The sequence below is a fragment of the Ottowia sp. SB7-C50 genome, from assembly GCF_033110285.1.
Lineage (GTDB): Bacteria > Pseudomonadota > Gammaproteobacteria > Burkholderiales > Burkholderiaceae_C > Ottowia.
Map to the genome: position 1 here is coordinate 563846 of NZ_CP136995.1, position 911833 is coordinate 1475678.

A 911833-nucleotide genomic window follows, 5' to 3' on the forward strand; every position below is an offset into this window, starting at 1 on the left:
GCGCCGCCGGCGTGTCGAGCGTGGCGAGGGTCAGCGTTTCGGGGAAGCCGTTGCCGAACAGCGCGGCCAGCACGTCGGGGCTGCGCTCTTCGGCGTGCAGCCAGGCCAGCGCCCGCAGGTCCTCGGCGGCCAGCGCCAGCCATTCGGCGGGCGGGGCCGTGCGTTCAGCCAGGGGCGCGGCGGCGGTCATGACGATGCCTTGCCAGCCGGGGCCGCAGGGGTGGCGGGCGCGGCGGCGGGCGCCTCGACCTTGCCCTTGGGGTGGGCGATGAACACGATCGACGGGTTGGTCAGCTCGGGGTTGGCCATGTGCTGCACCTGGCGCACCGGCTGATCGACGCCCTTGACCATGGCCTTGGTGTCCCAGGTGCCGGCGCGCAGCTGGTCGATGGGGCCGATGTCGAGCACGCGCATCATGCAGGCCGACACGCAATACGGCTTGCGCCCAGCTTCCAGCTCGTCGATGCACAGGTTGCACTTCTTGACCGTGTTGTCGGTCGGGTCGTACTGCGGCGCGCCAAACGGGCAGGTGGCTTCGCAGCGGCGGCAGCCGATGCACAGCGTGCTGTCGATGTCGACCACGCCGTTGTCGGCGCGCTTCCAGATGGCGCCGGTGGGGCAGGCCGGCAAACAGGCCGGCTCGGCGCAGTGGTTGCACGACATGTTGACCTTGTAGGCGAACACGTCCGGGAAGCTGCCGCCTTCGATGTACATGACGCGTCGAAAGCGCGGGCCGGGCGGCAGGCCGTTCTTGTCCTTGCAGGCGATCTCGCAGGCCCGGCAGCCGATGCAATCCATGTTGTTGTGGATGAAGCCCCACTGCTGCTCGGGCTTGACCGGGTTGTAGGTGGTGGCGTCGCGCGTTTCCTGCGCGTACTTCACGCGCGCCTTGGCGTCCACGCCCAGCTTGTTGATGACTTGTTTTTCAGCCATGTTCTTCTCCCGTCACATATCGCGGCGGAACACCGATGAACGCGCCACGGCCAGGTCGTCCCAGCCGGGGCGGTGCACCAGGTCGGTCTTCTTGATCTGCACCATGGCGTTGTTGTAGGCAAAGGCGCCGGCGGGGCTGGGGTTGTCCAGCGTCAGGAAGTCGGGGTTACCGGCGCGGTCGACGCCGTTTTTGTCCGGGTCCATCCACGCGCCCTCGAACAGCACCAGCACGCCGGGCAGCAGGCGCTCGGTCACGTAGGCCGGCACCACGCACTTGCCGCGCTCGTTCCACACCTCCACCGTGTCGCCGGTCTTGATGTCGAGCTTCTTCGCGTCGCTGGCGTTGATGGTGACTTCCTGCTCATACGTCTCGCGCAGCCACGGGATGTTGTTGAAGATCGAGTGCGTGCGCCAGCGCGGGTGCGGGCTGATCAGGTGGAACGGGTACTGCTTGGCGATGGGGTGGTTGAGCGACTCAAACGGCTCGATCCACTTGGGTATGTAGGGGATCTCGTAGCCGTACTGCGTCTTCGTCCAGTCGGTGATGTCGGCCAGTTGCGTGGCCAGAATTTCGATCTTGCCCGACGGTGTCTCGAACGGCTTGCCCTTGGTGATCTGCTCGCGGAAGGCGACGTGCGGCTCCGACAGCTTGAACTTGTAGGTGCCGTGCTTCTTGAACTCGTCCCACGACATGGTCACGTGCTGGTGGTGCTGCACGCTGCCTTCCCACCAGGCCTTGAGGTAGGCCTCGTCGGTGGCGTCGGGGTTCTGGAAGTAGCTGCGGTCGGCGCGCGGGTTGTAGCGCTTGCCCAGGTTTTTGAGCGATGGGTCCAGCGCTTCGAGCCGGTAGCTGAGTTCGGTGAAGACCTGGAAGTCGGTCTTGCTCTCGCCCAGCGGCTCGATGACTTTCGGGCGATGGATGTAGTAGTGGCCCTTGTACCAAGGCAGCGCCACGTCGTGGCGCTCAAAGTGGGTGGCAATCGGCAGCAGGTAGTCGGCCCAGATGCCCGAGGGCGTGATGGTCGAATCCATGCACACCACCAGCTCCAGCTTCTCGATGGCCTGGATTTCCTTGTTGATGTTGGTCAGCTGGTTGAACCAGTCGCTGCCCTGCCAGAAGATGCCCTTGATGTTGGGCGGCTGGCCGTCCAGCTTGTCTTCGCGCGGCCACAGGCCCAGTTCTTCGCGCTTGACGTTGGGGTAGTTCAGCACGCAGTGCGCCCAGCGGTCGGACTTGATGGAGGCCCACCACAGGTTGGCGTTTTCGTCGTAGGGGTAGGCCACGCTCTCGCTGTGCCACGCCTTGCCTACGCCCTCGGCGCAGCCGCCCAGAATGCCGATGTTGCCCGTCATGGCCTGCAGCGCAGCGGCCATGCGGTTGTACTGCTCGCCATAGCTGGCGCGGCCCGGCGCCCACGACGCCTTCAGCGCCGCAGGCTTGGTCTTGGCGTACATCTCGGCCAGCTTGATGATGTCTTCGGCCTTCACGCCGCAGATGGCGGCGGCCCACTCGGGCGTCTTGGGCGTCTTGTCGTAGGTGCCCAGGATGTAGTCCTTGAAGTTTTCCTTGCCCTTGTAGTCGCCCGTGGTGGTGCCCGCATCCATCCCTAAGCAGAACTTGTTGATGAACTTCTGGTCCTGCAGGTTGTTGGTGAAGATGTGGTGCGCCATGCCGGCCATCATGGCGGCGTCGGTATTGGGCTTGATGGGAATCCACCACGCGTCGTACACGGCGGCCGAATCGGTGTACTGCGGATCGACCAGCACGAACTTGCAGCCGCGCTGCTTGGCCATGCGCATGTAGTAGAAGGTGTTGCCGCCGTGGAAGGTGTAGGCCGGGTTCCAGCCCCACATGATGATCAGCTTGCTGTGGGCAAAGGTGTCGTCCTCGTTGCCATCCTGGATGGTGCCGAAGGTCATGCGGCTGGAGAACGTGGTGCCCTGGTAGCTCGGCACGCTCCATGAGTTGGTGCGGCAGCCGAACATGCCCAGAAAGCGGCCCAGCAGCCCCTCGATCTGGTCCGACTTGTGCAACACGCCGTAGCTGGCGCCGGCGTAGCTTTGGTCGAGCAGCGCCGTGGGGCCGAAGTCCTTCTTCAGCTGTGTCATCTTCTGGGCGATCTCGTCCAACGCCTGGTCCCAGCTGATGCGCTTGAACTTGTGCTCGCTGCGCGCACCCACGCGCTTCATGGGGTAGAGCAGCCGCTCGGGCGAATACAGGCGCGCACGATATGACCGGCCGCGCAAGCAGGCGCGCAGCTGGGGCTCTTCGAACGTGTCCTTGCCGTAGGCGCCATTGGCCTGGTATTCGCCGTTGTCGGTCGACAGGCGCACGATCACGTCGCCCTTCTTGTGCGCCACCAGCACGTGGCGCGAGCCGCAGTTGTGCGCGCAGGACGTCACCACGGTGGTGAGCTGGTCGTCGGTGAAATAGGGCTCGTAGGCAAAGGCCTGGGCCTTCTCGGGGGCGATGCCCACGCCCACGCTGACCAGGCCCGCCGCGCCGGCGGTGGCGCCGACGATCTTCAGGAAGTCGCGCCGCTTGTAGCCGGCCGAATGCTGGTCGATGGAGTCGTTGACGCTGGGGTAGCGCACGGTTTCGCGGGGCAAGTCATTGCTCTTCATTTCTTCTCTCCCGACGTCACGGCGGCGGCGATGAAACGCACTTCACTTTCGGTGGGGCGGCTCTTGGCCCAGTCGGGCACTTCAGGCGGCATGCCCGGCCAGGCATGGCGCGGATACGGGTAGTGCGTGCGGTACCAGGCACGGCCGCCGTGGCAGCCATAGCAGACGTCGCCGTTGGTCTTGCCGGCCTCTTCGATGGCCTTGGCGTTCAGGTAGTTGACCTGGTGGCGCGTGGTGCGAATCGCGGCATGGCACAGCAGGCAGTTGTTCTGGAAGGCTTCCTTCGACTGTGACCACGGGCCGGGCAGGCCCATCACCTCGAAGTTCATCTTGCCGTGGCACTTGAGGCACGTGGTCTCGGGGTTGACCATCTTGCGCAGCGTCTGGTGACCGAAGTCGGTGGCGGAACTGCCGGTGGCTTCCTCACGCGGGTCGTTGCCTTCGTGGCAGGTCGTGCAGCGCATGTTCATCAGCTGCTTGGCCATGGCCGTTTCGAGGTGGCGGCGGTGGAAGGTGTCCTGCTCGCCCTGGTAGGTGGAGGTGACCTGATACCAGGCCTTGGCTTCGCTGGAGGGCACGCCCGCAGGAGACGCCTTGCGCACCGACGGCTTCAGCACTTCGGCGTGGCACGCCAGGCATTGCTGGTCGGTTGCCTTCTCGATGGCGGGCTTGAAATGGATGGGGTCGTACTTGGCCGCGTGGTAGCTGACGGGCTTGGCGGTGGCGGGCGCGGCGGCTGCGGGGGCGCTGGGAGAGGGGGCGGCTGCGGTGGTCGCAGGCGCGCTCGAATCCTGGCAGGCACCCAAGGCCAGTGCCATGGCCGCTGCAGCGCTCAACCGGGAGAGAAATCTGAGCCAGGACGCGTTCATCGCGTGCTCCTGATACAAAAAAACAGCAACTTCAGAAAAGGCCGGGGCGATTCGTCGAATGCCCCGGCAAGGCCGGCCCCGCCTTCGCGAGACCGGCACGGGACCGTACTAAAGGATCACTTGTTGCCGGACATGCCGCCCATGCCGGACATGCCACTCATGCCTTGCTGGCCAGACATGCCGCTCATGCCCGACATGCCGGACATACCGCTCATGCCAGACATGCCGCTCATACCCGACATGCCGGACATGCCGCTCATGCCGCTCATGCCCGACATGCCGCTCATGCCTTGCTGGCGAGCGCGCTTCTTCTTGTTGGCCTTTTTCTTCTTGGCAGCGGCCTTGGCCTTGTTGCCCGACATGCCGGACATACCCGACATGCCCTTCTGGCCCGACATGCCGCTCATGCCCGACATGCCTTTCTGGCCGGACATACCGCTCATGCCGCTCATGCCGGACATGCCACCCATGCCGCTCATGCCCGACATGCCTTGCTGGCCGGACATACCGCTCATGCCAGACATGCCGCTCATGCCCGACATGCCCGACATGCCGCCCATGCCAGGGTTCTGCTCGCCGGCGGCGGGCTTGTTGCCGCTCATGCCGCTCATGCCCGACATACCGGACATGCCGGACATTCCGCTCATGCCAGACATGCCGGACATACCCGACATGCCCTTTTGACCCGACATGCCGGACATGCCAGACATGCCGCTCATGCCGGATTGCTGCGCCATGGCGGGCAGGGCGAAGCCGAGAGCGGCAGCCATGACCGACAGACCGAGTGCTTTACGAACCAATTTCATGGAGATCTCCTTCAAACAAGTCAACTAACCACACGGGGCCTAAGCCCCCTATCTGCCTGCCGGCAGTACCGAAGGCGTCGCGTTGCGCGGCGTCCACGATGGGGGTGAGCCGTTGCGCTGCGCGACGGCTCGAGAAAACGAAAGGCGAAGACCGGCATCCGCGTTACTTGGCGGGGGCTGCGGGCGACGCGGCACTGGCCGCAGGCGCTGCGGCGCCGGGCGCCGAGTGCCAGCCGCGCGGGTCGTACGGCGGGGTCATGCCCGGGCCGCGCATGGGCACCCACCAAGCGCCGGTGGCGACGATGGATTCGACGTTGCCGGGCGGCGTGCCCTCGATGCCGCGCAGGTCGCGCGCCAGCGTCTCGGGGCTCATCGTCTGCTGCGTGATCTGCGGCGCGTTGTCGGGCCGGCGGTCGGAATGCAGGCCCGCCACAAAGCCAGGTGCCTGTGCCCAACTGGCGCCTGCGGCGGCGGCCAGTGCCAGGGCGATGAGCGAGATCCGTGTCATGACTGTTCAGCCATATGCTTATTGATGCGAGTCATGAAGCAACTTGCTTGCCAACCCCGGTGCGCCATCGCAAGTGCTTGACGGAAAAGGTAATTCCGTTTTTGGGGTAGTGAGCGGCACTGTCAGATTGGCAGGTTGCACGCCCCACCGTCCTGCCAAGTTGACATGTCGAAATGGCAGGTTGTTGCGACACGGCGCCGCGCGGCGACCTCCTCGCGGTGCGGCGGGGCGGGTCAGCCGCGCGCCGCACGCGCCGCCCGGTGACGTGGCAGGCCGGCGCGCGGCCCGACGAAAGGCGCTTGACGAACGCCCCTGGCTTGCCAAATAATAAGCATACATATTAATCACGCCTTGGCGGCAACCGTGCACGCCGCCGCGCGTACTTCAAGGAGACAAGCCATGAACCCCATGGACGCCGTCAATTCGCTCGGCCACGCCGAAAGCCTGGGCCGGCTGGAAGACCTGCCGCCGGATTACCTGAAGGCCATCAACGACCTGTCCGTCGCGCCGCTGTGGCCGCAGTTGCGCGGCCTGCTGCCGCGCGGCAAGCCGGCACGCGCCACGCAGCCCTTCGTGTGGCGCTACCAGGACGTGCGCCCGCACCTGCTGCGCGCCGGCGAGCTGACGCCCATCGAAAAGGCCGAACGTCGCGTGCTGGTGCTGTGCAACCCCGGCCACGGGCTGGACAGGCTGGTCGCCACGCCCACCATCTACGTCGGCCTGCAGCTCATCCTGCCCGGCGAGGTGGCGCCCAACCACCGCCACACGCCGACGGCGGTGCGCTTCGTGATCGAGGGCAACGGCGGCTTCACCACCGTGGACGGCGAAAAGTGCCCGATGGAAAAGGGCGACCTGATCCTGACGCCCGCCGGCCTGTGGCACGAGCACGGCCATGAAGGCACCGGCCCCGTGGTGTGGCTGGACGCGCTGGACCTGCCCATGATCTACGCCATGGAAGCCAGCTACGCCATCGAAGGCCCGTCGCAGACCGTGCGGCCGGACCTGGATGCGTCGCAGAACAAATACCGCCGCGCCGGCCTGGTGCCTTACGCGTCGCTGGGGCGCGCCTCGCGGCCGCGCTATCCGCAGATCCGCTTTCCGTGGAAGGACGTGCGCGAGGCGCTGGGCGCGCTGGCCACCGTGACGCCGCGCGACGACGCGGTGCAGCTGGCCTACGTCAACCCCGAGACCGGCGCGCCCTGCCTGCCCACGCTGGGCTTTTCGGCGCAGCAACTGCGCGCGGGGCAGGACGTGGCGCCGCGCAAGCGCTCGGCCAGCAGCGTGATCCACGTGATCGAAGGGCAGGGCGAATCCGTCATCGACGGCGTATCGCTGAAATGGCAGGAAGGTGACACACTGGCGATTCCGACGCACGCCGACGTCACGCACCGTGCCACGGGCCGGGACGCCTACCTGTTCCACGTGGACGACGCGCCGATGCAGCGCGCGCTCGGGTTCTACGAAGACTTTTAACCGCCAACGCTCGCCAACAAAGCGCAAGCAGCTATCAAGAAAAGAGCAAAGAGATGACCCAGTACGTTTTTCCGCCCGCCCCGCAAGCCGCCGTGCCCGTGCGCGGCAGCCAGCAGCAATACGCCGTCACGCGCATCTTCTGCGTCGGCCGCAACTACGCCGCGCACGCGCGTGAAATGGGCTTCGATCCCGACCGCGAGCCGCCGTTCTACTTCAACAAGACGCCCATCGACCTGGTGCTGACCGGCGCCACCATTCCGTTTCCGCTCGGCACGCAGAACTACCACTACGAGATGGAACTGGTCATCGCGCTGGGCAAGCCGGCCTTCCGCGTGCCGGTGGAGCAGGCGCTGGACTGCGTGTGGGGCTACGCCTGCGGGCTGGACATGACGCGGCGCGACCTGCAGATCAAGTCGCGCGAAATGGGCCGGCCGTGGGACTTCGGCAAGGACTTCGAGAACAGCGCCGTCATCAGCCCGCTGGTGCCGGCCAGCGAAATCGGCCATGTAAAGGCCGGCAACATCCAGCTCAGCGTCAATGGCACGGTCAAGCAGAACGCCGACCTGAAAGACCTGATCTGGAGCGTGCCCGAGATCGTCTCCAACCTGTCGGAGTACTACCACCTGCAGCCGGGTGACCTGATCTACACCGGCACGCCCGAAGGCGTGGGCGCGGTGCAGCCGGGCGACAAGATCACCGGCAAGATCGACGGCGTGGGCGAGATCGCGCTGACGCTGGGGCAGCCGGAGTAAGGCCGTCGAACAGCCAAGCAACCGGACGCGAAGGACGCCAAGGTTCCGCGAAGGACGCGAAAAAGACATTCAAGATGAATTCATTTCGCGACCTTCGCGGGTTTTCGCGTCCTTCGCGTCCGGTATTCGTTGTGGTGGGTCAAATTCGCCTCTGACGCTTGTCCAGTATGCGCAAGCAGCTATCTAAACAAGAGCAACTACAGGAGACATCATGAGCAAACCACAGCACATGCTGGTGGTCGGCGGCGGCATCGGCGGCCTGGCCGCGGCGCTGGCCCTGGCCAAGCAGGGCGTGCGCGTCACGCTGCTGGAGCAGGCGGCCGAGATCGGCGAGATCGGCGCCGGCATCCAGCTGGGCCCCAATGCCTTTGCCGCGCTCGACGCGCTGGGCGTGGGCGAGAACGCCCGCAAGCGCGCCGTGTTCACCGACGAACTGATCATGATGGACGCGGTCGATGCGTCGGTGGTTGGACGCTTTGCGGTCGGCGAGGCGTTTCGCCAGCGCTTTGGCGGCCCGTATGCGGTGATCCACCGCGCCGACATCCACACCTCCATCCTCGAAGGCGTGCAGCAGTCGAACCTCATCAGCTTCCAGACCTCAACCAAGGTGGTGAAGATCGAGCAGGACGCGCACGGCGTCACCGCCACCGACCAGAACGGCGCCACCTACACGGCCGACGCCATGGTCGCCGCCGACGGCGTGCGCTCAGTCGCCCGCGAAACCTTTTTTGGCGATGCACCGCGCGTGTCGGGCCACGTGGTCTACCGCGCCGTGGTGCCGGTGGCCGACATGCCGGCCGATCTGCGCGTCAACGCGCCCGTGGTCTGGGCCGGCCCCAACTGCCACCTGGTGCACTACCCGCTGCGCGGCGCCACCGAATACAACCTGGTCGTCACCTTTCACAGCCGGCACGAAGAAGAATGGAGCGTGACCGACGGCAGCAAGGAAGAAGTGCTGAGCTACTTCCAGGGCATCCACCCGCGCCCCCGCCAGTTGCTGGAATGCCCCAAGAGCTGGCGCCGCTGGGCCACGGCCGACCGCAATCCCATTCCGCGCTGGACAGTGGGCCGCGTCACCCTGCTGGGCGACGCCGCGCACGGCATGCTGCAGTACCTGGCGCAAGGCGCGTGCATGGCCATCGAAGACGCCGTGACGCTGGGCGAGGCGCTGAAGGCGTGCGACATGGATGTCGAGCGCGCCTTCCAGCTGTACGAAGAAAGCCGCATCCCGCGCACCGCGCGCGTGGTGCTGTCGGCGCGCGAAATGGGGCGCCTGTACCACGCCCAGGGCGTGGAGCGCCTGGTGCGCAACCAGCTGTGGGAAGGCCGCACGCCCGAGCGCTTTTACGATGCGCTGGAATGGCTGTACGGCTGGCGCGCCGAGAAGGCGCTGGCGCAGCCGCGGCAAACCGATGCGCTCATCGTTTGATAGCTGCCGGCGCTTGATTGGCAAGCGCTTCAGGCCATTTTCATTCGTATTCAACGCAGCGCACCTGGGTGTGCTGCGTCACCACTTTCTGGGAAACCACCGCATGACCCGCTTCACCCCACCGCGCCGCACCGCCCTGGCCCTGCTGGCCGCCACCGCCCTGTGCGCCGCCGCGCCCGCGCTGGCGCAAAGCGACTTCCCGACCAAGCCCGTCAACATCTTCACCCCCTTCCCGCCCGGCAGCGGGCCCGATGCGCTGCTGCGCGCCATCACCGACAAGCTCAGCACGCTGTGGAAGCAGCCGGTGCTGGTGCAAAACCGCCCCGGCGCCGGCGGCTTCGTCGTGTTCGAGGCCACGCGCCGCCAGCCGGCCGACGGCTACACGCTGGTACAGCTCGACAGCGAGCAACTGGTCGCGCTGCCGCTGCTCTACAAATCGCGCAACTTCCAGACGCTGCAGGTGTACGACCCGGTGGCCTCGCTCTACAACACGCCGTTCATCGTCACCGTGCCGGTCAACTCGCCGTGGAAGAGCGTGGGCGACCTGGTCAGCGCCGCCAAGGCGCAGCCTGGCAAGGTCAACTATGGCTCGTGGGGCATCGGCAGCCCGGGCCACCTGGGCGGCGAGCAGCTGGAGCTGGGCAGCGGCATCGAGATGCAGCACATTCCGTTCAAGGATTCGGGCCAGATGTTCACCGCGCTGGCCGGCAACGAAATCGCCTGGGCGCTGGGCACCATCCCGTCCAGCCAGGGCGTGTACAAGGCGAACAAGGTGCGCTACCTGGGCGTGGCCACCCCCAAGCGCATCCCGCAAATGCCCGACCTGCCCACCGTGGCCGAGGCCGGCGGCCCCAAGGACTTCGCGCAAAGCTCCTTCGTCGTGCTGGCCGCGCCCAAGGGCATCGCCCCCGCCGTGCGCAGCAAGATCGCGCAGGACGTGGCCAAGGTCATGCAAGATGCCGACATCAAGGCGCGCATGGACACCTTCGCGTTTGAGTACATCAACTGGTCGCCGGATGAGATCGTGAAGCAGGCACGCGGCAAGGGCCAGATGTACCAGAAGCTGATCGAGCGCAAGAACATCACGCTGGACTGACGCCGGTGGGCGGCTCTCTAGAATCGCCCCATGTCCGACCGCCTTGCCGTCCTGCCGCAGTACCTGCTGCCCAAAACGCTTCTGACCCAGTGGGCCGGCCGCTTTGCCAGCGCCAAGCTGGGCGACGCCACCCACGCCGTCATCCGCCGCTTTGTGGCGCGCTACGGCGTCGACATGAGCGAAGCGGCCGACCCGCGCATCGAAAGCTACGCCAGCTTCAACGACTTCTTCACCCGCGCGCTGCGCGAAGGCGCGCGGCCGCTGGCCGATGCGGACTACGTGTGCCCGGTCGACGGCGCGATCAGCCAGTTCGGCGCCATCGAGCGCGACCAGATCTTCCAGGCCAAGGGTCATGCGTACAGCACGCGCGCGCTGCTGGCGGGCGATGCGGCACTGGCGGCCGAATTCGAGAACGGCCAGTTCGCCACCATCTACCTTTCTCCTAAGGACTACCACCGCATCCACATGCCCTGCGCCGGCCGCCTGCAGCGAATGGTCTACGTGCCGGGCGATCTGTTCAGCGTCAACCCGACCACCGCGCGCGGCGTGCCTGGCCTGTTCGCGCGCAACGAGCGCGTGGTCTGCGTGTTCGACACCGCGCGCGGCCCCTTCGTGCTCGTGCTGGTGGGCGCCACCATCGTCGGCAGCATGGCGACCGTGTGGCACGGCGTCGTCAACCCGCCGCGCCCGGGCGAGATCAAGCGCTGGGACTACGCGGACAAGCCGGTTGAGTTGGCCAAGGGCGCCGAAATGGGCCGCTTTCTGCTCGGCTCTACCGTGGTGCTGCTGTGGCCCAAGGGCACGCTCAAGTTCAACCCCGATTGGGCGCCCGGCGGCGCCGTGCGCATGGGGCAGGCGATGGGGAAGGCGTTGGGTTAGTTAAAGAAAATCGAGTGGTTCCACACGTCTGGTGTGCGCAGCCAGCTATCAAAATTGTAGTTATCGCCGTAACCGACGTGAGCGCATGAGTTGCCGGTGGTGCTGCCTGCGACTGCCCGGGGCGGGGGCAGTGCGTCCATCGCAACTCGGCCTCTGTGGCATCCATCGCCGCCCAAACTCGCAGCTGCGCCGCTTGCACCCCGCGCCACAAGCGGCTGCTTGTCTGCGTTGCAGTGATCTCCACGCGCTCGCCCAGCATTGGCGTCGAGACCACTGCATCATCGAAGACCAAGTTCTTTCATGGCCGCATCGTTGTAACGATTGCGTGAGTAAACTAGAGTATTGCTCTAGAGTGTGGCTCCATTTCCTTCTTCGAGATCATGCCCTCCGATTCACGCCAGGCCATCCTGGACGCCGCCATTGACGCGTTTGACGCGCGTGGATTCGACCGCGTGTCCATTGCGCAGATACGCGAGGCTGCGGATGTGTCGAACGGGAGCTTTTTCCACTTCTTCGCGTCGAAGGAAGCCCTCGCCGCCGCACTATTCATCCAAGCGCTGCACGACTATCACGCGGCGATGACCGATGGGCTTGGTCCAGCGCTGTCTGCCGCCGATGGCATTGCGCTTTTGGTTGAGCACCATGTTGACTGGGTGGTTGCATATCGGCGCGAGGCGAGATTTCTCTTCGAGCAGGTGCGCGCCGACTGGCTGCTCACGATTCGCGACGCGCAGGAAGAGAGCAACGAGTCATTCCGTGTCGCCATAGAGAGCTGGCGTCGGCCCCTGGTTGACAGCGGTCGGCTCCTGCCAGTGCCAGCGCCTATCTTCGTGGCGCAACTCATCGGCCCGGCTCAGATTTTCTGTCGAGCGTGGTTGTCTGGCCGCCATTCACAAAGTCCCGCAGAACACGCCGCCTTGCTTGTCGAGTGCGCCTGCCGTGCTTTGCTTCCTACTCCACCCGGTTCAAGAAAGGACTCACGATGATCATCGACGCATGGGCGCAGCACCCAACCCTACGTCACTCGCAAGACGAAATCTTCGCCTCGCTGCGCCGCTGGACGCGCAGAGAGGTGCCGACGGAACCGATCCCGCTATCGGCGACGCTGGCGTCAATGGACGCAGGTGGGGTGGCTCGAAGCTTGATCAGCGCCTGGTATGCACCTCGCAACGTGATGATCTCCAATGACGAAGTTGCGGACTTTGTCGCTCAAGCGCCAGAGCGGCTTGTCGGCGTCGGCTCGGTTGATATCAGCAAGCCCATGCAAGCTGTGTACGAGATACGGCGCTGTGTTCAGGAACTGGGGTTCAAGGCGATCCGTGTATTGCCCTGGCTTTGGGAGGCGCCGCCCACTGACCGCCGTTTCTACCCCGTCTACGTGGCGTGCTGCGAGCTCGGCGTGCCGTTTTGTACGCAGATCGGGCACACCGGGCCGTTGATGCCGTCCGAAGTCGGGCGCCCGGTCTACCTGGATCGCGTGGCGCTCGATTTTCCCGAATTGAAGATCGTGGCCGGCCATATCGGATACCCCTGGACCGATGAAGCGATTGCGCTGGTGACCAAGCATGAAAATGTGACCATCGACACCTCGGCATATACGGCAAAACGCTATCCGTCAGCGCTGGTGGAATTCATGCGCGGTCATGGCCGAAGCAAAGTGATGTTTGGCACCAACTACCCGATGATCCAGCCTGCTCAGGCGCTTGAAGGGCTGGATGCGCTTGCGCTGGACGACGAGTCCAGGGCTCTGTTTCTGGCTGGAAACGCTAAGCGAGTGTTCAATCTTTAGGAGAGCGTTTCAAGGCTTCTGGGAATGTGCTCGGCCGAATTCGTTGCTCATAACGTGTCAGTTCGCAATTGAGCAAGGCAAGGTACGCGACCACGCGTTTGCATCAATATTTTTGCCAAGCATCCGCTTGGCAAAAATAAAATCCCTTGCTATGCTGCGCCTCCATGCCCCCCGTCGCATCCATTCCCGACACGCCGCCGGCCGCGCGGCGCGGCCGTCCGCGCAAGACGGAAGAGGAGCGTGACGAGGGCAACCGCAGGCAGGCGCTGATCGCTGAGGCGGCGCGGCTGTTCCGCACCAAGGGCTTTGACGGCACCAGTACGCGCGACATTGCGGCGGCGGCGGGGATGCAGAGCGGGTCGCCGTTCTACTTTTTTCAGAGCAAGCATGCCTTGCTGCATGCGGTGATGCAGGAAGGCATGGCGCGGGCTGAAGCCAGTCAGGCGGCGGCACTGGATGCGCTGGGCGCACGCGCCTCGGCGCAGGAGCGCCTGCGCACGCTGGTGCGCCACCACTTCGAAGTGCTGTTGGGCGCGGGCAGTGATTTCATTCCGGTGATGCTTTACGAGTGGCGCTCGCTCGACGCCGCGCAACAGCAGGAAGTGCGCGCGCTGAAGGACGCGTACGAAGCGACATGGATGCCGGTGCTGCGCGCGCTACACCGCGCCGGGCGGCTGAAGGCGCGGCCGGAGGTGGCGCGCCTCTTCATCTTTGGCGCGCTCAACTGGGCGGTGCAGTGGTTTTCGGATGGGGGCAAGCTGACGCTGGACGAACTCACGCGCCAGGCGCTGCTGCTGTTCACGGGGGACGATGCATGAGCTACCGCTCGGTGTTTGCGCCGGGCCTGTTCGCGGGGCAGGTGGTGGTGGTGACGGGCGGCGGCTCCGGCATTGGGCGCTGCACGGCGCACGAGCTGGCGGCGCTGGGCGCGCGCGTGGTGCTGGTGGGTCGCAACGCCGACAAGCTGCGCGCGGTGCAGAACGAAATCGCCGCCGACGGTGGTCTGGTCGGCCACGCGGTGTGCGACATCCGGCAGGAGGATGCGGTGCGGCAGGCCGTGGCCGACGTGCTGGCGCAGCACGGCGCGATCGACGCGCTGGTGAACAACGCGGGCGGCCAGTACATCACGCCGGCCGAAAAGATCAGCGCCAAGGGCTGGCAGGCGGTGATCGACACCAACCTGACCGGCGGCTTCTTGATGGCGCGCGAGTGCTTCACGCAGTGCATGGCCGCGCGCGGCGGCGCCATCGTCAACATGGTGGCCGACATCTGGGGCAGCATGCCGGGCATGGCGCACAGCGGTGCGGCGCGCGCGGGCATGGTCAGCCTGACCGAGACCACTGCGCTGGAATGGGCGCGCCACGGCGTGCGCGTGAACGCGGTGGCGCCGGGCTACATCGCCTCCAGCGGCATGGACCATTACTCGCCCGAGGCCGGTCCCATGCTGCGCGAGATGGCGCACACGGTGCCGGCCGGCCGCTTTGGCAACGAGGCCGAGGTGTCGGCCGCCATCGTCTATCTGCTCAGCCCGGCGGCCAGCTTCGTCAGCGGCACGGTGCTGCGCGTGGACGGCGCGCGCCCGCAGGTGCGCATGGGTTGGGGCCATGCGGCGGCGCCGGCCGATGTGCGTCAGCGCCCGGCGGTGCGGCCGTTTGATGGCTTTCCGCTGTACCAGAGGCCGAAGGTGTTTCAGCCATGACGCCGTTACCTTGGTCATTCCCGCGCGGGCGGGCTTATTCACGGCGAGCGGGGTGTACGCATGACGCGGTTTGAATCCAGCTTCAACGCCGAGTCCGACGCCGCGCGCGCCCGGCGCGAAGCCATGTTGGCGCGCATCGATGCGTGGCGCGCGTTGGAGCAACGCGCCGCCGACGCGTCGGCCAAAGCCAAGCCGCAGTTCGATAAGCGCGGCCAGCTGCTGCCGCGCGAGCGCGTGGCGCTGTTGCTGGATGCCGGCGCGCCGTGGCTGCCGCTGTGCTCCCTCGCCGGCTTCATGCAGGACACGAAAGACCCGACCAAGTCGGTGCCCGGTGGCGGCATGATTGCCGGCATCGGCTTCATCAGCGGTGTGCGCTGCATGGTGGTGGCGAGCGACGCGGGCATCGAAGCCGGTGCCATCCAGGCCATGGGGTTGGAAAAGATGCTGCGCGTGCAAGAGATTGCGCTGCAGAACAAGCTGCCCTTTATCCACCTGGTCGAAAGCGCGGGCGCCAACCTGATGCGCTACCGCGTCGAAGGCTTTGTGCACGGCGGCAGCCTGTTCCGCAACCTGGCGCGCTTGTCGGCGGCGGGGCTGCCTGTGATCACGGTGCAGCACGGATCGGGCACGGCGGGCGGGGCGTACATGCCGGGCCTGTCGGACATCGTGATCATGGTACGCGGCCGCTCGCGTGCCTTTCTGGCCGGGCCGCCGCTGCTGTTGGCGGCCACGGGTGAGGTGGCGACGGAAGAAGAGCTGGGCGGCGCCGAGATGCACACCAGCGTGTCGGGGCTGGGGGAATATCTGGCGGAGGATGACCGGCAGGCGCTGGGGATTGCGCGCCGTGTGATTGAAAATCTCTCTGAATCAAACGACCGGTTCCCGCAGGACAGGCGGGCAGAAGGCGCTTCTAAAAATATAGCGCATACCTCGACGTTCGATGCCGATCACCTGCTCTCCCTGTTGCCCGCGCACCACCGCGAACCGGTGGACATGCGCGAGGTGATGGCGCGCTTGGTCGATGGCGCTGAGTTGCTCGAATTCAAGGCCGCTTACGGCGGCGCCACCGTGTGCGCACAGGTCCGCATCGGCGGCCACGCGGTGGGCCTGATCAGCAATAACGGCCCCATCGACGTGCCCGGCGCCAACAAGGCCACGCACTTCATCCAGTGGATGTGCCAGTTGGGCCACCCGATCATTTATTTGCAGAACACCACCGGATACATGGTCGGCAAGGACGCCGAGAAGGGGGGGCATGATCAAGCACGGCAGCAAGATGATCCAGGCGGTGACCAACGCCACCGTGCCGCAGATCACCATCCAGTGCGGCGCCAGCTTTGGCGCGGGCAACTACGGCATGTGCGGGCGCGGTTTTGCGCCGCGCTTTCTGTTCAGCTGGCCGGGCGCCAGGACGGCCGTGATGGGCGGCGAGCAGGCCGCGCGCACCATGCAGATCGTGACCGAGGCCGCGCTGGCGCGCAAAGGCATTGCGCCAGATGCTGAGCAGTCGCAAAAGCAATTCGACCAGATCGTCGCCATGTTCGAGGCGCAAGCCGATGCGTTCTATACGAGCGGCCTGCTGCTGGACGACGGCGTGATCGACCCGCGCGACACGCGGGCGGTGCTGGCCTTTTGTCTGGACACGATTGCCGAAGGCGCGGCACGCGAGCTGAGGCCGATGCAGTTTGGTGTGGCGCGGATGTGAGCGTTTCAACAGCCGGACGCGAAGGGCGCAAAGATGACGCGAAGGACGCGAAAAATTCAAAAAGCTTTTGAGCGCGAAACGGCGCGGCTCGCCTACTAACAGGCCACACAAAGGGATTTGTGACTTCTTTCGCGTCCTTCGCGAATCCTTCGTGCCCTTCGCGTCCGGATGTTCAGTTTTTCTGAGGAGATAACAAACCATGCAATTCACCCACGAACACGAACAAATCCGCGACACGCTCAAGCGCTACATCGACGAGCACATCAACCCCTACGTCGATGAGTGGGAAGCGGCCGAAATCTTTCCGGCGCACGAAGTGTTCAAAGGGCTGGGCAAGCTCGGCCTGCTGGGCCTGACCAAGCCGGAAGAATTCGGCGGCATGGGGCTGGACTATTCGTACAGCGTGCTGATGGCCGAGACGCTGGGCCATATTCACTGCGGCGGCGTGCCGATGGCGATTGGCGTGCAGACGGACATGTGCACGCCGGCGCTGGCGCGCTATGGCAGCGATGAATTGCGCCGGCAGTTTCTGGCGCCCGCGATTGCCGGCGACATGGTGGGCTGCATCGGCGTGAGCGAGCCCGGCGCGGGCAGTGACGTGGCTGGAATCAAGTCGGTGGCCCGCAAGGACGGCGACGACTACGTCATCAGCGGCCAGAAGATGTGGATCACCAACAGCCTGCAGGCCGACTGGATGTGCATGCTGGTCAACACAGGCGAAGGCCCGGTGCACAAGAACAAGAGCCTGATCATGGTGCCGATGCGCGACGGGCCGAACGGCCAGCTGACCAAGGGCATCGAGATAGCCGGCAAGATCAAGAAGATCGGCATGAATTCGTCCGACACGGGCCTCATCTACTTCGACGAAGTGCGCGTGCCGCAGCGCTACCTTATCGGGCAGGAAGGCGCGGGCTTCGTCTACCAGATGCAGCAGTTTCAGGAAGAGCGACTGTGGGGCGCGGCCAGTTCCATCGTGGCATTTGACAACGCCATTGAGTGGACAGTCGAGTGGGCGCAGCAGCGCAAGATGTTCGGCGCCACGCTGGCCGATCAGCAGTGGGTGCAGTTCAAGCTGGCCGAGGTCAAGACCGAGGTGGAATGCCTGCGCTCGCTGATCTACCAGGCCTGCGAGAAATACGTGGCCGGGCAAGACGTGCTGGAAATGGCCAGCATGGCCAAGCTGAAAGCCGGCCGCTTGGGCCGCCTGGTGCCCGACACCTGCATGCAGTTCTGGGGCGGCATGGGCTACACGTGGGAAAACAAGGTGGCGCGCATGTACCGCGACACGCGCCTGGCGGGCATTGCGGGCGGGGCGGACGAGGTGATGCTGGGCATCATCGCCAAGACGATGGGTGTTGCGAAGCGGCCGGAAAAATGAAAAAGCACCCCCCTGAGTCGCTTCGCGCCTTCCCCCTCTGCTTCGCGAGGGGGACAACGCCAGTGCCCGGCGCAGGTCCGGGCACGGCGTTCGCTTGCATGGCCTGCTCCGCGGCCTTTGGACATGTTTCTCCCTCTCCCGTTGGCGGGAGAGAGCCTGCCCCGGACGCGATCCGGGGGTTGGGGTGAGGGCAAGTCATGGCTCAAGCGCTGCTGATCGACCGCCAGCCACTGGGCACTGGCTGGGCCGAGTTCTGGACCCTGAACGCACCAGCCACGCGCAACGCGCTGACTGACGAGATGGTGTCGGCCCTGCGCGCGGCCTGCGAGCGCGTGCGCACCGACGCGGCGCTGCGCGTGATCGTGCTGCGTGGCGCCGGCGGGCATTTTTGTGCCGGCGGCAGCTTGGGCGGCTTCGTCAGCGCCATCGGGCGGCCGCATGGCGAGGGGATTGATCCGCTGATTGCCGTCAACCGCGAATTCGGGCGCCTGCTGCAAGCGCTGTGCGACTTGCCCCAGGTGTTGATCGCCGCCGTGCAGGGTTCGGCCATGGGGGGGCGGCGTGGGGCTGGTGTGCTGCGCAGACTACGTGCTGGCCGCACCCGATGCGCAGTTCGCCACGCCCGAGGTCACGCTGGGCATCGTGCCGGCGCAGATCGCGCCGTTTGTGGTGCGGCGACTCGGGGACGCGCGGGCACGTGATTGGTTGTTGAGTGGTGCGCGTTGGAGCGCGGCCGAGGCGTTGTCGGCGGGGTTGGTGAACGCGGTTGCGGGCGGTGGTCTTACTCCCTCGCCCCTCTGGGGAGAGGGCAGGGGTGAGGGGTCAGCGGCGTCGGCTGAATCACCGCCGTCACACCCTCACCCCAACCCTCTCCCGCAAGCGGGAGAGGAGGCAAAAGCCACACACGCGGCGGACGCGGTCGATGCCGCGCTGCATGCTGCTGTGCTTCAAAAACTGAAGCAACTCGCGCAGGCTGCACCCGGGGCGGTGGCTCAAACCAAGCAACTTCTAGCCGCCATCGCCGCCAATCAACCCTTGGGCGCCGTGCTGGATGACGCTGCCCTGCACTTTGCCCAAGCACTGCGTGGACCAGAAGCGGCACAGGGCCTGAAAGCCTTTGCCGCGCGCCAGCCGGCGCCGTGGGCGCAATCGCCGCAAGACAGCACGCCATGAAAAGAATCCTGATCGCCAACCGCGGCGAGATTGCCCGCCGCATCATCGCCACCGCGCGTCGCATGGGCATCGAGACCGTGGCGGTGTATTCCGAGCCCGACGCGCAGGCGCTGCACGTGCGCGAGGCCACGGTGGCCTTTGCGCTGGGCGGCCGCACCTCGGCCGAAAGCTATCTGCGCGTGGATCGCTTGCTTGAGGCCGCGCGCGCCACCGGCGCCGACGCGGTGCACCCTGGCTATGGTTTTTTAAGCGAAGACCCCGCCTTCGCCCAGGCCGTGCAAGACGCCGGCCTCGCCTGGATCGGCCCGCCGCCCGCCGCCATCCGCGCGCTGGGCAGCAAGTCGGCTGCCAAGGCGCTGGCGGCGCAGCACGGCGTGCCTTGCCTGCCGGGTTACGCGGGCGATGACCAGAGCGAGGCGCGTTTTGCGGATGAAGCGGCGCGCATCGGCTACCCCGTGATGGTCAAAGCCGTGGCGGGCGGCGGTGGGCGCGGCATGCGGCTGGTTGCCGATGCCGCGCAGTTGCCGGCGGCGCTCGCCAGTGCGCGGTCCGAAGCGCTGGCGGGCTTTGGCAATGGCGACTTGCTGATCGAACGCGCGCTGCTGCACCCGCGCCACGTCGAGGTGCAGGTGTTTGCCGACGCGCACGGCCACGTCATCCACATGGGCGAGCGCGATTGCTCGGTCCAGCGGCGGCACCAGAAGATCATCGAAGAAGCGCCCAGCCCGGCTGTGGATGCCGCGCTGCGCGAGTGCATGGGCGCGTGCGCGGTGGCGCTGGCGCGCGCGGCGGGTTATGTGGGCGCGGGGACGGTGGAGTTTCTTCTGGACGGTCGTGATTTCTTTTTGATGGAAATGAACACGCGCCTGCAAGTCGAGCACCCTGTGACCGAGGCGCTGACGGGGCTCGATCTGGTCGAGTGGCAGATCCGCACGGCGCGGGGCGAGCCGTTGCCGCTGACGCAAGATCAGGTGCAGTTCAACGGCCACGCCATCGAAGTGCGCCTGTGCGCCGAAGACGAGCAGTTTCATCCGCACACCGGCCGCGTGCGCCACTTCACACAGCCGCCCGCTGCCGCCTTCACGGCGGCGCCGCTGCGTTTTGATCACGCACTGACCGTGGGTGCGGAAGTCTCGCCCTACTACGACGCCATGCTCGGCAAACTGATCGCACACGCCGACACGCGCGAGGCGGCCATCGACCAATTGACCGCCGCGCTGCGGCAGTTGGAAGTGCTGGGCCTGCCCACCAACCGCGCCTTTCTGATCGAATGCCTGCAACACCCGCGCTTTCGCGCAGGCCAGGCGCTGATCTCTTTCTTGACCACCGATGCCGATGGCCTGCGCGCCGAGTTGCACGCGCGCGAACGGCTTCTGCACGAGCGTTTTGGCGCACTGTGCGTGCTGGGCGACACCGCTTCGGCGCTGCCGTGCCCCTTCCCCGCGCCGCGCCGCTTGCGCCATCGTGGCGATGACCGCGGCGTGTCGATCCACGCCCTGGGCGACGGCCAATGGCAGGTGCGCGGCGACGATGGCGAATGCAGCACCTTGCAACGGCAGGCGCTGGCCGATGGCGCCGCCTGGGTCACCACCGGCCACAGCGCGCGCCGCGTGGCGGCCGTGTCAGCTCCCACCGCCAATGCGCCGCAACGCTGGCACATGCAGGCCGAGGGCGTTGATTGGTGGGTCGATGATGTGTCTTTTGAGCCGCTTGTCCAGGCAAACAAAGCGCAGGCAGCTACTGAATTAAGAGCGCCATTCAACGGCAAAGTGTTGAAGATCGCCGTGCAACCCGGTCAGTCGGTGGCGGCGGGCGATGCGGCGCTGGTCATCGAGTCGATGAAGCTGGAGCACAGCCTGGCACCGCGCGCCGATGGCGTGGTGGCCGAGGTGCTGGTCAGCGAGGGCCAGCAGGTCGCGCCTGGCCAGTTGCTGCTGCGCTTTGCGGCGCCGGTCAAGGAAGCGGCGGCATGATGACCGCCGACGAGTTGCGCGAGGCACGCGACGCGCTGAGCGCCACGGTCGAGCGCTTTGCCCGCAGCGAAATCGCGCCGCACGTCACCGCCTGGGACGCGGCGGGTGAATTCCCGCGCGTGCTGTACCGCCGCGCGGCCGAACTGGGTTTGCTGGGCCTGGGCTACCCGGAGGAATACGGCGGCACACCCGCGCCGCATGCGCTGCGGCTGCCGATGTGGGTCAACCTGTGCCGCTACGGCGGCAGCGGCGGCGTGCTGGCCAGCCTGCTGTCGCACAACATCGGCCTGCCGCCGGTGGCGGCGTTGGGCAGTGAGGCCATCAAGCGCGAAGTGATCCCGCCTGTGCTGGCGGGTGAGCGAATCGCGGCGCTGGCGATCACGGAGCCGGGTGGCGGTTCGGACGTGGCTGCGCTTGCTACCCGCGCAAGGCGTGACGGCAATGACTACGTGGTCGACGGAGAGAAGATTTTCATCACCTCGGGCATGCGCGCCGACTGGATCACGGTGGCGGTGCGCACGGGTGATGGCAAGGGCGCGAAGGACATCTCGCTGCTGCTTGTGCCTGGCGACAGCCCCGGCCTGAGCCGCACCCGACTCGACAAGATGGGCTGGCAATGCTCCGACACCGCACAGCTGCGCTTCGATGGCGTGCGCGTGCCGGCGCGCTATCTGCTGGGCGAAGAAGGCACAGGCTTCAAGGCCATCATGAGCAATTTCAATGGCGAGCGCTTTGGCATCGCTGCCGCCGCGCTGGGTTTTTCCATGGCCTGCTACGACGAGGCGCTGGCCTGGGCGCAGCAGCGCAAGACTTTCGGCAGCCCGCTGGTCGGCCACCAGGTCGTGCGCCACAAGCTCATCGACATGCAGCAGCGTATCCGCTCCACGGCCGCATGGCTGGAACAAGTCGCCGCACGTGCCGACGCGGGCGATACCGGCGCCGATTGGGTGGGTGAGGTCTGCGTGCTGAAGAACCACGCCACGCAGACGATGCAGTTCTGCGCCGACGCTGGCGTGCAGATTCTGGGCGGCATGGGCTACATGCGCGGCACGGTGTGCGAGCGCATCTACCGCGAAGTCAAGGTGCTGACGATTGGCGGCGGCACCGAGGAAATCATGAAAGACCTCGCGGCACGGCAGTGGGGGGGTTGTGTGAAGCCTGCGCAGACCCACCTCCGAACAGCCGGGCGCGAAGGGTGCGCGAAGGACGCAAAAGGAAAAACCAGATGTGGTGGGCTGATCTTTAGGTATGCACCGCGCCTCGCATCCGTCGTTCCCGCGCAGGCGGGAATCCATGTCGCCAACCGGCGCTGCGCGGATGATGTGACCGTGGATTCCCGCCTGCGCGGGAATGACGAAGAATTGTTTTCGCGTCCTTCGCGTCCGGTTGTTTTGGTCTTTTGCGACCGACCATAGACCGTTGAACCAGGAACCCACCCATGTCCGACAAAGCCATCATTACCTGTTCCATCACTGGCGTGCTGACCGACCCGGCGCAGCACCATGTGCCCGTGACGCCTGAGCAACTGGCGGCCGAGGCGCGGCGCGCTTACGACGCGGGCGCGTCGGTGGTCCACGTGCACTTTCGTCAGCAGACCCCCGGCAAGGGCCATCTGCCCTCGTGGGACCCGGCGGTGGCAAAGGCCTGTGTGGACGCCATGCGCGCCGCCTGTCCGGGCCTCATCATCAACCAGACCACCGGCGTGGTGGGGCCGGACTACCAAGGCCCACTGGATTGCCTGCGCGCCACCCGGCCCGAGATGGCGGCCTGCAATGCCGGCTCACTGAACTACCTGAAGACGCGCAGCGACGGCACCTGGGCCTGGCCGCCGATGCTGTTCGACAACCAGCCGGCGAAGGTGAAGGACTTTCTCGACGTGATGGCGGAGACTGACACGCTGCCCGAGTTCGAGTGCTTTGACGTCGGCATCGTGCGCTGCGTGGAGATGTACGTGCAGACGGGTATGTACGCTGGCTTGCCGGAGTACAACTTCGTCATGGGCGTCGAATCCGGCATGCCCGCCGATGCCGACTTGCTGCCGATCCTCCTCAGGCTGAAGATCAAGGACGCGCCCTGGCAAACCACGCTGATCGGCCGCAGCGAGATCTGGCCGGTGCACCGCCGAACGGCTGAGTTGGGCGGGCATTTGCGCAGCGGGTTGGAGGACACTTTCTACCTGCCGGATGGCACCAAGGTCACGTCGAACGCCCCATTGATCGAGCAGTTGGCGAGCTATGCGCGCGAGACGGGGCGCGACGTCGCGTCGCCCGCCGAGGCGCGCGAAATGCTCGGCCTGCAGGCCCAGGATGCTATTAAATAGATAGCTTCTGACGCTGATCTGGAAAGCGCCAGCACCGGTTTTTTATTGTGATGCTTCAGGAGGTGACGGCATGAACGCACAGTTCGATTTTCGTGATCGCCACGTCGTCGTGTTTGGCGGCACCACGGGCATCAACCTGGGCATTGCACAGGCCTTTGCCGCCACGGGTGCGCGCGTCAGTGTGGCCAGCCGCAAACCGGTCAACGTGGATGCGGCGGTGCCGACGCTGGGCGCGCACGGCTTCGGCGTGGTGGCCGACGTGCGCGATGACGCCAGCGTGTCTGCTGCGCTGGCGGCTTGCGTGGCGCGGCATGGGCCCATCGACGTGCTGGTGTCAGGTGCGGCGGGCAACTTTCTGGCGGACGTGAACAGCATGTCGTCCAACGCCTTCAAGGTGGTGGTCGACATTGACCTGGTGGGCAGCTTTCATGTGGCGCGGCGTGCGTTCGAGCATTTGCGCAAGCCGGGCGCCAGCGTCATCTTCATCACCGCGCCGCAATCGACGGTGCCCATGCCGTATCAGGCCCATGTGTGCGCGGCCAAGGCGGGGGTCGACCAGTTTGCCCGCGTGCTGGCCATCGAGTGGGGCGCGGCGGGCGTGCGCGTCAACGCCATCTCGCCCGGCCCCATCGAAGGCACCGAAGGCATGAAGCGCCTGGCGCCGCAAGGCGAGGCCGGCGACCAGATGGTGCGCGACATGGTGCCGCTGGCCCGCATGGGCACGCCCAACGACATCGCGCAGCTGGCGATGTTCCTGGGCTCGGATGCGGCCAGCTACATCTCGGGCACTGTCATTGCCTGCGACGGCGGCGCGCAAAGCCAATTGACGCCGATGATCGTCGCCGCGGCGCGCGGGCATGTCGCGCTGAAGGCAGAAAAAAGCCGCCCGGAGGCGGCTTGGCAGGTCGGGGCCGCGTCAGCGGCCCGAGCCGGTTACTTGAGGTACTCGGACACAACCTTCCACTTGCCGTCCTGAATCTGCGACATGCGTGACGTATCGCTGCCCAGGCGCTTGGTGGCGGTGAACGTCTGCGGCGCGCCGCCGAAGATGTCGCTCGGGATCGTGATGCTGTCCATCGACTTGATGAAGCTGTCGGTGGTCAGGTTGGGGCCGGCCTTCTGGGCAGCCTGGATGAAGGCATCGATGACGCTGTAACCATAGACCGAGAACACCGTCGGGTCGTCGTTGAACTTGGTCTTGTACTTGTTGGCCCAGAAACGGATCGGCTGCGAGGCCTCGTCCAGGTACGGGTTCTGCACCGTCATCATGGCGTACAGGCCGTCCATGGGCTTGCCGCCCAGCTTGTGGATGAGGTCGGTGTAGGCGGCGCTTGACCCGAGGAAGGTGGGGTTGAAGCCGGTCTTGCGCGATTCGCCGATGGTGCCGATGGTCTCGCGGATGATGGTGCCCAGCACGACGAAGTCGCAGCCTGCCGACTTCATGCGCGCCACCTGCGACGAAAAGTCGGTCGCGGCGCGCTTGAAGCTGGTCTTTTCGGCCAGATCAACGCCGATGCTCTTCAGGCCGGCTTCGGCGCCGCGCAGCACTTCCAGACCGAACTCGTCGTCCTGGTAGATGGCACAGGCCTTCTTGGCGCCCTTTTCCTTGTAGAGCTTGGGCGCGCCCAGGCGCACCTGGTCGTAGTAGGTGGCGGCAAACGAATACTTGAGGCGGTTGTGCGGCTCGTACATCTCGCGCGCAGCCGTCACTGGGAAGAAGCTGATGACGTTCTTGTCGAACAGCACCGGGAACGTCGCCACGTTCTGCGCCGTGCCGATGTGGCCGACCATGGCGAAGATCTTGTCCTGGTTGACCAGCTTTTGCGCGGCCAGCACGGCGCGCTTGGGGTCGTAGCCCGAGTCCTCGAACTTCAGGTTGATCTTGCGGCCGTTGATGCCGCCCTGCTCGTTGATCTCGTCCACGCGCAGTTGCATGCCCATACGCAGCTGCTTGCCGAAGCCGGCCAGCGGGCCGGACAAGTCCTGAATCGAGCCGAGCGTGATCTGGTCCTTGCTGATGCCCTGCGACTGGGCCCAGGCCAGCCCTGGGACCAACAGGGCAGCAGCGACGAGCTTGGTGATCATTGGCAACTTCATTGAAACGGTCTCCTTTGAACTGAAGGGGGATCGAAAAAAGCGGAATCAGGGTTTGATGTATTCGGACACGACTTTCCAGCGGCCGTCCTGGATTTGCGACAGACGCGACGTGCCGTTGCCCAGTCGCTTGGTCGGGCTGTAGCTCAGGGCCGGGCCACCGAACATGTCGGGCTGCGTCGACATCGAGTCCATGGTCTTGATGAAGCTGTCGGTGGTCAGTTGGGGCCCAGTTTTTTGTGCCGCCTGCACGAACAGATCCAACAGCGTGTAGCCATAGGCCGAGAAAACGGTGGGGTCTTCGTTGAACTTCGTCTTGTACTTGTTGGCCCAGAAGCGCAGGGGTTGCGACGCTTCGTCGGTGTAGGGGTTCTGCTGCGTCATGGTGGCGTACAGCCCATCCATGGCCTTGCCGCCGAGCTTGTGGATCAGGTCGGTGTAGGCCGCGGCCGAACCAAGGAACACCGGGTTGAAGCCCGTCTTGCGCGATTCGCCAATGGTGCCGATGGTTTCGCGGATCACGGTGCCCAGCACCACCAGGTCGCAGCCACTGGCCTTCATCTTGGCGACTTGCGACGAGAAGTCGGTCGCCGCGCGTTTGAAGCTGGTCTTTTCGGCCAGCGTACCGCCCAATTCCTTCATGCCGGCTTCGGCCCCGCGAAGCACTTCCAGGCCGAATTCGTCGTCCTGATAAATCGCGCAGACCTTCTTGGCATTCTTCTCCTTCACCAGGCGCGGTAGCACCGTGTGCATCTGGTCATAGTAGGAGCTGAGCATGGCGTACTTCAGGCGATGCACCGGCTCGTACATCTCGCGCGCGGCCGTCAGCGGCATGAAGTTGATGACGTTCTTGTCGAACTGCACCGGAAACGACGCCACGTTGCCCGCCGTGCCCAGGTGTCCCGCCATCAGGAAGATCTTGTCCTGGTTGACCAGCTTCTGCGCCGCCAGCACGGCGCGCTTGGGGTCGTAGCCAGAGTCCTCGATCTTGAGCACTACCTTGCGGCCATGGATGCCGCCTTGCTCGTTCACCTCGTCGATGCGCAGCTGCATGCCGGCGCGCGCCTGCTTGCCGTAGCCGGCCAGCGGCCCCGACAAGTCCTGGATGCTGCCCAGCACGATTTCATTTTTGCTGACACCCTGCTGCGCCATCGCGCTGGCGGCGGCCAGCACAAGGCTCAAGGTGAGGGCGGTGCGTGCGCCTGCGATCATGGAAAGTCTCCCGGGTGAAACGCCACTGTGGGCTTCGAGCCAGATTGTGGGGCGCGGGTTCAAACCGTCGCCTCTGTGATTACCCTGATGCCGCCCGCACGTGCCGGTGCGTTCACCGGTACATCGCCTCGATCTGCGGCGCGTACTTGGTCTGCACCAGCTTGCGCTTGAGCTTCATGGTGGGCGTCAGCTCCTCGTCTTCGGCCGTCAGCTGGGTGTCGAGCAGGAAGAACTTCTTGATCTGCTCGACGCGCGCGAACTTCTTGTTCACCTCGTCGATCACGCCCTGGATCAGCGCCTGCACCTCGGGCGCGCGCGTCAGGCTGGCGTAGTTCGAGAAAGGCACGTCGTGGTCCTGAGCGTACTTTTCGACGTTTTCCTGGTCGATCATGATGATGACCGTCAGGTACGGCAGCTTGTCGCCGATGACCACCGCATCGGTGATGTACGGGCTGAACTTGAGCTCGTTTTCCAGCTCGCTCGGCGTCACGTTCTTGCCGCCGGCCGTGATGATGATGTCCTTCATGCGGTCGGTGATGCGGAAGAAGCCATCGCCATCCACCGTGCCCACGTCGCCCGTGCGCAGCCAACCATCGGGGGTGAAGGTCTCGGCGGTTTTTTCGGGCAGGTTCAGGTAGCCGGCGAACACGTTCGGGCCCTTCACCTGGATTTCGCCCGTCTCGGGGTCAAGCCGCACCTGGTTGAAATCGGCCGCCGGGCCAATGCTGCCGGGCTTGATGCGATCCGCCGGCACACCAGTGGAGGCGCCGCAGGTTTCCGTCATGCCCCACACCTCGAGCATGGGCAGGCCCAGTGCCAGGTACCACTTGACCAGCTCGGGCGAAATGGGCGCCGCGCCGGTCACGAGAAAGCGTGCGCGGTGGATGCCGATGAGCTTGCGCACGTTGTTCAGCGCCAGCCAGCGCGCCACGGTGAACCTGGCCTTCAGGCTGGCCGGCACGGGCTGACCCGCCAGCACGCGCTCGGCAATCTGCTGGCCCACGCCAATGCCCCAGGCGTACACGGCCTGCTGCAGGCGCGTGCCTTCCTTCAGCGCGATGGCGACGCCGGAGTAGAACTTCTCCCACACGCGCGGCACGGCCGTGAACACGGTGGGCGCGATCTCGCGCACGTTCTCGGGCACGGTGTCGGGGTTCTCTACAAAGTTGAGCTTGGCCCCCGTGTAGAGCGAGAAATACTCGCCGCCCATGCGTTCGGCAATGTGGCACAGCGGCAGAAAGCACATGCATTCATCCGCGTCGGTGCGCGAAATCAGCGTGTTGTAGCCGCGCACGCTGTAGGTCAGGCCCGCGTGCGTGTGCATGGCCCCCTTCGGCTTGCCCGTGGTGCCGGACGTGTAGACCAGGATCGCCAGGTCTTCAGGTTTGATGGCCGCCGAGCGGCGCTGCAGTTCATCCGGGTGCGCGGCGTTGTACTGCCGGCCCAGCTCGCGCAGCGCATCCAGGCTGATGACGTCGGCCTCCTTCAGGTCGCGCAGGCCTTCCATGTCGAAGACGACGATCTTGCGCAGCAGCGGCAACTGGTCGCGCACTTCCAGCGCCTTGTCGAGCTGCTCGTCGTCCTCGACGAACAGCACGCTGGTGCGCGAGTCCTCGCACAGGTAGTGCACCTGCGCTGGCGCGTCGGTGGGGTAGATGCCGTTCGACACACCGCCGCACGCCAGCACGGCCAGGTCGGCCAGCACCCATTCCAGGACGGTGTTGGACAGGATGGACGACGTGTCGCCCGGCGCAAAGCCCAGGCTCATCAGGCCGCCGGCGATTTCGCGCACCGCGTCGGCCACCTGGTTCCAGGTCCAACTGCGCCAGATGCCGAAGTGCTTCTCGCGCAGCCACACGTTGGGCCCGCGCTGTGCCACGGCGTTCCAAAACATGGCCGGAATGGTGTCGCCGTCGAGCACGCTGGCCGGCTGCGGCTGGATGTGTGAAAGATCCCAAAGATTGCTCATGCCTTATCTCCAGGTTTTCTTCTTCTTCCAGCGCCGTTCGCCGCGCACCCCGGTTTCGGCCATGCCCAGGTAGAACTCCTTGATGTCTTCCTTTTCGCGCAGCCGCTCGCAGGTGTCTTCCATCACGATGCGGCCGTTTTCCAGCACATAGCCGTAGTCGGCGGCGTTGAGCGCCATGTTGGCGTTCTGCTCCACCAGCAAAATCGTGGTGCCGCGCTCGCGGTTGATGCGCACCACGATCTCGAAGATTTCCTTGGTGAGCTTTGGGGACAGGCCCAGGCTGGGCTCGTCCAGCAAAATCAAATCCGGGTTGGCCATCAGCGCCCGGCTGATGGCCAGCATCTGCTGCTGACCGCCGGAGAGCAGGCCGGCGTCCTGCGCCGCACGTTCTTTCAGGATGGGGAAGTAGCCAAACACCTGTTCCATGTCGCGCGCCACGCCGTCGCGGTCTTGGCGCGTGTAGGCGCCCATCACCAGGTTGTCGCGCACGGACAGCAGCGGAAACACCTCGCGCCCCTCGGGCACGTGGCTCAGCCCCTGCTGCACGATGAAGGCCGGGTCGCGCGCCGTGATGTCGGCGCCCTTGAACTCGACCGAGCCCTTGCGTGGGTCGATGATGCCGGAGATGGTCTTGAGGATGGTGCTCTTGCCCGCGCCGTTGCTGCCCAGCACGGTGGCGATCTGCCCGCGCTCCACCTGCAGGCTGACGCCGCGGATCGCCTTGATGGGGCCGTAGGCGCTTTCCACGTTGAGCAGCTTCAACATGGGTTGTACCGTTGCTGTATCGGCGCCGGCAGCTACAGAAATCATAGTTGCCGTCATGCCGGCGTCCTCCGCAGCGAGGCCACGTCGTCGATGGAGCCCAGGTAGGCCTCGATCACCGCCGCATCGCTTTGCACTTCGCGCGGCGTGCCGGTGGCCAGCACCTGGCCCTGGTTCATGGCCACCACGCGATCCGACACGCGCGAGACCAGCGTCATGTCGTGCTCCACCATCAGCACCGTCACGCCCAGCTCGTGCACGATGTCCTGGATCCAGAACGCCATGTCGCCCGTTTCTTCCACGTTCAGGCCCGACGAGGGCTCATCCAGCAGCAGCAACTGCGGCTCGGCGCACAGGGCGCGCGCCAGTTCCACCACCTTGCGCACGCCATAGGGCAACCCGGCCACCATGGAATCGCGGTAGTGCTGCAAGTCGAGCAGGTCGATCACGCGCTCGACGCGCTCGCGCGCCTGCACCTCGGCCGCGCGCGTGGCGGGGGTGAAGAACAGCTCGCTCCAGAAGCCGGTCTGGCGGTGCGTGTGGCGCCCAATCAGCAGGTTGTGCAGCACGGTGGCGTGCTCGAACAGCTCGATGTTCTGGAACGTGCGCGCAATCCCCAAGCCCGCCACGCGGTGCGGCGGCTGGTCGGTGAGCTTGACTGTGCCGTGGGGGCCGGCGTAGTCGATCTGCCCGCTGGTGGGCGTGTAGATGCGGCTGATCAGGTTGAACACCGTCGTCTTGCCAGCGCCGTTGGGGCCGATCAGCGTGAACACCTCGCCGCGCCGCACGTCGAAGCTGACGTCGTTGACTGCCAGCACGCCGCCAAAGCGCACGCTGAGGTTGCGCGCGGACAGAAGCACATCGCCCGTCATGCGGCCACTCCACCAAACAGCCCGCAGGGCGAGGCGGCCGCGGAGCAGGCCATGCCAGTGACCGCCGTGGCCGGACCTGTGCCGGCCACCAGCGGTGTCCCCCCTTGGGGGGAAGGCGCGAAGCGACTCAGGGGGGGTCATTTCAGTCTGTCCGATTTTTGAAAGGACTTCTGCCGCTTGAACATGCCCTTGCGGTAGAACGGGAACAGCTGCAGCCAAGTGCGGATCTTCAACCAGCGGCCGTACAGGCCCATCGGCTCGAACAGCACGAAGAGGATCAGCACTGCGCCGTAGACCACCGCCTGCAGGCCGGGCGCCTGGCCGATGGCGGCGGGCAGGTAGTCCTTGACGATGGCGATGATCTGCGGCATGGCGATGAGGAAAGCCGCACCCAGGAAGGCGCCATGCACCGACCCCAGGCCGCCGATGACCACCAGCAACAACAGGTCGATCGACTGGATGATGCTGAACTGGTCGGGCGAGAGGAACTGCAGCTTGTGCGCATACAGCGCGCCGCCCAGCCCCGCCAGCGCGGCCGACAGCGCAAACGACAGCGTCTTGTAGCGCGCCAGGTGAATGCCCATGCTTTGCGCCGAAATTTCGGAATCGCGGATCGCCACGAAGGCCCGGCCGGTGGACGAGCGCAGCAGGTTGAGCACGCCCAGCGTCACCAGCACCGCGGTGACCAGGCAGACGAAATAGAAGCCTTCGCTGGAATCGACCTTCCAGCCAAAAATTTCGGGCGCCTTGACGTGCATGCCCGCGTTGCCGCCGGTGAGCTTTTCCCAGCGGGCGAAGACTTCTTCGACGATGAAGCCGAACGACAGCGTGGCGATGCCCAGGTAGATGCCCTTCAGGCGCAGCGCCGGCAGCCCCACCACGATGCCGACCGACGCCGCCAGCCCGGCCGCGCACAGCATGGCGATGGGAAACGGCAAGCCCAGGTTGGTCAATACGCCTTGCGTGTAGGCGCCCACGCCCAGAAAGGCCGCGTGGCCCATCGAGAACTGCCCCGTGAAACCCGCCAGTAGCATCAGCCCCAGGCCGACGATGCCGTAGATCAGCACGAAGGTAAGCTGCGCCAGCCAGTATTCCGGGAAGATCCAGGGCGCGGCCAGCAACAGCGCGAGCAGCGCGGTGTACCAGAAGACCTGGCCGCCGTGCTTGGCCAGGCGGATGTCCTGATCGTAATCGGTCTTGAAGATGAAGCGCATCGTTCAGACCTTCTTGCGCAGTTTTTCGCCAAACAGGCCGTTCGGCTTGACCATCAGCATGATGAGCACCACCACGTAGGCGGCAATGTCCTTGAAGCCCTCTGGCAGGTAAAAGCCCGACAAGGATTCAACAATGCCGATGATCAGCCCGCCCACGATGGCGCCCGGCAGGCTGCCGAAGCCGCCCACCACCGCGGCGGGAAAGGCCTTCAACCCGATGAAGCCCATGTTGGCGTGCACGAAGGTAATGGGCGCCAGCAGCAGACCGGCAATGGCCGCCACCGCCGCCGCCAGCCCCCACACCAGGCCGTTCAGCCGCTTGACCGGAATGCCCATGTAATACGCCGCCAGCTGGTTTTGCGACGACGCCTGCATGGCGATGCCCAGCTTGCTGTACTTGAACATGGCGTACAGGCCCAGGCACAGCAGCGCGGTGACGGCGATGATCACCACCTGCTCGGCGCTCAGCACCAGGCCGGCCAGGTTCCAGGTCACGTCCTTGTAGGGCACCGGCAGCGTGTGCGTTTCGGTACCGATGCCGGGAATCATGGTGATCAGGCCGCGCCCCACATAGCCCAGGCCAATGGTCAGCATGACGATGGAAAACGCCGGCTGGCCCAGGATGGGGCGGATCACCACGCGCTCGGTCACCACGCCCACCAGCGCCATGGCGGCGATGCTGGCGATCACCGTCAGCCAGAACGGAAAGCCCAGCATCGTCAGGCCCGCCAGGCCGCAGAACGCGCCCAGCATCATCAGCTCGCCCTGGGCAAAGCTGACGGTTTCGGTGGCCTTGTAGATCAGCACGAAGCCCAGCGCGATCAGGCCGTAAATACAGCCCTGCGCAATGCCGCTGATCACCAACTGCAGAAACTGCATTTGACTCCTGTGGTTTCAGTCCTGTCGGAATTCGGCGCAACTGTAGTGGCCGCAAGCCCGCAGTGAGCTAGTGCAAACCCTGTGACAAGTCGCCAACGCGTCTATTGTGCTGAATTTTCACCAAGCAATCACTTGGTAAAAATCCTATACTGGCCGCGACGAGTGGCAGGCTCGACCTGGAGGGGACCGGTCATGGACGAAAAGACAGTGCGGGTGGACAAGGACGGCCCCGTCACCGTGATCACGCTGGACCGGCCCGACGTGCGCAACGCCGTCGATGCTGCCACGGCGCGCGCGCTGCATGCCGCCTTCGTGGCCTTCGAGCACGACGCCGACGCGCGGGTGGCGGTGTTCCACGGGGCGCACGGTCACTTCTGCGCCGGGTGGGACCTGAAATCCGGCGCCCGCATGGCCGGCGAAGCGGATCGCCATGTGCGCCAGCTGCTGGCCGACCTGGACTACCCACCGCAAGCGCCCGAGCCGCGCGGCCCCATGGGCCCGTCGCGCCTGCTGCTCACCAAGCCGGTGATTGCCGCCGTCAGCGGCGCGGCCGTGGCCGGCGGCATGGAACTGGCGCTGTGGTGCGACCTGAGGGTGATGGAGGCAGACGCCTACTTCGGCGTCTATTGCCGCCGCTTCGGCGTGCCGCTGATCGACGGCGGCACCGTGCGCCTGCCGCGCCTCATCGGCCAGAGCCGCGCGCTGGACCTGATCCTGACCGGGCGCCGCGTCGATGCCGACGAGTCGCTGGCCATGGGCCTGGCCAACCGCGTCGTGCCCACCGGCGACGCACGCCCTGCCGCCGTCGCCCTGGCACACCAGATCGCCGCCTTTCCGCAGGCGACGATGCGCGCCGACCGCATGAGCGCCCTCACCCAGTGGGACTGGCCGCTGGCCGAAGCCATGCAGCGCGAATGGGCGCAGGGCCGTGAATGCCTGGCCGACGCGCTGGCCGGGGCGGCGCGGTTTGCGGGTGGGGAAGGGCGGCACGGCACAGGGCTCGGCCGCGATCCATCAGACGCTGCGCCATGCGCGTGAGTGCGCGCCCCGAGCGGGGCGATGCCGGACGAGGGCGCTTCGGCGCCTGCGTTGGCTGTGGGCCCAGGATTGTTGGACACCATTCGGCGTGGGGCACAATCCGTCAATCCACGCTGACAAACTGCAGTCGCTCCTGCATCACAGATTTTCCGCTTGCCTTCATGAGTCCGCGCCCGCCCCAACTCCGCCAACTGCTGATGGCCCGTTTCGACTGGATGGAAGCGCGGGTCATGGAAAACGCCGTGCGCGAGGGTTACGGCGGCGTGACCACGGCGATGAACCGCATGTTCGCGCACCTGCATGGCAAGCCGATGGGTTTGTCTGAACTGGCGCGAGTTCTGTCCGTGTCGCGCCAGGCGGTGCACCAGCTAGCCAATGACGCGGCGGCCATGGGGCTGGTGGAGTTTGTTCCGTCCGAGCGCGACGGTCGTGTCAAGCTCCTGCGCTTCACCGAGAAGGGGTGGGTCATGGTGGAGCAGGCTCTGCGCGCGTTTGAGCGCATCGAGCAGGAGCTGGTCGAGACGCTGGGCCCCGAAGACGTAGCGGCGCTGCGGCGCATCCTGGCCAAGCCCTGGTCGGCCGACGAGCGGGCCTGATCTCAAGGGAAAACCCCAGCGAAAAATTCGTCAATCTCAATTGACGAATTAGGCGAAGCTTCGAACAATCCTTCCTGTCATCCCGGCCTGCCGCAATCGCGCGCATGGCCGCAAGGGCGTTGGAGGTCTGTCCATGTCATCGTCATTCGAGGTGCTGCGGCGCGAGCGCGCGGGGCGGCCGGTGCCGCGCACCATGATGGATGCGCCGCTGCGTGTGACCGACGTGATGCGCCGGGCGGAGCTGCTGTTCCCCGGTGTCGAGGTGGTGAGCCGCCATGGCCCCGGGGACGTGCGGCGCTCCAACTACCGCGCTGTCGCGCGCGAAGCGCTCGCCCTGGCGGGCGCGTTGAAGGGCTTTGGCATCACGCCCGGCCAGCGCGTGGCCACGCTCATGTGGAACCACGCCGCCCATCTGGCGGCGTACTACGCCGTTCCCGCGATCGGCGCGGTCTTGCACCCGCTCAATCCCCGTCTGATGCCCGAGGAGCTGGCGTACATCGTGGCAGACGCTGGCGATGTCGCGCTGCTGGTAGACGACGACCTGCTGCCGCTGTGGCGGCAGGTCGCCGAGCATGTCAGTCTGGATCACGTCATCGTTCATCCGCTTGGTGCGCCGGCGCCAGCCGCCGAATCTGCGCCGGGAGCCGGCCATCGCCTGTGGGCCGAGACTCTGGCGGATGCCACGCCGTTGCCCGGCTGGCCGGAGGATGCATTCGACGAACGCGATCCCGTGTCGATCTGCTACACCTCGGGCACCACAGGGCGCCCCAAGGGCGTGGTGTATTCGCACCGGTCGATACTGCTGCACGGACTCGGGGCGGCAACGCCGGACGCGCTCAACCTGTCGGGCCGCGACACCGTGATGGCGCTTGCGCCGATGTTCCATGCCAACGCCTGGTCTATGCCGCACACCTCGGCCATGCTGGGGCAGAAGCAGGTGTTCACTGGCCCGCGAGCCACACCGGCCGAAATCATGGATCTGTTCGTCAATGAGCAGGCCAATGTGTCGCTGGGTGTGCCGACCTTCTGGAGTGATGTGCTGAACGTGATCGACCAGCACCCCGGTCGCTGGAGGTTTCCGGCCGGCACGCGCATCTATTGCGGCGGTTCCGCACCGCCGCCCGAGATGTTTCGCCGCTTTGACCGGCTCGGTGTGCACCTGCAGACCGGCTGGGGCATGACCGAAACCTCGCCGATGGGCAGCCAGACCTGGGTGCGGCCGGAATACCGCGATCTCACGGGCGAGGCGCTGATTCACCTGCGCGTGTCCAACGGGCTGCCGCTGCCCTTTATCGAGATGCGCCACGTCGACGAGAGTGGCGCGGTGCAGCCGCACGACGGCGTGGCCATGGGCGAGTTACAGGTGCGGGGGCCGTGGGTGACCAGCGCCTATATTGGCCACCCGCAGCCCATTTCAGCCACCACGGCCGACGGCTGGATGAAGACGGGCGACATCGTGGTGTTTCAGCCCGACGGCTACATGCGCCTGGTGGACAGGTTGAAAGACCTGGTCAAGTCCGGCGGCGAATGGATCAGTTCCGTGGACATGGAGAAGGCCCTGTGTGACCACCCGGCCGTGGCTGAAGCGGCCGTGATCGCCGTACCTGACGAGCGCTGGAGCGAGCGGCCGCTGGCGCTGCTCGTGCTCAAGCCCGGAAACAGCCATGTGAGCGCCAGTGACATCCAGGACCACCTGCGTCCGCGCTTTGCCAAATGGATGGTGCCCGATCACATCGAATTTGTGACCGAACTGCCCCGCACGTCGGTCGGCAAGCTGAACAAGCTTGCGCTTCGGCGCCAGTACACCGATTCCGCGCGTTGATCGCTGCCAACCGCGTCCCGCTTCACACAACCTGGAGAAGAGACCATGCACAGCCACATTCCTCGTCGACGCTTCTGTGGCCTGCTGGCCGTCGCGGCGCTGGGCGCTACCAGCGCCGTCATCGCCGCACCGCTGGAGCAAGCGCGCATCCTGTGCGGCTTTCCAGCCGGTAGCACCATCGACGTGGTGGCGCGCCGCGTGGCCGACAAGCTGGCCGCGGCGGGCTACGCCAAGTCGGTGGTCGTGGACAACCGCACCGGCGCCGGCGGCCAGTTGGCCGTCAGTGCGACCAAGGGCCAGGCGGCCGATGGCAGCGTGATCCTCATCACGCCCATGTCGATTCTCGGCATCTACCCCCACACCTACAAGAAGCTGCCCTACGACGCCGCGACCGACCTGACGCCCGTGGCCAATGGCGTCAGCTTCGACTATGGCTTTGCAGTCGGACCGGCCGTGCCGGACAGCGTCAAGACCATCCCCGAATTCATGGCCTGGGCCAAGGCCAATCCCAGCAAGGCCAGCGTAGGTTCGCCTGCACCGGGGTCGACGCTGCACTTCTCGGCACTGACGCTGGGGCGGGCCTCGGGCGTTGACCTTACGCACATTGGCTTTCGCGGATCGCAGGCCGGCATTCAGGACTTGCTGGGCGCGCAACTGCCGGCCATGTCCAGCCCGCTCGGCGAGTTCTTGCGCCACGCGCCGGCCGGCAAGCTGCGCATCCTCGGCACGTCGGGGGCCAAGCGCAGTCGCTTCACGCCCCAGGTGCCCACGTACGCCGAGCAGGGCTACAAGGACATGACCTACAGCGAATGGTATGGCTTCTTCGTGCCCGCCAAAGCCAGCGCCGAGACAGTCAATCGCCTGAATGCGGCATTGCGCGAGGCGCTGAAAGCGCCCGATGTGATCGAGGCGCTTCATGGCTTCGGCCTGGAGCCCACGCCCAGTTCACCCGCCGAACTGGGGGCGCTGTTGAAGGCCGATACCGACCGCTGGGCGCCCATCGTCAAGTCGATCGGCTTCACCGCAGACTGACGCACCGCAGTCCCCCCTCCTGTCCCCTGGCGGACATTCATACTGCATTTTCACCAAGCACCCACTTGGTGAAATATCTATACTGGGCGTCGCGGAGCGCGTGCGCTGTCGCGCCACGACCAAGGAGTGATTTTCATGACCGAAGCCTATGTTTTCGACGCCGTGCGCACGCCGCGCGGCAAGGGCAAGAAGGACGGCAGCCTACATGAGGTCAAGCCCGTCGATCTGCTGGCCGGCACGCTCACCGCACTCCAGAGTCGTCACGATTTCGACACCGCCAGCGTCGATGACGTGGTGATGGGCGTGGTCTCGCCCATCGGTGAGCAGGGTTCCGTCATCGCCAAGGTGGCGGCACTGAAAGCAGGCTGGGACTGGCAGTGCGCGGGCGTGCAGCTGAACCGCTTCTGCGCCTCAGGCCTGGAAGCGGTCAACATGGCGGCGCAGAAGGTGCGCAGCGGCTGGGAAGACCTGGTCGTGGCCGGCGGCGTGGAGAGCATGAGCCGCGTGCCGATTGGCTCCGACGGTGGCGCGTGGGCGCAAGATCCGGCGACCAACAGCGCGACCGACTTCGTGCCGCAAGGCGTGGGGGCCGATTTGATCGCCACGCTGGAAGGCTTCTCGCGCGAGGACGTGGACCAATTTGCCGTCACATCGCAGCAGCGCGCGGCTGCAGCGCGTGAGGCGGGGTATTTCAAAGGCTCGGTGGTGCCAGTGACCGACTTCCTGGGCCAGACGATTCTGGAAGAAGACGAGTTCATCAAGCCGCGCACCACGGTCGAGGCGCTGGCGGGGCTGCGGCCGTCGTTCGAGCAACTGGGGGCGATGGGCTTTGATGCGGTGGCCATTAGCCGCTACCCGCAGGTCGAGCGCATCCACCACGTGCACCACGCCGGCAATTCGTCGGGCATCGTGGATGGCGCGGCGGCGGTGCTGATCGGCAACGAAACGGCCATCAAGACCCACGGCTTCAAGCCGCGTGCGCGCATCGTGGCCACGGCGCTGTCGGGCGCCGACCCGACCATCATGCTCACCGGCCCCATGCCGGCCACGCGCAAGGCACTGGCGAAGGCGGGGCTGAAGATCGAGGACATTGACCTGTTTGAAGTGAACGAAGCCTTCGCCGCCGTGCCGATGAAGTTCATGAAGGAGTTCGGCGTGCCGCACGAGAAGGTCAACGTGAATGGCGGCGCCATTGCCCTGGGCCACCCGCTGGGCGCCACGGGCGCCATGATCCTCGGCACGCTGATTGACGAGCTGCACCGCCGCAACCTGCGCTATGGCCTGGCCACGCTGTGCGTGGGCGGTGGCATGGGCATTGCCACCATCGTGGAGCGGGTTTAAAGGAAATCAGCCTCCAGCGCTTGATGGTCAAGCGCAGGCAGCTATCAAATTCATAGAGCCATGAAACTCAAGACCCTGCGCTACGACCTGGCCGATGGCATCGCCACCCTCACGTTCGACGAAGAAAACTCGCCCGTCAACACCATGTGCCTGCAATGGCAAGACGATTTGCAGACCGTGACGGATCAGGCGGTAAAGGACAAGGACGCCATCCGCGGCATCGTGCTCGCCTCTGCCAAGAAAACCTTCTTTGCCGGCGCCGACCTGAAGGGCGTGATGCGCATGACGCTGGCCGACGCGCCCAGGGTGTTTGCCGAAATCGAGCGCATCAAGAAGGCCTTCCGCACGCTGGAAACGCTGGGCAAGCCGGTGGTCAGCTGTCTCAACGGCTCGGCGCTGGGCGGCGGGTGGGAACTGGCGCTGGTCGGCCACCACCGCATCGCCGTCAATGACCCCAAGATCCAGTTTGGTCTGCCCGAAGTGACCATCGGCCTGCTGCCGGGCGGTGGCGGCGTGACCAAGATGACGCGCCTGCTCGGCCTGATGGGCGCGCAACCTTACGTGCTGGAAAGCAAGCTGTTCAACCCCGCCGAGGCGCAGCAGATGGGCGTGGTGCACGAACTGGTCGAAAGCGCCGACCAGTTGCTGCCGCGCGCGAAGGCGTGGATTGAGTCGGTACAAGGCGACGCGGAAGCGGCCACGCACCCGTGGGACCGCAAGGATTACAAGATGCCCGGCGGCACGCCGAGCAACCCCAAGATCGCTGGCGGCCTGGTCGTGGCGCCCGCCATGCTCAAGACCAAGACGCGTGGCCTCTATCCCGCGCCGCACGCCACGCTGGCGGCGATGGTGGAAGGCGCGCAGGTCGATTTCGACACCGCCATGCGCATCGAAAGCCGCTACCTCGCCAGCCTGATGACCAGCCCGGTGGCGAAGAACATGATCAACACGTTCTTCTTCAACCTGAACGCGATCAAGAGCGGGCAGTCGCGGCCACGCGATGTGCCGAAGTACAAGCCGCAGAAGGTAGGCGTGCTGGGCGCCGGCATGATGGGCGCCGGCATCGCCTATGCGCAGGCGAGCCGCGGCATCGCCACGGTGCTCAAGGACGTGTCGCTCGAAAAAGCAGAGCAAGGCAAGGCCTACAGCCAGAAGATCACGCAGTCGCGCGTCGACAAGGGCCGCCTGAACCCGCACGACCAGACCGCGCTGCTCGGTCGCATCACGCCCACCGCCACCGCTGCCGACCTCAAAGGCTGTGATCTGATCATCGAAGCCGTGTTCGAGAACCGCGACTTGAAAGCGCAGGTGACGAAAGAGGCTGAAGCCATGCTGGCCGAAGGCGGCTTCTTCGCCAGCAACACCAGCACGCTGCCCATCAGCGGCCTGGCGCAGGCATCCGCCAAACCCGAGAAGTTCGTCGGCATCCACTTCTTCAGCCCGGTCGACAAGATGAAGCTGGTCGAGATCATCCGGGGCCAGCAGACGGACGACGAAACCGTGGCGCGAGCCTTCGACTACGTGCTGGCGCTGGGCAAGCTGCCCATCGTCGTCAACGACTCGCGTGGCTTCTACACCAGCCGCACCTTCGGCACCTACGTGATGGAAGGCGCGGCCATGCTGGGCGAAGGCATTCCCGCCGCCGTGATCGAAAACGCCGCCGTGCAAGCCGGCCTGCCGGTCGGCCCGTTGGCGGTGTTGGACGAAACGGCGCTATCACTTTCGGTGCACGTGCTCGACCAGACACGGGCCGATTTCCGGGCTGAAGGTAAGACCTACGACGCTACGCCCGGCGAGTTGCTGGTCGAGCGCATGGTGAAGGAATTGAAGCGCAATGGTCGCGCGGCGGGCGGGGGCTTTTACGACTACCCCAAGGGTGAGAAGAAGCACCTGTGGCCCGAGCTGAAAGCGCTGTTCGAAAAGCCCGGCGTGCAATGGAACGTGCAGGACATCCAGGACCGCCTGCTCTACCGCCAGTCGGTGGAAACCGCGCGCTGCCTGGCCGAAGGCGTGCTCACCAGCGTGCACGACGCCAACATTGGCAGCATCTTCGGCATCGGCTTTCCGGGCTGGACCGGCGGCGCCATGCAGTTCATCTACGGCCAGGGCATCGAGCAGTTCGCGCAGCGCTGCGCCGAACTGGCGGCAAAGTATGGCGATGGGTTCAGGCTCACCGACGAGGTGAAGGCGGCAATACGCAAGTTTGAGCCGCAGTACTGAGCCGCGGCCCTGTGGACTGAGGCCTGCAACCAGCGCAGCCTACTGAAACGCCACCTCCGCAAAACTCCGCAGCTTGCGGCTGTGCAGCCGGTCCAGCCCGTTTTCGCGCAGGCGTTCGATGGCGCGGATGCCGATCTTCAGGTGCTGGTTGACGCGCTCGCGGTAGAAATGGTTGGCCATGCCGGGCAGCTTGATCTCGCCGTGCAGCGGCTTGTCGGACACGCACAGCAGCGTGCCGTAGGGCACCCGAAAGCGAAAGCCGTTGGCGGCAATGGTCGCGCTTTCCATGTCGAGCGCCACGGCGCGCGATTGCGAGAAGCGGCGTTGCGGCGCGCCGGCGCCCAGCAGTTCCCAGTTGCGGTTGTCGGTGGTGGCGACGGTGCCGGTGCGCAGCACGCGCTTCAACTCGGCGCCGCGCAACTGGGTCACATCGGCCACCGCTTCCTGCAAGGCGATCTGCACCTCGGCCAGCGCGGGCACGGGGATCCACAGCGGCAGGTCTTCGTCCAGCACGTGGTCTTCGCGCACATAGCCGTGGGCCAGCACGTAGTCGCCCAGCTGCTGGCTGCCGCGCAGGCCGGCGCAGTGGCCGACCATGATCCAGGCGTGCGGGCGCAGCACGGCGATGTGGTCGGTGATGGTCTTGGCGTTGGCCGGCCCGACGCCGATGTTGACGAAACTGATGCCGCTGCGATCCGGCCGCACCAGGTGGTACGCGGGCATTTGCGGCAGGCGCGGCGGCGGCGTGCCGCCTTCATCGTTCAAATCAGAGCCCGCACGCCGCGTGAGCACGTTGCCCGGTTGCACGAAGGCGCTGTAGTCGCTGTCGGCGTTCTGCATCTCCATCTGACCGAGCGCGATGAACTCGTCGATGTAGAACTGGTAGTTGGTGAACAGGATGAAGTTCTGGAAGTGCTCGGGCGATGTGCCGGTGTAGTGGCGCAGCCGGTGCAGCGAATAGTCGACGCGCGGCGCGGTGAACAACGCCAGCGGCTCGGGCTCGCCGGGGCGGATGTCGTGGGTGCCGTTGGCGATGCGGTCGTCCATGGCCGTCAGGTCGGGCAGATCGAACACCTCGGACAGACGCTGGCGCTGCGCGGCGCTCAACGATCCTTCGAAGTGTTCGTCTTCGGCCAGCGCAAAGGGCAGCGGTATGGGCTTGCTGCTGGTGCCCACTTCCAGCGTGGCGCCGTGGTTGGCCAGCAGCAGGCGGAACTGCTCCAGGTAATAGTCGGCAAACAGGTCGGGCGCTGTCAGCGTGGTTTCGTACTGGCCGGCGTGCGACACAAATCCGTAGGCCAGCCGCGTGTCGGGATGGCGGCTGTACGGCACCTGCAGGCGCACAAAGGGATAGAAGGCGCGCACGCGGGTCAGCCGGCCATCGGGCTCGGCCGGGCCCGCAATGTAGGCGGCCAGCGCATCGCGCAGATGCGCGCAGCCGCTGTCGTGAATGCGGCGCACCTGCGCCAGCGCGGCGTCGGCGTCGGTAAAGGGGGCGGGCGGTATGAACGAGGGCAGCGAGATCATGTGAGCCCATTGTCCACGCTGCATGCCACGCTGGCGTGACAGACGGGGCCGTGTGCCGGGTGAGGCAGCGACCCCGGGCTTGATGGTCGTCTTGCGCTCGTCATTATTCGATATGGCGCTATAAAAATCGAAGTGACATCTTGCCGGCCTGCCAGGCCAGCGTCGCCGCCAGCGCCAGTCCATGCAGGTTGGCCGCCGCGATGGTCAGCGCGATGGCTGGCCGCAGGCGTGCGGGCGTCGCGGCATGGCGCCACAGCAGCACCGCCGCGGCCAGCGACAGCGGCAGGGACAGCAGTCCCCACAGCGCCACGCCCGGCACGACCCGCCACCCGACGCTCAGCGCCAGCCAGCCATGCGCCAGCAGCGCCAGCCCCGCATACAGCAGCGCCGTGCCGCTCGGTCCCAGGCGCACCGCCAGCGTGCGCTTGCCCACGCGCGCATCGGCGCGCGCATCGGGCACGCCGTTGATCAGCAGGATGCAGGCCACCAACAGGGCGAGGCTGAAACCCAGCGATGCCGCCGCGACCGAGAACCGGTGGCGTTGCACGTAGTCGGCCCCCAGCACCACGCCCCACCAGGCCGCGGCCACCGCCAGTTCGCCCAGGCCGCGCGACATCAGCTTGAGCGGCGGCGCCGAATAGGCCCACGCGATGAACAGGCCCGCCGCACCCAGTAGCAGCAAGCCGCTGCCGGCGCGCGACGCCAGCCACAGGCCGGCCGGTATCAGCGCCAGCAGCAGCAGCGCGGCCCAGCGACCGGTGTCGCGCTCGCTCACCACGCCTTGCTGGATCAGGCGCGCGCCGCCGGTGAAGGGGTACAGGCCGCTGTCATTGGCCGCGTCGGCGCCGTTGCGCGAGTCGTGGTAGTCGTTGAGCACGTTGGCGCCCGCATGGGTCACGCACGCCAGCAGCACCGTGGCCACGGCCGCCGCCACGTTTACCCCACCGCCTACCACCGCCGCATGGGCAATGCCCAGCAGGCAGGCCGCGAGCGTGATCGTCAGGAAGGCCGGACGCGTCATGCGCCAGTGCAGCGCGGCCTGCTGGCGCCAGGTGGCCGGGGCGGTTGAAGTGGGCATGCCCGCATTGTGTCTGCGCCGCGGCGGTGCGCCTCGGCCGGGCGCTGGCGCCCGCTTGGCACGCCGTCCTACGGCGCGCTGCGGGCGCGGCGGTATGATCATTGTCAATTGATAATGCTATTAAATTAATAGCTGCATGCGCAATATCTAACAGCGGCCGGAGCCGATTTGACCCAGAACCCCACCCCCCGGCCCGTGCCTTCGCCCGAGCGCGTGATGCTGCGCCGGCGCCTGGCCGTGGTGCTGTGGCGCGCCGTGGCCGTGGTGGCGATGGCGCTGGGTCTGCTGGGCGTGGTGCTGCCGGTGATGCCGACGGTGCCCTTCCTCATCGTGGCCGCGTGGGCCGCCAGCAAGGGCTGGCCGGCGTTCGAGATCTGGCTGCTCAACCACCGCCTGTTCGGCCCGCCCATCGTGCAATGGCGCGAACGCGGCGCCGTGCCGCGCCGCGCGAAATGGCTCAGCACGGTGATGATGGCGTGCAGTGGCATTGGCATGCAGTTCTTTCCCGCCATTCCGCTGTGGCTGCGCATTGCCGTTCCGCTGGTGATGCTGGCGGTGGCGGTCTGGTTGTGGATGCGACCGGACACTTGATCCCCCTGTGCCGCCTACGGCGGCTTCCCCCGGAGGGGGACAACGCTGGCGCTCGGGGGGACCCCGAGCGCGGCGTTACCGCATGGCCTGCTCCGCGGCCCCTTCTGGGCTTGCTGCGCAGCCCGATTGCACGCTCTCCCGCGTGCGGGAGAGGGCAGGGGTGAGGGTCAGCAACGCCTCATGCATCATGGCGTTTTGAATGCCCGCGATCCATGCCTGAGCCCGCCCCCCGCCTCGCCGCCAGAAGCCCCCGCGCGCTGAGCGGCCTGCTGCCTTTCCTGCGACCGTATCGCGGCCGCATCGTGCTGGCGCTGTTATTCTTGGTCGGCGCGGCGGGCGCCATGTTGGCCTTACCGCTCGCGCTGCGCGGCTTGATCGACGGTGGCTTGGTCGGGGCTGACCCTGGCGCGCGCGTGATGGCGTTGCGCGAGCATTTCCTGGCGCTGTTCGGCGTGGGGGGTGGCGCTGGGCGTGTTCTCGGCGCTGCGCTTTTACATGGTGAGCTGGCTCGGCGAGCGCGTGACCGCCGACTTGCGCAACGCGGTGTACGCGCACGTGGTGCGGCAAAGCCCCGAATTTTTCGAGACCACGCAAGCCGGCGAGGTGCTGAGCCGCCTGACCACCGATACCACGCTGGTGCAGACGGTGGTGGGCTCATCGCTCAGCATGGGGCTGCGTAACATGGTGATGGGCGTTGGCGCGCTGGCGATGCTGGTGGTCACCAACCCGCGCGTGATGCTGCCCGTGCTGGGCATGTTGGCGCTGATCGTCGTGCCCAGCGTGTACTTTGGCCGCCGCGTGCGCAAGCTCAGCCGCGCCAGCCAGGACCGCGTGGCCGACGCCAGCGCCATCGCCGCCGAGGTGCTGAACGCCATACCCGTGGTGCAGAGCTACACGCAGCAGCGGCGCGAGGCGGCGCGCTTTGACGCGGCGACGGAGCGCGCCTTCGACACCGCCGTGCGGCGCACGCGCGTGCGCTCGGTGCTGGTCGCCTTCATCATCAGCGCCACGTTTGGCGCGCTGCTGTGGGGCCTGTACCAGGGCACGCAGGCCGTGCTGCGCGGGCAGATCACCGCCGGCCATCTGGGGCAGACCGTGATGTACGTGATCGTGCTGGTCAGCTCCGTCGCGGTGCTGTCGGAGGTGTACGGCGAGGTGCTGCGTGCCGCCGGCGCCACCGAGCGCTTGATGGAACTGCTGCACGCGCGCTCCCCGGTCGATGAACCGGCGCACCCGGTGGCACTGCCCGCTGCGCAGGGCGGCTCATCGGTGCGCTTCGAGCACGTCACTTTCCACTACCCCTCGCGCCCGGCGCAGTCGGCGCTGCGCGATTTTTCGCTCGATGTGCGGCCCGGCGAAACCGTGGCGCTGGTCGGCCCCAGCGGCGCCGGCAAGAGCACGGTGCTGCAACTGCTGCTGCGCTTCTACGATGCCCAACAGGGCACCGTGAGCGTCGATGGCGTGCCGGTCAATGCCGTGCCGCTGGACGCATTGCGCGCGCGCATCGGCATCGTGCCGCAGGACAGCACGGTGTTCTCGGCCTCGGCGATGGACAACATCCGCTACGGTCGCCCCGACGCGAGCGACGACGCGGTCTACGCCGCCGCCCGCGCGGCGTTTGCCGACGACTTCATCCGCGCCCTGCCCGAAGGCTACGCCACCCACCTGGGCGAGCGCGGCGTGCGCCTGTCGGGCGGGCAACGCCAGCGCATCAGCATTGCGCGCGCGATGCTGAAGAACCCGCCGCTGCTGCTGCTGGACGAAGCCACCAGCGCGCTCGACGCCGAAAGCGAGCGCATGGTGCAGGCCGCGCTGGAAGCGGCGATGCAGGGCCGCACGACGATCGTCATCGCGCACCGGCTGGCGACGGTGCTGCGGGCGGATCGGATCGTGGTGATGGAAGGCGGTCGCATCGTGGATGCGGGCACGCATGCGGAGCTGGTGGCGCGGGGTGGTTTGTATGGGCGGTTGGCGGCGATGCAGTTTGGGATGGACACTGAGTGAGGTGTTTGCCTCCTTCTCCCTCTGGGAGAGGGTTGGGGTGAGGGTCCACCGCTTTGAGTAAATCCTGGACCTTTGCAAAATAGCGGCGCGGGTGGGTTCAGCGCTGTCGGCCGGGATGTGCGCCCGGCGGCGCAGTCACTTTCTTTTGCTTCGCCAAAAGAAAGTAACCAAAGAAAAGGCGACCCCGCTGGCCGTGTCCCTCCGCTTCGCTGCGGGCAACCTGCGATGCTCGGTCGCGGGGCGGCGCTGCGGAACTCGCTGCGCGGCTACGCCGCTTCGCTCAAACAGCCGCAGCAAGTCAGAGCACGAAGCGCGGCATGCTCCGCTGCCGCGCCCGCCCCACGCCCTGCGCTTCTCGGCACGGCCAGAGGGGATGTGCAGCCCATTCGGGCCATCGCTTCACTCGGCCCTTTCCGCGCGGCCCGTCCAGGCGCGACGCGCATTCAGGCTTGCCGCGCACCCGGCGGCATCATCAACTACATACTCCGCCGATACTGCCCGCCAACTTCAAACAGCGCATTCGTGATCTGGCCCAGCGAGCACACGCGCACCGCGTCCATCAGCACCGCGAACACGTTGCCGTTGTCGATGACGGTCTGCTGCAGTCGCTTCAACATGGCCGGCGCTTCGGCGGCGTGGCGAGTGTGGAAGTCGTTCAGGCGCTTGAGTTGCGACTGCTTCTCGTCCTCGGTCGAGCGCGCCAGTTCCAGGCTCTCCAGCACCTCGTCGCCCTTGGGGTTGCGGAAGGTGTTGACGCCGATGATGGGGTATTCGCCGGTGTGCTTGAGCATCTCGTAGTGCATGCTCTCTTCCTGGATCTTGCTGCGCTGGTAACCCGTTTCCATGGCGCCCAGCACGCCGCCCCGCTCGCTGATGCGCTCGAATTCGGATAACACGGCTTCTTCCACCAGTTCGGTCAGCTCCTCGATCACGAACGCACCCTGGTTCGGGTTCTCGTTCTTGGCCAGGCCCCATTCGCGGTTGATGATGAGCTGGATCGCCATCGCGCGGCGCACGCTGTCTTCGGTCGGCGTGGTGATGGCCTCGTCAAACGCGTTGGTGTGCAGGCTGTTGCAGTTGTCGTAGATGGCGATCAGCGCTTGCAGCGTGGTGCGGATGTCGTTGAACTGGATCTCTTGCGCGTGCAGGCTGCGGCCGCTGGTCTGGATGTGGTACTTGAGCTTCTGGGACCGTTCGTTGGCGCCGTATTTCTCCTTCATCGCCACGGCCCAGATGCGGCGCGCCACGCGGCCCATCACGGTGTATTCCGGATCCATGCCGTTGCTGAAGAAATAGCTCAGGTTGGGCGCGAAGTCGTCGATGTGCATGCCGCGCGCCAGGTACGCCTCGACCAGCGTGAAACCGTTGCTCAAAGTGAAGGCGAGCTGGCTGATCGGGTTGGCACCCGCCTCGGCGATGTGGTAGCCACTGATCGACACGCTATAGAAATTGCGCACGTTGTGGTGCACAAAGTATTCGGCGATGTCGCCCATCACCTTGAGCGAAAACTCGGTCGAGAAGATGCAGGTGTTCTGGCCCTGGTCTTCTTTCAGGATGTCGGCCTGCACCGTGCCGCGCACGTTGGCCAGCGTCCATTCGCGGATCTTCTCTGCTTCAGTGTCGGTGGGCTCGCGGCTGTTGTCGGCCTGGAACTTTTCCAGTTGCTGGTCGATGGCCGCGTTCATGAACATGGCCAGGATCGACGGCGCGGGGCCGTTGATGGTCATGCTGACGCTGGTGGTCGGGTTGCACAGATCGAAGCCTGAATACAGCACCTTCAGGTCGTCCAGCGTGGCGATGCTGACGCCCGAGTTGCCCACCTTGCCGTAAATGTCGGGCCTCGGGTCGGGGTCGTTGCCGTACAGCGTGACGGAATCGAAGGCCGTGGACAGCCGCTTGGCCGCCATGCCTTCGCTCACCAACTTGAAGCGGCGGTTGGTGCGGAAGGCGTCGCCTTCGCCGGCGAACATGCGCGTGGGGTCTTCGCCCTCGCGTTTGAAGGCAAAGGTGCCGGCGGTGTAGGGATAGCTGCCAGGCACGTTGTCGAGCATCAGCCACTTGACGATCTCGCCGTGGTCCTCGAACTGCGGCAGCACGACCTTGCGGATCGTGGTGCCCGACAGAGACTTGGTGGTGAGTGCGGTGCGGATTTCCTTGTCGCGGATTCTCACCACATATTCGTCGCCCGAATACGCCTGCTGCATCGCGGGCCATTGCTCGATCAGCTTGGCGGCGTCGCGGTCGATGTCGGCCGCGCGTTTGTCGGCCAGCGCCAGCACCGTGGCGCGGGCGCCGTGCTCGCCGGTCTTCTTCGGGTCGTCCTCTTGCAGCATGCGCGCGGTTTCGCGCAACTGCTGCACGGCGCGCACGCGGCGTGCCTGCTCGCGCACGCGGCGCTTGTAGCCGCGCACGGTGTCGCTGATCTCCGCCAGATAGCGCGTGCGCGCGGCGGGCACGATGGGCGTCTGGTTGGTGCTGTGGCGCACGTTGACGGGCGGAAGGCGGCCTTCTCTCAAAGGCAGGCCGAGCGCGCCCAGGCGGCCTTTCAGTGCCTGGTACAGCGCCGTGACGCCATCGTCGTTGAAGCGCGCGGCCTGGGTGCCGAACACGGGCATTTCCTCGGGCCGCTTGCTGAAGGCTTCCTTGTTGCGCTGCACCTGCTTGGCGACGTCGCGCAGCGCATCGAGCGCGCCCTTGCGATCAAACTTGTTGATGGCGATAAATTCGGCAAAGTCCAGCATGTCGATTTTTTCGAGCTGGCTGGCCGCGCCATATTCGGGCGTCATCACGTACATCGGCACATCGACGTGCGGCACGATGGCGGCGTCGCCCTGGCCGATGCCGGAGGTCTCGACGATGATGAGGTCGAACCCGGCCGCCTTGCACGCCGCGATCACATCGGGCAACGCCGGGCTGATCTCGCTGCCCGTGTCGCGCGTGGCGAGCGAGCGCATGTAGACGCGCGCCCCCGAATCTTGAGCGGCAGCTTGGCCGGCCGCCTTGGGCCACGGCGAAATCGCGTTCATGCGAATGCGGTCGCCCAGCAGCGCGCCGCCCGACTTGCGCCGGCTTGGGTCGATGCTGATGACGGCCACGCGCAGGCTGTCGTCCTGATCCAGCCGCAGGCGGCGGATCAGTTCGTCCGTCAGGCTCGACTTGCCCGCGCCGCCGGTGCCGGTGATGCCGACCACCGGTATCTTTTTGGTAGCTGCCTGCGCACGTACGGCGCCGACCAGCGCCTCGTCGGCCTTCTCATTCTCCAGCGCCGTGATGAGCTGCGCCAGCGCGCGCCACGCGGCGCCGCTGTGGCCCTGGATCGCCTCGATGTCCGTCGGCGCGTAGCTGGACAAATCCTTGTCGCAGCGCATCACCATCTCGCCGATCATCCCTTGCAGGCCCATGCGCTGGCCGTCTTCGGGGCTGTAGATGCGGCCCACGCCGTAGTCGTGCAGCTCGCGGATTTCAGCCGGCACGATGACACCGCCGCCGCCGCCGAACACCTGCACATGCGCGCCGCCGCGCTCGCGCAGCAGGTCAACCATGTACTTGAAGTATTCGACGTGCCCGCCCTGGTAGCTGCTGATGGCGATGCCCTGCGCGTCTTCCTGCAGGGCGGCGGTCACCACTTCGTCCACGCTGCGGTTGTGGCCCAGGTGGATCACTTCGGCGCCCATGCCCTGCAGGATGCGGCGCATGATGTTGATGGCCGCGTCGTGTCCGTCGAACAGCGACGCGGCGGTGACGAAGCGCACCTTGTTCGTGGGGCGGTACTCGGACAGCGCCTTGAATTCGGCGGACAGGTCGGTCATGGGTTGTCTCCTGTTTTGATAGCGGTATGCGTAGGTGGAATGCGGGAAGCGGGCTTATTTGACGATCAAGCCCTTGAGCGCGGGGTTGTCGGGCGGGTAGCGCAGCTTGAGCGACTGCAGCTTGTCTCGCACCAGCGTGGCGATCATCAGGTTGCGGTGGGTCTTGCTGTCGGCCGGCACCACGGTCCAGGGCGCCCATTCGGTGCTGGTGGCGCGCAGCGCGTCCTCGTAGGCGCGCTGGTAGTCGGGCCACTGCTTGCGCACGTCCAGGTCGCCCATGCTGAACTTCCAGTGCTTGGTCGGGTCGTCAATGCGTTCCTGCAGGCGCTGGCGCTGCTCGTCTTCGCTGATGTGCAGCATGAACTTCAGGATGACCGTGCCGGTCTCGGTCAGCATGCGCTCGAAGTCGTTGATCTGGCGGTAGCGCTGCGCTGTCACTTTCCTGTCGATCCAGCCGTTGACTACCGGCACCAGCACGTCTTCGTAGTGGCTGCGGTTGTGGATCATGAATTCGCCCGCGGCCGGCGTTTCCTGGTGGATGCGCCACAGGTAGTCGTGGCTGCGCTCGAGCTCGGTCGGCGCCTTCCAGCCCACGGCGCGCACGCCCAGCGGGCTGGTTTCCTTGAACACGGCGCGGATGGTGCCGTCCTTGCCGGCGGTGTCGGTGCCCTGCAGCAGCACCAGCAGCTTGAAGCGCTTGTCGGCCCAGAAGATGTCCTGCAACGCGTCGATCTCGCGCGCCAGTTCGGCCACGCGCGCCTTGTCGGCGGCCTTGTCGCCGCTGGCATACGGTTTGGCGCCGGGGTCGCAATCTTTCAGGGCAAAACCGTTGCCACCGACCGGCACTTGCCAGCGGTCGGGTTTCCTGGAGCCGTTCGTCTTTGCCATGCAGTCGCCTGAGGTTGACGTTTACGTAAACGTAAGATTATGCGGGCTGGGCAGAAAAAAGGCCAGCCGCTCGCGCGGCCGGCCATCACAGGCGCGGACAACGCGCGAGGTCTATTTGTACAGGATTTGCGGCAGCCACAGGCCGATCTGCGGGAACAGATACAGCAGCACGATGGCCAGGATCTGGATGCCCATGAACGGCATCATGCCCAGGAAGATCTGGTTCAGCGTCACGTGCTTGGGCGCCACGCCCTTCAGGTAGAACGCGCTCATCGCCACCGGCGGGCTGAGGAAGGCGGTCTGCAGGTTCAGCGCCACCAGCAGGCCGAAGAACAGCGGGTCGACACCGAAGTTGTCCAGCAGCGGCACGAAGATCGGCATGAAGATGACGATGATCTCGGTCCATTCCAGCGGCCAGCCCAGGATGAAGATGATCACCTGGGTCAGGATCAGGAACTGGGTCTTGGTCAGGTTCAGGCTCAGCACCCACTGCTCGACCAGCTCCTGCCCGCCCAGCAGCGCGAACGCCGCCGAGAAGATGGCCGAGCCGACGAACAGCCAGCACACCATGGCGCTGGTCTTGGCCGTCAGGTACACGCTTTCCTTCACCTCGCCCTGCAGCCCCGACTGGCGATAGCCCACCACGCACCACACGCCGATGCCCGCCACGGCCAGCCAGCCCAGCCACGGCGGCACGGCCGAGCCGCTGGATTCGCCCCGCGTCACCAGGAACCACGTGATTGCCACCAGCGCCGGCAGCCACAGCAGCAGCCACAGCGCCAGCGTGGCGCCCACGCGCTGCTTGTGCTTGCCGACCAGCGCGTAGATGCAGGCCAGCACGTAGCCGCCGAAGGCGCCCACCGCCGCCGCCTCGGTCGGCGTGGCCAGCCCGAACACGATGGAGCCCAGCACCGCCATGATGAGGATCATGAGCGGGAAGAAGCTGGCCAGCAGCAGCTTGAAGATCTCCAGCCGGTTGAAGTTGAGCACCGCGTAGTAGCCCAGCAGGGCCAGCGCGCCCAGCCCCAGGCCGATCCAGTAGCCCATCGGTGCGCCGCGCGGTGTGTCGGCGCCGCCCTTGACGGCCGAGGCGGCCGCGCCGCTGGCGGGTGCGCCGGCGGCGGCAGGGGGCTCTGCCAGACCGCTGGACGGGGCGGTCGATTCACTGGCCGCCGCCCCGGGCGGCTCGCTCAGGCCGCTACCGCTGGCGGCGCCTTCCGGCTCGTCCGCGCTGGCGGGTGGCTCGGCCAGGCCGCCGGCGGCGGGTGGCGCGTCGTCGCCCGGTGGTTCCGCCAGGCCGGTGCTGGCGGGTGCAGCGGTGTCGCCGCTGCCGGGGGGGCTCGGCCAGCCCGCCGCCGCTGGACGTCGCCGCGCCGGAGCCCATCTGCTCCAGGCCGACGGGTACCTCGTCAACCGGCTTTTCTGCCGTCACCAGCCCGTAGCTCCACAGCGCCATGGCCGCAAACAGCAGCGCCGGCACCAGTGCCACCCACAGTTGCTTGCGCAGATAGGCGCGGTCGGCCACCGGCTCGCCGCGCCGCAGCGCGCGCAGCAGGAAGCCGAGTGCGCCTTCTTCATTGCGCGCACCCGCGTTCTGCAGCGGCGCTGGCAGCGTCACACGGCGCTCTTCGGCGCTGAGCGGCGGCGCCCACGCGGGCTTGAGCTTGGCGACGATGATCACGTACACCACATACAGCCCGGCCAGCATGATGCCGGGGAAGAAGGCGCCGGCATACAGCTGCACCACCGACACCCCGGCCGTGGCGCCGTACACGATCAGCAGCACCGACGGCGGAATCAGGATGCCCAGGCACCCGCCCGCCGTGATGGCGCCCGCCGACAGCGGCACGCTGTAGCCCGCGCGCAGCATGGCCGGCAGCGCCAGCAGGCCCATCAGCGTGACCACCGCGCCGACGATGCCGGTGGCGGTGGCGAAGATCGCGCAGGTCACCAGCGTGGCCACCGCCAGCGAGCCCGGCACTCGAGCCATCGACAGGTGCAGGCTTTGAAACAGCTTCTGGATCAGGTTGGCGCGTTCGACCAGGTAACCCATAAAGACGAACAGCGGAATGGCGATCAGCACGTCGTTGCCCATCACCTTGAAGGCCGACTGCACCATCAGGTCCAGCGTGCGGTGCCAGTCGCGGTCGTACGCCAGCCAGGTGAACAGCATGCCCATGCCCATCAGCGTGAACGCGGTGGGAAAGCCCAGCATGATGGCCACCACCACCAGCGACAGCATCAGCAGCCCGATGTGGCCCTGGGTGATCTTCTCGACGCTGACCAGCATGCCCAGCGCGGCGGCAATGATCAGCCCCATCAGGATGAAGCCGAACCACAGTTCCTTGCGCAGCTTCATGGCCGGCCCTCCTGTTGCGCCACCACGTACTTGTCCAGCGCCTCGATGTCCTCGTCCTTCACGTGCACCATCTCCTTGAGCTTGTCCACGTCCACTTCTTCCACGTCCTCGTCGCGCGCCGGCCAGGCGCCGGTCTGCAGGCAGATGACGCAGCGGATGATCTCGACGACGCCCTGCAGCAGCAGCGTGGCGCCGACAAAGGGGATGACGAACTTGAACGGGTACACCGGCAGCGGGTCGGCGTTGAAGGTCTGCTCGCGAATCGCCAGCGACTCCTGCGCATAGCCCCAGCCGGCCCACGTCAGCGCGACGATGCCCGGCAGAAAGAACACCAGGTACAGCAGCAGGTCGATGGCGGCCTGCGTGCGCGGCCGAAAGAAGCCGTACAGCACATCGCCGCGCACGTGGCCGTTCTTCGACAGCGTGTAGGCGCCAGCGGTCATGAACAGCGTGCCGTACAGCATGATCTGCGCGTCCAGCATCCAGGCGTGCGGCTTGTTCATGACGTAGCGTGAAAACACTTCCCAGCTGATCAGCAGCGTGAGGCCCACGATGGCCCAGGCAAAGACCTTGCCGATCCACGTGGACAGCCGATCAACGGCGAGCAACAGGTTCTGCATGACAGGCAACTCCCGACGTGCCGCGGCGCGGCGTCGTCTTGTCGTTATGGTTTTGAAGGCAAACGACTTGAAAACATCCGTCCTTGACACACAGGCGGGAATCCAGGGCCGTACCCACAGGTCGGATGGATTGCTGGCTGGGCGGGAATGACGAACGAGAAAAGCATTTCCAGGCGGATTGCTTTCGGATGACTTTAGCGTTGTTTCGGTGCCGAGCGCGCTAAACGACTGCGCGGATAGCTACTATAAACATAGCAAAGCGCAATCCGTTTCCACACAGCAAGGGCGCCCTCGCGGGCGCCCCGGCCATGATGGGCGCGGCGGGCCCGCAGGTGCCCGCCCGCACCCGCATCAGCTCTTCTTGCCGCTGAAGTAGTGGTTGTAGGCCATCTTCAGATCGACCGAGTAGTCGTTCTGCCACTGGCCGGCGCGCTCGGCAAACGCCTTCTGCGAATCCAGCACCTTCTTGAACAGCGGGTTCTCGGCGGACTTCTTGGCGATGGTCTTGTCCCATGCGGCCAGCTGCGCGCGCAGGATCGCGTCGGGCGTCTTGTAGAACTTCACGCCGGCCTTCTTCAGCTCGATGTAGTCCTTGGAGTTGCGGTCGATCGCCTTCCAGCTCATGTCGGCGCTGGCGGCCTGCACGGCGTAGTCGATGATCGAGCGCAATTCCTGCGGCAGCGCCTTGTACTTGGGGCCGTTGAACAGGATCTCGAACTGCTCGCCGCTTTGGTGGAAGCTTTGCAACATGCAGTTCTTGGCCACGTCGGCAAAGCCCAGCACGCGGTCGGATGACGCATTGTTGAACTCGGCCGCGTCGATCAGGCCGCGGTCCAGCGCGGGCACGATCTCGCCGCCCGGCAGCGGGTTCACCGCCACGCCCATGTCGGTGAACACGTCCACCGCCAGCCCGACGGTGCGGAACTTCAGGCCCTTCATGTCGGCGACCTTCGACACCGGCTTCTTGAACCAGCCCAGCGGCTGCGTGGGCATGGGGCCGTACAGGTAGGTCACCACGTCCATGTTCAGGCTCTTGTAGATTTCTTCCACCAGCGCCTTGCCGCCGCCGTAGTGGTGCCAGGCCAGCACCATGTTCGGGTCCATGCCGTAGGCCGGGCCCGAGCCCCACAAGGCCAGCGCGCTATTTTTTCCGTAGTGGTAGGCGATCACGCCGTGCCCGCCGTCGAGCGTGCCCTTGCTCACCGCCTCCAGCAGCTGGAACGCCGGCACCACCGCACCGGCAGGCAGCACCTCGATCTTCAGGCGCGCGCCGGCCATGTCGTTCACCTTCTTGGCGAAGTCCTGCGCGTACTCATGGAAGATGTCCTTGGCCGGCCAGGTGCTCTGGAAGCGCAGCGACGTGGTCTGCGCCTTGGACACCATGGGCGCGGACATTGCGCCGGCCGCCACGGCGGCGCCTTTCAGCAGGTTGCGGCGGCGGGGGGAAGCGGGTCGTTGGGCCATGTCGATGTCTCCTCTGTTGGCGTGACGAAAAACCTGTCCATCTTGGGTGACTGCGGCAAGAGTCAGCAGGGGGGTTTGTACTAATCTGGGCAGGGTACCCTCCAAAAATCCAGCCGCAGTGGCGGCCGGCATACGGCGGCGATGCATTTCGCATGGCCGTCAGCGACACCGCGCACCGACGCGGTACGATTGCCACACTGGTCAAGGTTTGAGGAGCCCCGGTATGAGTTACGTCCTGGATGACGCCCACAAGCGCGGTTTGTGCGCCCGTCTGGCGCGGGTGGAAGGTCAGTTGCGAGGCCTGCAGAAGCTGCTGCAGGCCGACACCGACCCTGAAAAAACGGCGCAGCAGATGGCGGCTGCGCGCAAGGCGCTGGACAAGGCGTTCTTCGCCTTCGTCACCACGCTGATCGCCGAAGGCCAGTTTTCCGCGTCCGAAGTCTCCGAGCTGCTGATCCGCTTCGCCTGAGGGCGGGCGCCGCGCATACTTGGGGTCATGAACCCCACCCAGCTTTTCGATCCCGCCTCCAGCACGTACACCTACATCCTGTTCGATGAAGACTCGCGCGAGGCTGTCATCATCGACCCGGTGGACGAGCAGATCGAGCGCGACCTGGCCACGCTGGAGCGGCTGAACCTGCGCCTGCTGTGGGCGCTGGAAACGCACGCCCACGCCGACCACATCACCAGCGCGGCCCGGCTGGCCGAACTGACCGGTGCCCGCACCGCCGCGCCCGCCGGCTGCGACATCGGCACTGCCGCCGTGCAGCTGAAGGGCGGCGACACGCTGCGCTTTGGTCGCGAGCAGCTGCGCGTGCTGCCCACGCCCGGCCACACGGCGGGCAGCGTCAGCTATTACTGGCAGCGCGCGCCGCATCCGCACGACGCCCCGACCGGCGAAGCGGCCCCGGTGCCGCTGGGCCATCAGATGCGCCCCGACCAGCGCCACGACGACCGCCATGTGTTCACCGGCGACACGCTGCTCATCCAGGGCTGCGGTCGCACCGATTTCCAGTCCGGCGACGCGGGCGCGCTGTACGACAGCATCACCGGCCAGCTGTTCACGCTGCCCGACACCACCATCGTCTGGCCGGGGCACGACTACCACGAGCGCACGCAGTCGACCATCGGTGTCGAGAAGGCCACCAATCCGCGATTGGCGGGCCGCTCGCGCAGCGAGTTCATCGCCTTCATGGACGCGCTGGCGCTGCCCCGGCCACGCCGCATGGACGAAGCCGTGCCGGCCAACCAGCGCTCCGGCCTGCGGCAGGACGCGACTGCCGAGACGGTATTGGCGGCGCCCGAGGGCGCGGTGAAACCCGCCGATGGCTATGCGGGCGACATTTCGCCCCAGACGGCGCACGACTGGTGGCAGGGCGGCAAGGCGGTGCTGGTCGACGTGCGCACCGACGCCGAGCGCGAATGGGTCGGCTTTGTGCCGGGCGCGACGGCGGTGGCCTGGAAGCAGTGGCCGGGCATGGCGCTGAACCCCGATTTCGACGCGGGCATCGTCCGCGCACTGGCAGAAGGGCTGCCGCTGCTGATGCTGTGCCGCAGCGGGGTGCGCTCGATGGCCGCCGCGCGCCGCGCGACCGAACTGGGGGCGAGCGCGTACAACGTGCTGGGCGGGTTCGAGGGCGATCCTGATGAGCATGCGCACCGAGGGCACAAGAACGGGTGGCGACATGCGGGGTTGCCGTGGCGGCAGAATTGACGCTCCCCCTGTGGCGCTGACGCGCCTTCCCCCAGCGGGGGACAACGCTGGTGGTCGGGGGGGACCCCGACCACGGCGTTCTGGCATGGCCTGCTCCGCGGCCTTTCGAGTGTATGAAGGGTCTGGTGTTGGGCGGGCACAAGTGACCGCCCAACAGCTTTGATTGCCGCACCCCACCGGATTGAGCGCTGTCGGCCGGGATGTGCGCCCGGCGGCGCAGTCACTTTCTTTTGTTTCGCCAAAAGAAAGTAACCAAAGTTCGCGCAGCGGGGTGCGCTCACTTCGCGCAGCGAAGTTATGCGAACACAAAACCGACCCCACTGGCCGTGTCCGTTCGCTGCGCTGCGGGCAGCCTGCGATGCTCGGGCATGGGGCGGCGCTGCGGAACTCGCTTTGTTCGCTTCGCTCTCGCCGCTCAGACATCCGCATCGAGTCAGAGCACGAAGCGCATGCTTCGCTGCGCCCACCCCACGCCCTGCGCTTCTCGGCACGGCCAGAGGGGAGTTGACCCCGCTCGGGCCGTCCCTGCGCTCGGCCTTGGGTTGCGGTTGGGGCTTATCCGTGCGCCATCGGCGGCGGCACGGCCAGCCAATCGGCGATCGCGCCTTCATACGCCGCCGCCAAGCGCAGCACGCCAGCGTCGTCCTGCGGCCTGCCGATGAGCTGCATGCCCATGGGCAGGCCGGCTTCGTTGAAGCCGACCGGCACGCTGATGCAGGGCAGGCCGGCGAAGGTGGCGTAGATCACCACTTCCATCCAGCGGTGGTAGGTGTCCATGGTGCGGCCAGCGATGGTGCGGGGCCAGCGCTCGGCAGCGTCGAAGGGCCACACCTGCGCGGTGGGCAGCGCCAGAAAGTCGTGTTGCCCGAACAGCCTCAGCATGCTCTGGTGGAACTGCGTGCGCACCACGCTGGCGGCCAGGAACTGGTTGGCCGTGCAGCCTTCGGCCTGGTCGTATTCCCACACGGCTTCGGGCTTGATCCGGGCGCGGTTGCCCGGCTGCAGAAAAAGCGGCGCGATGCGCGAAGCGACCAGCACGCGGCGCCACACCAGCCAGGCGTCCCACACGCGCGCCGGGGGCATGCCCAGACGCGCGGGCGCGACGGGGCAGCCCAGGCGTTCGAGCCGGCCCAGGCCGCGCTGGCAGGCGTCAAGGATGCCGTCCTCCATCGGCAGGTAGCCGTCCAGATCGCCGAGCCAGCCGATGCGCTGTGATTTCAGGTCGAAATGGCCGTCTGCGCTGGCTGTATCTGTATTTGTAGCTATCGAAAGAGGAGCATTGTCCGACGCGCCGGCCTGCGTGCCCAGCAGCCGCGCCACGTCGCGCACGCTGCGGCCCATGGGGCCCTCGGTAGCCAGCTGGCTGACCCAGACGTCCTGTGCGGGCCACATCGGCACGCGGCCCTGGCTGGGGCGAAAGCCGAAGATGTTGTTCCACGCCGCCGGGTTGCGCAGGCTGCCCATGAAGTCCGATCCGTCGGCCACCGGCAGCAGCCGCAGCGCCAGCGCCACCGCCGCGCCGCCGCTGGAGCCGCCCGCCGAGCGCGTGCGGTCGTAGGCGTTGCGCGTGGTGCCGAAGACGTCGTTGAAGGTGTGCGAGCCCAGGCCGAATTCGGGCACGTTGGTCTTGCCGATGAAGATGCAGCCGGCGGCCTTCATGCGCGCCGTCATCAGCCCATCTTCGGTGGCGATGAAGTCGGTCATCAGCGGAGAACCCAGCGTGGTCGGCAGGCCGCGGGCGTGCGCCAGGTCCTTGATGGCCTGCGGCATGCCGTGCATCCATCCGCGCGACTGGCCGCGCCCCAGTTCGGCGTCGCACGCATCCGCTTCTGCCAGCAGCACGTCGTCGGGCCGCAGCGACACGATGGCCGTGAAGGCCGGATTGATGCGGTGAATGCGCGCCAGATAAGCCGCCATCACCTCACGGCACGACACCCGCCTTGCGTGGATGGCCTCGGAAAGCGCAGTGGCGTCGAGCGCGGTGATGTCGTCGTCGGCGATGGGCTGATTCATGCCACCACTCTACGGCGATGCGCGCCCGAGTGCCAGCCTCGATGCCACGGCGGTTGAACATTGACCCGGCGATCGACCCGGCGGCCGCATCACCCGCCATGAAAAAAGCCACCCGAAGGTGGCTTTCCTGAAGGCCGCGGAGCCGGCCATCCCAGCGAACGCCGTGGGCCGGGCTTGGCCCGGCCACTGGCGTTGTCCCCCTCGCTCAGCAGAGGGGGAAGGCGCGTCAGCGCCTCAGGGGGTGGTGCTCAAAGCGCGGGGATGCGCAGCTTCTGGCCCGGGTAGATCTTGTCCGGGTGGCTCAGCATCGGCTTGTTGGCTTCGAAGATGGCCATGTACTTGTTGGCATCGCCGTAGTACTTCTTGGCGATGGCCGACAGCGTGTCGCCACTGACCACGTCGTGGTATTGCGAGGCGGTGCCGGCGGGGTACTGCAGGTTGTTGTCCACGCTGCTGACGGCGGCCACGTTGCCTGCGGCCAGGCCGGCCTTCTCGGCGGCTTCCTGGCTGGGCGCGATGCCGACCAGGCTGACGTTGCCGCTGGCGCCGTCAAAAGCCACTTCCAGGCCCGACAGGCCCAGGTTCTGCTTTTCGATGTAGGTCTTGATGGCGTCGCCGGCCTGCTTGTTCAAGTCGGCCACGTTGGGTGCGTTGGACGCAGCGGCCTGCTCGACTTCCTTGGCGCCGAACAGCTTTTCACCGGCTTCCTTGATAAAACTGAACAATCCCATTTCTTGATCTCCTTGGTTGGTGGTTGGGAATCTTGCACTGTACTCGCTTCATGTGACGATTTCGGCGACGGCCCCCGATTCGGGGTGTAGGACAAATGCCCGACAAAAGCGCTTATATTGCGCGCCATGAGCGGATTTCTCGCCATCGACGTTGGCAACACGCGCCTGAAGTGGACCCTGTACGAGCGCCCCGTGGCAGGCGCGCGCATGCTGGCGCAGGGGGCGGAATTCCTGGAGCAGATCGACCGCCTGGGTGACGGCGTGTGGTCGCAGATTCCCGAGCCGGCCAGCATGCTGGGCTGCATCGTGGCGGCCACCGCCGTCAAGCACCGCGTGCAGGAGCAGATGGAGCAGTGGGCCGTCGAGCCGCGCTGGGTGGTGGCGTCGGACGCCGAGGCGGGGCTGTCCAACGGCTACGACTTTCCGGCGCGGCTGGGCGCCGACCGCTGGGTGGCGATGATCGGCGCGCGCCACCAGATGCTGCAGCGCGGGGCGCCGCGGCCCATCCTGCTGGTGATGGTCGGCACGGCCGTCACGGTGGAGGCGATCGACCAGCACGGGCGCTTTCTGGGCGGGCTGATCCTGCCCGGCCACGGCATCATGCTGCGCGCGCTCGAATCGGGCACCGCCGGCCTGCACGTGCCCACGGGCGACGTGGTGGAATTTCCGACCAACACCAGCGACGCGCTGACATCCGGCGGCACCTTCGCCATTGCCGGCGCGTGCGAGCGCATGTTCCAGCACCTGTTCAAGCGCTGCGCTGCCGAGCCGCTGTGCCTGATGACCGGTGGCGCCGGCTGGAAGATGCTGCCCGCCATGACGCGCCCTTTCGAGCTGATCGAAAGCATGATCTTCGATGGCCTGCTGGTCATCGCCGAACGCCGCGACGCGCTCAACGGCCGTGGCTGACGCGCGTTCGGGTGGCGCGTGTCGCTACAAATAGCGTAGCTGTCAGCGCTTGTCTGGCAAGCGCCAGCGGCCCGAAACGCCCTTAACCCTGCGCCGCGGCGTCGGCCGAGCCGGCCAGGCCGTCCACCGCCTCGAACATGGCCTGCCGCGCCTGGCTGACGATCTGGCCCTTCCAGGCGTCGGTGTCGGTGTAGAACGCGGCCAGCGTGCGGGCCTGGATCTGCGCCGCCAGCTCGGGCGGCGCCATGGGGTGCAGCGCCAGCCAGTGGTCGCCGCGCAGCGCGTCCAGCACTTCCAGCACCGGCACGGTGCCGTATTCCATGGCGATGCCGGTGTATTCGGCCTGCGGCGCGGCGTCGTAGATGGCGTTCCACATCAGGCCGGTGAGCAGCGCGCTGGTGGACGAGCCGTCGTAGATGGACGTGACCTGATCGCCCCACCAGCGGCGCGCGCGCGCCGTGGCGGCGGCATCGTCGCGGCCGGCGTAGATGCGCTCGCCCACGCCATTGGGGCCCAGGCCGGTGTGCAGGTCGATCCAGGCGATGTGGCGCGCGCGGGTGGCGTGCTGCGCCAGCACGCGGCGCAGCGTCTGGTTGCTCCACGTGGGGGGCGTTGCCGCCGTAGAACAGGCCATCGGCAAATTCGTACTGCCCGCCCGAGATGGCGGCCTGCCACGCGGCCACGCCTTCGGTGTCGATGAAGGCCTGGATGGCCTGCGCGTTGGCGGCGTCGGGCGGCCAGCGGTCGGGCAGCAGCAGCGGCTGCACGCGCCGGTAGCCTTCGTTCACGGGCAGCGGCCGGGTGAAGTCCTGGAAGTTGCGGTTGAGGTCGACGTTTTCGTGCGTCACCCGGCGGATGTGCGAAAAGCCGTACGGGTTGAGCGCGTGGATGTACAGCACCGCCACGCCCGCATCGCGCGCCTTTGCGCGCCATTCGGCGTCGTGCAGGGCAAACACCTGCACGCCGCTGCCGCAATAGCCTTCGACGCCGTGGCAGGCGCTGCTGACGATGAGCAGGCGCTCACTTTGCGGGTTGCCATCCAGCGCCACATCCATCGCCAGCTGCTCGCCGTCGCGGCCGGGCAGCGGGTGCGGGTGCGATTCGATGCGCGTGCCCGCGGTGGCCGCGGCTTCCAGGAACTTGACGCGCGCGCGGGCGTAGCTGGGGGAGAAGGCCTGTGGAATGGGGATCATGGAGGGCTCGCCGGGAAGATCGGGGGGATTTTGCTCCCACGCCCGCCGGCGGGGAAGGGGCGGCGGCGCGTTCAGGCCTTGACGGGCATGGGCCGGTCGGCTGGCGGCTGGTGCGCCAGCCAGGCTTCGGCCAGCCGCACCCAGTAGGTGCCGCCCAGCGGGATCAGGTCGTCGTTGAAGTCGTAGTGCGGGTTGTGCAGCGTGCACGGGCCGGCGTCGTGCCCGCCGCCTTCGTAGCGGCCGCGGTGGGCGCCGTCGCCGTTGGCGATGAAGCAGTAGGCGCCGGGCTTTTCCAGCAGCATGTACGAGAAGTCCTCGGCGCCCATGGTCGGCTCCTGCGCCAGCGCGTTGCCTTCGCCCACGATGTCGGCCATGACGCGGCGGGCAAAGTCGGCTTCGTACGGCGTGTTGATGGTGGGCGGGTAGTTGCGGCGGAACTCGAAGGCGCACTGCGCGCCAAAGGCCGCGCTCAGCCCTTCGGCGATTTCCTGCATGCGCCGCTCGATCAGGTCCAGCACCTCGAAGGTGAAGGTGCGCACCGTGCCCTGAATCTCGCAACTGTCGGGGATGACGTTGGTGGCCTCGCCGGCGTGAATCATGGTGACCGAGATCACGCCGCCGTCCACCGGCTTCTTGTTGCGCGTCAGGATGGTCTGGAAGCCCTGCACGATCTGGCAGGCGATGGGCACCGGGTCGATGCCGTTGTGCGGCAGCGCCGCGTGGCCGCCCTTGCCGGTGATGGTGATCCTGAACTCGTTGCTGGACGCCATGACCGGGCCGGGCGAGACGGCGAACTTGCCCACGTCCATGCCGGGCCAGTTGTGCATGCCGAACACCGCCTCCATCGGAAAGCGCTCGAACAGCCCGTCCTTGATCATCTCGCGCGCGCCGCCGCCGCCTTCCTCGGCCGGCTGGAAGATCAGGTACACCGTGCCGTCGAAGTTGCGGTGCTTCGAAAAATGCAGCGCCGCCGCCAGCAGCATGGCCGTGTGGCCGTCGTGGCCGCAGGCGTGCATCTTGCCCTTGTGGGTGCTGGCGTGGGCGAAGGTGTTGAACTCGGTCATGGGCAGCGCGTCCATGTCGGCGCGCAGGCCAATGGCCCGGCCGCTCTGGCCGCCGTCGCGCCCGTGCACCACGCCCACCAGGCCCGTCACGCCCAGCCCGCGGTGGATGGGGATGCCCCATTCGGTCAGCTTGGCCGCCACCAGGTCGGCGGTACGCACTTCTTCGTAGCACAGCTCAGGGTGCGCGTGGATGTCGCGCCGCAGTTGGGTGATGGCCGCGGCCTGCGCCAGGATGGGTTCGATCAGCTTCATGCGCACAGTCTAGCCGCGGCCGTGGCGGCGCGCAGATTCAGACCGAAAAACGCTGCTGGCGCAACAAGGATAAGCGCAAGCAGCTATCAAAATGAGTGCAATGTACGGTCCGCGCGCCACCGATGGCCGCGGAGCAGGCCAAGCGCAGAACGCCGCGGTCGGGCTTGCACCGGCCGCAGGCGTTGTCCCCCTTACGCAGTGAAGGGGGAAGCGGCGTCAGCCGCTCAGGGGGTTATGTCCGAACCCTTCCGTCGCCCGTCAACATCGACAACTCGACAAAGCGCGACGCCACGTGCTGACCGGCCCCGAAGTTCACGCGGTAGCCGCCAAAGTCCTCGTTGATGCCTTCCAGCGCCGCAATCAGCCCTTCGCGCGAGGGCCGCGCGGCGCGACGCAGGCCTTCGGCAAACACCTTGGCCGCCAGATAGCCTTCCATCGACGAATAGTTGGCCTGCACGTTGCCACCGACCTGCCGCGCCGCCGCCACGAATTCGCGCGTGATGGGCCGCGCCGCGCTGTAGGGCGAGGGCATGACCTGCGACACCACCACGCCCGCGCCGTCCTTGCCCAGTTCGTCGGCCAGCGCCTGCGTGCCCACGAACGACACGTTGTAGAACTTGCCGCCGTAGCCCGCCGCGCGCGCCTGGCGAATAAACGCCGCGCACGCCTGGTAGGCGCCGATCTGCACGATGGCCTGCGCCCCCGACTTGGCCAATGTGGCCACGGCGTCCTTCACGTCCGACGAATTGCGCTCCACCGTCGCCACCGCCAGCGGCTTGAGCTGCTGCGCCGCCAGCGCCTTGGTCACGCCCGACAGCCCGGCCTGGCCGTAGGCGTCGTTCTGGTGGAACACGGCGATGCGGTCCTGGCTCAAGTGGGTGAGCTGGCGCACGATCAGCGCCGTTTCGTCGTCGTACGACGCGCGCAGGTGGAAGGCTTCGCGCCTGAAAGGCTCGCGCAGGCCCATGGCGCCGGTGAAGGGCGCGAAGAACGGCACCTTGGCCGACGCCGCCAGCGGCAGCGCCGCCAGGCTGGTCGGCGTGCCGATGTAGCCAAACAGCGCGAACACCTCGTCCTTGATCAGCTTTTCGGTGTTGGCCTTGCAGCGCTCGGGCTCGTAGCCGTCGTCCAGCTGCCGGATCTCGATCGGTCGCCCGCCCACGCCGCCCTTGGCGTTGAGCTGGTCAAAACACAGCTTGGCCCCGGCGTAAAACTGCGTGCCCAACTGCATCGCCGGCCCGCTGAACGCCGCCGACTGACCCAGCACTACCCGCCCGTCCTGCGCCCGCGCCAGACCGAAGCCCGCGACCAGGCTGGCACCGGCAAGCTGGGTGAAACGGCGGCGGGTGGGGGGTGGGGCGCATGGTGTGGTGGGCGAAAGTTGGCGGCTGCAGGCGTCAGGCCGGTCGTGCCTGAGCGCCTGACAGGTTACCAAATATTACCCAGATGCCTGCGTGCCCATACCGGCTTGTTGCGCCCGGTTTGACCTTCGTCATCCGATGAGCGGCAGCGCACGCCTGTCGCAGCGGTGCGCCGGGTTTGCGCACAATGCAGTCATGGTCATAGCTGGGTCATCTGCCGGGGCATCACGCCGTCTTACCCTGCGCCACGCGTGGCGGCTGGCGGCGCTGGCGCCCCTGCTGGCGGCGCTGGCCGGTTGCGGCTCGGTGGGTTATTACTGGCAGTCGGTGCACGGCCATCTGGCGCTGATGCATGCCGCGCGACCCGTGAACGATCTGCTGGCCGACCCGGCGGTGGCGGCCGACCTGAAGGCGCGCCTGGCGCTGGCGCGCGGCATGCGGGCCTTTGCCGTCAATGACTTGGCGCTGCCGGACAACGCCAGCTACCACCGCTACAGCGACCTGAAGCGCCGCGCGGCGGTATGGAACGTGGCCGCGGCGCCGCCGGATTCGCTGGAGCTGCGGCGCTGGTGCTTCCCCGTGGTCGGCTGCGTGGGCTACCGCGGCTATTACGACGAGGCCGAGGCCAAGGCGCTGGCGGCGCAACTGGAGCGCGACGAGGGCCTGGAGGTGCGCATGTACGGCGTGCCCGCCTATTCGACGCTGGGCTGGCTGAACTGGGCGGGGGGCGACCCGCTGCTGTCGACCTTCATCCGCTACCCCGACGGCGAGCTGGCGCGCATGATCTTTCACGAACTGGCGCACCAGGTGGTGTACGTGAACGACGACACCATGTTCAACGAGTCGTATGCCACCGCCGTGGAGCGGCTGGGCGTGCAGCGCTGGCTGGCCACGCAGGCCGACGACGTGGCGCGGCGCGACTACGCCGCGTTCGACGCGCGGCGCCGGGCGTTCCGCGAACTGTCACGCCAGACGCGCAGCGAACTCGAGCAGGTTTATGCACAAAAACCTGCCTTGGCGCGCGACCAGACTGCGCTTTATGCTATGAAAGATGAAGCAATGGCGCGCTTTCGGCAACGCTACGCGCAGTTGAAGTCCGAATGGGCGGCGGCGGGCACGCCGTTCAACGGCTTCGACGCGTGGGTGGCGGGGGCCAACAACGCGTTCTTCGGCATCCAGGCCGCGTACGACGAACTGGTGCCGGGCTTTGAGGCGCTGTTCGCGCAGGTGGGCGGCGACTGGCCGCGCTTTCACGCCGCGGTGCGCGACCTGTCCCGTCTGGGCAAGGACGAGCGGCAGGCCCGACTGAGCGCGCTGGCCGCCGGTAGCACGGCCAAGCCCTGATTGCTATTTAAAAAGTAGCTGCCTGCACTGTTCAGGCTTGCGGCAGCGGGGAATTCTTCAAAAAAACCAAAAAAACCGGACGCAGAGGGCGCAGAGATCGCAGAGGACGCAGAAAAAACCAAAAAACATTATTTTGGCTGTTTCTTTTGCGTCCTCTGCGAATCCTTCGCGTCCTCTGCGTCCGGCTGTTTCGGCTGTTGGTTCGTGTCGACTATTGACGCAGTTCGTCGATCAGCTCAACGTACTGCTGCATGGCTTCGTCCGCGGTGGTGCCTTCCAGCTTCTTCCAGGCGTCCCACTTGGCGCGCGCCACGATGTCGGCAAAGCCGGGCTTGGCTTCTTCGTTGTCGCCTTCGGTGGCCTGCTTGTACAGCGAATAGATCTTGAGCAGCGTCACGTTGTCGGGGCGCTCGCTGAGCTTCTTGGAGTTGGCGACGGCGTCGTCGAAGCGGGCCTTGAGGTCGGACATGGCGATTCCTTCGGGTAAAGCGTGAAACGGCAATGTTAGCCGCGCGCGGCGGCGTCGCGCTACAGCGTCAGCCGGGCGCGCGCCAGCTCGACCCACAGGCGTTCGACGGCGTCGCGCGCGGTCAGCTGCGCGGCGTGTTCAAGCAGTCGCGTGGCTTCGGCCAGGCGCGCCTCGCCTTCGAGCAGCAACAGCGCGTTGGCGCATTCGTGCAGCACGGCGGGCGAATCGGGCGCCAGGCGCTGGGCGTGGTCCAGGTGGCGGTGCACGGCGGCGGCGTGCGCGCCGTAGGTCATGGCGCCGACCAGCGGCCCCACCTTGTCGATGACCGACGCCTGGAAGGTGGCCAGCGCCACATGCGCATAGGCGTGGTTGGGGTCGAGCGCCAGCGTGGCTTCGAGCGCGGCGCGCACCTGCGTGCCCAGGCCTTGCGCCAGCGCCCGTGCCACGTGGATGCCGTTGGCGTAGCGCGCCAGCGCGTCGCCCTGCCAGTACCAGGCGCTGGGCTGCTGCGGGCGCTGCGCGGCGTGGGCGCAGGCGCGCGCATGCACGCGCCGGAACAGCTCGATGCGGGTGGGCTCGTGCGGTTCGACCAGCGCGGCGTAGGCGGCGGTGGCGCGGTTGGCGACCGACAGGCCGTCGATGCCCAGCGCCAGGCCGGCGTGGGTGGCCTGCTCGAACTGGCCGGAATGGAACAGCACCCAGGCCTGCAGCAGCGCGTCGCTGTCGGGCGGCGGCTCGTCGTCGACCGCGTGCAGCGCCGACCATTGGGCGCGCACGCGCTCGCCGTCGAAGCGGTAGTCCGCAGCGTAGGGGCAGGGCAGCCAGGCGGTCATGGCGAAAAAGGTCAGGGCGTGGCGGGATGATAGGCCTCGATCAGGGCCTGCAGGTGGGCGCGCGGCTCGGCATGAAGGTGCGGCGCCAGCAGGCCCAGCACGTGGTAGGCGCCGCGCAGCAGCGCGTCCTGGGCGTTTTCGGGCTCCAGCGCGCTGCGCGGCTGCAGCACGTATTCGTAGCTCAACCAGTAGGTCAGCACCACCACCATGCTGGCGGCCACGGCGTCGCGCTGGCGCGTTTCGCTGGCGTCGGGCGCGGCGGTGCCGGCCAGCGTGTCGAGCAGCACGCGCAGCGCCGCCCGCTTGCGCAGCAGGATGGCGGGAAAGTGCGTCTCCAGCCGCCGGTTGCGCGACAGCAGGTGGTTCAGGTCGCGGTACAGGAAGCGGTAGGCCCAGATCAGCTCGAACAGCGAGTGCAGGAAGAACCAGGCGTCCTCGACGTCGGCCACGTCTTCGTCCGCCGCCAGCAGCTCGTACAGCCGGCCTTCGTACTGGTCGAACAGGGTGTTGACCAGTTCGTCCTTGGAGGGGAAGTGGTAGTACAGGTTGCCGGGGCTGATGCGCAGCTCGGCCGACAGCGTGGTGGTGGAGACGTTGGGCTCGCCGAAGCGGTTGAACAGCTCCAGCGTGGTGCCAAGAATGCGCTCGGCGGTGCGGCGGGGCGCTTTCTTGGTCATTGAGGTCGTCCTTCAGTTGTCGCCACCACTAGCGGATTATTTGCCGCGGTCGACAGCGTTATGGCTCATTGGGTTGCCTGAGGTGCGGGCAGCGCGGGCGCCGGCGCCTGCGCTGAGGGCTGATAGACCGGAACCCGCACCGCCACCGCCTGCTGCACCGTGTGTTCGGCAAAATCGCCATTGGGCTGGGTGATGCGCAGACGCACCGGCAAGTATTCAATCTGGGGGCCCAGCCAGACTTCAATTTTGGGATCACCCTCTCGCGTGGGGGTGTGGGTCAGGCGCAGCGTTTTCAAGGTCTTGCCGTCGAGCGCTGTGATCGGTTCTTCCGCCTCGATAACGAATGCCGCAGATGTGACATCGCCTTTGCCCGTCAGCGGGATACGGATGGCAGTGCCGGGCGTGTAGCGCTCTGGCGCGCCAGCGAGCAAGGCGCCAAGTTGAACAAGGGTGCTCAATCGATCCAATGCACCGCCCGCAGGCAATTCGCTGTCCGTCGCGCCGGGAGCGAATTGAAGGCGTCGACCGGAGTAGTCGAAACGAACCGACTGATCGGTCTTGGTGCGCTGAAGTGCGCTTACCGGCGCCAGGCCCTGAGGCGTGACCAGCCCGTTGGCCCGCAACGTATCTTCGCCGACTTTCACATGGTAAAAATACCATTTGCTGTCGTACCAAATGCCGTCGTGACGCCACGTGAGCGTCGATATGCCGTTGTTGTACGCGATCCCGTTGGACAGGCCGATGACTTGATAGCTCAGATCGCCTGCCCCCGGAACCATGACGTTGGCGTCCCCCGCGGCACTGATCTGCGCCCGTGCGGCGATTTCCTCGGGTTCTGGCAGCAAGGGCGTGATCGGCTCGGGCATGGCGGTGCCGCCGAACGTCGCGCCAACGCGCGGTACCAGAAGGGACGGCAACGAGGTGGGCTTATCGTTTCGACTGGACTCCTGTGGTGGGCGGTCGGGTGGCTCAACCGCAGCAGGGGGCGCGGGGCGCGGGCGCGGGGCTGGCTTGGGGCGCGGCTGTGGCTTTGCAAGCGGAATGGGGCGTGGTGTGGGAGGCGGAGGGTCAGCCGGTGGCGCCGGTGTCGGTGGCGCAGGAACGATCATGCGCGTGATGAAAGACTCGCTTGGGTGACTGGGAGGGTCCTGTTGCCACCACCAAATAGAGGGCCCCCACAACAACAGTGCGTGGCACACCATCACCAGTACCGTGGTCAGCGTCAACTGGCGCTTCAAAAATTCGCCCTGAGGGGGCAGGGTTGCCCGGTTGGGCAAGGCATAAGCAGGCATTGGGGTCAGTTCTGGTCAGTTCGAATTGTCCACGCAACGGGGCAATGCAAAACTTTCGAGAAGAAGAAAGGGGCGCAACACCCTCTGCAGCGATGGATCAGTCGCGCGACTGCAAGACAGCTTCTCGTCTTCAAGCCTTTGCCAAGAGGCGTTGAGCACGCGATCTCAGCGCGGCTTCTTCGCCACAGCACGGCGCTTTCCGGAAGCGCTGTCAGGCGTGGGGTTGATTTCAGTGATGGACGCCAGCAGGCTTTCGAGCCGATCCATGCGCTTCTTGAGTTCGGCGATTTCTTCGGCGGGGGGGCATGCCCAGCCGGCCCAGCGCACGCGCGACGCGTTGTTCGAAGATTCCTTCGAGTCGGCCCCATGGCAGCGCGCCATCGCCGACTTGCCCGGTGATTTCAGCCATGCGCTTGCTGGCTTCTGCCAGGCGATCTTCTGCCAACGCCTGAGTCTTGCGCTGAATTGCAACACCTTCCTTCACGAGCGCGTCGAACGCCTTGCTGCCTTCAGCGTGCGCTTTGGCAAACGCCCCAAGCCCGGCCAACCACACGTTGCTCTCAGGAACGCCGTCTGTGCCTGGACTGCCGACTTGCGCCTGATCTTCACCGAACGGATTTTTTTTCTTTGAAGTCGCCATAACTGCAATTCCTTGGTAGTGCGACGAATGAACCCAAGGGGCAATGTACGCCGCTGCGCACCCCCAACTCCAAGAGGGTTTGCTAATTGTCGCGTTTCAAGCGACTGTCAGTGTCACAGAGCATGAAATAATCGGTCAGGCATGCGGTGGGCGCCGCAGCCAGTGGCGAGACGCATGCGAAGGAGGAATTTTGGATGATTCTCGTCACAGGTGGCGCCGGTTTCATCGGCAGCAATTTCGTGCTTGACTGGTTGTCGGGTAGTGGCGAGCCGGTGGTCAATGTGGACAAACTCACCTATGCCGGCAACCGGGCCAACCTGGCGGCGCTGGAAGGCGATGCGCGCCACCGCTTTGTGCAGGGCGACATCGGGGATCGCGCGCTGATGGATAGCCTGCTGGCCGAACACCGCCCGCGCGCCATCGTCAACTTTGCCGCCGAAAGCCACGTCGACCGCTCCATCCACGGTGCCGAAGACTTCATCGCCACCAACATCGTCGGCACCTTCCGCCTGCTCGAAGCCGCGCGCGGCTACTGGGCGGGCCTGCCGGCGGACGAGAAGGCCGCCTTTCGTTTCCTGCACGTCTCCACCGACGAGGTCTACGGCACCCTCTCGCCCGACGCCCCGGCGTTCACCGAAGAACACGTCTACGAACCCAACAGCCCCTACAGCGCCAGCAAGGCCGCCAGCGACCACCTGGTGCGCGCCTGGCACCACACCCACGGCCTGCCGGTGCTGACGACCAACTGTTCCAACAATTACGGCCCGTATCACTTCCCCGAGAAGCTGATCCCCCCTGATGATCGTCAACGCCCTGGCCGGCAAGCCCCTGCCCGTGTACGGCGACGGCCAGCAGGTGCGCGACTGGCTCTACGTCACCGACCACTGCAGCGCCATCCGCCGCGTGCTCGAAGCCGGGCGCCTGGGCGAAACCTACAACATCGGCGGCTGGAACGAAAAAACCAACCTCAGCATCGTGCACACCGTCTGCGACCTGCTCGACGAGCTGTCGCCACGCGCCGACGGCCAGAGCTACCGCAGCCAGATCACGCACGTCACCGACCGCCCGGGCCACGACCGCCGCTATGCCATCGACGCGCGCAAGATCGAGCGCGAACTGGGCTGGCGCCCGGCCGAAACCTTCGACACCGGCATCCGCAAGACGGTGGCCTGGTACCTGGCCAACCCCGGCTGGGTGAAAGACGTGCAGAGCGGCGCCTACCGCGACTGGGTCGCCACGCAATACGGGGGCGAAAGCCGCGCATGAAGATCCTGCTGCTCGGCAAGAACGGCCAGGTCGGCTGGGAGCTGCAGCGCAGCCTGGCGCCGCTGGGCGAGCTGATCGCGCTGGACCGCCATGGCGCCAACGGCCTGTGCGGCGACCTGGGCGACCTGCCCGGCATCGCCGCCACCGTGCGCGCCACGCAGCCGCAGGTCATCGTCAATGCCGCCGCCTACACCGCCGTCGACAAGGCCGAGTCCGAGCGCGATCTGGCCCAGCGCCTCAACGCCGAGGCCCCCGGCGTGCTGGCGCGCGAAGCCGCCGCCTGCGGCGCGCTGCTGCTGCACTACAGCACCGACTACGTGTTCGACGGCAGCGGCGATCAGCCCTGGCGCGAGGACGCCACCACCGGCCCCTTGAGCGTCTACGGCGCCACCAAGCGCCAAGGCGAGCAGGCCATCGTCGCCAGCGGCTGCGCGCACATCATCCTGCGCACCAGCTGGGTGTACGCCGCGCGCGGCGGCAACTTCGCCAAAACCATGCTGCGGCTGGCGCAAGAGCGCGAGCGCCTCACCGTCATCGACGACCAATGGGGCGCCCCCACCGGCGCCGAGCTGATCGCCGACGTCAGCGCCCACGCCATCGTTCAGACCCGGCAGCAGCCCGGCAAGGCCGGCACCTACCACCTGGCCGCGGCCGGCCACACCACCTGGTTTGCCTATGCAAAACACGTGCTGGCGCATGCCAGGCAAGCGCAACCAGCTATCAAAATAAAAGCAACCGAGGTGGCCCCCATCACCACCGCCGACTACCCCACGCCGGCGCGCCGCCCGCTCAATTCGCGCCTGGACACGCGCAAGCTCCAATCCACCTTCGGCCTGACCCTGCCGCCCTGGCAGCACGGCGTCGACCGCATGCTCACCGAAATCCTCTGAAGCCTTCCATGACCACTCCACGCAAGGGCATCATCCTCGCCGGCGGCTCCGGCACCCGGCTGCACCCGGCCACCCTGGCCCTCAGCAAGCAGCTGCTGCCGGTGTACGACAAGCCGATGATCTATTACCCGCTGGCCACGCTGATGCTGGCCGGCATGCGCGACATCCTGGTCATCAGCACCCCGCAGGACACGCCGCGCTTTCAGCAACTGCTGGGCGACGGCAGCCAGTGGGGCATCGACATTAGCTACGCCGTGCAGCCCAGCCCGGACGGCCTGGCGCAGGCCTTCATCATCGGCGAGTCCTTCATCGGCAACGCCCCCAGCGCGCTGGTGCTGGGTGACAACATCTTCTACGGCCACGACTTTGAGCCCTTGTTGGCGCGAGCCGATTCGCAGGCGCAGGGGGCGACGGTGTTTGCCTATCACGTGCACGACCCGGAGCGGTACGGCGTCGTGACGTTCGACGCGTCTGGCAAAGCCATCAGCATTGAAGAAAAACCGGCTCGTCCGCAAAGCCACTATGCGGTGACGGGCCTCTATTTCTACGACAACCAGGTGGTGAACATCGCCAAGTCGATTCGTCCAAGCGCACGTGGCGAGCTGGAAATTACCACTGTGAACGATGTGTATCTGCAGCAAGGGCAGCTGAGCGTGCAGATGATGGGCCGCGGCTACGCATGGCTTGATACGGGTACCTACGACAGCCTGCTGGACGCAGGTCAGTTCATTGCCACGCTGGAGCGCCGCCAGGGCCTGAAGATCGCCTGCCCCGAAGAAATTGCGTGGCGCAGGGGCTTCATCGACGATGCGCAGCTCGACAGGCTTGCGCAGCCGCTGGCCAAGAGCGGATATGGGCAATATTTGCGTCAGCTGCTGCGTGAGCGTGGCCCTGCAGCGGGCGCTTCAGTGAGCCGATGAGATGACACGCCCACCGAGCGTTCCCTTGTTTTCAGCGGAGCTGGCTGCCCGTGGGCTGGATCTGACCGCTGTGCTGGGGCAAGCAATCGCAAGTGAGCGCTACGTGCTGGGCCCTTGGGTGCAGGCTTTTGAATCGGCGTTTGCGGCGTATGTGGGCGTTGGCCACGCCATTGGCGTTGCCAATGGGACGGACGCGCTTGAACTGGCCCTGCGCGGCCTGGATATCGGCCCTGGCCAGCGCGTGCTGACAGTGGCCAATGCGGGGTTCTACGGCAGTTCGGCGATACTGGCAGTGGGCGCCGAGCCGGTGTATGCGGACGTCGATCCGGTGACGCTCAATCTCGCGCCGCAGGTGTTGGCCGACATGCTGGGGTCGCAATCGATTCACGCCGTCATTGCCACGCATCTCTACGGGCGGATGGCAGATATGACCGTCATCGCGCCGTTGTGCCGTGCCGCTGGCGTGTCGCTGATCGAGGACTGTGCGCAGGCGCATGGCGCCCGACTGGCCGGTCGGGCGGCCGGTGCGTGGGGTGATGTGGCGTGCTTCAGCTTCTATCCCACCAAGAACTTGGGCGCGCTGGGAGATGGCGGTGCCTTGGTGACCGGGATCGACGCGCTGGCTGATCGCCTTCGCGCCTTGCGTCAGTATGGGTGGGGATCCAAGTACGAAGTCGTGTGCCGTGGTGGGCGCAACAGCCGGCTTGATGAGTTGCAGGCCGCGGTGCTTGCAGCGAAACTGCCCGGGCTGGACGTCGCAAACGCTGAGCGGCGTGCGATTGCGGCGCGTTACACCGCAGCCTTTGCCGACATGTCGCTGCAGGCGCCAGTGGTCGGCGCGGACGAGAACGTGGCCCACTTGTACGTCATACGGAGTCCGCGACGCGACGCGTTGCGCATGCATCTGACGGCTTGCGGCGTGGCCAGCGACGTGCATTACCCGGTGCCGGATCATCGCCAACCGATGCATGTCGGCGCTTATGCGGATGTGCACCTGCCCGTGTCGGAGGCTGCGTGCCACCAGGTGCTGACGCTGCCGTGTTTTCCTGGCATGACGGATTCGCAAGTCAGCCAAGTGATTGACGCAGTCACCTGTTTTGAGCAGGAGGCGGTCTGAGCGTGCGTGATCTCAGTGTGATCGTTCCGGTGTACAAGAACGAAGCATCCATTCCGGATCTGCTGCGCGCGCTGGCGGCGCTGGACGGCAAGTTGAATGGTCGGCTTGAGGTGGTCTTCGTCGTGGATGGCAGTCCGGATCGATGCCATGAGCTGCTGCTGGCGCAATTGCCCGACCAGCCTTTCGCTGCCAAGCTCGTGTTGCTGTCGCGAAATTTTGGGGCCTTCGCAGCGGTGCGCATGGGGCTGATGCACGCCGCCGGATCGCTGTTTGCGGTGATGGCGGCCGATTTGCAGGAGCCGCCAGAGCTGATTGTCCAGATGTTCGGTGTGCTGTCCGGTGGCGCCTGTGATGTCGTGGTGGGCGTTCGCGCGGCCCGCAGCGACCCGTTGTTGCAGCGCTGGACTGCCCGCCTTTTTTGGTCTGCCTATCGCCGCTGGGTTGTGCCTCAAATGCCGGCTGGCGGCGTCGATATTTTTGCGTGCAACCAGTCCTTTCGAGACGCGCTGCTGGCGTTGGAGGAGAGCCGTAGCTCGTTGATTGCGCAGATCTTCTGGCTCGGATTTCGCCGCGCCGAGGTGCCGTATGAGCGCCAGATACGGCAGCACGGTAGCTCCGCATGGACCTGGAAGAAAAAAGTATCCTATCTGGCCGACAGCGTATTCTCGTTCACCGACTTGCCGATTCGCGGTTTGTTGTGGACGGGCACCTTGGGGGTGTTGACCGCGGTGGCACTCGGAACGGTTGCGGTCCTCGGTCGGATGCTCGGGATGATCGCTGTCCCCGGCTATGCCATGACCTTGGTCGCCATCCTGTTCTTTGGTGCACTGAACCTGCTCAGTCTGGGGATCGTCGGCGCATACGCCTGGCGCGCTTATGAGAACACCAAACACCGACCCCAGGCGGTAGCGTTGACCATTCAGCATTTCTTCAAGAGTTGATTCAAGGTGTCTGATCCGTTTGTCCACCCTTCCGCCGTCGTGCTGACCAACGAGGTCGGCGTCAACGTTCGCGTAGGGGCTCTGGCGTGTGTAGCAGGGGGCGCGAAGCTGGAGGATGGCGCGCACGTGGGTGAGGGGGGCTGTGGTGTCACCTGGCGTCCGCATCGGGGCCCGTGCGCGTGTCGAGCCCGGGGCCGTCGTCACGCACGACGTTCCTTCGGGTGCTGTGGTGCAAGGGCATCCCGCCATCATCGTCGGTTATGTCGATGCCCCTGCTCGGTCGGCAGTGGCAGCCGAGCAGGTGCGTGGCGCCGCGCATTCCGGTGTTTTGGTCAGCGCCGTGCGCGGCGTACAGTTGCATACCCTGCGCGAAGTGCAGGATTTGCGTGGTTTTCTGTGTGCGGCAGAGTTTGATCTGGACTTGCCATTCGTGCCGAAACGCTGTTTCTGGGTCTACGCCGTGCCCAATCAGCAAATTCGGGGAGAGCATGCGCACCGGCAGTGTGCGCAGTTTCTGGTGGCGGTCAAAGGCCAACTCCGCGTGGTGACGGATGACGGGACGCAGCGCGAGGAATTCTGGCTGGATCGCCCCAACCTGGGCTTGTATTTGCCGCCCATGACTTGGGGTATTCAGTACGGATATTCAGAGGACGCGGTGCTGATGGTGCTGGCCTCCGATCCTTACGATCCGCAAGATTACATCCGTCAGTATGACGAATTTCTTTCGCTGACACGCCCGCAGGAGGCCGCTTGATCGGCACCGGGGTGCGGTATTTGATGGCCGGCGGGTTCAATACACTGGCGACCTACTTGCTCTATCTTGGCCTGCTGAAGGTGATGGGTTATCGATCGGCTTATCTGTTGGCGTTTTTGGCGGGCATCGGCCTGTCATTCACCCTGCTGCGCCGTACGGTATTTGCCAGACCTGGTCGGCGCATGTCGTTTTGGTATGTCGCTGCCAGTCACGTGTTGCAACTCGGGTTGGGGTTGCTGACCGTCGAAGCTTGGATGACTTGGGTCGGCGGTCCGGCTTGGGCGGCGCCGCTTGCGGCCGTAATGGTGTGCGTTCCCCTGCTGTTCGTCGTGCATTACTGGATTTTTACGCCCGATGCCCAACGCTGAGCCATCGCTGCTGGAGCGATGGCTCACCCGCGCTTGCATTGCATTGCCTTTGGCCATGCTTGCCGCCAACCTGGTGGCATGGCTTCGCTACGGTACGGACATGCCGTTCATCGACGACTGGCGTGCCTATCGTGACGGCAATGTGGACTCGTTTGCGCTCGCACGGCTGTTTCAGGTGGTCAACAACACCATTTCGCCCATTGGATTCGCTCTTGATACCGTGGCGCAGCGCTGGCTCGACGGAAATTCCATCGCCTATCAATTTCTGTCGATGTTGCTGGTGCTCGGGGCCTTGTTATGGCTTCAGTGGCGGCTGATAGGTTGGGCGATCCCCATGGCAGCAGTACGCGCGGTCGCGTTTGCGGCCACGATCTTCATGCTTCAAGCCGGTAGTTACTGGGGGGGAGCAAAACCTGGCCTACCACCAGGCGCTGCCTCTGGTGTTCCTGCTGGGCACTTCGTATGTGGTTCTGACATGTCGATCCAGAATGATGGCGCCAGCGGCGTTGTGCCTGTGTCTTTTGGCGGGCTTGTCGTACATCTCCGGAGCCATCGCAGCGCTGACGCTTGGGTGCGTCTGGATCTTGATGTCTTATGCCCGTGGGCCGGACGAACCGTTGAGCGCACGAGTGCGCGTAGGCGGTTTCGTGGCCGCCATGGCCGGTTTGTTGACCACATCGTTGCAACTCTACCTGACGCGTGTGGCGCCCGGTTCCGATCCCGCCTTGCGCTACGAACTGACTTGGCCCGACAAACCCGAATTTTGGGTGTTTTTGCTCGGAAAGGTTGGCAGGGCGGTTGGTCGACCATTTCCCGCCCTTGGCGTGGAATTTGTGTTTGCTGTGGGCGTTGTCTTCCTGCTCGCAGCCAGCCTTTTCTGGCTATTAGGACGGCTCGCCCGTCGAGTCGGCGACTCAGTGGAGTGGCGGACAGCTTACGTCTATCTGCCCCTGGCGCTCATTGTGGCGGGGTACCTGATGCTGGTGTCGTTGGGTCGCACCAGTGTCCGAGATCCATCCATCCGCAGCGCCTGGGATGTATTTCAGTTTGCGTATTTCAGGTTCCATTTCTTTTGGGTGACCCTGCTGTTGCCCTGGGCGTTGGCTTTGACTGTTTTTGCGTGGTCGCGCAAACGGGGCGGGCGTCAGCAAAAGGTGAAGCGGTCCATCGTTATCTTGATGGCCATGCTGGCGCTGGCTGCTGCGCGCGGCATCTTCAGTGTTAACGATCACTACGCCGACAATGCCCAATTTCGAGCGAAGGAAATTCGTTGTTTGGCAGAGCAGTTGGGGTCACGTGAACCCATCCGTTGCCCAAGCTTCGACATGCCTGACTGGACGCCAGCCTATCAATATGGCCGTCGCATCCATGCATCGTTCATCAAATACTTTCCGGTCGTCGCGCAGCAACCGTCGAGCGATGTGCTGATGCATTGGACGTCCCGGGAAGCCGGCGCATCCAACCATGCAACCCTGACGTTGAACGACGTGCATGCTGCGCCCGACGGCTGGCTGCTTGGGGGAGATGACCCGCAGGCTGTTTTCCATGCGCGTGATGGGGCGGGATTTTCGCGCTGTCAGGTGATTGAATTGAGTGTTCGTATACGCACAAAGCGTGAAGACACGCTTCAGGTTTTTTTCCTGAAATTGGGTGAAAAAATTTTCACCGAAAACAACTCCCTGAGAAAGAGAATTTCCGAAACTCTTCCGGGCAGGTATGAGGAGCTGCGTTTTACGCTCGACAGCAATGAGGGGTTTGAAAATCGTCTTCGCATCGATCCGGGACAAGCCGGCACCGAATTTCAATTGGCTCAGGTGGACGCTGCTTGCCGTTTAAGAATGCCCGGAAATGAATGACGGTCGTATCGTAAAGGCCAGTCGCATCCAAGGTCATCGCCTGAACCTGCGTGATGTGACCGAACGCGATGCGGCATTCATATTGAATTTGCGAACCCATGAAAAAACAAGTCGGTACATCTCACCCACCTCATTGCAGCTGAGTGAGCAAATTGACTGGTTGCGCAGCTATCGTTGTGACACTGCCCAAGCTTATTTTATTATCGAGCGGGTGGATGGTACACCCATCGGCACCGTGAGAATGTACGACGCGCGTGGGCCCTCGTTTTGCTGGGGCTCCTGGATTTTGAAGCCGGAGGAGCCCTTCTACCATGCGATTGAATCTGCCATGATGATCTATATGTATGGTCTGTGCCTGGGCTTCAGTTCGGCTCATTTTGAGGTCGACAAAAGAAATATAAGCGTGTGCAGGTTCCATGAAAACTTTGGCGCGCGCTGCGTTGGCGAAAGTGATGGACAGTGGCTTTATAAAATTACAGCCGAAGGAATTCAGGCGGGCCTGGGCCGCTACAAACGATACCTTCCATCAGGAATTGCTGTGACAGCGGCACAAAGTTGATCGAAATGAAAATAACTCATACCGCGATAAGCGACGTTCTTGTCATTGAGCCAAAGGTTTTTGGTGACGCACGAGGTTTCTTTCTTGAAAGTTTCAATCATCGTGCGTTCCGCGCCGCCACGGGCGCATGCGTGGAGTTTGTCCAGGATAACCACAGTCGCAGCAGCAAGGGGGTCTTGCGTGGATTGCATTACCAGATTCAACAACCCCAGGGCAAGCTTGTGCGCGTAGTGAGTGGCGCCGTCTTTGACGTGGCGGTCGACCTTCGTCGCGGGTCGCCAAGTTTCGGGCGGTGGGTGGGTGTAGAGCTGAGCGATCAAAATAACCGGCAGTTGTGGGTGCCCCCGGGCTTCGCGCATGGATTTCTTGTGCTTACCGCTACTGCAGATTTCCTGTACAAGACGACCGATTACTACGCACCAGAGCATGAGCGCTGCATCGCCTGGGACGACCCCTCTATTGGCATTGAATGGCCCTTGGCGGCGCACGACATTCAGTTTCCAAGCCTTTCCGAAAAGGATCGCGCAGGAGTGTCTTTGAAGCACGCTGAATTGTTTGAGTGAACGGTTCCACCATGCCGGATGCCGGATTGAGCGTCTCCGTAGTCAGTCATGGCCATGGCGCCGCCGTGATCGCCTTGCTCGGTCAAATGGCGTCGGTGCTTGAAAGCGGTGGTGTGGGTCCTTGCCGCGTGTTGTTGACGGTCAATTGTCCTGAACCCGGGTTGGTGGCCTCTGTGCGGGCCAGGTCATGGCCCTTTGAGGTCGTCGTGCTTGAAAATTTGTCGCCAGCAGGCTTCGGTGCCAATCACAATCGCGCGTTCGAACGTGATCGCAAGCTGGGTGCAAGCACCGTGTTTGGGGTCGTGAACCCCGATGTCCGGCTGCTGGATAGCCAACCTTTCGCGGCCTTGTTGGCCGTGTTTGCTGCCGCGCCCCAGGCTGGTTGCGTATATCCGCGGCAGATTGACGTTGCTGGCGCAGTGCAGGACCATGAGCGCCTGCTGCCAACGCCGGGGCGTTTGTTGCGGCGCCATCTTTTTCGCCGCCGGCACGAGGTGCCGGCGAACAGTGCAGGCTCGGCCGATTGGGTCAATGCGGCCTTCATGCTGCTGCGCGGCACCGCGTTCGCCCAGGTTGGAGGGTTTGACGAGCGCTATCACATGTATGGTGAAGATGTGGATCTTTGCCTGCGCTTGCGTTTGGCGGGCTGGATTCTCATGCGTGCGGACAGTGTCGTCGTTGAGCACGTAGCCCAGCGCGCCAGTCACCGGGACCTCAGGCACCTTGGCTGGCACCTTGCGAGCCTGTTGCGTTTGTGGCGATCACCCGTTTACCGTCGTTTTAAGCGTTTACATGTGGTGGGATATTCGAAATCCGTTTAATAAAAAATGCTGCATTTTTGGTGCGACCTCCCATTTGTGCCCCGTGTCTGCGGCCTCCAGTTCATTCGGCGCGGTGGCTTGGTGGGCCAAGGCCGCACGATTTGCGGACTTTTCGACCGCCGAGTCTGGAGTTCAACGTCGCCCGGAGTTGGCGGGGTGCTAGCATCGGAGGTTTAAAAGCAGCAGGCAATTCGAAGCATGGTTGAGCGTGTTCGTGGAATTGCCGATCTTTCCCGCATGGCCGACTCCAACACCCACCATCACTCGCTGGTTGAGCCTGCCTTGAGCGCTGAGGCTACGGTCACCGGCTGGCACGCTTACGGCAACCTGTTGGTGGATGCCGGCAAGCTGAGTGAGCGCGATCTCGACCGTGCCATGGCCGCGCAGCGAGAAATGGGCGGAACGCTCGACCGCGTGCTGGTCAGCCTCGGATTGGTTTCTGAAGTGGATGCGGCACGTGCATTGGCCGAGCATTTGCGCCAACCGTTCGTGACGGCTGATGCCTATCCCGAGATGCTGCCTGAACCCGAAGGCCTGTTGCCCGAGTTCCTGAGGGCGCATCACGTGCTGCCCGTGCGGGTCTCAGACGACCAGCTGGAAGTCGTCATGGCTGCGCCTCACGACGAATTTGTGCTGAAGGCGCTCCACCTGACCAGCGGGTTGAAGGTCCGCGCAGCGGTCGGAATTCCGAGCGAAATCGACAAGGCACTGGCCCGGTTGCTGGAAGAGCCGTCCACTGCTGAGGGGGATGGCGAAGGCAGTGAACTCGAGGGCGACGCCGGCGACTTCGTCGAGCACCTTCGCGACCTGGCAAGCGAAGCACCCGTTATTCGCCTGGTAAACACCATCATCGGTCGCGTGATCGAGCTTCGGGCGTCGGATATCCATCTGGAGCCGTTTGACGATGGATTGCACGTGCGCTATCGGGTCGATGGTGTGCTGTTGCCCGAAGAAGTGGTGCCACCACGCCAGGGGGCCGCGGTCAGTTCCCGTGTCAAGCTGCTGGCGCATCTGGATATCGCCGAACGCCGTTTGCCGCAAGACGGACGCATCAAGACCCGAGTGAAGGGGCGTGAGCTGGATTTGCGTGTGTCTACCGTTCCGACCGTGCATGGCGAAAGCGTGGTGATGCGGGTGCTCGACCGGGCCAGCGTGCGCTTCAGCCTGGAGGACATGGGGTTCGAGAAAGACACCCTGGCACGCTTTAATGCGCTGCTGGCGCGCCCGCACGGCATCCTGCTGGTGACCGGTCCGACTGGCTCGGGCAAGACCACCACGCTGTACGCTGGCCTGTCCAAGCTGGACTCCACCACGCAGAAGATCATCACCGTGGAGGACCCGGTCGAATATCAGCTCGAAGGCATCAACCAGATCCAGGTGCATGCGCAAATCAACCTGACTTTCGCGAACGCACTGCGCTCTATTCTCCGGCAGGACCCGGACATCATCATGATCGGGGAAATGCGCGACGGCGAAACAGCTCAAATCGCGGTTCAGTCCTCCCTGACCGGTCATTTGGTGCTATCAACTTTGCACACCAACACCGCAGCGAGCGCCGTCGTCCGAATGCAGGACATGGGTGTAGAGCGCTACCTGATCACCTCCACGCTCAATGGCGTGCTGTCACAGCGCCTGGTCCGCAAGCTGTGTCCCCACTGCAAGACGCCGGTCCAACCTGCGCCAGAGTTGATTCAAAGCTCCGGCATCGGAAAGTTTTTGGCGGCCGGTGCGTCCATCTTCGAGGCGAAGGGGTGCGAAAAATGCCGGGGTACGGGCTACCAGGGAAGGACCGGCATCCACGAAATGCTGGTGGTGGATGAGCCCATGCGCAGCGCCATCCTTCAGGGCCTGGACGCGGGCGCATTACAGGCCATTGCCGTCACCAGCGGCATGCATACCCTCTACGACGACGGGTTGCGCAAGGTGGCTGCTGGTGTGACCAGCCTGGACGAAGTGCTGCGCGTCACGCAGGATCAGAGCGATGCCTGAGTTCATTTGGCGCGCTGCGCAGCCTGATGGACGCCTGGTCGAAGGACGCAGTGAGGCCAGCGCAAACGGCGTTGTGCTGCGCCAACTGCGTGAGCGTGGGCTGACGCCGATCCGTATTGATGAAGCCGAAATCGGGGTCAGTTCAGGCACGGTGGCGCTGTCAGGCTCTCAGCGCAGGGCACGTGCGGCCAAAGGCCCCGTCAATCAAGCGGACATATTGGCACTGACCAGCGAACTGTCCATCATGCTTCGCGCCGGCCTGGCGTTGGACAACGCGCTGCGCGTACTGATCGACATGAGCCACAAGCCCAGTGTCCGGGCGATGCTCGAAAAGCTGCTGGAAGACGTCAAGGGGGGGTGCCCCTTTCAGTCGTGCGCTGGGCGGTTACCGTGATCTGTTCGGCGACTTCTACATCAACATGGTGCGCTCGGGCGAGATCAGCGGCCAGATGTCGCAGGTGCTGCAACGCCTGGTCGAGCACATGGAGCGCCTGCGTGCCCTTCGGGAAAGCGTTGTCTCTGCCACCATCTATCCCGCCATTTTGCTGGGCGTGGCGGTCCTTTCGCTGGTGGCAATGCTGGGGTTTGTTGTGCCCCAGTTCGAACAACTGTTTAACGACATGGGCGATGCGCTGCCGTTGCCCACCCGCGTTGTCATGGTGATCGGTCACGCGTTTCGTCAATACGGCTGGGTCATGGCGGTCGTCTTCGCGGTGTTGGGCTGGCTTGCTCTGCGCTGGCTGCGCTCACCCTCGGGTCGGGTCTGGTGGCAGGCGATAGCGTTGCGCCTGCCATTGATGGGGCCCCTGTTGCACAAGTACGATCTCACCCTTTTTTCCCGCTCGTTGGGCACTCTGCTCGGCAATGGCGTGCCCATGCTGACGGCCATGCACATCGCCACCGAGACGGTAGGCAACGCACGCTTGCGGCAGCCGTTGGCCAAGATGATCCCGGTGGTCAAGGACGGGGGGGCGTCTGGTTTCGGCCATGTCAGCCACCGGCATTTTTGAACCTTTGGCCATCAATCTGATCCGAGTGGGAGAGGAAACCGGCCGTATCGGCCCGATGATGATCGAGTTGGCCAACATCCTGAATCGCGAGGTCGAGACTGGCATCAAGCGCGCGCTGACCTTTCTCGAGCCCGTTCTCATCCTGGTGTTGGGCGTGATGATTGCCGCCATCATCGTTTCTATTTTGGTTGGCATCCTCTCTATCAATGACCTTGCTCGCTGACCCGCTCTGTATTGTTTGTTCATCTACGAAAGAAAGCGTCATGAATCGCTTCGTCCGTTTCAGCCAATCTGCCACCTCGCGCCGCCGCCGCAAGGGCTTTACCCTGATCGAGTTGCTGGTGGTGCTGGCCATCCTCACGCTGCTGGCGGGCATCGTAGGCCCGCGTGTGCTGGGCCAGTTGGGAGGCGCCAAATCCAAGACCGCCGTCGTGCAAATTGCTGACCTCGACAAGTCACTGGAACTGTTCAAGCTGGACGTCGGCCGCTACCCCACCACGGCAGAAGGACTGCAGGCGCTGGTCAAGCAACCCGGCTCGATCGCAGGCTGGAACGGGCCTTATCTCAAAGGCGCACTGCCAAACGATCCTTGGGGCAATGCGTATCGCTATACCAGCCCCGTGGCCAATGGCGGGTTCGAGATCGTCTCCCTGGGAGCCGACAACGCGCCCGGTGGCGAAGGCGAAAACGCCGACGTCCGCAACGCCCCCTGAGGTTTGATCAAGGCGCCCAGTGGTGCCCCCGCGCAAACGAATACCGTATCCGCGACCAGCGTCCGGCTTCACTCTGGTGGAGTTGCTGGTCGTGTTCGCGCTACTGGCGCTGTTGGTCGGCCTGGTACCCATCGCGTTTGGCAAACTGCAAGAATCGGTGCAGTACCGGGACACCGTCCGCGCGGCACTCAGCGATATGCGTACGGCCCGTTTTCTGGCGCAAAGTCGGGGAACGGAGGTCCGATTCGTGGTCAACCTTCAGCAACGCAGTTTCGGAATAGAGGGTCAACCGCCCCACCTGGTGATGCCGCCGCTGGAGTTGCGCGCCGTCATGGCGGCAGAAGAAACCGGCTCCGACGGGACGCTGAGCATTCGGTTTCTTCCACGTGGCGGTGCTTCGGGCGGCAGCGTCGATCTGGTGCGCCCGTCCGGCACAGGGGTGCGGCTGCGGGTCGATTGGTTCTCCGGCCGTATCGAGCAGGAGCCCGCCAAGCCATGATCAGCACAGGCAGCCGACGTCGCCTTCGTCCGCGTGCGGGTGGTTTTTCGCTCCTCGAGATCTTGGTGGCATTTGCCATCATGGCCCTCTCGTTGGGCGCGCTCTACAAGGTGATGGGCAACAGCGCGCGCCAGGCGGGCCACCTGTCCAGCCAGGAAGGTGCGGTCTTGCTGGCGGAGTCTTTGCTGTCGGCCTATTCAACCATTCCGGCCGATGGCGTGAGCGACGCAGGCACCAGTGCCGGCTTTGAGTGGCAGGTCAGCAGCGCGCCATACCCCACGCCGGCCAACAGCGACACCCGGGCTGTCCGCGTGCACGAATTGCGCGCCGTGGTGCAGTGGGCCGACGGCGGGCGTGCGCGAAGCTTTCAGATCGCCAGTTTGCGTCCCGAGCGCCGCCCACTGGAGGGCGCACGATGAGGCCGCCACGTCTGACCGCTCGGGGCTTCACGTTGGTAGAGGTGCTGATCGCCCTCGTGCTGCTTTCCATCCTGATGTTGTCTCTGACCAGCGCCATGCGCGCGATGGGGCAGACCGGCGACAGCGTCGAGCGGCGTGCCAGCGATGCCGATCAATACCGTACGACGGTGTTTTTTCTGCGCGATGTGCTCTCACGCGTTTCAGCACGCGAATTCCATGCATTGCAGGCTGCGCCCGGCGCGGGCTTGGACGCCAGCCGCATCTTTTTCGACGGACAACCCAATTCACTCGCCTGGATTGGCGTCATGCCGGCGCGATTTGGTGTCGGTGGTCGCCATTACCTGCGACTCGCCATGGAAGGCGGAGGATCGGGCGAGGCGCAGCTTGTGCTGCGTTATGCGCCCTGGAGCGGGGCGCCCGAATTCGCAGATTGGGGAGGCGCGCAGGCGCAGGTCATGGCCACCCGCGTTTCCGCGCTGGGCCTGCGCTATCAGCGCCCGGACACCGGCGAATGGCTGTCCGCATGGCCACCGCCCGATCTGCCGTTTGGTGTTCGTGTCCCCTCAGCCATCGAGATGGTCGTCGCCCAGGAAGGCCGCCCCTGGCCGCTGATGATTGCCGCCTCCCAGCCCCTCATGCTGACCGACCCTGGCGTATCACGCGCGCAGTTTGGTGGGGGAACGCTGAGATGAGCCGTCGCACGCGCTCCGTCGGTGGCATGGCATTGATTGCCGTGCTCTGGATCGTTGCCGCCCTCAGCGTCCTCGTCATCGGGATGACCAAAACGGTCCGTCAGCAGATTCGTGTTGCCTCCACGCTACAGGAAGAAGTCAGTGGCCAAGCGATTGGCGAAGCCGCCATCGTGCTCGCACTGCAGGCCATGCAGACCCGCACCGAACCCATGCGAGCAAGTACCCGCGCGCCTGTGGCGTTCGGTGGGATCGAGGTCGAGGTGGAAGCCATGCCGTTGGACGGGCTCATTTCCCTCAATGGCGCCAGCGTGCCGTTGTTGGCCACCTTGTTGCAGAACGCGGGTGGGCTGGACGCTGGACGCGCCCAGGCACTGGCGCAAGTCATGGTGGAGTGGCGCGATCAGCGCCCGGCGGTAGACCCCACCGCGCCCGGCGGTGCCAACGTCTCGGCGCGGCGCTTCGAAGCCGTCGAAGACCTGTTGCTCGTACCGGGGGTCGATTACCCGCTCTATGCACGCCTGCGAAACCTGGTGACGGCGGACATGACCGGGGGCGACCGGGTCAATCCCATGGCCGCTCCGGCCGAGGTTCTGGGGGTGCTGGCTGGTGGCAACGCCGCCGTGGTTGATCGCATTCTCGGATCGCGCGGCACCAACCAGCCCGGCGTCGACACCAGCGGCCTCAACGCCGCTTTCACAGGGGGGGGGGGTGGTGGCGATCATTACCGATTGATTGCCCGGGTGCCTCTGGGCACAGGCAAAATACTGCTCCTGACACGCGACGTCGCATTGGGCGCTGGCTACTCCCGCACGGCGCCCTGGCGCATTTTGGGGGGTGACCGGCAGATTGTTGTGTCCGGCGCCTGAACCCAGTCGTTACCGATTGCCATGACCACCAGTATCCCCAACCAAACGCGCCTTTTCGGCATGGACCTGAGCCAGTGGCCGATGCAGTGGCGTGCTGCCGGTGCAATGCTCCTGGGCCTTCCCGCGCTGCGCGGACTGACACCACCGGTGCGCGTGGACCTGCTGCGCGCAGATGGCGGGCGGTCTTTCTGGGATGTGGCCCACGGCCGTGCTCAACCCGCTGCCCCTGGCGCCGGCGCGGCATTGCTGGCGGTTGAGCTGCCGCGGGACCAGGTCCTGGATCGTCAGTTCACGTTGCCTCGTCTGACGCCGGCCGACGTGGCCCGCGCCGTGCGGCTGGAAGTCGATGCCGCCACCCCGTTTGACCCCGAGCAGACCGTTTTTGGCTACGCGGCCACGCCCGCCGGCGACACGCTGCGCATCGACGTGGCCATGGCGTCCCGGGCGCACGTAGAACGGCGCTTGCAGTCGGTGGCCACCGTGGGTGACGACAGCACGGCCGCCCCTGAAGTCTGGGTGCTGCCATCAACGCCGTTTTCCGCGGACTTCCGTCCCATCGTGATGCAAGGCTTTGGCGAAGGTGAGCGCCGGCGCGTTGCCGCCCGGGGCCGAAACCTTCGACTCGCCCTGCTGGCGCTGGCACTGCTGCTGTTGCTCGCCATCGCATTCACGCCCACCCTGCAGTCGCGCTTGCGGGCCATACAGGCCCAGAAAGCCTTTGATGGGCTGCAGACCCAGGTCGCGCCGCAAGTCGCCCTGCGCGAATCCTTGACCAAACAGAGCGAACGCCTCAAGAGCGTGGGTGACATCGCCTCGCATCAAATGGCCTGGCTGCCCGTGCTCAACATGCTGACCCGCGCCGTGCCGGACGGGGCCTGGCTCAACTCGCTCCGCATAGAAGGCAACAAGGTCGTCATCAACGGCAACGGCGACGACGCCGCCGCCCTGGTGCAGCGACTGGCGAGCCAGCCCGGCGTTCGCGACGTGCGACTGCTGTCACCCGCCACCCGGGCTGGCGGCGCCCTCAAGGAAGTTTTCAATATTGAGATGAACCTCGACCCCAAGACCTATGCCCTCGCGCGTCCGAGAGGGGCGCCATGAAACGGCCCGCGCTTCGCCCTGAACAACTCTGGCTCGTGCTGATGGCCGGCGTGTTGCTGGCCATGCTGGTCGGTGCCGCAGGTTACGGCATCACCAAATATCGCTGGGCCACGGACACGCTGGCCAGCGTAGAGCCGCGCCACGCGCGACTGCTGGGCCTGCATGCCGCCGAGCGCCAGATGGCCGGCATCGAAACTCAACTCAAGGCCAGCCTGGCCCATTTTGCGTATCCTGCCGATGGCGACAGTGCCCAGATCGGCAACGCCGCATTGCAGCGCGTGCGCGACGTGGCCACCAGCCGCGGCATGCGCGTGACCAGCAGCCAGGTCATGCCGGCCAAGGAAGACGGCCAGTTCGACCGCATTGGCCTCATGCTCGCCATCGAGGGTGAATGGCCTCAGTTCCAGGCGCTGGCGCAGGAACTCGCCACGCAGACGCCCGTCATCTTCAGCGACAACCTCCACCTCTCCGCCCAGCAAGTCGGCATGCAGGGGCAGGTTCAGACCATGGTCGCGCGCGTCAGTCTGTTCGTTCTCAAGGCGCGCTCATGAACCGCCGCCTCACCCCCCTTCCTGTGGGCACTCAATGCCCTGCTGCTGGCCGCGCTGGCCTTGCTGTGGCTCGGCCCAGGCGCCAGGCAGCGCACCCAGTGGGTGGCGCCGCAGCCGTTGCCACCCAACCTCGACGCTGCATCCGCCACTTTTCTCAGCGTCAATCCGGCCGCCGCCAGCAACGACCGCACCTTGCTCGAACGCCCCTTGTTCGTGATCGATCGCCGCCCGGCCACTGCAAAGCCAGTCGCAGCGCCTGAGCCAGCGGCCCCGCCGCCACCGGACCTGCTCGACAAGACTAAGCTGCGTGGCATCGTCCGGGGTCCGGCGCTCAACGGTGTGCTGGCCGAAGTCGATGGCAAGCCCCGCTTCATTCGCAGCGGCGAGAGCCTGGGGGAATGGACATTGCGTGGCATTCGCGAACGTGAAGTCACCTTTGGCAAAGGGGCAGAACAGCGCGTCATTGTCTTGCCCCTGGCCGCCGCCTCCGCTGCCGGTGCGGCTTCGCCACCCGGCGCTGCCTCAGCCAAAGGCTCGCCGTCGAACCGTCCTGCGCCCGCCAGAAGGGAGTCCCAATGAAGGCCCTCGTGCCCCCCGCCCGCCACCCGCTTCGGCGCCTGCCCTGTTCTGCTGCTCCCGGCCGCAGCCATGACGACCGGACGCGCGTGCCGGCGTCCCCATCTTTTTCGTTTCTTCCCATGGATCTGCCCAGTACTTTTCGCTCGCTCCTCCTGGTTTCCCTGCTCGGGCAGCTCGTGGCTTGCGCCACACCCGAATCCGCACCCGTGACCGATGTCGCCGCGTCTCCGGTACCGGCAGCCGCGGTGCCCGTGTCGGCTGTATCGTTGCCCGTGGCGCCCGTCGTTGCCGCCGCGCCGGCCGGGCCGGCACGCGCCAGCGCCACGCCAGTGGCGGCAGAGCCGGTGGTCATTCGTGGCAACGACCGACTGCTCGCTCCGCCATCCGGCGGCGCCGGTGCCGTCCGAGGTCCCGCCAGCACTTTCAACTTCCAGGATGCGCCCACCGCCGAAGTGGTGCAGGTCATGCTGCGTGACCTGCTCAAGGTGGACTACGTCGTCCATCCGCCCCTGCCCGGCACCATCACGCTCATCACGCGCACGCCCATCAGCGCCGACAAAGCCTTCAACCTGCTTGAAAGCGCGCTGCAGATCAATGGCGTCGTCATGGCGCGCGATCCACGCGGCACCTACCACGTCGGCACGCCCGAGTCGCTGCGCACCATCGTCGCGGCGCCGCGCCTGGCTGGTGCCGGCACCTTGGCGCCGGGCTACGGCGCCATCGTCATCCCGCTGCAATATCTGGGGGCCAATGAAATGGCCGCCATCCTGCGGCCCATGGTGTCTGCCGACGCCATCGTGCGCGTCGACACCATGCGCAACGTCCTCATCATGCGCGGCACCCGTGCCGAAGCCGAAGGCTGGCTCGACATCGTCAACACCTTTGACGTGAACCTGCTGCGCGGCATGTCCATCGGCGTGTTCCCGCTCAAGCACTCCTCCCCGGGCGAAGTCGAAGCAGCCCTGCGCCTGCTTTCGGGCGGCAGCCCCGGTGGCGCTGGCGCTTCGTCCGCTGCCCCGGCGTCGCCGGCGGCCGCATCCGCCGCGACAACGCCGGGCGCTGCAGCCGCGCCGCGCGGGGCCGCGGCCGCGGCGGCGCCCGCCATCGGCGCCAACGCCCTGGGCGAAGGCAGCCCCTTGTTTGGCGCGGTGCGCGTCATGTCGATCGAGCGCATCAACGCCATCATGGTGGTGACGCCGCGCGCCGCCTACCTCGACGAAATCCGCTACTGGATCGAGCAGTTCGACCGCCCCAACATGAACAGCTCCGAGCCGCAGCTGTTCGTCTACAAGGTGCAGAACGGCTCGGCCGACCACTTGGCCGAACTGCTCAACGGCATCTACGGCGGCACGGCCGGCAATGCCGCGCTCACGGGCGCCACCGGCGTCGCGCCGGGCCTGGGCACCGTCAGCGGCGCCACGGGGGCGTTTGGCGGCGCGGGCGCGTTCGGGGGCGCCGGTGCCTTCGGTGGCACGGGCGCGTTCGGCGGTGCCGGGGTCAACAGCGGTGGCGGCATTTTCGGCCGCACCGGCACCACGGGGCTGGGCGGTGGCGGCCTGGGCGCCACCGGCGGCGCGTTCGGGGTCAACTCGCTCAATCGCGGCATGCAGACCGGGCAGCAGCAGGGCGTCACCACCATGATGCTCGGCCAGTCCGTGCGCGTCATGGCCGACCGCATCAACAACACGCTTCTCATCCACGCCAAACCGTCCGAGTACGAGCGCATCGAATCCACCCTCAAGCGGCTCGACGTGCAGCGTGCGCAAGTGCTTATCGAGGCCAGCATCGTCGAAGTCACCTTGGGCGACGGCTTGCAATACGGGCTGCAGTGGGCGCTCAAGAACGGCGTGGTCGGCGGCCGCGGCGGCACCGCCATCTTGAACAACAGCTCCAGCACCGGCGTTGAAATCCTGCCCGGCGCCACCTCGCTCGGCGCGGCCGCAGGGCAGGGCTTTACCTACGCCATCAACAACGTCGCCGGCAAGATCACCGGCCTGCTCAGCGCGCTGGCATCCAAATCGCTGGTCAAGGTCATCTCCAGCCCGTCGCTGCTGGTGCTCGACAACCACACCGCGTCCATTGCCGTCGGCACGCAGCAGCCGGTCAATGTGGGCGGGGCCATCGTCACCACCGGTGGCGTCGCCACCACCGGCAACATCCAGTACAAGGACACCGGCGTGCAACTCAGCGTCACGCCGTCCGTCAACGCGGGCGACCTGGTCACGCTGGACATCAACCAGAACGTGTCCGACATCGCGCCCACGGTGGACGGTGCCACCGGCCAATACCCCTTCATGCAGCGCCAGATCAATTCCAAGGTGGCCGTGCGCTCGGGCGAAACGCTGGCCCTGGGCGGCCTCATCAAGGACAACAGCGGCAACACCCGATCGGGCCTGCCCGTGCTTTCGTCCATCCCCGTGATTGGCGCGCTGTTCGGCACCCACAGCACCACCGCTGGCCGCACCGAATTGCTCATTGTCCTCACCCCGCGCGTCATCCGCTCCGACGACGACGCCCGCGCCATCAGCCGGGAACTTCGCGACCGCATGCAAGGCCTAAGCTCACCGGCCAGCCTGTTGGCCCCCCCTCGGCACCGCTGCGCCGCGCAAATGACGTAGCGCACAGCAGGTCGCGTCGCCACGTGCTTTTTTGATTCAAACACAACGATCCAAGGAATGCCTTTCATGCCAATTGCCCGTCCCGCTTTCGCACCTTCCGCTGCACGGCGCACCGTCCTGGGCGCTACCGCGCTCGCAATCACCCTGGCCCTGGGCGCCTGCGCCAGCCTGCAGCCCAAGGCGCCTGAAGTCGAAGTCGCCGAGCGCGCCCAGCAACGCTGGGACGCCCTCATCAAGAAAGACTTCGCCAAGGCCTACACCTACACGCAGCCCGCATTCCGCGCCGTTGTCAAGCCTGAGATTTATCCCAGCCGCTTCACCAACGCCGCCGAGTGGAAGGACGTGCAGGTGCACGAAGTCAAGTGCGAAGCCGAACGCTGCACCGTGCGCATTCGTCTTAACTCCAAGATCCTGTTGCCGGCCTACCGCCGCCTGCCCGACGTCGTCAGCTATTTCGACGAAAACTGGGTGCGTGAAAACGGCCAGTGGTGGTACTTCGACCGATACTGATGCCACACCCCCGCGCGCATCTGGCCAGCCTTGGGGCTGGCCTCTGCCCGCCCGGTCGCCCCAGTGTCGTGAAAAAAAACAACAACCGTGCTGCTCAATGTCCAATTAACATGAGTGGCGTTGAAAACGTCGGTGACAGCGTGATAGGATTGGCTTGCAATTCCAAGAACTCGCTTAGGTCTTGCAATTTCACATTTTTTAATGGAGTCATGGCTATGAAAAAGAGCATTCTCGCGGTTAGCGCCGCGGTCGCCATTGGGGGCATGGGGTTCGCTGGCGCAGCCCATGCGGTTTATTACTTTGGTGCCGGCGCCAATGCGACGTATGGCGGCGTGGTCATGGGCGGCCTGGCGGGTGTCAGCCACAAGACGCTGGCGGCCAACGCCACTGGCGTTGCGCTGAACGAAGGCGGCATTGGTAACTACCTGTTCACGCCGTACTTCACCACGCAAAAAGACAACAACACGCTGGTGAGCATTGTCAACACCGACAACGTCAACGGCAAGATCGTCAAGGTGCGCTTCCGTGGCGCCGCCAACTCTGAAGACCTGCTGGACTTCCAGGTGTTCCTGTCGCCCTCCGACGTGTGGACCGCCTCGCTGACGCAGGGCGCGGACGGCAAGACCGTCATCACCACGCCCGACAAGTCGTGCACGCTGCCCTCCATCGGCACGGCGCCTGCGGCTGACCGCACCTTCCAGACCAGCCGTCTGGTGAGCGTGTACCCCGGTGCCCTGGGCTCGGTGCTGACCACCGACGCACAGAAGAATGCGCAGACGCGTGAAGGCTACATCGAATACCTGAACATGGCCGACGTTGTGCCTGGCTCGCCGCTGTATGGCGCCATCAAGCACGTCAACGGCGTGGCGCCCTGCACCCCGTCCATGATGGCCGTGCTGAGCAGCACCGCAGCAGGCGTGGCAGGCACCGGTCCGATTGTTCAGGACGCCAACGACATCAGCGCCCTCGGCCTGTCGGCCGCCAGCGGTGGCCTGACGGGTACCTGGAGCATCTTCAGCAACGCCCAGACCAAGGCCTATGGCGACAACCACATTGCTGTGGAAGCCGTGGATGGCGCTGGCAACCCGGCCCGTGGGCGCATCAGCTATGCGCCTCAGCTGGCACAAGGCATCACCGACACCGGTGCACCCGCCTCGGTGGTGAACGAAGGCACGGCCGACCCGGTGCTGCGCGCTTCGGTCAACAGCGTGATGTGGAACGACCTGCCCGACATGTCCACGCCGTTCTTCGGCACCGACCCGAAGGCCAGCGTGAAAGCTCTGAGCACGGCGCTGAGCAAAGAGACGCTGAACAACGAGTTTGTGGCCACGGCAGGCGCAGGCGCTGTGCCATGGGACACCGACTGGGTGGTTTCGCACGCCACGCGTCGCTACTACGCCACGCTGACCTCGGGCGGCTCGATCGCGCAGGGTGATAAGGACTTCTACGACACCACCGCACCTAACGGCAACCTGGCTGCCCGCTCGACCGCTGGCGGTTACATGCTGTGCCAGGCAGGCACGCTGACCGGTTTTGACCGCGAAGAAGGCACGGCTGGCGTGGCGTTCTCGCCCAGCAGCCAGACGCCTTTCTGCGGTGAAGTCAACGTGCTGTCGTTCAACCGCGCTTCGCAGGCGCTGAACGCCTCGGTGACCAACCAGGTGGTGACGCTGACGGTGGACGGCCAGCCGATCCAGGCCGGCTGGGCCAAGTTGAGCCTGCGCAAGGCTTCGCCGCCGCCGGTGGCACCCGCCCCACCTGCCACCACGGCACTGGGCGCCCCGGTGGTGGGTTACTCGGCCACTTCGGCCATCAACACCTCGACCAACGGCAACTTCGGTTACAACAACCGTCACCGCTGGACGCGTGCGCTGGCATCGACAAAACAGCCGTAATATTCAGAGCATTTGATGCGTTGAATATCCGCTTCCCCTCGCCCGGCCGGCTCGTCAGAGCCACCGGGTTCAGGGCAAGCAGCCAAAAAAGGGCAGGGCAACCTGCCCTTTTTCTTTGTCCGTCGCACATTGATTGGGCGTCCACGCAGTTGTCGCGTCATGGCATTCCAGAAGGTCGCGGCAGACAAGATGCGCACGGGTTGCGTTCCTCATCGATCCCTCTCTCCGCCAGACCGCGCGCCTGTGCTATTCATGGCCGCTATGAGGCCCTTCCATCCGGTTCAGCAGCCGTCGGTACCCTTCATGGCGTAAGCAATGGCTCTGAAATAACTTGATACCTTTGGTTTACGGCCTCGACAATGGTGCGCACCGAACTCATGGGTGTTTTGTTTTAATGGAATGAAGACGATGAAGAAAAGCATTCTTGCGCTCAGCGCTGCAGCCGCTTTTGGAGGCATGGGGTTTGCGGGTTCTGCCCATGCGGTGTACTACTTTGGTGACGGCGCCAATGCGACGTATGGCGGCGTGGTCATGGGCGGCCTGGCGGGTGTCAGCCACAAGACGCTGGCGGCCAACGCCACTGGCGTTGCGCTGAACGAAGGCGGCATTGGTAACTACCTGTTCACGCCGTACTTCACCACGCAAAAAGACAACAACACGCTGGTGAGCATCGTCAACAACGACGCGGTCAACGGCAAGATCGTCAAGGTGCGCTTCCGTGGCGCCGCCAACTCTGAAGACCTGCTGGACTTCCAGGTGTTCCTGTCGCCCTCCGACGTGTGGACCGCCTCGCTGACGCAGGGCGCGGACGGCAAGACCGTCATCACCACGCCCGATAAGTCGTGCACGCTGCCCTCCATCGGCACGGCCCCCACGGCTGACCGCACCTTCAAGACCAACCGCCTGGTGGCCGTGTACCCCGGTGCCTTGGGTCCGGTGCTGACCACCGACGAGCAGAAGAACGCGCAAACGCGTGAAGGCTACATCGAATACCTGAACATGGCCGACGTTGTGCCTGGCTCGCCGCTGTATGGCGCCATCAAGCACGTCAACGGCGTGGCGCCCTGCACCCCGTCCATGATGGCCGTGCTGAACAGCACCGCATTGGGCGTGGCAGGCACTGGTCCGTTTGTTCAGGACGCCAACGACATCAGCGCCCTCGGCCTGTCGGCCGCCAGCGGTGGCCTGACGGGTACCTGGAGCATCTTCAGCAACGCCCAGACCAAGGCCTATGGCGACAACCACATTGCCGTGGAGGCGGTGGACGACGCTGGCAACCCGGCCCGTGGCCAGATCAGCTACGCGCCTCAACTGGCACAAGGCATCACCGACACCGGTGCACCCGCCTCGGTGGTGAACGAAGGCACGGCCGACCCGGTGCTGCGCGCTTCGGTCAACAGCGTGATGTGGAACGACCTGCCCGACATGTCCACGCCTGTGGAGCGGGGCGAGCGCCGGCCGCTTCGCAGCATCAACAACCTCAGCGCTGCGCTGAGCAAGGATACGCTGAACAATGAATTCGTCGCTACGGCAGGCGCAGGCGCTGTGCCATGGGACACCGACTGGGTGGTGACCCACGCCACGCGTCGTTACAACGCCACGTTGAATTCGAGCGGTGGTATCGCCGAGCGCACGGGCAACCAGTTCTACAGCACCGATCCGGTCACCGGTAACCTGACGCCGCGCATCACGGCTGGCGGTTACATGCTGTGCCAGTCGGGCGTGATCACGGGCTACGATCGCGAAGAAGGAACCGCGGGTGTGGCGTTCTCGCCCAGCAGCCAGTTCCCGTTCTGCGGCGAAGTCAACACGATCTCGTTCAACCGTGCGTCGCAAGCGCTGAACGCCTCGGTGACCAACCAGGTGGTGACGCTGACGGTGGACGGCCAGCCGATCCAGGCCGGTTGGGCCAAACTGGCACTGCGCAAGAATGGTCGCCCGGAGGCCATGGGTGCACCGGTGGTGGGTTACTCGGCCACTTCGGCCATTAACACCTCCACCAACGGCAATTTCGGTTACAACAATCGTCACCGCTGGACCCGGCCTGTGCCGAACAAGGAAGGAATTCCAGTGGGGGGGTTGAGTCGCGCCGCCCTTCGTTTACAGCGATAGGGCCCCGCCAGGTCAGCTGCCGTTGATCGGTGGCTGATCTGATGGATGAAGGCGGCGGTGTACGCCACCTTTTCCGTTTTTGATCAAGCGAGTTCAGCAGAAAGGGCCGGGTAACCGGCCTTTTTTGTGCGCGCAAACATCCGCTACCGCACTCGTCGGCGGCGCACGAGTGCGCTGGCGCCCAAGCGGGGGGAACTTGTCTCTGGCTGCCATGCTCCATCACGACTTGTGTGGCTGATCGGCGACAATGACGGGTGATGGCACGGCGCGGCGAAAGCGGCCCAGGCCGGCTTTGACGAGTTACTGCGTGGCGCCTGCCTCCGTAGGCGACCGATGCATTGGATAACCATGATGAAACTTCGACTGTTTGCAATATGTGTTGGGCTGACTGGCAGCCTGCTGGCTGTACCGGCGCTGGCGCAGACGGGCAACAAGCCTGCTGCGGAAACCATGGCGCCTGGAACCGTGTTGATCAGCGGCCCCGCTGGCCAGGTGACCTTGGCCGAGGTGCGCATGCTGGTGGATGAGCAGGTGCCGCCAAGCCGCCAACCCGCATTCTGGGCCAGTCCCAAGTCGATCAGCGAGGCGGCGCGCAACCTGTATGGCTACCGCGCGCTGGCGCAGCAGGCGCTGAAGGAGGGCCTGGACCGTCAGCCCGGAGGGGCGGCCTTCTTGAATCTGCAGCGCGAAAAAGCGCTGGCGGAATGGCTGATGCAGCAACGTGGACGAGCGCGTGTGGGCGACCCCAAGGTGCTGGAGCAATTTGCGCGCACGGCGTACAAGGCTGAGCCGGAGCGCTTTCGCCACATGGAGCAGGTGCGGATTAGCCACATCATGGTGGTGCCCGAGCGCGACGACAAGGAAGGCGTGATGGCCAAGCTGCGTGCGGAATCGCTGCTGGCTGAACTGGTGAAGGGTACAGATTTTGAAAAGCTGGCGCGCGAACAGTCGCACGATCGCAACAGCGCGCTCAAAGGCGGTGACCTGGGGCTGTTCGACGTGGGCGGCATGTTGCCCGAATTCGATGCGCAGGTGGCCAAGATGAAGCCTGGCCAGATCAGCGCCCCGGTGCGCACCAAGGAGGGCTATCACCTGATCAAATTGGTGGAGCGGCGGCCGGCTGGCCTGGCGCCATTCGAGGAGGTGGCGCCGCTGATTCATGCCGAGGCGCAAGAAAAGCTCTATGGCGATGAGCGCCGCCGCATCTGGCAAGAAACGGCAAATGCCGACACGGTGAAGGTGAATGAGGCGGCGGTCTCTGAGTTGGCGCGGCCACCCGCGGTGTCGTCGCCAGCCAAGTCGAAATAAAATCGCTTGGCCCGCGCACGGCATGCCGTGCGTGGTCTGCATCAGATGCGGTTGGCCCGGCCTGGTGTCGTGCAACGTTTCCGCCTAGCCGACCGACATACTCGGCGCAATCATTCTTGCGTTTCCCGCCTCACTCATGAGATCTCCGTTAGTTGACGACGCGCGGACGCTGTGGCGCCTGCGCAGCTTGGTGCGGGTGCTGACGCGTCGCGAACTGGTGGCGCGCTTTGCGGGTGCGGCGGGCGGCGTGCTGTGGGCCTGGGTGCAGCCGCTGTTGACGATTGCGTCGTATTACCTGGTGTTTGACATTGTGTTTGCCATGCGCATGGGCGAAAACGCGCCGACGCAGCGGGTGGGCACTTATCTGATCGTCGGCATGATGGCCTGGACGGCGTTTGCCGACGCCGTGCAGCGCGGCATGTCGAGTCTGGTGGACGCGGGCGGTATCCTGCAGAAGAACCCGCTGCCTCCGGTGCTGTTTCCGACCCGGGCCGTGCTGGCGAGCGCGTTGGTGTATGCGCCCATGCTGTTGTTGCTGGCGCTGGGTTATTGGCCGCTGCACCAGGGGTCGCCCGCCGTGCTGGCGATGTTGCCGATGGTGCTTTTGCAGATCGCGCTGGCGTGGCTGCTGGGCTATTTGCTCTCTATTTTGATGGCGGCGCTGCGTGATGTGGCGCAGGTTGTGGCCTTCATGCTGTCGGTGGGGCCGTTTCTGGCGCCGGTGTTGTTCCCGATCACGTTGTTTCCTGAAGGCTGGCGCTGGCTGCTGTGGCTCAACCCCATGACGGCCTGGGTGCTGGGCTATCAGGCGGTGTTGCTGAAAGGGGCGTGGCCCCCGGCCGAGGTGTGGCTGGCGATGGGCGTCTGGCTGGTCGTGCTGGGGTTGGCGCTGGACGTGGCGCTTCGCCGCAGCCGCGAACAATTGGTGGATTGGTTATGACGCCGCAAGCCGCCATGTTTGCTGAAACGGTACTTCGAGTTCGCGACCTGGGCAAGGAGTACCGTCTGTACAGTTCGCCGCGTCAGCGCCTGAAGGCGGTGCTGACCGGGCGCAGCACCCACCAGAGCCATTGGGCCTTGCGGGAGGTTTCGTTTGATTTGCAGCGCGGCCAGTGCATCGGCATAGTGGGCGACAACGGGGCAGGCAAGAGTTCGCTGCTCAAGTTGCTGGCTGGCACGCTGCGCCCGACCACCGGGAGCATTGAGCGCATTGGCCGGGTGACGGCGATTCTGGAGCTGGGCGCCGGCTTTCACCCCGAATTCAGCGGCCGCGACAATCTGTACTTTGGCGGCAGCATGATTGGCATCAGCCGCGAGGAGATGGTGCGGCTGGAGCCGGAGATCATCGAATTTTCGGGGTTGGCCGAGGCAATTGATCGACCGGTCAAGACCTATTCGTCTGGCATGGCGGTGCGGCTGGCCTTTGCATTGGTGACGGCGGTGCAGCCAGATGTGCTGATTGTGGACGAGGCGCTGGCGGTGGGGGATCAGCAGTTCCAGAAGAAATGCATCGACCGGATTACGGCGTTTCGCGAGGCGGGCTGCACGATTCTTTTCTGCTCGCACAGCCCCTATCACGTGCGTACGCTTTGCGATCAGGCCTTGTGGCTGGAGCACGGACGCATGCGGGAGTTTGGTGATACCGAGGCGGTGCTGGGCGCCTACGAGACGCATTCGCGCCAGATTGAGGCGCCAGTCGAAGTGGCGGAGGCCGCCGCGCCGCCGCCTCTGCCGTATGAGCGCGGGCCGACGTCGGCGCTGATCGTGTCGTGCGAGTTGTCGAACCTGCGTGAAGGAAATCCGGGGCTGCTGGACAGCCGTGATCTGGTGGCGAGGATCACGGTGCGCGGCAAGGGCGATGAGCGACCGAATATCGGCTTCATGATCGAGCAGGCGCGTGGGGTGGGCATCACGTCGCTGGCAACCCACGAAGAGGGTGCTGCGCCGGTGTATCTGGGCGACCGGACGTGGCGCTCGGTGCTGACTTTCCCCGAGTTGCCATTGCACAGCGGCGACTACGTGATCAGTGTGTTCCTTTTCGACGAGAGCGGGTTGGTCACGTACGATCTGTGGTTCAAGTTCCTGACGTTCCGCTTCCTGTCGCCCAAGCTGATGCCGGGGCTGGTTCGCCTGCCTCACCACTGGAGTTGATGCACATGGATTGGACCGCTTTGCTGGATGTCACGGCCGCTGGCCCGGTCGCGCCCGAGCAGGCGCGCATCGCACTGGCGCGAGGCCGCGAATTGCTGGCCCAGGGCGATGCAGCCGCTGCTGCAGTGGCCTTGCGGCAGGCTGCGATGGTGCCTGAAACCCAGCTGGCGGCGTACAACCTGATTGAGACCCATGCGTTGCCGGGTGCATTTTCCGAATGGATGGGACTGGATGCCCGCATCGATCCGGGCGACGACGTGTATGGGTTCTTCACGGGCCATGGCACCTGGTCGAGCCCGATGCGGGACTATCTGGCTGATGGCTGGCGCACGCTGGCCGAGTTGATGCTGTTGCTAGAGCGTGCGGGCACCGCATTGGTGCATTGCAGTACGGTTCTGGAGTTTGCCAGCGGCCATGGGCGCTTTACGCGGCATCTGGTGAAGGCATTGGGCGCCGAGCGTGTAACGGTTTCGGACGTGGTGCCGGGCGCGGTGGCATTTTCGATGGCGCACTTCGGGGTGGAGGGCCTGCTTTCGACGGCAGAGCCGGAAGACATCGTCTGGCCGCGCCGGTATGACCTGGTGTTTGTGCTGTCACTTTTCAGCCATCTGCCGCAGGTGAGCTGGTCTCGCTGGCTGGCACGGGTCTGGCAGGCGGTGGCGCCTGGGGGGCGGCTGGTATTCAGTACCCATGGTGAATATGCCGCGAAGCGCGCCGGTGTGACACTGGATGCGCAGGGCTTTCACTTCGTGGCGGACAGCGAGTCGTCGGCGATCGACGCTCAGCAGTATGGTACGGCGTATACCAGCGCAGACTTCGTAAGGACGCAGCTGGCAGCCTGTGCGCCAGACGGTGTGGGATGCCAAATCGCTCCGGCATGGTTCTGGGCACACCAAGATGCGTTCGTGCTCCAGCGGCCGTCGGTGTCCTGACAAGCGACACAACCTGGACTGGACGTTGGAATGAAGCAGATTTTCAAATGCACGGGTAACTGTTTGTCGAGGCGCCATGTCTGATATCCGAGCCGATAGTGCCGCTGCGATGGAAGCGTTGGCGCGTGGCCAGTTGCATCTGCAGGCGGGCGAGCGGGCGTTGGCTGCGGCCGCATTGCGCCAGGCGCTGAACGACGCCACTGCACGGCTGACGGCGCATAACCTGATCGAACGCCACGCGCTGGAAGGGGCTTTCGTCGAGTGGATGGGCTTCAACTGCGAGATCGCACCGGCAGACGACATCTTTCGCTTTTTCGAAAACCATCCGACGTCGGTCAACCCGCTGCGCGATTACCTGGCCGATGGCTGGCGCACGCTGTCGGAGTTGATGCTGTTGCTGGAGGCAGCCGACCGCCCGCTGCTGAAAACGTCCTCCGTGCTGGAGTTCGCCAGTGGTCACGGGCGCTTCACGCGCCATCTGGTGAAAGCACTGGGTGCGCAACGGGTGACGGTGTCGGACGTGGTGCCTGATGCGGTGGATTTTGCTCGGCGGGCATTTGGGGTCACAGGGGTGTTGTCCACGACGCGGCCGGAAGACCTGCACTGGCCCCGGCGTTATGAGCTGGTGTTTGTGTTGTCACTGTTCAGCCATCTGCCCCGCAGCAGTTGGGCCCGCTGGTTGATGCGGCTGTTCGATGCGGTCGAGCCGGGTGGCCTGCTGGTGATTTCAACGCATGGCGAGGAGGCTGCGCGCCGCCAGAATGTGGCACTGGACGAAACGGGCTTCTTTTTTGCCGCATCGAGCGAATCGGCTGCGATCGACGTACAGGAATACGGGACCGCGTTTACCTCTGAGGCATTCGTTCGCGAGCGCATTGCCGAAACGCTGGGCAGCGACTGCCTGATGGGTTTTGAGCCCAGTTGGTTCTGGCGGCATCAGGATGCCTTCGTGCTGCGCAGGCCTGCGTGATACGGATCGACCTATCGCAGGAGCCAGTTCTTGACCCGGGTTTGCCAGCGCAGGGGAATAGCGCGAGCGAGTCCGGAAAGCCAGGGCAAGGCGCGCAAGCGAACGAGCGCACTTAACAAGCGCGACCGGGCGCGGGACGAGGCACTGCCGCGGGCCGCGTGCGCCTCAGTGCGCGTGGCAATGGTCTTGGCTATATGGGTGAGGGCGTCAGTGCCGGGCTTGACGGCCGGAATATCCGCAAGGTATTCGCCAGCGTACCAGTCGGGAGTCTGCAACACCACGCCTTCGGGCAGGCGTCGGGCCGCCTCGGTCTGCAGGCGCCATGACTGCGCGGGCGGCTGACCCGTCAGGAAATGTCGCTGCCGGATGTCAAGAAAGAACGTGATCCACGCGGCGGCGCTTTCGTTCCAGGGCCGCAGCCAGCTCCAAGGCCGGCCGGACAGGCGCTCTGTAAAAGCGCCGAGATCTGGCGCCACCACCGGCCACCCTCCCTGCAGGCAGGCGCTGAGGGTGTAGCTGTAGGTTTCAGGCCATTGGGCGGGGAACCAGATGAGATCGGGTTTCAGCCAATCCAGAAGGGCAGGCAGTTCTTTCTCGTCGTATTTTCCATGCACCGTCAAATGGGCGCGCGGGCGCGTGCGCAATGCGCGATAGCCGTATCCTATGAGGTGAAAGTCCAGCGGTGCACCGTTCTTTCCGGCCAGCAAGGCCACGTCTTCCAGTACGTCGGCGCCTTTGATGATGCTGAGTGCCCCGATCACGGCGATCTTCAGTGGGCGGTCGTTGCCCAGTAGCGCGGGTTGGGGTGTCGGCAACTGCGCCACGGACGCAACGTCGGTGTGCGGCACAAGCCGCAGCGACCCTTCGGGTGCGAGGGGAGCCACGCGCGCCAGCGCGTCGCCAGAAGGCGCAATGACATAGCGAGCATGTTCGAGAAACTGAATGTGGAATTGACGCCAGGTCGTGATGTCTACCCCACCGGGAGCGGGCGAATGCGCGAGACAGCGGGCGCATTGCGTGACACCCAGTTCACCGCAGTAGCCGTTGGTTTGATCGGTCAGCGATATCTGGGGGCAGATGGTGTAGAAATCATGCGCGGTGAAGTCGAATGTCACCCCCAACTGCGCAGGAATCTTGCGCACCTGCTCACCCTGCCCCAACAGGTGATGGAAGTGGACGTGTTGAACGCCAAGCTGTTGAAGCGTCGAGATCAGCGCCGAATACTGGTTCGAGAGAGAAAACACCATCTCGAACCCTTCATCGGGATCGGGCAGTCGCAACTGCACCGCATGGCCTGCCAGGGGGCGCAGTACAAAATAGCGGGCCCGGTCGTGCAGTGTGGCCGCCAACTCCTCGACGTGGCGCTCCGTGCCGCCCTGGCGGTCATGAAGCACGGCCAGGATGACAGGCAGAGCGCTTGGCTCCATGACGCGCGCGAGGTCTACCGCCATCCGCGCGGGACGCGCGGGGTCGGACTGCACAAACCGCATGACTGCCGCTTCATAGCGCGGGTGCAGTCGACGTAACGTCTCCATGGCAGCGCGTTCGCGTGGGCTTTTCGCATCGCCAAAGCTCACACCGCCGGAATGGTGCACGAACGTGTCGAGCGCATGCAAGTTTCGCCAGCCGGCGTTTTCGGCCCGGATGCAGAAGTCGTTTTCTTCGCCATAGCCCTTGCCGAAGTTTTCGACGTCGAACAGGCCCACTTCGTCGAGTGCCGCGCGCCGGATATACATGCAAAATCCGACGCCGGTGGGCACATCGACGACTTGGCCAGCGTTGGTCTTGGCAAACAGTTGGTCGAGGCGGCCCACGTCCCACCCGATGGGCAGGGCATTGTCTTGACAGAAGCGTGGGTAGCTGCAAATGGTGGCGTTGTTCGAGAACGGCGTGACGCTGGCGACGCGCTGGTCGCTGTAGGCCGCGGCCTGAATACGATCCAGCCAGTCATTGGCCACCTCGGCATCGCTGTTGAGCAGCAGCACGTCGTCGGTCGTTGACACGGCCATGCCACGGTTGACTGTGCCGACAAAGCCCAGGTTGACCTCGTTTTCGAGCAGTTCGACGCGCGGGTCGCGCGCGGCGATATCGCGCAGCCAATCGGTTACTTCAGGTTCGGGACTGGCGTCGTTGATGACGATCAGCCGCCAGGGCGTGCGGCACGACGCCGACAGGACGGACAGCACGCAGCGCTGGGTGTCGGCCAGCCCTTTGTAGACCGGCACGATGACGTCCACCGGGTGCTGGCTGGGCGCGAGCGGCGTCGGCAAGGGTTGTTCGACGCCGGGTGTGTCCCCGTCTGACCGCGGGTCGCGGCCCAGTTGGCGATCCAGCCACATTTTGGCGTTCACTATCGGACGGGTGGCGCGGAACACGGTGGAGTCTTTCAGGAATTCAATGTGGTCCTGGGCCTTCTGGCGCTCTCGCAGCGCATCGTCGCGGGCACGTCTGGCTTCGGTGGTTTCGGCAATCAGCGCGTGGATGCGCGCTTGCAACTGTTGCCTGTGCGCGCGATGCTGTTCGACCTGCAATTGATGCCGTGCTGCGAACGTCCTGATATCTTGTTCGTGGCTCGCGGCCAGTGTGTCCAAGGTCTGCTCATGGCTCGCGGCCAGTGTGTCCAAGGTCTGCTCGTGCTCGCCGCGCAGGCGCAAAAGGGTGCCTTGATGTTCGGTACCCAACTGGTCGATTCGCTCGGCCAGTTGGTCATGTTCCTGGCGCAAGTGCCGATATTGGTTGACGACATCGGCCATGGCCAAGTAATCGGCAGACATCGGCCAACCCAGGTCGACTTCGAGCACGCCCCCTGCGGCACGAGAAAGCGCGTCTTCGGGAATGGGCAGTTCCAGCCAGGGGTCATCACCGTGCAGCAGGCAAAGTACGCCTGAGCCAGTGAGCGACGCCGACGCCTGGATCAGCATTTGATGTTGCGCCGCCTGCGTCACGAAACCGGGGTCTGTACTGTCCCAGCGCCACAATGCTGCGCCGTCGGCAGCCTGAAGCCGAAGGGCATGCAAGTACAGAAAGCCGGGTCGGTCGGCGGGGTCAAGTTTCAGACCCAACGGGGCCGGGCCTGCTGGCAGCGCGAATCGCACGGTCTGGCGCTCATGTCCTATCACCCCGCTCGCACTGATTTTGTGCTCTTCGCTATAGCCTGCGGGCTGCTTGGTAAACAGCTCGGCGGTGAAGTGGGCCTGGACGGGCAACAGGTGCGAGTGATCGGTGGCCGGCTGGACGAGGTCCTCACCATCGCGCAGCGGTCGTGCACGGATGATGAACTGGTAGGTGCCGGCATCGGGCAGATTCAATATATGGCGGGCAACGGCGGGGGGCAGGGCGTCGAACGCGACGCGGAACTCTGAATCTTGCGTCTCCCGTTGGACGGTATGGATCTGCAGAACCTGCCAGCCATTGTCCGCCAAGAACCGTAGCAAGGTCTGGCGAGTGAAGAACCTGAGATGGGTTTCGTCCAGCAAGCCTTCGGGCCGATAACGGAATTCGCCTGCCATCAACTCGGCGATCAGCCCGCAATACGCGGTGTTGGGAACCGACAGCAGGAGCAGCCCGTCGGGTTTCAAGAGGCTCTTGCACGCGGCCAGCACGGGTGCGCTGTCCCGCAGGTGCTCAAGCACGTCGGCACAGACAATGACGTCGTATGGCGTGTCGAATAACTCACCCAGGTGCTGCTGCTCGAGGTCGGCGACCACGATGCGTCGGTAGTACGGAGCCGCCAGTGAAGCCTCTTCCTCGCTCAGTGTGACCCCATCGATGGCTGCAGGGCCCTCTTGTCCGGCCAGATAGCGACCGATGGCACCGCTGCCGCAGCCGAGGTCCAACACGTGTGCACTGACGGGCAGCTGCTTCACAATGGCCGACAGTGAATCGTTGTCGCCCTCAGCGATGGTGCGTCGATAAACGTGCGAGCGGATGGAGGTGGGCACCATGGCGGGGTAGCAGACGAATTCTGTGAGCGATCCGGGGGATCTACGGAGCGTTCGGCATGCCGCGTGGGGGTGTGACCGGCAAGGGCTGACCGTAGGGTGCCGATGCGAAACGGCAAACCTCATGATGCTACCATGCAAGACTTTTTCCTCTGCCGCGCGCACGCGCCTCGGACCTGTCCAGATTGACATGATTTCCCTCGCGGTGCTGGCGTTCGTCGTGTCCATGGTGACCACCTTGCTGGTGCGCCGGTGGTTCCGACACTGGCGCGTTTTTTACCCGCACGATGCGCCTCAGCGCTTTCATCAGGGCCACGTGCCACGTGTCGGTGGCATCGGTCTGCTGGTTGGCTGGGTAGCGGCATTGGCCGCGCTGCCTCTACTGCAGTGGGCCGAGATGGCTGGCAATATCGACCCGTCATTGCTCAACCTGGGTGCTTGGCTGCTGTTGCTGCTGCCTGCCTTCATCGGGGGGGGTGCTGGAGGATTTGACGCAGCGGCTGGCGGTCTTGTGGCGGTTGCTGCTGACGCTGGTGTCGGCTTCGCTGGCCGCCTGGTTGCTGGGCGTCTCGGTCCCTCACCTGGGCTTCGCGGCGATCGACAGCTGGTGGAGCGCCTGGCCGTGGCTGGGCGTGGGGCTGGCGGTGCTGGCGGTGACCGGGCTGCCGCACGCGTTCAACATCATCGACGGCTACAACGGTTTGGCGGGTGCGGTGGCGCTGGTGGTGTGCCTGGCGCTGGCGCACGTGGCCATCCAGGTGGGCGACCGCGAACTGGCGGCCATGGCGATTGCACTGGCCGCCGCCACGGCGGGCTTTCTGGTGTGGAACTACCCGCGCGGGCTGATCTTTGCCGGCGATGGCGGTGCCTACCTGTGGGGGCTGGCGATTGCCGTCATCAGCCTGCTGCTGGTCAAGCGCCACCCCATCGTGTCGCCGTGGTTCCCGATGCTGCTGCTGATCTATCCGGTGTGGGAGACGGTGTTCTCGATCTACCGCAAGCTGTGGCGCGGCGTATCGCCCGGCATGGCCGATGCGCTGCACCTGCACCAGCTGGTCTATCGCCGGCTGGTGCGCAGCGTGCTGCACGAGGACGAAGCCAAGAACATGCTCAAGCGCAACAACCGCACCGCGCCGTACCTGTGGAGCTTCGTGGTGCTGACGGTGGTGCCGGCGATGCTGTTCTGGCGCTACAGCGGCGTGCTGCTGGCGTTCTGCGTGCTGTTCGCGGTCAGCTACGTGGTGGCCTACATGACGCTGGTGCGCTTCAAGGTGCCGCGCTTCTTCCAGCGGCCGCGCCGTTGAGGCCTATCATGTCCGCCTGATTGGACCAACCTACCCTGACGCACATGCCTACTGACCTGACCACCCTGGCTCCGCGCGACAAGGCGCAGATTCTGGCGCAAGCGCTGCCGTACATCCGCAAGTTCCATGGCAAGACGATGGTCATCAAGTATGGCGGCAACGCCATGACCGACCCCACGTTGCAGGCCGCCTTTGCCGAAGACGTGGTGCTGCTCAAGCTGGTGGGCATCAACCCCGTGGTGGTGCACGGCGGCGGCCCGCAGATCGAGACCGCGCTCAAGCGCCTGGGCAAGGAGGGCAAGTTCATCCAGGGCATGCGCGTGACCGACGCCGAGACCATGGAAGTGGTCGAATGGGTGCTGGGCGGCGAAGTGCAGCAGGACATCGTCGGCCTCATCAACCAGGCGGGCGGCAAGGCCGTGGGCCTGACCGGCCGCGACGGCGCCATGATCCGCGCGCACAAGCTGAAGATGCTGGACCAGAAGGATCCCACGGTAGAACACGACATCGGCCAGGTGGGCGATATCGACCAGATCGACCCGGGCGTGGTCAAGGCGCTGCAGGACGACCAGTTCATCCCCGTGGTCAGCCCCATCGGCTTTGGCGAGCAGAACGAGAGCTACAACATCAACGCCGACGTGGTGGCCGCCAAGCTGGCGACGGTGTTGCAGGCCGAAAAGCTGCTCATGCTGACCAACATCCCTGGCGTGCTGGACAAGGGCGGCGCGCTGATGCCCGAACTGACACCGCGCCGCATCGACGAACTGGTGCAGGACGGCACCATTTCCGGTGGCATGCTGCCCAAGATCGCCGGCGCGCTGGATGCCGCCAAGAGCGGCGTCAACGCCGTGCACATCATCGACGGCCGCGTGCCGCACGCCCTGCTGCTGGAAGTGCTGGGCAACGAGCCCTTCGGCACCATGATCCGGTCGCACTGACGCCGGCGCGCCGCGTCCCGGCGCAAGCACTCACTTGGCGCGCGGCGAGCGCCGGCCGGGCGATTCGGGTTTGGCCCGGGCCAGCCGGCGCGGCGGCTGTGGGAGAATCATTTGGAAACAAGTGGGCTCCACCATGCCGTCTGAATTCGATTCACCCGCCGCCCCCGACGCCATCACCGCCCCCGCCGCGCGCAAGCGGCCCAAGCCGGGCGAACGGCGCGTGCAGATTCTGCAGGCGCTGGCGCAGATGCTGGAGCAGCCCGGCGCCGAGCGCGTGACCACCGCCGCGCTGGCCGCGCGCCTGGATGTCAGCGAAGCCGCGCTGTACCGCCACTTCGCCAGCAAGGCGCAGATGTTCGAGGGCCTGATCGACTTCGTCGAAAGCAGCGTCTTCGGCCTGGTGAACCGGATCAACGACCAGGCAGGCGAAGGCCGCGCGCGCGCCGCCCGCATCGTCGCCATGGTGCTGCAGTTCGGCGAAAAGAACCCCGGCATGACGCGCGTGATGGTGGGTGACGCGCTGGTGTTCGAGCACGAACGGCTGCAGCAGCGCATGAACCAGCTGTTCGACAAGCTGGAGGCCGCCCTGCGCCAGTGCCTGCGCGAAGGCGCTGACGGCGCTGGCGCGCTGACGCCCGACGCCGACGCGCAGGTCACGGCATCGGTGCTCACCGCCTTCATGGTCGGGCGGCTGCAGCGCTTTGCGCGCTCGGGCTTCCGGCGTGCGCCGTCCGAGCGGCTGGACGCCTGCATCGCCAGTATGCTATAAATTAAGTAGCTGTCTGCGCTTTTACAGCAAGCGCTGCGGCCTGATTTCATTTGACAAGGTGATGGCATGAAATTGCTTCGCTACGGCGCGCCCGGCAAGGAAAAGCCGGGTCTGCTGGACGACACGGGCCAGTTGCGCGACCTTTCCGCGGTGATCCCCGACATCGGCCCGGCACAGCTGGGTGACGCGGCACTGGCGCGGCTGCGGTGCCTGAAGCCCGACACGCTGCCACGGGTCAGAGGCCAGCCGCGGCTGGGCTGCCCGGTGGCCGGCGTCGGCAAGTTCATCGCCATCGGCCTGAACTACGCCGACCACGCGGCTGAGGCCGGCATGCCCCTTCCGAAAGAGCCGGTGATCTTCACCAAGGCCATTTCCTGCATCCAGGGGCCGGATGACGAGGTGATGCTGCCCAAGGGCTCGAAGAAGAGCGACTGGGAAGTCGAACTGGGCGTGGTCATCGGCCGCACGGCGCGGCATGTCGCGCAGAAGGACGCACTGGCCCACGTGGCCGGCTATTGCGTGGTCAACGACGTGAGCGAGCGTGAATATCAGATCGAGCGCGGCGGCACCTGGGACAAGGGCAAGGGCTGCGACACCTTCGGCCCCATCGGCCCCTGGCTGGTGACGCGCGACGACGTGCCGAACCCGCAGCGCCTCGGCCTGTGGCTCGACCTGAACGGCCAGCGCATGCAGACCGGGCACACGCGCACCATGGTGTTTGGCGTGGCGCGGCTGGTCAGCTACGTCAGCCGCTTCATCACGCTGGCGCCGGGCGACGTGCTGACCACCGGCACGCCGCCGGGCGTCGGCATGGGCTTGCGCGACGCGCAGGGCCAGCCGGCACCGCGCTACCTGCGCCCCGGCGACGTGATGACGCTGGGCATCGAAGGCCTGGGTACGCAGACACAGAAGGTGGTGGCCTATCGCGCACGCTGACCGGCGGCTGCGATCAGGGTAAATACCTAGCTTCGAGGTGGGCGCGCCCGCTTGGCGCGTTCGGCGGGATGGTGCAAAATCGAACGACCGTTCGTTTATTGCCCATGCCTGACACCACCACCCCATCGCCGCAAGCCGCCGCCGCGCCCCGTGCTCGGCGGGCGCGTGTGCTGGCGAAGGGCCAGCAGACCAAGGCGGCCATTGTTGACGCTGCCTTGCGCATGGCCGCACAGGTGGGGCTGGAAGGCCTGTCCATCGGCGCGCTGGCCGACGTCATGGGCATGAGCAAGTCGGGCGTGTTTGCCCACTTTGGCTCGCGCGACGAACTGCAGGTGTCGGTGGTGCGCGAATACTACGCCCGCTTCGAACGCGACGTGTTCGAGCCGGCCATGCAGCAGGCCCGCGGCCTGCCGCGCCTGCGCGCCCTGTTCGAGCACTGGATGCGCTACACCAGCGCCGAGCTGGATTCGGGCTGCATCTTCATCAGCGGCGCGGTCGAATTCGACGACCGCCCTGGCCCGGTGCGCGACGCGCTGATCGCCACCGTCAGTGCCTGGATGGAAGCGATGGAGCGCGCCGCCGCCCAGGCCCGGCAGGAGGGCCATCTGGCCGCCGACGTGGACGAGCGCCAGATCACCTTCGAGATTCATGGACTGATCCTGGTGCTTCATTACGAAGCACGCTTTCTGCACCGCAGCGGCGCCATGCAGCGCGCCGTGCGGGGCTTTGACAACATTCTGGCGCGCTACGCCGCCTGAATCCTTATTCACCTTTCGCAGACAACCTGAGGAGCCAATCCCCATGCCCATCTACACCCCGCCGCTGCGCGACATGCAGTTTGTGATGCACGAAGTGCTCAACGTCGTCGACGAACTGAAACACATCCCGCGCCACGCCGACATCGACGCCGACACGCTGAACGCCGTGCTGGAAGAGGGCGGCAAGTTCGCGGCTGAAGTCATCCAGCCGATCAACCTCAGCGGCGACAGCGAAGGCTGCGTGCTCGACAAGACCACGCACGAAGTCAAGACGCCCACCGGCTTCAAGGACGCGTACGAAAAATACGTCGAAGGCGGCTGGGCCGCGCTGTCGTGCGACCCCGAATACGGTGGCCAGGGCCTGCCCTTCGTGGCCAACCAGTGCGTGTACGAAATGATGAACAGCGCCAACCAGGCGTGGACCATGTACCCCGGCCTGTCGCACGGCGCGTATGAAGCCCTGCACGCTCACGGCACCGACGACCAGAAAAAGAAATACCTGCCCAAGCTGACCAGCGGCGAATGGACCGGCACCATGTGCCTGACCGAGCCGCACTGCGGCACCGACCTGGGCCTGCTGCGCACCAAGGCCGAGCCGCAGGCCGACGGCACCTACAAGATCACCGGCAACAAGATCTTCATCAGCGCCGGCGAGCACGACATGGCGCCCAACATCCTGCACCTGGTGCTGGCCCGCCTGCCCGATGCACCCAAGGGCAGCAAGGGCATCAGCCTGTTCCTGGTGCCCAAGTACCACGTCAATGACGATGGCTCGCTGGGCGCGCGCAACCCCATCTTCTGCACCGGCCTGGAGCACAAGATGGGCATCCACGGCAACGCCACCGCGCAATTGAGCCTGGACGGTGCCATCGGCACCCTGGTGGGCGAGCCCAACAAGGGCCTGCCGGCCATGTTCGTGATGATGAACGCCGCGCGCCTGGGCGTGGGCAACCAGTCGCTTGGCCTGACCGAGGTGTCCTACCAGAACGCCCTGGCCTACGCCAAGGAGCGCCAGCAGATGCGCAGCCTCTCCGGCCCCAAGGCCAAGGACCAACCGGCCGACCCCATCATCGTGCACCCCGACGTGCGCAAGATGCTGCTCACCGCCAAGGCCTATGCCGAGGGCGGCCGCGCCATGGCCATCTACACCTCGATGCTGCTCGACAAGGCGCTGTACCACCCCGACGAAAAGGTGCGCAAGGACAGCGACGAAGTGGTGGGCCTGCTCACGCCCATCATCAAGGCCTTCCTCACCGACAACGGCTTTGCCGCCACCAACCACGCCATGCAGGTGTTTGGCGGCCACGGCTACATCCACGAGACCGGCATGGAGCAGTTCGTGCGCGACGCGCGCATCAACATGATCTACGAAGGCACCAACACCGTGCAGTCGCTGGATCTGCTGGGCCGCAAGATCCTGGGCAACCAGGGCGCCACGCTCAAGAAGTTTGGCAAGCTCATCGCGCAACTGGTCGAGGAAGAAGGTGTAAACGAGAAGATGAGCGAGTTCATCAACCCGCTCGGCTACCTGGCCGACCAGATGACCAAGTTCACCACCGAAATCGGCTTCAAGGGCTTCGTCAACGCCGACGAAGTGGGCGGTGCCAGCGTCGACTACCTGCGCGTGGCGGGCCACTTGGTGTTTGGCTACTTCTTTGCGCGCATGGCCAGTGTGGCGCTTAAAAAACAGGCCGAAGGCAGCACCGATCCGTTCTACACCGCCAAGCTGCAAACGGCGCGCTTCTACTTCGCGCGCCTGTTCCCTGAGACGGCCAGCCTGATGCGCACCGCGCGTTCGGGCGTGGCCAACCTGCTGGACACCGAGGCGGCACTGGCATGATGCATTTCAATAAAAAAAAGCCCCTGGCGCTTGCTGCAAAAGCGCTTGCAGCTATTGTTTTAGTAGCTAATGGCGGTGTGGCGCTGGCGCAGATGACGCCTGTCGGCACCTGGCGCAGCATCGACGACCAGACCAAGGAACCCAAGGCGCAGGTCGTCATCACCGAAAGCGCCGGCGTGCTCACCGGCCGCATCGAGAAGATCCTGAAGAAGGACGCTGACCCGAAAGCCGTGTGCGACAAGTGCAGCGATGACCGCAAGGACAAGCCGGTGGCGGGCCTGGAAATCATCCGCGGCGCCAAGAAAGCCGAAGGAAAGGACGTGTGGGAAGGCGGCCGCGTGCTCGACCCCGAAAAAGGCAGCGACTACGCGCTGCGCCTGACACCCATCGACGGCGGCAAGAAGCTCGAAGTGCGCGGCTCCATCGGGCCGTTTGGGCGCACGCAGACCTGGACGCGGGTCCAGTGAAGGAACACAGAATGTCCCGATTCAACGTCAAGAAAGTCGCCGTGCTCGGCGCCGGCGTGATGGGCGCGCAGATCGCGGCTCATCTCGTCAACTGCAAGGTGCCGGTCATCCTGTTCGACCTGGCCGCCAAGGAAGGCCCCAAGAACGGCATCGCGCTGAAGGCCGTCGAAAACCTGAAGAAGCTCAAGCCCGCGCCGCTCGGCGTGGCCGAGGACGCGGCGCTGATCGAAGTCGCCAACTACGACGACGATCTCAAGAAGCTCAAGGGCTGCGACCTGGTGATCGAAGCGATCGCCGAGCGCATGGACTGGAAGAGCGACCTGTATCACAAGATCGGGCCTTTCGTCGCCAAGAACGCCATCCTGGCCAGCAACACGTCGGGCCTGTCGATCACCAAGCTGAGCGAGGCGCTGCCCGAGGCATTGCGCCCGCGCTTTTGCGGCATCCACTTCTTCAACCCGCCGCGCTACATGGTGCTGGTCGAATTGATCGCCACGCCGACCACCAAGCCGGAAGTTCTGGACCAGCTGGAAGCCTTCGTCACCACCGCGCTCGGCAAGGGCGTGGTGCGGGCCAAGGACACGCCCAACTTCGTCGCCAACCGCATCGGCATCGCCGGCATGCTGGCGACGATGAAGGAAGTCGAGAAATTCGGCCTGACCTTCGACGTGGTCGATGACCTGACTGGCAAGCGCCTGGGCCGTGCCAGCAGCGGCACCTTCCGCACCGCCGACGTGGTGGGCCTGGACACGATGGCGCACGTCATCAAGACGCTGCAGGACAACCTGTCGGCCGACACCGACCCGTTCTACGACAGCTTTGGCACGCCGCCCGTGCTGGCCAAGCTGCTGGAGCTGAAGAACCTGGGCCAGAAGACGGGCGCCGGTTTCTACAAGAAGGTCGGCCGCGACATCCTGCGCTTTGATCTGGAAAAAGACGAGTACGTGCCCAGCGGCCAGAAGGCCGACGAGGTGTACGGCCGCATGCTCAAGAAGCCTGCGGGCGAGCGCCTGAAGCTGTTGAAGAACAGCGAAGGCCCGCAAGGCCAGTTCCTGTGGGCCATTCTGCGCAACAGCTTTCATTACGCCGCCGTGCACCTGGCGAACATTGCCGAAACCGCGCGCGATGTCGACCTGGCCATGCGCTGGGGCTTTGGCATGAAGCAAGGGCCGTTCGAGTTGTGGCAGGAAGCCGGCTGGCTCGAAGTCGCCCAGATGATCCAGGACGACATCGATGCGGGCAAGGCGCTGTCGAAGGCGCCGCTGCCCGATTGGGTGTTCAAAGGCCCGGTGGCCGAAGCCGGCGGCGTGCACACAGAGAAGGGCTCGTGGAACCCCACCACGGGCCAGTTTGAACCGCGGCGCGTGCTGCCCGTGTACGAGCGCCAGCTGTTCCCCGAACTGCTGCTGGGCGAAGGCGGCCCGCGCCCTGAAACGGCCGGCAAGACGCTGCTGGAAAACGACGCCATCCGCGTCTGGACGCTCGACGACGAGATCGTCATCGCCACGCTCAAGACCAAGATGCGCGCCATCAGCCCCGACGCGGGCGAGGGCCTGGCGCAGGCGGTGGAGATGGCCGAGGCCGATTACCAGGGACTGGTGATCTGGCCGGGCGACGACCCCTTCAGCGTCGGCGCCGACCTGCAGGCCATGCTGCCCGGCTACGTGGCCGGCGGCGCGGGCCTGGTCGATTCGATGGAAAAAGAGCTGCAGGAGATGATGCTGCGCCTGCGCTACGCCAACGTGCCGGTGGTCTCGGCCATTCGCGGCATGGCGCTGGGCGGCGGCTGCGAGCTGGCGGTGTATTCGTCACGCCGCGTGGCCGCCATGGAAAGCTACATGGGCCTGGTGGAAGTGGGCGTGGGCCTGGTGCCCGGCGCGGGGGGGGCTCGCCTACATCGCCCGCCGCGCGGCCGAGAACGCGCAGGCCAGCACCGACAAGGACCTGCTGCACTTCCTCACCGAAGGCTTCACCGCCGCCGCCATGGCCAAGGTGGGCATGAGCGCAATCGATTCGCGCAAGCTCGGCTACCTGCTGTGGAGCGACGTGATCGTGCCCAACAAGGACGAGTTGCTCTACGTGGCCATCAACGAAGCCAAGGCCATGCACCGCGCCGGCTACCGCCCGCCCATGAAGCGCCAGTTTGCCGTGGCGGGCCGCGACGGCAAGGCCACCATCCAGGGCCAGTTGGTCAACATGCGCGACGGCGGCTTCATCAGCCAGCACGACTTCTACGTGTCGAGCCTGATTGCCCACGTGGTGACCGGCGGCGACGTCGATCCGGGCACGCTGGTCGATGAGGAATACCTGATGACGCTGGAGCGCCAAGCCTTCACCACGCTGCTGGGCAACCCCAAGACGCACGAGCGGATCATGGGGATGCTGAGTACCGGTAAGCCCGTGCGCAATTGATCGGCGAGGAAGAACACACCATGACCAAACAAGTTCAAGACGCCTACATCGTCGCCGCCACCCGCACGCCCATCGGGCGCTCGCACAAGGGCTACTTCCGCAACACGCGGCCCGATGACCTGCTCGCCCACGTGCTGCGCGAAGTCGTCCAGCAGGCACCGGGGCTCGACCCCGCTGCGATCGAGGACGTGATCAGCGGCTGCGCCATTCCCGAAGCCCAGCAGGGCCTGAACGTGGCGCGCATCGGCGCCGTGCTGGCCGGCTACCCCAAGAGTGTGGGCGGCATCACGGTCAACCGCTTCTGCGCCTCGGGCCTGTCGGCCGTGGCCATGGCCGCCGACCGCATCCGCGTGGGCGAGTCCGAGGTGATGGTCGCTGCCGGCGTGGAAAGCATGAGCATGGTGCCCATGATGGGCAACAACCCCAGCCTGTCGCCCACCATCTTTGGCAACACCGACAACGTGGACGACTACGGCATCGCCTACGGCATGGGCCTGACGGCCGAGAAGGTGGCGCAGCAGTGGAAGGTGTCGCGTGCCGCGCAGGACGAGTTCGCGCTGGAATCGCACCAGCGCGCCATGAAGGCGATTGCCGCCGGCGAGTTCAAGGACGAGATCACGCCCGTCACCGTGACCGAGCGCAGCGTGAACCTCAAGACCGCCGAAGTCACGCAGACGCAACGCACGGTCGACATCGACGAAGGCCCGCGCCCCGACACCTCGCTCGAAGGCCTGGCCAAGCTGCGCACCGTGTTTGCGGCGCGTGGCTCGGTCACAGCTGGCAACAGTTCGCAGACCAGCGACGGCGCCGGCGCGCTGATCCTGGCCAGCGAAGCAGCGATCAAGAAATACGGCCTGACGCCGCTGGCGCGCTTTGTGTCCTATGCAAGCCGTGGCGTGCCGCCGCACATCATGGGCATCGGCCCGATCGAGGCGATTCCGGCGGCGCTGAAGTACGCGGGGCTGACGAAGGACCAGATTGACTGGTACGAGCTGAACGAAGCCTTTGCCGCGCAGTCGCTGGCCGTCATCAACACACTGGGCTTGGACAAAGCCAAGGTCAACCCCATGGGCGGGGCGATTGCGCTGGGCCACCCGCTGGGCGCCACCGGCGCCATTCGCTCGGCCACCGTGGTGCATGCGCTGCGCCGCCACAAGCTGAAGTACGGCATGGTGACGATGTGTGTGGGCATGGGGCAGGGCGCGGCGGGGATCTTCGAGCGGGTTTGAAAAAGTCGCAAACAGCCGGACGCGAAGGGCGCGAAGGTCACGCGAAGAGCGCGAAGGAATTCAATACTCGTTCGTTTTTCCTTTTGCGTTCTTCGCGAAACCTTTGCGTCCTTCGCGTCCGGCTCTTTGGATGAAATTCTCTTGACGTGAATTGCGCTCGCACCCTGCACCTCGACACCCCGCGCCACGGCCGGGTCGCCGCCCGGCTGTTTGAGCCGCCTCGCGCGCCCACGCTGCAAGTCGTCATCGGCGCCGCGATGGGCGTGCCGCAGCGGCGCTATGCGGACTTTGCCGCGTGGCTGGCAGCGCAAGGTGTGCGTGTGCTCACCTTCGACTACCGCGGCTACGGTGATTCGCTGAAGCTGCACGGGCGCCGCCTGCGCCATGTTGACGCCACGCTCAACGACTGGCGCGCCGACTACGAAGCCGTCGTCCAGCACCTGCACGCCCAGGCACCCGACGTGCCGCTGCTGCTGATCGGCCACAGCCTGGGCGCCCAACTGCCGGGTCTGTTCGAGCGCACCGACCACATTGCCGGCCTGCTGGGCGTGGCCACCGGCAGCGGTTACTGGCGCCTCAATGCGCCCCAGTTGCGCCGCCGCGCGCTGTTCATGTGGCATGGCCTGGTGCCCACGCTCACGCCGCTGTTTGGCTACTTTCCCGGCAAGCGGCTGGGGGCGGTGGGCGACCTGCCGGCCGGCGTCATCCGCCAGTGGCGGCGCTGGTGCCTGCACCCGCGCTACAGCGGCGCCGAAGGGCCGAGCGCGCTGGCGCGCTACGGCGCGGTGCGCTTTCCGATCCGTGCGCTGTCAATCACCGACGACGAAATGATGACGCTGCCCGGCACGCAGAGCCTGTTGTCGCTGTATGCCAACGCGCCGCATCGCATCGAGCGCGTGCATCCGCCCGAGCATGGCGCGGCGCGCATCGGGCACCTGGGCTGGTTTCATCCGCGCTTTGCGGGCAACCTGTGGCCTTACACGCTGACGGCATTGCGTGAACTGGCCGCCGAGCGAGCCCAGCCCTCCACCCAAGGCACCTGAGTGACACCGCCGCCGCGCGCCCATGCTAATGTCACAGGCCATGCATTCACCCACCCGATTCCGCCCATGACGCGCCCCCAGCCGATGGCCCCGCATCCGTTCGACGAAGCGCTTGCGCTGACGCCCGTGGCGGCCACGGCGCAGGCGCACGGCCGCGACGCGCCGGCCCGCTTTGACGGCCAGCCGCACCCTGCCTACGCCAACATGGTCGGCCCGTTCGGCGGTGTGACGGCGGCGCAGATGCTGCAAGCCGTGCTGCAACATCCGCAGCTGCTGGGCGAGCCGGTGGCGCTCACCGTCAACTTTGCGGCCGCCGTGGTCGACGCGCCATTTCGCGTCGAGGCGCGGCCCGTGCGCACCAACCGCTCCACCCAGCACTGGACCGTTACGCTGACGCAGTCGGGCGCCGATGGGGTGGACGCCGTCATGCTGACCGCCACCGCGGTGACCGCCGTGCGGCGCGACACCTGGAGCGCCGTCGACAGCCCCATGCCCGCCGTCACCGCGCCGGCCGATGTGCCGCGCGCGCCCTTCACCGACCGCGTGCGCTGGGTCGGTCGCTACGACATGCGTCCGCTGGCCGGCGCCATCCCGCAGCATTGGGACGGCACCGAGGCGGACAGCCTGACGCAACTGTGGCTGCGCGACGATCCGCCGCGCCCGCTGGATTTTTTGAGTCTCACCGCGCTGGCCGATGCGTTCTTTCCGCGCATCTGGCGCCGCCGCGCGCTGATGACGCCCATTGGCACCGTGTCGATGACGGTCTACTTCCACGCCGGCGCCGACGAACTGGCGGCCACCGGCGAGGGCTATCTGCTCGGCCAGGCGCGCTCGCAGTCCTTCTTCAACGGCTTTTTCGACCAGAGCGCCGAGCTGTGGAACGAAGCCGGCCATCTGCTGGCCACCACGCACCAGATCGTCTATTACAAGGAATAGCAGTCGAACGGGCCGCCAGCGCTTGACTGACAGGCGCGAGCAGCTATTTATTTCATAGTATTTAGAACGCAAGACACCATGTCCGACATCCTCACCCACCACGCCGACGGCGTGCTCACGCTGACCTTCAACCGCGTCGAGCGCAAGAACTCGATCAACGTCGCCATGTACGACGCACTGGCCACGGCGCTGGAAAAAGCCGTGGACGATGCCGCCACGCGCGTGGTCGTGATTCAGGGCCACGAGACGGTGTTCAGCGCCGGCAACGACATCGAGGACTTCCTGAAGAACAAGCCGGCGGGCATGGATTCGCCTGTGTTCCGCTTCCTGCGCGCCATCGCCACCTTCCCCAAGCCGCTGGTCGCGGCGGTGTGCGGCCCGGCCGTGGGCGTGGGCACCACCATGCTGTTTCACTGCGACCTGGTCTACGCGGGCGACAACGCGGCGTTTTCGATGCCCTTCGTCAACCTGGGCCTGTGCCCCGAAGCGGCCAGCAGCCTGCTGGTGCCGCGCATGTTCGGCTATCACCGCGCGGCCGAGGCGCTGCTGCTGGGCGAGCCGTTCATGGCCGAGGCCGCGCTCGAAGTCGGCCTGGTCAACCGCGTGCTGCCGCCCACCGAGGCCAACGCCTTTGCAGCCCAGCAGGCCCGCAAGCTGGCCGCCAAGCCGACCAGCAGCCTGATCACCACCAAGCAACTGATGAAGGGCGACCAGCAAAAGGCCGTGCTTGAGCGCATGGGTGAGGAGGGCGCGCACTTCGGCCGCATGCTGGGCGAGCCCGCCGCGCGCGAAGCCATGACGGCCTTCATGCAAAAGCGAAAGCCCGACTTCAGCCAGTGCTGACATACGATTCCATCCGGCCCCTGGCGCTTGTCTGGCAAGCGCATACAGCTCACTTTTAAATAGCAAATGGCGCCATGCAGCTGATCGACTGCACCCACGACGCGCACGCGCCGGCCATTCTGGACATCCTCAACGACGCCATCGTCACCTCCACCGCGCTGTACGACTACCAGCCCCGCACGCTGGCCAGCATGCGGGGCTGGTTCGACGCCAAGGCGGCGGGCGGCTTTCCGGTGATCGGCGCGGTGGACGACGCCGGCACGCTGCTTGGCTTTGCCAGCTATGGCACGTGGCGCGCGTTTCCGGCGTACAAATACACGGTCGAACATTCGGTCTATGTGCACAAGGACGCACGCGGCCGCGGCCTGGCGTCGCTGCTGATGCGCGCGCTGATCGACGCCGCGCGCGTGCAGGGCAAGCACGTGCTGGTGGGCGCCATCGACGCCGCCAACGACGCCAGCATCGCGTTGCATCAGCAACTGGGTTTCGTCCACGCCGGCACGGTGCGCCAGGCGGGCTTCAAGTTCGGCCGCTGGCTCGACGTGGCGTTCTATCAGCTGATCCTGGATACTCCCGCGCAACCCGTTGACGGCTGAAGCCCGCATGACCCGACCCACCCCCCACGCCACCCCAGGCCTTCGAGCCCGAATTCGTCGAAGGCCTGCGCCACGTCTTCGAAGAACGCATTCCGTTCAACCGCGTGCTGGGCATCCAGGTGGTCGAACTGGCCGCCGACCATGTGATGGCGCGGGTCGACATGCGGCCCGATCTGGTGGGCCACTTCAGCTACCACCGGTTGCACGGCGGCGTGATCAGCGCCACGCTGGACGCCGTCGGCGGCGTGGCGGTGATGGCGGCCATCGGCGCGCGCCACATGGACGAGCCCCCCGCACGGCGGCTGGAGCGCTTTCTCAAGCTCGGCACCATTGACCTGCGCATCGACTACCTGCGCCAGGGCATTGGCGACTTCTTTACCGCGCGCGGCGAAGTGCTGCGCCTCGGTTCGCGCGTGGCCAGCACGCGCATGGAATTTCACGGCCCCGACGGAACGCTGATCGCCACGGGTGCGGCGGCCTACATCGTGTCGTGAATCTCCAATGCTACTAATTTAGTAGCTGTCTGCGCTTGTCAGACAAGCGCTGCAGCCCGATTCGATCAGATTTCCTGGCGCGGCACCTCGCGCGGCTTGCCCTGGTCGTCGATGGCGACGTAGGTCAGCGTGGCCTCGGTCACCTTGATGTAGCGCCCCTGGTTGTTGAAGCGCTCGGCATACACGCCCACGTTCACCGTCATCGACGTGCGGCCGATGCGCTCCATCTTGGCGTAGAACGACAGGATGTCGCCCACGCGCACCGGCGCCTTGAAGATGAACTGGTTCACCGCCACCGTGGCCATGCGGCCCTGCGCATAGCGCGCCGGCAGCACCGACCCGGCCAGGTCCACCTGCGCCATCACCCAGCCGCCGAAGATGTCGCCGTTGGCATTGGCGTCCCCCGGCAGCGGAATCACCTTGAGCACCAGCACGTGGTCGGCCGGCACGCTGGCTTCGGGCGCGTCGACGGCGGCCGTGTTGGGCGCGCGCAGATGGCTGGTCACGGAGCTTGACAAGTGAGACATGGTCACAATCTGCAGGAATAAACCGAAAGAGATTGTCCACGATGCGCGGCCGCCGCGACCTGTCCCATACCCCTTCCATCGCCGATGCGCCGGCTGGCCCGCGTTCGGACTGGCGCACGCTGGGCCGCCTGCTGCCCTACCTGTGGCAGTACAAGTGGCGCGTGGCGGCGGCGCTGCTGCTGGTCATCGGCGCCAAGCTGGCGAACGTCGGCGTGCCGGTGCTGCTGAAGAACCTGGTCGACGCCATGAGCCTCAAGCCCGGCGACCCGTCGGCGGTGCTGGTGGTGCCGGCGGGCCTGCTGCTGGCCTATGGCGCGCTGCGGCTGATGACCAGCGTGTTCACCGAACTGCGCGAACTGGTGTTCGCCAAGGCCACGCAGGGCGCCAGCCGCCAGATCGCGCTGCAGACCTTCGAGCACCTGCACGCCCTGAGCCTGCGCTTTCACCTGGAGCGGCAGACCGGCGGCATGACGCGCGACATCGAGCGCGGCGTGCGCGGCATCGAATCGCTGGTGTCGTTCTCGCTTTATTCCATCGTGCCGACGATCATCGAGGTGGCGATGGTGCTGACCATCCTGGCGGTGAAGTTCGATGCGTCGTTTGCCTGGATCACCGGCGGCGCGCTGGTGCTGTACATCGCCTTTACCGTCGTGGTGACCGAGTGGCGCACACAGTTTCGCCGCCAGGCCAACGAGGCCGATTCGACCGCGCACACCAAGGCCATCGACTCGCTGCTGAACTACGAGACGGTGAAGTACTTCGGCAACGAAGGCTTCGAGGCGCGCCGCTACGACGAGAGCCTGGACAAGCTGCGCCGTGCGCGGCTCAAGTCGCAAAGCACGCTGTCGCTGCTGAACACCGGGCAGCAACTCATCATCGCGGTCGGTCTGGTGGCCATGCTGTGGATGGCCACGCAGGGCGTGGTGGATGGGCGGCTGACGCTGGGCGACCTGGTCATGGTCAATGCCTTCATGATCCAGCTGTACATCCCGCTCAACTTCCTGGGCGTGATTTACCGCGAGATCAAGCAGAACCTGACCGACCTGGACAAGATGTTCACGCTGATGGACCGCGAACGCGAGGTGGCCGACACGCCCGGCGCCGAGCCGCTGCGGACGGAGGGGCCGGTGGACGTGCGCTTCGATCACGTCGATTTCGCCTACGAGCCGGCGCGGCCGATCCTGCACGGCGTCAGCTTCGAGATTCCGGCCGGCAAGACGGTGGCGGTGGTCGGGCCTTCGGGCTCGGGCAAATCCACGCTGGCCCGCCTGCTGTACCGGTTTTACGACCCGCAGCACGGCCGCATCCTGATCGCCGGCCAGGACATCCGCACCGTGACGCAGGCCAGCGTGCGCCGCGCCATCGGCATCGTGCCGCAGGACACGGTGCTGTTCAACGACACGGTGGCCTACAACATCCGCTACGGCCAGCCCGACGCCAGCGACGCCCAGGTGGAGCAGGCCGCGCGCGCTGCGCACATCCACGACTTCATTGCCAGCACGCCCAAAGGTTACGCGACGATGGTGGGCGAGCGTGGGCTCAAGCTGTCGGGCGGCGAGAAGCAGCGCGTGGCCATTGCCCGCACGCTGCTGAAAGACCCGCCGGTGCTGATCTTCGACGAGGCCACCAGCGCGCTGGATTCGGCCAACGAACGCGCCATCCAGGCCGAACTGAAGAGCGCCGCCCGCGGCAAGACCGCGCTGGTCATCGCGCACCGGCTCTCGACGGTGGTGGACGCGCACGAAATCCTGGTGATGGAGGCCGGCCGCATCGTTGAGCGCGGCACCCACGCGCAACTGCTGGCGGCGCACGGCCGGTACGCCGACATGTGGGCGCTGCAGCAAAGTGCCGAGTCGCGCGCCGCCCCGGCCGTGGCGTGAACGGGTCGACGCCGGCGCGACAATTGCTTGGGGTTTTTCAGGGTTACCCCGTAGGCGGCGATCCGTAGAATGCGTTGATAGGGTCTCGCGCCAGCAATTCTGCGACGCGCACCTACTTTTGAAAGGGTTTACATGAAGAAGCAAGTTCTGGTTCTGGCCGCGCTGGCCATGGCAGCGGGCGCCGCCGTGGCGCAGTCCAATGACACCCTGGCCAAGATCAAGTCGAGTGGCGTGGTCAACCTGGGCGTGCGCGACTCTTCGGGCCTGGGCTTCACCATTGGCGGCGGCAAGTACGTCGGCTTCCACACCGAGATGGCCGAGCGCATCGTCGACGACCTGAAGAAGGCCACCGGCAACCCCAACCTGAAGATCAACTACCAGGTCATCACGTCGCAAAACCGCATTCCGCTGCTGCAGAACGGCACCATCGACTTCGAGTGCGGCTCGACCACCAACAACCTCACGCGCCAGAAGGACGTGGCCTTCGCCGTCACCACCTACGTGGAAGAAGTGCGCATGGCCGTCAAGGCCAACTCGGGCATCAAGTCCATCAAGGACCTGAACGGCAAGAACGTGGCCACCACCACCGGCACCACGTCGGTGCAGACGCTGCGCAAGCACGAGCGCGCCGGCGGCATCGACTTCAAGGAAGTCATGGGCAAGGACCACGCCGACAGCTTCCTGCTGCTCGAGTCGGGCCGCGCCGATGCCTTCGTGATGGACGGCTCCATCCTGGCGGCCAACATCGCCAAGTCCAAGGCGCCCAAGGACTACGCCATCGTCGGTGAAGTGCTGAGCGTCGAGCCCATCGCCTGCATGCTGCGCAAGGACGACCCCAAGATGAAGGCCGCGCTGGACGACAGCATCAAGCGCCAGATCAAGGACGGCTCGCTGAACAAGCTGTACGACAAGTGGTTCATGCAGCCGATTCCGCCCAACAACGTCTCGCTGAACATGCCGATGTCTGAAAGCACCAAGGCGGCCTGGGCCACGCCCAACGACAAGCCGATGGAAGACTACGCCAAGAAATAATCGTCCAGTCGTGCGATGATTTCAACGCCCACCCCTTGTCGGGTGGGCGTTGTCGATTGAGGAGGCGGGCGCGTTCGCCGCCAGGAGGGTTCCAAAATGGCCATGGAATGGCAGGTGTTCTGCAAGGACACCCTGACATCGGAAGTGGTGAGCGGTTGCTTCGGCTCGGGCCGCGACATCACCTATCTCAACTGGATTTTCAAGGCCTGGGGCTGGACCGTCGGCGTGTCGCTCACGGCGCTGCTGGTGGCACTGGTCGTCGGCTCCATCATCGGCGTGATCCGAACCTTGCCCAACAGCCCCTGGCTGGTGCGCTTTGGCAATGCGTGGGTCGAGCTGTTCCGCAACATCCCGCTGCTGGTGCAGATCTTCCTGTGGTACCACGTTGCGCCGGCCCTGATTCCGCCCATGAAGAGCCTGTCGCCCTTCGTGCTGGTGGTGCTGGCGCTGGGCTTCTTCACCTCGGCGCGCATTGCCGAGCAGCTGCGCGCCGGCATTCTGGCGCTGCCCAAGGGCCAGCGCTACGCCGGCATGGCGATGGGCTTCACCACGCCGCAGTACTACCGCTACGTCATCCTGCCGATGGCCTACCGCATCATCATTCCGCCGCTGACCAGCGAGTCGATGAACATCTTCAAGAACTCGGCGGTGGCGTTCGCGGTTTCGATCCCCGAGCTGACGCAGTTCGCGCTGCAGGCCGGCGAAGAAACGTCGCGCCCCATCGAGATCTACCTGGCCGTCACGCTGCTGTACGTGATCTCGGCGCTGGTCATCAACCGCATCATGGCGTTTGTCGAGAAGCGTGCGCGCGTGCCGGGCTTTGTTGCGGCCGGCGGGGCGGGGGGCCATTGACATGAATCTCGATTTTTCGCTTGTCAACTGGGACCTGATCCAGGGCTTCATCCTCAAGGGGCTGTGGTTCAGCATCACGCTGACCATCGTGGCCACGCTGGGCGGCATCTTCTTCGGCACCATCCTGGCGCTGATGCGACTGTCGGGCAAGAAGTGGCTTGACGTGCCGGCCGCCATCTACGTCAACGGCATGCGCAGCGTGCCGCTGGTGATGGTGATCCTGTGGTTCTTCCTGCTGGTGCCGTTCATCATCGGGCGGCCCATCGGCGCCGAGTATTCGGCCTTCATCACCTTCATCGCGTTCGAAGCCGCCTACTTCAGCGAGATCATGCGCGCCGGCATCCAGTCGATCCCGCGTGGCCAGGTGTTTGCCGGGCAAGCCATGGGCATGACCTACAGCCAGAACATGAAGCTGGTGATCCTGCCGCAGGCCTTCCGCAACATGCTGCCGGTGCTGCTGACGCAGACGATCATCCTGTTTCAGGACACGTCGCTGGTGTACGCCATCGGTGCCTACGACTTGCTCAAGGGCTTCGAGACCGCCGGCAAGAACTTCGGCCGCCCGATCGAGATGTACCTGCTGGCGGCGGTGCTGTACTTCATCATCTGCTTCTCGCTCTCTTATGTCGTGAAGCGGCTGCACAAGAAAATCGCGATCATCCGGTGAACATTCCCCTGAGTCGCTTCGTGCCTTCCTCCTTTGCTGCGCGAGGGGGGCAACGCCAGTCGCCGGCACAGGTCCGGCGACGGCGTTCGCTGGCTGCAGCGTGAACTGACCGTCAATTGAGTCGACTGGATTCACTAATCCAACGCTCCATCCCCTAAGGAGAAAAAAATGGCAGACCACATGATCCAAATCCGTGAAGTGTCCAAGTGGTACGGCCCGGTCCAGGTGCTGAACAACTGCTCGGTCAACATCAACAAGGGCGACGTGGTGGTGGTGTGCGGGCCGTCCGGCTCGGGCAAGTCCACCCTGATCAAGACCGTGAACGCGCTGGAGCCTATCCAGAAAGGCGAGATCATCGTCAACGGCGTCAAGGCCAGCGACCCGGCCACCGACCTGCCGAAGCTGCGCAGCAAGGTGGGCATGGTGTTCCAGCACTTCGAGCTGTTTCCGCACCTGTCCGTCACCGAGAACCTGACGATTGCTCAGGTCAAGGTGCTGGGTCGCAGCCTTGACGAAGCCAAGACGCGCGGCCTCAAGATGCTCGACCGCGTGGGCCTGATGGCGCACAAGGACAAGTTTCCCGGCCAGCTGTCGGGCGGCCAGCAGCAGCGCGTGGCGATTGCCCGCGCGCTGTCGATGGACCCGGTGGTGATGCTGTTCGACGAACCCACCTCCGCGCTCGACCCCGAGATGGTCGGCGAGGTGCTGGACGTGATGGTGGGCCTGGCCAAGGAAGGCATGACCATGATGGTGGTCACGCACGAAATGGGCTTTGCCCGCAAGGTGGCCAACCGCGTGATCTTCATCGACGTCGGCGGGCGCATTCTGGAAGACTGCACCAAGGAAGAGTTCTTCGGCAACCCCGAGGCGCGCCAGCCGCGCACCAAGGACTTCCTGAACAAGATCCTGCAGCACTGAGCGCACGCGGCGCGCGTCGCACAACGAAGGACGGCCAGGCGCCGTCCTTTTTTTCATGGCCGCCGCATGCCTGCCGCCCCGGGCGCGGGCGCGCGGCCGCGGCTCAGGCGCCGCGGGATGAGGGCAGATCGATCACCAGTTGCGTCTGCGTGACCGCGGCGCACAGTTTGCCTTCGGCGTCGCGCACCTCGGTCTGCCAGACGTGCGTGCCCCGGCCGCGGTGCAGCGCGACGGCGTGGCCGCTCACGGTGCTGCCGGCGCGTGCACCCCGGATGAACTTGGTGCTCGAATCGGTGGTGGTGGTCTGCTGCCCCGCTGCGAGGCTCATCACGGTGCCGATCGCCCCCAGCGTATCGGCAAACGCCATGTACGCGCCGCCGTGCAGGATGCCGCCGGCCGTACACAGATCGGGCCGCACCTGCATCTCGGCCCGCACTTCGTCCGGCGATGCGACGAGCAGGCGCACGCCCATCAAGCCGGGGAAAAGTGGCGCCAGCAGTGCCTGCAGCGCCGTGACGTCGGGGCGGAGCGGGATCGGTCATGGGCGGCCCCTGGATGGCAGTTCGCATGACAAGGCTTATACCGATTTGCGGCGAACGGCGCAGCGCTGTGGAAGCTTTCGTCGTTCAGGATGCGCCGTCGACCTTCACCGCTGTCCCCACCTTCGCGGGGGGGCAGGCACTATCGCAGGGACAGAGGCAGATCGCTATGCACGGCTGGCTCGCGTGGCTCGTACATCAAGCCCCGTCCGAAGGCCGCGGCGCAGGCCATCCGAGCGAACGCCATGCCCGGGCCCGCGCCGGGCATCGGCGCTGTCCCCCTCCGGCAAGAGAGGGGTAAGCCGCGTCAGCGGCTCAGGGGGGTGCTTACTTCTTCCGCGCCGCGATTGCCTTCTCGGCCGCGTTCACCAGATCGGCGCCGACCTGGCCTTTCCACTTGTCGTAGATGGGGCGCGTGGCCTTGACGAAGGCGTCGCGCTCGGCGGGGGTCAGGTGCGTCACCGTCACGCCCATGCCGGCGATGTCCTTCAGCAGCGGCTGGCCGGGTTCGTTCATGCCTTTGCGGGCGATCAGGATCTGTTCCTTGCCGGCTTCGATGGCGGCCTGGCGCACGAGTTCGCGGTCGGCTGGGGTCCAGCTGTTCCAGATTTCCTTGTTGACCACGAACACCAGCGGGTCGGCCACGTAGCCCCACATGGTCAGGTACTTCTGGCCCACGGTGTGCAGCTTGGCGGCGGTGAAGATGCTCATCGGGTTTTCCTGCCCGTCCACCGCGCCGCTGGCCAGCGCGGGCTGCGCGTCGGCCCAGCTCATCTGCGTCGGGTTGGCGCCCAGCGTGGTGAAGGTTTCCAGGAACAGCGGCGAGCCGACGACGCGGATCTTCAGGCCTTTCAGGTCGGCCGGCGTCTTGACCACGTGCTTGGAGTTGGTCAGCTCGCGGTAGCCGTTCTCGCCCCAGGCCAGCGGCACCACGCCGGCCTTTTCGAGCGTGGTGAAGATGTCCTTGCCGACCTGGCCTTGCGTCAGCGCGTCGATGGCGGCGTAGTCGGGCATCAGGAAGGGCAGCGAGAACAGGTTGAGCTGCTTGACCTGCGGCGACCAGTTGATGGTGGAGCCCACGGCCATGTCGATCACGCCCTGGCGCAGCGCGCTGAATTCACGCGTCTGGTCGCCCTGGATCAGCGACACGCCGGGGTACAGCTTGATGTTGATGCGGCCGTTGGTCTTTTCGCGCACCTTGTTGGCCCAGATTTCTCCGCCCTTGCCCCACGGGAAGGCCGGGCCGACCACCAGCGACAGGCGGTATTCGGACTTGTAGTTCTGCGCCGCGGCGGGCAGCGCGAAGGTGGCGCCGGCCAGCGCGGTGGCGGCAGCGGCAAAGGCCAGCAGAGTGCGGCGAAGTTTCATGGTTACGGTCTCCTTCATCAAATGAACTACAAAAATAATAGCTGCCTGCGCTTGTCTATCCAGCGCCAGCGGCCAAAAACACTTAAATCTGTCAGTACCCGAGCACGCGGGGCAGCCACAGCGCCAGCTCGGGCCAGATGATGACGGCCACCATCACCAGGCCCATGGCCAGCAGCATGGGGCCGACCCAGCGCACGGTTTCTTCCATGCGCACCTTGGCAATGCGGCAGGACACCATCAGGTTGACCGCCAGCGGCGGCGTGAACTGGCCCAGCGCCACTTTCAGCGTCAGCAGCACGCCGAACCATACCGGGTCCCAGTTGTAGTGCTGGACGATGGGCCACAGCAGCGGCACGAAGATCAGGAAGATCGACACGCCGTCCAGGAACATGCCCACGGTGATCAGCATCAAGATCAGCAGCGCCAGCACGCCGTATTCGCCCAGGCCCGAGTTGACGATGGCGCGCGTGATCGGGTCGATCACGCCCAGCGTCGACAGCGAAAACGCGAAGATGCCCGCCAGCGACACCACCAGCAGGATCACCGCAGACAGCTCGCCCGATTCCTTGAGGATGGGGAACAGGTCGCGCAGCGTCATCGTGCGGTGCACGAACATGCCGACGAACAGGCCGTAGAACACCGCCACCACGGCCGCCTCGGTCGGCGTGAACCAGCCCATGCGCATGCCGCCCAGAATCAGCACCGGCGCGGCCAGGCCCCAGATGGCCTCGACGAAGCTTTTCAGTAGCGGCGGGCGCGGCAGCGACGATTCCAGCTGCCCCATGCCGTGCTTGCGCGCCATCCACACCGCCGGCACGATCAATGCAATGCCCGCCAGCACGCCCGGCACCATGCCCGCCGCAAACAGCGCCGGCACCGACGCGCCCGGCACCAGCACCGAATAGACGATGAAGGCCACGCTGGGTGGAATCAAAATGTCGGTGGCCGCCGCCGCGCCCACCACGCTGGCCGAGTAGCTGGCCGGGTAGCCGGCGCGGTTCATGGCCGCGATCATCACCGCGCCCACCGCCGCCGCGTTGGCGGGGCCAGAGCCGGAAATGCCGCCCAGGAACATCGCCACGCAAATGGCCACCAGCGGCAGCATGCCGGGCCCGCGCCCCACCAGCGCGATGGCAAAGTTGACCAGCCGCTGCGCCACGCCCGAGCGGTCGAAGATCGAGCCGACCAGCACGAACATGGGAATCGCCAGCAGCGGGTACTTGCCCAGGCCGGCGTAAAAGTTCTGCGGCACCGCCAGCAGCCCGAACCAGGGCGCCTCGGCATTGGCCAGCGCAATGGCCGCCGCGCCCGCCAGGCCCAGCGACGCGCCGATCGGCACGCCGAGCAGCATCGTGACGATAAAAACGGCGAACAGCAGCGTCGCGATCATGATTCGGCACTCCCCCCTGAGGCGCTGACGCGCCTTCCCCCCTCTCCGTGGGGAGGGGGGACAACGCCAGTGTCCGGCACAGGTCCGGCCACGGCGTTCGCTGGCACGGCCTGCTCCGCGGCCACCTGCGCCCTGGTGCGCTGCTCGCTGCTGTTGTCGTGAATCACGGTGCCCGCTCCTCGGCCCGCACCTCGGGCGATGTGGGCAATTCGCCGCTGTCCGCCGCGGGCTGGCCGCCACGCAGCATCAGGCCAACCGCACGCAGCATGATGGCCACGCTCAGGATCGGCAGCCACATCGTGTACCACCACTGCGGCACGCCAATGCCGGGCGAGGTCTCGCCGTACTGCACGTCGTCCCACAGCACGCGGGCCGACAGCACGGCGATCAGCCCGAACAGCAGCGCCACCATGGCCGCGCCAAACTTGGCCAGCGCACGCTGGCGCGCCTCGGGGCCGCTGTCGGCAAAGTATTCGATGCGGATGTGCCGGTTGCGCGCCACCGCGGCCGAGCCGGCCACCATCGACAGCACGATCATCAGGAACACCGACACCTCTTCCGTCCACGCGAACGAGGCATTGGTGAAGTAGCGCACCAGCACGTTGGCGAAGGTGATGCACGCCAGCAGCGCCATGATGATGACTGTGAGCCAGTCTTCAACGGCCAGCGGCACGCGGGTGGGGGCGCCGGCATCGGCGGGGGGCGGGGCGCCGGGCGCCGTGTCGGGGGTGGGTTGGGACATGAGCAAACGGGGCCGCTCGCGGGCGGTACGGGCCAACAAACAGGCGGCGCCACAGGTGCGGCGCCGCCAAGGGGCCTATGTTAAGGCAAGGCTGACCAGGCCTCTCGGGGCGCTGGCGCCTGTGGACGGCGGCCTGCGGCGTTGCCCATCCTCGCCATGGCCCATGGCTGCGCTTTGCGCCTGGCTGCCCACCTAAAGCCCAGCGCCGGCAGTCACGGCGACTGGTGCAGCGTCACCTGGATGCCACCAGCAGTGGCCGCCGCGCGGGCAAAACGGTATCATCGCCCCATGCAACCCTTGAGCGACCTGATCCTGCACGCCCGCGCGGCGCGTGGTGGGTCGCGCGTGCCCACTGTCTTTTCGTCGGCGCGGACCCAGGCGGTCCGACGTGCGCGGCCATCCGCCGCACCCCGCTGAGCCCGACGACCCATCCGCCTCCCATCGCTCTGACTAGAGCGCAGCGCCCCCGGATCGTCGGGCCAACCCGCCGCGGCGCCGTTTCCCGTTTTTCACGTTTCCGTCGATGACCTGCGCATGAGCAGGTAGGGCGCTCCCCGAGCGCATCGAATTCCAAGGAGCCTGCCATGTCACCTGCCGCCAATTTCCACCGCACCATCACCGATCTGGACCACGTGCGCATCTTCAACCTGCTGCGCCGCCAGGCCGCGGCCGGCTCGGCATCCGACCACGCCAGCGTGCTGGCCGAGGTGATCGACGCCGCCGACCAGGTGCGCCCGCAAGAGATCGCCGGCGACGTGGTCACCATGTATTCCAAGCTGCGCGTGGCCGACCCGGCCGGCGGTGACGAGCGCAGCGTCACGCTGGTCTACCCGCCCGACGCCGACGCCGCGCAGGGCATGATCTCGGTGCTGTCGCCGCTGGGCACTGCGCTGCTGGGCGTTCGCGTCGGTGAAGTGGCGCACTGGCAGGGCGCCGACGGCAAGCCCGGCGCCTTGACCGTGCTGGCCATCGAATTCCAGCCCGAAGCCAGCGGCGACTACACGGCCTGAGCGCCGCTGCGCTCCCGACCAGGCTCCTGCTGTGCCGCTGGCGCGGCTTCCCCCGGCCGGGTCGATCCAGCGTCCGGGCCTAGGAGTCTGCGCGGCAGAAGGTGCGTCGGCTGCAACGCGCGAGAAAACGGTCCATCGCGGCGCTACCTCCGGCGCCCATAGCCCGGCTATGGGCTTGTCGGTAGACCGAAGCTGTCCTCGTTTTTCGCGCGTTTCGCTTCGACGCCTTCTACCGCGCAGACTCCTAGCCCGTTCCGCGACCGTTTGAACACGGGCCATCGTCCTGCGCCGATGGCGTGTGGTTTCGGCGGTGGGCGGTGGGACAATTCGCGGCATGAGCACTGCCGCGCAAACCCTCACCCTTACCCGACCCGACGACTGGCACCTGCACGTGCGCGATGGCGCCGCGCTGGCCAGCGTGGTGCCGCACACCGCGGCGCAGTTTGGTCGCGCCATCATCATGCCCAACCTGCGCCCGCCCATCACCACGGCGGCGCAGGCGCTCTCCTATCAGGAGCGCATCCGGCAGGCCGTACCTGCGGGCGTGGCCTTTGAGCCGCTGATGACGCTGTACCTTACCGACAACACGCCGCCCGACGAAATCGCCCGTGCCGCCGATGCGGGCGTGGTCGCGCTCAAGCTCTACCCCGCGGGCGCCACCACCAACAGCGACGCTGGCGTCACCGACATCCGCAAGACGTACAAGACGCTCGAAGCCATGCAGCGCGCCGGCCTCAAGCTGCTGGTGCACGGCGAGGTGACGGACGCCGACATCGACCTGTTCGACCGCGAGGCCGTGTTCATCGACCGCGTGATGATTCCGCTGCGGCGCGACTTCCCTGCACTGAAGGTCGTCTTCGAGCACATCACGACCAAAGAAGCAGCGCAGTACGTGCAGGGCGCCGACGCCCACACCGCCGCCACCATCACGGCGCACCACCTGCTCTACAACCGCAACGCCATCTTCATCGGCGGCATCCGCCCCCATTACTACTGCCTGCCGGTCCTCAAGCGCGAAGTGCACCGCCAGGCGCTGGTGCACGCCGCCACCAGCGGCAGCCCCCAGTTCTTTTTAGGCACCGACAGCGCCCCGCACCCCGCCCACCTGAAGGAACACGCCAGCGGTTGCGCGGGTTGCTACACGGCCCACGCGGCCTTGGAGCTGTATGCCGCCGCGTTCGAAGCCGCGGGTGCGCTGAACCAACTGGAAGGCTTTGCGTCTTTCCACGGGCCGGACTTTTATGACCTGCCGCGCAACACCGGTACCGTGACCTTGAAGCGCGAAAGCTGGACCCCGCCCGAGAGCTATCCCTTTGGCGACGCGACGGTCAAGCCGCTGGCGGGCGGCGAGCCGCTGGCCTGGCGTCTGGTCTGACGGCCAGGCAGCGTCTTTTCCCAAGACAACCGCGCACCAACCCTCGTCTATAGATCATTGTCAGCTACATATTGTGTAGCTGAATGCCTCACAAAACGGCACCGCCGTTGTCAGGGCGATGTTCCGAATGCGGCGCCACCAGGTCCAGCCGCGCACATCCCCAACGTGACGGGTACCGCCTGCGCCAGCTCGTGCTGATGTTGCGCCAGCGCACTGCCGCAGGCAGCGTCAATCGACTGGAAGGTTGCAGCAGCAGCGACCAAAACGCGACCCGGGGCACACCCCTGTCGGCGCCCACCGAACCTGGAGATGACCCCTCGCAATGCCACCGCCCATGCAGTGTGTCGGGCATGGCAACGCGGCAGCGTGTGGCACGATTGGGAGGCGATGGCAACGGACGGCATTCCGGGCGCGTGGGCGCCCCCCCGCAATCGACTGGGGCGCGCCCTGGTGCGCCCCGCTGGGCGCGCACGGCGGGGCTGCGCTGGCGCGCTGGGTGGCGGGTCAGCCGGTGGCCGATGCGCTGAACGCCGCGGGTGCCGCGCCGGTGCGCTTCGTGCCCCAGTCGGCGCTGCCGGAAGGGCAGGCCTACGAGCACTTCATCTTCACCCAGCGCGCGGTGCCCACGCGCGACAACCTGCACGACTTTTTCAACGGCTTGATGTGGTGCACCTTTCCGCGCACCAAGCTGGCGCTGAACGCGCTGCAGCACGCCGAGATCGCGCGCGACGGCGTGCGTGCCACGCGCGGCCCGGTGCGCGACGCCGCCACCGTGTTCGACGAGAACGGCGCCCTGCTGGCCGCGCCCGACGCGCTGTGGCAGGCGCTGGCCGCGCGCCGCTGGGCCGATCTGTTCGGGCCGCTGCGCCCGTTGTGGCGCCAGGCGCGGCTGTGGGTGTTTGGCCACGCGGCGCTCGAAAAACTGGTGTCGCCCTACAAATCGATCACGGCGCACGTCCTGCAAGCGCCGGCTGCTATTGAAACGATAGAGCAGGCCGATGCCTGGCTGGCCGGCTGGCTGACGGCCGAGCGGCTGGCGCCCAAGCCCTTCGCGCCGCTGCCGGTGCTGGGCGTGCCGGGCTGGTGGGCCGCCAACGAGGACGCGGCGTTCTACTACGACGCCACCGTGTTTCGCCCGGCGCGGGCGCCCGCGGCCCCGCGGTCGGCGGTGCGCTGATGCGCTCGCGCCGCCAAGGCGACGCTGAACAAGTCCCCGTGGATGCTGGCGCTGTGGTTGGGGATGGGCTGCCAGGTGCAAACCGCAGCGATGGCGTGGACCATGGCGAGGACTTGCAACGCCGCAGACCGCCCCAATCCACAGATGCCAGCGCCGCGAGGGGACTGTTCAGCGTCGCCTTAAGGCAGCGCCGCGTCCCACGCCGCCCAATCGACCGGCGCCTGCGTGTCGATCACCAGCGCGTGCGCGGCCTCGGCCGGTATGAGCGGCTCGCGGTGGGCCAGCTGGCTGGCCAGCACCGACTCGCCCGCTTCGGACGCGTCACCGCCTGCCGCCTCGCGCTGTCGCACGCGCTCGCGCAGCACGGCTTCAGGCGCGTCGAAGGCCAGGATGCGCCACGGCACGCCCAGCGATTCGGCCAGCGCGATGAAGGGCGCGCGGCGCGCTGCACGAATGAAGGTGGCGTCGACCAGCACCGGCTGGCCGGCCTGCAGCGCGCCGCGTGCCACATCCGCCAAGCGGACAAACACGCGGTCGCTGGTGGCTTCGTCGTAGATGCCGCCGGGCACGCTGGCGCTGCTGACGTGCGGCGCCAGGCCGAACAGGCGCTTGCGCTCGACGTCGGCGCGCACGCGCACCAGCCCGCGCTGCTCGACCAGCGCCTGCGTCTGGCTGCTCTTGCCCGAGCCGCTGACGCCCATCGTCAGCGCCAGCCAGGGGCGGCGCGGTGCGGCCAGGCGCGTGGCCAGATCGACGTAGCGCGCCGCTTCGTCGGCCGCCCCGTCGGCACCCTGCGCCGCGCGCAGCGCCGCCACCTTGGCACGCACCAGGGCGCGGTAGACGGCGTCGTACGGCAGCCGCGCGACGGCGCCGAAGTCGCCGGTCTGCTCCAGCCAGGTGTTGAGAAAACGCCACGCCAGCGGCGCCAGCCCATGCGCGTGCAGGTCCATGAACAGAAAGGCGATGTCGCATGCGGTGTCGATCCAGCGCAGGCGCGGGTTGAACTCGATGGCGTCGAACAGGACCGGGCGGCCGTGCAGCCACAGCAGGTTGCCCAGGTGCAGGTCGCCGTGGCCTTCACGCACGTGGCCGGCGGCGCGGCGCGCGGCCATCAGCGGGGCCAGGCGCGTGGCTTCGGCCTGCGTCCACTGCTGCAATTTCAATAGCTGCTCGCGCTGTCCAGACAAGCGCTGGAGGCCTGAAAGAGGCATGAAATTGTCCTGCGCCAGCTGGGCCAGGGTGGCCGCATCGCCATACGGGCTGTCCGGTGGCGCGACGTCGCTGCGCGCCTGAAAGGCGGCGATCTCGCGCGCCAGCGCGTCGATGTGGGCGGCGCGCAGTTCGCCCCGCGCTGCGCGGCCCGCCAGCAGCGCGTCGGCCGGAAAGCGCCGCATGTGCACGGCCCAGTCCATCGGCGGGCCGCTGCCGCCGATCTGCGGCGCGTCGGGCGGTCCGGTGACGGGCACGACGCCCAGGTACAGGTGCGGCGCGGTGCGGCGGTTGATGCGCAGCTCTTCTTCGCAGGCGGCGCGGCGTTGTTCCAGGCTGGCGAAATCGACGAAATCGAGCTTGAGGGGTTTTTTCAGCTTGTAGGCCTCGTCGCCCGCCAGCAGCAGCCAGGAGAGATGGGTTTCGATCAGCTCGGTGCCGGCGCCGAGCGTGCGGCGCAGGGCGGCGATCAGGGGCGCGGACACGTGGTCAGCCCTCACCCCAACCCTCTCCCAAGGGGAAAGGGCGCCCTACCGGGGGCAGGCTCGTCACAGCGTGGCGGCCAGTTGGCGCAAGAACTTCTCGCACTGCACCAGCTGGTCGGCCTCGACAAACTCGTCCGGCTTGTGCGCCTGCTCGATGGAACCCGGCCCGCATACCACGGTGGGGATGCCGATGCCCTGGAACAGCCCGGCCTCGGTGCCGTAGGCGACCTTGCGCACGCTCTGGTCCTGCGTCAGTGCGCGCACCAGTTGCGTGATGGCGGCCTGCTCGCTGGCTTCCAGCCCCGGCGCGCCCGAGGCGCGTTCGATGTCGATGCGCGCGGCGGGAAATTCGCGCTGCATGCGGGGCAGCAAATCGTCTTGCACATAGCGCTCGATGCGCTGCTGGATGCCTTCCCACGGCTGCAGCGGCAGGTTGCGGAATTCGTAGCTGAACTCGCACGCCTCAGGAATGGTGTTGACCGCGATGCCGCCGCTGATCTGGTTGGTGGTGATGGTGGTGTAGGGCACGTCGTAGTGCTCGTCAAACGGCCCTTCGGCGCGCCAGGCGTCGGCCAGGTCGCGGATGTGGCAGATCAGCCGCGCCGCGTATTCGATGGCGTTGCAGCCCTGCGGCGTCAGCGACGAATGCGCCGCCCTGCCGTGCACCCGGCAGCGGTACAGGTTGAGCCCCTTGTGCGCCACCACCGGCTTCATCGACGTCGGCTCGCCCACCACGCAGCCGTCGACGCGGATGCCGCGCTCGCGCAGTTCGGCCAGCAGAAAGGGCGCGCCCAGGCAGAACACCTCTTCGTCGTACGACAGCGCCAGGTGCAGCGGCTTGCTGCGCGGCTGCGCCATGAAGTCGGGCACCAGCGCCAGCGCGGTGGCGATGAAGCCCTTCATGTCGCAACTGCCGCGCGCGTACAGCTTGCCGTCTTTTTCGGTCAGCTTGAAGGGGTCGGTGGCCCAGTTCTGGCCGTCCACGGGCACCACGTCGGTGTGGCCCGACAGGGCGATGCCGCCCTGGGTGGCACCGTCCTGCGCCGGCAGGGTGCAGAACAGGTTGGCCTTGGTGCCTTCGGCGTTCAGGTTGAGCCACGGATCGAGCCCGTGGCCCCTGAGCGCGTCGCGCACGGTCTCGATCAGGCCGAGGTTGGAGTTGCGGCTGGTGGTGTCGATGGCCGTCAGGCGGTCGAGCCAGGCGAGGGTGTTCATGGCGGTGGCAGCAGGGTGGCAAAGGGCCAGTTTAGGGCCAGCTGCGCAAAATAAGAGCCGCTTTTTGCCGATCAGGCGGGAACCGCGGGGGCTTGAATATGCTCCAATCGCGCGTACTTTGTAGGCAACATGCAAGGGTTGCCCGGCCAACCCGCCCAAAAACGCACTTTTCACCGAGGGAACCCGATGAAGCGCATCCTCCTGTTCGTCCTGACCAACATCGCCGTCATGGCCGTGGTCGGGCTCGTGTCCAGCCTGTTCGGGCTGGGCCGCTATACCGGCACCAATACCGGCCAGCTGATGATCTACGCGCTGGTGGTGGGCTTTACCGGCTCCATCATCTCGCTGCTGATGAGCAAGTCCATGGCCAAGATGACCATGGGGCTGAAGGTCATCAACCAGCCGGAGAATGCCGACGAAGCCTGGATCGTCGAGACCGTGCGCCGGTTCGCCGACCAGGCCAAGATCGGCATGCCCGAAGTCGCCATCTACGAGGGCGACGCCAACGCCTTCGCCACCGGCGCGTTCAAGAATTCGGCGCTGGTGGCCGTTTCCACCGGCCTCCTGCGCGGCATGACGCGCGAAGAGGTCGAGGCCGTCATCGGCCACGAAGTGGCGCACATCGCCAACGGCGACATGGTGACCATGGCGCTGATCCAGGGCGTGATGAACACCTTTGTGGTGTTCGCCAGCCGCGTGGTCGGCTCCATCGTCGACAACGCGCTCAGCCGCGGCGAAAACCGCAGCGGCCCCGGTGTCGGCTACTTCGTGACCACGGTGGTGCTCGATATCCTGTTCGGCTTCCTGGCCGGCATCATCGTGGCCTGGTTCTCGCGCCAGCGCGAATTCCGCGCCGACCGCGGCTCGGCCCAGATGATGGGCAGCCCGCGCAACATGATCAACGCCCTGGCGCGCCTGGGCAACATGCACGCCGAAGGCCAGGACATGCCCAAGAACCTGCAGACCATGGCCATCGTCGGCAACATCGGCAAGCTGTTCGCCACCCACCCGCCGATGGAAGAGCGCATCGCCGCGCTGAAGGCGCAGCAGGGCTGAGATTGAGGTAAAAAGTGCCGCCTGCGCTTGTCCATCAATCGCAGGCAGCTATAAAAACCGCAGCGACCGAAAGGCGCTGCGGTTTTTTTTATGCGCCGCCGGAATCTGCGCCCAGCACTGCCCGCGCCACCGCCTCGCCCACCTTGATGCCGTCGATGCCCGCCGAAAGGATGCCGCCGGCGTAGCCCGCGCCTTCGCCGGCGGGGTACAGGCCGCGCACGTTCAGGCTCTGAAGGTCATCGCCGCGGCCAATGTGCACGGGCGACGAGGTGCGCGTCTCGACGCCCGTCAGCACGGCGTCGGGCGTGTCGTAGCCGCGGATCTTGCGCGCGAAGGCCGGTAGCGCTTCGCGCATGGCCTCGGTCACGAAGTCGGGCAGCGCGGCGTGCAGGTCGGTCCAGTGCACGCCGGGCTTGTAAGACGGCTCGACCTCGCCCGGCGCGGTCGACGGCCGCCGCGCCAGGAAGTCGCCCACGCGCTGCGCCGGGGCGGCGTAGCTGGCGCCGCCCAGCCGGTAGGCGGCCGCTTCCAGCTGGCGCTGCAGCACGATGCCCGCCAGCGGGTGCACTTGGCCCTCGGCCAGCCGCTCGGCGCCCAGCGTGTCGCCAAAGGCGTCGATGAAGTCCTGCGGCGCGCGCGGGTAGTCGGCCGGGTCGATGCCGACCACCATGCCGGCGTTGGCGTTGCGCTCGTTGCGGCTGTACTGGCTCATGCCGTTGGTGACCACGCGGCCCGGCTCGCTGGTGGCCGCCACCACCGTGCCGCCGGGGCACATGCAGAAGCTGTAGACCGTGCGCCCGTTGGCCGCGTGGTGCACCAGCTTGTAGTCGGCCGCGCCCAGCAGCGGGTGGCCGGCGTGGCGGCCCCAGCGCGCGCGGTCGATCAGGCCTTGCGGGTGCTCGATGCGCACGCCAATCGAAAACGGCTTGGCCACCATGTCCACGCCGCGGCGGTACAGCATCTCGAAGCTGTCGCGCGACGAATGGCCCAGCGCCAGGACGACGTGGCGCGCGGGCAGCCGGTAGCGCTCGCCGTTCTGAAGGTTTTCGACCTCCAGCGCTTGCAGGGACTGCGCAGACAGCTCCTGATTCAATAGCACATCGACCACGCGCTGCTGAAAACGAATCTCGCCGCCCAGCGCCGTGATCTGCGCGCGCAGGTGCTCGACCACCTTCACCAGCTTGAAGGTGCCGACGTGCGGGTGTGCGACGTAAAGGATTTCTTCTGGCGCGCCGGCGTCGACAAACTCCTGCATCACCTTGCGCCCCAGATGGCGCGGGTCGCGCACCTGGCTGTACAGCTTGCCGTCGCTGAACAGGCCGGCACCGCCTTCGCCGAACTGCACGTTGCTTTCGGCGTTCAACTGGCTGCGCCGCCACAGGCCCCAGGTGTCCTGCGTGCGCTCGCGCACCGGCTTGCCGCGCTCCAGCACGATGGGTTTCAGCCCCATCTGCGCCAGCACCAGCGCGGCAAAGATGCCGCAGGGGCCGAAGCCGACGACCACGGGACGCTCGCCGCTCCAGCCCGGCGGTGCGGTGACGGGCGCACGCCACGCCATGTCGGGCGTGGGCTGCACGTGCGGGTCTTTGTCAAAGCGCGCCAGCAGATCCGCCTCGCTCGCGGAATCGGCCAGTTCGACATCGACGATGTACACCGCCAGCAGATCGGCCTTGCGCGCGTCGAAGCTGCGTTTGAAGACGGTGAGCCGCGCGATGGCGGCTTCGGGCAACTGGAGTTTGTGCGCCGCGGCGGCGCGCAGCGCGCTGTCAGGCGCTTCGGCCTGCGCCAGCGGCAGGCGGAGTTCGGAGAGGCGGATCATGGCTTGTGGCGATCAAGCAAAAGGCCATGATAGCCATCCTCCGCGCGCGATCACGCCGGCAGATACCCCTCGACCGACAGATAGCGCTCGCCCGTGTCGTAGTTGAAGCCCAGCACGCGCGTGCCCGTGGGCAACTCGGGCAGCTTCTGCGCAATCGCCGCCAGCGTGGCGCCGCTGCTGATGCCGACCAGGATGCCTTCTTCGCGCGCGCTGCGCCGGCCGTATTCGCGTGCGGCCTCGGCTTCGACCTGGATCACGCCGTCCAGCACGCCGGTGTCCAGGTTCTTGGGGATGAAGCCGGCGCCGATGCCCTGGATGGGGTGCGACGCGGGCGCGCCACCGCTGATGACGGGCGACTGCGTCGGCTCGACGGCAAATACCTTCAAATTCGGCCATTTCGCCTTCAGCGCGCGCGCGCAGCCTGTGATGTGGCCGCCGGTGCCGACGCCGGTGATCAGCACGTCCAGCCCGTCCGGGAAATCGGCCGCGATCTCGGCCGCCGTGGCTTCGTGCGCGGCGATGTTGGCGGGGTTTTCGAACTGCTGCGGAATCCAGGCGCCGGGCGTTTGCGCGGCCAGCTCTTCGGCGCGGGCGATGGCGCCCTTCATGCCTTTTTCCTTGGGCGTCAGGTCGAACGTGGCGCCATAGGCCAGCATCAGGCGGCGGCGCTCCACGCTCATGCTGTCGGGCATGACCAGGATCATCTTGTAGCCCTTGACGGCCGCCACCATGGCCAGGCCGACGCCGGTGTTGCCGCTGGTCGGCTCGATGATGGTGCCGCCGGGCTTCAGCTGGCCGGCTTTTTCGGCCGCTTCGATCATGCCCAGCGCAATGCGGTCCTTGATCGAGCCGCCGGGGTTGGCGCGCTCGCACTTGACCCACACGTTGGCGCCTTCGCCAAAGAGGCGGTTGATGCGCACGTGCGGCGTGCGACCTATGGTCTCGAGAATGTTGTTGGCTTTCATGCGGGTCTCCGGGTTGCGGTGTCGATGGCGCATTCTGGCGCAAGCCTTCGACGCGAACGCGCATATGGATATGCGCGGATAATTCACCCCGTGAAGCCCGCCAGGCCGCCGCTGGTGCAAGTCTCGAAAGAGCGCACTGGAGGAACGTCCGGACTGCACAGGGCAGCGCAGGAGCTAACGGCTCTCCACCGTGAGGTGAGGATCAGAGCAACAGAGACGAGCCGATTGAGTTCGGGTGAAACGGGCAATCTCTGCGCGCAGCAACACCAAGTAGGCCAGCGTTGACTTGACCCGAGGAGCTGGCGGGTAGGTGGCACCGAGCCGGGTGGGCGACCCCCGGCCCAGATTGATGGCGGTCACGTTGCGGGCAACCGCGGCGCACAGAATCCGGCGTATCGGCGGGCTTCACACCTTTTTTCAGGCCATACCTGCGCACCGGTTTGGCTCAATGTGAACATTGGGCTGGCGGGCGCGCCAGTCCAATCGGGACCCAGCCATGGTCACATGGCAGCACCGCTACAGGGCCGATGTCAACCTTGGGCCCAATCGTGGCTCAGCTGCGGCCTCGTCATGTTGCATAATTGCAACCAAGCCTTAAAAAAGTAACGTAGATTTAACCCAATTTCGTTACATTTCACCGCTATCCACTTGTTTTGCGCAAGGCGGAATTTTTTGGATCGGCGCTTGTGCCAAAAGCTCAAACCGGGGGTGAACACCATATGCAAGCCGTTGTTTTGCGTCTACTAGGCCGCGTTTTTTGCGCGATTCATCTGCCCGGCACATCGCGGGGCCACAGCAAGATGCTGACGGGTGTGCGTGCCGCGCTGGCGCGCCCGGTGTCCTGGCTGCTCGCGCTTGTGCTGGCAGCAAGCTTTCCCGCGCACGCCGCCAGCTTTACGGCCGTGGGGTCATTTCCCGCTGCCATCCCGAACAACGACACCACAGGCGTAAGCCGCACATTCAACGTCAGCGGCGCCACAGGCACTCTTGCCAGCATCAGCGTGGCGGTGGGCCTGACCCACACCTACGCGGGTGATGTGCGGCTGCGCCTGGTGGCGCCCAATGGCACGGGGTTTGATTTGGTGAACAGAATTGGCCGGACTTCTTCTGGTTTTGGCGACGATTCCGAATACCGCACAGCCTACACCTTTGTCGACGAAAACTTCGTCGGCGCTGGAGATATTTGGGCTGCGGCGGCTGGTGTTAGCCCTGGCGCCGTTATACCCGGTGGCAATTATCGGACCACCGGGTCAGGCAGCAGCGCGGCCACCAATCTGCTGGCGGCGTTCTCAGGCCTGAACGTGGCACAAATCAATGGTAATTGGAGTCTGCAGGCATATGACCTGGCGCCAGGGGATACCGGACGCGTTACAAGCGCGGTCTTGACGCTGACCTTCGCCAAGGCCAACCAGACCATCACCTTCAATACACAGTCTGGCCAGACCTACTCGCCCGGTGGCACGTTCAACATCAGTCCGGTGGCCACCGCCTCCAGCGGCCTGGCGGTCAGCTACGCTGTGAGCCCGAACACGGTGTGCACGCTGGGCTCTGGCACCACGGTCAACATCGTCGGTGCCGGCACCTGCGCGATCACTGCCAGCCAGGCCGGCAACGCCAATTACAACGCTGCCGCGTCGGTCACGCAGAACGTGACCATCGCCAAGGCCAACCAGAGCATCACCTTCGGTGCACAGCCTGGCCAGACCTACTCGCCCGGTGGCACGTTCAACATCAGTCCGGTGGCCACCGCCTCCAGCGGCCTGGCGGTCAGCTACGCTGTGAGCCCGAACACGGTGTGCACGCTGGGCTCTGGCACCACGGTCAACATCGTCGGTGCCGGCACCTGCGTGATCACCGCCAGCCAGGCCGGCAACGCCAATTACAACGCTGCCGCGTCGGTCACGCAGAACGTGACCATCGCCAAGGCCAACCAGAGCATCACCTTCGGTGCACAGCCTGGCCAGACCTACTCGCCCGGTGGCACGTTCAACATCAGTCCGGTGGCCACCGCCTCCAGCGGCCTGGCGGTCAGCTACGCTGTGAGCCCGAACACGGTGTGCACGCTGGGCTCTGGCACCACGGTCAACATCGTCGGTGCCGGCACCTGCACGATCACCGCCAGCCAGGCCGGCGATGGCAACTACAACGCTGCCACGCCGGTCGCGCAGAACGTGACCATCGCCAAGGCGGCGCAGACGCTCACGTTCCCCGCGCAGACCCCGGCGCGCCGGACATTCGTTGACGGCGGCACGTTCAGCATCAACCCGGTGGCCACCAGTGCAAGCCCCAATTCGGGCAGCGCCATCGCGTACAGTTCGCTCACGCCGCTTGTGTGCACTGTGAGCGGCACCACGGTCAGCATGCTGAAGCCCGGCACCTGCACGCTCGCGGCCGATCAGGCGGGCGATAGCAACTATCTGGATGCCCCGCAGGTCACACAAGACGTGGTGATCGTGCCTGCGCCCACGGCCATTCCGACGCTCAGCGAGTGGGGCCTGATGCTGATGGGTCTGCTGGCGGCTGGCTTGGGCGCGCGGCGCCTGCGGCGACTCTAAGCAACGGGCCAGGGGCCAGGGCGCTCGCCGGCCGTGACGGGCGCCCGCTTGACCATCCAAGCGATGGGCGGGCGCGTGCAGTTGCTTTGAACAAGTGCGCTATCGGCCCAGATGCGAGGCCAGATATAGCCACGTTAAGCTTGAAGCTGCTTCACCACCATCGTGCCAGCCCGTAACGCCATCGCTCAGCCCGGCTGCAGCTTGCGGTCCGGCGCCTTCCCGCCCCAAGTGTGCAGCACGCGCCACGGTCGCAGAGGGCTGAACCAGTCGGCGCGCGGGCGGTTCAGCAGGTGCGCTGAGGGGCCCTTTATGGGTGAATCGCGTGTCTTCTTGGCTGACCGTAAAGCAGGTGATTGGCGCGCGATTCAGCGCATTTTTTTGCCAAGTTCGGGCGCCATACAAATTGTGACGAGTGGCTATGCTGGATGCGCTTCCAGCACGGGATCGATCCTGTTTACTCACCGAAGCCTCATCAAAGCATGCCGATCTGGACTGATTCTTCTGTGGCTGGTGCTGGGGGTTGTGAGCACTGCCTCGGCTATGCAGATTTTTGTGAGAACCCCCACCGGCAAAACCATCACCCTGGAAGTCGAGGCCAACGACACGATTGAAAACGTGAAGGCCAAGATACAGGACAAGCAGGGCATCCCGCCTGATCAGCAGGGATTGTTTTTTGCGGGCAAGCAACTGGAAGAAGGCCGCACGCTCGCCGACTACAACATTCAGAAGGAATCCATACTGGATTTGGTGCTCCTGACACAAGCGGCCGTGCCCGCGCTGAGCGCGTGGAGCCTGTTGCTGCTGGGTGTGCTGGCCGCGGGATTGGGCGTGCGTCGACTGCAGCGCCGGTAGCGATCACGTCAGCCGCACCGGTCGAGCGTGCGGACGATGGTTGGCGCCTGAGCCACGGCGTTTGTCGTGTTGTACGCTCAAAACTTGAAGTCAAAAACGGCGCCAGTGCTCATTGAAGAAAGCGCGACTTGCTTCAAAATAGATAGCGAATTCTAGGTTGCCGGGCAGCCGGTCGGACGGCCAGATCTGAGCGCCTCTGCGCGCCCCGCGGTGTCTGGGTGGGTGCTGAACCAGTCGAGGTCACGCTCGCGCGCTGCGGGCTTCGATGGCTCGGCCGGGGCGCTGGCGCCGGGCCTGTCGCCGCCCGGGCGCATCTTTTCGGCCATCTGCCGCTCGATGCCCAGCAGCAAGTCCGCCATGGGCGCGGTGGGCAGGCCGGCTTTCTTCATCATGGCGATGGCGTAGCAGTCGGATTCGGTCTCGTGGCCGCGCCGGTAGGCCAGCCCGGTCAGCAGCGAAGCGCCGGTGGACACCAGCGTCGACACGTCACCCAGCGCCAGGCCCAGGCCGATGTTGAGCACGCCCTGCTCGACCACCATGCGCGTGGTGTGGCGGTGCTGCACGTGGCCGATTTCGTGCGCCAGCACGCCCCACAGCGCGTCGTCGCCGGTGCCGGGGATGGCGCGCGCCTGCTCGACCATGGCATCGGTCATCACCACCGTGCCGCCGGGCAGGGCGAAGGCGTTGGGCGGCATGCCGGAGCGGAATTCGAGCTTGAGCGGCGGCCGGTAGCCGGGGTAGCGCTGCAGGCCGGGGCCGACCAGCGCGGCCAGCCGGTCGAAGCCGGCACGCAGCTCGGCCTGGCGCTCGGGCGGCAGCTGGCTGGGCTTCAGGTGGCTGCCGTCCAGCTCCTGCAGGGCCTGCGCGGTCAGCGCCTGCTCCCAGCGCAGCGGTACGTGGCGCGTGATCTGTGTGGCGGCCCAGGGTGTGCCCCAGCGGTAGAAGGCCCACACGCCGATGCCGGCCATCAGCAGCACGGCCAGCAGCACCTTCCACTTCGTCTGCATGCGTTCGGCCAGCGAAGGCCGGTGGCCCGCCTGGGCCAGCGCGGCCTGCCAGCCGGCGACGTCGTCGACCTGCAGGCTGCCATGCGCGCGCAGGTCGACCATCACGCGGGGCGGTGGCTGGCGCGTGCCCCAGCGCTCGGGCCAGCCGACCTGATGCGAGGTCAGGTCCAGCGCCTCGCCCGCGCCGTCGAGCGCACGCAGCTGCAGGCGCGTGCCGTCGGGGTCGGGCAGCAGCCGCACCCTCGCCGGCCGCGCGCGCGAACTGCGCCCGTCGAACCATTGGGCGGAAAGGGGCTCGGGCTGTTCAGTTGGACGCATGTCAGCGCGGCACAACGGCCATGGCGCAACCGAAGGCCGCGGAGCAGGCCACGCGGGGACACCCGCGGCGCGGGCTTGGCCCGGCGGCTGGGTGCGCCCCCGGCGAGGGGGGTGGCGCAACAGCGCGCAGCGCGTGGAGGCTAGGACTGGACCTCATCATCCGATCACATCCAGTCCCAGCATGTCCGCCGCCGCATCGCCAAACGCGCCTTGCTGCTTGACCAGTTCGCCGGCCAGCTGGTCGGTGCCGCCCTTGAGGTACAGCGTGACCGACCGCACCTTGGCCGCGTATTCGCTGACCAGGGCGAACGGCCGGTAAAAGCCGAAGGTCAGCAGCGTCAGCAGCAGATTCCTGGTGCGCAGCCACACGTAGCCGGCGGTGCGCAGGTCGGTCTTGCTGCGCGCGATCTGGCTGATGCCGACGTTGTTCCACACCAGCTGAAACAGGCGCGCCTCGCGGTAGGCGCGCGCCGGCACGCTGGCCAGCACGGCCGCCAGCAGCACGCCCAACAGCGCCAGCAGGGCCAGCAACAGCATGCCGCCCAGGCTGCCGGCGTCGCCCATCGTCCTGCGCAGCACGGCGGCCGACCCGCCCGTGACCGCCGCTCCTGCCAGCGCGAGCAGCAGCACCGTCAGCAGAAAGAAGCCCGCCGTGGCCAGCCACACGCGCACGAAGTCGGCGTAGCGCGGCTTCCAGTGGCCCACCTGCCCGCCGATGCGCGCGCGCGCCACCAGCAGGCGGCGGTAGTTGAATTCCAGCCGGATCACGCACAGCAGCGTCAGCACCGCGCCCAGCGCCATCAGCCCCAGCGTGGCGCGGCCCAGCGCGGGCAGTGGCGTCACGCTGCCCGGCTGCTCGGCAATGCCGGTGGGCATGGCGGGCGACAGCGCCGCGGCGGCGAAGAACAGCACTGTCCACAGCGCGGCGATGGCAAACGCCGGCCAGCTGGCGACGTACACCTCTTTCCATTTCGCGGTGAAGGCCAGCCGTATGCCGCGCCAGCGCGTGGCACCCAGCCTAAAGCGCATGGCACTGGCCCACAGAAACGGCGCCAGCAGCGCAAAGCCGAACATCAGCAGGCTGGCCGCGAGCTGCTGACCCGTTTCAACCGCCAGCTGATACGACAGGTACAGGCCTGCAAACGCCAGAAACCCGAACACCATGCGCCGCTGCTCGGCCACGAACTCCAGCGGGCTGCCGGCCACCTGCGTGTGGCTGTAAAAGTACTGCGCTGTGCGCCGCCGCGCCCAGGGCGTGTACAGGCCCAGCGTGACGATGGACAGCAGCACGTTGACGATCCAGACGCGGAAATACTCGCGGCCCGAGCCGGTGAACAGGGTCCGGTGCGCGTGGATGCCGGGCGGCAGCGCGTGCGCGGTCGGCGGTCGGTCGGCGGTGGTCGCCATGATGCGTGGATGGGGTGCGTGGGCCTGGCTGCGCAGTGTAGCCACCGGCCGCCGACCCGCCGCGCGCGCGTCAGTCGTTGCCCGGCTGCGCGGCCTGCAGCCGCTCGACGTGCGCCAGCAGTGAGCGCTTGGCCACCGGCCAGACGCGCGGGGGCACATCGTCGTAGGCCTTGGCGACCCAGTCGTCCAGCGTGCCGTCGGGGTGTGCCTGCATCACGGCCAGCACCTTGGCTTCGCGCGCGAGGCGGTGCTTCTTGAGCTGCGCGATGACCTGGCGCGCGCTGCCCAGCACGTGGCCGTGGGCGGGCAGGATGAAATCGGCGCCGTGTTCGGCGCAGGCAGCGTCCAGCTTGTCCAGCGAATCGAGGTAGGCCGTCATGTCGCCGTCGGGCGGGTCGATGACGGTGGTGCTGCCGTTCAGGATGTGGTCGCCCGAAAACAGCAGGCCGTCTTCCTGCAGCATCAGGCACAGGTGGTTGGCGGCGTGGCCGGGCGTGTGGATGACGCGCAGGGTGTGGGTAATTTCGCCTTCTGGCGCTTGCCCAGTCAGCGTGAGCAGCTCATCATTTTGTAGCGCACGGTCGGGCATGAACTGGCTGTTGGCGCGCGCCGTGGGCTGCGAAGGCAGGCCCAGGATGGGTGGCGGCGGCGTGCACAGCGCCTGCAGCGGCTGGGCGCCGGGCGAATGGTCGGCGTGCGAATGCGTGCAGACGATGTACCTGATCTGCCCGCCCGCCGCGCGCCACAGGCGCTCGATGTGCGCCGCGTCGGCGGGGCCGGGGTCGATGGCGACGTAGCCGGTGCGCGGGTCGCCCACCAGGTAGCTGTTGGTGCCGGGGCCGGTCATGAAGCCGGGGTTGGGCGCGGTCAGGCGCTGCACGTTCTTCAGCAGCTGCACCGGCTGGTCGGTCTGCCAGTCCAGCGTGTGCAGCTGCTGGCCATCGGGGCTGACCAGTTCCAGCTCGCCGAAGGGCGCTTCGTGCTCCATGTAGCGCGCGTCCTTGCCGGCCAGCCAGCCGGCGCGGGGGCAACTGGTCCACAGCGGCTGTTCGCTGGCGCAGGCGGCGATGACGGCGTCGACGCTGGGGTAGTCCTTCAGCCGCTGCAGCGTGCGGATGGTGGGGAAGATGATGAAGAACTGCCCTGCCTCGTGCCGCGCCAGCGCGTCGGCCGGGCGCACCCACACGGGCTCGAACTGCTCGGCCTCGTCGGCCACCGGGGTCTGGCCTTCAGGCATGCGCGCCACGAGAAAGGGCACGTCGAAGCGGCGCGGCAGGTCGCGGTCGGTGATCCAGTGCGCCAGCACGTACACGTCGGCCGCGGCCAGCCGAAGGCCGCGCGCGGTGCACTGCGGCACGAAGGGCGCGTGGCGGTCGAGCGCGGCGATGTCGTTAGCGCCGGCCGGCGTGCCGTCGGCGTGGCGCGCCAGCAGCACGCCCAGCTCTTCAAAGCTTTCGCGGATGGCGGCGATGGCCTGCGTCAGGTGGGTGTCGCCCTGGGTCGGGCGGCGCGTGGCGTGCGGATGCGCCTGCGCGTCCGCCGCGTCAATGCCGCCGCCGGGGAAGACATAGGCGCCGGGCGCGAAGCTGGCGGTGAGCGAGCGCCGCGTCATCAGCACCTCGACGCCTTGAGCGCCGTCGCGCAGCAGCAGCACGGTGGCGGCGGGCAAGGGGGGGGCGCGGGATCACGCTGCGGGTGCAAAAGCTGGCTGGATCGGGGCATGCGCCGATTATGGGATCGCCCGGCGCCCGGCGCTGTCACCGGCAATCACTATAAAAAACAGAGCGGCTGGCGCTTGTCCTATAAGCGCCAGCCGCTGATTTGGTTCAGATTTTGGCTTCTGGACTGCTGCGACCTTGCCGGTGGTCGCGGCCCCCGTTTCCCTCCAAAGGCCGCGGAGCAGGCCATGCCAGAGCACCCGTGGCCGGACCTGCGCCGGCCACTGGGTGCGTCCCCCCTCTGGGGGGAAGGCGCCGCAGGCGCCACAGGGGGGGTCAAATATTCCGATGCACCACCGGCGTCTCCGGCACCGGGTAGCCCGCTGAGCCGAAGGTCTCGACGATGGCCCTGTTGGTGTCGAAGTAGACCTGCCAGTAGTGGTCGGTGTGCGTATAAGGGCGCACCGCCAGCTTGGGGCCTTCGGGCGTGAATTCCAGGATGTCGACTTCCGGCGCCGGGTCCTGCGCCACGTTGGGGATGGCGGCCAGCACGGGCTTCAGGCGCGCGATGGCGTCCATCGGGTTCACGCTGTTGGCGACCTTGGCCACGCAGTCGACGCGGCGCACGGGCAGGGCGCTGTAGTTCTGGATGTTGTCGCCGAACACCTTGCCGTTGCCGACGATGGTGGTCACGTTGTCGGGCGTGACGATGGTGGTGCCGAACAGGCCCAGTTCCTTCACCGTGCCGGTCACGCCGCCGGCCTGGATGAAGTCGCCCACCTTGTACGGCCGCAGCACCTGCATGAACACGCCGGCGGCAAAGTTGCCCAGCATGCCGCTCCAGGCCGCGCCAATCGCCAGGCCCGCGCCGGCCAGCAGGGCGGCGAACGACGTGGTGCGGATGCCGAAGATATCCAGGATCGCCAGGATCAGGACGATGTTCAGCACCACCGCGATGATGGACTTGAGGTAGTGCGCCAGCGTGGCGTCGATCTTGCCGCCGCGCTCGAAGCCCTTGCCGATCAGGCCCACGGCCAGGTTGATCAGCCAGCGGCCGATGACCCATGCGATGATGGCCGTGGCCAGCTTGATGCCGAAATCCACGCCCTGCGTGGTGATGAAGTTCCAGATGTCTTGGGTGTTCATGGTCGTCCTCCGCCATTGAAAAGGTCAGCGCGCGACTGTGCCACGACGCAGCGCCAGCGCACACCTTGCATCGCTGCGCTTGTGACTTTCATCACGGCGATGGCGTAAAAAAGTTCTTGTTCTTATGCGGCGGCGGGGTTGAGGAACGCGCAAAATCGGGGTCAGATCAGGATTTGTCCATGTCACGCTTGCCTCGCCTCACCGTTCCTGGCTACCCGCATCACGTCATCCAGCGTGGCAACAACCGCCAGCCGATCGTTGTCGATACCGACGACCGGCAGCGCATGCTGGACGAGCTGCGCGAGCATGCCCAGGCGCAAGGCGTCGCGGTGCATGCCTATGTGCTGATGGACAACCACCTGCACCTGCTGGTCACGCCCGACGCGGCCGACAGCCTGCCGCTGATGATGCAGGGCGTCGGCCGGTCTTACGTGCGCTGGTTCAACCGGCGCCACGGTCGCAGTGGCACGTTGTGGGAAGGGCGCTACCGCAGCACGCTGATCGAGGCGGAGCGCTATCTGCTGGCCTGCATGGCCTACATCGATCTGAACCCTGTGCGCGCCGGCATGGTGGCGGCCGCCGCCGACTACCGCTGGTCGAGTCACGCACACCTGGTCGGCCTGCGCCACGACCCGCTGGTGACGCCCCACCCGCTGTACTGGCAACTGGGCAATACCCCGTTCGCCCGCGAGCGGGCGTATGCCGACCTGGTGGCCGCCGGTCTGGCGCCCACCACCCGCCAGGCGATTGCCGGCGCGGCGCACAGCGGCTGGGCGCTGGGCAGCGACGCCTTCATTGCCGACCTGCAACGGCGCACGGAACGCAGGGTGGTCAAGGCAGCGGCGGGAAGGCCGGTTGGAAAAGCCGAGTAAAAGCGGCCGCTGCGCTTTTCCCTCAAAGCTTCTTAGCTATTAAATTTGATTTGTCCCCAATTAAATTTTCGTCAACTCAAGTAGATATAAATTGTCATCTGACCCCAATTAAAAGTGCTTGGCGAAATTGTTGCAGTGCACTATGCTTCGCGGTCTTTCTTTGAATTGCGATGGATGGAGTTGCGATGAACACGCCCGCCGAAAAAGAACTGCTGCAAGCGCAGGGCCTGTATGACCCGGCACAGGAGCATGACGCCTGTGGCGTCGGCTTCGTGGCGCACATCAAGGGCGAGAAAAGCCACGCCATCGTCACCAACGCGCTGAAGATCCTGGAGAACCTGGACCATCGTGGCGCCGTGGGCGCCGACAAGCTGATGGGCGACGGCGCGGGCATCCTGATCCAGATGCCCGACAAGCTGTACCGCGAAGAGATGGCCAAGCAGGGCGTCAAGCTGCCGCCGCCCGGCGAATACGGCGTCGGCATGATCTTTTTGCCGAAGGAGCACGCGTCGCGCCTGGCTTGCGAGGAAGAACTGGAGCGCGCCATCAAGGCCGAGGGCCAGGTGCTGCTGGGCTGGCGCGACGTGCCGGTGAACCGTGACATGCCCATGTCGCCCACGGTGCGCGCCAAGGAGCCGATCATCCGCCAGGTGTTCATCGGCCGCGGGCATGACGTGATCGTGCAGGACGCGCTGGAGCGCAAGCTGTACGTCATCCGCAAGACGGCCAGCGCGCACATCCAGGCGCTCAAGCTCAAGCACAGCAAAGAGTATTACGTGCCCAGCATGAGCAGCCGCACGGTGATCTATAAGGGCCTCCTGCTGGCCGATCAAGTGGGCACCTACTACCGCGATCTGGAAGACGAGCGCTGCGTTTCCGCCCTGGGCCTGGTGCACCAGCGCTTTTCGACCAACACCTTCCCCGAGTGGCCGCTCGCGCACCCGTACCGCTACGTGGCGCACAACGGCGAGATCAACACGGTCAAGGGCAACTACAACTGGATGCGCGCGCGCGAGGGGGTGATGTCCTCGCCCGTGCTGGGCGCTGATTTGAAGAAGCTGTACCCCATCAGCTTTCCCGACCAGTCCGACACCGCCACCTTCGACAACTGTATCGAACTGCTGACCATGGCCGGCTACCCGCTGGCGCAGGCGGCGATGATGATGATTCCCGAGCCGTGGGAGCAGCACACCACCATGGACGAGCGCCGCCGCGCCTTCTATGAATACCACGCGAGCATGCTGGAGCCGTGGGACGGCCCCGCCTCCATCGTGTTCACCGACGGCCGCCAGATCGGCGCCACGCTGGACCGCAACGGCCTGCGCCCGGCGCGCTATTGCGTGACCGACGACGACATCGTCATCATGGGCTCCGAATCCGGCGTGCTGCCGATTCCAGAGCACAAGATCGTCAAGAAATGGCGCTTGCAGCCCGGCAAGATGTTCCTGATCGATCTGGAACAGGGCCGCATGATCGACGACGAAGAGGTCAAGGCCAGCCTGGCCAACGCCAAGCCCTACAAGCGCTGGATCGAAGACCTGCGCATTCGCCTCGACGACGTGGTCAAGCCCGTCGCCGGCATGGACGCCGAGGAACTGCCGATTGGCGAGACCGAGCCGCAGTCGTCCGGCGTCGAGACCACGCCGCCCGCCATGCTCGATTTGCAGCAGGCCTTTGGCTACACGCAGGAAGACATCAAGTTCCTGATGAGCCCGATGGCCGTCAACGGCGAGGAAGGCATTGGCTCCATGGGCAACGACAGCCCGTTGGCCGTGTTGTCCGACCGCACCAAGCCGCTGTTCAACTACTTCAAGCAGCTGTTCGCGCAGGTGACCAACCCGCCGATCGACCCGATTCGCGAAGCCATCGTGATGAGCCTGGTCAGCTTCATCGGCCCCAAGCCCAACCTGCTCGACATCAACCAGGTCAACCCGCCCATGCGGCTGGAGGTGAGCCAGCCCGTGCTGGACGCCGCCGACATGGTCAAGCTGCGCGACATCGCCAAGCACACGCAGGGCAAGTTCAGCAGCGCCGTGCTCGACATCACCTACCCGCTGGCCTGGGGCCCTGAAGGCGTCGAAGCGCGCCTGGCCAGCCTGTGCGCGCAGGCGGTGGACGCCATCAAGGGCGGCGCCAACATCCTCATCATCAGCGACAAGGGTGTGGGCCGTGATCGGCTGGCCATTCCGGCGCTGCTGGCGCTCTCGGCCATCCACCAGCACCTGATCCGCGAAGGCCTGCGCACCAGCGCCGGCCTGGTGGTGGAGACAGGCAGTGCGCGCGAAGTGCATCACTTTGCCGTGCTGGCGGGCTACGGCGCCGAAGCCGTTTACCCGTGGCTGGCCATGGACACGCTGGCAGCCATCCACAAGGATTTGCCGGGCGACCTGAGCGCCGAAAAGGCCATCTACCACTACGTGAAGGCGATCGGCAAAGGCCTGTCCAAGATCATGTCCAAGATGGGCGTGAGCACCTACATGAGCTACTGCGGCGCCCAGCTTTTTGAAGCGATTGGCATCAACAGTGACACGATCAACAAGTACTTCACCGGCACCGCCAGCCGCGTGGAGGGCATCGGCGTGTTCGAGATCGCCGAAGAAGCCATGCGCCGCCACCAGGCGGCCTTCGGCGACGACCCGGTCCTGGCGACGATGCTCGACGCCGGCGGCGAATACGCCTGGCGCACGCGCGGCGAAGAGCACATGTGGTCGCCCGACGCCATCGCCAAGCTGCAGCACTCCACGCGCGCCAATAACTGGAACACCTACAAGGAATACGCGCAACTCATCAACGACCAGAGCCAGCGCCAGATGACGCTGCGCGGGCTGTTCGAGTTCAAGGTTGACCCCGCCAAAGCCATTCCGGTCGATGAAGTGGAACCGGCCAAGGAAATCGTCAAGCGCTTTGCCACCGGCGCCATGTCGCTCGGCTCCATCTCAACGGAAGCGCACGCCACGCTGGCCGTGGCCATGAACCGCATCGGCGGCAAGAGCAACACCGGCGAAGGCGGCGAAGACGCGCTGCGCTACCGCAACGAACTGAAAGGGATCCCCATCAAGCAGGGCCAGACCATGTCCGACCTGCTGGGCAACATCTTCGAGGTGGACTACCCGCTGCAAGCCGGCGACAGCCTGCGCAGCAAGATCAAGCAGGTGGCGTCGGGCCGCTTTGGCGTCACGGCCGAATACCTGAGCAGCGCCGATCAGATCCAGATCAAGATGGCGCAAGGCGCCAAGCCGGGCGAGGGCGGCCAGCTGCCCGGCGGCAAGGTCAGCGACTACATCGGCAAGCTGCGCCACAGCGTGCCGGGCGTGGGCCTCATCAGCCCGCCGCCGCACCACGACATCTATTCCATCGAAGACCTGGCGCAGCTGATCCACGATTTGAAGAACGTGGCGCCGCACAGCGACATCAGCGTCAAGCTGGTGAGCGAAGTGGGCGTGGGCACCATCGCCGCCGGAGTGGCCAAGTGCAAGAGCGACCACGTGGTGATCGCCGGCCACGACGGCGGCACGGGCGCGTCGCCCTGGTCGTCGATCAAGCACGCCGGCAGCCCGTGGGAAATTGGCCTGGCCGAAACGCAGCAGACCCTGGTGCTCAACCGCCTGCGCGGCCGCATCCGCGTGCAGGCCGATGGGCAGATGAAGACCGGCCGCGACGTGGCGATTGGCGCGCTGCTCGGCGCCGACGAGTTCGGCTTTGCCACCGCGCCGCTGGTGGTGGAAGGCTGCATCATGATGCGCAAGTGCCACCTCAACACCTGCCCGGTGGGCGTGGCCACGCAAGACCCGGTGCTGCGCGCCAAGTTCACCGGCAAGCCTGAGCACGTGGTCAACTACTTCTTCTTCGTCGCGGAGGAAGTGCGCCAGATCATGGCGCAGCTGGGCATCCGCAATTTCGACGACCTGATCGGGCGCAGCGACCTGCTCGACATGAAGAAGGGCATCGAGCACTGGAAGGCCAAGGGCCTGGACTTCAGCCGCCTGTTCGCGCAGCCCGATGTGCCGGCCGACGTGCCGCGCTTCCACGTCGAGAACCAGGACCACGGCCTCGACAAGTCGCTCGACAACCGCCTGATCGAAAAAGCGCGCCCCGCCATCGACAAGGGCGAGTCGGTCAAGATCATGGACACGGCGCGCAACGTGAATCGCTCCGTCGGTGCCATGCTGTCAGGCGCGGTGACCAAGGTGCACCCTGAAGGGCTGCCCGACGACACCATCCGCATCCAGCTTGAAGGCACGGGCGGCCAGTCGTTTGGCGCTTTCCTGTGCAATGGCATCACGCTGCAACTGATTGGTGACGCCAACGACTACACCGGCAAGGGTCTGTCGGGTGGGCGCGTCGCCATCCGCCCCAGCCTGGACTTCCGCGGCAATGCGGCCGACAACATCATCGTTGGCAACACGGTGATGTATGGCGCGACGACGGGCGAGGCCTTCTTCGCTGGCGTGGCGGGCGAGCGTTTTGCCGTGCGCCTGTCGGGCGCCACGGCGGTGGTCGAAGGCACGGGCGATCACGGCTGCGAATACATGACCGGCGGCACCGTGGCCGTGCTCGGCAAGACCGGCCGCAACTTCGCTGCCGGCATGTCGGGCGGCGTGGCCTATGTGTACGACGAGGACGGCCAGTTCACCAAGCGCTGCAACCTGTCGATGGTGACGCTGGAAAAAGTGCTGCCTGCCACCGAGCAGAAGGCCGCTGGCGACATCGGCACCTGGCACCGCGGCCAGACGGACGAGGAGCAGCTCAAGAAACTGCTCGACGACCACCTGCGCTGGACCGGCAGCCGCCGCGCGCGCGAGTTGCTGGACAACTGGGCCGCCACGCGCGAGAAGTTCGTCAAGGTCTTCCCGACCGAGTACAAGCGCGCGCTGGGCGAGCTTCATGCCCGCAATCAGGCGCTGGCGCAGGCAGACAAAGCGCCGAAAGCTACCAAAAAAGAAGCGACCCCGGCCAAGTAAGAAGGATTCGACATCATGGGAAAAGTCACCGGCTTCATGGAATTCGAGCGTATCGAAGAGGGCTACGCGCCCGTGGCTGAGCGCGTCAAGCACTACAAGGAATTCGTCATCGGCCTGGACGATGCGCAGGCCAAGCAACAGGGCGCGCGCTGCATGGACTGTGGCACGCCGTTCTGCAACTCGGGCTGCCCGGTCAACAACATCATTCCGGACTTCAACGACCTGGTGTTTCGCGGCGACTGGAAGAACGCCTTCGCGGTGCTCGATTCGACCAACAATTTCCCCGAGTTCACCGGCCGCATCTGCCCCGCGCCCTGCGAGGCAGCCTGCGTGCTGAACATCAACAACGACCCGGTGGGCATCAAGTCGATCGAGCACGCCATCATCGACCGCGCCTGGGATGAAGGCTGGGTCACGCCGCGCGCACCCAAGGTCAAGACGGGCAAGAAAGTGGCCGTGGTCGGCTCCGGCCCCGCCGGTCTGGCCGCCGCGCAGCAACTGGCGCGCGCCGGTCACGACGTGACGCTGTTCGAAAAGAACGACCGCGTCGGCGGCCTGCTGCGCTACGGCATCCCTGATTTCAAGCTCGACAAGTCGCACATCGACCGCCGCGTCGAACAGATGCAGGCCGAGGGCGTGACGATTCGCACCGGCGTGCTGGTCGGCGGCATGCCGGGCGAAGGCCCGGGCGCCAAGGTCACCAACCTGGCCAAGGAAACCGTGTCGGCCGCGCAGCTCACGCAGGAGTTCGACGCCGTGCTGCTCACCGGCGGTGCCGAGCAGTCGCGAGACCTGCCCGTGCCGGGGCGCGATCTCGACGGCGTGCACTTCGCCATGGAACTGCTGCCGCAGCAGAACCGCGCCAACGCCGGCGACAAGCTCAAGGATGCCATCTCGGCCAAGGGCAAGCACGTCATCGTGATTGGCGGCGGCGACACCGGCAGCGACTGCGTGGGCACCAGCAACCGCCACGGCGCCAAGAGCGTGACGCAGTTCGAAGTCATGCCCATGCCGCCCGAGCAGGAGAACAAGCCCCTGGTCTGGCCCTACTGGCCAATCAAGCTGCGCACCTCGTCCAGCCACGAAGAGGGCGCGCAGCGCGAATTCGCCATCTCCACCAAGCAGTTCAACGGCGACAAGGGCAAGGTCAAGAGCCTGACCACGGTGCAGGTCGAGTTCAAGGACGGCAAGCTGACCGAAGTGCCCGGCACCGAAAAGGAATGGCCGGCAGATCTGGTGCTGCTGGCCATGGGTTTCACCAACCCCCTGGCCAGCGTGCTCGAGGCGTTCGGCGTCGACAAGGATGCGCGCGGCAACGCCAAGGCCGGCACCGAAGGCGCGGGCAGCTACGCCACCAACGTCAAGAAGGTGTTCGCGGCCGGCGACATGCGTCGTGGGCAGTCGCTGGTGGTGTGGGCGATCCGCGAGGGCCGCCAGGCGGCGCGCTCGGTGGATGAGTTCTTGATGGGTTCCAGCACCTTGCCCCGTTGAGGCGTAGGGGCGGCGGCCCTCGCGGATCGCCCGGCGGGCGGCATGTGAACACGCACGCTGGCCGCGTGCGTGGCGCGAAGGCCGCCAGGCGGCGCGCTCGGTGGACGCGTTCTTGATGGGCTCCAGCACCTTGCCTCGCTGATGCGTAGGGGCGCGGCCCTCGCGGATCGCCCGGCGGGCGGCATGTGAACACGCACGCTGGCCGCGTGCGTGGCGCGAGGGCCGCCAGGCGGCGCGCTCGGTGGATGCGTTCTTGATGGGGTCGAGCGACCTGCCGCGTTGAGGGGGGCGCCCCGAGCCCGAATCGGCGTCGGGATGATGGCTTGACGCGCCGCGCGCACCCCTTCAACCACGGCGGGGGCATGGGCCCGTAGCGTGCGGGGTTCCTGATGCGTGGTACAAGCCGCGCCATGACTTCTGCTCCCATCCGTATCGCCATCGCCGGTCACGGCAACCTGGGCCGCGGCGTTGAGGCCGCGCTGACGCGCAACGCCGACATGCAGCTCGTCGGCATCTACACCCGCCGCCCGCCCGCGCAACTGCAGTCGCTTATCGCCGGCACGCCCGTGCACGGCATGGACGCGCTGGCCGGCCACGCGGGCCAGATCGACGTGCTGATCCTTTGTGGCGGCTCCAAGGAAGACCTGCCTCAGCAAGGCCCGGCGCTCGCCGCGCTGTTCAACACCGTCGACAGCTTCGACACCCACGCGCGCATCCCCGAGTACTTCGCCGCCGTCGATGCGCCCGCCCGCGCCAACCGCAGGACGGCGCTGATCTCCGCCGGCTGGGACCCCGGCATGTTCTCGATCCACCGCGTGATGGGCGAGGCCCTGCTGCCCGAAGGCGCCACCTACACTTTCTGGGGCAAGGGCCTGAGCCAGGGTCACTCGGACGCCGTGCGCCGCGTGCCCGGCGTGGCCGGCGGCGTGCAATACACCGTGCCGGTGCCGGCGGCCGTGGAGCAGGTGCGCAGCGGCACGCGCCCCAGTTTGAGCACGCGGCAAAAGCACACGCGCGAATGCTTCGTGGTGCTGCAAGAGGGCGCCGATGCCGATGCGGTGCGGCAGGCCATTGTCACCATGCCGCACTACTTTGACGAGTACGACACCACCGTCACCTTCATCAGCGCCGATGAACTGCGCCGCGACCACGGCGCCATGCCGCACGGGGGTTTCGTCATCCGCAGCGGCACCACCAGCGTGGGCAACACCCAGATCGTCGAATACGGCCTGAAGCTGGGCAGCAACCCCGAGTTCACCGCCAGCGTGCTGGTGGCCTACGCCCGCGCCGTGCACCGCCTGCATCAGCGCGGCGAGTACGGCGCCAGGACGGTGTTCGACGTCGCGCCTGGCCTGCTGTCGCCCAAAAGCGCCGAGCAGCTGCGCGCCGAGTTGCTGTAAGGCAATCTGCGCCAAGCGGCGCCGCCGCTTTTTCTGGAGATCGCTACATGCCTGCCCGTCCTCGCGCAGTGGTCGCAGCCTGCCGCCGGTAGTCCCCATCGGCCTCGGCTGCATGGGCATGAGCCAGTTCTACGGCGCCAGCGACGACGCCGAATCGCTGGCGACGCTGACGGGCGCGACCAATGCGCGCCTGGTCGATCAACTGGGTGCACTGGCGCGCGAATGGGGTCTGGCCAACGCGCAACTGGCGTTGTCCTGGCTGCTGGTTGGGCCATCGCATGTCATCCCCATCCCCGGCACGCGCCGCGTCAGCCGGCTGGACGAGCACATGGCAGCGGCTGATGTGAAGCTCGCGCCGGCCCAGATCGAACGCGTCGAGGCCGTGCTCGGCCAAGGCGCCGCGCAGGGATGCCGCTACGCCGAGGCGGGCGTCATCGGCATGGAAACACCCAACGCCTGAGGCTGCTGCACGGTCAGCCGCCCGTACCCGCTACACCCGGCAAGGGAGGCGGCTGCGGGCCAATCCCGTATCATTCGGTCGCCGGCTGTTCAGCCGGCTTTTTTGATGTCATGAGTACCCCCGCTGTCGATGCCCTGGTCGAGTTGCGCGACGTGACCTTCGGTTACGGCGAGCGGCCGGTGCTGCGCGACTTGTCGATCACCGTGCCGCGCGGCAAGGTGACGGCGCTGATGGGGGCGTCGGGCGGCGGCAAGACCACCGTGTTGCGCCTGATCGGCGGGCAGCACAGGGCGCAGCGCGGCGAGGTGCTGGTGGCCGGCCAGGACGTCGGCCGCATGTCCGAAGCGCAGCTGTACGCCATGCGCCGGCGCATGGGCATGCTGTTTCAGTTTGGCGCGCTGTTCACCGATCTGTCGGTGTTCGAGAACGTGGCCTTTCCCTTGCGCGAGCACACCGCGCTGCCCGACGCGCTGATCCGCGACATCGTGCTGATGAAGCTGGACGCCGTGGGCCTGCGCGGCGCGCGCGAGCTGATGCCGGCGCAGATTTCCGGCGGCATGGCGCGGCGCGTGGCGCTGGCGCGGGCCATTGCGCTCGACCCCGAGCTGGTGATGTACGACGAGCCCTTTGCCGGGCTTGACCCGATTTCGCTCGGCACGGCCGCGCGCCTGATCCGCCGCCTGAACGATGCGCTGGGCATTACCAGCGTCGTGGTGTCGCACGACGTGCAGGAGACCTTTCACATCGCCGACCAGGTGATCATCCTGGCCGACGGCGGCGTGGCCGCGCAAGGCACGCCCGACGAAGTGCGTGCCAGCACCGACCCGCTGGTGCGCCAGTTCATCGGCATGGACGTCGACGGCCCGGTGCAGTTTCATTACCCCGGCCCGACGGCCGAGCAGGATTTCGGGGTGCAGGCTTGAGCTGGTGGCGCCCGTCCGACGTCGGTTTTGCGGTGCGCGGCGGCCTGGCCGACCTGGGCTATGCCACGCGCTTCTTCTGGCGGCTGATCAAGCTGGCCGGGCCGACCTTCCGGCGTTTTTCGCTGGTGCGCGACCAGATCCACTTTCTGGGCAACTATTCGCTGGCCATCATTGGCGTGTCGGGCCTGTTCGTCGGCTTCGTGCTGGCGCTGCAGGGCTACAACATCCTGCAGCGCTACGGCTCGGCCGAGGCGGTGGGCATGATGGTGGCGCTGTCGCTGCTGCGCGAGCTGGGGCCAGTGGTGTCGGCGCTGCTGTTTGCCGGCCGCGCCGGCACGTCGCTGACGGCCGAGATCGGGCTGATGAAGTCGGGCGAGCAGTTCAGCGCCATGGAGATGATGGCGGTCGACCCGGTGCAGCGCATCATAGCGCCGCGCTTCTGGGGCGGCGTGATCGCGTTGCCGCTGCTGACGGCGGTGTTCAACGCGGTCGGCGTGATGGGCGGCTGGATCGTCAGCGTGCCCATGATCGGCGTCGATCCCGGCGCCTTCTGGAGCCAGATGCAGGGCGGCGTCGACGTGTGGGCCGACCTGGGCAACGGCGTGGTCAAGAGCGTGGTGTTCGGCATCGCCGTCACCTTTGTCGCGCTCCTGCAGGGCTATGTGGCCAAGCCCACGGCCGATGGCGTGGCGCGCGCCACCACGCGCACGGTGGTCATGGCGTCGCTGCTGGTGCTGGGGCTGGACTTCGTGCTGACGGCACTGATGTTCAGCTGATGGAATTTACTTAGGAGAGAACGCGCATGCCACGTTCCAAGAATGATTTCTGGGTCGGACTGTTCGTGATGCTGGGGCTGGTGGCGCTGGTGTTCCTGGCGCTGCAGTCGGCCAACCTGCTGTCGCTCAACTTCCAGCGCGGCTACCGCATCACGGCCAACTTCGACAACATCGGCGGGCTCAAGCCCAAGGCGGCGGTGCGCAGCGCCGGCGTGGTGGTGGGCCGCGTGGCCAGCATCGGCTTCGACGACCAGCGCTTCCAGGCGCGCATCGAGATGGACATGGACCCGCGCTTCCACTTTCCGAAGGACAGTTCGCTCAAGATCCTGACCAGCGGGCTGCTGGGCGAGCAGTACATTGGCGTCGAGGCCGGTGCCGACGAGAAAAACCTGGCCGCGGGTGACAACGTGACGCACACCCAGTCCGCCGTGGTGCTCGAGAACCTGATCAGCCAGTTCCTGTTCAACAGTGCTGCCAGCAACACGGGTAATGCGGGCGGCGGAGCCAACGGCAAGGCGCCGGCGGCGGGTAAATAATGCAAGACGGTGGGGGCGTGGCCAGCGCTGTGCGGCGCGTCCCTTCAAGGTGAATCCCATGACATCTCCACTCCTTCACGGCTGGCGCCGGGCGCAGATGCTGGCCTGCGCCACGCTGCTGGCGCTCCTCGGCGGGTGCGCCACGGCGCCGGGCGCCGACCCGCGTGACCCGTGGGAGCCGTACAACCGCTCCATGTACCGCTTCAACGACGCCGTCGATACGGCGGTGCTCAAGCCGGTGGCGACCGCCTACCGCGACGTCGTGCCGCAGCCGGTGCGCACGGGCGTCAACAATTTCTTCGGCAACCTGGGCGATGCGTGGTCGTTGGTCAACAACGTGCTGCAGGCCAAGCCCGAGGCCGCGCTGCATTCGTTCTGGCGCGTGGTCATCAACTCCACCATGGGCCTGGGCGGCGTGCTCGACCCCGCCACCGAGATGCGCCTGCAACGCCACCGCGAGGACTTCGGCCAGACGCTGGGCCGCTGGGGCGTGCCGACGGGGCCTTATTTCGTGCTGCCGATCCTGGGGCCGTCCACCCTGCGCGACACGGTGGCATTGCCGGTCGACATGTACGGCAAGCCGGTCGGCCATGTGTCGGACGTGCCGGTGCGCAATTCGCTCACCGGGCTGGACATCGTGCAGACGCGCGCCGGCCTGCTGGGTGTTACCGAGGTGCTCGAATCGGCGGCGCTCGACCGCTACACCTTCCAGCGCGACGCCTTCCTGCAAAAGCGGCGCAATGACGTGTTCGACGGTAATCCGCCGCGCGACGAGGAGCGTTACGACCTGGAGCCGGCGCCGGAGTCACCGGCGTCAGCGCCGGCTGCCGCCCCGGCACGCTGACCGGCCGCCCGCACACTTTGTCACAGCCGCGCGGAACCCCCGGCGCGTCAGGCGTTCCAAGACAGGCGGGGCAGATCGCACCTTCGTGCACGCCCCGCGACCCGTAGACAGAAAGAGAATTGCGCCATGAACCTGATTGCCCGCCGCACCCTCGTCAAGATCGCCACCGCCGCCCTGGGCGCGCTGGCGGTCGCGGCTGCGCCCTGGGCGCGCGCCGACGAGGCGCCCAACGCCATGATTTCGCGCCTGACCGCCGAAGTGCTCGACACCATCAAGAGCGACAAGAACCTGCAGGAAGGCGACATCAACCGCATCATGCAGGTGGTGGACGCCAAGATCATGCCCAACGTCAACTTTGCCCGCATGACGGCGTCGGCCACCGGCCCGGCATGGCGCCAGGCGTCGGCCGAGCAGCGCAGCCGCCTGCAGCAGGAATTCAAGTCCCTGCTGGTGCGCACTTACGCTGGCGCGCTGAAGCAGGTCAAGAACCAGACCGTCGAGGTGCAGCCGCTGCGCGCGCAGCCGAGCGACAACGAAGTCACCGTGCGCACGCTGATCCGCGGCCAGGGTGACCCGGTGCAGGTCGACTACCGCATGGAGCGCACGCCCGGCCAGGGCGCGGGCTGGAAGATCTACGACCTGAACGTGGTCGGCGTCTGGCTGGTCGACAACTACCGGCCCCAGTTCGCGCAGCAGCTCAGTGCGGGCGGCGTGGACGCGCTCATCAAGTCGCTGTCCGAGCGCAACCGCGCCAACAACGCCAGCTGATCGCCCGGGAACCCGCGCCATGCCCGTGCTGCCCGCCGAATTGACGTTTGCGCAGGCCAACACCTGCCTGACGATGCTGCGCGAGGCCGCGCGTGCCGAGCGCGGCGCGCAGGTGCTGGTCGATGCCACCCCGCTGACGCGGTTCGATTCGTCCGCGCTGGCCGTGCTGCTGGAATGCCGGCGCGACGTGCTGCACGACGGCAAGGGCTTCGCCGTGCGCGGCCTGGCGCCGCGTTTGCGCGAGCTGGCGGACCTGTACGGCGTCTCGGCCCTGCTGGCCGACGCGGCGCCGGCGGACGACGGCGCCCGGCCCGCCACCCCCGCCGCCTGATCGCCTGAAACCCCCGCCGCGCCCGGTGGCGTCACCTGGGGCACGGGCAAGAAATCGCCGCGATCGTAAAATGGCGGGTTGCCTATGCCCGCCATCTCCTTTCAATCGGTGTCCAAGGTCTACCCGGCCTCGGGCAAGCCCGGTTCCGCGCCCCTCAAAGCCCTTGACGACGTCAGCTTCGACATCGAAGCCGGCGAATTCTTCGGCCTGCTGGGCCCCAACGGCGCGGGCAAGACCACGCTGATCTCCATCCTGGCCGGGCTGGCGCGCGCCACCTCGGGCCGGGTGCTGGTCTACGGCCACGACGTGCAGACCGACTTCGTGCAGGCGCGCCGGCACCTGGGTATCGTGCCGCAGGAACTGGTGTTCGACCCGTTCTTCACCGTGCGCGAGGCGCTGCGCTTCCAGTCCGGCTACTTTGGCCTGCACAGGAACGACGACTGGATCGACGAACTGCTGTCCGGTCTGGGGCTGGCCGACAAGGCCAAGGCCAACATGCGGCAGCTGTCGGGCGGCATGAAGCGCCGCGTGCTGGTGGCCCAGGCGCTGGTGCACAAGCCGCCCGTCATCGTGCTGGACGAACCCACGGCCGGCGTGGATGTGGAACTGCGCCAGACGCTGTGGCAGTTCGTCGCCGCGCTCAACCGCCAGGGCCACACGGTGCTGCTGACCACGCACTACCTCGAAGAAGCCGAGGCGCTGTGCCAGCGCATCGCCATGCTCAAGAAGGGGCAGGTGATTGCCCTGGAACGCACCAGCACGCTGCTGAACAACGCCACCGCCAACGTGCTGTATTTCAAGACCGATAACCCCTTGCCGCCCGACCTGGCCGCGCTGGCGCGCGTCACGGGGCGCATTGTCGAATTGCCCGCCCAGGGCCCTGACGAGATCGAACGCCACCTGGCCGCGCTGCGCCAGGGCGGCGTGAAAGTGGAAGACATGGAAATCCGCAAGGCCGACCTTGAAGACGTGTTCATCGCCCTGATGAACGGCCAGCCGGCTGCCGAGGCCGTGCGATGAGCGAGCTGACCCGCGCCGTCGGGCTGCCGCTGGGCGGCGCCGCGCACCTGCAGGCCATGCCGGCACCCAACGACGGCTGGAAGATGCTGCTGAAGAAGGAAGTGCTGCGCTTCTGGCGCGTCGCCTTCCAGACCATTGCCGCGCCGGTGCTGACGGCGGTGCTGTACCTGATGATCTTCGGCCACGTGCTGCAGGGCCGGGTCGAGGTCTACCCTGGCGTCGGCTACGTCGCCTTCCTGGTGCCGGGGCTGGTGATGATGAGCGTGCTGCAGAACGCGTTTGCCAACAGTGCGTCCAGCCTGGTGCAGAGCAAGATCATGGGCAACCTGGTGTTCACGCTGCTGACGCCGCTGTCGGCCTGGCACTGGTTCATCGCCTACGTGGGCGCGGCCATTGCGCGCGGGCTGGTGGTGGGGCTGGGCGTGTACGTCATCACGCTGCTGTACGCGCCGCCGCGCGCGGCCTCGCTGGGCTGGATCCTGGCCTTCGCCGTGATGGGCGCCGCGCTGATGGGCGTGCTGGGCCTGCTGGCCGGCCTGTGGGCCGACAAGTTCGACCAGATGGCGGTGTTCCAGAACTTCATCGTCATGCCCATGACCTTCCTGGCGGGCGTGTTCTACTCGATCCATTCACTGCCCGCCGTGTGGCAGAAACTCAGCCACCTCAACCCGTTCTTCTACATGATCGACGGCTTCCGGTACGGCTTCTTCGGCGTCAGCGACGTGTCGCCCTGGCTCAGTCTGGGCGTGGCGGGCGGCGCGCTGCTGGCGGTGTCGATGCTGACGCTGCATTTGCTCAAGACGGGCTACAAACTGAGAAGCTGAAGGTTCGGCGTGCCCCGTTCCGCGAGACGCCCATTCCGCCCGACGCGCCACGCTGAACGCCCGACGCCCCACCTCCCAAAATGACCGCAGACCAACTCAAGCACATCATCGCCGCCGGCCTGGCGTGCGAACACCTCGAAGTGGAAGGCGATGGCCGCCACTGGTTCGCCACCATCGTCTCGGCCGAATTCGAAGGCAAGCGCCCCATCGCGCGCCACCAGCGCGTGTACGCCACGCTCGGCCAGCGCATGGCGTCCGACGAAGTGCACGCGCTGTCAATGAAGACGTTGACGCCGGCCGAATGGGCGGCGCAGCGCGATTGATATAGTTTTGATAGCTGCTCGCGCTTGTCCAGCAAGCGCAGGCGGCCTGTTTGATACCTGAACGAGCTGAACCATGGACAAACTGCTGATCCGCGGCGGGCGCCCGCTGAAGGGCGAGGTGACCATCTCCGGCGCCAAGAACGCCGCGCTGCCCGAGATGTGCGCCACGCTGCTCACGGCCGACCCGGTCAAGCTGACCAACGTGCCGCGCCTGCACGACGTGCGCACCATGCGCCGCCTGCTTGAAAACATGGGCGTCGCCGTCGAAACGCATGGCGAGCGCGGCGGCATGAGCTTTCATGCGGCCGACCCGCTGACGCCCGAAGCGCCGTACGAACTGGTCAAGACCATGCGCGCCTCGGTGCTGGCGCTGGGGCCGCTGCTGGCGCGCTTTGGCCGCGCACGCGTGTCGCTGCCGGGCGGCTGCGCCATCGGCTCGCGCCCGGTCGACCAGCACATCAAGGGCCTGCAGGCCATGGGCGCGCTGATCGACGTCGAGCACGGCTACATGGTGGCCCGCCTGCCCGAGGGCGCCACGCGCCTGAAGGGCGCGCGCATCACCACCGACATGGTCACCGTGACCGGCACCGAGAACTTCCTCATGGCCGCCTGCCTGGCCGAAGGCGAGACGGTGCTCGAAAACGCCGCGCAAGAGCCCGAGATCACCGACCTGGCCGAGATGCTCATCAAGATGGGCGCCAAGATCGAAGGCCATGGCAGCAGCCGCATCCGCATCCAGGGCGTGCCGCGCCTGCATGGCTGCGAACACCAGGTGGTGGCCGACCGCATCGAAGCGGGCACCTTCCTGTGCGCCGTGGCTGCCACGGGCGGCGAGGCGACGCTGCTGCACGCTTGCGCGCACCACCTGGACGCGGTGGTCGAAAAACTGCGCGACGCCGGCGCCGAGATCGAGGCCATTGGCGGCCCCGACTGCGAAGGCGGCCCGCAGGACCATGCCATCCGCGTGCGCAGCCCCGGTAGCCGCGCGCTGACGGCGCAAGGCTTTCGCACCACCGAATACCCGGGCTTCCCGACCGACATGCAGGCGCAGTTCATGGCGCTCAACTGCGTGGCGCGCGGCACCAGCGTGGTGACCGAAACCATCTTCGAAAACCGCTTCATGCACGTCAACGAACTGGTGCGCCTGGGCGCGCAGATCCACGTCGACGGGCGCACCGCCACCATCGAAGGCGTGCCGCAACTGTCCGGCGCCACCGTGATGGCCACCGACCTGCGCGCCTCGGCCAGCCTGGTCATCGCCGGCCTGGTGGCCGACGGCGAAACGCTGGTCGACCGCATCTACCACCTGGACCGCGGCTACGACCAGATGGAAGAAAAGCTGCGTGCCATCGGGGCGGACATTGAACGGGTCAGCTAGTCAGAAAAAAATACCGGACGCGAAGGACGCAAAGATGACGCGAAGGACGCGAAAGAAACCCTTGGTTGGCTGTTCTTTTGCGTCCTTCGCGGGCTTTCGCGCTCTTCGCGTCCGGTCAAGTCCAGGAGATTCAACGTGATCACCCTCGCCCTCTCCAAAGGCCGCATCTTCGACGAGACCCTGCCGCTGCTGGCCGCCGCCGGCATCGAGGTGCTGGAAGACCCCGAAACCTCGCGCAAGCTCATCCTGCCGACCAACCAGGACGGCGTGCGCGTGGTGCTGGTGCGCGCCACCGACGTGCCCACCTACGTCGAATACGGCGGCGCCGATATCGGCGTGACGGGCAAGGACGTGCTGATCGAACACGGCGGCGCGGGCCTGTACCAGCCGCTCGACCTGCACATCGCCGAATGCCACATGTCCGTGGCCGCGCCCGCCGGCTTTGACTACGCCAAAGCGGTGCGCCAGGGCAGCCGCATCACCGTCGCTACCAAGTACACCACCATCGCGCGCGACTTCTTCGCCGAAAAAGGCGTGCACGTCGACCTGATCAAGCTCTACGGCAGCATGGAACTGGCCCCGCTCACCGGCATGGCCGACGCCATCGTCGACCTGGTCAGCACCGGCAAGACACTCAAGGCCAACAACCTGGTCGAAGTCGAGCACATCATGGACATCAGCTCGCGCCTGGTCGTCAACCAGGCCGCGCTCAAGCTCAAGACCCCCGCCATCCGGCGCATCATCGACGCGTTTGCCCAGGCGGTGGCGCGGCCGGCTTGACGCGCAGTTGATGGCATTTTTGATAAAATGATCTCATTGCCATCATTTCATGGACTTCTGCCGTCATGGCTTCACTCACCGTCCGCAACCTGCCCGATGAAACGCACCGCGCCTTGCGCGTGCGGGCGGCGCAGCACGGCCGCAGCACCGAGGCCGAAATCCGCGCCATCATCGAAGACGCCGTGCGCCCCGCGCGGCGCGTGAAGCTGGGCTCGTTGCTGGCTGAGATCGGGCGCGAGGCGGGCGGCGTGGAACTTGACATCCAGCGCGACCAGACGCCCGCCGAGCCCATCGATCTTTCATGATTCTGCTGGACACCAACGTCATCTCCGAGCCGCTGCGGCCGGCGGGCGATGCACGTGTGCTGGCCTGGATCGACGCGCAGGCCATCGAGACGCTGTACCTGTGCACCATCAGCCTGGCCGAGTTGCGCTTTGGCATCGCTGCCTTGCCCGAAGGGCGCCGCCGCGACGCGCTGCTGGCCAGCCTGGAGCAGCGCGTGCTGCCTTTGTTTGAAGGGCGCATCCTGAGCTTCGATGAACCTGCGGCGCGTGCCTACGCCGCGTTGCGCGCCTCGGCACGCGCTGCCGGCCGCGCCATTGCGCCGGCCCACGGCTACATCGCCGCGGTGGCGGCCGCGCATGACCTGGCGGTGGCCACGCGCGACACCGCGCCTTTCGAGGCCGCGGGACTGAAAACACTCGATCCGTGGAAACTATGAAATTAATAGCTGCACCCGCCCGTCTGTCCACCGTCGACGCCGATTTTGAACAGAAATTCAAGCAGCGCCTGCACTGGAGCGCCGAGCAGGACGACGCCATCGAGCAGCGGGTGAAGGACATCCTGGCGGACGTGCGGGCGCGCGGCGACGCGGCGGTGCTCGAATACACCGCGCGCTTCGACGGCGTGCCGGCCGCCGACATGGGCGCGCTGGAGTTGACGGCCGCCGAATTGCAGGCCGCTTTCGACAGCCTGCCTGCCGACCAGCGCGACGCCCTGACGCAGGCCGCCGCGCGCATCCGCCGCTACCACGAGTGGCAGAAGACGCAGGGCGGGCAGACCGCCACCTACCGCGACGACGACGGCACGCTGCTGGGCCAGAAGGTCACGCCGCTCGACCGCGTCGGCATCTACGTGCCGGGCGGCAAGGCGGCGTACCCGTCCAGCGTGCTGATGAATGCCCTTCCGGCGCACGTGGCGGGCGTGGGCGAGATCATCATGGTGGTGCCCACGCCCAAGGGCGAGCGCAACCCGCTGGTGCTGGCCGCCGCGCACGTGGCGGGCGTGTCGCGCGCCTTCACCGTGGGCGGCGCGCAAGCCGTGGCGGCGCTGGCCTACGGCACCGCCACCGTCCCCAAGGTCGACAAGATCACCGGCCCCGGCAACGCCTATGTGGCCAGCGCCAAGAAGCACGTGTTTGGCACCGTCGGCATCGACATGATCGCCGGGCCGTCGGAGATTCTGGTGCTGGCCGACGGCAGCACGCCGCCCGACTGGGTGGCGATGGATTTGTTCAGCCAGGCTGAGCACGACGAGCTGGCGCAGTCCATCCTGCTGTGCCCCGACGCCGCCTACATCGACGCCGTGCAGCGCGAGATCGACCGCCTGCTGCCCGACATGCCGCGCGCCGAAATCATCGCCAAGAGCCTGAGCGGCCGCGGCGCGTTGATCCTGACGCGCAGCATGGAAGAGGCGTGCGACATCAGCAACCGCATCGCGCCCGAGCACCTGGAAGTCAGCAGCCGCGACCCGCACCGCTGGGAGCCGCTGCTGCGCCACGCCGGCGCCATCTTTCTGGGCGCCTACACCAGCGAAAGCCTGGGCGACTACTGCGCCGGCCCCAACCACGTGCTGCCCACCAGCGGTACGGCGCGCTTTTCAGGGCCGCTGTCGGTGTACGACTTCCAGAAGCGGACCAGCCTGATCGAGGTCAGCGAAGCCGGCGCGCAGACGCTGGGCCGCATCGCCAGCGTGCTGGCGCATGGCGAGGGGCTGCAGGCGCATGCGCGGGCGGCGGAGCTGCGGCTCAAGGCCTGACTGCGGGACGAGCCCGCGGCAGGCTCAATGGGGGAGTATGTGGCTTCAGCGCTCGCTGAATAAGCGCTGGCGATGATGTGCAGGGGGAGTATCGGCAGCGTCTGGCAGGGGCGCTGTGATCAGAACACCCCCATCGCCACCCCCGCCGCCAGCGCCGCGCCCAGTTCTTCGGCGCGCTTCAGGTCATGAGGTGCAATGTGCTTGGGCGCCAGGATTTCCTCGGGCGTCTGCGCGCGCGTGCAGACGATGAGCGCGGGCGCGATGGGCTTCAGCCGCCAGCCGGTGGCGATGCGCTCGGTCTGGCGGGCGGCGTTGCTGCCGTCGCTGCCGGCGCAGACGATGGTGGCGTACGGCCGGCCTTCGATGCGGCCCAGCACCGGGTAGTAGCAACGGTCGAAAAAATCCTTCATCAACCCGGCGATGGCCGCCAGGTTTTCGGGCAGGGCGAACAGGTAGGCGTCGGCGGCCACCACGTCGTCGGGGCCGGCCTGCGGCGCGGTCAGCAGGCGCACCTGCACACCCGCTTCGGCCTGCGCGCCACGCACGGCGGCCTGCGCCAGTTGGGCCGAGCCGCCGGTCATGGAGTGATAGACGACCAGCAGCGTCTTCATGCGGTGCCAGTGCCGTGTCACCGATCAGATGTCGCCGGCAGCGCGCGGCCATCGGCGCGCTGCGCAAGGCGCAGGCCGCAGCCCATACCGGGCAGTATGGGCAAGGGCTGCAACGCCGCGCTGCGAGTCGAGGGCAAGCGCAGCCCGACAGATGATCGGTGACACGACACTGGTCAGCGCACCAGCTTGCGCCGCGGCAGGCCGGCCGACAGGCCCGCCAGGTTGCGGCGCTGGTCGACCCAGGTCAGGCGGCCGGTGTCAAAGCCGGCGTCGCGCGCCTGCTCCAGCAGCGTGGCGCGCGCGCCGGGGCGGGTCTGTGGGGTGCGTGACAGCAGCCACAGGTAGTCGTGCGTGGGGCCGCTGACCAGCGCGTGCTGGTAGTCGTCGTCGACGGCGAACACGATGTAGCTGGCGCGAATCGGCCAGAAGAAGCTGACCTGCAGGTGCGCGTCGGCCCCGCCGGCAATGGGCTGTGCACTGGCCTGCGCCTCACGCCAGCGGCGCAGCGCCGGGTCGAAGCCGCGGTTGGTGACCTGCACCTTGCCGCCGGCCAGCAGCCGGTAGTCGGCGGTGACGTCGGTCAGGCCGCGCTCGTAGCCGTGGTCGATGCGGGCAATCTCGTACCAGCGGCCCAGGTAGCGGGTCAGGCTGAAGGGCTGCACCGGCTCGACGCCGGGCGGCACGCCCAGGTGCTGCGCCATGCGGTACAGCGCCCAGCCGCCCGCTCCAAGCAATGCGATCGATCTCAGTTTCATCTTGGTTCAACAGCATAGCGGCCCGCGGCGCCGGCGGGCTGTAGGCGCAGGCCGCGATTTCGGTCGCCGGGAGCACGCGGCGGCGCGGCGTTTGCGCATGTTTTGGCGTTCTGGCGCTGGATGGACAAGCGCTTGCAGCTATAAAAAACGCAGCGACGCAGCGCCGCCGAGAATACGCCCATGAGCGAACATGTGGTGATCATCGGCGGTGGCGCCATCGGCAGCAGCATTGCGCGCTACCTGACCCAGCCCGAGGCGCAGGCCGCGCGCCCGTGCCGCGTGACGGTGCTGGAGCGCGACTTCAGCTACGCCCGCGCGTCGTCGGCGCTGTCGGCGTCGTCAATCCGGCAGCAGTTTTCGACCGCCATCAACATGGCGATTTCGGCCTACGGCATCGGCGTGCTGCGCGACGCGGAGCGCGAACTGGCCGTGCCGGGCGAACCGCCGCCCTGCGTGGGCCTGCACGAAGGCGGCTACCTGTACCTGGCCACGCCGGCGGGCGAGGGCGTGTTGCGCGACAACCACGCCGTGCAGCGCGCCGCCGGTGCCGACGTGGCGCTGCTGACACCCGGTGAACTGCGCGCGCGCTTTCCCTGGTTGTGCACCGACGGGCTGGCGCTGGGTTCGCTGGGCTTGTCGGGCGAGGGCTGGTTCGACGGCTACAGCCTGCTGCAGGCGTTTCGCGCCCAGGCGCGGGCGCAGGGCGCGTGCTACGTGGCGGCCGAGGCGGTCGGGTTTGAGGTCGAAAATGGGCTGTCGCGCTCGTCCATCAAGCGGATCAAGCTATCAAATGGTGAGCAAATCGACGCCGATGTGGTCGTCAACGCCGCCGGCCCCTGGGCGCGCGCGGTGGCGGGCTGGGCCGGCATCGACCTGCCGGTGTTTGCCCGCCGGCGCACCGTGTTTCATGTGACCTGCCCCGAGCCGCTGCCGCGCTGCCCGCTGCTGATCGACCCGTCCGGCATCTGGCTGCGCCCCGAAGGCACGGGCTTCATCACCGGCTTTGCGCCGCACGCCGACCAGGACGGCGACGAACTGCCGCTGGACGAGCCCGACCACCACGCCTTCGAAGACTTCGTCTGGCCCCGCCTGGCCGAGCGCATCCCCGCCTTCGAGGCGCTGCGCCTGCAGCGCACCTGGGCGGGCTATTACGAGATGAACACCTTCGACCAGAACGCCATCATCGGCCCGCACCCCGCCTGCGACAACCTGATCTTTGCCAACGGCTTTTCGGGCCACGGCCTGCAGCAGGCGCCCGCCGTGGGGCGCGGCGTGGCGGAATGGATTGCGCACGGAGGGTATCGCACGCTGGACCTGTCGCCGCTGGGCTGGGCGCGGGTGTTGGCCAATCAGCCGTTGGTCGAGAAAAACGTGATCTGACCCCGATTGTTTACACGAAATTCGTGCAACACGAATTTCGTGTACACTCGCGGGCATGAAGAACGTCACCATCACCGTGGAAGACAGCGTGCTCGAATGGGCGCGGGTGGAGGCGGCGCGGCGCGGCAGCAGTGTGTCGCGCATGGTCGGCGAGATGCTGGCCGAGAAGATGCGTCAAGAAGACGCTTACGCCCAAGCCATGCGCAACGCCCTGCGTTTTGAAACCTGGGGCGTGAGCGACGGCCCTTACCTGACCCGCGACGAGATGTATGAGCGCGCTCGTTTTCGTTGACACCAACGTATTTCTGTACACGGTCGACGCCCGTGACTTGCCCAAGCAGGCGCGTGCGCGCGAATGGGTTAGGTGGTGCTGGACGGAAGAAGTCGGGCGCATCAGCACGCAGGTGCTCAACGAGTTCTACAACAACGCCATCACCAAATTCCGCACCGTGATGCCGGTTCAGCAGGCGCGCGCGCAGGTGCGCAACCTGCGACAGTGGCAACCGCCGCACCTGGATACGTACGTCATCGACGGCGCCTGGGCGCTGCAAGACCGCTACGCGCTCAGCTATTGGGACGCGCTGATCGTCTCATCCGCCCAGCAGCAGGGTTGCCACTATCTGCTCAGCGAAGATCTGCAGCACCAGCAGCGCTTTGAAACCGTGCAAGTCATCAATCCCTTTCTGGTCCGCCCCGACGAATTGCCATCGCCCGATGAAACCTGAAACCACTGGCCCCAACCCGCTCGCCCGCATCCGCCAGGACGTGCAGTCGATGCACGCCTATGCCGTGCAGGACTCGACCGGCCTGCTGAAGATGGACGCGATGGAGAACCCGCATCGCCTGTCGCCCGCGCTGCAGGCCGAGCTGGGCCGGCGCCTGGGCGAAGTTGCCATCAACCGCTACCCCGGCGCGCGCGTGGACGAACTGCGCGCCGCGCTGCACGCGTGGGCCGCGCCGCCCGAAGGCTGGTCGCTGATGCTGGGCAACGGCTCGGACGAGCTGATCAGCCTGCTGGCGATGGCGTGCGACATTCCCGGCGCGGCCATCCTGGCGCCGATGCCCGGCTTCGTCATGTACGCCATGAGCGCGCAACTGCAGGGCCTGGCCTTCCACGGCGTGCCGCTGACGGCCGACTTTGAACTGGACGAAGCCGCCATGCTGGCCGCCATCGCGCAGCACCGGCCCGCCATCCTGTACCTGGCCTACCCCAACAACCCCACCGGCACGCTGTGGGACGCGGGCGTGATCGAGCGCCTGATCGCCGCGCAGGGCGCGCAGGGCGGCCTGGTGGTGATGGACGAGGCCTACCAGCCCTTTGCCGCGCGCAGCTGGATCGAGAACGCGCGCGCCGCGCCCGCCGCGCACCGCCACGTGCTCATCATGCGCACGCTCAGCAAGTTTGGCCTGGCGGGCGTGCGCATCGGCTACATGCTGGGCGACGCCGCGCTCGTCGCCGAAGTCGACAAGGTGCGCCCGCCCTACAACATCAGCGTGCTGAATGCAGAATGCGCGCTGTTCGCCGTCGAGCACGCCGACGTGTTTGCCGCGCAGGCGGCCGACATCCGCACGCAGCGCGCCGCGCTGATCGACGCGCTGGCCCGGCTGCCGGGCGTCACCCCGTACCCGAGCGACGCCAACATGCTGCTGGTGCGCGTGCCCGACGCAGCCCGCGCGTTCGACGGCATGCGCCAGCGCGGCGTCCTCATCAAGAACGTTTCTAGAATGCACCCGCTGCTGGCCCAATGCGTGCGCCTCACCGTCGGCACCGCCGACGAAAACGCGCAGATGCTGGCAGCCCTCGAGGCCTCGCTATGACCATGGAACCACGTACCGCCCGCGTATCACGCGACACCGCCGAAACCAGGATCACCGTCCAGCTCAACCTGGACGGCACCGGCCAGTCCCGGCTGCAGACCGGCATCGGCTTTTTTGACCACATGCTCGACCAGATCGCGCGCCACGGCCTGATCGACCTCGACGTGCAATGCGAGGGCGACCTGCACATCGACGGCCACCACACCGTCGAAGACGTGGGCATCTGCATCGGCCAGGCCGTGCGGCAGGCCGTGGGCGACAAGAAGGGCCTCACGCGCTACGGCCACAGCTATGTGCCGCTGGATGAAGCGCTGAGCCGCGTGGTGGTCGATTTTTCGGGCCGCCCCGGCCTGGTGATGGACGCGCCGTTCACCGCCGGCATGATCGGCCAGCTGGACACGCAACTCATCCACGAGTTCTTCCAGGGCTTCGTCAACCACGCGCTGGTGTCGCTGCACGTCGACAACCTGAAGGGCGTCAACGCCCACCACCAGGCCGAAACCATCTTCAAGGCCTTTGGACGCGCGCTGCGAATGGCACTGACGCCGGACCCGCGCATGGCGGGCACGATTCCGTCCACCAAGGGAACGCTTTAACTAAAATCGGCCTCCAGCGCCTGTCCATCAAGCGCTATTAGCTATGAATTTAGTAGTGAATCAAACGGTGGCCGTGGTCGATTACGGCATGGGCAACCTGCGCTCGGTGGCGCAGGCAGTGATCCATGCCACCACCGACACGCGCGTGCAGGCGGTCATCACGGCCGACCCGCACGTGGTGCGCGCCGCCAGCCGCGTGGTGTTGCCGGGGCAGGGCGCCATGGCCGACTGCATGCGTGAACTGCGCGAATCCGGCTTGCTCGAATCGGTGCTGGAGGCAGCGGCTACGAAGCCGCTGTTCGGCGTGTGCGTGGGCATGCAAATGCTGCTGGACCACAGCGCCGAGGGCCGCACGGCCGACGGCACGCCGGGCCTGGGGCTGATCGGTGGCGAAGTGCTGAAATTTGATTGCGCGGGTCAAACCGCGCCCGACGGCAGCCGCTACAAGGTGCCGCAGATGGGCTGGAACCGCGTGCACCAGAGCCGCCCGCACCCGGTGTGGGGCGACGTGGCCGATGGCGCGTGGTTCTACTTCGTGCACAGCTTCTACGCCCGCCCGCGGGATGCGCGCCACAGCGTGGGCGAAACCGACTTTGGCGGCCGCTTTACCTCGGCCGTGGCGCGCGATAATATTTTTGCCACCCAGTTTCACCCCGAAAAAAGTGCCGACCAGGGCCTGGCCCTGTACCGCAACTTCCTGCACTGGAACCCCTGAAGAGGTTCGGCGTTGAGCGTTCAACGTTCAGCGTGAGTGCGACTTTCATTGCCAACGCTTGAGGCTCCATCGGTATGTTGTTGATTCCCGCCATCGACTTGAAAGACGGCCACTGCGTGCGCCTGAAACAGGGCGACATGGACCAGGTCACCACCTTCAGCGAGTCGCCCGCCGACATGGGCGCGCACTGGCTGGCACAGGGCGCGCGGCGCCTGCACCTGGTCGATTTGAACGGCGCCTTTGCCGGCAAGCCGCAGAACCTTTCGGCCATCAAGGCCATCCTGGCCGCCGTGGGCGACGACATTCCGGTGCAGCTGGGCGGCGGCATCCGCGACCTGGACACCATCGAAAAATACATCGACGCCGGCATCTCCTACGTCATCATCGGCACCGCGGCGGTGAAGAACCCGGGCTTCCTGAAGGACGCGTGCACCGCATTCGGCGGCCACGTCATCGTCGGCCTGGATGCCAAGGACGGCAAGGTGGCGACCGACGGCTGGAGCAAGCTGACCGGGCATGAAGTGGTTGACCTGGCCCGCAAGTTCCAGGACTGGGGCGTCGAATCCATCATCTACACCGACATCGGGCGCGACGGCATGCTCAGCGGCATCAACGTCGACGCCACGGTCAAGCTGGCGCAGGCGCTGACGATTCCCGTCATCGCCTCGGGCGGCCTCAGCAACATGGCCGACATCGAGGCGCTGTGCGCGGTCGAAAGCGAAGGCGTGCAAGGCGTCATCTGCGGGCGCGCCATCTATTCGGGCGACCTCGACTTCGCCCAGGCGCAGGCCCGCGCCGACGAACTGAACGGTTGAGCGGCGCGGCGCCGCGCGCGCCGGGTCCAGTACTTGAAAGCCGCGTCTTCAAGACGCGCCTTTGGCTGACGTGCAGCGCGCCGGCGCGCTGGAACAATGCCGTCACCATGAACCTTGCCAGCCTGTTCGGCGGCCTTGCCGACCATACTCTTGAGTTGCCCACGGGCGATCGCGTTTCCGTTTCGTCTCACGGCGGCCAGGTGCTGCACTGGCGCGTGGACGATGGCGAGGAACTGCTGTACCTCAGCCCCGCCGCATCGGCGTCGGACGGGCAGGCGATTCGCGGCGGCATCCCGGTCTGCTGGCCCCAGTTCAACATGCGCGGGCCGTTGCCCAAGCACGGCTTTGCGCGCCATGCCACGTGGCGGCTGCATGGCCGCGACGACACCAGCCTGCTGCTGGAACTGACACCCGCCGATCTGACCGAGGCCGAGCGTGCCGCCTGGCCGCACGAATTTCAGCTGCGCCAGAAGATCGACCTGGCGCCGGGGCAGCTCACCGTGACGCTGGATGTCAGCAACCTGGGCCAGGCGCCGTTCAGCTTCACCACCGCGCTGCACAGCTACCTGCGCGTGGCGGACGTGGCGCAGGCCCAGCTGAGCGGGCTCGAACGCACCCTGATGTCGGACGGGCAGGCCGCCACCCGCAGCCCTTTCCAGCCTCCGCGCTTCGGCGCCGCGGTGGACCGCGTCCACCACGTGCCGCCCCCCGCCGCTGACGACACCTTCCATGAGTTGCAGTGGACCCTGACCACGCCGGCGCGCACGCTCACGCTGCGCCAGAGCGACACGCTGCCCGATGTGGTGGTGTGGAACCCGGGACCGGACGCGGGCATCGCCGACTTGGCTGAAGACGAATGGCGCCAGTTTGTGTGTGTGGAGGCGGCGGCCGTGGACGTGCCGGTGACGCTGGCGCCCGGTGCGGAGTGGATTGGCTGGCAGGCGATCACGTTGCAGAGATGACCGCCTGTGCCGCTGGCGCAGCTTCCCCCAAAGGGGCACGACGCCAGTGGCCGGGCCAAGCCCGTTCCACGGCGTCCTGACACGGCCTGCTGCGCGGCCTTTCGTTTTTGAACGGGCGCTCGACGGAAGGCGTAGTCAGCGAATCAATTGCACGCGCACGCCGATGGCCGCCGCGTCCAAATCCGCCCAGGCGCGGTCGGCGGTCACCGCCACGCCCTGCATGCCGCGCGCCAGCGCCAGACAGGCGCGGTCGCCCAGCGACAGGCCGTACTCACGCGTGATCGCACGCAGCGCGGCGCAGGCGGTCGCTTGTTCGGCGTCGAAGTCGATCACATCCAGACTGAATTGCGACAGGCCACGAGACAATTCGCGCTCGGGCAGGCCGAAGTCGATCAGCTTGGTGCCCACCTCGGCCAGGTTCACGCTGCTGATGACGCACTCGTTCGAGAGCAGCAGGTCCATGGCGGCCTCCGCACCCGGCTCGCCCTTGCTGATGGCGATCAGCACAGAGGAGTCAATGACGTGCATCACTCGCGACTTTCGCGCGCGGCCTCGGCCCGGCGCTCGGCGATGAACTCATCGGTCAGGCTGCGCCCCGGCGTCGGGGGAAGATGGCTGTCAAAATAGGCGCGCAGCTTGGCGTAGCGCTGCGACGCGGGGGTGAGGATCAGGCTGCCGTCCTTGACCTCCACGTGCACGCGGCTGCCGGGCTTGAAGCCCAGTTGCTCGCGCAGCGCTGCCGGAATCAGCACGCGGCCGTTGTCGGAAATGGCAAGGCTGGTCATGAATGCCTCCATAGGTCAGAAATTTAATTCTGACAGATAAACCGAAATTGTCAAAAAACCCAATGCTTGCCAAACGCATCATCCCCTGTCTGGACGTCACCGGCGGCCGCGTCGTCAAGGGCGTCAATTTCGTCGAACTGCGCGACGCCGGCGACCCGGTCGAAATTGCCGCGCGCTATAACGAGCAGGGCGCGGACGAACTCACCTTCCTCGACATCACCGCCACCAGCGACGGGCGCGACGTGATCCTGCACATCATCGAGGCGGTGGCCAGCCAGGTGTTTATCCCGCTCACGGTGGGCGGCGGCGTGCGCACGGTGGACGACGTGCGGCGCCTGCTGAACGCCGGGGCCGACAAGACCAGCTTCAACTCGGCCGCCATTGCCAACCCGCAGGTGATTCGCGACGCGTCGGCCAAGTACGGCTCGCAGTGCATCGTGGTGGCGATTGACGCCAAGCGTCGCTTTGGCGACGACCTGATGGCGCGCGGCGAGGGCTGGGACGTGTACAGCCATGGCGGCCGCAAGAACACCGGGCTCGACGCCATCGAATGGGCCAAGCAGATGGCCGAGCACGGCGCTGGCGAAATTCTGCTGACCAGCATGGACAAGGACGGCACCAAGAGCGGCTTCGACCTGGAGCTGACTCGCACCGTGGCCGAGGCCGTGACGGTGCCCGTGATCGCCTCGGGCGGCGTGGGCAACCTGGACCATCTGGCCGACGGCGTGCAATACGGCCTGGCCGATGCCGTGCTGGCGGCCAGCATCTTTCACTACGGCGAATACACGGTGGCGCAGGCCAAGCAGCGCATGGCCGAGCGCGGCATCACGGTTCGGCGCTGATGGTTTTTAAGTCTAATCGGCCGCTGGCGCTTGACCAGACTGCGCTGATAGCTATTAAAATAAGAGCAAACTTTCTTGCCGCAGCGCAACCGCCTGCGCCTTTTTTTGGTGCATCATTGACCGTTTGGTTCACAGTCCACCTTGCAAGGAGCCCGTTGAGTGAGCGCCACCAGCCTTGAAGAATTTCTGAGTGCCGTGCAGCGGCGCGATCCGCAGCAGCCCGAGTTCCTGCAAGCCGTGCGCGAAGTGATGACCTCGCTGTGGCCGTTTCTCGACCGGCACCCGCGCTACCGCGAACACGGTCTGCTGGAGCGCCTGGTCGAACCCGACCGCGTGATCCAGTTCCGCGTGGCCTGGGTGGATGACAAGGGGCAGACGCAGGTCAACCGCGCCTTCCGCGTGCAGCACAGCATGGCCATCGGCCCGTACAAGGGCGGCATGCGCTTTCACCCCAGCGTGAACCTGTCGATCCTCAAATTTTTGGGCTTCGAGCAGACGCTGAAGAACGCGCTGACCACGTTGCCCATGGGCGGCGGCAAGGGCGGCAGCGACTTCGACCCCAAGGGCAAGAGCGATGGCGAGGTGATGCGCTTTTGCCAGGCGCTGATGACCGAGCTGTACCGCCACCTGGGCGCCGACACCGACGTGCCCGCGGGCGACATCGGCGTGGGCGCGCGCGAAGTCGGCTTCATGGCCGGCATGATGAAAAAGCTGGGCAACAACGCCAGCAGCGTCTTTACCGGCAAGGGCATCGCCTATGGCGGCAGCCTGATGCGGCCCGAGGCCACGGGCTACGGCACGGTGTACTTTGCGCAGGAAATGCTGCGCCGCCGCCAGATGGGCTTCGAGGGCCGCAGCGTCAGCATCTCGGGCTCGGGCAACGTGGCGCAGTACGCCGCCGTCAAGTCGCTGGAGCTGGGCGCCAAGGTGGTCACGCTGTCCGATTCCGAAGGCACGCTGGTGTGCGAAGGTGGCATGACCGAAGGGCTGCTGAAGGACGTGATGGACTTCAAGAACGTGCAGCGCGGCCGCCTGAAGGACTTCGCCAAGCAGCACAAGCTGAAATTTGAATCCGGCAAGCGCCCATGGCACGTGCCGGTCGACATCGCCTTGCCCTGCGCCACGCAGAACGAGCTGGACGCCAAGGACGCCAAGCACCTGATCACCAACGGCGTGGTCTGCGTGGCCGAAGGCGCCAACATGCCCAGCACGCTGGAGGCGGTCGACCTGTTCCTGGAAGCCGGCACGCTGTACGCGCCCGGCAAGGCCAGCAATGCCGGCGGCGTGGCCACGTCGGGCCTGGAAATGAGCCAGAACGCCATGCGCCTGTCGTGGACGCACAGCGAAGTGGACCTGCGCCTGCACGAGATCATGAAGGACATCCACGGCAACTGCGTGCGCCACGGCGAGCGCAGCGACGGCACGGTGAACTACGTCGAAGGCGCCAACATCGCCGGCTTCGTGAAGATTGCCGACGCCATGCTGGCGCAGGGCGTGCTCTGACCCCCAGGCTCCACGGGCTGCGTCCTGTTTCGCCACCCCCTCAAGGGGCATCACCGACGGCCGGCACAAGCCAGGCCGTGGTGATCTGGCAGGGCCGGCTGCGCGGCCGTTCGGTCGCTGATTTGAGCGAAATTGGCCTCCAGCGCTTGATGGACAAGCGCTAGCAGCTATCAAAATAGTAGTTTCAGAGCACTTGCGCGAATCCCCGACAATCCTTCCATGAACTGGCTGGACGAAGTCAAATGGGATGCGCAGGGGCTGGTGCCCGTGATCGCGCAGGAGCAGGGCACGGGCGACGTGCTGATGTTCGCGTGGATGAACCGCGAGGCGCTGGCCAGGACGGCCGAGCTGGGCCGCGCGGTGTATTTCAGCCGCTCGCGCGGCAAACTGTGGTTCAAGGGCGAGGAATCGGGCCACGTGCAGCGGGTGCACGACATCCGCATCGACTGCGACGCCGACGTGGTGCTGCTGAAAGTCACCCAGCTGGGGCACGACCCCGGCATTGCCTGCCACACCGGGCGCCACAGCTGCTTTTTCAGCGTGCTGAAGGACGGCGCGTGGCACGTGGTGGAGCCGGTCTTGAAAGACCCGGAATCGATCTACAAATAACGCGTATGCCTTCTGAAGACACCCTGGCGCGGCTGACGGCCGTCATCGAAAGCCGCAAGCCCTCGGCCGGCGGCGATCCGGAAAAGAGCTATGTGGCGCGCTTGCTGCACAAGGGGCCGGACGCGTTCCTCAAGAAAATTGGCGAGGAAGCCACCGAAGTCGTGATGGCGGCCAAGGACGCCGACCACGGCGGCGCGCGCGACAAGGTCGTGGCCGAGATGGCCGACCTGTGGTTCCACGGCATGGTGGCGCTGGCGCACTACGGCCTGTCCGCCGCCGACGTGGTGGCGGAACTGGCGCGCCGCGAGGGACTCTCAGGCATCGAGGAAAAGGCGCTGCGCAAGGTGCGCGAGCGCGAAGCGGAATGACCCGACACGCAACGAAAGGAGCCGGATCGTGAGCAACAACGACGTCATCGACGTGGAACCCATCGGCGCACGCGGCAAGGGGCGCGGCCCGGCGCCGGCCGATTCGCTCAAGACCTGGGGCTGGGTGAGCTACATCCTGCACCTGATCGTGGCCGTGGCCGCGGTGGTGCCGGGCGCGCAGGTCAGCGTGGCGCTGCTCATCATTGCGCTGGTGATGGACCTGGTGAAAAAGGACGAAGCCGCCGGCACCTGGCAGGAAAGCCACTTCAAGTGGCGCATCAGCTCGGTGCTGTGGGCCGGCGTGCTGTACGTGGTGACCTTCCCGTTCTTCCTGCTGGGGCTGTTCCTGTTCAACCCGGCTTGGGTGATCATCTCGATCTGGTTCCTGTACCGCATCGTCAAGGGCATGGTGCGCATGAACGCCGGGCGCCCGGTGACCGGCTGATGCGCGGCTGAGCCGCGCCGCCCGCGAACGACGTCCGCATAATCGGCGCATGGCAAAAAACGGCAACGGGCGCACCAGCGGCAAGACCCTCAACCTCGCGCTGCAGGGCGGCGGCTCGCACGGGGCCTTTACCTGGGGCGTGCTCGACGCGCTGCTGGAAGACGGCCGCCTGCGCTTTGAAGGCGCCAGCGGCACCAGCGCCGGCGCCATGAACGCGGTGGTGCTGGCGCACGCGCTGGCCCGCGCGCACGAAGACGGCCTGAAGCCCGGCGACGCGCGCGAATCCGCCCGGGCCGCGCTGTCGCGCTTCTGGGACGGCGTGGGCGTCATGGGCAGCTTCATGACCGGCCTGCCGCTGGCGGGCGTGCAGATGCTGGGCCCGTGGTTCGCGCAGTGGATTTCGCCCTACCAGGCCAACCCATTCGGCGTGAACCCGCTGCGCGAGCTGCTGCGGCGCGAAATCGACTTCGACCTGGTGGCGCGGCAGCGGCAGATCAAGCTGTTCATCACGGCCACCAACATCCGCACCGGGCGCGGCGACATCTTCAGCGGCGCCCAGGTGTCGGCCGACGCCGTGATGGCCTCGGCCTGCCTGCCGTCGCTGTACCAGGCCGTGCAGGTGGGCGACGAGTTCTACTGGGACGGCGGCTATTCGGGCAACCCGGCGATCTATCCGCTGATCTACGAAACCCGCAGCGCCGACATGCTGCTGGTGCAGATCAACCCGATCGAGTCGCCCTACAAGCCCGGCGCCAGCGCGCCCGAGATCATGGAGCGCGTGAACGAGATCACCTTCAACGCGCCGCTGCTGGCCGAGATGCGCGCCATGGAATTCGTCAGCCGCCTGCTGGCCGAGGGGCGCCTGGACCCGGCGCGCTACAAGGACGTGCTGCTGCACCGCGTGGACGGCGGCGCGGCGCTGGCCGAATTCGGCGCCGCCAGCAAGGCGCGCGCCGACGTGGCGTTTCTGCGCCGCCTGTTCCAGCTGGGGCGCGAGGCCGCAGCCGCCTGGCTGCAGGCGCACTTCGACGACGTCGGCGTGCGCTCCAGCGTCGAAAAGGTCAGCCGCGCCAAGATTCAACCTGCCGAGAAAGCCAAGCCATGAGTTCTCACGCCCACGACCCGAACTGCATCTTCTGCAAGATCGTCGCCGGCCAGATTCCGTCAAAGAAGGTCTACGAAGACGATGAGCTGTTTGCCTTCCACGACATCCATCCCTGGGCGCCGGTGCACTTTCTCATCGTGCCCAAGGCGCACATCGTGTCGATGGCGCACGTGGGTCCCGAGCACGAGGCGCTGCTGGGCCGCCTCATGGCGCTGGCGCCGCGGCTGGCGCTGGAGCAGGGCTGCAGCCCCTACCCGGACGGCGGCTACCGCATCGTCGTCAACACCGGCGCCGAAGGCGGGCAGGAAGTGCACCACCTGCACGTGCACGTGATGGGCGGCCCGCGGCCGTGGGTGAAGGGTTGAGCTTCGCGCCGCGGCGGGATTGCGGGGCGGGGGAACCTGCGGTCACGCCCGCCGTCTAAAATGACTCGAACGGTGCGCATCGAGCCGCGCCAAGGAGAATGACATGGGTAGTTTTTCCATTTGGCACTGGCTGATCGTGCTGTTGATCGTGGTGATGATTTTCGGCACCAAGAAGCTGAAGAACATCGGCACCGACCTGGGCGGCGCCGTCAAGGGCTTCAAGGACGGCATGAAGGAAGGTTCTTCCGAAGCCGACAAGGCCCCTGCCGGCCAGGTGACCAACACGGCCACCGCCGCCAAGGAAACCATTGACGTGCAGGCCAAGGAAAAAACCTGACGGTTTTTCCGGTTGAGCGTTCGACGTCCGGCGTTGAGCGTGATGCAGGCGGTTTTCGCCGAACGCTCAACGCTTAACGCTCAACCACTCCATGCTGGACCTCGGTATTTCGAAGATGGCGCTGATCGGCGCCGTCGCGCTGATCGTCATCGGCCCCGAAAAGCTGCCGCGCGTGGCCCGCACGGTCGGCACGCTGCTGGGCAAGGCGCAACGCTACGTGGCCGACGTCAAGGCCGAGGTCAACCGGGCGATGGACCTCGACGAACTCAAGAAGATGAAGGAGTCGGTGGAAGAGGCCGGCCGCGAGGTCGAAAAAGGCATCTATTCCACCAAGGCCGACTTCGAAAAAGACTGGAGCAGCGTGACCGCCGGCCTGGACGGCAGCGCTGCCACGTCGTCGGGTGACGCCACCCCCCCCCGCGTGGGAGCCACCGCCGCCCGAATACCGCCGCCCGGACAAGAACTGGCGCCTCAAGCGCGGCGCCACGCCGCAGTGGTACAAGGCGCGCCAGGGCGTGCGGCGGCAGGTGCAGTCGGGCGCGGCGCGCGTGGCGCGCTTCCGGCCCCGTAAGCCGGGCGCTTGAAAGCTGCCGGGCCAGCGCGCTGGCGCGGCGCGTCGGCGACAATCGCTGCTTCCATGACTGAACCCACTTCCAAGCCCGAACCCGAAGACGAACTGGCCGGCACCGAGCAGCCCTTCGTCGCGCACCTGATGGAACTGCGCGACCGGCTGATCAAGGCGCTGGTCGCCGTGGGCGTGGTGGCGGGCGTGCTGGCGCTGTACCCTGGCCCCGGCGCGCTGTACGACGTGCTGGCGGCGCCGCTGGTGGCGCACCTGCCGGCGGGCGCCACCATGATCGCCACCTCGGTCATCTCGCCCTTCATGGTGCCGCTGAAGATCCTGCTGATGGCGGCCTTCCTGATCGCGCTGCCGGTGGTGCTCTACCAGGTGTGGGCCTTCGTGGCGCCGGGGCTGTATTCGCACGAAAAGAAGCTGGTGCTGCCGCTGGTGGTGTCCAGCACCGTGCTGTTTTTTTTGGGCGTGGCGTTCTGCTACTTCTTCGTCTTTGGCAAGGTGTTCACCTTCATCCAGAGCTTTGCGCCCAAGTCGATCACGGCCGCGCCCGACATCGAGGCGTACCTGAGCTTCGTGCTGACCATGTTCCTGGCCTTCGGGCTGGCGTTCGAGGTGCCGATCGCCGTGGTGGTGCTGGCGCGCCTGGGCATGGTGACGGTGGAGCAGCTCCGGGCCTTTCGCGGCTACTTCATCGTGCTGGCCTTCGTCATCGCCGCCATCGTGACGCCGCCCGACGTGGTGTCGCAGCTGGCGCTGGCGATTCCGATGTGCCTGCTGTACGAAGTGGGCATCTGGGCGGCGCAGCTGTTCATCAAGCACACCAAGGCGGCCGAAGAAGAAGACGCGCCGGGCCCGGCGGCGTCCTGACGCCCCAGCGCGCCAGCCGCGGGGGGGGTGCTTATTTGAAGTGTTTTAGCGCCGCAGCGCTTGCCTGATCAGCGCCTGCAGCTATTGATAACGTAGCAATCAACGCGGACGCAACTGCCCGCGCGGTTGCGGCCGCTGTGCGGGCGTCACCTCGGCCTGCACCGCTTCGCCGCGCCGCTGCAACGTGAACGGCGTGGCCTGGCCCGGCGTCAGCGCGGCGATGCGGGACAGCAGCTCGGACACCGTGCGCACCGGCTGGCCGCCCACCTGCGTGATGACGTCGCCCGGGCGGATGCCGGCGTTGGCGGCGGGGCCGTTGTTCAGCACGCCGGTCACGATCACGCCCTGCTCGGTCTTGATGCCGAAGGTCTGCGCCAGCTCGGGTGTCAGCTCGTTGGGCTCCACGCCGATCCAGCCGCGCACCACCTGGCCGTTCTTGACGATGCTTTCCATCACCTGCTTGGCGGTGCTGACCGGGATGGCAAAGCCGATGCCCATGCTGCCGCCCGAGCGCGAATAGATGGCCGTGTTGATGCCCATCAGGTTGCCGCTGACGTCGGTCAGCGCGCCGCCCGAATTGCCGGGGTTGATGGCGGCGTCGGTCTGGATGAAGTTCTCAAAGGTGTTGATGCCCAGCTGGTTGCGCCCCAGCGCGCTGACGATGCCGCTGGTCACCGTCTGGCCGACGCCGAACGGGTTGCCGATGGCCAGCACCGTGTCGCCCACCTGCAGCGCGTCGGAATTGCCCAGCGTCATCACGGGCAGCTTGTCCAGGTCGATTTTCAGCACCGCCAGGTCGCTTTCCGGGTCGGTGCCGATCACCTTGGCCGCGGTGCGGCGCGCGTCGGGCAGCACCACCTCGATGGCGTCCGCGCCTTCCACCACGTGGTTGTTGGTGACCACGTAGCCCTCCGGGCTCATGATGACGCCCGAGCCCAGCCCGCTTTGCTGCTGCTGCAGGTCGCCCCGGTCGCCGAAGAAGAAGCGGAACCACGGGTCGTTGCTCTGCGGGCCGCGCGCGTTGGTGCTGGTGTTGATGCTGACCACCGCCGGCGCGGCCTTGCGCACGGCGCCGCTCAGGCTGCCGGGCGCCGGCTGGGCGATGGGTGCCGCCGGGGCTTCCAGGATGGAGATGGTGCCCGTGCTGCCGGGCACCGCGGCGCCGCGCTGCAGCCACTGGGGCTTGAGCGTGCCGACGACGAAGTAGGCGGCCAGTAGCACGGTGACCACTTGGGCGAACAGGAGCCAGAGACGTTTCATGAAAATTTTTCGGCAGGGGCGCCGGCAGTGTGGTCGAAATTTTAGGGTGCGGCGCGCGAATGCAAGGCTGGCGGGGTGAACGCGGGGTGTGGCGCCTATTTGAATACCGGACGCGAAGGGCGCGAAGGGTTCGCGAAGGACGCGAAAGATTCAATATCTTTTCATTGGGTCGGCCGCGACCCCTGATGCATGAGCGCAGTGCGCTCTGTTTTTGAGAGCGAAAGGATGTCTTTTTCGCGTCCTTCGCGAACCCTTCGCGCCCTTCGCGTCCGGCAATCGTGACCACGCCCCCGTGCCGCACAATCACCCCATGCCCGAACCCGCCACCACCGACCGCGCCACGCTGCTGGCCGCCTGCAACGCCGAATTGCAGCCCGAACGCTTCAAGGACTACGGCCCCAACGGCCTGCAGGTCGAGGGCAAGCCCGCCATCCGCAAGCTGGTCAGCGGCGTGACGGCCAGCCGGGCGCTGATCGACGCCGCCATCGCCGCCGGCGCCGACGCCATCTTCGTGCACCACGGCCTGTTCTGGCGCGGGCAGGACGGCACCGTCACCGGGTGGATGAAGGAGCGCCTGAAGCGCCTGCTGGCGCACGACATCAACCTGCTGGCCTACCACCTGCCGCTGGACGCGCACCCCACGCTGGGCAACAACGCGCAGCTGGGCGAGCGGCTGGGGCTGCAGGCCACGGGGCGCTTCGGCGAGCAGGACCTGGGCTTCATCGGCCACCGGGCCGACGGCGAAGCCTTTGCCGACGCCGACGTGCTGGCGTGGCAGCTGGAACACGTGCTGAATCGCCCCGTCACGCAGGTGGGACAAGCGCGTGAAGCTATCGAAAAAATAGCGTGGTGCAGTGGCGGCGCGCAGGGTTACTTCGAATCGGCCATCGCCGCGGGGGCGCAGGCTTTCATCACGGGGGAGATTTCCGAGCCGCAGGCCCACCTGGCGCGCGAATGCGGCGTGGTGTTCTACGCCTGCGGCCACCACGCCACCGAACGCTACGGCGCGCCCGCGCTGGCGGCGCACGTGGCGGCGCAGTTGGGCATTGCCCACGAATTCATCGAGATCGACAACCCGGCGTGACAATTGCTATTAAAACAGAAGCTGGTTGCGCTGGCTGGACAAGCGCTGGAGGCTGAAATTGCTTGAAACCCCGCCCGACCTGCGCCCGCTGGCCGTGACCATGGGCGACCCGGCCGGCATCGGCCCCGAGATCATCGCCAAGGCCTTTCGCGACGCGCCCGACGTCATGCGCGGCTGCTTCGTCGCCGGTGACGTGGCCGCGCTGCGGCGCGCCGCCGCATGGGTGACGGGCGAGGGCGTGGCGCTGCCGGTGGCCGTCATCGAACAGCCCGCCGACGCCTTGCGTGCGCCCCCGCGCTGCGTGCCGGTGCTGCAGGTGGTCGAGCCGCCGCCGCAGCCGGTGCCGCTGGGCCAGGTCAGCGCCGACGGCGGCCGGATGGCGGGCGATGCCGTGTTCTGGGCCGCCCGGGCCGCGCTGCGCGGCGACATTGCGGCCCTGGTGACCGCGCCCCTGCAAAAGGAGGCGCTGGCCGCCGCGGGCGACCCGTACGCGCGCTACCCCGGCCACACCGAACTGCTGCAGGCCGTGGCGGCCGAGCACCTGGGCCGTCCGGTCAGCCAAGTGCCGGTGCGCATGATGCTGGCCAACGACGAACTGCGCACCGTGCTGGTCAGCATTCACGTCTCGTTGCGCCGCGCCATCGAGCAGGTGACGGCTGAAAATATTCTTCAGACCCTGCGCATTACGCATCAATCTGTTGGTGCGGCGCTACAAAAAACGCCGCGCATCGCCGTCGCCGGGCTGAACCCGCATGCGGGCGAGGGCGGTTTGTTTGGCACCGAAGAAGCCGACGCCATCGCCCCCGCCATCGCGCAGGCGCGCGCCGAAGGCATCGACGCACGCGGCCCGTTTGCGCCCGACACGGTGTTCATGCGGGCGCGGGGTTTTGCCGAATTCGACGTGGTGGTGGCGATGTACCACGACCAGGGGCTCATCCCCGTCAAATACCTGGGCGTGGAGCAGGGCGTGAACGTGACGCTGGGCCTGCCGCTGGTGCGCACCAGCCCCGACCACGGCACCGCGTTCGACATCGCCGGGCGCGGCGTGGCCGATGCGTCGAGCCTGATCGCCGCGACCCGCATGGCGCGCCAGCTGTCGCAATAAAAAACGCCCGCAGCGCTGGGCTGGCGGGCGTCCATAGCTACTGTTTAGATAGCTATCAGCGCTTCAGGCTGTCGCGGATCTCGCGCAGCAGTTGCACTTCTTCCGGCGGGGCTTCGGGCGCCGGCGCCGGCTCTTCCTTCTTCAGGCGGTTGATCTGCTTGACCATCATGAAGATGATGAAAGCCAGCAGGATGAAGTTGACCAGGATGGTGATGAAGTTGCCGTAGGCGAACACGGCGCCGGCCTTCTTGGCGGCTTCCAGCGGCATGCCGGCGGCCTGGCCGGCCAGCGGGATGTAGTAGTTGGAAAAGTCGAGGCCGCCGAACATCTTGCCGACCACCGGCATGATCAGGTCGCCCACGATGGAGTCGACGATCTTGCCGAACGCGCCGCCGATGATCACGCCGACCGCGAGGTCGATGGCGTTGCCCTTGACGGCGAATTCTCTGAACTCTTGCATCATGCTCATGTGTGTTCCCTCCGAGGGATGGTTGAAAACGCGCTCAGTATTGTCACTGGCCGCGCGGTGTCAATCCCTCTGCGCGCCGCGCCGGGGGGGCTGTTGCGCTCCGCTACAATCCGCGATGGATTCGAGTTTGATTCGAACACAAGAAATCATCCGCAGAGGACAGCCATGAGTGACGCAACGTCCAGCACCTTCACCCCCGTGCCCCTAGACAGCAGCAAGCGCACCTGGCTGATCGCCTCGAGCTGCGCCGGCGCCGCGGGCGCCGTGGCCCTGGCCACCCCCTTCGTCAGCAGCTTCGCCCCGTCCGAGCGCGCCAAGGCCGCCGGCGCCGCGGTCGAGGTCGACATTTCCGGCCTCAAGCCGGGCGAGAAAACCACTGTCGAATGGCGTGGCAAGCCGGTCTGGATCATGCGCCGCACGCCCGAACAGCTGGCTTCGCTGAAGAAGACCGACGCCGAAGTCGCCGACCCCACTTCGCAGCGCACCGCCTTCCCCACGCCCGAATACGCGCGCAACGAAACGCGCTCGATCAAGCCCGAATTCCTGGTGGTGATCGGCATCTGCACGCACCTGGGCTGCTCGCCGGGCGACAAGTTCACGCCGGGCGCCCAGCCGTCGCTGCCCGACAACTGGCAGGGCGGCTTCCTGTGCGCCTGCCACGGCTCCACGTTCGACCTGGCGGGCCGCGTGTTCAAGAACAAGCCGGCGCCTGACAACCTCGAGGTGCCGCCCCACATGTACCTGGCCGACACCAAGCTGTTGATCGGCGAAGACAAGAAGGCATAAAGAGGCGGCCATGGCAGAGTTCAAGGAAATCTCCCCCAACGCGCCGCTGGGCGCCAAGGTGACCAACTGGTTCGAAAACCGGTTCCCGACTGCGTTTGCGGAATACCGCAAGCACATGTCGGAGTACTACGCGCCGAAGAACTTCAACTTCTGGTACTACTTCGGCGTGCTGGCCATGCTGGTGCTGGTGATCCAGATCGTCACCGGCATCTTCCTGGTGATGCACTACAAGCCGGACGCCAGCCCCGTGGGCGGCATCCTGGGCGCGCCGCCCATCGCCTTCGCGTCGGTCGAATACATCATGCGCGAAGTGCCGGGCGGCTGGTTCATCCGCTACATGCACTCCACCGGGGCGTCGGCGTTCTTCGTGGTGGTGTACCTGCACATGTTCCGCGGGCTGCTGTATGGCAGCTACCGCAAGCCGCGCGAGCTGGTCTGGATCTTCGGCTGCGCCATCTTCCTGGCGCTGATGGCCGAGGCCTTCATGGGCTACCTGCTGCCCTGGGGCCAGATGTCCTACTGGGGCGCGCAGGTGATCGTGAACCTGTTCTCCGCCATTCCCTTCATCGGCCCCGACCTGGCGCTGCTGATCCGCGGCGACTACGTGGTGGGCGACGCCACGCTGAACCGCTTCTTCAGCTTCCACGTCATCGCCGTGCCGCTGGTGCTGATCGGCCTGGTGGTGGCCCACCTGCTGACGCTGCACGACGTCGGCTCCAACAACCCGGACGGCATCGAGATCAAGAAGGGCCCCAAGGGCAACCGCTGGTCGCCCGACGCGCCGGCTGACGGCGTGCCGTTCCACCCGTACTACTCGGTGCACGACATCGTGGGCGTGGGCGTGTTCCTGATGGCCTTCTTCGCGGTGGTGTTCTTCGCACCGGAGATGGGCGGCTACTTCCTCGAATACAACAACTTCGTTCCGGCCGACCCGCTGGTGACGCCGCTGCACATCGCGCCGGTGTGGTATTTCACGCCGTTCTATTCGATGCTGCGCGCCACCAACGACGTGATGGTCAACGTGCTGTGCGCCATCATCGTGCTGGGCGTGGTGCTGGCCATGCTCAAGTGCCGCTGCTCGATGGCGCTGAAGGTGGGCCTGGCCGTGGCCGGCCTGGTGGCGATCGCCCTGCTCAAGACCTTCGACGCCAAGTTCTGGGGCGTGGTGGTGATGGGCGGCGCCGTCATCATCCTGTTCTTCCTGCCCTGGCTGGACCGCAGCCCGGCGCGTTCCATCCGCTACCGGCCCGACTGGCACAAGTGGCTGTACGTCGTGTTCGTGGTGTGGTTCTTCATCCTCATGGTGCTGGGCATCATGGTGCCGGGCCCGATCTTCTCGACGCCTTCGCTGGCCTGGTTCACCAACGAACTGGTGGCCATGATCGGCACGCTGTTCTATTTCGGCTTCTTCCTGCTCATGCCCTGGTGGAGCCAACTGGGTGAGCCCAAGCCGGTGCCCGATCGCGTCACCTTCAAGCCGCACTGAGCACCCGGGAGAAAAGCAAAATGAACCTCTGGAAGAAACTGCTCCTCGGGCTGGCGCTGGCCGTCAATATCGTCGGCGCACAGGCCGCCACCGGCGGCATTGCATGGGACAAGGCGCCCGGCAAGACGACCGATCAGGCATCGCTGCAAAACGGCGCCAAGATCTTCGTCAACTACTGCCTCAGCTGCCACTCGGCCAACTTCATGCGCTACAACCGTCTGCGCGACATTGGCCTGACCGACCAGCAGATCAAGGACAACCTGCTGTTCACGTCCGACAAGGTCGGCGACATGATGAAGTCGGCCATCGACCCGGCGCAGGCCAAGGCCTGGTTCGGCGCCAACCCGCCTGACCTGACCCTGGTGGCGCGTTCGCGCGCGGGCGCCAACGGCTCGGGCGCCGACTACCTCTACACGCTGCTGCGCAGCTATTACCGCGACGGGCTGAAGCCCACCGGCTGGAACAACCTGGCCTTCCCCAACATCGGCATGCCCCACCCGCTGTGGCAACTGCAGGGTGAGCGCAAGCCCGTGTTCGAAACGCGCGAAGAGCATGGCCACGAAGTCCACGCCTTCACCGGCCGTTGGGAACAGGTCACGCCGGGCGCGATGTCGCCGCAGCAGTACGACGCGGCGGTCGGCGATCTGGTCAACTTCCTGCAGTGGATGGGCGAGCCGGCGCAGAACAGCCGCATCTCCATCGGCGTGTGGGTGCTGCTGTTCCTGCTGGTGTTCACTTTCCTGGCGTGGCGTCTGAACGCGGCGTACTGGAAAGACGTCAAATAATCTTTCGCGTATTCACGCCCCGGCGCCAGCCGGGGTAGCGGAGTGGCGAGGCGCCGTGACAGGCGCTTCTCCACTCCTTCGGTTTTAAGGAGCCTGCCGACATGATGGTGCTGTATTCCGGTACGACCTGCCCGTTCTCCCATCGCTGCCGATTCGTGCTGTTCGAAAAGGGCATGGATTTCGAGATCCGCGACGTCGATCTCTACAACAAGCCCGAGGACATCGGGGTGATGAACCCGTATGGCCAGGTGCCGATCCTGGTCGAGCGCGACCTGATCCTGTACGAGTCGAACATCATCAACGAATACATCGACGAGCGCTTTCCCCACCCGCAGCTGATGCCGGGCGACCCGGTGGATCGCGCGCGCGTGCGCCTGTTCCTGCTCAACTTCGAGAAGGAGCTGTTCACCCACGTGTCGACGCTGGAAAACCGCGCCAGCAAGAGCAACGAAAAAGCGCTGGAGAAGGCGCGTTCCAACATCCGCGACCGGCTGACGCAGATGGCGCCCGTGTTCCTCAAGAACAAGTACATCCTGGGCGAGAACTTCTCGATGCTCGACGTCGCCCTGGCGCCGCTGCTGTGGCGCCTCGACTACTACGGCATCGACCTGTCGAAGAACGCCGCGCCGCTGCTGAAGTACGCCGAACGCATCTTCTCGCGCCCCGCCTACATCGAGGCGCTGACGCCGTCCGAAAAGGTCATGCGCAAGTAAGAGGCCGTCACCGATGATGAACGCGCTCGAATCCAGCTCGACACGCCCCTACCTGATCCGGGCGTTGTACGAGTGGTGCACCGACAACGCGCTGACGCCCTACATCGCCGTGCTGGTCGACGACACGGTGCAGGTGCCGCGCGAATACGTGCAGAACGGCGAGATCGTGCTCAACATCAGTTTCGACGCCACCAGCGGCCTCAAGCTCGGCAACGAATTCGTCGAATTCAAGGCCCGCTTCGGCGGCGTGCCGCGCGACATCATGGTGCCGATGGATCGTGTGCTCGCCATTTATGCGCGCGAAAACGGCCAGGGCATGGCCTTTCCCATGCCCGTGCCCGCCGCCTCGGACGAGCAGGACGATGCCGCTGCATCGCCGGACGAATCCCAGACGGCGGAGGCGCCCGCCGGCGAGCCCGCAGCGCGTGGCGGCATGCAGTTGGTGCCCACGGACGAGGCCGATGCCGAAGAGCCGACCGATCCGCCCCCGCCACCCCCGCGCAAGCGGCCGGCGCTCAAGCGCATCAAGTGAGCGGGCCGCGCCGCTAGAATCTCACCTGTTTGCGCCGGCTTAGCTCAGTTGGTAGAGCACCCGCCTTGTAAGCGGTAGGTCGTCAGTTCGAATCCGACAGCCGGCACCAGTTCAGCCCGCATCGTGCTAACCGATGCGGGCTTTTTGCTTTCAGGGCTGACGGCGCGCCACCTTGATGCGGATGGATGTCACCGGATGACCCGCGGCGGCGAGGGCGGCCGTCAGGGTCGGCGTCAGCTGGCGCAGCTTGGCGGCGGCCGCGTTGTGGGGCACCAGCAATGTCCACGCTTCGCCGTCCGGCGCGCCGCAGCGGATGAGCGGGCGCAGCGCAGGAGGCAGCGCCGGCAGGATCACGGCCAGCCGGGCGTTCGATTCGGCTGCCAGTTCACTCAGCCGCGCCAGCACGGGCGCCTGGGCCACGGCCTGTTGCAGGGTGAGGGCGGATCGGGACGAAGAAGCCAAGCGGTAAAGGGGGTTCAGGCGGGCCGGTTTCGGCCAAGCCAGCCCAGTTAAAATACGCGATTGTCTCGCGAAGCGCGGGCGCGGCGGTCGAGTGGGCATTTCCCGGCCTTGCACGCGACCGGAATGCCCCCAACTTCGCGTCACCTGAATCAATTTCTGGATAGACGATCGTCGTTTGGTGCGCCTGGCTGGGCATCGCGATGTTCGCGCATGCATGGCCACTTCCAACTTCCTCACCAAGATTTTCGGCAGTCGCAACGACCGCCTGCTCAAGCAGTACCGCAAGAGCGCCGCGGCGATCAACGCCATGGAGCCCGCGCTGGAGAAGTTGAGCGACGACGAGTTGCGCGGCAAGACGCAGGAGTTCAAGGGCCGCATTGCGGGCGGCGAAAGCCTCGAAAAGCTGCTGCCCGAGGCCTTCGCTGTGGTGCGTGAGGGCTCCAAGCGCGTCATGAAGATGCGCCACTTCGACGTGCAGTTGATCGGTGGCATGGCGCTGCACGAAGGCAAGATTGCCGAAATGCGCACCGGCGAGGGCAAGACGCTCACGGCCACGTTGCCGGTGTACCTGAACGCGCTGGCCGGCAAGGGCGTGCACGTGGTGACGGTTAACGACTATCTGGCCAACCGCGACGCCCAATGGATGGGGCGGCTGTACAACTTCCTGGGCCTGACGGTGGGCGTCAACCTGCCGCAGATGCCGCGCGAGGACAAGCAGGCCGCCTACCACGCCGACATCACCTACGGCACCAACAACGAGTTCGGGTTCGACTACCTGCGCGACAACATGGTGTACGAAACGGGCGACCGCGTGCAGCGCAAGCTCAACTACGCCATCGTCGACGAGGTGGACTCCATCCTGATCGACGAAGCGCGCACGCCGCTCATCATCAGCGGTCAGGCCGAAGACCACACGGCGCTGTATCTGGCTATCAATGACATCGTGCCGCGCCTGGTGCGCCAGGAAGGCGAGGCCGACCCGCGCACTGGCCTGGGCGTGATCCAGCCGGGCGATTTCACCGCCGACGAGAAAACGCATCAGGTCTACCTGACCGAGCAGGGCCATGAAACAGCCGAGCGCATCCTGGCCGAGCGTGGGCTGATACCCGAGGGCACCAGCCTGTACGACCCGGCCAACATCTCGCTGATGCACCACCTCAATGCCGCCCTGCGCGCGCATCATCTGTACCACCGTGACCAGCATTACGTGGTGCAGCAGGGCGAGCAGGGGCCCGAGATCGTCATCGTCGACGAATTCACCGGCCGCCTGATGAGCGGCCGCCGCTGGAGCGATGGCCTGCACCAGGCGGTGGAGGCCAAGGAAGGCGTGCCGATCCAGGCCGAGAACCAGACGCTGGCGTCGATCACCTTCCAGAACTACTTCCGCCTCTACAACAAGCTGGCCGGCATGACCGGCACGGCCGACACCGAGGCCTACGAATTCCAGGACATCTACGGCCTGGAAACCGTGGTGATTCCGCCCAACAAGCCCAGCAAGCGCGACGACCAGCTGGACCGCGTCTACAAGACCACCAAGGAAAAGTACGACGCCGCCATCGCCGACATCCGCGACTGCTTTGAGCGTGGCCAGCCGGTGCTGGTGGGCACGACGTCGATCGAGAACTCGGAAATCATCGCCGACCTGCTGCAGAAGCAGAAGCTGCCGCACCAGGTGCTGAACGCCAAGCAGCACGCGCGCGAAGCCGACATCGTGGCCCAGGCCGGCCGGCCCAAGATGATCACCATCGCCACCAACATGGCGGGGCGCGGCACCGACATCGTGCTGGGCGGCAACGTCGAGAAGGCCGTGCAGGCGCTGGAGGCCGACGAGTCGCTGGACGCCGCCACGCGCGAGAAGCGCATTGCCGACCTGCGGGCCAACTGGCAGAAGGACCACGACCTGATCAAGTCGATGGGCGGCCTGCGCATCATCGCCACCGAGCGGCATGAAAGCCGCCGCATCGACAACCAGCTGCGCGGCCGCTCGGGCCGCCAGGGCGACCCGGGCTCGTCGCGCTTTTACCTGAGCCTGGACGATGCGCTGATGCGCATCTTTGCGGGCGACCGCGTGCGCGCCATCATGGACAAGCTGAAGATGCCCGAGGGCGAGGCCATCGAAGCCGGCATCGTCACCCGCAGCATCGAAAGCGCGCAGCGCAAGGTCGAGGCGCGCAACTTCGACATCCGCAAGCAGTTGCTGGAGTACGACGACGTCTCCAACGACCAGCGCAAGGTGATCTACCAGCAGCGCAACGACATTCTCGACGCCGAGGATCTGTCAGGCCAGATCTCTGCCCTGCGTGAAGGCTGCTTCACCGACCTGGTGCGCCAGTACGTGCCCGCCGAATCGGTCGAAGAGCAGTGGAACATTCCCGCACTCGAAAAGGTGCTGGCCGACGAGTGGCAGATCGAGCTGCCGCTGACCAAGGAGGTCGAGTCTTCCACGGCCATCACCGACGATGACGTGCTCGAAAAGGTGGTCGATGCCGCCAACCATGCCTATGCCGCCAAGATCGCGCAGGTCGGGCAGGAGAACTTCCGCCCGTTCGAGCGCGCCGTGCTGCTGCAGGCCATCGACACCAACTGGCGCGAGCACCTGTCCGCGCTGGACTATCTGCGCCAGGGCATTCACCTGCGCGGCTATGCACAGAAGCAGCCCAAGCAGGAATACAAGCGCGAGGCGTTCGAGCTGTTCGGCCAGCTGCTGGACGTGGTCAAGAACGAGGTCACGCGCCAGCTGATGACGGTGCGCATCCAGTCCGGCGACCAGGTCGAGGCGGCGGCCGAGCAGATCGAGCAGCGCGGCGAGCACGTGACCAACGTGACCTACACCGCGCCCAGCGAGACCGGCGAAGCGCAGACGGTGCCCGAGTCCGCCCTGCGCGGTGCGGCGGCGCTGGGTGGCGCGGCCGCGGCCGACGCGGTGCCGCGCGTGGGCCGCAACGACCCGTGCCCCTGCGGCAGCGGCAAGAAATACAAGCAATGCCACGGCGCGCTGAATTGACGGCAGACCGGCGTTGCGCCACACGGGCTTCGGGCCCGTGTTTTCTTTTGGCGACCTTTGCTATTATTAAAATAGCTGACAGCGGGCTTCTGGCAAGCGCCGGAGCCTGATTTTTCATTCAACTCATCGACCGGAAGGACGCACCATGCCCGTGAACCTGCAGGCCCCCGATCCCACGCAACTGCACCCTGTCGCCGGTGTCCGCATCGGCGTGGCCGAAGCGGGTGTGCGCAAGGCCCACCGCAAGGACCTGACGGTGTTCCTGCTGGACGAAGGCGCCAGCGTCGGCGGCGTGTTCACGCGCAATCGCTTTTGCGCCGCGCCGGTGCAAATCTGCCGCGAGCGGCTGGCAGGTGGCGCGCCGATTCGCGCGCTGGTGGTGAACACCGGCAACGCCAACGCCGGCACGGGTGAAGACGGCCTGGCCCGCGCACGCCAGACCTGCGATGCGCTGGCGGGGCTGCTCAAGCTCGACGCCGCCCAGGTGTTGCCGTTCTCGACCGGCGTAATCATGGAGCCGCTGCCCGTCGACCGCATCGTCGCCGGCCTGCCCGCCGCCATCGCCGACGCGCAGCCCGCCCACTGGGCGCGCGCTGCCGAAGGCATCATGACCACCGACACCGTGCCCAAGGCCGCCAGCGCCAAGGCGATGGTGGGTGGCGCCGAAATTACGGTCACCGGCATCAGCAAGGGCGCGGGCATGATCCGCCCCAACATGGCGACGATGCTGGGCTTCCTGGCGACCGACGCGCGCATCGATCCGTCGCTGATGAACCAATTGGCGCTGGAGCTGGCGGATGGCTCGTTCAACCGCGTCACCATCGACGGCGACACCTCGACCAACGACTCGTTTGTCGTCATCGCCACGCAGCAGGCCGCCAATGCACCCGTCACCTCGCTCGCCTCGCCCGACGGCCAGGCGCTGAAGGCGGCGATGCTGGGCGTGGCACGCCAGCTGGCGCAGGCCATCGTGCGCGACGGTGAAGGGGCAACCAAGTTCATCACCATCCAGGTCGACGGCGGCAAGACCGCCGCCGAATGCCGCCAGGTGGCCTACGCCATTGCGCATTCGCCGCTGGTCAAGACGGCGTTCTTCGCCAGCGACCCGAACCTGGGCCGCATCCTGGCGGCGGTGGGCTATGCCGGCATCGACGACCTGGACCAGACCCGGATCGACCTGCACCTGGACGACGTGCACGTGGCGGTGCAGGGCGGGCGCAACCCGGCTTACCGCGAGGAGGACGGGCAGCGCGTGATGAAGCAGTCCGAGATCACCGTGCGCGTGAACCTGGGCCGCGGCAGCGCCAGCGACACGGTGTGGACCTGCGACCTGAGCCACGATTACGTCAGCATCAACGCCGATTACAGATCGTGAGCATCCCCCTGAGCGGCTGGCGCCGCTTCCCCCTTCTCTCGCTGCGCTGCGCTTCGCGGGAAGGGGGACAACGCCAGTGGCCGGTGCAAGCCCGTCCGCGGCGTTCGCTGGCGTGGCCTGCTCCGCGGCCTTTTGAATGAAGACATTTTTCCCATGACTGAAAATCTTGCGCGCCTGATCGACAAGGCCGAGCGCCTGATGGCGCGCATTGAAGCGGTGCTGCCGCAATCGCTTTCGTCGCCCGACTGGTCGCAGTCGGTGGCGTGGCGCTACCGCAAGCGGGCCAGCGGCCACGGCGTGCTGGAACCGGTGCGCCACGTGGGCAGCATTGCGCTGTCCGACTTGAAGGAAATCGACGCGCAGAAGGAAAAGATCGAGCGTAACACGCGCCAGTTCGTTGAAGGCCGACCCGCCAACAACGTGCTGCTAACAGGCGCGCGCGGTACCGGCAAGTCGTCGCTCATCAAGGCCTGTCTGAACGCGTACGCGCCGCAGGGGCTGCGGCTGATCGAAGTCGACAAGGCTGAACTGACCGACCTGCCCGACATCGTGGACGTGGTGGCCGGCCGGCCCGAAAAATTCATCATCTACTGCGACGACCTGAGCTTTGACGAGGGCGAGCCGGGGTACAAGGCGCTCAAGAGCATTCTGGACGGCAGCGTGGCCGCCAGCACGCCCAATGTGCTGGTGTACGCCACCAGCAACCGCCGGCACCTGCTGCCCGAGTACATGAAGGACAACCTGAGCTACACGCACACCGACGATGGCGAGGTGCATCCCGGCGAGGTGATCGAAGAAAAGATTTCCTTGTCCGAGCGCTTCGGGCTGTGGGTCAGCTTCTACCCGTTCAGTCAGGACGAATATCTGGCCATCGTCGCGCAATGGATGAGCGCGCTGGGCGCCACGCCAGGGCAGATCGAAGCGGCGGCGCCCGAATCGCTGGTTTGGGCGCTGGAGCGCGGCTCGCGCTCGGGGCGCGTGGCGTATCAGTTTGCGCGCGACTACATGGGAAGGGCTTGACATCCCCCCCTGAGTCGCCTACGGCGCCTTCCCCCCAGGGGGACGGCGCCTATGGCCGGCGCAGGTCCGGCCATGGCGCCTCCGTATGGCCTGCTCCGCGGCCATTTGATGATGCATTGACCTCAAATGAAGGGCATTCTTACCGCCGATGGGCATGTGCAGCGCGAGATGGCGGGCGATCGGCCGGTGGTCGATGTGGCGGTGGGCGTGCTGATCATGGCGGACGGGCGCTTTCTGCTGACTTCGCGGCCGCAGGGCAAGGTGTATGCGGGCTACTGGGAGTTTCCCGGCGGCAAGCTGGAGCCGGGCGAGGGCGTGGAGCAGGCGCTGGCGCGCGAGTTGCACGAGGAGCTGGGGATCGAGCTTTCGCTGCCCGGCGTCCAGCGCTGGCGCGAGCAGGTGGTGGATTACCCCCACGCGCTGGTGCGGCTGCATTTCTGCAAGGTGCGGGCATGGCGCGGCGCGCTGCAGATGCGCGAGGGCCAGTCCTTCGTCTGGTCGGGGCTGCCGGTGGAGGTGGCGCCCGTGCTGCCCGGCGCCTTGCCGGTGCTCGACTGGCTGCGCGAAGAGGCAGTGCCCTAGCGCTTCAATATCAATAGCTGCATTCGCAGTCTAGGCGGGCGCTGCGCGGCCAGAATGCGCTGAACAGGCTTACTGCAGCTGCGGCGGCTGGGCGTCTTCGGCGCCGTCGTCTTCCTGCACTTCGACGCGAAAACTCTCGCTGGCCCACGCGCCCAGGTCGTGCAGCTTGCAGCGTTCGCTGCAAAACGGGCGATAGGCGTTCTGGGGCGAAAAGCGGCTCGGTCCGCCACAGGCCGGGCAGCGCACGGTGCGGGCGGCATCGGCGGGCGGTGCGGCGGGCGGGCGGCTCATGCGCAAAGGGCCAGTTCGAAGGGCGCGTCTTCACGCGCCAGTTGCAGCTTGCCATCGGTGTCCTGGCGCATCAGCCGCACCGACGCCACCAGCCGGTTGCCGCTGATTTCGGGCACCAGCTGCATCGATTCGTCGATGCGCAGGCGCAGCAGCTGGAACGCGCGGTTCTGCGGCAGCGTCTGCTGGAACTGGCCCGCACTCGCCATCACCTTCTGCGGGCGGCCGGAATCGCGCAGGATCTGCAGCAGCAGCGCCACGGCGTTGGCCATGGGCGCGAGCGAGCCGGCCCAGCCCTGCAGGTCGGCACGGCGATCGGCGGGTGGCCGGTGCTGCCACGCGTGGTAGGCGGGCAGATCGAAGCTGCAGGTGCCGGCGGGAATGACGGCGCGGCTGCGGATGCCCATCAGCCACTCGTTGTCGGTCATCTCGTGCCCGGGCTTGCCCAGTTGCTGGCTGAGGTGCTGGAAGGCGTCGTCCACGCGGCCCAGAAAGGAGTCCAGCGAGGCTTCAGAGATGGCCGGATTGCCGCGAAACGCCGCCATGTGCGTGCGCTGCCGCTCCAGGTCCTTGAGTACGTCCGACTTCAGGTCGGCGCGGCCGGAGACGTCCATCACCTCGAACATGGTGATGAGTGCGAAGTGGTGGTCGACCGCGCCATCGCCGGCCATCAGCTGGCCCAGCCGGTCGAACAGGTGCTCAAGCCGCAGGTAGGTGCGGACGCGTTCGTTGAAGGGGTACTCGTACAGGATCAAGCGATGTCGCCTTCAGGCAGACGCGAATCATAGCCCGAAGGCTGCGGCCACTTCGTGCGCATTGGCGCGCAGTTGGTCCAGCGAGACGCCCGCGCCGTTGAACAGCACGGCGTCGGCCGCCGCCAGGCGCTGGGCACGCGTGGCCTGGGCGCCCAGGATCTGTTCGACCTGGCCGCGCGGCAAGCCGTTGCGCGCCATCACGCGCTTGATCTGCGTCTCGGGCTCGCAGTCGACCACCAGCACGCGGTCGACCTTGCCCCGCCAGCGCGCGCCCGATTCGACCAGCAAGGGCACGTCGAACACCAGCAGCGCACGGCCGGCGTCGATGGCCGCGTGCATCTGGCGGTCGGTTTCGGCGGCGACCAGGGGGTGGATGATGGCCTCGAGCCGGCGCCGCGCGCCGTCGTCGTGGAAAACCTGCTCGCGCATCGCCGCGCGGTCGAGCGCGCCATCGGCACCGATCATCGCGGGGCCGAACGCCTCCGCGATGGCTGGCAGCGCAGGCCCGCGCACGGCCGTCATGGCGCGCGAAATGGCGTCGGCGTCGATCACCGCGGCCCCGCGCTCGGACAGCGCCTGCGCCACGGTGCTCTTGCCGCTGCCGATACCGCCTGTCAGACCCAGCAAGGCTGCCATGGCGTCAGAGCCCCACCACGCGCAGGATGGATGCGGGCCCGAACACCATGGCGGTCAGGCCCGCCAGGGCGAGGAACGGACCGAACGGCACCACGCCGCCTTCGCGCAACGAGCCGGTCAGCTTCATGCCGATGCCGACCAGGGCGCCGATGACCGACGCCATCAGGATGATGGGTACCAGCGCCGCCCAGCCAAACCAGGCGCCCAGTGCGGCGAACAGCTTGAAGTCGCCAAAACCCATGCCTTCCTTGCCCGTTAGCAGCTTGAAACCCCAATAGACCAGCCACAGCGACAGATAGCCCGCCACGGCGCCCCACACCGCGTCGGCCAGCGGCACGCCCGTGAGGCCCAGCGCGGCGGCGATCAGACCGGCCCACACCAGCGGCAATGTCATGCTGTCGGGCAGCAGCGTGGTGTCCCAGTCGATCAGCGTGAGCGCGACCAGTGCCGCCGAAAAGCCGCACCAGGCCACAGCCGTCCCGGTGGCGCCCCAGCGCCAGACGCACCACGCAAACAGCAGTCCCGTGACCAGTTCGACCAAGGGGTAGCGCGGGCTGATACGCACGCCGCAGGCCGAGCATTGGCCGCGCAGGAACAGGTAGCTGAGCGCAGGGATGTTCTCGTACCAGCGGATGGGGTGGCCGCAGGCCTGGCAGCGCGAACGTGGCACGAGCAGGTTGAATCGCTCCTGCTCGGCCAGCGGCTGGCCCGTCATTTCGGCGCAATCGGCCGCCCACTGGCGCTCCATCATCTTCGGCAGGCGGTAGATCACGACGTTGAGAAAGCTGCCGACAATCAGGCCCAACACGCCGCCCATCGCGGCCAGCACCACGCCCTCCGACATCAGATCACCTGGCCGAGCTTGAAGATCGGCAGGTACATCGACACCACGATGCCGCCGATGATGGTGCCCAGCACCACGATGATGATCGGCTCCATCAGGCTCGACAGACCCGCCACCATCTCGTCGACTTCGGCCTCGTAGAAGTCAGCCGCCTTGCCCAGCATGTGGTCCAACGCGCCGGATTCCTCGCCAATGGCGGTCATTTGCAGCACCATGCTGGGAAAGACGTTGGCGTTGGTCATGGCGGCGGTCAGGCTCGAGCCGGTGGCGACTTCGCGCTGGATCTTGTCGGTGGCCTGGCGATACACCGCGTTGCCTGCAGCGCCGCCCACCGAGTCGAGCGATTCGACGAGCGGTACCCCGGCGGCGAACATGGTGGCCAGCGTGCGCGTCCAGCGTGCCACCACCGCCTTTTCAATGAGCGCGCCGAAGATCGGCACTTTCAGCAGCAGGCGGTCCATGAACATCTGCATCTTCTCGCTGCGCTTCCAGGACTGCATGAAGAAGTAGAAGCCGAAACCGATTACGCCGAAGATCAGCCACCACCAGTTGACGAAGAACTCGCTGACGGCGATGACGAACAACGTGGGCGCAGGCAAGTCGGCACCAAAAGACGTGAATACTTCCTTGAACGACGGAATCACGAAGATCATGATCACCGACACCACGACGAAGGCCACCACGATCACCGAGATTGGATACATCAGGGCGGACTTGATCTTTGACTTGATCGCCTCCGTCTTTTCCATGTAGGTGGCCAGCCGGTCGAGCAGGCTGTCCAGGATGCCTGCGGCTTCGCCAGCCTCGACCAGATTGCAGTACAGGCTGTTGAAATGCATCGGGTACTTGCGAAAGGCCGAGGACAGCGAAGTACCCGTTTCCACATCGGCGCGGATTTCGTTCAACAGCTTGGTGACGCTGGGGTTGGGGTTGCCGCGGGCCACGATGTCAAAGGATTGCAGCAGCGGAACGCCCGCCTTCATCATGGTGGCCAGTTGCCGGGTGAAGATCGCAATGTCCTTGGGCTTGATCTTCCGGCCCGAGCGCATGCGGCGTTTCTTCACCTTGGTGACGAATATGCCCTGCCGCCGCAGCGTCGCCATGACCTGGTTTTGGCCCACGGCGCGTGTTTCGCCACGGACGACCTTGCCGTTGCGGTCCTTGCCTTCCCACTCGAAGACGAATTCCTTGACGCCTTTGGCGCCCGCGACTTGAGTTGCCATCTTCGCTGCTTTCCTATCTGCCCAGCGCGTCTCAATCGTTGGTCACGGCCAGCACTTCTTCGAGCGACGTGACGCCCAGCTTCACCTTGTGCAAGCCCGATTCGCGCAGCGAGCGTACGCCTTCGCGCCGCGCCTGCTGGGCGATCTCGATCGCATTGCCATCGTCCAGGATGATGCGCTGGATCTGCTCGCTGATCGGCATGACCTGGTAAATGCCGACACGCCCCTTGTAGCCGTTGTTGCACGCGGCGCAGCCCACCGGCTTGTAGGGCGTCCAACTGCCGTCGAGATCCTGCTCGCCAAAGCCGGCTTCGAGCAGCGTCTCGCGCGGGATGTTCGCCGGCGCCTTGCACTGCATGCACAGCCGGCGTGCCAGCCGCTGGGCCGTGATGAGGATCACGCTGGACGCAATGTTGAACGGCGCGATGCCCATGTTGCGCATGCGAGTCAACGTGGTCGGGGCGTCGTTGGTGTGCAGGGTGGACAGCACCAGGTGCCCTGTCTGCGCCGCCTTGATGGCGATGTCCGCTGTTTCCAGGTCACGGATCTCGCCGACCATGATGATGTCCGGATCCTGGCGCAAGAACGCCCTCAGTGCCGTGGCGAAGGTGAGGCCGGCCCTTTCATTGACGTTGACCTGGTTGACGCCTGGCAGGTAGATCTCGGACGGGTCCTCGGCCGTGGCGATGTTGACGCCCGGCTTGTTGAGCAGGTGAAGGCAGGTGTAGAGCGACACCGTCTTGCCCGAGCCCGTCGGACCGGTGACCAGCACCATGCCGTAAGGGCGCGCGATGGCCTTGAGCAACCGCTCTTTTTCCTCGGGTTCGTAGCCCAGTGCATCGATGCCGACACTGGCGCTGGTCGGATCGAGCAGGCGGATCACGATTTTTTCGCCAAACAGCGTGGGCAGGGTGCTGACGCGGAAGTCGATCACCTTGTCCGGCCCGATCCGCAGCTTCATGCGGCCGTCCTGCGGGAGGCGCTTTTCTGCGATATCCAGACGTGACATCACCTTGATGCGCGAGGCCAACTTTTCCTTGATGGCTATCGGCGGCGCCACGACTTCCCTCAACTCACCATCAATGCGAAATCGCACCCGATACTGGTGTTCGTAAGGCTCGAAGTGGATATCCGACGCACGCAATCTAAACGCTTCGACCAGCACCTTGTGCAGAAACCGCACAATGGGCGCGTCTTCTACCTGCGACTGAAGGATATCGACTTCCTCCGTCGGCGTATCCACATTGAGCGACGCTTCGTCGAACTCGAAATTTACTTCGCTGACTTGGCCCAGCGTTTCGGTCACAGCCCCGGAGCACACGTCGATCAGACGCGACAGTTTGTCAAATTCGCCGATGACCCAGTCGACGGTCATCTGCGTCGCAAATTTGATCTTCTCCGCAGCATCTTGGTCAGACGGGTCAGCCGTTACCACGATCAGGCGGCTTCCGCGCTTGCTGAGCGCCAAGATGCGGGAAGTTGCCGCCAACGTGGGATTGAGTAGATCGGTAGGCAGTCGGTGGAGGTCGAGTGCATCGACGTCCAGCAGCGGAGCCGAAAAGGTCTGTGACATAACATGTGCCACATCGAAAGCCGACACCACGCCTGAGCCGGTCAACTCAGAAATAAAACTGCGATTGGCCGTTTTAGCCCGACGATAGACCTCGTCCGCCATGTCCCGGCTGATCTTGCCAGCCATGACCAAAGCTCTGGCAACACCGGGCAGGGCGACGGGAGAGGCAGTTCGTGAAGGATTGGCGATAGCCATGAAAGACGTTCAGACGTACAACAACACCCGTCTGATCATCGCCGATTGGTGAAAATATGTAAACGCCGGCCGCCTTTGCGTCGGTCATGCGGTGGCTAGCCGGAGTTTCGGCTTAACCATCATGCCGTACATGTGCTAAGTCGAATGGCGCCCCGAATGTCTGAAGCAAGGAAAACGGGCGGTGCGCAGTGCTGTCTATGCGTGCAGCAAAGCCTGCTGCGGATCTCGATTGCCTGTGAAAGGAAAGCAACAGCCAGCATGGTCGGGGTGAGAGGATTCGAACCTCCGGCCTCTACGTCCCGAACGTAGCGCTCTACCAGGCTAAGCTACACCCCGATGTGCAGAGCGGGTGAAGTTCACGAGCGCCGCTGCAATAGCTGAGCCGCCAATTCTATCAAACTGTTCGAGTATTCATTGGCCGGAAGCGCGCGCGCGGCGTCTACCGCACGTTCCGCCTGTGTGGCTGCCGCCACACGCGTGCGCTCCAACGCGCCTGTGCGGCGCACGATGTCGATGATGCGAGGTAGCTCGTCGGTGCTGCCGGTTTCGATCGCGCGTCGAACCAGTCCGGCCTCGTCGGGGCTGCCCAGTTTCATGGCCAGGATCAGCGGTAATGTTGCCTTGCCTTCACGCAGGTCGTCGCCCAGGTTCTTGCCCATCTCGGCGGTGTCGCCGTCGTAGTCGAGCACGTCGTCGATGACCTGGAACGCGGTGCCGAGCGACTGGCCGTATTCGCTGCACGCGTCCTCGATCTCGGGCGGTGCGTCGGCCAGGATGGCCGCCAGCCGGCAGCTGGCTTCGAACAGCTTGGCCGTTTTCGAACGGATGACGCGCAGATACGCGGCTTCGTCCAGCGAAGCGTCGTGCATGTTCATCAACTGAAGCACTTCGCCCTCGGCGATGATGTTGGTGGCGTCCGCCAGCACCTGCATGATGCGCATGTTCCCGGTTTCGACCATCATCTGGAACGCTCGGGAATACAGGAAGTCGCCCACCAGCACGCTGGCCGGGTTGCCGAAGGTCTCGTTAGCCGTGGCGCGGCCGCGCCTCAGCGTGGATTCGTCCACCACGTCGTCGTGCAGCAGTGTTGCCGTGTGGATGAATTCGACCACTGCGGCCATGCTGTGGCGCAGCGGGTGCGTGCAGCCGAGCGCGTTGCACATCAGCGTCAGCAGCACGGGCCGCAGGCGCTTGCCGCCCGCGGAGATGATGTAGGTCGCCACTTGGCCGACCAGAGGGACGTCCGATGTCAGGCGGCGCAGGATGGTCGCGTCGACCTCCCGCATGTCCTCGGCGGCCAGCGCCAGGGCGCGGTGGGTGGGGGGTGGAGGAAGTCAAGGCTGGAGCGATCAACACACCGTTTGCGCAGGCTGCGCCACGGTTTGGCGGCAATTATAGGTTTGGCCCCGCGCCAGCGCTGTCCGCGCCGGGCGGCGTTTGCGCTGGGCGGGTGCTGCGGCTATAATGCGCAGTTCTGCCGGAAATCCGTCCGGTGGAGATATCGAATCAAGAGGGTTCTCATGTACGCGGTCATAAAAACCGGTGGCAAGCAGTATCGCGTGGCTGCCGGCGAAAAGATTAAAGTAGAACAGATTGCTGCGGACGTAGGCCAGGAAATCACGTTTGATCAGGTGCTGGCTGTCGGTAACGGCGGCGACCTCCAGATCGGCGCGCCCCTGGTGTCCGGCGCCTCCGTGGTGGCCAAGGTGGTCAGCCACGGCAAGCACGACAAGGTGCGCATCTTCAAGATGCGCCGTCGCAAGCATTATCAGAAGCGCCAGGGCCATCGCCAAGGCTATACCGAACTCGAGATCGGCACCATCAACGGCGCCGGCAAGTCCAAGGAGTAACACACCATGGCACAGAAAAAAGGCGGCGGCTCCACGCGAAACGGCCGCGACTCCAATCCCAAGATGCTGGGCGTGAAGGTGTTCGGCGGCCAGGTGGTCAGCGCCGGCTCCATCATCGTGCGCCAGCGCGGCACCAAGTTCCACGCCGGCGCCAACGTCGGCCTGGGCAAGGACCACACGCTGTTCGCGCTGGTCGACGGCCAGGTGTCCTTCGTCACCAAGGGTGCGCTGAACAAGCACACCGTGCAGGTCACGCCGGCGGCCTGATCCGCACTGGCTGACAGCACGGAGCCCCGCACGCGCGGGGCTTCGCTGTTTCTGGGCTGCGCCGCATACACTGCAAGTCACCATGAAATTCGTCGACGAAGCCTTCATCGACATTGCCGCCGGCGATGGGGGCAATGGCTGCGCGTCGTTCCGGCACGAGAAGTACAAGGAATTCGGCGGCCCCGACGGCGGCGATGGCGGGCGCGGCGGGCATGTGTACGCGCTGGCCGATTCCAACCTCAACACGCTGGTGGACTTCCGCTATTCGCGCCGGCACGAGGCCCGGCGCGGCCAGCACGGCATGGGCTCGGACCGCTTCGGCGCGGCGGGCGACGACGTGGTGCTCAGGATGCCCGTCGGTACCATCATCAGCGACGCCGAAACCGGCGAGGTGCTGCACGAGCTGCTGCAACCCGGCGAACAGATCATGATCGCCAAGGGCGGCGACGGCGGTTTCGGCAACCTGCGGTTCAAGAGCTCGATCAACCGCGCGCCGCGCCAGAAGACCCCTGGCTGGCCGGGCGACAAGAAAAGCCTGAAGCTGGAGCTGAAGGTGCTGGCCGACGTCGGCCTGCTGGGCATGCCCAATGCCGGCAAATCCACCTTCATCGCCGCCGTCAGCAACGCGCGGCCCAAGATCGCCGATTACCCCTTCACCACGCTGCACCCCAACCTGGGCGTGGTGCGTGTGGGGCCGGGGCAGAGCTTCGTGGTGGCCGACATCCCCGGCCTGATCGAAGGCGCCAGCGAAGGCGCGGGGCTGGGCCACCAGTTTTTGCGCCACCTGCAGCGCACGCGCCTGCTGCTGCACATTGTCGACATCGCGCCGTTCGATGAAGACGTTGATCCGGTTGCGCAGGCCAAAGCCATCGTGGCCGAGCTGAAAAAATACGACCCCGCGCTCTATGCCAAGCCACGCTGGCTGGTGCTGAACAAGCTAGACATGGTGCCCGCCGAAGAACGCGCGGCGCGCGTGAAGGACTTCGTCAAGCGCTTCCGCTGGAAGGGGCCCGTGTTCGAGATTTCCGCGTTGACGCGCGAAGGCTGCGAGCCCCTGGTGCAATCCATCTACCAGCATGTGCGCCACGCGCAGCAGGCCGAGGCGCCCGACGCGCCGGCCGACCCGCGCTTCGATCGCTGAAATCGCTACTAAAAAAATAGCTACTGGCGCGCGCCAGCCGTGCGCTGAACCCTGAAATGAACGAACAACCGATTTCCGAGGTGTTGCGGCAGGCGCGCCGCATCGTCATCAAGGTCGGCTCCAGCCTGGTGACCAACGAAGGCCGCGGCCTCGATGAATCGGCCATCGGCGAATGGTGCCGCCAGATGGCACTGCTGGAGAACGAACCCGGCGCGCAGCGCGAGGTGATCATGGTGTCCAGCGGCGCCATCGCCGAAGGGATGAAGCGCCTGGGCTGGGCCAAGCGGCCGCACGAAGTCAACGAGCTGCAGGCCGCTGCTGCCGTCGGCCAGATGGGGCTGGCGCAGATGTACGAGACCAAGCTGCGCGAGCAGGGCCTGCGCAGCGCGCAGGTGCTGCTGACCCACGCCGACCTGGCCGACCGCGAGCGTTACCTGAACGCGCGTTCCACGCTGCTGACGCTGCTGCAATTCAAGGTGCTGCCCGTCATCAACGAGAACGACACGGTGGTCACCGACGAGATCAAGGTGGGCGACAACGACACGCTGGGCGCGCTGGTGGCCAATCTGATCGAAGCCGACCTGCTGATCATCCTGACCGACCAGAAGGGCCTGTACACCGCCGATCCGCGCGCCAATCCGTCGGCCGAATTCGTGCACGAGGCCCGCGCCGGCGACCTGGCGCTGGAGCGCATGGCGGGCGGCGCGGGCTCCAGCATCGGCAAGGGCGGCATGCTGACCAAGATCCTGGCCGCCAAGCGCGCGGCGGGTTCGGGCGCATCCACGGTGATCGCCTGGGGCCGCGAGCCGGACGTGCTGGTGCGCTTGTCGCGCGGTGAACGCATCGGCACGCTGCTGGTCGCGCCGACGCAGAAGATGCAGGCGCGCAAGCAGTGGATGGCCGATCATCTGCAGCTGCGCGGCGCGCTGTGGGTCGACGACGGCGCCGTTGCCAAGCTGCGCGGTGCCGGCACCAGCCTGCTGCCGATCGGCATGACGCAGGTCGACGGCGTGTTTGCGCGCGGCGATGTGGTGGCCATCCGCGACGCGGGCGGCGCCGAGATTGCACGCGGGCTGGCCAATTACTCCAGCGCCGAGGCACGCCTGCTGTGCCGCAAGCCGTCCAGCGACATCCGAGCGCTGCTGGGCTACGCGGCCGAGCCGGAAATGGTGCACCGGGACAATCTGGTGATGGCGCGCCAGAAATGATGCGATGCGGCCCTGTGCGCCTTATCTGCGTCGCAGCCAGCTATCAATAGTAGAGCGACTGGTTGCCCGACTTGAGCTGCCGCACCATCTCGGCCGGCGTCTCGCGCAGTGTCGTGCCCATGCACATGCCGCCTTGCGCCAGCCGCCCCGGGTGCTGCACCAGCACGCCCGACTGCCCGCGCATGCTGTTCCAGCGGTCGTCGCTGTTGGGCGACCACTCGCTGCCCTGCACCTGGCGCGCGTAGATGCGGTATTCGCCGGTGGCGCACCGGATGCCTTCGTAGCTGGCGTTGACCGCCGACGGCCCGCGCGCCACCACCACGTAGCGCACGATGCCCGTCTGCTGGTTGATGCGGATGGTGGCCGGATCGACGCCCATGCGCACCGTGGAGCCGCGCGGCATGTCGATCTCGACCAGCCCCTGCGTGCTGTAGGCCGGCGGGGGCGGAGGGACGTCCTCCTTCCAGTCGGCGCGATCCAGGTCGGCGTACTGGGCGCTGGCCAAGCCGCATGCCGCGAACAGGCAGGCCGCCAGCAGCGGCAGCGCGCCCGCCTTCCAGGCCCGGGCGGGGACGTTCATGAATCGTCCCGCGGCGCGAAAGGCGCGCGCGGCAGGCCGTCCAGCACGGCGCCGGGCGGCAGGGCGATGGAGGGCGGTGCCGACCGCTCCTGCGTGTGGATGGGCGCGAAGTCGCCCGCTTCGCGCGAGCGCATGCCGCCGCGCAGGTAGCGGTTGCGGTGCTCCTGGCGCGGCAGGAACCGCGCCAGCTCGGTCAACGCCATTTCGTAGACGCCGCGCTTGAACTCGACCACCACGTCCAGCGGCACCCAGTAGTCGTTCCAGCGCCAGGCGTCGAACTCGGGGTGGCTGGTGGCGCGCAGGTTCAGGTTCCAGTCCGGCGTCATCAGCTGCAGCAGATACCAGATCTGCTTCTGACCCCGGTAGTGGCCGCGTGCGTCGCGGCGGATGAACCGGTCTGGCACCTCGTAGCGCAACCAATCACGCGTCCGGGCCACGATCCGCACATGCTCCGGCTGCAAGCCGACTTCCTCGTGCAGTTCGCGGTACATCGCCTGTTCAGGGGATTCACCCCGGTCGATGCCACCTTGCGGAAACTGCCAGGAATGGGTACGTATCCGTTTGCCCCAAAATACCTGATTTTTCTGGTTGAGCAGGATGATGCCGACGTTCGGGCGAAAGCCTTCCCGGTCAAGCATAATCAAACCCCAAATTCAATAAGTTGCAACCATTATGCACCGCGCGCCTTGCGCGGCAAGTGGGCACAAACCCCATGCACGGTGTGGATGCACACGCCGCCCTCCCGATGAAAGCCTCCCAGTTCTATATCAGCACCCTGAAGGAAGCCCCCGCCGATGCCGAAATCATGAGCCATCGCCTCATGATGCGGGCCGGCATGATCAAGAAACTGGGCGCCGGCATCTACACCTACATGCCGATGGGGCTGCGCGTGATCCGCAAGGTCGAAGCCATCGTGCGCGAGGAAATGAACCGCGCCGGCGCCGTCGAATGCGTGATGCCGGTGGTGCAGCCGGGCGAGCTGTGGAGCGAGAGCGGCCGCTTCCAGACCATGGGGCCTGAACTGCTGCGCGTGCAGGACCGCCACGAGCGCGACTTCGTCATCCAGCCCACCAGCGAAGAGGCGGTGACCGACATCGCCCGCCAGGACTTGCGCAGCTACAAGCAGTTGCCCAAGAACCTGTACCAGATCCAGACCAAGTTCCGTGATGAGCGCCGCCCACGCTTCGGCCTGATGCGGGGGCGCGAATTCATCATGAAGGACGCCTACAGCTTCGACCGCGACGAGGCCGGTGCCAAGCAGAGCTACCAGAAGATGGCCGCCGCCTACCGCGCCATCTTCGACCGCTTTGGCCTGACGTATCGCGCGGTGGCGGCCGATTCCGGCGCCATCGGCGGCGAGCTGAGCGAGGAATTCCAGGTCATCGCCGCCACGGGCGAAGATGCCATCGTCTATTCCACCGGCAGCGACTACGCCGCCAACATGGAAAAGGCCGAGGCGCTGGCCCCCGCAGGCGCGCGGCCCGCGGCTGCGCAGGCCATGGCCCGGACGCCCACGCCCGGCAAGAGCACCTGTGCCGATGTGGCAGAACTGCTGTCCATTCCGCTGGTCAACACCGTCAAGTCGCTGGTGCTGGCCACCGACGCGCTCGACTACAAGGGCGAAATCGCCAAGACGCAAGTCTGGCTGCTGCTGGTGCGCGGCGACCACGACATGAACGAAATCAAGGCCAGCAAGGTGCCGGGCCTCGACGAGGGCTTCCGCTTTGCCACCGTGCCCGAGATCATTGAGCACTTCGGCACCAAGCCGGGCTACCTCGGCCCCATCGGGCTGCAGAAGCCCGTCAAAGTGGTGGCCGACCGAGAAGTCGCCGCCATGGCCGACTGGGTGTGTGGCGCCAACGAGGAAGACTTCCACCTCACCGGCGTCAACTGGGGCCGTGACCTGCCCGAGCCGGACGCGGTGGCCGACATCCGCAACGTGGTGGCGGGCGACGCCTCGCCCGACGGCAAGGGCCAACTGGCGATCGAGCGCGGCATCGAGATCGGCCACATCTTCTACCTGGGCACCAAGTACAGCAAGTCGATGGACGCCACCTTCCTCGACGAGGACGGCAAGCCCAAGCCTTTCGAGATGGGCTGCTACGGCATCGGCATCACGCGCCTGCCGGCGGCGGCCATCGAGCAGAACCACGACGAGCGCGGCATCATCTGGCCCGACGCCATCGCGCCCTTCACGGTGGTGATCTGCCCGGTGGGCATGGACCGCAGCGAGGCCGTGAAAGCCGCCGCCGAAGGCCTGTATGCCGAACTGGTGCAGGCCGGCGTCGACGTGATCCTGGACGACCGCGGCGAGCGGCCGGGCGCCATGTTTGCCGACTGGGAACTGATTGGCGTGCCGCACCGCGTGACGATTGGCGACAAGGGCCTGAAGGATGGCCAGGTCGAATACCAGCACCGGCGCGATGCCGCGGCCACGCGCGTGCCCGTGGCAGAGATCGGCGCCTTCGTGAAGGGCCGGCTGGCTGCATGACAGCGCCTGCCGCGCGGCCTTGCCGCGACGCCTTTCTCGATAGAAGAAAGGTGCTTCAGCGCGCGCTGGCATTGCCGATATCGCTCTCATTTCATGAGCATGCAAGCGCTGGCGGCCAGCTGGAAGAGCCGCTGGCCGACTCGGTGCGCAGCGCCCTCAGCTCGGCCATCGCCAACAGCGCGCCGCCGGTGCCGCACTTCAGCAGCACCGAAGCGCGCCTGGCCTACCTGCGCTGGCTGTCGGCCATGAGCGACCGGCTGTACCCGCGCAAGAAGGACTTCACCGAGCGCACCGAATTCCTGCAGACGATCTGGTACGAAAGCAAGCGCGCGGGGCTGGAGCCTTCGCTGGTGCTGGGGCTGGTGCAGGTCGAAAGCGCTTTCCGGAAGTACGCCGTCTCCAGCGTGGGTGCGCGCGGCTACATGCAGGTGATGCCGTTCTGGACGCGCGTGATCGGCGACGGCGATGCCGGCAAGCTGTTCCACATGCAGACCAACCTGCGCTTTGGCTGTGTCATCCTGCGCCACTACCTCGACCGCGAGCGCGGCGACCTGTTCATGACGCTGGGCCGCTACAACGGCTCGCGCGGCAAGCCGCAGTATCCCAACGCGGTGCTGGGCGCGCAGAAAAGATGGGTTTTTGCTGCCTAGCGCTTGCCAGACAAGCGCCAATAGCTATCAATAAAGTAGCTTAAGCGCCCGCGTCGTCGGTGCGCGTGATCAGCACCTGGTCGATGCGGTAGTTGTCCACGTCCATCACCTCGAAGCGGTGGCCGCCCCACACCACGCTGTCGGTGCGGCGCGGCACGCGGCGCAGCATCACCATCAGAAATCCGGCCAGCGTGTCGTACTGGTCGGGACTGGGCAACTCGTCCAGCACCAGCGCGCGCTGCACGTCGGCCATCGGCGTGTGGCCGTCGGCCAGCCACGAGCCGTCGCCGCGCCGCACGATCAATTCCTCGTCCTGCGGCGTCACCAGTTCGCCCATCACGGTGCTCATCACGTCGTTGAGCGTCACCACGCCCACCACGGTGCTGTATTCGTTGACGATCAGCGCAAAGTCCTCGTGCTGCTGGCGGAACTGGTGCAGCACTTCGGACAGGCTCAAGCTGTCGGGCACCACCACCAGCTTGTGCAGCAGCTGGTCGTCCTTCAGGTCGATGGGGCGCTGGTTGAGCACGCGCTGGAACAGGTCCTTGGCGTCGACGTAGCCCAGCACGCGGTCCAGCTCGCCGTCGCACACCGGGTAGGTCGAGAAAGGCTGGGCCGCAATCAGCGCGCGGATCTCGCCATCGCTGGCGTCGCGCCGCAGCCAGGCCACGCGGTCGCGCGGCGTCATCGCGCTGCTGACGGTGCGGGTGTCCAGTTCGAACACGTTTTCGATCACCTGCTGCTCTGGCCGGTCCAGCACGCCCGCCTGCGTGCCGGCCTCGGCCAGCGCCAGGATGTCGTCGGGCGTGATGCGGTCGTCGCGCTGGCTGGGCAGGCCGAACAGGCTCATGATCAGGTCAGCGCAGCGGGTGTACAGCCACACGATGGGCTTGAAGACCAGCAGAAAGCGGTCCATGGGCCCGACCACCGCCATGGCCACGCGCTCAGGCTCGGCCATGCTCAGGCGCTTGGGCACCAGGTCGGCGAACACCACGAACAGCGACGTCACCACCGCCACCGAGCCGGCGAACGCCACGCTCGACGCCGTGCTCTCGGGCAGCCAGGGCCGCAACGCGACCGCAAGGTAGGGGCTGAGCAGCCCCTCGCCGACGATGCCGCCCAGGATGGCGATGGCGTTCAGCCCGATCTGCACGGCGGTGAAATAAAACCCCGGCTGCTCCTGCACCCGCAGCACGCGCAGGGCGCGCGCGTCGCCGTCGTCCGCCAGTTGGCGCAGGCGCAGCCGGCGCGAAGCCGCCAGCGAAATCTCGGCGACGGAAAAAAAGGCGCTGGCCACGATCAGCAGCGCAATCAGCAGCAGGTTTTGCGTGAAATTCATGAATCAAATAGGCCGCGGGCCACGGCATCACGCAGTTTACAAGCCGATGTGTGACGTATTTGGGGATTTAAGGCCGACTTGTAGGAGTGTGCTGACAACGAAAGTTCATGTGGCTTCCTATAATTTTCGGGCGTGAGCAGCGCAGCGCCGGGTGCACCAACTTCGGTCAAATCCTGCGGACACACGCGCTCTCTCAACAATCAGAAAGGTAATTGACCATGTTTGACGTTCTTATTCGTGAAGCCGCCGCACGCTTCGGCCTGGGTGACAAGGCCCTGCCGCTGGCGCAAATGCTGCTGGCCTACATGACCAACCGTGACACCGGCGGCCTGGCCGGCTTCCTGGAAAAATTCAAGGTTGCGGGCCTGGGCCCCATCATCCAGTCCTGGCTCGGCGGTGGCCCCAGCGCCCAGCCCATCAGCAACAGCCAGGTCGAGACCGTGCTGGGCGCCAGCGGCGGCCTGCTGTCGATGCTCACCTCGCGCCTGGGCGTGAACCGTGACAACGCCACCTCGGCCATCGGCTACCTGCTGCCGGCCCTGGTCGGTCGCCTGACCCCGGGCGGCAGCATCCCCGCTGCCCTGCCGGCCGAAGTGACCAGCTTTGCTGCCGCCGGCCAGAGCCTGCTGGCCGCGCCGGCCGCTGCCGCCGTGGCAGCGCCTGCCGCCGCCAGCGGTGGCAGCATGAAGTGGCTGCCCTGGGTGATCGTGGCCGCCGCCGCGCTGTTCGGCCTGTCGTACTGCAACAAGAACCGCACCGCGACGGAAACCGCGCCCACGCCGGCCGCCACCGCGCCTGCAGCACCGGCTTCCGAGCCCGCACCGACCACGCCGCCGCCGCCCGCCACGTTCGGTGGTGCCGCTGCACCCGCACAAGACGCATCCGCACCCGCCAGCGCGCCTGCTGCCGCTGCGCCTGCCGCTGCCGCTGACGAGCCCACTGGCTCCGCCGTGGTGAGCTGGATGGTCGACACCGTGCCGGCGCTGAAGGTGTACTTCGACTCGGGCAAGACCGACGTGCACGCCGACTTCGCCGCCAAATCGGCTGAACTGGTGGCCTACCTGAAGGCCAACAGCGACGCCAAGGCCGTCATCTCCGGCTTCAACGACCCGACCGGCAACGCCGCGGCCAACGCCGAGCTGTCGAAGAACCGCGCCAAGGCGGTGCAGGCGGCCCTGGAAGCCCAAGGCATCCCGCACGACCGCACGGTGCTGGAAAAGCCGGCTGAAACCTCTGGCACGGCTGCCACCAACGCGGCTTCGCGTCGCGTGGAAGTGGTGGTGCGCAAGTAAGCGCTGCACCGCGTGAAGACCGGGCGTTTGCCCGGCCTTCAGCCCACAAAAAAACGGACGCCTCGGCGTCCGTTTTTTTGTGGGGGCCGAAGCCGCGTCAGGCGTGGCCGGCCACCAGGGGCTGCAGTTCGCCGGATTCGTACATCTCCATCATGATGTCCGAGCCGCCGATAAATTCGCCCTTGACGTAGAGCTGCGGGATGGTGGGCCAGTTGCTGTAGTCCTTGATGCCCTGGCGCACGGCGTCGTCTTCCAGCACATTCACCGTGGTCACGGCGCGCGGCTCAACGCCGCAGGCTTTCAGGATCTGGATGGCGCGGCCGGAAAAGCCGCACATCGGGAAGCTGGCGTTGCCCTTCATGAACAGCACGATGTCGTTCTGCTGGACGAGGTCGTCGATGCGCTGGTGGGTGGTGGGGTCCATGGTCGTGTCCTTCGTTGCGATGGTGGGAATTATTTCATCTCTGCCGCACCATTGTCGCTGGCGGGGAGATGCCCCATCGGCGCCAGCCGGTAGGCCTCGCGCTCGAAGCGGTTGGCGCGGTAGGGCGGTGCCCCGCGGCACCATTGCCAGGCGCTGGACGCCAGGTAAGCCGGCACGAACAACGGACCCCAGCGCTCGTACTGGCGCACGTGCACATGTTCATGGGCACGCGCCTGATCCAGGCAGCACGCGTCAAGGCCCAGGATCACGTGGCCCAGCGTGATGGCTTCGAAGCGGCAGGCCGGCGGCAGGCGGGCGCAGCCGCGGGCTGCCAGGCCGCCATGCACTTCCAGCGCGCCGTGGCGCCACTGCCAGCGCGCGCCGGCCGCGGCCGCCAGCACGGCGGCCAGCAGGCCCACCAGCGTCCAGGGCAGAGGCCAGAAATAACGCCAGATATGCTGCATCACGCCCCATTCGATGGATGGCTATGCCGGCGGTTCCGCTTGCACACAAGCAAAAAGGCGCCTCGCGGCGCCTTTTTCTGGGGCAGCGGCGGAATATCCGCCGGATCAGGCCATCAGCCGATCAGGAATTTATTGCGGTCCTTGCCGTCAATCCATTTCGGCGCCTTGCCACGGCCCGTCCAGGTCTGGCCGGTGGACGGGTCGCGGTATTTGGGCGCCACCTTGCCGCCGGCGCGCGGGCCGCTGGCTTTGCGGCCATTGGGGAATACATCGCGCTCGCTCAAACCGAATTCGCTGATCAGGTTGCGCACCTGCGTCACGGCATCCGCTATTTCGCGCTTGCGCGCCTGTTCGACTTCGACCGCCAGCGCCTGTTGTTGCTGCAGCAATTCTTTATAGGTTGCCATGGGTTCACCCTTTGTTAATGATGGACGACAATATAACACCATCCGATCATTCGGGTCGACATAATCTGGCGCAAGGTGTTCACGAGGTTGCCGGCGGTGGCATCGGCCGCGCCAATACCCGGTCGATTCGCCGGCCTTCCATATTCAGTACCTCGAAGCGCCAGCCCGCGGTTTCGACCAGCGCACCCTCTTCGGGCAAATGCCCTGCCACGGCCAGCAACAGGCCCGCCACGGTGTTGTAGCGGCCCTTGTCCTCTTGCGGCAATTCGGTGATATCCAGCCGCGCCTTCATTTCATTCACGGGCATCAGCCCGTCCAGCAACCAGCTGCCGTCGGCCTGCGGTGTCGCCCAGGCGTCAATATGGGCGCCGGGTTTCAGTTCGCCGGTGATCGCTTCCAGCAGGTCGCGCGGCGTCATCAGGCCTTGCACCACGCCATATTCATCCACCACGAACACCATGCGGCCCGATTTGGCGCGCAGTTGCTCCAGCAATTCCATGGCGCTGAGGGTTTCGGGTACGAATACGGCGGGCTGTATCAGCGATTCCAGCTGTTGTTCACACTGCGGCCCCAATTCGATCAACCGCGCCGCCGAGATAACGCCAATCACGTCGTCCAGACTGGCTTCGCACACCGGATACCACGAATGCGCACCGCTCTCGCCCTGGGCGGCGACATAATCCAGCGCCTGCTTCACCGTCAGGCCGGCATCCAGCCATTCGATATCGTCGCGCGGCACCATCAATGAGGTGAGCGAGCGGTCATCCAGGTGAAACACGTTTCGAACCATCTGGTGTTCGTGCTTTTCGATCAGGCCGGCATCCACGCCCTCGGCCAGGCTGGCCGATATTTCTTCGGCCGTCACCGCGCGGCCGTGCGATTCGTCGATGCGCAGCAGTTTCAGCACCGCCTGCGTGCACAGCGACAGCAGGGCGACGAACGGCTTGGCCGCCGTGGCCAGCCAGGTCATGGGCTTGGCGATCCAGCGCGCCACCGCTTCCGGAAACATCTGCCCAATGCGCTTGGGCACCAGCTCGCCAAAGATGATGGTGGTGAAGGTGATCGTTGTCACCACCAGTGCCGTGGCGGCGATGGACGCCACTTTTTCGCTCAGGCCCAGTCCGGCCAGCCAGTGCGCGACCGGGCCGCTGAACGCCGCCTCGCCCACGATGCCGTTGAGCATGCCGATGGACGTGATGCCCACCTGCACCGTCGACAGAAACTGCGTCGGCCGGTCCATCAGCCGCAGCGCCGCGCCGGCGCCGCTGTCGCCGGTTTCTTCCATCGCCGCCAGGCGGGCCTTGCGCGACGAGGCGATGGCCAGTTCCGACATCGCGAACACGCCGTTGAGCAGGGTCAGAAAGACAATCAGCAGGAAATCCATGCATGCCGGGCCAGTGAGGGGCTGCCCGGTGGAAAATGAAGAAATGGCACTTTATCTGATCGGCGACGTGCAGGGCTGCGACGGCGCGCTCGAACGCCTGCTGGACGCCGTGGCCTTTTCGCCCAGCCGCGATCGGCTGGTGCTGCTGGGCGACCTGGTCAACCGCGGCCCGGCGTCGCTGGCCGTGCTGCGCCGCGCGATCGCGCTGGGCGATGCGGCGGCCTGCCTGCTGGGCAACCACGACCTGCACCTGCTGGCCGTGTCGCAGGGCGTGCGCAAGCCGCACCGCAGCGACACGGTGGGCGATATCCTGGCCGCGCCCGACCGCGACGCGCTGCTCGACTGGCTGCGCCACCGGCCGCTGGCGCTGCAGGAGCGCGGCGTGCTGATGGTGCATGCCGGCGTGCTGCCGCAGTGGACGGCCGGGCAGGCCCTGCGGCTGGCGGGCGAGGTCGAACGGGTGCTGCAAGGCGCCGACTGGCATGTCTTCATGCACCAGATGTACGGCAACCAGCCCGACCAGTGGCACGACGGCCTGCAGGGCGCCGCGCGGCTGCGCGTCATCGTCAATGCCCTGACGCGGCTGCGCTTTTGCACCGCCGACGGCCAGATGGAGTTCGAGTCCAAGGACGCCGGCGGCGCCAGTGCGCCGCCGGGCTTCATGCCGTGGTTTGACGTGCCCGGGCGGCGCACGGCCAGCGACGTCGTGGCGTTCGGCCACTGGTCGATGCTGGGCTGGATGGACCGCCCCGACGTGCTCTCGCTCGACACCGGCTGCGTGTGGGGCGGCGCGCTGAGCGCCGTGCGCCTGGGCGCTACGCCGCGCGACATCGAGCTGTTTCAGGTGCGCTGCCCGCAGGCGCAGAAGCCCGGCGGCGCCGCATGAAAGTGCCGCACGCCCTGCTGGGGCGCCCGCGTGACGCCGCCGGCATGAAGCGGCTGGCGCTGGGCCTGCTGGTGGGCGCGGCCTGCCTGTACGCGCTGGCCACGGCGATGGAGCCGCGCCACGCCGCGTGGGGCTACGTCGCCGCCTTTGCCGAAGCCGCCATGGTCGGCGCCGTGGCCGACTGGTTTGCCGTGGTGGCGCTGTTTCGCCACCCGCTCGGGCTGCCGATTCCGCACACCGCCATCATCCCGGCCAACAAGAACCGCATCGGCGACAACCTGGGCAGCTTCATCGCCACGCACTTCCTGGCGACCGACCAGGTGCTGGCCAAGGTGCGCGACTTCGACGCCGCCGGCCGCGTGGCCGACTGGCTGTCGCATCCGGCCAACGCCGACCGCGTGGCGGCGCGCCTGCTGGACGTGGGCCGCTGGGCCGTCGGCGCGCTGGACGACGAGCGCGTGCGCACCTTCGTGGCCGATCTGGCGCGGCGTGGCCTGGCGCAGGTCGACGTGACCCGCCTGTCCGGCCAGGTGCTGGAGGCCATGACGCACGAGCGCCGCCACCAGGAGCTGCTGGACGGCGTGCTGGTGCAGCTGGCCCGCCTGCTGGGCGAAGACAGCGTGCAGGACACCATTGCCGAGGCCATCGCGCGCGAGGTCAAGGCGCTGAAGTACGTCGGCCTCGACCAGGTGGCCGCGCGCCTGGCCACGCGCAAGGTGGTGGTGATCGTCGCCAAGACCATCATCGACATGGCCGACGACCCCGCGCACCGCCTGCGCCGGCGTTTTGACGACATGGTGGACGGCTTCGTGACGCGGCTGAAGGACGACGCGGCGCTGCAGGCGCGGGGCGAGCGGCTCAAGCGCGAGTTGATTGACAACCCCGCGCTCGGCAGCTACATCCACCAGCTGTGGGGCGAATTGCTGGCCTGGCTGCAGGCCGACATGGCGCACGACGACTCGTCGATCCGCCGCACCATCACGCAGGCGGCGCGCACGCTGGGCGAGCGGCTGGCGGGCGACGCCGACATCCGCGGCTGGATCAATGGCGAATTGCAGGCCGCCGCGCCGCGGCTGATCGAGCGTTACCGCGACGACATCCGCCGCTACATCGTGGCGCGCGTGCAGGCCTGGGATGCGCGCGAAATGACCGATGAGCTGGAGCGCCACATCGGGCGCGACCTGCAGTTCATCCGCATCAACGGCACGCTGGTGGGCGGCCTGGTGGGGCTGCTGATCCACACGGCCACGCACGCCTGGCGCTGAGCTGCATGCGCCGCAGACCGGCGGCGCTGGCCACGCGCCGGTTTCAGGAAAGAATCAGGCTGCTGCGCTGGCCCATAAAGCGCGGGCAGCTACGTTTTTGATAGTAATTCGCTGCCGCCGGGGCGGCGCGGGCCTCACGTCTGCGGCGTGCTGTCGGGCGCCTTGAACAGCGCGGCCACCTTGCGCTTGGGCTTGATGTTGGCCGACACGCCGGCGCGGACCGGGCGGCCTTTTTGCTCCCACGCGGGCGCTTCTTCCTGCGCGTCGGGCGCCTCGTAGGGCTGGTTGAAGAACGGGTCGACCGGCGCGGGCGCGGCAGCGCGGCGCTCGGGGTAGCGGCGTTCGCTGCGTTCGCGGCGCACGTCGTCGCGCACGTCGCCGGTTTCTTCGCCCTGCCAGCGGCGGCGGCCGTCGTTCTGGCGGCCACGCGGGCGCTCTTCCTCGAACTGCAGGTGCTCGACCTCGATCTTGGTCTTGAGCAGCTTTTCCAGCTCGCCCATCAGGCGCTGGTCGGCCTTGGTGACCAGCGTCACCGCCACGCCCGACGCACCCGCGCGGCCGGTGCGGCCGATGCGGTGCACGTAGTCCTCGGCGTGAAAGGGCACGTCGTAGTTGAAGACGGCGGGCACGTCCTTGATGTCCAGCCCGCGCGCCGCCACGTCGGTGGCCACCAGCAGGTCGACCTCGCCCTGCTTGAAGGCTTCGAGCGACTTCAAGCGCTCGTCCTGGCTCTTGTCGCCGTGCAGGGCGGTGGTTTTCAGGCCGTCGCGCTCCAGCGCGCGCGCCAGCCGCGCCGTGCCCAGCTTGCTGTTGCAAAACACGAAGGCCTGGCGCAACTGCTTGTCTTTCAGCACCTGGCGGATGGCGCGGCGCTTGTCGTCGTCGTCCAGCAGGTAGAAGTGCTGCTCGACCGTGGCCGCGGTGGCGTTGGGCCGCGCGACTTCGATCAGCACGGGGTTCTGCAGGTAGCTTTCGGCGAGGCGCTTGATCTCGGGTGAGAAGGTGGCGCTGAACAGCAGCGTGGTGCGGCTTCGGGGCAGGTAGTTCAGGATGCGCTGCAGATCGGGCAGGAAGCCAATGTCCAGCATGCGGTCGGCTTCGTCCAGCACCACGTATTCGACCTGGTTCAGCACCGCCGTCTTGGCCTCGATGTGGTCCAGCAGGCGGCCGGGCGTGGCCACCAGCACTTCGACGCCCTTGCGCAGCTCCTCGGTCTGCGGCTTCATGTCCATGCCGCCGAACACCACCGCGCTGCGCAGGTGCGTGTACTTGGCGTACTGCTTGACCTGGTCGGCCACCTGCACCGCCAGCTCGCGCGTCGGCAACAGCACCAGCGCGCGCACCGGGTGGCGGGCGGGCGACAGCGAGGCCGTTTCGTGCTTGAGCAGGCGCTGCAGCAGCGGCAGCGAGAAGGCGGCTGTCTTGCCGGTGCCCGTCTGGGCCGCGCCCATCACGTCCTGCCCAGCCAGCACCACCGGAATGGCCTGCGCCTGGATCGGCGTCATGTTCTCGTAGCCCATGTCGGCCACGGCGCGCTTCAGCGGCTCGGCCAGCGCCAGGGAGGAATAGGGTTGCAATGTGGGTTCTGTCATTAACCCAATATTGTCGCACCGCAACACAAAACGCGGTGGACCGATTTCGGGGCTGGATTTACTTCGATTTTGATAGCTGTCAGCGCCCACTCATCAAGCGCTGGCACCCCAAAACACCACCACAGCGGCTGCGCAGCAAGCCGCCTTCCAGTGGCCGCGGAGCAGGCCGCACGCGAACGCCGTGGCCGGGGTTTCCCCGGCCACCAGCGTTGTCCCCCTTGGGGGATGGCGGCCGCAGGCCGACTCAGGGGGTCACAAGCTCTGCGCGTTGAAGGTATCGCACGCCTTCACGCTGCCCGTCTTCAGCCCCTGCATGAACCAGCGCTGGCGCTGCGCGCTGGAGCCGTGGGTGAAGCTGTCGGGGCGCACCATGCCGGTCTGCTGGCGCTGCAGCGTGTCGTCGCCAATGCGAGCGGCGGCGTTCATGGCCGATTCGATGTCGCCCTGATCCAGCCAGTTCTTGGCCTGCTGCGACTTGGCGGCCCAGATGCCGGCAAAGCAGTCGGCCTGCAGTTCCATGCGCACCGACAGGGCGTTGTTCTCGCGCTCGCTCACGCGCCCGCGCAGGCCGTCGACCTTGGCCGTGGTGCCCAGCAGCGTCTGCACGTGGTGGCCCACCTCGTGCGCCACCACGTAGGCGCGCGCAAACTCGCCCGGCGCGCCAAGTTGGCGGCTCAACGTGTCGAAGAAGTTCATGTCCAAGTAGACCTTCTGGTCGGCCGGGCAATAGAAGGGACCCATCGCGCTCTGGCCCGTGCCGCAGGCCGTCGGCACATAGCCGCGGAACAGCACCAGCTTGGGCGCGCGGTACTGCGCGCCGCCTTCGCGGAAGACCTGGTTCCAGGCGTCCTCGGTGGATGCCAGCACGGTGGACACGAAGGCCGCATTCGGGTCGTTGGCCGGCGGCTTCTGGGCCGGCGTCTGCTGCACCTGCGGTGCACCGCCGCCCCCGCCCAGCACGCTGATCGTCGTCAGCGGGTTGATGCCGAACACCCCCCACGCCAGCAGCGCGATGACGATGGTGCCAATGCCGATGGTGCGGCCGCCAAAGCCGAATCCGCCGCCGCCCCCGCCACCGCCGGCGCGCCGATCTTCCACGTTGTCCGACTGCCGTTCGCCTTCCCATCTCATCGTGTCGCTCCTGCCGCGCCGCTGCGCTAAATTGCCGCTATGGTAGCTGCCCCCACCCCCCGGCGTCCGTCAGACAAGCGCCACAAACCGCCGCGCGTGCTGCTGACAGGCTTCGACCCCTTTGGGGGCGACGCCCTCAACCCCAGTTCGCTCATCGCCCAGGCGCTGCACGGCAAGCGCATCGCCGGCCACCGCATCGTCGCCGCGCAGTTGCCGACCGAGTTCGGCGCCTCGCTCCAGCGGCTGCGGGCGTTGATGGCCGCGCACCGGCCCGCGCTCATCGTCTGCCTGGGCCTGGCGGCCACGCGCGCCACGCTGTCGCTGGAACGCATCGCCATCAACGTCGACGACGCCCGCATCGCCGACAACGCCGGCGCGCAGCCCATCGACAAGCCGGTGGTCGCCGGCGCGCCCGCGGCCTACTTCAGCACGCTGCCCATCAAGGCCATGCAGCAGGCCATTCAGGCCGCCGGCGTGCCGGTCGAGATCTCGCAGACCGCCGGCACCTTCGTCTGCAACCACGTGTTCTACGGCCTGATGCACCGCCTGGCCACGGCGCGCGGCGTCTCGGGCACGCGCGGCGGCTTCATCCATGTGCCGATGCTGCCCGAGCAGGGCGAGCCCAGCCTGCCGCTGGGGCTGATGGTGGAAGGGCTGCGCGTGGGTATCCGTACGGCGCTGACGTGCGACGTCGATCTGCGCTTGGGTGGGGGTGCGGTCGACTGATGGCGCGCGGCGCGGCGTTGGACCGCGTCCACATGCCTTTCACGGCGCGAGCGAGCTGGAGCGTTCGACCAGTTCCCTGAGTTGCGGCAGCGAAATCTCCCGCAGCCGGTCCTTGAAGAGCTGCCGCAAGTCGTTGCTGGAAAGCCCGAACTCCTTCACGGCATTCAAGCCAAAGTCGCTGTGGACCAGCTTGTCCAGTTCGTTGAAAAAATCGTCGATCTGCTTCTGGTGGTAGCCGGGCAGCGCATCTTCGGCGATGGGGGGGCCGCTCGCGCTCGATCAGCCATTGGTTCCAGACCGCGAAATAGTCCGCCACCGTGAACAAGGTGGTCGGAAAATCGAAGTACATCAGTCCGGACGCGTCGAAGCCCTCGATCACGATCACACGCCGCTTCAGCGGCTTGCTGCTCGAAGCCGTGGCGTCAACGGCTTCCACCACGCGGGTCTGGCGGCCCTTCTGCAGCGCGGGCCAGATGTGTTGCTCGAAATCCTGCAGATCCCGAACCGAAGCGGGCCGGAAGACGTGCAGCGTGCCGCCGCGCGCCTGCACGGCCAGCAGGGCACCCACCAGAAAGTTCTTGAAATAGCCATACGCCAGCGCCCGGCCGATGCTGTAGTCGTCCGCGCCGCCGATCTTTCCCCGGGTCTGCTGCCGCTTGATCACGATGCCCACGAACAGCGCGATCAGCAGCGTCAACAGCATCCGGAACGGGTCGCTGGTCAGCGTCTTTTCCAGCCGGACCGCCCAATGGCCCTCTGCCAGACCGGCCTGCTGGGCCAGCGTGCTGCCGATGTAGACGTCCAGCGCTGCCAGTAGCGTCAGCACCACCAGCGAGACGGTGACCAGTTCGGTGGGCCAGTGGTAGTCCTTGCGAAGCGCACTGAACGCCTCGTAGGTCTGTTTCCACCACGACGCTGCAGGCTGGGTCGGTTCGGTCATGCGCCGCATCATAGGGCCGACATCCGGGCCGAACTGGCCTACGATCAAGGCATGAAAGCTTCATCTGCCGACGCCACCCTGCTCGATGCCCGCCAGACCGCCGCGCGCCTGCCCTGGGCGCCGCTGGTCGATGAAATCGAGGCCCTGCTGGCCGACGACACGGTGCAGGTGCCAGCGCGTACCGTGCTGCCGATGGCCGCGGGCGCCTTCCTGTTTGCCATGCCGGGCTGCGACGCGCGCACGGCGATGACCAAGCTCATCACCTTTACCCCCGCCAACGCCGGCACCGACCGGCCGACGATCCAGGGCGACGTGACGGTGTTCGACGTCGCCACGGGCGAACGCCGCCTGATCCTGGACGGGCCCACGGTCACTGGCCGGCGCACCGCCGCCGTGTCGGCCCTGGCCGCGCGAAGGCTGGCGCCCAACCTGGCGGGGCCGATGCTGATCGTCGGCGCGGGCGTGCAGGGTTATGCGCACGTCGAGGTGTTCGCCGCCGCGCTGGGCGTGACGGACTTCCGCATCGCGTCCCGCCGCCGCGCCAGTGCCGAGGCGCTGGCCGCGCATGCGCGCGCGCTGGGCCTGCGGGCCGCGGTGGTGGACGACGCCGACGCGGCGCTGGCCGACTGCCCGCTGGTCGCCACCTGCACGCCCGCCAGCGCGGTGGTGCTGCGCGGCCAGCCGCGCGCCGACGCCTTCATCGCTGCTGTGGGCGCGTTCACGCCGCAGATGGTGGAGATCGACGCCGCGGTGTGCCGTGCCATCGCTGCGCAGGGGCGCATCGTGGTCGATTCGGCCGATGCCGGGCACGAGGCGGGTGACCTGCTTCAGGCCGGCCTGGCGGTGACCGGTTTGCCCACACTGGCGGATGTGGTGAGCGAACACAAAAAAGCCCGCGACGGAGGCGGGCCGGTGCTGTTCAAGAGTTGCGGCTGGGCCGGCTGGGATCTGGCGGCGGCGCGCCTGGCGGCACGCAGCCCCAGCTAAAGCCGACGCGCATCAGCGAGACAGCGCCGCTACCGGTCCCAGGTCAGCCACCGCCGCACCCCCGTTGGTGGCGTAGAGCGTCGCCCCGCTCGGGGTAGGCGACTGCTGGGCAAACCGGAATTCGTCGCCCTTGCGCACCTGCGCCTGGGCCACGCTGGCGATGCCCGCCAGCAGCAGGGCCACCAGTGCGGCCAGTGCCACGTAAAGCACCGCCCGGTCGGGCGACAACCAGCGCGGGACCGACGCCGGGGCGCTGTCGCGGTTTGGTCGTGCGGTGCGCTGGGGCGCATAGGGCACGGTGTCCTGGAAATCCGCCGAATGGTGGGAGCCGATGGAGTAGGTGTTCGTCGCCATGGGTGGATGCTACGAACGCCCCCGCCGGCCACGATTCGGCCGCGAGCGATGTCTGGCGTAGGAACAATCCGAGCGGCGGCGTCCGCCACACGGCCACGGCGGCCTGCGAATCAGGCCTTGGGCAGCGTCACGCCGACCTGGCCCTGGTACTTGCCGCCGCGGTCCTTGTAGCTGACTTCGCACACCTCGTCACTTTCGAAGAACAGCACCTGCGCGCAGCCTTCGCCCGCGTAGATCTTGGCTGGCAGCGGGGTGGTGTTGCTGAATTCCAGCGTCACATAGCCTTCCCATTCGGGCTCGAACGGCGTGACGTTGACGATGATGCCGCAGCGCGCGTAGGTGCTCTTGCCCAGGCAGATCGTCAGCACGTTGCGCGGGATGCGGAAATATTCGACCGTGCGCGCCAGCGCAAAGCTGTTGGGCGGAATGATGCAGACCGGCGCGTGGATGTCGACAAAGCTTTTCTCGTCAAAGTTCTTTGGGTCCACCACGGTGCTGTGGATGTTGGTGAAGACCTTGAATTCGGGCGCGCAGCGGATGTCATAACCGTAGCTGCTGGTGCCGTAGCTGACGATCTTTTCGCCGGCGGCGTTTTGCCGCACCTGGCCGGGCTCGAACGGCTCGATCATGCCGTGCTGCTCGGCCATGCGGCGGATCCATTTGTCGCTCTTGATGCTCATCTTTTTACTCTGATTTTGATAGCTGTTTGCGCTGGACAGACAAGCGCCAGAGCGCTATTTTGCTTGAGAAATCACCGTGCGCTCGACCACCCGGTCGTCGCCCAGCACGATCAGCGCGAACAGCAGTTCGGCCAGGTTGCCGGCGGCGCGCGTGCGGCGCGCCAGCAGGGGCGTGGCTTCGGGGTGCAGCACGACGAAATCCGCCTCGCAGCCCGGCTGCAGGTTGCCGACGACGCCTTCTAGGTCCAGCGCGCGCGCTGCGCCGGCGGTGTGCAGCCACCACAGGCGCTCGGGCGACAGGCTCACGCCCGGCTTGGGCTCCAGTCCCGTGCTGGCAGCGCGGCCGGCGAAGTAGGCGGCGCGCATGGTGACGAAGGGCGAGAAGCTGGTGCCGCCGCCCACGTCGCTGGCCAGGCCATGCGCAAAGGGCACGCGCTCGGCGCCCGCAAAGTCGAAGAAGCCGCTGCCCAGAAACAGGTTGCTGGTGGGGCAGACGGCGGCGGCCGTGTGCGTGTCACGCATCAGCGCACGGTCGTCGTCGTGAAAGTGGATGCAGTGCGCGTACACCGCGCGGCGGCGCATCAGGCCGTGGTCGGCGTAGATGGCGAGGTAGCTGCGCGAATCGGGGAACAGCGCGCGTGCCCAGGCGATTTCGTCCACGTTCTCGGCCACGTGGGACTGGATCCACACGTCGGGATATCGGGCCGCCAGCTCGCCTGCGCCGCGCAGCTGCCGCTCGGTGCAACTGGGGGCGAAGCGCGGCGTGATGGCGTAGCCCAGGCGCCCCACGCCGTGCCATTGGTTGATCAGCGCTTCGGTGTCGATCAGGCTTTGCTCGGTCTCGTCGCGCACGCCGTCGGGGCTGTGGCGGTCTTGCAGGCATTTGCCGGCGATCAGGCGCAGGTCACGCCGCTGCGCTTCTGCAAACAGCGCGTTGACCGAGGTGGGATGCGAAGTGCAGAACGTCAGCGCCGTGGTGACGCCGTGGCGCATCAGCTCGTCGCAGAAGAAGCGCGCGCTTTCGGCCGCGTGCGCCGGGTCCGCGAACTGCGCCTCGTGCGGAAAGGTGTAGTGCTCCAGCCACGGCAGCAGGCCTTCGGCCGGCGAGCCGATGACGTCGATCTGCGGGTAGTGGATGTGCATGTCCACAAAACCCGGCGCGATGAGGCGGCCGGGCAGGTGGGTGCAGGGCACCTGGGCGTAGCGCGGCTGCAGCGCCGCATGGTCGCCGGCTGCGATGACCACCGTGCGCCCGTCGGCGCCGGGCCCGGTGACCAGCAGGCCGTCGCGGTCGAATACGGCGTGGCCGTGTTCATCGAATCGAAGCAGGGAAGCGCGCCAGGATTGCATGCGCGCATTGTGCCGTGCAGCTCAGTCCAGCTTGGCGCCCGACTGCTTGATCAGGCGGTACCAGATCGGCAGTTCTTGCCGGTACGCGGCGTTGAAGGCCGCGGGGCCGCCGTTGTCCTGCACCTCGAAGCCCATGCCGACGATGCGCTCATGCACTTCGGGCGAGCGGATGGCCTTCTGGATTTCGCTGGCCAGCCGGTCGATGATGGGTTGCGGCGTGGCACCGGGGGCGGCCACGGCCAGCCAGCCGGTGACGCGGTAGGCCTCGTCCTTCAGGCCCTGCTCGACCAGCGTGGGCACCTTGGGCAGCGCGGCCATGCGCTTGTCGCCCGACACGCCGATGGCGCGCAGCTTGCCCGAATCGAGGTGACCCTTGACCTGCAGCGCGCTGGCAAACGCCATCTGGATCTGGCCGGCCAGCAGGTCCTGCACCATCGGCGCCTCGCCCTTGTAGGCGACGTGCACCATGTCGGCGTTCTGCGTCAGGCTCATGTGCGCGCCGGCCAGGTGCGGGTAGGCGCCGGTGCCGTACGAGCCGTACGACACCTTGCCCTTGTGGGCGGCGACGTATTTCATCAATTCAGGGCCCGTCTTGGCCGGCACGCTGGGGTTGACCACCAGCACCAGCGGCGCCATGGCGATGCGGTAGACCATGGCCAGGTCCTTTTGCGCGTCGTAGGGCAGCTTGGTGTAGAGGAACTGGTTGGTCATGAGCGAGTTGGAGAGGCCCAGCATCACCGTGTAGCCATCGGGCGCGGCCTTGGCCACGGCGTCGGTGCCGATGATGCCGGCCGCCCCGGCCTTGTTGTCGATCACCACCGGCTGGCCCATCTGCGCCGACAGCTTCTGGCCCACCAGCCGCGCCAGCACGTCGGTCGCGCCACCGGCCTGGAAGGGCACCACCATCCGGATCGGCTTGTTGGGATAACCGCTTTGCGCGCTGGCTGGTAATGCTATTGAAAAAATAGCTACCGACGTAGACAGGGCCAGCGCCAGGGGCATATTCTTTTGGAAAGTGATGTTCATGGTGGGTACGTTGTGAAAGAAAGGGATGGCTGCGCGCCGCGTCAATCGCGGACCACGCGGGTCTTGACCGGCAGCGGCGCCAGCGCCGCCTGCAGTTGATCGGCCAGCGCGTCGGGCGCGCCCGCCGGCAGGTGCACCGCCACGCCGCCGGCCTCGGTGCTGTCCACGCGCGGCTGCTGGTCGGCCGGCAATGGCTGGCACAGCGCGGCGATCAGCTCGCGCGCCGTGTGGCCGGCGGCCTGCGCGCGCAGCTCGGGCTTGTAGATCTTGCCGACGTTGGTGACGGGCATGTGCTCGATCAGGTACACGTGCCGGGGCTTGGCCGGGCCTTCGTCTACGCGCTCGGCGGTGAAGGCCAGCAGTTCGGCCTCGCTCACCTGCGCGCCGGGGCGCAGTGTGGCAAACACCACGGGCAATTCGCCCGCATAGGCATCGGGCGCGCCCACGGCGGCGGCCAGTTGCACGGCGGGGTGGGCGCCAATGGCGTCCTCGATCGTCTTGGGGTCGATGTTGTGGCCGCTGCGGATGATGAGGTCCTTGGCGCGGCCGCTCAGGTTCAGGCGCTCGTCGCGGTCGATGTAGCCCAGGTCGCCCGTCACCAGCCAGCCGTCGGGCGTGAAGGCCTTGGCGCTGTCGCGCTCGTCGAGGAAGCCCGAGAATACGTTGGGCGACTTGAACAGCACCATGCCCGGCTCGCCCGGCGCCACGTCGCGGTCGCTGGCGCCGCCGTCGGCATCGAGCGCGACGATGCGCATCTGCGTGTGCGGCAGCCGAAAGCCGACGCAGCCCGGCAGCCCGTGCACGCCCAGCGGCGTGATGGTGGAGATGCCGGCCATTTCCGTCATGCCCAGGCTTTCGTGGATGTGCAGGCCGTAATCGCGCTCGAAGCGCGCCGCCAGCTCGGGCGGCAGAATGGCCGCGCCCGTGCGGCAGTAGCGCACGCTGGAAATGTCGGCGCCCGCCAGCGGCACCTGCGCCAGCGCCGCCAGCACCGTGGGCACGGCCGACAGCGTGGTGACGCGGTACTTTTCGACCAGACGCCAGAAGTTCTGCAGCACGGCGCGGTTGCGGTACAGCGCGGTGGTGGGGATGATGGTTTCGACCCCGCACGACAGCGCCGCCAGCGAACCCGGCAGCGTGCCCGCCACGTGGAACAGCGGGTAGCCGTTGATGATCACGTCCTGCGGCCCCATGGCCTGCATTTGCACGCAGGCCCAGGCGGTGAACACCTGCGCGCGGTGGCTGTGGCGCGCCAGCTTGGGCGCACCCGTGGTGCCACCGGTGTGGAAGTAGGCGGCGATGTCTTCCGGGCCGATGTCGCGCCCGCTGACCAGGTGCGTGTCGGGCTGCGCGGCGATGGCGACGGCAAAGTCCAGCACGCCCTCGGGCAGCGCGGGCGGCGGCGCTTCATCCAGCGGCGCCACGCGCAGCACATGCGTCAGCGTGGGCACCTGCGTGCGCAGGTGCAGCGCCTTGCTCCAGATGCCGGATTCGGCGTCGTCGCCCCAGGCGATCAGCACCTTGGCGCCGGCGGCGCTCAGCAGCGAGGCCAGTTTGTCGTCGGTCAGCAACGGGTTGAGCGGCTGCACGATGCCCGCCGCCTCGCCGCCCCACAGCGCCAGGTGGTATTCAAGGCAGCCGGGCAGCATCACGGCCACGGCGTCCTGCGGCCCCACACCCAGCGCATGCAGTGCGTTGGCGGTCTGGTGGATGCCGGCCAGCAGCTGCTGGTACGACCAGCGGATCGGCGCGTCGGCCGGGTCCGCGGTGCGCAGGAAGGTCAGCGCCGGCTGGTCGCCAAAGGCCTGCGCCGAGTTGACGAAGATTTCATAGGTGCTGCGCACCGTCAGCGCCTGCGCCAGCGGCACGGCCTCGATGCGGCGCACGTCGGCCATGCTGCGCACGGGCGCCTGCGCGGCAAAGGGCGCCGCCGCGGCGGGCAGGCCCGCACGGGGGTGGGTGATCATGGAATGCCTCCTTGCAACCATCGTAGCGCTGCCTTCGCGCGCCGTGGCCCTGGCAGCGTCGCCCGGGTTACTCCGCCGCGCGGCCCCAAGCCAAGGCTGCTTTGAAACTGATAGCTAGAAAGCCGCGCCAGTCGTGCGCTATGTCGTATGACATAACACCCTGGCACAGGGGTTGATATGCTGCCCGGGCTTCGATGTTGAAGCGGATTCGGGCCCTGTTTGAGGGGGCGGAATAGCCAATGACCGGTGGTGTTCGTCAGCGCATGATCCGAGGAGCCACCGAGGTCCTGGGCCGGCGTGGGTTGCACGCGACGGCGTTTTCCGAGGTGCTGGCGCTGACCGGCGCTTCGCGCGGCTCGATCTACCACCACTTTCCGGGCGGCAAGGCCGAACTGGTCGAGGCCGCGCTGGACGATTTCAGCGCCCGGCTGGACGATTCACTGCGCGCGCTGCATGGCCGCCCGGCGGCCGCGGTGGTGGACGGCGCGCTGGCGCTGTGGCGCGCCAAGCTGGTGCGCAACGACTGCGAATCGTGCTGCCCGGTGGCGGCGATCACGATCGCGGCCGATTCCATGCGCCTGCAGGAAAGCTGCCGCGAAGCCTTCCACCAGTGGCGCGACACCCTTGCCAACGCGCTGCAGGCGGGCCATTGCCCCGCGCCGCGCGCCCTGCCGTTTGCCACGCTGCTGGTGGCGTCGGTGCAGGGCGCCATCATCCTGGCGCGCGCCGAGGGCGACCCGGCGCCGTTCGATGCAGTGGCCGAGCAGCTGCGCACACAGGCCGCCACGCTGGCCTGACCGGGCGCGCAGGCGCGATCCCGTCGGCGCCGCCCCGCGTCAGGGCAGCTTGCCCTGCACGCCGTCGACCAGCCAGTTCATGCCCACGATCTGCGCGTCGCTCAGGCGCTGGCCGTGCGCCAGTTGCGGGCGGCCGGTGTTGTCGAGCAGCGGCCCGGTGAACGGATGCAGCCGCCCGGCGCCGATGTCGCGCTGGCGGGCCAGCACCTCGTCGCGCACGGCGCGCGGTACCTTGGGGCCGAAATCGCCCACGCGCACCATGCCTTCCTTGACGCCGCCCCACAGGGTGGCGGGCTGCCAGGCGCCGTCCAGCGCGGCCTTGACACGGCCTTTTTCGTAATCGGCCCAGTGGTGCGTCACCGCCAGCAGCTGCGCCTGCGGCGCGACGGCGCGCATGTCGGAGTGGTAGGCAATGGCGAGCTTGCTACGCTCCTCGGCGGCGCTCATCACCGCGGTTGATCCGGTGTGGAAGGCCAGCACATCGGCGCCCTGGTTGATCAGCGTCAGCGCGGCTTCGCGCTCGCGTGCCGGGTCGAACCATTCGTTCAGCCACACCACCTTGACCTGCGCCTTCGGGTCGACGCTGCGCATGCCCAGCGTGAAGGCGTTGATGCCCTGCAACACCTCCGGGATGGGAAAGCCCGCCACGTAGCCGGCCACGTGGCTCTGGCTCATGCGCCCGGCGGCGATGCCGGCCAGGTAGCGGCCCTCGTAGTAGCGCGCGTTGGCGGTGGCCACGTTGGCCGCGCCTTCGGGGCAGGTCAGGCATTCGAACCGGACCTGCGGGAATTCCTGCGCCACCTTCTGCACCGGGCGGGCGTAGCCGAAGCTGGTGGTGAAGATCAGGCGGTGCCCCTGCTGCGCCAGGTCGCGCAGCACGCGCTCGGCGTCGGCGCCTTCGGGCACATCGGCCACGGCGGTGGTGGCCACGCGCGGGCCAAAGGCGGCTTCAACCTCGCGCCGCGCGGTGTCGTGCTGGCGCGTCCAGCCGGCCTGGGTGACGGGCGTGACGTAGACGTAGCCGACTTTCAGCGGCGCCGTGGCGGTCTGGGCAAGGGCGGGGATGAAAAAACAGGCGGCCGCGAACGCGGCTGCGAGGTTTTTGTACATGGTGTTCCTCTACATGGCTCCGGGGTGACGAAAGCGGCGCCCGGGAGCACGGGCGCCGGCGGCGATTTTCTCACGCGCCGTCTGCAGCGGCGGATTTTGATTCAAACAGGCCGCTGGCGCCGTCTGGACAAGCGCATGCAGCTATCGAAAAAGTAGCGTTACCGGTCAGGCGGCGGCAAAGCGACTGAACACGTCCGCCAGCTGCCGGTGCCAGCGCGCCTTGTCCTCGGGCGGGGCAAAGCTGGCGTCGAAGCTGTTGGACGCCAGTTGCCACGCGTGGCGCGCCGTCATGCCGGTGGCGGCAAACACAGCCTGGAAGTTGTCGTTGACGTAGCCGCCAAAGTAGGCCGGGTCGTCCGAATTGACGGTGGCCATCAGGCCGGCGTCCAGCAGGGCCTTCAGGTTGTGGTCGGCCAGGTCGGGGAAGACGCGCAGCTTCTGGTTGGACAGCGGGCACACGGTGAGCGGCACGCGGTCGGCGGCCAGCCGCGCCATCAGCGCCGCGTCGTGCACGGCCTGCACGCCGTGGTCGATGCGCTCGGCGCGCAGCACGTCGAGCGCCTGCCAGATGTAGTCGGGCGGGCCTTCCTCGCCCGCGTGGGCCACCACGTGCAGGCCCAGCTCGCGGCAGCGCGCAAACACGCGGGCAAACTTCTCGGGCGGGTGGCCGACTTCGCTCGAATCGAGGCCGACGCCAATGAAATGGTCGCGAAACGGCAGCGCCTGTTCCAGCGTTTCAAAGGCCTGCTGCTCGCTCAGGTGGCGCAGAAAGCACAGGATCAGCGCGGCGCTGACGCCCTGTTGCGCCGGGGCTTCGCGGCACGCGCGCGACAGGCCATGGACGACGGTGCCCATCGACACGCCGCGTTCGGTGTGCGTCTGCGGATCGAAGAAGATCTCGGCGTGCACTACATTATCTGTAGCTGCCCGCGCAAGATAGGCGCGGGCCATGTCGTAAAAGTCCTGCTCGGTCAGCAGCACGCTGGCGCCGGCGTAGTAAATGTCCAGAAAGCTCTGCAGGTCGCTGAAGGCGTAGGCCTGGCGCAGCGCGTCCACGCTGGCGTAGGGCAGCGCCACGCCGTTGCGCCGCGCCAGCGCAAAGATCATCTCGGGCTCTAGCGAGCCTTCGATGTGCATGTGCAGCTCGGCCTTGGGCATGGCCGCCAGCAGCGCGGGCAGCTGCGGCGGGGCAATGCGGTCGATGGCGTCGGGCGCGGGTGTCATGCGATCACTCCCCAGCGGATGCCGCTGTCCTTCAGAAAGCGGCGATAGGCGGACGACATGCGGTCGGCCGCGGAATGCGCCTCGGCGTCGGGTGCCAGCGGCAGCTTCTTCGGTCGTTGCGATTCGAGTACCGGCTGGTCCTGCCCGAAGATGGTGTTCTGGAAGTCGATCAGCCGCGCGTCGGGCGAATCGAAGTCGTTCATGGCCATGCGCGTCCAGGCCACGCTGCTTTCCTCGGTCACCGGGCAGATGAACATGGCGATGGATTCGCGCAGGCCGTCGATGGCGGTGGTGCCTGGCTCGGGCTGCTTGGTCAGCACAGCCATGTAGGGCGCGGTGACTTCGTAGGTGTAGTCGACCTGCGCTACGCTGGTGGAGTGGACCGACGCGCGCGGCTGCCAGGCCAGGCAACCGGTGGCTTTTACCCCGTGCGGCGTCGCGGCGACCTGGTAGGGCGCGATCTCGGGCCGGTCGCGGCTGCCCAGCCAGCCTTCGTGCACGTAGCCGAAGTGCGCCATGTCGAGGAAGTTTTCGATGATGCGCGGGGCGCTGGCCTGCACGACGTAAGGGCCGCTGGTGGTTTTGCGCAGCCGCGGCTCGGATTCGGCCGCGAACGCCGGCAGGTCGTGGATCGGCCCGGGCGCGCCTTCGGGCGCGGCCAGGCGCACCCACAGCATGCCGTAGGCCTCGCGCGTGTCGAAGGCGTGGGCGCCGTGGCGCGGGCCGGGCTGGAAGCCGGGCACAGCGGGGATGTGCGTGCATCGCCCGCCGCCTTCAAAGCGCCAGCCGTGGTAGGGGCATTCGAGCTGGCCGCCCGCCACGCGGCCCATCGACAGGCGGGCGCCGCGGTGCGGGCATTGGTCTGCCAGGGCGTGCGCCTGGCCGCTGTCGTCGCGCCACAGCACCAGGTCTTCGCCCAGCAGCGTGGCGGCGCGCGGCTGCGTGCCGACGACGTGGCTGAGCGCCACGGGGTGCCAAAGGGTGCGTTCGATCATGGCGTGGTCTTTGTGCAAGTGCCGCGGGGCGGCGCCATCAGGCGGGCAGCGCAGGCGGTGCGGCGTCAGTTGATCGGCGCACGTTACCAAATCCGCAAGGCGCTGGCGGGATGGCTGGGCGCAGGGCGCTTACTGGCTGAGGGTTTCCCAGCGCTCCAGGGCGGTCATGAGTTCTTCCTCGATGGCGCCGTCGCGCGCCTGCAGGGCCACGGCCTGGTCCAGGTCGGTCTTGTACAGCGTGCCGTCGGCCAGCCGGGTGCGAATGTCGGCCTGCTCGGCCTCCAGCGCCTCGATGCGGGCGGGCAGTTCGTCCAGCTCGCGCTGATCCTTGTAGCTGAGCTTTTTCCTGGTGGGCCTGGCCTGGGGCGGTGGTTCGGCAGGCACCTTGTCGGCGACGGGGCGCGCCGGCGCCACCGGCGTGGGCTGCATGGCCTGCCAGCGCGCGCTTTGCGCCAGCCAGTCATGCACGCCGCCGGCGTATTCGCGCCAGCGGCCCGGGCCATCCCACGCCAGCGTGCTGGTGACGACGTTGTCGAGGAAGGCGCGGTCGTGGCTGACCAGGAACACCGTGCCGTCGTAGGTTTGCAGCAGTTCTTCCAGCAGCTCCAGCGTGTCGATGTCGAGGTCGTTGGTCGGCTCGTCGAGCACCAGCACGTTGGCGGGCCGGGCAAACAGGCGGGCCAGCAGCAGGCGGTTGCGCTCGCCACCGCTCAGCGACCGCACGGGCGAGGCAGCGCGCGCCGGGCTGAACAGAAAGTTGCCCAGATAGCTCTTGACGTGCTGTCGCTTGTCGCCGATCTCGATCCATTCGCTGCCGGGGCTGATGAAGTCCTCAAGCGTGGCGTCGGGGTCGAGCGCGGCGCGCATCTGGTCGAAATACGCCACCTGCAGGTTGGCGCCGCGCTTGACGCTGCCGCTGTCGGGCTCCAGCTGGCCCAGAATGAGCTTGAGCAGCGTCGTCTTGCCGGCGCCATTGGGGCCGATCAGGCCGATCTTGTCGCCGCGCAGCACGGTGGTGGTGAGGCCGTCGACGATGCGCTGGCTGCCCAGCGTCAGGGTGACGTTGTCCAGTTCGGCCACCAGCTTGCCCTGGTAGCCCGCCACCCCGGCGTCCAGGTCAAGCTTGACCCGGCCGACGGCATCGCGCCGCGCCGCGCGCGCGGCCCGCAGCGCGTGCAGCCGGTTGATGCGCCCCTGGGCCCGCGTGCGGCGCGCCTCGACGCCCTGGCGCACCCAGGCTTCCTCCTGCGTCAGCAACTTGTCTGCACGCGCCTGAATGGTGGCTTCCTGCTCCAGTTGATCCGCCTTCTGCTGCTGGTACTGGGCGAAGTTGCCGGGATAGGACAGCAGCTTGCCGCGGTCCAGCTCAACAATGCGCGTGGCGACGGCGTCGAGGAAGCTGCGGTCGTGCGTGATGACCACGACGGAGCCGGCAAAGCCGGTGAGCAATCCCTCCAGCCAGTGAATGGCATCCAGGTCGAGGTGGTTGGTCGGCTCGTCCAGCAGCAGCACGTCCGGGCGCGTCACCAGGGCTTGCGCCAGCGCGATGCGCTTTCGCGTGCCGCCGGACAGCGTGCCGACGATGGCATCCGGCGCCAGCCGCAACCTTTGAAGCGTCTCATCGACGCGCTGCCGCCAGGACCAGCCGTCTTCCGCTTCGATGCGCGCCTGCAGGGCATCCAGATCGCCTTCGCCAGACGAATAGCCGTCAATCAGCGCGCGCAATGGCGCCAGCCCTTGCGCCACGGCGTCGAACACGTTCGCATCGCTGGCCAGCTCGGGCTCCTGCCGCACATAAGCCAGGCGCACGCCCTGCTGCACCTGCAACTCGCCATCGTCCGGGCGCTCCAGCCCGGCAAGAATGCGCAACAGTGACGACTTGCCGCTGCCATTGCGCCCGATCAGGCCCACGCGCTCACCAGGCTCCAGCGCAAAGTCGGCGTGGTCAAGCAGAGGCACGTGGCCGAATGCAAGTTGGGCATCAAGTAAGGTCAGCAAGGCCATGGCAGTCCATCCCACGAGGACCGCGCCACACGGCATGGCGGCCCCCGCAAAAAATTTTTGCGCCACTTGCGCAGCGCCCGAAAACAATGCTATAGTCTAGGGCTTCGCTGATCACTGCCAACGCGGCGGTCAACGAAGGTGGTCAAGGGCTCAGCCCGGCGCCGCGGGGTTTGTAGACATCAAGAGGAAGTCCAGCAGGACGCCACGAGATGGAAGCAGCAAAGACCCCACGCCTTGACAGGTTGTTGAAAAACGTGCCATACTTCAAGGCTTTCCAGTAAACAGCTGGAAGGGGTCAACCGAAGCAGCCAAGCAACAGCGCGGCGAATTCGGGAAAACCCTAAAGATTGACAGGTTATTCAAAAACGTGTCATAATTCAAGGCTCAGTTGATCGCAACTGACGCAGCGAAGAAAGCAGATTTCGACGCGGGTTCATTAAAAATATACAGCCGATAAGCGTGGGCGTTTGATGGCGAATTGCCAAAGTCTTTCAGACTATCAAACGCTCATGAGAACAGAAGTGAAGTTCACTTCAATTCCGTTTAAATGAGTAAACTCGAAAGAGTATAAATTTCAAGATCGAACTGTAGAGTTTGATCCTGGCTCAGATTGAACGCTGGCGGAATGCTTTACACATGCAAGTCGAGCGGCAGCGCGGGGCAACCTGGCGGCGAGCGGCGAACGGGTGAGTAATACATCGGAACGTGCCCAGACGTGGGGGATAACTACTCGAAAGAGTGGCTAATACCGCATACGATCTAAGGATGAAAGCGGGGGATCGCAAGACCTCGCGCGTCTGGAGCGGCTGATGGCAGATTAGGTAGTTGGTGGGGTAAAGGCTTACCAAGCCTGCGATCTGTAGCTGGTCTGAGAGGATGATCAGCCACACTGGGACTGAGACACGGCCCAGACTCCTACGGGAGGCAGCAGTGGGGAATTTTGGACAATGGGCGAAAGCCTGATCCAGCCATTCCGCGTGCAGGATGAAGGCCCTCGGGTTGTAAACTGCTTTTGTACAGAACGAAAAAGCTCCGGCTAATACCTGGAGTCCATGACGGTACTGTAAGAATAAGCACCGGCTAACTACGTGCCAGCAGCCGCGGTAATACGTAGGGTGCAAGCGTTAATCGGAATTACTGGGCGTAAAGCGTGCGCAGGCGGTTTTGTAAGACAGAGGTGAAATCCCCGGGCTCAACCTGGGAACTGCCTTTGTGACTGCAAGGCTGGAGTGCGGCAGAGGGGGGATGGAATTCCGCGTGTAGCAGTGAAATGCGTAGATATGCGGAGGAACACCGATGGCGAAGGCAATCCCCTGGGCCTGCACTGACGCTCATGCACGAAAGCGTGGGGAGCAAACAGGATTAGATACCCTGGTAGTCCACGCCCTAAACGATGTCAACTGGTTGTTGGGTCTTAACTGACTCAGTAACGAAGCTAACGCGTGAAGTTGACCGCCTGGGGAGTACGGCCGCAAGGTTGAAACTCAAAGGAATTGACGGGGACCCGCACAAGCGGTGGATGATGTGGTTTAATTCGATGCAACGCGAAAAACCTTACCCACCTTTGACATGGCAGGAAGTTTCCAGAGATGGATTCGTGCTCGAAAGAGAACCTGCACACAGGTGCTGCATGGCTGTCGTCAGCTCGTGTCGTGAGATGTTGGGTTAAGTCCCGCAACGAGCGCAACCCTTGCCATTAGTTGCTACGAAAGGGCACTCTAATGGGACTGCCGGTGACAAACCGGAGGAAGGTGGGGATGACGTCAAGTCCTCATGGCCCTTATAGGTGGGGCTACACACGTCATACAATGGCTGGTACAGAGGGTTGCCAACCCGCGAGGGGGAGCTAATCCCATAAAGCCAGTCGTAGTCCGGATCGCAGTCTGCAACTCGACTGCGTGAAGTCGGAATCGCTAGTAATCGCGGATCAGAATGTCGCGGTGAATACGTTCCCGGGTCTTGTACACACCGCCCGTCACACCATGGGAGCGGGTTCTGCCAGAAGTAGTTAGCCTAACCGCAAGGAGGGCGATTACCACGGCAGGGTTCGTGACTGGGGTGAAGTCGTAACAAGGTAGCCGTATCGGAAGGTGCGGCTGGATCACCTCCTTTCTGGAAAACAGCAATTCAATTCAAACGTCCACACTTATCGGTTGTTGGAAGGTGTCGCCAGCGGTCTGGGCTAACACGGCTCGCATGCGACCGACTTGGGTCTGTAGCTCAGTTGGTTAGAGCACCGTCTTGATAAGGCGGGGGTCGTTGGTTCGAGACCAACCAGACCCACCATCCCCACCATAGAATCAACCGGGGGATTAGCTCAGCTGGGAGAGCACCTGCTTTGCAAGCAGGGGGTCGTCGGTTCGATCCCGTCATCCTCCACCATTCAATGTGTATATCAAAGCGCCTGGTTTGGTGCTTTGATATTGGCATTGCCAATAACGAGTCGCAAGACTCACGGCTGTTCTTTAACAATTCATAGAGTCGAATCAGCGTTGTCGACGGAAAGAGCGTCATGGCTCACCGTGCCGTCGGCAACAATTTTTGATTGCGTCACCATGAATTCAACGCAAGTTGATATTCATAGTAATTAGAGCTCTCGAGCTCAATTACGGCATAACGCGTCAGGTGAAAGACCTGACAGATAGTCCTTGAAATAGCTTGCGTTTCGTGAGAAACGTCAAAGTTATAGGGTCAAGTGACTAAGAGCATGTGGTGGATGCCTTGGCGATGATAGGCGACGAAGGACGTGATAGCCTGCGATAAGCTTCGGGGAGCTGGCAAATTAGCTTTGATCCGGAGATTTCCGAATGGGGAAACCCACCGAAAGGTATCTTCAGCTGAATACATAGGCTGTTGAGGCGAACCGGGCGAACTGAAACATCTCAGTAGCTCGAGGAAAAGACATCAACCGAGATTCCGAAAGTAGTGGCGAGCGAAATCGGAGAAGCCTTCTAGTGATAGCACGACTGTTAGCAAAACGGGTTGGAAAACTCGGCCATAGCAGGTGATAGCCCTGTATGCGAAAACCGACGTGTGGTACTAGGCTAGAGACAAGTAGGGCGGGACACGTGTAATCCTGTCTGAACATGGGGGGGACCATCCTCCAAGGCTAAATACTCATCATCGACCGATAGTGAACTAGTACCGTGAGGGAAAGGCGAAAAGAACCCCGGGAGGGGAGTGAAATAGATCCTGAAACCGCATGCTTACAAAAAGTCGGAGCCCTTCGGGGTGACGGCGTACCTTTTGTATAATGGGTCAGCGACTTACATTCAGTGGCAAGGTTAACCGAATAGGGAAGCCGAAGAGAAATCGAGTCCGAATAGGGCGTCCAGTCGCTGGGTGTAGACCCGAAACCAGGTGATCTATCCATGGCCAGGATGAAGGTGCCGTAACAGGTACTGGAGGTCCGAACCGACTAGTGTTGCAAAACTAGCGGATGAGCTGTGGATAGGGGTGAAAGGCTAAACAAACCTGGAAATAGCTGGTTCTCTCCGAAAACTATTTAGGTAGTGCCTCAAGTATTACCTTCGGGGGTAGAGCACTGTTTTGGCTAGGGGGTCATGGCGACTTACCAAACCAAGGCAAACTCCGAATACCGAAGAGTACAGCTTGGGAGACAGTGCACCGGGTGCTAACGTCCGGACACAAGAGGGAAACAACCCAGACCGCCAGCTAAGGTCCCTAAAATTGGCTAAGTGGGAAACGAAGTGGGAAGGCTAAAACAGTCAGGATGTTGGCTTAGAAGCAGCCATCATTTAAAGAAAGCGTAATAGCTCACTGATCGAGTCGTCCTGCGCGGAAGATGTAACGGGGCTAAGCCAGTTACCGAAGCTGCGGATGCACAGCAATGTGCGTGGTAGGAGAGCGTTCTGTAAGCCTGTGAAGGTGGCTTGTAAAGGCTGCTGGAGGTATCAGAAGTGCGAATGCTGACATGAGTAGCGTTAAAGCGGGTGAAAAGCCCGCTCGCCGTAAGCGCAAGGTTTTCTACGCAACGTTCATCGGCGTAGAGTAAGTCGGCCCCTAAGGCGAGGCAGAGATGCGTAGCTGATGGGAAACAGGTCAATATTCCTGTACCGATGTGTAGTGCGATGTGGGGACGGATCCTAATAGGTCATCCAGTTATTGGATTCTGGTTTAGGCAGATGTAGGCGACAGGCAGGTAAATCCGCTTGTCATATACCGAGGCTGTCGATCGAGCGAGCTTGCTCGCGAAGTGACTGAACGGGGTTCCAGGAAAAGCCACTAAGCTTCAGCTGCACACGACCGTACCGCAAACCGACACTGGTGCGCGAGATGAGTATTCTAAGGCGCTTGAGAGAACTCTGGAGAAGGAACTCGGCAAATTGACACCGTAACTTCGGGAGAAGGTGTGCCCTAGTAGTGTGATGAGAACATCTGAGCATGAACGGGTTGCAATAAATAGGTGGCTGCGACTGTTTATCAAAAACACAGCACTCTGCAAACACGAAAGTGGACGTATAGGGTGTGACGCCTGCCCGGTGCTGGAAGATTAATTGATGGGGTGCAAGCTCTTGATCGAAGTCCCAGTAAACGGCGGCCGTAACTATAACGGTCCTAAGGTAGCGAAATTCCTTGTCGGGTAAGTTCCGACCTGCACGAATGGCGTAACGATGGCCACACTGTCTCCTCCAGAGACTCAGCGAAGTTGAAATGTTTGTGATGATGCAATCTCCCCGCGGAAAGACGGAAAGACCCCATGAACCTTTACTGTAGCTTTGTATTGGACTTTGAACAGATCTGTGTAGGATAGGTGGGAGGCTTTGAAGTGCGGTCGCTAGATCGCATGGAGCCAACGTTGAAATACCACCCTGGTGTGTTTGAGGTTCTAACCTAGGCCCATTATCTGGGTCGGGGACAGTGCATGGTAGGCAGTTTGACTGGGGCGGTCTCCTCCCAAAGTGTAACGGAGGAGTTCGAAGGTACGCTAGTTACGGTCGGACATCGTGACGATAGTGCAATGGCATAAGCGTGCTTAACTGCGAGACTGACAAGTCGAGCAGATGCGAAAGCAGGACATAGTGATCCGGTGGTTCTGTATGGAAGGGCCATCGCTCAACGGATAAAAGGTACTCTGGGGATAACAGGCTGATACCGCCCAAGAGTTCATATCGACGGCGGTGTTTGGCACCTCGATGTCGGCTCATCTCATCCTGGGGCTGTAGCCGGTCCCAAGGGTATGGCTGTTCGCCATTTAAAGAGGTACGTGAGCTGGGTTCAAAACGTCGTGAGACAGTTTGGTCCCTATCTTCCGTGGGCGCTGCAGATTTGAGAAAGCCTGCTCCTAGTACGAGAGGACCGGAGTGGACGCACCTCTGGTGTACCTGTTGTCACGCCCGTGGCATCGCAGGGTAGCTAAGTGCGGAAGAGATAACCGCTGAAAGCATCTAAGCGGGAAACTCGTTTCAAGATTAGATCTGCCGGGGCCTTGAGCCCCCTAAAGAGTCGTTCAAGACCAGGACGTTGATAGGCTGGGTGTGGAAGTGCAGTAATGCATTAAGCTAACCAGTACTAATTGCTCGTGCGGCTTGACCCTATAACTTTGATCGGTGATCAAGGTTGTTATGCCAAGTGACGCATTCAAAATAAGCTGATTTGCTCTATGAATTGGTTGTCCAGCTCAGTCTGGATGACAACAAGTTATGCCTGATGACCATAGCGAGGTGGTACCACTCCTTCCCATCCCGAACAGGACAGTGAAACGCCTTAGCGCCGATGATAGTGCGGATTCCCGTGTGAAAGTAGGACATCGTCAGGCTATTACAGCGAGAAACGCCCAGTCAGAAATGACTGGGCGTTTTCTTTTGTGCGATCGGTTTTTAGTTTGCCGCCCAAGGCCGGCGCTGCATTGCCGCTGCCCACAGTAGCCGTGATGACGTCGTGGCGGCGGCAGCCTTCTACAATGTGCCCATGATTTCCAGAGACCTCACCATTGAGCGCTTGGCCAAGGCCAGCGAGTTGTTGCTGGTGCCATTCGGCTTGACCGAGGCTGACCTGAGCAGCACGCTGGGGCAGATCGCCACGCACCAGGTCGACGATGCCGACCTCTATTTTCAGTACACCCGTTCTGAAGGCTGGAGCCTCGAAGAAGGCATTGTCAAGACGGGCAGCTTTTCGATCGACCAGGGCGTGGGCGTGCGCGCCGTTGCCGGCGAGAAGACCGCATTCGCGTATTCCGATGACATATCGCGTGAGTCCTTGCTCGACGCCGCTCGTACGGTGCGGGCCATCTCCGGCTCGGCGCGCAGTGGTCGCGTCAAGACGCCGCGGCGCCGTGTGGCGCAAAGCCGTGCGCTGTATGGCGCGCTTGATCCGCTCGGGACACTCGACTCCACGGCCAAGGTTCAGTTGCTCGAAAAGATCGAACGGCTTGCCCGTGCGAAAGACCCGCGCGTGGTGCAGGTGATGGCCGGTTTGGCCAATGAATATGACGTCGTTCTCGTCGCGCGACTGGACGGCACCCTGGCTGCCGATGTGCGGCCGCTGGTGCGTCTCTCGGTGACGGTGATCGCCGAGCAAAAGGGGCGACGGGAGATCGGCTCGTTTGGCGGCGGCGGCCGGTTTGGCTTGTCGTATTTTGACGATGCGCTGGTGGCGGACTACGTCGATCAGGCGGTGCAGGCCGCGCTCACCAACCTCGAGTCGCGGCCGGCACCGGCGGGCGAGATGACGGTGGTGCTGGGTCCGGGCTGGCCCGGCGTGCTGTTGCACGAAGCGGTGGGCCACGGGCTGGAGGGCGATTTCAACCGCAAGGGATCGAGCGCGTTCAGTGGCCGCATCGGTCAGCGCGTGGCGGCCGAGGGCGTGACGGTGCTGGACGATGGCACGATGGCGGACCGGCGCGGCAGCCTCAATGTGGACGACGAAGGCCATCCGACACAACGCAACGTGTTGATCGAGGACGGCATTCTCAAAGGCTATATCCAGGACGCCATGAACGCGCGCCTGATGAAGGTCAAGCCGACCGGCAACGGCCGGCGTGAGAGTTACGCCCATATTCCGATGCCGCGCATGACCAACACCTACATGCTGGGGGGCGACAAGGACCCACGCGAAATCGTCGCCAGCATCCAGAAGGGGCTGTATGCGACCAATTTTGGCGGTGGCCAGGTAGACATTACCAGCGGCAAGTTCGTGTTTTCCGCCAGCGAAGCGTTCTGGGTCGAGAACGGAAAAATCCAGTATCCGGTGAAAGGCGCCACCATCGTCGGCAGCGGCCCCGAATCGCTCAAGCGCATCACCATGATCGGCAACGACATGCAGCTGGACTCGGGTGTCGGAACCTGCGGCAAGGAAGGTCAGAGCGTGCCTGTCGGTGTCGGTCAGCCCACCTTGCGTCTGGATGGGTTGACCGTGGGTGGTACGGGCTGACGAATGTTGCTTCGCGCCGACAGTGTCGATGCGCTGTCGTCCGGGCGCTTCGCGCTTTTATTTTGATAGCAAAGTCAATTATGGCGCCCGTCAACCGCCGCCTGTCAGCGGCATGGACGGCGCACTGTGCTACATTCACCCAGTCATGAAAACGCGCGTCGCTTTCGGTTTTTACTTTTGGTTCTCTGTCCTCGGCGGACGAGAGGCGAACGTGTAACCTGACAAGCGCACTTCCCGACAAGACCGCCGACGCGATGAGCCCGGCGGTTTTTTTGTGTCTTTTTTCTTCTCCATTCTTCAAGGACCGATCCCATGAACGCCAAGAACGCACAGGCCACTGCCGATGCCTGGGCCTCGTCGCCCGAACGAACCAGCCAGACCGACGACCAGCGCATCAAGGACATCACCGTGTTGCCCCCGCCCGATCATTTGATCCGTTTCTTCCCCATTCGCGGCACCCCGGTGGAGTCGCTCATCACCGACACCCGCAAGGCGATTCGCCGCATCATCGCCGGCAAGGACGACCGGCTGCTGGTGGTGATCGGCCCTTGCTCGATCCACGACCCGGCCGCCGCCATCGACTACGCGAAGCGCCTGAAGGTGTTGCGCGACCGATACGCCGATTCGCTTGAAATCGTGATGCGCGTCTACTTCGAGAAGCCCCGCACCACGGTGGGCTGGAAGGGCCTGATCAACGACCCGTACCTCGACGAAAGCTACCGCATCGACGAAGGCCTGCGCATCGCCCGCCAGTTGCTGATCGAGATCAACCGCCTGGGCCTGCCCGCCGGCAGCGAATTTCTCGACGTCATCTCGCCGCAGTACATCGGCGACCTGATCAGCTGGGGCGCCATTGGCGCGCGCACGACCGAGAGCCAGGTACACCGTGAACTGGCCAGCGGCCTGTCGGCACCCATCGGCTTCAAGAATGGCACCGACGGCAACATCCGCATCGCCACCGATGCCATCCAGTCGGCCTCGCGCGGGCACCACTTCCTGTCGGTGCACAAGAACGGCCAGGTTGCCATCGTCCACACCGACGGCAACAAGGACTGCCACGTCATCCTGCGTGGCGGCAAGGCGCCCAATTACGACGCCGCCAGCGTCGCGACCGCCTGCAAGGAGCTGGAGTCCTCCAAGCTGCCCGCCACGCTGATGGTCGACTGCAGCCATGCCAACAGCAGCAAGCAGCACGAGCGTCAGCTCGACGTGGCGCGCGACGTGGCCGCGCAGGTGGCCAGCGGTTCGCGCTGCGTGTTCGGGCTGATGGTCGAAAGCCACATTCAGGGCGGTGCGCAAAAGTTCACCCCCGGCAAGGACGACGCGGCAGCGCTGGAATACGGCAAGAGCATCACCGACGCCTGCATTGGCTGGGACGGGACGGAAGTCATCCTGCAGTCGCTGTCGGACGCGGTCAAGGCGCGACGCGCGGGCTGATGCGCATCAAGGTCGACGGCGGTGAATCGACTACATTCGCTGGGTGCGCCGCCGTCGGCGCGTTCAGGCAACGACATTCAGGAAGGATCCGCCCATCATGCAGAGCGAAGTTCGCGTCATCCAGGACGAGCGCACCGAATGGCGCTTCGAGCTCGATTCGGCCGCCCCCATGGCCAATGCCGAAGCCCGCGACTGGCTGGATGCGCAGTTCACTCAGCTGGGCAGCGAGCCGCTGCGCCCCACCGGCAAGCTGCTGCTGGCCGACAAGGTGCTGGTGGTCGCGCGCGACGCCGGCGCGACGCTGCTGAGCGATGCGAAATGGGGCCACGAATTTGCCCGCGCGGTCAGCGGGGCGCTGGCCAAGCCCGTGGTGCGCATCGACCTGGGTGCGATGTCGGTGTCCTACTGACGGCGCTGAGCGGCGCGGGAGGGCGCGCCAGTTCAGGCACCAATCAGGCCCTGGCGCCCGTTGATCCAGCGCATGCAGCTACTATTTTTGTAGCGATTCAAGCAGCTTGAGGTGCACGCCGCCGAAGCCGCCGTTGCTCATGCACAGCAGGTGATCGCCCGGTCGCGCGGCTGAAAGCACCTGTTTCACCACGTCGTCCACGCTGCCAGCGACCTGCGCGCGGCCGCCCAGCGGCTGCAGCGCCTCGGCGGCATTCCAGTCCAGCCCGCCCGTGTGGCAAAAGCTCAGGTCGGCGTGTTCCAGCGACCACGGCAGCTGTGACTTCATCGTGCCCAGCTTCATCGTGTTGCTGCGCGGCTCGAAGATGGCGAGGATGCGCTCGTCCTGACGGCCAGCGGCGTCCAGTTGCCGGCGCAGGCCGTCCACGGTGGTGCGGATCGCCGTGGGGTGGTGCGCGAAATCGTCATACACGGTGATGTCGGCGCCACCTGCCTGCGCCACGCGGCCGCGCACTTCCATGCGGCGGCGCACGTTCTGAAAGCGGCCCAGCGCGTTGCAAGCCTCGGTTGGCGCCACGCCCACGTGCTCAGCGGCCGCAATGGCCGCCAGCGCGTTGAGCTGGTTGTGCGTGCCCGACAGATCCCACCGCACGCGACCCACCGTGCGGCCCGCGTGCTGCACCTCAAAGTCGGACGCGTCGCCCAGCGCCGTGAAGTCACTCACCGCCGCGCCAAAGGTGCGCTGCTCGCTCCAGCAGCCTTGCGCCAGCACCCGCGTCAGGCTTTCCTCCAGCCCGTTGACCACCACCCGGCCGGACGCCGGCACCGAGCGGATCAGGTGGTGAAACTGCCGTTCGATGGCGGCTAGGTCGTCAAAGATGTCGGCGTGGTCGAACTCCAGGTTGTTCAGCACCGCCGTGCGCGGTCGGTAATGCACGAACTTGCTGCGCTTGTCGAAGAAGGCGGTGTCGTATTCGTCCGCCTCGATCACGAACAGCGGACGCGCCTGCCCCGCCGCCAGCGCGCCAATGCGGGCCGAAATGCCGAAGTTGAACGGCACGCCTCCCACCAGGAAGCCCGGCGTCAGCCCCGCGCTTTCCAGTATCCAGGTCAGCATCGACGTGGTCGTGGTCTTGCCGTGCGTTCCGGCCACCGCCAGCACGTGGCGGCCCGCCAGCACGTGCTCGGACAGCCATTGCGGCCCGCTGGTATAGGGCGCGCCAGCGTCCAGAATCGCTTCCATCAGCGGGTACTTGGGTGTGCCGTCGGCCAGGCGTGCGCGGCTCACCACGTTGCCGATGACGAACATGTCTGGCTTCAGTGCCATCTGGTCGACGCCGTAGCCCTCGATCAAGTCAATGCCCAGCGCGCGCAGCTGGTCGCTCATGGGCGGGTACACGCCCGCGTCGCAGCCGGTCACCGTGTGCCCCGCCTCGCGCGCCAACGCCGCCACGCCGCCCATGAAGGTACCGCAAATGCCCAGAATGTGAATGTGCATGGGGCGAATTCTAGGCGGGAAAGCAAGCCGAATAAGCCGCCGGCCCGCGTATTTTGGCGCTATGGCGCTTTGCTTTTGATAGCCACACGCGGCTGAGGGGTGGCGCGGTGCGACGCACCACCTTCCTCGTCCGCGTGCTTTCATTCACCAGCATCGGGACTGCCTTCAGCCCGGCACACATCACTTGGCGAACCGCTCGCGCAGCTTGAGTTTCCAGAATTTGCCGGTCGACGTGCGCGGCACGGCGTCGATGATTTCGTAGCGCTCGGGCAACTGCCATTTGGCGAAACCCTTGGTGAGCAACAGGGCGTTCAAGTCCTCGGTCGCGGCTTGTTCGCCGGGTTTGAAGGCGACGCAGGCGAGCGGGCGCTCGCTCCACTTTTCGTCGGGAATGGCGATGACGGCCGCCTCGGCCACCGCCGGGTGCGCCATGAGGGCGTTTTCCAGGTCGACGGAGCTGATCCATTCGCCGCCGGACTTGATCAAGTCCTTGGTGCGGTCGCTGATCTTGACGAAGCCGATCTCGTCCACGCTGGCCACGTCGCCGGTGCGCAGCCAGCCGTCGGCGGTGAACTTGTCTTCGGGCGAACCCACGCCGTGGTAGCTGCCGGTGATGAAGGGGCCGCGCACCTGGATTTCGCCCACGCTGGTGCCGTCCCACGGCTGGTCGCGCCCGTCGTCGCCGCGCGCACGCAACTCGACCAGCGGCACGGGTGAACCGGCCTGGGCGGCGCGGCGGTATTTCTCATCCTGGCTGGCGCCGGCGAGTTCGGCGCGCGGGTAGCTGATGGTGGCGACGGGGCTGGTTTCCGTCATGCCCCAGCCTTGCTGGATCCAGATGCCGTGCGCGTCGAAGGCGCGGATCAGGCTCTCGGGCACGGCCGCGCCGCCGACCAGCGACTTCATGCCCTTGGGCAACTTCCAGCGCCCGGCGTGGGGCGAACCGGGTTTGAGCGACTGGTCATAGGTCTGGATCAGCGACAGCCAGATGGTAGGCACGCCCAGCGCCAGCGTGGGCGGCTCCTGCGTCATCAGGTCGAGCAGGTCGTCGGGGTGCAGGTGCGGGCCGGGGAAGACCAGCTTGGCGCCCAGCATGACCGCGATGTAGGGCATGCCCCAGCTGTTGGCGTGGAACATGGGGGTGACGGGCAACACCACGTCGGTGCTCCCCACGTCGGTGTAGTCGGGCAGCGCGGCGACCAGCGAATGCAGCACGGTGGAGCGGTGCGAATAGACCACGCCCTTGGGCTTGCCGGTGGTGCCGCTGGTGTAGCACATGCTCACCGGGTCGTTCTCGTCGTGCGGCAGGTACTGGAAGGCGTCGGGATCGGCGGACGCCAGCAAGGCCTCGTAGTCGGCAAATCCGGGCGGCACGGGTGCGCCGCTGAAGGGGAAGACGATGATTTTCTCGAACGCGTGAAGGTGGGCGAACTGCTGGTACAGCGGCAGCAGCACGTCGTCGATGACGAGAAAGCGGTCTTCAGCGTCGCCCGCGATCCAGCCGATTTCGTCGGGCGACAGCCGCAGGTTCAGCGTGTGCATCACGCCGCCTGCAGCGGGGATGCCGAAATAGCATTCCAGGTGGGCATGGTGGTTCCAGCACAGGGTGGCGACCCGGTCGCCCTTTTTCAGCCCCAGCTGCTGCAGCGCGCTGCCCAGGGCGCGCGTGCGGCGGTAGAACTCGCCATAGGTGTGGCTGCGCAAGGACTTGTCCGGCAGGCGCGACACGATGGTGTTGTTCCAGAAAATCTTGCCCGCACGCTCCAGCAAATGGTTGAGCGACAGCGGCGTGTCCATCATCGTCGTCTTCATGGGTGTCTCCTTGAGGGCCTTTGGGCAACTGTAAGCCAAGCTTTCACGGCGACAGGGCAGAATCGGGTGAATGGAAACCCTGACGCACGAGATGGCCGCCCACGCGGCGCGCCTGGTGGTGGAAGAGGGGCTGGACTACGGCTCGGCCAAGCGGCGGGCGCAGAAGCTGCTGGGTGTGCCGCCGCGCAGCGCGCTGCCGGACAACGATCTGGTCGATGCCGAAGTGCGTGCCTACCTGGCGCTGTTCTGCGCCGACACCCAGCCGCGCGAACTGGCGGCGCTGCGGCGCCTGGCGCTGGTGTGGATGGATCGGCTGAGCGAATTCCGTCCCTACATCGTGGGCGCGGTGTGGAACGGCACCGCTACGCGGCTGTCGGACATCCACCTTCAATTGTTTTGCGACGACCCCAAGTCGGCTGAAATTGCGCTCATCGACCAGCGCGTGGCCTACCAGCCGCACGCGGTGGCCGGGGTGCGGGGCCAGGACGTGGACGCGCTGAGTTTCAGCGACCACTGCGCAGAACTGGGCGAGACGATCGGCGTGCATTTGATGATTCACGACCACGACGATCTTCGTGGCGCGCTCAAGCCGGACGCGCAAGGCCGGCCCGTGCGCGGCGACCGCAAGGCGCTGGCCCAGCGGCTGGCAGAAAGCGAGCAGGCATGACCGACCCGAAGACGACCTTGCCGGCGCCGCCGAACCGCGCCTGGTCGCGCCGCGGCGCGCTGGCCGCCGTCGCGGCTGCGGCCGCAGGTGCGGGCGCGCTGCTGGGCTGGCAACGCTATCGACTGACCGAAGCGGGTGATCTGGCCGATTTCTGGGCGCGCAGCTTCCACACGCCGGAAGGCGGCTCGCTGGCGCTGGCGTCGCTAAGAGGCCGGCCGCTGCTGATCAACTTCTGGGCCACCTGGTGCCCGCCTTGTGTGGAAGAAATGCCGTTATTGAGCGGCTTTTATGCCGATAACAAGGCCAACGGCTGGCAACTGCTGGGACTGGCGGTAGACAAGCCCGAGCCGGTGGTGCGTTTCCTTGCCAAGTCTCCGGTGACCTTTCCGATTGGGCTGGCGGGCCTGGAAGGGGTCGACTTGGCGCGCGAACTGGGCAATTCGGCCGGTGGATTGCCCTTCAGCGTGCTGTTTGACGGCACCGGCCGGCTGCGCGAGCGCAAGCTGGGCCAGCTTCACGCCAGCGACCTGGCACGCTGGCGGCAAGCCATGACCGCCTAGCGCAGGTCGCGCCGTTCCACGAAATTGAACTCAAATCAACGGCGTTAGGGTAGATTTAGGTTAGATTCGCCCTTCCCCCTATTTGGATGGCCTAACCATGGATTTGCGCAAACTCAAGACCCTGATCGACCTGGTATCGGAGTCGAACGTGTCGGAACTGGAGATCACCGAGGCCGAAGGCAGGGTTCGTATCGTGAAGGGCGGTCCGCAGGCGGCGCCTCAGGTGGTGGCGTACGCGCCGGTGCAGCAAGCCGTGCCGGCGCCGGTGGCGGCGTCTGCTGCGCCCGTCGCGGCCGACGCCCCCGCCAGTGCACCGGCCTCGGCTGGCGCGGCGGAATTGCCGGCGGGCTTCCTGGTCAAGTCGCCCATGGTGGGCACGTTCTACCGCTCTTCCAGCCCCGGCGCCAAGCCTTTCGTCGAAATCGGGCAGCAGGTGAAGGAGGGCGACACGCTCTGCATCATCGAGGCGATGAAGATCCTGAACGAGATCGACGCCGAAAAAGGCGGTACCGTCGTCAAGATCATGGGCGAAAACGGTCAGGCGGTGGAATATGGCCAGCCGCTGTTCGTGATTGAATGAGCTTGCCGTTGCGCGCGTCGGGCCGCACGGCTGTCGCGGCGGCGTGCCCTTCAAGGCATCCGTCCGATGCCGGCCACGCCACAGCGCCATGGATAACTGACATGTTCAAAAAAGTACAGGTCGCTGATCGCGGCGTTGTGGCGATGAGCCGCGGGGGCAATCATGTTTAAAAAAATTCTGGTCGCTAATCGCGGCGAAATCGCCCTGCGCGTGCAGCGAGCCTGCCGCGAGCTGGGCATCAAGGCCGTCATGGTCTATTCAGAAGCCGACCGCGACGCCAAGTACGTGCGGCTGGCCGACGAAGCGGTCTGCATCGGGCCCGCGCCGTCGGGGCAGAGTTACCTGAACATGCCGGCCATCATTTCGGCGGCCGAGGTGACGGATGCCGAGGCCATCCACCCCGGCTACGGCTTCCTGAGCGAAAACGCCGACTTCGCCGAGCGGGTGGAAAAAAGCGGCTTCCAGTTCATCGGTCCCACGCCCGAGTCGATCCGCATCATGGGCGACAAGGTGTCGGCCAAACAGGCGATGATCAAGGCGGGCGTGCCCTGCGTGCCGGGCTCAGACGGCGAGTTGCCGGACGACCCGGCCACCATCAAGCGCATCGCCAAGGCGATCGGTTACCCGGTCATCATCAAGGCCGCGGGCGGCGGCGGCGGGCGTGGCATGCGCGTGGTGCACACCGAGGCGGCGTTGATCGGCGCGGTGCAGATGACCAAGGGCGAGGCGGCGGCGGCGTTCAACAACCCGGCCGTGTACATGGAGAAATTTCTCCAGAACCCGCGCCATATCGAAATCCAGATCCTGGCTGACAAGCACCGCAACGCCGTCTACCTGGGCGAGCGCGACTGCTCGATGCAGCGGCGCCACCAGAAGGTGATCGAGGAGGGCCCGGCGCCGGGCATTCCACGCCGGCTGATCGAGCGCATCGGCGAGCGCTGCGTGGCGGCGTGCAAGAAGATCGGCTACCGCGGCGCCGGCACGTTCGAATTCCTGTACGAGAACGGCGAGTTCTATTTCATCGAGATGAACACCCGCGTGCAGGTGGAACACCCGGTGACCGAGTGGATCACCGGCGTGGACATCGTGCGCACGCAGATCATGGTGGCGGCGGGCGAGAAGCTGCCGTTTACGCAGCGCCAGATCCAGATCAAGGGACACGCCATCGAGTGCCGCATCAACGCCGAAGACCCCTTCAAGTTCACGCCGTCGCCGGGTCGCGTCACCGCGTGGCACATGCCCGGCGGGCCGGGCGTGCGGGTCGATTCGCACGTCTACAACAACTACTTCGTGCCGCCCAACTACGACAGCATGATCGGCAAGCTGATCGTCTACGGTGACACGCGCGAGCAGGCCATCGCCCGCATGCAGACCGCGCTGGCCGAGTCGGTGGTGGAAGGCATCAGCACCAACATCCCGCTGCACCGCGAACTGATGGTGGACGCCAAGTTCATGGAAGGCGGCACCAACATCCATTACCTCGAGAAGTGGCTGGGCGACCGGCAGCGGTAACGACGCGCCCATGGATCGCGTCGCGGCTTCCGACGGGGTGATTGGGTTGCCGGGTCAACAACCCGGATTTGAGGTGTCAGGCTAAATCTGCCGCCACCGCTTGTCCATAAAGCGTGAGCAGCTATAATTTTTGAAGCGGATGCCGATATGTTCGAGCTGTGCCTGATTTGCCCCGAAGAGCGCGTCGAGCCCTTGACCGACGCGCTGGAGGCGCTGGAGGCGCTGTGCGTGTCGGTCGAGGACGCCGATGCAGACACCGACGCCGAGCGCGCGCTGTTCGGTGAACCGGGCATGCCGGCACCGGCGCAGCGCTGGTCGCGCTCGCAGGTCGTGGCGCTGTTTGGGTCCGAGGCGGAAGCGCGCGAGGCGGCGCGCCTGCTGTCCCTGCAAGACTTCTTCGCCGGCTGCGAGGTGGCGCGAATCGCCGGCGTGCCCGAGCAGGACTGGGTGCGGCTGACGCAGTCGCAGTTCGAGCCCGTGCCGGTGACGCCTGCGTTCTGGATCGTCCCCACCTGGCACGACGTGCCGGCCCAGGCCTCGCATGTGATCCGGCTCGACCCTGGCCTGGCCTTCGGCACGGGCACGCACCCCACCACGCGCATGTGCCTGCGCTGGATCGCCGCGCATCCGCCCACGGTGCAGCGCGTGCTTGACTATGGCTGCGGCTCGGGCATCCTGGCCATTGGCGCCGCGCTGCACGGCGCGGCCAGCGTCGACGCGGTGGATATCGACCCCGCCGCCGTGCAATCGACCCACGACAACGCGGTGGCCAATGGCGTCAGCCTGATGGCCGGCCTGCCCGACCGCGCGCAGGGCGTGTACGACACGGTGCTGGCCAACATCCTGGCCACCCCGCTGAAGGTGCTAGCGCCCCTGCTGGCGAGCCATGTCGCGCCCGGCGGCGCCCTGGTGCTGGCCGGCGTGCTGGAGCGCCAGACGGCCGCGCTGCAGCAAGCCTACGCGCCGTGGCTGGCCCTGGAATCAGCCGACGCCGAGGACGGCTGGGTGCTGCTGGTGGCGCGCCGTCCGGGCTGACCGCCGCGCGCGGCTGCCTACAATCGCTGCACGATGAGCCTTGTCACGCGCTGCCCCGCATGCCTGACCATGTTCAGGGTCGTGCCGGATCAGCTGCGCATTTCGGGCGGCTGGGTGCGCTGCGGACACTGCAACGAGGTATTTGACGGCGCCGGACACATGCTGTCGGGCGAGGAGAGCGCGGCGGTGCTGGGGGCATCGCCACCGCCACCGCCACCGCCACTGGCGCGGCTCCAGGATGATCGGGCGACAACGGCGCCGTGGCGCGATGAGGTTCCCGTGGCTTCGGGAGCGGCGTCCGTGGCAGCTTCCTCCGGCGCGCCGTCGATTGCTCACGAACCGGACGACATCTCTAAGTCGAGCTTCGCCGCCACCGTTGCGCCGCCCCCCGTGCATGCGCACGCAGGCTCCGACGACCAAACTCCCGAGGCCGGCCCGGCCACCACAACGCCACCGTCCGTCGAATCGGTGTCGAAGTCGCACGTCGAGCCGAGTGCAGCGCACGACACCCCGGGCGCTGTGGCCACGCCCATCGCGCAGGACGATGTTTCGCGCGCCAGTGAGGCGGACCTTGGCGAAGGGCCGCTCGCGCCACCGCCGACCCACACCGCTGCGGAGCACCCATGGTCAGCGCATGATCTTCCGGCGCCGGCATCCGCGGTCGCTGAAGAAGACACAAGCCAAGCAGTTGCGGTGCCGACGGAGCCGGAGGCGTCCGCCCACCCGTTCGCATCGGTCGTGACAGCGGCGGCCCTTGAGCAGCCCGCGCCCACCGCGCCGTCGTTCGTCGCGGCCGCCCAGCGGCGCGCATTCTGGTCGTCGTGGCCCGTGCGGGCCGCCCTGTGGCTGTTGCTGATCGGGCTGTTGCTGGGGCTGGCGGCGCAGGCAGCCTTGAGCCAGCGCGATTGGCTGGCAGCGCGCGAGCCGCGGCTGACCCCGCTGCTTCAGGCCTTGTGCCAACCCATGGGTTGCGAGGTGTCACCGTACCGCATGCTGGACGCCATCGTCATCGACAGCTCGGCGTTCAACCGCGCGAGCGGCGACGAATTCCGGTTCACGGTCGTGCTGCGCAACACGTCCGACATGCCCATCGCCACGCCCGCGCTGGAGCTGGTGCTGACCGACGCGCAAGACCGCCAACTGGTGCGGCGCGTGGTCACCGCGGCCGAACTGGGCGCGCCGGTGACGCTGGCGGCGCGCGACGAGTTCAGCGGCGCGCGCACGCTCACCGTGGCGGATTCCAGCGTTTCACCGCTCATCACAGGCTATCGCCTGATGGCGTTCTATCCCTGACATCGCGCGCCTGCCGGGGCGTCGCATATTCTTTTTCATTGCAAGAGCACACACCATGGCGACACTGATCTGCGGCTCGCTCGCGTTCGACACCATCATGACTTTCGAGGGGCGCTTTGCCGAGCAGATCCTGCCCGACCAGCTGCATATCCTGAACGTCTCGTTCCTGGTGCCGGGCCTGCGGCGCGACTTTGGCGGCTGTGCCGGCAACATTGCCTACGCCATGCGCCAGTTGGGCGGCGTGCCGCTGCCGGTGGCGACCCTGGGCAACGACGGCGCGGACTACCTTGAGCGGCTGCGCGCGCTGGGCATCGGTACCGATTTCGTGCGCCAGATCGAGGGCACGTACACCGCGCAGGCCATGATCATGACCGATCGCGACAACAACCAGATCACGGCTTTTCACCCCGGCGCCATGATGCAGGCGCATCTCACCCGCATCGAGGCCCGGCCCGACGTGAAGCTGGGCATCATCTCGCCCGACGGGCGCGACGCCATGCTGCAGCACGCCGAGCAGTTTCATGCCGCCGGCATTCCCTTCGTGTTCGACCCGGGCCAGGGCCTGCCGATGTTCGGAGGCGCCGAACTGTCGCACTTCGTCGACCTGGCGACCTGGGTCACGGTGAACGACTACGAAGGCCGCATGCTCTGCGACCGCATGGGCGTTGAACTTCATGATCTGTCGCGGCGCGTGAAAGGCCTGGTAGTGACGCTGGGCGGCGATGGTTGCGACATCTGGGAGGCGGGCGTCAAAACCCATGTGCCCGCGGTACAGCCGGCCGCCGTGGTCGACCCCACCGGCTGTGGCGACGCCTGGCGCGGCGCGCTGCTGCATGGGCTGGAGCAAGGCTGGCCGCTGGCGCGTTGCGCCATGCTCGGCAACCAGCTCGGCGCACTCAAGATCGCCAGCCGCGGTCCGCAGAATTACCAGGTGGACGCGACGGTGCTGGCGCAGGCTTGACGACGCGGCGTCACCAAGCGCAGCATGGCAGGACAGCGCTTGAGAAGAAGGACGCCTTGTGCCGCGGCGAGCCATGAAGAAAGCCCGCACACGATCGCTCGTGGCGGGCTCTTGACGGGATTCCACCGGCGCCGAAGCGCGCGGTGGATGACCGTGTCAGCCGATCAGGGCTTGGAAGCCGTCGGGAACGGCCACGCTGCCTGAGGGTTCAGCGTGGTTTGCGCTGCCGGCTTCTTGGGGGCAGCGGGCTTCTTGGTCGCCGCCTTCTTGGCAGGGGCCTTTTTGGCCGCCGGGGCTTTCTTGGCGGCCGGGGCTTTCTTGGCTACGGCCTTTTTGGCTGCGGGCGCTTTCTTGGCGGCCGGTGCCTTCTTGGCGACCGCTTTCTTGGCGGCCGGTGCCTTCTTGGCTACGGCCTTTTTGGCGACGGGGGCCTTCTTGGCGACGGCTTTTTTCGCTGCCGGGGCCTTCTTCGCTACGGCTTTCTTGGCGGCCACTTTCTTGGCGGCGGGTGCCTTCTTCGCTACGGCCTTCTTGGCCGCCGGTGCCTTCTTGGCTACCGCTTTTTTAGCAGCAGCGGGGGCCTTCTTGGCGACGGCTTTCTTGGCGGCCGGGGCCTTCTTTGCGGCCGCTTTCTTCGCCGGCGCTTTCTTCGCAGCGGCCTTCTTGGCCGGGGCTTTCTTTGCAGTTGCCATTTTTTTCTCCTTGATCAAGTTGAATTACCTATCAACAGCAGGAAACGCTTCACGTCTGTTGGACACGCAAAGCGATTCATGGCACTGGCGCCACGCATCTGCCGCGCAGACTCCTGGGGCCATCACCATGAACACGGGAGCAACGCAGCCTGCCGGCGCGGCATTCAGGCTGGGTTGCGGATTCATCAGGGGCATGGCTGGCGTCAGTCAGTCCCAGGACAGGGCGCCACCGGTCTGGTACTCGATGACGCGGGTTTCGAAGAAGTTGCGCTCCTTCTTCAGGTCGATCATTTCGCTCATCCAGGGGAAGGGGTTTTCCTCGTTGGGGAAAAGCGCCTCCAGCCCGATCTGCGTCGCGCGCCGGTTGGCGATGTAGCGCAGGTAGCCCTTGAACATGGACGCGTTCATGCCGAGCACGCCGCGCGGCATGGTGTCTTCGGCGTAGCGGTATTCCAGCTCGACGGCTCTTTCGAACAGCGCCTTGATCTCGGCTTTGAACGCCGGCGTCCACAGGTGGGGGTTCTCGAGCTTGATCTGGTTGATGAGGTCGATGCCGAAGTTGCAGTGCATCGACTCGTCGCGCAGGATGTACTGGTACTGCTCGGCCGCGCCGGTCATCTTGTTCTGCCGACCCAGCGCCAGGATCTGCGTGAAGCCAACGTAGAAGAACAGGCCCTCCATCAGGCAGGCGAAGACGATCAGGCTCTTAAGCAGCAGCTGGTCGGCTTCGGGCGTGCCGGTGTGGAAGTTCGGGTCCATGATCGCGTCGATGAACGGGATCAGGAACTCGTCCTTGTCGCGGATCGATTGCACCTCGTGGTAGGCGTTGAAGATCTCGGCCTCGTCCAGCCCCAGCGATTCGACGATGTACTGGTAGGCGTGGGTGTGGATGGCTTCTTCAAACGCCTGGCGCAGCAGGAACTGGCGGCACTCGGGCGCCGTGATGTGCCGGTAGGTGCCCAGCACGATGTTGTTGGCCGCCAGCGAATCGGCGGTGACGAAGAAGCCCAGGTTGCGCTTGACGATGCGGCGCTCGTCCTCGGTCAGGCCGGTGGGCGACTTCCACAGCGCGATGTCGCGGTTCATGTTCACTTCCTGCGGCATCCAGTGGTTGGCGCAGGTGGCCAGGTATTTTTCCCAGGCCCACTTGTACTTGAACGGCACCAGCTGGTTGACGTCGGTGTGGCCGTTGATGATGCGCTTGTCTGCCGCGTTGACGCGGCGATGGCTGGCGTTGGCGGCGTTGTTGCCCGGCGCTGCTGCGGCCGGCGATGCCGTGGCGGGCATCACGGTGGCTGCCGGCTGGAAGGAAGCCAGCTCGCGCACAGCGGCGGCCGGATCGGACACCGGCTGCAGTCGTGGCTGCAGCACGTGAGGGGTGGCGTCGTCGTCCCAAGTCAACATGGTTTTTCCAATGCTCCGATTATGGGAGCAACGCTATGAAATGCAAAGTGTTCGTTCACATCGTTGCTCGATTTGTGTTGCGACAAGGCATCGCATGCGTGTGATGTCGCGCGCCTTGTCGGGTGGTTTCGATCACTGGCAGGCTTCGCAGCCCGGATCGTCGATGGCGCAGAACTTGATGTCGGTGGCAGGCTCGAGCGCCCCCTGCGCTTGCGCGGCAGCCGCGGCGGCATCGAGTGCGCTCATGCGCGCGCCACCCGATTCGTCGCCCGAGGGCACGGCGTTCAGGCGGCCCGACTGCACGGTGGATTTCTCGGCGTGCGTGGCGCTGGTGGTGCGCAGGTAGTACGTGGTCTTCAGGCCACGCACCCACGCCAGCTTGTAGGTGTCGTCGAGCTTCTTGCCGCTGGCGCCGGCCATGTAGATGTTCAGGCTCTGCGCCTGGTCGATCCACTTCTGGCGGCGCGCGGCGGCGTCGACCAGCCACTGAGGCTCGACCTCGAACGCCGTGGCGTACAGCTGCTTGATGTCGGGCGGCACGCGGTCGATGGGGCGCAGCGAGCCGTCGAAGTGCTTGAGGTCCATCACCATCACGTCGTCCCACAGGCCCAGGCGCTTCAGGTCCTTCACCAGGTAGTGGTTGATGATGGTGAATTCGCCCGACAGGTTGCTCTTGACCGACAGGTTGCCGAAGCAGGGCTCGATCGACGCATCGACGCCGATGATGTTGCTGATGGTGGCCGTGGGCGCAATGGCGACGCAGTTGCTGTTGCGCATGCCGTCCTGCGCGATCTTGCGGCGCAGCGCATCCCAGTCCAGCGTGCTGCTGCGGTCGACTTCGACATAGCCGCCGCGCGCCTGCTGCAGCAGGTCCAGCGTGTCCAGCGGCAGCACGCCCTGGTCCCACAGCGAGCCTTTGTAGCTGGAATAGCGCCCGCGCTCGGCCGCCAGGTCGGTGCTGGCCCAGTAGGCGTGGTAGCACACGGCTTCCATCGACTCGTCGGCGAACTGCACCGCCTGTTCGGACGCATAGGGGATGCGCAGCGCGTACAGCGCGTCCTGAAAGCCCATCACCCCCAGCCCCACCGGCCGGTGGCGCAGGTTGGAGTCGCGCGCCTTCTTGACCGCGTAGTAGTTGATGTCGATCACGTTGTCGAGCATGCGCATGGCGGTGGCGACCGTGCGCCGCAGCTTGTCGTGGTCCACGCCGCCGTCCTTCAGGTGCTGCAGCAGGTTGACCGAGCCGAGGTTGCAGACGGCGGTCTCGGTGTCGCTGGTGTTGAGCGTGATCTCGGTGCACAGGTTGCTGGAGTGCACCACGCCGGCGTGCTGCTGCGGGCTGCGCACGTTGCAGGCGTCCTTGAAGGTGATCCAGGGGTGGCCGGTCTCGAACAGCATCGAAAGCATCTTGCGCCACAGGTCGATGGCGGGCAGCGTCTTGCTGGGCTGGATCTCGCCGCGCGCGGCCTTCTCTTCGTAGGCCACATAGGCGCGCTCGAAGTCGGCGCCGAACCTATCGTGCAGATCGGGCACTTCGCTGGGCGAGAACAGCGTCCAGGTGCCCTTTTCCATCACGCGGCGCATGAACAGGTCAGGAATCCAGTTGGCCGTGTTCATGTCGTGCGTGCGGCGGCGGTCGTCGCCGGTGTTCTTGCGCAGCTCCAGAAACTCCTCAATGTCGAGGTGCCAGGTTTCCAGATAGGTGCAGACCGCGCCCTTGCGCTTGCCGCCCTGGTTGACGGCGACAGCGGTGTCATTGACCACCTTCAGGAACGGCACCACGCCCTGCGATTCGCCGTTGGTGCCCTTGATGTGGCTGCCCAGGGCGCGCACGCGCGTCCAGTCGTTGCCCAGGCCGCCGGCAAACTTGGACAGCAGGGCGTTTTCCTTGATCGACTCGTAGATGCCGTCCAGGTCGTCCGGCACCGTGGTCAGGTAGCAGCTCGACAGCTGCGAGCGCAGCGTGCCGCTGTTGAACAGCGTGGGCGTGCTGCTCATGAAGTCGAACGACGACAGCACTTCATAGAACTCGATGGCGCGCGCCTCGCGGTCGATCTCGTTCAGCGCCAGGCCCATGGCCACGCGCATGAAAAAGACTTGCGGCAGCTCAATGCGCGTCTTGCGCACGTGCAGGAAGTAGCGGTCGTACAGCGTCTGCAGGCCCAGGTAGTCAAACTGCAGGTCTCGCTCAGGCTTCAGCGCCGCACCCAGGCGGGCCAGGTCGAACTGCAGCAGGCGCTCGTCCAGCAGTTCGTTGTCAACACCCTTCTTGATGAACTGCGGGAAATAGTCCGCGTAGCGGTCGGCCAGTTGCGGCAGGCTCACCGTCTCGCCCAGGATTTCCTTGGCGATGGTGTGCAGCAGCAGCCGCGCCGTGACGTAGGTGTAGTCGGGCTCTTTTTCGATCAGCGTGCGCGCGGCCAGGATGGCGGCCTTGTACACCTCGTCCACCGGCACGCCGTCGTACAGGTTGCGCAGCGTCTCGGCCAGGATCGGCTCGGGGCGAACCTCGGCGTCCAGGTTGGCGCAGGCCTGGGCAAAAAGTGCTTCCAGCGCTTGCTGGTCCAGCGCAACGCGCTCTCCTTTTTCTAGCACGTGAAGGACGGGCGCGACCGGCGCGGCTTCGGTCTTCTGCTGCGCGCGCTCCTGCGCGCGACGCTCGCGGTACAGCACGTAGGCGCGCGCCACCTCGTGATGGCCGCTGCGCATCAGGCCCAGCTCGACCTGGTCCTGCACGTCTTCGATGTGAAAGGTGCCGCCGCCTGGGCGCGAGCGCATCAGCGCGCGCACCACGGCCTGCGTCAGGCCGTCGACCACCTCGCGCACGCTGGCCGAGGCCGCGCCCTGCGTGCCATGCACGGCCAGGAAGGCTTTCATCATGGCCACGGCGATCTTGCTCGGCTCGAAGGACACCACGGCGCCGTTGCGGCGCATGATCTGGTAGTGCGACAGCGTGTGGCTGGCCGACATCAGTGGCTGGGCGGCATCGGCGCGCAGCGGGGTGGCCGGCGTGTCGAACGCAGGCGTGATGACATGCGGTGTCTGCATGAAGTCCTCTCGGTAAACAGTTGTCGGGACGGGGATGTCTCAGCGTTACGAGGCGCTCTTGTGCTTTTATTGAGTGAGCGAAGCTGACCCCGGGGACACTATATCTAGTGTTCGGCGTGAGTTCAAGCCACTAAATGTTGTGCTTTTGGCAAAAACGCGCGTTTTGTCGACGGCACGTCTACAGCGAGGTCTGGTTCGTTCATCACGAAGGCCCGCCTGCCAGAAACGGGCACCCAGGCAGCATGCGGCCCGCAGCCGCATTCACGGCCGAAGGCCGCGTGGATGCGGAGGTTGTGGCAAGCAGTTCTGGTCTGGCGCCGCGCGCGGCGCGGCCGCTCAGCCCAGTGCGCCGGGGGCGAAGCAGTGCGCGGGCCAGCCCAGGCTGCGCTGCAGCCGGTGCCAGTCGAACCCGTCGCCAGGGTCCTGCTTGCGGCCCGGCGCCACGTGCTCGTGGCCGGCGATGGCGCTGATGGGATAGCGTGCGCGCAGCGCCTGCGACAGCCGGCACAGCGTGTCGTACTGCGCGGACTCGAACAGGCCGCCTTCCAGCCCTTCCAGTTCGATGCCGACCGAATAGTCGTTGCAGTTGTCGCGCCCGCAGAAGCTGGACGCGCCCGCATGCCAGGCGCGGTCGTCCACGCTGACGAACTGCCACAGGCCGCCGTCGCGCGTGACGTAGAAGTGCGCCGACACCTCCAGCCCCCGGATCTCCTGGAAGTAGGGATGGGCGTCCCAGTCCAGCGCGTTGGTGAACAGCGCCTGTACGTGGTCGCCGCCGAATTCGCCTGGCGGCAGGCTGATGGAATGCACGACGATCAGTTCGACCTGCGCGCCGGGCGGGCGCGGGCCGAAGTTGGGCGAGGGCAGGCGCCGGGCGGGGGCGTACCAGCCCCCGTCCCAGTCGTTGGCGGCCGCGCGCTCAACCGGCATCGCCGTTGGATTCGTCATGGTGGGGCGCGGTGATGCCCAGGCGCGACATGCGGTAGCGCATCTGCCGCAGGTTCAGCCCCAGACGGGCGGCGGCGGCGGTTCGGTTGAAGCCGGTCTCGGCCAGCGCGCGCACCAGCACAGCGCGCTCCTGCGCGTCCAGCCAGGTTTCCAGGTTGGCGGGCAGCGGCACGGCATCGTCGGCCGTCGGCGCGGGCAACGGCGGCGTCGCGTTTGCTTCCAATTCGATAGCTGAATACGCGCCCTGGATGGGCGCTGGCGGCTCGTCGAATACCGAATCTCCGGCATCGCCTAGCGCTACCGCGCGGTGCAGCAGGTTCTCCAGCTCACGCACGTTGCCTTCCAGCGGCGCCTGCAGAATTTCGTCGAGCTGCGCGGCCGTCAGGCGCGGCACCGGCAGGCCGGCGTCGGCGCCGATGCGCGCCAGCAGCGTGTCGCACAGCGCGGGCAGGTCTTCGCGCCGTTCGCGCAGCGGCGGCACCACGATCTCGATCACGTTCAGGCGGTAATACAAGTCCTGCCGGAAGCGCCCGGCCTGCACTTCGGCGGCCAGGTCCTTGTGCGTGGCGCTGACCACGCGCACGTCCACCGCTTCTTCCTGCGTTTCGCCCAGCGGGCGCACGCGCCGCTCCTGAATGGCGCGCAGCAGCTTGGCCTGCATCTGCAGCGGCAGGTCGCCGATCTCGTCCAGAAACAGCGTGCCGCCGCGCGCCGCCTGAAAAAAGCCTTCGCGGTCGGCCACGGCGCCGGTGTACGAGCCCTTGCGCGCGCCGAAGAATTCGGCTTCCAGCAAGTTCTCGGGGATCGCGCCGCAGTTGACCGGCACGAACGGCCCGCCGCCGCGGTGGCTGCAGCCATGGATGGCCTGCGCGACCAATTCCTTGCCGGTGCCGGATTCACCCCGTACCAGCACCGGCGCCATGCTGCGCGCCACCTTGGTGATGCGGTGCTTGACCGCACGCATGGCGGCGGAATCGCCCACCATGCGCGCCAGCACTGGGGAGGGTGCGGGGGCGGCATCCGCAGCGGCGGCAGGCGCCGCCGGGGGCTCTGCCGCGGCCTGCGCCCTGAACGCGGCGTGGGGCGGTTGGGGCGAATTCAGTGCGGACTGCACGACCGACCGGAACTGCTTGAGGTCGACCGGCTTGGTCAGGTAGTCGAACGCGCCGCACTTCAGCGCCTCCACCGCGTTCTCGGCCGAGCCGTAGGCGGTGATCATGATGCAGCGCTCACGCCGCTGCGCGGCCGCCATCTCGCGCAGCAGTTCCAGCCCCAGCCCGTCGGGCAGACGCATGTCGGTGATCACCACGTCGTAGGCCTGGGCCTGCAGCAGCGCGCGCGCCTCGGTCAGCGATCCCGCGGCCTCGACCTGGTGGCCCTCGCGCAGCAGGGTCAGTTCGTACAGGGTGCGCAGATCCGGTTCGTCGTCCACCACCAGCAGGCGGGCGGCCTCGGGTGCCATCGCTGAAGCATTCATGGGAGCGAATTGTCTTTCAGACCCAGATCAAACCGTGGAGTGTCCCGCGTGCGCGCGCCGCAGGCCGATGAAGAATTCGTTGCCTTCCACCAGTTGCCCGCCCTGGTCGCGCGATGTGCGCTCGTGCGAGATGGTGGCGCCGTGGCGTTCGCACAGCTCGCGGCTGATGAACAGGCCCAGGCCGCTGGATCGGCTTTCGGACGAGAAGAAGGGCTCGAACAGGTGGCGGCGCACGGCGGGTTCCATGGCGGCGCCGTCGCTCCACACCATCAGCATCACCGGGCCGTGCCGCACCGCATAGCTGGCCACCTGGATCGCGCCGGGGCGCTGCGATGCGTAGCGCGCCGCGTTGTCCAGCAGGTTGACCAGTACCCGGCGCAGGTGCGCGGGGGCAAACTGCACGTGCACGCCGGTGGCATGCAGCTCCACGCGCATGCGCTCGCCCACGGCGTGCTGCTGGCGCCATTCGTCACAGCACACGCCGACCTCGTCGTCCAGCGCCATCGCATGCCACTGCGTGGCATCGCCCGTGCCCTGGGCGCGCGCCACGTCCAGCACGTCTTCGACGATGTGCTGCAGCCGCTCGGCGTTCTGCCGCACCATGGCCGTCAGACGACGCTGCGCGGGCTGGCTCAGGTCTTCGTCCAGCAAGGCGTTGGCCTGGCTGATGGCGGCCAGCGGGTTGCGGATTTCGTGCGCCACCGCGGCCGACATGCGGCCCATCGAGGCCAGCTTCTCGGTGCGCAGCCGTGCCTCCATTTCACGCAGGTCCTGCAGGAACATCACGCACAGGCTCACGCCGCTGTCGTCGATGGAGGGCGTGCGCTGCGTGCGCACGCGCAGCCGGCTGCTCTGGCGGTCGTCGTGGTGCAGCACGATGTCGGTGGCGTCGACGGGCGCGTCGGCAAAGGTCTGCCGCGCAATGGCGGTGAGCTGTTCCCACGCCGGATCGTCGTGCAGGCTGAAGAAGTGCGGTGTCACTTCCTGGTCGGAGCCGAGCAGCACGCGCGCCGCCGGGTTGGCCGTGCGCACCATGAAGGTCGAGTCCACCACCAGCACGCCGTCGGGCAGCGATTCGACCACCAGGTCGTTGACCAGCGCCTGCACCTGCGCTTCGACCTGGTTGCGGCGTGCGATGACCTCCTCGCGCGCCAGGCGTGCGGCCATCTGGTGGGTCAGCAGCGCCAGCGCCAGCAGGCCCGCGCCTGTCAAACCCGCCTGCGGCAGATCGGCGGTGTTGAGCCAAGCGTCGGCATGCACCGTCCACGCCGCGTGCCCCAGCAGCAGCAGCGCCACCATCGCCGCGGTGCCCAGCGCGAGCGTGCGCGAGCCAAGCGCCGCCGCCATCAGCACCGGCAGCACCAGCAACGGCGTGTAGTTGATGGCGGCCGTGCCCGGCGTCAGCTGCAGCAGGGCAAAGAAGCACAGGTCCACCCCCACCGTGGGCAGCCACAGCGCATCGAACGCGCTGCCCGGCCCGCGCGGGCGGGCCTTGGCCTGCACCGCAATGGTGGCGGCCAGGTAGGCCACGCAACTGCCCAGAACGAGGGGCGGCGGCGCGCGCCCGGCCAGATACAGCCCCAGGTGCAGCAACAGCAGGGCCAGCGCGATGAACACCCGCGCCGCCATGAACGTCGTCCACAGGCGCGCGAAGCCGCCCGCCGCGTCCTGTTCGGCAGCGGAGCTAAGCGAGGTGGGCGACGGCGGGAAACGGCTGGCTGGCATGGGGTCGAAACGCAAAGGCAGCGGCGACCTTGGTAGCGGCGGCATCTAGGGCCTGTTCACGCTATTTTTAGCAATGCGAACATGCTTGAAAAAGCGCCAATCTAGGCGCGCGACGACGCCCAGACCGGGCGTCTGCGCTAGGCGCGCAACGACGAGTGGCGGTTTTTCAAGCATGTTCCCTCCGGGTTGCGATCAAAAAGGCCATCGCCGGCGTTGCCATCCTTGCCAAGGTACCTACCTTGGCGGCGGCTGGCGCCTTGGCGAGTGGCCTTTTTGACTCGCAACGCATGGCTAAAAATAGCGTGAACAGGCCCTAGGCGCCTTCGCCGTCGCGGCGATGCTCGGCCGAGCAGTAGCTGCCCAGGCGGCCGGCCACGGCTTCATGGCCCGGCACGTGCATGCCGCATTGCTGGCAGCGCACCATGGGCAAGGCGGCGCGTTCGCCGCGCGGCGGCGGGGCCTTCTGCGACAGCCGGCGCCCGCGCTTCCACAGCCAGACACCCGCCAGCAGCACCAGCAGCAAGACCAGCAGCTTCATGGCGTGCGGCCCAGCAGCACTTCCAGCACGAAGCGCGAGCCCGCGTAGCCCAGCAGCAGCAGCGCCGCGCCCGTGTACAGCACGCGCACGGCGCGCCGGCCGCGCCAGCCGAACTGCGAGCGACCCAGCAGCAGCAGCGCGAAGGTGATCCACGACAGCAGCGTGAAGATGCGCTTGTGGTCCCAGCGCCAGCCGGTGTAGTCGGCGCCGTACAGGTGCTCGCCAAACAGCACGCCGGCCAGCATGGTCAGCGTCAGCAGCACGAAGCCGGCGCCGACGAAGCGGAACATCAGCCGTTCCAGCGTCAGCAGCGGCACGCCGCCTTCGGCCACCGGCGAAACCTGACGCATCTGCGCTTCGGCGCGCGTCATGAGCCAGCCATGCGCCACCGCGGCCGCAAACAGCCCATACGCCGAAATGCCCAGCGCCCAATGCAGCGGCAGCAGCGGCGACGACGTGGGCGGCAGGTGCCCGCCCGGAAACAGCAGTGCCAGCACGATGGCGAGGGTGCCGAAGCCGGCCAGCGTCCAGCGCGCGCGCAGGCGGGGATACAGCTGGCTTTCCACCACGTAGGCCGTCAGCACCAGCCACACGGTGATCGACAGCGCGGGCGCGAAGCCGAAGCGCGGCTCGCCGCCAAACAGCGTCCATGCCAGCAGCAGCCCGTGCAGCGCCCACGCCAGCAGCAGCACGCGCCGCGCCGCCAGGTCGCCCAGCGTGCCCGCCGCCACCGCCGGCACGGCGTAGGCCAGCGCCGCCGCAATGCCCAGCAGCAGGCCGACGGAGGAGGTGCTGGCTAGAATCATAAAAATCGAGTTTACCCCCCCTGAGGCGCTGTCGCGCCTTCCCCCCTGGAGGGGGGACGCCGCCAGCGGCCGGGCCAAGCCCGCTCCGCGGCGGCCACCCTAATGGCCTGCTCCGCGGCCTTCTGATTCGTTCCCTTGGATGCGCCGCGCTGCCGCACAGGACTATTGATATGGCCACTGCCCTCACCGACAAACTCTCCAGCCTGGTCAAGAAGATCAGTGGACAGGCGCGCATCACCGAAAGCAACGTGCAGGACATGCTGCGCGAGGTGCGCATGGCGCTGCTTGAGGCCGACGTGGCGCTGCCCGTGGTGCGCGACTTCATCGCGCGCGTCAAGGACAAGGCGATGGGCCAGGAGGTGCTGGGCAGCCTGAAGCCGGGGCAGGCGCTGGTCGGCATCGTCAACCGCGAACTGGCCGCCACCATGGGCGAGGGCGTGGCCGACCTGGACCTGGCCGCGCAGCCGCCCGCCGTCATCCTGATGGCCGGTCTGCAGGGCTCGGGCAAGACGACGACCACCGCCAAGCTGTCGCGCCACCTGATCCAGAAGCGCAAGAAGAAGGTGCTGACGGTGTCAGGCGACGTGTACCGCCCGGCGGCCATCGAGCAGCTGAAAACCGTCACCGCGCAGGCGGGGGCCGACTGGTTTCCGTCCACGCCCGACCAGAAGCCGCTGGACATCGCCCGCGCCGCGCTCGACCACGCCAAGCGGCATTTCTACGACGTGCTGATCGTCGACACCGCCGGCCGGCTGGCGATTGACGAGGCGCTGATGCAGGAGATCAAGACCCTGCACGGCGCGCTGAACCCGGTCGAGACGCTGTTCGTCGTCGACGCCATGCAAGGCCAGGACGCCGCCAACACCGCCAAGGCGTTCAAGGACGCGCTGCCGCTGACCGGCATCGTGCTGACCAAGATGGACGGCGATTCGCGCGGCGGCGCGGCGCTGTCGGTGCGGCAGGTGACGGGCGCGCCGATCAAGTTTGCCGGCGTCAGCGAAAAGATCGACGGCCTGGAAGTGTTCGACGCTGAGCGCCACGCGGGCCGCATCCTGGGCATGGGCGACGTGGTGGCGCTGGTCGAGCAGGTCACCGCCAACGTCGACATCGAGGCGGCCAAGAAGCTGGCCGAAAAGGTCAAGAGCGGCAGCGGCTTCGACCTGCAGGACTTCCTGGGTCAATTGCAGCAGATGAAGCAGATGGGCGGCCTGGGCAGCCTGATGGACAAGCTGCCCGCGCAGATGGCCGCCAAGGCGACCGACGCCGACCTGGCGCGTGCCGAGAAGGACATCAAGCGCAAGGAAGGCATCATCAACAGCATGACGCCGCTGGAGCGCCGCAAGCCCGAACTGCTGAAGGCCACGCGCAAGCGCCGCATCGCCGCCGGTGCCGGCGTGCAGGTGCAGGAAGTCAACCGCCTGCTGAAGGAATTCGAGCAGATGCAGGGCATGATGAAGCAGTTCAAAGGCGGCGCCATGGCCAAGATGATGCGCAAGATGGGCGGCATGAAGGGCCTCGGCGGCCTGCTGGGCGGCGGTGGCGCCATGCCGCCGCTGCCGCCGGGCTTTGGCGGGCCGGGCGGGCCGAAGCGGCCGTTCTGAAAACAGCCGAACAGCCGGGCACAGCCGGAGATCCGGACGCAGAGGACGCAAAGGATTCGCAGAGGACGCAAAAGAACAGCCAAAAAGGTTGTTTTGGATTCTTTTGCGTCCTCTGCGGAATCTTTGCGTCTGGCGGTTATTTCTTGGTCATAACGGCCTGCAGCGCTTGACTGTCAAGCGCGAGTAGCTATGAAATCATGAGCAATCGACGTCATTTGCCCAGCCTCGACCTGCCCGCCGCCACGCCCGCGCGCCCGCTGCGCGTGCTGATGGTGTGCATGGGCAACATCTGCCGCAGTCCGACGGCGCATGGCGTGCTGGAACGCAAGGTGGCCGACGCCGGGCTGGCCGACCGCATCCAGGTCGATTCGGCCGGCACGCACGACTACCACGTCGGCCGTCCGCCCGACGAGCGCTCGCAGGCGCATGCGCTGCGGCGCGGCGTCGACCTGAGCGCGCAGCGCGCGCGCCAGCTCACGCGGCAGGACTTCGACGATTTCGACCTGGTGCTGGTGATGGACGACGCCAACGAGCAGGCCGCGCGCCGCCTGTGCGCGCCCACGCAGCGCCACCGCCTGCGGCGCCTGACCGACTTCTGCACCCGCCACAGCGCCCACGAAGTGCCCGACCCGTACTACGGCGGCGCCGACGGCTTCGAGCACGTGCTGGACCTGGTCGAGGACGCCTGCGACGGCTTGCTGCGGCAACTGGCGGCGGCCGGCCGACACTCCTAACGGCCGCGCACCGCTTCGGCGTGTGTGGCGCCGGGCGCGTCACCACGTTGGCGCGCAACTTGCATTCCCCCAGTGCATCGCACCGCCCCGGCGCGAAACGCACCGAAATGGTGATTCACGTCGGGTCGGGCGGCCACTCAACGACGGGGATTGCACGATGGATGCACTGAATCAGGGCGCGAACGCGCTGTTTGTGTTGCTCGGCGGGATCATGGTGCTGGCCATGCACGCCGGCTTTGCCTTTCTGGAACTGGGCACCGTGCGCAAGAAGAACCAGGTCAATGCGCTGGTCAAGATCCTGGTGGATTTCTCGGTGTCGACGGTGGTGTATTTCGTCGTCGGCTACGGCGTGGCGTACGGCACGCACTTCTTCATTGGCGCCGAGCAGCTGGCCGCCAAGAACGGCTACGAGCTGGTCAAGTTCTTCTTCCTGCTGACCTTTGCGGCCGCCATCCCGGCCATCATTTCGGGCGGCATCGCCGAGCGCGCCAAGTTCTGGCCGCAGCTGATCGCCACCGCCATCGTGGTGGGCTTCATCTACCCGTTCTTCGAGGGCATTGCCTGGAACCAGCACTTTGGCGTGCAGGGGTGGATCAAGTCGCTGACGGGGGTGGAATTCCACGACTTCGCCGGCTCGGTGGTGGTGCATGCCGTGGGCGGCTGGATCGCGCTGCCCGCCGTGCTGTTGCTGGGCGCGCGCTACAACCGCTACCGCAAGGACGGTGGCGTCAGCGCGCACCCGCCGTCGAGCATCCCCTTCCTGGCGCTGGGCGCGTGGATTCTGGTGGTGGGCTGGTTCGGCTTCAACGTGATGAGCGCACAGACGCTGGACAAGATATCGGGCCTGGTCGCCGTCAATTCGCTGATGGCCATGGTCGGCGGCACGCTGGCGGCGCTGGCGCTGGGCAAGAACGACCCCGGCTTCGTGCACAACGGCCCGCTGGCCGGGCTGGTGGCGGTGTGCGCCGGGTCCGACCTGATGCACCCCATCGGTGCATTCGTGGTCGGCGCGGTCGCGGGCGCGCTGTTCGTGGCCATGTTCACGCTGGTGCAGAACCGCTGGCGCATTGACGACGTGCTGGGTGTGTGGCCGCTGCACGGCCTGTGCGGCACCTGGGGCGGGCTGGCGGCCGGCATCTTCGGCACGCACGCGTTGGGCGGCCTGGGCGGCGTCAACTTCGGCGCCCAGCTGATCGGCACCGTGCTGGGCGTGGCCTGGGCGGTGCTGGGCGGATTCGCGGTGTACGGCACGCTGAAGAAGCTGTTTGGCCTGCGCCTGTCGCAGGAAGAGGAGTACAACGGCGCCGACCTGTCGATCCACCGCATCACCGCCATGCCGGAGCGCGAAGTCACCTGGTGACGCCGAGGCGCCGGCGCGGCGCTCAGCCGCCCGGCACGCGCAGGCAGCGCCCCTCGCGCGCCAGTTGGTCGAAGCCGGCCGCCAGCGCGTCCAGCAGCTGCCGCAGCGCCGGCCGCATGCCCTGCCGGCTGGCGAAGGCCGCCTGAACCAGCCCGGGCGGCGGCGCCCAGCCGGGCAGCAGCTCCTGCAATTCGCCCCGCGCCAGCGGGCCATGCGCCATCAGCCGGGGCAGGGCGGCGCAGCCCACGCCCGCCAGCGCGGCGCACAGCAGCGCGCCCATGTCGTCGGCCACCAGGCGCGGCGCCAGCGGCACGTCGGCCTGCGCGCCCTCGGGGCCGCTCAGGCGCCAGCGCGTTTCGTCGGGTGAATTGCCCAGCGCCAGCGTGGGCAGGCGCGCCAGGTCGGCCGGCGTGGCGGGCGGCGGCGCATTGGCCAGCAGGCGGGGCGCGGCCACCAGCACATGCGGGCTGAGCGCCAGCGCCTTGACCACCTCGTCCTGCGGCAGTGCGGCGCCGGGGGCGCGCACGCGCAGCGCCAGGTCCACGCCGTCCTGCCACACGTCGACGTTGCGGTTGCTGGCCTGCACGCGGATGTCGACCTGCGGCCAGGCGTTGAGAAAGCGCGCCAGCATGTCGCCCACGGCGTGCTGCAGCAGCGCGGGCGGGCACGACAGGCGCACGGTGCCGCGCGGTGCGGCGGTCTGTTCATGCACCAGCGCCTGCACGCCGGCGGCCTCGGCCAGCATGGCGTGGGCGTGCTGCAGCGTGCGCTGGCCGATCTCGGTCAGCGCAAAGCGCCGCGTGGTGCGCTGGATGAGCCGCACGCCCAGTTGCGATTCCAGCTCGGCCACGCGGCGGCTCAGCTTGCTTTTGGGGATGCCGGTGGCGCGCTCGGCCGCGGCAAAGCCGCCGTGATCGTCCACCTGGGCGAAGTAGGCGAGGGCGTTCAGGTCTTGCATGGGGCTTTGAGGCTTTAAAACGGCCGGACGCGAAGGACGCAAAGGATTCGCGAAGGACGCAAAAGAAAATCCAAAAGATTTTTTGGGGCTGCGTCAGCGGCTTTTGCCTGCGGACGGCTCATTGTTCTGAATTTAGAACGATATGGTGGATTTTTAATTGTTTAAACCCGATTGCCGCGCCCATACCATTCAATCATGCGCCGACGATCCGGTGGGCGCCCCACTTGGCGCGGCTCGGTCCGCGCACTGACGAAGAGCTTATCGACATGACCCCTGTCCTCACCGCAAAAAAAGTCCTCGACACGCGCAGCGCGCCCGGCCGCCACTGGGTGGGCGACGGTTTTCCGGTGCACGGCCTGTTCGGCTACAGCGGCGCCGGCGTGGCCGAGCGCAGCCCGTTCCTGATGCTCGACTACGCCGCGCCGACGCGCTTTGAGCCCAACGCCGGCTATCGGCGCGGCGTGGGGCAGCACCCCCACCGCGGCTTCGAGACCGTGACCATCGTCTACGACGGCGAGGTGGAGCACCGCGACAGCACCGGTGCCGGCGGCGTCATCGGCCCCGGCGACGTGCAGTGGATGACGGCCGGCGGCGGCATCATCCATGAGGAGTTCCAATCCGAGGCCTTCAGCAAGACCGGCGGCCCGTTCGAGATGGTGCAGCTGTGGGTCAACCTGCCTGCCAAGGACAAGATGACCCCGGCGCACTACCAGGGCATCACCGATTCGAGCATTCCATCGGTGGCGTTGCCGGGCGACGCCGGCCGCGTGCGGGTGATCGCCGGCGCTTTCGGTGACGCGAAAGGGCCCGCCGAAACCTACACGCCCCTGAACGTGTGGGACGTGCGCCTCGCCGCCGGCCAGACCGCCGATCTGTCGCAGCCCGAAGGCTGGAGCACCATCGTCGTGGTGCTGGACGGCACGGTGATGCTGAATGGCGACACCGTGCTGCGCGCCGCCGACATGGCCACGCTGTCGGCCGCGGGAACGGGGCTGACGGTCGAGGCCAACGGCAACGCCAAGCTGCTGGTGCTGGCGGGCGAGCCGATCGACGAGCCGGTGGTTGGCTACGGGCCGTTCGTGATGAACAGCCAGCAGCAGATCGCCGAGGCGATCAACGACTTCAACAGCGGCCGGTTTGGCCGCATGGGTTGATGCGGCGGGCCGCGCGTCGGCACCCCGATGCGCGGCCCTTGTCACGGCGCGCGGCCGCGGCGATGATGGGGTGCCAAACCGGCCGCCAGCGTTTGTCCAGAAAGCGCACATAGCTATTGATTTGATAGTATTCTGACGGAGCCTGCCATGACCCCATCACCCCTGCGCATCCCCGCACGCACCGCCCACATCGGCGGTGGTGCGCCCGTGGCACGCACGCTGCCGTCGCGGCTCAAGCGCACCATCGGCGCCTGGTGTTTTCTGGACCACGCCGGGCCGGCGGACTTTGCGCCCGGCCAGGGGCTTCGCGTGGGGCCACACCCGCACACGGCGCTGCAGACCTTCACCTGGATGCTCGAAGGCGAGGTGCTGCACCGCGACAGCCTGGGCCACGAGCAGGTCATCCGCCCCGGTCAGGTCAACCTGATGACCGCGGGCCACGGCATCGCGCACACCGAGGAATCGCTGCCCAACCAGACCCGGCTGCACGCCGCGCAGCTGTGGATCGCGCTGCCCGCGCATGCGGCCGACATGGCGCCGCGCTTCGACCACTACCCCGATCTGCCGCGCTGGCAGCACGACGGCATCGACGTGGTGCTGCTGGCGGGCGAATGGCAAGGCCGGCGCGCGCCGACGCAGGTGCATACGCCGCTGGTTGGCGCCGACCTGTTCTCGGCCGCGGGCGCGCAGGCCTCGCTGCCGCTCGACCCGGCGTTTGAATACGGCCTGATGCCGCTCACCGGCACCGCCGCCGCGCAAGGCCAGGCACTGGCGCAGGACGAACTGCTGTACCTGCCGCCCGGCGCCACCGAGCTGGCGCTCGATCTGCCCGCCGGTACGCGCGCCATCCTGATCGGCGGCGAGCCGTTCACCGATGACATCACCATCTGGTGGAATTTCGTCGGCCACGGCAAGCCCTACATCACGCAGGCCCAGCGCGACTGGCAGGCAAACAGCCCGCGCTTTGGCGAAGTGAAGGGCTTTGACGGCCCCAGGCTGGATGCGCCGCCGGTGCCGTGGGCAAGCGGCAACAGCCCGTGAACGCAAAGCGCGCAGAGGTGGCGCGAAAGGCGCAGAAAACCCCGGTTTTCTTCTGCGGCCTTTGCGCTGCTTTTGTGATCCTTGCGTTTTAAGGTATCAAAAATGATAGCTGCATGCGCTTGTCAGACCAGCGCTGCAGCCCAGAATCGCTTGAAGATCAGCCGCCCTGGCGCCCGCCCCACACGATGATCAGCATGCCGGTCAAGGCCACGGCGCTGCCCGCCATGTCCCACGCCGTGGGGCGCACGCCATCGACCAGCCACAGCCAGGCGATTGCCGTCGCGACGTAAACGCCGCCATAGGCCGCATACACGCGCCCCGACGCCGTCGGGTGCAGCGCCAGCAGCGCGACGAAGGCGGCCAGCGCCAGCGCCGCCGGCAGCAGCACCCAACTGCCCGCGCGGCCGCGCAGCCACAGCGTGGGCAGGAAGCAGCCGACGATTTCCATCACGGCGGTGAGCACGAACAGCGCGGCGGTGGGCAGCGGGTGAGAGGGCAGCGTCATGGGGTGGGCGCGAAGCACGGGCAGCAGGGTTGGCAATGCCCTATGCTATACATAAAATAGCTGCAGACGCTGGCGCCATCAGCGCAGCAAGACCCAAATGCCCCATTTTTCAACCGACCGCACCCCGCACCTGCCGCCCACGCGCCGCCAATGGCTGGCCAGCCTGGCCGGCGCGGCGCTGCTGGCCGGGTGCGCCAGCCGCACGGCATCGCGGGCTAGCGCGCCGGTGCCACCCGTCGTCGCGCGCCGCGCGCCACCGCCCGCCGTGCCGCCCACGCAGGCGGTGCTGGGGCTGGACCCGGCGGCGCGCGAGGCCTGCGTGGCGCAGGCCATGCTGCTGGTCAACACGCCTTATCGCTATGGCGGCAATACGCCCGAAGGCGGCTTCGACTGCAGCGGGCTGGTGCACTACGTGTTCGGCCAGGTGGCCGCGCGGGGCGCGCGCCTGCCGCGCAGCACGGCGCAGTGGGCGGCGGCCACGCTGCCGGTGGACGAGGCACGGCTGCAGCGCGGCGATCTGGTGTTCTTCAACACCAGCGGTGCGGCGTTTTCGCACATGGGGATTTACGTGGGAGGCGGGCAGTTTGTGCATGCGCCTTCGACGGGGGGGGACGGTGCGCAAGGACGCGGTGAGTGGGCGGTATTTTGGGCCGCGGTATTTGGGGGGGGCGGACGGTGTTTGCGGGGTGAGGGGGTGGGGGTGGAGGCGCTGTCGGCCGGGAGTTCGCCCCGGCGGGCGACCTACTTTTCTTTGCTCCGCCAAAGAAAAGTAGGCAAAAGAAAGGCGGCCCCACTGGCCGTGTCCCTTCGCTGCGCTGCGGGCAGCCTGCGATGCTCGGGCGCGGGGCGGCGCTGCGGAACTCGCTTCGCGCTTCGCGCTGCGCTCAGACATCCGCAGCGAGTCAGAGCACGAAGCGCGCATGCTGCGCTGCGCGCCCGCCCCACGCCCTGCGCTTCTCGGCACGGCCAGAGGGGTGGCAAGTCCGCACACGGGCCATCGCTGCGCTCGGCCTTGGCATTTACGCCCTCTTCCTCTGGGAGAGAGCCTACCCCCGCGAAGGCGGGGGGTGAGGGCAAAGCACTTCAAAAACCATAGCTGCGTGCGCTCTTTCCAGCACACGTTCAAACGCTTTCACCCCACAACGCAGGCCCATCAAGCGCAAGCCGCTATCAAAAAATAACCCGCCCGTTCTTTCCAGTCCGGGCGGGTGGGGCGGGCAGGGCGTTTGACAGGCTTACAGCCCGGCCGCTGCCCTCAGGGCCGCAGCCTAATCGGTGCATTAGCGTCGGCCGGCGCCTGACGGCGCCTTCACGTCGGCTGCGCCGACATGAGCCTGCGCTGAAAGACCGATGCCGCGCTGGCGCGCGGTGGGTTTACAGCCCTGCTGCGGCCTTGAGGGCCGCAGCCTTATCGGTCTTTTCCCACGTGAATTCCGGTTCGTCGCGGCCAAAGTGGCCGTAGGCGGCGGTCTTCTCGTAGATGGGGCGCAGCAGGTCGAGCATCTGAATGATGCCTTTCGGGCGCAGGTCGAAGTGCTCGCGCACCAGTTGGGCAATCTTCTCGTCGCTGATCTTGCCGGTGCCTTCGGTGTAGACGGTGATGTTCATCGGTTCGGCCACGCCGATGGCGTAGGCCACCTGAATCTGGCACTGGCGCGCAATGCCGGCGGCGACGATGTTCTTGGCCACGTAGCGCGCGGCATAGGCGGCGCTGCGGTCGACCTTGGTCGGGTCCTTGCCGCTGAAGGCGCCACCGCCGTGCGGGCAGGCGCCGCCGTAGGTGTCGACGATGATCTTGCGGCCCGTCAGGCCACAGTCGCCCTGCGGGCCGCCGACGACGAAGCGGCCGGTGGGGTTGACCAGGTAGCGCGTGTCCTTCAGCCATTCCTTGGGCAGCACGGGCTTGATGATTTCCTCGATGACGGCCTCGTTGAAGCTGGCCTTCATCTTGGTCTGCGTCTCGCTCTGGTCGGGGTGGTGCTGGGTGGACAGCACCACGGTGTCGATGCTGTGCGGCTTGCCGTCGACGTAGCGCATCGTCACCTGGCTCTTGGCGTCGGGGCGCAGGAAGGGCAGCTTGCCGCTCTTGCGCAGCTGCGCCTGGCGCTCGACCAGGCGGTGCGCGTAGTAGATGGGCGCGGGCATCAGGGTGTCGGTCTCGTCGCAGGCGTAGCCGAACATCAGGCCCTGGTCGCCGGCGCCGGTGTTCAGGTGGTCGTCTGACGCGTGATCTACGCCCTGGGCGATGTCGTTGCTCTGCTTGTCATAGCAGACCATGACGGCGCAGCCCTTGTAGTCGATGCCGTACTCGGTGTTGTCGTAGCCGATGCGCTTGATGGTGTCGCGCGCGACCTGGATGTAGTCGACCGTGGCGTTGGTGGTGATTTCGCCGGCCAGCACGACCAGGCCGGTGTTGGTCAGCGTCTCGGCGGCCACGCGGCTGCGCGGGTCTTGCGCAAAGATGGCGTCGAGGATGGCATCCGAAATCTGGTCGGCCACCTTGTCGGGGTGGCCTTCGGACACGGATTCAGAGGTGAAGAGAAAGCTGTTCGCCAGTTCCATTGAATAAACTCCTGAGGTTTGAACACTGCGTTGCCAAACTTTCGGGAGCACTGGCGAACGCTTTAGCAGAATGGTTTAACGTCGCCCTGCAAGTAGTTCCGTAACTCGGCGACCGCGCGATTTTAATGCACTTGTCATGCTGGCCTTGTATCGCTTCGCTTCGCGCTGGCCGCTCTGGCTGCTGCATGCGCTGGGCGCCGGGTTGGGCTGGCTGACGTGGGCGGCCTCGCCCACGTACCGGCGCCGCATCCGCGAAAACGCCGCCCAAGCCGGCTACGGCTTCGGCCAGGTGCGGGCCTGCGTGGCGCATGCCGGCCGCATGGCGCTGGAGATGCCGCGGCTGTGGTTCGGCGCGCCGGTGCCGCTGCAGTGGCTGCAGCATCAGGATGTGCTGGACGCGGCCTACGCCAGCGGGCGCGGCATCGTCTTCATGACGCCGCACATGGGCTGCTTCGAGATCACCGCGCAGGTGGTGGGCGCCCACTACGCCGCGCGCTTTGGCCCCATGACAGTGCTGTACCGGCCCGCGCGCCAGCCGCTGCTGCGCGACGTGGTCGAGCAGGCGCGCCGGCGCGAGGGTGTCGACACGGCGCCCACCACGCTGGCCGGCGTGCGGCAGATGATCCGCGCGCTGCGCGCCGGCCGCGCCGTCGGGCTGCTGCCCGACCAGGTGCCGCCGCAGGGGCAGGGCGTGTGGTCGCCGGTGTTCGGCCGGCCGGCCTACACCATGACGCTGGCCGCCCGCCTGATCCAGCAGACCGGTGCCACGCCGCTGCTGGCCTGGGGCGAGCGGCTGCCGCACGCGCAGGGGTTCCGGCTGCACCTGCGGACTTTTCCTGAAGCGCTGAGCGACGATTTGGAGACCGCCGTCGCGCAGATCAACGGCGCGCTGGAGTCGCTGATCCGCGAGCGGCCCGGCCAGTACCTGTGGGGCTATGGCCGCTACAAGACACCGAGGAGCGAAGCGGCATGAAGCACCCTGGCGTCCTTCTGATGCGCGCGCTGGCGCACCTGCCGCTGCCGGTGCTGCGCGCGCTGGGTGGCGGGCTGGGGCGGTTGCTGTTCGTGCTGGCGCGGCGGCGGCGGCATGTGGCGCTGACCAACCTGCGGCTGTGCTTTCCGGAATGGAGCGAGCGCCAGCGCATCGACGTGGCGCGGCGCAGCTTCGTGCTGTTTACACAGTCGTTCATCGACCGCGCCTGGGTCTGGCACGCGCCCGACGCCGTGGTGCGGGCGCGCATCCGGCTGGTGGGCGCGGTGGACGAGTTGCGCAAGCCCGAGGCCGCGGTGCTGTTCGCGCCGCACTTCTACGGCATGGATGCCGGCGGCGCGGCCATCATGCAGCAGGCGGTGCGCATTGGCGGCAGCATCTACAGCCCGCAGTCGGGCGCGGCGACCGACGCCTGGGTGCGCGCGGGGCGCGAGCGCTTCGGCGACGTGGTGCTCATCAACCGCCGCGACGGCATCAAGCCGGTGATCAAGTCACTGCGCGAAGGGCGCTACCTGTACCTGCTGCCCGACATGGACCTGGGGCCGGAAGAGTCCATCTTCGTGCCCTTCTTCGGCGTGCCCGCCGCCACCGTGCCGTCGCTGCCGCGGCTGGCGCGCCTGGGCCGGGCGCGCGTGGTGCCCACGGTGACGCGCATGACGCGAGGCGGCTACGAAGTGCAGGTCGAACCCGCGTGGGCCGGCTATCCGGGCGACGACGTCGAGGCCGACACGGCGCTGATGAACCAGCGGCTGGAGGCCTGGATCCGCACCATGCCCGAGCAGTACTACTGGGTGCACAAGCGCTTCAAGACCCGCCCGCCGGGGCAGCCACCGGTGTATTGACCCGCCGCCCGGCGGCATGGCGGCGCGCCAAAAAAAACCGCGCCCGAAGGCGCGGTCATTCGTCGCGGTGCAGCGACGGGAATTACTTCTTCTCGCCGCCCGGCACCTTGCCCTCGACGCCCTTGACGAAGAAATTGATGCCGCCCAGGAACTGGTCGTCGCCCACGGCGTCCTTGGCCAGCACTTCCTTGCCGGTGTTGTCGCTGATCGGGCCTTTCCAGATCTGGTAGGTGCCCGCCTTCAGGCCGGCGCGGACGTCGTCCAGCGCCTTCTTGGCGTCTTCAGGCACGTCGGCCGCCAGCGACACCAGGTCGATGGTGCCTTCCTTCACGCCCCACCAGGTCTTGCCCGAGGCCCACTTGCCGTCCAGCGCCTCGCCCACGGCCTTGATGTAGTACGGGGCCCAGTTGATGATGGCCGAACCCAGGTGCGCCTTGGGCCCGTAGGCGGTCATGTCGCTGTCCCATCCGAAGCCGCGCTTGCCCATCTTCTCGGCCGTCTGCAGCACGGCGGAAGAGTCGGTGTTCTGCATCAGCACGTCGGCGCCGCCGTTGATGAGGGCGGTGGCGGCCTCGGTCTCTTTCGGCGGGTTAAACCATTCGTTGACCCACACCACCTTGGTCGTGACCTTGGGGTTGGTGCTCTGCGCGCCCAGCGTGAAGCTGTTGATGTTGCGGATCACCTCGGGAATCGGGATCGACGCCACCACGCCCAGCACGTTGGACTTGGTCATCTTGCCGGCGATCACACCAGCCATGTAGGCGCCTTCGTAGGTGCGGCTGTCGTAGGTGCGCAGGTTCTCGGATTGCTTGTAGCCGGTGGCGTGCTCGAACTTGACGTCCTTGCTGTCGGCGGCCACTTTCAGCATCGGCTCCATGTAGCCGAAGGTGGTGCCGAAGATCAGCTTGTTGCCCTGGCCGACCATGTCGCGCAGCACGCGCTCGGCGTCGGCGGATTCGGGCACGCTCTCGACGTAGCTGGTGACGATGCGGTCACCGTATTCCTTTTCGACGGCCTTGCGCGCGTTGTCGTGCGCGAAGGTCCAGCCGCCGTCGCCCACCGGGCCGACGTAGGCGAAGGCGACCTTCAGCGGGTCGGCCTTGGCAGCGGCCGGGGCGGGCGCAGGCGCGGGGGCCGGCGCAGGGGCGGCTTCTTCCTTCTTGCCGCAGGCCACCAGCGTGGCGGCGGCGGCCGACAGGGCTGCCAGCTTCAACAGGTTGCGTTTGTTCAGTTTCGTCATGGCCTTCCTCGTCGGCATGGTGGGTTGGAAAAGGGATTCTAGAACCGGGATGCCAGATCAGCCCCCCGGATGGAACGGCTTGCCCAGCGACGCCGGCATGTTGACGCGGATCCAGGTGGGATTGCGCGAAATCAGCGCCAGCACCACGATGGTGGCGATGTAGGGCAGCATGGTAAGGAATTGGCTGGGCACCTGCACGCCCTGGCCTTGCAGGTGGAACTGCAGCATGGTCACGCCGCCGAACAAATAGGCGCCGAGCAACACGCGCGCCGGCCGCCAGGTGGCGAAGGTGGTCAGCGCCAGCGCGATCCAGCCCTTGCCCGCCACCATGCCTTCGACCCACAGCGGCGTGTAGATGACCGACAGGTAGGCGCCGGCCAGTCCGCACATGGCGCCGCCGAAGATCACCGCCAGCAGGCGGATCAGCCGCACGTTGTAGCCCAGCGCGTGGGCCGACTGGGGCGACTCGCCGACCGAGCGCAGCACGAGGCCGCCGCGCGTGCGGTACAGAAACCAGATCAGCCCCGCGGCCAGCAGCATGGCGCCATACACCAGCGGATGATGGCGAAACAGCGCGGGCCCGAGGATGGGCACGTCGCCCAGGCCCAGCCAGTTGAACTGCGGCCGCTCGGGCAGCTTGGCCTGCACGTAGCGGATGCCGACGAAGGCCGAGAAGCCGACGCCGAACAGGCTGAGTGCCAGCCCGGTCGCGTACTGGTTGGTGTTCAGCCAGATCACCAGCCAGCCAAAGATGGCCGCCAGCACCGCGCCGGCGGCCATGCCGGCGGCAAAGCCGGCCCAGTCGTTGCCGGTGTTCACCACCGTGGCAAAGCCGGCGATGGCGGCGCACAGCATGATGCCTTCGGCACCCAGGTTGACGATGCCGGCCTTTTCGTTGATCAGCAGGCCCAGCGCGGCCAGCGCCAGCACGGTGCCGGCGTTGAGCGTGGCGGCCAGGAGCAGGGCGTAGGCGTCCATCAGCGGCCCCTTCCCATGCGGATGCGGTAATTCACCAAGGTGTCGCACGCCAGCAGCGTGAACAGCAGCAGCCCCTGGAACACGCCCGTCAGCGACTTGGGCAGGCCCAGGCGCGACTGCGCCAGTTCGCCGCCGATGTAGAACATGCTCATCAGAATGGCCGCCAGCACCATGCCGAACGGGTGCAGCCGCCCGACGAAGGCGACGATGATGGCGGCGAAGCCGTAGCCGGCCGGCACGTAAGGGGTCAGTTGGCCGATGGGCCCGGCGACTTCCAGCGCGCCGGCCAGGCCCGCCGTGCCGCCCGAGATCAGCAGCGCCGTCCACAGCGCGCGGCGCGACGAAAAGCCGGCATAGCGCGCCGCCGCCGGTGCCAGCCCGCCCACCTGCTGCGCAAAGCCGCCCCGGGTGCGAAACAAGAACACCCACAGCAGCGCCGCCCCCGCCAGCGCGATCAGCGCGCCGACGTTCACGCGCGAGCCCGTCATCAGTTTGGGGATCTGCGTGACGGCCTCAAAGGTGCGCGTCTGCGGAAAGTTGTAGCCCGCCGGGTCTTTCCACGGCCCATAGACCAGGTAGCCCAGCAACTGGATGGCCACGTACACCAGCATCAGGCTGACCAGAATTTCACCCGCGTTGAACCGGTCGCGCAGAAACGCCGTGATGGCCGCCCACAGCATGCCGCCCAGCACGCCGGCCAGCAGCACGGCAAAGACGATCCAGCGCCCGGTGTCCTTGCCGGCCAGCAGCGCCACGCCGCCGGCCGCAATGGCGCCGATGACGAACTGGCCTTCGGCGCCGATGTTCCACACGTTGGAGCGAAAGCACACCGCCAGCCCCAGTGCGATCAGCAGCAGCGGCGTTGCCTTCACGCCCAGTTCGCCCAGCGCGTAGGCCGACTTGACCGGCTCCCAGAAGAACACCTGCAGCCCGCGCACCGGGTCCTTGCCCATGGCGCTGAACAGGATGACGCCGATGACCACCGTGATGGCCAGCGCCAGCAGCGGCGAGCCCCAGGTCCAGGCGCGCGACGGGGCGGGGCGGGGTTCAAGGCGCAGCATGCGTGGCCTCCATGTGCTGCAGGTGCTGCTGCACGTCGCCGTGCCACAGCCCGCTCATCCATTCGCCAATGCGCTCCACCGTGGCGTGCTTGCGGTGCACCGAAGGAGACAGATGCCCCTTGGCAATGACGTGCAGGCGGTCGCAGATCTCGAACAGTTCGTCCAGCTCTTCGCTGACCACCAGCACCGCGCAGCCGGCATCGCGCAGCGCCAGGATTTCGCCGCGGATCTGCGCCGCGGCACCCACGTCCACGCCCCAGGTCGGCTGCGACACGATCAGCAGCGTCGGCTTGGCGTCGATCTCGCGCCCCATGATGAACTTCTGCAGGTTGCCGCCCGACAGCGAACGCGCCGGCGCGTTCGGCCCCGCCGCTTTCACCTTGAAGCGGTCGATGATGCCCACCGCCTGCTCGCGCAACTGGCCGGTGCGCAGCCAGCCCAGCGTGCCGACGGCCTCGCGCCGCGTCAGCAGCAGGTTGTGCGCCAGGCCCAGCTCGGGCACGGCGCCGCGGCCCAGCCGCTCTTCCGGCACAAAGTGCAGGCCCAGGGCGCGCCGGCGCCCCGGCGGCAGCTTGCCCGCGGGCTGGCCGGCGATCACGATCGACCCGGCAGCCGCGCGCTGGTCTTCGCCCGACAGCGCAAACAGCAGTTCTCGCTGCCCATTGCCCGACACGCCGGCAATGCCCACCACCTCGCCCGCGCGCACCTCCATCGACACGTCGACCAGGTCGACACCGAAGGGCGATTCGCGCGGCAGGTCCATCGCGTCCACGCGCAGCACCACGTCGCCGGGGCTGCGGTCGCGGTAGGCCAGCGCGGGCGGCTCGGCGCCGATCATCATGCGGCTGAGCGAGGCATTGCTTTCCTGCCGCGGATCGCAGGTGCCCGTCACGCGGCCGCCGCGCATCACCGTGCAGGCGGTGCACAGCGCGCGAATTTCGTGCAGCTTGTGGCTGATGTAGAGGATGCTGCAGCCTTCGGCCGCCAGCTGGCGCAGCGTGACGAACAGCTTGTCGACCGCCTGCGGCGTCAGCACCGAGGTCGGTTCGTCCAGGATCAGCAGGCGCGGCTGCGTCAGCAGCGCGCGGATGATTTCCACCCGCTGCATCTCGCCCACGCCCAGGGTGTGCACGGGCCGCCCGGGGTCCACGTCCAGCCCGTAGGCGCTGGCCACTTCGACAATGCGCCGCGTGACTTCGGGCAGCGCCAGCGACTTGTCGAGCCCCAGCCACACGTTCTCGGCCACGCTCAGCGTCTCGAACAGGCTGAAGTGCTGGAACACCATCGCGATGCCGAGCTGCCGCGCCTCCTGCGGGTTGCGGATGTGCATCGGCTGGCCGTCGAAGCGCACCTCGCCGGCGTCGGGCTTGACGGCGCCGTAGATGATCTTCATCAGCGTGCTTTTGCCGGCGCCGTTTTCACCCAGCACGGCGTGGATTTCGCCCGGCTGCACGGTGAGCGAGACCCCGTCATTGGCGACGACGCCCGGATAGCGTTTGGTGATGCCGGAAAGTTGCAGGCGGGCGGTCATGTCGGGCCGTGGGTCGATGTGGTGCGCGCGCGGGCAGCTATGGAATGTGTAGTGTCGGGGCGGTCCGGTGTGGCGGTGCCGTTACGCAATGTATCACCGGCGCGAGGGTTTCAGTCGGGTCCGCCCGCCGCGTCGCGCAGCACGGCCAGCGCCTCGTCGGCCAGCACCCCGCCTGTCACCGCCACCGGCGGTGCGGCGGCGCCCAGCAGGTCGGCCGCGCGCGCCGGCAGCAGCGGGCCGCCCAGCAGCGCTGCCATGTCGGGCTGCGCGGCGGCGTACACCACGCGGCCCACGCCTGCCCAGAACAGGGCGCCGGCGCACATGGCGCAAGGTTCGCCACTGGCAAACACGGTGGCGCCGTGCAGCGCCGCGGCGCCCAGCTGATCGGTGGCTCGGCGCACCAGCACCATCTCGGCGTGCGCGGTGCAGTCGTTGGTACTCACCTGCCGGTTGCGCTCGGTCAGCAGCACCTGTCCGCTGGGCGACAGCAGCGTGGCGCCGTAAGGCATGTCGCCTGCAGCCAGCGCCTGGCGCGAGGCCTCGATGGCAAGACGCATGGCGGCGGTGTCGGTGTCAAAGTGCGGCATCTTCAACCCTGGGTGGTGGAAAGGCCAAGCGTAGCCCACATCCCTGCGCGCCGCGCAGGTTCAGGCGCGCCCACGCCGCAGGCGCCGGTTTTCGCGCGATACTGCCGCGCATGAGCCTGACGACCCTGCGTTTTGTCCACCGTGGCCAGGTGCGCACCTGCGTCGACGTGCCGCCCGACCGCACCCTGCTCGATCTGCTGCGCGACGACCTGCACTGCACCGCGCCCAAGGAAGGCTGCGCCAGTGGCGACTGCGGCGCCTGCACCATCACGCTGGCCGAACGGGGCGACGACGGCGGCTTGCACTACCGCGCCATCAACAGCTGCATCCGCCTGGCGCACAGCGCGCACGGCATGGCCGTTTTCACCGCTGACGACATCGCACCCGATGCCGCCACCCTGCACCCGGCGCAGCGGGCGATGGTCGAGTGCCATGGCTCGCAGTGCGGCTTCTGCACGCCGGGTTTCGTGATGAGCCTGTTCACCTTGCACCAGCACCACGGCGGCCAGCCGGTGTCGCGCGACCAGGCGCTGCACGCGCTGTCGGGCAACCTGTGCCGCTGCACGGGCTACCGCGCCATTCTGGATGCCGCGCAGACCATGCACCACTGGCCGAACGCGCCCGTCGACGAAGCAGCGTTGCTTCAAAAACTGGAGCAGCTTGCGCACGCTGGACCAGCGCCAGCGGCCGATTCCATGCCGAATCCTGACGCCGCCTTCTACGCCCGCCCCGCCACGCTGGCCGATCTGCTGGCGTGGCGCGCGGCGCACCCGCAGGCCCTGCTGGCGGCGGGCACCACCGACGTCGGGCTGTGGATCACCAAGCAGCACCGGCGCTATGCGCAGATCATCGACGTCACGCGCGTGGCCGAGCTGCGGCGCCTGGAGCGCACAGAGGGCGCATTGCGAATCGGCGCGGCCGTGCCGCTGACCGACGCGTTTGACGCGCTGGCGCAAGACCGCCCGCGGCTGGCGCCCTTCTTTGACCGCTTTGCCGGCTTGCCGGTGCGCGCCAGCGGCACGTTGGGTGGCAACGTCGCCAACGGCTCGCCCATTGGCGACAGCATGCCGCTGCTGATCGCGCTGGGCGCCACGCTGGTGCTGGCCGGACCGCAGGGTGAGCGCCGCATGGGCTTGGAAGACTTTTACCTGGCGTATCGCAAGACGGCGCTGGCGCCTGACGAAGTGCTGGCGTGCATCGAGGTGCCGCTGCCCGCCGCCAACGAGTGGCTCAGCGCCGACAAGATCAGCAAGCGCTTCGAGGATGACATCTCCGCCGTCTGCCTGGCGGTGGCGCTGCAGATCGACGGCGGCGTGATCCGCGCCGCGCGCGTTGGCGCGGGTGGCGTGGCGGCGGTGCCGGCGCGCGCCGTGCAGACCGAAGCCGCGCTGGTCGGCCAGCCGGCCCGCCAGGCCACCTTTGACGCGGCCTGCGCGGTGTTGCAGGCCGAATTCCAACCCATCAGCGACATGCGCGCCTCGCAGGCCTATCGGCGCGCCGTGCTGGGCAACCTGCTGCGCCGCGCCTGGGCGCAGTCGCAGCCCGGCGCGCTGCGCCTGGGCGAACTGGCCCCGGAGACACTGCCATGACCACCCACCGACCCATGCCGCTGCCGGGCCAGGAGCCGCCCGTGCGCGACCCCGACCCGTTTGCGCCGCCCGCGCCCGCCGAAGACCCGGGCGCCCCGCCGCTGCCGCGCCGCGACCCGGGCGACGCGCCACCCGTGCAAGACCCCGAGCCCACGCCATGAGCGATTCGCCGTTTCACAGCGCCCCGTATGCCGCCCGGTCGGCGGACGCGCCGGTCAGCCGCGACGCTGGCAGCAGCGGCGTGCCGTCCAGCGCGCCCGAGGACGTGGGCGCGCGCGCGGGACCGGCCGCGCCCGCGGCGCCGGCCGTGGGCGACGCGCCGAGCTGCGGCACGTCGCCCCCGCACGAAAGCGCGCGCGCGCAGGTGCAGGGCCTGGCGCCCTATGTGGACGATGTGCCGGAGCCGCGCGGCACGCTGCACGCCGCGCCCATCCTGTCGCCCGTGGCGCACGGCCGGCTGTTGGGTATGGATGCGTCGGATGCGCTGGCTCGGCCTGGGGTTCGCGCTATTGTTTTGGCAGCAGACATTCCGGGCGACCCGGTGCTGGCCACCTTCGTGCACGACGAGGCCATCTTTGCGCGCGACGTCGTGCAGCACGTCGGCCAGGTCGTGGGGCTGATCGTGGCCGACACGGTGCAGGCCGCGCGCCACGCGGCGCGCGCGGTCAAGCTCGACATCGCCCCACTGCCCGCGGTGCTGACCATCGAGCAGGCCATGGCCGTGCAAAGCTTCGTGCTGCCGCCCGTCACGGTGGCGCGCGGCGATGCGCCGGCCGCGCTGGCGCAGTCCGCGCATCGGCTGCAAGGGCGCTTCGCCGTCGGCGGGCAGGAGCACTTCTATCTGGAAGGGCAGATCGCCCTGGCCGTGCCGCGCGAACAGGACCAGTGGCACATCCTCAGCAGCACGCAGCACCCCGGCGAAGTGCAGCACTGGGTGGCGCATGCGCTCGGCATCGACAACCACCGGGTCAGCGTCGAATGCCGGCGCATGGGCGGCGGCTTTGGCGGCAAGGAGACGCAGGCCGGTCACATGGCGGTATGGGCGGCGCTGGCCGCGCGCAAGACGGGCGCGCCGGTCAAGCTGCGGCTCGACCGCGACGACGACTTCATGATCACCGGCAAGCGGCACCCGTTCGCCTACGACTACGACGTCGGTTTTGACGACCAGGGCCGCATCACCGGCCTGGCGCTGGACATGATGGCCAACTGCGGCTTCAGCGCCGACCTGAGCGGGCCGGTGGCCGACCGCGCGGTGTTCCACGCCGACAACGCCTACTACCTGGGCGACGTAGTGATCCGCAGCTTCCGCTGCAAGACCAATCTGCAAAGCCACACGGCGTTTCGCGGCTTCGGCGGGCCGCAGGGCGTGATCGCCATCGAGACCATCCTGGGCGACATCGCGCGCACGCTGGGCAAGGACGCGCTGGACGTGCGCTTGGCCAACCTGTACGGCCCGCGCGGCGCCACCGAGCGCTGCACCACGCATTACCAGATGCGGGTGGACGACAACATCCTGCACGAGCTGCTACCAGAATTGGAGCGCTTGGCCAAGTACCGGCAGCGCCAGCAGGCCATCGATGCCTGGAACGCCCGCCAGCCGCACCTCAAGCGCGGCATGGCCATCACGCCGGTCAAGTTCGGCATCAGCTTCACCGCCACGCTGTTCAACCAGGCCGGCGCGCTGGTGCACGTCTACACCGACGGCAGCGTGCAGGTGAACCACGGCGGCACCGAAATGGGCCAGGGCCTGCACACCAAGGTGGCGCAGGTGGTGGCCGACGAACTGGGCGTGCCCCTGGCGCGCGTGCTGGTCACCGCCAGTGCCACCGACAAGGTACCCAACGCCAGCGCCACCGCGGCATCGAGCGGCACCGACCTGAACGGCAAGGCCGCACAAGCCGCCGCGCGCACCGTGCGCGACAACCTGGCCGCCTTCGTCTGCGGGCTGGATGGCTGCGGCGCAGGCGCGGTCGAATTCCGCGGCGGAAAGATCGTCACGCCCAAGGCCGAACGCGCCTTTGCCGACGTGGTGAAAGCCGCCTATGCCAACCGCATCCAGCTGTGGAGCGACGGCTTCTACCGCACGCCCAAGATTCACTACGACAAGACCACGCTCACCGGCCGGCCGTTCTTCTACTTTGCCTATGGCGCCGCTTGCAGCGAAGTCGCCATCGACACGCTGACGGGCGAATACCGCGTGCTGGCCGTGGACATCCTGCACGACGTCGGCCGCAGCATCAACCCGGCCATCGACGTCGGCCAGATCGAAGGCGGCTTTGTGCAGGGCGCGGGCTGGCTGACAACCGAAGAACTGGTCTGGAACGAGCAGGGCGCGCTGACCACCAAGGCGCCCAGCACGTACAAGATCCCCGCCGCCGGCGACGTGCCGCCGCACTTTGCCGTGCACCTGTGGCCCGAAGCCAACGCCGAAGACACCGTGTTCCGCAGCAAGGCCTTGGGCGAGCCGCCCTTCATGCTCGCCATCAGCGTCTGGGAAGCCATGCGCCAGGCCGTGGCCGCCGCCCGCGCCGACGGCAAGCCGGTGCAGATGGACGCCCCGGCCACGCCGGAACGCGTGCTGCGCGCGGTCAGCGGCGCCTGGTGATCAGACAAAAAAAGGCCCTGAGCGGCGCATCGCCGTTCAGGGCCTTCGGTATGGTGGTGGTAGGTGGAATCGAACCACCGACCTTGGGGTTATGAATCCCACGCTCTAACCGACTGAGCTATACCACCGACAACCGCGCATTATAGGCCAATCGCGGCGACCGGCGGTGCGGTTTTTTTGCCTTTACTGGTTCTTGAACACCGCCGCGCGCTTGTTGACGAAGGCGTCCATGCCTTCCTTCTGGTCGGCGGTGGCGAACAGCGCGTGGAACAGGCGGCGCTCGAACATCACGCCGTCGGCCAGCGTGCCTTCAAAGGCCTTGTTGACGCATTCCTTGGCCGCCATCACGGCCATGCGGCCATAGCCGCTGATCATCAGCGCGGCGCCCAGCGCTTCGTCCATCAGCTTGTCGAGCGGCACCACGCGGCTGACCAGGCCGGCGCGCTCGGCCTCGGTGGCGTCCATCATGCGGCCCGTCAGGGCCAGGTCCATGGCCTTGGATTTGCCCACCGCACGCGGCAGGCGCTGCGTGCCGCCGGCCCCGGGGATGATGCCCAGCTTGATCTCCGGCTGGCCGAATTTGGCGTTGTCGGCGGCAATGATGAAGTCGCACATCATCGCCAGCTCGCAGCCGCCGCCCAGCGCAAAGCCGCTGACGGCGGCAATCACCGGTTTGCGGATGCTGCGGATGGTTTCCCAGTCGCGCGTGATGTAGTCATCGCGGTAGACGTCGGCGAAGGTGTAGGTCGCCATGGCACCGATGTCGGCACCGGCGGCAAAGGCTTTTTCGTTGCCGGTGATGATGATGCAGCCGATGGCGTCGTCGGCGTCGAAGGCCTTCAACGCCTGGCCCAGTTCCACCATCAGCGCCGGGCTGAGGGCGTTGAGCTGCTTGGGCCGGTTGAGCGTGATGACGCCGACCTTGTCGCCCTCGGTGCGGGTGGTGATGAATTCATAGGCCATGGGGTTCTCCTTGTGTGATGAATGCGCTTTCGCTGGCACTATAACCAGCCGGCACGACGCGACGAAGTTAACCGACCGTCGGGTCGGTTAATGGTAAATTGCCGCTTGAGGAGACAAGAAACCATGAACACCCCCGCACCCGGCGCTGCCGCCGAGCCTGCTGTCCTGTTCGCGCGTGAAGGCGCCACCGCCGTCCTGACGCTGAACCGTCCCGCTTCGCTGAACAGCTTCACGCGCCAGATGCACCACGACCTGTGGGCCGCGCTCGATCAGGTCGAAGCCGACAAGTCCATCCGCGCGCTGGTGCTGACGGGCGCGGGCCGCGCCTTCTGCGCCGGTGCCGATCTGTCCGAATTCGACTTCGCTGCCGGCGACGACATCATGTTCCGCGCCGATCCCGGCCCGGTGATCGACCAGGCCTTCAACCCGACCACGCGCCGCCTGATGGCCGTGCGCGTGCCCACGGTGTGCGCCGTCAACGGCGTGGCGGCGGGCGCCGGCGCGTCGGTGGCCATGGCGTGCGACATCGCCATCGCCGCGCCGGGCGCCAGCTTCATCCAGGCCTTCAGCAAGATCGGCCTGGTGCCCGACTCCGGCGGCACCTGGCTGCTGCCGCAGCGCGTGGGCCTGGCGCGCGCCATGGCGCTGTGCATGACGGGCGACAAGCTCGGCGCTGCCGACGCCAAGGCCATGGGCATGATCTGGGACGTGGCCGACGACGCGGTTGCCGCCGCCAAAGCGATGGCCGAGCGTCTGGCCGCCATGCCGACCAAGGCGCTGGTCGCCACGCGCGCGCTGCTGCGCGGCGCGCACACCCACAGCCTGGACGAGCAGCTCGACCTGGAGCGCGACGTGCAATCGCGCCTGGGCTTCACGCACGACTACATCGAAGGCGTCACCGCCTTTCTGCAAAAGCGCCCCGCGCAGTTCAAGGGCGAATGATCCATGAAGCACCCCCCTGAGTCGCCTTCGGCGCCTTCCCCCTCCAGGGGGACAACGCGGGTGGCCGGGCCAAGCCCGCTCCACCGCGTTCGCTGGCATGGCCTGCTCCGCGGCCGTCTGTTTTTTGGGGTGCTGACATGAGTTCACACCTGACGGACGTGGAAGCACAGCAACTGGCGCGCCGTGTGGGCGAATCGATGTACGCGCTGGACGCGGCATCGAAAGACACGATGGGCATGGAACTGCTGGCCTGCGCGCCCGGCCGCGCCACCATGCGCATGGTGGTCAGGCCCCTGCACCTCAACGGCCACAAAATCTGCCACGGCGGCTTCATCTTCACGCTGGCCGATTCCACCTTTGCCTACGCCTGCAACAGCCGCAACCACAACACCGTGGCCAATGGCTGCAGCATCGAATTTCTGCGCCCGGCGCACGAAGGCGACGTGCTGACCGCCGAAGGCTTCGAGCAGAGCCTGGCCGGCCGGCACGGCATTTACGACATCCGTGTTAGCAACCAGAAGGGCCAGACCGTGGCGCTGTTTCGCGGCAAGAGCACGCAGATCAGCGGCACGGTGATTCCCGCGGACGAACCACCCAAGGAGACCTCATGAGCGCCGCCAGCTTTCCCCTGGAGCCGATCGAGAAAGCCAGCATCGACGAGTTGCGCGCGCTGCAGTTGCAGCGCCTGCAGTGGTCGCTGAAGCACGCCTACGACCACTCGCCCATCTATCGCGCCAAGTTCGACGAAGCGGGCGTGCACCCGGATGACTGCAAGCAGCTCTCCGATCTGGCGAAGTTTCCGTTCACCACCAAGAAGGACCTTCGCGACAGCTACCCCTTCGGCATGTTCGCCGTGCCGCGCGCGCAGTGTGCGCGCATTCATGCCAGCAGCGGCACCACCGGCAAGCCCACGGTGGTCGGCTACACGCTCAAGGACATCGACACCTGGGCCGGTGTGGTGGCGCGCAGCATCCGCGCCAGCGGCGCGCGGCCGGGCGACATGGTGCACATCAGCTATGGCTACGGCCTGTTCACCGGCGGCCTGGGCGCGCATTACGGCGCCGAAAAGCTGGGCCTCACGGTGGTGCCCTTCGGCGGCGGGCAGACTGAAAAGCAGATCCAGCTCATCCAGGACTTCAAGCCCGAGATCATCATGGTCACGCCCAGCTACATGCTGGCCATTGCCGACGAGATCGAGCGCATGGGCATCGACCCGCGTTCCACCAGCCTGCGCACCGGCATCTTTGGCGCCGAGCCGTGGACCAACGAAATGCGCAGCGCCATCGAGCAGCGCATGGGCATCGACGCGGTCGACATCTACGGCCTGTCCGAAGTGATGGGCCCCGGCGTCGCCAACGAATGCGTCGAGACCAAGGACGGCCCGACCATCTGGGAAGACCATTTCTACCCCGAGATCATCGACCCCGACACCGGCGAAGTGTTGCCCGACGGGGCCGAGGGCGAGCTGGTCTTTACCAGCCTGACGAAAGAGGCACTGCCCATCATCCGCTACCGCACGCGCGACCTGACCAGGCTGCTGCCCGGCACCGCGCGCACCATGCGCCGCATGCAGAAGATCACCGGCCGCTCGGACGACATGATGATCATCCGCGGCGTCAACGTGTTCCCCACGCAGATCGAGGAGCTGATCCTCAAGCGGCCCGAACTGTCGCCGCACTACCAGTGCGTGCTGACGCGCGAAGGGCCGATGGACAACCTGAAGGTCGCCATTGAATGTGCTCCGGGCGTCGACCCGGCCGGCATTGCCGCACGCTCGGCGGCCAAGCTGCTGCAGCACGAAATCAAGGTCTACGTCGGCAGCAGCGTCGAGATCGACCTCAAGGGCGAAGGCGGCATCGAGCGCAGCGTCGGCAAGGCGCGGCGCGTGGTGGACCTGCGCAAGAAGTGAGTGCGCGCCAGGCTGCGGGGCGGCTCGTTTCGGTGTCGAATACGGCCCGTGCGCTGTTCTGGTAAGCGTATATAGCTATATAAAATATAGCATCAGCGCTGTTCGATGGAATCCACCAGCAGGTCGATGTAAGTGTCCGGCCCCTGCGTCAGGCGGATGCGCACGGGCAGAAACTGCAGCGTGGGCGCATACCAGATCTCGGCCGAGATGGGCCCGCGCGGCTTGGCCAGCGGGCGCGGCTTCAGGTGCACCGCCTGCACCGCGCCCAGGCTGGGCAGCTGCAGCGTTTCCTCGCCCACCACGTCATAGGTCCATTCGTCCACCCCACCGGGGCGCGCCAGCCAGAAGTTGATCTGCGTGCCGGGCACGGCCTTCAGCTGGCCGGTGGCGAAGCGGTGGCTCAGCTCGACGAACTGGCTGGCGGCGTCCTGCACGGCGTTGGGGCGCGACACGCGCTCGCCGTTGTCCAGCCGCACGTCCTCGCCCAGCCGCACACTGCGGCGCCGCTTGCCCACCTGCTCTTCGTACGCGCCCGGCTGCAGGCCCGTGGGGGTGATCTCGCCCTGGCTGGTCAGGCTCATCGACAGCAGCAGGCCCATGTCGAGCTGCACCGACGTGTGATAGCGCGTGCCCTCGCGCTGCCACAGCACGCGCGCATCGCCGCGCAGTTCGCCGCGGTAGTTGCCGCCCAGCTGGTATTTCAGCCGCGTGTCGCCCGGCCACTGGCGCAGGAAGGCGGTGTCGGTGCCGCTGGCCGACGCTGCCGCCGAAGCCGCGGCCACCGCCGTGCCGGGGCGCGCCTCCGGTGTGGACGCGGGGGCTGATGCCGACGGCTGCGCCGGTGCGCTGGCCGACGCGACCTGCGCGGGCGGCACGGGTGGCTCGGTCGCGTGGGGCGTTTCGGCCCACGCTGGCGCTTCGCTGGCGGCCGGTTCCTCGGCCGAGGCCGCGGGGGGTGGGCGCCTGCGCCACCTGGGGCGGTTCAGCCGCGGACGTCTTTGCTTTGTTTTTAGGAGCGGCCTTCGCAGTAGTAATGCGCGCGCTGGGCCGATTCGGCTTGGCGGCTGGCGCGGCGGGCGTCACCGCCACGGCGGCCGGGGGCGCTTCGGGCGCGATGGTGCGGGTGTAGAAGGGCGGGGCCACGTCCTTCAGGATGCTGGGCGGTCGCAGCAGCAGCGACAGGGCGACCCAGGCCAGCGCATGCAACACCACCACCAGCACGGTGGTGACCAGCAGGGCGCGCGCCTGCCGTGCGGGACGGGGCGTCAGCGGGCGGGCCACGCGCTGGCGTCGGCGTGCTCGCGCGCGGCGAGGCGCCAGGTGGTGGATTTTTCAGGCAGCGCCAGCGGCAGGCGCAGCAGGCGCCGGTCGCGCGCCACCAGCGCCGTGACCTGGCGCGCCATGCCGGCGTACAGCGGCAGGTCGTCCAGCTTGGTCAGGCGCCAGGCCGATACCTCGGTGGCGTCGGCATTCTTGGTGCGCGGCGTGGCGGGCACTTCCACACCCAGCCATTCGTCGCCCGCGGCCAGCCCGGCCTGCGCGGCGGCGCTGCCGTCCAGCACCATCTTCAGCGTGACGAGGCCGTCGCCCTCGGCCACGCGCAGGCCCAGCGTCTGCGCCAGTTGCGAAGGCTCTTCCAGCACCTGCACGCCCTGGGCTTGCAGCAGCGCCTTCAGCGGCAGCTCGCCCGTGCCGTGCACCCAGTCGGCGATCTCGCGGTCGAAGCGGCGGCCGGCCACTTCGGCCAGCGTGTGGGCAAAGTCGTCTTCCGTCATCGGGCCGCCCTGGCAGCGCTGCCACAGCGCGCGCATCACCTCGTCCAGCGTGGTGCGGCCTTCCTGGCGCAGGGTCAGGTCGAAGCACAGCGCCACCAGCGCGCCCTTGGTGTAGTAGCTGATGGTGCTGTTGGGCGTGTTCTCGTCCGGGCGGTAGTAGCGCAGCCAGGCGTCGAAGCTGGCCTGCGCCACCGACTGCACCTGCCGGCCCGGCGCCTGCAGCACCTGGTTCACGGTCTTGGTCAGCAGCTTGAGGTAGCCCGCGTCGTCCAGCAGGCCGGCGCGGCGCAGCAGCAGGTCGTCGTAATAGCTGGTGAAGCCTTCGAAGAACCACAGCAGGCGCGTGTGGTTCTCGCTCTGATAATCGTAGCGCGTGAACTCGGCGGGGCGCAGGCGCTTGACGTTCCAGGCATGAAAGTATTCGTGGCTGATCAGGCCCAGCAGCGTGATGTAGCCGTCGCCCACGCGCGCCGCGCTGGCGGGCGAATCGTGCCGCGGCAGATCGCGCCGGCCGCAGATCAGCGCCGTGCTGGCGCGGTGTTCCAGCCCGCCGTAGCCGTCGTCGATCACGTTCAGCAGGAACACGTAGCGCTTGAACGGCGGCTTGCCCCCGCCGTGCCAGAAGCGGACGGCCGCTTCGCAAACCTGTTGCGTGTCGCGCAGCAGCCGCGCGCCGTCAAACGAAGCGGGCGCGCCGCTGACCACCAGGCGGTGCGGCACGCCAGCAACGCGAAAATCGCCCTGCCAGAAAGCGCCCATCTCGACCGGGTGGTCGACCAGTTCGTCGTAGCCGTCCGCGCGGTAGCGGCCGAAGCCGCGCGCGTCGACCGTCACTGGCGTCATCGACGTTGCCAGCCGCCAGTCGCGCCGGCCCGCGGGCGCGCGGACGGTGAGCTCGTGCGCCTCGTCTTCTTGCCCGTGCACGCGCAGCAGCAGGCTGGTGCCGTTGAAGAAGCCGCGCGCATCGCCCAGCCAGGCGGTGCGCACCGACGCGTCGAAGGCGTAGACCTCGTAGTTCAGCGTCAGCGCCCGGCGCGGGTCGCAGTCGATGTCCCAGGTGGCCTTGTCGATCTGGCGGCAGGGCAGTTCGGCGGCGCCCTGCGTGGCGTGCAGGGGCTGCAGGTGGCGCGCGAATTCGCGGATCAGGTAGCTGCCGGGGATCCACGCCGGCAGCGACACGCGCTGCGTGGCCACCGGCCGCGCAATGACGATGCGCACGCCAAAGCGGTGGCCCGCCAGGCTGGCCACGCGCACCTCATGGCGCACCGGCGCGGGCGGCGGTGGCGTGGAAGCGGTGGGTCGGCGAGCCACGGGCAAACGGGCGTCAGCGCTTGGCCAGCAGCTCCTCGAGCTGCTGCGTGTTGATGGCGCCCGGCACGCGCGAGCCGTTTTCGAACACCAGTGTCGGCGTGCCGGTGATGCGGTACTTGCGCGCAAACGCCAGGTTGGCGTCCAGCGCCTCGGTGTTGCAGGCGGCTTCGCCCTTGGGGGCTTGCTCGCGCAGCATCCAGTCGTCCCAGATCTTGGTCTTGTCGGCGCTGCACCAGACCTGGCGCGACTTGGTGACCGAGTCGGCCCCCAGGATCGGGATCAGGAAGGTGTAGACGGTGACGTTGTTGATCTTGGCCAGGTCTTTCTCGAAGCGCTTGCAGTAGCCGCAGTTGGGGTCGGCAAACACCGCCAGCTTGCGCTTGCCGTTGCCGCGCACGGTGGTGAAGGCGTTCTTCAGCTGCAGGTCCTTGAAGTCGATGGCCGTGAGCTTCTCGACGCGCTCTTCCGTCAGGTTCTTGCGCGTCTTGGTGTCCAGCAGGTTGCCGTGCAGCAGGTAGTTGCCTTCGGCGTCGGTGTACAGGATTTCGGTGCCGACGCGCACTTCGAACAGGCCGTTCATTGGCGTCTTGCGCACTTCGTCGATGTCGGCCAGGCCCGGCACGCGGTCGGCCAAGTTCTTGCGGATGGTGGCCTCTTGGGCGGCCGCGACAAGCGGCAGCGCTAAGGCCAGGGCCGTCAGGCCGGTGCGCAGCAAAGCAAAAGGTTTCATGGTATGAATTCGGTCAGACAGACAAAAAGACAGGTGAGAGCGGCGCAGGCGTCAGGCAGTTCCCATCGCCAGCCGGGCGATGCGGCGCTTGATCGGTCCGCTGGCATCAAAGGCGGCCATGCCCCAGTTGCGCAGCAGCACGGCGGCCGGCTCGGCGCGGCCAAACAGTTGCTGCAGGCCGTCGGTGGCCAGGCTCATGCGCAGCCAGTCGCCCTGGCGGGCGCGCTCGTAGCGGCGCAGCAGCTTCAAATCGTTGACGGGCCGCCAGGCCTCGCGCTCGCCCAGCACGCGCGCCAGTTCTGCGGCATCGCCCAGGCCGACGTTGAGGCCCTGGCCGGCCAGCGGGTGCATGGCATGGGCGGCGTCGCCCGCCAGCGCAAAGCTTTCGCCCGGCCGGCCTGGCATGGCGCCCACCCAGCGCGTGGCGCGCGCCAGCAGCAGCGGCCAACTGGCCCGCGGCGCGATGAGCTGCACCGCACCCAGCGCCTGTCCGCTGATGTCGTGCAGGCGCGCGGCGAAGGCGGCGTCGTCCAGCCCCTGCAGCTCGGCCACGCGTTCGGTGCGCACCGACCAGACCACGGCGACCTGGTGGCCTTGTGCGCCGTCCAGCGGCAGGAATGCCACGATGTCGCCATCGGCCGTGAACCACTGGCGCGCCACCTGGCCGTGCGGGCGCTCGCAGTCCAGCCGTGTGGCGATGGCGTGCTGCGGGTAGCGCGTGGTGTCGAATTCGACGCCCAGTTCGGCGCGGGTGCGGCTGGCGCGGCCTTCGCACACCACGGTGAGCGGCGCGGCGACCGGCGCGGTCACGCAGTCGATATCACTTTGATAGCGCACCGCCTCGGCCAGCAGGCGCTCGAGCGCGGGTACGTCGACGATCCAGTTGAGCGCGGGCACGTCCAGTGCATCGGCGCTGAACTCGGTCGCGCCGCTTTGATCGCCGTGCACCTGCATGGCCAGCACCGGCGTCGCAGCGCGCTCGTCGGGCCAGCAGCGCAGGCCTTGCAGCAGCGTGCGTGAGGCGGGGCTGAGCGCGTACGCCCGCACGTCGCCATGCCCGCTGGCCGGGTCGGCCGCCGGCGAGACCAGGGCCACGCGCAGGCGCTGGCGCGCCAGCAGCAGGGCCAGCGTGCGGCCCACGATGCCCGCGCCGCGAATGCATACGTCATGAGTGGAAGCGGCCATGCGGGCCATTGTAGGCGGCGCCCATGGCCGACAATGGGCCGCTTCATCCCTTTTGGCCCAACGACGCCGATGAGCTCCACGCCTACCCCTGCCGACCTGCAAGCCACCCTGAGCGGGTTGTTCGTCCACCCCGTCAAATCCTGCGCCGGCGTGGCGCTGCGCGAGGCGCAGCTGACGGACACCGGACTCGACCTGGACCGGGCCTGGATGGTGGTCGACGCGCAGGGCCGCTTCGTCACCCAGCGCGACGCGCCGCGCATGGCGCTGGTGCGGCCGCAGATCAGGCGCCTGGAAGTCGTGCTGCGCGCGCCCGGCATGCTGGCGCTGCATCTGGGCATCAACGAGGTCGAAAAACCCACCCGCGTGCAGGTGTGGAAGGACGAGCTGAACGCCTGGGACATGGGCGATGTGGCGGGGCAGTGGTTCAGCGACTTTCTGGGCCGACCCGGCCTGCGGCTGGCGCGCTTCGATCCCGATGTGACGCGGCTGGCGTCGAAGCAGTGGACGGGCGAGATCGACGCGCCGGTCGAGTTTGCGGACGGCTTTCCGCTGCTGGTGGTGAGCGAAGCCTCGCTGGACGAGCTGAACCGCCGGCTGGCGCTGGCGGGCCACGCCGCCGTCGGCATGGAGCGTTTTCGTCCCAACTTGGTGCTGTCAGGCCTGGAGGCGCACGACGAGGACCGGCTGGCCGAACTGCGCATTGCCACGCCCGAGGGCGAGATCGTGGTGCTGCGCCCAGTCAAGCCTTGCCCGCGCTGCCCCATCCCCAACGTCGACCCGTCCACCGGCGAATCGTCGCCGGAGGTGCTGGAGGCGCTGCGCGCTTACCGCGCCGATCCGCGCCTGGACGGCGCGCTGACGTTCGGCATGAACGCGGTCATCGTGCGCGGCGCCGGGCTCACCCTGCGCGTGGGGGACGCGGTCAGCGCAGATTGGCATTTTGATTGATGCTATTTTTAGTGTAGCTATAGACGCTTGTCTGCCAAGCGCAAGATGCCGATTTCATTTAAGAAAAGGTTCCGACGTGCCCATAGGGTCCATCCATCCTGCGCTGCCTGCCTATTTTTAGGCGGAGACCGCAAGCTCGGAACGTGGCCTTTTAGACCAACTCTTCCAGCCTATTCAATTGCCACGTTCGATCGTGCGGATTCTGTTCATGGCTTCAGGCCGTGTCGGCCTGCGTTACTGCGCACGGCCGCCACCGCCACCAACAGCCCCAGCAAGGCCAGGGCAATCTGGCTCAAGGTCGGCACCGACGTCGGGTTGGTGCAGCCTGCAGTGAGCGTGGCGTACCCATCCAGCTGGTCGACTGTGATCAACAAGTGGGTTAAACCCGCCGTAGTCGCCTTGTACGTCAGTGTGCTGCCCAGCGTACCCCCTGAAGCGACGATGGTGGTGGGAGGATAGGTGGTCGTCGGTGGGTCATAAGTGATCAACGCCGGATCAAAGGTTTCCAAACGCCATTGAGCTACCGTAGCAACAGGCGTCAGAGCGGGCGCGCCGCTTTCGCTCACGCCAGGCGACAGCGTGACAGTGAACGCGTCGCCGGGACGGGTGAACAATGAAATCGTTCTCAAGAACCTTAAGGTGCCGCCGGTGCTGGTCGACACCGTGAACACATTGTCGGGGCCGACAACAGTTTTTTGTGCCCCGCCGGTATTGTTGATGGCCGCGCATGTTGCCCCTGTGGTGGTGCCGTCTTGCGCATGCGCCGATGTCGCCCATCCAAGGCAAAGCATCTGCAGCATGAGCGTGAACAGCCATTTCATGACGGCCCAGCGTCGGATGAAGTTCATGGATTGGCGCTCCTGTGTCTGTTGAGTGCGAAGCTCGAGCGAGTCAAATTGAATCTGGTTCTTCCAACATACCCCGTTCATTCGCCGCTATGGAGGGGGCTCAAGCCTTGTCTGAAACACTGTGCCGAGTGTATGAGCGGCCTCATAATAACAACCATAACGTCTTGATAGAGTGCGAAAAAAGCCGCAAATGCGGACTTTCTTCGCATCCGAGAGGCCGCTGGGTTGTTGCGTCCTAGGACGGTCGCACCCTCTTCAGAAGCGGCTGCAACGAACGTGCCATGCCTCACCTCGCGGGCACCGGCAACACTCGGCGGTGCCCCATCAGCGCCTCGGTGATCAGTACAATCGCCATCACTTTCCCCTAGGCAAAACGAGGACAAAATCCCTCGAAATCGGAGCCGCGCACCCGGATGATCAGCGCTTGTGGCGCACAGCGCGGGTCGGGCACCTCCACCACGCCGGTGTTCGGCTCGATGGTGCGCAAGGGGTTGATCCACAAAGGAATTCCATGGCACTGCAATGCGGCATCGTTGGGCTGCCCAACGTCGGCAAATCCACGCTTTTCAACGCGCTGACCAAGGCGGGGATCGCGGCGGAGAATTACCCCTTCTGCACGATCGAGCCCAATACGGGCGTGGTGGAGGTGCCTGATCCGCGTCTGGCCCAGTTGGCCGAGATCGTGAAGCCCGAGCGCGTGCTGCCGGCCATCGTCGAGTTTGTCGACATCGCCGGCCTGGTGGCGGGCGCGAGCCAGGGTGAGGGGCTGGGCAACCAGTTTCTGGCGCACATCCGCGAGACGGATGCGATCGTCAACGTGGTGCGCTGCTTTGAGGATCCGAACGTGATTCATGTGGCGGGCAAGGTCGATCCGATTTCGGACATCGAAGTGATCCAGACCGAGCTGTGCCTGGCCGACCTGGGCACGGTCGAAAAAGCCGTGCAGCGCTACACCAAGGCCGCCAAGTCGGGCAACGACAAAGAGGCCACGGCGATGCTGAAGGTGCTCGGCCCGGTGCAAGCGGCGCTGGACGAGGGCAAGCCGTTGCGCACGCTGACGCTCTCGAAAGAAGAGCAGGCGTTGCTCAGGCCGTTGTGCCTGATCACCGCCAAGCCGGCCATGTTCGTCGGCAACGTGAGCGAACACGGCTTCGAGAACAACCCCTTCCTTGATCGTCTGAGCGAGTACGCTGCCACGCAGAACGCGCCGGTGGTGGCGATCTGCGCCAAGATGGAAGCCGACATGGCCGAGATGAGCGACGAGGACAAGTCGCTGTTCCTCGAAGAAATGGGACAGACCGAGCCGGGGCTGAACCGCCTGATCCGCGCCGCCTTCAAGCTGCTGGGCCTGCAGACCTACTTCACCGCCGGCGTGAAGGAGGTGCGCGCCTGGACGATCCGCATCGGCGACACGGCGCCGCAGGCGGCGGGCGTGATCCACGGCGATTTCGAGCGCGGCTTCATCCGCGCGCAGACCATCGCGTTCGACGACTACCTTCAGTTCAAGGGCGAGCAGGGCGCGAAGGACGCGGGCAAGATGCGCAGCGAGGGCAAGGAATACGTCGTCAAGGACGGCGACGTGATGAACTTCCTGTTTAATGTGTAGGCACCCCCCTGAGCGGCTGACGCCGCTTCCCCCTTCTCCTGCGGGAGGGGGACAACGCCTGCGGCCGGCGCGGGTCCGGCCGCGGCGTTCCCGACATCGGTTTGCGCCCAAGGGGTTGGTTCGGGTGCTCACTGCCGCTGCTGCTATCTGGCGCGTCGCAGCGTGACGTTGATGCGCTGGGCGCCGGTCAGCGAGTGGTGGGCTTGCCGCAGCGGCGCTATGCCGTGAAAGCGCAATCGGTCGACGCCGCCCCACACGGCCACGTCGCCATGCAGCAGGGGCACGCGCTCGGTGCGGTCGGCGCGTTGCAGGCCGCCCCAAATGAACAGCGCGGGCAGTCCGAGCGAGACGGACACGATGGGGTGCGACAGGTCGCGCTCGTCGCGGTCCTGGTGCAGCGACAGGCGCGCGCCGGGAAGGTAGCGGTTGACCAGGCAGGCGTCGGGCTCGAAGCGGCCGAAGCCGGTTGACCGGGCGCCTTCGCGTGCCAGCTCAGCCAGCGGCGCCGGCAAGGCGGGCCAGGGCAGGCCGCTGTCGGGATCGCGCGGTGTATAGCGGTAACCGTGGCGGTCGCTGACCCAGCCCAGCGCGCCGCAGTTGGTCAGCGCGACCGACATGCGCTGGCCGCCGGGAGTCTCCATGTGCCGAAAGGGCGCCTGCGTGATGACCGACTGCAGCGCCGGCCACAGCGCGTCGAGCCACGGCAGCGCAAAGCCGCGCAGCACGTAGGCCTGCGGTCCCAACCGGGCGGTGCCGGTCTGCGGAGGATCGTCGGCAAACAGGTCGGCGCTGGGGGCTCCGTCAAGCATTTCACACCATAAAAATGACCGTCAGCGCTTGTGTATAAAGCGCATCAAGCTACAAACAGTGTAGCAAGCGACAGCTTGTCAGGCCACACCTGGAGCAGCGCCACCGTCATCACCACATAGCGCGCGAACTTGCCCGCAGCCATCCACGCGGTGCAGGGCAGCAGCGGCATCTTCAGCCAGCCGGCCACGGCGCACAACGGGTCGCCAATGACGGGCAGAAACGACAGGAAGCACGCGCGCGGGCCGATGCGGCGCAGCCAGTCGAGCGCGCGCAGGTGCGTGGGCGAGTCGCGCCACTGGTCGACGGCGCGGTGGGCGCCCAGTCCCATCCACCACGTGACCACGCCGCCCAGCGTGTTGCCGGCCGTGGCCACCAAGATGGCGGGCCAGAACAGGTGCGGGTTGAGCTTGATCAAGCCGAAGACCGCCGGTTCAGAGCCCAATGGCAGCAGCGTGGCCGACACGAAGGCCACCACGAAGACCGTCGACAGCCCGTATTCCGGCAGCGCCAGCGCCGTGAGCAGTTGTTGCATCCACGCTTCCATCAGGCCAGAGTGTAGGCAGGTGGGCCAGGGCGGCGGCGGGTTTCGGTTGCTGAAATTTTGGGCAGGTAGAATGCGCTCCCCTGCCGCGTTCCGGCCCTGCCGGCCACGCACACGCGCGCGCCTTGTTCATCATGCAGATCGGTTCCCACAGCCTGCCCAACCGCCTGTTCGTCGCCCCGATGGCCGGGGTGACGGATCGGCCGTTTCGTCAGCTGTGCCGCGCGTTCGGCGCGGGCTACGCGGTCAGCGAAATGGTGACGTCGCGGCGGGACTTGTGGCACACCCTGAAGACCTCGCGCCGCGCCGACCACACGGGCGAGCCCGGGCCCATCGCCGTGCAGATCGCCGGTACCGACGCCGCCATGATGGCCGAGGCCGCTGCCTACAACATCGACCGCGGCGCGCAGATCATTGACATCAACATGGGTTGCCCGGCCAAGAAGGTGTGCAACAAATGGGCGGGCAGCGCGCTGATGCAGGACGAAGCGCTGGCGCTGCAGATCATCGAGGCCGTGGTGGCTGCCTGCGCGCCGCGCGGCGTGCCGGTGACGCTGAAGGTGCGCACCGGCTGGTGCGCAAGCGCCCGCAACGCGGTGCCGATCGCGCTGGCCGCCGAAAGCGCTGGCGTGCAGATGGTCACGGTGCATGGCCGCACGCGCGAGCAGGGCTACAAGGGCCAGGCCGAATACGACACCATCGCCGAAGTGAAGTCGCGCCTGCGGGTGCCGGTGGTGGCCAATGGCGACATCGATTCGCCCGCCAAGGCCGAAGCGGTGCTGCGCGCCACCGGCGCCGATGCGGTGATGATTGGCCGCGCTGCACAGGGCCGGCCCTGGATCTTTCGCGAGATCGCGCATTACCTGGCGACGGGCCAGTCGCTGGCGCCGCCGCTGGTGCTGGAAGTGCGCCGCGCGCTGCTGGAACACCTGCAGGACCACTATGCGCTGTATGGTGAATACAGTGGGGTGCGGTCGGCGCGCAAGCACATTGGCTGGTATGTGCGCGGCCTGCCGGACGGCGCCGCGTTTCGCGAGCGCATGAACACACTGGACGACGCCGGCCTGCAGTGGCAGGTGGTGGCCGATTATTTTGAGGAACTGGCTGACCGGCACGAGCGCCTGCCCGTGGCGCCCGTCGCCCAGCCCGAGGGAGCGATGGAGGCCCGATGACATCATGAGCAAGAAGGACATCGAGGAGAGCGTTCGAGACAACCTGCAGGCCTACTTTCGCGACCTGCGCGGCACCGAGCCGGATGGGCTGTACGACATGGTGCTGCGCGTGGTAGAGCGGCCGCTGCTCGACGTGGTGATGGAACACGCGGGGCAGAACCAGTCCCGCGCGGCGGAGTGGCTGGGCATGAACCGCAACACGCTGCGCAAGAAGCTGGTCGAACATAAGTTGTTGTGAACCCCCCTGAGTCGCCTGCGGCGCCTTCCCCCCCTTTGCTTCGCAAGGGGGGACAACGCCAGCGGGCGGGCCAAGCCCTTCCGCGGCGTTCGCTGGATTGGCCTGCTCCGCGGCCATCGGTGAGGGGATGCTTTGGTTTTGATAGCTGGCGGCGCTGATTTGGTGGGCGCTGGCGGCCTGTTTTATCTTTAACTATCGTTTGTTGTCATGAATGCACTGATTTCCGTTTCCGACAAGACGGGCGTGGCCGAGTTTGCGGCGGCGCTGGTGGGGCTGGGCTTCAACCTGCTGTCGACCGGCGGCACGGCCAAATTGCTGCAGGAGGCGGGGCTGCCTGTGACCGAGGTGGCCGAGGTGACGCGCTTTCCGGAGATGCTGGATGGCCGCGTGAAGACGCTGCACCCGGCCGTGCATGGCGGCCTGCTGGCGCGGCGCGACCTGCCGGCGCACATGCAGGCGCTGGCCGACCACGGCATCGGCACCATCGACGTGGTGGTGATCAACCTGTACCCGTTCGAGTCGACAGTGGCCAAGCCTGGCTGCACGCTGGCCGACGCGATCGAGAACATCGACATCGGCGGGCCGGCCATGGTGCGCAGCGCGGCCAAGAACTGGCAGCACGTGGCCGTGCTGACCGACGCCAGCCAGTACGCGCCGGTGCTGGCCGAATTGCAGGCCCAGCAGGGCAAGCTGTCCGACAAGACGCGCTTCGGGCTGGCGGTGGCGGCGTTCAACCGCATCAGCAACTACGACGCGGCCATCAGCGATTACCTGTCCGCTATTGATTTCGAAGCTGACGGCGCAGATGGCGTGCCGGCCAGGGGCCTGTTTTCGGCGCAAAGCAACGGCCGCTTCGTCAAGCTGCAGGACTTGCGATACGGCGAAAACGCGCACCAGCAGGCGGCGCTGTACCGCGACCTGTACCCGGCGCCGGGTTCCATCGTCACGGCCGAGCAGTTGCAGGGCAAGGAACTGAGCTACAACAACATCGCCGACGCCGACGCGGCGTGGGAATGCGTCAAGCAGTTCGACACGGGACCGAACGCGACCCTGGGGGCGGCCGCGGCCTGCGTGATCGTCAAGCACGCCAACCCGTGCGGCGTGGCGCTGGGTGCCGACGCGCTGCAGGCCTACCAGAAGGCCTTCAAGACCGACCCGACCAGTGCCTTTGGCGGCATCATCGCCTTCAACGTGCCGGTCGATGGTGCAGCGGCCGAAGCGGTGTCCAAGCAGTTCGTCGAGGTGCTGATGGCGCCCGATTTCACGCCCGAGGCGCTGGCCGTGTTGCAGGCCAAGGCCAACGTGCGCGTGCTGCGCATTCCGCTGGCCGGCGTGCAGCGCGACGGCGCCACCGACTGGGCGCGCGGCCAGAACGCCATCGACGTCAAGCGCGTGGGCTCGGGCCTGTTGATGCAGACCGCCGACAACCACGAGCTGAAGCTGTCGGACCTGAAAGTGGTGACGAAGAAGGCGCCGACCGATCAACAGTTGCAGGACCTTCTCTTCGCCTGGAACGTGGCCAAGTTCGTCAAGAGCAATGCCATCGTCTTCTGCAAGGATGGTATGACGATGGGCGTGGGGGCGGGGCAGATGAGCCGCCTGGATTCGGCGCGCATCGCCAGCATCAAGGCCGGCCACGCCGGCTTGTCGCTGCAGGGCACGGCGGTGGCGAGCGACGCGTTCTTCCCGTTCCGCGACGGGCTGGACGTGGTGATCGACCACGGCGCCACCTGTGTGATCCAGCCCGGCGGCTCGATGCGCGACCAGGAAGTGATCGACGCGGCCGACGAGCGCGGCGTGGCGATGGTGTTCTCAGGCGTGCGGCACTTCAGGCACTGAGGCAAGGCTGAACAGGCCCCTCGCAGCGCTGGCAACTGTGGATGGGGGCATTCTGCGGCGTTGCAAATCCTCGCCACAGCCCACGCTCTGGTTGCGGTTCGCGTCTTGCAGCCCATCGCAAACCACAGCGCCAGCCGTCACAGGACTCCTTCAGCGTCGCCCGCACCCGCTTGGGGGCGCCACGCGGTGGGCCCCGGCGGATCAACGCCGGCAGCGCGCAGGGTACAGCGTGCAGTCGACGCCACGCGCGTCGTAGGTGTGGGCCGGGTTGGCCTGCCACAGCGGGCGGCGCGCCGTGGTGCCGTATTCGGTGGTTTTCAGCGTACTCAGATCGACTTCGCGCGGCTGCGCCGGCGCGCTGACGTCGGCCTGCGCGCGCGGAGCACGCGGCTTGGTGCTTCGCGCTTCGGCGGCCAGCGGCAGCAACACCAGGGCGGCGGACAGGGTCAGGGTGAGCTTGGTCAAGGGCATCGCTCCATGGAAGGGTAGACGCACATGCTAAACGAGCCGACGCGCAACGGCTCAACCGGTCGTCAAGTGGGGCGGCGAGCCGTGGTGCAGAGCACGTCCGGGCCTCAGCGCAGCGGCGCCAGCGCGTCGCGGAACGCGGACAGCGTGGCGTCGATGTCGGCATCGGTATGGGCGCCGCTGACGAAGCCGGCCTCGTACAGCGCCGGCGCGATGTAGACACCACGGTCCAGCAGGCCATGGAACAGCTGGTTGAAGCGCGTGCCGTCGGTCTTCATCACCTGCGTGTAGTTCTGCGGCAGCTCGGGCAGCAGGAAGAAGCCGAACATGCCGCCCTCGCAGTCCGCGCTGAAAGGCACGCCGGCCTGCGCGGCCTCGGCCTTCAGGCCGTCGACGAGGCGGCGCGTGCGGGCGCTCAGCGCGTCGAAGAAGCCGGGCTTCCTGATTTCGCGCAGCGTGGCCAGCCCGCATGCGGTGGCCACCGGGTTGCCCGACAAGGTGCCGGCCTGATAGACCGGGCCGAGCGGCGCCAGTTGCTCCATCACCGCGCGCTTGCCGCCGAAGGCCGCCAGCGGCATGCCGCCGCCGATGACCTTGCCCATCACGGTGATGTCGGGCTCGAAGCCGGGGATGGCCTGGGCGTAGACGCTTTGCGCGCTGCCCAGCGCCACGCGGCAGCCGGTCATGACTTCGTCGTAGATCAGCAGCGCGCCATGCTGCGTGCACAGCTCGCGGCAGCGGCGGGTGAATTCGACACTGGCGCGCACGAAGTTCATGTTGCCGGCAATCGGCTCGATGATCAGGCCGGCGATCTGGACGCCGTGCAGTGCAAAGGCTTCTTCGAGCTGCGTGACGTTGTTGTATTCGAGCACCAGCGTGTGCTGCACCACGTCGGGCGGCACGCCGGCGCTGGTCGGGTTGCCGAAGGTGGCCAGCCCCGAGCCGGCCTTGACCAGCAGCGCGTCGGCGTGGCCGTGGTAGCAGCCCTCGAACTTGATGATCTTGTTGCGCCCGGTGGCGCCGCGCGCCAGTCGGATCGCCGTCATGCCGGCCTCCGTGCCGCTGCTGACCAGGCGCAGCATCTCCATGCTGGGCACCAGCGAGAGGATTTCCTCGGCCAATTCGATCTCGCGCTCGGTCGGCGCGCCATACGAAAAGCCCTCGACGGCGGCCTTCTGCACGGCTTCGAGCACGGCGGGGTGGCCGTGGCCCAGGATCATGGGGCCCCAGGAGCCGATGTAGTCGATGTAGCGGGTGCCATTGGCGTCCCAGAAATAGGCGCCTTCGGCGCGCTGCACGAAGCGCGGCGTGCCGCCCACGGCGCGAAACGCCCGTACCGGCGAGTTGACGCCGCCAGGAATCACCTGGCGCGCGCGCGCCATCAGGGTTTCGTTCAGGTCAGTGCTTGGTTTCATTGGAGGGGTGGGGAATGTCGATGAGGGTTTGTTCGCCGTCCCTCGTGTCGTCGTCCGGCCCGGAATCGGCCCAGAACAGGCGGTCGGCCACGGCGCGACCCATGCCGGGCCGAAACCCGTGGTCCAGCGCCTGATCGAGGTATTGCAGCGCTTCACCCACCGCGTCCGTCAATTCGGAGCCGGTGGCGATCAGCGCGGTCAGTGCGGCCGACAGGATATCGCCCGCGCCGAGAAAGCCGGCGTCGATGCGTTCGAAGCTCTGGCTGAAGAGTTCGGCCTGCGGCGTGGCCAGCACGTTGCCCACTTGGTCGCCCGGCGTGGGCGCGCCGGTGATCAGCACATAGGACACACCCGCGTCGGCAGCGGCGCGCGCCAGGTCGACCGGGCGCGCGCGGCGGTCGGTGGCCGATTCGGGCAGCAGCCAGTGCCGCAGCGTCGTGTTGTTGCCCACCAGCACCGCCGTCTGCGGCAGCAGCAGCTCGCGGAAGGCGTCGAGATAGGTATCGATTTCATGCTCGTCCCACCACGACAGGTCGGGCAGGTAGGCGATGAGCGGCACCGTTGGGTAGTCGGAGGCGAAGGCGGCCACCTGCGAAACCGCCTCGGCGCCGCCGAGAAAGCCCACCTTGATGGCGTGGATGGGGATGTCTTCCGCGACAGCCGCCGCCTGTTCGGCCACGGCGCTGTCGTCGAGCGCCATGTGGCTGTGGATCTCGCGCGTGTCGCGCACGTACACGCCCGTGACTACCGGCAGCGCATGCGCGCCGATGGAGGCGATGACCATGGCGTCGCTGCTCGCGCCGCCGGCACCGGTCGGGTCGCTGGCGTTGAAGCTCAGTACGCAGGGCAGGGTGTCGTTTTCTTCTGACACCCCGGCGTTGTCGTTATCGCGCGACGGATCGGACGCACTGCTGCGGGTCATGGGCTCAAATAGGACATCGGGCGCGACACCAACCGGTGTGCTGCATACCCCGCAGATACAATCATTTGCATTTTAAGGACGCGCGACCTAAGCTGTGATGAATATGAAAACTTGGATGTGCCTGATTTGCGGCTGGCTGTACGACGAGTCCGAAGGCGCACCCGACCATGGTATCGCGCCCGGCACGCCGTGGGAGCAGGTGCCCATGAACTGGACTTGTCCCGAATGCGGGGCCAGGAAGGAAGATTTCGAAATGGTGCAGATCTGATGGCCCGCACGCGGGTGATCGATCTGTAGGACGGAAGGGGCCGCACGCGGCCCGCACGCAGAGTCGCGAGGGGTCATGACATCAAGGCGAGTGCTCGTCATCGACGACAGCAACACCATTCGGCGCAGCGCCGAGATATTTCTCAAGCAGGGCGGTCACGAAGTGATGCTGGCCGAGGACGGATTCGATGCGCTGGCCAAGGTCAACGACACGCAGCCCGACCTGATCTTCTGCGACATCCTGATGCCGCGGTTGGATGGATATCAGACCTGCGCCATCATCAAGCGCAACGAAAAGTTCGCATCCACGCCGGTGGTGATGCTGTCGTCCAAGGACGGCGTGTTCGACAAGGCGCGCGGCCGCATGGTGGGCTCGCAGGATTACCTCACCAAGCCATTCACCAAGAGCCAGTTGCTGCAGGCGGTGCAGCAGTTTGGCGCCGCTGCCGAAGGAGCCGTGTGATGCCGATTCGCAACGTGCTGATCGTGGACGATTCGAAGACCGAACTGCTGTACCTGGGCGACATGCTCCGGAAGGCGGGCTACACCGTCGTCACGGCCGAGAACGGCGAAGACGCGCTGCGCCGCATGGAGCAGTCGCGGCCCGACCTGATCCTGATGGACGTAGTGATGCCCGGCCAGAACGGCTTTCAGCTGACGCGCGGCATCTCGCGCGACCCGCGCTACGCGGGCGTGCCCATCATCATGTGCACCAGCAAGAACCAGGAAACCGACCGGGTGTGGGGCATGCGGCAGGGCGCGCGCGACTACGTCACCAAGCCGGTGGACCAGGCCGAACTGCTCGGCAAGATCAAGGCGCTTGGCTGATCGCATGTCGTCCAAGCAAGCCCTGCGCGAGTTTCAGAGCCGGCTGGCCGAGCGGCTGCAGTCGGCACGCACCGTGGGCGTCACGGCGTCGTGGCTGGCGGTGGAAGCCGGCGCGGCGCGCCTGCTGTTCCCCTTGAGCCATGCCGGCGAAATCTTTTCCTGGACCGACGTGCAGCGCGTGCCCTATGTCCAGCCGTGGTTTATGGGCGTGGCCAACCTGAGGGGGTCGCTTTCGGGGGTGATCGATCTGGCGGCCTTCATCAGCGAGCGCGGCACGCCCCGCGTGCGGAACGACAGCGAAACCTCGCAATGCCGCCTGGTGGCACTGAATCCGCTGCTCGAAGCGCACTGTGCGCTGCTGGTCGATCGCCTGCTGGGGCTGCGCACGCGAGAGGCGTTTGTGTCCTCGGGGCCCGCCGACGAGGGCGCGCCCAACTACTTTGGCCACCGCTACACGGATCTGGACGATCGGCCGTGGCAGGAATTGAATCTCCAGCTTCTGTCCCAGCACCCTTCGTTTCTCAGCGTCGGTGCTTGAACCCCGTTTTCTCAAGGTTTGCAACATGGCCACTTCCGATCTGCTCAAGAAAACGCCGTCGGCATCCCCGGTGGAAGGCGACAACGTCCCGCGACATGAAGAACTGACGGTGGCCTCGTTGGCGCCGGTGAGCCATGAATCGCCCGTGATGGCGGACAGCACTGGCCTGGGCTTGGGCGTGGACCAGCCGAACGCGCCGGCCGTACCCGCCGACGAAGCCTTCGCCGTGCCACTGCTGGGTTCGCGCACCGCGGCCGTGCACCAGCGCCTGCTGTCGATACTGCTGGCGCTGTCGCTGCTGGCCCTGGCGTTGATGGTGTATCTGACGGTCTCGCAGACCGGCAAGGGCTCGCAACAGGTGGCGGCCGTCGGTCAGTCGCTGATGCAGTCGCAGCGGCTGGCGAAATCGGTGTCGCAGGCGCTGATCGGCAATGCCGAGGCCTTTCCGGAACTGAAGGAAAGCGCTGCGGCGCTGTCGGGCAACGTGCAGGGCCTGCAGTCCGGCAGCGCGACCATCCCGGCGCTGGGCGAGGCGTACAGCACCGAGATGGGCAAGATCCTGCCTCTGGTCGAGCGCGCCAACAAGAACGCCGCCACCGTGATGGGCCAGCAGAAGACGCTGACGGAGGTGGGCTCGGCCCTGCGCTCGGTCAGCCGCCAGTCGTCCGACCTGCTGGAACTGGCCGAAACCGTATCGTCGCTGAAGCTGCAGCAGAACGCACCGGCCTCCGAAATTTCCGCCGCCGGTCAGCTGGTGATGCTGACGCAGCGCATCGGCAAGTCGGCCAACGAATTCCTGACCATGGAGGGCGTGAGTCCCGAGGCCGTGTTCCTGCTCGGCAAGGACCTGAATTCCTTCAAGGACGTCGCGCAGGGGCTGCTGGACGGCAGCGCGGAGCTGCGGCTGTCGCGCGTGCGCGATGAGCAGACGCGCGAGCGCCTGAACGAACTGTTGAAGATGTACGAGGAAACGCGCACCCAGGCCGGTGGCATCCTCGGCAACCTGCAGGGCCTGGTGTCGGCGCGCGAGGCGCAGACTTCCATCGTGGCCGACAGCGAACCCCTGCGCAAGGAACTCGAAGCCCTGCAGGAAAGGCTGGCGGGCGTGTCGGGCCTGGGCTTCACGGGCCTGCTGATGCTGCTGGTGCCGGCGGCGCTGGCGCTGCTGGCCGCCGCGGGCCTGGCCTACGTGCAACTGCGGGAGAGCCGCCAGCGCCAGCAACTGGCCGAACAGCAGCGCCACGCAGCCGAATTGCAGCAACAGGAAGGCAAACGCGTCAACGACGCCAACCAGGCGGCGATTCTGCGGCTGATGAACGAATTGCAGACGGTGGCCGAGGGCGACCTGACGCAGGAAGCCACCGTGACCGAGGACATCACGGGTGCCATCGCCGACTCGGTGAACTACACGGTGGAAGAACTGCGCTCGCTGGTGGGCAACGTGCAGAGCACCGCGACCCGGGTCGCCCAGACCACTTCAAAGGTCGAAACGACGTCGACCGAACTGCTGGCCACCTCGACCGAACAGCTGCGTGAGATCCGTGAAACCGGCCAGTCGGTGCTCGACATGGCGGCGCGCATCAACGACGTGTCGGCACAGGCGCAGGAATCGGCCTCGGTGGCGCGGCAGTCGCGCGAGGCCGCTGAAACCGGTCTGGCCGCGGTGCAGAACGCCATCGGCGGCATGAACGCGATCCGCGACCAGATTCAGGAAACGTCCAAGCGCATCAAGCGCCTCGGCGAATCCTCGCAGGAGATCGGCGAAATCACCGAACTGATTGCAGACATTACCGAGCAGACCAACGTGCTGGCGCTCAACGCGGCCATCCAGGCCGCGTCGGCCGGCGAAGCCGGGCGCGGTTTCTCGGTGGTGGCCGAGGAAGTGCAGCGGCTGGCCGAACGTTCGGGCGACGCCACGCGGCAGATCGCGGCGCTGGTGAAGGCCATTCAGACTGACACCCAAGGCGCCGTGGCCGCCATGGAGCGCTCGACGCAGGGCGTGGTCGAGGGCGCGCGACTGTCCGACAACGCAGGTACCGCGCTGTCCGAGATCGACCGCGTGTCGCGCCGTCTGGCCGAACTGATCGAGCAGATTTCCGCCTCTGCGTCCAAGGAGGCCGATCAGGCCAACGAGGTGGCGGGCAACATCCAGCACATCTTCGCCGTGACCGAACAGACCGGCGAGAGCACGCGCTCCACCGCCAACCAGGTTCGTGATCTGGCGCGCATGGCCGATGAACTGCGGCAGTCGGTGGCCCGATTCAAGATTGCCTGAGCGGCCGATGAGGGCAGTGCCCGCGGCACCCTGCTGGGGCCTGCCTTTTGCAGAACGCGTCTGGAGTGCATGAAGTCATGGTGATGAGCCAGTCCGCCGAACACAGCGCAACAGATGGCGCTCCCGCCACCGACCTGGGCCCGCTGGCCTGGGTGCTGGATGAATCGCGCAAGTCCATCGAATCGGCCAGCCGAGCCATCAAGCGCTTTGCCCACGACGCCGAAGCCGCGCGCGGCGTCGATCTGACTTCGATCGACGCCAGCACCTTGCGCGTGGCGCGCCAGCAGTTGCATCAGGTGGTCGGCGCGCTGGAGATGGTGGGGCAATCGGTGCCTGCCCAGATGGTGCGTGCGATGGAAGGCGCGGCGCAGCGCTTTGTCACGCATCCCGAGCAATGCACCGAAAGCGCCGCGCAGACGCTGGAGCGCGCTGGCTTCGCCTTGATCGAATACCTGGACGCGCAGTTGGGTGAGCGCCCGCGCCCGGCGCTGGGGCTGTTTCCCCAATTCAAGCAAGTCCAGGAAATGGCCGGCGCGGACCGGATTCATCCAGCCGACCTGTCGACTGTGCCCTGGCGGTGGATTGACCCCGTGGTGCCCGCCGCGGCGCACCCGTTGGCATACAGCCCCGAGGTCCGCGGGCGCCTGGATCAGCGCGTGCTCAAGCTGATGAAGCACGACGATCTGAATGCGGCGTCCGAACTCAGCATGATCAGCCTGGGGCTGGCGCAAGGCGAAAGCGCCCGCCAGCCCGCCATTTTCTGGAAGCTGTCAGCGGGTTTTTTCGAGGCGCTGGGCCAGGCGCTGATTCCCGTCGATCTGTATGCCAAGCGCGCCGCGTCACGCGTGCTGCTGCAATTCGCCTCGCTGGCGCGCGGTGATCAGGGCGTGTCGGAGCGCCTGGCGCACGACCTCCTGTTTTTCTGCGGCCAGGCCGCCCCATCGGCGCCGTCTGATGCACCCGCATTGGCGGGCGTGCGAAAGGCCTGGTCGCTGGACCGTGAACCTCCTGCGCGCTACGACGAGTCCACCTTCGGCCTGTATGACCCGTCGCTGCTGGTCCAGGCCCGGCGGCGGATCGAGCAGGTCAAGGAAAACTGGTCCGTGCTGGCCGGCGGTGATCTGACGCGCATGAAAGCGTGCGTCGACCAGTTCGGCCTGGTGGCCGAATCGCTCGAGAAGCTGCATGAGCAAGGCCGACCGCTGGCAGAAGTGCTCAACCAGACGGCGGAGCACATTGCGCAGTCGGGCAAGGCGCCCCATCCCGAACTTGCCATGGAGATGGCGACCGCGGTGCTGTTCCTCGAAGCCTCGTTTGCCGACTTCCGGCCCGGCGACCCTGCCTTTGCCACGCGCATGCGCCAGCTGGCGCAGCGCCTGGATTCGGTGCGCGAGGGCGCCGTGGCGCCGCCCCTTGAGCCGTGGATGGAGGATCTGTATCGCCGCGTGAGCGATCGCCAGACCATGGGCACGGTGGTGGGTGAGCTGCGCGTCACGCTGAGCCAGGTCGAGCAGCACCTGGACCAGTTCTTCCGCCACCCGGCGGACACCGGCCCGCTCGCGCCCGTGCCCGGCCTCATGGGCCAGATGCGGGGCGTGCTGTCGGTGCTGGGGCTTGATCAGGCCGCCACCGCGGTCGGCCACATGCGCGATGCGGTGAGCGAGTTTCTGTTGCAGGATGCGGACGTCGAGCCCGCCCGCGCGGCGGGCACCTTCGAACGGCTGGGCAACAGCCTGGGCGCCCTGGGCTTTCAGATCGACATGCTGGCTTACCAGCCCATGCTCGCACGCCGGTTGTTCGTGTACGACGCCGCCGCGGGCGAGTTGCGGCATGTGTCCGGGCGCCTGGGCGGTTCTGCCGTGGCCGTGCCGCCCGCCTTCGACACGGGCACCGTGGACATGGCGCTCGACATCGACGACGTGCCGCCAGAGGTCAAGCCGTCGACCGAGCTGCCCGACACGACCCAGCCGCACGCAGCGATGCTCGGTCAACTGGACCAGATCGCCACCCGGGCGGCGCTGGATGAAAAGCCGCAGCTGGCGCAGGTCGCACAACGCGCCGCGGAGGCCGCGCGCGCGCGCGACACCGCGGAACTGACGGGCGCGCTGGAGGCTCTCGAGGCCACGGCCAGCGTGCCTGTGACCGCACCTGAACCCACCGCGGCGACCGCGCCGGGTGACGACGACCTGCAGGACGACGACCTGCTCGACATCTTCCTCGATGAAGCACGCGAGGTGGTGCAGGGCGGCAGTGAAGCGATTGAGGCGCTGGGCAGCGAGCCTGGCGACATGGCGCAGCAAACGGCGCTGCGCCGGGCGTTCCACACGCTCAAGGGCAGCTCGCGCATGGTGGGCCTGGCGCAGTTTGGCGAGGCGGCCTGGTCCATGGAGCGCATGATGAACGCGTGGCTGGCAGATGAGAAGCCCGTGACGGAAGACGTGCGCTCGCTGGCGGCCGACGCGATGCGCGGCTTCGACGCCTGGGTGCAGGACATCGCGACCCATGGCAGCTCGGACTGGAGCGCCGAGCCGTTTTCGGTCGCCGCCGATGCGCTGCGACTGGAGGGTCGGCGCCTGCCCTTGCGCTGGGGCCCGGATGATGCGACGAATGTGCTGACGGAACAGGTAGGCTATGTGGACGCCTTCCCGGCGAGCCGTCTCGACGCGCCTGGCGTGACCGATGCCCCGCAAGCCCTCGCGTCCTTTGACCTGCCGGATCTGGAGCTGGACGGTGCGGAACTGACGGATACGCCTGTGGATGACGAGGTGGTATCGGCGGTGCCCGATGAGGTGCCAGTGGCCGAGGCCATCGAAATGTTCGAATGGGACCTCTCCGATGCCGAACTGAGCACGGACAGCGACCTTGCGTTGCCGGAGGTGGTAGAGCTCGATGCGACGACGCTGTCCCTGGCGCCTGAACCGGCGGCAGAAGTGGTTGCACTGGCGCTCGACGCCGCCACTTTCGCGGATTTTCCCGACCTGGCGCTGCCACCCCCGCCCGCGGCGCCGGATCATCGTCCGACCGAGGCCGAGCCGCTCCAACTCCTGAGCCACTCGCCGGCAGCGCACGACATCGCTGCGCCGCAGGCTTCTACCGAAGCGACGGCTGAACCTCCGGCTGTCGCCCCGCCGCCAGTGTCGGATGCGGCGGACGGTGACGCGCTGGCCGCCGGCGATGCCGACCTGTACCGGCAAATTGGCGACCTGCGCATCAGCACGCCGCTCTACAACGTTTATCTGAACGAAGCGGACGAATGGTCGCGCCAGCTGATCACCGAGCTGTCGGAATGGGCGCTGGAACTCGATCAGCCCGTGCCCGAGCGCGCCATCGCGCGGGCGCACTCGCTGGCCGGCAGTTCGGCGACGGTAGGTTTCGTGGCGCTGTCGGATCTGGCGCGCGCGGTGGAACATGCCTTGCAGCGCCTGCATGGCCAGCCACGTGGCACGCCCGAGCAGGCGAAGGTGCTGTCCGACGCGGCCGAAGACATTCGCCGCGTGCTCCATCAGTTCGCGGCCGGCATGCTCAAGGCGCCGCACGCCGATACCCTGGCGGCCGTTCAGGCGCTGGAGCCGACCCAGCCCGCTGACAGCGTTGCCGCGCCTGCGCAGCCCGATGGGACGACCACCGCCATCTTCGACATCGCGCAGCCACGGCCGGCGCCCGCCATCGCCGAATCGGCGGTGCCCGACACCGCGCCCCGTGCCCGCTCGATTGCCGATGACATCGACGTCACCGATGCGGTCGATCCGGACCTGTTCCCCATCTTTGAGGAAGAGGCCGAAGAACTGCTGCCGCAACTGGGCACCGCGCTGCGCCAATGGGTGGCGCACCCTGACCAACGCGAGGCGCGTGCGCAGGTGCTGCGCGTGCTGCACACGCTGAAGGGCAGCGCACGCTTGGCCGGGGCCTTACGGTTGGGCGAAATGGCGCATCGCACGGAATCCGAGATCGAAGCCATCGGCAGCGAACAGCAGATCGGCTCGGCCGATCTGGCGCCCTTGCTCGATCACCTGGACGAGCTGGAAGGGGGCTTGCGTCACCTGCAATCCGCAGGCGAGGCCGCGCCGCTCTCCGCCACCGCGGGCGTGCCGCAGGCGGCGGCCGAATTACCGGTGCCGGCGCCGGAGGATGCGGCGTCGCCTGCGGCCGATGTCGCTGCAGCCCATCAAGCCGGCGTGGCACGCGGTGACGTGGCCCTGCCGGCGCCACTGGTGCTGACCTCGGCACGTGCGGCTGCCAGCCAGGCGGTGCGGGTGCGCTCGCAACTGCTCGACCGCCTGGTGTCGCAGGCGGGCGAGGTCGTCACCTCGCGCGCGCGGCTGGAAACCGAGATGAGTCAGTTGCGTGGCTCGCTGGGCGACCTCACCGGCAACCTCGAGCGCCTGCGCGGCCAGCTGCGCGACGTCGAACTGCAGGCCGAGACGCAGATGCAGTCGCGGCTGGCACTCAGCAAGGACACGCAGCAGGGCTTTGACCCGCTGGAGTTCGACCGCTTCACCCGCATGCAGGAGCTGACCCGCATGATGGCCGAGTCGGTCAACGACGTGGCCACCGTGCAGCGCAGTCTGCAGCGCGCCGTCGAGGCCAGCGAGGACGACCTGGCGGCCCAGGCGCGGCAATCGCGCGAGCTGCAGCGCGATTTGCTGCGCACGCGCATGGTCGAGTTCGAAGGGCTGTCCGAGCGCCTGTACCGCGTGGTGCGTTATGTGTCGAAGGAAACCGGCAAGCCGGTGCGGCTGGACATCGCCGGCGGCAGCATCGAAATGGACCGCGGCATCCTGGAGCGCATGGTGCCGGCATTCGAGCACCTGTTGCGCAATTGCGTGGTGCATGGCATCGAGCCGCAGTCCGCGCGTGTCGACAGCGGCAAGGACGCCGTGGGTCAGATCCAGATCGACGTGCAGCAGTCCGGCAACGACGTCTCGGTTGAATTCCGCGACGACGGCGCGGGCCTCAACCTGGCGCGCATCCGCGAACGTGCCCTGCAATCGGGCCTGATCCAGGCCGATCAGCCGCTCACCGATGCGGAAACGGCCAACCTGGTGTTCCTGCCGGGCCTGACCACCGCCACCGAAATCACCGAGCTGGCCGGCCGCGGCGTCGGCATGGACGTGGTGCGCAGCGAGGTGCAGGCGCTTGGCGGCCGCATCGAGACGCAGACCCGACCCGGCCACGGCACCAGCTTCCGCCTGGTGCTGCCGCTCACCACGGCGGTGACGCACGTGGTCATGCTGCGCGCGGGCTCGCTCGCGGTGGGCGTGCCGTCCAATCTGGTCGAGATCGTGCAGCGCGCCAGCGCCGCCGACCTGCAGCAGGCCTATGGCAGCGGCACCTACCGCTATGGCGACGAACCATTGCCGTTCATCTGGGCTGGGGCGCTGCTGCAAAGTTCGGCGCGCAGCGTCGAGCCGCCCGGCCGCACCACGCCGGTGGTCATCTTCCGCTCGGCCGACCAGCGCGTGGCCGTACACGTCGACGAAGTGCTGGGCAACCAGGAAGTGGTGGTGAAGTCGCTGGGGCCGCAGCTGTCGCGCCTGCCTGGGCTGGTGGCCATCACGGCGCTGGCCTCGGGTGCGGTGGCGCTCATCTACAACCCCGTGGTGCTGGCGGCCATCTACGGGGCCGAGGCCCGCGCGCTGGGTGCACGCGCGAGCGATGCGCCCGCGCCCGAGCGCGCAGGCGATGCCGATGCGCCGGCCGCGCCCGTGGCGTTCACCGCGGCGTCGGACATTCCGCTGGTGCTTGTGGTCGACGATTCCATCACCGTGCGCCGCGTCACGCAGCGCCTGCTGCAGCGCGAAGGCTACCGCGTGGCGCTGGCCGCCGATGGCTTGCAGGGCCTCGAAAAGCTGCAGGGCGAACGGCCCGTCGTGGTGCTGTCCGACATCGAAATGCCGCGCATGGACGGCTTCGACTTCGTGCGCAACATCCGCGCCGACAGCCAGCTGAGCGACCTGCCGGTCATCATGATCACCTCGCGCATCGCTGAAAAGCACCGCGAGCACGCGCGTGACCTGGGCGTCGACCATTACCTGGGCAAGCCGTACGCCGAAGACGAGCTGCTCGGCCTCATCAAGGGCTACGTGCGCGCCAGGGCCGGCCGGGCCGCCGTCTGATCGGCAGCCTGCGCCTGCCATGGCCGGTAAAATCGGGCCATGGCCGATGATGTGCAGCCGATCAACCTGACAAACCACTTCCTGATCGCCATGCCCGGCATGGACGATGACACCTTCCAGCGCAGTGTGGTCTACATCTGCGAACACAGCGAGCGCGGGGCGCTGGGCCTGATCATCAACAAGCCGGGCGGGATCAGCCTGGCGGATCTGTTCGAGCGGGTCGAGTTGCCCCTGGCGCGGCCTGACCTGGGCGGGCAGCCGGTGTTCCATGGCGGCCCGCTGCAGACCGAGCGCGGTTTCGTGCTGCACGATCCGATCCTGGCCGAAGGCCTGCCGGCCGACCAGTCCATCTACGCCTCCACCCTGACGGTGCCGGGCGGGCTCGAAATGACGACCTCGCGGGACGTGCTGGAGGCCATGTCGTCCGGCGGCGGCCCGCGGCGCGTGCTTATCACGCTGGGCTATTCGTCCTGGGGCGAAGGGCAGTTGGAGTCGGAAATCGCGCGCAACAGCTGGCTTACGGTGGATGCCAATGCCGACCTCGTCTTCGATGCGCCGGTCGAGCAGCGCTACGACCAGGCGCTGCGGCTGCTGGGGCTCGAATCCTGGATGCTGTCGCCCGACATAGGGCACGCCTGATGCCCGCCGACCTGCCCGCGCCGCTTGACGTCCCCGCCCGCCTTGGCAGTTTTCTGGCTTTCGATTTCGGGCTCAAGCGCACCGGCGTGGCGGTCGGCAACCGGCTGACCCGCACCGCCACGCCGCAGCCCACCATCCGCGCCGAGGGCGACGCGCGCTGGGCGCCCATCGAAAGTCGGCTGGCCGAATGGCAGCCCGACGCGCTGGTGGTGGGCGTGCCGCTGCATCCCGACGGCGCCGCACACGAAAACACGGCGCGCGCGCGCAAATTCGCACGCCAGTTGCGCGGTCGCTTCGGCCTGCCGGTGTATGAAGTGGACGAGCGCTACAGCACGACAGAGGCGCATGCCGCGGGCGCACGCGACGCCGACGCCGCCGCGGCCGCCATCATTCTTGAGCAGTTTCTGAGGAGTCTTCCATGAGTTCCACCCACGGCAGCGCGCTGGCGCTCGATGCCGAGGCGCTGTACGCCGAATTGCTGCGCGCGGTGCGCCCCCCTGCTGACCGCCGACACGCGGCTGGTCGGCATTGTCTCGGGCGGCCAGTGGCTGGCGCGGCGCATGCAGCGCGACCTGGGCCTGCCGGGCGAGGCCGGCGCGATCTCGTCGGCCATGCACCGCGACGACTATGCCAAGCGCGGCCTGGCGGCCAGTGGCCAGACCGCGCTGCCCTTCGAGATCGACGGCGCCGACATCCTGCTGCTCGACGACGTGCTCTACACCGGCCGCACCATCCGCGCCGTGGTCAACGAGCTGTTCGACTACGGGCGCCCGGCCCGCGTGCGGCTGGCGGTGCTGGTCGACCGCGGTGGCCGCCAACTGCCCGTGGCGGCCGAAGTGGCGGCCGCGCGCCTGACGCTGCCGGCCGCGCAGTCGCTGCGGCTGGCGCGGGGCGACGACGACGCGTTCAGCTTCAGCATCACCCACAAGGAGTGACGTCCATGCTGGCACGACGCAATCCGCAACTCAACCGGCACGGCGAGCTGATCCACCTGCTCAGTACCGAAGGTCTGCCGCGCGACATGCTCACGCACATCCTCGACACCGCCGCGCAGTTCGTTGGCGTGAGCGAGCGCGAGGTCAAGAAAGTGCCGCTGCTGCGCGGCAAGAGCGTGTTTAACCTGTTCTTCGAGAACTCCACCCGCACCCGCACCACCTTCGACATCGCCGCCACGCGCCTGTCGGCCGACGTCTACACGCTCGACATCGCGCGCTCGTCCACCGCCAAGGGCGAATCGCTGCTGGACACGGTGGCCAACCTGTCCGCCATGGCGGCCGACATCTTCGTCGTGCGCCATTCCGAAAGCGGCGCGCCCTACCTGCTGTCGCAGCACGTGGCGCCGCACGTACACGTCGTCAACGCGGGCGACGGCCGCCACGCGCACCCCACGCAGGGGCTGCTCGACATGTACACCATCCGCCACTACAAGAAGGACTTCAGCAACCTGGTGGTGGCCATCGTCGGCGACGTGCTGCATTCGCGCGTGGCGCGCAGCGACATCCACGCGCTGACCACGCTGGGCGCGGCCGAAGTGCGCGTGGTCGGCCCGCGCACGCTGGTGCCGGGCGACTTTGGCCCCATGGGCGTGCGCGTGTGCCATACGCTCGAAGAAGGCATCCGCGACGCCGACGTCGTGATCATGCTGCGCCTGCAGAACGAGCGCATGAGCGGTGCGCTGCTGCCGTCCAGCCAGGAGTTCTTCCAGAGCTTCGGCCTCACGCCCGAGCGCCTGCGTTGGGCCAAGCCCGACGCCATCGTGATGCACCCGGGGCCGATCAACCGCGGCGTCGAGATCGATTCACAGGTCGTCGACGGCCGGCAAAGCGTGATCCTGCCGCAGGTCACCTTCGGCATCGCCGTGCGCATGGCGGTGCTGAGCATCGTGGCGGGGAATGAGGCTTGAAAGGCGGCGAACTGCCATGAACAGCCGAACGCAGAGCACGCAGAGGTTGCGCAGAAGACGCAGAGAAGTCCTTTGGCTTGCCCGCACCGTCATTCCCGCGAAGGCGGGAATCCACTCGTCGTCGTGCGGGCCACGGTGGTCGACCGAGACATGGATTCCCGCCTTCGCGGGAATGACGAAGCCGCAGAGCGCGTCAGTTTCAGAGATCAATCAGCCATCTTCTTCTGCGACCTGTGCAAACCGTTCGCGCCTCTTGCATTCAAGAATTGCTCCCAAAACCAGAGCTGTCCCCGCTTGCCCCACAAGCGCCAATGCCTGATTTGACTCATCCACCATGAAAATCCTGATCCAGCACGGCCGCGTGATCGACCCCGCTTCGGGGCGCGACGAGGTGGCCGACGTGGCGGTCGCCGCCGGCCGCCTCCTCGGCATCGGCAAACTGCCGGCCGACTTCAAGCCCACGCGCACCATCGACGCGCAAGGCTGCTGGGTGCTGCCCGGCCTGGTCGATCTGACCGCGCGCCTGCGCGAGCCAGGGCACGAACACGCCCGCATGCTCGAAAGCGAAATGGCGGCGGCCGTCGCCGGCGGCGTGACCAGCCTGGTCTGCCCGCCCGACACCGACCCGGTGCTCGATGAGCCGGGCCTGGTCGAAATGCTCAAGACCCGGGCCGAGCGCCTGCACCAGGCGCGTGTGTTTCCGCAGGGCGCACTCACCCGCGGCCTGAAGGGCGAGGTGCTGACCGAGATGGGCCAACTGACCGACGCCGGCTGCGTGGCCTTCGGTCAGGCCGAGTCGCCCATCGTCAACACGCAGGTGCTGCAACGCGCGCTGCAGTACGCTGCCACCTTTGGCTACGCCGTGTGGCTGCGCCCCATCGACCCCTGGCTGGGCACCGGCGTGGCCGCCAGCGGGCCGCTGGCCATGCGCATGGGCCTGTCGGGCGTGCCGGCGGCCGCCGAAACGATTGCGCTACACACCCTGTTCGAGCTGCTGCACGCCATGGGCGGGGCGGCCACGCGCGCGCGCGTCCACCTGTGCCGGCTGTCCAGCGCGGCGGGCGTGCAGTTGCTGCGCCAGGCCAAGGCCGATGGCCTGCCGGTGACGGCCGATGTCAGCATCAACTCGCTGCACCTGATCGACCACGACATCGGCCATTACGACAGCAACGCGCGGCTGAACCCGCCGCTGCGCCAGCAGCGCGACCGCGACGCGCTGGCCGAGGCGCTGGCCGACGGCACCATCGACGCGCTGGTGTCCGACCATTCGCCTGTCGACAACGATGCCAAGCAGCTGCCCTTTGCCGAAGCCGAGCCCGGCGCCAGCGGGCTCGAGCTGCTGCTGCCGCTGGCACTGAAATGGGGCTTGCACGCCAATGGCCCCGGCCTGCAGCGTGCGCTGGCCAGCGTGACGAGCGCGCCGGCGCGCGTGCTGGGCGGCGCACTGGGCACCCTGGCCGCCAGCTGCGGCCGGCTGGTCGAAGGCGGCGTGGCCGACCTGTGCCTCTTCGACCCCGAAGCGCGCTGGGTCGTCGCGCCGGCCGAACTGCACAGCCAGGGCAAGCACACGCCCTTCGCAGGCCACGAAATGACCGGTCGCGTGCGTTGCACCCTGGTCGGCGGCCACCTGGCCCACGGCGAGTGAAGGCCGTCACGGCCCTGTGGCTGCTGCTGCGCGGCGGTGCGCACATCGCGCGCGGTTGGTGGACCATTCGCACGCGCTTTCCGACCCTGCCGCAGGCCGAACGGGAGGCGCGGGTTCAGCAATGGGCGCGCCAGTTCCTGCGCCTGTGGCGCATCGACCTGCAGGTCAACGGCCAGGCACCGGCGCGCGGGCCGCTGCTGCTGGTGTCCAACCACATCTCGTGGCTCGACATCCTGGTGCTGCACGCGGCGGGCTTCTGCCGCTTCGTGTCCAAGGCCGACGTGCAGCGCTGGCCGGTCATCGGCCCCATGGCGACGGGCGCGGGCACGCTGTACATCGCGCGCGATTCACGCCGCGACGCGCTGCGCGTGGTGCACCATATGCGCGACGCACTGGCGCGCGGCGAGGTGGTGGCGGTGTTTCCCGAAGGCACCACCAGCGATGGACTGACGCTGCTGCCGTTTCATGCCAACCTGATCCAGGCGGCGATCTCGGCGCCCGCGCCCGTGATGCCGGTGGCGCTGCAGTTCATCGATCGGCGCGACGGCCGCATGAGCACGGCGCCCATGTACATCGGCGACCAGACGCTGCTGGAATCGGTGTGGCGCACGCTGACCACGCCCGGCCTGCGCGCCGTCGTCACCTATGGCGCGCCGCAATCGCCCGACGGGCGTGAGCGGCGCGAATGGGCGGCGGCGTTGCGGGAGGCGGTGGGCGCCTTGCGGTCGCCGCAGCCGTAGGGCGGGCACAAGTGCCCGCCCTACATTGCTCATGTTTTGATAGTGGCTGGCGCACCATCCCTAAGCGACGCCAGCGAAATGGGCTTGAAACCCCAGCACGCCTCGTACCGGCAGCCCTGCGTCTCCGCCGTCAGGCCGCCTGCGGCGGAAACGTCACCACGTGGTGTACCGCCGGCACGATGCCGATGCGCTCGCCGACCTTGTGCTGGTGGTGGCTGGGCACGTAGGTCATCACGGTCTCGCCGCTGTCGAGCTGCAGCGTGTACAGGAACTCCGAGCCGCGAAACGCCTTGCGCACGATCTTGGCGGTGACCGGCGCGTCGTCGTCGTGCAGGATGTCGTCGGCGCGCAGCAGCAGGTCGCAGTTGCCGTCGGGGTAGGCGGCGGGCAGGGGGCAGTCGGTCAGGTTGCGCAGCGTGCCCAGTGGCGTGTCCACCTTGGCCCCGCGCTCGGTGGCGACGATGCGCGCCGGCACGAACACGCCGTGCCCGATGAAGTCGGCCACGAAGCGCGTGGCAGGCCGGTGGTACAGCGAATACGCGTCGTCCCACTGGTGCAGGTGGCCGTCGTGCATCACGCCGATGTGGTCGCCGATGGCAAAGGCCTCCAGCTGGTCGTGCGTGACGAACAGCGCGGTGGCGCCGGCGGCCTTCAGGATCAGGCGCAGTTCGTGCGCCAGCCGCTCGCGCAGGTCGACGTCGAGGTTGGAAAACGGTTCGTCCAGCAGCAGCAGGCGCGGCGCGGGCGCCATGGCGCGGGCCAGCGCCACACGCTGCTGCTGGCCGCCAGACAACTCATGCGGGTAGCGCCGCTGGCTGCCGGCCAGGTCGACCAGGGCCAGCACCTTGGCCACGCGCCGCGCGCGGTCGTCGGCGCCCAGGTGCTTCAGGCCGAAGGCCACGTTGCGTTCCACGTCCAGGTGCGGAAACAGCGCGTAGTCCTGGAACACCATGCCGATGCGGCGCGCCTCGGGTGGCACGTGCCGGTGCGCGCTGCTGACCATTTCGTCGCCCAGGCGGATGTCACCGGCCGTCACGCGCTCCAGCCCGGCGACGGCGCGCAGCAGCGTGGTCTTGCCGCAGCCCGACGGGCCGATCAGCACCCCGATGTCGCCCGCAGCCAGGCCCAGCGATGCGTGGTGCACCGCCGGGCGCCCCTGGCCGGGGTAGCGGACGTCGACCTGATCGATCTTCAGGAACATGGGTGTGATTGTAGATGCGTACAATTCTCATTTGCGCGGGCGGTGGCGGGGCGGTCGGGCGGCAAACAGCCGGACGCGAAGGGCGCGAAGGGTTCGCGAAGGACGCGAAAAAAGAAGACATTTGCTTCCTTGGCTTCCTCCGCGTGATTTAAACGGTGTCCGGTCCGGCTATCTTGGCGGGCTTTCATGAAGAAAAGCGTTGCCGGCGCTTGCCTATAAAGCGCAGATAGCTATCATTTTCATAACGAAACCCATTCCATCCACCGTGCGAGCCCTGCCCACCGTGCTGCTGCTGCTCGTGAGTTGCGTGCTGGCGCTGCCCGTGCTGGCGCTGGTCGGCTCGTGGGCGCAGTGGGACGCGCAGACCGCCGGCATCCTGCGCGAGATGTCGGCCACGGTGCTGCCCGAATACCTGTGGGTCACGGTGCAACTGGTGGTGATGGTCGGCATCGGCGTGGTGGCCATGGGCGTGCCGGCGGCGGTGCTGGTGACGGTGTTCGAGTTCCGCGGCCGGCGCACTTTTGAATGGCTGCTGCTGCTGCCGCTGGCCATGCCGGCCTACGTCACGGCCTATGCGTACACCGACTTCCTGCAGTTCTCGGGCCCGCTGCAAAGCTGGCTGCGCGCGACCTTCGGGCTGGAAGGCCGCCTGCTGCCCGACGTGCGCAGCGTGTGGGGCGCGGCGTGGGTGTTCTCGTTCTCGCTGTACCCGTACGTCTATCTGCTGGCGCGCACGGCGCTGGCCGAACGGGCGCCGCAGTTGATGGAAGCCGCGCGCCTGCTGGGCGCGCCCCTGTCGCGCCGCCTGCGCGAAGTGGCCCTGCCGATGGCGCGACCGGCGGTGGCCGCCGGCACGGCGCTGGCGCTGATGGAGGTGCTGGCCGACTACGGCGTGTCGGTCTACTTCGGCATCCAGACCTTCACCGCCGGCATCTACAAGGCCTGGCTGTCGATGGACAACCGCATCGCCGCTGCGCAACTGGCCACCGTGCTGCTGGTGCTGGTGATGGGCCTGCTGTGGCTGGAGCAGCGCGCCCAGCGCCGCCTGCGCTTTGCCAGCAGCGCCACGGCGCGCGCCAGCTCGGGCGAAGCGCGGCCGATCACGCTGCGCGGCGCGCGCGGCGCATTGGCCTGGGTGCTGTGCCTGCTGCCGGTGCTGATGGGTTTTGCGCTGCCTGTGGCCTTCATGCTGCGGCCACTGTCCGCCGACTGGTCGGTGCTGCCGTGGGACCGCTTTCTGGTCTGGACCTGGAACAGCGTGCGCCTGGGCACCACCACCGCGGTGCTGGCGGTGCTGGCGGCCTGGTTCCTGGCCTACAGCCTGCGCCGCGCGCCCACGCTGCTGCGGCGTGGGGCGGTGCAGGTGGTGTCGCTCGGCTACGCGGTGCCGGGGGCGGTCATCGTCGTCGGCCTGCTGCTGCCGGTAGGCTGGCTGCAGGTGCGCTGGCCCGACAGCGGCGTCGGCGCGCTGGTCACGGTGACGGTGTGGGGTCTGATCTGGGCGTATCTGGTGCGCTTCGTTTCCGTCGCGCTGCAATCGATGCAGAGCGGCTACGCGCGGCTGCCGCGCAGCCTGGACGAGTCGGCCCGCATGCTGGGCGCCACCGGGGTGGAGCTGGCGGCGCGCGTGCACTGGCCGCTGCTGCGCCGCGCGGCCTTCGCGGCCGGGCTGCTGGTGTTTGTCGACGTGATGAAGGAGCTGCCCGCCACCATCGTGCTGCGCCCGTTCAACACCGATACGCTGGCCGTGGTGGCCAACCAGCTGGCGCGCGACGAGCGGCTGGGCGAGGCGGCGCTGCCCTCGCTGGCGCTGGTGCTGGTGGGGCTGGTGCCGGTGGTGCTGCTCAGCCGCACGCTGCGCTCCGAGCGCCGGTCGGTCGACGCTGAATTGCTATAGTCACGTGACCATCTGCCTTGCAGGGACATGCAGAAAAAAAGCGCCGCCCCCACCGTGACCGACAGCGAACTCGAATCCGACGAGGTGTTCGAGTTGGCGGCCGAGGTGTTCCGCATCATGTCCGCCCCCATGCGGCTGAAGATCATCAGCGCGCTGTGCAACGGCGAAAAGAACGTGGGCGAACTGCTGGCCGAGATCCACACCACCCAGCCCAACATGAGCCAGCACCTCAACACGCTGTACAAGGCCGGCGTGCTGGGGCGGCGGCGCGAGGGCGTGCAGATCTACTACCGCATCATCAACGACCGCGTGGTCACGCTGTGCCGCGCCGTCTGCACGCAGATCGCGATCGAGTCGGTGGGCGAGCCGCGCTGACGCGCCGCGCCACGCGGCGGTGTCGCGGGCGACGGGCACGCGCTTGTCGGGGTTAGTCCCGAGATGCGCCTGTCGTGCGCCCGCCTATGATTCCTTAAATATAAGTCGCGGCGAATTTTTACGCCGCCGTGCAACCACCGAGGAAGGTCATCACCATGAAATCCCGCATTCTTTCCGGGCTGGGCGCGCTGGCGCTGGGCATGGCGGCCAGCGCCGCGCACGCGCAGGTCGACCCGATGCAGGTACGCAGCTGGGCCGCAGCCTGCGCCAACTGCCATGGCACCGCTGGGCGCGCCATGCCTGGCAACGAGCCGCTGGCCGGCCAGAGCAAGGACGAGATGATGAAAAAGCTGATGGACTTCAAGAGCGGCGCCAAGCCCGCGACCATCATGCACCAGCTCAGCAAGGGCTACACCGACGAGCAGCTGGCCGCCATCGTGGCCTGGTTTGCCGCGCAGAAGAAATAAGGAGGCCACCATGGATCGTCGTCAATTCATCCAGGCGGGCTCGGCCGCCTCTGCCGCTTCGGTGCTGGGGCTGTCGGCCGGCTGTGCGTCTACCGCCGGCGGTGCGGGCGGCAACGTGGTCGTCGTCGGTGGCGGCTACGGCGGCGCCACGGCCGCCAAGTACATCCGCATGTGGTCCGAAGGGCGCGTCAACGTCACGCTGGTCGAGCCCAATGACGCCTTTATCTCGTGCCCCATCTCCAACCTGGTGATCGGCGGCAGCAAGCAGATGGCCGACATCACCACGCCCTATGACAACCTGGCCAAGCGCCACGGCGTGAAGATCGTCAAGGACCGCGCAATCGCCATCGACGCCGACAAGCGCCAGGTGCGCCTGGCGGGTGGGCAGACGCTCAGCTACGACCGGCTGGTGCTGTCGCCCGGCATCGAATTCATGTGGGAAGCGCTGCCCGGCATGAAGGCGCCCGGCGCGCAGGACAAGGTGCTGCATTCATGGAAGGCCGGCCCGCAGACCGTGGCGCTGCGCAAGCAGCTCGAGGCCATGCCCGATGGCGGCGTGTACGCGCTCAGCATTCCGCTGGCGCCGTACCGCTGCCCGCCCGGCCCGTACGAGCGCGCCTGCCAGGTGGCGCACTACTTCAGCCAGGCCAAGCCCAAGTCCAAGGTGCTCATCCTCGACGCCAACGACGACGTCACCTCCAAGGGGCCGCTGTTCAAGAAGGCCTGGGCCGACCGCTACAAGGGCATCATCGACTACCGCCCCAAGCACAACCTGACCGACGTCGATGCCGCCACCGGCACGCTCAAGTTCGAGTTCAACGACGACATCAAGGCGCAGGTGCTCAACGTGCTGCCGCCCCAGCGCGCGGGCGACATCGCCCACAACGCCGGCCTGACCACCGCCAACAAGCGCTGGTGCGAGGTCGATTGGCAGACCATGGAATCCAAGGCCGCCAAGAACATCCACATCCTGGGCGACGCGCTGCAGGTGGCGCCTTTGATGCCCAAGTCGGGCCACATGGCCAACCAGCACGGCAAGGTGGCGGCCGCCGCCATCGTCGTGCTGCTGTCGGGCCGCCAGCCCAACGCCCTGCCGATCTACAACAACACCTGCTACAGCTTCGTCAGCGACACCGACGTGGTGCACGTGGCCAGCGTGCACCGCTACGACGCCGCGCAAAAGACGATGCTCACGGTGCCCGGCTCGGGCGGCGTGTCGGTGGCCGCCAGCGAGCTGGAAGGCAAGTACGCCATGGCCTGGGCGCGCAACATCTGGGCCGATACATTGGCCTGACCCCCAGGCTCCACTGCTTCGCATGTTCCGCCATCCCCCTTGCAGGGGGCGCTGCCAGCGGCCGGGCCAAGCCCGATCCGCGGCAGCCCCGGATGGGTTGGGGTGATGCACGGGTCGCGCTTTCTCAATCAAACTGCTATGAAATCAGTCACTGTTGCCGCTGCTTTGATGCTGCTTGCGGGGCTTTGCCACGCCCAGGCCGACGAGGCGCGGGCCAAGAAGATCATCGGCGGCTCGTGCTTTCTGTGCCACGGCGCCGAGGGCGAATCGGCCAGTGAGGTGTTTCCGCGACTGGCCGGGCAGAACGCCGACTACATCGCCAAGCAGCTGGAGAACTTCAAGACCGGCAAGCGCAAGAGCAGCGCCATGGCGCCCATGGTGGCGGATCTGAAACCTGACGAGATGGTCGCGCTCGGCCAGTTCTTCGCCAGCCGACCACCGCACAAGGAAGCCCCCAAGGACACGCAACTGGCCGCCGTCGGCCAGTACATCTACAGCCAGGGCAACAAGTTCAGCGGTGTGCCCGCCTGCGCCAGCTGCCACGGCCCCGACGGCGGCGGCAGCAACGCGCTGCCGCGCCTGGCGGGCCAGCACGCGGCCTATCTGGACAGCCAGCTCAAGCAGTTCAACAAGCGCGAACGCAACAACGACAACGCGGTGATGCACACGGTGGTCGAGAAAATGACGGCGCTGGAGATGGCGGCCGTCTCCGAATACCTCAGCGGGAAATAGGGGGGCACCCCCCTGAGCCGCTGACGCGGCTTCCCCCCTCTCTGCGGGAGGGGGACATCGCCGATGGCCGGTACAAGCCCGACCATGGCGATTGCTGGCGTGGCCTGCACCGCGGGCTTGGCGATGGCGTTTGAACGCCCCTCGCAAGCAATCTGAAAACTATTATTTTTATAGCTGATTGCGCTGAATGGACAAGCGCTGCGGGCTACTTTGAATCAAAATCTCACGGCGCCACCGGCACCACCACGGGCGCCTGCTGCGTGGGCGGTTGCGCGGTCTGCACCGGCTCGGCCAGTAGGCGGTCCATCAGGCCGCCGCCGACGAACATGCCGGCCAGCGTGACCCAGGCGGTGACGGCGAAGATGGCCCCGCCCGTGATGCCCGCGCCCACCGCGCAGCCGCCGGCCAGCATGCTGCCAAAGCCCATCAGCATGGCGCCGACGATGTAGCGCGCCATGCTGTAGCCGTCCTTGAAGCCTTCCACCTTCCATTCGCGCCCGATCAGCGCGCCGAGGAACGAGCCGGCAAACACCGCCGGCAGCATGCCGGCGTCAAAGCCGAACGCCGGCGCCGGGTTGACCAGCACGCGCATCAACCACTCGGCCGACGGGCCGCTGAAGGTGAGGCCCTGGATCTGCACCGGATCAAAACTGGCTTGCGACACCGCGTAGGTGAACCACCACGCCAGCGCCACCGCCAGCCCGGTGCCGATGCCGCCCAGCCACATCCACGCCCGGTTGGCCGTGCGGTGGGCGAAGAAGATGGCCACCGCCAGCCAGACGATGCCCATCGCCAGGCCGTCCCACGGCCCGCCGCCCATGCGCGTCAGCACGTTGCGGGCCGCGCCGCCGTCCACCGTCCACCAACTGGAAATGGCGCTGCGCAGCGGCGCCAGGCTGCCCGACAGCGCGGCCTGCGCGGTGACGGCAAACACCAGCCCCGACAGCAGCGCGCGCAGGTTGCCGTTGGCCGACAGCACCAGCAGCCGGCTGGCGCAGCCGCGCGTCATGATCATGCCGCCGCCAAACAGCAGCCCGCCCACCAGCGCGCCCGACAGCGAGCCGCGGTTGCTGAGCTGGCGCGCGCCGCCCACGTCCAGCCCGCCCAGCAGCACCAGCCCCTGCACAGCCACCACGGCGGTGGCGAAGGTCAGCAGCCAGACCGAGAGCTTTTCGCCAAACTTGCCGTGCCAGAACTCGATGACGGCCGCGCGCAGGCAAAAGCGAGAGCGCTGCGCACAAAAGCCGAACAGCGCGCCAATGGCGGCGCCACCCATCGCCAGCACGGCGGCCGTGCCAAAGCGTTCCACCCAGCTTGCCAATTCCATCGCCATCTTCAATAATTAATTCAGCAATGACTTATAAATATTAAGCGGATGATGCAGTCTGTGATTGATCGGCGTCAACTTCTCCAGCGTTGCCTGTGCGTGCCGCTCGGCGGCATGGCCTGGGCGCGCTATTCCGACGCTGCCGCGCAACCGGCGGCGCTGCCCGACATGACGGCGCGCGAAGCGGCGCCCGGCTGCTGGTATGTCGAAGGGCTGTCCGCGCTGGGCTCGCCGGCTAACCAGAACTTCATCTCCAACGCCGGCTTCATCGTCACCTCGGCCGGCGTGGTGGTGATCGACGCGCTGGGCTCGCCCGCGCTGGCCGAGCGCCTGCTGGCCGAAATCAAGAAGGTCACGCCGCAAAAGGTGACGCACGTCATCGTGACCCACTACCACGCCGACCACGTGTACGGCCTGCAGGTGTTTGAGCAGGCGGGCGCGCGCATCATCGCGCAGCAGGCCGGGCGCGAGTACCTGCACGCCGACACGGCGCGGCTGCGCCTGCAGGCCTCGCGCACCGAGCTGGCGCCGTGGATCGACGACAAGACGCGGCTGGTGGCCGCCACCGAATGGATCGACGCGCGGCGCGAAATCACCGTGGGCGACACCCGCCTGGTGCTGCAGCCCGTGGGCCCCGCGCACACGCCCGAGGATCTGGCGGTGTACCTGCCAGACAAGAAAGTGCTGTACGCGGGCGACCTGGTGTTCCGCAGCCGCGTGCCGTTTGTCGGCCAGGCCGACAGCCGCAACTGGATCAAGTCACTCGACAAGCTGCTGGCGTTTGACGCCGACGTGGTCGTGCCCGGCCACGGCCCGGTGTCGACCGAAGCGCGCAAGGACATGGAACTGACCCGCAACTACCTGGCCTACCTGCGCAAGACCATGGGCCAGGCCGCGCGCGACATGACGCCGTTCGACGAAGCCTACAAGGCCACCGACTGGAGCGCGTATGAGCACCTGCCGCTGTTCGGCGCCGCCAACCGCATGAACGCCTACAACACCTATTTGCTGATGGAGCACGACCCCGAATGAGCGGCGGCGCGCCTTCGTCCTGCACGCGCCGCGCGGGTCTGCGGGCGCTGGGCGCGCTGGGCTTCGGCGCGGCGCTGCCGGCGGCTTGGGCGGCCGGGCGCAGCCTGCCGCTGTCCGTCTCGCTGCCCGACGAGCTGGCGCGCGCGCTGAAGGCGGGGCAGCCGCTCGTCGTCATGGTCAGCCTGCACGGCTGCCCGTGGTGCGAGCAGGTGCGCAACCACTACCTGGCGCCCATGCACGCGCAGGACGGCCTGCCGGTGGTGCAGGTCGACATGCGCAGCGCCCGCATGACGCGCGCCGCGGTCGGCGAGGCGATGTCGCACGACGCGCTGGTGCGCGCCTGGGGCGTGAAGGTGGCGCCGACGGTGCTGTTCCTGGGTCGCGGCGGGCGGGAAGTGGCTGAGCGGCTGGTGGGCGGCTCGACGGACTTCTACGCCGCCTACCTGGACCGCCGGCTGGAGCAGGCGCGCCAGGCGCTGGCCGCTTGACCGCTGCGGCATTGGCGTCCAATATGGGCGCCTGCGCTTGTCTGATTTGGGTGTGTTGCTATCAATAAGCTAGCGATCGCCGATCGCTGCTACCGGAGACCGCCATGAACGCTTCGCTGTACCGCTGGGCCTGGTCGATCTGTCTGGCCGGCGCCGTGCTGCCGGTGGGCGCGCAGACGCCCGCCATCTTCCAGGGCGCCGATCTGGCGCTGGGCGAAAAGCTGATCGCGCAGAACAAGTGCAACCAGTGCCACGCCCGCAAATGGACCGATGACGGCAAGGCCATCTATCGTCCGCAGGGGCGCATCCATACGCCGGGGCTGCTGCGCGGCATGGTCGAGCAGTGCAACACCGAGATGAACCTGAGCCTGTTCCCCGAAGAAGTCACGGCCATTGCTGCCGTGCTCAACCGCGACCACTACCGGCTCCGCTGACCGGCGCAGCCGCCACGCTGAACGCGCGGCGCGATTGGGGCAAACCCCATGGGGCACGCGCCGCCCAAGCTTTAACATAAGCAATTGCGCATATAGCGAATAAAAAGCATGACGAACGACATCCTTTCCCCCGCGCCGGCCAGCGTGCCCGGCGGCAGGCTGCGCAAGGCGCCGGAAAACTTCCTCGACCCGGCGGGCGTGCGCAACGTGTTCGCCGAAGGCAAGCGCGGCCGGCGCGACTTCATCCGCAGCGCGTTTGCGGCGGCGCTGGCGGGCGGCGCCGCGGCGGGCGCGGGCGCGCAGGGCAAGTCGGTGGGCGAGGGCGACCCGGCCATCCTGAAGCTGCCGGCGCACAGCACCGGCCTGGGCCAGCCGGTGGCCACCGACGGCTATGGCCTGCCGTCCAGGTACGAAGGCAATGTGCAGCGCCGGCCCAGCCCCGGCCTGACGCAGACCAGCCAGGCGTCGGTGTCGTTCGCGCCGCTGCAGTCGCTGTTCGGCATCGTCACGCCCAGCGGCCTGCACTTCGAGCGGCACCACCAGGGCTGGTGGGACATCGACCCGGCGCAGCACCGCTTCATGGTCAACGGCATGGTCAAGTCGCCCAAGGTGTTCACCATGGACGAGATCATGCGGCTGCCGAGCGTGAGCCGCTTCCACTTCATCGAGTGCGGCGCCAACACCGGCATGGAATGGGGCAACGTGGCCGTGCCCACCTGCCAGTATTCGCACGGCATGCTGTCGTGCAGCGAATTCACCGGCGTGCCGCTGATCACCCTGCTGGAACTGGCCGGCGCCGACATGAAAGCCGGCAAGTTCGTGCTGGCCGAGGGCGCCGATGGCTCCAGCATGACGCGCACCATCCCCATGAGCCTGATCACCAGCGGCCAGGTGCTGGTGGCCTACGGCCAGAACGGCGAGATGCTGCGGCCCGAAAACGGTTACCCGCTGCGTCTGGTGGTGCCGGGCGTGCAGGGCGTCAGCTGGGTCAAGTACCTGCGCCGCTGCGAAGTGGGCGACCAGCCCTGGGGCGCCAAGGACGAGGCGGTGCACTACATCGACCTGATGCCCGACGGTACGCACCGCCAGTACACCAGCATCCAGGAATGCAAGAGCGTCATCACCACGCCCTCGGGTGGCCAGGTGCTGCTGGACAAGGGCTTCTACAACATCAGCGGCCTGGCCTGGTCGGGCCGCGGCAAGATCAGGCGGGTGGACGTGTCGGTCGACGGCGGCCGCCACTGGCGCACCGCGCGCCTCGAATCGCCGGTGATGGACAAGTGCCTGACGCGCTTCAACATCGACTGGGTGTGGGACGGCAAGCCCACCATCGTGCAAAGCCGCGCCATGGACGACACCGGCTACGTGCAGCCGACGTCGCGCGAATTGCGCGCGGTGCGCGGCACGCGCTCCATCTATCACAACAACTCGGTCCAGTCGTGGCTGGTACAGGAAAACGGCGAGGTGAAGAATGTCCAGCTCGCGTAACGTCATTGCTACGGTATTGATAGCTGTCTGCACTTTATCGGCGGGCGCTCAAGGCAAATTTCCCGGCATTGGCCGCGACGCCACACCGAAGGAGGTGGCGGCCTGGGACATCGACGTGCGCCCCGACTTCAAGGGCCTGCCGCCCGGCAGCGGCAGCGTCGCCAAGGGTCAGGACGTGTGGGAAGCCAAGTGCGCCGGCTGCCATGGCGTGTTCGGCGAATCCAACTCGGTGTTCTCGCCGCTGGTGGGCGGCACCACGGCCGAGGACGTGAAGACCGGCCGCGTGGCCATGCTCAAGCGCGCCGATTACCCCGGCCGCACCACGCTGATGAAGGTGCCCACCGTGGCGACGCTGTGGGACTACATCCACCGCGCCATGCCGTGGGACAAGCCCAAGTCGCTGACGCACGACGAGGTGTACGCCGTCACCGCCTTCCTGCTGAACCTGGGCCATGTGGTGCCCGACGACTTCACGCTGACGGACAAGAACATTGCCGAAGTGCAGCAGCGCATGCCCAACCGCAACGGCATGAGCACGGCGCACGCCATGTGGCCCGGCAAGGAGCTGGGCGCCGCCGCCGCGCCCGACGTGCGTGCCACCGCCTGCATGAGTAACTGCGGCCCCGAGCCGAAGGTGGCGTCGTCGCTGCCCGACCACGCGCGCAACAACCACGGCAACCTGCGCGAGCAGAACCGCACCGTCGGCCCGCAGCGCGGCTCTGACACCACCCGGGCCGAAGGCAAGCTGGGCGACGCGGCCGGCCCGGTCAAGGTGGTCGGCCCCGCCGGCGGTGCCGCCAGTCCCAACGTCGCGGCCATTGCCCTGACGCAAAAGCACGCGTGCACCGCTTGCCATAACATCGAAGGCAAGCTGGTTGGCCCGAGCTTTGTCGACATCGCCAAGAAGCACGGCGGCAAGGCCGACTACCTGGCCGGCAAGATCAAGGCAGGCGGCGCGGGCGTGTGGGGCGAAGTGCCCATGCCGCCACAGACACTGCCCGACGAGGACACCAAGGCCATCGCCGCCTGGCTGGCCGCGGGCGCCAGCAAATGAAGAGCTTGGGCTGAATGGGGATTTCCCCATCAACTTGATTCCCGTTAAGTATTAGCATTGACTTATTTTTAGGAGTAACCCGCGATGCAGACCCGTCGTCAAACCCTCAAGCAAAGCGCCGTGGTGGCTGGCCTGCTGGCCGGCACCGGCCTGTTCCCGCAGTACGCGCTGGCCTTCAACAAGGCGGCGTTCGAGGCCAAGAGCCTGAACGACGCGCTGAAGGCGCTGGGCGCCTCTGGCGCGCCGGCGGCCAGTGGCGCGGTCACGCTCACCGCGCCCGACATCGCCGAGAACGGCGCCGTCGTGCCGCTGGCCGTGGCCAGCAGCCTGCCCAACGTCAAGCAGCTGGTGCTGCTGGTCGAAAAGAACCCCAACGCCCTGGTGGCGGTGTTCAACGTCACGCCTGAAGTCGACGCCAACTTCGCCACGCGCTCCAAGATGGGTGAAACCTCCGACGTCTACGCCGTGGCCATCACCGCCGACGGCAAGGCGCATTACGCCAAGAAGGAAGTCAAGGTCACTTTGGGCGGCTGCGGCGGCTGAATATGACCCCCCCTGAGTCGCCTGCGGCGCCTTCCCCCGGGGGACACCGCCAGTGGCGTGGCCAAGCCCGCTCCACGGCAGTCCCGAACGGCCTGCGCCGCGGCCACAAGCGTGTTGAAAAGTTATTGAATCAGGAGAAAAGACATGGCAGACCCGATGCGAATTCGCGCTCAGGCCGCTGGCGACAAGGCCACGGTGCGCGTGTTGATGAGCCACGAAATGGAATCCGGGCAGCGCAAGGACGCGTCCGGCAAGGTGGTGCCGGCGTGGCACATCTCGGACGTGACGGCCAGCCTGAACGGCAAGCCGGTGTTCTCGTGCGAGTGGGGCCCGGCGGTGTCCAAGAACCCGTTCCTGCAGTTCAACGTCAAGGGCGCCAAGGCCGGCGACAAGATCAGCGTCACCTGGAAAGACAACAAGGGCGATACACGCACCGACGAAGCCACGGTGTCGTGACCGATTGGCGCATGGCAGTTCCGCAGCGCCCTCGTGCAGGGGTGGTGCGGGTGTGCCGTGCGCCCTGGCCGCCGCCGGATGCGGCCACCTGGCGCCATGCATCGGGTGTGCTGCACCCCGGTTAGTCCCATGCGCAGCAGACAGCGGGCGTGCCCCAATCCACGCCCGCTTTGTTTTTTGGTTATTCAGGAAGTAGGAGACAAGCCCATGAGCAAAACAATCCGGGTGGCCTGCGCCGCCTTGCTGGTCGGCCTGACCGGCGCGCATGCGCTGGCGCAGGAAAAGACCTCCATCCAGGCCATCGAGGAATACCGCGAGATGCTGCAGGACGGCAACCCCGCCGACCTGTTCGAGGCCAAGGGCGAAGAGCTGTGGAAGAAGGCGCGCGGCCCGCGCAACGCCTCGCTCGAACGCTGTGACCTGGGCCTGGGCCCGGGCGTGGTCAAGGGTGCTTTTGTGCAGCTGCCGCGCTACTTCAAGGACACCGGCAAGGTGCAGGACCTGGAATCGCGCCTGGTCACTTGCATGACCACGCTGCAAGGCATTGAGGCCAAGGACATCGTCAACGGCCAGTGGGGCCGTGGCGAGCGCGCCAACACCACCGCACTGGCGACCTGGATCGCTGCGCAATCCAAGGGCATGGCCTTCAACCTGCCGCAGTCGAACGAGCAGGAACGCGTGATGTACCAGGTGGGCAAGCGCCTGTTCTACCAGCGCGGCGGCGCGCATGACTTTGCGTGTGCGTCATGCCACGGCGAAGAAGGCAAGCGCATCCGACTGCAGGATTTGCCGCTGCTCACCAAGAACCCCGGCGACGGCGTCGGCTTTGCCGCCTGGCCAGCCTACCGCGTCTCCAACGGCCAGATGTGGACCATGCAGCACCGGCTGAACGATTGCTATCGCCAACAGCGCTTCCCCGAGCCCGACTTCGCCAGCGACGTCACCGTGGCCCTGGGCGTGTACCTGGGCGTCAACGCCAAGGGCGCCAAGTCCGCCGTCCCGACCATCAAGCGCTGAAAGAGAGCCCATCCATGAAGATGAACAGGAAGCATGTGTTTGCGCTGTCGCTGGTGGCGGCGGTGGTGGTGGCCGGCTGTGCGGCGGGCGGCGGTGCGTCGTCCAGCGTGTCCATGACGTCGGCCGAGCTCGACGCACTGACGCGCAAGATCGTCAACGAGTCGTTCCACGACAAGGGCATTGTCAAGGTGAAGGCCGCCTTCGCCGACGACGAGACGCTGAAGGCGTGCAACGCTGCCGACGTGTCAGGCAAGCCGCTCGACGAAGCCACCGCCAAACGGCTGGAAGCGCTGAACCTGCAGACCATCAAGTGGCCCGCCGGCGGCAAATACCTGGGCGACTGGAAAGAGGGCGAGAAGATCGCCCAGAGCGGCCGCGGCATGACCTGGACCGACCAGGCTGGCGCAGCCAACGGCGGCAACTGCTACAACTGCCACCAGATCGACAAGAAGGAAATCTCCTTCGGCACCATTGGCCCCAGCCTCTACAACTACGGCAAGCTGCGCGGCGTGGCCGACCCGAACAGCCCGCAGTCGCAAGAGATCGTGAAGTACACCTGGGGCAAGATCTGGAACGCCAAGGCCTACAACGCCTGCTCCAACATGCCGCGCGCCGGCCACATGGGCATCCTGACCGAGAAGCAGGTGGCCGACATCGTGGCGCTGCTGCTCGATCCCAAGTCGCCTGTGAACCAGTAAGGCGCATCTCGCCCGGCGCCGCCGGGCTTTTTTTGACCCATTACATCAGTCGGTGCTGATATGAACCTCACCAAACGCGAATTTCTGCAAGTCCTGAGTGCCGCCAGCGCAGCAGGCATGGGCCTGGGCAGCTATCAAAATGCAAGCGCACAGACGGCGGCCGAGGGGCTGTACGACATCCCCAAATTCGGCAACGTGTCGTTCCTGCACATCACCGACTGCCACGCGCAGCTCAAGCCCATCTACTTCCGTGAGCCCAGCGTCAACCTGGGCGTGGGCGACATGAAGGGCAAGCTGCCGCACCTGGTGGGCGAGCACCTGCTGAAGCTGGCCGGCGTCAAGCCCGGCACGGCCCAGGCACATGCGCTGACCTACCTCGACTTCGAGCAGGCGGCGCAGCGCTATGGCAAGGTCGGCGGCTTTGCGCACCTGGCCACGCTGGTCAAGCGCCTGCGCGCCAGCCGTCCCGGCGCGCTGCTGCTGGACGGCGGCGACACCTGGCAGGGCAGCGGCACCGCGCTGTGGACCAAAGGCCAGGACATGGTCGAGGCCTGCAAGCTGCTCGGTGTGGATGTGATGACCGGCCACTGGGAATTCACCCTGGGCATGGACCGTGTGAAGGAAATCGTCGAGAAAGACTTTGACGGCAAGGTCGATTTCGTCGCCCAGAACGTCAAGACACTCGACTTTGGCGACCCGGTGTTCAAGCCCTACGTTATCAAGCAAATGAACGGCGTGCCGGTCGCCATCATCGGCCAGGCGTTTCCGTACACGCCCATCGCCAACCCGCGCTACATGGTCAAGGACTGGGAATTCGGCATCCAGGACGAGAACATGCAGAAGATGGTGGACGAAGCCCGCGCCAAGGGCGCGCAGGTGGTGGTCGTCATCAGCCACAACGGCATGGACGTCGATCTGAAGATGGCCAGCCGGGTGCGCGGCATCGACGCCATCATGGGCGGCCACACGCACGACGGCATGCCCGTGGCCAGCGTGATCAAGAGCGCCGGCGGCCAGACGCTGGTGACCAACGCCGGCAGCAACGGCAAGTTCCTCGGCGTGCTGGACTTTGACGTGAAGAGCGGCAAGGTGGCCGACTACCGCTACAAGCTGCTGCCCGTGTTTGCCAATATGCTGCCGGCCGACAAGGAGATGGACGCGCTCATCACCAAGATTCGCGCCCCTTACGAAGCCAAGCTGGCCGAACAGTTGGGCGTGACCGAAGGCCTGCTGTACCGCCGCGGCAACTTCAACGGCACGGGCGACCAGCTCATCGTGGATGCGCTCATGGAAGCGCAGGGCGCGCAGATTGCCTTCTCGCCCGGCTTCCGCTGGGGCACCACGCTGCTGCCCGGCCAGCCCATCGCGCGCGAATGGCTGCTGGACATGACCGCCACCACCTACAGCTACGCCACGCTCACCGAGATGAAGGGCGAGATGCTCAAGACCATCCTCGAAGACGTGGCCGACAACCTGTTCAACCCCGACCCGTACTACCAGCAGGGCGGCGACATGGTCCGCGTCGGCGGCCTGACCTACGCCTGCGACCCCCTGGCCAGCCAGGGCAAGCGCATCAGCGACATGCGCCTGAAGGGCCAGCCCATCGACGCCAGCAAGAACTACCTCGTCGCCGGCTGGGCGCCCGTCGCCGAAGAGGCGTCAAAAGCCGGCAACAAGATGGTGTGGGACGTGATCGAGGACTGGCTCAAGGCCAAAGGCGGCAAGGTGGCACCGCGCCAGGTCAACCAGCCCAAGCTGACCGGCGGGCTGCCGAATCCGGGGTATGCGGGCTGAGCGGGTGGCAGGCGCCAGCGCAACTGCAGCGCAGAACATTGCTACGTAAAATATAGCTTCTTGCGCCCTTCTGATAGCCGCTGAAGGCAGTTTTTTTTCATACACACCGTGCTTTGATGCCGGCTCAGTCACGCCGCTGCCAGCTATGCCGCTGGTTCGCTGGAAGTTTTGATGGGCCGAAAGCAGTAGGCTTGTCAGATGCGCACTTTGCACGTTGTTGGCTTCGATCCTGGCGGTGATCAAGCGTTTGGCTGGGCGGCGCTTTCATGGGACGAAGGACAGGTAGCGCGCTTTGTCTCGGGCACCTGCTCGAATGCGCTGGACGCCTTGCACGCTGCGAGGGTGTCGATCCCGTGCGAGCCTGCTGCCTTTGCCGTCGATGCCCCTCTTTTCTGGATTCCGGCGGCGGATCGAAAAGCCGACCAACTCGTCAGAAAAATGGTCTGCGCTGCGGGTGGTTCGAGTGGTACGGTAAGCCACGTCAACTCACTCCGAGGCGCTTGTCTGGTGCAAGGGGTGCTTGTGGCGCGCATGGCTGCGCAAGCATGGCCGGAAGCAATAATTTCAGAAGCTCACCCTAAGGCGCTGCTGCAGGTCAGTTCCGCCGCGCGAGCATTTGCCAATGCGGTGTTGAAGCACAGCTCAACCGAGCATGAAAGAGATGCTGGTCTGGCAGCATTCACGGCACTCAATCTAATGACCGACTCAACGGGTTGGCATGACCTTGTGAAGCTTGAGCAGGATCACTACTTTCCGGCAGGCAGCCCAGTCGCCTACTGGTTTCCACAATACATTGCCTGAGTGCGTGCGTCCAATCACTCATTTTTTGATAGCTTCCTGCGCTTGCTACGCCAGCGCCAGCGGCACATTTGGTTCTGAAGAGTGCCGCGAATCAATCCCGCGTGACGCGCAGCACCTCTTCGCGACTGGTGATGCCGCGCTCGATCAGCCGCTCGCCGTCGTCGCGCATCAGGGTCATGCCCTTGGCCAGTGCGGCGGCGCGGATGTCGGCTTCGCCGGCCTGGGCGTGGATGCGGGCGCGGATGTCGTCGTCGACGGTGAGCAACTCGAACACGCCGGTGCGGCCCTGGTAGCCGGTGTGGCCGCAGGCGTCGCAGCCGGCGCCGTGGCAGGCGGCGCAGTATTTGCGCACCAGCCGCTGCGCCAGCACGCCCAGCAGCGAGCTGGACAGCAGAAACGGTTCGACGCCCATGTCGATCAGCCGGGTGACGGCGCTGGCGGCGTCGTTGGTGTGCAACGTGGCCAGCACCAGGTGGCCGGTCAGGCTGGCCTGGATGGCGATTTGCGCGGTTTCGATGTCGCGGATTTCGCCAATCATGACGATGTCGGGGTCTTGCCGCAGGATGGCGCGCAGGGCGCGGGCAAAGGTCAACTCGATGCGCGGGTTGACCTGCGTCTGGCCGACGCCGGGCAGGTCGTATTCGATCGGGTCTTCCACCGTCATGATGTTGTTGCGCGTGGCGTCGAGCCGCGCCAACGACGCATACAGGGTGGTGGTCTTGCCGCTGCCGGTGGGTCCGGTGACCAGGATGATGCCGTGCGGCTGGCCGATCAGATGCTCGAATTTTTGTAGCGCGCTACCCTGCATGCCCACGGCTTCCAGGCTCAGTTTGCTTTCAGACTTGTCGAGCAGGCGCAGTACCGCGCGTTCGCCGTGCGCGCTGGGGATGGTGGACACACGCACGTCGATGGCGCGCGTGCCCAGGCGCAGGCTGATGCGGCCGTCCTGCGGCAGGCGCTTTTCGGCGATGTCGAGGTCGGCCATGATCTTCAGGCGGCTGATGAGCGCGGCGTGCAGCGCGCGGTTGGGCTGCACCACCTCGCGCAGCGCGCCGTCGACGCGAAAGCGCACGCTGCTGTGGCGCTCATACGCTTCGATGTGGATGTCGCTGGCGCCATCGCGCGCGGCCTGTGTCAGCAGCGCGTTCAGCATGCGGATGATGGGCGCGTCGTCGGCGCTTTCCAGCAGGTCTTCGACCGCGGGCAGCTCCTGCATGATGCGCGACAGGTCGGCGTCGCTCTCGACTTCGCTCACCACGGCGGCGGCGCTGCTTTCGCTTTGCGAATAGGCGGTGCTGATGCGCTGCGCCAGGCGGTGCGGCTCGTCCTGCTGCAGGGCCAGCGGCAGTGCGCCGTTGCCGTGGCGGCGCATCACCTCGCTCAGATGCCCGGCGTCGGGGCGGCCGTCGTGCCACAGGGTCAGCGTCTGGCCGTCGTCTTCGAGCAGCAGCCGCGCGGTGCGCGCGAAGGCGTAGGGCAGCGGATAGCGCATGCGCGTCGGCCAGCCCTAGGGCGTGCGGAAGGTGGTGCCGCCGTAGTAATTGCCTTCGCCGGCGGCCGGCCCGTTGCTGATGCCGTGCTGGCCGCGCAGGGGCGGCGGCGGCGCGGGGCGCGTCCACGCCTCGGGGTTGGCGGGCACCAGCGGCGGCATGACGGGCGCCTCGTTGACGGGCATGGCGACGCTGGGCTGCGGCTGGTTGGCCTGCTGCGCGGCGCGCATGTAGTCGTAGCGGTCGAGCGAGAAGGCCTCGGTGGCCGCGGCGTCGCGCACGATGACCGGGCGCAGGAAGACCATCAGGTTGGTCTTGATCAGCTTGCGGTTGCGGTTCTTGAACAGGTTGCCCAGCACGGGCACGTCGCCCAGCAGCGGCACCTTGTCCTCGCCTTCGCTGAACTGGTCTTCCATCAGGCCGCCCAGCACGACGACGGCGCCGTCGTCCACCAGCACGCTGGATTCGATGGCGCGCTTGTTGGTGGTGGGGCCGGACAGACTGGCCGCGGTGGCGGGGTCGACGCTGGAGGTCTCCTGGTAGATCACCATCTTGACCGTGCCGTTTTCGTTGATCTGCGGGCGCACGCGCAAGGTCAGGCCGACGTCCTTGCGCTCGTAGGTCTGAAACGGGTTGACGGTGCCGCCGCTGGCGCCGGTGTTGGTGAAGCTGCCGGTGGGCATGGGCACGTTCTGGCCCACCATGATCTTGGCTTCTTCGTTGTCCAGCGTCAGCAGCGTGGGCGTGGACAGCACGTTGCCCGCGCCCGTGCTCTGGATGAAGTTGGCCAGCAGCATCAGGTTGCGCGTGCCCAGCGCAAAGTTGAAGCCGGTGTTGGGCTTGGCCGCCAGCAGGCTGCTGACGGTGTTGTTGTTGACGTAGTTGGTCACCGCCCCGGCGACGTCGAAGATGTTGGTGTTGGGCGTCATCGGCGAGGTGGCGCGCCCCGACGAGTAGTTGGTGCCCAGCACGCCAATGGTGTTGCGGCCGTTGCCCAGCAGCTGCTGCCACTGGATGCCCAGGTCGGCCGCCTTGCTCATGCTGACTTCGGCGATCAGGCTTTCGACGTAGACCTGCGCGCGGCGCTGGTCCAGCCGGTCGATGACGGCACGCAATTCGCGGTACACCGGCTCGGCCGCGCTGATGATGAGCGAATTGGTCGCCGGGTCGGCCTGGATCTGGCCGCCAGTGGCCGGCTGGTTGTTGGCGGCGGCGTTGATGCTTGGCCCCGTGGCCAGGCCGCCCGCCGCGCCGCCGCTGGCGCCCATCTGCGCGCCGGCCAGCATCTGGTTGATGCCTGCCGCGCTGCTGGGGATGGCGCTGCCCGTGCCCCCCACCGCACCGGTGGCCGGCGTCTGCCCCGGCAGCGCGGCCAGCGCGGCGCGCAGCGTGACGGCCAGCTTGGCGGCATCGGCGTTCTTGAGATAAACGACGTGGATGTTGCCGGTGCTGCCGTCGGGGCGCGCCTGCGGCGGCTGGTCAAGCTGTTGGATCAGCGTCTTGGCCAGCGCCAGCCGCGCCGGGTTGGCGGCGCGCACGATGATGGCGTTGCTGCGCGGCTCGGGCACCAGCGTGGTGCGGTAGCCGCCGTCGCTGCCGCCGGCCACCGCCGCCGGCACGGGTGCGCCGGGCTGGCCCGCCACCGGCGCGGCCACGGGCGCACCACCGGCGCCGGAATCGATGAGCCGCGCCACCAGCGGCGCCAGGTCAGACGCCACCGCGTGGCGCAGGCGCACCACCTCGACCCCGGTGGCGTTGGACACGTCCAGCGCCGCAATGATGCGGGCCAGGCGCTGCAGGTTGTCGCCGTAGTCGGTGATGACCAGTGCGTTGGTGCCAGGGTTGACGTTGATGGTGTTGTTGGGGCTGATCAGCGGGCGCAGCACCGGCACCAGGTTGTTGGCGTTCTCGTGCGTCAGGCGGAAGATCTGCGTCTGCACCTGCCCGCCGCCGCGCACCGCGCCGGCCGACACGCTGGACGCCTGCAGCTTGGCGTCGGCCTCGGGCAGCACCAGCGCCATGCCGTCGCGCTCGACCAGCGCAAAGCCCTGCGTGCGCAACTGCGCGCCAAACAGCCGCATGGCCTGCCCCGGCGACACCGGCGTGGTGCTGGTCAGCGTCATGGTGCCCTTGACGCGCGGGTCGACCACCACGTTGCGCCCGGTGATGGTGGCCATGGTGCGCGCCACGGCGTCGATCTCGGCGTTGGCGAAGTCCAGCGTGACGCTACCGCCCGGCGCGCCTTCGGTCTGCGCCAGCGCGGGCGCCAGCGGCAGCGCCGTGGCCAGCGCCAGCAGCACGGCCAGCGCCGTGCGCGCGCGGCGTGACGGCGGGGCGGTGGTGGATGGGGCGGGCGGCATGCGGAAGCGGTGGCTGAAAGCTATGGGTAATGTAGCAAATGGACGCCGCTTGGCGGGCGCCGGTGCTGTGTCTTGATGCAAAAAAGCCATGGATGCGAATCACTTGCGTGCGTGGGCGCTCGGGCGGGCGGCGGTCAGCCGAGCGATATCAGCGCCCGGTTGCCCTGGCGGCGGCCCAGCAGGTTGAGCAGGTTGGCCAGCTGCGCCTCCTGGCCGGGGGCGGCGCTGGCCTCGCCCGTAAAGCGCAGGCGCGAGCCGACCCAGCGGCCGCTGCCCGACAGTTGCAGCGCGCCGTCCAGCGTGGACAGCTCCATCGACACCGCGTCGCCGCCGCGCAGCTGCACGCGGTACGAACCGAGCGGTTGCAGCGTCGACAGGCGCGACGACAGCTGGCGCAGCGTCAGGTCGGCGCCGCCAGCCATGCTGGCGCGGCCGGCACGCCATTCGGCCGCCAGGCCCTGCGTAGCCAGGGTCAGCTCGCCCTGCGGCTGGACGGTGTTGAACGGGGTGCCCAGCCCGGCCAGCAGCGCGGCGGGCCATTGTGTCTGCGCGTCGGCCAGCAGCAGCCGCGCGCCGCCCCACAGCGGGCTGATGCGCATGGCCAGCGGCACCGCCGGCGTGCAGCAGTCGGCGCGCAGGTCCAGCCGCAGCGCGCCCAGCGCCGGCCGCAGCCGCCAGTGCACCTGGCCGGGCAGGGCGCTGCGGTCCTGGCTGCCCGCGCCGCCCGTCACCAGCAGGCGGGCCGATCCGTTCCACAGGCTGCCGCTCGGCTCCGCCAGCTGCAGCATGCCGCCCGTGCCCCGCGCCACCCCTTCAGCCAGCCAGCGCGCCGGGGCCGCCAGCACGCCCACCAGCAACAAACCCAGCAGCAAGCCCGCAAATGCCCAGCCCCAAGGGGCGCGGGTCGAGGGCGCGGCAGGTGATGCACGGCGCAGCGTCCTCATATCGCGACGTCCCCGCCAATGCCCGAAGCGAAGCGGCCGCCAAAGCGCCCGTCATGCCCCGTGCCGCTCCACATGTCCGATGGCCGCGGAGCAGGCCACGCGTGGGCGCCGTGGCCGGGCTTGCACCGGCCAGGGGCGCCGTCCCCCTCCCATAGGAGAGGGGGAAGACGCCGCAGGCGTCTCAAGGGGTGCGTCATGGAATCCCCAGCGCCACCGTGCCATTCCACAGCACGGGCGCCCCCGGCGCGTTGTCGCCGGCGCGGGTCAGGCGCGCCTCGACGGGGTTGGCGCGCGCATTGGCGCGGGCGTCGGCCAGCCATTGCGCCAGCGCGTCGGCGGGCGCCTGCTTCAGCACCACGTTGGCGCGGTCGCCCACCACGCTCAGCTGGGCGTTGGCGCCCAGCCGCTGCTTGACGGTGGCTTCGAGCGCGCGCAGCGCCTCGTCGCGGCCCAGCTTGGGCAGCGCCTTCAGCGATTCAGCCTCGTCGCGCAGCTGCTGCAGGCGCTGCGACTGGGCGGCCAGTTCGGTGCGCTGCGCCTCGGCCTGGCGCAGCGTGCCCAGCGCGGGCGCCAGCGCCACCAGCCACAGCAGGGCCAGCGCGACCACCGCGGCGGCCAGCGCCACCAGGCGGCGTTCGCGCGCGTCCAGCCGGGCCCAGGCGGCGCGCGCGCGGGCCAGGGCGCTGGTGGGCGCTGCGGTGGTGGGGCGACGCGCCAAGGTGCTCATGGCGCGGCCACCTGCCGCAGCACGGTACTGTCGCCTTCGGCCGACAGGGCGTAGCCTTGCGGGCGCAGGCGCTGGTTGGCGTCGGTCAGCGCGGCGGCGGCTACCGTGACGCCTTTCAGCCGCAGCTCGCCCGATGCAAATTCGATAGCTGTCGGCGCAGTACTGACGGACGCTGACTGCGCAAAAGCCTGCAACATCGGCTCCAGGTCGCGCGGCGAGGCGGCGCCGGTGGCCTGGCGCAGCTGGGCGACTTCGCGCGCCATCTGCGCCGGCGCGTCCACCACCACCTTGACAGCGGGGAAGGTCTGCGTCAGCAGCGCCTGGTTGGCGGCGCGGCGCGCGGCCAGATCGTCCTGCGTGCGCCAGGCCAGCACGTTCAAGCCGATCAGGTTGGCCAGCACGAGCAGCGCCAGCCCCCAGCGGGCGGGTCGCCACAGCGGGGCGTGCAGAAAGTCGCGCCACAGCGCACCGGCGCGCTTGGCGGCGCGCGCGCGCCCGGTGCGGGCAAACTGGAACTGCGCCAGATCCCACCCGCCGCGGCTGGCGCGCAGCAGGCGCTGCGGGGGCGATTCGATGGCGACCGGCTGCTGCAGCGTCTGTTCGGCCAGCGCCGCCACGGCCGGTTCGGCGCGCAGCTCGGGCAGCGGCGCGTCGTCGGGGCGGGGCGGCAGCAGCGCCAGCGTGCCGACGTCGAGCGGCAGCGCCTGCGCGCCGCCCGGCACCTCGGCGCCGCTCATCAGCAGCAGGGCGCGCTCCGGCGTGCCGGTGACCTGCCATTGCAGCGGCCCGTCCTGCGGCGGCAGCTCGGGCACGATGCGGCTGACCGGCCGGCCGGCGGCTTCCAGCGCGGCCATGTGGTCGGCCAGCCAGGCGCGGTCGCACACGGCCACCCAGGCGCGGGCGCCGGCCTGGGCGCCGGGCGCCAGGGCGAAGTGCAGGCCTTCGACATCGTCCAGCACCTGCTCTTCCAGCAGGCTTTCCAGCACGGTGCGCAGGCGCGGCGAGGCGGGGCCAACGCCGCGCGGCAGCGTCACCTGCTGCCACGACAGCTGGCTGGCCGGCGCCACGGCCACCACTTCGACCCCGCGCCCGGCCGGCGGCAGCAGCGCCGGCGCCGCGCTGCCATGCGCCGCCACGCCCTGGCCGTCGTCCGAGGTGGCAAAGTCATAACCGGCCGGCGCACCCGGCGGCAGGGCGATCAGAAGGAGGCTCATGGGGTTCGGCGCATTGTAGGCGTCGCATCCAGCGGGGCAGCGCCCTCGCTACGAGCCCACGGCCGGCGTGCGAATCGCGGTGCGCTCGCGCCACAGCGTGGTCACGCCGCGCGTGAACGGGTTGCGCTGCACCACCGACACTTCTTCCACCGCCAGCTGGTCCAGCCGCAGCCGGCCGCGCACCTCGAAGAAGCGGCTGCCGACGGCGGTCCAGCTGGCGTCGGCCTCGCCGGGGGCGACCTGGGCGATGGCGCTGGCGGCGTTGCGCAGGTAGGCGCGGTCGCGCTCGCCCACCAGGCGCTGCGCGGCCGCCAGGTCGAGCCCCGGCACCGCCGCGTAGATGACCTGCGCGCTGGCGGTGTTGACGTTGACCAGCGTCGGCGCCTGCCCCTGCAAGGGCAGCACGGTGACGTAAGGCCGCAGCGCCGCCAGCGTGGCGGGCGACACGCCCACCCACACCAGCTGGTCGAAGCGGCGCGGCAGCAGCGGCGCGTCGCCGCCCTCGCTGGCGGTCATGGCGGCCTGGGCGCGCGCTAGGTTGCGCTGCAGCGCGCCCAGCTCGGCCGACGGCAGGCCCAGCAGTTCAAACAGGCGCTGAAACCGCAGCAGCGCCTTCATGCGCGCGTCGGGGTCGGTCAGCGTCAGGTTTAGGGCGTTCAGGCGCGACTGCAGGTCGACGATCTGTCCCGACAGGAAGGCGTCGCGCTCGATGTCGCCAGCGCTGGCCTCGCCCGCCGCCAGAAAGGTGGACAACCGCGCTTCGGCCAGCGGCACCGCCCACGGCTCGCCCAGGTGGTCGACCGCGCCCGATTCGCGCAGGTCGCCCGCCAGGATCAGCCGGCTCCAGTCCAGCGCGCCCGACAGCAGCCAGGCCGACTGCCCGCGCGTGCGCTCGGCGGCCTCTACCTCGACGCCGCGCCACTGGCGCCACAGCGCCCCGGCCGCCAGCGTGGCGACCAGCACCACGGTGAGCATGGCCGCCAGCAGCGCCGCGCCGGTCTGGCGGCGCGCGGTCTGGCGGGCGCGTAAGGGCGGGTGGCGCGGCATCACGAACCCCCCCACGAAGTCGGGCCGCACCCAGTCGATCACCAGCGGCCCGGCCAGCGGCTGGCCGGGCGCCAGGGTGAGGAACAGACGGACGCCGTCCGGCAGCACGCGCGTGTCGGCGCCCGACTGCGCGCCGCTGGACAGCGGGTTGGTCCAGGCGTTCTTGCGGAAGTAGTGCAGCTGCCAGTCCAGCGCGGCGGCCACCGTCACCGCCTGCGCCCCGCCCGGCAGCGCGCCGGTGGCGGCGTCGCCGCCCTGGCCCCACGCCGCGGCGGCGTCCCAGGCGTTGGCCCACGCCGCCTGCGACAGCACCGGCGCCGATTGCCAGCGCTGCCACTGCCCGCCGGTGCTGCGGCGCGTCCACGCCACCACGCGCAGCCCCGCCGCCGCATCGCCCGCGGCGGTGCGCGTGATGCGCAGCGTGTGCCCGTCCCACGCCAGGCTGCGCTGCATCGCGGGCGGCGGCTGCGCGGTCGGCGAATCGGCGGCAGCGGCCGGCCAGGTCATCATCGCGTCCAGATCGGTGCGCCACTGCGCCAGCCCCGCCTGCGTCGCCAGCACCTCGTCCGTGTACCGCCGCGTCGCGTCCTGCGCCCGCAACATCCCGTCGATCCCCCGCCAGCTCAGCACCGCGATCACCGCCATGATCGTCAGCGCGACCAGCACTTCGATCAAGGTAAAGCCGCGCGATTTTTTCAAGCTAAATATCGGGCCAGCGCTTGACTGATCAGCGCGGGCAGCTATCAAAACCGTAGTTTCCTGAGCCACCGCCCCGCCCCGCGGCCGCGCAGCAGGCCACCCCAAATGGCCGCGGAGCAGGCCACGCCAGAACGCCGTCGCCGGACCTGCGCCGGCGACTGGCGTTGTCCCCCCGGGGGGGATGGCGCCGAAGGCGACTCAGGGGGAGCCTCAATTTCTTCCCACAATCGTAGAAAGCTGCAACACCGGCACGCCCCCCTCGCTGACCGCCGCCTCCACGCGCCGGAAGTTGGGGTTGGGCGTGGGCCGCACGATCTGCGCCACCTGAAACTGCCGCCCCGCCTGCGGGCATTCGACCACGCTGTCGCCCACGCCCGGCAACTGGCGCGCCAGCCGCAATTCGGTCAGCCGGTTCTCGGCGCAAATCTGCGCCAGCAGCACCGTGGCCTGCCGCCCCGCGTTGTCCGTCAGCGCCGCCGTGGCCTTCAACCCCGCCGTCAGCGCAATGGCCGTGATGGCCAGCGCCACCAGCACCTCGACCAGCGTGAAGCCACGTGCTCCATTCACACCAAATGCCCCGCCAGCGCTTGTCTGAACAGCGCGTTTAGCTATAAAAAAAGAAGTCTCCGCCAGCGCCACCCCCCACCGCGGCCGCGCAGCAGGCCGCGCCCAATGGCCGCGGAGCAAGCCACGCCAGAACGCCGTCGCCGGACCTGCGCCGGCGACTGGCGTTGTCCCCCTGGGGGGGATGGCGCCGCAGGCGACTCAGGGGGGGATGTCATCTGACTTCAAAAGGCCGCAGCCCATCGCTCACGACCCGCAGCGTGGCCGCGCCGTCGCCCGCCGCGCCCAGCAGCACCACCGCCTGCGCGTCGATGATGGGGTCCGGCCCCAGCCGTAGCGCGGCGTTGCCCACGGTGCGCGTGCGGGTGTCCAGCCAGTGCGTGGGCAGCGGCGGGCCGCCGGGCGGCAGGCCGTCCCATGCAAAGCCGGTGGCGGTGGCGCGCCAGGTGATCGGCACGCCGGCCGCCCGCGACTGCGCCCGCGCCGATTCCAGCAGCGCCGCCAGCCGGTCGGCCTCGCGCGCCAGGGCGCTGGCCCCGCTGTCGCGCAGCGCCAGGCTGGCCACGGCGGTGCCGATGGCGATGACGGCAATGACCACCATCAACTCCAGCAAGGTGAAGCCGCGCCGGTTTTTCAAGCAAAAATGGCCTGGAGCGCTGGAGGGATAAGCGCGAGCAGCTATCAAAAAAGAAGTATCTTTCGCCACCAACCCACACCCCCTTTCCCAATCAGCGCGGCCGCGCAGCAGGCCGCCCCCAATGGCCGCGGAGCAGGCCCCGCGGGAACGCCGTGGCCGGGGTCCCCCCCGGCCACCAGCGTTGTCCCCCTGGGGGGAAGGCGCCGCTAGGCGACTCAGGGGGGGAGTCACTGCCAGGAGCCGACGTCCGCGTTCTTGCCCTCGCCGCCGCTGGCGCCGTCGGCGCCGAAGCTCATCACGTCCACCTCGCCCTTGACGCCCGGGTTCAGGTACTGGTAGGGCCGGCCCCAGGGGTCGTTGGGCAGCTTTTCGAGGTAGGGCTTCCAGTTGGTGGGCACGGGCGGGGCGGTGGGGCGCTGCACCAGCGCCTGCAGGCCCTGTTCGGCGCTCGGAAAGCGCTGGTTGTCCAGCTTGTAGAGCTTGAGCGCCTGCATGATGTTGTTGACGTCGGTGCGGGCGGCGGTGGCGCGGGCGTCGTCGGTGCGGTCCAGCACGTTGGGCACGATCAGCGCCGCCAGCACGCCGATGATGACCAGCACCACCATCAGCTCGATCAGGGTAAAGCCGGCGGCGCGGCGCAGGCGGGCGGCGAGGGGGCGCAATGCGTTCATGGGATACAGCCTGGAAGCGATGTCGCATCAATGATAATCGTCCGCCATGACTTGCACCGCGCCGCGCCGCGCGCCCCTTCGGCCATGCGAAGCCCGCTGCCGCCCCGCCTGACGGCCGGGCTGCTGACGCTGGCGCTGTGGGCGCTGGTGGCCGGCAGCGCGCTGTGGTGGTGGCTGCGCGTGGGCCAGCTGTCGGCGCCGTTGCGTGCGCCGGTGGTGGGCGCCGGGCCGGCCGTGGCCGCCGTGGACAGCGCCCAGGTGGCGCGCGCGCTGGGCGCCACCGCGTCGGCACCGGCCGCGGCGGCGCCGGCCCCCGACCTGGCCGGCCGGCTGGCGCTGCGCGGCATCGTCACCTACCAGGGCCGCGGGGCGGCGCTGATCGCCGTCGATGGCAAGCCGGCCCGCCCGCTGCGCGTGGGCGCTGCGCTGGAAGGCGTGGACGGCGGCTGGCGGCTGCGCGCGCTGTCGCCGCACGCCGCGGTGCTGGCGGCCGACGGACGCGAATTGCGGCTGGAGATGCCAGCGCTGGCCGCGCGGTCCAGCGCGGGCGACGCCGTGGCCCCGCCGCGGCCCGCCGCGCCGCTTCAGCCGGTGCCTGGCATGGCGCCCCAGGTGCCGCCCACGCCGCCGCTGCCGGTGGCGCCGCCTGCCGCCGTCACGCCACAGCCCGCGCAGCCCGGCATGCCGGCGGTTACCCCGCAGCCCCAGGCCTTTGTGCCGCCGCCGAGTGCGGCGCGGAATGATTGAGATGGAGTGGGGGCCGGGCGTTACGGTGTCACGGTGTGACCGGGTAACGGCCGCGGCCTGCGGCGTTTTGTAGGTTATAAGCCGCGCGCCTGAACCATCCCCTTCCATCGTCATTCCCGCGCAGGCGGGAATCCAGAGGCGCTTCGCTCCGATGGGGCGGCTGGCGGTGGAGGCATGGATTCCCGCCTGCGCGGGAATGACGGGTTGGCGGGCCGCTGAGAGCGGCTACATGGATTGCCGCCGACGCGGGAATGACGGGTTGTTTTGGCCGTCAGCGCTCTCAGGATAAGCGCGTGCAGCTATCAAAACGATAGTTTCACGCCTCGCGCCGCTCAGCGCTGCAGAAACAGCCGGTACGCCGGGTTGTCGGTTTCCTCGGCCCAGGGGTAGCCCAGCTCCTGCAGAAAGCGCTGGAAGGCCGCGTCGTCGCAGGCCGGCACCTGCAGGCCGACGAGGATGTGGCCGTAGTCGGCGCCTTCGTGGCGGTAGTTGAACAGGCTGATGTTCCAGCTGGGCCGCATCAGGCTCAGGAACTTCATCAGCGCGCCCGGCCGCTCAGGAAAGACGAAGCGCAGCAGGCGCTCGTCCAGCGCCAGCGGCGAATGGCCGCCCACCATGTAGCGCACGTGTTCCTTGGCCAGGTCGTTGTGCGTCAGGTCGACGGTGGCGAAGCCGGCCTTCTGGAACGCGGCGGCGATGCGCGGCGATTCGCCCTTGCCGGCGGTGGTCAGGCCCACAAACACGTGCGCCTGCGCAGCGTCGCTGATCCGGTAGTTGAACTCGGTCACGTTGCGCTGGCCGCCCGGCAGGCTGCCGATGACTTCCAGAAAACGGCGGAAGCTGCCGCGCTCTTCGGGGATGGTGACGGCGAACAGGGCCTCGCGCTCCTCGCCCACCTCGGCGCGTTCGGCCACGAAGCGCAGGCGGTCAAAGTTCATGTTGGCGCCCGACAGCACGGCCACGTAGCTTTCGCCCTTGGTCTTGTGCGTGGCGACGTACTGCTTGACGGCGGCCACCGCCATCGCGCCGGAGGGCTCGACGATGCTGCGCGTGTCGATGAACACGTCCTTGATGGCGGCGCAGACGGCGTCGGTGTCGACGGTGACGAATTCGTCCACCACCTCGGTGGCGACGCGGAAGGTTTCTTCGCCCACCTGCTTGACGGCGGTGCCGTCGGCGAACAGGCCGACGTCGGTCAGCGTCACGCGCTGGCCCTGCGCGACCGACTGCGCCATGGCGGACGAGTCGGCCATCTGCACGCCGATGACCTTCACGTCGGGCCGCACCGCCTTGATGTAGGCGCCCACGCCGCTGATCAGGCCGCCGCCGCCGATGGCCAGGAACACCGCCGCCAGCGGCCCCTGGTGCTGGCGCAGGATCTCCATGCCGATGGTGCCCTGGCCGGCGATGACCAGCGGGTCGTCGAACGGGTGGATGAAGGTCAGCCCCTGCTCGGCCTGCAGCTGGACGGCGTGGCCGTAGGCGTCGGAATAGCTGTCGCCGGCCAGCACTACTTCGCCGCCCAGCGCCTTGACGGCGTCGACCTTGACCTGCGGCGTGGTGGTGGGCATGACGATCACCGCGCGGCTGCTGAGCTTGTGCGCGGCCAGCGCCACGCCCTGCGCGTGGTTGCCGGCGCTGGCGCAGATCACGCCGGCCTTCAGCTGCTCGGGCGACAGGTGCGCCATCTTGTTGTAGGCGCCACGCAGTTTGAAGCTGAACACGGGCTGCTGGTCTTCGCGCTTGAGGTAGATGCGGTTGTGCAGCCGCCGGCTCAGGGTGCGGGCCGATTCGAGGTCGGACTCGATGGCCACGTCGTACACGCGGGCCGTGAGCACCTGCTTGAGGTAGTCGGTGGCGCTGAGCGGGGTCGGGGCCGTGGCGGCCGGGGCGCGAGAGGTGGGCATGGCAAGCGGGTGAAGGGAAGGCAGCCCGAAATCATACGTCCGCGCCGCCGGGCTGCCGGCTGCCATGCGGCGGTGCAAAAAAAAAAGCCCCGGCGCGAGGCGCCAGGGCTTGAATCCACCTTTTTGAAGGGGTGGAGGAGACAACCGGTGCGAGTGAATCTCACTCGCCTGAGGGGCAGTGTATATGAAAAGCACGCCCGTTCGCAATATTTTGCTGCGATGCAACACCGGACGGCCCTTCCAGTCGCCCGAAACGTGCGAAATGTCTCAGCCGCGGGCGTGCGGCGTGGCCGAATCCGCTACGCTTGCGCCCAGTTCATCGGCCAAGGAAGGAGTACGGATCATGGAATGCACGGTAAGTTGGACGGGCGCGGCGGGCACGCGCTCGGGCATGGGCTTCGTGGCCGAGACCGGGTCGGGCCACGTGATCGCCATGGATGGCGCACCGGACGCCGCGCGGCCCGAAAACGGCGGCCAGAACCTGGCGCCGCGCCCCATGGAAACCGTGCTGGCCGGCACCGGCGGCTGCACCGCCTATGACGTGGTGCTGATCCTCAAGCGCGGGCGGCACGACGTGCGCGGCTGCTCCGTCAAACTGACCAGCGAGCGCGCCGCCGAAGACCCCAAGGTGTTCACGCGCATCCACATGCATTTCACCGTGACCGGCAAGGGCGTGCCCGCCAGCGCCGTCGAGCGCGCGATTGCGATGAGCCACGACAAGTACTGCTCGGCCTCGATCATGCTGGCCAAGACGGCGGAGATCACGACGTCGTTCGAGCTGGTGGCGTTGGATTGAGGTGCGGCGGATACTATTAAAAGAATAGCTTATTGCGCTGACTGGGAAAGCGCTAGAGCCCGTTTTTACATGTGAAATTCGCGCCGCTGCGCGTGCGCACGCCCCGGTCTGCCGGCCGCGGAGCAGGCCAGGCGAGAACGCCGCAGCCGGGGTCCCTGCGGCTGCCAGCGTTGTCCCCGTGGGGGAAGGCGCGCCAGCGCCACACAGGGGTCAGATCCGATGCGCCACCGTCGTCATCACGCGGGCGGCCACGCGCATCAGCCCGCGCACCGGCGCCGGCAGCGGGGCGGCGCCGGCATGCAGCGCTTCGTCGGCGTGGCGCGCTTCGTCTTCCTTCATCTGCGCCACGATGGCGCGCGAGGGCGCATCGCCCGCGGGCAGGCGATCCATGTGGCTGGCCAGGTGGGCCTCGACCTGGCGCTCGGTCTCCACCACAAAGCCCAGGCTGAAGCGCTCGCCGCCCACGCGCCCGGCCAGCAGGCCGATGCCGAAGGCGCCGGCGTACCACAGCGGGTTGAGCAGCGACACGCGGTCGCCCACCTGGTCCAGGCGCTCGCGCGTCCACGCCAGGTGGTCGGTTTCGTCGCGCGCGGCGGCTTCCAGGCTCTGCCGCACGGCGGGGTCGGACGTGGCCAGCGCCTGCGCGGTGTACAGCGCCTGCGCGCAGACCTCGCCCACGTGGTTGACGCGCATCAGCGCGCCCGACAGGCGTTGTTCGGTCTCGGAGAGCCTGGCGCCCGGCGGCGCCTTGGCGGCCGGGTTGGGGCGCGACGCCTGGTGGGGCGCGAACAGTGTGCGCAGCGTGCTGTCGGCTGCGGCGAGCAGTCGGTCGGAGGGCGATAGCATGGCCGCATGGTACGCCACGGCGCGTTCAGGCCAACCCTGCTCGAAGGCCCCCCCACGTGGGCAGCCGACGATGTTTTGGCGCAACAAACCCGCGCTGTGGCCCCGTTCGTGTCAGGTCTGCATCCTAGAATTGGTGCGCCTTCGAAGCCCGATCTGACGTCGGTGGCGTCGTCGGCAGGCGCTACCTCGACGCCCGACCTGTATCCGCAAAAGCAAACTTGGAGAACCTGCATGAAAAAATCGCTCTTCGCTCTGGCCGTTCTGGCCCTCTCTGGTGCCGCCATGGCCCAGTCCTCCGTCACGCTGTATGGCGTGGCCGACGCCGGTATCGGCAAGATCAAGCTGGGCTCCGGCGGCGCGTCCCCGGCCAACGACGCCTCCAACAAGACCGAATTCATCAGCAGCAGCACGATGAACAACGGCACCACCCGCGTGGGCGTGCGCGGCGTGGAAGACCTGGGCGGCGGCCTCAAGGCCGGCTTCCAGTTTGAAACCGGCCTTGACCTGGACAACGGCAACGCCACCAACTCGGCCTTCTGGGCTCGCCAGGCCAACATGTGGCTCGGCGGCAACTGGGGTACCGTCAAGCTGGGTCGCCAGTTCACGCCCAGCTACCTGGCCACGGCCAGCTACGAATTGACCGGTACGGCCAATTACTCGCTGCTGTCCAACACCTACAACTACGTCGGCATCGGGTCGCGTGCCAACAGCGCCTTCGCCTATGTCACGCCCAGCTTCGGCGGCCTGACGGGCGTGCTGGCCTATGTCACCAAGAACGACCTGGGCGCGGCCAAGGCGGCCTACGACGTGGCCCTGATGTACGGCAACGGCCCGATCGCTGCCGCCCTGTCGGTCAACAAGGTCATCAACAGCAAGACCAACTACCAGCTGGGTGGCAAGTACGACTTCGGCAATTTTGTCGTCGCAGCGTCCTACACCCAGGCGTCCAACCAGGCCCAGGCGGTGCGCCGCGGGTTCGGCTTGGGCGGGACGGCCAAGTTCGGCGCGGTCTCGCTCACGATGGACTTCACCCGCGACACCAAGAACGAGTGGACGGGCAAGAAGTACACCAACGGCCTGCTCGAAGCCAAGTACGCGCTGTCCAAGCGCACCTTCGCCTATGGCGCCTTCATGCGCCTGGACGGCACCAACAACTACGGCATCGGCGTTCGCCACAACTTCTGATGACGGCGTGATCAGGTGGCGCGCCCCGCGCGCGGCCGCCTGACGAAGTGCGCAGACGATCCCCTGGAGGTAGGGGACAGTCTGCGCCTTCGGTCCCCCGGACAGAATCGATCCCCGCCGTTGCTCCCACCGCCGTCATGGCGCTTTCGAAGGGCACGGGCGGCAGACCGGCCAGTGGGCCGCCGGCGGCCGGTCAGCGTCTTCATCGTCCATGCCGCGGCATTCAGTCGCGTGGCTGGCGCGCTGGGCATGACGCAATACTTTGGTGTTCTTTTTTTGCGAGGTGTCGGCGCGTGCGCTGCCGGCAGCGTGTGGCCCGTTTTGCACTGGTCACGCGGCAGGCTGCAGAGTGCTTTTGACCTCAAGCCAGGGGTAGCTCGCTCCGACCAGCCCTGCGAAGATACATCGACCGACGTTTGACATGCCTTGCAACATGTGTCTCCTATTCCCCACTATGAAGGCCCGTCTGTTGTCGCGTTGCAACAGAACGCCGCCCAGTCGTTGGTTGGGTCACTGAATTCTTTGCAAGTTGCTGGCGCGTCTGGTGCAATAGCAACAACTTCCCGCTAGGGGAGGTTGGCCCGGGGACCCGGCGGGAATCGCAGACGGACCCTTCGCACCGGCGCCCTATGTTTAACCTTGGAGAACTTGCAATGAAAAAATCTCTGATCGCCCTGGCCGTGCTGGGTGCCTCGAGCTTCGCGATGGCCCAGTCTTCTGTGACCCTGTACGGCGTGGCTGACGCTGGTATCGGCAAGATCAAGACGGGCGCACCCGCTGGCAACGACGCCAGCAACAGCACCCAATTCCTGAGCGGCAGCCTGATGAACAACGGCAACAGCCGTCTGGGCGTGCGTGGCGTGGAAGACCTGGGTGGCGGCCTGAAGGCTGGCTTCAACTTCGAAACCGGTCTGGATCTGGACCAGGGTGACGCGCTGGGTTCCGGCGGTGGTTTCTGGGGCCGTGCCGCCAACCTGTGGCTGGGTGGCAACTGGGGTACCTTCAAGATGGGCCGTAGCCTGAACCCGACGTTCTATGGCATCGCTGCTTGGGAACTGACCGGCGCCGCCAACTACTCCGTGGTCGGCAACACCTACAACTTCGCTGGCGGCGGCCCGCGTAACAACAGCCAGTTCAGCTACAAGACCCCCGACATGGGCGGCCTGAGCGCTGAAGTGGGCTACGTCCTGAAGGCCGACAACGCTGGCCGCGCCAAGTGGGACCTGAACGTGCTGTACGCCAACGGCCCGATCGGCCTGGGCTTCGCTGCCAACAAGACCAAGGACATCAAGACCAACTACGTGCTGGGTGGCAAGTACAACTTCAGCAACTTCGTGCTGGCTGCTTCCTACACCAACGCCTACAACGCCGCCAACGCTCAGCGTCGTGGCTTCAGCCTGGGTGGCACCGCCAACTTCGGCGCCATGGCCCTGACGCTGGACCTGACCCGCGACACCAAGAACGACTGGACCGGCAAGAAGTACACGAACGGCCTGGTGGAAGCCAAGTACGCTCTGTCGAAGCGCACGTTCGTCTACGGCGCCTACCTGCGCCTGGACGGCAACAACAACTACGGCATCGGTGTCCGTCACAACTTCTGATCGTGACGTTGCCTGAACGGCAACCAGCGATTCAGCTTAAAAAGCCGCCTTCGGGCGGCTTTTTTCATTTCCTGGCCATTAACTGGCAAGGCGGGGACTCCGCGTAACACCTATGTTCCTGCCCCTATCCCTCTGCTAGCATCGCGCCTTCGCTACATTTTTTGACGCATGGGTGCCTTCATTCTTCGCCGGTTGATCCAGGCCATCATCGTGATGGTGTCGGTCGCCTTCATCGCCTTCCTGCTGTTCCAGTACGTGGGTGATCCGGTGGTGTTCCTGCTGGGGCAGGACGCGACGCCCGAGCAGATTCGCCAGTTGCGGTCCGACCTGGGACTTGACCAACCCTTCTTCGTGCAGTTCTGGCACTTCCTGGTCAACGCCGCGCAAGGCGAGTTTGGCCTGAGCCTGCGGCAGGGCGCCAAGGTGTCGCGCCTGCTGGGCGAGCGCTTTCCGGCCACGTTTGAGCTGGCCATGGTCGCCGCGCTGCTGGCGCTGTTGATCGGCGTGCCCATGGGCGTGTACGCGGCGCTCAAGCGCGGCACCTTCATGAGCCAGCTGTTCATGACCGTGTCGCTGCTGGGTGTGTCGCTGCCCACCTTCCTGATCGGCATTCTGCTGATCCTGGTGTTTTCGGTCTGGCTGGGCTGGCTGCCCAGCTTCGGGCGCGGCGAGACGGTGCAGTTCGGCTGGTGGAGTTCGGGCCTGTTCACGCTGGACGGCTGGCTGCACATCATCCTGCCGGCCATCACGCTGGCGATCTTCCAGCTGACGCTCATCATGCGGCTGGTGCGCGCCGAAATGCTTGAAGTGCTGCGCACCGACTACATCAAGTTCGCCCGCGCCCGTGGCCTCACCGACCGCGCGATCCACTTTGGCCACGCGCTCAAGAACACGCTGGTGCCGGTGATGACGATCACCGGCTTGCAATTGGGCGGCCTGATCGCCTTCGCCATCATCACCGAGACGGTGTTCCAGTGGCCCGGCATGGGCCTGCTGTTCATCCAGGCCGTGACCTTTGCCGACGTGCCGGTGATGGCGGCCTACCTGTGCCTGATTGCGCTGATCTTTGTTGCCATCAACCTGATCGTCGACATGCTGTATGTCGTCGTGGATCCGCGCCTGCGCGTGGCCAAGGCCGGCGGCCACTGAACCGCAGCGTCAAACCCGAGCTTTTTTGAGGAGATAACCGATGTCCATTCCATCCCAAGCGATCCGCGTTGCCGTATTGACCTCGCTGTTCGCGCTGAGTGCTGCGGCGTCGGCCCAGACCCTGCGCGTGGCCAACCAGGGCGACGCACTGTCGCTCGATCCGCATTCGCTGAACGAATCGCTGCAGCTCAGCGTCGACAGCAACGCCTACGAGGCGCTGGTCGGCTGGAACAAGAAGCTCGAAATGGTGCCCATGCTGGCCACCGGCTGGAAGCAGATGTCGCCCACCGTGTGGCGCTTTGACCTGCGCAAGGGCGTCACCTTCTACGACGGCACGCCCTTTACCGCCGACGACGTGGTGTTCACCATGGGCCGCATCGCGGGCGAAGGCTCCGACATGAAGAGCTACAGCAACGATGTGAAGGAAACGCGCAAGGTCGACAGCCACACGGTCGAGATCGAAACCAAGACGCCGCTGCCGATCCTGCCGCAGATCCTGTCGCAGGTGTACATCATGAGCAAGAAATGGTGCGAGGACAACAACGCCACGCGCCCGGTTGACCGCCGCAAGGGCATCGAGAACACCGCCTCGTTCAAAACCAACGGCACCGGCCCGTACCACGTGCGCGAGCGCCAGCCCAACGTGCGCACCGTGTTCGTGCGCAACCCGCGCTACTGGGGCAAGGTCGAAGGCAACGTGCAGGAAGTCATCTTCACGCCCATCGCCAACCCGGCTACGCGCGTGGCGGCGCTGCTGTCGGGCGAAATCGACGTGATGGAGCCGGTGCCGGTGCAGGACATTGCCCGCATCAACGCCAACGCCAGCACGCAGGTGGTGGCCGGGCCTGAGCTGCGCACCATCTTCCTGGGCATGGACCAGAAGCGCGACGAGCTGCTGTTCTCCAGCGTCAAGGGCAAGAACCCCTTCAAGGACAAACGGGTGCGCCAGGCGTTCTATCAGGCGATTGACATTGCGGGCATCCAGAAGACGGTGATGCGCGGCGCTTCGCGGCCCACGGCGCTGATGATCGGCCCCGGCAACAACGGCTGGACCGAAGCGCAGGATAAGCGCCTGCCCTACGACCCGGAAGCCGCCAAGAAGCTGATGGCCGAAGCCGGCTACCCCAACGGCTTCGAAGTCACCATGAACTGCCCGAACGACCGCTATGTGAACGACGCGCAGATCTGCCAGGCCGTGGCCGCCAACCTGGCGCGCATCGGTGTCAAGATCAACCTGCAGGCCGAGACCAAGGGCACCTATTTCCCCAAGATCCTGCGCCGCGACACCAGCTTCTACATGCTAGGCTGGACGCCGTCCACCTACGACGCGCACAACGCGCTGAACGCACTGATGCGCTGCCCCAACGACAAGACCGGCGATGGCCAGTTCAACCTGGGCAGCTACTGCAACCCCAAGCTGGACGAGCTGACCGTGAAGCTGGGCGCCGAAACCGACAAGGCCAAGCGCGACGCCATGATCAAGGAAGCCTTTGCGCTGCACACCGAGGACATCGGCCACCTGCCGCTGCACCAGCAGACGCTGGCCTGGGGCGTCAACAAGAAGGTGAGCCTGGTGCAACTGGCCGACAACTTCATGCCGTTCAAGTGGATTTCGGTGAAGACAAAATAACCCCCCTGAGCCGCCTTCGGCGCCATCGCCCAGGGGGCAACGCCAGTGGCCGGGCCAAGCCCGCTCCACGGCGTTCCCGCATGGCCTGCCCCGCGGCCGTTAGATAGTAAAAGGTGGCTGCAGCGCTTGTCCATCCTGCGCAGAAAGCTATCAATTTATGAGCATTGACGCATGAGCAGTCTGGTTTCCCGCTGGTGGGACAGTGACGTCGGCTACAGCTTTCGCAGTTCGCCGACGGCCATCGTCGCTGCCGCCATCGCCTTCATCTGCATCTTTTGCGCGGTGTTTGCCAACTGGGTGGCGCCGCACAACCCGCTGGATCTGACCACGCTGGAGCTGAGTGACGCGCGGCTGCCGCCTGCCTGGTCCGAGCACGGCAGCCGCAAGTACCTGCTGGGCACCGACGACCAGGGCCGCGACATCCTGTCGGCGCTGATGTACGGCGCGCGCATCTCGCTGGTGGTGGGCCTGGTGTCGGTGCTGATCTCGGTCGTGGTGGGCGTGCTGCTGGGTCTGGTGGCGGGCTTCAAGGGTGGCTGGGTCGACGCGTTTTTGATGCGCCTGTGCGACGTCATGCTGTCCTTTCCCGCCATCCTGGTGGCGCTGCTGATTGCCGGGGTCGGGCGCGCGCTGTTTCCCAATGCCGACGAATCGCTGGCCTTCGGCGTGCTGATCGTCGCCATTTCGCTCACCGGCTGGGTGCAGTACGCGCGCACGGTGCGCGGCAGCACCATGGTCGAGCGCGGCAAGGAATACGTGCAGGCCGCCCGTGTGACGGGCGTGCCGCCCTGGCGCATCATGCTCAAGCACGTGCTGCCCAACGTCATGGGGCCGGTGCTGGTGCTGGCCACCATCCACGTGGCCACCGCCATCATCACCGAGGCCACGCTGTCCTTCCTGGGCGTGGGCGTGCCGCCCACGTCGCCCTCGCTCGGCACGTTGATTCGCGTCGGCAACGACTACCTGTTCTCGGGCGAGTGGTGGATCACCATCTTCCCCGGCGTGATGCTGGTGCTGATTGCGCTGAGCGTGAACCTGCTGGGCGACTGGCTGCGCGATGCACTGAATCCGAGGTTGAGGTGAAGCCGTCGATTGAACAGCCGGACGCGAAGGACGCGAAGCTTGCGCGAAGAACGCGAAAAAAATCCGTTTGATTCTTTTGCGCCTTTCGCGAAGTCTTCGCGTCCTTCGCGTATGTTTTTAGATGTTCTAGGCCTCCAGCGCTTGTCTACAAAGCGCAAGCAGCTATTAAATTTATAGTAACCGTCAAGTCATGTCGCTTCTGCAAGTCAAAGACCTGGTGGTCGAGTTTCCCAACCGGCGCGGCACGCTGCGCGCGCTGGACCAAATTTCGTTCGAGATCGCACCGGGCGAAATTCTGGGCGTGGTGGGCGAATCGGGCGCGGGCAAGTCGCTCACCGGCGCGTCCATCATCGGCCTGCTGGAGCCGCCCGGCCGCGTGGCGGGCGGGCAGATCCTGCTGGAGGGCGAGCGCATCGACAACCTGCCGCACGAGCAGATGCGCCATGTGCGCGGGCGCAAGATCGGCGCCATCTTCCAGGACCCGCTGACCTCGCTCAACCCGCTCTACAGCGTGGGCCGGCAACTGGTCGAAACCATCCAGACGCACCTGCCGCTCAGCGCCGCCGAAGCGCGCCAGCGCGCCATCGACCTGCTGAAGGACACCGGCATTCCGGCCGCCGAACAGCGCATCGACCACTACCCGCACCAGTTCTCAGGCGGCATGCGCCAGCGCGTGGTGATCGCCCTGGCGCTGGCAGCCGAGCCCAAGCTGATCGTGGCCGACGAGCCGACCACCGCGCTCGACGTGTCGATCCAGGCGCAGATCATCCAGCTGCTGAAAAAGGTGTGCCGCGAGCGCGGCGCCGCCGTGATGCTGATCACGCACGACATGGGCGTGATCGCCGAGACCTGCGACCGCGTGGCCGTCATGTATGCCGGCCGCATCGCAGAGATCGGCCCGGTGCACGAGGTCATCAACCACCCCGCGCACCCGTACACCGCCGGCCTGATGGCCGCGATTCCCGACATGGCCGTGGACCGCGAGCAGCTCTATCAGATCGACGGCACCATGCCGCGGCTGAACGCCATCCCCTCGGGCTGCGCGTTTCACCCGCGCTGCGAGCGCGGCTACGAAGCGCGTTGCCGCGCCGAGCGGCCCGAGCTGATGGCCGCCGGCGCAACGCAGGCAGCCTGCTGGTTCCCGGTCGGGCAGAAGGAGGTGGCGGCATGACGGTGCGCACGAACGGTTTTCGCCCCTTCCCCCTCTGGGGTAAAGGGGGGGATGGGGGCCGCATTGATCGAAAGTGGCGCCGCCGGCCCCCACCCCAGCCCTCCCCCAGCGGAGGTGGGGGCGAGTCAGCCCCTTGTTCGCGCCGAAGGTCTGGCCAAGACCTTCGACGTTTCGCCACCCTTGCTCAACCGCGTGCTTGAAGGCAAGTCGCGCCAGCTGCTGCACGCGGTGGACGACGCCACCTTCACCATCGCCAAGGGCGAGACGCTGGCGCTGGTGGGCGAATCGGGCTGCGGCAAGAGCACCGCGGCGCGGCTGCTGGTGGGCCTGTACGAGCCGACGCGCGGCAGCTTCTTCTTCGACGGGCAGGACGCGCACGCCGCCTTCAAGGCCGGCGGCGCGGGTGCGCGCAAGCTGCGCGAGCGCATCCAGATGATCTTTCAGGACCCGTACGCCAGCCTCAACCCGCGCTGGAAGGTGGGCGACATCATTGCCGAGCCGATGCGCGAGCACGGCACGGTGCAGGGCAAGCCCGCGCAGGAGCAGCGCGTGGGCGAGCTGCTGCAGTCGGTCGGCCTGTCGCCCGCCGACATGGTGAAGTATCCGCACCAGTTCTCGGGCGGGCAGCGCCAGCGCATCTCCATCGCGCGCGCGCTGGCCACGCAGCCTGAGTTTCTGGTGTGCGACGAGCCCACCAGCGCGCTCGACGTGTCGGTGCAGGCGCAGGTGCTCAACATCATGAAGAACCTGCAGCGCGAGCGCGGGCTCACCTACCTGTTCATCAGCCACAACCTGGCCGTGGTGCGCCACGTCAGCGACCAGGTGGGCGTGATGTACCTGGGCCGCATCGTCGAGCTGGCGCCCAAGCAGATGCTGTTCAGCGCGCCGCGCCATCCGTACACGCGCATGCTGCTGGACGCGATCCCGAAGATGCACGACACCGGCCGTGCGCGCACGCCCGTGCAGGGCGAAGTGCCCAACCCGCTCAACCCGCCGCCTGGCTGCACCTTTCATCCGCGCTGCCCGCACGCCAACGAGCGCTGCCGCACCGAACGGCCGGCCATGCTGGGCGTGCAGGGCATCCAGGTGGCGTGCCATGCGGTGGAAGAAGGGCGCATCTGAGCCGGCTGGCGGTCAGAATGCTATTGTTTATATAGCTGCATGCGCACACGGGGCCAGCGCAGCCGACCTGTTTCATCATGAGTGATCGACATTTCCTGTTCCTGGTCGCCTCGGTGCGCGAGCCCGGCCACGTCGGCAACACCGAATGGCTGGCGCGCCAGGCCGCTGCCGCCTTGCCCGCGGGCGCCACGCAGCGGTGGCTGCATCTGGCACCCATGACGCTGCCGCCCTTCGTTGACCGGCGCCACACCACCGGCACCTACGCGCCGCCCGAGGGCGACCTGAAAACCCTGCTCGACGCCACGCTGGCCTGTACCGACCTGGTGCTGGTTTCGCCGGTGTACTGGTACAGCATTCCGTCGGGGCTGAAGACCTACCTCGACCACTGGAGCGGCTGGATGCGCACGCCCGGCGTGCCCTTCAAGGACAGCATGGCGCAAAAGCGCCTGCACCTCATCACCACCAGCGGCGACCGCGCCAAGGCGCAGCCGATGATCGATTCGGTGCGCCTGTGCGCCGAGTTCCTGTCGATGCCCTGGGCCGGCGCGCTGTGGGGCAAGGGCGGCCCGCCCCATGCCGTGCAGGCCGACGCCGAGGCCGTGGCGGCGGCGCAGGGATTTTTTGCGCGCCCGATAGCGGCCGCGAAGTAGCCGTTTTTTTGGCGATACTGTCCGCCCTGTCACACATCAGAAACGCCCCGTTCATGAAACGCTTCGCCGCCCTCTCGATCCTGTGCGCGCTTCCGCTGGCCGCCGCCGCGCAGGGGCAGGTCAACATCATCTGCTCGGTGCAGGCCGAGTGGTGCAACATGATGTCCACCGTCTACACCAAGACCACCGGCACCAAGGTCAACATGGTGGCCAAGGGCTCGGGCGAGGCGCTGGCGCAACTCAATGCCGAGCGCGCCAACCCCAAGACCGACATCTGGTTCGGCGGCACGGGTGACCCGCACCTGCAGGCGGCTGAGCAAGGCCTGACGCTGGAATACAAGTCGACGCAACTCGCACAGCTGCACCCCTGGGCGCAGAAGCAGGCGGCCGATTCCAAGTACCGCACCGTGGGCGTGTACCTGGGCCCGCTGGGTTTCGGCTTCAACACCGAACTGCTGGCCAAGAAAAAGGTGGCGGCGCCCAAGTCGTGGGCCGACCTGCTCAAACCTGAATACAAGGGCGAGATCCAGATGGCCAACCCGGCCTCCAGCGGCACGGCGTACACCGTGATCGCCACGCTGGTGCAGATGATGGGTGAGGACAAGGCGTTCGACTACCTCAAGGCGTTGCACAAGAACGTGAGCACCTACACGCGATCCGGCACCGCGCCCATCAAGGCGGCGGCGCGTGGCGAGACCATGGTGTCGATCAGCTTCGTGCACGATGTGACCACCGAGGCCATCAACGGTTTTCCGGTCGGCCAGGCCACGCCCAGCGAAGGCACGGGGGCGGAAATCGGCTCCATGAGCATCGTCAAGAGCGGCCCCAACACCGACAACGCCAGGAAGTTCTACGAATGGGCCCTGACCCCCGGAGGCCAGCAGTTCGGCATTGCGGCCAAGCAGTTCCAGCTGCCCAGCAACACCAAGGTGCCGAAGGATCCGCGCATGAGCGACCCGGCCAAGATCAAGCTCATCGACTACGACTACGCCAAGTATGGCGCCAGCGCCGAACGCCGGCGCCTGATCGCCAAGTGGGAAAAAGAAGTCCAGGGTCAGGGCAAGTAAACGCCTGAATACTCTTCTTTTGATAGCTGTATGCTCACACCTGGCGCCGCCAACCGGCCGATCTGGATCTGGCTTCTGATCGGCGCGCTGGGCTATCTGGCGCTGCCCTGGTACGCCGTGCAGGACGCCAACGGCCTGACGCGCATCGGCCAGGTGTTTGGCGACGATCAGTCGGCCAACGGCTTGATGCAGGCCCTGGCCTATGGGCGGGGCTGGCTGCTGTGGGGCGTGGCCGGCTTGGCGCTGGCGGTGGTCGGTGCCGCACTGCCGCCAGGGCGTCGGCAAGGCGCGGCGCTGCTGGCGGCCGGCGTGATCGGGCTGATCGGCCTGCTGGGGAGCGGCTTTCTGATCGGCGCGCGCGGCTGGTCGTATGAATGGCTGAACGCGGCGTTTGGCGAGTTGGCCACCAAGCAGTTCGGCATGGGCTGGGGCGCGGCCGTGGTGCTGGCGGCGTTGGCGGTGCTGGCGGCGTTCGGGCTGGCGCGGCGCGGGTTCTTCCGGGGCGATCTGTTCGTGGCGGCGGCGGTGGTGATCTGCGGTGCCCTGCTGGCGCTGTTCATCGTGTTCCCGGTGCTCAAGGCCTTGTCGGGCGCCTTCTTCAACGAAGACGGGCAGTTTGCGCTGGGCACGTTGGTCGAGCGCATTGCCAGTGCCCGCAACTTCGGGCTGGGTTGCCTGGGCGGCGGCACCAGTTGCGGCGTGGCCTGGAACACGCTGTTCCTGGGCTTGATGACGGCCACCAGCACCACGCTGCTTGGTACGCTGATGGCGCTGCAGGCCGAGCGCGCATCGAATCGCCTTAAAAAACCCCTGGGCGTGATCGCCATGCTGCCCATCATCACACCGCCCTTCGTGGTGGGGCTGGGGCTGATCCTGCTGTTCGGCCGCGCGGGCATCGCCAACCAGTTGCTGGAATGGGCCTTCGGCATCCCGCCGACGCGCTGGTTCTACGGCTGGTTTGGCGTGTGGGTGGCGCAGACCTTCGCCTTCACGCCGATTGCCTTCATGATCATGCGCGCCGTGGTGCAGGGCGTGGCGCCCAGCCTGGAAGAGGCCGCGCGCACGCTGCGCGCCACGCCGGCGCAGACCTTCCGCACCATCACGCTGCCGCTGCTCAAGCCCGGGCTGGCCAATGCCTTTCTGGTCGGCTTCATCGAAAGCATGGCCGATTTCGGCAACCCCATCGTGGTGGGCGGGCAGTTCTCGGTGCTGTCGACCGAGATCTTCTTTGCCATCGTCGGCGCGCAGTACGACCAGGGGCGCGCCGCCGCGCTGGCGTGGATCCTGACGGGCTTTGCGCTGGCCGTGTTTCTGCTGCAGCGCTGGGCGCTGGGGCGGCAGAGCTACACCACGGTGTCGGGCAAGGGCGATGCCGGCATTGCCATGCCGCTGCCGGCCGGCGTGCGGCGGCTGGTCAACGGTGTGGCGCTGCCGTGGATGGCGTTCACGCTGCTGGTGTACGCCTTTGCGTTTGCCGGCGGTTTTGTGCAGACCTGGGGGGCGCGATTACACGCCCACGCTGGCGCATTTCAAGACCGCGTTTGCGCTGGAGGTGGGCGAGCACGGCCTGGTGTGGGCCGGCACGGCGTGGAACTCCTTCTTCACCACTTTCAAGCTGGCGGCCATCTCGGCGCCGCTGACGGCCGCCGTGGGCCTGACGATTGCGTGGCTGCTGGCGCGCACGCAGTTCCGTGGCCAGGGCGCATTCGAGTTTGCCGCGCTGCTGGCGTTCGCCATTCCCGGCACGGTGCTGGGCGTGAGCTACATCCTGGCCTTCAACGTGCCGCCGCTGGAGCTGACGGGCACGGCGCTCATCATCGTGCTGTGCTTCGTGTTCCGCAACCTGCCGGTGGGCGTGCGCGCGGGCACGGCGGCGTTCAAGCAGCTGGATCGCTCGCTCGACGAAGCCTCGCTCATGCTGCGCGCCGGCAGCCTGCAGACGCTGCGCCACGTGGTGCTGCCGCTGCTCAAGCCCGCGCTGGTGGCGGCGCTGGTCTACAGCTTCGTGCGCGCCATCACCACCGTGAGCGCGGTGATCTTTCTGGTCACGGCCGAGAACGAACTGGCCACCACCTACATCATCGGCCGCGTGGGCAACGGCGACTACGGCGTGGCGCTGGCGTATTGCACGGTGCTGATCGTGCTGATGTCGCTGGCCACGGCACTGATCCAGTTCGTGGTGGGCGAGCGCAAGCTGGGCCGGCGGTCGGCGGGCGGCGTGAAATTGCAAGGAGCGCACTGATGTCGGGGATCGTGTTCAAGGACATCGTCAAGCGCTATGGGGACGGCCCCGGCGCCGCGCTGGCCGTCAAGGGCGTGAGCTTTCAGGTGCCCAAGGGCACGCTCACGACCATCCTCGGCCCATCCGGCTGCGGCAAGACCACCATCCTGCGCATGGTCGCCGGGCTGGAGCTGCCGACCAGCGGCCAGGTCTTCATCGACGGCCGCGAGGTCACCACGCTGGGCCCGGCCGAGCGCAACGTGAGCATGATGTTCCAGAGCTACGCGCTGTTCCCGCACATGAGCGTGCTGGACAACGTGGCCTATGGGCTGCGCATGTCGGGCCAGGACAAGGCGGCGGCGCGCGCCCGCGCCGTGGAGGCCTTGCGCGGCGTGGGCCTGGTGGGCTACGACGAGCGCTTGCCCAGCGAGCTTTCCGGCGGCCAGCAGCAGCGCGTGGCGCTGGCGCGTGCGCTGGTGCTGGAGCCGGCGGTGTTGCTGTTCGACGAGCCGCTGTCCAACCTGGACGCGCGCCTGCGCCGCGAGATGCGCGAGGAAATCCGCGCCCTGCAGCAACGCCTGGGGCTGACGGTGGCGTATGTCACGCACGACCAGAGCGAGGCGCTGGCGGTGAGCGACCAGATCATCGTGATGGACCACGGCGTCATCGCCCAGGCCGGCACCCCGCAGGAGCTGTACGAGCACCCGGCCAGCGAATTCGTGGCCGGCTTCATGGGTGAGGCGCTGCTGCTGCCCGGAACGGCGGGCGCCGATGGCCGGGTGCAACTCGGTCCGCTCGACCTGCAACCGCGCCGCGCCGTGTCGCCCGGCGCGGTGAAGGTGGCGGTGCGGCCCGAGGCCTGGCGCGTGGAGCCCGAAGGCCAGGGCCTGCCCGCCGTGCTGCGCAAATCGGCCTACCTGGGCAGCGTGCTCGAATACACGTTCGACACCGAACTGGGCGCCATCTTCGTCGTGTCGCCCGATCTGCAGGCCGCGCTGCCCGTGGGCGCGCGCGCGGGGTTGACGCTGGGCGCACACGGCGTCTCGGTGGTCGAATCGGTGCGGTAGGCGTGTGGGCCGCCGCGCGGGGCGGCTGCTCCAAGGCGGGATAATCTGCGCATGAACCAACTCGACACGCTGAAGACCTTTACCACCGTGGTCGCCGACACGGGCGACTTCCGGCAGCTGGCGCAGTTTCAGCCGCAGGACGCGACGACCAACCCTTCGCTCATCCTGAAGGCGGTGCAAAAGCCCGACTACGCACCGCTGCTGAAAGACACCGTGGCCGCGCACCGCGGCAAGCCACTGGACGAAGTGGTCGACCGCCTGCTGGTGCGCTTTGGCGCCGAGATCCTGTCGATCATCCCCGGCCGCGTGTCCACCGAGGTCGATGCGCGCCTGTCCTTCGACGAAGACGCCACCTACACGCGTGCCGAGCGCCTCATCGAGCTGTACCAGGCGGCGGGCGTGCCCACCGAGCGTGTGCTGATCAAGATCGCCAGCACCTGGGAAGGCATCCGCGCCGCCGAACGGCTGGAACGGCGCGGCATCCACTGCAACCTGACGCTGCTGTTCAGCTTCTGCCAGGCTGTGGCCTGCGGGCAGGCCAGGGTGCAGCTGATTTCGCCCTTTGTCGGCCGCATCTACGACTGGTACAAGAAAGCCGCCGGCGCGGCCTGGGACGAGGCCGCCATGGCCGGCGCCAACGACCCCGGCGTGCAGTCGGTCAAGCGCATCTTCGATTACTACAAGCGCCATGGCATCGCCACCGAGGTGATGGGCGCCAGCTTTCGCAACGTCGGGCAGATCACCGCGCTGGCCGGTTGCGACCTGCTGACCATCAGCCCCGAGCTGCTGGCCCAACTGGCGGCCAGCGACGCGCCGCTGCCCCGCGCGCTCGACGCGCAGGCGGCGAAGTCGCTCGACCTGCCCGCCGTGCAGTACGACGAGCCCGCCTTCCGCCTGGCGCTGAACCAGGACGCCATGGCCACCGAAAAACTGGCCGAGGGCATCCGCGCCTTCATCGCCGACGCCGAGAAACTCGACGCGCTGATGCAGTCGGCCTGACCGACGGTTGAAGATGAACTGGAGAGATCGGCCGCGTTGCGACGAAACGCCCGCGTGGGCGTCGCTGCAGCGCCATTTCGCGCAGCGCTTTGTGGGCGCGGACGCCTTCGACCTGCGCCAGGCCTTCGCTGACGACGGCGCGCAGCGTGTCGAGCGCTTCGGCTTCGGCGCAGCGGGCGTGTGGGCCGACCTGTCCAGAAACCTGATCGACGACGACGCGCAGCGGCTGCTGAACCAACTGGCACAGCAATGCGGCGTAGAGGCGCTGCGCGACGCCATGCTGGCGGGCGAATGCATCAACACCAGCGAGCAGCGGGCGGTGACGCACGTGCACTGGCGTTCCGGTTCAAATCAGGTGCCAGCGCTGATCCAGAAAGCACCTGAAGCTACAAAAACAATAGCAAACCTGCATCGCCAGATAGCGGTTTCGCGATCCGAGTTGCTCGATTTTGCCGGAGCGGTGCGTGCCGACGGCGCCATCACCGACGTCGTCAACATCGGCATCGGCGGCTCCGACCTGGGGCCGCGCATGGTGGTGCAGGCGCTGCGCGCCGGTGGCCACGCCAGCGGCCCGCGCGTGCACTTCGTCGCCAACATGGATGGGCACGAACTGGCTGGCCTGCTGTCGCAATTGCGGGCCGACCGCACGCTTTTCGTCGTCGCGTCCAAGACCTTCGGCACCGCCGAAACCATGCAGAACGCCGCGTCGGCGCGTGCTTGGTTTGCGGCGCAGGGCGGCACCGACGTGGCGCGTCATTTCGTTGGTGTCAGCGCCAATGCGGCTGCCGTGGCGGCCTTCGGCGCGGGGCGGTGCTTTGCGTTTGACGAAGGGGTGGGCGGGCGCTTTTCGCTCTGGTCCAGCATCGGCCTGTCGATGGCCATTGCCATCGGTCGGGCGGGCTTCGAGGCGCTGCTGGCCGGTGCCCGCGCGATGGACCAGCACTTCGCCAGCACGCCGATCGAGCGCAACCTGCCCGTGCAACTGGCCCTGCTCGACGTGTGGAACCGCAACTTCCACCGCTTTGCCAGCCGCTGCGTGGCGCCCTACCACCACGGCCTGCGCCGCCTGCCCGCGTACCTTCAGCAGCTGGAGATGGAAAGCAACGGCAAGCGCGTCGACCTGCGCGGCCGTGCGCTGCCCTTCGACACCGCGCCCGTCGTCTGGGGCGAGGCGGGCAGCAACGGCCAGCACGCGTTCTTTCAGATGCTGCACCAGGGCACGCAGGTCGTGCCGGTCGAGTTCGTCGCCGTCCGCGAGCCCGCCCACGCCCTGGCCGGCCATCAACCCAAGCTGCTGGCCAACGCGCTGGCGCAGGCCCGCGCGCTGATGCAGGGCGACCAAGGCGACGCGCCCGCGCGGCACTTTCCCGGCAACCGCCCATCCACCTTCTTGCTGCTCGACCGGCTGGACCCCGCCGGCCTGGGTGCGCTGCTGGCCCTGTACGAACACCGCGTATTCGTCGCCGGCGCCATCTGGGGCATCAACAGCTTCGACCAGTGGGGGGTTGAACTGGGCAAGCGGCACGCAGCGCCCATTGCGCAGGCGCTGGGGTCGCGCGGTGAACCTGAAGGGGCGACCGGCGACCCGTCCACTGCGGCCTTGATGCGGCGCCTGCGCTAGCACGCTGCTGGCGGACACCATGTTCAGTCATCAGCCTGGCGTACAGACGGTGTTCAGGCCCACGCCATCGTAGACGTCTTGCCATTGCTGATAGATCGACTGGCTCTTGTCGTCTTTCTTGTCGAACATGTAGTCGAACAGTTTGCCCCCACCGATGTCGATGTCCGTGGCCGTAAGTGCCATCGCCGCCGCAGCCAGAACTCCGCCGGACTCGATCTCGATGGCACCCACGCCGACCGCCACCATCGGGATGACGATCTTTGAAATGGCTTTTTTCCACCACGACTGCTTGGGTGCCGGATTCTGCGGCGGCGCGGCCGGTTTGACCAACTGCCCATAGCAGCGGGCCGGCCGGCCCCCGCTGATGGTGACCCAGGACTTTCAGTGCTTGCAGGAGATTTTTTTCGGGGTCGCGCCGTTGATGCAGGGGTCGCGGACACAAAAAAAGAGCCGCTGTCTCCAGCGGCTCTTTCGCTTGGCGGCGGTCGAAAGACTCGACCGCGCGGCGTGGACTTACATCATCCCGTCCATGCCACCCATGCCGCCCATGCCACCCGGCATGCCGCCGGCCGGGGCGTCGTCCTTCGGGGCCTCAGCGACCATCACTTCGGTCGTCAGCATCAGGCTGGCGACGGAGGCGGCGTTCTGCAGCGCGGTGCGCGTGACCTTCGTCGGGTCCAGAATGCCCATCTCGATCATGTCGCCGTAGGTGGCGTTGGCGGCGTTGTAGCCGAAGTTGCCCTTGCCTTCCAGCACGCGGTTGACCACCACGCTGGCTTCTTCACCGGCGTTGATGACGATCTCGCGCAGCGGGAACTCGATGGCCTTCAGCACCAGCTTGATGCCGGCGTCCTGATCGGGGTTGTCGCCCTTGATCTCGCCAGCGGCCTGCTTGGCGCGCAGCAGCGCGACGCCACCACCGGCCACAATGCCTTCTTCCACCGCAGCGCGCGTGGCGTGCAGGGCGTCTTCGACGCGGGCTTTCTTTTCCTTCATCTCGACTTCGGTGGCAGCACCGACCTTGATGACGGCCACGCCGCCGGCCAGCTTGGCCACGCGCTCCTGCAGCTTCTCGCGGTCGTAGTCGCTGGTGGCTTCCTCGATCTGCACACGGATCTGCTTGACGCGCGCCTCGATGTCGTCGGCCTTGCCGGCGCCGTCGATGATGGTGGTGTTTTCCTTGCCCACTTCGATCGTCTTGGCCTGGCCCAGGTCGGCCAGCGTCACCTTCTCCAGGCTCAGGCCGACTTCTTCAGCAATCACCTTGCCGCCGGTCAGGATGGCGATGTCTTCCAGCATGGCCTTGCGGCGGTCGCCGAAGCCAGGCGCCTTGACGGCCACCACTTTCAGGATGCCGCGGATGGTGTTGACCACCAGCGTCGCCAGCGCTTCGCCTTCGACTTCTTCGGCGATGATCAGCAGCGGACGGCCGGCCTTGGCCACGGCTTCCAGCGTGGGCAGCAGCTCGCGGATGTTGCTGATCTTCTTGTCGAACAGCAGCACGTAGGGGTTGTCCAGGATGGCGGCCTGCTTCTCGGGGTTGTTGATGAAGTAGGGCGACAGGTAGCCGCGGTCGAACTGCATGCCTTCGACCACGTCCAGCTCGTTGTCGAGCGATTTGCCGTCTTCGACGGTGATCACGCCTTCTTTACCGACCTTGTCCATCGCATCAGCGATGATCTTGCCGATCGATTCGTCGGAGTTGGCAGAGATCGAGCCGACCTGGGCGATTTCCTTGCTGGTGGTGGTGGCCTTGGAGGCCTTCTTCAGCTGCTCGACCAGCGCCAGCACGGCCTTGTCGATGCCGCGCTTCAGGTCCATCGGGTTCATGCCCGCGGCCACGTACTTCATGCCTTCGCGCACGATGGACTGGGCCAGCACGGTGGCGGTGGTGGTGCCGTCGCCGGCGGCGTCGCTGGTCTTGCTGGCCACTTCCTTGACCATCTGCGCGCCCATGTTCTGCAGCTTGTCCTTCAGCTCGATCTCCTTGGCGACCGAGACACCGTCCTTGGTGACGGTGGGGGCGCCGAACGAGCGCTCCAGCACCACGTTGCGGCCCTTGGGACCCAGGGTGGTCTTGACCGCGTTGGCCAGAATGTTCACGCCCTCGACCATGCGGTGACGGGCGTCAGAACCGAAAACGACGTCTTTTGCTGCCATGTTGATTGGCTCCTGAAAATATGAATGAAATTAGGCTCCTGCGCTGATGAATAAAGCGCAAGCAGCTATAAAAAAATGAGTATCCCGAAGGTTGGCGAGAACTTACTTCTCGACCACGGCGAACAGGTCGTCTTCCTTCATCACCAGCAGCTCGTCGCCGTCCACCTTCACGGTCTGGCCCGAATACTTGCCGAACAGCACGCGGTCGCCCACTTTCACGTTCATGGCCGACAGATCGCCCTTGTCGTTCTTCTTGCCCGGACCCACCGCCAGCACTTCGCCCTGGTCGGGCTTTTCGGCGGCGTTGTCGGGGATCACGATGCCGGAGGCGGTCTTGGTTTCGTTTTCAAGGCGTTTGACGATCACGCGATCGGCCAAGGGGCGCAGTTTCATGGGTTCTCCTAAGTTCAACAGGTGTAAGGATTTTTGGGTCGAAACGCCCACCGCAAGGGACAGCGCACGACCGGAATGCGATGGAGCATCGCGCGTTGTTAGCACTCAACTCCAACGAGTGCTAATCATAAGGGCGTTTCGGGGGATTTCAAGTCGGGCTATGCGTCCGGAGCCATGCCGACCATCATTTGCCTCGACGGCTTGCGTCCGCACGCAGGCGTTCGGGATGGCCAGGTGCTGCAGGCCGCAGGATTCACCCGAGGTGGCAAGTGCGGCCAATCAAGCGCTATCTGACTTGACCATCTTGGACCGGCTGCGAGAGGGCGGAGCCTGCCCCCCACTGCAAAACGTTGACGCTACCTCTGGGTGCGAGAAGCCATCAAATCCTGGCGCCCCCGGCAGGAATCGAACCTGCATCTAGCGCTTAGGAGGCGCTCGTTCTATCCATTGAACTACGGCGGCGGGTGGGGCGTGAGGATTGTATCGGCGCACCTGTGGCGGTGCGTGGGCGTCAGTCGAACGACAGGCGGTAGATCAGGTCGATGGCCTGGTTGGCGCCGGCCTGGCCGCGCAGGGTCCAGCGGCGCGACAGTTCGTAGAAGATCATCAGCGTGCCGCCGGTGCCGGCCAGGCTGTGCTCGTAGGCGGCGTACAGCCGGTCGGACAGGCGCTTGCCCAGGGTGACGCTGGCGTCGGCCACGCCGCCCGCGCCGGCGCCGCCGGTGAAGCTCAATTCGTCCAGGCCAAAGCGCGACGCCAGGCCGCGCCCCTCGCGCCCGCCCAGCAGGGCCAGCGCAGCGGTTTGCAGCATGGCGGCTTCCGATCCCGTGTCGGGCGCGGGGCGGCCCAGCAGCAGCCAGGCCAGGGTCTGGTTGTCGGGCAGCGCGGGTTCGGAATACAGGCGCACGCGCGGCAGCAGCGCGGTGCCCATGACCTGCACGCCGGCGCGCTGGTCGCTGGTGTAGTTGGGGCGCAGGGCGATGATGTCGAGCGTGGGGTTGCCGATCTCGCCACCGAAGGTGATGGTGCCGCGCTGGATGATGAGCTGCTGCCCGTAGGCGCGGAAGGTACCGCCCACCGTTTGCACGCGGCCGCGCAGGCTGGGTGGCGTGGTCAACGGGCCGTTGCCGGCGAGCGTCAGCACGCCGGCCAGCCGCGTGTCGATGCCCATGCCCGTGACGCGGAAGTTGTCGCCCAGGTCAACCTGCACGTCTACCTTGGCGGTGAGCGGTTCGGTGTCGCCGCTTTTCACGCTGGCTTCGGTGCGCGCGCGGGCGGCGTCGGTGCGCGCCTGCTGCTGCGCGGCCTGCTGGCCGGCGGCGCTGGTGGGGCGGGCCACGGCGCCGGGGCCTTCCTTGCCGTACATGACCTTGCCGTCGGGGCCGCGCACGATCACGTCGTCGCCCAGCGTGGGGCGGTTTTCGTCGGGCAGCACGATCAGCGCGCGGTCGACGCGCAGGCGGCCGTTGGCGCTGATGGCGCGGCCGTCCAGCGCGGCCTGCACGTTGCCCGACACGGTGACCTGCCGGTCGTCGCGCACGCTGGCGCGCAGCTTGTCCAGCGTGGCGGCCAGTCGCGCCTGCGGGCGGCCGTCCACCAGGCCGGCCTCGCCGGTGGCGCGCAGCAGTCCGCCGGCGCCTTGTTCGCCGGCGCCGCGCAGCACGAATTCGTCGATCAGCAGGCGCGTGCCGTCCAGCCGGCCGCGCAGCCGGCCATCGGCGAACTCGATGCCATCGACGACGGAGCGCAGCGCCACGTCGTCGGCCGCCACGGTGCCATTGACCAGCGGCGTGGCGCGTGTGCCGGCAATGCGGGCATCCGCCGCCAGCGCGCCGCGCAGGCGCCAGCCCGGCGGCGCCAGCACCGACCAGGCCGAGATTTGCGGCAGCCGCGCCTGCACCTGGCCTTGCAGTGGCGCGGCCTCGGGCCACGACCAGCGGGTGCTGCCGCCCGCATCGCGCGTGGCGGCCAGCTCGGTGCGCAACTGGCCGTCGATGTTGCCGGCGCGCTCGCTGTCCCACACCAGTTTCAGGTTCAATGCGTTGCCTTCGCTGCGCAACGTCAGGCGCGCGTCGCGCAGGCCGGCGGCCACGCGCGACTGCACGCCGGTTTCGGCATCGGTGGTCAGCACGGTGACGTCGCCGCTGGCGCGCACCAGGTTGGCCGACACGCGCAATTGCTGGCCCAGCGTGGCGTCCCAGTCGCCGTTGAAGACGATGTTGCCCGTGAGGCCCGCGTCCTGCATCTGCGAGCCGGCCACGCGCTCCACCCATTGCAGCGGCAGGCCGGTCAGGCGGCCGGTGGTGGTCAGCTCGCCGCCGCGCCAGCGCACCGGACCCCAGGCCACCAGCGCCTGTGACGTGGGGGCGGGCGAGGTGATGGTCAGCTCGCCCGCGCCCGCCTCGAACTGGCCGCCTTGCGCGGGTGACCACTGCAGCGGCACGCTACCGCGGCTGGCCAGCTGCCAGGTGCCTGCGCCCAGCGCCGGGTCGCGCACGCCGGCCTGCAACTGGCCCAGGTTGAACTTCCAGGCCGACGCGGCCAGCGGCGCGTTGGGCGTGGTGCGGCCGCCGTTGGCGGCCAGGCGCAGGTCAAGCTGGCGTTCGCCCTGCGTCACGCGGCCGCTGGCGGCCAGTTGCGCCTGCGCCAGGCGGCCGTTGGCCGTGGCTTCAAACCCGCGCAGCTGCACCGGCGGCGTGCCGGCGGCGCTGCCCGGCGCCAGCCAGTCGAGCGAAGGGGCGGCCAGCCTGGCCTGGATGGTGGGGTCGCGCCAGCCGCCGCGCCAGCTGCCGTCCAGCGTGGCGCTGCCGCGCGCGCGGGCGCTGGCCAGCGCGTCGGCGCCGGGCAGCTTCTGCGCCCAGGCCAGGGCGCGCGCGGCGTCGGCGATGTGGGCGCGCAGCGTGCCGGCGCCAGTGGTGGGTTGCAGCTCGCCCTTCACGCTGGCGCTGGCGCCGGGCGCGGTCAGCGTCAGGTCGGCGCTGCCGCCCAGCGCGTCGGCGGCGGGGCGCAGGCGGGCGTTGCCGGCCAGTTGGGCATCGTCGGTGCGCACGCGCAGCGTGTTCAGGGTCAGCAGGCCGTCGAGCCAGCGGCCGGTGGCAGCGGCGTCGCGCAGGCGCAGCGCGCGCAAATCGCGCGCCAGAGCCTCGGCGGCCGATTCGCCCCGGCGCGCGGGGGCGGCGGCGCGCTGCTCGCGGCCCTGCAGGGCGACGTCGAAATCGATGGCCGCGCCTTCGCCGCTGACCGTGGCCGTGCCGTCGAGCGGGAAGGCTGCCATCTGCGTGTGCAGCCGCGCGGGGTTGACGCCAGTGATGCGGGTGTCGATCTGCCAGGTGCCGCTGCCGGTTTGCGCGGCGGGCGCATTGGCCCAGCGGCCGGTGGATTCGACCGTGCCGCCGCCCACCTGCGCCTTCAGCGCGCGCACGGTGGCGACGTTGTCCTGCCAGGTGACGTCGGCGCGCAGCTGGTCGACCGGCAACTGGCGCTGATCCCAGGGGCCGGCGGCGCGGTTGGCCAGGTCGGCATCGACCGCCCAGCCGGCCGTGCCGGTGCCGGGCAGCGGTGTGATGTCGAGCCGGCCGCTGAGGTGGGTGCGCGGTGCCTCGGCCCAGATGGCGCCCACATCGACCGCGCGCAGGCGGGCGTGCGCCTCGGGCAGCGGCTGCGCGGCCCAGGGCGTGATGCGGGCGGTGGCGTGGGCTTCGGGCGTGTCGGCGGTGGCCGGCGCGCTGGCGGCGGCCACTGGGGAAGCAGCGGGCGGCGCGGATGCCGCCGTGGCGGGTGCCGCTGCAAAACCGGCCAACGGCGGCAGCGCCGGGATGGCAGGCGCCGATGCGCCCGGCGCGGCGGCCGCCGCCTGCAGGTCGGCCTGCGCGGCCATGTCGGTCAGCGGGCCGCGCAGCGTGGCTTGCAGCGTCAGCGGCACGGGCGCTGCGGCGCCGGGCACCGGGGCCGTCAGCGCGCCGGCCAGCGCCACGTCGACGCGGATCGGCGCGTGCGCGGTGGCGGCGGCCCGCAGGCGGTAGCTGCCGCCTTCAATGCGGGCGCTGTCCAGTTCCAGCAGGTGGCGCACGCCGTCGTAGTCGAAGTGGCCCGCCACGTCGCTCAGCGTGTAGGGCGGCGGGCCGGCCCAGCGCAGCTCGCCCGCGCGCAGCGCCTTGACGCGGATGTTGAGCGGCAGCGCGAACGATTCGGGCGGCCCGGCCGACGGCTCGCCCGGCGCGCGCTGGTCGTCGATGACGATGCGGCTGGCCGCCAGCTGGTCGATCTGCAGCGTGCGGGCCAGCAGGGCGGCGGGCGTCCACAGCAGCTCGGCGTCGTGCACTTCCACGCTCAGGCCTTCTTTTTCCCACACCAGGCGGCGCACCTTGCCGCCGCCGCGCACGGTGCCGGTGACTTCGTCGGTCACCAGCGGCTGCTGCGCGCCGGCCCAGCGCAGCGCGGTGGCCAGCGAGCCGTCGGTGCCTGTCCACACCCACAGGCCGCCCAGCGCCAGCAGCAGCACGGCCAGCAGAAATGCCAGCGACCACAGCGGCACGCGCCACCAGCGGCCACGGCGGCGCGGCGCTGGCGTGGATTCGGATTCAAAACCGGTCCCAGCGCTTGCGGGATCAGCGCGACCAGCTATGGATTCAGGAGTATCCACCATCTGAATCCCAGTGTCGTTTGACCGGGCTGGCCCCCACCCCAACCCTCCCCCAGCGGGGGAGGGCGACGAAATCAAAAGGCCGCGGAGCAGGCCATGCCGGAACGCCGTGGCGCGGGCTTGGCCCGGCCACTGGCGTTGTCCCCCTGGGGGGGAAGGCGCCGCAGGCGACTCAGGGGGAGGGTCAAAACGTAAACCCCACGTTCATGTGCAGCCGAAACGCCTTCGACTTCAGCCCGTACGCGATATCCAGCTGCATCGGCCCCACGGGCGTGATCAGCCGCACGCCGGTGCCCACGCCCCAGTGCGCGCGCAGGTCGCCCACACGGTTGGCCACGCCGCCGACGTCGACGAACAGCGTGTGTTCCAGCAGGCCGGGAAAGCGCTCCTGCATGATGGGCCGCTGCCATTCGACGCTGCCCACCGCCATGTAGCGCCCCGGGCCGACAAAGCTGTCGCCCAGCGGGATGCCGATGCGGCGGTAGCCGTAGCCGCGCACGCTGGTGTCGCCGCCGGTGCGGAACAGGTAGGTGGACGGCAGGCGCGCCGCGTCGCTGGCCAGCACCGCGCCCAGTTCGGTGCGCAGCGCCAGTCGGCTCGCGCCGCCGGACACCGGCACGATGCCCAGCGCACGGCCCTGCAGGCGCAGGAAGGGCTTGCGCTCGCCCACCGTGGTCACGCCGGCGCCGATCTCGCCGCCCAGTCCGTAGCCGCGCGATGGCAGCGGCAGGCTGTCGAAGTAGCGCCCGGTCCAGGCGTAGTTGGCGCTGATGGCCGCGCCGTCGCCCACCAGCGCGTCGGTGGCGGTGCTGGTGCGGGTGGCCGAGCCGCTGACGCTGGCGTGGTCGTACTGCAGGTAGAAGTTGCGGTCGTAGTGTTCTTCGGTCTTCAACTGGCCCACGCGCAGCGTTTTGGACGTGGTGACCAGCTCGCCATCGTCCTGCCGCATGTAGCGCGCCAGGCCGGCCCAGCGCCAGCCGTTGGCGTCGGGCAGGCTGGTCAGCTCGGTCTGCAGCAGCGGCGCCTTGCGGTCCAGGTGCAGCTTGCTGGTAGCGCGCCAGGTGGTGCCCAGCGCCGTGTTGTCGCGGTGTTCCAGCGACACGCGCGGGCCGCCGTCGGTGCTGTAGCCCAGGCCCAGCTGCAGGCGGTGGCGCTTGGCCTCGGTGACGGTGTAAGTGACGGGTGTGGCGGCCGGTTCGCCCTCGGGGTCGATGCTGATGTAGGCCGAGTCGTAGTAACCGCTGCCGGCCAGCCGCTGCTGGGCGTCGACCAGCTTCTTCTGGTCGTAGACGTCGCCGGGCTTGAGCCACGACAGCCGCTCGGCCAGTTCGGGCGGATAGCGCTGCGCGCCCTGCACGGTGGCCGGCCCCAGGCGGAACAGCGGCCCCGAATCCAGCCGCAGGCCCAGCTTGGCGCGCGCCTGGGCGGCGCTGACGTCGGCCAGGCTGTAGCCGATGCGCCCGCGCGGGTAGCGCCGCTCGACCAGCCGGCGCAGCGCGCCCGTCTTGGCGTCGGACCAGCGGTCCTGCGTGAAGCGGCGGCCTTCGGCCAGGCCCCAGTTTTCCACGATGCCCTCGCGCTGCGCGGTAGCGTCGGGGTCGCCGCTGGTGGCGATGTCGCCTTCGAAGCCGATGTCGACGGCCGAGATGGTCGTCGGCTCGCCCGGCTCGATGTCGATCACGATGGTGGGCCGCGTGCCCGGCGCGCCTTCGCGCCGCACCCGCACCGTGGGGTTGAAATAGCCCTCGGTGCCCAGCAGGTTGCGCACGTCGCGCTCGGTCAGCGCCATCAGGCGCGCCATCTCGGTCTCGTCCAGGTCGGTGATGGCGCGGTAGCGCTGCAGGTCGTTGTGGCGCGCCACCAGGGCCCGCAGGTCCTCGTCGGCCGATTCGACGCGGATGTCGAACGCTGTCTTGCCAGCGGGGGGTGCTGGCGTCGGTCGTGGCCGGCGCCGGATCGGCCGGCTTGTCGTCGCGAAAGAGCGCGCAGCCCGGCAGGGACAGGGCCAGCGCCAGCACCAGCCATGCGCCCACGGTGCGCGGGCGGCGTGGGGGCAGGTCGGCGTCGGCAGGACGGAGAACGGGTGCGCGGATCACCCGCTTGAGTTTAGCCGCCGGGTTTGTCGGACAAGACCGCGTTTGCCGCGCGGGCAGCGGGGTTCTTGACCTGCTTTCACGCCACGGCCAGGGCGCGGGCGGACAATGCCGGGCATGGCCCAATCCTCCGTCCACCTGCCGGGCTTGCGCACGCCGGCCGTCGGGTTCGAGCAGCCCTTCGAGATGCTCGAGGCCTGTCACGAACGTGTGCAGCGTTCGCTGGCGCTGCTGCAGCGCATCGTCGACCACGTCGACCGCCACGGGCACGACGCAGATTCGCGCTCGGCCGCCCAGGACGTGCTGCGCTACTTCGACATCGCCGGCCCGCACCACCACGAGGACGAGGAGCGTCACGTCTTCCCGGCGCTGGCCTGCCATGCCGACCCCGCCGTGCGCGAGGCGGTGGCCCAGTTGCAGGCCGACCACGTGCGCATGCACGCGCAGTGGGCGCGCCTGCGGCAGGTGCTGCTGGACTGGCGCGACGCCGAGCAGCCCGCCACCATCGCCGCGGCGCAGCGCCAGCTGGTGCACGATTTCGTCGCCAGTTACGAGCGGCACATTCCGCTGGAGGAATCGGTGGTCTACCCGGCGGCGCGCCCGCGCTTTACCGACGCCGACCTGGCCCGGATCGGGGCCGAGATGGCCCGCCGCCGCCAGGCCTGAGCGCGCGCCCGGCGCGCACGGCCGGCCGTTATGATGGCCCGATGCCGTGCCATGCCCACCCCGAAAGCGTGCAAATTCGCGCCGCAGGCGGCTGGCCGACCTGGCTGCAGGGCATCGCCTGCCTGGTGTGCGTGGCGCTGCTCAGCGCCTGCTCGTCCGTCCGGCCCTGGCTCAACAGCGCCATGCGGGTGGACCAGGCGCACGCCATGCACGTCAACGAGACGCGCGACCCCAGCCTGGTCATGGCCGTCACCATCTCCGGCGGCGGCGCGCGGGCGGCCGCGTTCGGCTACGGCGTGCTGCGCGAGCTGGAAGACCACGAATTCGACTGGCGCGGCAAGCGCCTGACGCTTCTGGAGGCCACCGACCTGATCAGCGCGGTGTCGGGCGGCTCCATCGTCGCCGGCTACTACGCCGCCTTCGGCCGCACGGGCCTGCCGAACTTCGAGCGCGAGTTCCTGCGGCAGGACTTCCAGCAAAGCCTGCTGGGCCAAATGGCCCGGCCCAGCAACCTGCGCGACCTCAGTTCGCCATGGTTCGGCCGCGCGCACCTGCTGGCGCGGCGGCTGGACGCGCTGTACCAGGGCAAGACCTTCGCCGATCTGGAGCGCAATCCGCGCCACCCGCAGCTCATCATCACCGCCACCGACCTGGCGCGCGGCACCGGATTCGAATTCACCTGGGACCAGTTCACGCTGATCTGTTCCGACTTGGGCAACGTGCCGCTGTCGTTTGCCGTGGCGGCGTCGTCGGCGGTGCCGATCCTGCTCAGCCCCGTGACGCTGCGCAACTACGCCGACCGCTGCCCGCCCGAAGTCACCGCCCGCATCCTGGGCGGCAGCGAACCGGGGCGCGCGGGGCCGGCCGACTTTCGGCGGCGGCTGTACCGCGCCCAGGCCGACGCTTACCTGAACGCTATCCAGCGGCCCTATGTGCACCTGGTCGACGGCGGCCTGTCGGACAACCTGGGCGTGCAGCGCCTGCTTGACCGCGCACTGATGGACGACGGCCTGCGCCAGACCTTCCGCGAAGTGGTGATCGCACCCGGCAGCGTGCAGAAGGTGGTGCTGGTGGTGGTCAACGCCGAACGCGAGCCCGAGCGCGACATCGACAGCAGCGACACCGTGCCCGGCATGTTCGACGTGGCCGATGCCTTGCTGTTTGGCGCCGGCGCGCGCTCGACCCGCGAGACGCAGGAATACCTGCAAGACGTGATCCGCGAGTGGCGGCGCGAGCTGGGCGCCGCCGCGGCCAGCGGCAGCAACGTGTTCGCGGCCGACGCCGACATCCATGTGATCATGGTGAATCTGCGCGACGCGCCCGAATCCATGAACCGCCAACAGCTGCTGCGCGTGCCGACCGCCTTCACCGTGTCGGACGCCGAGGTCACCGACCTGATCGCCGCCGGCCGCGGCGTGCTGCGCCAGTCGCCCGAATTTCAGGCGCTGGTGCGCGCCCTGGGCGCGCGCGTGGTGCCGTCCGGCCTGCCCGCCGAGGTCAAGCCTTGAAAGTGCCTGTAGCGCTTTCGTATCAAGCGCCTTTAGCTATTATTTAGATAGCATCCGCATCGCGTCTTCCAGCCCCTTGAGCGTCAGCGGGAACATGCGCTGGCTCATCAACTGCTGGATGATGGCGATGCTCTGACGGTACTGCCACACGCCCTGCGGCTCGGGGTTGATCCAGACGAACTTGGGAAAGGCGTGCGTCAGGCGCTGCAGCCATTCGGCGCCGGCTTCCTCGTTGTTGTATTCGACGCTGCCGCCCGGCTGCAGGATCTCGTAAGGACTCATCGTGGCATCGCCGACGAAGATGAGCTTGTAGTCCTTGTTGTACTTGCGGATGATGTCCCAGGTAGGAAATTTTTCGGCAAAGCGGCGCCGGTTGTTCTTCCACATGAAGTCGTACACGCAGTTGTGGAAGTAATAGAACTCCAGGTGCTTCATTTCGGCCTTGGCGGCTGAAAAGAGTTCTTCCACACGCGCGATGTGCTCGTCCATCGTGCCGCCCACGTCCATCAGCAGCAGCACCTTCACGCTGTTGTGGCGCTCGGGCACCATCTTGATGTCGAGCCAGCCGGCGTTGGCGGCGGTGCTCTTGATGGTGTCGGGCAAATCCAGCTCGAATTCGCTGCCGGTGCGCGCAAAGCGGCGCAGGCGGCGCAGCGCCACCTTGATGTTGCGCGTGCCCAGCTCCTGGCTGTCGTCGTAGTCGCGGTAGGCGCGCTGGTCCCACACCTTGACGGCGCTCTTGTTGCCGCCCTTGCCGCCAATGCGGATGCCCTGCGGGTTGTAACCGCCGTGGCCAAACGGGCTGGTGCCGCCGGTGCCGATCCAGCGGTTGCCGCCTTCGTGGCGCTCTTTCTGTTCTTCGAGGCGCTTTTTCAGCGTCTCCATCAGTTCGTCCCAGCCCATTTTCTCGATGGCGGCCTTCTGCTCGGGCGTCAGTTCTTTTTCAAGAATCTTGCGCAGCCAGTCGGCCGGCACTTCCTTGCGGAAGTCGGCGATCTGCTCGACGCCCTTGAAGTACGCGGCGAACGCGCGGTCGAACTTGTCGAAGTGCTTTTCGTCCTTGACCAGCGCGGTGCGCGACAGGTAGTAGAAGTCGTCGATCGAGCAGGCGTCGGGTTGGCGCGGGCCGACCACGTCGGCCTGCAGCGCTTCGAGCAGGGTCAGGAATTCCTTGACCGACACCGGCAGCTTGGCGGCGCGCAGGGTGTAGAAGAAATCGATCAGCATGAAATTCCGCTCCAGCCCGCATCAGGCGGGTGCATGTCGCTTCAATAAATAGAGCAACTGGGCCTTGGCCTCGGGCCATTCACCGGCCAGCATCGAATACATCACGGTGTCGCGCACCGTGCCGTCGCGGCGCACGGCGTGGTGGCGGATCACGCCGTCCTTGCGCGCGCCCAGGCGTTCGATGGCCTTCTGCGAGGCAAAGTTGAAGTTGTCGGTGCGCCAGCCGACCACCGCGCAGTGCAGCGTGTCGAAGGCGTGGCCCATCATCAGCAGCTTGCAGGTGGTGTTGACGTGCGAGCGCTGCACGCTGCGGCGGTACCAGGTCCAGCCGATCTCCACGCGCCGGATGGCCGGCACGATATCGTGGTAGCTGGTGCTGCCCAGCACGGCATCGGTGGCGTCGTCCACCACGACAAAGGCCAGGCGGTTGCCGTCCGCCCGCATCTGCAGCGCCGCGTCGATGTAGGCGCGTGTCTGCTCGGGTTCGGGCACGCTGGTGATGCGCAGCTTCCATAACTCGCCATCGGCGGCGGCGGCGCGCAGCCCGGCTTCGTGCGACAGCGCCATGGGCTCGATGCGCACGCCACGGTCGCGCATGACCACGGGGCGGATGAAGTCGTCGGCAACCGGCATTTTGCTATCGTTTCACTAGCTACTTGCGCTGAATGGACAAGGGCAAAGGGTCAATTGGACCAAAAACCACCGTCCACCCACGCCAGCGCGGGCGTGGCCCCTGGGGGCCGCCCCACCCGCCCCACAGGGGTCATCGATTCCTTTGGTTCATGAACACCAGCTTTTCGAACAGCGTCACGTCCTGCTCGTTCTTCAGCAGTGCGCCCACCAGCGGCGGCACGCTGACCTTGCTGTCGGCGCTTTGCAGCGCTTCCAGCGGAATGTCCTCGGCCACCAGCAGCTTCAGCCAGTCGAGCAGTTCGCTGGTCGACGGCTTTTTCTTCAGGCCGGGCAGGCCGCGCACGTCGTAGAACACCTTCATCGCGGCGGCCAGCAGTTCCTTCTTCAGATTGGGGAAGTGCACGTCCACGATCTGCCGCATGGTGTCGGGCTCGGGGAACTTGATGTAGTGGAAGAAGCAGCGGCGCAAGAAGGCGTCGGGCAGCTCCTTTTCGTTGTTGGAGGTGATGAACACCACCGGGCGGTGCTTGGCGCGGATGGTTTCGCGCGTCTCGTAGCAGTGGAATTCCATGCGGTCGAGCTCGCGCAGCAGGTCGTTCGGGAACTCGATGTCGGCCTTGTCGATCTCGTCGATCAGCAGTGCCACCGGCTCGTCGGCCGTGAACGCCTGCCACAGCACGCCCTTGACGATGTAGTTGTGGATGTCCTTGACGCGGTCGTCGCCCAGCTGGCTGTCGCGCAGGCGGCTCACGGCGTCGTATTCGTACAGGCCCTGCTGCGCCTTGGTGGTGCTCTTGATGTGCCACTGCAGCAGCGGCAGCTTCAGGGCTTCGGCCACTTCCTCGGCCAGCATGGTCTTGCCGGTGCCGGGCTCGCCCTTGACGAGCAGCGGGCGCTTGAGCGTGATGGAGGCGTTGACGGCCAGCATCAGGTCCTGCGTGGCGACGTAGTTTTCGGAGCCTTGGAATTTCATCTCGGGACGGTGTGGGGTCGGCAGGGAAAGTCAGGGGAAGCGGGCCGCAGCAGCATGGCTACAATCCGCCTCTGACCTGGATCAAACAAACTTGGATTGTGCGCGCAAAATGAAAACGACCCTGTCCCCGATGTTCGCCGCCGCTGCCGCCGTGCTCGCACTGTCCAGCGCGCCCGCACAGGCCCAGGTGACTGGTGACGCCAAGGCCGGCGAGGGCAAGGTGGCCATGTGCATCGGCTGCCACGGCATCGTCGGGTACCAGGCCAGCTTCCCCGAGGTGTACCGCGTGCCCCGGATCGCCGGCCAGAACGCCAAATACATCGCCGCCTCGCTCGAAGCCTACAAGAAGGGCGACCGCAAGCACCCCAGCATGCGCGGCATTGCCACCTCGATGTCCGAGCAGGACATTGCCGACGTGGCTGCGTATTACGAGCAGCAGGGCAAGCAGGCCGGTGCGGCCGAACTGCCCGCCCCGCGTGAGCCCAGCGCCCAGGTGGCCGCGCTGCTGCAAAAGGGCGCCTGCGTGTCGTGCCACGGTGACAACTTCTCCAAGCCCATCGACCAGAGCTATCCCAAGATCGCCGGCCAGCACGCCGACTACCTGTACGTGGCGCTCAAGTCCTACCGCGACAACGCCAACGCCACCTGGGGCCGCGCCAACCCGGTCATGGCCGGCATGGCCAAGCAGTTCTCCAACGCCGAGCTGAAAGCCATGTCCAAGTACATCGCCAGCCTGCCGGGCGAAGTCAAGACGGTGCCGGAATCGCGCTTCCGCTGAACCGCGGCAGCGCTCACCCCAAAAGCCCGCGCGAGCGGGCTTTTTTGTGCCCGCGCCAAGTGGATTGGCATGCCAAAAAGGCTGCCAGCGCTGGCCAGATCAGCGTATGCAGCTATTAAAATCGCAGCAAATCAAACTCCATCGCGCGTTGCGCGGCGCTGCACGCAGGCCACGTAGGCGTCGCCATCGGGCGGCTGCTGGCGGCTTTGCGCGTCGGCCAGCATCTGGCCCAGGCATTCCATGACCTCGTGGTGGGCGGCATGCAGGTCGCCACGCCGGTGCGCCAGCAGCTCCACCGACTGGCGGATGCCGCGCGGCTGGTCGATGCTGCATTGCTCGCTGATCGACAGGTGCATCGACAGGTGCAGAAACGGGTTGCCGCCGACCGCGCCGTCGCCGTAGTCGCGCGCGACGGCGGCGTCGGCGTCTTCAAAATCGCCATGCCACTCAGGGTGCTCGCCGATCCAGCCGGCTGCCAGCTGTTCGATGGCTTCCATCGGCTGGCCCGCGCGCTGCTTGGCCCAGGCGCTACAAAAAAAACGACGAACGTCGGCTTGGCTGGGTGCGAACATGCGCCATTGTCGCCGCGTCGGCGTCGCGGGTCATGCCGCGGGCCATGGCTTTCAGGCCAAGGTGTGCTGCAACGCTGGTAGCACCAGGTCATCGGCGCCGTTCAGCAACTGCCGCGAAAGCGCACGCTCACGCGTGGTGACGGCGTCCAGGAATTCGTCGGCCCGGCGCATGCTGCGAAACGCGGTGAACCCGCGCTCCAGAAACGACTGCAATTCGCCCAGGCCCGCCAGCTGGGCGGGGCGCCGCATCATCTTCAGCAGGGTGGCGAGGCCCGGCTTGCGCGCCAGGCTGTCGAGCGTCTGCCCCACCGCTTCGATCAGGTCGATCTGACGGCTGCGGTCCGCCGCGTCGCCCACCTGGCGGTACGCCGCGGCGTAGTCGGCATCGGCGAGCGCGGCGTCCAGCTTGGCGGACAGCGCGTCCACCATGGCGGCGTCGAGTCGTTCCGACAGCGCATCGAGCTCGGCCGCCGACTGCAGCGCGCGCAGACCCGCCAGCGGCAGCGCGTTGGTCATCCGCGGCAGCACCCGTTCGATTTCGGCGTCGCGCGCACCCAGATCCTTGGGCCCGTACAGGTCGCTCAGGAAGAACTCGGCCGCCGCCTGATAGCGCTCACTGCCCAGCAGGTCGGCGTGCGTGCGTGCCAGGCGATCTGCCTGGAAAGCGCGCAAGGCCTGGCGCCGCGCGGCGCGCTGCGGCTGTGCGCTGGCCTCGATGCGCAAATGGCGTGCCTGCATCAGCCAGTGCGCCAGTTCGTGGGCGCAAGCCTGACGCTCGTCAACGTGGTCCGTCGTGTCCGTGGTATCGACCATGAGGCCATTATCCGAACCGGCCATGGTGCGGATTAGAGCGGCTGGCCTAAACGCTGTGCCGTTGCGTGACTAGACTGACCTGACAAGAAGGCTGTCGGAAGGAAGGCGCTTTTCCATGCTGTCCAGGGTGTTGCTGTGGTGGATGTTGACCGAAGTGGTGCTGTTCGGCGCGCTCGGGCGCTTCGGTCTGGGTTGGTCATGGGGCGCCACGGTGGGCCTGGTGTTGGGTGGGATGCTGGCGGTGCGCGTTCTGATGATGGCCATCACCTGGTTCATGGCCTGGCGCTGGGCGTCGCCCGCGCCCGCATTGCCGGCGGGCCGCAGCGTGGGGATGGTGCTGCGCGAGGTGTGGGTGTTCGTCGTTGCCTATCTCGCCATCCAGCCGCTGCAGCGCTGGTGGATGGGGCCAGACCGGCTGCGTCCCTGCAGCCTGCCGGTGCTGCTGGTGCATGGCTACGCGTGCAACCGCGGCATCTGGTGGTGGATGCGGCGCCAGCTCGAAGCCGACGGGCAGGTGGTGGCCACGCTGTCGCTTGAACCCCCGTGGGGCGACATCGACGACTTCGCGGCGCAGTTGCACGAGCGCATCGACGCGGTATGCGCCGCCACCGGTGCGCCCCGGGTGCTGCTGGTCGCGCACAGCATGGGCGGCCTGGTGTCCCGTGCCTGCATGGCGCGCTACGGCGCCACCCGCGTGGCCGGGCTGATCACCATCGCCACGCCGCATGGCGGTACGGCCATCGCGCCGCTGGGCCTGGGCCGGTGCGCGCGCCAGATGCGGCGCGGCTCACCTTGGCTGCAGGCGCAGGCGCCCCTGGGAGTGACGGTGCCCTTCGTGTCCATACGCACGCCGCAGGACAACTTCGTGATGCCGCAGGACACCCAACGCCACCCCGACGCGCTGGACGAGCCGTTACCCGGCGTCGGCCACATGGCCGCCTTGTTCGACCCGGGTGCGCTGGCGCTGGTGCGGCGGCACCTGGCTCGCTTCGCCGCGTAGGCCCAGTGTCTCGGCTCGACGGGCGAGCGGGGCGCCATGCAGGTCAGAAATAGATGCCGCGCATCCACTGCTGCAGCGTGGCCTGGTCCTTGGTCGGCTCGGCGTGGTCGTCGTGCCGCGCGGCGCCGGATTCGCCGAACATGCGGAACGATGTGTTCATGATGATCTGCGCCACGCGCGGCGCCAGCGCGTACAGCACCTGGCCGGTCACGCCCAGGCGCGTGGTGATGCGCGTGGGGCGATGCACGATGGCTTCGCACACCATGCCCGCGGCATCCTCGGGTGTCAGCGTGGGCACCTGTTCGTACAGCTTGGTGGGGGCGATCATGGGCGTCTTCACCAGCGGCATGTTGATGGTGGTGAAGAACACGCCGCGGTCGGTGAACTCCGAGGCCGCGCAGCGTGTCCACGCGTCCAGCGCCGACTTCGACGCGACATAGGCCGAGAAGCGCGGCGCATTCGTCAGCACGCCGATGGACGAGATGTTGATGATGTGGCCGTCGCGCCGCGCCGACATGTCGGGCAGCAGGTACATGCTCAGGCGCACCGCACCGAAGTAGTTGAGTTGCATGGTGCGCTCGTAGTCGTGAAAGCGGTCGTACGAATTCTCGATCGCGCGCCGGATCGAGCGCCCGGCGTTGTTGACCAGCACCGATACCGGGCCGTGCGCGTCGCGGATGCGCTGGGCAACGGCTTCCACCTGCGCCATGTCGGCCAGGTCGGCCTCGTAGGCATGCAGCTTCAGGCCGCGCGCCTCGAACTCACGCACGGCTTCGTCCAGCGCCTCCTTGCCGCGCGCCACGGTGACCACGATGGCGCCGACCTCGGCCAGGCGCAGCGCCAGCGCCTTGCCGATGCCGGACGACCCGCCCGTCACCACCACCACCTTGCCGTCGACGCGGCCGCGCAGGCTGCGGTCGATGAACAGGTCCGGGTCAAGGTGCCGTTCCCAGTAATCCCACAGCCGCCAGGCGTAGTCTTCCAGCGCCGGCACGGCGATGCCGGTGCCCTTGAGCGCGCGCTGCGTTTCGCGGTTGTCAAAGCGCGTCGGGTAGTTGACAAAGCGCATGATGTCGGGCGGCAGGCCCAGCTCCTTCATCATCGCGTTGCGGATGCGGCGCACCGGCGTCAGCGCCAGCAGCGCCTTGCGCAGGTACGAAGGCACAAAGCCCAGCAGCGCGGCGTTGAAGCGCAACGACATCTGCGGCGCATGGCCGGCGCGCGCGAAGATGTTGAGCACGTCGCCCACGCGGCGCGGCTGCGGATCGACCAGCTGGAAGCACTTGCCATCCTCGCCCTTCAGATGGGCGATGTGGTCCACCGCGTCCACCACGAAGTCCACCGGAACCAGGTTGATGCGCCCGCCTTCGACGCCGATGGTGGGCATCCACGGCGGCAGCAGCGCGCGCAACTTCTGGATCAGCTTGAAGAAGTAGTAGGGGCCGTCAATCTTGTCCATTTCGCCCGTGCGCGAATCGCCCACCACGATGGCGGGGCGGTAGATGCGCCAGGGCACCTGGCACTCGCGCCGCACGATGGCCTCGGAATCGTGCTTGGTCTTGAAATAGGGGTGGTCCAGCCCTTCGGCCTGGTCGAACATGTCTTCGCGGAACACGCCTTCGTACATGCCGGCCGCGGCGATGGAACTGAACAGGTGGAAATGCCGGGCGCCGATGGCCTCGGCAAAGCGCACCGTATGGCGCGTGCCTTGCACGTTGACTTTCAGCTGGCTGGCGGCGTCGGCGTTCAGGTCGTAGATGGCCGCCAGGTGAAAGAAGTGCGTGGTGCGCTTGCCGATCCTGCGGCGGTCGGAGGCCGAGATGCCCAGCATCTCCTGCGTGAGATCGCCCACCACGGGCAAGGCGCGCGTTTCGTCACAGCCCCAGTACTCGTACAGCGCAGGCAGGCGCTCGCGCTCGCTCTCCAGGATGAGGAAGAAGATGCGCGAGCCTTCGCGTTGCAGCAGCTTGGCAACCAGCCGCTTGCCGATGAAACCCGTGGCACCCGTGATGAAGTACTGCATGGTTGGCTCCTGCCTCTACTGACCTGGATGGCAGACATTCTAGGAGCGGCGATGCGTGCAGATCACCATCCGTTCAGCGCCATCGGCACGCGCCAGCGAATAGTGTGAATGCTCTAAAACCCTGACCTACACTGGCTTGGCAGCGGGCCCGATCAACACAGACCCGCCATTCAACCACCATCAAGCAAGGGGATCGACATGGTCAGCAAACTCAAGACGCTCTCTGAAAACAAGCAGCTAGCCAACACCATCAAGGACTCGACGCAGCAGATCTGGCTGGCCGGCCTGGGTGCGTTCTCCAAGGCGCAGGAAGAAGGCGGCAAGGTGTTCGACGCGCTGGTCAAGGAAGGCGAGACGCTGCAGCACAAGACGCGTCAGCTGGCCGACGACCGCATCGCCGCCGTGGCCGGCCGCGCAGCCGACACCTGGGATCGCCTGGAGCAGGTCTTCGAAGACCGCGTGGCGCGTGCGCTGGGCAGCCTGGGCGTGCCCAGCAAGAAGGAAATCGACACGCTGTCCAAGCGCGTCGCCGACCTGACCGCGGCGGTGCAGACCCTGGCCCAGGCGCAAGCGAAGGCACCGGCGCCCAAGCGGGCATCGGCGCCCAAAGCATCGGCCCCTGCCAAGGCCGCCAAGGTCGTCAAGACCGCACCGGCGAAAAAGGCCGCTCGCAAGAGCGCCTGATCACCCTGGGGTGACAGGCGCACCGCTGCGCCGCCGGGGTCTGTCTCCGGGCGCGCGGCCGGTGCCCGACGCGTTGCGACGCGGTCTGAGCGCACGCGGTGACATGACGGGTGACAGGAGGGCATGCTTTGTCCAAGATCGGAATCGCCTTGGCCGGCGGAGGCCCGTTGGGCGGCATCTACGAAGTGGGTGCCTGCGTGGCCCTGGAAGAAGCGGTGGACGGCCTGGATACCACCCAGGCCGACATCTATGTGGGCGTCAGCGCGGGCAGCTTCATTGCCGCGCTGCTGGCCAATGGCTTCGGACCCCGGCGGCTTGCCCGCATCCTGCTGGGCAATGAGCGCCATCTCGGGTTTGATCCGAGCCGCCTGTTGCGGCCTGCGCTGGGTGAATACGGACGGCGACTTCTCTCCGTCCCACGGCTCGCTGCCGAAGGACTGCTCGACTACCTGAGTCGACCCTCCAAGGGCTTTTTCGAATCGCTGCAGCGCCTGTCGCGCGCCATTCCAGCCGGCGTGCTCGACGGCGCGGGCATTGACGGCGTGCTGCGTCAGCTGTTTTCGGCGAACGGTCACACCAACGATTTCCGGCAGCTGCGAAGTCGCCTGTTCGTGATCGCGACCGATCTGGATTCGAGCCAGGCCGTTGTGTTCGGCGCGCCCGGCCGCGACGACGTGCCCATTTCGACGGCGGTGCAGGCCAGCTCTGCATTGCCGGGCCTGTTTCCGCCCGTCGAAATCGGTGGACGCCACTATGTGGACGGTGCGCTGATCAAGACCCTGCACGCGTCAGTGGCCTTGCGCGAAGGGGTCGACCTGCTGTTGTGCATCAACCCGCTGGTGCCCTTTGACGCCACGCTGGCCGAGCAGCGCGACGGCGTACGCCACCGCCTCAACGACGGCGGGCTGCCAGCCGTGCTGGGGCAGACTTTCCGCGCCATCATCCGCTCGCGCATGCGGGTCGGCATGGAGCGCTATCGGCACGAATTCAAGAACGCCGACGTGGTGGTGTTCGAACCGGCGCAGGATGACGAGGTGATCTTCCTGGCTAACCTGTTCAGCTACAGCGACCGCGCACGGCTGTGCGAGCACGCCTACCAGCGCACGCGCGCCGACCTGTACCGCCGCCGTGACGAACTGGCGCCGCTGCTGCAGCGCCATGGGCTGAAGCTGAATCTGGACGTGTTGCTTGACCCGAGCCGCACCTTGCTGGAGCCGGGCCAGGCGCAAGGGCCGGCGACCATCGCGGCCAGCATGGTGGCGCTGGAACACGCACTGGACGATTTGCAGGGCCGCATGCGCACGGGGCACGCTGGCTGAAGGGCGGCTGGGATCGCAACGGCACATGGTGAAATCCGGCATGGCCAAACCCAAGCGTCGCACCCCCGAGCGCATTCTGGAAACCGCGCTGCGTCTGTTCAATGACTTCGGCGAGCCGAACGTGACGACGGCCGCGATTGCCGACGAGATGAACATCAGTCCCGGCAATCTGTACTACCACTACCGCAACAAGGACGAGATCGTCGAAGCCCTGTTCGTGCGTTACGAACGCGAGATCGACGGCTTGCTGACCTTGCGCGACACGGCGCCGCGCGAGGTCGAGGACGTGTGGTTTTTCATGCACCTGTTGTTCGAGACGATCTGGAAATACCGCTTTGTCTACCGCGACATCAACGACCTGCTGATGCGCAACCGCCTGGTCGAAACGCATTTCCAGCGCATCCTGGCGCACAAGCAACAAACGGCAGTATCGCTGTGCAACGGCCTGGCCGCGGCTGGGGCGCTGGATGCCACGCCGGACGAGATCGCCGCGCTGGCGGTCAACATCACGCTGGTCACCACGTTCTGGCTGTCGTTCGAGCAAGCGCGGCACCCGCGCAGGCCACCCGACATGGGGCTCGGCGTGCACCAGGCGCTGTCACTGGCCGCGCCGTGGATGCGCGAGCCTGCGCGGCGCCTGCTGGAAAGGTTGTCGCACGCCTACATTCATCCACCGTCGCGAGGAGACACAACATGAGCAAAAGCGCCTGGAAGGCCTTTCCCTACCCCGATCCCGCCTATGTCTACGCCGGTGCGGCGCTGAAGAAGGCCTGGGCCCGCCTGCACCAGGGCGACCAGGAGCCCTGGCCGCAGAAGACGGCCGCGCAGAATGCCTGGCGCGCCTACCATGCCGGCGAATTCGCCAAGGCGGTGGAGCTGGGTCTCGCGGCCGGCGACGCCAGCGGCACCAACGCGGCCAGCAAGGCGGCCATGATCTACGCCAACGCCATCGAAGGCAGCGAATCGCGCAGGCTGGCGATCTTCCAGGAAGTGGTGCACCGCTGCGAGGCCCTGCAGGCCAGTGACCCCGGCAACGCCAACGCCTGGTACTACCAAGCCTACGCCCTGGGCCGCTATAGCCAGGGCATCTCGGTGGTCAAGGCGCTGGCCGAAGGCCTGGGCGGCAAGGTGCGCGACAGCCTGCTCAAGGCCATCGAACTGGAGCCGCGCCACGCCGACGCGCACATCGCGCTCGGCACCCTGCACGCCGAGATCATCGACAAGGTCGGCGCGGTCGTGGGCGGTCTGACCTACGGCGCCAAGAAGGACCTGGCAGAGAAGCGCTTCAAGACCGCGCTCGAACTCAACCCGCATTCCGCCATTGCCATGACGGAATACGCCAACGGCCTGGCCATGATGTTCGGCAAGTCGCGGCTGAAGGAAGCCGAGCGCCTGTACGCCGAAGCCGCACAGTGCACGCCGGCGGACGCCATGGAGCGGCTGGACGTCGAAGCGGCCAAGGCCGAGCTGGCGGCCTAGGAGTCTGCGCTGCAGAAGGAGCGTCGGCTGCAACGCGCGAGAAAACGGTCCATCGCGGCGCTACCTCCGGCGCCCATAGCCCGGCAATGGGCTTGTCGGTACACCGAAGCTGTCCTCGTTTTTCGCGCGTTTCGCTTCGACGCCTTCTACCGCGCAGACTCCTGGCCTTTGGCCGGGCTTTTCGCCCGCGCCCGCGCCGGGCTGCGCCGTGCCAAGCGTTGGCGCTCGGGCACGGCTGGCGGCTTGCCGTCCCAGTAGAGTGCGGTGTGGGCGTGCACCACGTCCGGGTCGTCCAGGCATTCCCACGGCTCCATCAGCACCAGCATCAGCAGCTTGTCGAATTCCTCGGCGAAGCGGTGCACGATGCGCTCGGGATCGGGCACCAGCTTGCGGTCGGTGATCAGGCCGAACTGCACCTGGTTGTTGTACGACAGGATCGACACGCCCATGCCCACGCTGCCCGATTGCGGCACCCAGAAGAACGGCTGGCGCAGCCGCGCGCCGGCGATGCGCAGCGCCTGCTGTGGGCCGGGCACGTTGGTCATGACGGCGGTGGCCTTGTTCGCCAGGAAGTCCAGCAACTGCTCCTGCACCAGTTGCGGCCCCATGCCGGCCAGGCCGAGGATGGACAGCGTGAGCGCTGGCTGGTACGAGTGCTTCATCGCCCGCATGCGCCGCCGCGTCTCGTACAGGCGCGCCAGCGGGTTGGCCACGCCGGCCGGCAGTTCCAGCGTCACCATGCCGAAGCGGTTGCCCAGCTTCCCGGCGTCGGCGGCCTTTCGCAGGTTGACCGGTACCAGCGCGCGAATTTCCACGTTGTCGGTCGGGTCGCCGCGCTCGACGAGATAGGCGCGCAGCGCACCCGCCACCGACGACAGCAGCAGGTCGTTGACCGAACTGTCAAGCACGCGGCCGACGGCCTTGACGTCGGGCAGGCTGATCGGATCGGACCACGCCACGCGCTTGTCCAGGCCGGTGTGGCCCTTGAACCGCGTGTCCGAGTCCTTGGGCATCAGCAGCAGCTTGGCGGCCTCGGCCGTCAACCCGGTGCCGGTGCGCGCGTAGTCAAGCGCCTGCAGCGGGTTGGATACCCAGCTCCAGTAACGGCTCCACAAAGCGCTGGTGGCGCGCAGCGACAGCTCCGCAGCGCGCGAGACCGGGTGCCACACCAGGCCCCACAGCATGTCGTCGTGGCTGTGGTGAGCGGGCTCTGCCACGGTCGCAACTTCCTTCGGCGCCCCATCGTCGGCCAGCGACATGATCACGTTGACCAGCGCGATGCCGTCGGCGATGCAGTGATGAAAGCGCATCACCAGCGCGTGGCCGCCCATGCGCGTGTCGACGATGTGAATTTCCCACAAGGGCCGCTCCCGGTTCAGCGGCTGGCTGGCCAGTTCGGCGACGAAGCGCTCCATCTCCGCCTTGTCGGCCTTGCCCGGCAACGCTGCACGGCGCACGTGGTTGTCGAGGTCGAAGTCGGGGTCGTCCACCCACCAGTAGCCGGTGGCCTCGTGACGCACGCGCTGACGAAAACGCGCGTGCGTCAGCATGCGTTCCTGCACCACCCGGCGCAACCGGGCCAGGTCCAGCTCGCCGTCGAACAGCATGACCCCGAGGATCTGCATCAGGTTGGTGGGCCGGTCCATACGCAGCCAGGCGGTATCGACAGGCGACATCTTTCGTGCGAGGGTCATGGCGGGTGGACCTCAGGAGGTGCGAGGGGCGAAACGCTGGTCGAAGTAGTCGTGAATTTGCCGTTCGAGTATGGACTTGAGCGGCGAGAAAACCAAGCCCAGGCGAATCTGCACGGTGACCTGCCGGCGCCCCAGCGTCAACCGGCCGGACAGCCCGGGCCGGTGGAAAGCCAGCGTGCCGTCGTCGTCCCACGCGTGCTGCAGGCCAAACCGCGACTGCAGGTCGTCGGCCACCGATTGGGCGGCGACCTTGGCCTTGCGAGGGGGCAGGGTGTGCATGCGCGTGATCGTGATCTCGCTCATCACCAAAGTGTAAAACGCGCCGCTGACCCGGCCATCCACCGCGGCCCGCTCAGCCTGTGGCCGGCATGAAGGCGGCGGTGGGCAAGCGGGCGCGAGGCGTGGAAGAATCCACGGTTGGAATGATCCGACGGGGGGGCATGGCGAACCCGGCGGCGCGGCTGACGTAAGCAGGAGACTTTTCCATGATCGACAAGATCGCCGCCTCCGTGGCCGAGGCGCTGGCCGATGTGCAGGACGGCGCCACGGTGCTGATCGGCGGCTTTGGCACGGCCGGCACGCCGGGCGAGCTGATCGAGGGGCTGATCGCGCAGGGCGCGCGCGACCTGACCCTGGTGTGCAACAACGCCGGCAATGGCGAACACGGCATCGCCGCACTGATCAAGGCCGGGCGCGTGCGCAAGATCATCTGCAGCTTTCCGCGCCAGGCCGACAGCCACGTGTTCGACGCCGCCTACCGCAGCGGCAAGATCGAACTGGAACTGGTGCCGCAAGGCAACCTGGCCGAACGCATGCGCGCGGCGGGTGCGGGCATCGGCGCCTTCTTCACGCCCACCGGCTTCGGCACCGAACTGGCGCTGAACCCCGACGGCAGCGCCAAGGAAACGCGCCGCATCGATGGCCGCGACTACGTGCTCGAACACCCCATCCACGGCGACGTGGCGCTGGTGAAGGCCGAGCGCGGCGACCGCTGGGGCAACCTGACCTACCGCATGGCGGCACGCAACTTCGGGCCCGTGGTGGCCATGGCGGCGCGCTTCACGGTGGCCAGCGTGCATGAGGTGGTCGAACTCGGGCAGCTGGACCCCGAGGCCGTCGTCACGCCTGGCATCTTTGTCAGCCGCGTGGTGCGGGTGCCGCGCACCGCCACCGCCGCGGGCGGCTTCAAGAACCCGGCCTGACCGGCCGCCAGCGCAAGGAGCAGCAGCGTGAGCAGCTATCAAAGACGAAGCAAGGACGACCTCGCCCGGCGCGTGGCGCAGGACATTCCCGATGGCTCGTACGTCAACCTCGGCATCGGGCAACCCACACTGGTCGCCAACCACATTCCCGCCGGGCGCGAGGTCATCCTGCACAGCGAGAACGGCATCCTGGGCATGGGCCCGGCGCCGGCGCCGGGGCTTGAGGACTACGACCTCATCAACGCCGGCAAGCAGCCCGTCACGCTGCTGCCGGGCGGCGCGTTCTTTCACCACGCCGACAGCTTCGGCATGATGCGCGGCGGGCATCTGGACGTGTGCGTGCTGGGGGCCTTCCAGGTCTCGGCCCAGGGCGACCTGGCCAACTGGAGCACCGGCGAGCCCGGCGCCATTCCCGCCGTGGGCGGCGCCATGGACCTGGCCGTGGGTGCGCGGCAAACCTGGGTGATGATGGATCTGCTGACCCGCGACGGCCAGTCGAAGCTGGTGGCGCGCTGCAGCTACCCGCTCACCGGGCTGGCGTGCGTCAAGCGCGTGTACACCGACCTGGCCACCTTCGAATGCACGGCCGACGGGCTGGTGCTGGTGGATGCGGTCGATGGGCTGTCGCACGCCGAACTGGAGCGTCTGACTGGCCTCCCGATCGCGCAGAAGCCATAGCGCGGGCTCGGCTACGATGCCGGGCAGAACACCCATTTAAACGATTCATCTTTCGAGGAGACCCCATGAGACAAGCCTTCATCGTCGACGCCATCCGCACGCCCATCGGCCGCTACGGCGGCGCCTTGAGCAGCGTGCGCACCGATGACCTGGGCGCCATTCCGCTGAAGGCGCTGATGGCGCGCAACCCGAATGTCGACTGGGCGGCCGTCACCGACGTCATCTACGGCTGCGCCAACCAGGCGGGCGAAGACAACCGCAACGTCGCCCACATGGCCAGCCTGCTGGCGGGCCTGCCGGTGGACGTACCGGGCGCCACCATCAACCGCCTGTGCGGCTCGGGCCTGGATGCGCTTGGCACGGCAGCCCGCGCCATCAAAGCCGAGGAAGCTACATTGATGATAGCGGGTGGGGTCGAGAGCATGAGCCGCGCGCCCTTCGTCATGCCCAAGGCCGAAAGCGCCTTCAGCCGCGCCAACGCGGTGTACGACACCACCATCGGCTGGCGCTTCGTCAACAAGCTGATGAAGGCGCAGTACGGCGTCGATTCGATGCCCGAGACGGCCGAGAACGTGGCCACCGACTACAGGATCGAGCGCGAGGCGCAGGACAAGATGGCCCTGGCCAGCCAGATGAAGGCTGTCGCCGCGCAGAAAGCCGGCCACCTGGCGCGCGAGATCACGCCCGTCACCATCCCGCAGAAAAAGGGCGACGCCGTGGTGGTCGACACCGACGAGCACCCGCGCGAGACCAGCCTGGAAAAGCTGGCCTCGCTGAAAGGCGTGGTGCGCCCCGACGGCACCGTGACGGCTGGCAACGCCAGCGGCGTCAACGATGGCGCGTGCGCGCTGCTGCTGGCCGACGAAGCCACCGCTGGCAAATACGGCCTGACGCCGAAAGCGCGCGTGGTCGGCATGGCCACCGCCGGCGTGCCCCCGCGCGTCATGGGCATCGGCCCCGCGCCGGCCACCGAGAAGGTGCTGGCGCTCACGGGCCTCAAGCTCGACCAGATCGACGTTATCGAACTCAACGAAGCCTTTGCCGCCCAAGGCCTGGCCGTGCTGCGCATGCTGGGCCTGAAGGACGACGACGCCCGCGTCAACGCCTGGGGCGGCGCGATTGCGCTGGGCCACCCGCTGGGCGCCTCGGGTGCGCGGTTGGCGACCACGGCGGTCAATCGACTGCACGCCACGGGTGGCAAGTACGCGCTGTGCACCATGTGCATCGGGGTGGGGCAGGGGATTGCGCTGGTATTGGAGCGGGTGTAGCGCCTGAGACAGCCATACAAAAATTTGTATAATCGGTCTGTCATCCGGCTTGAAACCGGTTGAGTTCGTCGGCAGTTCGTTGGACGATCTCCGCGCCTTTCCGCTGTCGGCGAGGCGCGAGGCGGGCCATCAGATCGATCAGGTTCAGAACGGCGGCGAGCCGGATGACTGGAAGCCCATGAAGACCGTGGGTCCGGGCGTGCGGGAAATCCGGATTCGGCATGAGGCAGGCGCTTGTCGTGTCATCTATGTGGCCAAGTTCGCCGATACCGTTTACGTGCTGCATTGTTTCCAGAAGAAAACCGAGAAGACGAGCAAAGCCGACCTGGATTTGGCTGCCAAGCGTTATCGTGATTTGCTGCAGGAGCTGAGCCCATGAACCGTCAACGATTCACCAGCGTCTGGGACGCCATCGAGGACACACCAGAGGCGGCAGAAAACATGAGGCTGCGCTCGGTCTTGATGACGGCCTTGAAGAGTCATCTGGCACGCACCGAAATGAGTCAGGCGCAAGCCGCCAGGCTGCTCGGCGTGACGCAGCCGCGCGTGTCCGATCTCATGCGCGGCAAGATCAACCTGTTCGCCCTCGACGCCCTGGTGAACATGGCCGCGGCGGCTGGCCTGCATATCGAAATGCGGGTGACCGAAGCCACCTGACGTTCTGGCGTCTGGCTTGGCGCCTGAACCTCCATGATCATCCGCCCCCGCCCCAACTGGCTGCGCATGCTGTTCGTGCTGCGCGGCTCGGTGCTGCCGCGCATCGTGCCGCAGATTGCGCTGGCCACGGGCTTTGCGATTCTGGTGACGGTGCTGCACGGGCGGGTGTTCGAATGGAAGGTGCCGCTCAACTTTGTGCCGTTCTCGCTGATCGGCCTGACGCTGGCGATCTTTCTGGGCTTTCGCAACAGCACCAGCTATGCGCGCTACTGGGAAGGGCGCACGCTGTGGGGTCAGTTGCTGAACGAGAGTCGCTCGCTCACGCGCCAGGCGCTGACGCTGGTGGCCGCGCCGCCTGCAACGCGGCGCGAACTCGCCACGCTGCTGATGGCCTTTGTGCACGCGCTGCGCCACCAGCTTCGCGGCACCGACGCGGCGGCCGATCTGGCGCGGCTGCTGCCGGCCGAGGCGTGCGCGCGGCTGGCGCCGGCGCGCTACAAGCCGGCGATGCTGCTGTTGATGGCCGGCGAATGGATCGGCGCGCGCTGCCGCGACGGCAGCCTGCAGCCGGTGCTGGTGCCGGCGCTGGAAGCGCCGCTGAACCGCTTGACCGAAGCGCTGGGCGGCTGCGAACGCATCCACAGCACACCAATTCCGTTCACCTACGCGGTCATCATCCACCGCACCATCTACGCCTATTGCGTGCTGCTGCCGTTCGGCCTGGTGGACGCCATCGGCCCGATGACGCCGGTGATCGTGGCCTTCATCGCCTATACCTTCTTCGCGCTGGACGAACTGGGCGCCGAGATCGAGGAGCCGTTTGGCGACTCGGCCAACGACCTGGCGCTGAACGCGCTGTCGAACGGCATCGAGGCCACGCTGCGCGAGATGCTGGGCGAAACGCTGCCGCCAGCGCAGCCGACGGCGGTGGATTACATCGAGACGTGAATCACGACACCCCTTGAGTCGCCTGCGGCGCCTTCCCCCTGGAAAGGGAACGCACGCGATGGCCAGGGGAACCCCGTCCATGCGTGCCCTCGAACGGCCTGCTCTGCGGCCTTCGGGGCGTGGCGGCAGGGCCTCACCGCCCCCAGCCGGGCACCTGCCAGTTGCGCCATACCGACACCAGCCGCAGGCCCGCCGTGAAGACCACCGTCGCGGTCAGCGGCAGCCAGGGCGGCAGGCCGGCGCGCAGCAGCACGATGTAGACCCAGCCGCCGACAAAGGCCCACAGCGCGTAGGGCCGGTGGTCGTTCAAGGCGCGCGGCACCTCGTTAACCAGAATATCGCGCAGCACGCCGCCAAACACGCTGGTGATGACGCCCATCAGCACCGCCACCAGCGCCGGCTGGCCCAGCGCCAGCGCCAGGTCCACCCCCACGGCAGTGAACAAGCCCAGGCCCAGCGCGTCGGGCCACAGGATGGCGCGCTCGGTCGGCTCCACGTGCTGCTGGCGCATGAACAGCATGGCCAGCAGGCACAGCGCCAGCAGCGCCCACAAGAATTCAATGTGCCGCACCCAGAAGAACGGCCGCTGGTCCAGCAGCAGGTCGCGCAGCGTGCCGCCGCCAAACGCCGCCGCAAACGCCACCACGCACACGCCCACGGCATCCAGCCGCTTGCGCTTGGCCTCGACCACGCCCGACAGGGCGAACGCCAGCGTCGCCGCCGATTCGAGCACGGTGCGCAGCCAATCGCCCCAGGCGGGCGGCAGGGAAGGGAGCCAGTCCATGGGCGTCGATTGTGCCGCTACAGTGGGCCTGTTCGGCGATGGCGAAGTGGCGCGGCGGTGAAGGTGGACTCTGCGCCATCTGTCACCCACGTCGCGCGCGGACGGTCAGCCCGAACGCTATGATTTGTGAAGCGATAGACGCTGATTGAGCCAGCGCTGAGCACCATTTCACCCATGATCCCCATCACCGACTGGCATTTCTACGCCGTGGCCGTGCCGGCCGTGCTGCTGCTGGGCATCAGCAAGAGCGGCTTTGGCGCGGGTTTCGGCTCGCTGGCGGTACCGCTGATGGCCATGGTGGTCACCGTGCCGCAGGCCGCGGCCATCCTGATGCCGGTGCTGCTGGTGATGGACCTGCTGGGCATCGCCGCCTTCCGCAAGGATTTCGACCGCGCGTTGCTCAGGTTTCTGCTGCCCTGGGGCTTGCTGGGCATCGTCATCGGCACGCTGTCGTTCAGGCTGCTGCAGCCGCGCTGGGTGGCGGGCATCGTGGGTGTGTTCACGCTGCTGTTTCTGGCGCAGCGGCTGTTGTTTCCGCCCCGGGCCGACCAGCCGGCGCCGCCGCGCTGGGCCGGCGCGCTGCTGTCGGCCACGTCGGGCTTTACCAGCTTCGTGGCCCACGCGGGCGGCCCGCCCATCAACGCTTACGCCATTCCGCTGCGGCTGACGCCGGTGCGTTTCACCGGGACGATGGCGTTCTATTTCTTCGCCATCAACCTGGCCAAGTGGGTGCCGTACGGCTGGCTCGGCCTGCTGGACTGGCGCAACCTGGCGACGTCGCTGGTGCTGCTGCCGCTGGCGCCGCTGGGCGTGTGGACCGGTGTGCGCATCGCCCGCCGCATTGACCAGAAGCTGTTCTACCGCTTCATCTACGTGGGCATGCTGCTGACGGGGATCAAGCTGGTGTGGGATGGCTTTTCGTAGCCAGAACGCTACAAAAAATAGAGCTGCACACGCTGGCGGGTAAAGCGCCAGCCATCAATGAGGTGCGGATCTCGGCGTTGCGGGCTCGAGCGCATCGGCCTGCCGGCTCCAGCTGGCCAGCGTGCCGGTCTCGGCCGCCTGGCGCAGCGACGCGCGGTCGGCGCGCTCCTGCGCCATCTGCTCTTCGAACTGCGCGCGGCCGGCCTGGATGGTGGCGACCAGCTTGGCGCGGTCTTTCTGCAGCGGGCGCAGGCGCTCGGCCAGCGACAGGTTGTGGCGCCTGAAGCCCATGGCGGCGCGGCGCGCCTCGGCGGCGGGGTAGCCCAGCGCCTCCAGCACGCTGCGCGCGCTCATCAGGCTGGATTCGAACAGCTCGCGCTGCACGCGCAGCACGCCGCGTTCGCGCAGCTGGTACCAGTGGATCATGTCGCGCGCCCGCGCCACCACTTCCAGCTGCGGAAAATGCTCGCGCGCCAGGTCGACCAGCGCCAGCGATTGTTCGACGTCGTCGATGGCCACCACCAGCAGGCGCGCGCTGTCGGCGCCGGCGATGCGCAGCAGGTCGAGCCGCGTGGCGTCGCCATAGAACACCTGGCTGCCCAGGGTGCGCGCGGCTTCCAGGATGTCGACGTCGTGGTCGAGGATGGTGGTGCGCACGCCCTGCGCGGCCAGCACGCGCGCCACGATCTGCCCGTAGCGCCCGAAGCCGGCGATGATGACCGGCGCGTCCTGCGGCTCGGAGATTTCCTCGGCCGTCTTCACGCCCAGCCGGGCGTAGCGCGGCAGCACCAGCCGGTCGATGGCGATCAGCACCAGCGGCGACAGCAGCATCGACAGCGCCACCGCACCGATCAGCAGCGACGCCGTGTCGGCACTGAACACGCGCGCGCCGGTGGCGGCCTGGAAGACGACGAAGGCGAATTCACCCCCCCTGCGCCAGCAGCAGCGTGAACACCGGGCGTTCGGCCGGCGGCAGGCCCATCCATCGCGCGACGAGCCAGATCGCCACCGCCTTCAGCGCCATGAAGGCGACCACGACCAGCGCGATCAAGCCGGGGTTTTTCAGCAGTACGCCAAAGTCGATGCTCATGCCGACGGCGATGAAGAACAGGCCCAGCAGCAGACCCTTGAAAGGTTCGATGTCGGTTTCCAGCTCGCGCCGGTACTCGCTTTCTGATAGCAGCACACCGGCCAGGAAAGCGCCCAGCGCCATCGAAAGCCCCACCACCTGCATCAGCGCCGCGATGGCCACCACCAGCAGCAGCGCGGCGGCGGTGAAGATCTCCGGCGTGTCGCTGCGGGCGATCCAGCGCAGGGCGGGGCGCAGCAGCAAGCGGCCGCCCAGCACGATGGCGGCGATGACGCCGACGATCTTCAGCGCCTCCAGCCACACCGGCAGGCCGCTGTGCGCGGCGGCGTCGGGCACGCCCAGCAGCGGCACCAGCGCCAGGATGGGGATGGCCGCCACGTCCTGAAACAGCAGGATGGCAAAACCCGCCTCGCCGCTGGGCGTGCGCAGCAGGTTGCGCTCGCCCATCACCTGCATCGCGATGGCCGTGGACGACAGCGCCAGCCCCAGCGCCGCCACCACGGCCACGCGCCACGGCACGCCGGCCAGCAGGGCGGCGCCGGCCAGCAAGGCGGCGCAGCCCAGCACCTGCGCACTGCCCCAGCCGAAGATGGGGCCGCGCAGCTTCCAGAGGCGGCTGGGTTCCAGCTCCAGCCCGACCAGGAACAGCATCAGCACCACGCCGAATTCGGCAAAGTGCAGGATGGTCTGCACGTCGCTGACGAGGCCCACGCCCCACGGCCCGATGACGATGCCGGCCGCCAGGTAGCCAATGATGGCGCCCAGCCCGAGTGCCTTGGACAGCGGCACGGCGGCCACGGCAGCGGCCAGGAAGATCAGGCTCGCGCTCAGCCAGCCGGGGAGGTGTTCCATGATGAAATGCTATTGTTGTTGTAGCTTATTGCGCAGTCTGGGCTTGCGCTGCCGGCCTGTCGGACGCAGGAATCTCGGCGCGGTCGACGGCCGCTGCCATGGCCCACGACGGCCAGGTGCGCAGGTGTTCAGCCACTTGCGTGGCGTGCTGGGCAATGCGGTCCTGCGTGACGCCGTTGGCGCCGTGCAGCACCAGCGGCGGCAGCCAGCGCATGCCGCACAGGCGCGCCACCTGGTGCAGCGGCAGCAGGTAGTCGTCGATGGGGTGGCGGTTGTAGCCGCCCGGCGCATACGCCTCCTGCGGGCCGCCGGTGCTGGCCACCACCCACAGGTCCTTGCCCCGCAGCGCCACGCCTGCGCGGCCGTAGGCCCAGCCCAGCGTCAGCACGTCGTCCAGCCACAGCTTGAGCAGCGGTGGCACCGCATACCAGTGCACCGGAAACTGCAGCACCACCAGCCGCGCGGCGGCCAGCCGGGCCTGTTCGCGCTCGACGTCGATGTCGTAGTCAGGGTAGCTGGCGTACAGGTCGTTGACGAGCACGCCCGGTTGGCCGCGCACCGCGTCCAGCACGGTGCCGTTGACGCGCGATGTGCTCCAGTGGGGGGTGCGCCGCGACGACGTAGATGGCGGCGCCGGGCGCGGGCGGCGGCGTGCTGGGCAGATCGGGCATGGCCTAACATTACCGTAATTTCTGCAACCGAAACTGACGAGGAGGGCGCCCGATGCCGGTGCTGGTTGTCGCCAATCCCAAGGGCGGCGTGGGCAAATCCACGCTGTCCACCAACGTCGCGGGCTATTGGGCCAGCCAGGGCCACGCCGTGATGCTGGGCGACGTCGACCGCCAGCAGTCGTCGCGCCTGTGGCTGGGCCTGCGCCCGCCCGCCGCACGGCCCATCACGTCGTGGGACGTGCAGCGCGACTTCATCGTGCGCCCGCCCAAGGGCACGACGCACGTGGTGCTGGACACGCCGGCCGGCCTGCACGGCGGCAAGCTGCGCGAGGTGCTGCGCATCGCCGACAAGGTGCTGGTGCCGCTGCAGCCCAGCATCTTCGACATCTACGCCACGCGCGAATTCATCGACCAGCTGGTCGACGCCAAGGGCGCCAGCCAGCGCGACATCGGCCTGGTGGGCGTGCGGGTGGACGAACGCACCATCGCGGCCGACCAGCTGCGCCAGTTCACCGAAGGGCTGGGCCTGCCGGTGCTGGGCATGCTGCGGCCGACGCAGAACTACGTGTACCTGGCGGCGCGCGGGCTGACGATCTTCGACATTGCGCCCGGCCGCGTGGCGCGCGACCTGGAACAGTGGCAGGGCATCCGCGACTGGCTCGACACGCCCGCCTGAGGCGCCACCGGGCCGCCAGTCACGCGCCGGACAGCGGCGTGCCCGCGCTGCGGGTAGATTGCAGCGCATGAAAACCTTCGAAACCCTCGCCGAGCTGGCCGCCTGCGCAGGCCAGGAAGTCACCGTGACCGACTGGTACACCGTGACGCAGCAGCACATCGACCAGTTTGCCGACGCCACGGGCGACCATCAGTGGATTCACGTCGATGTCGAGCGCGCCAAGGCCGGGCCCTTCGGCACCACCATCGCGCACGGTTACCTGACGCTGTCGATGCTGGCCGGCTTCTTCGACCGCTCGGTCAAGGTCAAGGGCGTGCGCATGGGCATCAACTACGGCCTGAACAAGGTGCGCTTCATGTCGCCCGTGCCTGCCGGCAGCCGCCTGCGCGTGCGCGTGCACCTGCTGGGCACCGAGCCGATCGAAGGCGGCATGCAGATCGCCTGGCAATGCACCATAGAGCGCGAAGGCGCCGACAAGCCGGTGTGCGTGGCCGAGCCGCTGTCGCGCTATTACGTCTGAGCGCGGGCGCTACGCCCCGCCGAAGCCGTTCTGCCGCCAGGCCTCGAACACCGTCACTGCGACGGTGTTGGACAGGTTGAGGCTGCGCTGGCCGGCGCGCATGGGCAGGCGCAGCTGTTGCGCCGGGGCGATGGATTCGCGCACCGTGGGCGGCAAACCGCGCGTTTCGGCGCCAAACAGCAGCCAGTCACCGGGCGCGAACGCCACGTCGTGCACTTGCCGCGTGCCGCGCGTGGTCAGCGCGAACAGCCGGGAGGCGTCGGGCCGCGCGTCGGCGATGAAGGCTTCCCAACCGGCATGGCGGCGCACCGGGGCGTACTCGTGGTAGTCCAGCCCCGCGCGGCGCAGCAGCTTGTCGTCCATCGAAAATCCCAGCGGCTCGATCAGGTGCAGCGTGCAGCCCGTGTTGGCCGCCAGGCGAATCACGTTGCCGGTGTTGGGCGGAATCTCGGGCTCGACCAAGACGATGTGGAACATGCCCGTACTTTATGTCGCGCCATGCCGCGCTTCGTCGGTGCGCGCCAGCACCAGCACGGTGACGTCGGCGGCGCCGGCGGACTGCAGCGCGGACGCGGCCTCGCGCACGCTGGCGCCGGTGGTCATCACGTCGTCGACCAGCGCCACGCGGCGGCCCGCCAGTTCGGCGACCCGCAGCGGATCGACCTGGAACGCGCCCCGCACGTTCTTCAGCCGCTCGGCGCGCGGCAGGCTGCGCTGCGGCGGCGTATGCCGTGTGCGCAGCAGCAGCCCGGCCTGCACGCGGCCGGGCGCCAGGCGCCGCGCCAGCAGCAGCGCCGGGTTGTGGCCGCGCTCGGCCAGGCGTTGCGGTGACAGCGGCATCGGCAGCACCAGATCGACCGCGTCCAGCGCCGCCGGCACGCCCGGTGCGGCCCACAGCAGCGCCGCCAGCGGGCGCGTCAGGCCGACGTCGCCGTCGAACTTCCAGCGGCCGATACACATCGACCAGGGCCCCGCATAGTCCAGCGCGGCCAGGCACAGCGCCATCGGCGGCGGCTTGCGCAGGCAGGCGCCGCACACCGCCACGCCGTGCGCCACGGGCAGGGCGCAGGTGCGGCAGCGGGCCACGGCGGGCATGAAGCGCGCAACGCACGCGCGGCACAGCCGCTCGGCCGGCCAGGCGTGGCAGACCAGGCACTGGCTGGGCCAGCCCCCCGCGCGCGCGGCCGGTCGGCCGTCATGGCGGGGCAGCAGGTGCGTGAACAGGCGCATCGGGCAAGGTGAGGGCAGCGCGGTCAATATACTGCCCGCCATGTCCGCGCCTGCCACCGACCGACCGCCCACCATCGACCCGGTGGCGGCGCAACGCTGGGCCACGCGGACGCGTACGGCATCGCCCTGGCTGCACGAGGAAGTGGCGCGGCGCATGGCCGAGCGGCTGGCGGTGATTCGCGTGCCGGTGCAGCGCTGGGCCGACTGGGAGCCGGTGCGTGGCGGCCTGCAAGGCCACGATCAGGTGGCGGCGCATTACCCGGATGCCGAATGCTTTCGTGTGCTACCGCATACTGGTATTGGGCATGAAGCTATAAAAAAAGAAGCAAAAGGCTGGTGGCAGCGCCTGCGGCGCACGCCCGCCCGCGTGACCGACGTGGCGCAGCCGCCGCCCGCGTCGGTGCAGATGGTGTGGGCCAACATGCTGATTCACCAGCACGCCGACCCGACAGCGCTGATGGCCGACTGGCACCGCGCGCTGGCGGTGGATGGCTTCGTGATGTTTTCGGCGCTGGGGCCGGACACGCTGAAGGAACTGCGCCCGCTGTACGCCCAACACGGCTGGCCGCCGCCCGCACAGGACTTCACCGACCTGCACGACTGGGGCGACCAGCTGGTCGCGGCCGGCTTTTCGGAGCCGGTGATAGACATGGAACACATTACGCTGACCTTTGCGTCGCCTGCGCGACTGCTGCAGGAACTGCGCGAACTGGGCCGCAACCTGCACCCCGGGCGCTTCGCGGGGCTGCGCACGCCGGCCTGGCGCGAGCGCCTGGACGCCGCGCTGGACGCACAGTTGCGCACCGGCGGGGCAGACGCCCCCTTGGCGCTGACCTTTGAGGTCATCTATGGGCACGCCATGAAGGCACCGCCACGCCATGCCGTCAAGGGCGAAACGGCGATCGCGCTGGACGACCTGAAAGCGTCGTTGCGACAGCGCAATAAGAACTTGCCCTCTGTTTGAGTTTTGTCAAAGTGCCCCGGTGACTGGAGTACACTGCCGCCACTTGCGCCGGGTTGGTTTTCCGGCGGTGGTGCGGAGACAAGTCGCCTTGCAGGAACCCTCGCCTTATCGGTTGGCTCGCGTCAGCGGGCAGGCGCTGGCGTGGCACCTTCGTCGCAACTGCAGCGTCACGCCGCGCCAGCTGTGTCTGGTGTATGCGGGGCTGTGCTTCGTGTCGCTGGCGGTGGGCATCGGATTCTGGGTGATCGGTGCCCGGCTGGTGCTGGGTTTCGCGGGGCTGGAGTTGCTGGCGGTGGGCGCGGCGTTTCTGGTCTACGCGCGGCACGCCGCCGACGGCGAAACGGTTTCGCTGCAGGACGGGCGCTTGACCGTGGTGAGGGAGATCGCCGGCAGGCGGGAGAAGATGGAGTTCGGTTGCGCGCATGTCCGTGTTGCGCCGCCGGTCGACGCGCATGGCCTGATCGAGGTCGTGGCGCATGGTCGGCGGGTGGACGTGGGGCGGCACGTGCGGCCGGAATTTCGGCCGGTGGTGGCCGGGGAGCTGCGCAGGGCCTTGCAGGCCGCGGGTCATGGCCCGCTGCGCTGATCGGAAGTGAATTCAATGGTTGAAGCAGCAAACGACGTGGGCACGATGAAGAGCATTGCAAACAGGCTGGCCGGCACGCCGGCGCGGATGGCCGCATGGGGCGGGGCATGGCTGGCGGTAGGCAGCGCGCATGCCCAGGTCAAGGATCTGCCGGGCGGCCCCGCGGTGCGCCAGCTCAACCTGCCGCCGCCGGTCACCAAGATCGCCGAGGCGCAGCACTGGCTGCACTGGATGATGCTCATCATCTGCACGGTGGTGTTCGTCGTCGTGTTCTCGGTGATGTTCTATTCGATCTGGAAGCACCGCAAGTCGCAGGGCGCCAAGGCGGCCACCTTCCACGAATCGGTGGCGGTCGAAGTGGCCTGGACCATCGTGCCCTTCCTCATCGTCATCGGCATGGCGCTGCCCGCCACCAAGGTGGTGGTCGCGCAGAAAGACACCACCAACGCCGACCTCACCATCAAGGCCACCGGCTACCAGTGGAAGTGGGGTTACGACTACCTGAACGGCGAAGGCGCCGGCATCGGCTTCCTGTCCACGCTGGATTCGTCGCAGCGCGCGCTGTCCAACGCCGGCAAGCCGGCGGGTGACGACTACCTGCTGCGCGTCGACAACCCGCTGGTCGTGCCGGTCGGCAAGAAGGTGCGCATCATCACCACCGCCAACGACGTGATCCACGCCTGGATGGTGCCGGCCTTCGGCGTCAAGCAGGACGCCATTCCCGGCTTCGTGCGCGACACGTGGTTCCGCGCCGAGCAGACGGGCGACTTCTACGGCCAGTGCGCCGAGCTGTGCGGCAAGGAACACGCCTACATGCCGATCCACGTGAAGGTGCTGCCCGCCGCCGAATACACGGCCTGGGTCGAGCAGCAGAAAAAGCGCCAGGCCGCGCTGGCCGACGACCCCAACAAGGTCTGGACGCTGCCCGAGCTGGTCGCGCGCGGTGAGAAGGTCTACGCGGCCAACTGCGCAGCCTGCCACCTCGAAAGCGGCAAGGGCGGCGGCGCCATCAAGGCGCTGGACGGCAGCCCGATCGTGCTCGGCCCGCTGGCCGACCAGATGCACGTGCTGCTGGAAGGCCGCAACAACGGCGCCATGCCGGCGTGGAAGCAACTGTCCGACGTCGAGCTGGCGGCGGTCGCCACGTACACCAAGAACCACTGGACGAACAAGACCGGCAAGATGATCCAGCCGGCCGAGTTCAAGGCCGCGCGCGCGGGCCAGTTCCCCGCCGGCGGCTCGGCAGCAGCGCCTGCTGCTGCAGCGCCCGCACCGGCGGCTGCACCTGCACCCGCGGCATCGGCCACGGCCGCCGCGCCCGCGGCCGGCATGCCGTTCCAGGTCTTCTTCGCCAGCGGCCAGACCGCGCTGGACGCCGAGGCCAACGCCACGCTGAAGGCCGCGGCTGAGTATCTGAAGGCGCATCCGGACGTCAAGGTCGCACTGTCCGGCTTCGTCGACTCGACCGGCAACGCCGACCAGAACGCCGAACTGGCCAAACAGCGCGCGCAGGCCGTGCAGGGCGCCCTGCAGGCGGCCGGCATCGCCGCCGAGCGCATCGACCTACGCAAGCCCCAGACCATCACCGCCGGCCAGGGTCCGGACCGTGAAGCCCGCCGCGTCGACATCGCCGCCGCCAGCTGATCGCCACCGCCAGACCGAATTTCAGAGTTTTCCCGGAGAGTCCTCCATGAGCGCCGTTCTTCCTACCTCCCACGCTGGCCACCACGACCACGGGCACGATGACCACCACCACGCCCCCAGCGGCTGGCGGCGTTGGGTCTTCGCCACCAACCACAAGGACATCGGTACGCTGTACCTGCTGTTCTCGTTCACGATGCTGATGATCGGCGGCGTGCTGGCGCTGCTGATCCGCGCCGAGCTGTTCCAGCCCGGCCTGCAGGTGGTCAACCCCGAGCTGTTCAACCAGCTCACCACCATGCACGGGCTGATCATGGTGTTCGGCGCGATCATGCCGGCGTTCGTGGGCTTCGCCAACTGGATGATCCCGCTGCAGATCGGCGCCAGCGACATGGCGTTCGCGCGCATGAACAACTTCAGCTTCTGGCTGCTGATCCCGGCCGGCATCATGCTGGTGGGATCGTTCTTCATGCCCGGTGGCGCGCCCGCTGCCGGCTGGACGCTGTACGCCCCGCTGACGCTGCAGATGGGCATGTCGATGGACACCAGCATCTTCGCGATGCACATCATGGGCGCCAGCTCCATCATGGGTGCGATCAACATCATCGTCACCATCCTGAACATGCGCGCGCCCGGCATGACGCTGATGAAGATGCCCATGTTCTGCTGGACCTGGCTGATCACCGCCTACCTGCTGATCGCCGTGATGCCCGTGCTGGCCGGCGCCATCACCATGACGCTGACCGACCGCCACTTCGGCACCAGCTTCTTCAACCCCGCCGGCGGCGGCGACCCGGTGATGTACCAGCACATCTTCTGGTTCTTCGGCCACCCCGAGGTCTACATCATGATCCTGCCGGCCTTCGGCATCGTCAGCCAGGTGGTGCCGGCCTTCGCCCGCAAGAAGCTGTTCGGCTACGCCTCCATGGTGTATGCCGTGGCGGCCATCGCCATCCTGTCGTTCATCGTGTGGGCGCACCACATGTTCACCACCGGCATGCCGGTCACGGGACAGCTGTTCTTCATGTACGCGACCATGCTGATCGCCGTGCCCACGGCCGTGAAGATCTTCAACTGGGTGGCCACCATGTGGCGCGGTTCGATGACGTTCGAGACACCGATGCTGTTCGCAGTCGGCTTCATCTTCGTGTTCACCATCGGCGGCTTCACGGGTCTGATCCCCGCCGTCGCACCGATCGACACGCAGATCCAGGACACCTACTACATTATTGCGCACTTCCACTACGTGCTGGTGGCCGGGTCGCTGTTCGCGATGTATTCCGGCTTCTACTACTGGGCGCCCAAGTGGACCGGCGTCATGTACAACGAAACGCGCGGCAAGGTCCACTTCTGGTGGTCGATGCTGTCGTTCAACCTGACCTTCTTCCCGATGCACTTCCTGGGCCTGGCCGGCATGCCGCGCCGCTATGCCGACTATCCGATGCAGTTCACCGATTTCAACATGGTGGCCTCGATCGGCGCGTTCCTGTTCGGCTTTGCACAGGTGTACTTCTTCCTGGCCATCGTGCTGCCCATGATGCGCGGCCAGGGCCAGAAGGCGCCGCAGCGCCCCTGGGAAGGTGCCGAGGGCCTGGAGTGGGAAGTGCCGTCGCCCGCGCCCTTCCACACCTTTGAAAACCCGCCGAAGCTGGACGCCACCGCCACGCGCGTGGTGGGCTGAGCAGGCTGTAAATGTCGACCGCGATGTCCGACGAGCAACGCAGGCGCAACGTGCGCCTGGGGCTGATCCTGGGCACGGTGGCGCTGGTGTTCTTCATCGGCTTCATCGTGCGCATGGTGGTCCTGGGGCGCTGACGGGAAGCCGGTGGCCATGGGGTTGCGCAGCGAAAACCTCCGGATTCTGGGCAAGCTGGCCGTGGTGGCCGCGGGCATGTTTGCCTTCGGCTACGCCATGATCCCGCTCTATCGCGCGATCTGCGAAGCCACGGGCATCAACATTCTTTCGCTTTCCGAGCGGCAGGTTCCGGGCAACGGCAAGGCCGGGAAGGCGGCGCAGGTGCTGCGCAACAGCCAGGTCGACAAGACGCGGACGATCACCGTCGAGTTTGACGCCAATGCGCGCGGGCCCTGGCACTTCAAGCCGGCGCTGCGCACGCTGCAGGTGCACCCGGGCGAACTGGCCACGGTGATGTACGAGTTTCAGAACGTGCAGGACCGCCGCATGGCCGCACAGGCCATTCCCAGCTATGCGCCGCCGCAGGCCACGCCGCATTTCAACAAGCTCGAATGCTTCTGCTTCAACCAGTACACGCTGGAGCCGGGCGAGAAAAAGGAATGGCCGGTGGCTTTCGTCATCGACCCGCGCATTCCCAAGGACGTGACCACCATCACCTTGTCCTACACCTTCTTCGAAGTTGGCGGCAAGACACCGGCGCCGCCCGAGGCCAGCGCCGCAGCCTTCGTGCGTTCGGGGGCAGGCGCATGACGCAGCAGCCGAACCACCCCGCTGCGCCGGCCGCCAAGCGGTCGTTCTGGCGTACGCTGCGCATGGTGGCCTGGGGCTTTCTGGGCGTGCGCAAGGGCAGCGAATACCAGCGCGACCTGGCGCAGGTCAACCCCTTCCATGTCATCGTGGCGGGGTTGGTGGGCGCCGTCCTGCTGATACTGTTGCTGCTGGGCATCGTCAACTGGGTGGTGTCCGGCGCCGCGCCGGCGGGGTAGTCGTTAGAAATATAGGGCAAGCGCCCTTGTGATACAAGCGTTGAGAGCTACGAATTCAAGAGCATAGGAGTGAAGTGAAGATGTCAGCCACCGCACACGGCCACACGCCGTACTACTACGTTCCGGCCGAATCGCGCCATCCGGTGATGGCCGCCATCGGCCTGTTCATGATGATCGTCGGCGCGGGGCTGTGGGTCAACGGCGCCGCGTGGGCGCCCTACGTGTTCTTCCTTGGGCTGGTCTGGTGGCTGTTCGTGCTCTACCAGTGGTTCGGCGACGCCATCCGCGAAAGCGAGGGCGGCCTTTACAGCCGCCGGATCGACCTGTCCTATCGCTGGAGCATGAGCTGGTTCATCTTCTCCGAGGTGATGTTCTTCGGCGCGTTCTTCACCGCGCTGTGGTGGGCGCGCGCGCACTCGGTGCCGGCGCTCGGCAGCCTCGAAAACGCGCTGCTGTGGCCCGACTTCAAGGCCGTCTGGCCGAGCGTCGCCGCCGGCGCCACCGCATCGCCTGCCGGCATCGTGGAGCCCTTCCAGACCATGGGCCCGTTCTGGCTGCCCACCATCAACACCGCGCTGCTGCTGACCTCGGGCGTCACGCTCACCATCGCCCACCACGCCCTGCTGGCCAATGCCCGCAGCCGCTGCATCACCTTCATGTGGATCACGGTGATTCTGGGCGCCACCTTCCTGTTCGTGCAGGGCTACGAATACGCCCACGCCTACAGCGACCTGAACCTCAAGCTCAGCTCCGGCGTGTACGGGTCCACCTTCTACATGCTGACGGGCTTCCACGGCTTCCACGTGCTGGTGGGCATGCTGATGCTGCTGTTCATCACGCTGCGCCTGATGAAGGGCCACTTCACGCCCGAGCGCCACTTCGGCTTCGAAGGCGCCGCGTGGTACTGGCACTTCGTCGACGTGGTGTGGCTGGGCCTGTACATCCTGGTGTACTGGATGTAAGCCGGTCCGCCGGCCCTCGCAAAAAGAGCGCCGTGCGGCGCTCTTTTTGCTTGAATGGCGGCTTGGGGTCGATTGACGCGATCAGCCGGTGGTGATGCCGGTCGGCTGGATCCACCCCAGCCACCAGGCCAGCAGAATGCAGATGAACAGCAGCACCGACAAACCCACCCGCATCGCCAGCGCCCGCATCATGTGCGTGGCGCGCTGTGCGTCGGGCTTGTCGCCCGGCTTGCCGTGCTTGAGCATGAAAAACAGCGCCGAGGCCAGGCTGCCCAGAATGCCAAAAAACGCGAGTGCGACCAGCGCTTGTTTCATGGCGCGAATTATGCGGCCGCCGCGTGCCGCGATTCGCCGCGCCGCCGCGCATCCCACCGTTTTCGTCGCCCGGTGCGCAAGGACCGCGCATGGCTGAGCCGTCATCGCGCACCCGCTTCGGGTGGCGCTTCTGGCTGCTGCTGGCCGCCACGCTGGCCGGCGTCGCCATCACGTCTTCGCTGGGCCGCTGGCAGTTGTCGCGCGGGGCCGAGAAGGAGGCACTGCAGGCCGCCATCACGGCGCGCCAGCAGCAGCCCGCGCTGGACGGTGCCACGCTGGCGCGCCCGTTGACACCGGCGCAGAAGGACGGCCTCCTGCACCGCAGCATCACGTTGCGTGGCGAATGGCTGCCCGATCGCACCGTGTTTCTCGACAACCGGCCGATGCAGGGGCAGGCGGGTTTCTTCGTCGTCACGCCGCTGCGCCTGGCGGGCAGCGACACCGTGCTGCTGGTGCAGCGCGGCTGGGCGCCACGCCATCAGCGCCAGCGCGAATCGCTGCCGCCGGTCGACACGCCCGCCGGCCCGGTGCAGGTCAACGGCCGCATCGCCGAACACCCGTCGAGGGTCTATCAGCTGGGCACGGACTCGGCCGGGCCGATCCGGCAGAATCTCGACCTGGAAGCCTTTCGCGCCGAAACCGGCCTGCCGCTGGCCAGCGTGATGGTGCTGCAGACCGGGCCGCCCAGCGAAGGGCTGCGGCGCGACTGGCCCGAGGCCGCCTCCGGCGTCGACAAGCACTACGGCTACGCCTTCCAGTGGTTCGGGCTGTGCACGTTGATCGGCCTGCTTTTTTTGTGGTTTCAAGTTGTCAGACCTTTCTACCGCTCCCGCCGCCTCGCCTGATGCCGTCCACCGCGACGAGCCGCTCGGGCTGACGGTGCACACCCTGCCCACGCCGGGCGAATCGGGCGAGGCGGGTGCGCGCCGCACGCGCGCCGGTCGCTGGCAGATGCTGCTGCTGGCGGCCGTCTGTGCGGCGCCTGTCATCGCGTCGTATTTCCTCTACTACGTCGTGCGGCCCGACAGCCGGCGCAGCTTTGGCGAACTGATCGAGCCGCAGCGCGAGATTCCTGCCGCCGCGGCGACCAACCTCAACGGCCAGCCTTTCGATCTGACCTCGCTCAAGGGCCAGTGGCTGCTGGTCAGCGTGGCGGGCGGCGACTGCGACGCCGCGTGCCAGAACAACCTGTACCTGCAGCGGCAGCTGCGCGAAGGCCTGGGCCGCGAAAAAGACCGCCTCGACTGGGTCTGGCTGGTCAGCGACGACACCCGCATTGCCGATGCGCTGCGCCCGGCGCTGAGCCAGGCCACCGTCGCGCGCGTGCCGGCGCCGGCGCTGGAGCGCTGGCTGGCGCCCGCCGCCGGGCACCGGCTGAGCGAGCATCTGTACGTGGTCGACCCGATGGGCCACTGGATGATGCGCTTTCCGGCCAACCTCGACAAATCCACCGCCGCCAAGGCCAAGCGCGACCTGGAACGCCTGCTGCGCGCATCGGCCAGCTGGGACCAGCCGGGCCGCTGAGACGACGATGGACGCGACCTCGCTGTACGACCTGAGCCCCGCGCTGCGCCTGATGGGCATGGGCCTGGTGGTGGCCGCCGGCCCGCTGGCCTGGCTGTGGCTGCGCCACCCTGGCGCCGGCCCCGCGCGCCGCCTGCAGGCGCTGACGCTGCTCACGCTGTTTCTCACCTTCGACCTGGTTCTGTTCGGCGCCTTCACGCGGCTCACCGATTCCGGCCTGGGCTGCCCCGACTGGCCGGGTTGCTACGGCAAGGCCAGCCCGGTCGGCGCGCGCGACCACATCGCCGCCGCGCAGGCCGCCATGCCGACCGGCCCGGTGACGCACGGCAAGGCCTGGGTCGAGATGATTCACCGCTACCTGGCCACTGGCGTCGGCGTGCTGATCGTCGTGCTGGCCGTGGCCACGTGGGTGCTGTGGCGGCGCCAGCGCGCCGGCAGCGGCCCGCGCGGCTTCATCGTGCACCCGGCGTGGCCCAGCGTCACGCTGCTGTGGGTGTGTGCCCAGGGCGCGTTTGGCGCGCTGACGGTGACCATGAAACTGTTTCCCGCCATCGTCACGCTGCACCTGCTGGGCGGCGTGGGGCTGCTGGTGCTGCTGGCGGTGCAGGCCGAAAGCTACCGCCAATCGGCCGGCGCAGCGCAGGAGTCGCTGGGCGCCGGCCTGCGCGGGCTGCTGTGGGTGACCACGGCGATGGTCGCCATGCAGATCGCGCTGGGCGGCTGGGTCAGCACCAACTACGCCGTGCTGGTGTGCAACACCTTCCCCACGTGCCAGGGCAGCTGGTGGCCCGAGATGGATTTTGCGCAGGGCTTCGAGCTGTGGCGCCCGCTGGGCCGGTCGGCCGACGGCTCGCAGCTGGAATTTCATGCGCTCACCGCCATTCACTACACGCACCGCCTGGCCGCGTACGCCGTGTTCGTGGCGCTGGGCGTGCTGGCGTGGCAGTTGCAGCGGGCCGACCGGCTGGCGCCGCAGCGGCGCTGGTTGGTCGCACTGGCAGCGCTGCAACTCGTCACCGGCCTGTCCAACGTGGTGCTCGACTGGCCGCTGCTGGCCGCCGTGCTGCACACCGGCGGCGCGGCCGCCCTGATGACCGTGCTGTCCTGGGCGCTGTGCGCCAGTCGGGCGGCGGCCGAGGAAAACGCAAAAACCATAGCTGCCAACGCACTACCGGCAAGCGCTGGGGGTCTGAAAGCATGAGTACCAGCGCGCCCGCCACCGCCTTGCCTGTGATGCCCGTCTGGCGCCAGTACTACGTGCTGACCAAGCCGCGCGTGGTGCAGCTGATCGTGTTCTGCGCCCTCATCGGCATGGTGCTGGCCGTGCCCGGCCTGCCCAATGGCGCGGCGCTGGCGCGCATGGCCATTGCGTGCGCCGGCATCTGGCTGGTGGCCGGCGCGGCGGCGGCCTTCAACTGCCTGATCGAAAAAACCATCGACGCCAAGATGAAGCGCACCGCGTGGCGCCCCACCGCGCGCGGCGAGCTGAGCGACCGGCAGGCGCTGGCGTTCTCGGTGGTGCTGTGCGCCATCGGCTCGGCCATTCTGTACATGTGGGTCAACCCGCTCACCATGTGGCTGACGTTTGCCACCTTCGTCGGCTATGCGGTCATCTACACCGTCATCCTCAAGCCGCTGACGCCGCAGAACATCGTCATCGGCGGCGCCAGCGGCGCCATGCCGCCGGTGCTGGGCTGGACCGCCATGACCGACATGGTCGGGCCCGAGCCGCTGATCCTGTTCCTCATCATCTTCCTGTGGACGCCGCCGCACTTCTGGGCGCTGGCGCTGTACCGCGTCGAGGACTACCGCAAGAGCGGCCTGCCCATGTTGCCGGTGACGCACGGCAATGAGTTCACGCGCCTGCAGATCCTGCTCTACACCTTCATCCTGCTGGCGGCCTGCCTGCTGCCCTTCATCTACCGGCTGAGCGGCTGGCTGTACCTGGTGGCGGCCGTGGTGCTCAACGCAGGTTTCATCTGGCACGCCTTCAAGCTGTGGCGGCACTATTCAGACCAGCAGGCGCGCAAGACCTTCCGTTTTTCACTGATCCACCTGTCGCTGCTGTTTGCGGCGCTGCTGGTCGATCATTATTTGATATGACCCCCCCTAGGCCGCTTCGCGCCTTCCCCCAAGGGGACAACGCCAGCGGCCGGGCCAAGCCCGTTCCACGGCCTTGGCTGATATGGCCTGCTGTGCGGCCCTTCGAACCTGATGAACCCAGATCGCCGAAATACTCTTAAAACCATAGCTGCCGCCGCTGGTCTGGCAAGCGCTGGAGCCCTTTTAAGTGCATGCCAGCCCGACAAGCCGCAGTTTCGTGGCATCGACATCACCGGCGCCGACTACGCGCAGGGCTTTCAGCTGACCGACTTCGATGGCCGGCCGCGCAGCCTGGCCGACTTCAAGGGCAAGGTGGTGGTGGTCTTCTTCGGCTACACGCAATGCCCCGACGTCTGCCCCACCACCATGAGCGAGATGGTGCAGGTCAAGCAACTGCTGGGCGCCGACGGCGACAAGTTGCAGGTGCTGTTCGTCAGCGTCGACCCCGAGCGCGACACGCCCGAGGTGCTGAAGGCCTACATGGCCAGCTTCGACCCCGGCTTTCTGGGCCTGTACGCCGCCTCGCCCGACGCGCTGGCGCAGCTGGCCAAGGACTTCAAGGTGTACTACAAAAAGGTCGACGGCAAGACCCCCACCAGCTACACCATGGACCACACCGCCGCCAGCTTTGTCTACGACCCGCAGGGCCGCCTGCGCCTGTACAGTCGCTACGGCAGCGGGGCCGAGGCGATGGCGGACGACGTCAGGTTGCTGCTCAAGGGCGTTTGATGGCGGGCGGGCGCTGCGCGCCCGCACGTCCGTTCAAATGGGCCTCCAGCGCTTGCCAGACAAGCGCAGATAGCTTCTAAATAGATAGCAAGCGACGGCGCTCACTGCGCCGAAATCTTCTGCGCCCGGATGATCCCGCCCAGCACCTGCGTGTCGGCCTGAATGCGGTTGGCCAGGCCTTGCGGCGACGAGCCGACCGCCTGCCAGCCCTGCTGGAACAGGCGCTGGCGCATCTCGGGCGTGCGCACGATGGCGCCGACGGCGGCGGCGAGCTTGTCGACGTGGGCCTGGGGCAGGCTGGCCGGCGCGGCGACGGCGTTCCAGATCTCCAGGTTGAAGTTCTTCACACCTGCTTCGCCCAGGCTGGGCAGGTCGGGCGCCAGGGTGCTGCGCCCGCTGGACGTGACGCCAATGCCGCGCAGCTTGCCGGCCTTGATCTGCGCGTTGGCCAGCGCGGGCGGCAGCATCGACAGTTGCAAATCACCCGCCACCATGGCGTTGAAGACCTGCGGGTAGCCGGGGTAGGGCACGTGCAGCGGGGCGATGCCGGCGCGGCTCTTCAGCAGTTCCATGCCGATGTGGCCGACGGTGCCCACGCCGGGTGAGCCGTAGCTCCACTTGTCGCCCGCGCTGCGCGCCGCATCCAGAAAGGCGCGCGCGTCGGCGCCGGGCGCGCCGGCCGGGGCCGTCAGCACCAGCGGCGCCACGCCGACCAGGCTGACCGGCGCGAGGTCCTTCAGCGGGTCGTAGCGCACGGCCGGGTTGAGCAGCTGGGCGATGGTCATGTTGCCGTTGATCATCAGCCCCAGGGTGTGGCCGTCGGTCGCCTTGGCCACCGCATCGGCGCCGATGTTGCCGCCGGCGCCGACGCGGTTGTCGACGATGACGGGCTGGCCCAGCGCCTTTTCCAGCGGCTCGGCCAGCGCGCGCGCCGTCAGATCGGGCGACGAGCCGGCCGGAAAGCCGACCACGATGCGCAGCGGCTTGCTGGGCCACGTGTCGGCGGCCTGCGCCCAGGCGGCGGGCGCGGCGACGCTGGCGGCAACGGCGGCCAACGCGATGAGGCGGCGGCGCAAATCGGGGGCAGAAGGCATGGCGGACAGCTTGAAAGAAGAATGACGTTGCATTATCGAATACTATTAAAAAAATAGCTGCATGCGCTTGATGGGCAAGCGCAGGCGACCGATTTGACCCCAAAGAAAACGGCCCGCGAAGGGGCCGTGGTTCAGGCGTGTAAGGCCGGTGCTCAGGCGTATTCGGCCAGCGCCGCCTTCATCTTTTTCATGGCGGCGACTTCGATCTGGCGGATGCGCTCGGCGCTAACGCCGTATTCGGCCGCCAGCTCGTGCAGCGTCATGCCGCCCGAGCCGTCGTCGTTCACGTTCAGCCAGCGCTCGGTCACGATGCGGCGGCTGCGCTCGTCCAGGCCTTTCAGCGCGGTGGCGATGCCTTCGGTGGCCAGCACGTCGCGCTGGCTCGATTCGATCATGGCCGTCGGCTCATGGCGGTCGTCCGACAGGTAGGCAATGGGGCCAAAGGCCTGCTCGCCGTCGTCGCTGGGCGCGGGGTCCAGCAGCACGTCGCCGCCCGACAGGCGCGTTTCCATCTCGCGTACTTCCTCGGGCTTGACGTTCAGCTCGCGCGCCACCACGTCGACCTGCGCGGCGGTCAGCGCGTCGCGGTGGGTGATGTCCTCGGCAGCGTCTTCGGTCTTGAAGCCCTGCTTCATCGAGCGCAGGTTGAAGAACAGCTTGCGCTGCGCCTTGGTGGTGGCCACCTTGACCAGACGCCAGTTCTTCAGGATGTACTCGTGAATCTCGGCCTTGATCCAGTGCAGCGCATAGCTGACCAGGCGCACGCCCTGGTCGGGGTCGAAGCGCTTGACGGCCTTCATCAGGCCCACGTTGCCTTCCTGGATCAGGTCGGCATGCGGCAGCCCGTAGCCCAGATACTGGCGCGACGTGGCCACCACCAGACGCAGGTGCGACAGCACCAGCTTGCCGGCGGCGTCGATGTTGCCGGTGTCGCGCAATTCGCGCGCGAAGCGCTGCTCTTCTTCCTGCGTCAGCATCGGCAGGCGGTTGACGGCCGTGATGTAGGCGTCCAGATTGCCCAGGGGCGGTACGACAGCCCACGGGTTGGCCAGCGCCACGGCAGTGGCTGGGGCGGAAACCGATGCGCTCATCTTTGAATGTCCTTCAATCATTGTCGGGTATTTTAGCACTCTCTTGGATTGAGTGCTAACCGGAAAGTTCGGGGCCTTAAGCCCAGTCTAAGCGGGGCTGGGCGGGGCGTCTGTAGGTGTCGATTGACAATCGGGGCGGTGTGCCGCGTGGGCTTGTGATGGGGCGGGCGGTCAGCCTGGCTGGCCGGTTTGACCGCGCGCTCAGCCCGTGGTTCCCGCGTCCGGCGCCATGCGCTGGCGGGCCAGGCGGCGCACCAGCGCCAGTACCTGCTGCTGCGTGCCGGTGGCCGGCCGCAGGGCGCTGGCAGCGGTGTACAGCGCGATGGTGAGCGGCCCCTGCCGCCCGGCAATGCCGCGCATCGCAAACACGTCGGGCCGCGGGGCGCTGGCGACGGCGTGGCGCGACAGGATGGCGCAACCGGCGCCGTCCGCCACCAGATCGAGGATGCTGGCCACGCCGTCAATTTCCAGCACCACGCCGGGCTTGAGCCCCGCGGCCGCCAGTTCTGCCTCGACGTGCATGCGGATCGCGTTGGGGCGGCTGGGGATGACCAGGGGCACGTCGGCCAGCTCGGCCAGGGTGATGGGCGCAGCAATTTCATCGGGCGCGCCCGCAGCGCGTTGCACCAGCAGCAATTCTTCGCGCGCCAGCGGGGCGATTTCCAGCTCGGCCACCGGCTGCGCGTTGTACAGCACCGCCAGGTCCAGCTCGCCGTGGGCCACTTGCTCGGTCATGCGGGTCGACAGCCCTTCCGACAGGGTCAGCCGGGCGTCCGGCAGTTCGGCCCGGAAGGCGTGCACCAGCGGCACCGCCAGCGCGCGCGCCACGCTGGGCGGCAAACCCAGCGCCACCCGCCCGGCCAGGCCGCCGCGCATGCGGGCCAGGTCTTCGCGCGTGCGCTCGATCTGGTGCAGGATGCCGCGCGCGTGCTCCAGCAACAACTGGCCGGCGTCGGTCGGCACGGCGCCGCGGCCGTTGCGCGTCAACAGGTTCTGGCGCAGCTCGACTTCCAGCAGTCGCACCTGCCGGCTCAGTGCGGGCTGGGCCACGCCCAGCGCGGCGGCGGCGCGGGTAAAGCTGCCCAGCTCGGCCACACGCACGAAGTAGTCGAGTTGCTTGAGATCCATCGGTGAGGCCACCCAGAAGCCAAGATATTGAATTATTTTATAGCTGATAGTGCGTTATTCCGTCTGTTTAAGATGGAAAGGACTGCCGACAATCGACTGAGCCCAGCCTGTGCCGATGTGAGCACGCGGGCCGGAGACAAACTTCATGAGCACCGCCGTTCCTCCCGTTGCCATGTCGACGCCGCCCGAGAGTGGCACGCTCGATGTGCAGCGCTTTCTCAACACCCAGCCGTTTTCGTCCTACCAGTGGCTGGTGTTCGGCGTGTGCTTCCTGATCGTGCTGCTGGACGGTTTTGACACCGCGGCGATTGGCTACATTGCCCCCTCGCTGCTGGGTGAGTGGGGCATTGCCAAGCCGGCGCTGGCCCCGGTGCTCAGCGCGGCGCTGTTCGGCCTTGCCGGCGGCGCGATGGCCGCCGGCCCGCTGGCCGACCGCCTGGGCCGCAAGGCGGTGCTGGTGGCGGCCGTGCTGGTGATGGGCGGCGCCTGCCTGGCGTCGGCGTTCTCGGGCGACCTGTCGACGCTGACGGTGTGGCGTTTCGTCACGGGCCTGGGCCTGGGCGCGGCCATGCCCAACGCGGTGACGCTGATGAGCGAATACTGCCCCGACTCGCGCCGGGCTGTCATCACCAACACCATGTTCTGCGGCTTTCCGCTGGGGGCGGCGTTTGGCGGCTTCCTGGCGGCGTGGATGATTCCCCAGTTCGGCTGGCGCAGCGTGCTCATCCTCGGTGGTGTGGTGCCGCTGCTGCTGGCGCTGGTCATGGTCTTCGCACTGCCCGAGTCGGCGCGCTACATGGTCAGCCGGGGCTATTCGGCCGACCGCCTGCGCCGTGTGCTGCGGCGCATCAACCCCAGTGCCGATCAAGCCCAGCGCTTTGTGCTGCCCGAGTCGGCGCCGTCGTCAGCCCAGGGGCAGCAAAGCGGGGTGGCGCTGGTCATGTCCGGTCGCTACCTCGTCGGCACGCTGATGCTGTGGGTGGCCTATTTCATGGGGCTGGTCATCTTCTACGGCCTGGTCAACTGGATGCCGGTGCTGTTCAAGGAAGCGGGCGTGCCGCAGGCGCAGGCCACGCTCATCGCGGCCCTGTTCTCACTGGGTGGCGTCGGCGCCATCTTCTTCGGCTTTCTGATGGACCGCTTCAACGCCAACATCATCGTCGGCGTGGGTTTTGCGCTGACCGCCGTGGCCGTGGCCCTGATCGGCCAGGCGACGGGCGGCATCGCGACGCTCATGCTGGCGGTGTTTGTGGCAGGTGTCATCATGAACACCTCGCAGTCGTCCTTGCCCTCGCTGGCGGCGGCCTTCTATCCGACGCAGGGGCGGGCGACCGGGGTATCGTGGATGATGGCGTTCGGCCGCTTCGGCGGCATCGCCGGGTCTTTCCTGGTGGCGGAACTCGCGCGGCGCAAGATGGGCTTCGAAGGCGTGTTCCTCACCATGGCGCTGCCGGCGCTGATCGCCGCGGCGGCCTTGTTCGTCAAGCAGTGGGTTCATCCCGAGCGCAAGGCGAACAGGGTGAGCTTCGAAGACGTCACCGGTCACTGAGCCGCCCGCAGCCCACGGCATCCCGTTTGTTTTCAATCGCCTTCCGAGGAGACACCACCACCATGATCATCGATTGCCACGGCCACTACACCACCGCGCCCAAGGCGCTGGAAAACTGGCGCAACCAGCAGATTGCCGGCATCAAAGATCCTGCCGCCAAGCCCAAGGTCAGCGACCTGAAGATTTCCGACGACGAACTGCGCGAGTCGATCGAGACCAACCAGCTGCGCCTGATGAAAGAGCGCGGCAGCGACCTGACCATCTTCAGCCCGCGCGCCAGCTTCATGGCGCACCACATTGGCGACTTCGAGGTGTCCAGCACCTGGTCGGCCATCTGCAACGAGCTGTGCTATCGCGTCAGCCAGCTGTTCCCCGACCACTTCATCGGCGCCGCCATGCTGCCGCAGTCGCCCGGCGTCGATCCGGCCACCTGCATTCCCGAGCTGGAAAAGTGCGTCAAGGACTACGGCTTCGTCGGCATCAACCTGAACCCCGACCCCAGCGGCGGCCACTGGACCAGCCCGCCACTGACCGACCGCCACTGGTACCCCATCTACGAGAAGATGGTCGAGTACGACATCCCCGCGATGATTCACGTCAGCACCAGTTGCAACGCCTGCTTTCACACCACCGGCGCGCATTACCTGAACGCCGACACCACCGCCTTCATGCAGTGCCTGCAGGGCGACCTGTTCAAGGACTTTCCGACGCTTAAATTCGTCATCCCGCACGGCGGCGGCGCGGTGCCCTACCACTGGGGGCGCTTCCGCGGCCTTGCGCAGGAGATGAAAAAGCCGCTGCTTCAAGACCATTTGCTGAACAACATCTTCTTCGACACCTGCGTCTACCACCAGCCCGGCATCGACCTGCTGACCAAGGTCATCCCGGTCGACAACATCCTGTTCGCCAGCGAGATGATCGGCGCCGTGCGCGGCATCGACCCCGAGTCGGGCCACTACTACGACGACACCAAGCGCTACGTGCAGGCCACCGCCAACCTGACGGACGAAGAGCGCTACAAGGTCTACGAGGGCAACGCGCGCCGCGTGTTTCCGCGCCTGGATGCCGCACTGAAAGCGAAAGGGAAATAAGCCATGTACGAACTGGGCGTCGTTTACCGCAACATCCAGCGCACCGATGCGGCCACCGCCGATGCGCTGGCGAAATTCGGCAGTGCCACCGTGCACGAAGCCATGGGCCGTGTCGGCCTGCTCAAGCCCTACATGCGGCCCATCTACTCGGGCGCGCCGGTCAGCGGCACGGCGGTCACCGTGCTGCTGCAACCCGGTGACAACTGGATGATGCACGTGGTGGCCGAGCAGATTCGTCCCGGCGACATCGTGGTGGCAGGCGTCACCTCGGAGTGCACCGACGGCTACTTCGGCGACCTGCTGGCCACCAGCTTCAAGGCGCGCGGCGCGCGGGCGCTGGTCATCGACGCCGGCGTGCGCGACGTGCGCATGCTGCAGGACGAAATCCAGTTCCCGGTGTGGAGCAAGGCCATCAGCAGCAAGGGCACCATCAAGGCCACGCTGGGCAGCGTCAACATCCCCGTGGTGTGCGCCGGCCAGATCGTGCACCCGGGCGACGTGATCGTGGCCGACGACGACGGCGTGGTCTGCGTGCCGCGCGCCATCGCCGACAAGACCCTGCAAGCGGCCACCGCGCGCGAAGCCAACGAAGGCGCCAAGCGCGCCGAGTTCGCGTCGGGCACGCTGGGTCTGGACTATTACAAGATGCGCGAGCCGCTGGCCAAGGCCGGGCTCAAGTACATCGACTGAGCCGCGCACACCCTCAGGGAAACGAGCATGAATTGGGATCGCAGGACTTTCCTCGCCACATCCGGCGTGGCGCTGATGGCGCCGGCATCGGCATGGGCACAGGCGTACCCGGCCAGGCCGGTCAAGATCGTGGTCGGCTATTCAGCCGGCGGCGCGGTGGACACCGTGGCGCGCGCCATCGGGCAGGCCATGTCGGCCAGCCTGGGGCAGCCCTTCGTCATCGAGAACAAGCCGGGCGCCGGCACCAACATCGCCGTCAAGTCGGTCATCGATGCGCCGCCCGATGGCTATACGCTGATGCTGGCGGCCAACGCGCTGGCGGCCAACATGGCGCTGTACAAGCCCATGCCCTTCGATGCCGAGCGTGACCTGGTGCCCGTGTCGCTGGTCGGCCGTGTGCCGGTGGTGATTGCCGCCAACGCCGCCTCGCCGATCGACAGCCTGGCCAGGCTGATTGCCGAAGCCAAGGCCAAGCCGGGCGCGCTGGCCTATGCCACGCCGGGCAATGGCTCCACGCCGCACATGGCGGTGGAATTCTTCGAGCGGGCGGCCGGCATCTCGCTGCAGCACGTGCCGTATCGCGGCGGTTCGCAGGCGCTGACCGACGTGATCGGCGGCCAGGTGCCGCTGGTGGCGGTCAACGCGCTGGAGGTGCAGCCGCATGCCAAGAGCGGCAAGCTCAAGGTGCTGGCGGCGCTCAGCCCCAACCGCACGCCGGTGTTCCCCGACGTGCCGACCATTGCCGAATCGGGCTACCCGGGCTTCGAGGCGTCGGTCTGGTACGGCCTGGTGGCGCCCGCGGCCACACCCAAGCCGGTGGTCGCGCAATTGCATGCGGCGGTGCAGAAGGCGATGCAGACCAGGGAAGTGCGCGACCGCATGACGGCCGTGGGCGGCGAAGTGCTGCCGGGCACGGCCGAACAGTTCGGCGCGCTCATTCGTTCCGAGCGCCAGCGCTACGACAAGCTGGTGCGCGAAGCCAACATCAACCCCGATTGAGAAAAGGCGCTGCCATGAGCAAACCCACCACCGGCCCGTTCGAGAAAACCCCAGGCTGGCTCGACTGGTACGAAGGTCCTTCGAAGCCGCGCTTTCACCTGCCGCCTGGCAGCGTCGATGCGCACTGCCACGTGTTCGGCCCCGGGGCTGAATTTCCGTACGCACCCGAACGCAAATACACGCCGTGCGACGCGTCCAAGGCGCAGCTGTTTGCGCTGCGCGACCACCTGGGCTTTGCCCGCAACGTCATCGTGCAAGCCACCTGCCACGGCGCCGACAACCGGGCCATGGTCGATGCCTGCATCGCCAGCAACGGCAAGGCGCGTGGCGTGGCCACCGTCAGGCGCGACATCACCGACGCCGAGCTGCAGCGCCTGCACGCGGCCGGCGTGCGCGGCGTCCGCTTCAACTTCGTCAAGCGGCTGGTCGACTTCACGCCGCGCGACGAGCTGATGGAGATCGCCCAGCGCATCCAGCCACTGGGCTGGCACGTGGTGATCTATTTCGAGGCCGTCGACCTGCCCGAGCTGTGGGACTTCTTCACCGCACTGCCCACCACGGTGGTGGTTGACCACATGGGCCGGCCCGACGTCAGCCAGCCGGTGGATGGCCCCGAATTCGAACTGTTCGTGAAATTCATGCGCGAACACCCCAACGTCTGGAGCAAGGTCAGCTGCCCCGAGCGCCTGTCGGTCAGCGGACCCAAGGCATTGGAGGGCGAGCAGGCCGCCTACCGCGACGTGGTGCCGTTTGCCCGCCGCATTGTCGAGACCTTCCCCGACCGCGTGCTGTGGGGCACCGACTGGCCGCACCCCAACCTGAAAGACCACATGCCCGACGACGGCCTGCTGGTCGACTTCATTCCGCACATCGCGCCCACGGCGGAGTTGCAACGCAAGCTGCTGGTGGACAACCCGATGCGGCTCTACTGGCCCGACGAACAAGTTGCGCGCTGAGCGTCCGGCGTTCAGCGTGAACACCGAAACCGCCATGCGCAACGCCCCACGACGCAAGCCCAACGCATTCACCTGGAGTTCAAGAAAATGGCACTCGACAAACCCTACCTCGACGTTCCCGGCACCACGATCTTCGACGCCGACCAAAGCCGCAAGGGCTACTGGCTCAACCAGTTCTGCATGAGCCTGATGAAGGCCGAGAACCGCGCGCGCTTCAAGGCCGACGAAGACGCCTACCTGGCCGAATGGCCGATGACCGACGAGCAAAAGGCGGCGGTGCGCGCGCGCGACCTCAACTGGGCCATGCGCACCGGCGGCAACATCTACTTCCTGGCCAAGCTCGGCGCGACCGATGGCCTGAGTTTTCAGCAGATGGCCGGCAGCATGACCGGCATGACCGAGCAGCAGTACCGCGACATGATGCTGGCCGGCGGCCGCACCCCCGAGGGCAACCGCGTGGTGGGCGAAACGGGCAACGCGCAGGGCGCCGCGTCGCAGTCCGACGCCTGGAAGGCCTGGGAAGAAAAAGCGCAAAAAGAGCTGGCAGCGCAGGTCGAACAAGCGCAGGCAGCTACAAAAAACAAAGCAAACGGGCGCGCGCGCATCACCGCGTCGGTCTACAGTTCGCACGTGCCGGCCATCGGTGCCGCCATCGACCACGGCAAGACGGAAGAGCCCTACTGGCAGCCGCTGTTCAAGGGCTACGACTTCAGCAAGCAGTGGATGAAGGACAATCGGCCCGACGTGGTCTTCCTCGTCTACAACGACCACGCGACCAGCTTCGACCTGGGCGTCATTCCCACCTTCGCCATCGGCACGGCGGCCGAATTCGAGCCCGCTGACGAAGGCTACGGTCCGCGGCCGGTGCCCACGGTCAAGGGGCACCCCGAGCTGGCTTCGCACATCGCGCAGTCGGTGATCCAGCAGGACTTCGACCTCACCATCGTCAACGACCTGAAGGTCGACCACGGCCTGACGGTGCCGATGAACCTGATGTTCGGCAGCCCCGCCGAATGGCCGGTGCAGGTGATCCCCTTCCACGTCAACGTGGTGCAGTACCCCGTGCCTTCGGGTGCGCGCTGCTTCGCGCTGGGCCAGGCCATCCGCCGCGCCATCGAGAGTTACGACCAGCCGCTCAACGTCCAGATCTGGGGCACCGGCGGCATGAGCCACCAACTGCAAGGGCCGCGCGCCGGCCTCATCAACGCCGAGTGGGACAACCGCTTCCTCGACCGCCTGATCGCCGACCCGAAGGATCTGTCCACCATGCCGCACATCGACTACGTGCGCGAAGCGGGCAGCGAAGGCATCGAGCTGGTGATGTGGCTGATCGCCCGCGGCGCCATGAGCGACGTGGCCGGCAGCGGCAAGGCGCCCAAGGTCGCGCACCGTTTCTTCCACGTGCCGGCGTCGAATACGGCCGTGGGGCACCTGATTCTGGAAAATCAGGTTTGAGAGAAATGCCGGACGCGAAGGACGCCAAGGATTCGCGAAGGACGCAAAAGGGGCAGCCAAGAATTTCTGGTTTTCTTTCGCGTCCTTCGCGTCACTTTTGCGTCCTTTGCGTCCGGCTGTTGATTGCAGCCTTTCCATCTCGACAAGGAACACCATGACCCAACCCATCAACGTCGCGCTGGCCGGTGCCGGCGCCTTCGGCATCAAGCACCTGGACGGCATCAAGAACATCGACGGCGTCAAAGTTGTGTCGCTGATCAGCCGCGACCTGGAAAAGACCCAGGAGGTGGCCGACCAGTACGGCATCGGTCACGTCACCACCGACCTGGCCGACAGCCTGAAGCTGCCGGGCCTGGACGCCGTCATCCTGTGCACGCCCACGCAGATGCACGCCGAGCAGACGATGCAATGCCTGCAGGCCGGCAAGCACGTGCAGGTCGAGATTCCGCTGGCCGATTCGCTGGCCGGCGCGCAGGCGGTCGTCGACCTGCAGAAGAAGACCGGCCTGGTCGCCATGTGCGGCCACACCCGCCGCTTCAACCCCAGCCACCAGTACGTGCACAACCGCATCCTGCGGGGCGAGTTCAACATCCAGCAGATGGATGTGCAGACCTACTTCTTCCGCCGCACCAACATGAACGCGCTGGGCCAGCCGCGCTCGTGGACCGACCACCTGCTGTGGCACCACGCCGCGCACACGGTGGACCTGTTCGCCTACCAGTGCGGCTCGCCCATCGTCAAGGCCAACGCCGTGCAGGGGCCGATCCACAAGGACCTGGGCATCGCCATGGACATGAGCATCCAGCTGCAGGCCGCCAACGGCGCCATCTGCACGCTGTCCCTCAGCTTCAACAACGACGGCCCGCTGGGCACCTTCTTTCGCTACATCGGCGACACGGCGACCTACATCGCCCGCTACGACGACCTGGTGCAGACGCACGCCAAGGGTCCGGAGACGGTGGTCGATGTGAGCAAGGTCGATGTGTCGATGAACGGCATCGAGCTGCAGGACCGCGAGTTCTTTGCCGCCATCCGCGAAGGCCGCGAACCCAACAGCAGCGTGGCGCAGGTGCTGGCCTGCTACCAGGTGCTGCACGACCTGGAGCAGCAGCTGAATGCTGCATAAATGATAGCTGAATGCGCTTGTCCTGCAAGCGCCAGCGGCCAATTTACCATTGAAACATGAAACAGCGCGCATTGGGTCCGTTCCAGGTCGGCGCCATCGGCCTGGGCTGCATGAACATCTGCCATGCCTATGGCACGCCCATTTCGGCCGACGAGGCCGAGCGCGTGCTGCGCGGCGCGCTCGATGCCGGCTGCACGCACTTCGAAACCGCCGCGCTGTACGGCTTCGGTGTCAGCGAATCGCTGGTGGGCCGCGTACTGGGTCCGCAGCGCAGCCGCTTCACCCTGGCCAGCAAATGCGGCATGACGGTGGAGGCAGGCGATGGCAGCGTGAAGCCCGGCCGCGTGATCGACGGGCGGCCCGAGTCGCTGCGCGCGACCTGCGAAGGCTCGCTGCGGCGCCTGAAGACCGACGTGATCGACCTGTACTACCTGCACCGCTGGGACAAGCAGGTGCCCATCGAAGACAGCGTGGGCGCGCTGTCCGACCTGGTGCGCGCGGGCAAGATCCGCACCATCGGCCTGTCCGAAGTGTCCGCGGCCACGCTGCGCCGGGCGCACGCGGTGCACCCCATTGCTGCGCTGCAGACCGAATATTCGCTGTGGACGCGCAATCCCGAAATCGCCGTGCTGCAGGCCTGCCGCGACCTGGGCGTGAGCTTTGTCGCCTTCAGCCCGCTGGGGCGCGGCTTCCTGGCCGGCGCGTTGCCTGATGTGGCGGCGGTCGAGGCCCTGCCCGACAAGGACATCCGACGCCCCATGCCGCGCTTTGCGCCCGATCATCACGCGCGCAACCTGCCGCTGCTGGCGTCGTACCGTCAACTGGCCGACGAAGCCGGCTGCACGCCCGCGCAGCTGGCGCTCGCCTGGCTGCTGCACCAGAGCGACGACGTGCTGCCGATTCCGGGCACGCGCTCGCTCGCGCACGCCATCGAGAACTTCGGCGCCGCCGACGTCGCGCTCGACAGCGCCCTGCTGGCGCGGCTGGACGCGCTCATCAACCAGCGCACGGTCAGCGGCCATCGCTATGCCGAACAGGCCCGGCGCGAGGTCGACACCGAAGATTTCGGCGCCACGCCCGGCTGAAAAATAACGAAACAAACCGAGACCGCGCCGAGAAGACGCCGCGCCCTGCGGCCGGCACCATGACGGACATGTTCAACACGCTCACGACAAGGAGCACCGTCATGAAAACCTGGATCAAACGCACCCTCATCGGCCTGACCGGCGCCGTCATCGCGCTGGGCGGCGTGGCCGCCTGCGGCCACCGCATGCACCACGGCATGGGCAGCCACGCCACGCCCGAGCAGCAGGCCGAATGGCGCGGCAAGATGGTCGACCGCATCGCCGGCAAGCTGGACCTGGACGCCGCGCAAAAAGCCAAGCTTGCCACGCTGGGCGAAAAGCTGCACACGCAGCGCCTGGCCGTGCGCGGCGGCGCCGATCCGCGCGCCGACGTGCAGGCGCTGGTGTCCGGCACGACCTTCGACCGCGCGAAGGCGCAGGCCCTGGTGCAGCAGAAGACCGACGCCGTGCGCGCCGGCAGCCCCGAAGTGATCGCCGCGCTGGGCGACTTCTACGACAGCCTGAACCCCACGCAGCAGCAGAAGGTGCGCGAATTCATGCAGCGGCGCGGGCGCTGGGGCCACGGCGGGCCGCGCGGGTGACGTGAACGCGCGGGTCGGAGGAGTTCGCATGGACGCGCACGCACCCCCAGCCCATGGCGCCGTGATCGACGCGCCGCGTCGATGGCTGCGGTTGGAAGGCGCGCTGGTCGCCACGGTCGCCACGCTGGCTTACGCTAAAGCGGGCGGCGGCTGGGGCGAGTTCGCCGCGTGGCTGCTGCTGCCCGACGTCGCGTTGCTGGCCTATGTGGCCGGCCCGCGCGCCGGGGCCATGGCGTACAACCTGGCCCACACGGCTGCCGTGCCGCTCGCCTTGGCGGGCGCGGGTCTGCTCGGCGCTGAAACGATGGCCTTGAAAGCGGCGCTAATCTGGTGGGCGCACATCGGCTTTGACCGCGCCCTGGGCTTTGGCCTCAAATACCCCAGCGGCTTTGGCGACACGCATCTGGGTCGGCTGGGCGGCCGCGCCACAATCCACCCCCCATGCCCCGCATCCTGCTGATCGATGACGACGCCGAACTGGGCGGTCCGCTGGCCGCCTATTTCGCGCGCTTCGATCTGGCGTTGGAACACGCGCTGGCGCCCAGTGCCGGACTGGCGCGGCTGTCAGAAGGCGGCTTCGACGCCGTCATCCTCGACGTCATGCTGCCCGAGATGGATGGCTTTCAGCTGTGCCGCACCATCCGCCAGGGCAGCGACATCCCGATCCTGATGCTGACCGCGCGCGGCGAGCTGACCGACCGCGTGGTGGGGCTGGAGCTGGGTGCCGACGATTACCTGCCCAAGCCGTTCGAGCCGCGCGAGCTGGTGGCGCGCGTGCAGACCATCCTGCGCCGCCGCGTCGCCGTGCCGCCAGCGGCCCATGCGCTGCACTTTGACGGCCTCAGCGTCGACGCCGCCACACGCACCGTGCGCCGGCTGGGCCAGCCGGTGGAATTGACCAGCACAGAGTTCGACCTGCTGCACCTGCTGGCGCGCTCGCCCGGCAGCGTGTTCAGCCGCGACGACATCCTGTCGGCGCTGCGCGGGCACGACGCCGACCTGTACACCCGCGCGGTGGACATCGTGGTCAGCCGCCTGCGCAAGAAGCTGGAGCCGCTGGACGCCATCAAGACCCTGCGAAACGCCGGTTACACGCTGGCGCTGGCGCGGCGCGCGCCATGAGCGCCGGCGGCAGGCCCGGCTGGTGGCGGCGCGCGCGCCATTCGCTGCGCGTGCGGCTGGTGCTGCTGTTCGTGCTGCTGGCGCTGGCGATGAGCGCGGCGTTTCTGGGCGGCATCGGCCGCGCGTTCTCGGTGGGCTGGCGCGCGGCGGTCGATCCGCTGGTGGGCGACTACGCCGACCGGCTGGTGGCCGACATCGGCTCGCCCCCGCGCATCGACCGCGCACGCGCCCTGGCCGAGCAGCTGCCGGTGGTGATTCGCATCGAAGGCCCGCAGGTCAATTGGGCGTCGGGCCCGGCACCACGCCACCGGCCGCCGTGGGCGCAGGGCGAGGGCGAGGGCGCCGAGCGCCGCGCGGTGGTGCGCCAGACCGCCGACGGCCACCGCATCACGCTGTCATTGCGCGCGCGTGCCGAACACGACGAGCCGCGCCGCACGGTGTGGATCACGCTGGCGGCGCTGCTGGCGTTGACGGCGCTGGCCTACGCGGCCGTGCACCGCATGCTGCGGCCGATCCACGACATCGGTGCCGGGGTGCGCCGCTTCGGCGCCGGCCAGTTCGAGCCGCCCATCGACGTGCCGCACGCGCGCCACCCCGACGAGCTGAGCGAGCTGGCGCGCAGCGTGAACCAGATGGCCGCCGACATCCGCCAGATGCTGGACGCCAAGCGCGGCCTGCTGCTGGCCATCAGCCACGAACTGCGCAGCCCGCTGACCCGCGCGCGCCTGAACGCCGAACTGCTGCCCGACGACGCCGCCACCGAGCCGACCCGCGCCGCGCTGCTGCGCGACCTGGCCCTGATGCGTGAACTGATCGCCGACCTGCTGGAGAGCGAGCGCCTGGCCAGCCCGCACGCCGCCTTGCAGCGCGAGCCGACCGATGTGGCGGCGCTGGCGCGCGAGCTGCTGGCGTCCGTGGCCGCCGCGCACCCTGCCGCACCGGCGGTGGCCCTGCACGTGGACGCCGGCCTGCCGCCCGCGCTGCGGCTGGACGCGGGCCGTGTGCGCCTGCTGCTGCGCAACCTGCTCGACAACGCCCTGCGCCACAGCCCGGGCGATGCGGCGCCGCCTGCGCTTCACCTGGGTCCGATGCCCGGCGGCGGCGTCGCCATCGAGGTGCGCGACCATGGCCCCGGCGTGCTGCCCGAGCAACTGGCGCACCTGTCGGAGCCGTTCTATCGCACCGACAGCGCGCGCCAGCGCGGCACCGGCGGCGTCGGCCTGGGGCTGTACCTGGTGCGGCTGGTGGCGCAGGCGCACGGAGGCGCGATGAGCGTGCGCAACGCCTCGCCGGGGCTGGCGATACGGGTCGATCTGCCGACGGAGCCCGCGGTGTCGAAGTGACGTGAAGCTGCTAAAAAGATAGCACTCAGCGCGCCATGGACAAGCGCCAGGGGCACGGAAGGCGCTTGTTGGGACGATGAAAGGGCGCTCGTCGCGCCGCGCCTCAGGCGCCGGCCGGCAATGCGGCGGTGCCCGCGGGCGCCTTGTCATCGCCTTGCTGCGCCACGCGCTTTTCGACGGCGCTCATGACTTCGGTGGCCATGTTTTCGAGCAACAGCACGTCGCGCGGCGTCAGGGTGCGCGGCTCGGTGTCCAGCAGGCACAGGGTGCCCAGTACCAGGCCGTCGTCGCCCTGCAGCGGCGCGCCGGCGTAGAAGCGGATGCCGCGCTCCTTCAGCACCGGGTTGGCGGCGAAGCGCGGGTCGCGCAGCACGTCGGGCACGACCAGCGTCTCGCCGCCGGCCGCCACGTGGCCGCACATCGAGAGCGGGCGCGGCACGCCGCGTTCGGGCTCGCCGACAGCGGGGCGGCCGGCGGCGCTGGCGTCGCCGTGGGTGATCTGCCAGTCGTCGCTGATCAGCGAGACCAGCGCGAAGGGTGTGTCGAAGGCGTCGGCGGCGCGCTTGGCAATGGCGTCGAAGCGGCCGCGCAGCGCGGCGTCCAGCACGCCGCTGGCGTGCAGCGCCGCCAGCCGCGCACGCTCCTTTTCTGGTAGCGGGGCGGGCAGATACGGCATGCCGTCGGCGCGGGTCAGGCGCGATTTCGACTGCGCCACCAGTTCGCCCAGCGACGTCACCAGCGCGTCGGCGCCGATGGTCTGCACCGGGTCGCCCTCGGCGTCTTCTGTCTGGAAATTCCACGCCGCCAGAATGACCTGCACGTTCGGCCAGTGGCGCTTGAGCCGGCGCACGAAGTACTTGGCCAGCGTGGTCGGGTCGGGCGAGAAGTAGCATAGGCAGACCATTTCGACGCCCTTCAAATCCAGCCGCGCAAAGTAGTCGGGCGAGGTGATGCCCACCTGCACCACGCGCGCGCCGATGTCGTGCAGCGAGAGCACATGTGCCGCCATGTCGGCCGCCAGCGAATCGACCGCCCAGCGCCCGCCGATGCAGGCCACCTGCGTCGGCTGGTTGGCAGGCGGCGGGTATTGTTCGCGCAGCTCTTCCAGCACGCGTTCCATGCCCGAGATGACGCGGTGGCGATGCTCGGCCGTGGCCATCGTGTCGTAGCCGCTGGATGCCAGGCGCAGCGCGCCCAGCGCCACTTCGTCGTAGAAGGCCTCGGGCGATACCTCGTCGGCATGGTGCACGGCCAGTTCGGCGGCCGATTCCACGTCGCCCGCCAGCAGGCGCTGGTGCAGGCGGGTGGATTCGTCCAGCACGCCCTGGCTGCCCAGCAGCACTTCCAGCACGCGCAACTGGGGCAGGTGGTGCCCCAGCACCAACAACACCACCGTGATGGGGGTCGACAGCATCAGCCCGATCGGCCCCCAGAGCGCGGTCCAGAACATCGCCGCCAGGATCAGCGACAGCGTCGACATGCCGGTGCTGGATCCGTAAAGCCAGGGCTCAATCAGGTTGTTGCTGATCAGCTCCAGCGTGGCGATGAGCGCCACCGTCCACAGCACCATGTCCCACCCGGGGTCGACGGCAAACGCCATGGTGACTGGAAAGATCGCACCGATCATCGGCCCCAGGTACGGCACGAAGCGCAGCACCGCCGCCAGCAGGCCCCACACCAGTGCGCCCGGCACGCCGATCAGCAGCAGGCCCAGCGCCATCGGGATGCCGTAGGTCGCGTTGACGACCAGTTGCATGGTCAGGTACTTGCTGACGCGCTGCGCGGCGTCGCCCAGGGCGTCGGTGGTGCGGTACAGGTTGCTGCCCAGCAGGCGCAACACCTTGTCGCGCAGCGCGCCCTTGTCCAGCAGAATCAGCACCACCAGCAACAGCACCACGCCGGCCGTCGCCAATGGGGTGGCGAAGGTCTCGGCCCATGTCACCAGGCGCTGCCAGGGCTTGACGCTCTGGCCCACCACTTCGACCTGGGTCGGCTGGCCAGCCTTGAACTTGGGGGGGCTCTTCCTTGCGCTGGCTTTCTTCGATCTCGCGTTCGACGCGCGTCACCACGCGCGAATAGCGGTCCAGGATGCCCGGCTGGCGCAACTGGTCGCCGAAGCTGCGCAGCTTGCGGGTGATGTTGGTCTCGTAGACGGGCAGGTCGTTGCCGATCTGGCGCAACTGGGCGAAGATGAAAAAGCCCGTGGCGGCCAGCAGCGCCAGCGTGGCCAGCATGACCATGAACACGGCCACGGCACGCGGAATGCCGCGCCGCTTGAGCCACGACACCATCGGGTCAAGCACAAAGCCCACCAGAATCGCCAGCGCCAGCGGCATGAGCACGTCGCGCCCGAAGTACAGCGCCGCGACGATGATGGCGGCACTGACCAGCCACGTTGCCAGCGGCTGCCGCGCGGCCTCCGCCGCAGGCTGCGCCGACGCCGGCCCGTCCACAGGCAAGGGACCGGGGCCGGGCGGCGCGGCGGGGACGGGGCGGTTGGGCATGCGCAGCGGATTGTCGGCAGCGCCTGCGCGGCGCGCTGTAGGACGACGGCGTAAGGCCCCGGGACAGCGGGCGAAAGGTGCGCCGTCCTACAATCGCGCGCTTTTGTACTAAACCCTTATCACTTGTCTTTGACCACCGACGCCCGTGCGCACCTGCCGCGCGCCGTGCTGGCCCTGGCCGCGGTGTATGGGCTGGCGTGGTCGCTGGTGCCGCCGCTGGTGGCGCCGGGCTTTCCGCTGGACGTGGTCGAAAGCCTGACCTGGGGCCACGAATGGCAATGGGGCTACTACAAGCACCCGCCGCTGGCGCCGTGGGTGCTGTATGCGTTCTATCGCGTGTTCGGCCGCGCCGGGCCGTACCTGCTGAGCCAGGTCTGCATCGCGGCCACGCTGTGGCTGGTGTGGCTGACGGGCTGCCGCCTGATGTCGCGCGAGCGCGCGGCGCTGGGGGCGGCGCTCGCCATGGGCACCATCTTCCTGACCCGCCCGGCGCTGGAGTTCAACCACAACGTGGCGCAACTGCCGCTGTGGGCCGGCCTCGGCTGGGCCTGCCTGGCGGCGCTGCAGGACGGCCGGCTGCGCCACTGGCTGTGGCTGGGTGCGCTGGCCGGCGTGTGCCTGTTGACCAAGTATTCGGGCGCCATTCTGCTGGCCTGCCTGGGCGCCTACGTGCTGTTTACGCCGCAGCGCCGCGTGCTGCGGTCGGCCGGCCCGTGGCTGGCGGTGCTGCTGGCGCTGGGGGTGCTGGCGCCGCACCTGCACTGGCTGTGGGCGTATGAAGGCCTGCCCTTTGCCTACGCCAGCCAGCGCGCCGGCGCGGGCGACGGCGACCCGCGCGCGCATGCGCTGGGCTTCATCGCCATGCAGCTCATCAACCACCTGCCGCTGCTGCTGATCGTGCTGTGGGCCGTGCTGCCGGTGTGGCGTGCGGTGCCACGCACGGACGCGGCATCGGCTGCGGCGCGGCCGTCGCGCCTGCACACCGACTGGCCGGGCTACCTGCTGGTGCTGGCCCTGGCGCCCGGCGCGCTGGCCGCGTTGCTGGGGCTGGCCGGGCTGGTCAAGATGCGCGACATGTGGGGTGTGCCGATGTGGACCTTCAGCGGCCTGCTGGTGGCGGCCTGGCTGCCGGCGCCCTGGCTGCAGCGCGTGCGCCCGCGCCTGTGGCGGGCGCTGGCCGTGTGGCTGGTGCTGATCTCGCTGCTGTCGTGGTCGTACCTGGCCTTTGTTGCGCAGTGGCGGCAGCGCCCGGTGCGCACCGACTGGCCGTCGGCCGCGCTGGCGGCGCAGGCACAGGCCAGTTGGGACGCGATGTCGACCTGCCGCCTGGGCGCGGTGGCGGGCGAATACCACCTGGCCGGCGCGCTGGCGGTGGCGCTGTCGCCGCGGCAGCCTTCGGTGCTGATCGAAGGCGACCCGCAGCATTCGCCCTGGATCACGCCGCAAGGCCTGCGCGAGCGCGGCGCGCTGTGGGTGTGGCAGGACGAAGCCCCCCGAATCGGCGCCCGCGCCGCTGGACAGCGTGGCACAGGAAGCCGACATGCGCGCCCACGACGGCACTTGGACCGTGCCCTGGCCGCGCGAGCCAGCCGGCCGGCCCTTCACCGTGCACTGGCGGGCCTACGTCCCCGCATCGTGCACACGTGCCCCGGGCGGTTGACGGCCTGCACTTGCCCCTGCCCGCGGGCGACAATTGCGCATGGCCGCTTTTCAAGACCCCATCCTTCAGCACCCCGATCGTTCCCTGCGCCTGACCGGCGCCAGCAACTTCCGCGACCTGGGCGGCTATGCCGGCGCGGAGGGGCAGACCGTGCGCTGGCGCCGCCTGTTCCGCTCCGACCACCTGGCGGCACTGACGGCGGACGATGCGGCGTTGTTTCGGCAACTGGGCGTCGCCCGCAGTTTCGACTTTCGCGGCGCGACCGAGCGCGCGGCCGTGCCGTACGACCTGCCCGGCGTGACGCAGCACCCGCTGCCGATCGAGCCGACCGTGGTGCAGCGCATGAAGGACCTGCTGGACGCCGGTGCGTCGGTGACGGCGCCGCAGGCCGTGGGCCTGATGCAGCAGACCTATCGCGCCTTCGTGCACGACAACGCGGCGGCCTTCGCCAGCCTGTTCGAGCACCTGGTCGACGACGATGCGCCGCTGGTGTTCCACTGCACGGCGGGCAAGGACCGCACCGGCTTTGCGGCCGCACTGGTGCTGATGGCGCTGGGCGTGCCGCGTGACGTGGTGATGCAGGACTATCTGCTGACCAACCAGCATTACCGCATGCCGGCGCTGCCCGAAGCCCGCGTTCCGCGCGAGGTGCTCGACGTGCTGTGGCGCGTGCAGGCGGACTTCCTCGACGCGGCGCTGCACGCGGTCGACCAGGACTTTGGCGGCTTCGAGGCCTATCTGGCCGGGCCGCTGGGCGTTCGTCAAGCGCAGCGGGCACGCCTGCGCCAGCTGTATCTGGCGCCCACTGGTCGCTGAATGAAACTACAAAATTGATAGCTACCGGCGCGCTTTGAATCAGCGCTGGGCGCGGTTTTGGCCGTGCGTTCCTGTTCAGCGCAGGTGCAGCCCCCACGGTGTCTTTTGCCAGGCCAGCGCTTCCTCGCGCAGCAGGTGGGCCGATTGCGGCCAGGCCGAGGCCCAGCCCTTGCGCATCGCCAGCGAGAAGCCGTGCGCCGGGTCCGGGCCCGGCGCCAGGGTGATGCCGTCGTGGTCGGGATCCTGCCGCGCATGGCACAGGATCACGGCCAGGCGCAGCGCCAGTAACTGGTGCATGAACATCGCGTCGCCGAAGCGCGACTCCAGCTTGCGAAGCTTGCCGCGATGGCCCAGCACCAGCTGGCTCAGCGTGTGCAACTCGTGCATGGCGAAGCCCGACACGTCGGCGTGATCGAGGATGTAGGCGCCGTGCTTGTGCGGGTCGGCGTGCGAGATGCGCGATCCGATCTCGTGCAGCCGCGCCGCCCAGTCGATCTGGCGCGCCGCTTCCTGGCGCTGCTTTTTCTTCAGATGGGGCGCCAGCTGGCTGAACAGGTGCAGCGCCGTAGCCGACACGCGCGCGCCCTGCGCCGCGTCGGCGCTGAACTTGGCGGCCAGCGCGGTGACCGCGGCGGCGCGCACGTCGGTCGTCTCGTGCTGGCGGTCCAGCATGTCGTACAGCGCCCCGTGCCGCAGCGCGCCGTAGGCGTATTGCATCTGCTCGATCTCCAGCAGGTCGAACAGCGCGCGCAGCACCGCCAGGCCGCCGGCGATGACGGCCTTGCGCTCGTCCTTGATGCCTTCGAGCTTGATGGCGTCGAACTTGTGCGCCTTGACCAGCTTGTCGCGCATCCAGTCCAGCCCGTCGCGCGTGATCAGGTAGCGCGCCGGCACGCGCCCGGCCAGCAGCAGCGTGTCGGCAATGGCACCCACCGTGCCCGAGCAGCCGTAGGCCACGTCCCAGTGGCGGCGCCCGTGGGTCGAGATGGCGTCGTCGAGCACCGCCTTGGCGGCGATCTCGGCGCGCTCGAAGTTCTTGGCCGTCATCACGCCGTCGGCGAAGTAGCGCATCGACCAGGCCACGCTGCCCACGCGGTACGACTCCATGGTCTGCGGCCGGTAGCCCTGGCCGATGATCAACTCGGTCGAGCGGCCGCCGATGTCCAGCACCAGCCGGCGCTCGTCCGACTGCGGCAGCAGGTGCACCACGCCCTGGTAGATGAGGCGCGCTTCTTCGCGCCCCGAGATGACGTCGATGGGAAAGCCCAGCGTCTGCTCGGCCACCGAGACGAATTCGTCGCGGTTGCGCGCTTCGCGCAGCGTCTGCGTCGCCACCACGCGCACCTGGCTGGGCTCGAAACCCGCCAGGCGCTCGGCAAAGCGCGCCAGGCAGTTCCAGCCGCGCTGCATGGCGTCCTGCGACAGACGGCGGTCGGCGTCCAGCCCGGCGCCCTGGCGCACGGTTTCCTTGTGGTATTCGGTGCGCTGAAGCTGGCCCAGCTCAAGGCGGGCGATTTCCAGGCGAAAGCTGTTGGAACCGAGGTCCACAGCGGCAAGGCGGGTGCCGGATTGCATAGGTGAGGTGGGGAAGGCCGCAAGGCGGACGGGTAAAACGGGCGCTGCCGATTGTGGCGCATCGCGGGCCCGCCAACCCTGCGCTGCCGCACATGACCATCGCGTGACGTCACACAACCGTCACATTCGGGAAATACAGTGAGCCATCCGAGTCAACTCTTCCCGAAGGCATTCCATCATGAAGCGTACTTTCCTCAAGGCCCTGGCCGCCACCGCCGTGGGCGCTTTCGTCGCCACCACCGCCTACGCCGCCGACATCACCGGCGCCGGCGCCAGCTTCCCGTACCCGATCTACGCCAAATGGGCCGAAGGCTACAAGGCCGCCACCGGCACGGGCCTGAACTACCAGTCCATCGGCTCGTCCGGTGGTGTGCGCCAGATCCGCGCCAAGACGGTGGCCTTCGGCGCCACCGATTCGCCCCTGAAGGGCGAGGAGCTGGACAAGGACGGCATGGTGCAGTTTCCGGCCATCATCGGCGGCACCGTGCCGGTGCTGAACGTCGACGGCTTCAAGCCGGGCGAGTTGCGTGTGACCGGCCCGGTGCTGGCCGAGATGTTCATGGGCACCATCGCCAAGTGGAACGACCCCAAGTTCGCCGCGCTGAACCCCGGCAAGGCGCTGCCTGATCAGGCCATCACCGTGGTGCACCGCGCCGACGGCTCGGGCACCACCTTCAACTGGACCGACTACCTGAGCGCCGTCAGCAAGGACTGGGCCGACAAGGTGGGCAAGGGCAACGCCGTCAAGTGGCCGGCCGCCACCTCGGTCGGCGGCAAGGGCAACGAAGGCGTGGCCGCCAACGTGGCGCGCATCAAGGGCGCTATCGGCTACGTCGAATACGCCTACGCCAAGAAGAACAAGCTGAGCTACATGCAGGTGCAGAACCAGGCTGGCAAGTACATCACGCCGGACGACGACGCGTTTGCCGCCGCCGCCGCGGGGGGTGGACTGGTTCAGCGTGCCGGGCATGGGCGTGTCCATGGTCAACGCCAAGGGCGACAAGAGCTGGCCCATTTCCACTGCCTCGTTCATCCTGATGTACAAGCAGCCGGCCGACAAGGCGCAATCGGGCGAAGTGCTGAAGTTCTTCGACTGGGCGTTCAAGAACGGCAAGCAGATGGCCGCCGACCTGGACTACGTCGCGCTGCCCGACAGCCTGACCAACGACATCCGCTCGAAGGTCTGGTCGCAGATCGCCAAGTAAGCCCCGCGCCGATGCGCGCGATCCACGGCCCGGTCCGGGCTTGGGTCGCGTCTTGCGCAAACCCATAATGACGGCGACGAGGACTCCATGAGCGTGGGCATGACAACCATCGACAACGGACAGCCGACCCGGGACGAGACAGCCAGCGTCGCACGACCTGGCATGGAGGCCATCGCGCGCCGGCAGCGTTGGCAGGACGTGCTGTTTCATCGCAGCACGCAGGCGTTTTCGCTGCTGGTGCTGGTGGCGCTGATCGGCATCATGGTGTCGCTGTTCATCAGCGCCTGGCCGACCTTCAAGGCGTTCGGCCTCCAGTTTCTCTGGACGGTGGAGTGGGACGTCGTCAACGAGCAGTTCGGCGCCGCCATCGCCATCGTCGGCACGGTGCTGAGCGCCGGCATCGCCCTCATCATTGCCGTGCCGCTGGCCTTCGGCATCGCGCTGTTCCTGACCGAGAACTGCCCGACCTGGTTGCGCCGCCCGCTGGGCACCGCCATCGAACTGCTGGCCGCGGTGCCGTCGATCATCTACGGCATGTTCGGCCTGTTCGTGTTCGCGCCCATTTTTGCCGACTTCATCCAGACGCCGATGCAGCAGGTGCTGGGCGGCATGCCGCTGGTGGGCTGGATGTTCGGCGGTGCGGTCAACGGCATGGGCATTCTGGCGGCCGGCATCGTGCTGGCCTTCATGATCCTGCCCTACATCGCCGCCGTGATGCGCGACGTGTTCGAGATCGTGCCACCCATCCTGCGCGAATCGGCTTACGGCCTGGGCTGCACCACGTGGGAGGTGGTGCGCAAGGTGGTGCTGCCGTACACGCAGAAGGGCGTCATCGGCGGCATCATGCTCGGCCTGGGCCGCGCGCTGGGCGAGACGATGGCGGTCACCTTCGTCATCGGCAACGCCAACCGCATGCCGAGTTCGCTGTTCTCGCCCGGTACGTCCATCGCCTCGGTGCTGGCCAACGAGTTTGGCGAAGCCGCCGACCTGCACCTGACCACGCTGTTCGCGCTGGGCTTCTTGCTGTTCGTCATTACGTTCGTCGTGCTGTCGCTGGCCAAGATCATGATCATTCGCGCCGAGCGCGCCAAGGGGACTTGAAATGACGCACCCCCTGAGACGCTTCGCGTCTTCCCCCGCTCTCTTCGGGCGGGGGACGGCGCCAGTGCCCGGTACAAGCCCGGCCACGGCGCCCACGCCTGGCTTGCTCCGCAGCCATTCGACCATCGGCGTTTCAGCGGCTGCAGCGCTGCGCAGCAACAGGGACAACTGACATGGAAATCTTGCAAGCCGAAAGCGCGCTGTACAAGAAGCGCCGCGCCGCCAACGCCGTCGGGCTGGCGCTGTCGATGGCCGCCATGGCGCTGGGCCTGGTGGTGCTGCTGTGGATTCTGTTCGTGCTGCTGAGCAAGGGCCTGGCGGCGGTCGACCTGAACATGTTCACGCGCGACACGCCGGCGCCAGGGTCCGAAGGCGGTGGTCTGCGCAACGCCATCGTGGGCAGCCTGATGATGCTGGGCCTGACGGTGCTGGTGTCCACGCCCATCGGCATCCTGGCCGGCATTTACCTGGCCGAATATGGCGACGAGAGCAAGACCGCCGAGCTGACGCGCTTCGTCACCGACATCATGCTGTCGGCGCCGTCCATCGTGCTGGGCCTGTTCGTCTACGCCATCGTGGTGGCGCCGATGGGGCACTTCTCGGGCCTGGCCGGTTCGCTGGCGCTTTCGCTGATCGCCATTCCGGTGGTCGTGCGCACCACCGAAAACATGCTGCGCCTGGTGCCCGGCAGCCTGCGCGAAGCCGCGGCGGCGCTGGGTGCGCCGCGCTGGAAGGTGTCGCTGATGATCAGCCTGCGCGCGGCCAAGAGCGGCGTCATCACCGGCCTGCTGCTGGCGATTGCCCGCGTCTCGGGCGAAACCGCGCCGCTGCTGTTCACGGCGCTCAACAACCAGTTCTTCAGCACCAACATGGGCCAGCCGATGGCCAACCTGCCGGTGGTGATCTTCCAGTTCGCGATGAGCCCGTACGACAACTGGATTCGCCTGGCCTGGGGTGGCGCGCTGCTGATCACGCTCACCGTGCTGGTCATCAACATCATCGCTCGCGTGTTCTTCCGCGAGAAGAAGGCGGCGCACTGAGCGCACGCGCACCGACATTCAAAGGACAAGCATGGACATCGCAACCCCCGTGCCGCAGGCAGGCATCCGTGGCAACGCCGCCCAAGCTCCGCACCCGGAGCGCGTGGCGCTTGAACTGCGCAACCTGGACTTCTTCTACGGCAATGGCTTCCAGGGTCTGAAGCAGATCAACCTGACCATTCCGGAGCGCAAGGTCACCGCCTTCATCGGGCCGTCGGGCTGCGGCAAGTCGACGCTGCTGCGCACGCTCAACCGCATGTACAGCCTGTACCCCGGCCAGCGCGCCGTGGGCGAGATCCTGTTCTACGGCAAGAACATCCTGGACCCGAGCGTCGACGTGAACCTGCTGCGCGCCAGCATCGGCATGGTCTTTCAGAAGCCGACGCCGTTCCCTATGACGATCTATGACAACATCGCCTTTGGCGTGCGTCTGTACGAAAACCTGGGCAAGGCCGACATGGACGAGCGCGTGGAATGGGCGCTGTCCAAGGCCGCGCTGTGGAGCGAAGTCAAGGACAAGCTGGGCCAGAACGGCCTGTCGCTGTCGGGCGGCCAGCAGCAGCGCCTGTGCATCGCGCGCAGCGTGGCCGTGAAGCCGTCGGTGCTGCTGCTGGACGAACCCACTTCGGCGCTCGACCCGATTTCCACCGGCAAGGTGGAAGAGCTGGTGCACGAGCTGAAGCGCGACTACACCATCGCCATCGTCACGCACAACATGCAGCAGGCGGCGCGCGTGAGCGACTACACGGCCTACATGTACCTGGGCGAACTGATCGAATTCGGCGCCACCGAAGAGCTGTTCTTCAAGCCCAAGCGCAAGGAAACCGAGGACTACATCACCGGCCGCTTCGGCTGATACAGGAGACAAGCCCCATGTACGACAAGCATCTGTCCAGCCAGTTCGACAACGAGCTCAACCGCGTGTCGTCGAACGTGCTGGAACTGGGTGGCCTGGTCGAGGCGCAGATCCGGCAGGCCATCTACGCGCTGTCGGAGTTCAGCATCGAAGTGGCCGACCGCGTCGAAAAGGACGAAGGACGCGTCAACGCGCTGGAGCTGGAGATCGACCGCGAGCTGTCGACCATCATCGCGCGGCGCCAGCCCACCGCCATCGACCTGCGCCTGCTGCTGGCCATCTCCAAGGCCACCGCCAACCTGGAACGCGTGGGCGACGAGGCCGCAAAAATAGCCCGCATGGTCAAGCGCATCATCGATTCCGGCAAGGCGCGCCTGCTGCCGACGGGCGAACTGCGCCACGCGGCCGATCTGGCGGCGCAACAGCTGCGCCGCGCGCTCGATGCGTTTGCGCGGCTGTCGGTCGAGGATGCCGTGTCCGTCATCCGCGACGACGACCAGATCGACGCCGAGTTCGACGGCTTCGTGCGCAAGCTCATCACCTACATGATGGAAGACCCGCGCACCATCTCGGCCGCACTTGACCTGCTGACGCTGGCCAAGGCCATCGAGCGCATCGGTGACCACGCCAAGAACATTGCCGAATTCATCATATACATCGTCAAGGGCGCCGACGTGCGCCATGGCGCCCTGGAACGCGTGGAGTCGCTGGACCGATGAGAACCATGCCCCGTGTCCTCATCGTCGAGGATGAGGCTCCCATCGCCGAGCTGATCGCCGTCAACCTGCGCCACAACGGCTTTCAGCCGACGTGGGCGATGGACAGCGAGACGGCGCAGCGCGAACTCGACGCCGTGCTGCCCGACGTGATCCTGCTGGACTGGATGCTGCCGGGCGAAAGCGGCCTGTCGCTGGCGCGCAAGTGGCGCAAGGACCCGCGCACCAAGGGCGTGCCGATCCTGATGCTGACCGCGCGCGGCGACGAGGCCGACCGCGTGGCCGGCCTCGACGCGGGCGCCGACGACTACATCATCAAGCCCTTTTCGACCAAGGAAATGCTGGCGCGCATCCGCGCCGTGCTGCGGCGTCGCGCGCCCGAGCAGGCGGGTGGCTCGGTCGCCATCGGCGGCCTGCTGCTCGACGCCGGCACGCACCGCGTGTCCTACGACGGCCAGATGCTGAAGATGGGGCCGACCGAGTTCAAGCTGCTGCACTACTTCATGAAGAACGCCGAGCGCGTGCACAGCCGCGGCCAGTTGCTCGACAAGGTGTGGGGCGACCATGTGTTCATCGAAGAGCGCACGGTCGACGTGCACGTCAAGCGCCTGCGCGAGGCGCTGGGCCCGGCGGGCGTGCTGATCGAAACCGTGCGCGGCGCCGGCTACCGCCTGACGGCGCAACCGCTGGTGCAGATCCAGGGCGCATAGGATCGCGATGATGCAGGCGGCGCCGTGCGTGGTGGCTTGGGCTGGCCCAGTCCCGCTTGCGCTTGGCCCGCGTAAAAACCGCCACGGCATGGATCGCCGCTGACGCACGCGCCATCCCTCATGCTGCTGCGCTTCACGTTTCTCTTCATCGCCTTGCTGGCCTTCGCGCTGGTGGGCGGCGGGTGGCTGGGTTGGCCCGGCGCCGTGGGCGGACTGGTGCTGGCGGCCGTGGGCGTGGTCGCGCTGGACAGCTGGCGCGCGCGCAAGGTGCTGCACTGGCTGGCCCGGCCGGACGCCGCGGCAGGGCCCGTGGTGGGGGGGGATGTGGGGCGAAGCGACGTATCGCGCCACGCGCGCGCTGCGGGCCGAGCAGCAGCGGGCGGACGACAGCGTGCAGCGGCTGCGCGACTTCGTGGCCGCCATCCAGGCTTCGCCCAACGGGGTGATCCTGCTCGATCCGGAGGGCCGCATCGAATGGTGCAACGACATTGCCGCGCGGCATTTCGGCATCGACCCGCAGCGCGACCGCATGCAGCACATCGGCAACCTGGTGCGCGAGCCGGCGTTCACCGCGTATTACGCCAGCAAGGACTACGACCGCGACGTCAAGGTGATCGGCCGCGACGACAAGCCGGGCCACCCGGTCAAGCTGTCGGTGCACCTGCACCCGTATGGCGGCGGCCACAAGCTGATGCTGTCGAACGACGTCACCGCGCTGGCGCAGGCCGACGCGATGCGGCGCGACTTCGTGGCCAACGTGTCGCACGAGATCCGCACGCCGCTGACGGTGCTGGCCGGCTTTGTCGAAACCATGCAGAGCCTGCCGCTCGATGCCCAGGAACGTGAGCGCTACCTGGGGCTGATGGCGGCGCAGTCCGAGCGCATGCAGACGCTGGTCAACGACTTGCTGACCTTGTCGCGCCTGGAGGGCAGTCCGCCGCCGGCGGGCGATCCGGTCGACCTGGGTCCGCTGATGGCGCAGTGCGAAGCCGAGGCGCGGGGGCTGTCCGATCTGCTGCATCCGGCGGAAGGAAAGCCACAGAAGCTTCGTTTCGGCGAGCCGCCGGCGTTTCAGCTGGCCGGCGCGGCGGGCGAGTTGCGCAGCGCGGTGTCCAACCTCATCAACAACGCCGTGCGCTACACGCCGGGCGGTGGCGGCATCGATGTGCAGTGGGAACGCCTGCCGGACGGCCGGGCGCGCCTGGCCGTGACCGACACGGGCCCCGGCATTGCGCCCGAACATTTGTCGCGCCTGGGCGAGCGTTTCTACCGCGTCGACCGCAGCCGTTCGCGCGAATCGGGCGGCACCGGGCTGGGGCTGGCCATCACCAAGCACGTGGCGCAGCGGCACGGCGGTGAACTTCAGGTCAGCAGCCAGTTGGGCAAGGGGTCGACGTTTGCCCTGGTGTTTCCGGCGCAGCGCGTGCGGACGCTGACGCTCGTGGCGGCCGCGCCCGGCGACCGGCTCAACGCCGCGTGACGCGCAGCAGCAGCCCTACGAACAGCAGCGCCACCACGCCCAGCGCGGCCGCGCTGGCCAGCCAGAAGGCGCCCGGGTCGTGCCAGGGCGCCAGCGTGCCGAAGCCTTCGAAGGCCCAGCGATAGCCGCCTACCAGCCCCAGGCCCCACAGGATCACGCCGTAGATGAGCAGCGGCACCAGCGTGACGCGATAGCTGCGCAGTACGAACAGGGTCACCGCCTGGACCGCATCGCCCAGGTGGTACAGCGCCACCCAGCCCAGCAAGCCCGCGGCCAGGGCGATGACGGGCGGTTGCTCGACGTACAGCGCCGCAATGGGCCGCGCCAGCAGCGCCAGCGCCGCCGCCATCACCACCGCCAGCGCGGCGGCGCAACCCAGGCCCAGCCAGGTGGCGCGCCGCGCCAGCGCGCGCTGCCCGGCGCCCAGCCAGTAGCTGGTGCGCGCGCTGGTCGCAATGCCCAGCGCCAGCGGCACCATGTACAGCACCGCGGCCATGTTGGACGCGATCTGGTGCGCCGCCGACGCCGTGGTGCCCATGCGCGAAATGAACAGCGCCATGGCGGTGAAGGACGACACTTCGACCGCTACCGCCAGTCCTGCCGGCAGGCCCAGGCGCAGAAAGGCGCCGAGCTGCGCGAAGTCCGGGCGCTCCAGCCTTTGCCACAGCGCATAGGGGCGGTAGAACGACTGCGTGCGCAGCAGCCAGGCCCCACAGGCCATCAGCGCGCCGTTGACGACCAGCGTCGCCCAGGCGCAGCCCGCCGCGCCCTGTGGCGCCAGGCCGAGCCCGCCGAAGGTGAACCACACCGACAGCGGAATCTTCAGCCCCAGCGCGCCGATCTGCAGTGCCGACACCAGGCGCGGCTTGCCCAGGCTCTGGTTGAGCGTGCTGTACATGCGAAACAGCAGCGCCGGCGGCAAGGCCCATGCCAGCACCGCCAGATAGCGCCGCACCTCGACCTGCAGCGGCGCGGGCACGCCGGCGGCGTCGAGCAAAGGCCCCGGCGACAGCAGCGCCGCCATGCCCACCACGATGGTGGCCGCGCACAGGTACAGCGCCTGTCGCACCGACCGCCCCAGCTCCGCCGAGCGCTGGCTGCCGTGCAGTTCGGACCAGATGGGCAGCAGCGCCTGCAGAATGCCCATCAGGCCCACATAGATGCTGATGTAGACGGCGGTACCGACCGACAGCGCGGCCAACGCCACCTCGGCGTATCGGCCGGCAACCACGGTGTCGGTGATGCCGAACGCCATCACCGCCAGCTGGCCGACCAGCACCACGCCGGCGTGGGCGCCCAGCGTGCGCAATTCGGCGGCGCGCGTGGGTGGGATGGGGCTCGGGACGCTGGAAGAGGGCATTGAATCAGCCCCCAGCGCTTGTCAGATCAGCGTGTAAAGCTATCAAATAAGGAGTAATCGACGGGTGCGCCATGGCGTCAGCGCGGCGCGATGCGGCGAAACACCATCAGGCTTTCGTTGTCGTCGGTCGGCCGCCGCACGCGCGCTTCCAGTTGCCAGTCGTTCAGGTTCACCGTGGCGGGCAGGCTGGATTGCGCGTCCACGTCCACCAGCAGCCACGGGCACTGGGTAAGCCCACGCGCCGGCGCCGGCTGCCAGCGGCCATGAAAGCGCACGGCCGCCACCTGCGGCGCGCCCAGCCCGTGCACCTGCACGCAGGGCGCGTCGCCCACCAGCGCGCGGATCTCGCGCATCTGCGGCGCAAAGCTGCGGGCGTAGTCCAGCGCCGGCAGCCACAGCGTCATCAGCAGCAGCCAGCACAGCGCGGCGCCCGCGGCGGGCAGCACCATGCTCTTCCACAGCGCGGTGCGATGGCGTCCGGTGCGCCAGCGCGCCAGGGCGATCCACGCCAGCGTGCCGGCGGCCGCGGCCAGAAAGGCCGGCCACTGGAACACCGGCGCGAAGCCCGGGGCCAGCCGCGCCACGTTGGCCGCCGGCTGGGCGGGCACGCCGGTTTCCATGGCCACCCAGACCACCCAGATCACGATGGCCCAGCCGGTGAAGAACAGCACCGTGAACCAGTCGATCAGCGACGACGCACTGCGGCTGAAGGTCGGCAGCGCCAGCGCCGCCAGCGCGGCCAGTGCGGGAAGCGCCAGCAGCAGCGCGCGGTCGCCGGCCAGCGTGGCCACCGTGTTGATCAGCGGCACGCCCGCAATCAGCAGCGGCAGGCCCAGATGCCGCTGCTGGCGCACGCCCGGCAGTTGTCTGCGCCAGCGCCACAGCGTCCACAGCGCCAGCGGCCAGGCGGGCCAGGTGAACCACAGCGCCAGCTTGACCAGCCCGCGCCAGTCCGTCCAGCTGCTGCGCCACGGCACTATGTCCCACCGGAACAGCGCCAGCGTCAGCGCCAGCAACACGCACACCACGACCAGCACCGTCAGCAGCAGCAAGCCGCGCCGCCGCGCAGCCGCGCTCAGGTGCTCGTGCCCGGGCAGTGCCAGCGCCAGCACGCTCAGCGTGGCATAAATCAGCGCCGTGGCCGGCGCGCCGGACAAAGTCAAGCCCGTCAACCCCGCCAGCAGGGCCAGCGACGACGGCACGGCCCGTGTGGGCAGCGCCGCCAGCCCGTAGAACACCAGCGTGCCGAAGAACAGCTGCGCCAGCGCCGGCGTGGTCTCGTGCGAAAACTGCGCCAGCCCGAGCGTGGCGATCAGCGCCAGCAGGCTGCCGTCGGCCAGCGCGCGCGCGTAGTCCAGCGGTTCGGCTTCACCGCCGAAAGCGAAGGCCACCGGCTGCGCGCCCGGATGCCGCGCCAGGTGATACACCGCATACCAGGTGGCGGCCAGGGTGCCCGCCAGCATCAGCGCAAACGGCAGGCGGGCGGCGAAATCGGGCGCCCAGCCCAGCGGCGTGAGCGCCTGCATCGCCCAGGCGCCCAGCCAATAGGGCAGCAGGGCGCTGCTTTCGGGCACCATGCCCATCAGGGTCGGGCTGAGCCACTGGCGCCAGTGGGCCGCGTCCAGCAGCGCCAGCATGTAGCCGAAGCTGGCGATGTCCGCGTTCTTCCACGGCTCGCGCCCCACGTAGCCCGGAATGACATAGGCCGCGCACAGCAGCAGCAGCGCCCAGCGCGGCAGTCGCCGGACCGCGTCCTGCGTGACGATGGCGGGGCTGGGCTTGCTCAAGGGACTGCTGCAAGAACGGGACGGGGCCTAAAAGAACGATTCTGCCGGAGCTTATTGGCCGGCAGAAAAAAGGCAGCACGCGGGCGTGCTGCCTTTTGGGTGACGACCGGCCTCGTCGGGCCGGGTGCGATCAGCGTGCGACCTTGCCGTAACGGTTGCGGAACTTCTCGACGCGGCCACCCATGTTGTCGACCGACTTCTGCGTGCCGGTGTAGAAGGGGTGCGATTCGCTCGAGGTGTCCAACTTGTACAGAGGGTATTCCTTGCCCTCGAACGTCTCGGTTTCGCGCGTGTTGACGCACGAGCGCGTCACGAACTTGAAGCCGTTGGACAGGTCCACGAACAGCACTTCGCGGTAGTTGGGGTGAATGCCTTCACGCATGGTGAATTTCCTTGAAGGAGAGTCGCTGCGGCAGCCGCGCCGGCCCATCCGGCGTACTTTCCACGAAACTGCGCATTATACCGAAACATCGCACGAATCGAACGGCCGCGGAGCAGGCCACGCCAGCGATCGCCGTGGCCGGGCTTGTACCGGCCACCAGCGATGTCCCCCTTGCGTAGCAAAAGGGGGGAAGGCGCCGCAGGCGACTCAGGGGGGTTAGCCGCCGCGCCTCATCATGTCAAAGAACTCGACGTTGGTCTTGGTCGCCTTCATGCTCTTGATGACCATTTCCATCGCCTCGATCTCGTCCATGTTGTACATGAACTGGCGCAGGATGCGGGTCTTTTGCAGCACCTCGGGCGCCAGCAGCAGTTCTTCGCGGCGCGTGCCCGAGCGGTTGAGCTGGATGCTGGGGAACACGCGCTTTTCGTACAGGCGGCGGTCCAGGTGGATTTCGCTGTTGCCGGTGCCCTTGAATTCTTCAAAGATCACTTCGTCCATGCGGCTGCCGGTGTCGATCAGCGCGGTGGCGATGATGGTCAGGCTGCCGCCTTCTTCGACATTGCGCGCCGCGCCCAGAAAGCGCTTGGGCCGGTGCAGGGCGTTGGCGTCGACGCCGCCGGTCAGCACCTTGCCCGACGAGGGCACGACGTTGTTGTAGGCGCGCGCCAGGCGGGTGATGGAGTCCAGCAGGATCACCACGTCTTTTTTGAGCTCGACCAGGCGCTTGGCGCGCTCGATCACCATCTCGGCCACGTGCACGTGGCGCGCGGCCGGCTCGTCAAAGGTGGAGGCAATCACCTCGCCCTTGACCGAGCGCTGCATGTCGGTCACTTCCTCAGGCCGTTCGTCGACCAGCAGCACCATCATGTGCGCCTCGGGGTAGTTGGCGCTGATGGCGTGGGCGATGGTTTGCATCATTACCGTCTTGCCGCTCTTGGGCGGCGCCACGATCAGCGCGCGCTGGCCTTTGCCGATGGGCGCGATGACGTCGATGATGCGGCCGGTGATGTTCTCTTCGCCCTTGAAGGCGTCGCGCTCCAGACGCATCTGCTCGCGCGGGAACAGCGGGGTGAGGTTCTCGAACATCACCTTGTGCTTGTTCTGCTCGGCCGGGCCGCCGTTGACCATGTCGAGCTTGGTCAGGGCAAAGTAGCGCTCTCCATCCTTGGGGATGCGCACCTCGCCTTCGATCATGTCGCCGGTGTGCAGGTTGAAGCGGCGCACCTGGCTGGGGCTGATGTAGATGTCGTCGGTGCTGGCGGTGTAGCTGCTGTCGGGGCTGCGCAGAAAGCCGAAGCCGTCGGGCAGGATTTCCAGCACGCCGTCGGCAAACACCTGCTCGCCGCCTTTGGCGCGCTTCTTGATGATGGCGAACATCAGCTCCTGCTTGCGCATGCGGCCGGCGTTGTCGATTTCCAGCGTTTCGGCCTGCTTCAGCAGTTCGGAAACGTGCAGTGCTTTCAGTTCGTTCAGGTGCATGGCGTTCGGCGTCTGGCGGTGCACAGCGATCCTGCGGCGGACCCGCCCATCGAAATGGATGAAGAGAGAAGAGGTCGGGGGATGTGGCCGAGGCACGCGTTCACAGCAGCCTCGAATCTGGCGCGCCGTGAGCCAGCGCACCCGGCTGGCGCTTGTCTCTTTCGCCAGCCTTCGGAAAAGGATTATGACAGGAAAAACGCGCCCGGCCGCGCTGGCCGGACGAGGGGGACTCAGGCCAGTTGCTGGTCGATGAACTGCGTCAGTTGCGCCTTGGTCAGCGCGCCGACCTTGGTGGCGGCCAGCTGGCCGTTCTTGAACACCATCAACGTCGGGATGCCGCGAATGCCGAACTTGGCCGGCACCGTGCGGTTGTCGTCCACGTTCACCTTGGCGATCTGCAGCCGGCCGTCATAGGCGGTCGCCAGTTCGTCCAGCGTCGGTGCGATGGCCTTGCAGGGGCCGCACCATTCGGCCCAGAAGTCCACCAGCACGGGCTTGTCGGACTTCAGGACATCGGTTTCAAAGGAGCTGTCGCTCACATGCTTGATCAATTCATTGGCCATGGTCTGTGGGCCCGGCCAAGCCGGGCGGCAGGAGGATAAAGTGCCGGTCATTGTGACAGAAACGCTTATTCCACGACACGCTGCGGGCGACCCCCGGATGCTATGGCGCCGATAGCCAAAACCTGGCACGGTGCGGGCGCGGGGGCCGTCGACGACGCCTGGCGCGCGCTGCTGGCGCAGGTCGACGCCGCGTTGCGCGCGCGCGCGGCGCACCCCGCGCGCAGCGTGGTGCTGCTGCCCTACGCGCAGCTGATGCCCCTGGCCGCGCGCCGGTGGGCGCTGCAGTTTCCCGACGGGTTTGCGCCGCACTTCGACACCACGCGCAACTGGGCGGCACGCGTCGGCTGGTTCGCGCCCGGCCCGCAAGACCTGGCTTTTGACCGCGGGCGCGACCTGCTCACCGCCGCCCAGTGGCTCGACGACGCGGGCCTGTCGGCGCAGCGTGCGCTGCTGGTCACGCCGTTGGTCGAGCAGGCCACGCAGCTGGGCACCGTCGCCGCCGGCCTGGCCCCGTCGGCGCGGCCGGCCTGGGCGGCGCAGGCCCGCGCGGCCGTGGCGGGCGATGGTCCGCTGGCGCTGGAAGCTGCGGTGGCCCGCATCGCCATCGCGTGGGCCGCGCATTCCGACTACGCCACCGACGTGCTGTTCGAGCCGCGCGTGGACGCGGCGCTCGACGCCCTGCTGATCGTGCCGGGCCTGTCGGACGACCTGCTGACCGACACGCTGGCCGTGCACTTTGCCCACAAGACCGTACGGCTGCCTGCGTCGTGGGACGCGCCCCTGGGCCAGATCGCCACGCACCCCTGCGCCGATGCCGAAGACGAGGCCGAGCGCGCCGCCGCCTGCGTGCTGCGCCACATCGAAGCCGGCCGCGTGCCGGTGGCGCTGGTCGCCGGCGATCGCGTGCTGACGCGCCGCGTCAACGCGCTGCTGGCCGAGCGCGGCGTGCGCGCGGGCGAGGCCTTGCGCGACGAGACCGGCTGGAAGCTGTCCACCACCCACGCCGCCGCGCAGCTGATGGCGGCGTTGCACGCCTGCGCGCCCCGCGCGTCCACCGACGAGGTGCTGGACTGGCTCAAGCTCGCTCCCGCCTTCGATGCGCAGCCGCAGCGCGGGCTGGAGCGCCACCTGCGCCGCCACGCCGTGCGCGGCTGGCCACAGGCGGCGCTGCTCACGGCCGACCAGGCGCTCACGCAGCAAATCGAAGCGCTGCGCGCGCCGATGAGCACCGCGCGCCCGCTGGCCGACTGGCTGGCCGCCCTGCGCACGCTGCTGCAAGGCTGCGGCCTGTGGCCGCTGCTGGTGGCCGACGTCGCCGGCAACGCCGTCATCGACGCCCTGGGGCTGGAGGGCGATGCCCTGGCCGACTGGCGCGACTGGCCCGCCGCGCAGCGCCGCATGGGCCTGGCCGAATTCACCCGCTGGGTAGCCGAGGCGCTGGAAGCCGCCAGCTTTCGCCCGCCGCACCCGGCCCACGCGCAGGTCGTGGTGCTGCCCATGAGCCAGCTGCTCGGCCGCCCTTTTGCCGCCGTGGTGCTGCCCGGCGCCGACGAGCAGCGCCTGCCCGCCGCGCCCGAACCGCCCGGCCCGTGGAGCGCCGCGCAGCGCCAGTCCTTGCGCCTGCCCACGCGCGAGGACTTGCGCGCCGCGCAGGCCGCCGCCTGGGCGCTGGCGCTGCGCGTGCCGCAGGTGGATGTGCTGTGGCGCCACGCCGACGACAACGGCGAGCCGCTGTTGCCTTCGCCCCTGGTGCAGTCGCTACAACTTCAGGAGCTGGCCGCGCTTGGTACAGAAGCGCGAGCGCCCCGTTTCATTCAAATTCACCCCACCCAGCGCCCGCAGCCGCGCGGCGACGTGCTGCCCACGCAGCCGTTGTCCGCCAGCGGCTACGAGATGCTGCGCGCCTGCCCCTACCGCTTCTTCGCGCTGCGCCAACTGGGGCTGGCGGAAGAGGGCGAGCTGGACGTGGACATCGACAAGCGCGACTGGGGCAACTGGCTGCACGACACGTTGCGCGGCTTTCACGAAGCGCTGCGCGATGCGCCCGAGGCCGACCGCCTGAGCTTGATCGACGCCGCCGCCGAAGCCGCCACGCAGGCGCTCGGCCCCAGCCTGGAGCCCGGCGAATTCATGCCCTTTGCCGTTGCCTGGCCCACGCTGCGCGATGCGTATCTGCAATGGCTGGCCGCGCACGAAGCGGGCGGCGCCCAGTTCAAGTTGGCTGAAGAAAGCATCGACACCCAGCGCGGCCCGCTGCGGCTGAAAGGCCAGATCGACCGCATCGACGACGTGCAAGACGGCGCCGCCCTGCTGATCGACTACAAGACCGAGCCGCTCACCCGCACGCGCGAGCGCATCAAGGCCGGCAACGAAGACACGCAACTGCCCTTTTACGCCCTGCTGTCCGGCGCAGACGCCCCGCGCGCGGCGTACCTGAACCTGGCCGAACGCGAAGCGCCCAGCCTGCACGAATTGCCCGAACTGCCGATGCTGGCCGCGCAGTTGTACGAAGGCATGGCGCACGACCTGGCCCGCATCGCTGCTGGCGAGCCGCTGCCGGCGCTCGGCGAAGGCAGCGTGTGCGACTGGTGCGAGGCGCGGGGCTTGTGCCGCAAGGATTTCTGGGGCTAAGGGCGATGCTCAATACAAAACAGCCGGACGCGAAGGACGCAAAAGCTCGCGAAGGACGCGAAAAAGACATTTTTGGTTTTTCTTTCGCGTCCTTCGCGAAACCTTCGCGCCCTTCGCGTCCGGTTGTCCCGTTTTCGAGGGCGTCTCAATGACCCCCCCCCCGCCTACGAACACAACGGCGCCCTCTGCAGCCGCGCCGCCTTCTACGCCATTGCCTGCGACCCGCGCCGCAGTGTGGCGGTGGAGGCCTGCGCGGGCGCGGGCAAGACGTGGATGCTGGTCTCGCGCATCCTGCGCGCGCTGCTGGACGGCGCCGCGCCGCAAGAAATCCTCGCCATCACCTTCACCAAGAAGGCCGCCGGCGAGATGCGCGAACGGCTGCAGCAGTGGCTGGCCGACTTCGCTCGGCCGCGCGCGGGCGAGACACCAGAGCGATGGCAAACGCGCCTGGACGCTGAACTGATTGCAAGAGGAATCGAGTTGCAGCGCTTGCCAGATCAGCGCGAGCAGCTACAAAATTTATACCAGTCCCTGCTGGCCCAAGGCCGCCCGGTGCAGATCCGCACCTTTCACAGCTGGTTTGCCGCGCTCTTGCGCAGCGCGCCGCTGTCGGTGCTGCAGCAGCTGGGCCTGCCTTCGGCCTACGAGCTGCTCGAAGACGATGCCGACGCCGTGGCCGAGGTCTGGCGCCGCTACCTGCGCCGCGTGGCGGGCGATGCCGATTTGAGCGCCGACTACGCCGCGCTCGTCGCCACGCTGGGCCGCCACCGCGCGCACGCCGCGCTCGAAGGCGCGCTGGCCCGCCGCGTCGAATTTCTGCTGGCCGACGCCGCGGGCCACATCGATGAGGCCGTGGCGCCGTTCGACGTGCTCTACCCGCGCCTGGCCGGCGTGGCCCAGCCCGCCGACTGGCTGCTGCAACGCACCGCTGGCCGCACCCTGCTGCAGGACGCCGCCCGCGCGCTCGCCCCCATGGCGCGCACCTACGCCGCCAAGGGCGCCGAGTTGCTGGTCGCGCTGGAGGCGGAGGACTGGCCCGGCGTGGTGACCGCACTGTTCACCCAGGCCGGCAAGCCGCGCGTCTTTGGCAAGTCGCACGACGACATCCGCGCCGCGCAAAACGAGGTCGAAGCCGTGCTGGCGGCGGAGCAGCAGCATGCCGCGCGCCAACACCACCAGCGCATGGCGCGCCTCACGCGTCCGCTGATCGAATCGTTTGCCGAGCTGAAACGCGAGCGCGGCTGGGTCGACATGAGCGATGTCGAGCGCGCCGCGCTCACCCTGCTGTCCGATCCGTTCCTCAGCGGCTGGGTGCAGGAGCGGCTGGACGCGCGCACCCGCCACCTGCTGATTGACGAATTTCAGGACACCAACCCGCTGCAGTGGCAGGCGCTGCACGCGTGGCTGTCGTCGTATGCGGGCGCCGGCGGCGGGCAGGACGCCCCCAGCGTGTTCATCGTCGGCGACCCCAAGCAAAGCATCTATCGCTTTCGCCGCGCCGACCCCCAGGTCTTCATTGCCGCGCAGGATTTCATCGTCAACGCGCTCGGCGGCGACCGCCTGGCCTGCGACCACACGCACCGCAACGCGCCCGAAGTGCTGGGCGCCGTCAACGACGTGATGCTGGCCGCGCAGGCCGCCGACGAATTCAGCGGTTATCGCGCCCACAGCACCGAATCGGCCGCGCGCGGCCACATCGCCGCGCTCCCGCTCATCCCGCGCCCGGATCGCGCGGCCACCGGCGATGGCGATGAGCCAGCCTGGCGCGACAGCCTGACCACCCCGCGCGTGGTGTTGGAAGACAGCCTGCGCACCCTCGAATCCCGCCAGGCCGCGCGCTGGATCGCCCACCGCATCGCCGCCGGCGTGCCGCCCGACCGCCTGATGGTGCTGGCCCGCAAGCGGCTGCCGCTGGGCGAGTTGCAGTCTGAATTGCGCCAGCTGGGCATCGCCTGCGAGCAGCCCGAACAGCAACTGCTGGGCGAACAGCCGGCGGTGCAGGACGTGCTGGCGCTGGTCGATGCGCTGGTCTCGCCGGGGCACGATCTGGCGCTGGCGCGCGCGCTGAAATCGCCGCTGTTTGGCTTGAGCGACGACGACCTGGTGCGCATCGCCCTCGCCGTGCGCGCGTCTACTCCCTCTCCCCCCTGGGGAGAGGGCAGGGGTGAGGGGCAGCCTCCGCCCGACACGCCCCCCGCGCCGCGCCGCACCCCCCCCCGCCTGGCTCGATGTACTCTCAAAAACAGAGCTGCCAGCGCTCGATGCACAAGGGCTGGCGGCTGATTTGGCCCAATACCGTCATTGGCTGCTCACCCTGCCGCCGCACGATGCGCTGCAGGCCATCTACAGCCACCGCGACGTGCTGGCGCGCTTTGCCGCCGCCGCGCCCGCGCCCGAACGCGCGCACGTGGTGGCGCAATTGCGCGCGCTGCTCGCCGCCGCGCTGCGCATGCAGGGCGGGCGTTTTCTCACCGCCTACCAGTGGCTGCGCGCGCTGCGTCGCCAGCGCCTGCCCGCGCCGCGCCATGCGGCGCCGCAAGCCGTGCAACTGCTCACCGTGCACGGCGCCAAGGGGCTGGAAGCCGACGAAGTGCTGCTGCTCGATGCCGCCAGCGCCGCCCCGCGCGGCGGCGGCCCCGGCGTGCTGATCGACTGGCCGGGCGACGAACCCGCGCCGACGCAATTCGTGTTCGTGGCCAGCGAAGGCGCCCCGCCGCCCGGCGTGGCCGACCTGGCCGCGCAGGAAGCCGCGGCCCAGGCGCGCGAAGAACTCAACGCCCTGTACGTCGCCATGACCCGCGCGCGCGGCCGGTTGGTGCTGTCGGGCATCACGCCGCACAGCCAGCCGGCCAGCAGCTGGTGGCAGCGCATCGAGCCGCTGGCCGAGCCGCTGCCGGTGCCGGCTGAAGCCGCCGCTGCGCTTGGCGGTGACACCGAATTTTCAATGCTCGAATTGCCGCCAGCGCGTGTCCAGCAAGCGCAAGAAGCTATTGAAAATGTAGTAGTCGACGATCCACCCACCGACGCCTCGCGCTTCGGTGAAGCCATGCACTGGCTGCTGGAGCATGCCGCCGACACGCCCGCCGGCTGGCTGCCCGAGCGCCTTGCGCAAGCACGGCGGCGCTTTGGCGTCGATGCCGCCCAGGCCGCGCGCGCTGAAGCGTTGGCGCGGCGCATCCTGGGCGGCGAGGCAGCCTGGGCGTGGTCTGCGGATGAGGTGCTGCAGGCCTTCAACGAGATCGAGCTGACGCATCAAGGTCAGCGGCTGCGCATCGACCGCCTGGTGCGCCGCTGCGCGGGGCCGCATGGGGATGAGGCGTGGTGGGTGCTGGACTACAAGAGCGCCGCGCGGCCCGAGGGCAATCCGCTGCTGCTGGAGCAGTTGGGGCGGTATCGGGCGGCGGTGGCGCTGATTCTTCCGGGTCACGCTGTGGTGGCGGCGTTTTTGAGTGCGGATGGGCGGGTGGTTCGGGTGGATTGAGGGGTGGGGTTGGACGCGCTGCTGGCCGGGGTGTGCGCCCGGCGGCGCAGTCACTTTCTTTGTCTCGCCAAAGAAAGTAACCAAAGAAAGGCGACCCCACTGGCTGCGACCCTTCGCTTCGCTGCGGGCAACCTGCGGTGCTCGCGGCCGGGGTGCGCTGCGGAACTCACTGCGCGCTTGCAGCGCTTCGTTCAGACAGCCGCAGCGAGTCAGAGCACGAAGCGAATGCATCCTGCGGTGCATTCGCGCACCCCGCCCGCTGCGCTCCTCGGCGCATCCAGAGGGGAGGGGGGGATTACGGACGGGCCATCGCTGCGCTCGGCCTTGGTGGCTCGGCGCCGCTGCTGCGCGCATTGTGGATTTGCTCCCTCTCCCGCGTGCGGGAGAGGGCAGGGGTGAGGATGCATTTCCCCCTCCCCCGCTGGGGGAGCGCTGGGGTGGGGGCCACCCCCCTCACCATCGCCAGCGCTGCCGGCCCCCCATCCCCGCCTTCCCCCAGCGGGGGAAGGAGTAATACCCGCAGCCAACCACCGCACACGCGCACTGCGTGAACGCAAGGCCGAGCGCAGCGATGGCCGGCGTGCGGACTTCACATCTCCTCTGGCCGTGCCGAGAAGCGCAGGGTGTGGGGCGGGCGTGGCAGCGCAGCATGCCGCGCTTCGTGCTCTGACTCGCTGCGGCTGTCTGAGCGGCGAGAGCGAAGCGAACAAAGCGAGTTCCGCAGCGCCGCCTCGCACCCGAGCATCGCAGGTTGCCCCGCAGGGGACACGGCCAGTGGGGTCGCTTTTCTTTGGTTACTTTCTTTGGCGAGACAAAGAAAGTGACTGCGCCGCCGGGCGCACATCCCGGCCGACAGCGCATCTATCCGCACTTCCCGTACCATCGCCCACCCACCTGCCATGCAAGCGATGTCCAACGATCCCCGCGAGACCCTCATCATCGGCGCCGGCCCCGCCGGCCTGATGGCGGCCGAGGTGCTGTCGCGCGCCGGCGTGGCGGTCGATGTGTTCGACGCCATGCCCTCGGTCGGCCGCAAGTTCCTGCTGGCGGGCAAGGGCGGACTGAACCTGACGCATTCCGAGCCGCTGCAGCCCTTCGTCGCGCGCTATGGCGATCAGAGCAACGCGGTGGCCGGCTGGCTGCACGACTTTGGCCCGCAGGCGGTGCGCGATTGGGCGGCGGGGCTGGGGGTCAGCACCTTCGTCGGCACGTCGGGCCGCGTGTTTCCGGCCGAGATGAAGGCCGCGCCGCTGCTGCGTGCCTGGCTGCAGCGGCTGCGCCATCCTGCCGACGGCGGCACGCCGGTGCGCTTTCACATGCGGCACCGCTGGGTGGATTGGCAGTCGGCCGATGCTATGAAGTCAGGAGCTAATGGCGCTGATGCAGAAAGCGTTGGCGGCCAGTTTTTGTTTGAATCCCCGGCGGGGCCAACCCGCGTGACAGCCCGCGCCGCCGTGCTGGCGCTGGGCGGCGCCAGCTGGCCGCGCCTGGGTTCTGACGGCGCCTGGGTGCCGTGGCTGGAACAGGTCGGCGCCGAGGTCGCACCGCTGCGCCCGGCCAACTGCGGCTTTGACGCGGCAGGCCGCGCGGGCGACGGCTGGACGCCCTTCTTCAGCGAGCGCTTTGCCGGCCAGCCGCTGAAGAACGTGTCCATCGCGTTCACCGACAACGCGGGCCAGCGCGTCCAGCGGCGGGGCGAGTTCGTGCTGACGGCCTCGGGCGTCGAAGGCAGCCTGATCTACGCCGCCAGCGCCGCGCTGCGCGAAGAGATTGCGCGCGCCGGCAGCGCCACCTTCCTGCTCAACCTGCTGCCCGGCCGCACGGCAGCCGATGTGCAGGCCGCCGTGGCGCACCCGCGCGGCAGCCGCAGCCTGTCGTCGCACCTGAAGAGCCGGCTGGGGCTGGCGCCCGTGCACACGGCGCTGCTGCACGAGCTGCTGGCGCCCGAGCAGTTGAAGGACGCCACGGCGCTGGCGAATGCGATCCAGGCGCTGCCGATCACGCTGCGCGCGCCGCGCCCGCTGGCCGAGGCGATCAGCACCGCCGGCGGTGTGCGCCTGACGTCGCTGACCGACGACCTGGAACTGCACGCCGCGCCCGGCGTGTTCTGCGCCGGCGAGATGCTGGACTGGGAAGCGCCGACCGGCGGCTACCTGCTTACCGCCAGCCTGGCCAGCGGCGTGCGCGCGGCGCAAGGCGTGTTGCGCCGGCTCGGGCGCGGCTGATTGCTGCCGTAGCCTGGCGGCCGCCAGCGCTTGCGTGGCAAGCGCATGCAGCTATTAAAAAATGAGCTTTCTACACGTCAGCCGCTGCGCCCGCGCCGGTGTGGAAATAGCGACTTCGCGTTGCGCAGTCCCCCACGAGCCAGCACCTGACCATTGAGCGCGTCGTCCGGCGCCGCGGCCAACGCCCCCAGCCGGACGCCGAGCCGCCTACCAGCGCGTATTCAGCGTTGCAACCCGCGCCCACGCCGCCGCCCCTCCAGCGCCGCCGCGGAACGTACTCCGCCCGGCCGCTGGCGGCGTCCCCCCAGGGGGGGGGAAGGCGCGCAGCGCCACAGGGGGGATCAAATCCCCACGCAGAGGTACTTCATCTCCAGGTATTCGTCGATGCCGTGGCTGGAGCCTTCGCGGCCCAGGCCCGACTGTTTGACGCCGCCGAAGGGCGCCTGCTCGACCGAGATGATGCCGGTGTTGATGCCGACGATGCCGTATTCCAGCGCTTCGCTGACGCGCGTGATGCGGCCGATGTCGCGCGCGTAAAAGTAGCTGGCCAGGCCGAAGATGGTGGCGTTGGCGGCGTCAATGGCCTCCTGCTCGGTCTTGAAGCGGAACACCGGCGCCAGCGGGCCGAAGGTTTCCTCGCGCGCCACCAGCATGTCGGGCGTGGCGCCGGCAATGACGGTGGGCTGGAAGAACTGGCCCTTCAGCTTGTCGCCGCCGGCCAGCACCTTGCCGCCCTTCTTGACGGCGTCGGCCACGTGGCGCGCCACCTTTTTCACGGCGGCGTCCTCGATCAGCGGGCCGATGGCGACGCCCTGCTCGAAGCCGTTGCCCACCTTCATCTTGGCGACGCGGGCGGCCAGCTTCTTGACGAACTTGTCGTAGATGCCGTCTTGCGCGTACAGCCGGTTGGCGCACACGCAGGTCTGGCCGGCGTTGCGGTACTTGCTGGCGATGGCGCCTTCGACCGCGGCGTCGATGTCGGCGTCGTCGAACACGATGAAGGGCGCGTTGCCGCCCAACTCCAGCGCCAGCTTCTTGATGGTGGGCGCGCACTGTGCCATCAGGATGCGGCCGACTTCGGTGGAGCCCGTGAACGACAGGTGGCGCACCGTATCGCTGTCGCACAGCACCTTGCCGTAGGCGGCACTGTCGGTGCCGGTGATGACGTTCAGCACGCCGGGCGGAATGCCCGCGCGCTGCGCCAGCTCGGCCGCGGCCAGGGCGGTGAGCGGTGTCAGCTCGGCCGGCTTGATGACCACCGGGCAACCCGCGGCCAGCGCTGGCGCGACCTTGCGCGTGATCATGGCCAGCGGAAAGTTCCACGGCGTGATGGCCGCGCACACGCCAATCGGCTGGCGCAGCACGGCAAGCCGCTTGGCCGGGTCGGACGTGGCCAGCGTTTCGCCGCCCACGCGCTTGGCCTCTTCGGCAAACCACTCGACAAAGCTGGCGCCGTAGGCCACTTCGCCCTTGGCCTCGGGCAGGGGCTTGCCCTGCTCGGCGGTCATGATGCGGCCAAGGTCGTCCTGGTTGTCCATCAGCAGGCGGAACCACTGCATCAGGATGGCGTGGCGCTGCTTGCCGGTCAGCGCGCGCCACGCGGGCCACGCGGCGTCGGCGGCAGCGATGGCGGCCTTGACGTCCTTCGGCTCCAGGTCGGCCACGTCGGCCAGCAGCTGGCCGGTGGCGGGGTCATGCACCTCGAAGCGCTTCTTGCCCTTGACCCACCGGCCGTTGATCAGGCCATCGGTCTTCAGCAGGGTGGGGTCGTTGAGCTGGGCGAGCGGGGTGGTGGTCATGGTGTCTCCTGAAGGGGAAGGGGCATTTTAGGAACGGCCTCATCCTTGAACGCAAAGGGCGCAGAGGGTTCACAAAAGAACGCGGAAGAATTGAGATAAATGTCGGGCAACTATGGCTCCAGCAAGCAACGACCTGAGCAAATTCTGTCATCCCCTCAAAGGCGGAAATTCATGCATCCACCCGTGCTTACACCTCTCATGCGTAATGGATTCCCGCCTTCGCGGGAATGACGGTGTCAGCGGGCGTCGTTCACGTCGAGGCCGATCGAACCATCTTGAAAATAACGTGGCTTGCTTTTGCGCCTTTCGCGAACGCTCTGCGCCCTTTGCGTTCCAAGGGGGGAGCTCCCGCCATCACAACAGCGGTGATGCCAGCCGCGCCACCGCCTCAAACGCCTGCTGCCACGGCGGTGCGCGGCGGTCCACCGGCACCAGCTTGCACTGCGACAAATCGTCGTCGAACATCTCGGCCAGCCGCTGGTTGAAGGCGCGGTCCATCACCACCGCCATCACCTCGAAGTTGAGGCGAAAGCTGCGGTTGTCGAAGTTGGCGCTGCCCACCATGCCGTACAACTCGTCCACCAGCAGCGTCTTGGCGTGGAACATGCGCCCGCGGTATTCAAACACCAGTACGCCGGCGTCCTGCAGTTCCTTGAAGTACGAGCGCGCGGCGGCGGTGACCACGCGCGAATCGCTCTTCTCGGGCACCATCAGCTTGACCTGCACACCGCGCAGCGCGGCGTTGGTCAGCGCCGTCAGCGCCGGTTCGGTGGGCACGAAGTAGGGCGTGGCCAGCCAGATGCGCTCGTGCGCCATGTTCAGCGCGTCGATCATGGCGCGGTGAATCGCCTCCATGTCCGAATCGGGGCCGCTGGGGACGATCTGCACCGGCAGCGCGCCGGGCGCCTGTTCCGGCAGCAGGTCTTCGTCCGGCGCCGGCGCGCGGCCTTCGGCGTAGTGCCAGTCCTTCAAGAACACGTACTGCAGCCAGCGCACCGCGCCGCCGCGGATCAGCAAATGCGTGTCGCGGTAGGCGTTGTCGGGGCGGATGTGCTCGTTCTCGTCGTCGGTGACGTTGATGCCGCCGACGAAGCCGGCGCGACCGTCGACCACCACGATCTTGCGGTGCGTGCGCAGGTTGACCAGCGGGCGCAGGCGGTCCAGCCGCGTCGGGTGGAAGACGGCGAATTCGCCGCCCGCCGCCTCAAAGTCGGCCAGCAGCCGGCGGTGCCGGCGCGACAGCAGCCGCGGCGAGCCGATGGCGTCGACCAGCAGGCGCACCTTCACGCCCGCGCGGGCCTTGTCCACCAGCGCGCGCAGCAGCAGCGTGCCGGTTTCGTCGGGCTCGAAGATGTAGTACTCAAGGTGGATGTGTTCGCGCGCGCCGTCGATCTCGCGCAGCAGCGCATCCAGCGTGGCACCGCCGCTGGCCAGCACGTCGACGCTCTGCGCGCTGGCGATCGGCAGGCCGCTGGCCGCTTCATTCAACCGCGTATGCTGACGCGCCCAGGGAGGCACGTCGGGGCGCTCGGCGAGCAGCGCCTTCACGTCCTCGCGCGACATCAGCGCGGCGCGCTGGTGCCAGCGCTTGAGCCGCTGGCGCTGGATGCGCTGCGGGCCGAAGTAGGCATACACCAGCAGGCCCACCACGGGCATCAGGTTCAAGATCATGATCCACGCCAGCGTGGACACCGGCGACTTGCGCTGCCAGATGATCCAGGTCGTGAGGACGATGCTGGAGATGGTCCACGTCCACCCAAACCAGAACGTCAGCGGATGACCCGCGACGATGAACTGCTGCAGCCAGGCGAACATGGGCGGGGCAGGTGGTCAGCCGATGTGCTGCTGCCAGGCGTCCGGCGCAAAGCCGACCGTGATGGCGCCGTCGGCCCATTCGACCACCGGGCGCTTGATGGCGCTGGGCTGTTGCAGCAACAACGCGGCGGCGCTGGCCGCATCGGTCACGGCGGCCTGCGCGGCGGGATCCAGCTTGCGCCAGGTCCTGCCTTGTCGGTTCAGCACCTTGTCCCAGCCCGCCGCAGCCAGCCAGCGCGCCAGGTGCTCGGGCGGCACGCCCTGCTTCCTGAAATCGTGAAAGGTGTAGGCCACGCCGCGCTCGGTCAGCCAGGCGCGCGCCTTCTTCACGGTGTCGCAGTTTGGAATGCCATAGAGGGTAATGCCAGCCATGGCGGACGATCATGCCATGGGTGGTTGACAATCCGGGTCGCCATGAAAACGCTGGAAGACTGGCTCGCCCACTGCGAGCAACTGCATCCCCAAACCATCGAGCTGGGTCTGGACCGCGTGCGCGCCGTGTGGCAGCGCATGGGCGTCACGCTGCAGGCCGCGGTGTTCACCGTGGCCGGCACCAACGGCAAGGGCTCAACCTGCGCCATGCTGGAGGCCATCCTGCTGGAGGCGGGATTTCGCACCGGGGTCTACACGTCGCCGCACCTGGTGCGCTTCGAAGAGCGCTGCCGGGTGCGGGGCGAGCCCGCTGACGCTGCAGATTTGATAGCTGGATTCGCTGCCGTGGAAAGCGCCCGGGGCGATATCAGCCTGACCTACTTCGAATTCACCACGCTCGCCATCCTGCACACGCTGGCGCGCGCCGGGCTGGACGCGGTGGTGCTGGAAGTCGGCCTGGGCGGGCGCCTGGACGCGGTCAACATCATCGACACCGACTGCGCCATCATCACCAGCATCGACATCGACCACACCGCGCTGCTGGGTAACACGCGCGACGCCATCGGGCTGGAAAAGGCGGGCATCCTGCGCACCGGGCGGCCCGCGGTCATCAGCGACCCGGTGCCGCCGCAAAGCGTGATCGACCGCGCCACCGAGATCGGCGCCGACCTGTGGCTGCTGGGGCGCGACTACCACTACAGCGGCGACAAGCAGCAATGGGCCTGGGCCGGCCGCGGGCGGCGCTACGCGGGGCTGGCCTATCCGGCGCTGCGGGGCGCCAACCAGCTCATCAACGCGTCGGGCGTGCTGGCCGCGCTGGAGGCGCTGCGCCAGCGCCTGCCGGTCACCGCGCAGGCGGTGCGCAACGGGCTGGCGCTGGTCGAGCTGCCAGGGCGCTTCCAGGTGGTGCCCGGTCAGCCGGCGCTGGTGCTGGACGTGGCGCACAACCCGCATGCCGCCGCCGCGCTGGCGCTGAACCTGGACGCGATGGGCTTTTACCCGACCACCCACGCGGTGTTCGGTGCCATGGGCGACAAGGACGTCGCGCCCATGCTGCAGCGCCTGGACCCGCTCGTCGACCGCTGGTATTTCACCGACCTGCCCACGCCGCGCGCGGCCAGCGGCGCCGCGCTGCAGTCCGCCTGGCAGGCGCAGACGCAGCGAAAGGACGCCACCAGTGCGGTGTTTGCCAACCCCGCCGAGGCGCTGCGCGCTGCCGCGCTGCAGGCGCAGCCCACGGATAGAATCGTCGTCTTCGGATCGTTCTACACCGTCGGCGGCGTGCTGGAACATGGCATTCCGCGTTTGCACGCCGGTCGCCCTGGCGCCGATGCCGCCGGCTGATTGCAGGAATTCATGGCATTTTTCAAGTTCCGCCAGCGCGGCCAGCCCGCCACCGAGCCGGCCGGCCGCGCCAGCGCCAGGGAACCGGCCGCCGGCCCCCAGGAAACCATCGACAGCGTGCGCCGGCGCGCCCGCCACCGCCTGGTCGGCGCGGCCGTGCTGGTACTGCTGGCCATCGTCGGCTTTCCGCTGCTGTTCGACACGCAGCCGCGCCCGGTGGCCGTCAACGCGCCCATCACCATCCCTGACAAGGACAAGGCCGCGCCGCTGAAGATGCCCGACGCCTTGCCGGCCGACGCCAGCCTGGATGACCGCGAGGAAGTGGTGGCCCGCGCCGACAAACCGTCCGCCCGCGCGCCTGCGGCCGTGGTGCCCCCCCGTGATGCCCGCCGCGCCCGCCCGCAGCGCGCTGACCGACAAGCCCGCCGCCCCCGCGCGCGAAGCCCGGCCCGACGCCGAGCCGAGCGCCAAGGCCAAGGCCGACGAAGCGGCGCGCGCCAAGGCGGATGAAGCCGCCCGCGCCAAGGCCGACGACGCCGCCCGCGTCAAGGCCGAGCAGGCCGCCGCCCGCGCCCAGCGCGAGCAGGACGCCAAGGCCCAGCGCGACGACGAGCGCGCCAAGGCCGCTGCCGAGGCGCGCCGCGCCGGCGAACAGGCCGCGGCTGCCAGCGCCAAGAAGCCCGAGGACGATGCCCGCGCCCGCCGCGAGGCCGAGCAGCAGCGCGCCAAGCGCGAAGAAGCCGCGCGCGCCCGCGCGCTGCTGGAAGGCCGCAACGGCTCGGCAGACAAGGCGGCGGCCGCGGCCACCGCCGACAAGCCCGGCCGCTTCATCGTGCAGGTGGGCGCCTTTGCCGACGACACCGCCGCGCGCGAGGCGCGCCAGAAGGCCGAGCGCACCGGCGTCAAGACCTACACCCAGGTGGTCGACACCAAGGACGGCAAGCGCACCCGCGTGCGCGTCGGCCCGTTCGCCAGCCGCGAAGAGGCCGACAAGGCCGCCGCCGCGCTGAAGAAAGCCGGCCTGGCAGGCGCCGTCCTGTCGCTGTGACGTGAGCTTGTCCGCCATCGACTGGCTGGCGCTGATCGTGGTGGTGGCGTCGCTGCTGCTGGGCTTGTGGCGCGGGCTGCTGTACGAGGTGCTGGCGCTGGCCGGCTGGGTGGTGGCGTTTCTGGCCGCGCGCTGGGCGGCGCCCGTAGTGGGCGCCTGGCTACCGATGGGCGAATCGCCCGAGCCGCTGCGCTACGCGGTCGGCTTTGCGCTGGTGTTCATCGCCACCGCCTTTGCGTGCGGCATGCTGGCCACTCTGGCGCGCAGCGCGGCCCGGGCGGTGGGCGCGCGGCCGGTGGACCGGCTGTTTGGCGCCGCGTTCGGCGTGCTGCGCGGCGTGCTGTTCTTGCTGGTGCTGGCCGCGCTGGTGACCATGACGCCGCTGCGCGACGAGCCGTGGTGGCGCCAGTCATTGACCGGCCCCTGGCTTGAAATCGCGCTGTTGCACCTGCATCCTTGGTTGCCGGAATCCTTCGGCAAGCATCTGTCGGCCTGATGTGATGTTCGGCATTGGTTGTCGAAAACTGGGCAGCCATCGGTTTTCGGCCTGACAATCACGGTTTGTTGTTTTTGCTTTAGGACTTGCACCCATGTGCGGCATCGTCGGCGTTGTCAGCAACGCACCCGTCAACCAGCTGATCTACGATGGGCTGCTGCTGTTGCAGCACCGCGGCCAGGATGCGGCCGGCATCGTCACCCAGCAGGATCGCAAGTTCTTCATGCACAAGGCCAAGGGCATGGTGCGCGACGTGTTTCGCACGCGCAACATGCGCGCGCTGCCGGGCAACGCGGGCCTGGGACAGGTGCGCTACCCCACGGCCGGCAACGCCTTCAGCGAGGAAGAGGCGCAGCCCTTCTACGTCAACGCGCCGTTTGGCGTGGTGCTGGTGCACAACGGCAACCTGACCAACGCGCAGGCGCTGAAGGCCGAGCTGTTCACCACCGACCACCGCCACATCAACACCGAAAGCGATTCCGAGGTGCTGCTGAACGTGCTGGCGCACGAACTGGGCCGCGCCACGCGCGGCACGGCGCTGGGACCTGACGAGGTGTTTGCCGCCGTGGCCGCCGTGCACCGCCGCGTGCGCGGCTCGTATGCCGTCATCGCCCACATCGCCGGGCGCGGCATGCTGGCGTTTCGCGACCCGTACGGCATCCGCCCGCTCAGCATGGGCCGCAGCGCCGACGGCGGCGTGATGCTGGCCAGCGAAACCGTGGTGCTGGAAGGCACCGGCTTCACGCCCGAGCGCGACGTGGCGCCGGGCGAGGCGATCTACGTCACGCTCGACGGCGCGGTGCACACGCGCCAGTGCGCCGCGCAGTCGCGGCTGTCGCCCTGCATCTTTGAATACGTGTACCTGGCGCGGCCCGACTCGGTGCTGGACGGCATCTCGGTCTACCAGGCGCGCCTGAACCTGGGCGAGACGCTGGCCAAGCGCGTGGTGTCCACCGTGCCGCCGGACCAGATCGACGTCGTGATCCCGATCCCCGAATCCAGCCGCCCCAGCGCGACCGAGCTGGCGCGCCTGCTGGGCAAGCCGTACCGCGAAGGCTTCGTCAAGAACCGCTACGTGGGCCGCACCTTCATCATGCCGGGGCAGGCTGTGCGCAAGAAATCGGTGCGCCAGAAGCTCAACGCCATCGCCAGCGAATTTGCCGGGCGCAACGTGCTGCTGGTCGACGATTCCATCGTGCGCGGCACCACCAGCCACGAAATCGTGCAGATGGCGCGCGAAGCCGGCGCGCGCAAGGTCTACCTGGCCAGCGCGGCGCCGCCGGTGCGCTACCCCAACGTGTACGGCATCGACATGCCGACCAAGGAAGAACTGGTCGCGCACGGCCGCACGGCCGAAGAAGTGCGTCAGATCATCGGCGCCGACGCGCTGATCTACCAGGACGTGGATGCCATGAAGCGCGCCATCGGCCAGCTGAACCCGGCCGTGCAGGGCTTTGACGCGTCGTGCTTCGACGGCGTGTACGTCACCGGCGACATCACCGAGGGCGACATCGACCGGCTGAACCAGCAGCGGGTGAAGACCGGCGAAGAGGAGCAGGAAGGCTCGCGCCTGACGCTGCCCAACGCCAGCGTGGTCTGAAAATCTGGATTCAATCGCCGCCCAGCGCTTGCCAGTCCAGCGCAGACAGCTATAAAAAAAATAGTTCATCATGAGTGCCGACAAACTTCCCCCCGGGCTGCACCCCGACACGCTGGCGGTGCGCACCGGCATCGCGCCCAGCGCGTATGGCGAAAACTCCGAAGCGCTGTACCTCACCAGCTGCTTTGTGCAGCCCGACGCCGCCACGTCGGCGCGCCGCTTTGCCAACGAGGAAGACGGCTACACCTATTCGCGCACCAGCAACCCCAGCGTGACCGCGTTCGAGCGCCGGCTGGCGGCGCTGGAAGGGTCCGAAGCCGCCATCGGCACGTCCAGCGGCATGGCGGCCATCCTGTTGATGGGCATGGGCCTGCTGCGCAGCGGCGACCACGTGGTGTGCTCGCGCTCGGTGTTCGGCAGCACGCTGAACCTGTTCGCCAAGGAATTCGGCAAGTTCGGCGTCGAGACCACCTTTGTGTCGCAGACCGACCTGGCCGAGTGGCGCGCCGCGATCAGGCCCCATACCAAGCTGCTGTTTGCCGAAACCCCCACCAACCCGCTGACCGAGGTGTGCGACGTGGCCGCGCTGGCCACCATGGCGCACGATGCCGGCGCGCTGCTGGCGGTGGACAACTGCTTTGCCACGCCGGTGCTGCAAAAGCCCATCGCGCTGGGCGCCGACATCGTGATCCATTCGGGCACCAAGTTCCTGGACGGGCAGGGCCGCGTCATGGCGGGCGCCCTCTGCACCTCGCGCAAGCGGGTCGACGAAGTGTTTGCACCGCTGATCCGCACCGCCGGCATGGTGCTGGCACCGTTCAACGCCTGGGTGGTGCACAAGGGGCTGGAAACGCTGTCGATTCGCGTGCGCGCGCAGAGCGACAACGCCTTGCAGATCGCGCGCTGGCTCGAATCGCACCCCGCCGTCGACCGTGTGTTCTACCCCGGCCTGCCGTCGCACCCGCAGCACGCGCTGGCCATGGCGCAGCAGGGCGGCGTGGGCGGCGCGGTCATCGCCTTCAGCGTCAAGGCCGATTCGCCCGAGCAAGGCCGTGCACGCGCCTTTCACGTGCTGGACTCGGCGCGCGTGTGCAGCCTGGCCACCAACCTGGGCGACGTGAAGACGCTCATCTGCCACCCCGCCAGCACCTCGCACGGGCGCCTGACCGAAGCGCAGCGCCAGGCCGCCGGCGTGGTGCAGGGCCTGATTCGCGTGGCGGTGGGGCTGGAGCACGCGCCCGACATCCAGAACGATCTGGCGCGCGGCCTCGACGGCTGCGCGCAGATTGTCTGATACTATTGAATTGATAGCTGTTAGCGCTTGCCAGTCAAGCGCTGGAGCCCTGAAATGTCTGAAATCTCGTCGTCAAGCCCGCGCGTGCGCACGCGGTTCGCCCCATCGCCCACGGGCTTCATCCACCTGGGCAACATCCGCTCGGCGCTGTATCCGTGGGCGTTCGCGCGCTCACAGGGCGGCGACTTCATCCTGCGCATCGAGGACACCGACCTGGAGCGCTCCTCGCAGGCCGCCGTCGACGTCATTCTGGAAGGCATGGCCTGGCTCGGACTCGATCACGACGAGGGGCCGTTCTACCAGATGCAGCGCATGGACCGCTACAAGCAGGTGCTGGCCGAGCTGCAGGCCGCCGGCCACGTCTACCCCTGCTACATGAGCGTGGAAGAGCTCGACGCCCTGCGCGAGCGCCAGATGGCCGCCAAGCAGAAGCCGCGCTACGACGGCACCTGGCGCCCTGAGGCCGGCAAGACGCTGCCGCCCGTGCCCGAAGGCGTGCAGCCCGTGCTGCGCTTCAAGAACCCGCAGGGCGGCGTGGTGGCGTGGGACGACAAGGTCAAGGGCCGCATCGAGATCAGCAACGACGAGCTGGACGACCTGGTCATCGCCCGGCCCGACGGCACGCCGACGTACAACTTCTGCGTCGTGGTCGACGACATTGACATGCAGATCACCCACGTGATTCGCGGCGATGACCACGTCAACAACACGCCGCGGCAGATCAACATCTTCCGCGCCCTGGGCCACGAACCGCCCGTCTACGCGCACCTGCCCACCGTGCTGAACGAGCAGGGCGAGAAGATGAGCAAGCGCAACGGCGCCAAGCCCGTCACGCAGTACCGCGACGAAGGTTATCTGCCCGACGCCATGGTCAACTACCTGGCGCGCCTGGGCTGGAGCCACGGCGACGACGAGATCTTCAGCCGCGTGCAGTTTCTCGACTGGTTCGACCTGGAACACCTGGGCCGCAGCGCCGCGCAGTTCGACGAAGCCAAGCTGCGCTGGGTCAACGCCCAGCATCTGAAGGCCATGGACGACAGCGCACTGGCGCCGCTGGTTGCCGCGCAACTGCGGCGCCAGGGCATCGACATCGACGAGCGCCTGCCCGCCATCTGCGGCCTGTTCAAGGACCGCTGCGACACCACGGCGGCCCTGGCCGACTGGGCGCGCGCCTACTACGCCGATGTGCAGCCGTCGCCTGAAGACCTGGACAAACACGTGACCGAGGCCGTCAGGCCCGCCATCGCCACGCTGCATGGCAAGCTGGCCGCCATCGACTGGACTACGCCCGCCATCGCCGCCGCCATCAAGGACACGCTGGCCGAGCACGGCCTGAAGATGCCGCAACTGGCCATGCCGGTGCGCGTGCTGGTCATGGGCACCCCGCAGACGCCGTCGGTCGATGCCATGCTGGCGTTGCACCGCCGCGAAAAAGTTTTGACGCGGTTGCAAGCACATTGAATTTCGGCATATAATTCGAGGCTCGACGCCCAAGAGGGGGTATAGCTCAGCTGGGAGAGCGCTTGCATGGCATGCAAGAGGTCAGCGGTTCGATCCCGCTTACCTCCACCAAGGTTGTCGTAAAGTCCAGGTTTTGACCCTATCGTCTAGAGGCCTAGGACATCACCCTTTCACGGTGAGTACCGGGGTTCGAATCCCCGTAGGGTCGCCAAGTTTGGCTGCACTTGGGTTCGCAAGGACCGCAAAGCAGCTACCGACGCGGAGTGGTAGTTCAGTCGGTTAGAATACCGGCCTGTCACGCCGGGGGTCGCGGGTTCGAGTCCCGTCCACTCCGCCAAAGTTTAAAAAGCCTTGTAAGTCAAAAACTTGCAAGGCTTTTTGCTTTGTGGTGGTAGCGCTTCTGGTAGCGCCATGGGATGGTCGGTCGCGGCATCTGTGCGCTGCAACCCGCAGCGCCGTCACACACCCAGCAGGTCGCACAGCGCCAGCAGTTCGCCGGTCATGGCGTGTGGCGAGCCCTCGATGGCGGGCGGCCACGGCTCGTCACGCCGGTTGATCCAGGCCACCTGCATGCCGGCCGCCAGGCCGCCAGCGCCGTCCAGGTGCGCGTCGTCACCGATGTGCAGCACGGCTGCGTTGTCCGCGCCGGCGGCCTGCGCGCCGGCCAGGAAGATGCGCGCATCGGGCTTGCCCACACCCACCTGCGCGGCGCTGACGGCGGCGTGAAAGTGCTCGCCCAGGCCGACGCGGTACACATCGGCGTTGCCGTTGCTGAGCGCCACCAGCGGATAGCGCGCGCCCAGCCGTGTCAGCGCCGGCAGGGCATCGTCGAACAGCGTGACGCGCTGGCGCTCGGCCAGAAACACATCGAACGCCGGTTCGGCCAGATGGGTGGGTTCGCCGCTCCACGCCAGCAACTGGCGGATGGCCTCGCGCCGGACGTGGCCGAGGTCGTGTGTGCGGTCGGGATAGCGGGCCAGCGTCTGCTGACGCGCGCGCCGGGCGGTGTTGGCATCGCGGGCCAGCGCGGCGGCGGCGGGCGCATGCGCGTCCAGCCACGCGCGCAAGGCCTGCTCGGCGCGCTCGATGGTGGGCCACACGGGCCACAACGTGTCGTCGAGATCGATGGTGATGGCGCGAATGCGCGCAACATCCAGGCGGTGCTCGATCATGCGGTGCGCGGGCGACAAGGCGGCATGCCCGAGAATAGCGCATGCCCTTTCGACCTGAGCCCGCGTTCCAGCATGGCCAGCCGGCACGCGTGGGCGTGCTGCTGTGCAACCTGGGAACGCCCGACGAGCCCACCGCGGCGGCCACGCGCCGCTATCTGGCTGAATTCCTGAGCGACCCGCGCGTGATCGAGATTCCGCGCGCGGTCTGGAAGCCGATCCTGCACGGCCTGATCCTGCGCACGCGGCCCGCCAAATCGGCCGCCAAGTACCGCACCATCTGGACGCCCGAAGGCTCGCCGCTGCTGGTCTGGAGCCGCAAGCAGGCGATCATGCTGCGCGGCTATCTGGGCGAGCGCGGGCACGACGTGGAGATGCGCCTGGCCATGCGCTACGGCAACCCGTCGGTGGCGTCGCAACTGGATGAATTGAGGGCGCAGGGCTGCACGCGCATCCTGGTGGTGCCGTTGTACCCGCAGTATTCGGGCACCACCACGGCCAGCGTGTTCGATGCCGTGGCGGGGTGGGCGCAACAGGCGCGCCACGTGCCTGAATTGCGCTTCGTCAACCGGTTTCACGACGACCCTGGCTACATCCGCGCCTTGGCGCACAGTGTGCAGCAGCACTGGCAGGCCCATGGCCGGCCCGACAAGCTGGTGGTGAGCTTTCATGGCGTGCCCGAACGCACGCTGACGCTGGGCGACCCCTATCACTGCGAATGTCTGAAGACGGCACGCCTGCTGGCCGAACGGCTGGCACTGAAGGACGGCGAATGGGTGGTGAGCTTTCAGTCGCGCTTTGGCAAGGCCAAGTGGCTGGAGCCCGCCACCCAGACGGTGCTGGAGCAACTGGGCCGGGCCGGCACGCACCGCGTGGACCTGGTGTGCCCGGGCTTCATCGCCGATTGCCTGGAAACGCTGGAGGAGATTGCCATCGAAGGGCAGGAATCCTTCAAGGCGGCCGGCGGGCAGGAGTTTCACTACATCCCGTGCCTCAACGACGACCCGGTGTGGCTGGCCGCGCTGTCCGAGATCGTGCAGGACCATCTGCAAGGCTGGCCCACCCGCAGCGGCGACGACAGCGCAGCCGCCAGCGCGACACGCGACCGCGCGCTGGCGGCGGGCGCCAAGGCGTGAGCCTTATGCTATAATAAATATAGCTAAATGCCGTTGTCAGGCAAGCGCTGGCGCCGGATAAAGCTTATGCTGCGACGGCGGTCGCCGGCTCATGGGCGCGCTCGATGAAGCCGCTGACCAGCGCCAGCTGATCGGGCACGTTCAGCGCCGGCGCGTGGCCGCAGCCCGGCACCTCGACCCACTGCAACTGGCCGCGCGCACCGGGGCCACGCGTGGTCATCTGCTCGGCCGTGTCTTTCAGCACCAGATCCGAGTCAACGCCACGCAGCAGCAGCACCGGCAGGTCGAGCGCGTCGTAGTGGTGCCACAGCAGGTAGTCGTCGGGGTAGTGGACGAATTGGCCGACGATGGCCGGGTCGTAATGCGGCGTCACGCGCCCGTCGGGCAGGCGGCGCGTGCTGGTTTCGGCTAGGCGGCGCCACTGCGCGTCGGTCAAAAAGCCGAACGGCCGGTAGGCGGTGCGCAAAAACTGCTCCAGCTCGGTCACGCGCTGGAAAGTGGGGGGGCTGGCCCGCGTACGCCTTGATGCGCTCCACCGCCGCCTGCGCCAGCTGTGGCGCGTTGTCGTTCAACACCAGGCTGCGGATGCGCTTTTTCAACTCAGGCTCGAAATAGCCCGACGCGCTGACCATGCCGATGGCGCCGCCCATCGACGTGCCGACCCAGTGGCATTGGTCGACACTGAGCTGCAACAGCAGGTCGCGTGCCAGGCGCGCATAGAAGGCCAGGCAGTACTCGTCCTTGGGGCTTTCGGCCCACTGGCTGAGGCCGCGGCCCAGCGTGTCGGGGCACACCACGCGCCAGCCGCCGGCCGACAGATGCGCCGCCAGCTCATCCATGTCGCGCCCGGTGCGCGCCAGCCCATGCCACGCGATCACCGTGCCGCGCGGCGTGCGGCCTTCGGGCTGCCAGTCGATGAAGTGGATCTCGCGGCCAGCGCATTCGATGTAGTGGGAGGTGGAGGGCATGGCGGCTCGTGGACGAAAGAAGCAGGGAAAGAGGGACGAAAACAGGCGGCGGTGCGGCGTCAGTGCGCGGCCGCGGCGCCCCGCGCGCGCAGGCGGCCCACCACGCCGGTCGGGAAGTAATAGACCGACAGCACGAACAGCAGGCCCAGCCACAGCAGCCATCGGTCGGGCGACAGCAGCGCGCTCAGCACGGGCACGCTGGCGGTGGCTTCGCTGCCGATGCGCAGCAGATCCTGCAGATAGCTCTGGGCAACCAGGAACAGCACCGACCCGATGATGGCGCCGTAGATCGTGCCCATGCCGCCGATGACCACGATCAGCAGCACGTCCATCATGATCTCGAAGCTGAGCGACGTGTCCGGCCCGTTGTAACGCAGCCAGAGCGCCAGCATGCAGCCTGCCAGGCACGCGAACAGCGCCGACAGCACGGACGACAGCGTGCGATACACCACCACGCGGTAGCCGATGGCTTCGGCGCGGAATTCGTTTTCGCGGATCGCCTGCAGCACGCGGCCAAAGGGCGAATTGACGATGCGCAGCATGGCCAGCACCAGCAGCACGGCGACCACGAACAGCAGGTAATAGGTGATGATCTTGCCGTCGATCAGCACGCCGAAGAGCTCGGTCTCGAACGGCTCGAAGCTCGGCATCAGCACCTCGGGAAGCTTGAAGGTCAGGCCGTCCTCGCCGCCGGTCCATTCAGACAGCTGCGAAGCCAGCGTCTGAAACGCCGCCGCCACGGCCAGCGTGATCATGGCGAAGAAGATGGCGCGCACCCGCAGCGAGAACAGCCCGATGGCCAGCGACAGCAGCAGCGACACCACCAGCGCACCGGCCGTGCCTGCCGCGAGCGCACCCCAGGTCGGGCCGAGTCGCGTGGTGGCGATGGCCACGCCATACGCCCCGATGCCGAAGAACATGGTGTGCGCAAAGCTGACGATGCCCGTGTAGCCCAGCAGCAGGTCGAAGCCCGCCACCAGCACCACGAAGATCAGCACCTTGGCCGCCACGTTGAGCGCCTTGACGCCGGGGAACAGGAAGGGCGCGAACGCCAACCCCAGCACGATGGCAACGAGGATGAGGGCCAGCAGCTTGTTGCGCGGCAGGTCGTGGGAAAGCAGGCGACTGAGCATGTGAAGAAGTCAGAAAACGCTGGAACGCAAAAGACGCGAAGGGTTCGCAAAGCGCGCAAAAAAACCAAAATCAATCAAACGGATTTCTGCGTGTTTTGCGCTTGCTTTGCGTCTTATGTGTCCACAGAAATTCATGTGCCGACGACTCATCGGTTCGTGACGGGGTAAACACCCTGCGGCCGCCACAGCAGCACCGCCACCATCAGCGCGATGTTGGAAAACAGCGCCACCTTGGGCGCCAGAAAGCCGGTGTAGTTGGCCATCAGCCCCACCAGCAGCGCGCCGATCAGCGCGCCCGTGGTGCTGCCCAGACCGCCGATGATGATGACGATGAAGATCAGGATGTTGACCTGCGCGCCCATCTGCGGAATCACGTTCTGCTGGTACAGCCCCCACATCACGCCGCCCAGGCCGGCGAGGGCGCTGCCCACCACGAACACCCCAACAAAAAGGCGCCGGATGCGGTAGCCGAGCGACTCGACCATTTCCCTGTCCTGCACACCGGCGCGAATCAGCAGCCCGACCTTGGTGCGCGACAAGGTCCAGGCCAGGGCGGCAAACACGATGGCGCCCACGATCACGGCGACGACGCGGTATTTCTCGACCGCCGCCTCGCCGATCAGCCATGAGCCGCGCATGCCCTCGGGCAGCGGCAGCGGAATCTGCTGCGGGCCCCAGATCACCTTGATCAGCTCTTCGCCAATGATCATGCCGCCCATGGTGATCAGGATCTGCTTCAGGTGCTGGCCGTACACCGGGCGCACGATGAAGCGCTCGAACGCCAGCCCCACGGCGCCGGCCACCAGCATGGCGACGATCATGGCCGGCACCACGGCCATCAGGTTGCGCCAGATGTCGCCAGAGCCGGTGTAGTCGCCCATCGCGCCCAGCACGCTGGTCGCAACGAAGGCGCCCAGCGCGATGAATACGCCGTGGCCGAAGTTCAGCACGTCCATCAGGCCGAACACCAGCGTCAGCCCCGAGGCGATGATGAAGATGATCATGCCCATGGCCAGGCCCGCCACCGTGAGCGTGAGCCAGGTCGAGCCCGAGCCGATCAGCGGCAGCGCGATCAGGGCCAGCACGGGCACCAGGAGTAGGGGTTTGTAGTCGAGGTCGCGGGTGGTCATGGGTCAGCCTTCTTGAACGCAAAGGGCGCGAAGGTTGCGCAAAAATCGCAAAAGAGAAATTTGAATGGGCTGTTGGTTTGGCGCCTTTTGCGAAGTCTTTGCGCTCTTTGCGTTCAAAGCTTCGACTTTCACAGCGACAACCCCAGCAGCCGCTGCTGCAGCGCCTCGTCCTGCGCCAGCGCCGCCATGGTGCCGGCGTACACCAAGCGGCCGTCGTCCATCACGGCCACGGTGTCGCCCAGCCGCTTGGCGAAGTTGATGTTCTGCTCGACGAGCAGAATCGTCACGCCGCTCGCCTTCAGCTGCTGGAAGGCGTCGATCATGTTGTTGATGATGGCGGGCGCCAGGCCCTTGCTCGGCTCGTCGACGATCAGCAGTTCGCGCAGCTCGACGATGGCGCGGCTCACCGCCAGCATCTGCTTCTGGCCCCCGCTCAGCTTGCCGGCGGGGTGGTTCCAGAATTTCTCGACGGCGGGGAACAGCTTGAAGATCCACTGCAGCCGCTCACCGTCGATCTGCGCCGCCGTCTTGGCGCTGCGCGCGGCCAGCACCATGTTTTCCTTCACCGTCAGGTCGGCGAAGATGCCCATGTTTTCGGGCACGTAGGCGATGTTCATGCCGGCGATCTGCGGCGTGTGCTTGCTGGTGATGTCCTGGCCGTTGAAGCTGATGCGGCCCTGGCTGGCCTGCCACAGCCCCATGATGGTGCGCAGCGTGGTCGTCTTGCCCGCGCCGTTGCGGCCCAGCAGCATGGTGAGCTGGCCGCGCGGCACCGCCAGGTCGACGCCGTGCAGGATGTGGTACGCACCGATGTGCGTGTGGACGCCGTGCAGTTCGAGGAGGTTGGTGCTCATGTCATGCCCCCCAAAATACCGAACGCAAAGGGCGCAAAGGTTGCGCAAAATTCGCAAAAAAAACCTTTAAATTTTTCTTTTCCGCGTCTTTTGCAAGACCTCTGCGTTCTTTGCGTTCAAAGGTTTTGGAATCCGTCATACCTCCACCTCGTCTTCCTTCGTCACGCCCAGGTACGCTTCCTGCACCACGGGCGAGGCGATGACCTCGGCCGGGTCGCCATCGGCCACCAGCGAGCCGTTGGTTAGCACGATGATGCGGTCGGCCAGTTCGCGCACCACGTCCATCTTGTGCTCCACCAGCAGGATGATCTTGCGCTTGTCCTTCTTCAGTTCGCGGATCAGGTTCAGGATGACGGGCGCTTCGTCGTGGCTCATGCCGGCGGTGGGCTCGTCGAACATGTAGACGTGCGGATCGAGCGCCATCAGCAGCGCCACTTCCAGCTTGCGCTGGTCGCCGTGTGGCAGGCTGGCCACCGGCATGTCGTGCTTGTCGGCCATGGCGACGGAATCCAGCAGGGCCATGGCGCGCTCGGTCAGGTCGCGGTGGTCGCTCCAGATGCTCCAGAGGTTCAGGCCGTCATGCAGGCGTGCCTGCACGGCCAGGCGCACGTTTTCCAGCACCGACAGGTTGGGGAACAGGTTGGTCAGCTGAAACGCGCGGCCCAGGCCGGCCTTGGTGCGCGCCGACGGCGACAGGCCCGACAGGTCCTTCCCGCCCAGGTGCACCGTGCCGGACGAGGCCTTGAGCTGGCCCGAGATCAGGTTGAAGTACGTCGTCTTGCCAGCGCCATTGGGCCCGACGATGGCCGTCAGCGTGCCGGGCTCGAAGCTGCACGTGACCGCGTTGACGGCCACGTGGCCGCCGAAGCGGATGGTGAGGTCTTGGGTGGATAAGGCGCTCATCTCGGTCACTTCCAGGGCGGCGCGCAGCGCTGCCCGTTCGACGTCGCCGCAGAGCCGGCTTTGCCGGTCCGCCAGCGACGCCCCTTGAGGGGAGCCGACGCAGTCGGCTCAGGGTAGGCCGTTTTACCGCTTGTTCCGGATCGGCACGTTCATTTCTTCCGGCTTGATCTCGCGCACCAGCTCAGGCACGCCCCAGGCGAAAGCAGGGTCGGCCTTGATCTTGAAGTGGTACATGCTCTGCATGGCCTGGTGGTCTTCCTTGCGGAAGGTCATCTTGCCCTTGGGCGTGTCGAAGCTCATGCCTTCCATCGCGTTGATCAGCGTGTTGGCACGGGTGTCGCCATTGGTCTTCTTCAGCGCGGTCACGGCTGCCATCGCGGCGCTGAAGCCGCCGGCGGTGAAGAAGTCCGGCGGCGTCTTGAATTCCTTGTAGTGGGCCGACACCAGCGCCTCGTTGACCGGGTTCTTGGGGATGCCGAAGTAGTAGTACGTGGCCCCTTCCATGCCCGGGAAGTTCTTGTACGCGGCCATCGCGGGCAGGATGTTGCCGCCGGTGAACACGTCGATGTCGTAGCGCTTCTTCAGGTCTTGCGCGGCCAGCGCGTTGAAGGGCGGCGTGCCGCCGGCCCAGATGACCTCGATCGCCTTGCGGCCGGGCTTGCCCTTCAGCACGTCGACCACGCGCTGGATGCCGGCGGTGAAGTCGGTGGTGTTCTGCGGCAGGTATTCCTCGTGCACGATCTTGGCGTGCTTGAGCGCGTCCTTGAACGCCTTCACGCCGTCGCGGCCAAAGGCGTAGTCCTGCGCCAGCGTGGCGATGGACACGCCATCCTTGTCCATCGCAGCGGCGTTGCTGATGGCGTCCTGGCTGCTGCTGCGGCCGGTGCGGAAGATGTACTTGTTCCACTTGTCGCCGGTGATCGAATCGGCCACGGCGGGCTCGACCAGCAGGATCTTCTTGTATTCCTCGGCCACCGGCAGCATGGCCAGCGCCACGCCCGACGACGTGGGGCCAATGGCCAGGTCGACCTTGTCGTCGGCATAGGCGGCGGCCAGCAGGCTCTTGCCCAAGTCAGGCTTGCCCTGGTCGTCTTTTTCGATCACGGTGATCTTCTTGCCGGCCACCGTCATGGTGCCGCCGGTGGCGTAGTTCAGGCCCATCATCAGCCCGGTCTGGGTCTGCTTGCCGTAGGCCTCCAGCGGGCCGGTCTTGCTGTAGATGTGGGCGATCTTGATGGTGTCCGACTGCGCCAGGGCAGGGGCGCTCGCGGCGGCGGCAAGGGCGGCGACGGCAATGAGGGTGCGGCGTTGCATGAGGGGCTCCTGTCGATGCAAATGAAATGAGGACGAACCCATTCATGCAGGAGTTGTGCCAGCGCTTAACTCATTGATTTGATTGGACCTTGAAAAACCGCCTGCATTAAATTGTCTGATAAAAATACATTTTCAATGTATGAAACTCAGACATTTGATTGAATTTTATTCAGGGTTTGCCTGTAGGCCCGCCCCGGTCTGACGGCTATTCTGGCGTCTGCAGCCGCTGATACAGCGTGGCGCGCGACACCCCCAGCAGCCGCGCCGTCGCCAGCTTGTTGCCGCCGGTGGCCTGCAGCGCGGCGGCAATGGCGCGTTGCTCCAGCTCGGCCACCTGTTCGCCCAGCGGCCGCAGCAGAGCGCCCGCGTCGGGCAAGGCGGGTTCGGGCGGCAGCACGGGTTGCACCTGCGCCAGGCCGGACTGGCGCAGCAGCGCCTCCATCTGCGCGGCGTCGATGCGGTCGGAATCGGCGCGCAACGCGGCCTGTTCCAGCACGTTCCGCAGTTCGCGGATGTTGCCGCGCCAGTGCTGCGCCGCCAGCAGGGCGACGGCGTCTTCGCCCAGTTCGGGCGGCGGGCTGCCGCGGTGGGCCATGTCTTCGCCCAGCACCTCAATGAGTGCCGGAATGTCGCCACGCCGCTCGCGCAGCGGCGGTACGCGCACCGGCAGCACGTTCAGGCGGTAGTACAGGTCTTCGCGAAACTGCCCGCGCGCCACCAGCGCCGGCAGGTCGCGGCTGGTGGCCGCGATCACGCGCGCGTTGAACGGCACCAACTGGTTGCTGCCCAGCGGCTCGATCTCGCCCTCCTGCAGCGCGCGCAGCAGCTTGGCCTGCAGCCCGGGCGGCATGTCGCCGATTTCGTCGAGGAACAGCGTGCCGCCGTCGGCCAGCTTGAACTTGCCCACGCGGCCCTTGCGGTCGGCCCCCGTGTAGGCGCCGGGCGCGGTGCCGAAGAATTCGGCCTCCAGCAGCGTGTCGGGCACGGCGGCGATGTTGACGCTGACAAACGGCCCCTCGGCGCGTGGCGACGCGGCATGGATGGCGTGCGCCAGCAGCTCCTTGCCGGTGCCGGTTTCGCCCAGCAGCAGCACCGGGCTGCCCGACTGCGCGGCCCGGCGTGCCTGGCGCTTGACCTCGCTGGCGGCCGGGCTGCTGCCCACGAAGCTCGCAAAAGTATAGCGCGATTGCCTTGCGCCATGAGCGCTGGCGGTGCGTTTGGCCGCCAGTTGTTGCTGCGCGTCGTGCAACTGCTGCTGCAGCTGCGCAAACTTGCCCACCAGCGGCTGCATGCTGGTGCCGGTCTGGTCGAACAGCACGATGCCCAAGGCGCCGATGACATCGCCCTGGTCGTCGCGCAGCGGAATGCGACTGACGACGAAGGTGCCCGCACGGTTGGTCAGCAGGTCGATCAGGATAGGCTTGCCGGTCTTGAGCACCTGGTGCATCTGCGTGTTCTCGATCACGCTGGACACCGGGTGACCGACGAAGTCCGCCTCGCGCGGGAAGCCCAGGGCGGGCAGGTAGCGCCGGTACTGGTCGTTGATCCACACCACGCGCGCTTCGCGGTCGACCAGTAGCATGCCTTCGCTGGCGCTGGCAAACAGGTCGAACATCGAGCGCGCGGCCAGCTCAAGCACGCTGGCCGCATCGCGCGGCAAGCTGGACGATGCCATGGACGGTGCAGGGTTGGACGAAGCCATGCCGCATGTTAATGGTCTGCCGCGATGCCACGCCCATCGGCGGGCGGCGCCACGCGCCCACAAAAAAGCCACCGCGCTGGCGGTGGCTTTTCGTCAGGCCGATGGCGCTTAGCGCACGCGGCCGCGACGGAACAGGTTGACGATCGCCAGCAGGATCACTGCGCCGACCAGAGACACCAGCAGCGAAGGCAGCGAGAAGTTGCCGTCGTTGATGTTGCCCGCGCCGACCAGCGGCGAAATCAGCAGGCCGCCCAGGAAGGCGCCGACGATACCGACCACCACGTTCAGGACGACGCCCTGTTGCCCGTCGGTGCGCATCATCAGGCTGGCCAACCAACCCAGAACGCCGCCCACCACCAACCAGATAATGAAATTCATGTCGATGCTCCTATGACCACTCAAAATAAGAATATCGGCAAGTGATGGACCTGCCAGCCGCGACGCCGTGTGCCGTCGTGAAGAGATTGTTGGACGAGCGGCGCGTGCCCGTCGTCGTCCTCATCCGCTCACGCTTGTAGGACTTGGCGAGCGCGCGTTGACGGTAAGGGCAGGTCGCGGGGCGGGCGCGAGCGATAGCTTGCGCGTTATTCCGCCTTGATCTTGGCGGCCTCGACGATGCGTTGGAACTTGTCGGTTTCGATTTTCACGAACTCGCGGAACTGCGCGAGTGACATCGGTGCCAGTTCGCCACCCTGGTCTTGCAGGCGCTTGGCCAGTTCGGGTTTGCGCAACGCGTCGTTGACGGCTTGGTTCAATTTTTGTAGCACGAGCTCGGGCGTGCCAGCAGGCGCGAACAGGCCGAACCAATTGGCCAGTTCGTACTTGGCGAGCGGCGCATATTCGGCGACCGCCGCAATGGCCGGCGCAAAGGCCGTGCGCTTAGCGGAGGTCACTGCCAGCGCCTTCACCTTACCGTCGTTGATGAAGCCCTTGGCAGCGGCGTAGCTGACGAAGGTGATTGGCACTGTTCCCGACACCACGTCGACCAACTGTCCCGACGCTCCCTTGTACGGTGCGTGGACCATCTTGATACCAGCCATCTGCTCCAGCAGTGCGCCGTTCAGGTGCTGCGGGTTGCCCACGCCGCTGGATGAATAGACCAGCTTGTCGGGATTCTTTTTGGTGTAAGCCACCAGTTCTTCCACCGAACTGGCTGGAAAGGATTTGGCTGCCACCAGCACGTTGGGCACCTTGCTCACCAACGCCACTGGCGCCAGGTCTTTCGCCGGCGAATACTGCATCTGCGCCTTGTACACGAACGGGTTGATGGCTGTTTCGCCAGCCGAACCCATGAGCAGTGTGTAGCCGTCGGGCGTGCCCTTGGCGACAGCACGCGCGCCGATCATGCCGCTGGCGCCCGGCTTGTTGTCGACGATGACGTTTTGCTTCAGCGACGCGCGCAATTCCTCGGCCAGTAGTCGCGCCATGGTGTCGACCCCTCCGCCTGCCGAAAACGGCACGACGAGCGTGATGGTCTTGCTGGGATAGGTCTGTGCTTGCGCAGACGTGGTGGCCGCCAGCGCGATCAGGGTCAGCGCCAACCGGCGGGTGAACAGCAACATGAGAAACAGTCTCCAAAAAGTGTTGGCAAGAGGCCGCGGTTTGGCGAGCAAGGTGCGGGCCGTATTGCACTTTAAACTATTAAAATGCAAAATGCAATCTATGCCTCCATCCAATCCACTCACCAGCGAATTCCGCTTTGACGACCGCGCTTTCACCATCGTCGACCTGCCCGTCGTGATGGGCGCCGACCTCGCGCGGCTGCCGGTGGTGCTGCGCCTGCTGGCTGAAAACGTGGTGCGCCACCAGCAGGGTGCGGAGCGCGATCAAGCGCTGCAGGCCTTGCGCGACTGGCTGGCCACGGGCAGCAGCACGCAGGAAATCGCCTTCCAACCCGGTCGCGTGCTGATGCACGACACCACCAGCACACCCGCGCTGGTTGATGTGGCGGCCATGCGCAGCGCGCTGGCCGAGGCCGGCATCGACCCGACGGTGCTGAACCCGGTGCTGCCGGTGGAGGTGTCGGTCGACCATTCGCTCGCCGTCGAGGCGTATGCGCGCGCCGGCGCCGCCGACGAAAACATGGGGCACGAGATTCGCCGCAACGCCGAGCGCTACCGCTTCCTGCGCTGGGCGTCGGGCACGCTCAAGGGCGTGCGCATCCACCCGCCCGGCACAGGGATCATGCACACCATCAACCTGGAGCAACTGGCCACGGTGGTGACCGAGCAACCGCAGGAAGGCCGAAGCTGGCTGGTACCCGACATGATGATTGGCACCGACAGCCACACGCCTATGGTCAACGGCATCGGCGTACTCGGCTGGGGCGTGGGCGGGCTGGAGGCGCAGACGGTGATGTTCGGCATGCCGACCATGCTGCGTATTCCCAACGTGGTAGGGGTCAGGTTGAGCGGCAGGCTACCGGCCGGCGTACTGGCCACCGACCTGGCCCTGACGGTGACGCAGCGCCTGCGCGACCTGGACGTGACGGGCGACTTTGTCGAATTCTTTGGCCCGGGCGTTTCCGCGCTCAGCGCGGGGGGATCGCGCGGTCGTTGCCAACATGGCGCCGGAATACGGCGCCACCACTGGCTTGTTCCCAGTCGACGGGCACACGCTGGCCTATCTGCGCGCCACCGGCCGCAGCGCGCGAGACGTGGCGCGCGCAAAAGCCTATTTGCGCCGCACCGGCCTGTGGTTCGACCCGGCGGCCACGCCGCGCTACACGCGCACGCTGGAGATCGACCTGTCGACGATCGGCCTGCATGCGGCCGGCCCGCGCCGCCCGCAAGACTTGTTGCCTTATACCGACACCGGCGTGGCGCTGGACCAGGCAGGCTTTGTGCCTCTCGCGGACCCCGCTGCCGGCATGCCGCGCTTTCCGGTGGCGCTGGCGGCCATCACCAGTTGCACCAACACATCTGACCCAGCGCTGCTGATGGCCGCGGGCTTGCTGGCACGCAAGGCGCGGGCGCGCGGGCTGAAGGCGCCGCCTTGGGTCAAGACCTCGCTCGCACCCGGATCGCCGGCGGCCGCCTCGTACCTGGCGCGTGCCGGGTTGACCGACGACCTAGCGGCGGTAGGTTTCGACATTGTGGGCTTTGGCTGCACCACGTGCATCGGCAACTCGGGCCCGCTGACCGACGCGGTGGCGCAGGCGCAGCACGAAGGGCGCGCCAAGGGCGTCGCCATCCTCTCCGGCAATCGCAATTTTCCGGGCCGCGTGCACCCGGACATCGAACTCAGCTTCATCATGTCGCCGCCGCTGGTGGTGGCCTTTGGCTTGGCCGGCGACGCGGCGCGCAACCTGGGCGATCGGCCGGTGCAGATTGCCCCGGACGGCACGCCGGTGTACCTGCACGAACTGTGGCCGACACCCGATGAAGTGCAGCAGCACCTGAATTTGGGCCTGGTGCCCGAAGACTTTAGGCGCGACTTCCAGATCGCTGCGGCCAATCCGCACTGGGCGGCGCTAGACGCTCCCGAGGGTGCGCTGTTCCCTTGGGACGAACGATCAACGATGCTGCGCCGCCCGCCGTTCGCCGCGCTCAGCGAAGGCAGCCAGCTTGGTCGTTATACCGCCTGGCCACTGCTGGTGGTGGGCGACGATGTCACCACCGACCACATCTCGCCGGCCAGCGCCATTCCGCGCGACAGCCTGGTGGCCGACTTTCTGGTGGCGCGCGGGGATGACCGCAACGACCTGAATGTATTTGCCTCGCGCCGCGGCAACTGGGAGGTTATGATGCGCGCCGCCTTCCACAGCAAGACGCTGGTGAACTGGCTGAAACCGGGTATGCCGGTGGCGCACACGCTGCACATGCCGAGCGGCGACGTGCAACCGATCTGGGATGTGGCGCAGCGCTACCGCGACGCCGGTGAATCGGTGGTGCTGCTGGCCGGCGAGCGATATGGCATGGGCTCGTCGCGCGACTGGGCGGCCAAGGGCCAGCGCCTGCTCGGCATTCGCGCCGTGCTGGCGGTGAGCTACGAGCGCATTCACCGCTCCAACCTGATTGGCATGGGCATTCTGCCGCTGCTGCTGCCCCAAGGCGCCAGCCCGGCCGCGCTGGCCATTCAGCCGGGCGACCGCATCGAGATCGACGCGTCGCCCGAGCACGTAGTACCGCGTGCGCCCATCGGCGTGACACTGCACCGTGCCAACGGTGCGGTCGAACGGTTCGATGCAACGGCGGCGGTCGAAACGCAGTTGGAAGTGCGCCTGTTACGCGATGGCGGCGTCATCCCGTCCATCCTGCACCAGGCCCTGCGCGCTCAGGGCGCGGCGGCCGCTAGCGCCGCATGATCGGCAGCCCCGCGCCGGCGCGGCAGAATGGACGCCCGATGGACTTCACCCGCCCACTTCCCGCCCAGATCGTCGAACTGATCCAGGCCGACGAGATGCCCGTGGGCAGCCACGTGCCCGCGCAGTGGCTGGCCGATCGTCTGGCGGTGTCGCGCACGCCGGTCAACGAGGCGCTGGCCAGCCTGCACGCGCAAGGGGTGCTGCAGCGGCGGCGCAACCGTGGCTACTTTCTGGCGCAGCCCATCGAACAGGTCGCCGAGGCGGTGCAAGCAGGCGGCGCGGCCGACGCGCCGGACGCGGCTTCGCGCGCCTACTTCGCCATCGCCGACGATCTGCTCAAGGGTGAGCTGCCCGAGCAAGTGACCGAGGTGCTGCTGAAAACCCGCTACGACCTCAGCGTCGCGCAACTCAAGACGGTGCTGGGTCGCATCGCGCAGGAAGGCTGGGTGCAGAAAAAACGCGGCTACGGCTGGGCCTTTCAGACCATGCTAACGACGCCGCACAGTCTGCTGCAGTCGTACCGCCTGCGCCTGGCGCTTGAGCCGGCCGCGTTGCTGGAGCCGGGCTACGCTATCGCGCCCGAGGTTATCGAGCGCTGCCGCTCGGCCGAGCAGCGCTTGCTGGAGGGCGCTATCGACACCGACACGCCCGACCGTTTGCACGAGCGCGGCGTTCGGTTTCACGAATCGCTGGTCGAAGCTTCCGGCAACCCGTTTTTCATTGACACGATCCGGCGCGTAAATCGCATCCGGCGGCTCATTTCATACCGTTCAATGCAGGACCGGCGCCGCTACCCCGAGCATTGCCGGCAGCATTTGCACATCCTCGATCTGCTGGCGGGCGGGCGTCCTGCCGATGCCTCGGCGGCGCTTCGCCAGCACCTCGAACGCACCCTGTCCAACCACGAGTATCTCAGCCCACTTCTCACGCCATGAACACCACTCCCCACATCGTGCAGGCCTTCGCGCCCACCGGCACGCTGCGTGCGTCCATCAACCTCGGCAACCCCATCCTGGCCAACCGCGATGCGGCCAGCGGCCAGCCGTTCGGCGTGTCGATCGACCTGGCCAACGGGCTGGCGCAGGCGCTGGGCGTGCCGATCGAGATGGTGGTGTTCGACGCCGCCGGCAAGTCGGTCGAAGCCGTCGAGCAGGAGCGCGCCGACATCGGCTTCTTCGCCATCGACCCCAAGCGCGGCGAGCACATTGCCTTTACCGCACCCTATGTGCTGATCGAAGGCAGCTACATGGTCCCCGAGGCATCGCCGTTGCAAGCCAACGACGAGGTCGACCGCGCCGGCACGCGCGTGGTGGTGGGCAAGGGCAGCGCGTACGACCTGTTTTTGACCCGCGAACTGAAGGCAGCCGACATCGTGCGCGCGCCGACCTCGCCCGCCGTGGTCGACGTGTTTGTCGAGCAGCAGGCCGAAGTCGCCGCCGGCGTGCGCCAGCAGCTGGAATCGGACCTGGCGCGCTTTCCCGGCCACCGCCTGCTGCCGGGCCGCTTCATGGTGATCCAGCAGGCCATGGGCGTGGGCAAGGCGCGCGGGGCCGACGCGGCGGCGTATCTGGCGGCGTATGTCGAACGGCAGAAGGCCAGCGGGTTTGTGGACGACGCGCTGAGGCGTCACGGCATCCAGGGGGCTTCGGTCGCGCCCGCAGCGGGAGGCTGAGGCGATGTTTGTCTACGTCGGCTCACGCACCACACGCGAGCGAAACGCGCGTGGTGACGGTATCAGCGTGTACCAGTGCGACCCTGTCACCGGCGCGCTGGCGCTGTTGCAGGTGGTGGGCGATCTGGATAACCCGTCGTTCCTGGCGCTGAACCGCGCTGCCACGCGGCTGTACGCGGTGCATGGCGACAAGGAGGAGATCAGCGCGTTTCGCGTCGAGCCGGGCAGCGGAAAACTGGCACTGCTCAATCGCGAATCCACCGGCGGGCGCAATCCGGTGCATCTGGCGCTGGATGCGAGCGAGCGCTTCATCGTGGTGTCGAACCACATCACCAGCAGCCTGGCCGTGCTCCCGCTGGGTGACGACGGCAGCCTGCAGCCGCTGAAGCAGCTGTTGCCATTGACGGGCGAGCCCGGCCCGCACCGCAAGGAGCAGCCTTTCTCCAAGCCGCACTTCAACCCGTTCAACCCCAGTGGGCGTTTTGTCGTCGTGCCGGACAAGGGCGTGGACCGGATCTTCGTACTGCGGTTCGAGGACGGCGTGCTGTCGCCTGCCAGTGAAGCCGTGGCGCGCGAAGGCGCGGGGCCGCGCCACATCGCGTTTCATCTGCGCCAGCCGTGGGTGTATGCCATCAACGAACTGGATTCCACGGTCACCGCCTACCACTTTGATGCGGAGGCGGGCACGCTGCGGCCGTTCCAGGTCGTCAATGCGCTGTCGGAACGCTTCACGGGCAACAGCCGTGCTTCCGAAATAGAGGTGCATCCGGGCGGCCATGTGCTGTATGCGTCTAACCGTGGCGAAGACAGCATCGCCGTGCTGGCCATCGACCCCGGCAGCGGCTGCCTGACGCTGACGCAGACCCAGCCGGCGGGCGGGCGCACGCCACGCTTTTTTGCGCTGTCGCCCGATGCGCGCTGGATGTATGTGCTGAACGAAGACAGCGACCGCATCGTTCAATGGCAAGTCGATGCGTTGACAGGGCATTTGAGCGACACCGGGCGAGCTTGGACTTGCGGCAGCCCGGTCTGCATGGTGTTTGGCGCATCGGCATGAAGCGCCGTGGCAAAGCCGCGGATTGCTTCTGATTTCATAGCTGCCAGCGCAATAGGGGTCAGCGCAGGAGGCCAAAATCGATGGATTCTTGGCCAGGTCGGTTGTCGAACACCGATTTAATATTACCTTGGTAATTTAATTTATACATGGTAATATTAGCGCTTTCAGATCGCAGCGAACACCATGATCCCGGCAGTCTCCTCCGCCGACGCACTGGCGCCATCCTTCACCGCGTTCGCCGGCATGCAGCGCGTCGCCAGCGGCAGCCTGCCGGCGGTGGCGAAGGCCTTGGCGCCTTGGCATGGCCGGCCTGACACGCTGCTGTTGTTCGACGACCGTAGCGGGTCGCCGGTCGATGTGCCGCCGCCGCCCGGCAACGCCGCCGCGCTGGCGCAATGGCTGCAGGCGCTGCAGCCCGATGCGGCGCAGGACCACGCCCCATCGACCGACGAAGTGCCCGCGCGCCGGGGCGTGGGGCGGCCGCGCCTGGGCGTGGTGGCGCGCGAGGTGACGCTGCTGCCGCGCCACTGGGACTGGCTGGGCGCGCAGCCCGGCGGTGCGTCGGCCGCGCTGCGGCGGCTGGTTGATGCGGCGCGCCAGCAGGGCGCCGAGCGCGACACCCGCCGGCTGGCACGCGAGCGCGCCTACCGCTTCATGAGCGGCATCGCCAGCCATCTGCCCGAGTTCGAGGAAGCGGCGCGCGCGCTGTTTGCGGCAGACCCCGGCGCCTTCGACGCCCGCATCGACGCCTGGCCGCCCGACGTGCGCGCCCACCTGCGCTGGCTGGCGCGCGATGCGTTTGAAGCCGCCCCGGCCTGATCGGCCAACCCGGCATTTCCGTCACCCCATGAAAGCCGCGCGCGCGGGCGCTTCACCCCGCGGCTGCGCCGTGCGCACCCCCCGCGGCGCGCTGACGCGCGACGCCCGATGCACCGCCGCCCTGACAATCCCCCTTCACCATGAACAAAGCTTTGCCTGGCGCCGCCGCCCGCCGACCCCTGTGGCGCATCTATCTGGTCTTTCTGGGGCCGATGGTGCTGGCCAACATCCTGCAGTCGCTGTCGGGCAGCATCAACGCCGTCTACATCGGCCAGATGCTGGGCACGCACGCGCTGGCGGCGGTGGCGGGCATGTTTCCCATCGTGTTCTTCTTCATCGCGTTGATCATCGGCGTGGGGGCGGGCGCCTCGGTGCTGATCGGGCAGGCCTGGGGCGCGCGCGAGCCGGGCAAGGTCAAGGCCATTGCCGGCACCGCGCTGGCGCTGGGCGGCCTGATCGGCGTGAGCGCCGCCGTGCTGGGCGAGCTGTTCGCGCGGCCGGCGCTGCAGGCGCTGGGCACCGCACCCGAAGTGCTGGGCGACGCCGTGGCCTACGCCCGCGTGATGATGCTGACCATGCCGCTGCTGCTGGTGTTCATCCTGTACACGCAGTTGTTGCGCGGGGTGGGCGACACGCTGACGCCGCTGTACGCGCTGCTGATTTCCACCGGCGTCGGGCTGGCCTTGACGCCGGCGCTCATCCGCGGCTGGGGCGGGCTGCCGCAGCTGGGCGTGGTGAGCGCAGCGGTGGCGGGCTTCGTGTCCACGGGCGTGGCGCTGGGCTTCCTGGTGCTGTATCTGCGGCGCAAGCGCCACCCGCTGGCGCCCGACGCGGCGCTGCAGCGCGCGCTGTGGATCGACCCCGCGCTGCTCAAAAGCGTGCTGCGCATCGGCGTGCCCACGGGCGTGCAGATGGTCACCATCTCGCTGGCCGAGCTGGCCATCCTGGGCCTGGTCAACCGCTACGGCGCCGACGCCACGGCGGCCTATGGCGCGGTGAACCAGATCGTCAACTACGTGCAGTTTCCGGCGCTGTCGATCGCCATCACGGCGTCGATCCTGGGCGCCCAGTTCATCGGCGCCGGGCAGGCCGAGCGGCTGGGCGCCATCGTGCGCACGGGGCTGCTATTGAACGTGCTACTGACGGGCGCGCTGGTGCTGGCAGGCTATCTGCTGGCGCCGTGGCTGCTGGGCTTCTTCCTGACCGACGAGCCCGTGCGCCGCATGGCCGAGGGGCTGCTGCACCTGATGCTGTGGAGCTCGGTGGTGTTCGGCATGCAGGCCGTGATTGCCGGCGTCATGCGCGCCAGCGGCACGGTGATGGTGCCCGTGGCGATTTCGGTTGGCTGCATCCTGCTGGTGCAGTTGCCGGCGGCACATTGGCTGAGCGCGCGCTACGGCCTGGACGGCGTGTGGATGGGCTACCCGGTGGTGTTCTGCACCATGCTGCTGCTGCAGAGCGCCTTCTACTGGCTGGTGTGGCGCCACAAGAAGATCGAGCGGCTGGTGTGACGCAGGGCAAATACTATTAGAAATGTAGCTGTGTGCGCTGTATGGATAAGCGCTGGCGGCTTATTGAAAACAAAAACCGGACGCAGAGGACGCAGAGATTTCGCAGAGGACGCCGAAAACCCAAAGCCAGGCTTTGGTCTTTCTTGTGCGTCCTTCGCGAACCCCTTGGCGTCCTTCGCGTCCGGCGGTTTGAAGCCAGTCCGAAATCAGACAGCGCGCCGCGACGAATACCAGCGCATCAGGCGCGGCAGCAGCAGCACGGTGGCGATCACCACGATCAGGAACACCGACACCGGGCGGTCGATGAACACCGTCCACTTGCCTTCGCCAATCGACATGGCGTTGCGCAGCTGGGCCTCGGCCAGGGGGCCCAGGATCATGCCCACCACGACCGGCGCGGTCGGGAAGTCGAAGCGGCGCATCACCACCCCCACCGCGCCGATCACGTACAGCAGGAACAGGTCGAAGCTGCTCTGCCGCATGCCGTAGGCGCCCACGGTGGCGAAGATCAGGATGCCGGCGTACAGCTGCGGCTTCGGAATCTTCAGCAGCTTGACCCACAGGCCCACCATCGGCAGGTTCAGGATCAGCAGCATCACGTTGCCGATGTACAGCGACGCGATCAGCGCCCACACCAGCGCGGCCGACGTCGCAAACAGCTGCGGCCCGGGCTGAATGCCGTAGTTCTGGAACGCGCCCAGCAGGATGGCGGTGGTGTTGCTGGTGGGAATGCCCAGCGTCAGCAGCGGGATCAGCGCCGTCGTCACCGTGGCGTTGTTGGCCGCCTCGGGGCCGGCCACGCCTTCGATGGCGCCCGCGGTGCCGAACTCAGCCTTGTCCTCGCCCTTGGCCAGCTTCTTCTCGGTCGCGTAGGACAGGAAGGTCGGGATCTCGGTGCCCCCCCGCCGGAATGCAGCCAAACGGCGCGCCGATGGCCGAGCCGCGCAGCCACGCCGGCACGCTGCGGCGCCAGTCGCGCGCGCTCATGTGCACGCGCGTCAGCTTGTTCTGCGTCTCGACCACGCGGCCCTCGAACAGCACGGCGTGCAGCACCTCGGCGACGGCGAACAGGCCCACGGCCACCAGCACGATCTCGATGCCGTCCAGGAACTCGGCCTTGCCGCCGGTGTAGCGCGGCTGGCCGCTGATCTGGTCCATGCCGATCAGGCCCACGGCCAGGCCGATGAACAGCGCCGTCAGGCCGCGCACCGTGCTCTTGCCCAGCACCGCGCTGACGGTGGTGAAAGCCAGCACCATCAGCAGGAAGTATTCGGGCGGGCCGAGCTTGACCGCATAGTCGGCCACCACCGGCGCGAACAGCGTCACCACCACGGTGGCGATGGTGCCCGCCACGAAGGAGCCGATGGCCGCCGTGGCCAGCGCCGCGCCGGCGCGGCCGCTCTTGGCCATCTTGTTGCCTTCCATCGCCGTCACCATGCTGGCGGTTTCGCCGGGCGTGTTGAGCAGGATGGAGGTGGTGCTGCCGCCGTACATGGCGCCGTAGTAGATGCCGGCAAAGAAGATCATCGAGGCGGTGATGTCCACCTTGGCGGTGATGGGCAGCAGCATGGCCACCGTGGTGGCCGGGCCGATGCCGGGCAGCACGCCCACGGCGGTGCCCAGGGCGCAGCCGAACAGCGCCCACAGCAGGTTGGTCACGGTCATCGCCGTGCCAAAGCCCTGCATCAGAAGGTTGACGGTATCCATGTCGAGCCTCCGATCAGAGCCAACCGGTGGTGGTGAGGCCCGGCAGATTGATCGCCAGGAATTGCGTGAACAGCCAGTACACCGGCGCCGCAATCGCCACGCCGGTCAGCACGTCGGTGATCCAGGTGTCGTGCGGCTTGCCGTAGGCGCGCTTGAGGCCCTGCACCGCCAGCACGTAGGCCAGCGCGCAGCTCAGGATGAAGCCCATGTGCTCGATCAGCGCCGCGTTCAGCAGCAGGCCGGCCGACACCCACACAAAGTGAATCCAGTCCGGATGCTCGTCGCCGGCCACGTCTTCCATGTCGCGGTAGCCGCCGGTGCGCGAATGCCACAGCAGCACGCCGCCGCACAGCATGAGCGCCAGCGACACCACCCACGGCAGGAAGTTGGCGCCCACGCCGCCGTAGCCGGCTTCGGACGGGATGCCGATGGCGCCCAGCGCCATGGCCGCGCCCACCGCGAAGATGGCCACGCTGACCAGCGTTTCCCACAGCAGCGTCTTGCGCGAGGGCTGCGCGGGCGCTGGGTGGTCTGGCCGCAGATCGAGCGGGATATTGGGTTGCGGACTGCTCATGCTTGCCTCCTCCGCTCGCGGGGCCGATCAAGTCGACGGCCAGCGAGCTACCTTATTCACAGCTGCAGGCCCTTGTACAGCAATGGCCTCAGCCCAATTTTTACAAATATACGATCCGCTGCAGCAGGTCAAGAACAGCGGCGCTCCTCATGGTCCGATGGCCGCGGAGCAGGCCATTCCAGGCCGCCCGAGCCGGGGTTCCCCCGGCGACCAGCGGCGTCCCCCTGGGGGAAGCCGCGCAGCGGCATAGGGGGGTTAGGTGATCATCCCGGACTTGGCCATGATCGCCCGCAGGGCGGCGAATTCGTTGTCGACGAACTTGGTGAACTCGTCGCCCGTCAGCAGCGCGGGGTTCCAGTCGTTCTTCTTCAGCGCTTCCTGCCACGACGGCGACTTGGTGGTGGCCGCAACGGCGTCGATCAGCGCCTTGCGCTGCGCCGGCGTGATGCCGGGGCCGCCAAACACGCCGCGCCAGTTGCCGATCTCGACGTTCAGGCCCAGCTCCTTCAGCGTGGGCGTGTCCTTCAGCGCCGGCAGGCGCTGCGCCGAGGTGACGGCAATCGGCTTCATCTTGCCGGTGCTGATGTATTCGGAGAATTCCGACAGGCCGCTGCCGCCCACCGTGACGTTGCCGCCCAGGATGGCCGCCGTGGCCTCGCCGCCGCCGCGGAAGGCGACGTAGTTGATCTTGGCCGGGTCAACGCCGGCTTCGCGCGCGATCATGGCCGCGGCAATGTGTTCGGTGGAGCCGCGCGAGCCGCCGCCCCACTTCACGCTGCCGGGGTCTTTCTTCAGCTGCGCGATCACGTCGGCCATGGTCTTGTGGGGCGAATTGGCCGGCAGCACGAACACGTTGTATTCGGTCGTCAGGCGCGCCAGCGGCGTGGCCTGCATCAGGTTGAGCGGCGACTTGGACGTGATCAGCCCGCCCAGCATCACCGCGCCCATCACCATCATCTGGTTGCCGTCGCCCTTGGCACCGGCCAGGAAGGGCGCCAGGCCCAGCGCGCCCGCGGCGCCGCCCTTGTTGTCGTAGGTGACGGTGGCGGCCTGCTTGGCGTCCAGCATGGCCTTGCCCAGGGCGCGGCCGGTGGTGTCCCAGCCGCCGCCGGGGTTGGCGGGGATCAGGATCTTCAGGTTGGCGCCGGCCTGCGCCCAGGCGGCGGGCAGGGCACCCATGGCGGCCAGCGCGGCCAGGGACTTGAGGAAGGTATCGCGTCGCATATCGGTTGTCTCCACTGCGTGATAGGAACCCATCAATATTGGCCCCAACGGCTGTCAATTGGCTGTCCGGGCACCTAGGGCTTACCCTAGCTGCCAACGGCTGCGGTATGTTGCGACCAAGCAAAGCCAACGGACTTCCACTGTGACGCGCTCGCACCTACCGTCATTCCCACGAAGGCGGGAATCCCTACCGCATCGGGCGCAGCGGTGGCTGGAGACCTGGATTTCCGCCTTCGCGGTACAGACGGCATTGAGGCCAGTCTTCCGGAACCACAAGCCATGAAATTGCTGGTGGTCGAAGACGATGCCGCGCTGCAGGCGACGCTGGTACGTACGCTGGCGCGGCGCGGCTTTGCCGTCACCGCCGTGGGCGATGGGCCCGCGGCGCTGGCGCGCTGGGCCGCCGGCGCGCCCGATGCCGTGGTGCTCGACCTGACCTTGCCGGGGCTGGACGGCCTGCAGGTGCTGGCGCAGGCGCGCGCGCAGGGCCTGCGCACGCCGGTGCTGATCCTGACCGCGCGCGGCACCGTGGGCGACCGCGTGCTGGGCCTGAACGCCGGCGCCGACGATTACCTGCCCAAGCCCTTTGATCTGGATGAATTGGAAGCGCGCCTGCGCGCCCTGGTGCGCCGCAGCGCCCCCATGCCAGGCGCCGCGCCGCCGCCCGCCGCCGTGCAGATCGGCAGCCTGCGCCACGACCGCGATGGCGGCGCCATCTACCGCGATGGCGTGCCGATGGAGCTGACCCCGCGCGAACTGGCGCTGATGCACGCGCTGCTGGCGCGCCCCGGCCACGCCGTCGCCAAGGAGCGCCTGTTCGAGCAGGTCTTTCCGGGCGAGGCCGAGGTGCGCTACGAAGCCATCGAGGTGGTCGCCTACCGCCTGCGCCGCAAGCTGGCCGACACGGGCGTCGAGCTGGTCACGCTGCGCGGCCTGGGCTATCTGCTGCGGGCGGTGTCGTGAGCCGCCCGCGCACGCGCTCGCTGAGGCGCCAGTTGCTGGCGGGCATCCTGATCCCGGTGCTGCTGATCGTGGCCTTCAACACCTGGAGCCTGTACCACCAGGCGCTGGGTGCGCTCCATACGGCCTACGACCGCACGCTGCTGGCGTCGGCCAAGAGCCTGGGCGAATCGCTGCAGATCAGCGGCGAGGGCGACGCCGCGCGCCTGCAGGCCAACGTGCCCTCGGCCGCGCTGGAGGCCTTCGAGGCCGATCTGCAAAGCCGCATGGCGTACCGCATCTCCACCCGGCAGGGCGTGCTGCTGTCGGGCTACGAAGACCTGCCGATGTGGCGCGGCGAAATTCCCGTGCAGCCGCCGTACGCCGCGCTGGCCGACTTCTACGACGGCCAGTTCCGCGGCGAGCCGGTGCGCATGGCCGTGCTGCTGCAGCCGGTGGCGCGCGGCGCCGGGCGCGACGTGGCGGTGGTGCAGGTGGCCGAGACGCTGGAAATCCGCCACGCGCTGGCCCGGCAGATCCTGTGGGACACGCTGGCGCGCCAGGCAGCGCTGGTGGCGCTGATCGCCGCCACCGTGATTGCCGTGGTGCAGCTGGCCACGCGCCCGGTGCGCCGCCTCAGCCACGACCTGCAGGCGCGGCCCGACGACGACCTGCGCCCCATTGCCGCGCCCGACGCGCCGCGCGAATTGCAGCCGCTGATCGCCGCCACCAACGAGCACATGCGCCGCCAGGGCGATCTGCTGGCGCAGCAGCAGCGCTTCGTGCGCGACGCCTCGCACCAGCTGCGCACGCCGCTGGCGGTGCTCAAGGCGCAGGTGCAGTCGGCCCGGCGTGGCGACGTGCCGCCCGCGCAGGCGCTGGCCGAGATCGAAGACACCGTGGACCGCGCCACCCTGCTGGCCAACCAGATGCTGGCGCTGGCCAAGGTCGCGCAGCTGCGCCAGCAGGCCGACGCGCCCGCCACCGCGTTCGACGACGTGGTGCGCGCGGTGGCGCTCGACCTGGCGCCGCTGATCGCCGGGCAGGCGCTCGACTTCGACCTGCGGGCCGAGCCGGTCACGCTGCGCGCGCACGACTGGATGCTGCGCGAGCTGACGCGCAACCTGCTGCACAACGCCATCCGCCACACGCCGCACGGCGGCCTGCTGGCCATCACGCTGCAGCGCGAAGGCGGCCACGCGCGCTTCACCGTGGCCGACAGCGGGCCGGGCGTCGAACCCGACCTGGCCGCGCGGCTGTTCCAGCCGTTCAGCGCCGGCGCGGGCGGCACCGGGTCGGGCCTGGGGCTGGCGATCTGCCACGAAATCGTGCAGGCGCTCGGGGGCCATATCCAGCTGCGCAATCGCGTGGAAAATGGGCGCATCGCCGGCCTCGACGCCGTTGTCACCCTGCCCATCGAATGAGTTCCCGCACCGAACGCGCCACGACCCCCGCACCGGAAGGCATGCGCCTGGACAAGTGGCTGTGGGCCGCGCGCTTTTACAAGACGCGCGCGCTGGCGGTGGAGCAGATCGACCGTGGCCGCGTGCAGGTGAACGGCGCCGACGCCAAGCCCTCGCGCGAAGTGCGCCCCGGCGACACGGTGCGCCTGCGCCAGGGGCGCGACGAGCGCGCCGTGGTGGTGCGTGCGCTGTCGTCGCAGCGCGGCCCGGCGCCGGTGGCGCAACAGCTGTACGACGAGACGCCCGACAGCGTGGCCGCGCGCGCCCACGCTGCCGAGGCGCGCCGCCTGGCGCCCGAGCCGGCGCTGGCCATTGCCCACGGCCGGCCCACCAAGCGCGACCGCCGCGCCATCGAGCAGGGCCGCGGCGGCGACTCGGGCTGGGGCGAGCGCTGGTCGGCCAGCCTGGACGACGAATGAAGCCAATCGCCGCCGACCCCTCGCCTGATGTGCCGTTCATGCTCTCGATTTCAGAGCGATCGCGGCTGGCCGCGGGCCGGCGGCTGCGCACCGGCGGCGCGCAGGGGCACATCGTGTGGCATGCGTGGGAGCCGGCGACACCCACCGATGCGCCGCCGCTGGTGCTGTTTCACGGCGGCAGCGGCTCGTGGACGCACTGGGTGCGCAACATCGTGCCGCTGGTGGATTCGGGGCGGCGCGTGTTCGCGGTCGACCTGCCGGGCTTTGGCGACAGCGACCCGCCCGCGGGCGGCAGCGACGCCGACGCCATGCTGGCGCCGCTGGCGGACAGCATGGCGCAGCTGTTTGCGGGGCAGCCGGTCGACCTGGTGGGTTTTTCGTTTGGCGGCATGACGGCCGGCATGTTGCTGGCCGACCACCCCGCGCTGGCGCGGCGCCTGGTGCTGGTCGGCGCGCCGGCCATGGGCGTGGTGCCGGCGCGGCAGTTCGAATTGAGGGGCTGGCGCCACCTGAAGACCCCGCAGGAGCAGGCCGAGATCCACCGCCACAACCTGGGCGTGCTGATGCTGCACGACCACGACCTGATCGACGGCCTGGCGCTGGAAGTGCACATTGCCAACGTGCAGCGCGACCGCCTGCCGCGCCGCCGCCTGGCGCACACAGACATCCTGGCGCGCAGCCTGCCGCGCGTGCCGTGCCCGGTGCGGGCCATCTACGGCGCGCACGATGTGCTGTATCGCCAGTACATCCACCAGCTGGCGCAGCGCTTTGCCGAAACGGCGCCCGACTTTCGCGGCATGGCGCTGATCGAAGGCGCGGGCCACTGGGTGCAGTTCGAGGCGCCCGAGGCGTTTGACGCGGCGCTGTTGCGGGCGCTGTCGGACGGCTGAGGTGGCTTTGGCCGCGCCGATGGTTGCCGAAAACCGGACGCGAAGGACGCGAAGGAGCCGCGAAGGACGCAAAAGAAACAGCCAAGGGATTTTTTGGTTTTTTTTTTGCGTTCTCTGCGAAATCTTTGCGTCCTCTGCGTCCGGCTGTTTTTATCGGTCAAAACTGCGCGCTCTAGCCTGTTTTTGGCCTCTGGCGCTTGATCAGACTGCGCTGACAGCTATTAAAAACATAGCTGCATCGCTGCCCCGATTCCGGGTAAACCCGGATGATCTAGTTATCACAAACAACTAAATTGGCGGTGCGGGGCCGGGCGCTGATCGGGCCGGTGCCTCGCGCACCACACCCATTCGAGGAGACAAACATGACCCCATCGCACCGCGCCCGCCCGCCGGTCGGCCCGCTGGCCCTGGCGGCAGCGGCCACGCTGGCGCTGACGGCCTGCGGCGGCTCCGGCCTGCCGCAGCTGTCGGCCGCCCAGCCCGGCACGCTGCAAAGCTGCACCGACCTGGCCGCCAAGGCGGCCCTGAGCAACACCACCATCGCCTCCACAGCGCTGGTGCCGGCCGGCGGCCTGGCGGTGGCTGGCGCCGCCCCCGTGCCCGAGCACTGCCTGGTCAAGGGCGAGATGAACCGCCGCACCAGCCCGGTGGACGGCAAGAGCTACGCCATCGGCTTCGAGATGCGCCTGCCCACGGCGTGGAACGGCCGCTACTTCTACCAGGCCAACGGCGGCATCGACGGCAGCGTGGTGACGGCCACCGGATCCACCGGCGGTGGTGCGCCGCTGAGCAACGCGCTGACCATGGGCTTTGCCGTCATCAGCTCCGACGCCGGCCACCAACCGCCGGCGCCGTTCTTCGGGCTCGACCCGCAGGCGCGGCTGGACTATGGCTATGCGGCGGTGGGCAGCCTGACGCCCATGGCCAAGAACCTCATCAAGGCCGCCTACGGGCGCGCGCCCGACCGCAGCTACATCGGTGGCTGCTCCAACGGCGGGCGGCACGCGCTGGTGGCGGCGGCGCGCTATGGCGACCAGTACGATGGCTTCCTGGCCGGCGCGCCGGGCATGCATTTGCCCAAGGCGGCGGCGGCGCAGATGTTCAAGGTGCAGCAATACGCCACCGTGGCCAGCGCCACGCTGACCACGGGTGCCAACACCGGCCTGCCGGACATCACCACCGCCGTCACGCCGGCCGAATGGTCGCTGCTGGGCAGCCGCATCACCGCCAAGTGCGACGCGCTGGACGGCGCCACCGACGGCATGGTGCAGGACGTGGCTGCCTGCCAGTCGACCTTCAACATCGCCACCGACGTGCCCACCTGCACCGGCGCGCGCGACGGCAGCTGCCTCAGCAGCGACCAGAAAACGGTGCTGGCGCGCATCTTTGCCGGTGCCGTGTCGCCCAAGGGCCAGTCGATCTACAGCAAGTTCTTCTGGGATCCGGGCGTGTCGGGCAGCGGCTACGCGGCCTGGCACTTCAACAATTCGCAGAACCTGGACCCGGGCGCGCTGGCCTTCATCTTCAACACGCCGCCCATGGCCCAGGCCGACTTCGTCGCCACCACGGGCCTGAAGTACGCGCTGGCCTATGACCTGGACGCCGGCTACCAGAAGATCTTTGCCACCACGCCCACGTATGCCGAATCGTCCTGGTCGTTCATGACGCCGCCGAAAGAGACCGACCTGTCGGTGCTGCGCGACCGCGGCGCCAAGGTGCTGGTCTACCACGGCGCGGCCGACCCGATCTTCTCGGCCGCCGACACCGCCACCTGGTACGACGCGCTGAAGCAGGCCAACGGCGGTGACGCCAGCGACTTCTCGCGCCTGTTCATGGTGCCGGGCATGAACCACTGCTCGGGCGGCCCGGCGGCCGACCAGTTCGACGCCCTGACGGCGCTGGTCAACTGGGTCGAGAAGGGCGACGCGCCCGACCGCATCACCGCCACCGCGCGCGGCCCCGGCGCCAACGTGGTCAACGCCGAAGTGCCGGCGGCCTGGGGCCAGCGCTCGCGGCCGCTGTGCGCCTACCCGCAGGTGGCGCGCTACAACGGCTCGGGCGACCCGCAGAGCGCGGCCAGCTACAGCTGCAAGTAGCCCGGCGCGCGGTGAGGCGCTGGCACAATCGCGCCGCATGAGCCTGACCACCGACAGCGCCGACACCGCGGCCTCCGCCGCCGCCGACGCGGGCCGTCGCCGCCCGCGCGCGGCGGCGCGGCACGCGGCGGTCGATTCGGGCTTTCTGCGCACGCTGGTGGGCTACAACGCCCGCCGCGCGGCGCTCACCATCATGGCCGTGTTCAAGGACCGCATGGCGGCGCACGACCTGCAGCCGGTCGAGTTCTCGGTGCTCAGCCTGATCGGCCACAACCCCGGCATCACCTCGCGCGCCGTGTGCGCCGAACTGGCCCTGCAGCCGCCCAACCTGGTGCGGCTGCTGGCGCGGCTGGACGAGCGTGCCCTGGTGCAGCGCGACGCACACCCGCAGGACGGGCGCGCGGTCGGCCTCACGCTCAGCCCCGCGGGCGAGGCGCTGCGCATCGCCGCCGAGGCCAGCGCCGAGCAACTCGAAATCGACGCCACGGCCACGCTGTCGCCCGCCGAGCGCGCGCAACTCATCGCGCTGCTGCAACGCATCTATGACTGAAAGGCCGCCCATGCCCGTGCCGATGAAGATCGACTTCGTTTCCGACATCGCCTGCCCGTGGTGCGCCGTGGGCCTGGCGTCGCTGCAGCAGGCCTTGCGCCACAGCGCCGACGCCGTGCAGGCCACGCTGCATTTCCAGCCGTTCGAGCTGAACCCCGACATGCCGCCCGAAGGCGAAGACGTGGACGAGCACCTGGCGCGCAAGTACGGCGGCACGCCCGAGCAGTTCGCCCGCAACCGCGACGCCATCCGCGAGCGCGGCGCAGCGGTGGGCTTTGCCTTCAAGCCCGAAGGGCGCGGGCGCATCGTCAACACCTTTGACGCGCACCGCCTGCTGCACTGGGCCGGCCTGCAGGGCGCCGCCGCGCAGCTGGCGCTCAAGCAGGCGCTGCTGCAGGCCTATCACGGCCGTGGCGAACGCGTCGACCACGCCGACGTGCTGCTGGGCGCCGTGCGGGCCGCGGGGCTGGATGAAGCCGCCGCGCGCGCCGTGCTGGCGGGCGACGACCACGCCGCCGACGTGCGCGCGGCCGAAGCCGAGTGGCAGCGCGCCGGCATCCGCGCCGTGCCGGCGGTGGTCATCAACGACCGCCACCTCATCAGCGGCGGCCAGCCGCCCGAGGTGTTCGAGCAGGCGCTGCGGCAGATCGCCCAGTCGGCCGGCCACTGAGCCGGCTCGCTTGAATGGGGCCTGTATCGGGCCTTTGCGTAGGCGCCATCAGCGCTTGACGCTTCTTTTTTGATAGCTAAGGCAGGCCAGGCTTAAGACGGTCTTCAGTTGCCCTGCCGATCATGAACACATCCGGCCCCCCGAAGGGCTGGCAGGAGAAGTTCATGACCCCATTGCTATCCCGCACCCTGGCCGCCATGCTGCTGGCGGCCACCGCGCTGCCGCTGGGTGCCTTCGCGCAAGCCACCACGCCCGCCGCGCAACTGCAGCGCTGGCAGGTCGCCGCCGGTGCGCCGGGCGATGCGGCGCGCGGGCAGAAGCTGATCGGCCTGAAGGCCGGCAACGACCTCAGCTGCGCCTCGTGCCACGGCCAGCCGCCCACCGCCGCAGCGCGCCACGCCAGCACCGGCAAACCCATCGACGCGCTGGCGCCCGCCGCCAACGCCGAGCGCTTTACCGACCAGGCCAAGGTGGACAAATGGTTTCGCCGCAACTGCAAGGACGTGTTTTCGCGCGAATGCAGCGCGGTGGAAAAGGCCGACCTGATGGCTTATCTGGTCGGCCTGAAGAAATGAGGTTCGCCATGCGATCTGCTTTCAATTTAATAGCTGCCGCCGCTTTGCTGGCGGGCGCTGCGCACGCCGACGACGGTGGCCGCCGCATGCCGGCGCAGGTGCCGCCCGCCTACACCCAGGAATGCGCCGGTTGCCACGTCGCCTATCCGCCCGGCCTGCTGCCGGCGGCGTCGTGGACGCGCGTGATGAACGGGCTGGAGCGCCACTATGGCAGCGATGCCTCGCTGGACCCCGCCACGGTGAAGGCGCTGTCGGGCTGGTTGCTGGCCCACGCCGGCACCTACAAGCGCGTGCGGGCCGAGCCGCCGCCGCCCGACGACCGCATCACGCGCAGCCGCTGGTTCGCGCGCAAGCACGAAGACATCGCGCCGGCCGTGTACCGCCGCCCCAGCATCAAAAGCGCCGCCAACTGCGCGGCCTGCCACCCGGGCGCGGCCAAGGGTGAGTTCGACGACGACCGCGCACGCATCCCGCGCTGACGTTCACGGCGCCAGCGCAGTACCCCATCTTTCAAAGGAAATGTCATGATAGCTACTGAAACAATAGCTACCAGCGCAGCATCAGCAAGCGCTGCAAGCCAAAAACCCCCTTCTCGCCGGGTGGTCGACGCCCCCGTGCGAGCCATGCACTGGCTGATGGCATTCAGCTTCATCGGCGCCTACCTCACCGCCGACGGCGAGCGATGGCGGCTGGTGCACGTGTCGCTGGGCTACACGCTGGCCGGGCTGCTGGTGGCGCGCCTGCTGTGGGGCGTGTTCGGCCCGCGCCCGGCGCGCCTGTCGTCGCTGTGGCGGCGCGTCAACGGCACGCCTGCGTGGCTCAAGGCGGCATTCACCGGTCGCATCGACTTTCGTCAGGGCCAGAACCTGCTGCTGGCCGGCTCCATCGTGCTGCTGCTGGCGCTGATCGCGCCGCTGACCTTGAGCGGCCTGGGCGTGTACCAGGAATGGGCCGGTGGCTGGCTGGAAGAGGTGCACGAATTCTTCGGCAACGCCCTGCTGGCGGTGGTGCTGGCGCACGTCGGCGTGGTGCTGGCGCTGTCGCTGCTGCGGCGGCGCAACCTGGTGGCGCCCATGGTGACGGGGCGCGCGACTGGCGCCGGGCCGGATCTGGTCAAGCGCGCCTTCACCGGCGTGGCGGCGCTGCTGATCGCCACGGTGCTGGCGTTCTGGGCCTGGCAGTGGCAAGGCGCGCCGCCGGCCAGCGCCGGCGCGCACGCCGCACAATCGGCGCATGACGACGACGAGGACTGACCGCCATGCGCGTGCTGCTGGCTGAAGACGACGAGCTGCTCGGTTCGGGCCTGAAGGCGGGCCTGGGCCAGCATGGCTTTGCCGTCGACTGGGTGCGCGATGGCGTGGCCGCCGAGCGCGAACTGCTGACGGGCCAGCACGAGGCGGCGGTGCTCGACCTGGGCCTGCCGCGCCAGGACGGCCTGGACGCCCTGGCCGCCGTGCGGGCGCGCGGCGTGCGCACCCCCATCCTGGTGCTGACAGCGCGCGACGCGCTGGATGCCCGCATCCGCGGCCTGGACGGCGGGGCCGACGACTACGTGGTCAAGCCGGTCGACCTGGCCGAACTGGCCGCGCGGCTGCGCGCGCTGGTGCGGCGTGCGCACGGCGTGCCCACCACGCGCCTGACGCTGGGCGATGTGTCGCTGGACCCGGCGGCGCGCCAGGTCTGGCAGGGCGATGCGCTGGTCGAGCTGTCGGTGCGCGAGTTCGACCTGCTGCACGTCTTCATGCTGCACGCCGGCCGCGTGCTGACGCGCGACCAGATCGAGCAGCACCTGTACCAATGGGGCAGCGAAGTCAGCAGCAACGCCGTGGAAGTGCACATCCACAACCTGCGGCGCAAGCTGGGCGCGGCGCTGATCGAGACCATCCGCGGCGTCGGCTACGTGGCGAGGAAGTCATGAGCGCCGCACTGTGGTCGCCACGGTTGCCTGGCGCTTTGCCGCCTTCATTTGTCCACTGAAATGCCACGCCCCCGCCGCACGCCCTCGCTCGCCCAGCGCCTGACGCTGGCGGTGCTGGGCTTTGTGCTGCTGACGTGGCTGGTCGCCGTCGGGCTGTCGTGGTCGGCCACGCGGCACGAACTGAACGAGCTGCTCGACGCCCATCTGGCGCAGACGGCGGCGCTGCTGGCCACGGGCGAAGTGGACGACCTGGACGACGACGCGGCGGTTAGCGCGCCGACCCAGCTGCACGAATACCAGTCGCGCGTGGCCTTCCAGATCTGGCACAAGGGCCGGCTGCGCGCGCGTTCGGCCGACGCGCCCGAACAGCCGTTGGCCAGCGCCGGACTGCGCGGGCTGTCCGACCAGCGCATCGACGGCACCGACTGGCGCGTCTACACCGCCGTGCGCGAGGAGAAGGGCCAGGTGAAGGACGTGATCCACGTCGCCGAGCACGCAGCGGCGCGCCACCACGTGCTGCTGGCCAGCCTGCGCGGCACCTTGCTGCCCTTGTTGGTGGCGCTGCCGCTGCTGGCCGTGGGCATCGTGCTGATGGTGCGGCGGGCCACACGCCCCTTGCGCGCGCTGGGCCACAGCGTGGCCGCGCGCCGCCCGCAGGCGCTGCAGCCGCTGCCTGAAGACGGCGTGCTGCCCGAAGTGCAGCCGCTGGTGCACGCGCTCAACGCCCTGTTTGGCCGCGTGGACGAGCAACTGGCCAGCGAGCGCCGCTTCACCGCCGACGCCGCGCACGAACTGCGCACGCCCATCGCCGCCATCCGCATGCAGGCGCAGGTGGCCCAGGGCGCCACGCATGACGACGAGCGCCGCGCCGCGCTGGCGGCCACCATCGCCGGTTGCGACCGCGCGACCCGGCTGGTGGAGCAGTTGCTGCAGCTGGCGCGGCTGGAAGCCGACGCCGCCGATGCGCAGGCACGCGAGGGCGCGCAGGGCCAGTGCGACCTGGCCGCCGCTGCCGTGCGCCAGGTGCAGGAGCTGTATTCCCAGGCCAGCGCGCGCGGCCAGCACATCGACCTGGACCGGCCCGACGCGCCCGTCCCCGTGCCGATGAGCGCCACGCTGGCCGCCGTGCTGCTGCGCAACCTGATCGACAACGCGCTGCGCTACGGCCCCGACGGCGGCCGCGTGGCCGTGGAGGTGCGCGCGGCCGGCGGCGGTGAGGGCGCGCGGCTGGTGGTCGAAGACGCCGGACCGGGCCTCAGCGACGAGGCGCGGGCGCGGCTGGGCGAGCGCTTCTTCCGCGAACTGGGCAGCGGCCAGAGCGGCAGCGGCCTGGGCTGGTCCATCGTGCGGCGGCTGGCGCGCCTGCACGATTTGGGCGTCGACATCGACCGCAGCGCCCCGCTGGGCGGCCTGCGGGTGACGGTGCGCTGGCCGGCTGCACAGCCGGTCGCGGCGTGACGCGCGCGGAGCCGTGTAGGGGGCGTGCACCCACCGTTGGGGGCGACGCGCCGCCCGTCCTCCGCCATTCCCGCGCAGGCGGCAACACAGCCTGCGTGGGCAATCACCATGGATCCCCGCCGGCGCGGGGATGACGGTGTTAGTGGGTGTCGGGAACTGGCCGCAGACGCTACCCGGCCCCTGGCAGCGCCGCTGCGGCGATGATGGTTTGCTATTAAAAAAGAAGCTGTCCGCGCTTATCCATTCAGCGCGAGCGGCCCGTTTTGCTTGAAAAACGCACGCAGTGCCGCGCTCAGTTCCGGAAACTCCTCGGCAAAGCGCTCGGGCTGCACGAAGTGCGCTTCGCACGCGACGGCGAAGAACTCGGCGGGGGCGGTGGCGCCATACGCGTCGAGCCAGGGCGCGGGTGCGCCGAAGCGCTGCGCCATCACCACCTGTTCGCGAAAGCGCTCGTAAGCGGGCGCCCAGGTGCGGTACCAGTGGCGCGCCGCCTCCAGCCCGCTGCGCGCACCCATGAAGCCGCGCGGCAGCGGCGGCGCGCCGTCGGCGCCACCACCCTGCATGTCCATCTTGTGCACGAATTCGTGAATCACGACGCTGTAGCCTGCCTCGGCGTGGTCGCCCGCGCGCTGCACGGCGGGCCAGCTCAGCATGACGGGGCCGCCGTGCATGGCCTCGCCGGCCAGCACCTCGTCGTAGGCGTGCATAACGCCAGCGGCGTCCATGAATTCGCGGCGCGCCACGGCGTCGCCGGGGTGCATCACGATGCCGACGAAATCGTCGTACCAATGCAGGGCGTCTTCGGGCGCATCGGCCGGGCCCAGGTGCAGCAGCGGCAGGCAGGCCTGGGCGGCCACGGCGACGGCCATGGCGTCGGTCACCTGCAGACCGTGCGCGCCGGTGAATTCCTTGCGGTCCAGGAAGTGCTCGGACAGGCGCTTGAGTCGCGCATATTCACCCGCGCTCAGCGTGCGCAGAAAAGGGTAGTGCCGCAGGGTGTCTCGCCACAGCGCGTCGGGGATGGGCCGGGGGCCGCCGGTGGTGCGGCGCATCCAGCGCGTCAAGGTCTTGAGCATGCCCCTTCAGGTGGGGCCGGGCGCGAGGCGTTGCAAGCCCGCGTCGGCGGTCAGGCGCAGCACCTGCGCGCGCCTTTCGGTGGCGGTGACGTGCCAGTCGCTCAACACCACCTGGGTCAGCGTGCGGCCGGCGGCGTCGGCGCCCAGGTCGTGGTCGGCCGGCTGGTGCGTGTGGCCGTGGATCAGCACCGTGGCGTCGGCCGCGTGCAACCACTGGCGCGCCAGCGCGTCGTTGGTGTGGGCGTAGACGCCCTGGGCGGCCTGGTGTGCCTCGCTGTGCGCGCGCATCTGGCGCGCGATGGCCTGGCGCTCGGCCAGCGAACGCGCCAGGAATTCCCCCTGCCACGCATCGGTGCGCACCTGCTCGCGGAACTGCTGGTAGGCGGTGTCGTCGGTGCACAGCAGGTCGCCGTGCGTCAGCAGGTAGCGCTGGCCGGCGTGCGTGAGCACGGTGGGGTCGGCCAGGTCGTGCACGCCGTGCTGCGACAGGAATGGCGTGCCCACGAGGAAGTCGCGGTTGCCACGCATGAACAACAGGTCGGCGCGGGCGGCCGCGGCGCGCAGCACGTCGCCGCACTGCGACTCGAAGCTGCCGGGCAGCGCGCTGTCGTCGCCCACCCAGACCTCGAACAGGTCGCCCAGCATGAACACGGCGTCGGCCGGCGTGTGCAGAAGGTAGTGCCGCCAGGCGTCGAAGGTGTGCGGCTCGCCCGGTTGCAGGTGCAGGTCCGAAATGAAGTCGACCGTGCGCCAGTGCGCACGCGCAGGCAGCGCGGCGAACCGGGGCACGGTCGTCATGGGGCGGGCGCGGCGCCGGTCAGGCGACGGCGACGGCTTTTTCGATCACCACGTCATCGCGCGGCACATCGTCGTGAAAGCCCTTGCGCGTGGTGGGCACGGCGCGAATGGCGTCGACCACGTCCTGGCCCGACACCACCTTGCCGAACACCGCATAGCCCCAGCCCTGCGCCGAGGGTGCCTTGAAGTTGAGGAAGTCGTTGTCGACGGTGTTGATGAAAAACTGCGCGGTGGCCGAATGCGGGTCGCTGGTGCGCGCCATCGCCACGGTGTAGGGCGCGTTCTTCAGGCCGTTGTCGGCCTCGTTGGTGATGGGGGCCTGCGTGGGCTTCTGCTTCATGCCGGGCTCGAAGCCGCCGCCCTGGATCATGAAGTTCTTGATGACGCGGTGGAACACCGTGTTGTCGTAGTGGCCGGCGTTGACGTAGGCCAGAAAGTTGGCGACCGACTTGGGCGCCTTGGCTTCGTCCAGTTCCAGGGTGATGACGCCGCGGTCCTTGATGTGCAGTTCGACTTTGGGGTTGGGCATGCTGACGTAGAAAGAGGTGGTTGAAGGGGTTGCGGCGAGGCCGCAACGACTGATCCAGCGCGGGCGTGGCCGGGGTTTCCCCGGCCAGTGCGCGCGTCCCCCTGGGGGGGAAGGCGCCGAAGGCGCCTCAGGGGGTTACTGGATTCTGGCGGATTGGATCACCACCATTTTCTGCGGTGCGTCGGTCGGGAAGGGGCCGCCAGCGCCGGTGGGCGTATTGCGGATCTTTTCCACCGTGTCCATGCCGCTGACGACCTTGCCGAACACCGTGTAGCCGTACAGCGCCGGGTGGTGTTCGACCGCCTTTCGCGGGATGTCCTTCTGCAGCTGCCCCTGGAATTCGAAGGTCACCGGGTCGCCCGCCGGCAGGATCACGGGGTCAAGACGGCTGTTGTCCACCACGTTGATGAAGAACTGCGAGGTGGCCGAATGCGGGTCACCGGTGCGCGCCATGGCCACGGTGCCCGGCAGGTTCTTCAGGCCCTTGGCCAGCGACTCGCGGCCTTCGTGCTTGATGGACGGGCGGGTGGGCTTTTGCTTGTAGTCCTTGTCGAAGCCGCCGCCCTGCACCATGAAGCCGGGGATGACGCGGTGGAAGATGGTGCCGTCGTAGTGCTTGTCCTTGACGTACTGCAGGAAGTTCTCGACGGTCTTGGGGGCCTTGTCGGGGTAGACCTCGATGACGAAATCGCCTTCGGTGGTGCTGAATTTCACGCGCGGGTCGGCCGCGAAGGCGGGCAGCGCGGTGCCCAGTGCCGCGGCGGCGCCCACGGTGGCGGCCAGGCGGGGCAGTGTTCTTCTGGAAAAGTTCATGAAAGCAAGCGCTCCTGGAAAAAGAGGAAATTGAGCCAACGGTTTGGTGCCGCGCCAGGCCGCGCAAGTTCCCGCGCCGGCCCGGTGGGTGTCCCGCCGTCCGTCAGCCGCCGGGCTTAGCGGGCGGGGTCATCATGCCCCGCAGGGTGTCGATGCGGGGCGCCAGCCGCGCCGCCGCGCCGCCGTCGGCCTGGCGCGCGCGCTGGTAGGCGTCGGCCGCCTGGCGCACGCGCAGATCGCCCAGGTTTTCCAGCGCCGTGGCGTAGGCGGGGTTGATGCGGAGCGCGGCCTGCAGCGCTTCGTCGGCCCGGTCGAGCTGGCCGCGGCCGGCGTACAGCACGGCCAGGTTGTTCCACGGCTCGGGCAGCTCGGGGTAGTCGCGGGTGAGTTGCACCAGCAGTTCCTCGGCATCGGCCGTGCGGCCAGCGGCCGACAGCAGCCCGGCCTTGACGAAGCGCATCTGCGGGTCGCGCGGGTTGGCGGCGATGTAGCGGTCGGCGCGCGCCAGTGCTTCGGTGCCCTGGCCGGTGCGCTGCAGGCGCTGCACTTCGGTGTATTCGTCGGCCAGCGCAGCGGCACCTGCCAAGGCCAGCACGCCCGCCAGGCAAACGCGGCGCAAAAGGGTCGGCAAGGGTGGGGGGCGCAGGGTCATGTGAAGTCGATCCATGAGAGGGGAGTCCGGGGCGGGCAATGCCGCCGGGCGCTGGCCGGATCGCAGGGCGCGTCTTATACTGCGGGCATTGTAGCCAAGCAGGCCGAACGCACGGATTCCTGGAGGGGAGCGTCGTTCCGCACCGCGGCGCTGCCGGCGCCGCCCGAGGTTTTCGTGGCCGGATGGCGAAAGCGACGCTCGATATCCATCCGTTTCGACCTTCTCAGGCCGTTCCCCGGCACCCCCTTTTTCGCCTTTTTCGATGACGCTGCGCATCTACAACACGCTGACGCGTGCGCTGGAAGATTTTTCGCCCCTGGAGCCCGGCCACGTGCGCATGTACGTGTGCGGCATCACGGTGTACGACCTGTGCCACATCGGCCACGCGCGCTCGGCCGTGGCGTTTGACGTGGCGCAGCGCTGGCTGCGCGAAATCGGGTACGACGTCACCTTCGTGCGCAACATCACCGACATCGAGGACAAGATCATCCGCCGCGCGCTGGACAACGGCGAAACCATCCGCCAGCTGACGGACCGCATGATCGCCGAGATGTACCGCGACTTCGACGCGCTGGGCGTGCAGCGCCCTACGCACGACCCGCGCGCCACCGACTACGTGCCGCAGATGCTCGACATCGTGCGCAAGCTGCAGCACAAGGGCCTGGCCTATCAGGCCGCCAACGGCGACGTGAACTACGCGGTGCGCCGGTTTGCCGGCTACGGCAAGCTGTCGGGCAAATCGCTGGACGAGCTGCAGGCCGGCGAGCGCGTGGCCGTGAGCGACGGCAAGCAGGACCCGCTGGACTTCGTGCTGTGGAAATCCGCCAAGCCGACCGAGCCCGAAGGCGCCAAGTGGGACAGCGCCTATGGCCTGGGCCGCCCGGGCTGGCACATCGAATGCTCGGCCATGAGCTGCGCGTTGCTGGGCGACACCTTCGACATCCACGGCGGCGGGGCTGACCTGACCTTCCCGCACCACGAAAACGAAATCGCCCAGAGCGAGGGCGCCAACGGCGTGCCGCTGGCCAGTGTGTGGATGCACAACGGCTTCGTCAACATCGACAACGAGAAGATGTCCAAGAGCCTGGGCAACTTCTTCACCATCCGCGAAGTGCTGCAGCAGTTCGACGCCGAGACGATCCGCTTCTTCATCGTGCGCAGCCACTACCGCAGCCCGCTGAACTACAGCGACGTGCACCTGCAGGACGCGCGCGCGGCGCTGAAGCGGCTGTACACGGCGCTGGACGCCGTGCCAGCGGCCGACGTGGTCATCGACTGGTCCAACCCGTACGCCGCGCGCTTCAAGGCCGCGATGGACGAAGACTTCGGCACGCCCGAGGCGGTGGCCGTGCTGTTCGACCTGGCGGGCGAGGTCAACCGCTCGCGCCGGGCCGACGATGCCGGGCTGCTGAAGGCGCTGGGCGGCGTGCTGGGTCTGCTGCAAGGCGATGCCAAGGCCTTCCTGCGCGCCGGCAGCACCCTGGATGAAGCGGCCATTCAGGCGCAGATCGACGCCCGCGCCGCGGCCAAGAAGGCCAAGGACTTTGGCGAAGCCGACCGCATCCGCGCCGAACTGCTGGCAGCGGGCATTGTGCTCAAGGATTCGCCCACGGGCACCACGTGGGAGGCGGCGTCATGATGCAGTTCATGAATGATTTTGGCCGCCAGCGCTTGCGGATATTGCGATGAGCGCTACAAAAACAAAAGCACCATCGGTGACGACGCCGTCTTACTGGAGCGACGCGTGCGCGCACCTCACCCAGCATGACCGGGTGATGAAGCGCCTGATTCCGCGCTTCGGCAGCGCCTGCCTGGAGTCGCGCGGCGACGCTTTCATGACGCTGGCGCGTTCCATCGTCGGGCAGCAGATTTCGGTCAAGGCCGCGCAGTCGGTGTGGAACAAGTTCGAGGCGCTGCCCAAGCGCATGACGCCCGACTACGTGCTGAAGCTGAAGGTGGACGCCATGCGCGGCGCGGGCCTGTCGGCGCGCAAGGTCGAATACCTGGTGGACCTGGCGCTGCACTTCGACAGCGGGCGCATCCACGTCGAGCAGTGGCACGACATGGACGACGAGGCCATCATCGCCGAGCTGGTCGCCATCCGCGGTATCGGCCGCTGGACGGCCGAGATGTTCCTGATGTTCCACCTGCTGCGGCCCGACGTGCTGCCGCTGGACGATGCGGGGCTGATCAAGGGCATCAGCGTCAACTACTTCTCGGGCGAGCCGGTCAGCCGCAGCGAGGCGCGCGAGGTGGCCGAAGGCTGGGCGCCCTGGCGCAGCGTGGCCACGTGGTACATGTGGCGGTCCTTGGAACCCACACCCGTGGCGTATTGATCCCCCCTGAGTCGCGCTGCGCGCGCCATCCCCCGGGGGACAACGCTGGCGGCCAGGGGAACCCCGGCCACGGCGTTCCCGCATGGCCTGCGCCGCGGCCACAGGAGGGCTGGCTTGCTGCGCAGCCCGCCCTCGACCAGCACATCCGGTAACATCGCCTCGTTTTCGTTTCAAGGAGCCCATGTTGGCCAAACGGACCTTTCTTGACTTCGAGCAGCCGATAGCGGAGCTGGAGCACAAGATAGAAGAATTGCGCTACGTGCAGAACGAGAGCGCGGTCGACATCAGCGAAGAGATCGACCAGCTCGACAAGAAGAGCCTGCAGCTCACCAAGGACATCTATTCCGACCTGACGCCGTGGCAGATCACCAAGATCGCACGCCACCCGGAACGTCCTTACACGCTGGATTACGTGCGCGACTGCTTCACCGACTTCGTCGAGATGCATGGCGACCGCCACTTTGCCGACGACCAGAGCATCGTGGGTGGCCTGGCGCGCTTCAACGGCAACGCCTGCATGGTCATCGGCCACCAGAAGGGCCGCGACACCAAGGAGCGCACCGCGCGCAACTTCGGCATGGTGCGGCCCGAGGGCTACCGCAAGGCGCTGCGGCTGATGAAGACGGCCGAGAAGTTCAAGCTGCCGGTGTTTACCTTTGTCGACACGCCGGGCGCCTTTCCGGGCATCGACGCCGAGGAGCGCGGGCAGTCCGAGGCCATCGGCCGCAACATCTACGAGATGGCGCAGCTTGAAGTGCCGATCATCGCCACCATCATCGGCGAGGGCGGCTCCGGCGGCGCGCTGGCGATTGCGGTGGCCGACCAGGTGCTGATGCTGCAGTATTCGATCTATTCGGTGATCAGCCCCGAAGGCTGCGCGTCGATTTTGTGGAAGACCAGCGACAAGGCGCAGGACGCGGCGGAGGCGCTGGGCGTGACGGCGCACCGGCTGAAGGCGCTGGGGCTGGTCGACAAGATCGTGAGCGAGCCCGTGGGCGGCGCGCACCGCGACCATCGCCAGATGTCGGCCTTTCTGAAGCGCGCGCTGGGCGACGCCTGGCGCCAGGTCAGCGACCTGAAGGTGAAGGAACTGCTGGACCGCCGCTACGAACGGCTGATGAGCTACGGGCGCTTCAACGACACGAAGGATCGTTGACGGGCCGGCGCTGCCGCTGCATCAAAAAACAAAAGGGGCCGCGCGGCCCCTTTTTGCTGTGCGCCGGTCGGCGCGGGTCAGGGGCGGATGGGGCGCACGCGCGCCTCAACCTTGCTGCGCAGCGCGCTCATCAGGTCGGGCGGCAAAAACTTGAAAGCCACTTGCAGCAGCAGGTAGGCGATCAGGCCGTCGTCCAGCCAGCCCAGCACCGGGATGAAGTCGGACACCAGGTCGATCGGGCTGACCACGTAGGCAACGGCCAGCAGCGTGGCAATCTTGGCCGCAGCGGGCGCGCGCGGGTCGCGCAGCAGGCTCCATGCCAGCAGCAGTTCCTTGCGGAACATCGTGAAAAGCCGGCCCAGTTTCCACATGGTGTTACCTCCGTCGAGATCCGTCACAGAACAAAGCGCTCGCCACGCGACCGCATGCGCCTAAGAACGTGGGGCCGCGCCGCCGGATGACAAGGGGGCGCACAAAATCTCGCCAGATCGGCCGATTACCATGCGTGACGCATGTCCGATCATCCTTTTGCGCCTGCCGACGACACCCCCGCCTTGCTGGACGCGGCGATGGACGCCTTCGCCGCCGAATCGCCCGCCTTGCCGCTGGCGGTGGCATTCAGCGGCGGCGCGGATTCGACCGCGTTGCTGCTGGCTTGCGCCGCGCGCTGGCCGGGGCAGGTCCACGCCTGGCACGTGCACCACGGGCTGCAGGCGGCGGCCGACGATTTTGAGCGCCATTGCGTGGCGCTGTGCGCGCGGCTGGGCGTGCCGCTGCAGGTGCGCCGCGTGGACGCGCGCCCGCTGGCCGGCCAGAGCCCGGAAGATGCGGCGCGGCGCCACCGCTATGCGGCTTTTGACGGTCTGGCGCTTGCCAGTACTGCGGATGATGCTATTAAAACAGTAGTCATCGCCCAGCATGCGGACGACCAGGTCGAAACCATCCTGCTGGCCTTGTCGCGCGGCGCCGGGCTGCCGGGACTGGCGGCAATGCCCGCGCGCTGGCAGCGCGGCGAGACGGCTTACGTGCGGCCGCTGCTCGCCGTGCCCGGTGGCGCCATCCGGGCCTGGCTGCGCCTGCGCGGCGAGGCGTGGGTGGAAGACCCGACGAACAATGAGTGGCGGCATCCGCGCAATCGCATCCGGGCCGGACTGCTGCCGGCGCTGCAGCGGGCGTTTCCGGCGTATCGCACCACCTTTGCGCGCAGCGCGGCGCATGCGGCCGAGGCCCAGCGGCTCCTGAACGAAGTCGCGGCGCAAGACCTGGCCGCCGCGGGCTGTCCGCCGCGCCTGGCGGTGCTGCAGGCGCTTTCGGCGCCGCGGCGCGCCAACGTGTTGCGCCATTGGCTGGCGGCTGTCCATGGGCAGACAGCCAGCGCAGCCCAGCTGGCCGAACTGCAATCGCAAGTCATGGCAGCGCGCACGCGCGGCCACCGCATCCAGCTCAAGGTGGGCAGCGGCCACGTGCAGCGGCGCGGCGATTCGCTGTACTGGCAGGCGGGCAATCCGCCGCCCACGGATACCGCCCCACCCACACGCTAAAATACGCGGTTTGCCGGCTGCGCGCGCCCCATGGCGTGTGAAGGCCGCGCGCTTCGTTTTTTGCAACTTCGGAATGCCATGGCATTGATCGTTCACAAATACGGCGGCACGTCGATGGGCTCGACCGAGCGCATCGGGCAGGTCGCCAAGCGCGTGGCCAAATGGGCGCGCGCCGGCCACAAGATGGTGGTGGTGCCCAGCGCCATGAGCGGCGAAACCAACCGCCTGCTGGGGCTGGCCAAGGAGCTGGCGCCCGGCAAGCTCACGCCGGAATACCTGCGCGAGCAGGACATGCTGGCCGCCACGGGCGAGCAGGCGTCGTCGGCGCTGCTGGCCATTGCGCTGCAGGCCGAGGGCCAGCCCGCGGTCAGCTACGCCGGCTGGCAGGTGCCCATCCGCACCAGCAACTCCTACACCAAGGCGCGCATCGACAGCATCGACGACAAGAAGGTGCGTGCCGACCTGGACGCAGGCAAGGTGGTCATCATCACCGGCTTCCAGGGAGTGGACGAAGGCGGCAACATCACCACGCTGGGCCGTGGTGGCTCCGACACCTCGGCCGTGGCCGTGGCGGCGGCGCTCAAGGCCGACGAGGCGCTGATCTTCACCGACGTCGATGGCGTCTACACCACCGACCCGCGCATCGTGCCCGAGGCGCGCCGCCTGGGCACCATCAGCTTCGAGGAAATGCTGGAAATGGCCAGCCTGGGCAGCAAGGTGCTGCAGATCCGCTCGGTTGAATTCGCCGGCAAGTACAAGGTGCCCATGCGCGTGCTGTCCAGCTTCACGCCCTGGGACATCGACCTGACAGAAGAAGCCAAATCCGGCACCCTGATCACTTTCGAGGAAGACGAACAAATGGAACAAGCCGTCGTTTCCGGCATTGCCTTCAACCGCGACGAAGCCAAGATCTCCGTGCTGGGCGTGCCCGACAAGCCTGGCATCGCCTACCAGATCCTCGGCGCCGTGGCCGACGCGAATGTCGAGGTCGATGTCATCATCCAGAACATCAGCCAGGGCGGAAAGACGGACTTCTCCTTCACCGTCAACCACAACGACTTCGCCAAGACGCTGGACCTGCTGCGCGACAAGGTGGTGCCCGCGCTGGGCGCCGCAGAGGTCGTGGGCGACCCGCGCATCTGCAAGGTCAGCATCGTCGGCATCGGCATGCGCAGCCACGTGGGCGTGGCCGCCAAGATGTTCCGCGTGCTGAGCGAGGAAGGCATCAACATCCAGATGATCTCCACCAGCGAGATCAAGACCTCCGTCGTCATTGACGAGAAATACATGGAACTGGCCGTCAAGGCGCTGCACCGCGCTTTTGACCTCGACCAGCCCGCAGCGGCCTGACAGCCCGCTATAATCTCTGTTCTTCGCTGGAAACGTGACCGAGTGGCCGAAGGTGCTCCCCTGCTAAGGGAGTATGGGGTGTAGAGCCTCATCGAGGGTTCGAATCCCTCCGTTTCCGCCAGATGCAAAAAAGCCCCGCTCTGCGGGGCTTTTCTTTTTTGGCGGAAGAGGTGAGATTCGAACTCACGGACCCTTGCGGGTCGCCGGTTTTCAAGACCGGTGCAATCGACCACTCTGCCACTCTTCCTGGGTCGGTGCGGACGATTTTATCGTCACACGCGCGCCGCTGTTCAAAAAGAAACCCGCTCGAAGGCGGGTTGTAATTGCGGTCAGCGCCGAATCACTTCAGCTTGACTTCCTTGTACTCGACATGCTTGCGAGCCTTGGGGTCGAACTTCATGATCGACATCTTTTCGGGCATGGTCTTCTTGTTCTTGCTGGTGGTGTAGAAGTGACCGGTGCCGGCCGTGGATTCCAGCTTGATTTTTTCGCGTCCGCCTTTGGTGGCCATGATGTTGCTCCTTTAGCGTGTGGGTTCAGGCTTGGCCGCGGGCACGCATGTCGGCGAGCACGGCGTCGATGCCATTTTTGTCGATCAGGCGCAGCGCGGCGCTGGAAACACGCAGGCGCACCCAGCGGTTTTCGCTCTCGACCCAGAAACGGCGGTATTGCAGGTTCGGCAGGAACCGGCGCTTGGTTTTGTTGTTGGCGTGGGAAACATTGTTGCCCACCATCGGGCCTTTGCCCGTGACTTCGCACACGCGTGCCATGTTGGATGACTCCAGTCGTACAGCCTTGGCTGGCGCCGTTCAAAGATAAACGACTCGCCTTCGGCCTCACCTCGCCAAGAAAGGGGTGGCGGTAGCCCCATCCAATGCAGCATGGCCGCAATCGGAAAAGCCTTCAATTATAACGTGACGGCGCAGCTTGTCCACAGCCGCATCCCCTCAGAAGGCCGCGGAGCAGGCCATGCCAGCGAACGCCGTGCCCGGACCTGTGCCGGGCAGGGGCGTTGTTCCCCTCGCGCAGCAGAGGGGGAAGCGCCATCAGGCGCTCAGGGGGGTGCCTTCCAAATACCGTTGCGCATCCAGCGCAGCCATGCAGCCCGTACCCGCGCTGGTAATGGCCTGGCGGTAGACGTGGTCCTGCACGTCGCCGGCCGCAAAGACGCCCGGCACGCTGGTCTGGGTGGCGAAGCCTTGCAGGCCGCCTTGCGTCTTGATGTAGCCGCCCTCCATGTCCAGCTGGCCGTTGAAAATCTCGGAATTGGGCGAGTGGCCGATGGCGATGAAGCAGCCTTGCAGCGCGATGTCTTCGGTGGCGCCACTGTCGACGTGGCGGATGCGGATGCCGGTGACGCCGCTGTCGTCGCCCAGCACTTCGTCCAGCACATGGAAGGTCTTCAGCTCGATCTTGCCGGCGGCGACTTTGTCCATCAGCTTGTCGATCAGGATCGGCTCGGCGCGGAACTTGTCGCGGCGGTGCACCAGCGTGACCTTGCGCGCAATGTTGGAAAGATACAACGCTTCTTCAACCGCGGTGTTGCCGCCGCCGATGACGCACACATCCTGGTCACGGTAGAAAAAACCATCGCAGGTGGCGCAGGCCGACACGCCGCGGCCCATGAAGGCCTGTTCGGACGGCAGCCCCAGGTATTTGGCCGACGCGCCGGTGGCAATGACCAGGCTGTCGCAGGTGTATTCGCCGCTGTCGCCGGTCAGCCGGAAGGGTCGGGCGGACAGGTCGGCCTTCTGGACGTGGTCGAACACGATCTCGGTCTTGAAGCGCTCGGCGTGCTGCTGAAAGCGCTGCATCAGGTCGGGGCCTTGCACGCCCTCGGCATCGGCGGGCCAGTTGTCGACGTCGGTGGTGGTCATCAGCTGGCCGCCTTGGGCCATGCCGGTGATGAGCAGGGGTTGCAGGTTGGCGCGGGCCGCATACACCGCGGCGGTGTAGCCGGCGGGGCCGGAGCCGAGGATGATGATCTTGGCGTGTCGGGTTGTCATTCTAGAACTCTTGGGATTTGGCGGAGGGCGCGCTACGATATATGAATAAGTGAGCCCATCGGCTCGCGGCGGGGTTCGCCGCCACGATGCCGGATTCTAAGAAGTCGACTGTCGGCATCACGACCGGGGTGTATTTCCATGACCATGCTGTCGAGTCTCGACCTGATCCGCCGCGTTCCGCTGTTTTCGATGTTGACCGACGCGCAGGCACTGGCGGTGTCGGACGCCGTGGTCAAGCGGCGGTTCAAGCGCGGCGAAGTCATTGTTGAGCAGGGCAAGAAGTCGAACGCGCTGTTCATTCTGCTGAACGGCCGGGCCCGCGTGCTGACGGCCGACAGCCGCGGCCGCGAGGTGATTCTGGCGGCGCTGCAGCCGGGCGACCATATCGGCGAGATGAGCCTGATCGACAACGAGCCGCATTCGGCCACCGTACGGGCCGATGTGCAGACCGACGTGCTGATGCTCGGCCGCATGGAATTTGCGCGCTGCCTGCCTGAGAACACCTCCATGGCCTACGCCATCATGCGTGGGCTGGTGCAGCGCCTGCGCCATGCCGACCGCAAGATCGAGTCGCTGGCACTGATGGACGTGTACGGCCGCGTGGCGCGCGCGCTGCTGGAGTTCACCGCCGAAGGCCCGCATGGCGAGCTGCTGATCCGCGAGAAGATTTCGCGCCAGGACATCGCCAAGATGGTGGGCGCCTCGCGCGAGATGGTCAGCCGCGTCATGAAGGACCTGGAAGAGCGCGGCTTTATCCAGACGCAGGACAACGGCACCATCCTGGTCAAGGAGCGGCTGATCGCGCTGAGCTGACGCGGCGCGGTGGCTTGCCGCGCGGCACAAAGACGGTGCGTCATGTCGTCGTGGCGAGTCCGCATGCGGTAAGCTCGCGGCGCTGTCTTTTTGTCCATGGCTTACCCCCTCAATACCTTCAATGACGCCCCCGCGGCGCCGGCCCCGCGCACGGGCCCGGGCAGGGTCACGCAAGAACTACTGCTGATCCTCGGCCTGGCGGCCCTCATCTTCGTGGTGATGGCGCTGGCCAGCTATTCGCCGCAGGACGCGGCCTGGTCCACCTCGGGCGCCGGTGGCGCGCCGCGCAACTGGGCCGGCAAGCTGGGGGCCTGGCTGGCCGATGTGTCGTATGTGCTGCTGGGTTTTTCTGCCTGGTGGTGCGTGGCCGTGGCCGCGCGCGCCTGGCTGGGCAGCGTGCGCCGCTGGCTCGACGGCGGCGCGACGGCCGCAACTGAAGGGGCAGGGCGCCCATGGTGGATGCGCCTGGCCGCCACGCGCTGGGCGTTCTGGCTGGGCCTGGCCCTGGTGCTGGCCGCCAGCACCGGGCTGGAATGGTCGCGCCTTTATCGCTGGGACGATGCCCTGCCCGGCACGGCCGGCGGCATCCTGGGCTACCTGGGCGGCCCGCTGGCGGTGAAATGGCTGGGCTTTACCGGCTCGGCGCTGTTCGGCATCGCGGTGCTGGTGTTCGGCGTGGCGCTGGTCTTTCGCTTTTCGTGGAGCAAACTGGCCGAGCGCATTGGCGCCGGCCTGTACGCACTGATCGAATCGCGCCGCGAGCGCCGCGAGATGGCGCAAGACCTGGCGCTGGGCAAGCAGGCCGCGCGCGAACGCGAAGAGGTGGTGCACCACGAGCGTGAGGTCGTTGAAGACCAGCACCCGACACCGGTGCTGATCGAGCCGGCCGTGGTCAGCGTGCCCAAGAGCGAGCGCGTGGCCAAGGAAAAGCAGAAGCCGCTGTTTGCCGAACTGCCCGACAGCAAGCTGCCGCAGGTCGACCTGCTGGATGGCGCGCCGGCGCACCAGGACTCGGTGGCGCCCGAGACGCTGGACATGACCAGCCGCCTGATCGAGAAGAAGTTGAAGGATTTCGGCGTCGAGGTGCGGGTGGTGGCCGCGGCGCCCGGCCCCGTCATCACGCGCTACGAGATCGAGCCGGCCACGGGCGTGAAGGGCTCGCAGGTGGTCAACCTGGCGAAGGACCTGGCGCGTTCGCTCAGCCTGGTGTCGATCCGCGTCATCGAAACCATTCCCGGCAAGAACTTCATGGCGCTGGAATTGCCCAACGCCAAGCGGCAGGCCATCAAGCTGTCCGAGATCCTGGGCTCGCAGGTCTATCACGATGCGCGGTCGCTGCTGACGGTGGGGCTGGGCAAGGACATCATCGGCAAGCCCGTGGTGGCCGACCTGGCCAAGATGCCCCACGTGATGGTGGCCGGCACCACCGGCTCGGGCAAGTCGGTCGGCATCAACGCCATGATCCTGTCGTTGCTGTACAAGGCCGAGCCGAAGGACGTGCGTCTGCTGATGATCGACCCCAAGATGCTGGAGATGTCGGTCTACGAAGGTATTCCGCATCTGCTGGCGCCCGTGGTCACCGACATGAAGCAGGCCGCCAACGGCCTGAACTGGTGCGTGGCCGAGATGGAGCGGCGCTACAAGTTGATGAGCAAGGCGGGCGTGCGCAACCTGGCCGGCTTCAACCAGAAGATCGACGAAGCCAAGGCGCGCGGCGAATTCATCTACAACCCCTTCAGCCTGACGCCCGAAGACCCCGAGCCGCTCGACCGCCTGCCCTACATCGTGGTGGTGATCGACGAGCTGGCCGACCTGATGATGGTGGTCGGCAAGAAGATCGAGGAACTCATCGCCCGCCTGGCGCAGAAGGCGCGCGCCGCCGGCATCCACCTGATCCTGGCCACGCAGCGGCCCAGCGTGGACGTGATCACGGGCCTGATCAAGGCCAACATCCCGACACGCATTTCGTTCCAGGTCAGCAGCAAGATCGACTCGCGCACCATCCTCGACCAGATGGGCGCCGAGGCGCTGCTGGGCATGGGCGACATGCTGTACATGCCCAGCGGCACCGGCTTTCCGCAGCGGGTGCACGGCGCCTTTGTCAGCGACGAAGAGGTGCACCGCGTGGTCGAATACCTCAAGGCCCAGGGCGAGCCCAACTACATCGAAGGGGTGCTCGAAGGCGGCACGGTGGAGGGTGAAGAGGGCGGTTTCGGCGACGGCGCCGACGGCGGCGGCGAGAAAGACGCGCTGTACGACCAGGCCGTCGAGGTGGTGCTGAAGCACCGCAAGGCCAGTATCTCGCTGGTGCAGCGCCACCTGAAGATCGGCTACAACCGCGCCGCGCGGCTGGTCGAGGACATGGAAAAGGCCGGTCTGGTCAGCGCCATGAGCTCCAGCGGCCAGCGCGACATCCTGGTGCCCGCGCGCGCCGAGTGAGCGGGCGCGCCCGCCTGTAGGCCGGCGCCGCGTCTTTGCCTTTCTTGACGCGAGCGATGCGAACCCCGGGCCAAAATCCCGGTCTTATGCACATGAGCAAGCATTTCAACCGATTCATCCGCCTGCGCAGCCTGGGCGCTGCCGCTTCTTTTTTGATAGCTGCCTGCGCTCTCCCCGCCTGGGCGGGAGGCCTGGATTCGCTGGAACAGTTCGTCAAGGGCACGCGCTCGGGCAAGGCCGCGTTCACGCAGGTGGTGACCGCGCCGGCCAAGGACGGGCAGGCCGCGCGCAGCAAGACGCAGAGCGGCACTTTTGAATTCCAGCGCCCGGGCAAATTCCGCTTTGCGTACAGCAAGCCGTTCGAGCAGACCATCGTCGCCGACGGCCGCACGCTGTGGCTGCACGACGTTGACCTGAACCAGGTGACGGCACGCCAGCAGGAGCAGGTGCTGGGCTCGACCCCGGCCGCCATCGTCGCCGCCGCGCCCGACTTGAAGGCGCTGGAAAAGGATTTCACCCTGACCGAAGAGCCGGACGCAGCCGGGCAGCAGTGGGTCAAGGCGGTGCCCAAGTCGCGCGACGGCCAGTTGCAGGCCATCCGCATCGGCTTCAAGCCCGGCGCCAAAGGTGCTGAACTGGGCACGCTGGAGATTCTGGACAGCTTCGGCCAGCGCTCGGTGCTGACGTTCAGCCAGTTCGAAGTCAACGCCGCCGTGCCGGCCAGCCACTTCCAGTTCACGCCACCCAAAGGGGCGGATGTGTTGCGCAACTGAGGCTTGGACATGAAAAGCGGCCGCAGCGCTTGCCCCATCGTCGCATGCCGCTATCGATAGCGTAGCATCGATGGGTGCCAGCGGCGCGCCCGCTCCGCGTTCATAGAATGCCGCCATGGCGCCACGTACCGCTCCTTCTGCCCGCCACGCGCCGCTGCATGTGCCGCTGGCCGAGCGGCTGCGGCCGCACACCCTGGGTGATGTGGTGGGCCAGCAGCACCTGCTGGGCGAGGGCATGCCGCTGCGCATCGCGTTTGAATCGGGGCAGCCGCACAGCTGCATCCTGTGGGGGCCGCCGGGCACGGGCAAGACCACCATCGCGCGGCTGATGGCCGACGCGTTCGACGCGCAGTTCATTCCCATCAGCGCCGTGCTGGGCGGCGTCAAGGACATCCGCGAAGCGGTCGAGCTGGCCGAGAAGGCACGCGATGGCCTGACGCCGCAGCCCACCATCGTGTTTGTCGACGAGGTGCACCGCTTCAACAAGAGCCAGCAGGATGCGTTTCTGCCGCACGTCGAAAGCGGGCTGTTCACCTTCATCGGCGCGACCACCGAGAACCCGTCGTTCGAGGTCAATTCGGCCCTGCTGTCGCGCGCGGCGGTGTACGTGCTGCAGTCGCTCGGCGATGAAGACCTGCGGCAGATTCTGGCCCGTGCGCAGGCGGAGAGCGCGTCGATAGCTATCGAAAACGAAGCGTCCGAGCGGCTGATCGCCTACGCCGACGGCGATGCGCGGCGGCTGCTGAACACGCTGGAAACGCTGTTCGTGTCGGCGCGGGCGGAAAAAATCGACACCATCACCGACGCCTGGCTGCTGAAGGTGCTGGGTGAGCGCCTGCGCCGCTACGACAAGGGCGGCGAGCAGTTCTACGACACCATCAGCGCGTTGCACAAGTCCGTGCGCGGCAGCGACCCGGACGCCGCGCTGTACTGGTTTGCGCGCATGCTCGACGGCGGCGCCGACCCGCGCTATCTGGCGCGCCGCATGATCCGCATGGCCAGTGAGGACATCGGCCTGGCCGACCCGCGCGCGCTGCGCCTGGCGCTGGACGCCGCCGACGTCTACGAACGTCTGGGCAGCCCCGAGGGCGAACTGGCGCTGGCCGAATGCGTGGTTTACCTGGCCGTGGCGCCCAAGAGCAACGCCGTCTACAAGGCCTTTGGCGCCGCCCGCGCGTTCGTCAAGCAGGACACCACGCGCCCGGTGCCGCTGCACCTGCGCAATGCACCGACGAAGCTGATGAAGCAGCTCGACTACGGCAAGGGCTACCGCTACGCCCACGACGAAGACGGCGCCTTCGCGGCGGGCGAGCGCTACCTGCCCGACGGCATGCCCGAGCAGCGCTTCTACCAGCCCGTGCCGCGCGGGCTGGAGATCCGCATTGGCGAAAAGCTGGCCGAGTTGCGGCAGCGCAACGTCCGGGCCAGCGGCGACGGCGACCAGTAGCGTCCATTGATCCCAGTGACCGGGTGACGACAGGCGCTCCATACGGCCTTGCGCCCTTTTCGGGCATGGACACCCCAAGGGAAAACCCCGGTGCAACAGTTTCAGGGCGCCCGCCCGCGCGCCGCTAGAATTTCGCCCACCAAACCCGCTCCAGACCACCTGGCGGGTTTTTTGCTAGGTGGCTGAACAGCGCCCAAAAGACGCTGCACAGGGTTCACCATAAACAAAGCCGCCCGTCGACCACGGACCCCGGCAGAGGAGAGTCTTGAATGGAAGTTTTGCTTCAGCAGATCATCAACGGTCTGGTGCTGGGCAGCATGTATGCCTTGATCGCCCTGGGCTACACCATGGTGTACGGCATCATCCAGTTGATCAACTTCGCGCACGGCGAAGTGCTCATGGTCGGGGCGCTCACCGCCTGGTCCATCATTGGGCTGATGCAGTCCAGCATGCCGGGCACGCCGGGCTGGATCATCCTGATCATTGCCATGCTGATCGCCTGCGTGGTGGCGGCCACGCTCAACTTCGTGATCGAAAAGGTGGCCTACAAGCCGCTGCGCAACAGCCCGCGCCTGGCGCCGCTGATCACCGCCATCGGCATGTCGATCCTGCTGCAGACGCTGGCCATGATCATCTGGAAGCCGAACTACAAGCCCTTCCCGACGCTGCTGCCCTCGCAGCCCTTCAATCTGGGCGGCGCCTTCATCACCTGGACGCAGATCATGATCCTGAGCGTGACGGCCGTGTCCCTCGCCGTGCTGATGTGGCTGGTGCACTACACGCGCATCGGCCGTGCCATGCGCGCCACGGCCGAGAACCCGCGCGTGGCCGGCCTGATGGGCGTCAAGCCCGACATGGTGATTTCGGCCACCTTCATCATTGGCGCCATCCTGGCGGCCATCGCCGGCGTCATGTACGCCAGCAACTACGGCACGGCGCAGCACACCATGGGCTTCCTGCCGGGGCTGAAGGCCTTCACGGCGGCGGTGTTCGGCGGCATCGGCAACCTGGGCGGCGCGGTGCTGGGCGGCGTGCTGCTGGGGTTGATCGAGGCCATCGGCTCAGGCTACATCGGTACCTTGACGGGCGGCCTGCTGGGCAGCCATTACACCGACATCTTCGCTTTCATCGTGCTGATCATTGTGCTGACGCTGCGTCCCTCCGGCTTGCTGGGTGAACGCGTCGCGGATAGAGCATGACCCCCCCTGAGTCGCTTCGCGCCTTCCCCCCCTTTGCTGCGCAGGGGGGACAACGCCAGTGGCCGGTGCAAGCCCGTCCACGGCGTTCGCTGGCATGGCCTGCTCCGCGGCCATTCGCGCGCCGGGCGCGCAAGTCTGATGGAAACCGATATGACGCAAAAAAACAAGATCATCGCCTTCGTCCTGTGCGGCATCGGCCTGCTGGTGCTGCCGCTGGTGCTGCAGCAGTTCGGCAATGCCTGGGTGCGCATCGCCGACATCGCGCTGTTGTACGTGATGCTGTCGCTGGGCCTGAACATCGTGGTCGGCTACGCCGGCCTGCTGGACCTGGGCTACGTCGCGTTCTTCGCCGTCGGCGCCTACCTGTACGGGCTGCTGGCCTCGCCGCACCTGACCGATACCTTTCCCGCCATCGCGGCGATGTTCCCCAACGGCTTTCACACCTCGCTGTGGCTGGTGATCCCGCTGGCGCTGGCGCTGGCCACCGTCACTGGCGTGCTGCTGGGCATTCCGGTGCTGAAGCTGCGGGGCGACTACCTGGCCATCGTGACGCTGGGCTTCGGTGAGATCATCCGCATCTTCATGAACAACCTGGACCACCCGTACAACATCACCAACGGGCCTAAGGGCATCAACCAGATCGATTCGGTGAAGTTTTTGGGGCTGGATCTGGGCCGGCCGCTGACGATTGGCGGCATCGAACTGGCCTCCGTCACGCTGTACTACTACCTGTTCCTGGCGCTGGTGATCGTCACGGTCATCATCTGCCAGCGCCTGCAGGATTCGCGCATCGGCCGCGCCTGGATGGCGATCCGCGAAGACGAAATCGCCGCCAAGGCCATGGGCATCAACACCCGCAACATGAAGCTGCTGGCCTTCGGCATGGGCGCTTCGTTCGGTGGCGTGTCGGGTTCCATGTTTGCCGCCTTCCAGGGCTTCGTGTCGCCCGAGTCGTTCAGCCTGATGGAGTCGGTGATGATCGTCGCGATGGTGGTGCTGGGCGGCATCGGTCACCTGCCGGGCGTCATTCTGGGCGCGGTGCTGCTGGCCGCGCTGCCCGAGGTGCTGCGCTACGTGGCGGGCCCGCTGCAGTCCATGACCGACGGCCGGCTCGACTCGGCCATCTTGCGCCAGCTGCTGATCGCGCTGGCCATGATCATCGTCATGCTGCTGCGTCCGCGCGGCCTGTGGCCGTCGCCCGAGCATGGCAAGGCTCGCCCGCTGGGCACCGGCAAGGTCATGCCCACGTCGGCGCAGCAGAACCCGCCGGGCGTCGACTTTCCCGGTGATGCCGTTCCCGGCAACACCGAGAACCGGCAATACCCCATCAACCCCTGAGCACGGCGGAGCACCAGAGCATGAGCAAGGACGACATCGTTCTCAAGGTACAGGGCGTGTCCAAGCGCTTCGGCGGGCTGCAGGCCCTGTCCGACGTGGGCATCACCATCCGGCGCGGCCAGGTCTATGGCCTGATCGGCCCCAATGGCGCGGGCAAGACGACGTTCTTCAACGTCATCACCGGCCTCTACACGCCCGACAGCGGCACCTTTGAGCTGGCCGGCCAGCCCTACCGGCCCCAGGCCGTGCACCAGGTGGCCAAGGCGGGCATCGCGCGTACGTTCCAGAACATCCGGCTGTTCGCCGAGATGACGGCGCTCGAAAACGTGATGGTCGGCCGCCACGTGCGCACACATTCCGGCCTGGTGGGCGCGGTGTTCCGCACGCCCGGGTTCAAGGCCGAGGAAGACGCCATCGCCGAGCGCGCGCAGCAACTGCTGGACTACGTCGGCATCGGCAAGTACGCGCAGTTCAAGTCGCGTACGCTGTCGTATGGCGACCAGCGCCGGCTTGAAATTGCCCGCGCGCTGGCCACCGACCCGCAACTGATCGCGCTGGACGAGCCGGCCGCCGGCATGAACGCCACCGAGAAAGTGGCCTTGCGCGAGCTGATCGACCGCATCCGCAAGGACAACCGCACCATTCTGCTTATCGAGCACGACGTCAAGCTGGTGATGGGCCTGTGCGACCGCGTGACGGTGCTGGACTATGGCAAGCAGATTGCCGAAGGCACGCCGGCCGATGTGCAGAAAAACGAAAAAGTGATCGAAGCCTATCTGGGCACGGGAGGCCATTGACCATGGCGCAGACTCTGTTGAAAGTTTCGGGCCTGCAGGTCGCCTATGGCGGCATCCAGGCGGTCAAGGGCGTGGATTTCGAGGTGCGCGAGGGCGAACTGGTGTCGCTCATCGGCTCCAACGGCGCCGGCAAGACCACCACCATGAAGGCCATCACCGGCACGCTGCCGCTGGCCGGCGGCAGCATCGAATACCTGGGCAAGTCCATCAAGGGCCAGGGCCCGTGGGACCTGGTCAAGCAGGGCCTGGCCATGGTGCCGGAAGGCCGCGGCGTGTTCACGCGCATGAGCATCACCGAGAACCTGCTCATGGGCGCCTACATCCGCAACGACAAGGCCGCCATTGCCGAAGACGTCGAGAAGGTGTTCACCATCTTCCCGCGCCTGCGCGAGCGCAAGGACCAGCTGGCCGGCACCATGTCGGGCGGCGAACAGCAGATGCTGGCCATGGGCCGCGCGCTGATGAGCCGTCCCAAGCTGCTGCTGCTGGACGAGCCGTCGATGGGCCTGTCGCCCATCATGGTCGACAAGGTGTTCGAGGTGGTGCGCGACGTGTATGCTCAAGGCGTCACCGTGCTGCTGGTCGAGCAGAACGCCAGCCGCGCGCTGGCGCTGGCGGATCGGGGCTACGTCATGGAATCGGGCCTCATCACCATGACCGGCAGCGGCAAGGATCTGCTGTCCGATCCCAAGGTGCGCGCCGCCTATCTGGGCGAATGACCGCATGCCGGCGCCATCTGCCGGCTGCGGTTAGGATCAACTCCTAGTTTTCAACCCGCGGGCTTGGCCCGCTGTCGTCATTTTTTTCAGAAGGATTCAACATGACCCATCGTCAGGCTTTCACGCTTTCCGCCATCGCCGCCGGCGCGCTGCTGGCCGCCAGCGTCGTGCACGCGCAGGACACCCAGACCGTCAAGATCGCCCACGCCGGCCCCACCTCGGGCGGCATTGCCCACATCGGCAAGGACACCGAAAACGGCGTGCGCATGGCCATCGACGAGCTGAACGCGCAGAACCTGACCATCGGCGGCAAGAAGATCAAGTTCGAGATCGCCGCCGAAGACGACGCGGGCGACCCCAAGCAGGCCACCGCCGTGGCGCAGAAGCTGTGCGACCAGAAGGTGGCGGGCGTGGTCGGCCACCTGCAGTCCGGCACCACCATCCCGGCGTCGGGCATCTACAACAAGTGCGGCATTCCGCACATCACCACCGCCGCCACCAACCCCGACGTCACCAAGCCGGGCTACAACACCACCTACCGCCTGATCGCCAACGACAGCTCGCTGGGGGCGGCGCTGGCCATCTACGCGGCCGACGCGCTCAAGCTGAAGAACGTGGCCGTCATCGACGACCGCACCGCCTACGGCCAGGGCCTGGCCAACGTGTTCAAGGAAACCGCGCGCCAGAAGGGCATGAACGTGGTGGCCGAGGAATTTACCACCGACAAGGCCACCGACTTCATGGCCATCCTGACCAACATCCGCGGCAAGAAGCCCGACGCCATCTTCTACGGCGGCCTGGACGCGCAGTCCGGCCCCATGCTGCGTCAGCTGGAGCAGCTGGGCCTGGGCAACGTCAAGTTCTTCAGCGGCGACGGCTCATGCACCGAAAAGCTGCCCGAGCTGGCGGGCAAGGTGGCCATGGTGGGCAACGTGACCTGCGCCACCGGCGGCATCTCGGTCGAGAAGATGGCCGGCGGCCAGGACTGGAAGAAGCGCTACGACGCCAAGTTCCCCGGCGCGTTCCAGATCTACAGCCCCTACGCCTACGACGCCACCATGGTGCTGGCCGACGCGATGAAGCGCGCCAACTCGGTCGACCCCAAGGTCTACGTGCCCGCCATGCGCCAAACCAACTACAAGGGCGTGACGGCGCAGATCCAGTTCACCGACAAGGGCGAACTGACCAAGCCGGCCGTAACGCTGAACGCCTACCGCAACAACGCACGCACGCCGCTGAACTGATCGTGCCCTGCGCCTTGGCGCCATGAAAAAGAGCCCCGGTCGCCCGGGGCTCTTTGCTTTTGTGCTATCAAAAAGAGATCAATCCACCTTGGCGCCCGACCGTTTGACGACCGGCTCATAGCGCGCACGCTCGCGCGCCATCAGGGCGCCGAACTGCTCCGGCGTGGTGGGCACCGGCTCGGCCATCAGCTGGGCAAAGCGCTGCTGCGTCTCGGGGGGCCCGCAGCGCTTCGGTGAAGGCGGCGTTCAGCCTGCCGATCACGTCGGCCGGCGTGCCGGCGGGCGCCACCAGGCCCCACCAGGTGTCGACCTCGAAGCCCTTGATCACCTCGGCCATGGCGGGCACGCCGGGCAGCAGGGGCGAGCGCTGGGCGGTTGTCACGGCCAGCGCCTTCAGCTTGCCGGCCTTGATGTTGGCCGATGCCGTGGCCAGGTTGTCGATGTTGAAGTCCACCTGGCCCGACAGCAGGGCCAGTTGCGCCGGGTTGCCGCCGTTGTACGGAATGTGCACGGCGAAGATGCCCGCGCCCTGCTTGAACATTTCGCCCGCCAGGTGCCCGGCCGAGCCGTTGCCGCCCGAGCCGTAGTTGAGCTTGCCCGGATTCTTCTTGGCATACGCGATCAGGTCGGCCAGCGTCTGGATGCGCAGCCGCGCGGCGCTGTCGGCGTTCATCACCAGCACGTTGGGCACGCGCACCATCTGCGTGATGGGGGCGAAGTCCTTGCCGGCGTCGAAGGGCATCTTGCGGAACAGCCAGGGGTTGATGGCGTGCGTGGCCACCGCGGCGATGCCGATCACGCTGCCGTCGGGTGCGGCCTTGGCCACGTAGTCGCTGCCGATGTTGCCGCCGGCGCCGGGCTTGTTCTCGACAATGATGGTGCCCAGCTTGCCTTCGGCACGCTCGGCCAGCGCGCGCGCCGTCACGTCCAGCGGGCCGCCAGGCGCGTAGGGCACGACCAGGCGGATGGGCTTGGCTGGCTGCGCGAAAGCGGCAGCGCTGGCGGCGAGCGCCACGCTGGCGAGCATGAGGGAACGTCTTTGCATGGTGGGTCCTGAAAAGAAATAGGCCTTCAGCGCAGGTCAGTCAGGCGCTGATTGCTACAAAAATAAAAGCAAACGGCGAATCAGCCTGTCAGCTTATCGGCTTCGCTGGTGAAGGCGTCGGCGTAGAACTCATGTTCGGGCAGGCCGGCCTGCTCGACATAGTCGCGCCGCGCCGAATCGACCACGATGGGCGCGCCGCAGGCATAAACCTGGTGGCCGGACAGGTCGGCAAAGTCCTGCAGCACGGCGCGGTGCACGAAGCCGGTGCGGCCGCTCCAGCCGTCTTCGGGCAGGGCGTCGGACACCACGGGCACATAGGTCAGGTTCGGCATCTCGGCGCAGCGGGCCTTGACCCAGGCGTCCATGTACAGGTCGTGCGGGCGTCGGCCGCCCCAGTACAGCACGGCTTCGCGCGTGATGCCCATGAACTGCAGGTGCTCGATGATCGCCTTGATCGGCGCAAAGCCGGTGCCCGAAGCCAGCAGCACCATCGGCTTGGGCGAATCGTCGCGCAGATGAAAGCTGCCGTACGGGCCTTCGATGCGCAGGATTTCCTTTTCCTTCATGGTGCCGAACACGTGGTCGGTGAACTTGCCGCCCGGCATGTGGCGGATGTGCAGGTCGACCATGGGCGCGCCGTTTTCGATCAGCGTGTGCGGCGCGTTGGCCATGCTGTAGCTGCGCCGCGCGCCGTCGCGCAGGATGAACTCGACGTACTGCCCGGCGTGGTACTGGATGATGTCGTTGGCTGGCAGTTGCAGCTTCACGCGCATCACGTCGGGCGACAGCTTTTCAAGCACGGCCACGCGCGCCGGCATTTTCTTGATGGGGAAGGCGCCGGCGTGCGTCACCTGGCGCGACTCCAGCACCACGTCGCTGGTGGCGGTGCCGCAGCAGGTCAGCACGTAGCCGTCGGCTTCCTCCTGCGCGCTCAGCGCCTTGTCCTGGTGCGGGCCGTGGGTGACGGTGCCGCTCAGCTTCCTGCACTTGCACGAGCCGCAGGCGCCGTCCTTGCAGCCATAGGGCAGGCCGATGCCTTGCCGGATGCCCGCTGCGAGCATGGTTTCGCCGGATTCGGCCTCGAAGCTGCGGCCGCTGGGTTGTACGGTGATGGTGTAGGTCATGGCTTGAGTATGCTGGCGGGTTCTGAAACCCCGCTGAACCGATCAATTTTGCCCTCAAACCTGTCGCCCCTGGGTGCGCTGCCCGCGCGCTTCCGGCGCCCGCGCGTGCTCATCGTCGGCTGCGGCGACGTGGGACAGCGCGCCGCGCGCGGGCTGGTGCCACGCGTGCGCGTGCTGGCGCTGTCGCGCGATGGGTCGGCGGCGGCGCTGAGTGCGCTGCGCGCGCAGCGCATCCAGCCGCTGGTGGGCGACCTGGACGACGCCGTCCGCCTGCGCCGGCTGGCGGGCATCGCCACGCGCGTGCTGCACCTGGCGCCGCCGCCCGGCGAGGGTGACGGCGACCCGCGCACCCGCGCGCTGGTGCGGGCGCTGGCGCGCCGCACGCCGCCGCTGGCGCTGGTGTATGGCTCGACCAGCGGCGTGTACGGCGACTGCGGCGGCGCGCACATCGACGAAACGCGCGGCCTGCGCCCCGCCACTGCCCGTGCACGCCGCCGCGTGGCCGCTGAAGGTCACGTGCGCGCCTTTGGCCGCGCCGCCGGTGTGCGCACCAGTGTGCTGCGCATACCCGGCATCTACGCCGCCGACCGCGAGGGCGGCACGCCGCGCGCCCGCCTGCTGCGCGGCACGCCGGTGCTGGCGCCCCAGGACGACGTCTACACCAACCACATCCACGCCGACGACCTGGCGCGCGCCTGCGTGCTGGCGCTGTGGCGCGGCGCGCCGCAGCGGGTCTACCACGCCAGTGACGACAGCGCGCTGAAGATGGGCGACTACTTCGACCTGGCCGCCGACCTGTACGGCCTGCCCCGTCCGCCGCGCGTGCGCCGCGCCGACGCCGCCCAGCACCTGCCGGCCACGCTGCTGTCCTTCATGGGCGAATCGCGCCGGCTGGACAACACGCGGCTCAAGCGCGAGCTGCGCCTGCAACTGCGCCATGCCACGCCGGCCAGCGGTTTGCTATCCCATTCATAGCTGTACACGCTGTTCAGTCCAGCGTGAGCGGCGTTTATTTATCTGAATGCGGCGCAGCCCAGTGCGGCTGCCACGCAAGCCCCACCATGCCGCCGGGGTTCTGCCGCGCGTGCGCATGCCGTCGGCGGGGCCTGCGTTATTCTGTGGCGCAACCCGCTGACGGCCAGCGCTGGCCGCATGGCGGCGCTGGTCCGGCACCGGCCGTTCCGGCGGCGGCCACATCACAGGAAAGACCATGACACTGATCGACACCCATCGCGCCGATCGGCGCACCTTCATGGCCAGTTCGGCGGCCTGGGCCGCGGCGGGGCTGCTGGCGCCCGCCGGCCTGCAGGCACAGCCCGCGCGCGGGCGCGCCGCCGCGGGCTACGAGCCGCAGCGTGGCCAGTCCGGCAAGGACGTGATCTGGATCCCCACGCCCGACGTGCAGGTCACCCGCATGCTGCGGCTGGCGCAGCTGACGCCGCAGGACTATTTGATCGACCTCGGCTCGGGCGACGGCAAGATCGTCATTGCCGCGGCGCGCGAAGGCACGCCCGGCCTGGGCATTGAATACAACCCCGACATGGTGGCGCTGTCGCAGCGGCGCGCTCGCGAAGCCGGCGTGGCCGACCGCGCGCGCTTCGAGAAGGCGGACATCTTCGAATCCGACTTCAGCCGCGCCACCGTCATCACCATGTACCTGCTGCCGCACCTCAACCTGCGGCTGCGTCCGCGCATCCTGGCGCTGAAGCCGGGCACGCGCATCGTCTCGCACGAATTCCGCATGGGCCGCTGGCGGCCCGACGAGACTTCGCGCATCGGCAATGCGTCGGTTCATTTGTGGCTGGTGCCGGCCAATGTGGGCGGGCAGTGGGAGCTGCAGTTTCCGCAGCGCGCCGGCCCGGCCACGGTGCGGCTCGACGTGGCGCGCCAGCACTTCCAGAACTTCGACGCTGCCGTGGCGTTTGGCGATTTCGAGACCTTCGTGCGGGAGCCCAAGGTGGCGGGCGACCAGGTGCGCTTTGACCTGACCGACGAGGACGGGCACCTGCGCCGCTTCACCGGCCGTGTGGCGGGCGACCGCATCACGGGCAGCGTGTACGACCTGACCGGCGGCGGCGCCGTGCGCGCGCCCTTCAGCGCGCGCCGCCTCGGCGCAGCACCACCCATCGAAGGCAGCGGCCCGGCGGCCGACAACGAGGCCGAATCGCTGGGCACCGAATGACGCTGCCCGCGTCCGAGTCCACCCAGCCGGGGCAGACGCTGGCGCTGCGCGAGGCGGTGGCCATCATCGTCGGCATCGTCATCGGCGCCGGCATTTTCAAGGCGCCGTCGCTGGTGGCGCAGTTCACCGGCTCCACCGGCTGGATGCTGGCGGCCTGGGTGGCGGGCGGGTTGATCTCGCTCATCGGCGCGCTGTGCTATGCCGAGCTGGCGGCGGCCTGGCCGCACGCGGGCGGCGACTACCACTTTCTGCAGCGGGCCTATGGACGGCGCGTGGCCTTTCTGTTTGCGTGGGCGCGCTTTGCGGTCATCACCACCGGCTCCATCGCGCTGCTGGCCTTCGTGTTTGGCGACTACATGAGTGCCGTGCTGCCGCTGGGTGCCTACGGCTCGGCCACCTGGGGCGCGCTGGCCGTCGTGGTGCTGACGTGGCTGAACGCGCGGGGCATTCACGCCAGCGCCAGCGCACAAAGCTGGCTGACGCTGGCCGAGGTGCTGGGCCTGGTGCTGGTGGTGGTGGCCGGCCTGTGGCTGTGGGGCAGCGGTGGCCACAGCATGCCGGTGCCCGATGCGCCCGCGGCGGCAGGCAGCGGCATGCCGGCGCTGGGCATGCTGGGGCTGGCGATGGTGTTTGTGCTGCTGACCTACGGTGGCTGGAACGAGGCCGCTTACCTCAGCGCCGAACTGCGCGGCTCGCGCCGCGGCATCCTGCACGCGCTGGTCATCAGCCTGACGCTGATCACCGTGCTGTACCTGCTGGTCAACCTGGCCTATGTGTACGGCCTGGGCATCCAGGGCATGGCCAGGAGCGAGGCGGTGGCGGCCGACCTGCTGCGCGTGGCCTTTGGGCGCACGGGCGAGACGCTGATTGCCGTCATGGTGGCGGTGGCGGCGCTGACCTCGATCAACGCCACCATGATCGTCGGCGCGCGCACCAACTTCGCTGTCGGGCGCGACTGGCCGCAACTGCACTGGCTGGGCCGCTGGGAAGGCGCGCGCGGCGTGCCGGCGGTGGCGCTGTATGCGCAGTCCGGCTTTGCGCTGGCGCTGGTGGTGCTGGGCGCCAGCCTGCGCAGCGGCTTCCAGACCATGGTCGACTACACGGCGCCGGTGTTCTGGAGCTTCTTTCTGCTGTGCACGCTGGCGCTGATGGTGCTGCGCCGCAAGGAGCCGCACGCGCCGCGCCCGTTCAAGGTGCCGCTGTACCCGCTGCTGCCGCTGCTGTTTGCCGCCGTCTGCGCCTACATGCTGTGGTCGTCGCTGGTCTACGTGAAGGCCGGCGCGCTGGTGGGCGTGGGCGTGCTGGCCGTGGGCGCGCTGCTGCTGGCGTGGCTGGAAACGTCGGCCCGCCGGCGCGGCGCCACGCTGGCGCAGGGGCAATGAGAGAGCCTGGGTGCGTGCACAGCTGCGGATGACAAGTGCTGCATAGTTTGTAGCAGCTGGCGCTTTGTGGATGAGCGCTGGCCGGCACTCGTTGCATGCGGCTGCGATGACGGTCGCGTGCGCAGGCACAAAAAAAGCCTGTCGATGGACAGGCTGGGCGATGCTTGTTGACTGGCCGTGGTGCCCGGGGCCGGACTCGAACCGGCACACCTTGCGGCGGGGGATTTTGAATCCCCTGCGTCTACCGATTTCGCCACCCGGGCGGCCGAAGACAAGCTGGAAATTATGGCACAGTGGACGTCATGAACTACCCGACGATCGAAGACACCATCGGCCGCACGCCCCTGGTGCGGCTGCAGCGCGTGGGCGTGCGCGACAACGCGGCGCGCGGCAACGTGGTGCTGGCCAAGCTCGAAGGCAACAACCCGGCCGGATCGGTGAAAGACCGGCCGGCGCTGTCGATGATCGCCCGCGCCGAAGAGCGCGGCGAGATCAAGCCCGGCGACACGCTGATCGAGGCCACCAGCGGCAACACCGGCATCGCGCTGGCCATGGCGGCCGCCATCAAGGGCTACCACATGGTGCTGATCATGCCGGAAGACCTGTCGATCGAGCGCGCGCAGACCATGAAGGCCTTTGGCGCCGAACTGATCCTGACGCCGCGCTCGGGCGGCATGGAATACGCGCGCGACCTGGCCGACAAGATGGTGTCGCAGGGCAAGGGCCGGGTGCTCGACCAGTTTGCCAACCCCGACAACCCGCGCATCCACTACGAAACCACCGGCCCCGAGCTGTGGGAGCAGACCGGCGGGCGCATCACGCACTTCGTCAGCGCCATGGGCACCACCGGCACCATCACCGGCGTATCGCGCTATCTGAAAGAGAAGAACCCGGACGTGAAGATCATCGGCGCGCAACCGTCCGAAGGCTCGCGCATTCCGGGCATCCGCAAGTGGCCCGAGGAATACCTGCCGCGCATCTACGACCCGAAGGCGGTGGATGAACTGGTGCTGGTCGACCAGCTGGACGCCGAGGACATGGCGCGCCAGCTGGCCAGCGAAGAAGGCATCTTTGGCGGCATTTCGTCCGGCGGGGCGGCCTGGGTGGCGCAGCAGGTGGCTGCGCAGGTGCAGGGCGCCACCATCGCTTTCGTGGTGTGCGACCGCGGTGACCGCTACCTGTCGACCGGCGTCTTTCCGGCCTGATATTTTGATAGAAACCGGCGCTGGCGCTTGCCGGACAAGCGCTCGCAGCTATAAAAACAAAAGCACATGACCCGCTGGAACTACTGCCCCCAATGCGCCACGCCGCTGGAGATGCTGCCCATGCAGGAGGACAGCGGCATCGTGGAGCGCCTGCGCTGCGCCGGCTGCGGCTTCACCCACTGGAACAACCCGACGCCGGTGCTGGCCGCCATCGTCGAATACCGCGGCCAGGTGCTGCTGGCGCGCAACGCGGCGTGGCCGGCCAAGATGTTCGCGCTCATCACCGGTTTCATGGAGGCGGGCGAGACGCCGCAAGAAGGCATTGCGCGCGAGGTGAAGGAAGAAACCCATCTGGACGTGCAATCGCTCGAGTTGGTGGGCGTGTACGACTTCCAGCGCATGAACCAGGTGATCATTGCCTACCACGCGGTGTGCGAAGGCGAGGTGCGCCTGTCGCCCGAACTGGTCGACTGGCGCCTGTACGACCTGCCCGACCTGAAGTGCTGGCCCGCCGGCACCGGCTACGCGCTGGCCGACTGGCTGCGCTCGCGCGGGCACGAGCCGGTGTTCTTCACCGCCGAAGAAAATGCCGAGCGGCGCCGCGGCCTGGACTGACGCACAATCGCCCCATGGACATCGCCAAAGAAGTCGACGCACGCGGGCTGAACTGCCCTTTGCCCATCCTCAAGGCCAAGAAGGCGCTGGCCGAGTTGCAGAGCGGGCAGTTGCTGAAGGTGCTGTCGACCGACGGCGGCGCGCTGCGCGACTTTCAGGCCTTCGCCAGGCAGACCGGCAACGAGCTGGTCGAGCAGACCACCGAGGGCGACACCACGGCGCACGTGCTGCGCCGCCGGTAGACCCGGGGCCGCGCGCTACAGCGTCAGCGACTTCAGGTAGCTGCGGAACGACGCGCCCATCTCGGGGTGCTGCAGAGCCAGTTCCACGGTGGCTTCCAGGAACCCCTCTTTGCTACCACAATCGTAGCGCTTGCCGCTGTACTGGTAAGCGTAGACGCGCTCTTTGCTCATCAATCGCGCAATGGCGTCGGTCAGCTGGATCTCGCCGCCGGCGCCGGGCGTCTGGCTGCGGATTTCGTCGAAGATGCGCGGCGTGAGGATGTAGCGGCCGGCCACGCCCATGCGCGACGGGGCCACGTCAGGCGCCGGCTTTTCGACGATGTGCTCGATGCTGATCAGCCGCTCGCCCGCCGCCTGGCCAGCCACGATGCCGTAGCGGCGCACCTGGTCCAGCGGCACTTCCTGCACCGCCAGCACCGAACGGCCCAGCGCTTCGAACGCATCGGCCATCTGCGCCAGCACGGGCTGGCCGCCCGGCGGGCCCACCATCAGGTCGTCGGCCAGCAGCACGGCAAACGGGCGGTCGCCCACGATGTGCGCGGCGCACAGCACGGCGTGGCCCAGGCCCAGTGAGCGGTGCTGGCGCACGTAGGTGCAGTCCATGTCGTCGGGCGCCACGGCGTGCACCAGCTTCAGCAAGTCGTGCTTGCCGGCGGCTTCGAGCTCGCTTTCCAGCTCGTACGCGGTGTCGAAGTGGTCTTCGATGGCGCGCTTGCTGCGCCCGGTGACGAACACCATGTGGCGCACGCCTGCTGCGTAGGCCTCTTCCACCGCGTACTGGATGAGCGGCTTGTCGACGATGGGCAGCATTTCCTTGGGGCTGGCCTTGGTGGCCGGGAGAAAGCGCGTGCCGAGCCCGGCGACGGGAAACACGGCGGTATGAACGGGGCGCACAGGGGGCATGGCGGATGAAAGCAAATGTTAAAGTCCGGCGCAGAAAGCACACCGGCGGCGCTGGCGCCCGCGCGGCGGGGCACCACGCATCAGGACGAATCGGGGAGGACGCGCTTGGACATACTCCTGCTGCAGGATCTGGCGGACGACGCCCGCGCCTGGCTGGCGGCGCGCCACACCGTGCATTATCGGCCCGATCTGCTGCATGACACGGCGCAACTGCACGCCCAACTGGCCAGCGCCCAGGCCCTGGTGGCACCGCCCGAGGTGATGATCAACCGGCCGCTGCTGGACTGCGCGCCGCATCTGGTCGCCGTCGGCCGCATGCACGACGACAGCGAAACCATCGACCTGGCGGCCTGCCACCGGCGTGGCGTGCGCGTGGTGCTGGCCGCCAGCACCACGGCGAGGGCGCGTGCCGAATACCTGCTGTTCTCGCTGTTGCACCTGTTTCGCACCGGCGGCGGCGCGCTGCCGTGCGCGCCCGGCGCGCGTGATGGGCCGGGGCGCGAGATCAACGACAGCGTGATCGGCCTGTTTGGCCTGACGCCCCCGGCGCAGGCGCTGGCCACCATGCTGGTGCCGCTGGGCGCGCGCGTGGTGGGCTACGACCCGGCCGTGCACCGGCAGGCCGAACTGTGGCAGCGCCTGGGCGTGCAGCCGCTGACGCTGGCTGGCATGCTGAAGATGGCGGACGCGGTGTCGATGCAGCTGTCCTATGCGTCGCGTTACCGCGGCCTGGTGAACGCGCGCGTGCTGGGGGCGTGCAAGCCGGGCCAGCTGTGGACCTGCATCAGCCGGCCGTCGCTGTTCGACCTGCAGGCACTGGCTGCGCGGCTGCAATCGGGCCGCATCGGCGGCTTCATGATCGACAGCGACGATCCGCAGCTGACCGCGCCCGATTCACCCGTGCGACCCGGCCCCCGTGTCACCGTCACGCCGGGGCTGGCCGCGCATACGCAAGAGTCGCGCCTGCGTGGCAGCTGGTATCTGGTGGACCGGCTGCACGATGTGCTGTCGGCCCGAGAGAAGCGGGCTGCGGCGGCCTGAGCAGACACCTAGCCCAGCCGGGCCAGTTGGGCGCGAATCTTCTCCAGCGCCGCACCGAAATCGGCCACGCGCTTTTTCTCCTGCTCGATCACCGCCGGCGGTGCCTTGGCGACGAAGGCTTCGTTGCCCAGCTTGGCCGATGCCTTGGTCATTTCGCCTTCCAGCCGCGCCGCTTCCTTGCCCAGACGCGCACGCTCGGCCGCGACGTCGATCTGCATGAACAGCGCCAGCCGCGCATCGCCCACCACGGCCACCGGCGCGGCCTGTGCGGCCGCCTGCCAGTCGGCTTCGCGGTCGAACACCTGCACCTCGCTCAGTTTGGCCAGTGCCTGCAGCACGGCGGCATGGCCGCGCACGAAGTCGGCATCGCCCAGCGCGTACAGCGGCAGGCGCTGCGCGGGCGATACGCCCATTTCGCCGCGCAGGTTGCGGCAGGCGTCGACAAACTGCTTCAGCCGCGCGACCTGCGCTTCGGCCGCTTCGTCGATGTTGGCCGCCTGCGCCTGCGGGTAGGGCGCCACCGCAATCGAATCGCCCGTCTTGCCGGCGATGGGCGCCACCACCTGCCACAAGGCCTCGGTCACGAACGGGATGATCGGATGGGCCAGCCGCAGGATCGCTTCCAGCACGCGGATTAGCGTGCGGCGCGTGGCGCGCTGCTGCTCGGGCGTGCCGGTCTGGATCTGCACCTTGGCGATTTCGAGGTACCAGTCGCAATACTCGTTCCAGACGAAGTCGTACAGCGTGTTGGCCACCACGTCGAGGCGGTAGTCCTCAAAGCCCTTGGCCACCGCGGCCTCGGTCTTCTGCAGGCGGCTGACGATCCAGCGGTCGGCGGCCGAGCGCGCGTCCGAGCTGTCGCCAGCGCTATCACAATCGTAGCCCTCGCAGTTCATCAGCACGAAGCGCGATGCGTTCCACAGCTTGTTGCAGAAGTTGCGGTAGCCCTCGCAGCGCTTCGAGTCAAAGTTGACGGTGCGCCCGAGCGTGGCCATGGCGGCAAACGTGAAGCGCAGCGCATCGGCGCCGTAGCCGGGAATGCCGTCTGGGAACTCCTTCTTGGTGTTTTCGCGCACCTTGGGTGCGGTTTCGGGCTTGCGCAGGCCGGTGGTGCGTTTTTCGAGCAGCGGCTCCAGCGCAATACCGTCGATCAGGTCGACCGGGTCGAGTACGTTGCCTTCCGACTTGCTCATCTTCTTGCCGTGCGCGTCCAGCACCAGGCCGTGGATGTACACGTCCTTGAACGGCACCTGGCCGGTGAAATGCGTCGTCATCATGATCATCCGGGCGACCCAGAAGAAGATGATGTCGTGGCCGGTGACCAGCACGGAGGACGGCAGGTACAGCGACAGGTCCTCGGTCTTGTCGGGCCAGCCGAGCGACGAGAACGGCACCAGCGCCGACGAATACCAGGTGTCCAGCACGTCTTCGTCGCGGGTCAGCGCGCCCGTATAGCCCTGCTTCTGGGCCTTGGCGCGCGCCTCTGCTTCGTCGCGCGCTACAAAAACTGAACCATCGTCGCCATACCACGCCGGAATCTGGTGCCCCCACCACAGCTGGCGGCTGATGCACCAGTCCTGGATGTTGTTCATCCACTGGTTGTAGGTGTTGACCCAGTTCTCGGGCACGAAGCGCACCTGGCCGCTGGTCACGGCGTCGATGGCTTTCTGCGCAATGGACTTGCCTGTTTCGTCCACCTTGGTCATGGCGACGAACCACTGGTCGGTCAGCATCGGCTCGATGATCTGCCCCGTGCGCGCGCAGCGCGGCACCATCAGCTTGTGCTTCTTGGTTTCGACCAGCAGGCCCTGCGAATCGAGGTCGGACACGATGGCCTTGCGGGCGGCAAAGCGGTTCAGTCCGCGGAAGATGTCGGGCGCGTTGTCGTTGATCGTCGCATCGAGGTTCAGCACGCCGATCATTGGCAGGCCGTGGCGTTGGCCCACCGCGTAGTCGTTCGCGTCGTGCGCCGGCGTGACCTTGACCACGCCGGTGCCGAAGTCCTTGTCCACATAGTCGTCGGCGATGACGGGGATCTCACGCCCCACCAGCGGCAGCGTGACGTGCTGGCCGATCAGGTGCTTGTAGCGCTCATCCTCCGGATGCACCATCACCGCCACGTCGCCCAGCATGGTTTCGGGGCGCGTGGTGGCCACGACCAGTTTTTCGCCGCTGCCGTCGGCCAGCGGATAGGCGATGTGCCACAGGAAGCCGTCCTCTTCCTCGCTTTCGACTTCGAGATCGGACACGGCGGTCTTCAGCTCCGGGTCCCAGTTCACCAGCCGCTTGCCGCGGTAGATCAGGCCCTGCTCGTACAGACGCACGAAGGTTTCGGTCACCACCTTGGACAGCTTGTCGTCCATGGTGAAGTATTCGTGCCCCCAGTCGACGCTGGCGCCCATGCGGCGCATCTGGCGCGTGATGGTGTCGCCGGACTGCTGCTTCCATTCCCACACGCGGGCGACGAAGTTCTTGCGCCCCAGGTCGTGGCGGTTCTGGCCTTTTTCCTGCAACTGGCGCTCGACCACGATCTGCGTGGCGATGCCGGCGTGGTCGGTGCCTGGCACCCACAGCGTGTTGTAGCCCCGCATGCGGTGGTAGCGCGTGAGGCTGTCCATGATCGTCTGGTTGAACGCATGGCCCATGTGCAGCGTGCCGGTCACGTTGGGCGGCGGCAGCTGGATGGCGAAGTTCTCGCCCTGGGCGGCCGCCTCGGCATTGGGCGCGCCGGTGCCGCGCCAGCCCGCGCTGCCGAGGCCCGCCTGCTCCCACGCCGGGCCCCAGCGCGATTCGACGGCGGAGGGCTCGAAGGATTTGGACAGGGACGCAAGCCCCGGTTGCTGCAACGGATCAGACATGGTGGTGGGCGGCACGGCCGCGAGGAGGCGGTAGGGGAGGCTTCGCAACGGCGCAGGGAGCGGGCGCGAAACCCATGATTTTAGCCAGACCACGCTGAGCTGGCAGGCCGCCAGCGCGCATCCAGATACGGTGCCCACGCGCACGCCGGCCCTGAATGACAAAGCGCCTGCAGCTACAAAAACAATAGTAAATGGCGCGCCCGTTTGTGGCGATGGCCAGGTGCCGCCCGCGCCGGCTTCACTAGAATCGCGCCCCATGCCGACACAGCAAGACATCGACCTGCTGGCACGCAGTGTGTTGTGGGGCGCATTTGCGCTTTCGGTGCTGCTGGGCGCCATCATGCATCGCACGCGCTACTGCACCATGGGCGCCATTGCCGACCTGCTGGCCACCGGCGACGCCACGCGCCTGCGCCAATGGGTGCTGGCGGCCGGCGTGGCCACCATCGGCTTTGGCGTGCTGGCCTGGGGCGGCTGGGTGCGCGCGGCCGATTCGCTGTACGCGGGCGCCACGTGGTACTGGCTGTCGGCCCTGGTCGGCGGGCTGCTGTTCGGGGTCGGCATGGTGTTGTCGTCAGGCTGCGGTGCGCGCACGCTGGTGCGCCTGGGCGGGGGCAGCCTGAAGGCGCTGGTGGTGTTTGTGGTGATGGGCCTGGCCGCCTATGCCACGCTGCGCGGCATCACGGCGGTGGTGCGCGACGTGACGGTGGACAAGGTCGCGATCACGTTCGACACGCCCGCCACGCTGGGCCATCTGGCCGCCGCAGCAGCAGGCTGGCCGCTGGGTGCGAGCCTGCTCGGCATGGCGCTGCTCGTGGGCGTGCCGCTGGTGGCGTGGGCGTTGGTCGGGCGGGGGTTCGTCACGGGCCACAACCTGCTCGCGGGCGTGGGCGTGGGGGGCGTGATCGTCGCCATGTGGTGGCTGAGCGGGCACGTCGGCCATGTGGCTGAACACCCTGCCACGCTGGAAGAAGCCTACCTGGCCACGCGCAGCGGGCGCATGGAGGCGGTCACCTTTACCGGCCCGCTGGCGCATGCCATCGACTGGCTGATCTTCTTCAGCGACCGCAGCCAGCGCCTGAGTCTCGGCGTCGCGTCGGTCGCCGGCGTGGTGGTGGGGGCGGCAGGGCATGCGCTGGCCACGCGGCAGTTTCGCTGGGAGGGCTTTCGCACCACGGAAGACCTGGCCAATCACCTGGTCGGCGCCGTCCTGATGGGCGTGGGCGGGGTCACGGCGCTGGGCTGTACCTTCGGGCAGGGCTTGAGCGGGCTGTCCAACCTGAGCCTGACCAGCTTTACCGCCGTGGCGGCCATTGCTGCCGGCGCCGTGCTGGCGCTGAAATACCAGTCCTGGCGCCTGGAGCGGCTGCTGTGACGGCCGTGCAGGCGCCCATCGAATCCGCCCCGGCCGATGCCGAGCGCCGCTTCGGTTCGCTGACGCGGCTGTACGGCGACGCTGGCGCGGCGCGCGTCCGTGCGGCGCACGTGGCCGTGGCGGGCATCGGCGGTGTCGGGTCGTGGGCGGCAGAGGCGCTGGCGCGCACCGGTGTCGGCAGCATCACCCTGATCGATCTGGACCACGTGGCCGAATCCAACGTCAATCGCCAGGCCCATGCGCTGACGCCCACCATCGGCCAGGCCAAGGTGCAGGCCATGCGCGAGCGCATCGCGCTCATCAACCCCGACTGCGTGGTGCACGCGGTCGACAGCTTTGTCGAGCCCGCCAACTGGCCAAGCCTGCTGCCCGCGCCCGTCGACGCCGTGATCGACGCCTGCGACCAGACGGCCGCCAAGCTGGTTATGGCGTCGTGGGCGTTGCGCGAGCGGCAGCTGTTCATCTGCTGCGGCGCGGCAGGCGGCAAGCGCCACGCCGAACGCGTGGAAGTCGCGGACATCGCCGAGGTCACGCACGATCCGCTTATTGCACAACTGCGCTACCGCCTGCGCCGCCAGCATGGCGCCCCGGCCGTCGGCAAGCGCATGGGCGTGGCCGTGGTCTTCAGCCGCGAAAGCGTGGCGATGCCCGAAGCGTGCGACGCCGGTGCGCCGGCCAACGATGGATCATTGAATTGCCACGGCTACGGCTCGCTGGTCAGCGTCACCGCCACCTTCGGCTTTTGCGCCGCCGGCTGGGTGATGGACCAGCTTGCAAAGCGGATGCAAAAATAACGCTATAATTTGAGGCTCGCCTGATGACCGGCTGGTGATCAGGTGGTGTGTGGGACGTTAGCTCAGTTGGTAGAGCAGCGGACTTTTAATCCGTTGGTCGCAGGTTCGAATCCTGCACGTCCTACCAAGCCATACATGGAAAGCCCGCTGCGAAAACGCTAGCGGGCTTTCTTCTTTTTCGGGCGGTGTAAACATCGTGCAGTGCCTCGCCATCGCTGGCGGCGCGGCAGCGCGCATCAGGGTAAGTCATGCCCGGCATGCTGGCAGCCGGCCCTAGAATCTGCTGCAGTGCAACACCGTTCGTACAGGCAATCTCGCTCATGAGCCGCTCCAAAGCAACCGATTCGGCCAGCAAGGCGCCCGCGGGCGGCCAGGCGGCCCAGGCGCGGGTGATCAAGAAGTACCCCAACCGCCGCCTGTACGACATGGATACGTCCACGTACATCACGCTGGCGCAGGTGCGCGAGCTGGTGATGGCGCACGAGGTTTTCGTGGTGCGCGATGCCAAGACGGGCGAAGACCTGACGCGCAGCATCCTGCTGCAGATCATCCTGGAAGAAGAGGCGAGCGGCGCGCCGATGTTCACCGAAGCGATGCTGGCGCACATCATCCGTTTCTACGGGCATGCCATGCAGGGCTTCATGGGCAGCTATCTGGACAAGAACATCCAGGCCTTCATCGACATCCAGGCCCGGATGGCGGAGCAGTCGCAAGGGCTGACGCCGGAGATGTGGAGCCAGTTCATGCGCATGCAGTCGCCGCTGATGCAGGGGATGATGGGCAGCTACCTGGAGCAGAGCAAGAATCTTTTCCTGCAGATGCAGGACCAGATGACGCGCCAGACCGAGCAGGTGCTGGGCGCGTTCGGCATCAAGCGGCCGGGGCCTTGAGCCGGCCGCGGCCGCGGCCTTCGCGCGCGGGCGGCGGGCCTGGCGGCGCGGCTGCCGCAGCCTGATGCGGTCACGTTTCGCTGCGACAATCGACCCATGAGCGAAACCCACACGTCCGCGCCCCGCATCGGCTTTGTATCGCTGGGCTGCCCCAAGGCGCTGACGGACTCCGAACTGATCCTGACGCAACTGGCGGCCGAGGGTTACCAGACCAGCAAGACCTTCGATGGCGCTGACCTGGTCATCGTCAACACCTGCGGCTTCATCGACGACGCGGTGAAGGAAAGCCTGGACACCATCGGCGAGGCGCTGAAGGAAAACGGCAAGGTGATTGTGACCGGCTGCCTTGGTGCAAAAACAATAGCGCCATCCGCAGAAGAGGCAAGCGCAGGCGCCCAAAATGGTTCTGAAAACCTGGTCAAGCACCTGCACCCTGCGGTGCTGGCCGTGACCGGCCCGCACGCCACGCAGGAGGTGATGGACGCCGTGCACCAGCACCTGCCCAAGCCGCACGATCCGTTCATCGACCTGGTGCCCGGCGCGTTCGGCGAAGCGGGCCTGAAGCTGACGCCGCGCCACTACGCCTACCTGAAGATCAGCGAGGGCTGCAACCACCGTTGCACCTTCTGCATCATTCCGTCGATGCGCGGCGACCTGGTCAGCCGCCCCATTGGCGACGTGCTGAAGGAAGCGCGCGCGCTGTTCGAAGGCGGCGTGAAGGAACTGCTGGTCATCAGCCAGGACACGTCGGCCTACGGCGTCGATGTGAAGTACCGCACCGGATTCTGGGACGGCCGCCCCGTCAAGACGCGCATGCTGGAACTGGTGCAGGCGCTGGCCGAGCTGGCCGCGCCGCACGGCGCCTGGGTGCGCTTGCATTACGTCTATCCATACCCAAGTGTGGACGAAGTCATCCCGCTGATGGCCGAAGGCAAGGTGCTGCCGTACCTCGATGTGCCCTTCCAGCACAGCCACCCCGACGTTCTGCGCCGCATGAAGCGCCCGGCCAGCGGCGAGAAGAACCTGGAGCGCATCGCGCGCTGGCGCGAGATGTGCCCGGATCTGGTGATCCGATCCACCTTCATCGCCGGATTTCCTGGCGAGACCGAAGCCGAATTCGAGCACCTGCTCGACTTCATGCGCGAAGCGCGCATCGACCGTGCCGGCTGCTTTGCCTACAGCCCCGTGGAAGGCGCCACCGCCAACGACCTGCCCGGCATGCTGCCGCCCGACGAGCGCGAGGCGCGCCGCGCGCGCTTCATGCAGGTGGCCGAAGAAGTTTCGACCGCCAAGCTGCGCGAACGCGTGGGCGCCACCATGCAGGTGCTGGTGGATTCAGCGCCCGCCATGGGCCGCAAGGGTGGCGTGGGGCGCAGTTACGCCGACGCGCCCGAGATCGATGGCGTGGTGCATCTGCTGCCGCCCGAAAAGGCCAGCAAGACGCTGAAAGTCGGCGAGTTCACCAGGGCCCGCATTGTCGCAACCCAAGGGCACGACCTGGTGGGCGTGGCGGTTTGACCGGGCGCCACCACCGTTGCGGCCAAGCCACGCCGTGGCGTGTGTGCGGCCTGGGCGCTGCGCCGGCACCAAAAAAGAAAGCCGCTCAACGGCGGCTTTTTGAAGGTGCCTTGGCTGAATCAGCCAAGGCGTATCAATATGATGGTGCCCAAGAGAGGACTCGAACCTCCACGCCTCTCGGCGCTAGTACCTGAAACTAGTGCGTCTACCAATTCCGCCACCTGGGCATCAGGAAACAAGGATTCTATATCAAAAATTTGGACATTTCCAGCGGCCTGCTGGATGAAATTGAAGGAGCGGTGCAAGGCCACCGTGACGGCCACGGTTTTGTGCAGCGCGACGACGGCGAGCCGGACATCTATCTGCCGCCCAACGAGATGCGCGCGGTGCTGCACCGCGACCGCGTCAAGGTGCGCATCGTGCGGCAGGACCGGCGCGGCCGGCCCGAAGGTCGCGTGCTCGAGATCGTCGAGCGCCCGCCGCACCCGATCATCGGGCGGCTGTTGCACGAAGGCAGCATCTGGCTGGTGGCGCCCGAAGACAAGCGCTACGGCCAGGACGTGCTGATACCCAAGACCGCCATCGGCGCCGCCAAGCAGGGCCAGGTGGTGGTGGTCGAACTGACCGAGCCGCCGGCGCTGTACGGCCAGCCCGTGGGCCGCGTGAAAGAGGTGCTGGGCGAGATCGACGACCCCGGCATGGAGATCGAGATTGCGGTGCGCAAGTACGGCGTGCCGCACCAGTTCTCCGACGCCGCCATGGGCGAGGCGCGCGCGCTGCCCGACACCGTGCAGCCCGCCGACAAGCGCGGCCGGGTCGATCTGACCGACGTGCCGCTGTGCACCATCGACGGCGAAGACGCGCGCGACTTCGACGACGCCGTGTACTGCGAGCCCGCCGTGGTCAGCGGCCGCGGCAAGAAACCCAACGGCTGGCGCGTGCTGGTGGCCATTGCCGACGTCAGCCACTACGTCGAGACGGGCAATCCGATCGACATCGATGCCTACGACCGCGCCACCAGCGTGTACTTTCCGCGCCGCGTGATCCCCATGCTGCCCGAAAAGCTGAGCAACGGCCTGTGCTCGCTCAATCCCGACGTCGAGCGCCTGTGCATGGTGTGCGACATGATGGTGTCGGCCAAGGGCGAGGTGGTGGCGTACCAGTTCTACCCGGCGGTGATGTTCAGCCACGCGCGCTTCACCTACACCGAGGTGGCCGCCATTCTGGCCAACACGCGCGGGCCCGAGGCCGCCAAGCGCAAGGCGCGTGTACAGGACTTGCTGAACCTGCACGACGTGTACCGCGCGCTGCTGAAAAACCGCCAGGCGCGTGGCGCGGTTGATTTCGACACCGTCGAGACCCAGATCGTGTGCGACGAAGCGGGCCACATCGAAAAGATCGTGCCGCGCACGCGCAACGACGCGCACCGGCTCATCGAGGAATGCATGCTGGCCGCCAACGTGTGCAGCGCCGACTTCATCGAAAGCAGCGAACACGCCGGCCTGTTCCGCGTCCACGAAGGCCCCACGCCCGAGAAGCAGGACATCCTGCGCGGCTACCTGAAGGCGCTGGGCCTGGGGCTGTCGATCAGCGACACGCCGCACCCCAGCGAATTCCAGCGCATCGCCGAAGCCACCAAGGACCGCCCCGACGCCGCGCAGATTCACATGATGCTGCTGCGCTCGATGAGCCAGGCCATCTACACGCCCACCAACAGCGGGCACTTCGGCCTGGCGTACGAGGCGTACACGCACTTCACCAGCCCGATCCGGCGCTACCCCGACCTGCTGGTGCACCGCGTCATCAAGGCCATCCTGGCCGCGCGCAGGTACCAGTTGCCGGTGCTGCCCACGCCGGGCGAGGCACACGAAAAGCTGCGTGCGCGCTTGCAAAAAAATAGCGCTTCACGCAATAAAGACGCGCCGCCGCAGGTCAAGCGGCAAACGCCCGAGATGTTGGCCTGGGAAGCCGCCGGCCTGCACTGCAGCGCCAACGAGCGGCGCGCCGACGAGGCCAGCCGCGACGTCGAGGCGTGGCTCAAGTGCAAGTACATGAAGGAGCACCTGGGCGAGGAATTCGGCGGCACCGTCAGCGCGGCCACCAGCTTCGGCCTGTTCGTGACGCTGAACGATCTGTACGTCGAAGGCCTGGTCCACATCACCGAACTGGGCGGCGAGTATTTCCGGTTCGACGAGGTGCGGCAGGAATTGCGCGGTGAACGCACCGGCATCCGCTACGCCGTCGGCACCAAGGTGCGCGTGCAGGTCAGCCGGGTCGATCTGGACGGCAGGCGCATCGACTTTCGCCTGGTGCGCGAGGGCGACGAACTGCAATCCCGCGCCCTGCGCGACAAGGGCGTGGCCCCGGCCGAGCGCGGCCAGCCGGCCAAGAAATCGGCCAAGCGCAGCGCGCGCCAGACGCGGGACACTGAACGCGGCGCTGCGCGCGCATCGCCCATGCAGGCGCTGAAATCCGCGGTGAAGAAGGCCGCGGCCAAGACCGCCAAGAGCGGGAAGCCGCGCAAGAGCCGGCGCTGACGTTTTGCGCGCGGTTGCTTCTATTTATATAGCTAAAAACGACCCTGTGGCGTGCGCTACCACGTGTTTTTGAATGGAGACTGCAGTGAACCCCACACCCCGTACCGCCATCGTCACCGGCGCTGGCACCGGCATCGGCCGCGCCGCGGCACTGGCCCTGTTGGCCGACGGCTGGCAGGTTGCGCTGGCCGGCCGCCGCGCCGAGCCGCTGCAGCAGGTGGCCGCCGAGTCGGGTGCTGGCGCGCGTGCGCTGGCCGTGCCCACCGACGTGGCCGACCCGGCGGCGGTGCAGGCGCTGTTCGACCGGGTTGTGGCGTCGTTCGGCCGCGTCGACCTGCTGTTCAACAACGCCGGGCTGGGCGCGCGTGCCGCGCCGCTGGAGGAACTGACGGCCGAGCAATGGCGTGCCGTGGTCGATGTCAACCTGAACGGCATGTTCTGGTGCATCCAGGCCGCGTTCCGCGTCATGAAGGGGCAGTCGCCGCAGGGCGGCCGCATCATCAACAACGGCAGCATTTCGGCCCACGCCCCGCGCCCGCACAGCATTGCCTATACGGCCACCAAGCACGCCGTCACCGGGCTGACCAAGGCCGCGTCGCTGGACGGCCGCGCCTACGACATCGCCGTTGGCCAGATCGACATCGGCAACGCCGCCACCGACATGACCACGCGCATGGCCGCCGGCATCCTGCAGCCCAACGGCCAGTTGATGGAAGAACCCCGCATGGACGTCGCCCTGGTCGGCCAGTCCGTGCTGTACATGGCCAACCTGCCGCTGTCGGCCAACGTGCTGTTCCACACAGTGATGGCCACCAGGATGCCGTTCGTCGGGCGCGGTTGAGGGTGGGCCGCGGCCGCGCGGTCAGTGCCGTCGTGCGACGGTGAAACTGGTCCGCGCGATGGGCCGCTTTGTCTTTTTGAGTGCAGTCAGGCCGTCAACCGCCGCGCCAGCGCGCTGGCGGTGAGCGCACGGTCCGCAGGCCAGCCGTCGGCGATTAGGCCGTGGTGGTAGACGGCTGCGCAGGCGGCGTCGAACGCCGGCATTCCGCCCGCCATGCGCGCGCCGGTCAGGCCTGCCAGCACGTCGCCCGAGCCGGGCGTGGCCAGGCGGGCGTTGCCGGTGGCGTTGATGCGAGGCAACTCGTCGGGCGCGGCGATGACGCTGCCGGAGCCTTTGAGAACCGTGACGCAGGCAAAGCGCGTGGCCAGCGTCTGGGCGGCGCGCAGGCGGTCGGCCTGCACGTGGCGTGTGTCGGTGGCCAGCAGGCGCGCGGCTTCCAGCGGGTGGGGGGTCAGCACGGTGGCCTGGCCGCGCGCCGCTCGCGCGGTGAGCGCGGCTTGCAGCGCCGTGTCCTGCGCGATGGCGTTGAGCGCGTCGGCGTCCAGCACCAGGCGCGCGGCCGCCTGCAGCACGGCGGGCAGCGCATCGCGCACGGCATCGCCGCCGCCGCAGCCGCACACCACGGTCATCGCGTCCAGCGGCAATTCATCGGGGCGGCGGAACATCAGCTCAGCTTGCACCACGTCGAGCGTCGGGCCGCCGTCGCCCAGCAGCCCGACGTACACCCGCCCCGCGCCGCCGTGCAGCGCGGCGCTGGCGGCCAGCAGGGCGGCGCCGGCCATGGAGGCGCCACGCGATGCGTTGCTGACGCCGCCGATCACGGCCACATCGCCAAAGCTGCCCTTGTGGCTGGCGTGCGGGCGCGGTGATGCGCCGGGCGCGCCGCACAGCATGGCGGTGGGCGGCACGCCGTCGTCGCTGTGCACGCCGAGGTCTTGGAACCAGAGCGTGCCGCAGGCATCGCGCCCTTGGCCGGTGAACAGGCCCGGCTTGACGGTGAGCAGGGTCAGCGTGTGGCGTTCGCGGGCTGATGAGGGGGGGATCAAATGGACTGCCTGCGCTGGCTGGACCAGCGTTATTTGCTATCAAAATTGTATCTACTGGGCGTTGCCATGCGCCCGTGTCGGCGTTCAGTCCGGTCGGCACATCGACCGCCAGCAGGGCGGCTGGACCCTGATCCATGCGCAGCAGCCATTGGGCCATGCGGCCTTCGGGCGCGCGGGTGGCGCCAATGCCCAGCAGGGCGTCGATGCACAGGTCTTGCGGTCCCAGGTCGCGCGGCGGCTCGTCGGCAAAGGGCACGCCTGCGGCGCGCGCCCGTTCGAGCGAGGCGCGCGCGTCATCCGGCAGGGTGGCTTCGTTGCCCAGCCAGGTCGCAACGGGGTGGCCGCCCCAGCGCTTGAGGTGCATGGCCGCCTCGAAGCCATCGCCGCCGTTGTTGCCCGGCCCGCAGGCCACCCACACGGTGCGTGCGTGGGGCCGGATCGCCAGCGCCAGCCGCGCCACGGCCAGCCCGGCGCGCTGCATCAGCGTGTGCGGCGGCAAGGTGGCTGCGGCGGCCTGCTCCAGGCGACGTGTGGCGGCCACGTCGAACAGCGGGGCCGGGCGATCCAGGGGCAGCGGGCGGGGCATGAACCATTATCGGGTCCGCGGGCGCGTCACCGCCTTGGCGCCATCAGCCGATTTGTGTGCGGCAATCGCGCCACGGCGCGTTATCGGCGGGTGATCCAGCGCTGGGCGCCCAGCCCCTCGACGTCGATCTCGGGCGACCGGCCGGCCATCTGGTCGGCCAGCACGCGTGCGCTGCCGCACGACAGCGCCCAGCCGCTGGAGCCGTGGCCCAGGTTGAGCCACAGGCCAGGAATGCCGCTGGCGCCGATGACCGGTGGGCCGTCGGGCAGCATGGGGCGGGCGCCTTTCCAAACCTGCACGCCGCTGGACAGCCGCGCCGCGCCCGGAAACCAGTCGGCCAGCACCTTGTACAGCGTGCCGACGGCGTGGTCGTTCATGTTGTCCGGCCGGCCGCCGATCTCGGCCGAGCCCGCCACGCGCACGCGCTGGCCCATGCGGGTGATGGCGACCTTGTAGCGCTCGTCCATCACGCCGCTGCGCGGCGCGTGCAGCGGCTCGGGGATGTGGGCGCTGATCGAATAGCCATAGACCGGCCGCAGCGGCAGCCGCACGCCCAGCGGGCGCAGCAGCGCGGCCGACTGCACACCGGCGCACAGCACGACGGCGTCAAAAGCCTGCGGCGTGGCATCGCCTGCTATATAAATCGTAGCTGACTGCGCTTTGTCGATGCGCGCTACGGCCGTATTGAACACGAAGCGCGCGCCCAGCTGCTCGGCCGCATCGCGCAGGATGACGGCGAACTGCCGGCAGTTGCCGACTTCGTCCTGCGGCAGGTGAATGGCGCCGGCCAGCGGCGTGTCGGGGTGCAGCGCGGGCTCGATCTGGCGCGCCTCGCTGGCGTTGATTTCATGAAAGGGCACGCCCAGCTCGCGCAGCAGCGCCAGCCCCGGCTGCACCATGCGCTGGTCGCGCTCGCCCCGCAGCAGCACCATGTAGCCGTCGCTGCGGTCGAAGTCGTAGGCCATGCGCGCGGCCACTTCATGCAGGCGCTGGCGGCTGTAGAACGCCAGGCGCTGCATGCGCGCGCGGTTGGCGGTGTACGCGGCCGGCGCGCAGGCCTGGCGCCACAGGCGCATCCAGTTCAGGTCGGCCGCCGACAGCGGGCGGCGCATGCGCACCGGCGCATGGCGCGCCAGCAGGTGGCGCAGCACCTTGATCGGCATGCCCGGGGCGGCCCAGGGGGTGACGTAGCCCGGCGCCACCACGCCGGCGTTGGCAAAGCTGGCGCCTTCGGCCACGCTGGCATGGCGTTCGAACACCGTGACCTGGTGGCCGTCGGCGGCCAGTTCGTAGGCCGTGGTCACGCCGATGATGCCGGCGCCGAGGATGGCGATGTTCATGGACTGCGGGGAGGAGCGGGAGCGCGGCGGATTCTACGTGGACGCGCCGCACGGTCCTGGCCCGGCACCATGCCGGCGTGCGCGCTGCACGCACGGCCGACTGCTATAATCCCATGGTTCTGCGCTTTGCGCCTGCCTTACAAGGCGGTGCGCGCGGGGCAAATCGCAAACCAGCCGCGACGAGGTGTCGCCGCAGACCCTGGCCACAGGCGCTCTGCGTGTCGATTGAGGCGGCTGGGTTTCAGACCCAACCTTGAGAAGGTAATTCCCATGTCCGTGACCATGCGTCAAATGCTGGAAGCCGGTGTCCACTTCGGCCACCAGACCCGCTTCTGGAACCCCAAGATGGCTCCGTTCATCTTCGGCCATCGCAACAAGATCCACATCATCAACCTGGAAAAATCGCTGCCGATGTTCCAGGACGCGCAGAAGTTCGCCAAGCAACTGGCGGCCAACCGCGGCACCATCCTGTTCGTGGGCACCAAGCGCCAGGCGCGCGAGATCGTGGCCGAAGAGGCCCGTCGCGCCGGCATGCCCTACGTCGAGACGCGCTGGCTCGGCGGCATGCTGACCAACTTCAAGACCGTCAAGACCTCGCTCAAGCGCCTGAAGGACATGAAGGCCCAGCAGGAAGCCGGCCTGGACAGCATGAGCAAGAAAGAGCAGCTCATGTTCTCGCGCGAGATGGAAAAGCTCGAAAAAGACATCGGCGGCATCCAGGACATGGGTGCGCTGCCGGATGCCATCTTCATCATCGACGTCGGCTACCACAAGATCGCCGTGTCCGAAGCCAAGAAGCTGGGCATTCCGCTGATCGGCGTGGTCGATTCCAACCACAACCCCGACGGCATCGACTACGTCATCCCCGGCAACGACGACTCGGCCAAGGCCGTGACGCTGTACGCCCGCGGCATGGCCGACGCCGTGCTGGAAGGCAAGGCCAACGCCGTCAACGACGTGATCAAGGCCGTGCAGGCCGAAGGCACCGACGAGTTCGTCGAAGTCGAGGACGCCAGCGCCGCCTGACCCGGCTCACAGCCGCCTGACCGCGGCTGACGGCAAAGGGGGCGTCATGGCCCCTTTTTAATGTCCTGTTTTTTTGCGCGAGCGGCTCATGCGATCCGCTCCGCTTTCACCCACATCACCGGAGTAAACACATGGCAGCAATCACCGCAAGCATGGTCGCCGAACTGCGCGCCAAGACCGACGCACCCATGATGGAGTGCAAGAAGGCACTGACCGAGGCCGACGGCGACATGGCCAGGGCCGAAGAAATCCTGCGCGTCAAGCTGGGCACCAAGGCCGGCAAGGCCGCGAGCCGCGTGACGGCCGAAGGCGTGATCGCTGCCCATGTGGCCAGCGACGTGGGCGCCATGATCGAAGTCAACTGCGAAACCGACTTCGTGACCAAGAACGACATGTTCCTGAACATGGCCGCCGCTGCCGCCAAGCTGGTGGCCGAGCAGAACCCGGCCGACGTCGCCGCCCTGGGCGCGCTGGCGTACAGCCAGGACGGCTACGGCCCCACGCTGGAAGACGTGCGCGTGGGCCTGATCGGCAAGATCGGCGAGAACATGAGCTTCCGCCGCTTCGTGCGCAAGGCCGGCAAGGTGGCCAGCTACGTGCACGGCACGCGCATTGGCGTGCTGGTCGAGTATTCGGGCGATGAAGTGGCCGCCAAGGACGTGGCCATGCACGTGGCCGCCATGAAGCCCGTGGCCCTGACCAGCGCCAACGTGCCGGCCGAACTGATCGAGCGTGAGCGCAGCGTCGCCGCCGCCAAGGCGCAGGAATCCGGCAAGCCGGCCGACATCGCCGCCAAGATGGTCGAAGGCTCGGTGCAGAAGTACCTGAAGGAAGTCTCGCTGTTCAACCAGCCCTTCGTGAAGAACGACAAGCAGTCGGTCGAGCAGATGCTGAAGGAAAAAGGCACGCAAGTGACCGGCTTCACGCTGTACGTGGTGGGCGAGGGCATCGAGAAGAAGCAGGACGACTTCGCCGCCGAGGTGGCTGCGCAGGTTGCTGCAGCGAGCAAGGCCTAACCCCCCCCTGAGGCGCTGACGCGCCTTCCCCCCTTTGCTTCGCAGGGGGGACGCCGCCACTGGCCGGCGCAGGTCCGGCCACGGCGGCCCCGTCACCCCATTCCCGCGCGGTAGACTTCAGCGCGCCCCCTTTCGGAATCACTGCCGATGACCAAAGCCAAACCTGCCCACAAGCGAATCCTGCTCAAGCTGTCCGGCGAAGCCTTGATGGGCGACGACGCGTTCGGCATCAACCGCGCCACCATCGAGCGCATCGTGGGCGAGATCGCTGAAGTGACGCGCATGGGCGTGCAGGTGGCGGTGGTGATTGGCGGCGGCAACATCTTTCGCGGCGTGGCGGGCGGATCGGCCGGCATGGACCGCGCCACCGCCGACTACATGGGCATGCTGGCCACGGTGATGAACGCACTGGCGCTGGCCGACGCCATGAACCACCAGGGCCTGACGGCGCGCGTGATGAGCGCCATCGGCATCGAGCAGGTGGTCGAGCCCTACGTGCGCCCCAAGGCGCTGCAGTACCTCGAAGAAGGCAAGGTCGTCGTGTTTGCCGCCGGCACCGGCAACCCGTTCTTCACCACCGACACCGCTGCCGCCCTGCGCGGGGCCGAGATCGGCGCCGAACTGGTGCTGAAGGCCACCAAGGTGGACGGCGTGTACACCGCCGACCCCAAGAAGGACCCCAAGGCCACGCGCTACACGAAGCTGAGCTTCGACGAGGCCATGACCCGCAACCTGGGCATCATGGACGCCACCGCCTTCGCCCTGTGCCGCGACCAGAAGCTGCCGATCAAGGTGTTCTCGATCTTCAAGCCCGGCGCGCTGAAAAACGTGGTGCAGGGCAGCGACGAGGGCACGCTGGTGCATGTCTGACCAAGGAGTGATGCCATGACGATTGCCGACATCAAGAAGAACGCGCAGGCCAAGATGGAGCAGTCCATCGCCGCCTTCAAGAACAACCTGACCAAGATCCGCACCGGCCGCGCCAACCCCGCGCTGCTGGACACCATCCACGTCGAGTACTACGGCAACCATGTGCCGCTGTCGCAGGTGGCCAACGTGTCGCTGCTCGATGCCCGCACCATCAGCGTGCAGCCGTGGGAAAAGGGCATGGGCGCCAAGATCGAAAAGGCCATCCGCGAAAGCGACCTGGGCCTGAACCCGGCCAGCATGGGCGATCTGATCCGCGTGCCGATGCCGCCCATGAGCGAAGAGCGCCGCAAGGAGATGACCAAGATCGTGCGCGCCGAGGGCGAAAACGCCAAGATCGCCATCCGCAACCTGCGCCGCGACGCCAACGAGGCGGTGAAGAAGCTGGTCAAGGACAAGGAAGCGACCGAGGACGACCAGAAGCGCACCGAAGCCGACGTCCAGAAGGCCACCGACAAGCACATCGCCGAGATCGATGCGCTGGTGGTGGGCAAGGAAAAGGACATCATGGAGGTATGACCCCCCCCGAACATTGCTCCCCCTGAGTCGCCTGCGGCGCCTTCCCCCTGAGGGGGACAACGCTGGTGCTCGGGGGAACCCCGAGCACGGCGTTCCCGAATGGCCTGCTCCGCGGCCATTCGGTTTTTTTGGTCGGGCTGGGCCAGTGCAGTCGGGTTTTGCTCCCTCTCCCGCTGGCGGGAGAGGGTTGGGGTGAGGGGCAGTGGTCGCAAGGCTGATCACTATAAAAATAGTAGCTGCTTGCGCATGATGGACAAGCGCTGACCGCCAATTTCTTTCATATTCCGTTGATGACATCGCCGTCCGCTGCCATGCCGCATCACATTGCCATCGTCATGGATGGCAATGGGCGTTGGGCCAAGCGTCGGCTGATGCCGCGCATTGCGGGGCATCGCCAGGGCGTGGAGTCGCTGCGGCGCTGCATTCGCGCCTGCGCCGAGCGCGGGGTGGGGGTGCTGACGGTGTTTGCGTTCTCGTCGGAGAACTGGAACCGGCCCGAGGAAGAGGTCAGTGGCCTGATGGAACTGATGGGCAAGGCGCTGACGCGCGAGGTGCCGGAGTTGCGCAAGGGCGGCATCCGCCTGCATTTCGTGGGCGATCGCGGCGGGCTGTCCGAGCGCATGCAGCGCGGCCTGGCGCAGGCCGAGGCCGATACCGCCGACAATGGGCGCATGGTGCTGAATGTGTGCTTCAACTACGGCGGGCGCTGGGACATCGCGCAGGCGGCGTCCAAGCTGGTCGCGCGCGGCGAACCCATCACCGAGGCCGCGCTGGACCGCGCGATGGCGCTGGCGCACGTGGCCGACCCGGATCTGCTGATCCGCACCGGCGGCGAGCAGCGCATCAGCAACTTCCTGCTGTGGCAGTGCGCCTACAGCGAACTGTATTTCAGCGACCGGCTCTGGCCCGACTTCGACGAGGCCGCGCTGGACGAGGCGCTGGCCTCGTATGCGGCGCGCGAGCGGCGCTTCGGGCAGACCTCCGAGCAGGTCGCGCGCGTCGCCGCGGGCTGAAAGGGCGCCACACCGTGCTGTTGCCACGCGTCATCACCGCTCTGGTGCTGCTGGCCATTCTGCTGCCGGCGCTGTTCGCCGCGTCGCCCACCCCGTTCATTGCGCTGTCGCTGGTGCTGATCGCTGCGGCGGCGTGGGAGTGGGCGCGGCTCAACCAGGTGCGCGGCGCGGGCGCGCTCGCCACCGGCGCGCTGTGTGCCGTGCTGTGCGCGGGCCTGTGGTGGGGCGGCGCGGTGGACCGGCACTTGCCGTGGCTGTGGGCCGGGGCCGCGTTGCTGTGGGTGCTGGGCGGCGGCTGGCTGCTGGCGCGCGGGGTGGCCGGCTGGCCCCAGGTGCCGCGTGCCCTGCGCTGGGCTGGCGGCGTGCTGGCACTGGCGATGGCCTGGCTGGCGATGGCGCAGGCGCGGCGCATCGGTGTCAATTTTCTGCTGTCGGTGCTGGTGCTGGTGTGGGCGGCCGACGTGTTTGCCTATTTCTTTGGGCGCGCGCTGGGCGGCAGGCTGACGGGCGGTCGCAAGTTGGCGCCGGCCATCAGCCCCGGCAAGAGCTGGGAAGGCGTGTGGGGCGGCATGCTGGGCGTGCTGCTGGTCGGCATTGCATGGGTATGGGCTGACAGCGCTTACCAGACGGGCGCTGCCAGCCTGTACACCCGGCTGTATCAGTCCAGCGCGCTGCTGTTGGTGCTGGGCGGTCTGTTCCTGGCGGCGATGAGCGTGGTGGGCGACCTGATCGAATCGCTGGTCAAGCGCAGTGCGGGCATGAAGGATTCCAGCCGTCTGCTGCCGGGGCATGGCGGTGTGCTCGACCGCATCGACGCGTTGTTGCCCGTGTTGCCGTTGGCGATGCTGCTGGTGTCGCTGAAGGACGGGCTGTGAGCCGGTTGCGCGTGGCGGTGCTCGGCTCCACCGGGTCGATCGGCACGAATACCCTCGATGTGATTGCGCGGCATCCGGACCGCTTTGAAGTGGTGGCGCTGGCCGCCGCCACCCAGGTCGACCTGATGCTGGCGCAGTGCGCGCGCTTCAAGCCGCGCGTGGCCGTGATGGCCAGCGCGCCGCACGCGCTCGAACTGGACCGAAAAATCAAGCTGGAAGGCCTGCCGACGCAGGTTGATCTTGCGCCTGACGCTATTGAAATAGTAGCGTCCTGCGATGACGTGGATGCCGTGATGGCCGCCATCGTCGGCGCCGCCGGCCTGGCGCCGTGCCTGGCTGCGGCACGCGCGGGCAAGCGCCTGTTGCTGGCCAACAAGGAGGCGCTGGTCGTCGGCGGCGACGTGTTCATGCGCGCGGTGGCCGAAGGCGGGGCGACGCTGCTGCCCATCGACAGCGAGCACTCCGCCATCTTCCAGTCCCTGCCCGACGACCCAGCCACCTGGGCGCAGCGCATCGACCGCATCATCCTCACCGCGTCGGGCGGCCCATTTCGCACCCGCGCGCCGTCCAGCCTGCGCGACGTGACCCCCAGCCAGGCCTGCGCGCACCCCAACTGGGTGATGGGCCGCAAGATCTCGGTCGATTCGGCCACCATGATGAACAAGGCGCTGGAGGTCATCGAGGCGCGCTACCTGTTTGGCGTGTCGCCCGACCAGCTTGACGTAGTGATCCACCCGCAAAGCGTCATCCACTCGATGGTGCAGTACAAGGATACCTCGGTCGTGGCCCAACTGGGCACGCCCGACATGCGCGTGCCCATCGCGTACGGGCTGTCGTGGCCCGACCGCATCGAGTCCGGCGCCCAGGCGCTGGATTTCCGCGGCCTGCAGAACCTGACGTTTGAAGCCATCGACAGCGAGGACCATCGCCAGCGCTACCCCGGCCTGGCGCTGGCTTGGGAAGCGCTGCGGGCTGAGCCGGGCACCTGCGCGGTGCTGAACGCCGCCAACGAAGTGGCCGTAGCGGCTTTTCTGGACGGCGCAATCCGCTTCGACCAGATCCACGCCGTCAACCGTGCCACACTCGATGCGGTGGCGCCGCGCACGCCCGACGGGCTGCAGGCGCTGCTCGAACTCGATGGCCGCGCGCGCGGCGCCGCCGCTGCGTGCGTGCGCCGCGTCGCCGGCTGATTTTTTGGCCTCTGGGAGGGGCTCCACGGCATGTTGCTGACCCTGATTGCCTTCATCGCTGCGCTGGCTCTGCTGATCGCCATACACGAATGGGGCCACTACCGCATGGCGGTGGCCTGCGGCGTCAAGGTGCTGCGCTTTTCGGTCGGCTTCGGCAAGACCATTGCGCGCTTCAAGCCCAAGCACCAGCGCCCGGGCCAGGACACCGAATTCGTCATCGGCATGCTGCCCCTGGGCGGCTACGTCAGGATGCTGGACGAGCGCGAAGCCCCGGTGGACGAGGGCGAGCGGCACCTGGCCTTCAACACACAGCCGCTGAAGAAGCGCGCGCTCATCGTCGCCGCCGGGCCGGCGGCCAATCTGGTGCTGGCTGTGCTGCTGTACGCGCTGGTCAACTGGATCGGTGTCGACGAGCCGCGCGCCATCCTGTCGCCGCCGGTGGCCGGCTCGCTGGCCGACAAGGCCGGCCTGCAGGCCGGTGATGTAGTGCGCCAGGCCGCGCTGGCGGGTGACGAACTGGAGCCGGTGGCGTCCTTCGACTCTCTGCGCTGGGTGCTGACGCGCGCCGCGCTGGACGGGCAGGACGTGGTGGTCGACGTGGTGCGCGGGGACGGGCGGGGCCGCGAAGTGAAGCTGCCGCTGTCGTCATTGACCCTGCGCGAACCCGATGCGCGGCTGTTCCGCGCCATTGGCATCGTCTCGCCGCTGAGCCGGCCCGTCATGGGCGAGGTCATGTCGGGCGGCGCCGCCCAGAAGGCGGGCCTGCGCCAGGGCGATGTCGTGCGCCGTGTCGGCCTCACCGAGGTCACCGACGGGCAACAGTTGCGCGAGCTGATTCGTGCCAGCGGGCAGTCTGGCCGCGCCGCCGCCGCCGAATGGCAGGTCGAGCGCGCCGGCCGGCTGCTGAGCCTGACCGTGCAGCCCGACGTTCAGCACGACAAGGGCCAGCCCGTGGGCCGCATTGGCGCCTACGTTGGCGCCATGCCCGAGATGGTGACCGTGCGCCAGGGGCCGCTGGACGGCCTGTGTAGCGGCGCCGTCAGGGTGTGGGAAGTGTCCACGCTGTCGCTCAAGCTGCTGGGTCGCATGCTGATGGGCGAGCTGTCGCTGAAGAACCTGAGCGGGCCGATCGCCATCGCCGACTACGCCGGCAAGTCGGCCAGCCAGGGGCTGACGTATTACCTGGCCTTCCTGGCGTTCATCAGCGTGAGCCTGGGCGTGCTCAACCTGCTGCCCGTGCCCGTCCTCGACGGAGGACACCTGATGTATTATCTTTGGGAGGCGGTGACGGGGCGGCCCGTCTCCGGCGTGTGGCTGGAGCGACTCCAATACGTGGGCATGTCGGTGCTGCTGGCCATGATGGCCATCGCGATGGTCAACGACATCGCGGGCCGGCTGGGCTGATCGACAGGGACTCCTCCTTGGCCCTAGTGTCCTGAATTGCAAATTCGTTGAATGAATCTGCCGACAATCACCGCCATGCGGCGTTGCAAAGCCTCGCGATACCACGTGGTATCGCTGCGTTTTGCGCCTTGCCTGACGGCGATTTCGACCGATTCATTTTTTCAACGAACTTGCAACCCAGGCCACTAGGTGGCCGCCGTTCTTCCAAAGCATTCATGAAATCCATCGCACAACGTTTCCGTCTGCGGTCCGCGGTTCTACTGGTGACCACGGCTTTCGCGGCCCAGGTGGCCTGGGCGGTCGACCCCTTCACCGTGCGCGACATCCGGGTCGAAGGCCTGCAGCGCGTCGAACCCGGCACCGTGTTCGCGTCGCTGCCGGTGCGCGTGGGCGAAACCTACAACGACGAAAAGGGCGCGGCGGCCATCCGCTCGCTGTTCGGCCTGGGCCTGTTCAACGACGTGCGCCTTGAAGTGCAGGGCGACGTGCTGGTGGTCATCGTGCAGGAGCGGCCCACGGTGGCGGCCGTCGAATTTGCCGGCAACAAGGAATTCACCAACGACGTGCTGCAGGGCGTGCTGCGCGATGCCGGCCTGGCTGCCGGCCGGCCGTACGACCGCGCGCTGGCCGACCGTGCCGAGCAGGAACTTAAGCGCCAGTACATCAACCGCAGCCTGTACGGCGCCGAGGTGGTGACCACCGTCACGCCGTCCGAGCGCAACCAGGTGCGCCTGACCTTCAACATCACCGAAGGCCGCGCCGCGCGCATCAAGGACATCGAGATCATCGGCAATCGCTCCTTCAGCGACAGCCGCCTGCGCGACCTGTTCGACCTGGACACCGGCGGCTGGCTGTCGTGGTACACCAAGAGCGACCAGTATTCGCGCGCCAAGCTCAATGCCGACCTGGAGGCGCTGCGCTCGTTCTACCTGGCGCGCGGTTATCTCGACTTCAAGATCGATTCCACGCAGGTGGCGATGGCGCCCGACAAGGAATCGATCGGCATCACCGTCAACATCACCGAGGGCGAGCGCTTCGTGGTGTCGGGCGTGTCGCTGGACGGCAATTACCTGCAGAAGGACGACGAGTTCAAGTCGCTTGTCAAGATCAAGCCCGGCGAGGCCTACAACGCCGATCAGGTGGCGCAGACGACCAAGGCCTTCACCGAGCATTTCGGCAACTACGGCTACGCCTTCGCCCAGGTCGAAGCGGTGCCCGAAGTCGACCGCGTCAACAACCGCGTGGCCCTCACGCTGCGCGCCGAACCGTCACGCCGCGCCTACGTGCGCCGCATCAACATCCACGGCAACGCGCGCACGCGCGACGAGGTCATCCGCCGCGAATTCCGCCAGTACGAATCGAGCTGGTACGACGCCGAGAAAATCCGCCTGTCGCGCGACCGCGTCGACCGCCTGGGCTACTTCACCGAACTGTCCGTCAGCACCGCCGACGTGCCGGGCGCGCCCGACCAGGTCGACCTGAACGTCGAGGTCAAGGAAAAGCCCACCGGCAGCGTCAGCATCGGCGCCGGCTATTCGACGGCCGAGAAGCTGGCCTTCACCTTCGGCCTGTCGCAGGAAAACGTGTTCGGCTCGGGCAACAAGCTTGACCTGCAGCTCAACACCGGCAAGTACAACCGCACCGTCGTGGTCAGCGCGACCGACCCGTACTTCACGTCCAACGGCGTGTCGCGCAAGGTCGACGTCTACTACCGCACCCAGAAGCCGTATCAGGACCAGGGCGGCAACTACACGCTCATCACCATGGGTGTGGGCCTGAAGTTCGGCGTGCCGGTGACCGAACTGGACACCGTGTACCTGGGCATGAACGCCGAGCGCACGCGCATCAAGCCGGGCACCAACATCCCGGCCGCCTACCTCGACTATGCCGAGCGCTTCGGCTACAGCAGCTCGGCGTTCCCGTTCACGCTGGGCTGGTCGCGCGACTCGCGCGACAGCGCGCTGGCGCCCAACGCCGGCCGCTACCAGCGCCTGCTGGGCGAACTGGGCCTGTTCGGCGACGCGCGCTACGTCAAGGCCAACTACCAGTACCAGCAATACATTCCGCTGTCCAAGCAATACACGCTGGCCTTCAACGGCGAGGCGGGCTGGGGCAAGGGGCTGGGCGGGCGGCCGTTCCCGGTGTTCAAGAACTTCTACGCCGGCGGCCTGGGCTCGGTGCGGGGCTACGAGCAGTCCACGCTCGGCCCGCGCGACGTCACCGGCGCCTTCATCGGCGGCACGCGCAAGTTCGTGCTCAACACCGAATTCATCACGCCCTTCCCCGGCGCGGGCAACGACCGCACGCTGCGCCTGTTCGGCTTCGTCGACGCGGGTGCGCTGTACGGCGAACACGACAAGATCAGCGCCGACGCGCTGCGCTATTCGACGGGCGTGGGCCTCAGCTGGATTTCGCCGCTGGGCCCGCTGCGCTTCGCCTTTGCCGTGCCGCTGCGCAAGAAGCCGGGCGATAGAATCCAACGTTTGCAATTCCAGATCGGAACCTCGTTTTGAAGCAGTTCGTCTCTCGCAGTCTGATGGTGGTGGCGCTGTGCAGCGCCGCAGTCGCCGCGCCGTGGGCCCAGGCCCAGGACGGCACGCGAATCGGCTTTGTCAACACGGACCGCATGCTGCGTGAGGCCACGCCCGCCAAGGCGGCCCAGACCAAGCTGGAGCAGGAGTTCTCGCGCCGCGAAAAGGAAATCGACGACGCGGGTTCGGCGCTGAAGACCGCGTCCGAACGCTTCGAGCGCGAAGCGCCGACGATGAACGACACCCAGCGCAATTCGCGCCAGCGCCAGCTGATGGAGCAGGACCGCGAATTCCAGCGCCGCCGCCGCGAGTTTCAGGAAGACCTGAACGCGCGCAAGCAGGAAGAGCTGCAGCACATCCTCGACCGCGCCAACCGCGTGGTCAAGCAGGTGGCCGAGGCCGAGAAGTACGACGTCATCCTGCAGGAAGCCGTGTACGTCAACCCGCGGCTCGACATCACCGACAAGGTGATCAAGGCGCTGAACAGCGGCAAGTGACCGCTGCCCCGCCGGCTGCGCCAGCGGCCGATGGCGTCCCCCGTTATCCTTGCCTGCCATGACATTGCGAACCGGCGCCATCGTCCAGGCCCTGGGCGGTCAGCTGTTCGGCGACCCCGACCGGGTCATCGCCCGCCTGGCGCCACTCGAAAGCGCCCAGCCCACTGAACTGAGCTTTCTCGTCAACCCGCGGCTGGCGCACCTGCTGTCGGCCACCCAGGCGGGTTGCGTCATCGTCGGCCCCGCCATGGCCGATGCCGCGCGCACGCGCGCGCACGGCGGCGGTGACTGCATCGTGGCCGACGACCCGCACCTGTATTTCGCCCGCCTGACGCAACTGTGGAAGCGCCTGCACGGCGGTGCGCCCAAGCCGGGCATTCACCCGAGCGCCATCGTCGAGGAGGGCGCCTTCGTCGACCCCACCGCCAGCGTGGGCGCGCAGTGCTTCGTTGGGCGCGGCGCGCGCATTGGCGCGGGCAGCGTGCTGAAGCCGCGCGTCACCGTGGGCGAAGACTGCGTGCTGGGCGCGCGCTGCATCGTGCAGAGCGGCGCGGTGATCGGCGGCGACGGCTTCGGCTTTGCGCCGCGCGACGGCGGCTGGGAAAAGATCGAGCAGCTGGGCGCCGTGCGCATTGGCGACGACGTGGAAATCGGCGCCAACACCTGCATCGACCGCGGCGCGCTGGACGACACCGTGATCGAGGATGGCGTCAAGCTCGACAACCTGATCCAGATCGGCCACAACTGCCACATTGGCAAGCACACGGCCATGGCCGGCTGCGTGGGCGTGGCGGGCAGCGCGCGCATCGGCGCCCACTGCACCGTGGGCGGCGCGGGCATGATCCTGGGTCACCTGACCATTGCCGACCACGTGCACATCTCGTCGGCGTCGATCGTCACGCGCTCCATCCTCAAGCCGGGGCACTACACTGGCTTCTACCCCATCGCCGAAAACGCCGAATGGGAAAAGAACGCGGCCACGCTCAAGCAGATCCATCGCCTGCGCGAGCGTGTGCGGCGCCTGGAAGGCGGGCTGGCCGACCGCCCCGACGAGTCATAGAATAGGCTGCCTGCGCCCACCCCATCGGCGCGGACAGCTATTAAAACAGAAGCATTCGCCATGATGGACATTCACCGCATCCTGACCAAGCTGCCGCACCGCTATCCCTTCCTGCTGGTCGATCGCGTGCTCGACATCGACCTTGAGGCCAAGACGATACGGGCGCTGAAGAACGTCACCGTCAACGAACCGTTCTTCACCGGCCACTTTCCCAACCGGCCGGTCATGCCGGGCGTGCTGATGCTGGAGGCCATGGCCCAGTCGTGCGCGCTGCTGTCGTTCGAGACCGAAGGCATCTCGCTCGGCGACGACCAGGTGTTCTACTTCGTCGGCATCGACGGCGCGCGCTTCAAGCGGCCGGTGGAGCCGGGCGACCAGCTCATCCTGCATGCCGCGCTGGACCGCGCCCGCGCCGGCATCTACCGCTTCAACTGCAAGGCCACCGTGGGCGACGACGTCGCCTGCGAGGCGGCCATCATGTGCACGATGAGGGATGTCAGTTGACCCCCCCTGAAGGACGTGCTCCCCCCTGAGTCGCCTGCGGCGCCTTCCCCCCGGGGGGGGCAACGCTGGTGGCCGGGGAGACCCCGGCCACGGCGTTCCCGGGCGGCCTGCTCCGCGGCCATTCGGGCGACGAGCAGCGTTTTTGGTGGCACCGTTGTTGCTCACATGACCCAGGTTCACTCTACCGCGCTGATCGATCCGAAGGCCGAACTCGATTCGAGCGTCAACGTCGGCCCCTACGCGGTCATTGGCCCGCATGTGCGCATCGGCGCCGGCACCACCGTGGGCGCGCACTGCGTCATCGAAGGCCACACCACGCTGGGGCGCGACAACCGCATCTTTCAGTTCGCCAGCCTGGGCGCCGCGCCGCAGGACAAGAAATACGCCGGCGAGCCGACGCGGCTCGACATCGGCGACGGCAACACCATTCGCGAATTCGTCACCATCAACACCGGCACGGTGCAGGACCAGGGCATTACCCGGCTGGGCGACGACAACTGGATCATGGCGTATGTGCACATCGCGCACGACTGCCAGCTGGGCAGCCACATCATCCTGGCCAACGCGGTGCAGCTGGCGGGGCACGTGCATCTGGGCGACTGGGTGTTCCTGGGCGGTCTGACCGGCGTGCACCAGTTTGGGCGCGTCGGTGCGCACGCCATGACGGCCTTCCAGACCCGGCTGGCGCAGGACGTGCCACCCTTCGTCACGGCCGGCGGCAACCCGGCCGAGGCGCAGAGCATCAACGCCGAAGGGCTGAAGCGCCGCGGCTTTTCGCCCGAGCGCATCACGCTCATCAAGCAGATGTACCGCCTGCTGTACCGCAAGGGCCTGACGCTGGAGGCCGCGCGCCAGCAGATCGACGCGCTGCGCGGCGAGCTGGCCGAGGCGGACGCCGACATCAACTTGATGCAGGACTTCCTGTCGTCGGCCACGCGCGGCATCGTGCGCTGAAGGCGGGGTGAGGGCCATGACGCCGGGGCCGACACAGCGCGCGCCGCGATTCGGCATGGTGGCGGGCGAAGCCTCGGGCGATCTGCTGGCCGCGCACCTGCTGGCCGCGCTGCGCGCGCGCTGGCCCGACCTGCAGGCGGCCGGCATCGGCGGCGCCGAGATGCAGCGCCGGGGCTTCGACGCGTGGTGGCCGGTCGAAAAACTCTCGGTGCGCGGTTACCTTGAAGTGCTGCCGCGCCTGCCCGAGCTGCTATGGATTCGAAAGCGCCTGACGAAGACCCTGCTTGCGCAAAAGCCCGATCTGTTCATTGGTGTCGACGCGCCGGACTTCAACTTCGAGCTGGAAGCGCGCCTGAAGGCCGCGGGCCTGAAGACGCTGCATTTCGTCAGCCCCTCCTTCTGGGCCTGGCGTCCCGAAAAGCTGGCGCGGCTGAAAGCGGCCGCCGACCATGTGCTGTGCCTGTTCCCCTTCGAGCCCGAACTGCTGGCCCAGCACGGCATCGGCGCCAGCTACGTCGGCCATCCGCTGGCCAGCAGCATTCCCCTGCAGCCCGACCGGGCCGCCGCGCGGCGCGCGCTGGGCCTGCCGGACGCCGGGCCGCTGGTGGCCCTGCTGCCCGGCAGCCGCGCGGCCGAGGTCAAGCACCTGGGTTCACGGTTCTTTCAGGCCGCAGCGCTGATCAGGCAGGCGCGACCAGCTACACAATTCATAGTTCCCACGGTGCCGCACCTGCTGCCACAGGTCCAGGCGCTGGCGCGCGCCAGCGGGCTGGGCGACGCCGTGCACGTGGTGCGCGGCCAGTCGCACGCTGCGCTGGCCGCGTGCGACGTCACGCTGATCGCCAGCGGCACCGCCACGCTGGAGGCGGCGCTGTTCAAGCGCCCCATGGTCATTGCCTACGCCATGCCCGATGTCAGCTACCGCGTGATGCGCAAGAAGCGCCAGCTGCCCTGGGTGGGCCTGCCCAACGTGCTGTGCGCCCCGCGCGAATGGCTGCACCGCCCGGCCGACGTGTCGCCGCACGACTGGGCCGACCGCACCGACGCGCCTTTCGTCGTGCCTGAGCTGATCCAGCACGCGGCCACGCCGCCCGCGCTGGCGCAGGCGGTGCTGGACTGGCTGGCCGCGCCTGAGAAAATCGACGCGGTGCAGCAGCGCTTTGCCGCGCTGCACCACGACCTGAAACGTGACACTGCCCAATTGGCCACCGATGCGATCGAGACGCTTCTTGCGCGCTGAACAGGCGCCACTGGACTGGGACACGCCCGGCCTCATCGCCGGGGTGGACGAGGCCGGGCGCGGCCCGCTGGCCGGGCCGGTGGTGGCCGCGGCCGTCATCCTCGACCCGCGCAAGCGCATTCGCGGCCTGGCCGATTCGAAGGTGCTGGGGCCGAAGACACGCGCGCGGCTGCACGACGAGATCATGGACAAGGCGTTGTGCTGCGCCATTGCCATGGCCACGGTGCAGGAGATCGACACGCTCAACATCCTGCAGGCCACGCTGCTGGCCATGCGCCGCGCGGTCGAAGGGCTGCGCCTGCCGCCCGCGCTGGTCATGGTCGACGGCAACCGGCTGCCAGTGCTGCCGATGCGCGCCGAGGCCATCGTCGATGGCGACGCCAAGGTCATGTCGATCGCGGCCGCGTCGATCCTGGCCAAGGTGCACCGCGACCGCTGGTGCGCCGAGATCGACGCCGCGTTTCCGCAGTACGGCTTTGCCGCGCACAAGGGCTACGGCACGGCCGCCCACCTGGCGGCGCTGCGCGCCCACGGCGCGTGCGAGCACCACCGCCGCACCTTTGCGCCTGTGGCGGCGGTGCTGATCCAGCCGCCGGTGGGTGCGTGATGGCAAGCCGAAAGCCGCAGCCCAGTGGGCTGCAAGCTACCATGTCAGAAGGTCGCGGCGCAGACCACACCAGCGAACGCCGTGGAGCGGGCTTGGCCCGGCCACCGGCGTTGTCCCCCCTCCCGCAGGAGAGGGCGGAAGGCGCGGAGCGCCACAGGGGGGGAGACCTTCATCACTTCGCGCGACAACGCGCTGCTGAAAGACCTGCGCCGGCTGGCGCAGGACAGCGACGCCCACCGCAAGCAAGGCCGCTTGTGGGTCGAGGGCGAACACCTGTGCAGCGCCGCGCTGGCGCGCGGCTGGCGCCCGGCGCTGGGCGTGTTTTCAGCATCTTATTGGCCGCTGGCGCCTGCGGGTATTGCGCAGGCAGCTATAAAAAACGTAGTTATCGACGATGGGCTGATGAAAGGCATCAGCGACCTGCCGTCGCCCGCGCCGCTGGCTTTCGTCATCGACCTGCCACCCGCGCCCGCGCTGCTGCCCGACGCGCCCACGGTGGTGCTCGACCGCGTGCAGGACGCGGGCAACGTCGGCTCGATCCTGCGCAGCGCGGCGGCGTTCGGCTTTGCGCAGGTGGCGGCGCTCAAGGGCACGGCGCTGCCGTGGTCGCCCAAGGTGCTGCGCGCGGGCATGGGCGCGCACTTCGGGCTGCGGCTGGTCGAAGGGCTGGCGGCCGACGACCTGGCCGCGCTGCAGGTGCCGCTGCTGGTGACCAGCTCGCATGAGGGCGAGTTGCTGCACCGCGCGCGCCTGCCCTGGCCGTGTGCCTGGGTGATGGGGCACGAAGGGCAGGGCGTGTCGCCCGAACTGGCCGCGCGCGCCGCGATGGCGCTGCGCATTGCGCAGCCGGGGGGGCGAAGAGTCGCTCAACGTGGCCGCGGCAGCGGCCATCTGCCTGCACGCCAGCGCGGGCGGGCGGGCCTGACGCCCAGCGGCGCGCCCGCTGCGCGCCGATAATCCGCAGCGCCCGTTTCTCTCAAGGAAATTCCATGCCTTCCCACCTGCCGTCGCGCCGCGACATCCTGAAATGCTCGGCCGCCGCTGGCCTGTCGGCCCTGCCGCTGGGCGCCTTCGCGCAAGCCGCCTGGCCGACCAAGCCGGTACGCCTGGTGGTGCCCTTTGCCCCCGGTGGCAGCTCGGAGATCGTGGCACGCGCCGTGGCGGCCGAGATGGGCAAGACGCTGGGCCAGAACGTGTTCGTCGAGAACAAGCCCGGCGCCGCCGGCAACATCGCCATGCAGGAAGTGGCCAGCAGCACCGACGAGCACACCATCATCCTGGGCCACATCGGCACGCTGGCCGTCAACCCGTACATCTTCCCCAAGCTGCCGTACGACCCGGGCCGCGACTTCGCGCCCATCACGCTGGTGTCCAAGGTGCCCAGCCTGTACGTCGTGCACCCCGACCTGCCGGTGAAGAACATCAAGGACTTCGTGGCCTACGCCAAGTCCAAGCCGGGGCAGGTCAACTACGGCTCGGCCGGCAACGGCAGCGCCGGGCATCTGGCCATGGAATACCTGAAGATGGTCAGCCAGACCTTCATGCTGCACGTGCCGTACCGCGGCACCGGGCCGATGCTGACCGACCTGATGGCGGGGCGGCTGCAGGCGGCGTCGGTCGGCGCGCCGGCGCTGCTGTCCTTCATCAAGGCCGGCAAGCTGCGCTGCATCGGCACCGGCACGGCGCAGCGCCTGCCGCAGCTGCCCGACGTGCCCACGGTGGCCGAGCAGGGCTTCCCAGGCTTCGAGATGACGCAGTGGTACGGCCTGCTGGCGCCCAAGAAATGGCCGGCGGCCAACCTGGCCAAGCTGGAGGCCGAGGCCATCAAGGCCACGCGCGGTGCGCTGGTCAAGGACAAGCTGGCGCAGGAAACGGCGCTGGCCGTGGGCAACTCCAGCGCCGAGTTTGCGCAGTTCATCACCGCCGAGCAAAAGCGCTGGAGCCAGGTCATCGCGCGGGCGCAGATCAAGCCAGAAGGGCTGGGTTAAGGCCAGCGCGGGCGCCGCCCAAAGGCTATAATCAGCGGCTTTTCTCGAAACAGCGTCGCCCGACCGCATTCAAAGCCAGCCTCCTTCTGAAAGCTGCCCCGCGCGTGGCGCGCGGGGGCCTGCACGGGCGACCGTCACATCACGGAGAACCCAGTGCTTTCGTCTCTCGAGGGGAAATTCCCGCCCGCCATCCTGGCCCTCGCCGACGGCAGCGTCTTCATCGGTCAATCCATCGGCGCCACTGGCACCACCGTGGGCGAGGTGGTGTTCAACACCTCGATGACCGGCTATCAGGAAATCCTGACCGACCCCAGCTATTGCCAGCAGATCGTCACCCTGACGTATCCGCACATCGGCAACACGGGCGTCAATGCCGAAGACGTCGAGTCCGCCAAGGTGCAGGCCGCCGGCCTCATCGTCAAGGACCTGCCGTCCCTGGTCAGCAACTTCCGCAGCCAGGGCACGTTGCAGGATTACCTGCGCGCCGAATCCACGGTGGCCATCGCCGGCATCGACACGCGCCAGCTCACACGGCGCCTGCGCACGCACGGCGCGCAGAACGGCGCCATCGTCGGCCTGGCGGCGGGCGAGGCGGTCACGCCCGAGCGCATCGACGCCGCCGTGCAGGCCGCGCGCGCCGCGCCGTCGATGTCGGGGCTTGACCTGGCCAAGGTGGTCAGCACGCGCCAGCCCTACGAATGGACGCAGACCGAATGGCAGCTGGGCAGCGGCTACGGCACGCAGGCGCAGCCGCATCTGCACGTGGTGGCCTACGACTTCGGCGTCAAGAAGAACATCCTGCGCATGCTGTCGCAGCGCGGCTGCCGCGTCACCGTGGTGCCGGCGCAGACCCCGGCCGCTGAAGTGCGGGCACTGCGGCCCGACGGCGTGTTCCTCTCCAACGGCCCGGGCGACCCCGAGCCGTGTGACTACGCCATCGCCGCCGCGCGCGAAATCATCGACACCGGCATGCCGGTGTTCGGCATCTGCCTGGGCCACCAGATCATGGCGCTGGCCGCAGGTGCCACCACCTACAAGATGAAGTTTGGCCACCACGGCGCCAACCACCCGGTCAAAGACCTGGAAGACGGCTGCGTGTCCATCACCAGCCAGAACCACGGCTTCGCGGTCGACGCCGCCACGCTGCCGGCGCACCTGCGCGCCACGCACGTCAGCCTGTTCGACGGCACGCTGCAGGGCTTTGCCCATGTCGACAAGCCGGCGTTCTGCTTCCAGGGCCACCCCGAGGCACTGCCGGGCCCGCACGACATCGGCTACCTGTTCGACCGCTTCATCCAGAACATGGAGCAGGCGCGCGCCAACACGGCGTCGGCAGCTACCGAAAGCGGAGCGCAAGCGGCATGAAGCTGTACGCGTTCCCGCAGGCCGCGCTCGAAAAAGCCATCGCTCGCCGCATGCTCACGCTGGCATCGCCGCACCGCGAATGGTTTGCCGAGCGCTGGTCGCAGAAGCCCTACAAGAAGTCCTTTCTTGAACACAAGGCCATGCCGCTGGTCACGCTGCTGGCCAAGGGCAAGACCTGGGACGCCGACACCTTTGCCAGCGAGCTGGCTGCGTGGGACGCCCGGTTTTACGACGCCGAGGCCGAAGTGCTGCGCCCCATGGTCGAAGGCGACGGCCTGGTGCAGCTGATGCAGAAGAACATGCCGCCCGAGCGCGCCCAGGCGCTGCTCGACAAGCTGGCCCAGGACCGCCATGCCTGATGGCGCCGCGCCGCTGCCCGGGCGGCCCCCACGCTGCCACCCCCGCCGCACGCGCGTGGGCGCGGCGGCGGCGTGGGCTGTGGCCTGCCTGTTGGCCGGCTGCGCCCAGCCGCCGGCGGCGCCCACCGTGTCTGCCGAGCGGCTGGAGCGCTTTGCCACCGCCTACATGCAGATGCTGCCCGTCGGCCCCGTGATGGCGTCAGCTGCCGCGCAGGACGCGCGCTGGCCGCTGGGCGACAAGGCCGACCTGGTGAGCGACGCCCAGCTGGGTTGCATGCGCCAGGCGCTGTCGCCGCAGGCGGTGGCGGCGCGCCAGCGGCAGTCTGCGCGCGACTACGCGCTGGCGCACCCCGACACACTGGACGCCGACCTGCGCGTGCTCGAAGACGGCGCCGCGCGCCTCATCGGCCAGGCCATGCTGGCCGGTGCCGAACGCTCGCCCGCCGCGGCGCTGGCGGGTGCCAGCGCCACCCCGCAGCAGACGCAGGCGCTGGCCGCGTTTGCCACCGAGCCGCGCTATGCCGACCTGCGCCGCGCCACCGGCCTCGACGCCCTCATCGGCGGCGGCCAGCAACGTGCCGAAAGCGGCGGCCGCGCGCTGGGCCAGGCGCTGCTGGTACGGCATATGACCGAAGCCTTTCTGACCTGTCACATCCCGGTCAAGCTGTTGTATTGACCGTCTCGAAGACCATGCCCAAAAGAACCGACCTTAAAAGCATCCTCATCATCGGCGCCGGCCCCATCGTCATTGGCCAGGCGTGCGAGTTCGACTATTCCGGCGTCCAGGCCTGCAAGGCGCTGCGCGAAGAAGGCTACCGCGTCATCCTGATCAACAGCAACCCCGCGACGATCATGACCGACCCGGCCACGGCCGACGTGACCTACATCGAGCCGATCACCTGGCAGACGGTCGAAAAGATCATCGCCAAGGAGCGGCCCGACGCCATCCTGCCCACCATGGGCGGGCAAACGGCGCTGAACTGCGCGCTGGACCTGTGGCGCAACGGCGTGCTGGCCAAGTACAACGTCGAGCTGATCGGCGCCAAGCCCGAAGCCATCGACAAGGCCGAAGACCGCCTGAAGTTCAAGGAGGCCATGACCAAGATCGGCCTGGGCTCGGCGCGCAGCGGCATCGCGCACAGCATGGCCGAGGCGTGGGACGTGCAGAAGAAGGTCGGCTTCCCCACCGTCATCCGCCCCAGCTTCACCCTGGGCGGCACGGGCGGCGGCATCGCCTACAACCCGGAAGAGTTCGAAACCATCTGCAAGCGCGGCCTCGAAGCGTCGCCCACCAACGAGCTGCTGATCGAGGAATCGCTGCTCGGCTGGAAAGAGTACGAGATGGAAGTCGTGCGCGACCAGGCCGACAACTGCATCATCATCTGCTCGATCGAAAACCTCGACCCGATGGGCGTGCACACGGGCGATTCGATCACCGTCGCCCCCGCGCAGACGCTGACCGACAAGGAATACCAGATCATGCGCAACGCCAGCATCGCGGTGCTGCGCGAGATCGGCGTGGACACCGGCGGCTCCAACGTGCAGTTCTCGGTCAACCCCAAGGACGGGCGCATGATCGTGATCGAGATGAACCCGCGCGTGTCGCGTTCATCGGCGCTGGCGTCCAAGGCCACGGGCTTCCCGATCGCCAAGGTGGCCGCCAAGCTGGCCGTAGGTTACACGCTGGACGAACTGCGCAACGAAATCACGGGCGGCGCGACGCCCGCCAGCTTCGAGCCGACCATCGACTACGTGGTCACCAAGATCCCGCGCTTCGCGTTCGAGAAATTCCCCGCCGCCGACAACCGCCTGACCACGCAGATGAAGAGCGTGGGCGAAGTGATGGCCATCGGCCGCACCTTCCAGGAATCGTTCCAGAAGGCGCTGCGTGGCCTGGAAGTGGGCGTCGACGGCATGAACGAGAAGACGCAGGACCGCGAATGGCTCGAAAAAGAGCTGGGCGAGCCCGGTCCCGACCGCATCTGGTTCGTGGGCGATGCCTTCGCCGCCGGCTGGTCGCTCGATGAGGTGCACCAGTTGACCAAGATCGACAAGTGGTTCCTGGTGCAGATCGAAGAAATCGTGAAGATCGAACTCGAGCTGGACCAGCACACCGAGGCGCACGGCGACAAGGCGCTCGACATGCTCTCAAAACAAGAGCTGCTTGCGCTGAAGAAGAAAGGCTTTTCGGACCGGCGCCTGGCCAAGCTGCTGCGCACCACCGACAAGGCGGTGCGTGAGAAGCGCCGCGCCCTGGGCGTGCGCCCGGTCTACAAGCGCGTGGACACCTGCGCCGCCGAATTCGCCACCGACACCGCCTACATGTATTCGACCTACGAGGACGAATGCGAGGCCGAGCCGACCACCAACAAGAAGATCATGGTGCTGGGCGGCGGTCCCAACCGCATCGGCCAGGGCATCGAATTCGACTATTGCTGCGTGCACGCCGCGCTGGCCATGCGCGAAGACGGCTACGAGACCATCATGGTCAACTGCAACCCCGAAACGGTGTCGACCGACTACGACACCAGCGACCGCCTGTACTTCGAGCCGCTGACGCTGGAAGACGTGCTCGAAATCGTCGACAAGGAAAAGCCCGCGGGCGTGATCGTGCAATACGGCGGCCAGACGCCGCTGAAGCTGGCGCTGGGGCTGGAGGCCGAAGGCGTGCCCATCATCGGCACCACGCCCGACATGATCGACGCCGCCGAAGACCGCGAGCGCTTTCAGCAACTGCTGCATGAACTGGGCCTGCGCCAGCCGCCCAACGCCACCGCGCGCACCGAAGCCGAGGCGCTGGCCAAGGCGGCCGAGCTGGGCTACCCGCTTGTCGTGCGCCCCAGCTACGTGCTGGGCGGCCGCGCGATGGAGATCGTGCACGAGCAGCGCGACCTCGAGCGCTACATGCGCGAGGCCGTCAAGGTCAGCAACGATTCGCCGGTGCTGCTGGACCGCTTCCTGTCTGACGCCATCGAATGCGACGTGGACGCCGTGCGCGACGCGACGGGCCGCGTGTTCATCGGCGGGGTGATGGAGCACATCGAGCAGGCGGGCGTGCACTCGGGCGACTCGGGCTGCTCGCTGCCGCCGTACTACCTGAGCCAGGCCACCATCGACGAACTGAAGCGCCAGACCGCCGCCATGGCCCAGGGCCTGAACGTGGTCGGCCTGATGAACGTGCAGTTCGCCATTCAGGAAGTGCCGCAGGACGACGGCAGCAAGAAGGACGTGATCTACGTGCTGGAAGTCAACCCGCGCGCCAGCCGCACCGTGCCCTTCGTCAGCAAGGCCACCGGCATCCAGTTGGCCAAGGTGGCGGCGCGCTGCATGGCGGGCCAGACGCTGGATGCGCAAGGCATTGGCGCCGAAGTCACGCCGCCGTACTTCAGTGTCAAGGAAGCGGTGTTCCCGTTCGTGAAGTTTCCCGGCGTGGACACCATCCTCGGCCCCGAGATGAAGTCCACCGGCGAGGTGATGGGCGTCGGCAAGAGCTTCGGCGAGGCCTACATCAAGGCGCAGATGGGCGCCGGCGAGCGCCTGCCGCGTCCGCTCAAGGCCAATGGCACGCCGGCCGGCAAGGTGTTCATGACGGTGAAGAACACCGACAAGCCGACGGCGGTGAAGATCGCGCGTGACCTGGTCGCCATGGGCTTCCGGCTGATCGCCACGCGCGGCACGGCCGCGGCCATCGAAGCCGCCGGCGTGCCCTGCGAAACGGTGAACAAGGTGACCGAAGGCCGCCCGCACATCGTCGACATGATCAAGAACGACGAAATCGCGCTGGTCATCAACACCGTGGAAGAGCGCCGCAACGCCATCGCCGACAGCCGCGCCATCCGCACCAGCTCCCTGCTGGCACGCGTGCCCACCATCACCACCATCGCCGGCGCCGAAGCGGCGGTGGAGGGCATGAAGTTCATGGACACGCTGGGCGTGGTGTCGGTGCAGGAGATGCACGCGAGTCTTTGATTCCCCCTGAGACGCCGTCGGCGTCTTCCCCCGGGGGACGCCGCTGGTCGCCGGGGAAACCCCGGCTCGGGCGGCCTGGAATGGCCTGCTCCGCGGCCTCCTGATGGGAGCTCTGCGTCAGCGTTTTTCTGACTTGAATCGGCTGGCGCGCTTGGCATAATGCATGCCATGAACCTCACCGCCGCGCGGCAACGTGCGGCGGTTTGCTTTTACACGGATTGATTTGACATGGCCACCATCCCCCTCACCAAGCGCGGCGCCGAAATGCTCAAGGAAGAGCTGCAGCGCCTGAAGACGAAGGACCGCCCGGCGGTGATTGCCGCGATTGCGGAGGCGCGTTCGCACGGCGACCTGAGCGAGAACGCCGAGTACGACGCCGCCAAGGACCGCCAGGGCTTCATCGAAGGCCGCATCAAGGAAGTGGAAGGCAAGCTGGCGGCCGCGCAGATCATCGACCCGGCCACGCTGGATGCGGGCGGCAAGGTGGTGTTCGGTGCCACGGTGGATCTGGAAGACGAAGACTCGGGCGACCAGGTCACCTACCAGATCGTGGGCGAGGACGAGGCCGACCTGAAGCACGGGCTGATCAACATCAGCAGCCCGATTGCGCGCGCGCTGATCGGCAAGGAAGAAGGCGACACCGCCGAGGTGCAGGCGCCGGGCGGCGTGAAGCATTACGAGGTGATCGCCGTGCGCTATGTGTGACACCCCCCTAAGTCGCAGGCGCCTCGGTGCTCGCTTCCGCAGGCAGCGGCTCTTCGGTCTGTCCAAGCCTGCGCAGGCAGGTTGGGAGCCGCAGACCTCGGCCCCCGCTGCTGCGCGAGGGGCAACAACGCCGATGCCTGGCACAGATCCCGGCATGGCGTTCACTGGCATGGCCTGCGTGGCGGCCGTTGGTTTTTTTCAGGGCAGTCAATGACGCAAAGGCTGGCCCTGTTTGCCGCTGCGCTGTGGTGGGGCAGCCTTACGGCGATTGGCTTCGTGGTGGTGCCGCTGCTGTTCAAGTTTCTGCCCACGGCCGCCATGGCGGGCAACATGGCGGCCAGGCTGTTCACGGCGCAGACCTGGGTGTCGGTGGCGTGCGGCGTGGTGCTGTTGCTTTTGCATAAAAACAAGGCTTCAGCGCCCGATGGACGGGCGCGGACAGCTCTGTTTTTGATAGTGTTCGGCCTGCTGATGGCGCTGCTGATCGAGTTCGGCGCGGCGCCGCATATTCGCGCGCGCGACAATCTGGCGCTGTGGCATGGGTTGGGCACCGCCATGTTTGCGTTGCAGTGGCTGTGCGCCGCCGCCGTGCTGTGGCGCGGCCCTGCCGATTGGGGAGCAAAGCCATGAATTCACCCATCGTCGAGATCGACTTCACCGACTGGTGCGAGGCGCGCAGCCAGCCCGACTGGACGGCCGCCGTCGAGGCCGGCAAGGTGCTGCATTTCCCCCGGCTGGGCTTCGACCTGCAGCCGGCCGAAACGGCGCTGCTGCGCGAAGACATGTTGAAGCCCGGCACGCGCAACGTCAGCCTGGGCGCCGACGGCGTGCTGAAGGGCGCCGCCGGCAGCGCGGCCGAGCAGGAGGCGCTGGGCGCCATGGTGGGGCGCTTTCGGCGCCAGGCGCTGCAGCTGATCGACGGCCTGCTGCCCGAATATCGTGGCCAGCTGCGCGTGGCGCCCACCAGCTTTCGACCCAAGCAGGTCGAGACGCGGGCGCAGTCGGTGCGCGCCGACGACCAGCGCATGCACGTGGACGCGTTCCCGTCGCGCCCCAGCTATGGCGAACGCCTGCTGCGCGTGTTCACCAACCTCAACCCCCACGGCGTGCCGCGCGTGTGGCGCGTGGGCGAAGACTTCGAGACCATCGCCCGGCGCTTTCTGCCGCAGGCCAAGCCCTACCGCCTGTGGCAGGCCAGGATGCTGAACGCCGTGCACGCCACCAAGTCGCTGCGCAGCGAATACGACCACCTGATGCTGCAGCTGCATGACCTGATGAAGTTCGACGAGGACTACCAGAAGAACGGCACGCAGCTGACCATGCCGTTCGCGCCCGGCAGCGTGTGGGTATGCTTCTCAGACCAGGCCACGCACGCGGTGATGAGCGGCCAGTACATGATGGAGCAGACGCTGTACCTGCCGCCGGGGCGCGAGGTGAATCCGCAGTCCAGCCCGCTGGCGATCCTGACGCGGCTGGTGGGGCGCCCGCTGGTAGGCGTGGGCGCCGGCGTGGCGCGCTGACATCCGGCAGGACGGGCATTCATGCCCGCCCGATATCGCTATTGATTTGGTAGCTACAGGCGCTGGTCAGGCAAGCGCCGGCGGCGAAATTGGTCGTGACGGAGGCGTGCCGGGCGGCGTCATTCCTTCCACGCGTCGGCCACCCACAGCGCGGGCTGGATGTGCGCGAAGCGCTTGTTGCGCTTGCCCGCCAGCGCGTCGGGTGGATTCACTTCACCATGGAAGATGACGATGCGCGCGTTGTGGGGCACGAACGGCGCCTTCCAGTAATTGGTGGGCCAGGCCGGAATGCCGTGGTACTTGAAGCTCGGGCACCAGTCGGCCGGCCAGTAGTTCAGCTTGCCTTGCGCGTGCAGAAAGTGCGACAGGTATTCCTGCTCGTTGCGGTATTGCTTCTGCACCTCGTCCATGTGGCCGCGGAAGTAGGCCAGCACGTCGGCATGCGCACCCAACGTGAAGCGGTACACCGACGAATTGCCCACGATGCGTTCGCCAAAGCGCCAGAACCTTGGGTAGTCGTGGATGATGAGAAATTCGCCCGGCTGGGTGAAGAAATCGTCCAGGCTGCCCACCACCACCACGTCCAGGTCGAGGAACAGCGCCGTGCCGCGCAGGCCATGCAGGTCGGCTTCGAAGGTGGTCAGCTTCTTCCACGCGCCGTCGCGCTGGCCGGGCTTCAGGTGCAGGTTGAGCGGCGGAATGGGCAGGCACTGCACCTCGGGCCGGATGCCGTTGGCGTCATCGGTCAGGCAGACGAAGTTGAAGTCGCCCGACAGATGCCGGCGCACCATGCCGTACAGCCGGTTGACGTATTCGGGGCCGTACTTGGTGCCCCATTTCATGCACAGAATGTGCCGTTGGCGCTGGTCTGACATGCGTTGACAGCTATGGTTTTTGATTGACGGGGCGAACATCCGGACCGAACAAGGTCGGCGCTAAGTCACCCCTCTCACCGTCATTCCCGCGCAGGCGGGAATCCATGCGGCGGGTACAAAGCCGCGGCTGGCGATGGAGGCGTGGATTCCCGCTTGCGCGGGAATGACGGCACTGTGTCATCCGGTTCGGCCTGGCGCCGGCGTGCCACCCGCCACATAACGGACGCAGTCAATCATTCCGGTTTTTCTTGACCGATTTCTGCTTAGGCGCAGCCTTCTTGACCTTGCCGCCCGGCGTCAGCCGCTGGTTGCCCAGCACGCGCACCACGCGCACTTCGGGGCGCTGGCCGCCGCGCTTGCTGTACTTCAGCACCTTCACGTCCTTGGGGCCGGCGCCGCGTTCCTCGTCCTCGGCGCGCGTCTTCTGGGGCTTGGGGCGCCACAGCACCAGCAGCTTGCCGATGTGCTGGATGGGCGCGGCGTTCAGTTCGTCGGCCAGTTGCTGGTAGATGGCGTCGCGCGCGGCGCGGTCGTCGCCCAGCACGCGGATCTTGATCAGGCCGTGGGCGTTCAGCGCCGAGTCGGTTTCCTTGCGCACGGCGTCGGTCAGGCCGTCGCCCCCGATCATGACCACGGGGTCCAGGTGGTGCGCGTCGGCGCGGTGCGCCTTGCGCTCGGTGGGGGTCAGTTCGATCTGGGGCATGGCACGTATTATCCGGCCAGCATGAAAATCAAATCCAAAAGCAAGAAGGTCAACAAGGCCTGGCTTGCGGACCACCTGAACGACCCCTACGTCAAGCTGGCGCAGAAGGAAGGCTACCGTGCCCGCGCCGCCTACAAGCTGAAGGAGATCGACGAGACACTCGGCCTGATCAAGCCGGGCATGCGGGTTGTCGACCTGGGCAGCACGCCCGGCGCCTGGAGCCAGTACGTGCGCCGCCGCCTGTCGCCGGACGGCGCGGCGGTGGGCGAACTGAACGGCACCATCGTGGCGCTGGACATTCTGCCCATGGAGCCGATCGAAGGCGTGGCCTTTCTGCAGGGCGACTTCCGCGAAGACGCGGTGCTGGCGCGACTGCACGACGCCGTGGGCGGCCAGCCGGTGGACGTGGTGGTGTCGGACATGGCGCCCAACCTGTCGGGCATCGAATCCAGCGACTCGGCGCGCATCAGCCACCTGGTGGAGCTGGCGGTGGATTTCGCCCGCGCGCACCTCAAGCCCGACGGCGCGCTGGTGGTCAAGCTGTTTCACGGCAGCGGCTACAGCCAGCTGGTGAAGCTGTTCAAGGAGACGTTCCGCGTGGTCAAGCCGGTCAAGCCCAAGGCGTCGCGCGACAAATCGTCGGAAACCTTTCTGGTGGGTATCGGTCTGAAGGTGGTTGAGCGTTGAGTGTCTGCTTGACGCGCGTCAAGCATTGAAACCGCTTGTATCCCGGCCTGGAGCGGCCGGGTGGCATTTTTGGGTGAATAGCGCGGTTTCTCACGTGGACTCCGGGTGGCCAGGGCACCGCATCACGGTTGAAATGCCTAAAATGACCTGCATATACCCGGCATTGCCGGGTTTTCTGACTGGAGCGCAAGGCCTTGAAAAATCAATGGTTCTCGAAGATCGCCGTATGGATGGTGATCGCCATGGTGCTGTTCACTGTGTTCAAGCAGTTCGACGGCGGCCGCATGGCCAGCGCCAGTCACATGGCGTATTCGGACTTCCTGGAAGAAGTGCGCAACAACCGCGTCAAGGAAGCCACCATCCAGGAAGGCCAGGGCGGCACCGACATCATCGCCAAGATGAACGATGACCGCCGCGTGCGCACGCAGGCCACCTACCTCGACCGCGGGCTGGTGGGCGACCTGATCAACCACGGCGTCAAGTTCGACGTCAAGCCGCGCGAAGAAGGCTCGCTGCTGATGACGCTGCTGGTCAGCTGGGGCCCGATGCTGCTGCTGATTGGGGTGTGGGTCTACTTCATGCGCCAGATGCAGGGCGGTGGCAAGGGCGGTGCCTTCAGCTTCGGCAAGTCCAAGGCGCGCATGCTCGATGAGAACAACAACACCGTCACCTTTGCCGACGTGGCCGGTTGTGACGAGGCCAAGGAAGAAGTGAAGGAAGTCGTCGACTTCCTGAAAGACCCGCAGAAATTCCAGAAGCTCGGCGGCCGCATTCCGCGCGGCCTGCTGCTGGTCGGCCCGCCCGGCACCGGCAAGACGCTGCTGGCCAAGTCGATTGCGGGCGAAGCCAAGGTGCCGTTCTTCAGCATCAGCGGCTCTGACTTTGTCGAGATGTTCGTCGGCGTCGGGGCGGCGCGCGTGCGCGACATGTTCGAGAACGCCAAGAAGAATGCGCCCTGCATCATCTTCATCGACGAGATCGACGCCGTGGGTCGCCAGCGTGGCGCGGGCCTCGGCGGCGGCAACGACGAGCGCGAGCAGACGCTCAACCAGATGCTGGTCGAGATGGACGGCTTCGAGACCAACCTGGGCGTGATCGTGGTCGCGGCCACCAACCGGCCCGACATCCTGGACGCCGCGCTGCTGCGCCCCGGCCGCTTCGACCGACAGGTCTACGTCACGCTGCCCGACATCCGTGGCCGTGAGCAGATCCTGAACGTGCACATGCGTAAGATCCCCATCGGCCAGGACGTGAGCCCCGGCATCATCGCCCGCGGCACGCCGGGCATGAGCGGCGCCGATCTGGCCAACCTGTGCAACGAAGCGGCGCTGATGGCCGCGCGCCGCAATGCCCGCGTGGTCGAGATGCAGGACTTCGAGAAGGCCAAGGACAAGATCCTGATGGGCCCCGAGCGCAAGAGCATGGTCATGCCCGAGGAAGAGCGCCGCAACACGGCCTACCACGAGAGCGGCCATGCGCTGATCGGCAAGCTGTTGCCCAAGTGCGATCCGGTGCACAAGGTCACCATCATCCCGCGCGGCCGCGCGCTGGGCGTGACCATGAGCCTGCCCGAGCAGGACCGCTACAGCTACGACAAGGAATACATGCTGAACCAGATCAGCATGCTGTTCGGTGGCCGCATCGCCGAAGAAGTGTTCATGAACCAGATGACCACCGGCGCCAGCAACGACTTCGAGCGCGCCACCAACCTGGCGCGCGACATGGTCATGAAATACGGCATGAGCGAGGCGCTCGGCCCCATGGTCTATGCCGAGAACGAGGGCGAGGTGTTCCTGGGCCGCAGCGTGACCAAGACCACCAACATCTCGGAAGACACCATGCAGAAGGTGGACGCCGAGGTGCGCCGCATCATCGACGAGCAGTACGCGCTGGCGCGCAAGCTGATCGAAGAGAACCAGGACAAGATGCACGCCATGGCCAAGGCGCTGCTGGACTGGGAAACCATCGACGGCGAGCAGCTCGACGACATCATGGCCGGCCGCGCACCGCGCCCGCCGCGCGACTTCACGCCGCGCACGCCGTCGTCCGGCGGCAGCGGCGGCACGCCCGCCGCCAAGCCGGCCGACGCGGCACCGACGGTGGCCTGAGCTCCACACTCAATACCCAACAGCCGGACGCAGAGGACGCAGAGGACGCAGAGATTACGCAGAGGACGCAAAAGGACAGCCAAAATTTGGTTTTCTTTTTTGCGTCCTTCGCGAATCCTTTGCGCCCTTCGCGTCTGGCTGTTCCGTTTTCTAGCCCATGAATTCCTGGAAGACCACCCGCTTCGAGATCGACCTCGGCCAGCCGCGGGTGATGGGCATCGTCAACGTCACGCCCGATTCGTTTTCTGATGGCGGCGAACATGCCGACACCGCCGCGGCGCTGCGGCATGGCGAGCAGTTGCTGAAGGACGGCGCGCACATCCTCGACATCGGCGGCGAATCGACCCGCCCTGGCAGTGCCGCGGTACCGCTGGAAGTGGAGCTGGCGCGCGTGGTGCCGCTGGTGCGTGAAGCGGTCAAGCTGGGCGTGCCGATCTCCGTCGACACCTACAAGCCCGAGGTGATGGCCGCGGTGCTGGATGTGGGCGCCGACATCATCAACGACATCTGGGGCCTGCGCCGCAGCAGCGAAACGGGCGGGCCGAGCGCGCTCGACGTGGTGCGCGGCCACCCGGCCTGCGGCGTGTGCCTGATGCACATGCACCGCGACCCGCAGACCATGCAGGCCACGCCGATGGAAGGCGACGTCGTGCCGCAGGTGCTCCTGTTTCTGGAGCATGCGGCGCAGTCCCTGCAAGCGCAGGGCGTGCACAAGAGCCGCATCGTGCTCGATCCGGGTATCGGCTTCGGCAAGACGGTGGCGCAGAATTTCGCGCTGCTGGCGCGCCAGGGCGAACTGCTGGCCGCAGGGCTGCCGCTGCTGGTCGGCTGGTCGCGCAAATCTTCGATTGGCGCGGCCTTGCAGGGCGATGCGCCCACCGCGCCGCCGCCTGCCGAGCGCGTGATCGGCAGCGTGGCGGCTGCGTTGATGGCCGTGGAGCGCGGCGCCAGCATCGTGCGCGTGCACGACGTGGCAGCCACGGTGCAAGCACTGAAGGTGCATGCTGCAGTGCGCGCGGCGGCGTGACGCGCGGCTGCGGCGTTTTTCTTGGTTTCCTGATCTGTGATGGTTAACTGGCACGTTTGGACGGCGCCATAGGACTCGTTTGACCTGCGTCAAGCAGCACGTTTCTCCGGTGTTCAAAATCATATGCACACATACAAAGGAGAAAACGATGCACTTCACGAGACGTCAAATATTGGGCGCCAGTGCCGCGGGCACGGCGGGAGTGGTGGCTGCGGGCATGGAGCTTTCACCCATCACTCGGGCCTTGGCGCAGGAGCCCGACGCCGCAGCGCAACTGGCGGCGCTCAAGAATTTCAGTGGCAAGGTGCCGCACGCCACACACTATGGCCCGCTGATCGCCACGGTGGAAAAGGGCCGCCTGGTCAAGGTCGAGGCCCAGGCCACCGACAAGATGCCCACGGCGATGCTGACCGAAGGCGTGATCGACCGCACCTACGACAAGACCCGCATCGCCGGCCCGATGGTGCGCAAGCATTACCTTGAAGCCGTGCAGCGCGGCGACAGCAACACCCGGCCCGACCTGCGCGGCAAGGACGAGTGGGTGCAGGTGAGCTGGGACACGGCGCTGGGCCTGACGGCCAAGGCCGTCCTGGACACCATCGAAAAACACGGCAACGAGGGTTGCTTCAGCTCCAGCTATGGCGGCTGGTCGCACGCGGGCATCTTCCGGCCCAACGTGCTGCAGGGGCGCTTCTTCAACCTGCTGGGCGGCTCGTCGATGACCACGGGCGACTATTCGGCCGGTGCGGGGCAGATCATTCTGCCCATGGTGATTGGCGACATGGAGGTCTACTCGGCCCAGAGTGCCTGGGAAACGCTGCGCGACAACACCGAACTGGTGGTGTTCATCGGCTGCGACCCGGACAAGAACAACCGCATCGAATACACCGTGTGCGACCACGAGATGTATTCGGGCTGGGACGCCATCAAGAAGGCCGGCTGCAAGTTCATCTCGATCAACCCGCAGGTGACGACCACCGACGAGAAGATGGGCTCGGAGTGGGTGCGCATCATCCCCAACACCGACACGGCGCTGTTCCTGGCCATGAGCTACCACCTCATCAGCCAGAAAAAGCACAACCAGGCCTTCATCGACAAGTACACCGTCGGCTTCGACAAGTTCCGCGCTTACCTGGAGGGCAAGGACAGGGACGGCACACCGCCCAAGACGCCCGAATGGGCAGCCAGGATCACCGGCATTCCCGCCGCCAGGATTCGCCAGCTGGCCGAGCTGATGCAATCCAAGCGCACCCAGCTGTGCGGCTCATGGGCCATCCAGCGCGCGCACCACGGCGAAATGCCGTACTGGGCCATCGTCAACTTCGCCTGCATCCTGGGCAACATTGGCCTGCCGGGGCAGGGCGTGGGCTTTTCGTGGCATTACGGCGGCGGCGGCATGCCGCAATCGGGCGGCACGGCGCCCACAGGCCTGTCGCAAGGCCGAAACCCGGTCAAGAAGATCTGCCCGGCCTCGCGCATCAGCGAGATGCTGCTGAACCCCGGCAAGGAGTTCACGTACAACGGTACCAAGTACACCTATCCCAAGGTCAAGCTGATCTACAACGCTGGCAACAACGCGTTCTCGCACCAGCAGGATTTGAACGAGCTGGCGCGCGCCATTGGCACGGTGGACACCATCATCTGCCACGAGCCGTGGTGGAACGGCTCGGCGCGCTGGGCCGACATCGTGCTGGCGGCGACCACCACGGTGGAACGCAACGACATCTCCTCGGCCGGCACCTACAGCATCGACAAGGTGTATGCGATGAAGCAGATCATCGCGCCGCAGCACGACGCGCTGGACGACTTCGAGATCTTCCGCCGGCTGGCCGTGCTGTGCGGCATTGAATACGCCTTCACCGAAGGCAAGACGCAGATGGAATACGTCAAAGCCGCGTATGAGGCCAGCAGCGCGGCCAAGGACACGCCTTTCGACAAGTTCTGGGCCGCCGGCATGGCGCCCATCGCGGTGCCGCCCGAGGCCAGGAAGTGGGTGCGCCACGCCGACTTCCGCGCCGACCCGGCCAAGAACCCGCTGCACACCACCAGCGGCAAGATCGAGATGTATTCGTCCACCATCGACAAGATGAACATCGCCGACATGCCGCCCATGCCCAAGTGGCTGGAGCCGGGCGAATGGCTGGGCAACGCGCGCAAGGGCCAGGTGCATGTGGTCAGCCCGCACCCGTACTGGCGCCTGCACTCGCAGATGAACAACTCCGAACGCCTGCGCAAGCGCTACACGGTGCAAACGCGCGAGCCGCTGGTCATCAGCCGCCAGGACGCCGAAGCCAACGGCATACAGGACGGCGACCTGGTCGAGCTGTACAACGAGCGCGGCGCGGTGGTGGTGGGCGCACGCGTGTCCGACAAGATCATGCCCGGCGTCGTCAGTCTGCAAGAAGGCGCCTGGCCGCAGCTCGACAGCAAGGGCCGATGCAACAACGGCCTGATCAACTTCCTGACGTCCAGCCGCCGCGCCAGCGCACTGACGCAGGCGACCACGGCCAACACCTGCATCGCCTCGATTCGCAAGTGCCAGGACGCTGACCCGGGTGGCACCAAGGCGTTCGATCCGCCGAAGATCGTCAAGAGCGACATCAAGTTCGACGAGAAGTTCTTCGGTGCCGACCGCGCCGCCGCGCTGCGCGAGAAGGCCACCGCCTCGCTGTCGCCGGCTGAAAAGATCTTCTATCAGCGCTGCACCGTATGCCACGGCCCGCGCGACCCGGCGCACTTTACCGAGAAGCAGTGGCTCGGCATCACGCCCAGCATGTTCCAGCGCGCCGGCCTGAACGACGACGAGCAGAAGACGGTGCTGGAGTTCCTGATGAAGAACGCGAAGAAGTAAGTGCGCGCGCCTGGGGCGATCACCCGCCCCGGGCGCCTCGCCATGCTTTTCTTGCCCCGCATCGGCGGGGTTTTTTGTGAACGACGGCCGCCTCGGCGCAGCTACTAAAATAGTAGCTTCTGACGCACAAGGAACAAGCGCATGAGCCGAAAACTGTTCGGAACCGATGGCATCCGCGGCACCGTGGGCCAGCATCCCATCACCCCCGACGTGGTGTTGCGCCTTGGCCATGCGGTGGGCCGCGTGCTGAAGCAGGCCGAAGCCAACCCCACGGTGCTGATCGGAAAGGACACGCGCATTTCCGGCTACATGCTGGAAAGCGCGCTGGAATCGGGCCTCAACTCGGCCGGCGCCGACGTCGTGCTGCTGGGGCCCGTGCCCACGCCGGCCGTGGCCTACCTGACCCGCGCCCAGCGGGCCAGCCTGGGCGTGGTCATCAGCGCCAGCCACAACGCCTATCCCGACAACGGCATCAAGTTCTTCAGCGCCCGCGGCACCAAGCTGCCCGACGAATGGGAACGGCAGGTGGAGGCCGTGCTGGCCGAGCCGCCAGAGTGGGTCGAATCGGGCGCGCTGGGGCGGGCGCGGCGGCTGGACGACGCGGCGGGCCGCTACATCGAATTCTGCAAGAGCACCTTCAGCAGCTACCTGAGCCTGCGTGGCATGAAGATCGTGGTCGACGCCGCGCACGGTGCGGCCTACCAGATCGCGCCCAAGGTGTTTCATGAACTGGGTGCCGAAGTCATCGCCATCGGCTGCGCGCCCGACGGGCTGAACATCAACCTGGGTGTGGGCGCCACGCACCCCGAGGCGCTGATGCGCGCCGTGGTCGAGCACCGCGCCGACTACGGCATCGCGCTTGACGGCGACGCCGACCGCCTGCAGATGGTGGACGCCAGCGGCCGCCTGTTCAACGGCGACGAACTGCTGTACCTGCTGGCCGCCGACCGTCTGGCACACCGTCAGACCCGCGGCCAGACGCGCGGGCCTGAACTGGCCGGCGTCGTCGGCACGCTGATGACCAACCTGGCGGTGGAGCAGGGCATCCGCCGCCTGGGTTACGACTTTGTGCGCGCCAAGGTGGGCGACCGCTATGTGCTGGAAGAGCTGCACGGCCGCGGCTGGATTCTGGGCGGTGAAGGCTCGGGCCACCTCCTGACGCTGGACCGCCACAGCACCGGCGACGGGCTGGTGTCTGCGCTGCAGGTGCTGCGCGCCTGCGCCGCCAGCGGCCGCACCGTGGCCGAGCAACTGGCCGACGTGACGCTGTGCCCCCAGACCCTTGTCAACGTGCGGCTGCAGCCCGGCCAGGACTGGCGGCAGAACCAGCGCCTGGCCGACGAAACCCGCGCCGTCGAAGCCGACCTGGCCGGCACCGGCCGCGTGTTGATCCGTGCCAGCGGCACCGAACCCGTGGTGCGCGTGATGGTCGAGGCGCAGGATGGCGCGCAGGCCCAGGCCTGCGCCGAACGGCTGGCGGCCGCTTTGCAGGGCTGACGGACGCGGGTTGTCCAGCCAGCGATCAATGCTGCGGGCGCATGGCAGATATGCCCAGGCAGCTATCAAATTGAGAGAGCGTGCCCACTGCGCGGTCATCGCGATGCCGTCTTGTGGGCGCTCAACGCCTGGCGGAGGGTAAGCACTTGCTGGTTGCGCCTGCGGCTGCCCCCGCTGACCAACACGGTCTTTTTTTGCGTCCTTCGCGAACCCTTGGCGTCCTTCGCGTCCGGCTGTTCTCCAGCGACCGCCCACACAGCCGATGCCCCGCTTGGCGAAAGACGGCGACTGTGCGATAAGGACGGCTCCCCCCACGAGGAGACAAGACCATGACGATGCTTCTGGCCCGGCGCGCCTTTGCCGGCATGCTGCTTTCGGGCTTTACCGCGCTGGCTGCGGCGCAATGGCAGGCGCCGATGCCGGCCCTGCCCAGTGTGCAACCGGAGGCCGTCGGCCTGTCGTCGGCGCGGTTGCAGCGCATCGGTGGCTGGTTGCGCGGCGAAGTCGATGCCAAGCGCATTCCCGGCGCCGTGGTGATGGTGGGCCGCGACGGCCGACTGGCCTATGTCGACGTGATCGGCCAGCAAGGCCCGGACAGCGCGCGCCCCATGGCGCGCGACAGCATCTTCCGCATCTACTCGATGACCAAGCCGCTGGTGTCGGTGGCGGCGCTGATGCTGGCCGAGGAAGGCAAGCTGCTGATGGAAGCACCCGTGTCGCGCTACATCCCGGCGTTCGCCAACACCAAGGTCGGTGTCGAAAAGACCGAGGCGGCCGGCAACAAGACGCTGGAGCTGGTGCCCCAGGTGCGGCCCATGACGGTGCAGGATCTGCTGCGCCACACCTCGGGCCTGACCTACGGCTTCTTCGGCAACTCGCTGGTCAAGAAGGCCTACGTCGATGGCGGCGTGGGCATCTCGGGTGACTTCACCACGGCCGATTTCGCCGAGAAGCTGGCGGCGCTGCCGCTGCACTACCAGCCCGGCAGCACCTGGGACTACAGCTATTCGACCGACGTGCTGGGCCGCGTGCTGGAAGTGGCGACCGGCCAGAGCCTCTATTCGCTGCTGAAGAACCGCCTGCTCGACCCGCTGGGCATGCGCGACACCAGCTTCTACGTGCCCGAGCCGGCCCGCCAGGCGCGACTGGCCGAGCCGCTGGCCGACGACCGCGTGATCGGCGTCGGCGCCACCATCGGCGACCCGCGCAAGGTCGAGAAATTCGAATCCGGCGGCGGCGGGCTTGTGTCCACGGCCGACGACTACGCGCGCTTCCTGCAGATGCTGCTGAACGGCGGCGCGCTCGACGGCCGCCGCTATCTCAGCCCCGCCACGGTGCGCTACATGACGGCCGACCACATCGGGCCGGGCACCGGCATCGCCACCACGCCGCTGTACCTGCCGGGGCCGGGCTACGGCTTTGGCCTCGGCTTTGCGGTGCGCCGCGTCGATGGCGAGGCGCCCTTTGTCGCCCCGGCGGGCGACTACTGGTGGGGCGGCGCGGGCGGCACGTATTTCTGGGTCGACCCGAAGACCCGCCTGTTCACCGTGCTGATGGTGCAGTCGCCCAAGCAGCGCGTGGCGTACCGCTCCATCGTGCGCAACATGGTGTACGCGGCGGTCGAGAAATAAGCGCAAGCGGCTTCGCCAGCGGCGCCGTCCCGCTGGCGATAATCGGCGCACCTTGAAACGCGATCCACTGGCCTCGTTGGAGGTCAACCTTTCCGAAGCCGACGGCATCCGCTACCTGCACCTGGGCACCGAATGGGTGCAGGGCAGCATGCGCATCGCCGCGCCGTTCGACATCGACCTGGAATACGTGCAGCGCATGATGGCCTGGCTGCTGTTCATGCCGCCCGACAGCGTGGCCGGCCGGCATGCCATGCAATTGGGCCTGGGCGCAGGCGCCATCACCAAGTTCTGCTATAAAAAACTGAGAATGACCTGCACCGCGGTAGAGATCAACCCGCGCGTGGCCGACGTCTGCCGCGCCTGGTTGCGGCTGCCGCCCGAGGACGAGCGCCTGCGCGTGGTGATTGGCGACGCCGCGCGCGAGATCCGCCAGCCCGAATGGCTGGGCACGGTGGACGCGCTGCAGGTCGACCTGTACGACCACGAGGCCGCCGCGCCCGTGCTCGACAGCCCCGACTTCTACGCCGACTGCCGCCACCTGCTGACCGAGGACGGCTGCATGACGGTCAACCTGTTCGGCCGCTCGGCCAGCTTCGAGCGCAGCGTCGAAAGCATTGCCAGCGCGTTTGGCGCGCGCGCCGTGTGGCAGTTCAAGCCCACGCGCGAGGGCAACGCCGTGGTGCTGGCCCAGCGCACGCCCAGCCGGCCCAAGCGGGCCGACCTGCAGGCGCGCGCCGACGAGGTGGAGGCGCGCTGGGGTTTGCCCGCGCAGAAGTGGCTCAAAGTCTTCAAGGCACTGGAAAAATGATGGCTGGCACCCGGCACTGGCGTCGTATCGCACCTTTGGCAGCGTGCGGCCTGCCGTGGAGGGCTGCGGCATGACCACCCGGCCCCCCCGCGCAGATCACGCCCTACAGCGGCCCGGTGCACTGGCGCCATCTGGTCGAATGGCTGCGCGAGGACGGCGTGATCGCGCCGGCCGAGGCCGACCGCACCATCGCCCGCTGCGCCCAGGCCGAAAGCGCGCAGCCCGCACTGGTGCGGCTGGCGGCCGTGGGCATGCAGCGCGCCGCGGACGGCACGGCGATGGACGTCGAGGCGCTGACGCGCTTTCTGGCGCAGCGCGGCGGGCTCGATTACCTGCGCATCGACCCGCTGCGCGTCGATGTGGGCAAGGTGTCCGACACCATGAGCGCGAGCTACGCCGAGCGCCACAAGGTGCTGCCGGTGCAGGTGACGCCCACCGAGGTGGTGGTGGCCACCAGCGAGCCGTTCATCGACGACTGGGTGGCCGAGGTCGAGCGTCAGTCGCGCCGCAAGGTGCGGCGCGTGGTGGCCAACCCGGCGGACATCAAGCGCTACACGGGCGAATTTTTTGCGCTGGCGAAATCGGTGCGCGCGGCGCTGCGCAGCGGGGGCAGCGCAGGCGTGGCCAGCTTCGAGCAGTTGGTCGAGCTGGGGCAGACCGGCCGCCAGCTCGATGCCAACGACCAGGGCGTGATCCAGGTCGTCGACTGGCTGTGGCAATACGCGTTTGACCAGCGCGCCAGCGACATCCACCTGGAGCCGCGGCGCGACCAGGGCGTGATCCGCTTTCGCATCGACGGCGTGCTGCACCCGGTCTACCAGGTGCCGCCGGGGGGTGATGAACGCCATCACCGCGCGCGTCAAGCTGCTGGGCCGCATGGACGTGGTCGAAAAGCGCCGCCCGCAGGACGGCCGCATCAAGACGCGCAACCCGCGCGGCGACGAGATCGAGATGCGCCTGTCCACGCTGCCCACGGCGTTCGGCGAAAAGCTGGTGATGCGCATCTTCGACCCCGACACCGCCGTCAAGGACTTGTCGGCGCTGGGTTTCACCGCGCATGACGCGGCACGCTGGGAAGGGCTGGTGCGGCGCCCGCACGGCATCATCCTGGTCACCGGGCCGACCGGCTCGGGCAAGACCACCACGCTGTATTCCACGTTGCGCCGCGTGGCGACCGAAGAGGTCAACGTCAGCACCATCGAAGACCCGATCGAGCGCATTGACCCTGTGCTGAACCAGACGCAGGTTCAGCCGCAGCTCGACTTCAGCTTTGCCGAAGGCGTGCGCGCGCTGATGCGGCAGGACCCGGACATCATCATGATCGGCGAAATCCGCGACCTGGAAACCGCCGAGATGGCGGTGCAGGCCGCGCTCACCGGCCACCTGGTGTTCAGCACCCTGCACACCAACGACGCGCCCAGCGCGCTGACGCGGCTGATGGAACTGGGCGTGCCGTCTTATCTGCTGAACGCCACCATCCTGGGCGTGCTGGCGCAGCGGCTGGTGCGCACGCTGTGCCCCGCCTGCAAGCAGCCCGACGCGGATGCGCCGACCGAATTGCTGGCCGAAGCGGTCAGGCCGTGGAAGATCCAGAGCGGCCAGTGGCGACCCTACCGCCCGGTGGGCTGCGTCGATTGCCGCATGACGGGCTTCCGCGGCCGCATGGGCATTTATGAACTGCTGACCGTGACCGACGCGTTCAAGTCGCAGGTGGCACCCGGCGTCGGCCCCGGCGCGCTGCGCCGGCAGGCCGTGACCGATGGCATGCAGCCACTGCGGCTGGCCGGTGCCCTGCGCGCCGCCGAAGGCCTGACCACGTTGCAGGAAGTCATCGCCGCCACGCCGCCGCTGGACTGAACACGCGAGCCGCGCTGCACGTGCCGGCAGGCGCGTTCCGCACCTCTTGCCTTGCGCGCGCCATGCGCTGTGCGCAACTAGGGTTATCCCTGCGCCGGGGTAGGTGAAATCCACATCGCCCAGAGGCTCTTCGTTGGTGACAATTCGCGCTGTCATTATTCGAGGAGACCAACCGTGCGCATCAAGAGTCAGAAAGACTTCTTCGCCGGGCTGCTGTACATGCTGATCGGTATCGCGTTCGCCTGGGGCGCGACCAACTACAACATCGGTGACGGCGCCCGCATGGGCCCAGGCTACTTCCCGCTGCTGCTGGGCATCGTGCTGGCCGTCATCGGCGGCATCGTGCTGTTCCAGTCGCTGGTGGTGGAGACACCGGACGGCGACAAGATCGGCAAATGGGCCTGGAAGCCGCTGCTGTTCATCATCGCGTCCAACTTCCTGTTCGGCATCCTGCTGGGCGGCTGGCCCGCGCTGGGCATTCCGGCGATGGGGCTGATCATCGCCATCTTCGTGCTGACTTTCGTGGCGGCGCTGGCCGGCACCGAGTTCAAGTTCGTCGAGGTGCTGATCCTCGCCATCCTGCTGGCGGCATTGAGCTGGTTCGCCTTCGTCTGGGGCCTGAAACTGCAGTTCCAGGTCTGGCCCACCTTCATCAACGGCTGAACGAGGCGCACACCATGGATCTGATCACCAACCTGACAATGGGGTTCGGCGTCGCCTTCACGATGCAGAACCTGCTCTACGCCTTCATCGGCTGCTTTCTGGGCACGCTGATTGGCGTGCTGCCGGGCGTCGGCCCGGTGGCCACCATCGCCATGCTGCTGCCCGCCACCTACGCGCTGCCCCCCGTGGCCGCGCTGATCATGCTGGCCGGTATCTACTACGGCGCGCAGTACGGCGGCTCCACCACGGCCATTCTGGTCAACCTGCCGGGCGAATCGTCGTCGGTGGTGACGGTGATCGACGGCTACCAGATGGCGCGCAAGGGCCGGGCGGGGCCGGCGCTGGCGGCGGCGGGCATCGGCTCGTTCCTGGCAGGCTGCTTCGGCACGCTGGTTCTGGCGGCGTTCGCGGTGCCGCTGACCGAGGTGGCCTTCGCCTTCGGTCCGGCCGAATATTTCTCGCTGATGATCCTGGGCCTGATCGGCGCGGTGGTGCTGGCGTCGGGTTCGCTGGTCAAGGCCATCGGCATGATCGTGCTGGGCCTGCTGCTGGGCCTGGTGGGCACCGACGTCAACTCGGGCGTGGCGCGCTACAGCTTCGACGTTCCCGAACTGACCGACGGCATCGGCTTCATCGTCATCGCCATGGGCGTGTTCGGCTACGGCGAGATCATCGCCAACCTGTCGCATCCGCCCGAGCAGCGCGAAGTGTTCACCGGCAAGGTCGAGCACATCTACCCGACCAAGGAAGACTGGAAGCTGATGCTGCCGGCCATCCTGCGCGGCACCATGCTGGGTTCGGCGCTGGGCATCCTGCCGGGCGGTGGCGCCATGCTGTCGGCCTTCGCGGCCTACACCATCGAGAAGAAGACCAAGCTGAAGCCGGGCGAAGTGCCCTTCGGCAAGGGCAACATCCGCGGCGTGGCATCGCCCGAATCGGCCAACAACGCCGGCTCGCAGACCTCGTTCATCCCGCTGCTGACGCTGGGCATTCCGCCCAACGCCGTGATGGCGCTGATGGTGGGTGCCATGACCATCCACAACATCCAGCCCGGCCCGCAGGTGATGACCAGCAACCCCGAGCTGTTCTGGGGCCTGATCGCCTCGATGTGGATTGGCAACCTGATGCTGATCATCCTGAACCTGCCGCTGATCGGCCTGTGGATCAAGCTGCTGACGGTGCCGTATCGCTGGCTGTTCCCGGCCATCGTGCTGTTCTGCGCCATCGGTGTGTACTCCACCAACAACAACACCTGGGACGTGTGGATGGTGGGCTGGTTCGGCATCATCGGCTACATCTTCATCAAGCTGGGCATGGAGCCGGCGCCGCTGTTGCTGGGCTTCATCCTGGGGCCGATGATGGAGGAGAACCTGCGGCGCGCGCTGCTGCTGTCGCGCGGCGACTGGAGCGTGCTGGTCACGCGGCCGCTGTCGGCCACGCTGCTGGCCCTGGCGGCGGCGCTGCTGATCATCGTGCTGCTGCCCGCTGTCAAGAAGAGCCGCGAGGACGCCTTCGTCGAGGACTGACGTCCGCGCGCGGTCTGTGGCAAAACGGCGCCCTCGGGCGCCGTTTTGCTTTCAAGCGCGCCGCCGCGCACGGGCTTTGGCCGTCGGCCACAATGCGCGCTTGCCCGCCATGCCACAACGTCCACCATGCTGACCCCACTTCCTTCCCGCGCCGACCTGCACGGTGAAGTGCATGCGCGGCCGCCCGAGGCGCTACAGGCGCCGCTGGCCATCGTCCACTACGTGATGTGGGCCGACGGCGCGGCGCGCCAGGGCAGCCGCGTGCACCTGGGCGAGCTGCTGGCCAGCGCCGGCATCGAGCCGCCGTCCGACGACGTCAACTTCTTCCGCGCCCGGCTGCCGGGGTTCGACCTGCGGTGGGAACTGCACACCGAATTCGTGTCGTGGACCTTCCTGCGCGAGATGAGCGCCGACGAGATCCTGGCGCTCGGCCAGGGCGAGCCGCAGGCCGCTGACCTCACGGTGCCCCCAGCCTGGCGGCGCGCACTGCCGGGGCACGCGCTGACGCAGGTGGACGTGTGGGCGGTGCCGCGCCACGCCATCGACGGCGCCGCCGCCGTGGGCCGGCTGTTCGATGCGGGCAGCGTCACGGGGTCCACCGTCGTCAGCGGCAGCTCCGACCTGCACACCGACATGCGCCTGCAGGCCGACGGCAGCATCCGCGTGCTGGTGCTGGTGGGCGAGACGGCGCCGGGCAAGGTGTCGCCGCGCCGCCTGGGCCGGCTGGTGCAGCGCCTGCTCGACATCGAAACCTACCGCATGGCCGCACTGATGGGGCTGCCCGCTGCGCGCGAGACCGTGGCCTGGCTCGCCAGCGCCGAGTCGGACCTGGCCCAGCTGGCCGAGCAGGTGCGCGACGCCGCGGCGGCCGACGAGCCGCTGCTGCTCGACCGCCTGACGCGCCTGGCTGCGGGACTGGAAAGCCGCTATGCCGCCACGCACACGCGTTTTTCGGCCAGCGCGGCGTATTTCAGCCTGGTCGAACAGCGGCTGGCCGACATCGCCGAGACGCGCATCGAAGGCATGCAGTCGCTGCACGACTTCATGCAGCGGCGGCTGCTGCCCGCCATGCACACCTGCGCATCGGCCGACCGGCGCCAGGCCGCGCTGTCGCAACGCATCGAACGGGTCAGCGGGCTGCTGCGCACGCGCGTCGAAGTCGGCCAGCAGCAAAGCAGCCGCGAACTGCTGGGCGCCATGAACCGCCGGCAGGGCCTGCAACTGCAGCTGCAGTCGACGGTGGAAGGCCTGTCGGTCGCGGCGATTACCTACTATGTGGTCGGCCTGATCGGCTACCTGGTCAAGGGCGCGCAGAAGCTCGGCTGGCCGCTGGGCACCGAAATCACCACCGCCATCTCGGTGCCCCTGGTGGCGCTGGGGGTCTGGTGGATGATCAAGAAAGTTCACCACCGCATCATTGGAGAGCACGACACATGAAACGACGCACGCTGCTGTCACTGGCGCCGCTGGCATTCGGCTCGGCCGGCGCCTGGGCGCAGGCCTACCCTGCCAAGCCGATTCGCCTGCTGGTGCCGTTTCCGGCCGGCGGGGCGACCGACCTGTTCGCGCGGGCCGTGTCGCAGCGCCTGGGCGAAAAGCTGGGCCAGCCGCTGGTGGTCGAGAACCGCCCCGGCGCCGGCGGCGCGCTGGGCTCCGACCTGGCGGCCAAGGCCCCCGCCGACGGCTACACGCTGCTGCTGACCACGTCCAGCACGCATTCCATCGGCCCCAGCGTCAGCACGCGCCTGCCTTATGACCCGGTGCGCGACTTCACCCCCATCGTGCACCTGGGCGACGCGCCCAGCATCATGCTGGTGCCCAACAGTTCGCCCGCGCGCACGGTGGCCGAATGGATCGCGCTGGCCAAGGCCAAGCCGGGTCAGCTCAACTACGCGTCCAGCGGCATCGGCACCATCGTCCAGCTGACGGCCGAACTGTTCAAGTCGCAGGCGGGGGTGTTCGTGGTGCACATCCCGTACAAGGGCACGGCGCTGGCGATTCCCGACCTGGCCAGCGGCAAGCTGGACGTGCTGTTCGACTCGCTGCCCACCGGCCTGCCGCACGTGCGCGACGGGCGCCTGCGCGCGCTGGGCGTCACGTCGGCCAAGCGCACGCCGCTGGCGCCCGAGTTGCCCGCCATCGCCGAGGTGCTGCCCGGCTTCGAATCGAACACCTGGTTCGGCCTGTATGGCCCGCGGGGCCTGCCGCCCGACGTGGTGGCGCGCGTCAACCAGGCCGCCAACGAAGTGCTGGCCGAGCCCGACCTGAAGGCGCGGCTGGCCAAGCTGGGCATCGACACTGCCGGCGGCACGCCCGCGCAGTTTGCGCGCATGGTCGCGCAGGACGCTGCCAAGTGGAAGCGCATCGTGGTCGAACGCAAGATCACCACCGAATAAGCCCACCGTTCATCGCGCGACGCCGCCCGGCCCGCGCACGCGCCGAAAGTAACGCCATGTCCTTCAGCTACGCCAACCCCTACACCAGCACGCGCCTGCCGGTCTTCGCGCGCAACGTGGTCGCCACCTCGCACCCGCTGGCCGCGCAGGCCGGCCTGCGCATGCTGCAGCAGGGTGGCAACGCGGTCGACGCCGCCGTGGCCACCGCCGCCGCCATGACCATCGTCGAGCCGGTCAGCAACGGCCTGGGCAGCGACGCCTTCTGCATCCTGTGGGACGGCCAGCAACTGCACGGCCTCAATGCCTCGGGCCGCGCGCCGCGCGCCTGGACGCTGGACTATCTGCGCGGCAAATTCGGCGCCGATGCCGTCCATTTCGCCAAACGCGGCTTCGACACCGTCACCGTGCCCGGCGCGGTGGCAGGCTGGGCGGCGATGTCCAGGCGCTTCGGCAAGCTGCCCTTCGCCGATCTGATGCAGCCCGCCATCGAGATCGCCGAGCGTGGCTACCTGGTGCCAGTGGTGGTGCAGCAGAAGTGGGCCGCCGCCACGCCCGAGCTGCAGGGGCTGCCGGGCTTTGCCGACAACTTTCTGCCCTGGGGCCGCGCGCCCAAGGTGGGCGAGCTGTTCCAGTTCAAGGCCGCCGCGCGCGGCCTGCGCGCCATTGCCGACAGCGGGGGCGAAGCCTTTTACCGGGGCGAGATCGCCGCCGCACTGTGCGCCATGTCGCAGGCCCACGGCGGCGCGCACCAGCTGGCAGATTTCGCCGACTACCAGCCCGAATGGGTCACGCCCATCGGCCAGGACTACCGTGGCCACATGCTGCACGAGATCCCCCCCAACGGCCAGGGCATTGCGGCGCTGATCGCGCTGGGCATCCTGGAGCACTTCGACGTTGCCGGCCTGCCGGTGGACGGCGTCGATTCGCAGCACCTGCAGATCGAGGCCATGAAGCTGGCCTTTGCCGACGTCTACCGCTACGTGGCCGAGCCGTCGTCGATGGCGGTGACCCCCGCGCAAATGCTCGATGGCGCCTACCTCAAGCGCCGTGCCAGACTCATCGACATGCAGCGCGCGCAGGACTTCGGTGCCGGCAACCCGGCCAAGGGCGGCACCATCTACCTCACCACGGCCGATGAAGACGGCATGATGGTCAGCTTCATCCAGAGCAACTACATGGGCTTTGGCTCAGGCTGCGTCGAGCCGACCTACGGCATCAGCCTGCAGAACCGGGGCTACGGCTTCAGCCTGGATACCGCCAGCCCCAACGTGGTGGCGCCCGGCAAGCGGCCGTTTCACACCATCATCCCCGCGTTTCTCACCAAAGGCGGCCAGCCGCAGATGAGCTATGGCGTGATGGGCGCCAACATGCAGCCGCAGGGCCACATGCAGACGCTGGTGCGCATGCTCGACTACCACCAGAACCCCCAGACCGCGTGCGACGCGCCGCGCTGGCGCTACAACCAGGGCCTGTCGATCAACGTCGAAGCCAGCCTGGACCCTGCCACCGTGCAAGGCCTGGTGGCACGCGGCCACCAGATCGACGTCATCAACGACAGCTACCAGGACTTCGGCGCCGGCCAGTTCATCTGGCGCGCGGGCGACCCCAAGACCGAGGGCTACATCGCCGCCAGCGACGCGCGGCGCGACGGGCTGGTGGCGGGGTTCTGAGGGCGGGCGGTGTGCGGGGGGGATTCAGGGTTGAAAGTGGCTCTAGCGCCCGCCGTCAAAGCGCCTGAAGCTATCAATAAAAGAGCAATCGGCCTGGTGCTGGCGGCCGCGGGCGCCATCTGCTTCAGCGGCAAGGCAATCATCGTCAAGCTGGCCTACCGCTACGGCGTGGACGCGGTCACGCTCATCATGTACCGCATGCTGTTTGCGTTGCCGTTCTTCGTCGTCATGGCGTGGTGGGCCGGGCGCGGCAAGCCGCCGCTCAGCCGGCGCGACTGGGCCGGCGTGCTGGGCCTGGGCTTCATCGGCTACTACCTGTCCAGCATGCTCGACTTTGCGGGGCTGCAGTACATCACGGCCAGCCTGGAGCGGCTGATCCTCTACCTCGGCCCCACGCTGGTGCTGCTGCTCGGCTGGGCGCTGCGCGGCCGGCGCATCACGCGCGGGCACCTGCTGGCGACCGCGGTCAGCTACGCCGGCGCGCTGACGGTGTTTGGGCTGGAACTGCGCATCGCGCCCACCGGCGCCACGGCGTGGGGCGCGCTGCTGGTGTTCATCTCCACCTTCACCTACGCGCTTTATCTTTTTTATAGTGGCGAATTTGTGCAGCGCCTGGGCTCGCTGCGCCTGGTGGGCCTGGCGACGGCGGTCGCCTGCGTGTGCTGCATCGTGCAGTTTCTCCTCGTCAAGCCGATGGCCGCCGCGCAGGTGGCGCCCGAGGTGATCTGGCTGTCGGTGCTCAACGCCACGCTGTGCACCGCCGCGCCCGTGCTGATGGTGATGATGGCCGTCGAGCGCCTGGGCCCCAGCCTGGCGTCGCAGGTCGGCATGATCGGCCCGCTGTCGACCATCGCCATGGGCATCGTCATCCTGGGTGAGCCCTTCACGCCCTGGCTGGCGGCGGGCACGGCGCTGGTGGTGGCGGGTATCTTCATGTTCAGCCGGGCGGGGCGTTAGCCCGTTGCGGCTCGCCTGATTCGGCTGGTATTCCCGCATTGGTGATCAGGCCTGCCCGGTTGTCCGGGCTATTTTTAGGGTCGTATCTGCAACTTTCGTTGCGGCCAACCCAACGAATGGCGGATTGTCCGCCCGCCGCCCTCGCGCGAAGATGGGCCATCCCATCCCACCCCACGCCGTTCCGCTACCGCAAACCCGCTCAGCCGCATCACATGAATATGGGAGGACAACAGCTGGCTTGGCAGGAACAATGAATGCAGGCGACTGGCGCCCGTAAAACACGATTCACGCGCGCACAAGCCAACACCTTGAAGCTAAGGGAACCGACTGCATGACCCACACCCCAACCCGTGTCCTGTGCGCCGCGTCCAGCATCCTCATGGCGCTGGCCGCCCTGTTCGTGCACAGCACGGCCTACCCTCAAACCGCGCCGCTCAACGACACCGGCCAGTCGCGGTGCTTTGACGGCACCAGTTTGGTCGCCTGCACCGCCACCAACACCGGCGATACCGCGGCCTACCCCCGCCAGGACGGCCGCTTTGGCCGCGACGCACAGGCTACGTTCGGCGCGCTCAGCAAGGTGGGCGGCGGCGCGGCGGGATTTGACTTCACCCGCATTTGCTGGAATGGCGCTGCCGAAGGCACGGCCGGCTGCACCGGCACCCTGGTGGCCAATGGTACCGGAACCGCCAGCGCCACCCCCACCACCGACTGGGCCTGCACGCGCGACAACGTTACTGGCCTCGTCTGGTCGCTGCAAACTCAAACCGCCACTTGGACGGCTGCTGCCGCCGCCGCCTACCCGAACGCCGGCCACAACAGCGCCACGCGATGCGGCTACAGCAGCGGCTGGCGCCTGCCCACGCGACGAGAACTGTTGTCCATCGTGAATTACGGCGTTTGGAATCCTGCAATTGATAGTGATTATTTTCCTTTGACGAACAGCGCTTTTTATCTAACTGGGGATTTTTTCTTTCAACCTGAAACTGGAAGAGTTTGGGCTATGGACTTCAAAGACGGGAGTGGGTTCATAACCAGCCTTGACTATAGCTCCAGTATTCGTCTTATCAGAGCTATCGGGAACTAAATAAATATAATACACCCTATTAAAAAAGACAATAAGACTATTAATATAAAACCGGCTGTTGATTTGATTATACCGATAGATCGCCCATGATGTTAAAGAAATCTATTCAAAATTACTTGACAATAGTATTGGTTTGCCTGTCAGCGTTGTTTTTTACAACATCTGCGCAAGCAATTTTTATCAATAATGGCGATGGAACGGTCATTGATAGCGCTACTGGCTTAGTTTGGGATCGCTGCTCCTATGGCTTGAGTGGCCCCGATTGTCGCTCGGGGCGAGCTACTGGATATAGTTGGAAACAAGCGCTTACGGCTGCGGCGGCAGCAAACAATATGAATTATAAAGACTATAGTGATTGGCGGCTGCCAAATATTAAAGAGTTGGATAGTCTTTTTACTGAAATAAAATCTGGGGCTATTATAAATGCAGAGGCTTTTCCAAATTACCTAGATTGGGAGTTTTGGTCTTCCACATTTTATAGCGAATATACGGCGGTTTGGGTGATGAGCTTCAACAGCGGATTTATCAAGAAAGTTGGTTTGGGGGAGGGTGCTGGTCTATCTAGCGAGCCGATCACTATGCGGTTAGTGCGTGGTGGACATTCATTCGACGCCTTAATAACTAAATTCCCTGTCATCGGTGTATCCGACCCTGCCGCAGGGGTCGTAATGTGCAATAGCCCAGTCACGCACGGGCAGACCACCACCTGCACCGCGGCTGCCAACGCGGGTTACACGCTGAGCCAGATATCCGGCTGTGGCGGCGCGGTGGGCAGTGCTTCGCCCTACACCACGGGTGCCGTGACCGGTGCCTGCACCGTGACGGCCACGTTCACCAAGAACACCTACGCCATCACCGGCACCGCCAGCCCGGCTGTGGGCGGCAGCGTGTCGTGCGCGCCCGCGTCGGTTACCTACGGCGGCGGCAGCACTTGCACCGCCAGCGCCAGCCCCGGCTACACCTTCAGCTTCTTCGGCGGCGATTGCAGCGGCACCATGTGCAACCTGACGAACATTCAGGCCAACAAGGCGGTGACCGGCACCTTCACGCAGAACACTTACACCGTCACCGGCACGGCCAGCCCGGCTGCGGGTGGCACGGTCACGTGTTTGCCCTCATCCATGACCTACAACGGCACCAGTAGTTGCACGGCGACAGCCAGCCCAGGCTATACCTTCAGCGCTTTCAGCGGCGATTGCATCGGAGCCACATGCAATTTGACGAATATTCAAGCCAACAAGACGGTTACGGGGACATTCACGCAGAACACGTATGCCGTCACCGGCGCGGCTGACCCGGCTGCCGGCGGCAGCGTGTCGTGTACCAGTCCGGTGACGCACGGCCAGACGACGTCTTGCACGGCAACGGCCAATCCCGGCTATGCGCTCAGCCAAATCTCCGGCTGCGGTGGTACGGCCAGCGGCATTTCGCCGTACACCACGGGCGTTGTGACCGCCGCCTGCACCGTCACGGCCACGTTTACGCAGAATACATATTCGATCACCGGCACGGCCAGCCCGCCCGAGGGCGGCACCGTCCGGTGCTCGCCCACTTCTGTCAACTACAACGGCAGCAGCAACTGCACGGCCACCGCCAGCACCGGCTACACCTTCAGCGCCTTCAGCGGCGACTGCAGCGGGGCCGCGTGCAACCTGAGCAACATTCAAACCAACAAGGCGTTGACCGCCACCTTCACCCAAAACACCTACGCCGTGACCGGTACCGCCAGCCCGGCGGCCGGCGGCACGGTGACCTGCGCGCCCAGCCCGGTGACCCATGGCCAGACAGCGACATGCACCGTCAGCACCAACGCCGGCTTCACGTTATCGGATGTCGCTGGCTGCGGCGGCATGGCAGGCGCCAGTGCGTCTTACACCACCGGCCCGGTGACGGCTGCCTGCACCGTGACTGCCAGTTACACCGCTATCACCACCTTCAGTGGCACCACTGTGCCTCCTGCCGGCGGCAAAGCTGGGCTGGCCAGCGCCAGCTTCACCGGTGGTGGCAGCACCTGCCGGTTTGATGTGGCCAACACCGCCTTCATTGCCGCCCCGGCGCCACCACCGCCGGGCCAGACGCTGGCGCAGGGCATGTTCAAGTTCAAGCTGATCGGCTGCGACACCACGCCGGTGGCCATGAGCGTGACCTGGCCCAAGCCCGTGAGCGGCTACACCAAGTACGGCAAGGCGAGCAGCGGCGCTGCCGCCAGCAGCTACTTTGCCCCCACCGCGCTTGCCGTAAGCGGCCATACCGCCACCTTTACCGTGGCCGACGGGCAACTGGGCGATGACGACTGGGCGGCGAATGGCTCGATCATTGACCCGAATGGCCCAGTGGAGTCCACGGCCGGTGCCAGTTCAGTGACGCCGGTGCCCACGCTGGGCGAGTGGGCGCTGCTCGCCTTGTCAAGTCTGCTGGGGATGCTAGGCATGCGGCGCATGCAGGCCGCTCGCACAAGCGGCTAGCGATAGTCGCTTTCGCGCTGGTGCCGCAAAGCGAGTATCTGGACGTGTTCCGGCGGTACGATGCGGAACAGGGCTACGTAGCCGGTGCTGCCGACCGGAATCACCAATTCGCGCCACAACGGACCCAACGCACCATTAGCCGCCTTGCGGCAACTGTAGGGCAGGGTGCGCAGCAGTTGGAAAGCGGTTTCCAACGTGTCAATCACACGGTGCGCAAACGCCTCATCGCCCGCGTCCAGCGCAAAGTCAAACAGGCGCTCCAAGTCGTCTTGCGCCTCGGGAGCAAGGCTCACGCGATAACTGTTCACGATGGCCTATTTCAGCGGCTTGCCGAAGGCCTGTGCCGCCCTGACGCGCAACCGCGCTAGCGAATGATCCGCCGTGATCGATGGACCACCTGCGTCCAGCCGTTGGGCCGCCGCCAGGCCGCGCGCGTAAAAGGCCTCGTCCTCCTTGCGCCAACGCGCATGCTGCGCTGCCGCCTGCTCAATGAAGGTGGACAGCGTTTCGCCCTCGCGCAGTGCTGATTCGATCAGCACACGTGTTTCGGGGGTGACGCGGACAGCGGGCAATGTGGCGGTGCGCATGGCGGGTTCTTGGCGAGGGACTTGTGTTGCAATTGTAATTCGCCACGAAGTGCCGCGCGCTCCAGCGTGGTGTGCCGGCGTGGGTCAGAATTCACGCTTTCGATCTGCAGTGGGTTATCGACATGGATCTGGGCATCAAAGGAAAATGGGCGCTGGTGTGCGGCGCCAGCAAGGGGTTGGGGCGCGGCTGCGCCGAGGCGCTGGCGGCGGAGGGCGTCAATGTGCTGATGGTGGCGCGTGGCGCCGACGCGCTGGCGGCGGCTGCTTCAGAAATAAGAGCTGCCAACGCAGGCAGGACAGGCGCTGACGTGCAATTCGTGGCTGCCGACATCACGACGCCCGAGGGTCGCGCGGCGGTGTTCGCGGTGCGCCAGGACTTCGACATCGTGGTCACCAACGCCGGCGGGCCGCCACCCGGCGCCTTCCGCGACTGGGACCGCGACGCGTGGATCAAGGCCATCGACGCCAACATGCTGACGCCCATCGAGCTGATCAAGGCCACCCTCGACGGCATGCTGGCGCGAGGCTTCGGGCGCATCGTCAACATCACGTCGAGCGCGGTGAAGGCGCCGATCGACATCCTGGGCTTGTCCAACGGCGCGCGCTCGGGGCTGACGGGCTTTGTGGCGGGGCTGGCGCGCAACCCCGAGATCGCCGCCAAGGGTGTGACCATCAACAACCTGCTGCCCGGCAAGTTCGACACCGACCGCCTGAAGGGCACCATGCAGGCTGCAGCGCAGAAGACCGGCAAGCCGATTGAAGACATCCGCGCCGCGCAGCAGGGGCAGATTCCGGCGCGCCGGTTTGGCACGCCGGCAGAGTTTGGCGCCATCTGCGCCTTCCTGTGCAGCCAGCAGGCGGCTTACCTGACGGGGCAGAACATCCTGCCCGATGGCGGGGCGTACCCAGGCACCTATTGAAGCTCCCCCTGTGGCGCTCACGCGCCTTCCCCCACAGGGGGACGCCGCTGGTCGCCGGGGGAACCCCGGCTCGGGCGGCCTGGCGTGGCCTGCTCCGCGGCCATTTGGCCGATGAGTGGTCGCTATGTCATCGATAGCGCGCTGCGGCGCCACCGTAAAGGCTCGCGACCTGCTCCCTTCTGGATTCGGTCGCGGTGCGTCGTCCCTTACGCGCCCAGCGCGCCGCGCAGGTCGGCGATGACTTTCTTCTCGTCGTCCGACAGGCGCGTGCCGCCAAAGCCCAGAAAGCCGCCCTCGGTCGACGCCATGGCCACCTTGTCGGCCACGCCCAGCGCCCACTGGCGGTACTGCGCGGCCTGCGCGGGGTCGACCTTGCTGTCCAGCAGTTGCGCGGCTTCGCGGGCGTCTTCCAGCGTCTGCGCGGTCAGCTTCTCGGCCGAGGTGATGCCCTTGGCCTTCATGCGGGCCATGGCCCAGTCGCGCGTCTTGCGGGCCTGGGCCAGTTCGGCGCTTTTGTCGGCGGCATTCGGATCGGGCACGATGGCCTGGATCAGTTCGTTGCCGGGGTAGTCCTTGGCGCCCGCCATCAGCGCCTGGCCGCTGGCGAACATCTCCTTGCCGGTGCCGAACAGCCCGCTGCGGCCGGCAAAGGCCACGGCCGAGCCGATGGATTGCGGCAGCGAGGCCAGCAGTTGCAGTTCGTCGTCGGTCAGGTTCAGTGCCATGGCGGCTCCTCTCTTGGGGTGGGTTGAAGCAAGCCGGCAGTGTAGGCACACGGTTGCCGCGCTGCTGTAGGCGGCGGCCGTGACTTGCCTTACTCGTCCCAGTCGCGCCACTTCACGCCGTGCCGCGCCCGGTACACGTTGACGGCGTTGCCCACCGTGGGGTGAAAGTGGTCGGCGTCGAAGCGCGGGCTGAGCCCGTAGCGCATGATGAGGTCGCGCACGTGGCCCTTCAGGCCGGCAAACTGCAGGTCGATGCCGCGCGCTTCCAGCTCGTGGTCCAGCTCGCCCAGCATGTCGGCGGCGGTGACGTCGATGTCGTTCACCGCGTCGGCGGCCACGATGACCTGCCGCGTCGGCGTGGGCGCGTCGGCCACCGCCTGCAGCACCGCTTCGCGAAACAGGTCGGCGTTGGCAAAGAACAGTTGCTCGTCCCAGCGGAACAGCACCAGCCCCGGCACGAAGCGACCCTCGGGGTGGCGTGCGGCGTCGTGATAGCCCTTCATGCCGTCGATGCGTACCAGCACCGTGTGGTAGGGATGCCAGGCGTTCCACACCATCACCAGCAGCGACAGCGCAATGGCGCCGGCGATGCCTTCGATCACGCCATAGAACACCACGCCCAGAAAGCTCACCGCCGCCAGCATGAATTCGACACGCCGCTGCCTGAGCAGCGCCAGCATGCCCGGCCAGTCGGTGAAAGAGATGCAGGCGGTGATGACCACCGCGCCCAGCGCCGCCTGCGGCATGTCCTTCAGCAGGCCGGGCGCCAGCACCAGCAGCAGCGCGATGACGGCGGCACCCACCAGGTTGGCCAGCTGCGTCTGCGCGCCGGCGCTGGCGGCCACCGGTGTGCGCGAATTGCTGCTGCTGATCGGAAAACCCTGCATCAGCCCGGTGGCGATGTTGGCGCTGCCCAGCGCCAGCATCTCCTGGTCGGGGTTGACGCGCGTGCCGCTGCGCTTGGCCAGCGCGCGCGACAGCACGCTGGTGTCGGCAAACGCCAGCAGCGCGATGATGGCCGCGCCCGGCGCCAGCACGCGCAGGTCTTCCAGCGTGACGGTGGCGATGGGCAGCGTCAGCACCGGCAGGCCGTGCGGTACCGGGCCGATCACATCCAGCCCCGCCGTGGCCGACAGATCGAGCAGCGCCGACAGCGTGGTGGCCAGCACCACCGCCATCAGCACGCCCGGCCACTGCGGCCGCCAGCGCCGCACGGCCAGGATCAGCGCCAGGCAGCCGACCCCGATGGCCATGGCCGCCGGGTTGCCACGCCCGTCCAGAAAGCCCTGCACCATCTCGATCAGGCGCGGCAGCGAGCCGTTGACGGTGGCCGAAAAGCCCATCAGCTTGGGCAACTGGCTGATCATCACCGTCAGCGCGATGGCGTTGAAGAAGCCGAGCCGGATCGGCTTGGAGAACAAATCGGCCATCACGCCCAGCCGCGCAAAGCCGATCAGCAGCAGAAAGCCGCCGGTCATCAGCGCCAGCACGCCCGACAGGGCGACGGCGCGCTCCACGCTGCCGCCGGCCAGCGGCAGGATCAGGCTGGCGATGACGGCGGCCAGGGTCGAATCCGGCCCCAGCACCATGATGCGGCTGGGCCCCAGCAGCGCGTACACCAGCAGCGGCACGATGGTGGCGTACAGCCCGTGGATGGCCGGCACGCCCGCCGCCTCGGCGTAGCCCATGCCCACCGGCACCAGGATGGCCGACAGCACCAGCCCCGCCACCACGTCGCGCGGCAGCCAGTCGCGCTGGTAATGCCGCAGCACGTGCAGGCCCGGCAGCCAGCGCATCCAGCCGGTGGGGGGTGGGCAGAGGGGTGGGCGGGGGCGTGCTCATGTCTTCAACGGCGGGCAGACACCAGAATGCCCGCCACGATCAGTGCAAACGCCAGCGCGTGGTACAGGCGCGGCGCCTCGCCCAGGAACAATGTCGACATCACGGCGGCGAACAGCGGCGTCAGGTTGCCGAAAAAGCCCGCCACCGTCGGCCCCGCGCGCTGCACGCCCAGGCCCCAGCAGCGATAGGCCAGCACCGCCGGCCCCACCGCCACGAACAGCAGCGCCGCCGCCAGCGGCCAGCCCCACTGGATGCGCGCGTCGGTCAACGCCCACTCGCCAGCCGTCATCAGGGCCGACCAGCCCAGGCCGAACACGACCTGCGCCAGCAAAAAGCCCGCCCAGTCGGCGCGCAGGCGGTCGGGCTCGGCGCGCTGCGCCAGCAACCATGAATACCACGCCCACCCGATGGTGGCCAGCAGCATGTACACATCGCCGGGAACCAGCCTGAGCCGCGCCAGCTGCGCCCAGTCGCCGCGCGACAGCACCACGGCCACGCCCACCATCGACAGCAGCGCACCCAGAAGTTGCGCCCGCGTGACTGAGGCCCCAAAGAACAGCCGGCCCAGCCCCATCATCCACAACGGCATGCTGGAGCCCACCAGCGTCACGTTCAGCGCCGTCGAAGTGTGCAGCGCAAGGTACTGCAGCGCGTTGTACAGCCCCACGCCCAGCAGGCCCAGCAACGCAAAGCGCCGCCAGTGGCGCATCAGCCCGCTGCCCGGCCGCAGCACCCAGCCGCCCAGTGGCAGCAAGATGGCAAAGGCCAACACCCAGCGCAAAAAGTTCAGCGTCACCGGCGGCACCAGATCGGCCACCATCCGACCGACCACCGCGTTGCCCGCCCACAGCAGGGGCGGCAGCGTCAGCAGTGCAGCGGTGGCGGGCGTGAGTCGGGCGCTGGTCATGAAGGCCGCACTGTAGCGGATGGCGGCATGCGCAGCGGGCCCGTTTTATGAATCAAATCGGCCCTGAGCGCCTGCGCACATTGATCAAGTAGCTATGAATTTTATAGTTCCCGCTTCGTGAATCGCCCTGTCATGCGCGGCGCAAAGCCGATGTACGCTGCGTGCCGATGGCGCTTCGTGGCACCATCGCGGACTGACACAACATGAGGAAATTCGCGATGCCCCTGGCCGTTCAAATCACCCGCGCGGGCGGGCCCGAAGAAATGCAACTGGTCGATGTGCCCGTGGGCGAGCCCGGCCCCGGCCAGATCCGCATCCGCCACAAGGCCATCGGCCTGAACTACATCGACGTCTACCAGCGCACCGGCCTCTACAGCCTGCCCATGCCGCTGACGCTGGGCATGGAGGGCGCCGGCATTGTCGAAGCCGTGGGCGAGGGCGTGACGCACCTGAAGGCGGGCGACCGCGCGGCCTACGCCAGCAACCCGCCCGGCAGCTACAGCGAAGCACGCGTCATGCCCGCGCTGGCCGTGTGCAAGCTGCCCGACGACATCGCCTTCGAGACCGGCGCCGCCATGATGCTGAAGGGTCTGACGGTGCAATACCTGCTGCGCAAGACGCTGCCCGTCGAAGGCCTGCAGCCCGGCGACCACGTGCTGTGGCACGCCGCGGCCGGCGGCGTCGGCCTGATTGCCTGCCAGTGGGCCAAGGCGCTGGGCTACCAGCTGATCGCCACCGCGGGTTCAGAAGAAAAATGTGCGCTGGCGCTCGCCAATGGTGCGGCGCACGCTATCAACTACAGAGCAGAAAACTTCGCCGACCGCGTGAAGGACATCACCGGCGGCCGGGGCGTGAAGGTCGTCTACGACTCGGTCGGCAAGGACACCTGGGAAGGCTCGCTGCAGTGCCTGCGCCCCTTCGGACTGATGGCCAGCTTCGGCAACGCGTCCGGCCCCGTGCCGCCCTTCGCCCCCGCCATCCTCGCGCCCAAGTGCCTGTACGTCACTCGCGCCACGCTGTTCACGCACATCGCCACGCGCGAAAGCTGCCAGGCCATGGCGGACGAGTTGTTCGCCGTCGTGCAAAGCGGCCAGGTCAAGATCCACATCGACCAGCGTTTTCCGCTGGCCGAGGTGCAAGCGGCGCACAGGGCGCTGGAGGCGCGGCAGACGACGGGGTCGACGGTGTTGACGCTGTGACCCTCGCCTACGGCAAGACCAAGGTGACGGTCGGAAAGTAGCTGCGATAACGGCTTCCGTCCCGCGTCAGGATGGGCCAGCCGGCGACCGCGGCATGCGCGCCGATGAAAAAATCTGCCAAGACGTTGCCCTTGGTGCCTCCCCTGTGGCGGTACTGTGCAAACGCCTTGCCTGCCAGGAACAGCGCTGGCTTCGGTATGTCGATCAGTGGCAATTGCAGGTCGTGCAGCGTGTCATCCAGTGCCTCGGCCGTCGAAAAGGTCAGCGACAACTCGGCATAAATGACCGGGTTGATCACCAATCGGTGAACGCGCGACTGGGCACGCAACTGAGCGATGGACCAGTCAGCCCAGTCGGGGTCGTCCTGCAGCACATCGACCAGGACGTTGGTGTCGACCAGCATCAGTCAGCGCGCAGCAGTTTCATCAGGTCCTGGGTGCGCCATTTGACGTCGGCCCTGCCGCGCGCGGCTTCGAAGCGGTCCGTGGAGACGTCTGGCTGGCGGGTGGGCGCACGCAGCACCACGTCACCTGCGTCGTTGAGGGTGAATCCGACCTGCATTCCCGGCATCAAGCCCAGCGCTTCCCGGATGTGCTTGGGCACAGTGACCTGGCCTTTGATGGTGATGGTGGTGGTGTTCATTTCACGCCGACTGTATTACCAAAATCCAAAGGGTAATACTTTTTGCCGTGAATCGCAAGCTCAACGCCCGCGCCGAACCCGCAGCAGCTCATCCAGAATCAACCCGATGGCCCCCGCCGTGATGGCCGCATCGGCCACGTTGAAGGCCGGGAAGTGCCCGCGATAGAACATCGGGCTCAAGAACGCCCAGTGAAAGTCGAGAAAGTCGACCACGTAGCCGTGCAGCAGCCGGTCGATCACGTTGCCGACCGCGCCGCCGAGGATCATGCTGAGTGAGAAGGCAAACAGCTTCTGCCCCGGATGCGAGCGCAGCAGCCAGACGATGAACAGCGACGCCGCCGTGGCCAGCGCGACGAAGAACCAGCGCTGCCAGCCGCCCGCGCCGTCCAGGAAAGAGAACGCCGCGCCCGTGTTGTGGGCGCGCACGACGTTGAAGAAACTCGTCACATAAGTGCTGTCACCCAGCTGGTAGTTGCCCAGGATCAGCTGCTTGGTGAACTGGTCCAGCACCACCACCAGCGCGGCCAGTGCGAGCCAAAGGGTCAGGTGGGGGGGCCTTGGAATTGCTTCGAGCCATGAAGATTCGTGTCCGTGTCTAACGTGCGATGGAGCGCAAAATTCCGTCATTCCCGCGCAGGCGGGAATCCAGGGCAGCGCGCGCAGAACGCATGGATTCCCGCCTGCGCGGGAATGACGAAATTGGCCCGATCACGCCACGTGGCGCGTCTCGCCCGCGCCATACAGGTTGCTGATGCAGCGGCCGCAGATCGTGGGATGTTCCGCGTTCTGGCCAATGTCGTCGGTGTAGTGCCAGCAGCGCTCGCATTTCACGTCTTTAGAGGCGCTGGCGCTGACGGATAGGGCGTGACCTGCTTTCAATTCGATAGCAGATGTGATGAAGACGAACTTCATGTCATCCCCCAAGCTGGCCAGCAGCTCATGGTCGGCCGGTGGCGCGGTGAGGACCACGTTGGACTGCAGTGACGAGCCGACTTCGCCTTTTTCGCGCAAAGCCTCGATGTCCTTGTTGACCACATCGCGGATTTCGCGGATGCGTTCCCACTTCTGCAGCAGCGCGGCGTCGGGCGCGGCGAATTCGGAGAACTCTTCCAGAAAGATCGAGTCGCCTTGGCCCACCAGCTTCCACGCCTCTTCTGCGGTGAAGCTGAGGAACGGCGCCATCCAGCGCAGCAGCGCCTGCGTGAGCCGCCACAGCGCCGTCTGCGCACTGCGCCGCGCCAGCGAATGGAGCGCCGTGGTGTACAGCCGATCCTTCAGCACGTCCAGGTAGAAGCCGCCCAGATCCTCCGAGCAGAACAGCTGCAGCTTGGCGACCACGGGGTGGAACTCGTACACCTCGTAATGCGCCAGCACATCGGCCTGAAACTCGGCGGCGCGCGACAGCATCCAGCGGTCGATTTCCAGCAGGTCGGCGTCGGCCACAGCATCCTTGGCCGGGTCGAAGTCGCTGGTGTTGGCCAGCAGAAAGCGCAGCGTGTTGCGAATGCGGCGGTAGGCGTCGATGACGCGCGCCATGATCTTGTCGTCGCCCGCGATGTCGCCCGAATAGTCGCTGGCGGCCACCCACAGGCGCAGGATTTCGGCGCCCCACTTCTTGTTGGCTTCTTGCAAGTCGATGCCGTTGCCGAGCGACTTGCTCATCTTGCGGCCCTGTGCATCCACCGTGAAGCCGTGCGTGAGCAGGCTGCGGTAGGGCGCGCGGCCACGGATGGCGCTGGCCAACAAGAGCGATGAGTGGAACCAGCCGCGATGCTGGTCGTGGCCCTCTAAATACATATCTGCTTCCGGCCCGCTCGTGTGGTGCTCGTTCGGGTGCGTGCCGCACAGCACGTGCTCGAAGGTGGAGCCGGAGTCGAACCACACTTCGAGGATGTCGTTGAACTTGCGGTAGTGGCGCGCGTCTTCGTCGCCCAGGATTGCTTCCGCCGTCACGCGGCTCCAGGCCTCGATGCCGCCGCGTTCGATGATGTCGGCCGCCTGGTCGAGAATCTCCATGGTGCGCGGGTGCAGCTCGTCCGTTTCCTTGTGCAGGAAGAAGGCAATCGGCACGCCCCAGGCGCGCTGTCGGCTGATGACCCAGTCGGGGCGGCCGGCGATCATGTCGCGCAGGCGCGCCTTGCCGCTGGGCGGATAAAACGCTGTGTTTTCGATAGCGCGCAGCGCAGTCGTGCGCAGGGTTTCGGGCGCCTTGTCCTTGGTGAACACGCCTTCGCCTTCGTCCATGCGCACGAACCATTGCGACGCGGCGCGGTAGATCACCGGCGACTTGTGGCGCCAGCAGTGCGGGTAGCTGTGCGTGATGGTGCTGGTGGCCAGCAGCCGGCCGGCATCATCCAGCGCCTGGATGATCACGGGCACGGCCTTCCAGATGTCCAGCCCGCCAAACAGCGGAAAGTCGGCCGCGTAGCTGCCTTTGCCCTGCACCGGGTTCAGGATGTCGGCGTGCGCCAGACCGTGCGCCACGCACGAGTTGAAGTCTTCAATACCGTAGGCGGGCGCCGAGTGCACGATACCGGTGCCATCGGTGTCGGTGGCGTAGTCGGCCAGGTAGACGGGCGACAGGCGCTGGTAGCCCTTGTCGACGTCGTACAGCGGGTGCTTGAAGTTCAGGCCGCCCAGCTTGTCACCCATCGCTGTCGCGATGACGGTGCCATCGATTCCATAGCGCTTCAGCGCGTCCTCGACCCGCGCCTTGGCCAGCACGAGCAGGCCCTTGGGCGTGTCGACCAGCGCGTGCTCGATGTGCGGGCCGACGTTGAGCGCCTGGTTGGCGGGGATGGTCCACGCGGTCGTCGTCCAGATGACGATGAAGGCGGGCTTGTCGAGCTTCGGCAGGCCGAACGCGGCGGCCAGCTTGTCGGGCTCGGCGGCTTCAAACGCCACATCCACCGTGTTGCTCTTCTTGTCCTGGTACTCGATCTCGGCCTCGGCCAGGGCCGATCCGCAGTCGAAGCACCAGTACACGGGCTTGAGGCCGCGATACACAAAGCCGCGCTCGATCAGCCGCTTGAACAGCCGCAGTTCACCCGCCTCGTTGGCGAAGTTCATCGTCTTGTAGGGGTTGTCCCATTCGCCCAGCACGCCCAGGCGCTTGAAGTCCTGCATCTGCAGGCCGATCTGCTCGGTGGCGTAGGCGCGGCCCTTGGCCTGCATCTCGTCGCGGCTCAGGTTGCGGCCGTGCAGCTTTTCGATCTGGTTCTCGATCGGCAGGCCGTGGCAGTCCCAGCCGGGCACGTAGTGCGCGTCCATGCCCTTCAATTGCCGCGTCTTGACGATCATGTCCTTCAGGATCTTGTTGACCGCGTGGCCGGCGTGCAGCTGGCCGTTGGCATAGGGCGGGCCGTCGTGCAGGATGAATTTTTCGCGCCCGGCGCGGGCCGCACGCAGGCGCTTGTACAGGCCCGTGTCGTCCCATTCCTTGATCCAGCCCGGCTCGCGCTTGGGCAGGTCGCCGCGCATGGGGAAGGGCGTGTCGGGCAGGTTCAGGGTCTTGCGGTAGTCGGTCTTGTTGTCGGTGCTCATGGGGTGGACGCGTTTTTCTTGAACGCAAAGGGCGCGGAGGTTTCGCAAAGAACGCAGAAAAAAATCGGTTTTGCGTCTATTGCGTTCGGCGGTTGAATGGCGGGTTCTTTGGGAAAGCAGCTTCTCGTCCGTATGGAACAAGCGCAAGCCGCTATGAAAAAAGAAGTTGGGGCCGTTGGCGGGCGAAAGGGCGCGCCCGCCGCCCCTTCAAATTCGCCCGTGTCGCGCAGCCAGCCAGGCGCGCGCGTCGGCGCAGTCGCGCGCGATGCCTTCGGTCAGCGCCGCCAGGCTGTGATAGCGCAATTCGTCGTGCAGTTTGTGCAGCAGATCCACGCGGATGATTTTACCGTAGGCCCCCTCGCTTCCCAGGTGCGCCGGCCAGTCGAGCACGTGGGTCTCCAGCAGCACCCGGCCGCCGTTGACATCGTTCGGGTCCAGCGACGGCCGCACGCCGAGGTTGGCCACGCCGGGCAGCGGTCGGTCGGTCAGCCCGTGCACCTCGACCACGAAGATGCCGCTCGCGGCCGGCTTCCAGGCATGGGCGCGGCGCGAAAAGCGCAGGTTGAGCGTGCGAAAGCCGTCCGCCTTGCCCGGTGTGCTTTCGGCCAGCGCGCGGCCCAGCTTGCGGCCGTGCACCACGTGGCCGCTGATCGAATACGGCCGCCCCAGCAGCGCCGCCGCATCGCGCATGCGCCCTTCGGCCAGCGCGGCGCGCACAGCCGTGGACGACACGCGCAGCCCGTGCACCTCGTACGACTGCATGCGCGCCACGTCAAAGCCCTGCGCCACGCCGGAGGCGTCCAGCATGGCGTAGTCGCCCGCGCGCTGGGCGCCAAAGCGGAAGTCGTCGCCCACCAGCACATAACGCACGCCCAGCCCCTTGACCAGCACGTCGTCAATGAAGGCCTGCGGCGGCTGGCTGGCCAGCGCGGCGTTGAAGGGCAACACCACGGCCTGGTCGACCCCGCAGCGCGCCAGCTCGGTCAGCTTGTCGCGCAGGGTGACGATGCGCGCCGGCGCCAGGTCGGGCTTATTTAAAACGGCGGCAAAGTAGTCGCGCGGGTGCGGCTCGAAGGTCATCACGCAACTGGGTACGCCCCGGTGCGCGGCTTCGCTGCGCAGCAGCGCCAGCATGGCCTGGTGGCCGCGGTGCACGCCGTCGAAATTACCGATGGTCAGGGCGCAGCCGGGGGCGATGCCAGGGTGGCGCAGGCCGCGAAAGATCTTCATGCGTCGCTCGGTCAATATGGTTTTGATAGCGCGTTGCGCAAGCCAGTCAAGCGCCAGGACGCGGAAATGTCATGAAAACCGAGTATATTGGGCTTGCGCGTCTCCTTGGCAAGGGCGCGGAGCGGCCGCACTGGCAATGCCGGCCACACACGATGGTTTCCGGTCAAAGGGGGCGTTTTGTGAAGGTGCTCAAGCTGTCGGCACAGGGGTTGCCGCAATCGTGGATCACGCTCGAACAGGCGGTGATTCACTACGCCGCGGAAGAAGTGCGCTGGGAAGTGGGCCAGCAGGTGGCGGTGTTTCGGGGCGGCCACAACGCCATCACGGGTGAGCAGTCGGTCATCACCATCAACAGCATCATCGGCACGCGCGGGGTGCCGGGCATCAACCCGTTCGACCTGCGCCCCAGCCTCACCAACAGCAAGCTGTTTGCGCGCGACCGCAACGTGTGCGCCTATTGCGGCGACCATTTCCACGAAACCGACCTGACGCGCGAACACATCATCCCGCAGGCGCAGAAGGGCCGCGACACGTGGATGAACGTCGTCACCGCCTGTCGCAGCTGCAACCACCGCAAGAGCAACCGCACCCCCGAACAGGCGCGCATGCCGCTGCTGTACACGCCTTACGTGCCCAGCCTGTGGGAAGACTTCATCCTGCGCAACCGCCGCATCCTGGCGGACCAGATGGAGTTTCTGATGGCGCACTTGCCCAAGACGTCGCGGCTGCACGCGTAGCAGCTTGGGCGGCGAGTCAGCACGCCGTCAAGCCGTCGTCCGGCGCCGCCCGCTGCAGCACGGCATTGGCCATGTCGTGGCGCGACGCAAAGCCGTGGCGGCGAATCATCTCTTTTGAATAACTCTTGAGCGTGTGCAGCGACACGCCCAGGCGCTCGGCCAGCGCGTGCGGGTGCGGATGCCGCAGTGAATTGACCAGCAGGCGCCGTTCCTGCGGCGACAGTTTCCAGTGCGGCAGCCGCCGCGCCAGCGTGATGTCGGCTGGCTCCAGGTGGCGCAGATGCACCACGGCCGTCGGGTCTGTGCTGTGCACGGGGGCGCCCAGCAGTTCGAGGCGGAATTCGTACTCACCCGCCTGGCCGCGCAGCCGGCGCGGCGCAGCGTGTGGTGCGGGTGCGCGCTGGGGCGCTGCCCGCAGCGCATCCAGCAGGTCGTCCATCACCTGCGCGGGCAACGCATCCACGTCAGGCGCCAGCCATGCCGTCGCCCCCGGTTCCGGCGCGGCGCAGCGGTACAGCATCTCGCGCGCCCCATCACCCATGCCGATGAAGCGGCCGCGCCCGTCAACCACCACGCTGGCCCGCCGCAGGCCCACGCGCGCAATGCCATCGTCGTCTTCCGCCGCCGGCTGCCGACGACCTGCCAACGGCTGCAGCACGTCGCGCGCGCGCCGCAGCAGCCGCTGCTCGGCGTCGCTGAAGGGCCCGTGCGCGGCACCCCGGTGCAGGTACAGCAGTCCGCAGGCCTGGCCCGTCGCGTCCAGCAGGGGCGCTACCATGCTCCAGCGCGTGCCCAGCGGCTGCAGGATGTGGCGGTACAGCGGGTTGTCTTCATAGCCGGGCTTTAGGCACAGCGCGCGGCGCGATTCGCCGTCGGTGCGCACCATGGCCTCGACCGAATGCAACGCCTGCGCCGTCTCGCGCGCCGCGCACAGCCAGCCCATCACATCCGGCGAAAAGCGTTCCGCGAAGATGGCGCCCGAACGAAGCGTGCGCGGCGCCAGCGGCGTGAAGGTGCCGTAGTCGGCCCGCAAGCCCTGCCGCAGTGTGTACAGCACCGAAGGCATCAGCACATCGACCGAATAGGGCAGCGTGGCCAGCAATTGCAGGTGCGCCAGCCAGGCTGAGGGCCGCAGCAAGGCATCCATCGCTTGATGGGCCCCCGGCGCATGCCCATCCGTGGCGCCCGACGCTCGACGCATATCACACCCCTTTCGATCAATGGGCCGGCCTTACCCGCCCGTCCATCCACATGGTATGTCATAGGTTAATACTTAAAAGAACCCAAAAAAGGTACGAACCGGTCTGGCGCGTGTGATTGCCCCTACCCTCCATGTGGCAAAAAACGCCAAACCCCCCTCCCAGGCGGGGTACCGGAATGTGCTTGGCGTGGACATCATCGGTATGGAAATGTCCATAAAGCGCGCGACCCACGCGCTTCGTGGAGTCCTGCAACCCCCTCCTGGCCGATGGAGATCGCACGCCATGACAGTACCAACCGCCCCGGGCCATCGCTGGCACGCCCGCTCCTCTACGCGCTTGTGCCGCTGGCTGGGCGCGCTGGCGCTGGCGGCTGGCACCGCCGCCGCCCAGACCGCACCGCTGAACGACACCGGCCAGTCGCTGTGCTTTGACGGCAGCAACCGCGTCGCCTGCACCACCGCCAACACCGGCGACGCGGCCGCTTACCCGCGCCAGGACGGCCGTTTTGGCCGCGATGCGCAGGCCACGGCCAACGCGCTCACCAAGGTGGGCGGCGGCGCGGCCGGCTTTGACTTCACCCGCATCTGCTGGAACGGCGCCGCGGAAGGTACGGCCAGCTGCACCGGCGCACTGGTGGCCAACGGCACCGGCACAGCCGGCGCCACCGCCGCCACCGACTGGGCCTGCACGCGCGACAACGTTACCGGCCTTGTCTGGTCGCTGCAAACGCAAAGCGCCACCTGGACGACCGCCGCCGCCATCACGTACCCCAACGCCGGCCACAACAGCGCCAACCGATGCGGCTTCAAGACCGGCTGGCGCCTGCCCACGCGGCGCGAGCTGCTGTCCATCGTGCATTACGGCGCCCAAAGCCCGGCCATCGATGGCAATTACTTTCCCGGTACGGTCAGCAACTGGTATTGGACCACCGACGTCGTTACGCCCGGCACCGCCCGCGCGTGGTTCGTTGACTTCGGCGGTGGCGGCACCTTCGCCGACAACAAGTCCAACCCCTACCGGGTTCGCCTTGTGCGAAGCGGACAGTGATTTGACTTTTTGACCCGCAAGAAGTGCGCGATGTCTGGCTACCGGCAACTGCCTCTGTTCAAGACGGCGATGGATCTGCAGCGAGGCCGGTGAGCTCATCCCCATTTTTTCGATCGGTTCAACCTCTTTGAGTGGCGGTCTTATGAACTTCAATCTCTTTACCCAATTCCGGGCTGCGGCCGTGCTGACCTTCTGTGCGCTGTGGATGGGCGCCGCCGCGCAGGCGGCTTTTACCGTCAACAGCGATGGCACCGTGACCGACAGCGCCACCGGCCTCATCTGGGACCAGTGCACCTATGGGCTGAGCGGCGCCGGGTGCGCCACCGGCACGGCCTTCCACTTCTACACTTGGCAAAGCGCCCTGAAGGCGGCCGCCATGGCCAACGCCGCCAATTACAAATCCCTCAACGACTGGCGGCTGCCCAGCGTGAAAGAGCTGGAATCGCTGGTCAAGCTCGAGGCCGCGAGTCCAAGCATTGACGGCACAGCGTTTCCCAACACGCCGGCGGCCTCGTTCTGGTCTTCCACGGTCCACACGCCCAACACCGCCTTCGCGTGGGTCGTCGACTTCAACTACGGCGACGCCAACGCCACCTACCAGAGCGTTCCCTTCCGTGTTCGCCTGGTGCGCAGCGGACAGTCATTTGACCTTTTGAACCCCGTGTACACCGTGGGCGGCGCAGTCAGCGGCCTGACCGGCAGCGGGCTGGTGCTGAAATTGGGCACGCAGACCGCGGCCATCAGCGCCAATGGCGCCTATGCCTTTGCCACCGGGCTGGCGCCGAATACGGCGTATGCCGTCAGCGTGCAGACGCAGCCCAGCAGCCCGGCGCAGCAGTGCACGGTGAGCAACGCCAGCGGCAGCATGGGCGCGGCCAACGTCACCAACGTGAACGTGAGCTGCGTCAACGCCTACACCGTGACCGCCAGCGCCCCCGGCGCCGGCAGCGGCGGCACGCTCAGCTGCAGCCCCGCGACGGTCGCCAGCGGCAGGACGACCACCTGCACCGCTACCCCCGACATCGGCTGGCAGACCACAAGCATCAGCGGCTGCAATGGCACCGCCACCGGTGCCGGGGTGAACAGCTTCACCAGTGGCCCCATCAGCGCCAACTGCACCGTCACCGTGAGCTACCAGCCGATCCGCTACGCCGTCACCGGCACTGCCAGCCCGCCGGTCGGCGGCACGGTGACGTGCCCGAGTAGTCCAGTCACGCACGGCCAGACGGCGACATGCACCGTCACCACCAACGCCGGCTTCACCCTGAGCGAGGTTTCAGGCTGCGGTGGCACGGCAGGTAGCGGCGCGTCCTACACCACCGGCCCGGTCACCGCGGCCTGCGCGGTCACGGCCAGCTACACCGCCATCACCACCTTCAGCGGCACCACCGTGCCGCCGGCGGGTGGCACGCCCGGCCCTGCCAGCGCCAGCTTTACCGGCGGCGGCAACACCTGCCGGTTTGATGTGGCCAACACCGCCTTCATTGCCGCCCCGGCGCCACCACCGCCGGGCCAGACGCTGCCGCAGGGCATGTTCAAGTTCAAGCTGATCGGCTGCGACACCACGCCGGTGACCATGAGCGTGACCTGGCCCAAGCCCGTGCGCGGCTACACCAAGTACGGCAAGGCTAGCAGCGGCGCTGCCGCCAGCAGCTACTTTGCCCCCACCGCGCTTGCCGTAAGCGGCCATACCGCCACCTTTACCGTGGCCGACGGGCAACTGGGCGATGACGACTGGGCGGTGAACGGCAGCATCGTCGATCCGAATGGCCCGCTGGAAACCGTGGCCAGCGCTGTCACGCCGGTGCCCACGCTGGGCGAATGGACGCTGATGGCACTCGGCCTGGTGCTGGCCGGGCTGGGCGTCGGCGGGCTGGGTCGGCGCAAGCTGCAGTGAGCGTCAAGAGTGCCCCCAGCGCCTGTACGTCAGGCGCGGGGTGCTTATTGAATCGGCGCAGTGCCGCAAGGCAGTCGCTTTGGCTGCATGATTGAAGCTGGCCACAGCCGCTGGGTTGGCGACGAGCCTGAAGCGGCGCATTGCCATCGTCTGCACGCTCAGACAGGCCACCCGACGACGCAGGCGGCGGGCATACTCGGGCCATGCCCCGCCTCATCTTCTTCTGCGGCCACGCCGGCACCGGCAAGACCACGCTGGCCAAGCGCGCGCTGCCGGTGCTGCACGCTGCCAGCGGCGAATCGTTCTGCCTGCTGGACAAGGACACGCTGTACGGCGACTACAGCTCGGCGGTGATGGGCGTACTGACGGGCGACCCGAACGACCGCGACAGCCCGCTGTTTCTGCAGCATCTGCGACACCCTGAATACGACGGCCTGCTGAAGACCGCGCGTGAAAACCTGGCGCTGGGCGTGAGTTGCATCGTGGTCGGCCCGCTGTCGCGCGAGGTGCGCGACCACCGCCTGGCCGACCGCGCCTGGCTGGGCGTGGGCGACGACGTGCGGGTCGACATCGTGTGGGTGTACCTGCAGGAGCAGCAGGCGCAGCAGCGCATTGCCGCGCGCGGCAACCCCAACGACGCGTGGAAGCTGGCGCACTGGGATGACTACCGCACGCGCCTGTTCATGCCGCGCGCCGAGGACTATCCGGAGCTGCGGATGGTCGACAACAGCGGCGCGCCGGGGCCGGTGTTTGATGCGCTGATGGCGGCGCTGGGTTGATCGGCGGGTTGGACATCGGCCGCCAGGTTCTGGGCGCTGCGGCCACGGACGTCATTCCCGCGTAGGCGGGAATCCAGGATGTTGCACGGCCCCTGGTGGAGGGAGGCATGGATTTCCGCCCCCGCCTTCGCGAGGGCAGGCTCTGCGCGGGAATGACGGGATTTGTGGGCTACCTTTGAGGACAAAATGGGCCGCCAGCGCTTGTCCCTAAAGCGCCGACAGCTATCAATAACGTAGTGCTGCCGCGACCTGCCCGCCTGGCGCGGGTCAATGCTCGTCCACCGCGGCCGCCCCCGCCGCCTTGATGGGCCCGCCGCGATCCAGCTGCCAGAAGATGGCCGCCGACGCCATGGTCATGGCGCCGATCAGCACCAGCGCGGCACGAAACGCCGGCAGCGCCTCGGCCCCGGCGCCGGTGTGCAGCCAGGCGGTGAAGGCGTGCAGCAGCGCGGCCGCGCAGGTCACGCCCAGGCTCATGCCCAGCATCTGCACCATCGAGAACAGGCTGTTGCCGCTGGCCGCGCGCGCGGGCGCCAGGTCTTTCAGCGTCACCGCGTTCATGGCCGTGAACTGCATCGAGTTGACGGCGCCAAACAGCGCCAGCTGCACGATGCGCAGCGGCAGGGGCTGGCTGGGCGTCATCAGCGCAAAGCCGGCGATCATGGCGCCCAGCAGCAGCGTGTTGGTGACCAGCACGCGCCGATAGCCCCAGCGCGTGATGATGCGGGTGACCAGGCGCTTGGTGGCCATGCTGGCCATGGCCACCGGCAGCATCAGCATGCCGGCCTGCGCGGGCGAAAAGCCCATCACCAGCTGCATCAGCAGCGGCAGCATGTAGGGCATGGCGCCCGAGCCGATGCGCGCGAACAGGTTGCCCAGCACGCCCACGCGGTAGCTGTGGATGCCAAACAGCGCCGGCGAAAACAGCGGCGCCGGGCTTTTCAGCGCGTGCAGCCAGTACGCCGCCAGCGCGGCCAGGCCGACCACCATCAGCAGCACCACCAGCGTGCGTGCCCAACCCAGGCCGCCCATGCCGTCAAGGGACAGCGAAATGGCCACCATCGCCACCGCCAGCAGCGCATAGCCGCCCAGGTCGAAGCGGCCGACGTCGGGCGTGCGCAGGTTGGGCATCAGGCGCAGCGTGGCCAGCGCGCCCACCAGGCCGACCGGCAGGTTGATGAGAAAGATCCAGTGCCATGAGGCCACTTCCACCAGCCAGCCGCCCAGCGTGGGGCCGATCAACGGGCCAACCAGGCCGGGGATGGCGACAAAGCTCATCGCCGCCAGGAACTGTTCGTTGGGGAAGTGGCGCAGCACCGTCAGCCGCCCCACGGGCAGCAGCATGGCGCCGCCCATGCCCTGCAGCACGCGCGCGGCGATCAGCTGCCCCAGGCTGCCCGACGCCGCGCACGCCGCCGAGCCCAGCGTGAACAGCACGATGGCCAGCAGAAAGATGCGCTGGGTGCCAAAGCGGTCGGCCAGCCAGCCGCTGGCCGGAATGACCACCGCCATCGTCAGCGCGTAGGCCACCACCACCGCCTGCATGCGCAGCGGGCTTTCGCCCAGGCTGCGCGCCATCGAGGGCAGGGCGGTGTTGACGATGGTCGAGTCCAGCGTCTGCATGAAAAAGCCGATGGCGACCAGCCACAGCAGCGCGCGGGGCGACGTGTAACGCGGGCTGGCGGACGAAGGCGGGGTCATGGGTCGGGGTGTCGTCGCATCGGCGCCAGTGCTACGACATCGTAACAATAAACAGTATGATGCCCCCGTGCACCCCGAACCCGCCCCCGCCCTGCAGCGCGCCCGGTCGCTGTCGGCCGCCACCGAGCGGCTGCTGGCCGACCGCATCCGCGACGGCACGCTGGCCGCAGGCGCCAAGCTGCCGCGCGAGGCCGACTTGATGACCGAGTTCGGCGTCAGCCGCACCGTGGTGCGCGAGGCCATTTCGCGCCTGCAGGCGGCTGGCATGGTCGAGACGCGCCACGGCATCGGCAGCTTTGTGGTGGGCCTGGGCGACGCCAGCGCGTTCCGCGTGTCGGCCGGCCAGCTGGGCACGCTGCAGGACGTGATTGCCGTGCTTGAGCTGCGCATCGCGGTCGAAACCGAATCGGCCAGCCTGGCGGCGCAGCGGCGCACGGCCGAGAACCTGGCCGCCATGGCAGCGGCGTCGGCGTCGTTCGAGGCGGCGGTGGAGGCGGGGCGCGACGCCGTCGGGCCGGACTTCCAGTTTCACCTGGAAATTGCCCGCGCCACGCAGAACGCGCGCTTTACCGACCTGATGAACACGCTGGGCGGCATGATGATTCCGCGCGCGCGGCTGGAAGGCGAGGGCGCGCCCGCGTCGGCGCAGCGGCTGGACTACCTGCGCCAGGTGCACGCCGAGCACCGCGCGATCCTGGTCGCCATCGAGCGGCAAGACCCCGACGCCGCCCGCGCGGCCATGCGCACGCACCTGGGCAACAGCCGCGAGCGGCGGCAGCGCATGCTGGTGCCGGCCAGCTGACGCCGGCGCGTTGCTTGCCCAAACCCCGACCAATTCGTCGCACCGGTTCAAAAGCCATCGGGTAAATACCGTTGAGGGCGAATCCGCCAAGTCATACGATGTCGTATTTGTTTGGTGAGATGGACGTGCGCTGATCGTCGGCGACTTTTCCTCGGCTGCCTGGATGCTCCTGAGCGGGCGCCCAGCGGATGGACACCGGTGCCGTCCGATCTGAAGCCAGGAGCGGTCGCGCCATCCCGGGCGTCCATCCAGAAGCTGGGTCCGCAGTAACCTGCCCCCTCATCCCGTTCTGCAAGGAGACAAGCGATGTTCAAGAAAGCGCTTTTTGCGGTCGCACTGGCCACCACGGCCGGCGCCGCGCTGGCCTGGCCCACCAAGCCGGTCACGCTGGTGGTGCCGTTTCCGCCCGGCGGCTCGACGGACCTGATTGCCCGCACCATCTCCGCCCGGCTGGGCGACAAGATCGGCGGCACCGTGGTGGTCGACAACAAGGCCGGCGCCACCGGCACCATCGGCACGGCGCAGGTGGCGCGCAGCGCGCCCGACGGGCACACGCTGCTGGTCGCGTCGCTCGGGCCGTTCGTGATCGCGCCGCACCTCATCAAGGCGCAGTACGACGCGCTGAAGGACCTGGACCCGATCACCGTCGCCGTGCAGGCGCCCAACGTGCTGGTGGTGCCCGCCGCGTCGCCGCTCAAGTCCATGGCCGACGTCATGGCCTACCTCAAGGCCAACCCCGGCAAGATGACCTTCGCCTCGTCGGGCAATGGCTCGAGCGACCACCTGACGGCCGAGCTGTTCTGGCAGCAGACCGGCACCAGCGGCGTGCACGTGCCGTACAAGGGCGGCGGCCCGGTGATGACCGACCTGCTGGGCAACCAGGTGATGTCCTCGTTCATGAACATCAACACCGCCATGCCGCAGATCAAGGCGGGCAAGCTGCGCCCGCTCAGCATCACCAGCGCCCGGCGTTCGCCGCTGCTGCCCGACGTGCCCACGCTCGAAGAGGGCGGCGTGAAGGACGCCAACGTGTATTCGTGGCAGGCCGTGGCGGGCCCGCACGGCATGCCGGCCGATCTGAAGAAGAAGCTGCAGACGGAGATCGCAGCCATCCTGAACGAGCCGGCGACCAAGGCCAAGCTGCTGGACCTGGGCTTCGAGATGGTGCTGAACACCCCCGACGAGTTCAGCAAGTTCCAGGCTGCTGAATACGGGCGCTGGCAAAGGCTGATCCGCGAGCGCAAGATCTCGGCCGACTGACCTGACGCGGCCCGCGCGCGGGCCCACGCCTGGCAAGCGCGTCAATCTGCCAGGCTTCAAGATAAATCGGCCGTCAGCGCTTGTCCCATCAGCGCAGGCAGCTATGTTAAATGTAGCAAACAGCGTGCGCCGCCACCCTGACTGAAACCGCCCCCATGAGCGCTCCCACCGTATCGCACATGCGCGTCGTCCCCGTGGCCGGGCGCGACGGCATGCTGCTCAACCTCTCGGGCGCGCACGCGCCGTTCTTTACGCGCAACCTGGTCATCGTGACCGACACGGCCGGCCACACCGGCCTGGGCGAAGTGCCCGGCGGCGAGAAGATCCGTCAGACGCTGGAAGACGCGCGCCCGCTGGTCGAAGGGCAGTCCATCGGGGCCATGCACGCGGTCCTGAACGCGATGCGCGAGCAGTTCGCCGACCGCGACAGCGGCGGGCGCGGCCTGCAGACGTTCGACCTGCGCACCACCATCCACGCCGTGGCCGCGGTCGAAAGTGCGCTGCTTGACCTGCAGGGGCAGCACCTGGGCCTGCCGGTGGCCGCCTTGTTGGGCGAGGGCCAGCAGCGCGACGCCGTACAGATGCTGGGCTACCTGTTCTTCGTGGGCGACCGCACGCTGACCGACCTGCCTTACGCCAGCGAACCCGATGCCGCCGACGACTGGCTGCGCGTGCGCCACGAAAAGGCCATGACGCCCGAGGCCATCGTGCGCCTGGCCGAGGCGGCGCAGGCGCGCTATGGCTTCCAGGACTTCAAGCTCAAAGGCGGCGTGCTGCGCGGCGACGAGGAGGTCGAAGCCGTCACCGCGCTGCACGAGCGCTTTCCTGACGCGCGCGTCACGCTCGATCCGAATGGCGGCTGGCTGTTGAAGGACGCCATTCGCCTGGGCCAGAAGATGCGCGGCGTGGTCGCCTACGCCGAAGACCCGTGCGGCGCCGAAGACGGCTTTTCGGGCCGCGAGGTGATGGCCGAGTTTCGCCGCGCCACCGGCCTGCCCACGGCCACCAACATGGTCGCCACCGACTGGCGGCAGATGGCGCACGCGCTGTCGCTGCAGGCGGTCGACATTCCGTTGGCCGACCCGCATTTCTGGACCCTGGCCGGCAGCGTGCGCGTGGCGCAGACCTGCCGCGACTGGGGCCTGACCTGGGGCTCTCATTCCAACAACCACTTCGACGTGTCGCTGGCCATGTTCACCCACGTCGGCGCGGCCGCGCCCGGCAAGGTCACGGCCATCGACACTCACTGGATCTGGCAGGACGGCCAGCGCCTGACGAAAGAGCCGCTTCGCATCGAGCGCGGCTACGTGCAGGTGCCCAAGAGGCCCGGCCTCGGCATCGAGATCGACATGGCCGAGGTGGAGAAGGCGCACCAGCTGTACCTGCAGCATGGCCTGGGCGCGCGCGACGACGCGATGGCGATGCAGTTCCTGCTGCCGGGCTGGAAGTTCGATCCCAAGCGGCCGTGCATGGTGCGTTGACCGTGCCAGTCGGGCACTGAATCCCAAGTTTTTTTATCAGGTAGACGAAACCATGACCCTCAATCGCCGCCAGGCCCTTGTGGCCGCCGCCTGTGCATTCACCGCCCATGCGGCCATGGCGCAGTCTGACTGGCCTGCCAAGCCGATTCGCCTGGTGGTGCCGTACCCGCCCGGCGGTTCGTCGGACATCATCGCCCGCGCCATCAGCCAGCCGCTGTCGGTGGCGCTGAAGCAGCCGGTCATCGTCGAAAACCGCGCCGGCGCCAACGGCAACCTGGGGGCCGACATGGTGGCCAAGGCCGCGCCGGACGGCTACACGCTGCTGCTGTGCGACGTCGGGGCGCTGTCGATCAGCCCGTCGGTGTACACCAGGCTGCCGTTCGACCCCTCGAAGGATTTGCGCGGCGTGACCATGCTGGCGTATTCGCCGCACCTGCTGGTGGTGCATCCGTCGGTGCCGGCCAACAACCTGAAGGAACTGGTCGCGCTGTCGCATCAGAAGGACCTGAACTTCGCCGTCACCGCCACCGGCAGCGCGCCGCACCTGGCGGGCATTGCGGTGGAGCGTGCCACCCAGGCACGCTGGCAGTACGTGCCCTACAAGGGCGGCGTGCAGGCCATTCAGGACACGGTGGGCGGCCAGACCCAGGTGCTGATGAACGGCATGCTGGCCACCTTGCCCCACGTGCAGAGCGGCAAGCTGAAGCTGCTGGGCGTGTCGCGCAAGACGCGCATGCCGCTGGTGGGCAACGTGCCCACGCTGGCCGAGCAGGGTATCGCAGGCTTCGAATCCGGCACCTGGCAGGGGGTGATGGCGCCGCGCGGCACGCCCGAAGCCATCGTGCAGAAGCTCAACGCCGAACTGATCCGCGTCATCCGCTCCGAAGACGTGCGCAGCCGGCTGGCCGGCCAGGGCGCCGAAGTGGTCACCATGACCGCCAAGGAGCAGGACGCGTTCTTCGAAACCGAGCGCGCCCGCTGGGGCAAGCTGGTGCGCGAAGCCGGCGTGCGTGCCGACTGAGCCGCGTCCACGTCCTGTACGCGTCTGGTGGGGCAGGGTACCGTGCCCGCCGCCCACACGCCGGCCGCGTTTTTGATGATGATCGACGGCGACCGTCATTGCTGCGCGCGCGTTGACCCGTCACGGGGCGAACGGGATTGCACCACCGTCGCTCCTTCATGAACGAATCGAAGACAACACCACGCCCATGAACAAGCCTCTCGTCCTGCAAGCCCTGCCGTTGCTGCCCTGGCTGGAAGAGCGCCTGCACGCCCTCTACGCCGTCACCCGCCTGCCGGCGGCCGGCGCCGAGCGCGATGCCTTTCTGGCGGAGCGCGGCGCGGATTTTGGCGCGCTGGTCACCTCGGCCGCGCACGGCGCCAGCAACGCGCTGATCGACGCGTTGCCCAACGTCAAGGTGATCTCCAGCTTCGGCGTCGGGTTGGACCAGATCGACACCGCGCACGCGGCCGCGCGCGGCATCGCCGTGGGCTACACGCCCGACGTGCTGAACGACTGCGTGGCCGACCTGGCCTTCGGCCTGCTGCTCGACATCGCGCGCCGGCTGAGCGAGGGTGATCGCTATGTGCGCGCCGGCCAGTGGACCGCCAAGCCGTCGGTGGCGTTTCCGCTGGGCGTCAAGGTGAGCGGTGCCAAGCTGGGCATCGTGGGCCTGGGCCGCATCGGCCGCACCATCGCACAGCGCTCGCAGGGCTTTGACATGCCGGTGCGTTACCACAGCCGGCGCCCGCTGGCCGATGTGCCGTGGGCGCACGAGCCAAGCCTGGTGGATCTGGCGCGCTGGGCGGATTTTCTGGTCGTCATCACCGCCGGGGGCGCTGAAACGCGTCATCTGGTGAACGCGCAAGTGCTGGATGCGCTGGGCCCGCAGGGATTTCTCGTCAACGTGTCGCGCGGCACCGTGATCGACGAAGCGGCGCTGCTGCGTGCCCTGCAGGACAAGCGCATCGGCGGCGCCGCGCTCGATGTGTTCGAGCACGAGCCGCGGGTGCCGCCCGAATTCTTCACGCTCGACAACGTGGTGCTGGTGCCCCACATCGCCAGCGCCACGGTGCAGACGCGCCAGGCCATGGCGCAGCGCGTGCTCGACAACCTGGACGCCTTTGTCGCCGGCCAGCCCCTGCCCAGCGCCGTGCCGGCCTGACCAGAGCGCGGCCAGGCCCCAGATCAGCGAACCGTTCCATTGGCCAGACCCATGCCCACCGACCGCCCACCCCTCGCCATCCGCATGCACGCGGCCGACAACGTGGCCATCGTCGCCAACGACGGCGGCCTGCCAGCGGGTACCGTGCTGCCCGACGGCCTGACGCTGCGCGACAAGGTGCCGCAGGGCCACAAGGTGGCGCTGACCGACATTGCAGCCGGCGGCGTGGTGCGCCGCTACAACGTGCCGGTGGGCTACGCGCGCCAGCCCATCGCCGCCGGCTGCTGGGTGCATGAGCGGCTGTTGGACATTCCGCCCGCGCGCGCGCTGCAAGGTCTGCCCATGGCCACCGTACCCGCGCCGGACTGGGCGCCGTTGCAGGGCTACAGCTTCGACGGTTATGTCAACGCCGACGGCTCGGTCGGCACGCGCAACCTGCTGGCCATCACCACCACGGTGCAATGCGTGGCCGGCGTGGTCGGCATCGCGGCGGAGCGCATCCGCACCGAACTGCTGCCGCAGTTTCCGCATGTGGATGGCGTGGTGGCGCTGGAACACACCTACGGCTGCGGCGTGGCCATCGATGCGCCGGGCGCCGAAATTCCGCAGCGCACGCTGCGCCACATCAGCCAGAACCCCAACTTCGGCGGCGAACTGCTGATGGTGAGCCTGGGCTGCGAAAAGCTGCAGCCTGACCGCCTGATCCCGCCCGGCACCATTGCGCTGCGCCCCGAAGGCCAGCCGCTCAACAACGTCTGCCTGCAGGACGACGCGCACGTCGGCTTCATGTCGATGATCGACGAGATCGTGCAGCGCGCGCGGCCCATTCTGCAGCGCCTGAACGCGCGTCGGCGCACCACCGTGTCCGCCAGCAAGCTGGTGGTGGGTGTGCAGTGCGGCGGCAGCGATGCGTTTTCGGGCGTCACCGCCAACCCGGCCGTCGGCGCCATGGCCGACCTGGTGGTGCGCGCTGGCGGCACCGTGATGTTCAGCGAAAACACCGAGGTGCGCGATTCGGTCGAGCAATTGACATCGCGCGCCGCCACGCCCGAAGTGGCCGAAGCCATCGTGCGCGAACTCGGCTGGTACGACGCCTACCTGGACCGCGGCCGCGTCGACCGCGCGGCCAACACGTCACCCGGCAACAAGGCCGGCGGCCTGTCGAACATCGCCGAAAAGGCGATGGGCAGCGTCATCAAGAGCGGCAGCGCCGCCATTGCCCACGTGCTGCCCCCGGGCGAAAAACTCAACGCCGACCAGACCGGCCTGGTGTTCGCCGCCACCCCCGCCAGCGACTTCATCTGCGGCACGCTGCAACTGGCCGCCGGCATGAACGTGCACGTGTTCACCACGGGGCGCGGCACGCCCTATGGCCTGGCCGCGTGCCCGGTGGTCAAGGTGGCCACGCGCAGTGACCTGGCGCGGCGCTGGCACGACCTGATGGACGTGAATGCCGGCCGCATCGCCGATGGCGAGCAAACGATCGAGGAGGCGGGGTGGGCGTTGTTCCACCTGCTGCTGGACGTGGCCAGCGGCCGCAAGAAGACCTGGGCCGAGCACTGGAAGCTGCACAACGCACTGGTGCTGTTCAACCCGGCGCCGGTGACCTGACCGGCGCACGGCGCGCGCCCCTGGCAGGCGCGGGCAGAAATTGGGGGGCACGCCAGCGCGTATGCGCTGCGGCCCCGGCCAGGTTCAGGCAAACACGCCCGCGGTGTCGGTCATGCGGCTGCTCACTTCGCCCAGGTGGTGCATCGTGTCACCGTAGGTCATCTCCAGCTGCGTGAGCTTCTTGAAATAGTGGCTGCCGGCGTATTCGTCGGTCACGCCAATGCCGCCGTGCAGTTGCACCGACTGCTGCCCCACGAAGCGCAGCGCATTGCCCAGTTGCACCTTGGCGCGTGACAGCGCCTGGCGGCGCTCGGCTTCGGGCGCGCCCAGCTTGAGCGTGGCGTAGTAGCTCATGCTGCGCGCCAGTTCAAGCTGCATCTTCATGTCGGCCACGCGGTGGCGCAGCGCCTGGAAGCTGGCGATCACCACGCCGAACTGCTTGCGCTGGTTCATGTATTCGACGGTGAGCTTCAGCGTCTGGTCCATCGCTCCCACGGCCTCGGCGCACGTGCAGGCGATGCCGACGTCGACCCCGTAGGTCAGGGCTGGCAGCCCATCGGCGCTGATGAGCGTGGCGGGCGCGCCGTCCAGCAGGACATCGGCGGCGCGCGCTTCGTCCTGCGTCAGGTAGCCGCGTGTGTTCACACCCTTGGAACTGCGCTCGACCAGGAACAGCGCCAGCTTGCCGTCCAACAGGGCCGGCACGACGAAGGCGTCGGCGGCATCGCCGGCGGGCACGATGTTCTTCTGGCCCGTCACGGTGTAGCCGTCGCCCGCCTTGGCGGCCTTGGCTTCGCACACGTCCAGCTTGTAGCGCGCCTTGCGTTCCTGCTGGGCCAGCACCACCAGGGCTTCGCCGCTGGCGATCTTGGGCAGCCAGGCCTGCTTGACGGTGTCGCTGCCGCAGGCGTTGATGACGGCGCTGGTAACGAACGCTTGCGTCAGCGGCTCGCAGACGATGCCGCGGCCCAGTTCTTCCAGCACCACCATCGCCTCGACCGGGCCCATGCCCATGCCGCCGTATTCCTCGGGCACGTAGATGCCGGCCAGGCCCAGTTCGGCCAGTTCGTTGTACACCGCGCGGTCAAAGCCGCCGGCCTTGACGATCTGCTGGCGGCGCTCGAAGTCGTAGCTTTTTTCGACCCACTTGGCAACGGCTTCGCGCAGGGCCTGCTGGTCGTCGGAAAAATCGAAGTCCATTTTTGTCGTCCTTTTGTCTTGCTTTTGCTCCTTCCCCCTCTGGGGGAAGGCGGGGATGGGGGTCACTCTGGTATTGACGAAACGCAGCGGCCCCCGCCCCAACCCTCCCCCGGCGGGAGAGGGGGTGAATGCCCTCAGCCCAGCACCGTCTGCGCGACGATGTTGCGCTGCACTTCGTTGCTGCCGCCGTAGATCGTGGTCTTGCGGTAGTTGAAGAACGTCGGCGCCAGCGTGGCGTTGGCCACGTCGCCACCCGGAAAGCCCTGCAGCCCCGCGGCGGCGGCCTGGTCGCCCTGCCAGCCGGCGTCCATGGCTTCGTGGATGTAGGGCAGGCTGTAGGGGCCGGCGGCCAGCATCATCAGCTCGGTGTAGCGCTGCTGGATTTCGCTGCCCTTGATCTTGAGCAGGCCGGCGATGTCGAGCGGGTTCTTGCCGCTCTTTTCCATCGACAGCACGCGCAGCACCATCATCTCCAGCGCCACGATGTCGACTTCAAGCAGCGCGATCTGGTCGCGGAAGCGCATGTCGTCGTACACGCCTTCGGCCTTGGCGATGCGCTTGAGGCGCTCCAGTTCGCGCTTGGCGCGGTTCACGTCGGCGATGTTGGTGCGCTCGTGGCTCAGCAGGTGCTTGGCGTAGGTCCAGCCCTTGTTTTCTTCACCAATCAGGTTCTCGACCGGCACCTCGACGTTGTCGAAGAACACGTCGTTGACTTCGTGGTCGCCGTCCAGCAGCTTGATGGGCCGCACGCTGACGCCGGGCGACTTCATGTCGATCAGCAGGAAGCTGATGCCGGTCTGCGGCTTGCCCTCGTTGCTGGTGCGCACCAGGTTGAACATCCAGTCGCCATATTGGCCCAGCGTGGTCCAGGTCTTCTGGCCGTTGACGATGTACTTGTCGCCCTGGCGCTCGGCCTTGGTGCGCACGCTGGCCAGGTCAGAGCCGGACCCCGGCTCGCTGTAGCCCTGGCTCCACCACACTTCGCCGCTGGCGATGCCGGGCAGGAAGCGCTCCTGCTGCTCCTTGTTGCCGTAAGCCATGATGACCGGCGCCACCATCACCGGGCCGAACGGCACGATGCGCGGCGCGCCGGCCATGGCCAGTTCTTCCTCGAACAGGTGCTTCTGCACGGCCGTCCAGCCGGGGCCGCCAAACTGCTGCGGCCAGCCGTAGCCCAGCCAGCCCTTCTTGCCCAGGATCTTGGCCCAGGTCTGCATGTCGTCGCGCGTCAGGCGCTGCGCCTTGTGCACCTTGTCGGAAATCGACTTGGGCAGCGCGTCTTTGACCCAGGCGCGAATTTCGTCGCGGAACGCCAGTTCCTCGGGGGTGAATGCCAGATCCATCAGTTCGTCTCCTTGTCAGCCGGGGTTTTAGCACGGTCGGTCTCTTGTTCGCGTCCGGCGGGCGACAGGCCCAATTCGCCGCACAGCCACTGTACGGTGGCGCGCAGCGCGGCGACTTCGGCTTCCAGCGCGGAAATGCGGTCGTTCTGGCCGCCAGCGCTGGTGGCGTGAGCGCCGGCAGCTATCAATTCAGTAGCTTCAGCGACCGGCCCGCACAGCAGGTGTGCCCAGCGGTCCTCGCGCGCGCCCGGCGTGCGCGCCAGCCGCACCACCAGCGGGCCGCCCTTGTCGTCGGCGCGCTCGGCCAGTTCGTGCAAGAAACCCTCGACCGACGAAATGTCGGCAAAGCGGTGCCACCGCTCGGCGTTGATGCGCAATTCGCCCGCCGTCTGCGGCCCGCGCAGCATCAGCAGGCCCAGCAGCGCGGCCGACTGGTCGGGCACGCCGTACACGCGCTGAAAGTTGTGTTCGTACCGCGCCACCCGGCTGCCGTGCGACTCGACCACCAGGCTCGTCGCCTTCAGATCGTCCAGCGCTTCCTGCGCCTGCGCATCGCTGATCTGCATCACCGGCTCGCGGCTGGTTTTCTGGTTGCAGCCTGTGACCACCAGGTTGAGCGACAGCGGATAGGTGTCGGGCACCGTGCGGGCCTTTTCCATCAGCGTGGCCAGCACGCGGGCTTCTATGGGGGTGAGGGGGCGGGGCGGCATGCGGGGAGCATAGCGCGGGGCGGCGTAATGTCGCCGCGGCGGTTCGTTGAGGCGCCTTGCGACGGTCATCCCCTAAACGAGGTGAAATCAGTCCGTTGTCGTCGATTTGAGCAGAATTCTGGTCCAAAATGTTGAACGTCGCCTAATGATTGGCATGGCGGCCAGAACGTTTTCAAGGGATGAGTCGAACATGGCGATGAAGTATTTTGTACGCTGCGTCTGGCGCGCGTTGTTGGCGGTGGTGACTGCGTTGGGGCTGATGGCGGGCAGCGCCCACGCGGCGCAGAACGTGCTCATCCTGGCCACGCACGAAACAGCGGATGACGCGGTCGCTGCCAACACCAATGTTCAGGCTGAGTTCGGCGCCGGTGGCGCCAGCGTGACTTATCTGGATACCTTGGGCACGGCGGGCGCTATCACGCCCGCCACCTTCCTCACAGCGGCCGGCACGCCCTACGACCTGGTGGTGGTGATGTCGGTCTACAACCCGATCGATGCCGGCAACTTGTCGGCCATCACCACGGCCATTAATAGCCGGGCGGCCAACATGTTTGCCATGTTCATCGACGGCTGCAATGTATGTTCCGGCAACGCCAAGATGTGGGTGCCTGAATTGAACAAGGTGACGGCGGGCTCCATGACAGCGGGCATCGAGTACAACGCTTTCTTCGACTCGGGCCTCAATACCAATTCGCCCTATGCGTCCAGCTTTGCCGGACTCAATCCGCTGGCGGCGGGATATGTCACCTTGATCAACAATGTGCCCGCGAACAACGTGCTGTATCTGCCTGACGGCGTCATACCGTCGGCGGCAGGTTCCACCGCGTTCGGCGTGTTTTTCCCCGCGACGCAAACGGGGGGCACCTCCAACATGGGTGGCGGTGCCTGCTTGTTCGGTGCGGTGGATGCGACGCTGATGGCCCAACAATATGGCTCCAACAAGGACAAGTTCGCCCCGGCCGTGCTCAAGGCCGCTGCCACGCCGGACTGTGCTTTCCCCAGCGTGTCGAAGGCCTTCAGCCCCACCAGCGTGCCGCTGGGCGGCACCAGCACGCTGACCATCACGTTGTCGAATCCGCGCCTCGTGGCCGTCGGCGGTGCCCAGGTGAAAGACCTGCTGCCCGCGCCCCTGACCGTGGGTGGCGCGGCCACCACCACCTGCGCCGGCGGGGCGCTGAATGCGCCCATCGGCGGTACCACCGTGGCCATGACCGGGGGTCAAATCCCTGCGGGTACCGCTACCGCCCCCCGGGACCTGCACGCTGACCGTGCCGGTGTTGTGGCCCAACGCAACGGCAGGCAAAACAGCGTGCCAGGCGACCGCAGAGCCGCAGAACCCGGTCACTAATCTTATCAACCCCGCCCCGCCGGCCAACCAGTTCAGCACCACGGCCGGCCAAATGGGCACGGTAGCGTCGGCCAAACTGGCCTGCAACCCCGCGTTGCCGCCGGTGCCCCCGCCGCAGGCCACGCCCGTGCCGACATTGGGCGAATGGGCGCTGGCACTGCTGGTGACCATGCTGGGCCTGCTGGGTTGGCGCCAGCGTCCAGCGCGCCAGGGCTGAAGAAAAGGGCGGCGGCAGCGCCGCCCGGTTGTCGGGCCAGCGTGAACGGGGTGGGCTTTCAGCGCGAACGACGTTGTTGCACTGGCTGCTGGCGGCATGAATGGTCGGCTGCACCCTTGCAGGGGGCACGGTGGCGCGCCTCTCGCATAATCGCCCCCCCGATGAAGCACATCGTTATCCTGATTTCCGGCACCGGCTCCAACATGGCGGCGCTGCTGCACGCGGCGCAACGCGATCGCTGGGCCGAGCGCCTGGGCGCGCGGGTGGCGGCCATCATCAGCAACCGGCCGGACGCCAAGGGCCTGCAGACCGCACAGGCCGCGGGCGTGGCCACCGCGGTGGTGGACCACAAGGCCTACGACGGGCGCGAGGCGTTCGACGCCGCGCTGCAGGCGGCCATCGACGCGCATCAGCCGGCGCTGGTGGTGCTGGCGGGTTTCATGCGCATCCTTACGCCCGGGTTCGTGGCGCACTACGCGGGGCGGCTGGTCAACATACACCCCAGCCTGCTGCCGGCGTTTCCGGGTCTGCACACCCACCAGCGCGCCATCGACGAAGGCTGCAAGCTGGCGGGCGCCACCGTGCACCAGGTCACCGCCGAACTGGACCACGGCCAGATCCTGGCGCAGGCGGCGGTGCCGGTGCTGCCGGGCGACACGGCCGACACGCTGGCCGCGCGCGTGCTGACGCAGGAACACCTCATCTATCCCCGCGCCGTGGCCGATCTGCTGCGAAAAATGTAGCTGCCCACGCTGACCCGACAAGCGCTGGGGGCCCAATGAATGGCTGAACCAGCGCGCGATGCGACAATCGGCGCATGCATCCCAAAGCCCTGCTCGATGCCGCGACCGAACTGGTGCGGCGTGTTCTGTTGCTCGACCATCCGGCCGACGCGGTGGTGTCGCGCTTTTTTCGCGAACACCGCGCGCTGGGCCCGCGCGAGCGCGCCACGCTGGCCGAGACGGCGTATGGCGTGCTGCGCCGCAAGCCGATGTACGAGCATCTGGCGCGGTCGGGCAGCGGCTCGCGCGAGCGGCGGCTGGCGATCCTGGGCTTTCACGGCTCGCGCGACTTCCTGAAGGCGGCGCTGACCGGCCCCGAGCAGGCGTGGCTTGACGCGTGCGACGCCATCGACCGCGCTGCGCTGGCGCCCGAATACCGCCACAACCTGCCTGGCTGGCTGGTGGCGCCGCTGCGCGCGCAGGTGGGCGACGGCTTCGACGCGCTGGCCGATGCGCTGCAGGACACTGCGCCGCTCGACCTGCGCGTCAACACCTTGAAGGAAAAACGGGGGCAGGCGCAGGCTGCGCTTGCGCAGAGCGCTATTCAATCGATAGAAACGCCGTATTCGCCGTGGGGCCTGCGCATTGCCGGCAAGCCGGCGCTGCAGAAGCTGGACGTGTTCACGCGCGGCGCCGTCGAGGTGCAGGACGAAGGCTCGCAACTGCTGGCCTTGCTGCTGGACGCGCGACGCGGCGAGATGGTGACCGACTTCTGCGCCGGCGCGGGTGGCAAGACGCTGGCCATTGGCGCCACCATGCGCGGCACGGGGCGGCTGTACGCGTTCGACGTGTCGGCCCATCGGCTGGACAAGCTGGCGCCGCGGCTGGCGCGCAGCGGCCTGTCCAACGTGCACCCGGTGGCCATCGCCCACGAGCGCGATGAGCGCATCAAGCGTCTGGCCGGCAAGATGGACCGCGTGCTGGTCGATGCGCCCTGTTCGGGCCTGGGCACGCTGCGCCGCAACCCCGACCTGAAGTGGCGCCAGTCTGAAGCGGGCGTGCAGGAGCTGGTGGCCAAGCAGAACGCCATCCTGGACAGCGCGGCGCGGCTGCTCAAACCGGGCGGCCGGCTGGTGTACGCCACCTGCAGCGTGCTGCGCGCCGAAAACGAGGACGTGGCGGCCAGCTTCGGCGCCCGCCACGCTGATTTCAGGCCGCTGGTCGTGGCCGACTTGCTGACCGACCTGAAGGTGCCGTCGGCCGCCGACTTGTGTGCGCCCGCGCAGGCCGCCGATGGCGTGGCCGCCGGCCAGTACCTGCGCCTGTGGCCGCACCGGCACGGCACCGACGGCTTTTTTGCGGCGGTTTGGCAGCGGGCTTGAAGGGTGGCCTTTGCGCCACACGCAGGGCGCGAATGCACGCTGATCCGCGGCTACCTCGTGTTTCATTGACCTGTCGGCGGCACCATGCGTAGGCGCGTTCCTACAATGGGGGTTTGACGAACCTTTGTGTACAGGGGTGGCTCGAAAGCCTGCTAGGTTGGTCGCTGCGCGCTGCCCCTGTTTGTTTGCCTGAAAGACGCTGTCCTTGAACGCTTCGCTGCTTGATTCCTCGCTGTTCCAAACTGCCCTGAACTGGCTGGCCCACGGTGTGCTGGGCCTGGCCTGGTGGCAGGTGTTGCTGGTCGGGCTGGTGCTGACGCACATCACCATCGTCAGTGTCACCTTGTATCTGCACCGGCATTCGGCGCACCGTGCGCTTGACCTGCACCCGGCCGTGCAGCATTTCTTTCGCTTCTGGCTGTGGATGACCACCGGCATGACCACCAAGGCGTGGACGGCCATTCACCGCAAGCACCACGCCAAGTGCGAGCGCGCCGAAGACCCGCACAGCCCGCAGATCTACGGCCTGCGCAAGGTGATGTGGCAGGGCGCCGAGCTGTACCGCGCCGAAGCCAGCAACGAAGACACGCTGCGCCGCTACGGCCACGGCACGCCCGACGACTGGGTCGAGCGCCACGTCTACAGCCGCTGGTCGGTGCTGGGCGTGAGCCTGATGCTGGTCATCGACCTGGTGCTGTTCGGCGCGCTGGGCGCGGCGCTGTGGGCCATGCAGATGGCGTGGATTCCGTTCTGGGCCGCGGGCATCGTCAACGGCGTGGGCCACTACTGGGGCTACCGCAACTTCGAGGCGCAGGACGCGTCCACCAACCTGGTGCCGTGGGGCATCCTCATCGGCGGCGAAGAGCTGCACAACAACCACCACACGTACCCCACGTCGGCGCGGTTCTCGGTCAAGCCGTACGAATTCGACATCGGCTGGATGTACATCACGCTGCTGGGCAAGCTGGGCCTGGCGTCGCCCAAGAAGACCCCGCCGCGCCTGGCCTACGGGCAGGTGCGCCCGGTGGCCGATGACAAGACGCTGGAAGCGCTCATCGCCCACCGCTACGAAGTCATGGCCAGCTACGCGCGCCACATGCGCACCGTGTTCCGCCAGCAGACCCAAAGCGCCGGCGCCGCCAACGTCACGCTGCGCTCGGCGCGCCGCTGGCTGCACCGCGATGCCGACAAGGTGCCCGCCGCCGCCGTGCCGCAACTGGCCGAGGCGCGCGCCGCTTACCCGGTGCTGGACAAGATGGTCACCATGCGCGAAGAACTGCGCCAGCTGTGGCTGAACACCGGCCGCACGCACGAGCAGCTGGTGGCCGACCTGCAGGCCTGGTGCCACCGCGCCGAAGAAAGCGGCATCGCCGCGCTGCGTGAATTTTCACTAAAGCTGCGCGCGGTGCAGGTGGCCTGAGCTTTTTCGCACCTTCGCCCCACAGCCCGGCCGCGTGCCGGGCTTTTTCATGGCGCGCCGCGGCGTATGAAAGAATGGCCGCATGCAAGCGTGTGACGTGCTCATCATCGGCGCCGGCATCGCGGGCGCATCGCTGGCGTGGCGGCTGGCGCAAGGCGGGCGCCGCGTGGTGTGGCTGGAGCGCGAGACGCAGCCCGGCATGCACAGCACGGGCCGGTCGGCCGCCATGTTCATGGAAAGCTACGGCCCGCCCGGCGTGCGTGCCCTCACGCGCGCGGGGCGCGACTTCTACCTGAACCCGCCGCCCGGCTTTGCCGACGTGCCCCTCATGACGCCGCGCCGCGCGCTGTTCGTGGCCACGGCCGAGCAGCACGATGCGCTGGTCAACATGGCGCGCACGCTGCAGGCCAGCGGCACGCGGCTGACGCTATTGAATGAGGAGCAAATAATCCGCATGGCGCCAGCGCTCAGACCCGGCCTGTTCCCCGAAGCGCTGCTCGACGACAGCGGCTTCGACATGAACGTCGACGCGTTGCTGCAGGGCTTTCTGCGCGGCGCGCGGCAGGGCGGCGCGCCGCTGTTGACGGGCGCCGAAGCCGTGTCGGCCGCGCGAGACTACGGTGGCTGGCGCGTCATGCTGTCCACCGGCGACGCGGTGCAGGCCGCCGTGGTCGTCAACGCCGCCGGCGCCTGGGCCGACGTCGTGGGCGCGCTGTTTGGCGCGCGGCTGATCGGGCTTCAGCCGCGTCGCCGCAGCGCCTTCACCTTTCGTCCGCCCGCGGACGTGGACTGGGCCTCTACCGCGATGGTGTGCGACGTCGATGAGCAGTGGTACTTCAAGCCCGACGCAGGCCAGATGCTCGGCTCACCCGCCAACGCCGACCTAGTGCCGCCGCACGACGTGCAGCCGGAGGAATTCGACATCGCCCTGGGCATCCATCGCATTCAGGAAGCGACCCGCTTCACCATGGCGCGCCCCACCGCCACCTGGGCGGGCCTGCGCAGCTTCGTGCCCGATGGCGAAATCGTGATCGGCTTCGATCCGCTGCAGCCCGGCTTGTTCTGGCTGGCTGCGCAGGGCGGCTACGGCATCCAGAGCGCCGCCGGCGCCAGCTTGCTGGCCGCCAGCCTGATCGACGGCGCGCCGCTGCCGGATGCACTGGCGCGGCATGGCGTCGATCCGGGGGTGGTGGCGCCGGATCGCCTGTTCTGACGCCGCGCTGCAGCCTCATCCGCGAGCCGGTCAATGAGACGGCAGGCGCGGTCATGTCAGCCTGCGTGAGCTGTCAGGTTGCTACATTAACAATAGCTAGATGCGCTTTTGTATCAAACGCAAAAGCCACATCGGACGATGAGCCGCGCGCTGTTCGACGACCCGCTAAACCCCAGCCAGCCGCCGCAACCCGTTCAGATCCACCAGATTCAGCACGCGCCCCGATCCGCTGATGAGGCTGCGCTCGCGCAGGTGGCGCAGCACGCGCGACAGGGTTTCGGGCGCGATGCCCAGTTGCGCGGCGATCATGCGTTTGCGCTGGCGCAGCATCACGGCCAGCGCGCCGGGTTCGTCCTGCGCGGGTTCGGCGTGGCGCAGCAGCCATTCGGCGCAGCGTGCCTCGGCGTCCTTGGCCAGGCGGCTGACGGCCAGTTCGGCCTGCTGCCGGTGGGCGTGCGCCATGTCGCGCAGCAAGGCCAGCGCGGGCGCGGGCAGGGTGCGCAGGGTGGCGTCGAAGTCCTGGCGCGGCACGCGGCGCACCTGCACCGCGGTTTCGGCAATGGCGTCGACCACCGGGGTGCGGCCCAGCACGGCGCAGCCGGCATTGAGCCACGCGGGGCCTTCCACCATGCCCATCTGGTGCGCCAGCGCGCCGTTTTCGACCACGCCCAGCGCCACGCGTCCGCTGTCGATGTGCAGCACGTGGTCGAGCACCTGCGCGCGCTGCTGCAACTGGGTGCCGGCGGCCAGCGTGCTGGTGTCCGCGGGCCAGTCGAAGGCGTGGGGGGTCGGTGAGCATCGGGCCACTGTGCCTCGCCACGGCGGCTGCGGCATTGATGCACATCAACGGTACGGGCGGTTGCCCGCCGCTGCGGCTACAGCACCAGCACGGCGCGGAAGTCGTTGACGTTGGTATGCGTCGGCCCGGTGACGACCAGGTCATCGAGTGCGCTGAAAAAGCCAAACGCGTCGTGCCGGGCGATGTGGTCGTTCAGGCCCACACCCGCGCGGGCGGCGCGTGCCAGCGTGTCGGGGGTGACCAGCGCGCCGGCGTTGTCGTCGGCGCCATCGATGCCGTCGGTGTCGGCCGCCAGCGCCCACACGCCCGGCTGGGCCTGCAGCGCCTGCGCCAGGCCCATGCAGAACTCGCCCGCGCGGCCGCCTCTGCCAGGGCGGGCGCCGTCGGGCAGGCGGCCCAGCGTGACCGTGGTTTCGCCGCCGCTCAGGATGACGCACGGCGCGCTTAAGGCACCGCGCCCCTGCGCCGCGGCGCGGGCCAGCGCGCCGTGCATGCCGCCGATGTCGTGCGCCTCGCCCTCGATCTCGTCGCTGAGCACGTGCGCCGCCAGCCCCGCCGCGCGCGCCGCCTCGGCGGCGGCCTGCAGCGACTGGGCGGGCGTGGCGATCAGCTGCACGGTCTGGCGATCGAACACCGCATCGTCGGGCTTTGGCGTCTCCAGCGTGTCCCGCTGCAGCGCATCGACCACCGCCGGCGGCAGCCCGATGTCGTAGCGGCGCGCGATGTCCAGCGCCTCGGCGCAGGTGCTGACGTCGGGCACCGTGGGCCCGCTGGCGATCACCGACAGGTCGTCGCCCGGCACGTCGCTGATCGCCAGCGTAACGACCCGCGCCGGCCCGCAGGCCGCTGCCAGGCGCCCGCCCTTGATGCGCGACAGGTGCTTGCGCAGCGTGTTCATTTCGTGAATGTTGGCGCCGCTGGCCAGCAGTTCGCGGTTGATGCGCTGCTTGTCCGACAGGGTCAGGCCCTCGGCCGGCAGCGTCAGCAACGCCGAGCCGCCGCCCGAAATCAGGCAGATCACCAGATCGTCCGCCGTCAGCCCCTCGGTCAGCGCCAGCAGGCGCCGCGCGGCCTGCTCGCCCGCGGCGTCGGGCACGGGGTGGGCGGCCTCGACGATCTCGATGCGCTGCGCCACGCCCGGCGGCCGAGGCGGCGTATGCCCGTAGCGGGTGACGGCCAGACCTGACAGCGGCGCGTCGGCCGGCCAGGCCGCTTCCAGCGCATGAACCATCGCGCCGGCGGCCTTGCCCGCGCCCAGCACCACCGTGCGACCGGCCGGCGCCGGCGGTATGAACTGCGCCAGCACCGTACGGGGCTGCGCCCGCGAGACAGCCACATCGAACAGGCGAAGCAGGAAGTCGCGCGGCTGGGCGGCGGGGTCGGGCAGGGGGCGTTGGGCAACGGTCATGGACGCCACTTTACGCAAAGAAAAAGGCCACATGCTGAAAAAAGCATGTGGCCTTTGAGGTGGTGCCGGCTGCCGGAATCGAACTGGCGACCTACGCGTTACGAGTGCGTTGCTCTACCAACTGAGCTAAGCCGGCGAAATCACAATCCAGCATTATATCTGCGGCGCTAGCCCGCTGCCGCGTGGGCCTGGCAGGCGGATGATTGCACGCCCGGCGCCGAAGCGCTCTAGACTGGCCGACTTGCCAACCGATACAGGAGATGCCCCATGCTGAAGTCCGACCACATCCTGGATACCCAGGCGCTGCTGCACCTGGCCGACGATCAGCCGGCGCCGTCACGGCGGACGGCACTCAAGCTGGGCCTGGGCGCGGGCTACGCGGCGGCGGCGCTGCCGATCATGGCGCAGACGGCCATCAAGACACCGGCCGACGGGCTGACCGCCGGTGAGGTGACGATCGACGTCGCCGGCTTCAAGATGCCCGCCTACCGCGCGCAACCGGCCGGCCAGACCGGCCTGCCGGTGGTGCTGGTGCTGTCCGAGATTTTTGGCGTGCACGAACACATTGCCGACGTGGCGCGGCGCTTTGCCAAGGCGGGCTATCTGGCGATTGCGCCCGAGCTGTTCGTGCGCCAGGGCGACGCGCAAAGCTACGGCGAAATCGCCAAGCTGCAGGCCGAGGTCATTTCCAAGGTGCCCGACGCCCAGGTGATGGGCGATCTGGACGCCGCCGTGGCCTGGGCTGCGGCCAATGGCGGCAACACCGGCAAGCTGGGCGTCACCGGCTTCTGCTGGGGCGGCCGGCAGGTGTGGCTGTATGCGGCGCACAACCCCAAGGTCAAGGCCGGCGTGGCGTGGTACGGGCGCCTGGTGGGCGACAGCACGCCGCTCTTTCCGCGCCAGCCGGTGGACGTGGCGGGTCAGCTCAAGGGGCCGGTGCTGGGCCTGTATGGCGGGGCCGACACGGGCATTCCGCTCGACAGCGTCGACAAAATGAAGGCTGCCCTGACCAAGGCGGGCGAAGCGGGCAACGCTGCCGCCAAGGCGTCGCAGTTCGTGGTCTACCCGGAAGCGCCGCACGCCTTCCATGCCGATTACCGGCCCAGCTTCCGCAAGGAAGCTGCCGAAGACGGCTGGAAGCGCGCGCTCGCGTGGTTCAAGCAGCACGGGGTGGGCTGACACACACTACAGATCGCATGCACAGGCCGCCTTTGGGCGGCTTTTTTCGTTCGATTGAGTGCTGCAAACTGCGCCGCCGGCAATTTGTTCAAGGGTGCTTGCGCCCGGCTCATGTCGCGTTCCTGCGACGGAAGTCGCACTGCAAGACACGGTTATTCATACTCTTTAGTTGCAAACTTCGTAGCATGTACAATTAACTACCTCGGGATCGAGGTGCAACGCGCCGCAACGGGAGCGCATCGCCGCAGGTGCGCGACCGGCGGATGTGGAATCGGCCGCCGTGACGGGTGCGGTGCATTGGACGACCGCATTTACGACCTCATAGTTGATGGGAGAGGATTCAGGGATGGAGGGAATTGGGTTGGGCCGGCAATGTGCCGCCGTGCTGGTTTTTATGAACGCGGTTGCGTTGACGCCGTTGACGGCCACGGCGGCGCCCCCCCGATCCGCCCAATGCGTTCAACGTCGGTCAGTTCAATAACCTGACCATTGCAGCGACGCAGAGCATCTTTTCCGCAGGATTGAGAAAGGTAGCTGGGGACGGCCGTTGCGGTGCCGGCACCAACGGCACCTTGCCAACCGAAATTGCAGTGCCGCCCAACGCCGTGTGGGTCAGTTACGAAACAGTGAGTGTCGCCAGGCCCATCGGCAGTGTGGACAACGTGGTGGACCCCTACCACCACTCAGGGGATGGCTGGTCGGCCTTTGGCGCCGACGCCACCAACATCTTCGGCCCGGTGGCGGTGCGCGGCGTGACCTACCAGATGGGCGTGGATATCTCTGGCATCAAGGCACCGGGCAGCATGTTCCTGACCGGTGCGTTCCGCGACGCGGCAACGCCTACCTCCACCGCCAACTCCAGCATTCGTGACTACATGCCCACCGGCTGGATTGCGGGCAGCATGGGCACCAATCTGGAGTCGGCCACCTTTGGTGGCGACATGCAGAAAATATTCGCCAAAACCAACCAGGCCACCTATACCGATCTGGCGCTGAACCAGAGCTACTGGATCGGCGACGGGCGCGATCAGTTTCAACTGGTCACGGGCGCGCAGTACTGGTCGCCGTCGCAGCGCAAGGACTTGCCCATCGCACGGGCGCCCGCCTTCGGCAATGTGCAGTATTTCAAGATTCCCGCAGGGGCCACGCGCCTCTATCTGGGCTTTTCAGACGCGGCGTACTTCTATGGCACGCCTGGCTGCTACGGCGACAACCCCGGTGCCCTGACGGTGTCCGGCACGTTCTGGGGCCCCAAGCAACCGGTGTTGACCGTGGACTGCACGCCGTCGGCGCTCAACGACTCGCCGGGCAACGTCGCCACGTGCACTGTCACCTCCGACGACCCGGCGCCAGCCGGGGGCCTGTCTGTCGCGCTCACGCCGCCTGCCGCCAACCCGCGCTACACCACCATTTGTGCCTCGCCGCTGACCATCGACGCAGGGAAAACGACGGCCACCTGCACCATCACCGCTACGGACAACACGGTGGTCGGCGACGGCAGCGTGAACGCCACGCTGACCTTGCTGGCTGGCACAGGCTACACGCTGGGCGCCACGCTCAGCGCCACGGTCACCATCAACGACGACGACAAACCACCCGTAGTTGCCGCCGTGCAGCCGGTGCCTGCGCTGAGTGACTGGGCGCTGATGGTGCTTGGGTTGGGCTTGGCGGGGTTTGCGGCGCGGCGGATGCGTCGCGCATGAGGGCGGGCGGGGAGCGTCGGATTAAATTGATTCGGTCGCCCTCGGTTTTACGAACAAATGGCAAGGGAAACATCATGAAGAAAACGTGGCGAATTTGCAAGCGGGGGTTGACCAACGCCTTGCTAGGAATCGGCGTGCTGGCGGCCAGCGCACCGGCATGGAGCGCTGCAGGCGCGCCACTGCCGCTGTGTCCTGCGGGATCGTTGTCCTTTTATCAGGCCCGCTATCTCAAAAGCGGCACTGACGCTTCCAACATTCCACCTACCATCGCGCTGGATCAGGTGACGTTGCCAACCGCCGCAGGCGGTGCCGCCACCATCACCAATATTTGGACAGGCCAAAGTGCGCCGACCCCACCGGGGTCAGGAACCCCGCCTGCTGCATCAGTCAACGCGGGCGCGACGGTCGCCATGGGCATGAATCCTCAAAATGGATATATCTATGCTATTCGAGCGACACAGGGCGACCCGGACTACAGCAATGTGCCTGTGAATTCATATAAGCAATACACCGGTCACATTCAGGTTCTGAAGTACGGGACCACGGGTGTCGACAACCTGGGCGCGATTGCCAACATGCCAGACGGCACCGGCGGTTTGACAGATCGTTGGTTTCAACTGGGACCCAACTACAACGCTGCGGCATTCAATCCGGCCAACAACGAGTTGATCATTGGCAACCTGCAGTCGGGTGGTGCGCGCGGAGAGTTGATTCGGATCAGCGTAGGGAACGACGTGCCGACCTATTTGGGCAAGATTCCGCTGGTCGACGCTAACGGTACAGCGACGCAAATTCTGTCGCAGTCAGGTGACTTTGCGATTGATGCGACGGGAACTTACGCGTATGGCATTGCGACCGCTTCTGGTGGCGCAAGCAACACCAGTTATCGCATTGAACTGGCCACGGGGATTGTTACGAATCTGGTGAAAGGGGTAGGGGAAAACGTTGTAAGCGTTGTGTGGGGTCCCTATGGCGCCGCAGCGCGTTTGCAAAATGGCCAGATGGCATTTGTGGGTGGATTATCGACAGCGACACCGGGTGTGCGCTTGATGGATATTCCTGCAGGCACGGTGTCCGGTCCTGCCAACTACACCACCACCAACACAGCCCAAAGCCTGGACGCCACCGAGTGCCTGCCCGTGCTGCCGGTCGTCACGTTGACGTGCGATCCCGCGACGCTGGTCGACGCCGCCAGCAACGTCGCCACCTGCACCATCACCTCCGACACTGCGGCGCCGACCGGCGGGTTAAGCGTGGCGCTGACGCTGCCGGCGTCGAATCCCCGCTACACCACGACCTGCGAGTCGCCCATCGTGATCGACGCCGGGCAAACCACCAAGCAGTGCACCATCACTGCCGTCGAGAACACGGTGCCCGGCGACGGTTCGGTTACCGCCACACTGGCGCTGGCCACACCCGCGGCGGGTGCAGCGTACACGCTGGGCACGCCCACATCGGCCGACGTCACGGTCAACAACGACGATGCCTATGTCGCTAACCTGACTTGCACGCCAACCACGCTGGTGGATGCACCCAACAACGTGTCTACTTGCACATTGACATTGAATGGGCCAGCGCCGACGGGGGGGCTTGACGGTCGGCATCACGCCGCCGGTGGACAGCACCCGTTACACCACCACCTGCGGCACGTCGTTGACGGTGCCCCAAGGGCAGACCACCGCCACGTGCACCATCACTGCCACACCCAACACGACGCCGGGCGACGGCAATGTACAGGCCGTGGTGAAGATCAACCCGGCTGATGGCTATAAGGTCGGGCCGAACGCGTCGGCCACGGTGGCGGTGAACAACGACGACGGTGAAGTTCCGGTTACCGCGATCCCGACGCTCAGCCAGTGGGCGCTGATGTTGCTCAGTCTTGGCCTGATCGGGGGAGCCTGGCGGCAGCGCCGTCGATGACCCGGACTGATCGGCTGCACGCCAATGGCGCGTGAGCCATGAATGAGCGCCGTACGCCTGCCAGTCAAGCGTACGGCGCTCTTTTTTTGATAGCCCTTTGCGCTTGCCGGGCTCCAGATCAAGGCGCTATGGGCGATTTCACCAACAATCCGTTCGCGCCGAGCCATTCGACTGTGCTCATCGCAGGCCATTCGACGAGGCAGGGATGGGCCTTGTCGACGCCTGTTTGTCGGACACCAAGTCCTCCGGCAGGCTCAGGATCAACAATGTGGGCTGCAGGCGCGCTCAACCCTTGGCCACCGGCAGCCCCGGCGTGCGGCTCCATTCGCTCCAGCTGCCGGCGTACAACGCCGCGGGCGGGTAGCCGGCCAGTTCCATCGCCAGCACGTTGGGCACGGCGCTGACGCCGCTGCCGCAGTGGTGTACTGCGCCGGCCGCATCGCGCCCGGCCAGCAGCTGGTCGAATTCGGCGCGCAGTTGCGCCGCGGGCTTGAAGCGCCCGTCGGCACCGAGGTTGTCGGTGAAGGGCCGGTTCAGCGCGCCGGGGATGTGGCCGGCGATGGGGTCGAGCGGCTCGACCTCGCCGCGGTAGCGTGGGCCGCCGCGCGCGTCGATCAGCGTTTGCGTGGGCTGCTCCAGGTGTTGCACCACTTCGGGCGTCTGCACCAGCCGGCGCAGGGCGGGCTTCAGGGCGAAATCGCCGCGCGGGCGTGCGATGGGCGGGCCGGATTCGACCGCGCCGCCCGCTGCGTCCCAGGCCTGCAGGCCGCCGTCGAGCACGGCGACGGCGTCGTGGCCGGCCCATTTCAGCATCCACCACAGGCGGCCGCAGTAGTTGGCGCCCTGGCGGTCGTAGACCACGGCCTGCATGGCGTTGTTGAAGCCCAGCGCTTGCAGGGTCTGCGCGAACAGCTCTCTTTTTGGTAGCGGATGGCGGCCGCCGTTGACGGCGTGCGCGGGGTCGTGCGCGCTCAGGTCGCGCTCCAGGTGGGCCTGCTGGGCGCCGGCGATGTGCCGGGCGGCAAACATCTCGTCGGCCTTGGCCGGGTTGCCCAGTTCAGAGCTGCAATCGAACACCATCAGCGGCGCACCGCTGGCTTGCAGGGCTTTCAGTTCATCGACCGAGATCAGGTGGGTGAAGCGCATGGCGGCAGTCCTGTGGGGAGCATCAAGAGCACGTAGCTTAATCAACTGGCCGCAGAGCAGGGCATGCGGTAACGCCGTGGGCGACTCAGGCGGTCAACGCGCATCAGCCGGTGGGTTGGTGAGCGCCCGGGCACGCAGGAAGGTGGCCGTCATGCCGCTGGCGATGATGGTGGCCATGCCCAGCCAGCCGATGGTCGGGATCTGGTCGCCGAACAAAACAACGCCGAACAGCGCCGCGAAGACGATGCCCGAATACTGCAGGTTGGCCACCACCATGGTGGCGCCGCGGGTGTAGGCGCGGGTCATGCACAGCTGGCCCAGCGCCGCCAGGATGCCCACCGGCAGCAGCCACAGCGCCTGCACCGTGTTCAGCGGATGCATGTCGAAGAACTGCATGCCGATGCCGCCTGCCAGCGTGGCACCCAGCGAAAAATAGAACACGGTGCGCGCCTCAGGCTCGCCCACGCGCCCGAGCGCCGCCACCTGGATGTACGCCAGCGCCGACATCAGGCCCGACATCAGGCCGATGAGGCCGGCAAACAGCTGGTTCTGGTCCAGCGTGGGGCGCAGCATCATCACCACGCCGGCAAAGCCGGCCATCACCGCCATCACCAGCGGGCCCTGGCGTCGGATGTCGGCGATGCGGCCCAGCAGCAGCGTGCCGCCGATCAGAAAGGCGGCCACCCACACGCCGCTCATGTAGTTCAGCGTCATGGCGGTGGCCAGCGGCAGGTGCGCGATGGCGTAGAACCAGGCCACCAGCGCGGCCACGCCAACCACGTTGCGCCAGACGTGCATCATGGGCACGCGGGTAGCAAGGCTGACGCCGCGCGAGCGCGCCAGCGCCCACATGAACACGATGCCGATGGCGCCGCGGTAGCAGACGATCTCCAGCGGGCCGAAATGGGGCGATGCATATTTGATGCACACGCTCATCAGCGCGAAGAACAGCGAGGCGGCAATCATCCAGGCAGCTTGCATGGGCCGCGATTATGAATCAAATTGGCCTGCGGCGCGCGACAGATAAGCGCGAGGCGCTACAAAAATTAAAGCGACAGCTGGTGCGTCAGCCGGCGCTCAGTGCTGCAAGGATCGACGGCGGTGTCGCTCAGGTGTGCACTCGGGCCTCGCCTCAACCCTCTGCCTTCGCGGGGGCAAGCTTTCCCCAAGATGGAGAGGGTCTGGTTCAGACGCACGCGAATCGAGTGATCGCCGTGGAAGGGCTTGACCCGCCCGCTGGAGATGTCCCCCCCTCGCGCAGCAGAGGAGGGAAGCGCCGTCAGGCGCTCAGGGGGGGTGGCGCCCAACTTTTTTCGATACCACTCATGGAAGTGCTGCATGCCGTCTTCCATCGGGCTCTGGTAGGGGCCGACCTCGTTGTCGCCGCGCAGCATCAGGGCCTTGCGGCCAGCGTCCATGCGCTCGGCGATCTCGTCGTCCTCAATGCAGGTTTCCATGTAGGCGGCGCGCTGCGCCTCGACGAATTCGCGCTCGAAGGCGACGATTTCCTCGGGGTAGTAGAACTCCACCATGTTCAGCGTCTTGTTGGGGCTGACCGGGTGCAGCGTGCTGACGGTGAGCACGTGCGGGTACCACTCGACCATGATGTGCGGGTAGTACGTCAGCCAGATGGCGCCGCGCTGCGGCTTTTCGCCGCCCTGGTAGGCCAGCAGCACCTCGTGCCACTTCTTGTACACGTCGCTGCCGGGCTTGAAGGCCGGCGCCACGCCCACCGTCTGCACCGAAAACTCTTGCCCGAACTGCCAGCGCAGGTCGTCGCAGGTGACGAAGTTGCCCAGGCCGGGGTGGAACGGGCCGACGTGGTAGTCCTCCAGATAGACCTCGATGAAGGTCTTCCAGTTGTAGTTGCACTCGTGCAGCTCGACGTGGTCGAGCGCGTAGCCGTCGAACGACAGGTTCTTCGCCTCGGCCATGCCGGCCAGGTCAGCCAGGATGTCGCGGCCGTTGTCCTGAAACAGCAGGCCGTTCCACTCGCGCAGCTTGTAGTTGTTCAGATTCAGGCAGGGGTCGTGCTGGAAATGCGGCGCACCCAGCAGCTCGCCCTTGGGCGAATACGTCCAGCGGTGCAGCGGGCACACGATGTTGCCGCCCGCATGGCCCTTGCCCTGGCCCTGCAGCGAGCCGCGGCCCTTCAGCATGACGGCCTGGCGGTGCCGGCAGACGTTGGAAATCAGCTCGACCTGCCCCTGGGGGCTGCGCACCAGCGCGCGGCCATCGGCTTCCTGTGGCAGCGCGAAATAGTCGCCAGCGTTCGGCACTGCGAGCGAGTGACCGACATAGCGCGGACCGGACTCGAAGATGAGCCTCATCTCGCGCTCGAACAGCGCCTGGTCGAAATAGGATTGGACGGGAAGTTGACTTGCCGCCTGCTGTAACTGAAGACTCAAATCAGACATGGTGTTCCGATCCAAAGACTCCCCCTATGAAGGGGCAGGTAGTAAGCGCCTGGCATCCGAGGATATTGCGCGCACGAGCCCCCAGCCAACTTTTGGCCAAGGGAACCTTTGATTATAGTTGAGCGGCGGACATTCCGCTTGATTTGGAACGCCCGGCGATGGCCGGGTTTCGGCCGCCCGCGGCACGGCGAATGCGTCGGCGACCTAAAATAGGGCCCTTTGCCCTCGCGAATGTCCAAGAAATCCCCCTCCAGTCCCGATGCGTTGCCCGCCAGCTACGGCGAGGCCGTGCAGCAGCTTGAGGAACTCATCGCCGGGCTGGAGTCGGGCCAGTTGCCGCTGGAGCAGTTGCTGGGCCAATACCAGCGCGGCACGCAGTTGCTGAAGTACTGCCGCGACAGCCTGCAGTCGGTCGAGGAGCAGGTGCGGGTGCTGGACGAACAGGGCGGCCTCAAGCCGTGGGTGTCTGAATGAACGCACCGGATTTTCCTGCCTGGTCGTCCGCCCAGCTGGCGCGGGTTGAACAGGCCCTGTCCGATTGGGTGCCGGTGCAGGCCCCTGCCGGCCTGGGCGAAGCCATGCGCTACGCGGTGCTGGACGGCGGCAAGCGCCTGCGCCCGTTGCTGGTGCTGGCCGCGGCCGAAGCGGCGGACGGCCACGATGAAGCTGCGTTGCGCGCCGCGTGCGCGGTCGAATTGATCCACGCCTATTCGCTGGTGCACGACGACATGCCGTGCATGGACAACGACGTGCTGCGGCGCGGCAAGCCCACGGTGCACGTGCAGTTCGGGCAAGCCCAGGCGCTGCTGGCCGGTGACGCCTTGCAGGCGCTGGCGTTCGAGCTGCTGACGCCCGACGCCGACACCGTACCGCCTGCCATGCAGGCCGACCTGTGCCGCGCGTTGGCGCAGGCCGCAGGCGCCCATGGCATGGCCGGCGGCCAGGCCATTGACCTGGCCAGCGTCGGCAAGCCGCTGTCCGAGCCCGAACTGCGCGCCATGCACGTGTTGAAGACCGGCGCACTGCTGCAAGGCAGCGTGCGCATGGGCGCGGCCTGCGCCGGCCGTGCGCTCCCGCAGGGCGCACGTCAGGCGCTGGACGATTACGGCGCCGCCCTCGGGCTGGCTTTTCAGGTGGTGGACGACATCCTCGACGTGACGGCCGATTCCACCCAACTGGGCAAGACGGCCGGCAAGGACGCCGCCGCCGACAAGCCCACCTACGTGTCGCTGCTGGGCCTGGCGCCGTCCCGCGCCCTGGCCGACGAGCTGTGCGTGCGGGCACATGCCGCGCTGGACGCCAGCGGCCTGCCCCGCGTGGGACATTTGCGTGCACTGGCCGACCTGGTGGTGCACCGAAGAAGCTGAATCATGGCCACCAACCTGCTTGAATCCATCCACAGCCCCGCCGACCTGCGCCGCCTGCCGGCCGCGCAGCTGAAGGGCCTGGCCGACGAACTGCGCGAATGCGTGCTGCAGAACGTGTCGAAGACCGGCGGCCACCTCAGTTCCAACCTGGGCACGGTCGAGCTCACCATCGCGCTGCACTATGTCTTCAACACGCCCGACGACCGGCTGGTGTGGGACGTGGGCCACCAGACCTATCCGCACAAGATCCTGACCGGGCGCCGCGAGCGCATGCCCACGCTGCGCCAGCTGGGCGGCATGTCGGGCTTTCCGCGCCGCGACGAGAGCGAGTACGACACCTTCGGCACCGCGCACTCGTCCACCAGCATCTCGGCCGCGCTGGGCATGGCGCTGGCCGCGCGGCAGAAGGGCGAGGACCGCAAGGCCATTGCCGTCATCGGCGACGGCGCCATGACGGCTGGCATGGCCTTCGAGGCGCTCAACAACGCCGGCGTCGAGCGCGATGCGCGCTTGCTGGTGGTGCTGAACGACAACGACATGTCCATCAGCCCGCCGGTGGGCGCGCTCAACCGCTACCTGGCGCAGCTGATGAGCGGCAACTTCTATGCCGCCGCCAAGAGCGTCGGCAAGACGGTGCTCGGCCCTGTGCCGCCCCTGTTCGAGCTGGCCAAGCGCATCGAGCAGGGCGCCAAGGGCATGGTGGTGCCGGCCACGCTGTTCGAGAAGTTCGGCTTCAACTACATCGGCCCCATCGACGGGCACGACCTCGAGTCGCTGATCCCCACGCTGGAGAACATCCGCGAACTGATGGCCCGGCAGTCCGGCCCGCAGTTTTTGCACGTCGTCACCAAGAAAGGCCAGGGCTACAAGCTGGCCGAGGCCGACCCCGTGGCCTACCACGGCCCCGGCAAGTTCGACCCTGCGATCGGTCTGGTGCCGCCGGCCCAGCCGCCCAAGCAGACGTTTACCCAGGTCTTTGGCCAATGGCTGTGCGACATGGCGGCGCAGGACAAGCGGCTGGTCGGCATCACGCCCGCCATGCGCGAAGGCTCGGGCATGGTCGAATTCCATCGCCGCTTTCCTGACCGCTATTACGACGTCGGCATTGCCGAGCAGCACGCCGTCACGTTTGCCGCCGGCCTGGCCTGCGAGGGCCTGAAGCCCGTGGTGGCGATCTATTCCACCTTTTTGCAGCGCGCGTACGACCAGTTGATCCACGACGTGGCGATCCAGAAGCTGCCGATGGTGCTGGCGCTCGACCGCGCCGGCGTGGTGGGTGCGGACGGCGCCACCCACGCCGGCAACTACGACATCGCCTACCTGCGCTGCATCCCCCACGTCAGCGTGGCCTGCCCGGCGGACGAGCGCGAGTGCCGGCAACTGCTGAGCACGGCCTTCGCGCAGGACCACCCGGTGGCCGTGCGCTACCCGCGCGGCGCGGGTGCCGGCGTGGCGCCGCTGGCCGACCTGGATGCGCTGCCCTTCGGCAAGGCCGAGGTGCGGCGCCAGGGTCAGCGGCTGGCGATCCTCGCCTTCGGCACGCTGCTCTACCCGGCCCTGCAGGCCGCCGAGCGCCTGGGCGCCACGGTGGTCAACATGCGCTGGGCCAAGCCACTCGACCTGGACATGCTGCGCGACGTGGCCAGCCGCCACGAGGCCCTGGTCACGGTGGAAGAAGGTGTGGTGATGGGCGGCGCCGGCAGCGCCGTGGCCGAGGCGCTGGCCGCCGAAGGCCGGGTCATGCCGCTGCTGCAACTGGGCCTGCCCGACGAGTTCATCGAACACGGCGACCCCGCGCGCCTGCTGTCGCTGGCCGGGCTGGACGCGGCGGGCATCGAGGCGGCCATCCGCACGCGTTTCGGTGAGCTGGCGGCCCTTGCGGCGCCGGTGCTCAAAGCCGTTGGTTGACCGCGCCGGCCGGCTGGCCGGCAGGTGAATCCCTAATGGGTTCGCCGTGGCGGGCGGCTAAACTCGCCTGTCACTTTTTTCAAGTTCTACAAGGAGCCATACACATGGATCGTCGTTCTCTCATCAAGCGCACCGGCATCGCAGGCGTGCTGGCGGCTGGCGTGGCGCCCGCCGTGCACGCGCAGGCCGCCGTGCGCTGGCGCATGGCCTCGAGCTTTCCGAAATCGCTCGACACGATTTTCGGCAGCGCCGAAAAGTTTTCGCAGACCGTGAAGGCGCTCTCGGGCGGCAAGTTCGAAGTGTCCGTGCACCCGGCCGGCGAACTGATGCCCGCCTTTGGCGTGGTGGACGCGCTGCAGAACGACAACATCGAAATGGCGCAGACGGCGGCCTACTACTTTGCCGGCAAGGACCCGATCTTCTCGTTCAGCTGCGCCGTACCCTTTGGCCTGACCACGCTGCAAAACGCCGCCTGGAAAGACCACGGCAACGGCCGCAAGCTGCTCGATGCCTTCTTCGCCAAGTACAACTTCCGCACCCTGAGCGCGGGCAACACCACCACCCAGATGGGCGGCTGGTACCGCAAGGAAATCAAGACCCCGGCTGACCTCAAGGGCCTGAAGATGCGCCTGGGCGGTGGTGTGTTCGGCGAAGCCATGGCCAAGCTGGGCGTGGTCGCGCAAAGCCTGCCTGCCGGTGACATCTACCAGGCACTGGAAAAAGGCACGCTGGACGCCGCCGAATTCGTCGGCCCGTACGACGACGAAAAGCTGGGCTTCAACAAGGTCGCCCCGTACTACTACTACCCCGGCTGGTGGGAAGGCGGCGCCGACCTCGAGTTCTTCATCAACAACAAGGCGTTTGAAAAGCTGTCGCCCGACAACAAGGCCATCGTGCAGGCCGCCGCCGCCGTCGCCGCGGCCGACATGACGGCCAAGTACGGTGCGCTGAACCCACAGGCGCTCAAGCGCCTGGTGGCCAACAAGACCAAGCTGACGCTGTTCCCCAAGGCCGTCATGGACGCCGGCTTCAAGGCGTCGATGGAAGTGTTTGCCGAGCACAGCGCCAAGTCGCCCGACTTCAAGAAGATTCACGACGACATGCGCGCCTTCCAGCGTGACCAGATCCTGTGGAACCGCTTCTCCGAGTTCCCGTTCAACCAGTACATGAACTCGGTGAAGATCTGACGGTGCCTTTGGGCCGAGTCCCTTGAGGACGCGGTCCGGGCCGCAGAAATGCAAAAGCCACCTTCGGGTGGCTTTTGTCTGGGCGCTTGCTTTGTGCGCTCAAGCTGAGGGCGAGTGACATCGCCTGCGCCCCAAAAAAATAAACGCCCGATGGGATGCATCGGGCGTCGGGCGATCAACGGAAGGTGCTGCCTGGCTACTTGCCGCCCTGCTGCTTGAGCGCTTCGTTCATCGCTTTCATCGGGTCGTCGGCAGCGCCATCGGCTGCCGCAGAAGCGGCGGGCTCCGGCGTGGTGCTGATGTCCGATGCCGCGGGTTCCTGCCCGCTGCCGTAGCCTGCGTCGTTGCCCCAGCTGTCGCCAGCTGGCGCACTGGCGCCCGGCTGCGCCGCGTCGGCGCCATAGCCACCCGCGGCACCCAGGCTGTCGCGCATCTGGGCACCCACGGCTTCCATGTCGACCTTGACTTCCTCGTCCAGGCTGCCGGTGACCAGCTGCGGGAAGAAGATCAGCACGCCCACCATCGTCAGCTGCAGGAACAGGAACGGAATCGCACCGCGGTAGATCTGCATGGTGGTCACCGGGTCCATCACCTTGCCGGTGACGCGGTCGACATATTGCTTGTCAGGGGCGACCGAGCGCAGGAAGAACAGCGCGAAGCCGAACGGCGGATGCAGGAACGAGGTTTGCATGTTGACGGCCAGCAGCACGCCGAACCAGATCAGGTCGATGCCCAGCTTGTGGGCCACGGGCGCCAGCAGCGGCACCACGATGAAGGACAGCTCGAAGTAGTCGAGGAAGAACGCCAGGAAGAAGATCATGATGTTCACCACGATCAGGAAACCCACCTTGCCGCCGGGCAGGGTGGTCATCAGGTGCTCGACCCAGCGCGGACCGTCGGCCGCCTGGAACACCATGCTGAACACGGTCGCGCCGATCAGGATGAACATCACGAACGACGACAGCTTGGTGGTGGAGGCCAGCGCCTGCTTGAGCAGCGACCAGCTGATGCGCCCGCGCATCGCACCCATGATGAGCGCGCCGATGGCGCCCATCGCGCCGCCTTCGGTCGGCGTGGCCACGCCCAGGAAGATGGTGCCCAGCACCAGGAAGATCAGCAGCAGCGGCGGGATCAGCACGAAGGTCACGCGTTCGGCCAGGCGCGAAAGCAGGCCCAGCCTGGCAAAGCGGTTGGCCAGCGCGATCACCAGCGCCACGAACACGCCGCCGCACATGGCCACCACCACCTTCTCGTCGGTCGGCACCGATTCGACCAGTTGGCCTTCCCACCAGGTGTGCACGTCGGCCATGTGGCGCGCCAGGAACACCGCGACCAGCGACGACAGCACGGCCAGCGCGATCAGCGACGGGTAGCCGCCGCTGCCATCGGGTTCGCGGTAGGTGCGCGCCTCGATCGGCAGCGCCGGCACGCTGGCCGGCTTGAAGATGGCCAGCGCCAGCACGTACAGCACATACAGGCCCGTCAGCATGAAGGCGGGAATGAACGCACCCTTGTACATGTCGCCCACGCTGCGGCCCAGCTGGTCGGCCATGATGATCAGCACCAGCGAGGGCGGGATGATCTGCGCCAGCGTGCCCGACGCGGCGATGACGCCGCTGCTCAGGCGCCGGTCATAGCCGTAGCGCAGCATGATGGGCAGCGAGATCAGGCCCATCGAGATGACCGACGCCGCCACCACGCCGGTGGTGGCCGCCAGCAGCGCGCCGACGAAGATCACCGCCAGCGCCAGGCCGCCGCGCATGGGGCCGAACACCTGGCCGACGGTGTCGAGCAGGTCCTCGGCCATGCCGCTGCGTTCGAGTATCAACCCCATCAAGGTGAAGAAGGGCACGGCCAGCAGCGTGTCGTTGGCCATGATGCCGATCAGCCGCTGCGGCAGCCAGGCCATGATGGTGGCGGGGAAGATGCCCAGCTCGATGCCCAGAAAGCCGAAGAACAGGCCGCAGGCCCCCAGGCTGAAGGCCACCGGAAAGCCCAGCAGCAGAAAGCAGATCAGCCCCGCGAACATGATCGGGGCGTAGTTGGCGGTGAGGAATTCCATGGGTGTGGCTCTCGGTGATCAGCGTGCGGCGGGCGCGGGGGCGGATTCGGCGGCCGCCTTGGCGGCGGCTTCGCGGCGCAGCGCCTCGGCCAGTTCTTCCTCGGCCGACTTGTCGGTCAGGCGGCCCAACGGATCCGGCCCTTCACCGCGCAAGAAGGCCACGCGCTTGATCAGCTCCGACCAGCCCTGCAGCATCAGCAGCGTGAACCCGATCGGCAGCGCCAGCCACACCGGCCAGCGGATCAGCCCGCCCGGGTTGCCCGACATCTCGCCCGACTGGAATTTCTCGACCAGCAGCGGCACGCCCAGGTACAGCACCACCAGGCACAGCGGCGTGAGGAACAGCGCAAAGCCGATGATGTCGATCCAGAGGCGGGCCTTGACGGGCAGGCGGCTGTTCAGCACGTCGATGCGCACATGCTCGCGATGCAGCAGCGTGAAGCCGGCCGCCACCAGGAACGACCAGGCAAACAGGTACCACTGCACTTCCAGAAAGCCGTTGGAGCTGATGTTGAACACCTTGCGGATCACCGCGTTCAGCGCGCTGACCACGGTGGCGGCAAAGATCAGCCAGATGACATATTTGCCCACCTGGGCGTTGAGCCAGTCGATGGCCCGGGACAGTTTGAGCAGCCCTTGCATAGGGGTCTCCTTTGTGGACGGCCGCGCGCGGAGGACGGCGCCGGGTTGGCGTGCGCCGCCGCCTTGGATCGACGCAGCGCCCGGGAAAGTGTGCGATTGTAATGACGCCCTTCGCGCGGCGAAACGAGATTTTCCCTAGCTGAATCCCCTGCGGTCAGCCACGTTGCCTGTGCGTTTTGCCGGGCTTGGGGCGCTTGAACTGCCACCACGGCAGTACCTGCGTCATGGCCAGCACCTGGCCGCAGCGCGACGGTGTGTAGCCGGCCAGTTGCGCCAGCGTGGCCTGCCACGCGGGGCTGGCCAGCACTTCGCGCAGGGCGGTCACCGGCGGCGTGTCCAGCGCCGATTCCAGGCACACCAGCAGGTAGTCCTCGCGTGTGATCGGCACAAAGTCGAGCCCGCGCGCGCGGGCGGCGGCTTCGATGCCGAGGCCCGCGTCGGCTTGCCCGGCCAGGATCGCCTGCGCCACGGCGCCGTGCGATGGCTCGGTCTGCGCGTAGCCCGCAATCTGGTCGGGCCTCAGGCCCGCTTCGTGCAGCAGTTCGTCCAGCAGCACGCGGGTGCCGGAGCCGAGCGGGCGGTTGATGAAGCGCACGTCGCCGCGTATCAGATCGCGCAGCCCGCGAATGCGGTGCGGGTTGCCCGCGCCCACCATCAGCCCCTGGGTGCGCGCCGCAAAGCCGATCAGCTTGTGCAGGCCGGGCTGCAGCAGTGGCTTGTAGGTGCTCTCGGCCAGCGAGCCGACCGGCGCGTCGGGCCGCGTATGAAAGCCTGCCATGATGCAGCGGCCCTCGTTCAGCGCCTGGATGGCGTCCACGCTGCCCATGAAGCGGATGTCCAGGTGCAGGCTGGGGCTGTGGCCTTGCGCGCCCACGTAGTGGCGCAGCGCCGTCAGCGCGTCGTCGTGGCTGGCATGAAAGGTCAGCACGTGCGCGTTGTCATCAAAGGCGACGGCAAAGCTGCGCTCCAGTTCGGCGCGAAGGGCTTCGATCTGCGGCGCCAGCCGCGCCTGCGCCTGGCGTTCAGACCACAGCAGCTTGTCGCCGAATTCGGACAGGCGCGCGCGCTGGCCCTTTTCCCAGTGCAGCAGCGGTTGGCCCAGCTCCTGTTCCCAGCGCTTCAGTTCGCCCCACACGTGGCGGTAAGACAAGCCCAGCGCCCGCGCCGCCGACGATATCGACCCCTGCGTGCGCACCGCCTGCAGCAGGTCGAGCAGCGGGTTGCGGATCAGCGGCGCCGCGCCGTCCGCGTCCAGCGAATAGGAAAGTCCGATCTTGTACACAGACCCCAGTGTGCCGCATCAACGAGGCCCGCACGCGCCCGCAAGCCCAGCCAGCCGGCCCCGCTATGCAATCAATTGCATAGCTCCGCTTCCCTGATGCGCGGGATGGGGCAACGCGATTAGCATCGTGGGCCCGTGAATACCTTTGCCGACAGCGCGCGCACGGCGCTGCATCTTCTCAGCACCTTTGACGCCGGTTTGTGGACCATCGTCGGCCGCTCGCTGGCTGTGAGCGGCGTGGCCTGCGCCATCGCCTACGGCGTTGGGCTGCTGGCGGGGGCGTGGCTGGGCGTGGCGCGCTTTCGCGGCCGCGGCGCCGTGCTGACGCTGCTCAACACGCTGCTGGCGCTGCCGTCGGTGGTGGTGGGGCTGCTGGTGTACCTGGTGCTGTCGCGCAGCGGGCCGCTGGGTTTTCTGGGCTGGATGTTCAGCTTCCAGGCCATGGTGGTGGCGCAGGTGGTGCTGGTGGTGCCGGTGGTCACGGCGCTGACGCGACAGGTGGTGGAAGACGCCGACGCGCAGCACGGCGAACAACTGGCGTCGCTGGGGGCGGGCCGCTTCCTGCGCGGGCTGCTGCTGGCGTGGGACGAGCGCTACGCGCTGCTGACGGTGCTGATGGCAGCTTTTGGCCGAGCGGTGTCCGAGGTGGGTGCGGTGATGATCGTCGGCGGCAACATCGACGGCTTTACCCGCGTGATGACCACCGCCATCGCGCTGGAGACCAGCAAGGGCGACCTGCCGCTGGCGCTGGGGCTGGGCATTGTGCTGCTGTCGGTGGTGCTGGTGCTGAACGCGCTGATCGCCGCCGTGCGCGGCTGGCGCGAGCGGGTCGACGGCGTCACGCCGCAGCCGGCGCGCGCCGTGGTGGCGGCTTCATGAGCGCGCCCGATTCGTCCTTGACGCTGCCCGGCGCCGCCTTGCGCGCCGCGGCCCAGCAGGCGCAGCAATGCCGGGCCAGCGCGCCGGCGCTGATCGCGCTGCGCGATGTGGGCGTGCGCTTTGGGGCGGTGCAGGCGCTGCGGAACGTGAGCCTGGACATCGCCGCCGGCGACAGCGTGGCGCTGATCGGCGGCAACGGCTGCGGCAAGAGCACGCTGCTGCGCGTGGTGCACGGCCTGCTGGGTCCGACCGAAGGTCAGGTGCAGGCGCCGCCGCGCGTGGCGCAGGCGATGCTGTTTCAGCGGCCCTGGATGCTGCGCACCACGGTGGCGCGCAACATCGCCATCGGCCTGTGGCTGCGTGGCGTGCGCTGGGCCGACGCCATGGCGCGCGCCCTGCAGGCGCTGGAGCGCGTGCAACTGGCGCACCTGGCCGAGCGCAGCGCGCGCGGCCTGTCGGGCGGGCAGCAGCAGCGGCTGGCGCTGGCGCGCGCGTGGGCGCAGCGCCCGCAACTGCTGCTGCTGGACGAGCCCACGGCCAGCCTGGACCCGCACGCCAAGCACGAGGTCGAGGCGCTGATGCACGAATTTGCGCATGCGCCGGTGGCAGCGGGCGAGCCACCGCTGACCATGCTGTTCGCCAGCCACAACCTGGGCCAGGTCAAGCGGCTGGCGCGGCGCGTGATCTACCTGGAGCAAGGGCAGGTGCTGGCCGACTTGCCCGTGGCCGATTTCTTCAACCGTGAAATGCTGCGCAGCGTGTCGCCGCAGGCCGATCTGTTTCTGAAAGGGGAATTGCTGTGAGTGTTTTCAAGTCTTTCTGGTCTTATACGGCCGTCAAATATGCGGCGACAGCTATTTTGTTTGTAGCATCCTCGGCGGTGTCGGCGCAGTCGATCGTGATGGCATCGACCACGTCGACCGAGCAGTCGGGGCTGTTTCCGTACCTGCTGCCCGAATTCAAGAAGGCCACCGGCATCGACGTCAAGGTGGTCGCGCTGGGTACCGGGCAGGCGCTCGACATGGCGCGCCGCGGCGACGCCGACGTGGTGTTCGTGCACGACGAAAAGGCCGAGGACAAATTCGTCGCCGACGGCTTTGGCGTCAAGCGCTATCCGGTCATGTACAACGACTTCATCCTGGTCGGCCCCAAGAACGACCCGGCTGGCGCAAAGGGCAAGGACATCGTCGAGGGCCTGAAGAAGCTGGCCGCCGGCAATGCGGCGTTTGTCTCGCGCGGCGACAAGAGCGGCACGCACGCGGCCGAACTGCGCTTCTGGGAACAGGCGGGCCTGAAGGATGCCAAGGGCAGCGGCTACCGCGAATGCGGCTGCGGCATGGGCCCGGCGCTGAACATGGCCGCATCCACCGGCGCCTACGTGCTGGCCGACCGCGGCACCTGGCTCAACTTCAAGAACCGCGCCGACTTAGGGGTTCTGGTCGAAGGCGACAAGCGCCTGTTCAACCAGTACGGCGTGATGGTGGTCAACCCCGCCAGGCACCCGCAGGTCAAGCAGGCCGAGGCGCAGAAGTTCGTCGACTGGGTCACCTCAGCCGCCGGGCAGGGCGTGATCGCCGGCTACAAGATCGGCGGCGAACAGCTGTTCTTCCCGAATGCCGCCAAATGAGCGCGCGCACCTTGGGCGCTGCGGCTTGGCCGGCCGCCTTGCTGTGCGTCGCATTGAGCGCGTGCGCGCCCATGGCCCGATCTAACGCGCCCAGCGCCGAGCCGGTGCGCGTGTACGCCGCCGGCAGCCTGCGCGAAGCCTTGACGGCCATCGCGCGCGACCACGAGGCGCGCACCGGGCAGAAGGTGGCGCTGACCTTCGGCGCGTCCGGCTTGCTGCGCGAGCGCATCGAGCAGGGCGAGCGCGCCGAAGTGTTCGCCTCGGCCGATACCGACCACCCGCAGCGTCTGGCGCGCGCGGGCGCGTGGCAGGCGCCGGTCGTATTCACCCGCAACCAGCTGTGCGCGCTGACCAGCGACCGGGTCAGCACCACGCCCGCCACGCTGCTGGCCACCTTGCTCGACCCGCAGGTGCGCGTCGGCACGTCCACGCCCCAGGCCGACCCGTCTGGCGATTACGCCTGGGTGCTGTTTCGCCGCGCCGACGCGCTGCAACCGGGCGCCTATGCCACGCTCGACGCCAAGGCGCTGAAGCTGACCGGCGGCGCCACGTCGCCGCAAGCACCCGCCGGCCGCGGCACCTATGCGTGGCTGATGGACGAGGGGCGCGCCGACGTGTTCCTGACCTACTGCACCAACGCCGTCGCCAGCCAGAAGGAAGTGCCGCGGCTGAAGGTGGTGCAATTGCCACCTGCGCTTCAGGTAGGTGCGGACTACGGCCTGGGCCTGCGCCGTGATACGCGCCCGGCCGCGCAGGCCTTTGCGCGCGCGCTGCGCGAGGCGCCGGCGCAGCAGGTGTTGCGCGGCTTGGGTTTTGGTGCGTTGACGGGCGGTTGAGGGGCGATGAGTTGATAGGCGCCGTCCGCCTCAATCCAGCACCGCCACGCCCTTGATCTGCGCGAACACGCGCTGGCCCGGCGCCAGGGCCAGTGCGTCGGCCGACTTACGGGTCACGCGCGCCAGCAGCGTGGTCCCGCCCGCGTCCAGCGCCACCAGGGCTTGCGCGGTGCCATCGGCCTGAACGGATTGCACGCGGGCGGGCAGCACGTTGAGGATGCTGGTGTCGGCCGCTGCGCTCAACGTCAGGCTGACGTCGCGCGCCTGCACGCGCAGGCGCAGGCGCTCGCCCACGGCGCGTTCGCGGGCGCCGCTGGCGGGCACGCAGTGCAGCGCGCCGCCGCCAAAACGCACCGTCAGCAGGCCGTAGGTGCGGTCCACCGATTCGAGCACGCCTTCGATCAGCGCGCCGGCCGCGTCGCCCTGCGTCAGCGACAGGTCCAGGCGCGTCATCATCTGCGGCGTGGGGCCGCTGGCCACCACGCGTCCGGCCTGCAGCAGCAGCAGGTGATCGGCCAGGCGCGCCACCTCGTCCAGCGAGTGCGTGACGTACAGCATGGGAATGTGCAGTTCGCGCGCCAGGCGTTCGAACCAGGGCAGCACCTCGGCCTTGCGCGCGGCGTCCAGCGCAGCCAACGGTTCGTCCAGCAACAGCAGGCGCGGGCTGGTGGCCAGCGCGCGCGCAATCGCCACGCGCTGGCGCTCGCCGCCCGACAGCCGCGCCGGGCGCCGACCGAGCAGGTCGCGGATGCCGAGCAGGTCGATGGCGTGGTCCAGCGCGATGCGGCGGTCGGCGGGCGGCACACGCTTCAGGCCGAAGTCCAGGTTGCCTTGCACGCTCAGGTGGTCGAACAGGCTGGCTTCCTGAAACACCATGCCCAGCGGGCGCTGGTGCGTCGGTCGCCACACGTGTGCGGCATCGTCCTGCCACACCTCGCCGCCCACCACGACACGCCCCGGCGACGGCCGCACCAGCCCCGCCAGCGCGCGCAGCAGGGTGGTCTTGCCGCAGCCCGACGGGCCGAAGAGGGCGGTGACGCCGCTGCCCGGCAGGTGCACATCCACGTCCAGCGTGAAGGCGGGGCCGTGGCACACGCGCGCCTGGATGGCGATGGCGTCAGGTTGCGCGGTTTCGGGGTAAAAATCGCTGCCAGCGCTCTCTGGATAAGCGCAAGCAGCTATCGATTCGGAAGCGTTGTCGGTATTCAAGGCGCACCCCGCCGCGCTTGCACCGCATGCAGCGCCAGCAGCACGCCAAAGCTGAACACCAGCATGCCGCCGGCCAGCCAGTGCGCCTGCGTGTATTCCAGCGCCTCCACGTGGTCGTAAATTTGCACCGAGATCACGCGCGTCTGTCCGGGGATGTTGCCGCCGATCATCAGCACCACGCCGAACTCGCCCAGCGTGTGCGCAAAGCCCATCACCGCGCCGGTGATGTAGCCCGGCCGCGCCAGCGGCAGCGCCACGTGCCAGAAGGCGTCCAGCGGGCCGGCCCGCAGCGTGGCGGCGGCTTCCAGCGGGCGCGGGCCGATGCCTTCGAACGCGTTGACCAGCGGCTGCACCACGAAGGGCAGCGAATAGATGATCGAGCCGATCAGCAGCCCCCCCGAAGCTGAACGACAGCAGCCCCCAACCCAGCGATTGCGTCAGTTGGCCCAGCGGCCCGTTCGGCCCCATGGCCACCAGCAGATAAAAGCCCAGCACCGAAGGCGGCAGCACCAGCGGCAGCGCCACCAGCGCGCGCACCGGCACGCGCCAGCGCGACCGCCCGCGCGCCAGCCACCAGGCGAGCGGCGTGCCCCCCAACAGCAGCATCACGGTCGTCGCCAGCGCCAGTTCGATGGACAGGCGCACGGCGGCAAGGCTGGTGGCGTCGAGCATCACGGGCAGGCAATCGGGGGGGCGGATTGCTATGACAAACATAGCTTCATCCGCTGGTGCAGAACGGGCTGGCGGCTGATTGGTTTGCGCATCACGGCACCGCATAACCATGGTCGCGGATCAGCGCCTTCGCCTTGGGCGAGCGCAGCAAATCCATCCACGATTGGGCCGCCGGGTTGGCCTGTGCGCGTTGGAGGATGACCGCGTCCTGGACGATCGGCGCATGCAGCCGGGCGGGCACGATCCACCACGAGCCGCCGCGGATCACGCCCGCGTCCTGAATCTGCGACAGCGCCACGAAGCCCAGTTCGGCATTGCCGGAGGCGACGAAGTGGTAGGTCTGTCCGATGCTTTCGCCCGTGACGAGTCTGGGTTGCAAAGCGGCGTAAACGCCCAGCTGGTTCATCGCTTCGACGGCCGCCGCGCCATAGGGCGCGAGCTTGGGGTTGGCAATGGCCAGCTTGTGAAACTGACCGATTTTCAGCACCGCCCCCTGCGGGTCGACCACGCCCGGCCTGGCCGACCACAGCGCCAGTTGCCCCACGGCGTAGGTGAAGCGCGAGCCGGGCACGATGGCGCCTTCTTTTTCGAGCAGGGCAGGGCGCTCGTCGTCGGCCGCCAGCAGCACGTCGAACGGCGCGCCGTGCCTGATCTGCGTGTAGAAGGCGCCGGTGGCGCCAAACGTCAGGCGGGCGGTGTGGCCGGTGGTTTTCTCGAACATCGCCGCCAGCACCTTGGCCGGCGCGGTGAAGTTGGCGGCGACGGCGATGTGCACCTGCTCGGCAGACGCCGCTGCGCACGCCGTGATCGACCCGATCACGGTCAGCCAGGTGGCGACGATGCGGCGCGTGCGCGAAGCGGCTTGAAGCATGTGCGGAATGTGTTGAAGCGGGTCGCTATTCCGTTTGAGAATAGCGATTCTAGCCCGCTTGCGCTTCGGCGTGCGGGCGATCCGGTACACCCGCTGCGCGAGAATCACCGCCATGGTCAAGCCGCTGATCCCTTCTCGCGCCCTGGTCGATGCGCAGACCGACAAGCGCATCGAGATCCTGCAGTTGGTGGGGCTGCACGGCTCCATCTCCGAAGCGGCGCGCGTGGCGGGCGTCAGCTACAAGGCGGCCTGGCAGGCGATTCACACGCTCAGCAACCTGGCCGGGCAGGCGCTGGTCGATTCCAGCGTGGGCGGCACGGGCGGCGGCGGCGCACGGCTGACCGCCGCCGGCACGCAATTGCTGGACGCCGCGGCGCAGATGGAGGCGGCGCGGCGCGAGGTGCTGGCGCGCTTCGACGGGTCGCCCGCCCGCGCGCTGGCCGGCCCGCGCACCAGCATGCGCAACCTGATGCCGTGCCGCGTGCTGCGGCTCGAAAGCGCCGATGCGCGCGACCCTCTGGTGCGGGTGGTGCTGGCATTGGCGCAAGGGGTGGAGCTGGCCTCGTCCATCACGCGCGAAAGCGCCGAGCTGCTGAACCTGGCGCCCGGCGCCGACGTGCTGGCGCTGTGCAAGGCCACGGCGGTGCGGGTGCAGGCGGCGTCAGCGGCCAGCCCCGCAGTGCCTGCCACCCATGCGCTGGATGGCCGCGTGCTGCGCGTGGCGCGCGGGGTGCAGCGCGACGAAGTGGTCGTCACCTTGCCCGGCGATATTCAGCTGGTGGGCTTTGCGGCGCGGCCAAATGCGCTGCGGGCGGGCAGCCGGGCCGTGGCGTGGGTGGAAGACAGCGCCGTGGTGCTGGCGCTGGCGGATTGAACCGAACAGCGACCGCGCGGCGCGGCCGAATTTTCAATCAAAATCGGCTCCAGCGCGCTTCCAAAGGGCGCTGACAGCTATCAAAAACAAAGCAATCTCAAGCGGCTTGCCACAGCACCGGAAACAGCGCATCGTGCATTGGCGCACCCGCCGGCAAGCGATCCGCCAGGCCCGGAAAGGGCGGTGACGTGACCCAGTTGCGCGGCGCATGCGTGATGTCGTCACCCAGCATGCGCACCGAGAACACCCGCCGCCGCGTGTCGCCGTCCACCCCGCCGGCCGCATGCAGGCTGAGCATGTGGAAGGCGATCACGTCGCCCGGCTCCACCGCCCAGCCCAGGATGGAAAAGCGGTCGCGCACCGCCTCGATGTCGGGCAGGTCGGCCAGGCTGCCTTCGGGGAACCACTTGGCCTGGTGGTCCATGAAGCTGCGCGGCATCAGCCACGGGCCCTGGTGCGATCCGGCGACGAATTCCAGCGTGGAATGGCGCCGTACCGGGTCGACCGGAATCCAGAAGCTGATGTTCTGCCGCCCGTCGATGTTGTAGTAGGGCTGGTCCTGGTGCCATGGCGTCTTCTGGCGCGTGCCGGGCTCCTTGGTCAGCATGTGGTCGTGGTACAGGCGCACGCTTTGGCTTTGCATCAGCAGGCCGGCGGCGGCGGCCAGCGGCGAATCGAAGATGACGCGGCGGTAGGCGTCGTTGTCCTGCCAGCAGCAGAAGTCCTCGATGAAGAAGCCGGGGTCGTCAGGGCGGCTGGCGACCTTGGCGCGCGGGCTGGGCGCGGCGATGTTGGCGTCGATGCCACTGCGCAGCAGGGCGACTTCGTCGGCGTTCAGCAGGCCGCGCAGGCACACGGCGCCGTCGCGGGCGAAAGCATCGGTCAATGCCGGGGTGACCACGGCTTGCGCACGGCGCGTGCGGTCTAAAGCGTTCATGGCGCCCATTGTGCAGCGGCGCGCACGCACGCTGGCGGGCGGGCAGCTGTCTCAGTTTGAGAATTTCAGCGCGCCGCCCATACCCGACTAGGGAATACCCTAGACCGCTATGTCCCTCGTCATTGCCCACAATTCCTATGCAACTTCATTCATAGGCAAGGTGCGGCGCGCCCGCACATAAAAAGGAGACCTTCATGCAAAAGGTGTTGCACATCAACGCCGACAAGTGCACCGGCTGTCTGCAATGCGAGATGGCGTGTTCTTACGAGCATTACGGCGTGTACGCCACGGCCAAGTCGCGCATCAAGGTGTTCGACTTCCACACCACCGGCAAGAAGGTGCCCTACACCTGCACGCAGTGCGACGAGGCCTGGTGCCTGCACGCCTGCCCGGTCGAAGCCATCACGGTGGACAAGGGCACGGGCGCCAAGATCGTGTCGGACGCCACCTGCGTGGGCTGCAAGGTCTGCACCATCGCCTGCCCGTTCGGCACCATCAACTACGTGGCCGAAACCGGCAAGGTGCAGAAGTGCGACCTGTGCTACGACCGCGCCGAGGGCCCGGCCTGCGTGGAAGCCTGCCCCACCGCCGCCATCACCTACATCGACGCCAACTGGACGGGCCTGGACCGCATGAAGCAGTGGGCGGACAAGCTGGGCAATCAGCCTTCCGCCGCTTGACGCATCAGCGCAGGCAGCTATCAATCAAGGAGCACACATCATGTCCTGGGCTGGCAAACTTCTCCGCGTCAACCTGACCGAAGGCACCGTCAAATCCGAACCGCTGAACATGGACTGGGCGCGCCAGTACATCGGCTCGCGCGGGCTCGGCACCAAGTACCTCACCAGCGAGATCGATCCCAAGGTCGATCCGCTGTCGGCCGACAACAAGATCATCTGGGCCACCGGGCCGCTGACGGGCACCATGGCCTCGACCGGCGGGCGCTACACCGTCATCACCAAGGGCCCGCTCACCGGCGCCATTGCCTGCTCCAACTCGGGCGGCTACTGGGGCGCCGAACTGAAGATGGCCGGCTGGGACATGGTGATCTTCGAAGGCAAGAGCCCGAAGCCCGTGTACCTGTACATCAACGACGACACCGCCGAGCTGCGCGACGCCGCCGACATCTGGGGCAAGAGCGTTTGGGAGACCGAGGAGCACCTCAAGAAGACCCTGCAAGACCCGCTGACGCGCGTGTCCAGCATCGGCAAGGCGGGCGAAAACCAGGTGCTGTTTGCGGCCGTGGTGAACGACCTGCACCGCGCCGCCGGCCGTTCCGGCGTGGGCGCCGTGATGGGCAGCAAGAACCTCAAGGCCATCGCGGTGCGCGGCACCAAGGGCGTGGGCAACATCCGCGACCCGAAAGCCTTCATGGCCGAGACCTTTGCGCGCAAGAAGATCCTGCACGAGCACCCGGTCACCGGCCAGGGCCTGCCCACGTTTGGCACACAGGTGCTGATGAACGTGATCAACGAAGTGGGCGCGCTGCCCACGCGCAACCACCGCGACGTGCAGTTCGAAGGCGCCAAGGACATTTCCGCCGAAGCCATGGCCACGCCGCGCAAGACGGACGGCAAGAAGCACCTGGTGACCAACCAGGCCTGCTTTGGCTGCACCATCGCCTGCGGGCGCATCAGCAAGATCGACGAGACGCACTTCACGGTGCAGACCAAGCCGCAGTACTGGGGCGCGAGTGGGGGCCTTGAATACGAAGCCGCCTGGGCGCTGGGCGCCGCCAACGGCGTAAACGACCTGGAGGCGTTGCAATACGTCAACCTGCTGTGCAACGAGGAAGGCATCGACCCCATCAGCTTTGGCGCCACCGTGGGCCTGGTGATGGAGCTGTACGAAATGGGTGTGCTGACCAAGGAGCAGATCGGCATCGAGGCGCCGTTCGGCTCGGCCCAGGCGCTGGCTTTTCTGGCGGAAGAAACCGTGAACGGCCGCGGCTTTGGCAAGGAGATCGGCACCGGCTCCAAGCGCCTGGCGGCCAAGTACGGGCACCCCGATCTGTCGATGTCGTCCAAGGGCCAGGAATTCCCGGCCTACGACGGCCGCGCGATCCAGGGCATTGGCCTGGCCTACGCCACCAGCAACCGCGGCGGCTGCCACCTGCGCGGCTACACCATTGCATCGGAAGTGCTGGGCATTCCGGTCAAGACCGAACCCACGGCGACCGAGGGCAAGCCCGAGTTGGTGAAAGCCTTCCAGGACGCCACGGCGGCGTTCGACTCGTCCGGCCTGTGCATCTTCACCACCTTCGCCTGGAGCCTGCCCGACCTGGCGCCGCAACTGGCGGCCGCGTGCGACGAAGGCTACACGGTGGAAGAGGTCGAGAAGATTGGCGAGCGCATCTGGAACATGGAGCGCGAGTTCAACAACGCCGCCGGCTTTACCAAGGCCGACGACAGCCTGCCCAAGCGCCTGAAGACGGAAGCGGCAAAGTCGGGCGGCTCGAAAGGCGCCGTCAGCCATGTGGACGAGATGCTGCCCAAGTACTACGAAGTGCGCGGCTGGGACGCGGAAGGCCGGCCGACGCAGGCCACGCGCGAGCGGCTGGGGCTTTGAGGGCTGACTTCCCTCTGGGACAGAGCCTGCCCCGCTAACGCAGGGTAGGGTGAGGGCCGAGCACGTTCGCGCCGGTCGGCGCTTTCACCCTCAGCCCAACCCTCTGCCGCGCGGAAGCGGGCGTTTAGAGAAAAAGGCTGCCACCGCGCTCCAGATAAGCGCTGGCAGCTATTATTTAAATAGCAATCATCGCCGCCACCATGCACCACCTCATCCTCGGCGCCGGTCCGGCCGGCGTCATCGCGGCGGAGACGATCCGCAAGCACGCGCCTGGCGACCAGATCACCCTCGTGGGCGACGAGCGAGAGCCGCCTTATTCACGCATGGCGATCCCCTACCTGCTGGTCGGCGACATCGGCGAGCCCGGCACTTATCTGCGCAAGGGCGCGGACCACTTCGCCCAGCAGCGCATCGAGCTGATCCACGCACAGGCGACGAAGGTCGATGCGCAGGGCAAGACGGTCACGCTGGACAACGGGCAGACGCTGGCCTTCGACCGCCTGCTCATCGCCACCGGCTCGCACCCCGTGCGGCCGCCGATTCCGGGGCTGGACCTGCCCGGCGTCGACACCTGCTGGACGCTGCAGGATGCGCGCGACATCGCCACCCGCGCCGTGAAGGGCGCGCGCGTGCTGCAGATGGGCGCAGGCTTCATCGGCTGCATCATCATGGAAGCGCTGCAAAAGCGCGGCGTGCAACTCAGCGTGGTCGAGATGGGCGACCGCATGGTGCCGCGCATGATGGGCGAGGTGGCCGGCAACATGATCCGCGACTGGTGCGAGCGCCAGGGCGTGCGCGTGTACACCGGCCACAAGGTCGAGCGCATTGAAAAAGGCGAGGGCGACGCGCTGAAGGTGCACCTGTCGGGCGGCACCGTGCTCGATGCCGATCTGGTCATCAGTGCCACCGGCGTGCGCCCGGCCATCGGCTTTCTGGAGGGCAGCGGCGTCCAGTGCCTGCTGGGCGTGCTGACCGACGACTGCATGCAGACCAACGTGCCCGGCATCTATGCGGCGGGCGATTGCGCCGAGGCGTTCGACCCGTTCACCGGCAAGACCATCGTCAGCGCCATCCAGCCCAATGCGGCCGATCAGGCGCGCGTGGCCGCGCTCAACATGGTGGGGCAGCGCGCGGCGCTTAAGCTGGTCACGCAGATCAACGTGCTCGACACGCTGGGCCTCATTTCCACCAGCTTCGGCAACTGGCAGGGCGTGCCCGGTGGCGAACACGCCGAGCTGACCGACACGGCGGCGTGCCGGCACCTCAGCCTGCAGTTCAAGGACGACGTGCTGGTCGGCTGCAACTCGGTCGGCCTGACCGACCATGTGGGCGTGATGCGCGGCCTGGTCGAAGGTCAGATCCGCCTGGGCGACTGGAAAGACCGCCTGCTGAAAGACCCGATGCGGCTGACCGAGGCCTACCTGGCCCGTGCGCAAGGCCAGGGCGACTGGAGCGGCGCGGCCGACGCGCGGCGACGTTGACGGCAGCGGCGATGCGCATCACCTTCAAGCTGTTCGCCATGCTGGCCGATTACCTGCCGCCCGAAACGCGGCCAGGCAATGAGATGACGCTCGACGTGGCGGCCGACGCCACCATCCAGCAGATCATCGCGCCCTTCAATCTGCCGCCCACGCTGGTGCATCTGGTGCTGGTCAACGGCGAGTACATTCCGCCCGACGCGCGCGCCACCACCACGCTGCAGGAAGGCGACGCGCTGGCGATCTGGCCGCCCATTGCAGGCGGTTGATGGCGCCAGGGCAGGTACCCGACGCGTTCGAGCGCCAGATGAGCGCCTCCGCCGCCGAATGGGAGCGGCTGCTGTGCGGCGCGCTGGTCAATCACGATTGGCGCCGTCTGGACGACGGTGGGGCCGAGGTCACGTTGACCGAGGGCGGCACGCTGACGCTGCGCTGGCACGCGGTCGAGCCGCATCGCATCGCGCTGCTGAAGCTGCCCGCGCTGCGTGTGGTGTTCGAATTCCAGGGCGTGGCGCCGCCCGAGCGCGCATCGTTCATGCGCCACCTTGATCTGTATACGCACCGGGGTGGCGGTTGACGGCCACGCACCGCGGTGGACGTCAGTGACCCATGACCGCCGCCGCTGTCTTGATGCCCAGCACCGTGAGCGCCAGTGACCCGGCCAGGTGCAGCGCGGCGATGCCCAGCGCCTGCACGTAGCGCTGCGCCATCAGCATCTCGACCACCTCGGCACTGAAGCTGGAGAACGTGGTCAGCGCGCCCAGAAAGCCGGTGACCAGCAACAGTCGCCACGCAGGGTCGATGTCGGCATGGTGCTGGAACACCGCCACGCACAGGCCCACGAGATAACCGCCGATCAGGTTGGCCGCCAGCGTGCCCCAAGGCATCCACGCGCCGGCATGGTTCAACGCCAGCCCCAGCCGCCAGCGCAGCAACGCGCCGGCGCAGGCACCGAGGCAGATGGCGAAGACGGCGTGCATGGATCTGTCGAACTGAACGGGGGCGCTGCTAAAGCCCGTCATTCCCGCGCCGGTGGGAATCCATGTCTGCCATCACCGTATGCCGTTCTTTGGCCAGGCGGCTGGATTCCCGCCTGCGCGGGAATGGCGGCGAAACGCGCTGCGCCGGGCAAATGAGCGTGGCATGCATCACGCGACGGTTCAGCTCGGTCAAAACGGCGGACCGTCGTCGTCGGCCGCTGCGGCGGTCGGCGCGCGTTGCGCGGGCGGCGCGCCCGTTACGCCGGTGGCCGCAGGTACCTGGTCCGTTACTGCGGTTGAATTGGCCTCGCCGCCCAGCGCCTCGATCAGGTCGCCCATCAGGCCGCCGAGTTCGCCCGTGGCCAGCGCCACGTCGGCGTCGAACCGGTCGTCGTCGCCGGACTTGCTGCCTTCGTCGAACACGCCTTCCTCAAACGCGATCTTCTTGAGCTGAAGCGCCTGCGTCAGCACAAAACCCACGCGGCCAGCCCAGCCCAGCGCCAGCCTGGTGGGCAGCTTGCCCTCGGCAATATGCTGGCGCACTTCGTCGGTCAGCAGCGGGTGGCGCGTGAACTTGACGACCGCCGGCTCGTCGCCGCTGCCTTTCAGTTCGCACTCGCGTTCGACGTTGAAGGCGTGGGGCAGTGCGTCGCCACTCTCGTCGGCCAGCCAGGCTGCCATCGCGCCTTGCGGCGATTGCGCGGTCTGCAGCAGGCCCACTTCAAAGCCGCGCCCGGCCACCCGCGCCAGGCTGCTGATCAATTCGTCGGCCTTGCCCTGCGCACCCGCGTCCAGCACCAGCCAGCGGCGCTGCGGGTCGATCCAGGCGGTGATCTGGCTGCGGCGCGGAAAGGCCTGCGGCAGCAGCGAGATCAGCGCGTCGTCACGGATGTCGCGTGCTTCCTTCTTGCCCGGCTTGCGGCCGGTGGTCTTCTCGATCTGCTCGATGACTTCCTGCGCCTTGCGCCGCACGGCATCGCCCGGCACCGACTTGGTTTCGAGGCAGAACCGCGCGATCCATTGCCCGTCCACGCTTTCGACCAGCGCGCCATGCGCTTCACCGCGCGGCGGCACCCATCCGCTGGACTTCTGCTGCGACGCGCCGCATTCGGCAAACGGCTCCGCGGCCAGGGCTTCTTCCCACTGCTCGGCCGACCGCGGCCAGTCGGGGCCGATCCGGTAGAGCATCACATTCTTGAACAAGGCGATCCTTTATGACACGACGGCAAAATCGGGCCGCCATCTTAGTGGATCGCCGGGCGCGCGTTGCGGTGGCGCGTCGATGCGCGTCAGCCCTTGCCCATGACCATGTCGGGCAGGCTGGTCACGATCTGCGGAAATGCCGTGATCAGCACGATGCAGATCACCAGGCAGACGAAGAAGGGGATGGCGGCGCGGGCGATGGTGTTGCTGTCCTTGCCGGTCATGTTCTGCAGCACGAACAGGTTGAAGCCCACAGGCGGCGTAACTTCGGCGATCTCGACCAGCAGCACGATGAAGATACCGAACCAGATCAGGTCGAAGCCGGCCTTCTGGATCATGGGCAGCACCACGGCGCTGGTCAACACGATCATGCTGATGCCGTCGAGCGCCGTGCCCAGCACCAGGTAGACGAGCGTCAGCACGCCGATCAGCGCGAAGGGCGACAGGTGCATGGCGTTGACCCACTCGGCCAGCTCGCGTGGGATGCCGGTGAAGGCCATGGTCTTGGTGAGGAAAGCCGCGCCCGCCAGGATGAACATGATCATGCAGCTGGTGCGGGTGGTGCCCATCACGCCTTCCTTGAAGTTTTTCCAGGTCAGGCTCTTGCTCCACCAGGCCAGCCCCAGCGAGCCGGCCACGCCGTACGCCGCGCATTCCGTCGCCGTCGCCCAGCCGGCCACCAGCACCCACACGATGAAGACGATCAGCGCGGTGACGGGAATCAGGTTGCCCGACTGGCGAATCTTTTCGCGGAACGAGGTGGGCGGGTCGGCCGCTGGGACCTGGTCGGGGTGGCGAATGCTCCACCACATGATGTAGCCCGAAAACAGCGCCATCAGCAGGAAGCCCGGCAGAAACCCGGCCAGGAAGATGCGGATGATGGAGGCGTCGGCGGCCACGGCGTACACCACCATGGTGATCGACGGCGGGATCAGGATGCCCAGCGTGCCCGCCGTGGCCAGCGACCCCAGCGCGATCTTCTCGCTGTAGCCGCGCTTGATGAGTTCAGGCAGCGCGACCTTGCTGATGGTGGCGCAGGTGGCCGCCGACGAGCCGGACACCGAGCCGAAGATGCCGCAGCCCAGGATCGTGGTGTGCATCAGCCGCCCAGGCACGCGATTCAGCCAGGGGCGCAGGCCCTCGAACATCTCTTCGCTCAGCCGGGTGCGAAACAGGATTTCGCCCATCCAGATGAACAGCGGCAACGCTGCCAGTTCCCAGCTGGCGTTGCTTTCCCAGAAGGCCGAGAACAGGTTGTTGCCCGGCGACGTGTTGGTGAAGAAGGCCTGGCCGACCCAGCCGCAAATGGCCAGCGTCATGGCGATCCAGACGCCGCCGGAGAGCAGCAGCAGCATGATGAACAGCAGCAGGCCGCCAACGAGCAGAATATCCATGGTAGGGCCGGAGTTGACGGTCAGACGTCGGACGAGAAATCACCGTGGGCGTGGCGTTCTTCCACCGCGACCACGTAGGTCGGGCGCGCACCGCGCAGCACCAGAATCAGTTCATCGACCATGGCCACCAGCAGCAGCAGCGCGCCCAGCGCGAAGCTGCTTTGCGGGATCCAGATCGGAATGGGGAGCAGACCCTGCGCCAGTTCGTTGAACTGCCAGCTCTCGTACGTGAACCGCACCGCCCAGAACGCCAGGTAGCCGACGCTGACGGTGCCGATCAGCAGCGCTGCGATTTCCAGCACACGGCGTTTGCGTTCGGACAGGTGTTCGAGCAGCAATGTGACGCGGACGAAGTCGCCGTGCTTGAACGCATGCGCCATGGCGAAGAAGGACGCGGCTGCGCACATCCATGCCACCACGTCGTTCACCGCACCAGTGCGCACGCCGAATTCGCGCAGGATGCTCTGGCCGATCATCGCCACGCAGATGAGCACGATGAAGCAGCCCCCGAGCGCGCCCGAGGCCAGGTACAGGCGATCCAGAAACCGGCGCACGGGCGGATCAGTTCTTGCGGAAGGCGGAGATCACCGCCGTGCCATCGGCGCCGGCCTTCTTCTCCCAATCGGCCAGCATGATGGAGCCGACCTGCTTGAGGTCGCCCATCAGCTTGGGCGAGGGCTTCATGATCTTCATGCCCTTGTCGGCGAGCGCCTTGGAATACCACTCGTTCTTTTCCTGGCTGATCTTCCAGCCGCGCGTTTCCGCTTCGGCCGCGGCCTTCAGCACGGCGGCCTGCGTCGTGGCATCCAGCGCGGCAAAGGCCTTCTGGTTCACGATGATGGCGTTCTTGGGCAGCCAGGCCTGGGTGTCGTACCAGTACTTGATGCTCTCGTAGGTCTTGGTGTCGTAACCCGTCGAGCCGGAGCTCATGTAGCTGTTGATCACGCCGGTGGCCAGCGCCTGCGACAGTTCTGCCGCCTGGATGGTGACCGGCTGGGCGCCGACCAGCTCGGCGATCTTGGCGGTGGCAGGGCTGTAAGCGCGCCACTTCAGGCCGCGCATCTCGGCCACCGAGCCGATTTCCTTGTTGACATAGATGCCCTGCGGCGGCCAGGGCACGGTGAACAGCACCTTCATGCCTTGCCCGCCCAGCAGCTTTTCAAGCACCGGCTTCTGCGCCGTGGCCAGCTTGCGTGCCTCGGCATAGCTGGTGGCCAGGAAAGGAATGCCGTCGGCGCCGTAAATCGGGTTTTCGTTCTCGAAGTTGACCAGCAGCACTTCGCCGGCCTGGGCCTGGCCGCTTTGCACGGCGCGCTTGATTTCGTTGGCCTTGAACAGCGACGCGTTGGCGTGCACGGTGATCTTGAGCTTACCGCCCGTGGCCGCGTCCACGTCCTTGGCGAACTGCACCAGGTTTTCGGTGTGGAAGTTGGTCGCCGGGTAGGCCGAGGGCAGATCCCACTTGGTCTGGGCGCTGGCGCCAGCGGCAAAGCCGATGAAAGAAAGGCCCAGCACCGTGCTGGTGGCGCGTCGGGTGAACGTCATGCGAACTCCTTGAACAAGATTGACGGTGCGCGGAGCATAGGGGTTCGCTTCTGCGAGGCAGAGGGTGAAAACCAGAATCCGGCCATAGCCGCGCGACGTGTGCGGGATTGAAGTCTACGAGTCGATTCGATAAAGTGTCAATAAATTATCGTCAATTTGATATTGATTCGGGATTACCCTGATGGGCGTCAAAAGCAGTGCAAGCGGTTCGAAGGTGCAGCGGTCGGGCATTGTGTCGTCGTCGCACCTGGTGTCGCCGCGCAGCGTCGAGGCGTCGGAGTTCGAGTTCGGCATGATCGTCGCGTGGAACGCCTTCAGCCGCTGGATGGTGCGCTGCATGGCCGCCGCTGGCGTGCCCGACCTGACGGTGACCGACGTGCTGGTGTTGCACCATGTCAACCACCGCGCGCGCAACAAGAAGCTGGCCGACATCTGCTTCGTGCTGAACTATGAGGACACGCACGTGGTGGCCTACGCGCTCAAGAAACTGGTGGCCGCAGGCCTGCTGCGCACTGAGCGGCAGGGCAAGGAAGTGTTCTACCTGCCCACCGAGGCTGGCGAGGCGGCGGTGAAGAGCTATCGCGCGGTGCGGGAAGCCTGCCTGATGGACAACATCGATCCACAACTCAACCCCAACCTGGGCGAGCTCGCGCGGCTGCTGCGGGTGATGTCGGGCGTTTACGATCAGGCCGCTCGCGCGGCGGCGTCTCTGTGATCGCGGCTGCCGGGGTGTCCGCGTCAGTGGTTGCTTTGGGGCTGGTGATGCTGGATACAGGCTTTCATCGCCCGCCTGGGGATCTTGGCCTGCCTTCAAGTTACCCGTGTCCCGTGCGGCAATGGGTGGTGCCGGGTGCTGCGCCCGCCAGTGTGGTGTGTCACGCCGAGGCGCTGCGCGCGTCTCCGCTGCGTACAGGCTTCGAGCACGCGGTGCGCGCGTTGGTGGCGCAAGGTTGCACGGCCATCACGACCAGTTGCGGCTTTCTGGTGCTGCTGCAGGCTGAACTGCAGGCAGTGGCCTATCCAGCGCCGCTGGTGTCGTCCAGCTTGCTGGCCTTGCCTTCGCTGCTGGCCGCTTTGCCGCAGGTGGGTGTGCTCACCATCTCGGCCGAGCGTCTGGGTCGGGATCATTTGCGTGCCGCAGGCGTGCCGTCGGATCGGCTCGGCGATGTGTGGATTCAGGGCATGCCGGAGCGCAGCCATTTCGTGCAGGCCATCCTGGGCGCCGGCGTGACGCTGGATCCGCTTCTGGCTGAGCAGGAAGTGGTGGCCGCCGCTCTGACCTTGCGCGCACGGGCGCCGGAGTTGCGTGCGCTGGTGCTGGAATGCACCAACCTGCCGCCTTATGCAGCGGCGCTGCGCCACGCCACGGGCTGGCCTGTACTGTCTTTGCTTCATTCCAGACGCCTTCTGGGCGATCTGGCCCTTCACGAGCCCGCGCTCACGATGTTGGATTTCTGACCATGCCTCACGCCACCCTCCCTTCCCGCTGGCAGTTCTGGATCGACCGCGGCGGTACCTTCACCGACATCGTGGCGCGCCGGCCCGATGGCGTGATCGTCACGCACAAGCTGTTGTCCGAAAACCCCGAGCAATACAAGGACGCCGCCGTGGCCGGCATTCGCCACCTGCTGGGCCTGCAGTCGGGCGAGGCCATCACGCCCGATCTGGTCGAGTGCGTGAAGATGGGCACCACGGTGGCCACCAATGCGCTGCTGGAGCGCAAGGGCGAGCCGACGCTGCTGGTCACCACACGCGGCTTTCGAGACGGGCTGCGCATCGCCTACCAGAACCGGCCGCGCCTGTTCGACCGCCACATCGTGCTGCCCGAACTGCTCTACAGCGCCGTGGTCGAGGCCGAGGAGCGTGTCGACGCCAACGGCGACCTGGTGCAGGCGCTGGATGAATCGCTATTGAAAAAGGAGCTGTCTGCGCAATACCAGCAAGGGCTGCGCAGCGTGGCGATTGTGTTCATGCACGGCTACCGCCACGTCGCGCACGAGCAGGCGGCGGCACGCATCGCGCGCGAAGTGGGTTTCACGCAGATCAGCACGTCGCACGAAACCAGCCCCATGATGAAGTTCGTCAGCCGGGGTGACACCACGGTGGTCGATGCCTACCTGTCGCCCATCCTGCGCCGCTACGTTGAACAGGTGGCGGCCGAGATGCCGGGCGTAAAGCTGTTCTTCATGCAGTCGTCGGGCGGGCTGACCGACGCGATGGCGTTTCAGGGCAAGGACGCCATCCTGTCCGGCCCCGCGGGCGGCATCGTCGGCATGGCACGCACGGCCGAAATCGCGGGACAGCCCAAGGTGATCGGCTTCGACATGGGTGGCACCAGCACCGATGTGAGCCACTACGCGGGCCAGTTTGAGCGCGAGTTCGAGACGCAGGTGGCCGGGGTGCGCATGCGCGCGCCCATGATGAGCATCCACACCGTGGCGGCGGGTGGCGGCTCCATCCTGCAGTTTGACGGCGCGCGTTTTCGCGTCGGCCCCGAAAGCGCGGGCGCCAACCCCGGCCCGGCCAGCTACCGGCGCGGCGGCCCGCTGGCGCTGACCGATGCGAACGTGATGGTCGGCAAGGTGCAGCCGGCGTACTTTCCCAAGGTGTTCGGCCCCGCCGCCGACGAAGCGCTGGACGCCGAAGTGGTGCGCGCGCGCTTTGCCGACATCGCCGGTCCCACCGGCCGCACGCCCGAGGACGTGGCCCACGGTTTCATCCAGATCGCGGTGCAGCAGATGGCCAACGCCATCAAGAAAATCAGCGTGGCGCGCGGCTACGACGTGACGCGCTACACGCTGCAGTGCTTTGGCGGCGCGGGCGGCCAGCATGCCTGCGGCGTGGCCGATGCGCTGGGCATGACGCGCGTGCTGGTGCATCCGCTGGCGGGCGTGCTGTCGGCCTACGGCATGGGCCTGGCCGACCAGAACGTGATGCGCGAAACGGCGGTGGAACTGCCGCTGACGCCCGACCACATCGGCGCCATGCGCGACACGCTGAGCGGCCTGGCCCTGGCCGCGCACCAGGAACTGGCGCGGCAGGAAGTCAGCCGCGGCGACATCCGCGTGCACCACCGCGTGCACGTGCGTTATGACGGCACCGATTCGGCGCTGATCGTGCCGTTCCCGCACCTGCAGGGCGGCGAGACGGGCGACGCGCAGGTCATGCACGACATCACGCGCGCCTTCGAGGCCGCGTACCGTCAGCGCTTCGCCTTCCTGATGACCGGCAAGGCGCTGATCGTCGAGGCGGTGTCGGTCGAGGCCGTGGTGGCTGGCGACGCGCCGACCGAGCACGAGCACCCGCTGCACCCGGGGCGCGACGTGCCGCAGCGCGACACCGCGCGCATCTACACCGTCGGCACCGACGGCCAGGCCGGCTGGCACGACGCCGCGCTGATCGTGCGTGAAGACCTGCGTCCTGGCGACGCCATCGATGGCCCGGCCATCATCGCCGAGCAGAACGCCACCACCGTGGTCGACCCGGGCTGGCGCGCCAGCCTGACGGCCTTTGACCACCTGCTGCTGGAACGCACCGTGCCGCGCGCGGTCACCTACGCCGCGGGCACCACGGTCGACCCGGTGCTGCTGGAGGTGTTCAACAACCTGTTCATGAACATCGCCGAGCAGATGGGCCTGCAGCTGCAGAACACGGCCTACTCGGTCAACATCAAGGAGCGGCTGGACTTCAGCTGCGCGCTGTTCGACGCCGAAGGCAACCTGATCGCCAACGCGCCGCACATGCCGGTGCACCTGGGCTCGATGGGCGAGAGCATCAAGACGGTGATCGCACGCAATCGTGGCGCCATGCAGCGTGGCGATGTGTTCGTCTTGAACGACCCGTACCACGGCGGCACGCACCTGCCCGACATCACCGTCATCACACCGGTGTACCTGGACGGCGGCGAACAGCCCATCTTCTACGTGGGCTCGCGCGGGCACCATGCGGACATCGGCGGCATTTCGCCCGGCTCGATGCCACCCTTTTCGACCCGCATCGAGGAGGAGGGCGTGCAGATCGACAACGTCAAGCTGGTCGATGCCGGCCACCTGGGCGAGTCGGACATGCTGGCGCTGCTGGCCAGCGGCGAATACCCCAGCCGCAACCCGCAGCAGAACATGGCCGATCTGAAGGCGCAGATCGCCGCCAACGAAAAAGGCGTGCAGGAGCTGCGCAAGATGGTCGAGCAGTTCGGCCTGGACGTCGTGCAGGCCTACATGAAGCACGTGCAGGACAACGCCGAGGAAAGCGTGCGCCGCGCCATCACGCGGCTGGCGGCGCGGCTGAGGAACGGCAGCTTCACGCTGCCGCTGGACAACGGCGCGCAGATCCAGGTGGCCGTCACCATCGACGGCGCCGCGCGCAGCGCCAAGGTCGACTTCACCGGCACGTCGCCGCAGCAGACCAACAACTTCAACGCGCCGACGGCGGTGTGCATGGCGGCGGTGTTGTACGTGTTCCGCATGCTGGTCGATGACGACATTCCGCTGAACGCGGGTTGCCTGAAACCCATCGAGGTCGTCATTCCCGAGGGCAGCATGCTGCGGCCGCAGCCGCCGGCCAGCGTGGTGGCGGGCAACGTCGAAACGTCGACCTGCATCACCAACGCCATCATCGGCGCGCTGGGCCTGATGGGCGCCAGCCAGTGCACGGTGAACAACTTCACCTTCGGCAACGACAGCTACCAGTATTACGAGACCATCTCGGGCGGCTCTGGCGCGGGCGGCGTGTTCGACGAGCACGGGCAGCTGGTCGGCGGCTTCCCCGGCACCAGCGTGGTGCAGACGCACATGACCAATTCGCGCATGACCGACCCCGAAGTGCTGGAATGGCGCTTCCCGGTCCGTCTGGAAAGCTACGAGATCCGCCGCGACTCAGGCGGCGCCGGCCAATGGGCCGGGGGCAACGGCGGCGTGCGCCGCATCCGGTTCCTGCAGCCCATGACGGCCAGCATCCTCAGCAATGGACGCGAGCGCGGGGCGTTCGGCATGGCGGGCGGCGGCACGGGCGCCGTCGGCATCAACCGCGTGGTGCGCGCCGACGGCATGGTTGAAGACCTGCAGCACATCGGCAGCGCCGAGATGCAGCCGGGCGACATCTTCGAGATCCACACGCCAGGCGGCGGCGGCTTTGGCATGGCAGGCTGACGCACCATGAAAAACGGCGCACCACAAGGTGCGCCGTGTTCACGAGGGGCGACCGAGCGGCCGCCGTCCGCGATTACTTGGCCTGACCAGCCATGCCCGACATGCCGCTCATGCCCTTCTGGCCAGCCATGCCGCTCATGCCAGACATACCCGACATGCCGGACATGCCGCTCATGCCTTTCTGGCCCGACATGCCGGACATACCCGACATACCCGACATACCCGACATACCCGACATACCGCCCATGCCTTGCTGACCGGCCATGCCGCTCATGCCCGACATACCGCTCATCCCGGACATCCCCGACATGCCGGTGGCCTTTTCCTTCTTGGCCTTGGGCGCGGCAGCCGGAGCGCCTGCGTAGGCGGCGCCATTGACCGTCATGCCGCCGGCGGAGAATTTGGCAGCATTCTTGGCGCCCACGCCTTTGACGCGGTTGATCAGGTCGTTCCAGTCCTTGAACTGGCCCTTCTGGCGCTCGGCGACGATCTTGCCCGACAGGCCGGGGCCGATGCCCTTGACACTGTCCAGGTCAGCGGCGCTGCCGGTGTTGACGTCCACGGCGGCAAACGCCAGGGCGGCATAGAACATGGTCAGCAGGGCGAGGAGTTTTTTCAGCATGGGATACCTTCCTAGGTTTGAACACCGGCTGAACCCGCCGGCACGGCACTGCACTGTCGTAACGGCGCGGCGGGTTGCTGCGTTGACGGCGACAGCACCGACGACGCGCCGGGCCGAATTGTGCACCTTGCGGGGGCGGCTCAAAGCTCTTCGATGCGCTTGGGCGGGAAGCTTTCCCATGCCTGACAACCAGGACACTGCCAGAAGTATCCCTGCGCCTCGAAGCCACACGCCGCGCAGCGATAACGCGCCAGCGGGCGCGCCGCGTGCTCGACCGAGCGCTGCACCACCGGGTGCGCGCCGTCCTGCGCAAACGGCTCCTGACTGAGCCAGCGGGCAGCGGCGATGAGCGACGGCTCTTGCGTCATGTGGCGCACATAGCCTTCACGGGCGACTTGCGCAGGCACGCCGCTGGCGGTTTCAGCCTGCACCAGGGCATCGGCCACGTCGATCGATGGCGTGGCGGCGTAGCTGCGCTCCAGCAGCGCGCGGGCCTGGGCCTGCTGGCCGCTGGCCTGGCCGATGCGCACCAGCTCGCTGGCCACCAGAGGAATGGCCTGCGGCGCGTGCTGCTCCAGGCTGGCGAGCTGGTCAAACGCCAGCGCCCAATCGTTTCGCCCGGTCAACAGGCCCGCCAGCTGAATGCGGGGGCGGGCGGCCGCAGCGGCGCACTCGATGGCCTGACGCAGCAGGCCTTCGGCGGCCACCGGGTCTTTTTTCTTGTTCAAGGCATCGGCGGCCTGCTCGCACAGGTAATGCGCCAGCCGCGCACTGAAGTCGACTTGCCCCGCACCCTGCAGCCGCCGCGCGGTGTCGGCGGCCTGCTGCCAGTCGCGCGCGCGCTCGTGCAGGGTCAGCAGCGTCAGCCAGGCTTGTTCCTCGTAGCGCGTGCCTTCCAGTTTGCGCAACGCGTCTTCTGCGCGGTCGAGCAGCCCTGCCTTCAGAAAGTCGAGCGACAGCGCGTGCTGCGCACGGTCGCGATCGGCACGGCTCAGGTCGGCACGTGACAGCAGGTGCTCGTGCACGCGCACGGCGCGTTCGTACTCGCCCCGGCGGCGAAACAGGTTGCCCAGCGCGAAGTGCAGCTCCGACGTGTCGGGATCGCGCTGCACCGCTTCGATGAAGGCGTCGATGGCCTCGTCCTGCTGCTCGTTCAGCAGGTAGTTGAGGCCCTTGAAATAGGCCTTGGGGGCTTGCCGGTTCTCGATGCGCAACTGGCGCAGATCAAGCCGCGAAGCCAGCCAGCCGAGCGCAAATACGACCGGCACTCCCAACAAAATCCAGCTGAGGTCAAACTCCATGGGGGGGGCTCAGTCAACCGGCCGTCCAGCGGAGCCAGCTCGGACGCGGAAGCGGCTGCCGCCCCGGCGCGCCGGCGGCGCGACATCCAGCCCGGCAGCATGCCGATCACGCCCACCACCATGCCCAGCGCAAAGGCGGCCAGCACCACCAGCGTCATGGGCGCACGCCACTGGTGGCCAAACAGCAGGTGCACGGTGGCGTCCTGCTGATTGTTCAGCGCAAAGGCGAACAGGGCAAAAAAAACGGCTGCCTTCAGTATCCACGTCAGCAGCCGGGTGAGCTTGGTCATGCGTCTTCTTCAGGTCGAAGACGATTCTAGCGGTGATGCCGTCAATGCCCGGGCACCTTGGACGGCGCGCTGCCGTCGACGGGTTGCGCACCCACGGCTTCGCGCAGGGCCTTGCCCGGCTTGAAATGCGGCACGCGCCGCTCGGGGATGCGCACGCTTTCGCCGGTGCGCGGGTTGCGGCCCAGGCGCGGCGGACGGTGGTTGATCGAGAAGCTGCCGAAGCCGCGAATCTCGATGCGATGGCCACGCGTCAGCGCGTCGCCCATGGCGTCGAGAATCGTCTTGACGGCCGCGTCGGCGTCGCGCTGGGTCAGTTGACCAAAGCGCTCGGCCAGCAGTTCGACCAGATCGGAACGGGTCATTGCAGCAATAGACAGCAGGCGTTATACCGAGGTGAGCCACGTTGCCGCCTCTTCAAGGGCACCCGTGGAGCGGGCCTGGCCCGGCCACTGGGTGCGCCCCTTGAGGGGGAAGCGCCATCAGGCGCCTCGGGAGCTTGCCTTACTTGTCGTTGTTGTCCAGCTTGGCGCGCAGCAGGGCGCCCAGGCTGGTCGTGCCGGCGTTGCCGCTGTTCTGGCTCAGGCTGGCCATGGCTTCCTGCTGGTCGGCAGCGTCCTTGGCGCGCACCGACAGCTGGATGTTGCGCGTCTTGCGGTCAACGTTGGTCACCACGGCGGTCACCTCGTCGCCCACCTTCAGCACCTGGCTGGCGTCTTCGACGCGGTCACGGCTGATCTCGGAAGCGCGCAGGTAGCCCACCACGTCGTTGCCCAGGTCGATCTCGGCGCCACGGGCGTCGACGGTCTTGACCTTGCCGGTGACCGACTGGCCCTTGTCATTGACGGTGACGAAGGTCGTGAACGGGTCCTGGTCGAGCTGCTTGATGCCGAGGCTGATGCGCTCGCGGTCGACGTCGACGGCCAGCACGATGGCTTCGACTTCCTGGCCCTTCTTGTAGTTGCGCACGGCGGCTTCGCCGGGCTCGTTCCACGACAGGTCGGACAGGTGCACCAGGCCGTCGATGCCGGCAGCCAGGCCGACGAACACGCCGAAGTCGGTGATCGACTTGATCGGGCCCTTGACGCGGTCGCCGCGCTTGGTGTTCTGCGCAAACTCTTGCCACGGGTTGGCGCGGCACTGCTTCATGCCCAGGGAGATGCGGCGCTTGTCTTCGTCGATCTCGAGCACCATGACCTCGACCTCGTCGCCCAGCGACACGATCTTGTTGGGGGCGATGTTCTTGTTGGTCCAGTCCATCTCGGACACGTGGACCAGGCCTTCGATGCCCGGCTCCAGCTCGACGAACGCGCCGTAGTCGGCGATGTTGGTGACCTTGCCGAACATGCGGGTGCCCTGCGGGTAGCGGCGCGACACGCCCATCCACGGGTCGTCGCCCATCTGCTTGAGACCCAGCGACACGCGGTTCTTCTCGGTGTCGAACTTGAGGATCTTGGCGGTGATCTCCTGGCCAGCCTGCACCACTTCGCTCGGGTGGCGCACGCGGCGCCAGGCCATGTCGGTGATGTGCAGCAGGCCGTCGATGCCGCCCAGGTCCACGAACGCACCGTATTCGGTGATGTTCTTGACCACGCCGTTGACGATGGCGCCTTCCTTCAGCGTCTCCATCAGCTTGGCGCGCTCTTCGCCCATGCTGGCCTCGACCACGGCGCGGCGGCTCAGCACCACGTTGTTGCGCTTGCGGTCGAGCTTGATGACCTTGAACTCCATCGTCTTGTTTTCGTACGGAGTCAGGTCCTTGGTGGGACGCGTGTCGACCAGCGAGCCGGGCAGGAAGGCGCGGATGCCGTTGACCAGCACCGTCAGGCCGCCCTTGACCTTGCCGGCGGTGGTGCCGGTGACGAAGTCGCCCGATTCCAGGGCTTTTTCGAGCGCCAGCCACGAGGCCAGGCGCTTGGCGGTGTCGCGGCTCAGGATGGTGTCGCCGTAGCCGTTTTCGATAGAGCCGATGGCCACGGGCACAAAGGCGCCGGGTTCGACTTCGACGTCGCCCTGGTCGTTCTTGAATTCCTCGATCGGGATGTAGGCTTCGGACTTCAGGCCGGCATTCACGACGACGAAGTTGTGCTCGACGCGCACGACTTCGGCGGTGATGACTTCACCCGGGCGCATTTCGGTGCGGCGCAGGGATTCCTCGAACAGCTGGGCAAAAGATTCAGACATGAAAGATTCCTTCTCTGCACGCACAGGTTGACGACAGCACCGTTGCAATCGTTTGAAAGGCTGACGACAGAGGCTTGGGTGCGGATGAACCGCGGTTAAGGTGAAACCACCAGACGGCTCGATGCGCTTCGACGCGCGGAGGGAAGCCGGCTGGACCAGAAACCGGCTGCGGACGTGGTGTCGTGACCGGGTGGGCGACCGCCAGGCCCTTCAGGAAGAGCGAAACGGCTGCCTTGCCTGCCACCAGCCCAGCACCTGATCCACCGATTGCTCGATGGTCAGCTGCGAGTTGTCCAGCAGCAGGGCATCTTGCGCGGGCTTCAGCGGCGACGCGGCGCGGTTTTCATCCCGCGCATCGCGCGCCTCCAAGTCAGCGCGAAGGTCGGCGAGTTTAGCAGAAATTCCCTTGGAAATCAATTGCTTATGGCGCCTTTCAGCGCGCTGCGCGGCGCCCGCTGTCAGGTACACCTTGAGCGCGGCGTGCGGAAAGATGGCCGTGCCCATGTCGCGCCCATCGGCCACCAGCCCAGGCAGGCGGGCGAAGTCGCGCTGCAGATTCAGTAGCGACTCACGCACGCCAGGCAAGGCGGATACGCGGGAGGCGTCCATGCCCGCGGCTTCGGTGCGAATGGCGTCGCTGACGTCTTCGTCGCCGAGGCAGATGCCGTCTGAGGTAAAGCGCACCGGCAGGCAGCGGGCGAGGGCGCTGATGGCCGCCTCATTTTCGGCGTTCAGTTCGTGCCCTGCGCGGCGCGCGGCCAGCCCGGTCAGGCGGTACAGCGAACCCGAGTCGAGATAGTGATAGCCCAGCCGCCGGGCCACGGCGCTGGCCAGCGTGCCCTTGCCGGACGCCGTGGGCCCGTCGATGCAGATGACCGGCACGTCGACCGCCGGTTGCGCGAGGGCGAACAGCGTCTCGAAATAGTCCGGGAAGGTCTTGGCCACGCACTTGGGGTCTTCGATGCGCACCGGCAGGCCGGCCGGGTTGAAGGCCGCCAGCGAGCCGCACATGGCCATGCGGTGGTCATCGTAGGTGTGCAGCGACGCCGCTTGCCACGCCGTGGCGCCAGCGGGCGGCGTGACGCGGATGAAGTCCGCGCCTTCGTCCACCGCGGCGCCCAGCTTGCGCAATTCGGTGGCCATGGCGGCTATGCGGTCGGTTTCCTTGACGCGCCACGACGCGATGTTGCGCAGCGTGCAGGGGCCGTCGGCGTACAGCGCCATCGCGGCCAGGGTCATCGCCGCATCGGGAATGTGGTTGCAGTCCAGGTCGATGGCCTTGAGCGGCCAGGCGCCGCGCGCCACGTGCAGCCAGTTGGGGCCGCTTTCGATTTGCGCGCCCATTTGCCGGGCCGCGTCGACGAAGCGGATGTCGCCTTGGATCGAGGCTTCGCCCACGCCTTCGATCTTCAAGCCTTTTTGGCCCGCAGCGCTTTCTGACAAAGCGCCGGCAGCTATGAAATAGCTAGCAGACGAGGCGTCGGCCTCGACGTGGATTTCGCCCGGTGTGCGATAGCGGCTGCCGGCCGGGATGGTGAAGCGCGCCCATTCGTCGCGCCGCACGGCCACGCCGAAGCGCGCCAGCAGCTGCAGGGTGATGTCGACGTAGGGCTTGGAAATCAGCTCGCCCACCACCTCGATGACGATGTCCTGCGTCTGCGCGGCCAGCGGCAGCGCCATCAACAGCGCGGTGAGGAACTGGCTGGACACGTCGCCCCGCACCGGAATGGGCTGCTCGAGCTGCAGGCGCGGCGTGCCGATGTGCAGCGGCGGGTAACCGTCGTTGCCCAGGTAGTCGATACGGCAGCCCAGCGCGCGCAGGGCATCGACCAGGTCGCCGATGGGCCGCTCGTGCATCCGCGCGATGCCGCTCAAGGCGTAGTCGCCGCCCAGCACCGCCAGCGCGGCCGTCAGCGGGCGCATCGCCGTGCCGGCGTTGCCCAAGAACAGGTCGGCCTTTGCTTGACGCGGCTTGCCGCCCAGCCCGTCGATCACGGCCGTCGTGTCGTCGACCGCGACGCCGCAGCCCAGCTGGCGCAGCGCCTGCAGCATGACGCGCGTGTCGTCCGAATCGAGCAGGTCGCGCACCACGGTGCGCCCCTCGCACAACGCCGCCAGCAGCAGCACGCGGTTGGAGATGCTCTTGGAGCCCGGCAGGCGCACGGTGCCTGAAACCGAGCGCAGCGCCGGAACGTCGAGGAAGTCGGTATCGAACACGGGAAGATACGGCGAAGAAAATCAGCGGGCGCCGGGCGTCACGCGCCAGTTGGCACGCGCGTGGCTGGCGCGGTTGATGAGGCGCTCCAGCTCGTCGGCCTGGCCGCCCGCGATCAGGCGCTGGAACTCGGCCAGCGCGTGCTGGAACTTTTCGGCCTGGTGGGCCAGTTCTTCGCGGTTGGCGATCAGCACGTCGCGCCACATCTGCGGGTCGGACGCGGCAATGCGCGTGAAGTCGCGAAAGCCCGGCCCGGCCATCGACAGGTAGTCCTTGCCCTCGGCCTGCCCGGTGATGCTGTTCATCAGCGCAAAGGCGAGCAGGTGCGGCAGGTGGCTGACGGCGGCAAACGCCGCGTCGTGCGCTTCGGGCGACATGGTGATCACCTCGCAACCCAGCGCACGCCACAGGTGTGTGGCCTGGTCCAGCTTGGCGGTCAGCGTGCGCTCGATCGGCGTCAGGATGACCTGCCGGCCCGCGTACAGGCCGGCGTCGGCGTTCTCGACGCCCGAGACCTCGCGCCCGGTGATGGGGTGGCAGGGCACGAACACGCCCACGTCCTGCTTGAGCACGCGGCGCGCCGCATCCACCACGTCGCGCTTGCTGGAGCCGACGTCGACGATCAGCATCTGGGGGCGGATCAGGTGGCGGATGGCCTTCAGCGTGGGCTCGGTCGCGGCCACGGGCACCGCCAGCACCACCAGGTCGGCACCCGACACCGCCATCAGCGCCGACGGCGCCTCGACGTCGATCACGCCCATCTGCAGCGCGCGTGCGGTGGTGGAGGGCGACTTGCTGTAGCCCACCACGCGGCGCACCAGGCCCGCGCGCTTGAGCGCAAGCGCCAGCGAGCCGCCCATCAGCCCGCAGCCGATCAGTCCGAGTTGTTCAAACATCTTGTCCCAGGGGGTAGGCACCCAGCATCTTGTAGAACGCGCAGTACGCCTGCAGCTCGGACAGCGCGGCCGCCACGTTGGGCTCGCTCGGGTGGCCTTGCAGGTCGATGTAGAAGTAGTACTCCCACTTGCCCGACTTGGCGGGGCGCGATTCGAAGCGGGTCATCGAGACCTTGTGCTTTTTCAGCGGCGTCAGCATGTCGTGCACCGACCCCGGCTTGTTGGGCACCGACACCACGATGCTGGTGCAGTCGCGCCCGGACGCCGCGGGCATGGCCAGCGTCTGCGGCAGGCAGATGATGGCGAAACGCGTGCGGTTGTACGCCTCGTCCTGAATGGCGTGGGCCACCACGTGCAGCCCGAACTGCGCCGCCGCGCGGTCGCTGGCCAGCGCAGCCCAGGTGGGCTGGGTGGCCGCCAGGCGCGCGCCTTCGGCGTTGCTTGACACGGCGCGGCGCTCGGCGTGGGGCAGGTGGGCCGTCAGCCAGCCCTGGCACTGCATCAGCGCTTGCGGATGCGCCAGCACCACCTCGACGCCTTCGAGCGCATTGACCTGGCGCAGCAGGTTGTGGCGCACCAGCATGCTGACTTCGCCGACCGTGTGCACGGGGGAATGCAGGAACAGGTCGAACGAGCGAGCCACCACGCCTTCGGTGGTGTTTTCCATGCCGACCACGCCGAACTGGGCCGTGCCGGCGGCGGTGGCGTGAAACACCTCGTCGAAGCTGCTGCAGTAAATCAGGTTGGCCGCGCTGCCGAAGAATTCGATGGCGGCCTGCTCGCAGAACGTGCCCTGCGGGCCCAGCACGGCCACGCGCTGCGGCACTTCAAGTGCCAGGCAGGCCGACATGATCTCGCGCCAGATGGCCGCCACGTGCGGGTTCTGCAGCGGGCCGGGGTTGGCCTGCTGCACCTTGTCGATGACCTGGGCCACGCGGTCGGGGCGGAAGAAGGGCGTGCCTTCCTGCCGCTTGAGTTCGCCCACTTCCTCGGCCACCCGGGCGCGCTCGTTGAGCAGCGACAGCAATTGCGCATCCAGGCTGTCGATCCGTACGCGCAGCTTGGCCAGGGCGTCGGACTGGATGGGAGAGGGGTTGCTCATGCGCGGTCAGGGGTTCGGACAATGAAATGCGCCGGCGTATGGAACGCCGGCGCAGACGCGAAACAGCGCGAACTTTACTTCTTGGCGGGCGCCGCGCCGCTGCCGGCCGCGTTGACGATGCGCGTGGCGGCGCTGTCGAAGTTCTTGGCGCCGGCTTCGACGGCGGGCTTGGTGGCGTCGACCACGCGCTTGGCCCACGCGTTGGTGGCGTCGGGGCCGAGCGCCTGGAACTTGGCGCTGACCGGCGATTCGAGGTAGGTGATGATGGTTTTCAGCTCGTCCTCGGACAGCTTTTCCATGAAGATCGGCACCAGCGCGGCTTCGGCGGCCTTGCCGGTTTGCGCTTCGACGGTCTTGTAGGTGCTTTCGGCGAACTTCTTCAGCTCGACGTCCAGCTTGTCGCGCACGTCCTTCTGGCGCGCGGGCGGCACGGTTTCGTCCAGCCGCTGCGACCAGCCGGCCAGCACCGGGCCGACGGCGCTGTCGGTCAGTTGCCCGGCCAGGGCGGCGCTGTCGGCCTTGGCCTGAATCTGCGCCAGCTTGGTGGCCAGCGCGCGCTTGTCATTTTGGGCGATTGCGCTGGTGGATACTGCGCAGGCAGCTACCAAAACAATAGCTGCGGGGATGCGGGAAAAAATGGCTCTCACTGGTGTTACTCCGTTGGGGAAGACTGGGGTTCATCGGCACCGTTGTCCTGCGCATCGTTTTCGACGATGCGTTGCAGGCCGCTGAGCTGGGCGCCGTCGTCGAGCGCGATCAGGGTGACGCCTTGCGTGGCGCGCCCCATCTCGCGAATCTCGGCCACGCGGGTACGCACCAGCACGCCTTTGTCGGTGATCAGCATGATCTCATCCTCAACGCCGACCAGCGTCGCGGCGACGACCTTGCCGTTGCGTTCGCTTTGCTGAATGGCGATCATGCCCTTGGTGCCACGGCCGTGGCGGGTGTATTCGGTAATCTGGGTGCGCTTTCCGTAACCGTTCTCGGTGGCGGTAAGAACGCTGTTGCGCGCGTTTGGTTCCGTGCCCGGCTCGGCGGCCTCGGCGTCGGCCACCAGCATGGCGATGACGCTTTGGCCTTCTTCCAGCTGCATGCCGCGCACGCCGCGCGTGTCGCGGCCCAGCGCGCGCACGTCGTTTTCGTCGAAGCGCACGGCCTTGCCGCCGTCGGAGAACAGCATCACGTCATGCTGCCCGTCGGTGACGGCGGCGCCAATGAGCTGGTCGCCGTCGTCGAGCTTGATGGCGATGATGCCGATCTTGCGCGGGTTGCTGAATTCGTCGAGCGCGGTCTTCTTCACGGTGCCGCCAGCGGTGGCCATGAAGATGTAGTGGTCGGCCGGGAAGCTGCGGTTGTCACCGGTCAGCGGCAGCACCACGTTGATTTTTTCGCCCTCCTGCAGCGGGAACATGTTGACGATCGGCCGCCCGCGCGAACCGCGTGAGCCCGAAGGCACTTCCCACACCTTGAGCCAGTACAGCCGCCCGCGGTTGGAAAAGCACAGGATGTAGTCGTGCGTGTTGGCGATGAAGAGCTGGTCGATCCAGTCGTCTTCCTTGGTCGCCGTGGCCTGCTTGCCGCGCCCGCCGCGCTTTTGCGAGCGGTATTCGGACAGCGGCTGCGCCTTGATGTAACCGGCGTGGCTGAGCGTCACCACCATGTCGGTGGGGGTGATCAGGTCTTCGGTGGCCAGGTCCTGCGCGTTGTGCTCGATGGTGGAGCGGCGCGCGCCTTCCTTGGTCTGGCCGAATTCGGTCTTGAGCGCGGCGAGTTCTTCACCAATGATGGTCGACACGCGCGACGGCTTGGCCAGGATGTCGAGCAGGTCCTCGATCTCGGCCATCACTTCCTTGTATTCGGCGACGATCTTGTCCTGCTCCAGCCCGGTCAGGCGCTGCAGGCGCATCTGCAGAATCTCTTGCGCCTGGGTCTCCGACAGGCGGTACAGGCCGTCGGGCTGCAGGCCGTAGGCGCGGTCCAGGTCCTCGGGGCGGTAGTCGTCGGCGCTGATGGTGACACCGTCTTCGCGCGTGCGCGTCAGCATCTCGCGCACCAGCGCGCTGTCCCAGCTGCGCGCCATCAGCTCGGTCTTGGCGACCGGCGGCGTGGGCGACTCGCGGATGATGCGGATGAACTCGTCGATGTTGGCCAGCGCCACCGCCAGGCCTTCCAGCACGTGGCCGCGCTCGCGGGCCTTGCGCAGGTCGAACACGGTGCGGCGTGTGACCACTTCGCGGCGGTGCTGCAGAAAGACCTGGACCAGTTCCTTCAGGTTGCACAGCTTGGGCTGGCCGTCGATCAGCGCCACCATGTTGACGCCGAAGGTGTCCTGCAGCTGCGTCTGCTTGTACAGGTTGTTCAGCACCACCTCGGGCACTTCGCCGCGCTTGAGTTCGATCACCAGGCGCATGCCCGACTTGTCGGACTCGTCCTGGATGTGGCTGATGCCTTCGAGCTTCTTCTCGTGCACCAGCTCGGCCATGCGCTCCTGCAGCGTCTTCTTGTTGACCTGGTAGGGGATCTCGTCAACGATGATGGCCTGGCGCTGGCCCTTGTCGATGTCCTCGAAATGCACCTTGGCACGCATCACCACGCGGCCGCGCCCTGTGCGATAGCCGTCCTTGACGCCTTGCACGCCATAGATAATGCCGCCGGTGGGGAAGTCGGGCGCGGGCACGATTTCCATCAGTTCGTCGATGCTGGCCTCGGGGTGGTGCAGCAGGTGCAGGCAGGCGTCCACCACTTCGTTGAGGTTGTGCGGTGGAATGTTGGTGGCCATGCCCACGGCAATACCGCCGGATCCGTTGATCAGCAGGTTGGGCAGTCGTGTCGGCAGGACGGTGGGCTCCAACTCCTTGCCGTCGTAGTTGGGCACCATATCGACGGTCTGCTTGTCGATATCGGCCAGAATTTCGCTGGAGATCTTTTCCAGCCGGCATTCGGTGTAGCGGTAGGCGGCGGCGCTGTCGCCATCGACCGAGCCGAAGTTGCCCTGACCATCGATGAGCGGATAGCGCATCGAAAAGTCCTGCGCCATGCGCACCAGCGCTTCGTAGGTGGCCGAATCGCCGTGCGGGTGAAAGCGGCCCAGCACGTCACCCACGACGCGCGCGCACTTCACGTAAGGGCGGTTCCAGACGTTGTTGGCCTCGTGCATCGAAAACAGCACGCGGCGATGCACCGGCTTCAGGCCGTCACGGGCGTCCGGCAGGGCTCGACCCACGATCACGCTCATGGCGTAATCGAGGTAGCTTCGCCGCATCTCCTCCTCTAGACTGATCGGGAGGGTTTCCTTGGCGAATGAAGTCATATATATAAAAGGGTCGCCCCAACGCAGGCAAAGGGTTCGATTTTAGGCGCTTTGAGTTGTAGCTTTGCAGCAACAAACCCCGCCAATCGGGGCCTTGTCTGACGGTTCCAGCCGCCCATCTGCTAAGAATGCGCAAGGACGTGTGGCACAATCAATCCAACGTTTTTGGTGGTGGTCACTTGAAGCGTCCGATTTATCGCAGCCCGGCTGCGGCTTTTTTCCCCTGAGGAGAACCATGAAGAAACTGAACAAAGTAGCGATCATGTTCGCTGTTGCAACCGTGGCTGGTTCCGCCTTCGCAGCTGGCTCGACGATCAACTCCGACAACTGGCGTAACGGCCATGGCAACCTGATCTGGAAAAACGGCACGAACGAACTGTGCTGGCGCGATGCCTTCTGGACGCCCGCCACCGCCGCTCCTGGCTGCGATGGCGCCCTGGAAGCGCCCAAGGCTGCTCCGGCTCCTGCGCCTGCTGCTGCTCCGGCACCTGCCGCCAAGGCTCCGGCTCCGGCTCCCGCACCTGCCGTCGCCGCCCAGAAAGTGACCTACGCCGCCGACGCCTTCTTCGACTTCGACAAGTCGGTGCTGAAGCCCGAAGGCCGCGCCAAGCTGGACGACCTGGTCAGCAAGATCAAGGGCATCAACCTGGAAGTGATCATCGCCGTCGGCCACACCGACTCGATCGGTTCCGATGCTTACAACCAGCGCCTGTCGGTGCGTCGTGCCGAAGCCGTGAAGGCCTACCTGGTCTCCAAGGGCATTGAGCGCAACCGCATCTACACCGAAGGCAAGGGCGAGAAGCAGCCTATCGCTGACAACCGCACCGCCGAAGGCCGCGCGAAGAACCGCCGCGTTGAAGTCGAAGTGGTTGGCACGCGCGCCAACTGATCGACCTGAGACGGTGAAAGAAAGCCTTGGGGGCGAAAGCCTCCAGGGCTTTTTGTCTTTTTGGGGTGTGATGCTGGTGTGACAAGTCCCGCCACGCGCTGGCTGCGCGGCCTGCTGCTGTTGATTGGTCTGGTGGCGACGAGCAGCGCCGGTGCGGCGTCGGTCTGCGACCTGAGCGGACTGGGCCACGACGCCGCAGCGCAGGCGAGGGTGCACGTCCTGCTGTCGCCGCGCATGCCCTATGCCCTTCTGGAATGGCCGCGCATGGCCGATGCGGCGCGCCAGGCGGGAATCGCCGTGGTGGCGTACCGCGACCCTCGCGTTCCTTGGGATGAGTGGCAGGCAGCCACGCAGAGCCAAGGTCTTGCCGACTTGCTGGATGTGCCCGTGCTGGAGGAGCAGATTGCCGCTGCCTGTGGCATGCTGAACCACGCCCCTGCGGCCATCGTGACCCGCTGTGGCCGCACGCACCCGTGGCCCATCCTGGGCGTGATGCCGGTGGCCGCTTGGCGGCAGCTACTGCAATCTCGCCACGACGATCTGGAGCGACAGGCATGCCGCTGAAATCTTCGCGTGCCTTCCACGCGGCCCCTGTAGCGCTGCTGCTGGGCTGCGCCAGCGCGGTTGCCGATGCCGTTCCTCCGCCAGCCAATACCTGCATTGCGCCGCTGACCTATCTGCCGCTGGACGCGCGCGAAGTCGGCGGTGACGACCGGGGCGCGCCTGTCCTGGGTACGTATGAGCGCATCAGCCCGGACGGCCGCTTCATTCTGCGCTCCTATTCAGGCGCCCGCCTGGGCAAAGTCAGCCTGATGGAACTGCCAGAATCGACCGGGCAAGTCAAGGTATTTCGCACGCCGTTGTCGAACGAAGCGTTTCCGGTGCAGGGCACGTGGCGCTACCTGGTCGACGTCAACGGCGATCACTATCGTTTTGCGTCCGTTTTGACGCAGCAGACGGCGGCGCGGCCACTGTTCAAGGGCGGCATGACCGGGTTTTACGCCGCGGCGTCCGAAGGGTTGGCACCTTCCGCTGCATCGTCCGTCGCCTCGGCTGGCGTGTCGAAGCGCGACACGGTCCTCATCCGTTCTCTCAGCTGGCCGCAGAGCGCCGACCCTGACACCCAGGGCGTCGGCCCGCTGCAATTGGCGACCATCGAGGTGGAAGACGATGGCAGGTCGGCCCGGCTGGTCCGCAGCGATGGCCCGACGTTCATTTGCAGCGGGCGGGCGCCGGTGGACGGCAACGTCTACGCACTGCCCATGCTGTCGGTGGATGGCACCGAGTTTTCCGCCATTCCGCAGGCGCCACGCAGTGGCCAGCCGTCGATGCGGGTGTACGGTCTGGCAACGCCCGGCGCATCCGACGCCCATCCCTGTGACCTGCGGGCCGACCTGGGCTTTTCGCCCAGCAAGGCGGTGTCGGGCTTTGCCAGCAGTGGGCAGGCGGCGTGGCTCACCTACAGCGACCTGGGCAGCGTCTACGTTTATGACCGGGACCTGCGCCAGACCTTTCGCATGGACCACGCACGTCATCGCGTGCTGGCCAGTGCCTTTCCGGGCCTGACGCGCGACGGGCGCGTCATTTATGGCGCCACCTGGCGCAACTGCGCAGACGCCGCCGCGTGCCCGGAGCAGGCAGGCTACGTCGTGGCCGACCCGTATCAAAGCGAAGCCTGGCGTGCCTACTGGCGCAGCCGCGGCGCCCCCCTGCCGAAGGTCTGCATCACGCAGGCCGAAGTCGCCGCCGAGCGCGAGCGCTTTTCGCGCTTTCATCGCCTGGCGCGCTGACTGCCTTCAACCCTTGCATCACGTGGGCATGGGACAATCCGCCCATGACTGCTTCTGCCAACGTGGACCCGGCCGAACTGGCCAAATTTTCATCGCTGGCCCATCGCTGGTGGGATCTGGAGGGCGAATTCGGCCCACTGCACGCCATCAACCCCCCTGCGCCTGGAATGGATCGAAAGCATTGCGCCGCTGGACGGCGCGCAGGTGCTCGACGTCGGATGCGGCGGTGGCATCCTGGCCGACGCCATGGCGCGCAAGGGGGCCGACGTGCTGGGCATCGACCTGGCCGACAAGTCGCTCAAGGTCGCGCAACTTCATGCGCTGGACGCCGGCACGCCGCGCATTGCGTACCGACACGTCGCCGCCGAAGCGCTGGCAGCCGAACAGCCCGGCAGCTTCGACGTCGTCACCTGCATGGAAATGCTGGAGCACGTGCCCGATCCGGCTTCCATCGTGCAGGCCTGTGCGCATTTGGCCAAGCCGGGCGGATGGGTGTTCTTCTCCACCATCAACCGCAACCCCAAGTCGTTCCTGTTCGCCATCCTGGGCGCCGAATACCTGCTCAACCTGGTGCCGCGCGGCACGCACGAATATGCACGCCTGTTGCGCCCCAGCGAACTGAGCCACTTCTGTCGTACCGCCGGCCTGGCCGTGCAGCACAGCCGCGGGCTTGAATACAACCCGGTCACGCGCCGCTATCGCCTGTCGCGCGACACCAGCGTCAACTACATGCTGGCCGCGCGCAAACCGGTTGACGCCGGCGGCTGAAGCAGGGCGCGCCCATGTTTCGCCACGTGCGTTGCGTGCTGTTCGACCTGGACGGGACGCTCATCGACAGCGCTGCCGACCTGGGCTTGGCTGCCGACGAAATGCGTGTCGCGCGCGGTCTGCCGTCGCTGCCCACCGCGGCCTACCGCGCCAGCGCCGGATCGGGGGCGCGCGGCATGCTGGGCATCGCGTTTGGCTTGACGCCCGAGCATGCCGACTATGCCGCCTTGCGCGAAGAATTCTTCGACCGCTACGAGCAGCGCATGCTGCGCCTGACGCGCCCGTTCGACGACGTGGGCGAATTGCTGGACGGCCTGGCGCAGCGCCAGATGGCCTGGGGCGTCGTCACCAACAAGTCCCGCCGCTTCACCCTGCCCCTGGCCGCCGCCATGCCGCTGTTCAAGGGCGCTGCCGCCATCGTCTGCGGCGACACCACGCCGCACACCAAGCCGCATCCCGCGCCCCTGCTCGAAGCCATGCGACAGGCCGGCGTAGCGCCCGGCCATTGCCTGTACGTTGGTGACGACGAACGCGACATGCAGGCCGGCCGCGCAGCCGGCGTGCCGACCGTCGCCGCCTGCTATGGTTACCTGGGCGCAGAGGCCGATGTACGCCGATGGCCTGCCGACGCCTGGATCCATCGACCCAGCGACCTCTTGAAATTGCTGCAGTCGGACTAAAATACCCTGCACAGGGGCTGCATTGGTTTCGACGTGGGTTGGAATCGCCTCAGGGCATGTCGAGGTTCAGTCACCTCGTTAATCCGCTGAAAAAAACTAACTGCAAACGACGAACGTTTCGCACTCGCCGCCTAAACACCGGTGAGCCTCGCAACAGCAGGCCGATGGGCTGGGCAAGGGGGTCGCAAGACTTCCAGGCTGCGAGGGAATCCACATCGGCTGGTTCACGTCCGGGTGCCTTGGGCGTGAACGAGATTCAAGGGCACTGGCTGCTCCGGTAGCGTGCGACTGCGCGACCGAAGTGGCGAGATTCAAATCAGACCGCTAAACATGTAGAACTGGGCGTGGAAGATTTGCGGACGCGGGTTCAAATCCCGCCAGCTCCACCAATAACGAAACCCCAACCGTGCTCGGTTGGGGTTTTTTCTTACCTGATCGCGCCGGTTCCCACGTACTCGTGCGGGTCCCTGCGGAAGCCTGCGGACTTCGCCAGTCGCGCGAATTGACCGTTCCGGGCCACATTCCACTCTCTCCTGGCCATTCCTCGCTCCGACCTCGCTCCTTGGAACTGTCCCGAAGTCCGCAAAGGCCGTGAGCAAGGCCATTACAGATCAACGGGTTACGCGCGGACGAATCAAGCGGTTGGATTGCAGCATTGGTGGGCAAAAGCAACAAGGATCGTTGTATTTCGTCGGTAGTTATTGACGCCTACCGACAAAATGCAACATCATTGCAGCATGGAAAGCTCGCACCAGACTATTCTGGATCTCGCCGCCCAACGTGGCCTTATCCGCCCATGCGACCTCAATGAGCGTGGGCTGCCGACTGTCGCCCTGACGCGGCTAGTGCGCCAAGGGTTACTGCAGCGGGTTGGACGTGGTCTGTACGCGATTCCGGATCGGCCCGTCTCGGAACACGCTGCGCTAGCCGAGTTAGCCAGCAAGCACCCGCAAGCCATCATTTGCCTGCTGTCAGCGCTTCGGCTACATGAACTCACCACACAGTCGCCGTTCGAGGTCTGGCTGGCCATTCCAAACAAGGCCCGCTCGCCAAAGATGGACTACCCACCGCTACGCATCGTCCGTTTCTCTGGTGCCGCACTAACAGAGGGGATCGAGGAACGTGTCATCGATGGCGTACTGGTGCGCGTGACCAACGTCGCTCGCACGGTGGCCGATTGCTTCAAGTTCCGTAAGAAGATCGGCCTTGATGTCGCCCTCGAGGCGCTACAGGAAGGCTGGCGCGCCAAGCGCTTGAGCATGGACGAACTCTGGCGCTATGCCACCCTGTGCCGCGTGGCCAATGTGATGCGCCCATACATGGAAAGCCTGTCATGAATCAATTCAATGTGGCGATCAGACCGTCGACCACCTGCTGGATGCGTTGTTGCGACGGAGGTAGCCAATGACCATCCTCGTTTACGGCGAGAAGGCCAGCCGCACTCATGAAAACCAGATGCTCCACGTTTTTCTGGACCGACTCGAGGAGCGTTGGGCAAACAGCACCGATTGGATTATTACGATTGCAAACGCGATGTGGAACGGCGCGGAAATCGACTTGGTCTGCATCCTACCGTCAGCAATCATCGTGGCCGACTTCAAGAGCTATGGCGGCAAGCTGACTGGCACCGAGAACGGGCCCTGGCAAGCTGATGGTGTGATAGTCAAAGGTGGACGGAAGGCCAACCCCTACCAGCAACTACGCGACAACAAGTTCTCCGTTCTGGACTGGCTGCAATCAAAGGCACTGCTGTCCGGACGCAATCTCGGCCACATCTCTGCTGGCGTAATATTTTCAGGCCGGATCGAAGATCAGTTGGAACTTCCATCTAAGGTTCGCTCCTGGTTCTACCCGACGGATTTGACCAGCTGCGCTGCCATGCTCGATGGCCTCTCCTCGCCCGAACTAAGGATTGGCAAAGACGAAGCATTGGAAATTGTCCGCAGGCTCGGGGTTCAGCCGATTGAATGGGCTTCCAGTCGCCCACAGGTGCGCGATATTCATTCGCATCCCGATCTGCCGCAGGCCCGCACACCGCTGACTGGACATCAGCGAGAGGCTCTACAGACGCTGTGCAACTTTGTCGCTGCGGACGATTTCGTAAGTTTTTCAGTGCTGGGAATGACCTCGACTGGCAAAAGCCGCCTGCTGGCCGAGGTGGCCGACGAGGTCAAGAAGGCAGGTAAACAGGTCATCGTCCTGGAGCCCAACCGGCGCCTTGCCGATGGAGCTGAGGTGGAGTCAAACAGCATCTACGCTCATCTCTATACGGGCAGCGTCAACGGCGATGATGAGCTTGAAAATGTGGCAGAGCAGAAAAAAGTCAAGGTCATTCCGTTGCGCGGATGCGATGACGCAACGGACAGTGTCTACCTGCTGGACGACTCGCATTTGCTGGGGAATTCGCGCTTCTCGACTCCCGACGGCAAGCAATATGGCAGCGGCCAGTTGCTATCGGATTTCTTCGATTTCGCCGAGATCGGAAACACGAAGCGCAAGGTTGTATTTTTTGGCGATCCCTACCAGATCCAGCGTGGCAGCTCCGAGGAATCGGTGCTTTCTGGTGAATTCCAGAAAGCACGGGGACTGAAGCACCAGTCACTCGAGCTGACTCAACTCATCGATACTACTGGCGGCTCGGCCAAACTGGCCAATGCGGTCAAGTTGGTGTCTGCCATCGGAACGCAGAAGTTCGCTGCGCTGGAACTGTCGACTGACGACGGTTTCAGGATTGTCGAAAAGAAGGACGCAGCGAGCGAGATATTGGATCACTTTCGTGCGGACCCAGGCTCCGTCTGGTATTTGGCCGAGACGCATGGCCAAGCAAATGCATTGACGCAATGGGTTCGGGAGCGCTTGCACGGAAAGAGCTCTTTGGACGCCGTGGAGGTCGGGGACCTCTTGGAGATATACGTCAGCCCAGATACGCGCGACGCTTTCGGCTCACGCGTGGCGATGCAATCCGGTGGGCGCATCTCCGTCGCGAGTGTCGGCGAGCGTACCCTGTACCAGCAAGGCTTAAGCTGGGTAAAAAGCGGCCCTATCAAGTTTCATTCCATCAGGTGTGGGATTCATAGTCGAGATGAGGTTGAGCTCGAGGTGTTCGAGGAGTTTCTGAAGGCGGAAAAACCAGAGCTGGACAAAGAGACTGCTGTCGCTGAAAGCGTTTGGAGAAATGCCATAAAGCGTGACCGAGAGAAGGCATTCGACGGCAAACAGGCCGCGCTCCAAGGAATAGAAGGCCGGTCGGCTCCACCGCCCGCACCAGATTTCACCTACGCACGTTATGGCTATGCATCGACCGTTCACCATGCTCAGGGCATGTCGCAGCCAGTTTGTTACGTGAATTGCGACCATGCGGCCGGCCGGCACTCGGAAGGATTCTTCCGCTGGCTGTACTCGGCGCTCACTGTCGCTGAACGTGAGTTGGTTCTTTTGAATTTCAGCGATATCCACCCATTTGACGCTGCTGTATGGAATGCGGGTGCAGTCAAAGAGGCCTCGGACATTGCAGTAGGCGCTGGCTGGACATTCCAGCCCAACGGAATCGCGTCCGAGAAAGACCAGCAACGCAGCCTGCCTGAGGGGCTAGACCAATCAAAAGATGTTCTCAAGTCGATAGCAATTTGGCTCCGTGTCGTCAACGCAGCAGAGCGGTTGGGCTGGCGGGTCGTAAAGGCGGCCTGCCACCCTTACCAAGAGCAGTACGATCTATCTGGACCGCAAGAAGAACAATGCCAGCTGCGGATCGCCTACAACGGAAAGAACGTCGTCACCGCCATGCACGTGAAAGATCCGGCGCAGTGGCCTTTACTTACCGACTTGGCCAGCGCATGCGTCGAAACGACTGGATATTCACCTGAGGCTGAAACCTTGCTTCGCTCTGCTCGCGCGCGTTTGGACCGGATTGGCTGGAAGATCGTATCCGCTGCCGAGACGCCTTACCGTCTAGCATCTACCGTTGCTCGCAACCAGGATGAACGCGTCGGTCTTGAGATTAACTTCGACAAGCAGGGGCTGGTTTCGAGCTTGCGCCCGCTGACATACAGCAACTCCGAGGCTGTTGAAACAATAAGGTCGGCTTTGCAATGACGTGGGCGGACGTACAAGCGCTCCGGAAATCGGGGCGTTTCCAGGAGGCTATCGACCTCGGTCTTCAAGATCTAGCCAATGATCCTGACGACTTTAAACTGAGGACGCAGATTGATTGGGCTTTCTATGGCCTCGTCAAGACCCTGGTTTCCATGGTGGGAGCAAAGCTGAAAGCCTCGCAGCCTGTCCCAATGCAGACCATTAGCCAGATCCATGCAGAACTTCGCCGATTCGCAAGACAGCCGAAACGTCGCCCAGACAATGCACTCTCGAACATCATTCGAGAGGTGTGCAAAATTGCACCGCATTTTCAAACTTTTCCAGGGTTCATTCGGTGGGTTGGTAACGATGGTTTAGGCACGGAAGATTGGCAATACAGCCAGCGCGATGAGAATCGCTACCCACCGATCGCACTTGGCGTCGCACGTGCATTGGCAAAATGGGTTAAAGCCTTCCACGATGCCACGCCAGAAGACATCGATCTTGCGCTTGAGTGGATAGACCGAATTCGACCTGTGGCTGAGGGTGATGATGCTCTTTGGCTGGATTGGGACAAGGTTTTCTTGCTGCGGCGCATTCATCGACACGCCGAGGCCACCAGCATTCTTGGCTCTGTGATCAAGGCCAAGAGAAATGAATTCTGGGTATGGGCAGAGGCAGCGCGCCTATACGCTGAGGATCAACCCGATCTCGCGCTCGCGTGCGCCTGCCGCGCACTGGAATGTGGCTCTGATCCAAAATTCACCGTCAATGTTCATCGTGAACTGGCGCAGATGTTGGCAGAGCGAGGAGACTTCTCCCAAGCAAGTAGTGAGCTCGTCACTGCCATCAACATTCGGCAGGAACAAGGCTGGGGAATCGACAAAGAGCTTCAGGAGCTGATCAGCAGCAATTGGTATGACCCGTCAGCGCCCGAAGCCGAGAACCAGAAAGATTTCTACGCTGGGCACTCCCAGGAAGCGTTGGTGCTGTGCTTCGATTCGGTGGAAGTGAGGTCTGCGACCTATCTGGGCGTCATCGTGCCACACCAGAAAAAGGAAGCACCACCTGGTCGAAAGATAAGGCCCCTTCCGAGGTTCTCTGTGCGAGCGAACGGCGGCGCCTCGGTCAGTATCGTTGGACGGGGTGCGCGTGTCTCTTCCTTCAAGATTGGCGACCCTGTAACTCTCGTTGTTGGCAAGCAGTTGGAAAGCAATCGCGAGGATATCGTCCAAATTGCAGCGCGTCCGGAAGGCTCAAAGTGGGACTGCACAGATGCCGGATCTGGCGTCGTCTCGCGCGTGGGATCAGAGGAAAAGCGTACAAAGATTTTCATCAATCGCGACATCGAAGTTGGAGTCGACGACAGTGCCTGGGTCGGCTCTCAACCACCATCGTTAGGCCAGGGCGTTTCTTTTCGGACCACGCAAAACCAAAAGACGGGTCGGACGGATATCTTTGCCGTTGCGCCCGGCCCGCGTCCAGATGTCGATGTACGGGTGGCGAATGGTCATCTGAAGCGGAACGCCAAAGGATTTGCGTTTGTCGACGATGGTTTTGTTCCTCCGCATCTAGTTGAAAGCATCCCAGCTGATGTTAATGACGTAGCCGCAGTACTGGTTTATGCCAAGCATCCTAAGGAAGAGCGATATGGATGGCGCGCCGTGGCACTTAGCGCTGAATGACTGCTTTCCAAATGCCCCCCTAGTACCGCAGCAAATACCTGACATCGCCCTCCCGCAATGGCCGTCAGGCACAGATGGAGGCCGATCAAAGCCCAAGCCTGGCCCGCTGCTCATCCCACAGCGCTGGCGGATCAACCGCCAGGTCGAATAGCGTAATGTGGTTCGGAAGCACGTCGTCCAGGATGGCCGCCACGATGTCGGGTGCCAGTGTGGTCAGGTTGACCATCCGGCTGACGTAGCTGTTGTCGATTCCTTCCCGCGTGGCGATCTCCTTCAAGGACTTCGCTTCTCCTGATTCCAGCATCGCCAACCAGCGGTGGCCCCTGGCCAACGCCAGCTGGATGGAGGTCGGCGCCACGTCCCACGGTCTGACCGGCGCAGTCTCACCGTTCGGGAGAGTGACCAACTTGCGGCCACTGCGGCGCTTGATCTGGATCGGTACGGACAGGGTCAGCCTGCCGTCGCTGGTCTGCAGGATGCCCGGTTCGCCGGTTTTCTGGATGCGGATGTCGCTCACGCCAGGGCCTCCTCAGTTTGCTCGACCGGCTCGGGACGCAGTTCCAGCACCAGGCGTTCGATGCCGTTGGCGCGCAGTCGCACTTCGAGGTCGTTGGGTGACACGATGACTTTCTCCACCAGCAACTTCACGATCCGGGTCTGCTCCGCCGGAAACAGTTGATCCCAAATCTCTGACCGACCATCCGACCTTGCGGCAAAGATGGTCGAGGAAATGCGGGGAATCACCTCTCCTAGGGTCAGGGATGAGGAGCTCAAATCCCTGAGGATGCCGTTCTAAACGTTATTTCCAATGCCGCTGCGTTGGTAGTAAGCCCATTATGGTTTGTGGCGCGCGAGAAGCTCAATCAATAACCAAGGCATAGGCACTTTGCGCTCTACGTGCTGTCCTTACTGGAACCCCTGCGTAGTTTTCCGCGAGTACGGCCAAAAGTTCGGCTTTGTAGGCATCTGGCATTCGTTCTCCGACAATAACTGCTCTCACGGCTTCACGAGGGTAGCTTCGAACCAGAGGCGTATTGTCAGACTTGTTGGTCTGTACCAGAAGGCGCCGTTCTCTCTCGTAACTCCATTCGGCAGGCTTGGTTGCAAAGACCTGCTGCCAGATATCACGCATAGTCTTAAGTGCCTCAGCCCCTGACTCTTCATACATTTGAATTTCAGCGCACGGCTCTGGCTTGCCTTGGTATTTTATCCTTGCATTCGTTTCTTGAATCGCGGTCTGACTGTACCAATCTTGATCCCATGCGATGCCGTAAATGAAGCTGTCAACTTTTGGGGGGGGAATTCAAATATGCGACATCTAGAAAGTCGCCTTTTGGCTCACTGTTCGTTAGCGAATTTTCATCGAATTCGACGCAAAAACCGCGTAGCCCATCACCATAGTGTGACCACAACAAAAGGCTGTCCTGTTCAGAGCTAAAGCATGCAATACGCATTCCTTCCCGCATCACGTCAAAGGGTGGCACGTAATCCTGACATTCATTAAAATATTCAAAAAAGTGCTCCTTAATCAAGAAGTCTACTCTGGCCTCTTCGATTATTGAAACATCGAACCCCCAAGCTCTGATTGCAGCAATGAATCTGTCCGGTTCTCGTTCTGAATCTGGCATTCCTTCAATGATTCTGGCCCAGTATTCAAACGGATCGTTATAGGCAGCATAGTGCTGGCAAAAGAGCGTGCCTTCCTTAAGATTTTGAAGGGCATAGCTTGTTGGGCCGCTGTATTTGAACAAGCACTTGGCTGAATTCAGCATTTACCTTCACTGTCCAGATTGCATGCGAATATTTCCGGAAGTAGCGCAATCGTAGCGCAACATGCTCTGTAGTTCCTTTATCGAGTACGGCGGCGATCGTCTGTGTGCTACCGAATGACAATCAGGGCAAAGAGGTACAAGATCAGATTTAGGGTTAATGATGTACCCGGGACCGACCTCAGATACAGGAACGATATGGTGAACCTCGATCAAGCCCTCGGCGACAGGTCCGTACCGTTCGGCCATATCGGTACCACAGGCCATACACCTGTGACCGTGAATCGCCAACGCTGCCGCGCGGTTGCGCCGGTCGCGCTCATAGCGATTGACTTCAATTCGCATCTTGGCACCCTCTGGCAGGCCATGCGCATCAAGGACTTCCTCGACTTCTACTTCGACCGGCAAGAGGGCGATAACAGCAGCTGCGACGCGGGTGGTCCATTCTTCTATCAGACGCATATCTGCGGCGTCGTTGCCCTCATTGATCGCGAGCATCCCCTTGCCGACAGCGAATCCAAAGCTTCGCCAAGATTCGTTCCATACAGCATCGTCCTTATGGCTTCTTGTCGCACCATTTAAGTTCAAGACAACATCAGCTCCCGCATTGCTACATGCGTCTAGTACGGCTCGGAACACGCGGCGCCCAGATTCGTCTGCAGACCGAACTGACGACATAAGCTCACTGGCGAAACTGCCGAGCCTGAAGCGAACATCAATCCGTCGCCACCCGATCTCGGCGCGGATAGCGAAGGTTTGCCCAGCTGGATGTCCTGCTGGAATTAGCTCTAGCCAGCGAACTCCTTCGCTGGTACGTCCCTCAGATCCTGTAAATCCGAGTCCCGTTTCTATTGAGACCGCTTCCGCGAGTGCCCGCGGGTCGAGTTTTGTCATTCGTCTTCACCACCGTTAGGGTCGGGTAAAGTCTCTACCAATTTCTCAAGAATGCGGGATATCTCGTAACGCATATCCTGGAACATCGCGGCTGTTCCATCCTGTACCGTCGACAGTTCCGCCACCGAAAGTGCCCACATCAAAGAATCCAGACCCTGCATCGTCACACTGCGATTGAGGTTTGGGACATAGACTTTATGGTAATAGGGGTGACTGGTGTTGACCTGTACGGCTTTGTGCTGCTCAATGATCGCGGGCTGAAATAGCAGGCCATTGTTAATGCCCTCTACCGGCTGCACGAACACCTCACCTGGGCGCTTTGCAGCAGCGATCGTTAGTTTGAGGCGTGTTTTGCCGTACTTGTTGTCGATCTCAGCAGTGCCTGCTACTGGGTCTACGACACCAACCTTTGGACCACCCGCTGCTGCCTCCCGATTGCGGATATTATTGTTAGAGGTGTCATGTGCACCGCTTCCCTTCTTAGAGATTGACTTCTGCTGTCCTTCCCTTGAGCGTCTGTTTGCTTCACGTCTTGGCGCAGGTAGAAAAGACTCTTGCAACCATGAAGCCAAATCCTCGTTCAAAATAATCTGAGATTTCTTGATGTCAAGATGGAATGCGTCATCCAGACGGTGATCAAATGAAAACTCGACACGTAGTTGGGTAATATGCGGCTCTTTCTGATAAAGACCTAGCCAATCGGCGTCGTGAATAAGCCTGTTCTCGCGATATATGTAAATACCCTGCCGTTCGTTAGTGAGCATCGCTTTCTTGGCGAGCTCGTCATCGGGAAATTCCTCCCTGCGAGGCAAGATGAATGCACGTACAACGAAAGATGCCTCCTTGCCGCTGTCCATTTCAACTTGCAGTGTCTCTTCGGCCACGAGCTCGGATAGCCCCCTCTGAAAGGGGTCCCATGCAATGACAGGCACGCCGTTAAGCTCTATGCTCACGTCTTGGGCTCGTTTGTCGTTTGGATCCAGAAACCGCTGATAAATCATTGCAAGGTGCTGGCGAAGGGCGTCCTCTTTTGCTTTGAGTGCCTTCTGAGCTGTTTTTCCGGATGGCGTCGAATAATCTTTGATCAAACGATCAACTTCTTCCCAAAGCACTACAGTTCCGGAATGGCCGGGAGCAACTTCATCTAGCGATTCAAGTGATTCCTCGTCGCATTTATCACTGACAAGAAGCGACCATTTGTTTACTTTGGCTACGTGGTACAAATCCCAGGTTGCCATGAGTGCTGGTGTTTTCCCATCTGGACGGGATATCACAGACAAGCGCTTGCAGAACGCAGTAGAGGCAGTTTTAAGGCCGAGACCGTATTTACCGAGACTTGCAGGATTCGGCCGTGCCTTTGAACCATAACGCATGGCATTTATCAGCCCTTGACGGTCCATGCCATCGCCGTTATCTGCAATCATCAGTCGGATATTCCCCCTGAAATCAGCAGAAAGTTCGAGCACAACCTTTGTCGCATTTGCAGCAATCGAGTTGTCCACGATATCGGCTACAGCAGTATTGAACTCATACCCAGTGTCCCGAAGACCAACGATGACACGCTCTGGATCGGGCTGCAGTTCTATTTCTTCGAAGTCGTTCATATTCCTATTCCTGTTGTATTAAATCGGAACAATGCGCCAACCAGTGCCTAGCTTGAGCACGCTCCCAGAACGTTCCACCTTCCGCTCTCTACGGTGCGACACCAAATATCGATCGCCATCGCGAGAGAGAGTTAACTCGTCTCCAGCGATGAGTCCTGCCTGGCGAATATATTTTGTCATTCGCGTTAGTCGGTACTCGTTACGCGTCCCGTCAAATAAGGCGTTGTTGTAATAGATGAAAGCGAACTCCCAGAAGGTGCCTCCATCATCTAGGAAACGTAGATGGACTCGAGGGTTGTACTGTTTTGGATCCAGCTCCGGAAAAAATGAGAGCAGATGGGGCTCTTTCGGGACGAGAATGCCTGCCTGATGCCCCCCTGTCTCACCAGTGTCATTCGCGCTCAGAACCTTGGCTATCCGACGCTCCATATCCTATTTCCTCTCTTGCTTGGACGGCGAACGGCTGAGCGCCGCCACGATGTCGCCGTAGTCCTCATCCTTCCCTTCGATGCCAACAATTGCGGCATTTGAGAGAGTCCTTTTCCTCGTCAAACGGTCATTCACGACATCCTCGACGGTGTCCGCAATGAGCAAACGATGTACCGTGACCGGGAGCTCTTGGCCGCGCCTATGAGCGCGTGCTGAAGCTTGGTCTTCTAAAGCGGGATTCCACTCCGGGTTGTAATGGATCACGTGATTGGCGGCGACAATGTTGAGACCAGCCCCCCCCTGCCTTAGGGTTGAGAACTAGCGCCGCACCGCCTTTTATGGAACCGAACCGGTCGATCATCGGCTGTCGCTCTTCGATTGGAAGGCGTCCATCTATGACTCCTGCGAATGCACCGAAGCGTTTCATGACATGCCGCGCGATGATGTCCGCCATCGCAGTAAAAGATGTGAAGACCAGCACCTTTTCGTCCCGCTCGAAGATTTCCTCTACGATCTCATCGAGCCGCCGAAATTTTGTAAACGTCATGGGATCAGCTGTATCAACATCTCCACCCATAAGACTGGGGTGCGCACAAAACCGCCTGAGAGACGTCAGCGCAACAAGTGTGGCGGCCGAACCATATTCGGCGTATATACGTTCACGCTCTGCGTCATATACTGCGGCCTCGGATTCGGCCAGATCGAGCAATTGGGGTATGTCAATACGAGGTGGCAGGTCTTGAGCAACTTCGGCGACGCGTCTTCGTAGCATCAAAGGAGAAATCAGGGGCTCAAGCTGAGCGGCACTATCTGCGTTATTGAGAAATTGCTTCTCGAAGGATTTTGCGTCACCCAAGTATCCCGGAAACACGAAGTCCATTATTGACCAGACATCAAGCAGTCGATTCTCGATCGGTGTTCCTGTCACCGCGAGACCTGCATCTCGCTGCAAATGCTTTACTGCCTTGCTTCGTTGGGCAGATGGATTTCGGATGAACTGTGCTTCATCAAGCACAACCACTTTCCATCGGATCATATTAAGCAGGCTATTGTCCCCAACGACCACTTCATACGAGGTAACGACGACGTCGTACTCAGCTAGATCTGCGGGACGACCGGTCCGGACTGGTCCGTGATGTTTCAGGACTTTCAACCCTGGAGCAAATTTTCTGATTTCACGGCGCCAGTTTTCGAGCAGCGACCCCGGAGCGACGATCAGTGAAGGCCGGAGAGGGCCGCTGCCAGCATCACTCAGTGCCGCAATGATCTGGAGAGTCTTCCCGAGCCCCATTTCATCGGCAAGCAATCCTCCGCTCCCCTCTGAGAGCAGAAATTTCAGCCATCGCCACCCCAAAATCTGATAGGAGTAAAGGTTTGCATCAACACCGTTTGGCGTGTCGTGACCTGTCGGGATAAATGCACAAGGCGATATAGATAGGGTCGCCGTAATGTCGTCAACTGGTCCGCCTGCCGCTGCGGCCTTGCGAACGTGAAGGAATGACTTCAATGATTGAACAGGGCCAAGCTCTGCACCTGCGTCGAGCAGCAGTTTGGCAATCTCGGTACTCGTTGGCGTGTCAATTGGATACCAGGTGCCGTCTAGAATGACATGTCCTCGCTCCAGATCAGACAAATCAAGCGAGAGAAGCAAGCCACGGCACTTCGCAGTAAGCAAATATTTTGGAATTCCATCGCTGCCTTCGTCTATAACCAAGCGCGGAACCAATGGATACCGAGACACTCGCAGATCTGCCACACTCGTGGGAATTCCATCTTCAGTGGGCTTGCGCTCTACGAGGGCAGCATAAATTTCATCAACAGAAGGAACTCGAATATTTCCTGTCCGCTCAATTAACCGCAGTTCTTTGCCGCTCACATCCCATTTAATGCTCATCAAAATTGGCTCCATTAGCTGTTCTGGCGCTGTCGAGCCAGACTAATGAATGCCTCCACGTCCATAAGCCATGCCTGCTGGGGCTGCGTATAGGTCTGGTGCAGACTTCGCGGCAGAATGAGTTGCAGCCGCTTTGCAGCCATTTCGTCAGTCTGATTCGTGGAAATCGCTGTTTCCAATGTCAGTAGATGCTTGTCATCAATCCGGTCGGCCTCGGCAAGAACCTGCCGCCAGCGGTCTTTACAGGTCGATTTCACTCCAAGCATTGTGAGCTTTAGAGAATCGAACGATGGATTGTGGTACTCAGCCACGCCCGGGAATAGAAAATCAGGCTTGGCCTTGTTTTCTGTTACGGCTGTTCGCGTGTAGCGAAGACCATTCTCTGAAAACAGCAATTCCAGATGATTTTCCAGCGCAAGGCCAACACGGCTTTTTCGCCGATTCTGCACGGACAGCGAGAACGAAATAAAACTGTCAACATCGATTCCATTTACTTTTTTACGTATGCCATCCGGTTCTTTGTCTGAGTGAAAGGGAAAGCCCGCAGGAGAAATCACTGTCTTTGATGGGTCAATAAAGCCAACTGACAATCGGTCGGCAATAAGATAGCGCTCGAGTGTTCGGAAAAGGATTTCCTCACGCTCCATCCACGTCATCAGAACAAGGTCGGGCTGATCCTTTGGGGAAAGGTCCTTGAGAGTTGAACGCGCATAAGCCGAAAACTCTCGAGTGGTAGGGAAGCGACTATTGAAGCGGCTGAGCATCTCATCAAGATAGGTATCCTCAGATGCTTCAACTGCAATGCCGATATTTTCAAGAATAAACCGGGATGCAAACTCGATACGGTCCTGTTCCGTTTCTAGCTCAGACTTTACTGAGAACCCCGGGTGCGCCAAGTCGGCGAATCCAAACAACCATTCAATCTGCCTCCCAATACTTGAACCATTTTCTGCAATGATGACGAGGAGGCCTCCGTCGCGTTTTTTGGCGATGACTAGCAGATCGCCCTCACTCGCGTTCAGGGAAACAGTCGTGGTAGGGAAGTAAAGGCGAAATTCCGGTGCTCGTGGCTTGCCATGTCGCCGATTGCCCAAAGTGAGGAAAGCATCCTCAACAATTGGTTCTGGATCATCATCGGTGAGGTAGAGAAAACGCGCAGAAATTCTGGTTTTTTCTTCTGGCCTTCCAAGAAAAGCCAGCATCGGTTTTGTCGCGTTGTATTCATGCTGGTTTGAACGCGTTTCATCTGCCTCAACTGCACTCAGTCGCTTGGCGGCGACCCCCCTCAAAATACTCTGACAAGTATCCGGACTTCATTTACGCACCTCGATCAACGGGGTGTCGCTACGAAGCCATTCGGCAAGGCTCTGTGCTACTCCCTCGATATTTTTCCCAGCGCCGCGCAGGGCGCACTCCCATATGACGCCAACCCGCCAACCGTCTGCCAGCAATGCCGCCTTGGCACGGTTGTCGTTATTCTGATTCCGCTCAATCTTCTCGCTCCAGAAGTCCGGGCGGGTTCCTGGCAACTTGAACAGTGGGCAGTTGTGCCCATGCCAGAAGCATCCATGCACAAATACTACCGCACGGTAGCGAGGTAACACGATGTCTGGCTTGCCTGGCATGTCGCGGACATGAAGACGGAACCGGAAACCCTGACGGTGCAGCAGGCTGCGAATCAGGATTTCCGGTTTTGTGTTGCGTCCACGTATACCGGACATCATCCGGCTACGTGTAGCGCTGTCCACTACGTCAACCATCAGGCAAACAAGCGTAGCGGAAGTGGAGTGCCGTCTCGTTCGTGTTCAACCAATGCTCGTATGTGAGGAGTCATGATGCGGGCGACTTCCTGCATCACCGGCATAACTACGCTGTTGCCAAACTGGCGGTAAGCCTGTGTATCACTTACGGGTATCCGAAAAGTGTCAGGAAAGCCCATCAGACGCGCACATTCTCGGGGTGTCAGTCGGCGTGGTCGTTTTTTTCTCACCCTGCCACACAAGAATTTCAGATCCATCTTTGTGATACCGTGCGGACAGTGTGCGAGTAACACTATTGGGATAGACCATGCCAAATCCAAAACCATTGCCTGCGGCGCGGTGCTTCTCTGCGTAGGCTTGCAGGTAGGTCCACAGGTTGGGAGTCAGTGTGTATCTTGGCTGGACGACTTTTTTGCCGTGATCAAAAAAGCGCTCTCCATCCCACGGAATGAACGGCTCTGTGCCATCGGTTTTGTGTAGGATTGACGCAAGGCGCGGCCCTTCTTTTGGCAGCATCAGGTCATCCCATGAAAAGCCTGTGTTACCACGGAAACCGACAATGATGATTCGCTCGCGGTGCTGAGGAGTGAAGTGCTGTCCATCGATTATTTTGTAATGCACGTCATAGCCGAGCTCATCTCTGAGTGTTTGCAGAATCACTTCGAAGGTGTGCCCCTTGTCGTGTGACAGCAGGTTTTTGACGTTCTCCAGAAGGAATGCTTTGGGACGCTTAGTGGCAATAATGCGAGCCACATCAAAGAACAGAGTCCCTTGCGTTGTGCACTCGAAGCCATGCGGGCGACCTAGCGAATTTTTCTTACTCACCCCGGCGATGCTAAAAGGCTGACAAGGAAATCCCCCAAGCAAGACGTCATGATCTGGTACGTCTTCGGCTGGATACGGCACTATGTCACCGACGAAGGGGTGGTTATCGCCGTAATTCTCGAGATAGGTCTTTTTCGAGAAGTCATTCCATTCACTGGTGAACACGCATTCGCCACCATGAGCCTCGAAGCCCATGCGAATGCCACCGATGCCTGCAAAAAGGTCAATAAAGCGGAAGCTGTGGCCGCCTTCCGTGGCTGGGGTTCTCGGTTGCTGTAGAAGGTCGCGCAGCGCAGGTTCGAGCATTGCGGGGCATGGCGTCTCGCCCTTTTCCCAACGCCTAACGGTCTTGGTGTCTTTGCCAACATGATCGGCAATTTCGCGTTGGGTGAATCTGTTACGCGCCTGCTTAAGCAGCTCCAGCGGTTGGGCGTGGGTCATCGTGGCTCTCTCTGGGTAAAATTGCGGACATTATGACCCATAGTATACCCAGAGACAAGATCTCCCGCCCCCTTTGGTATCGCGGGTGGGGCACCACTTAAGGATTCTGTCGCCCAAGGTAACGTGTCCTTCATTCACAGCATGAATACAGCGGGCCAGGCGACCCAGCAGAAGATGGAGGCTTGAGAGTTCCTCTCCGGCGAGCAAATTTCTGCGTGTTGCACGGTCTTTTGCGCCCACTGGTCGACACGCAGGCGGTGTCACCGGTCCGGCCAATCCACTTCGAAATTTCCGCAATGATGAGCGCTGCCTGTCGAGTCAGTCCCAGACGACTTTGCATCCGAGATATTCTCGAAGCACGATCTTTACGGTCAGCCCGTTGGCTTGGCTGGTACGAAAGCGATAGTTTCCCTCTTGCACTGCCAGCCATTCAACGAAAGCTTCGCTGTCCATCATCAGCACTCTCTGCATCGCCCGACTCCCGACCTCGGGCCAGACTTCGAACCTGTCGTCATCACGTTCGAAGGCTTCCCGCTCTTCTTCCGTCATGAGCGGCAGTGGCTTCACTTCAAGATGCGATGGCTCGTGGAGTTGTGGTTCGTTGAATTCGAACGCTGCATGGCAGCGAGCCAGCTTGACGATGACGCGATTCACCCGGTCGAGTTCGACCGCCCAAACTGGGCCGTGCACGTCATTCATCCACGCCCGTTGCAATCGCTCCAAGAGCGAGGGGTTCCGCTGCAAGATGCGTGAAATCTTGGCCCGTCGCAACTTATCGGGGGTGGTGTCGCCGGCAATGACGCATTCGAGCAAGCAGGCCAGATACTCTTCGTCGATGGAAAATTCGTTGTTGCATTTGCGGCACGCCGGGGCCGCCATCAGGTTGTCCGGATATGGCTCGTCCAAGAGAACCCTCGACGGAACATGATCGACGGTCTCGCTTTGTCCACCGCAATGCACGCAGAACCCTTTGTTCCGTTCGTCACCGTAGCACCGCATTTGCTGCATTCCATCACCTTCGTTTCCTTGAGATTCGCTGATGAACGCGCTTGCGCGTTCTTTCCAGTGCGTGTGCCGACGACGTTATCTTACCTAGCTCTTGGACTTGTCATGCTTGAGAAATCGCCGGGTGACGGACGTAGCAGGGGGTAAATGCTGGCGAACTGATTTGGTCAATTCCTCGAATCCACGCCCTCAGGGCCAAGGCGTTACCATCTGTCTCGGATTGCAGACGCGGGTTCGGTTCCGTGTTCCGCCACCATACCTCTGTACAAAGGCCGCTAGGAACATCCACCCAGCGGCCTTTTTCTTTGGCCATTGCCATCGGGCCATGCTGTCAAAAAATCTACGCGAGGGCGACTGTACGCTCACAACCCATAAAACCGCCGGATGATCCCCCACGCGTCCTCGGGCGTATCGACGAGCTGGTAGAGATCGAGATCCTCGGGTGAAATGGCGCCTTCGTCGACCAGCACCTGCAGGTTGAGCAGGCGCTGCCAGTAGTCGCTGCCGTACAGCACGATGGGCACTTTTTGCGCCTTGCGGGTCTGCACCAGGGTCAGCACTTCGAACAGTTCGTCCAGCGTGCCGAAGCCGCCCGGGAAGGCGACCAGCGCCCGCGCGCGCATCAAGAAGTGCATCTTGCGCAGCGCGAAGTAGTGGAACTTGAACGCCAGTTCTGGCGTGACATAAGGGTTGGTGTGCTGCTCGTGCGGCAGCGCGATGTTCAGGCCGACCGAGGGAACGCCAACGTCGTGGGCGCCACGGTTGGCCGCTTCCATGACGCCGGGGCCGCCGCCGGTGCAGATGAAGATTTTTTCCTGCTGGGGCTGGCTGAGGCTGTAGGTGGCGACGATGCGGCCAAATTCGCGCGCGTCGGTGTAGTAGCGCGACGTGCGGATGGCGCGTTCGGCCAGGGCGATGACCTGCGGGTTGCCAGCGGCCTGCGCCTGCTCGAGCTGGGCCTGGGCGACGTCGGGTGCGACAAAGCGTGCGCCGCCGTAGACGACCACGGTGTTGTGCACGCCGGCGGCCTGCAGGCCCAGGTCGGGCTTGAGCAGTTCCAGCTGAAAGCGGATGCCGCGCGTTTCGCGCCGCAGCAGGAATTCCGGGTCGGCAAAGGCCAGCCGGTAGGCGTCGGGCTGCAGCGGCTCGCCGTGGTCGGCGTGGGCCTGCAGTTCGGCCCAGGCATCGGCGAGGGACGAGCGGCTGGACTGCTTGATATCTTGGGTGGTTTCCATGGTCTGCTATTTTTATGGAAGCTGCCAACGCAATATACACGGGCGCCAGCATGAAAAAAGCCCCGAATCCGGGGCTTGGGTGCGTCGGGGTGCGCCGGGTGGGCGCGTCGGCTCAGACGCGCTTCTTGTACTCGCCCGTGCGGGTGTCGATCTCGATCTTGTCGCCCTGGGCGACGAACAGCGGCACCGCGACTTCGAAGTTGGTGGCGATCTTGGCGGGCTTGAGCACCTTGCCCGAGGTATCGCCCTTGACGGCCGGCTCGGTCCAGGTGATTTCGCGCACCACGGTGGTGGGCAGTTCGACCGAGATGGCCTTGCCGTCGTAAAACACCACTTCGACGGCCATGCCGTCTTCCAGGTAGTTCAGGGCGTCGCCCATGTTCTCGGATTCGACTTCGTACTGGTTGTACTCGCCGTCCATGAAGACGTACATGGGGTCGGCAAAGTAGGAGTAGGTGCACTCCTTGTGGTCCAGGATGACCTGGTCCATCTTGTCGTCGGCCTTGAAGACGACTTCGGTGCCCATGTTGCTGAGCAGGGCCTTGAGCTTCATGCGCACGGTGGCGGCTCCGCGGCCGCCGCGGGCGTATTCGGTGCGAAGGACGATCATCGGGTCCTTGCCGTGCATGATGACGTTGCCGGCGCGGATTTCCTGTGCGATTTTCATGGTGTGGGTTCCAGATGAGGGTGAGCGGGGGCCGCTCGTGCACTGGGATGGAACAACAGGGCGCGCTGCGGCGTGGGGCGAAAAACGCAATGCGGCCGCCAAGGCCGGCGATTTTTCGCAAAGCCTTGAATTCTAACGCTTTTGCGCCGCAAACCTGACCAGTTGGGTGGCCAGGTCGTCCTGCGCCAGCAGCCGTGCGCGTGCGGCATGCACGCAGGCTTGCCAGGCGGCAGCTTCGGGCGCGGGCAGGGGTTCGGCGCCGACGCCGTTCCAGGCACGGTGAAACCGGCGCAGTGAGGGCGGTGCGCTCAACCAGTGCAGGAAGGCGTCGAGCTTGGCGTGGTGGGCGTTGTCCTCGGGCTGCGGGTAGATGTGCCAGACGAAGGGCACGTCGGCCCACAGGGCGCGCACCAGCGAGTCCTCGCCGCGCACGAAGTTCAGGTCGCAGGTCCACAGCAGCGCGTCATAGTCGGGTTGGGGCACCGGCGGCAGATATGAAATGCATAGCTGCCCGCCCTCGTCCATCCAGCGCTGCAGGCCGATTTCATGTGCCAACGCGTGTTGCACGGCCGCCGTCGCGCGGCCCGCGGTGACGATCAGGCGCGTAGGCTCGTCGCCCTCGGCCCATCGCCGCAGCAGCGTGCCCAGGGCGGGGGGCTCGTAGCAGAACATCGACACCAGCCGCTCGCCGCGCCAGTCGATGCCGTGCGCGCGCAGCCAGTCCGCGCGGTCGAAGGCCGACTGGCGCGCGGGCAGGTCGTGTTCGCGCAGCAGGCCACCGGTGGCGAGCGTGAAGCCGGGGTAGAAGAACCACTTGGTCCAGCCCGCCGCCGGGCCGTGCAGCACGGGCGAGGGCAGGGCGTGCATGCGCTCGACGTAAGGCTCGGCGCTGAGGTATTCGAGGTTGATCCAGACCGGCGGTTTCAAGCCATTCTGGCCGCCAGCGCTGGACAGATGAGCGCGTGCAGCTATGAATTCAGGAGCTATCGTGCAGCCGAAGGCCTCTACCCACACGTCGGCCGGCGGCAGCGCGGCCAGCAGCGCCGCGTCGATGGGCTGCGTCCAGGGCAGCACCTGCACGCCCGGCACGGCGCCTTGCGTGGCGCTAGGGGCCATCCACGCGAGGGCGCTGGCGTCGTCCACCCACAGCCGCACGGCGTGACCGCGCGACGCCAACTGGCGCGACAGGCGCCAGCACACGCCCAGGTCGCCATGGTTGTCGACGACTTGGCAGAAAATGTCCCACGTGAGCGATGGCTGATCCGGCACGCGCCGATTGTGCCCAAGCGCCTGCTCATCGAACCGACCGACGCCATGCCGACAACCACTGCCGATCCGCGCCGTCCCTCGCTCGCCGCCGCTGCGCTGGCCTTGCTGGCAGTATTGGCGTGGACGTTCGCGCACACGCACGACCGCCTGACCTGGGCGCTGGAGACCTTTCCGGTGTGGGTCGCGCTGCCGCTGATGGCGGCCACGCAGCGCCGGTATCCGCTCACCAGCCTGCTCTACTTCTTCATCTTCTGGCACTGCGTCGTGCTGATGGTGGGCGGGCAATACAGCTACGCCAGGGTGCCGGCGGGCTTCTGGGTGCAGGACGCCTTCGGCCTGCAGCGCAACCCGTACGACAAGCTGGGCCACTTCATGCAGGGCTTCGTGCCGGCGCTGCTGGCGCGCGAAATTCTGCGGCGCGGCGGCTATGTGCAGGGGCGCAGGATGCTGGCTTTTTTGGTGGTGTGCGTGGTGCTGGCGTTCAGCGCGACGTACGAGCTGATCGAGTGGGCTGCGGCGGTGATGCTGGGGCAGGGCGCCGACGAATTCCTGGGCACGCAGGGTGACCCGTGGGACACGCAGTCGGACATGGCCTTTGCCCTGCTGGGCGCCGTGGCGGCGCTGGCGCTGTTCAGTTGCCTGCACGATCGGCAGATCGCGCGCCTTCCCGCACCGGACCGGAGGGCCGGGGCGTGACCGGGCCGCAGAACGACCCCGTGCCGCCGACGGCCGACACGCCGCGCCACAGCCCCGAGCTGCTGGCCCAGGTGGCTGCGCTGCCCAGCCTGCCGGGCGTTTACCGCTATTACGATGAGAGCGGAAACGTGCTGTACGTGGGCAAGGCGCGGCACCTGAAGAAGCGCGTGTCCAGCTACTTTGCGCGCGACCATGGCGGCACGCGCATCGGCCACATGGTGGGCAAGATCGCGCGATTGGACACGACGGTGGTGCGCAGCGAGGCCGAGGCGCTGATTCTTGAGAACAACCTCATCAAGCAGCTGGCGCCCAAGTACAACATCCTCTTCCGTGACGACAAGAGCTATCCGTATCTGAAGATCACCGGCACCGGCCACGCGCGCGACAGTGCGGACGGCCCGCCGCGGCCCGAGGCCTACGCACGCATGGCCTATTACCGCGGCAGCACGGACAAGCGGCACCGCTACTTCGGCCCCTACCCCGGCGCGTGGGCGGTGAAGGAAACCATTCAGCTGTTGCAAAAGGTGTTTCGCCTGCGCACCTGCGAAGACACCGTGTTCGCCAACCGCACGCGGCCCTGCCTGCTGTACCAGATCAAGCGCTGCACGGGGCCGTGCGTGCGGCTGATCAGCGAAGCCGACTACGCCGCGGACGTGGCGCACGCCGAGCAGTTTCTGCGCGGCGAAACGCAGGATCTGCTGCACAAGCTGGAGCAGCGCATGATGGCGCACGCCGAGGTGCTGGAGTTCGAGCAGGCGGCCGACATCCGCAACCAGATCGCGGCGCTGTCGCGCGTGCTGCACCAGCAGGCGGTCGAGGTCGGCGGCGACGCGGACGTCGACATCCTCGCCGTCAAGGTGCAGGGCGGGCGCGCGTGCGTCAACCTGGCCATGGTGCGCGGCGGGCGGCACCTGGGCGACCGCGCGTACTTTCCGAGCCATGTGGAAGACGCGCACGCCATCGCCGCCGAACGCGGCGACGACGAGCTGCCCACGGTGGAGGCGCAGGTGCTCGACGCCTTCATCGCCCAGCATTACCTGAACGTGCCGGCGCCGTCGCAGCTGATCGCCAGCGAGCCGGTGAGCGCGTCGCTGCTGAAGGCGCTGTGCGACAAGGAGGATTGCAAGATCACCGCCACGCATGCGCCGCGCGGCCAGCGCCGCGTGTGGCTGGAGATGGCCACGCAGAACGCCGCGCTGCAACTGGCGCGCCTGCTGGCCGAGGAAGGCTCACAGCAGGCGCGCACCCGCGCGCTGGCCGAGGCGCTGGACCTGGGGGTCGAGAACCTGGACGACCTGCGCGTCGAATGCTTCGACATCAGCCACACGGCGGGCGAGGCCACGCAGGCCAGCTGCGTGGTGTTTCAGGGCCACCGCATGGCCAGCGGCGAGTACCGGCGCTACAAGATCGAAGGCATTACCGGCGGTGACGACTACGCCGCCATGCGCCAGGTGCTGGAGCGCCGCTACGGCAAGATCGCCGAGGCGCTGCACGAGCAGGGCGACGCCGAGGCGCTGACCCGCGCCGCGCGCATGCCCGACCTGGTGCTGGTCGACGGCGGCAAGGGGCAGGTGGCGATGGCACGCGAGGTGTTCGAGCGCCTGGGCCTGAACCTGTCGCTGATCGTCGGCGTCGAAAAAGGCGAGGGCCGCAAGGTGGGCCTGGAAGAACTGGTGTTTGCCGATGGGCGCGAGAAGGTGTATTTGGGCCGGGATTCGGCGGCGCTGATGCTGATCGCGCAGATCCGCGACGAGGCCCACCGCTTTGCCATCACCGGCATGCGCGCGCAGCGCGCCAAGGTGCGCGTGGGCGGCAGCCGGCTGGAGGAGATTCCCGGCGTGGGTCCGCGCAAGCGGGCGCGGCTGCTGCAGCGCTTTGGCGGCGTGCGCGGCGTGGAAGCCGCCAGCGTGGAGGACCTGGCGACGGTGGACGGCATATCGCGCGCGCTGGCCGAGGAAATCTACCGCGCGTTGCACTAGGGAAGGTCTGCGTAATTCGTCCTGCGATGTGCTGAGCGTTGCGATTTCGAGCCACAATCGCCGCCATGAAGCAAGCCGAGCTGGGTCTGAACCTGACCACCAAGCGCACGCGCAAGCGCGAGTTCCTGGCGCAGATGGAACGCGTGGTGCCGTGGGCGGCGTTGGTGGAACTGATCGCGCCCTACGCACCTGAAGGCAGACGGGGTCGCCCGCCCTTTGCCGTGCAGACGATGCTGCGCATTCACTTCATGCAGCAATGGTTCGGCTTGAGTGATCCAGCCATGGAAGAAGCGCTGCACGACGTGCCGCTGTTTCGCGAGTTCGCGGGCCTGAACTGGGATACGGCCGTACCCGACGAAACCACGATCCTTCGATTCCGCCGCCTGCTCGAAGACCACAAGCTCAGCGCCCAGATCCTGGCGCTGGTCAATGAACTGCTGGGCGCCAAGGGCCTGCTGCTGCGCGCCGGCACCGTGGTGGACGCCACGCTGATCGCCGCCCCGAGTTCGACCAAGAACGCCTCGGGCCAGCGCGACCCGCAGATGAAGCAAAGCAAGAAGGGCAACCAGTGGTATTTCGGCATGAAGGCCCACATCGGTGTGGACGCCGACTCAGGCCTTGTGCACACCGTGCGCGGCACGGCGGGCAGCGTCAATGATGTGGTTGAGGCCAATACCTTGCTGCACGGCGAGGAAGTCCAAGCCTGGGGTGATACCGGCTACCTGGGCGCCGACAAGCGGCCCGATGCCAAGGCCGGCGTGCGCTGGAACATCGCCATGCGCCCGGGCAAGCGCAAATTGCTGGATCACGGCCGCCTGAAAGACGAGTTGACCGAGCAACTCGAACGCATCAAGGCCAGCATCCGGGCCAAGGTCGAACACCCGTTTCGGGTGATCAAACGCCAGTTCGGCTATGTGAAGGTGCGCTATCGGGGCCTGGCCAAGAACACGGCGCAACTGCACACGCTGTTTGCGCTGTCCAATCTGTGGATGGCGCGCAAAGCCTTGATGGGCCTGCAGGCATGAGTCCGCCTGCAGGTGGCCGAAAGGCCTCAAAACCGGCCCGCGAAGGCAACGATGTCACTGCGCAGCGGCTCGAAGCAGCATCTCAGATCGATTGGACGCCATCAGCACATCTCAATGTGCATTGCGCAGAGCTTCCCTAGGAGTCTGCGTGGTAGAAGGCGTCGAAGCGAAACGTGCGAAAAACGAGGACAGCGCGGCGATACCGACAAGCCCATAGCCGAGCTATGGGCGCCGGAGGTAGCCCCGCGATGGACCGTTTTCTCGCGCGTTGCAGCCGACGCACCTTCTGCCGCGCAGACTCCTAGGGCGCCCACGTTTCAAGAAAAAAGTGCCTTCCGCGCAGGACGGGCAAGCGCATGAAGCTATCAAAATAATAGCTTCACGCCTTTGCCATCGGTTTGCGCCCGCATGCCACAATCGCCGCCATGTTCTTCACCGTGCCCACGCTGCTGACCTGGACGCGCATCGTCGCGATTCCGCTGATCGTGGGGGTGTTCTACCTGAAGCTGGAGCCGGCCACCGCCAACCTGCTGGCGACGGTGATGTTCGTGGTTTTCGCGTGGACGGACTGGCTGGACGGCTTTCTGGCGCGCAAGCTGAACCAGACGTCCTCGTTCGGCGCGTTCCTGGACCCGGTGGCCGACAAGTTTCTGGTCTGTGCCAGCCTGCTGGTGCTGGTGCATCTGCAGCGCACCGACGTGTTCGTCGCGCTGATCATCATCGGGCGCGAAATCGCCATCTCGGCCCTGCGCGAGTGGATGGCCAAGATCGGCGCCAGCAAGAGCGTCGCCGTGCACATGCTGGGCAAGCTGAAGACGACGGTGCAGATGGTCGCCATCCCCTTCCTGCTGTACGACGGGCGCGTGTTGGGCGTCATCGATACCCGCTGGTGGGGCAATGTGCTGATCTGGGTGGCGGCGGTGCTGACGGTGTGGTCGATGGTGTACTACCTGCAGAAGGCGTTGCCGGAGATCCGGGCAAGAGTGAAATGACGTCCCCCCCTGAGCCGCCTGCGGCGTCTTCCCCCCAGGGGGACAACGCCAGTGGCCGGGCCAAGCCCGCTCCACGGCGTTCCGGCGTGGCCTGCTCCGCGGCCTTTTGAACGGGCTTGCTGCGCAGCCCTGAGTATGGATTGTGGGGAGGGGCGGCGTGGCGCTTGATTCGGATCGTCAAGCGCGGCTGATTCGCTGGATGCCGGCGGTGTTCGTGCTGATCTGGGCGACCGGCTTCATCGTGGCGCGCTACGGCATGCCGCATGCGCCGCCGTTCACTTTTTTGCTGTACCGCTATCTGTTGTCCATCGCCTGCTTTGGCGTCTGGATCGCCATCGCGCGGGTGCGCTGGCCGCAGACGGGCGCGGAATGGCTGCACCTGGGCGTGACAGGCGCGCTGATGCACGGCGGCTACCTGGGCGGCGTGTGGGCGGCGGTCAAGGGCGGCATGGGGTCGGGGCTGTCGGCGCTGATCGTGGGCGTGCAGCCGGTGTTGACGGCGATCTGGCTGTCGGCCATCGGCACGGGGGCAGGGCGCGTCAATTCGCGCCAGTGGCTCGGTCTGCTGCTGGGCTTTGCCGGGCTGGTGCTGGTGGTGTGGCGCAAGCTGACGCATGGGCAGGTGGGCGACCACGTCACGGCGGTGAACCTGTCGTGGGCGGTGTTTGCGCTGGTGTGCATCACGGCGGGCACGCTGTACCAGAAGCGCTTCGTCAAGCCCTGCGACGTGCGCACGGCCAATACGGTGCAGTTGCTGGCGGCGGCGCTGGTCACGGCGCCGCTGGCGTTGCTGGAGCCCGAAGCCTTCCGCTGGAACGCGCAGTCGGCCGGTGCCATGGCCTGGTCGGTGCTGGGGCTGACGCTGGGCGGCAGCTCGCTGCTGTACCTGCTGATCCAGCGCGGCGCGGCCACCACGGTCAGCAGCCTGATGTACCTGGTGCCGCCCACCACAGCGATGATGGCCTGGCTGCTGTTTGGCGAACCCATCACGCTGACCACCATCGTCGGCATTGCGCTGACGGCCTTTGGCGTGGCGCTGGTGGTGCGGCCGCAGCGCCGCAGCTGACGACGCGGGATCGTCTGAGCGAGCGCCGGCGCGATGTCCCGTCGGATGCAAGAAAATTCACGTCGTTGTTGCGCTGACGCACAAGCAGGGTAGATACCGGCTTGCAGGGGGGGTAATTGCGACTAGAATTCAACGCTCGCTGACCTTGATTGTCGAGGGTGGCCGGGCATCAAGGCCCCCGATTCCCATCAGCCATCCTGTCGCGGGTCAAGCTGACAAAAGGGTACGGCAGCCGCCAACTTCCACCGAAGTCACTATCCGAATTCTTGAATCTCTTGAGAGAGGGCACCTACGTGAACAAGACCGAGCTGATTGAGCACATCGCCAAGAACGCCGACATTTCCAAGGCCGCCGCCACGCGCGCGCTGGAGGCGACCATCGGCGCGGTGAAGACCACGCTGCGCAAGGGCGGCACCGTGTCGCTGGTGGGTTTCGGCACCTTTGCCGTGGGCAAGCGCGCCGCTCGCTCGGGTCGCAATCCGCGCACGGGCGCTACGATTAAAATCAAGGCCGCCAAGGTGCCCAAGTTCCGTCCCGGCAAGGCGCTGAAGGACGCGCTGAACTGATTTGTCGGCTGTCAGATCAGGAGGGTGCTTAGCTCAGTTGGTAGAGCGGCGCCCTTACAAGGCGTAGGTCAGCGGTTCGACCCCGTTAGCACCCACCACACCTCCTACCAGTTGCAGCAAAGGCGAACCCCGGTTCGCCTTTTTCATTTTTAGCGCAACGGCACAAAGCAAGAGTCACCGCATGTTCGAATTCATCCGCCGGCACACCAAGCTCATCATGGGGGGTGCTGTTTCTGTTGATCATCCCGTCGTTCATGCTGTTTGGTATCGAAGGCTACACGCGCTTCAACGACAGCGCCGGCAAGGTGGCCGTGGTCAATGGCAAGCCCATCACCCAGGCCGAATGGGACAACGCGCACCGGCTCGAATCCGATCGCCTGCGCGCCACCAACCCGACGCTGGACGTCGCGCTGCTCGATTCGCCCTCGCTCAAGCGTGCCACGCTAGAACGCCTGGTGCGCGAACGCGTGCTGGCCGCTGCCGCCGCGGACGAACACCTGATGGCCACCGACGCGCGCCTGGCGGCCGACCTGGAACGCGACCCCACCATCAGCGGGCTGCGCCGGGCCGACGGCACGCTGGACATGGACCGCTACCGCCAGCTGCTGGCCGCCCAGGGCCTGACGCCCGAGGGCTTCGAGGCCAATGTGCGGCACGAAATCTCCTCGCGCCAGGTGCTCGAAGGCGTGATCAACACCAGCTTTGCCAGCCAGGCGCAGGTCGACGTGGGCATGAACGCCTTCCTGGAGCGCCGAGAAGCCAGCATTGCGCGCTTTGCGCCCGCCGAATTCGCGGCCCGGATCAACCCCACCGACGCCGACCTGCAGGCTTTCTACCAGGCCAACCTGGGCCGCTACCAGGCGCCCGAAGCCGCCACGGTCGAATACCTGCTGCTTGACCTGGACAGCGTGAAGAAATCCGTCAATGTCAGCGAGCAGGACCTTCGCACCTACTACGACCAGAACGCCGCGACCCTGGGGACACCCGAGCAGCGCCGCGCCAGCCACATCCTGATCGCCGCACCCAAGGACGCACCCGCCGCCGACCGCGAGAAGGCCAAGGCCGCCGCCACCGCGCTGCTGGCGCAGTTGCGCCAGGCGCCGGCCACGTTTGCCGACGTTGCGCGCAAATCGTCCCAGGACGACGTCAGCGCGCCCAGTGGCGGCGACCTGGGCAGCTTCCAGCGCGCCAAGGGTGTTGACCCCGTCATCTCGCAGGCTGCGTTCGCCCTGGCCAAGGTCGGCGACCTCAGCGACGTGGTCGAGAGCCCGTTTGGCTACCACATCGTGCAGGTGACGGGCATCCAGCCGGCGGCGGTGCCGCCGTTCGAGCAGGTCCGCGCCAAGCTCGAAGACCAGTTCCGCACCCAGGCCGCCCAGAAGCAGTTCAGCGACATGGCCGAAGAATTCCGCAATGGCGTCTATGAGCAGTCCGACAGCCTCAAGCCGATGGCCGACAAGCTCAAGCTCACCGTGCACCGCGTTGAAAACGTCACGCGCAGCCCGGCGCAGGGCGCCACCGGCCCGCTGGCCAACCCGAAATTCCTCAGCGCGCTGTTTGCGCCGGATTCGGTCTCCAAGCACCGCAACACCGAAGCCACCGACCTGGGCGGTAACCAGCTGGCGTCCGGCCGCATCGTGTCGCACTCGCCCGCCCATGCCCGTCCGCTGGCCGAGGTCAAGAACGAAGTGCGCGCCGCGTTCATCCAGCAGCGCGGCGCCGAGATGGCACGGCAGCAAGGTCAGGACCGCCTGAAAGCCTGGACCGCGCAGCCCGCCTCCGCCACCGGCTTGGGCGCGCCGCTGACCTTGTCGCGCGAAGAGGCGCAGGGCCAGCCCGCCGCGCTGGTCGAAGCCGTCCTGCGTGCCGACCCCACCAAGCTGCCGGCCTTCGTCGGCGTCGACCTGGGTGGTGATGGGTACGCCATCGCGCGCGTCGACAAAGTGCTGCCGCGCGCCGAACAGACCCCCGACTTGGTCAAGCAGATTCGCGCCCGCTACGAACAACTGTGGGGCGTGGCCGAAGCGCGCAGCTACTACGACATGCTGAAGGCCCGCTACAAGGCCGAAATCCTCGTGCCCAACGCGCTGCCGACCACCACCGCTGCCGCCCAGCCGGCAGCAGGGGCTGCGTCGCGCTGAAACCCGGTCACGACGTAATCGTCATTTCGGTCGATGCCAGTCAGCCACGCGCTGACTGGCATTTTTTATGGTCGAGCAGCAGAGCCTGGCTTTCCCGGAAATGATCAGCAGAGCCGGCTTTGACGTTCGGGCAGACGGCCAATCCCAGGCAGAGGAGCGTTTCACCGAGCGCCAACAAAAAAGCCCGCTACGCTTTACATAGCAGGCTTCCTAGTATTGACTGGGGTGGCTGATGGGACTCGAACCCACGACGACCAGAATCACAATCTGGGACTCTACCAACTGAGCTACAGCCACCGTCGAGAACCGTGAATTATAAGGCATTCCGTGCCCGCGCACCGATGGTGCGGGCTGCGGCGGGCGACAAAAAAGGGGCAACGCGTGCCCCTTTTTTGGGTGGTGGCGGTGCCTCAGTCGTTGCTGCCGCCCAGGCCCAGCAGGGCAAGCAGGCCCTGGAACACGTTGAACAGGTCCAGGTACAGGGCCAGCGTGGCGCTGATGTAGTTGGTCTCGCCGCCGTCGATGATGCGCTTCAGGTCGTACAGCATGTACAGGCTGAACACGCCGATGACGAGCGTGCTGATGACCATCATGCCGACGGCGGAGCCGACGAACACGTTGACGATGGCGCCAACGAAGACCACCAGCGCGCCGACGAACAGCCACTTGCCCATGCCGGACAGGTCGCGCTTGATGACGCTGGCCAGGCTGGCCATGACGAAGAACACGCCGGCGGTGCCGCCCATGGCGGTCATCACCAGTTCAGAGCCGTTCTTGAAGCCCAGCACCATCGCGATCATGCGCGACAGCATCAGCCCCATGAAGAAGGTGAAGGCCAGCAGCACCGGCACGCCGGCGGCCGAGTTCTTGGTCTTCTCGATGGCGAACATGAAGCCAAAGGCGCCGCCCAGGAAGACGATCAGGCCCAGGCCGCCGCTCAGGCTGCGGGTGATGCCGGTCGATACCCCGATCCAGGCGCCCAGCACCGTGGGCAGCAGGCTCAGCGCCAGCAGCCAGTAGGTGTTGCGGAGCACGCGGTTGCGCTGCTCCTGTGACGCGAGGCCGCCGTGCGCGGCGTCGCCGTAGGCCAGGGTGGTGGATCGGTCGTTCATGCGGTGGGTTCTCCTGTGGTTGTCAGCGCCCTGGCCGCCCGGTGGCAGCCGTCCGGCGCATTGTACGTAGATACCCCGTGGGGCAAAAAATTCCCGTGACGGTTCGATATTTGCTGAAAAAAAGCCAGGTCCTGTGACGCGGTCGACGGCCGGCTATGCTTGGCTTTTCGACAGTCCTTGATGATGGAGCCGCTCGCATGAAAACCAAGTCCTACCTCGAAGCCGCCGATGTCCGTGCCATGGTGGCCGCCGCCGAAGCCGAAGCGCTGAAGCAGAACTGGGCATTGACCATCGCCGTGGCCGACGACGGCGGGCACCTGCTGCACCTTCACCGCATGGACGGCGCGGCGCCGGTCAGCGCGCACATCGCCCCCGGCAAGGCGCGCAGCGCGGCGCTGGGCCGGCGCGAAAGCAAGGGTTACGAGGACATGATCAACGGCGGCCGCACCGCGTTTCTGTCGGTGCCGCTCGACGGCATGCTGGAAGGTGGCCTGCCGATCATGAAGGACGGCCACTGCATCGGTGCCATCGGCATCAGCGGCGCCAAGCCGGCCGAAGACACGCAGGTCGCCAAGGCGGGGTTGGCGGCACTGGGGCTTTGATCGGAAATTCGATCAAATCCGAGGCTGGCGCTTTGTCAGCAGGCGCATGAAGCTATATTAAAGATAGCAAAAAAGGGGCTTGGTCGGCCCGCGGGTCAATAGCTCAACCGCTCCGGCCGCACCTCCTGAAGGATGGTGGTGGCGATTTCCTCGATGCTCTTGGTGGTGGTCGACAGCCAGCGGATGCCGCTGCGGCGCATCATGGCCTCGGCCTCGTTGATTTCCATGCGGCAGTTTTCAATGCTGGCGTAGCGCGAATGCGGCCGCCGCTCTGACCGGATTTCGCACAGGCGGTCGGGCGCAATGGTCAGCCCGAATATCTTCTTCTTGTGCGGCACCAGCGCCGGCGGCAGCTGGCGGCGCTCGAAGTCTTCGGGGATCAGCGGGTAGTTGGCCGCCTTCAGGCCGTGCTGCATGGCCAGGTACAGGCTGGTCGGGGTCTTGCCGCTGCGGCTGACGCCGATCAGGATGACGTCGGCCGCCTCCAGGTCGCGGTTGCTTTGCCCGTCATCGTGCGCCAGGCTGAAGTTGATGGCCTCGATGCGGTCGTGGTAGGCCTGCGACTTGCTGACGTCTGAAAAGCGCCCCACGCGGTGGTGGCTCTTGATGCCGATCTCCTCCTCCAGCGGCGCCACGAAGGTGCCGAACATGTCCAGCAGCATGCCGCGGCACGAGGCGCGGATGATGCCCAGGATCTCCATGTCCACCAGCGTGGTGAAGACCACCGGCCGCTTGCCTTCCACTTCGAACGCGTGGTTGATCTGGCGCACTGCCTGGTGCGCCTTGTCGGGCGTGTCGATGAAGGGCAGGCGCACGCGGCGCGGCTGGAAGTCGAACTGCGCCAGGATGGCGTTGCCGAACGTCTCGGCGGTGATGCCGGTGCCATCGGAAACGAAGAAGACGGTGCGGTCGGGCATGGTGGGCGAGGTATCGGTCAAAAACACAGGTGCAACCCTACAATCAGGCCCATTATGCGAACCTTGCCGCACCCGCTGGCCTGCCCCGTACAAGAAAAATCCCACGGCAGCGCCACGCCAGGGTCCGACACGCCACCGCGCCGCCTGGTGCGCAGGCGCACCAGGCCGCTCTGTTTTTCAAACTCTGGAGCTTCCCCATGTCTGCATTATTCGAGCCGACCGCCCTGGTCGTGCCGTTCGAGAAACTGAGAATGACCGACGTCGAGGCGGTGGGCGGCAAGAACGCCAGCCTCGGCGAGATGATCAGCCAGTTGCCGCAGGGCGTGCGCGTGCCCACGGGCTTTGCCACCACGGCGCACGCATTCCGGCAGTTTCTGGCGCACGACGGCCTGGCCGAGCGCATCAGCGAGCGTCTTAAAACGCTGGACACCGAAGACGTGCGCGCGCTGGCCGAAGCCGGCGCGCAGATTCGCGGCTGGATCGAGGCTCAACCCTTTCCCGCGGACCTTGAAGCCGCAATTCGCGACGCCTTTGCCACGCTGAGCGCGGGCAACGCGCAGGCCAGCTTCGCCGTGCGCTCGTCGGCCACGGCCGAGGATTTGCCGGACGCCTCGTTCGCCGGCCAGCAGGAGACCTTCCTCAACGTGGTCGGCATCGACGACGTGCTGCACAAGATGAAGGAGGTGTTCGCCAGCCTCTACAACGACCGCGCCATCAGCTACCGCGTGCACAAGGGCTTCGCGCACGACGTGGTGGCGCTGTCGGCCGGCGTGCAGCGCATGGTGCGCAGCGACCTGGGCGCCGCGGGCGTCATGTTCACCATCGACACCGAAAGCGGGTTCGACCAGGTCGTCTTCATCACCAGCAGCTACGGCCTGGGCGAAACGGTGGTGCAGGGCGCGGTCAACCCCGACGAGTTCTATGTGCACAAGCCGATGCTGGCCGCAGGCAAGCGCGCCGTCATCCGCCGCAACCTGGGGTCGAAGCTGATCCAGATGGTGTTTGCCACGCCCGAAGAGAAGGCCGCCAGCGGCAAGCTCGTCAAGACCGTGGACGTGCCGGCCGAGCAGCGCAACCGCTATTCGCTGAGCGATGCCGACATCGAGCAGCTGGCGCGCTACGCGCTCGTCATCGAGCAGCACTATGGCCGCCCGATGGACATCGAATGGGGCAAGGACGGCGGCGACGGCCAGCTGTACATCCTGCAGGCGCGGCCCGAGACGGTGAAGAGCCAGCAGGCCGGCAAGACCGAGCAGCGCTACAAACTCAAGAGCACCGGATCGGTTCTGGCCGAGGGCCGGGCCATCGGCCAGAAGGTGGGCACCGGCCCGGTCCGTCTGGTCAGCGACATCAGCCAGATGGACCAGGTGCAGCCCGGCGACGTGCTGGTCACCGACATGACCGACCCCAACTGGGAGCCGGTGATGAAACGCGCCAGCGCCATCGTCACCAACCGCGGCGGCCGCACCTGCCATGCCGCCATCATCGCGCGCGAACTGGGCATCCCCGCCGTGGTGGGCTGCGGCGACGCCACGTCGCGCCTGCGAAACGGCACGCTGGTCACCGTGAGTTGCGCCGAGGGCGATACCGGCCACATCTACGACGGCCTGCTTGAAACCGAAGTGACCGAGGTGCAGCGCGGCGCCATGCCGCCGATTGCCACCAAGATCATGATGAACGTCGGCAACCCGCAGCTGGCCTTCGATTTTGCGCAACTGCCCAACGAAGGGGTGGGCCTGGCGCGGCTGGAATTCATCATCAACAACAACATCGGCGTCCATCCCAAGGCCATCCTGGACTACCCCAACGTGGACGGCGATCTGAAGAAGGCGGTCGAAAGCGTGGCGCGCGGCCACGCTTCGCCGCGCGCCTTTTACGTGGACAAGGTGGCCGAAGGCGTCGCGACCATCGCCGCCGCCTTCTGGCCCAAGCCGGTCATCGTCCGCCTGTCGGACTTCAAGAGCAACGAATACCGCAAGCTGATCGGCGGCAGCCGCTACGAGCCCGAAGAAGAAAACCCCATGCTCGGCTTTCGCGGCGCGGCGCGCTACATCAGCGACGACTTCCGCGAAGCCTTTGCCATGGAATGCGAAGCGCTCAAGCGCGTGCGCGACGAAATGGGCCTGACCAACGTGCAGGTCATGGTGCCGTTCGTGCGCACGTTGGGGCAGGCCGAGCGCGTGACCGGCCTGCTGGCCGACAGGGGCCTGGCGCGCGGCCAGAACGACCTCAAGGTCGTGATGATGTGCGAAGTGCCGAGCAACGCCATCCTGGCCGATCAGTTCCTGCAGTTCTTCGACGGCTTCTCGATCGGCTCCAACGACCTCACGCAGCTCACGCTGGGCCTTGACCGCGACAGCGGCATGGAACTGCTGGCGGCCGACTTCGACGAGCGCGACCCGGCCGTCAAGGCGATGCTGCAGCGTGCCATCCAGGCCTGCAAGGCGCAGGGCAAGTACGTCGGCATCTGCGGGCAGGGGCCGAGCGACCACCCGGACTTCGCGCGCTGGCTGGCCGACGAAGGCATCGCCTCGATCTCGCTCAACCCCGACAGCGTGATCGACACCTGGACATTGCTGGCCCAGTAGCCGCCCGCGCACATCGACCATGGCCGCGCCGCCGTCCGACCCACACGACGAAGTCGACGGCGGCCATTGGCGGCTGCGCGCGGCGCTGCTGGCGCTGTGGGCGGCGGCGTCGTTCGGCGTCGCCTTCTTCGCGCGCGACCTCGACCAGGTGCTGGGCGGCTGGCCGGTCAACTACTGGCTGGCGGCGCAGGGCGCGGTGCTGGTGTTCCTGGGCATCGTGGGCTTTTTTGCGTGGTGGGCCAATCGGCGCGCCGCGCCGGCAGCGTCGGCCCCCGCGGCTGAGGAAGACTGACTTGGCCGACTCCGCGCCCGGCTACGTGCGGCGGCTGCACCGCAACATCGGGCTTTTCGTCGTCGGCTTTGTCGCCTTTCTGCTGCTGATGTACTGGGCCGAGCGCAAGGGCCTGTCGCGCGGCTGGATCGGGCCGATCTTCCTGTTCCTGTCGGTCATGGTGTATGCGGTGATCGGCATCTATTCGCGCACCACCGACCCCGAGGGCTTCTACGTCGCCGGGCGCCGCATTCCACCCATGTACAACGGCATGGCCACCGCCGCCGACTGGATGAGCGCGGCCTCGTTCATCAGCCTGGCCGGGGCGCTGTACCTGCAGGGCTTCTCGGGCACCGCGGCGCACCCCGGCGGGCTGGCCTACGTGCTGGGGTGGACGGGCGGCTTCTGCCTGGTGGCGGTGCTGATTGCGCCGCGCCTGCGCGCCATGCAGCTCTACACCGTGCCCGACTTCTACGCCGTGCGCTTTGGCGGCCGCGGGCCGCGCCTGCTGGCGGCCCTGGGGGCCGTGGCGTGTTCGTTCATGTACGTGGTGGCGCAGATCTACGGCATCGGCCTGATCGCCTCGCGCCTGACCGGCGTGCAGTTCGAGATCGGCATCCTGCTGGGCCTGGGCGGCGTGCTGCTGTGCAGCTTTCTGGGCGGCATGCGTGCCATCACGTGGACCCAGGTGGTTCAGTACGTGGTGCTGCTGCTGGCGTTCTTGATCCCCGTGTCGTGGCTGGCGTACAAGCAGCTCGGCACGCCATTGGCGCCGCTGGCCTATGGCGAGCAATTGCCCAAGATCGAGCGGCTGGAGCAGGCGCTGATCGATTCCAAGTCCGAGCAGCAGGTGCGAGCGGCCTATGTGCAGCGCGCGCGCGAATACGAAGCGCGCTTGCGCGACCCCGCCGCCGCGCTGGCGACCGAACGCGACCAGCTGGACGAGCGCATCCGCATGCTGAAGGCGCAGGGCGTGGACTTTTCGCTGGTGATGGCGGCGCGGCGCGAGCTGGCGGCGCTGCCGCGCGACGAAGCCAGCGCCCGCGAACTGTGGACGCGCGCCATGAACGAATCGCTGGAACGCGCCAAACCGCTGGGCGGGCTGCCGCGCCACGGCCAGGCGTTTTCGGGCGACCCCGACGGCTCGCCCGCCGAGCGTGCCGAGTTTCAGCACTCGCGCCTCAACTTCATGGCGCTGATGTTCTGCCTGATGGTGGGCACCGCCAGCCTGCCACACCTGCTGACGCGCTTCTACACCACGCCCAGCGTGGCCGACACGCGGCGGTCGGTGGCGTGGTCGCTGTTCTTCATCGCGCTGCTCTACATCAGCACCCCGGCGCTGGCGGTGCTGGTCAAGTACGAGATCATGCAAGGGCTGGTGGGCAGCAGTTTTGACCAGTTGCCGCACTGGATCGCGCAGTGGGCGCGCGTCGATCCGGGCCTGATTTCGGTGCAGGACATCAACGGCGACCGCATCCTGCAGTTCGGCGAAATCCGCCTCGGCGCCGACATGATCATGCTGGCCACGCCCGAGCTGGGCGGGCTGCCCTACGTCGTGTCGGGCCTGGTGGCGGCGGGCGGGCTGGCGGCGGCGCTGTCCACCGCCGATGGGCTGCTGCTGACCATCAGCAACGCGCTGGTGCACGACGCCATGCCCATCACCGACGGCCAGGTGCGGGTGACGGACAACCACGTGATCCTGTCCAAGTTCATGCTGCTGGCCGCCGCCATGCTGGCGGCCACGGTGGCGGCGCTGAAGCCGGCCGAGATTCTGCTGCTGGTGACGGCGTCGTTCTCGCTGGCGGCGGCCACCTTCTTCCCGTCGATGGTGCTTGGCCTGTTCTGGCGCGGCGCCACGCGGCGCGGGGCCGTGGCCGGCATGCTGGCGGGCGCGGGCCTGACGCTGGGCTACATGCTCTTTTCGGCGGCGTCGGTGCGCGCGTGGTGGGGCGTGCCGCCGGGCGGGCTGTGGTGGGGCATCCATCCGGTGTCGGCCGGCGTGTTCGGCGTGCCCGCGGGGTTTGTGGCCATGGGGCTGGTGTCGTGGTGGGACGGTCGCGCCACGCGGCGCTCCAGGACTGCTCGTTCTGATTGAAAAGCGGCTCTTGCGCTTGCCAATAAAGCGCTGATAGCTATATAAAATGTAGCATTGGCCGCATCGACGGGGCAGTCGACCGCTATTCCGATTCGCCCAGAAAACCGCCGCTCTGCCGCGCCCACAGCCCGGCGTACAGGCCCTGGCGCGCCAGCAACTGCGCGTGTGTGCCTTCTTCGACGATGCGGCCGCGGTCCAGCACGATCAGCCGGTCGAGCGCCGCGATGGTCGACAGCCGGTGCGCAATCGCAATCACCGTCTTGCCCTTCATCAGTTCGTGCAGGCTTTGCTGGATGGCGGCCTCGACCTCCGAGTCGAGCGCGCTGGTGGCTTCGTCCAGCAGCAGGATCGGCGCGTCCTTCAGCATCACGCGCGCAATGGCCACGCGCTGGCGCTGCCCGCCCGACAGCTTGACGCCGCGTTCGCCCACGTAGGCGTCGTAGCCTTGCCGGCCTTGCGGGTCGGTCAGCTGCGGGATGAACTCGTCGGCCTGCGCGCGCTGCGCCGCTGCCCGCATCTCGTCGGGCGTGGCGTCGGGGCGGCCGTAGAGGATGTTCTCGCTCATGGCGCGGTGCAGCAGCGACGTATCTTGCGTCACCATGCCGATGGCCTGGCGCAGGCTGTCCTGCGTGACATGGGCAATGTCCTGCCCGTCAATGAGGATGCGGCCGCCCTGCACATCGTGAAAGCGCAGCAGCAGGTTGACCAGCGTGGACTTTCCCGCGCCCGAGCGGCCGATCAGCCCTATCTTCTCGCCCGGACGAATGGTGAGTTGCAGGTCGTCGATGACCGGCGGCGCGCCGTCGCGGTAGCTGAAAGTGACGTGGTCGAAACGCACCTCGCCCTGCGTCACCTCCAGCGGGCGTGCATCGCGCGCGTCCACCACCGCGCGCGGGCGCGACAGCGTGTTGATGCCGTCCTGGATGGTGCCCACGCTTTCGAACAGGCTGGTCATTTCCCACATCACCCAGTGGCTCATACCCGACAGGCGCAGCGCCATGGCGGTAACCGCCGCCACCGCGCCGGTGCCCACCTGGCCGCGCGACCACAGCCACAGCGCGCTGCCACAGGCACCCAGGATCAGCGCCACGATCAGCGCGTGGTTCACGGCCTCGAACTGGCTGACCAGCCGCATCTGCGCGTAGCCGGTGTGCTTGAAGTCTTCCATCGCCGCGCGGGCAAACTGTGCCTCGCGCCGGGTGTGCGAAAACAGCTTCACGGTGGCGATGTTGGTGTACGCGTCGGTGATGCGCCCGGTCATCACGCTGCGCGCATCGGCCTGTGCGCGGCTGACCTTGCCCAGCCGCGGCACGAACCACCAGCACGCCAGCCCATAGGCAATGGCCCACAGCAGAAAGGGCAGCACCAGCCAGCCGTCGAAGCCCGCCGCCAGCAGCAGGATGGTGACCATGTACACGCCCATGCCGATCACCACGTCGGTGGTGGTGAAGATCATGTCGCGCACGGCCAGCGCCGTCTGCATGATCTTGGTGGTGATGCGGCCGGCAAATTCGTCGGCGTAAAAGGCCATGCTCTGGCCCAGCATCAGGCGGTGGAAGTTCCAGCGCAGGCGCAGCGGAAAGTTGATGGCCAGCGTCTGGTGCTTGACGATGGTCTGCAACGCCACCAGGCCGATCGACGCCACCAGCACGCCCGTCAGCAGCCACAGGGTGCCTCCGTGCGTCGACCACAGGTGGTCTGGCGAGGTCTTGCCCAGCCAGTCGACCACGTGGCCCAGCACGGCAAACAGCCACGCGTCGTATACCGACGTCGCGGCCGACAGCGCCGCCAGCAGGCCGACGTAGCCGCGCAGCCCGCTGGTCGCGCTCCACACAAAAGCCAGGAAGCCCTTGGGGGGGCAGTCCTGGCTCGGGGTCGGGGTAGGGGGGAAGAAGCCGCTCGAAGTGACCCAGCATGGTGCGGGTTCAGCGCTCGATGACGATCTGCTTGGCGTCGATGAACTGGTTGAATTCGACCACGGGGATCGCGGCGTTCATGGGCTGGCCGTCTTCCTGCCAGCTGATCACCATGCTTTGCGGCGCGCGCTCCAGCGACAGCTGGTAGTCGGGCTGGATCTGGATCATCGGGCCGTCTCCGGCGCGGAATTCCAGCACCGACGTCACGCGGCCGCGGGCGCTTTCACCGGGCTGCAAACCGTCGTGGCCGGGCATGAAGGCGAGGGTGTCCTGAAGGGTCATGGGTCAAGGTCCTGTGGTGAATAGGAGGTTGATCTGAATGTCCAAGCCATTGTGCATGGCGCGCGCTGGCGTGGCTGTAGGACGATGAGCAGAATTCATGTTGCTATCTGATCGATAGCTGAAGACGCCGTCCCATCAGCGCCCAGGGCCGGTTAGATCAAAAAAAGGCGATGTGCCACCGGAAAGGGGTGGGACATCGCCTTGAAGACCGCAGCCGAGGAGGAAGGGAGGGATGAGGAGAGGCTGCGGTGGGGTTCGGTATGTCGCGGCGGCGGATCACCATTCCGCAACGGTTCAGCGACGGGTCACTGGCATGCGCGCGTCACGGTGCCCTGGGAGGCGATGGCCTGCATCATGCGGCGGCACTGGTCGAGCGAGCCGAAGCGGAAGGTGTAGTCGGCGCCGGCGCTGTCGCGCACCGCGGCGTTGACGGGCAACTGCGCGGCCATCGACGTGGCGCTGCAGCGGCCCGCCTCAGGACCACCATGCGCGTTGCCGCGCTTCAGGTTGGCCAGGTGGCGCTGGCAGGTGGCCCCGTCGGGCGTGGCATATTCGGCCGTGACCTTGTCATCCGTCGTCAGGTACTGGAAGTAGCGGCCATCGGCAGACTTGCTGGCAAATGGCCCGCTGCTGCAACCGGCCATGGCGGCGGCCAGCAGAGCCGCACCGGCCGTGGCAAACAAGGGGCGAAGACGTGTGTTCATGGGTGGGGCTTGGCTATTGGAAGGCGTTGCCCTCATTCTCGGGACCGGAGACGCCATCGCCATCGGTCGTCGGCCCTTCGGCCTGTGGGATAGCGCCTACGACCGCGGCGCGCGTCAGAACCGGCGGCTGAGATAGCGCGATCCGGCCAGGCCAAAGCGCCAGGGCAAGTCCTGCGCGTGGCTGATGCCGATGCGCGGGCCGGTCAGCACCTGCACCGGCGCGTCGGCCGGCGCGGGCCGCACGTCAAACGGTGCCTCGCACAGCGACAGGCCGTAGTGCGCTGCCGTGATGCCCAGCGCCTGGCCGACGCGCCCCGGCCCGGCGCACAGCAGCCGCTCGTCGGTCAGGCCGCGGCGTGCGCGCATGGTGTCCAGCCCGTGCGTGGGCTGCAGCGCGCGGATCAGCACCCCCCGCACCGTGACCCGCTTCACGGCAGACGAAGTTCAGGCACCAGTGGATGCCGTAGCTGCGGTACACGTAGGCATGCCCCGGTGGGCCGAACATGGCCGCGGTGCGCGGCGTGGGGCCGCGATGGCTGTGCGCCGCGGGTTCGTCGCCGTCGTAGGCCTCGGTCTCGACGATGACGCCGCCCACGCCATCGACCAGCAGCGTCGCGCCGATCAGCGCGTGCGCCAGCGCGGGCGCGGCCGCGCCGAAGTCGATGCAGGGGTGGTCAGGCATCGCCGTATAGTAGGGCGCAACCACCATCCTTCTGCGGAGATACCCATGTTCAAGGCCCTGCTGCTCACCAAATCCGACGACGGCAAGACACAAGCCGCGCTGACGTCGCTGGACGACGCGCAACTGCCGCCCGGTGAGGTGCTGGTGCAGGTGTCGCACTCGACGCTGAACTACAAGGACGGCCTGGCCATCACCGGCAAGGCCCCGGTGGTGCGCACCTGGCCCATGGTGCCGGGCATCGACCTGGCGGGCACCGTCATCGAATCGAGCGATGCGCGCTACCGCGCCGGCGATGCCGTGTTGCTGAACGGCTGGGGCGTCGGTGAAACGCACTGGGGCGGCCTGGCGCAGAAGGCCCGCGTCAAGGCCGACTGGCTGCTGCCCCTGCCCACCGGCATGACGGCCGAGCGCGCCATGGCCATCGGCACCGCCGGCTACACCGCCATGCTGTGCGTGATGGCGCTGCAGGCGCAGGGCGTCACGCCCGACCGCGGCCCGGTGCTGGTCACCGGCGCCAACGGCGGCGTCGGCAGCATCGCCATCGCGCTGCTGTCGCGCGCGGGCTTCACCGTGCACGCCAGCACCGGGCGGCTGGATGAGGAGGCGCACCTGAAATCGCTGGGCGCGGCCGAAGTCATCGACCGCGCCACGCTGTCCGCACCCGGCAAGCCGCTGCAAAAAGAGCGCTGGGCCGCCGCCGTCGACAGCGTCGGCAGCCACACCCTGGCCAACGTCTGCGCCAGCCTGCACTACGGCGGCGTGGCAGCCGCCTGCGGACTGGCGCAAGGCATGGAATTGCCCACCACGGTGGCGCCCTTCATCTTGCGCGGCGTCACGCTGGCCGGGGTGGACAGCGTGATGGCGCCCTACGCGCGACGCGCCGAGGCGTGGACGCGCCTGGCCGCCGAACTGCCGGCCGAAGTGCTGGCGGCGAACACCGCGACGATCACGCTGGAAGACGCGCCCGCCGTGGCCGCCCGCCTGCTGGCCGGGCAGGTGCGCGGGCGGGTGGTGGTGGACGTGGGGGTGTAGTCCTCAGAGCCAAAACGACACCGGGTGCCTGGCGTCAACATCGGGCATGGCGCGGCGCGGGGCTTGGCCAAAGCGTGCGCATCAGTGAACAACGGCCGTGAAAAGCGACACGCTTTGGTTGTCTTTCCCTTCATAAAATGTACCGAATAGTTCGCGTCAACACGTAAACTCTCCGCCTGGAGCGCCGGGCTGGGATGGCTGATCGGCTGGGGCGCCCCTCGGGTCAAACATCAAACGGAGTGCGGGTATGCGACGCAAAGCTTGGGCACGTAAAGCGGTTGGTTTGGGCAGGCTCATGCTCGCAGGCAGTGTGGCCGCTGGGGCGTTGTCGCCCGCAGTCGTGCTGGCGCAGCCCGATCCGCCCGCGTTCGCGATCTTCGGCCATCCGGCGTACAGCTACACGGACGAGGACGGCAACTTGATCGAAGTGGCGGCCGCGCCTGGCATACCGCTGACCTGTGCGAATGCCTCAGCCGCTGCCGCTCAGATGAATTCAGGCAACAACCCGGGCATGCAGTCCGGCAGTGCCGGCCCGGAAGAAGTGCCCTTGCTCGGCTTGCCCTACATGGACTTGCACATGCGTGGCGCCGCCGCGTCGCTGGTGCCCGAGACGGAAACGATCAACTGGGCGGCTCCGCCCTCCGGTTCGCAATGGATTTACCAAGCCTGGGAAAACGATCTCGACCCGCCCGAATACATCTTGTTCCCGGTGGGTATCTATGTGCCCACGGCGGCAGACGCGGCCAGGTTGCGGGTGACCATGCGGTATCGCGCCAAGGAGCAGTTGATCGGCGTCTACCGCGACGCGTTGAGCAGCGGCAGTGTCCTCGCATCGCCACTGACGGCGGACACCTGGTCCATCGGCAGTACGGCGGGCACGGTGGCGCTGAATTCCGGGTGGAAAGCGGGTGAAAACGTCCTGACGTTCTTCGTGCAGGGCAAGACCGATGCGAGCGGCCGCATGAAAACCGGCTTCGCTGCCGCCTTCGACGCGTATTGCTATACGCCCAGCGTCAGCGTTTCATGCACACCGGCCAACCTGGCCGACTCGGCGAACAATGTCGCTGTGTGCACCGTCAGCGCGGACGCGCCCGCGCTCGAAGGTGGGCTGACGATTCCGCTGGTGTTGCCTGCTGCGAGCGACCGCTACACCACGGACTGTCCGGCGCAAGTCACGATTCCCGCGGGGGCGACCAGCGCGCCGTCGTGCAAGATCGTGGCCGCGCCCAACACGGTGGCTGGCGATGGGTCAGCCAAGGCCACACTGGCATTGGCAGCCCCGGCCGCCGATGCGCCGTATGCCGTCGGCGCCACCGGCAGCGCGACGGTGACCGTCCGCGACGACGATGCAACGGCGGTCTCCGCCGTGCCCACGGTCAGCGAATGGAGCTTGTGGCTGCTGGGCCTGCTCGCCGCCGGCGCGGGTGCGCGTCAGTTGCGTCGGCGCCGCTGACGCTGCACCTTCCGCTCGTGACGCGCATTGGCAGCGGATGGGATGGCGGCAGATATTCTGCTCAGGCCGCGATCATCTCTTGAGCTGACCGTTCCATCGCGTCGGGTGCTGGTGTGCGAATCAAGTAATCAAACGCACTCAGCGCCGCCGTCGAACCCGCGCCGGCGGCCACCACGATCTGCTTGTAGGGCACGGTAGTGCAGTCGCCCGCCGCAAAGACGCCGGGCACGTTGGTGGCGCCGCGGGCGTCGATTTCGATCTCGCCGAACTTGCTGCGGGTGACCACGTCCTTCAGGAACTCGGTGTTGGGCACCAGGCCGATCTGCACGAACACGCCTTCCAGGTCGACGCTGGCATCGGTGCCGTCGGCGCGGTGCTTGAACTTCAGGCCGTTGACCTTGCCGCTGGCGCCCGTGATTTCGGTCGTCTGCGCGTTGGTGTGGATGGTGACGTTGGGCAGGCTGCGCAACTTTTTGACCAGCACAGCGTCGGCCTTCATGTCGGGCAGAAATTCCAGCACGGTCACGTGCTTGACCACGCCGGCCAGATCGATCGCCGCTTCCACGCCCGAGTTGCCGCCGCCGATCACGGCCACGTCCTTGCCCTTGAACAGCGGGCCGTCGCAGTGCGGGCAGTAGGCCACGCCCTTGGTCTTGTATTCCTGCTCGCCCGGCACGTTGACGTTGCGCCAGCGCGCGCCGGTGGCCAGGATGACGGTGCGGCTTTGCAGCGTGCCGCCGTTGTCGAGCTTGACGGTGATGAGGCCGCCCGCTTCAGCCGCCGGCACCAGTTCGGCCACGCGCTGCGTGTTCATGATGTCGACCTCGTAGTTGCGCACGTGCGCTTCCAGCTGCGCGGCGTAGGCGGGGCCGTTGGTTTCGGGGATACCGGGGTAGTTGGCGATTTCCATGGTGTCGTTGACCTGACCGCCAAAGCGCTCGGCCACCACGCCGGTGCGGATGCCCTTGCGTGCGGCATAAATCGCCGCCGCGGCGCCCGCAGGGCCGCCGCCGACGATCAGCACCTCGAACGGGGCCTTGGCGCTCAGGCGTTCGGCGTCGCGCTTGGCGGCGCCGGTGTCCACCTTCTGCAGGATTTCTTCCACGCTCATGCGGCCGTTGGCGAAGAACTGGCCGTTCAGGAACACGGTGGGGACGCCCATGATCTCGCGCGCTTCGATCTCGTTCTGGTACAGGCCGCCATCGATGATGGTGGTCTTGATGCGCGGGTTGTAGATCGACATGAGCGACAGCGCCTGCACCACGTCGGGGCAGTTGTGGCACGACAGGCTCATGTAGATCTCGAAGTCGAGATCGGCGTCCAGCGCCTTGATTTGTTCCAGCGTATCGGCCTCGACCTTGGGCGGGTGGCCGCCGGTCCACAGCAGGGCCAGGATCAGGCTGGTGAATTCATGACCGCCGGGAATGGCGGCAAAGCGCAGCTGCGTGCCGCTGCCGGGGCGCGCCAGCGTGAACGAGGGTTTGCGCGCGTCGGCGCCGTCAGTGCGCAGCGTGATCATGTCGGGGCGCGCGTTCACCACTTCCTGCAGCAGTTCGCGCAGTTCCTGCGACGACTCGCCGTCGTCCAGGCTGGCCACCATCTCGAACGGCTCCTTCACGCGCTCGAGGTAGGCGGCCAGTTGCTGCTTGATGTCGTCGTCCAACATGGTGGTTACTCCTTTTTTGATAGCTGCTCGCGCTTGTCAGTCAAGCGCAAGAGGCATTTTTGATCAATAAAAAACCGAACGGCAAGGCGCGCGCGCCCTGTCGCCGTTCGGCTGGCATCCGGGGCGTGGCGTATCGACTGTCGGTCGAGGCATCCGTGGAGCGGGCTTGGCCCGACCACTGGATGCGCCCCTCAAGGGGAGGCGAGCAACGCTCGCTTCGGGGTGGGTCAGATTTTTCCGACCAGGTCGATGGAAGGCTTCAGCGTCTTCTCGCCTTCTTTCCACTTGGCGGGGCAGACTTCGCCCGGGTGGGCCGCGGTGTACTGGGCGGCCTTCAGCTTGCGCACCGACTCTTTCACGTCACGGGCGATTTCGTTGGAATGCACTTCCATGGTCTTGATCGTGCCGCTAGGGTCGATGATGAAGGTGCCGCGCAGGGCCAGGCCTTCTTCGGCGATGTGCACGTCGAAGGCCTTGGTCAGCTGGTGCGTGGGGTCGCCCACCAGGAAGAACTTGGCCTTGCCCACGGCGGCCGACGTTTCGTGCCACACCTTGTGGCTGAAATGCGTGTCGGTGGTGACGATGTAGACCTCGGCGTTGGCCTTCTGGAACTCGGGGTAGTTGTCGGCCGCGTCTTCGATCTCGGTCGGGCAGTTGAAGGTGAAGGCGGCGGGCATGAAGATCACAACCGACCAGTGCTTGCCGTCGGAGAAGTTCTTCTCGGTCACTTCCTCAAACTTGCCGTTGTGGAAGGCCTGGGTCTTGAAGGGCTGGACCTTGGTGTTGATCAGGGACATGCTTGTTCTCCTTGGTTGATGAAAGATCGATGGAATGGGTGAATTATAGATTCAAGCTATTGAATCGACGATTCATTTTGGCTAATCTATCTTTAGCCGGCGTCTATGGCGGGCCGCAGACGCCCCGGCATGGACCGCGCCGCAGGTCAGCGAGCGGCCTGCCAACCCATCAGCCTACACCAAACGGGCGTCGGCTGTCCGCCCCCAACGGGTGCTCGGCGCCTGCTGCAGGGCGTAAAAAAGCCGGCCAGGGCGAACCCGGGCCGGCCTCTGGACGCTGCACGTCCGTCAGCGTCAGTGCGGCGCGCTGGCCTGTTCGGCTTCGAACGCCAGGGTGACCTGGCGCAGGTCCTTGCGGGTTTCGACCAGCACCAGCGGGCCTTCGTCCAGCTCCACCAGCGGCGGGCGCTCGCGCGGCACGTGGATGGGGCGCGGCTCGGCGGCGATGGCGGCCTGCACACTGGCGACCTTGTCGGCGTCGGAATTGACCCATTGCAGGCCGGCCGACGTCGCCAGGGCGTCCAGTTCGCCCAGCGGCAGCGCGAACGATGTCACGCGCGGCATGCCGCGCGGCGCCGGGCTGGCGGCCGGGGCGGGTGACACGGCGGCGGCAGGTGCTTCCAAAGGCATAGCTGCCGGCGCTGCAGGGGCGGGCGCTGGGGCGGGTTTTTCCTCTGAAATGATCGGCGCGGCGGGTGCGACAGACGCGATAGGCGCGGCAGAACCGGCGGACGCGGCGGCGGCCTCTGCGCTGCGCGCAAAGTACGACCGCGGCGCGCTGTCGTCCGTCTCAGCCGGGGCGGCCTTGGCAACCACCGTGCCGTCGGCCGACACGCTGCCCGGCAGCTCGGCGGGGCGCTCGTCGCGGCGGTCGCGCCGGTCGCGGCCGTAGCGGTCGCGCGAGCGGCGTTCGCGCCGCTCCTCGCCGGGCTGGCCGTCGCCTGGGGCGTCGTGCGTCGGCGCGCCTTCGGGCAGCGCGGCGGCATTCAGCGCGGTCGCGGCCAGTTCGTCCTGCGGCTGGCCTTCGGCGCGTTCGGTGCGCTCGCCCCGCTCGCGGCGGCCTTCGCCACCCCGGCCACGGCGGCCTTCGCCCCGCTCGCTGCGTTCACCGCGCGGCGGGCGGGCGTCGGCCACGGCCATGTCGGTCGCGGCGGATTCGCCCGACGACAAGGCGGCGGCGTCTTGCGGCGCTGCGTCGCGGCGGTCGCGCGGGCCCTGGCGGTCGCCACGTGGGCCACGGTCGCTGCGTTCACCGTTGCGGCGGCTGCCGTCGCGTTGGCCGCCGCGCGATTCGCCCTGGCCGTCGGCCCGGCGCTCGTCGCTGCCACGGCCTTCGCCGCGTTGGCCACCGCGGCCGCCTCGTCCGCCACGGCGTTCACCGTCGCGGCCTTCACGCTTTTCGCTGGCCGGTGCCGCGGCAGGCGTCGGCGCCGGTGCGGGCGCCACCACGGGCGCGGGCGGTGGCGACATGCCGAACAGGTTCTTCAGCCAGCCCATCAGGCCGGCAGGTGCGGCCACGGGCGCGGCCGGGGCGGGCACAGGCACCGCCACGGGCGCGGCGGCCACCGGCTCGGCCTTGGGCTTCGGCTCGATGGCGGGCGCCGGCGTGTCGCGCAGCACGCCCTTGATGACGGGCTGCTGCTTGTTGGTCGGCTCCTGGCTGCGGCGGGTGACGGTGGTCGGGTCCTCGAACTCCTCGGCCATCTTGTAGCTGGCGTCGATGTCGTCCAGGCGCGGGTCGTCGTGCTTCAGGCGCTCCAGCTTGTAGTGCGGCGTTTCCAGCGTCTTGTTGGGCACCAGGGTGACGTTGACGCGCTGCTTGAGCTCGATCTTGGCGATCTCGGGGCGCTTTTCGTTCAGCAGGAACGAGGCCACTTCCACCGGCACCTGCACGTTGACGGCGGCGGTGTTGTCCTTCATCGATTCTTCTTGAATGATGCGCAGGATCTGCAGCGCCGATGATTCCGTGTCGCGCACGTGGCCGGAGCCGCCGCAGCGCGGGCAGGGGATGGAGGCGCCTTCGCTCAGGGCGGGCTTCAGGCGCTGGCGGCTCATCTCCAGCAGGCCGAACTTGCTGATGCTGCCGAACTGCACGCGGGCGCGGTCCTGCCGCAGCGCTTCGCGCAGGCGGTTTTCGACCTCGCGGCGGTTCTTGGCCTCTTCCATGTCGATGAAGTCGATCACGATCAGGCCGCCCAGGTCGCGCAGGTGCATCTGGCGCGCCACTTCGTCGGCGGCTTCCAGGTTGGTGCGGGTGGCGGTCTCCTCGATGTCGCCGCCCTTGATGGCGCGGGCCGAGTTGACGTCGATGGCGACGAGCGCTTCGGCGTGGTCGATGACGATGGCGCCGCCGGAGGGCAGCGTCACGGTGCGGCTGTAGGCGCTTTCGATCTGGTGCTCGATCTGGAAGCGGCTGAACAGCGGCGCGTTGTCGCGGTAGCGCTTGACGCGCGATGCCTGCTCGGGCATCACGTGGCTCATGAACTGGTGCGCCTGCTCGTACACGTCGTCGGTGTCGATCAGGATGTCGCCAATGTCGCTGTTGAAGTAGTCGCGGATGGCGCGGATGACCAGGTTGCTTTCCTGGTAGATCAGGAAGGCGCCCTTGCTGGCCTTGGCGGCGCCATCGATGGCGTCCCACAGCTTCAGCAGGTAGTTCAGGTCCCACTGCAGTTCGGGCGCGCTGCGCCCGATGCCGGCGGTGCGGGCGATGATGCTCATCCCTTTCGGGTATTCGAGCTGGTCCATCGCCTCTTTCAGCTCGGCGCGGTCCTCGCCCTCGATGCGGCGGCTGACGCCACCGCCGCGCGGGTTGTTGGGCATCAGCACCACGTAGCGGCCGGCCAGGCTGACGAAGGTGGTCAGCGCCGCGCCCTTGTTGCCGCGCTCTTCCTTCTCGACCTGGACGAGAAGCTCCTGGCCTTCCTTGATGACGTCATTGATTCGCGCCTGGCTGACCGACACGCCTTCGGCAAAGTACTGGCGCGAGATTTCCTTGAACGGCAGAAAGCCGTGGCGCTCTTCGCCGTAGTCGACAAAGCAGGCTTCCAGCGACGGCTCGACGCGCGTCACCACCGCCTTGTAGATGTTGCCCTTGCGCTGTTCGCGCCCTTCGATCTCGATCTCGTAATCGAGCAGTTTCTGTCCATCGACGATCGCCAGGCGGCGTTCTTCGGCCTGCGTGGCGTTGATCAGCATCCGTTTCATGATGCGCTGTCCTTTTGTTCAATACTGTCCATGGCCCCTGGGGGCCCCGAATGCCAGGGACGGCGCGCAGAAACGGCAGAACGAACGGAAGGCGCTGGAAAGCTGACGGCGGCAGGCGCGGGGGGCGCTCTATCCGGCCGCTGAACAGAGTGTGTGTTCAGCGGCCGCGGTCAGGCGGTGGCGCGTGCAGATGGGCGAGCGGGGCCGGACGCAGAGGTGCTTCAAGATTTGAAGCAGACAAGCCGCGTGGCATGCGGGCTGGCCGCCGATCCAACGACAAAGGCGCGGGCCACAGCCAGCGCCAGAGCGTTGCAATCCACAGCATCAGCACGTCGAGTCTCGCCTTGATCCGACCGGAAGACCTGCCACCTTGTCTGCAAGGGGTGAGGTCTGCCGGCTTGGGTATTCCGTGTTCGTATGTTTCAGTGCGTCGGCCCGGTCTGCGTTTTGGTTTGCGGGCTGCCCATGGAATGCAGGGCAGGGCGCTTTCTTTGTGCGCAGATGGCATCGACTAGGGTTACTGGCCGGCTGATCGGCGGTGGGTGGAACTAAACTCCCCTTCTCGGGTATGACTTCCACTTCAAATTCAACCACTTAGGGCCGGTTGCCAGTGAATCGCATTATAGGTGCGCCAGCGCCGCCCGCCGGTACCCCGGTCAAACCCGATGTGACCTGGTTGACCGTGGGCGACGAATCGGCGGGCCAGCGGCTGGACAACTTCCTCATCCGCCACCTGAAAGGCGTGCCCAAGACGCACGTCTACCGCATCATCCGCTCGGGCGAGGTGCGGGTGAACAAGGGCCGCGCCGCCGCCGACACCCGCGTGGCCGAGGGCGATGTGGTGCGTGTGCCCCCGGTCAGGGTGAGCGAGCGCGCCGCCGGGGATGATGCACAGGCCGCGCCAGCGCGCGAGTTTCCGGTGCTGCTGGAGGACGACCACCTCATCGCCATCGACAAGCCCGCCCGCGTGGCCGTGCACGGCGGCTCGGGCGTGAGCTTTGGCGTCATCGAGCAACTGCGCCGCGCGCGCCACTACGGTCAGCCGGGCGGTGCGCGCTTCCTGGAGCTGGTGCACCGCCTGGACCGCGAGACCAGCGGCATCCTGCTGCTGGCCAGCAAGCGCAGCGCGCTCAAGCACCTGCAGGACCAGTTTCGCGGCCGCGAAACCGGCAAGACCTACCTGGCGCTGGTGCTGGGCGACTGGCCCGAGCGGCTGAAGGTGATCGACCAGCCACTGCACAAATACGTGCTGCCAACCGGCGAGGGCGAAGGCGAACGCCGCGTGAAGGTGGTGGCGCCGGGCGACCCGGACGGCATGCGCGCCATTACGCTGGTGAAGGTGCGTGAGCGCCTGGCCGGCCTGACGCTGCTCGAAGTGACCATCAAGACGGGCCGCACGCACCAGATCCGCGTGCACCTGGCGTCGCAGGGGCATCCGATTGCCGGCGACGACAAGTACGGCGATTTCGAGCGCAACAAGGCCTTGCAGAAGCAGGGGCTGAAGCGCATGTTTCTGCACGCCTGGCGTCTGCGGTTCACCCACCCGGCCAGCGGCGAGACGATCGAGCTGAAGGCGCCGCTGCCCGCCGATCTGCTCTCTTTTTCAAAGCAACATTCCGCACCATGACCACGCGACCACGCCAATTCGACCTGATCGCCTTCGACTGGGACGGCACGCTGTTCGATTCGACCGCGCTGATCGTGCGCAGCATCCAGCAGGCCGTGCTGGACGTCGGCGGCCAAAAGCCCACCGACGCGGCCGCGTCCTACGTCATCGGCATGGCGCTGATGCCGGCGCTGGCGCACGCCGCGCCCGATGTGCCGAAAGAAAAATACCCCTTGCTGGGCGAGCGCTACCGCCACCACTACCTGGCCACGCAGCACGACATCAGCCTGTTCGACGGCGTGCTGCCCATGCTGGCCGACCTGAAGGCGCGCCACCACTGGCTCACCGTGGCCACCGGCAAGAGCCGGCGCGGGCTGGACGACGTGCTGGCCTCGCGCCAGCTGCACGGCATCTTCGACGGCTCGCGCACCGCGGACGAAACCGCCGGCAAGCCCCATCCGCGCATGCTGCACGAGCTGATGCGCGAGTTCGGCGTCGAGCCCGAACGCACGCTGATGATCGGCGACACCACGCACGACCTTCAGATGGCCGCGAACGCCGGCTGTGCCAGCGTCGGCGTCAGCTACGGTGCGCACGCCACGGACGAGTTTCACGCGCTGCGGCCCCTGCACATCGCCCATTCCACCGCCGATCTGCACCGCTGGCTGATCGACCACGCCTGACGCGCGAGCCACCGCCTGCCATGACCGACGCCGCCTACCCCGAAATTCCGCTGTGCCACAGCGCCGACCTGCAGGAAGGCGGCCTGGCGGTGCCCTTTGACGTGGTCTACGGCGGCCAGACCCTGCGCGCCTTTGCCGTGCGCTACGAGGGGCGGGTGCACGCCTATCTGAACCGCTGCACCCACGTGGCCATGGAACTGGATTACCAGGAGAACCGCTTCTTCGACGACACCGGGCGCTGGCTGCTGTGCGCCACGCACGGCGCCGCCTATGCGCCCAACACCGGCGCCTGCGCCGGCGGGCCGTGCCGCGGCGGGCTGGTGAAGGTCGAGCTGAACGAGTACGACGGCGTGGTGCACTGGCAGACCAGCTACCTGCTGCAGCCGCTGGACTTCTGACGGCCGGGCCGGTCACCCCTGTCACATTCACGCGCCAGAATCGCCCCTGCCGCCCGAACTGATTGCAAAGATTGCTATGGAAAACGAAGTAACCCCGACCGCCAAGGCCACGTCCTGGGAGCGCGAAACCATCGAAAAGCTGCTGCTGGCCGACGTGCGCGAACGCCGCGCGGCGCGGCGCTGGCGCATGTTCCGCAACGTGGTGTGGATGCTGCTGGTCGGCGCGCTGGTCTGGGCCTTGCTGCCCGACGACATGCCCGGCGGCTCGGCCGGCAGCATGCGGCCGCACACCGCCATGGTCTCCATCAAGGGCGAGATCGCCGACGAAGGCGAGGGCAGTGCCGAATACGTGCTGCCCGCGCTGCGCAGCGCCATGGAAGACAGGGGCGCCAAGGCGCTGGTGCTGCTCATCAATTCGCCGGGCGGCAGCCCGGTGCAGGCCGGCTTGATCCACGACGAGATCCTGCGGCTGCGCAAGCTGCACGGCAAGCCGGTGTACGCCGTGGTCGAGGAAAGCTGCGCGTCGGCGGCCTATTACATCGCCGTGGCCAGCGACAAGATCTTTGTCGACAAGGCCAGCCTGGTGGGCAGCATCGGCGTGCTGATCAACGGCTTCGGTTTTGTCGGCACGCTGGACAAGCTGGGCATCGAGCGGCGCCTGCTGACCGCCGGCGAGAACAAGGGCTTTCTCGACCCGTTCAGCCCGCAGTCCGACCGCCAGCGCGAGCACGCGCAGCGCATGCTCGACCAGATTCATCAGCAGTTCATCACCGTCGTGCGCCAGGGCCGTGGCGACCGGCTGAAGGAATCGCCCGAGATGTTCAGCGGCCTGTTCTGGACCGGCGAGCAGGCGGTGCAACTGGGCCTGGCCGATCAGCTGGGCAGCCTGGATGGCGTGGCGCGCGACGTCGTCAAGGCCGCGAAGCTGGTCGACTACACCAACAAGACGGACCTGCTGGAGCGCTTTGCCACCCGTGTCGGCGCATCGGCCGGCGCTGGCATGGCGCGCGCGCTGCGGTCCTTGTCCTGGCAGTAAGGCTAATTCGGCAGCGCCGGCACGTCGAAGCTTTCGGGCTGCAGGCCCTGGCGCGCGCTGCACTCTGGATGCAACCTCGATGCTATCGCGCGACGGAGATGGCCTGGTAGGCCGCTTCGGCTGCGTGCAACTGCCCTTGCTGGTGCAATTGCACGGCCGCCGCCAGATCGGCCGATGGCGGTGCGGGCGGGTGGTCAGGCATGGGCGGCGGCGCGGCGAGCGGGCATCAGCCGCGGCCGACGAGAAACACCGCCGGCACCTTGTTTTCGACCGTCATGCCGCCGCGCCGCCAGTCGGCTACGGTGGCGCTGCGCGTGCGGGCGTTGGGCAGCGTGAGGCCGGTGGCCACGGCCAGGCGCAGGCCGGGCTCCAGCCCGGCGACCAGCGCGGCCAGCAGGGCCTGGTTGCGGTAGGGTGTCTCGATCAGGATGCGCGTCTGCCCGCTTTTCTGCACCGCACGGGCCATGTCCTGGATCTGCCGGGCGCGCTCGGCGCCGTCCTGCGGCAGATAGCCCATGAAGGCGAAGTCCTGGCCGTTCAGGCCGCTGGCGGCCAGCGCCAGCAGCAGGGACACCGGGCCGACCAGCGGCACCACCTCGATGCCCAGCGCATGCGCGGCGCGCACCACCGAACTGCCCGGGTCGGCCACCGCGGGCATGCCGGCTTCGCTGACCAGGCCCATGTCGTGGCCCTGCAGCGCGGGCGCGAGCAGCGGGCGCGCGTCCCACCCGCCGGCGGGCTGGTGGTCGCCCTTCTTGTGCACGTCGCGCGGCAGTTCGGCGATGTGCTGCGCCTGGATCGGCTGCGCCAGCGGCTGCACGGCGTCGATGCGCTTGAGCAGGGCGCGCGTCGACTTGGCGTTTTCGGCCACCCAATGGGTCAGGGCGGCGGCCTGGGCGATGGTGCCGGCCGGCAGCACGTCGGCCAGCGGCACCTGCACGTCGCAACCGTGGTCCAGCGGCGCCGGCACCAGATACAGGCGGCCACGCGGCGGCATCGCGCTCATGGCAGGCGCAGCCCGGCGGCGCGCAGCAGGCGCGCGGTGCGGATCAGCGGCAGCCCGACCAGCGCTGTCGGGTCGTCGCTGTGGATGGCGTCGAGCAGCGCGATGCCCAGCCCTTCGCTCTTGGCGCTGCCGGCGCAGTCGTAAGGCTGCTCGGCGCGCAGGTAGCGCTCGATCTCGTCGTCCGGCAGGTCGCGAAAGCGCACCTCGACGGCGGCCAGATCGCTCTGCTCGAAGCCGCTGTCGGCGCACACCACCGCCAGCGCGGTCTGGAAGATCACCGTTTGCCCCCGCATGGCGCGCAGTTGCGCCACCGCGCGTTCGTGCGTGCCCGGTTTGCCCAGCGGCTGCCCGGCCAGGTCGGCCACCTGGTCGCTGCCGATGACGACGGCCTGCGGGTGGCGCGCGGCAACTTCGCGCGCCTTGGCCAGCGCCAGCCGGCGGGCCAGCGCTGCGGGGGCTTCGCCGGGCTGGGGTGTTTCGTCGACGCGCGGGGCGTTGGTGGTAAAGGGCAGACGCAGCCGCGCCAGCAGTTCGCGCCGGTAGGGCGACGTCGAGCCCAGCACCAGCGGGCGCGCGCCAGCGGCGGGGTTGGCATCCAATGACATGACGCCGATTCTCTTACACTGCCCGCATGAGCAAGACCTTTGACGCACGGCGGCTGGACGTGGCGGCATTCGCGCGTCTGCACGGGCATCTGGCGGGCACCGATTCGCTGCAAAAATATGAGCGCCTGGCGCAAGAGCTGCAAGCGCCAGCGGCCAATTTGACCGTGAACTGGCAAGCCGACGGCGGCGAGCGTAAGGCCATCGACGGCAGCCTGCGCCCGGCGATCCACCTGCGCGCCGACGCCAGCTTGCCGCTGACCTGCCAGCGCTGCATGGGCGAGGTGGAGACGCCCGTCACCGTCGACCGGCACTTCGTGTTCGTCGACGACGAGGACCGCGCCAGCGCGCTGGACGACGAGTCTGACGACGACGTGCTGGTGGCCGCGCCCGACTTCAACCTGCACGCGCTGATCGAGGACGAACTGCTGATGGCGCTGCCGCTGGTGCCGCGGCACGATGCCTGCCCTGCCGACGTCCGGTTGAGCGCGCAGAGCGCCGACTTCGACGCCCCGCAGGTCGACAAGGTCAACCCGTTCGCGGCGCTGGCGGCGCTGAAGGACAAGCCCAAGGGCGGTTGACCAGGAATCTGCCGCGCAGACGCCCAGGCGCGGCAGTGCGCAAGTGGGTGTCGCAGCGCGGTTTTCTGGCTATAATCGTGGGCTTCGCGTCATGCGGGCGCCCTTTGTACGGGCGCGCGGCGCGGTTTGATTCCATCCAACACCGGTTTGCGCGGGCCTTGTGGCTGGCGGCGGGCCGCCAACATCGCTTAAGGAGCCATCATGGCCGTTCAACAGAACAAGAAGTCGCCGTCCAAGCGCGGCATGCACCGTTCGCACAATGCCCTGGCCACGCCGGGCATCGCCGTCGAGCCGACCACCGGCGAAACCCACCTGCGCCACCACATCAGCCCCAACGGCTTCTACCGCGGTCGCCAGGTCATCAAGCCCAAGACCGAAGCCTGATGCGGCGAGGCGCACGCGCCAGCGCGTGACGCGCCCACGTTGCATATGTCAATAGGATGGCCAGGCCCGGCGCTACCCCGCGTAGCCCCGGGCCTTTGGTGTTTCTGGGTACGGTGTTTTGTGTCGCCGCGCGGTGGCGGCACGGTTTTTTCCTGGTGCGCGCATGATCGTTCTGGCCGTTGATTGCATGGGGGGGCGACCACGGCCCCCAGGCCACCTTGCCGGCCTGTCGCCAGTTCCTCGATCAGCGGCCGGATGCGCAGCTGATCCTGGTCGGCCAGCCGGCCGCGCTGGCCGGCTTCACCCACGAGCGCGCCCGCGTGGTGCCCGCGACCGAGGTCGTCACCATGGACGATGCCGTCGAGGTCGCGCTGCGCCGCAAGAAGGATTCGTCCATGCGCGTGGCGATCCAGCAGGTGAAGGACGGCGCGGCGCAGGCGGCGGTGTCGGCCGGCAACACCGGCGCGCTGATGGCCATTGCGCGCTACCTGCTGAAGACGCTGGACGGCATCGAGCGCCCGGCCATCGCCACCCAGATGCCCAACGCCAAGGGCGGCGCCACCACCGTGCTCGACCTGGGCGCCAACGTCGACTGCACGGCCGAGCACCTGCTGCAGTTCGCCGTCATGGGCTCGGCGCTGGTGTCGGTGCTGAAGAACGAGGATCGCCCCACCGTGGGCCTGCTCAACATCGGCGAAGAGGTGATCAAGGGCAGCGACGAGATCAAGCGCGCGGGCGAACTGCTGCGCGCCGCCGCCGCCGCGGGCGACCTCAACTTCGTCGGCAACGTCGAAGGCAACGACATCTTCAAGGGCACGGCCGACATCGTGGTGTGCGACGGCTTCGTCGGCAACGTGGCGCTCAAGACCAGCGAGGGCCTGGCGCAGATGATCAACCAGTTCCTGCGCGAGGAATTCAGCCGCAACCTGCTGACCAAGCTGTGCGCCGCGGTGTCGTACCCGGTGCTCATGGCGCTGAAGAGGCGCCTGGACCACCGCCGCTACAACGGCGCCGCGTTGCTGGGCCTGCGCGGCCTGGTGTTCAAGAGCCACGGTTCGGCCGACGCGCTGGCCTTCGAACAGGCGCTGGCGCGCGCGTATGATGCCGCCAGCCACCAGCTGCTGGCGCGCGTGCAGCAGCGCATCGCCCACGCCGCGCCGCTGCTGGCGCCGCCTGCGGCGCGCACCGAGTCCGCCACCTGACCCCCGGCGCGGCCATGACCACAAGAGATCCCATGAGCAAACGCTTTTCCCGCATCACCGGCACCGGCAGCTACCTGCCGCCGCGCCGCGTGACCAACGCCGATCTGGCGGCCGAGCTGGCCACGCGGGGCATCGAAACCTCGGACGAATGGATCGTCGAGCGCACCGGCATCCGGGCGCGCCACTTTGCCGCGCCCGACGTGCCGGCCAGCGAGCTGGCCGTGCCGGCCGCGCGCGCCGCGCTGCAGGCTGCCGGACTGCAGCCGTCCGACATCGACCTGATCATCGTCGCCACGTCCACGCCGGACATGGTGTTTCCGTCCACCGCCGCCATCGTGCAGCACAAGCTGGGCATGGCTGGCTGCCCGGTGTTCGACGTGCAGGCCGTGTGCAGCGGCTTCGTCTACGCGCTGACGGTGGCCGACGCGCTGATCGCCAATGGCACGGCGCGCCGCGCGCTGGTGATCGGCGCCGAAGTGTTCAGCCGCATCCTCGACTGGAGCGACCGCACCACCTGCGTGCTGTTTGGCGACGGCGCGGGTGCCGTGGTGCTGGAAGCCAGCGACACCCCCGGCATCCTGGCCACCGACCTGCACGCCGACGGCAAGTACGTCGACATCCTGTGCGTGCCGGGCCACGTATCGGGCGGCCAGGTGCTGGGCGATCCGGTGCTCAAGATGGACGGCCAGGCCGTGTTCAAGCTGGCCGTGGGCGTGCTCGACAAGGCGGCGCGCGCCGTGCTGGCCAAGGCCGGCAAGCAGGAATCCGACATCGACTGGCTCATCCCGCACCAGGCCAACCTGCGCATCATGATGGGCACGGCCAAGAAGCTGCACCTGCCGGTCGACAAGGTCATCGTCACCGTGCAGGACCACGGCAATACCTCGGCCGCGTCGATTCCGCTGGCGCTGGACCACGGCGTGCGCAGCGGCAAGATCCAGCCCGGGCAGACGCTGCTGCTCGAAGGTGTGGGCGGCGGCTTCACCTGGGGTGCGGTGCTTCTGAATCTGTAGCTGTAGCGCGTTGATGCGCAAGCGCTGACGCCTGTTTTTAATCATTCTTTCGAGTCGAGTGCCATGAAACCCATCGCCTTCGTATTTCCGGGCCAGGGATCGCAATCCGTGGGCATGCTGGACGCCTGGGGTGACCACCCGGCCGTGCGCGACACCCTGCAGGAGGCGTCCGACGCGCTGGGCGAGGACATCGGCGCGCTGATTGCGGGCGGCCCCAAGGAAGACCTGGCGCTGACCACCAACACCCAGCCGGTGATGCTGGTGGCGGGCGTGGCGGCCTGGCGCGCCTGGCGCGCCGAGGGCGGGGCGCTGCCGGCGGCCGTGGCCGGCCATTCGCTGGGCGAATATTCGGCGCTGGTCGCCTCGGGCGCGCTGGCGCTGGCCGACGCGGTGCCGCTGGTGCGCCTGCGCGCCCGCGCCATGCAGGAGGCCGTGCCCGTCGGCACCGGCGCCATGGCCGCCATCCTGGGGCTGGATGCTGCAAAAGTGATAGCTGGCTGCGAAGAAGTGACGGGCGCCATGGGCGCAAATGGCACTGAAGTGGTCGAAGCCGTCAACTTCAACGACCCGGTGCAGACGGTGATCGCCGGCACCAAGGCGGCGGTCGACAAGGCCTGCGAAGTGCTCAAGGGCATGGGTGCCAAGCGCGCGCTGCCGCTGCCGGTGTCGGCGCCGTTCCATTCCAGCCTGATGAAGCCCGCCGCCGAACGCCTGAAGGCCGCGCTGGCCGACGTCGCTTTCGCCACGCCCCAGATTCCGGTGGTCAACAACATCGACGTCGCCATCGAGGACGAGGCCGACCGCATCCGCGACGCGCTGTATCGCCAGGCCTTCGGCCCGGTGCGCTGGGTCGAATGCGTGCGCAAGATCAAGGCCATGGGCCTGCCCACCTTGGTCGAATGCGGCCCGGGCAAGGTGCTGGCCGGCATGACCAAGCGCATCGACGCCGAACTGACCGGCCTGGCGATGTACGACCCGGCCACGCTGGCCGAGGTCAAGGCGCAGGTGAGCTGACAACCACGACATCGCCGCGCGCCGGCGGCGGCTGAATTCTTGGGGGACGAGAGACATGAGTGAAGTGAGTTCCGCGGGCCAGGTGGCCCTGGTGACGGGCGCCACGCGCGGTATCGGCGCGGCCATTGCGCAGGCGCTGGCCGCGCGCGGCATGAAGGTGATCGGCACCGCCACCACCGAAGACGGCGCCGGCAAGATCAGCGCCGCGCTGGCGGCCTACCCCGACTGCCGGGGCGTGGCACTCAATGTCAACGACGCGGCCGCGTCCGAGGCGCTGATCGACGGCATCGTCAAGCAGCACGGCGCGCTGCACGTGCTGGTCAACAATGCCGGCATCACGCGCGACCAGCTGGCCATGCGCATGAAGGACGACGACTGGGACGCCGTGCTGGACACCAACCTCAAGGCGGTGTTCCGCCTGTCGCGCGCCGTCATGCGCCCCATGATGAAGCAGCGCTACGGCCGCATCGTCAGCATCACCAGCGTGGTGGGCGCGTCGGGCAATCCGGGGCAGGCCAACTACGCCGCCGCCAAGGCCGGCCTGGCGGGCATGACGCGCGCGCTGGCGCGCGAACTGGGCAGCCGCGGCATCACCGTGAACTGCGTTGCGCCCGGCTTCATCGCCACCGACATGACCGCCGCGCTGGGCGAAGAACAGCAGAAAACGCTGGCCGCGCAGATCCCGCTCGGCCGCCTGGGCCAGCCGGCCGACATCGCCGCCGCCGTGGCCTACCTGGCCGGGCCCGAGGCGGGCTACGTGACGGGGCAGGAGCTGCACGTCAACGGCGGCATGTTCATGGCCTGATGCGTATACCATTCGCACTGACCGCTGCGCCGGGGCGCGCCGCCCGGGCGTGCTGTAAGCGCGGGTAAAATCCATTTTTTCATCACCCTCAGAGGGACCCCATGAGTGATATCGAAGCACGTGTCAAGAAAATCATCGCCGAGCAACTCGGCGTGGAAGAGTCGCAAGTCACCAACGAAAAGGCTTTCGTGGCCGATCTGGGTGCCGACTCGCTCGACACGGTGGAACTGGTGATGGCGCTCGAAGACGAGTTCGGCATCGAGATCCCGGACGAGGACGCCGAGAAGATCACGACGGTGCAGGCCGCCATCGACTACGCCAACAGCAAGAAGGCCTGAGTTCGACGGTCTGCCCCCTGCGATGGGGGCCGTCAGTCAGGTGCCCAGTGGCGCGCGTGCCGGCGCGAGTCGGCGCGGCGAACCGCCCAGCGGGGCCTGACCAGAGAAAGCACACCAGGATCGGAAGACCATGAATCGACGCCGCGTTGTCGTGACGGGCCTTGGCTGCGTCAGCCCCGTGGGCAATTCGGTGGCACAGAGCTGGGCCAGCCTGCTGGCCGGCCGCTCGGGCATCGATCACATCACGCGTTTCGACACCAGCGCCTTCGCCAGCCGCATTGCCGGCGAGGTGAAGGGGCTGGATATTTCGCCGCACATCTCGGCGAAAGAAGCGCGCACCATGGACACCTTCATCCATTACGGCATCGTGGCCGCCGCCGAGGCGGTGCGTGACGCCGGCCTGGCCACGGGCGAGGCGCTGGATGAAGAGGCTTCCCACCGCATCGGCTGCGTGATCGGCTCCGGCATCGGCGGCCTGCCGATGATCGAGGAGACGCAGACCGAATGCGCATCGCGCGGGCCGCGCCGCATTTCGCCCTTCTTCGTTCCGGCCTCCATCGTCAACATGGTGGCGGGCCACGTGTCGATGAAGTTCGGCTTTCGCGGCCCCAACCTGGCCATCGCCACCGCCTGCACCACCGGCCTGCACTGCATCGGCGAAGCCGGTCGCCTCATCGAATACGGTGACGCCGACATCGTGGTGGCCGGCGGCACCGAGTCCACCGTGTCGCCGCTGGGCGTCGGCGGCTTTGCCGCCATGCGCGCGCTGTCCACCCGCAACGACGACCCCCAGACCGCGTCGCGCCCGTGGGACAAGGACCGCGACGGCTTCGTGCTGGGCGAGGGCGCCGGCATCCTGGTGCTCGAAGAATACGAACATGCCAAGGCGCGCGGCGCCAAAATCTACGCCGAACTGGCGGGCTTCGGCATGAGCGCCGATGCCGGCCACATGACGGCGCCCAACATGGACGGCCCGCGCCGCGCCATGCTCGGCGCGCTGCGCAATGCCGGCGTCAACGCCGACCAGATCGGCTACGTCAACGCGCACGGCACGTCCACGCCGCTGGGCGACATCAACGAATCCAACGCCATCAAGGCCGCGCTGGGCGATCATGCCAAGGCGACGGTGGTCAGTTCCACCAAGTCGATGACCGGCCACCTGCTGGGCGGCGCCGGCGGCATCGAAAGCGTGTTCACCGTGCTGGCGCTGCACGAGCAGAAGGTGCCGCCCACCATCAACCTCTTCAGCCAGGACCCGGAATGCGACCTGGACTACTGCGCCAACACCGCCCGTGACGTGAAGATGGACTACGCGCTCAAAAACAATTTCGGCTTTGGCGGCACCAACGGCTCGTTGGTGTTCAAGCGCGTCTGACGCCGTTCATCTATTCATGGCGGTCGCGCCCGCCGTCGCCGCTGCGCTCGATTGCGGAGTAATCGTTGCCTGACGCGCCTGCCGTCAAGTACCCCGTCGGGCGTTCTGCCGCGCTGGGCATGGCGTTGATCGCTCTGGGTGCACTCGGCTGGACGGCTGCTTTCCTGATGCTTTTTTGGCCCTCAGCGCGCGCTGGTCAAGCGCTGATAGCTTCTGTATTGATAGCATCCTGCGTGGTCGCCAGTGCGGCGCTGGGCTGGTTCTGGCGGCGGCAGATCGGCCGCGAGTTGCGCTGGGACGGCGAATGCTGGTGGCTGGGCGTGCCCGGGCAGCCGCTGGAGCAGGGCGGCGACGATGCGCGCTTGCAGGTCCGGCTGGACGCCCAGCGCTGGATGCTGCTGTGGTTCACGGCGCCGGGCGAGCCGCGCGGCACATGGCTGTGGGCGCAGGCTTCGGCCGACCCGGCGCGCTGGCACCTGCTGCGCTGTGCGCTATATTTGCCGCAGTCATCGACGGACCGCGCCCGACTGCGCGACGCCGATGCCGAACGCGCCTGATGACGGGCGCGTCGTCGTTTTGACCCTGGGTTTTTCGTGACCACACCAGCCGCCCCCCCCGCCAGCCCCCACCGACAGCGACGCGCTGCTGGTCGAGCGCGCGGCCGCGGGCGACCAGCGCGCCTACGAGCTGCTGGTGATCAAGTACCAGCGCCGCATCGAGCGGCTGATCGGCCGCATGGTGCGCGACGTCGACCTGGTGCCCGATATCGCGCAGGAAACCTTCATCCGCGCCTGGCGGGCGCTGCACCAGTTCCGCGGCGACGCCCAGTTCTACACCTGGCTCTACCGCATCGCCGTCAACACGGCCAAGAAGTCGCTGATGGAAATGAAGCGCGACCCCATCGTGACCGAGGCCGCCCTGCAGTCCAGCGACGACGACGATGAAACTTCCCGGCGCGAGAACGAACTAACCTCGGAATCCACGCCGGAGTCTGAACTGGCGGCACGCGAAATCGCGGCCGCAGTCAACGCCGCGATGGAGGCTCTGCCCGAGGATTTGCGCCAGGCCGTCACCCTGCGCGAGATCGAAGGCCTGAGCTACGAAGAGATTGCGGAAGCCATGAATTGCCCGATCGGTACCGTGCGCTCGCGGATTTTCCGGGCGCGCGAGGCCATTTCAGCCAGGGTCAAGCCCTTGCTGAGCTATCAGACAGGCAAGCGTTGGTGAGGTGGGCGGGTTTGACTGGGAATGGTGATCCATCATGAAGAATCAAGTGCAAGCACAACTGGATCGTGAAACGCTGTCGGCCCTGATGGACGGGCACCTGCAGGGCGCCGAAGCCGGCAAGGCCCTGCGCATGATGGACTCCGCCGAAGCGCGCGAATGCTGGCAGGTCTACCACCTGGTGGGCGACGTGCTGCGATCGTCCGACCTGGCCGCCTGCGGGCGCGACAGCGCTTTCGTCAGCCGCCTCAGCGCGCGCCTGGCGCAAGAAACCGGCCCGGTGGCCGTGGTGCCGGCAGCGCGCCCCCTGGACACGCGCGATGTCGCCCGCCCGGCTGCCAACGATGGCGTGTTCCGCTGGAAGATGGTGGCCGGCCTGGCGTCGTTTGCCGCCGTCGCAGCCATCGGCTGGGGCGTGATGGGTGGCATCGGCCCGCAGCCGGGCATGGGCGCGCAACTGGCGCAGGGCCCGTCCGGCGCGCCCACGCAGGTCGTGACGCTGATGGCTGCGCCTCAGGCGACGCTGGCGACCGCGTCCGAACCCGCTGCCGCGGTCATGCTGCGCGATGCGCGACTGGACGAGCTGCTGGCCGCACATCGCCAGACCGCCGGCGCCTCGGCGCTGGGCAACGCCGCCGGCTTCTTGCGCAACGCCACCTTCGAGGGCCCCGGGCGTTGAGCACGGCGGTTGTCAGTGGCATGGGCGGGCGGCCCGGCTCGCGCCGGTTAGGGCTGGTCGCGCTGGGCTGGTGCGTCAGCGGCCTGCTGGCCGTGGCGGGTGCGCAGCCAGCGGCGCAGTTCGGCGGCGCGGTCGATCGCTCGGTCGGGCCTCCCCAGCGCAGCATTGCCGAATGGCTGGTGCGCCTGCAGCAGGCGTCGCGCGTGCCTTCCTACGTGGGCACCTTCGTGGTGTCGTCGGCCGCGGGTGCGATGTCTTCGTCCCGCATCTGGCACGTCTGCGAAGGCGATGTGCAGATGGAGCGCGTCGAGGCGCTGACCGGCGTGCCGCGCTCCACCTTCCGCCGCAACGAAGCTGTGGTGACCTTCCTGCCCGAATCGCGCGTCGTCCGCATGGACCAGGGCGAAACGGGGGGGCGTGTTCCCGAACCTGCTCAACAACGGCCAGGGCTTCAAGACGGCCGACTACTACGCCGCCAACGAAGTGGGCCAGGGCCGTGTGGCTGGTTTCGATGCCGACATTGTCGTGCTGCAGCCGCGCGACGACTGGCGCTTTGGCTATCGAATCTGGAGCGAGAAGCGCACCGGACTGGTCGTCAAGACGCAGACGCTCGATGCCAGCGGCCACGTGCTGGAGCAGGCCGCGTTCTCTGAATTGCAGCTCAACGCGCCGGTGCAGGCCGACAAGCTGCGCCAGATGATGGGCAGCACCGAAGGCTACCGCGTCACCAAGGCCGAGCGCGTGCGCACCACGCCCGAAGCGGAAGGCTGGCGGCTGAAGGCTGGCGTGCCGGGCTTCCAGCCGCAGAGCTGCTATCGGCGCCCGGTGTCGCCGGTCACTTCGGTGGTGCAGTGGGTGTTTTCGGATGGCTTGGCGACCGTGTCGCTGTTCATGCAGCCCTTTGAGCGCGAGCGCCATGACCGCGAAGGCTTGGCCGTGCTGGGCGCCACCCACACCATGACGCGGCGCGTGGCCGACCGCGGGGGCGACTGGTGGGTCACGGCGGTGGGCGAAGTGCCGCCGGCCACGCTGAAAGCTTTCTTGCAGGGTATCGAACGCCGCCCCTGATGCGGCATGGGCTGCCATGCGGTGCCGGTCACCGCAGGCGGCACAAGACAAGAACGGGACTACGCATGTTGAAAATGAAGAACCTGGGCGCGGCCGTGTTGATCGCGCCATTGCTCACCCTGGGCTCGCTGGCCGTGCCGACGCAGGCCGTGGCGCAGTCGGCGGTGCCGGTCGCGCCTTCGGTGCGCGGCCTGCCTGACTTCACCGACCTGGTCGATCAGGTCAGCCCCGCGGTGGTGAATATCCGCACCATGGAGCGCGTGCGCAGTGCCGGTTCGCGTGGCGGTGGCGGAGACGACGAGATGCAGGAACTGCTGCGCCGCTTCTTTGGCATCCCCATGCCCAACACCCCGCGCCAGCCTGGGCCGCGCCAGGCGCCGCAGGAGCCGTCCGAACGCGAGGCGCCGCGCGGCGTCGGCTCGGGCTTCCTGATTTCGCCCGACGGCTTCGTGATGACCAATGCCCACGTGGTCGACGGCGCGGACGAGGTGCTGGTCACGCTGACCGACAAGCGCGAATTCAAGGCCCGCATCGTGGGTGCCGACAAGCGCACCGACGTGGCGGTGGTCAAGATCGAGGCCACGGGCCTGCCCTCGGTGCGCATGGGCGACGTCAATCGTCTGCGCGTGGGTGAATGGGTGATGGCGATCGGCTCGCCGTTCGGGCTCGAAAACACGGTCACGGCCGGCATCGTCAGCGCCAAGCAGCGCGACACCGGCGAATACCTGCCCTTCATCCAGACCGACGTCGCCGTCAACCCCGGCAACTCCGGCGGCCCGCTGATCAACATGCGCGGCGAAGTCGTGGGCATCAACAGCCAGATCTATTCGCGTTCGGGTGGCTTCATGGGCATATCGTTTGCCATTCCCATCGACGAAGCCATCCGCGTGAGCGAGCAACTGCGCGCCTCGGGCAAGGTCACGCGCGGGCGCATCGGCGTGCAAATCGCCGAAGTCACGCGCGAAGTGGCCGAATCCATCGGCCTGGCCAAGGCGCAGGGCGCGCTGGTGCGCAGCGTCGAAAGCGGCTCGCCCGCCGAGAAGGCAGGCGTCGAAGCGGGCGACATCATCACGCGCTTCGAGGGCCGGCCCATCGACAAGGCATCGGACCTGCCCCGCATGGTGGGCAACACCAAGCCCGGCTCGCGCAGCGCGATCACCGTGTACCGTCGCGGCCAGCCGCGCGACCTGACCATCACCGTGGCAGAGCTGGAGCCCGAACAGGTGGCGCGCCGTCCGGCCGCGCGTGGCAGCGACGCGCCCAAGTCGGCCGGTGCCGCGCAGGCCATGGGCATCACGGTGAACGAACTGACCGACGCGCAAAAGCGTGAGATGAAGGTCAAGCGCGGCGTGCGCGTCGAGGCCGCGGCAGACGCCGCCGCGCGCGCCGGCCTGCGCGAAGGCGACGTGATCCTGTCGGTGGGCAACGCCGAGGTCGGCAACGTGCGCGAGTTCGAAGCCGCCGTGGCGAAGGCCGACCGCAGCAAGACGATCAACATGCTGGTGCAGCGCGGCGAGCTCGTGCAGTACGTGCTGATTCGCCCGACGCGTTGAGCGGCGGCCGGCCCGAAAGACCCCATGGGCTCATCGGATTTACGGGCTTTTTCGCGACACCGGGGCTTGGCTTGGCGGTGGCATCACTGCCAGTTGAGCCGGGGGCCCCGGCACTCCACATACGCGATTGGATAGAATTCGGGGAGTAAACAGGGGTTGGAATGAATATGGGGCCGGCAATCCACCACGATGTGGCACGCCAGCGGGTCATCCACCGGCAGTCCACAGCCCCTGCACGACTTGTCCCAACGTTGTCCCAAAATTCTTGTTGATAATCTGTTGATAATTTTCCGTTGCGGCGCCGCAACGACGATGCGGTGGCGTATGCGAGAGTTCGGCCGGGGCGTTTTTGCCTACAATGAAGTCCCAACTATCGCAGTTGCCATAGATTGTTGGTTGAGGGCGCGTCATATCTCTGACGCGCCCTTTTTTCGTGTGGGCCGTTCGGTAATTCAATTACTTGCCTTGGTTCGTTGATGGATCACATCAGAAATTTTTCAATCATTGCGCACATCGACCATGGCAAGTCCACGCTCGCTGATCGCCTCATCGCGCGCTGCGGCGGCCTGTCCGATCGCGAGATGAGCGAGCAGGTGCTCGACTCGATGGACATCGAGAAGGAGCGGGGGATAACCATCAAGGCGCAGACCGCCGCGCTGCAATACACGGCGCGCGACGGGCAGGTCTACAACCTCAACCTGATCGACACGCCCGGCCACGTCGACTTCTCGTACGAGGTCTCGCGATCGCTGTCGGCGTGCGAAGGCGCGCTGCTGGTGGTCGATGCCTCGCAAGGCGTCGAAGCGCAGACCGTCGCCAACTGCTACACCGCGCTCGACCTTGGCGTCGAGGTGCTGCCCGTGCTCAACAAGATGGATCTGCCGCAGGCCGACCCCGAGAGCGCCAAGGCCGAGGTCGAGGACGTGATCGGCATCGATGCCAGCGAAGCGATCGCCATTTCGGCCAAGACAGGCATGGGCATCGACGACGTGCTGGAGCAGATCGTGGCCAAGGTGCCGCCGCCGCGCGGCCAGCCCGACGCGCCGCTGCGCGCCATGATCATCGACAGCTGGTTCGACGCCTACGTGGGCGTCGTGATGCTGGTGCGCGTGGTCGACGGCCAGCTGAAGAAGGGCGAACGTTTCAAGATGATGGCCACCGGCGCCGCCTACGAGGCGAACAATCTGGGCGTCTTCACGCCAGCGCAGCAGCCGCGCGAGGCGCTGCAGGCGGGCGAGGTGGGCTACATCATCGCCGGCATCAAGGAGCTGAAGGCCGCCAAGGTGGGTGACACCATCACGCTGGAAAAGAAGCTGCCCAACAACCTGGGGCCGGCCGAGCAGGCGCTGCCGGGCTTCAAGGAGATCCAGCCGCAGGTGTTTGCCGGCCTGTACCCGACCGAGGCCAACCAGTACGACCAGTTGCGCGACAGCCTGGAGAAGCTGCAGCTCAACGACGCGTCGCTGCACTTCGAACCTGAGGTCAGCCAGGCGCTGGGTTTCGGCTTCCGCTGCGGCTTCCTGGGCCTGTTGCACATGGAGATCGTGCAGGAGCGTCTGGAGCGCGAATTCGACCAGGACCTGATCACCACCGCGCCCAGCGTGGTGTATGAGGTCGAGAAGGCCGACGGCGAAGTGATCATGGTCGAGAACCCGTCCAAGATGCCCGACCAGGGCAAGATCGAGGAGATCCGCGAGCCGATCGTCACCGTGCACCTGTACATGCCGCAGGACTACGTCGGCCCCGTGATGACCTTGGCCAACCAGAAGCGCGGCGTGCAGCTGAACATGGCCTACCACGGCCGGCAGGTGATGCTGACCTACGAGCTGCCGCTGGGCGAGATCGTGCTGGACTTCTTCGACAAGCTGAAGTCGGTCAGCCGCGGCTATGCGTCGATGGACTACGAGTTCAAGGAATACCGGCCGTCCGACGTGGTCAAGGTCGACATCCTGCTCAACGGCGAAAAGGTCGACGCGCTGTCCATCATCGTGCACCGCAGCCAGGCGCAGTACCGCGGCCGTGCGGTGGCGGCCAAGATGCGCGAGATCATCAGCCGCCAGCAGTTCGACGTTGCGATCCAGGCGGCCATCGGGGCCGCCATCATCGCGCGCGAGAACATCAAGGCGCTGCGCAAGAACGTGCTGGCAAAATGTTACGGTGGTGACATCTCCCGAAAACGCAAGCTATTGGAAAAGCAGAAAGCAGGCAAGAAGCGCATGAAGCAGATCGGTTCGGTCGAGGTGCCACAGGAGGCTTTCCTGGCCATCCTGCAGGTGGAGGATTGATGCCGTTTCTGACCGCGATCATTCTGGCCGCCTTCTTGGGCTACGGCACCGCGTGGTACATGGGCGCCATCGAAGGCAACTTCGCGCTGCTGCTGTTCATGGCGGTGGTCGTCACGGGCATCTACTGGCTGGCCGAGCAGTTCGTCTTTCTGCCGCGCCGCCGCGCCGCCGCCGCCGCGCTGCAGGCCCAGGCCGACCAGCGCCGCACCGACCTGGCCGCACAGGGCATCACCCAGGTCGACCAGGGCGACCTGGACGGCGCGCGCGCCAAGGTGCTGGCGCAGCCCTGGTGGCTGGACTGGACGGCCGGCCTGTTTCCGGTGATCCTGGTGGTGTTTCTGCTGCGTTCGTTTGTGTTCGAGCCGTTCAAGATCCCGTCCGGCTCGATGATCCCGACCCTGCTGGTGGGCGATCTGATCCTGGTGAACAAATTCACCTACGGCCTGAAGCTGCCGGTGATCAACACGCGCGTCACCGACGGCAAGCCGGTGCAGCGGGGTGACGTGGTAGTGTTCCGCTACCCGCCGCAGCCCAGCGTGGACTACATCAAGCGCGTGGTCGGTCTGCCGGGCGACGAAGTGGCCTACCTGAACAAGCAGCTGAAGATCAACGGCCAGCCCGTGGCGACGGCGCCGGCGTCCGATTTTTTCGACGAATCGACGATGGAATACTTCAAGCAGTTCGACGAGCAGCTGGGCGCCCGGAACCACCGCATCATCGTGGACGAGCGCCGGCCTGCCTTTGTTCCCGGTGCGTACGACTTCCGCCAGAAGGACAACTGCCGCTACAGCGTCGAGGGTGTCACCTGCAAGGTGCCCGAGGGCAGCTATTTCGTCATGGGCGACAACCGCGACAATTCACTCGATTCGCGCTTCTGGGGCTTCGTGCCCGACGGCAACATCGTCGGCAAGGCGTTCTTCATCTGGATGAATTTCGGCGACCTCAAGCGCATCGGCGCCTTTCACTGATTTCGTGTCCAACCAGCGGGTATTCATCATGTCTTCCCCTCCGTCGTCACAACGCGGCATTTCCTTCCTTGGGCTGCTGTTCCTGGGCGTGGTGCTGGCGCTCCTGGCCATCGTGGTGGCGCGCGTGGTGCCCACCGCGACCGAATACATGGCCATCCACAAGGCCGTGAAGAAGGCCGCGGCCGAAGGCGGCACGGTGCCCGCGGTGCGCGCGGCGTTCGACCGCACGGCTTCGGTGGACTACATCACGTCCATCACCGGCAAGGACCTGGACGTGACCAAGCAGGGCGACAAGGTCGTCGTCAACTTCGCCTACGACAAGGAAATCCCGCTGGCGGGGCCGGCCTATCTGCTGCTGAAATACCGCGGTTCGTCGGCGGGTGGCTACAACTGACCCAGGTTCGCGCACGGGCCGCGCCGTGAAGGCCGCGCCCGACCCCCTGCAGGCGCTGCAAGCACGCCTGCAGCACCGCTTTGCCGACCCCGCACTGCTGCAGCGCGCGCTCACCCACCGCAGTTTTTCGGCCGACCACAACGAGCGGCTTGAATTTCTGGGCGATTCGGTGCTGGGCCTGGGCGTCGCGCACATGCTCTACCAGGCCCTGGGCAGCGGCGCCGAAGGCGACCTGTCGCGCCTGCGCGCCCAACTGGTGCGGCAGGACAGCCTGCATCGGCTGGCGCTCGACCTGGGCCTGCCCGCGCTGCTGCGGCTGGGCGACGGTGAAATGCGCTCGGGCGGCGAGCGCCGGCCGTCGATTCTGGCCGACGCGCTGGAAGCCATCATCGGCGCCGTGTACCTGGACGGCGGCCACGCCGTGGCCGACGCTTTGGTGCGCCGCCTGTTCGAGCAGGTCGAAATTTCCCCCGCCATGTCGGCCGCCGCCAAGGACGCCAAGACCGCCTTGCAGGAATGGCTGCAGGGGCGCAAGATGGCGCTGCCGGCCTACGAAGTGATGCGTGTGCTGGGCGCGGCCCACCGGCAGACCTTCGAGGTCCGGTGCCGGGTGGCCGAAAAAGGCCTGGAAGCCCTGGGGCAGGGCGCGTCGCGCCGCGCCGCCGAACAGGCCGCCGCCACCGCCATGCTGCAATTGCTGCAACGCACCGGAACATGAATACTCCTGAAAACATAGCTGAAGATGATGACACGCCTGCGCCTGCAGCCAATCAAGCGGAGGGCGGGCCGGCACAGCGCTGCGGCCTGATCGCCATCGTCGGCAAGCCCAACGTGGGCAAGTCCACGCTGCTCAACGCCCTGGTGGGGCAGAAGATCAGCATCACCAGCCGCAAGGCGCAGACCACGCGCCACCGCATCACCGGCATTCGCACATTGGTGAATGACGAAGGCGGCGGCACGCAGTTCGTGTTTGTCGACACGCCCGGCTTCCAGACCCGGCATTCGGCGGCGCTGAACAAGTCGCTCAACAAGACCGTGCTGGGCGCCATCGACGGCGTCGACCTGATCCTGTTCGTGGTCGAGGCGGGCAGCTTCACGCTGGGCGACGCCAAGGTGCTGTCGCTGCTCAAGCCCGGTACGCCGGCGATCCTGGTGGCCAACAAGCTCGACACCGTGCACCGGCGCAACGAGGTCGCGCCCTGGCTGCGCGACATGCAGCAGCGCCACCCGTTTGACGAATTCGTGCCCATGTCGGCCAAGAACCCCCGGGACGTGCAGCGGCTGCTGTCGATCTGCGAGCGTTACCTGCCCGTGCAGCCCTGGTGGTACAGCGAGGACGAGCTGACCGACCGCAGCGAGAAATTCCTGGCCAGCGAGGTGGTGCGCGAAAAGCTGTTCCGCCTGACGGGCGACGAGCTTCCCTACACCTCGACCGTCGTCGTCGACAAGTTCGACGAGGAAAAAAGCCGCGCGCACGGCCGCATGGTGCGCATTGCCGCCACCATCATCGTCGAGCGCGACGGCCACAAGGCCATGGTCATCGGCGAAAAAGGCGAACGCCTCAAGCGCATCGGCACCGAGGCGCGGCAAGAGCTGGAAAAGCTGATGGACTGCAAGGTCTTCCTCGAGTTGTGGGTGAAGGTGCGCAGCGGCTGGGCCGACGACGAGGCGCGCGTGCGCAGCTTCGGCTACGAATAGCGGTGTGCGCCGATGCGCCTCTGGACATTGCATCCGCGCCACCTCGACCCGCAGGGCCTGGTGGCCTTGTGGCGCGAAGGCCTGCTGGCCCAGGCCGTGCTGGCCGGCCGCACGCGCGGCTACACGCACCATCCGCAACTGCAGCGCTTTGCCGCGCACGCCACCCCGCTCGATGCATTGGGCGCCTACCTGAGCGCAGTGCAGGCCGAGGCGCAATCGCGCGGTTATCGCTTTGACGCTGCCAAGATCGACCGGCCCGGTGCCCGTGTCGCGCCCATCACGGCCACCCACGGCCAGCTCGCGCACGAATGGCAGCACCTGGGCCAGAAACTGGCGGCGCGCAACCCGGACTGGCACGCCCACTGGGTGGCGGCCGCGCAGCCCAGCGCGCACCCGCTGTTCACGCCGGTGGCGGGCGGCATCGAACCCTGGGAGCGCGTGTGAAGCGCGTCGTCCACGAGCCCGCCTACATCCTTCACCACTACGACTGGAGCGAATCCAGCGTCATCGTCGAAGCCTTTTCACGCGCCCACGGCCGCGTGGCGCTGGTGGCCAAGGGCGCCAAGCGGCCGTCGTCCAACTTCCGGCCCGTGCTGCTGCCGCTGCAGCCCCTGCTGCTCAACTGGGGTGGCGATGCCGAAATTCGCACCCTCAAAAGCGCCGAATGGGGCGGCGGCCAGGTCATGCCGACCGGCGACGCGCTGCTGTCGGGCTACTACGCCAACGAACTGCTGATGCGCCTGCTGGCGCGCGAGGACGCGCACCCGCGCCTGTTTGACGCCTACGCCGCGCTGGTGCACGTGCTGGCGACGGACACCGCCGAGCCGCTGGTGGCGGCCGCGCTGCGCGCCTTCGAGCTGCTGCTGCTGCGTGAAGCCGGCCATCTGCCCGCGCTGGGCGTGCAAACCCTGACCTTTGCGCCGCTCGATGCCGACGCACCCTACCGCCTGGTGGCCGAAGGCGGCCTGCGCGCCGCCCACGACGACGACAGCGCCTGGCTGCCCGGCGCACGCTGGCAGGCGCTGGCGCGCGCGCTGGACGACGAAGCCCCCTTCACCACCACCCTGCGCGAAGTCGCGCAGATGCCGCCCGACGCGCGCGTGTCCCTGCGCCAGCAGCTGCGCGAACTGCTCCACTACCATTGCGGCGTGGGCACGCTGCGCACGCGGCAGATGATGCTGGACCTGCAGGCCCTGACCTGATGCCGCGCCGCCGTGCCGCATGGCAGCGCGATCCCGGCGCCAAAGGACACCGATGAACCCGACTCACCTTTCGGTCAACGTCAACAAGGTTGCGCTGGTGCGCAACACCCGCCACCTGGGCATTCCCAGCGTCGTGCGCGCAGCCGAAGCCTGCCTGCAGGCCGGTGCGCACGGCATCACCGTACACCCGCGCCCCGACCAGCGCCACGTCCGCCCGCAGGACGTGCACGACCTGGCCGCGCTGATGCGCCGCTGGCCCGGCCGCGAATACAACATCGAAGGCAACCCGACGCAGAACCTGATGGCCTTCATCCGCGACGTGCGCCCCGCGCAGGCCACCTTCGTGCCCGACGCCGAAGACCAATTCACCAGCGACCACGGCTGGGACCTGGCCAGCCCCGGCGTGGCCGAGCGCCTGCGTCCGCTGATCGACGAGTGCCGCCAACTGGGCGTCCGCGTCAGCCTGTTCATGGACGCCGAGCCGCACGCCATGGCCGCCGCCCGCGCCCTGGGCGCCGACCGCGTCGAGCTGTACACCGAGCCCTGGGCCGCCGCCTGGGGCACGCCCGATGAAGCCGTGCAACTGCAGCGCTTCGCCGCCGCCGCCCGCGCCGCGCAGGGCGCCGGCCTGGGCGTCAACGCCGGCCACGATCTGAACCGAGACAACCTCACGCCCTTTCTGCGCGGCGTGCCGGGCGTTGCCGAAGTCAGCATTGGCCACGCGTTGATCGCCGACGCGCTGGACATGGGTTACGACGCCACCGTGCGCGACTACCTGCGCTGCATCGACGAGGCGTTCGATTGCTCCTGAATTGATAGCTGCTTGCGGTTTATGGACAAGCGCCAGCGGCTGATTTGGCTTGACATCCCATGATCCACGGTATCGGCACCGACATCTGCGACATCCGCCGCATCCGCGCCAGCCTGGAGCGGCACGGTGATCGCTTCGCGCAGAAGATCCTGAGCGAGGGCGAACTCACCGTCTGGCGCCGCCGCAGCAGGCGCTGGCCCGAACGCGGCGTGCGCTACCTGGCCACGCGCTTTTCGGCCAAGGAGGCGTTCAGCAAGGCCATCGGGCTGGGCATGCGCCTGCCGATGCACTGGCGCCTGTGCGAAATCGCCAACCGCCCCAGCGGCGAGCCGATGATCGTGCTGCACGGCGGCTTGAAGGACTGGTTTGACGCGCAGGGCCTGACGGCGCACATCACCGTGACGGACGAGAGTGAATACGCGGCCAGTTTCTGTGTGGTCGAGCGCATGGATATACGATAATCAATGTATATCCAACAAGCCGTGAAAGGGGGTTCGCCATGCAAGTCGCCAAATGGGGCAACAGCCTGGCCGTGCGTCTGCCGGCGGCTGTGGTACAGGCGCTGGAACTGAGCGAGGGCGATGAGATCCAGATCGTGGTGGCCGACGAGCGTCTGCTGGGCGTGACGCGCAAGCCTTCGCGCCAGGCGTTGCTGGCCAGGCTGCGGCAGTTTCGTGGCCAGTTGCCGGCCGATTTCCTGTTTGACCGGGACGCTGCCAACGTCCGTTGAAGGCGTCCGCGGACCATGGTTTTCTTCGATACCAACGTCTTGCTTTACCTGCTCTCGGCCGACGAGGCCAAGGCCGATGCGGCGGAACGCGCGCTGGGGCAGGGCGGCTGCATCAGCGTGCAGGTGTTGAATGAGCTGACCAACGTGTGCCGGCGCAAGCTGGACATGCCTTGGTCGCGCCTGCACGCCTGGCTGGCTGGCGTGCTCGCACTGCTGGAGCCGGTGCGTGGCCTGGATGCCCAGACCCACGCCATCGCCTGTGCCGTGGCCGAGCGCCACGGCATCGCCTTTTACGACAGCCTGATCGTGGCCGCCGCGCTGCAGGCCGGTTGTGACACCCTCTGCAGCGAAGACATGCACCACGGCCTGCTGGTGCGCCATGGCGATGCCAAGGTGCGCATCGTCAACCCTTTTCTTGCCCTCTGAATCACCATGCAGCACGCCCCCCTTTTCATCGACATTGCCGGCACCACGCTGACCGACGACGACCGACGGCGCCTGGCGCATCCGCTGGTCGGCGGCCTGACGCTGTTCGGGCGCAACTGGCACAACCGCGCGCAGCTGACGGCACTGTGCGCCGACATCAAGCGGCTGCGGCCCGACCTGCTGATCTGCGTCGACCACGAAGGCGGGCGCGTGCAGCGCTTTCGCACCGACGGCTTCACGCACCTGCCGCCGATGCGTGCGCTGGGCGCGCTGTGGATGCAGGACGCCATGCGCGCGCAGGAGGCGGCCAGCGCCTGCGGCTACGTGCTGGGTGCCGAACTGCGCGCCTGCGGGGTCGACTTCAGCTTTACCCCCGTGCTGGACCTGGACTGGGGCCCCAGCACCGTCATCGGCGACCGCGCCTTCCATGCCGACCCGCGCGTGGTGGCGGTGCTCGCGCGGTGCGTGATGCAGGGGCTGCTGCGCGCCGGCATGCGCAACTGCGGCAAGCACTTTCCGGGGCATGGCTTTGTCGCCGCCGATTCGCACACCGACCTGCCGCGCGATGCGCGGGGGCTCAAGACGATTCTGGCCGACGACGCCGCGCCCTACGGTTGGCTCGGCACCGTGATGGACGCGGTGATGGTGGCGCACGTCGTCTACCCCAAGGTCGATGCGCGGCCCGCGGGCTATTCGGCGCGCTGGCTGCAGGCGGTGCTGCGCGGGCGCATCGGCTTTGGCGGGGCAGTGTTCACCGACGACCTGAGCATGGCGGCGGCGCGCCACATCGAAGGCCGCACCGTCGGGCTGGACGAAGCCGTGCTGGCCGCGCTGGGCGCGGGCTGCGACGTGGCGCTGGTGTGCAACCAGTCGCTCGATGGCGGGCGTGTGCTCGATGACGTTATCGACGCGCTGGCGCGCGCGCAGGTCACCGGCGCCTGGACGCCCGCCGCCGCCAGCGAGGCCCGGCGCCTGGCGCTGCTGCCCGCGCACGACGCGCCGGATTGGGATACGCTCATGCGCTCGCCCGATTACCTGCGCGCACTGGCGTTGGTGCCCTGACCGGCGCGTTCGCGTGGGTCACCGACTTGAACTTTCGCCGCTCCACGCCATCTGACGGAACATGAACGGAATGTCTTACCGCCCACTGCCGCCTCCCCATCCCGTCGCCAGCGGCGCCGACGGTCTGGTCGCGCGCGTGCTGGGCGCGCTGGTGTGGCTCACGCTGGCCGCCATGGGCGCGGTGTTCGCCGTCAGCCTGCTGGTCTGGCTGGCGGTGATGGTGGTGGTCAGCCTGGTGGCTTCGGTGTTCACCGGCAAGCCGGCGGCCGTCACGCTGCTGTGGCGCCGCTACCGCGAAATGACGCGCCAGATGGGCGCGCGCTGGCCGCAACGCGCCGAAACCGCCACGCCACGTGCCGATGCCGCCAGCGCCACGGGCGCCGCCAGCGAGCAGTCGCCCGTGGTCGACGTGGCCTGGCGAGACGTGCGCCCCGTGCCGTCCGACAGCCCGGCCGCACCGCGCCCCTGACGCGCAACATACATTTTTGATAGCGCCCGCCGCAGTCCTGACAAGGGCTGGCGGGCTTTTTTATTGTCATTGGCGGCCGCCGGGGCGCGCTAAGGCGACGTTGAATGCGTCCGCGTGAGTGCTGGCGATGTGGTTTGGGATGGGCTGCAAGGCGCACGCCGCAGACCGCGCCAATGCACCGATGCCAGCGCCGCGCGGGGGCTTGTTCAGCGTTGCCCTAAGATGTGGACCGCTCTGCGCGGCACGCCATCGTCGTTGTGCAGGGTCTGATAACAGACGGAGACAAAGACCATGGCCGATACCGGCTCCCCCGCGTTCACGCGGGCGCGCGACTTCCTGCTCGCCCACCGCACCGACTACGACAAGGCCTACCGCGACTTCCGCTGGCCGGTGCTGTCGCAGTTCAACTGGGCGCTGGACCACTTCGACCCCATGGCGCGCGGCAACGACGCCACGGCCCTGCACATCGTGGACGAAGGCGGCGGTGAGGTCCGCCGCAGCTTCGCGCAGATGGCCGAGCGCTCCGACCAGGTCGCCAACTGGCTGCGCGCCCAGGGCGTCAAGCGCGGCGACCGCGTGCTGCTGATGCTGGGCAACGAACTGGCGCTGTGGGAACTGATGCTGGCCTGCATCAAGCTGGGCGCGGTGATGATCCCCGCCACCATGCTGCTGACGCCGGATGACCTGCAGGACCGGCTGGACCGCGGCAAGGTGCGCCACGTGGCCGTCGCCAGCGACCAAGCGGGCAAGTTTGCCGATCTGCCGGGCCGCTACACGCGCATCGCCGTCGGCGCCCCGGTGCCAGGCTGGCTCAGCTTTGCCGACAGCGCCAGTGCGCCGACCGCGTACACGCCCGACGCGCCCACGCAGGCCACCGACCCGCTGCTGCTGTACTTCACCAGCGGCACCACGTCCAAGCCCAAGCTGGTGCTGCACACGCACCAGAGCTATCCGGTCGGCCATTTGTCGACCATGTACTGGATCGGCCTGCTGCCCGGCGACGTGCACCTCAACATCTCGTCGCCCGGCTGGGCCAAGCATGCGTGGAGCTGCTTCTTCGCGCCCTGGAACGCCGGCGCCACGGTGTTCATCTTCAACTACGCGCGCTTTTCGGCGCCGGCGCTGCTGCATGTGCTGCAGCAGCACCAGGTCACCAGCCTGTGCGCGCCGCCCACCGTGTGGCGCATGATGATCCAGGAAGACCTGGCCGCGTGGAAGGGCCGGCTCAGCCTGCGTGAAATCATTGGCGCCGGCGAGCCGCTCAACCCCGAGATCATTGACCAGGTGCAGGCCGCGTGGGGACTGACGCTGCGCGACGGTTTCGGCCAGACCGAAACCACCGCGCAGATCGGCAACCCGCCCGGCCAGCCCGTCAAGCCCGGCAGCATGGGCCGGCCGCTGCCCGGCTACGAGGTGGTGCTGCTCGACGTCGATGACAACCCCGCCGCCGAAGGCGAGGTGGCGCTGAACCTGGCGGTGCGCCCGCTGGGCCTGATGGTGTGCTACGAAGACAGCGCCGAAAAAACCGCCGACGTGATGCGCCAGGGCTGCTACCGCACCGGCGACACCGCCACGCGCGACGCCGACGGCTACATCACCTTCGTCGGCCGCGCCGACGACGTGTTCAAGGCCAGCGACTACCGCATCAGCCCGTTCGAGCTGGAAAGCGTGCTGATCGAACACCAGGCCGTCACCGAAGTCGCCATCGTCCCCAGCCCCGACCCGGTGCGGCTGGCCGTGCCCAAGGCCTTCATCACCCTGCGCCCCGGCCAGCAGGCCGACGCCGCGCTGGCGCAGGAAATCTTCGCCTTCTCGCGCGATCGCCTGGCGCCCTACAAGCGCGTGCGCCGCCTCCAGTTCGTCAACGAATTGCCCAAGACCATCAGCGGCAAGATCCGCCGCGTGCAGATGCGCCGCGCCGAAACCGAACGCGGCGGCGGCGCGCAGGGGCGGGCGGAGATGGAATTCTTCGAGGAAGATTTTCCGGGGTTGAAGGGGTGACAGGCGTCGAGCGGTGCTTGCCACCGTGGGTCAGGCTGGGGAACCGCGTGTGCGGTTCAACCGGGGTCTTCCACCACCCCGCCGTCATTCCCGCCTGCGCGGGAATGACGGGCCTTGCTGAACGTGCAGCGCCCGCCCTCACTCCATCGCCCGCAGGCTCGCCTCCACCGCCGCCGCAGTGGCCAGTGGCTTTTCCATGGGGAACAGGTGCGAGCCGTCTATCATCATCACGCGGCCCCTGGAGATGCGGCGCGTGCCTTCGATGCCGCCCACCTGCTTCAGTTCGTGGGACTGCAGGCCGCCGACAAAGGCCAGCGGGCACTTCAGCGGGTGCGTGCGCAGCAGGCGCTCGATGGTGTGCGGCAGCGTGTCGTAGATGCGCGATTCGACCTCGCGGTCGAAGGCCAGGCGCCAGGTGCCTTCGGCGTCGAAGGTGCCGTGGTCGATGTAGTCGTGCAGCACCTGCTCGTGCCAGCCGGCGAACATCTTCTTGCCGCGAAAGTGCTGGAACACGGCTTCGCGGTCGTCCCAGGCGTCGCGGCGCTTGCGGCTGACCTGGCTGGGCGACAGGCGCTTCATCAGCGTGGTGCGCTTGGCCACGCTGACCGCGCTGGCGCGCCAGCCGGCCAGCACGGGCGAATCCAGCAGCACCACGGCGCGCGCCAGGTCGGGGTGCCTGGCGGCGCACATCAGGCTCAGGATGCCGCCCAGCGAATGGCCCACCAGGTACGGCGCCTGGCCGTCCACGCGGCGCTGCGCGGCCGCAAAGTCGGCCAGCTGCTGCACCAGGTGCGGCCAGTTGTCGGTGACGGGGTACTTCGGGTCGTGCCCGTATTTCTCGATGGCGCTGACGCCGAAGCCGCGCGCGCGCAGGCTGTCCAGCATCACCCGGTAGGTGCTGGCGGGAAAGCTGTTGCCGTGTGAAAAGACGATGTGGCTCATGCGGCGTGGCGCGCGCGGCGCGGCCTGCGGGCAGTCAGATCAGGCGCTCGCTGGCCGTGGTGATCTTCTTCAGCGGGGGGGTGGCGGGTGGAGCAGACCTTGAGCGGCAGGTCGGTCTGGCCGCCGTTCCACTGCGGGTCTTCCAGGCTGTCGAACACCTGGCGCAGTTTCTGGCCCCAGCTGCGGTGCAGCATGTCGAAGTAGGGGTTGTCGTGGTCGATGCAGACCACGCGGTCGCTTTCCAGCCGGTCGGCCTCGTACACCACCAGGTCGAGCGGCAGGCCGACCGACAGGTTGGACTTGAGCGTCGAATCCATCGACACCAGCGCGCACTTGGCGGCTTCGTCCAGCGGCGTCTCGGGCGTGATCACGCGGTCGAGCACGGGCTTGCCGTACTTCGATTCGCCGATCTGGAAGAACGGCGTCTCGGCCGTGGCCTCGATGAAGTTGCCGGCCGAATACACCATGAACAGGCGCATCGGCTCGTTGCCGATCTGGCCGCCGAAGATCAGCGACACGTTGAATTCCAACCCCGCCTGCCGCAGCGCGCTGCCGTCACGCTGGTTGATGTGGCGCACCGCAGCGCCCAGCACCTGCGTGGCGTCGAACATGCTGCGCGCGTTCCAGATCGTGACCGGGTTGCCCGATTCGGGGTCGCGGATGGCCTCGGTCTGCAAAATTTCGCGCACCGACTGCGAAATGGACAGGTTGCCCGCCGACAGCATCACCATGAAGCGGTCGCCCGGGCGCTCATAGATCAGCATTTTGCGGAAGGTGCTGATGGCGTCGACGCCCGCGTTGGTGCGCGAGTCGGACAGGAACACCATGCCGGCGTTGACTTTGATCGCACAGCAATACGTCATAGAGTATTTATACTTACATTGACCGCTGCACTTGGTCGTCAAAAAAGTGCAGAACGCGATGGGACGGCGCTGTTGTCAGATCCGATTCCTATGGGGGCGTCGATGTTACCTGACGCCCATGAGTTCAATGAAGCAGGGAGGGGTTATGGAATCCATGACGTTGGGGAGCGTGGCACGTTGGCGTCGATCGATCGCATGGTGCGTGGGTGCACTGACGGCAGTGGCGGCCAGTGCGGCAGCGCAGGCGCAGACCGCTGATCTGACGATTACTAAGTCCGGTCCCGGCAACGCGCTGACCGGTGCAGCCATCAGCTACACGCTGGTCATCGGCAACAACGGCCCCGATGCCGCCAACGGCGCCACTTTCACCGACACACTGCCCCCCGGGCTCACGGGCGTCACTGCGAGCTGTTCTGCGACCGGCGGCGCCACCTGCCCGACCATGACCGTATCGAACGCGCAAGTCAGCGGTGCGATTCCGCAACTGCCAGCGGACGGTGGCGTGACGGTCGTCATCAACGGCACCTTGCCCACAGCGCCGGGTTCTTCCTCGATCACCAACACGGCCACCGTGTCGACCCCCGTCGGCGTGACGGATCCGAATCCCGATACAAACACCACGACGGTGAACACCGCCATCAGCGCGCCCGCCGATCTGGTGGTGACCAAGACACAGGTGGGTCCGAGCGGCAGCAGTTTCTTTGGATCGCCGGTTCGCTACACGGTCACGTTCACCAACCTGTCCGACCTGCAGGTCCCCGACGTGTATGTGGTCGACACGCTCAGCGCCACGAATGCGTTCGGGCAGGGGCGTCCCACCGGCACGTTCACCCGTGTCAGCTGTACCCAGGGGCCCAACACCAACGCCTGTCTGGACAGCGTATTTCCCGCATCCGGCAGTTTCGATTACATCAGCTCCTGGGACCACAAGCTGTTCGAAGCGCTGGTGCCGACGTTGGGCGCGCGCGAATCGGTAACTGTGGTGTACGACGTCGTCTGGCAAGCCGGCACGGGTTGCACCACCTACACCGACCCCGAGACGATCGCGAACCGCGCGATGATCATGCACTCCAGCCAGTCGTATGTGGATCCGGACATGAGCTCCAACATCGCGATGGCCGATCTCGTTCCTCCTGTTCCGCCGTTGTGTCGCTATGCCGTAACGACGGCGAAGAAAACCGGTTCGCCGGCACCTGGCGGCTTCACATCCGGCACGCCGTACACGTTCACGGTCACCTACACCAACGAGTCCGATTCAGAGGACATCTCGGGCACCCGCATCACCGATGACGCCGGTCTCAGCGGCTTCTTGGCGCAAAACGGCGGCAGCTACACAATCGATAGCTTGACCTGCAGCGTGAACGACGCCACGCTCGTGCAGTGCCCCACGCTGCCACCATCCGGCAGCGGCACATGGGCGCCTGCATCCAACAGCAGCCTGCCCTTGTGGACCAGCTCCGTCGTCTACAGCGAGACCGTGCCTCTGTGGAAACCTGGAGGCGTCATCAACGTCACATACAGGCTGACCCCGACGGTCATCGCACCCACGTGCGCACTGGAGTCCGGTGGAGACTTCGTCAACATGGCGGAGTTTGCGGGCTACCCGGATCCCATCATCGGTTACCCTCAAACCCAGCAGATAAGGTATCCGGCTCCGTCCATCGCCGCCTGCCCGAGCTTTGACATGCAGGTCACCCAGACCGTCAGCTCAGACCGCCTGCGGCCCAATCAGCCGCTGGAATTCACCACAACGTACACCAATGTGGGCCCGGGAAATGCCCCCGGCGTTCTGCTGAACGAGTCGGCGGCATTGCTGGGGGTGCTTGGCACGGTCGGCTACGAGGCGACCTTCCTGACCTGCACCGCCACCAGTGGTTCAAGCTGTCCGCCTGCCTCGGCATTCGCGTCGCCCGCGGGCTCGGGAACGTCGGCGGAACTGGGGTTTTACAAGGATGCGCCCGCTACCGTGGCGGCCAACGGCAGCATCACCGTGCGTTACCGCCTGAGCTTGAAGGACGTGCGCCCCGACTACTGCGGCACGACATCGGGCTTGCTGGGCCAGTCGAGCGTCTGGCGCAGTACCACGGCGCAACCACCACTGATCGAGGACAACCCGTACGACAACGGAGCCAGTGTTGAATTGATGTATGACTGCGCCGATGTCTCGGTGATCAAGTCCGTGGTACCCCCTGTCGCGAACCCGGGCGACCCGGTGACGTACACCATCGAGGTGACCAACGCCGGCGGCAGCCCGGCTACCGCACCGGTGATCAGCGATGCGCTGCCCAGCGGCTTCGTGTTTGACGCAAGCCCGGCGTCGATGTCATGCACGGGTGCAGCCTGCGCAACCCCGAAATGGGACGCCGGCACTCGTACGGTGTCGCTGGTTCCGCCAGTGCTGGAGCCGGGTGAATCGGTGACGCTGACCTTGCGTGGTCAGGCCGGCGCCGTTGGCAGCTATGACAACACCGCCACGGTGACGGCGACCGAGTATTTCGACAACGTGCCAGCGAGTGACCGCAGCATCGTGAACCTGCGCGTGGGTGGCCCTGCGCCGCAGGCGCCGGTCAGCACGGTCGCACCGGTGCCGACGCTCGGCGAGTGGGCGATGCTGGCTCTGGGCGCCGTGGTGCTGCTGGCAGGCGGCGCTGGCGTGCGCCGACGTGGCCTTTGATGCGGAAGCGTACTGTGTCGAGCGCGCCCGGCAGTCGGGGACCACACCGCTCCGCTGGCGCCGCCGCGAGGGTGTTGATGGTCAGCGCGGCAGCAATGCCTTGAGCTGATACAACGCGTCCAGCGCCTCACGCGGGCTCAGCGCGTCGGGGTCGATGCCGGCCAGCGCCGACTCGACCGCGCTGGGCTCGGGTGCGGCAGCGGCGGCGGGCGCTGGCGCGAACAGGTCGGCCTGCGCGCGGCTCTGGCTGGCGCCTTCTTCCAGCCGCGCCAGCGCGTGCCGCGCGTGGTTGACGACCGGCGCGGGCACGCCTGCCAGCCGCGCCACCTGGATGCCGTAGCTGCGGCTGGCCGGGCCGGGCTGCAGCTCGTGCAGAAACACGATGTCGCGCCCGCTTTCGACGGCGCTGACGTGCACGTTGATGGCGGCGTGGTGGGTGGCGGGGAATTCGGTCAGCTCGAAATAGTGCGTGGCAAACAGCGCCAGGCACTGCAGGCGGTCATGCAGGTGCATGGCGATCCCGCTGGCCAGCGCCAGGCCGTCGAACGTGCTGGTGCCGCGGCCGATCTCATCCATCAGCACCAGCGACTGCGCGGTGGCGGTGTGCAGGATCTGCGCCGCCTCGGTCATCTCCAGCATGAAGGTGGACTGCGCGTTGGCCAAGTCGTCGGCGGCGCCGATGCGGGTGTGGATGGCGTCCAGCGGCCCCAGCCGGCAGCTTTGCGCCGGCACGTACGAGCCGACGGAGGCCAGCAGCGCGATCAGCGCCACCTGGCGCATGTAGGTACTCTTGCCGCCCATGTTGGGGCCGGTGATGACCTGCATGCGGCTTTTGGGGCCCAGCAGCGTGTCGTTGGCGATGAAGGGCACGCCGCGCGTTTCGGCCAGGCGCGCCTCGACCACGGGGTGGCGGCCGCCGATGATCTCGATGCAGGGCTCGCGCACGAACTGCGGCGCGCACCAGTTCAGCGTCAGCGACCGCTCGGCCAGCGCGCACAGCGCGTCCAGCGCGGCGATGGCCTGGGCAAAGCGCGTCAGCCGCGGCACATGCGGCTGCAACTGGGCCAGCAGGTGGTCGTACAGCCATTTTTCGCGCGCCAGCGCGCGTTCCTGCGCGGACAGGGCCTTGTCCTCGAAGGCCTTCAGCTCGGGCGTGATGTAGCGCTCGGCGTTCTTCAGCGTCTGGCGGCGGCGGTAGTCGTCGGGCACCTTGGAGGCCTGGCCCTGCGTGACCTCGATGTAGAAGCCGTGCACCTTGTTGAACTGCACGCGCAGGTTGGCGATGCCGGTGCGGGCGCGCTCGCGCGCTTCCAGGTCGATCAGGAAGGCGTCGCAGTTGTCCTGGATGGCGCGCAGCTCGTCCAGTTCGGCGTCCAGCCCCGGGGCGATGACCCCGCCGTCGCGGATCAGCGCGCCGGGCTCTTCCTGCAGCGCAGCGCACAGCAGGTCCAGCGCTTCGTCGGGCGGCGCCAGGTCGCTGAAAATATCCATCAAAAGCGGCGCCTGCGCTTGCCCTGTCAGCGTGCGCAGCTCTGTTTTTTGTAGTGAATGGCGCAGTGCCACCAGCTCGCGCGGCCGCACCTGGCCCAGCGCCAGGCGGGCGGTGATGCGCTCGACATCGCTGGTGCCCTTGAGTTGCGTGCGCAGCTTCTGCCCCAGGCCGTCGTCGCGCAGCGCGCCAATGGCGTGCAGCCGCGCCTGCGCGGGCGCCCGGTCGCGTGCCGGCGACAGCAGCCAGCTTTTCAGCCGGCGGCTGCCCATGCCGGTCATGCAGGTGTCCAGCAGCGAAAACAGCGTGGGCGCATCCTCCCCGCGCAGGGTCTGCACCAGTTCCAGGTTGCGGCGCGTGGTGGCGGGCAGGTCAATCAGTTCGTCGGCGCGCTCGACCACCAGGCCGCTGACGTGCGTCAGCGCCCGGCCCTGCGTGTGTTCGGCATAGGTCAGCAGCGCGGCGGCGGCGGCGTGGGCGAGCGGCACGTCTTCGGCCGCCCAGGCGGCCAGGCTCGCGGCCTGCAGTGGCTCCAGCAGCTTGCGGCGGCCCAGCGCGGCGTCGAACTGGAAGTCGGGCCGATGGGTGAGGGCCGGCGCGCGGCCCGCGGCGGGGCGCGCATCGCGCAGGCGCTGCTCCAGCGCGGGCGTGGTGTCGGCGGGCAGCAGCAGTTCGCTGGGCGCGATGCGGTCCAGCCACGCGGGCAGTTCGTCCAGCGCGCATTCGGCCAGGTGCACCTGCCCCTGCGTCACCGCCAGCCAGGCCAGCCCGCAGCGGTTGCGCGGCGCCGGGTACACGGCCAGCAGCATCGATTCGTGCTTGTCCGAGAGCAGTTCGCTGTCCGTCAGCGTGCCGGGCGTGACCACGCGCACCACCTTGCGCTCGACCGGGCCCTTGGACGCGGCAGGGTCGCCGATCTGTTCGCAGATGGCGACCGACTCGCCCAGCTTGATCAGCCGCGACAGGTAGCCGTCGACCGAATGAAAGGGCACGCCCGCCATCGGAATCGGCTGCCCGGCCGATTGCCCGCGCGTCGTCAGCGTGATGTCCAGCAGGCCGGCGGCGCGCTCGGCGTCGGCGTAGAACATCTCGTAGAAATCACCCATGCGGTAGAACAGCAGGGTGTCGGGGAAGTCGGCCTTCAGGCGCAGGTATTGCGCCATCATGGGCGTGTGCCCCGACAGGTCGGCAGCGGAGGGGGTTTTGAGGCCGGTCATGTCGCGGTGGCGTCGGTGGGGGCGGCGAGTTGGGCGTTGATCTGGTCGGCGTTGCGGCGCACGCGCACGGCCAGATTTTCGGCCAGCGCAAGACGCCGCAGCACCCAGGGGCTGATGTCCTGCTCGAAGGGGTCGGGCAGGTCTTCGGGCACGGCGGGCAGGCCGGGTTCGGTGGTGCGGGCGTCGTCGTGGGCGGGCGAGGGCAGGGCGGCCGTGGTGGCCCTTGCCGTCAGCGTGTCGTGGATGCGCGCCGCGCCCTGCGCCAGGGGCGGCGCCAGGTCGTCCAGCCGCAGCTGGTTGCGGCGCAGCAGCAGCATCGACTTGACGGCCGACAGCTGGCCCAGCAGCTGGTAGCTGTGGCCCTGCAACTGCTCCAGCAGCGCCAGCGGCGGCTGCACGGCGCGGGGCTCGGCCAGCGCGCGCGCGGTGGCCTGCACCAGCGCCGACAGTGCGTCGTACGCTTCGCGGCGCGCCAGGCGCCAGGTCAGCTCGGGCTCGGTGTCGATTTCGTCGATGCGCGCCAGGCCGAGGGACTGCGCGGCGTGCCGGTCCAGCGCGCGCAGCACGCGGCGCACCAGCCCGGCGATCTGCCCGCGCTCCCACGACGGCAGCACGTAGGCAAACGCCCAGGCGATGCCGGCGCCCAGCACGGTGTCGCCCACGCGCTCCAGCAGCGCGAAGGCGGGGCTGTCGCCCGCATACAGCATGTGCGACTGCACCAGGCCCAGCACCGACGCCGCGATGGCCGTCACGGTGTAGCGCCGCAGCGCAAACGCATGCGCCACGCCCTGCGCCACCGTGGCGGCCAGCACCATGACCAGCGTGGCCGGGTGCAGCGCCAGCAGGCCGGTGGCCAGCAGGCTGCCGATGACGGTGCCGGCCACGCGCTGGTTGCGTCGCTCCAGCGTCTGCGCGAGGCTGCCGCGCAGCACCACCACGATGGTCAGCAGCACCCAGTAGTCATGCGACCCCCAGGGCAACAGCGTGGCGATGCCGTAGCCCGTGCCCACCGCCAGCGCGGCGCGCACCACGGCCAGGTCGGGCGGGGCTTCGCCGCGCGCCAGGGCGGTGAGCTGGCGCACCGCGTCGTTCTGATGGCGCGCGCGGTAGGCCACGCCGCGCAGCAGCGCGGCACGGTGCGCGGTGTCGTCGTCGGGCACGTGGCTGGCGTCGGCTTCGTCAGGGGGCGACAGGTGCAGCGCGCCCAGGCGCGCCTGGTGATCGGCCGCCGGCTCGGGGCGCTGGTGCAGCAGCAGGTCGTCGGCCAGGCGCTCGACGTCGGTGGCCATGTCGCGGTAGATGGCGGCGATTTCGCCCAGGGCCTGTGCGTGGTCGGCGGCCTGGCGCACGCGGTCCAGGTCGAGTTCGCTGGCCACCAGGTGGTCGCGCATTTCCAGCACCACCATCAGCATGCCAGCCAGTTGCTGGCGGCGCGGCGTGCGCGGCGCTTCCAGCACCACGTCGCGCGTGGCCTGCAACTGGTCGGCCAGCGCGGCCTGGCGTTTAAGCAGGTCGCCCAGACCGGCCGCCGGGTCGTCATCGTGCTGACCCGGCGGGGCCGCCACGCGGCGCGCGTGCGCGCGCAGCAGCGCCGCCACGGCCAGCAGCAGGTCGGCCGTGATCTGCGTGCGGTAGCGCGCGTTCAGAACGTGGTTGGCCGCCACGGCATAGATCAAGTACAGCGCGCAGCCCAGGCCGCAGTAGAAGGTGCGCATCAGCGCCTGCGCCGCACCGGTGGGCACCGGGGTGGACATGGCAAACACCATGACCAGCATGACGCCGATGGCCACCGGCGCGCCGCGCTTGCCCCACGCCATGCCCAGAAAGACGAGGAAGGTGGCCGGGACCAGAAACAGCCCCAGCCCCACCGGGTGGCCGCGCAGCAGTTGCACGGCCAGGAACAGCGGCACGCCGATCAGCGGCGCCACCGCCAGGTGCGCCAGCTTGCCGCGGCGCGGGCCCACCAGGTCGGGCGCCAGCGCGGCGATCACGCCCACCGTGGCGTTGGCCGCCGCCTCGGCGCCGAACAGCGCGTGCATGAATGTCGACACCAGCAACATGCCGAACGCCGCCGACGCGCCGTTGAGCACATAGTCGCTGAGCGCCACGCGCAGCACGCGTTGGCGCCGCGCCGCGCCCAGCCAGCGCATGAGCAAGTCGCGGTTCATGCGGCGCCAGCGCCTCTCGATGGCATACAAATCGGCTTCTGGCGCACGCCCACACTGCGCCAGACGCTATCAAAATGATGGCAACCCGAAAGCGACGAGAAGGGGTGGAATGGCAACAGCGGCACGGCGGCGCGAGCGAAGGGTGGGCGGTGCACGCCAAGCGATCAGCGCGCCCGGCGGCGGGCCGACGATTGTCCCACGCCGTCCTATGATCGCGCGGATGAGCAAGGCCTTTACCCGCGAAAGCGACCGCGACGAGGACGAAGACGACGGCGTCGCCATGCCGCCGCTGCCAGCGGGCGGCAAGAACTACATCACGCCGCAGGGCTACGCGCGCCTGCGCGCCGAGTTGCTGACCCTGATCGACGACGAACGCCCCAAGGTCGTCGAAACCGTGCACTGGGCGGCCAAGAACGGCGACCGCAGCGAGAACGGTGATTACCTGTACGGCAAGAAGCGCCTGCGCGAGATCGACCGCCGCATCCGCTTCTTGACCAAGCGGCTCGAAATCGCCGAAGTCACCGACCCGAGCGTGCACCACGGCGGCGACCAGGTCTTCTTTGGCGCCACGGTGACCTACGCCGATGACGAAGGCGAAGAGCGCACCATCACCATCAAGGGCATCGACGAAGCCGACAACCAGCAAGGCGAGGTCAGCTGGATCAGCCCCATCGCCCGCACCCTGCTGCGCGCCCGCGTCGGCGACGTGCTGCAACTGCCCACGCCGGCGGGCGTGCGGGAGATCGAGGTGCTGGAGGTGGCGTATCCGGCGCCGGGGTGAGGTTGCTGCTAATTTTATAGCTGCTTGCGCTGATGGAATAAGCGCCGGGGCCGTAAAAGCCGTGTATCTCCCGTCAGTGCAGCGAAGGCCGGAATGACGGGAAAAAAGGACGCGTCGAAATCAGAAACCCCTGAGCTGCGCAGCAAGCCCTTTCAGCCGGCCGCGGAGCAGGCCAGTCGGGAACGCCGCCGCCGGGGTCCCCCCGGTGGCCAGCGTTGTCCCCCTCGAGGGGGAAGGCGCGTCAGCGCCTCAGGGGGTGGGCACAACCCTTCCAGCACGCAACACCGACTGCGTCCGCCGCAGCTGCCGCAGCACGGTGTCCAGGTGCGCGCGGTCGCGCACGTTGATGACGAAGCGCAGGTCCAGCGCTTCCTGCGCGGCTTCGTCGGTCATGCCCAGGTGCACGATGTCGGCTTCGGCGGCGGCCATGGCGGCGGCCACGCGGGCCAGCACGCCCTTGCCGTTGACCACGGTGACGACGACGCCGGCCTCGAAGGTGCGCACCGGCTCGTCGGCCCAGGCCACGGTGATGAAGCGCTCGGCGTCCTTGTGCTGCAGCCGGCGCGCCACCGCGCATTCGTCGGTGTGCACCACCAGGCCTTCGCCGCGGCCCAGGTAGCCCAGCACGCCGTCGCCCGGAATGGGGCGGCAGCAGGTGGCGTACTTGATCGAGGTGTTTTCGGCGCCGTCCAGGATGACGGCGCCCTGCGACAGGTTTTCGTGCGCGGTGTAGCGCGCGTGGGTCAGCATCAGCGCGTCGGGCCGCACGCCCTGCGCGGCCAGCATGGTGACCAGACGCTTGGCGACCATGCTGGCGCTGCGTTTGCCCAGGCCGATGTCGGTCATCATTTCTTCGCGCGTGCGGTTGCCGGTAAAGCGCAGCAGCTTGTCCCACAGCGCCTTGTCGGTCGATTCGTGCCCCGGCGGCTGGCCCACGCCTTCGGCGCGCAGCGCCTGCGCCAGCAGCTTTTCGCCCAGGTCGCGCGATTCGTCCTGCGCCAGGCTCTTCAGATGGCTGCGGATGCGCGAGCGCGCGCGCCCGGTGCGCACAAAGCCCAGCCACGCCGGGTTGGGCGTCGACACAGGGGCGGTGATGATCTCGATCACGTCGCCGTTGTGCAGTTCGCTGCGCAGCGGCACCTGTTCGCCGTTGACCTTGGCCGCCACGGCGTGGTCGCCCACGTTGCTGTGAATGGCGTAGGCGAAGTCGACCACCGTGGCGCCCTGCGGCAGCGCCATGATCTGGCCCTTGGGCGTGAACACGTACACCGCGTCGGGCACCAGGTCGACCTTGATGTGTTCCCAGAACTCGGTGGCGTCGCGGGTTTCGTTCTGGATGTCGAGCAGCGACTGCAGCCACTGCGTGCCCAGCTCGCTCGAATCGCCGTCGTGCCGGCCCACCTTGTACAGCCAGTGCGCGGCCACGCCGGCTTCGGCCACCAGGTCCATCGCCTCGGTGCGGATCTGGAATTCGATGTTGACGCTGGCCGGCCCGACCAGCGTGGTGTGCAGCGACTGGTAGCCGTTGACCTTGGGGATGGCGATGTAGTCCTTGAAGCGGCCCGGCACCGGCTTGTACAGCTGGTGCAGCAGCCCCAGCGCGGTGTAGCAGCTGATGACGTTGGGCAGGATCACGCGCACGCCGTACAGGTCATTCACCTGCGCGAAGGACAGGTGCTTGTCGTCCATCTTGCGGTAGATGGAATACAGCGTTTTCTCGCGTCCCACGATCTGCGCGTGCAGCCCCGCGTCCTGCAGCTTGGCCAGCACTTCCTGCTGCACTTTCTGGATCAGGTCGCGCCGGCGCTGGCGCGCCTTGTGCAGCGCCTTGGTCAGCACGGCGTAGCGCCACGGCTGCAGGTGGCGGAAGGCCAGGTCCTGCAGTTCGCGGTAGGTCTGGTTCAGGCCCAGCCGGTGCGCGATGGGGGCGTAGATGTCCAGCGTCTCGGTGCTGATGCGGCCCCACTTGCTGCGCGGCATGTCGCCCATGGTGCGCATGTTGTGGGTGCGGTCGGCCAGCTTGATGAGGATGACGCGCACGTCGCGCGCCATGGCCAGCAGCATCTTGCGGAAGGATTCGGCCTGGCCTTCTTCGCGCGTGCTGAACTGCAGCTTGTCCAGCTTGGTCAGACCATCAACCAGTTCGGCCACCGGGGCGCCAAACTGCTCCAGCAGGTCGGCCTTGGTGACGCCGCAGTCTTCCATCGCGTCGTGCAGCAGCGCGGCCATCAGCGCGGGGGCGTCCAGCTTCCATTCGGCCACCTGCGCGGCCACGGCGATGGGGTGGGTGATGTACGGTTCGCCGTTGTGGCGCATCTGCCCCAGATGGGCGCGGTCGGCAAAGCGGTAGGCCGCGCGCACCAGTTCGACGTCGGCCGGTTCCAGGTAGTCGAGCTTGGCTTCGAGCGCGGCAAAGCTGGCTGCGGCGGCATTCGCGGCGGCCATGGGTTGTTCCACGACGGGCATCAACGATCCCATGCCCTGAATTTAACCTCGCAAACCCGTTTTTGGGCACCATGCATGAAAAAGGCGCCCACTCGGGGCGCCTTTGGGGCTGGCAGGCGACAAGGGCGCCTGCGCTGAAGGGCCAAAACGGGCCGCGTCAGGGCACCTTCTTGAGCATCTCCAGCCCGACCTTGCCGGCGGCGATTTCGCGCAGCGCGGTCACGCCGGGCTTGTTGCGTGCCTCGATCTTGGGCGTGTGGCCCTGGCTCAGCATGCGGGCGCGGTAGGTGGCGGCCAGCACCAGCTGAAAGCGGTTGGGGATCTGTTCGAGGCAGTCTTCGACGGTGATGCGGGCCATGGTGTGTGAGATGAGTGGGGGAGAGGTCAGGCGATGCCGAGCGCGCGGAAGGTCTCGGCGCGGGCGCTTTTCTGGGCCGTGTAGCGCAGTCGCTGCGCGTGAACAATGGCTTTCAGGTCGAAAAGCGCGCGCTCAAATATCTCATTGATTATAACGTAGTCAAAATGGCTGGCCTGCGCCAGCTCCTCGCGCGCATTGGCCAGGCGCAGCTCGATCACGTCGGGTGCGTCTTCGCCGCGGCGCGTCAGGCGGGCGCGCAATTCTTCCCAGCTGGGCGGCAGCACGAACACCAGCACCGCCTCGGGGAACAGGCGCTTGATCTGCAGCGCGCCCTGCCAGTCGATCTCCAGCACCACGTCGCCGCCGGCATCGATGCGCTGCTCGATGGCGCGGCGCGACGTGCCGTAGTGGTTGCCGTGCACCAGCGCCCATTCGAGGAAGTCGCCCGCGGCGACCATGGCGTCGAATTGCGCCGGCTCGATGAAGAAGTATTCGCGGCCGTCTTTTTCCTGCCCGCGCGGTGCGCGCGTGGTGTGCGAAATCGACGGCGCCACGCCGGCGTCCAGCTCCATCAGCGCCTTGACCAGGCTGGATTTGCCCGAACCGCTGGGCGCGGCGACGACGAAGAGGTTTCCGGGGTGATCCATGAGGGGCTTGCGCGGGCAGCGATGAATTCATGCGTTTCCGCCAGCGGCGGCTGCGCGGATTTTAGTCTTGGCGCAGCACCAGCAGCAGATTGTTGGCCGGCAGCGCGTGGCGCGCGGCCAGGCGCAGACCGGCGGTTTCGGCGGTGCGCAGCACGTCCTCCAGCGGGCGCAGGCCCCACGCCGGGTCGCGGCGTTTCAGGTCGGCGTCGAAGGCCAGGTTGCTGGGCGCGGTGGGCACATCGGCTTCGATGAACGGCCCGTAGACGGCCAGCAGGCCGCCCGGCGCCAGATGGTGCGCGGCCCCGCGCATCAGTCCGGCGCAGCAGGCCCAGGGGCTGATGTGCAGCAGATTGGCGCAGTGGATGAGGTCGAACGCGGCAGCTTCGAAGGCCGGGCCGCCGTCGCTGGGCCAGGGCGGCGCATCCAGCACGTCCAGCCGGCGCGGGGGCGCCACGTTGGCAGCGCCGGCCTGCAGGGCCCGCGTGGCGATGGCGGCGAAATGCGCATCGGTCACGTCGGTGGGCTGCCAATGCCAATTGGGCAAGGCGCCGGCGAAATGCACCGCATGTTGCCCCGTGCCGCTGGCGATTTCGAGCGCGCGGCCCCTCGGGCCCAGCAGGCCTTGCAGTACGGCAAGAATGGAGGCCTGGTTGCGTTCTGCGGCGGGGCTGTAGGGCAGGGGCGTGGTCATGGGTGTGGGTATTTTTGGGCGCAGCGCTTGTCAATCAAGCGCCTGTAGCTACCAATAGCATAGCGTCATGGGCAGCCCGTTGCGGCGCCATCGCCCGCCGCCGGTGCGCATCTCCGCGTGGGCGCCTGCGCCGTGTCGGCGGGCCGGATGCGCTCGCGCACCACGATGCCGCTGGTGTCGGCCGGGCGTGCGGGACTCATGGCGTCAATGCCCGCGCCAATGGCCTTGCCCGTGAGGCCAACGCCGGTGGACACCACGGCGCCGGTGACCGAGATCGCCGCGCCGGCGGTGGCGCTGGCCACGGCGCAGCCTTCGGCCAGCAGGGCCGCCAGCAAGGCCACGGCGCCGGCGGTGGCGCGCGACGCCCTCATGCGGCTTGCGCGCCAGTCGCTGCGCTGCCTTGACGCACCTGCGCGGCGATGTCGAGCGAGCGCAGGCGCAGTGCCGGGTCGTAGATGTCGCAGGTGAACATCATTTCGTCGCAGCCGGTTTGCTCGGCCAGCGTCTGCAGGCCTTGCCGCACCGTGTCGGGCGAGCCAATGACGGCGCAGGCCAGGAAGTCGGCGATACCAGCCCTTTCCTGCGCGCCCAGGCGCTCAAAGAAGCCGTGCTGCGGCGGCTGCAACAGCCCGCGCGCGCCGCGCAGAATGCCCAGCACGCGCTGGAAGATGCTGCTGGCCAGGAACATCGCTTCTTCGTCGGTGGGCGCGGCGACCAGTGGCACGCCGATCATCACGTAAGGCTTTTCGCACTGCGCCGACGGCTTGAACGCGCGCCGGTATACCTTGATGGCCTGCAGCAGCATGGCCGGTGCGAAATGCGAGGCAAACGCGTAGGGCAGGCCGCGTTCGGCCGCCAGCTGCGCGCTGAACAGGCTGGAGCCCAGCAGCCAGATGGGCACCTGCGTGCCGGCGCCGGGGTTGGCGATCAGCTTCTGGCCCGGCTTGGGGTCGCCCAGCAGGTGCTGCAGCTCGGCCACGTCGCGCGGGAAGTCCTCGACGGTTTCGACGCGGTCGCGCCGCAGCGCGCGCATCGTCATCGGGTCGGTGCCGGGCGCGCGGCCCAGGCCCAGGTCGATGCGGCCGGGGTACAGCTCGGCCAGGGTGCCGAAGGCCTCGGCCACCGTCAGCGGCGGGTGGTTGGGCAGCATGACCCCGCCCGAGCCGACGCGGATGGTCTGCGTGCCGCCGGCGATGTGGCCCACCAGCACGGCGGTCGCGGACGAGGCGATGCCCGCCATGTTGTGGTGCTCGGCCAGCCAGTAGCGGGTAAAGCCCAGGCGCTCGGCGTGCTGCGCGGTCTGCAGCGACACGGCCAGCGCGTCGCCCACGCTGCGGCCCTCGCGCACCGGCACCAGGTCGAGCATGGAGAAGGCGATGTCTTTCAGTGCTTTGCTCATGCGGCTATTGTGCGGCGGCCCCCATGGGCTTGCAGGCGCGTGGCGATCAGCGCCCGGCCTGCAGCTGCTGGCCCGGCACCACGAAGTTGCCCGCGCCCAGGTGGTGCAGGGTGCGCCAGTCGGGCGGCGTGTCGTGCAGCGGGCGGAACTTGCCATCGGCAAAGGCGCGCTCGTCGGCCCAGGCGGCCAGCACTTCGCCGACGAACAGGTCGTGCGCCTGCTGCACCGCCGGCTCGGGAATCAGCCGGCATTCCAGCCAGCCGATGCAGTCGGCCACCAAGGGCACGTCGATGCGGGTGGCGGGAAAGTGGGCGATGTCGAAGGCGGTGAACTTGTCCTGCCCCGGCACGTCGCGCGCCGACATGCTGCCGGCGCGAAACACCATCTCGGCTTGCCCCGCGCGCGGCACGCCGACGGCGAACACGCCGCTGCCCTCCAGCAGCGGGCGCGTGGCGGTGGCCTTGTCGATGCACACGGCCAGCTTGGCCGGGGCGAAGTCCAGCGCCATGTTCCACGCGCAGGCCATCAGGTTGCGGCGGCCGGCGTGGGCGGTGGCGATCAGCACCGAGGCGCCGGTGTTCAGCAGACGGTAGGCGTGGCGCAGATCGAGGGCGTGCAGCGTGGCGGGCAGGGCGGCGGTCATGGCGCGCAGCTTAGCGGCAGTCGATAAGATCACCTCCGCCATTTTTTCAGCTGCCCCATCGTCCATGAATGCTCCGCTCCTCGAAGTGCTGCCGCGCGATCTGTCGGCCTACCGCGCCGGCAACACGGGCGTGCCCTACGTGCATCGTTTCGATTCCGGCCGGCCCGGTCCGCACGTGCTGATCAACGCGCTGACGCACGGCAACGAGATCTGCGGCATGGTGGCCGCCACGCACCTGCTCGACCGCGGGGTGCGCCCGCTGGTCGGCACGCTGACGGTGAGCCTGGCGCACGTCGAGGCCTACGAGGCCTTTCGCCACGACGACCCCTTTGCCAACCGGCAGCTGGTGCACAACCTCAACCGCATCTGGTCCGACGAATGGCTGGACGGGCCGGAACACAGCCCCGAACTGCGCCGCGCGCGCGAGTTGCGCCCGGTGGTGGCCGCGGCCGACCACATTCTCGACATTCATTCCACCAGCCAGCCGGTGGCGCCGTTCTGGGTCTACCCGGGCTTCGAGCGCAACGCCCGCGCGGCACGGGCCATTGGCGCGCGCGACCGGGTGACCACGCATCTGGTCATGCCGGCCGGCCTGGGCAGCGGCACGCCACTGATCCAGCACGGCCGCCACGGCCGGGCCGACGGCACCGACGGGGTGGCGCTGGTGGTGGAATGCGGGCAGCACTTTCTGAAGGCGTCGGCCGATCTGGCCACGGCCGTGGCGCTGGACTTTCTGGCGTACTTCGGCCTGATCGTGCCTGCCGCGCCGGCCAGCGCGCCGGCGGTGGCGCAACGCCGCTTCGAACTGCTGCAGACCTGCATGGTGCGTACGCCCCAGTTCCGCTTTGCGCGGCCGCTGATCGGCTTCGAGACCTTTGCGAAGGACGAGTTGATCGCCACCGACGGCGACGCCGGCGACATCCGCGCGCCGTGCGACGACTGCACCGTGCTTATGCCCACCCGCGAACCCATCGTCGGACGCGAAGCGGTGTATCTGACGCGGCCGCTGGTGGATCCGACATAAAAGGCTGCTCTGCGCTTGCCGTGATGTGATGGCGCAGAGTGCTATAAAAAATGTAGTTCACGCTCCTCATGTCCACCGTATCCCCCGCAGATCAGCCGCCGTTCGACCCCCGCGTGGCGGCTGTGTTCGCCGACATCCGCGCCACGCGCGGCAGCGACTTCATCAACCACTTCTGGCGTTACCTGGCGTTCGATTCGGCGCTGCTGGAATCGACCTGGGCCGAGGTCAAGCAGGTCATGGCCACGCCGTCGGAGCTCGATCCGCTGACCAAGGAGATGCTCTACATCGCGGTGTCGGTGGCCAACGGCTGCGGCTACTGCGTGCATTCGCACACCACCGCCGCGCGTGCCAAGGGCATGACGCCCGCGCAGCACGCCGAACTGCTGTCCATCATCGCCCTGGCGGGCAAGACCAACCATCTGGCCACGGCGCTGCAGGTGCCGGTGGACGCATCGTTCGATCAGGATCATTGACGCGCTTGACGTGTGCCAGACCCGGCGGGCGGGCCCGCATGAAGTGTCTTGCAACATCTGCATGCGTTGACTCGGCGTTCATGTTCATCAGCCACGGCGGCCGTCCGCACAGCATGACGCGGCGCACCTGCGAAAAACTGCTACGCCAGCGCAAGCTGCGCCCGGTACCGGCGGGCGCGGTGGTCGACAAGGCGCTGCGCGGGCTGGCCGACCAGGCGCGCGAGACGCAGCGCAGCGCCAAGGCAGGGCCTGTTTTTCAGATGTAGCGCACCGCGCCATGCCGTGCGCATGCGGGGTGCGGCGCGCGCCGGTAACATTGGCCGATGACCGATACCCCCACGCTTCTGGAAGCCCAGACCGGCGACGATCCGCGCGCCAGCATCATCATCCTGCACGGGCTGGGTGCAGACGGCAGCGACTTTGCGCCGTTTGTCGACGAAATCGATTTGCGCGCCGTCGGCCCGGTGCGTTGGTTGTTCCCCAACGCGCCGCAGCAGTCCGTCACCATCAACGGCGGCTACGTCATGCCGGCCTGGTACGACATTCGCCCGGACCGCAGTGACGAAGACGAAGCGGGTCTGCGCCAGTCGCAGGCGCTCGTCGAAGCCGTGATCCGTCGTGAGCAGGCGCGCGGCATTCCCGCGCACCGCATCGTGCTGGGTGGCTTTTCGCAAGGCTGCGCGATGGCGCTGCTGACCGGGCTGCGCTACCCCGAGCGGCTGGCCGGCGTCGTCGGCATGAGCGGCTATCTGCCGCTGGCGCGCCAGCTGGCCGATGAACGCAGCGCCGCCAACGCCGACGTGCCGATCTTCCTGGCGCACGGCACGCAGGACGAAATGGTGGCGCTGCCGCGCGCCACCGCCTCGCGCGATGCCCTGCAGGCGCTCGGCTACGCCGTCGAATGGCACGACTACCCCATGGGCCATTCGGTCTGCATGGAGGAAGTGCAGGATCTGCGCCACTGGCTGCTGCGCGTGCTGGCCGCACCCGCGGACTGAGGGCTGACGCTTCACCCTCCCACCGGGCCAGCGTGACCGTCAAGGTTAAATGTGGACCGTGCGCTTGTCCCAACTGGCTCTGTTGCTATCAAAACAGGATTGATGGCGGCGAAGGCGCCGCCCGCTTGGCGCCGCCGTCCGACAGACGTGCGCACGGCGGCGGGCCATGATGTCGCCCGATGCAGACGCTCTGGACCTACCTCAAACCGCAATGGCGGCTCGCCTTGCTGGCCATGGCGTTGGCCGCCGTCAGCCAGGTGCTGGCGCTGGTCGACCCGATCATCTTCGGCAAGCTGATCGACGGCTACGCCACGCAAAAAGGCACCCGGCCCGACGACGAACTGGTGCGCGGTGCGCTGATGCTGCTGGCGCTGGCGGTGGGCGTGGCGCTGGCGTCGCGCGCCACGCGGGCGGTGCAGGACTACGTGGTGCGCATGGTCGTGCAGCGCTTTGGCACGCGCATCTTCAACGACGGCCTGCGCCAGACCATGCGGCTGAACTTTCAGGAATACGAGGACGCACGCAGCGGCGAAACGCTGGCGCTGCTGATGCGTGTGCGGCAGGACACGGAGCGCTTCATCAACGCCTTCATCAACGTGCTGTTCGCCTCGCTGATCGGCATGACGTTTCTGCTGTGGTACGCGGTGACCAAGACCTGGCTGCTGGTGCCGGTGTTCCTGATCGGACTGGTGGTGCTGGGCGGTCTGTCGGGCCTGCTCAGCCGGCAGATTCGCGGCCAGCAGCGCAGCATCAACCGCGAGACCACCAAGAACGCCGGCTTCATCACCGAAAGCCTGCGCAACGTGGCGCTGATCAAGAGCCTGGGACTGACCTTCCGCGAAGTGCGCCGCATGCAGGCCAAGACGGAGGAAATCTTTGCGCTGGAGATGGCCAAGGTCAAGCGCATCCGCTGGCTCAGCTTTCTGCAGGGCAGCACGCTGAGCCTGCTGAAGCTGAGCGTGCTGTTCACGTTGCTGTGGCTGATCTTCCGCGAAGTGCTGACCACCGGCGAGTTGATCGCCATGCAGTTCATCTCGGTCGCCATCCTGGCGCCGCTGCAGGAGCTGGGCACCATCATCCTGGCCTGGCGCGAAGCGAGTTCGTCGCTGGCCAACTTCGAGGAACTGATGGCCAAGCCGGTCGAAAAGCGCCCGCCCGATGCGGTGCCGCTGGGCCCGATCGAGTCGCTGCGCTTTGACGACGTGGTGTTTCGCCACCGTGGCGCGACGGAAAATTCCATCGACGGCGTGAGCTTTGAAGCGAAACGCGGCGACACCATCGCCTTCGTCGGGCCATCCGGCTCGGGCAAATCCACGCTGGTCAAGCTGCTGCTGGGCCTGTATCGGCCGGACGGCGGCGCCATCTATTTCAACGACATCGACGCGCGTCGCATCCGCTACAACGAAGCGCGCCGCCAGGTCGGCTACGTGACGCAGGAAACCACGCTGTTTGCCGGCACCGTGCGCGAGAACCTGCAGTTCGTGCGTCCCGACGCGACCGACGGAGAAATCCTGCACGCGTTGGAGCAGGCCCAGGCCACGGCCCTGGTGCAGCGCCTGCCCAAGGGCCTGGACACGCTGATCGGTGAGTCGGGCTACAAGCTGTCGGGCGGCGAACGCCAGCGTCTGTCGATTGCCCGCGCGCTGCTGCGCGAACCGCGCCTGCTGATCTTTGACGAAGCCACGTCGGCGCTGGATTCACTGACCGAGCAGCAGGTGACGGAGACGGTGCGCGAGGTATCGCGCCGCCACACGCAGATCAGCATCCTGATCGCGCACCGGCTGTCGACCATCATGCACGCCAGCGTGATCCACGTGCTGGAACGCGGCCGCATCGTCGAGAGCGGCACCCACGACGAACTGGTGACGCAGCGCGGCCTGTACTACGCCATGTGGCGCCAGCAGATCGGCGAGCGCGAGAGCGGGGCGATGATCGAGCAAAAGAAAATTCACGCCAGGGCGTAAAGTCGGCCCGCGGTTCAATAACCATCAGCAACTGCGTCGCCCGCGCAGACCACATGGCCTCATATCGGTCGAGCCTTGATTCGTTCGCTCAAGCGCGACGATTGTTGTCGTTTATGCCAGTGCCGCGGGGCGGCTCAGTGGAGTTGCGAAACTCAGCTCGGAAAAAATAATCCACCGCTAACCCCCATCCACCACCAGGTCGCCCTCGCGTCGCAGCGCGCCCTTGTCGAACAGCGGCGCCAGGATCAGGGCCAGCCAGTCGTCCCACGGCAGGTCGGGGCGGTGCTGGCGGTGCAGCAGGCGCAGCGACGGCCCGCTGGCCAGCCAGGCGTCGAAGGCGGCGCGCGGCATTCGCTCGACGTCCATCATCTGGTACTTGATCAGCACCTTGGCGGCGTACAGCGCGTGCTGCGCCGGGTGCTGGTTGAAGTAGTCGATGCGCTGGCGCGCGCGGGCCAGCGCGGCGTGGATGGCGCCGCCGGCCCGGCCGAAGGGCGCGCCGTGGCCGGGCACCACCACGGCCGGGTCGATGCGCTCGATCAGCGTCAGCGTGTCGGCAAAGGTGTCGAACCCGTCGGAGCCATCGATGTGCGGAAAGATCACGCCGACGCCGTTTTCCCACATGGCATCGCCGGCCACCAGCACGCCGTGGCGCGGTTCGTACAGCAGCACGGCCAGCGCGTCGTGGCCGGGGGCGGCGTGGATTTCCCAGTCGTGGTCGCCCAGCCGCACGGTCTGGCCGGGCACCAGCGCCTCGTTCGCCGTGAACGGGTCGCAGCGCTGGCCGGTGCCGCCAAAGCTCAGGGCGTCTTCGTCCCAGGCCTGCACGTGGTCCAGCGAGGCTTCGGGCACCCAGGTGCGGGCGCCGGGCCATGCGGCCTGCAGCGCGCCGCTGCCGCCGCAATGGTCGCTGTGCAAGTGGGTGTGGGCGATGCGGGCCAGCGGCTGGTCGCCCAGCGCGCTGCGCACCAGGGCGACCGTTTCGGCGGCGTGCTTGCTGTGCCCGGTGTCGATCAGGGCAGGGGTTTGCTCGCTCAGGCACAGCAGGTTGTTGGACGACAGCCAGCCGCGCACGAACACGCGCATGTCGGGTGGCAGCAGGGACGGCGGCGCGGCAGGAGGGGGGGGCAGTGCTCACGGATCGTGCGGAAGGGAGAAGGGTGGGCTTCAGCCGGTTATACCGCCAACGCCTGCAGCCGCAGGCCCGATTCGAAGCGGCGGGGCTGGCCGGTGACGGGGTCTTCGAAGGCCAGCGTGCGCGCCAGCAGCTGCAGCGGCTGCGTGGGGTCGTCGGGCTCGTGCGGCCCGCGCAGCACGCGTGGGTAGAAGGCATCGCCGGCCAGCGGCACGCCCAGCGCGGACATGTGCACGCGCAACTGGTGGCGGCGGCCGGTGATGGGGCGCAGCCGGTAATGGGCCAGCGCGCCATGCCGGGCGATGAGTTCGATGTGCGTTTCGCTGTTGGGCACGCCGGGCACCTCGCGCGACACGAAAAAGCGCGCGTCGTCCTCGGCCAGCCGGCTGCGGTGGGTGCGGGGCAGGGCCAAGTCGGCGCGGTAGGGGGCGACGGCTTCGTAGACCTTGTCGACCGCGCGGTCGCGAAACAGCGCCTGGTACGCATCGCGGTGCGCCGGCTGCACCGCAAACGCGACCAGGCCAGCGGTCTCGCGGTCGATGCGGTGCAGCGGGCTCAGCGTGTCGATGCCCAGGCGCCGCTTCAGGCGCACCAGCAAGCTGGCATGCACGTAGCGCCCGCCGGGGGTGACGGGCATGAAGTGCGGCTTGTCGGCCACCACCAAGTGGTCGTCCTGAAAGATGATCTGCTCGCCGTGCGGCGGCTCGGGCTCGCCCGGCACGTGGCGGTAATAAAACAGGCGCCGGCCGTTGCCGCGCGGATAGGGCGCATCGGCCGCCAGCGGCTGCGCCTGCTCGTCCAGCACGGTGCCGGCGGCCATGCGCCCGGCCCAGTCTTCGCGCGACAGCGCGGGCAGGCGCTGCGCCAGAAAGTCCAGCACCGTGGGCCAGTCGCCCGCCGGCAGCGCCACGCAGCTGGCGCTGACACCGTCAAGGCTGCGGATCAGCGGCGGGCGCGGCGGTCGGGCCATGGGGGGGCAGCGGCGGCGACGCGGCGGAACACCAGGTCCCACACGCCGTGGCCCAGCCGCAGGCCGCGGCGCTCGAACTTCGTTTCGGGGCGGTAGGCGGGGCGCGGCGCGAAGTCGGGCGCGGTGTTGGCCAGCAGCGGCTCGGCGCCCAGCACCTGCAGCATCTGCCCGGCGTAGGGCTGCCAGTCGGTGGCGCAATGCAGGTAGCCGCCGGGCTTCAGTCGCCGCGCCAGTTCATGCACCAGCGGCGGCTGGATCAGGCGGCGCTTGTGGTGGCGCTTCTTGTGCCAGGGATCGGGGAAGAAGATGTGGATGCCGTCCAGCGAATCGGGCGCGATCATGTGCGCCAGCACCTGCACCGCGTCGTGCTGCACGATGCGGATGTTGTGCAACTGCTGCTCGCCGATCAGCTTGAGCAGCGCGCCCACGCCGGGCTCATGCACCTCGCAGCCAATGAACAGCGTGTCGGGCATCAACGCGGCGATGTGCGCCGTGGCGCCACCCATGCCGAAGCCGATCTCGAGCACGGCCTTTGAATGAATCGGGCCGCCAGCGCCGTCTGCGCGCAGGCAGGCAGCTACCAAATCAGGAGTATCCGGGTCGTACGGCAGTACGAAGCGCGGCCCCAGGTCGGCCAGCGCGCGCGCCTGGCCCAGCGTGGTGCGACCGGCGCGCGTGACAAAGGTGCGGATGGCGCGCGGGTGCGCCACGCCGGCGGGTGCGGCGTCGGCAATCGCGGAGGGGGCTTCAGTCGGGTCGTCGTCCGACCGGTCGACGGACGCGGTCACGGCTGGTGCGGCGGCTCGGCGGCGGGCGTGGCAGCCGGCTCGGTGGGCGCGGCGGCGTCGCCGGCCCAGGCCTGGAAGGCGGCGTCGCTGGCGTCGGCGGGTTTTTTAAGCGAAACCACCTCGCGCCGCTCGTCTGAAGCGCGTACTGCGCTATCAAAACGAGAGTATTTGCGCAGAATGGCCACCAGCTGCGCATACACGCGCGGGTTGGCGGCCAGGCACTCGGGCTGGTCGATGTGGCCGGCCTCGCCGGCAAAGTTGCCGATCAGGCCGCCGGCCTCGGTCACCAGCAGGCTGCCGGCGGCCACGTCCCAGGGCTTGAGGCCGGTTTCAAAAAAGCCGTCGGTGAAGCCCGCGGCGACGTAGGCCAGGTCGAGCGCGGCGGCGCCCGGGCGGCGCAGGCCGGCGGTGCGCTGCATCACGTCGCCCATCATCTTGAGGTAGGTGGGGAAGTCGTCGCCCTTGCGGAACGGAAAGCCGGTGGCGATCAGGCATTCGGGCAGGTGCGTGCGCTTGCTGACGCGGATGCGCCGGTCGTTGACGTAGGCGCCGCGACCGCGCGTGGCGGTGAACAGGTCGTTGCGCGTGGGGTCGTACACGACGGCCTGTTCGATGCGGCCCTTGACGCTGAGCGCGATGCTCACGCAATAGACCGGAAAGCCGTGGATGAAGTTGGTGGTGCCGTCCAGCGGGTCGATGATCCAGACGTGGTCTGAATGCGGGTTGCCGCGCGAAGTGCCCGACTCTTCGGCGTGGATGCCGTGCTGGGGGTAGGCGGTCAGCAGCGTGTCGATGATCGCGTTTTCGCTGGCGTGGTCGACCTCGGTGACGAAGTCGTTGACCTGCTTCTGCGAGATGCGCACGGCCTCGACGTCGAGCGCGGCGCGGTTGATGATGGCGCCAGCGGCGCGCGCGGCCCGGATGGCCACGTTGAGCATGGGGTGCAGGGAGGACGACATGGATTGTGCGAAGAGCAGCGGGGCGACGGGCCCCGGAACGGCGGCGCACGATGGCGCCGCAAAACGCGTATTTTCCCACGCTTTGGTCGGCGGCTGCCACGGGCGGCGCCCTTGAAATCGCCGGCGGGCGAACGCATGTGGGCATCAGCGGCACCCCCGCCGCGTTCACGCATCAATGGAGACCACCATGGCCAACCCTTCGACACGCAGCAACCTGTTCGACGACCTGTTCAAGGAATTTGCCCCGGGCTTCTTCATCAAGCCCTTGCAGGCCGACGCCACGCCCACCACGGCGCAGATCCGCATCGACGTGCGCGAGTCCGACAGCGCCTACACCGTGCTGGCCGAAGTGCCCGGCGTGCCCAAGGAAGACATCCACGTCGCCATCGACGGCAGCGTGGTCACGCTGCGCGCCGAGATCAAGCCGCAGGACCATGCCGCCGACGGCAGCAAGCTGTTGCGCAGCGAGCGCTACTACGGCGCCGTGTCGCGCAGCTTCCAGCTGCCGCAGGACATCGATCAGGCCACCGCCAAGGCGCGCTATGAAAACGGCGTGCTGCAGCTGACGCTGCCCAAGAAGACGGCCAACGGCGCGCAGAAGCTCACGATCGAGTGACCACTACGCCATGAAGCCCAGGTTGCGGCTGGCGTAGTTGGCGAGGTTGGGCATCACCAGCGGCAATTCGGTGTCGCTGACCCCGAACCAGCGCGCCAGCGTGGCGGCGTACTGGTCCACCGCCGTGCTGGGCAGCAGCCGGCCCTGGCCGACGTCGTCCGGCCCGTTGATGACCAGTTGCGGCGGCGTGCCGTAAAAGGCCGCGCCCTTCACGGCGCCGCCCAGCACGAAATGCGTGCTGCCCCAGCCGTGGTCCAACCCGTCGCCGTTGGACGTGAGCGTGCGGCCGAAGTCCGACGCCGTGAAGGCAGTGACGTTGGGCGCCAGCCCCAAGCTGTCGATGGCGGCCTGAAATCCGGTGAGCGCGCTGGCCACCTGGGCCAGCAGCGGCGGCTGCCGGGCCAGCAGGCCATCGTGCGTGTCAAACCCGCCCAGCGACACCAGGCACCGACTGCGCCTTGAACTGCGCCACCGTGGTCGGCTGCACCAGCGTGCCGACGTTCAGTTGCACCGCCAGCCGCCCGCCGTCGAACAGGGCCTTGAGCGGCGCCAGCGACGGCGCCAGCGCGTATTGGGCACCGCCTGCCAGCGCGCTGCGCGGGCTGAGCGCCGTGGCGGCCAGAGCATCGCGCGCCAGGGCCATGTTGGTGCGCACGCCGGCGTATTGCGCGTAGCCCGTGGCGTCGTAGGGGATGAGCGTGTTGCCGTTGTCGTTGCCGCCGTAGAGGAAGACGCAGACCAGCGCCTTGTAGTCGCTGGCGGTGAAGGCCGCCGCCTCGCCCATGGCGGCCAGGTTCAGCGCCCAGGGGGTGGCGGTGCCGGCCAGGCCCAGCTGGCCCAGCCGTTGCAGAAAGGCGCGCCGCGCCGGTTGGTGGTGGGTCGTCATGGCGCCGGTCCTTATTTCTGCACGATGTATTCGGGGCAGCACATCACCATCAGGATGGCGGCCCACACGCGGGTGTTCTTGCCGGCGTCGCTGCCGATGGCGATGCTGGCGATGGCGTCGCGGATGGTGCTGGTGGTGGCGCTGGACAGCTGCCCCGCCGCCAGCAGCAGGTTGAGCCGGTCGACCAGCGCCGCCGGGTTGGCCACCAGGGCCAGTTCGGCCGTGTAGCTGCTTACCCACAGCTTGCTGGTGCTGTTGCCGTACAGGCCGTAGGCGATGGTGTTCTGCATGAAATTGACGTAGCCGGCCACCGAGCTTTCGTTGGTGATCTGGAACTCTGGCGCCGGCTGCCCGGTGGCCGCCAGGGCCGTGCCCGGCGGCACGTAGCCAGGGCGGAAGAAGTTGAACACCGACGGACTGCGCAGCGGGCTTTGCGCCAGCGCGGTGGACGGGGTGGACAGGTCATAGATGGTCCACGTGCCGTCGTTCGAGGTGGCGCCGAAGGTGCGCGCCCATTGCACGCAGCGGATCATCGGCTCGCGCAGCTTGCCCCAGCTGGGTGCCGACAGGCCCGCGGCGGCGCGCGCCTCGGGGTCGAGCAGCACCGCCTTGGTGACGGCGCGCAGGTCACCGCGCACGCCGGCGCCGTTGTTGGCAAACGCGGCGGCCACGCGCGCAATGTAGGCCGGGCTGGGCGCGCTGGTCACCAGCCGCTGGATCAGCGCCCGTGCGATGAAAGGCCCGGTGTTGGGGTGGTTGTGCAGCGTGTCCAGCGCGGTCTTGAGCGCCTGCGCACCGGGCGTGCTGCCGGCCACCGTCACGCCCAGAAAGCTGGCGTCCTGCGTCGAATGCCGGGTGGCGTCCAGCACCATCGGGTTGCGATAGCGCAGCGGGTTGGTGGCGCGCACGTGGCCGGTGCTGTCCCAGTTGTAGCCGGTGAACACCCGCGCCAGCCCGGTCACGTCGGCCGGTCCATAGGTGTAGATCGGCTGGCCCGCCGCGTTGAGCTTGGCGCTGCCATCGGCATTGAGCTGCACCAGGCCGATGGAGAACAGCTGCATCACTTCGCGCGCGTAGTTCTCGTCGGGGTGACGACCGGTGGCGGGGTCTTCCTTCAGGCTGCCGCGCATGTTCAGGTAGCTGCCCATGGCCGGGTTGAGCGTGACGGCCTCCAGCAACTGGCGGTAGTTGCCGAGCGCGTGGGTGTTCAGCACGTCCCAGTATGCGGCCATGGCGAACGAGGGCGATTCGCCGTCGATGCCGACCCCCGACACCACCATGATCTCCGACCAGGCCAGCGCCAGCCGCTTGCGCAGCGCGTCGGGCGCGGTGATCAGCTGGTTCCAGACCATGTAGTTGGCGTATTCGCCGTTGAAGATCACGTCGACCCGGTTGTAGCCCTGGCCCATCAGCCAGTCCCAGCCGGTGCCGGCGATGGGCTGGTTCATCTGCGCGTCGAGCCACGCGCTGTAGCCCATGGTGCGAACGGACTCGATCTCGGCGTCGGTGGACGAAAACTGCGCCTGCTGCAGAAAGCGCGCGGCCTCGGCCGCGGTGATGGGCGGGGGTGCTGGCGTGGGGGCCGGTGCGGGCGTGGGCGCTGGCGTAGCTGCAGGCGCAGGCGCAGGTGAAGGGGTGGGCGCGGGTGCGGGGGATGGCGCGGGGGATGGCGTCGGTGCCGGGACGGGTGAAGGCGTGGGCGCGGGCGCTGGTGTGGGCGCAGGGGACGGCGTGGGCGATGGCGTCGGGGCAGGCGCTGGCGAGGGCGTGGGGGTCGGGGTCGGCGCAGGCGTAGGCAGCGGGTCGAGCGTTGGCGTGGGCACAGGCGCCGTGTCCGCCGCTGGTGTCGGCACGGGTGAGGCCGGCGTGACGCCACTGCTGCCGCCGCCGCACGCGGCCAGCACGGCCGACATCAGCGCGGTCAGGCCGGTCAGCTCGGCGGTGCGGGCGGTGAACGGGCCGGCGGCGTCGGGCGCCAGCGTGTCGTCGGCGCGTTCGGGCAGCGCGGGGGCCGTTGCGGCGCCATCGGGCGCTGCGTCTTGGGTTTGCATCATCAAAATCGCTCCTGCAGGCGGGTCCGGCAGCCGCGGCGCGGCTCGACGGTGATCGTGTCCGCGCGGTCATGTGCCAAACCCTGACCAGCGGGCGAACGGGTGCAATTTCGATGCCAGACCCGCGCGCCGCGCGGGCGGTGGCGGTGACTGCGCACTAATGACTACAGGTTCGGCAAAAAATGCCGCTTCAGGGCGCGTCTGGCCGGCGCCAGTTGACAATCTGGCGCAGCCATTCGCGCACCGTGGGCGGCGCCTGGCTGTCGAGCACGAGCCGGCGCGGCATGCTGCGCAACCAGGTCAGCTGGCGCTTGGCCAGCTGGCGCGTGGCGGCGATGCCGCGCTCGCGCAGCGCGGCCATCTGAGGGGACGTCAGCGCATCGGCAGGCGCGGCCTCATCCAGCGCCGTCCATGCCTGGCGGTAGCCGACGCAGCGCATCGACGGCAGGTCGGGCGACAAGTCGCCCCGGGCGCGCAACGCCACGACTTCATCCAGAAACCCGTCGGCCAGCATGGCGTCAAAGCGCTGGGCGATGCGGTCGTGCAGCCAGCCGCGGTCCGCCGGCTCCAAAGAAAAAACGGGGATAGCGCTGGCCAGATCAGCGCTGGCAGCTCCTGATTTTGTAGTGTGAAAGCTCGACAGCGGCCGCCCGCTGATGTGCCACACCTCCAGCGCACGCTGAATGCGCTGGCTGTCGGCCGGTGCCAGGCGCGCGGCGGTGGCGGGGTCGACCCGCGCCAGTTCGGCGTGCAGCGCGGGCCAGCCCTGCTGCAGCGCCTGCGCCTCCAGCCGGGCGCGCACCGCCGGGTCGGCGGGCGGCAGTTCGTCCAGCCCTTCCAGCAGCGCCTTCAGGTAAAGCAGGGTGCCGCCCACCAGCAGCGGCAGGCGGCCGCGCGCGGTGATCTCGTCCATCAGCCGGCCGGCGTCGCGCGCGAAATCGGCTGCGCTGTAGGGGTGCAGCGGGTCGCGGATGTCGATCAGGTGGTGCGGCACGGCCGCGCGCTCGGCCGCGCTGGGCTTGGCGGTGCCGATGTCCATGCCGCGGTAGACCAGCGCCGAATCGACGCTGATGATCTCCAGCGGCACGGTGTCGGCCAGCTGCATGGCCAGCGCGGTCTTGCCGCCCGCCGTGGGCCCTGTCAGCACGACGGCGCGCACGGGCAGGCTGCGCGGATTCGGGTCAGCGGGCTGCGGGTTCGCCATGGCGCTGCACCAAAGTCCAGGCGGTGACGGCGATCACCGTGCACCACAGCAGAAAGCCATAGGCCAGCGGCCGCGCCGTGCCGTCCATGGCACGCCCCAGCCACAGGCCCATGGGAAAGGCCACCGCCATCATCACGAAGCCGTTGAGCGCCGACGCCGCGCCCGCCATCTGCGGAAACGGCGCCACCGCGCCGCTCTGGCCCACCGGCTGGTGCACGCCGTGCGCCAGGATGAACAACCACTGCGGCACCACCACCGCCCACGCGCCGTACCACGGACGGCCCCAACCGGCCCAGGCCAGCGCCGCCATCAGCACGCCGGCGGCAAAGGTGACCCAGCCCGCCGCGAACACCGTGCGGCGAATGCCCCAGCGCACCAGCAGCCGCCGGCAGCCGATGGTGCCGGCGATGTACACCACCGAGCCCGACGCCATCACCGCGCCATAGGCGGTGCGCGACAGACCCAGCGCCTCGATCAGCACGAAGGACGAGCTGGCCAGAAACGTGAACAGCGCCACGTACGACGCCGTGGCCAGCAGGCAGTAGGTGATGAAGACCGGGTGCCGCGCGATGCACACCCACGACCGCCACAGCGTACCGGGCGACAGCGCGTCGGGGTTGCGGCGCGCCAGCGTTTCGTTGAACTTCAGCGCCAGCAGCGCCAGGGTGGCCGCACCCGTCACCGCCTGCACGGCCAGCGTGGCGCGCCAGTGCAGCGCGTCGGTGAGCAGGCCGCCCAGTGGCGCGCAGCAGATGGCGATGACGCCCAGGCCGGTCAGCCCCTTGGACATCATGCGTGCGCCTTCCAGCGGCGCATACAGATCGCGCACCACGGCGCGCGCGCCCATCACCGCCGCACCCATGGCCGCGCCCTGGGCGATGCGCGCGGCGATCAGCCAGCGCATGTCCGGCGCCAGCGCGCAGGCGACCGACGCCGCCACGTACGCGCCCATGCCCGCCAGCAGCACCGGCCGGCGGCCAAAGCGGTCGGACAGCGGGCCCCACACCAGCTGCGACGTACCAAACGCCAGCAGCAGCGCGGCAAAGGTCATCTGCACCTGCGACATGGTCGCGCCGAAATCGGCCTGCAGGGCCGGCAGCGCGGGCAGGTAGACGTCGGTCGTGATGGGCTGGATGCCCAGCAGCAGCGCCAGTATCACGACGACAAGAAACGGGGACATGGCCGACCGGCCCGTGCGGACGGCGGCCGCGTCACTGGGGGCGGTGGTCACGCGGCGAGGGTAGCAGAGATGGGTGTGATTGATTCGCGCTTGGCGCTAGATCGGTCGGCGGAGACAACGCGCGGCGTCGGCCCGGCCCTGTTTTCTCGTCATTCCCGCGCAGGCGGGAATCCAGAGCGGCTGGCCCAGCGCGCTGTCGGTGAAAGCGTGGATTCCCGCCTGCGCGGAAATGACGGCTTTGCGCGGATGCTTCCCGATCACGCCCCACGCGGCAGCGCCCACACGCGGCCCGCGCCGACGGCGTAGCGCGTCACGTCATGTGCCGCAGCCGCGGCGTGGCCGCCGGTGAAGGCGCCGAACGCCGGCAGCACCAGCAGACCCGGCGCGTGGTGAAAGCAGGGCAGGCGCAGGCCGTCGCGGCCGCGGCCGGGCAGGGTGACGGTGGGGTGCCAGTGGCCGGCCAGCACGGTGGCGTTGGGCAGTGTCTTGGGATGGTGGCAGGCCGCCAGCGGCCCCAGGGGCAGCGGCTCGTCCACCACGTCGATGCCCAGCCACGGCGGCGGGTCGCCCGCGTGGCTGTCGTGGTTGCCGCGCACCAGCGTCATCGCCACGCCCGCATGCTGGGCGCGCCAACCCTGCAGCGCCTGCAGCACCACGGGGTGGTGCGCTTCGCGCGCATGCAGAAAGTCGCCCAGCAGCACCAGCTGGCGGGCCGCGTGCCGGTGCAGCAGGTCGGTCAGGCGCGCCAGCGTGTCGCCGGTGGTGGCTTCGGGCACCGGCAGGCCGCGCGCGCGAAACACGGCGGCCTTGCCCAGGTGCACGTCGGCCACCAACAGCGTGTGCCGCTCGGGCCACCAGACGGCGCAATCCGGCAGCAGCAGCACGTCCGCACCGGGCAGCGGCAGCGCGTGGGCGCCTGCGCTGGCGCAGACGGCGGACGGGTCGGGATCGAAGCTCGGCGGCATCACGGACGCGATGATGCACCGGCCGCGCCGTGGTGGCGGTCAGCGACGCGGCCGCCGCGGCCGCCGCGGCCGGCGGGCAGGGCGGGCCGCACCGTCGCGCGGCGCGGCGGCCGGTGCGCCGCCCTCGGCCAGGCGCAGCGACGCCGCCACGTCGCCCGCGCGCTCGGCCAGCGATGCGGCGGGCGCGTGGTCGGTGCCCACCAGCTCGCCGCCGGCCGCCTGTTCCAGCTCGGCCACCATGCGGGCGATGCGCTCGGCCAGCGGCTCGTTGCTGAGCTTTTCGCGAAAGCGCTCGACCATCAGCGGAAACGACAGCGGCGTCGGCCGCTGCAGCGCCACCACCTGCAACCGCTGGCGCTGCATGGCGGCCAGCGCGGCGGCCAGCCGGTCGATGTCCAGTTCCTGGTCCAGCAGTTCTTGCCGGGCCTGCCGCAGCAGCTGGTTGCCGGGGTCGTATTTCTGGAACACCTCGTAATACAGGCTGGCGCTGGCCTGTAGCTGGCGGCTGCTGCGGCGCTCGCCAGGGTGGCTTTGAAAGATCAGGCCCGAAATGCGCGCGATTTCGCGAAAGCGCCGACGCGCCAGCTCGCCCGCGTTCAGGCTGTCCAGCACCTCGGCCAGCAGGCGCGGGCGCTGGCCGGTGGCGTCGTCGTCTTCGGCAGGCAGCGCGATCAATCCGGGCAGCAGCGCGGCCCAGTCGATGGGTCGGGCCGACAAGAGCTCCAGCCCGTAGTCGTTGAAGGCCAGCGAAAAGGTGCCCGGCTCGCCGCGCGCCGCACGCCACGCCAGCAGCCCGGCCAGCCCCATGTGCACCAGCCGCCCCGCAAAGGGGTACAGAAACAGGTGCCAGCCTTCGCGCGACTTCAGCGTTTCGGCCAGCAGCTCGCCCGGCACCGGCAGGCGCGACCAGCGCTGCTGCAGCGCCAGCAGCGGCGCGGCGCAGGCCAGTTCGGGGCTGTCCAGCCGCCCTTGCGCGGCAGCGGCAAACTGGCGCACCAGCGCCTCGGCCAGCGTGTTGGACAAGGGCATGCGCCCGCCGTTCCAGCGCGGCAGCGCGGCGCTGCCGGCCGCCGCGCGCCGCACCTGCGCCGTCATCTCGTGCACGCGCACCAGCTCCAGCAGGCGGCCGGCGAACATGAACACGTCGCCGGGTTTGAGCCGCGCGATGAAGCTCTCTTCCACCGTGCCCAGGCGCGCGCCGCCGACGTACTGCACGCTCATCGCCGCGTCGCTGACGATGGTGCCGATGTTGCTGCGGTGGCGCCGCGCCAGCCGCGCGTCGGTCATGCGCCACACGCCGTCTTCGTCGGGCGCCACGCGCTGGAAGTCGGGGTAGGCGGCCAGCGACTGGCCGCCCTGGCGCACGAAGTCCAGGCACCACTGCCATTCGTCGTCGGTCAGCGCTGCATAGGCGGCGGTGCGCTGCACCTCGCGCCGCAACGCGTCGGGCTGAAAGCCGCCGCCCAGCGCCACCGTCACCAGGTGCTGCACCAGCACGTCCAGCGGCGCGCGCGGGGTGTGGCGCGATTCGACCTGCCCCGCCTGCACCGCCTCGCGCGCCGCCGCGCCTTCGACGATCTCCAGGCTGTGCGTCGGCACCAGCGTGATGCGCGCCGTGCGCCCCGGCGCGTGCCCGCTGCGCCCGGCGCGCTGCAGCAGCCGCGCCACGCCCTTGCAACTGCCGATCTGCAGCACGCGCTCGACCGGCAGAAAGTCCACGCCCAGGTCCAGGCTGCTGGTGGCCACCACGGCTTTCAGGCTGCCTTCCTTCAGGCCCAGTTCCACCCAGTCGCGCACCGACTTGTCGAGCGAGCCATGGTGCAGCGCCAGCGCGCCCGCCAGGTCGGGCCGCGCCTCGATCAGCGCCTGGTACCAGCGCTCGGCCTGCGAGCGCGTGTTGGTGAAGACGAGCGTCGAGCCGCTGCCCTCGATCGCCTGCACCACCTGCGGCAGCATCTGCAAGCCCATGTGCCCGGCCCAGGCAAAGCGCTCGGCGCGAGCGGGCAGCAGGGTGTCGATGACCAGCGGTTTGTCGATGCGGCCCTGGACCAGGGCGGGGCTGGGCGGTGCGGCGATTTTTGAACGTTTTGTGCCCCTGGCGATTGCCGGACGTGCGCGAGCAGCTATCGATTCAGTAGTATCCGGCGGCCGTGGCAGCAACGCCTGCAGCGCCTCGGGCAGATTGCCCAGCGTGGCCGACATGCCCCACACCATCAGCTGCGGGTTCCAGCCCGACAGGCGCGCCAGCGCCAGCTGCACCTGCACGCCGCGCTTGCTGCCCAACAGCTCGTGCCATTCGTCGGCCACCACCAGCTGCACCGATTGCAGCGCCTCGCGCGCATCGGCCCGCGCGAGCAGCAGCGACAGGCTCTCGGGCGTCGTCACCAGCACGGTAGGCAGCCGGCGGCTTTGCGCCGCGCGCTCGCCGCTGGCCGTGTCGCCCGTGCGCAGCCCGCTCGTCCAGTGCGGCGCCAGATCGGCCAGCGGCCCGCGCAGCGCCCGCAACGTGTCCGCCGCCAGCGCGCGCATGGGGGTGAGCCACAGCACGGTGAGCGGCGGGGCTTTGGCCGGATCGGCGGTTGCTTCTGATTCAATAGCTGCTTGCGCTTGACGGGCAAGCGCTGGCGGCACAAAACGCGTCAAGGCGCCAAGCCACACCGCCAGCGTCTTGCCCGCACCCGTGGTGGCGTGCAGCAGGCCGCTGCGCCCTTCTGCGATGGCTTGCCAGACTTCGAGCTGGAACGGGAAGGGTTGATGGCCGCGCGCGGCGAGCCAGTCGGTGGTCCGGCCGAATTGGGGGTCAACGTGCTCGGGCGAGCTGGGGGAGGGGCGGGCCATGAGGCATTGTCAGTGCTCATTCGCCGGACACGGGTCAGACGAAGCCGCTGATGGCTTGCGTTGCATATACCTGTTGGATATACTTTCCTCGCTAAGGAGAGTAGCCATGATCCAAGCCAGCGTTTTTCTGAACAACCGCACCCAAGCCGTTCGCCTGCCCAAGGCGGTCGCGCTGGACGACGACGTGCACCAGGTCACCGTGGTCGCCGTGGGCCGCGCACGCGTGATCGCGCCTGTCGGCGAGAGTTGGGACAGCTGGTTCGATGGCCCCGCCGTGTCGCCCGACTTCATGGCCGAGCGTGACCAGCCCGCCATGCAGGAGCGGGAGGCGCTTTGATGCTGCGCTTCATGCTCGACACCAATATCTGCATTTACACCATCAACAACCGGCCCGAGGCCGTGCGCACTGCCTTCAACGCCCACGAAGGCCAGTTGTGCGTTAGCGCCGTGACCCACATGGAACTGGTTTTCGGCGCCGAGCGCTCGGCCGCGCCAGCGGCCAATCTTCAGGTGTTGGAAGGATTTTTCGCCCGGCTGGAAGTCTTACCGTTCGATATACCGGCGAGCGCCCAGGCGGCGCAGATTCGTGCCGACCTCGCCGCCAGGGGCACACCCATTGGTCCCTACGACACCATGATCGCCGGTCATGCGCGCAGCCTCGGGCTGGTGCTGGTGACGAACAATGTGCGGGAATTTGAGCGAGTGGAGGGGGCTCGGATCGTGAATTGGGTGGAGCGGGAGAATTAATGCGTTGAATGCTGATAAGCAATCTGATGATGTTGCGCATGTATGTGGAGTGTCGATTGAAACATTGAGCGCATCTACCCGGCAATCCACACGGCTCACTACTTTTTATATAGGGCGCACAATCTAAAAAAATCTTATGGATAAACATCAAGCAATATCCATTCTCATTTCTATTGTTGCACTCCTCGTCTCTTTTGTTACTGGATATTTTCAATATCAGTCAAGACAGGATGCAGTGGAAGAGAAGATAAAAATGGAACTAAAAATGGCGCATCAGACGTCTCCTCTGAGTCCACTTGACTTAAGAATAATTAGTGGAGTGGACGAAAGAAAAGACCTAAAGGCTGCCATTATGCTCACAAATATGGGAAGCACGACTGTCCGAATCACGGAGGTTGGATATGACGATTATGAGCTGCCGCAATTTGCATTTTATGCTGGCGGGAGCGATCCGAAGGTCTTGTCGCCGGGTGAACAGGCGATGTTTATCGTGCCAGATCTGATAAAGATAGATCGCCAATTGACTGAGCACGTGCTTCTGGGTAAAGAAAAAGGTGCGAAGGTATTTGCCACATCCACCAAGGGCAAGCGCTTTGAAAGTCAGGCCATCATTGAAGTCGCAAAGTAGCAGGATTACCGAACTTTCATGCCAAATCAGCAATCGTCAACTTGACTGGCCCGCAACTCAAGGAGATTCGTCGTGCCCTCGAAAATTAAAAAAACCTTGTCGCTGGCTGAACTGGAGCAATACGAACCAGGCCGCGATCTCGCGGCCGATTTGTTGCAGGCGGTGCGCGAAATGAAGGCCGGCCAGGTGCATGTGGTGCACACGCCGGCAGTGGAGGCAGGGCGCAAAACCGGCTTGTCGCAATCGCAGTTCGCCAAGTTGATCGGCGTTTCGGTGCGCACCTTGCGAGGCTGGGGCATATGGGCGCAAGGAGCCGAGCGGCGCGGCGCGCACGCTACTTACCATCGCGGCGATGAACCCGCAAGCGGTTCTGGCGTTGGCGGGTGGGGCGTGCTTGCCGCCCGATTGAACCCGCAGCGGTCATGCGCGCCTTTAAGCGGGCAGCAGAGCCGCCAGCGTTTGAAGGGTATCGGCCTCGTTCACGGGCTTATCCACCCGCCACCTCAGCATCCTAGGAAACCGCACCGCAATCCCACTCTTGTGCCTTGCCGAGCGGGCGATGCCTTCAAAGCCCAGTTCGAACACCAGCGTCGGCTCGACGCTGCGCACGGGGCCGAAGCTTTCGCGGGTCGTCTTGCGAACGATGGCGTCGACCTGGCGCATTTCTTCGTCGGTGAGGCCCGAGTAGGCCTTGGCGAAGGGCACCAGCGTGCGGGCGGGGTCGTCGGGCGGGCCGCTCCAGACGGCGAAGGTGTAGTCGCTGTACAGGCTGGCGCGGCGGCCGTGGCCGCGCTGGGCGTAGATGAGGACGGCGTCGACGCTCATGGGGTCGATCTTCCACTTCCACCACACGCCGACGTCTTTGGTGCGGCCCACGCCGTAGGCCGCGTCGCGGCGCTTGAGCATAAAGCCTTCGGTGCCCAGGCGGCGCGCGGCGTCGCGTTGGCGGGCCAAGTCGGGCCAGTTGGGGCCGTCGATGTGCGGGCTCAGGTGCAGGGCGGGGTGCGGGTGGGCGGCGACCAGGGCTTCTAGGCGGGCGCGGCGCTGGTGCTGGGGCAGGGCGCGCAGGTCTTCGCCGCCATCTTCCAGCAGGTCGTAGGCCAGCAGGGCGGCGGGTTGTTCGCGCAGGATCTTGGGCGTGACGGTCTTGCGGCCGATGCGCTTTTGCAGTTCGGCGAATGGCTGCACGCAACCCGCCAGCACGGCCAGCGCGTCGGCGTGGTCGGGGTCGGGTTGGGCATCGAATGCCGCCCCCGCGCTGGAGGGATGTGCGGATGCAGCTATGGTTTCAGGAGCTTTCCAGACCACGATTTCGCCGTCGACCACCGTGCCTTCGGGCAGCGCGTGGCCCATGGCCTGCAGTTCGGGAAAGCGCTCGGTGATCAGTTCTTCGCCGCGCGACCACAGCCAGACGTCGTCGTCGCGCCGCACCAGTTGCGCGCGGATGCCGTCCCACTTCCATTCGATCAGCCAGTCGGCGGGCGCGCCCAGCAGTTCGTCAAAGCGCGCCAGCGGCTCATTGAAAGGGTGTGCCAGAAAGAACGGGTAGGGCTGGCCGCCGCGCGCGCCCAGCAGCGACGGCGCGTCGTGCGGGGCGATGAGGGCCAGGTAGTCGCGCGCCGTGGGCTGCGCGCCGATGGCGGTGTAGCCCATCAGGCGCTGGGCGACTATTTTTGCGTCCAGCCCGCCCACGGCGGCCAGCGCCTGCGTGACCTGCAGCTTGGACACGCCGACGCGAAACGCGCCGGTGATGAGCTTGAAGTAGGGCAGCCGCTCGCCCGGCGCCAGCCGCTGCCATTGCGCCAGCAGGCGCGCGCGCTGCGCATCGGGCGGCAGGCCGCGCAGGGGCAGCAGGTCGTGCGCCATCCAGTCGGCCAGGCCGCGGTCGTCGGGCTGCGTGGGCGCGGGCAGCAGCAGGCTGATGGTTTCGGCCAGGTCGCCCACGGCGTCGTAGCTTTCCTCAAACAGCCATTCGGGCAGGCTGGCGGCTTCGCGCGCCAGATCGCGCAGCACGCGCGTGGGCACCAGCTGGCGCGGCTTGCCGCCGGCCAGAAAGTACACGGCCCAGGCCGCGTCCTGCGGCGCCGCGTCGCGCAGATAGGCCTGCAGCGCGGCCTGCTTGGCGTTGCTGGACGTGCTGGCGTCGAGCGCGTGGTACAGGGCGGCGAAGGCTTTCATGGGTGGCGCCTTTTTTTGAACGCAAAGGGCGCAGAGGCTTCGCAAAGGGCGCGAAAAACGGCGGGAGGGGTGGGAGGCGAGTCGCGGCGCGTGATGTCCGCGCCGGGTGCAGCCGGTGCATGCGAGGGTGATCGCTTCTGGATTCCCGCCTTCGCGGGAATGACGGGGAATAGGTCGCGTGCGGGATGGCCGTCCATCGTCGAAAACCACCATTGTGTTAACGCAGCGGGTGCCGCACCACACAGCGATTCAGCCCTTTTCGGCTGTTCTTTCGCGTCCTTCGCGAACCCTTCGCGCCCTTCGCGTACGGCTGTGCGGGTTTTCATACGCCAGCCTCCACAGGTAAATCCGGCAACCCATCGTCGTCATCGCCGCCGTACGCCGTGTCGAACGATCCCGCGTCCAGCCCCTGCTCGCGCAGCCAGCGCACCATGACCGGGATGCTGCCGTGGGTGACGATGACGCGCGGCGCCTCGGTGGCGGCGATGGCGCGTTGCAGGCTGGGCCAGTCGGCGTGGTCGCTCAGTACAAAGCCGCGGTCCACGCCGCGCCGCCGGCGCGCGCCGCGGATCTGCATCCAGCCGCTGGCAAAGGCGTCGGCGTGGTCGCCAAAGCGCCGCAGCCAGGGCGTGCCGGCGGCCGACGGCGGGGCGATGACCAGCGCGCGCTTCAGGGCGGCCTTGTCGACGTCGGTCACGCGCTGCGTGGGCGGCAGCGCGACGCCGCTGGCGCGGTACGCGTCGTTCAGCGCCTCGACAGCGCCGTGGCACACGATGGGGCCGATGGACGCGTTCACGCCCGCCAGCAACCGCTGCGCCTTGCCGAAGGCGTAGGCGTAAATCAGGCTGGGTCGCCCCGCATCGGCCTGGGCGCGCCACCACGCGTTGATGTCGGCGAACAGCTGCGCCGCGTCGGGCCAGCGGTAGATGGGCAGGCCAAAGGTCGATTCGGTGATGAACACGTCGCAGCGCACCGGCTCAAAGGGCGCGCAGGTCGGGTCGGCGTCCAGCTTGTAGTCGCCCGAGGCGACCCACACGCGGCCCGCGTGTTCGACCCGCACCTGCGCCGAGCCCAGCACATGCCCCGCCGGGTGCAGCGACACGCGCACGCCGTTGAGCATGACCGGTTCGCCATAGGGCAGGGTCTGCAGCGAGATATCGGCGCCCAGCCGCGAGCGCAGCACGTGTTCGCTCTGTGTCTGCGCCAGGTACGCGCCATGCCCGCGCCGCGCGTGGTCGCCATGCGCGTGCGTGATGACGGCCCGATCCACCGGCCGCCACGGGTCGATGTAGAAATCACCCGGCGGGCAATAAAGGCCGCGCGGCGTGGCGACGATCAGGTCGGCCGGGCGGGAGGACGTGGCGGGGTCGAGGGACACGGCGCATTGTCAACAGCGGCCTGATTGGCGTCTGTCGGACGGCGGCGCGAGCGGGGTGGGGTGGATGGCGGCTGGCTCGGGATGTCTGAACGGGCAGGGCGCAGCGGGTGCGGGCCTGGATGTCATCGCGCATGGCTGTGCGCGCACGCCAACGGACGAACAAAAACACCGTCATTCCCGCGCAGGCGGGAATCCATGCCTTCACGGGCAGCCGTTCTTGGCAAAGGCCGTTGGATTCCCGCCTGCTCAGGAATGACGAGGGAGAAGGGCGGTTTCAAAGAGGCGACCTACGCACCCAACTATCCCTTCAACCGCCTCACCGCCCCCGCAAGAACAGCCCGTCCAGCTCCTTCATCGACAGCTGCCGCCAGGTCGGGCGCCCATGGTTGCACTGGTCGCTGCGCTCGGTGGCTTCCATCTGGCGCAGCAGGGCATTCATCTCCTCGTGCGTCAGGCGCCGGTTGGCGCGCACGGCGCCGTGGCAGGCCATGGTGGCCAGTAATTCGTCGCGGGCGCGTTCGATGACGCTGCTGGCGTCGTGCTGCGCCAGTTCGGCCAGCACGCTGCGCGCCAGCGCCACCGCGTCGCCGGCGGCCAGCGACGTGGGCACGGCGCGCACGGCCAGCGTGCGGGGCGAAAACGGCGTCACCTCCAGCCCCAGGCGCTGCAGCACGGCGGCGGCGCTTTCGGCGGTGGCCACTTCAAGCGGCGTGGCGGCGAAGGTGGCCGGAATCAGCAGCGGCTGGCTGGCCACCTGCGCGCCGTCCAGCTGCGTCTTGAGCCGCTCGTAGACGATGCGCTCGTGCGCGGCGTGCATGTCGACCAGCACCAGGCCGGCGCGGTTCTCGGCCAGGATGTAGACGCCGTGCAATTGCGCGATGGCGCGGCCCAGTGGCCAGTCGTGGGCGGCTTCCACCGGCGCGGCGGGCTCCGCCGGCGTGGCCGACGGCTGCCACAGCGCGCGCAGTTCCTCGACCGCGTGGCGGCCCGCGTTTGCTTCAAAATGAATAGCTGACTGCGCTGTATAGCTGTGCGTGGGCGGCCTGAAAGGCTTGAAATCCCCGGACGGCGGCGGAGATTCGGGCGCGCGCCAGGCGGGCGCGTCAGCGGCCTGGCCGGCCAGCGCGGCGCGCGGGGCGGCCAGCGCGTTTTCGATGGCGTGGCGCACGGCCTGGTGCACTTCGCGGCTGTCGCGAAAGCGCACCTCGATCTTGGTCGGGTGCACGTTCACGTCCACGCGCGCGGGGTCGATCGTCACGTGCAGCACATACACCGGCTGGCGCTGGCCGTGCAGCACGTCCTCGTAGGCGGCGCGCGCGGCGTGGGCGATGACCTTGTCGCGCACGAAGCGGCCGTTGACGTACGCAAACTGCTGGTCGGCGCGCGACCGCGCCACGTCGGGCAGGCCGGCGCGGCCGGTGATGTGCACCGGCCCGGCGCGGTAATCGATGGCCACCGATTCGGCCAGAAAGTCCTCGCCCAGCACGTCGGCCAGGCGCTGGGCGCGGCCGGCTTCGCCGGGGTGGGCACGCCATTGCTCGATCAGCTTGCCTTCGTGCCAGATGGCGAAGCCGACGTCGGGCCGCGCCAGCGCGTGGCGGCGCACGGCCTCGATGCAGTGCGCCAGTTCGGTCGCGTCGGTCTTGAGGAACTTGCGCCGCGCCGGCACGCTGAAGAACAGCTCCTTCACCTCCACGGTGGTGCCCTGCGCGCGCGCCACGGGCTTCATCTCGCCCGTGCGGCCGTCCAGCAGATGGGCAGATGACTGGCCGCCCGCCCTGGACAGCAAAGCGACTTCAGCTATGGAGTTGATAGCTGCCAGCGCCTCGCCGCGAAACCCCATGGTGCCGACGGCTTCCAGCTCGGCCAGGCTGGCGATCTTGCTGGTGGCGTGGCGGCGCAGCGCGGTCGCCATCTCGTCGGCGGGGATGCCGGCGCCATCGTCCTCAACGCTGATGAGTCGCACGCCACCGGCCAGCAGGCGCAGTGTGATCTGGGTGGCGCCAGCGTCCAGCGCGTTGTCGAGCAGCTCGCGCACCACGGACGCGGGCCGCTCGATCACCTCGCCCGCGGCGATCTGGCTGATCAGTTCATCGGGTAGATCGCGGATGGGACGGCGCGGCGCATTCACCCGCGCATTCTAGGCAGCGCCAGCGATGCGATTACTGGCGCTTGGGTTGTTGTTCACCGGGGGACGGTTGCTGCAACTGGGGCGCGGCCGAGGTGTCGGGCCGGCCGCGGCGCGCATCGTCAAAGGCCGACTGCGCTTCGGGCGTCTGGTGCTGCCCGGCGTCGGGGCCTTGCTGGCTGGGCTGCTGGTCGCGCTCGTGCGGCAGTCCGCCGGGCTTGCGCTGGCGCGTGTCGTCCAGATCGACGGTGGGCTGCTCGGGCGCAGCGGGTGGTGGTGTGGCGGGCATGCAGGCTCCTGATATGTTGTGTTGCGTTGGAGTGTCGCCCGCGCCGCGGCAAATGCCTGTCGGACGGTGCCCCTCACCGCCGTGGGCGCAGGGGATTGCCGTTCAGCACCGATAATCGCCGCCCATGGATATCGTGATGCAACTGGTCGACTTCATCCTGCACGTCGACAGATACCTGGGTGCGTTCGTGACGCAATACGGCGCGTGGGTCTACGCGCTGCTGTTTCTCATCGTGTTCGTCGAAACCGGCGTGGTGGTGATGCCGTTTCTGCCGGGCGATTCGCTGCTGTTCGTGGTGGGGGCGCTGGCCGGCGCGGGGCTCATCAGCTACCCGCTGGTGTGCGTGATCCTGCTGGTGGCCGCGATCCTGGGCGACCAGTGCAACTACAGCATTGGCCGCTATTTCGGGCCCAAGGTGTTTCAGTGGGAGGACTCGCGCTTTTTCAACCGGCGCGCCTTCGACAAGGCCCATGCGTTCTACGAGCGCTATGGCGGCGTGACGGTGATCCTGGCGCGTTTCATGCCGTTCATCCGCACCTTCGTGCCCTTCGTGGCGGGCGTGGCCGAAATGACGCGTGGCAAGTTCACCTTCTTCAACGTCACCGGCGCGCTGATCTGGGTGCTGGGCATCGTGACGGCCGGCTACGTGTTCGGCAACCTGCCGTGGGTGCAGGCCAACCTCAGCAAGATCATCTGGGGCCTGATCCTGGTGCCGGGCCTGATCGCCATCTATGGCGGCTGGAAGGCCGGGCGCGCCGAAAAGACCGCGGCCAGTCTGTAAAGCCGCCTCCAAAAGAAAAACGGGCGAGTCGTCAAACGACATCGCCCGCACAAATTTTGGAGGAGAACTTACAGAGAAACTGGCTTTCGCCAGCCCCTATTCAACGCGCGAGCCGGGGTGTTGGTTGTCAGACGAAGCAGACGCATCGCGTCGTCAGCGGTCTTTTGCCCCAGAAATGGTGAGTTTTGCACGCAAACCTGTGTCTTTTGACACCCAAGTGTGCCGAAGCACTTCACACCTGCCGGTTGCGCGCCAGCGGCGGGTTGGCCGAAAAGTATTTCTGGATGCCGCCAATCAGCGCGTTGGCCAGGTCGTTCTGGTAGCTTTCGCTGCGCAGCTTGCGTTCTTCGTCGGGGTTGCTGATGAACGCGGTTTCGACCAGCACGCTGGGAATGTCGGGGGCGCGCAGCACGGCAAAGTTGGCGCGCTCCACGCGCGGCTTGTGCAGGCGGCCCACGCCGCCGATTTCGCGCAGCACCGAATCGCCCAGCATCAGGCTGTCCTTGATCTGCGCGGTGGTGCTCATGTCCAGCATGGCGCGCTGCACCAGCGAATCGCGCACGCCCAGGTTGACGCCGCCCACGCGGTCGGCGTTGTTTTCGTTGGCGGCCAGCCAGCGCGCGGCGGCGCTGGACGCCCCGCGCTCGGACAGCGCGTACACGCTGGCGCCCGCCGCCTCCGACCGCATGAAGGCGTCGGCGTGGATGCTGATGAACAGGTCGGCGCCCACGCGGCGCGCCTTTTCGACCCGCGTGGCCAGCGGCACGAAGTAGTCGCCGTCGCGCGTAAGAAACGCGCGCATCGGGTTGCCGCCGACGGTGGTGTTGTTGATGCGGTCGCGCAGCTTGAGCGCGACCTGCAGCACCACGTCTTTTTCGTAGGTGCCGCCGGGGCCGATGGCGCCGGGGTCTTCGCCGCCGTGGCCGGGGTCGAGCGCGACGATGATGAGCCGGTCGGTGCCGGCGCGCGCGGGGGCCTGCGCCACGGCGCTGGGCGCGGGCGCTGGCGCTGGTGTGCGCAGCGTCAGGCGCGGCGGTGCGGGCGGGCTGGGCGCACGTGCCACGGCGCTGCCGGGGCGCGACATCTCGTTGGCGCGCTCGATCTGGCGCGCGATCAGGTCGCCCAGTGAATCGGTGGCCTCGGCCGACATGCCGCGCGCCGCGCCGCCCGGTGCGCCTGCGGCGGGGCCGCCCAGCTCCTTCATGCGTTCGGCGATCAGCTGCTCCAGCGGATCAACCGGGTGGGCCGGGTACAGGTCGAACACCAGCCGGTGCCGGTACGCCGCCACCGGCGCCAGCGTGAACACCTGCGGACGGCTTTCCTGCTTCAGGTCCAGCACCAGCCGCACCACGCCGGGCGAGTTCTGGCCGACGCGGATGCCGGCGATGTTGGGGTCGTCGGCGCGCACCTTGGCGACCAGCTCGCGCAGCGTGGGGTTCAGCTCCAGCCCCTCGATGTCGACGGCCAGGCGCGGTGGCATGCCGACCATGCGGTGCGTGGCCTTGAGCGCCGTGTCGGATTCGATGGTGACACGGCTGTAGTCCTCGGCCGGCCAGATGCGCACCGCCACGATGCTGGCGCCGCGCGCGATGTGGTGCGCCGTCAGCAGCAGCACCAGCGAGCCGCCTTGCAGCAGCGCGCGGCGGCGGCCGGGCAGGCGCGGGGCGGGCGCGGGCGGCGTCATGGGCTCACCTCGCGCAGGCCTTGCAGCAGCAGCGCGCCGCGCGCGGTGCCGGCCTGAGCGCGTACCGCGCGTTGGTCATCCTGCGCCAGCCAGTCGATGTGCAGCGTCAGGTCGGGCACGGGCAGCAGGCCGGCGGCCTTGTCGGGCCATTCGGCCAGCTTCAGGCCGGGCGCGGCAAACAGGTCGCGAAAGCCGGCGTCTTCCCATTCGCGCGGGTCGTTGAAGCGGTAGAAGTCGAAGTGAGACACCGCCAGGCCGTCGGGCGTGGCGTGCGGCTCGACCACGGCATAGGTGGGGCTCTTGATGCGGCCTTGGACGCCCAGCGCGCGCAGCAGGTGGCGCACGAAGGTGGTCTTGCCCGCGCCCAGGTCGCCCTGCAGTTCGATGAAGGCGTCGCGCAGCGCGGGCAGCGCGGCCAGGCGGCGCGCAAAGGTGGCGGTGTCGTCCTCGGTGCGCCAGGTGAACGACGCGGACGGTGCGGTTTCTACAATCTGGCCGTGGCTGGCAGTGGCGCTCAACTCGATTCCCTTGAACTGTGGACGCAGGTGCAGGACGCGGCGCGGGCGCTGGGGTTTTCGCACGTCGGCGTGGCGGACGTGGACCTGTCGAGCGCCGAACCCGGCCTGCTGGCCTGGCTGAACAACGGCTTTCATGGTCGCATGGATTACATGGCGGCGCATGGCCTGAAGCGCGCACGCCCGGCCGAGCTGGTGCCCGGCACCGTGAGCGTGATCACTGCGCGCATGGACTACCTGCCGCGCGATACGCCGCCCGGCTGGCAGGCGGTGGAATTCGACCGCCTGCAGCGCCCGGGCGAAGGCATCGTGTCGATCTACGCCCGCGGCCGCGACTACCACAAGGTGCTGCGCGCGCGGCTGCAGAAGCTGGCCGATCACATCGCAGACGCCGTGGGCCCCTTCGGCCACCGCGTGTTCACCGATTCGGCCCCGGTGCTGGAGGCCGAACTGGCCGCGCGCAGCGGCCAGGGCTGGCGCGGCAAGCACACGCTGGTGCTGTCGCGCGAAGGCGGGTCGATGTTCTTTCTGGGCGAGATCTATGTTGACCTGGCGCTGCCCCGCACCGCGCCGACCAGTGAACACTGTGGGCAATGCACGGCCTGCATTGACATCTGCCCCACGCGCGCCATCGTGGCGCCGCACCAGCTGGACGCGCGGCGCTGCATCTCGTACCTGACCATCGAGCACGACGGCGCGATTGACGAGGCGCTGCGCCCGCTGATCGGCAACCGCATCTATGGCTGCGACGATTGCCAGCTGGCCTGCCCCTGGAACAAATACGCCCAGCGCAGCGCGCTGCCCGACTTCGACGTGCGCGACGGCCTGCGCGGCGGCGAGCTGGCGGCGTTGTTCGGCTGGAGCGAAGAAGAATTCCTGCGCCGCACCGAAGGCGGCCCGATCCGCCGCATTGGCCACGTGCGCTGGCTGCGCAACATCGCCGTGGCGCTGGGCAACGCCCTGGCCGCGCTGCCCGCCGGCGACGCGCGCCGCGCGCCCTTGCTGGCCGCGCTGCAGGCCCGCGCCGACCACCCGCACGCGCTGGTGCGCGAGCATGTGCAATGGGCGATGGGGCGTTGACGACGTCACGGCGCTGCTGCGATTTTTAAGTGTGGGGCTGGCGCCGCGACTGTGCGGCAAGCTGCCATTTTCATAGCATAGACGATGTGCGTCAACCTGAGGCGGGCAAACGGAGGGCGCCTTGTCCGACACCGGGGTGCTCATGGTTTGCATAGCATCAATGGCTCGCACCGCCACGCTCAGAAGGCGGTACCCCATTCATCCGCCCGTCGCCCTGGGTGCCGCGGGCCAATACACAAGGAGCTGCCGTGCGCTATACGCTGAGACAAGTCCAACCCCTCTTGACCAAGCCCGAACTCGAACTGTTTCACGCCAGCCGCGCCGGGGCCGTGAAGGAACTCACCGCACGCCAGCTCGCCAGCAAAGTCACCCGCGCCCGCGCGCTGCGCGACAAGTACCGCGACACCTATCGCCGCCAGACCGTGGCCACGCGCACCGGCCCCGCCAACGAGCGCAAGCAGATGGGCGGTGAGAACAACCGCACCGAAATCAAGGCCGACATCCTGGCCGACGTGTTGCAGCGCTTTGAAGCGCAGCATGAAAAGCTGGAAGCGCGCCTGGCCAAGGCGACCACGACGCGCGGCGCCCGTCCGCACAACGCGCCGGGCGTGCCCGCCAAGCGCACCAACCCCAAGTCGGCGCAGCGCAGCCGCCGCACCACCGGCGATGCCGCGCCGGGCGAGGGCGCTGACTTGGCCATGCGCAACGCCACCACCACCAAGCCGCGCCAGGTGGCACGCAAGCAGCGCGCCGCCGACGACCTGGGCTATGCGGTGGTGACCGCGCGCGGCGCCAAGTCGACCCGCGCCGCCAACGGCGCCGAGCGCCCGGCGGCCAAGACTGCGGCCAAGAAGGCCACCGCCAAGAAAACGTCTGCCAAGAAAATGCCCGCCACCAAGGCCATCACCGGCGCCGCCCAGCCTGCCGCCAAGCTGATGAAGCAGGTGCGCTCGGCCGTGGCGCGCCAGCAGCAGGCCGCGCCGGCCGAAGGTACGCCGACCGCACGGCGCGGCAGCCGCACGCTGGTGGGTGGCTCGGCCAGCGACCTGGCGCAAGGCGCGGTGCCGACCCACATGCCGGCGGCAGCGCAGCGCTACAACCCGTTGAAGGCCGAGCCGGTCAACAAGAAGATCCACGCATCGGCGCGCGGGCGCAACAAGGTGGTGACGGCCAAGCGCGACGGGCGCTGATTGGTTCGTATCTGCCCCGTTTGCACCACACAGCCGCGCGGCGGGCGTCGCGCGGCTTTTTGTTGTTCAAATCGTGCGCTGGCGCTCAACTGGCAAGCGCATTTAGCTATTCAAACGATAGCAAACATCACCCCGGCAAGCCTCGCAACACCCCCAGCGCGAAGGGCAGGCTCACCATGCCCAGCACGGTCGACAGCGTGACCAGCCCTGCCACGTAAGGCCCGTTGTAGCCCATGCGCGCGGCCAGCACGTAGCAGGTCGATGCGGTGGGCAGCGCCGAAAAGATGAGCAGCACCATGGTCTCGTCCGCGCCCAGCCGGAAGGCGCGCGCCAGCAGCCACGCGGCCACCGGCATCAGCAAGTGGCGGATGGTGAGCACGCCCACGCTCAGGGTCTTGCCGCTGGCCAGGCTCTGAAACTGCATGCCCGCGCCGGCCGACATCAGCCCCAGCGCGATGGACGCCGCGCCGATGCGGGTGACCGTGGGCACCAGCCATTCCGGCATCGTGAACCCGGCCAGGTTGGCCAGCAGGCCCGACGCCGTGGCCAGGATCAGCGGATTGCGCGCCAGCTCGCCCAGAAAGCCGCGCCCCGCGTGGCGCGCCATGGGCCACACGGCGCCGATGTTGCACAGCGGCACGCACACGCCGATCAGCACGGCCACCAGTTGCAGGCCCTGCGCGCCGCCCAGCCGCTCGGCCAACGCCAGGCCGATGAACGAGTTGAAGCGGAACGCCACCTGCGCGCTGGCGGCGTGGTCGCGCAGGTCGATGCGCCCGCGCAGGCCCGGCAGACGCGGCAGCGCATAGGCCAGCATGATGCCGGTGGCGACCAGCCCCAGGCCGGCGCCGATCAGGCTCGACGCCGCGCGCACGTCCAGCGGCGTGCGCACGATGGACTGGAACAGCAGCACCGGAAACAGGAAGTAATAGACCAATGCCTCTGCCGACTGCCAGACCGGGCGATTGAGCGCGGTATGGCGGCACAGCAGGTAGCCGATCAGGATCAGCGAAAAGTCCGGAAAGAGCAGTTGGGCGTAGTACACGGCGGCAGAGCATAACGGGCCTGCGGGTAATCCCTTGCAATTAGCGGGCTGCCGTGCGGAACCAGCGCCATCGTTTCGCCGTCTAATCGCGGTTTCGTGTTTAAGCAAGACTAACAAGGAGTTTTCCGACGATGCAACGCCGTCACCTGATCGCGCTCGCCGCCACTGTCGCTACCTTTACTGCCGGCAGTGCCTTTGCCCAGGCCTGGCCTGCCAAGCCCATCCGCCTGATCGTGCCCTTTGCCGCGGGCGGCACCACCGACATCATTGCCCGCGTGGTCGCTGAGCCGCTGGGCCGCGAACTGGGCCAGCCGGTGGTGGTCGACAACAAGGGCGGCGCGGGCGGCGCCATTGGCGCGACCGAAGCCGCGCGTGCCGCGGCCGACGGCTACACGCTGAGCGTGGCCACGGTGTCGACCACGGCCGCCAACCCGGCCATCAACCCCAAGATCCAGTACGACCCGGTGGGCGACTTCATGCCGGTGATCAACATCGCCGCCACGCCCAACATCATCGCGGTGCACCCCAGCTTCGCGGCCAAGAACTACAAGGACTTCGCCGCGCTGGTCAAGCAGCAGCCGGGCAAGTTCAGCTATGCGTCGTCGGGCACCGGCGGCATCGGCCACCTGCAGATGGAGCTGTACAAGAGCCTGACCGGCATGTTCGTCACCCACATCGCCTACCGCGGCGCCGGCCCGGCGCTGAACGACGTGGTGGCGGGCCAGGTGCCCATCATCTTCGACAACGTGCCGTCGTCGCTGCCCTTCATCAAGACCGGCAAGCTGGTACCCATCGTGGTGGCCGCGCCGCAGCGCCTGAAGGACCTGCCCGACACGCCCACCTTCAAGGAAGTGGGCCTGGAGCCGGTGAACCGCATGGCCTACTATGGCATCCTGGCGCCCAAGGGCACGCCCAAGGACGTGGTCGACAGGGTGAACGCGGCGGCCAAGAAGGTGCTGCAGGATCCGGCGGTGAAAAAGCGCATCGAAGAGACCGGTTCGTTCATCATCGCCAACTCGCCCGACGAGTTTGCCAAGCAGATCAAGGACGAACTGGCCGTCTACAAGCAGGTGGTGGCCAAGCAGAAGCTGACGCTGCAGTAAACTCTGCGCTCGCACAAAAACCCGCCGTGGCCCGCGCCCGGCGGGTTTTTTTTTTGCTATCAGAAAATGAATCACCCGCAGCGGCGGCGCGCGCGCCTGACGCAGCGGGTGCGCTTTGGTATCTTCGCCGCGTGACCGCCGCTTCGCCCGCCGCTCCTTTTACCGACGCCAGCATCGACGCCTTCATCGACGCCCTGTGGCTGGAGGACGGCCTGTCGCCCAACACGCTGGCCGCCTACCGGCGCGACCTGACGCTGTACGCGCAGTGGCTGGCCGCTGAAGACGGCCTCAAGCTGCCGCAGACGCAGGAGCAACACCTCAACGCCTACATGGGCGTGCGCGCCAAGGTCAGGCATGAACGCGACCAGGGCAAGGCCACGTCGGCCAACCGGCGCCTGACGGTGTTCAAGCGCTACTTCCGCTGGGCGCTGCGCGAAAGGCTGATCAGCGCCGACCCCACGCTGAAGCTGCTGACCGCCAGGCAGCCATTGCGCGTGCCCAAGACGCTGAGCGAAGCCCAGGTCGAGGCGCTGCTGGCCGCGCCCGACACCGACACGCCGCTGGGCCTGCGCGACCGCACCATGCTGGAGCTGATGTACGCCAGCGGCCTGCGCGTCAGCGAGCTGGTGTCGCTCAAGACCTTCGACGTCGCCTTTGCCGACGGCGTGCTGCGCGTGCTGGGCAAGGGCAGCAAGGAGCGCCTGGTGCCCTTTGGTGAAGAAGCACGCGACTGGCTGCAGCGCTATGTTTCAGAGAGCAGGCCCGCCTTGCTGGGCCAGCGCCAGACCGAGGCGCTGTTCGTCACCAGCGCCGGCCGCACGCCCGGCACGGCGATGTCGCGCGTGATGTTCTGGACCCTGGTCAAGCGTTATGCGCGCCAGGCCGGCATCCATACGCCGCTGTCGCCGCACACGCTGCGCCACGCCTTCGCCACACACCTGCTCAACCACGGCGCCGACCTGCGCGCCGTGCAGATGCTGCTGGGCCACGCCGACATCTCGACCACCACCATCTACACCCACATCGCGCGCGAGCGGCTGAAAGACCTGCACGCCAGGCACCACCCGCGGGGGTGAGACGTTCCGCACCGGCAGCGGGCGCGCCAGCGCTTCTTCGCCGACGCTGGCGCACAATCGCCGCATGACTTCATTGACCCGTTTCATCACTCGCCGCGCCAGCCTGGTCGCGGCGGCCGCGCTGGCGCTGACCCCCGCGCTCACGCAAGCCCAGTCCTGGCCCGCCAAGCCGATCAAGATCACCGTCGCCTATCCGCCCGGTGGTGTGGCCGACAGCGTGGCGCGCCTGCTGGCCGACCGGCTGGCGCCGGTGCTCGGCCAGAGCGTGCTGGTCGACAACAAGGCCGGCGCCAGCGGCACCATCGGCATGGACGCTGTGGCCAAGGCGCCGCCGGACGGCTACAGCTTCGGCTTTTCGGCCATCAGCCCGCTGGTGCTCAACCCGCACCTGGGCAAGTCGCCGTTTGATCCGGCCAAGGACATCGTTCCGGTGGTCAGCGTGATCGCTTCGCCGGTGCTGCTGCTGGGCACCTCGGCACTGCCCGCACGCGACTTCAAGGAACTGGTCGCTGCGGCCAAGGCCCGCCCAGGCGCCGTACGCTGGGCCACGTCGGGGCCGGCGTCGCTGGGCCACATCGTGCTGGAGCAAGTCAAGTCGGGCGCGGGCGCCGACATTACCCACGTGCCCTACAAAGGGGGCGGGCAGCAGATCAACGACGCGCTGGGCGGCCAGTTTGAGGTGCTGAGCGTGAACGCCGGCCCGGCCGTCATGGGGCACATCAAGTCCGGCAAGCTGAAGCCGCTGGCCGTGGGCGCCCCCGGGCGGCTGGAGGAACTGCCCGCCGTGCCCACGCTGGCCGAGCTGGGCCTGCCCGCCGCCAACCTGGCGTCGGTGTTCGGTCTGTTCGCGCCCGCCGGCACGCCGCCTGCCGTCATCGAGCGCCTGAACACCGAGGTGAACAAGCTGCTGAAGGACAAGGACGTGCGCCAGAAGATCGAAGCCGCCGACAACGTGCCCACCGGTGGCAGCGCGGCCGACTTTGCCAGGTTCATCGCCGCCGAATCGGCCAGCAACGCGCGCATCATCAAGGCGGCGTCGATCAAGGCAGACTGACGGCTTGCTTCATAAAATATAGCAAATAACGCAGGCTGGACAAGCGCAGGTCGCCTGTTTCATCAAGACTTCAGCGGCTCACGACATGGAAACCGTCGCTCCCTGGCTCTCGCAACCGGCGCTGCAGGCCGCGCTTCTGGCCGCCGCCGGCGCGCTGGCCTACTGGCTGAAGGACGTGCCCGGCCTCATCCTGCGCTGGGCACGGCGCTTTTTCGTCAGCACGCTCACCGTCGATTCGCGCGACGACTTCCTGTTTCCGGCGCTGGTCGAATACATGGACCAGCACCCCGGACTGCGCGGCGTCAACCAGTTCACCGCGCGCAGCGTGCGGCGCGGCACCGAATACCAGAGCCTGGCTGAAGACCTGCGCAACGGCCAGCTGCCACGCGCATATCTGTCGCCGGGTGAGGGCGTGCACATCCTGCGCGCGGACGGCCGCTGGCTGTGGCTGCGCCGCGACCTGCAGGTGACCCAGAGCGTGTTCGAGAAAGTGAGCCTGTCCACGCTGGGCCGCTCGCCGCGCTATCTGGAAGGCTTCCTGCAGGCCGCCATCGACGCCCGCGCCGCGCGCGAGACCGACACGCTGTCGGTCTACATCCCCAACCCCTTCCACGGCGGCGACTGGATGCGCGCGCGCCTCGGGTCACGCCGGCCGCTGGCGTCGGTGGTGCTCAAGGCGGGGCAGGGCGAAGCGCTGCTGGCCGATCTGGAAAACTTTTTCCGCAGCCGCGAGCGCTATGCCACGCTGGGCATACCGTGGCGGCGCGGCTACCTGCTGTACGGCCCGCCCGGCACCGGCAAGACCTCGCTCGTCACCGCGCTGGCCAGCGAACTGCGGCTGAACGTGTGCACCCTCAGCCTGGCCAGCCCCATCGTCACCGACGAGAAGATCCACACCCTGCTGGCCTCGGTGCCCCAGCGCTCGCTGCTGCTGATCGAGGACGTCGACGCCTTCTTCCGCGAACGCGACGCCGCGCACGCGCAGGTCAAGCTGTCGTTCAGCGGCTTTCTCAACGCGCTGGACGGCGTGGCCACGCAAGAAGGCACCGTGCTGTTCATGACCACCAACCACATCGAACGGCTCGACCCCGCCCTGATCCGCGCCGGCCGCATCGACGAGCGGGTTGAACTGGGCTATGCAGACGAGGAACAGTTGCGCCGGCTGTACCGAAAGTTCCACGACGACCCCGCGGCGGCCGACGCCTTCGCGCGCGAGAAAGCCGGGCAGAACCTGTCGCCGGCGGCGGTGCAGGGGGAGTTGATGAAGCGGTTTGGGGCGGCTGCAAGGCCGTGACCGGCCGGGCCTTGCGGGCTGCTGGCCATCCATCTCTACCGGAGGGCCGGTTCAGGGCGCGCAGATGGCGGGCGCGGTTGCGTTGCGCCAGCTTCGCGCCCGCCGTCTGATCAGGCGTGCTTGTCCGGCTTTGCGCTGGGCGGCTGCACCGACCACTTCGGCGGCTCGTCGTTGCCGCTGTCCTCATCGCGCTCGGCATCGTCGAACGTGGCGTGCACCTTGCCCGCCGCGTGGTGCACGGGCGCGTAGATGGCGTACAGGCGCATCGGCTCGTTGCCGGTGTTGACGACGTCGTGCCAAGTGCCCGCGGGCACGGTGATGCACCAGCCGTCTTCGACGTCCTGCACGAAGTCCAGCTTGTCCTTGGCGGGGCCCATCTTGCATTGGCCTTGGCCAGCGTCCAGGCGCAGGAACTGGTCGGTGTCGGGGTGCACTTCCAGGCCGATGGACTGGCCGGGTTCGATGGACATCAGCGTGACCTGCAGGTATTTGCCGCTCCAGGCCACGGTGCGGTAGTTGGCGTTGTCCTTGGTGGCGGTTTCGATGTCGAAGGCGTTGGGCTTCGGGCCGATGTCCTGGACGACGGGTTTCTGGGGCATGAGTGACTCCTTCTTTGAAGTGGCAAGGGGCAGGGGCGACGATCCGGCCGCAGGGCGCGGGCGTCGGCAAAGGGCCATCGTAGCCGCTGGCGCGCGGCGCGGGCCGGCGATGCGGTTCAGCCAGCCGGCGTGTCGGCCAGCGCGGCCAGTTCGTCGGCGGTAAAGCCGGCCTGCTGGCGCGCGGTGGTGTTGAACGGGCCTTTGAGCCGCGGGGCGCCGTACTGGCGCGCCAGCACGCGGTAATGCGCCAGCGGCTCCAGGCCGCGCTGGTCGCACAGCCAGCGGTACCAGTGGTTGCCGATGGCGACGTGGCCGATCTCGTCGCGCAGGATGATGTCGAGGATGTCGCAGGCGGCCAGCGCGTCGGGCGTGCCGACGGCGCGCAGCTTGCGCTGGATGAGCGGCGTGGCGTCCAGGCCGCGCGCCTCCAGCGTGCGCGGCACCAGCGCCATGCGGGCGGTGATGTCGCCCTGGGTTTTTTCGCACATGGCCCACAGTCCGTCGTGGGCGGGAAAGTCGCCGTACACATGGCCCAGCCGCGTGCGCAGGTGGTCGTGCAGCAGGCTGAAGTGGTAGGCCTCTTCCCGGGCCACGCGCAGCCAGTCGCCGTAGAAGGCGTCGGGCATGCCGTCAAAGCGCCAGACGGCGTCCAGCGCCAGGTTGATGGCGTTGAATTCGATGTGGCAGATGGCGTGCACAAGGGCGGCGCGGCCTTCGGGCGTGTGCACGCTGCGCTGCGGCACCTGGGCGGGGTCGATCAGTTCCGGCCGGGCGGGGCGGCCGGGCAGGTGGGCGGGCGCCGGGGGCGCTGACTCGGAAGCTATCGAAACAGTAGCTGGCGGCGCTTGCAGGGCCAGCGTCAGGGCCAGTTTTTTTTCAACATCGGGCTCGCAGAGAGCCTGCAGGGCAAGAGAGCGCAGCGCCATCCCTAGAATTGTAGGCAGCGCGCCCGGCCGTCCGGGCGCACCCATTGGATGGCAGCAACCGCAGGAGACATCAGCACATGGCCGTATACGAAGTGGATGGCAAGGCACCGCAGGTCGATTCCACCGCCTGGATCGCCGATTCGGCGCAGGTGATGGGCAACGTCACGCTGGGGCCGGACGCCAGCGTGTGGTTTGGCTGCGTGCTGCGCGGCGACACCGAGAGCATGACCATCGGCGAGGGCAGCAACATCCAGGACCTGACCGTGATGCACGCCGACGTCGGCATGCCGCTCACCGTGGGCAAGCACGTGACGGTGGGGCACAAGGTGATGTTGCACGGCTGCACCATCGGCGACGAGTCGCTGATCGGCATCGGCGCCGTGGTGCTGAACGGCGCGAAGATCGGCAAGCATTGCCTGGTGGGCGCCGGCTCGCTGGTGACCGAGGGCAAGGAATTCCCGGACGGCAGCATGATCATGGGCACGCCGGCCAAGGTGGTGCGGCAGCTGACGCCCGAGCAGATCGAGGGCCTGCGCATGAGTGCGCAGCACTACATCGACAACGCGCGCAAGTTCCGCGCCACCTTGAACAAGCTGGGCTGAGCCTCCATCTGCGCAGGATGTCCGAACTCCACAAATTCATCTTCGACGGCCTGCCGGTGCGCGGCCAGCTGGTGCGCCTGACCGACGCCTGGCAGGAAGTGCTGCGCCGCCGCGCCGCCAACACCCAGACCGGCGCCTACCCGCCGCCCGTGGCCGAAATGCTGGGCGAAATGGCCGCCGCCGCGGTGCTGATGCAGGGCAACATCAAGTTCGACGGCGCGTTGATCATGCAGATCTTCGGCGACGGCCCGGTGAAGGTGGCCGTGGCTGAGGTGCAGTCCGACCTGCGCCTGCGCGCCACCGCGTCGGTGGTGGGCGCGGTGACGCCGGGCATGCGCCTGCCGGAGATGGTCGACGCGCAGGGCAAGGGTCGCTGCGCCATCACGCTCGATCCGCAGAACCGCCAGGAAGGGCAGCAGCCCTACCAGGGCGTGGTGCCGCTGGCCGACGAGGGCGGCGCGCCGCTGATGGACCTGGCCGCCGTGGTCGAGCACTACATGCGCCAGTCGGAGCAGCTGGACACCACGCTGGTGCTGGCCGCCGACGAGCAGGTGGCCGCGGGCCTGTTGATCCAGCGGCTGCCGGTGCAGGGGCAGGACAACCTCTCGCAAAGCAGCGTGGCGCGCGAGGACGACGCCCGCGAGGCGGCCGAGGACGACTACCAGCGCATCGCCATCCTGGCCAAGAGCCTGAAGCGCGACGAGCTGCTGGGGCTGGATGCCGACACCATCCTGCGCCGCCTGTTCTGGGAAGAAAGCCTGATGCGCTTCGAGCCGCAAGCCGGCGCGCAGGGGCCGCGCTTTGCCTGCTCGTGCAGCCGCGAGCGCGTGGGCGCCATGCTGAAGGGCCTGGGCCAGCACGAGGCCGAGGACATCCTGAAGGAGCAGGGCCAGATCGAAGTGGGCTGCGATTTCTGTGGCCAGCAGGAACGCTTTGACGCCGTCGATGTCGGCCGCCTGTTCACGCCCGCCGCGCAGCAGCTGCCGCAGCCGGGTTCGGTGCAGTAGCAGGGTGGGGGAGTATGTGGCTTTGGCGCGTGACTGGCGTGCGCTGGCGGCCGCGTGCAGGGGGAGTATGTGTCGATGAGCGCTGATCCGGCCTCTGTTCCCCCGCGTGCGCTGCGCTTCGACGTGCTGACGCTGTTCCCCGAACTGTTTGCTCCGTTTATTGAAGCGGGCATCGCCCGCCGCGCCTACGCCAGCGGCCAGATCGTGCTGAAGCTGTGGAACCCGCGCGACTTTGCCGAGGGCAATTACCGCCGGGTGGACGACCGGCCCTTTGGCGGCGGGCCCGGCATGGTCATGATGGCCGAGCCGCTGGCCCGCTGCCTGCAGGCGGCGCAGGCCGACCGCGCGCAGGCGCAGGCCGGCGAAGCGCCCGTGGTGCTGTTTTCGCCCATCGGGGCGGCGCTGAACCACGCCGCCGTCGAACGCTGGTCGGCCGGCGCGGGTGCCATCCTCATCTGCGGCCGCTACGAGGGCATTGACCAGCGCTTCATCGACCGCCACGTGACGCACCAGGTCAGCCTGGGCGACTTCGTGCTGTCGGGCGGCGAAATCGCCGCGCTGGCGCTGCTGGACGCTGTGGCCCGTCTGCAGCCCGGCGTGCTGAACGACGAGGGCAGCCACCAGCTGGACAGCTTCAACCCCGCCGTCGACGGCCTGCTGGACTGCCCGCACTACACCCGCCCCGAGGAATGGGACGGCCAGCGCGTGCCGCCCGAATTGCTGAGCGGCCACCACGCGCAGATCGAGCGCTGGCGGCGCGAGCAGCGGCTGGCGCTGACGGCCCGGCACCGGCCCGACCTGGTGGCCTCCGCGCGCGCCCAGGGCGGGTTGAGCCGCGCCGACGAAGCCGTGCTGGCGCAGCTGGGCGAAGCCGCCCGCGCCGGGCTATAATCAAAGGCTTTTCGATCCTCTGCCGGCCGCGGCCCAGAACAAGGCCTTGAACCCCGTTTTCAAGGTTGCCGCCCCTAGCGTAGCGTGTGCACGATCGAAAATGGAACTGCAATGAACCTGATCCAGACCCTCGAAAAAGAGGAAATCGAGCGCCTCGGCAAGACGATCCCCGAGTTCGCCCCCGGTGACACCGTGATCGTGTCCGTCAACGTCGTCGAAGGCAGCCGCAAGCGCGTGCAGGCCTATGAAGGCGTGGTCATCGCCAAGCGCAACCGTGGCCTGAACAGCGGCTTCACCGTGCGCAAGATCTCCAGCGGCGAAGGCGTCGAGCGCACCTTCCAGACCTACAGCCCGCTGATCGCCAAGATCGAAGTCAAGCGCCGCGGCGACGTGCGCCGCGCCAAGCTGTACTACCTGCGCGGCCTGTCGGGCAAGAAGGCCCGCATCAAGGAAAAGCTGCCCGGCCGCGTGGCCAAGGCCGGCGCCGAAGCCGCCACCGAATAAGCTGGCGCACCGGCAGCCCCTGCCGCCGCCATCACCGACCGCCTGCGGCCCTGGCCCAGGCGGTTTTTTCATGGGCGCACGCGGCAGCGCTGGCCGGCGCACAATCGCTGCCTGCCCGACCTGCGCGTGACATGACGACGTTCACCTCCCTGTCCAAGCTGCCCCACTTCAACCCGCGCGAGGTGCCCGTCACCGGCGTGGACGCGCACCTGCCCGCCGTGCCCGCCGAGCGCCTGACGCCCCAGGCGCTGCGCCACCGCTTTGCCGTGCCCCCGGTATGGCAGCCCGAATTGCGCCAGGAGCCGCGCTTTGCCGACCGCGCCCCCGCGGCCGCGTCGGTGCTGGTGCCGCTGGTCGACCGGCCCGGCGGCCTGACGGTGCTGCTGACCGAGCGCACGGCCAACCTGTCGACGCATTCGGGCCAGGTCGCCTTTCCGGGCGGCAAGGTCGACCCGGAAGACCGCAGCGTGGTCGACGCCGCGCTGCGCGAGGCGCAGGAAGAGGTTGACCTGCCGCGCACGCACGTCGACGTGATCGGCCAGCTGCCGGTGTACGTGACCGGCACGCAGTTCATCGTCACGCCTGTGGTGGCGGTGGTGCGGCCGGGCTTTGTGCTGCACCCCAACCCCCATGAGGTGGCGCACGCCTTCGAGGTGCCGCTGGCCTTTCTGATGAACCCGGCGCACCACCGGCGCCACCGGCTGGAATGGGAAGGCCAGTTGCGCGAATGGTTCTCGATGCCCTACGTCGAGCGCGTGCGGGTCGAGCCTGGCACGGGCGAATCGCCGCCCATGCCCGACAGCGAAGTCGAGCGCTTCATCTGGGGCGCCACGGCGGGCATGTTGCGCAACTTTTACCGCTTCCTGTCGGCGTAGCCAGGGCGCCGCCGTGCGGCGCACCACTATCATCCCCGGATGGCATTTTTTGCGATTGCGCTGGCCCTGCTGCTGGAACAGGTGCGCCCGCTGGCGGCCAACCATGTGGCGGCGGTTGGGCTGCGGCGCTGGCTCAGCGTGGTGGGCCGCAACGTGGACGCTGGCGCAACCCAGCACGGCTGGCTGGCCTGGGTGCTGGCCGTGGGCGTGCCCACGGCGGCGGTGGCCGCGGTCAACGCCCTGCTGGGCTGGCTGGGCGGCTGGCCCTTGGTGCTGGTGTGGAACGTGGCCATGCTGTACCTGACGCTGGGGTTCCGGCAGTTCAGCCACCACTTCACGGGCATCCGCGAAGCGCTGGAAGCGGGTGACGAGGACCGCGCACGCACCCTGCTGGCGCACTGGCAGCAGGTGGACGCCAGCGCCGTGCCACGCAGCGAAATCGTGCGCCACGTCATCGAGTATTCGGTGCTGGCCGCGCACCGCCACGTGTTCGGCGTGCTGGTGTGGTTCTGCATCGGCGCCGTGCTGGGCCTGGGGCCGGCGGGCGCGGTGTTCTACCGCAACGCGGAATACGGCGCGCGCTACTGGCGCCGCCGGTCTGAATCGGCCGACCACCCGACCAGCCCGGCGCTGCGGTCGGTGGCCGACGCGGCCTGGCACGCCATCGACTGGCTGCCGTCGCGCGCCACCGCGCTGGGCTTTGCCATCGTGGGCAGCTTCGAGGACGCCATCGACGTCTGGCGCAACCACGCGGCGCGCTTTGCCGACGGCAACGACGGCGTCGTTCTGGCGGCGACGGCCGGCGCCATCGGCGTGCGGCTGGGCGGCCAGTCGCTGCGCCCGCTGTCGGTGGATGCGGTCGGCCCGCCCAGCGCGGCGGCCGGCGCGCCGCCGGGCAGCGAGGGCCTGCCGGGCGAACCGGCACGCACCTCGCACTTCACCCAGGTCGTCGGCCTGGTGTGGCGCACCGTCGCTCTCTGGCTGCTGCTGCTGGTGCTGCTGACGCTGGCGCATGTGCTCGGGTGACCGCTTGGCAGGCGTTGCCCCCATGGGAGGCAACAACGGCTGAGTCGAGAACCCCTTCTTCCTCTGGGAGAGAGCTTGCCCCCGCGAAGGCCGGGGACAGGGGTGAGGGCCAACGGCGCGTCATCCTCACGCGACATTCCAACCAAAATGGCCTTCAGCGCAGGACTGTAGAGCGCAACCAGCTATCTATTTGGTAGCTTGTTCGACGGCCTGAGCGCTCGCCACCAGGTGATCCACCAGCAGCCGCGCCGCAGGCGTCAGCGCCTGCGGGTCGCGGCAGCAGATCGCAAAGCGCCGCCGCGCCCAGGCGTCGGTGAGCGGGATCACGTGCAGCCCGAAGGCGTCGGCGTAGGGCGTCGACAGCTCGGCCGGCAGCACGGCGATGGCCAGCCGTGAGCGCACCACGCGCAGCGCGGCATCGAAGGTGGCCGCCACCACGCGGTAGCGGATCGGCTGGCCGGCCAGCGCGGCGGCGCGCTGCAGCATCACCTGCACCGCGCTTTCGGGCGGCAGGCTGACCTGTTCGTAGGGCAGGGTATCGGCCAGCGCCAGCCGCCGGCGCCGTGCCAGCGCGTGGTCGCGCGGCACCACGGCCGCCAGCTGGTCGCCGCGCCACGGCCAGTGGTGCAGGCCGCGCAGGTCGGCGGCGTCCCAGCAGATGCCAAGCGAGGCGCTGCCTTCGCGCACGGCGCGCAGCACCTGCGTGCTGACGGCCTCTTCCATGTCGACGCGGATGTGTTGGTGCCCCGGCGCGCCCAGGAAGGCGGCCACGTCGTCAGCCAGCGATTCGGCCATGGCCGACTGCGTGGCCAGCACGCGCACGTGGCCGCGCACACCGGCCGCGTAGCCGGCCATGTCGCGCTCGATCTGCGCCGCGCGGGCCAGCAAAGCACGCGCATGTTCCAGCAACGTTTCGCCCGCGGGCGTGGGCTCGACGCCGTGGCGGCGACGCGTCAGCAGCGGCGTGCCCACTGTGTCTTCCAGCGCCGCCAGCCGCTTGCTGATGGCCGAGCCGACCATGGCCTGTTGCTCTGCCGCGCGGGCGATGTTGCGCGCTTCGCAGACGGCGACGAACAGGCGCAGGGTGGTCAGGTCAAGATCGCGGGCCATGCTCCCCCCTGTGGCGCTGACGCGCCTTCCCACTGAGGGGGACAACGCTGGCGGCCGGTGCAAGCCCGGCCGCGGCGTTCTGGCGTGGCCTGCTCCGCGGCCATGGGGGCGGGCTTGCTGCGCCGCCGCTGTTGCTGGCCTATGGCGTTTTAGATATTCCATTCAGGAATCATAGGGCTTCCAAGATACCGCTAGCGATCTCTCGTGGAATACCTAGACTTGGGTGCACACATAAAACATTCCGCAAGGAGACAACCCATGACATCCACGCTGCCAGCGCGCGCCGTGATCCGCGAAGTCGGCCTGCGCGACGGCCTGCAGGCCATCGCACGCACGCTGCCGACCGCGCACAAGATGGACTGGCTACGCGCCGCGCACGCGGCCGGGCTGCGCGAGATCGAGGTCGGCTCGTTCGTGCCGGCCAGATACCTGCTGCAGCTGGCCGATACCGCGGAGCTGGTGGCGTTCGGCAGGACGCTGCCCGGGCTGTCGGTGTCGGTGCTGGTGCCCAACCTGCGCGGGGCCGAGGCGGCCATCGCCGCCGGGGCCGACCTGATGGTGCTGCCGCTGTCCGCCAGCCACGCGCACAGCCTGGCCAACCTGCGCAAGACGCCCGACGAGGTGGTGGTCGAGGCGGCGCGCATCCGCGCCGCGCGCGATGCCGCCGGCTCGAAAACCTTGCTGGAAGGCGGCGTCGGCACGGCGTTCGGCTGCACGCTGCAGGGCGAGGTCCAACCGGCTGAGGTGCTGCGGCTGATGCAGGCCTTGCTCGACGCCGGCTGCGACCGCGTGAGCCTGGCCGACACCGTGGGCTATGCCGACCCGGCCGCCGTGGCGCGGCTGTTCGAGCAGGCGCGCGCCATCGCCGGTGACAAGCTGTGGTGCGGCCACTTCCACGACACGCGCGGCCTGGGGCTGGCCAACGTGTATGCCGCGCTGCAGACCGGGGTGACGCGCTTCGACGCCTGCCTGGCCGGCATCGGCGGCTGCCCGCACGCGCCGGGCGCCAGCGGCAACGTCACCACCGAAGACCTGGCCTACCTGCTGCGCAGCATGGGCATCGACACCGGCGTCGACATCGACGCGCTGCTGGCGCTGCGCGAGCGCATGGCCGGCTGGCTGCAGGGCGAGACGCTGCACGGCACACTGTGGCGCGCCGGCCTGCCCCGCACGCTGCAAGGCATGAACTCTGATGCTATAAAAAAATGAGCAAACAACCCAATTCCATCAAGCGCCAGCGGCCTCTGGAAGGCCTGCGCGTCGTCGAATTCACGCACATGGTGATGGGCCCCACCTGTGGCCTGGTGCTGGCCGACCTGGGGGCCGAGGTGATCAAGGTCGAGCCGGTGGACGGCGACCGCACGCGCCACCTGCTGGGGTCGGGGGCGGGCTTCTTCCCCATGTTCAACCGCGGCAAGAAAAGCATCGCCATCGACCTGCACCAGCCCGAAGGCGCGGCCGTGGCGCGCCGGCTGGCGGCCAGCGCCGACGTGGTGGCCGAGAACTTCAAGCCCGGCACGATGAAGAAGTACGGGCTGGACTACGAAAGCCTGTCGCGGCAGAACGAGCGCCTGATTTACGTCAGCTGCAAGGGTTTTCTGCCCGGCCCGTACGAACACCGCACGGCGCTGGACGAAGTGGTGCAGATGATGGGCGGGCTGGCCTACATGACGGGCCGCCCGGGCGACCCATTGCGTGCCGGCACCAGCGTGAACGACATCATGGGCGGCATGTTCGGCGCCATCGGCGCGCTGGGCGCGCTGGTGCAGCGCGGCATCACCGGCAGGGGGCAGGAAGTGCAGAGCGCGCTGTTCGAGAACAACGTATTCCTGGTCGGCCAGCACATGATGCAGTACGCCATCACCGGCCAGCCCGCCGCGCCCATGCCGGACCGCATCAGTGCCTGGGCGGTCTACGACGTGTTTACCGTCAAGGACGGCGAGCAGATCTTTCTGGCCGCCGTGAGCGACGCGCAATGGCGCACGTTCTGCGACGTGCTGGGTTTCAGCGACTTGCGCGACCGGCCCGATTACGCCACCAACAACGACCGTGTGCGTGCGCGCCCCATCCTGCTGGCGCTGCTGCGCGAGCGGCTGTCCACGCGCAGCGCGGCCGAACTGGCGGCGCTGTTCGAGCAGGCGGGCCTGCCGTTTGCGCCGATCCGCAAGCCCGAGGAGCTGTACGACGACGAACACCTGCGGGCGACCGGCGGGCTGGCGGAGGTCACCCTCACCGACGGCGCGCGCGCCGGCCAGACGGCGCAGACCACGCTGCTGCCGTTCACGATGGACGGCCAGCGGCTTGGCGCCGGCACGCAGCCACCCGCGATGGGGCGCGATACCGATGACTTGCTGGCCGCCGTGGGCTGCACGCCGGCGGAGATTGCGGCGTTGCGCGCGGCGCATGCCGTGGCGTGACCGATGACCGATTGCTATTGATATGAGAGCTGGCGGCGCTTGCCTGTTGGCGGCGGAGCCACTTTTCGGCTGGATTCGATTGCCACATGTGTTGAAGATAAACGGAGACTGTTGATGACCCCCTTTCTGCCTGCAATGATTTCCCGCCGCCGCGCGCTCTCGTCCATTGGCGCCGCAGGCCTGGCCACGCTGGCGCCCGGCGTGCGGGCGCAGGGCGACAAGCCGGTCAAGTTCATCCTGCCGGTCAGCGCCGGCTCGGGTGTCGACGCCATCGTGCGCGGCGCCGCGCCGTCGCTGGGCAAGGCGCTCGGCGCGCCGGTGGTGGTCGAAAACCAGCCCGGCGCGGGCGGCGTGGTGGGCACGCAGGCCTTCATCAAGGCCCCGCCCGACGGCCACACGCTGGGCGTGGTGTCGAACAACCACGTGATCTATCCCAGCGTGCTCAAGTCGGTGCCGTTCGACCCGGTGGGTGACATCACGCCGATCACCATCATTGCCACCTCGCCGATGGTGCTGGTGGTCAACCCCAAGCTGCCCGCCAGGAACATGAAGGAACTGGTGGCGCTGCTGAAGGCGAATCCGGGCAAGTACAACTACGCCTCGTCGGGCAACGGCACCATCCTGCACCTGGCGGCAGAGATGTTCAAGGGCGTGACGGGTACGCACATCACCCACATCCCGTACCGCGGCACGGGTCCGATGATGGCCGACATCATCGGCGGCCAGATCGACATGGGCGTGATCGCCATGCCCGCGGTGCACGGGCAGATCAAGACTGGCGCGCTGCGCGCCATCTGCGTGGCGTCGGCCAAGCGCTCAACCGGCGCGCCCGACGTGCCGACGGCGGCGGAGCAGGGCTATCCCGCCTACCTGGTTGAAGGCTGGTCGGCCGCCGTCGGCCCCAAGGGGTTGCCGGCCGAGCAGGTGCGGCGCATCCACCAGGCCTTTGCCAGCGCGTTTGCCACCGCCGAAGTGCGCGAAGCGATGGACAAGCAGGGCAACACCATCGTGCTGAGCACGCCCGAACAGGCGCAGGCCCATTTCAAGAGCGAACTGGCCAAGTACGCCGCCATCGTCAAGCGCGCCGGCGTGACGCCGCAATAGTCTTCGCCACACCGTTGCTAGGGGTAATTCCCAAGCGATCCGGGGCTGGATAGGCGTGCCCGCGCCCGTAGAATCATTAGCCGACCGATCGGTCAGTTAATGGCCTCGGGCGTGACCGGGTCACGCAAATTCATCACCCTCTTCAGGTTGGAGACATCCATGCAATTGAAAAAGCTGGCGCTGCTGTGCGTCGCGTCCCTCGGCTTTTCGGCCACCGTCTGGGCAGACATCAACGTCGGCGTCACGCTGTCGTCCACCGGCCCCGCGGCATCGCTGGGCATTCCCGAGCGCAACACCATCTCGCTGCTGCCCACCACCATCGGCGGGCAGAAGGTCAACTACATCGTGCTGGACGATGCCTCTGACACCACCGCGGCCGTCACCAACACGCGCAAGCTGATCTCCGAGCGCAATGTCGACGTGATCGTGGGTTCGTCCACCACGCCGGCGTCGCTGGCCATGATCGACGTCGTCGCCGAGGCGCAGACGCCGATGATCACGCTGGGCGCATCGGCCGCCATCATCGAGCCGCAGGACGCCAAGAAGAAGTGGGTCTTCAAGACGCCGCAGAACGACATCATGATGGCGCTGGCCATCGCCGAGCACATGGCGTCCAACGGCGTCAAGACGGCGGCTTACGTCGGCTTTTCGGACGCCTACGGCGAAGGCTGGGCCAGGGAATTTGCCAAGGCGCTGGAGCTGAAGAAGATCAAGCTGGTGGCCAACGAGCGCTTCTCGCGCACCGACACCAGCGTGACCGGCCAGGTGCTGAAGATCATGGGCGCCAAGCCCGATGCGGTGCTGGTCGGCGGCTCGGGCACGCCGGCTGCACTGCCGCAAAAGACGCTGAAGGAACGCGGCTACGCGGGCCAGTACTACCAGACGCACGGCGTCGCCAACGCCGACTTCCTGCGCGTGGGCGGCAAGGATGTGGAAGGCACCTATCTGCCCGCGGGCCCCGTGCTGGTGGCCGACCAGCTGCCGGCCGCCAACCCGGTGCGCAAGTCCGCGATGGAATACATCCAGGCGTACGAAGGCGCCCACGGCAAGGGCAGCGTCAGCACCTTCGGCGGCCACGCGTGGGACGCCGGCCAGATCCTGAAGGCGGCCATCCCGGTGGCGCTCAAGGGTGGCCAGCCCGGTACGCCGCAGTTCCGCGTCGCGCTGCGTGACGCCATGGAAAAGGTGCGCGAAACCCCCCGGTGCACACGGCATCTTCAACATGTCGCCCACCGACCACCTGGGCCTGGACCAGCGCGCGCGCGTGATGGTCAAGATCGAAAATGGCCGCTGGAAATACCAGGAAACGAAGTAAGCTAACGGCCTGTTGAGGAAGGGGTGCGGCAACGGAAGGGTTGCCGCACGGGTTTTCACCACATCGAAAGCGCCGATCGCACGGCCCGGCTTGCATGGATCTTCAAATCGCCCTGTTGCTGGTGCAGGACGGCATCGTCAATGGCGCCATCTACGCGCTGATGGCGTTGGCCCTGGTGCTGGTGTTTTCGGTGACGCGCGTCATCTTCATCCCGCAGGGCGAATTTGTCGCCTATGCCGCGCTGGCCATGGCGGCGCTGCAGTCGGGCAAGCTGCCGGCCGTGCTGTGGATGCTGCTGGCGCTGGCGGCCATCACGTTGGTGGTCGAGGCGGTGCGCCAGGCGCGCGGCGCCGAGGTCGACTGGCGAAGCACCGCCGTCTGGGCCGTGGTGCTGCCCGCGCTGGCGGCGCTGATGCTGCTGGTCGTCAAGCCCGAGTCCATGCTGCTGCAGGTGCTGGCGGTGCTGCTGCTGGTGGTGCCGATGGGACCGCTCGTCTACCGCCTGGCCTACCGCCCGCTGGCGCATGCCACGGTGTTGATCCTGCTCATCGTGTCGGTGGCGCTGCACCTGGTGATGGTCGGGCTGGGGCTGTTCTTTTTTGGTGCCGAAGGCTCGCGCACCACCCCGTTTTCCGAAGCGCGCTGGGACATCGGCGGCATGACGATCACGGGGCAGTCGCTGGTGATCCTGGGCGTCACGGCGCTGCTGGTGGTGGGCATGTTCTTCTTCTTCGAGCGCACCATCGTCGGCAAGGCGCTGCGCGCCACCGCCATCAACCGCGTGGGCGCGCGCCTGATGGGCATCCCGACCTCGCTGTCGGGTGACCTCAGCTTTGCGCTGGCGGCGCTGATCGGCGCGGTGTCGGGCCTGCTGATCGCGCCGGTCACCACCATCTATTACGACACCGGCTTCCTGATCGGCCTGAAGGGCTTCGTCGCCGCCATCGTGGGCGGGCTGGGCAGTTATCCGCTGGCGCTGGCGGGTGCGCTGCTGGTGGGCCTGCTCGAATCCTTCTCGTCCTTCTGGGCCAGTGCGTTCAAGGAAGTCATCGTGTTCACGCTGATTATTCCGGTGTTGTGGTGGCGCTCGCTCAACACCCACCACGTGGAGGACGAGGAATGAAGCCGCTTCATCTCGTCATCGCCTTCATCGTGCTGCTGGCGGCGGCTTGGGGCTTCCTGCCGCCGTTCACCGTCACGCTGCTGTGCTACATCGGCCTGTATTCGATGGTCGCCGTGGGCCTGGTCATGCTGACCGGCGTGGGCGGCATGACTTCGTTCGGCCAGGCCGCCTTCGTCGGCCTGGGCGCCTATGCCACGGCGTGGATCTGCACGTCGCCCCAGGCGGCTGAACTGCTGGGTGCGCTGCCCAAGGGCGTCTACCCGTGGGTGGGGCTGCTGCTGGGTCTGGCCGTGACGGCACTGGTGGCCTGGGTGCTGGGCGCGGTGACGCTGCGCCTGTCGGGCCACTATCTGCCGCTGGGCACCATCGCCTGGGGTCTGAGCCTGTACTACGTGTTCGGCAACCTGCAGTCGCTGGGCGGCTTCACGGGGCTGTCGGGCATTCCGCCACTCGAATTGTTCGGGCTGTCGCTGGCCTCGCCGCGCGTGCTGGGCGTGGTGATCTGGGCGGTGCTGCTGCTGGCCATCTGGGCGCTGCACAACCTGCTGGATTCGCGCGAGGGCCGGTCCATCCGTGCGCTCAAGACCGGGCGGCTGATGGCCGAGTCAATGGGCGTCGACACCGCGCAGCAGCGCATCAAGCTGTTCGTGTTGGCGGCGCTGCTGGCGGCCGTGTCGGGCTGGCTGTACGCGCACATGCAGCGCTTCGTCAACCCGACGCCGTTCAACCTCAACATCGGCATTGAATACCTGTTCATGGCCGTGGTCGGCGGTTCCGGCCATCTGTGGGGCGCCGTACTGGGCGCCACGCTCATCACGCTGCTGAAAGAGCAACTGCAGGACTGGCTGCCGCGCCTGCTGGGCGCCACCGGCAACTTCGAGATCGTGGTGTTCGGCCTGCTGATGCTGCTGGTGCTGCAGCGCGCCTCTACCGGCCTGTGGCCGCTGCTGGCCGACGCCATGCGCCGCTGGGGCTGGGTCCGGCCCGAGCCACCGACCAACCCGCTCAACGGCGCTGTCGCCAGCCTCGAGCAACGGACCCTGCCGCCCGCGGGCGAACAGGTGCTGCAGGCGCAGAAGGTGACCAAGCGCTTTGCCGGCCTGGTAGCCAACAATGCCGTCGACATGGACGTGCGCGCCGGCGAGGTGCACGCCCTCATCGGGCCCAACGGCGCGGGCAAGAGCACCTTCTTCAACATGATTTCGGGCGTGGACGACCCCACCGAAGGCCAGGTGCGGCTGATGGGGCAGGACATGCAGGGCAAGCCCTCGCGCGCCTTTGCGGCGCTGGGCCTGGGCCGCACCTTCCAGCATGTGCGCCTGCTGGGCGAGCGCAGCGTGCTTGACAACGTGGCCCTCGGCGCGCATCGGCGCGGCCACAAGGGCTGGGTGGCGAGCATGCTGCGGCTCGACCGTGCCGAAGAAGCGGCGGTGCTGGCCGAAGCCATGCGCCAGATCGAGCGCTGCGGCCTGGCCGATGTGGCGCACACGCCCGCCGCGTCGCTGCCGCTGGGCCAGCAACGCATTGTCGAAATCGCGCGTGCATTGGCCGGCCAGCCGGCGCTGCTGCTGCTGGACGAGCCGGCCGCCGGCCTGCGCCACCTCGAAAAGCAGAGCCTGGCCGCGCTGCTGACCCAACTGCGGGCCGAGGGCCTGGCCATCCTGGTGGTCGAACACGACATGGAATTCGTCATGAACCTGGCCGACCGCATCACGGTGCTGGAGTTCGGCACGGTGATCGCCCACGGAACGCCGGCCGAAGTGCAGGCCGACCCGCGCGTCATCGCGGCCTATCTCGGGGGGGGAAATGCTGTGAGCGCGCCGCTGCTGACCCTGCCCAGCTTTTCGGTCTACTACGGGCCGGTGCAGGCCATTCATGGCATCGAACTGCACGTCAACGAAGGCGAAATCGTCACCGTGATCGGCCCCAACGGTGCCGGCAAGACGACGCTGCTGAACGCCATCATGGGCCTGCTGCCCTCGCAGGGCGGCCTGTCGCTGGATGGCCACGCCATTGCGCGGCCCACGGTCGAGGCCATGGTGCGCCACGGCGTGGCCCTGGTGCCCGAAAAGCGCGAGCTGTTCGGCGAGATGTCGGTCGAAGACAACCTGCTGCTGGGCGGCTTTGCCTTGTGGCGGCGCGGCCAGCGCGACCAGGCCGCGCGCATGAAGGAAATCTTCGCCATCTTCCCGCGCCTGGAAGAGCGCCGCGCGCAGATGGCGTCCACGCTGTCGGGCGGCGAACGGCAGATGCTGGCCATCGGCCGCGCGCTGATGAGCCGCCCCCGGCTGCTGATGCTGGACGAGCCGTCGCTCGGCCTGGCGCCGCTCATCGTGCGCGAGGTGCTCAACACCGTGTCGGCGCTGCGGCGCACCGGCGTGTCGGTGCTGCTGGTCGAGCAGAACGCGCGCGCCGCGCTCAACACCGCCGACCGCGGCTACGTGCTGGAGATGGGCGAGGTGGCGGTGCAGGGCGCCGCCCAGGACCTGATGCACGATCAGCGGGTGATTGACACTTATCTTGGGGTGGGCGGAAAGAAAGCTGACCCTGAGGCGCCTGCGGCGCCTTCCCCCTGAGGGGGACAACGCTGGCGGCCGGTGCAAGCCCGGCCGCGGCGTTCCGGCGTGGCCTGCTCCGCGGCCATCTGATGGGGCGGGCTTGCTGCGCAGCCCGGGCGCGTCGCTATTGAATGGAGAGCTGATCGCGCTGGCCACGTCTGGGGTTCTGATGTATTACGCTTGAAATCCTCGACAATAAAGCGCAAGCTGCTATCAAATCAATAATTTATCGGGATTTGGTGCTGTCAGGCATCGACTGTTTTTGACGTTTACGGAGACTTTTCAATGACTCAACTTCAAAGCTACATCGCCGGCCGCTGGATTGGCAGCGAACCGGCGCAGGCGTTGCGCAGCGCCATCGACGGCACGGTGGTGGCGCACAGCCATGCCGATGCCATCGACTTCGGCGAAGCGCTGGACCACGCCCGCCGCGTGGGCGTGCCGGCGCTGCAGAAGACCGACTTCCAGCAACGCGCCGGCATGCTGAAAGCGCTGGCCAAGTACCTGGGCGAGCGCAAGGAAGAGATGTACGCGCTGTCGTTTCACACCGGCGCCACGCGCACCGACGGCTGGGTCGACATCGAGGGCGGCAGCGGCACGCTGTTCGCCTACGCCAGCATGGCCAAGGAGCTGCCCAAGACCGGCAACCTGTGGCACGAAGGCCCGCAGATGCCGCTGGGCAAGACGGGCGCCTTCGCCGGCACGCACGTGCTGGTGCCGCGCGGCGGCGTGGCGGTGCACATCAACGCCTTCAACTTCCCGGTCTGGGGCCTGCTGGAGAAATTTGCGCCGACCTTTCTGGCGGGCATGCCGTGCATCGGCAAGCCGGCCACGGCCACCAGCTTTCTGACCGAGAAGCTGGTGCGGCTGGTCAACGAATCGGGCATCCTGCCCGAAGGCGCGCTGCAGCTGGTCATCGGCGGCACGGGCGACCTGCTGGACCGGCTGGATGTGCGCGACGTCGTGACCTTCACCGGCTCGGCCGACACCGCGGCCAAGCTGCGCGTGACGCCGAACCTGGTCAAGCACAGCATCCCTTTCAACGCCGAGGCCGATTCGCTCAACTGCGCGATCCTGGCGCCCGATGTCACGCCCGATGACGAGGAGTTCGATCTCTTCGTCAAGGAAATCGCGCGCGAGATGACGCAGAAGGCCGGCCAGAAATGCACCGCCATCCGTCGTGCCATCGTGCCGGCCGACCGCATCGACGCCGTCGCGGCCAGGCTGAAAGAACGCCTGGCCAAGACCACGGTGGGCGACCCGCGCCTCGACAACGTGCGCATGGGTGCGTTGGCATCCAAGTCGCAGCAGGCCGACGTGGCCGACCGCGTGGCGACGCTGAGCCAGGGTGCTGACATCGTGTTCGGCGGCGACGCAGGCTTCGCGCCGGTGGGCGAGGGCGTGGCCGAAGGCGCATTCTTCCAACCCACGCTGCTGCTGGCGCGCGACCCGCAGCGCCACGCCGCGCACGACGTCGAGGCCTTCGGCCCCGTCAGCACGCTGATGCCCTATAACGGCATCGACGAAGCCATCGCACTGGCCGCCAAGGGCCAGGGCAGCCTGGCCGGCACGCTGGTGACCAAGGGCGCCGACGTGGCGGCGCAAGTCATTCCGCAGCTTGCCGCGCTGCACGGCCGACTGCAGATCCTCGACCGCTCCGCCGCGCCGGAATCGACGGGCCATGGTTCCGCGCTGCCGTACCTCAAGCACGGCGGCCCGGGCCGCGCGGGCGGTGGCGAAGAGCTGGGCGGCCTGCGCGCCGTCAAGCACATGATGCAGCGCGCCGCACTGCAAGGGTCGCCCGCCATGCTGGGCGCCATCACCGGCGAAAGCGCGTAACGGCGCGCTGGCACGAGCGCATGTAAGCTATTAAAAATATAGCTGCAGACGCTGATCTGGAAAGCGCCGCTGGCGCATCGGGCGTCACCGCCTGATGAGGCCAATGCGCTGATGGCCTGCCAGCCTGATACTTCAGTTCAAGCACCCAAGCCGCCCGGCCCTGCCGCGGCGGCTTTGTTTTTTGGCGGCCTTCCTCAATATCCGACTTGAACCGTCGGGCATTCTTGACTTGCTTCAAGGACGCTGCGGGGGCGCGTTTCTACGCTATGCGGGTTACCACCAAGCGAGGGAAATCCCCATGAGCACAGCGACCAGCGGATTCACGAAGGAGATGGCGCGCAACATCTTCTACGGCGGCTCCTTGTTCTTCATCCTGGTCTTCGTCGGCCTGGTGTTCCACACCGAGCGCGAGATTCCGGCGCGCTCCAACCAGGCCGCGCTGACCGAGTCCGTGGTGCGTGGCAAGGCGGTGTGGGAGCAGAACAACTGCGTCGGCTGCCATTCGCTGCTGGGCGAGGGCGCCTACTTCGCGCCCGAACTGGGCAACGTGTACCAGCGCCGGGGCGGTGATGCGTCGGGCGGGGCCTTCATCAAGGCCTGGATGAAGTCGCAGCCCACGGGCACGCCGGGCCGCCGCCAGATGCCGCAGTTCAACCTGAGCGATCAGCAGCTCGATGACCTGGTCGAGTTCCTCAAGTGGTCGAACGGCATCAACACCGAAAAGTGGCCGCCCAACATCGAAGGCTGAACGCGAGGAGCAGATTCATCATGGCACACCTTCCTACCCTTAAGTACCAATCACAAGCGGTCGCCAAGCCGTACTTCATTGCGGCCATCGGCCTGTTCATCGGCCAGATCGTGTTCGGTCTGGTCATGGGCATCCAGTACATCTACGGCGACTTCCTGTTCCCCGCGATCCCGTTCAACGTGGCGCGCATGGTGCACACCAACCTGCTCATCGTGTGGCTGCTGTTCGGCTTCATGGGCGCGGCCTACTACATGGTGCCTGAGGAGGCCGAGACCGAGCTGTACAGCCCCCGGCTGGCATTGCTGATGTTCTGGATCTTCCTGATCGCCGGCGCGCTGACCATCGTCGGCTACCTGCTGGTGCCCTATGCGCGCCTGGCCGAAGCCACCGGCAACAACATCCTGGCGACCATGGGGCGCGAATTCCTTGAACAGCCCTTGCCGACCAAGGTGGGCATCGTCATCGTCGCGCTGGCCATGCTGTTCAACATCAGCATGACCTACCTGAAGGGCCGCAAGACGACCATCACCACGGTGCTGCTGCTGGGCCTGTGGGGGCTGGCGCTGCTGTTTCTGTTCGCGTTCGTCAACCCGCATAACCTGGTGCGCGACAAGATGTACTGGTGGTGGGTGGTGCACCTGTGGGTCGAAGGCGTGTGGGAGCTGATCATGGCCGCGCTGCTGGCCTACGTGCTGATCAAGACCACCGGCGTCGACCGCGAGGTGGTCGACAAGTGGATCTACGTCATCATCGCCTTCGCGCTGTTCACCGGTATTTTGGGCACGGCGCACCACTACTACTTCATCGGTCTGCCGGGCTACTGGCACCTGGTGGGCAACATTTTCTCGTCGCTGGAGCCGATCCCGTTCTTCCTGATGACGATGTTCGCCTTCCGCATGGTGCAGCGCCGCCGGCGCGACCACGCCAACCAGGCCGCCATTCTGTGGGCCGTCGGCTGCTCGGTCATGGCCTTCCTGGGCGCGGGCGTGTGGGGCTTCCTGCACACGCTGTCCTTTGTCAACTACTACACGCACGGCACGCAGATCACCGCGTCGCACGGCCACCTGGCTTTCTACGGCGCCTATGTGCTGGTGGTGATCGCCCTCATCAGCTACGCCATGCCCACGCTGCGTGGACGCATCGCCAACAGCTACAAGGCGCAGTCGGTCGAGATGTGGTCGTTCTGGGTCATGAGCATCGGCATGGGCCTGATGGTGCTGGCCCTGACCGGCGCCGGCATCCTGCAGGTGTGGCTGCAACGCATGCCCACCAGCGGTGCCATGCCCTACATGGCCGCGCAGGAACAGGCCATGTTCTTCTACTGGATGAGGCTGTGGGGCGGCGTGGCCTTCCTCGTCGGGGTGGTCATGTACGTGTGGAGCTTCTTCATCGGCGGCGCGCCGGCCGAAGAGGCCCTGGGCGCACCCCGCCGCGGCGGCCTGATGCCCAGCCCCGCGCAGCGCCGGTTGAAGCACGACTGATCTGAATCGAACAGCCAGAAACCGGACTTCCGGACGCAGAGGACGCAAAGGATTCGCAAAGGACGCAAAAGAAAACCCGGTGTGGGCTGTTTTTCTGCGTCCTCTGCGTCATCTTTGCGTCCTCTGCGTCCGGCTCTTGGGGTGGCGCTTCCCGTTCCATGAATCTCACTGATCCTCCTGCCCTCGCTGCCATTCCCTTCTATGCCGAGCAGCGCAACGAGTGCTCCCTATTCGAGCACGCCTACCGGCAAAAGCTGCCCGCGCTGCTGAAGGGCCCCACGGGCTGCGGCAAGACGCGCTTTGTCGAGCACATGGCCGCGCGCCTGAGCCGCCCGCTCATCACCGTCAGTTGCCACGACGATTTGACGGCGGCCGACCTGGTGGGCCGTTACCTCATTGGCGACGGCAACACGGTGTGGAACGACGGCCCGCTGGCGCGCGCGGTGCGCACGGGCGCCATCTGCTACCTCGACGAAGTGGTCGAGGCGCGCAAGGACACCACCGTGGTGCTGCACCCGCTGGCGGACGACCGGCGCCAGTTGCCCATCGAACGCACGGGCGAGGTGCTGCAGGCGTCGCCCGAATTCATGCTGGTCGTGTCGTACAACCCCGGCTACCAGAACCTGCTGAAGAACCTCAAGCCCAGCACCCGCCAGCGCTTTGTCGCATTGGTGTTCGACTACCCCGAGCCGCAGGTGGAGCGCCGCATCATTGCTGCGGAATCAGGAGCAAGCGAGCAACTGGCGACGCGCCTGGTCAAGCTCGCGTCGGCCCTGCGCCGACTGACCGACCAGGACCTGGAAGAAACCGTCAGTACCCGCCTGCTGGTGATGGCCGCGCGCCTGGTGGACAGCGGCCTGCCCGAAGTACCCGCCTGCCGCGCCGCCATCGTCGACGCCTTGACCGACGACGCCGATACCGCCGATGCGCTGCACGAAGTGGTGCTGGCGGCATTCGCGAGCGACTGACCCGCATGCCGCCTCGCTGCAGCTTTGTCCGATCAAAAGGCCGCGGAGCAGGCCACGCCTGCGAACGCCATGCCCGGGCTTGCACCGGGCACTGGCGTTGTCCCCCCTCGCGCAGCAGAGGGGGAAGGCGCGTCAGCGCCTCAGGGGGGTGTGATGGAGGAATGGGTCGGCGAACGCTGGCACCGATTCATCTGGCGCGCCGCCGACGCAAGCTTTCCGCGCGCCGCCGTCCAGTTGGAACAAGTTCAACGGCCGGTGCAGATGCTGTTTCGCGCCGGCGGTGGCGACCCGCTGGTCCGCGTGGTGCCGGCCACCGCGCAGAAGATCGGCGGCCCGCGCGGCTGGCTGCAGAAGCTGGCGGGGCAGGGCGAACGCGCGGCGGTATCCACGCTGGACGACCAGGCACTGGCGCTGCCCCCCACGCTGGCGGTGTTCGACGACCGGCAGCTGAACCGCGACCTGTACCTGTGGCTGGCGGCGCAGGGCGCCTGCCACCAGGCCACGCTGGCAGGTTGGCTGGCCGACAACGTCCAGGCCACGCGGCGCGCGCTGGAGCGCTTTCCGGGGCTGCGGTCGCGCTATCGGCGCCTGGTCGACGCGCATCTGGCGCAGCGCCCTGCGCCAGAGCGCCTGCGCGGCCTGGCGCGCGCAATGGAGCAGGCGGTGCAAGCGGCGCTGCGTGCAAGTCTTTGTTTTTCGCGCGATGGTTCCTGTCTGTCTCCTTCGCCCTCTGGGGGAGGTCAGGGGTGGGGGCAGCCCACGCCACCTGCCGCCGTCGCGGTCACCACCGCAACCTTGCCCCAGCGAGGGAAGGAGTGGATCGCCATCGCCCCCGTCTGGCTCTGGCTGCAGGCGCTGCAAGTCACGCCGGATGATTCAAAATCCATAGCGCCTCAGGCAGACGCAGAAAGCGCCAGCGCCACGTCAGAACCCAAAAAACCCGTCAAGAACGACCCAAAGCGCCGGCGCGCCCAGCGCACCGAAGACACCAGCAACAAGGACGGCCTGGTGATGTTCTTCCGCGCCGAATCGATCCTGAGCTGGAGCGAGTTCGTGCGCGTCAACCGCACCAGCGACGACGAGGACAACCAGGACTACAGCGAAGTCGCCGACGACATGGAGCAATTGGCCATTGCGCAGCGCAAGCCGGGCGAGACGCTGGCCGCGCGCATCAAGTTTGACCTGGACCTGCCCAGCGCCAGCGCCGACGACATGCCGGTGGGCGAGGGCGAGCCGCTGCCCGAATGGGACTATCAGCAGCAGCGCCTGGTGCCTGACCGCTGCCGCGCACAGCGCCTGCGCCATCAGCCGGCGGCGCACGATGCGGCGGAATCCGGAGCGCCCGACGACGCAGCGGCGCTGGCGCGACGCCTTCGCACCACCTCGCGCCAGGTGCGCCGGCGCTTCGAGGTGCTGCGCGCCGCGCCGCGCTGGCAACACGCCCTGACGCAGGGCGACGAACTGGATCTGGATGCCTGGGTGCGCCACCAGGTGGACCGGCGCGACACGCGCCACCCGCACGGCGAATCGCCGCCCATCTTTTCGCGCCGCGTGCGGTCTGAACGCAGCCTGTCCACGTTGATGCTGGCCGACCTGTCGCTGTCGACCGACGCCTACGCCACGCAAACGGCGCGCGTGATCGACCTGGTGCGCGACAGTCTGTTCGTGTTTGGCAACGCGCTGGATGCGGTGGGCGACCCGTTCGAGATGCTCGGTTTTTCGTCCGTGCGCCGTGCGGTGCGCATGCATGAGTTGAAGCGCTTTGGCGAACCATGGAACGACGCCGCCCGCCAGCGCGTGGCGGCCATCAAGCCGGGCTTCTACACCCGCATGGGTGCGGCCATCCGCTATGGCACGCTGCGCCTGGGCGAGCGGCCCGAGCGCCAGCGCCTGATGCTGATCCTGTCCGACGGCAAGCCCAATGACCTGGACCACTACGAAGGCCGCCACGGCCTGGAGGACACGCGCCACGCCGTGCAGGCCGCCCGCGCGGCCGGGCTGGTGCCGTTTTGCGTCACCATTGACCAGGAAGCCCACAGCTATCTGCCGCGTTTGTTCGGCAGCCAGGGCTTTGCGCTGGTCCATCGGCCTGAACAGCTGGCGGGTGGCTTGACACAGGTGTATCTGCGTTTGACTGCTTCGGTCAGATAAACTCAAGCGTTGCACAATTCTGGTGCGTGCCTTGCGGTCCGCGCCATCGAGCACGTCCGTGGATCTCGACAAGTTCAACTACCCGCGCTATCTCTCCACGCTGCCGCTGTTTTCCAGCATGCGCGAGGACGAACTCAAGCACCTGGCCACCGGCTGCCACCTGCGCCGCATGGAGCGCGGCAAGCTCATCTTTCGCGCGGGCGAGCCGTGCAACGAGTTCCACGTGACGGTGCTGGGCCAGGTCAAGCTGTTCGCCATCTCGCCCGCAGGCGTCGAAAAGGTCATCGAACTCTGCGGCCCCGGCCACTCCTTTGCCGAAGCGGTGATGTTCATGGGCGCGCCGTATGTCGTGTCGGCCCAGACGTTGACGGACTCGCTGATCCTCACGGTCGACAAGGAGATGGTGGTCTCCGAAATCCGCCAGAACCCCGACTTCTCGCTGCGCATGCTGGCCGGCCTGTCGCGCCGCCTGCACGGCCTCATCAAGGACGTGGAAGGCTATGCCCTGCACAGCGGCGTGCAGCGCGTCATCGGTTACCTGCTGGGCGACCGCATGAACGAGAGCGAAGCCGCCTCCGAAGCCATCACCGTGTCGCTGCCCGTCAGCAAGGCATCCATCGCCTCGCGCCTGTCGCTCACGCCCGAATACTTCTCGCGCGTGTTGAACGAGCTGGAGACAGCGGGGCTGATTCACGTCGACAAGCGCGACATCCACATCACCGATACGGCGCGGCTGGCGAATTACCAGCCGAGATAAGGACGCTGCTCAGCGTGTGGCGCGCTGCATGGCGGCAACGATGCGCTGCGTTTCCACGCTCACCGTGGTCACCCGCGCCAGCAGGTCGGCCACCTTTTCCTTGTAGTCGGCAAAGCGGTAGGTGTCGAACTTCTCGCGGATTGTGGGGTCGCGCGGCTTTTTTTCCTTGTACTGGTCCAGCACCCAGTCGATCGCGCAGCGGTTGCCCAGCTTGTAGGCCCAGACTTCGGGCGGCACGCCGCGCAGCATGGTTTCGGTGTCGAGCGTGATGCTGCCCGCCGCGTGGTCGCTGCGCAGCAGGGCCTTGGGTGGCAGGCCGGCTGCGCGCGCCTTGGCATCGGGCTCGTCGTGGCGCTGCAACGCGAAAGGCTCCACCTGCTCGTAGTCGATGTGCAGTCGCATCAACTCGGCACCCCAACCGGCCCATTGCCAGAAGCCGGCGTAGAACGGAATGCGCGGAAACTCGCGCTTCAGGTTGAGCGCGTACTTTTCGCGGTACACCGGGTCGTGCAGCACGGCGTAGCAGTAGTGGAAGATGGCTTCCTTGTCGATCTTGCGCGCGCCTTTGCCCTTGCCGATTTCGCTGGCGTAGTGGGCAGCAAATTGCTTGAGAGCCCAGTCGGTGATGTTGTCGATCGAGTTTCCTGCGGCGTTGCGTGTGATCGAATACTGTTGCGTATCACCCAGAAAGTGCCAATCGGCAAGTTGATCAACCGCTAAGGCAGAGAAGGCCTTTGATGCGCCGGGTGCGGTGAGTGCAATAGTCGATACACGCTGCGAGTAATCGTTGCCGAACATGTCGGCGTGGTTCCCGGTGAGTCGATCAGAGAAGATAGGGTCGGCGTAATAAGCGAGGCTGCAGTACGGCCGATACATGGACTTAACGACTCGAGTCTTCGCGTAACTAGCCGCGCTCGTCCGCGCCAGATTGCCGAGTAAGCCAGCGCTCCATTTGATCGACTTGCGTAGCGTTTTGGGATCAATGTTTCCGGCCTTTTGAACACGAGCGCGCTCTTCGTTATAGGTTTCGATCAGAAATTCGGTTTTCTTCCTTAGCGAAAGCACCGTGTAGTCGTAGGCCCACTCATCTCGGGCTGTATTGACGCCATTGGAGAACAACTTGAAAACTGCACGCTCTTTCGCCGCCGTCTTCGCCGCCTTCGTCTCCTTGCTAGCCAACGGAATCAGCGTCTCGAAATCGTTGTTGGCCTGATTGATCCAGTTGCTCTTGGCGTCAGGGCGAACCACGTCAAACTGCCGACTGCGCAAGGGCCGCGTGCTGATGAAAGACAGCTTTTCTTCGGCTTTCGCGTAATCGCGCGCGGCCTCGTACATGATCTTGCAGCCGTGTGTGCCGTGCCTCCTGACGCAGAACCAGATCGCGACGCCCACACGAATCTGGTCGTGAAAGATGTTGCCGCCTTCCTGCCGCCGACGTTCGCCGCTGGTGCGTGCGTTTCCCTTGAGGTCAACAATCCAGATTTCGTTGAACTCCTGCGCGAGCACTTTGCGAAAACCGTCAAAGGTGCGGCTGTCGATGAATGAACTGTTGCTGACGAAGGCGATGATGCCGTTGTCGGCCAGGCGGTCGCTGGCCCAGCGGAAGAAGCGCGCGTACATGTCGTACAGCTTGGTCTTCTGCGCGGTGCTTTCGGCGATGTAGGTGGCCTTGATCCGCTTGTCGATGGCGGGGTATTCGCGGTTCTTGTTGTTGTCGTTTTCATTCGCCTGGTTGGCGTTGTACGGCGGGTTGCCGATGACGACGCTGATGCGGCGGCTGTTCTGGCGCCGGATGCGCTTGACGTTTTCTTCGCTCACGCTGCCGAACAGCTCGGCCGTAGTGCCGCGCGCGGCGGTGTGCAGGCCCACGTTGTCGAGCGTGTCGACAAAGCACAGGTTCTCGAACTCCTTGTAGCCGCCGGTGATGGCCGCATATGTGGCCTCGATGTTCAGGTTGGCCACGTAATAGGGCAGGATGGCCACCTCGTTGGCGTGCAGTTCGGTGGTGTACTTGTGCTCCAGCTTCTTGGGCTGGCCGCGAAAGTGCTCCAGCAACTCGCAGATGAAGGTGCCGGTGCCGGTGGCGGGGTCGAGAATGTCCACGTCGCGGTCGATCAGGTTGCGGCCGAAGTGCTGCTCGCACAGCCAGTCGGCGCCGTCGATCATGAAGCGCACGATTTCGTTGGGCGTGTAGACCACGCCCAGCCGGTCGGCCGCCTTGACGTTGTAGACCTTGTAGAAGTTCTCGTAGATGACCTTCAGAAACGTCTGCTTCTCGTGGTGGTCGGCAATCTGCGCGGCGGTGGCGCGGATCGCGGCGTAGTACGACTCCAGCCCTTTGAGGGTGTTCTTCTTGAGCGCGCCAGTGAAGAAAGCCGCTTCAAGCGCGTACAGCTCGCGCGCGACGTTGTTGTGCTGGTGAAAGTCGCTGTCGTTGAAGACGTTGGCGAAGATTTCCTCGGTGAGGATGTGCTGGATCAGCATCTCGCGCACATCAGCTTCGCCCAGCGAAGGGTTGATGGCCTCCTGCGCATGCGCGAGGAATTTGGCGCTCGCCGCGCGGAAGGCGGGATTGGTGCGTTCCTGCGTGTCGATCATTTCGCGCAGCGCCTGCAGCACGGCGGGCAGGTCGGCCTTGAATTGCTCGACAGCGGCGCGAAAACCCGCGATCTCGGGGCGCTCGTAGCTGAAGAACAACTTGAGCAGCTTTTCCAGCGCGGTGGTGTCCTCGACGGTGCAGCGCATCACCTCCTGCCGGTGCTGCCAGAGCACGACGGTGTGGTCGTCGCTGAAGATGATGTTGTCCTGCGGGTAGCCCTTGTGCTGTTTCTTGGCGATCTCCTGGTCCAGATCGTCGGCAGCGTCCTTGGCTTCCCAATACCCGAGCGGCATGCGCAGCTCGTGCAGCAACGCGCCGTCGACACTGATATTGGTCTTGGTGGCCGTCTTGAGCGGGTATTCGGCGAGAAACGTGAGGCCTTGCTGCTTGCCCCAGGTCTTGAGCAAGTCCTTGAACGCCTCACGGATGATGGTTTCGCGCTGGCTGCCGCTGACCTTCTTGATGAGGTCGAGCTGGCGCAGGTAATCGTTGATGAAGAGCTGGCTCATGGCGAGCCAGTGTATCGGCGGTGGTGACGTGGCCGCGTCGTCAGTGCGAAGTCCCCTCCGACTTCGAAATCTTGTTGTGCAGGTTGTACTTGCCCACCGGCTTGCGCATCGGTAGCCGCTTGATTTCCTTGAACGTCGCCGCGTCGTAGACGATCAGGGCGCCATCGTCTTCCCACAGGCTGGCCAGGGCGTATTTGCCGTCGCGCGTGAATTCGATGTGCGCCAGCGTCTGGCCGGGCGGCCCCTTGATCTCGGCCACCGGCGCCAGCGTGCGTTTGTCGATGATGGTCATGATGTGCTTGGCCTTCGGGTTCATCATCGAATCGGTCCAGGCGTAGGGCGTGGCCTCGTGGCTGCGCATGAAGAAGCCGGGGCCGGGCGTGGCGATGTTCTTCACCAGTTTCCAGGTCTTCATGTCGATGACGCTGATGGTGCCGTCCTGCAGGTTGGGGCTGGCCAGCACGCGCGTGCCCTGCCAGTCGAACGTGATGCCCGAGCCCAGGTGCGGCATGCCGGCAATCGGCAGCGTGGCGATCTTGCGGCGCACGTCCAGGTTGACGACCTGGCCGCTGGGTGTGCCGTCGGCGTGCGGGCGCGCGGCGCCCAGGGCGTGCGCGTAGCTTTGATCAAAGAAAAAATCGTCCAGCGGCTCGTCGAGCGGCGTGCGGCGCACGCCCTGAAAGCCTGGTTTGGCGATGGCCTCGCCCATCTTGTAGTCGTGCACCAGGCCGTCGTAGATGGGCGCGGCCTTCGGGTCGTAGCTGATCTCCCACAGCTCGGGGATGTCCTTCAGTGCGACGACAAAGCTCTTGCGCGGCTCCGCGTCGTACACGGCCGACACGCGCGAGCTTTGCTTGCCGTCGAGCGTGGTGGCGGCATAGGTCTTGACCGGCTTCAGGTCGGCATCGAACAGCACCACGGTGTGCGGCAGGTAGTTGGCGGCCATCACCCACTGGCCGTCGCCCGACACGGCGATGTTGCGCATGTTGATGCCGGCGCGCACCTCGGCCACGGTCTTCAGGTTCCACAAGTCGACCTTGGTGATCCAGCCGTCGCGCGAGCCGAAGAACACGTAGCGCCCATCGGGCGTGAACTTGGGGCCGCCGTGCAGCGCAAAGCGGCTGGCGAAGCGGTGGATGGGCTCGAACCTGTCGCCATCGACCAGCGAGACATGGTGATCGCCACCCTCGACCACCACGAACAGGTTCATGGGGTCGGCCTTCCACTGCGGTTGGGCGGGCCAGTCCTTCCAGCCCGCGGTCTCCACGCGGCTGGCGGCGATGTCGGCGTCGGTCCATGCCGGCGCGGGCGTGACGGGCGTGTAGATCCAGTCGGTGAGCGCGGCGATTTCGTCGGGCTTCAACGTCGCCTTGAACGGCAGCATTTGCGTGGCCGCGCGTCCTTCCTGAATCACCTTCAGGGCCTCGGGCTTGCGCAGCCGTGCCAGGCTTTCGGGCAGCAGCGCCGGGCCCATGCCGCCCAGGCGCTGGGCGCCGTGGCAGGCGGCACAGTGTTGCTGGTAAAGCGCCTGAGGGGCGGCTGTGGAGGCCGGGGTTGGCGCCGGCGCAGGCGTTTGTGCGGTGGCGGCGCCGGTGGCGGCGAGCAGGCAGGCGGCGAGCGCGCCACGGCGTATCACTTCAAAAAACATAGCTGCTCGCGTTAATGGGACGGGCGCTGGGGGCCAAGTAAGTCAAGATTCTGTCGGCACCAGCTCGATCACGCGGCGGCGTGATGCAAACGCGGTGGTCTCCACTCGATGGGCGCCGGGTTCGACGCCGATCTCCTCGTCCGTCAGGTAGCAGCCCGGGTCTTCGGCCCAGGCGTCGCCCGTCACCTGCTGCGCGCGCACACGCGTGTTGCCGCCGCAGATGGCGAAGTGCGCGCACTGGCCGCAGCGCCCGCCCACGGGGCGCGGCTTGGCCTTCAGGCCGGCCATCAGCGGGTCGGACGTGTCCTGCCAGATCTCGGAAAACGGCCGCGCCTTGACGTTGCCCAGGCCGTAGTGCCACCACATGGTGTCGGGGTGCACGTCGCCCACGTTGTCGATGTTGGCGACGTTGACGCCGGATGAGTTGCCGCCCCAGGCCACCAGGCGCGCGCACACGTCTTCCGTCCAGCGTGGCAGGTGGTGCTGCACCCATTGCAACAGGTACACGCCATCGGCATCGTTGTTGCCGGTCACGTATTCGTGCGTGCCCCCGGTGCGGGCGTCGTCCCAGGCGGTCTGGTAGAGCAGGTCGAGCGCCTGGCGCGTGGCCAGGTGCCGCGCGTCCTTGCCGCGGTGGATGTTGCCGCGGCCGGCGTAGTTGAGGTGGCTGAAGTAGAACTTGCTCACATCCTCGTCACGCATCAGCTGCAGCAGGTTCGGCAGGTCGTGCGCGTTCAGTTCGGTCATGGTGAAGCGCAGGCCGACCTTGGTGCCCAGCTTCTGCAGGTGGCGCACGGCGGCCAGCGACTTGTCAAACGCGCCGTCGAGCCGGCGGAACTTGTCGTGCGTGGCGCCGATGCCGTCGAGGCTGATGCCGACGTAATCGAAGCCGTGGTCATGAATGCGCCGGGCCAGCGGCTCGTCGATGAGCGTGCCGTTGGTCGACAGGCCAACGTACAACTTCATCGCCTTGGCGCGCTCGGCGATCTCGAAGATATCGGGGCGCAGCAGCGGCTCGCCGCCGGAGAGGATCAACGCCGGCACCTTGAACGCCTTCAGGTCGTTCATCACCGTGAACACCTGCTCCAGCGACAGCTCACCGGGGTAGTCGTGGTCGGCGCTGAAGGCGTAGCAGTGCTTGCAGGTGAGGTTGCAGCGGCGGATCAGGTTCCAGATCACCACCGGGCCGGGCGGCCCGCCGCGGCGCGCGGGTGCCGGATACACGCCCGTGGCCTCGGCGCGCGCCAGTTCGTGCATGAATTGGGAGATGCGGAACATCGGACGTCCTTGTGCAGCGATGGGCTGTCAGTCATCTTAGGCCGGCGCGGGGTGGCGGCCATGATGTGAGTCAATTCTGGCGGCGCGGTGAATCGAACATCCGGACGCAGAGGACGCAGAAATTTCGCAGAGGACGCGGAAAAAACCAGAATCCACTGGCCTTGTGCAAAGGGTTATGCAGGTTGCTGAAGCCCATTGAGCGAAGGGTGACAGCCCACATTTTTTGAATTTTTTGCGCCCTCTGCGAATCCTTTGCGTCCTCTGCGTCCGGTATTCGGCAGTTTGCAAAATCTCACTCAGTCGGTGGCCGCAACCTCAGCCCCGTCTTCTTCAGGATCGCGCTGGAAAACAGCACGTCGTGCGCGCGGCACGCCGGGCCGAGCAGGGCGGCGACGTGGTCGGCCTGCGCCAGCACCTCGTCGCGCGTGTGGCCGTGCAGCATGGCGAACAGGTTGTAGCGCCACACGCCGGCCTTGCGCGGACGGCGGTAGCAGTGGCTCACGGCGGGCTGGCTTCCCAGCAATTCGCCCAGCCGGTCGACCTGTGCGTCATCGACGTCCCACACGCTCATGCCGTTGGCGACGTAGCCCAGCCGGTAGTGGTTGGGCACGGCAGCGACGCGGCGCACCACGCCAGCGGCCAGCAGTTCGGCCAGGCGTCCGCGCACCTGCGCGCCCGTCACGCCCAGCAGGGCGGCGACGCTGTCGTAGGGACGCGGCACCAGTGGCAGGCCGGCTTGCGTGGCGGCGATGAGCTGGCGGTCGAAGTCTGTGAGCGGCAGCCTCGGCCTGCGTTCGGTTCCTTCCCCCGCTGGGGGAAGGTAGGGATGGGGGCTGACCCGGTTGGCGAGCAGCGTGGCTTGCCCCCACCCCGGCCCTCCCGCAGTGGAGGAGGGAGGAAGACCCTCACCCCCGCTTTCTCCCGCACGCGGGAGCAAGTCCTGTCGCGAGTCGGGAATCAGCGGCAGATACAGGCCCACGAAATACTCGCGCTCCTTCGGAAACGCGTGCACGGGCAAGCCCGTCGCTGCTTCGATCTGGTCGCACGCAGCCCAGGCGGCATCGGGTGTTTCGGCGGCGACGACGAACCACATGTTGAGCGCGTGGTCGCGCCGGTAGTTGTGGGCCACTTCGGGAAGCGCGTTGACCAGCGCGCTCACTTTGTCATAGCGAACTTCGGGTACCGCCAGCGCGGCCAGGATGAATTGGCCGCCCGCTCGCTCAATGTGAAACAGCGGGCCAAAGCGCGTCAGCACGCCGGTTTCGAGCAGGCGGCCCAGCCGGTCGATGACCTGTGATTCAGTCAACTCCGATTCCGCCGCGATATCGGCAAACGGCCGTTCGGTCAGCGGCACGCTGCGTTGCAGCCGGTCGATCAGGCGCGCGTCGTCCATATCGATGCCGGCGGGCAGGCGCAGCACATCGGCGGCGGCATCAGGGCGCATGGGCGGGCTCCGGGGCGGCGCGGAAATAGCGGGCGCCGGTCTGCTTGAAGCGGCGGCGGCTGAACAGCACCTGGCCTGGCATGTCGGAAAGCCCCGCGCCCTGGATCGCCGCGCTCAGCAAACCCAGCGTCTCGTCGCGACTGCGGCCATGCACCATGCAGTACAGGTTGTAGGGCCAGCCCTCGGCGCGCGTGCGGCGGTAGCACAGGGTGACACCGGCTTGTCCCGCCAGTTGTTCGCCATAGGCATCAACCTGCGGGTCGGGTACGTCGAACACCGTCATGGCGTTGGAGGCGAAGCCCGCCTCGTGGTGGCGCACGACAAGGCCAAACCGGCGCAGCGTGCCGGCGTCGAGCCAGGATTGAAGTTGCGCGCGCACGGCATCTTCGGTGCTGGCCAGCGCGTCGGCCCAGACGGCATAAGGCGTGGGTACGAGCGGCAGTCCGGATTCGACCAGCGCGGCCAGCGGCACATCGGCCGCCTCCACGCGCGGCGCGCGCGCCTGCAGATGCGGGTTGGCGCGCGCGGGGCGGTGCAGGTCAAAGCCCAGGTCGATGCGGTAGGCGCGTTGCATGGCCAGGCGCAGCACGGGCAGGTTTGCTTCAGATTCGATAGCTGCCAGCGCAGCATCCACCAGCGCACGGTCGCTGCCAGTCATCACGAACCACAGGTTCAGGGTGTGCTCGCGCTCGTAGTTGTGGTTGACGCCAGGGTGCGCCGAGACCATGGCGGCCACGTCGTTCAGTCGCTCGGGTGGGACCGCCATGGCGCACAGCAGGGCGGCACCGCCCGCGCCGGGTGCCCACACGCCGCCCAGGCGGCTGGCGGCGCCTGTGTGCAACAGATCGCGGAAGGTGTTGAGGACTTCGGTTTCTGTAGCGCCTTCGGCTTGTGCGACGTCGGCAAACGGCGTGCTGGACAACGGGAAGCCGCGTTGCCAGTGGTTGAGCAGCCGGGCGCGTAGCGGTGCTTTTTCTCCTTCTCCATTTGGGGGAAGGTGGGGATCGGGGCTAGCGCGGTTGGCAGGGGGCGCGTGCTGCGCCCACGCCAACCCTCCCCCAGGGGGGGAGGGAGGAACACAGCCCTCACCCCCCACCCTCTCCCGCATGCGGGAGAGCAGGAAGGACCGCGTTGGCGTGACGCACGGCCCTAAAACCCCGTGCGCGCCGCGCGCGAGGTGAAGAAGATGCCGCTCGGCGACTTGGCCGGCAGCGTCGCGAGTGTCTGGAACGATTGCGTGTCGATGACCGACACCTTGTGATCGTCGCGCGTGCTGATCCACACCGCATCGCCGCGCGGGGTGAATTCCATGTGCAGCACGGCTTTCCCAGGCTTCAGGCTGTGCACGATCTGGCGCGTTTGTGTGTCGATGACCTGCACTGTGTCGTAATCGGGCACGGCAAAGTTGACCCACACCTGGCGCCCATCGGGCCGCGCCATCACGAACACCGGCTGGCCGGCGACGGGGATGCGGCCGACTTCCTGCCAGGTGTCGGTGTCGACCACGAGCACCTCGTGCCGTCCGATGGCGGGCAGGTAGGCGTGCTTGCCCGCGATGGACCAGCCGCGCAGGTGCGGCATCTTGAACACCGGCAGCGGCTGCTGGCCTTTGCCGTAGCCGGGCAGGATGCGCTCGACCTTCGGTTCGCGCGCCCACAGGTCGATCTTCGCCAGGCCGTCTTCGCCGAACAGGCCGGCGATGTAGGTGCGGCCGTCGGGAGAAATCAGCGCGTCGTAAGGCTGTTTGCCGATGCCCGCGTACTTGGTTAAAGCGGGGTTGGTCGGGTCGGCCAGGTCGGCAATCCAGATCTGGCCGGCGTCGAACAGCGAGAAGATGAAGCGGTTGCGCGGAATGTCGGCCAGGCCGACCACGCGCGACGGCTTGCCATCGACCACGGCGGGGATGTCGGCCAACTGTTTGAGCGTGCGGGCGTCGAACACCTTCACGCCGCCCGGCTGGTAGTTTTGCGCCACCACCAGCGTGCCGTCGGTCGAGATGGCGCCGCCAATCGAGTTGCCGGCCTGCATCACGCGGCCTTCAACTTGGCCGGTGCGCAGGTTGACCTTGGTGAGTGCGCCATCGCGCCCGAACACATAGGCCAGCGCGCCATCGCGCGAGAACACGACCGAGGCGTGCGACAGGTCGCCCAGGCCCTCGATGGTGCCGAGCCGTGTGCGCGCCGTGGTGTCGAGCACGCCGATGCTGCCGCTTTCGCGCTCGATCACCAGACCCAGGTCGCCGTTGCCGCGGCTCGGTTCGACGAGCAGCTTCGGCGGACTGGCGCAGGCGCCGAGCAGGGCGGCGGCAGAAAGCAGGGCCGCCACAGCGGCGCGGCGAGAAATGATCGTCATGGTTTTGCCTTGCCCGCTTCAAGCGGAAAGCCGGCCTGCAGTTGGTGGGCAATCCAGTGGGCGTCGGCCTCGGAGAGCATGCTTTTCCAGCCAGGCATCGCGGTGCCGGGGCGGCCTTGGTAGATAACGGCGATCAGGCTGTCCAGCGGAATTTCAACCATGCGCTCGCGCGTCAGCGCCGGCCCCAGCCCGCCGGTCAGCTGGATGCCGTGGCACGAGCCGCAGTCTTGCCGCACCATGCGGATCAGTTGCGTCTGGCGTGCACCGTCGATGGTCACCGCGTCAGATTTCAAGTCTTTTGCGTGTCCTGCGCTGGCCCATAAAGCGCCAGCAGCTATCAAAAACAAAGCAGAACGAAACATCGGTTGAGCCAGGGGCTGAGGTGAGGGCGGCGGCATTCTGGTCGCCGCTGGCCCTCACCCCAACCCCCCGCCTTCGCGGGGGCAAGCTCTCTCCCAGAGGGAGAGGGAGAAAAGCCGGGGCTGCGCAGCAAGCCCCATCAACAAACCAAAGGCCGCGGAGCAGGCCGCTTGGGGCGCGCATGGCCGGGGTCCCCCCGGCCACTGCGTGCGTCCCCCTGCGGGGGAAGGCGCCAAAGGCGCCACAGGGGGGATTAATAGACGTCGTGCTGCGTGTTGTACACGTTGAACTTGCCCGTGGGCGTGATGAGCTTCGGGTCGTTCAACACGGCCTTGCAGGTGCGCGTCTTGTCGTCCACCACCACGATGGCCGACTGCTTGTTCTTGGCGCTCCACACCGAGAACCACACCTCGTCGCCCTTCTGGTTGTACTCGGGCTGCACCACGCGCTTGGCACCGTCGTCGCCTATTTTTGCGCAACCGGCGATGTCGATGATCTGCGGCGCCTTGCTCAGGTCGCGGATGTCGTACACGGCCACGCTCTGGCTGATCTTCGGATCGGGGTTCAGCGCCGTGTCGACCCACAGGTTGGTCGATTTCGGGTGCGTCTTGATGAACAGCGAACCGCCGCCCTGGCCCTTCAGGCTTTGCACCACCTTCCAGGCGTTGGCCTTGTTCTTCTGCGGGTCGGTGCCGATGATGGCAATACTCTCGTCGCCCAGGCCCGACGTAGCCCACACCGGGCCGAACTTCGGATGCTTGAAGTTGGCGCCACGGCCGGGGTGCGGGATCTTGCCCACGTCCACCAGCGCAGCCAGCTTGCTGGTCTTGGTGTCGACCACGGCGATCTTGTTGGACGCGTTGGCGGCCGTCAAAAAGTAGCGGCGCGTGGCGTCAAAGCCGCCATCGTGCAGGAACTTGGCGGCGTTGATCTGCACCGTCTTCAGGTTGTCCAGGTCGGTGTAGTCCACCATCCAGATCTTGCCGGTTTCCTTGGCGTTAACGAGGAACTCGGGCTTCTGGTGGCTGGCCACGATGGCGGCCACGCGCGGCTCGGGGTGGTATTCGTTGTCCACCGTCATGCCGCGGGTCGAGACCACTTCACGCGGCTTCAGCGTGTCGCCGTCCATCAGCACGAATTGCGGCGGCCAGTAGGTGCCGGCAATGGCGATCTTGTCTTCCCAGCCCTTGAACTTGGATGTCTCGACCGAGCGCGCTTCCAGGCCGATCTTGATCTCGGCCACGTTGTCGGGCTTTTCCATCCACAGGTCGATCAGGTTCAGGCGCGCGTCGCGGCCGATCACATAAAGATAGCGCCCGGACGCCGACAGGCGCGAGATGTGCACCGCGTAGCCGGTCTTGACGATGTTGATGATCTGCTTGGTGTCGCCGTCGATCAACGCCACCTCGCCCGCGTCACGCAGGGTGACGGAGAAGATGTTGTTGATGTTGTAGTTGTTCATCTTTTTGGTCGGCCGCTGGGCGACGGGCACGTATTCCTTGCGCGTCTTTTCCATGTCGGCCAGGCTGAATTCCGGCGGGGTCGGCGCGTCGTGCTGGATGTAGCGGGCCATCAGGTCGACGGTTTTTTCGTCGAAGTCGCCCGAGGTCAACCAGTTGGGCATGCCGGCGGGCGAGCCGTAGCCGATGAACACTTTGAGGTAGTCGGTGCCCTTGGGCACGGTCACGTCGGGCGTCAGCGGCTTGCCGGTGGCGCCCTTGCGCAGCACGCCGTGGCAACCTGCGCAGCGCTCAAAGTAGATCTGGCGCGCCTTGTCGAACTCGGCCTGCGTCATGGGCGGGGCCTTGGGGTTGCTCGTCTGGTGCATGGGCTCGTTGGCCAGGGGCGAGGCAGCACCCTGGTACTTGGCCTCGGCGGAGTTCAGCGTGGTGGTCGGGGCGCCCGGTTTGGCGGGCTCGCCGCCGGCTTGCGCAAACGCGAGGCTCGTGCCCAGCAGCAAGGCCGTGGACAGCACCGCGGTCAGCGGGGAGAGTGTGGACTTCCTCTTTGGCGTTTTCATCGTGATTTTCCGTGTCACCGGAGCGGCCTGAAATGGGTTTGCCCGTCGATGGCCGCTTGAGATCTCCCGGGCACTGGGAATCATCCGCCTCAGGCCTTGGGGGCGTCCTTGACTTGGTTCAATTCAGTCCAAGGGCGGCGGCCGCGCCTGCGTCTGTTGCTGCGGTTTAGATAGCGAGAGATCCATGCGGCATCAGCGCAGGGGCACTGAAATGGCGGCTGTCGAATGCCTGCGGCACGTGCGGTCGGCTGAAGCCCAGCGGCAACGGCCGCAGCGGGGCCCGAGAGCCGCCCGGCGGTTTAGAAAGTCGAAACGGCTGGCTTCTCAGCCAGCCAGACGCTATCAACGATATAGCGTTATACGCTGATGCAGCAAGCGCTGCAGCGTGATCGGATGCCTAAAAGGCGACCAGAAGCGGGCGTGCTTACTGGCGCAGCGCCGCCGCCGGGCTGGCGCTGAGGGCCGTCACCGGCACCAGCGCATCCAGCGCCCCCTGCACTTCGTCGGCCGACACCGGTTTGACGTGCGGGTGGCCAACCACGGCCGAAAACGCCAGCACGACAGCCGCCGCGACGGCAGCGGCTGCGCTGAGGTGGCGAAGGTGGATGCTCGGGCTGGTCGGGTTCATGGACGCCTCGCTTCGGTGAGTGGGTCGGCTTTCAGGGTGGTGACGGCTTGATCTTCGCCCGCGTGCGGTCGCCTGTCTGTCGGAAAAAGCCGCTGTTGCCACCCCGCGGCGGCCGACAAGGGCCAGCGCCCTCAGCCCGCCCGCGCGCGGCTCGCGCTGGCCCGCGTGCGGGCGCGCGGGGGCGCAGGGGGCGCCGCCGTCACCGGCAGGCGCACGTCGGCCTTGACTTCCTTCAGCACGATGGACGAGCGCACGTGCGTCACGCCGGGCAGCTTGAACAACTGGTCGTGCAGAAAGCGCTCGTATTCGGCGATGCCCGGCACCAGCACGGTGAGGATGTAGTCCGACTGGCCGGTGGTCGACAGGCAGCGCACGATGGCCGGCGTGGCCTGCACGGCGCGCTCGAACGCCTGCACCACGTCTTCGCTGTGCTGGCTGAGGTTGATCTCGGCCACCACCAGCAGGTTCAGGCCCACGCGCGTGCGATCGACCAGCGCGCTGTAGCCTGTGATGACGCCGGCCGCTTCCATGTCCTTGATGCGCTTCCAGCACGGCGTGCTGGACAGGCCCACGCGCTCGGCGATCTGCTGCACGGTCTGGCGGGCGTCGCGCTGCAATTCGCGCAGGATGGCCAGGCTGTAGGTGTCGAGAAGAATGTTCTCTTTCATGTCGAATCGATGGAAATTTATTCTTTAATCTTCGCATAAACAAGAGCAATGGAGAACCCGCTTCTTGCCCGCTCGCCCTACAGTCAAGGCGTGACCGCCGCCCTTTGATGGCGCCGGCAAGGAGACACAACCCATGCACGCCACCGCCGAATCGCGCGCCACCGCCGCACCCACCGCAACCCCCGACGTGCGCCGCCCGGACTACCGCCTGAGCGACAACCTGTGGGCGCGCCAAGGCCAGGTCTTCATGACCGGCACGCAGGCACTGGTGCGGCTGCCGCTGATGCAGCGCTGGCGCGATGAGGCGGCGGGTCTGGACACGCGCGGATTCGTGTCAGGCTATCGCGGCTCGCCGCTGGGCATGGTGGACCAGCAGATCTGGAAGGCCGGCCCGAAGTGGAAAGAGGCGGGCCTGGAGTTCGTGCCCGCCATCAACGAAGAGCTGGCCGCCACCCAGGTGCTGGGCACGCAGCGGGTCGAAAGCGATCCGCAGAAGACCTGCGACGCCGTGTTTGCCCTGTGGTACGGCAAGGGCCCGGGCGTGGACCGCGCGGGCGACGCGCTCAAGCACGGCAACGCCTATGGCTCGTCGCCGCACGGCGGCGTGCTGGTGGTGGCGGGCGACGACCACGGCTGTGTGTCGTCCAGCATGCCGCACCAGAGCGACCAGCTGTTTCAGGCCTATCACATGCCCGTGGTGGCGCCGGCCACCGTGGCCGAGCACCTGGAGTTTGGCCTGTACGGCTGGCAGCTGTCACGCTTTTCGGGCAACTGGGTCGGGCTGACCTCACTGTCGGAAGTGGTGGAGTGCGGCGCCACGGTCGACCTGGATGCCATCAACGCGCGCGTGGCGGCGTGGAAGGGCAATGACCAAGTGAGCGCGCTGACGCGCCACCTGCCGCCCGCCCAAGGCCTGCACTACCGCTGGCCCGATTTCCCGTCGCTACAGATTGAGGAGCGGCTGCAGCACAAACTGCAAGCGGTGGCGGCGTTTTCGTCCATCAACAGCATCGACCGCCACGTCATCGAGTCGCCGCACGCCACGGTGGGCATCGTCACCTGCGGCAAGGCGCATTACGACCTGATGGAAGTGCTGCGGCGCCTGGACATTACGCCGGCGATGCTGGCCGACGCGGGCGTGCGGCTGTACAAGATCGGCCTGTCCTTTCCCATCGAGACCACGCGCGCGCTGGCGTTTGCGCAGGGACTCACGGAAATCCTGGTCGTCGAGGAAAAAGGCCCGGTGGTTGAGACGCAGCTGCGCGAGCTGTTCTACAACGCGCCCGGCGGGCTGCGCCCCGCCATCCTGGGCAAGAAGGACGCGCAGGGCGCGCCGCTGGTCAGCAGCCTGGGCGAATTGCGCCCCTCGCGCCTGATCGAGCTGACGGCCAACTGGCTGATCCGCCACTTTCCGGCCCGCTTTGCCGACCGGCGCGCGCTGGTGCGCGACTTCACGTTGCCGCAACTGCTCAGCAACGATTCCGACAGCGTCAAGCGCATGCCGTACTTCTGCGCCGGTTGCCCGCACAACACGTCGACCAAGGTGCCCGAAGGCTCGACGGCGCGCGCCGGCATCGGTTGCCACTTCATGGCCAACTGGATGGACCGCGACACGGCGGGCCTGATTCAGATGGGCGGCGAGGGCGTCGACTGGGTGTCGCACTCGCGCTTTACCCAGGTGCCGCACGTGTTTCAGAACCTGGGCGATGGCACTTATTACCACTCGGGCTACCTGGCCATCCGCCAGGCCGTGGCGGCCACGGCGCGCATCACCTACAAGATTTTGTTCAACGACGCCGTGGCCATGACGGGGGGGCAGCCGGTCGATGGCGTCATCAGCGTGGATGCCATTGCCCGCCAGGTCGAAAGCGAGGGCGTGAAGCAGGTGGTGATCCTGTCGGACGACATTGGCAAGTACGACGGCGTCAAGGGCAAGTTCCCGGCCGGCACGCGCTTCTTCGACCGCGCCGAGCTGGACCGCGTGCAGCGAGAGTTGCGTGAGGTCGATGGCGTCACGGTGCTGATTTATGAGCAGACCTGCGCCGCCGAAAAGCGCCGCCGCCGCAAGAAGGGCGAGATGGCCGACCCGGACAAGCGCCTGTTCATCCACGAAGCCGTGTGCGAAGGCTGCGGCGACTGCAGCGTGCAGAGCAACTGCGTGGCGGTGCTGCCGCAGGAGACGCCGCTGGGCCGCAAGCGCAAGATCGACCAGACCGCCTGCAACAAGGACTATTCGTGCGCCAAGGGCTTCTGCCCCAGCTTTGTGGGCGTGAGCGGCGGCAAGCTGCGCAAGAAAGCCGGCGCGCTGGCCGGCGCCGGCGCGGGGCAGGACGCCTTCGCGCGCCTGGTGGCGACCCTGCCCGAGCCCGCACCGCACGTGTGGACCGGCCCGTACGACCTGCTGGTCACCGGCGTGGGCGGCACGGGGGTGGTGACGGTGGGCGCCGTCATCGCCATGGCCGCGCACCTGGAAGGCAAGTCCGCCAGCGTGCTCGACTTCATGGGCTTTGCGCAGAAGGGTGGGGCGGTGATGAGCTTCGTGCGCCTGGCCGACATGCCCGAGCGGCTGAACCAGGTGCGCATCGACACCCAGCAGGCCGACGCCGTGCTGGCCTGCGACACCGTGGTGGCGGCGCAGCCCGAGCCGCTGGCCGCCGTACGCCACGGCCGCACGCGCATCCTGGCCAACGTGTACGAGACGCCCGTGGCCGAATCGCTGAAGAACCCCGACGCCGATCTGAAGACCGAGCTGCTGCTGGCCAAGCTGCGTTTTGCCGCGGGCGAGGACCGCGTGGAAACCTTTGACGCGCAGCGCCTGGCCGAAGATTTTCTGGGTGACACGGTGACGGCCAACGTGCTGGCCATGGGTTACGCGTGGCAGCGCGGGCTGGTGCCCATCAGCCTGGCGGCAATGCAACGCGCGATTGAACTCAACGGCGTGGCCGTGCCGGCCAACCTGGCCGCGTTCTCGCTCGGCCGCCTGGCGGCCCACGACCCGGGCGCGTGCGCGGCGCTGCTGGGCGAGCGTGCAGAGGCCGCCGACGACTCGCTCGACGCGCTGGTCGCGCGCAGCATGAGCCACCTCACGGCGTACCAGAACGCGGCCTGGGCCGAGCGCTATGCCCGACTGGTGCGCGAATCCCACGCGCGCGAGCAGGCGGTGGCGCCCGGCAGCGAGGCTTTCACCCGTGCCGTGGCGCGCAGCCTGCTCAAGCTGATGAGCTACAAGGACGAATACGAGGTGGCGCGGCTGTATGCCGACCCGGCATTCCGCGCCGCGCTGGAACAGCAGTTCGAGGGCGACTTGCGCCTGAGCTTCTACATGTCGCCGCCCCTCATGGTGCGTGGCCAGGGCGACGAGCCGCCGCGCAAGATCGAGTTGGGCCGCTGGATGCTGCCGGCCATGCGCTGGCTGGCCAAGGGCAAGGGGCTGCGCGGCGGCGTGTTCGACATCTTTGGCAAAACCGACGAGCGGCGCATGGAGCGCGAAATGATTGTCCGCTACGAAGCCCGCGTGCGCGAATTGCTGCCCCAGTTGAACGCCGAGCGCCTGAAGACCGCCACCGACATTGCCGCGGTGCCGCTGGCCATGCGCGGCTTCGGCCACGTCAAGCACGCCAACGTGCTGCTGGCCCGCGTGCGCGAGGCCGAACTGCTGCACCGCTTTGACGCCGTGCGCTACCCGGCGCCGGCACGGCAGCCGCAGGCGGGGCAGCTCCGGGGCATTCCCGTCGTCAGCGCCTGACGGACGGCGCATCGCGCGCGCCGCACGCGCTCAGGCAGCAGCGCATCAGACCCGCGCGGGCTGCGCCACCGCCAGGCGCTGCGCCAGGGCGGTGTCGTCGTCCTGGCTGCCCGGCGCTGCCGGGTCGGCGGGACGCAGGTGCAACGTCTGCGTGGGGTAGGCGATTTCCACGCCGGCCTGGTCCAGCACCTTCTTGACGGCGACGATCACGGCATCGGTCGCCAGCACCAGGTTGCGGCCGGTGTTGGGTCCGACCCAGTAGCGCACCACCAGGTTCACGCTGGAATCGCCCAGTTCAGTGGCCATCACCACCGGCTCGGGTTTTTGCTCGATTTCGGGCAGCTGGCGCACCGCGTCCAGAATCAGGCGCTTGGCGTGCTCGATGTCCTCGCCGTAGCCGATACCGACATTGATCTGACCGCGTCGCTCGGGCTTGGCCGAAATCACGATCACGCGGTTGGTGTAGAGGTCGCTGTTGGGCACCACGACCAGGCGGTTGTCGTAGGTGCGCACCAGCGTCGCGCGCACCTGGATGTCTTCCACCGTGCCTTCGTGGTTGCCGCTGACGATCACGTCGCCGATCTGGAACGGCCGCGTGATGAGCAGCAGCAGGCCCGCCAGCAGGTTCTGGAAGATGTCCTTGAAGGCAAAGCCGATGGCCACGCCGCCCACGCCCAGTGCGCCGAGCAGCGAGCTTGCGCTCATCGACGGCACCACGATGGTGACCGCCACCATCGTGCCCAGCGCCAGCACCAGCCAGCCGGCCAGGCGGCTGAAGATCAACGCCACACTCAAGGGGCGGTGGGCTTTTCGCAGCACGCTGCGCACGCCCGTCGATACGCCGCCGGCCAGCAGCCAGAACACGGCAAAAACGACGCAGGCGATGACGAGGTTGGGCAACAGCGCGATCGTCTCGCGCGTCATCTGATCGAGGGTGTGAAAGGCAGCACTGAGGTCCATGGGTCTCCTTGGGAAGCGTGGGAGGCCCGTGCCGCATGCAAGTCAATTCGCTCGCCGAAGTGGCGCGGCGCCAGGTGCGGCGGAATGGCGTGGCGGCGATGGTGCGTGCAGGGCCTCGTGATATGTGAACCCCAAGACTAGCAGTACTGGCGCGCGACGCGCGTAGGACATGGCCGCCCATGCCTTGGGCAGCGCCCGGCGGTTTCAGCCGCCGATGTCAGGCCAGCGCTGGCGCAGCCACAGCCAGGCCAGCAGGCCCACGGCCATGAAGGTCGACGACACCAGCGCCAGCCCAATGGCCGAATGCATGACCAGCGGCGCCACCACGCCAGCCACCACGCCGTTGGCGGTGGAGCCGACCACGGCCTGCAGCGACGACGCCATGCCGCGCCGCTCCGGGTGCAGGTCGAGCACCAGCAGGGTCACCACCGGCACCATCAGCGCCCAGCCGAAGGCGAACACGGCAATGGGCCACAGCGACCACCACGCATGGGGCTCGAAGAGCAGGTTGGCAACGATGTTGATGGCCGACACCGCCAGCATGATGCGAAAGCCCTGGAGGATCTGGTTCTTGGGCCGCACCCGGCCGGCCATGCGGCCCGACAGCCACGACCCGGCCATGATGCCGCCGATCGTCATGACGAAGAACCAGAAGAACTGCGTCGGCCGCAGGTGCAGGATGTCGCCCAGGAACGCCGGCGCGCCCAGCACGTAGAGAAACATGCCGTTGAACGGCACGCCCGAGGCCAGCGCCAGCAGCAGAAAGCGCGGATCGGACAGCAGTTGCCCATAGCCCCGCATCAGGTTGCCCACCTGGAACGGCTGGCGCTGCTCGACGTGCAGCGTCTCGGGCAGAAGGCGCCAGTTGGCGGCCCACAGCACGATGCCGACGCCCACCAGAAACCAGAAGATGGCGTGCCAGTCGAGGTACTCGGCGATCAGCCCGCCGATGATGGGCGCCACTGCGGGCGCCACGCCGAAGAAGATGGTGATCTGGCTCATCACCTTTTGCGCGTCGGCGGGCGGGAACATGTCGCGCACCACCGCCCGCGACACCACGATGCCGGCGCCGGTGGACAGGCCCTGCAGCGCGCGGAAGAAGATCAGCTGCCCCACTGTTTGCGACAGCGCGCAGCCCAGCGACGCCAGCGTGAACAGCGCCAGCCCCCACAGGATCACGGGGCGGCGGCCAAAGCTGTCGGACAGCGCGCCATGAAACAGGTTCATGAAGGCAAAGCCGAACAGATAGGCCGACAGCGTCTGCTGCATCTGCACCGGCGTGGCCTGCAGCGACTGCGAGATGGCCGAAAACGCCGGGATGTAGGTGTCGATCGAGAACGGCCCGAGCATGCCCAGCACCGCCAGCAGCACGGCCAGCGCCCAGCGCGGGGCCTTCCACAGTTGTTGGGCGTCGGGGTTCATTCAGGCATTTCTTGAACGCAAAGGACGCAAAGGCCCGCAAAAGCCGCCAAAGAAAACCATTCAAGATTTTCTTTTTGGCGACTTTTGCGAAACCTTTGCGCCCTCTGCGTTCGGCTGTTGGTCTTTAAAGCGAATCGATGAAGCTGCGCAGCTTGTCGCTGCGGCTCGGGTGCTTCAATTTGCGCAGCGCCTTGGCTTCAATCTGGCGGATGCGCTCGCGCGTGACGTCGAACTGCTTGCCCACTTCTTCCAGCGTGTGGTCGGTGCTCATCTCGATGCCGAAGCGCATGCGCAGCACCTTGGCCTCGCGCGGCGTCAGGCTGTCGAGGATGTCCTTCACCACGTCGCGCAGGCCGGCCTGCATGGCGGCATCCACGGGCGCAGTGTTGTTCTGGTCCTCGATGAAATCGCCCAGATGCGAATCGTCGTCGTCGCCGATCGGCGTTTCCATGGAGATCGGCTCCTTGGCGATCTTCATGATCTTGCGGATCTTGTCCTCGGGGATCTCCATCTTCTCGGCCAGGATGCCGGCGTCGGGCTCGAAGCCGAACTCCTGCAGGTGCTGGCGCGAGATGCGGTTCATCTTGTTGATGGTCTCGATCATGTGCACCGGGATGCGAATGGTGCGCGCCTGGTCGGCGATGCTGCGGGTGATGGCCTGGCGGATCCACCACGTGGCATAGGTCGAGAACTTGTAGCCGCGGCGGTATTCGAACTTGTCCACGGCCTTCATCAGGCCGATGTTGCCTTCCTGGATCAAATCGAGGAACTGCAGGCCGCGGTTGGTGTACTTCTTGGCGATGGAGATCACCAGGCGCAGGTTGGCCTCGATCATCTCCTTCTTGGCGTCGCGCGACGAGGCCTCGCCCTCGTTCATGCGCTTGTTGATGTCCTTCAACTCGTCCAGCGGCACCACCACCTGCGCCTGCAGGTCGATCAGCTTCTGCTGCAGGTCCTGGATAGGCGGGATGTTGCGCTCCATCACGGCGCTCCACGGCTTGCCTGCGGCGGCCTGCTTCTCGACCCACTTCAGGTTGAGGATGTGCGAGCCGATCTTGTTGCCGTTGCGGTCGCGGCCGGAGAAGTCGATGATGAACTGCTCCTGCGGGTAGCCGCACTTGTCGACGATGATGCGGCGCAGTTCGCGCTCGTACTTGCGCACGTCGTCGACCTGGCTGCGCAGCATGTCGCACAGCTTCTCGATGGTCTTGGCGGTGAAGCGGATGGTCATCAGCCGGTCCGACAGCGCACGCTGCGCCTTGACGTAGTTGGCCGAACCCCAGCCTTCCTTGTCGTAGGCCTTGTGCACCTTGTCGAACAGCGCGGCGATTTCGTCGAAGCGCTGCAGCGCCTCGGTCTTCAGCGCTTCCAGCAGGCGCGTCATGGCCTTGGAGCCGCCCTTGCCGTCGTCGTCGTCCTCTTCGTCGTATTCGTCGAAGTCTTCCTCGGCCACGTAGTCGTCGTTCTCGTTGGCGTCGGCAAAGCCGTCCACGATGGTGTTGATGACGACCTTGCCCTCGCGGATTTCCTGCGACATCTTCAGGATTTCGGCGATGGTGGCGGGGCTGGCGCTGATGGCTTCCATCATCGCCATCAGGCCGCCTTCGATGCGCTTGGCGATCTCGATCTCGCCCTCGCGCGTCAGCAGTTCCACCGTGCCCATCTCGCGCATGTACATGCGCACAGGGTCGGTGGTGCGGCCGAATTCGCTGTCGACGGTGGACAGGGCGGCTTCGGCGGCTTCTTCGGCTTCTTCCTCGCTGGCACCGGTGGGCGCGTTGGCGGTGATGATCAGCGCCTCGGCGTCGGGCGTCTGCTCGTACACGGCCACGCCCAGGTCGTTCAGCGTGGTGATGACGGCTTCGAGCGTGTCGGCGTCAAACAGCTTGTCGGGCAGGTGGTCGGAGATTTCGACGTGCGTCAGATAGCCGCGCGTCTTGCCCAGCTTGAGCAGCGCCTTCAGGTTGGCGCGGCGCGCGGTCATTTCTTCTTCGGACAGGACGGTCTCGTCCAGGCCGAATTCCTTCATCAAGGCGCGTTCCTTCGCCTTGCTGATCTTCATGCGCAGGGGCTTCGGCTTTTCAACGCCGGGCTCGGGCGTGACGACTTCGGGCTCGCCTTCCAGGTCGCCTTCGATGTCGGACAGGTCTTCTTCCTCGACATCGCGCGCGCTGGTCTTGCCGGGGCGGCCGCGCTTGGCCGGGGTCGACTTTTCGGCCGCGGCGGCGCCCTTGGCCGGCCGGCCGGCCTTCTTGGCGGGTGCCGGGGCAGCGGCCTTCTTGGCGGGCGCGGCGGCGGCCTTGCGGGTTGGCAGGTCTTCGGCTTCTGCCGCAGCGGCGGTCTTCTTGGCCGTGGTCTTGGCGGCGGTCTTGGCAGGGGCTTTCGCGGCGGGCTTCTGGCTGGTCGGCATCCAATGCACCTCAGGGCTGTGAGCGAACGCGCGCGCAGACAGCAGCGCGAGCGGGCGGCTCGGGATCAATCGGTAAAACGTGACTCAACAACGGACGCCGTGGCCAAGGGGCTGACCGGCGTCGGTGGGCAAGATGGGTGGGCGAACATTTGGGATGCAGTCCTTGCGATAGGTGGCCATCCCGGGGGCTGCGGGAAGTGCGCCGCTGTCTGTGCGCGTGGCCGGTTCGGAGGTGCTGCTGTCGCTCTTGCCGGTGACAAGCCTGACATTATAACTTTTCGGGCAGATTTCAAGGGGCCGCTGGCGGTTTTTTCACCGCTGGCGCCAGAACGCCGGTCAGTCGGGGCGCGAACGGGCGCGCTGCAGGGCCTTGAGTTGCTCGTACGCGTCGGCGTCGCCCGCCGCGGCGGCTTCGGCCAGGCGCTGGCTTTCGGCGGCGTCGCGCTCCTTGCGCACCTGCGCCAGGATGCTCAGCAACTCGTCGGGGTCGTTGACGATGTCGGGCAACACGCGGCCCACTTCGTCGACCGCGAACTGCTCGTGCGGATGCTCGCGCAGGCCTTCGCGCAGCGCGCCCCAGGGCTGCGGCCCGTGGTCCAGGTGCTGGCCGGCCAGCCAGGTGAACAGCGCGCCATGCGGCGCCGGCAAGTCGCACAGCAGCGCGTGGTCGGCCTGGCTGATCGAATCCCAGGCCGCGGCGTCGGTCAGCACGATCTGCAGTGCACGACTGGCGCGGCTGGCCGGCGCCTGGCGCGTAGGGCGCAGCCGCGGGGCGGCGGGTGTTTCACGTCTTTTGATGGGCTGGCGCTCGTCCCTGCTGCGCGGGTAGCTCTCTTTTTCATAGCTTCTGCGGGTGGGGCGGCGCAGGCCCCAGAGCTGCTCCAGCTCGTGCACGCCGATCTGCACCTGCCCGGCGATGTCGCCCAGCAACTGCTGCGCCAGCGCGCCAGCGGGCAGCTGCTGCCACAGCGGGCGCGCGTTGGCCGCAAAGCGCGAGCGGCCCTCGGCCGTGTCCATGTCGCAGTCCTCGGCGGCAGCGTCCAGCAGAAAGCGCGACAGCGGCACGGCGCCTTTCACCGCGGCGCCAAAGGCGTCAGCACCCTCGGCGCGGATGAAGCTGTCGGGGTCGTGTTCGGGTGGCAGGAACAGAAAGCGCACGCTGCGCACGTCGGTGGCCAGGGGCAGGGCGGCTTCCAGCGCCTTGCGCGCGGCACGCCGGCCGGCGGCGTCGCCGTCGAAGCTGAACACCACCTGCTCGGTGAATCGGAACAGCTTGTGCACGTGGTCCGACGTGCAGGCGGTGCCCAGCGTGGCCACGGCATTGCCAAAGCCCAGTTGGGCCAGCGCCACCACGTCCATGTAGCCTTCGGTGACCAGTGCGTAGCCGTGTTCGCGCAGGGCGTTGCGGGCCTCGAACAGGCCGTACAGCTCGCGGCCCTTGTGAAACACCGGGGTTTCGGGCGAGTTGAGGTACTTGGGCTTTTCGTCGCCCAGCACGCGGCCACCGAAGCCGATCACTTCGCCCTTGACCGAGCGGATGGGGAACATGATGCGGTCGCGGAAGCGGTCGTAGCGCTTGGCCTGTCCCGAGCTTGTCGAAGCGTCATCCTCGCCCGCGATGACCAGGCCGCTTTCTTCCAGCAGCGGATCGGCATAGTCGGCAAACACGCTGGCCAGGCTGCGCCAGCCTTCGGGCGCGTAGCCCAGGCCATAGTCGCGCGCGATGGCGCCCGACAGGCCGCGCTTTTTCAGGTAGTCGATGGCGTGCGGCGCCGACTTCAGGTGCTTGCGGTACGCCTCGCCCGCGCGCGCCAGCACGTCGGTGAGGGTGTGGCGCTTTTCGGTTTCCTGCGCGGCGCGGGCGCGTTCGGCCGGGCTGCGCTCGTCTTCGGGCACCACCATGCCGTATTGCTGCGCCAGGTCGTGCACCACCTCGACAAAGCCGGCGCCGGTGTGGTCCATCAGGAAGCCGATGGCGTTGCCGTTCTTGCCGCAACCGAAGCAGTGATAGAACTGCTTGGACGGGCTGACGGTGAACGACGGCGACTTTTCGCTGTGAAACGGGCACAGCCCCGAGAAGTTGGCGCCGGTCTTTTTCAGCTGCACATAGCGGCCGACGATCTCGACCACGTCGGCACGGGCCAGAAGTTCCTGGATGAAATGCTGCGGAATCGCCACGCGCTATTCTGGCCGATGGGCCGCAGGCCCTTTCAGACGGCCCCCAGCCGCCTGCCTAGAATGGCCCGAAACACCACTGGAGACACGTCATGGCCAGCATTTTCGACACCGACCTGCCGCGCACCGAAGCCAACTTTGCCCCGTTCACGCCGCTGGCCTTCATCCAGCGCACGGCCGAGGTCTACCCCGACAAGCTGGCCATCGTGCACGGCGACCTGCGCCAGAGCTGGGGCCAGACCTACGCGCGCTGCCGTCAGCTGGCCAGCGCGCTCACAAAGGCCGGCATTGGCAAGAACGACACCGTGGCCGTGATGCTGCCCAACACGCCGCCGATGGTGGAGGCGCACTTTGGCGTACCCATGGCGGGCGCGGTGCTGAACACGCTCAACACCCGGCTCGACCCTGAGGCCGTGGCCTTCATGCTGGACCACGGCGAGGCCAAGGCCATCATCGTCGACCCGGAATTCGCCAGCATCGTCAAGAAGGCGCTGGCGCTGCGCGAATCCAAGGCGCCGCTGCTCGTCATCGACGTCGAGGACGTGCTGTACGGCGAGGGCCAGAAGATCGGCAGCACCACCTACGAAGCCTTCGTGGCGCAGGGCGACCCGAAATTTGACTGGAAATACCCCGCCGACGAGTGGGACGCCATCGCGCTCAACTACACCTCCGGCACCACCGGCAACCCCAAGGGCGTCGTCTACCACCACCGCGGCGCGGCCACCAACGCGGTCAGCAACATTCTTGAATGGGACCTGCCCAAGCATGCGGTGTACCTGTGGACGCTGCCCATGTTTCACTGCAACGGCTGGTGCTTTCCGTGGACGGTGGCGGCGCGCGCGGCGGTCAACGTGTGCCTGCGCCGCGTGGAGGCCAAGGCGATCTTCGACGCCATCCGCCAGCACGGCGTCACGCACTACTGCGGCGCGCCCATCGTGCACGGCCTGCTGGTCAATGCGCCCGACGACATGAAGCAGGGCGTGCCGGAGGGCGTGAAATGCATGGTGGCCGGCGCCGCGCCGCCGGCGTCGATGATCGAGGGCATGGAAAAGATGGGCTTCGATCTGACCCACGTCTACGGCCTGACCGAGGTCTATGGCCCCGCCACCGTGTGCGCCAAGCACGACGCGTGGGACGAACTGGACATCGGCGAGCGTGCGCGCCTGAACGCGCGCCAGGGCGTGCGCTACCACCTGCAGCGCGACGCGCGCGTGCTCGACCCCGTGACCATGCAGCCCGTGCCGTGGGACGGCGAGACCATGGGCGAGATCATGTTCCGCGGCAACATCGCCATGAAGGGCTACCTGAAGAACCCCAAGGCGACGGAAGAGGCGTTTGCCGGTGGCTGGTTCCACAGCGGCGACCTGGCGGTGCAATACCCCGACGGCTACATCAAGATCAAGGACCGCAGCAAGGACATCATCATCTCGGGTGGCGAGAACATCTCATCCATCGAAGTCGAAGACGTGCTGTACCGCCACCCCGCCGTGCTGGCCGCCGCCGTGGTGGCCAAGCCCGACGACAAGTGGGGCGAGACGCCCTGCGCCTTCCTGGAACTGAAGGCCGGCGCCGAGGTGACCAGGGAAGACATCGACGCCCATTGCAAGCAGCACCTGGCTGGCTTCAAGGTGCCGCGCTTCATCGTGTTCGGCGAGCTGCCCAAGACCAGCACCGGCAAGATCCAGAAGTTCGAGCTGCGCAAGCAGGCGGGGTCGGCGACGGCAATTGATGTATGAATGGCGCCGCTGCGCTGATTTGACCTGGGTTTTATGCTATCAATAAACTAGCAAATTAAGCTAGCCGCCCGGAAAAAGCGCCGCGACGCGGCTGCGCAGCCAGCGCTGCGCCGGGTCGTGCTCGAAGCGACGGCTCCAGTGCATGGCGACGCTGAGCTCGCGCATCGGCAGGACCGGGTCGAACAGCGCGAATTGACGTTGGGGCGCAATGCCGACGGCAATGGAGCGCGGCATCAGCACCGCCAGGTCGGTCGTCTGCACCGTCATGGGCAGCGAGAGAAAGTTGGCCGCCGTCAGCCGCACGCGATCCTGCAGGCCAAGCAGGTTCAGGATGCGCAGCGTGTCGGCGTGTGAGCGCACCGTGGCAAATTCCAGTTCGCCCAGCGCGTCGTGGCCTGGCGCTGTCCTGCTGCGTCGCCAGCGGCGCGCCACCGGGTGGTCGTGTCGCAGCATCACCACGTACACATCGGTCAGCAGCGCGCGGGTCGACGTGTCGGTCACCTCGCGCAGATAGCCGATCGCCAGGTCGATGCGGCCGGCATGCAACGCTGGCGCAATCTCGGCCTGCGGCAGCGGCGCGGTTTCTATTCGGGTGAACGGCGCCTCGTGCCGCAGCAGGGCCATCAACGCAGGCAGAAAGCGCGCTTCGCCGATGTCCGACAGATGCAACCGGAACACGCGGCGCGATTGTTGCGGCACGAACGCGTCGGCCGGTGCCTGCAGCGCGCTTTCAAGCAGCGACAGCGCGGACTGGATCGCCGCGGCCAACTGGTCCGCGCGGGGCGTGGGCTGCACGCCGCCGGGCGCTCGGTGAAACAGGGCGTCGCCCAATTGCCGGCGCAGCCGGCCCAGGCCCTGGCTCGCGGCGGGCTGCGACAGTCCCAGTTCCTCGGCGGCCTGGCTCACGTTGCGGCGGCGCCAGATGGCGTCGAACAAGCGCAGCAGATTGAGGTCGATCGATTCGATATTCATTCAGTGCATGTCATTTATCAGTTTCATTGTATTGATGGATGTCGCACCGCGGCCGACACTGCGTGCCAGGAGACAACATACGCATGGAAGTTTCATTCGCGCACGAGATCGAATCGCTGCGACTGGGCGCGGGCGACACGTTTCATGGCGAGGGCATCCTGGCCATCACCAAGGGGCTGCTGCAATCGGGCGTGGCCTACGTGGGCGGCTACCAGGGCGCGCCGGTGTCGCACCTGATGGATGTGCTGGTGCAGGCGAAGGGGCTGATGGGCGAGCTGGGCGTGCATGTGGAAGCGTGCTCCAACGAAGCCTCGGCCGCCGCCATGCTGGGCGCGTCCATCCACTATCCGCTGCGCGGCGCTGTGACGTGGAAAAGCATCGTGGGCACCAATGTGGCGGCCGATGCGCTGTCCAACCTGTCGTCGCCCGGCGTCACGGGTGGCGTGCTGATCGTCGTGGGCGAAGACTACGGCGAAGGCGCCAGCGTGATCCAGGAGCGCACCCACGCCTACGCCATCAAGTCCGGGATGATCCTGCTCGACCCGCGGCCCGACCTGGCGCAGATGGTCGACATGGTGGAGCATGGCTTTGCCCTAAGCGAAGCCAGCAACATGCCCGCCATGATGGAGCTGCGCATCCGCGCCTGCCACGTGCGCGGCAGCTTCACGGCGCGCGACAACCGCGCGCCAGCCATCTCCACCCGTGCGCTGATGGAAGACCCGGCGGGCTTCAGCTACGAAAAGCTCGCGCACCCGCCCGTCACCTTCCGGCACGAGAAGCTCAAGTACGACGAGCGCATTCCGGCCGCGCGCCGCTACATCGTGCAGCACGGTTTGAACGAACTGCACGCGGCGCAAAAGGGCGATCTGGGCCTGATTGTGCAGGGTGGCCTGTACAACACGCTGGTGCGCGCGCTGCAGCAGTTCGGCCTGGCCGATGCGTTTGGCGAACTGGCCGTGCCCACGCTGGTGCTCAACGTGACCAGCCCGTTGGTGCCGCAGCAGATCACCGACTTCTGTGCGGGAAAGCGCGCCGTTCTGGTGCTGGAAGAAGGCCAGCCCGAATACATCGAGCAGGAAATTGCCACGCTGCTGCGCCGGCAGGACATCCAGACGCCGCTGGCCGGCAAGGACGTGCTGCCCATGGGCGGCGAATACACGGTGGAAGTGATGGCCGCGGGCCTGGCCAAGTGGCTGACCAAGGTGGCGCCTGACGTCGATACGCAGGCCGTGGCCGACTGGCTGGCCGCCAACCAGCAGCGCCGCGCCGACGTGGCCAAGGCGCTGCCCGAGCCGCTGCCGGCGCGCCCGCCGGGCTTTTGCATTGGCTGCCCGGAGCGGCCGGTGTTCAGCGCGCTCAAGCTGGCGCAGCAGACGGTGGGGCCGGTGCACGTGTCGGCCGACATTGGCTGCCACTCATTCGGCACCTTCGAGCCCTTCAACACCGGCCACACCATCCTGGGCTTTGGCATGAGCCTGGCCAGCCGCGCGGGCGTGTCGCCGCACATGAACCGGCGCGTGCTGGCCATCATGGGCGACGGCGGCTTCTGGCACAACGGCATCGTCACCGGCGTGCAGGCCGCGCTGCTAAATGGCGACGACGCCGTGCTGCTGATTTTCAAGAACGGCTACACCTCGGCCACGGGCACGCAGGACATCATCTCCACGCCCAGCGAAGACGCCAAGTTCAACGCCGACGACAAGGGCCAGAGCCTGGTGCACACCAACCAGACCATCGAGAACGCTTTGCAAGGCCTGGGCGTGAAGTGGCTGCGCGTGGTCAACAGCTACAAGGTGGCCGAGATGCGCGCCACGCTGGAAGAAGCTTTCACCAGCCCCTTCCACGGCCTGAAGGTGGTGATTGCCGAAGGCGAATGCCAGCTCGAACGCCAGCGCCGGTTGAAGCCGTGGGTGGCCAGCCTGCTCAAGAAAAAAGAGCGCATAGTGCGCGTGAAATATGGGGTGGACGAGGATGTGTGCACAGGCGACCACGCCTGCATTCGCGTCTCGGCCTGTCCCACGCTGACGCTCAAGGACAACCCCGACCCGCTCAAGGTCGACCCGGTGGCGACCGTGATCGACGGGTGCGTGGGCTGCGGCCTGTGCGGCGAAAACGCGCACGCCGCCACGCTGTGCCCCAGCTTCTACCGCGCCGAGGTGGTGCAGAACCCGCGCTGGCACGAGCGGCTGCTGCACGGCCTGCGCGGCGCGCTGGTGCGTGCGTTGCAGCCAGCAGAGGTGCGCGCATGACGACCCAACCCATCACGGTGTTGCTGTGCGCACTGGGCGGCGAGGGCGGCGGCGTGCTGGCCGAATGGCTCACGGCCGTGGCACGCCAGGCCGGCTACCCGGCGCAGGCCACGTCGATTCCCGGCGTGGCGCAGCGCACGGGTGCCACCACTTATTACCTGGAGTTCTGGCCCCAGTTGCACAGCGAACTGGGCGGCCGGCGCCCGGTGTTCGGCCTGACGCCGCTGCCCGGCAAGCTGGACCTGCTGGTGTCGAGCGAGTTGCTGGAAACAGTGCGCCAGATCGGCAACGGCATGAGCGCGGCCAACCGTACCACGGTGATCGCCTCCACCGCGCGCGCACTCACCACGGCCGAGCGCATGGAACTGGGCGACGGCCGCTGGGACGATGCGCAACTGGCGGCCATCATCCAGTCCCACGCGCAGCGCCACCACATCCTGGACATGGCGGCGCTCACGCGCGAGGCCGCCACGGTGGTCAGCAGCGTGATGCTGGGCTGCGTGGCGGCCAGCGGCGTGCTGCCCTTCATGCGCGTCGACTACGAAGCCGTGGTGGGCGCGGGCGGCGCCAGCGCTCAGGCCAGCCTGCGTGGCTTTGCACTTGGGTATGCGGCGGTGGAGCAACAGCGGGCGCGGGTTGATTCGGTGCGTGATTTGCTATCAACAAAAGAGCTGTCCGGCCAAGCTGGTAGAGCGCCCGCGCCCGCTGAGCTTGTTCACCCCATCATCCAGACGTTTCCGCCTGCGTTGCAAGAACGTTTGTCCCAAGGCCTGGCGCGCGTCACGGAATACCACGACGCCGACTACGGCGCGCTGTACCTGAAGCGCATGCAGTCGCTGTGGACAGCCGAGCAGGCCGCCGGTGGCCACGCGGGCGATGCCACGCACGAGGCGGCGCGCTGGCTGGCGCTGTGGATGGCGTTTGACGACATCGTGCGCGTGGCGCAGCTCAAGGCCGTGGCCTCGCGGCGCGAGCGTGTGCAGCGCGAGGTGAAGGCGGGCGAGGGCGATCTGCTCAAGGTATACGACCACTTCAAGCCCGGCGTGCCCGAGTTCGCCGGCCTGCTGCCCAAGCCCTGGGCCGATCGGCTGACGCGCTGGGACGCGTCGCGGGTGGCGCGCGGCCAGGCGCCGTGGTCGCGCCCGCTCAAGGTGGGCACGCACACCGTGCTGGGCATGGCGGCGCTGCGCGTGCTGGGGTCGTTGAAAGGCATGCGCCAGCGTGGCTCGCGCTGGGCCGAGGAGCAGGCGCTGATCGAGCGCTGGCTGCAGGGCATCGAGCGCTCGTTCAAGGCCAGCCCCGCGCTGGGGCTGGAAGTGGCGCGCTGCGGCCGCCTCATCAAGGGCTACGGCACGACCAATGAGCGCGGCAAGGCCAACCTGCTGCACGTGATCGACCACCTGGCGCTGACCGGCACCGTGGGCGACGCCGCCGCGCGCGCCGCCGCCGTGGCCACCGCGCGTGAAGCCGCGCTGAAAGACGAAGCCGGCACGCAGCTGGACGCCGCGCTGCGCGCCCACGGCGCCCCCGCGCGGCCGGTGCGCGAGCAACCGATCCGCTGGGTGCGCAAGCCGGCGGGGCTGAAAGGGCGGGCGTGACGCGCGTGGGCCGAATCCGCTGTGCAGCACATTTTCGGCCGCACGTTGGCGCGCTGTCCTGATTTATTGCTCTTGTTTAAATAGCAAACCGCATGATCGTCGAACTGGTCGAATTCACGCATCCGCCGGGCAGCACGCGCAGCGCGATCGATGAAGGGGCGCGCGCCACCGTGCCCCATTGGCGCGCCAACGCCGACTTGCTGCGCAAGCACTATCTGCTGGGCTCCGATGGTCAGACGGGTGCCGGCATCTACTTCTGGCCGAGCGTGGAAGCCGCGCAGCGCGCGCACGATGCGGCCTGGATCGCGCAGGCCGAGCGGCGCACCGGGCAGTCGGTGCGCATTCGCCATTTCGAGTTGCTGATGACGCTGAACAACCAGGCTGGCAGGTTGACGGAAGGCGCCGCCGGGCCACCGCTGACATGACGCACAGCCACGGGGAAAACACCCTGTCGCTGTAGCCTGCACCCAAGCAAGATCAGATGTGTTTATGTATTGACCGCTCAGGTCCATTTCAACCAAGGAGACAAGCCATGAAATTCGTGAACCGCACCGCCCGCGTGGCCGTTGCTGCAGGCCTGCTGATGGCTGCCGGCGCCGCCGTGGCGCAGGACAAGCCGGTCGAGTTGCGCTTTGCGCATTGGCTGCCGGCCAGCCACCCGCTCGCCAAACTGGGGTTCGAGCCGTGGGCGAAGTCGGTGGAGGCGGCTTCCAAGGGCAGCATCAAGGTGATGCTGTTCCCGGCCCAGCAACTGGGCAAGGCGGCCGACCACTACGACATGGCGCGCGACGGCATCGCCGATCTGACCTGGGCCAACCCGGGCTACCAGGCCGGGCGCTTTCCGCTGTTTGCCGCGGGTGAGCTGCCCTTCCTGATCGCCAAACCGGGCCCCGGCTCGGCCGCGCTGGACCAGTGGTACCGCGCCTATGCCGGCAAGGAAATGAAGGACGTGAAGTTCTGCCTGGCGCACCTGCACGTGGGCACCATGCACTCCAAGAAGCCCATCGACAGCCCCGAGCAGCTCAAGGGCATGAAGATCCGCTCGTCCAACGGCACCGCGTCGCAATACATGAGTGCCGTGGGCGCGACCAACGTCCAGGTGTCGGCGCCCGAGTCGCGCGACGCGCTGGAAAAGGGCGTGGCCGACGCCATCATGTTCCCGTGGCATTCGATCATCACTTTCGGCATCGACAAGGCGGTCAAGTACCACACCGACACGCGCATGTATTCGTCCGACTTTGCGTGGACCATGAACCCGGGCTTCTACAACAAGCTCTCGGCCGCGCAGAAGAAGGTCATTGACGACCACTGCACCAACGAATGGGCCGGCAAGATCGGCGCTGCCTGGGGTGACGATGAGGATTCCGGCCGCGAGAAGATGATCAAGCTGGGTGGCCACACCATGGTGCCCGTGTCGCCCGCGCAGCTGGCGGCGTGGCAGAAGTCGGCCGAGCCGGTCTACACGCAATGGGCGGCCGATGTGACCAAGGCAGGCACCGATGCCAAGAAGGCGCTCGATGACCTGCGCAAGGAGCTGGCAACCCGCAAGGGTGGCCATTGATGCGCCAAGGCATGGGCCGGCGCCTGCTCGTCGTCACCGAAGTGGTGGCGGCGGTGTTCCTGCTGCTGATCGCGCTGCTGACGGCCGCCAACGTGATGCTGCGCGACTTCGGCGGCCCGTCGCTGCCCGACTGGTATGACGGCTCGCGCATGTTGCAGGGCATCGCGCTGTTCTGGGGTATCGCGCTGACGACCTATTACGGCAGCCACATCTGTGTCGACATGCTGTGGGAATACCTGCATCAGCGCGGCCGGCGGGCGCTGGATGTGCTGGCGACTTCGCTGACGGCGGCGTTCCTGATTCCCACCGCGTGGATGGTGTGGGAGAAGGTGGCGAGTACCGGCACGCAGGGCACCAACGACCTGCGCCTGCCGCTGGTGTGGTTCTATGCCGCGGCGGCGCTGGGCATGACGGTGGCCGCCGTGTTGTGCGTGGCGCGCCTGGCCCTGCTGGCACGCGGGCACGCGCCGAGTATGGCCGACGCTGCTGCACTGCCTGAGCACGAAGGACGCGTATGAGCATCAGCCGCGAAATGGTGGCCCTGCTGGGCTTCGTCGGCATGTTCGCCCTGATGGCGCTGCGTGTGCCGATCGGGGTGTCGATGGGCATCGTGGGCGTGGTCGGCTTCGGCGCCCTGTCGGGGTGGAAGCCCGCGCTCAACCTGCTGTCCAACGTGCCGCTGTCCGTGGTAACGGACTACAACCTCAGCGTGATCCCCATGTTCATCCTGATGGGCGCGTTTGCCACGCGCTCGGGCATGAGCAAGGAGCTGTTCGCGGCCGGTCGTGCGTGGCTGGGCCATCTGCGCGGCGGGCTGGCGATGGCGTCAATTGCGGCGTGCGGCGGCTTTGCCGCCATCAACGGCTCGTCGGTGGCCACGGCCGCCACCATGACGCAGGTGGCGCTGCCGGAGATGCGGCGCGCCGGCTATTCGGGTGCGCTGTCGGCCGGGCTGATCGCGGCGGGTGGCACGCTGGGCATCATGATCCCGCCCTCCGTCATCTTCGTGCTGTACGGCATCATGACGGAAACCGACATCTCCAAGCTGTTCGCGGCCGGCGTTCTGCCTGGGCTGCTTGCTATCGTTTTTTACTTCATCGTGGTGCAGATCATCGCCTGGCGGCGGCCTGACCTGATGCCCCGCGGCGATAGCCACAGCTGGTCAGAGCGCTTCAGCACCCTGCGCGGCCTGTGGGCCACCATCCTGCTGTTTGCCTTCGTGCTGGGCGGCATCTACGGAGGGCTGTATACGGTGACGGAAGCCGCGGGCGTGGGCGCGGTGGGCACGCTGGTGATTGGTCTGCTGCGCGGTCGGCTGGGGCCGCGCGGCATCAAGGATGCGCTGGTCGACACACTGCGCGTGTCCTCGGCCATCATGACCATCGTCATCGGCGCCTACCTGTTTGGCTACTTTCTCACCATCACGCAGTTCACGCAGCAGGCGGTGGAGTTTCTGGTGCACCTGCCAGTGGGCAAGTACGGCGTGCTGGCCCTGGTGTTGGTGGGCTACTTCATCCTGGGCGCGGTGATGGACGAGCTGGCCATGATCCTGCTGACGGTGCCCATCGTGTTCCCGGCCATGATGCAGCTGGGGTTTGATCCGATCTGGTTCGGCGTCATCATCGTGATGGCCGTCACCTTCGGCATGATCTGCCCGCCGGTCGGCATCAACGTGTTCGTCATCAACTCCATCGTGCGCGACATCTCGCTGACCGACATCTACCGCGGCACCATGCCCTTCATTGCCATCGACGTGGTGCGGCTGGTGATCTTGTGCGCGTTTCCGGCCATCTCACTGTGGCTGCCGAGCTTCGTGCAGTAGGGCAGGTCTTTCAAAAGAAACGGCGCCTTGCGGGCGCCGTTTCTGCGTAAGATGCTATGCTAAATGTAGCAATGGCCGCCGGGCAGCCAGCGGGCATCCGCGTCAGTCGCCCATCACCACGCCCTCGCGGCGCGGGTCGGCGCCGCCCAGCCACAGCTTCTTGCCGTGCACTTCGGCGCGCGTCAGGGCCTGCAGGCCGCTGGTCATGTTCATCTCGCGCACCTCGGCGCCGCGCGTGCGCAAAGCTTCCACGGTGGCGGGCGCGAAGCGCTTTTCTTCCAGCACGCTCGGGCCGTTGGTGGAGCCGAAGTTGGGCAGGTTGATGGCCTGCTGCGGCGTCAGGCCCCAGTTGAGTACGCCGTACAGCGTCTTGGCGGTGTAGTGGATGATGAGCGCGCCGCCTGGGCTGCCGGCGCTCATCACCAGCGGGCCGCGCGTGCCGTCGGCGCCTTTCTCGAACACCAGTGTGGGCGCCATCGACGAGCGCGGGCGCTTGCCCGGCTGCACGCGGTTGGCAATCGGCTGGCCCTGCGCGTCGGTGGGGGCAAAGCTGAAATCGGTCAGCTCGTTGTTGAGCAGGAAGCCTTTCACCATCTGGCGCGCGCCGAACTGGTCTTCAATGGTGGTGGTCATGGCCAGCGCATTGCCGTAGCCGTCGACGATGCTGATGTGGCTGGTGCCGTATTCGGGCTGGTCGGGCATGGGCGCGTGGCTGGTCTTCACTGCGCCGGGGTTGCCGGGCTGCGCCAGCTTCAGGCTCTGCGCACCGATCAGCGCGGCGCGGCTTTGCAGGTAGGCGGGCGCCAGCAGGCTCGTCCAGCTGCCGCCGGGCGGCTGCACGAAGTCGGGGTCGGCCACGTATTGAGCGCGGTCGGCAAAGGCCAGGCGCGCGGCATCGGTGTAGTAGTGCAGCCAGTCGGCGGTGGGCAGGCCGTCGGCGCCTGGCTTCATCTGCGCGGCGGGCGTGCGCGCCAGGATGCCCAGGATCTGCCCGATGGCGATGGCGCCCGACGACGGCGGCGGGAAGCCGCAGATCTCGTACGTCCTGGCCGCTGGGGCCACGGGATAGTCAAAGCACAGCGGCGCGCGGCGCTTGGGTTGATAGCCGGCCAGGTCGGCCAGCGTCATCTGGCCGGGGTTGGTGGGGTGCTTGGTCACCTTGTCGACAATGGCTTGCGCGACCGGGCCTTCCAGCAGCGCGCTGGCGCCACGCGCGGCAATGCCCTTCAGCACGGCGGCGTACTCGGGATTCTTGAGCACGTGCCCGACTGGCCAGGGGTTGCCAGCGGCGTCGTAGAAGAAGGCCGCGGCGACCGGGTCTTTCTTCAGATGTTGCTCGTTTTTCAGCAGCGTGTTCAGGCGCGGGCTGACCTGGAAGCCCTGCTCGGCCAGCAGGATGGCGGGCTGGAGCAACTCGGTCCACGGCAGGCGGCCATGCACCTTGTGCGCCTGCTCCAGCATGCGCACCGTGCCGGGCACGCCGACCGACCGACCACCCACCACGCCGTCGTGGAAGGCCATCGGCTTGCCGTCGGCGCCCAGAAACAGCTTTTCGTCGGCCGCCGCCGGCGCGGTCTCGCGGCCGTCCCACGCCGTGACGTCGCGGCCGGACGAATGCAGCAGGAAGGCACCGCCGCCGATGCCGCTGGACTGCGGCTCGACCAGCCCCAGCACCAGTTGCACGGCGATGGCCGCATCCAGCGCGCTGCCGCCGGCCTTCAGCACCTGATAGCCGGCGTCGGTCGACAGCGGGTTGGCCGAGGCGACGGCGAATTGCTCGGTGGCCCAACCCGGCTTGTCGGTCCAGCCCGAGCCGCCTTCGGGCGTCACCGGCGTGCTGGGTGGCGTGTAGCGCAGGCCGCTGGCGCAGCCGGCGAGCAGGGCGGCGCTGGCCAGGGCGCTGACGACGAACAGGTGGCGTGGGGTCATGCGAAAAGCTCCTCCAGATAGGGTGTTGGCAAGCCCATGGTAGCGCAGCGAACGCCCCGTCTCACACGATGGATTCGACAACAAAATGCCCTGAGCGCTTGCTACAGAAGGCTGATAAGCTATTAATAAAATAGCATTCAGGGCTTGACAGACGTAGCGCGCTTGCGCGGCGCGGCGGCCTTGGTGGACTTTGCCGGCGCTGCCGGTTTGGCGGTCTTGCGCGGCTTGGGCGGCGGCAGCGCGTAGGCCGTCGCGCTGATCAGCGCGCGCATCCAGTCCCGATCGTCCCACCGGTCGGGCGTGACCAGCAGGTGCGGCTTGGCCTTGTCGTAGAAGCGCCCCCACACCGGCGGCGCCATCAGCGCCTCGCCAGCAGCGGTCGGCTTGACATACAGCAGGTCGTCGCACACGAAGGCGACCGGCTTGTCGTCCACATACACGCAGTATTCGCCGAACATGCGCCGCGTGCGCAATCCCGGCCAGTCGCCGAGTTGGTCGATCAGGAATTCGAGCGTTTCGGGGCGGGTGGACATGGGAACGCGCTTGTGGAAACGACAGCAAAAACGGCTTTTATAGCGGCCCAGCAGACCGCGGCGGCGCTTAAAAACCAGTGCTCTCGTGGCCGGGGTCCCCCCGGCCACCGGGAGCGCCCCCTTGAGGGGGAGGCGCGCCAGCGCCTCGGGGGGGGAGCGTTACCTTGGCGCCAGGCGAATCGCACCGTCCAAGCGGATCACCTCGCCGTTCAGCAGGTCGTTCTCGAAGATGTGCACGGCCAGCTTGGCGTAGTCCTCGGGCGTGCCCAGGCGGCTGGGGAAGGGCACGCTGGCGGCCAGCGCGTCCTGCACTTCCTGCGGCATGCCGAACAGCATGGGCGTGCCCATGATGCCGGGGGCAATCGTCATGTTGCGGATGCCGGTCTTGGCCAGGTCGCGCGCGATCGGCAGCGTCATGCCGACGATGCCGCCCTTGCTGGCGCTGTAGGCCGCCTGGCCGATCTGGCCGTCGTACGCCGCCACGCTGGCGGTGCTGATCATGGCGCCGCGCTCGCCGGTCGGCTCGGGCTCGTTCTTGCTCATGGCCTCGGCGGCCAGGCGGATCATGTTGAAGCTGCCGATCAGGTTGATCGTCACCGTGCGGGCAAACGCGCCCAGGGCGTGCGCGCCGTTCTTGCCCACCGTCTTCTCGGCCGTCGCCACGCCGGCGCAGTTGACCAGCCCCATCAGCTTGCCCAGCGACGTGGCCTTGGCCACCACGGCCTGGCCATCGGCCTCGCTGGCCACGTCGCAGCGCACGAAGGCGCCGCCAATGTCCTTGGCCACGGCTTCGCCGCGCTCGGCGTTCATGTCGGCGATCACCACCGTGCCCCCCCTTGGCCGCCAGCGCGCGCGCCGTGCCTTCACCCAGGCCCGAAGCGCCGCCGGTGACGATGAAAACCTTGTCCTTGATCTGCATGCAATCGCTCCTCGATTCAATGGGATTTGCCCCCACATTATCCAGCGCTGGCCTGCCAGATCTCAGTCGCGCTGGCCGGGGTCTGCCGCCGCGGCGACGCCCAGCAGGCGCTGCAGCCGCGTGCTGCTGGTGGTGTACTGAAACGGCACGTCGTGGCCGGGCGCAATGATCGTCTGCGCCGCATAGGCGGCCAGCGTGGCCTCGTGAAAGCCGCACAGGATCAGCTTGCGCTTGCCGGGATAGGTGTTGATGTCGCCAATGGCGAAGATGCCCGGCTCGCTGGTCTGGAACTTCTCGGTGTCGACCACCAGCTGCTTGCGCTCCAGCGCCAGTTGCCAGTCTGCGATGGGGCCCAGGCGCGGACTCATGCCGTGAAAGACGAGCAGCGTGTCCAGTGGCAAGGGCGTGGTCTGGCCGTTGGGCCCCAGCACCTGGATGGCGGCGAGGCGGTCGTCCTGCTGCTCGATGCCGTCGACCTGGCCGACCACGAAGCGCAGGGCGCCGGCGGCGACGAGTTCACGCATGCGTGCCACGGAGGCCGGTGCGGCCTGAAAGCCGTCACGGCGGTGCAGCAAGGTGACGCTGGCCGGTGCGTGGTCGGCTGCCGTGGCAAAGTGAATCGCCCAGTCCAGCGCCGAATCGCCGCCCCCGACGATGACCAGCCGCTGCCCGGCAAAGCGGGCCGCGTCGGCCACGCTGTAGAACAGTTGCCGCTCCTCCAAGGCGTCCAGCCCCTCGACCTTGAGCTTGCGCGGCACGAAGGCGCCGACCCCGGCCGCGATGAACACGGTGCGCGCCACAAACTGCGTGCCCCGGTGCGTGCCCACCTGAAAGCGGCCGTCGGCCTGCCGCTGAAGCGTGCTGACCTGGTGCCCCATGTGAAAGTGCGGCGCAAAGGGTGCGACCTGCTTCATCAGCCCGTCCACCAGCTGCTGCCCGCTGCACACCGGAATGCCGGGAATGTCGTAGATCGGCTTGTCGGGGTACAGCTCGCCCGGCTGGCCGCCGACCTGCGGCAGCGCGTCGACCACGTGGGCGGAAACTTCCAGCAGCCCCAGCTCGAAGATGGCGAACAGGCCCACCGGGCCGGCGCCGATGATCAGGGCGTCGGTTTCGATAGACGTGTAGTGGTCGGGCATGGCGTGCTACAAAAACAAAAGCGGCCTGCGCAGGTGGGGCCTGCGCCAAGCCGCTTTGGGTGGGTTATTTCTGAAAGGCGGCGGGTCAGCGGATCAGTTCTTTCAGCTTGTCCGTCTTGTTGGCCCAGTCTTCGTGGTCGGGCAGCGGGTCCTTGCGCTTGGTGATGGTCTTCCAGTTGGGCAGCCGCGACAACTCGGCGTTGATCTCGGTCATGTGCAACTGGTCCTTGGGCAGGTCTTCCTCGGCGTAGATGGCGTTGACGGGGCATTCGGGGATGCACACGGCGCAATCAATGCACTCATCGGGATCGATGGTGAGGAAATTGGGGCCTTCCTTGAAGCAATCGACGGGGCAGACGTCCACGCAATCGGTGTATTTGCAGCGGATGCAGGCTTCGGTGACGACGTGGGTCATGGGGTGATGGAGAACTTCGGGTAAACGGCTGGCGGCGTCCGCAACACAGGCGTCGGCGCCAGAATGTCGATTTTAGGCGTTTCGCGCGGCCACCTCGCGGTAAGCCGCATGGCGCAAAGGGTCGCCTGCGGGTGGGGGCTTTGCGCGCGCTCAGCGCACCAGCAGCGCGCCGGCGGTCTTGTGGCTGGCCGTGTCGACCAGGATCAGCGAGCCCAGCACGCGGCTGCGCTCGAAGGCGGCCGCCGGAATCGGCTCCTGCAGCATCAGGTCGACGTGGCCGATGGCGTTGGGTTCCAGTTGCGTGGCTTCTTCGCGCGCCAGGGTGTGGATGTTCAGGCGCTCCACGATGCGCGCCACCTTGGCCTTGACCCAGCGGTGCCCGTGCAGCGCCCAGTAGACGCGGCCAGCCACCAGCGGCTCGTCGTCCATCCAGGCCACGGTGGCCGACAGCTCGCGCCGGCTGGGCCACGCGGGCGTGGTGGCGGGCTCGTCGAAGTCGTCGGCGGCCACCACGGCGGCCGGGGCGGGCGCGGCCACGATCCAGTCGCCGCGCGAGACGTCCACTTCACGGTCCAGCACGATGCCGGCGCTGTGCCCGGCGCCCACCCCGCGCGGCGTGCGCGCGTGGTCGAGCACCTGCGCCACCACGGCGCCCTGGCCGCCCGGCAGCACCTGCACGCGCGTGCCCGGCGCCACGCTGCCGGTGGCCACGCGGCCCCAGAAGACGCGCCGGCCCTGGTGTGTGTCGGACGACGAAGAAAACTTCTCGACCCACTGCACCGGAAACGCCAGCGGCAGCGCCGTCTCGCGCGGCGTCACGGGCAGGCGCTCCAGAATTTCGAGCAGCGTGGGCCCGGCGTAGCCGCACCAGCCCGGGTTTTCGTGACCGAAGTCGACCACGTTCCAGCCCTTCAGCGCCGACACCGGCACGATGGCGGCGGGGTTGATGCCGGCATCGCGCGCAAACGCCTGCAGCGCGTCGCGGATGTGGGCAAACGCCAGCGACGGATCGGCCACGGCATCGAGCTTGTTGATGGCAAATACCACCGACGGCACGCGCAACAGATTCAACAGCAGCGAATGGCGCCGGGTCTGGGGCAGCAGGGTGAGCGCCGGATCCTGCCAGTCGAGCTTGGTGGCATCGACCAGCACCACCGCCGCATCGGCCTGCGACGCCGCGGTGACCATGTTGCGCGTGTACTGCTCGTGCCCCGGCGCGTCGCCGATGATGAACTTGCGCGCCTCGGTATTGAAGTAGCGGTACGCGACGTCGATGGTGATGCCCTGCTCGCGCTCGGCCTGCAGCCCGTCCGTCAGCAGCGCCAGGTCGGCCTCGCCCCCGCGCGTGACGCCCGCCAGGTGGTCCTGCAGCACGGCCTTGCTGTCCACCAGCAGGCGGCCGATGAGTGTGCTCTTGCCGTCATCCACGCTGCCGCAGGTGATGAAGCGAAGGGCGGTTTGGGTGTCGTTTGCGGCTTCAGCGCTTGTGGGGCGGGCGCGGGAAGCTATGGATTCTGTAGTAGTCATGCGAGAATTCTCTAAAACCGGACGCGAAGGACGCGAAGATCACGCGAAGGACGCAAAAAAGACAAATTCGAAAGGTTTTTCTTTCGCGTTCTTCGCGAAACCTTTGCGTCCTTCGCGTCCGGATGTTGGGTTTTCTTAGAAATAGCCGTCCTTCTTGCGCTTTTCCATCGACGCTTCGCTGGTCTTGTCGTCCATGCGCGTCGCCCCGCGCTCGCTCACGTCGGCGGCCAGGGTTTCGATGACGATCTGGCCCGGCGTGGCGGCGTCGCTCTCGACGGGGCAGGTGCAGGTGATGTCGCCCACGGTGCGAAAGCGCACGGTGCGCGTCTCGGTGGTCTCGCCATCCTTGTGCGGCGTGAGCGGTGTCACCGGCACCAGCAGGCCGCGGCGCTCCACCACCTCACGCTTGTGGGCGTAATAGATCGATGGCAGGGCGATCTGCTCGCGCTCGATGTACTGCCACACGTCCAGCTCGGTCCAGTTGCTGATGGGGAACACGCGGAAGTGCTCACCCGGCGCCAGCCGCGTGTTGAACAGCGTCCACAGCTCGGGGCGCTGCGCCTTGGGTTGCCACTGGCCGAAGCTGTCGCGGTGGCTGAAGATGCGTTCCTTGGCGCGCGCCTTTTCCTCGTCGCGCCGCGCGCCGCCGATCAGGGCGTCGAAGCGGAATTCGTCGATGGCTTCCAGCAGCGTGACGGACTGGTGCACGTTGCGCGATTCGCCCGGGTGCGCCAGCCGCACCGTGCCGCGCGCCATGCTGTCTTCGACGCTGCGCACGATCAGCTCGGCCTTCAGCTCCGCCGCGCGCTGGTCGCGGAAGTCGGTCACTTCGGGGAAGTTGTGGCCGGTGTCGATCATCAGCAGCGGGTAGGGAATGCGGCCGACGCCAAACGCTTTTTCGGCGCAACGCAGCATCACCAGCGAATCCTTGCCGCCTGAAAAAAGGAGCGCGGGGCGCTCGAACGCGGCGGCGACTTCGCGCAGGATGAAGATGGTCTCTTCTTCCAGCGCGTCGAGGTGCGCGTTGCTGAGGGTGTGCGGCTCGGTCACGGCGGCAGCTTGCAGCAGTTCGGGGGGCGGTGCGCGCGTTCATGCGGCGACTCCTTCGGGATTTTTCACATGCAAGCCACACTCCTTTGCGGCCTCGTCTTCCCACCACCAGCGCCCGGCGCGGAAGTCTTCGCCCAGCGTGATGGCGCGGGTGCAGGGCGCGCAGCCGATGCTGGGGTAGAACTGGTCGTGCAGCGGGTTGTAGGGCACGTTGCGCGAGGCGATGTAGTGCCACACGTCGCCCCAGGTCCACTCGGCCAGCGGGTTGTACTTGAGCAGGCCTTTGCTCTCTTGTTCAGAGCGGTCCACCAAGGGTACATCAGCGCGGGCGCCGGATTGTTCGCGGCGCAGGCCGGTCACCCAGGCGCGCTTGCCGGCCAGGGCGCGGCCCAGCGGCGCCATCTTGCGGATGCCGCAGCAGGCCTTGCGCAGCTCGATGCTGCGGTACATCGCGTCCTGGCCTTCGCGGGCGACGAACTGCACCACCGCCTCGTGATCCGGCCGGTAGACCGTGAGCGGCGCGTGCGGGTGCTCGGCCTGCTGCGCGGTCAGCTGGTCGAGCAGCGTCAACGTGGGGGCGTGCAGCGCGCCGGTGTCGAGCACGAAGATGCCGATGGGCAGCTTGTGGGTGTTGATCAGGTGCGTGATGACCATGTCCTCGGCGCCGAGGCTGTTGGCCTGCGTCACCGGGCCGGTGGACGCGGCCTTGAGCAGCGTCACCACGGTTTCGTGCAGCTTGGCGTCAAAGCCGGGGCTGGGCGTGGCGTACAGGTCGATGGCGGACGCGGCGGGCGCGTCGGCGGCGGGCAGCGGGGCGAAGCCGTTCATGCGGCCTCCGGCGCGGCGTCCTGCCGCGCGAAGCGGGGGCGCGGCTGCAGGGCGTCACCCTGGTAGAAGGCGCTGTAGCGGGCAAACTGCCGCTCGGCCGCCGCAGCGTCCACGCCCGGCGCCAGCACGGCGCTGGTGAAGCCGCTGCGCGCCATCTGCACCAGCTGGTCGATCAGCACGTCGCCCGTGGCGCGCAGGTCGCCCGCAAAGCCGAAGCGGCGGCGCAGCAGCACGGCCTGGCTGAAGGCGCGGCCGTCGGTGAACTTGGGAAAGTCCAGTTCAATGCGATCCACGCCTTGCAGCGCGCCGTCGGCCGCCAGCTGGCCCAGGTCGGCATCGGGCGCAATCTTCAAGGTATTTTGGGTGCCAGCGCTGGTCTGGAGGGCGCTGTTAGCTATTATTTTCATAGTGTTCTTTGGCGCCGATCAGGCGGTGGCTTCTTCGGCTTGCCGCGCGGCGCGGTGATCGATAAGGCGGGCGCCGTTGGCGGCCTGCTTGAAGGGCTCGTGGCCCACGCGGCGCACCGTCTGGACGAAGCGCTCCTGGCTGCCCAGGCGCAGGTCGCGGTAGGTGTCGAGGATGGCTTCGACCACGCCCGGCACCTCGGCGGCGCTGAACGACGGGCCGACCACCTTGCCCGGCGTGGCGGGCCCGGACAGCGCCGAGCCGTCGCTGCCGCCCAGCGTGACCTGGTACCACTCCTTGCCGTCCTTGTCGACGCCCAGGATGCCGATGTGGCCGCTGTGGTGGTGGCCGCAGCTGTTGATGCAGCCGCTGATGTGCAGGTCGATGGGGCCCAGGTCGGTCACCTCGTCGATGTCCTGGTACAGCTCGGTCAGCGCGGCGGCAATGGGGATGGCGCGCGCGTTGGCCAGCGAGCAGAAGTCGCCGCCGGGGCATGCAATCATGTCGGTCAGCAGGCCGATGTTGGGCTGCACCAGGCTTAAGCGTTTGGCGCGCTCGTACAGCGCCGGCAGGTCGCTGGCGTGCACCCAGGGCAGCAGCAGGTTCTGCTCGTGCGTCAGGCGTGCCTCGCCGGCGCTGAAGGTGTCGGCCAGTTCGGCCAGCGCGTCCAGCGTGTCGGCGTCGGCGTCGCCGGGCGCCCATCCGGGGCGCTTGAACGACAGGGTGACCACGCTCAGGTGCGACAGGCGGTGCTTGCCCACGTTCTGCGCCAGCCAGCGCTGGAAGGGCTTGGCCGTGATGCCGGCTTCGCTCGGCACATGGGCGGGGCGCAGCGGCGGGACGACGAAGCTGGCGGCCACGCGGTCCAGCTCGGCCTGGGTGATGGTGTGCGGCGCGCCGTCCTGCTGCACGATGGCGGCGTATTCGGCCTCGACCTCGTCAACGAAGCGCTGGCCTTCGGCCTTGACGAGGATCTTGATGCGCGCCTTCCACTTGTTGTCGCGCCGGCCATAGCGGTTGTAGACGCGCACCACGGCTTCGATGTAGTTCAGCAATTCGGCCCACGGCAGGAATTCGCGCACCACGCTGCCGATGATGGGCGTGCGCCCCATGCCGCCGCCGACCTGAAGTGTGAAGCCGACTTCGCCCGCGGGGTTCTTGCGTGCCTGAATACCGATGTCGTACCAGCCGGTGGCGGCGCGGTCTTCGGCAGCGCCGTTGAAGGCGATCTTGAACTTACGCGGCAGAAACGCGAACTCGGGGTGCAGCGTGCTCCACTGGCGCAGGATTTCGGCAAACGGGCGCGTGTCGACGATCTCGTCGGGGGCGATGCCGGCCAGCGCCTCGCAGGTGATGTTGCGGATGGCGTTGCCGCTGGTCTGGATGCCGTGCATGTCCACGCTGGCCAGCAGGTCCATCACGTCGGCCGCCTGCGTGATGGGAATCCAGTTGAACTGCACGTTGGTGCGCGTGGTGAAGTGGCCGTAGCCATGGCGCAGCGGCGGCGCGGCCAGCGTCAGGCCGGGTTGCGAGGCCTGCAGTTCGTCCTGCGTCTGCTGCGCGTGTGCCAGCAGGTCGGGGTCGGGCCGGTCGTAGTAACGCGCGATGCGCGCCAGCACGCGCAACTGCGCGCTGCTGATCTCGCCATAGGGCACGGCCGCGCGCAGCATGGGCGCGTAGCGCTGGATGTACCAGCCGTTTTGCAGGCGCAGGGGAAGAAATTGTTCGTCGGTCAGCTCGCCGCGCTGCCAGCGCTCAAGCTGGTCGCGGAATTGCTGGGCGCGCAACTGGACGAATTGGCGGTCGAATTCGGTGTATTGGTACATCGGGCAGACAAAAAAGCGGGCGCAGGGCCGTGGGGTCAGGCGGCAATGTAACCGTCGCTTATGCAAAAACAAACCAATTGTTTGTTGTTGATATATGCCAATGAGATATAAGCAGATGGCGCCCGGCGCCGACGGCCATGTCAGCCAAATGCCCACAGGCCGGGCGCCGCTGCCGGCCTAGAGTGGTGGTTCATTTCATCCCGCCCGCATCGGGGCGATCACCCAGGAGAAAAACCATGTCCGTTGCCAAGGTCATCGAAATCAGCGCGTCCAGCTCCAAGAGCTTCGAGGACGCCATCCTCACCGGCGTCGCCCGCGCGGCCGACACCATCGATCAGGTCAAGGGCGCCTGGATCAAGGAGCAGAAGGTCGTGATTGAAGGCGGCAAGATCAAGGAATACCGCGTCAACATGAACGTGACCTTCGTGGTGGGCGAGGTCGACAAGTAAACAAGCGCACGGCCGGGTGATCGGCCACCAACGAAAAAGCCGACCCGCAGGTCGGCTTTTTTATGGGTTGTATGCCTTAGGCGCAGTCTGGACAAGCACTTCAAGCTATCAAAACAGGAGCTTGTTGCGCTTTCAGTCAGTGCGCGTCGGCCTGCTTTGCCGCGCGGATGCTGCCTTCGGCGTCGCCCTTGGCGCCGTTGAAATACAGGTTGAGCATCACCGCCACCATCGACGCCAGCAGAATGCCCGACTCGATCAGCGGGTGGATGGCGTGTGGCATCCATTGCAGGTAGCGGGGCGCCACCAGCGGGATCATGCCGAAGCCGATCGAGATCGCCACGATCAGCGCGTTGTTGCGGTTGTGCGTGTAGTCCACGCCGCCCAGGATGCGGATGCCCGTGGCTGCGACCATGCCAAACATCACCAGCCCTGCGCCGCCCAGCACCACGGTGGGCAGCGATTCGACCAGCGCCGCCATCTTGGGCAGCAGGCCCAGCACCACCAGGATGAGGCCCGCCGCCACGCACACAAAGCGGCTCTTGACGCCGGTCACGGCGACCAGCCCCACGTTTTGCGAAAAGCTGGTGTACGGGAAGGTGTTGAAAATGCCGCCGATCAGCGTACCCAGCCCGTCGGTGCGCAGCCCGCGCGCCAGCGCTGGCTGATCGACCTTGCGGTCGGTCATCTCGCCCAGGGCGAGAAACATGCCGGTCGATTCGATCATCACCACGATCATCACCAGCACCATGGTCAGCACCATCACCGGCTCGAAGATCGGCGTGCCGAAGTGAAACGGCAGCACCACGTCGAACCACTTGGCCTTGCCGACCTTGTCGAAATGCATCATGCCGGTGGCGGTGGCGACGATGCCGCCGATGACGATGCCCAGCAGCACCGAGATGTTGGCAACGAAGCCCTTGGCAAACTTGGCGATGAGCAGGATCGACGCCAGCACGATGGCGGCAATGCCCACACCTGGCAGCGCGGCGTAGGCCGGATTGGGTGCCGTGGGCGCCAGCGCCAGGCCCTGCGGCACTGGCGGAAAACCCGGCTGGCCGACCGCGGCAGAGCTTCGCACGGTGCTGAGCCACTCTGAATGCTCGGGTGTGACGACCAGCGGCGCCGTCGGCCCCACCGGGTTGCCGAAGATCCAGTTGACGCCCACGCGCATCAGGTTGATGCCGATGACCGCGATGATGGTGCCCGTGACCACGGGCGGAAAGAAACGCAGCAAGCGGCTGATCAGCGGTGCGATCAGCATCGAGATGATGCCGGCGCCGATGATGGCGCCGAAGATCATGCGCGCGCCGTCCGGCCCTGGGTGGCTGTTGGCCATGGCCACCATGGGGCCGACGGCGGCAAAGGTCACGCCCATCATCACCGGCAGGCGGATGCCGAACCACTGCGTCATGCCGAGCGACTGGATCAGCGTGACGATGCCGCAGCAGAACAGGTCGGCCGAGATCAGCAAGGCCACCTCTTCAGGCCCGAGCTTGAGCGCGCGCCCGACGATGAGCGGCACGGCGACCGCGCCGGCGTACATCACCAGCACGTGCTGCAGGCCCAGCGCGGCCAGTTTGCCGGTGGGCAGGACTTGGTCGACGGCGTCGTCGGCAGGTTTCATGGTGTCTCCTGGGTTCAATGGGTTTTCAGGCTCTGGCGCTTTCTGGGCAAGCGCTGTACGCTCTTTTTAAGATAGCAAATCGGCCAGCGTGCGCGCCACCACCTTGGTCGCGCGGCGCAGGTCTTCCAGCTCAACGCGCTCGTCGGCGCGCTTGGCGTGGCTTTCCAGCACGGTGCGCGGGCCGGCGCCGTAGATGACGCCGGGAATGCCGCGCTCGACGTACAGGCGCACGTCGGTGTACAGCGGCGTGCCCACGGCGGCGGGCTTGTCGCCAAACACCGCTTCGCCATGCTTCTGGATCGCATCGACCAGCGGCGCGTTGCCGGGCAGCGGCGTCATGGCGTTGGCCAGCAGCAGGCGCTTGATGTCGACGCGGATGCCTTCGTCAGGCCGGCCGGCGTTGAAGCCGTCGACCGCGTCGGCAATCACCTGGCGGATCAGCGCCTCGACATCGGCCGGGTTTTCTTCGGGGATCATGCGGCGGTCCAGCTTGAACACCACCTTGCCCGGCATCACGTTGGTGTTGGTGCCGCCTTCGATGCGGCCGATGTTGAGGTAGGGGTGCTTGATGCCCGGCACGCGCGAGCTGATGCCCTGGTAGCGCCGGTTTTCGGCGTACAGCTTGTTCATGATGGCGACGGCGCCCTGCAGCGCGTCGATGCCGGTGTGCGGCACGGCGGCGTGCGCCATCTTGCCGTGCACGGTCACTTCCATCTGCAGGCAGCCGTTGTGCGCGGTGACCACTTCGTAACTGAAGCCGGCGGCGATCATCAGGTCGGGGTGGGTCAGGCCTTTTTGCAGCAGCCAGCCGGGGCCGAGTTCGCCGCCGAATTCCTCGTCGTAGGTGAAGTGCAGTTCGATCGCGCCGTGCTTCGGCTTGGCGACGGCTTCGAGCGCGCGCAGCGCGAAGGTGAAGGTGCCGAAGTCGCTCTTGCTGACGGCGGTGGCGCGGCCGTACATTTTACCGTTGTCGATCGTGGCGCCGTAGGGGTCGTGCGACCAGCCTTCGCCCGGCGGCACCACGTCGCCATGGGCGTTGAGCGCGACGGTCGGGCCGCCTTCGCCAAAGCGGCGGCGCACGATCAGGTTGGTGATGCTTTCCATGCCGTAGGCGCGCACGTCGGCGTCGGGCACAGCGTGCTTTTCGACTTCGTAGCCGATGCCTTGCAGCAATTCGGCCGCCTTGTCGGCGTGGGGCGCGTTGTTGCCCGGCGGCGTGTCGGTCGGCACGCGCACCAGCGCCTGCACAAAGGCGACTTCTTCGTCAAAGTGCTGGTCGATCCAGGTGTCGAGGGCGGAGTAGGTGGGCATGGTGTGTGGAGGAGGGGTTGCAAGAAATCCGGACGCGAAGGACGCAAAGGGTTCGCGAAGGACGCGAAAGACAACCAAAAAACTTTTTTTTTGAATTCTTTCGCGTCCTTCGCGCAGCTTTCGCGTCCTTCGCGTCCGGCTGTTGGGTTTTATTCGGCCGCCAAGTCTTCCAGCAGCCGCTGCATGGCGCGCACCGCGAGGTCCATGTCTTCGGCGTTGGTCGATTCCAGCGGGTTGTGGCTGATGCCGGCGTTTTCGCCGCGCACGAACAGCATGGCTTGCGGCATCACTTCGTGCAGTTTCATGGCGTCGTGCCCGGCGCCGCTGGGCATGCGGAAGATGGGCAGGCCGAGCGATTCGACGGCGCGTTCCCAGCGCTGCTGCCATGCGGGGTCGCTGGGCGCGGCGCTGGCGCGCAGGGTTTCTTCCAGCGTATAGGTCACGCCGCGGCGCACGCTGATCTGCTGCAGTTTTTCGAGCACGTCGGCGGCCAGGGCGTCGCGCTGCGCGTCGTTGGGGGCGCGCAGGTCGAGGCTGAAGGCGCAGCGGCCGGGCACGACGTTGATGGAGCCATTGGGCACGTTGAGCAGGCCCATGGTGGCGACCGAATCGCCATCCTGGGCGGCACGCGCCTCCAGATAAAGCGCCAGCTCGGCCGCCGCGCAGGCCGCATCGCGCCGCCGGTCCATGGGCGTGGTGCCGGCGTGGCTGGCCTGGCCGATGAATTCGCCGACAAAGCGGATGCTGCCGTTGATCGAGGTGACCACGCCCAGCGGCAGGTTCAGCTCGTTCAGCACCGGGCCTTGCTCGATGTGGACTTCGATGAAGCCGAGGTAGTCCTTGGGGTTGCGCTGGAGCCTGGGGATGTCGTCGATGGCGAGGCCCGCGTGTTGCATCGCGTCGCGCATGGTCACGCCGTCGGCATCCTGCTGGTCCAGCCAGTCGGGGTTGAACTGGCCGATGAGCGCGCCCGAGCCGAGGAAGGTAGCCTTGTAGCGCTGGCCTTCTTCTTCGGCAAAGCCGATCACCTCGACGTCGAACGGCAGGCGCCGGCCCGCGCGGTGCAGTTCGCGCACGCAGGCGATGGGCACGAAGATGCCCAGTCGTCCGTCGTACTTGCCGCCGTTGCGCACGGTGTCGTAGTGGCTGCCGGTCATGAGCGTTTTGGCGCTCCTGCGCTCGCCGGTACTGCGCGAGTAGCTATCTGAATAATAGCGTCCCACCACGTTGCCGACGGCGTCGATGCCGACTTCGTCGAAGCCCGCCTCGCGCATGGTCTGGGCGATGAAGGCGGCGGCGGCGCGGTGCGCGTCGGTCAGGTAGGTCACCGTCAGCTGGCCCGCCTCGGCAAAGCCGGGGTCGCTGTGCAGGGCCAGCTTTTCGTGCCAGTCCCACACGTCGTTGCCCAGTGTCGGCTCCACGCCAAACTTGTCGGCCAGGCGAATCTCGACGATGCGGTGGATGTTGCGCAGCGCCTCGGCCAGCTCAAAGTCGGGGTGGTTGGCCAGCCGGCGCGCAAAGGTGTCGATGATCTGCTGCTTGTTCAGCCCCGCGCCGCGCGGCCCGCGCACGGCCAGGATGAAGGGAAAGCCGAACCTGGCGTTGTAGTCGGCGTTGAGCTTCTGGATGCGCGCAAATTCGTCGGGCGTGCACTCGGTCAGCCCCGCCTTGCCTTGCTCGTTCGTGGATTCGGCGGTGAGCGTCTTGGCGACCATCGCCTTGCCAGCCAGTTCGGGGTGGGCGCGGATGAGGGCCAGTTGCGCATCCTGGTCGGCGCGGGCCAGCACCTGTGTCATCACGTGCTTGAGATGCGCCAGCGACCGGAAGGGGCGTTGCTTCAGCGCTTCGGCGGCGATCCAGGGCGTATGCTCGTACAGGCCGTCGAGCATGCGCTGCGCTTCGTCGGGCGAGGCGGTGTTGAGTTGATCCAGTGTGTAGGCCATGCGTTCAATCCTGAAAGGGGTGCTGCGCGATCCAGTGTTGCGCAATGTCGATGCGGCGGCAGACCCACACATCCGGGTGCGCGGCGACGTGCGCCATGAAGCGCTGCAGCGCCGTGATGCGCCCTGGCTTGCCGAGCAGGCGGCAGTGCATGCCGATGCTCATCATCTTGGGGCGGTCCAGGCCGCGCGGGTCGCCTTCGGCATACAGGGCGTCGAAGCTGTCCTTCATGTACTGGAAGAACGGGTCGGCGTGGCTGTAGCCCTGCGGCAGGGCGAAGCGCATGTCGTTGCAGTCGAGCGTGTAGGGCACGACCAGGTGCGGAACCACCTGGCCGTCGGTGCGCTGCACCTTCATCCAGAAGGGCAGGTCGTCTCCGTAGTAGTCGCTGTCGTACAGCAGCCGGCCGTCGTCCACCACCAGGCGGCGCGTGCGCGGGCTGTCGCGGCCGGTGTACCAGCCCAGCGGGCGCTCGCCAGTCTGGTGCTCGATCATGTCGAGCGCCTCGGCCATGTGGGCGCGCTCGGTGGCTTCGTCGATGGACTGGTAGTGGATCCACTTCAGGCCGTGGCAGGCGATTTCGTCGCCGCGCGCCTGGAAGGTCTTCACCACGTCCGGGTGTCGCGCCATGGCGGTGGCCACGCCAAAGACAGTGAGCGGCCAGCCGTGCGCATCGAATTCGCGCAGGATGCGCCACACGCCAGCGCGCGAGCCGTATTCGTAGATGCCCTCCATGCTCATGTGGCGCTCGGGGTAGGCGGCCGGGTTGAACATTTCGGACAGGAACTGCTCGCTGGCTGCGTCGCCATGCAGCACGCAGTTTTCGCCGCCTTCCTCGTAGTTCAGGACAAACTGCACCGCAATGCGCGCGCCATTCGGCCAGCGGGCGTGCGGCACGTCGGCCCCGTAGCCCACCAGGTCGCGCGGGTAGGGCGCGGTGCTGTCGTAGGGAAGATGCTTCATGCTATTGAATTGGTAGCTGCGACCGACCTTGCATGGCGCGCTGGGCGGGTTTTTTGTTGGGGTTCGGCAGCGGGACGGTCCAGGTTCAGCCCCGCTTCCACGTGGTCGAGGTGCTCACGCATCAGCTTGACGGCCTGCGTCACGTTGCCGCTGGCAAAGCAGGCCACCAGTTCGGCGTGCTCGGCGGCGGAGTCGTGGGCGGCGCTGCGGCTCTGGTACATCAGCGTGGCCACCGCGCAGCGGGCCAGCAGGTCGCGCAGCACCTGGGCCAGCACCTGGTTACCGATCAACTCGGCCATGCGCACATGAAAGTCGCCCAGCAGTTCGGTGCGGTCGGCGACGTCGTCGCGCGCGACGGCGGCCTGTTCCTGCGCCACGTGGGCACGCAAGGCATCGATCTCCGCCGGGCCCGCCGCGCGCACAAAGGCGCGCGTGAGTTCGACTTCGAGCATCCGGCGCACGGCGAACACCTGGCGCGCCTCGTCGGCCGACGGGCAGGCGACAAAGGCGCCGCGCGCCGGTGCCAGCGTGACCAGGCGCTTTTGCGACAGCTGAAACAGCGCCTGCCGCACCAGCGTGCGCGACACGCCGAACTGGTCGGCCAGCCGCTGCTCGGCCAGCTTGCCGCCCGGCTGCAGGCGATGATCGACGATGGCCCGGGTCAGGGCGGCGACGATCTGGTCGGTGCTGGAGCTTGCTTCCATGGCGCGCCATCATAGGCAGTTAGGCGAAAAGTGTATACACTTTTGTGAACGCAATGGAAGGAGCCACAGGCATGGGCTTGAGCACGCACGTTCTGGACACGGTACACGGCACGCCCGCCGCAGGCATGCGGGTGACGCTGTATGAAACGCATGGCGATGTCGCCACGCTGGTCAGGCGCTTCACGCTGAACGCCGATGGCCGCAACCCCGACGGCCCGCTGTACGACGACGCCAGCCTGAAGACCGGCACCTACCGGCTGGCGTTTGAGGTGGCGGCGTACTTTCGCGCCAGGGGCGTGGCGCTGCCCGATCCGCCTTTTCTCGACGTCGTGCACATCGACTTCGGCGTCGCGCACGCCGACCAGCACTACCACGTGCCGCTGCTGTGCAGCCCGTGGAGCTATTCGACCTATCGGGGGTCGTGACGCGTCGCGGCACCCGTCAATCCTGGCCTTCGGTCAGCGTGTCGAGCTGCCATTTGCCGCTCTTGTGCCAGAGCCAGGTGTCGGTGTAGATCAGCCCGCCGATCAATTTGGGCGGCGGAAACGGGTCGGCGGCGCGCACGATGCGCTCGATCTGGCGCATCACCTCGGGCGCATGGCGCGGCGCGCGCATCCAGCTGATCGTGCCCACGCGGCCCTGGCCGTCCACGTGCACCTGCAGCACGCCGATCGCGTACAGCAGCGGCGGCATGCGGCCCTGGTAGATGCTGTCGGCATTCATGCCGTAGATGTGCCGCGCGGCGTCCTTGCGGTAGGCGCGCGCCGTGGCCGCGTCCGACGCATCCGGCACCGGCACCGGCCGTGCGGACGATTGGCCCGCGGCGGGCCGTACGCGTTTGCGTGCCTTGATCGGGGCGGCCTTGCGCGCCGGCTTGGCCTGCGGCTTGCCCTTGGCCACTGGCGCGGCGGCCGGGCGCACCTGGCCCACGGCGACGTGGCTCAGGCACGCGCTCATCGCCACGCCGGCGCAGGCCAGCCACCAGGCGATGGAACGGCGCAGGGGGTGAATGCGAAGGGGTGCGGGCAAGGACTCGTCTCCGGCATCGGGCGGCGAATCGCGCCCGCGTGCATACTTTCTGCAACGCCATGTCGCTTGTCAATCGGAGCAAGACCCATCCCGTGCGCGATATCGATGAACTATTGAAGCAACTGCGCCAGGGCGCGCGCGCGGTGCTGGTGAGCGTGGCGCAGACCGAGGGCTCGACCCCGCGCGAAGTGGGCGCGTGGATGGCGGTGCTGGCCGATACCACCGTCGGCACCGTGGGCGGTGGCCAGCTGGAGTGGCAGGCCATGCAGCATGCGCGGCAACTGCTGGTGGATGCGGGCGGGGCGCTGCGGCAGCGCTATCCGCTCGGGCCCAGCCTGGGCCAGTGCTGCGGCGGCGTGGTGCACCTGGATTTCGAGCGACTCGATGGCGCGTCGGCCGACGCGTTACGACAGCGCCTGGCGGGGCATCGCCGCCACCTCGCCGTGTTTGGCGCCGGCCACGTGGGGCAGGCGCTGGTGCGGATGGCGGGTGAACTGCCTTTGACGATCAGCTGGATCGACAGCCGCGACGAGCCTCCGCTGCAGGACAGCGTGCCGCTGCGGTGCGAACATTCAGACCCGCCCCAGGCGGCGGTGCGCGACCTGCCTGCCGGCGCCAGCGTGCTGATCATGACCCACAGTCACGCGGAAGACCTGGATATCGTGGCGGCCTGCCTGGTGCGCCAGCGCGATCAGGGTGATCTGGGCTACATCGGCCTCATTGGCAGCGACACCAAGTGGGCCTCGTTCCGGCAGCGCCTGCTGGCGCGCGGCCTGTCGAACGACGACCTGCGGCGCGTCACGTGCCCCATCGGCGTGCCTGGCATCCAGGGCAAGCAGCCGGCGGTCGTGGCGCTGGCGGCGCTGGCGCAGGTCATGCAGACGGTGGCACCCGCCCGTTGATCGCGCGGACAAAAAAATGGCGCCGTCCTGCGGCGCCACGGCGGGTTCACGCCGGCCCCTGCCGGCGGTCCGCCATCAACCCTGGTGCGGGCGCTTGCCGGGGTTCTTCTTGCTGCGGGTGTGCGAGCCGCGCTCCTGGCTGCGGCGCTGACCAACGGCCAGCTTCTTGACCGGGGCGCCGGGCAGCGGTGCGGTGGCCTTGCGCATGGCTTCGGTGACGATCTTGTTGCCCATGATGTGGTGTCCTTGTGTGTGCGTTGGATGGAAAACCCGTCATTTTCGCCGATTTTGCAGACACCCGGCTCGGGTCGCCGGCAAAGCGGCGCCGCAGCCGCCCGGCTCCAGGCTCAAGCGCTCGCCAGCGCGGCGCTGTCGCTCTGCAGAATGGCATGCGCCGCCTGCGCCAGCGCCGGGGGCGAGCGGTCGGTCAGCGGCGCGACCAAAGCCTGGTCGAACTGGGCGAAGTTGCGGCGCGTCGATGTGGCGTAGCCGGGGTCGTAGTGCCGCGCCAGCAGATCGCGCACCACGGCTTCGGTCCGTCCGGCGGCCACCTGCGCCTTCCAGTCGTCGATGACGGCATGGCCGCGCAGGGCGACCAGCGTGTCCAGCCGCTGGCAGAAGAAAACCGGGTCGCTCACAAAGAAGGGGTAGTCCTCAAGCAGCAGCGTCACGCGTTCGTCGTCCGACAGTTCGACCCGCACGCAGGGGCTGGCGCGCATGGCGTCGATCAACGCATCGGGCAGGGTGCAGTTGCCGACTTTCTTGCTTTCCGCCTCGACGTACACGGTGCGCGCGGCGTCGAAGCTGCGCAGCGTGTCCCACACGCGCATCTCGAAATGCTTCTGGCTGGGCTGCGGCCGGCCCGGGATCAGGCCCAGCACCGACGCGCGGTGGCTGGCCAGGTCTTCCAGGTCCAGCACCTGGGCGCCCGCGTCGCGCAGCGCATGCAGCAGCCGGGTCTTGCCCGAGCCCGTGGGCCCGCACACCACGCGGTAGCGCAGGCGCGCGGCCTGCGCGGGCAGGTCGTCGCGCATGGCCGTGCGAAAGGCCTTGTAGCCGCCTTCGATCAGCGTGACCCGAAAGCCGATCTGCCCCAGCACCAGCGACAGCGCGCCGCTGCGCTGGCCGCCACGCCAGCAATACACCAGCGGCTGCCAGCTTTTTGGCTTGTCCATGGCGTCGCGCTCGATGTGGCTGGCGATGTTGCGCGACACCAGCGCGGCGCCCAGCTTGCGGGCCTCGAAGGGGTTGACCTGCTTGTACAGCGTGCCCACGCGGGCGCGCTCCTCGTCGTTCAGGCTCGGCCAGTTGACGGCGCCGGGCAGCCGGTCGTGCGCGTATTCGCTTTCACTGCGCGCGTCGATCACGGCACTGAAGCGGTCCAGCTGCGCCAGCGCGTCGCTGGCAGAAATCGAATGCACGCTCACTTCGTCTTCAACAGCTTCTGAAGTTCGGGCCAGACGTTGCCCAGGATGATGGGGTGCGCCTCGGCCAGCGGGTGGATGCGGTCTTTCTGGAACAGTTCCACCGGGTTCGCCCGGTCGGCCACGCCCTGCAGCAGAAACGGCACCAGCGCGGCACGCTGCGCCTTGGCAACCTGGGCAAACAGCGCGCGAAAGCGCTGACCGTAGTCCGCCCCATAGTTGGGCGGCACCTGCATGCCCACCAGCAGCACCTTGGCGCCCGCAGCCTGCGCGGCCTGGGTCATGGCGACCAGGTTGGCTTCGGTCATGTCCAGCGACAGGCCGCGCAGCGCGTCGTTGCCGCCCAGCTCGATCACCACCACCGCGGGCTGGTGTGTCTTCAGCAGCGCGGGCAGGCGCGCGCGGCCACCGGCCGTGGTGTCGCCCGACACGCTGGCGTTGACGACCTGCCCCACGATCTTTTCTGCCGCCAGCTTGTTCTGCAGCAGCGCCACCCAGCCCGTGCCGCGGGCGATGCCGTATTCGGCACTGAGCGAATCGCCCACCACCAGCACGGTGGGCGCCCCGGCCGCGCCGGCCAGGCGGGTGACGCCTGCCCCCAGCACGGCGAACAGGCCCGAGCGGATAAAGTGTCGTCGGTTCAAAAAAACGGCTCTTTCAATGACGGATTCAACGCCCGACCCACGGCCCGACGCCCCTCGCTCCCAGATCGTGGCGGTGGAGCACGTATTCAAGTCGGTCACCGACTCCACCGGCACGCTCGATATTCTGCGCGATATCCACTTCGACCTGGCCGAGCGCGAGACGGTGGCCATCGTGGGCGCTTCGGGCTCGGGCAAGAGCACGCTGCTGTCGATCATCGCCGGACTGGACACGCCCACGCGCGGCACGGTGCGCATTGCCGGCGAAGACCTGTTCGCCGTGGGCGAGGACGCGCGGGCCGCGCTGCGCGCGCGGCGCATCGGCTTCGTGTTCCAGAGTTTTCAGCTGATGGGCAACCTGACCGCACTGGAAAACGTGATGCTGCCGCTCGAACTGGCGGGCCGCCGCGACGCCCGCGCCGCCGCCACGGCGATGCTGGTGCGCGTCGGGCTGGCCGAGCGGCTGGGTCACTATCCCAAGGTGCTGTCGGGCGGCGAGCAGCAGCGCGTGGCCCTGGCGCGCGCCTTTGTCGTGCACCCGGCCGTCCTGCTGGCCGACGAGCCCACCGGCAGCCTGGACTTCGCCACCGGCGAAAAGGTGATGGAGCTGATGTTCGAGCTGAACCGCGAGCAGGGTACGACGCTGGTGCTGGTCACGCACGACCGCGCCATCGCCGCGCTGTGCCAACGCCGCCTGACGGTGGAGGCGGGCCGCATCGTGCTGGACGAGCGCGCGGGCGAATCGGGGTTCAGCGCTTAGCGGCTGGCGTTCAGTACAAGAGGGGGCGGCGTCATCGGTACGCGCCGCGACGACCTGTTGCAGCTATGACGCGCGTCATGCTCCCGACGCATTTGCTGCTATTTAAATAGCAATAAATCCTTGCAAGGCAAGCGCTGCGGGCTGCTTTGTGGGTTGGTGCTTCACAGAGGCCCTTGGGCCATCCGTCATCGCGTCCATCACTTAGCGCACACCGCGCGTCGGCGCCGGCTGACAAGACCGGCGCATGGCCCTGCGCACACTCCATTCACCGATGCGACAAGCACTCACCGAGATGCCGCGTCGGGACGAGGTGACCTCGTCTGGCTTTTTTCAACCGACATACCCGTATGCAAGGAGCATCACACCATGGCAGCAGATCGCATCGCGGCGGACCGCAACGAAGATCCCATCACCGGCGAGCCCGGCGCGCACCCTGTCGGCACAGGCCTCGGTGCAGCGGGTGGCGCAGCAGCCGGCGCGGCGCTTGGCACGGCTGTGGCCGGCCCGGTGGGCACCGTGGTGGGCGGCATCATCGGCGCGGTGACCGGTGGCTTGGCCGGCAAGGACGTGGCCGAAAGCCTGGATCCGACTTTGGGCGGCGAACCGTCTGAACACAAGGTGGCCACGGGTGTGGGCGCCTCGGGCGGCGCGCTGGCTGGTGCGGCCATGGGTTCTGTCGCCGGCCCGTTGGGCACGGTGGCGGGCGCGGCCATTGGCGCAGCGGCGGGCGGCCTGGCCGGCAAGGGTGTGGGCGAAGTGGTCAACCCCAAGGCAGATGACCAACTGAACGAACACCACCTGGCGACCGGCACGGGCGCTGGCGCCGGCGCGCTGGCCGGTGCCACCGTGGGCCTGGCAGGCGGGCCGGTGGGTGCCATCGTCGGTGCGGCCGTCGGCGGCATCGCCGGCGCCAAGGCCGGTGAAGGCCTGGGCGAGGTGGTCAACCCCAAGGCCGGTGACCAACTGCACGAGCACCAACTGGCCAGCGGCACGGGCGCGGGCGCCGGTGCGCTGACCGGCGCCGCCGTCGGCGCCGTGGCCGGCCCTGTGGGTGCTGCCGTGGGCGCTGCCGTCGGCGCAGGTCTGGGTGCACAGGCTGGCAAGGGCCTGGGTGAGGCGGTGAACCCCAAGGTGGGCGACGAGGTGGGTGACCACAATCTGGCGACCGGTACCGGCGCTGGTGCTGGCGCTGCCACGGGCGCTCTGGTGGGCGCCGTGGGGGGGACCGGTCGGCATGGCGGTTGGCGCCGCTGTGGGCGGCCTGGCGGGCGGTGCCGTGGCGCACGGCGCTGCCGAGGTGGTGAATCCCGCCGCCGAGGATGCCTACTGGCGCACGGCCTACGCCACGCGCCCCGGCTATGTGGCCGGCTATGACTACGACGCCGACTACGCCGGCGCTTATCGCATGGGCTACGAAGGCCGCGGCCGCTACGCCGGCCGCCGCTGGGACGACATCGAAGGCTCGCTGCGCGCCGACTGGGAACGCGCGAAGGACCGCTCTCGCCTGACCTGGGACCAGGCCCGCTACGCCGTGCGTGACGCATGGGACCGTGTGGATGGCCATGACGCCGCTGGCGCGCCGAAAATGACAGACACCGCAGCCGGCATGGTGGACAACCACCCGGTCGGCACGACGGTCGGCGGCCTGGGTGGCGCGGCGGCGGGTGCGGCCATGGGCGCTGTCGCCGGCCCGGTGGGCATGGCGGCTGGCGCGGTGGCTGGTGCGCTGGCTGGCGCCGCCGCAGGCCACGGTGTGGCCCGCGCGGTCAACCCGACCGCTGAAGACGCGTACTGGCGCGACAGCTACACGCTGGCGCCCGGCTACCGCGACGGCTACACCTACGACGATTACGGCCCTGCCTATCGCCTGGGTTACGACGGCTACGGCCGCTACACCGGTCGCACGTACGACGAAGTCGAGCCCACGCTGGCCCGCGAATGGGACGCCATCAAGGGCAAGTCGCGTCTGACCTGGGAAGAGGCCAAGGCCTCCACCCGCGCGGCGTGGCACCGCATTGAGCGGGCGCTGCCGGGCGACTTTGACGGCGACGGTCGTTGATTCCGGCGCTTCGGTAAAAAAGCGGCGCTTCGGCGCCGTTTTTTTTGCGTGCCATGCGCCTTCAGGCACAGGTTTTCACGCCGGTCACAACTGAAACGCCACCGTCGCCACGACGCCTTCCAGAATGTCGCGACCCCACCCCGGCGGTTGTGCATCGGCGCGCTCGCCTTCGGCGGCCGTGCGCGAAATCCAGTCGGCCAGCCAAGCAATCTCGTTCTGGCCGTAAAACGCGGCCATGGCTTCGTAGTTGATGAACAGGCTGCGGCTGTCCAGGTTGGCCGATCCGCAAAGCGCCAGCACGTCGTCCACCACCACGGCCTTGGCATGCAGCATGGCAGGCACCAGGCGCACGTCGACGCCGTTTTCGGCCAGTTCACGCACCGCCCGGCCGCGTGCCCAGTCGGCCAGCCGGTGGTTGGACTGGCGCGGCAAGGCCAGCGTGACTTGCACGCCGCGCTTTGCCGCCAGCAGCAGGGCCTCGATCAAGCCTTCGTCGGGCACGAAGTAGGGCGTGGCCAGCAGCAGGCGCTGCTCGGCGTGGAAGGCCGACGAAATCAGCAGCGCGTGCAGGATGTCTTCGTGAAAGTCCGGGCCGCTCGGCACCCAGTGCGCCAGCGCGATGTCGTGCGACGAGCGTCGTGCGGACAGGGTGGCCACGGCCTGCAGTGCGGTGGCCGCCAGCCGCGGGCCGGTCAGCGCCTGCGCGGTGGCATGGAATTCGGCGTCGTAGTGCGCGGCCCGCTCGGCATAGCCGCTGCGGTGCGCGCGCCGCAGCCCCAGCGCGATGCGCCAGTCGCCGTCAAACAGCGCCAGGGCCTGCGTGGCCAGCGGCCCCTCGACCGTGAAGCTGAGGTCGCGCCAGGGCGGCTCGCCCGCCTGGCCGATGAAGTATTCGTTGGCCAGGTTGCGCCCGCCACCCCACAGGCGCACGCCGTCGGCCACCACCAACTTGCGGTGGTTGCGCAGGTTGGTGCGCCCGCGCCGCGGGTTGCGCAGCGCCGGCATGAAGCGGCGGATCTGCACGCCCGCCGCCCGCAGCACCTTGTCGTGGCTGCGTGAACTCTTGAGGCTGCCGATGCTGTCGACCAGCAGGCGCACGCGCACGCCCGCTCGGGCCCGCTCGGCCAGCTGTGCGGCCAGCGCGGCGCCCACCTCGTCGTCGCCCAGCACGTAGGTGCAGATGTCCAGCGTGCGCCGCGCCGAGCCAATCACTTCGCCCAGTGCGCGCAGCGCCTGCTCGCCGTCCGCTTCAAAACGCACCGAAGCCTGGGGCCGCGCGCCGGCCACCCCCAGCGCGGCGAGCAACTGCGTGGCCCACAGCGGTGCCAGCGCGGCCCACGGCCCGGCCGGCGCGGGCTGGCGCCGCGTGGCGGGGCGCACCGTCTTGCGCGTGCCGAACAGCAGGAACACGGGCAGCCCCAGGTACGGGAACGCGGCGATGCCCATGACCCAGGCCAGCGCCGCATAAGGGTGGCGCCGCTGGCGCCGCACGCGCGTGACCACCACGTACGTCAGCAGGCCCACGGCCACAAAAGCGGCGTGTTCCAGCGGACTGAGCGTGGGCAGGCGGATCATGCCGGGCGAGGGGAGCGCAAGGGTCTGGTGCTGTGAAAAAGAGAGCAGGCCATGCCCGCTGGGTCGGCGGCGGGTTCAAGTTGATTATGCGGTGCGGGCGCACGGCGCGCTGCAAGGCCGGGCCTCGCGCCAGCCGCTCGGATGCTATGAATAAAGTAGCTTGATCCGCGCTTCAGGCAAGGGCTGGACGCCAAAACGACCTGAAATGCGGCGCCGTCGATAATGCAGCCCATGTCCAGCCCCAAAGTCCTGTTCGGCTTTCACGCCGTCGGCGTGCGCCTGAAGACCGCGCCGGCTTCGATCATCGAGGTCTACGTCGACCCCACGCGGCGCGACGCGCGCATGAAGCAGTTTCTGACGCGCGCCGCCGAAGCCGGTGTGCGCGTGATCGAGGCCGACGGCCCGCGCCTTGTCAAGCTGACCGGCAGCGCCGGCCACCAGGGCGTAGCCGCGCGCGTGCAGGCGGTGGAGGGCGTGCGCACGCTCGACGAACTGCTGGACGATTTGCAGGAAGCGGGCACAGTACCGCTCTTGCTGGTGCTGGACGGCGTGACCGACCCGCACAACCTGGGCGCCTGCCTGCGCGTGGCCGACGGCGCCGGTGCGCACGCCGTCATCGCGCCCAAGGACCATGCCGCGGGCATCAACGCCACCGTCGCCAAAGTGGCCAGCGGCGCGGCCGAGACGGTGCCGTACTTCATGGTCACCAACCTGGCGCGCACGCTGAACGAGTTGAAAGAGCGCAGCATCTGGGTCACCGGCACCAGCGATGACGCCGACCGGACGCTGTACGACGTCGATTTCAAAGGCCCCACCGCGCTGGTGCTGGGCGCCGAAGGGCCGGGCATGCGCCAGCTCACGCGCAAAACCTGCGACCAGCTGGTGCGCATCCCGATGATGGGCGCGGTGGAAAGCCTGAACGTCAGCGTGGCCAGCGGCGTGTGTCTGTATGAGGCACGGCGCCAGCGCGGGGTTTGAGTCATGCAGGCGCGGGCGCCGATCCCCATCCTGCGGATGTTCGACGAGGCGGCGGCGCGCGCGTTTTACGTCGACTTTCTGGGCTTTCGCCTCGATTGGGAACATCGTTTTGAGCCGGACCTGCCGCTGTACATGCAGGTGACCTTGGGCGATTGCGTGCTGCACCTGTCCGGCCACCACGGCGACGCCACGCCCGGAGGCCATGTGCGCGTGCCGTGCACCGGGCTGCGCGAGTTCCAACAAGCGCTGCTGGCGAAGGGCTATCGCCACGCGCGCCCTGGCATCGAGGTGCAGCCGTGGGGGCTGGACATGACGGTGAGCGACCCGTTTGGCAATCGGTTGACGTTCACGCAGGCGCTTGAATAAATTCGCTTAAAATGATCGAATCGAACGATTGGATCGATCAAGATGAGCACCTACACTGCCAACGAAGCCAAGGTCAATTTCGGCGCATTTCTGGACGCGGCGCAGCGCGAGCCGGTGCGCGTGACCCGCCGTGACCGTGTGGTGGGCGTGATGGTCTCGGCACAGGATTACGAATCCATGCGCGCCTTTTATGCCAACCGGCTGCAGCACACGCTGGCCGAGACGGGCGCGCATGCCACGGCGCAAGGTCTGACGCCCGAGGCGCTGGACGATTTGCTGGCCGACGAGAGCTGATGGCCGCGCCCGCGCCGCTCCGCGTGGTGGTCGATACCAATGTGCTGATCAGCGCGGCCTTGCTGCCCCAGTCGGTGCCGGCCTTGCTGTTGCACCATCTGCTCGCGCATGCCCGGTTGGTGTTTTCGGCGGCGACATTTTCTGAACTGGAAACCCGTCTGTGGAAGCCCAAGTTTGATCGCTACCTGACGCTCGACGCGCGACGCCGCTTGCTGGTCGATCTCGGCGCCGTAGCCGATTGGGTCACGCCGACCGAACAGACGCGCTTCAGCCGCGATGGGGATGACGACGCATTCATTCAAGCAGCGCTGGCGGCCGACGCCGAGTGGCTGGTGAGCGGGGACGACGACTTGCTGGTACTGGACCAGGTCCGGTCCGTTCGCATCCTCACGCCGAGGGCGGCACTGGATCTGTGGGCGCGCTGAACGTGGCGCCGCCGTAGGTCGGCTGGTCAGACCCGCCCTTCAACGTGGCGCGCAAAGTTGTCCAGGATGGCTTGCCAGCCCTGGCGCTGCTGCTCGGCGCTGTGCATGTTCTCGGCATCAAAGGTTTCGCGCACCGTCACGGTGCCGCCCGTGGTAACGAACTCGACGCGCACCTTGCGGCCGTCGCCGATCACGTATTCGATCAGGCGCTGCGGCTCAATGCGCGTGTACGTGCCCTCAAAGTCGAAGCCGGCGCTGCCGTCGCGCGCCTCCATGCGCGAGCAGAAGCTGCCGCCCTCGCGCAGGTCGACGCGGGCACGCGGCGTGTGCCAGTCGGGCGAAGCGGCGTTCCATTGCTCGATGGCGCGCGGGTCGGTCCACGCCGTCCAGACGCGGTCAATTTGGGCGTTGACGGTGGTTTCGATGGTGATGTTCATGGCGGTTCAAACGTTGGGTGGGTCGGCCATCGGGTGGCCGCGGAGCAGGCCATTCCAGCAACCGCCCGAGCCGGGGTTCCCCCGGCGACCAGCGGTGTCCCCCTTTGAGGGGGAAGGCGGCCGCAGGCCGACTCAGGGGGTGGCCACGTTCACCATCCAAGGCGTGCCGAAGCGGTCGGTCACCATGCCGAAACCGGGCGACCAGAAAGTCTTTTCGAAGGGCATCGTGACCTGGCCGCCCTGGGCGAGGGCGCTGAACACGCGCTGGCCTTCCGCCGCGTCGGCCACGCCGATCGATACCCACAGGCCTTGCGGCTTGACGTAGCCGCCGGCGCAGCCTTCGCCCGCGCCAGGCAGGGTGTCGGAGCCCATCAGCGCCTGCGGGCCGATCTGCAGGTGCACGTGCATGATGCGTTGACGGGCTTCGGGCGGCAGGGGCGGCATGTTCTCGCCGGGCGGCATTTCGCCGAACCTGCTGCTGTGCACGATCTCGCCCTTGAACAGGTCCTTGTAGAAGGCGAAGGCCTCGGCGCAATGGCCGTCGAAGTTGAGGTAGGGGGGCAAATTGCATGGCAAATCTCCTTGGGATTGAAATCAGTACAGCCGGCTCAGTGGCCACGATACGCCGTCATTGAGCCAGCCGAAGCCGCGGCTGAAATCGTAGGCGCCGACCGGCATCGGCACGCCGCCGCCGGTGGGCGCGGGGTGGCGCTTACGTGCAGCGCGCGCTTTGGACCCGGTGGCCGTATACAGGTCGATGGCGCGCTGCGCCTCGTCCTGCAGCATCAGGCACGGCGTGCCCGTGGTCATGCGCTGCCTTCAAACGCCCGGCGCAGGCGCGCCAGGTCAAGTTTCTTCATCGTCATCATGGCGCTCATGTACCGCTCCACCGCCGCGCGGTCGGGCGAGGTGATCCATTCGGCAAACGCGGCCGGCGTGATCTGCCACGACAGGCCATAGCGATCCTTCAGCCAGCCGCATTGTTGCGCCGCCGGATCGCCGCCTTGTGACAGCGCGTTCCAGTAGTGGTCGATCTCGTCCTGCGTGTCGCACAGCACCATCAGCGACAGCGCTTCGGTGAACCGGAAGATCGGCCCGCCGTTGAGCGCCAGCATCGGCTGGCCGAGCAACTCGAAGCTCACGCTCATCACGCTGCCGGGCGTCTGGCCGTGCTGGTCCTGGCCGGCTTCGGTGTAGTACGACAAGGGGCCCAGGCGCG

The 911833-nt window shown here is 67.2% G+C and carries 798 protein-coding genes, 17 tRNA genes, 3 rRNA genes, 2 other RNA genes and 45 pseudogenes (2 of these 865 cut by a window edge); 532 read left to right on the forward strand and 333 right to left on the reverse strand.

All coding sequences use genetic code 11. The features are described 5' to 3' along the window. The 6 genes from R0D99_RS02735 to R0D99_RS02760 form a co-directional block, all read right to left on the reverse strand. Positions 1-190: the 5' portion of a TorD/DmsD family molecular chaperone gene (locus R0D99_RS02735; RefSeq protein WP_317749845.1), read on the reverse strand. It extends 536 nt beyond the left edge of the window; 190 of the gene's 726 nt are visible here — the first part of the coding sequence; its start codon is at positions 188-190; its stop codon lies beyond the left edge, outside the window. Beyond that, positions 187-933, reverse strand: a complete 747-nt coding sequence (locus R0D99_RS02740) for a 4Fe-4S dicluster domain-containing protein (protein ID WP_317749846.1) — start codon at positions 931-933, stop codon at positions 187-189. Before R0D99_RS02740 ends, R0D99_RS02735 begins: the two co-directional genes overlap by 4 nt. A gap of 12 nt (positions 934-945) precedes the next feature. Beyond that, a complete protein-coding gene (locus R0D99_RS02745) occupies positions 946-3558 on the reverse strand; it encodes a molybdopterin-dependent oxidoreductase (protein WP_317749847.1) in 2613 nt (870 codons plus the stop codon). Then, a complete protein-coding gene (locus tag R0D99_RS02750; RefSeq protein ID WP_317749848.1) occupies positions 3555-4376 on the reverse strand; it encodes a hypothetical protein in 822 nt (273 codons plus the stop codon). Before R0D99_RS02750 ends, R0D99_RS02745 begins: the two co-directional genes overlap by 4 nt. Positions 4377-4543: 167 nt before the next feature. After that, the gene (locus tag R0D99_RS02755) at positions 4544-5233 is read right to left on the reverse strand and encodes a hypothetical protein (protein ID WP_317749849.1); all 690 of its coding nucleotides are present in this window, start codon (positions 5231-5233) and stop codon (positions 4544-4546) included. Positions 5234-5396: 163 nt separating this feature from the next. After that, a complete protein-coding gene (locus R0D99_RS02760; RefSeq protein ID WP_317749850.1) occupies positions 5397-5741 on the reverse strand; it encodes a hypothetical protein in 345 nt (114 codons plus the stop codon). Positions 5742-6140: 399 nt separating this feature from the next. Between R0D99_RS02760 and R0D99_RS02765 the strand changes: the two genes are divergently transcribed. The 16 genes and pseudogenes from R0D99_RS02765 to R0D99_RS02840 all read left to right on the forward strand — a co-directional run bounded on the left by R0D99_RS02765 (position 6141) and on the right by R0D99_RS02840 (position 24383). Then, positions 6141-7214, forward strand: coding sequence for a cupin domain-containing protein (locus R0D99_RS02765; RefSeq protein ID WP_317749851.1), 1074 nt, complete (start codon positions 6141-6143; stop codon positions 7212-7214). Positions 7215-7267: 53 nt separating this feature from the next. After that, complete coding sequence (locus R0D99_RS02770) at positions 7268-7966, forward strand: fumarylacetoacetate hydrolase family protein (RefSeq protein WP_317749852.1); 699 nt, start codon at positions 7268-7270, stop codon at positions 7964-7966. A 211-nt stretch (positions 7967-8177) separates the two neighbouring features. Next, the gene (locus R0D99_RS02775; RefSeq protein ID WP_317749853.1) at positions 8178-9395 is read left to right on the forward strand and encodes a 3-hydroxybenzoate 6-monooxygenase; all 1218 of its coding nucleotides are present in this window, start codon (positions 8178-8180) and stop codon (positions 9393-9395) included. A 103-nt stretch (positions 9396-9498) separates the two neighbouring features. Beyond that, positions 9499-10491: a tripartite tricarboxylate transporter substrate binding protein gene (locus R0D99_RS02780; protein ID WP_317749854.1), complete on the forward strand. Its 993-nt coding sequence runs from the start codon at positions 9499-9501 to the stop codon at positions 10489-10491. 30 nt (positions 10492-10521) lie between these two features. Further along, the gene (asd, locus tag R0D99_RS02785) at positions 10522-11370 is read left to right on the forward strand and encodes an archaetidylserine decarboxylase (protein ID WP_317749855.1); all 849 of its coding nucleotides are present in this window, start codon (positions 10522-10524) and stop codon (positions 11368-11370) included. Between the two features lie 380 nt (positions 11371-11750). Next, positions 11751-12356 carry a TetR/AcrR family transcriptional regulator gene (locus tag R0D99_RS02790; protein ID WP_317749856.1) on the forward strand — a complete coding sequence of 202 codons (606 nt, stop codon included), beginning with the start codon at positions 11751-11753 and terminating at the stop codon, positions 12354-12356. Beyond that, on the forward strand, positions 12353-13159 hold the full coding sequence (locus R0D99_RS02795) for an amidohydrolase family protein (RefSeq protein WP_317749857.1): 807 nt from the start codon (positions 12353-12355) through the stop codon (positions 13157-13159). Before R0D99_RS02790 ends, R0D99_RS02795 begins: the two co-directional genes overlap by 4 nt. A gap of 164 nt (positions 13160-13323) precedes the next feature. Beyond that, on the forward strand, positions 13324-13977 hold the full coding sequence (locus tag R0D99_RS02800) for a TetR family transcriptional regulator (RefSeq protein ID WP_317749858.1): 654 nt from the start codon (positions 13324-13326) through the stop codon (positions 13975-13977). After that, the gene (locus tag R0D99_RS02805) at positions 13974-14858 is read left to right on the forward strand and encodes an SDR family oxidoreductase (RefSeq protein ID WP_317749859.1); all 885 of its coding nucleotides are present in this window, start codon (positions 13974-13976) and stop codon (positions 14856-14858) included. Before R0D99_RS02800 ends, R0D99_RS02805 begins: the two co-directional genes overlap by 4 nt. Positions 14859-14918: 60 nt before the next feature. Continuing rightward, positions 14919-16563: pseudogene (locus R0D99_RS02810) on the forward strand (acyl-CoA carboxylase subunit beta). Positions 16564-16762: 199 nt separating this feature from the next. Further along, a complete protein-coding gene (locus R0D99_RS02815; RefSeq protein ID WP_317749860.1) occupies positions 16763-17941 on the forward strand; it encodes an acyl-CoA dehydrogenase family protein in 1179 nt (392 codons plus the stop codon). 197 nt (positions 17942-18138) lie between these two features. Then, a pseudogene (locus R0D99_RS17265) lies at positions 18139-18709 on the forward strand (enoyl-CoA hydratase/isomerase family protein); the annotation flags it as partial. A 401-nt stretch (positions 18710-19110) separates the two neighbouring features. Further along, a complete protein-coding gene (locus R0D99_RS02825) occupies positions 19111-21087 on the forward strand; it encodes an acetyl/propionyl/methylcrotonyl-CoA carboxylase subunit alpha (protein ID WP_317749861.1) in 1977 nt (658 codons plus the stop codon). Continuing rightward, positions 21087-22232 (forward strand): annotated as a pseudogene (locus tag R0D99_RS02830) (acyl-CoA dehydrogenase family protein); the annotation flags it as partial. The gene R0D99_RS02825 and the pseudogene R0D99_RS02830, both read left to right, overlap by 1 nt. Before the next feature lie 293 nt (positions 22233-22525). Beyond that, positions 22526-23407 (forward strand): 3-keto-5-aminohexanoate cleavage protein, encoded by an 882-nt coding sequence (locus R0D99_RS02835; protein ID WP_317749863.1) that lies wholly within the window; start codon positions 22526-22528, stop codon positions 23405-23407. 70 nt (positions 23408-23477) lie between these two features. Then, entirely contained in the window at positions 23478-24383 is a 906-nt protein-coding gene (locus tag R0D99_RS02840) for an SDR family oxidoreductase (protein WP_317749864.1), read from the forward strand. Here the strand turns inward: R0D99_RS02840 and R0D99_RS02845 are convergent. The 7 genes from R0D99_RS02845 to R0D99_RS02875 form a co-directional block, all read right to left on the reverse strand. Beyond that, positions 24341-25504 (reverse strand): ABC transporter substrate-binding protein, encoded by a 1164-nt coding sequence (locus R0D99_RS02845; RefSeq protein ID WP_416365959.1) that lies wholly within the window; start codon positions 25502-25504, stop codon positions 24341-24343. The two genes, R0D99_RS02840 and R0D99_RS02845, sit on opposite strands and share 43 nt — an antisense overlap. Positions 25505-25549: 45 nt before the next feature. Next, the gene (locus R0D99_RS02850; RefSeq protein WP_317749866.1) at positions 25550-26713 is read right to left on the reverse strand and encodes an ABC transporter substrate-binding protein; all 1164 of its coding nucleotides are present in this window, start codon (positions 26711-26713) and stop codon (positions 25550-25552) included. Between the two features lie 112 nt (positions 26714-26825). Beyond that, positions 26826-28682: a long-chain fatty acid--CoA ligase gene (locus R0D99_RS02855; RefSeq protein ID WP_317749867.1), complete on the reverse strand. Its 1857-nt coding sequence runs from the start codon at positions 28680-28682 to the stop codon at positions 26826-26828. Positions 28683-28685: 3 nt separating this feature from the next. Next, a complete protein-coding gene (locus R0D99_RS02860) occupies positions 28686-29447 on the reverse strand; it encodes an ABC transporter ATP-binding protein (protein WP_317749868.1) in 762 nt (253 codons plus the stop codon). 53 nt (positions 29448-29500) lie between these two features. Continuing rightward, entirely contained in the window at positions 29501-30316 is an 816-nt protein-coding gene (locus R0D99_RS02865; RefSeq protein ID WP_317749869.1) for an ABC transporter ATP-binding protein, read from the reverse strand. Positions 30317-30453: 137 nt separating this feature from the next. Beyond that, the gene (locus R0D99_RS02870; protein WP_317749870.1) at positions 30454-31530 is read right to left on the reverse strand and encodes a branched-chain amino acid ABC transporter permease; all 1077 of its coding nucleotides are present in this window, start codon (positions 31528-31530) and stop codon (positions 30454-30456) included. A gap of 3 nt (positions 31531-31533) precedes the next feature. Next, positions 31534-32409: a branched-chain amino acid ABC transporter permease gene (locus R0D99_RS02875; RefSeq protein ID WP_317749871.1), complete on the reverse strand. Its 876-nt coding sequence runs from the start codon at positions 32407-32409 to the stop codon at positions 31534-31536. A 192-nt stretch (positions 32410-32601) separates the two neighbouring features. Between R0D99_RS02875 and R0D99_RS02880 the strand changes: the two genes are divergently transcribed. From R0D99_RS02880 to R0D99_RS02905, 6 genes are all read left to right on the forward strand, one after another. After that, the gene (locus R0D99_RS02880; RefSeq protein WP_317749872.1) at positions 32602-33447 is read left to right on the forward strand and encodes a crotonase/enoyl-CoA hydratase family protein; all 846 of its coding nucleotides are present in this window, start codon (positions 32602-32604) and stop codon (positions 33445-33447) included. A 161-nt stretch (positions 33448-33608) separates the two neighbouring features. Then, positions 33609-34043 (forward strand): MarR family winged helix-turn-helix transcriptional regulator, encoded by a 435-nt coding sequence (locus tag R0D99_RS02885; protein WP_317749873.1) that lies wholly within the window; start codon positions 33609-33611, stop codon positions 34041-34043. 193 nt (positions 34044-34236) lie between these two features. Next, a complete protein-coding gene (locus R0D99_RS02890) occupies positions 34237-35865 on the forward strand; it encodes a long-chain-fatty-acid--CoA ligase (protein ID WP_317749874.1) in 1629 nt (542 codons plus the stop codon). Between the two features lie 45 nt (positions 35866-35910). Continuing rightward, positions 35911-36897: a Bug family tripartite tricarboxylate transporter substrate binding protein gene (locus tag R0D99_RS02895; RefSeq protein ID WP_317749876.1), complete on the forward strand. Its 987-nt coding sequence runs from the start codon at positions 35911-35913 to the stop codon at positions 36895-36897. Between the two features lie 135 nt (positions 36898-37032). Further along, a complete protein-coding gene (locus tag R0D99_RS02900; RefSeq protein WP_317749878.1) occupies positions 37033-38238 on the forward strand; it encodes an acetyl-CoA C-acetyltransferase in 1206 nt (401 codons plus the stop codon). Positions 38239-38298: 60 nt separating this feature from the next. Then, a complete protein-coding gene (locus R0D99_RS02905; protein ID WP_317749879.1) occupies positions 38299-40458 on the forward strand; it encodes a 3-hydroxyacyl-CoA dehydrogenase NAD-binding domain-containing protein in 2160 nt (719 codons plus the stop codon). 39 nt (positions 40459-40497) lie between these two features. On the opposite strand, the gene R0D99_RS02910 is transcribed toward R0D99_RS02905, so the two are convergent. Together R0D99_RS02910 and R0D99_RS02915 are read right to left on the reverse strand one after the other, a co-directional pair. After that, a complete protein-coding gene (locus R0D99_RS02910; protein WP_317749880.1) occupies positions 40498-41985 on the reverse strand; it encodes an AMP nucleosidase in 1488 nt (495 codons plus the stop codon). 118 nt (positions 41986-42103) lie between these two features. Continuing rightward, positions 42104-43063 carry a prenyltransferase gene (locus R0D99_RS02915; protein ID WP_317749882.1) on the reverse strand — a complete coding sequence of 320 codons (960 nt, stop codon included), beginning with the start codon at positions 43061-43063 and terminating at the stop codon, positions 42104-42106. 168 nt (positions 43064-43231) lie between these two features. Here R0D99_RS02915 and R0D99_RS02920 point away from each other — a divergent pair, with 168 nt between their 5' ends. Both R0D99_RS02920 and R0D99_RS02925 read left to right on the forward strand, forming a co-directional pair. Continuing rightward, positions 43232-43654 (forward strand): YbaN family protein, encoded by a 423-nt coding sequence (locus tag R0D99_RS02920; protein ID WP_317749883.1) that lies wholly within the window; start codon positions 43232-43234, stop codon positions 43652-43654. 212 nt (positions 43655-43866) lie between these two features. Next, positions 43867-45658 (forward strand): annotated as a pseudogene (locus tag R0D99_RS02925) (ABC transporter transmembrane domain-containing protein). 476 nt (positions 45659-46134) lie between these two features. Here the strand turns inward: R0D99_RS02925 and icmF are convergent. The 5 genes and pseudogenes from icmF to R0D99_RS02950 all read right to left on the reverse strand — a co-directional run bounded on the left by icmF (position 46135) and on the right by R0D99_RS02950 (position 54798). Further along, positions 46135-49467, reverse strand: coding sequence for a fused isobutyryl-CoA mutase/GTPase IcmF (gene icmF / locus R0D99_RS02930; protein ID WP_317749885.1), 3333 nt, complete (start codon positions 49465-49467; stop codon positions 46135-46137). A 54-nt stretch (positions 49468-49521) separates the two neighbouring features. Further along, on the reverse strand, positions 49522-50355 hold the full coding sequence (locus R0D99_RS02935) for a PPK2 family polyphosphate kinase (RefSeq protein ID WP_317749886.1): 834 nt from the start codon (positions 50353-50355) through the stop codon (positions 49522-49524). Between the two features lie 111 nt (positions 50356-50466). Beyond that, positions 50467-52714 (reverse strand): annotated as a pseudogene (locus tag R0D99_RS02940) (TRAP transporter large permease subunit). After that, positions 52711-53334, reverse strand: coding sequence for a TRAP transporter small permease subunit (locus tag R0D99_RS02945; protein WP_317749887.1), 624 nt, complete (start codon positions 53332-53334; stop codon positions 52711-52713). Before R0D99_RS02945 ends, R0D99_RS02940 begins: the two are co-directional and overlap by 4 nt. Positions 53335-53685: 351 nt before the next feature. After that, positions 53686-54798 carry a TRAP transporter substrate-binding protein gene (locus R0D99_RS02950; protein ID WP_317749888.1) on the reverse strand — a complete coding sequence of 371 codons (1113 nt, stop codon included), beginning with the start codon at positions 54796-54798 and terminating at the stop codon, positions 53686-53688. A gap of 223 nt (positions 54799-55021) precedes the next feature. Here R0D99_RS02950 and R0D99_RS02955 point away from each other — a divergent pair, with 223 nt between their 5' ends. The 3 genes and pseudogenes from R0D99_RS02955 to R0D99_RS02965 all read left to right on the forward strand — a co-directional run bounded on the left by R0D99_RS02955 (position 55022) and on the right by R0D99_RS02965 (position 56512). Further along, positions 55022-55267 (forward strand): metal-sensitive transcriptional regulator, encoded by a 246-nt coding sequence (locus R0D99_RS02955; protein ID WP_317749889.1) that lies wholly within the window; start codon positions 55022-55024, stop codon positions 55265-55267. A 27-nt stretch (positions 55268-55294) separates the two neighbouring features. Continuing rightward, a pseudogene (locus R0D99_RS17270) lies at positions 55295-56065 on the forward strand (MBL fold metallo-hydrolase); the annotation flags it as partial. 132 nt (positions 56066-56197) lie between these two features. Further along, positions 56198-56512: a rhodanese-like domain-containing protein gene (locus R0D99_RS02965; protein ID WP_416366017.1), complete on the forward strand. Its 315-nt coding sequence runs from the start codon at positions 56198-56200 to the stop codon at positions 56510-56512. 555 nt (positions 56513-57067) lie between these two features. Here the strand turns inward: R0D99_RS02965 and R0D99_RS02970 are convergent. Both R0D99_RS02970 and lysM read right to left on the reverse strand, forming a co-directional pair. Further along, the gene (locus R0D99_RS02970; RefSeq protein WP_317749890.1) at positions 57068-58525 is read right to left on the reverse strand and encodes an amidase; all 1458 of its coding nucleotides are present in this window, start codon (positions 58523-58525) and stop codon (positions 57068-57070) included. A gap of 248 nt (positions 58526-58773) precedes the next feature. Further along, positions 58774-59256 (reverse strand): peptidoglycan-binding protein LysM, encoded by a 483-nt coding sequence (lysM, locus tag R0D99_RS02975; RefSeq protein ID WP_317749891.1) that lies wholly within the window; start codon positions 59254-59256, stop codon positions 58774-58776. Between the two features lie 126 nt (positions 59257-59382). On the opposite strand from lysM, the gene R0D99_RS02980 reads away from it, so the two are divergent. Further along, entirely contained in the window at positions 59383-60165 is a 783-nt protein-coding gene (locus R0D99_RS02980; RefSeq protein ID WP_317749892.1) for a type III pantothenate kinase, read from the forward strand. A gap of 82 nt (positions 60166-60247) precedes the next feature. On the opposite strand, the pseudogene R0D99_RS02985 reads toward R0D99_RS02980, so the two are convergent. From R0D99_RS02985 to R0D99_RS02995, 3 genes and pseudogenes are all read right to left on the reverse strand, one after another. Continuing rightward, a pseudogene (locus R0D99_RS02985) lies at positions 60248-61358 on the reverse strand (M14 family metallopeptidase). Between the two features lie 71 nt (positions 61359-61429). Then, positions 61430-62674 carry a M20 aminoacylase family protein gene (locus R0D99_RS02990; protein WP_317749893.1) on the reverse strand — a complete coding sequence of 415 codons (1245 nt, stop codon included), beginning with the start codon at positions 62672-62674 and terminating at the stop codon, positions 61430-61432. Positions 62675-62906: 232 nt separating this feature from the next. Then, positions 62907-63941 carry an ABC transporter substrate-binding protein gene (locus R0D99_RS02995; RefSeq protein ID WP_317749895.1) on the reverse strand — a complete coding sequence of 345 codons (1035 nt, stop codon included), beginning with the start codon at positions 63939-63941 and terminating at the stop codon, positions 62907-62909. A gap of 289 nt (positions 63942-64230) precedes the next feature. Here R0D99_RS02995 and R0D99_RS03000 point away from each other — a divergent pair, with 289 nt between their 5' ends. Then, the gene (locus R0D99_RS03000) at positions 64231-65379 is read left to right on the forward strand and encodes an aminopeptidase (RefSeq protein ID WP_317749896.1); all 1149 of its coding nucleotides are present in this window, start codon (positions 64231-64233) and stop codon (positions 65377-65379) included. A gap of 211 nt (positions 65380-65590) precedes the next feature. Here the strand turns inward: R0D99_RS03000 and R0D99_RS03005 are convergent, their stop codons facing one another. The 5 genes from R0D99_RS03005 to R0D99_RS17275 form a co-directional block, all read right to left on the reverse strand. Beyond that, complete coding sequence (locus R0D99_RS03005) at positions 65591-65848, reverse strand: acyl-CoA-binding protein (RefSeq protein WP_317749897.1); 258 nt, start codon at positions 65846-65848, stop codon at positions 65591-65593. A gap of 59 nt (positions 65849-65907) precedes the next feature. Beyond that, positions 65908-66681: a hypothetical protein gene (locus R0D99_RS03010; protein WP_317749898.1), complete on the reverse strand. Its 774-nt coding sequence runs from the start codon at positions 66679-66681 to the stop codon at positions 65908-65910. An 11-nt stretch (positions 66682-66692) separates the two neighbouring features. Next, entirely contained in the window at positions 66693-67358 is a 666-nt protein-coding gene (locus R0D99_RS03015) for a TetR/AcrR family transcriptional regulator (RefSeq protein WP_317749899.1), read from the reverse strand. A gap of 65 nt (positions 67359-67423) precedes the next feature. Further along, on the reverse strand, positions 67424-68224 hold the full coding sequence (locus tag R0D99_RS03020; RefSeq protein WP_317749900.1) for a DUF3108 domain-containing protein: 801 nt from the start codon (positions 68222-68224) through the stop codon (positions 67424-67426). A gap of 655 nt (positions 68225-68879) precedes the next feature. After that, positions 68880-69290: a phasin family protein gene (locus R0D99_RS17275; RefSeq protein ID WP_416365960.1), complete on the reverse strand. Its 411-nt coding sequence runs from the start codon at positions 69288-69290 to the stop codon at positions 68880-68882. A 194-nt stretch (positions 69291-69484) separates the two neighbouring features. Here R0D99_RS17275 and rfbB point away from each other — a divergent pair. From rfbB to R0D99_RS03185, 33 genes and pseudogenes are all read left to right on the forward strand, one after another. Beyond that, a pseudogene (rfbB, locus tag R0D99_RS03030) lies at positions 69485-70556 on the forward strand (dTDP-glucose 4,6-dehydratase). Further along, on the forward strand, positions 70553-71446 hold the full coding sequence (rfbD, locus tag R0D99_RS03035; protein ID WP_317749902.1) for a dTDP-4-dehydrorhamnose reductase: 894 nt from the start codon (positions 70553-70555) through the stop codon (positions 71444-71446). The pseudogene rfbB and the gene rfbD overlap by 4 nt, the downstream one beginning before the upstream one ends. An 8-nt stretch (positions 71447-71454) precedes the next feature. Then, a complete protein-coding gene (gene rfbA / locus R0D99_RS03040; protein WP_317749903.1) occupies positions 71455-72366 on the forward strand; it encodes a glucose-1-phosphate thymidylyltransferase RfbA in 912 nt (303 codons plus the stop codon). A gap of 1 nt (position 72367) precedes the next feature. Then, a complete protein-coding gene (locus R0D99_RS03045) occupies positions 72368-73483 on the forward strand; it encodes a DegT/DnrJ/EryC1/StrS family aminotransferase (RefSeq protein ID WP_317749905.1) in 1116 nt (371 codons plus the stop codon). Positions 73484-73485: 2 nt separating this feature from the next. Beyond that, positions 73486-74424 carry a glycosyltransferase family 2 protein gene (locus R0D99_RS03050; RefSeq protein WP_317749906.1) on the forward strand — a complete coding sequence of 313 codons (939 nt, stop codon included), beginning with the start codon at positions 73486-73488 and terminating at the stop codon, positions 74422-74424. Positions 74425-74653: 229 nt separating this feature from the next. Then, positions 74654-75178 carry an FdtA/QdtA family cupin domain-containing protein gene (locus R0D99_RS03055; protein WP_317749907.1) on the forward strand — a complete coding sequence of 175 codons (525 nt, stop codon included), beginning with the start codon at positions 74654-74656 and terminating at the stop codon, positions 75176-75178. After that, positions 75175-75546 (forward strand): GtrA family protein, encoded by a 372-nt coding sequence (locus R0D99_RS03060; RefSeq protein ID WP_317749909.1) that lies wholly within the window; start codon positions 75175-75177, stop codon positions 75544-75546. The genes R0D99_RS03055 and R0D99_RS03060 overlap by 4 nt, the downstream gene beginning before the upstream one ends. A gap of 440 nt (positions 75547-75986) precedes the next feature. After that, positions 75987-77402, forward strand: coding sequence for a hypothetical protein (locus R0D99_RS03065; RefSeq protein WP_317749910.1), 1416 nt, complete (start codon positions 75987-75989; stop codon positions 77400-77402). After that, a complete protein-coding gene (locus R0D99_RS03070; protein ID WP_317749911.1) occupies positions 77395-77961 on the forward strand; it encodes a GNAT family N-acetyltransferase in 567 nt (188 codons plus the stop codon). Before R0D99_RS03065 ends, R0D99_RS03070 begins: the two co-directional genes overlap by 8 nt. A 5-nt stretch (positions 77962-77966) precedes the next feature. Then, positions 77967-78524 (forward strand): dTDP-4-dehydrorhamnose 3,5-epimerase, encoded by a 558-nt coding sequence (gene rfbC, locus R0D99_RS03075; protein ID WP_317751189.1) that lies wholly within the window; start codon positions 77967-77969, stop codon positions 78522-78524. Continuing rightward, on the forward strand, positions 78521-79345 hold the full coding sequence (locus R0D99_RS03080) for a glycosyltransferase family 2 protein (protein WP_317749912.1): 825 nt from the start codon (positions 78521-78523) through the stop codon (positions 79343-79345). The genes rfbC and R0D99_RS03080 overlap by 4 nt, the downstream gene beginning before the upstream one ends. Before the next feature lie 237 nt (positions 79346-79582). Beyond that, the gene (gene gspE, locus R0D99_RS03085; RefSeq protein ID WP_317749913.1) at positions 79583-81334 is read left to right on the forward strand and encodes a type II secretion system ATPase GspE; all 1752 of its coding nucleotides are present in this window, start codon (positions 79583-79585) and stop codon (positions 81332-81334) included. Beyond that, positions 81327-81728 (forward strand): type II secretion system F family protein, encoded by a 402-nt coding sequence (locus tag R0D99_RS03090; protein ID WP_317749914.1) that lies wholly within the window; start codon positions 81327-81329, stop codon positions 81726-81728. The genes gspE and R0D99_RS03090 overlap by 8 nt, the downstream gene beginning before the upstream one ends. Next, positions 81646-82344, forward strand: coding sequence for a type II secretion system F family protein (locus R0D99_RS03095; RefSeq protein WP_317749915.1), 699 nt, complete (start codon positions 81646-81648; stop codon positions 82342-82344). Before R0D99_RS03090 ends, R0D99_RS03095 begins: the two co-directional genes overlap by 83 nt. Next, positions 82322-82567, forward strand: a complete 246-nt coding sequence (locus tag R0D99_RS03100; RefSeq protein ID WP_317749916.1) for a type II secretion system F family protein — start codon at positions 82322-82324, stop codon at positions 82565-82567. Before R0D99_RS03095 ends, R0D99_RS03100 begins: the two co-directional genes overlap by 23 nt. 40 nt (positions 82568-82607) lie before the next feature. Next, complete coding sequence (gene gspG, locus R0D99_RS03105) at positions 82608-83057, forward strand: type II secretion system major pseudopilin GspG (protein WP_317749917.1); 450 nt, start codon at positions 82608-82610, stop codon at positions 83055-83057. Positions 83058-83133: 76 nt separating this feature from the next. After that, positions 83134-83556, forward strand: a complete 423-nt coding sequence (locus tag R0D99_RS03110) for a GspH/FimT family pseudopilin (RefSeq protein WP_317749918.1) — start codon at positions 83134-83136, stop codon at positions 83554-83556. Beyond that, positions 83553-83630, forward strand: a pseudogene (locus R0D99_RS17280) (hypothetical protein); the annotation flags it as partial. The gene R0D99_RS03110 and the pseudogene R0D99_RS17280, both read left to right, overlap by 4 nt. A 6-nt stretch (positions 83631-83636) precedes the next feature. After that, a complete protein-coding gene (locus R0D99_RS03115) occupies positions 83637-83975 on the forward strand; it encodes a hypothetical protein (RefSeq protein ID WP_317749920.1) in 339 nt (112 codons plus the stop codon). Beyond that, positions 83972-84667, forward strand: a complete 696-nt coding sequence (locus R0D99_RS03120) for a prepilin-type N-terminal cleavage/methylation domain-containing protein (RefSeq protein ID WP_317749921.1) — start codon at positions 83972-83974, stop codon at positions 84665-84667. The genes R0D99_RS03115 and R0D99_RS03120 overlap by 4 nt, the downstream gene beginning before the upstream one ends. A 26-nt stretch (positions 84668-84693) precedes the next feature. Next, positions 84694-85533 carry a type II secretion system protein GspK gene (locus R0D99_RS03125; protein WP_317749922.1) on the forward strand — a complete coding sequence of 280 codons (840 nt, stop codon included), beginning with the start codon at positions 84694-84696 and terminating at the stop codon, positions 85531-85533. 21 nt (positions 85534-85554) lie between these two features. Next, positions 85555-86634: a PilN domain-containing protein gene (locus R0D99_RS03130; protein WP_317749923.1), complete on the forward strand. Its 1080-nt coding sequence runs from the start codon at positions 85555-85557 to the stop codon at positions 86632-86634. After that, complete coding sequence (gene gspM / locus R0D99_RS03135; RefSeq protein ID WP_317749924.1) at positions 86631-87185, forward strand: type II secretion system protein GspM; 555 nt, start codon at positions 86631-86633, stop codon at positions 87183-87185. Before R0D99_RS03130 ends, gspM (R0D99_RS03135) begins: the two co-directional genes overlap by 4 nt. Positions 87186-87245: 60 nt before the next feature. After that, positions 87246-87764 carry a hypothetical protein gene (locus tag R0D99_RS03140; RefSeq protein WP_317749926.1) on the forward strand — a complete coding sequence of 173 codons (519 nt, stop codon included), beginning with the start codon at positions 87246-87248 and terminating at the stop codon, positions 87762-87764. A gap of 206 nt (positions 87765-87970) precedes the next feature. Continuing rightward, entirely contained in the window at positions 87971-90382 is a 2412-nt protein-coding gene (gene gspD, locus R0D99_RS03145; protein WP_317749928.1) for a type II secretion system secretin GspD, read from the forward strand. A 66-nt stretch (positions 90383-90448) separates the two neighbouring features. After that, positions 90449-90892 (forward strand): hypothetical protein, encoded by a 444-nt coding sequence (locus tag R0D99_RS03150; RefSeq protein WP_317749929.1) that lies wholly within the window; start codon positions 90449-90451, stop codon positions 90890-90892. A 215-nt stretch (positions 90893-91107) separates the two neighbouring features. Beyond that, entirely contained in the window at positions 91108-92787 is a 1680-nt protein-coding gene (locus R0D99_RS03155; RefSeq protein WP_317749930.1) for a hypothetical protein, read from the forward strand. 408 nt (positions 92788-93195) lie between these two features. Continuing rightward, positions 93196-94899, forward strand: coding sequence for a hypothetical protein (locus tag R0D99_RS03160; protein WP_317749931.1), 1704 nt, complete (start codon positions 93196-93198; stop codon positions 94897-94899). A 351-nt stretch (positions 94900-95250) separates the two neighbouring features. Next, positions 95251-96207, forward strand: coding sequence for a peptidylprolyl isomerase (locus R0D99_RS03165; RefSeq protein ID WP_317749932.1), 957 nt, complete (start codon positions 95251-95253; stop codon positions 96205-96207). Between the two features lie 136 nt (positions 96208-96343). Beyond that, entirely contained in the window at positions 96344-97147 is an 804-nt protein-coding gene (locus R0D99_RS03170; protein WP_317749934.1) for an ABC transporter permease, read from the forward strand. Then, positions 97144-98358 carry an ABC transporter ATP-binding protein gene (locus R0D99_RS03175; RefSeq protein ID WP_317749936.1) on the forward strand — a complete coding sequence of 405 codons (1215 nt, stop codon included), beginning with the start codon at positions 97144-97146 and terminating at the stop codon, positions 98356-98358. The genes R0D99_RS03170 and R0D99_RS03175 overlap by 4 nt, the downstream gene beginning before the upstream one ends. A gap of 5 nt (positions 98359-98363) precedes the next feature. Continuing rightward, a complete protein-coding gene (locus tag R0D99_RS03180) occupies positions 98364-99290 on the forward strand; it encodes a class I SAM-dependent methyltransferase (protein ID WP_317749937.1) in 927 nt (308 codons plus the stop codon). Between the two features lie 76 nt (positions 99291-99366). Continuing rightward, the gene (locus R0D99_RS03185) at positions 99367-100260 is read left to right on the forward strand and encodes a class I SAM-dependent methyltransferase (protein ID WP_317749938.1); all 894 of its coding nucleotides are present in this window, start codon (positions 99367-99369) and stop codon (positions 100258-100260) included. A gap of 11 nt (positions 100261-100271) precedes the next feature. Here R0D99_RS03185 and R0D99_RS03190 read toward each other — a convergent pair whose 3' ends face one another. Further along, positions 100272-104204, reverse strand: a complete 3933-nt coding sequence (locus R0D99_RS03190; RefSeq protein ID WP_317749939.1) for a methyltransferase domain-containing protein — start codon at positions 104202-104204, stop codon at positions 100272-100274. A 187-nt stretch (positions 104205-104391) separates the two neighbouring features. Here R0D99_RS03190 and R0D99_RS03195 point away from each other — a divergent pair. The 14 genes and pseudogenes from R0D99_RS03195 (at position 104392) to R0D99_RS03260 (ending at position 118766) form a co-directional block, all read left to right on the forward strand. Then, positions 104392-105505: pseudogene (locus tag R0D99_RS03195) on the forward strand (glycosyltransferase family 4 protein). Positions 105506-105549: 44 nt separating this feature from the next. Next, a complete protein-coding gene (gene argB, locus R0D99_RS03200; protein ID WP_317749940.1) occupies positions 105550-106443 on the forward strand; it encodes an acetylglutamate kinase in 894 nt (297 codons plus the stop codon). 133 nt (positions 106444-106576) lie between these two features. Next, positions 106577-107212: a nucleoid occlusion factor SlmA gene (slmA, locus tag R0D99_RS03205; RefSeq protein ID WP_317749941.1), complete on the forward strand. Its 636-nt coding sequence runs from the start codon at positions 106577-106579 to the stop codon at positions 107210-107212. Between the two features lie 66 nt (positions 107213-107278). Beyond that, complete coding sequence (locus tag R0D99_RS03210) at positions 107279-108148, forward strand: fumarylacetoacetate hydrolase family protein (protein WP_317749942.1); 870 nt, start codon at positions 107279-107281, stop codon at positions 108146-108148. A 104-nt stretch (positions 108149-108252) separates the two neighbouring features. Next, positions 108253-108906: a TetR/AcrR family transcriptional regulator gene (locus R0D99_RS03215; RefSeq protein ID WP_317749943.1), complete on the forward strand. Its 654-nt coding sequence runs from the start codon at positions 108253-108255 to the stop codon at positions 108904-108906. A gap of 43 nt (positions 108907-108949) precedes the next feature. Then, positions 108950-110746 carry an acyl-CoA dehydrogenase C-terminal domain-containing protein gene (locus R0D99_RS03220; protein ID WP_317749944.1) on the forward strand — a complete coding sequence of 599 codons (1797 nt, stop codon included), beginning with the start codon at positions 108950-108952 and terminating at the stop codon, positions 110744-110746. Then, positions 110743-111213, forward strand: a complete 471-nt coding sequence (locus R0D99_RS03225; protein ID WP_317749945.1) for a DUF2147 domain-containing protein — start codon at positions 110743-110745, stop codon at positions 111211-111213. The genes R0D99_RS03220 and R0D99_RS03225 overlap by 4 nt, the downstream gene beginning before the upstream one ends. 11 nt (positions 111214-111224) lie before the next feature. Beyond that, positions 111225-113625, forward strand: a pseudogene (locus R0D99_RS03230) (3-hydroxyacyl-CoA dehydrogenase/enoyl-CoA hydratase family protein). Between the two features lie 20 nt (positions 113626-113645). Then, the gene (locus R0D99_RS03235) at positions 113646-114854 is read left to right on the forward strand and encodes an acetyl-CoA C-acyltransferase (protein ID WP_317749946.1); all 1209 of its coding nucleotides are present in this window, start codon (positions 113646-113648) and stop codon (positions 114852-114854) included. A gap of 146 nt (positions 114855-115000) precedes the next feature. Next, entirely contained in the window at positions 115001-115897 is an 897-nt protein-coding gene (locus R0D99_RS03240) for an alpha/beta fold hydrolase (protein ID WP_317749947.1), read from the forward strand. Between the two features lie 66 nt (positions 115898-115963). Then, entirely contained in the window at positions 115964-116833 is an 870-nt protein-coding gene (locus R0D99_RS03245; protein WP_317749948.1) for a thioesterase family protein, read from the forward strand. 78 nt (positions 116834-116911) lie between these two features. Next, positions 116912-117676 carry an enoyl-CoA hydratase gene (locus R0D99_RS03250; RefSeq protein WP_317749949.1) on the forward strand — a complete coding sequence of 255 codons (765 nt, stop codon included), beginning with the start codon at positions 116912-116914 and terminating at the stop codon, positions 117674-117676. Between the two features lie 74 nt (positions 117677-117750). Beyond that, the gene (locus tag R0D99_RS03255) at positions 117751-118272 is read left to right on the forward strand and encodes a GNAT family N-acetyltransferase (RefSeq protein WP_317749950.1); all 522 of its coding nucleotides are present in this window, start codon (positions 117751-117753) and stop codon (positions 118270-118272) included. Between the two features lie 65 nt (positions 118273-118337). Then, the gene (locus R0D99_RS03260; RefSeq protein WP_317751190.1) at positions 118338-118766 is read left to right on the forward strand and encodes a thioesterase family protein; all 429 of its coding nucleotides are present in this window, start codon (positions 118338-118340) and stop codon (positions 118764-118766) included. 65 nt (positions 118767-118831) lie between these two features. On the opposite strand, the gene R0D99_RS03265 is transcribed toward R0D99_RS03260, so the two are convergent. Next, positions 118832-119293: an acyl-CoA thioesterase gene (locus R0D99_RS03265; protein WP_317749952.1), complete on the reverse strand. Its 462-nt coding sequence runs from the start codon at positions 119291-119293 to the stop codon at positions 118832-118834. 41 nt (positions 119294-119334) lie between these two features. Here R0D99_RS03265 and R0D99_RS03270 point away from each other — a divergent pair, with 41 nt between their 5' ends. The 5 genes from R0D99_RS03270 to R0D99_RS03290 all read left to right on the forward strand — a co-directional run bounded on the left by R0D99_RS03270 (position 119335) and on the right by R0D99_RS03290 (position 124642). Beyond that, positions 119335-121173: an ABC transporter ATP-binding protein/permease gene (locus tag R0D99_RS03270; RefSeq protein WP_317749953.1), complete on the forward strand. Its 1839-nt coding sequence runs from the start codon at positions 119335-119337 to the stop codon at positions 121171-121173. Between the two features lie 132 nt (positions 121174-121305). Further along, positions 121306-122205 carry a transporter substrate-binding domain-containing protein gene (locus R0D99_RS03275; RefSeq protein ID WP_317749954.1) on the forward strand — a complete coding sequence of 300 codons (900 nt, stop codon included), beginning with the start codon at positions 121306-121308 and terminating at the stop codon, positions 122203-122205. Positions 122206-122301: 96 nt separating this feature from the next. Continuing rightward, on the forward strand, positions 122302-123057 hold the full coding sequence (locus R0D99_RS03280; protein WP_317749955.1) for an amino acid ABC transporter permease: 756 nt from the start codon (positions 122302-122304) through the stop codon (positions 123055-123057). Position 123058: 1 nt separating this feature from the next. After that, positions 123059-123724, forward strand: coding sequence for an amino acid ABC transporter permease (locus R0D99_RS03285; protein ID WP_317749956.1), 666 nt, complete (start codon positions 123059-123061; stop codon positions 123722-123724). Between the two features lie 180 nt (positions 123725-123904). Next, positions 123905-124642 (forward strand): amino acid ABC transporter ATP-binding protein, encoded by a 738-nt coding sequence (locus R0D99_RS03290; protein ID WP_317751191.1) that lies wholly within the window; start codon positions 123905-123907, stop codon positions 124640-124642. Positions 124643-124745: 103 nt separating this feature from the next. On the opposite strand, the gene R0D99_RS03295 is transcribed toward R0D99_RS03290, so the two are convergent. From R0D99_RS03295 to R0D99_RS03310, 4 genes are all read right to left on the reverse strand, one after another. Next, the gene (locus tag R0D99_RS03295) at positions 124746-125114 is read right to left on the reverse strand and encodes a PaaI family thioesterase (RefSeq protein WP_317751192.1); all 369 of its coding nucleotides are present in this window, start codon (positions 125112-125114) and stop codon (positions 124746-124748) included. 394 nt (positions 125115-125508) lie between these two features. Then, positions 125509-126549, reverse strand: a complete 1041-nt coding sequence (locus R0D99_RS03300) for a DctP family TRAP transporter solute-binding subunit (RefSeq protein ID WP_317749957.1) — start codon at positions 126547-126549, stop codon at positions 125509-125511. Positions 126550-126640: 91 nt separating this feature from the next. Further along, on the reverse strand, positions 126641-127939 hold the full coding sequence (locus R0D99_RS03305) for a TRAP transporter large permease (protein WP_317749958.1): 1299 nt from the start codon (positions 127937-127939) through the stop codon (positions 126641-126643). A gap of 163 nt (positions 127940-128102) precedes the next feature. Beyond that, positions 128103-128681, reverse strand: a complete 579-nt coding sequence (locus R0D99_RS03310) for a TRAP transporter small permease (RefSeq protein WP_317749959.1) — start codon at positions 128679-128681, stop codon at positions 128103-128105. A gap of 584 nt (positions 128682-129265) precedes the next feature. Here R0D99_RS03310 and rnk point away from each other — a divergent pair. From rnk to R0D99_RS03325, 3 genes are all read left to right on the forward strand, one after another. Further along, on the forward strand, positions 129266-129691 hold the full coding sequence (gene rnk, locus R0D99_RS03315; protein WP_317749961.1) for a nucleoside diphosphate kinase regulator: 426 nt from the start codon (positions 129266-129268) through the stop codon (positions 129689-129691). A 334-nt stretch (positions 129692-130025) separates the two neighbouring features. Beyond that, positions 130026-131066 (forward strand): dihydroorotase, encoded by a 1041-nt coding sequence (gene pyrC, locus R0D99_RS03320; protein WP_317749962.1) that lies wholly within the window; start codon positions 130026-130028, stop codon positions 131064-131066. Between the two features lie 376 nt (positions 131067-131442). After that, a complete protein-coding gene (locus tag R0D99_RS03325; RefSeq protein ID WP_416366018.1) occupies positions 131443-132243 on the forward strand; it encodes a DUF3025 domain-containing protein in 801 nt (266 codons plus the stop codon). A gap of 179 nt (positions 132244-132422) precedes the next feature. Here R0D99_RS03325 and R0D99_RS03330 read toward each other — a convergent pair whose 3' ends face one another. After that, entirely contained in the window at positions 132423-133937 is a 1515-nt protein-coding gene (locus R0D99_RS03330; RefSeq protein ID WP_317749963.1) for an AAA family ATPase, read from the reverse strand. A gap of 63 nt (positions 133938-134000) precedes the next feature. After that, the gene (gene argE / locus R0D99_RS03335; protein ID WP_317749964.1) at positions 134001-135152 is read right to left on the reverse strand and encodes an acetylornithine deacetylase; all 1152 of its coding nucleotides are present in this window, start codon (positions 135150-135152) and stop codon (positions 134001-134003) included. A gap of 186 nt (positions 135153-135338) precedes the next feature. Between argE and htpX the strand changes: the two genes are divergently transcribed. Further along, entirely contained in the window at positions 135339-136208 is an 870-nt protein-coding gene (gene htpX / locus R0D99_RS03340; protein ID WP_317749965.1) for a protease HtpX, read from the forward strand. 88 nt (positions 136209-136296) lie between these two features. On the opposite strand, the gene R0D99_RS03345 is transcribed toward htpX, so the two are convergent. Continuing rightward, positions 136297-138027, reverse strand: coding sequence for an NAD(P)/FAD-dependent oxidoreductase (locus tag R0D99_RS03345; RefSeq protein WP_317749966.1), 1731 nt, complete (start codon positions 138025-138027; stop codon positions 136297-136299). A gap of 50 nt (positions 138028-138077) precedes the next feature. Continuing rightward, positions 138078-138992, reverse strand: coding sequence for a cysteine synthase A (cysK, locus tag R0D99_RS03350; RefSeq protein ID WP_317749967.1), 915 nt, complete (start codon positions 138990-138992; stop codon positions 138078-138080). A 92-nt stretch (positions 138993-139084) separates the two neighbouring features. Here cysK and rnpB point away from each other — a divergent pair. The 3 genes from rnpB (at position 139085) to R0D99_RS03365 (ending at position 142399) form a co-directional block, all read left to right on the forward strand. Then, an RNA gene (gene rnpB, locus R0D99_RS03355) (RNase P RNA component class A) lies at positions 139085-139403 on the forward strand. Positions 139404-139711: 308 nt separating this feature from the next. Then, the gene (locus R0D99_RS03360) at positions 139712-141547 is read left to right on the forward strand and encodes an IPTL-CTERM sorting domain-containing protein (protein ID WP_317749968.1); all 1836 of its coding nucleotides are present in this window, start codon (positions 139712-139714) and stop codon (positions 141545-141547) included. A gap of 330 nt (positions 141548-141877) precedes the next feature. After that, entirely contained in the window at positions 141878-142399 is a 522-nt protein-coding gene (locus tag R0D99_RS03365) for an IPTL-CTERM sorting domain-containing protein (RefSeq protein ID WP_317749969.1), read from the forward strand. Between the two features lie 152 nt (positions 142400-142551). Here R0D99_RS03365 and R0D99_RS03370 read toward each other — a convergent pair whose 3' ends face one another. From R0D99_RS03370 to R0D99_RS03385, 4 genes and pseudogenes are all read right to left on the reverse strand, one after another. Further along, positions 142552-143724 carry a M48 family metallopeptidase gene (locus tag R0D99_RS03370; RefSeq protein WP_317749971.1) on the reverse strand — a complete coding sequence of 391 codons (1173 nt, stop codon included), beginning with the start codon at positions 143722-143724 and terminating at the stop codon, positions 142552-142554. A 156-nt stretch (positions 143725-143880) separates the two neighbouring features. After that, positions 143881-145131, reverse strand: coding sequence for a YjgN family protein (locus tag R0D99_RS03375; protein ID WP_317749972.1), 1251 nt, complete (start codon positions 145129-145131; stop codon positions 143881-143883). A gap of 70 nt (positions 145132-145201) precedes the next feature. Further along, a pseudogene (locus tag R0D99_RS03380) lies at positions 145202-146853 on the reverse strand (MBL fold metallo-hydrolase). Positions 146854-147125: 272 nt separating this feature from the next. Further along, the gene (locus tag R0D99_RS03385; protein WP_317749973.1) at positions 147126-147935 is read right to left on the reverse strand and encodes a mechanosensitive ion channel family protein; all 810 of its coding nucleotides are present in this window, start codon (positions 147933-147935) and stop codon (positions 147126-147128) included. A 179-nt stretch (positions 147936-148114) separates the two neighbouring features. On the opposite strand from R0D99_RS03385, the gene R0D99_RS03390 reads away from it, so the two are divergent. The 19 genes from R0D99_RS03390 to hisD all read left to right on the forward strand — a co-directional run bounded on the left by R0D99_RS03390 (position 148115) and on the right by hisD (position 167659). Beyond that, positions 148115-148807, forward strand: a complete 693-nt coding sequence (locus R0D99_RS03390) for an REP-associated tyrosine transposase (protein ID WP_317749975.1) — start codon at positions 148115-148117, stop codon at positions 148805-148807. Between the two features lie 185 nt (positions 148808-148992). After that, positions 148993-153768, forward strand: a complete 4776-nt coding sequence (locus R0D99_RS03395) for a glutamate synthase-related protein (RefSeq protein WP_317749976.1) — start codon at positions 148993-148995, stop codon at positions 153766-153768. A 15-nt stretch (positions 153769-153783) separates the two neighbouring features. After that, positions 153784-155259: a glutamate synthase subunit beta gene (locus R0D99_RS03400; RefSeq protein WP_317749977.1), complete on the forward strand. Its 1476-nt coding sequence runs from the start codon at positions 153784-153786 to the stop codon at positions 155257-155259. 410 nt (positions 155260-155669) lie between these two features. Beyond that, positions 155670-156659, forward strand: coding sequence for a diaminopimelate dehydrogenase (locus R0D99_RS03405; RefSeq protein WP_416365961.1), 990 nt, complete (start codon positions 155670-155672; stop codon positions 156657-156659). A 229-nt stretch (positions 156660-156888) separates the two neighbouring features. Further along, positions 156889-157119, forward strand: coding sequence for an aldo/keto reductase (locus R0D99_RS03410; RefSeq protein ID WP_416365985.1), 231 nt, complete (start codon positions 156889-156891; stop codon positions 157117-157119). Between the two features lie 110 nt (positions 157120-157229). Next, positions 157230-158042: an ABC transporter ATP-binding protein gene (locus R0D99_RS03415; RefSeq protein ID WP_317749981.1), complete on the forward strand. Its 813-nt coding sequence runs from the start codon at positions 157230-157232 to the stop codon at positions 158040-158042. Further along, positions 158039-158818 carry a lipid asymmetry maintenance ABC transporter permease subunit MlaE gene (mlaE, locus tag R0D99_RS03420; RefSeq protein WP_317749982.1) on the forward strand — a complete coding sequence of 260 codons (780 nt, stop codon included), beginning with the start codon at positions 158039-158041 and terminating at the stop codon, positions 158816-158818. Before R0D99_RS03415 ends, mlaE begins: the two co-directional genes overlap by 4 nt. 26 nt (positions 158819-158844) lie before the next feature. Then, positions 158845-159354, forward strand: a complete 510-nt coding sequence (gene mlaD / locus R0D99_RS03425; RefSeq protein ID WP_317749983.1) for an outer membrane lipid asymmetry maintenance protein MlaD — start codon at positions 158845-158847, stop codon at positions 159352-159354. A 58-nt stretch (positions 159355-159412) separates the two neighbouring features. Continuing rightward, positions 159413-160198 carry a VacJ family lipoprotein gene (locus R0D99_RS03430; protein WP_416365962.1) on the forward strand — a complete coding sequence of 262 codons (786 nt, stop codon included), beginning with the start codon at positions 159413-159415 and terminating at the stop codon, positions 160196-160198. A 126-nt stretch (positions 160199-160324) separates the two neighbouring features. Further along, positions 160325-160966, forward strand: a complete 642-nt coding sequence (locus tag R0D99_RS03435; RefSeq protein ID WP_317749984.1) for an ABC transporter substrate-binding protein — start codon at positions 160325-160327, stop codon at positions 160964-160966. Between the two features lie 19 nt (positions 160967-160985). Then, on the forward strand, positions 160986-161297 hold the full coding sequence (locus tag R0D99_RS03440; RefSeq protein ID WP_317749985.1) for an STAS domain-containing protein: 312 nt from the start codon (positions 160986-160988) through the stop codon (positions 161295-161297). Positions 161298-161381: 84 nt separating this feature from the next. Further along, complete coding sequence (locus R0D99_RS03445; protein WP_317749986.1) at positions 161382-162317, forward strand: ABC transporter ATP-binding protein; 936 nt, start codon at positions 161382-161384, stop codon at positions 162315-162317. Between the two features lie 56 nt (positions 162318-162373). After that, positions 162374-163141 carry an ABC transporter permease gene (locus R0D99_RS03450; protein ID WP_317750987.1) on the forward strand — a complete coding sequence of 256 codons (768 nt, stop codon included), beginning with the start codon at positions 162374-162376 and terminating at the stop codon, positions 163139-163141. 80 nt (positions 163142-163221) lie between these two features. Continuing rightward, positions 163222-163464 carry a BolA family protein gene (locus R0D99_RS03455; protein ID WP_317749988.1) on the forward strand — a complete coding sequence of 81 codons (243 nt, stop codon included), beginning with the start codon at positions 163222-163224 and terminating at the stop codon, positions 163462-163464. Between the two features lie 73 nt (positions 163465-163537). Next, positions 163538-164842 (forward strand): UDP-N-acetylglucosamine 1-carboxyvinyltransferase, encoded by a 1305-nt coding sequence (murA, locus tag R0D99_RS03460; protein ID WP_317749989.1) that lies wholly within the window; start codon positions 163538-163540, stop codon positions 164840-164842. Between the two features lie 135 nt (positions 164843-164977). Beyond that, positions 164978-165622: an ATP phosphoribosyltransferase gene (gene hisG, locus R0D99_RS03465; protein WP_317749990.1), complete on the forward strand. Its 645-nt coding sequence runs from the start codon at positions 164978-164980 to the stop codon at positions 165620-165622. 65 nt (positions 165623-165687) lie between these two features. Continuing rightward, positions 165688-165927: a FitA-like ribbon-helix-helix domain-containing protein gene (locus tag R0D99_RS03470; protein ID WP_317749992.1), complete on the forward strand. Its 240-nt coding sequence runs from the start codon at positions 165688-165690 to the stop codon at positions 165925-165927. Then, complete coding sequence (locus R0D99_RS03475) at positions 165924-166343, forward strand: PIN domain-containing protein (RefSeq protein ID WP_317749993.1); 420 nt, start codon at positions 165924-165926, stop codon at positions 166341-166343. Before R0D99_RS03470 ends, R0D99_RS03475 begins: the two co-directional genes overlap by 4 nt. Beyond that, positions 166340-167659 (forward strand): histidinol dehydrogenase, encoded by a 1320-nt coding sequence (gene hisD / locus R0D99_RS03480; protein WP_317750988.1) that lies wholly within the window; start codon positions 166340-166342, stop codon positions 167657-167659. Before R0D99_RS03475 ends, hisD begins: the two co-directional genes overlap by 4 nt. A 119-nt stretch (positions 167660-167778) precedes the next feature. Here the strand turns inward: hisD and R0D99_RS03485 are convergent, their stop codons facing one another. After that, entirely contained in the window at positions 167779-168270 is a 492-nt protein-coding gene (locus R0D99_RS03485) for a flavodoxin family protein (protein ID WP_317749994.1), read from the reverse strand. A 173-nt stretch (positions 168271-168443) separates the two neighbouring features. Next, positions 168444-169025 (reverse strand): lipocalin family protein, encoded by a 582-nt coding sequence (locus R0D99_RS03490; RefSeq protein WP_317749995.1) that lies wholly within the window; start codon positions 169023-169025, stop codon positions 168444-168446. Positions 169026-169205: 180 nt separating this feature from the next. Between R0D99_RS03490 and R0D99_RS03495 the strand changes: the two genes are divergently transcribed. The 8 genes from R0D99_RS03495 to R0D99_RS03530 all read left to right on the forward strand — a co-directional run bounded on the left by R0D99_RS03495 (position 169206) and on the right by R0D99_RS03530 (position 175311). Further along, positions 169206-170405 carry an FAD-binding oxidoreductase gene (locus R0D99_RS03495; protein WP_317749996.1) on the forward strand — a complete coding sequence of 400 codons (1200 nt, stop codon included), beginning with the start codon at positions 169206-169208 and terminating at the stop codon, positions 170403-170405. A gap of 55 nt (positions 170406-170460) precedes the next feature. Further along, a complete protein-coding gene (locus tag R0D99_RS03500) occupies positions 170461-170697 on the forward strand; it encodes a CopG family transcriptional regulator (RefSeq protein ID WP_317749997.1) in 237 nt (78 codons plus the stop codon). After that, positions 170675-171130 carry a PIN domain-containing protein gene (locus R0D99_RS03505; RefSeq protein WP_317749998.1) on the forward strand — a complete coding sequence of 152 codons (456 nt, stop codon included), beginning with the start codon at positions 170675-170677 and terminating at the stop codon, positions 171128-171130. Before R0D99_RS03500 ends, R0D99_RS03505 begins: the two co-directional genes overlap by 23 nt. Then, positions 171120-172223 carry a histidinol-phosphate transaminase gene (gene hisC / locus R0D99_RS03510; protein WP_317749999.1) on the forward strand — a complete coding sequence of 368 codons (1104 nt, stop codon included), beginning with the start codon at positions 171120-171122 and terminating at the stop codon, positions 172221-172223. The genes R0D99_RS03505 and hisC overlap by 11 nt, the downstream gene beginning before the upstream one ends. A 2-nt stretch (positions 172224-172225) precedes the next feature. After that, positions 172226-172819, forward strand: coding sequence for an imidazoleglycerol-phosphate dehydratase HisB (gene hisB, locus R0D99_RS03515; protein WP_317750000.1), 594 nt, complete (start codon positions 172226-172228; stop codon positions 172817-172819). 43 nt (positions 172820-172862) lie between these two features. Continuing rightward, a complete protein-coding gene (gene hisH / locus R0D99_RS03520) occupies positions 172863-173534 on the forward strand; it encodes an imidazole glycerol phosphate synthase subunit HisH (protein ID WP_317750001.1) in 672 nt (223 codons plus the stop codon). A 74-nt stretch (positions 173535-173608) separates the two neighbouring features. Next, positions 173609-174349 carry a 1-(5-phosphoribosyl)-5-[(5-phosphoribosylamino)methylideneamino]imidazole-4-carboxamide isomerase gene (gene hisA, locus R0D99_RS03525; RefSeq protein WP_317750002.1) on the forward strand — a complete coding sequence of 247 codons (741 nt, stop codon included), beginning with the start codon at positions 173609-173611 and terminating at the stop codon, positions 174347-174349. A gap of 107 nt (positions 174350-174456) precedes the next feature. Next, on the forward strand, positions 174457-175311 hold the full coding sequence (locus R0D99_RS03530) for a D-hexose-6-phosphate mutarotase (protein WP_317750003.1): 855 nt from the start codon (positions 174457-174459) through the stop codon (positions 175309-175311). Between the two features lie 135 nt (positions 175312-175446). Here the strand turns inward: R0D99_RS03530 and R0D99_RS03535 are convergent, their stop codons facing one another. Next, entirely contained in the window at positions 175447-175839 is a 393-nt protein-coding gene (locus R0D99_RS03535; protein WP_317750004.1) for a type II toxin-antitoxin system VapC family toxin, read from the reverse strand. Beyond that, positions 175839-176096: an AbrB/MazE/SpoVT family DNA-binding domain-containing protein gene (locus R0D99_RS03540; protein WP_317750005.1), complete on the reverse strand. Its 258-nt coding sequence runs from the start codon at positions 176094-176096 to the stop codon at positions 175839-175841. The genes R0D99_RS03535 and R0D99_RS03540 overlap by 1 nt, the downstream gene beginning before the upstream one ends. Positions 176097-176158: 62 nt before the next feature. On the opposite strand from R0D99_RS03540, the gene hisF reads away from it, so the two are divergent. From hisF to tatC, 10 genes and pseudogenes are all read left to right on the forward strand, one after another. Then, a complete protein-coding gene (gene hisF / locus R0D99_RS03545; RefSeq protein WP_317750006.1) occupies positions 176159-176938 on the forward strand; it encodes an imidazole glycerol phosphate synthase subunit HisF in 780 nt (259 codons plus the stop codon). Positions 176939-177097: 159 nt separating this feature from the next. Next, a complete protein-coding gene (gdhA, locus tag R0D99_RS03550) occupies positions 177098-178441 on the forward strand; it encodes an NADP-specific glutamate dehydrogenase (protein WP_317750007.1) in 1344 nt (447 codons plus the stop codon). A 219-nt stretch (positions 178442-178660) separates the two neighbouring features. Further along, entirely contained in the window at positions 178661-179050 is a 390-nt protein-coding gene (gene hisI / locus R0D99_RS03555; protein WP_317750008.1) for a phosphoribosyl-AMP cyclohydrolase, read from the forward strand. Between the two features lie 5 nt (positions 179051-179055). Then, positions 179056-179418, forward strand: coding sequence for a phosphoribosyl-ATP diphosphatase (locus R0D99_RS03560; protein WP_317750009.1), 363 nt, complete (start codon positions 179056-179058; stop codon positions 179416-179418). A 28-nt stretch (positions 179419-179446) separates the two neighbouring features. After that, complete coding sequence (locus tag R0D99_RS03565) at positions 179447-179863, forward strand: DUF4870 family protein (protein WP_416365963.1); 417 nt, start codon at positions 179447-179449, stop codon at positions 179861-179863. 49 nt (positions 179864-179912) lie between these two features. Further along, the gene (locus tag R0D99_RS03570; RefSeq protein ID WP_317750010.1) at positions 179913-180968 is read left to right on the forward strand and encodes a patatin-like phospholipase family protein; all 1056 of its coding nucleotides are present in this window, start codon (positions 179913-179915) and stop codon (positions 180966-180968) included. Then, positions 180965-181333: a histidine triad nucleotide-binding protein gene (locus R0D99_RS03575; protein WP_317750011.1), complete on the forward strand. Its 369-nt coding sequence runs from the start codon at positions 180965-180967 to the stop codon at positions 181331-181333. The genes R0D99_RS03570 and R0D99_RS03575 overlap by 4 nt, the downstream gene beginning before the upstream one ends. A gap of 103 nt (positions 181334-181436) precedes the next feature. Then, positions 181437-181670, forward strand: a complete 234-nt coding sequence (gene tatA / locus R0D99_RS03580) for a Sec-independent protein translocase subunit TatA (RefSeq protein WP_317750012.1) — start codon at positions 181437-181439, stop codon at positions 181668-181670. A 91-nt stretch (positions 181671-181761) separates the two neighbouring features. Beyond that, positions 181762-182254: pseudogene (gene tatB, locus R0D99_RS03585) on the forward strand (Sec-independent protein translocase protein TatB). 53 nt (positions 182255-182307) lie between these two features. Continuing rightward, positions 182308-183114 carry a twin-arginine translocase subunit TatC gene (gene tatC / locus R0D99_RS03590; protein ID WP_317750013.1) on the forward strand — a complete coding sequence of 269 codons (807 nt, stop codon included), beginning with the start codon at positions 182308-182310 and terminating at the stop codon, positions 183112-183114. Between the two features lie 99 nt (positions 183115-183213). On the opposite strand, the gene R0D99_RS03595 is transcribed toward tatC, so the two are convergent. Next, positions 183214-184374: a S1C family serine protease gene (locus tag R0D99_RS03595; protein ID WP_317750014.1), complete on the reverse strand. Its 1161-nt coding sequence runs from the start codon at positions 184372-184374 to the stop codon at positions 183214-183216. A gap of 310 nt (positions 184375-184684) precedes the next feature. Between R0D99_RS03595 and R0D99_RS03600 the strand changes: the two genes are divergently transcribed. Further along, complete coding sequence (locus R0D99_RS03600; RefSeq protein ID WP_317750015.1) at positions 184685-185458, forward strand: Nif3-like dinuclear metal center hexameric protein; 774 nt, start codon at positions 184685-184687, stop codon at positions 185456-185458. A gap of 100 nt (positions 185459-185558) precedes the next feature. Further along, entirely contained in the window at positions 185559-186563 is a 1005-nt protein-coding gene (gene pdxA, locus R0D99_RS03605; protein ID WP_317750990.1) for a 4-hydroxythreonine-4-phosphate dehydrogenase PdxA, read from the forward strand. A gap of 55 nt (positions 186564-186618) precedes the next feature. Here pdxA and mscL read toward each other — a convergent pair whose 3' ends face one another. Next, a complete protein-coding gene (gene mscL / locus R0D99_RS03610; protein ID WP_317750016.1) occupies positions 186619-187032 on the reverse strand; it encodes a large conductance mechanosensitive channel protein MscL in 414 nt (137 codons plus the stop codon). Between the two features lie 165 nt (positions 187033-187197). Here mscL and petA point away from each other — a divergent pair, with 165 nt between their 5' ends. The 6 genes from petA to R0D99_RS03640 all read left to right on the forward strand — a co-directional run bounded on the left by petA (position 187198) and on the right by R0D99_RS03640 (position 191443). Continuing rightward, on the forward strand, positions 187198-187818 hold the full coding sequence (gene petA, locus R0D99_RS03615; protein WP_317750018.1) for a ubiquinol-cytochrome c reductase iron-sulfur subunit: 621 nt from the start codon (positions 187198-187200) through the stop codon (positions 187816-187818). Positions 187819-187828: 10 nt separating this feature from the next. Then, the gene (locus R0D99_RS03620) at positions 187829-189304 is read left to right on the forward strand and encodes a cytochrome bc complex cytochrome b subunit (protein WP_317750019.1); all 1476 of its coding nucleotides are present in this window, start codon (positions 187829-187831) and stop codon (positions 189302-189304) included. Positions 189305-189324: 20 nt separating this feature from the next. Further along, positions 189325-190089 (forward strand): cytochrome c1, encoded by a 765-nt coding sequence (locus R0D99_RS03625; protein ID WP_317750020.1) that lies wholly within the window; start codon positions 189325-189327, stop codon positions 190087-190089. Positions 190090-190190: 101 nt separating this feature from the next. After that, on the forward strand, positions 190191-190802 hold the full coding sequence (locus R0D99_RS03630; protein WP_317750021.1) for a glutathione S-transferase N-terminal domain-containing protein: 612 nt from the start codon (positions 190191-190193) through the stop codon (positions 190800-190802). A 13-nt stretch (positions 190803-190815) separates the two neighbouring features. After that, positions 190816-191334 carry a ClpXP protease specificity-enhancing factor gene (locus R0D99_RS03635; protein ID WP_317750022.1) on the forward strand — a complete coding sequence of 173 codons (519 nt, stop codon included), beginning with the start codon at positions 190816-190818 and terminating at the stop codon, positions 191332-191334. A 33-nt stretch (positions 191335-191367) separates the two neighbouring features. Beyond that, positions 191368-191443: transfer RNA gene (locus R0D99_RS03640), tRNA-Thr, on the forward strand. Positions 191444-191484: 41 nt separating this feature from the next. Here the strand turns inward: R0D99_RS03640 and R0D99_RS03645 are convergent. Continuing rightward, entirely contained in the window at positions 191485-191796 is a 312-nt protein-coding gene (locus R0D99_RS03645) for a hypothetical protein (protein WP_317750023.1), read from the reverse strand. A gap of 214 nt (positions 191797-192010) precedes the next feature. Between R0D99_RS03645 and secA the strand changes: the two genes are divergently transcribed. The 4 genes from secA (at position 192011) to R0D99_RS03665 (ending at position 197777) form a co-directional block, all read left to right on the forward strand. Further along, on the forward strand, positions 192011-194800 hold the full coding sequence (gene secA, locus R0D99_RS03650; RefSeq protein WP_317750025.1) for a preprotein translocase subunit SecA: 2790 nt from the start codon (positions 192011-192013) through the stop codon (positions 194798-194800). A 145-nt stretch (positions 194801-194945) separates the two neighbouring features. Continuing rightward, positions 194946-196175 (forward strand): bifunctional glutamate N-acetyltransferase/amino-acid acetyltransferase ArgJ, encoded by a 1230-nt coding sequence (gene argJ / locus R0D99_RS03655; protein ID WP_317750026.1) that lies wholly within the window; start codon positions 194946-194948, stop codon positions 196173-196175. Between the two features lie 153 nt (positions 196176-196328). Then, positions 196329-197195, forward strand: a complete 867-nt coding sequence (locus R0D99_RS03660) for an ATP-binding protein (protein ID WP_317750027.1) — start codon at positions 196329-196331, stop codon at positions 197193-197195. 126 nt (positions 197196-197321) lie between these two features. Beyond that, positions 197322-197777, forward strand: a complete 456-nt coding sequence (locus R0D99_RS03665) for an NUDIX domain-containing protein (protein ID WP_317750028.1) — start codon at positions 197322-197324, stop codon at positions 197775-197777. A gap of 69 nt (positions 197778-197846) precedes the next feature. Here the strand turns inward: R0D99_RS03665 and R0D99_RS03670 are convergent, their stop codons facing one another. The 6 genes from R0D99_RS03670 to pilB are packed head-to-tail and all read right to left on the reverse strand — an operon-like array spanning position 197847 to position 203222. Further along, on the reverse strand, positions 197847-198068 hold the full coding sequence (locus R0D99_RS03670; RefSeq protein ID WP_317750029.1) for a DNA gyrase inhibitor YacG: 222 nt from the start codon (positions 198066-198068) through the stop codon (positions 197847-197849). Continuing rightward, positions 198065-198820, reverse strand: coding sequence for a cell division protein ZapD (gene zapD, locus R0D99_RS03675; RefSeq protein ID WP_317750031.1), 756 nt, complete (start codon positions 198818-198820; stop codon positions 198065-198067). Before zapD ends, R0D99_RS03670 begins: the two co-directional genes overlap by 4 nt. Positions 198821-198847: 27 nt before the next feature. Then, positions 198848-199456: a dephospho-CoA kinase gene (coaE, locus tag R0D99_RS03680; RefSeq protein ID WP_317750032.1), complete on the reverse strand. Its 609-nt coding sequence runs from the start codon at positions 199454-199456 to the stop codon at positions 198848-198850. Between the two features lie 4 nt (positions 199457-199460). Beyond that, complete coding sequence (locus tag R0D99_RS03685) at positions 199461-200300, reverse strand: A24 family peptidase (RefSeq protein WP_317750034.1); 840 nt, start codon at positions 200298-200300, stop codon at positions 199461-199463. Then, the gene (locus tag R0D99_RS03690; protein WP_317750035.1) at positions 200300-201523 is read right to left on the reverse strand and encodes a type II secretion system F family protein; all 1224 of its coding nucleotides are present in this window, start codon (positions 201521-201523) and stop codon (positions 200300-200302) included. Before R0D99_RS03690 ends, R0D99_RS03685 begins: the two co-directional genes overlap by 1 nt. Before the next feature lie 31 nt (positions 201524-201554). Then, positions 201555-203222, reverse strand: a complete 1668-nt coding sequence (gene pilB, locus R0D99_RS03695) for a type IV-A pilus assembly ATPase PilB (RefSeq protein WP_317750036.1) — start codon at positions 203220-203222, stop codon at positions 201555-201557. On the opposite strand from pilB, the gene R0D99_RS03700 reads away from it, so the two are divergent. Next, entirely contained in the window at positions 203221-203343 is a 123-nt protein-coding gene (locus tag R0D99_RS03700) for a hypothetical protein (RefSeq protein ID WP_317750037.1), read from the forward strand. The two genes, pilB and R0D99_RS03700, sit on opposite strands and share 2 nt — an antisense overlap. A gap of 207 nt (positions 203344-203550) precedes the next feature. Here the strand turns inward: R0D99_RS03700 and R0D99_RS03705 are convergent. Together R0D99_RS03705 and R0D99_RS03710 are read right to left on the reverse strand one after the other, a co-directional pair. Next, a tRNA-Pro gene (locus R0D99_RS03705) sits at positions 203551-203627 on the reverse strand. A 20-nt stretch (positions 203628-203647) separates the two neighbouring features. Continuing rightward, positions 203648-204577 (reverse strand): polyprenyl synthetase family protein, encoded by a 930-nt coding sequence (locus R0D99_RS03710; RefSeq protein WP_317750038.1) that lies wholly within the window; start codon positions 204575-204577, stop codon positions 203648-203650. Positions 204578-204811: 234 nt separating this feature from the next. On the opposite strand from R0D99_RS03710, the gene rplU reads away from it, so the two are divergent. The 4 genes from rplU to proB all read left to right on the forward strand — a co-directional run bounded on the left by rplU (position 204812) and on the right by proB (position 207757). Further along, on the forward strand, positions 204812-205141 hold the full coding sequence (gene rplU / locus R0D99_RS03715; RefSeq protein WP_317750039.1) for a 50S ribosomal protein L21: 330 nt from the start codon (positions 204812-204814) through the stop codon (positions 205139-205141). Between the two features lie 6 nt (positions 205142-205147). Further along, complete coding sequence (gene rpmA / locus R0D99_RS03720; RefSeq protein ID WP_317750040.1) at positions 205148-205408, forward strand: 50S ribosomal protein L27; 261 nt, start codon at positions 205148-205150, stop codon at positions 205406-205408. An 82-nt stretch (positions 205409-205490) separates the two neighbouring features. After that, positions 205491-206549, forward strand: coding sequence for an Obg family GTPase CgtA (gene cgtA / locus R0D99_RS03725; RefSeq protein WP_317750041.1), 1059 nt, complete (start codon positions 205491-205493; stop codon positions 206547-206549). A 56-nt stretch (positions 206550-206605) separates the two neighbouring features. Then, positions 206606-207757: a glutamate 5-kinase gene (gene proB / locus R0D99_RS03730; protein WP_317750042.1), complete on the forward strand. Its 1152-nt coding sequence runs from the start codon at positions 206606-206608 to the stop codon at positions 207755-207757. A gap of 43 nt (positions 207758-207800) precedes the next feature. Here the strand turns inward: proB and R0D99_RS03735 are convergent, their stop codons facing one another. After that, positions 207801-208337: a CNP1-like family protein gene (locus R0D99_RS03735; protein WP_317750043.1), complete on the reverse strand. Its 537-nt coding sequence runs from the start codon at positions 208335-208337 to the stop codon at positions 207801-207803. Further along, positions 208334-208975, reverse strand: coding sequence for an RNA pyrophosphohydrolase (locus R0D99_RS03740; protein ID WP_317750044.1), 642 nt, complete (start codon positions 208973-208975; stop codon positions 208334-208336). Before R0D99_RS03740 ends, R0D99_RS03735 begins: the two co-directional genes overlap by 4 nt. A gap of 107 nt (positions 208976-209082) precedes the next feature. Here R0D99_RS03740 and R0D99_RS03745 point away from each other — a divergent pair, with 107 nt between their 5' ends. Continuing rightward, on the forward strand, positions 209083-210828 hold the full coding sequence (locus tag R0D99_RS03745; protein ID WP_317750045.1) for a proline--tRNA ligase: 1746 nt from the start codon (positions 209083-209085) through the stop codon (positions 210826-210828). Further along, positions 210825-211478: a lytic transglycosylase domain-containing protein gene (locus R0D99_RS03750; protein ID WP_317750046.1), complete on the forward strand. Its 654-nt coding sequence runs from the start codon at positions 210825-210827 to the stop codon at positions 211476-211478. The genes R0D99_RS03745 and R0D99_RS03750 overlap by 4 nt, the downstream gene beginning before the upstream one ends. A gap of 40 nt (positions 211479-211518) precedes the next feature. Here the strand turns inward: R0D99_RS03750 and R0D99_RS03755 are convergent, their stop codons facing one another. Then, positions 211519-212817 carry a hemolysin family protein gene (locus tag R0D99_RS03755; protein WP_317750047.1) on the reverse strand — a complete coding sequence of 433 codons (1299 nt, stop codon included), beginning with the start codon at positions 212815-212817 and terminating at the stop codon, positions 211519-211521. Between the two features lie 218 nt (positions 212818-213035). Between R0D99_RS03755 and R0D99_RS03760 the strand changes: the two genes are divergently transcribed. Further along, complete coding sequence (locus tag R0D99_RS03760; RefSeq protein WP_317750048.1) at positions 213036-214109, forward strand: YidB family protein; 1074 nt, start codon at positions 213036-213038, stop codon at positions 214107-214109. A 97-nt stretch (positions 214110-214206) separates the two neighbouring features. Here R0D99_RS03760 and grxD read toward each other — a convergent pair whose 3' ends face one another. The 4 genes from grxD to R0D99_RS03780 all read right to left on the reverse strand — a co-directional run bounded on the left by grxD (position 214207) and on the right by R0D99_RS03780 (position 216788). After that, on the reverse strand, positions 214207-214533 hold the full coding sequence (gene grxD / locus R0D99_RS03765; protein ID WP_317750049.1) for a Grx4 family monothiol glutaredoxin: 327 nt from the start codon (positions 214531-214533) through the stop codon (positions 214207-214209). 29 nt (positions 214534-214562) lie between these two features. Then, a complete protein-coding gene (locus R0D99_RS03770; protein WP_317750050.1) occupies positions 214563-214997 on the reverse strand; it encodes a signal peptide prediction in 435 nt (144 codons plus the stop codon). A 113-nt stretch (positions 214998-215110) separates the two neighbouring features. Further along, positions 215111-215404, reverse strand: coding sequence for an H-NS histone family protein (locus R0D99_RS03775; RefSeq protein WP_317750051.1), 294 nt, complete (start codon positions 215402-215404; stop codon positions 215111-215113). A 79-nt stretch (positions 215405-215483) separates the two neighbouring features. After that, entirely contained in the window at positions 215484-216788 is a 1305-nt protein-coding gene (locus R0D99_RS03780; RefSeq protein ID WP_317750052.1) for a hemolysin family protein, read from the reverse strand. 43 nt (positions 216789-216831) lie between these two features. Between R0D99_RS03780 and R0D99_RS03785 the strand changes: the two genes are divergently transcribed. Both R0D99_RS03785 and R0D99_RS03790 read left to right on the forward strand, forming a co-directional pair. Continuing rightward, a complete protein-coding gene (locus tag R0D99_RS03785; RefSeq protein WP_317750053.1) occupies positions 216832-217674 on the forward strand; it encodes a symmetrical bis(5'-nucleosyl)-tetraphosphatase in 843 nt (280 codons plus the stop codon). Beyond that, the gene (locus R0D99_RS03790; RefSeq protein WP_317750054.1) at positions 217671-218939 is read left to right on the forward strand and encodes a DUF445 domain-containing protein; all 1269 of its coding nucleotides are present in this window, start codon (positions 217671-217673) and stop codon (positions 218937-218939) included. Before R0D99_RS03785 ends, R0D99_RS03790 begins: the two co-directional genes overlap by 4 nt. 134 nt (positions 218940-219073) lie before the next feature. Here R0D99_RS03790 and R0D99_RS03795 read toward each other — a convergent pair whose 3' ends face one another. Together R0D99_RS03795 and R0D99_RS03800 are read right to left on the reverse strand one after the other, a co-directional pair. Beyond that, entirely contained in the window at positions 219074-220531 is a 1458-nt protein-coding gene (locus R0D99_RS03795) for a DEAD/DEAH box helicase (RefSeq protein WP_416365964.1), read from the reverse strand. Positions 220532-220783: 252 nt separating this feature from the next. Further along, positions 220784-221662, reverse strand: a complete 879-nt coding sequence (locus tag R0D99_RS03800; protein ID WP_317750055.1) for a neutral zinc metallopeptidase — start codon at positions 221660-221662, stop codon at positions 220784-220786. 39 nt (positions 221663-221701) lie between these two features. Here R0D99_RS03800 and pcp point away from each other — a divergent pair, with 39 nt between their 5' ends. Further along, a complete protein-coding gene (gene pcp, locus R0D99_RS03805) occupies positions 221702-222388 on the forward strand; it encodes a pyroglutamyl-peptidase I (protein ID WP_317750056.1) in 687 nt (228 codons plus the stop codon). A gap of 355 nt (positions 222389-222743) precedes the next feature. Here pcp and R0D99_RS03810 read toward each other — a convergent pair. Then, positions 222744-223340: pseudogene (locus tag R0D99_RS03810) on the reverse strand (hypothetical protein); the annotation flags it as partial. Positions 223341-223379: 39 nt separating this feature from the next. On the opposite strand from R0D99_RS03810, the gene R0D99_RS03815 reads away from it, so the two are divergent. Then, positions 223380-224315: a delta(1)-pyrroline-2-carboxylate reductase family protein gene (locus R0D99_RS03815; protein ID WP_317750057.1), complete on the forward strand. Its 936-nt coding sequence runs from the start codon at positions 223380-223382 to the stop codon at positions 224313-224315. A gap of 12 nt (positions 224316-224327) precedes the next feature. Here the strand turns inward: R0D99_RS03815 and R0D99_RS03820 are convergent, their stop codons facing one another. The 5 genes from R0D99_RS03820 to R0D99_RS03840 all read right to left on the reverse strand — a co-directional run bounded on the left by R0D99_RS03820 (position 224328) and on the right by R0D99_RS03840 (position 229692). Beyond that, complete coding sequence (locus R0D99_RS03820) at positions 224328-224669, reverse strand: hypothetical protein (RefSeq protein ID WP_317750058.1); 342 nt, start codon at positions 224667-224669, stop codon at positions 224328-224330. Positions 224670-224779: 110 nt separating this feature from the next. Beyond that, complete coding sequence (dcd, locus tag R0D99_RS03825; RefSeq protein WP_317750059.1) at positions 224780-225349, reverse strand: dCTP deaminase; 570 nt, start codon at positions 225347-225349, stop codon at positions 224780-224782. A 54-nt stretch (positions 225350-225403) separates the two neighbouring features. Beyond that, a complete protein-coding gene (gene guaD, locus R0D99_RS03830; protein ID WP_317750060.1) occupies positions 225404-226699 on the reverse strand; it encodes a guanine deaminase in 1296 nt (431 codons plus the stop codon). A 21-nt stretch (positions 226700-226720) separates the two neighbouring features. Next, the gene (locus R0D99_RS03835) at positions 226721-227725 is read right to left on the reverse strand and encodes a tripartite tricarboxylate transporter substrate binding protein (protein WP_317750061.1); all 1005 of its coding nucleotides are present in this window, start codon (positions 227723-227725) and stop codon (positions 226721-226723) included. Between the two features lie 41 nt (positions 227726-227766). Next, complete coding sequence (locus tag R0D99_RS03840; protein ID WP_317750062.1) at positions 227767-229692, reverse strand: acyl-CoA synthetase; 1926 nt, start codon at positions 229690-229692, stop codon at positions 227767-227769. A gap of 263 nt (positions 229693-229955) precedes the next feature. On the opposite strand from R0D99_RS03840, the gene R0D99_RS03845 reads away from it, so the two are divergent. Then, positions 229956-230489, forward strand: coding sequence for a TetR/AcrR family transcriptional regulator (locus R0D99_RS03845; protein ID WP_317750063.1), 534 nt, complete (start codon positions 229956-229958; stop codon positions 230487-230489). A 39-nt stretch (positions 230490-230528) separates the two neighbouring features. On the opposite strand, the gene R0D99_RS03850 is transcribed toward R0D99_RS03845, so the two are convergent. The 4 genes from R0D99_RS03850 to R0D99_RS03865 all read right to left on the reverse strand — a co-directional run bounded on the left by R0D99_RS03850 (position 230529) and on the right by R0D99_RS03865 (position 235822). Continuing rightward, positions 230529-231599 carry a BMP family ABC transporter substrate-binding protein gene (locus tag R0D99_RS03850; RefSeq protein WP_317750064.1) on the reverse strand — a complete coding sequence of 357 codons (1071 nt, stop codon included), beginning with the start codon at positions 231597-231599 and terminating at the stop codon, positions 230529-230531. 165 nt (positions 231600-231764) lie between these two features. Further along, positions 231765-232823: an adenosine deaminase gene (locus R0D99_RS03855; RefSeq protein ID WP_317750065.1), complete on the reverse strand. Its 1059-nt coding sequence runs from the start codon at positions 232821-232823 to the stop codon at positions 231765-231767. Continuing rightward, a complete protein-coding gene (locus R0D99_RS03860) occupies positions 232820-233818 on the reverse strand; it encodes an aromatic ring-hydroxylating dioxygenase subunit alpha (RefSeq protein WP_317750066.1) in 999 nt (332 codons plus the stop codon). The genes R0D99_RS03855 and R0D99_RS03860 overlap by 4 nt, the downstream gene beginning before the upstream one ends. 129 nt (positions 233819-233947) lie before the next feature. Next, the gene (locus R0D99_RS03865) at positions 233948-235822 is read right to left on the reverse strand and encodes an ATP-binding cassette domain-containing protein (RefSeq protein WP_317750067.1); all 1875 of its coding nucleotides are present in this window, start codon (positions 235820-235822) and stop codon (positions 233948-233950) included. A 582-nt stretch (positions 235823-236404) separates the two neighbouring features. Between R0D99_RS03865 and R0D99_RS03870 the strand changes: the two genes are divergently transcribed. From R0D99_RS03870 to R0D99_RS03905, 8 genes are all read left to right on the forward strand, one after another. Then, positions 236405-237934, forward strand: a 16S ribosomal RNA gene (locus tag R0D99_RS03870). Positions 237935-238031: 97 nt separating this feature from the next. After that, positions 238032-238108: transfer RNA gene (locus tag R0D99_RS03875), tRNA-Ile, on the forward strand. Between the two features lie 20 nt (positions 238109-238128). Beyond that, positions 238129-238204 (forward strand) — tRNA-Ala (locus R0D99_RS03880). Between the two features lie 307 nt (positions 238205-238511). Then, positions 238512-241379: ribosomal RNA gene (locus tag R0D99_RS03885) — 23S ribosomal RNA — on the forward strand. Positions 241380-241488: 109 nt separating this feature from the next. Continuing rightward, positions 241489-241601, forward strand: a 5S ribosomal RNA gene (gene rrf / locus R0D99_RS03890). The 16S, 23S and 5S rRNA genes sit together here with 2 tRNA genes alongside, the layout of an rRNA operon. 152 nt (positions 241602-241753) lie before the next feature. After that, the gene (gene tldD, locus R0D99_RS03895; protein WP_317750068.1) at positions 241754-243214 is read left to right on the forward strand and encodes a metalloprotease TldD; all 1461 of its coding nucleotides are present in this window, start codon (positions 241754-241756) and stop codon (positions 243212-243214) included. A 312-nt stretch (positions 243215-243526) separates the two neighbouring features. After that, positions 243527-244651, forward strand: a complete 1125-nt coding sequence (locus R0D99_RS03900; protein ID WP_317750069.1) for a 3-deoxy-7-phosphoheptulonate synthase — start codon at positions 243527-243529, stop codon at positions 244649-244651. A gap of 97 nt (positions 244652-244748) precedes the next feature. Further along, positions 244749-245060 carry a hypothetical protein gene (locus tag R0D99_RS03905; protein WP_317750070.1) on the forward strand — a complete coding sequence of 104 codons (312 nt, stop codon included), beginning with the start codon at positions 244749-244751 and terminating at the stop codon, positions 245058-245060. 81 nt (positions 245061-245141) lie between these two features. Here R0D99_RS03905 and mpl read toward each other — a convergent pair whose 3' ends face one another. Both mpl and R0D99_RS03915 read right to left on the reverse strand, forming a co-directional pair. Beyond that, entirely contained in the window at positions 245142-246557 is a 1416-nt protein-coding gene (gene mpl, locus R0D99_RS03910; protein ID WP_317750071.1) for a UDP-N-acetylmuramate:L-alanyl-gamma-D-glutamyl-meso-diaminopimelate ligase, read from the reverse strand. A 180-nt stretch (positions 246558-246737) separates the two neighbouring features. Then, on the reverse strand, positions 246738-248369 hold the full coding sequence (locus R0D99_RS03915) for a long-chain fatty acid--CoA ligase (protein WP_317750072.1): 1632 nt from the start codon (positions 248367-248369) through the stop codon (positions 246738-246740). Positions 248370-248439: 70 nt separating this feature from the next. Between R0D99_RS03915 and R0D99_RS03920 the strand changes: the two genes are divergently transcribed. From R0D99_RS03920 to R0D99_RS03950, 7 genes are all read left to right on the forward strand, one after another. Further along, on the forward strand, positions 248440-249036 hold the full coding sequence (locus tag R0D99_RS03920; RefSeq protein WP_317750073.1) for a hypothetical protein: 597 nt from the start codon (positions 248440-248442) through the stop codon (positions 249034-249036). Next, positions 249033-249596 carry a TlpA disulfide reductase family protein gene (locus R0D99_RS03925; RefSeq protein ID WP_317750074.1) on the forward strand — a complete coding sequence of 188 codons (564 nt, stop codon included), beginning with the start codon at positions 249033-249035 and terminating at the stop codon, positions 249594-249596. Before R0D99_RS03920 ends, R0D99_RS03925 begins: the two co-directional genes overlap by 4 nt. A 97-nt stretch (positions 249597-249693) precedes the next feature. Further along, positions 249694-250176 (forward strand): acetyl-CoA carboxylase biotin carboxyl carrier protein, encoded by a 483-nt coding sequence (accB, locus tag R0D99_RS03930; RefSeq protein WP_317750075.1) that lies wholly within the window; start codon positions 249694-249696, stop codon positions 250174-250176. A 162-nt stretch (positions 250177-250338) separates the two neighbouring features. Then, positions 250339-251688 (forward strand): acetyl-CoA carboxylase biotin carboxylase subunit, encoded by a 1350-nt coding sequence (gene accC / locus R0D99_RS03935; RefSeq protein ID WP_317750076.1) that lies wholly within the window; start codon positions 250339-250341, stop codon positions 251686-251688. A gap of 147 nt (positions 251689-251835) precedes the next feature. Beyond that, the gene (prmA, locus tag R0D99_RS03940; protein WP_317750077.1) at positions 251836-252723 is read left to right on the forward strand and encodes a 50S ribosomal protein L11 methyltransferase; all 888 of its coding nucleotides are present in this window, start codon (positions 251836-251838) and stop codon (positions 252721-252723) included. A gap of 33 nt (positions 252724-252756) precedes the next feature. Next, the gene (locus R0D99_RS03945; protein ID WP_317750078.1) at positions 252757-254016 is read left to right on the forward strand and encodes a DUF3426 domain-containing protein; all 1260 of its coding nucleotides are present in this window, start codon (positions 252757-252759) and stop codon (positions 254014-254016) included. Between the two features lie 55 nt (positions 254017-254071). Next, positions 254072-254977 (forward strand): carbohydrate kinase family protein, encoded by a 906-nt coding sequence (locus R0D99_RS03950; protein WP_317750079.1) that lies wholly within the window; start codon positions 254072-254074, stop codon positions 254975-254977. A gap of 164 nt (positions 254978-255141) precedes the next feature. Here the strand turns inward: R0D99_RS03950 and R0D99_RS03955 are convergent, their stop codons facing one another. The 8 genes from R0D99_RS03955 to R0D99_RS03990 form a co-directional block, all read right to left on the reverse strand. Next, positions 255142-255669: a histone H1-like repetitive region-containing protein gene (locus R0D99_RS03955; protein ID WP_317750992.1), complete on the reverse strand. Its 528-nt coding sequence runs from the start codon at positions 255667-255669 to the stop codon at positions 255142-255144. Between the two features lie 207 nt (positions 255670-255876). Further along, a complete protein-coding gene (locus tag R0D99_RS03960) occupies positions 255877-257073 on the reverse strand; it encodes a ribonucleotide-diphosphate reductase subunit beta (RefSeq protein WP_317750080.1) in 1197 nt (398 codons plus the stop codon). A 132-nt stretch (positions 257074-257205) separates the two neighbouring features. Next, positions 257206-260121: a ribonucleoside-diphosphate reductase subunit alpha gene (locus R0D99_RS03965; protein ID WP_317750081.1), complete on the reverse strand. Its 2916-nt coding sequence runs from the start codon at positions 260119-260121 to the stop codon at positions 257206-257208. Positions 260122-260457: 336 nt separating this feature from the next. Then, positions 260458-261069 carry a 1,6-anhydro-N-acetylmuramyl-L-alanine amidase AmpD gene (gene ampD / locus R0D99_RS03970; RefSeq protein WP_317750082.1) on the reverse strand — a complete coding sequence of 204 codons (612 nt, stop codon included), beginning with the start codon at positions 261067-261069 and terminating at the stop codon, positions 260458-260460. Then, on the reverse strand, positions 261041-262531 hold the full coding sequence (locus R0D99_RS03975) for a sigma-54-dependent transcriptional regulator (protein WP_416365986.1): 1491 nt from the start codon (positions 262529-262531) through the stop codon (positions 261041-261043). Before R0D99_RS03975 ends, ampD begins: the two co-directional genes overlap by 29 nt. 42 nt (positions 262532-262573) lie before the next feature. Continuing rightward, positions 262574-264271: a PAS domain-containing sensor histidine kinase gene (locus R0D99_RS03980; protein ID WP_317750084.1), complete on the reverse strand. Its 1698-nt coding sequence runs from the start codon at positions 264269-264271 to the stop codon at positions 262574-262576. 313 nt (positions 264272-264584) lie between these two features. Further along, positions 264585-264809 (reverse strand): PP0621 family protein, encoded by a 225-nt coding sequence (locus tag R0D99_RS03985; RefSeq protein WP_317750085.1) that lies wholly within the window; start codon positions 264807-264809, stop codon positions 264585-264587. Further along, positions 264806-265615 carry a cytochrome C assembly family protein gene (locus tag R0D99_RS03990; RefSeq protein ID WP_317750086.1) on the reverse strand — a complete coding sequence of 270 codons (810 nt, stop codon included), beginning with the start codon at positions 265613-265615 and terminating at the stop codon, positions 264806-264808. Before R0D99_RS03990 ends, R0D99_RS03985 begins: the two co-directional genes overlap by 4 nt. Before the next feature lie 170 nt (positions 265616-265785). Between R0D99_RS03990 and ffh the strand changes: the two genes are divergently transcribed. The 3 genes from ffh to R0D99_RS04005 all read left to right on the forward strand — a co-directional run bounded on the left by ffh (position 265786) and on the right by R0D99_RS04005 (position 269310). Further along, complete coding sequence (ffh, locus tag R0D99_RS03995; protein WP_317750087.1) at positions 265786-267216, forward strand: signal recognition particle protein; 1431 nt, start codon at positions 265786-265788, stop codon at positions 267214-267216. 269 nt (positions 267217-267485) lie between these two features. Continuing rightward, positions 267486-267950, forward strand: coding sequence for a low molecular weight protein-tyrosine-phosphatase (locus tag R0D99_RS04000; RefSeq protein ID WP_317750993.1), 465 nt, complete (start codon positions 267486-267488; stop codon positions 267948-267950). Positions 267951-268107: 157 nt separating this feature from the next. Further along, positions 268108-269310 carry an ammonium transporter gene (locus R0D99_RS04005; RefSeq protein ID WP_317750088.1) on the forward strand — a complete coding sequence of 401 codons (1203 nt, stop codon included), beginning with the start codon at positions 268108-268110 and terminating at the stop codon, positions 269308-269310. A 22-nt stretch (positions 269311-269332) separates the two neighbouring features. Here R0D99_RS04005 and R0D99_RS04010 read toward each other — a convergent pair whose 3' ends face one another. Continuing rightward, positions 269333-270268 (reverse strand): LysR substrate-binding domain-containing protein, encoded by a 936-nt coding sequence (locus R0D99_RS04010; protein WP_317750089.1) that lies wholly within the window; start codon positions 270266-270268, stop codon positions 269333-269335. 266 nt (positions 270269-270534) lie between these two features. On the opposite strand from R0D99_RS04010, the gene R0D99_RS04015 reads away from it, so the two are divergent. Both R0D99_RS04015 and R0D99_RS04020 read left to right on the forward strand, forming a co-directional pair. Further along, positions 270535-271422, forward strand: a complete 888-nt coding sequence (locus R0D99_RS04015) for a pirin family protein (RefSeq protein ID WP_317750090.1) — start codon at positions 270535-270537, stop codon at positions 271420-271422. A 147-nt stretch (positions 271423-271569) separates the two neighbouring features. Beyond that, positions 271570-272463 (forward strand): pirin family protein, encoded by an 894-nt coding sequence (locus R0D99_RS04020; RefSeq protein WP_317750092.1) that lies wholly within the window; start codon positions 271570-271572, stop codon positions 272461-272463. Positions 272464-272620: 157 nt separating this feature from the next. Here the strand turns inward: R0D99_RS04020 and R0D99_RS04025 are convergent, their stop codons facing one another. Both R0D99_RS04025 and R0D99_RS04030 read right to left on the reverse strand, forming a co-directional pair. Then, entirely contained in the window at positions 272621-272968 is a 348-nt protein-coding gene (locus tag R0D99_RS04025; RefSeq protein ID WP_317750093.1) for a YnfA family protein, read from the reverse strand. Between the two features lie 78 nt (positions 272969-273046). Beyond that, positions 273047-273316, reverse strand: coding sequence for a hypothetical protein (locus R0D99_RS04030; RefSeq protein WP_317751195.1), 270 nt, complete (start codon positions 273314-273316; stop codon positions 273047-273049). Between R0D99_RS04030 and R0D99_RS04035 the strand changes: the two genes are divergently transcribed. Further along, the gene (locus tag R0D99_RS04035) at positions 273300-274064 is read left to right on the forward strand and encodes a C40 family peptidase (RefSeq protein WP_317750994.1); all 765 of its coding nucleotides are present in this window, start codon (positions 273300-273302) and stop codon (positions 274062-274064) included. The two genes, R0D99_RS04030 and R0D99_RS04035, sit on opposite strands and share 17 nt — an antisense overlap. A 278-nt stretch (positions 274065-274342) precedes the next feature. Here R0D99_RS04035 and metK read toward each other — a convergent pair whose 3' ends face one another. After that, a complete protein-coding gene (gene metK, locus R0D99_RS04040) occupies positions 274343-275524 on the reverse strand; it encodes a methionine adenosyltransferase (RefSeq protein ID WP_317750996.1) in 1182 nt (393 codons plus the stop codon). Between the two features lie 142 nt (positions 275525-275666). Between metK and R0D99_RS04045 the strand changes: the two genes are divergently transcribed. Together R0D99_RS04045 and R0D99_RS04050 are read left to right on the forward strand one after the other, a co-directional pair. After that, on the forward strand, positions 275667-276503 hold the full coding sequence (locus tag R0D99_RS04045; RefSeq protein WP_317750094.1) for a lysophospholipid acyltransferase family protein: 837 nt from the start codon (positions 275667-275669) through the stop codon (positions 276501-276503). Further along, entirely contained in the window at positions 276500-277363 is an 864-nt protein-coding gene (locus R0D99_RS04050) for a lipid A biosynthesis acyltransferase (protein ID WP_317750095.1), read from the forward strand. Before R0D99_RS04045 ends, R0D99_RS04050 begins: the two co-directional genes overlap by 4 nt. 82 nt (positions 277364-277445) lie before the next feature. On the opposite strand, the gene R0D99_RS04055 is transcribed toward R0D99_RS04050, so the two are convergent. The 5 genes from R0D99_RS04055 to R0D99_RS04075 form a co-directional block, all read right to left on the reverse strand. Continuing rightward, on the reverse strand, positions 277446-278603 hold the full coding sequence (locus R0D99_RS04055) for a BMP family ABC transporter substrate-binding protein (RefSeq protein ID WP_317750096.1): 1158 nt from the start codon (positions 278601-278603) through the stop codon (positions 277446-277448). 57 nt (positions 278604-278660) lie between these two features. Continuing rightward, a complete protein-coding gene (locus R0D99_RS04060; protein ID WP_317750097.1) occupies positions 278661-279581 on the reverse strand; it encodes an ABC transporter permease in 921 nt (306 codons plus the stop codon). Beyond that, complete coding sequence (locus R0D99_RS04065; RefSeq protein WP_317750098.1) at positions 279581-280642, reverse strand: ABC transporter permease; 1062 nt, start codon at positions 280640-280642, stop codon at positions 279581-279583. Before R0D99_RS04065 ends, R0D99_RS04060 begins: the two co-directional genes overlap by 1 nt. Then, a complete protein-coding gene (locus tag R0D99_RS04070) occupies positions 280629-282173 on the reverse strand; it encodes an ABC transporter ATP-binding protein (RefSeq protein WP_317750099.1) in 1545 nt (514 codons plus the stop codon). The genes R0D99_RS04065 and R0D99_RS04070 overlap by 14 nt, the downstream gene beginning before the upstream one ends. Before the next feature lie 110 nt (positions 282174-282283). After that, positions 282284-282760 carry a nucleoside deaminase gene (locus tag R0D99_RS04075; protein WP_317750100.1) on the reverse strand — a complete coding sequence of 159 codons (477 nt, stop codon included), beginning with the start codon at positions 282758-282760 and terminating at the stop codon, positions 282284-282286. 110 nt (positions 282761-282870) lie between these two features. Between R0D99_RS04075 and xdhA the strand changes: the two genes are divergently transcribed. Genes xdhA through xdhB form a run of 3 tightly spaced genes read left to right on the forward strand, consistent with a single transcriptional unit; the run spans position 282871 to position 286954 of the window. Continuing rightward, positions 282871-284349: a xanthine dehydrogenase small subunit gene (xdhA, locus tag R0D99_RS04080; protein WP_317750101.1), complete on the forward strand. Its 1479-nt coding sequence runs from the start codon at positions 282871-282873 to the stop codon at positions 284347-284349. Further along, positions 284346-284510: a hypothetical protein gene (locus R0D99_RS04085; protein ID WP_317750102.1), complete on the forward strand. Its 165-nt coding sequence runs from the start codon at positions 284346-284348 to the stop codon at positions 284508-284510. The genes xdhA and R0D99_RS04085 overlap by 4 nt, the downstream gene beginning before the upstream one ends. Continuing rightward, positions 284507-286954, forward strand: a complete 2448-nt coding sequence (xdhB, locus tag R0D99_RS04090; RefSeq protein ID WP_317750103.1) for a xanthine dehydrogenase molybdopterin binding subunit — start codon at positions 284507-284509, stop codon at positions 286952-286954. Before R0D99_RS04085 ends, xdhB begins: the two co-directional genes overlap by 4 nt. Before the next feature lie 51 nt (positions 286955-287005). Here xdhB and R0D99_RS04095 read toward each other — a convergent pair. Together R0D99_RS04095 and R0D99_RS04100 are read right to left on the reverse strand one after the other, a co-directional pair. After that, positions 287006-287082: transfer RNA gene (locus R0D99_RS04095), tRNA-Met, on the reverse strand. A 55-nt stretch (positions 287083-287137) separates the two neighbouring features. After that, the gene (locus tag R0D99_RS04100) at positions 287138-287917 is read right to left on the reverse strand and encodes an enoyl-CoA hydratase (protein ID WP_317750104.1); all 780 of its coding nucleotides are present in this window, start codon (positions 287915-287917) and stop codon (positions 287138-287140) included. A gap of 123 nt (positions 287918-288040) precedes the next feature. Between R0D99_RS04100 and R0D99_RS04105 the strand changes: the two genes are divergently transcribed. The 3 genes from R0D99_RS04105 (at position 288041) to paaK (ending at position 290768) form a co-directional block, all read left to right on the forward strand. Next, positions 288041-288859, forward strand: coding sequence for an enoyl-CoA hydratase-related protein (locus R0D99_RS04105; RefSeq protein ID WP_317750105.1), 819 nt, complete (start codon positions 288041-288043; stop codon positions 288857-288859). Between the two features lie 137 nt (positions 288860-288996). Then, a complete protein-coding gene (paaI, locus tag R0D99_RS04110) occupies positions 288997-289470 on the forward strand; it encodes a hydroxyphenylacetyl-CoA thioesterase PaaI (protein ID WP_317750106.1) in 474 nt (157 codons plus the stop codon). Further along, complete coding sequence (gene paaK / locus R0D99_RS04115) at positions 289467-290768, forward strand: phenylacetate--CoA ligase PaaK (protein WP_317750107.1); 1302 nt, start codon at positions 289467-289469, stop codon at positions 290766-290768. Before paaI ends, paaK begins: the two co-directional genes overlap by 4 nt. 92 nt (positions 290769-290860) lie before the next feature. On the opposite strand, the gene R0D99_RS04120 is transcribed toward paaK, so the two are convergent. The 4 genes from R0D99_RS04120 to R0D99_RS04135 form a co-directional block, all read right to left on the reverse strand. Continuing rightward, positions 290861-291643, reverse strand: coding sequence for a DUF3108 domain-containing protein (locus R0D99_RS04120; protein ID WP_317750108.1), 783 nt, complete (start codon positions 291641-291643; stop codon positions 290861-290863). Between the two features lie 390 nt (positions 291644-292033). Further along, complete coding sequence (locus R0D99_RS04125; protein WP_416365965.1) at positions 292034-293854, reverse strand: M61 family metallopeptidase; 1821 nt, start codon at positions 293852-293854, stop codon at positions 292034-292036. Positions 293855-293867: 13 nt separating this feature from the next. Further along, positions 293868-294584, reverse strand: a complete 717-nt coding sequence (locus tag R0D99_RS04130; protein WP_317750109.1) for a DsbC family protein — start codon at positions 294582-294584, stop codon at positions 293868-293870. A 51-nt stretch (positions 294585-294635) separates the two neighbouring features. After that, a complete protein-coding gene (locus R0D99_RS04135) occupies positions 294636-295769 on the reverse strand; it encodes an FAD-dependent monooxygenase (RefSeq protein WP_416365966.1) in 1134 nt (377 codons plus the stop codon). Positions 295770-295838: 69 nt separating this feature from the next. Here R0D99_RS04135 and R0D99_RS04140 point away from each other — a divergent pair, with 69 nt between their 5' ends. Continuing rightward, entirely contained in the window at positions 295839-296717 is an 879-nt protein-coding gene (locus tag R0D99_RS04140; protein ID WP_317750111.1) for an MOSC domain-containing protein, read from the forward strand. A gap of 206 nt (positions 296718-296923) precedes the next feature. Here the strand turns inward: R0D99_RS04140 and R0D99_RS04145 are convergent, their stop codons facing one another. Together R0D99_RS04145 and R0D99_RS04150 are read right to left on the reverse strand one after the other, a co-directional pair. Next, positions 296924-297565: an IPTL-CTERM sorting domain-containing protein gene (locus R0D99_RS04145; protein WP_317750112.1), complete on the reverse strand. Its 642-nt coding sequence runs from the start codon at positions 297563-297565 to the stop codon at positions 296924-296926. A gap of 364 nt (positions 297566-297929) precedes the next feature. Beyond that, entirely contained in the window at positions 297930-298052 is a 123-nt protein-coding gene (locus tag R0D99_RS04150) for a hypothetical protein (protein ID WP_317750113.1), read from the reverse strand. 24 nt (positions 298053-298076) lie between these two features. On the opposite strand from R0D99_RS04150, the gene ychF reads away from it, so the two are divergent. Continuing rightward, positions 298077-299171 carry a redox-regulated ATPase YchF gene (gene ychF / locus R0D99_RS04155; RefSeq protein WP_317750114.1) on the forward strand — a complete coding sequence of 365 codons (1095 nt, stop codon included), beginning with the start codon at positions 298077-298079 and terminating at the stop codon, positions 299169-299171. A gap of 143 nt (positions 299172-299314) precedes the next feature. On the opposite strand, the gene alkB is transcribed toward ychF, so the two are convergent. Both alkB and R0D99_RS04165 read right to left on the reverse strand, forming a co-directional pair. Next, positions 299315-299980 carry a DNA oxidative demethylase AlkB gene (alkB, locus tag R0D99_RS04160; RefSeq protein ID WP_317750115.1) on the reverse strand — a complete coding sequence of 222 codons (666 nt, stop codon included), beginning with the start codon at positions 299978-299980 and terminating at the stop codon, positions 299315-299317. A 44-nt stretch (positions 299981-300024) separates the two neighbouring features. Next, the gene (locus tag R0D99_RS04165) at positions 300025-300525 is read right to left on the reverse strand and encodes a YqaA family protein (protein WP_317750116.1); all 501 of its coding nucleotides are present in this window, start codon (positions 300523-300525) and stop codon (positions 300025-300027) included. 131 nt (positions 300526-300656) lie between these two features. On the opposite strand from R0D99_RS04165, the gene dusB reads away from it, so the two are divergent. The 3 genes from dusB to purH all read left to right on the forward strand — a co-directional run bounded on the left by dusB (position 300657) and on the right by purH (position 303771). Then, entirely contained in the window at positions 300657-301694 is a 1038-nt protein-coding gene (dusB, locus tag R0D99_RS04170; RefSeq protein WP_317750118.1) for a tRNA dihydrouridine synthase DusB, read from the forward strand. Positions 301695-301698: 4 nt separating this feature from the next. After that, positions 301699-301932 (forward strand): Fis family transcriptional regulator, encoded by a 234-nt coding sequence (locus tag R0D99_RS04175; protein WP_317750120.1) that lies wholly within the window; start codon positions 301699-301701, stop codon positions 301930-301932. Positions 301933-302139: 207 nt separating this feature from the next. Next, the gene (gene purH, locus R0D99_RS04180; RefSeq protein ID WP_317750121.1) at positions 302140-303771 is read left to right on the forward strand and encodes a bifunctional phosphoribosylaminoimidazolecarboxamide formyltransferase/IMP cyclohydrolase; all 1632 of its coding nucleotides are present in this window, start codon (positions 302140-302142) and stop codon (positions 303769-303771) included. A gap of 201 nt (positions 303772-303972) precedes the next feature. Here purH and R0D99_RS04185 read toward each other — a convergent pair whose 3' ends face one another. The 3 genes from R0D99_RS04185 to thiD all read right to left on the reverse strand — a co-directional run bounded on the left by R0D99_RS04185 (position 303973) and on the right by thiD (position 306576). Next, complete coding sequence (locus R0D99_RS04185; protein ID WP_317750122.1) at positions 303973-304236, reverse strand: hypothetical protein; 264 nt, start codon at positions 304234-304236, stop codon at positions 303973-303975. Between the two features lie 110 nt (positions 304237-304346). Beyond that, entirely contained in the window at positions 304347-305654 is a 1308-nt protein-coding gene (gene hemL, locus R0D99_RS04190; RefSeq protein WP_317750123.1) for a glutamate-1-semialdehyde 2,1-aminomutase, read from the reverse strand. Next, positions 305638-306576: a bifunctional hydroxymethylpyrimidine kinase/phosphomethylpyrimidine kinase gene (gene thiD / locus R0D99_RS04195; RefSeq protein ID WP_317750124.1), complete on the reverse strand. Its 939-nt coding sequence runs from the start codon at positions 306574-306576 to the stop codon at positions 305638-305640. The genes hemL and thiD overlap by 17 nt, the downstream gene beginning before the upstream one ends. Positions 306577-306673: 97 nt before the next feature. On the opposite strand from thiD, the gene R0D99_RS04200 reads away from it, so the two are divergent. From R0D99_RS04200 to R0D99_RS04255, 12 genes and pseudogenes are all read left to right on the forward strand, one after another. Next, complete coding sequence (locus tag R0D99_RS04200) at positions 306674-306844, forward strand: rubredoxin (RefSeq protein WP_317750126.1); 171 nt, start codon at positions 306674-306676, stop codon at positions 306842-306844. A 75-nt stretch (positions 306845-306919) separates the two neighbouring features. Next, positions 306920-307306, forward strand: a complete 387-nt coding sequence (locus tag R0D99_RS04205; protein ID WP_317750128.1) for a response regulator — start codon at positions 306920-306922, stop codon at positions 307304-307306. Then, on the forward strand, positions 307306-307671 hold the full coding sequence (locus tag R0D99_RS04210) for a response regulator (protein WP_317750129.1): 366 nt from the start codon (positions 307306-307308) through the stop codon (positions 307669-307671). Before R0D99_RS04205 ends, R0D99_RS04210 begins: the two co-directional genes overlap by 1 nt. A gap of 4 nt (positions 307672-307675) precedes the next feature. Beyond that, the gene (locus R0D99_RS04215) at positions 307676-308209 is read left to right on the forward strand and encodes a chemotaxis protein CheW (protein WP_317750131.1); all 534 of its coding nucleotides are present in this window, start codon (positions 307676-307678) and stop codon (positions 308207-308209) included. A 25-nt stretch (positions 308210-308234) separates the two neighbouring features. Then, positions 308235-310484 (forward strand): methyl-accepting chemotaxis protein, encoded by a 2250-nt coding sequence (locus R0D99_RS04220; protein WP_317750132.1) that lies wholly within the window; start codon positions 308235-308237, stop codon positions 310482-310484. Positions 310485-310567: 83 nt separating this feature from the next. Then, positions 310568-316600: an Hpt domain-containing protein gene (locus tag R0D99_RS04225; protein ID WP_317750133.1), complete on the forward strand. Its 6033-nt coding sequence runs from the start codon at positions 310568-310570 to the stop codon at positions 316598-316600. A 39-nt stretch (positions 316601-316639) separates the two neighbouring features. Then, positions 316640-317239 carry a YqgE/AlgH family protein gene (locus R0D99_RS04230; RefSeq protein WP_317750134.1) on the forward strand — a complete coding sequence of 200 codons (600 nt, stop codon included), beginning with the start codon at positions 316640-316642 and terminating at the stop codon, positions 317237-317239. Further along, the gene (gene ruvX, locus R0D99_RS04235; RefSeq protein WP_317750136.1) at positions 317239-317661 is read left to right on the forward strand and encodes a Holliday junction resolvase RuvX; all 423 of its coding nucleotides are present in this window, start codon (positions 317239-317241) and stop codon (positions 317659-317661) included. Before R0D99_RS04230 ends, ruvX begins: the two co-directional genes overlap by 1 nt. Next, a pseudogene (gene pyrR / locus R0D99_RS04240) lies at positions 317658-318174 on the forward strand (bifunctional pyr operon transcriptional regulator/uracil phosphoribosyltransferase PyrR). Before ruvX ends, pyrR begins: the two are co-directional and overlap by 4 nt. Before the next feature lie 5 nt (positions 318175-318179). Continuing rightward, a complete protein-coding gene (locus R0D99_RS04245) occupies positions 318180-319142 on the forward strand; it encodes an aspartate carbamoyltransferase catalytic subunit (protein ID WP_317750137.1) in 963 nt (320 codons plus the stop codon). A gap of 334 nt (positions 319143-319476) precedes the next feature. Continuing rightward, positions 319477-320787, forward strand: a complete 1311-nt coding sequence (locus R0D99_RS04250; protein ID WP_317750138.1) for a dihydroorotase — start codon at positions 319477-319479, stop codon at positions 320785-320787. After that, positions 320784-321527, forward strand: coding sequence for a lysophospholipid acyltransferase family protein (locus tag R0D99_RS04255; protein ID WP_317750139.1), 744 nt, complete (start codon positions 320784-320786; stop codon positions 321525-321527). Before R0D99_RS04250 ends, R0D99_RS04255 begins: the two co-directional genes overlap by 4 nt. A 130-nt stretch (positions 321528-321657) precedes the next feature. Here the strand turns inward: R0D99_RS04255 and R0D99_RS04260 are convergent, their stop codons facing one another. After that, positions 321658-322728: an ABC transporter ATP-binding protein gene (locus R0D99_RS04260; RefSeq protein ID WP_317750140.1), complete on the reverse strand. Its 1071-nt coding sequence runs from the start codon at positions 322726-322728 to the stop codon at positions 321658-321660. Positions 322729-322993: 265 nt separating this feature from the next. On the opposite strand from R0D99_RS04260, the gene R0D99_RS04265 reads away from it, so the two are divergent. The 5 genes from R0D99_RS04265 to R0D99_RS04285 all read left to right on the forward strand — a co-directional run bounded on the left by R0D99_RS04265 (position 322994) and on the right by R0D99_RS04285 (position 327493). Continuing rightward, positions 322994-324625, forward strand: coding sequence for an iron ABC transporter permease (locus tag R0D99_RS04265; protein ID WP_317750141.1), 1632 nt, complete (start codon positions 322994-322996; stop codon positions 324623-324625). A gap of 27 nt (positions 324626-324652) precedes the next feature. Then, the gene (locus R0D99_RS04270) at positions 324653-325000 is read left to right on the forward strand and encodes a metalloregulator ArsR/SmtB family transcription factor (RefSeq protein WP_317750142.1); all 348 of its coding nucleotides are present in this window, start codon (positions 324653-324655) and stop codon (positions 324998-325000) included. Between the two features lie 155 nt (positions 325001-325155). Next, complete coding sequence (locus R0D99_RS04275; RefSeq protein ID WP_317750143.1) at positions 325156-325467, forward strand: c-type cytochrome; 312 nt, start codon at positions 325156-325158, stop codon at positions 325465-325467. Between the two features lie 10 nt (positions 325468-325477). Beyond that, positions 325478-326761: an NAD(P)/FAD-dependent oxidoreductase gene (locus R0D99_RS04280; RefSeq protein WP_317750144.1), complete on the forward strand. Its 1284-nt coding sequence runs from the start codon at positions 325478-325480 to the stop codon at positions 326759-326761. Between the two features lie 138 nt (positions 326762-326899). Beyond that, positions 326900-327493 (forward strand): c-type cytochrome, encoded by a 594-nt coding sequence (locus R0D99_RS04285; RefSeq protein ID WP_317750145.1) that lies wholly within the window; start codon positions 326900-326902, stop codon positions 327491-327493. Between the two features lie 223 nt (positions 327494-327716). Here R0D99_RS04285 and R0D99_RS04290 read toward each other — a convergent pair whose 3' ends face one another. Further along, the gene (locus R0D99_RS04290; RefSeq protein WP_317750146.1) at positions 327717-328820 is read right to left on the reverse strand and encodes a YeeE/YedE family protein; all 1104 of its coding nucleotides are present in this window, start codon (positions 328818-328820) and stop codon (positions 327717-327719) included. 48 nt (positions 328821-328868) lie between these two features. On the opposite strand from R0D99_RS04290, the gene R0D99_RS04295 reads away from it, so the two are divergent. The 11 genes from R0D99_RS04295 (at position 328869) to R0D99_RS04345 (ending at position 338625) form a co-directional block, all read left to right on the forward strand. Further along, positions 328869-329852, forward strand: a complete 984-nt coding sequence (locus tag R0D99_RS04295; protein WP_317750147.1) for an MBL fold metallo-hydrolase — start codon at positions 328869-328871, stop codon at positions 329850-329852. Next, positions 329849-330340, forward strand: a complete 492-nt coding sequence (locus R0D99_RS04300) for a hypothetical protein (RefSeq protein WP_317750148.1) — start codon at positions 329849-329851, stop codon at positions 330338-330340. The genes R0D99_RS04295 and R0D99_RS04300 overlap by 4 nt, the downstream gene beginning before the upstream one ends. Before the next feature lie 104 nt (positions 330341-330444). Further along, positions 330445-330774, forward strand: a complete 330-nt coding sequence (locus R0D99_RS04305; protein WP_317750149.1) for a hypothetical protein — start codon at positions 330445-330447, stop codon at positions 330772-330774. A 108-nt stretch (positions 330775-330882) separates the two neighbouring features. Next, complete coding sequence (soxC, locus tag R0D99_RS04310; protein ID WP_317750150.1) at positions 330883-332262, forward strand: sulfite dehydrogenase; 1380 nt, start codon at positions 330883-330885, stop codon at positions 332260-332262. Further along, positions 332246-333316 carry a c-type cytochrome gene (locus tag R0D99_RS04315; RefSeq protein ID WP_317750151.1) on the forward strand — a complete coding sequence of 357 codons (1071 nt, stop codon included), beginning with the start codon at positions 332246-332248 and terminating at the stop codon, positions 333314-333316. Before soxC ends, R0D99_RS04315 begins: the two co-directional genes overlap by 17 nt. A gap of 84 nt (positions 333317-333400) precedes the next feature. Beyond that, entirely contained in the window at positions 333401-333859 is a 459-nt protein-coding gene (gene soxY / locus R0D99_RS04320) for a thiosulfate oxidation carrier protein SoxY (protein WP_317750152.1), read from the forward strand. 144 nt (positions 333860-334003) lie between these two features. Further along, positions 334004-334315: a thiosulfate oxidation carrier complex protein SoxZ gene (gene soxZ, locus R0D99_RS04325; RefSeq protein WP_317750153.1), complete on the forward strand. Its 312-nt coding sequence runs from the start codon at positions 334004-334006 to the stop codon at positions 334313-334315. Between the two features lie 207 nt (positions 334316-334522). Beyond that, entirely contained in the window at positions 334523-335332 is an 810-nt protein-coding gene (gene soxA, locus R0D99_RS04330; protein WP_317750154.1) for a sulfur oxidation c-type cytochrome SoxA, read from the forward strand. A 20-nt stretch (positions 335333-335352) separates the two neighbouring features. Next, complete coding sequence (soxX, locus tag R0D99_RS04335) at positions 335353-336030, forward strand: sulfur oxidation c-type cytochrome SoxX (RefSeq protein WP_317750998.1); 678 nt, start codon at positions 335353-335355, stop codon at positions 336028-336030. Positions 336031-336090: 60 nt separating this feature from the next. Continuing rightward, positions 336091-337824, forward strand: coding sequence for a thiosulfohydrolase SoxB (soxB, locus tag R0D99_RS04340; protein ID WP_317750155.1), 1734 nt, complete (start codon positions 336091-336093; stop codon positions 337822-337824). Positions 337825-338022: 198 nt separating this feature from the next. Then, complete coding sequence (locus tag R0D99_RS04345; protein WP_317750157.1) at positions 338023-338625, forward strand: DUF429 domain-containing protein; 603 nt, start codon at positions 338023-338025, stop codon at positions 338623-338625. Between the two features lie 91 nt (positions 338626-338716). On the opposite strand, the gene R0D99_RS04350 is transcribed toward R0D99_RS04345, so the two are convergent. From R0D99_RS04350 to gspG (R0D99_RS04395), 9 genes are all read right to left on the reverse strand, one after another. Then, positions 338717-340117, reverse strand: coding sequence for a GspE/PulE family protein (locus R0D99_RS04350; protein WP_317750158.1), 1401 nt, complete (start codon positions 340115-340117; stop codon positions 338717-338719). A gap of 15 nt (positions 340118-340132) precedes the next feature. Next, on the reverse strand, positions 340133-342475 hold the full coding sequence (gene gspD, locus R0D99_RS04355; RefSeq protein ID WP_317750160.1) for a type II secretion system secretin GspD: 2343 nt from the start codon (positions 342473-342475) through the stop codon (positions 340133-340135). Between the two features lie 134 nt (positions 342476-342609). Further along, positions 342610-343419, reverse strand: coding sequence for a type II secretion system protein N (gene gspN, locus R0D99_RS04360; RefSeq protein WP_317750161.1), 810 nt, complete (start codon positions 343417-343419; stop codon positions 342610-342612). Between the two features lie 193 nt (positions 343420-343612). Beyond that, positions 343613-344146: a type II secretion system protein GspM gene (gspM, locus tag R0D99_RS04365; RefSeq protein WP_317750162.1), complete on the reverse strand. Its 534-nt coding sequence runs from the start codon at positions 344144-344146 to the stop codon at positions 343613-343615. Next, the gene (gene gspL, locus R0D99_RS04370; protein WP_317750163.1) at positions 344143-345360 is read right to left on the reverse strand and encodes a type II secretion system protein GspL; all 1218 of its coding nucleotides are present in this window, start codon (positions 345358-345360) and stop codon (positions 344143-344145) included. Before gspL ends, gspM (R0D99_RS04365) begins: the two co-directional genes overlap by 4 nt. Before the next feature lie 48 nt (positions 345361-345408). Next, positions 345409-347106 carry a type II secretion system minor pseudopilin GspK gene (gene gspK, locus R0D99_RS04375; RefSeq protein ID WP_317750164.1) on the reverse strand — a complete coding sequence of 566 codons (1698 nt, stop codon included), beginning with the start codon at positions 347104-347106 and terminating at the stop codon, positions 345409-345411. A 210-nt stretch (positions 347107-347316) separates the two neighbouring features. After that, positions 347317-347673 (reverse strand): type II secretion system minor pseudopilin GspI, encoded by a 357-nt coding sequence (gene gspI, locus R0D99_RS04380; protein WP_416365967.1) that lies wholly within the window; start codon positions 347671-347673, stop codon positions 347317-347319. 211 nt (positions 347674-347884) lie between these two features. Then, positions 347885-348307, reverse strand: a complete 423-nt coding sequence (locus tag R0D99_RS04390; RefSeq protein ID WP_317750165.1) for a pilus assembly FimT family protein — start codon at positions 348305-348307, stop codon at positions 347885-347887. A 227-nt stretch (positions 348308-348534) separates the two neighbouring features. Then, the gene (gene gspG, locus R0D99_RS04395; RefSeq protein WP_317750166.1) at positions 348535-348978 is read right to left on the reverse strand and encodes a type II secretion system major pseudopilin GspG; all 444 of its coding nucleotides are present in this window, start codon (positions 348976-348978) and stop codon (positions 348535-348537) included. Positions 348979-349062: 84 nt separating this feature from the next. Here gspG (R0D99_RS04395) and R0D99_RS04400 point away from each other — a divergent pair, with 84 nt between their 5' ends. Next, a complete protein-coding gene (locus tag R0D99_RS04400; RefSeq protein ID WP_317750167.1) occupies positions 349063-349725 on the forward strand; it encodes a hypothetical protein in 663 nt (220 codons plus the stop codon). A gap of 332 nt (positions 349726-350057) precedes the next feature. Here R0D99_RS04400 and ilvA read toward each other — a convergent pair whose 3' ends face one another. Beyond that, a complete protein-coding gene (gene ilvA / locus R0D99_RS04405; RefSeq protein ID WP_317750168.1) occupies positions 350058-351632 on the reverse strand; it encodes a threonine ammonia-lyase, biosynthetic in 1575 nt (524 codons plus the stop codon). Between the two features lie 343 nt (positions 351633-351975). Here ilvA and R0D99_RS04410 point away from each other — a divergent pair, with 343 nt between their 5' ends. Next, the gene (locus R0D99_RS04410; RefSeq protein ID WP_317751000.1) at positions 351976-352428 is read left to right on the forward strand and encodes an OsmC family protein; all 453 of its coding nucleotides are present in this window, start codon (positions 351976-351978) and stop codon (positions 352426-352428) included. A 210-nt stretch (positions 352429-352638) separates the two neighbouring features. On the opposite strand, the gene coq7 is transcribed toward R0D99_RS04410, so the two are convergent. Then, positions 352639-353274 (reverse strand): 2-polyprenyl-3-methyl-6-methoxy-1,4-benzoquinone monooxygenase, encoded by a 636-nt coding sequence (gene coq7 / locus R0D99_RS04415; protein WP_317750169.1) that lies wholly within the window; start codon positions 353272-353274, stop codon positions 352639-352641. A 231-nt stretch (positions 353275-353505) separates the two neighbouring features. On the opposite strand from coq7, the gene R0D99_RS04420 reads away from it, so the two are divergent. From R0D99_RS04420 to pgi, 13 genes and pseudogenes are all read left to right on the forward strand, one after another. Then, positions 353506-354459, forward strand: coding sequence for a porin (locus tag R0D99_RS04420; RefSeq protein ID WP_317750171.1), 954 nt, complete (start codon positions 353506-353508; stop codon positions 354457-354459). Positions 354460-355112: 653 nt separating this feature from the next. Then, a complete protein-coding gene (locus R0D99_RS04425; RefSeq protein WP_317750172.1) occupies positions 355113-356060 on the forward strand; it encodes a porin in 948 nt (315 codons plus the stop codon). A 168-nt stretch (positions 356061-356228) separates the two neighbouring features. After that, the gene (locus R0D99_RS04430) at positions 356229-357209 is read left to right on the forward strand and encodes an ABC transporter permease (protein WP_317750173.1); all 981 of its coding nucleotides are present in this window, start codon (positions 356229-356231) and stop codon (positions 357207-357209) included. A 40-nt stretch (positions 357210-357249) separates the two neighbouring features. Then, entirely contained in the window at positions 357250-358839 is a 1590-nt protein-coding gene (locus R0D99_RS04435; protein ID WP_317750174.1) for an ABC transporter substrate-binding protein, read from the forward strand. Between the two features lie 171 nt (positions 358840-359010). Then, positions 359011-359922 (forward strand): ABC transporter permease, encoded by a 912-nt coding sequence (locus R0D99_RS04440; RefSeq protein WP_317750175.1) that lies wholly within the window; start codon positions 359011-359013, stop codon positions 359920-359922. 190 nt (positions 359923-360112) lie between these two features. Next, a complete protein-coding gene (locus R0D99_RS04445; RefSeq protein ID WP_317750176.1) occupies positions 360113-361093 on the forward strand; it encodes an ABC transporter ATP-binding protein in 981 nt (326 codons plus the stop codon). A 180-nt stretch (positions 361094-361273) separates the two neighbouring features. Next, positions 361274-362215: an ABC transporter ATP-binding protein gene (locus R0D99_RS04450; protein ID WP_416365968.1), complete on the forward strand. Its 942-nt coding sequence runs from the start codon at positions 361274-361276 to the stop codon at positions 362213-362215. Positions 362216-362292: 77 nt separating this feature from the next. Next, on the forward strand, positions 362293-362865 hold the full coding sequence (locus tag R0D99_RS04455; RefSeq protein WP_317750178.1) for an NAD(P)H-dependent oxidoreductase: 573 nt from the start codon (positions 362293-362295) through the stop codon (positions 362863-362865). Positions 362866-362918: 53 nt separating this feature from the next. Next, a complete protein-coding gene (locus R0D99_RS04460; RefSeq protein ID WP_317750179.1) occupies positions 362919-363932 on the forward strand; it encodes an ABC transporter substrate-binding protein in 1014 nt (337 codons plus the stop codon). Positions 363933-363962: 30 nt separating this feature from the next. Further along, positions 363963-366174 (forward strand): annotated as a pseudogene (locus R0D99_RS04465) (ABC transporter permease). Further along, positions 366174-367220: an ABC transporter ATP-binding protein gene (locus R0D99_RS04470; RefSeq protein WP_317750180.1), complete on the forward strand. Its 1047-nt coding sequence runs from the start codon at positions 366174-366176 to the stop codon at positions 367218-367220. The pseudogene R0D99_RS04465 and the gene R0D99_RS04470 overlap by 1 nt, the downstream one beginning before the upstream one ends. Before the next feature lie 51 nt (positions 367221-367271). After that, positions 367272-368219 (forward strand): transaldolase, encoded by a 948-nt coding sequence (tal, locus tag R0D99_RS04475; RefSeq protein WP_317750181.1) that lies wholly within the window; start codon positions 367272-367274, stop codon positions 368217-368219. A 13-nt stretch (positions 368220-368232) separates the two neighbouring features. Beyond that, positions 368233-369840, forward strand: a complete 1608-nt coding sequence (pgi, locus tag R0D99_RS04480; RefSeq protein WP_317750182.1) for a glucose-6-phosphate isomerase — start codon at positions 368233-368235, stop codon at positions 369838-369840. Between the two features lie 30 nt (positions 369841-369870). On the opposite strand, the gene R0D99_RS04485 is transcribed toward pgi, so the two are convergent. The 6 genes from R0D99_RS04485 to R0D99_RS04510 form a co-directional block, all read right to left on the reverse strand. Beyond that, positions 369871-370170, reverse strand: a complete 300-nt coding sequence (locus R0D99_RS04485; protein ID WP_317750183.1) for a hypothetical protein — start codon at positions 370168-370170, stop codon at positions 369871-369873. Positions 370171-370353: 183 nt separating this feature from the next. Next, positions 370354-372000, reverse strand: a complete 1647-nt coding sequence (groL, locus tag R0D99_RS04490) for a chaperonin GroEL (RefSeq protein WP_317750184.1) — start codon at positions 371998-372000, stop codon at positions 370354-370356. A 102-nt stretch (positions 372001-372102) separates the two neighbouring features. Further along, the gene (gene groES, locus R0D99_RS04495; RefSeq protein WP_317750185.1) at positions 372103-372393 is read right to left on the reverse strand and encodes a co-chaperone GroES; all 291 of its coding nucleotides are present in this window, start codon (positions 372391-372393) and stop codon (positions 372103-372105) included. A 387-nt stretch (positions 372394-372780) separates the two neighbouring features. Continuing rightward, positions 372781-372855: transfer RNA gene (locus tag R0D99_RS04500), tRNA-Arg, on the reverse strand. A 49-nt stretch (positions 372856-372904) separates the two neighbouring features. Beyond that, positions 372905-377038 (reverse strand): translocation/assembly module TamB domain-containing protein, encoded by a 4134-nt coding sequence (locus R0D99_RS04505; RefSeq protein ID WP_317750186.1) that lies wholly within the window; start codon positions 377036-377038, stop codon positions 372905-372907. Between the two features lie 181 nt (positions 377039-377219). After that, positions 377220-378896 carry an autotransporter assembly complex protein TamA gene (locus R0D99_RS04510; protein WP_317750187.1) on the reverse strand — a complete coding sequence of 559 codons (1677 nt, stop codon included), beginning with the start codon at positions 378894-378896 and terminating at the stop codon, positions 377220-377222. Positions 378897-379245: 349 nt separating this feature from the next. Here R0D99_RS04510 and R0D99_RS04515 point away from each other — a divergent pair, with 349 nt between their 5' ends. Both R0D99_RS04515 and R0D99_RS04520 read left to right on the forward strand, forming a co-directional pair. Next, positions 379246-379794, forward strand: coding sequence for a hemerythrin domain-containing protein (locus tag R0D99_RS04515; protein WP_317750188.1), 549 nt, complete (start codon positions 379246-379248; stop codon positions 379792-379794). Between the two features lie 41 nt (positions 379795-379835). After that, positions 379836-381302: a patatin-like phospholipase family protein gene (locus R0D99_RS04520; protein WP_317750189.1), complete on the forward strand. Its 1467-nt coding sequence runs from the start codon at positions 379836-379838 to the stop codon at positions 381300-381302. Positions 381303-381341: 39 nt separating this feature from the next. Here R0D99_RS04520 and R0D99_RS04525 read toward each other — a convergent pair whose 3' ends face one another. The 3 genes from R0D99_RS04525 to R0D99_RS04535 all read right to left on the reverse strand — a co-directional run bounded on the left by R0D99_RS04525 (position 381342) and on the right by R0D99_RS04535 (position 384135). After that, entirely contained in the window at positions 381342-382529 is a 1188-nt protein-coding gene (locus R0D99_RS04525) for a hypothetical protein (RefSeq protein ID WP_317750190.1), read from the reverse strand. Between the two features lie 21 nt (positions 382530-382550). Continuing rightward, positions 382551-383162: a GNAT family protein gene (locus tag R0D99_RS04530; protein WP_317750191.1), complete on the reverse strand. Its 612-nt coding sequence runs from the start codon at positions 383160-383162 to the stop codon at positions 382551-382553. A 130-nt stretch (positions 383163-383292) separates the two neighbouring features. Next, a complete protein-coding gene (locus tag R0D99_RS04535; RefSeq protein ID WP_317750192.1) occupies positions 383293-384135 on the reverse strand; it encodes a MoxR family ATPase in 843 nt (280 codons plus the stop codon). A 109-nt stretch (positions 384136-384244) separates the two neighbouring features. Here R0D99_RS04535 and R0D99_RS04540 point away from each other — a divergent pair, with 109 nt between their 5' ends. Then, positions 384245-384913, forward strand: a complete 669-nt coding sequence (locus tag R0D99_RS04540; RefSeq protein ID WP_317750193.1) for a c-type cytochrome — start codon at positions 384245-384247, stop codon at positions 384911-384913. A gap of 131 nt (positions 384914-385044) precedes the next feature. Here the strand turns inward: R0D99_RS04540 and R0D99_RS04545 are convergent, their stop codons facing one another. Both R0D99_RS04545 and R0D99_RS04550 read right to left on the reverse strand, forming a co-directional pair. Beyond that, positions 385045-385485 carry a DUF1841 family protein gene (locus R0D99_RS04545; protein WP_317750194.1) on the reverse strand — a complete coding sequence of 147 codons (441 nt, stop codon included), beginning with the start codon at positions 385483-385485 and terminating at the stop codon, positions 385045-385047. Between the two features lie 51 nt (positions 385486-385536). Beyond that, positions 385537-386298 carry an FFLEELY motif protein gene (locus R0D99_RS04550; RefSeq protein WP_317750195.1) on the reverse strand — a complete coding sequence of 254 codons (762 nt, stop codon included), beginning with the start codon at positions 386296-386298 and terminating at the stop codon, positions 385537-385539. 115 nt (positions 386299-386413) lie between these two features. Here R0D99_RS04550 and R0D99_RS04555 point away from each other — a divergent pair, with 115 nt between their 5' ends. Continuing rightward, on the forward strand, positions 386414-387298 hold the full coding sequence (locus tag R0D99_RS04555) for an esterase/lipase family protein (protein ID WP_317750196.1): 885 nt from the start codon (positions 386414-386416) through the stop codon (positions 387296-387298). Between the two features lie 43 nt (positions 387299-387341). Here R0D99_RS04555 and R0D99_RS04560 read toward each other — a convergent pair whose 3' ends face one another. Next, positions 387342-389321, reverse strand: coding sequence for an SDR family oxidoreductase (locus R0D99_RS04560; RefSeq protein WP_317750197.1), 1980 nt, complete (start codon positions 389319-389321; stop codon positions 387342-387344). Positions 389322-389519: 198 nt separating this feature from the next. Between R0D99_RS04560 and R0D99_RS04565 the strand changes: the two genes are divergently transcribed. From R0D99_RS04565 to R0D99_RS04580, 4 genes are all read left to right on the forward strand, one after another. After that, positions 389520-390005 carry a phasin family protein gene (locus tag R0D99_RS04565; RefSeq protein WP_317750198.1) on the forward strand — a complete coding sequence of 162 codons (486 nt, stop codon included), beginning with the start codon at positions 389520-389522 and terminating at the stop codon, positions 390003-390005. A gap of 128 nt (positions 390006-390133) precedes the next feature. Then, entirely contained in the window at positions 390134-391324 is a 1191-nt protein-coding gene (locus R0D99_RS04570) for a patatin-like phospholipase family protein (RefSeq protein WP_317750199.1), read from the forward strand. A 40-nt stretch (positions 391325-391364) separates the two neighbouring features. Further along, entirely contained in the window at positions 391365-392021 is a 657-nt protein-coding gene (locus R0D99_RS04575) for a TetR/AcrR family transcriptional regulator (RefSeq protein ID WP_317750200.1), read from the forward strand. After that, positions 392018-392803, forward strand: a complete 786-nt coding sequence (locus R0D99_RS04580; protein WP_317750201.1) for a hypothetical protein — start codon at positions 392018-392020, stop codon at positions 392801-392803. The genes R0D99_RS04575 and R0D99_RS04580 overlap by 4 nt, the downstream gene beginning before the upstream one ends. A gap of 146 nt (positions 392804-392949) precedes the next feature. Here R0D99_RS04580 and R0D99_RS04585 read toward each other — a convergent pair whose 3' ends face one another. Beyond that, positions 392950-394497: a wax ester/triacylglycerol synthase family O-acyltransferase gene (locus tag R0D99_RS04585; protein WP_317750202.1), complete on the reverse strand. Its 1548-nt coding sequence runs from the start codon at positions 394495-394497 to the stop codon at positions 392950-392952. Positions 394498-394509: 12 nt separating this feature from the next. After that, entirely contained in the window at positions 394510-394800 is a 291-nt protein-coding gene (locus tag R0D99_RS04590) for a polyhydroxyalkanoic acid system family protein (RefSeq protein WP_317750203.1), read from the reverse strand. 182 nt (positions 394801-394982) lie between these two features. Here R0D99_RS04590 and R0D99_RS04595 point away from each other — a divergent pair, with 182 nt between their 5' ends. The 6 genes from R0D99_RS04595 (at position 394983) to R0D99_RS04620 (ending at position 399250) form a co-directional block, all read left to right on the forward strand. After that, positions 394983-395699 carry a 3-oxoacid CoA-transferase subunit A gene (locus R0D99_RS04595; RefSeq protein ID WP_317750204.1) on the forward strand — a complete coding sequence of 239 codons (717 nt, stop codon included), beginning with the start codon at positions 394983-394985 and terminating at the stop codon, positions 395697-395699. 27 nt (positions 395700-395726) lie between these two features. Next, the gene (locus tag R0D99_RS04600) at positions 395727-396377 is read left to right on the forward strand and encodes a 3-oxoacid CoA-transferase subunit B (protein ID WP_317750205.1); all 651 of its coding nucleotides are present in this window, start codon (positions 395727-395729) and stop codon (positions 396375-396377) included. 65 nt (positions 396378-396442) lie between these two features. Beyond that, on the forward strand, positions 396443-397645 hold the full coding sequence (gene pcaF, locus R0D99_RS04605; RefSeq protein WP_317750206.1) for a 3-oxoadipyl-CoA thiolase: 1203 nt from the start codon (positions 396443-396445) through the stop codon (positions 397643-397645). A 79-nt stretch (positions 397646-397724) separates the two neighbouring features. Continuing rightward, entirely contained in the window at positions 397725-398024 is a 300-nt protein-coding gene (locus R0D99_RS04610; protein ID WP_317750208.1) for a type II toxin-antitoxin system RelE/ParE family toxin, read from the forward strand. Then, positions 398021-398302 (forward strand): helix-turn-helix domain-containing protein, encoded by a 282-nt coding sequence (locus tag R0D99_RS04615; protein ID WP_317750209.1) that lies wholly within the window; start codon positions 398021-398023, stop codon positions 398300-398302. Before R0D99_RS04610 ends, R0D99_RS04615 begins: the two co-directional genes overlap by 4 nt. A 33-nt stretch (positions 398303-398335) precedes the next feature. Further along, entirely contained in the window at positions 398336-399250 is a 915-nt protein-coding gene (locus tag R0D99_RS04620) for a bestrophin family protein (protein WP_317750210.1), read from the forward strand. Between the two features lie 133 nt (positions 399251-399383). Here the strand turns inward: R0D99_RS04620 and R0D99_RS04625 are convergent, their stop codons facing one another. Next, positions 399384-400034 carry a trimeric intracellular cation channel family protein gene (locus tag R0D99_RS04625; protein WP_317750211.1) on the reverse strand — a complete coding sequence of 217 codons (651 nt, stop codon included), beginning with the start codon at positions 400032-400034 and terminating at the stop codon, positions 399384-399386. A gap of 174 nt (positions 400035-400208) precedes the next feature. Here R0D99_RS04625 and R0D99_RS04630 point away from each other — a divergent pair, with 174 nt between their 5' ends. Next, complete coding sequence (locus tag R0D99_RS04630) at positions 400209-400958, forward strand: sulfite exporter TauE/SafE family protein (protein WP_317750212.1); 750 nt, start codon at positions 400209-400211, stop codon at positions 400956-400958. A gap of 54 nt (positions 400959-401012) precedes the next feature. Here R0D99_RS04630 and kefC read toward each other — a convergent pair. Then, positions 401013-402900, reverse strand: a pseudogene (kefC, locus tag R0D99_RS04635) (glutathione-regulated potassium-efflux system protein KefC). Between the two features lie 25 nt (positions 402901-402925). Beyond that, on the reverse strand, positions 402926-403471 hold the full coding sequence (locus R0D99_RS04640) for an NAD(P)H-dependent oxidoreductase (protein ID WP_317750213.1): 546 nt from the start codon (positions 403469-403471) through the stop codon (positions 402926-402928). A 152-nt stretch (positions 403472-403623) separates the two neighbouring features. On the opposite strand from R0D99_RS04640, the gene R0D99_RS04645 reads away from it, so the two are divergent. Together R0D99_RS04645 and R0D99_RS04650 are read left to right on the forward strand one after the other, a co-directional pair. Continuing rightward, positions 403624-404247 carry a ParA family protein gene (locus R0D99_RS04645; RefSeq protein WP_317750214.1) on the forward strand — a complete coding sequence of 208 codons (624 nt, stop codon included), beginning with the start codon at positions 403624-403626 and terminating at the stop codon, positions 404245-404247. Between the two features lie 67 nt (positions 404248-404314). Then, the gene (locus R0D99_RS04650; RefSeq protein WP_317750215.1) at positions 404315-404767 is read left to right on the forward strand and encodes a MaoC family dehydratase; all 453 of its coding nucleotides are present in this window, start codon (positions 404315-404317) and stop codon (positions 404765-404767) included. A 9-nt stretch (positions 404768-404776) separates the two neighbouring features. Here the strand turns inward: R0D99_RS04650 and trmL are convergent, their stop codons facing one another. Both trmL and R0D99_RS04660 read right to left on the reverse strand, forming a co-directional pair. After that, complete coding sequence (trmL, locus tag R0D99_RS04655) at positions 404777-405244, reverse strand: tRNA (uridine(34)/cytosine(34)/5-carboxymethylaminomethyluridine(34)-2'-O)-methyltransferase TrmL (protein ID WP_317750216.1); 468 nt, start codon at positions 405242-405244, stop codon at positions 404777-404779. Positions 405245-405253: 9 nt separating this feature from the next. Beyond that, on the reverse strand, positions 405254-405997 hold the full coding sequence (locus R0D99_RS04660) for a ComF family protein (RefSeq protein ID WP_317750217.1): 744 nt from the start codon (positions 405995-405997) through the stop codon (positions 405254-405256). A 40-nt stretch (positions 405998-406037) separates the two neighbouring features. Between R0D99_RS04660 and R0D99_RS04665 the strand changes: the two genes are divergently transcribed. The 8 genes from R0D99_RS04665 (at position 406038) to R0D99_RS04700 (ending at position 412832) form a co-directional block, all read left to right on the forward strand. Beyond that, complete coding sequence (locus R0D99_RS04665; RefSeq protein WP_317750218.1) at positions 406038-406961, forward strand: biotin synthase; 924 nt, start codon at positions 406038-406040, stop codon at positions 406959-406961. An 88-nt stretch (positions 406962-407049) separates the two neighbouring features. Further along, positions 407050-407547, forward strand: coding sequence for a DUF2244 domain-containing protein (locus tag R0D99_RS04670; protein ID WP_317750220.1), 498 nt, complete (start codon positions 407050-407052; stop codon positions 407545-407547). Between the two features lie 45 nt (positions 407548-407592). Then, positions 407593-409191 carry a cytochrome c oxidase subunit II gene (coxB, locus tag R0D99_RS04675; RefSeq protein WP_317751001.1) on the forward strand — a complete coding sequence of 533 codons (1599 nt, stop codon included), beginning with the start codon at positions 407593-407595 and terminating at the stop codon, positions 409189-409191. Positions 409192-409237: 46 nt separating this feature from the next. Next, entirely contained in the window at positions 409238-410869 is a 1632-nt protein-coding gene (gene ctaD / locus R0D99_RS04680; RefSeq protein WP_317750221.1) for a cytochrome c oxidase subunit I, read from the forward strand. An 11-nt stretch (positions 410870-410880) separates the two neighbouring features. Then, a complete protein-coding gene (locus tag R0D99_RS04685; protein WP_416365969.1) occupies positions 410881-411003 on the forward strand; it encodes a cytochrome oxidase small assembly protein in 123 nt (40 codons plus the stop codon). 16 nt (positions 411004-411019) lie between these two features. After that, positions 411020-411634: a cytochrome c oxidase assembly protein gene (locus R0D99_RS04690; protein WP_317750222.1), complete on the forward strand. Its 615-nt coding sequence runs from the start codon at positions 411020-411022 to the stop codon at positions 411632-411634. Continuing rightward, complete coding sequence (locus tag R0D99_RS04695; protein WP_317750223.1) at positions 411631-411870, forward strand: DUF2970 domain-containing protein; 240 nt, start codon at positions 411631-411633, stop codon at positions 411868-411870. The genes R0D99_RS04690 and R0D99_RS04695 overlap by 4 nt, the downstream gene beginning before the upstream one ends. A gap of 80 nt (positions 411871-411950) precedes the next feature. Beyond that, a complete protein-coding gene (locus R0D99_RS04700; protein WP_317750224.1) occupies positions 411951-412832 on the forward strand; it encodes a cytochrome c oxidase subunit 3 in 882 nt (293 codons plus the stop codon). Positions 412833-412913: 81 nt separating this feature from the next. On the opposite strand, the gene R0D99_RS04705 is transcribed toward R0D99_RS04700, so the two are convergent. Then, the gene (locus R0D99_RS04705; protein WP_317750225.1) at positions 412914-413147 is read right to left on the reverse strand and encodes a twin transmembrane helix small protein; all 234 of its coding nucleotides are present in this window, start codon (positions 413145-413147) and stop codon (positions 412914-412916) included. 89 nt (positions 413148-413236) lie between these two features. Here R0D99_RS04705 and R0D99_RS04710 point away from each other — a divergent pair, with 89 nt between their 5' ends. The 5 genes from R0D99_RS04710 to R0D99_RS04730 all read left to right on the forward strand — a co-directional run bounded on the left by R0D99_RS04710 (position 413237) and on the right by R0D99_RS04730 (position 417503). After that, complete coding sequence (locus tag R0D99_RS04710) at positions 413237-413992, forward strand: SURF1 family protein (protein ID WP_317750226.1); 756 nt, start codon at positions 413237-413239, stop codon at positions 413990-413992. Beyond that, the gene (locus R0D99_RS04715; RefSeq protein WP_317750227.1) at positions 413955-414671 is read left to right on the forward strand and encodes a hypothetical protein; all 717 of its coding nucleotides are present in this window, start codon (positions 413955-413957) and stop codon (positions 414669-414671) included. Before R0D99_RS04710 ends, R0D99_RS04715 begins: the two co-directional genes overlap by 38 nt. Positions 414672-414678: 7 nt before the next feature. Next, entirely contained in the window at positions 414679-415872 is a 1194-nt protein-coding gene (locus R0D99_RS04720; RefSeq protein ID WP_317750228.1) for a COX15/CtaA family protein, read from the forward strand. Beyond that, positions 415869-416774, forward strand: coding sequence for a heme o synthase (gene cyoE / locus R0D99_RS04725; protein ID WP_317750229.1), 906 nt, complete (start codon positions 415869-415871; stop codon positions 416772-416774). The genes R0D99_RS04720 and cyoE overlap by 4 nt, the downstream gene beginning before the upstream one ends. A gap of 111 nt (positions 416775-416885) precedes the next feature. Continuing rightward, positions 416886-417503, forward strand: coding sequence for an SCO family protein (locus tag R0D99_RS04730; RefSeq protein ID WP_317750230.1), 618 nt, complete (start codon positions 416886-416888; stop codon positions 417501-417503). A 101-nt stretch (positions 417504-417604) separates the two neighbouring features. On the opposite strand, the gene R0D99_RS04735 is transcribed toward R0D99_RS04730, so the two are convergent. The 3 genes from R0D99_RS04735 to R0D99_RS04745 all read right to left on the reverse strand — a co-directional run bounded on the left by R0D99_RS04735 (position 417605) and on the right by R0D99_RS04745 (position 420816). Next, the gene (locus R0D99_RS04735; RefSeq protein WP_317750231.1) at positions 417605-418597 is read right to left on the reverse strand and encodes a tripartite tricarboxylate transporter substrate binding protein; all 993 of its coding nucleotides are present in this window, start codon (positions 418595-418597) and stop codon (positions 417605-417607) included. Between the two features lie 152 nt (positions 418598-418749). Continuing rightward, entirely contained in the window at positions 418750-419688 is a 939-nt protein-coding gene (gene rpoH, locus R0D99_RS04740; protein WP_317750232.1) for an RNA polymerase sigma factor RpoH, read from the reverse strand. A gap of 201 nt (positions 419689-419889) precedes the next feature. Continuing rightward, on the reverse strand, positions 419890-420816 hold the full coding sequence (locus tag R0D99_RS04745) for a LysR substrate-binding domain-containing protein (RefSeq protein ID WP_317750233.1): 927 nt from the start codon (positions 420814-420816) through the stop codon (positions 419890-419892). A gap of 145 nt (positions 420817-420961) precedes the next feature. Between R0D99_RS04745 and R0D99_RS04750 the strand changes: the two genes are divergently transcribed. The 13 genes and pseudogenes from R0D99_RS04750 (at position 420962) to R0D99_RS04810 (ending at position 432813) form a co-directional block, all read left to right on the forward strand. Then, the gene (locus R0D99_RS04750) at positions 420962-422365 is read left to right on the forward strand and encodes an MFS transporter (protein ID WP_317750234.1); all 1404 of its coding nucleotides are present in this window, start codon (positions 420962-420964) and stop codon (positions 422363-422365) included. 62 nt (positions 422366-422427) lie between these two features. Continuing rightward, positions 422428-423456, forward strand: a complete 1029-nt coding sequence (locus tag R0D99_RS04755; protein ID WP_317750235.1) for an amidohydrolase family protein — start codon at positions 422428-422430, stop codon at positions 423454-423456. Positions 423457-423459: 3 nt separating this feature from the next. Next, positions 423460-424146 (forward strand): 4-carboxy-4-hydroxy-2-oxoadipate aldolase/oxaloacetate decarboxylase, encoded by a 687-nt coding sequence (gene ligK / locus R0D99_RS04760; RefSeq protein ID WP_317750236.1) that lies wholly within the window; start codon positions 423460-423462, stop codon positions 424144-424146. A gap of 27 nt (positions 424147-424173) precedes the next feature. Continuing rightward, positions 424174-425145 (forward strand): tripartite tricarboxylate transporter substrate binding protein, encoded by a 972-nt coding sequence (locus tag R0D99_RS04765; protein ID WP_317750237.1) that lies wholly within the window; start codon positions 424174-424176, stop codon positions 425143-425145. A 14-nt stretch (positions 425146-425159) separates the two neighbouring features. Beyond that, the gene (locus tag R0D99_RS04770; protein WP_317750238.1) at positions 425160-426101 is read left to right on the forward strand and encodes an amidohydrolase family protein; all 942 of its coding nucleotides are present in this window, start codon (positions 425160-425162) and stop codon (positions 426099-426101) included. 87 nt (positions 426102-426188) lie between these two features. Beyond that, a pseudogene (ligA, locus tag R0D99_RS04775) lies at positions 426189-426512 on the forward strand (protocatechuate 4,5-dioxygenase subunit alpha); the annotation flags it as partial. 129 nt (positions 426513-426641) lie between these two features. After that, the gene (locus R0D99_RS04780; protein WP_317751003.1) at positions 426642-427556 is read left to right on the forward strand and encodes a class III extradiol dioxygenase subunit beta; all 915 of its coding nucleotides are present in this window, start codon (positions 426642-426644) and stop codon (positions 427554-427556) included. Positions 427557-427710: 154 nt separating this feature from the next. Beyond that, positions 427711-428682 (forward strand): Gfo/Idh/MocA family oxidoreductase, encoded by a 972-nt coding sequence (locus tag R0D99_RS04785; protein ID WP_317750239.1) that lies wholly within the window; start codon positions 427711-427713, stop codon positions 428680-428682. 56 nt (positions 428683-428738) lie between these two features. After that, the gene (locus R0D99_RS04790; protein ID WP_317750241.1) at positions 428739-429767 is read left to right on the forward strand and encodes an aldo/keto reductase; all 1029 of its coding nucleotides are present in this window, start codon (positions 428739-428741) and stop codon (positions 429765-429767) included. Between the two features lie 101 nt (positions 429768-429868). Beyond that, entirely contained in the window at positions 429869-430348 is a 480-nt protein-coding gene (locus R0D99_RS04795; RefSeq protein ID WP_317750242.1) for a Spy/CpxP family protein refolding chaperone, read from the forward strand. A 28-nt stretch (positions 430349-430376) separates the two neighbouring features. Continuing rightward, positions 430377-430808 carry a DUF4260 domain-containing protein gene (locus R0D99_RS04800; RefSeq protein WP_317750244.1) on the forward strand — a complete coding sequence of 144 codons (432 nt, stop codon included), beginning with the start codon at positions 430377-430379 and terminating at the stop codon, positions 430806-430808. Then, entirely contained in the window at positions 430790-431470 is a 681-nt protein-coding gene (locus R0D99_RS04805; RefSeq protein ID WP_317750245.1) for a response regulator transcription factor, read from the forward strand. The genes R0D99_RS04800 and R0D99_RS04805 overlap by 19 nt, the downstream gene beginning before the upstream one ends. Next, the gene (locus R0D99_RS04810) at positions 431467-432813 is read left to right on the forward strand and encodes a HAMP domain-containing sensor histidine kinase (protein WP_317750246.1); all 1347 of its coding nucleotides are present in this window, start codon (positions 431467-431469) and stop codon (positions 432811-432813) included. Before R0D99_RS04805 ends, R0D99_RS04810 begins: the two co-directional genes overlap by 4 nt. 103 nt (positions 432814-432916) lie before the next feature. Here the strand turns inward: R0D99_RS04810 and R0D99_RS04815 are convergent, their stop codons facing one another. After that, positions 432917-434788: an AI-2E family transporter gene (locus R0D99_RS04815; RefSeq protein WP_317750247.1), complete on the reverse strand. Its 1872-nt coding sequence runs from the start codon at positions 434786-434788 to the stop codon at positions 432917-432919. A 178-nt stretch (positions 434789-434966) separates the two neighbouring features. Next, positions 434967-435317: pseudogene (locus R0D99_RS17285) on the reverse strand (AI-2E family transporter); the annotation flags it as partial. Between the two features lie 336 nt (positions 435318-435653). Here R0D99_RS17285 and R0D99_RS04825 point away from each other — a divergent pair. Both R0D99_RS04825 and R0D99_RS04830 read left to right on the forward strand, forming a co-directional pair. Then, positions 435654-436022: pseudogene (locus R0D99_RS04825) on the forward strand (glycosyltransferase family 39 protein); the annotation flags it as partial. A gap of 994 nt (positions 436023-437016) precedes the next feature. Beyond that, positions 437017-437793 (forward strand): tyrosine-protein phosphatase, encoded by a 777-nt coding sequence (locus tag R0D99_RS04830; protein WP_317750249.1) that lies wholly within the window; start codon positions 437017-437019, stop codon positions 437791-437793. A gap of 75 nt (positions 437794-437868) precedes the next feature. Here the strand turns inward: R0D99_RS04830 and ppx are convergent, their stop codons facing one another. Next, positions 437869-439368, reverse strand: a complete 1500-nt coding sequence (ppx, locus tag R0D99_RS04835) for an exopolyphosphatase (RefSeq protein ID WP_317750251.1) — start codon at positions 439366-439368, stop codon at positions 437869-437871. A 178-nt stretch (positions 439369-439546) separates the two neighbouring features. On the opposite strand from ppx, the pseudogene pstS reads away from it, so the two are divergent. The 7 genes and pseudogenes from pstS to phoR all read left to right on the forward strand — a co-directional run bounded on the left by pstS (position 439547) and on the right by phoR (position 446476). Then, a pseudogene (gene pstS / locus R0D99_RS04840) lies at positions 439547-440573 on the forward strand (phosphate ABC transporter substrate-binding protein PstS). Between the two features lie 99 nt (positions 440574-440672). Then, on the forward strand, positions 440673-441674 hold the full coding sequence (gene pstC, locus R0D99_RS04845) for a phosphate ABC transporter permease subunit PstC (RefSeq protein ID WP_416365970.1): 1002 nt from the start codon (positions 440673-440675) through the stop codon (positions 441672-441674). A gap of 173 nt (positions 441675-441847) precedes the next feature. Next, positions 441848-442714 (forward strand): phosphate ABC transporter permease PstA, encoded by an 867-nt coding sequence (gene pstA / locus R0D99_RS04850; RefSeq protein WP_317750253.1) that lies wholly within the window; start codon positions 441848-441850, stop codon positions 442712-442714. Between the two features lie 31 nt (positions 442715-442745). Further along, positions 442746-443570 carry a phosphate ABC transporter ATP-binding protein PstB gene (pstB, locus tag R0D99_RS04855; protein WP_317750254.1) on the forward strand — a complete coding sequence of 275 codons (825 nt, stop codon included), beginning with the start codon at positions 442746-442748 and terminating at the stop codon, positions 443568-443570. A 17-nt stretch (positions 443571-443587) separates the two neighbouring features. Continuing rightward, entirely contained in the window at positions 443588-444289 is a 702-nt protein-coding gene (phoU, locus tag R0D99_RS04860; RefSeq protein WP_317750255.1) for a phosphate signaling complex protein PhoU, read from the forward strand. Then, entirely contained in the window at positions 444286-444996 is a 711-nt protein-coding gene (gene phoB, locus R0D99_RS04865) for a phosphate regulon transcriptional regulator PhoB (RefSeq protein WP_317750256.1), read from the forward strand. Before phoU ends, phoB begins: the two co-directional genes overlap by 4 nt. A 322-nt stretch (positions 444997-445318) precedes the next feature. Next, complete coding sequence (gene phoR, locus R0D99_RS04870; RefSeq protein WP_317750257.1) at positions 445319-446476, forward strand: phosphate regulon sensor histidine kinase PhoR; 1158 nt, start codon at positions 445319-445321, stop codon at positions 446474-446476. Here the strand turns inward: phoR and R0D99_RS04875 are convergent. The 5 genes from R0D99_RS04875 to trxA form a co-directional block, all read right to left on the reverse strand. Then, complete coding sequence (locus R0D99_RS04875; protein WP_317750258.1) at positions 446463-447836, reverse strand: MATE family efflux transporter; 1374 nt, start codon at positions 447834-447836, stop codon at positions 446463-446465. The genes phoR and R0D99_RS04875 overlap by 14 nt on opposite strands. 77 nt (positions 447837-447913) lie before the next feature. Further along, positions 447914-449623, reverse strand: a complete 1710-nt coding sequence (locus R0D99_RS04880) for a hypothetical protein (RefSeq protein ID WP_317750259.1) — start codon at positions 449621-449623, stop codon at positions 447914-447916. 130 nt (positions 449624-449753) lie between these two features. After that, positions 449754-450005, reverse strand: coding sequence for a type B 50S ribosomal protein L31 (locus tag R0D99_RS04885; RefSeq protein ID WP_317750260.1), 252 nt, complete (start codon positions 450003-450005; stop codon positions 449754-449756). 216 nt (positions 450006-450221) lie between these two features. Then, the gene (rho, locus tag R0D99_RS04890; RefSeq protein ID WP_317750262.1) at positions 450222-451487 is read right to left on the reverse strand and encodes a transcription termination factor Rho; all 1266 of its coding nucleotides are present in this window, start codon (positions 451485-451487) and stop codon (positions 450222-450224) included. Between the two features lie 230 nt (positions 451488-451717). Continuing rightward, positions 451718-452050, reverse strand: a complete 333-nt coding sequence (trxA, locus tag R0D99_RS04895; RefSeq protein ID WP_317750263.1) for a thioredoxin TrxA — start codon at positions 452048-452050, stop codon at positions 451718-451720. Positions 452051-452152: 102 nt separating this feature from the next. Between trxA and R0D99_RS04900 the strand changes: the two genes are divergently transcribed. The 4 genes from R0D99_RS04900 to R0D99_RS04915 all read left to right on the forward strand — a co-directional run bounded on the left by R0D99_RS04900 (position 452153) and on the right by R0D99_RS04915 (position 460387). After that, a complete protein-coding gene (locus tag R0D99_RS04900) occupies positions 452153-454681 on the forward strand; it encodes a PD-(D/E)XK nuclease family protein (protein ID WP_317750264.1) in 2529 nt (842 codons plus the stop codon). A 123-nt stretch (positions 454682-454804) separates the two neighbouring features. Beyond that, the gene (locus R0D99_RS04905) at positions 454805-456964 is read left to right on the forward strand and encodes a UvrD-helicase domain-containing protein (protein ID WP_317750265.1); all 2160 of its coding nucleotides are present in this window, start codon (positions 454805-454807) and stop codon (positions 456962-456964) included. A gap of 1 nt (position 456965) precedes the next feature. Further along, on the forward strand, positions 456966-458162 hold the full coding sequence (locus R0D99_RS04910; protein WP_317750266.1) for a 3'-5' exonuclease: 1197 nt from the start codon (positions 456966-456968) through the stop codon (positions 458160-458162). 908 nt (positions 458163-459070) lie between these two features. Continuing rightward, on the forward strand, positions 459071-460387 hold the full coding sequence (locus R0D99_RS04915) for a TIGR03862 family flavoprotein (RefSeq protein WP_317750267.1): 1317 nt from the start codon (positions 459071-459073) through the stop codon (positions 460385-460387). A 341-nt stretch (positions 460388-460728) separates the two neighbouring features. Here the strand turns inward: R0D99_RS04915 and R0D99_RS04920 are convergent, their stop codons facing one another. The 3 genes from R0D99_RS04920 to R0D99_RS04930 form a co-directional block, all read right to left on the reverse strand. Next, a complete protein-coding gene (locus R0D99_RS04920) occupies positions 460729-462186 on the reverse strand; it encodes an NAD-dependent succinate-semialdehyde dehydrogenase (RefSeq protein ID WP_317750268.1) in 1458 nt (485 codons plus the stop codon). A 354-nt stretch (positions 462187-462540) separates the two neighbouring features. Continuing rightward, positions 462541-464001 carry a cardiolipin synthase gene (cls, locus tag R0D99_RS04925; protein ID WP_317750269.1) on the reverse strand — a complete coding sequence of 487 codons (1461 nt, stop codon included), beginning with the start codon at positions 463999-464001 and terminating at the stop codon, positions 462541-462543. 15 nt (positions 464002-464016) lie between these two features. After that, entirely contained in the window at positions 464017-464373 is a 357-nt protein-coding gene (locus tag R0D99_RS04930; RefSeq protein WP_317750270.1) for an ArsC family reductase, read from the reverse strand. 42 nt (positions 464374-464415) lie between these two features. Here R0D99_RS04930 and folC point away from each other — a divergent pair, with 42 nt between their 5' ends. From folC to R0D99_RS04980, 10 genes are all read left to right on the forward strand, one after another. After that, positions 464416-465717 (forward strand): bifunctional tetrahydrofolate synthase/dihydrofolate synthase, encoded by a 1302-nt coding sequence (folC, locus tag R0D99_RS04935; protein WP_317750271.1) that lies wholly within the window; start codon positions 464416-464418, stop codon positions 465715-465717. A 12-nt stretch (positions 465718-465729) separates the two neighbouring features. Further along, positions 465730-466227, forward strand: coding sequence for a hypothetical protein (locus R0D99_RS04940; RefSeq protein WP_317750272.1), 498 nt, complete (start codon positions 465730-465732; stop codon positions 466225-466227). A 328-nt stretch (positions 466228-466555) separates the two neighbouring features. Next, positions 466556-466765 (forward strand): SPOR domain-containing protein, encoded by a 210-nt coding sequence (locus tag R0D99_RS17290; protein WP_416365987.1) that lies wholly within the window; start codon positions 466556-466558, stop codon positions 466763-466765. Position 466766: 1 nt separating this feature from the next. Next, positions 466767-467261, forward strand: coding sequence for a CvpA family protein (locus R0D99_RS04950; protein WP_317750274.1), 495 nt, complete (start codon positions 466767-466769; stop codon positions 467259-467261). Positions 467262-467355: 94 nt separating this feature from the next. Then, positions 467356-468861, forward strand: a complete 1506-nt coding sequence (gene purF, locus R0D99_RS04955; RefSeq protein ID WP_317750275.1) for an amidophosphoribosyltransferase — start codon at positions 467356-467358, stop codon at positions 468859-468861. 70 nt (positions 468862-468931) lie between these two features. Then, positions 468932-470155: an O-succinylhomoserine sulfhydrylase gene (locus R0D99_RS04960; protein WP_317750276.1), complete on the forward strand. Its 1224-nt coding sequence runs from the start codon at positions 468932-468934 to the stop codon at positions 470153-470155. A 54-nt stretch (positions 470156-470209) separates the two neighbouring features. Then, on the forward strand, positions 470210-471616 hold the full coding sequence (gene gltX, locus R0D99_RS04965) for a glutamate--tRNA ligase (protein WP_317750277.1): 1407 nt from the start codon (positions 470210-470212) through the stop codon (positions 471614-471616). A 35-nt stretch (positions 471617-471651) separates the two neighbouring features. Beyond that, positions 471652-471727 (forward strand) — tRNA-Ala (locus R0D99_RS04970). Between the two features lie 24 nt (positions 471728-471751). Continuing rightward, a tRNA-Glu gene (locus R0D99_RS04975) sits at positions 471752-471827 on the forward strand. A 49-nt stretch (positions 471828-471876) separates the two neighbouring features. Then, a tRNA-Asp gene (locus R0D99_RS04980) sits at positions 471877-471953 on the forward strand. Between the two features lie 121 nt (positions 471954-472074). On the opposite strand, the gene R0D99_RS04985 is transcribed toward R0D99_RS04980, so the two are convergent. After that, complete coding sequence (locus R0D99_RS04985; protein ID WP_317751006.1) at positions 472075-472788, reverse strand: HAD family hydrolase; 714 nt, start codon at positions 472786-472788, stop codon at positions 472075-472077. Between the two features lie 41 nt (positions 472789-472829). Here R0D99_RS04985 and hemH point away from each other — a divergent pair, with 41 nt between their 5' ends. Continuing rightward, the gene (gene hemH / locus R0D99_RS04990) at positions 472830-473921 is read left to right on the forward strand and encodes a ferrochelatase (protein ID WP_317750278.1); all 1092 of its coding nucleotides are present in this window, start codon (positions 472830-472832) and stop codon (positions 473919-473921) included. 64 nt (positions 473922-473985) lie between these two features. Here hemH and R0D99_RS04995 read toward each other — a convergent pair. From R0D99_RS04995 to R0D99_RS05040, 10 genes and pseudogenes are all read right to left on the reverse strand, one after another. Continuing rightward, positions 473986-474889 (reverse strand): annotated as a pseudogene (locus tag R0D99_RS04995) (alpha/beta fold hydrolase). A gap of 59 nt (positions 474890-474948) precedes the next feature. Beyond that, complete coding sequence (locus tag R0D99_RS05000; protein ID WP_317750279.1) at positions 474949-476022, reverse strand: branched-chain amino acid ABC transporter permease; 1074 nt, start codon at positions 476020-476022, stop codon at positions 474949-474951. A 146-nt stretch (positions 476023-476168) separates the two neighbouring features. After that, entirely contained in the window at positions 476169-477152 is a 984-nt protein-coding gene (locus tag R0D99_RS05005) for a branched-chain amino acid ABC transporter permease (RefSeq protein WP_317750280.1), read from the reverse strand. Between the two features lie 128 nt (positions 477153-477280). Further along, complete coding sequence (locus R0D99_RS05010; RefSeq protein WP_317750281.1) at positions 477281-478006, reverse strand: ABC transporter ATP-binding protein; 726 nt, start codon at positions 478004-478006, stop codon at positions 477281-477283. Between the two features lies 1 nt (position 478007). Beyond that, entirely contained in the window at positions 478008-478145 is a 138-nt protein-coding gene (locus R0D99_RS05015; protein ID WP_317750282.1) for a hypothetical protein, read from the reverse strand. Then, positions 478142-478909 (reverse strand): ABC transporter ATP-binding protein, encoded by a 768-nt coding sequence (locus R0D99_RS05020; RefSeq protein ID WP_317750283.1) that lies wholly within the window; start codon positions 478907-478909, stop codon positions 478142-478144. The genes R0D99_RS05015 and R0D99_RS05020 overlap by 4 nt, the downstream gene beginning before the upstream one ends. 123 nt (positions 478910-479032) lie before the next feature. Further along, positions 479033-480223: a substrate-binding domain-containing protein gene (locus tag R0D99_RS05025; RefSeq protein ID WP_317750284.1), complete on the reverse strand. Its 1191-nt coding sequence runs from the start codon at positions 480221-480223 to the stop codon at positions 479033-479035. Between the two features lie 205 nt (positions 480224-480428). Continuing rightward, complete coding sequence (locus R0D99_RS05030) at positions 480429-481898, reverse strand: sigma-54 interaction domain-containing protein (RefSeq protein ID WP_317750285.1); 1470 nt, start codon at positions 481896-481898, stop codon at positions 480429-480431. Between the two features lie 135 nt (positions 481899-482033). Further along, entirely contained in the window at positions 482034-482303 is a 270-nt protein-coding gene (locus R0D99_RS05035) for a GlsB/YeaQ/YmgE family stress response membrane protein (RefSeq protein WP_317750286.1), read from the reverse strand. A 206-nt stretch (positions 482304-482509) separates the two neighbouring features. Further along, positions 482510-483610, reverse strand: coding sequence for a tripartite tricarboxylate transporter substrate binding protein (locus R0D99_RS05040; protein WP_317750287.1), 1101 nt, complete (start codon positions 483608-483610; stop codon positions 482510-482512). Here R0D99_RS05040 and acnA point away from each other — a divergent pair. The 6 genes and pseudogenes from acnA to R0D99_RS05070 all read left to right on the forward strand — a co-directional run bounded on the left by acnA (position 483579) and on the right by R0D99_RS05070 (position 491290). Next, positions 483579-486231 (forward strand): annotated as a pseudogene (acnA, locus tag R0D99_RS05045) (aconitate hydratase AcnA). The gene R0D99_RS05040 and the pseudogene acnA overlap by 32 nt on opposite strands. A 38-nt stretch (positions 486232-486269) precedes the next feature. Then, positions 486270-487166 carry a GntR family transcriptional regulator gene (locus tag R0D99_RS05050; RefSeq protein ID WP_317750289.1) on the forward strand — a complete coding sequence of 299 codons (897 nt, stop codon included), beginning with the start codon at positions 486270-486272 and terminating at the stop codon, positions 487164-487166. Beyond that, complete coding sequence (locus R0D99_RS05055; protein ID WP_317750290.1) at positions 487163-487903, forward strand: ABC transporter substrate-binding protein; 741 nt, start codon at positions 487163-487165, stop codon at positions 487901-487903. Before R0D99_RS05050 ends, R0D99_RS05055 begins: the two co-directional genes overlap by 4 nt. Before the next feature lie 4 nt (positions 487904-487907). Continuing rightward, the gene (locus R0D99_RS05060; protein WP_317750291.1) at positions 487908-488960 is read left to right on the forward strand and encodes a lactonase family protein; all 1053 of its coding nucleotides are present in this window, start codon (positions 487908-487910) and stop codon (positions 488958-488960) included. Positions 488961-489143: 183 nt separating this feature from the next. Further along, positions 489144-489779, forward strand: a complete 636-nt coding sequence (locus R0D99_RS05065; protein ID WP_317750292.1) for a DUF2239 family protein — start codon at positions 489144-489146, stop codon at positions 489777-489779. Positions 489780-489919: 140 nt separating this feature from the next. Then, on the forward strand, positions 489920-491290 hold the full coding sequence (locus R0D99_RS05070; RefSeq protein ID WP_317750293.1) for an MATE family efflux transporter: 1371 nt from the start codon (positions 489920-489922) through the stop codon (positions 491288-491290). Between the two features lie 206 nt (positions 491291-491496). On the opposite strand, the pseudogene R0D99_RS05075 reads toward R0D99_RS05070, so the two are convergent. The 3 genes and pseudogenes from R0D99_RS05075 to R0D99_RS05085 form a co-directional block, all read right to left on the reverse strand. Beyond that, positions 491497-492997 (reverse strand): annotated as a pseudogene (locus R0D99_RS05075) (tripartite tricarboxylate transporter permease). Between the two features lie 13 nt (positions 492998-493010). Next, entirely contained in the window at positions 493011-493571 is a 561-nt protein-coding gene (locus tag R0D99_RS05080; RefSeq protein ID WP_317750294.1) for a tripartite tricarboxylate transporter TctB family protein, read from the reverse strand. A 255-nt stretch (positions 493572-493826) separates the two neighbouring features. Beyond that, positions 493827-494795, reverse strand: coding sequence for a tripartite tricarboxylate transporter substrate binding protein (locus tag R0D99_RS05085; protein ID WP_317750296.1), 969 nt, complete (start codon positions 494793-494795; stop codon positions 493827-493829). 279 nt (positions 494796-495074) lie between these two features. Here R0D99_RS05085 and R0D99_RS05090 point away from each other — a divergent pair, with 279 nt between their 5' ends. The 12 genes from R0D99_RS05090 (at position 495075) to R0D99_RS05145 (ending at position 505773) form a co-directional block, all read left to right on the forward strand. Further along, positions 495075-495758 (forward strand): response regulator, encoded by a 684-nt coding sequence (locus R0D99_RS05090; RefSeq protein WP_317750297.1) that lies wholly within the window; start codon positions 495075-495077, stop codon positions 495756-495758. Further along, positions 495755-497158 (forward strand): sensor histidine kinase, encoded by a 1404-nt coding sequence (locus tag R0D99_RS05095; protein ID WP_317750298.1) that lies wholly within the window; start codon positions 495755-495757, stop codon positions 497156-497158. Before R0D99_RS05090 ends, R0D99_RS05095 begins: the two co-directional genes overlap by 4 nt. Then, on the forward strand, positions 497155-497616 hold the full coding sequence (locus tag R0D99_RS05100; RefSeq protein WP_317750299.1) for an RNA-binding S4 domain-containing protein: 462 nt from the start codon (positions 497155-497157) through the stop codon (positions 497614-497616). Before R0D99_RS05095 ends, R0D99_RS05100 begins: the two co-directional genes overlap by 4 nt. Before the next feature lie 38 nt (positions 497617-497654). Beyond that, positions 497655-498506, forward strand: a complete 852-nt coding sequence (locus tag R0D99_RS05105; protein WP_416365988.1) for an alpha/beta fold hydrolase — start codon at positions 497655-497657, stop codon at positions 498504-498506. Between the two features lie 362 nt (positions 498507-498868). Then, positions 498869-500602 (forward strand): tannase/feruloyl esterase family alpha/beta hydrolase, encoded by a 1734-nt coding sequence (locus R0D99_RS05110; RefSeq protein ID WP_317750301.1) that lies wholly within the window; start codon positions 498869-498871, stop codon positions 500600-500602. A 37-nt stretch (positions 500603-500639) separates the two neighbouring features. After that, on the forward strand, positions 500640-501152 hold the full coding sequence (locus R0D99_RS05115) for a MarR family winged helix-turn-helix transcriptional regulator (protein ID WP_317750302.1): 513 nt from the start codon (positions 500640-500642) through the stop codon (positions 501150-501152). Between the two features lie 10 nt (positions 501153-501162). Next, entirely contained in the window at positions 501163-501822 is a 660-nt protein-coding gene (locus tag R0D99_RS05120; RefSeq protein WP_317750303.1) for a DsbA family oxidoreductase, read from the forward strand. Between the two features lie 164 nt (positions 501823-501986). Next, complete coding sequence (locus R0D99_RS05125) at positions 501987-502397, forward strand: DUF1924 domain-containing protein (RefSeq protein WP_317750304.1); 411 nt, start codon at positions 501987-501989, stop codon at positions 502395-502397. An 8-nt stretch (positions 502398-502405) separates the two neighbouring features. Further along, complete coding sequence (locus tag R0D99_RS05130; protein WP_317750305.1) at positions 502406-502876, forward strand: diheme cytochrome c; 471 nt, start codon at positions 502406-502408, stop codon at positions 502874-502876. Positions 502877-503020: 144 nt separating this feature from the next. Next, positions 503021-503650: a cytochrome b/b6 domain-containing protein gene (locus R0D99_RS05135; protein WP_317750306.1), complete on the forward strand. Its 630-nt coding sequence runs from the start codon at positions 503021-503023 to the stop codon at positions 503648-503650. A gap of 5 nt (positions 503651-503655) precedes the next feature. After that, positions 503656-504315: a winged helix-turn-helix domain-containing protein gene (locus R0D99_RS05140; RefSeq protein ID WP_317750307.1), complete on the forward strand. Its 660-nt coding sequence runs from the start codon at positions 503656-503658 to the stop codon at positions 504313-504315. Between the two features lie 60 nt (positions 504316-504375). Next, positions 504376-505773 (forward strand): ATP-binding protein, encoded by a 1398-nt coding sequence (locus R0D99_RS05145; RefSeq protein ID WP_317750308.1) that lies wholly within the window; start codon positions 504376-504378, stop codon positions 505771-505773. A gap of 236 nt (positions 505774-506009) precedes the next feature. Here the strand turns inward: R0D99_RS05145 and R0D99_RS05150 are convergent, their stop codons facing one another. From R0D99_RS05150 to R0D99_RS05170, 5 genes are all read right to left on the reverse strand, one after another. Next, positions 506010-506849 carry a zinc-dependent peptidase gene (locus tag R0D99_RS05150; RefSeq protein WP_317750310.1) on the reverse strand — a complete coding sequence of 280 codons (840 nt, stop codon included), beginning with the start codon at positions 506847-506849 and terminating at the stop codon, positions 506010-506012. A gap of 6 nt (positions 506850-506855) precedes the next feature. Further along, on the reverse strand, positions 506856-507647 hold the full coding sequence (locus tag R0D99_RS05155) for a UDP-2,3-diacylglucosamine diphosphatase (RefSeq protein ID WP_317750311.1): 792 nt from the start codon (positions 507645-507647) through the stop codon (positions 506856-506858). A gap of 19 nt (positions 507648-507666) precedes the next feature. After that, on the reverse strand, positions 507667-508176 hold the full coding sequence (locus R0D99_RS05160; RefSeq protein ID WP_317750312.1) for a peptidylprolyl isomerase: 510 nt from the start codon (positions 508174-508176) through the stop codon (positions 507667-507669). A gap of 135 nt (positions 508177-508311) precedes the next feature. Beyond that, positions 508312-508989, reverse strand: coding sequence for a peptidylprolyl isomerase (locus tag R0D99_RS05165; RefSeq protein WP_317750313.1), 678 nt, complete (start codon positions 508987-508989; stop codon positions 508312-508314). Positions 508990-509092: 103 nt separating this feature from the next. After that, complete coding sequence (locus R0D99_RS05170) at positions 509093-509641, reverse strand: tetratricopeptide repeat protein (RefSeq protein ID WP_317750314.1); 549 nt, start codon at positions 509639-509641, stop codon at positions 509093-509095. Between the two features lie 262 nt (positions 509642-509903). Here R0D99_RS05170 and cysS point away from each other — a divergent pair, with 262 nt between their 5' ends. From cysS to R0D99_RS05185, 3 genes are all read left to right on the forward strand, one after another. Further along, positions 509904-511280 (forward strand): cysteine--tRNA ligase, encoded by a 1377-nt coding sequence (gene cysS / locus R0D99_RS05175; protein ID WP_317750315.1) that lies wholly within the window; start codon positions 509904-509906, stop codon positions 511278-511280. Positions 511281-511326: 46 nt separating this feature from the next. Beyond that, positions 511327-511977 (forward strand): DNA-3-methyladenine glycosylase, encoded by a 651-nt coding sequence (locus tag R0D99_RS05180; RefSeq protein WP_317750316.1) that lies wholly within the window; start codon positions 511327-511329, stop codon positions 511975-511977. A 184-nt stretch (positions 511978-512161) separates the two neighbouring features. Beyond that, positions 512162-513133: an acetyl-CoA carboxylase carboxyltransferase subunit alpha gene (locus R0D99_RS05185; protein ID WP_317751007.1), complete on the forward strand. Its 972-nt coding sequence runs from the start codon at positions 512162-512164 to the stop codon at positions 513131-513133. A 77-nt stretch (positions 513134-513210) separates the two neighbouring features. On the opposite strand, the gene R0D99_RS05190 is transcribed toward R0D99_RS05185, so the two are convergent. Beyond that, positions 513211-513504: a YkvA family protein gene (locus R0D99_RS05190; protein WP_317750317.1), complete on the reverse strand. Its 294-nt coding sequence runs from the start codon at positions 513502-513504 to the stop codon at positions 513211-513213. A gap of 141 nt (positions 513505-513645) precedes the next feature. On the opposite strand from R0D99_RS05190, the gene tilS reads away from it, so the two are divergent. The 3 genes from tilS (at position 513646) to R0D99_RS05205 (ending at position 516145) form a co-directional block, all read left to right on the forward strand. Beyond that, entirely contained in the window at positions 513646-514674 is a 1029-nt protein-coding gene (tilS, locus tag R0D99_RS05195) for a tRNA lysidine(34) synthetase TilS (protein ID WP_317750318.1), read from the forward strand. A 78-nt stretch (positions 514675-514752) separates the two neighbouring features. Continuing rightward, on the forward strand, positions 514753-516024 hold the full coding sequence (locus R0D99_RS05200) for an aspartate kinase (RefSeq protein ID WP_317750319.1): 1272 nt from the start codon (positions 514753-514755) through the stop codon (positions 516022-516024). 28 nt (positions 516025-516052) lie between these two features. Then, positions 516053-516145, forward strand: a tRNA-Ser gene (locus tag R0D99_RS05205). A gap of 38 nt (positions 516146-516183) precedes the next feature. Here R0D99_RS05205 and R0D99_RS05210 read toward each other — a convergent pair. From R0D99_RS05210 to trxB, 4 genes are all read right to left on the reverse strand, one after another. After that, positions 516184-516271: transfer RNA gene (locus R0D99_RS05210), tRNA-Ser, on the reverse strand. A gap of 93 nt (positions 516272-516364) precedes the next feature. Beyond that, entirely contained in the window at positions 516365-516535 is a 171-nt protein-coding gene (gene rpmG, locus R0D99_RS05215; protein ID WP_124863365.1) for a 50S ribosomal protein L33, read from the reverse strand. A 25-nt stretch (positions 516536-516560) separates the two neighbouring features. Then, complete coding sequence (gene rpmB, locus R0D99_RS05220; RefSeq protein WP_028601562.1) at positions 516561-516794, reverse strand: 50S ribosomal protein L28; 234 nt, start codon at positions 516792-516794, stop codon at positions 516561-516563. A 276-nt stretch (positions 516795-517070) separates the two neighbouring features. Further along, complete coding sequence (gene trxB / locus R0D99_RS05225) at positions 517071-518030, reverse strand: thioredoxin-disulfide reductase (RefSeq protein ID WP_317750322.1); 960 nt, start codon at positions 518028-518030, stop codon at positions 517071-517073. Between the two features lie 138 nt (positions 518031-518168). Between trxB and R0D99_RS05230 the strand changes: the two genes are divergently transcribed. The 9 genes from R0D99_RS05230 to R0D99_RS05270 all read left to right on the forward strand — a co-directional run bounded on the left by R0D99_RS05230 (position 518169) and on the right by R0D99_RS05270 (position 528799). Continuing rightward, on the forward strand, positions 518169-518843 hold the full coding sequence (locus R0D99_RS05230) for a Crp/Fnr family transcriptional regulator (RefSeq protein WP_317750323.1): 675 nt from the start codon (positions 518169-518171) through the stop codon (positions 518841-518843). 96 nt (positions 518844-518939) lie between these two features. Next, a complete protein-coding gene (locus R0D99_RS05235) occupies positions 518940-521282 on the forward strand; it encodes a DNA translocase FtsK (RefSeq protein WP_317750324.1) in 2343 nt (780 codons plus the stop codon). A gap of 92 nt (positions 521283-521374) precedes the next feature. Beyond that, positions 521375-522055 (forward strand): outer membrane lipoprotein chaperone LolA, encoded by a 681-nt coding sequence (gene lolA / locus R0D99_RS05240; protein WP_317750325.1) that lies wholly within the window; start codon positions 521375-521377, stop codon positions 522053-522055. 115 nt (positions 522056-522170) lie between these two features. Next, a complete protein-coding gene (locus R0D99_RS05245) occupies positions 522171-523502 on the forward strand; it encodes a replication-associated recombination protein A (protein WP_317750326.1) in 1332 nt (443 codons plus the stop codon). A 269-nt stretch (positions 523503-523771) separates the two neighbouring features. Next, entirely contained in the window at positions 523772-524701 is a 930-nt protein-coding gene (locus R0D99_RS05250) for a branched-chain amino acid ABC transporter permease (protein WP_317750327.1), read from the forward strand. 150 nt (positions 524702-524851) lie between these two features. Next, positions 524852-526039 carry a branched-chain amino acid ABC transporter permease gene (locus tag R0D99_RS05255; RefSeq protein WP_317750328.1) on the forward strand — a complete coding sequence of 396 codons (1188 nt, stop codon included), beginning with the start codon at positions 524852-524854 and terminating at the stop codon, positions 526037-526039. A gap of 20 nt (positions 526040-526059) precedes the next feature. Then, positions 526060-526836: an ABC transporter ATP-binding protein gene (locus R0D99_RS05260; protein WP_317750329.1), complete on the forward strand. Its 777-nt coding sequence runs from the start codon at positions 526060-526062 to the stop codon at positions 526834-526836. A 2-nt stretch (positions 526837-526838) separates the two neighbouring features. Beyond that, positions 526839-527555, forward strand: a complete 717-nt coding sequence (locus tag R0D99_RS05265; RefSeq protein WP_317750330.1) for an ABC transporter ATP-binding protein — start codon at positions 526839-526841, stop codon at positions 527553-527555. 101 nt (positions 527556-527656) lie between these two features. After that, complete coding sequence (locus tag R0D99_RS05270) at positions 527657-528799, forward strand: branched-chain amino acid ABC transporter substrate-binding protein (protein ID WP_317750331.1); 1143 nt, start codon at positions 527657-527659, stop codon at positions 528797-528799. Positions 528800-528877: 78 nt separating this feature from the next. On the opposite strand, the pseudogene R0D99_RS05275 reads toward R0D99_RS05270, so the two are convergent. Continuing rightward, positions 528878-529844 (reverse strand): annotated as a pseudogene (locus R0D99_RS05275) (Bug family tripartite tricarboxylate transporter substrate binding protein). An 80-nt stretch (positions 529845-529924) separates the two neighbouring features. Beyond that, a complete protein-coding gene (locus tag R0D99_RS05280) occupies positions 529925-530968 on the reverse strand; it encodes a CDP-6-deoxy-delta-3,4-glucoseen reductase (RefSeq protein WP_317750332.1) in 1044 nt (347 codons plus the stop codon). A gap of 48 nt (positions 530969-531016) precedes the next feature. On the opposite strand from R0D99_RS05280, the gene R0D99_RS05285 reads away from it, so the two are divergent. The 3 genes from R0D99_RS05285 (at position 531017) to R0D99_RS05295 (ending at position 534532) form a co-directional block, all read left to right on the forward strand. Further along, positions 531017-531943, forward strand: coding sequence for an NAD-dependent epimerase/dehydratase family protein (locus tag R0D99_RS05285; protein WP_317750333.1), 927 nt, complete (start codon positions 531017-531019; stop codon positions 531941-531943). Positions 531944-532178: 235 nt separating this feature from the next. Then, positions 532179-533150, forward strand: coding sequence for a class I SAM-dependent methyltransferase (locus R0D99_RS05290; RefSeq protein WP_317750334.1), 972 nt, complete (start codon positions 532179-532181; stop codon positions 533148-533150). Next, the gene (locus R0D99_RS05295) at positions 533147-534532 is read left to right on the forward strand and encodes an APC family permease (protein ID WP_317750335.1); all 1386 of its coding nucleotides are present in this window, start codon (positions 533147-533149) and stop codon (positions 534530-534532) included. The genes R0D99_RS05290 and R0D99_RS05295 overlap by 4 nt, the downstream gene beginning before the upstream one ends. 178 nt (positions 534533-534710) lie before the next feature. Here R0D99_RS05295 and R0D99_RS05300 read toward each other — a convergent pair. Further along, positions 534711-534795 (reverse strand) — tRNA-Leu (locus R0D99_RS05300). 39 nt (positions 534796-534834) lie between these two features. On the opposite strand from R0D99_RS05300, the gene cysM reads away from it, so the two are divergent. The 3 genes from cysM (at position 534835) to R0D99_RS05315 (ending at position 536594) form a co-directional block, all read left to right on the forward strand. Further along, on the forward strand, positions 534835-535737 hold the full coding sequence (gene cysM, locus R0D99_RS05305; RefSeq protein ID WP_317750336.1) for a cysteine synthase CysM: 903 nt from the start codon (positions 534835-534837) through the stop codon (positions 535735-535737). A 66-nt stretch (positions 535738-535803) separates the two neighbouring features. Then, on the forward strand, positions 535804-536352 hold the full coding sequence (locus R0D99_RS05310; protein WP_317750337.1) for an NUDIX domain-containing protein: 549 nt from the start codon (positions 535804-535806) through the stop codon (positions 536350-536352). 14 nt (positions 536353-536366) lie between these two features. After that, positions 536367-536594, forward strand: coding sequence for a sulfurtransferase TusA family protein (locus R0D99_RS05315; protein WP_317750338.1), 228 nt, complete (start codon positions 536367-536369; stop codon positions 536592-536594). 15 nt (positions 536595-536609) lie between these two features. On the opposite strand, the gene galU is transcribed toward R0D99_RS05315, so the two are convergent. Then, a complete protein-coding gene (gene galU / locus R0D99_RS05320; protein ID WP_317750339.1) occupies positions 536610-537497 on the reverse strand; it encodes a UTP--glucose-1-phosphate uridylyltransferase GalU in 888 nt (295 codons plus the stop codon). A 105-nt stretch (positions 537498-537602) separates the two neighbouring features. On the opposite strand from galU, the gene R0D99_RS05325 reads away from it, so the two are divergent. Next, entirely contained in the window at positions 537603-538538 is a 936-nt protein-coding gene (locus tag R0D99_RS05325) for an NAD(P)-dependent oxidoreductase (protein ID WP_317750340.1), read from the forward strand. Positions 538539-538546: 8 nt separating this feature from the next. Here R0D99_RS05325 and R0D99_RS05330 read toward each other — a convergent pair whose 3' ends face one another. Further along, on the reverse strand, positions 538547-541396 hold the full coding sequence (locus R0D99_RS05330; RefSeq protein ID WP_317750341.1) for a valine--tRNA ligase: 2850 nt from the start codon (positions 541394-541396) through the stop codon (positions 538547-538549). A 256-nt stretch (positions 541397-541652) separates the two neighbouring features. Between R0D99_RS05330 and R0D99_RS05335 the strand changes: the two genes are divergently transcribed. The 5 genes from R0D99_RS05335 (at position 541653) to rimO (ending at position 545973) form a co-directional block, all read left to right on the forward strand. After that, positions 541653-542771 carry a YeeE/YedE family protein gene (locus R0D99_RS05335; protein WP_317750342.1) on the forward strand — a complete coding sequence of 373 codons (1119 nt, stop codon included), beginning with the start codon at positions 541653-541655 and terminating at the stop codon, positions 542769-542771. After that, positions 542768-543565 carry a ThiF family adenylyltransferase gene (locus R0D99_RS05340; protein ID WP_416365971.1) on the forward strand — a complete coding sequence of 266 codons (798 nt, stop codon included), beginning with the start codon at positions 542768-542770 and terminating at the stop codon, positions 543563-543565. The genes R0D99_RS05335 and R0D99_RS05340 overlap by 4 nt, the downstream gene beginning before the upstream one ends. A gap of 51 nt (positions 543566-543616) precedes the next feature. Then, positions 543617-543692, forward strand: a tRNA-Lys gene (locus R0D99_RS05345). 193 nt (positions 543693-543885) lie between these two features. Continuing rightward, positions 543886-544455 carry a polyhydroxyalkanoate synthesis repressor PhaR gene (phaR, locus tag R0D99_RS05350; protein ID WP_317750343.1) on the forward strand — a complete coding sequence of 190 codons (570 nt, stop codon included), beginning with the start codon at positions 543886-543888 and terminating at the stop codon, positions 544453-544455. 96 nt (positions 544456-544551) lie between these two features. Further along, complete coding sequence (rimO, locus tag R0D99_RS05355; RefSeq protein WP_317750344.1) at positions 544552-545973, forward strand: 30S ribosomal protein S12 methylthiotransferase RimO; 1422 nt, start codon at positions 544552-544554, stop codon at positions 545971-545973. Between the two features lie 142 nt (positions 545974-546115). Here the strand turns inward: rimO and R0D99_RS05360 are convergent. Beyond that, positions 546116-546200 (reverse strand) — tRNA-Leu (locus R0D99_RS05360). A 36-nt stretch (positions 546201-546236) separates the two neighbouring features. Here R0D99_RS05360 and rnr point away from each other — a divergent pair. Together rnr and R0D99_RS05370 are read left to right on the forward strand one after the other, a co-directional pair. Then, the gene (gene rnr, locus R0D99_RS05365) at positions 546237-548510 is read left to right on the forward strand and encodes a ribonuclease R (RefSeq protein ID WP_317751009.1); all 2274 of its coding nucleotides are present in this window, start codon (positions 546237-546239) and stop codon (positions 548508-548510) included. A gap of 73 nt (positions 548511-548583) precedes the next feature. Continuing rightward, positions 548584-549351 carry an SDR family oxidoreductase gene (locus tag R0D99_RS05370; protein ID WP_317750345.1) on the forward strand — a complete coding sequence of 256 codons (768 nt, stop codon included), beginning with the start codon at positions 548584-548586 and terminating at the stop codon, positions 549349-549351. An 86-nt stretch (positions 549352-549437) separates the two neighbouring features. Here the strand turns inward: R0D99_RS05370 and R0D99_RS17295 are convergent. Then, positions 549438-550983, reverse strand: a pseudogene (locus tag R0D99_RS17295) (NAD(P)H-hydrate dehydratase). A gap of 80 nt (positions 550984-551063) precedes the next feature. Continuing rightward, complete coding sequence (locus tag R0D99_RS05385) at positions 551064-552323, reverse strand: D-amino acid dehydrogenase (protein ID WP_317750348.1); 1260 nt, start codon at positions 552321-552323, stop codon at positions 551064-551066. Between the two features lie 270 nt (positions 552324-552593). On the opposite strand from R0D99_RS05385, the gene rpsB reads away from it, so the two are divergent. The 24 genes and pseudogenes from rpsB to R0D99_RS05505 all read left to right on the forward strand — a co-directional run bounded on the left by rpsB (position 552594) and on the right by R0D99_RS05505 (position 577592). After that, positions 552594-553349, forward strand: coding sequence for a 30S ribosomal protein S2 (gene rpsB / locus R0D99_RS05390; protein ID WP_317750349.1), 756 nt, complete (start codon positions 552594-552596; stop codon positions 553347-553349). Between the two features lie 131 nt (positions 553350-553480). Beyond that, a complete protein-coding gene (gene tsf / locus R0D99_RS05395) occupies positions 553481-554365 on the forward strand; it encodes a translation elongation factor Ts (protein ID WP_317750350.1) in 885 nt (294 codons plus the stop codon). Between the two features lie 147 nt (positions 554366-554512). Further along, positions 554513-555235 carry a UMP kinase gene (gene pyrH, locus R0D99_RS05400; RefSeq protein ID WP_317750351.1) on the forward strand — a complete coding sequence of 241 codons (723 nt, stop codon included), beginning with the start codon at positions 554513-554515 and terminating at the stop codon, positions 555233-555235. A gap of 15 nt (positions 555236-555250) precedes the next feature. After that, positions 555251-555811 carry a ribosome recycling factor gene (gene frr, locus R0D99_RS05405; protein WP_317750352.1) on the forward strand — a complete coding sequence of 187 codons (561 nt, stop codon included), beginning with the start codon at positions 555251-555253 and terminating at the stop codon, positions 555809-555811. A 290-nt stretch (positions 555812-556101) separates the two neighbouring features. Next, a complete protein-coding gene (gene uppS / locus R0D99_RS05410; RefSeq protein WP_317750353.1) occupies positions 556102-556824 on the forward strand; it encodes a polyprenyl diphosphate synthase in 723 nt (240 codons plus the stop codon). A gap of 14 nt (positions 556825-556838) precedes the next feature. Then, entirely contained in the window at positions 556839-557699 is an 861-nt protein-coding gene (locus tag R0D99_RS05415) for a phosphatidate cytidylyltransferase (RefSeq protein ID WP_317750354.1), read from the forward strand. After that, positions 557696-558889: a 1-deoxy-D-xylulose-5-phosphate reductoisomerase gene (locus R0D99_RS05420; RefSeq protein ID WP_317750355.1), complete on the forward strand. Its 1194-nt coding sequence runs from the start codon at positions 557696-557698 to the stop codon at positions 558887-558889. The genes R0D99_RS05415 and R0D99_RS05420 overlap by 4 nt, the downstream gene beginning before the upstream one ends. A gap of 30 nt (positions 558890-558919) precedes the next feature. Beyond that, a complete protein-coding gene (gene rseP / locus R0D99_RS05425; RefSeq protein ID WP_317750356.1) occupies positions 558920-560293 on the forward strand; it encodes an RIP metalloprotease RseP in 1374 nt (457 codons plus the stop codon). 215 nt (positions 560294-560508) lie between these two features. Beyond that, complete coding sequence (gene bamA / locus R0D99_RS05430) at positions 560509-562806, forward strand: outer membrane protein assembly factor BamA (protein WP_317750357.1); 2298 nt, start codon at positions 560509-560511, stop codon at positions 562804-562806. Between the two features lie 23 nt (positions 562807-562829). After that, the gene (locus R0D99_RS05435; RefSeq protein ID WP_317751010.1) at positions 562830-563321 is read left to right on the forward strand and encodes an OmpH family outer membrane protein; all 492 of its coding nucleotides are present in this window, start codon (positions 562830-562832) and stop codon (positions 563319-563321) included. Between the two features lie 58 nt (positions 563322-563379). Continuing rightward, complete coding sequence (gene lpxD / locus R0D99_RS05440; RefSeq protein ID WP_317750358.1) at positions 563380-564381, forward strand: UDP-3-O-(3-hydroxymyristoyl)glucosamine N-acyltransferase; 1002 nt, start codon at positions 563380-563382, stop codon at positions 564379-564381. A 60-nt stretch (positions 564382-564441) separates the two neighbouring features. Then, positions 564442-564885, forward strand: coding sequence for a 3-hydroxyacyl-ACP dehydratase FabZ (gene fabZ, locus R0D99_RS05445; RefSeq protein ID WP_317750360.1), 444 nt, complete (start codon positions 564442-564444; stop codon positions 564883-564885). A 165-nt stretch (positions 564886-565050) separates the two neighbouring features. Then, the gene (gene lpxA, locus R0D99_RS05450) at positions 565051-565839 is read left to right on the forward strand and encodes an acyl-ACP--UDP-N-acetylglucosamine O-acyltransferase (protein WP_317750361.1); all 789 of its coding nucleotides are present in this window, start codon (positions 565051-565053) and stop codon (positions 565837-565839) included. Positions 565840-565855: 16 nt separating this feature from the next. Beyond that, on the forward strand, positions 565856-567079 hold the full coding sequence (gene lpxB / locus R0D99_RS05455) for a lipid-A-disaccharide synthase (RefSeq protein WP_317750362.1): 1224 nt from the start codon (positions 565856-565858) through the stop codon (positions 567077-567079). Then, positions 567051-567686 carry a ribonuclease HII gene (gene rnhB / locus R0D99_RS05460; protein ID WP_317750363.1) on the forward strand — a complete coding sequence of 212 codons (636 nt, stop codon included), beginning with the start codon at positions 567051-567053 and terminating at the stop codon, positions 567684-567686. Before lpxB ends, rnhB begins: the two co-directional genes overlap by 29 nt. Positions 567687-567857: 171 nt before the next feature. Then, positions 567858-568611, forward strand: a pseudogene (locus R0D99_RS05465) (TrmH family RNA methyltransferase). A gap of 64 nt (positions 568612-568675) precedes the next feature. Next, entirely contained in the window at positions 568676-569674 is a 999-nt protein-coding gene (locus R0D99_RS05470; RefSeq protein WP_317750364.1) for a tripartite tricarboxylate transporter substrate binding protein, read from the forward strand. 153 nt (positions 569675-569827) lie between these two features. Then, positions 569828-571039, forward strand: coding sequence for a glutamine-hydrolyzing carbamoyl-phosphate synthase small subunit (gene carA / locus R0D99_RS05475; protein WP_317750366.1), 1212 nt, complete (start codon positions 569828-569830; stop codon positions 571037-571039). Then, entirely contained in the window at positions 571036-571398 is a 363-nt protein-coding gene (locus R0D99_RS05480) for a hypothetical protein (RefSeq protein WP_317750367.1), read from the forward strand. The genes carA and R0D99_RS05480 overlap by 4 nt, the downstream gene beginning before the upstream one ends. After that, positions 571391-572074 carry a hypothetical protein gene (locus R0D99_RS05485; protein WP_317750368.1) on the forward strand — a complete coding sequence of 228 codons (684 nt, stop codon included), beginning with the start codon at positions 571391-571393 and terminating at the stop codon, positions 572072-572074. Before R0D99_RS05480 ends, R0D99_RS05485 begins: the two co-directional genes overlap by 8 nt. Positions 572075-572088: 14 nt before the next feature. Next, positions 572089-575367 carry a carbamoyl-phosphate synthase large subunit gene (gene carB / locus R0D99_RS05490; RefSeq protein ID WP_317750369.1) on the forward strand — a complete coding sequence of 1093 codons (3279 nt, stop codon included), beginning with the start codon at positions 572089-572091 and terminating at the stop codon, positions 575365-575367. Positions 575368-575595: 228 nt separating this feature from the next. Continuing rightward, positions 575596-576072 carry a transcription elongation factor GreA gene (gene greA, locus R0D99_RS05495; RefSeq protein WP_317750370.1) on the forward strand — a complete coding sequence of 159 codons (477 nt, stop codon included), beginning with the start codon at positions 575596-575598 and terminating at the stop codon, positions 576070-576072. A gap of 210 nt (positions 576073-576282) precedes the next feature. Further along, positions 576283-576702 carry a DUF4149 domain-containing protein gene (locus R0D99_RS05500; protein ID WP_317750371.1) on the forward strand — a complete coding sequence of 140 codons (420 nt, stop codon included), beginning with the start codon at positions 576283-576285 and terminating at the stop codon, positions 576700-576702. Beyond that, a complete protein-coding gene (locus R0D99_RS05505; RefSeq protein ID WP_317750372.1) occupies positions 576699-577592 on the forward strand; it encodes a Kdo hydroxylase family protein in 894 nt (297 codons plus the stop codon). Before R0D99_RS05500 ends, R0D99_RS05505 begins: the two co-directional genes overlap by 4 nt. A gap of 119 nt (positions 577593-577711) precedes the next feature. Here R0D99_RS05505 and R0D99_RS05510 read toward each other — a convergent pair whose 3' ends face one another. Beyond that, the gene (locus tag R0D99_RS05510; protein ID WP_317750373.1) at positions 577712-578434 is read right to left on the reverse strand and encodes a glycosyltransferase; all 723 of its coding nucleotides are present in this window, start codon (positions 578432-578434) and stop codon (positions 577712-577714) included. Positions 578435-578696: 262 nt separating this feature from the next. Continuing rightward, the gene (locus R0D99_RS05515) at positions 578697-579170 is read right to left on the reverse strand and encodes a YhbY family RNA-binding protein (RefSeq protein WP_317750374.1); all 474 of its coding nucleotides are present in this window, start codon (positions 579168-579170) and stop codon (positions 578697-578699) included. A gap of 21 nt (positions 579171-579191) precedes the next feature. Between R0D99_RS05515 and R0D99_RS05520 the strand changes: the two genes are divergently transcribed. From R0D99_RS05520 to R0D99_RS05595, 17 genes and pseudogenes are all read left to right on the forward strand, one after another. Then, positions 579192-579857 (forward strand): RlmE family RNA methyltransferase, encoded by a 666-nt coding sequence (locus R0D99_RS05520; protein WP_317750375.1) that lies wholly within the window; start codon positions 579192-579194, stop codon positions 579855-579857. 194 nt (positions 579858-580051) lie between these two features. Then, a complete protein-coding gene (gene ftsH / locus R0D99_RS05525; RefSeq protein WP_317750376.1) occupies positions 580052-581965 on the forward strand; it encodes an ATP-dependent zinc metalloprotease FtsH in 1914 nt (637 codons plus the stop codon). Between the two features lie 157 nt (positions 581966-582122). Further along, on the forward strand, positions 582123-582992 hold the full coding sequence (folP, locus tag R0D99_RS05530; protein WP_317750377.1) for a dihydropteroate synthase: 870 nt from the start codon (positions 582123-582125) through the stop codon (positions 582990-582992). A gap of 217 nt (positions 582993-583209) precedes the next feature. Continuing rightward, positions 583210-585843, forward strand: coding sequence for a molybdopterin-dependent oxidoreductase (locus R0D99_RS05535; protein ID WP_317750378.1), 2634 nt, complete (start codon positions 583210-583212; stop codon positions 585841-585843). Positions 585844-585984: 141 nt separating this feature from the next. Further along, entirely contained in the window at positions 585985-587340 is a 1356-nt protein-coding gene (glmM, locus tag R0D99_RS05540) for a phosphoglucosamine mutase (protein WP_317750379.1), read from the forward strand. A 329-nt stretch (positions 587341-587669) separates the two neighbouring features. Next, on the forward strand, positions 587670-588971 hold the full coding sequence (locus tag R0D99_RS05545; RefSeq protein ID WP_317750380.1) for a serine hydrolase domain-containing protein: 1302 nt from the start codon (positions 587670-587672) through the stop codon (positions 588969-588971). A 52-nt stretch (positions 588972-589023) separates the two neighbouring features. After that, a complete protein-coding gene (locus R0D99_RS05550; RefSeq protein ID WP_317750382.1) occupies positions 589024-589779 on the forward strand; it encodes a spermidine synthase in 756 nt (251 codons plus the stop codon). A 95-nt stretch (positions 589780-589874) separates the two neighbouring features. Beyond that, positions 589875-591636, forward strand: a pseudogene (locus R0D99_RS05555) (GspE/PulE family protein). 174 nt (positions 591637-591810) lie between these two features. After that, the gene (locus tag R0D99_RS05560) at positions 591811-592299 is read left to right on the forward strand and encodes a tripartite tricarboxylate transporter TctB family protein (protein WP_317750383.1); all 489 of its coding nucleotides are present in this window, start codon (positions 591811-591813) and stop codon (positions 592297-592299) included. A gap of 14 nt (positions 592300-592313) precedes the next feature. Further along, on the forward strand, positions 592314-593825 hold the full coding sequence (locus R0D99_RS05565; RefSeq protein WP_317750384.1) for a tripartite tricarboxylate transporter permease: 1512 nt from the start codon (positions 592314-592316) through the stop codon (positions 593823-593825). 129 nt (positions 593826-593954) lie between these two features. After that, on the forward strand, positions 593955-595262 hold the full coding sequence (locus tag R0D99_RS05570) for a DUF3422 family protein (protein WP_416365989.1): 1308 nt from the start codon (positions 593955-593957) through the stop codon (positions 595260-595262). Then, complete coding sequence (locus tag R0D99_RS05575) at positions 595259-596221, forward strand: tripartite tricarboxylate transporter substrate binding protein (RefSeq protein ID WP_317750386.1); 963 nt, start codon at positions 595259-595261, stop codon at positions 596219-596221. The genes R0D99_RS05570 and R0D99_RS05575 overlap by 4 nt, the downstream gene beginning before the upstream one ends. A 56-nt stretch (positions 596222-596277) precedes the next feature. Beyond that, complete coding sequence (locus R0D99_RS05580) at positions 596278-597891, forward strand: gamma-glutamyltransferase family protein (protein ID WP_317750387.1); 1614 nt, start codon at positions 596278-596280, stop codon at positions 597889-597891. 36 nt (positions 597892-597927) lie between these two features. Further along, positions 597928-598848: a DMT family transporter gene (locus R0D99_RS05585; protein WP_317750389.1), complete on the forward strand. Its 921-nt coding sequence runs from the start codon at positions 597928-597930 to the stop codon at positions 598846-598848. Positions 598849-599179: 331 nt separating this feature from the next. Further along, positions 599180-599935: a DUF1566 domain-containing protein gene (locus tag R0D99_RS05590; protein ID WP_317750390.1), complete on the forward strand. Its 756-nt coding sequence runs from the start codon at positions 599180-599182 to the stop codon at positions 599933-599935. An 89-nt stretch (positions 599936-600024) separates the two neighbouring features. After that, a pseudogene (locus R0D99_RS17300) lies at positions 600025-600411 on the forward strand (DUF1566 domain-containing protein); the annotation flags it as partial. Between the two features lie 192 nt (positions 600412-600603). Further along, complete coding sequence (locus R0D99_RS05595; protein WP_317750391.1) at positions 600604-602400, forward strand: IPTL-CTERM sorting domain-containing protein; 1797 nt, start codon at positions 600604-600606, stop codon at positions 602398-602400. Here R0D99_RS05595 and R0D99_RS05600 read toward each other — a convergent pair. Both R0D99_RS05600 and R0D99_RS05605 read right to left on the reverse strand, forming a co-directional pair. Further along, entirely contained in the window at positions 602397-602708 is a 312-nt protein-coding gene (locus R0D99_RS05600; protein WP_317750392.1) for a type II toxin-antitoxin system RelE/ParE family toxin, read from the reverse strand. The genes R0D99_RS05595 and R0D99_RS05600 overlap by 4 nt on opposite strands. A gap of 6 nt (positions 602709-602714) precedes the next feature. After that, positions 602715-602987: a YlcI/YnfO family protein gene (locus R0D99_RS05605; protein ID WP_317750393.1), complete on the reverse strand. Its 273-nt coding sequence runs from the start codon at positions 602985-602987 to the stop codon at positions 602715-602717. Positions 602988-603109: 122 nt separating this feature from the next. Here R0D99_RS05605 and R0D99_RS05610 point away from each other — a divergent pair, with 122 nt between their 5' ends. Next, entirely contained in the window at positions 603110-603907 is a 798-nt protein-coding gene (locus R0D99_RS05610; protein ID WP_317750394.1) for an SDR family oxidoreductase, read from the forward strand. 206 nt (positions 603908-604113) lie between these two features. Here the strand turns inward: R0D99_RS05610 and R0D99_RS05615 are convergent, their stop codons facing one another. The 3 genes from R0D99_RS05615 to R0D99_RS05625 form a co-directional block, all read right to left on the reverse strand. Then, complete coding sequence (locus R0D99_RS05615) at positions 604114-604632, reverse strand: hypothetical protein (protein WP_317750395.1); 519 nt, start codon at positions 604630-604632, stop codon at positions 604114-604116. 89 nt (positions 604633-604721) lie between these two features. Beyond that, positions 604722-606428: a SulP family inorganic anion transporter gene (locus tag R0D99_RS05620; RefSeq protein ID WP_317750396.1), complete on the reverse strand. Its 1707-nt coding sequence runs from the start codon at positions 606426-606428 to the stop codon at positions 604722-604724. A gap of 50 nt (positions 606429-606478) precedes the next feature. Next, on the reverse strand, positions 606479-607381 hold the full coding sequence (locus R0D99_RS05625) for a DMT family transporter (RefSeq protein WP_317750397.1): 903 nt from the start codon (positions 607379-607381) through the stop codon (positions 606479-606481). Positions 607382-607599: 218 nt separating this feature from the next. Between R0D99_RS05625 and R0D99_RS05630 the strand changes: the two genes are divergently transcribed. Continuing rightward, complete coding sequence (locus R0D99_RS05630) at positions 607600-608580, forward strand: quinone oxidoreductase (RefSeq protein ID WP_317750398.1); 981 nt, start codon at positions 607600-607602, stop codon at positions 608578-608580. Between the two features lie 7 nt (positions 608581-608587). Here R0D99_RS05630 and R0D99_RS05635 read toward each other — a convergent pair whose 3' ends face one another. From R0D99_RS05635 to R0D99_RS05655, 5 genes are all read right to left on the reverse strand, one after another. Beyond that, entirely contained in the window at positions 608588-608983 is a 396-nt protein-coding gene (locus R0D99_RS05635) for a type II toxin-antitoxin system VapC family toxin (RefSeq protein ID WP_317750401.1), read from the reverse strand. Beyond that, a complete protein-coding gene (locus R0D99_RS05640; protein WP_317750402.1) occupies positions 608983-609222 on the reverse strand; it encodes an AbrB/MazE/SpoVT family DNA-binding domain-containing protein in 240 nt (79 codons plus the stop codon). The genes R0D99_RS05635 and R0D99_RS05640 overlap by 1 nt, the downstream gene beginning before the upstream one ends. Before the next feature lie 60 nt (positions 609223-609282). After that, the gene (gene lspA / locus R0D99_RS05645) at positions 609283-609738 is read right to left on the reverse strand and encodes a signal peptidase II (protein ID WP_317750403.1); all 456 of its coding nucleotides are present in this window, start codon (positions 609736-609738) and stop codon (positions 609283-609285) included. A 192-nt stretch (positions 609739-609930) separates the two neighbouring features. Then, entirely contained in the window at positions 609931-612765 is a 2835-nt protein-coding gene (ileS, locus tag R0D99_RS05650) for an isoleucine--tRNA ligase (RefSeq protein ID WP_317750404.1), read from the reverse strand. Positions 612766-612972: 207 nt separating this feature from the next. Next, positions 612973-613995, reverse strand: a complete 1023-nt coding sequence (locus tag R0D99_RS05655) for a bifunctional riboflavin kinase/FAD synthetase (RefSeq protein WP_317750405.1) — start codon at positions 613993-613995, stop codon at positions 612973-612975. Between the two features lie 179 nt (positions 613996-614174). Between R0D99_RS05655 and R0D99_RS05660 the strand changes: the two genes are divergently transcribed. Further along, positions 614175-614732: an HNH endonuclease gene (locus R0D99_RS05660; RefSeq protein WP_317750406.1), complete on the forward strand. Its 558-nt coding sequence runs from the start codon at positions 614175-614177 to the stop codon at positions 614730-614732. Positions 614733-614748: 16 nt separating this feature from the next. Here the strand turns inward: R0D99_RS05660 and R0D99_RS05665 are convergent, their stop codons facing one another. Further along, entirely contained in the window at positions 614749-615879 is a 1131-nt protein-coding gene (locus tag R0D99_RS05665; RefSeq protein ID WP_317750408.1) for a helix-turn-helix transcriptional regulator, read from the reverse strand. Between the two features lie 337 nt (positions 615880-616216). Between R0D99_RS05665 and R0D99_RS05670 the strand changes: the two genes are divergently transcribed. The 3 genes from R0D99_RS05670 to R0D99_RS05680 all read left to right on the forward strand — a co-directional run bounded on the left by R0D99_RS05670 (position 616217) and on the right by R0D99_RS05680 (position 619657). After that, the gene (locus R0D99_RS05670; RefSeq protein ID WP_317750409.1) at positions 616217-616981 is read left to right on the forward strand and encodes a DUF1566 domain-containing protein; all 765 of its coding nucleotides are present in this window, start codon (positions 616217-616219) and stop codon (positions 616979-616981) included. A gap of 142 nt (positions 616982-617123) precedes the next feature. Continuing rightward, the gene (locus R0D99_RS05675; RefSeq protein WP_317750410.1) at positions 617124-618878 is read left to right on the forward strand and encodes a DUF1566 domain-containing protein; all 1755 of its coding nucleotides are present in this window, start codon (positions 617124-617126) and stop codon (positions 618876-618878) included. 203 nt (positions 618879-619081) lie between these two features. Then, complete coding sequence (locus R0D99_RS05680) at positions 619082-619657, forward strand: ATP-binding protein (RefSeq protein WP_317750411.1); 576 nt, start codon at positions 619082-619084, stop codon at positions 619655-619657. A 267-nt stretch (positions 619658-619924) separates the two neighbouring features. Here R0D99_RS05680 and mdtD read toward each other — a convergent pair whose 3' ends face one another. Further along, the gene (gene mdtD / locus R0D99_RS05685) at positions 619925-621358 is read right to left on the reverse strand and encodes a multidrug transporter subunit MdtD (RefSeq protein ID WP_317750412.1); all 1434 of its coding nucleotides are present in this window, start codon (positions 621356-621358) and stop codon (positions 619925-619927) included. A 67-nt stretch (positions 621359-621425) separates the two neighbouring features. Between mdtD and R0D99_RS05690 the strand changes: the two genes are divergently transcribed. From R0D99_RS05690 to garD, 6 genes are all read left to right on the forward strand, one after another. Next, positions 621426-622160 (forward strand): FadR/GntR family transcriptional regulator, encoded by a 735-nt coding sequence (locus R0D99_RS05690; RefSeq protein ID WP_416365972.1) that lies wholly within the window; start codon positions 621426-621428, stop codon positions 622158-622160. A gap of 306 nt (positions 622161-622466) precedes the next feature. Beyond that, on the forward strand, positions 622467-623420 hold the full coding sequence (locus tag R0D99_RS05695) for a tripartite tricarboxylate transporter substrate binding protein (protein ID WP_317750413.1): 954 nt from the start codon (positions 622467-622469) through the stop codon (positions 623418-623420). A gap of 155 nt (positions 623421-623575) precedes the next feature. Then, on the forward strand, positions 623576-624901 hold the full coding sequence (gene gudD, locus R0D99_RS05700) for a glucarate dehydratase (protein WP_317750414.1): 1326 nt from the start codon (positions 623576-623578) through the stop codon (positions 624899-624901). Positions 624902-624953: 52 nt separating this feature from the next. Next, positions 624954-625922 (forward strand): tripartite tricarboxylate transporter substrate binding protein, encoded by a 969-nt coding sequence (locus R0D99_RS05705; protein ID WP_317750416.1) that lies wholly within the window; start codon positions 624954-624956, stop codon positions 625920-625922. Between the two features lie 187 nt (positions 625923-626109). Beyond that, positions 626110-627066 carry a 2-hydroxyacid dehydrogenase gene (locus tag R0D99_RS05710; protein ID WP_317750417.1) on the forward strand — a complete coding sequence of 319 codons (957 nt, stop codon included), beginning with the start codon at positions 626110-626112 and terminating at the stop codon, positions 627064-627066. Between the two features lie 51 nt (positions 627067-627117). Further along, on the forward strand, positions 627118-628677 hold the full coding sequence (gene garD / locus R0D99_RS05715; protein ID WP_317750418.1) for a galactarate dehydratase: 1560 nt from the start codon (positions 627118-627120) through the stop codon (positions 628675-628677). An 84-nt stretch (positions 628678-628761) separates the two neighbouring features. On the opposite strand, the gene R0D99_RS05720 is transcribed toward garD, so the two are convergent. The 3 genes from R0D99_RS05720 to R0D99_RS05730 form a co-directional block, all read right to left on the reverse strand. Continuing rightward, positions 628762-629877: an acyl-CoA dehydrogenase family protein gene (locus R0D99_RS05720; RefSeq protein WP_317750419.1), complete on the reverse strand. Its 1116-nt coding sequence runs from the start codon at positions 629875-629877 to the stop codon at positions 628762-628764. 134 nt (positions 629878-630011) lie between these two features. Continuing rightward, on the reverse strand, positions 630012-631220 hold the full coding sequence (locus tag R0D99_RS05725) for an acyl-CoA dehydrogenase family protein (RefSeq protein WP_317750420.1): 1209 nt from the start codon (positions 631218-631220) through the stop codon (positions 630012-630014). After that, a complete protein-coding gene (locus R0D99_RS05730) occupies positions 631220-631930 on the reverse strand; it encodes a YceH family protein (protein ID WP_317750421.1) in 711 nt (236 codons plus the stop codon). The genes R0D99_RS05725 and R0D99_RS05730 overlap by 1 nt, the downstream gene beginning before the upstream one ends. A gap of 190 nt (positions 631931-632120) precedes the next feature. On the opposite strand from R0D99_RS05730, the gene R0D99_RS05735 reads away from it, so the two are divergent. The 6 genes from R0D99_RS05735 (at position 632121) to R0D99_RS05760 (ending at position 638232) form a co-directional block, all read left to right on the forward strand. Next, a complete protein-coding gene (locus tag R0D99_RS05735) occupies positions 632121-633278 on the forward strand; it encodes a hypothetical protein (RefSeq protein ID WP_317750422.1) in 1158 nt (385 codons plus the stop codon). Between the two features lie 52 nt (positions 633279-633330). Beyond that, entirely contained in the window at positions 633331-633495 is a 165-nt protein-coding gene (locus tag R0D99_RS05740) for an IPTL-CTERM sorting domain-containing protein (RefSeq protein ID WP_317750423.1), read from the forward strand. Positions 633496-633656: 161 nt separating this feature from the next. Then, a complete protein-coding gene (purN, locus tag R0D99_RS05745) occupies positions 633657-634238 on the forward strand; it encodes a phosphoribosylglycinamide formyltransferase (RefSeq protein ID WP_317750424.1) in 582 nt (193 codons plus the stop codon). 74 nt (positions 634239-634312) lie between these two features. Further along, the gene (locus R0D99_RS05750) at positions 634313-635599 is read left to right on the forward strand and encodes an RsmB/NOP family class I SAM-dependent RNA methyltransferase (RefSeq protein ID WP_317750426.1); all 1287 of its coding nucleotides are present in this window, start codon (positions 634313-634315) and stop codon (positions 635597-635599) included. Positions 635600-635804: 205 nt separating this feature from the next. Then, positions 635805-637019 carry a fatty acid desaturase gene (locus R0D99_RS05755; protein WP_317750427.1) on the forward strand — a complete coding sequence of 405 codons (1215 nt, stop codon included), beginning with the start codon at positions 635805-635807 and terminating at the stop codon, positions 637017-637019. A gap of 82 nt (positions 637020-637101) precedes the next feature. Then, a complete protein-coding gene (locus R0D99_RS05760; RefSeq protein ID WP_317750428.1) occupies positions 637102-638232 on the forward strand; it encodes an FAD-binding oxidoreductase in 1131 nt (376 codons plus the stop codon). 165 nt (positions 638233-638397) lie between these two features. Here the strand turns inward: R0D99_RS05760 and R0D99_RS05765 are convergent, their stop codons facing one another. The 3 genes from R0D99_RS05765 to R0D99_RS05775 all read right to left on the reverse strand — a co-directional run bounded on the left by R0D99_RS05765 (position 638398) and on the right by R0D99_RS05775 (position 640575). Further along, entirely contained in the window at positions 638398-639066 is a 669-nt protein-coding gene (locus R0D99_RS05765) for a Crp/Fnr family transcriptional regulator (RefSeq protein ID WP_416365973.1), read from the reverse strand. Between the two features lie 41 nt (positions 639067-639107). Beyond that, a complete protein-coding gene (locus R0D99_RS05770) occupies positions 639108-640439 on the reverse strand; it encodes a glycerate kinase (protein ID WP_317750430.1) in 1332 nt (443 codons plus the stop codon). 60 nt (positions 640440-640499) lie between these two features. Further along, positions 640500-640575 (reverse strand) — tRNA-Thr (locus R0D99_RS05775). A 131-nt stretch (positions 640576-640706) separates the two neighbouring features. Here R0D99_RS05775 and R0D99_RS05780 point away from each other — a divergent pair. From R0D99_RS05780 to R0D99_RS05795, 4 genes are all read left to right on the forward strand, one after another. Continuing rightward, positions 640707-641618 (forward strand): dienelactone hydrolase family protein, encoded by a 912-nt coding sequence (locus R0D99_RS05780; protein WP_317750432.1) that lies wholly within the window; start codon positions 640707-640709, stop codon positions 641616-641618. Between the two features lie 572 nt (positions 641619-642190). Then, complete coding sequence (locus R0D99_RS05785) at positions 642191-643321, forward strand: IPTL-CTERM sorting domain-containing protein (protein ID WP_317750433.1); 1131 nt, start codon at positions 642191-642193, stop codon at positions 643319-643321. Between the two features lie 74 nt (positions 643322-643395). Then, positions 643396-645084, forward strand: coding sequence for a hypothetical protein (locus tag R0D99_RS05790; protein ID WP_317750434.1), 1689 nt, complete (start codon positions 643396-643398; stop codon positions 645082-645084). Then, complete coding sequence (locus tag R0D99_RS05795) at positions 645062-645241, forward strand: IPTL-CTERM sorting domain-containing protein (protein ID WP_317750436.1); 180 nt, start codon at positions 645062-645064, stop codon at positions 645239-645241. The genes R0D99_RS05790 and R0D99_RS05795 overlap by 23 nt, the downstream gene beginning before the upstream one ends. 285 nt (positions 645242-645526) lie before the next feature. Here the strand turns inward: R0D99_RS05795 and R0D99_RS05800 are convergent, their stop codons facing one another. The 3 genes and pseudogenes from R0D99_RS05800 to R0D99_RS05810 all read right to left on the reverse strand — a co-directional run. Beyond that, a complete protein-coding gene (locus R0D99_RS05800) occupies positions 645527-646387 on the reverse strand; it encodes a sulfurtransferase (protein WP_317750437.1) in 861 nt (286 codons plus the stop codon). Between the two features lie 93 nt (positions 646388-646480). Further along, the gene (locus R0D99_RS05805) at positions 646481-647368 is read right to left on the reverse strand and encodes a DMT family transporter (RefSeq protein ID WP_317750438.1); all 888 of its coding nucleotides are present in this window, start codon (positions 647366-647368) and stop codon (positions 646481-646483) included. A 305-nt stretch (positions 647369-647673) separates the two neighbouring features. Continuing rightward, a pseudogene (locus R0D99_RS05810) lies at positions 647674-648804 on the reverse strand (aromatic ring-hydroxylating oxygenase subunit alpha); the annotation flags it as partial. A gap of 231 nt (positions 648805-649035) precedes the next feature. On the opposite strand from R0D99_RS05810, the gene xseB reads away from it, so the two are divergent. The 4 genes from xseB to R0D99_RS05830 all read left to right on the forward strand — a co-directional run bounded on the left by xseB (position 649036) and on the right by R0D99_RS05830 (position 653266). Further along, positions 649036-649278 (forward strand): exodeoxyribonuclease VII small subunit, encoded by a 243-nt coding sequence (gene xseB / locus R0D99_RS05815; RefSeq protein WP_317750439.1) that lies wholly within the window; start codon positions 649036-649038, stop codon positions 649276-649278. Beyond that, positions 649275-650171 carry a farnesyl diphosphate synthase gene (locus R0D99_RS05820; RefSeq protein WP_317750440.1) on the forward strand — a complete coding sequence of 299 codons (897 nt, stop codon included), beginning with the start codon at positions 649275-649277 and terminating at the stop codon, positions 650169-650171. Before xseB ends, R0D99_RS05820 begins: the two co-directional genes overlap by 4 nt. Before the next feature lie 3 nt (positions 650172-650174). After that, entirely contained in the window at positions 650175-652079 is a 1905-nt protein-coding gene (gene dxs, locus R0D99_RS05825; RefSeq protein WP_317750441.1) for a 1-deoxy-D-xylulose-5-phosphate synthase, read from the forward strand. A 104-nt stretch (positions 652080-652183) separates the two neighbouring features. Next, positions 652184-653266 carry a TRAP transporter substrate-binding protein DctP gene (locus tag R0D99_RS05830; RefSeq protein WP_317750442.1) on the forward strand — a complete coding sequence of 361 codons (1083 nt, stop codon included), beginning with the start codon at positions 652184-652186 and terminating at the stop codon, positions 653264-653266. Between the two features lie 196 nt (positions 653267-653462). Here the strand turns inward: R0D99_RS05830 and R0D99_RS05835 are convergent, their stop codons facing one another. From R0D99_RS05835 to R0D99_RS05845, 3 genes are all read right to left on the reverse strand, one after another. Continuing rightward, positions 653463-655328 carry a TRAP transporter large permease subunit gene (locus R0D99_RS05835; protein WP_317750443.1) on the reverse strand — a complete coding sequence of 622 codons (1866 nt, stop codon included), beginning with the start codon at positions 655326-655328 and terminating at the stop codon, positions 653463-653465. An 18-nt stretch (positions 655329-655346) separates the two neighbouring features. Continuing rightward, positions 655347-655970 carry a TRAP transporter small permease subunit gene (locus R0D99_RS05840; RefSeq protein ID WP_317750444.1) on the reverse strand — a complete coding sequence of 208 codons (624 nt, stop codon included), beginning with the start codon at positions 655968-655970 and terminating at the stop codon, positions 655347-655349. Positions 655971-656124: 154 nt separating this feature from the next. After that, positions 656125-657252, reverse strand: a complete 1128-nt coding sequence (locus tag R0D99_RS05845; protein ID WP_317750445.1) for a substrate-binding domain-containing protein — start codon at positions 657250-657252, stop codon at positions 656125-656127. 135 nt (positions 657253-657387) lie between these two features. Here R0D99_RS05845 and R0D99_RS05850 point away from each other — a divergent pair, with 135 nt between their 5' ends. From R0D99_RS05850 to R0D99_RS05865, 4 genes are all read left to right on the forward strand, one after another. Then, complete coding sequence (locus R0D99_RS05850) at positions 657388-658131, forward strand: ABC transporter permease (protein WP_317750446.1); 744 nt, start codon at positions 657388-657390, stop codon at positions 658129-658131. Beyond that, the gene (locus tag R0D99_RS05855) at positions 658128-658934 is read left to right on the forward strand and encodes a phosphate ABC transporter ATP-binding protein (RefSeq protein WP_317750448.1); all 807 of its coding nucleotides are present in this window, start codon (positions 658128-658130) and stop codon (positions 658932-658934) included. The genes R0D99_RS05850 and R0D99_RS05855 overlap by 4 nt, the downstream gene beginning before the upstream one ends. Before the next feature lie 53 nt (positions 658935-658987). Continuing rightward, on the forward strand, positions 658988-659758 hold the full coding sequence (locus R0D99_RS05860) for an extracellular solute-binding protein (protein WP_317751012.1): 771 nt from the start codon (positions 658988-658990) through the stop codon (positions 659756-659758). 71 nt (positions 659759-659829) lie between these two features. Continuing rightward, the gene (locus R0D99_RS05865; RefSeq protein WP_317750449.1) at positions 659830-660594 is read left to right on the forward strand and encodes a molybdate ABC transporter substrate-binding protein; all 765 of its coding nucleotides are present in this window, start codon (positions 659830-659832) and stop codon (positions 660592-660594) included. 30 nt (positions 660595-660624) lie between these two features. Here the strand turns inward: R0D99_RS05865 and modC are convergent, their stop codons facing one another. The 3 genes and pseudogenes from modC to modA form a co-directional block, all read right to left on the reverse strand. Further along, positions 660625-661707 (reverse strand): molybdenum ABC transporter ATP-binding protein, encoded by a 1083-nt coding sequence (gene modC, locus R0D99_RS05870; protein ID WP_317751013.1) that lies wholly within the window; start codon positions 661705-661707, stop codon positions 660625-660627. A gap of 92 nt (positions 661708-661799) precedes the next feature. After that, a pseudogene (modB, locus tag R0D99_RS05875) lies at positions 661800-662475 on the reverse strand (molybdate ABC transporter permease subunit). 91 nt (positions 662476-662566) lie between these two features. After that, positions 662567-663346 carry a molybdate ABC transporter substrate-binding protein gene (gene modA, locus R0D99_RS05880; RefSeq protein WP_317750450.1) on the reverse strand — a complete coding sequence of 260 codons (780 nt, stop codon included), beginning with the start codon at positions 663344-663346 and terminating at the stop codon, positions 662567-662569. A 112-nt stretch (positions 663347-663458) separates the two neighbouring features. Between modA and R0D99_RS05885 the strand changes: the two genes are divergently transcribed. Further along, entirely contained in the window at positions 663459-664220 is a 762-nt protein-coding gene (locus tag R0D99_RS05885) for a TOBE domain-containing protein (RefSeq protein WP_317750451.1), read from the forward strand. A 97-nt stretch (positions 664221-664317) separates the two neighbouring features. On the opposite strand, the gene R0D99_RS05890 is transcribed toward R0D99_RS05885, so the two are convergent. Next, positions 664318-665157, reverse strand: coding sequence for a phytanoyl-CoA dioxygenase family protein (locus R0D99_RS05890; RefSeq protein ID WP_317750452.1), 840 nt, complete (start codon positions 665155-665157; stop codon positions 664318-664320). 194 nt (positions 665158-665351) lie between these two features. Between R0D99_RS05890 and R0D99_RS05895 the strand changes: the two genes are divergently transcribed. The 5 genes from R0D99_RS05895 to R0D99_RS05915 all read left to right on the forward strand — a co-directional run bounded on the left by R0D99_RS05895 (position 665352) and on the right by R0D99_RS05915 (position 669780). Further along, entirely contained in the window at positions 665352-665837 is a 486-nt protein-coding gene (locus tag R0D99_RS05895; RefSeq protein WP_317750453.1) for a 4Fe-4S dicluster domain-containing protein, read from the forward strand. A gap of 40 nt (positions 665838-665877) precedes the next feature. Next, positions 665878-667725, forward strand: a complete 1848-nt coding sequence (locus R0D99_RS05900) for an aldehyde ferredoxin oxidoreductase family protein (protein ID WP_317750454.1) — start codon at positions 665878-665880, stop codon at positions 667723-667725. A 200-nt stretch (positions 667726-667925) separates the two neighbouring features. Next, positions 667926-669206 (forward strand): NAD(P)/FAD-dependent oxidoreductase, encoded by a 1281-nt coding sequence (locus R0D99_RS05905; protein WP_317750455.1) that lies wholly within the window; start codon positions 667926-667928, stop codon positions 669204-669206. Positions 669207-669217: 11 nt separating this feature from the next. After that, the gene (gene thiS, locus R0D99_RS05910) at positions 669218-669472 is read left to right on the forward strand and encodes a MoaD/ThiS family protein (RefSeq protein WP_317750456.1); all 255 of its coding nucleotides are present in this window, start codon (positions 669218-669220) and stop codon (positions 669470-669472) included. 38 nt (positions 669473-669510) lie between these two features. Further along, on the forward strand, positions 669511-669780 hold the full coding sequence (locus R0D99_RS05915) for a hypothetical protein (RefSeq protein WP_317750457.1): 270 nt from the start codon (positions 669511-669513) through the stop codon (positions 669778-669780). A 22-nt stretch (positions 669781-669802) separates the two neighbouring features. Here the strand turns inward: R0D99_RS05915 and crcB are convergent, their stop codons facing one another. The 5 genes from crcB to R0D99_RS05940 all read right to left on the reverse strand — a co-directional run bounded on the left by crcB (position 669803) and on the right by R0D99_RS05940 (position 674325). Further along, entirely contained in the window at positions 669803-670183 is a 381-nt protein-coding gene (gene crcB, locus R0D99_RS05920) for a fluoride efflux transporter CrcB (RefSeq protein WP_317750458.1), read from the reverse strand. A gap of 189 nt (positions 670184-670372) precedes the next feature. Then, positions 670373-671386, reverse strand: coding sequence for a recombination-associated protein RdgC (locus tag R0D99_RS05925; RefSeq protein WP_317750459.1), 1014 nt, complete (start codon positions 671384-671386; stop codon positions 670373-670375). An 86-nt stretch (positions 671387-671472) separates the two neighbouring features. Next, positions 671473-672780: a TRAP transporter large permease subunit gene (locus tag R0D99_RS05930; RefSeq protein ID WP_317750460.1), complete on the reverse strand. Its 1308-nt coding sequence runs from the start codon at positions 672778-672780 to the stop codon at positions 671473-671475. Positions 672781-672800: 20 nt separating this feature from the next. Further along, positions 672801-673334 carry a TRAP transporter small permease gene (locus R0D99_RS05935; protein ID WP_317750461.1) on the reverse strand — a complete coding sequence of 178 codons (534 nt, stop codon included), beginning with the start codon at positions 673332-673334 and terminating at the stop codon, positions 672801-672803. A gap of 7 nt (positions 673335-673341) precedes the next feature. After that, positions 673342-674325, reverse strand: a complete 984-nt coding sequence (locus R0D99_RS05940; protein ID WP_317750462.1) for a TRAP transporter substrate-binding protein — start codon at positions 674323-674325, stop codon at positions 673342-673344. A 181-nt stretch (positions 674326-674506) separates the two neighbouring features. Here R0D99_RS05940 and R0D99_RS05945 point away from each other — a divergent pair, with 181 nt between their 5' ends. The 3 genes from R0D99_RS05945 to R0D99_RS05955 all read left to right on the forward strand — a co-directional run bounded on the left by R0D99_RS05945 (position 674507) and on the right by R0D99_RS05955 (position 679472). After that, complete coding sequence (locus R0D99_RS05945) at positions 674507-675040, forward strand: winged helix DNA-binding protein (protein ID WP_317750463.1); 534 nt, start codon at positions 674507-674509, stop codon at positions 675038-675040. Positions 675041-675153: 113 nt separating this feature from the next. After that, complete coding sequence (locus R0D99_RS05950) at positions 675154-675783, forward strand: aspartate/glutamate racemase family protein (RefSeq protein WP_317750464.1); 630 nt, start codon at positions 675154-675156, stop codon at positions 675781-675783. Between the two features lie 2 nt (positions 675784-675785). Further along, complete coding sequence (locus R0D99_RS05955) at positions 675786-679472, forward strand: hydantoinase B/oxoprolinase family protein (RefSeq protein ID WP_317750465.1); 3687 nt, start codon at positions 675786-675788, stop codon at positions 679470-679472. 73 nt (positions 679473-679545) lie between these two features. Here the strand turns inward: R0D99_RS05955 and R0D99_RS05960 are convergent, their stop codons facing one another. The 10 genes and pseudogenes from R0D99_RS05960 to gyrA all read right to left on the reverse strand — a co-directional run bounded on the left by R0D99_RS05960 (position 679546) and on the right by gyrA (position 691389). Beyond that, positions 679546-680094 (reverse strand): helix-hairpin-helix domain-containing protein, encoded by a 549-nt coding sequence (locus R0D99_RS05960; protein ID WP_317750466.1) that lies wholly within the window; start codon positions 680092-680094, stop codon positions 679546-679548. A gap of 140 nt (positions 680095-680234) precedes the next feature. Next, positions 680235-681395 carry a lipopolysaccharide assembly protein LapB gene (gene lapB / locus R0D99_RS05965; RefSeq protein ID WP_317750467.1) on the reverse strand — a complete coding sequence of 387 codons (1161 nt, stop codon included), beginning with the start codon at positions 681393-681395 and terminating at the stop codon, positions 680235-680237. 29 nt (positions 681396-681424) lie between these two features. Continuing rightward, positions 681425-681685 (reverse strand): annotated as a pseudogene (locus tag R0D99_RS05970) (lipopolysaccharide assembly protein LapA domain-containing protein); the annotation flags it as partial. Positions 681686-681726: 41 nt separating this feature from the next. Further along, positions 681727-682047, reverse strand: a complete 321-nt coding sequence (locus tag R0D99_RS05975; RefSeq protein WP_317750468.1) for an integration host factor subunit beta — start codon at positions 682045-682047, stop codon at positions 681727-681729. Positions 682048-682186: 139 nt separating this feature from the next. Continuing rightward, a complete protein-coding gene (rpsA, locus tag R0D99_RS05980) occupies positions 682187-683866 on the reverse strand; it encodes a 30S ribosomal protein S1 (protein WP_317750469.1) in 1680 nt (559 codons plus the stop codon). Between the two features lie 210 nt (positions 683867-684076). Then, entirely contained in the window at positions 684077-686083 is a 2007-nt protein-coding gene (locus R0D99_RS05985; protein WP_317750470.1) for a bifunctional 3-phosphoshikimate 1-carboxyvinyltransferase/cytidylate kinase, read from the reverse strand. 21 nt (positions 686084-686104) lie between these two features. Next, a complete protein-coding gene (locus R0D99_RS05990) occupies positions 686105-686977 on the reverse strand; it encodes a prephenate dehydrogenase (protein ID WP_317750471.1) in 873 nt (290 codons plus the stop codon). After that, positions 686970-688079 (reverse strand): prephenate dehydratase, encoded by a 1110-nt coding sequence (pheA, locus tag R0D99_RS05995; protein ID WP_317750472.1) that lies wholly within the window; start codon positions 688077-688079, stop codon positions 686970-686972. Before pheA ends, R0D99_RS05990 begins: the two co-directional genes overlap by 8 nt. Positions 688080-688153: 74 nt before the next feature. After that, positions 688154-688726 carry a DUF2059 domain-containing protein gene (locus tag R0D99_RS06000; RefSeq protein ID WP_317750473.1) on the reverse strand — a complete coding sequence of 191 codons (573 nt, stop codon included), beginning with the start codon at positions 688724-688726 and terminating at the stop codon, positions 688154-688156. Between the two features lie 5 nt (positions 688727-688731). Then, a complete protein-coding gene (gene gyrA / locus R0D99_RS06005; protein WP_317750475.1) occupies positions 688732-691389 on the reverse strand; it encodes a DNA gyrase subunit A in 2658 nt (885 codons plus the stop codon). 235 nt (positions 691390-691624) lie between these two features. Here gyrA and ompA point away from each other — a divergent pair, with 235 nt between their 5' ends. From ompA to R0D99_RS06050, 9 genes and pseudogenes are all read left to right on the forward strand, one after another. After that, complete coding sequence (ompA, locus tag R0D99_RS06010; protein ID WP_317750476.1) at positions 691625-692278, forward strand: outer membrane protein OmpA; 654 nt, start codon at positions 691625-691627, stop codon at positions 692276-692278. Between the two features lie 78 nt (positions 692279-692356). Next, complete coding sequence (locus tag R0D99_RS06015) at positions 692357-692842, forward strand: hypothetical protein (RefSeq protein ID WP_317750477.1); 486 nt, start codon at positions 692357-692359, stop codon at positions 692840-692842. Beyond that, a complete protein-coding gene (locus R0D99_RS06020) occupies positions 692833-694068 on the forward strand; it encodes a hypothetical protein (protein ID WP_317750478.1) in 1236 nt (411 codons plus the stop codon). The genes R0D99_RS06015 and R0D99_RS06020 overlap by 10 nt, the downstream gene beginning before the upstream one ends. A 44-nt stretch (positions 694069-694112) precedes the next feature. Continuing rightward, positions 694113-694836 (forward strand): annotated as a pseudogene (gene ubiG, locus R0D99_RS06025) (bifunctional 2-polyprenyl-6-hydroxyphenol methylase/3-demethylubiquinol 3-O-methyltransferase UbiG). A gap of 14 nt (positions 694837-694850) precedes the next feature. Then, complete coding sequence (locus tag R0D99_RS06030; protein WP_317750479.1) at positions 694851-695516, forward strand: HAD-IA family hydrolase; 666 nt, start codon at positions 694851-694853, stop codon at positions 695514-695516. A 13-nt stretch (positions 695517-695529) separates the two neighbouring features. Continuing rightward, positions 695530-695905, forward strand: a transfer-messenger RNA (tmRNA) gene (gene ssrA / locus R0D99_RS06035). A 348-nt stretch (positions 695906-696253) separates the two neighbouring features. Then, positions 696254-696853, forward strand: a complete 600-nt coding sequence (locus R0D99_RS06040; protein WP_317750480.1) for a type IV toxin-antitoxin system AbiEi family antitoxin domain-containing protein — start codon at positions 696254-696256, stop codon at positions 696851-696853. 67 nt (positions 696854-696920) lie between these two features. Beyond that, positions 696921-699608: an NERD domain-containing protein gene (locus R0D99_RS06045; RefSeq protein WP_317750482.1), complete on the forward strand. Its 2688-nt coding sequence runs from the start codon at positions 696921-696923 to the stop codon at positions 699606-699608. Further along, entirely contained in the window at positions 699605-701272 is a 1668-nt protein-coding gene (locus R0D99_RS06050; protein ID WP_317750483.1) for a DUF7017 domain-containing protein, read from the forward strand. The genes R0D99_RS06045 and R0D99_RS06050 overlap by 4 nt, the downstream gene beginning before the upstream one ends. Positions 701273-701357: 85 nt before the next feature. Here R0D99_RS06050 and R0D99_RS06055 read toward each other — a convergent pair whose 3' ends face one another. The 5 genes from R0D99_RS06055 to R0D99_RS17305 all read right to left on the reverse strand — a co-directional run bounded on the left by R0D99_RS06055 (position 701358) and on the right by R0D99_RS17305 (position 703308). Next, positions 701358-701789 carry a LacI family transcriptional regulator gene (locus tag R0D99_RS06055; RefSeq protein WP_317750484.1) on the reverse strand — a complete coding sequence of 144 codons (432 nt, stop codon included), beginning with the start codon at positions 701787-701789 and terminating at the stop codon, positions 701358-701360. Further along, positions 701786-701920 carry a hypothetical protein gene (locus tag R0D99_RS06060; protein ID WP_317750486.1) on the reverse strand — a complete coding sequence of 45 codons (135 nt, stop codon included), beginning with the start codon at positions 701918-701920 and terminating at the stop codon, positions 701786-701788. Before R0D99_RS06060 ends, R0D99_RS06055 begins: the two co-directional genes overlap by 4 nt. A gap of 211 nt (positions 701921-702131) precedes the next feature. After that, a complete protein-coding gene (locus R0D99_RS06065; RefSeq protein WP_317750487.1) occupies positions 702132-702404 on the reverse strand; it encodes a hypothetical protein in 273 nt (90 codons plus the stop codon). Between the two features lie 151 nt (positions 702405-702555). Then, on the reverse strand, positions 702556-703044 hold the full coding sequence (locus R0D99_RS06070) for a DUF2971 domain-containing protein (protein ID WP_317750489.1): 489 nt from the start codon (positions 703042-703044) through the stop codon (positions 702556-702558). Positions 703045-703050: 6 nt separating this feature from the next. Then, positions 703051-703308 carry an HNH endonuclease gene (locus R0D99_RS17305; RefSeq protein ID WP_416365990.1) on the reverse strand — a complete coding sequence of 86 codons (258 nt, stop codon included), beginning with the start codon at positions 703306-703308 and terminating at the stop codon, positions 703051-703053. Here R0D99_RS17305 and R0D99_RS06075 point away from each other — a divergent pair. Then, on the forward strand, positions 703243-703623 hold the full coding sequence (locus R0D99_RS06075; protein WP_317750490.1) for a hypothetical protein: 381 nt from the start codon (positions 703243-703245) through the stop codon (positions 703621-703623). The genes R0D99_RS17305 and R0D99_RS06075 overlap by 66 nt on opposite strands. Before the next feature lie 308 nt (positions 703624-703931). Here R0D99_RS06075 and R0D99_RS06080 read toward each other — a convergent pair whose 3' ends face one another. The 11 genes and pseudogenes from R0D99_RS06080 to earP form a co-directional block, all read right to left on the reverse strand. Then, positions 703932-705539 (reverse strand): ATP-binding protein, encoded by a 1608-nt coding sequence (locus tag R0D99_RS06080; RefSeq protein ID WP_317750491.1) that lies wholly within the window; start codon positions 705537-705539, stop codon positions 703932-703934. Between the two features lie 18 nt (positions 705540-705557). After that, a complete protein-coding gene (locus tag R0D99_RS17310) occupies positions 705558-705968 on the reverse strand; it encodes an EcoRII N-terminal effector-binding domain-containing protein (protein ID WP_416365974.1) in 411 nt (136 codons plus the stop codon). 3 nt (positions 705969-705971) lie between these two features. Then, positions 705972-706232 carry a hypothetical protein gene (locus R0D99_RS17315; protein ID WP_416365975.1) on the reverse strand — a complete coding sequence of 87 codons (261 nt, stop codon included), beginning with the start codon at positions 706230-706232 and terminating at the stop codon, positions 705972-705974. Continuing rightward, positions 706168-707862, reverse strand: coding sequence for a DEAD/DEAH box helicase (locus R0D99_RS06085; RefSeq protein WP_317750492.1), 1695 nt, complete (start codon positions 707860-707862; stop codon positions 706168-706170). The genes R0D99_RS17315 and R0D99_RS06085 overlap by 65 nt, the downstream gene beginning before the upstream one ends. 14 nt (positions 707863-707876) lie before the next feature. Next, entirely contained in the window at positions 707877-709151 is a 1275-nt protein-coding gene (locus tag R0D99_RS06090; RefSeq protein WP_317750493.1) for a type II restriction endonuclease, read from the reverse strand. A gap of 24 nt (positions 709152-709175) precedes the next feature. Continuing rightward, a complete protein-coding gene (locus R0D99_RS06095) occupies positions 709176-709622 on the reverse strand; it encodes a DNA mismatch endonuclease Vsr (RefSeq protein WP_314332496.1) in 447 nt (148 codons plus the stop codon). Next, positions 709622-710888, reverse strand: a pseudogene (gene dcm / locus R0D99_RS06100) (DNA (cytosine-5-)-methyltransferase). Before dcm ends, R0D99_RS06095 begins: the two are co-directional and overlap by 1 nt. 318 nt (positions 710889-711206) lie before the next feature. Beyond that, a complete protein-coding gene (locus tag R0D99_RS06105) occupies positions 711207-711794 on the reverse strand; it encodes a hypothetical protein (protein ID WP_317750494.1) in 588 nt (195 codons plus the stop codon). A gap of 461 nt (positions 711795-712255) precedes the next feature. Next, a complete protein-coding gene (locus R0D99_RS06110) occupies positions 712256-713128 on the reverse strand; it encodes a TIGR00730 family Rossman fold protein (protein WP_317750495.1) in 873 nt (290 codons plus the stop codon). 112 nt (positions 713129-713240) lie between these two features. Further along, positions 713241-713795, reverse strand: coding sequence for an elongation factor P (gene efp, locus R0D99_RS06115; protein WP_317750496.1), 555 nt, complete (start codon positions 713793-713795; stop codon positions 713241-713243). Positions 713796-713927: 132 nt separating this feature from the next. Further along, positions 713928-715064 (reverse strand): elongation factor P maturation arginine rhamnosyltransferase EarP, encoded by a 1137-nt coding sequence (gene earP, locus R0D99_RS06120; RefSeq protein WP_317750497.1) that lies wholly within the window; start codon positions 715062-715064, stop codon positions 713928-713930. A gap of 45 nt (positions 715065-715109) precedes the next feature. Between earP and R0D99_RS06125 the strand changes: the two genes are divergently transcribed. The 8 genes from R0D99_RS06125 to R0D99_RS06160 all read left to right on the forward strand — a co-directional run bounded on the left by R0D99_RS06125 (position 715110) and on the right by R0D99_RS06160 (position 723529). Next, positions 715110-715760: a DUF2238 domain-containing protein gene (locus R0D99_RS06125; RefSeq protein ID WP_317750498.1), complete on the forward strand. Its 651-nt coding sequence runs from the start codon at positions 715110-715112 to the stop codon at positions 715758-715760. Beyond that, positions 715757-717739 (forward strand): excinuclease ABC subunit UvrC, encoded by a 1983-nt coding sequence (gene uvrC, locus R0D99_RS06130; RefSeq protein ID WP_416365976.1) that lies wholly within the window; start codon positions 715757-715759, stop codon positions 717737-717739. The genes R0D99_RS06125 and uvrC overlap by 4 nt, the downstream gene beginning before the upstream one ends. A gap of 65 nt (positions 717740-717804) precedes the next feature. Next, on the forward strand, positions 717805-718764 hold the full coding sequence (locus R0D99_RS06135) for an IS5 family transposase (RefSeq protein WP_317749534.1): 960 nt from the start codon (positions 717805-717807) through the stop codon (positions 718762-718764). 425 nt (positions 718765-719189) lie between these two features. Next, complete coding sequence (pgsA, locus tag R0D99_RS06140; RefSeq protein ID WP_317750499.1) at positions 719190-719756, forward strand: CDP-diacylglycerol--glycerol-3-phosphate 3-phosphatidyltransferase; 567 nt, start codon at positions 719190-719192, stop codon at positions 719754-719756. 199 nt (positions 719757-719955) lie between these two features. Then, positions 719956-720822: a DMT family transporter gene (locus R0D99_RS06145; protein ID WP_317751017.1), complete on the forward strand. Its 867-nt coding sequence runs from the start codon at positions 719956-719958 to the stop codon at positions 720820-720822. 293 nt (positions 720823-721115) lie between these two features. Further along, positions 721116-721388 carry an HU family DNA-binding protein gene (locus R0D99_RS06150; protein ID WP_124862790.1) on the forward strand — a complete coding sequence of 91 codons (273 nt, stop codon included), beginning with the start codon at positions 721116-721118 and terminating at the stop codon, positions 721386-721388. Positions 721389-721410: 22 nt separating this feature from the next. After that, positions 721411-721486, forward strand: a tRNA-Val gene (locus tag R0D99_RS06155). Between the two features lie 126 nt (positions 721487-721612). Then, positions 721613-723529 (forward strand): SurA N-terminal domain-containing protein, encoded by a 1917-nt coding sequence (locus R0D99_RS06160; RefSeq protein WP_317750500.1) that lies wholly within the window; start codon positions 721613-721615, stop codon positions 723527-723529. A gap of 221 nt (positions 723530-723750) precedes the next feature. On the opposite strand, the gene R0D99_RS06165 is transcribed toward R0D99_RS06160, so the two are convergent. Then, positions 723751-723826 (reverse strand) — tRNA-His (locus R0D99_RS06165). Positions 723827-723939: 113 nt separating this feature from the next. Further along, positions 723940-724641: a Bax inhibitor-1/YccA family protein gene (locus tag R0D99_RS06170; RefSeq protein ID WP_317750501.1), complete on the reverse strand. Its 702-nt coding sequence runs from the start codon at positions 724639-724641 to the stop codon at positions 723940-723942. Positions 724642-724838: 197 nt separating this feature from the next. Between R0D99_RS06170 and R0D99_RS06175 the strand changes: the two genes are divergently transcribed. Then, the gene (locus R0D99_RS06175) at positions 724839-725243 is read left to right on the forward strand and encodes a heme-binding protein (RefSeq protein WP_317750502.1); all 405 of its coding nucleotides are present in this window, start codon (positions 724839-724841) and stop codon (positions 725241-725243) included. Positions 725244-725338: 95 nt separating this feature from the next. Here R0D99_RS06175 and R0D99_RS06180 read toward each other — a convergent pair whose 3' ends face one another. Continuing rightward, positions 725339-726160: a pyruvate, water dikinase regulatory protein gene (locus R0D99_RS06180; RefSeq protein ID WP_317750503.1), complete on the reverse strand. Its 822-nt coding sequence runs from the start codon at positions 726158-726160 to the stop codon at positions 725339-725341. A 197-nt stretch (positions 726161-726357) separates the two neighbouring features. Here R0D99_RS06180 and ppsA point away from each other — a divergent pair, with 197 nt between their 5' ends. From ppsA to R0D99_RS06195, 3 genes are read left to right on the forward strand one after another with little or no spacing between them, the layout of a single operon-like run. Beyond that, positions 726358-728748, forward strand: coding sequence for a phosphoenolpyruvate synthase (gene ppsA / locus R0D99_RS06185; protein WP_317750504.1), 2391 nt, complete (start codon positions 726358-726360; stop codon positions 728746-728748). 19 nt (positions 728749-728767) lie between these two features. Then, positions 728768-729040: a sodium/substrate symporter small subunit gene (locus R0D99_RS06190; protein WP_317750505.1), complete on the forward strand. Its 273-nt coding sequence runs from the start codon at positions 728768-728770 to the stop codon at positions 729038-729040. Between the two features lies 1 nt (position 729041). Continuing rightward, positions 729042-731114: a VC_2705 family sodium/solute symporter gene (locus R0D99_RS06195; protein ID WP_317750506.1), complete on the forward strand. Its 2073-nt coding sequence runs from the start codon at positions 729042-729044 to the stop codon at positions 731112-731114. Between the two features lie 82 nt (positions 731115-731196). On the opposite strand, the pseudogene R0D99_RS06200 reads toward R0D99_RS06195, so the two are convergent. The 4 genes and pseudogenes from R0D99_RS06200 to R0D99_RS06215 form a co-directional block, all read right to left on the reverse strand. Then, positions 731197-733030: pseudogene (locus R0D99_RS06200) on the reverse strand (ABC transporter ATP-binding protein). Between the two features lie 9 nt (positions 733031-733039). Then, complete coding sequence (locus tag R0D99_RS06205; RefSeq protein WP_317750507.1) at positions 733040-733312, reverse strand: hypothetical protein; 273 nt, start codon at positions 733310-733312, stop codon at positions 733040-733042. A gap of 305 nt (positions 733313-733617) precedes the next feature. Further along, positions 733618-734016 carry a hypothetical protein gene (locus tag R0D99_RS06210; protein WP_317750508.1) on the reverse strand — a complete coding sequence of 133 codons (399 nt, stop codon included), beginning with the start codon at positions 734014-734016 and terminating at the stop codon, positions 733618-733620. 114 nt (positions 734017-734130) lie between these two features. After that, a pseudogene (locus R0D99_RS06215) lies at positions 734131-734698 on the reverse strand (DNA-3-methyladenine glycosylase). Positions 734699-734743: 45 nt separating this feature from the next. On the opposite strand from R0D99_RS06215, the gene R0D99_RS06220 reads away from it, so the two are divergent. Together R0D99_RS06220 and R0D99_RS06225 are read left to right on the forward strand one after the other, a co-directional pair. Further along, complete coding sequence (locus R0D99_RS06220) at positions 734744-735730, forward strand: MDR family oxidoreductase (RefSeq protein WP_317750509.1); 987 nt, start codon at positions 734744-734746, stop codon at positions 735728-735730. Between the two features lie 247 nt (positions 735731-735977). Next, entirely contained in the window at positions 735978-737183 is a 1206-nt protein-coding gene (locus R0D99_RS06225; RefSeq protein ID WP_317750510.1) for an IPTL-CTERM sorting domain-containing protein, read from the forward strand. Positions 737184-737244: 61 nt separating this feature from the next. Here R0D99_RS06225 and ahpF read toward each other — a convergent pair whose 3' ends face one another. From ahpF to R0D99_RS06240, 3 genes are all read right to left on the reverse strand, one after another. Beyond that, positions 737245-738849: an alkyl hydroperoxide reductase subunit F gene (gene ahpF / locus R0D99_RS06230; protein ID WP_317750511.1), complete on the reverse strand. Its 1605-nt coding sequence runs from the start codon at positions 738847-738849 to the stop codon at positions 737245-737247. A gap of 227 nt (positions 738850-739076) precedes the next feature. Beyond that, positions 739077-739646, reverse strand: a complete 570-nt coding sequence (gene ahpC, locus R0D99_RS06235) for an alkyl hydroperoxide reductase subunit C (protein WP_317750513.1) — start codon at positions 739644-739646, stop codon at positions 739077-739079. Between the two features lie 294 nt (positions 739647-739940). Further along, the gene (locus R0D99_RS06240; RefSeq protein WP_317750514.1) at positions 739941-742853 is read right to left on the reverse strand and encodes an Rne/Rng family ribonuclease; all 2913 of its coding nucleotides are present in this window, start codon (positions 742851-742853) and stop codon (positions 739941-739943) included. Between the two features lie 610 nt (positions 742854-743463). On the opposite strand from R0D99_RS06240, the gene R0D99_RS06245 reads away from it, so the two are divergent. From R0D99_RS06245 to R0D99_RS06260, 4 genes are all read left to right on the forward strand, one after another. After that, a complete protein-coding gene (locus tag R0D99_RS06245; protein ID WP_416365977.1) occupies positions 743464-744480 on the forward strand; it encodes an RluA family pseudouridine synthase in 1017 nt (338 codons plus the stop codon). Beyond that, complete coding sequence (locus R0D99_RS06250; protein WP_317750516.1) at positions 744477-745142, forward strand: HAD-IA family hydrolase; 666 nt, start codon at positions 744477-744479, stop codon at positions 745140-745142. Before R0D99_RS06245 ends, R0D99_RS06250 begins: the two co-directional genes overlap by 4 nt. 20 nt (positions 745143-745162) lie before the next feature. Then, the gene (locus R0D99_RS06255; protein ID WP_317750517.1) at positions 745163-745540 is read left to right on the forward strand and encodes a Rieske (2Fe-2S) protein; all 378 of its coding nucleotides are present in this window, start codon (positions 745163-745165) and stop codon (positions 745538-745540) included. A gap of 76 nt (positions 745541-745616) precedes the next feature. Continuing rightward, complete coding sequence (locus R0D99_RS06260; protein WP_317750518.1) at positions 745617-746576, forward strand: S49 family peptidase; 960 nt, start codon at positions 745617-745619, stop codon at positions 746574-746576. A 226-nt stretch (positions 746577-746802) separates the two neighbouring features. Here R0D99_RS06260 and R0D99_RS06265 read toward each other — a convergent pair whose 3' ends face one another. Together R0D99_RS06265 and R0D99_RS06270 are read right to left on the reverse strand one after the other, a co-directional pair. After that, a complete protein-coding gene (locus tag R0D99_RS06265; RefSeq protein ID WP_317750520.1) occupies positions 746803-747582 on the reverse strand; it encodes an SAM-dependent methyltransferase in 780 nt (259 codons plus the stop codon). Beyond that, the gene (locus R0D99_RS06270; protein WP_317750522.1) at positions 747579-748187 is read right to left on the reverse strand and encodes a Maf family nucleotide pyrophosphatase; all 609 of its coding nucleotides are present in this window, start codon (positions 748185-748187) and stop codon (positions 747579-747581) included. Before R0D99_RS06270 ends, R0D99_RS06265 begins: the two co-directional genes overlap by 4 nt. Before the next feature lie 26 nt (positions 748188-748213). Here R0D99_RS06270 and R0D99_RS06275 point away from each other — a divergent pair, with 26 nt between their 5' ends. The 28 genes and pseudogenes from R0D99_RS06275 to R0D99_RS06410 all read left to right on the forward strand — a co-directional run bounded on the left by R0D99_RS06275 (position 748214) and on the right by R0D99_RS06410 (position 771466). Continuing rightward, positions 748214-748765: a YceD family protein gene (locus R0D99_RS06275; protein WP_317750523.1), complete on the forward strand. Its 552-nt coding sequence runs from the start codon at positions 748214-748216 to the stop codon at positions 748763-748765. Positions 748766-748966: 201 nt separating this feature from the next. Continuing rightward, the gene (gene rpmF, locus R0D99_RS06280) at positions 748967-749149 is read left to right on the forward strand and encodes a 50S ribosomal protein L32 (protein ID WP_317750524.1); all 183 of its coding nucleotides are present in this window, start codon (positions 748967-748969) and stop codon (positions 749147-749149) included. A 163-nt stretch (positions 749150-749312) separates the two neighbouring features. Then, a pseudogene (gene plsX / locus R0D99_RS06285) lies at positions 749313-750351 on the forward strand (phosphate acyltransferase PlsX). Positions 750352-750383: 32 nt separating this feature from the next. After that, positions 750384-751364: a beta-ketoacyl-ACP synthase III gene (locus R0D99_RS06290; RefSeq protein ID WP_317750525.1), complete on the forward strand. Its 981-nt coding sequence runs from the start codon at positions 750384-750386 to the stop codon at positions 751362-751364. A gap of 63 nt (positions 751365-751427) precedes the next feature. Beyond that, positions 751428-752378, forward strand: coding sequence for an ACP S-malonyltransferase (gene fabD / locus R0D99_RS06295; RefSeq protein ID WP_317750526.1), 951 nt, complete (start codon positions 751428-751430; stop codon positions 752376-752378). A 55-nt stretch (positions 752379-752433) separates the two neighbouring features. Next, a complete protein-coding gene (fabG, locus tag R0D99_RS06300; RefSeq protein WP_317750527.1) occupies positions 752434-753183 on the forward strand; it encodes a 3-oxoacyl-ACP reductase FabG in 750 nt (249 codons plus the stop codon). A 101-nt stretch (positions 753184-753284) separates the two neighbouring features. Then, positions 753285-753521 carry an acyl carrier protein gene (gene acpP / locus R0D99_RS06305; protein ID WP_106703654.1) on the forward strand — a complete coding sequence of 79 codons (237 nt, stop codon included), beginning with the start codon at positions 753285-753287 and terminating at the stop codon, positions 753519-753521. Positions 753522-753651: 130 nt separating this feature from the next. Then, positions 753652-754896 (forward strand): beta-ketoacyl-ACP synthase II, encoded by a 1245-nt coding sequence (gene fabF / locus R0D99_RS06310; RefSeq protein ID WP_317750529.1) that lies wholly within the window; start codon positions 753652-753654, stop codon positions 754894-754896. A gap of 218 nt (positions 754897-755114) precedes the next feature. Continuing rightward, the gene (locus R0D99_RS06315) at positions 755115-755453 is read left to right on the forward strand and encodes a hypothetical protein (protein WP_317750530.1); all 339 of its coding nucleotides are present in this window, start codon (positions 755115-755117) and stop codon (positions 755451-755453) included. 85 nt (positions 755454-755538) lie between these two features. Next, positions 755539-756123 (forward strand): RNA polymerase sigma factor RpoE, encoded by a 585-nt coding sequence (gene rpoE, locus R0D99_RS06320; RefSeq protein ID WP_317751018.1) that lies wholly within the window; start codon positions 755539-755541, stop codon positions 756121-756123. Between the two features lie 34 nt (positions 756124-756157). Beyond that, on the forward strand, positions 756158-756799 hold the full coding sequence (locus tag R0D99_RS06325; RefSeq protein WP_317750531.1) for a sigma-E factor negative regulatory protein: 642 nt from the start codon (positions 756158-756160) through the stop codon (positions 756797-756799). 20 nt (positions 756800-756819) lie between these two features. Further along, positions 756820-757134 (forward strand): annotated as a pseudogene (locus R0D99_RS06330) (sigma-E factor regulatory protein RseB domain-containing protein); the annotation flags it as partial. A gap of 82 nt (positions 757135-757216) precedes the next feature. Further along, positions 757217-757867: a MucB/RseB C-terminal domain-containing protein gene (locus tag R0D99_RS06335; RefSeq protein ID WP_317750532.1), complete on the forward strand. Its 651-nt coding sequence runs from the start codon at positions 757217-757219 to the stop codon at positions 757865-757867. Positions 757868-757932: 65 nt separating this feature from the next. After that, the gene (locus R0D99_RS06340) at positions 757933-759420 is read left to right on the forward strand and encodes a DegQ family serine endoprotease (protein WP_317750534.1); all 1488 of its coding nucleotides are present in this window, start codon (positions 757933-757935) and stop codon (positions 759418-759420) included. Positions 759421-759896: 476 nt separating this feature from the next. Continuing rightward, a complete protein-coding gene (gene lepA / locus R0D99_RS06345) occupies positions 759897-761705 on the forward strand; it encodes a translation elongation factor 4 (protein ID WP_317750535.1) in 1809 nt (602 codons plus the stop codon). Continuing rightward, on the forward strand, positions 761705-762673 hold the full coding sequence (lepB, locus tag R0D99_RS06350; RefSeq protein WP_317750536.1) for a signal peptidase I: 969 nt from the start codon (positions 761705-761707) through the stop codon (positions 762671-762673). The genes lepA and lepB overlap by 1 nt, the downstream gene beginning before the upstream one ends. Positions 762674-762701: 28 nt before the next feature. Beyond that, positions 762702-763067, forward strand: coding sequence for a DUF4845 domain-containing protein (locus R0D99_RS06355; protein ID WP_317750537.1), 366 nt, complete (start codon positions 762702-762704; stop codon positions 763065-763067). Positions 763068-763092: 25 nt separating this feature from the next. Then, positions 763093-763785 (forward strand): ribonuclease III, encoded by a 693-nt coding sequence (gene rnc / locus R0D99_RS06360; RefSeq protein ID WP_416365978.1) that lies wholly within the window; start codon positions 763093-763095, stop codon positions 763783-763785. Further along, positions 763782-764765, forward strand: coding sequence for a GTPase Era (gene era / locus R0D99_RS06365; RefSeq protein ID WP_317750538.1), 984 nt, complete (start codon positions 763782-763784; stop codon positions 764763-764765). The genes rnc and era overlap by 4 nt, the downstream gene beginning before the upstream one ends. Positions 764766-764777: 12 nt before the next feature. Further along, entirely contained in the window at positions 764778-765209 is a 432-nt protein-coding gene (locus tag R0D99_RS06370) for a pyrimidine dimer DNA glycosylase/endonuclease V (protein ID WP_317750540.1), read from the forward strand. Next, positions 765206-765967, forward strand: a complete 762-nt coding sequence (gene recO / locus R0D99_RS06375; RefSeq protein WP_317750541.1) for a DNA repair protein RecO — start codon at positions 765206-765208, stop codon at positions 765965-765967. The genes R0D99_RS06370 and recO overlap by 4 nt, the downstream gene beginning before the upstream one ends. Positions 765968-766019: 52 nt before the next feature. Further along, positions 766020-766778, forward strand: coding sequence for a pyridoxine 5'-phosphate synthase (locus R0D99_RS06380; protein WP_317750542.1), 759 nt, complete (start codon positions 766020-766022; stop codon positions 766776-766778). 59 nt (positions 766779-766837) lie between these two features. Next, positions 766838-767239 carry a holo-ACP synthase gene (gene acpS / locus R0D99_RS06385; protein WP_317750544.1) on the forward strand — a complete coding sequence of 134 codons (402 nt, stop codon included), beginning with the start codon at positions 766838-766840 and terminating at the stop codon, positions 767237-767239. A 38-nt stretch (positions 767240-767277) separates the two neighbouring features. Continuing rightward, positions 767278-767508 carry an AbrB/MazE/SpoVT family DNA-binding domain-containing protein gene (locus R0D99_RS06390; RefSeq protein WP_317750545.1) on the forward strand — a complete coding sequence of 77 codons (231 nt, stop codon included), beginning with the start codon at positions 767278-767280 and terminating at the stop codon, positions 767506-767508. A 15-nt stretch (positions 767509-767523) separates the two neighbouring features. Next, positions 767524-767934, forward strand: coding sequence for a PIN domain-containing protein (locus tag R0D99_RS06395; RefSeq protein WP_317750546.1), 411 nt, complete (start codon positions 767524-767526; stop codon positions 767932-767934). A gap of 6 nt (positions 767935-767940) precedes the next feature. Next, on the forward strand, positions 767941-768996 hold the full coding sequence (gene nagZ, locus R0D99_RS06400; protein WP_317750547.1) for a beta-N-acetylhexosaminidase: 1056 nt from the start codon (positions 767941-767943) through the stop codon (positions 768994-768996). Positions 768997-769066: 70 nt separating this feature from the next. Beyond that, positions 769067-769465, forward strand: a complete 399-nt coding sequence (locus R0D99_RS06405; RefSeq protein ID WP_317750548.1) for a hypothetical protein — start codon at positions 769067-769069, stop codon at positions 769463-769465. A 291-nt stretch (positions 769466-769756) separates the two neighbouring features. Continuing rightward, entirely contained in the window at positions 769757-771466 is a 1710-nt protein-coding gene (locus R0D99_RS06410) for an AMP-binding protein (RefSeq protein ID WP_317750549.1), read from the forward strand. Positions 771467-771604: 138 nt separating this feature from the next. On the opposite strand, the gene R0D99_RS06415 is transcribed toward R0D99_RS06410, so the two are convergent. Next, positions 771605-772408 (reverse strand): alpha/beta hydrolase, encoded by an 804-nt coding sequence (locus R0D99_RS06415; RefSeq protein WP_317750550.1) that lies wholly within the window; start codon positions 772406-772408, stop codon positions 771605-771607. A 34-nt stretch (positions 772409-772442) separates the two neighbouring features. Then, a pseudogene (locus R0D99_RS06420) lies at positions 772443-773271 on the reverse strand (peptidase). 145 nt (positions 773272-773416) lie between these two features. On the opposite strand from R0D99_RS06420, the gene R0D99_RS06425 reads away from it, so the two are divergent. Next, positions 773417-775945: an IPTL-CTERM sorting domain-containing protein gene (locus R0D99_RS06425; RefSeq protein ID WP_317750551.1), complete on the forward strand. Its 2529-nt coding sequence runs from the start codon at positions 773417-773419 to the stop codon at positions 775943-775945. Between the two features lie 81 nt (positions 775946-776026). Here the strand turns inward: R0D99_RS06425 and mutS are convergent, their stop codons facing one another. Beyond that, entirely contained in the window at positions 776027-778651 is a 2625-nt protein-coding gene (gene mutS / locus R0D99_RS06430) for a DNA mismatch repair protein MutS (protein ID WP_317750552.1), read from the reverse strand. Further along, on the reverse strand, positions 778648-780819 hold the full coding sequence (locus R0D99_RS06435) for an FUSC family protein (RefSeq protein ID WP_317750553.1): 2172 nt from the start codon (positions 780817-780819) through the stop codon (positions 778648-778650). Before R0D99_RS06435 ends, mutS begins: the two co-directional genes overlap by 4 nt. A 220-nt stretch (positions 780820-781039) precedes the next feature. Between R0D99_RS06435 and greB the strand changes: the two genes are divergently transcribed. Next, positions 781040-781600 carry a transcription elongation factor GreB gene (gene greB / locus R0D99_RS06440; protein WP_317750555.1) on the forward strand — a complete coding sequence of 187 codons (561 nt, stop codon included), beginning with the start codon at positions 781040-781042 and terminating at the stop codon, positions 781598-781600. 249 nt (positions 781601-781849) lie between these two features. Here greB and R0D99_RS06445 read toward each other — a convergent pair whose 3' ends face one another. The 7 genes from R0D99_RS06445 to R0D99_RS06475 all read right to left on the reverse strand — a co-directional run bounded on the left by R0D99_RS06445 (position 781850) and on the right by R0D99_RS06475 (position 787783). After that, positions 781850-784045, reverse strand: coding sequence for a bifunctional (p)ppGpp synthetase/guanosine-3',5'-bis(diphosphate) 3'-pyrophosphohydrolase (locus R0D99_RS06445; protein ID WP_317750556.1), 2196 nt, complete (start codon positions 784043-784045; stop codon positions 781850-781852). Between the two features lie 157 nt (positions 784046-784202). Next, positions 784203-784403, reverse strand: coding sequence for a DNA-directed RNA polymerase subunit omega (gene rpoZ, locus R0D99_RS06450; RefSeq protein WP_317750557.1), 201 nt, complete (start codon positions 784401-784403; stop codon positions 784203-784205). Between the two features lie 26 nt (positions 784404-784429). Next, positions 784430-785050: a guanylate kinase gene (gene gmk / locus R0D99_RS06455; protein ID WP_317750558.1), complete on the reverse strand. Its 621-nt coding sequence runs from the start codon at positions 785048-785050 to the stop codon at positions 784430-784432. Positions 785051-785111: 61 nt separating this feature from the next. Further along, positions 785112-785741, reverse strand: coding sequence for a DUF938 domain-containing protein (locus tag R0D99_RS06460; RefSeq protein ID WP_317750559.1), 630 nt, complete (start codon positions 785739-785741; stop codon positions 785112-785114). A gap of 65 nt (positions 785742-785806) precedes the next feature. Beyond that, positions 785807-786112: a hypothetical protein gene (locus R0D99_RS06465; RefSeq protein ID WP_317750560.1), complete on the reverse strand. Its 306-nt coding sequence runs from the start codon at positions 786110-786112 to the stop codon at positions 785807-785809. Then, a complete protein-coding gene (locus tag R0D99_RS06470) occupies positions 786109-787140 on the reverse strand; it encodes an LLM class flavin-dependent oxidoreductase (RefSeq protein WP_317750561.1) in 1032 nt (343 codons plus the stop codon). Before R0D99_RS06470 ends, R0D99_RS06465 begins: the two co-directional genes overlap by 4 nt. A gap of 46 nt (positions 787141-787186) precedes the next feature. Then, positions 787187-787783, reverse strand: coding sequence for a flavin reductase family protein (locus R0D99_RS06475; protein WP_317750562.1), 597 nt, complete (start codon positions 787781-787783; stop codon positions 787187-787189). A gap of 64 nt (positions 787784-787847) precedes the next feature. Here R0D99_RS06475 and R0D99_RS06480 point away from each other — a divergent pair, with 64 nt between their 5' ends. The 5 genes from R0D99_RS06480 to R0D99_RS06500 all read left to right on the forward strand — a co-directional run bounded on the left by R0D99_RS06480 (position 787848) and on the right by R0D99_RS06500 (position 792242). Further along, positions 787848-788807: a succinylglutamate desuccinylase/aspartoacylase domain-containing protein gene (locus tag R0D99_RS06480; RefSeq protein ID WP_317750563.1), complete on the forward strand. Its 960-nt coding sequence runs from the start codon at positions 787848-787850 to the stop codon at positions 788805-788807. Between the two features lie 68 nt (positions 788808-788875). Continuing rightward, positions 788876-789280 (forward strand): carboxymuconolactone decarboxylase family protein, encoded by a 405-nt coding sequence (locus R0D99_RS06485; RefSeq protein WP_317750564.1) that lies wholly within the window; start codon positions 788876-788878, stop codon positions 789278-789280. Positions 789281-789360: 80 nt separating this feature from the next. After that, positions 789361-789546 carry a hypothetical protein gene (locus tag R0D99_RS06490; protein ID WP_317750565.1) on the forward strand — a complete coding sequence of 62 codons (186 nt, stop codon included), beginning with the start codon at positions 789361-789363 and terminating at the stop codon, positions 789544-789546. Between the two features lie 57 nt (positions 789547-789603). Next, complete coding sequence (locus tag R0D99_RS06495; RefSeq protein ID WP_317750566.1) at positions 789604-790278, forward strand: alpha/beta hydrolase; 675 nt, start codon at positions 789604-789606, stop codon at positions 790276-790278. 179 nt (positions 790279-790457) lie between these two features. Then, positions 790458-792242 (forward strand): ABC transporter ATP-binding protein, encoded by a 1785-nt coding sequence (locus R0D99_RS06500; RefSeq protein ID WP_317750567.1) that lies wholly within the window; start codon positions 790458-790460, stop codon positions 792240-792242. A gap of 177 nt (positions 792243-792419) precedes the next feature. Here the strand turns inward: R0D99_RS06500 and R0D99_RS06505 are convergent, their stop codons facing one another. The 4 genes from R0D99_RS06505 to R0D99_RS06520 form a co-directional block, all read right to left on the reverse strand. Beyond that, complete coding sequence (locus R0D99_RS06505) at positions 792420-793328, reverse strand: MBL fold metallo-hydrolase (protein WP_317750569.1); 909 nt, start codon at positions 793326-793328, stop codon at positions 792420-792422. 89 nt (positions 793329-793417) lie between these two features. After that, the gene (locus R0D99_RS06510; RefSeq protein WP_317750570.1) at positions 793418-794347 is read right to left on the reverse strand and encodes a pseudouridine synthase; all 930 of its coding nucleotides are present in this window, start codon (positions 794345-794347) and stop codon (positions 793418-793420) included. Further along, positions 794320-795135 (reverse strand): tRNA (guanosine(46)-N7)-methyltransferase TrmB, encoded by an 816-nt coding sequence (gene trmB, locus R0D99_RS06515; protein WP_317750571.1) that lies wholly within the window; start codon positions 795133-795135, stop codon positions 794320-794322. The genes R0D99_RS06510 and trmB overlap by 28 nt, the downstream gene beginning before the upstream one ends. Next, positions 795132-796094 carry an inositol monophosphatase family protein gene (locus R0D99_RS06520; protein WP_317750572.1) on the reverse strand — a complete coding sequence of 321 codons (963 nt, stop codon included), beginning with the start codon at positions 796092-796094 and terminating at the stop codon, positions 795132-795134. Before R0D99_RS06520 ends, trmB begins: the two co-directional genes overlap by 4 nt. 187 nt (positions 796095-796281) lie before the next feature. Between R0D99_RS06520 and R0D99_RS06525 the strand changes: the two genes are divergently transcribed. After that, a complete protein-coding gene (locus R0D99_RS06525; RefSeq protein ID WP_317750573.1) occupies positions 796282-796710 on the forward strand; it encodes an Hsp20/alpha crystallin family protein in 429 nt (142 codons plus the stop codon). 3 nt (positions 796711-796713) lie between these two features. On the opposite strand, the pseudogene R0D99_RS06530 reads toward R0D99_RS06525, so the two are convergent. The 6 genes and pseudogenes from R0D99_RS06530 to R0D99_RS06555 all read right to left on the reverse strand — a co-directional run bounded on the left by R0D99_RS06530 (position 796714) and on the right by R0D99_RS06555 (position 805834). Beyond that, a pseudogene (locus R0D99_RS06530) lies at positions 796714-797596 on the reverse strand (DUF1501 domain-containing protein). Positions 797597-797607: 11 nt separating this feature from the next. Continuing rightward, positions 797608-799650 carry a DUF1800 domain-containing protein gene (locus R0D99_RS06535; RefSeq protein WP_317750574.1) on the reverse strand — a complete coding sequence of 681 codons (2043 nt, stop codon included), beginning with the start codon at positions 799648-799650 and terminating at the stop codon, positions 797608-797610. 187 nt (positions 799651-799837) lie between these two features. Further along, on the reverse strand, positions 799838-800851 hold the full coding sequence (gene miaA / locus R0D99_RS06540; RefSeq protein ID WP_317750575.1) for a tRNA (adenosine(37)-N6)-dimethylallyltransferase MiaA: 1014 nt from the start codon (positions 800849-800851) through the stop codon (positions 799838-799840). After that, positions 800829-802031 (reverse strand): multidrug effflux MFS transporter, encoded by a 1203-nt coding sequence (locus R0D99_RS06545; RefSeq protein ID WP_317750576.1) that lies wholly within the window; start codon positions 802029-802031, stop codon positions 800829-800831. Before R0D99_RS06545 ends, miaA begins: the two co-directional genes overlap by 23 nt. Before the next feature lie 257 nt (positions 802032-802288). Then, positions 802289-802996 carry a ligase-associated DNA damage response endonuclease PdeM gene (gene pdeM / locus R0D99_RS06550; protein ID WP_317751021.1) on the reverse strand — a complete coding sequence of 236 codons (708 nt, stop codon included), beginning with the start codon at positions 802994-802996 and terminating at the stop codon, positions 802289-802291. Between the two features lie 39 nt (positions 802997-803035). Then, positions 803036-805834 (reverse strand): ligase-associated DNA damage response DEXH box helicase, encoded by a 2799-nt coding sequence (locus tag R0D99_RS06555; protein ID WP_317750577.1) that lies wholly within the window; start codon positions 805832-805834, stop codon positions 803036-803038. 106 nt (positions 805835-805940) lie between these two features. On the opposite strand from R0D99_RS06555, the gene vapB reads away from it, so the two are divergent. The 3 genes from vapB (at position 805941) to R0D99_RS06570 (ending at position 807209) form a co-directional block, all read left to right on the forward strand. Beyond that, positions 805941-806171, forward strand: coding sequence for a type II toxin-antitoxin system VapB family antitoxin (gene vapB / locus R0D99_RS06560; RefSeq protein WP_317750578.1), 231 nt, complete (start codon positions 805941-805943; stop codon positions 806169-806171). Continuing rightward, the gene (gene vapC, locus R0D99_RS06565) at positions 806171-806581 is read left to right on the forward strand and encodes a type II toxin-antitoxin system tRNA(fMet)-specific endonuclease VapC (protein WP_317750579.1); all 411 of its coding nucleotides are present in this window, start codon (positions 806171-806173) and stop codon (positions 806579-806581) included. The genes vapB and vapC overlap by 1 nt, the downstream gene beginning before the upstream one ends. 136 nt (positions 806582-806717) lie before the next feature. Beyond that, the gene (locus R0D99_RS06570; RefSeq protein WP_317750580.1) at positions 806718-807209 is read left to right on the forward strand and encodes a hypothetical protein; all 492 of its coding nucleotides are present in this window, start codon (positions 806718-806720) and stop codon (positions 807207-807209) included. A gap of 432 nt (positions 807210-807641) precedes the next feature. On the opposite strand, the gene R0D99_RS06575 is transcribed toward R0D99_RS06570, so the two are convergent. The 4 genes from R0D99_RS06575 to R0D99_RS06590 all read right to left on the reverse strand — a co-directional run bounded on the left by R0D99_RS06575 (position 807642) and on the right by R0D99_RS06590 (position 813182). Then, positions 807642-809387 carry an ATP-dependent DNA ligase gene (locus tag R0D99_RS06575; protein WP_317750581.1) on the reverse strand — a complete coding sequence of 582 codons (1746 nt, stop codon included), beginning with the start codon at positions 809385-809387 and terminating at the stop codon, positions 807642-807644. A gap of 322 nt (positions 809388-809709) precedes the next feature. Then, positions 809710-810765 carry a ligase-associated DNA damage response exonuclease gene (locus tag R0D99_RS06580; protein WP_317750583.1) on the reverse strand — a complete coding sequence of 352 codons (1056 nt, stop codon included), beginning with the start codon at positions 810763-810765 and terminating at the stop codon, positions 809710-809712. A 316-nt stretch (positions 810766-811081) separates the two neighbouring features. Beyond that, positions 811082-812896, reverse strand: a complete 1815-nt coding sequence (gene mutL, locus R0D99_RS06585; RefSeq protein WP_317750584.1) for a DNA mismatch repair endonuclease MutL — start codon at positions 812894-812896, stop codon at positions 811082-811084. Positions 812897-812927: 31 nt separating this feature from the next. Then, positions 812928-813182: a hypothetical protein gene (locus R0D99_RS06590; RefSeq protein ID WP_317750585.1), complete on the reverse strand. Its 255-nt coding sequence runs from the start codon at positions 813180-813182 to the stop codon at positions 812928-812930. 124 nt (positions 813183-813306) lie between these two features. On the opposite strand from R0D99_RS06590, the gene R0D99_RS06595 reads away from it, so the two are divergent. Continuing rightward, positions 813307-813963 (forward strand): DedA family protein, encoded by a 657-nt coding sequence (locus R0D99_RS06595; RefSeq protein WP_317750587.1) that lies wholly within the window; start codon positions 813307-813309, stop codon positions 813961-813963. A gap of 232 nt (positions 813964-814195) precedes the next feature. On the opposite strand, the gene R0D99_RS06600 is transcribed toward R0D99_RS06595, so the two are convergent. Continuing rightward, positions 814196-815647 carry an N-acetylmuramoyl-L-alanine amidase gene (locus tag R0D99_RS06600; protein WP_317750589.1) on the reverse strand — a complete coding sequence of 484 codons (1452 nt, stop codon included), beginning with the start codon at positions 815645-815647 and terminating at the stop codon, positions 814196-814198. Continuing rightward, positions 815644-816165 carry a tRNA (adenosine(37)-N6)-threonylcarbamoyltransferase complex ATPase subunit type 1 TsaE gene (gene tsaE, locus R0D99_RS06605; protein WP_317750590.1) on the reverse strand — a complete coding sequence of 174 codons (522 nt, stop codon included), beginning with the start codon at positions 816163-816165 and terminating at the stop codon, positions 815644-815646. The genes R0D99_RS06600 and tsaE overlap by 4 nt, the downstream gene beginning before the upstream one ends. A 27-nt stretch (positions 816166-816192) precedes the next feature. On the opposite strand from tsaE, the gene queG reads away from it, so the two are divergent. Next, positions 816193-817242, forward strand: coding sequence for a tRNA epoxyqueuosine(34) reductase QueG (gene queG, locus R0D99_RS06610; protein WP_317751022.1), 1050 nt, complete (start codon positions 816193-816195; stop codon positions 817240-817242). Between the two features lie 281 nt (positions 817243-817523). Beyond that, positions 817524-818432 (forward strand): hypothetical protein, encoded by a 909-nt coding sequence (locus tag R0D99_RS06615; RefSeq protein WP_317750591.1) that lies wholly within the window; start codon positions 817524-817526, stop codon positions 818430-818432. Between the two features lie 127 nt (positions 818433-818559). On the opposite strand, the gene R0D99_RS06620 is transcribed toward R0D99_RS06615, so the two are convergent. Beyond that, positions 818560-819477: an AEC family transporter gene (locus R0D99_RS06620; RefSeq protein WP_317750592.1), complete on the reverse strand. Its 918-nt coding sequence runs from the start codon at positions 819475-819477 to the stop codon at positions 818560-818562. 131 nt (positions 819478-819608) lie between these two features. On the opposite strand from R0D99_RS06620, the gene R0D99_RS06625 reads away from it, so the two are divergent. The 4 genes from R0D99_RS06625 to R0D99_RS06640 all read left to right on the forward strand — a co-directional run bounded on the left by R0D99_RS06625 (position 819609) and on the right by R0D99_RS06640 (position 824004). Next, positions 819609-820580 carry a tripartite tricarboxylate transporter substrate binding protein BugE gene (locus R0D99_RS06625; RefSeq protein ID WP_317750593.1) on the forward strand — a complete coding sequence of 324 codons (972 nt, stop codon included), beginning with the start codon at positions 819609-819611 and terminating at the stop codon, positions 820578-820580. A 131-nt stretch (positions 820581-820711) separates the two neighbouring features. Next, entirely contained in the window at positions 820712-821656 is a 945-nt protein-coding gene (gene xerD / locus R0D99_RS06630; protein WP_317750594.1) for a site-specific tyrosine recombinase XerD, read from the forward strand. Positions 821657-821720: 64 nt separating this feature from the next. Further along, on the forward strand, positions 821721-822710 hold the full coding sequence (locus R0D99_RS06635; protein WP_416365979.1) for a Bug family tripartite tricarboxylate transporter substrate binding protein: 990 nt from the start codon (positions 821721-821723) through the stop codon (positions 822708-822710). 85 nt (positions 822711-822795) lie between these two features. Next, positions 822796-824004, forward strand: a complete 1209-nt coding sequence (locus R0D99_RS06640) for an AAA family ATPase (RefSeq protein ID WP_317750595.1) — start codon at positions 822796-822798, stop codon at positions 824002-824004. 110 nt (positions 824005-824114) lie between these two features. On the opposite strand, the gene R0D99_RS06645 is transcribed toward R0D99_RS06640, so the two are convergent. Beyond that, positions 824115-824603, reverse strand: a complete 489-nt coding sequence (locus R0D99_RS06645) for a cupin domain-containing protein (protein WP_317750596.1) — start codon at positions 824601-824603, stop codon at positions 824115-824117. Between the two features lie 116 nt (positions 824604-824719). Next, positions 824720-825529, reverse strand: a complete 810-nt coding sequence (locus R0D99_RS06650) for a ferritin-like domain-containing protein (protein WP_317750597.1) — start codon at positions 825527-825529, stop codon at positions 824720-824722. Positions 825530-825606: 77 nt separating this feature from the next. Here R0D99_RS06650 and R0D99_RS06655 point away from each other — a divergent pair, with 77 nt between their 5' ends. The 6 genes from R0D99_RS06655 to R0D99_RS06680 all read left to right on the forward strand — a co-directional run bounded on the left by R0D99_RS06655 (position 825607) and on the right by R0D99_RS06680 (position 830434). Continuing rightward, positions 825607-826131, forward strand: a complete 525-nt coding sequence (locus R0D99_RS06655) for a gamma carbonic anhydrase family protein (RefSeq protein WP_317750598.1) — start codon at positions 825607-825609, stop codon at positions 826129-826131. 17 nt (positions 826132-826148) lie between these two features. Further along, positions 826149-827138, forward strand: coding sequence for an Hsp33 family molecular chaperone HslO (locus tag R0D99_RS06660; protein WP_317750599.1), 990 nt, complete (start codon positions 826149-826151; stop codon positions 827136-827138). Between the two features lie 111 nt (positions 827139-827249). Continuing rightward, positions 827250-828029 carry a tRNA (guanosine(37)-N1)-methyltransferase TrmD gene (gene trmD, locus R0D99_RS06665; RefSeq protein WP_317751025.1) on the forward strand — a complete coding sequence of 260 codons (780 nt, stop codon included), beginning with the start codon at positions 827250-827252 and terminating at the stop codon, positions 828027-828029. Between the two features lie 111 nt (positions 828030-828140). Further along, entirely contained in the window at positions 828141-828533 is a 393-nt protein-coding gene (rplS, locus tag R0D99_RS06670; protein WP_317750600.1) for a 50S ribosomal protein L19, read from the forward strand. Between the two features lie 131 nt (positions 828534-828664). After that, complete coding sequence (locus R0D99_RS06675; protein WP_317750601.1) at positions 828665-829408, forward strand: CoA pyrophosphatase; 744 nt, start codon at positions 828665-828667, stop codon at positions 829406-829408. A gap of 39 nt (positions 829409-829447) precedes the next feature. Continuing rightward, complete coding sequence (locus tag R0D99_RS06680; RefSeq protein WP_317750602.1) at positions 829448-830434, forward strand: CobD/CbiB family protein; 987 nt, start codon at positions 829448-829450, stop codon at positions 830432-830434. Positions 830435-830620: 186 nt separating this feature from the next. Here the strand turns inward: R0D99_RS06680 and R0D99_RS06685 are convergent, their stop codons facing one another. Continuing rightward, positions 830621-831544: a LysR family transcriptional regulator gene (locus tag R0D99_RS06685; protein WP_317750603.1), complete on the reverse strand. Its 924-nt coding sequence runs from the start codon at positions 831542-831544 to the stop codon at positions 830621-830623. Between the two features lie 258 nt (positions 831545-831802). On the opposite strand from R0D99_RS06685, the gene R0D99_RS06690 reads away from it, so the two are divergent. The 13 genes and pseudogenes from R0D99_RS06690 to R0D99_RS06750 all read left to right on the forward strand — a co-directional run bounded on the left by R0D99_RS06690 (position 831803) and on the right by R0D99_RS06750 (position 848005). After that, positions 831803-832753, forward strand: coding sequence for a hydroxymethylglutaryl-CoA lyase (locus R0D99_RS06690; RefSeq protein ID WP_317750605.1), 951 nt, complete (start codon positions 831803-831805; stop codon positions 832751-832753). Beyond that, positions 832750-833961, forward strand: coding sequence for a CaiB/BaiF CoA-transferase family protein (locus R0D99_RS06695; protein ID WP_317750607.1), 1212 nt, complete (start codon positions 832750-832752; stop codon positions 833959-833961). The genes R0D99_RS06690 and R0D99_RS06695 overlap by 4 nt, the downstream gene beginning before the upstream one ends. Positions 833962-834075: 114 nt before the next feature. Next, on the forward strand, positions 834076-835065 hold the full coding sequence (locus R0D99_RS06700) for a tripartite tricarboxylate transporter substrate binding protein (RefSeq protein WP_317750608.1): 990 nt from the start codon (positions 834076-834078) through the stop codon (positions 835063-835065). Between the two features lie 159 nt (positions 835066-835224). Beyond that, a pseudogene (locus R0D99_RS06705) lies at positions 835225-836380 on the forward strand (ABC transporter substrate-binding protein). Positions 836381-836474: 94 nt separating this feature from the next. After that, positions 836475-837503: a branched-chain amino acid ABC transporter permease gene (locus R0D99_RS06710; protein ID WP_317750609.1), complete on the forward strand. Its 1029-nt coding sequence runs from the start codon at positions 836475-836477 to the stop codon at positions 837501-837503. Continuing rightward, positions 837500-839311 (forward strand): annotated as a pseudogene (locus R0D99_RS06715) (ABC transporter permease subunit); the annotation flags it as partial. The gene R0D99_RS06710 and the pseudogene R0D99_RS06715, both read left to right, overlap by 4 nt. Positions 839312-839419: 108 nt before the next feature. Next, on the forward strand, positions 839420-840079 hold the full coding sequence (locus R0D99_RS06720) for an ABC transporter ATP-binding protein (protein WP_317751026.1): 660 nt from the start codon (positions 839420-839422) through the stop codon (positions 840077-840079). Between the two features lie 267 nt (positions 840080-840346). Beyond that, positions 840347-841891: pseudogene (paaZ, locus tag R0D99_RS06725) on the forward strand (phenylacetic acid degradation bifunctional protein PaaZ); the annotation flags it as partial. 307 nt (positions 841892-842198) lie between these two features. Then, positions 842199-842648 carry a cytochrome c gene (locus R0D99_RS06730; protein WP_317750610.1) on the forward strand — a complete coding sequence of 150 codons (450 nt, stop codon included), beginning with the start codon at positions 842199-842201 and terminating at the stop codon, positions 842646-842648. A 20-nt stretch (positions 842649-842668) separates the two neighbouring features. Then, the gene (locus R0D99_RS06735; RefSeq protein WP_317750611.1) at positions 842669-844129 is read left to right on the forward strand and encodes a cbb3-type cytochrome c oxidase subunit I; all 1461 of its coding nucleotides are present in this window, start codon (positions 842669-842671) and stop codon (positions 844127-844129) included. A 158-nt stretch (positions 844130-844287) separates the two neighbouring features. After that, a complete protein-coding gene (locus R0D99_RS06740; protein ID WP_317750612.1) occupies positions 844288-845097 on the forward strand; it encodes a CbbQ/NirQ/NorQ/GpvN family protein in 810 nt (269 codons plus the stop codon). Positions 845098-845250: 153 nt separating this feature from the next. Then, positions 845251-847248: a VWA domain-containing protein gene (locus R0D99_RS06745; protein WP_317750613.1), complete on the forward strand. Its 1998-nt coding sequence runs from the start codon at positions 845251-845253 to the stop codon at positions 847246-847248. 58 nt (positions 847249-847306) lie between these two features. Further along, positions 847307-848005, forward strand: coding sequence for a Crp/Fnr family transcriptional regulator (locus R0D99_RS06750; protein ID WP_317750614.1), 699 nt, complete (start codon positions 847307-847309; stop codon positions 848003-848005). 9 nt (positions 848006-848014) lie between these two features. On the opposite strand, the gene R0D99_RS06755 is transcribed toward R0D99_RS06750, so the two are convergent. The 11 genes and pseudogenes from R0D99_RS06755 to R0D99_RS06805 form a co-directional block, all read right to left on the reverse strand. Further along, a complete protein-coding gene (locus R0D99_RS06755) occupies positions 848015-851113 on the reverse strand; it encodes a type ISP restriction/modification enzyme (protein WP_317750615.1) in 3099 nt (1032 codons plus the stop codon). Between the two features lie 40 nt (positions 851114-851153). Continuing rightward, positions 851154-852761, reverse strand: a complete 1608-nt coding sequence (locus tag R0D99_RS06760) for a cytochrome D1 domain-containing protein (RefSeq protein ID WP_317750616.1) — start codon at positions 852759-852761, stop codon at positions 851154-851156. 42 nt (positions 852762-852803) lie between these two features. Further along, positions 852804-854039: a heme d1 biosynthesis radical SAM protein NirJ gene (gene nirJ / locus R0D99_RS06765; RefSeq protein WP_317750617.1), complete on the reverse strand. Its 1236-nt coding sequence runs from the start codon at positions 854037-854039 to the stop codon at positions 852804-852806. Between the two features lie 292 nt (positions 854040-854331). Beyond that, on the reverse strand, positions 854332-854820 hold the full coding sequence (locus R0D99_RS06770; protein ID WP_317751028.1) for an Lrp/AsnC family transcriptional regulator: 489 nt from the start codon (positions 854818-854820) through the stop codon (positions 854332-854334). Positions 854821-855081: 261 nt separating this feature from the next. Further along, a pseudogene (locus R0D99_RS06775) lies at positions 855082-855483 on the reverse strand (Lrp/AsnC family transcriptional regulator); the annotation flags it as partial. Then, positions 855473-856405 (reverse strand): Lrp/AsnC family transcriptional regulator, encoded by a 933-nt coding sequence (locus tag R0D99_RS06780; RefSeq protein WP_317750618.1) that lies wholly within the window; start codon positions 856403-856405, stop codon positions 855473-855475. The gene R0D99_RS06780 and the pseudogene R0D99_RS06775, both read right to left, overlap by 11 nt. A 227-nt stretch (positions 856406-856632) precedes the next feature. Then, the gene (locus R0D99_RS06785) at positions 856633-857826 is read right to left on the reverse strand and encodes a cytochrome D1 domain-containing protein (protein WP_416365991.1); all 1194 of its coding nucleotides are present in this window, start codon (positions 857824-857826) and stop codon (positions 856633-856635) included. A gap of 5 nt (positions 857827-857831) precedes the next feature. Then, positions 857832-858128 (reverse strand): c-type cytochrome, encoded by a 297-nt coding sequence (locus R0D99_RS06790; RefSeq protein WP_317750620.1) that lies wholly within the window; start codon positions 858126-858128, stop codon positions 857832-857834. 320 nt (positions 858129-858448) lie between these two features. Beyond that, entirely contained in the window at positions 858449-860023 is a 1575-nt protein-coding gene (locus R0D99_RS06795) for a cytochrome D1 domain-containing protein (RefSeq protein WP_317751029.1), read from the reverse strand. A 616-nt stretch (positions 860024-860639) separates the two neighbouring features. Next, the gene (locus tag R0D99_RS06800) at positions 860640-860843 is read right to left on the reverse strand and encodes a hypothetical protein (protein WP_317750621.1); all 204 of its coding nucleotides are present in this window, start codon (positions 860841-860843) and stop codon (positions 860640-860642) included. A 131-nt stretch (positions 860844-860974) separates the two neighbouring features. Then, complete coding sequence (locus tag R0D99_RS06805) at positions 860975-861511, reverse strand: Lrp/AsnC family transcriptional regulator (protein ID WP_317750622.1); 537 nt, start codon at positions 861509-861511, stop codon at positions 860975-860977. A 133-nt stretch (positions 861512-861644) separates the two neighbouring features. Between R0D99_RS06805 and R0D99_RS06810 the strand changes: the two genes are divergently transcribed. Then, positions 861645-865256, forward strand: a complete 3612-nt coding sequence (locus R0D99_RS06810; protein WP_317750623.1) for an indolepyruvate ferredoxin oxidoreductase family protein — start codon at positions 861645-861647, stop codon at positions 865254-865256. 45 nt (positions 865257-865301) lie between these two features. Here the strand turns inward: R0D99_RS06810 and R0D99_RS06815 are convergent, their stop codons facing one another. From R0D99_RS06815 to dnaG, 4 genes are all read right to left on the reverse strand, one after another. After that, a complete protein-coding gene (locus tag R0D99_RS06815; protein ID WP_317750624.1) occupies positions 865302-866216 on the reverse strand; it encodes a mechanosensitive ion channel family protein in 915 nt (304 codons plus the stop codon). A 204-nt stretch (positions 866217-866420) separates the two neighbouring features. Beyond that, positions 866421-867638, reverse strand: coding sequence for a multidrug effflux MFS transporter (locus R0D99_RS06820; RefSeq protein ID WP_317750625.1), 1218 nt, complete (start codon positions 867636-867638; stop codon positions 866421-866423). 124 nt (positions 867639-867762) lie between these two features. Then, a complete protein-coding gene (gene rpoD / locus R0D99_RS06825) occupies positions 867763-870048 on the reverse strand; it encodes an RNA polymerase sigma factor RpoD (protein ID WP_317750626.1) in 2286 nt (761 codons plus the stop codon). 336 nt (positions 870049-870384) lie between these two features. Continuing rightward, on the reverse strand, positions 870385-872226 hold the full coding sequence (gene dnaG, locus R0D99_RS06830; RefSeq protein ID WP_317750627.1) for a DNA primase: 1842 nt from the start codon (positions 872224-872226) through the stop codon (positions 870385-870387). Positions 872227-872315: 89 nt separating this feature from the next. On the opposite strand from dnaG, the gene R0D99_RS06835 reads away from it, so the two are divergent. After that, positions 872316-873959: an acyl-CoA synthetase gene (locus R0D99_RS06835; RefSeq protein WP_317750628.1), complete on the forward strand. Its 1644-nt coding sequence runs from the start codon at positions 872316-872318 to the stop codon at positions 873957-873959. Between the two features lie 60 nt (positions 873960-874019). Here R0D99_RS06835 and R0D99_RS06840 read toward each other — a convergent pair whose 3' ends face one another. After that, the gene (locus R0D99_RS06840) at positions 874020-874931 is read right to left on the reverse strand and encodes a LysR family transcriptional regulator (RefSeq protein ID WP_317750630.1); all 912 of its coding nucleotides are present in this window, start codon (positions 874929-874931) and stop codon (positions 874020-874022) included. Between the two features lie 83 nt (positions 874932-875014). On the opposite strand from R0D99_RS06840, the gene R0D99_RS06845 reads away from it, so the two are divergent. The 6 genes from R0D99_RS06845 (at position 875015) to R0D99_RS06870 (ending at position 882161) form a co-directional block, all read left to right on the forward strand. After that, a complete protein-coding gene (locus tag R0D99_RS06845; RefSeq protein ID WP_317750631.1) occupies positions 875015-877180 on the forward strand; it encodes an indolepyruvate ferredoxin oxidoreductase subunit alpha in 2166 nt (721 codons plus the stop codon). Next, positions 877177-878778: an indolepyruvate oxidoreductase subunit beta family protein gene (locus tag R0D99_RS06850; protein WP_317750632.1), complete on the forward strand. Its 1602-nt coding sequence runs from the start codon at positions 877177-877179 to the stop codon at positions 878776-878778. The genes R0D99_RS06845 and R0D99_RS06850 overlap by 4 nt, the downstream gene beginning before the upstream one ends. A gap of 92 nt (positions 878779-878870) precedes the next feature. After that, positions 878871-879203: a hypothetical protein gene (locus R0D99_RS06855; protein ID WP_317750633.1), complete on the forward strand. Its 333-nt coding sequence runs from the start codon at positions 878871-878873 to the stop codon at positions 879201-879203. A gap of 107 nt (positions 879204-879310) precedes the next feature. Beyond that, on the forward strand, positions 879311-880339 hold the full coding sequence (locus tag R0D99_RS06860) for a TRAP transporter substrate-binding protein (RefSeq protein ID WP_317750634.1): 1029 nt from the start codon (positions 879311-879313) through the stop codon (positions 880337-880339). Next, complete coding sequence (locus R0D99_RS06865; RefSeq protein WP_317750635.1) at positions 880339-880857, forward strand: TRAP transporter small permease; 519 nt, start codon at positions 880339-880341, stop codon at positions 880855-880857. The genes R0D99_RS06860 and R0D99_RS06865 overlap by 1 nt, the downstream gene beginning before the upstream one ends. After that, complete coding sequence (locus tag R0D99_RS06870) at positions 880854-882161, forward strand: TRAP transporter large permease (protein ID WP_317750636.1); 1308 nt, start codon at positions 880854-880856, stop codon at positions 882159-882161. The genes R0D99_RS06865 and R0D99_RS06870 overlap by 4 nt, the downstream gene beginning before the upstream one ends. 102 nt (positions 882162-882263) lie before the next feature. Here the strand turns inward: R0D99_RS06870 and R0D99_RS06875 are convergent, their stop codons facing one another. From R0D99_RS06875 to R0D99_RS06920, 10 genes and pseudogenes are all read right to left on the reverse strand, one after another. Then, positions 882264-884090: a gamma-glutamyltransferase family protein gene (locus R0D99_RS06875; RefSeq protein ID WP_317750637.1), complete on the reverse strand. Its 1827-nt coding sequence runs from the start codon at positions 884088-884090 to the stop codon at positions 882264-882266. A gap of 137 nt (positions 884091-884227) precedes the next feature. Then, positions 884228-884623, reverse strand: coding sequence for a TfoX/Sxy family protein (locus R0D99_RS06880; protein ID WP_317750638.1), 396 nt, complete (start codon positions 884621-884623; stop codon positions 884228-884230). A gap of 159 nt (positions 884624-884782) precedes the next feature. Further along, positions 884783-885542 (reverse strand): annotated as a pseudogene (locus tag R0D99_RS06885) (3-hydroxyacyl-CoA dehydrogenase). A 62-nt stretch (positions 885543-885604) separates the two neighbouring features. After that, entirely contained in the window at positions 885605-886681 is a 1077-nt protein-coding gene (locus R0D99_RS06890) for an NAD(P)/FAD-dependent oxidoreductase (RefSeq protein WP_317750639.1), read from the reverse strand. A gap of 85 nt (positions 886682-886766) precedes the next feature. Beyond that, complete coding sequence (fdxA, locus tag R0D99_RS06895) at positions 886767-887096, reverse strand: ferredoxin FdxA (protein ID WP_317750640.1); 330 nt, start codon at positions 887094-887096, stop codon at positions 886767-886769. 150 nt (positions 887097-887246) lie between these two features. Beyond that, positions 887247-888623, reverse strand: a complete 1377-nt coding sequence (locus R0D99_RS06900; protein ID WP_317750641.1) for a sulfate adenylyltransferase subunit 1 — start codon at positions 888621-888623, stop codon at positions 887247-887249. A 135-nt stretch (positions 888624-888758) separates the two neighbouring features. After that, positions 888759-889673 (reverse strand): sulfate adenylyltransferase subunit CysD, encoded by a 915-nt coding sequence (cysD, locus tag R0D99_RS06905; RefSeq protein WP_317750642.1) that lies wholly within the window; start codon positions 889671-889673, stop codon positions 888759-888761. Positions 889674-889712: 39 nt separating this feature from the next. Beyond that, positions 889713-890501: a phosphoadenylyl-sulfate reductase gene (locus R0D99_RS06910; protein ID WP_317750643.1), complete on the reverse strand. Its 789-nt coding sequence runs from the start codon at positions 890499-890501 to the stop codon at positions 889713-889715. After that, a complete protein-coding gene (locus tag R0D99_RS06915) occupies positions 890498-890908 on the reverse strand; it encodes a DUF934 domain-containing protein (protein ID WP_317750644.1) in 411 nt (136 codons plus the stop codon). Before R0D99_RS06915 ends, R0D99_RS06910 begins: the two co-directional genes overlap by 4 nt. Positions 890909-890926: 18 nt before the next feature. Next, positions 890927-892732 (reverse strand): nitrite/sulfite reductase, encoded by a 1806-nt coding sequence (locus tag R0D99_RS06920; RefSeq protein WP_317750645.1) that lies wholly within the window; start codon positions 892730-892732, stop codon positions 890927-890929. Positions 892733-892968: 236 nt separating this feature from the next. On the opposite strand from R0D99_RS06920, the gene R0D99_RS06925 reads away from it, so the two are divergent. Next, positions 892969-893181 carry a dodecin family protein gene (locus tag R0D99_RS06925; RefSeq protein ID WP_317750647.1) on the forward strand — a complete coding sequence of 71 codons (213 nt, stop codon included), beginning with the start codon at positions 892969-892971 and terminating at the stop codon, positions 893179-893181. A gap of 136 nt (positions 893182-893317) precedes the next feature. Here the strand turns inward: R0D99_RS06925 and R0D99_RS06930 are convergent, their stop codons facing one another. The 5 genes from R0D99_RS06930 to R0D99_RS06950 all read right to left on the reverse strand — a co-directional run bounded on the left by R0D99_RS06930 (position 893318) and on the right by R0D99_RS06950 (position 899724). After that, positions 893318-894805 (reverse strand): nucleobase:cation symporter-2 family protein, encoded by a 1488-nt coding sequence (locus R0D99_RS06930; protein ID WP_317750650.1) that lies wholly within the window; start codon positions 894803-894805, stop codon positions 893318-893320. Between the two features lie 66 nt (positions 894806-894871). Next, the gene (locus tag R0D99_RS06935; protein WP_317750651.1) at positions 894872-896116 is read right to left on the reverse strand and encodes an ArgE/DapE family deacylase; all 1245 of its coding nucleotides are present in this window, start codon (positions 896114-896116) and stop codon (positions 894872-894874) included. 149 nt (positions 896117-896265) lie between these two features. Continuing rightward, a complete protein-coding gene (gene uraD / locus R0D99_RS06940) occupies positions 896266-898059 on the reverse strand; it encodes a 2-oxo-4-hydroxy-4-carboxy-5-ureidoimidazoline decarboxylase (protein WP_317750653.1) in 1794 nt (597 codons plus the stop codon). Between the two features lie 4 nt (positions 898060-898063). Beyond that, on the reverse strand, positions 898064-899020 hold the full coding sequence (gene puuE / locus R0D99_RS06945) for an allantoinase PuuE (protein WP_317750654.1): 957 nt from the start codon (positions 899018-899020) through the stop codon (positions 898064-898066). Next, entirely contained in the window at positions 899017-899724 is a 708-nt protein-coding gene (locus R0D99_RS06950) for a GntR family transcriptional regulator (RefSeq protein WP_317750655.1), read from the reverse strand. Before R0D99_RS06950 ends, puuE begins: the two co-directional genes overlap by 4 nt. 71 nt (positions 899725-899795) lie before the next feature. Between R0D99_RS06950 and uraH the strand changes: the two genes are divergently transcribed. Next, the gene (uraH, locus tag R0D99_RS06955) at positions 899796-900149 is read left to right on the forward strand and encodes a hydroxyisourate hydrolase (RefSeq protein ID WP_317750656.1); all 354 of its coding nucleotides are present in this window, start codon (positions 899796-899798) and stop codon (positions 900147-900149) included. 16 nt (positions 900150-900165) lie between these two features. On the opposite strand, the gene R0D99_RS06960 is transcribed toward uraH, so the two are convergent. Beyond that, a complete protein-coding gene (locus R0D99_RS06960; RefSeq protein ID WP_416365992.1) occupies positions 900166-900702 on the reverse strand; it encodes a hypothetical protein in 537 nt (178 codons plus the stop codon). A gap of 143 nt (positions 900703-900845) precedes the next feature. Here R0D99_RS06960 and xdhC point away from each other — a divergent pair, with 143 nt between their 5' ends. After that, positions 900846-901655, forward strand: coding sequence for a xanthine dehydrogenase accessory protein XdhC (xdhC, locus tag R0D99_RS06965; RefSeq protein WP_317750658.1), 810 nt, complete (start codon positions 900846-900848; stop codon positions 901653-901655). 75 nt (positions 901656-901730) lie between these two features. Here the strand turns inward: xdhC and R0D99_RS06970 are convergent, their stop codons facing one another. From R0D99_RS06970 to R0D99_RS06980, 3 genes are all read right to left on the reverse strand, one after another. Next, positions 901731-901889, reverse strand: coding sequence for a hypothetical protein (locus tag R0D99_RS06970; RefSeq protein WP_317750659.1), 159 nt, complete (start codon positions 901887-901889; stop codon positions 901731-901733). Between the two features lie 113 nt (positions 901890-902002). Beyond that, positions 902003-903082 carry a tRNA 2-selenouridine(34) synthase MnmH gene (gene mnmH, locus R0D99_RS06975; protein ID WP_317750660.1) on the reverse strand — a complete coding sequence of 360 codons (1080 nt, stop codon included), beginning with the start codon at positions 903080-903082 and terminating at the stop codon, positions 902003-902005. Beyond that, entirely contained in the window at positions 903079-903693 is a 615-nt protein-coding gene (locus tag R0D99_RS06980) for an arylesterase (RefSeq protein ID WP_317751030.1), read from the reverse strand. Before R0D99_RS06980 ends, mnmH begins: the two co-directional genes overlap by 4 nt. 46 nt (positions 903694-903739) lie before the next feature. Between R0D99_RS06980 and R0D99_RS06985 the strand changes: the two genes are divergently transcribed. The 3 genes from R0D99_RS06985 to R0D99_RS06995 all read left to right on the forward strand — a co-directional run bounded on the left by R0D99_RS06985 (position 903740) and on the right by R0D99_RS06995 (position 906539). Next, on the forward strand, positions 903740-904480 hold the full coding sequence (locus R0D99_RS06985) for an ABC transporter ATP-binding protein (protein ID WP_317750661.1): 741 nt from the start codon (positions 903740-903742) through the stop codon (positions 904478-904480). A 366-nt stretch (positions 904481-904846) separates the two neighbouring features. Continuing rightward, positions 904847-905854, forward strand: a complete 1008-nt coding sequence (locus R0D99_RS06990; RefSeq protein WP_317750662.1) for a glycine zipper domain-containing protein — start codon at positions 904847-904849, stop codon at positions 905852-905854. After that, a complete protein-coding gene (locus R0D99_RS06995) occupies positions 905781-906539 on the forward strand; it encodes a hypothetical protein (RefSeq protein WP_317750663.1) in 759 nt (252 codons plus the stop codon). Before R0D99_RS06990 ends, R0D99_RS06995 begins: the two co-directional genes overlap by 74 nt. Positions 906540-906623: 84 nt before the next feature. Here the strand turns inward: R0D99_RS06995 and R0D99_RS07000 are convergent, their stop codons facing one another. Then, positions 906624-908114: a phospholipase D-like domain-containing protein gene (locus R0D99_RS07000; protein WP_317750664.1), complete on the reverse strand. Its 1491-nt coding sequence runs from the start codon at positions 908112-908114 to the stop codon at positions 906624-906626. Between the two features lie 231 nt (positions 908115-908345). Here R0D99_RS07000 and rlmB point away from each other — a divergent pair, with 231 nt between their 5' ends. The 4 genes from rlmB to R0D99_RS07020 are packed head-to-tail and all read left to right on the forward strand — an operon-like array spanning position 908346 to position 910177. Then, the gene (gene rlmB, locus R0D99_RS07005; RefSeq protein WP_317750665.1) at positions 908346-909092 is read left to right on the forward strand and encodes a 23S rRNA (guanosine(2251)-2'-O)-methyltransferase RlmB; all 747 of its coding nucleotides are present in this window, start codon (positions 908346-908348) and stop codon (positions 909090-909092) included. A 3-nt stretch (positions 909093-909095) separates the two neighbouring features. Then, entirely contained in the window at positions 909096-909458 is a 363-nt protein-coding gene (locus tag R0D99_RS07010; protein ID WP_317750666.1) for a glyoxalase superfamily protein, read from the forward strand. Positions 909459-909500: 42 nt separating this feature from the next. Further along, on the forward strand, positions 909501-909752 hold the full coding sequence (locus tag R0D99_RS07015) for a type II toxin-antitoxin system prevent-host-death family antitoxin (protein WP_317750667.1): 252 nt from the start codon (positions 909501-909503) through the stop codon (positions 909750-909752). Then, positions 909752-910177 (forward strand): putative toxin-antitoxin system toxin component, PIN family, encoded by a 426-nt coding sequence (locus R0D99_RS07020; protein WP_317750668.1) that lies wholly within the window; start codon positions 909752-909754, stop codon positions 910175-910177. The genes R0D99_RS07015 and R0D99_RS07020 overlap by 1 nt, the downstream gene beginning before the upstream one ends. Positions 910178-910203: 26 nt before the next feature. Here R0D99_RS07020 and R0D99_RS07025 read toward each other — a convergent pair whose 3' ends face one another. The 4 genes from R0D99_RS07025 to R0D99_RS07040 form a co-directional block, all read right to left on the reverse strand. After that, positions 910204-910614 (reverse strand): SRPBCC family protein, encoded by a 411-nt coding sequence (locus tag R0D99_RS07025; RefSeq protein ID WP_317750669.1) that lies wholly within the window; start codon positions 910612-910614, stop codon positions 910204-910206. Positions 910615-910746: 132 nt separating this feature from the next. Continuing rightward, complete coding sequence (locus tag R0D99_RS07030; RefSeq protein WP_317750670.1) at positions 910747-911178, reverse strand: VOC family protein; 432 nt, start codon at positions 911176-911178, stop codon at positions 910747-910749. Between the two features lie 30 nt (positions 911179-911208). Further along, the gene (locus R0D99_RS07035) at positions 911209-911424 is read right to left on the reverse strand and encodes a hypothetical protein (RefSeq protein ID WP_317750671.1); all 216 of its coding nucleotides are present in this window, start codon (positions 911422-911424) and stop codon (positions 911209-911211) included. Next, positions 911421-911833 carry the 3' portion of a VOC family protein gene (locus R0D99_RS07040; protein WP_317750673.1) on the reverse strand. 94 nt of this gene lie beyond the right edge of the window, so 413 of the gene's 507 nt are visible here — the last part of the coding sequence; its start codon lies beyond the right edge, outside the window; the stop codon is at positions 911421-911423. Before R0D99_RS07040 ends, R0D99_RS07035 begins: the two co-directional genes overlap by 4 nt.

Coding starts and splice junctions, on each gene's coding strand:
- R0D99_RS02740 (WP_317749846.1), bottom strand. CDS start 933: ATGGCTGAAAAACAAGTCATCAACAAGCTGGGCGTGGACGCCAAGGCG.
- R0D99_RS02745 (WP_317749847.1), bottom strand. CDS start 3,558: ATGAAGAGCAATGACTTGCCCCGCGAAACCGTGCGCTACCCCAGCGTC.
- R0D99_RS02750 (WP_317749848.1), bottom strand. CDS start 4,376: ATGGCACTGGCCTTGGGTGCCTGCCAGGATTCGAGCGCGCCTGCGACC.
- R0D99_RS02755 (WP_317749849.1), bottom strand. CDS start 5,233: ATGAAATTGGTTCGTAAAGCACTCGGTCTGTCGGTCATGGCTGCCGCT.
- R0D99_RS02760 (WP_317749850.1), bottom strand. CDS start 5,741: ATGACACGGATCTCGCTCATCGCCCTGGCACTGGCCGCCGCCGCAGGC.
- R0D99_RS02765 (WP_317749851.1), top strand. CDS start 6,141: ATGAACCCCATGGACGCCGTCAATTCGCTCGGCCACGCCGAAAGCCTG.
- R0D99_RS02770 (WP_317749852.1), top strand. CDS start 7,268: ATGACCCAGTACGTTTTTCCGCCCGCCCCGCAAGCCGCCGTGCCCGTG.
- R0D99_RS02775 (WP_317749853.1), top strand. CDS start 8,178: ATGAGCAAACCACAGCACATGCTGGTGGTCGGCGGCGGCATCGGCGGC.
- R0D99_RS02780 (WP_317749854.1), top strand. CDS start 9,499: ATGACCCGCTTCACCCCACCGCGCCGCACCGCCCTGGCCCTGCTGGCC.
- asd (WP_317749855.1), top strand. CDS start 10,522: ATGTCCGACCGCCTTGCCGTCCTGCCGCAGTACCTGCTGCCCAAAACG.
- R0D99_RS02790 (WP_317749856.1), top strand. CDS start 11,751: ATGCCCTCCGATTCACGCCAGGCCATCCTGGACGCCGCCATTGACGCG.
- R0D99_RS02795 (WP_317749857.1), top strand. CDS start 12,353: ATGATCATCGACGCATGGGCGCAGCACCCAACCCTACGTCACTCGCAA.
- R0D99_RS02800 (WP_317749858.1), top strand. CDS start 13,324: ATGCCCCCCGTCGCATCCATTCCCGACACGCCGCCGGCCGCGCGGCGC.
- R0D99_RS02805 (WP_317749859.1), top strand. CDS start 13,974: ATGAGCTACCGCTCGGTGTTTGCGCCGGGCCTGTTCGCGGGGCAGGTG.
- R0D99_RS02815 (WP_317749860.1), top strand. CDS start 16,763: ATGCAATTCACCCACGAACACGAACAAATCCGCGACACGCTCAAGCGC.
- R0D99_RS02825 (WP_317749861.1), top strand. CDS start 19,111: ATGAAAAGAATCCTGATCGCCAACCGCGGCGAGATTGCCCGCCGCATC.
- R0D99_RS02835 (WP_317749863.1), top strand. CDS start 22,526: ATGTCCGACAAAGCCATCATTACCTGTTCCATCACTGGCGTGCTGACC.
- R0D99_RS02840 (WP_317749864.1), top strand. CDS start 23,478: ATGAACGCACAGTTCGATTTTCGTGATCGCCACGTCGTCGTGTTTGGC.
- R0D99_RS02845 (WP_416365959.1), bottom strand. CDS start 25,504: ATGAAGTTGCCAATGATCACCAAGCTCGTCGCTGCTGCCCTGTTGGTC.
- R0D99_RS02850 (WP_317749866.1), bottom strand. CDS start 26,713: ATGATCGCAGGCGCACGCACCGCCCTCACCTTGAGCCTTGTGCTGGCC.
- R0D99_RS02855 (WP_317749867.1), bottom strand. CDS start 28,682: ATGAGCAATCTTTGGGATCTTTCACACATCCAGCCGCAGCCGGCCAGC.
- R0D99_RS02860 (WP_317749868.1), bottom strand. CDS start 29,447: ATGTTGAAGCTGCTCAACGTGGAAAGCGCCTACGGCCCCATCAAGGCG.
- R0D99_RS02865 (WP_317749869.1), bottom strand. CDS start 30,316: ATGACGGGCGATGTGCTTCTGTCCGCGCGCAACCTCAGCGTGCGCTTT.
- R0D99_RS02870 (WP_317749870.1), bottom strand. CDS start 31,530: ATGCGCTTCATCTTCAAGACCGATTACGATCAGGACATCCGCCTGGCC.
- R0D99_RS02875 (WP_317749871.1), bottom strand. CDS start 32,409: ATGCAGTTTCTGCAGTTGGTGATCAGCGGCATTGCGCAGGGCTGTATT.
- R0D99_RS02880 (WP_317749872.1), top strand. CDS start 32,602: ATGGACGAAAAGACAGTGCGGGTGGACAAGGACGGCCCCGTCACCGTG.
- R0D99_RS02885 (WP_317749873.1), top strand. CDS start 33,609: ATGAGTCCGCGCCCGCCCCAACTCCGCCAACTGCTGATGGCCCGTTTC.
- R0D99_RS02890 (WP_317749874.1), top strand. CDS start 34,237: ATGATGGATGCGCCGCTGCGTGTGACCGACGTGATGCGCCGGGCGGAG.
- R0D99_RS02895 (WP_317749876.1), top strand. CDS start 35,911: ATGCACAGCCACATTCCTCGTCGACGCTTCTGTGGCCTGCTGGCCGTC.
- R0D99_RS02900 (WP_317749878.1), top strand. CDS start 37,033: ATGACCGAAGCCTATGTTTTCGACGCCGTGCGCACGCCGCGCGGCAAG.
- R0D99_RS02905 (WP_317749879.1), top strand. CDS start 38,299: ATGAAACTCAAGACCCTGCGCTACGACCTGGCCGATGGCATCGCCACC.
- R0D99_RS02910 (WP_317749880.1), bottom strand. CDS start 41,985: ATGATCTCGCTGCCCTCGTTCATACCGCCCGCCCCCTTTACCGACGCC.
- R0D99_RS02915 (WP_317749882.1), bottom strand. CDS start 43,063: ATGCCCACTTCAACCGCCCCGGCCACCTGGCGCCAGCAGGCCGCGCTG.
- icmF (WP_317749885.1), bottom strand. CDS start 49,467: ATGACCGACCTGTCCGCCGAATTCAAGGCGCTGTCCGAGTACCGCCCC.
- R0D99_RS02935 (WP_317749886.1), bottom strand. CDS start 50,355: ATGGCAAAGACGAACGGCTCCAGGAAACCCGACCGCTGGCAAGTGCCG.
- R0D99_RS02945 (WP_317749887.1), bottom strand. CDS start 53,334: ATGCAGAACCTGTTGCTCGCCGTTGATCGGCTGTCCACGTGGATCGGC.
- R0D99_RS02950 (WP_317749888.1), bottom strand. CDS start 54,798: ATGGCCCAACGACCCGCTTCCCCCCGCCGCCGCAACCTGCTGAAAGGC.
- R0D99_RS02955 (WP_317749889.1), top strand. CDS start 55,022: ATGAGTTACGTCCTGGATGACGCCCACAAGCGCGGTTTGTGCGCCCGT.
- R0D99_RS02970 (WP_317749890.1), bottom strand. CDS start 58,525: ATGAATCAGCCCATCGCCGACGACGACATCACCGCGCTCGACGCCACT.
- lysM (WP_317749891.1), bottom strand. CDS start 59,256: ATGGGATTGTTCAGTTTTATCAAGGAAGCCGGTGAAAAGCTGTTCGGC.
- R0D99_RS02980 (WP_317749892.1), top strand. CDS start 59,383: ATGAGCGGATTTCTCGCCATCGACGTTGGCAACACGCGCCTGAAGTGG.
- R0D99_RS02990 (WP_317749893.1), bottom strand. CDS start 62,674: ATGAAGCTGATCGAACCCATCCTGGCGCAGGCCGCGGCCATCACCCAA.
- R0D99_RS03000 (WP_317749896.1), top strand. CDS start 64,231: ATGGTCATAGCTGGGTCATCTGCCGGGGCATCACGCCGTCTTACCCTG.
- R0D99_RS03005 (WP_317749897.1), bottom strand. CDS start 65,848: ATGTCCGACCTCAAGGCCCGCTTCGACGACGCCGTCGCCAACTCCAAG.
- R0D99_RS03010 (WP_317749898.1), bottom strand. CDS start 66,681: ATGACCGCCTGGCTGCCCTGCCCCTACGCTGCGGACTACCGCTTCGAC.
- R0D99_RS03015 (WP_317749899.1), bottom strand. CDS start 67,358: ATGACCAAGAAAGCGCCCCGCCGCACCGCCGAGCGCATTCTTGGCACC.
- R0D99_RS03020 (WP_317749900.1), bottom strand. CDS start 68,224: ATGCCCGAGCCGATCACGCCCTTGCTGCCAGAACCCGAGGAAATCGCC.
- R0D99_RS17275 (WP_416365960.1), bottom strand. CDS start 69,290: ATGGCGACTTCAAAGAAAAAAAATCCGTTCGGTGAAGATCAGGCGCAA.
- rfbD (WP_317749902.1), top strand. CDS start 70,553: ATGAAGATCCTGCTGCTCGGCAAGAACGGCCAGGTCGGCTGGGAGCTG.
- rfbA (WP_317749903.1), top strand. CDS start 71,455: ATGACCACTCCACGCAAGGGCATCATCCTCGCCGGCGGCTCCGGCACC.
- R0D99_RS03045 (WP_317749905.1), top strand. CDS start 72,368: ATGACACGCCCACCGAGCGTTCCCTTGTTTTCAGCGGAGCTGGCTGCC.
- R0D99_RS03070 (WP_317749911.1), top strand. CDS start 77,395: ATGAATGACGGTCGTATCGTAAAGGCCAGTCGCATCCAAGGTCATCGC.
- rfbC (WP_317751189.1), top strand. CDS start 77,967: ATGAAAATAACTCATACCGCGATAAGCGACGTTCTTGTCATTGAGCCA.
- gspE (WP_317749913.1), top strand. CDS start 79,583: ATGGCCGACTCCAACACCCACCATCACTCGCTGGTTGAGCCTGCCTTG.
- R0D99_RS03090 (WP_317749914.1), top strand. CDS start 81,327: ATGCCTGAGTTCATTTGGCGCGCTGCGCAGCCTGATGGACGCCTGGTC.
- R0D99_RS03100 (WP_317749916.1), top strand. CDS start 82,322: ATGTCAGCCACCGGCATTTTTGAACCTTTGGCCATCAATCTGATCCGA.
- gspG (WP_317749917.1), top strand. CDS start 82,608: ATGAATCGCTTCGTCCGTTTCAGCCAATCTGCCACCTCGCGCCGCCGC.
- R0D99_RS03115 (WP_317749920.1), top strand. CDS start 83,637: ATGGCCCTCTCGTTGGGCGCGCTCTACAAGGTGATGGGCAACAGCGCG.
- R0D99_RS03120 (WP_317749921.1), top strand. CDS start 83,972: ATGAGGCCGCCACGTCTGACCGCTCGGGGCTTCACGTTGGTAGAGGTG.
- R0D99_RS03125 (WP_317749922.1), top strand. CDS start 84,694: ATGGCATTGATTGCCGTGCTCTGGATCGTTGCCGCCCTCAGCGTCCTC.
- R0D99_RS03130 (WP_317749923.1), top strand. CDS start 85,555: ATGACCACCAGTATCCCCAACCAAACGCGCCTTTTCGGCATGGACCTG.
- gspM (WP_317749924.1), top strand. CDS start 86,631: ATGAAACGGCCCGCGCTTCGCCCTGAACAACTCTGGCTCGTGCTGATG.
- R0D99_RS03150 (WP_317749929.1), top strand. CDS start 90,449: ATGCCAATTGCCCGTCCCGCTTTCGCACCTTCCGCTGCACGGCGCACC.
- R0D99_RS03155 (WP_317749930.1), top strand. CDS start 91,108: ATGAAAAAGAGCATTCTCGCGGTTAGCGCCGCGGTCGCCATTGGGGGC.
- R0D99_RS03160 (WP_317749931.1), top strand. CDS start 93,196: ATGAAGAAAAGCATTCTTGCGCTCAGCGCTGCAGCCGCTTTTGGAGGC.
- R0D99_RS03165 (WP_317749932.1), top strand. CDS start 95,251: ATGAAACTTCGACTGTTTGCAATATGTGTTGGGCTGACTGGCAGCCTG.
- R0D99_RS03170 (WP_317749934.1), top strand. CDS start 96,344: ATGAGATCTCCGTTAGTTGACGACGCGCGGACGCTGTGGCGCCTGCGC.
- R0D99_RS03175 (WP_317749936.1), top strand. CDS start 97,144: ATGACGCCGCAAGCCGCCATGTTTGCTGAAACGGTACTTCGAGTTCGC.
- R0D99_RS03180 (WP_317749937.1), top strand. CDS start 98,364: ATGGATTGGACCGCTTTGCTGGATGTCACGGCCGCTGGCCCGGTCGCG.
- R0D99_RS03185 (WP_317749938.1), top strand. CDS start 99,367: ATGTCTGATATCCGAGCCGATAGTGCCGCTGCGATGGAAGCGTTGGCG.
- R0D99_RS03190 (WP_317749939.1), bottom strand. CDS start 104,204: ATGGTGCCCACCTCCATCCGCTCGCACGTTTATCGACGCACCATCGCT.
- argB (WP_317749940.1), top strand. CDS start 105,550: ATGCCTACTGACCTGACCACCCTGGCTCCGCGCGACAAGGCGCAGATT.
- slmA (WP_317749941.1), top strand. CDS start 106,577: ATGCCGTCTGAATTCGATTCACCCGCCGCCCCCGACGCCATCACCGCC.
- R0D99_RS03210 (WP_317749942.1), top strand. CDS start 107,279: ATGAAATTGCTTCGCTACGGCGCGCCCGGCAAGGAAAAGCCGGGTCTG.
- R0D99_RS03215 (WP_317749943.1), top strand. CDS start 108,253: ATGCCTGACACCACCACCCCATCGCCGCAAGCCGCCGCCGCGCCCCGT.
- R0D99_RS03220 (WP_317749944.1), top strand. CDS start 108,950: ATGCCCATCTACACCCCGCCGCTGCGCGACATGCAGTTTGTGATGCAC.
- R0D99_RS03225 (WP_317749945.1), top strand. CDS start 110,743: ATGATGCATTTCAATAAAAAAAAGCCCCTGGCGCTTGCTGCAAAAGCG.
- R0D99_RS03235 (WP_317749946.1), top strand. CDS start 113,646: ATGACCAAACAAGTTCAAGACGCCTACATCGTCGCCGCCACCCGCACG.
- R0D99_RS03245 (WP_317749948.1), top strand. CDS start 115,964: ATGACGCGCCCCCAGCCGATGGCCCCGCATCCGTTCGACGAAGCGCTT.
- R0D99_RS03250 (WP_317749949.1), top strand. CDS start 116,912: ATGTCCGACATCCTCACCCACCACGCCGACGGCGTGCTCACGCTGACC.
- R0D99_RS03255 (WP_317749950.1), top strand. CDS start 117,751: ATGCAGCTGATCGACTGCACCCACGACGCGCACGCGCCGGCCATTCTG.
- R0D99_RS03265 (WP_317749952.1), bottom strand. CDS start 119,293: ATGTCTCACTTGTCAAGCTCCGTGACCAGCCATCTGCGCGCGCCCAAC.
- R0D99_RS03270 (WP_317749953.1), top strand. CDS start 119,335: ATGCGCGGCCGCCGCGACCTGTCCCATACCCCTTCCATCGCCGATGCG.
- R0D99_RS03275 (WP_317749954.1), top strand. CDS start 121,306: ATGAAGAAGCAAGTTCTGGTTCTGGCCGCGCTGGCCATGGCAGCGGGC.
- R0D99_RS03280 (WP_317749955.1), top strand. CDS start 122,302: ATGGCCATGGAATGGCAGGTGTTCTGCAAGGACACCCTGACATCGGAA.
- R0D99_RS03285 (WP_317749956.1), top strand. CDS start 123,059: ATGAATCTCGATTTTTCGCTTGTCAACTGGGACCTGATCCAGGGCTTC.
- R0D99_RS03290 (WP_317751191.1), top strand. CDS start 123,905: ATGATCCAAATCCGTGAAGTGTCCAAGTGGTACGGCCCGGTCCAGGTG.
- R0D99_RS03295 (WP_317751192.1), bottom strand. CDS start 125,114: ATGGGCGTGCGCCTGCTCGTCGCATCGCCGGACGAAGTGCGGGCCGAG.
- R0D99_RS03300 (WP_317749957.1), bottom strand. CDS start 126,549: ATGAAACTTCGCCGCACTCTGCTGGCCTTTGCCGCTGCCGCCACCGCG.
- R0D99_RS03305 (WP_317749958.1), bottom strand. CDS start 127,939: ATGATCGCGACGCTGCTGTTCGCCGTTTTTATCGTCACGATGCTGCTC.
- R0D99_RS03310 (WP_317749959.1), bottom strand. CDS start 128,681: ATGTCCCAACCCACCCCCGACACGGCGCCCGGCGCCCCGCCCCCCGCC.
- rnk (WP_317749961.1), top strand. CDS start 129,266: ATGTCACCTGCCGCCAATTTCCACCGCACCATCACCGATCTGGACCAC.
- pyrC (WP_317749962.1), top strand. CDS start 130,026: ATGAGCACTGCCGCGCAAACCCTCACCCTTACCCGACCCGACGACTGG.
- argE (WP_317749964.1), bottom strand. CDS start 135,152: ATGAACACCCTCGCCTGGCTCGACCGCCTGACGGCCATCGACACCACC.
- htpX (WP_317749965.1), top strand. CDS start 135,339: ATGAAGCGCATCCTCCTGTTCGTCCTGACCAACATCGCCGTCATGGCC.
- R0D99_RS03345 (WP_317749966.1), bottom strand. CDS start 138,027: ATGATCCGCCTCTCCGAACTCCGCCTGCCGCTGGCGCAGGCCGAAGCG.
- cysK (WP_317749967.1), bottom strand. CDS start 138,992: ATGAAAGCCAACAACATTCTCGAGACCATAGGTCGCACGCCGCACGTG.
- R0D99_RS03360 (WP_317749968.1), top strand. CDS start 139,712: ATGCAAGCCGTTGTTTTGCGTCTACTAGGCCGCGTTTTTTGCGCGATT.
- R0D99_RS03370 (WP_317749971.1), bottom strand. CDS start 143,724: ATGCGTCCAACTGAACAGCCCGAGCCCCTTTCCGCCCAATGGTTCGAC.
- R0D99_RS03375 (WP_317749972.1), bottom strand. CDS start 145,131: ATGGCGACCACCGCCGACCGACCGCCGACCGCGCACGCGCTGCCGCCC.
- R0D99_RS03385 (WP_317749973.1), bottom strand. CDS start 147,935: ATGAACACCCAAGACATCTGGAACTTCATCACCACGCAGGGCGTGGAT.
- R0D99_RS03390 (WP_317749975.1), top strand. CDS start 148,115: ATGTCACGCTTGCCTCGCCTCACCGTTCCTGGCTACCCGCATCACGTC.
- R0D99_RS03395 (WP_317749976.1), top strand. CDS start 148,993: ATGAACACGCCCGCCGAAAAAGAACTGCTGCAAGCGCAGGGCCTGTAT.
- R0D99_RS03400 (WP_317749977.1), top strand. CDS start 153,784: ATGGGAAAAGTCACCGGCTTCATGGAATTCGAGCGTATCGAAGAGGGC.
- R0D99_RS03405 (WP_416365961.1), top strand. CDS start 155,670: ATGACTTCTGCTCCCATCCGTATCGCCATCGCCGGTCACGGCAACCTG.
- R0D99_RS03415 (WP_317749981.1), top strand. CDS start 157,230: ATGAGTACCCCCGCTGTCGATGCCCTGGTCGAGTTGCGCGACGTGACC.
- mlaD (WP_317749983.1), top strand. CDS start 158,845: ATGCCACGTTCCAAGAATGATTTCTGGGTCGGACTGTTCGTGATGCTG.
- R0D99_RS03430 (WP_416365962.1), top strand. CDS start 159,413: ATGACATCTCCACTCCTTCACGGCTGGCGCCGGGCGCAGATGCTGGCC.
- R0D99_RS03435 (WP_317749984.1), top strand. CDS start 160,325: ATGAACCTGATTGCCCGCCGCACCCTCGTCAAGATCGCCACCGCCGCC.
- R0D99_RS03440 (WP_317749985.1), top strand. CDS start 160,986: ATGCCCGTGCTGCCCGCCGAATTGACGTTTGCGCAGGCCAACACCTGC.
- R0D99_RS03445 (WP_317749986.1), top strand. CDS start 161,382: ATGCCCGCCATCTCCTTTCAATCGGTGTCCAAGGTCTACCCGGCCTCG.
- R0D99_RS03450 (WP_317750987.1), top strand. CDS start 162,374: ATGCCGGCACCCAACGACGGCTGGAAGATGCTGCTGAAGAAGGAAGTG.
- R0D99_RS03455 (WP_317749988.1), top strand. CDS start 163,222: ATGACCGCAGACCAACTCAAGCACATCATCGCCGCCGGCCTGGCGTGC.
- murA (WP_317749989.1), top strand. CDS start 163,538: ATGGACAAACTGCTGATCCGCGGCGGGCGCCCGCTGAAGGGCGAGGTG.
- R0D99_RS03470 (WP_317749992.1), top strand. CDS start 165,688: ATGGCTTCACTCACCGTCCGCAACCTGCCCGATGAAACGCACCGCGCC.
- R0D99_RS03475 (WP_317749993.1), top strand. CDS start 165,924: ATGATTCTGCTGGACACCAACGTCATCTCCGAGCCGCTGCGGCCGGCG.
- hisD (WP_317750988.1), top strand. CDS start 166,340: ATGAAATTAATAGCTGCACCCGCCCGTCTGTCCACCGTCGACGCCGAT.
- R0D99_RS03485 (WP_317749994.1), bottom strand. CDS start 168,270: ATGAAGACGCTGCTGGTCGTCTATCACTCCATGACCGGCGGCTCGGCC.
- R0D99_RS03490 (WP_317749995.1), bottom strand. CDS start 169,025: ATGAAACTGAGATCGATCGCATTGCTTGGAGCGGGCGGCTGGGCGCTG.
- R0D99_RS03495 (WP_317749996.1), top strand. CDS start 169,206: ATGAGCGAACATGTGGTGATCATCGGCGGTGGCGCCATCGGCAGCAGC.
- R0D99_RS03500 (WP_317749997.1), top strand. CDS start 170,461: ATGAAGAACGTCACCATCACCGTGGAAGACAGCGTGCTCGAATGGGCG.
- R0D99_RS03505 (WP_317749998.1), top strand. CDS start 170,675: ATGAGCGCGCTCGTTTTCGTTGACACCAACGTATTTCTGTACACGGTC.
- hisC (WP_317749999.1), top strand. CDS start 171,120: ATGAAACCTGAAACCACTGGCCCCAACCCGCTCGCCCGCATCCGCCAG.
- hisB (WP_317750000.1), top strand. CDS start 172,226: ATGGAACCACGTACCGCCCGCGTATCACGCGACACCGCCGAAACCAGG.
- hisH (WP_317750001.1), top strand. CDS start 172,863: ATGAATTTAGTAGTGAATCAAACGGTGGCCGTGGTCGATTACGGCATG.
- hisA (WP_317750002.1), top strand. CDS start 173,609: ATGTTGTTGATTCCCGCCATCGACTTGAAAGACGGCCACTGCGTGCGC.
- R0D99_RS03530 (WP_317750003.1), top strand. CDS start 174,457: ATGAACCTTGCCAGCCTGTTCGGCGGCCTTGCCGACCATACTCTTGAG.
- R0D99_RS03535 (WP_317750004.1), bottom strand. CDS start 175,839: ATGCACGTCATTGACTCCTCTGTGCTGATCGCCATCAGCAAGGGCGAG.
- R0D99_RS03540 (WP_317750005.1), bottom strand. CDS start 176,096: ATGACCAGCCTTGCCATTTCCGACAACGGCCGCGTGCTGATTCCGGCA.
- hisF (WP_317750006.1), top strand. CDS start 176,159: ATGCTTGCCAAACGCATCATCCCCTGTCTGGACGTCACCGGCGGCCGC.
- hisI (WP_317750008.1), top strand. CDS start 178,661: ATGAACTGGCTGGACGAAGTCAAATGGGATGCGCAGGGGCTGGTGCCC.
- R0D99_RS03560 (WP_317750009.1), top strand. CDS start 179,056: ATGCCTTCTGAAGACACCCTGGCGCGGCTGACGGCCGTCATCGAAAGC.
- R0D99_RS03570 (WP_317750010.1), top strand. CDS start 179,913: ATGGCAAAAAACGGCAACGGGCGCACCAGCGGCAAGACCCTCAACCTC.
- R0D99_RS03575 (WP_317750011.1), top strand. CDS start 180,965: ATGAGTTCTCACGCCCACGACCCGAACTGCATCTTCTGCAAGATCGTC.
- tatA (WP_317750012.1), top strand. CDS start 181,437: ATGGGTAGTTTTTCCATTTGGCACTGGCTGATCGTGCTGTTGATCGTG.
- tatC (WP_317750013.1), top strand. CDS start 182,308: ATGACTGAACCCACTTCCAAGCCCGAACCCGAAGACGAACTGGCCGGC.
- R0D99_RS03595 (WP_317750014.1), bottom strand. CDS start 184,374: ATGAAACGTCTCTGGCTCCTGTTCGCCCAAGTGGTCACCGTGCTACTG.
- R0D99_RS03600 (WP_317750015.1), top strand. CDS start 184,685: ATGCCCGAACCCGCCACCACCGACCGCGCCACGCTGCTGGCCGCCTGC.
- pdxA (WP_317750990.1), top strand. CDS start 185,559: ATGGGCGACCCGGCCGGCATCGGCCCCGAGATCATCGCCAAGGCCTTT.
- mscL (WP_317750016.1), bottom strand. CDS start 187,032: ATGAGCATGATGCAAGAGTTCAGAGAATTCGCCGTCAAGGGCAACGCC.
- petA (WP_317750018.1), top strand. CDS start 187,198: ATGAGTGACGCAACGTCCAGCACCTTCACCCCCGTGCCCCTAGACAGC.
- R0D99_RS03620 (WP_317750019.1), top strand. CDS start 187,829: ATGGCAGAGTTCAAGGAAATCTCCCCCAACGCGCCGCTGGGCGCCAAG.
- R0D99_RS03625 (WP_317750020.1), top strand. CDS start 189,325: ATGAACCTCTGGAAGAAACTGCTCCTCGGGCTGGCGCTGGCCGTCAAT.
- R0D99_RS03630 (WP_317750021.1), top strand. CDS start 190,191: ATGATGGTGCTGTATTCCGGTACGACCTGCCCGTTCTCCCATCGCTGC.
- R0D99_RS03635 (WP_317750022.1), top strand. CDS start 190,816: ATGATGAACGCGCTCGAATCCAGCTCGACACGCCCCTACCTGATCCGG.
- secA (WP_317750025.1), top strand. CDS start 192,011: ATGGCCACTTCCAACTTCCTCACCAAGATTTTCGGCAGTCGCAACGAC.
- argJ (WP_317750026.1), top strand. CDS start 194,946: ATGCCCGTGAACCTGCAGGCCCCCGATCCCACGCAACTGCACCCTGTC.
- R0D99_RS03660 (WP_317750027.1), top strand. CDS start 196,329: ATGACTGAAAATCTTGCGCGCCTGATCGACAAGGCCGAGCGCCTGATG.
- R0D99_RS03665 (WP_317750028.1), top strand. CDS start 197,322: ATGAAGGGCATTCTTACCGCCGATGGGCATGTGCAGCGCGAGATGGCG.
- R0D99_RS03670 (WP_317750029.1), bottom strand. CDS start 198,068: ATGAGCCGCCCGCCCGCCGCACCGCCCGCCGATGCCGCCCGCACCGTG.
- coaE (WP_317750032.1), bottom strand. CDS start 199,456: ATGGCAGCCTTGCTGGGTCTGACAGGCGGTATCGGCAGCGGCAAGAGC.
- R0D99_RS03685 (WP_317750034.1), bottom strand. CDS start 200,300: ATGTCGGAGGGCGTGGTGCTGGCCGCGATGGGCGGCGTGTTGGGCCTG.
- R0D99_RS03690 (WP_317750035.1), bottom strand. CDS start 201,523: ATGGCAACTCAAGTCGCGGGCGCCAAAGGCGTCAAGGAATTCGTCTTC.
- R0D99_RS03700 (WP_317750037.1), top strand. CDS start 203,221: ATGACCAAAGCTCTGGCAACACCGGGCAGGGCGACGGGAGAGGCAGTT.
- pilB (WP_317750036.1), bottom strand. CDS start 203,222: ATGGCTGGCAAGATCAGCCGGGACATGGCGGACGAGGTCTATCGTCGG.
- R0D99_RS03710 (WP_317750038.1), bottom strand. CDS start 204,577: ATGCGGGAGGTCGACGCGACCATCCTGCGCCGCCTGACATCGGACGTC.
- rplU (WP_317750039.1), top strand. CDS start 204,812: ATGTACGCGGTCATAAAAACCGGTGGCAAGCAGTATCGCGTGGCTGCC.
- rpmA (WP_317750040.1), top strand. CDS start 205,148: ATGGCACAGAAAAAAGGCGGCGGCTCCACGCGAAACGGCCGCGACTCC.
- cgtA (WP_317750041.1), top strand. CDS start 205,491: ATGAAATTCGTCGACGAAGCCTTCATCGACATTGCCGCCGGCGATGGG.
- proB (WP_317750042.1), top strand. CDS start 206,606: ATGAACGAACAACCGATTTCCGAGGTGTTGCGGCAGGCGCGCCGCATC.
- R0D99_RS03735 (WP_317750043.1), bottom strand. CDS start 208,337: ATGAACGTCCCCGCCCGGGCCTGGAAGGCGGGCGCGCTGCCGCTGCTG.
- R0D99_RS03740 (WP_317750044.1), bottom strand. CDS start 208,975: ATGCTTGACCGGGAAGGCTTTCGCCCGAACGTCGGCATCATCCTGCTC.
- R0D99_RS03745 (WP_317750045.1), top strand. CDS start 209,083: ATGAAAGCCTCCCAGTTCTATATCAGCACCCTGAAGGAAGCCCCCGCC.
- R0D99_RS03750 (WP_317750046.1), top strand. CDS start 210,825: ATGACAGCGCCTGCCGCGCGGCCTTGCCGCGACGCCTTTCTCGATAGA.
- R0D99_RS03755 (WP_317750047.1), bottom strand. CDS start 212,817: ATGAATTTCACGCAAAACCTGCTGCTGATTGCGCTGCTGATCGTGGCC.
- R0D99_RS03760 (WP_317750048.1), top strand. CDS start 213,036: ATGTTTGACGTTCTTATTCGTGAAGCCGCCGCACGCTTCGGCCTGGGT.
- grxD (WP_317750049.1), bottom strand. CDS start 214,533: ATGGACCCCACCACCCACCAGCGCATCGACGACCTCGTCCAGCAGAAC.
- R0D99_RS03770 (WP_317750050.1), bottom strand. CDS start 214,997: ATGCAGCATATCTGGCGTTATTTCTGGCCTCTGCCCTGGACGCTGGTG.
- R0D99_RS03775 (WP_317750051.1), bottom strand. CDS start 215,404: ATGGCAACCTATAAAGAATTGCTGCAGCAACAACAGGCGCTGGCGGTC.
- R0D99_RS03780 (WP_317750052.1), bottom strand. CDS start 216,788: ATGGATTTCCTGCTGATTGTCTTTCTGACCCTGCTCAACGGCGTGTTC.
- R0D99_RS03785 (WP_317750053.1), top strand. CDS start 216,832: ATGGCACTTTATCTGATCGGCGACGTGCAGGGCTGCGACGGCGCGCTC.
- R0D99_RS03790 (WP_317750054.1), top strand. CDS start 217,671: ATGAAAGTGCCGCACGCCCTGCTGGGGCGCCCGCGTGACGCCGCCGGC.
- R0D99_RS03795 (WP_416365964.1), bottom strand. CDS start 220,531: ATGACAGAACCCACATTGCAACCCTATTCCTCCCTGGCGCTGGCCGAG.
- R0D99_RS03800 (WP_317750055.1), bottom strand. CDS start 221,662: ATGAGATGGGAAGGCGAACGGCAGTCGGACAACGTGGAAGATCGGCGC.
- pcp (WP_317750056.1), top strand. CDS start 221,702: ATGGTAGCTGCCCCCACCCCCCGGCGTCCGTCAGACAAGCGCCACAAA.
- R0D99_RS03815 (WP_317750057.1), top strand. CDS start 223,380: ATGAAAGCTTCATCTGCCGACGCCACCCTGCTCGATGCCCGCCAGACC.
- R0D99_RS03820 (WP_317750058.1), bottom strand. CDS start 224,669: ATGGCGACGAACACCTACTCCATCGGCTCCCACCATTCGGCGGATTTC.
- dcd (WP_317750059.1), bottom strand. CDS start 225,349: ATGAGCATCAAGAGCGACAAATGGATCCGCCGCATGGCCGAGCAGCAC.
- guaD (WP_317750060.1), bottom strand. CDS start 226,699: ATGCAATCCTGGCGCGCTTCCCTGCTTCGATTCGATGAACACGGCCAC.
- R0D99_RS03835 (WP_317750061.1), bottom strand. CDS start 227,725: ATGAACATCACTTTCCAAAAGAATATGCCCCTGGCGCTGGCCCTGTCT.
- R0D99_RS03840 (WP_317750062.1), bottom strand. CDS start 229,692: ATGATCACCCACCCCCGTGCGGGCCTGCCCGCCGCGGCGGCGCCCTTT.
- R0D99_RS03845 (WP_317750063.1), top strand. CDS start 229,956: ATGATCCGAGGAGCCACCGAGGTCCTGGGCCGGCGTGGGTTGCACGCG.
- R0D99_RS03850 (WP_317750064.1), bottom strand. CDS start 231,599: ATGTACAAAAACCTCGCAGCCGCGTTCGCGGCCGCCTGTTTTTTCATC.
- R0D99_RS03855 (WP_317750065.1), bottom strand. CDS start 232,823: ATGACACCCGCGCCCGACGCCATCGACCGCATTGCCCCGCCGCAGCTG.
- R0D99_RS03860 (WP_317750066.1), bottom strand. CDS start 233,818: ATGATCGAACGCACCCTTTGGCACCCCGTGGCGCTCAGCCACGTCGTC.
- R0D99_RS03865 (WP_317750067.1), bottom strand. CDS start 235,822: ATGGCCTTGCTGACCTTACTTGATGCCCAACTTGCATTCGGCCACGTG.
- tldD (WP_317750068.1), top strand. CDS start 241,754: ATGATTTCCAGAGACCTCACCATTGAGCGCTTGGCCAAGGCCAGCGAG.
- R0D99_RS03900 (WP_317750069.1), top strand. CDS start 243,527: ATGAACGCCAAGAACGCACAGGCCACTGCCGATGCCTGGGCCTCGTCG.
- R0D99_RS03905 (WP_317750070.1), top strand. CDS start 244,749: ATGCAGAGCGAAGTTCGCGTCATCCAGGACGAGCGCACCGAATGGCGC.
- mpl (WP_317750071.1), bottom strand. CDS start 246,557: ATGCACATTCACATTCTGGGCATTTGCGGTACCTTCATGGGCGGCGTG.
- R0D99_RS03915 (WP_317750072.1), bottom strand. CDS start 248,369: ATGAAGACGACGATGATGGACACGCCGCTGTCGCTCAACCATTTGCTG.
- R0D99_RS03920 (WP_317750073.1), top strand. CDS start 248,440: ATGGAAACCCTGACGCACGAGATGGCCGCCCACGCGGCGCGCCTGGTG.
- R0D99_RS03925 (WP_317750074.1), top strand. CDS start 249,033: ATGACCGACCCGAAGACGACCTTGCCGGCGCCGCCGAACCGCGCCTGG.
- accB (WP_317750075.1), top strand. CDS start 249,694: ATGGATTTGCGCAAACTCAAGACCCTGATCGACCTGGTATCGGAGTCG.
- accC (WP_317750076.1), top strand. CDS start 250,339: ATGTTTAAAAAAATTCTGGTCGCTAATCGCGGCGAAATCGCCCTGCGC.
- prmA (WP_317750077.1), top strand. CDS start 251,836: ATGTTCGAGCTGTGCCTGATTTGCCCCGAAGAGCGCGTCGAGCCCTTG.
- R0D99_RS03945 (WP_317750078.1), top strand. CDS start 252,757: ATGAGCCTTGTCACGCGCTGCCCCGCATGCCTGACCATGTTCAGGGTC.
- R0D99_RS03950 (WP_317750079.1), top strand. CDS start 254,072: ATGGCGACACTGATCTGCGGCTCGCTCGCGTTCGACACCATCATGACT.
- R0D99_RS03955 (WP_317750992.1), bottom strand. CDS start 255,669: ATGGCAACTGCAAAGAAAGCCCCGGCCAAGAAGGCCGCTGCGAAGAAA.
- R0D99_RS03960 (WP_317750080.1), bottom strand. CDS start 257,073: ATGTTGACTTGGGACGACGACGCCACCCCTCACGTGCTGCAGCCACGA.
- R0D99_RS03965 (WP_317750081.1), bottom strand. CDS start 260,121: ATGCAGACACCGCATGTCATCACGCCTGCGTTCGACACGCCGGCCACC.
- ampD (WP_317750082.1), bottom strand. CDS start 261,069: ATGACGAATCCAACGGCGATGCCGGTTGAGCGCGCGGCCGCCAACGAC.
- R0D99_RS03975 (WP_416365986.1), bottom strand. CDS start 262,531: ATGGCACCCGAGGCCGCCCGCCTGCTGGTGGTGGACGACGAACCGGAT.
- R0D99_RS03980 (WP_317750084.1), bottom strand. CDS start 264,271: ATGCCAGCCAGCCGTTTCCCGCCGTCGCCCACCTCGCTTAGCTCCGCT.
- R0D99_RS03985 (WP_317750085.1), bottom strand. CDS start 264,809: ATGAAGCTGCTGGTCTTGCTGCTGGTGCTGCTGGCGGGTGTCTGGCTG.
- R0D99_RS03990 (WP_317750086.1), bottom strand. CDS start 265,615: ATGATTCTAGCCAGCACCTCCTCCGTCGGCCTGCTGCTGGGCATTGCG.
- ffh (WP_317750087.1), top strand. CDS start 265,786: ATGGCCACTGCCCTCACCGACAAACTCTCCAGCCTGGTCAAGAAGATC.
- R0D99_RS04000 (WP_317750993.1), top strand. CDS start 267,486: ATGGTGTGCATGGGCAACATCTGCCGCAGTCCGACGGCGCATGGCGTG.
- R0D99_RS04005 (WP_317750088.1), top strand. CDS start 268,108: ATGGATGCACTGAATCAGGGCGCGAACGCGCTGTTTGTGTTGCTCGGC.
- R0D99_RS04010 (WP_317750089.1), bottom strand. CDS start 270,268: ATGCAAGACCTGAACGCCCTCGCCTACTTCGCCCAGGTGGACGATCAC.
- R0D99_RS04015 (WP_317750090.1), top strand. CDS start 270,535: ATGACCCCTGTCCTCACCGCAAAAAAAGTCCTCGACACGCGCAGCGCG.
- R0D99_RS04020 (WP_317750092.1), top strand. CDS start 271,570: ATGACCCCATCACCCCTGCGCATCCCCGCACGCACCGCCCACATCGGC.
- R0D99_RS04025 (WP_317750093.1), bottom strand. CDS start 272,968: ATGACGCTGCCCTCTCACCCGCTGCCCACCGCCGCGCTGTTCGTGCTC.
- R0D99_RS04035 (WP_317750994.1), top strand. CDS start 273,300: ATGCTGCTGGTCAACACGCCTTATCGCTATGGCGGCAATACGCCCGAA.
- R0D99_RS04045 (WP_317750094.1), top strand. CDS start 275,667: ATGCTGGCCTTGTATCGCTTCGCTTCGCGCTGGCCGCTCTGGCTGCTG.
- R0D99_RS04050 (WP_317750095.1), top strand. CDS start 276,500: ATGAAGCACCCTGGCGTCCTTCTGATGCGCGCGCTGGCGCACCTGCCG.
- R0D99_RS04055 (WP_317750096.1), bottom strand. CDS start 278,603: ATGACGAAACTGAACAAACGCAACCTGTTGAAGCTGGCAGCCCTGTCG.
- R0D99_RS04060 (WP_317750097.1), bottom strand. CDS start 279,581: ATGGACGCCTACGCCCTGCTCCTGGCCGCCACGCTCAACGCCGGCACC.
- R0D99_RS04065 (WP_317750098.1), bottom strand. CDS start 280,642: ATGCTGCGCCTTGAACCCCGCCCCGCCCCGTCGCGCGCCTGGACCTGG.
- R0D99_RS04070 (WP_317750099.1), bottom strand. CDS start 282,173: ATGACCGCCCGCCTGCAACTTTCCGGCATCACCAAACGCTATCCGGGC.
- R0D99_RS04075 (WP_317750100.1), bottom strand. CDS start 282,760: ATGCCGCACTTTGACACCGACACCGCCGCCATGCGTCTTGCCATCGAG.
- xdhA (WP_317750101.1), top strand. CDS start 282,871: ATGAGCCTGACGACCCTGCGTTTTGTCCACCGTGGCCAGGTGCGCACC.
- R0D99_RS04085 (WP_317750102.1), top strand. CDS start 284,346: ATGACCACCCACCGACCCATGCCGCTGCCGGGCCAGGAGCCGCCCGTG.
- xdhB (WP_317750103.1), top strand. CDS start 284,507: ATGAGCGATTCGCCGTTTCACAGCGCCCCGTATGCCGCCCGGTCGGCG.
- R0D99_RS04100 (WP_317750104.1), bottom strand. CDS start 287,917: ATGGCCTATGAATTCATCACCACCCGCACCGAGGGCGACAAGGTCGGC.
- R0D99_RS04105 (WP_317750105.1), top strand. CDS start 288,041: ATGAACACCCCCGCACCCGGCGCTGCCGCCGAGCCTGCTGTCCTGTTC.
- paaI (WP_317750106.1), top strand. CDS start 288,997: ATGAGTTCACACCTGACGGACGTGGAAGCACAGCAACTGGCGCGCCGT.
- paaK (WP_317750107.1), top strand. CDS start 289,467: ATGAGCGCCGCCAGCTTTCCCCTGGAGCCGATCGAGAAAGCCAGCATC.
- R0D99_RS04130 (WP_317750109.1), bottom strand. CDS start 294,584: ATGAAACCTTTTGCTTTGCTGCGCACCGGCCTGACGGCCCTGGCCTTA.
- R0D99_RS04135 (WP_416365966.1), bottom strand. CDS start 295,769: ATGGCCGCTTCCACTCATGACGTATGCATTCGCGGCGCGGGCATCGTG.
- R0D99_RS04140 (WP_317750111.1), top strand. CDS start 295,839: ATGAGCTCCACGCCTACCCCTGCCGACCTGCAAGCCACCCTGAGCGGG.
- R0D99_RS04145 (WP_317750112.1), bottom strand. CDS start 297,565: ATGAACTTCATCCGACGCTGGGCCGTCATGAAATGGCTGTTCACGCTC.
- ychF (WP_317750114.1), top strand. CDS start 298,077: ATGGCACTGCAATGCGGCATCGTTGGGCTGCCCAACGTCGGCAAATCC.
- alkB (WP_317750115.1), bottom strand. CDS start 299,980: ATGCTTGACGGAGCCCCCAGCGCCGACCTGTTTGCCGACGATCCTCCG.
- R0D99_RS04165 (WP_317750116.1), bottom strand. CDS start 300,525: ATGGAAGCGTGGATGCAACAACTGCTCACGGCGCTGGCGCTGCCGGAA.
- dusB (WP_317750118.1), top strand. CDS start 300,657: ATGCAGATCGGTTCCCACAGCCTGCCCAACCGCCTGTTCGTCGCCCCG.
- R0D99_RS04175 (WP_317750120.1), top strand. CDS start 301,699: ATGAGCAAGAAGGACATCGAGGAGAGCGTTCGAGACAACCTGCAGGCC.
- purH (WP_317750121.1), top strand. CDS start 302,140: ATGAATGCACTGATTTCCGTTTCCGACAAGACGGGCGTGGCCGAGTTT.
- hemL (WP_317750123.1), bottom strand. CDS start 305,654: ATGAAACCAAGCACTGACCTGAACGAAACCCTGATGGCGCGCGCGCGC.
- thiD (WP_317750124.1), bottom strand. CDS start 306,576: ATGACCCGCAGCAGTGCGTCCGATCCGTCGCGCGATAACGACAACGCC.
- R0D99_RS04200 (WP_317750126.1), top strand. CDS start 306,674: ATGAATATGAAAACTTGGATGTGCCTGATTTGCGGCTGGCTGTACGAC.
- R0D99_RS04205 (WP_317750128.1), top strand. CDS start 306,920: ATGACATCAAGGCGAGTGCTCGTCATCGACGACAGCAACACCATTCGG.
- R0D99_RS04210 (WP_317750129.1), top strand. CDS start 307,306: ATGCCGATTCGCAACGTGCTGATCGTGGACGATTCGAAGACCGAACTG.
- R0D99_RS04215 (WP_317750131.1), top strand. CDS start 307,676: ATGTCGTCCAAGCAAGCCCTGCGCGAGTTTCAGAGCCGGCTGGCCGAG.
- R0D99_RS04220 (WP_317750132.1), top strand. CDS start 308,235: ATGGCCACTTCCGATCTGCTCAAGAAAACGCCGTCGGCATCCCCGGTG.
- R0D99_RS04225 (WP_317750133.1), top strand. CDS start 310,568: ATGAGCCAGTCCGCCGAACACAGCGCAACAGATGGCGCTCCCGCCACC.
- R0D99_RS04230 (WP_317750134.1), top strand. CDS start 316,640: ATGGCCGATGATGTGCAGCCGATCAACCTGACAAACCACTTCCTGATC.
- ruvX (WP_317750136.1), top strand. CDS start 317,239: ATGCCCGCCGACCTGCCCGCGCCGCTTGACGTCCCCGCCCGCCTTGGC.
- R0D99_RS04245 (WP_317750137.1), top strand. CDS start 318,180: ATGCTGGCACGACGCAATCCGCAACTCAACCGGCACGGCGAGCTGATC.
- R0D99_RS04250 (WP_317750138.1), top strand. CDS start 319,477: ATGAAAATCCTGATCCAGCACGGCCGCGTGATCGACCCCGCTTCGGGG.
- R0D99_RS04260 (WP_317750140.1), bottom strand. CDS start 322,728: ATGTTCCTGAAGATCGATCAGGTCGACGTCCGCTACCCCGGCCAGGGG.
- R0D99_RS04270 (WP_317750142.1), top strand. CDS start 324,653: ATGCAGAAAAAAAGCGCCGCCCCCACCGTGACCGACAGCGAACTCGAA.
- R0D99_RS04275 (WP_317750143.1), top strand. CDS start 325,156: ATGAAATCCCGCATTCTTTCCGGGCTGGGCGCGCTGGCGCTGGGCATG.
- R0D99_RS04280 (WP_317750144.1), top strand. CDS start 325,478: ATGGATCGTCGTCAATTCATCCAGGCGGGCTCGGCCGCCTCTGCCGCT.
- R0D99_RS04285 (WP_317750145.1), top strand. CDS start 326,900: ATGAAATCAGTCACTGTTGCCGCTGCTTTGATGCTGCTTGCGGGGCTT.
- R0D99_RS04290 (WP_317750146.1), bottom strand. CDS start 328,820: ATGGAATTGGCAAGCTGGGTGGAACGCTTTGGCACGGCCGCCGTGCTG.
- R0D99_RS04295 (WP_317750147.1), top strand. CDS start 328,869: ATGATGCAGTCTGTGATTGATCGGCGTCAACTTCTCCAGCGTTGCCTG.
- R0D99_RS04300 (WP_317750148.1), top strand. CDS start 329,849: ATGAGCGGCGGCGCGCCTTCGTCCTGCACGCGCCGCGCGGGTCTGCGG.
- R0D99_RS04305 (WP_317750149.1), top strand. CDS start 330,445: ATGAACGCTTCGCTGTACCGCTGGGCCTGGTCGATCTGTCTGGCCGGC.
- soxC (WP_317750150.1), top strand. CDS start 330,883: ATGACGAACGACATCCTTTCCCCCGCGCCGGCCAGCGTGCCCGGCGGC.
- R0D99_RS04315 (WP_317750151.1), top strand. CDS start 332,246: ATGTCCAGCTCGCGTAACGTCATTGCTACGGTATTGATAGCTGTCTGC.
- soxY (WP_317750152.1), top strand. CDS start 333,401: ATGCAGACCCGTCGTCAAACCCTCAAGCAAAGCGCCGTGGTGGCTGGC.
- soxZ (WP_317750153.1), top strand. CDS start 334,004: ATGGCAGACCCGATGCGAATTCGCGCTCAGGCCGCTGGCGACAAGGCC.
- soxA (WP_317750154.1), top strand. CDS start 334,523: ATGAGCAAAACAATCCGGGTGGCCTGCGCCGCCTTGCTGGTCGGCCTG.
- soxX (WP_317750998.1), top strand. CDS start 335,353: ATGAACAGGAAGCATGTGTTTGCGCTGTCGCTGGTGGCGGCGGTGGTG.
- soxB (WP_317750155.1), top strand. CDS start 336,091: ATGAACCTCACCAAACGCGAATTTCTGCAAGTCCTGAGTGCCGCCAGC.
- R0D99_RS04345 (WP_317750157.1), top strand. CDS start 338,023: ATGCGCACTTTGCACGTTGTTGGCTTCGATCCTGGCGGTGATCAAGCG.
- R0D99_RS04350 (WP_317750158.1), bottom strand. CDS start 340,117: ATGCGCTATCCGCTGCCCTACGCCTTCGCGCGCACCGCGCGGCTGCTG.
- gspD (WP_317750160.1), bottom strand. CDS start 342,475: ATGCCGCCCGCCCCATCCACCACCGCCCCGCCGTCACGCCGCGCGCGC.
- gspN (WP_317750161.1), bottom strand. CDS start 343,419: ATGAGGACGCTGCGCCGTGCATCACCTGCCGCGCCCTCGACCCGCGCC.
- gspM (WP_317750162.1), bottom strand. CDS start 344,146: ATGAGCACCTTGGCGCGTCGCCCCACCACCGCAGCGCCCACCAGCGCC.
- gspL (WP_317750163.1), bottom strand. CDS start 345,360: ATGAGCCTCCTTCTGATCGCCCTGCCGCCGGGTGCGCCGGCCGGTTAT.
- gspG (WP_317750166.1), bottom strand. CDS start 348,978: ATGAACGCATTGCGCCCCCTCGCCGCCCGCCTGCGCCGCGCCGCCGGC.
- R0D99_RS04400 (WP_317750167.1), top strand. CDS start 349,063: ATGCGAAGCCCGCTGCCGCCCCGCCTGACGGCCGGGCTGCTGACGCTG.
- ilvA (WP_317750168.1), bottom strand. CDS start 351,632: ATGCCCACCTCTCGCGCCCCGGCCGCCACGGCCCCGACCCCGCTCAGC.
- R0D99_RS04410 (WP_317751000.1), top strand. CDS start 351,976: ATGGAATGCACGGTAAGTTGGACGGGCGCGGCGGGCACGCGCTCGGGC.
- coq7 (WP_317750169.1), bottom strand. CDS start 353,274: ATGCTATCGCCCTCCGACCGACTGCTCGCCGCAGCCGACAGCACGCTG.
- R0D99_RS04420 (WP_317750171.1), top strand. CDS start 353,506: ATGAAAAAATCGCTCTTCGCTCTGGCCGTTCTGGCCCTCTCTGGTGCC.
- R0D99_RS04425 (WP_317750172.1), top strand. CDS start 355,113: ATGAAAAAATCTCTGATCGCCCTGGCCGTGCTGGGTGCCTCGAGCTTC.
- R0D99_RS04430 (WP_317750173.1), top strand. CDS start 356,229: ATGGGTGCCTTCATTCTTCGCCGGTTGATCCAGGCCATCATCGTGATG.
- R0D99_RS04435 (WP_317750174.1), top strand. CDS start 357,250: ATGTCCATTCCATCCCAAGCGATCCGCGTTGCCGTATTGACCTCGCTG.
- R0D99_RS04440 (WP_317750175.1), top strand. CDS start 359,011: ATGAGCAGTCTGGTTTCCCGCTGGTGGGACAGTGACGTCGGCTACAGC.
- R0D99_RS04445 (WP_317750176.1), top strand. CDS start 360,113: ATGTCGCTTCTGCAAGTCAAAGACCTGGTGGTCGAGTTTCCCAACCGG.
- R0D99_RS04455 (WP_317750178.1), top strand. CDS start 362,293: ATGAGTGATCGACATTTCCTGTTCCTGGTCGCCTCGGTGCGCGAGCCC.
- R0D99_RS04460 (WP_317750179.1), top strand. CDS start 362,919: ATGAAACGCTTCGCCGCCCTCTCGATCCTGTGCGCGCTTCCGCTGGCC.
- R0D99_RS04470 (WP_317750180.1), top strand. CDS start 366,174: ATGTCGGGGATCGTGTTCAAGGACATCGTCAAGCGCTATGGGGACGGC.
- tal (WP_317750181.1), top strand. CDS start 367,272: ATGAACCAACTCGACACGCTGAAGACCTTTACCACCGTGGTCGCCGAC.
- pgi (WP_317750182.1), top strand. CDS start 368,233: ATGAACTGGAGAGATCGGCCGCGTTGCGACGAAACGCCCGCGTGGGCG.
- groL (WP_317750184.1), bottom strand. CDS start 372,000: ATGGCAGCAAAAGACGTCGTTTTCGGTTCTGACGCCCGTCACCGCATG.
- groES (WP_317750185.1), bottom strand. CDS start 372,393: ATGAAACTGCGCCCCTTGGCCGATCGCGTGATCGTCAAACGCCTTGAA.
- R0D99_RS04505 (WP_317750186.1), bottom strand. CDS start 377,038: ATGGTGGATACTCCTGAATCCATAGCTGGTCGCGCTGATCCCGCAAGC.
- R0D99_RS04515 (WP_317750188.1), top strand. CDS start 379,246: ATGGCCCAATCCTCCGTCCACCTGCCGGGCTTGCGCACGCCGGCCGTC.
- R0D99_RS04520 (WP_317750189.1), top strand. CDS start 379,836: ATGCCGTGCCATGCCCACCCCGAAAGCGTGCAAATTCGCGCCGCAGGC.
- R0D99_RS04525 (WP_317750190.1), bottom strand. CDS start 382,529: ATGCTGATCGATTTCTTCTACACCCTGCGCGCCGCCAAGCTGCCGGTG.
- R0D99_RS04530 (WP_317750191.1), bottom strand. CDS start 383,162: ATGCCGGTTGCCGACGACTTCATCCGCCCCGTGGTCATGCGCGACCGT.
- R0D99_RS04535 (WP_317750192.1), bottom strand. CDS start 384,135: ATGAAATTCCAAGGCTCCGAAAACTACGTCGCCACGCAGGACCTGATG.
- R0D99_RS04540 (WP_317750193.1), top strand. CDS start 384,245: ATGAAAACGACCCTGTCCCCGATGTTCGCCGCCGCTGCCGCCGTGCTC.
- R0D99_RS04545 (WP_317750194.1), bottom strand. CDS start 385,485: ATGTTCGCACCCAGCCAAGCCGACGTTCGTCGTTTTTTTTGTAGCGCC.
- R0D99_RS04550 (WP_317750195.1), bottom strand. CDS start 386,298: ATGGTCGATACCACGGACACGACGGACCACGTTGACGAGCGTCAGGCT.
- R0D99_RS04555 (WP_317750196.1), top strand. CDS start 386,414: ATGCTGTCCAGGGTGTTGCTGTGGTGGATGTTGACCGAAGTGGTGCTG.
- R0D99_RS04560 (WP_317750197.1), bottom strand. CDS start 389,321: ATGCAGTACTTCATCACGGGTGCCACGGGTTTCATCGGCAAGCGGCTG.
- R0D99_RS04565 (WP_317750198.1), top strand. CDS start 389,520: ATGGTCAGCAAACTCAAGACGCTCTCTGAAAACAAGCAGCTAGCCAAC.
- R0D99_RS04575 (WP_317750200.1), top strand. CDS start 391,365: ATGGCCAAACCCAAGCGTCGCACCCCCGAGCGCATTCTGGAAACCGCG.
- R0D99_RS04580 (WP_317750201.1), top strand. CDS start 392,018: ATGAGCAAAAGCGCCTGGAAGGCCTTTCCCTACCCCGATCCCGCCTAT.
- R0D99_RS04585 (WP_317750202.1), bottom strand. CDS start 394,497: ATGACCCTCGCACGAAAGATGTCGCCTGTCGATACCGCCTGGCTGCGT.
- R0D99_RS04590 (WP_317750203.1), bottom strand. CDS start 394,800: ATGAGCGAGATCACGATCACGCGCATGCACACCCTGCCCCCTCGCAAG.
- R0D99_RS04595 (WP_317750204.1), top strand. CDS start 394,983: ATGATCGACAAGATCGCCGCCTCCGTGGCCGAGGCGCTGGCCGATGTG.
- pcaF (WP_317750206.1), top strand. CDS start 396,443: ATGAGACAAGCCTTCATCGTCGACGCCATCCGCACGCCCATCGGCCGC.
- R0D99_RS04615 (WP_317750209.1), top strand. CDS start 398,021: ATGAACCGTCAACGATTCACCAGCGTCTGGGACGCCATCGAGGACACA.
- R0D99_RS04620 (WP_317750210.1), top strand. CDS start 398,336: ATGATCATCCGCCCCCGCCCCAACTGGCTGCGCATGCTGTTCGTGCTG.
- R0D99_RS04625 (WP_317750211.1), bottom strand. CDS start 400,034: ATGGACTGGCTCCCTTCCCTGCCGCCCGCCTGGGGCGATTGGCTGCGC.
- R0D99_RS04630 (WP_317750212.1), top strand. CDS start 400,209: ATGATCCCCATCACCGACTGGCATTTCTACGCCGTGGCCGTGCCGGCC.
- R0D99_RS04645 (WP_317750214.1), top strand. CDS start 403,624: ATGCCGGTGCTGGTTGTCGCCAATCCCAAGGGCGGCGTGGGCAAATCC.
- R0D99_RS04650 (WP_317750215.1), top strand. CDS start 404,315: ATGAAAACCTTCGAAACCCTCGCCGAGCTGGCCGCCTGCGCAGGCCAG.
- trmL (WP_317750216.1), bottom strand. CDS start 405,244: ATGTTCCACATCGTCTTGGTCGAGCCCGAGATTCCGCCCAACACCGGC.
- R0D99_RS04660 (WP_317750217.1), bottom strand. CDS start 405,997: ATGCGCCTGTTCACGCACCTGCTGCCCCGCCATGACGGCCGACCGGCC.
- R0D99_RS04665 (WP_317750218.1), top strand. CDS start 406,038: ATGTCCGCGCCTGCCACCGACCGACCGCCCACCATCGACCCGGTGGCG.
- coxB (WP_317751001.1), top strand. CDS start 407,593: ATGAAGAGCATTGCAAACAGGCTGGCCGGCACGCCGGCGCGGATGGCC.
- ctaD (WP_317750221.1), top strand. CDS start 409,238: ATGAGCGCCGTTCTTCCTACCTCCCACGCTGGCCACCACGACCACGGG.
- R0D99_RS04685 (WP_416365969.1), top strand. CDS start 410,881: ATGTCGACCGCGATGTCCGACGAGCAACGCAGGCGCAACGTGCGCCTG.
- R0D99_RS04690 (WP_317750222.1), top strand. CDS start 411,020: ATGGGGTTGCGCAGCGAAAACCTCCGGATTCTGGGCAAGCTGGCCGTG.
- R0D99_RS04695 (WP_317750223.1), top strand. CDS start 411,631: ATGACGCAGCAGCCGAACCACCCCGCTGCGCCGGCCGCCAAGCGGTCG.
- R0D99_RS04700 (WP_317750224.1), top strand. CDS start 411,951: ATGTCAGCCACCGCACACGGCCACACGCCGTACTACTACGTTCCGGCC.
- R0D99_RS04705 (WP_317750225.1), bottom strand. CDS start 413,147: ATGAAACAAGCGCTGGTCGCACTCGCGTTTTTTGGCATTCTGGGCAGC.
- R0D99_RS04710 (WP_317750226.1), top strand. CDS start 413,237: ATGGCTGAGCCGTCATCGCGCACCCGCTTCGGGTGGCGCTTCTGGCTG.
- R0D99_RS04720 (WP_317750228.1), top strand. CDS start 414,679: ATGGACGCGACCTCGCTGTACGACCTGAGCCCCGCGCTGCGCCTGATG.
- cyoE (WP_317750229.1), top strand. CDS start 415,869: ATGAGTACCAGCGCGCCCGCCACCGCCTTGCCTGTGATGCCCGTCTGG.
- R0D99_RS04730 (WP_317750230.1), top strand. CDS start 416,886: ATGAACCCAGATCGCCGAAATACTCTTAAAACCATAGCTGCCGCCGCT.
- R0D99_RS04735 (WP_317750231.1), bottom strand. CDS start 418,597: ATGCCTTCTGCCCCCGATTTGCGCCGCCGCCTCATCGCGTTGGCCGCC.
- rpoH (WP_317750232.1), bottom strand. CDS start 419,688: ATGAGCGCATCGGTTTCCGCCCCAGCCACTGCCGTGGCGCTGGCCAAC.
- R0D99_RS04745 (WP_317750233.1), bottom strand. CDS start 420,816: ATGGATCTCAAGCAACTCGACTACTTCGTGCGTGTGGCCGAGCTGGGC.
- R0D99_RS04750 (WP_317750234.1), top strand. CDS start 420,962: ATGAGCACCGCCGTTCCTCCCGTTGCCATGTCGACGCCGCCCGAGAGT.
- R0D99_RS04755 (WP_317750235.1), top strand. CDS start 422,428: ATGATCATCGATTGCCACGGCCACTACACCACCGCGCCCAAGGCGCTG.
- ligK (WP_317750236.1), top strand. CDS start 423,460: ATGTACGAACTGGGCGTCGTTTACCGCAACATCCAGCGCACCGATGCG.
- R0D99_RS04765 (WP_317750237.1), top strand. CDS start 424,174: ATGAATTGGGATCGCAGGACTTTCCTCGCCACATCCGGCGTGGCGCTG.
- R0D99_RS04770 (WP_317750238.1), top strand. CDS start 425,160: ATGAGCAAACCCACCACCGGCCCGTTCGAGAAAACCCCAGGCTGGCTC.
- R0D99_RS04785 (WP_317750239.1), top strand. CDS start 427,711: ATGACCCAACCCATCAACGTCGCGCTGGCCGGTGCCGGCGCCTTCGGC.
- R0D99_RS04790 (WP_317750241.1), top strand. CDS start 428,739: ATGAAACAGCGCGCATTGGGTCCGTTCCAGGTCGGCGCCATCGGCCTG.
- R0D99_RS04795 (WP_317750242.1), top strand. CDS start 429,869: ATGAAAACCTGGATCAAACGCACCCTCATCGGCCTGACCGGCGCCGTC.
- R0D99_RS04800 (WP_317750244.1), top strand. CDS start 430,377: ATGGACGCGCACGCACCCCCAGCCCATGGCGCCGTGATCGACGCGCCG.
- R0D99_RS04805 (WP_317750245.1), top strand. CDS start 430,790: ATGCCCCGCATCCTGCTGATCGATGACGACGCCGAACTGGGCGGTCCG.
- R0D99_RS04810 (WP_317750246.1), top strand. CDS start 431,467: ATGAGCGCCGGCGGCAGGCCCGGCTGGTGGCGGCGCGCGCGCCATTCG.
- R0D99_RS04830 (WP_317750249.1), top strand. CDS start 437,017: ATGGCCGCTTTTCAAGACCCCATCCTTCAGCACCCCGATCGTTCCCTG.
- ppx (WP_317750251.1), bottom strand. CDS start 439,368: ATGCAATCCGGCACCCGCCTTGCCGCTGTGGACCTCGGTTCCAACAGC.
- pstC (WP_416365970.1), top strand. CDS start 440,673: ATGACAACCATCGACAACGGACAGCCGACCCGGGACGAGACAGCCAGC.
- pstA (WP_317750253.1), top strand. CDS start 441,848: ATGGAAATCTTGCAAGCCGAAAGCGCGCTGTACAAGAAGCGCCGCGCC.
- pstB (WP_317750254.1), top strand. CDS start 442,746: ATGGACATCGCAACCCCCGTGCCGCAGGCAGGCATCCGTGGCAACGCC.
- phoU (WP_317750255.1), top strand. CDS start 443,588: ATGTACGACAAGCATCTGTCCAGCCAGTTCGACAACGAGCTCAACCGC.
- phoB (WP_317750256.1), top strand. CDS start 444,286: ATGAGAACCATGCCCCGTGTCCTCATCGTCGAGGATGAGGCTCCCATC.
- phoR (WP_317750257.1), top strand. CDS start 445,319: ATGTGGGGCGAAGCGACGTATCGCGCCACGCGCGCGCTGCGGGCCGAG.
- R0D99_RS04875 (WP_317750258.1), bottom strand. CDS start 447,836: ATGCCCTCTTCCAGCGTCCCGAGCCCCATCCCACCCACGCGCGCCGCC.
- R0D99_RS04885 (WP_317750260.1), bottom strand. CDS start 450,005: ATGCGTGAAGGCATTCACCCCAACTACCGCGAAGTGCTGTTCGTGGAC.
- rho (WP_317750262.1), bottom strand. CDS start 451,487: ATGCACCTGAACGAACTGAAAGCACTGCACGTTTCCGAACTGCTGAAG.
- trxA (WP_317750263.1), bottom strand. CDS start 452,050: ATGGCCAATGAATTGATCAAGCATGTGAGCGACAGCTCCTTTGAAACC.
- R0D99_RS04900 (WP_317750264.1), top strand. CDS start 452,153: ATGGCGCCGATAGCCAAAACCTGGCACGGTGCGGGCGCGGGGGCCGTC.
- R0D99_RS04915 (WP_317750267.1), top strand. CDS start 459,071: ATGTCCAACGATCCCCGCGAGACCCTCATCATCGGCGCCGGCCCCGCC.
- R0D99_RS04920 (WP_317750268.1), bottom strand. CDS start 462,186: ATGACCACCACCCCGCTCGCCCAGCTCAACGACCCCACCCTGCTGAAG.
- cls (WP_317750269.1), bottom strand. CDS start 464,001: ATGTTCGCCTGGCTGCAGCAGTTCATCGTCGCGGGTCATCCGCTGACG.
- R0D99_RS04930 (WP_317750270.1), bottom strand. CDS start 464,373: ATGGCTGGCATTACCCTCTATGGCATTCCAAACTGCGACACCGTGAAG.
- folC (WP_317750271.1), top strand. CDS start 464,416: ATGAAAACGCTGGAAGACTGGCTCGCCCACTGCGAGCAACTGCATCCC.
- R0D99_RS04940 (WP_317750272.1), top strand. CDS start 465,730: ATGGCATTTTTCAAGTTCCGCCAGCGCGGCCAGCCCGCCACCGAGCCG.
- purF (WP_317750275.1), top strand. CDS start 467,356: ATGTGCGGCATCGTCGGCGTTGTCAGCAACGCACCCGTCAACCAGCTG.
- R0D99_RS04960 (WP_317750276.1), top strand. CDS start 468,932: ATGAGTGCCGACAAACTTCCCCCCGGGCTGCACCCCGACACGCTGGCG.
- gltX (WP_317750277.1), top strand. CDS start 470,210: ATGTCTGAAATCTCGTCGTCAAGCCCGCGCGTGCGCACGCGGTTCGCC.
- R0D99_RS04985 (WP_317751006.1), bottom strand. CDS start 472,788: ATGATCGAGCACCGCCTGGATGTTGCGCGCATTCGCGCCATCACCATC.
- hemH (WP_317750278.1), top strand. CDS start 472,830: ATGCCCTTTCGACCTGAGCCCGCGTTCCAGCATGGCCAGCCGGCACGC.
- R0D99_RS05000 (WP_317750279.1), bottom strand. CDS start 476,022: ATGCTCAGTCGCCTGCTTTCCCACGACCTGCCGCGCAACAAGCTGCTG.
- R0D99_RS05005 (WP_317750280.1), bottom strand. CDS start 477,152: ATGACCACCCGCGACCTCGACTACAAACCCCTACTCCTGGTGCCCGTG.
- R0D99_RS05010 (WP_317750281.1), bottom strand. CDS start 478,006: ATGAGCACCAACCTCCTCGAACTGCACGGCGTCCACACGCACATCGGT.
- R0D99_RS05015 (WP_317750282.1), bottom strand. CDS start 478,145: ATGACGGATTCCAAAACCTTTGAACGCAAAGAACGCAGAGGTCTTGCA.
- R0D99_RS05020 (WP_317750283.1), bottom strand. CDS start 478,909: ATGAGCGCCTTATCCACCCAAGACCTCACCATCCGCTTCGGCGGCCAC.
- R0D99_RS05025 (WP_317750284.1), bottom strand. CDS start 480,223: ATGCAACGCCGCACCCTCATTGCCGTCGCCGCCCTTGCCGCCGCCGCG.
- R0D99_RS05030 (WP_317750285.1), bottom strand. CDS start 481,898: ATGGCATCGTCCAGCTTGCCGCGCGATGCGGCCAGCGTGCTTGAGCTG.
- R0D99_RS05035 (WP_317750286.1), bottom strand. CDS start 482,303: ATGAATTTCATTATCTGGTTGGTGGTGGGCGGCGTTCTGGGTTGGTTG.
- R0D99_RS05050 (WP_317750289.1), top strand. CDS start 486,270: ATGGACTTCACCCGCCCACTTCCCGCCCAGATCGTCGAACTGATCCAG.
- R0D99_RS05055 (WP_317750290.1), top strand. CDS start 487,163: ATGAACACCACTCCCCACATCGTGCAGGCCTTCGCGCCCACCGGCACG.
- R0D99_RS05060 (WP_317750291.1), top strand. CDS start 487,908: ATGTTTGTCTACGTCGGCTCACGCACCACACGCGAGCGAAACGCGCGT.
- R0D99_RS05065 (WP_317750292.1), top strand. CDS start 489,144: ATGATCCCGGCAGTCTCCTCCGCCGACGCACTGGCGCCATCCTTCACC.
- R0D99_RS05070 (WP_317750293.1), top strand. CDS start 489,920: ATGAACAAAGCTTTGCCTGGCGCCGCCGCCCGCCGACCCCTGTGGCGC.
- R0D99_RS05080 (WP_317750294.1), bottom strand. CDS start 493,571: ATGAGCAGTCCGCAACCCAATATCCCGCTCGATCTGCGGCCAGACCAC.
- R0D99_RS05085 (WP_317750296.1), bottom strand. CDS start 494,795: ATGCGACGCGATACCTTCCTCAAGTCCCTGGCCGCGCTGGCCGCCATG.
- R0D99_RS05090 (WP_317750297.1), top strand. CDS start 495,075: ATGAAATTGCTGGTGGTCGAAGACGATGCCGCGCTGCAGGCGACGCTG.
- R0D99_RS05100 (WP_317750299.1), top strand. CDS start 497,155: ATGAGTTCCCGCACCGAACGCGCCACGACCCCCGCACCGGAAGGCATG.
- R0D99_RS05105 (WP_416365988.1), top strand. CDS start 497,655: ATGCTCTCGATTTCAGAGCGATCGCGGCTGGCCGCGGGCCGGCGGCTG.
- R0D99_RS05110 (WP_317750301.1), top strand. CDS start 498,869: ATGACCCCATCGCACCGCGCCCGCCCGCCGGTCGGCCCGCTGGCCCTG.
- R0D99_RS05115 (WP_317750302.1), top strand. CDS start 500,640: ATGAGCCTGACCACCGACAGCGCCGACACCGCGGCCTCCGCCGCCGCC.
- R0D99_RS05120 (WP_317750303.1), top strand. CDS start 501,163: ATGCCCGTGCCGATGAAGATCGACTTCGTTTCCGACATCGCCTGCCCG.
- R0D99_RS05125 (WP_317750304.1), top strand. CDS start 501,987: ATGACCCCATTGCTATCCCGCACCCTGGCCGCCATGCTGCTGGCGGCC.
- R0D99_RS05130 (WP_317750305.1), top strand. CDS start 502,406: ATGCGATCTGCTTTCAATTTAATAGCTGCCGCCGCTTTGCTGGCGGGC.
- R0D99_RS05135 (WP_317750306.1), top strand. CDS start 503,021: ATGCACTGGCTGATGGCATTCAGCTTCATCGGCGCCTACCTCACCGCC.
- R0D99_RS05140 (WP_317750307.1), top strand. CDS start 503,656: ATGCGCGTGCTGCTGGCTGAAGACGACGAGCTGCTCGGTTCGGGCCTG.
- R0D99_RS05145 (WP_317750308.1), top strand. CDS start 504,376: ATGCCACGCCCCCGCCGCACGCCCTCGCTCGCCCAGCGCCTGACGCTG.
- R0D99_RS05150 (WP_317750310.1), bottom strand. CDS start 506,849: ATGCTCAAGACCTTGACGCGCTGGATGCGCCGCACCACCGGCGGCCCC.
- R0D99_RS05155 (WP_317750311.1), bottom strand. CDS start 507,647: ATGACGACCGTGCCCCGGTTCGCCGCGCTGCCTGCGCGTGCGCACTGG.
- R0D99_RS05160 (WP_317750312.1), bottom strand. CDS start 508,176: ATGCCCAACCCCAAAGTCGAACTGCACATCAAGGACCGCGGCGTCATC.
- R0D99_RS05165 (WP_317750313.1), bottom strand. CDS start 508,989: ATGAACTTTTCCAGAAGAACACTGCCCCGCCTGGCCGCCACCGTGGGC.
- R0D99_RS05170 (WP_317750314.1), bottom strand. CDS start 509,641: ATGACCCTGCGCCCCCCACCCTTGCCGACCCTTTTGCGCCGCGTTTGC.
- cysS (WP_317750315.1), top strand. CDS start 509,904: ATGACGCTGCGCATCTACAACACGCTGACGCGTGCGCTGGAAGATTTT.
- R0D99_RS05180 (WP_317750316.1), top strand. CDS start 511,327: ATGAGCGCTACAAAAACAAAAGCACCATCGGTGACGACGCCGTCTTAC.
- R0D99_RS05190 (WP_317750317.1), bottom strand. CDS start 513,504: ATGTGGAAACTGGGCCGGCTTTTCACGATGTTCCGCAAGGAACTGCTG.
- tilS (WP_317750318.1), top strand. CDS start 513,646: ATGTCCGATCATCCTTTTGCGCCTGCCGACGACACCCCCGCCTTGCTG.
- R0D99_RS05200 (WP_317750319.1), top strand. CDS start 514,753: ATGGCATTGATCGTTCACAAATACGGCGGCACGTCGATGGGCTCGACC.
- rpmG (WP_124863365.1), bottom strand. CDS start 516,535: ATGGCCACCAAAGGCGGACGCGAAAAAATCAAGCTGGAATCCACGGCC.
- rpmB (WP_028601562.1), bottom strand. CDS start 516,794: ATGGCACGCGTGTGCGAAGTCACGGGCAAAGGCCCGATGGTGGGCAAC.
- trxB (WP_317750322.1), bottom strand. CDS start 518,030: ATGACAACCCGACACGCCAAGATCATCATCCTCGGCTCCGGCCCCGCC.
- R0D99_RS05230 (WP_317750323.1), top strand. CDS start 518,169: ATGACCATGCTGTCGAGTCTCGACCTGATCCGCCGCGTTCCGCTGTTT.
- R0D99_RS05235 (WP_317750324.1), top strand. CDS start 518,940: ATGGCTTACCCCCTCAATACCTTCAATGACGCCCCCGCGGCGCCGGCC.
- lolA (WP_317750325.1), top strand. CDS start 521,375: ATGAGCAAGCATTTCAACCGATTCATCCGCCTGCGCAGCCTGGGCGCT.
- R0D99_RS05245 (WP_317750326.1), top strand. CDS start 522,171: ATGGCGCCACGTACCGCTCCTTCTGCCCGCCACGCGCCGCTGCATGTG.
- R0D99_RS05250 (WP_317750327.1), top strand. CDS start 523,772: ATGGAAGTTTTGCTTCAGCAGATCATCAACGGTCTGGTGCTGGGCAGC.
- R0D99_RS05255 (WP_317750328.1), top strand. CDS start 524,852: ATGACGCAAAAAAACAAGATCATCGCCTTCGTCCTGTGCGGCATCGGC.
- R0D99_RS05260 (WP_317750329.1), top strand. CDS start 526,060: ATGAGCAAGGACGACATCGTTCTCAAGGTACAGGGCGTGTCCAAGCGC.
- R0D99_RS05265 (WP_317750330.1), top strand. CDS start 526,839: ATGGCGCAGACTCTGTTGAAAGTTTCGGGCCTGCAGGTCGCCTATGGC.
- R0D99_RS05270 (WP_317750331.1), top strand. CDS start 527,657: ATGACCCATCGTCAGGCTTTCACGCTTTCCGCCATCGCCGCCGGCGCG.
- R0D99_RS05280 (WP_317750332.1), bottom strand. CDS start 530,968: ATGACCTACACCATCACCGTACAACCCAGCGGCCGCAGCTTCGAGGCC.
- R0D99_RS05290 (WP_317750334.1), top strand. CDS start 532,179: ATGACACTGATCGACACCCATCGCGCCGATCGGCGCACCTTCATGGCC.
- R0D99_RS05295 (WP_317750335.1), top strand. CDS start 533,147: ATGACGCTGCCCGCGTCCGAGTCCACCCAGCCGGGGCAGACGCTGGCG.
- cysM (WP_317750336.1), top strand. CDS start 534,835: ATGAACTACCCGACGATCGAAGACACCATCGGCCGCACGCCCCTGGTG.
- R0D99_RS05310 (WP_317750337.1), top strand. CDS start 535,804: ATGACCCGCTGGAACTACTGCCCCCAATGCGCCACGCCGCTGGAGATG.
- R0D99_RS05315 (WP_317750338.1), top strand. CDS start 536,367: ATGGACATCGCCAAAGAAGTCGACGCACGCGGGCTGAACTGCCCTTTG.
- galU (WP_317750339.1), bottom strand. CDS start 537,497: ATGCCCCCTGTGCGCCCCGTTCATACCGCCGTGTTTCCCGTCGCCGGG.
- R0D99_RS05330 (WP_317750341.1), bottom strand. CDS start 541,396: ATGTCTGATCCGTTGCAGCAACCGGGGCTTGCGTCCCTGTCCAAATCC.
- R0D99_RS05335 (WP_317750342.1), top strand. CDS start 541,653: ATGCCGACACAGCAAGACATCGACCTGCTGGCACGCAGTGTGTTGTGG.
- phaR (WP_317750343.1), top strand. CDS start 543,886: ATGAGCCGCTCCAAAGCAACCGATTCGGCCAGCAAGGCGCCCGCGGGC.
- rimO (WP_317750344.1), top strand. CDS start 544,552: ATGAGCGAAACCCACACGTCCGCGCCCCGCATCGGCTTTGTATCGCTG.
- R0D99_RS05370 (WP_317750345.1), top strand. CDS start 548,584: ATGGAGACTGCAGTGAACCCCACACCCCGTACCGCCATCGTCACCGGC.
- R0D99_RS05385 (WP_317750348.1), bottom strand. CDS start 552,323: ATGAACATCGCCATCCTCGGCGCCGGCATCATCGGCGTGACCACGGCC.
- rpsB (WP_317750349.1), top strand. CDS start 552,594: ATGTCCGTGACCATGCGTCAAATGCTGGAAGCCGGTGTCCACTTCGGC.
- tsf (WP_317750350.1), top strand. CDS start 553,481: ATGGCAGCAATCACCGCAAGCATGGTCGCCGAACTGCGCGCCAAGACC.
- pyrH (WP_317750351.1), top strand. CDS start 554,513: ATGACCAAAGCCAAACCTGCCCACAAGCGAATCCTGCTCAAGCTGTCC.
- frr (WP_317750352.1), top strand. CDS start 555,251: ATGACGATTGCCGACATCAAGAAGAACGCGCAGGCCAAGATGGAGCAG.
- uppS (WP_317750353.1), top strand. CDS start 556,102: ATGACATCGCCGTCCGCTGCCATGCCGCATCACATTGCCATCGTCATG.
- rseP (WP_317750356.1), top strand. CDS start 558,920: ATGTTGCTGACCCTGATTGCCTTCATCGCTGCGCTGGCTCTGCTGATC.
- bamA (WP_317750357.1), top strand. CDS start 560,509: ATGAAATCCATCGCACAACGTTTCCGTCTGCGGTCCGCGGTTCTACTG.
- R0D99_RS05435 (WP_317751010.1), top strand. CDS start 562,830: ATGGTGGTGGCGCTGTGCAGCGCCGCAGTCGCCGCGCCGTGGGCCCAG.
- lpxD (WP_317750358.1), top strand. CDS start 563,380: ATGACATTGCGAACCGGCGCCATCGTCCAGGCCCTGGGCGGTCAGCTG.
- fabZ (WP_317750360.1), top strand. CDS start 564,442: ATGATGGACATTCACCGCATCCTGACCAAGCTGCCGCACCGCTATCCC.
- lpxA (WP_317750361.1), top strand. CDS start 565,051: ATGACCCAGGTTCACTCTACCGCGCTGATCGATCCGAAGGCCGAACTC.
- lpxB (WP_317750362.1), top strand. CDS start 565,856: ATGACGCCGGGGCCGACACAGCGCGCGCCGCGATTCGGCATGGTGGCG.
- rnhB (WP_317750363.1), top strand. CDS start 567,051: ATGCGATCGAGACGCTTCTTGCGCGCTGAACAGGCGCCACTGGACTGG.
- R0D99_RS05470 (WP_317750364.1), top strand. CDS start 568,676: ATGCCTTCCCACCTGCCGTCGCGCCGCGACATCCTGAAATGCTCGGCC.
- R0D99_RS05480 (WP_317750367.1), top strand. CDS start 571,036: ATGAAGCTGTACGCGTTCCCGCAGGCCGCGCTCGAAAAAGCCATCGCT.
- R0D99_RS05485 (WP_317750368.1), top strand. CDS start 571,391: ATGCCTGATGGCGCCGCGCCGCTGCCCGGGCGGCCCCCACGCTGCCAC.
- carB (WP_317750369.1), top strand. CDS start 572,089: ATGCCCAAAAGAACCGACCTTAAAAGCATCCTCATCATCGGCGCCGGC.
- greA (WP_317750370.1), top strand. CDS start 575,596: ATGGCCACCATCCCCCTCACCAAGCGCGGCGCCGAAATGCTCAAGGAA.
- R0D99_RS05500 (WP_317750371.1), top strand. CDS start 576,283: ATGACGCAAAGGCTGGCCCTGTTTGCCGCTGCGCTGTGGTGGGGCAGC.
- R0D99_RS05505 (WP_317750372.1), top strand. CDS start 576,699: ATGAATTCACCCATCGTCGAGATCGACTTCACCGACTGGTGCGAGGCG.
- R0D99_RS05510 (WP_317750373.1), bottom strand. CDS start 578,434: ATGAAATGGGGCACCAAGTACGGCCCCGAATACGTCAACCGGCTGTAC.
- R0D99_RS05515 (WP_317750374.1), bottom strand. CDS start 579,170: ATGCCCCAGATCGAACTGACCCCCACCGAGCGCAAGGCGCACCGCGCC.
- R0D99_RS05520 (WP_317750375.1), top strand. CDS start 579,192: ATGAAAATCAAATCCAAAAGCAAGAAGGTCAACAAGGCCTGGCTTGCG.
- folP (WP_317750377.1), top strand. CDS start 582,123: ATGAATTCCTGGAAGACCACCCGCTTCGAGATCGACCTCGGCCAGCCG.
- R0D99_RS05535 (WP_317750378.1), top strand. CDS start 583,210: ATGGAGCTTTCACCCATCACTCGGGCCTTGGCGCAGGAGCCCGACGCC.
- glmM (WP_317750379.1), top strand. CDS start 585,985: ATGAGCCGAAAACTGTTCGGAACCGATGGCATCCGCGGCACCGTGGGC.
- R0D99_RS05545 (WP_317750380.1), top strand. CDS start 587,670: ATGACGATGCTTCTGGCCCGGCGCGCCTTTGCCGGCATGCTGCTTTCG.
- R0D99_RS05565 (WP_317750384.1), top strand. CDS start 592,314: ATGGATCTGATCACCAACCTGACAATGGGGTTCGGCGTCGCCTTCACG.
- R0D99_RS05575 (WP_317750386.1), top strand. CDS start 595,259: ATGAAACGACGCACGCTGCTGTCACTGGCGCCGCTGGCATTCGGCTCG.
- R0D99_RS05580 (WP_317750387.1), top strand. CDS start 596,278: ATGTCCTTCAGCTACGCCAACCCCTACACCAGCACGCGCCTGCCGGTC.
- R0D99_RS05590 (WP_317750390.1), top strand. CDS start 599,180: ATGACCCACACCCCAACCCGTGTCCTGTGCGCCGCGTCCAGCATCCTC.
- R0D99_RS05595 (WP_317750391.1), top strand. CDS start 600,604: ATGTGCAATAGCCCAGTCACGCACGGGCAGACCACCACCTGCACCGCG.
- R0D99_RS05605 (WP_317750393.1), bottom strand. CDS start 602,987: ATGCGCACCGCCACATTGCCCGCTGTCCGCGTCACCCCCGAAACACGT.
- R0D99_RS05610 (WP_317750394.1), top strand. CDS start 603,110: ATGGATCTGGGCATCAAAGGAAAATGGGCGCTGGTGTGCGGCGCCAGC.
- R0D99_RS05615 (WP_317750395.1), bottom strand. CDS start 604,632: ATGGCACTGAACCTGACCGACGACGAACTGCAACTGCTGGCCTCGCTG.
- R0D99_RS05620 (WP_317750396.1), bottom strand. CDS start 606,428: ATGCGCTGGCTGCCGGGCCTGCACGTGCTGCGGCATTACCAGCGCGAC.
- R0D99_RS05625 (WP_317750397.1), bottom strand. CDS start 607,381: ATGACCAGCGCCCGACTCACGCCCGCCACCGCTGCACTGCTGACGCTG.
- R0D99_RS05630 (WP_317750398.1), top strand. CDS start 607,600: ATGCCCCTGGCCGTTCAAATCACCCGCGCGGGCGGGCCCGAAGAAATG.
- R0D99_RS05635 (WP_317750401.1), bottom strand. CDS start 608,983: ATGCTGGTCGACACCAACGTCCTGGTCGATGTGCTGCAGGACGACCCC.
- R0D99_RS05640 (WP_317750402.1), bottom strand. CDS start 609,222: ATGAACACCACCACCATCACCATCAAAGGCCAGGTCACTGTGCCCAAG.
- ileS (WP_317750404.1), bottom strand. CDS start 612,765: ATGAGCACCGACAACAAGACCGACTACCGCAAGACCCTGAACCTGCCC.
- R0D99_RS05655 (WP_317750405.1), bottom strand. CDS start 613,995: ATGAAGATCTTTCGCGGCCTGCGCCACCCTGGCATCGCCCCCGGCTGC.
- R0D99_RS05665 (WP_317750408.1), bottom strand. CDS start 615,879: ATGGATGCCTTGCTGCGGCCCTCAGCCTGGCTGGCGCACCTGCAATTG.
- R0D99_RS05670 (WP_317750409.1), top strand. CDS start 616,217: ATGACAGTACCAACCGCCCCGGGCCATCGCTGGCACGCCCGCTCCTCT.
- R0D99_RS05675 (WP_317750410.1), top strand. CDS start 617,124: ATGAACTTCAATCTCTTTACCCAATTCCGGGCTGCGGCCGTGCTGACC.
- R0D99_RS05680 (WP_317750411.1), top strand. CDS start 619,082: ATGCCCCGCCTCATCTTCTTCTGCGGCCACGCCGGCACCGGCAAGACC.
- mdtD (WP_317750412.1), bottom strand. CDS start 621,358: ATGACCCCGCCTTCGTCCGCCAGCCCGCGTTACACGTCGCCCCGCGCG.
- R0D99_RS05695 (WP_317750413.1), top strand. CDS start 622,467: ATGTTCAAGAAAGCGCTTTTTGCGGTCGCACTGGCCACCACGGCCGGC.
- gudD (WP_317750414.1), top strand. CDS start 623,576: ATGAGCGCTCCCACCGTATCGCACATGCGCGTCGTCCCCGTGGCCGGG.
- R0D99_RS05705 (WP_317750416.1), top strand. CDS start 624,954: ATGACCCTCAATCGCCGCCAGGCCCTTGTGGCCGCCGCCTGTGCATTC.
- R0D99_RS05710 (WP_317750417.1), top strand. CDS start 626,110: ATGAACAAGCCTCTCGTCCTGCAAGCCCTGCCGTTGCTGCCCTGGCTG.
- garD (WP_317750418.1), top strand. CDS start 627,118: ATGCCCACCGACCGCCCACCCCTCGCCATCCGCATGCACGCGGCCGAC.
- R0D99_RS05720 (WP_317750419.1), bottom strand. CDS start 629,877: ATGGACTTCGATTTTTCCGACGACCAGCAGGCCCTGCGCGAAGCCGTT.
- R0D99_RS05725 (WP_317750420.1), bottom strand. CDS start 631,220: ATGGATCTGGCATTCACCCCCGAGGAACTGGCGTTCCGCGACGAAATT.
- R0D99_RS05730 (WP_317750421.1), bottom strand. CDS start 631,930: ATGCCGCCCCGCCCCCTCACCCCCATAGAAGCCCGCGTGCTGGCCACG.
- R0D99_RS05735 (WP_317750422.1), top strand. CDS start 632,121: ATGGCGATGAAGTATTTTGTACGCTGCGTCTGGCGCGCGTTGTTGGCG.
- R0D99_RS05740 (WP_317750423.1), top strand. CDS start 633,331: ATGGGCACGGTAGCGTCGGCCAAACTGGCCTGCAACCCCGCGTTGCCG.
- purN (WP_317750424.1), top strand. CDS start 633,657: ATGAAGCACATCGTTATCCTGATTTCCGGCACCGGCTCCAACATGGCG.
- R0D99_RS05750 (WP_317750426.1), top strand. CDS start 634,313: ATGCATCCCAAAGCCCTGCTCGATGCCGCGACCGAACTGGTGCGGCGT.
- R0D99_RS05760 (WP_317750428.1), top strand. CDS start 637,102: ATGCAAGCGTGTGACGTGCTCATCATCGGCGCCGGCATCGCGGGCGCA.
- R0D99_RS05765 (WP_416365973.1), bottom strand. CDS start 639,066: ATGCCGCAGCCGCCGTGGCGAGGCACAGTGGCCCGATGCTCACCGACC.
- R0D99_RS05770 (WP_317750430.1), bottom strand. CDS start 640,439: ATGACCGTTGCCCAACGCCCCCTGCCCGACCCCGCCGCCCAGCCGCGC.
- R0D99_RS05780 (WP_317750432.1), top strand. CDS start 640,707: ATGCTGAAGTCCGACCACATCCTGGATACCCAGGCGCTGCTGCACCTG.
- R0D99_RS05790 (WP_317750434.1), top strand. CDS start 643,396: ATGAAGAAAACGTGGCGAATTTGCAAGCGGGGGTTGACCAACGCCTTG.
- R0D99_RS05800 (WP_317750437.1), bottom strand. CDS start 646,387: ATGCGCTTCACCCACCTGATCTCGGTCGATGAACTGAAAGCCCTGCAA.
- R0D99_RS05805 (WP_317750438.1), bottom strand. CDS start 647,368: ATGCAAGCTGCCTGGATGATTGCCGCCTCGCTGTTCTTCGCGCTGATG.
- xseB (WP_317750439.1), top strand. CDS start 649,036: ATGTCCAAGAAATCCCCCTCCAGTCCCGATGCGTTGCCCGCCAGCTAC.
- R0D99_RS05820 (WP_317750440.1), top strand. CDS start 649,275: ATGAACGCACCGGATTTTCCTGCCTGGTCGTCCGCCCAGCTGGCGCGG.
- dxs (WP_317750441.1), top strand. CDS start 650,175: ATGGCCACCAACCTGCTTGAATCCATCCACAGCCCCGCCGACCTGCGC.
- R0D99_RS05830 (WP_317750442.1), top strand. CDS start 652,184: ATGGATCGTCGTTCTCTCATCAAGCGCACCGGCATCGCAGGCGTGCTG.
- R0D99_RS05835 (WP_317750443.1), bottom strand. CDS start 655,328: ATGGAATTCCTCACCGCCAACTACGCCCCGATCATGTTCGCGGGGCTG.
- R0D99_RS05840 (WP_317750444.1), bottom strand. CDS start 655,970: ATGCAAGGGCTGCTCAAACTGTCCCGGGCCATCGACTGGCTCAACGCC.
- R0D99_RS05855 (WP_317750448.1), top strand. CDS start 658,128: ATGAGCGCGCCCGATTCGTCCTTGACGCTGCCCGGCGCCGCCTTGCGC.
- R0D99_RS05865 (WP_317750449.1), top strand. CDS start 659,830: ATGGCCCGATCTAACGCGCCCAGCGCCGAGCCGGTGCGCGTGTACGCC.
- modA (WP_317750450.1), bottom strand. CDS start 663,346: ATGCTTCAAGCCGCTTCGCGCACGCGCCGCATCGTCGCCACCTGGCTG.
- R0D99_RS05885 (WP_317750451.1), top strand. CDS start 663,459: ATGGTCAAGCCGCTGATCCCTTCTCGCGCCCTGGTCGATGCGCAGACC.
- R0D99_RS05890 (WP_317750452.1), bottom strand. CDS start 665,157: ATGAACGCTTTAGACCGCACGCGCCGTGCGCAAGCCGTGGTCACCCCG.
- R0D99_RS05895 (WP_317750453.1), top strand. CDS start 665,352: ATGCAAAAGGTGTTGCACATCAACGCCGACAAGTGCACCGGCTGTCTG.
- R0D99_RS05900 (WP_317750454.1), top strand. CDS start 665,878: ATGTCCTGGGCTGGCAAACTTCTCCGCGTCAACCTGACCGAAGGCACC.
- R0D99_RS05905 (WP_317750455.1), top strand. CDS start 667,926: ATGCACCACCTCATCCTCGGCGCCGGTCCGGCCGGCGTCATCGCGGCG.
- thiS (WP_317750456.1), top strand. CDS start 669,218: ATGCGCATCACCTTCAAGCTGTTCGCCATGCTGGCCGATTACCTGCCG.
- R0D99_RS05915 (WP_317750457.1), top strand. CDS start 669,511: ATGAGCGCCTCCGCCGCCGAATGGGAGCGGCTGCTGTGCGGCGCGCTG.
- crcB (WP_317750458.1), bottom strand. CDS start 670,183: ATGCACGCCGTCTTCGCCATCTGCCTCGGTGCCTGCGCCGGCGCGTTG.
- R0D99_RS05930 (WP_317750460.1), bottom strand. CDS start 672,780: ATGGATATTCTGCTCGTTGGCGGCCTGCTGCTGTTCATCATGCTGCTG.
- R0D99_RS05940 (WP_317750462.1), bottom strand. CDS start 674,325: ATGACGTTCACCCGACGCGCCACCAGCACGGTGCTGGGCCTTTCTTTC.
- R0D99_RS05945 (WP_317750463.1), top strand. CDS start 674,507: ATGGGCGTCAAAAGCAGTGCAAGCGGTTCGAAGGTGCAGCGGTCGGGC.
- R0D99_RS05955 (WP_317750465.1), top strand. CDS start 675,786: ATGCCTCACGCCACCCTCCCTTCCCGCTGGCAGTTCTGGATCGACCGC.
- R0D99_RS05960 (WP_317750466.1), bottom strand. CDS start 680,094: ATGCTGAAAAAACTCCTCGCCCTGCTGACCATGTTCTATGCCGCCCTG.
- lapB (WP_317750467.1), bottom strand. CDS start 681,395: ATGGAGTTTGACCTCAGCTGGATTTTGTTGGGAGTGCCGGTCGTATTT.
- R0D99_RS05975 (WP_317750468.1), bottom strand. CDS start 682,047: ATGACCCGTTCCGATCTGGTCGAACTGCTGGCCGAGCGCTTTGGTCAA.
- rpsA (WP_317750469.1), bottom strand. CDS start 683,866: ATGTCTGAATCTTTTGCCCAGCTGTTCGAGGAATCCCTGCGCCGCACC.
- R0D99_RS05990 (WP_317750471.1), bottom strand. CDS start 686,977: ATGTTTGAACAACTCGGACTGATCGGCTGCGGGCTGATGGGCGGCTCG.
- pheA (WP_317750472.1), bottom strand. CDS start 688,079: ATGAGCAACCCCTCTCCCATCCAGTCCGACGCCCTGGCCAAGCTGCGC.
- gyrA (WP_317750475.1), bottom strand. CDS start 691,389: ATGACTTCATTCGCCAAGGAAACCCTCCCGATCAGTCTAGAGGAGGAG.
- ompA (WP_317750476.1), top strand. CDS start 691,625: ATGAAGAAACTGAACAAAGTAGCGATCATGTTCGCTGTTGCAACCGTG.
- R0D99_RS06020 (WP_317750478.1), top strand. CDS start 692,833: ATGCCGCTGAAATCTTCGCGTGCCTTCCACGCGGCCCCTGTAGCGCTG.
- R0D99_RS06030 (WP_317750479.1), top strand. CDS start 694,851: ATGTTTCGCCACGTGCGTTGCGTGCTGTTCGACCTGGACGGGACGCTC.
- R0D99_RS06040 (WP_317750480.1), top strand. CDS start 696,254: ATGGAAAGCTCGCACCAGACTATTCTGGATCTCGCCGCCCAACGTGGC.
- R0D99_RS06045 (WP_317750482.1), top strand. CDS start 696,921: ATGACCATCCTCGTTTACGGCGAGAAGGCCAGCCGCACTCATGAAAAC.
- R0D99_RS06050 (WP_317750483.1), top strand. CDS start 699,605: ATGACGTGGGCGGACGTACAAGCGCTCCGGAAATCGGGGCGTTTCCAG.
- R0D99_RS06065 (WP_317750487.1), bottom strand. CDS start 702,404: ATGCGTGATATCTGGCAGCAGGTCTTTGCAACCAAGCCTGCCGAATGG.
- R0D99_RS06070 (WP_317750489.1), bottom strand. CDS start 703,044: ATGCTGAATTCAGCCAAGTGCTTGTTCAAATACAGCGGCCCAACAAGC.
- R0D99_RS17305 (WP_416365990.1), bottom strand. CDS start 703,308: ATGGCCTGTGGTACCGATATGGCCGAACGGTACGGACCTGTCGCCGAG.
- R0D99_RS06080 (WP_317750491.1), bottom strand. CDS start 705,539: ATGAACGACTTCGAAGAAATAGAACTGCAGCCCGATCCAGAGCGTGTC.
- R0D99_RS17310 (WP_416365974.1), bottom strand. CDS start 705,968: ATGGAGCGTCGGATAGCCAAGGTTCTGAGCGCGAATGACACTGGTGAG.
- R0D99_RS06085 (WP_317750492.1), bottom strand. CDS start 707,862: ATGAGCATTAAATGGGATGTGAGCGGCAAAGAACTGCGGTTAATTGAG.
- R0D99_RS06095 (WP_314332496.1), bottom strand. CDS start 709,622: ATGGTTGACGTAGTGGACAGCGCTACACGTAGCCGGATGATGTCCGGT.
- R0D99_RS06110 (WP_317750495.1), bottom strand. CDS start 713,128: ATGGAAACCACCCAAGATATCAAGCAGTCCAGCCGCTCGTCCCTCGCC.
- efp (WP_317750496.1), bottom strand. CDS start 713,795: ATGAAAATCGCACAGGAAATCCGCGCCGGCAACGTCATCATGCACGGC.
- R0D99_RS06125 (WP_317750498.1), top strand. CDS start 715,110: ATGCCGACAACCACTGCCGATCCGCGCCGTCCCTCGCTCGCCGCCGCT.
- R0D99_RS06135 (WP_317749534.1), top strand. CDS start 717,805: ATGAAGCAAGCCGAGCTGGGTCTGAACCTGACCACCAAGCGCACGCGC.
- pgsA (WP_317750499.1), top strand. CDS start 719,190: ATGTTCTTCACCGTGCCCACGCTGCTGACCTGGACGCGCATCGTCGCG.
- R0D99_RS06145 (WP_317751017.1), top strand. CDS start 719,956: ATGCCGGCGGTGTTCGTGCTGATCTGGGCGACCGGCTTCATCGTGGCG.
- R0D99_RS06170 (WP_317750501.1), bottom strand. CDS start 724,641: ATGAACGACCGATCCACCACCCTGGCCTACGGCGACGCCGCGCACGGC.
- R0D99_RS06175 (WP_317750502.1), top strand. CDS start 724,839: ATGAAAACCAAGTCCTACCTCGAAGCCGCCGATGTCCGTGCCATGGTG.
- R0D99_RS06180 (WP_317750503.1), bottom strand. CDS start 726,160: ATGCCCGACCGCACCGTCTTCTTCGTTTCCGATGGCACCGGCATCACC.
- ppsA (WP_317750504.1), top strand. CDS start 726,358: ATGTCTGCATTATTCGAGCCGACCGCCCTGGTCGTGCCGTTCGAGAAA.
- R0D99_RS06190 (WP_317750505.1), top strand. CDS start 728,768: ATGGCCGCGCCGCCGTCCGACCCACACGACGAAGTCGACGGCGGCCAT.
- R0D99_RS06205 (WP_317750507.1), bottom strand. CDS start 733,312: ATGACCCTTCAGGACACCCTCGCCTTCATGCCCGGCCACGACGGTTTG.
- R0D99_RS06210 (WP_317750508.1), bottom strand. CDS start 734,016: ATGAACACACGTCTTCGCCCCTTGTTTGCCACGGCCGGTGCGGCTCTG.
- R0D99_RS06220 (WP_317750509.1), top strand. CDS start 734,744: ATGTTCAAGGCCCTGCTGCTCACCAAATCCGACGACGGCAAGACACAA.
- R0D99_RS06225 (WP_317750510.1), top strand. CDS start 735,978: ATGCGACGCAAAGCTTGGGCACGTAAAGCGGTTGGTTTGGGCAGGCTC.
- ahpF (WP_317750511.1), bottom strand. CDS start 738,849: ATGTTGGACGACGACATCAAGCAGCAACTGGCCGCCTACCTCGAGCGC.
- ahpC (WP_317750513.1), bottom strand. CDS start 739,646: ATGTCCCTGATCAACACCAAGGTCCAGCCCTTCAAGACCCAGGCCTTC.
- R0D99_RS06240 (WP_317750514.1), bottom strand. CDS start 742,853: ATGAAACGGATGCTGATCAACGCCACGCAGGCCGAAGAACGCCGCCTG.
- R0D99_RS06250 (WP_317750516.1), top strand. CDS start 744,477: ATGACCACGCGACCACGCCAATTCGACCTGATCGCCTTCGACTGGGAC.
- R0D99_RS06255 (WP_317750517.1), top strand. CDS start 745,163: ATGACCGACGCCGCCTACCCCGAAATTCCGCTGTGCCACAGCGCCGAC.
- R0D99_RS06260 (WP_317750518.1), top strand. CDS start 745,617: ATGGAAAACGAAGTAACCCCGACCGCCAAGGCCACGTCCTGGGAGCGC.
- R0D99_RS06265 (WP_317750520.1), bottom strand. CDS start 747,582: ATGAGCGCGATGCCGCCGCGTGGCCGCCTGTATCTGGTGCCGGCGCCG.
- R0D99_RS06270 (WP_317750522.1), bottom strand. CDS start 748,187: ATGTCATTGGATGCCAACCCCGCCGCTGGCGCGCGCCCGCTGGTGCTG.
- R0D99_RS06275 (WP_317750523.1), top strand. CDS start 748,214: ATGAGCAAGACCTTTGACGCACGGCGGCTGGACGTGGCGGCATTCGCG.
- rpmF (WP_317750524.1), top strand. CDS start 748,967: ATGGCCGTTCAACAGAACAAGAAGTCGCCGTCCAAGCGCGGCATGCAC.
- R0D99_RS06290 (WP_317750525.1), top strand. CDS start 750,384: ATGAGCAAACGCTTTTCCCGCATCACCGGCACCGGCAGCTACCTGCCG.
- fabD (WP_317750526.1), top strand. CDS start 751,428: ATGAAACCCATCGCCTTCGTATTTCCGGGCCAGGGATCGCAATCCGTG.
- fabG (WP_317750527.1), top strand. CDS start 752,434: ATGAGTGAAGTGAGTTCCGCGGGCCAGGTGGCCCTGGTGACGGGCGCC.
- acpP (WP_106703654.1), top strand. CDS start 753,285: ATGAGTGATATCGAAGCACGTGTCAAGAAAATCATCGCCGAGCAACTC.
- fabF (WP_317750529.1), top strand. CDS start 753,652: ATGAATCGACGCCGCGTTGTCGTGACGGGCCTTGGCTGCGTCAGCCCC.
- R0D99_RS06325 (WP_317750531.1), top strand. CDS start 756,158: ATGAAGAATCAAGTGCAAGCACAACTGGATCGTGAAACGCTGTCGGCC.
- R0D99_RS06340 (WP_317750534.1), top strand. CDS start 757,933: ATGTTGAAAATGAAGAACCTGGGCGCGGCCGTGTTGATCGCGCCATTG.
- lepA (WP_317750535.1), top strand. CDS start 759,897: ATGGATCACATCAGAAATTTTTCAATCATTGCGCACATCGACCATGGC.
- lepB (WP_317750536.1), top strand. CDS start 761,705: ATGCCGTTTCTGACCGCGATCATTCTGGCCGCCTTCTTGGGCTACGGC.
- R0D99_RS06355 (WP_317750537.1), top strand. CDS start 762,702: ATGTCTTCCCCTCCGTCGTCACAACGCGGCATTTCCTTCCTTGGGCTG.
- era (WP_317750538.1), top strand. CDS start 763,782: ATGAATACTCCTGAAAACATAGCTGAAGATGATGACACGCCTGCGCCT.
- R0D99_RS06370 (WP_317750540.1), top strand. CDS start 764,778: ATGCGCCTCTGGACATTGCATCCGCGCCACCTCGACCCGCAGGGCCTG.
- R0D99_RS06380 (WP_317750542.1), top strand. CDS start 766,020: ATGAACCCGACTCACCTTTCGGTCAACGTCAACAAGGTTGCGCTGGTG.
- acpS (WP_317750544.1), top strand. CDS start 766,838: ATGATCCACGGTATCGGCACCGACATCTGCGACATCCGCCGCATCCGC.
- R0D99_RS06390 (WP_317750545.1), top strand. CDS start 767,278: ATGCAAGTCGCCAAATGGGGCAACAGCCTGGCCGTGCGTCTGCCGGCG.
- R0D99_RS06395 (WP_317750546.1), top strand. CDS start 767,524: ATGGTTTTCTTCGATACCAACGTCTTGCTTTACCTGCTCTCGGCCGAC.
- nagZ (WP_317750547.1), top strand. CDS start 767,941: ATGCAGCACGCCCCCCTTTTCATCGACATTGCCGGCACCACGCTGACC.
- R0D99_RS06405 (WP_317750548.1), top strand. CDS start 769,067: ATGTCTTACCGCCCACTGCCGCCTCCCCATCCCGTCGCCAGCGGCGCC.
- R0D99_RS06410 (WP_317750549.1), top strand. CDS start 769,757: ATGGCCGATACCGGCTCCCCCGCGTTCACGCGGGCGCGCGACTTCCTG.
- R0D99_RS06415 (WP_317750550.1), bottom strand. CDS start 772,408: ATGAGCCACATCGTCTTTTCACACGGCAACAGCTTTCCCGCCAGCACC.
- R0D99_RS06425 (WP_317750551.1), top strand. CDS start 773,417: ATGGAATCCATGACGTTGGGGAGCGTGGCACGTTGGCGTCGATCGATC.
- mutS (WP_317750552.1), bottom strand. CDS start 778,651: ATGACCGGCCTCAAAACCCCCTCCGCTGCCGACCTGTCGGGGCACACG.
- R0D99_RS06435 (WP_317750553.1), bottom strand. CDS start 780,819: ATGAACCGCGACTTGCTCATGCGCTGGCTGGGCGCGGCGCGGCGCCAA.
- greB (WP_317750555.1), top strand. CDS start 781,040: ATGAGCAAGGCCTTTACCCGCGAAAGCGACCGCGACGAGGACGAAGAC.
- R0D99_RS06445 (WP_317750556.1), bottom strand. CDS start 784,045: ATGGCCGCCGCGAATGCCGCCGCAGCCAGCTTTGCCGCGCTCGAAGCC.
- rpoZ (WP_317750557.1), bottom strand. CDS start 784,403: ATGGCCCGCATCACCGTCGAAGACTGCCTCGAACAGATCCCCAACCGC.
- gmk (WP_317750558.1), bottom strand. CDS start 785,050: ATGGATCACCCCGGAAACCTCTTCGTCGTCGCCGCGCCCAGCGGTTCG.
- R0D99_RS06460 (WP_317750559.1), bottom strand. CDS start 785,741: ATGACCACGCCCCTGCCCTACAGCCCCGCCGCAGAACGCAACCAGGCC.
- R0D99_RS06465 (WP_317750560.1), bottom strand. CDS start 786,112: ATGAGGGCGTCGCGCGCCACCGCCGGCGCCGTGGCCTTGCTGGCGGCC.
- R0D99_RS06470 (WP_317750561.1), bottom strand. CDS start 787,140: ATGAGCAAAGCACTGAAAGACATCGCCTTCTCCATGCTCGACCTGGTG.
- R0D99_RS06475 (WP_317750562.1), bottom strand. CDS start 787,783: ATGACCGCCGCCCTGCCCGCCACGCTGCACGCCCTCGATCTGCGCCAC.
- R0D99_RS06480 (WP_317750563.1), top strand. CDS start 787,848: ATGAATGCTCCGCTCCTCGAAGTGCTGCCGCGCGATCTGTCGGCCTAC.
- R0D99_RS06485 (WP_317750564.1), top strand. CDS start 788,876: ATGTCCACCGTATCCCCCGCAGATCAGCCGCCGTTCGACCCCCGCGTG.
- R0D99_RS06490 (WP_317750565.1), top strand. CDS start 789,361: ATGTTCATCAGCCACGGCGGCCGTCCGCACAGCATGACGCGGCGCACC.
- R0D99_RS06495 (WP_317750566.1), top strand. CDS start 789,604: ATGACCGATACCCCCACGCTTCTGGAAGCCCAGACCGGCGACGATCCG.
- R0D99_RS06500 (WP_317750567.1), top strand. CDS start 790,458: ATGCAGACGCTCTGGACCTACCTCAAACCGCAATGGCGGCTCGCCTTG.
- R0D99_RS06505 (WP_317750569.1), bottom strand. CDS start 793,328: ATGCGCGTGTTCGTGCGCGGCTGGCTGTCGTCCAACAACCTGCTGTGC.
- R0D99_RS06510 (WP_317750570.1), bottom strand. CDS start 794,347: ATGGCCCGACCGCCGCGCCCGCCGCTGATCCGCAGCCTTGACGGTGTC.
- R0D99_RS06520 (WP_317750572.1), bottom strand. CDS start 796,094: ATGTCGTCCTCCCTGCACCCCATGCTCAACGTGGCCATCCGGGCCGCG.
- R0D99_RS06525 (WP_317750573.1), top strand. CDS start 796,282: ATGGCCAACCCTTCGACACGCAGCAACCTGTTCGACGACCTGTTCAAG.
- R0D99_RS06535 (WP_317750574.1), bottom strand. CDS start 799,650: ATGATGCAAACCCAAGACGCAGCGCCCGATGGCGCCGCAACGGCCCCC.
- miaA (WP_317750575.1), bottom strand. CDS start 800,851: ATGGCGAACCCGCAGCCCGCTGACCCGAATCCGCGCAGCCTGCCCGTG.
- R0D99_RS06545 (WP_317750576.1), bottom strand. CDS start 802,031: ATGTCCCCGTTTCTTGTCGTCGTGATACTGGCGCTGCTGCTGGGCATC.
- pdeM (WP_317751021.1), bottom strand. CDS start 802,996: ATGCCGCCGAGCTTCGATCCCGACCCGTCCGCCGTCTGCGCCAGCGCA.
- R0D99_RS06555 (WP_317750577.1), bottom strand. CDS start 805,834: ATGGCCCGCCCCTCCCCCAGCTCGCCCGAGCACGTTGACCCCCAATTC.
- vapB (WP_317750578.1), top strand. CDS start 805,941: ATGATCCAAGCCAGCGTTTTTCTGAACAACCGCACCCAAGCCGTTCGC.
- vapC (WP_317750579.1), top strand. CDS start 806,171: ATGCTGCGCTTCATGCTCGACACCAATATCTGCATTTACACCATCAAC.
- R0D99_RS06570 (WP_317750580.1), top strand. CDS start 806,718: ATGGATAAACATCAAGCAATATCCATTCTCATTTCTATTGTTGCACTC.
- R0D99_RS06575 (WP_317750581.1), bottom strand. CDS start 809,387: ATGAAAGCCTTCGCCGCCCTGTACCACGCGCTCGACGCCAGCACGTCC.
- R0D99_RS06590 (WP_317750585.1), bottom strand. CDS start 813,182: ATGCCCGCCACACCACCACCCGCTGCGCCCGAGCAGCCCACCGTCGAT.
- R0D99_RS06595 (WP_317750587.1), top strand. CDS start 813,307: ATGGATATCGTGATGCAACTGGTCGACTTCATCCTGCACGTCGACAGA.
- R0D99_RS06600 (WP_317750589.1), bottom strand. CDS start 815,647: ATGACGCCGCCCGCGCCCGCCCCGCGCCTGCCCGGCCGCCGCCGCGCG.
- R0D99_RS06625 (WP_317750593.1), top strand. CDS start 819,609: ATGCAACGCCGTCACCTGATCGCGCTCGCCGCCACTGTCGCTACCTTT.
- R0D99_RS06635 (WP_416365979.1), top strand. CDS start 821,721: ATGACTTCATTGACCCGTTTCATCACTCGCCGCGCCAGCCTGGTCGCG.
- R0D99_RS06640 (WP_317750595.1), top strand. CDS start 822,796: ATGGAAACCGTCGCTCCCTGGCTCTCGCAACCGGCGCTGCAGGCCGCG.
- R0D99_RS06645 (WP_317750596.1), bottom strand. CDS start 824,603: ATGCCCCAGAAACCCGTCGTCCAGGACATCGGCCCGAAGCCCAACGCC.
- R0D99_RS06650 (WP_317750597.1), bottom strand. CDS start 825,529: ATGGCGCTGCGCTCTCTTGCCCTGCAGGCTCTCTGCGAGCCCGATGTT.
- R0D99_RS06655 (WP_317750598.1), top strand. CDS start 825,607: ATGGCCGTATACGAAGTGGATGGCAAGGCACCGCAGGTCGATTCCACC.
- R0D99_RS06660 (WP_317750599.1), top strand. CDS start 826,149: ATGTCCGAACTCCACAAATTCATCTTCGACGGCCTGCCGGTGCGCGGC.
- rplS (WP_317750600.1), top strand. CDS start 828,141: ATGAACCTGATCCAGACCCTCGAAAAAGAGGAAATCGAGCGCCTCGGC.
- R0D99_RS06675 (WP_317750601.1), top strand. CDS start 828,665: ATGACGACGTTCACCTCCCTGTCCAAGCTGCCCCACTTCAACCCGCGC.
- R0D99_RS06680 (WP_317750602.1), top strand. CDS start 829,448: ATGGCATTTTTTGCGATTGCGCTGGCCCTGCTGCTGGAACAGGTGCGC.
- R0D99_RS06685 (WP_317750603.1), bottom strand. CDS start 831,544: ATGGCCCGCGATCTTGACCTGACCACCCTGCGCCTGTTCGTCGCCGTC.
- R0D99_RS06690 (WP_317750605.1), top strand. CDS start 831,803: ATGACATCCACGCTGCCAGCGCGCGCCGTGATCCGCGAAGTCGGCCTG.
- R0D99_RS06695 (WP_317750607.1), top strand. CDS start 832,750: ATGAGCAAACAACCCAATTCCATCAAGCGCCAGCGGCCTCTGGAAGGC.
- R0D99_RS06700 (WP_317750608.1), top strand. CDS start 834,076: ATGACCCCCTTTCTGCCTGCAATGATTTCCCGCCGCCGCGCGCTCTCG.
- R0D99_RS06710 (WP_317750609.1), top strand. CDS start 836,475: ATGGATCTTCAAATCGCCCTGTTGCTGGTGCAGGACGGCATCGTCAAT.
- R0D99_RS06730 (WP_317750610.1), top strand. CDS start 842,199: ATGAGCACAGCGACCAGCGGATTCACGAAGGAGATGGCGCGCAACATC.
- R0D99_RS06735 (WP_317750611.1), top strand. CDS start 842,669: ATGGCACACCTTCCTACCCTTAAGTACCAATCACAAGCGGTCGCCAAG.
- R0D99_RS06740 (WP_317750612.1), top strand. CDS start 844,288: ATGAATCTCACTGATCCTCCTGCCCTCGCTGCCATTCCCTTCTATGCC.
- R0D99_RS06745 (WP_317750613.1), top strand. CDS start 845,251: ATGGAGGAATGGGTCGGCGAACGCTGGCACCGATTCATCTGGCGCGCC.
- R0D99_RS06755 (WP_317750615.1), bottom strand. CDS start 851,113: ATGAGCCAGCTCTTCATCAACGATTACCTGCGCCAGCTCGACCTCATC.
- R0D99_RS06760 (WP_317750616.1), bottom strand. CDS start 852,761: ATGTTTTTTGAAGTGATACGCCGTGGCGCGCTCGCCGCCTGCCTGCTC.
- nirJ (WP_317750617.1), bottom strand. CDS start 854,039: ATGTTCCGCATCTCCCAATTCATGCACGAACTGGCGCGCGCCGAGGCC.
- R0D99_RS06795 (WP_317751029.1), bottom strand. CDS start 860,023: ATGCACCAGACGAGCAACCCCAAGGCCCCGCCCATGACGCAGGCCGAG.
- R0D99_RS06800 (WP_317750621.1), bottom strand. CDS start 860,843: ATGAACCCGACCAGCCCGAGCATCCACCTTCGCCACCTCAGCGCAGCC.
- R0D99_RS06805 (WP_317750622.1), bottom strand. CDS start 861,511: ATGAAAGAGAACATTCTTCTCGACACCTACAGCCTGGCCATCCTGCGC.
- R0D99_RS06810 (WP_317750623.1), top strand. CDS start 861,645: ATGCACGCCACCGCCGAATCGCGCGCCACCGCCGCACCCACCGCAACC.
- R0D99_RS06815 (WP_317750624.1), bottom strand. CDS start 866,216: ATGGACCTCAGTGCTGCCTTTCACACCCTCGATCAGATGACGCGCGAG.
- R0D99_RS06820 (WP_317750625.1), bottom strand. CDS start 867,638: ATGAACCCCGACGCCCAACAACTGTGGAAGGCCCCGCGCTGGGCGCTG.
- rpoD (WP_317750626.1), bottom strand. CDS start 870,048: ATGCCGACCAGCCAGAAGCCCGCCGCGAAAGCCCCTGCCAAGACCGCC.
- R0D99_RS06835 (WP_317750628.1), top strand. CDS start 872,316: ATGGCCAGCATTTTCGACACCGACCTGCCGCGCACCGAAGCCAACTTT.
- R0D99_RS06840 (WP_317750630.1), bottom strand. CDS start 874,931: ATGAATATCGAATCGATCGACCTCAATCTGCTGCGCTTGTTCGACGCC.
- R0D99_RS06845 (WP_317750631.1), top strand. CDS start 875,015: ATGGAAGTTTCATTCGCGCACGAGATCGAATCGCTGCGACTGGGCGCG.
- R0D99_RS06850 (WP_317750632.1), top strand. CDS start 877,177: ATGACGACCCAACCCATCACGGTGTTGCTGTGCGCACTGGGCGGCGAG.
- R0D99_RS06855 (WP_317750633.1), top strand. CDS start 878,871: ATGATCGTCGAACTGGTCGAATTCACGCATCCGCCGGGCAGCACGCGC.
- R0D99_RS06860 (WP_317750634.1), top strand. CDS start 879,311: ATGAAATTCGTGAACCGCACCGCCCGCGTGGCCGTTGCTGCAGGCCTG.
- R0D99_RS06865 (WP_317750635.1), top strand. CDS start 880,339: ATGCGCCAAGGCATGGGCCGGCGCCTGCTCGTCGTCACCGAAGTGGTG.
- R0D99_RS06870 (WP_317750636.1), top strand. CDS start 880,854: ATGAGCATCAGCCGCGAAATGGTGGCCCTGCTGGGCTTCGTCGGCATG.
- R0D99_RS06875 (WP_317750637.1), bottom strand. CDS start 884,090: ATGACCCCACGCCACCTGTTCGTCGTCAGCGCCCTGGCCAGCGCCGCC.
- R0D99_RS06880 (WP_317750638.1), bottom strand. CDS start 884,623: ATGTCCACCCGCCCCGAAACGCTCGAATTCCTGATCGACCAACTCGGC.
- R0D99_RS06890 (WP_317750639.1), bottom strand. CDS start 886,681: ATGCCCGACCACTACACGTCTATCGAAACCGACGCCCTGATCATCGGC.
- fdxA (WP_317750640.1), bottom strand. CDS start 887,096: ATGACCCACGTCGTCACCGAAGCCTGCATCCGCTGCAAATACACCGAT.
- R0D99_RS06900 (WP_317750641.1), bottom strand. CDS start 888,623: ATGACTACTACAGAATCCATAGCTTCCCGCGCCCGCCCCACAAGCGCT.
- R0D99_RS06910 (WP_317750643.1), bottom strand. CDS start 890,501: ATGAACGGCTTCGCCCCGCTGCCCGCCGCCGACGCGCCCGCCGCGTCC.
- R0D99_RS06915 (WP_317750644.1), bottom strand. CDS start 890,908: ATGAAAATAATAGCTAACAGCGCCCTCCAGACCAGCGCTGGCACCCAA.
- R0D99_RS06920 (WP_317750645.1), bottom strand. CDS start 892,732: ATGTACCAATACACCGAATTCGACCGCCAATTCGTCCAGTTGCGCGCC.
- R0D99_RS06925 (WP_317750647.1), top strand. CDS start 892,969: ATGTCCGTTGCCAAGGTCATCGAAATCAGCGCGTCCAGCTCCAAGAGC.
- R0D99_RS06930 (WP_317750650.1), bottom strand. CDS start 894,805: ATGAAACCTGCCGACGACGCCGTCGACCAAGTCCTGCCCACCGGCAAA.
- R0D99_RS06935 (WP_317750651.1), bottom strand. CDS start 896,116: ATGCCCACCTACTCCGCCCTCGACACCTGGATCGACCAGCACTTTGAC.
- uraD (WP_317750653.1), bottom strand. CDS start 898,059: ATGGCCTACACACTGGATCAACTCAACACCGCCTCGCCCGACGAAGCG.
- puuE (WP_317750654.1), bottom strand. CDS start 899,020: ATGAAGCATCTTCCCTACGACAGCACCGCGCCCTACCCGCGCGACCTG.
- R0D99_RS06950 (WP_317750655.1), bottom strand. CDS start 899,724: ATGGAAGCAAGCTCCAGCACCGACCAGATCGTCGCCGCCCTGACCCGG.
- uraH (WP_317750656.1), top strand. CDS start 899,796: ATGGGCTTGAGCACGCACGTTCTGGACACGGTACACGGCACGCCCGCC.
- R0D99_RS06970 (WP_317750659.1), bottom strand. CDS start 901,889: ATGGGCAACAAGATCGTCACCGAAGCCATGCGCAAGGCCACCGCACCG.
- R0D99_RS06985 (WP_317750661.1), top strand. CDS start 903,740: ATGACGGATTCAACGCCCGACCCACGGCCCGACGCCCCTCGCTCCCAG.
- R0D99_RS06990 (WP_317750662.1), top strand. CDS start 904,847: ATGGCAGCAGATCGCATCGCGGCGGACCGCAACGAAGATCCCATCACC.
- R0D99_RS07000 (WP_317750664.1), bottom strand. CDS start 908,114: ATGATCCGCCTGCCCACGCTCAGTCCGCTGGAACACGCCGCTTTTGTG.
- rlmB (WP_317750665.1), top strand. CDS start 908,346: ATGTCCAGCCCCAAAGTCCTGTTCGGCTTTCACGCCGTCGGCGTGCGC.
- R0D99_RS07010 (WP_317750666.1), top strand. CDS start 909,096: ATGCAGGCGCGGGCGCCGATCCCCATCCTGCGGATGTTCGACGAGGCG.
- R0D99_RS07015 (WP_317750667.1), top strand. CDS start 909,501: ATGAGCACCTACACTGCCAACGAAGCCAAGGTCAATTTCGGCGCATTT.
- R0D99_RS07020 (WP_317750668.1), top strand. CDS start 909,752: ATGGCCGCGCCCGCGCCGCTCCGCGTGGTGGTCGATACCAATGTGCTG.
- R0D99_RS07025 (WP_317750669.1), bottom strand. CDS start 910,614: ATGAACATCACCATCGAAACCACCGTCAACGCCCAAATTGACCGCGTC.
- R0D99_RS07035 (WP_317750671.1), bottom strand. CDS start 911,424: ATGACCACGGGCACGCCGTGCCTGATGCTGCAGGACGAGGCGCAGCGC.